This is a genomic window from Pseudomonas sp. Pseusp16, from assembly GCF_047324915.1.
Lineage (GTDB): Bacteria > Pseudomonadota > Gammaproteobacteria > Pseudomonadales > Pseudomonadaceae > Aquipseudomonas > Aquipseudomonas fluorescens_CD.
The window spans coordinates 3636173-4550660 of sequence record NZ_CP168522.1 but is presented as its reverse complement, the minus strand read 5'-3'; the positions used below and the strand labels follow the sequence as shown (position 1 = coordinate 4550660).

Sequence of the window (914488 nt, the reverse complement as noted above, 5' to 3'; positions counted from 1 at the left end):
GCACTGGCAAGGCCCTGGCCGAGCTGGAAGACAACTTCCGCTACAACGATGCAGTGATCCGTAACCTGGTCATCCGTCGCGACGAAGCCGTTACCGGCCAGTCCGAGATGCTCAAGGCTGAAGAAAACCGCAGTGAGCGCCGTGAGCGTCGCGACCGTCCTGAGCACGAAGGCGCTGAAAGCGTTGACAGTGATGACAGCGACAACAGCGATAACGCTGACGAGTAATCCACGGACCTTTTAAGGAGCCTATCAAATGGCACGTTTCTTCCGTCGTCGTAAATTCTGCCGCTTCACCGCTGAAGACGTGAAAGAGATCGATTACAAAGATCTCAACACCCTGAAAGCCTACGTATCCGAGACCGGCAAAATCGTTCCAAGCCGCATCACCGGTACCAAAGCTCGTTATCAGCGTCAGCTGGCCACCGCTATCAAGCGCGCCCGCTTCCTGGCCCTGCTGGCCTACACCGACAGCCACGGCCGCTGAGACCGGGCAGTCGACTCGTAGCAAAGGATTGAATGCATGCGGGCCATAGCTGAGTTCATCATGCGCGGCCGTATGCAGGCCACTCTCGTAGTGGCTGGATGCGCGGCGATGCCGTTGCTGTATTGGTTGGGTGCTGCCGCCGGATGCCTTGTGCTCCTGCGGCGCGGATTGAGGGACGCCCTTGGCGTTCTTGCTCTGGGACTGCTGCCGGCATTGGTCTGGTGGCTGTACTCCGACGACCCACGGGCACTTCTGGTGCTGCTGGGGTCTGCGAGCCTTGCGTTGGTTTTGCGCGCAAGCGAGTCCTGGAACCGCGTGCTGCTGGTCAGCATAGCGATGGGAGTGGTGTTTTCAGTGGTGTTGGGGACAGCTTTTGCTCCCCAGATCGAGATGCTGGCGCAGGCTTTGATCAAGGTCATGCCGTCGCTACTCGGTGATGTCTACCAGAAGATGTCGGTAGACGAACAAGCGCGTTTCGCGTCCCTGATTGCACCGGTCCTGACCGGCCTGATTGCGGCGTTGTTGCAAATCGTCAGCTTGCTGAGCCTGCTTGTCGGGCGCTACTGGCAGGCGTTGTTGTACAACCCGGGCGGTTTTGGTCGCGAGTTTCGCGCCATCCGCTTCCCGCTGTTGCCGGCGATGTTGCTGCTGGCGTGCATGCTTCTGGGGCCGAACATCGGCTCGCAGATGGCCATGTTGACGCCGTTGTGCAGCGTACCGCTGGTGTTCGCCGGGCTGGCCCTGATTCACGGGCTGGTGGCGCAGAAACGACTGGCCAGGTTCTGGCTGGTGGGGTTGTACGTGACGCTGTTGCTGTTCATGCAGCTGATCTATCCGTTGCTGGTGGTCCTGGCCATCGTCGACAGCCTGATTGATTTTCGCGGTCGTTCGGCACCGAAAGATGCCGATAACGCGAACGGTGAAGGTTAAAAGTTAAGAGGATTTTCACATGCAACTGATCCTTCTGGAAAAAGTCACCAACCTGGGCAACCTGGGTGACAAAGTGAACGTTAAGGCTGGTTACGGTCGTAACTACCTGCTGCCTTACGGCAAAGCTACCGCTGCGACCCCAGCCAACCTGGCTGCGTTCGAAGAGCGTCGTGCCGAGCTGGAAAAAGCTGCAGCAGATCGCAAAGCATCGGCTGAAAGCCGCGCTGCCCAACTGGCCGAGCTGGAAGTGACCATCACTGCCACCGCTGGCGACGAAGGCAAGCTGTTCGGTTCGATCGGTACTCACGACATCGCTGACGCACTGACCGCCTCCGGCGTTGAAGTGCAGAAGAGCGAAGTTCGTCTGCCGAACGGCACCATCCGCAACGTAGGCGAATTCGACGTAGCCGTGCACCTGCACGCCGAAGTTGAAGCCACCGTACGCGTTGTCGTGGTAGCAGCTTAAGCAGCACTTGTCGGCTGGCACCCTCGGGTGCTTGCCGGTAACATCGGGCACGATCCTGTTTACAGGTCGTGCCCTTTGTCTTTCTGAACCCCCTGCTTTTCATCACCCAAAACACAAGTGGCCATGAACGATATCTCCGCTCCCGAGCAATACGATCTGCAAACCGCCGCCCTGAAGGTGCCGCCGCACTCCATCGAGGCCGAGCAGGCCGTACTCGGTGGTCTGATGCTGGACAACAACGCCTGGGAACGCGTGCTCGATCAAGTCTCCGACGGCGATTTCTATCGACATGACCACCGCCTGATTTTCCGTGCGATCGCCAAGCTGGCCGATCAGAACATGCCGATCGACGTCGTGACCCTGTCCGAACAACTGGACAAGGAAGGTCAGACTTCGCAAGTCGGCGGCCTCGGTTACCTCGGTGAGCTGGCGAAAAACACCCCGTCCGTCGCCAACATCAAGGCCTATGCGCAGATCGTTCGTGAACGGGCGACATTGCGCCAGTTGATCGGTATCAGCACTGAAATCGCGGACAGCGCTTTCAACCCGGAAGGCCGCACCGCCGCCGAGATTCTCGACGAAGCCGAACGCCAGATCTTCCAGATCGCCGAGGCCCGGCCAAAAACCGGTGGACCGGTGGGCGTCAACGACCTGCTGACCAAGGCCATCGACCGCATCGACACCCTGTTCAACACCGACAACGCCATTACCGGCCTGTCCACCGGCTACACCGACCTCGACGAGAAGACCAGCGGCCTGCAACCAGCCGACCTGATCATCGTCGCCGGCCGTCCGTCCATGGGTAAAACCACCTTTGCGATGAACCTGGTGGAAAACGCCGTATTGCGCAGCGAGAAGGCTGTCCTGGTTTACTCCCTCGAGATGCCAGGCGAATCGCTGATCATGCGTATGTTGTCGTCCCTGGGACGCATCGACCAGACCAAGGTCCGTTCCGGTCAGCTGGAAGACGACGACTGGCCGCGCCTGACCTCGGCGGTCAACCTGCTCAACGACCGCAAGCTGTTCATCGACGATACCGCCGGCATCAGCCCGTCGGAAATGCGCGCCCGGACCCGTCGCCTGGTGCGTGAGCATGGCGATGTCGGCCTGATCATGATCGACTACCTGCAATTGATGCAGATCCCGGGTTCCAGCGGTGACAACCGGACCAACGAGATTTCCGAGATCTCCCGATCCCTGAAAGCCCTGGCCAAGGAATTCAACTGCCCGGTGGTGGCGCTCTCGCAGCTCAACCGTTCCCTGGAACAGCGGCCGAACAAGCGCCCGGTGAACTCCGACTTGCGGGAATCCGGAGCGATCGAGCAGGACGCCGACGTGATCATGTTCGTTTATCGCGACGAGGTGTATCACCCGGAAACCGAGCACAAGGGCATTGCCGAGATCATCATCGGCAAGCAGCGGAACGGCCCGATCGGCTTTATCCGCCTGGCTTTCATCGGTAAATACACCCGATTCGAGAACCTGGCGCCGGGCAGCTACAACTTCGATGACGACGAGTAAGATCTTCATCGCCTGACAGGGCCTCATCGCGGGCAAGCCCGCTCCCACAGGTTTGGCGTGATCCCTGTGGGAGCGGGATTGCCCGCGATAGGGTCGCCACAATTTCCGACCATGGCCGTCGGAATTGGTCAAAATTTGTGCTATATTCCGCGCCCGCGAAATTCAATGAAAGCCAACACCGGTTATCGACATGCAAGCAGCCAAGCCGTTATTTGACTATCCCAAGTACTGGGCCGAATGTTTCGGGCCAGCGCCGTTCCTGCCCATGAGCAGGGAGGAGATGGATCAGCTCGGCTGGGATTCCTGTGACATCATCATCGTCACCGGTGATGCGTACGTCGACCACCCGTCGTTCGGCATGGCGATCATCGGCCGGCTGCTGGAGTCCCAGGGCTTCCGCGTCGGGATCATTGCCCAGCCGAACTGGCAGTCCAAAGACGACTTCATGAAGCTCGGCGAGCCGAACCTGTTCTTCGGTGTCGCGGCCGGCAACATGGACTCGATGATCAACCGCTACACCGCCGACAAGAAAATCCGTTCCGACGATGCCTACACACCGGGCGGACTGGCCGGCAAGCGTCCGGACCGCGCCAGCCTGGTCTACAGCCAGCGCTGCAAGGAAGCCTACAAGCACGTGCCGATCGTGCTCGGCGGCATCGAAGCGTCCCTGCGCCGCATTGCCCACTACGATTACTGGCAGGATCGGGTGCGCAACTCGATCCTGATCGACGCCAGCGCCGACATCCTGCTGTACGGCAACGCCGAGCGGGCCATCGTCGAGGTTGCCCAGCGCCTGTCCTATGGTCACAAGATCGAAGACATCACCGACGTGCGCGGCACCGCGTTCATCCGTCGTGACACGCCGCAAGGCTGGTACGAGGTCGATTCCACGCGTATCGACCGTCCGGGCAAGATCGACAAGATCATCAACCCGTACGTCAACACCCAGGACACCGCCGCCTGCGCCATCGAGCAGGAGAAGGGCCCGGTCGAGGATCCGCAGGAAGCCAAGGTCGTGCAGATCCTGGCCAGCCCGCGCATGACCCGCGACAAGACCGTTATCCGTTTGCCGTCGGTGGAAAAGGTCCGCAACGACGCGGTGCTCTACGCCCACGCCAACCGCGTGCTGCACCTGGAGACCAACCCGGGCAACGCCCGCGCCTTGGTGCAGAAGCACGGCGAAGTGGACGTCTGGTTCAACCCGCCACCGATTCCGATGACCACCGAAGAAATGGACTACGTGTTCGGCATGCCTTATCAGCGCATTCCGCACCCGGCGTACGGCAAGGAAAAGATCCCGGCCTACGAGATGATCCGTTTCTCGGTGAACATCATGCGTGGCTGCTTCGGCGGCTGCACCTTCTGCTCGATCACCGAGCACGAAGGCCGGATCATCCAGAACCGTTCCCACGAATCGATCATTCGCGAAATCGAAGAGATTCGCGACAAGGTCCCGGGTTTTACCGGCGTGATCTCCGACCTCGGCGGCCCGACCGCGAACATGTACCGCATCGCCTGCAAGAGCCCGGAAATCGAATCCGCGTGCCGCAAGCCATCGTGTGTGTTCCCTGGCATCTGCCCGAACCTGAACACCGACCACTCGGCGCTGATCCAGCTGTACCGCAGTGCCCGTGAGTTGCCGGGTGTGAAGAAAATCCTGATCGCTTCCGGCCTGCGCTATGACCTGGCGGTCGAGTCGCCGGAGTACGTCAAGGAACTGGTGACCCACCACGTCGGTGGCTACCTGAAGATCGCCCCGGAACACACCGAGGAAGGTCCGCTCAACCAGATGATGAAACCGGGCATCGGCAGCTATGACAAGTTCAAGCGCATGTTCGAGAAGTATTCGAAGGAAGCCGGGAAAGAGCAGTACCTGATTCCGTACTTCATCGCCGCCCACCCGGGCACCACCGACGAAGACATGATGAACCTGGCCCTGTGGCTCAAGGGCAACGGCTTCCGTGCCGACCAGGTGCAGGCGTTCTACCCGTCGCCGATGGCCACCGCCACCGCGATGTACCACTCGGGCAAGAACCCGCTGCGCAAGGTCACCTACAAGAGTGACGCGGTGACCATCGTCAAGAGCGAAGAGCAGCGTCGTCTGCACAAGGCGTTCTTGCGTTATCACGACCCGAAAGGCTGGCCGATGCTGCGTGAGGCTCTGACCCGCATGGGCCGCGCCGACCTGATCGGGCCGGGCAAGAACCAGTTGATTCCTTTGCACCAGCCATCGACCGACAGCTACCAGAGCGCCCGTCGCAAGAATTCGACGCCGGCCGGCAGCCATAAAGTGGCCAAGGAAAAGACCACCAAGATCCTCACCCAGCACACTGGCCTGCCACCGCGTGCCAGCGATGGCGGCAATCCGTGGGACAAGCGCGAACAGGCCAAGGCTGCGGCGTTCGCCCGCAACCAGCAGGCGGCCAAGGAGCGCAAGGAAGCGGCCAAGGGCAAGGGGCCGAAGCCGGCTCGCAAGCCGGTCGTGCCGCGCTAAGCCGCGCCTGCGCTGAACAGAACGCCAACCTTCGGGTTGGCGTTTTGCGTTTCTGGAGGAGTAAAAGCTGTATCACAGCCTGAAAGTGGGGTGTGGCAACTGGCCTCTTCGCGAGCAAGCCCGCTCCCACAATGAAATGCATTCCCCCCTGTGGGAGCGGGCTTGCTCGCGAAGAGGCCGGGTTTGGCGGCGACTATGCAACTGAACGCCACAAATACGTGCAACTCTTGCAAGCCAATTCTGCGCATCGCCCGATTTTGGTGCTGTACTGCCTCAGGCAACCGAGGAAAGCGCCAGCGTTGCTGGATGGCATAAGTCTTGCGCGCTTTCCAAAACGCTCAAGGCTCGCAGGAGGCACGCCGTGTCGATTCATGTCGCATTGCACCATGTCACGCATTACCGCTATGACCGCGCTGTCGAGCTTGGCCCGCAGATTGTTCGCCTGCGTCCCGCCGCTCACAGCCGCACGCGGATTCTGTCCTATTCGCTGAAAGTCTCGCCCGAGCAGCACTTCATCAACTGGCAGCAGGATCCTCAAGGCAATTATCTGGCGCGGCTGGTGTTCCCGGAGAAGACTGAAGAGCTGCGGATCGAAGTCGACCTGCTGGCTGAGATGGCGATCTTCAATCCGTTTGATTTCTTCCTTGAGCCCTACGCGGAAAAAATCCCTTTTACCTATGCCGCCGACGAGCGCAAGGAACTGGCGCCGTACCTGGAAACCCTGCCCCTGACGCCGAAGTTCAAGGCCTATCTGGACGGCATCGACCGCACGCCGTTGCCTGCCGTGGATTTTCTCGTCGCGCTCAACCAGCGCCTGAGCGAAGACATCGACTACCTGATTCGCATGGAGCCCGGCGTACAAACACCTGAACACACCCTCGAACAGGCCTCCGGTTCGTGCCGCGATTCCGCCTGGTTGCTGGTGCAACTGTTGCGCAACCTGGGACTGGCGGCGCGTTTCGTATCGGGCTACCTGATCCAGCTGACCGCCGATGTCAAAAGTCTTGACGGCCCGTCCGGCACCGAAGTGGATTTCACTGACCTGCACGCCTGGTGCGAGGTGTACTTGCCCGGTGCCGGCTGGATCGGCCTGGATGCGACCTCCGGGCTGTTTGCCGGTGAAGGACATATTCCGTTGGCCTGTAGTCCCGATCCGTCCTCTGCGGCGCCGATCAGTGGCCTGGTGGAACCGTGCGAGTGTGAATTCAGCCACGAAATGTCTGTGGAGCGGGTTTGGGAAGCACCACGGGTCACCAAGCCCTACACCGACGACCAATGGCTGGCGATTCAAGCCCTGGGCCGACAGATCGATGCCGATTTGCTGGAAGGCGATGTGCGCCTGACCATGGGCGGCGAGCCGACCTTCGTGTCCATTGATGACCCGGACGGCGCCGAGTGGAACACCACGGCACTGGGGCCGGATAAACGGCGGCTGTCCGCCGAGCTGTTCCAGCGCCTGCGTAGACACTACGCGCCCAGGGGGCTGGTGCATTTCGGGCAGGGCAAGTGGTACCCCGGCGAGCAACTGCCGCGCTGGTCGCTCAATTGCTATTGGCGCCGTGACGGCGTGCCGATCTGGCACAACAGCGCGCTGATCGCCGATGAACAGGAAGACTACGGTGTCGATGGCGCACTGGCCGGGCGTTTTCTGGCAAGCGTGGCCGAGCGTTTGAACATTCCGACACGCTTTGTGTTTCCAGCCTACGAAGACAATTTTTATTACCTCTGGCGCGAAGGGATGTTGCCGCAAAACGTCAGCGCCGAAGATTCGCGCCTGGAAGAGCCTTTGGAGCGTGCGCGTCTGCGCAAGGTCTTCAGTCAAGGCCTGGACAAGGTCATCGGCCAGGTCCTTCCGCTGGCGCGCACCGCCAAGGGCGATCAGTGGCAGAGCGGCCGCTGGTATCTGCGCGATGAGCACTGCCGACTGGTGCCGGGGGACTCGCCGCTGGGTTATCGCTTGCCGCTGGGTTCGCAGCCGTGGGTGAAAGCGGCGGAATATCCGTTTATTCATCCGCGAGACCCGAATCAGGATTTCCCGCCGCTGCCCGACACCGCGCAACTGCAAAGCCGGGGCGAGACTGCCGAGGTGCAGGAGCGCGTACCGAAGATCGATGAATCCGCCGACTGGCTGACCCGCACGGCGTTCTGCGCCGAGGCGCGGGAAGGCCGTTTGTACCTGTTCATGCCACCGCTGGAGCGGGTCGAGGATTACCTCGAACTGGTCGCTGCCATCGAAGCCACCGCTGAAGAGCTGATGTGCCCGGTATTGCTGGAGGGCTACGAGCCGCCGAGCGATCCACGCCTGAGCAACTTCCGTATCACCCCGGATCCGGGGGTGATCGAAGTCAACGTGCAGCCGTCCGCAACCTGGGATGAATTGGTCGAGCGCACTGAATTCCTTTACGAAGAAGCGCGCCAGACCCGGCTGACCACTGAGAAATTCATGATCGACGGTCGGCACACCGGTACGGGAGGCGGTAACCATTTCGTGCTGGGTGGCGCGACCCCGGGGGACTCGCCGTTTCTGCGTCGCCCGGATCTGCTGCGCAGCCTGATCAGCTACTGGCACAACCATCCGTCGCTGTCCTACCTGTTTTCCGGATTGTTCATCGGCCCGACGTCCCAGGCACCGCGGGTCGACGAAGCACGCAACGATGCCTTGTACGAACTGGAAATTGCCTTCGCGCAAATGCCTGAAGCGGGTGAGGAATGTCCGCCATGGCTGGTGGATCGACTGCTGCGCAACCTGCTGATCGATGTGACCGGCAACACCCACCGCGCCGAGTTCTGCATCGACAAACTCTATTCGCCGGACGGTGCCACCGGACGTCTCGGATTGCTGGAGCTGCGTGCGTTCGAGATGCCGCCCCACGCCCGCATGAGCCTGGCGCAACAGTTGTTGCTGCGGGCGCTGGTGGCGCGGTTCTGGCGCGAGCCCTATGCACCGCAGAAACTGGCGCGCTGGAGCACGGAGCTGCACGATCGCTTCCTGTTGCCGCACTTTATCGAGCAAGACTTCGCCGATGTCATCGTCGACCTCAACGCCGCCGGTTATCCGGTGCGGGCCGAATGGTTCGCCGCGCATCTGGAGTTCCGTTTTCCCAAGGTTGGCGATTACGCCGTCAGTGGTATCGCGCTGGAACTGCGCCAGGCGCTCGAGCCCTGGCACGTGCTGGGTGAAGAGGGCGCCATGGGCGGTACGGTGCGTTACGTGGATTCGTCGCTGGAGCGTTTGCAGGTCAAGCTCAGCGGCTTGCCGCCCCAGCGATATCTGCTGACCTGTAATGGTATCCCGGTGCCGTTGCAGCCCACGGGGCGGGTCGGCGAGTTCGTGGCCGGCGTACGCTTTCGAGCCTGGCAACCGGCCAACTGCCTGCAACCGACCATCCCGGTCCATGCGCCGCTGGTATTTGACCTGCTCGATACCTGGATGCAGCGATCGCTGGGCGGCTGCCAGTACCACGTCGCTCATCCGGGCGGGCGCAATTACGACAGCTTGCCGGTCAATGCCAACGAGGCCGAGAGCCGGCGCATGGCGCGTTTCTTCCGTATCGGACACACGCCAGGGAAGCTTCCTGTACCCAACATGGAAATTAACGACGAGCTACCGATGACACTCGATTTGCGACGTTTCTGAACCGTGCGCGACGCTCGGATTTTTCGTATATCCGGGCGTCACGAGCCTGCGTTAGTCTGACCATTCATTGCTGTCTGCCGAGCTTTCCATGCCTGACCTGCTAGACCGCTACCCGCTGACGGCGGGCACCTATCATGAACTGCTCGACGACTGTGGCGCCGTGCGCCCGCACTGGCGCCGGCTGTTCGAGCAGTTGCAACGCAGCACGCCGGCGCAATTGGTGCAGCGTCAGGCCCTGCTGACCCGGCAGATTCAGGAAAACGGCGTTACCTATAACGTTTATGCCGATCCCAAGGGCGCTGACCGGCCATGGGAGCTGGACCTGCTGCCGCATATCATCGCTGATGATGAGTGGGAGCGCCTGGCGGTCGGCATCGCACAACGGGCCAGGTTGCTCAATGCCGTGCTGGCTGACCTGTACGGGCCACAGCGCCTGATTGCCGAGGGGTTGCTGCCGGCGGAACTGGTGTTCGGTCACAATAATTTTCTTTGGCCCTGTCAGGGCATCAGCCCGCCTGACGGGGTCTTTCTGCATCTGTATGCCGTGGATCTGGCGCGCACACCCGATGGCCGCTGGTGGGTCACGGCGGATCGTACCCAGGCGCCTTCGGGTGCCGGGTATGCGCTGGAAAACCGCACGATTGTGTCCCGGGCCTTTCCCGAGTTGTACCGCGATCTGAAAGTGCAACACCTGGCCGGGTTCTTCCGCACCTTGCAGGAAACGCTGGCTCGTCAGGCCCCGAGTGACGGGGACGCGCCACTGGTCGTGCTACTGACGCCGGGGCGTTTCAACGAAAGCTATTTTGAACATCTGTACCTCGCTCGACAGCTTGGCTACCCACTGGTGGAGGGCGGCGACCTGACGGTGCGCGACGCCACGGTCTACCTGAAGACCCTCAGTGGCCTGCGCCGGGTCCACGCGATCATGCGCCGGCTCGACGATGATTTCTGCGACCCGCTGGAGCTGCGTACCGACTCGGCCCTGGGGGTGCCGGGGCTGCTTGAGGCTGTGCGGCAGGGGCGGGTGCTGGTGGCCAACGCTCTGGGCAGCGGTGTGCTGGAGTCGCCCGGTCTGTTGGGTTTCCTGCCGAAGATCAATCAATTCCTGTTCGGCGAAGAACTGATCCTGCCGTCCATCGCCACCTGGTGGTGCGGCGAGGCGCCGGTATTGGCCCAGGCCCTGGAAAAACTGCCGGAACTGCTGATCAAGCCGGCGTTTCCGTCCCAGAGCTTTGCACCGGTATTTGGCCGTGACTTGAGTGAAAAACAGCGCCAGGAGCTCGCCGAGCGCATGCAGGCACGGCCATACGCTTATGTGGCGCAAGAACTTGCGCAATTGTCTCAGGCGCCGATCTGGCAAGCCGAAGACGGTCAGTTGCAACCTCGTGCCATCGGCATGCGCGTGTATGCGGTCGCCAGCCGCGAGGGATATCGGGTGCTGCCCGGTGGCTTGACCCGGGTCGCCGCCCAGGCCGATGCCGAAGTGGTGTCGATGCAGCGCGGCGGCGCCAGCAAGGACACCTGGGTGCTGGGCGATCGTGCGCCCAGCGGCGAACAATGGAAGGCCCAACGCAACATCGGTGTGCATGACCTGGTGCGGCGTGATCCGTACCTGCCGTCGCGGGTGGTGGAAAACCTGTTCTGGTTCGGTCGTTACTGCGAACGTTGCGACGACAGTGCCCGTTTGCTGCGCATCGTGCTGGCGCGCTATGTCGATGGCGACGACCCGCAAGCCCTGCAGGCGGCGGTGGATCTGGGCGAGCGGCTGATGCTGCTGCCCGATGAGGGTGAATTGCCGGAACGTCTGTTGGCGGCGCTGCTCGGCGATGACTGGCCGTTCAGCCTGCGTTCCAACCTGCAACGCTTGCAGTGGGCGGCTTCGCAGGTGCGCGGCAAGCTCTCGCGGGAAAACTGGCAGGCGCTGGTGGAATTGCAGCGTGAAGCCATGGAGCTGGAAACCGAAGAGCCGGATTTCGGCGAGTTGCTGGACTTCCTCAACCGTCTGGTGATGTCCCTGGCGGCGCTGTCCGGCTTTGCCCTGGATGACATGACCCGGGACGAAGGCTGGCGTTTCCTGATGATTGGCCGGCGGCTCGAGCGACTGCAATTTCTCAGCGGCAGCCTGGCGGCGTTCCTGCGGGGTGCCGGGGCTTTCGATCAGGCCGGGCTGGAATGGTTGCTGGAACTGGGCAACAGCAGTATCACCTACCGTTCTCGCTACCTGGCGGTGGCGCAGCTGATCCCGGTGCTCGACCTGTTGTTGCTCGACGAGCAGAACCCTCACGCCGTGTTGTTCCAGTTGAAACTGGTGACGCGCACCCTCAAGCGCCTCAATGATGACTTTGCGGTGCCGCGCGAAGCCGCACTGCCGCAATTGGTCGAGCGTCTGGCGCGATTCGATCTGGGCTGCCTGGAAAACCCGCTGTTCGGTGACGCGAGTGTTCGCGCCGCCATCGAGGGGCTGGCCGCGCTGCTGCAAGAGATCGCTGACGCCAGCGGGCAGGTTTCCGATCGCCTGGCGCTGCGACACTTCGCCCATGTCGACGATGTCAGCCAGCGCACGGTGTCCGTCTGATGAGCGCTCACTACCAGATTTTCCACGACACCCATTATCACTACGACAGCCCGGTGTCCCTGGCCCAGCAACTGGCGCATTTGTGGCCGCGGCCTTGTGAATGGCAGCGCTGCACCGACCGGCAGTTGCAGATCAGTCCGCAGCCGACCTCGCGTCGCGATGAACTGGATGTATTCGGCAACCCGCTGACCCGGCTGGCGTTCGAGCGTCCCCACGATGAACTGCTGGTCAACGCCAGCCTCACGATCGAAGTGTTGCCCCGACCTGTGTCGGACTTCAGCCGGTCTCCGGCGTGGGAAGGCACACGAAGTGCGCTGACCTACAGCAGCCAGCCGCTGTCGCCTCAATTGCTGGAAGCCTGCCGATACCGGTTTGAATCGCCGTATGTGCATTTGAAGAAAAACTTCGTGGAGTTTTCCGAAAGTTGCTTCCCGGCGGGTCGACCGTTGCTACTCGGCGTGCAGGCGCTGATGGAGAAAATCTTCAGCGAGTTCACCTTCGATGCCGAAGCGACACAGGTGGCGACGCCGCTGGTAGAGGTGCTGGAGCGCCGACGCGGGGTCTGTCAGGACTTTGCTCACCTGATGCTCGCTTGCGTGCGCTCCCGTGGGTTGGCGGCACGGTACATCAGCGGCTATTTGCTGACCCAGCCACCGCCGGGCCAGCCACGGCTGATTGGTGCTGATGCGTCTCACGCCTGGGTATCGGTGTTTTGCCCGGTGCTGGGGTGGGTGGATTTCGACCCGACCAACAATGTGCAACCGGCGCTGGAGCACATCACCCTGGCCTGGGGCCGGGATTTTTCCGATGTGTCGCCATTGCGGGGGGTAATACTGGGAGGAGGGAACCACGACCCGGAAGTTCGGGTAACGGTGATGCCACTGGAATAACAACGATCCACCCTGTAGGAGCGAGCTTGCTCGCGATGGACGTCAACGATGACGCGTCCTGTCTGGAAAAACGCGCTGTCTTCGATATCTTCGCGAGCAAGCTCGCTCCTACACGGACACAGATCCGGTGGGCCGGATCAGATCAACCGGCCCGGAGGTTCTCAGGCGTCGGGCGCCGAGTCTTTCGGTGCATCAACATCATCTTCTGCCGCCACTTCACCCTCAGGGTTCAGGGCAGCTTCTTCAGCTGTAGCTTTCTTGCGCTGAAGCTTTTCCTCTTTCTTCTGCTCCTTGGCCAAGTCTCTCTGACGTTTGGCGAAGGAGTAATTAGGTTTGGCCATGGGCGATCCTCTGGGGTCGAAGGTGAGGTTGAGCGGCGCATATTCTGCCCTGTATCGGTGTCGAGCCGTTAGCTGGGTTTTTGCTCGGCCCATTTTGGCGCTATGGACGGTTGCCAGGCATCCAGGGCATCGAGCAGGGTTTGCGGCGACTCGCTCACTTGCAGCATGTCACGGTGCTGCCCGCGAACGAAGCCTTCGCCGACGATGTGATCGAGAAAAGACGTCAATTTGCTGTAGAAACCGTTCACCTCCAGCAAACCCAACGGTTTGCCGTGGTAGCCGAGCTGGCCCCAGGTCCAGACTTCGAACAGTTCTTCGAGGGTGCCAAGGCCACCGGGCAGCGCGATAAAGGCATCACTGAGCTCGGCCATCCGGGCCTTGCGCGCGTGCATGCCATCAACGACTTCCAGGCGAGTCAGGCCGCTGTGGCCGATTTCCTTGTCCTTGAGGCTTTGCGGGATGATGCCGATCACTTCACCGCCGGCCGCCAGGGCCGCATCAGCGACAATGCCCATCAGGCCCACGGCGCCACCGCCGTACACCAGGGTCAGCTTGCGTTCGGCCAAAGCCCGGCCAAGAGCCACGGCTGCTTCACGGTAAGCCGGGTTGGTGCCGGTGCTGGCACCACAAAATACACAAACGGATGTTAAAGACATGCCTTGCTCCTTGGTCGATCAGGGCCACAGAGTAAAGGCATGCGCACGGCCCTCCAAGGGCTAGACTTCGTGTTTCGGCGTTTCGTACGTTCCGCTGGCGCCGCAGGCGTAGGCGGCGAGCAAACTGCACAACAGGCTGTTGATGGACATGATCAGTGCTCCGGCTTTTTTGGGTGGAGAGGGGGGGACGGCCTGATGATAGGGCCGGACCAGACGCCTGGCCGGTAGATTGTTTGCATCGTGCCCATAGCCCGAAAGTTGTATACAATTTTTGATTCAAGTCATATGAACTTGCGAAGTTTTCAGGCAGTCTTCTGTCCATTCGCATTTCTGCTAACCCTGCCTTGGAGATTCACCATGTTTGCCAAACTTGTTGCGGTATCCCTGCTGACACTGGCCAGCAGCCAATTGATGGCTGCAGAGTGCAAAGTCACCGTCGACTCCACTGACCAGATGTCTTTCGACACGAAGGCCATTGAAATCGACAAGAGCTGTAAGACGTTTACCGTGGAACTCAAGCACTCCGGCAGCTTGCCGAAGAACGTCATGGGCCATAACTGGGTGCTGAGCAAAGAAGCCGACATGCAGCCGATCGCCACCGACGGCCTGAGCGCCGGCATCGACAAGAACTACCTGAAGGAAGGCGACGCCCGCGTGATCGCCCACACCAAGATCATCGGCGCCAATGAAACCGACTCGGTGACCTTCGACGTGTCGAAGCTGGATGCCGCTGAAAAATACGGTTTCTTCTGCTCGTTCCCGGGCCACATCTCGATGATGAAAGGTACCGTGACCCTGAAGTAATCAGGCACACCGCGTCATCGTTCTTCGCGAGCAAGCCCGCTCCCACAGGGACAACACAGTACCTGTGGGAGCGGGCTTGCTCGCGAAGGGGCCAGAAGCATCAACGCATGTTCTGGCCAAAGAAAAAGCCCGCTGAAGCTCAACACTTCAGCGGGCTTTTTCATTCACTCACACCTCAAGGTGCAAACGGCATCACGCGCTTGTGATGGGTCTTGTTGTAGGTGTCGCAAATGATCCTGAATGCTTCCTCGCGCACCGGATTGCCGTGCAGGAACGCATCGATCTCGGCATAGGTCACGCCGTGGGAAGCTTCGTCCGGTTTGCCGGGCGACAGGTCTTCAAGGTCGGCGGTCGGGACTTTCTCCACCAGCGACTCCGGCGCGCCGAAGCTGCGGGCGATGGCGCGGACCTGGTTTTTCACCAGGCCACTCAGTGGCGCCAGGTCGCAGGCGCCGTCACCGAACTTGGTGAAGAAACCCATCACCGCTTCTGCCGCGTGATCGGTGCCGATCACCAGTCCATGGGTCGCGCCGGCGATGGTGTACTGGGCGACCATGCGCATGCGCGCCTTGGTGTTGCCGAGCACGAAATCCACCGACACCGCATGTTTGCCTTCAAAGGCCGCCACTTCATTGGCCAGGGATTTGACCGCCGGGCCGATGTTCACGGTGTGGCGCTCGTCCGGCTTGATGAAATCCACCGAAGCCTGGGCGTCGTGCTCATCGAACTGGGTTTCGTAGGGCAGGCGCACGGCGATGAATTTGTAGGCGGCATCACCGCTGCGCTGGCGCAGTTCACGGATGGCACGTTGGGCCAGCAGGCCAGCGGTCAGGGAGTCGACACCGCCACTGATGCCCAATACCAGGGTCTTGAGCCCGGAGTTGACCAGGCAGTCCTGGATGAAGGTCACCCGCCGGGCGACTTCGGCCTCGAGGGCGGCTTCGTCGGCGAATGGCGGCTGGACCTTGAGCTGTTCAGCAATCTCACGCTGTACGGCTTGCATGAATTCACTCCTTGCTTGATGTACTTGAAAGGGCGGCAGGTACTTGGAAAACGTGTCGCAAGTAAGCGACGAAATTCGGGTCTTTGCAGTGCGTCTTGCCTGGCTCGTCGGAAATCTTTGCCACCGGCTGGTCGTTGCAGGCGCTCATTTTAAGCACGATGCTCATCGGTTCGACACCCGGAATATCACAGGTCAGGTTGGTGCCGATGCCGAAGCTGACATTGATCCGACCGCGCAACGCCCGGAATATCTCCAGGGCCTTGGGCAGGGTCAGGCTGTCGGAGAAGGTCAGCGTCTTGCTCATCGGGTCGATGCCGAGCTTGTGATAGTGGGCAATGGCTTTTTCCGCCCAGACCACCGGATCGCCCGAGTCGTGGCGCAAACCGTCGAAAAGCTTGGCGAAAAACAGATCGAAATCGCCGAGAAAGGCGTCCATGGTGATGCAGTCGGTCAGGGCGATCCCCAGCAGGCCACGGTATTCGCGGACCCAGCAATCGAGTGCGGCGATCTGGCTGTCAATCAGCCGTGGGCCGAGTTGCTGGTGCGCCATGATCCATTCGTGGGCCATGGTGCCCAGCGGTTTCATGTCCAGCTCCCGGGACAGGTGCACGTTGCTGGTGCCGACGAAGCGTCCGGGGAAATCGTGCTTGAGCACATTCACCACTTCTTCCTGCACGCGATACGAGAAGCGACGGCGGGTGCCGAAGTCGGCCACCTGCAATTCGGACAATTCATCACTGCTGGCGTTGGCGCTCAGCCAGTCGAACTTGCGGTAGAGCTGCTCGCGGGCCCGCTCCAGCACGACTTCGCGGTAGCGATAGCGGTTGCGCACCTCGCTGACCAGCGCCAGCAGCGGTACTTCGAACAGGATCACATGCAGCCAGGGGCCCCGCAGGCGGATAAACAGCTGACCGTTTTCGATGCCGGTGTGGATATAGCGCAGGTTGAAGCGAAACAACCCGAGGAAACGCAGGAAATCCGGCTTCAGGAAGCTGATGCGCTCCAGAAAGCTCAATTGATCGGCGCTCAGGCTCAACTCGGCCAAGCGCTCGATCTGGAAACGGATTTCCGCCAGGTAGGGGCGCAAGTCCTCGCTGTTACGGCAACGAAACTCCCATTCGACTTCGACGTTCGGGTAGTTGTGCAGCACCGCCTGCATCATCGTCAGTTTGTAGAAGTCGGTGTCGAGCAGGTTCTGCACGATGCGATCGGCAAACACACTCTCGCTCATAACGGGAATCTCCAGCGTTGCAGCGGTATTGATCAATGGCGCTAGTGGCGCATATCGGTGGCAGGGATTGCCAGCAATTTTTTGGTTCGCAACAGAACCCTGTGGGAGCGGGCTTGCTCGCGAAGGCGGCTTCTCGTTCAACATTTACGGTGACTGACACACCGCTTTCGCGAGCAAGTCGGATCGCCGCACCGCCGCTCCCACAGGTACAGCGTGCAACGCTAAATTTGCGAGATCTCCGGGCTATCGATCTGCTCCAGCATCCACTTCACAAAGTCCCGCACCTTGGGCACTTCCGCCGAGTGCTCCGGGTATGCCAGGTAATAGGCATCGCTGCTGGGCATTGCATGCTGCCAGGGAATGACCAGCTTGCCGTCGGCCAGTTCCTCTTCCACCAGAAACCGTGGCAGCAGCGCCACGCCGCAGCCAACCTGGGCGGCGCGGATGCACATGTAGAAGGTTTCGAAACGCGGGCCGTGGTAGCTGTGCTCGGTGTGGTAGCCCTGGTGGTCGAACCAGTCATGCCAGGCCTGGGGGCGGGAAGCGTTTTGCAGCAGGACCAGGTCGGTCAGTTGCGTCGGATCGGTAAATGGCGTGTCCGGCAGGCTGCCGGGGGCGCACACCGGCACCAACTCTTCGCCGAACAGCTTCAGGCATTCGGTACCGGGCCGTGAGCCCTGGCCGAAGTAGAACGCCAGGTCGCTGCGACCTTGCAGCAGATCGTCGGCTTCCTGCTCGCTGCACAGGTCCAGGTGGATCGACGGGTGCCGCAAGCGCCAGCCTTTCAGGCGCGGCACCAGCCAGCGCGCGCCGAAGGTGGGGGGCGTCGAAACCCGCAGGACTTCTGTTTCGCCACCGTAGGAACGCAGGTAATGGGTCGACATCTCGACCTGAGTGAGGATTTTTCGCACCTCAACCAGGTACAGATCGCCAGCCGGCGTCATCTGCAGGCGGCGGCGCACCCGGCGAAACAGCAGGTGCTGCAACAACTCTTCGAGTTGCGCGACCTGTTTGCTCACGGCGCTTTGGGTCAGGTTCAGCTCTTCGGCGGCCCGGGTGAAGCTCAAGTGCCGGGTGACGGCTTCGAAGCACTGCAACGCAGCGATCGATGGCAAGTAGCGTTTATTCAGCATGGGCGGTCCTTGGTTCTTGTTTCTTATTGCCAGCAATGCACAGCATGAATAAACGGAATGATATCTCTCTTAAAGGTCGTTTGTTGAGTAACCTCCGGGCAGCTAAAACTACAGGTCTGATCAGCCGTGATTTTCCGGCTGCACGTGTTCTGTCTTTTGCTTGAGGAGTGACCCATGGTTGCCGCATTGCTTGATCGTCTAGGTGTGAATCCGGCCCTGTACCAGAACGGCAAAGTGCCGGTGCATTCGCCGATCGATGGCAGCAGGATCGCCGCCGTGAACTGGGAAGGCGCGGCTGAAGTCGAGCAGCACATCAGTCGCGCAGATCATGCGTTCGAACTGTGGCGTAAAGTCCCGGCACCGCGCCGTGGCGAATTGGTGCGTCAACTGGGCGACATTCTGCGCGAATACAAGGCCGACCTCGGCGAACTGGTTTCCTGGGAAGCCGGCAAGATCACTCAGGAAGGACTGGGTGAAGTTCAGGAAATGATCGACATCTGCGATTTCGCCGTCGGCCTGTCCCGCCAGTTGTACGGCTTGACCATCGCTTCCGAGCGTCCAGGCCACCACATGCGCGAAACCTGGCATCCGCTGGGCGTCGTCGGGGTGATCAGCGCCTTCAACTTCCCGGTAGCGGTCTGGGCCTGGAACGCCACGCTGGCGCTGGTCTGCGGTAATCCGGTGATCTGGAAACCGTCGGAAAAAACCCCGCTGACCGCCCTGGCCTGTCAGGCGCTGTTCGACCGCGTGCTGAAGAACTTCAGCGATGCACCTGCACACCTGAGCCAGGTCATCATCGGCGGTCGCGATGCTGGCGAAGCGCTGGTCGATGACCCGCGTGTCGCGTTGGTCAGCGCTACCGGCAGCACCCGCATGGGGCGCGAAGTGGCGCCGAAAATCGCCGCACGCTTCGCCCGCAGCATTCTGGAATTGGGCGGCAACAACGCGATGATCCTCGGCCCGAGCGCCGACCTGGACATGGCCGTTCGCGCGATCCTGTTCAGCGCCGTGGGCACCGCCGGTCAGCGCTGCACCACCCTGCGTCGCCTGATTGCGCATGAGTCGGTGAAAGAAGAAATCGTCACTCGCCTGAAAGCCGCGTACTCGAAAGTACGCATCGGCCATCCGCTGGAAGGCAATCTGGTCGGTCCGCTGATCGACAAGCAAAGCTTCGACAACATGCAGGACGCGCTGGAACAGGCCCTGAGCGAAGGCGGTCGGGTGTTCGGCGGCCAGCGTCAGCTGGAAGACAAATTCCCGAATGCCTACTACGTGTCGCCGGCCATCGTCGAAATGCCGGAGCAGAGCGACGTGGTCTGCCACGAAACCTTCGCCCCGATCCTGTACGTGGTCGGTTACAGCGATTTCCAGGAGGCCCTGCGCCTGAACAACGCCGTGCCACAAGGCCTGTCCTCGTGCATCTTCACCACCGACGTGCGTGAAGCCGAGCAGTTCATGTCGGCGGTGGGCAGCGACTGCGGCATCGCCAACGTCAACATCGGCCCGAGCGGCGCGGAAATCGGCGGCGCATTCGGTGGCGAGAAAGAAACCGGCGGTGGTCGTGAATCCGGCTCCGATGCATGGCGCGGCTACATGCGCCGCCAGACCAACACCGTGAACTATTCGCTGGAGTTGCCGTTGGCGCAGGGCATCACGTTCGACTGATCGGTGATCCCCTGTAGGAGCGAGCTTGCTCGCGAAAAACGTCAAGGCAACGCGTTTATGCAGCAAGCACGCGTTATCGTTGGCGTCCATCGCGAGCAATCGAGCGTCGACCGGCTGCTCCTACAGTTGAATGGTGTGTTGGTTAGGTTTCTGTTGGAGTCTGGCAATGCCGTTACGCGAAGAGTGTCTGTGGGAAAAACTGACGCCGCAAAGGCCGGACAATTCGGCCCTCAAGGGTGAGGTCACGGTGGATGTCTGCGTCATCGGCGCCGGTTTTACCGGTTTGTCGGCGGCGGTGCATCTGCTGGAGCAAGGCAAGACCGTTTGTGTACTGGAGGCCCATCGCGCCGGCCACGGTGGTTCGGGGCGCAACGTCGGGCTGGTCAATGCCGGGATGTGGATTCCCCCGGACGAGATCGAAGCCGGGTTCGGCACGCAAGTCGGCAGCCAGCTCAACCGCATGCTGGGCGCGGCGCCATCCCTGGTGTTCAGCCTGGTGGACAAGTACGACATCGATTGCCAGCTGCGCCGCGAGGGCACGCTGCACATGGCGCACAACGCCCGTGGCGAGGCCGACTTGCGCAGTCGTGAAGAGCAATGGAAACGCCGCGGGGCGCCGGTGGAATTGTTGACCGGTCAGGCTTGCGAGCAGGCCACGGGCACCCAAAAGATTGCCGCCGCGCTGCTCGATCGCCGTGCCGGCACGCTTAACCCGATGGCCTACACCACCGGGCTGGCCAAGGCGGCCATCGGTCTGGGCGGGCAGTTGTTCGATCATTCTCCGGTCACCCGGCTCGAACGCCAGGGTCAGCGCTGGTCAGTGCAAACCGCCCAGGGTTCGGTCATGGCCGAGAAAGTGGTGATTGCCTCCAATGCCTACACCGAAGGCGACTGGACGGAGCTGCGACGCAATTTTTTCCCCGGTTATTACTATCAGGTGGCCTCGGTCCCGCTGACCGAAGAGGCCGCCCGGCAGATTCTTCCCGGCGGCCAGGGTTCCTGGGACACCCGCCAGGTCCTGAGCAGCATCCGTCGGGATAAAGACGGAAGGCTGCTGCTGGGTAGCCTCGGTAATGGCAATCAGAAACCGGCCTGGTTTCTCAAGGCCTGGGCCGATCGGGTACAACGACACTATTTCCCGTACCTCAAGCCGGTGGAGTGGGAGTGCACCTGGACCGGTCGCATCGCCTTCACCCCCGATCATTTGATGCGCCTGTTCGAACCTGCGCCCGGTCTGGTGGCCGTCACCGGTTACAACGGGCGGGGCGTGACCACGGGGACGGTGGTCGGCAAGGCCTTTGCCGACTACCTGTGTAACGGAAATCCTCAAGCGCTACCGATCCCCTTTGCCCCCATGCAGCCACTGGCCGGGGTGGGGTTGCGCAGCTGTCTGTATGAGGCGGGATTCTCGCTGTATCACGCAGGCCAGTGCCTGCGGATCGTGATCTGAATGTTGATTTTTGCAGCGGGAAGCGGCGCTTTTTCGATCTGCAGCTAGCCTGTCAATGGTGCGGGTTGTAGCAGTCCCCGCACCAGCAGTGTGCACTTCGGTGACGCACGTTGTTACAGGCTGGTTGCACGTCGTTTAATGCCGCGGTTGCAATGATGGCGCAGGCGGGTTGCGCCTCAAAAAAATAATGGTTTTACCTTCCGCGGTTTAGACGGTTGCACGCCCAATGAAAATGGGCCCGAAACAGTCGAAATAACAAGAAAGCAGCGACTTTTTTCAGAATAAAAAACCGATGGCACGGCCCTTGCTCTGAGCATTCAGTGAAGTCGCAGTGCCAATTAAAAAAAAACCATGGAGCACCACCTCATGTCCCATACGTTTTACAAGAAAGGCTTTCTGGCTCTCGCAGTGGCAACTGCGCTGGGTGTTTCTGCATTTGCACAAGCTGACGTGAAAATCGGTGTGGCGGGCCCGATGACAGGCGCCAACGCGGCATTTGGCGAGCAGTACATGAAGGGTGCACAGGCAGCGGCCGATGCGGTGAACGCAGCGGGCGGCGTGAACGGGGAAAAAATCGTACTGGTCAAGGGCGATGATGCCTGCGAACCGAAACAGGCTGTGACGGTCGCCAAGGACCTGACCGAAAAGAAAGTCGCTGGCGTAGTAGGTCACTTCTGTTCCTCGTCCACCATCCCTGCTTCCGAGATCTACGACGAAGCCGGCATCATCACGATCACCCCGGGTTCCACCAACCCCAAGGTGACCGAGCGCGGCCTGAGTGCCATGTTCCGCATGTGCGGGCGTGACGACCAGCAAGGTATCGTGGCAGGCGACTATGTCGTCGACGTGCTCAAGGGCAAGAAAGTCGCCGTACTGCACGACAAGGACACCTACGGTCAGGGCCTGGCGGACGCAACCAAGGCTCAGCTGGAAAAACGCGGCGTGAAGCCGGTGCTGTACGAGGGTCTGACCCGCGGCGAGAAAGACTTCAGCGCCGTCGTCACCAAGATCCGTGCGGCCGGTGCCGACGTGGTCTACTTCGGCGGCTTGCACCCGGAAGCCGGTCCACTGGTTCGGCAACTGCGTGAACAGGGCCTCAAGGACGTCAAGTTCATGTCCGATGACGGCATCGTGACGGACGAACTGGTGACCACCGCCGGTGGCCCACAGAACGTTGATGGCGTACTGATGACCTTCGGCGCCGACCCACGTCTGCTGCCAGACAGCAAGACCGTGGTAGACGCCTTCCGCAAGGCCGGCACCGAACCTGAAGGCTACACCCTGTACGCCTACGCCTCGGTTCAGACCCTGGCCGCAGCCTTCAATGGCGCCAAGTCCAACAAGGGCGAAGACGCTGCCAAATGGCTGAAAGCCAACCCGGTCAAGACCGTCATGGGCGAGAAGACCTGGGACAGCAAGGGCGACCTGAAAGTCTCCGACTACGTGGTTTACCAGTGGGACAAGGACGGCAAATACCACCAACTGGAAAAACAGAAGTAAGGGCTGACCTGATCGGCTGAGCCCACTGATCCCTTGTAGGAGCGGGCTTGCCCGCGAATGCGCCAGATCAGTCGACATCAATGTTGGCTGATACACCGCTTTCGCTGGCAAGCCAGCTCCTACAGGGGGCGGTGATGGGCTGCCTGATCGTGGCTGACATTGCTCCGACGTAAATCTGTATTTTCCTTAGAAGAACCGCACAGCCACATGTGCAGGTTCTCATTGCGTGAGATTGCGTTATGGATGGTATTTTCCTGCAGCAACTGGTCAACGGCCTGACCCTCGGGTCGGTCTATGGCCTGATCGCCATCGGCTACACAATGGTCTATGGCATCATCGGCATGATCAACTTCGCCCACGGCGAGGTTTACATGATTTCCGCTTACCTCGCGGCAATCAGTCTGGCTCTGCTGGCATACTTCGGTATTGAATCCTTCCCCCTGTTGATGCTCGGTACACTGATCTTCACCATCGTCGTCACGGCGGTGTATGGCTGGGTCATCGAGCGTGTTGCCTACAAACCCCTGCGTAACTCCACCCGGCTGGCACCGCTGATCAGCGCCATCGGGATTTCGCTGATCCTGCAAAACTATGCACAGATCGCCCAGGGTGCCCGCCAACAAGGCGTTCCGACACTGCTGACGGGTGCATGGCGAGTAGAAGTCGGGACCGGCTTCGTCCAGCTCACTTACACCAAGATCTTCATTCTGGTCGCAGCGTTTGTCGGGATGGGCCTGCTGACCTATGTCATCAAATACACCAAGCTCGGCCGCATGTGCCGAGCGACCCAGCAAGACCGCAAGATGGCCTCGATCCTGGGGATCAACACCGACCGCATCATTTCCTACGTGTTCATCATCGGTGCAGCGATGGCAGCCCTGGCCGGTGTGCTGATTACCATGAACTACGGCACGTTCGACTTCTATGCAGGCTTCGTCATCGGCATCAAGGCGTTCACCGCAGCGGTGCTCGGCGGGATTGGCTCGCTGCCTGGTGCCATGCTCGGCGGGATCATCCTCGGCATCTCCGAGTCGCTGTTCTCAGGTCTGGTCAACTCGGACTACAAAGACGTCTTCAGCTTCTCGCTGCTGGTTCTCGTTCTGGTCTTTCGGCCCCAGGGCCTGCTCGGCCGTCCTCTTGTGTCGAAGGTGTAAGCGATGTCTTCAACCACTAAAATAACCATTGATCTCAAAAAAAGCCTGGTTGACGCGATTCTTGCCGGCCTCGTGGCCCTGATTGTATTCGGCCCGATTGTCGGCATCGTCCTCGATGGCTATGGCTTCAACCTGGAAGCGACCCGGGTGGCCTGGATTGTCGCTATCGTCATGGCCGGTCGTTTTGCCTTGAGCCTGTTCCTGCAAACCCCAAAGGGCCTGAGAATTCTCGAAGGCTTTGAAAGCACCGGCTCCGGGGTTCATGTACTGGCGCCTGATTACAAATCCCGGTTGCGCTGGATCATCCCGCTGATGATTGCCATCGCCGTGGTGTTCCCGTTTTTCTCCAACTCCTACCTGCTGGGCGTGGTTATCCTCGGGCTGATCTACGTATTGCTGGGGCTGGGTTTGAACATCGTGGTCGGCCTGGCCGGCCTGCTCGACCTGGGTTACGTGGCGTTCTACGCCATCGGCGCCTACGGCCTGGCGCTCGGTTATCAGTACCTGGGGCTGGGTTTCTGGACGGTGTTGCCGCTGGCGGCGATCACGGCCGGCCTGGCCGGTTGCATCCTCGGTTTCCCGGTGCTGCGCCTGCACGGTGACTACCTGGCGATCGTGACCCTGGGCTTCGGTGAAATCATCCGGTTGATCCTCAATAACTGGCTGTCCCTGACCGGCGGCCCGAATGGCATGGCAGCGCCGTTGCCAACCTTCTTCGGCATCGAGTTCGGCAAAAGGGCGAAAGAGGGCGGGGTGCCGTTCCATGAGTTCTTCGGCATCGCCTACAACCCTGATGTGAAGTACTACTTCATCTACGCCGTGTTGTTCCTGGTGGTCCTGGCCGTGCTGCACATCAAGCACCGCCTGACCCGCATGCCGGTCGGCCGTGCCTGGGAAGCGCTGCGTGAAGACGAAATCGCTTGCCGCTCCATGGGCCTGAACCATGTACTGGTCAAGCTCTCGGCGTTCACCATCGGCGCTTCGACGGCTGGTCTGGCCGGGGTGTTCTTCGCCACTTACCAGGGCTTCGTCAACCCGACGTCGTTCACCTTCTTCGAATCGGCGCTGATCCTTGCCATCGTGGTACTCGGCGGCATGGGCTCGACCATAGGCGTCGTCATTGCGGCATTCGTGCTGACCGTGGCTCCGGAACTGCTGCGTGGCTTCGCCGAATACCGCGTGCTGCTGTTCGGCATCCTGATGGTGTTGATGATGATCTGGCGACCGCGCGGCCTGATTCGGATCAGCCGTACCGGTGTGACCCCGCGTAAAGGAGTAGCGCCATGAGCGAAGTCGTACTCAGTGTCGAAAAGCTGATGATGCACTTCGGCGGCATCAAGGCGTTGAACGATGTCAGCCTGAAAGTCCACCGCAATTCGATCTTCGCCCTGATCGGGCCCAACGGCGCCGGCAAAACCACGGTGTTCAACTGCCTGACCGGGTTCTACAAGGCTACCGGCGGCAAAATCGAACTCAATGTGCGTGGTCAGCAGACCAACGTCATCAAATTGCTGGGCGAATCGTTCAAGCCGACCGATTTCGTCTCGCCGAAATCCTTCGCCAGTCGGCTGTTCTACAAGGCGTTCGGCGGCACCCACCTGGTGAACCGTGCCGGGCTGGCTCGGACCTTCCAGAACATTCGCCTGTTCAAGGAAATGTCGGTGCTGGAAAACCTGCTGGTGGCCCAGCACATGTGGGTCAACCGCAACATGCTGGCCGGCATCCTCAACACCAAGGGCTATCGCAAGGCCGAAAGCGATGCGCTGGACCACGCGTTCTACTGGCTGGAAGTGGTGGATCTGGTGGACTGCGCCAACCGCCTGGCCGGTGAGCTGTCCTACGGTCAGCAACGCCGCCTGGAAATCGCCCGCGCCATGTGCACCCGTCCGCAGATCATCTGCCTCGACGAGCCGGCTGCCGGCCTCAACCCTCAGGAAACCGAAGCGCTGAGCGCGATGATCCGGCTGCTGCGCGACGAGCACGATCTGACCGTGGTGCTGATCGAACACGACATGGGCATGGTAATGAGCATTTCCGACCACATCGTGGTGCTGGACCACGGCATCGTCATCGCCGAGGGCGGCCCCGATGCGATTCGTAACGATCCGAAAGTGATTGCGGCCTACCTGGGCGCCGATGAAGAGGAAGTGGTGCTATGAGCCAACCCATCCTCGAACTCAAGGAACTGGATGTGTTTTACGGGCCGATCCAGGCCTTGAAGAAAGTCTCGCTGCACATCAAGGAAGGCGAAACTGTCAGCCTGATCGGCTCCAACGGTGCCGGCAAGTCGACCCTGCTGATGTCGATCTTCGGCCAGCCACGGGCAGCCGACGGGCAGATCCTTTATCAGGGCGTGGACATTACTCACAAGTCGTCCCACTACATCGCCTCCAACGGCATCGCGCAGTCGCCGGAAGGGCGGCGGGTGTTCCCCGACATGACAGTCGAGGAAAACCTGCTGATGGGCACTATCCCGATCGGTGACAAGTACGCCAAGGAAGACATGCAACGCATGTTCGAGCTGTTCCCGCGGCTCGAAGAGCGGCGTACCCAGCGGGCGATGACCATGTCCGGCGGCGAGCAGCAGATGCTCGCCATCGCCCGGGCCCTGATGAGCCGGCCCAAGTTGCTGCTGCTGGATGAGCCGAGCCTGGGCCTGGCGCCGATCGTGGTGAAGCAGATCTTCGCGACCCTGCGTGAACTGGCCAAGACCGGCATGACCATCTTCCTGGTGGAGCAGAACGCCAACCACGCCTTGCGTCTGTCGGACCGGGCGTACGTGATGGTCAACGGCGAAATCCGCATGACCGGCACCGGCAAGGAGCTGCTGGTCAACGAGGATGTGCGCAACGCCTACCTCGGCGGGCACTGATACCTTTCTGAAATACCCACAGCCCCGTCGAGCAATCGCCGGGGCTTTTTCTTATCCCGAACACCACGCCTCCTGTAGGAGCCGAGCATGCTCGCGATGGTCGTCAACGATGACGCGGGCTACCTGAATGCCCGCATTATCCCGACGCTCTTCGCGAGCATGCTCGCTCCTACAGGGGGATCCGGGAAATTGTGGAAAACAATATTCCAAAGCTCCCGAAGCGCGACATAAAGCCGCTGCAAATAGTTGTTTTGCCACGGTTTTGACTTGTCCCCGTTTGCTGTGGAGCCGGCTGTGAATAACGTGGGAGTAGCTGGCTGGAGGCCTTTGAATCCGTGGCCTACAGAGCTGTGATTGTTTTTTGATCAGGCAGTTTTGCGCAACTTCAAGGCTGCTTTGTCAACCTTTTTGTTCGTGATGAAAGTGTGCGGAATCAGCGTGGACAAGCCTGTGGATAAGTCTGTGATTAAACTCTGGAAAGACTCGGCTGAAGGCCGTGGTTACTGGCTTGGCGCCATCGCCGGTTTGACCCGTCAGTCATGAAAATGGCCAAGGGCTACACAGCCGGTACTTGAGGGTCAAGCAAAAAAGTTTTAAAACCCCACGCAAAGCCTTGTGGATAGCGGCTTGCAGCTTTTCCACTTGCCCCCAAAGACTGTGGACCGGCCTGTGGATAACGTGCGCGCACATGGCTGCAGGCCACGTTGGTAAAGGGCTTGCCGGAGTTGAGCGTTTTTTGCACAGCTTGAGCGGTGGTTGCCGCTGCGAACAAGGCCGGGCATGCTGCCTGCTGATTTTCTATTCCAATGGCTGGCGATCAGCCGAAGCAAGGAGAACACGATGTCCAACACCCTGTTTATTACCGGCGCGACCTCCGGTTTTGGTGAAGCCTGTGCCCGTCGTTTTGCCGAGGCCGGCTGGAAACTGGTGCTGACGGGGCGTCGTGAAGAGCGCCTCAATGCGCTGTGCGCCGAGCTGTCCCAGCAAACGGAAGTCCATGGCCTGGTGCTCGACGTGCGTGATCGCAAGGCCATGGAGGAGGCGATTGCCAATCTGCCGCCATCCTTTGCCAAACTGCGCGGGTTGATCAACAACGCCGGGCTGGCCCTGGGTGTTGACCCGGCACCCAAGTGCGACCTGGACGATTGGGACACGATGGTCGATACCAACGTCAAAGGCCTGATGTACAGCACACGTCTGCTGTTGCCACGCCTGATTGCCCACGGTCGTGGTGCCGGCATCGTCAACCTGGGTTCCATCGCCGGCAACTATCCGTACCCGGGCAGCCACGTGTATGGCGCGACCAAAGCGTTCGTCAAACAGTTCTCCCTGAACCTGCGCTGCGACCTGCAAGGCACGGGCGTACGGGTCAGCAACATCGAGCCGGGCCTGTGCGAGAGCGAGTTTTCGCTGGTGCGTTTTGCCGGTGACCAGGAGCGCTACAACGCCACTTACGCGGGCGCCGAGGCGATTCAGCCGCAAGACATCGCCGAAACCATCTTCTGGGTGCTCAACGCCCCGGCACACATCAACATCAACAGCCTGGAGCTGATGCCGGTGAGCCAGACCTGGGCCGGGTTTGCCATCGACCGTAAATCTTAAGACCGTATAACGGCTATTCGCGAGCAAGCCCGCTCCCACAGGTTCAACGTAATCCTTGTGGGAGCGGGCTTGCTCGCGAAGGGGCCGGAACAGGCAAAACCGGACATCAGCTAGACTCCTCCCTCAAGCTACCCGCCACACCCGGCGGTCCAGAGGTACCAGAGGAGATCAAGTGAGTAATCGAGGCGAGCAGTCGCTGCTCAAACAATCGACCTTCCTGATGCTCGCCGTGACATTTGCCGGGATCATCACCGGTTTTGTTTCAGGTGCCCAATCCATCCTGTTCGATGGCTTCTTTTCGTTAATCGCGGCCTTCATCAAGGTCCTGATGCTGATCACCGCCCGGCTGATCGCCAAAGAAAGCAATCAGCGCTTCCAATTCGGTTCCTGGCACCTGGAGCCCATGGTGCTGGTGATCGAAGGTTGTTTCATATTCCTGGTGGCTGTTTATGCGTTTCTCAACGGTGTGTTCGGCATCATCAGTGGTGGCCGCGAGGTCGAACTAGGCCTGGTGATCGTCTATGCGGCGGTGTTCACCGTCGTCGAGCTCATTTATTTCTTCTACGTCCGCCATCGCAATCGCACACTCAAATCATCACTGATCCAGTTCGACAACATCAGCTGGCTGGTGGACGCGATGCTGTCGGCGGGCCTGCTGGTGAGTTTCCTGATCGCGCTGCTGCTCAAGACTCAGGGGTACGACAAGTGGGCGGTGTATGTCGATCCGATGATCCTGATTCTGCTGGCCTTGGGCATGCTCCCCCCGGCCTTCAAAATCCTTGGCCCGGCCTTACGCGATGTGCTGGGGATCGTCCCGGATCAACTGGACGACAAGGTGCGTCAGGTGATGGAGGTGGCGAAGGTCGAGCATGGTTTCGACGATTACATTTCCTACGTGCAGAAACACGGCAGGGCCTGTTTCATCGAAATACACATCGTGTTGCCGAAGGATTACTGGCTGGACGGCGTGGGGCAACTGGACAGTCTGCGTGAGGAAATTTCCACAAGGCTTGGCGAGCCGGACGCCGCGCGATGGCTGACCATCAGCTTTACCGGGGATCGCAAGTGGATTGAGTGATTGGATTTCACCTTGTGGCGAGATATTCCGCCAACCCGCGATAACAGGTCGCCAGGTGATAAGGCGTGGTTGACGGCATGTCCTTGCGGCTCACTTCGCCCTGCTCATCGCGACACTCATACCAACCGCCCGTATGCAGAAAGCGCTGTTGCAACGCCTGCAATTGGCGTTGTACCGATGCTTCACTGCCCGGGCGCAAGGTCAGGGCACGCAAGTATTCGGCCTGTGCCCAGATGCGTTGGGTTGCGTCGCGAGGGTGGTCGTCCAGTTCCAGCATCGCTCCCACGGCACCGGTCTGCTGATCGACACCCCGTTGCTCGGTGAACGCAAACGCGCGCTCCAGCGAGGCATGCAGTGTCGAGCCGCGCAGCAGTGGCGAGGATTGCAACAGGAAATACCATTCGAACTGATGGCCCGGCTCGAACCAGTTATCCACAGCTCCGAGCGGCTTCTCCATCAACACCGCGCGTTGCGGGTCGATGAAGCGCTTTTGCATGGCTGTGCATAACTCGACGAGCGCGTTCTGCACAGCCGCGTCTTCGCGCACCGACAGAGTGGCGAGGAAGGCTTCGGCCAAATGCATCAGAGGATTCTGCAATGGCCCGGAGTCGAGCGAGGACCAATCACGGTCCAGGCTGGCTTCGTACAGGCCGTCGCCGGTGGCGAAGCGCTGCGACACCACTTCCAGTGCGGCGTTGAGCACTGATTCCACCAATGGCTCGCGGACCTTGTCCCAATAATGCGCGCAGGCGAACAGGATAAAGGCGTGGGTGTAGAGGTCCTTGCGCTGATCCAGCGGCGTACCTTGCGGGTCGATGCTGTAGAACCAGCCGCCATGCTCGGCATCGTGGAAATGCCGTTGCAAGGAACGGAAAAGCGCCGCCGCGCGTTCTTCAGCCTTGGGCACCTGACCGATCAGGCTGGCAAACAGGTACAACTGCCGCGCACAGGCCATGGCCCGGTAGCGTTGTGGGGGCAGCGGCCGATGTTCGGCATCCAGCGCTTCGTAGGGCAACGCCATGTCGGCATTCCAGCCCGGGCCCTGCCAGAGCGGCACGATGACGTTCAGGAAATGCTGTTGCACCGAGGCGAACAGAGCGGTCAATTCAGGCTGAGAGGCGGAGCGGGAAACAGGCGGCATTGGCTGGCGTCGTCACGGCAGGGGCGATTGCGCGACATGTTAGCAGAGGGGCAGGAATCAAGCTCAAGCGGCAAGCTGCAAGCAAGAGCAGTTCAGCTTGCCGCTTCACGTGATCAACCCGCCAACAACCACACGCCGGTCGCCGCCGAAGCCGCACCCGCCAATCGCACCAACGGTGCCGCCGCCTGCGGCAACACCCGCACCAGCGCATAACCTGCCGCGTGCAACACAGCCGTCGCCGCGACGAAGCCTGCGGCGTAGGTCCAGGGACTCGACATCTCCGGCAGTTCCAGACCATGGGCCACACCATGGAATAGCGCAAACAACGCCGTCGCAGCCAGCGCCATGCCCAGTGGTGGACGCACTGCCAATGCCACCGCCAGGCCCAGCGCCAGTACCGATGCCGCAATCCCGCTTTCCAGTGCCGGCAGGTTCAATCCTTCAAAGCCCAGCAAGCCGCCGATCAGCATGGTGCCCACGAATGTGCATGGTAGGGCCCAGCGCGCAGCACCTTTCTGCTGCGCCGCCCACAACCCCACCGCGAGCATCGCCAGCAGGTGATCGAGACCGCCAAGCGGATGGCTGATACCGGCGATCAAGCCATTGTCGCCGTGCCCCGGATGGGCGAAGGCGAGGGCCGGAGTCAGCAGCAGGGCCAGGGCGCCGAAAATGCGTTTGAGTGTCATGGATAAGCTTCCTTGTTGATAATTCGTAATCAGGCCGCGTTCAGCAAACCCTGGCGTTCGATGAAGGCGATGATCTCTTCCAGACCCAGGCCGGTTTTCTGATTGCTGAACACGAATGGCTTGCCGTTGCGCATGCGCTGCGTGTCGCTGTTCATCATGTCCAGTGAGGCGCCGACCAGCGGCGCCAGGTCAATCTTGTTGATCACCAGCAGGTCGGATTTGCAGATCCCCGGCCCACCCTTGCGCGGCAGTTTGTCGCCGGCGGATACGTCGATCACGTAGATGGTCAGGTCTGACAGTTCCGGGCTGAAGGTCGCGGAGAGGTTGTCGCCACCGGACTCCACGAGAATCAGGTCCAACCCCGGAAAACGGCGATTGAGTTGATCCACGGCTTCGAGGTTGATCGAGGCGTCCTCGCGGATGGCCGTGTGCGGGCAGCCGCCGGTTTCCACGCCAATGATGCGTTCCGGCGCCAGGGCTTCATTGCGCACCAGAAAGTCGGCGTCTTCGCGGGTGTAGATGTCGTTGGTCACGACGGCCAGGTTGTAGCGCTCGCGCAGGGCAAGGCACAGGGCCAGGGTCAGGGCGGTTTTGCCGGAACCGACCGGGCCGCCGATGCCGACACGCAGGGGTTGTGTGTTCATGTGATTCTCCAAAATAAGGGGCCCTAGGAACGGAACAGGCGGCTGTATTGGCGCTCATGGGCCATACACGCCAGGGACAGGCCGAAAGCGGCGCTGCCGTAATGATCGGGATCGATTCGAGTGGCGTTCTGTTGAGCCTGTTGAAGCAGCGGCAACAGTTCGCTGGTCAGGCGCTGGGCGGCTTGCTGACCCAATGGCAAGGTCTTCATTAGCACCGCCAACTGGTTTTCCAGCCAGCTCCACAGCCACGCGGCCAGGGCGTCCTGCGGGTTGATCTGCCAGGCGCGTGCGGCCAATGCCCAACCCAGGGCCAGATGTGGCTCGGTGCGTTGTTCGAGGAAGGCGCGGGCGGCAGTGTCGAGTTCCGGCAAGCCATTGAGCAGTTGCTGCAACGAGTAGCCCATCTGCCGGCTCTCCTGATGCAACTCGCGGGTTTCGCGACTGGCGCGGTGTTCCTCGCAGCGTTGCAGCAATTGGCCCCAGTTGTCCTCACTGGCGGCCATGCAATGGGCGAGCAATAACGGTGCCTCGAAGCGGGCCAGGTTCAGCAACATCTGATCGCTGATCCAGCGTCGGGCGCTGTCGGAGTCGTGAACGCGGCCGTTATCCACCGCCATTTCCAGCCCTTGGGAGTAGCTGTAGCCGCCAATCGGCAATTGTGGGCTGGCCAGGCGCAGCAGTGCCCAGGCCGGGTTCATGGGCGTACGCCGAACTGGTGCAGTTTCGGCGCGTAGTTGAAGTCTTCATCGCCGTGACGCGAATGATGGTGGCCACCGCCATAGGCACCGTGTTCCGGCTGGAACGGCGCTTCGATGTTCGTGGCAACGGCGCCGAGTTGTTCGAGCATAGCCTTGAGCACGTAATCGTCGAGCAGGCGCAACCAGCCGTCGCCGACCTGCAGGGCGACATGGCGGTTGCCCAGGTGATAGGCCGCGCGAGTCAGTTCGAAGGCATTGGCGCAGGTGACGTGCAGCAATTGTTCGGGGCGGGCGCAGACACGCACGATTCGCCCGTCTTCGGCTTGCAGGCATTCGCCGTCATGCAACGGCGGCTGGCCGCGCTCCAAAAACAACCCGACGTCTTCGCCTTCGGCACTGAAACAGCGCAAACGGCTTTTGCTGCGGGCTTCGAACGTAAGGTGCAGTTCGGCGGCCCAAACGGGTTGAGGGTCGATTCTGCGGTGAATCACCAGCATCGGAAGGCTTCCAGCTATGAACATTGTTCAGGCTAGAGCAAGGGGCTTGCCAATCGACGTGATGCGTAGGAAATGCCTGACGGTGGTGTAGGACGGGATTTTTTGATGTGAGGTTTTTGGATGAATTTAGTGCGCTGCTTTTGCGCTGCGCACCAAGATGATGCGATGCGCGCCACTGTAGGAGCGAGCTTGCTCGCGATGGCTGTGTGTCTGTCATATGAATGCTGACTGTGCCGACGCCATCGCGAGCAAGCCCGCTCCCACAGGTTTACTCAGTGCTGCCCAGCCCTTGCCAATGTTTGAGGCCGATAAAGATAAAACGCAGTTGCTGGGTGATTTTCGCCTGGGGCGTCAGGTGCTCGGGCAAGGCTTCGGTTGGCGGGTCGATGATATCTGGCAGGGTGGCGAACACGCTTTTGACGATCAGATCCGCCATGACGCTCAGGTCTGCGATGTCCAGATGCTGCAGTTTCGGCATCAGTGACAAATCCGCCGCCAGGTCCGAACTGATGTCTTCACGCAAACGGCCGATGGCCTTGCGTACCGGCAGCGAACCGCCGTATTGCTCGCGGGCGAGAAACAGGAACTGCGAACGGTTGGCGCTGACCACATCGAGAAAGATCCGCACCGAGGCATCGATGATGCCGCCCATCACGAATTCGTTGTGTCGTACCAGGCGAATGGTTTCGCGGAATGTCTGGCCGACTTCGCTGACCAGCACCAGGCCCAGTTCATCCATATCGGCAAAATGGCGGTAGAAACCGGTCGGTACGATGCCGGCGGTTTTCGCTACTTCGCGCAGGCTCAGGCTGCCGAATCCTCGGCCGCCGTCCATCAGGCGCCGGGCAGCGTCCATCAGGGCGTTACGGGTCTGTTGCTTCTGTTCGGCGCGGGGCAGCATCGCAAGGGCGTTTTCTGGACAGGGACGCGGCGCACTCTAGCAAATCGGCTTTGCCTGCGTCGAACGACTGTGGGGGGATCGAGCGGGGAAGTGCGACATCTATCAAGCGGACCGCTGAAAAGTCAAAAGCCCAATCCGGGGATTGGGCTTCTTTTCAGGGCGGCCATGGGGCTTAGCTCAGGGCACTGTTGCGTTCGATCACACGATCACCACCGCCTTCAGCAAGGGTTTGACCTTGTGGGGTACGATCCGAACCGCCTTCAGCAAGGGTTTGACCTTGTGGGGTACGATCCGAACCGCCTTCAGCGAGGGTTTGACCTTGTGGAGTGCGGTCGGAACCGTCGGCAGCAAGGGTTTGACCTTGTGGGGTGCGATCCGAGCCATCAGCGGCAAGGGTTTGACCTTGTGGGGTGCGATCCGAACCGTCAGCGGCAAGGGTCTGGCCCTGTGGAGTGCGATCGGAACCATCGGCAGCCAGGGTTTGGCCTTGTGGAGTACGGTCCGAGCCATCCTGAGTGATCAGGCCTTTTTCTTTCAGGCGATCATTACCGCCTTCGGCAAGGGTCTGACCTTGTGGAGTGCGTTCAGAGCCATCGGCGGCGACAGTCTGGCTGAACACCGAGTGGTTCTGTTTCACTTGTGGCGTAGCCTGGTCAGCGGCTGGCAGGGCAAAAGCAGTGCTGGCCAGCATCGAGAGGGAAAGGCTAAGCAGTAGTTGGCGTTTCATGATTGTTTTGCTCCTTGGGGGGGGGCGAGAAAGTGGGTACGAGAGCAATGCTACTCTCGATAAGTCGATATAAAAGTTCATAAACGCAATGGTAATAATCAACGGAATTGATTGTTTGCTGCGGAGGCTCTAGGCCGGGCGTTTCCGGCGAGTTGATTTGCACCGATGTGGGTATTTTCGACTCACCTGTGACATGCAAAAGTGCGGGGTCGGTAACGCTGGTTGACCAGCTGGTCATTGTTTGACTTTGAGAAAACTGTCTGTCGATTAAACCTGGCGGGTTTTTATCAGTCGTAGACTTCATGGCGAGCCGCTTGCGGTTCCCCGTTTCACATGTGCGTCGCAGTCGGGGCGCCCGGTCGTATCAGGAGCCTTGTGCAATGACGCGCACTCAAAAGACGTTTGTCTGGACCCTTTCCACTTTCCTTACCTTGTTGGTGGTGCTGGTGCTGATCATCGTGTTCTTCGACTGGAACCGGATCAAAGCGCCACTCAACGCCAAAGTTTCCGAAGAACTGCACCGCGCTTTTGCCATCAACGGCAATCTGTCGGTGGCCTGGCAGACCGAACCCGATGAAAACGGCTGGCGCGCCTGGGTTCCGTGGCCCCACGTGGTGGCCGAGGACCTCAGCCTGGGCAATCCGGATTGGTCAAAGCAACCGCAGATGGTCACCCTCAAGCGGGTAGAACTGCGTATTTCTCCCCTGGCATTGCTGGCGCAGCGGGTGGTGATCCCGCGTATCGATCTCACCGAGCCGAATGCCCACCTGCAACGCCTGGCTGACGGGCGCGCCAACTGGACCTTCAAATTCGACCCGAAAGACCCGAACGCCGAGCCCTTCAGCTGGGGGGTGGATATCGGCGCGATCGGCTTCGACAAGGGCCACGTCATCCTCGACGACCAGAGCCTGATGACTCAACTCGACGTGCTGATCGATCCATTGGGCAAACCGGTTCCGTTCAGCGATATCGTCGGCGACAAAGCGGCGAAAGCCGCGCAGGAAAAGGGCTCGTCACCCCAGGATTATGCGTTCGCCCTCAAGGTCAACGGCCAGTACCACGGCCAGAAACTCGCGGGCCAGGGCAAGATTGGCGGGCTGTTGGCGTTGCAGGACGCAGCACGGCCGTTTCCGCTTCAGGCACAGTTGAAGATCGGCGATTCCAGCGTTGAACTGGCCGGTACCCTGACCGATCCGATGAATCTCGGCGCCCTGGACCTGCGCCTGAAACTGGCCGGCACCAGCCTGGGCAACCTCTATCCGCTGACCGGCGTAACCCTGCCGGACACGCCACCCTATGCCACCGACGGCCACCTGATTGCCAGGTTGCACGAGGCCGGTGGCGCGGTGTTCCGCTATGAAGAATTCAACGGCAAGGTCGGTGAGAGCGACATCCACGGCAACCTGACTTACGTGGCCAGCCAGCCACGACCAAAACTCAGCGGCTCGTTGTTGTCCAATCAATTGTTGTTCGCCGATCTGGCGCCGCTGATTGGTGCCGACTCCAACGCCAAACAGAAGGCCCGTGGCGGTGACAGCAAACAACCGGCGGACAAGGTTCTGCCGGTCGAAGAGTTCAAGACCGATCGCTGGCGCGATATGGACGCCGATGTCGAGTTCACCGGCAAGCGCATCGTGCACAGCGAAAAACTGCCATTCAACGACCTGTACACCCATCTGGTGCTCACCGATGGCGTGCTCAGTCTCGAGCCGCTGCGTTTCGGCGTAGCTGGCGGCAAGCTGGATGCGCAGATTCGCCTGAACGGCCATGCCGAGCCGTTGGAGGGCCAGGCAAAACTCACCGCGCGGGGCTTCAAGCTCAAGCAGTTGTTCCCCGGCTTTGAACCAATGAAAACCAGTTTTGGCGAACTCAACGGCGACGCTGATATCAGTGGTCGCGGCAATTCGGTGGCCAAGCTGTTGGGCAGCGCCAATGGCAATCTGAAAATGCTGATCAATGATGGCGCAATCAGTCGCGAACTGATGGAGCTGGCGGGCCTGAACGTCGGCAACTATGTGGTTGGCAAGATCTTTGGCGACAAGGAAGTGAAGATCAACTGCGCGGCCGCTGACTTCGGTATCCAGTCCGGCCTGGCGAGTACCCGCTTGTTTGTGTTCGACACCGAGAACGCGATCATCTACATCGACGGCACCGCCAACATGGCGACTGAACAACTGGACCTGACCATCACCCCGGAATCCAAGGGCTGGCGCCTGCTTTCACTGCGCTCGCCACTGTATGTGCGCGGCAAGTTCATCAAGCCCGATGCCGGGGTCAAGGCCGTGCCGTTGATGCTGCGCGGAGCCGGGATGGTCGCGCTGGGCGTGATCGCCGCGCCGGCGGCAGGGTTGCTGGCGCTGGTGGCACCGAGTGGGGGCGAGCCGAATCAATGCGCGCCGTTGCTGGAGCAGATGAAGGCGGGCAAGGTGCCCAAGACCGTCAAAAACTGATTCGTGCAAACAGTGTTCAAGCGCCGCAAGCCTTCGATTCGGGGGCGCTTGAACGTCGTGCACTGTCCAGGCTTTCAATCCAGGTCGGCGGGTACAGGAATTTGCAGTAGCCTTGTTTCAATGTTGCGCCCCAATTTCTTGAGGACATCGGCTCTTACCAGGTTGTAGTGGCGCTCATCCAGTAAGCTGCACAACAGCCAGCTGTTGGTCTGACGGTCGTTGTCAGCGCTCAAGACAGGCTGCTCGAGAATATCGATGGAAATCTCGTGAAGCGTTTCGAACGCCACTTGCAGGGTTACCACGGTTTTGTCGTTGCGAATAATCGTCAGCAGAACAGCCGTTGAAACCGGTGTGTCCGTGGTGGTGCTCACAATAGCGTTTTTTTGCAGCTTTTCGACTATTGCCCTGATTGCCGGTGAATCACCCGGGAGGTTGACCAATTGGGCCAAGGCAATGGCGAGCGCTTGTCGTTCGTCTTGTGGAAGGGCACTCCCGGCACTTTGTTCCACAACACTCGACAGGTTTATGTTTTCAAATTCGAGTTGCTGAGTCGCTCGGTTATTAACAATCCAGCCAAATTTTATAACTGTATCTGTATAGGTGGACCACGAAGTTGCGCGGGGGCTGTTTTTTTGTTCCGCCACCAATTCACCGAACAGACTGGATGTTAAAATATCGTTTTTGAAACTGTCAGTGTGCGGGCCGCAAAAAATCATAATGTTGCCATTGACAAGCCAGGTATCAGAGACTGTTTTTTTCATGTTTTTTCCATCGCGACGTGTACGCGGGAAGTTGTTTAAATCGGCAAGTATTTGCCGATTTAAACGTATCAGCGACTGTTAGAAGTCAGGCAGGTCAGCAATGAATTTCTTGCCATTTTCGCTGAATTTTTCGTACAGGCTTTCACGCAAGCCGGAAAAGACCTTAGTGTCCAGGTAAGTGCGTACGGCGCCCGATTTTATCGTGGTGGACTGCTTGGTCGATTTCCAGAACAGAATGCCATGGGTGCTTTCCCTGGCATCCATGGCGATGCAGTTGAGGAGCATGTTCGCTTGCCCGCTGTTATCAACCCAGACCGGCGCGATGTCGAATTTTGTCTGAGCGCCGAGCTTTTTGTAGCTATCAAAAATCTTAATGGCACCGGGATTGTTCTGCACCGCCTCAACTGCCTTTTTGGCAACCCCGGCGAGAATTTGAGCAGCACTGGCGCCAATCAATCCTGCTGCTACTTCCAAGGCAACCTGATCCATCGTCAGGGCGGCTCTCTTGATAGTGACCTCCTGGATGTTCCTGTTTTGAGTCACCCAACCCAGCTTGCTCAGGCCGTCAACATAGTAACGATACCACTCGAAAAGTTGCGCGTCTTCGGGGAAATTTTTGGTGGCGGCATTTTGCATGACTAATTTGCACAAGTTGACATCGTCGATGATTACCTGCGAAACGCCGGGCAGGAATGCATCGATAGTATTAGGCATGACGCTGGCAGTTGGTTTGTCGATATCGTGCTCAGGCTTTTCAGGGGACTCAGGCAGTTCAAGTAGCGAGCGCTGTGTGGTGACTGGAAAGGTTGGCAGGGAATCAATAAATTCAAGTCGTTGTTCAAGTAGCATGAAAGTAATCCTTTACTTGTTTTTTAAACAGCCGGTTGGCTGTGGTTGTTAGAGTAAGTTAGTTTTTTTTAAAGTCTAGTTGGGGTTTGTAACTTCAGGTTTTATTGTGCTTTAAATGTTTTAATGCGGTGGTGTCGGGTTAAATGGTCTTGTGACTTGCGAAAGTATGTAGTGTTTTCGTTTCCTGATCAGCGCACCGCATGCCCGGACAACAATGCCTCCTCACGCAACCACGCAAAAAACGCCCGAACCGGTGGATGACGTTCGCGTCCCGGGACGCACAGTGCGCTATAGCCAGCACCATCGACCTGGATTTCTCCCCGGTACGGCAGCAACAGACCACCGGCCACGCTTTCCGACACCAGGATATTGCTTGCCAACACCAGACCTTGCCCGGCAATCGCCGCTTGCAGGGCGTAATGCTCTTCGTCGTATTCGCGCACGGCGGGCCGGCCGCTCGACCAGGTTTCGCCGGAGCGAGCGCACCAGGCCTCCCAGCCGTGGGCATACAGCTTCGAGTTGTGCCAGCGCACGCTGATCAGCGTCGGGGCACGACTCGACGCCAGGGCCACTTGTTCGGGGGAACCGTAGACACCGAAGGACTCATCGAACAGGCACTGGCCGTACAGGTTGGGGTAGTCGTCGAGGCTGTAGCGCAGCACCAGATCGACACTGGCGTCCTGATGCAGATCGATGACCTCGCAGTGGGTATCGAGACGTACGTTGATGTTCGGATGCCGGGCGTAGAAGCGTCCCAGCCGTGGCACCAGCCACAGCGCGGCGAAGGCAGCGGTGGTGGAGACCGTCAGGTTGGCGCTGCTGCGTTGCGGGCGCAGGGTGTCGACACTTTGCGCCACTTCGAGGAAAGCCCCGTGCAGGCTCTGGAACAACCGTTCACCGCACTCGGTCAGGCGCACCTGGCGTGGCAGGCGCTCGAACAGCGGTACGCCGAGCCAGCTCTCCAGGGAGCGGATCTGATGGGACACCGCCGTCGGGGTGACCGACAGTTCTTCGGCGGCAGCCTTGAAGCTCAACAGGCGTGAGGCGGATTCGAAGGCACGCAGGGCGGTCAAAGGTAGCGAGGCGAACACTGAAAGCTCCACGGATGAAATGGATTCATCCTGAATGATTTTTGCTCATTTGAAGAGGCGCAGCTGACAGCTTCAAGCTGCAAGCCACAAGCCGTTTGAGTTTAGTCCTTGAGGAGGTTCAGATGAGTAAAATTCTTGCCGTTCATGCCAGTCCACGTGGTGAACGCTCTCACTCGCGCCGTTTGGCCGAAGTGTTTCTGACGGCCTGGCAGGCCCGTCATCCACAGTCACAGTTGACCCGGCGCGAAGTCGGTCGGGCGCTGATACCGCCGGTCAACGAAGCATTCGTGGCCGCCGCGTTTTACCCCGAGCCTGATGCCCGGCCATTATCGATGCAGGCCGACCTGGCGTTCAGCGACGAGCTGGTCGGCGAACTGCTGGGCCACGATGTGTTGCTGATTTCCACGCCCATGCACAACTTCAGCGTGCCCAGTGGCCTCAAGGCCTGGATTGATCAGATCGTGCGCGTCGGGGTGACCTTCGATCACACCCTGGACAATGGCGTGGCCCAGTACCAACCGTCGGTGCAGGGCAAAAAAGCCCTGATCGTCACCAGCCGTGGCGGCTTTGGTTTTGGTCCGGGAGGCGAGCTGGAAGCCATGAACCATGCCGACACGCTATTGCGCACGGTGCTCGGATTCATCGGCATCACGGACGTCACCGTGGTGGCCGTCGAGGGTGAAGAGTCCGCCGAACGCACCTTTGAGATCTCCGCCGCCGAGGCTGAGCGGCGCTTGTTGGCGCTGGCCGGGGAGTTCTAGATGGCCTGGCTGTTTCTGCTGATCGCCGCCGGGTTCGAAGTCACCTTCGCCATGGGCATGAAGTACGCCGAGGGCTTCACTCGGCTCTGGCCTTCGCTGATCACTGTGGTGGCCGCTGTGGGCGGGATCTACTTCCTGACCCTGGCCATGCGCGAATTGCCGGTGAGCATTGCATACCCGATCTGGACCGCCATCGGTTCGCTGGGCACGGTGTTTCTCGGTTTCGCGCTGCTGGGTGAAAGCCTGACCGCAATCAAACTGGTCTCGGTCGGGCTGATCGTGGCGGGCGTGGCGGGGTTGAAGTAGGGTGGATGACATAGACTTGTCGTCGAGTTGTCATCTTCGCTGGTGATGCTTGGCGGATGTCTTGCTTCCGCCTTGCGTCACCCTCCGACCACAAGGATGTCCACCCATGTCGCAAGGTTCTGCCCCGCGCTATCCGCTGGTGTTGGTACCCGGAATGCTCGGGTTTATCCGCCTGGTGCTTTATCCATACTGGTACGGGATCGTCGAGGCATTGCGCCGTGGTGGTGCGGTGGTGTTCGCCGTGCAGGTCTCGCCGCTTAATTCGAACGAAGTGCGCGGCGAGCAACTGCTGGTACGCATCGAGGAAATCCTGCGGGAAACCGGGGCCGGCAAGGTCAACCTGATCGGCCATAGCCAGGGCTCGCTGACCGCCCGTTATGCGGCGGCAAAGCGTCCGGACCTGATCGCTTCGGTGACCTCGGTTGCGGGGCCGAATCACGGTTCGGAACTCGCCGATTACCTGCACGAGCATTATCCCCATGACAGCATGCGTGGCCGGTTGCTGTGCTTTTTGCTGCGGATTATCAGTGCGCTGATGGGGTGGCTGGATACCGGTTACCGCGGGCCGAAGCTACCGGTGGATATCCATGCGTCCCACCACTCCCTCACCACCGCTGGCGTCGCGCTGTTCAATCAGCGTTATCCACAGGGGCTGCCCGACATCTGGGGCGGTCACGGGCCGGAAGAGGTCAACGGCGTGCGTTATTACTCCTGGTCCGGCACATTGCAACCGGGCATTACCGATCGCGGGCGCAACCTGCTGGATGGCACCAACCGCAGTTGCCGGTTATTCGCCAAAACCTTCGTCTGCGAAGCCGGGCATTGCGACGGCATGGTCGGGCGCTACAGCTCGCACCTGGGGACGGTGATTGGCGATGAGTATCCGCTGGATCACTTCGATATCGTCAACCAGTCACTGGGGCTGGTGGGCAAGGGGGCCGAGCCGATCAGGTTGTTTGTCGAGCATGCGGCGCGGCTGGCGGCGGAAGGCGTCTAGACCGCGTTATCGTTCTTCGTCGGAACGCCGCCCGGACCAAGCCCGCTCCCACAGGGGAATGCATTCCAAATGTGGGAGCGGCGGTGCGACGATTCGACTTGCTCGCGAAGGCGGCGGCTCAGGCAACACTGACCTTGCGACCCAACACCGTCGTCCAACGCTCGGAAACAATCACCCCGCCCAAGGTCAACACTCCGCCCACCAGGTGATACATCGCCAGTTGTTCATGCAGTACCACTGCCGCAATCAATGCGGTAATCAACGGCAGCAAGTTGAAAAACTGCGTGGTCCGGCTCGGACCCAAACGCACCACGGCCTGCATCCACGCCAGCGGCGCGACCATCGAAGCCAGCAGGCAGGCGTACAACACCAGCGGAATATTCTGCAGGGTCGCGCCGACTTTCGGTGAGGCGAGGAACAGCGGAAACAGCACCACCACGGCCACCAGTACCTGCAAATACAGGAGCACCAGCGGCGGCAGTTTCAGCTGCCATTTTTTCAACAGGGTGCTGTAGACCGCGTAGGCCAGGGTGGCGATCAGCATCATCGCGTCGCCCAGGTTGACCCCGTGCTCCAGCAATATGCCAAGGCTGCCGGATGACACCACCACCAGGACACCGGTGAATGACAGCACCGCACCAGCCAGGGCCCCCATGGTCAGGCGCTGGCCGAGGCTGATGATTGCCATGGCGAGCGACATCAGCGGCATCAGCGACAGGATGATGCCCATGTTGGTGGCCGTAGTCAGGCTCGCGGCGAAGTACGCCAGGCTTTGATAGACCGCCATGCCGAGAACACCGAGGACAAGGATCTTGCCCAGGTTCGGTCGGATCAGCGGCCAATGGGCGAGCACCGGTTTGAGCATGAAGGGCGTGAACAGCAACCCGGCCAGCAGCCAGCGGTAGAAACCGATCTCGGCGGGGAAGATCGCCCCGGCCGACATTTTGGTGATCACGGTGTTGCCGGCCCAGATAAAAATGGCCAGCAGGGGATAAGCGTATTGCATCGGGAAAAACCAGAACGTTAATGAGGGGCAATTATCCGCTTGTCTGGATGCAAGCCTATACTTCGAACCAGACAACCCGCCCCTGATGACGGACAGCATGAGCAGTAAACACATCGACCTGCTGGACTTCAGCGAACTGCCGTCGGCGGTGTACTTCCGCTACGCCGATTTCGACGCCCACGAATACGCAGCACCCCATCGACATCCCTGGGGGACGCTGGAATATGCAGCCCATGGCGTGCTGCACATGGACGTCGAGGGCAGCCGCTTCATGTCGCCACCGCAATACGCGGTGTGGGTACCGCCGCAGATCGAGCACAGTTTCTATAGTCACCAACCGGTCAACTACCGCGCCGTGTGCCTGGCGCCCAAGGTGTGCACCGATCTGCCGTCGCGAGCCTGCACCCTGGCCATCAGCGACATCCTCAAGGCGATCCTCAAGGACTTCGCGGCTCGGGACGTGAAAATTCCCGAGCAGGCTGCCGATCAGCGTCTGGCCCAGGTATTGGTGGACCAGCTACGACAGGCGCCGGTGCACGAGTGCTATTTGCCGTACGCCAGCAGCCCCGGACTGTTGGGGATCCTGGAAGCGTTGCAGGCCGAGCCGGGGGATAACCGGCCGCTGTCGGAATGGGCCGCGCGCATCCATGTCAGCGAGCGCACGCTGGCACGGCAGTTCATGCGGGAACTGGGCATGAGTTTCGGCGAGTGGCGCCAGCGCCTGCGCTTTCTGGCGGCAATCGAAGCGCTGGAAAGCCCGCGAAGCATTCAAGAAATCGCCTTCGACATGGGCTACAGCACTGGCTCTGCGTTTATCGCAATGTTTCAGCGCCAGGCCGGGTGCACGCCGGAGCAGTATCGACGCAGCCATCTGGAGAACAGGAAGGTGTAACAGGGGTTGTCTACACTCCAGTACGAGGCCACGCCCCTCGGTGTGGCAACAAGGAGAAAACTCCATGAAGATGTTGCGTGTCCCTTTGTTGATGATCGGTTTGCTGCTCTGTTCCCAAGGCTTCGCCGCCACAGCCCAACAGGAAAAGATGACCACCTGCAACGCCGACGCCACGGCCAAAAGCCTCAAGGGCGACGAGCGCAAAGCCTTCATGAGCACCTGCCTGAAGGCCGCTCCGGCGGCAAACGATGCCGGTAAAGCCTTGACGCCGCAGCAAGAGAAAATGAAAACCTGCAATGCCGACGCCGCCACCAAGGCCCTCAAGGGGGATGAGCGCAAGGCGTTCATGAGTGATTGCCTGAAGAAAAAATAATTCACAGGGATCAACTCAGTCGAGTGTGGGAGCGGCGTTGTATGGGCTGACTGGGGAGTTTCACAATTTGCCCTGCCCCCGACCAAGGTCGCCCCACACAATCCCTAGTGCTCGCACCGGATCGCTGGCAGACTGCCAATCCTTTTTATGCCGTTCGTTTTTGAGGCTGTATGCCAACGTTTTCTCAGCGTCAAGTTTTGCTGGTCATCAGCTGGGTCATCATTTTTGGCGGGTTGCTGCTGGTCCTGCCGCTGCGGTTGCTGCCCAGCCTGCTCGCCGGGTTGCTGGTGTTCGAACTGGTCAACATGCTCACCCCGCAACTGCAACGACTGATTGAAGGCCGACGTGCACGTTGGCTGGCAGTGGCGTTGCTGGGGACTCTGATTGTCAGCGTACTGTCGCTGATCTTTGCCGGCGCCATCAGTTTTCTGCTGCACGAAGCGGAAAACCCAGGTGCTTCCCTCGACAAGTTCATGGGGGTGGTCGACCGTGCACGCGGGCAACTGCCGCCGTTCATCGACGCCTATCTGCCGGCCAGTGCCGCCGAGTTTCGCGTGGCAATCGGCGAATGGGTCAGCAAGCACCTCAGCGATTTGCAACTGGTGGGCAAGGACGCGGCGCACATGTTCGTGACCTTGCTGATCGGCATGGTGCTGGGGGCGATCATTGCCTTGCAGCGTGTGCCGGACCTGACCAAGCGCAAGCCGCTGGCTGCGGCGCTGTTCGATCGCCTGCACCTGCTGGTCCAGGCGTTTCGCAACATCGTGTTCGCCCAGATCAAGATTTCCCTGCTCAACACCTTCTTCACCGGGATTTTCCTGGCGGTGATCCTGCCGCTGTTCGGCATCAAGCTGCCGCTGACCAAAACCCTGATCGTGCTGACGTTCCTGCTCGGCCTGCTGCCGGTGATCGGCAACCTGATGTCGAACACCCTGATCACCATCGTCGGTCTATCGCTGTCGATCTGGGTCGCCGTGGCGGCGCTGGGTTACCTGATTTTTATCCACAAGCTCGAATACTTCCTCAACGCGCGCATCGTCGGCGGGCAGATCAGTGCCAAGTCGTGGGAGTTGCTGCTGGCGATGCTGGTGTTCGAGGCCGCGTTCGGCCTGCCGGGGGTGGTGGCGGGGCCGATTTACTACGCGTATCTGAAGAGTGAGTTGAAGCAGGTGGGGATGGTTTGATCCGCTGGATCTTTATTGCCTGATCTGGCGCCTTCGCGAGCAAGCCCGCTCCCACATTTGAGCGTATTCCATCTGGAGGAACTCGGTTGAATGTGGGAGCGGGCTTGCTCGCGAAGGGCGCACCGCAGATTTCGGATCAGTCCATCGAGCCGTAGCGTTTTGCAGCCTCGATCGCCAGACCGCTGCCGATACTGCCAAAGATGTTCCCTTCCACATGCCGCGCCTTCGGCAGCATCGCCGAGACGCTGTTGCGCAGCGCCGGGATACCACTCGAACCGCCGGTGAAGAATACCGTATCGACCTGGTCGACCCGCACGTCGGCGTTTGCCAGCAGTTGGGTGACGCTGTTACGCACCCGCTCCAGCAGGCTGTCGATGGCCGACTCGAACAGTGCACGGCTCAAGTCCACACTCAGGCCCGCTTCAATGCGGTCCAGCGGCACGTGGCGGCTGTCGGCGTGGGTCAGCTGGATCTTGGTTTCTTCCACTTCCATCGCCAGCCAGTGCCCGGCGCGCTGCTCGATCAGTTTGAACAGGCGATCGATGCCGCCCGTGTCCTCGATGTCGTAGCGCATGCTGCCCAAGGCCAGCTGGGATTTCTGTGAGTACACCGAGTTGATCGTGTGCCAGGTCGCCAGGTTCATGTGGTGGCTGGTGGGCATGTAGGCGCCGCTCTTCATCCGGCTGCCATAGCCGAACAGGGGCATCAGGCCGGCCAGCGAAAGTTGCTTGTCGAAATCGGTTCCGCCGATGTGCACGCCGCCGGTGGCGAGGATGTCATCCTGGCGGTTATCCACAGCGCGACGCTCCGGCGACAGACGCACCAGGGAGAAGTCGGACGTACCACCGCCGATGTCGACGATCAGCACCAGCTCTTCTTTCTCGATGGTCGACTCGTAGTCGAATGCCGCAGCAATCGGTTCGAACTGGAACGAGACTTCCTTGAAGCCGATCTTGCGCGCCACATCGACCAGGGTGTCTTCGGCTTCCTTGTCGGCCATCGGGTCGTCATCGACAAAAAACACCGGCCGACCCAGCACCACTTCTTCGAACTCCCGACCGGCGGCTGCTTCGGCACGGTTCTTGAGCTGGCCGATGAACAGCCCGAGCAGGTCCTTGAACGGCATCGCCGTGCCCAGGACGCTGGTGTCGTGCTTGATCAGCTTGGAGCCCAGCAGGCTCTTGAGCGAGCGCATCAGGCGGCCTTCGTAGCCTTCCAGGTACTCGTGCAGCGCCAGGCGGCCGTACACCGGGCGGCGTTCTTCGATGTTGAAGAAGACCACCGACGGCAGGGTGATCTTGTCGTCCTCCAGCGCGATCAGCGTTTCCATGCCGGGGCGCAGCCAGCCGACGGTGGAGTTGGACGTGCCAAAGTCGATACCCACGGCACGGGCTGGAGATGCGTTGTTCATGTCTTTCAGGTTCCGGTTAAAAAACGGCCGCGCAGTGTATGTCAGAGCGCGCCAGATTCGAAGGCCGGTTATCTGCTAATTCTTCGCAAACAATGCCTTGAAAGATGGGGCATTCCCCCCAAACTACCCTGCATCAACCGGACAGCCGCGAGAGTGCTCGCAAGAAGCCCCGCCTGCTGCCGATAAACTTCTGCTGCGCCACCCGGTCACAAACTTGAGATCGGTCAGACCAATGGCTGCAAACAAGCGCATGCTGTGGCCTGTGGCGCGATTTGATAACGGATGGTGATTCCCGCGATGGACTTCAAAGACTATTACAAGATTCTCGGTGTGGAGCCGACCGCAGACGATAAGGCGATCAAGGCCGCCTATCGCAAGCTGGCGCGCAAATACCACCCTGACGTCAGCAAGGAAAAGGATGCCGAGTCCAAATTCAAGGACGCTTCGGAAGCCTATGAAGCGCTGAAAAGCGCCGACAAACGCGCCGAATACGATGATTTGCGCCGCTATGGCCAGCATGGCCAGCCGTTCCAGGGACCACCGGGATGGCAGAGCCGTGGTGGTTTCGGTGGCGGCGGTCAGGACACGGGCGATTTCTCGGACTTTTTCAGTTCGATCTTCGGCAACCGTGGGCCAGGCTTTGGGGGTGGAGGACAGTCGCGTCGCAGCACCGGACGTCGAGGGCAAGACGTGGAAATGGAACTTGGGGTTTTTCTCGAAGAAACACTGTCGACCGAGTCGAAGAAGGTCACCTTTCAGGTGCCGCAGTACAACGCGGCCGGCCAGCATGTAAGCAACACCAGCAAAAGCCTGAACGTGAAGATCCCCGCCGGTGTGACCGACGGCGAGCGCATTCGCCTCAAGGGGCAAGGCGCTCCGGGTGTGGGTGGCGGCGCCAATGGCGACCTGTACCTGACGATCCGTTTTGCTCCGCATCCGAAATTCGACGTCGAAGGCGAGAACCTGATCATCACCTTGCCACTGGCACCGTGGGAGCTGGCGCTGGGCGCCGAAGTCGCCGTGCCGACCCTGACCGGCAGGATCAACCTCAAGGTGCCGGCCGGCAGCCAGAACGGCCAGCGCATGCGCGCCAAGGGCCATGGCCTGATGAACAAGGCCGGTGAGCGCGGGTTCCTGTTCGTGCAACTGAAAGCGGTGATGCCGAAGAAATCCGACGATGACATCAAGGCCCTGTGGCAGGAGCTGGCGAAAAAAGCCGCGTTCGACCCGCGAGAGCATTTTTGATCCCTTGGAACCAAGGAGACACTGACAATGAGCAGTCCCCTGAACGTTCAACTGGACATGGCAGAATTCTGTGAGGCGACCGAGCTGTCGGCCGTCTACGTGATCGAAATCGTCGAACACGGCATCCTCGAACCTCAGGGTGCTCAGCCCAAGGACTGGCGTTTCAATGACTACGAGCTGACCCTGGCCAAGCGCGCCGCCAAGCTGCGGCGCGACCTTGACCTGGAATGGGAAGGCGTCGCCCTGGCGCTGGATCTGCTCGAAGAGGTCCAGCAACTGCGGGCCGAGAACCGCATGCTCAAGCAGCGATTGGGGCGGTTGTTGGTCGAGTAGGTGTTCTGTTGTATTTGCCTGGTCTGTCAGACCGCTTTCGCGAGCAAGCCCGCTCCCACAGGTTGTTCACCGTCCATGTGGGAGTGGGCTTGCTCCGGGCGGCGTTCCGACGAAGAACGATAACGCGGTCGCCAGGTATTAAACGTTCCTGGGCAATACCACGGTAAACAGTGTTCCGGCCGCCTCGCTGGAACTCACCTCGATGGTGCCCTGATGGGCATTAACCACTTCCTTGACGATAAACAGGCCGAGCCCAAGGCTGGTAGAAGGCTGGCCCAGTTCTTCGTCGGCGCTGCGCACCATCGGATCGAAGATCGTGCCGATGGCATCTTCGGGAATGGGGGGGCCGTAGTTGTGAACGGTCAGGCGAACTGTTTCCGGCTCGCCTGTCAGGGTCACGGTCACGTCGTGTTTGTTCGAGCCATGTTGCAGCGCGTTGCCGATCAGGTTTTGCAGTAGTTGCTGGAGTCGCCCGGCATCCCAGATGCCGCGGGTATCACCCACGGTTTTCAGGGACGGATCGCATGCGGGATTGCCGGCGCAGGCCTCGGCGATGGCTGCGTGTACTGCATCGGCCAGGTCCATGGGCGCCGGATCGATCGGCAGGCTCTTGCCCAGGCGACTGCGCACCAGTTCCAGCAAATCGCTGACCATCACCGCCATGTGCCGGGTGCCGCGCTGGATGTGGGTCGCACAGGTCAGGGCATCGCCCTCGAGAGTGGTTTTGCGCAGGAGCATTTCGATGGACATGCTCACCGCTTGCAGAGGCGCGCGCAGATCATGACCGAGGATCGCCAGAAAGATGTCCCGCGAACGGTTGACCTGTTCGGCATAGGCCGCGGTGGATTCGGCCAGGGCTTCGTCGATGGCTTCGTTGAACCGGATCATGTCCTGGAAACTGGCCATGTCGGGAGACTCAAGACTGTTGATCCACAGGCGGATCACGCAAGCGCGCAGGTGACGGAATTCGCTGGTCATCTGCACCAGGTCGAAGCCCACGGTGTGCCGCAGTTCGCCGTGGCTGGCGCCGGCCTGGTCCAGGCTTGGGGTTTTTTCCGGGCCTTCGCCGCAGGCCTTGGCCGCCTGTTCAGTGGGGGACTGGGGCTTGCTCATGTCCCGCGCCGCTGCCAGCAGGATCGATTTCGCGTGGTCGCGCAGGGCGACGCAGTCCATGAATTCGGCGGCCGGGGTGATGGTTTTGGCGAACTGCTCCCACTCATCGACGATGCAATCAACGCGCTGCACGATGAATTCGGAAAGGCGCATGTCAGGTCCCCTGAGCATTGGCTGGAAAACAGCCAGAAGCATATTAGCGCCTTTCACGAAAAAAAGAGCGCGCGCCCGGTGCCATGAACGGGAGCCTCCAGGGTGGTACTTATATATTGAAACAGCCCTGATTTTCGAACTGTGCGGTGCTTCAAAGGGGATCGGCTCAACAGTTATTTGGTCTTTTATTCAAGGTCACATTGAATAAGCTGTTGGCTCTTATCCGGTCATCAAGGAAATTTAAAATGGCTGAATTGCATGGAAGCAATACGCTGGAAACTTCTGGAAGTCTACGCACGGAAAACAGGGGCGTTCATTACAGTCGTGTATTGGATGTTGTACCGAGCGCTGTTAAAGATGCATCGATATCGAGGTTGAGAACCATAGAAGGTTTGCAGCCGCAGATACCCGAGTGGTACAGCGCCGCGCGACATATTGACCGCCAGTACCTGAAGCAGTTGATTAACGAGCGATGGCGCTTGCAAGGCGTTCTGGACAAGACCCTGGGTAACTTGCAGCACGACATCAATACATTTGCCGAACCCTTGATCAAAACCGCACTGCGGACGAACTTCAATACCGATGTGAACATCAATGAGTTCACTGTGCAGCTTGATGTGCCGATCACTATTATTCTTGGAATTGATACAGGTGGCAGTCGCGTGCGGCGCTCCACACTGCTCGAAGCTGCATTGCATAATTTCGAGGAATCGGAAACCACCGAAGGCGCATGGCGAAACACGGCTGGTATCTATCGCAAGGACCAATACGGCGGCCTTGCGCTCGACCCGACGATCACGTTGCCAAGGTTCACGTCGCTATGCCGGAGCCTGGACATCGGCGGGCAGTATCAGCAACACCTCAAGTCCATTCTCTTGCCCGAAAGCGCCGCGGCGCGGCAGACCTTGCAGCAAGGTGCAGTCGCCAGTGAGAAAGCGGCCTTTGAAGTGGCGGCACTGATCGCAAGATTGAAGGGCGATATCAGCGATCACGCGTATGGCAAGCTCCGTCAGGTGGCTGAAGGTCGTCCGGGAGTCACCCTGTATCAACGCCCGTTACTGCCTCACCGCTTGTCGCTGATGGGGTTCAGGATGACCGGCATCGTGCTGTTCAGTGCGGTCAGCGAGCCGTCGCAGATCAAACGGACCATCGATGCGTTGACCCCCGCCGAGCTGAAATTCTGGCTGGAATGGTCGCACCGAGTCCCTGTGTTACCCAACCAGGCGTACGAGCAATACAAGCTGTTGCAAGCATTCTTTGCCAATGGTCCCCAGGGCGTGACCGAAGAGTTGGCTCGCAATGAAGATATCTACCATCAGAGCCGATTGTCCGGCCCGTTGATTGCCTATATTCCGGATGATCCAGACCATCCCTTGAAGGAGTATTCGTCGCTGACCGAATTTATGAAGACGCTGATCGGTCAACTGCTGAGTACGGATTACCAGGCCTTTTTCAGCCGGTTCGTGGCACAAAAGGACAAGGGACGTTTTTTCGCCCGCGCCAATGAACGCTTCAAGACTTTCACCTGGCATCAACGCGAACCGCTGGATATGGGGCCATGGTGGCGTGAAACCGCAGTCGAGAACCCGAATGCCGAACCTGTCACCAATGCGATCGATGGTGATCTGTGGGTAACGCTGTTTATCGAACGTCGCAACAAGGCCATCGCCGACGCCAGGGTCATTGCGGTGCCCACCGGTGATGAAGATGCGACAGCCCGCTTCAAGCGCTTGACCAGTTACCTGGAACTTGGCTGGAACATCTTCAATTTCACCGCAATGCTGGTGCCGGGTCTGGGCGAGGCCATGCTCGGCGTCATGGTCGCGCAAATGCTTGCCGAGGTAACGGAGGGCATCGAGGACTGGAGCAAGGGAGATAAGGAGGAGGCCGGCAGATACTTCAATGACGTGTTGATCAATTTTGCGCAGTTGGCAGCCATGGGCGCGGGGCATGTACTGCCCGGTGGTGCTCCGACTGCAATCAAGCCTTCGTCATTTGTCGAGGGTCTCAAACCCGTGGAGATCGGCGACAAGGGGCGTTTGTGGAGCCCTGACCTCGGTCCCTATGAACGATCGATCGCATTGCCCGATGGGGCGAGGGCCAGTGACACAGGGCTGTACCGTCATCAGGATCAGGACCTGCTGCGGCTCGACGACAAGTACTACGAAGTCAAGCAGGACCCGGACACTGGTCGGTATCGGCTGCAACACCCGACTCGCGCCGATGCGTATAAGCCGCGGGTGGAGCACAACGGTGCCGGCAGTTGGAAAACCGAACTCGATCAACCACTCGAATGGGACAAGGAGCAAGTACTCAGGCGTCTGGGCGCTTCGGTGGATGGACTCTCCGATGAAACCCTTGAGCAGGTTATGACCGCCAGCGGCGTGCACGAAAATGTGCTGCGCCGACTTCACGTCGAACACGAGACCCCTCCGGCGCTGTTGGCCGATACCCTCAAGCGCTTCAAGGCCCTTGCCGATGCGCAAGCTTGCGCAGAGCAGATTCTGGCCAACCGGATCGGTGAGGAATGGGCCGATTACGCCGTGCGATCCATGACCGAAATGGACGGCTGGCCCAGTGACAAGGCCATTGAGGTCTTCCAGGGGCCGGGTCTGACAGGGGCCGCGATCAAGGAAGGCTATGCCGGGGCGTCAGCGGCCAATACGTTGCAGATGACCTGGTCGGACTTGTTGGTGGGGGCGCTGCCCGAGCGTGTGGTGGGGTTCCTGGACGAGCGGGAGCTTCGCGAACTGCTCGACGAGTGGTTATCCGGTGACGCACAGAAGCGTGCCCAGGCATTGCGTGAGCAATGGGCGGCACAGGTACGCCAGCGCAAGCGGCAGTTGTTCGACCTTCTGTACCGTCGTCGGACCCGTTCGGACGATCCTTTGGTGAACCTGCTCAAGGGCGATTTTGCAGATATCTCGGTCAGCCAGGCGCAAGAGCTGCTGGGTGAGGCGCACCCTTGCGACATGCAACACCTGACCGAAAAGAAACGTGTGCCATTGCGGCTGGCTCAACAGGCCCGGGAGGCCGCCGAACAATTGCGGATGACACGGGCCTATGAAGGCCTTTACCTCGACGGGTTGCACAGCGCTGACACTGCGCGTCTGGAGTTGCATTCCCTGGCGGCTCTGCCGGGCTGGCCGGGGGATGTGCGTGTGGAGGTTCGTGAGTATTCATTCGGGGGAGCCTTGATTGACAGTATTGGCCCTGTCGACGCACCGATCCGCAAAGTGCTGATCCTGGGGGAGGATGGCAAATACGAAGCACGGGACGACAGAGATCAACACCTGCACGGCGCAGACAATGTGTATGCCGCGGTGCTGCATGCGTTGCCGGATTCGCAACGAACAGCCCTGGACTTCGAAATCCATGAGGCAGCAAGGCTTGAAAGGCTGGTGCGAGCGCGACCGTTGGCGCGCCAGAAGCTTGAGCGGATTCTTCTGGAAAACCCCATTCGCAAACCGGCGTACGACCCGGCAGTCATGCGTCTTCGCGGTGGCATGCCAGGGTATGCGCGACTTTCGCCTGAACGGGAACTGCTGCAGCGTCGGACGACATCGCTCTATCCAGGCTTGAGCAACGACCAGGTCGGGATACTGCTGGAGCAATTCGAGCAGAACGGCGGATCTGCGAGCCAACGACTGACAGCACTTGAAACCGAATTCAACCGCTTCAACGCAACCATGCAGCGCTGGATGAACTCGCCAACCGAGTCTTTTCGTTTCAGCCCGGCAGGCGTGGCAGAGTGGAACTCGCGCAATCAGGTCTATCAGGCGCTCAGGCAATGCTGGCAGAGAACCGGGCCCGGAGGGGCTGAGGTGCCGGGCATTATTGCGCCTCAAGCGCTGGTGCTGGATGGCATGCCCTTGGGGCAGCACCTGGCGACACTTCCGAGGCTGGAGGCCAATTTCGATCACGTCACCGGCCTGGGTTTGCGCAACGCCGGCATCGGTCCGGGCGAGGAGCATTTCCTGCAGGCATTTCGCCAGGTGCGTCACCTGAATCTGCAAGGCAATCGTTTGACCCGGCTATCGCAGGGGATCGGTGATATGCGCCATCTCACCCACCTCGTCCTCAACGACAACATGATTGAACTGGATGCGCTGGCGGTAGCGCGGCTGAGACACATGACTCAACTCAGATGGCTGGACTTGCAAGGTAATCCATTGAGACTCGCCCCCGACATCAGCCAGATGCCTCATCTGCAAGTAGTAAGACTGAACGGAACAGGGTTGAGCAGTTGGCCGGTCGGGCTGTTTTCCCAGCCACGTCCGCGCAGTATTTTCATGGATCTGCGCAGCAATCCGATCAATCAGATTCCGCAAGTCGCACCGGGTTCGTTCCGCGCCGAATTGCTGGCGCGCACATTCATCAGCCGTGAACCTCAATGGCTCTCCGAGGAAAATCTGGAGACCCTCAAGCTGTATATCGAGTCGGTTGGCATGGACCCTGAGCGGCCGTATCCGCCGATGGGCACGGTGGACAGTTCCGAATGGGGGGAAGGAATTTCAGAGGCGCAGTGGCGGGCCAATCAACAGATATGGAATGCGGTTGAAGATGAGTTTCATTCGGAGTCCTTTTTCAACGAAATCAACCGGCTCACCCAATCCGCCGACTTCAGGGCTGGCGGTCTATATCGCAAGGAGCTGACGGCTAAAGTCTGGCGAATGCTGGAGGCGATGGCCGAAGACACTGAGCTGAGAACGAAGCTCTTCAGCGAGGCTGCGACACCCACGCAGTGTGTGGATGGCGGTACGCAGCTGTTCAACGCCATGGGGGTCGAGGTGCTCGTTAAAGAAGCCTACGACTTGATCCGCCCGGATCTGGTTGAGCCTCAACTGCTCGAACTGGCGCGGGGCAAATCCCGGCTCGATGAGCTGGGAGCCATTGCTCGCCAGCGAGTGGCTGAACGGTTGGCGGCGGGCGAGCGTTTCACGCGCGTCGACGCTCAAGGGAACGTCAGCGGCACCATCGACGAGGTCGAAGTTCACCTGGCGTACATGACGGAACTTGCCGAGCGCCTGGATTTGCCGTGGCAGGCGCGTGGCATGCAGTTTCGCAATATTGCCGGGGTGACAAAGGAGATGATCGAGGCGGCATTCCAGCGAATCACCGCCCTGGAGGAAGGCGATCTGCTGCGTGCGCGGATCCTCGAGCAACCGCTCTGGAGAAACTGGCTGGAGAGTGAGTACGAGGAAATCCTGAACGGGTTCAAGCGTCGTGTCGACGTCGTTACGGACTTATACGATGCCTTGCAAAGACGGACTGAAGGAACAGGCCTTTCTGTTGCGCAGAAGGCTGAGCTGGAGGTGGAAATCAAGGCGCTGGCGGTAAAGGCCGGAAGACCGGAAAACGAATTCGCTCCTGGCCGTGTCATGACCGAGGAGCAATACACCCAAGCCTTGAGTGACATCGACACTCAAATGAAGGCACAGATGAGCACACTCACCCAGCAGGCGATGGACCGGGCGGGGCTGCAACGGGTGGATATCCCGTTCACGATCGATCCCGACTATTCGGTTTAGCTGCACATGAAGCCTCGAGCCAAGGGAGTGAGCCTTGGCGTCGAGGCTTTTTTTGCACAGCGGACAGGCTCAGAACAGGAAATACCGCTGGGCCATTGGCAGGGTTTCAGCCGGTTCGCACCACAGCAACACGCCATCGGCCTTGACCTGATAGGTCTGCGGATCGACGTCAATGTTCGGCAGGTAGTCGTTGTGGATCAGGTCGGTTTTCTGCACGTCGCGGCAACCTTTGACCACGGCGATTTTCTTTTTCAAACCCAGGGCTTCGGGCAAGCCTGCATCCTGCGCCGCCTGGCTGATGAAGGTCAGGCTGGTGGCGTGCAGCGAACCACCGAAGCTTGCGAACATCGGGCGGTAGTGCACCGGTTGCGGCGTCGGGATCGATGCATTGGCGTCGCCCATCAGGCTGGCCGCAATGGCACCGCCCTTGAGAATCAGCGTCGGTTTCACACCAAAAAACGCCGGGCGCCAGAGCACCAGATCCGCCCATTTACCCACTTCGACCGAACCCACTTCATGGCTGATGCCGTGGGTGATCGCCGGGTTGATGGTGTACTTGGCGATGTAGCGTTTGGCGCGGAAGTTGTCGTTGCCTTCACCATCACCGGGTAGCGGCCCGCGTTGTTTTTTCATCTTGTCGGCGGTCTGCCAGGTGCGGGTGATGACTTCACCGATCCGTCCCATGGCCTGGCTGTCCGAGCTGATCATCGAGAACGCACCGAGGTCGTGGAGGATGTCTTCGGCGGCAATCGTCTCGCGGCGAATCCGGCTTTCGGCGAAGGCCACGTCCTCGGCAATGCTCGGGTCGAGGTGATGGCAGACCATCAGCATGTCGAGGTGTTCATCGATAGTGTTGCGGGTGAACGGCCGGGTCGGGTTGGTGGAGCTCGGCAGCACATTGGCAAGACCGCAGGCCTTGATGATGTCTGGCGCGTGACCGCCACCGGCACCTTCGGTGTGATAGGTGTGAATGGTGCGGCCCTTGAAGGCGGCAATGGTGGTCTCGACGAAACCGGATTCGTTGAGGGTGTCGGTGTGGATCGCCACCTGCACGTCGAACCGGTCGGCCACGCACAGGCAGTTGTCGATGCTCGCAGGCGTGGTGCCCCAGTCCTCATGCAACTTGAGGCCGATGGCGCCGGCCTTGACCTGCTCGATCAAAGGTTCCGGCAGGCTGGCATTGCCCTTGCCGGTCAGGCCGATGTTCATCGGGAACGCATCGGCGGCCTGGAGCATGCGCGCCAGGTGCCACGGCCCGGAAGTGCAGGTGGTCGCATTGGTGCCGGTGGCCGGTCCGGTGCCGCCACCGATCATGGTGGTGACGCCGCTCATCAATGCCTCTTCGATCTGTTGCGGGCAGATGAAGTGGATGTGGGTGTCGATGCCGCCGGCGGTGAGGATCATACCTTCGCCAGCGATGACTTCGGTGCTGGCGCCAATGGCGATGTTGACGTTGGGCTGGATGTCCGGGTTGCCGGCCTTGCCGATCGCCGCGATGCGTCCGTCCTTGAGACCGACGTCTGCCTTGACGATGCCCCAGTGATCGATGATCAGCGCGTTGGTGATCAGGGTGTCGACCACCTCGGCGGCCAGCAACTGGCTCTGACCCTGGCCGTCACGGATGACTTTACCGCCACCGAATTTCACTTCTTCGCCGTAGGTGGTGAAGTCCTTTTCCACTTCGATCCACAACCCGGTATCGGCCAGGCGCACCTTGTCACCGACGGTGGGACCGAACATGTCGGCGTAGGCTTGACGGGAAATCTTCATTCGTTCGCCCTGGAATTCAATTGAGTTTGAGACTGTTCGCTTCGCTCACAGATTCGCGAGCAAGCCCGCTCCCACATTCGATCGCGTTCCCCTGTGGGAGCGGGCTTGCTCGCGAAGGCGTCAGTGGGGACATCGCATTACTTAGAGGTCACCCATGACCCGCCCGGCAAACCCGAACACCCGGCGATGCCCGACCAGATCCACCAGCTCGACCTCGCGGCTCTGCCCCGGTTCGAAACGTACCGCCGTGCCGGCCGGGATGTTCAGGCGCATGCCGCGACTGGCGGCACGGTCGAAAGTCAGGGCGTCGTTGGCTTCGAAAAAGTGGTAATGCGAGCCCACCTGGATCGGTCGGTCGCCGCTGTTGGCCACCTTCAGGCTGAGGGTGCGCCGGCCAACGTTGAGCTCAATCTCGCCGGACTGGATCTGGTATTCACCGGGAATCATCAATGGGCTCCTTGGAGAATCTTGTAGTAGAGGGCGGTCGGCTTGTAGCGGCCGCTCGGGTCGCAGGCGTAATCGGGAATCTCGCCGGCGCGGGTATAGCCCAGCGACTGGTAGAAGTCTTCGGCGGGCGAACCGGCCTCGGTGTCGAGGTAGAGCAAGCCGCGCTTGTGCTGCAGGGCGGCCGCCTCCAGAGCGCTCATCAATTGCTGGCCCAGCCCTCGCCGCCGCGCATCTTCGCGCACCAGCAACTTCTGCACTTCGGCACGGTTCAGGCCGTTGGCTTTCTGGCACAGGCTCAGCTGTACGCTGGCCTGCACCTGCTCGTCCTCGTCCTTGACCACCACCCACAGCAACACACGGCCCTTGTTCAGGTTGTCCTGGACCTCATCGAACCAGGCATGGGCCTGAGTCGCATCGAGGTCAGCCATGAAGCCGACACTGGCGCCATGGCCGACAGCATCGAGCAGCAGGTCGATCAGGCCCTGGCGGTAATGCGCAAAGCTTTCAACGTTGACGCGTCGCAGTTGGGCGGCGTTCATCGGGCATTACTCCTGGTCGATGCCTGGCGGCTGCGCGCCGGGGTTGAGGGTCAGTTGCATGAACGTCAGGTCCAGCCAGCGGCCGAACTTGGTGCCGACCTGAGGCATTTGCCCGGTGGTGATAAAGCCGATGCGTTCATGCAAGCGAATGGAGGCCGCGTTGCCGCTTTCGATGGCGGCGACCATCACGTGCTTGCCGCAGCCTTTGGCACGTTCGATCAGCGCTTGCATCAATTGCGGGCCGAGGCCGTTACCGCGCTGGTCGCTGCGCACGTAGACCGAGTGCTCGACGGTATGGCGGAAACCGTCGAATGGCCGCCAGTCGCCGAACGAGGCATACCCGAGCACGGTGTTGTCGGCATCGACGATCACCAGAACCGGATAAGCCTGGGATTGCCGGGCGCTGAACCAGGCCTGGCGGTTGCCGAGGTCGACTGTCTGTTCATTCCAGATCGCCGTGGTGTTGAGCACCGCGTCGTTGTAGATGTCGCGGATCGCCGGCAGATCGGCATGCACGGCATCGCGGATGTGGTAAGTCATGGCGCGACCTCAGGCGATGGGTTGGTGGACGGTGACCAGTTTGGTGCCGTCGGGGAAGGTGGCCTCGACCTGGATTTCCGGGATCATTTCCGGGATACCTTCCATCACTTGTTCGCGGGTCAATAGGGTGGTGCCGAAGTGCATCAGGTCGGCCACGGTCTGGCCGTCGCGGGCGCCTTCGAGCAGTGCGGCGGAAATGTAGGCCATGGCCTCCGGGTAATTGAGCTTCACACCGCGAGCCAAACGCCGTTCGGCCACCAGGCCAGCGGTGAAAATCAGCAGCTTGTCTTTTTCGCGTGGGGTCAGGTCCATCGTAGACATCCATCCGGGCAGATTAAAAAGAGTGGGATCTGCTCCCACAGAAAGCAATTCAGGTATTCCATATTCTGGGTGCTACAGCCTCGCGACCCAGCAGGGCGGGGCGTAACAACTTCCAAAGTTCAATCAGCCAGCCTCGTGCCAACAGCGCCTCACTGGCCAGGCACCGGGCAATCAGCAATCCCGGCAACTGGGTCAAATCCCCGCGCACGTCGTTGGTCAGCGAACGGCACTTCTCCAGCAGCTCGCTATCAATTTCACCCGTCACCAGCAACGTCGCAAACACCGGTTGCCCATCCAGCCCGATAGGCGAATCCAGCAGACCGTCCGCACCGACAATGCGCTGGCGTTCATGCCAGAGCAACTGACCGTCGCGGCGAATATCCAGATGTGCCTGGAAATGCCCAAGTTCGAAACGCTCGCCACTGGCCGGGCGCCCAAGGGCCACGACGTCCCAGTAGAACAGCCGTGCATCGCCCTCAAGGTCGATGGACGTGCTGAGTTCAGCCTGGGCAGCGCTGAAAATGATCGTCTCCTGGGGCAACCATTCCAGTGTCGCGCCGGCCGCCACCTTCAATTTCAGCTGCTGATAAGCGGGACCGGCGGCGCGATACCATTTGGCCGCGCCGGGGCTGGTGATTTGTGCCCAGGCATCGCCATCGACGAAGGCCGAGATGTCCAGCCGATCACCGCCGGCAATTCCGCCGGGGGGGTGGACGATGATGTGCTGACAGACTTCCGGTCCCTCGGCATACAGGTGTTTTTGCACCCGCAACGGACCTTTGTGCCGGCGCTGGACCGGGCGAGTGGTGTTGTCGAACCTGGCGTAGCCCAGTTCCAGTTCGGCGTGCCAACTGGGGGTGAACAAGGCACCGGAAGCGGGAAGAGTCATGGTCAGTGCTTATCGTGAGGTCATCAGGATGTTGCAAAGGCTGTGCCGCAAGATATTGCAGGCAAGAGGTGGCGGTTAAATGTATTGGCGCACCAATAGTGTGCGCGGTTGCAGGTTTGACGCGACAAATTGGTGCCTTGCCTCCCGAGGCGCTCCGCTTCGGGAGGTTCCGGCTCGGTGAGTACGGAGCGTGACGACTCAGATCGTAACGAGCCCGCGTACACCTTCTGCTTCCATGTTTTCTCCGCGCCCCTGTTGCACGATTTCGCCCCGGGACATCACCAGGTATTGATCGGCCAGTTCAGCGGCGAAATCGTAGAACTGCTCCACCAGCAAAATCGCCATGTCACCCCGGGCGGCGAGTTTTTTGATCACGGCACCGATCTCCTTGATCACCGACGGCTGGATGCCTTCGGTGGGCTCGTCGAGGATCAGCAGGCGAGGGCGACTGGCCAGCGCACGGCCAATGGCCAATTGCTGTTGCTGGCCACCGGACAGGTCGCCGCCGCGCCGTTGCTTCATTTGCAGCAACACCGGGAATAGCTCGTAGATAAACGCCGGAACTTCCCTGGCTTCGCTGCCGGGAAACCGCGACAGTCCCATCAGCAGGTTTTCTTCCACGGTGAGGCGGCCGAAGATCTCCCTGCCCTGCGGCACGTAGGCGATACCGGCATGCACCCGCTGGTGCGGCTTGAGCGTGGTGATCGGCTTGCCGTCCCAGTTCACTGCGCCTTCCCTGGCCGGTAGCAGGCCCATCAGGCATTTGAGCAGGGTGGTCTTGCCCACGCCGTTACGCCCGAGCAGGCAGGTGACTTCACCGACCTTCACGTCAAACGTCAGGCCGCGCAGGATGTGGCTCCCGCCGTAATACTGGTGCAGTTTGTCGACTTGCAGCATGTTCAAACTCTCCTCATTCCCTGTAGGAGCGAGCTTGCTCGCGAAGAACCGGAGGATGACGCGTTCATCCAGTCAGCCCGCGTCATCGTTAACCTCCATCGCGAGCGAGCTCGCTCCTGCAAAGAGCAATCAGCGTCCAAGATAGACTTCGATCACCCGCTCGTTGTCCTGCACCTGTTCCAGCGACCCTTCGGCCAGCACGCTACCCTGGTGTAACACCGTGACGTGGTCGGCGATCGAGCCGACGAAGCCCATGTCGTGTTCCACCACCATCAGCGAGTGCTTGCCGGCCAGGCTCTTGAACAGCTCGGCGGTGAATTCGGTTTCGGCGTCGGTCATGCCCGCGACCGGTTCATCGAGCAGCAGCAATTGCGGGTCCTGCATCAGCAACATACCGATCTCCAGGAACTGCTTCTGGCCGTGGGACAGCAGGCCGGCCGGGCGATTGACCGAGCTGGTCAGGCGAATGGTCTCCAGCACGTCGGCGATGCGGTCTTTCTGCTCGCCGCTCAAACGCGCCCGCAGGCTGGCCCACACCGACTTGTCGGTGTTCTGCGCCAGCTCAAGGTTTTCAAACACGCTCAAGGCTTCGAACACCGTCGGCTTCTGGAACTTGCGGCCGATACCGGCCTGGGCGATCTGTACTTCGCTCATCTGCGTCAGGTCCAGGGTTTCGCCGAACCAGGCCTTGCCGTGACTGGGCCGGGTCTTGCCGGTGATCACGTCCATCAGCGTGGTCTTGCCCGCGCCGTTGGGGCCGATGATGCAGCGCAGTTCACCAACGCCGATGTACAGGTTCAGATTGTTCAGCGCCTTGAAACCATCGAAGCTGACGCTGATGTCTTCCAGGGTCAGGATGGTGCCGTGGCGCGTATTCAGGCCTTTGCCGGCGCGCTCGCCGAGACCGATCGTATCGCGGCTGGTGCCGGCGTCCTTGTTGGGCTCCACGGGGAAAAAGGCTGGCTCAAGCATGAATTCAGCCGTCGCAGTGACTCTCATGATTCACCTCTCTTTTTCAGCAGACCGATCACACCCTTGGGCAGGTACAGGGTCACGACGATGAACAGTGCGCCAAGGAAGAACAGCCAGTATTCGGGGAACGCCACGGTGAACCAGCTCTTCATGCCGTTGACCACACCGGCGCCGAGCAACGGGCCGATCAACGTGCCGCGCCCACCCAGAGCCACCCACACCGCGGCTTCGATGGAGTTGGTCGGCGACATTTCACTCGGGTTGATGATCCCCACTTGCGGCACGTACAGCGCACCGGCCAGGCCACACAACACCGCGCTCAATACCCAGACGAACAACTTGAACCCGCGCGGATCGTAGCCGCAGAACATCAGGCGGTTCTCCGCATCGCGCAGCGCGGTCAACACCCGGCCGAATTTGCTCTGCGCCAGCCGCCAGCCGATGTACAGGCTCGCCACCAGCAACAGCACCGTGGCGAAAAACAGCACCGCGCGGGTGCCCGGCTCAGTGATGCCAAAGCCAAGAATCGTGCGGAAGTTGGTGAAGCCGTTGTTGCCGCCAAAGCCGGTTTCGTTGCGAAAGAACAACAACATGCCGGCGAAGGTCAGGGCCTGGGTCATGATCGAGAAGTACACGCCCTTGATCCGCGAACGGAAAGCAAAGAAACCGAACACCAACGCCAGCAGCCCCGGCGCCAGTACCACCAGGCACAAGGTCCAGAGGAAGCTGCTGGTGCCGGTCCAGAACCACGGCATTTCGGTCCACGACAGGAACGTCATGAACGCCGGCACACCATCGCCCGAGGCCTGGCGCATCAGGTACATTCCCATGGCATAGCCGCCGAGGGCGAAGAACAGGCCGTGGCCGAGGGACAGCAGGCCGGCGTAACCCCACACCAGATCGAGTGCCAGTGCGACGATGGCGTAGCAAAGTATCTTGCCCACCAGCGTCAGCGTGTAGGCCGAAACGTGCAGCGTGTTGTCCGGCGATAACAGCGACAGCAGCGGTAACGCCAGCAGCAGAATGAGGATCACCGCGCCGACGGCAATCGTGATTTTCGGGCCGGCCTTTTGTGTGGCCTTGAGCATCAGGGGCTGGTTCATCAGTCGATCACCCGTCCTTTGAGTGCGAAGAGGCCTTGCGGACGTTTCTGGATGAACAGAATGATCAGCGCGAGGATGAGGATCTTGCCGAGCACGGCACCGATCTGCGGTTCGAGAATCTTGTTGGCTATGCCTAAGCCGAATGCGGCCAGCACGCTACCGGCCAACTGACCGACACCGCCGAGCACCACCACGAGGAACGAGTCGATGATGTAGCTCTGGCCGAGGTCCGGGCCGACGTTGCCGATCTGGCTCAGGGCTACGCCGCCGAGGCCGGCGATACCCGAGCCGAGGCCGAAGGCGAGCATGTCCACGCGCCCGGTGGGCACGCCGCAACAGGCGGCCATGTTGCGGTTCTGGGTGACGGCACGCACGTTGAGACCCAGGCGTGTCTTGTTCAGCAGCAGCCATGTGAGCACCACCACGAACAGCGCAAAGGCAATGATGACGATGCGGTTGTACGGCAGCACGAGATTGGGCAGCACCTGAATCCCGCCCGACAGCCACGCGGGGTTGGCGACTTCGACGTTCTGCGCGCCGAACACCAGGCGAACCAGTTGAATCAGCATGAGGCTGATGCCCCAGGTGGCGAGCAGGGTTTCCAGCGGACGGCCGTAGAGGTGGCGAATCACCGTGCGCTCCAGAGCCATGCCGATGGCCGCGGTGACGAAAAACGCCACGGGCAGCGCGACCAGCGGATAGAACTCGATGGCCTGCGGGGCGAAGCGCTGGAACATCAGTTGCACCACGTAGGTCGAGTAGGCGCCGAGCATCAGCATCTCGCCGTGGGCCATGTTGATCACGCCGAGCAGGCCGAAGGTGATTGCCAGGCCGAGGGCGGCGAGCAGCAGTATCGAGCCCAGCGACATACCGCTGAATGCCTGGCCGAGCATCTCGCCGACCAGCAGTTTGCGTTTGACCTGGGCGAGGCTGGTCTCGGCGGCAGTGCGCACGTTGGCGTCAGTTTCGATCCCGGGATCGAGCAAGCCTTCGAGGCGGGTACGGGCCAGTGGATCACCGGTTTCGCCGAGCAGACGCACGGCGGCGAGGCGCACGGCCGGATCGCTGTCGACCAGTTGCAGATTGGCCAGTGCCAGGCTGAGGGCGGCATGAACGCTCTCGTCCTTCTCGCCCGTCAGTTGCCGGTCGAGGAATGCAAGCTGCGCAGGTTTGGCGCTTTTCTGCAATTGCTGTGCAGCGATCAGACGGATTTTGGCGTCGGCGGCGAGCAACTGATGACTGGCCATGGCTGTGTCGATGAGGCCCCGCAGACGGTTGTTCAGGCGCAGGGTTTTCGGCTGGCCATCGACTGTCAGCTCGCCTTGTTGCAGGGCGTTGATCAACTCGATACGGGCCGGATCAGGCTGCGCAGCCCAGGTTTCCAGCAGCCTGGCTTGCTGCACGGGATTGGCGGCTACGAAGTCTTCGGCGTCGCTGGCGTGAGCGGCCATCGGTAACAGCAGGGCGATGGCGAGGAACAATCGGTAGATGGCAGTGGGCATAAAGAGTCGCCTTGCTCGGACTAAATGTGGGAGCGGGCTTGCTCGCGAAAGCGGTGAGTCAGTCACATAAATGTTGGATGTGCCGCCGTCTTCGCGAGCAAGCCCGCTCCCACAGGGAGTTGTGTTGGGCCTGAATAATCGTCAGGCCCAATGGCTCAGTTGCTCTTCACCGCATACTCCGGCTTCTTGTCGTTGCCCGGGATGAACGGGCTCCACGGCTGGGCGCGGATCGGTCCTTCGGTCTGCCACACCACGTTGAACTGACCGTCAGACTGGATCTCGCCGATCATCACCGGCTTGTGCAGGTGGTGATTGGTCTTGTCCATGGTCAGGGTGTAACCGGACGGCGCGGCAAAGGTCTGGCCGGCCAGGGCTTCGCGGACTTTGTCGACGTCGGTGGACTTGGCTTTTTCCGCCGCTTGCGCCCACATGTGGATGCCGACATAAGTGGCTTCCATCGGGTCGTTGGTCACGGCCTTGTCGGCGCCCGGCAGGTTGTGTTTCTTCGCGTAGGTCTTCCAGTCATCGACGAACTTCTTGTTCACCGGGTTCTCGACCGATTCGAAGTAGTTCCACGCCGCGAGGTTGCCCACCAGTGGCTTGGTGTCGATGCCGCGCAGTTCCTCTTCGCCGACCGAGAACGCCACGACCGGAACGTCGGTGGCCTTCAGACCCTGGTTGGCCAGTTCTTTGTAGAACGGCACGTTGGAGTCGCCGTTGACGGTGGAGATAACGGCCGTCTTGCCACCTGCCGAGAACTTCTTGATGTTGGCGACGATGGTCTGGTAGTCGCTATGACCGAACGGGGTGTAGACCTCTTCGATGTCCTTGTCGGCCACACCTTTGGAGTGCAGGAACGAACGCAGGATCTTGTTGGTGGTGCGCGGGTAGACGTAGTCGGTGCCGAGCAGGAAGTAGCGCTTGGCGCTGCCGCCTTCTTCGCTCATCAGGTATTCCACCGCCGGGATTGCCTGCTGGTTCGGTGCGGCGCCGGTGTAGAACACGTTTGGCGACATCTCTTCGCCTTCGTATTGCACCGGGTAGAACAACAGGCCGTTGAGTTCTTCGAACACCGGCAGCACCGATTTGCGCGACACCGAGGTCCAACAGCCAAATACCACGGCGACCTTGTCCTGGGTCAGCAACTGACGCCCCTTCTCGGCGAACAGTGGCCAGTTAGACGCCGGGTCGACCACCACAGGCTCGAGCATCTTGCCGTTCACGCCGCCCTTGGCATTAATCTCGTCGATGGTCATCAACGCCATGTCTTTCAACGACGTTTCGGAAATCGCCATGGTCCCGGACAACGAATGCAGAATACCGACCTTGATGGTCTCGGCGGCCTGGACAGTCCAGGTCATGCCCATCGCGGCAATGGATGCCGTGAGTGTGAAAGCCTTGATCAAACTGCGACGCTTCATTGTGCGATCTCCATGAACATTGAGTTTTTATGGTTGGCAGATGCGGACGACTGAAGGGTGTTTTGCAAGGGCTGTGCCTAAGGGGGAAAACAGTCTATTCAGAGCGGTCGCCGACGGACGAGTCCTGCGCGCCGCACCATGCTCGGGCGCGCAATGCCGGGCAGGGCACGGCTGTGCGCCCAAGTGGTGCCTGGCGATATACATATGTACCGCTCCGGGATTTTTGCACTGGATAACCTGAGTGCTCACTTAAGTCTGTATTCAGGTTGGAGCACTTTCATGGATGAGAACAAAGCCCCGAACAATGCCGCGCCTCTGATGAGCCGCGAATTTCTCTCGGCCGATGACGCGGCGCGGTATGCACACGAACAGGTTGGCCAACGAAGTGACCGCAAGTTTGTCGCGATGATTTTCAAGCGCGGTGCACAGAGATTTGTCGTCACCGAGCCGGTCGAAGCCGGGGACCACTTGCTGGAAACCCAGCTGTTCGCGGTGGACGGACGAGGCCGGCCGGTCTATCCGGCCAATCATCAGTTAGACAGTTGGTTCTACTCGCACCAAGCGCTGTCGACCCTCGATGCGGCGCAGATACAGCGCCTGAAGTGGTCGCGCATGGACGCGACCGTGAGCTTGCAGATGTTCAGCATCCACGAGTTGTTCCATATCGTCACGTCAGATGTTCCGGCCTATTTGTCCGGGGCTGAAGACAGCCTGTTGTGGTTCGAGGAAGACAGTGCAGGCTGGCAGAGTCTGTTGCAGCGTCTTGGCACTCCGGCTAACCCGGGGCCTCTGGCGCAAGGCCTTGAGCAGGGCAGTGTCCTGCCGGTCGAGTTCGTCCGGGAGGTGGCGCAGGCAGGCACATTGCGGATAGTCGTCGACAACACGCCATGGGGATACCGGGGCAAGGTAACCGGTCAGTGGAGTCCGTTACCGACGCTTGGCGAACGGCCGGTGCCACAACAGGTGGCCTACGGCGCGATTTTTTCCTCGGCGGATGAAGCCGCGCAGGACCGTTTCTCCCGAATGAGGGGCCAGACCAACCAGGAGCAGACCTGGTTCGGCTTTATCCTCAAGCAGCAGGGCAAGGAGGAGTACGTCGCGACGGAGCTGGTGGCGGTCAATGGTGTTCGTGACAAGCTGTTTTCACGTCGCAGTCTCTTTCCCCTTACCCCCGACTTCATGGAGCTGGTCGCGCCGGAATCCTTCAAGCGCCACTCCTATTTTTATTCGCGTCAGCGGGTCACCCATACCCGCCCCAATCGTGAATGGCTGGCCAGGCACTTCATCGTGCCCAGAGATCTGTTCATTGTCGTGTATGACTCCCGACGACCACCCATCGTCGAAAGGCCCGGCGCGATCCCAACTTATATCGGCACGCAGGACGGTGCACTGCTCAAGTACACCCTGCGCCCGAACAGCAAGCTATTCGATAACGACACACCGAACATGGGGCTGGAGGATGTTCAGTCCAACCTGGCCAACGGAAAACTGACCTCCAGCGATTTTGTGAAGGTGGTGGCCAACAGTGGCGCATTGAGCGTCTTGCATACCAATGCTGTGTGGGACAGGGAAGGCCCGGTCGACATCAACTGGCGTCCCGCCCTGAATCTGGAGCGATGCCAGTTGAGCGCGGCCTTCGCGACGGCCGATGATGCGGTGTTGTCCGCGCGCTCCCGAATTCCGGCTGACACCGACAGGGTCTATGGCGGTCTGGTATTGAAGCGTCCGGACGGCTTGTTTGTCGCCACTCAACCAGTAATTGCGCTCCATGAGGATTTCGCTGTGGAGTGGATCTTCCCGGACGAAAGCATCGGCGCGGGGCTTTTTCCTGCCGGTTGTTACATCGTCGGCCGTTACCGTTCGCGCCAGAGCCGGACTGTGCCGGTGATCCTTGAAGAAAAGCAGAGGCAACTGTACCTCAACATGCTCTCGGTCAAGGTTGTATACACCGCGTTCAACCGAGGCGGGCGGTTTCTGGACGAATACCTGTTCGGGCCGGATGGTTCGGTGATCCGTTACCGTTGCGGGACCTGGAGGCAGTTGCATGCCGATCTGGCCCGCGCGCTGAACGGTTATGGCAACCTGCCCCACGACCTGGACGCGGAGTGGATCAGGAAGCGTATCCATGAAGGGGATTTGAGCCCGGTCGAATGGATCGACTCGCTGGCAAGGAATGGCTATTTGCAGGTAGTGGTCGGCAGCCCGACCTGGGGTGTGCCACGTACAGTCGATCAGCTCGCTGTCGCCCTTGTTGAGCCCGACACACTTTCGCCTGCCACAGCGAGCAGCGAGCCGCGTTACAGCCCGATGTTTGCTCAAGAGTCCGCCGCAGCCCGGTTTGCCCATGAGCAGGCGGGCGAACGTGCGGTCCCCGGTTTCGGGTTCATTTTGCACAACGAGCGCCTTGGCACCTATCACAGCACTTTACCGGTGGCGGTGCAGGACTCGGCACTGGCATATGACCGTGTCTTTCCCGAAGGGCAATTGCCATCGGGTTACATCGTTTCAAGCGTTTATCTATGTGCCGCGCGCAATGAGAACGACGCAGGTGATGACGAGTTCGGGAGCTTTTTCTTCTCGCCCATGGCAGTGCATCAGGTATTGGCAAGGGCCAGGGTCAGCAATGGTTACAAACCTGTTTATTTTTCCTGTGCCGATGGTGCACTTTTGCAATTTGAAACAGCCTACTACACGCCAGGGGTACCACCCGAACTGGACAGTCAGTCGGAGAGACTCCTAGGCACTTTTGGCTCGTTCGAACAGGCGCGCGCCGACCTGCGTAATATCAGCCTGCGCACCTTCACTCTGGGCGATTACATCCAGCGCATGGTCAAGTTCGGGAGACTGGAGGTTCTGGTATCCAGTGATTGCTGGGTGAAGGGTTATGTGGCGCGATACTGGCAACCGCGTCATCCGGGCATGTCCGAGCAGGAGCTCTGGAGCTGGAAGCCTGAACTGCCCATGGGGCCGATATTCCATCATCCCGACGATGCTGCCAGCTACATTCAGCGGCGCGCGGGAAGCGCCTACACGCAGACGACCACCTACGAGAGCGCCATCGTGGCCAAACCCGATACCTATTCCTATTGCGGACTGGAGCCATTGCCGCAAACGGATGAGAGCCTTGCCGGCCTCGGTCGGATCTTCCGCACGCTCACGGATCCTGATACCACCCGCAGAAATGAAGTCCCCCGCTTTGCGCCAGGCTACAAACTGATGGCGAGCCATCAGCTCTACCTGTCGGGCGTCTCTGCGTTGGCAGCAGATGAAGAGCAGGTCTACAGCAGCTTCACTTCGCCGACGCTGATGCGCCTTCATACTCATGCCTTGAAGGCTAAAGGCTTCAACATCAGTGCGTACTACTACTCGACGCCCCATGGTGCGCTGATGAAGTACGTACCCGAAAATACGCAGGTTGAAAAGGAGCTGTTGCTGACCCGCCAGGTCGATTTGGTCGACGGTCGGTGGGAAACGAAATTGTCGATGGCGGATTTCATTTCGAAACTGGCTGAAATCGGCGAGTTGCGGGTATTGCAGGCGGCCGCTTTCTGGAACCGTACGGGGCGGTTGGGTCAAAACTGGAAGGTCGTTCGCCGCCAGTTGCCACTGGCACCGGTCAGGTTTCAGCGCGACGAGTTGTAACTGCGCAAGGTTCGTGCGCTACGTCAGCAGCGACGCATCAGGCCGATAAAGAACAGCCCGCCAATCGCTGCGGTAGCGATGCCAATAGGCAAGTCTTCCGGGGCGATCAGCGTGCGGGCAGCGACATCGACCCACATCAGGAACACGCTGCCGAGCAACAGACAAACCGGCAGCAACCGACGATGTTCGGCACCCGCCAGTCGACGCGCAATGTGCGGCACCATCAGCCCGACAAAGCCGATGGAGCCGCTGATCGACACCAGTACACCGGTCATCAGCGAAGCGATCACGAACACTCGCAGGCGCACTGCACGGGCATTCAGGCCCAGGGTGACGGCGGTCTGTTCTCCGGCCATCAATGCGTTCAGCGGTCGTGCCATGCCGAGCAACAGAACCAGCCCGAGCAACACACTCAGTGCCGGCACCGTGAGCAGCTCCCAGCGCGCCAGCCCGAGCCCGCCGAGCATCCAGAACATCACCGCGGAACTGGCGCGATGGTCGCCCATGAACAGCAACAGATTGGCGATCGCCATCATCACGAACGAGACCGCCACGCCGCACAGCAGCAACCGGTCACTGTCCAGGCGCCCGTGGCGACTGGCGATCATCAGCACCACCAGCATGCTCAGTAACGCACCGATGAATGCGGCAATCGGCAACGTCAGCAGGCCGACGATTTCGCCGACATGCAACACCACAATCACCGCGCCGAGGGTGGCGCCGGAGGTAACACCGAGCAGGTGTGGATCCGCCAACGGGTTGCGTGTCACCGCTTGCAGTACCGCGCCGATCAGTGCCAGCCCGGCGCCCACCAGCGCACCCAGTAACATGCGCGGCACGCGGATCAGCCAGACAATGTGTTCCTGGCCGGCGCTCCAGTCCTGCACGCCGATGCCGAACAGTTTGTGCAGCAGGATCCGCCACACCACGTCCACCGGCACCCGAGCCGGGCCGAAGCCCAGCGACACCACGCACGACACCAGCAGCACGGCGCCCAGGGCGATCAGCAGTAGCGCAAAACGACGATTGATCATTCGCCGTGGAAACCTTTGGCGAGGGTTGCCACTGCCAGCACATTGTCGATACCCGGTGTGGCCTGCACGTAAGGGATGACGATGAAGCGCTGGTCCCTGATCGCATCCACCGATTGCAGCGCCTTGTTGTTCAGCAGGAACCGGATCTTCTGTTCGGCGGTGATTTCGCTGTAGTCGACGATCACGATCACCTGCGGATTGCGCTCGACCACGGTCTCCCAATTGACTCGGGTCCAGCTCGCGTCGACGTCATCGAGGATGTTGCGCCCGCCAGCGGCGTCGATCAGCGCTTGCGGCATGCCGAGGCGACCGGACGTCATGGCGCGGTCTTCGCCGCTGTCGTAGAGGAAAACCCGGGGTTTTTCCACCGGCAAGTCATTGCCGATCTCTGCGACCTGATTCTGCATGTCGGCGATGAGCGCGTTGGCGCGATCCTGCACGTCGAAGATTTTGCCGAGGTTGCGCAGGTCGTTGTAAGTGTCTTCCAGGGTCGCGGCAGGGCGCTTCATCACGAAGGCGCAGGACTCGGTCAGCTCATATACATTGATGCCCAACGGTTGCAGGGTTTGCGGGGTGAGATCGCCGCCGACGCGCATGCCGTAGTCCCAACCGGCGAAGAGGAAATCGACGTTGGCATCGAGCAGGGTTTCCACCGACGGGTATTTGGCCGCCAACTCCGGCAGGCCGTCGAGAATGCTCTGCATCTCGGGCGTCACGGCCTTCCAGCCGCTGATGCCGCTATAACCGGCCATCCGTGGCTTGAGGTCGAGGGCGAGCATCATCTGGGTCATGTTGATGTCGTGGCTGAGTGCGTGTTGCGGTGCCTGCTTGAAGGTCAATTCGCGGTTGCAGCTTTTGATCGTCAGCGGGTAGTGGGTGGCTTCGGCCAATGCCTGGACGCTGCCCAGCAGCATCGCGAGAGAGAGGCAGGAGCGCAGCAGGGAACGCAAATTCATGGTTGGGTTATCCAGGTGATTCGTGGGTAGCCGTGCAGCGGATGTTCATCGATCAGCGCTTCGACGCCAAACACATTGCGCAGCAGCACAGCCGTCAGGACTTCTTTCGGCGTGCCGCTGGCGACGATACGACCATGGTTGATCACGTACAGCCGATCACAAAAAGCCGCAGCCAGGTTGAGGTCGTGAATGCTCGCCAGGGTGCCGATGTTCAAGCGCTTGACCAACTTCAAAAGCTCAAGCTGATATCGCGGGTCGAGGTGGTTGGTCGGCTCGTCGAGGATCAACAACTGAGGTTGCTGGACCAGGGCGCGGGCGAGGATGACTCGCTGTTTTTCACCACCGGAGAGAGTGGCGAACCCGTGGTCTTCGAAGCCCCCGAGACCGACTGACGCCAGGGCCTGGTTGATGAGGTTCGAGTCTTCAAGCGTGTCGCCATCAAACAAGCCTTTGTGCGGCGTGCGGCCCATGGCGACCACCTCAAAGACGGTCTGGCCGAAGGCATCAGGGAACTCCTGCAACACCACGGCGATGCGTTGCGCACACCAGCGCGAGGATTGCTTCCAGACATTCCAGTGATCGAGCATGACCTCGCCGTGCTCCGGTTTGTTGAAGCGCCAGGCGCAACGCAACAGGCTGGTCTTGCCGCTGCCGTTGGGGCCGATCAGCCCGACGAACTCACCGGCGGACACGTGCGCAGAGACATCACGCAACTGGAACTGGTGATGGCAATGGCCGTGACCCAGTGGGGACCAGGTGAGGCTTGTCAGATTCAGCGAGGTCATGCAGTAACTCTTGAGGTGATGCTGATGGCCCTTTCGCGGGCAAGCCCGCTCCCACAGGAATTGCGTGATTCCTGTAGGAGCGAGCTTGCTCGCGATGGGGGCCTTGAGGTCAAAGCAGAAGTCGAGCGAACGACATGCGCGGGGGAGTTTACAGCCCATTGAGCCCCGCGCATCTCGCCTGTTTCATGATGAAGATGACGCGCTTTCAGTCTGCCGGGTAAAACGCGACAGCAGCAGGCGATCCAGCAACCACACCGCTACCAGTGAAGCACCCACCAACGGAAAGGCCACCGCCAGAACGAACATGATCACCATCGCGGTTTTCCATTTCGGCAGGTCGTGACGTAGCGGCGGCACGCCGAGTTTTCCTTGCGGGCGGCGCTTCCACCAGATCACCACACCGCTGACGGCACTGAGCAAAATCATCAGGCAGATCAGCAGCACGATGATCTGGTTGAACACGCCGAACATCTTGCCTTCATGCAGCATCACGCCGATTTCCGTGGCGCGGGCGACGGTGCCGTACTGCTCGTAGCGCACGTCGGCCAGGACCTTGCCACTGTATTGATCGACATGCAGGGTGGCGTCGTTGCGCGGGTCATCGGCGAACACCGAAATGGTGAACACGCCGGTTGCGGATTTCGGCAAGGTGATGCTGTAGCCCGGCTCGACCTTGCTCTGCGTGGCGATGTCTTGTACGTCTTGCAGGCTGATGGTCGGCGCTGCCGGGCCAGCATGCGCTCCGTCGTGGGCCATGTGCTCGGCGTGGTCACCGGACATCGGCATTGGCGTGTTTTCCATGGCCCACGGCACGGTCTGACGCGTGGCGCTGTTGAGGCTGCGTGCCTCGATGTCGGACTTCGGCACGTCATCCCACATCGCGGCAGGGAACACGTTCCACACGCCTGCAAATTTTTCGCCCCAGAACCCGGTCCAGGTCATGCCGCTGAGCAACATCACCAGCAACAGCGAGGCGCCCCAGAACCCGGTGACGGCGTGCAAGTCACGCCACAGCACCCGGCCGCGGCTGCTCAGGCGTGGCCACAGAATGCCGGCCGCCTGGCCCCGTGGCCACCACAGGAACACCCCGGAAACCACCAGCACCACGCCCCAGCCGGCGGCCAGTTCCACCAGCCGGTCACCGGCGGTACCGATCATCAATTCGCCGTGAATCGCCCGCGCGATGGCTTGCAGGTTCTTCTTGGCGTCTTGCTCACCGAGGATGTCGCCGTGGTACGGGTCGACGAAAACGTTCAGTTCCTTGCCGCTGTCGAGTACGACAAACTGAGCGCTGCGTTCGGCGCTCATCGGTGGCAGGTATTGCTTGATCGTGACTTGTGGATAGGCGCCTTTCACCCGGTTGAGCAGGTCGTCAGCCGCCAGGGTGTGATGGCCGGCAGGGACGTTGAGCCAGCTGCTGTACATCAGCGAATCGAGTTGCGGTTTGAACAGGTAAATGGTGCCGGTCAGGGCCAGCATCACCATGAAAGGCGCCACGAACAATCCGGCATAGAAATGCCAGCGCCAGGCCAGGTTGTAGAAATTCACTTTGGGCTGTTTCATCTCGTGTGCTCCGCTTGGCTTGGATCTTTTTGGTTGTTTGTTTGCGGTTGCTGTGCAACCGATCGCGGGCAAGCCCGCTCCTACAGCGATGCTCTTAAAAGCTCATGTCCACCTTGGTCCAGAGCGTGCGCCCCGGCTCCTTGATGGCTTGCGGGTCATTGGCGGGGAAGCCGAAACCGGCGTTGCCGGCCAGGTTCAAGTGCTCGGCGTAAGCCTTGCCGAACAGGTTGTCGACGCCGCTGCTGACCTTCCAGTTGCTGTTGATCCGATAGGCACCGTTGAGGGAAAACACGCCGAAACCCGGCGTCTTGTCGAAGTCCTTGCCGACCACGTTGCCTTTGTTCAGGTCGATGCGGTTTTGCGCGGCAACCACTCTCCACAGTGCCCCGGCGCTCCAGTTGTCTTCGCTGTAGGTCAGGCCGAAACGGGTATCCAGCGGAGGCGTCTGCGGTAACGCCGTGCCATCGCTGCTGTTCTTGCCCCAGGCGTAGGCCAGGGTCGCGTCGGCTTTCCAGTTGTCGGTGAAGTTGTAAGCAGCGCCCAGTTCACCGCCCATGATTCGCGCGTCGATGTTCTCGGCTTGCGAGGTTGTACCCATCATTGTCGGGGTGTAGTTGAACAGGATGTAGTCGCGCACCTGCCCGACGTAAGCCGAAGCCCAGGCCTCAAGTACTTCCGTCTTGTATTGCAGGCCGAAATCGAGCTGGGTGGTTTTTTCCGGTTTGATCGAATCGAAGGCATTCACCGAGCCGGCGGGGCCGAACTTGGGTGAAAACAGCTCCCAGTAATCCGGGAACCGCTGGGTGTGACCGAGGCCGGCATACACGGTGGTCGGGTTGTCGGCCAGGTCGTGCTCGTAGCGGATGAAACCGCTCGGCAGGGTATCGGCGCGGGTGTCGTCGGCGGTCGGATTCGGGCGGGTCATCATTCCCGAGCCGATGGTCTGCCGATAGTCCTTGGCCGAGGCACGGTCCAGGCGTGCGCCGCTGATCAGGCGATCACGGTCGGCGGCGTACCAGGTCAGTTCGCCGAAAACGCCGTAGTTATGGAAATCGGCATCCTTGGTGTACGGCAGGTCCTTGTAGGTGTCGATGCCCATGGCGCTGCGCTGGCGATGCTCGTTGGTCTGCGCGTCGATGCCGCTGATCAGCTGCACATCGGCCCAGCGCCAGGTGGCCTTGATCCGCGCACCGAGAGTGCGACGGTCGACGTTGGAGGCCATGGGACCGGCCATCATCCCGGTGCCGGACGGCGTGCGCAGGGTGTAGTTGTCCATCACGTGGTCGGCGTAGTTGTAGTAGACCTGCGCTTCGACCTTATCCAGTACGTCGCCGATGCGGGACTGCTCGAAACGCAGGCCGAGGCTTTCGCGCAGGAACTGCGAACCGTCCATGCCGCGCCCGGCGTACCGGGCTTCACCATCGCCACGGCCGGCGGTCAGCTCCAGCAAGGTGTCGGCGTTTGGCGTCCAGCCCAGCGCCACATCACCGTTCCATTTTTCATAGCGCGACGGCACGGTGTCGTTGTTGCCGTCCTGGTAGTCGTCGGAGTGTGCGGTGTTGCCGATGACCCGCACATAACCCGACTGGCCGCCGGCTGCGGCGTCCAGCAGTTTGTCGAAGCGACCGTAGGAGCCGGCCAGTACGCTGGCATTGACCCGTGTGCCGAGCTCGCCGAAGTGCTCCGGTTCGCGGTCGAACAGGATGGTACCGGCTGAAGAGCCCGGCCCCCACAGCACGGTTTGCGGGCCTTTGATTACGGTGAGCTTGTCGTAGGTTTGCGGCGAGATGTAGGAGGTTGGGGCGTCCATCCGGCCCGGGCAGGCACCGAGCATCATGCTGCCGTTGGTGAGAATGTTCAGCCGCGAACCGAACATGCCACGCAGCACCGGGTCGCCGTTGGTGCCGCCATTGCGCACCAGGGCGAAGCCCGGGATGGTTTTCAGGTAATCGGCGCCATCGCTGGCCGGCACCGGTTGGCGCGGGTCCTTGGGGTTGGTGACGATGGTCAATGGCGAGCTGGGTGCAACGGCGGTAATCACCGTCGGGCTCAGTTCTTCACTGTGACCGGCATGGTCATCGGCCAGCGCAGAAGGCGCCAGCAAGGCACCGCACAGGATGGCGGTGGCGTGCCCGAAACGAACAGCGGATTCGTTCAGGGCAAAGGAGGCTTGGGCAGGGCTCAAGCACGGGACAGCAGAAAACCTGGACATGACAATTTCCATCGAACAGTCGTAAACGACACGGCCGGCAGCCTGCGCAATCCCTGTGGGAGCGGGCTTGCTCGCGAAGAGGGAGTGACAGTCAACATTGATGCCGTCTGGCACACCGCGTTCGCGAGCAAGCCCGCTCCCACAGGTTGCTTTGGCTGTCTTGCGGACCGTGTGAAATCAGAAGTGAGTGTTTACGCGATGGCGGGCGGGGCGCGGGTGCGGGCGCCGGGAAAGTAGGTTTGCCGGGCATGGCCCTGGCGCGCAGAGGGGGTGGTGAAGGTGTTGACGGGTGGAATGACGAAGTTGGCGAAGGACACGCCACCGGTCAGCGCCGGGCAATTGAACAGCAGGCTGCAATAGCCGCACTTTTCCCACAGCACATGGTGCCCCGGGGCAGGCGGGCAGTGCTCGGCGGTGGCTTGCGTGCCATGGTCGGCATGCTCCATCGCCGACATGTCCATCGGCATGTCCATGCTCATGCCCGCAGGCATGCTCATCGACATGGCGCGCGAATCCATCGGCATCGACTGAGAAATCAGCGGACCGATAAAGATCATCAGCATGGCGAACAGGCTGATCCAGCTGCCGCGTGTCAGGCTCATTGCCTGATTTCGCGACCTGGGTGACCTGGCGCTAAGCGAGCGCATGGGCGTTTTCAGCTCAGGCGATTACGGCGTGTGCACGTGCGCTTGCAGGCTGTCCGGCGCCTGCTTCTGCACCGCGACTTCGACCGTCACGTCACCGGACTTCTCGAAGTGCAGCGTCATCGGGAAGCGATTGCCGTCAACCAGCAGGCTACGATCCTTGAGACCCAGCAACATCACGTGATAGGCCATCGGTGCGAAAGTGACCTCGCCACCGGCGGGCACTTCCACGCTCGGTACGTGCTGCATTTTCATCACGTCGCCTTGCATCAGGTGTTCATGCAATTGCGCTTCGCCCGCAATGGGGGTGTCGACGCTGAGCAGGCGGTCGGCGGTCTTGCCTTCGTTGTTGATCACGAAATACGCCGCAACGGTGGGCGCATTGGGTGGCAACTCCTGGGACCACGGATGCGCGATTTCCAGTTCGCCGACCTTGTATTCGTGGGCATTGGCAAAGCAGGCAGGCAGCAGCAACGCGGCCATAACGATGAGTTTGTTCAACATGGCAGTTCTCCAGAATGATTTGAAACGCAGGTCAATTGCGAAAAAAATCAAACCAGAGGGGAGGCGCGGGGGTTGAGACTCGGCCATTGCTGGCGCGGTGACGGACTTTCAAGAGAGGTCGCAGGCAGGCTTCGGTTGGACTCGAAGTGCGCGAAATACAGTTGTGGCGTATGCCCCGGCAGCGCCACCAATGGCGCAGAACCCGAGCAGCACCAGCAATGCTGCATGTTGGAATGATCGTCGCTTTGCGGGGCTTTCTGTTCCAGGTCTCCGATGGAAATCGCCACCATCCTGGTGCCGCTGGAGCTGCAGAAACTGCCCCACAACAACTGTTCGGCCGGTGATTTCACCGATTGCGCCATCGCTCCGGACATCGGCATGGCGAGCATGTTGAACAGCACTGCGAAGCAGGCTATCCAGGCAATTGCGAGCCGTTGTCGGGACATGGGACAAATCCGTTTGGGTGGGCGATCAGGCGCGGGCTATTTAGCCTGATCAGGGCCGATAAGTAAAAAGACGGCGTGCGGTGTGGTGTCGCAGCGCCGTCCTTTCGTAGCTTTTATGATAGTCGTGAATTTCAAAGTGCCGGTAGCGTTTGAGCTTTGTTCAGAATCCGCCGGACTATAGGGTTGGAACCACTGAATGGATAATCGATGTGCTCCGGAGACGTTGCAGGAATAGTTCCGGCGGACGGGGGATCAGGAACAGTCGAAGAGCGACAGGGCCGTCAGGATGTCTGTCACCGCTCCAAACTCCCGATCAACCCTTGGCAACTCCGGCCGCTTCAAAACAATCACCGGCACCCCCCGCTCACGGGCGACTTCCAGTTTCGGCTCGGTCGCCGTGCTGCCGCTGTTCTTGCTGATCAGCACGTCGATGTTTCGCCGCTCGAACAACTCACGTTCATCGTCGATCAGGAATGGCCCACGGGCACCGATCACTTCGCAGCGCTCGTTGCCCGGATACAGGTCCAGGGCGCGCAGGGTCCAGAACTGCCGTGCAGGAATCTCATCGAGGTGTTGCAGGGGCTCGCGACCGAGGGTGAACAGCGGTCGACGGAAGGGCTTCAGGGCTTCGATCAGTTCGGCCCAATCGCTGACTTCCCGCCAGTCATCACCCGCCTGGGCTTGCCAGGCGGGACGCCGTAGCGCCCAGCAGGGGATGCCGCTCAAGCGTGCGGCGGTCGCGGCGTTCTGGCTGATTTGGGCGGCGTAGGGGTGAGTGGCATCGAGCAGCAGATCGATACCTCCATCGCGAATGAATTGCGCCAGCCCCTCGGCACCGCCGTAGCCGCCGACGCGAACCTGGCATTGCAGATCCGTCGGTATCCGACCGATGCCGGCCAGGCTGTAGATATGCTGCGGTCCCAGCGTGCGGGCAATGGCCATGGCTTCGGTCACGCCGCCGAGCAACAGGATGCGCTTCATTCAAAGGCTCCCGCATGGCCAACAATCCCGCCCTGGCGATCGATGGCAAAGACTTCCACCTGAACCTGCGCCGGCACCACGCTGCGGGCAAAATCCAGGGCGTGCTGACAGACTGCATCACCCAGGGCGACCCCGGCTGCGGCAGCCATGGCCAGTGCCTGCTGGCTGGTGTTGGCCTCGCGGATGCTCTGCTGCAAGGCCGCATCGGCGCCGACCTGCGCCGCCCATGACGCCAGTTGCGGCAGGTCAATGCTTGAATGGCGACTGTGCAGATCCATATGCCCGGCCGCCAGTTTGCTGATCTTGCCGAAACCACCGCACAGGCTGAGTTTATCCACAGGCACTTTGCGCAGGTGCTTGAGCACGGCGCCAACGAAGTCGCCCATTTCGATCAGGGCGATTTCCGGCAGGTTGTAGACCCGGCGCATGGTGTCTTCGCTGGCGTTGCCGGTGCAGGCGGCGATGTGCAGGTAGCCGTTGGTTTTCGCCACGTCGATGCCCTGGTGGATCGAGGCGATGTAGGCTGCGCAGGAAAACGGCCGGACGATGCCACTGGTACCGAGTATCGACAGGCCACCAAGAATGCCCAGGCGCGGGTTCATGGTTTTCAGTGCCAGTGCCTCGCCGTTCTCGACATTGACCGTGACGTCGAAACCACCGCTGTAGCCGAGTTCGTCGGCCAGTCGGGCCAAGTGCTCGCTGATCATTTTGCGTGGCACCGGATTGATCGCGGGCTCGCCGACACCCAGCACCAGTCCGGGCCGGGTAACGGTGCCGACACCACGCCCGGCCTTGAAGCGAGTCCCCGGTTCGGCGCTCAGGCGCACCTGGGAGTAGAGCAGGGCTCCGTGGGTCACGTCTGGATCGTCACCGGCATCCTTGAGAGTTCCCGCTTCGGCGCCGTCCTCGATCAGCCGACAGAACTCCAGGCGCATCTGCACCTGTTTGCCCTTGGGCAACACGATTTCCACGGCATCGGCCGCTGTGCCATCCAGCAGCAGGCGCGCGGCGGCGAGGCTGGTAGCCGTGGCGCAACTGCCGGTGGTCAGGCCGCTGCGCAGAGGGGCAGGTTGTTCGGCGGTTTCATCACGCATCGAAGGGTTTCGTCACGTCCAGCAAGGTAATCGGCAAGGCCTGGCGCCAGGTGTCGAAGTCGCCCAGCGGTTGTGCTTGGGCGATATGAATGCGGGTCAGTTCCCCGCCGTGTTGCTCGCGCCAGGCCATCAGGGTCATTTCACTTTGCAGGGTGACCGCGTTTGCAATCAACCGGCCCCCGGGTTTGAGTCCGGCCCAGCAGGCATCAAGCACGCCTTCGCGGGTGACACCGCCGCCGATGAAAATCGCATTCGGCCGCTCCAGCCCGGCCAAGGCCTGGGGCGCGCTGCCGCGAACCAGCTGCAGGCCGGGAACGCCGAGGGCATCGCGGTTGTGTTCGATCAACGTTTGGCGGCCCGCATCTGCCTCGATGGCCAGTGCACGACAGCTGGGGTGAGCGCGCATCCATTCGATGCCGATCGAGCCGCAGCCGGCGCCGACGTCCCACAACAGTTCGCCGGGAGTTGGAGCCAGGCGCGCGAGGGTGATGGCGCGCACATCGCGTTTGGTCAGTTGGCCGTCGTGCCGGAACGCCGAGTCCGGCAGGCCGGCCAGTCGCGACAGCCGCAACGTGTTGGGCTCGGCGACACACTCGATGGCGATCAGGTTCAGGTCGGCGATCGGCGAATCGTTCCAGTCGCTGGCGATACCGTCGATGCGCCGCTCGGCTTCACCGCCCAGATGTTCCAGCACGGTGAGACGGCTGGGGCCGAAGCCGCGTTCGCGCAACAGTGCTGCGATGGCGGTGGGGCTGCGGCCGTCATTGCTCAATACCAGCAAGCGCACACCGCTGGACAGGTGGGCGCTGAGTGCGGCGACAGGCCGGGCCACCACTGAAAGAGTGATGACTTCCTGCAAGGGCCAGCCCATTCGTGCTGCGGCGAGCGAGCAGGAAGAGGGCGCCGGCAGAATAAGCATTTCATCGCTGGATAAATGTCGAGAGAGGCTGGCTCCCACCCCAAAAAACATCGGATCACCGCTGGCCAGGACGCAAACGGATTCTCCCTGTTTCGTCAAAACCGGTTCAAGGGCGAAAGGACTGGGCCACAATTGCCGTACACCGCGGATGCAGGCGGGCAACAAATCCAGCTGCCGTTGACCGCCAATGATCCGCGTGGCGTTCAGCAGAGCGTGTCGGGCATTTTTGCCAAGCCCCTTGAAACCGTCCTCTCCGATGCCTACCACTGTCAGCCAGGGGGTCATGCTGTTCCTCTTCTATCAATCGAAGCCAAATCATCGCGCTGTCGGTCTGTGTCGACCTGTGCGGTTGTGCATCATAGCTCGGTGTGGATTGAATTCGCCTGTTGTCAGCGGGAGAAAGCGTCATTGACGGTGATAGGGCACTATTACGGATGTATTGTTGGTACCTTTTGCAGGTCGAATCTCTTCATCCTGATTTCGCTCCGTTTGCGGTCTATGAGCGCTCTTTTGCTTTCGAGTACGTTTTTGTCAAGTTTCAGAATGGCTCGGTGCTGAATGATCTTTGTCGTCTGTTCTTCCGTGTGAAAAAATAGAAAGTTGCTCCTTTTTGTAGATGTCACCAATTCGAGATTAAAAACGGCGACTTCAAGAAAGCCCTTTGAGTCATAGCGTGCAGGTATTACCTGAAACCGCTCTCCCAAGAGACTTTGTTGGTCCAGTGAATACAGCGCGGGCTCGTCGGTTTTCAGCGCGTCGAGGGTGTCGATCATGGCGTTTCCTTGTCGGGTGTCCGGCATGGCTTGAGCGCTCTGGACCAGAAACTCCGCAATGCTGCTCGAGAGGGTGTGTTGAGTGCGGCTAAAGATGGCATCCTGAAAGACGGACCAGCCAAGAAAATTCAACGTTGTGACGTATTCATGCAGCCACTTTGTCGAGTTGGCAAAGCGACTGCTGACCATGTCTGCGGACCGGGTGGCTATCTGAGTGCAATGAGTGAAGTCGTCGTAATCTTGCAGAGAAAGTTGCTCGATGCATGAAATGAGATTGTGGGCGGTCAATGCTCCAGCCGGTGTTTTCGTGTTCATGTACTACTCCTTGTATATATCTATATTCCGTTGTTGTTTGTTTTGCATGTTGGGCAAACGTACAAGAGTGGCTGTGTGGTTTGAATAAGATTGATAGGTGAAATTGATTCTTGCTGTTTGCAAGCGAAGCAACTTTATGTCTGGGTCGAGAGTATTTCGTCGTCAAGCCGCTTGGGCTTTTCATCAGGCCGGACAAAGCAGGCATAATGCTGTCCTTCGTCTTGTACCGGTCGTCCTGTGAAGTCACGTCAGATACCCAACCGTTTGCGCCCTTCCGCCTGTCCCGGGTTGTTGCGTGTCGTCCAGGCATTGGATGGTGGCATTTGCCGGATCAAGCTCGACGGCGGCGCCATCCGTGCGCACCAGGCAATCGCTGTGGCTGATGCCGCCGAGCGATATGCCAGCGGTGCGATCGAGGCAACCAACCGGGCCAACCTGCAGATCCGCGGGATTGGCAACCAGCAAACGGCGTTGATCGACTGTCTGCTGGCTACCGATCTGGGACCACGCACGGCAGCTGGCGACGATGTGCGCAACCTGATGCTCAGCCCCGGCGCCGGGATCGACCGGCACATGCTATTCGACGCACGCCCGTTGGCAGGGCAGGTCCTCGCCACGCTGCAGAGCCACGAACCGTTTCACGACCTCAGCGCCAAGTTCGCCGTGCAACTCGATGGAGGTGAAGACCTGGCGATGCTCGAGCATCCCCATGACCTGTGGCTCTCGGCGTTTGAGCAAGACGGCGAGCGACGGCTGGCGTTCGGTCTGGCGGGATGCCCGACGGACAGCCCCGCCGGTTCGGTTGCACTCGACGACGGGCATGCGCTGGTGGTCGCGGTCCTTGAGTTGTTCCTTGAACTGGCGCGCCCCGAGCAGACGCGGATGCGCCATTTGCTGGCCGGGTATTCGGTCAAGGCCTTACTGCTTCGGCTGGCTGAGCGAGTACCGCTGCAAGCCGTTGTCCGCTGGCAGCGGGATTCGGGTGCCAGTGATTTGCATATCGGCGCCCATCCCCAGGCCGAGCCCGGTGTTGTCTATGTAGGGGCTGTCCCGCCGCTGGGGCGGCTCGATCCGGCGATGCTGCGAGGCGTGGCACGACTGGCACGCGAGTTCGGTGATTCCAGTCTGCGCTTCACGCCCTGGCAAAGCCTGCTGCTGCCCAATGTCCGTGCGGAAAACGCCGCCGAGGTCATTCGGCAATTGCAATGTCTGGGTTTGCAGTGCGAAGCCGATCAGCCCTTATCCCGGTTGATTGCCTGCACCGGTTCGAACGGCTGCGGTAAAGGCCTGGCCGAGACCAAGGGCGATGCCCTGCAACTGGCTACATTGCTGCAGCGTCACGGACAATCGCCGAGCGTGCATTTGAGCGGATGCGCGCGTTCCTGTGCCGCCGCGCATACGGCGCCCGTCACTTTGCTGGCCGTCGCCCCCGGTCACTACGATCTCTATTTTCGCGATGCAGCGCAGCCGGGTTTCGGCGCACTGCACGCATACAACCTTACTATTGAAGCGGTCGCGGCTCTGCTCGACGCCCGCTCACGGAGCCCCCTTGATGCTTGATTACATCCGCGACGGTCAGGAGATCTATCGCAACTCCTTCGCGATCATTCGCGCCGAGGCCAACCTCGACCGAATCCCGGCCGATCTGGAGAAACTCGCGGTCCGTGTGATTCACGCCTGCGGCATGGTCGAGGCCATCGACGGTTTGCAGTTTTCCGAAGGTGCAGGCAAGGCCGGGCGTGATGCACTGGCAGCCGGCGCGCCGATCCTGTGCGATGCGCGGATGGTCTCCGAGGGCGTTACCCGTGCACGGCTGCCAGCGAACAATCCGGTGATCTGCACCTTGCGCGATGAGAGCGTTCCGCAGCTGGCCCGTGAATTGGGCAACACCCGCTCAGCTGCTGCCCTGGAACTGTGGCGTCCGCACCTCGAAGGCAGCGTGGTGGTCATCGGCAACGCCCCGACGGCACTGTTTTACTTGCTGGAAATGCTCGACGCCGGTGCGCCGAAACCGGCGCTGATCCTCGGTTTTCCAGTGGGCTTCGTCGGCGCCGCCGAATCCAAGGCAGCGCTGGCGGCCGACAGCCGTGGCGTGCCTTTTGTCATCATGCAGGGTCGCCTGGGCGGTAGCGCCATGGCCGCCGCCGCCGTCAATGCCCTCGCCACGGAGATCGAATGATGCAACAACCTGGACGTTTGATCGGCCTCGGCGTCGGTCCCGGTGATCCGGAACTGATTACCGTCAAGGCTCTGCGCTTGCTGCGCGAGTCGCCTGTAGTGGCGTACTTCGTCGCCAAGGGCAAGAAGGGCAATGCCTTCGGCATCATCGAAGCGCACCTGCAAGACGCGCAGAACCTGTTGCCACTGGTGTACCCGGTGACCACCGAAGCCTTGCCGGCGCCGTTGTCCTACGAGCAAGTGATCAGTGACTTCTACGATGACGCTGCCGCAGAACTGGCCACGCATCTCGACGCAGGCCGCGACGTGGCGGTGATCTGCGAGGGTGATCCGTTCTTCTACGGCTCCTACATGTACTTGCACGACCGGCTCGCCCAGCGTTATCAGGCGGAAGTCGTGCCCGGTGTGTGCTCGATGCTCGGCGGTGCCTCGGTGCTCGGTGCGCCACTGGTGTATCGCAATCAGAGTCTGTCGGTGTTGTCCGGTGTGCTGCCGCAAGACGAACTCAAGCGCCGCCTGGCCGATGCCGATGCAGCGGTGATCATGAAGCTGGGGCGCAACTTTCCCAAGGTCCGCCAGGTGCTGGAAGAACTCGGCCTGGCCGAGCGTGCGCTGTACGTCGAACGTGCGACCATGGCCAACCAGAAGATCGTGCCGCTGGATCAGGTCGAGCCGATGTCCTCGCCGTATTTCTCGTTGATCATCGTTCCCGGTGAAAGGTGGCAAGGCTGATGACCCGTCCAGTTCCGGCGATTGTCATTCTCGGCAATGGCAGCCTCGCTACCGCACGCAGCATTCAGCAGGTGTACCCCGAAGCCACGATCCACGGCCTGGCCGAACGGGTCGACGGTGCGGATCGGGTCTATCACGAATTTGGCGCGACCCTGCGTGAGCTCTACCAACAGGGCACACCGATCATTGCTCTGTGTGCGGCCGGGATCGTGATTCGCACGCTGGCACCCCTGTTGCTGGAAAAGGGCGCCGAGCCTCCGGTATTGGCGGTGGCCGAAGACGGCAGCGCCGTGGTTCCACTGCTGGGTGGTCTCGGTGGCGTGAATGTGATGGCGCGGGAGATTGCCGCCGGACTTGAAGTCGCTGCGGCGATCACCACCAGCGGCGAGTTGCGTTTCGGCACGTGCCTGCTCAACCCGCCCAGCGGTTATGCCCTTGGCGATCTGGAGCTGGGCAAGCGTTTCGTTTCCGATTTGTTAGCCGGCGAAACGGTGCGCATTGAGGGTGAAGCCCCGTGGCTGGCGCAGGCGCAGTTGCCCGAAGATGCTCAGGCTCGACTGGCGGTGCATGTCAGTCATGCTGAACGGGCTCCTGCGGTCAACGAATTGTTGATCTACCCGCGCAATGTAGTGGTCGCTACGGATGCCGGCCTGGAGAACGTTGCGCAGGCGGTGCGCGACGCATTGCATCAGGCGAAAATCGCCGTGCAGTCGCTCGCCTGCCTGTTGGCTGCCGACACCGAAATGGCCAGCCCGGGGTTGCGCGAGGCGGCGCTTGAATTGGGCGTGCCGTTGCGCTTTGCCCAGGCTGAGATGGTGCTTGGCGAGCGTTTGAGTGCCGCCATAGGCCAGCCCGTTTCCATGCTTGGTAGCGACAATGTTGCCATTGCGGTGGCAGAGCAGCCGCTGGACCCGTTGCAAATTGGCCGTTCGCGTGGACGACTGGCGGTGATCGGGCTCGGGCCGGGCGCTGCCGACCTGATGGTACCAGCGGTGAAGGCGGAACTGGCCCGCGCAACCGATGTGCTGGGTTACGAAACCTACGTGCGCATGGCCGGGCCGTTTCGCGCCGATCAGGTGCTGCATTGCACCGACAACCGCGAAGAGATGCAGCGCGCCCGCCATGCTTTCGAACTGGCAGCCCAAGGGCGATCGGTGGTGGTGGTTTCCTCAGGGGATCCGGGGGTTTTCGCCATGGCTGCGGCGGTGCTGGAGGCGCTGCACGAGTCCAGTGACATCCATTGGCACAACGTCGATCTCGAGATTTTGCCGGGGGTTTCCGCCTCACTGGCGACGGCCGCCCAGGCTGGTGCACCACTGGGGCATGACTTCTGTGTGCTGTCGCTATCGGACAACCTGAAACCCTGGTCGATCATTGAAAAACGTCTGGATCTGGCAGCGCAAGCTGATCTGGCAATGGCGTTCTACAATCCGATCTCGCGCTCCCGACCTTGGCAATTGGGGCGTGCGCTGGAGATCGTCGGCCAACATCGCGCACCTGGAACGCCAGTCGTGTTAGGGCGTGATGTCGGACGCCCGGGGCAGGCATTACGCGTGACGACGCTCTCTCAATTGACTCCAGACCAGGTCGACATGCGGACCATGGTGTTGATTGGTTCATCTACGACTCGTGTGTTTCATCGTTCGCAAGGAATGTCGTGGGTTTATACGCCGCGTAGTTATGGCGATAAATTAAGCGAAATTAACTAAGTAATATGACGGTTTGGTGCAGCGTTGTTCGAGCTTGATCGCTCGACAATTGCTGCGTGTTTGTAAGGGTTGGTGGGCGTTTACATATGTCGACATTTAATCGGGTTTGATGGTGGTGTTTGGGTGGTTTAGATTCGTTTTGTCTCTGTTGGAGACTTAAGCGAACTTAAAAGGAACTGTCCGATATGGAAGTTGTAGAAGATTTTATAACTCACAGACAATGCACTGATATTGGGAAGGCGCGTCTTGCCAGGTCAAAGGCATTGTTGAACAGTGTAGCTCGTGCCAGAGCATTAATGTCGACCACTGCCTCAAGTTCACCCAAGGCGTTGGACGATTCGAGTCCTACCAAGGCTTTGGATGCTTTGGTTTTGGGTAATGCACTTATTGGTTATGGCGATAATATTTCGCTTGAGAATATGACAATTATCGAAAACCTCATAAAGTTTTCGAAGCTGGAGGCCGATCGCGAGACTAAAGATAGTCATAGCCCTGCCGCCTGGCACCGGGCTTTTCTCCAGTGTATGGAGGATATGGGCTGTTCTGTCCCCATCAACGCGAGTATCGAATACAAGAGGAGGGCTGGCAGCGGGACAATGAAAAATGTCGTCACCACTATTGTCCAGGCGGGCGTTGAAGCGGCAAAAGCGGCCATTCCAGGTGCAACCGTGCTAAGTGCCATCGCAGACAGCACATTGTCAGCATTGGAAAAAGAGCCTGAAACCATCAAGGTTTTCAACTATGAAGTTACCAGGGCCAAGGGTGTGAAACTGGCCTTGCTGCCTTGCGAGCAAACCAGGAACGGATTGGTCATAGTTTCGTTTTCATCTGTTAATCATGTTGGAGACCAAGTGGGTGGTGGGGTTTTGTTTTTGGATTTGAAAATTGCAGGTCTCGATATTTACCAGGGCTCCAACTTTCTTGCCTTTAATCCTTCTGCTTACGCTGAAGTAAAAAATGATGTCGAATTTATCCTGGCGCAGAATCGCAAAGAAGTGTTGGCTAAAAGATTTCCGCGACGCAGGCAGTGAACTCAATTAAGCCAGGGTCAGAGGCTGATTGTCTCTGGCCTGTTTGAAACATATAAGGATGTAGAGGGGGAAGGGTTACCCGGTTTGCATCATTGGGTGTTGCAGGGATTGCGATGCAGGCATCGTGCAGTGGTGAGGCACACGGATGTTTCGAGTCCACTAGCCCCACGACTTGCCAGAAACGGAGCGCTTTGTGTTCAAGGTACCAGGTACCCCTTCACCCCGGTAAAAATGATTTGCGCCGCCAGTGCGCAGACGAACAGCCCCATCAGCCGGCTGACAATCTGCAAGCCCTGATCGCCGAGTATGCGTTCGATGCGGCTCGACAGATAAAGCACCACCCCCACGGTGAAGCTGGCCAAGGCAATACTGACAATGGCGGTGAGCTTGTCGTCCCAGTGCGGCTGGCTCACGCCCATCACCAGCAAGGCACCGATGGTGCCGGGGCCGACGGTCAGCGGAATGGTCAGCGGGACGATGGTCACATCCTGCTGCACGTTGTCGGTCTGCACCGCCGATTTACCTTGTGCCATCCCGAGTGCCGAGATGAACAGGACGCTGCCTGCGCCAATGCGGAATGCATCCACGGTAATACCGAAAACGCTGAAAATCACTCGGCCGAACAAGTACAACAGCACGCTGGAGACCAGTGTGGCGACCGCCACTTTCCAGGCCAGCCGACGCTGCTCCTTGCGCGAATAACCACGGGTCAGGCTGATGAAGCAGGACAATACGAAGAATGGGCTGTAGAGCACCAGCATCTTCAAGTAAACGCTGAACAACACATGGAGCATGGTGCCGGGCTCACTGGCGAGGGAAGTCGAGGGGGAGTCTATCAGGGGTTGCGCAGTCTGTCGGCTCAGGACGTTTGGGTCGTTGCGCGATTCTGCTGGTCACGCTGGGCGACCCAATGCTCGATCAATTCTCGCAGCTGTGACAGTTCGACCGGTTTGGCCATGTGTCCGTCCATGCCGGCCTGGCGCGCGCGCTCTTTGTGTTCGGCCAGGATATGGGCGGTCAATGCCACCACGGGGGTACGGACCCGCTGGTTGCCGACTTCCCAGGCACGCAATTGCTGGGTGGCCGAGAAGCCGTCGAGGACTGGCATTTCGCAGTCCATCAGGACCAGGTCGTAGCGCTGGGCTTTCATTGCCTGCAAGGCTTCTTCACCGTTGCAGGCGGTGTCCGGTTGCAGATTGAGCTTGCTCAGCATGCCGCGGATCACCTTGGTCGAGATGCTGTTGTCTTCGGCCACCAGAATGCGGAAGTCGCTGGGGACCTTGATCGGCAGGGCAGGGCCGCTTGGCAGTGGTTGCGAGACGACCAGGCCTTTGTTGCGTTGGGTCAGCTCGTCGGCCAGGGTGGTCTTGAGGGTGTAGCCGGCCACCGGTTTGGCGAGGATGCGCTTGATCCCGGAGTTGCGCGCAATGATCTTGCTCGGCGCATTGCTGATGCCGGTGAGCATGATCAGCAGGATGTCATGGTTCAGGCTCGGGTCTTCCTTGATCTTGGCCGCCAGTTGCATGCCGGTCATGCCGGGCATGTTCTGGTCCAGCAGGACCACATCGAAGTAATCGCGCAAATGAGCCTTGGTGCGCAGCAGTGCCAGCGCTTCCTTGCCGGAAGGTGCGGCGCTGACATTCAGGCCCCAGGCGCTGCATTGCTGCACCAGCACCTTGCGACAGGTGTCGTTATCGTCCACCACCAATACCCGTGCACCCTGCAGCGGGCCGTCGAGGTCTGAGGTCGGGTGTTCGAGGCGATCCGGGTCCAGCGGCAAGGTCAGCCACAGGGTGCTGCCCTGGTTGCTGCCACTCTTGATTCCGAATTCCCCTTGCATCAAGCGAATCAACTGCCGGGCGATCACCAGGCCCAGGTTGCCACCCAGGTGGGTGGCCGAAAGGAAATGCCGGCTGTGCAGTTCGGCGTGCATCAGGGCGTCGCGTTCTTCGGCGTCCATGGGCTCGCCGCTGTCCTGCACCGCAATACGCAGGCGAGGTTTGGCGCTGCGCTCGTCGAGCGCCACGACGATCAGGATTTCACCTTCGTCGGTTTTCTTCAGGGCGTTTTCCAGCAGGCTCAACAGGGTCTGGCGCAGGCGCGTCGGGTCACCGCTGATCACCCGCGGCACTTGCGGCTGGATGAAGCTGATCAACTCGACGTTTTGCTGCTCGGCCTTGGCGCGAAAGATGCTCAGGCAGTCTTCGATCAGTGCGTTGAGGTCGAACTGCACATCGTCCAGCTCGATCTGCCCGGACTCGAGTTTGGATATGTCGAGAATTTCGTTGATCAGTGTCAGCAGCTCGTTGCCGGCGCTGTGGATCGTCTGCACATAGTCGCGTTGCTTGACCGAAAGCGGTGTGCCCAGCAGCAGCTCGGTCATGCCGAGGACGCCGTTCATCGGGGTGCGGATCTCATGGCTGATCTTCGCCAGGAACTCGGCCTTGGCGTTGATCTCGGCGTTGCTGGCCGCCAGGTCGCGACTGATGCTGAAACGGTCTTCGGTGATGCGGCGCTGGCGCTCGCTCAACGCGATGCTCATCAGCAGGCCGCTGATACAGATGAACACCAGCAATGTGGTGATCAGGCCATGGGGTTCGATCAGGGTCAGCCCCAACAGGGCGGGCAGGATGACCAGTGTCCCGAGATTGAACACCACCATGGCCGCCACGAAGAGGCGAGCCGGGCGATAACCTTTTTGCCAGTGGTAGGCGCTGATGAACAGCATGCTCAGGCCTGCCAGGGCTACCAGGCCGTAGGTAATGAAGTTCAGCGGCAAGGTATTGACGAACAACAGCATCAGGCCGCAGGCGGTGATGAGCAGGACCTCGCCGAGCAGCAACCGATTCAGCGGGTGCGGCCCGAGCGGGGAGAAAAAGCGATGGGCAAGCATCAGGCCGCAAGGCGCAGTCAGTAGCAGTGCCAGGTAAGCCCCCGGCGTTTGCAGTGCATGCCAGTCCGGTAGCCAGGGGCTGGCAAGGTTCAGCAACAGCAGCAGGCTGAGCATCAACAACCCTTCGCACGCCGCCAGCCAGAGGGCACTGCGCGAGCGGGTGTAGGCGTAGCGGATGAGATTGTGCAGGATCAACATGGCCATGCAACCGAACAGCAGGCCATAGATCAGCGTCTGGTTCTGGTTGGCAGCCGCGGTGATCGCCGATTGCAGGGTGATATAGGGCCGTAACTGGTGGTCAGAGGCCAGTCGCACGTATACATCGAGGGGGTTGTCGCTTTGCGGCAGGGCGAGCATGAAGTCGCTGCTGGGCAATGGCCGCTCGGATTGGTGCTGTTCGTTGCCCGTGCTGGATTGATCGATCAGCTTGTCGCCGTCCAGTACGTACATGTTGAACTGACGCAGGTCAGGCGCAAACATCCGCAGCAATTGTTCGTGTTTGCCCGGTGCCAGCCTGAATCGCAACCATAACGCACCATCGGGTTCGGCCGCGGTTATGCGGTCGGGTTCGATAGGGCTGAATTGATTGGTGTAGCGTGCGGAACGGATGTCGCTCAGTTGCAGGTCGCCCTGTTCGTCGAGCAATACCGCCCAGCCACTGCCTTGCGTGGCCTGGGCCGGTAGCATGCAGAGCAAGGTCAGCAAAGTGACGGTCAAGCTTATGGCAATCCTGAGCCAGCGCACGGCGAAATCCCTTCGTTAGGTTGATGCCAGAATATAACGATGCGCGGCGCCGGAATAGCCAGGCAATAAACCGTGTTCATTGCCTGGCGCGGTGTTTACCTTATTCCTGATTTTCGCCACGCTCGCGGGCAATGGCGCGGTAGCCAATGTCCTTGCGATAGAAACAGCCTTCCCAGTCAATCGCTGCCGCCAGCCTGTAGGCCTGCTGCTGTGCGGCGTCGACGCTGGCACCCATGGCTGTGGCGCACAATACACGACCACCGGCCGTCACTACCTGACCATCCTTGAGCGCAGTGCCGGCGTGGAAAACCTTGCCTTCCAGTGCGGAGGCTGCTTCCAGCCCCTTGATGGCTGCGCCTTTGGCGTAGTCACCAGGATAGCCGCCAGCGGCCAGGACGATGCCGACGCTCGGGCGTGGATCCCATTGCGCTTCAACTTTATCCAGCGCCTTGGCCAGGGCGGCTTCGACCAGCAGCACCAGGCTCGACTGCAGACGCAGCATCACCGGTTGGGTCTCAGGGTCACCGAAACGGCAGTTGAATTCGATGACTTTTGGGTTACCAGCCTTGTCGATCATCAGACCGGCGTACAGGAAGCCAGTGTAGACGTTGCCTTCCTCGGCCATGCCGCGCACGGTCGGCCAGATCACCAGGTCCATGACGCGCTTGTGCACGTCGGCGGTGACCACTGGCGCCGGGGAGTAAGCACCCATGCCGCCGGTGTTTGGACCGGTGTCGCCGTCGCCGACGCGTTTGTGGTCCTGGCTGGTGGCCATCGGCAGCACGTTCTTGCCGTCGACCATGACGATGAAGCTGGCTTCTTCGCCGTCCAGGAACTCTTCGATGACCACGCGCGAACCCGCATCGCCAAAGGCATTGCCCGCCAGCATGTCGCGCACGGCGTCTTCGGCTTCGGCCAGGGTCATGGCGACGATCACGCCTTTACCGGCGGCCAGACCGTCGGCCTTGATCACGATCGGAGCGCCTTTTTCACGCAGGTAAGCGAGGGCCGGCTCGATTTCGGTGAAATTCTGGTAGTCGGCAGTCGGGATCTTGTGACGAGCCAGGAAATCCTTGGTGAAGGCTTTCGAACCTTCCAGCTGCGCAGCACCAGCCGTCGGGCCGAAGCAGTCGAGACCGCGGCTGCGGAACAGATCCACAACACCGGCAACCAGCGGCACTTCAGGGCCGACGATGGTCAGGGAAACGTTTTTCTCGGCAAAGTCTGCCAGTTGCTCAAGTGCCAGTACGCCGATGGCGACGTTCTCGCACTTGGCTTCGATGGCGGTACCGGCGTTGCCCGGAGCCACGAACACCTTCTGCACGCGCGGATCCTGAGCCACTTTCCAGGCCAGGGCGTGTTCACGGCCACCGCTGCCAATGATCAAAACATTCATTTCAAAAACCTCGGATGACGCAAATCTGGGAACTGTAGGAGCGAGCTTGCTCGCGATGGTGGTTAACGATAACGCTGGGTGTCTGAATCAACGCGGCGTCTTATCGTTCATCGCGAGCAAGCTCGCTCCTACAGGGGAAGCCGTTCTATTAGTGACGGAAGTGGCGCATGCCGGTGAATACCATTGCAATGCCAGCTTCGTCAGCGGCTGCAATCACTTCATTGTCACGCATCGAGCCGCCTGGCTGGATCACCGCAGTGATACCGGCCTTGGCCGCATTGTCGATGCCATCGCGGAACGGGAAGAAGGCGTCGGACGCCATGACCGCACCTTGAACCTGCAAACCAGCATGCTCAGCCTTGATTGCAGCAATACGCGCGGAGTTCACGCGGCTCATCTGGCCGGCGCCGACACCGATGGTCTGGCGGTTCTTGGCGTAGACAATGGCGTTGGACTTCACGTACTTGGCGACTTTCCAGGCGAAGATCAGGTCGTGGATTTCCTGTTCGGTCGGTGCGCGTTTTGTCACGACCTTGAGGTCATCGGCGCCGATCATGCCGATGTCACGGCTTTGTACCAGCAGGCCACCGTTGACGCGCTTGTAGTCCCAGGCCGCGGCGCGGTCAGCCGACCACTCGCCGCAGGCCAGCAGGCGTACGTTGGCTTTGGCGGCGACAATGGCGCGGGCTTCTGCGCTGACGCTCGGGGCGATGATCACTTCGACGAACTGACGCTCGACGATGGCCTTGGCGGTCTCGGCATCCAGTTCGCGGTTGAAGGCGATGATGCCGCCGAAGGCGGATTCGGTGTCGGTGGCGTAGGCCAGGTCGTAGGCCTTGCGGATGCCGCCTTCGGCGTCCGGGCTGACAGCCACGCCGCACGGGTTGGCGTGCTTGACGATCACGCAAGCCGGCTTGACGAAGCTCTTCACGCATTCCAGCGCGGCGTCGGTGTCGGCCACGTTGTTGTACGACAGTTCCTTGCCTTGCAGTTGGGTCGCGGTGGCGATGCCGACTTCGGCGGGCTTGGCTTCAACATAGAACGCCGCGCTCTGGTGCGGGTTCTCGCCGTAGCGCATTTCCTGGGCCTTGATGAACTGGCTGTTGAAGGTGCGCGGGAACTCGCTGCGACCTTCGGTGCTCAGGGTGTCGGCAGCCTGGTTCACGGTGCCCATGTAGTTGGCGATCATGCCGTCGTAGGCGGCGGTGTGCTCGAAGGCCTTGAGCATCAGGTCGAAACGCTGGGCGTAGGTCAGGCCGCCGGCCTTGAGGTTTTCCAGGACGCTGGCGTAATCGCTGGCGTTGACCACGATGGCCACGTCCTTGTGGTTCTTGGCCGCTGAACGGACCATGGTCGGGCCGCCGATGTCGATGTTCTCGATGGCGGTCGGCAGGTCGCAGCCAGGCTTGTTGATGGTGGCTTCGAACGGGTACAGGTTGACCGCTACCAGATCGATCGGCTTGATGCCGTGCTCGTTCATGATGGCGTCGTCGATACCGCGACGACCGAGGATCCCGCCGTGGATTTTCGGGTGCAGGGTCTTCACCCGGCCGTCCATCATCTCGGCAAAACCGGTGTAATCAGCGACTTCCACTGCGGCAACGCCGTTGTCCTGCAGCAGCTTGAACGTTCCGCCGGTGGAGAGGATCTCGACGCCCAGGGCTTCAAGCTCCTTGGCGAATTCGAGGATCCCGGTCTTGTCGGAAACGCTGATCAGGGCGCGGCGGATCGGCAGGCGGGTAGTCTGGTCGGTCATCTCAATTTCCATCAAAAGCAAAGGAAGTCAGCAAAAAAGGCGACCGGTTTTACGCGGGCGCCTTTCTGGTTTGATTGAATGCTTACAGCAAATCGTACTGCTTGAGTTTCTTGCGCAGCGTGCCCCGGTTCAGTCCGAGCAGCTCGCTGGCCTTGGTCTGGTTGCCCTTGACGTAGTTCATCACGCACTCGAGCAGGGGAGCCTCGACTTCGGAGAGCACCAGGTTGTACACATCCGTGACGGCAGCGCCCTCAAGGTGGGCGAAATAATTGTGCAGCGCCTTCTCGACACTCCCGCGAAGGGTCTGGCCCTCTTCGCTCGGTGTATTGAGGTGCTGTTTCAAATTCACGTTGTCGCTCACGGGTGTTGTTCCACTCACTAAAGTCTCGGTCATCATCGTCATGCGGCCACCCACTCTCCGTCCCCTGTCAGGCTCTTGTAACGTTCGGCGAAAAACGCCTGAACGTTGGCGCATTGTGCATCCGTACCATCCAAACGATTGAAGTGGGCACGAAACTCCCTGGCGCCCGGCAGGGTTGCGAGATACCAGCCCACATGCTTTCGAGCAATGCGCACACCCATGACATCGCCATAGAAGGCGTGCAGGGCGGCCAGATGCTCTAGCAGAATGCGTTCCAACTCGATCAGCTCCAGCGCCGGGAGCTTCTCGCCGGTACGCAGGAAATGGTCGATCTCGCGAAAAATCCACGGCCGCCCCTGGGCGGCCCGGCCAATCAGCAGGCCATCGGCACCGGTCGCGTCGAGCACGTACCGGGCTTTTTCCGGCGAGTCGATATCGCCGTTGGCGAAGACCGGAATCGACACCGCCTGCTTGATCGCGGCAATGGTGTCGTACTCGGCTTCACCGGTGTACAGGTCGGCACGGGTGCGGCCATGCACTGCCAGCGCCGTAATGCCTGCCTGCTCGGCGATTTTCGCCACCGTCAGGCCGTTCTTGTTGTCCCGGTCCCAACCGGTCCGGATCTTCAGGGTAACCGGCACATCGACCGCGGCCACGACAGCCTGCAGGATCTCGGTTACCAAGGGCTCATCCTTCAACAGTGCGGAACCGGCAGCCTTGTTGCAGACTTTTTTTGCCGGACAGCCCATGTTGATATCAATAATCTGCGCGCCCATTTCAACGTTGGCACGGGCGGCGTCCGCCAGCATTTGCGCGTCCCCACCGGCGATCTGTACCGAGCGTGGCTCGGGATCACCTTCATGGATCATGCGCATGCGCGACTTGCGGGTGTTCCACAAGCTCATGTCGCTGGTGACCATTTCCGAGACAACCAGTCCCGCGCCCAGGCGCTTGCACAGCTGACGAAAGGGCTGGTCGGTGACGCCCGCCATGGGGGCGAGAATCAAGCTGTTATGTAATGTGTATGGGCCGATGCGTACCGCCGACATAGGACTTCCCTGTTGTGGGGCCGGATCATGGGAGTTCGAAAAAGGGTTGGCATGATACCCGCTCTCGATGACTGGATAAAGGCTGAATTGAACAAAATCTGAACAGTTATTCTGTTATTACCCGTGGTTTGGTTTGCCGGGTGGAGTCAAAAAGCCGACATCAATCCTAGGTCGATGAGGCGTTTCACTCCGGAGAGTGAAAGCTCAAACTGTAGTTCACGGCTTTGGCGCCGGGGTCGAGAATGTCCAGGGCGATGTGGATCGGCGTTTGCGGTGGCATTTCCGCCATGCCTTCGAGATCGCCATTGAGGTACTCGCCGGGTTTGAAGCGGCGGCTGGCGATCAGGTGGCCATTGAGGTCGGCGAAGCGCAGTTCCAGCAGCGGGAAGGGCTGGGAGAAGGGCGCGCGGTTATAGATGATCGCATCGACCACCAGAGCGCCATTGAACTCGGGATGGCTGCGCACCACCAGGTTGCTGCTTTTGATTTTCGCGATGTCGACTTTGGAGGGCACGATGCAGCCGATTTGCGGGCAAAGTTGCTGGAACCACGGACGATATTGATCCTGTCGCGCCAGTTCGTCGAAATGGTAGGCGATGTACTGGCCGGCGAGGGCGCCAGCGGCAATCAGCACCAGCAGCGACCACAGCAGTCGTCGGCCCCAGGGCGAGCGGCGTTTTTGCCAATCCAGTTGCAGCGGATCGTCGGTCAGGTCTTGCAGCACTTCAGCGCGCACGCCCGGCTCGCTACGCTCGCGTCGTTTGCGCAGCGGTTCGATCGAGGGCAGGTTGTCGTCGATTCCGTTTTCGTCGGTGGCCGACAGGCGTTCGTGGTTCAGCGGTGCATCGAGAGGGTCGTGCAATCGCAGCTGGGGCGGCTGCGGCTCGTCGTCCAGATCAACCGGTTCCAGGGACAGCGAAGGTTCGGTACGTGAGGCTTTGCCCGGTTCGACCGTGGGCTCTGGCGTTTCAAGGCTGTCGAGCGGTTCGTCGGCTTGCGCACGATCGGCGGCCGACTCACTGAACAGGCTGTCGGACCACGGCTCTTCGTCATCCTGCCCGGTGCTGTCGCGACGGGCGCTCAGCGAGTCGTCGCGATGGCGACCGAGTTCGGTGGCCGGCTGGATCTCCCGCTGTTCGAGCCGGGCGAGTTCTTCGTCGAGGTCGAGGCTGTCCAGGTCCAGTTCGGTCGCGCTCCATTGCTTTTGGCTGATGGCGCGCGGCGGCGATGGTTCGAGGGGCTGCGCAGGCTGCACAGGCGGAATCGGCGTCGCTACCGGTGATTCCTTGCCCGCCTGTTCAAGCAACTGCCTGGCGGCATTGAACACCTGCAGGCAGGAGCCGCAACGAACCACGCCACGCGCCACGCTCAACTGGGCATGGCTGACGCGGAAGCTGGTTTGGCAATGCGGGCACTGGGTGACGAAGCTATCGGTCATGCGGCGATCCGGATTATGCAGGCGGTCATTCTAGCGCCGACGGCCAGTGATGCGCACCCAGCCATCGCGATTGGCGATCGGATCCAGATCGAAGTCCTCGGCGTAGGCGGCAGCGACTTCGTCGCCCTGTTCGGCGAGGATGCCCGACAGCGCCAGGCGACCGCCCGGCTTGACCAGGCCGGACAACTGCGGTGCCAGGGAAACCAGCGGGCCGGCGAGAATGTTGGCGACCAGTACATCGGCTTGAACCTGCGGCAGGTCTTGCGGCAGGTACAGTGGGAACAGCTCTTCGGCAATGTTGTTGCGTCCGGCGTTGTCGCGGGAGGCTTCCAGGGCCTGCACGTCGATATCGGTACCGACGGCTTGTTTTGCGCCCAGCAACAGGGCGGCAATCGCCAGAATCCCCGAGCCGCAGCCGAAGTCCAGCACGTTGCAGTCCTTCAGGTCCTGACCGTCGAGCCATTCCAGGCACAGTGCGGTAGTCGGGTGGGTACCGGTGCCGAATGCCAGGCCTGGGTCCAGCAGCAGATTCACTGCATCAGGCTCCGGCGCGGCGTGCCAGCTCGGCACGATCCACAGGCGCTGGCCGAAACGCATTGGCTGGAAATTGTCCATCCAGCTGCGTTCCCAGTCCTGGTCTTCGATCACTTCGCTGTGGTGTTCAGGCAGCGGGCTGCCGGTCAGCAGCTCCAGATGGGCCAGTACCGGGCCGGGCTCGGTACCGCCTTCGAACAGGGCCAGCAGGTGCGTGTGCGACCACAGCGGCGTGGTGTTGAGTTCCGGCTCGAAGATCGGCTGATCTTCGGCGTCCATGAAGGTCACCGACACGGCGCCCACTTCAAGGAAAGCGTCTTCATAGGTTTCGGCTTGTTCTGGGCTGATGGCGAGACGTACTTGCAGCCAAGGCATGGCGGGCACCTTTGAAAAATGTTGATTGCAGCCTAGCGGGCTGCGAGAAGCGCGCAAGTTTACGCGAGCGCGGAGGGTTTGTGGGAGTCCACTGTACCTGTGGGAGCGGGCTTGCTCGCGAAAGCGGACTGCCTGCTACATTGATGTTGGGTGTGCAGACGCCTTCGCGGGCAAGCCCGCTCCCACAGGGAATGTGCAAAGTCACCTATCTGATGGAGCGTCCAGATACAACAAAGCCGCCCAAAGGCGGCTTTGTTGATGGGTTCGAAGCTTAGTGCTTCTCGCCAGCCAGCTTGTGCTCGAGGTAGTGAATATTCACGCCCCCTTTGCAGAAGCCTTCATCGCGGGTCAGGTCGCGGTGCAGCGGGATGTTGGTCTTGATCCCGTCGACCACGATTTCGTCCAGCGCATTGCGCATGCGCGCCATGGCTTCGTCACGGGTTGCGCCGTAGGTGATCAGCTTGCCGATCAACGAGTCGTAGTTCGGCGGAACGGCATAGCCACTGTACAGGTGCGAATCGACGCGAACGCCGTTGCCGCCTGGAGCGTGGAAATGCTTGACCGTGCCCGGGCTCGGCATGAAGGTTTTCGGGTCCTCGGCGTTGATCCGGCATTCCAGTGCGTGACCGCGGATGACGACGTCATCCTGGGTGAACGACAGCTTGTTGCCGGCGGCGATGCTGAGCATCTCCTTGACGATGTCTATGCCGGTGACCATTTCCGATACCGGGTGCTCTACCTGGACACGAGTGTTCATCTCGATGAAGTAGAAGCGACCGTTCTCGTACAGGAACTCGAAAGTACCTGCGCCACGGTAACCGATGTCGATGCACGCCCTGACGCAGCGGGCGAGGACTTCCTCGCGCGCGTTCTCGTCGATGCCCGGTGCCGGCGCTTCTTCGAGAACTTTCTGGTGGCGACGTTGCAACGAGCAGTCGCGGTCGCCCAGATGGATAGCGTGACCCTGACCATCGGAAAGAACCTGGACTTCCACGTGACGTGGGTTGGTCAGGAATTTTTCCAGATAGACCATCGGGTTACCGAACGCCGCGCCTGCTTCGGAGCGGGTCAGTTTGGCCGAGGAAATCAGGTCTTCTTCTTTATGCACAACGCGCATGCCGCGACCACCGCCGCCGCCAGCGGCCTTGATGATCACCGGGTAGCCGACTTCGCGACCGATGCGCAGAGCGGTTTCTTCGTCTTCCGGCAACGGGCCGTCAGAGCCCGGAACAGTCGGTACGCCGGCGGCGATCATGGCGTGCTTGGCCGATACCTTGTCGCCCATCAGGCGAATGGTTTCAGCTTTCGGGCCAATGAACGCGAAGCCGGATTTCTCGACCTGCTCGGCGAAGTCGGCGTTTTCCGCAAGGAAGCCGTAGCCCGGGTGAATGGCGGTGGCGCCAGTCACTTCGGCTGCGGCAATGATTGCCGGAATGTGCAGGTAGGAGTGGGCGGCCGATGCCGGACCGATGCAGACGGATTCGTCCGCCAGGCCCAGGTGCATCAGTTCCTTGTCAGCCTTGGAGTAAACGGCGACGGTCTTGATGCCCATCTCTTTGCAGGCGCGCAGGATCCGCAGGGCGATCTCACCGCGGTTGGCGATCAGAACTTTTTCCAACTTCGCAGTCATCAAAGGCTCTCCGCGGTTCAAACGATGGTGAACAGCGGTTGGTCGTACTCAACCGGCTGGCCGTCTTCGACGAGGATGGATTCGATCACACCGCTGGTTTCAGCTTCGATGTGGTTCATCATCTTCATGGCTTCAACGATGCACAGGGTGTCGCCTTTCTTCACGGTCTGGCCGACTTCCACGAAGGACGGCGAGGTTGGCGAAGACTTGCGATAGAAAGTACCGACCATCGGCGAACGGGCAACGGCACCGTTCAGTGCTGGAGCGGCGGCGGCAGCAGGTGCAGCAGCCGGAGCGGCGGCAGCGGCAGGCGCGGCAACCGGAGCAGGCATTGGTGCCGGCGCGTAGTACTGCTGAGCCGGAGTCTTGCTATGACGGCTGATGCGTACGGACTCTTCGCCTTCCTTGATCTCGAGCTCGTCGATGCCGGACTCTTCCAGCAGTTCGATCAGTTTCTTAACTTTACGGATATCCATGAATCATCAACTCCCAAGGGTCGGTCAGGGGCGGTTAACTTGTTGTTCAAGCTGTTCCAGGGCGGCCTCCAGGGCCAGTCGGTAACCGCTGGCGCCAAGGCCGCAGATCACTCCCACCGCTACGTCGGAGAAGTAAGAGTGATGGCGGAAAGGTTCGCGTTTGTGCACGTTAGACAAATGCACTTCGATGAATGGGATGCTCACCGCCAGCAGCGCGTCACGTAATGCGACACTTGTATGTGTAAAAGCTGCCGGATTGATCAAAATGAAGTCCACGCCTTCGCCGCGGGCGGCGTGAATACGGTCGATCAATTCGTACTCGGCATTGCTTTGCAGGTGCAGCAAATGGTGACCGGCTTCGCGGGCACGGCGTTCCAGGTCCTGGTTGATCTGCGCCAGCGTCGTGGCGCCGTAGGTACCCGGTTCGCGAGTGCCGAGCAGGTTCAGGTTGGGTCCGTGCAATACGAGTAGTGTCGCCATCGGCGGTTCCTTTGTTATCCGTGAGCAATTGTCAGAACCCGGCGACTATGCCGCAAAGCCTTTGTGACTGTCCAGTTCTCTGCAATAGCCGGCACGATGACCGATGTTTGCGCGAAATATATGACTGCTTGATTAAATTTGGTCATTGGCCCTGGTAACACGTTCGGCGAAGTCTTTGGCGTTGATCTCGCCGATCACCCGCACATCGGCGCGTTCGACACCGTCCTTGCCGAAAAACATCAGGGCCGGAGGGCCGAACAACTGGTAACGGTCGAGCAGGGCGCGTTGTTCGGCGTTGCTGGCGGTGATGTCGAAGCGGATCAGCCGGTAACCCTTGAGGCGTTCGACGACGATCGGGTCGTTCAGCACCTCATGTTCGATGACTTTGCAGCTGATGCACCAGTCGGCGTACCAGTCGAGCAGCAGCGGTGTGCCGGATGACCGTGCGTCGGCGAGTGCGCGATCCAGGTCGGCCGGCGTGCTGACGGTTTGCCAGCTGCTGGTGTTTTGCACAGGTCCGCTGTTGTCAATGATACGGGGCTGGCCAATCGGGTTGAGCGGGTCGGTCTGGCCGCTGAAGGCGCCATACCAGCAGGCCAGTGCGTAAAACAGCAGGAACATGCCGAGCAATTGGCCCAGGCGTTTGCGCGGTGGTTTATAGACGAACTCCAGTGCCCCCATGAACAGGCCGACGCCGCCCGCCAGCAAACCGATCAGCAGCAAGGTGACCTGACCCGGCAGGACGCGGCTGAGCAGGCCGATGGCCAACCCGAGCAACAACACGCCAATTGCGTTTTTCACATAGACCAGCCACGGGCCGCTTTTCGGCAACCAGGCTGCGCCACCGGTGGCCACCAGCAACAGCGGTGCGCCCATGCCGAGGCCGAGCATGAACAGCTTCAAGCCGCCGCCCAGCGCATCGCCACTGGCGCTGATATACAGCAGCGCGCCGGCCAATGGCGCCGAAACACAGGGTGAAACCAACAAACTGGAGACCACGCCCAACACCGCGGCGCCCCACAGTGACCCGCCTTCGGTGCGACCGGCGATACGGTCCAGGCGACTGCTGATCGCGTGCGGCAGTTTCAGTTCGAAGACGCCGAACATCGCCAGCGCGAACAGCGCAAAAAACATCGCGAAAGGCACCAGCACCCAGGCCGATTGCAGCCGCGCCTGCAGATTGAGCTGGGCACCGAACAGGCCCATCAGCGCGCCGAGCAGGGCAAAGCAGGCGGCCATCGGCAGCACATAGGCCAGTGACAGATTGAAACCGCGCCAGCCGCCGACCTGGCCGCGCAGTACCACGCCGGACAGGATCGGCAGCATGGGCAGCACGCACGGCGTGAACGTCAGGCCAAGGCCGGCGAGAAAAAACAAGGCCAGTTCGCGCCAATTCCACTGATAGGCCGTCGCCGGAGCGCCGCTGCCGTCGATGCTCAATCGCTCGGTTTCCGGCGGATAGCACAGGCCTTTGTCGGCGCAACCCTGATAGGTCACGGCCAGGGTGAAGGCGCGCTGGTCGGTGCGCGGCAGCTCGACGTCGAGAATGCCGTGATAGACCTCGACATCGCCGAAATATTCATCGTGCTTTTTCTGGCCGTCTGGCAGTTTCGCGGCGCCGAGGACGACTTCGGCCGGATCTGCGCGAAACTGAAAACGGTGGCGGTAGAGGTAATAACCCTCAGTGGCGACGAAGCGCAGCTTGATCGATTGCGGCGTGCTTTCTACCAGGCTCAGCCGGAAGGCTTCACGCACTGGCAGGAAGTCGGCGCTGTTGTTGATCGAGCCCAGGGTCGAACTGGGGCGATTCTCCAGCAAGCCAGTGGCGCTGGCCGGCAGGGCAAACACTAAAAACAACAGGCAGAGCAAGCGGCGCATGACGGTCTCGCGTATCGGAATTGGGGGGATGATAGCGGACAGTTGCGGGGGTGTGCAGGGCGGGAGTTTCGTGGTGAAGGTTCTGACGCCTTCGCGAGCGAGCCCGCTCCCACATTGGTTCTGCTGTGTGCACATCATTTGTGAACACCAGAGATCAAATGTGGGAGCGGGCTTGCTCGCGAAAGCAATCTGTCAGACGCGGAACGCCTGAACGGCTGTATGCAGTCGTCCACCGAGCACCAAAAGGTTCTCCCCCTGCTCGCGGCCTTCGCCAATACGCAGCAGGTTATCCCCTCCCAACTGGTGAATCCGCTCGCTGTGGTCGCGGATCTCGCTGACAGCGCCGCTTTGCTGGGCGGTGACATCGGCGATGCGTACCGCCGTGTCGGAAATGGTCTGGATTGCCCCGACGATCTTATCCAGCGCGCCATCGGCGGCCTGGGCCTGGTTGGCGGTGGCTTCGGCGTGTTCGACCTGGGCGCGCATGCCTTCCACCGATTGTCGCGCGGCGGTTTGCAGCCCTGCGATCAAGGTCTGGATTTCTGCCGTGGCCCCGGCGGTACGTTGCGCCAGTGAGCGCACCTCTTCGGCCACCACGGCAAAGCCTCGGCCCATCTCCCCGGCCCGGGCTGCCTCGATGGCGGCGTTCAAGGCCAGCAGGTTGGTCTGGTCGGCAATCGAGCGGATCACCGTCAACACGCCCCCGATGGTGGCCGACTCTTCGGCCAGGTGTTCGATCATTTGTGCATTGCCTTGCACTTCATCCACCAGCGCATGCAGACCGGTGAGGCTCAAGCCGATGACTTTCTGTCCATGCTCCACGGCCAGGCCCGCGTGGCGGCTGGCGTCGGCGGCCTGGCTGGCATCACCGGCGACTTGTTGAATGGTCGCTTCCAGTTCGCTCAGGGAATCGCGGATCAGCGCCGTGTCGCCGGCCTGGTGCTCGGCGCCGCTGTGCAAGTCGTTGCTCAGGTCGGCCAGGGTACGGCTGCTACCGGCCACTTGTTCGGCGTTGCGGCGAATGGTCCCCACCAGGTCCACCAGATACGCACGCAAGCGGTTGAGCGAGGCTTCAATGTCATGTAGTTCGCGGTTGGTGTTGCCCAGTTCAATATCGCGGCTGAAGTCGCCTTCGGCCCAGGTCGACAGGGCCGGGGCGAGGTTGGTCAGGGTCCGGGCCAGTTTGCGCTGCAGGGTGTCGATCAGCAGCGCGATCAACAGAATCAAGCCGATCATCACGCCTTGCATCAACCGCACTTCACCCTGGATCTGTCCGTGCTGGGCGCGTACCACCGGTTCCAGCCCGGCGATGGCCTGTTGCACGTCGGCGATTTTCAAGTGAGTCGCGGTGCTGAGGTCGGCGCGTTTGCTGATTTGATCGCGAGTGCGCGAGAGCTCGGCCGGGTAGCGGGTGAGCAGACTGTTAAGCTCGCGCTTGAGGCCAACGCCGGCATCTTCGGCAACGGTTTTTTCCTTGTTCTCAAGGCCCATCATCGAGGCGAAATCATCGGTGTTCGACTCGCTGCTGGTGGTCACGCCCAGCAGCGGCAGGGCGTCGAGCTTCTCCGCCTGGGTGCGGATGTTGGCCACTTCGCGTTCGACATCGGCGGCCAGTTCACTGCGGCCGCTGCTGACCAGTTTGTCCCGCGCCAGGGACAGTTTGCCCAGGTGCTGGGAGGCGGCGAGCAGCGGCGTCAGGTAGGCCGCATTGCCACTGGCGTACTGGCTGAGTTGATCGAGACTGGCGCCCAGTTCCCGCTCGGCCTGCAGCAACAGCGCCTGCGGATCGCCAGCCAGTTTGCCGGCGGCTAGCAGGTCGGTTTTGCTGAACTCTTCAAGGGTCGAGAGGCTGGGGCGCAAGGTCTCGGCCAGGGCCGGTGGCAATTCGCCGAGTTGTTTTTGCAGGCTTTCGATGCCTTGGGCGGCACTGCTCAGGCGCAGTGCATCGCCGCTGCCAAGGTAATCTTCGATGCTGCGGGCGACTTCATTCTGAAACTGCTGCGACAGACCCAGGTAGCGCTCCATTAATAGATACGGGCGCTCAAGGGCTTTCTGCGACCACCACAGCGTAGCGCCGAGGGCCACGCACACGGCCACCAGAAGGAGGGTATTGAGATTGGTCAGCAGCTTCAGGCGCATTACGGACTACCAACGGCAGAAATGGTAAGTGCCTGAACTTATTGCGTTTCTGTTACAGGGTTATGACCGTATCGGTCGATTCCGATAAAAAAGTGGCACTTTGCTTTGATGTGCGTGCGGCCTGTACGCGATTGCGTCCACCGTCTTTGGCGCGATACAGCGCCTCGTCGGCCTGGCTGGCCATCATCAGGCTGTCGGAGCTTTCGCATAACTCCACCACCCCGGCACTGAAGGTGCACCACAGATCCTGGGGTTGAGCGGGGTAGTGAATCTCGGCAAATCGCTGACGGATTTCATCGAGCACGTTGTAGGCCGCTTCGATATCGGTGTCCGGCATGACGATGGCGAACTCTTCGCCACCGTAGCGGCCGATGAAGTCGGTTTTGCGCAGGCGTTGTTTGAGAAACAGCGCGAGGCTCTTGATCACCCGATCGCCCATGGGGTGGCCGTGGCTGTCGTTGACCCGTTTGAAGTGGTCGATATCGAGCATGGCAAAGCTCAGCGGCTTGTTCTCGCGACGGGCGCGGAACGAGCAGTCCTCGAGCAATTGCAGGATGTGCGTGTGGTTGTACAGGCCGGTGAGGCTGTCACGGACCATCCGTGCCTTGAGGTTGCGGGCTCGCGCGGCGCGGTTGCGCACGGTGGTGATCAGGTGCCGGGGCTTGATCGGTTTGGTCAGGAAATCATCGCCGCCCTCGCTCATGGCGTCGAGCTGTTTGTCCAGGTCGTCTTCGGCCGACAGGTAAATGATCGGCACGCTGACGTAACGGTCGTTATGGCGGATCACCTTGGCCAGTTCCGTACCGGTGCAGGCCGGCATGTACATGTCGAGGATGATCAGGTCCGGCTGGAAATCCGCCAGTTCGGCCATGGCCTGGATCGGCTCGATCAACGTCCGGGTAACGATCCCTGCGCTGTTGAGCAGGCGCTCGGTGTGCAGGGCCTGGGCGCGGGAGTCGTCGATGATCAGCACTTTATAAGGTTCGTACTGGGCGACGCAGGTCAGGACTTCGATTTTCTCCAGCAGGCTCGACGCTTCGAGGGTGCCGGTGAGGAACTCCTGGCCACCGGCACGCACGGCGGCCAGGCGGGTCGGGGTGTCGGTTTCGTGCAGGCTGAAGAACAGCAGCGGCAAACGCTGGTCGAGGCCTTCCTGGGCTTCGGCGGCCAGTTTCAGGCCGACGCCGGGGCCACTGAAATCCACGTCCATGACAATCGCCGCCGGCGAGCGCTCAACCATCGACGAGCGAAATGCGTCTACGCTGTCCAGGGACTGGGCGCTGAGCCCGAAGAATTCCAGTTGCTTGGCCAGGCGCTCGGCACGGTCGTGATCCTGCAGCATCACATAGATAGGCTTGCGCAGTGGTGGCAGGAAGGTTTGATCGAGTTGGTCGCCATGGCGCAGACCGGTGCGTGACAGGCGCTGCATCAAGCGATTGAGGTCGGTGATCAGGCCGCTGCTCAGGCGTCCGCGGTTGGCATCGACCGCTTCCAGGGACTGACCGATATGGCGTGCCAGTTGCGTGTGTTCCGGTTGCTCGAAACGCTCGGCGAAACGCAGCAGACGCAGATTGGCCTCGCTCAGTTCCGAAAGGTCGGCGGTGGACCACTCACTGCGTTGCAGGCGCTGCCATATCTCAAGAATCTGACGAGCCTGATGAATTACCCGCTGGGCAAAGTGATGCTTGAGGCGCTCGCGGCTGGGGTCTTCTGGCTCGGTCATATCCTGACTACTAGTTAGGGTGCACACTGAGGTCGACTGGTGGCTCTATGCTAGCACCACTTTTCCATTACATGAGTGCTGTACGTCAATAATCTGCAATGTGACTCCATTCAGTTTGTGACCGGTCGGTCTGGTTTTGGCCCTGGAAGTCGCGGCGTGCGGAGGGCGAAGTGCATTAATCAGGGCACTTGACGGGTGTGGGGCGGCCATTGGCGAGCGATTGGCATTCGGCCATTGATGATTTTTTTGCGAGTGCTGACCGGTTCGGTTTTTCGGGTTTCAGGGGGTAAGGGATTCCCTTATGGGTGCAATCCTTACCATTAGGTGGATTTTGAGGGCGGCAGCGTCGTCGGGTGGGCAGGAACACTTTTCATCACAAGCCCGGTAATTTTCCCCTTCGATGCAATGGCGGGTGCCGGGCCAAGGCACGTTGTTGTATGGTTGTGGTCGAACCGTCGAACCCAAGAGATTGAAAGGATATCGCCATGCTGGACTGGAAGAACCGCACAGGCAGTGCGCCTGAACGTACCGCTGAACCGAAGTCGGAGGCCCGCAGTTATCTGGGCGGCCTGTTGTTCAGCCGGGCGCTGGCCACTCTGCTGGGCATCTACCTGTTGGTGGCGAGTGTCCTGGGCTGGTACTGGAGCCAGGAGCCGGCGTTGTTCCCGGTCCAGCAAACCGCTCAACTGGCGGCCGAGAAAGAAGGCAAGCAGATGGTGGTCGGCTACACCACGGTGGAAACCCTCAAGACCGTCGCCGGCACCTTGCTGACCAAGCCGGGCGGCTATATTTCCAACGACCGATTCCCGCCAGGCCTGTGGATGGACAACATGCCGAGTTGGGAATACGGCGTGCTGGTGCAGGTCCGCGACCTGAGCCGCGCATTGCGTAAAGACTTCGCCCGCTCGCAATCGCAGTCCGCTGAAGACGCCGACCTGGCCAAGGCCGAGCCGCGTTTCAACTTCGACAACAAGAGCTGGGTGCTGCCGTCCAGTGAGTCCGAGTACCAGGAAGGCATTAATTCCCTGAGCCGCTATCAGGCGCGCCTGTCCGATCCGAACCAGAAGAGCGCATTGTTCTATGCCCGCGCCGATAACCTGAACAACTGGCTGGGTGATGTCGGCACGCGTCTGGGATCTCTGTCGCAACGGCTGTCGGCCAGCGTTGGCCGGGTCAAGCTAAACACGGCGTTGAAGACCGAAGTGGTGGCGCCGGGCGTGGCGCCTCAGGTTGACGAAGAAATCGTCGAAACCCCATGGCTGCAGATCGACAACGTGTTCTACGAAGCCCGCGGCCAGGCCTGGGCTCTGTCGCACCTGTTGCGTGCCATCGAAGTCGACTTCGCCGATGTGCTGGCCAAAAAGAACGCCACGGTCAGCGTGCGCCAGATCATTCGTGAACTGGAGGCGTCGCAGGAGCCGGTGTGGAGCCCGATGATCCTCAACGGCAGCGGCTTCGGTGTGCTGGCCAACCACTCGCTGGTCATGGCCAACTACATTTCCCGGGCCAACGCGGCGGTGATCGATTTGCGTCAATTGCTCAATCAGGGCTGAGTCATGGTCGATAACGCCAGGGAAGCCGCGCACCGCGCGGCGTCCGATGCCGAACAGATCGCCTGGGTCGACGAGCAGGACAACCTGCTCGGCGCCCTGGTCCGTTCCGACCTGCGCGAGCGCGGGCTGATCGGGCGCGGCACCTACATCATATTGTTCAACTCCGCTGGCGAGTTGTGCGTGCATCGCCGCACGCTGAGCAAGGCGATCTATCCCGGTTACTGGGACGTGGCGGCGGGTGGCATGGTGCTCGCAAGTGAAACCTACGCCGAGTCGGCGGCCCGGGAACTTGAGGAAGAACTGGGCGTGAGTGGCGTGGAGCTGACCGCCCATGACCATTTTTTCTTCGAGGACACCGGTAATCGCCTGTGGTGTTCGGCGTTCTCGGCTGTGTGGGACGGCCCGTTGATCCTGCAACCGGAAGAGGTGCTCGAAGCGCGCTTTTTGCCGATTGAGCAAGTGCTGCGGGAAATCGAGGAAAAGCCTTACTGCCCGGACTCTTTGGCGGCATTGAAACGCTATCTGAGGTCTCGCGGGCAAGACGTCGCAAAAAGGCTATAAATTGGCGCCGATTGGCTCTTAGCAATCGGCGTTTTTGCCGTTACACTGCGCGACCTTTTCAAGCTGAACCGGTATGGCTGTTTCTGTAGGAGCGAGCTCGCGATGAACTTATGGACGACGCGTGTATTCTGAATGCACGCGTTATCGTTAACGACCATCGCGAGCAAGCTCGCTCCTACAAAGATGCATTACGTGTAGGAGCGAGCTCGCTCGCGAAAAACGAATGGACGACACGTGCTGTCTGATGCCGCGCGTTATCGTTGACGTTCATCGCGAGCTCGCTCCTGCAATGAAATGAATGTCGAACCGTTTCAGTAGCGCTGCCCCTGCCTGAGTGGGGCTTCGCGGTCGATGGCACTTCCCAGGTGCTGCGGCCAGTCTTTGTCCTCCAAAGAGGATTGCCGGTGGCCAAAAAAGCCGCATCCTTCGCCGCCCTGGGCGGCCTGGTATTTTCCACCGACGCAGGTCGTCATTGCCCGGAATGCAGTAAACCGGTGGACGCCTGCATCTGCAAACAGACCGTTATCCCGGCCGGCGACGGCATTGCGCGCGTGCGTCGCGAAAGCAAGGGCCGTGGCGGCAAGACGGTGACCACCATCACCGGCGTGCCATTGGCTGAAGATGCGCTCAAGGAACTGGGTACGACGTTGAAGAAACGTTGCGGTACCGGTGGGGCGTTGAAAGACGGTGTCATCGAAATCCAGGGCGATCATGTCGAGCTACTCTTGGCAGAACTGATCAAGCTCGGTTTCAAAGCGAAGAAGTCCGGCGGCTAGCAGCCTCTGTGAAAACCACCCTCGGCTTGATCCGGTCCTGATGGCATTCAGGCCTGGCGTCAGCCACATGGTTTTCACAGAGCCTGTTCATGACCGGTTTCTAAACTCACTGCGGTCGGCGGGGTCTATTGCCTCGTTGACGAACCGTCATTTTCATTCTTTAGACTGCGCCGGCCTGAACCCAGGCGACGCACTATGACTTCTTTATAGGGGACTTCGATGTCCGTACGACGCACACGCAAAGACGATGGCAGCCAATGGACAGTTGCGGACAGCCGCAGTGTTTACGGGATTCGCCATTGGGGGGCCGGGTATTTCGCGATCAATGACGCCGGTCGCGTCGAAGTTCGTCCGAACGGTCCGAGCAGCTCGCCTATCGACCTGTTCGAGCAAGTCGACCAGCTGCGCAAAAGCGGCCTGTCCTTGCCATTGCTGGTCCGCTTCCCGGACATTCTGCAGGACCGCGTGCGTCAGCTGACCGGCGCGTTCGACGCCAACATCGAACGTCTGGAATACCAGAGCAAGTACACCGCACTGTACCCGATCAAGGTGAACCAGCAGGAAGCGGTGATCGAGAACATCATCGCCACCCAGAACGTTTCCATCGGCCTGGAAGCCGGGTCCAAGCCCGAACTGCTGGCAGTGCTGGCACTGGCGCCGAAGGGCGGCACCATCGTCTGCAACGGTTACAAGGACCGCGAATTCATCCGCCTGGCGCTGATGGGCCAGAAGCTCGGCCACAACGTGTTCATCGTGATCGAGAAAGAATCCGAAGTCGGTCTGGTGATCGAAGAAGCGGCCTCGCTCAAGGTCAAGCCTCAGGTCGGCCTGCGCGTGCGCCTGTCGTCCCTGGCGTCGAGCAAGTGGGCGGACACCGGCGGCGAGAAATCCAAGTTCGGTCTGTCGGCGGCGCAACTGCTGTCGGTGGTCGAGCGCTTCCGTGCGGCCAGCCTGGACCAGGGTATTCGCCTGCTGCACTTCCACATGGGCTCGCAGATCGCCAACCTCGCTGACTACCAGCACGGTTTCAAGGAAGCGATCCGTTACTACGGCGAGTTGCGCAACCTCGGCCTGCCGGTGGACCACATCGATGTCGGCGGTGGCCTGGGCGTGGATTACGACGGTACGCACTCGCGTAACGCCAGTTCGATCAACTACGACATGGACGATTACGCTGGCGTCGTGGTCGGGATGCTCAAGGAATTCTGCGATGCGCAGAGTCTGCCGCACCCGAACATCTTCTCCGAAAGCGGCCGCTCCCTGACCGCCCACCACGCCATGCTGGTGGTGCAAGTGACCGACGTCGAGAAACACAACGACGACGTTCCGCAGATCGAGAACAAGGAAGCACTGCCGGAAACCGTGCAGTGGCTGGTGGACCTGCTGGGTCCGACCGACATCGAGATGGTCACCGAAACCTACTGGCGCGCCACGCACTACATGAGCGATGTCGCTGCCCAGTATGCCGACGGCAAGCTGACCCTGGCCGAGAAAGCACTGGCCGAGCAATGCTACTTCGCGGTGTGTCGTCGCCTGCACAACTCGCTGAAGGCGCGCCAGCGTTCCCACCGTCAGGTGCTGGACGAACTCAACGACAAGCTGGCGGACAAATACATCTGCAACTTCTCGGTGTTCCAGAGCCTGCCGGACACCTGGGCCATTGATCAGGTCCTGCCGATCATCCCGCTGCACCGCCTCGATGAAGAGCCGCTGCGTCGTGCGGTGCTGCAAGACCTGACCTGTGACTCCGACGGCAAGATCAACCAGTACGTCGACGAGCAGAGCATCGAAACCAGTTTGCCGGTGCACGCGCTGAACGAAGGTGAAGACTATTTGCTGGGAGTTTTCCTGGTCGGTGCCTACCAGGAAATTCTTGGCGACATGCACAACCTGTTCGGTGACACCGACTCGGTGAACATCTACCAGAACGCCGACGGCAGCGTGTACCACGCCGGTATCGAAACCCACGACACCATCGAAGACATGCTGCGTTACGTGCACTTGTCGCCGGAAGAACTGATGACTCACTACCGCGACAAGTGCGCCAGTGCCCGCATCAGCGCATCCGAGCGCACGCAGTTCCTCGATGCCTTGCGTCTGGGGCTGACCCGTTCGTCTTACCTGTCTTCCTGAGGTAAGCGTCACGCTGATCAGGTTGTCTGAAATTTTTCCGTTTGCCGCGGAAATTTCAGATGACCTGGTACGGCGTTTCTGTTTTTTCAAACGAAAATACCCACGTCCTTGGCGATCCATGCCATTTGGTCTTCTTTTCGCGTAGGTCATTTCCTAAGTTGTACTTCGGCACTCTACTCGGCCATGTCTCTCAGCGAGAATCCCCGGCCGCCCCTCCTGTAGAGAAACGCCGATGTTCAATCCAGTCAGCGAACCGTCATCTCGTCTGGATGTAGCAGGTCTGCCCGACTCCTTCGAGGTCCTGGCCTTTACCGGTAAAGAAGCCATCAGTGAGCCGTTCGTGTTCGACCTGGAGTTGCTTATCGATGACCCGGTGCTGGACCTTGCCAGTTTGCTGTACCGCCCGGCCGCCTTGCATTTCGGGCCAGCCGGAAACCACGTGCATGGACAGTTGCATGAACTCGTCCAGCGTGATCATGCCTCGGGGCCCCGACTCTGCCAGGTGCGCCTGGGGCCAAAACTGGCTTGCCTGGACCAGCGCTTCAGCCAACGAATCTTCAGCGGCCGTTCGGTGCCGCAAATCCTCGACCAGGTGCTCAGGGAGCATGGCATTACCGGCAAGGATCGACGCCTGGAGCTGAGCGGCGAATACCTGCCCAGAGATTTTTGCACGCAATATCGAGAGTCAGACTTGCAGTTTCTGCAGCGACTGTGCGCCCAGGAACGGCTTCACTACCACTTCGAACACCGGGCCTGCGGACACTGTGTGGTGTTTGGGGATGACCGGCAGCATTTCCCAACCGGCGAACCGGCGGTGTTCCGGAACGAGGGCGTTGGGCCGGCGGTGCGGCAGTTCGAACGTCAGCGCTGCGGGGGAACAGCAGCCCAGCGTGCCGAATGCCGGACAGACCTGGCGACCTTGCGCAGCGGTGGGCTGATGCCGCTGTCCGGTCATCCGGTTACCGAATGCAATCGACTCTGGCTGCTGACCCACGTTGAACATTGGGGCAGCCAGGATATGGCGACGCCCTACCACAATCAGGTCCGTGCCCTGCGCTGGCCTACACCATTCGAGCCGTCCTGTGCGGCGGTCAAACCACAGATGCATAGCCTGCAACGGGCGTGGGTCGTCGAAGTCGATGAACCAGGCCCCGACCCGGCAAGACCGGTACCGGTGCAATTCGACTGGCTTTATCAGGGCGAAGGGGCAGCGCCCAGTCATTGCTGGTTGCCCCTGGCCAGGCCGTTGCAGGCCGAAATGTTCTCGCCATTGCGGGAAGGGACTGAGCTGGTCGTGAGTTTTGTCGAGGGCGATCCCGATCAGCCACAGATAGCCGGGTTGCTGCATGTACCGGCAACGATCGAGGTGACGGACACCGACGCACCCCAGGCCACCGGCACCCCTGATGAGGGCCTGGAGCAGTGGTTGCGGTCGGGAGAGCCATTGCTGGTGTTGTGCCTGCTGCCCGGCGGTGGCAGTTTCAACCACTGTGCAGAGGCATTGTGCACCTGCCGTCTGGCGACGCAGCTTGGCCAGAGCTCTGGAGCATGATCGTGACACGCACGCCCGAAGCACCACAGCAGTGGCTGTTGCTGGATGTGCCGGGCACGCCACAGGCGGGTGTCACACTTCGGCAGATGTTTGCTCAAGCCCGGTGGTCAGGGTTGTTCGAAGATACCGAGTGGCATGCGCTGCATGAGCAGGGGCCGGTCCTGGTCGATCTGCGCACCTGCCCGGCACTGGCCGATTTATGCATCGTCGACGGACAACGTTGGCCCGGGTTGCTGATGGTCAGTGAGGCCAGTGCTTCGACGTTGCTGGCGCATTTGCGGCGCATGCTCACGGTCACGCTTGGCCTGCACCGGGCCCTTTTGAACTACTACAACCCGATCACGGCCAGCTATTTTTTCGATGCCTGCGATGCCGCTGAATTGAGTCGCTGGCTGGGGCCCATCAACCAGTTGCGCTGGTTCGGCGGCAGTTGGGCGGATCGCGCGATGGGCTGTGAGGGCTGGCAGCGTGTGTCCAACCCGGGGCTGGCTGTCCGCCCGTTGGCAGTCGAGGAGAGCCTCAGCGCCGGGCAACAGGGAACACTGCAAACCTGCCTGCTCGAGCAGCATGCCTGGCGCTGGAGCCAATCCACCGGTGTCGATTTCTACCGCTTGTCGGCCCACGTGCTGGAGGGGGGGCGCTGGGTTTCAGCGAGCGCCCGGTGCTTGATGGCTGGATATGGCTACGCTTGCAATATCCCGACGCCGTGCCCGTGCAGCCATTGCCGGGCAGGACTCAACAGGAACGCCTCGATAGCCTGCGTCACCTGTGGCAGAACGACCCACCCTGGCCATGAGGTCGAAATTGATGATGCGGCCTGTTTGGCGGCTGTTATGCGTGGCATTCGCTGGCCTGATGTTGGCCACGGTAATCGCCTGTTCGCCGTTGGAAATGCTCAATGCCTTGACCCCCGACGGTTCTTTTGGCAAGGCCGAGGGCATTGCCTATGGCAACGATCCACGGCAAAAGCTGGATGTGTACGTGCCACGCAAGGCCGGGCCGAACACCCCGGTGGTAGTGTTTTTCTACGGCGGCAGCTGGAATAGCGGTTCACGCAGTGACTACAGCTTTGTCGGCGAGGCACTGGCTTCGCGGGGCATCGTCGCGGTGCTGGCGGACTATCGCTTGTATCCACAGGTGCGCTATCCGCTGTTTCTCGAAGACTGCGCCAAAGCGGTGGCCTGGACTCATGAACACATTCGCCAGTATTCCGGTGACCCGCAACAGCTGTATCTGATGGGCCACAGTTCCGGGGCCTATAACGCCGCAATGCTGGCACTGGACCCCGGCCTGCTCGCGGCAGTGGGCATGTCGCCCCATGATTTGCGCGGCTGGATCGGCCTGGCCGGGCCTTATGATTTCTTGCCGATCCAGAATCCGGAGGTACGCCCGGTATTTTTCTGGCCGGACTCGCCGCCTCGCTCACAACCGATCAACCATGTCAGCCGAGGAGCGCCGCCGGCATTGCTGATGGCTTCGAGTGACGATGACGTGGTCAACCCGACGCGTAATACCGGTGGGCTGGCGAAAAAGTTGCGGGAGGCGGGGGTGCCGGTGCAGGACCTGTATTTCTCCCGCACCAGTCACGCCACGCTGGTGGCCACGTTATCCCGTCCGTTGCGTGGACTGGCGCCAGTGCTGGATGAAGTCTCGGCGTTTGTCGGGGCCACGCCCGTTCAGTGAGTGCTGCCGACGAACCAGCCATCGTGACGACGCAGGCGCCAGGCGATCACGCCAAGGGTCAGACTGCGCAGCAGCATGAACAACAGAAAGGTTATCCACAGGCCATGGTTGCCCCAGCCTTGCAACGCCCAGCCGAAAGGCAGCACCAGCGCCACGGTCAGCAGCATGCCGTTGCGCATTTCCCTGGCGCGGGTGGCGCCGATGAACAGACCGTCGAGCAGGTAGCTCCAGACAGCAATCAGCGGCAATACGGCGAGGTAGGGCAGGTAAATGAACGCGGTGTCGCGCACACTCTGAATGTCCGTCTGCATCTCGATGAACAGATGCCCGGCGAACAAAAACAGCGCGGCAAAGCCCAGGCTCGCCAGCAACGACCAGCCGCCGGCCACCACCAATGAACGGCGCAGGGCATCGCGGTCGCGGGCGCCGAGCGCATGCCCACACAGGGCTTCGACGGCGTGGGCCAGGCCATCGAGGGCGTGGGCGGTGAGCAGCAATCCGTTGAGCAGCAAGGCATTGGCTGCGACCGTGGCGTCGCCCAACCGCGCGCCTTGCACCGTGATCAGGAAAAACACCGATTGCAGCGCGAGGCTGCGGATGAAGATGTCGCGGTTGACCGCCAGTAATGGCCGCCAACTCTGCCACAGCGCCAATGCCGTCCAGGCGATATGCCCGGGGTAGGCGCGCAGGGCTTTGCGAGTCATCAGCAAACCGATCAGTGCACCGGTCCATTCGGCAATCACCGAGGCCCGGGCAGCACCCGCCACGCCCCATTCCAGGCCGAGGACGAACCACAGGTTCAGGGCAATGTTGACCAGGTTGGTACTGAGCAAAATCGCCAGTGGCGCCCGGGCATTCTGGGTGCCGAGAAACCAGCCGACCAAGGCATAACTGGCGAGCGCCGCCGGCAGGCCAAACAGGCGGGTGTGGAAGAACTCGCGGGTCAGTTGATCGAGCTCCGCCGACGGCTGCATGAAGTGCAACGCGACCCCGCTCAATGGCACCCCCACCGCACCCAACACCACGGCCAGGCCGATGGCGAGCAACAGGCCTTGGAGCAGAATCTGTCGCAAGGCCGCACCATCCCCGCGCCCGGCTGCCTGGGCGGCGAACCCGGTGGAGCCCATTCGCAGAAAACCCATGGCCCAGGCGAGGAAGGTATACAGACTGGCCCCGACCGCAACGGCTCCGAGTTGATGGGCGTGGGGCAGGTGGCCGATGACGGTGCTATCGACCAGTGCCACCAACGGTACGGAAATGTTCGAAAGAATCATCGGCGCGGCGAGTGCCCAGACCCGGCGATGGGTAGGGCGGTCGCGCCAGTCGGCGGTCAGGTTGGACATGCAGGCTCCTTGGAGGAGCGGGCATTGTAGCGGCACATCGAGAGCAAGCCGCGATCAATTGTGGGGGTCAGTGAATGATCCAGCTAAATAACCAAAGCCCCAGCATCAGCCAGATGATCCCCATGATGAACGACGCATTGAGAAATGCACGGATCGCCGACCACATCAGTATCAGCCCAAGGATCAAGGTCACGATGCTGACGACCGAGGTATCCATGCCCAGCGCCTGGGACAAGCCTTCGACAAAATTGCTGCTGGCGTTGCTCAACAGATTGAACAGCCCACTGAGGCTATCAACGATGAAGCGGATGATCGAGCCAAGTACCTGGCCGAGCCATTCGGAAAAACCTTCTACCTGCATGGAGTGGGAGTCCTGATTAAAGAGAATCGAGTCTTGGGCTGTCGATCATGCTGCCGGGTTCCCACAAGCATAGAGCGTTGCACCGGTCCTGTGGGAGCGGGCTCGCTCCCACCCGAAAAACGTTGTCACTTGCCATCCTCGGTCATCCCCCCGAAGCTATACATCTTCAGGAGAGCCCGATGAACCTTGTTGAACTGACCGAACGCCTGCACGCCATCCGTGACCGCAATGACTGGCAGCAATTTCACAGCCCGAAAAACCTCGCCATGGCCGCGAGTGTGGAAATGTCCGAGCTGGTGGAAATTTTCCAGTGGCTGACCGAAGACCAGTCACGCCAGTTGCCAGCGGATAAACTCGCCCACGCCGGGCAGGAAGTCGGTGACATTGTGCTTTATCTGTTGCTGTTGTGCAGCGAGCTGGGCCTGGACATGGAGGCCGTGGTGCGCAGCAAGCTGGCGGACAGCGAACGGAGGTTCAGCTGATGAGCGACCGTCATTTCGATCAACTGGCGACCCGTTTTGCCGAAAAAATCTACGGTGGTGCCAAAGGTGCGATCCGTCTGGCGGTGTTGCAGGCCGATCTGGCCGAAATCCTGCCCGACCGGCCGCTGCGTGTTCTGGACATCGGCGCCGGCCTTGGCCACATGTCGTTGTGGCTGGCCCAGCGTGGCCATCAGGTGACCCTCGCCGAGCCTGCCGAACCGATGCTCGAAGGGGCCCGCCAGCGTTTTGCCGAAGCCGGGCAGAGCGCCACGTTCATTCAGGCTCCCTGGCAGGAGCTGCTCGGGCAGCTCACCGAACCCTACGACCTGGTGCTGTGCCACGCCGTGCTGGAATGGCTGGCCGAACCCCATGCCATCCTGCCGGTGCTGCATCAGCTGACCAAGGCGGACGGCTGGCTGTCCCTGGCGTTTTACAACCGCGATGCGCTGATTTATCGCAACTTGCTCAAGGGCCATTTCCGCAAGATGCGCAAGAACGACATGGCCGGCGAAAAGCAGAGCCTGACCCCGCAGCAACCCCTTGATCCACGCGAGCTGGCGGCGCAACTTGAAGGCCTGTGGCGGGTCGAATCAGAGAGTGGAGTGCGGGTTTTTCACGATTACATGCCGGTGGAATTCCAGGCTCGCGCCGAGCTGGTGGACTTGCTGGAAATGGAACTGGCCCACCGTCGTCATCCGAGCTTTGCCGGGCTTGGGCGTTACTTGCACTGGATCTGTCGGCCTGTCTGATCGGAGCACGCAATGAAAAGTCATTCAGGTTTACTGCTTTTCTGCCTGGGGCTGGCCGCTTGTCAGGGCAGCAACCCCTATGTCGCCACGTCCAACCCTTTGCCACCGGCACCGCCCCAGGCCGCCAACACCTTTGACCGCAGCGCTTACCCGGCAGCCCCCCGTGACTATGGGCGCTACCGCAGTTGGGCGTGGCTCGACGGGCACCTGCCACCGGGCACCGCCTGGGCCGACTCGGCGCAGGTCGCCGAAGCGGTCAGCAATGCGCTGGATCAACGCGGCTTGCGCCCGTTGCACGACAATCGCCCGGCCGACCTGTTTGTCAGCGCCGATCTGCGCCTGGAAACCCGCTTGCGCCAGGTCCGGGACGATTACGGTTACTACGGCGGTTACGGCGGCTACGGGCCGGGATACGGCATGTACGGCAGCGTGCCGATTGTGCGTACCTATTCGGAACAGGTCGTGGTAGTTCAGGTGGATATGTTTGACGCCAGGAGTGGCCAGCCGGTATGGAGCTCGAGCGCTGAAACCGGCAACCGGGGCAGCGAAAGCGAGCGGGCCGACGCGATACGGGAGGCTGTGGAAAAGGCAATGTCGGCGTATCCTCCTAGTTAGCTTCTTGTAGATAAGAAGCATTTCACAGGATCATGCCTTCAATCGGAGAATCACCATGTTCCGCCGTTTTGCATTACTGGCAGTGGTCGCGCTGCTCAGTGCCTGCGCCGCCAACCAGGTCAATCATGACTTCGACGCCAGCCGCGATTTTGCTGCTTATCGCAGCTGGACGTGGAAAGAACCCGCCCTGCAATACCGTCCCGATGATCCACGAATCAAGAGCGACCTGACCGAACAGCGCATCCGTCAGGCGGTTGCCGATCAACTGGATCAGCGCGGTTTGCGCCCGGCCGCCGCAGGCGCCAAGGGCGATTTGAATGTGCAGACCTACCTGATTGTCGAAGAGCGGCAACAACAGGTGACCACCAATTACGGCGGCGCTTGGGGTAACCCGTGGCATGGCTACTACGGCGCCCCCATGTATAACGAAACCCGCAATGTCAGCTACAAGGTAGCGACCATCCAGATCGACATGCTCGATGGCAAGGACGGCAAGCTGGTGTGGCGCGGCAGTGACGAACAGATACTCAGCCGCACGCCGAACCCGACGGATCGTCGCGATGCCATCTGGGAAACGGTCACGCGGATATTGGCCAACTACCCACCGCACGCATCCTAGAATCAGCCGGCCTCTCAACCCCTGTGCTCCCACAGGGGTTTTTTATGCTCGACACTGGCGAGCCTGGGGATCGACCTGAGCAAAGTCGAGGTGGGTGCCAACCTCAGTTGTCACTGGTGATCTGATCCGGCAGCACAATCGGCAGCTCGATGCAGAAACGCGCACCCTCGGTGGAGTTACTGACACTCAGTCTGCCGCCCATGTTTTCGACGATGCCGTAGCTCACCGAGAGCCCCAGGCCGGTGCCGACGCCCGCCGGTTTGGTGGTGAAGAACGGCTCGAAAATCCGCTCCAGCAAACGCGGGTCGATACCGCCGCCATTGTCCTCGATCCACAGGCGTACCGAGTGCGTATCCCGTTCGGCGTGCAGCGAAATCCACGGCTTGAACCCGGGCCGGGTTTCGCGCTTGCCGAGCAGCGCGTCCCGGGCGTTGACCATCAGGTTGATCAGCACCTGTTCAAGCTGATCGACGTAGCCGCGTACCTGCACTTCAAAACCGGTCTCGTTGGTGCGCAGGTCGATGCCTTTGCCGCGCATGCCCTCGGACAACAGCGACAGCGCGCCTTCGATGGCCAGGGCCGGGTTGAACGGTTGCTGCTCGATTTCCGAGCGGCGGCCGAACACCCGCATGTGATCCACCACCCGCGCGGCGCGCTGCACCTCGGTGTTGTCGCGCCCCACGGCCTGAACTTCGAGCAACCGGCCCTGTTCATCGAATACCCCGCGATCGGACCAGAACCACCAGGCGTGTTCGTGGCCGGGCAGTTGCAGGTTGATCTCGGCGGTGCTGACCGGAACCTCGGGGCTCAGTTGGTTCAGCCGTTGGATGAACGCATCGCGCTGTTCCTCGGACATCAAGCTACCCAGGTTCATCCCCGGCAATTGCTCGGGCGCCAGTTCCAGATAAGTGGCCAACGGACGGTTGCCGAAGGTCAGGGTCAGGTCCGGCTGGTAGCGGCAGATCATCGCCGGAGAGTCTTCCACCAGAGTCCGGTAGCGTTCCTCACTCTGCCTGACCTGTTCGGTGGCGAGGGTCGCTTCGGTGACGTCCAGCCACAGGCCCACGGCTTCTACCGGCAAACCGAGGTCATCGCGCAACAGCTTCGCTTCATCCAGCAGCCAGTGATAGTCGCCGCGGCTGTCGCGCATCCGATAGCGGGCGCGCACCGAGCCTTCACGCAGTAACTGCCGCGTGCGCTCGAAATACTGCAAGCGGTCGTCGGGATGCACCCGCTCCACCAGTGTTCCGGGCGCGCAGTCGGCGAGGGTCCAGCCAAGCAGCGGCAACAGGCTGTCGCTGAAGAACACCGGTTGCAACGCACCTTCGACATAGCGCTGTACGTAAATCACCGCGGGTGAGCTGGCGATCAGATTGTCCAGGCGTGCATGGGCAGCGGCGGCGCTCTGCTCCTGGTTCTTGATGTCGCTGATGTCGAGCATGAAACCCACCAGCCGACGTTTTTTCCCCGCGCCCAGGGCCTGGCCTTGCAGGCGATACCAGATCGGTTCGGGTGCACCGTCGGGGTGATACAGGCGCACGCACAACAGCAGCGGCATGCCCGACACCTGCAAGTCTTGCAGGCGGATGCGCAGCTCTTCGCGGTCGGCGGGATACACCTTGTCGAGCAAATCCTGCACGGATAAACGTGTCGCTCCAAGGTTCAGGGTCGTGGCCAGCGAAGGTGCCAATTGCAACTCGTCGCTGTCGCTGAAAACTTCCCACCAGCCTGTGCCCAGCAATGCTTGCAGCGATTCCAGGCGTTCCAGTTGCAGATGATGCCGGTGTTCGCGCAGGCGTTCGAGCAAGGGGCTGGCGAGCGCAGCGGTGATTTGCAACCAGTCGCGCTCAGTGACATCGGGGGCGCGTTGGTGCGCCGTATAGAAACCGCACAGCAACCAGGCAACCACGCCTTGCGCATCGTGATAGGGCACGGCGAAGCCATCGGTATTGCCGAAGGTCCCTTGCAGGCGCGGGTGTTCGCGCAGGGTCAGGTGCTGCGGCGTCGAACCGCTCAAACTGTCCAGCCCCGTGCCCAGGCGTTGGCCGTTTTGCCACAGTTGTGGAGCATCGAGGGCTACGTAGTGTTGGTGAATCTGCCAACCCTGTCCCTGCTCATCGAGCAAGGCCAGGGCAATGCAGGGAATCTGAAAACGCTGGGCCAGGCTTTGCAGTTGTTCGCCGAGCACTTCGGGCAGGCGCGTCAGGCTGCACAGGCGCAACTGCTCGGTGATGTGCATTGCCAGCACCTGGCATTGTTCGCGGTTGCGCGATTGCCGGCGCTCAAGCAGCAAGTCGCCGATGTCGAGCATCTGCAACAACCAGGCATCGGTCAAGGGTTGCACCCAGCCGCGCAAATGCAGTGGCGGACCGTTGAGGCTGTAGAAGTCCAGGTCCAGGGTTTGTCCCTGCCAGTCTGCCGGTACACCTTCGATGATGAGGCTGCTGTGGGGCAACAGGAAGTCGAGCAGGTGCGGTGCCTGCGTGCCGGGGCTTTGCTGAGTCAACAGGTGCCGTAGCGGACCGCTCAGTTGAACGACACGCCCCTCGGCATCGAGCTGTATCTGCAAGCCGAAACTGGGCACCCGCTGTGTCTCTTGCGGCTCCGGCGGGGGCGGCGGATGGCGGTTGAGCAGGCGCCCGAAGAGTTTGTCGCCGGCACTCAAAGTCGCAGGCTCGCACTGGCCGTGAGGGTCGCCGGCAGATTCGGCACCCGACCGATGCCCGACAGGTTCAGGAACGGGATGGCTGCGCCATTTTGTTTGTGGGGGAGGCTGGCTTTCATGAGTGTGTCTACCCTGACCAACACTGAGTAATGTCAGCATAGAATCATTCAGCCAAAGCTGACGTTTTTTACCGAATGCAGAGCTTTGTCCTACTGATCTGGCTGACTATCCGTTTCTGCGGTAACGGCTGCTGATGGTTTCGCCCTTACGGCGACTCACTTTTTTTGACAAGCGCCTCAAAAAAGTAAGCAAAAAAACGCTCGCCCCGAACGTCCGGCCCCTCGCCAGGGCTCGGGGTTCCTTCGCTCCGGCATTCATCCGGGGGCATTGCCCTCCGCTCAGCCTCCCGAGGGGGGCGGGTGGATCAAGATCAAGAGCGACAGGCGAGCTAACGCTCGGCCTGCTGAATGGTGAAAAGCGCCTGCGTACGCCGATCTGCTTTGCTCTGCTCTTCTGTAGGAGCGAGCCTGCTCGCGATGGACGTCAACGATGACGCGGGCTGCCTGAATGCCCACGCTGTCCTGGCGTTTTTCGCGAGCAGGCTCGCTCCTACAGGGAAACGCGTTCAATCGCGATCAGGCCGGCCACCGGCCGCCAATGTCCGACCATGTGCTCCAGGCCCCCGGTACCCGTCAGTTGAAAGTCCCCGCTCGCCCCCGGTGCACTGGCCAGCAATGTCACCTCGCTGGGTAGCCGTACCGGTTTCTTGAACTGCACTGCGATCTCGACATTCGCCACTGGCAGATGCACGGCCAGTGCAGCCAGGGTGCGTGCCTTGTTCCACAGGCCATGGGCGATGGCGGTCGGGAAGCCGAAGAGTCGGGCGCTGGCTGCGCTCAGGTGGATCGGGTTGTAGTCTCCGGACACTTTGGCGTATTGCCGGCCGATGTCCGACGGCGCTTTCCAGTGTTCGACTTCGGTCAAGGCCAGGCTGCTTGCCAGTTGCTCTTCGAGCGGTTCGCCCTGGAGTTTGGCGCTGCGACAGAGCATCCGGCTTTGCGCTTCCCACAATGGCCCCAACTGATCGTCGAGGGTGGTCAGCAAATCGAAGGTCGCGCCTTTGGCGTGTGGTTGCAGGTTCTGCACCTGAACGCTGACGCGCACCCGGTTTACCCCGCCCATGGGGCGCAGTACGCGAATGCGATTGCTCAGGTGAATCAGGCCCAGCAGCGGGAACGGGAACTCCCTGGCCGTGAGCAATTGCATCTGCAAGGCAAAGCCAAGGATATGCGGGTAGGTCGGCGGCAGCAGGCCGTTGTCGGCGAAACCACAGACCTTGCGATAGGCCGCCAGGCGCTTGGGATCGACATCGACCCAGCAACGCAAACCCGAGTCGGGCAAGGTGGTGCCGGTGATTTTTCGCCGTGTCGCGGCGCGGGCGTACAACCCCGGCAGGCCGGGTTCGCGGTCGAGTGTGTGCCAGTCGGTGATCATCCTTAAGCCCCCAGAACGCTTTGCCCGCACACGCGCAACGCTTGCCCGGTGAACGCGCCGGTGCCCGGTTGCGCCAGCCAGGCCACGGCCTCGGCGACGTCTTGCGGCAGGCCGCCCTGGCCAAGGGAGCTCATGCGGCGTCCGGCTTCGCGCAGGCCGAAGGGAATGTGCGCGGTCATTTGGGTTTCGATGAAACCGGGCGCCACGGCGTTGATGCTGATGCCGCGCTTCTGGAGCAGCGGCGCCCAGGCTTGCGCCAGGCCAATGAGCCCGGCCTTGCTCGCGGCGTAATTGGTTTGTCCGCGATTGCCGGCGATGCCGCTGATGGACGCCAGCAGAACCACCCGGCTGTTGTCGTGCAGGGTGCCACTGTCGAGCAGGGCCTTGGTCAGTACTTGCGGCGCATTGAGGTTGACCGCCAGCACGGCGTCCCAGTATTCCGGGGTCATGTTGGCCAGGGTTTTATCCCGGGTGATGCCGGCGTTGTGCACCACGATGTCGAGGCCGTCGGGCAACTGTTCGATCAACTGCGCGGCAGCGTCTTCGGCGCAGATGTCGAGGGTGATGCTGCGCCCGCCGAGGCGCGCGGCGAGGGCCTCGAGATCGATCCTGGCCGGTGGCACGTCGAGCAGGATGACGTCGGCACCATCACGGGCCAGGGTTTCCGTGATGGCGGCACCAATGCCTCGTGCCGCACCGGTGACCAGTGCCTTGCGCCCGGCGAGCGGGCGTGTCCAGTCGCTGACGGGTGTCGAGCAGGGATTCAAGCGAATGACCTGCCCGGACACGAAGGCGCTTTTGGGCGAGAGGAAAAACCGCAGCGGGCCTTCCAGCTGTGTCTCGGCACCTTCGCCGACATGGATCAATTGCAGGGTGCCACCGCTGCGCAACTCCTTGGCCAGCGAACGGCTGAAACCTTCCAGGGCACGCTGTGCACTGGCGGCGAACGGGTCGCTCAGGGATTGCGGATCGCGCCCGAGAATCACCAGGTGCGCACAGTGATCAAGGTTTTTCATCAGCGGCTGGAAAAACTCGCGCAGTTGCTTGAGCTGGTCGGTGTGCAGCAGATCACTGGCGTCGAACACCACGGCCTTGAGTTTCGGTCCGTGGCCGGGAATCCAGGCCGTGGCCATTGAGGGCCCGTTGCCGTAGCTGTAGATCGAGTCGGTCAGGCGGTTGGCGAAGGCGCTGACGTGTTCCGCCAACGGCCCGCCGCCGATCAGCAGCGCACCTTCTACAGGTCGCAGTCGGCCTGCTTGCCAGCGCTCCAGTCTGGTCGGCGCCGGCAGCCCCAGGGCGCCGACCAGGCGATGGCCGATGGACGAGTTGGCGAAGTCGATATAGCGGTCGGACATGGAACGCGCTCCAGCAGCTGGGGTTGAAAGTGTGGACCATGAATGGCGATCAGTCGTTCGATCCACGAGATAAGGCCTACGCTAGTGTAGGAGCGAGCTTGCTCGCGATAGCGATAAGCCAATCGGCATCAATGTAGCTGACAGGCCGCTATCGCGAGCAAGCTCGCTCCTACAGGGGGCGGGTTTCGTTTTGAATCATTCACCAGGAGCTCTTATGACCCAGCTGCGCCGTGTCGCGATCATTGGCGGTAACCGGATTCCCTTCGCCCGCTCCAACGGCCCCTATGCCACGGCCAGTAACCAGGTGATGCTCACCGCCGCTCTCGAGGGCTTGATCGAACGCTACAACCTGCATGGCCTGCGCATCGGCGAAGTGGTTGCCGGGGCCGTGCTCAAGTTGTCGCGGGACATGAACCTCACACGCGAATGCGTACTGGGGTCGCGACTGTCGCCTGCCACCCCGGCCTATGACATCCAGCAGGCGTGCGGTACCGGGCTGGAAGCGGCGTTGCTGGTGGCGAACAAGATTGCCCTGGGCCAGATCGATTGCGGCATTGCCGGTGGCGTGGACACCACCTCGGATGCGCCGATCAGTGTCAGCGAGGGGTTGCGCAAGATCCTCCTGCAAGCCAATCGCGCGAAAACCACCGGCGACAAACTGAAAACCTTCCTGCAATTGCGTCCCCAGCATCTGATCCCCGAATTCCCGCGCAACGGCGAGCCGCGCACCGGGTTGTCCATGGGCCAGCATTGCGAGCTGATGGCCCAGACCTGGAACATCCCTCGCCAGGCACAGGATCAACTGGCGCTCGAGAGCCACCAGAAACTGGCCGCGTCCTACGCCGAAGGCTGGCACAACGACCTGATGACACCGTTCCTGGGACTTACCCGCGACAACAACCTGCGCCCGGACTCCATGCTGGAAAAGCTCGCCGCCCTCAAACCGGCGTATGAGAAAAGCGCCAAGGGCACCCTGACCGCAGGCAACTCCACACCGCTGACCGATGGCGCGTCACTGGTGCTGTTGGGCAGCGAGGAATGGGCCAGGGCACGCGGGTTACCGATTCTTGCCTACTGGCGTGACGGCGAGGCGGCGGCGGTGGATTTCGTCAACGGTGCGGAAGGGTTATTGATGGCACCGGTCTATGCCGTACCGCGCCTGCTCGCGCGCAATGGCCTGACCTTGCAGGACTTCGACTACTACGAAATCCACGAAGCCTTCGCCGCGCAAGTGCTGTGCACATTGAAGGCCTGGGAAGATCCGCAATATTGCAAAAACCGTCTCGGGCTCGATGCGGCGCTGGGCTCGATCGACCGCAGCAAGCTCAACGTCAAGGGCAGTTCACTGGCGGCGGGGCACCCGTTTGCCGCCACGGGCGGGCGCATCGTCGCCAACCTGGCGAAGTTGCTGGATGCGGCGGGCAAGGGGCGGGGACTGATTTCGATTTGCGCGGCGGGCGGGCAGGGCGTGACTGCCATTATCGAACGCTGAACACAAACAACTGTGGGAGCGGGCTTGCTCGCGAAAGCGGTATAGCAGTCAACATTGATGTTGACGCTGATGCCCTCTTCGCGAGCAAGCCCGCTCCCACAATGGATCTCCTTTGTTCACAGAAGATCTTTGGGGCGGGATGGATCAGGTACGGAACCTGCGCACCAATACGTCCAGTTCATTCGACAACCCGGCCAGGCTCTGGGAGTCCAGGCGTGCCGAGTTGGCCAGTTCCGCCACCAGTTGCGCATCGCCATGGATCTGGCTGATGTGCCGGTTGATGTCTTCGGCCACTTGATGCTGTTGTTCCGCCGCCGTGGCGATCTGGGTGTTCATGTCGCGGATCACGTCCACCGACTCGCGAATCTGCCCGAAGCTGTTGCGCGCTTCGCCGATGCGCGTCACCGATTGCTGGGACACTTCCAGGCTGGCGTGCATCTGTTGGGTCACCTGGCTGGTGCGCTTGGCCAGGTTGCCCAGCAGGCCGTCGATTTCCGCCGTGGAGTCAGCCGTGCGTTTGGCCAGGGCCCGCACTTCATCGGCCACCACGGCAAAGCCGCGACCTTGCTCACCGGCACGGGCCGCTTCGATCGCAGCGTTCAGCGCCAGCAGGTTGGTCTGCTCGGCGATCGAACGGATGGTCCCCAGGATCGACTGAATGTCGTTGCTGTCGCGCTCCAGCTGTTGCATCGACTGGGCCGACTGTTCGATTTCCTGGCTCAGGCGATCAACGCTGTTCACCGCCGCATCAATCTGCTGCTGACCTTCGCGCGCCTGGCGCTGGCCACTGTCGGCGGATTCCGCCGCCTGGCTGCAAGAGCGTGCGACTTCGTTGGCGGTGGCGACCATTTCGTGGAACGCCGTGGACACCATGTCCACGGCTTCACGCTGGCGTCCGGCGGCTTCGGCCATGTCGCTGGAGACTTGGGTCGAACTCTTGGAGGTGTCGAGGATCTTGCCCGCTGCGCCACCGATGTTCTGGATCAGGTTACGGATCGCCGTCAGGAACTGGTTGAACCAGTTGGCCAGTTGCGCGGTTTCGTCGCTGCCACGGATTTGCAGGTTCTGGGTCAGGTCGCCTTCGCCCTGGGCGATGCCTTCCAGGCCGCTGGCCACGCTACGGATCGGGCGCACGATGAGGCTGGCAAAACTGGCGCCGACGATGGCGAAGATAACGGCCAGGACGGCAGCAATGATGGCGATCAACCAGGTCAACTGGGTGGCGGAGCTCATCACGTCGTTCTGTTTGATCAGGCCGATGAAGGTCCAGCCCAGTTGCTCCGATGGCCAGACGTTGGCCATGTAGCGCTCGCCGTTCAACTCCACTTCCACCAGGCCCTTGCCGGCCTTGGCCAGTTGCGCGTAGCCGTCGCCAAGGCTGTTCAACGGTTTGAAGTTGTGTTCCGGTTGTTTCGGGTCCACCAGGACCGTGCCGGTGTTTTCCAGCAGCATCAGGTAGCCGGTTTCACCGAGCTTGATCTGTTTGACGATTTCGGTGAGCTGCTTGAGCGTCACGTCGATGCTGACCACGCCACCGTTGGTGCCCAACTTGTTGTCGATAGTGCGCACGGTGCTGACGTAGGTCGCATCGTCCTGGGCCCAGTAATAGGCCTCGGTGCGGAACGGCTTGCCCGGTTTGGCCTGGGCCGCTTTGTACCAGGGGCGCTGGCGCGGGTCGTAGTTGCTCAGCTTCGGATCATCCGGCCACGACACGTAGCCGCCCGCCGCCGTGCCGAGAATGGCATAGGCGTAGGCCGGGTGGCTGTTGCCCAGGTCCTGGAGCAGGGTGAAGACTTTCTTGTCAGCCTCGCCCTGAGGGACGCTCTCGGCGTTGGCGGCCATGTAAGTCTTGAGGCTGTCGTCGGAGTTTCGGATCAGCGGTTGCCTGGCCAGGTAGTCGACGTTCTGGCTGATGCCGTCAAAGAACAATTGCATGGCGTTGCTGACCTGACGAATCTCGCGGGCACTGCCGTCGACGAATTCGTCCCTGGCATCACTGCGCAGGTTCAGCACAACGACGGTGGCGACCAGCACCACGGGCAGGCAGGCGATGATTGCAAACGCCCAGGTCAACTTCTGTTTGATGTTCATCCGCGCTCCAGATTTTCTTGTAGGCCCACGCAGTGCAGATGACTCGCGGTTTATTGGCAGCCGTAAACGTTCTTGGTCAACCCTGATCCTTGAGTGCGGCATCGCTTTTGTTGTGGCAGCGATTGTCGGACAAATCACTCTGTCACTAAGGACTTCGGCTGTTGGCGGAGGAAATTGAGGCCTGTTGGGAAAAATCCTACGGAAGGTATGAATTGTTGTGTCAGCTTCTGTCGCAATTGGCCTCAATGCCCTTGCGCAACAAGTGACGCAGGCTCGGCTATGATCTGGAACGACCCGTGGTGGTCGTCGGTTTTACCCGATGTATTTGGCACATTGTGTGCCTCTGCAATGTTCATAAGTCGGCAACCCCTCCCCCCGGTGAGTGGATTGCCGTATAAGGAATGACTTTCGCGTGTTTGGTAATAAAGGACCCACAATAAAAGCTGATGAAGACTCCAAAACGCATTGAACCCCTGATCGAGGACGGTCTGGTCGACGAGGTGCTGCGCCCACTCATGAGTGGTAAAGAAGCAGCTGTTTATGTGGTGCGCTGCGGTAACGAGTTACGTTGCGCGAAGGTCTACAAGGAGGCGAACAAACGCAGTTTCCGTCAGGCGGCCGAGTATCAGGAAGGCCGCAAGGTGCGCAATAGCCGTCAGGCCCGTGCGATGGCCAAGGGCTCCAAGTTTGGCCGCAAGGAAACCGAAGACGCCTGGCAGAACGCCGAAGTGGCGGCACTGTTCCGTCTGGCCAATGCCGGTGTGCGGGTGCCCAAGCCGTTCGACTTCCTCGAAGGCGTACTGCTCATGGAGCTGGTGGCCGACGAGTACGGCGATGCCGCGCCGCGTCTGAACGACGTGGTGCTGGAGCCGGACCAGGCCCGCGAGTATCACGCGTATCTGATTTCCCAGATCGTGCTGATGCTGTGTACCGGTCTGGTGCACGGCGACCTGTCCGAGTTCAACGTGCTGCTGACGCCGACCGGTCCGGTGATCATCGACCTGCCACAAGCGGTGGATGCGGCGGGCAACAACCACGCATTCAGCATGCTGGAGCGCGACGTGGGCAACATGGCGTCCTACTTCGGGCGGTTCGCGCCGGAGTTGAAGAAGACCCGATACGCCAAGGAAATGTGGGCCTTGTACGAGGCCGGCACCTTGCACCCGGCCAGTGTCCTGACCGGCGAGTTCGCCGATACGCAAGAGCTGGCCGACGTGGGCGGCATCATGCGCGAAATCGAGGCCGCGCGCCTGGACGAAGAGCGCAAGCAGGCGGCCCGTGCGGCGGACGATGCGCCACCGGGCAAGGCCGAAGAACCGCCTCCACCGTGGATGCAGTGATCGGATAAAGAAAAACCCGGCTTCGGCCGGGTTTTTTGTGGGGGCTCGGGAAGCACCAAAACCCTGTGGGAACAATTGGTCTATCAGGCGCGAGCCGGTTCAGCACAACACCCCGACTCCAGATTCTTCAGAATCGGGCAATCCGGCCGATGATCGCCGTGACAGTGCTCAACCAGGTCCTGCAAGGTGTCGCGCAATTGCCCCAGTTCACGGATCTTGCGGTTCAACTCATCGATGTGCTGGCGAGCCAACGCTTTCACGTCGGCGCTGGCGCGCTGACGGTCTTGCCAGAGGGTCAGCAACTTGCCGACTTCTTCCAGGGAAAACCCCAGGTCCCGCGAGCGCTTGATGAACGCCAGTGTGTGCAGGTCGTCATCGCCATACACCCGATATCCGCTATCAGTGCGATGGGCAGCCTTGAGCAGGCCGATGGACTCGTAATAGCGGATCATCTTTGCGCTAAGGCCACTGTGGCGGGCCGCTTGGCCGATGTTCATCGGTTGTCCTCCAGGTCCTTGGGTTTCCAGGTTTTCAACAGTAGCGCATTGCTCACCACGCTGACGCTCGACAACGCCATGGCTGCACCGGCCAGCACTGGATTGAGGAAGCCGAGCGCCGCCAGTGGGATGCCGATCAGGTTATAGACGAAGGCCCAGAACAGGTTCTGCCGAATCTTGGCGTAGGTCTTGCGGCTGATCTCCAATGCGGCCGGTACCAGTCGCGGATCGCCGCGCATCAGGGTGATGCCGGCCGCGTGCATGGCGACGTCGGTGCCGCCACCCATGGCGATGCCGATGTCGGCGGCGGCCAGTGCCGGGGCGTCGTTGATACCGTCGCCGACCATCGCCACCACGCCGGTTTCTTTCAATGCGGCGACCGTGGCGGCTTTATCCGCCGGCAGCACTTCGGCATGCACATCCCGGATGCCCAGCGCCTCGGCCACCACGTTGGCGCTGCCGCGGTTGTCGCCGGTCAGCAGGTGGCTGCTGATGTTCCGTGCGCTCAGTTGCTGCACCGCTTGCAGCGCCCCGGGCTTGAGGGTGTCACCGAAGGCGAACAGGCCCAGCACTTGTGGCTCGGGGGATTGTTCGATCAACCAGGACAGGGTCCGGCCTTGTTTTTCCCACGCGATCGCCGAGTCGGCCAACGGCCCGGCGTTCAAGCCGCTGTCCTCCAGCAGGCGACGATTGCCCAGCGCCAGGCGACGCCCTTCGAGACTGCCGGCGATGCCGCGGCCGGTCAGGGACTGGCTGTCGCTGACATCGGCCACTTTCAAGTGACGTTCGACGCAGGCATCCAGAACAGCCTTGGCCAGCGGATGCTCGCTGCCGCGTTGCAGGGCTCCGGCCAATTGCAGCAGGCTCGCCTCATTACCGTCGATGGCACTCAGATGAGCAATGCGCGGGGCACCGGAGGTCAGGGTGCCGGTCTTGTCGAACACCACCGCGCCGACTTCATGGGCGCGCTCCAGTGCTTCGGCGTCCTTGATCAGAATCCCGTAGCGTGCCGCTACGCCAGTGCCGGCCATGATCGCCGTCGGTGTGGCCAAGCCCAGGGCGCACGGACAGGCGATCACCAGCACCGCAACGGCATTGATCAGCGCGGTTTCCATCGGCGCGCCATATAGCCACCAGCCGATCAGGGTTGCCAGGGCAATCAGCAGCACGGTGGGCACGAACACCTGGCTGACTTTATCCACCAGTTTCTGGATTGGCGCTTTTGCCGCCTGGGCGTCTTCCACCAGACGGATGATCCGTGCCAGCACGGTTTCCGCACCGAGGGCCTGGGTACGCACCAGTAAGCGGCCTTCACCGTTGATCGCGCCGCCAGTGACTTTGTCGCCGGGCCGCTTGGGCACCGGCAGGCTCTCGCCGCTGATCAGGGCTTCGTCGGCGTGGCTCTGGCCTTCGACCACTTCGCCGTCCACCGGAAAGCGTTCGCCGGGTTTGACCAGCACCAGGTCATTGAGACGCAGGGAACTGATGGCGACCTCTTGCTCGTGGCCATCGGTCACCCGAATCGCCCGCTCTGGACGCAAGGCTTCGAGGGCGCGGATGGCGCTGGCGGTCTGGCGCTTGGCGCGACTTTCCAGGTACTTGCCCAGCAGCACCAGGGCGATCACCACCGCCGAGGCTTCGAAATACAGATGCGGCATGCGCCCGGCGGCGGTGGCCCATTCGTACAGGCTCAAGCCGTATCCGGCGCTGGTGCCCAGGGCGACCAGCAGGTCCATGTTGCCGGCTCCGGCGCGCACGGCTTTCCACGCGGCGATGTAAAACCGTGCGCCGAAGATGAACTGCACAGGCGTGGCCAGGGCGAATTGCGCCCAGGCCGGGAGCATCCAGTGCACGCCGAACGGCTGTAGCAGCATCGGCATTACCAGCGGCAAAGCGAGGGCAATCGCGATGATCAAGGCGCTACGTTCGCGATGCAGGCGCTGTTGCTGATTGTCGGTTGACGGGTGTTCGGCTTCCCATACGCTGGCGGTATAGCCAGCCTTGGTCACGGCCGCGATCAAGGCTTGCGGATCGACCTGTCCGAGCAGTTCCAGGTGGGCACGTTCGTTGGCCAGGTTGACGCTGACGCTTTTTACTCCCGTAACCTTGCCCAGCGCGCGCTCGACCCGACCGACGCAGGACGCGCAGGTCATGCCGTCGATGCTCAGTTCCAGATTCTGCTGTGGCACGCTGTAGCCGGCCCTGGCTACAGCCTCCATCAAGGCAGGCAAACTGTCGCTGGGTGCCTGGACCCGGGCCTGTTCAGTGGCGAGGTTGACGCTGACGGCACTGGCGCCAATGACTTTGCTCAAGGCGCGCTCGACACGCCCGGCGCAACTGGCACAGGTCATGCCGGCGATCGGCAGGTCGAACGTGGTGGATTCGGACATCGGTCGCACTCCCTGTAGTAGATGACCACAGGATCAACCTTGCCATGCTGGCAAGGTCAAGCACCAATCTTAAACGTGCCGCTGATCCCCTGTGGGAGCGAGCTTGCTCGCGATAGCGGAGTATCAGTCAACAGAGTTGTTGAATGTAACGGCCTAATCGCGAGCAAGCTCGCTCCCACCGGGGGATACAGATGTCAGTAGCCGAGGCCGGCGCGTTTCAGGTACATCCCTTCCTGCGTCATCGCGATCCGGTACTTGAGCACATCCCCGGCCTTGAGCCGGATATCCTGCGAGCCCGGCGCGAGCATGCCCGGATTGCAACCCGGCACCTGACCCGGGAGCAATTTGAGGCGCAGCGAGACGTTGCCGGGCGGCAAGTTGAACGAGGTGCTCTGCTCCTGAAACAGCCGCGCCGCCAGTTGATCGTGAATGTACACACCGATTTCGCAACTGGTCGCGACTTCCAGGCGCTCGCGGGAAATGATCAGCACGCCATAATCCTGACTGGCAGCATTGACCGAAGGCACGGCGGCGAAAAGGCTGAGAAAGCCAAACAGGCTGAAAACCGACCAGCGCATGGCTGAATCTCCTGAGTTCGAGTCATTGATGGACGCAGCTTGGCCGAGCCCGGCGCCGATTGCCAGCCCGGCAGCTAACGTCAGAACTTGACCTTGCCATGGTGGCAAGCCCGAAACTGGGTTCAATCCCGGAAAAGGAGTCATCCCATGCAAGTGTTCAACGTTGAAGGCATGTCTTGTGGTCACTGCGTCAAGGCCATCACCCAGGCGGTCCAGGCCAGAGACCCGGCGGCCAGTGTGCGGGTCGATCTGGCGAGCAGGGAGGTTGGCGTCGAAAGTACATTGACCGCTCAGCAAGTGATCGAGGCAATCAGCGAAGAGGGTTATGGCGTCAAGCTGGCCTGATTTTGATAGTTAGCGAGCTACCGGAATGTTCAAGGCGTCCATGCGCGGCTAGACTGTCGGGCTGCCGACTACTGCCCCACTGGATGCCTGATGAACTTTCGTACCATTCTGATTCTCGGCGCCCTGAGCGCTTTCGGTCCGCTGGCGATCGATTTCTATCTGCCGGCCTTTCCGGCCATGGCACTGGCCTTCGGGACGGACGAAAATCACGTTCAGATGACGTTGGCGGCGTACTTCCTCGGGCTGTCCATCGGTCAACTGGCCTATGGCCCGGTGGCGGATCGTTTCGGGCGACGCATTCCATTGCTCACTGGTGTCGGCTTGTTTACCGTCGCCTCCGTGGCATGTGCCTATGCACCGAACCTGGAATGGCTGATCGGTGCGCGTTTCGTCCAGGCCTTGGGCGGCTGCGCCGGGATGGTGATTTCCCGGGCGGTGGTCAGCGACAAATGTGATGCGGTGGGTTCGGCGAAAGTCTTTTCGCAGCTGATGCTGGTGATGGGGCTTGCCCCCATCCTCGCGCCGTTGCTGGGTGGCTTATTGGTCAACACGACAGGCTGGCAGTCGATCTTCCTGGCCCTGACCGGATTCAGTGCACTGGCGGGGCTGGCGGTTGCGACGGGATTGCCGGAAAGCTTGCCGGCCCACATACCGCGTCAACCGCTGTCGGGTGCGCTGCGTCAGTACGGCCGGTTGCTGGCCGACCCCGTATTTCTTGGCCATGCCTTGACCGGGGGCATCGCCATCGCCGGGATGTTTGCCTACATTGCCGGTTCTCCCTTCATCATTATCAAGCTCTACGGCGTTCCGGCCGAGCACTTTGGCTGGCTGTTCGGCACCAATGCCGCGGGCTTCATTCTGGTGGCACAGGTCAATGCGCGGTTGCTGGCCAAGCGTGGTCCGGCCTTCTTGCTGGCGCGCGCAGTGTGGGTTTACCTGGCGGCCGGCGTGACGCTGCTCGCGGTCAGCTCCCTGCACACCGCACAACTGTGGCCGCTGCTGATTCCATTGTTCATCTGCATCGCCAGCCTCGGTTGCATCAGCCCCAACGCCGCGGCCTGCGCGATGAGCGGGCAGGGTGGACGGGCTGGCAGTGCGTCGGCGCTACTCGGTTGCCTGCAATTCAGCGTGGCTGCCGGTGCCTCTGCGCTGGTGGGGGTGCTGCACGACGGCAGCGCCGTGCCGATGGCCATGGTCATCAGCCTGTGTGGAATTCTGGTGGTGAGTGCGGCGATGCTCACCCGGCGTTTGCAAAATGCCCGGGCGCTAGCGCAAACCCAGGTTTGAAGCCGGAATCAGCCGGCTGCACGCTGCGGGTGGAGGACGGGAATCTGGTGAGGGGCCTGGATGCGGGCTTCGAGGGTACGCGTGAAAGCGCGAGCTTCTGCTTCGCTGCGGAACGTCACGGCATGTTGATCAAGGCGAACTTGCCACTGGGACTTTGCCAGTTCTTTTATCAGGATCTTCATAGCTGAACTCCTATCGTAAAAGACGTCTCGTAAAAGATGTCTCGAAAAAGACGTTACGCAAAAGACTGCCTCGCAGGAGATTCGATTGTAGTCCCGAATACGAGCACCATTGTGACAAGGGGCAACTGTCGGACTGACGGTTTGTAACTAAAAAAAACACGACTTTTCGATGGCGCCCACGGGGGGTTGTCTGCGACCCGGACGCCCCGGTCGCAGACAAAAAAACGCGGCAGACTGATGAAATCAGCGATGGTTTTTTTCAGCGTTTCAGAACCCTTCCAGCACAATCTTGCCCTTGGCTTTGCCGCTCTCCAGCAGGGCATGGGCACGGCGCAAATTGGTCGCATTGATCGTGCCGAAGTGTTCGCCCATGGTGGTTTTCAGGGTTCCGGCATCGATCAGCCTGGCGACGCGATTGAGCAGGTTGTGCTGCTCGATCATGTCCGGGGTTTCAAACAGCGAACGGGTGTACATGAACTCCCAGTGCAGTGACAGGCTCTTGCGTTTGAGCTTGGTCACGTCCAGCGACTTGGGGTCATCGATCAGCGCCAGTTTGCCTTGCGGTGCCAATGCCTCGACCAGTTGATCCAGGTGCTGGTCGGTCTGGGTCAGACTGGCGACGTGGGTGACCTGATCCACGCCGGCCCGCTTGAGTGCTTCGCTCAGTGGCTGGCCATGGTCGATCACCAGATCGGCGCCCAGTTCCTTCACCCAGCTTTGGGTCTGCGGACGCGAAGCGGTGCCGATGACTTCAAGGGCAGTCAGTTGCTTAGCCAGTTGCGTAAGAATCGAGCCCACGCCACCCGCCGCGCCGACGATCAACAGGCTCTGGCCTTCATCGGTTTTGCCTTCGCGCACTCGCAGGCGTTCGAACAACAGTTCCCACGCCGTGATCGCAGTGAGCGGCAGGGCAGCGGCCTCGGCGAAACCGAGGGTCTTGGGCATGTGGCCGACGATGCGCTCGTCCACCACATGCAATTCGCTGTTGCCGCCGGCACGCGCAATGGAGCCGGCGTAATACACCTTGTCGCCGGCCTTGAACAGCTTCACTTCACTGCCCACCGCCTTGACCACGCCGGCCACGTCCCAACCCAGCACCTTGGCCGCGCCGCCTTCGGGCTGGACGCTCTGGCGCACCTTGGTGTCCACCGGGTTGACCGAGATGGCTTTGACCTCCACCAGCAAGTCGCGGGGGCCGGCAACCGGTTCTGGCAGTTCGATGTCTTGCAGAGCCTTGTCGTCACCGATCGGCAACGAGGCGTAGTAGGCAATGGCTTTCATGGGCGACTCCTGAACACTAATAAAGAATAGATTCGATAGGGGAGATGATTGGCTATTTCTCCTGAAGATAAAACCGGCTAAAAGAGCAGTCTCTTTCAATATTTTTTTGATAATCGGTGCTCTCGATGCTGCGTTTCGATGACTTGCAGTTGTTTGTCCGGGCGGCGGACCTGGGCAGTCTGTCCGCCGCCGCGCGGGGCATGGACATGTCGGCGGCAGTGGCCAGTGCGGCGCTCAAGCGCATCGAACAGCAACTCGGCGCCCGTTTACTGGCCCGTTCGACCCGAAGCCTGCGTCTGACCGCCGAAGGCGAGGGTTTTCTCGAATACGCCCGCGCGGCCTTGAGCAATCTCGACGAGGGACGGCGATTGCTGGCCCGTGGTCAGGACCAGGTCAGTGGGGTTCTGCAGTTGTCGGCGCCATCGGACTTTGGCCGCAATCTGCTACTGCCCTGGCTCGACGAGTTTCAACGCGAGCATCCGAAACTGACCGTGCGCCTGCTGCTGGGGGACCGCATCGCCGACCTGTTTCGCCAACCGGTAGACATTGCCCTGCGCTACGGTGAGCCGGAGGACTCCAGCCTGGTGGCGCTGCCCATCGCCCCGCAGAACCGCCGGGTGTTGTGCGCCGCTCCCGGCTATCTGGCACGTCATGGCGAGCCGCGGCATCTGGAGCAACTGGCTCAACACAATTGCCTGTTGTACATGCTTGGCAGCCGGGTCCACGATCACTGGAGTTTTCACGACGGCAAACGCGAAGTCAGCCTGACCGTCAGCGGCGACCGCTTCAGTGACGATGCCGATGTCGTGCGCCTTTGGGCCGTGGCAGGTGCCGGGATCGCTTATAAATCCTGGCTCGATGTCGCCGCCGATGTACTGGCCGGCCGCTTGAAGGTGCTGATGCCGGAGCTGCTCTGCGAGCGCGCACCGCTGAATCTATTGTGCGCCCATCGCGCACAACTGAGTAAGCCGGTGAACCTTCTGCGGGAAATGCTTGCCAGCCGCTGCGCCGTTTTGAGTAGTCAATTTCCGGGCTTTTCGGATATCGATCATTAGTCGCACAAAAAAAGAGAAATTTCTCTCAGGAGCGATCAGCACCTATGCCGGGCGGAGGACAGGATCCGACGAGCAACCCGCATATACTAGCGCCCTCATCAAATAAGTAGCGTCGAACCACCCATGGCGGGTCCACGTTCGGGTCGGCCCGACTGCATGGTCATCCGTCCGGCCTTCGCGGCATCGGCCAGGCAGCACTAAAGAGTGAGCAATGCGTTGCCGGGTTGATGGCAGTTTCCACGAATTGGCCGGCGACACATTACCGGTCAAGATGTTTCTGGGCAGTAGACGAAACGATTCAACAGGGAGTGAATACATGGAACATGCACCTTGCATCAGCCAGATCGCCACATTGCTGGCTGACCCAAAGCGCAGCGCAATGATGTGGGCCTTGATGGATGGTTCGGCACGAGCAACCGAAGAGTTGGCATTGCTGGCCGGCCTGTCACAGTCTTCGGCCAGTGCACACCTGGGACGTTTGTCCGCTGGAGGCCTGTTGAGGGTTGAAACCCGCGGCCGCAAACGCTTCTTCCGCCTGGCCGCTCCCGAGGTCGGGGCGGCAATCGAAGCACTGGCCAGCGCGACCTTCGCCAGCGCACCCCAGGATGTTCCCGATGTATTCAAGCGCAATGCGCCTCTCGTCAAACCCCGGGCGGTGCGTTCGTCATTGCTGAGTGCCCGGCTGTGCGACGATCACTTGGGGGGTACCCTGTCCGCCGATCTGTATCAGCGACTGGTGGAGGCAGGCTGGATCGAACATTTTGATCAGCGGGTCACGGTCACGCTCAAGGGCGCGGCGGAGTTGGCGGCACGGGGAGTGTTCATCCAGGCGCTGGCCCATCACAACGGCAGGGTTGCCTGCGCGTGCCCCGACTGGAGCGAAAGACGCCCGCACATGGGCGGCTCACTGGGCGCGGCATTGTTGCAGCTGTTCATGCAGTCGGGGTGGCTGAGTTTTCACAGCGATTCCCGAGCCTTGCAGGTGACAGCCTCCGGGCAACGGGAAATTCATCGTTTCGCCAGTGAGACCGAGCTGGAAATGGCGCTGTAGGAGCCGGCTTGCCGGCGATGGCGACCGTGATGGCCTTATCGCTGGCAAGCCAGCTCCTACAGGGTTTGCGTTTGCCTTCAGGGCTTTACCAACCGCGCATCGAGGCTGTTCTGCGCCAGGCGTCTGGCCTGGTCCTGGGTCATGCCCAGGTGGGTGTGCAGTGCATGGAAGTTCTCGGTGACATAACCACCGAAGTACGCTGGATCATCGGAGTTCACGGTCACTTTCACGCCGCGTTCCAGCATGTCGAGAATGTTGTGCTGCGACATGTGATCGAACACGCAAAGTTTGGTGTTCGACAGCGGGCACACGGTCAGCGGGATCTGCTCATCGATGATTCGCTGCATCAGACGCTCGTCTTCGATGGCGCGCACGCCATGGTCGATGCGCTGGATTTTCAGCAGGTCGATGGCTTCCCAGATGTACTCGGGCGGGCCTTCTTCACCGGCGTGGGCGACGGTCAGGAAGCCTTCGTGACGGGCACGGTCGAACACGCGCTGGAACTTGCTCGGCGGGTGGCCCATCTCGGAGCTGTCCAGGCCCACGGCGACGAACGCATCACGGAACGGCAGCGCCTGGTCGAGGGTTTTCTGGGCCTCGTCTTCGCTCAGATGGCGCAGGAAGCTCAGGATCAAACCACTGGTGATACCCAGTTGCTGCTCGCCATCTTTCAGTGCGGCGGCGATGCCGTTGAGTACGACTTCGAACGGGATGCCACGGTCGGTGTGGGTCTGCGGGTCGAAGAACGGTTCGGTGTGAATAACGTTCTGCTCTTTGCAGCGCAGCAGATACGCCCAGGTCAGGTCATAGAAATCCTGGGACGTGCGCAGCACATCGGCGCCCCGGTAATACAGGTCGAGGAATTCCTGCAGGTTGTTGAAGGCATACGCCTTGCGCAAGGTTTCGACGTCGTTCCATGGCAAGGCAATCTTGTTGCGCTCAGCCAGGGCGAACAACAACTCGGGCTCCAGCGAGCCTTCCAGGTGCAGGTGCAGTTCTGCCTTGGGCAGGGCGTTCAGCCAGTCGTACATGATTCTTTTCTCATCAGGTGCAATGGTCGCCATTCTACAGAGGGTTTCCGCAACAATTGGTAAAACCTGACCAGGCGGTTCACCACAGCGCTTCCGGTTCCCGTCGCGGAGCCCAATCGGTGACGATGGAGGTCAGCGCCATTTTCGGTCCGATGTACGCCATGTCCGAAGCGTAGCCCACGGCGTACACGCCGCGACGCTCGGCGGCCTGGATCGGTGCGGGGTTGTATTTGTTCAAGGCCAGCTGGATGGCGTTGATGTCGCGGATCATTTCCGGGATCAGGAACGAGGCGACGAAGCCGAATTTCGGAGGGGTGTTGGCAATGGCAGTCAGGCTGGCGCTCAGGCCGATGGTCACCGCAATGGCGCAGAGCAGCTTCTTCAACGGAGGGTTGTGCATGAATTCGGACTCCATTTTGTCGTGAGGTTGGCTGGGCTCTTTGGCTTGCACAGGGCAATGCAAACGGCTGACCAACAGGACAACAAGAACTTGAAGTCGCGGTGATGCCCTCGCGAGCAGGCTCGCTCCCACAAAAGCACCGCGGTCTCTATGGGAGCGAGCCTGCTCGCGACAGGTCGGTGAAGTGCGATAAAAGTGCATGGCGCTGCACAGCTGCCACCCACTGGTGCGCTAAGGCAAAACGAAACGTTAGCGTCACCCCATGGTTTTAATCGGTGTGGTGTCAGACGCCTGCGATAAGCTGCCGTGCCGCCTGGCTGTGATCAGCGATCAACCCCTTCAAGTCCAGCCCCTCGACCTGCCCGTCTATCACTCGCCACTTGCCGCCGACCATCACCCGATCCGCACGGTCGGCGCCGCACAGCAGCAGTGCCGAGACTGGATCATGACTGCCGGAGAAGCGCAGTTCGTCGAGCTTGAACAGGGCCAGGTCGGCCTGCTTGCCCACGGCCAGTTCACCGATATCGGTACGTCCCAACAGACTGGCCGAACCTTTGGTCGCCCAGCCGAGTACGCGTTCCGGAGTGATCTTCTCGGCGCCATAGCGCAGGCGCTGGATGTACAGGGCCTGACGTGCTTCGAGCATCATGTTCGAGGCATCGTTGGACGCCGAACCGTCCACGCCCAAGCCAAGCAAGGCACCGGCATCGGTCAGCTCGATGCTTGGGCAGATGCCCGAGGCCAGGCGCATGTTCGAACTCGGGCAATGGCAAATACCGGTGCCGGCGGCACCGAGGCGGGCGATTTCATCCGGGTTGAAATGGATGCCGTGGGCCAGCCAGGTACGCGGGCCGAGCCAGCCAACACTGTCCAGATAGTCCACGGTGCGCAGGCCGAAGCGTTGCAGGCAGAACTCTTCTTCGTCGAGGGTTTCCGCCAGGTGGGTGTGCAGGCGTACGTCGAGTCTGTTCGCCAGTTCGGCACTGGCCGACATGATTTGCGGCGTCACCGAAAACGGCGAGCACGGTGCCAGGGCGATCTGGATTTGCGCGCCATCACCGCGTTCGTGGTACTCGGCTATCAGTCGCTGGCTATCGGCGAGGATCACTTCGCCTTCCTGCACGGTCTGTTGCGGCGGCAGGCCACCGTCCTTTTCGCCAAGGCTCATGGAACCGCGGGTGAGCATGGCGCGCATGCCCAGTTCGCGAACGCTCTCGACCTGCACGTCGATGGCATTTTCCAGGCCTTCCGGGAACAGGTAGTGATGGTCGGCCGCGGTGGTGCAGCCGGACAGCAGCAACTCAGCCAACGCGACTTTGGTGGCGAGGGCGAGTTTTTCCGGGGTCAGGCGTGCCCAGACCGGGTACAGGGTTTTCAGCCACGGGAACAGCGGCTGATTGACCACCGGTGCCCAGGCGCGGGTCAGGGTCTGATAGAAGTGATGATGGGTGTTGATCAGGCCCGGCAGGATCACATGCTCGCGGGCATCGAACACTTCATTGCAGGGGGTGGACGGTTGCTGGCCTGCGCCCAGCACTTCGACGATCAAGCCGTCTTGCAGCACCAGACCGCCACGGGCATCGAGACCGTTGGCTGTGAAAATGGCGAGGGGATTTTTTAACCAGGTACGGGTCGCAGGCATGTTGGCCGGCTCCTCTGAAAGTTGGGTTCAGGGTTGCCAGCTCAGTGTTGCCCTGTCTGCTGATCCAGGGTCGCCGGGGAGGCGAGGTGCGAAGTGTCAAACAAAACGTTGCCGGGGGCAAGCCCGGCCCGACAGGACAACCCATAACCCTGTGGGAGCGGGCTTGCTCGCGAAAGCGGTGTGTCAGGCACATACCTGTCGACTGATACGACGCCTTCGCGAGCAAGCCCGCTCCCACATTTAGATTTGGGGTATTACCAGGGAATGGTCTCACCCCGGTAATTGATGAAATGATGTCCGCCCTTGCCGACATACGCATTGACCTGATCAACCAGGCCACGGGTGCTGGTTTCGACGTCGATGTCCGCGCCTTCGCCGCCCATGTCGGTTTTCACCCAGCCCGGGTGTAGCGACAGCACGGTGAGGCTGGTTTCGCCCAATTGCGTTACGAAGCTGTTGGTCATCGAGTTCAGCGCCGCCTTGCTGGCCTTGTACAGTGCCAATTCCGGTGCATCGGGCATCGTCACGCTGCCCAGCACCGAGCTCATGAACGCCAGCACGCCGGTGTCCGGGCGGATATGCTCGACAAAATGCTGGGCCAGGTTGATCGGCGCCACGGCATTGGTGAAAAACAGCTGGCCGACTTCGGCCATCGTCGCACCACCGTTCGGTGTCTGGACATCCGGCCCTTTGACCCCGGCATTGACGAACAACAGGTCAAACACATCGCCCTTGAGTTGTTGGCTCAGGGCGGACACCGCTTGCTGATCGTCCATGTCGAGCGTTTCGATCCGCACCTTGCCCAGGGCCTGCAAGGCTTCGGTTTTTTGCGGATTGCGCACGGTGGCGGTGACTTGCCAGCCATCGGCCAACAGGGTTTTGACCAGCCCGAGGCCAAGCCCCCGGGAGGCGCCGATGATGAGTGCGGTTTTTGCCTTGGACATGAGTGGCTTCCTTGAAAATTCAGAGTCGTGGATTCAATGGACACTGTTGCCCGAGCCGTTGTTGCAACTCATCGCGCAGTGCGCCGAGTTCGGTCATGCGGGCTTCGATCAGTTTGAGTTTGTCTTGCAGCAGTTGCGTGACGGCCGCGTCGGGATCGGGCGACTGCCAGATTGCAGTGACGCTGTTGCCGATCTCGCCGAGGGTAAAGCCCAGCCGTTGAGCGGTCTTGATGTACTGCACCAGTTGCACCATGTCTGGCGGATAGTCGCGATACCCGTTGGCGCTGCGTTGCGCCGCGATCAACCCGCGCTGCTCGTAGAAACGCAGCGTGTCGCGGCTGACGGCGCTGGCCTGGGCTAATTCACCGATGCGCATCATGACCTCTCGAAGGGGGCTTGACCCTGGAGCATACTCCAGGCTTTAGCCTTGTTGCTCCCTGAATTGATGGAGCAATGTCGATGTGGACTGCAACGCAATATCGCCGCCTGGTGCAAGGCAGTGCCTGGTACGACCTGATCGTGACGGTCGCGTTTGTCACGCCGTGGAGTTTTGCGGCACTGCATGGGATTTTGACTAACGTGAGCCAGGCATTGAATTTACCCGGTGAGCTGCCGCCGTTCGAACCGCTGCACATGCTGATGGCGAATCTGCTGGGGTCGATTGTCTGCGTATGGGCGGTGTTGCGGATTCGTGATCCGCAGCAGATTTTCGGACGGTATGACGCCGTGGCCAGATTCCTGTTCTCGGCTTGGCAGGCTTATGCACTTGCCCATGGCGCGAGTTCGTTGTTGGTGGTTTTCCTGGTGTTTGAATTGGCGTGGGGCGCAGTTCAGGCGCTGCCTGTTCGGACGCCTTCGCGAGCAGGCTCGCTCCCACATTTGACCGGGTTCACACCCATCCAGCGTGGGCCGAGGCATTGAGTGCGCCGCTTTCAAATGTGTCGCACGGAGCCGGGCACCACAGGGGGGCAGTGCCGAGAATCAAGCCCTGATTTTGCTCGTACGGTTTTGATCAAAAAATGAGCAAATGACCACGAGCCGTGTTGTACACGGCTCGGCGACGGCCATGAACGGGTTATCCACAGATTGCTCCACAGTATTTGTGCGCAAGCCCAAAGCATGGGCATAAGCACTGAGTGGCTTTCTTCTAAAGGCGATAAACCGATGTAACTGTTTGTTTTTATTTGAATTTACTCTGCTTGATGGCAGATTGGACGAAAATTGAGCAAAGTCCGCAAAGCCGCATGACAGAAGGGTTACAGCCGTATGTGCTCAGGTTATCCACAGCCGGGTGCACAGCAGATGTGGGCAAGTATGGAATAAGTGAAAAAGCGCTGTGCCCCAAAAGATTGCAGCCTGGGCCGGAGCTTTTTAGCGCTGCAACAAAATACGCCCGCGACTCAAATCGGCCAGTTGTAATTGCAAGGTGTCGATTTGCACATCACCCACGGCCAACTGCAACTCGACACCGTTGGCGGTGAAGGTTTCCTCCACAACTAATCCACCTGCCTCCGCCACCCGCAGCTTGACCAGGGCCAACTCGGCAAACCCACAAGCGCAACGCAGCGGCACCCGGCTGATCAATTCGATCTTTGGCGCCGCTTGCAGGCATTTGTTCGCACCACCGCCATAGGCCCGGGCGAGCCCGCCGGTACCCAGTTGGATGCCGCCATACCAGCGAATCACCAGCACCGCGACCTGATCGCAATCCTGTGCCTCTATCGCCGCCAGAATCGGTCGGCCGGCCGTACCGCCGGGCTCGCCATCATCGGTGCTGCGATATTGATCGCCGAGCTTCCACGCCCAGCAGTTGTGCGAGGCATTCAAGTCACTGTGCTGTTCAATGAATGCCTGGGCTTCGGCCGGGCTGGAGATGGGCGCGGCAAAGGTGATGAAGCGGCTCTTGCGAATCTCTTCGCGGTGTTCGCAAAAACCGCTGAGGGTAAAAGGCATAAGAACTTAAATTGTCGGTGTCAGGCCGCAGCCCTTGAGAATGATGCGGATCAGGTTGTCCCCGGCGTCTTCCATGTCCTGCATGGTCAACCGGGTGCGCCCGGTGACACGGCAGATCTGCGTGGCGAAGTCGGCGTAGTGCTGGGTGCTGCCCCACAACAGGAAGATCAGGTGCACCGGATCGACCGGGTCCATTTTACCGGCGTCGATCCAGGCCTGGAACACACCCGCACGGCCCTGGAACCAGGCGCGATAATCCTGGTTGAAATACTCGGTCAGGCATTCGCCGCCGCTGATGACTTCCATGGCAAAGATCCGCGAGGCTTGCGGCTGGCGTCGGGAGAACTCCATTTTCGCGCGGATATAGCGGGTCAAGGCTTCGGCCGGATCGTCCTCGGCGGTGAGGGTGTTGAAGGTGCTGTCCCACAGTTCGATGATGTTGCTCAGCACCGCCACGTACAAACCGAGCTTGTTGGTGAAGTAATAATGCAGGTTGGCCTTGGGCAGCCCGGCGTTCTGGGCGATGGTGTTCATGCTCGTGCCTTTGTACCCGTGACGGGCGAACTCGTCTTCGGCGGCTTTGATGATGGTCTCTTCGTTTTTCTGACGAATGCGGCTGACGGATTTTGCGCCGTGGGCTGGGACTTCAAAGGTCATAAGCACTTCCGAACGGGTGGGTGGGACGGCCATTGCGTTGATATCGTACCCACCGGCTTCAGACAAGTCCTTATGTGGCGCAATGATCATTAACGCGTCGCGGCCAGGCTCTCCAGAAAGCTCTCCAGCACCAGATGAGGTCGACGCCCCTTGCGTGTGACCGACGCCAGGCTGAGGTCATAGAAGCGCGTTTTTTCTTTCAGCGCTCGCAACCGGCCTTGCTGCACCCAAAGACTCGCGTAGTGATCCGGCAGGTAACCGATATAGCGTCCGGTCAGGATCAGGAACGCCATGCCTTCGCGGTCCGAGGCGCTGGCGGTGCAATTGAGTGCCTGGTAGTGAGCCTGGATTTCCGCCGGCAAACGGAAGGTGGGCGCGATGGCGTCCTGGCTGTTCAGGCGTTCGTCGTCCAGTTGTTTATCGTCGACATAAAACAGCGGATGGCCGACCGCGCAGTACAACAGCGATCGTTCGCTATACAGCGGTTGATATTCCAACCCCGACAGCGCGCTGGCCTGGGGCACCACGCCGACGTGCAGACGACCGTCGAGTACGCCTTGCTCGACTTCATTGGGCGCGATCATGCGGATCTGGATCTGGACATCCGGGCCGCGTTCTTTCAATTGCGCGAGGGCATGGGTGATGCGCATGTGGGGCAGGGTGACCAGGTTGTCAGTCAGGCCAATGATCAATTCGCCGCGCAAGTGCTGGTGCAGGCCATTGACCTCGGTGCGGAAGCTTTCCAGTGCACTTAACAGTTGCAACGCCGATTGATAGACCTCGCGGCCTTCTTCAGTCAGGGAAAACCCGGCACGTCCACGTTGGCACAGTCGTAAACCGAGGCGTTGCTCCAGATCGCTCATCTGCTGACTGATTGCCGAGCGACCGATGCCCAGAACGGTTTCCGCCGCGGAGAAGCCGCCGCATTCCACCACGCTGCGAAAGATCCTCAGCAGGCGAATGTCAAAGTCGCTGACCTGGGCCAGCGGATCGGGACGGCGAGTGCTCATGCTTGTTACTCGAAAGTTTAGTAGTGGGCTGACTGAACATTAGAAAAGTTGCATTTCACCGACTTTATCCCCGTGGCAATTTAGCTGCAACAACGGTTTTCAATCCTTACGCCGCTTATTGCCTTGCGAGGTTTCGCCCATGAACCAGCCTGAAAACGCCCCGACTTCCCTGGCCAGCCAGCTCAAGCTCGATGCTCACTGGATGCCTTACACCGCCAACCGCAACTTCCAGCGCGACCCGCGCCTGATCGTTGGCGCTGAGGGCAGCTGGCTGATCGACGACAAGGGGCGCAAGGTGTATGACTCGCTGTCGGGTCTGTGGACCTGTGGCGCCGGGCACACCCGCAAGGAAATCCAGGAGGCCGTGTCCAAGCAACTGGGCACCCTCGATTATTCGCCAGGCTTCCAGTACGGCCATCCGCTGTCCTTCCAGCTGGCCGAGAAAATCACCGACCTGACCCCGGGTAACCTGAACCACGTGTTCTTCACCGACTCGGGCTCCGAGTGCGCTGACACTGCGGTGAAGATGGTCCGCGCTTACTGGCGCCTGAAAGGCCAGTCGACCAAGACCAAAATGATCGGCCGTGCCCGTGGTTACCATGGCGTGAACATCGCCGGCACCAGCCTCGGTGGCGTGAATGGCAACCGCAAGCTGTTCGGTCAGGCGATGATGGACGTCGACCACCTGCCGCACACTTTGCTGGCAAGCAACGCTTACTCCCGTGGCATGCCGGAGCAGGGTGGTATCGCCTTGGCTGACGAACTGCTGAAGCTGATCGAACTGCACGATGCGTCGAACATCGCGGCGGTATTCGTCGAGCCATTGGCCGGTTCCGCTGGCGTGCTGGTTCCGCCTCAGGGTTACCTCAAGCGTCTGCGTGAAATCTGCGACCAGCACAACATCCTGCTGGTATTCGACGAAGTGATCACCGGTTTCGGCCGTACCGGCACCATGTTCGGCGCCACCACCTTCGGCGTGACCCCGGACTTGATGTGCATCGCCAAGCAAGTCACCAACGGCGCGATCCCGATGGGCGCGGTGATTGCCAGCTCCGAGATCTACCAGACCTTCATGAATCAGCCGACACCTGAATACGCGGTTGAATTTCCTCATGGCTACACCTACTCCGCGCACCCGGTGGCTTGCGCCGCGGGCCTGGCAGCGCTCGACCTGCTGCAAAAGGAAAACCTGGTGCAGAGCGTGGCCGAAGTCGCCCCGCATTTCGAAAATGCGCTGCATGGCCTCAAAGGCACCAAGAACATCATCGACATCCGCAACTTCGGCCTGGCCGGCGCGATCCAGATCGCTGCACGTGACGGCGACGCCATCGTGCGTCCGTTCGAAGCCGGCATGGCGCTGTGGAAAGCCGGGTTCTACGTGCGCTTCGGCGGCGACACCCTGCAGTTCGGCCCAACCTTCAACAGCAAGCCGCAGGACCTGGATCGCCTGTTCGACGCGGTCGGCGAAGTGCTGGGCAAGATCGACTGATTTGACACAACACCTGTAGGAGCGAGCTTGCTCGCGATGGGCGTCAACGATGACGGGGGGCTGTCTGGATGAACGCGGCGCCCTCAGCATCTTCGCGAGCAAGCTAGCTCCTACAAAAGCTATCTATATAGCAGGCACCCGTTGAAGGGCGCCTGTGGACAACTTTTCAGGAGCTTCCATGAGCGTTATTCCGCATTTGATAAATGGCGAACTGGTGACCGAGAACGGTCGCGCGGTTGATGTGTTCAACCCGTCCACCGGCCAGGCCATTCACAAGTTGCCGCTGGCGACTCGCGAAACCATTCAGAGCGCCATCGATGCTGCCAAGGCTGCGTTCCCGGCCTGGCGCAACACGCCACCGGCCAAGCGTGCCCAGGTGATGTTTCGCTTCAAGCAACTGCTGGAGCAGAACGAAGCGCGTATCGCCCAACTGATCAGCGAAGAGCACGGCAAGACCCTGGAAGATGCGGCTGGTGAACTGAAGCGCGGCATCGAGAACGTCGAGTTCGCGTGTGCAGCCCCGGAAATCCTCAAGGGCGAGTACAGCCGTAACGTCGGCCCGAATATTGATGCCTGGTCTGACTTCCAGCCGCTGGGCGTGGTTGCCGGTATCACTCCGTTCAACTTCCCGGCCATGGTGCCACTGTGGATGTACCCACTGGCGATCGTCTGTGGCAACTGCTTCATTCTCAAGCCGTCCGAGCGTGACCCGAGCTCGACGCTGCTGATCGCCCAGTTGCTGTTGGAAGCTGGTCTGCCTAAAGGCGTACTGAGTGTGGTGCACGGTGACAAGACCGCAGTGGATGCGCTGATCGAGGCGCCGGAAGTCAAAGCGCTGAGCTTTGTCGGTTCGACACCGATTGCCGAGTACATCTACTCCGAAGGCACCAAACGTGGCAAACGCGTTCAGGCCCTGGGCGGCGCGAAGAACCACGCGGTGCTGATGCCGGATGCAGACCTGGACAACGCCGTCAGCGCACTGATGGGCGCAGCATACGGTTCTTGCGGTGAGCGTTGCATGGCGATCTCGGTGGCCGTGTGCGTTGGCGATCAGGTGGCGGACGCGCTGGTGGCCAAGCTGGTACCGCAAATCCAGGCGCTGAAAATCGGCGCCGGTACTTCTTGCGGCCTGGACATGGGGCCTCTGGTCACCGGCCAGGCCCGCGACAAAGTCAGCGGTTATGTAGAAGACGGCGTAGCTGCCGGCGCGACGCTGGTCGTCGACGGCCGTGGTCTGACCGTGGCCGGTCACGAGGAAGGCTTCTTCCTGGGTGGCTGCCTGTTCGACAACGTCACGCCAGAGATGCGTATCTATAAAGAAGAGATCTTCGGGCCGGTGCTTTGCGTTGTCCGGGTCAACAGCCTGGAAGAAGCCATGCAACTGATCAACGATCACGAGTATGGCAACGGCACCTGCATCTTCACCCGCGACGGGGAAGCGGCGCGTTTGTTCTGCGACGAGATCGAAGTCGGCATGGTCGGCGTCAACGTACCGTTGCCGGTGCCGGTCGCCTATCACAGCTTTGGTGGCTGGAAGCGTTCGCTGTTCGGCGACCTGCACGCCTATGGCCCGGATGGCGTGCGTTTCTATACCCGCCGCAAAGCCATCACCCAGCGCTGGCCGCAGCGTGCTAGCCATGAAGCTTCGCAGTTCGCCTTCCCTAGCTTGTAAGTAGAAGGGCGTAGAAGGCCGACCCATTGGGTCGGCCTTTTTGTTTTCGGGGCTTTTTTGACCTATATGACAGTTTTGTGAAAATAGGTGTTGACGGCAGATTCTGGAGGCCTATAATTCGCCCCACTTCCGGCGCAGTCGAAACGAAAAACTCCTTGGAAAACAAAGAGTTATGTAGGTTTCGGCAGCAGGTTGCTTCAGGTCATCGAAGCCGAAAGGAAGTTGAAAAAGAGGTGTTGACAGCAGCGAGTAACGCTGTAGAATTCGCCTCCCGCTGACGAGAGATCTGAAGCGCAAGTGGTTGAAGTTGTTAAGGATTCCTTGAAAGCTTCTGAAAAAAATCACTTGACAGCAAATGAGGCTGCTGTAGAATGCGCGCCTCGGTTGAGACGAAAGATCTTAACCAACCGCTCTTTAACAACTGAATCAAGCAATTCGTGTGGGTGCTTGTGGAGTCAGACTGCTAGTCAACAGATTATCAGCATCACAAGTTACTCCGCGAGAAATCAAAGATGTAACCAACGATTGCTGAGCCAAGTTTAGGGTTTTCTCAAAACCCAAAGATGTTTGAACTGAAGAGTTTGATCATGGCTCAGATTGAACGCTGGCGGCAGGCCTAACACATGCAAGTCGAGCGGATGACGGGAGCTTGCTCCCGAATTCAGCGGCGGACGGGTGAGTAATGCCTAGGAATCTGCCTGGTAGTGGGGGACAACGTCTCGAAAGGGACGCTAATACCGCATACGTCCTACGGGAGAAAGCAGGGGACCTTCGGGCCTTGCGCTATCAGATGAGCCTAGGTCGGATTAGCTAGTTGGTGAGGTAATGGCTCACCAAGGCGACGATCCGTAACTGGTCTGAGAGGATGATCAGTCACACTGGAACTGAGACACGGTCCAGACTCCTACGGGAGGCAGCAGTGGGGAATATTGGACAATGGGCGAAAGCCTGATCCAGCCATGCCGCGTGTGTGAAGAAGGTCTTCGGATTGTAAAGCACTTTAAGTTGGGAGGAAGGGCATTAACCTAATACGTTAGTGTTTTGACGTTACCGACAGAATAAGCACCGGCTAACTCTGTGCCAGCAGCCGCGGTAATACAGAGGGTGCAAGCGTTAATCGGAATTACTGGGCGTAAAGCGCGCGTAGGTGGTTTGTTAAGTTGGATGTGAAAGCCCCGGGCTCAACCTGGGAACTGCATTCAAAACTGACAAGCTAGAGTATGGTAGAGGGTGGTGGAATTTCCTGTGTAGCGGTGAAATGCGTAGATATAGGAAGGAACACCAGTGGCGAAGGCGACCACCTGGACTGATACTGACACTGAGGTGCGAAAGCGTGGGGAGCAAACAGGATTAGATACCCTGGTAGTCCACGCCGTAAACGATGTCAACTAGCCGTTGGGAGCCTTGAGCTCTTAGTGGCGCAGCTAACGCATTAAGTTGACCGCCTGGGGAGTACGGCCGCAAGGTTAAAACTCAAATGAATTGACGGGGGCCCGCACAAGCGGTGGAGCATGTGGTTTAATTCGAAGCAACGCGAAGAACCTTACCAGGCCTTGACATCCAATGAACTTTCCAGAGATGGATTGGTGCCTTCGGGAACATTGAGACAGGTGCTGCATGGCTGTCGTCAGCTCGTGTCGTGAGATGTTGGGTTAAGTCCCGTAACGAGCGCAACCCTTGTCCTTAGTTACCAGCACGTTATGGTGGGCACTCTAAGGAGACTGCCGGTGACAAACCGGAGGAAGGTGGGGATGACGTCAAGTCATCATGGCCCTTACGGCCTGGGCTACACACGTGCTACAATGGTCGGTACAGAGGGTTGCCAAGCCGCGAGGTGGAGCTAATCCCACAAAACCGATCGTAGTCCGGATCGCAGTCTGCAACTCGACTGCGTGAAGTCGGAATCGCTAGTAATCGCGAATCAGAATGTCGCGGTGAATACGTTCCCGGGCCTTGTACACACCGCCCGTCACACCATGGGAGTGGGTTGCACCAGAAGTAGCTAGTCTAACCTTCGGGAGGACGGTTACCACGGTGTGATTCATGACTGGGGTGAAGTCGTAACAAGGTAGCCGTAGGGGAACCTGCGGCTGGATCACCTCCTTAATCGACGACTCAGCTGCTCCATAAGTTCCCACACGAATTGCTTGATTCATTGAAGAAGACGATAAGAAGCAGCCCGAAATTGGGTCTGTAGCTCAGTTGGTTAGAGCGCACCCCTGATAAGGGTGAGGTCGGCAGTTCGAATCTGCCCAGACCCACCAATTTTGTGTGGGAAACGCCTGTAGAAATACGGGGCCATAGCTCAGCTGGGAGAGCGCCTGCCTTGCACGCAGGAGGTCAACGGTTCGATCCCGTTTGGCTCCACCACTACTGCTTCTGATTGTGTAAAGCTTAGAAATGAGCATTCCATCGATGATGGTGAATGTTGATTTCTAGTCTTTGACTAGTTCGTTCTTTAAAAATTTGGGTATGTGATAGAAAGATAGACTGAACGTTACTTTCACTGGTAGCGGATCAGGCTAAGGTAAAATTTGTGAGTTGCTCTATGAGCAAGTGCGAATTTTCGGCGAATGTCGTCTTCATAGTATAACCAGATTGCTTGGGGTTATATGGTCAAGTGAAGAAGCGCATACGGTGGATGCCTTGGCAGTCAGAGGCGATGAAAGACGTGGTAGCCTGCGAAAAGCTTCGGGGAGTCGGCAAACAGACTTTGATCCGGAGATGTCTGAATGGGGGAACCCAGCCATCATAAGATGGTTATCTTGTACTGAATACATAGGTGCAAGAGGCGAACCAGGGGAACTGAAACATCTAAGTACCCTGAGGAAAAGAAATCAACCGAGATTCCCTTAGTAGTGGCGAGCGAACGGGGACTAGCCCTTAAGTGGCTTTGAGATTAGCGGAACGCTCTGGAAAGTGCGGCCATAGTGGGTGATAGCCCTGTACGCGAAAATCTCTTGGTCATGAAATCGAGTAGGACGGAGCACGAGAAACTTTGTCTGAATATGGGGGGACCATCCTCCAAGGCTAAATACTACTGACTGACCGATAGTGAACTAGTACCGTGAGGGAAAGGCGAAAAGAACCCCGGAGAGGGGAGTGAAATAGATCCTGAAACCGTATGCGTACAAGCAGTGGGAGCCCACTTTGTTGGGTGACTGCGTACCTTTTGTATAATGGGTCAGCGACTTATTTTCAGTGGCGAGCTTAACCGAATAGGGGAGGCGTAGCGAAAGCGAGTCTTAATAGGGCGTCTAGTCGCTGGGAATAGACCCGAAACCGGGCGATCTATCCATGGGCAGGTTGAAGGTTAGGTAACACTGACTGGAGGACCGAACCGACTACCGTTGAAAAGTTAGCGGATGACCTGTGGATCGGAGTGAAAGGCTAATCAAGCTCGGAGATAGCTGGTTCTCCTCGAAAGCTATTTAGGTAGCGCCTCATGTATCACTGTAGGGGGTAGAGCACTGTTTCGGCTAGGGGGTCATCCCGACTTACCAAACCGATGCAAACTCCGAATACCTACAAGTGCCGAGCATGGGAGACACACGGCGGGTGCTAACGTCCGTCGTGAAAAGGGAAACAACCCAGACCGTCAGCTAAGGTCCCAAAGTTATGGTTAAGTGGGAAACGATGTGGGAAGGCTTAGACAGCTAGGAGGTTGGCTTAGAAGCAGCCACCCTTTAAAGAAAGCGTAATAGCTCACTAGTCGAGTCGGCCTGCGCGGAAGATGTAACGGGGCTCAAACCATACACCGAAGCTACGGGTATCACGCAAGTGATGCGGTAGAGGAGCGTTCTGTAAGCCTGTGAAGGTGAGTTGAGAAGCTTGCTGGAGGTATCAGAAGTGCGAATGCTGACATGAGTAACGACAATGGGTGTGAAAAACACCCACGCCGAAAGACCAAGGTTTCCTGCGCAACGTTAATCGACGCAGGGTTAGTCGGTCCCTAAGGCGAGGCTGAAAAGCGTAGTCGATGGAAAACAGGTTAATATTCCTGTACTTCTGGTTATTGCGATGGAGGGACGGAGAAGGCTAGGCCAGCTTGGCGTTGGTTGTCCAAGTTTAAGGTGGTAGGCTGAGATCTTAGGTAAATCCGGGATCTTAAGGCCGAGAGCTGATGACGAGTTACCCTTTGGGTGACGAAGTGGTTGATGCCATGCTTCCAAGAAAAGCTTCTAAGCTTCAGGTAACCAGGAACCGTACCCCAAACCGACACAGGTGGTTGGGTAGAGAATACCAAGGCGCTTGAGAGAACTCGGGTGAAGGAACTAGGCAAAATGGCACCGTAACTTCGGGAGAAGGTGCGCCGGTGAGGGTGAAGCATTTACTGCGTAAGCCCACGCCGGTCGAAGATACCAGGCCGCTGCGACTGTTTATTAAAAACACAGCACTCTGCAAACACGAAAGTGGACGTATAGGGTGTGACGCCTGCCCGGTGCCGGAAGGTTAATTGATGGGGTTAGCTAACGCGAAGCTCTTGATCGAAGCCCCGGTAAACGGCGGCCGTAACTATAACGGTCCTAAGGTAGCGAAATTCCTTGTCGGGTAAGTTCCGACCTGCACGAATGGCGTAACGATGGCGGCGCTGTCTCCACCCGAGACTCAGTGAAATTGAAATCGCTGTGAAGATGCAGTGTATCCGCGGCTAGACGGAAAGACCCCGTGAACCTTTACTATAGCTTTGCACTGGACTTTGAATTTGCTTGTGTAGGATAGGTGGGAGGCTTTGAAGCGTGGACGCCAGTTCGCGTGGAGCCATCCTTGAAATACCACCCTGGCAACTTTGAGGTTCTAACTCAGGTCCGTTATCCGGATCGAGGACAGTGTATGGTGGGTAGTTTGACTGGGGCGGTCTCCTCCTAAAGAGTAACGGAGGAGTACGAAGGTGCGCTCAGACCGGTCGGAAATCGGTCGTAGAGTATAAAGGCAAAAGCGCGCTTGACTGCGAGACAGACACGTCGAGCAGGTACGAAAGTAGGTCTTAGTGATCCGGTGGTTCTGTATGGAAGGGCCATCGCTCAACGGATAAAAGGTACTCCGGGGATAACAGGCTGATACCGCCCAAGAGTTCATATCGACGGCGGTGTTTGGCACCTCGATGTCGGCTCATCACATCCTGGGGCTGAAGCCGGTCCCAAGGGTATGGCTGTTCGCCATTTAAAGTGGTACGCGAGCTGGGTTTAGAACGTCGTGAGACAGTTCGGTCCCTATCTGCCGTGGACGTTTGAGATTTGAGAGGGGCTGCTCCTAGTACGAGAGGACCGGAGTGGACGAACCTCTGGTGTTCCGGTTGTCACGCCAGTGGCATTGCCGGGTAGCTATGTTCGGAAAAGATAACCGCTGAAAGCATCTAAGCGGGAAACTTGCCTCAAGATGAGATCTCACTGGAGCCTTGAGCTCCCTGAAGGGCCGTCGAAGACTACGACGTTGATAGGTTGGGTGTGTAAGCGCTGTGAGGCGTTGAGCTAACCAATACTAATTGCCCGTGAGGCTTGACCATATAACACCCAAGCAATTTGACTACTCGAAAGAGCATCAGATTGCGGTGTGTGAAGACGAAAGAACCGAAAGTTCGACGCTCACAAAACACCGATTTCCATCACATACCCAATTTGCTGAAGCGAGGCCAGCTGGCCACGACTCAGTACCCGAATTTCTTGACGACCATAGAGCGTTGGAACCACCTGATCCCATCCCGAACTCAGCAGTGAAACGATGCATCGCCGATGGTAGTGTGGGGTTTCCCCATGTGAGAGTAGGTCATCGTCAAGATTAAATTCCGAAACCCCTATCTGCATCTGCAGGTAGGGGTTTTGTTTTTGGCGCCCCACCCCCCTGTAGGAGCGAGCTTGCTCGCGAAAAACCCGAGACCGCTGCGGGGCCTCAGGTTTCCCGCGTCATCGTTAACGTCCATCGCGAGCAAGCTCGCTCCTACAATGAAGCCAATCGCCTTCAATGTTAAAGTCGTCCCTCGATTTGCGCTTTCCAAGGAAGCCTTTATGCCGGACGCGACGTCCCTCAGTGCTGGTTTTATGGTGGTTCACGGCAATCGCCTGGACGAGTTGCGCAGCCTGGTGGTCAGCTGGATGCGTCGCTACCCGCTGGCTCCCCTGGAGAATGAAATTGCTTTGGTGCAAAGCAATGGCATTGCCCAATGGCTGAAGCTGGCACTGGCGGAAGATTCTGAGGATGACGACATGGGCGGCTGCGGGATCGCCGCCGCCATCGACGTGCAGCTGCCCGGTAGTTTCATGTGGCAGCTCTATCGCATGGTCCTTGGCCGCGATGATATTCCGGCCAAGTCCCTGCTGGATAAAGCCCCGCTGACCTGGCGACTGATGCGCCTGCTGCCGCAGTTGATCAACCAACCGCACTTCGAGCCACTGCAGCGTTTCCTGACCCATGACACCGATCTGCGTAAACGCTACCAATTGGCCGAGCGTCTGGCGGACCTGTTCGACCAATACCAGGTCTATCGGGCTGACTGGCTCGAAGACTGGGCAGACGGTCGACATCAAACAAGAAACGCCAGGGGCGAAGCCAAACCCCTGACTCCGGCCAATTGCTGGCAGGCAGAGTTATGGCGCGCACTCTTGCTGGATGTAGGGGAAGAAGGCATGGCGCAAAGTCGTGCCGGCGTCCACCAGCGTTTTGTCGAGCGAATCAACAATCTCGAAGTCGCTCCAAAGGGATTGCCCTCACGAGTGATCGTTTTCGGGATTTCTTCGCTGCCTGCCCAAGCCCTGGAAGCGTTGGCGGGATTGGCACGCTTCAGCCAGGTCCTGCTGTGCGTACACAACCCGTGTCGTCACCATTGGGCGGACATCGTCGCCGATAAAGACCTGTTGCGGCATCAATACAAACGTCAAGCCCGCAAAAGCGGGATGCCGGTAGTGATCGATCCGCAAACCCTGCACCAGCATGCTCACCCGCTACTGGCTGCCTGGGGCAAGCAGGGACGGGACTATATCAACCTGCTCGACAGCCATGACGATCCCAACAGCTATCGCTCGGCATTCCGCGACGGGCGTATCGACCTGTTCAGTGACGGTCATCCGCTGAATATGCTTAACCAGTTGCAGGATGACATTCTCGAATTGCGTCCCCTCAACGAGACCCGGGAGCGCTGGCCGGCTATCGATCTGCAGAAGGACGAATCGATCCGTTTTCACATTGCCCATAGCGCCCAGCGAGAAGTCGAGATCCTTCACGATCAACTGCTCGCGCGCTTCAGCGCCGACCCGCAATTGCGACCCCGGGACATCATCGTGATGGTCCCGGACATCGACAGCTACGCCCCGCACATTCGTGCCGTGTTTGGTCAGCTTGACCGCCAGGATCCGCGCTTCATTCCGTTTACCCTGGCGGACCAGGGGCAGCGTGGTCGCGACCCGCTGCTGATTGCTGTCGAGCACCTGCTCAAGCTGCCTGACAGCCGATTCCCCGTCAGTGAGATTCTCGATCTGCTGGACGTCCCGGCACTGCGCACTCGCTTCGGTGTCGAGGAGCGTGACCTGCCGACGCTGCACCGCTGGATCGAAGGTGCCGGCATTCGCTGGGGCATGAATGCCGAGCAGCGTGCCGGGCTCGGGCTGCCGAATGAGCTGGAGCAAAACAGCTGGCGTTTCGGCTTGCGCCGGATGTTGCTCGGTTATGCCGTTGGCAGCGCCGATGCTTATGAAAGTATCGAGCCCTACGACGAAATCGGTGGCCTGGACGCCGCGCTAATCGGCCCGCTGGTTGCGCTGCTGGACGCGCTGGAAGTGGCTCACCACGAACTCTCTCAGCCGGCACCGCCGCGGCAATGGGGCTTGCGCTTGCAGGCGCTGGTGCAGTTGTTCTTCCTTGCCAGCAACGAACACGATGACTACTTGCTGGCTCAGCTCGAAGAGCTGCGTGAGACCTGGCTCGAGACCTGCGAGTCCGTCGGGTTGCAGGACGAGTTGCCGCTGACCGTCGTCCGTGAAGCCTGGCTCGCAGGTCTGGATCAGGGCCGTTTGTCTCAACGCTTCCTGGCCGGCGCGGTCAACTTCTGCACCTTGATGCCGATGCGTGCCATCCCGTTCCGACTGGTCTGCCTGTTGGGCATGAATGACGGCGATTATCCACGTGCGCAACCGCCGCTGGATTTCGATCTGATGGGCAGTGATTACCGTCCAGGCGATCGTTCCCGGCGCGAAGATGACCGCTACCTGCTACTGGAAGCCTTGTTGTCGGCACGGGACCAGCTCTACATCAGTTGGGTGGGCCGCAGCATCCGCGACAACAGCGAGAGGCCTGCTTCGGTGCTGATCGGCCAGTTGCGTGACCACCTGGCCAGCGGTTGGCGATTGGCGCAAAGCGACAAGGACCTGATTGAAGGCATGACCCGGGAACACCCTTTGCAACCCTTCAGCGCTCGCTACTTTCACGAAGGCGATGACTCGTTCAGCTACGCCACCGAATGGCAGGTCCTTCATCAGGCGACAGAGCAGCAGGCAAGTGCCGAAGTACTCGAAGCTCACGTTCAGGACGAACCACTCAGTCTCGGTCAACTGCAGGACTTCCTGCGCAATCCGGTACGGCACTTTTTCAGCCAGCGACTGAAGGTCTACTTCGAAGCAGCAGAAGTGCCGTTGGCTGATGAAGAGCCTTTTGTCCTGGATGCGTTGCAGTGTTACAGCCTCAGCGACCGTTTGCTTGAAGCGGGGCTGGCAGATCCGGGAAATGCCGGACAGGCCCTGGAGGATCAGGCGAAACGCCTGCAAAACAGCGGGCTGCTGCCCATGGCCGGATTCGGTGAGTGCCTGCAACGTGAATTGATCGAGCCATTACCTGACTTGCTGCAACGCCACCAGCAGCTCCTGGCTTTGTGGCCAACACCGCTCGGCAGCGCGTTACCCGTCAGTCTTGAACTGCAAGGCCTGCACATCGATGGCTGGCTCAGCGGCCTGCATCAGCGCGCTGATGGTGGCTTGCTGTCTATCACTACGATCCCCAACAGTATCGGCTCGATCAAGTCGCGCAAATGGCATCGCCTGACACGCCCGTGGGTCAATCATCTGATCGCTTGTGCCAGTGGCATGGCGCTGACCACCGCACTGGTGGCCAGCGACGACAGCCTGTTGCTCGGTCCGCTGGACGGGGCCACCGCGCAGGAAATTCTCGGTGACCTGTTGTTGGCCTGGCAGTCGGGTATGCGCCAGCCTCTGCCGATCGCGGTCAAGACCGCCTTCGCCTGGCTGGGGCAAACCGACCCGGTCAAGGCCGAGGCCGCTGCGCGCAAAGCCTATGAAGGCGACGGGCAGACGACGGACGGAGAACGGCGCGAAAGCCCGGCACTCGCACGCCAATTCGCCGATTACGCTGCCTTGACCGCCGATGAGACGTTCCCCCAATGGTGTGATGCGCTCTATCGCCCGCTTCTTGAAGCCCCTTGGCGTTCACTGTCCAGCGAGGAGTCGCGCTGATGAGCACGAAGACACCGCTGGCCCTGGCGTTCCCGCTGCGTGGCAGCCAACTGATCGAAGCCAGCGCCGGCACCGGCAAGACGTTCACCATTTCCGCGTTGTACCTGCGCCTGGTCCTTGGTCATGGTGACGAGGGCTCGGGGTTCGGGCGAGAGTTGCTGCCGCCGCAAATCCTCGTCGTGACCTTCACCGATGCCGCGACCAAAGAGTTGCGCGAACGCATTCGCACGCGGCTCGCCGAGGCCGCACGATTTTTCCGCGATGAAACGCCTGCCCCCGACAGCCTGATTGCCGAGTTGCGTGGCCAGTACTTGCCCGAGCAATGGCCCGGCTGCGCAAACCGCCTGGATATCGCCGCCCAGTGGATGGACGAGGCGGCGGTTTCGACCATCCACAGTTGGTGCCAGCGCATGTTGCGCGAGCACGCCTTCGACAGCGGCAGCCTGTTTACCCAGACTCTGGAAACCGACCACAGCGATTTGCTGGGGGAAGTCCTGCGCGATTACTGGCGGCTGTTCTGTTACCCGATGCAAGGTGACGCGCTCAATTGGGTGCGCAGCAATTGGGGCGGCCCGGCGGCGTTGCTGCCGCGGATCCGTGCGCTGTTCGCCAGCGAGCGGGATACGCTGCAAGGGAAAGAGCCCGCCGAGGTGATTTCACAATGCTTGCAAGAGCGACGGGTTGCCCTGATCGAACTCAAGCAACCCTGGCTCCAGTGGGCGGACGAGTTGCTTGCCATCTGTCACCAGGGCGTTGCCAGCAAGGCTGTCGACGGTCGCAAGATGCAGGCCCGCTATTTCGAGCCATGGTTCGAAAAGATCAAGGCCTGGGCCGAAGACGAATCCCTTGAACAACTGGATATCGGCACCGGCTTCACGCGCCTGACCCCTGACGGCATGGCCGAAGCCTGGAAGGGCGAAGCGCCTCGACATCCGGGGCTCGATGCGATGGCCGGCCTCAAGGCCAGTCTCGATGGGCTGCCAACACCCGATGCCGCCGTACTGCAACACGCCGCCCGCTGGGTCGGGGCACGATTCGAGGAAGAGAAACGCCGCCGTGCGGAAATGGGTTTCGACGACATGTTGCTGCGCCTTGATGCGGCCTTGCAGTCCGATGGCGGCGAGCGACTGGCCACCCTGATTCGCGAGCAGTTTCCGGTCGCACTGATCGATGAGTTCCAGGATACGGACCCTGTGCAATACCGGATCTTCGAGAGCATCTACCGGATTGAAGAGAACAGCCCCGAGTGCGGTCTGTTCCTGATCGGCGACCCGAAACAGGCGATCTACGCTTTTCGCGGCGCCGACATCCATACCTACCTGCGCGCCCGGCAGGCCACCACCGGCCGCCTGCACACCCTGGGCACCAACTTTCGCTCAAGCCATGGCATGGTCAACGCGGTGAACCATGTGTTCGAGCGTGCTGAAGCCCGGGAGTCAGGGCGCGGGGCATTCCTCTTCCGGGAGAAGAATGGCGACAACCCGGTTCCGTTCACGCCGGTTGCCTCCCAGGGCCGCAAAGAAGTCCTGTGCATAAATGATCAGGCAGTCCCTGCCTTGAACATCTGGCACCTGGCGGCGGAACAACCGTTGTCCGGTGCTGTGTACCGGCAACACCTGGCGGCTGCCTGCGCCAGTGAAATCACGGCATTGCTCAATGGTGGACAACAGGGGCAAGCGGGGTTCACCCAGGACGGCAAGGCCTTCAGAGGCCTGCTGCCGGCGGACATCGCCATCCTGGTGCGCGATGGCAAGGAAGCGCAGGCGGTTCGTGGCGAATTGTCGGCCCGGGGTGTGCGCAGTGTTTACCTGTCGGACAAGGACTCGGTGTTCGCCGCTCAAGAGGCGCATGACGTGCTGACCTGGCTCAAGGCCTGCGCCGAGCCGGATGTCGAGCGCCCGCTGCGGGCTGCGTTGGCCAGCATCACGTTGAACCTTTCGTTGACTGAGCTGGAGCGGCTGAATCAGGACGAGTTGGCCTGGGAATCCCGGGTCATGCAGTTTCGTGGCTATCGCGAAGTCTGGCGCAAGCAGGGCGTATTGCCGATGCTGCGGCGCTTGCTGCACGACTTCCGTCTGCCCCAGGCGCTGATCGCACGCAGTGACGGCGAGCGGGTACTGACGAATCTGTTGCATCTGTCCGAATTGCTGCAACAGGCGGCCGCGGAACTCGATGGTGAGCAAGCACTGATCCGGCATTTGTCCGAGCACCTGGCGTTGTCCGGGCAGGCTGGCGAAGAGCAGATCCTGCGCCTGGAAAGTGATGAGCAATTGGTCAAGGTCGTGACCATTCACAAGTCCAAAGGCCTGGAATACCCGTTGGTGTTCCTGCCGTTCATTTGTTCGGCGAAACCGGTGGACGGCAGCCGCCTGCCGTTGCATTACCACGATGAATCAGGCAATGCCCAGGTCTCGTTGAAGCCGACCGCAGAATTGATTGCCCTGGCCGATGATGAGCGGCTGGCCGAGGATCTGCGCTTGCTCTATGTCGCCCTGACCCGGGCGCAACATGCCTGCTGGCTGGGGGTGGCTGACCTCAAGCGCGGCAACAACAATGGCTCGGTGCTGCATCTGTCGGCGTTGGGTTATCTGTTGGGTGGCGGTGCACCATTGGGCGAGTCCCCGGCGTTGCAGCAGTGGTTGCGGGATTTGCAACAGGACTGCCCGGCGCTGGCCTATGCCCGGATGCCTGAAGCGACTGCCGAGCAATACCAGCCACCGCAAAACGACGCGGCGCTGCTGGTTCCGCTGATCCCGAAACGCAAGGCCAGCGAAAACTGGTGGATCGCTTCCTACAGCGCATTACGCATTGGCGACACCCTGAGTGTCGGCGCGGACGAGGCGCCGGAGAGCCCGCAGGCGCAAAAACTGTTCGATGACGAGCGCCTCGACCCGCAGGCCCCCAGAGAAGTGGTGGCCGGTGGTGCCGATATCCATCGGTTCCCGCGCGGCCCGAACCCCGGCACTTTCCTCCATGGCCTGCTCGAATGGGCGGGAGGCGAGGGTTTTGCTGCCGCGCCACAAGATGTAAACGACGCCATTGCCCGTCGCTGCAATCGTCGAGGCTGGGAGGGCTGGATCACCACGCTCAGTGACTGGTTGCAGCATCTGCTCAAGTTGCCGTTGGAGCTGGGCGCCGGTCAGGCCCCGGTGATATTCGGGCAGTTGACGCAGTACCAGGTCGAGATGGAGTTCTGGTTCGCCAGCCATAAGGTCGATGTGCTCAAGCTCGACGCGCTGGTGTGCCAATACACCCATAACGGCGTGGCCCGGGTGGCGGCCGAACCGGTGTTGCTCAATGGCATGTTCAAGGGCTTCATCGACCTGACGTTCGAACACAACGGCCGCTATTACGTTGCCGACTACAAATCCAACTGGCTTGGCGCCGATGATGCGGCCTACACCCAGCAGGCCATGGAACAATCGATTCTCGACAACCGTTACGACCTGCAATACGTGTTGTACCTGTTGGCCCTGCATCGCCAGCTCAAGGCGCGTCTTGTCGATTACGACTACGACCGGCATGTCGGCGGTGCGTTGTACCTGTTTTTGCGTGGCACGCGTGCGGCCAGCCAGGGCGCATTTTTTGCCCGTCCGCCAAGAGAACTGATCGAGCGTCTGGACAGACTGTTCCAGGGCAAGCCGGAACCCAAGGCCGAGCCCGCCTGGGAACAGGGAGTACTGTTATGAACCGCACATTCGCCGATTTGTTGCCCACATCGCTGGCAGCCGAAAGCCTGGCCGAACTGGCGCCGCTGAGTCGTGCCGACGACTTGCTGTTGTTGCTCACGCGTTGGGTCGAGCGTGGCTGGTTGCGAGCACTGGACAAAGCCTTTGTCGCATTCTTGCACGAGCTGGCCCCGAATGATGATCCGTTGGTGTTGCTGGCCGCCGCGTTGACCAGCCACCAATTGGGCCACGGGCATGTCTGCCTTGACCTGTTCGAGACGCTGAAAGAACCTGACTTTGCCCTGTCATTGCCACCCGAAGGTGACGTGCAAGGCGCAATGCTGTTGCCGTCGCAATTGCTGGGGGCGCTGGACGGGGCCCATTGGTGCAAGGTGCTGGCCGCCAGCAACCTGGTCGCACTGGCTGTCGACAGTCGTGACCACGTGCGCGAACGGCCTTTGGTGTTATCGGGCAAACGCTTGTACCTGCGCCGCTATTGGGCCTATGAGCGACGGATCGACCTCTCGTTGCGCGAGCGTCTGACGGAACACGAATCCACGCCGAGCGACTTGCTCCAGCGCCTTACCGGATTGTTTGGTCCTGCCCGGTCCGGTGAGGTGATCGACTGGCAGAAGCTTGCCTGCGCACTGGCGACCCGTAGCGCCTTCAGCATCGTGACGGGAGGGCCGGGAACCGGCAAGACCACCACCGTCGTACGTTTGCTGGCGTTGCTCCAGGCGCCGGCGGTCGAGGCCGGCAAGCCCCTGCGCATCCGCCTCGCCGCACCGACCGGCAAGGCCGCAGCGCGTCTGACGGAATCCATCAGCCAGCAAGTGCGGACCTTGAAGGTCACGCAAGACATTCGGGACAAGATCCCGTCCGACGTCACCACCGTTCACCGTCTGCTCGGCAGCCGGCCGGGGACTCGTCATTTTCGCCACCATGCCGGCAATCGCCTGCCGCTGGATGTGTTGGTGGTGGACGAGGCCTCGATGATCGACCTGGAAATGATGGCCAATCTGCTCGACGCATTGCCCGCCCATGCACGCCTTGTGCTGCTGGGTGACAAGGATCAGTTGGCTTCGGTAGAAGCCGGTGCGGTACTGGGGGATCTGTGTCGCGACGCCGAGGCTGGCTGGTACAGCCCGCAGACACGCCAGTGGCTGGAAGCCGTCAGCGGCGAAAGTTTGCAGGCCAGCGGATTGCAGGAAGACACGCAGGGCGCGCATCCATTGGCCCAACAGGTGGTGATGCTGCGCCATTCCCGGCGATTCGGCGAGGGCAGCGGTATCGGTCAACTGGCTCGTTGGGTCAACCAGCAGCAACCCGAAGAAGCACGCAAGTTGTTGTCTGCGCGAAGCCATGACGATGTGCATTCCTTGTCCCTCAAGGGGGAGCAGGACCGGGCCCTGGAACGCTTGCTTCTCGACGGCCATGGTCAGGGCCCGCAGGGGTATCGGCACTACCTGAGCGTGTTGCGCAATCAGCGGCCGCCACTCGACAGCCCGCTGGAGGATTCGCGCTGGACTGATTGGGCTCGACAGGTGTTGCAGGCCTTCGACGCCTTTCAGTTGCTATGTGCCGTGCGCAAGGGACCGTGGGGTGTGGAGGGCTTGAACCAGCGAGTGACGGACGCCTTGCTGAGGGCACGCCTGATCGACAGTGACCAGCAGTGGTACGAAGGCCGCCCCGTACTGATGACCCGCAATGACTACGGGCTGGGCTTGATGAACGGCGACATCGGCATCGCCCTCAAGCTCCCGGAGCAGGAGGGCCATGAGACTGGAAGGCAGGTTCTGCGAGTGGCGTTCCCGCGAAATGATGGCCAGGGGGGCGTGCGATTCGTCCTGCCAAGCCGCCTGAATGATGTCGAAACCGTGTACGCCATGACCGTGCATAAATCCCAGGGCTCGGAGTTCGCGCATACCGCGTTGATTCTGCCTGACGCCTTGAATCCGGTACTCACCAAGGAACTGATCTACACAGGGATCACCCGGGCCAAGGACTGGTTCACCTTGATCGAGTCGCGTGCGGGCGTGTTTGAAGAGGCGGTGAAACGCCGGGTCAAACGCTTGAGCGGGCTGATGCTGGAGCTAAAGGAGGGCCGCGACTGACAGCGCTTGCAGCGAGCCCATCAGTCGGCGAACAGCATCTCCCGGCTTTCACCCATCAGCAGGCCCTGATTGCGTTCGGTCACCTCGCGGATGTAATCCCACAACAGGGTGATCCGCTTGAGCTTGCGCAGGTCTTCGCGGCAGTACATCCAGAACTGTCGAGTGATGTTGATTTCCTGTGGCAACACCGGCAGCAGGCGAGGGTCCTGGGTGGCGAGGAAGCACGGCAGGATCGCCAGTGAGCGTCCCTGCTGCGCGGCCACGAACTGTGCGATCACGCTGGTGCTGCGCAGATTGGCACTGGCACCGGGCAGTACGTTGGCCAGGTACAACAGCTCCGAGCTGAACGCCAGGTCGTCGACGTAACTGATAAACGAATGTTTCGCCAGGTCTGCCGGGCGGCGGATGGCCGGGTGGTTGTCCAGATAGTCCTGGGTCGCGTACAGCTGCAACCGGTAGTCGCACAGTTTGCAGCAGACGTACGGGCCATGCTCCGGACGCTCCAGGGCGATGACGATGTCGGCCTCGCGCTTGGACAGGCTGATGAAGTGCGGCAGCGGCAGGATATCCACCGAGATTGCCGGGTAGGTGTCGACGAAGTGGCTCAGCTGCGGGGTGATGAAAAAGCTGCCGAAACCTTCGGTGCAGCCCATGCGCACATGACCGGACAGCGCCACGCCGGACCCGGAAACCTGCTCGCACGCCATGTGCAAGGTGCTTTCGATCGACTCGGCATAGCCCATCAACCGCTGGCCTTCGGCGGTCAGGACAAAGCCGCTGGTCCGGGATTTCTCGAACAGCAATGTGCCCAGCGCCGTTTCCAGGGAACTGATGCGCCGCGACACCGTGGTGTAGTCCACCGCCAGGCGCTTGGCCGCAGTGCTGGCTTTGCGGGTGCGGGAGACTTCGAGGAAAAACTTGAGGTCGTCCCAGTTCAACGAGCCGAGGGAGGTGATGTTTTTTTGCATGTTGGACCGGTTTTTATGTGCGTTCTTATCAGAAGTTTGCACATCTATACTCCAAAAACAGCCCGTTAACCAATTCGCGGCGCATGCCTCTTCTCAAGGCGACTATTTCGCCTTGGCTCCCAAGATAACAACAAAGATCTGGAGACCCACATGAACGTATCGCTCACGCCCAATGACACCACCGTGCAGAAGGTCAAACTGTTGATCGACGGCCAGTGGGTCGAATCCAAGTCCACCGAATGGCACGACATCATCAACCCGGCGACCCAGCAAGTGCTGGCCAAGGTGCCGTTTGCCACCGCTGAAGAAGTCGATGCTGCCATCAGCGCCGCTCATCGTGCTTTCCAGACCTGGAAACTGACACCCATCGGCGCCCGCATGCGCATCATGCTCAAGCTCCAGGCGCTGATCCGCGAGCACTCCAAGCGCATCGCCGCCGTCCTGAGCGCCGAGCAGGGCAAGACCATTGCCGACGCCGAAGGCGATATTTTCCGTGGCCTGGAAGTGGTCGAGCACGCCTGCTCCATCGGCAGCCTGCAAATGGGCGAGTTCGCTGAAAACGTCGCGGGCGGCGTCGACACCTACACCCTGCGCCAGCCGATCGGCGTATGCGCGGGTATTACTCCGTTCAACTTCCCGGCAATGATTCCGCTGTGGATGTTCCCGATGGCCATCGCCTGCGGTAACACCTTCGTACTCAAGCCGTCGGAACAGGACCCGATGTCGACCATGCTGCTGGTGGAACTGGCGATCGAGGCGGGTATTCCGGCTGGCGTGCTCAACGTCGTGCATGGTGGCAAGGATGTGGTGGACGGGCTCTGCACCCACAAAGACATCAAGGCTGTTTCCTTCGTCGGTTCGACCGCTGTCGGTACTCACGTCTATGACCTGGCCGGCAAGCACGGCAAGCGTGTGCAGTCGATGATGGGCGCGAAGAACCACGCCGTGGTACTGCCGGACGCCAATCGCGAACAAGCGCTGAATGCGCTGGTGGGCGCTGGTTTCGGTGCCGCCGGTCAACGTTGCATGGCCACCTCGGTGGTGGTGCTGGTGGGCGCGGCTAAACAGTGGCTGCCGGACCTCAAGGCGCTGGCGCAAAAACTCAAGGTCAATGCCGGCAGCGAGCCGGGCACCGATGTCGGTCCGGTCATCTCGAAAAAAGCCAAGGCGCGGATTCTCGATCTGATCGAAAGCGGCATCAAGGAAGGCGCGAAACTGGAGCTGGACGGTCGCGAGATCTCGGTTCCCGGTTACGAGAAGGGCAACTTTGTCGGCCCGACCCTGTTCTCCGGCGTGACCACCGACATGCAGATCTACACCCAGGAAATCTTCGGCCCGGTGCTGGTGGTACTGGAAGTTGCAACCCTCGATGAGGCCATCGCCCTGGTCAACGCCAACCCGTTCGGCAACGGCACTGGCCTGTTCACCCAGAGCGGTGCGGCGGCGCGCAAATTCCAGAATGAAATCGATGTCGGCCAGGTCGGTATCAACATCCCGATCCCGGTGCCGGTGCCGTTCTTCAGCTTCACCGGTTCGCGCGGTTCCAAGCTTGGCGACCTCGGCCCGTACGGCAAACAAGTGGTGCAGTTCTACACTCAGACCAAGACCGTCACCAGCCGCTGGTTCGATGACGACAGTGTCAACGACGGTGTGAACACCACCATCAACCTGCGTTAAGGAGCCGGACATGAAAATCGCTTTTATCGGTCTGGGCAACATGGGCGCGCCAATGGCGCGCAACCTGATCAAGGCCGGCCATGCGCTGCGCCTGGTCGACCTGAACAAAGCCGTGCTGGCGGAACTGGAACAGCTGGGCGGCAGCATCAGCGCATCGGCCCGTGAAGCGGCAGAAGGTGCCGAACTGGTCATCACCATGCTGCCTGCCGCCGTGCATGTGCGCAGCGTCTGGCTGGGTGAGGACGGCGTGCTCGCCGGTATCGGTAAAGGTGTACCGGCCGTGGATTGCAGCACCATCGACCCGCAGACCGCCCGTGACGTAGCCGCAGCTGCGGCCAGGCAAGGTGTGGCCATGGCCGACGCGCCGGTCTCTGGCGGCACCGGTGGTGCAGCCGCCGGGACACTGACCTTCATGGTTGGCGCCACGCCTGAACTGTTCGCCACCCTGCAACCGGTACTGGCGCAAATGGGCCGTAACATCGTCCATTGTGGTGAAGTCGGCACCGGGCAAATCGCCAAGATCTGCAACAACCTGCTGCTGGGAATTTCCATGGTCGGCGTCAGCGAGGCCATGGCGCTGGGCGACGCCCTCGGCATCGACACCAAGGTGCTGGCGGGCATCATCAACAGTTCCACCGGGCGTTGCTGGAGTTCGGAGATGTACAACCCATGGCCGGGCATCGTTGAAACGGCACCGGCGTCGCGCGGTTACACCGGCGGCTTTGGGGCCGAACTGATGCTCAAGGACCTGGGGCTGGCTACTGAAGCGGCACGTCAGGCGCACCAGCCGGTGGTACTCGGCGCGGTGGCCCAGCAGTTGTATCAGGCGATGAGCCTGCGTGGGGAAGGCGGCAACGACTTCTCGGCGATCATCAACAGCTATCGCAAACCCCTGTAGGGGCGAGCCAGCTCGCGATGGTCGTTAACGATAACGCGGGGTGTCTGACACCCCGCGTTGGCCTCGGGTTTTTCGCGAGCAAGCTCGCTCCTACAGGTAAGGCGTGTGCGCATCAACATTTACCGGGGGCCGCGTCGGGCGGCTTCCCGGTTTTTTTATCGGAAAAAGATCGCAGGCTTTGTGATGGGCGTTACCAGGAATGATCGCCCATCCGGACGCTGGCAAATGTCGACTCATTTCGCGCCTGCTCCAGAGTAGTCACCGGCCTGGTCGATGGTTGCTGAACAATCGCAAGCGTTGCCGGTTTTCGACTCATTTCAGAGCCGGCGCGCTCGTCGCTAGGTGGAACGCCGAAGTACTCGCGATAGCATTTGGAAAAGTGGGGCGTGGACACAAAACCGCAGGCCGCCGTCAACTCAATGATCGACATCGACGTTTGCTTGAGCAACTGCCGCGCTCGAATGAGGCGTAATCGGAGGTAGTAACGGGACGGCGTGCAGTTCAGGTATTTCTGGAACAGCCGCTCCAACTGCCGACGTGACAGATCAACGTAATCTGCCAGGTCATCCAGGTCGATCGGCTCCTCGAGGTTGGCCTCCATCAACGCAACGATTTCCTGCAGCTTGGGTTGATGAGTGCCCAGCACATGCTTGAGCGGTACGCGCTGATGGTCCTGTTCGTTGCGTATGCGTTCGTAGACAAACATCTCCGAAATGGCGGCGGACAATTCACGGCCATGATCGCGGCCGATCAGGTGCAGCATCATGTCCATGGGCGCCGTTCCGCCGGAGCTGGTGAACCGGTTCCGGTCAAGGGTAAACAGACTTGCGCTCATGCTGACCCGCGGGAAAGCTTCCTGCATGGCGGCCAGAAACTCCCAATGCACACTGCACTCGTAGCCATCGAGCAGGCCCGCTTTGGCCAGTGCCCAGCTACCGGTGCATATGCCTCCCAGCCGCCTGGATTGACGCGCCAGGGCTTTGAGCCAGGCAATGTGCTCGCGGGTGACCACATTCTGGATACCTACGCCACCGCACACGAACACAGTGTCTGTTACCCAGGGATCGTTCCACGAGGCATCCGGGGTGATCGGCACGCCGTCACTGGCCCATACCGGCTCGCCACCGAGGCTGAACGTGTGCCAGCGGTATAGCTCTTGCCCTGACAATTGATTGGCCATGCGCAATGGCTCTACGGCCGAGGCCAGGGAAATCAGCGTGAATTGATCCAGCAACAGAAAACCAACCGATCGGGTCGTCGTACCGACGGATACGCTGGAGCTCGATGACATCGTGGTCATGTCCTCACAAAGAGAGATGGCGGCCCAAGGCACGGTAGCGTGTAACGCCCCTGCCTCGGGTACGCGCAAGTATCAGGTTCTCGCAGGTATCTCTCTTGTGTTATCCCACTGACGTCGCCCTTGCGGATTGCGCAGGTTGACGCGATGTGACCAGGCCGATAAAGGAAATCGCCAGCGCCAGACCAATGGTCGTGCTCACTTCGGTACGGTGTTGCGGGGAGACCATCATCACTGCCAGCGCAGCGCAAATGAACGCGATCACCAGCCATGTGAGCCATGGAAACAGCCACATGCGAAAGGCCAGTTCGACGTTCTGTCGACGCAGCATCCGACGCATGCGCAACTGCGATACCGCAATGGCCAGGTACACCACCAATGCAATCGCGCCGGAGCTGGCCAGCAGGAACTCAAACAACCCGGCGGGCATGAAGTAGCTCCAAACGGTAATCGCCGCCCCCAACACGGTACTGGCGATGACCGCCGCCCGTGGTACGCCTTCGGAAGAGGTTGCCTTCAGCGCTTTCGGCGCATCGCCACGGCGCCCCAGCGAGTACAGCATGCGCGAGGCGATATAGATCGAGGAGTTCATGCAGCTGGCCACGGCAATCAGCACCACCACGTCCACCATGAACTTGGCGTGGGGAATGTTCATGATTTCCAGTGCGCGCTGGTAGGAGCCTACGGAAGCCAACAGCGGGTCATTCCAGGGCACCACGGAGATGACCACGAAAATCGACAGCAGGTAAAACACCCCGATGCGCCAGATCACCGAACGGGTGGCCTTGGCAATGTTCTGCGACGGGTTGTCGGATTCGGCGGCGGCGATGGTGACCGCCTCGGTACCGATGAAGCTGAACATGATGGTGATGAAGGCGCCGACTACCGCCGACAGGCCGTTGGGAGCAAACCCGCCGTGCTCGGCCATCAGGCCGCTCAGCCCGCTGACCTCCCGATCGGGAACCCAGCCCATCAACACGGCAAAACCCACGCCGATGAAACCAATGATCGCCACGACCTTGGCCATGGCGAACCAGAACTCGAACTCGCCGTACTTGGACACACTGAACAGGTTGGTCACCACCAGCGCAATGATCGACACCAGGGCAAACAGCCAGGCATCGATCTGGGGAAACCACTGGTTCAACACATGGCCGGCGGCCAGCGCCTCGATAGGAATCACCAGCACCCAGAACCACCAGTAGAGCCAGCCGATGGTGAAGCCCGCCCAACGGCCGATGGCCTGGTCGGCATAGGTGGAGAACGAACCGGTGTCGGGATTGGCCACCGCCATTTCACCGAGCATGCGCATGACCAGAACGACCAGCAGGCCCGAGAACAGATAGGCCAGCAATACGGCCGGGCCAGCGGCCGCGATGGCATGCCCCGAGCCTACAAACAAACCGGCGCCGATAATCCCGGCGATAGACAACATGGTGACGTGACGAGGCTTGAAGCCCTGCGCCAATTGGCCACTGGAATCCTTGGAGCTCGGGCTAATCATTATTTTTTTTCTCTGGTGAACGACATTTGAGCGGGCTGATGGGGGGCAGTGATTGTCACGGTTGCCGGATACCCTTTCTGAACGCTGCGCCCTCCAGACGCTGCTGTTCTTGTCAAACCCATCATCGCGATGTGGTTATATCGGTGAAAAGCAGCGCCACCTTACCCGGCTTGTCCGACGCTCCCGTTACCTGATCGCGCCACCTTCGTATCTGAAATCGACACGGTCAAGCTTTGCGTTCGTTATGAAAACCGATTGGTCACTGAGTGGCAAAAAGCAATCACTTTGTTTTTTCAAGCGTTCTGCCGATGTAGCGGCGAAGCGTATAGCGTGGGTGTTTTGAGCGTGGAAGGGGGGAGACGAGAGGGGATGCGAGTGCGTCTATGGAAGACGTATTGCGCAACGAGTAGTTACTTGGGTAGCTACTCGTTGCAGGTGTCGCTTTTGTAACCGGGTGTCGTTTTGGGTTGGGATCAGGCAAACACAAAATACTTGCGCACGGTTTCCACTACTTCCCAGGTGCCTTTCATCCCCGGCTCGATGACGAAAATGTCACCGGCGCGCAGGTGGATCGGCGCCATGCCTTCCGGAGTGATGATGCAGTAGCCTTCCTGGAAGTGGCAGTATTCCCACTTCACGTATTCCACGTACCACTTGCCCGGCGTGCAGATCCAGGTGCCCATGATCTTGCTGCCGTCTTCGCTGGTGTAGGCGTTGAGGTTGACGGTGTGCGGGTCGCCTTCGAGTTTTTCCCATTTGCAGGCGTCGAGTACGGGCAGCGGGTGGGTGTCGCGAAGTACGGTAATCGGTGCGGTCATGATGACTCCGGGCATGAGGGAGAGCTGAAGTCGCACCCTATAGGGCTTGGCCGGGCATCAGTTGTCTGTGGTCGACATCGAGGTATCCAGAAGCGCTAGTCGATTTGCGCACGCCATGAAAAACGCCCCGGCATTCATCGAATGTCGGGGCGTTTTATTGTGCGGGGTTACTGAGCCACTGGCAGCTTTCGATGCCGGGCCATGCGCAACCGGTAGCAAGCGTAGATCAACAACACCCACACCGGCATGGCGTACACCGAGGCGCGTACCGGCGGAATCATCCAGATGACGCAGATGATCACGGCCATGAAGGCCAGGCACAGGTAATTGGTGTACGGCGACCAGAAGGCCTTGAAGCCCGGCACGATGCCGCGCTGGCCCATGGCCTTGCGGAATTTCAGGTGCGTCAGGCTGATCAGCGCCCAGTTGATCATCAAGGACGCGACCACCAGGGCGAACAGCAACTCAAGCGCTTCCTGTGGCGCGACGTAGTTGATCAGCACCGCCAGCATCGTGATCAGTGCCGATACGCCCAGAGCCAGCAAGGGAACACCCTGCTTGTTCAGTTTCATCAGCACCTTGGGTGCGTCGCCTTGCTCGGCCAGGCCATAGAGCATGCGGCTGTTGCAATACACGCCGCTGTTGTAGACCGACAGCGCCGCGGTAAGCACCACGAAATTGAGGATTTGCGCGGCGGTGTCGCTGCCGATCAAGGCGAAAATCTGCACGAACGGGCTGCCGCTGTAGGCATCGCCCGAAGCGCCGAGCGTCTGCAGCAGTTGGTCCCACGGATACAACGACAGCAGCACTGTGAGCGCGCCGACGTAGAAGATCAGTACCCGGTAAACCACCTGGTTGATGGCCTTGGGAATGACCTTCCTTGGTTCGCTGGCTTCAGCGGCGGTGATGCCGACCAGTTCCAGGCCGCCAAAGGAAAACATGATGAACGCCATCGCCATCAGCAGGCCGCTGTAGCCGTTGGGGAAGAACCCGCCGTGGTCCCACAGGTTGCTCACCGAGGCTTGCGGGCCGCCGGTGCCACTGAACAGCATGTAGCAGCCCAGGACGATCATGCCGATGATGGCCACGACCTTGATGATCGCGAACCAGAATTCCATTTCACCGAAGACTTTGACGTTCAGCGTGTTGATCAGGTTGACCAGCACGAAGAACACCGCGGCACTGACCCAGGTCGGCACTTCCGGCCACCAGAACTGCACGTACTTGCCGACGGCCGTCAGCTCGGCCATGCCCACCAGCACATACAGCACCCAGTAGTTCCAGCCGGACAGGAAGCCGGCGAAGCCGCCCCAGTAGTTGTGGGCGAAGTGGCTGAAGGAGCCGGCCACCGGCTCCTCGACAATCATCTCGCCGAGCTGGCGCATGATCAGAAAGGCGATGAATCCGGCAATCGCGTAGCCGAGGATCATCGACGGTCCGGCCGACTTGAGCACGCCGGCGGAGCCCAGGAATAGCCCCGTACCAATGGCTCCCCCCAGGGCGATCAGCTGAATATGACGATTCTTCAACCCCCGCTTGAGCGTCCCCTGTTGCAATATTTCATCCGCCATCTGGTTCCCTTCTGGTTGTTGTGGCCAGGCCTGATTTCAAAGGACGAATATTACTCTGGGTGACCTCTTGGTTATACAGCCGCGCGTAGGGTTGAACGGTGATTTTCAAGGATTTTCACGACGTTTTGCGCTAAGTAGCGCCTCCAGCAAGGCCCTGGCATAGCCGGGCAAGTGCTCGAATGAGTGTGCGCACAGCAGCAGTTTTCGTTGTGCCCATGGCTCCTTCAGCGCGAAGCTTTTCAGCGGTTGATCCACCGTCCAGCGGCGGATCGCTGCCAGCGGCACGATACCCAGCCCGGCACCGTGCGCGACCATGCGCATCACGCCGTCGAAACCTTCGGCACGGATGCGGATTTGCATGCGCAGGCCTGTGTGCAAAGCCTGTTCTTCCAGGTACACCGCCAACGCGCTATCGGCGGTCAGGCCGACGTAGTGGTGTTGCAGCGTGTCGCTGAAATTCGGTGGTTCGCCGTCGGCGAGGGGATGCCCGGGCGGCATGATCAGTACCAGCGGATCGTCACGAAAGGGCAGGGTGTCGAGGGAGTGGGTGTCCACCGCATCCGAGACGATCCCCAGGTCCGCCGCCCCCTGGCGCAAGGCGTGGGTGATACGGGTACTGGGCAGTTCCTGCAGGTCGATGTCGAGGTTGGGGTGGTCACGCAGGAAATCGGCGAGCAATTCCGGCAAGTACTCGGTGATCGCCGTGGTGTTGCACAACAATCGCACCTGGCCTTTGACGCCCTTGGCGTATTCGGCCAGGTCCTGCTGCATGCGCTCGGCTTGTTGCATCAGGGTACGGGCATGCTGAGCCAGGGCCTTGCCGGCAGGCGTTGGCGTTACGCCGCGTCGGCCTCTTTCGAGAAACTCGATCCCCAGTGAGGCTTCCATGGCACGAATGCGCGCACTGGCCGCTGCGAGGGACAGATGACTGCGGGCAGCGCCGGCGGTGATGTTGCCGGTGTCGAGGATGTTCAGGTACAGGCGCAGGTCGGTGAGGTCGAAGTGCATCGGTACAACCTTGAATGTGATGTTGTCTGGGCGGGCGCCTTCGCGAGCAAGCCCGCTCCCACAGGTGACCGAATTCTCATGGAAGAAATGCGATCCACTGTGGGAGCGGGCTTGCTCGCGAAGAGGCCAGTCGCTGCAGTGAAGTATTCAGCCTCTGCCAAAGCAAGAGGCAGCCTCAGTATATGGCAGATTTTCAACCTGCCCTCGCGGGCTCACCATAGCCCCATGAACACACTCTCGACGTTTTACCAGAATCTCGGATTGGCCCTTTCCTTACTGGTTATCGGCACCTTTGTGCTGGCCGGCATGATCAAGGGCGTCATCGGCCTCGGCCTGCCGACCGTTGCCATGGGCCTGCTCGGCCTGGCTATGGCACCGACGCAGGCTGCGGCGCTGTTGATCATTCCGGCGACCCTCACCAATGTCTGGCAACTGGCATTCGGCGGGCATCTGTCGGGGCTGGTCAAACGGCTGTGGCCAATGCTGCTGGCGATTTTTTTCGGCACAGGGGCGGGCACGCTGTGGATCGGCATGAGCGGTGGCCATTGGGTGGTGCGGGGGCTGGGGGCGGCATTGTTGCTGTATGCGCTGAGCGGTCTGTTCCTGCCGATTTTGCGCGTGGGGCGGCGCAGCGAACGCTGGCTCGGGCCATTGTGTGGCGTGCTGACCGGATTCATTACTTCGGCCACCGGCGTGTTCGTGATTCCGGCGGTGCCTTATCTGCAAGCGCTGGGTTTGAGCAAGGACGAGCTGGTGCAGGCGCTGGGCCTGTCGTTCACCGTCTCGACCCTGGCCCTGGCCGGTGGATTGCTATGGCGCGGCGCCCTCGGCGGGGGCGAGTTGAGCGCGTCGCTGCTGGCGCTGATCCCGGCAATGCTCGGCATGTGGCTGGGGCAATCGCTGCGCCAGCGGATCAGCGCCCTGTGGTTCAAGCGCGTGTTCTTCAGTGGCCTGGGTGTGCTCGGCGGCCATTTGCTGATCAGCGGCTAGCGGACGACGGGCTGATCATCTCGATGGCGCGGATCTCGAAGTCTCGTTCCAGGTATTCATCGCGCTGCTCGAGGAACTGCTTCATGTGCGGAAGGTTCGAGTGCACGTCGAGGTGGGCCTGGGATTGCCAGATCTCGTAAAAGATGAACAGGGTCGGGTCCTGTTTGTCGCGCAACATGTGGTATTCGATGCAACCGGGTTCGGCGCGGCTTGCTTCCACGTAGCTGCTGAAAAACGCTTCGAAGGCGTCGGATTTTTCCGGGCGGGTCTTAGCGTGCAGGATGAAGCCCTGGATTTCACTCATGTACATCTCTCCTCAAGTCAGAACTGGCGCCAGTCTAAGGCAACAATCGCCTGTCGATTCGTGCTTGTGGGTCAAATGAATTTTGCCAAATCGATGCTTATTCCGCGCGAAGCCGGTCGGTACTCTGCCGCCATCGAATTCCTGACCCTTCCCGAGATCACTCATGAAAAAAGTCCTGTTGCTCAATGGCGGCAAAAAATTTGCGCACTCCGATGGTCGCTACAACACCACCTTGCATGAAGCAGCGTTGAGCGTGCTGGATCGCGGCGGCCTGGATGTCAAAACCACCTTCATCGACGAGGGTTACGACATCGCCGAAGAAGTGGCCAAGTTTCTCTGGGCCGACGTGATCATTTACCAGATGCCCGGCTGGTGGATGGGTGCGCCGTGGACCGTGAAGAAGTACATCGACGAAGTCTTCACCGAAGGCCATGGCAGCCTCTATGCCAGCGACGGTCGCACCCGTTCCGATGCCTCGCAGAAGTACGGCAGCGGTGGCCTGATTCACGGCAAGCAGTACATGTTGTCGCTGACCTGGAACGCCCCGCAGCAAGCCTTCGACGACCCGAGCGATTTCTTCGAAGCCAAGGGTGTGGATGCGGTTTACTTCCCGTTCCACAAGGCCAACGAGTTCCTTGGCATGGCCGGTTTGCCGACCTTCCTGTGCGTGGACGTGATGAAACGCCCGAACATCGAAGGTGACGTGGCACGCTATGCGCAGCATTTGACTGAGGTGTTTGGCCTCAAGGCATAGTGCTCGGCTACTATCCGATGCAACGGCCAGGAAGATCGCCGCGCCGACTCGCAAAAGAGGACACACGTGAAAGCCAGATCCGATGAGTTGCAGATTTTCGTCTGCGTGATTGAATGCGGGTCGATTTCTGCGGCGGCCGAGCAGGTCGGGCAAACGCCTTCGGCGGTCAGTCGTACGCTGTCGCGGCTGGAGGCCAAGCTCGACACCACGCTGATCAACCGCACCACGCGGCGCATGGACCTGACCGAAGAGGGCAAGTACTTCTTCGAGCACGCCAAGCAGATTCTCGATCAGATGGACGAACTCGAAGAGCGCCTGTCCTCACGCCAGCAAACGCCGTCCGGGCGTTTGCGCATCAACGCGGCGTCACCGTTCATGCTGCACGCCATCGTGCCCTACATCGATGAATTCCGCCGGCTCTACCCCGACATCCAGCTCGAACTCAACAGCAATGATTTGATCATCGATCTGCTGGAACAGAGCACCGACATCGCCATCCGCATCGGCACCCTGACCGACTCGACACTGCATGCCCGCTCCCTGGGTTGCAGCCCGCTGCACATCGTCGCCAGCCCCGCCTACCTGGAAAAGCACGGCACACCGACAGCCGTGGCTGACCTGGCCAACCATACGCTGCTGGGGTTCACCCAGAACGAAGGCCTCAACCAATGGCCGCTGCGTTACGTGCATGGCGATCGCTGGCCGATCCAGGCGTCGATCAGCGCCTCCAGCGGTGAGACCATCCGCCATCTGGCACTGGACGGCCAGGGTATCGCCAGCCTGTCGCATTTCATGACCATCGAAGACATTCGTGCCGGGCGCTTGAAAGTGTTGTTGGCCGAGTTCAACAGCGGCTATCGCCAGCCGATCAACGCGGTGTACTACCGCAACTCGCAACTGGCCCTGCGGATTCAATGCTTCCTGGACTTTATCCAGGGCAAGTTGGCGGATTATGCGAGCGCAGACTTCAAGGGTTGATTCGTGATTCCTGCGCAAGAGTGAATTGGGCCGACAGGGATTTTTCGCCAGGGATCGCTGCTGGATACTCCTTGCATCACTTATCAACGCAGGGAGTTTCTCCATGAACGTATTCGTTACCGGTGCTGCCGGTTTTATCGGCGGTTCCATCGCCACGGGGCTGGTCCAGGCCGGCTACAACGTCACTGGTCTGGTACGCAGCGCCGAACAAGCGGATGAACTTCGTGCACTGGGCATCACACCGGTGATCGGCACCCTCGACGACTCCGCCCTGTTGGCCGATCAGGCGCTGGCTGCCGACGCGGTGATCAACGCCGCCAGCAGCGATCATCGTGGTGCGGTGCAAGCATTGCTCGATGCCTTGCGCGGTTCCGGCAAAGTGTTCCTGCATACCAGCGGTTCGAGCATTGTCGGTGATGCCTCGGGTGGCAAATCCAGTGATGTCATCTACTTCGAAGACAACCTGCCGGAGCCGACTGTCGACAAGGCGGCGCGAGTGGCCATCGACAACCTGATCCTGGCGGCGGCCATGGACGGGGTGAACTCGGCAGTGATCTGCAACACGCTGATCTACGGCCACAGCCTGGGTGTTCATCGTGACAGCGTGCAGCTGCCGCGCCTGCTCAAACAGGCGCGTAAAAGCGGCGTTGTACGCCATGTCGGCACGGGCCGGAACATCTGGTCCAATGTGCACATCGAGGACGTGGTGGCGCTGTACCTGCTGGCGCTGACTGAAAACGTGCCTGGCACCTTCTACTTCGTCGAAAGCGGTGAAGCGTCGTTCATCGACATGACCACCGCCATGGCCCGGGCGCTGAACCTGGGCGAGCCGCAAGACTGGCCGCTCAAGGACGCCGAAGCCGAGTGGGGCTATGAAATGGCCAACTATGGCCTGGGCTCCAACAGCCGGGTGCGCGGCAAGCAGGCGCGGGAGCTGCTGGGCTGGGTGCCGAAGCGCACGTCGGTGGTGGAGTGGATTCGCGACGAGATGGTGTGAGTTCGCTTTAGACCGCGTCATCGTTCTTCGCGAGCAAGCCCGCTCCCACATTCGGCCGCATTCCTTCTGACGAAGCGCGATCAATTGTGGGAGCGGGCTTGCTCGCGAAGGCATTTTCGATGACACAGATGATGGCCGGTCCGCCCTCGATTCCGTAACATCCGCACACTCATTTCTCGTCTCTCCCAGTGTGCGGTTCCCCATGAAAGCAAAACGTCTACGCGCCGATGTCCTGGCCGGACTTACCACTTCCTTCGCCCTGTTGCCCGAGTGCATCGCTTTCGCGCTGGTGGCGCATCTCAATCCGCTGATGGGGCTCTATGGCGCATTCATCATCTGCACCCTGACCGCGCTGTTTGGCGGGCGACCAGGCATGGTGTCCGGTGCGGCCGGCTCGATGGCCGTGGTGATCGTCGCACTGGTGGTGCAACACGGCGTGCAGTATTTGCTGGCCACGGTGTTGCTGGGCGGACTGATCATGATCGCGTTCGGGCTGCTCAAGCTCGGCAAGCTGGTGCGCATGGTGCCGTATCCGGTGATGCTCGGTTTCGTCAACGGCCTGGCGATTGTCATTGCCCTGGCGCAACTGGAGCACTTCAAGAGTGGTGAGGCCTGGTTGAGCGGTACGCCGCTGTACATGATGCTCGGGCTGGTCGCGGTGACCATGGCCGTTGTCTATGTGATGCCGCGCCTGACCCGTACGGTGCCACCGGCGCTGGTGGCGATTCTCGGTGTGGGCCTGGCGGTGTATCTGCTCGGCCTGCCGACCCGCACCCTGGGCGACATGGCGCACATCGCCGGTGGCTTGCCGACACTGGCACTGCCGGACATCGCGTGGAATCTGGACACCCTGCGGATCATCGTGCCCTACGCGATCCTGATGGCACTGGTCGGGTTGCTGGAAACCCTGTTGACCCTGAACCTCGCCGACGAAATCACCGAGAGCCGTGGTTACCCGGATCGCGAGTGCGTGGCGCTGGGGGTGGCGAATGTGGTGTCCGGTGCGTTCGGTGGCATGGGCGGTTGCGCCATGATCGGCCAGACCATGATCAACCTCAGTTCCGGCGGTCGCGGGCGCGTGTCCGGGGTAGTGGCCGGGGTGTCGATCCTGCTGTTCATCCTGTTCCTGTCACCGCTGATCGAGCGCATTCCATTGGCCGCGCTGGTCGGGGTGATGTTCGTGGTGTCGCAACAGACCTTCGCCTGGGCCTCATTGCGGGTGCTGAACAAAGTGCCGTTGAACGATGTGCTGGTGATCATCGCGGTGACGGTGATTACCGTTTTCACCGATCTGGCCATCGCGGTGCTCTGCGGCATCATCATTGCGGCGCTGAACTTTGCCTGGCAGCAGGCTCGCCAGCTGTATGCCGACAGTCATCTGGAGAACGACGGCAGCAAGCTGTATCGGCTGCATGGCACGCTGTTCTTCGCCTCGACCACACCCTTTCTCAATCAGTTCGATCCGGCCAATGACCCGCTGCAAGTGACCCTGGATTGTCGTCACCTGAGTTTTGTCGATTACTCGGCCATCGCTGCGCTGGGCACCTTGCGCGAGCGCTACGCGAAGGCTGGCAAGCACTTGCGCGTGCTGCACTTGTCCGAGCGCTGCAAGAAATTGCTCAAGCGCGCCCGGATGCAGCACGACTGAGCTCAGCCATTCGATTGTTCCCACCCTGAGCGTGGGAACGATCTGTCTTTCGGCGATGAAAATTCGTACGGCCGACTTTCATAATTCGCGACACGCCATGTCTCTGTACGACACCTCTTATCCGTGCACGAAAATTACTTTCACCTCGTTTGAAAATCACCGACCGAAATGTTTTAAGAGTTTCACAAATATTTCGACGTGACCCTCTCGAGGAGTACCGCATGACCCCGTCCTTCGGCTATTGGCTGCTGGTGTATGCCGCCGTTGCCATCATCGCGCTGATCGTTCTGATCGCTCGTTACCGGCTCAATCCGTTCATTGTCATCACCCTGATTTCCCTCGGCCTGGCGCTGGTCGCGGGGATGCCACCCTCCGGTGTGGTGGGGGCGTACGAGGCGGGTGTCGGCAAAACCCTGGGGCACATCGCGCTGGTGGTGGCGTTGGGGACCATGCTCGGCAAGATGATGGCCGAGTCCGGTGGCGCCGAGCAGATGGCGCGCACGCTGATCGACCGTTTTGGCGAGAAGAACGCGCATTGGGCGATGGTGTGCATCGCGTTTCTGGTGGGGCTGCCGCTGTTCTTCGAAGTCGGTTTCGTCTTGCTGGTGCCGATTGCCTTTACCGTGGCGCGGCGCGTGGGTGTATCAATCCTGATGGTCGGCTTGCCGATGGTCGCCGGGCTCTCGGTGGTGCATGCGCTCGTGCCGCCGCACCCGGCGGCGATGCTGGCGGTACAGGTGTATCAGGCGTCGGTGGGGCAGACCTTGATGTATGCGATCCTGATCGGCATTCCGACCGCGATCATTGCAGGTCCCCTGTACGCCAAGTTCATCGTGCCGCGTATTCAATTGCCGGCGGAAAACCCGCTGGAGCGCCAGTTCCTGGAGCGTGAACCCCGCGACAGCCTGCCGGGTTTCGGCATCACCATGGCAACCATCCTGTTGCCGGTGGTGCTGATGCTGATCGGCGGCTGGGCCAATCTGATTTCCACGCCGGGCAGCGGCTTCAACCAGTTCCTGCTGTTCATCGGTAACTCGGTGATCGCGCTGTTGCTCGCCACATTGCTGAGCTTCTGGACCCTCGGCCTGGCGCAGGGCTTCAACCGTGAATCGATCCTCAAGTTCACCAACGAATGCCTGGCGCCGACCGCGAGCATTACGCTGTTGGTGGGTGCCGGTGGTGGCTTGAACCGGATTCTGGTGGATGCTGGCGTCACCGACCAGATCGTTGGTCTGGCCCACGAATTTCATCTGTCGCCGCTGTTGATGGGCTGGCTGTTTGCCGCGCTGATGCGCATCGCCACCGGTTCTGCCACTGTGGCCATGACGACCGCTTCAGGTGTGGTCGCACCCGTAGCCATTGGTCTGGGTTATCCCCATCCGGAGCTGCTGGTGCTGGCGACCGGCGCCGGGTCGGTTATCTTTTCCCACGTTAACGACGGCGGTTTCTGGTTGATCAAGGAATACTTCAACATGACCGTTGCCCAAACCTTCAAGACCTGGACCGTGCTCGAGACGTTGATCTCGGTCGTTGCCTTCGGACTGACCGTTGGCCTTTCTTACCTGATTTAGCCGGAGCCACCCGCATGGACATCCTCTACCAGATCCGCGCCCGTCAGGATTCCTTCAGCGCCGGTGAAGGCCGCATCGCCCGCCTGATGCTCGACGACGTAGGATTTGCCGCCTCCGCCAGCCTCGATGAACTGGCGCTGCGGGCAGAGGTCAGCACCGCCACGCTGTCGCGTTTCGCCCGCACGGTCGGCTGCCGGGATTTGCGCGATTTGCGTTTGCAACTGGCCCAGGCCAGCGGCGTCGGCAGCCGGTTTCTCGACCCGGCGGGCACGCCCGAGCAGTCGGCGTTCTACGGACAGATCGTGAGTGACATCGAATCGACCTTGCGCCAGCACCTGGCGGCGTTCGATGAGTCGCGTTTCGCCGATGCGGTGAAACTGCTGGGCAAGGCGCGGATGATTCACGCTTTTGGCATGGGCGGCTGCTCGACCCTGTGCAGCGACGAACTGCAAGTGCGCCTGGTGCGCCTCGGCTATCCGATTACGGCGTGCCACGATGCGGTGATGATGCGCGTCACCGCCGCCAGCCTCAGCGCTGAACAGGTGGTGATTGTCTGCTCGCTGACCGGGATCACCCCGGAGTTGATCGAAACGGTGGAGCTGGCGCGCAACTATGGCGCCCGCATTCTGGCCATTACGCTCGCGGGTTCACCGCTGGCGCAACTGGCCGACATCGTCCTGCCCCTGCAAAGTGCCGAAACTTCGTTCATCTACAAACCCACGGCAGCGCGCTACGGCATGCTGCTGGCCATCGACGTGCTCGCCACCGAGCTGGCCCTGGCCAATCCTGAAGACAATCAAGAACGTCTGCGGCGGATCAAACTCGCCCTGGACGAATACCGCGGCGGCGACGATCACTTGCCGCTGGGAGACTGACATGCAGTACGACACGCTGATTCGCAACGCCCTGATCATCGACGGCAGCAACAGCCCCGGTTACCCCGCCGACGTGGCCATTCTCAATGGGCGCATCGAGCGTATCGGCGACTTGCGCGATGCCCACGCAAACGAAGAAATCGACGCAGCGGGCCAGGTGCTGGCGCCGGGTTTCATCGACGTGCACACCCATGACGACACCGTGGTGATTCGTCAGCCGCAGATGCTGCCCAAGCTCAGCCAGGGCGTGACCACGGTGATCGTCGGCAACTGCGGGATCAGTGCCTCGCCGGTGAGTTTGCGCGGTGATCCGCCGGATCCGATGAACCTGCTCGGCACGGCCGCGGCGTTCGTTTATCCGACCTTCCGCGACTACCGCACGGCGGTCGAAGCGGCGAATACCACGTTGAACGTAGCCGCGCTGGTCGGCCATACGGCGTTGCGCAGCAATCATCTGGACGACCTGTTTCGCACCGCCACGGCCGATGAAATCAGCGCGATGCGCGAGCAACTGCGTGAAAGCCTCGAAGCCGGCGCCTTGGGCTTGTCCACCGGCCTTGCCTATGCCAGCGCCTTCTCGGCATCGACCGATGAAGTGATGCAGCTGACCGAAGAATTGACGGCATTCGGAGCGGTCTACACCACCCATCTGCGCAGCGAATTCGAACCGGTGCTGGAGGCCATGGACGAGGCGTTCCGGATTGGTCGCCATGCACAAAGCCCGGTGATCATTTCCCACCTCAAATGTGCCGGTGCCGGAAACTGGGGGCGTAGTCCGCAGTTGCTGGCATCCCTCGAACAGGCGGCGAAGACCCACCCGGTCGGTTGCGACTGTTATCCCTACGCCGCGAGCTCATCGACCCTGGACCTCAAGCAGGTGACCGATGCCCACCGCATCACCATCACCTGGTCGACCCCGCATCCGGAAATGGGCGGCCGCGACCTGATGGACATCGCCGCCGAATGGAACCTGTCGCTGCTCGACGCGGCCCGCCAACTGCAGCCGGCCGGCGCGGTTTATTACGGGATGGACGAAGCCGATGTCCGCAGAATCCTCGCGCATCCGCTGTCGATGGTCGGCTCCGACGGCTTGCCGGAAGACCCGTTCCCACACCCACGCTTGTGGGGCGCATTCCCCCGGGTGCTCGGACATTTCAGCCGTGACGTAGGGCTATTCCCGCTGCACACCGCCGTGCACAAGATGACCGGGCTGTCGGCGGCCCGCTTCGGTTTGAAGGCGCGTGGTGAAATTCGCGAAGGTCATTGGGCGGACCTGGTGTTGTTCGATCCGGCAACCATCCGCGATGTCGCCGATTTCAACGATCCACAGCGGGCGGCGCAAGGCATCGAGGGCGTATGGGTCAACGGTGTGTTGAGTTACCGTGATGGCCAGGCCAACGGGCGCAGAGAAGGGCGATTCCTGGCTAGGGAAGGGGATTTGCGTACGGGGTTCGAGTGAGTTTCGAGGACTGTGTCACAGTGATGGCACTTTGAAATTAAAGATTGGCATTTCCGCGCCGAAGGACTGATATCAAACCTGACAACCATTCATTGTTCGGTTACGTATTCTGTAGGAGCGAGCTTGCTCGCGATGGACAAAAGAGCGCAGCGTTTACCCGGTAGACACGCGTCATCATTAACGACCATCGCGAGCAAGCTCGCTCCCACAGGTCTTTCACCGTCTGGGGGCAATCCGATGAGCTTCGGCAAAACCACTCCGGTCCTGCGTATTTTCGACGAAGCCAAGGCAGTGGAGTTTTACGTCGACTTCCTCGGTTTCAAGATCGACTGGCAGCATCGATTCGAAGCGAACTTCCCGCTGTACCTGCAAATCTCCCGTGGCGAATGCGTGCTGCACTTGTCCGAACACCATGGCGACAGCACGCCGGGTTCTGCACTGCGGATCGAGGCGGATGAGCTGGAGGCGTTTCAACAGCAACTGTTGGCCAAGCAATACAGCTTTTCCCATCCACAGATTCAGGCCATGCCGTGGGGCAGCCAGGACATGACCATCGCCGACCCGTTCGGCAATCGGTTGGTGTTCACCAATGCGATCAGCCTCTGAGCCTTTAGCTTTCGTTCGACACCCGGTGGGTTTGCCGAAACTCGCCGGGCGGCATCCCGCGCCGGCTTTTGAACGTGCGGTGAAACGAGCGGGGTTCGGTGAAACCCAGGTATTGGGCGATGTCCTGAATCGGCAGGGTGCTGTTGAGCAGGTAATGCTCGGCCAGTTCCTGGCGCAGATCATCAAGGATCTGCTGGTACGACGTACCGGCCTGATGCAACTGGCGTTGCAGCGTGCGCACTGACACGGCGAGATGCTCGGCCACCTGCTCCTTGCGTGGCAGACCTTCCTTTAGCAATTGGCGCAGGATGTTTTTGACCCGTTGTTCCAGCGATGCGTCCTCCAGTGTGGCCATCAATCCCAGGGCATGTTCTTCCAGCGTGCGCAGCAATTGCGCATCGGCCTGGCGCAATGGCAACTGCAAATACGGCAATGGGACAATCAGCGCCGAGTAAGGCTGGTCGAACAGTACCGGACAGTCGAAGAACTGCTCGTACTGTGCCAGCGTCGTGTCGGCCGGACGGGCATGTTCCAGCCAGACGGCGGCCGGAGACATATGCGTGTCGGCGATCCAGCGCGCGTATTGCAGCCAGGAGCCGAGCACGTTTTCCACCAGGTGCCGGCGAATTCGCGGGCGTTGGTGGCGGCATGTCCAGATCAGGTGCACGCCGCTGTCCTGCACCTCGGCGCGGCTCACGCCCATGTCTCCCACCAGCTTTTCGAACGGCATGATGCGGCTCATGGCGTCGCCCAGTGTCGCGCAGTTCATGGTGATGTAACCCAGCACGCTCCAGGAGTTGGGCAACACGAAACGCGCGGCGTTGAGACCGAACAACGCATCGCCCGAGTGTTCGCAGAAATAATCGAGCAGCCGTTCATGGGCTTCACCCGGCAACCGCAGGCTGTTGTCACTCAACTGCTGTGCCTGCAACCCGGCAGCCGCCAACGCAGGCTCGATGGCCATGCCCAGTTGTTCGGCATGACGCAGGTATTTGAGCAGCGGCGGAACTGAAGTGAAGCCCAGGGATTGCATGATCGTTTCCTTTGATCAAGGCCCGCGTGCGCGGATGAATGCCCTGAAAGGTAATTTGAAACCACGGCTAAAGTAAATGGCTGACGCTTGCGCGACGTTTGACTCAATTGGCTACTCGAACTGGCCGGATGCGACCGTGACACTTTCGGGCGGCGCACTAGTATGGGGGCCTGAAATATCACTGATCAGAACCGCAAAAGGACACACGCATGCGACGCTGGAACGGCTGGGGAGATGCAACCACGGTGGTCGAACTGCCGGCCCAGGGCGCGAGTTTTCTCGCTTGGCGGGTGGGTGACGGTCGAGCGCTGCCCGATGCGACGCTTGAGACGGCATTGGCCCGCGTACCCCCGTCGCGGTTGCAGCAACACTTCCTGTACAGCGTGGATGCCCATGATCGTTTGTTGCATGCGCGGGGCCAGAGCCTGCCGGACTGGCTGGCGTTGCGTGAGGGCGCGTTGGGGAATTATCCCGACGCCGTGGCCTATCCCACGAGCGCTGAGCAGATTCGCCGGTTACTGCTGCTCGCCCATGAACAGGACCTGTGCCTGATTCCTTATGGCGGCGGCACCTCGGTGGCCGGTCACATCAACCCGCCGAGTTCCGCGCGGCCGGTGGTCACGGTTTCCCTGGCCCGCATGAACCGCTTGCTGGACCTCGACGAAGAGAGCCTGCTGGCCACCTTCGGCCCCGGCACCACTGGACCGCAGGTGGAAAGTCAGCTGCGCGCCCGGGATTACACCCTGGGGCATTTTCCGCAGTCGTGGGAGCTGTCGACCCTGGGCGGTTGGGTCGCCAGCCGTTCCAGTGGCCAGCAGTCATTGCGTTATGGGCGAATCGAGCAATTGTTCGCCGGCGGGACCCTGGAAACCTTCGCCGGCCCATTGGAGATTCCCTCCTTCCCGGCCTCGGCGGCCGGCCCTGATCTGCGCGAGGTGGTGTTGGGCTGCGAGGGTCGATTCGGGATCATTTCCGAGGTGAAGGTACGGGTCAGCGCACTGCCCGCCGATGAGCGTTTCTATGGGGTGTTTCTGCCCGATTGGCCCAAGGCGCTGCAAGCCATCCGCCAGTTGGCCCAGGCGCGCGTGCCGCTGTCGATGCTGCGCTTGTCCAACGCGGTGGAAACCGAAACCCAGCTGGCGCTGGCCGGTCACCCGCAACAGATCGCCTGGCTGGAAAAGTACCTGGCCCTGCGCGGCGCCGGTGAGGGCAAATGCCTGCTGACGTTCGGCGTGACCGGCAACCGTCGGCAAAATGCGCTGTCCCTGCGTCAGGCCCGGCAGCACCTCAAGGCGTTCGGCGGGGTGTTTACCGGCACCTTGCTCGGCAAGAAGTGGGCGCAGAACCGTTTTCGTTTTCCCTACCTGCGCGAAAACCTGTGGAATGCAGGTTACGTGGTGGACACCCTGGAAACGGCCACTGACTGGAGCAACGTCGATAACCTCCTCACGCTCATCGAAAACAGCCTGCGCGACGCCTTGGCTGCCGAAGGCGAGCGGGTGCATGTCTTCACCCACCTTTCCCATGTCTACGGCGAAGGATCGAGCATCTACACCACCTATGTGTTTCGCCCGGCAGCGGACTACCCCGCCACCCTGGCGCGCTGGCAGGCACTCAAGCAGGCGGCCAGCCAGACCATCGTCGACAACCAAGGCACCATCAGCCACCAGCATGGCGTGGGCAAGGACCACGCGCCGTACCTGCGCCGGGAAAAGGGCGCACTGGCAATGGAAACCCTGCAGGCACTGAGTCGGCATTTTGATCCGGCCGGGCGACTGAACCCTGGCACGCTGTTGCAGGAGTGACGGCCATGAGCCTGGACTGGAACGCGGCGTGGCGACAGCAGGTGCTGCCGACGCTGGCGGATGAAACCTGGGACCTGATCGTCATCGGCGGCGGCATCAGCGGCGCCGGTATCCTGCGCGAAGCCGCGCGCCGTGGGTGGCGTTGCCTGCTGCTGGAGCAGCGCGATTTTGCCTGGGGCACTTCCAGCCGCTCCTCGAAAATGGTCCATGGCGGCTTGCGCTACATCGCCAAGGGCCAGTGGCGCCTGACCCGCGATTCGGTCCGCGAACGCCAGCGCCTGCTCGACGAAGCGCCGGGGCTGGTGGAACCGATGAGTTTCATGATGCCGCATTACCGTGGCGGTTTTCCCGGACCACGGGTGCTGGGTGGTTTGCTGTCCATCTATGACGCATTGGCCGGGCGGCGCAGCCATTGCTTCCACGACGCGCAGCAACTGCGTTATCTGGCGCCTGGGGTGAAGGAAGATGACCTGCTGGGCGGCACCTGTTTTGTCGATGCGCTGACCGATGATGCCCGGCTGGTGATGCGTGTATTGGGCGAGGCCCGGGCCGACGGCGCCGTGGTGCTCAACGGTATGCGGGTGCAGCGATTGCTGCGTGAAGAGGGGCGCGTTTGCGGCGTTCAGGTCGAGGACTGCGAGGGTGGCGGACTACTGACATTGCGTTGCGGTGTGCTGGCCGTGGCCACCGGCGCGTGGGCCGAGCGCTTGCGCCCGTCCGATGCCCCTCGCCAGTTGCGCCCGTTGCGTGGCAGTCATTTGCTGTTGCCGGGCTGGCGCCTGCCAGTGGCACAAGCCTTCACCTTTCTGCACGAGCGCGACCGTCGACCGGTGTTCGTTTTCCCTTGGGAGGGTGCCACGGTGGTCGGTACCACGGACCTCGATCATCACGGCGATCTCGACCAAAGCGCGAGCATCAGCTCCGAGGAACTCGACTATCTGCTGGCTGCCTGCAGCCAACAGTTCCCCCAGGCCGAGGTGGTCGCCGCCGACGTGCTGTCGACCTGGTCGGGCGTGCGCCCGGTGGTGGGCAGCGCTGCGGGTGAACTCAAGCCCTCGAATGAAACCCGTGAACATGTGCTGTGGCAGGAACCGGGTTGTGTGACCCTGGCCGGCGGCAAGCTGACCACCTTTCGCCCGCAGGCGATCGAAGTGCTCAAGGCCTGCGCGAACATGCTCGACCGGCCCTTCAATGACGACGCCGCGCCGGTGTTCGCCGTCGTGCCGCCGCTGGCGATCCCGGGGCTCAGCGCCAACCAGTGGCGGCGCCTGGCCGGGCGGCATGGCCGTGACCTGCCGAGGCTGGCGAAGCTGCTTGTCGAACTGGGCCATGACACCGTCGGCGGCACTGACACCTTGTGGGCAGAGCTGGCCGTTGCCTGCGATACGGAAATGGTCCTGCACCTGGATGACCTGCTGCTGCGCCGCACCCGCATTGGCCTGTTGCTGCCTCGAGGCGCCGAAGATTACTGGCCGGCGATTCGCCGACTCTGCCAGCCGCGGCTGGGCTGGGACGATGAGCGTTGGCAGCAGGAACAGCAGCGCTACCTGGCGTTGTGGCAACGCCATCATGGTTTGCCGGATGCCGCGCATTGATGCCCATTGAAGAGAGTTCCATGGATAACCACCCGAACAAGCGTTACCTGTTGGCCATCGACAATGGCACCCAGAGCGTGCGCGCGCTGCTCTTCGACCTGCAGGGCAATCTGCTGGGCAAAGGCAAGGTCGAGTTGCAGGCCTACTACTCGGCTCAACCCGGCTGGGCCGAGCAGGACCCGGAGTATTACTGGGCAAAACTGGGTGAGGCCTGCCAGCAGTTGTGGCAGCAAACCGGCATCGATCGCTCGCAGATTGCCGGTGTATCCCTGACCACCCAGCGCGGCACGGTGATCAACGTCGATGCCCAGGGCAAGCCACTGCGACCGGCGATTTTGTGGCTCGATCAACGCCAGGCCGAAGTCGAAGGCGGTATCAAGGGACCGTGGGGCTGGCTGTTCAAACTGGTCGGCGCGCAAGCCACGGTGGACTACTTTCGCGCCCAGGCCGAGGCCAACTGGATCGCCCGCCACCAGCCTGAGGTCTGGGCGGCAACCGACAAGTTTTTGCTGCTCTCGGGGTTTCTCACCCATCGCCTGTGCGGGCGCTTTGTCGATTCCGTGGGGTGTTGCGTCGGCTACTTGCCCTTCGACTTCAAACGCCTGAAATGGGCCGCACCCGCCGACTGGAAATGGCAGGCGCTGGCGGTGCGTCCCGAGCAACTGCCGAGCCTGCACAAGCCCGGTGAAACCCTCGGCTACATCAGCGCCGAGGCCAGCCGCCACACCGGTATTCCCGAGGGGTTGCCGCTGATCGCCGCGGGCGCCGACAAGGCCTGCGAAGTCGTGGGTTCCGGCGTCGTCGACGCCGGCACCGTGTGCCTTTCCTACGGCACTACGGCGACGATCACCAGTACCCGGTCGCGCTACCTGGAAATCGTCCCGTTGATTCCGCCTTACCCGTCTGCGGTGCCGGATCAATACAACTGCGAGGTGATGATTTATCGCGGTTACTGGATGGTCAGCTGGTTCAAGAACGAGTTCGGCCTGCGCGAGATGCAGCAGGCCAAAGCCCAGGGCGTGGAGCCTGAGCAACTCTTCGATGCGCTGGTCGACGCCGTGCCGCCGGGCTCCATGGGCTTGATGCTGCAACCCTACTGGTCGCCCGGCATCCGCGAGCCGGGTGTGGAAGCCAAGGGCGCGATGATCGGCTTTGGTGACGTGCATACCCGCGCGCACATTTACCGGGCGATCCTCGAAGGCCTGGCGTATGCCTTGCGTCAGGGCATGGAGAAGATCGAGAAACGTTCGCGGGTCTCCATCACGCGCTTGCGCGTCGCCGGTGGTGGCTCCCAGAGTGATGCCGCGATGCAACTCACGGCGAACATTTTCGGCCTGCCGGCCGAGCGTCCGCATGTCTACGAAGCGTCCGGGCTGGGCGCGGCCATTTGCTGCGCGGTAGGGCTGGGGCTGCACGCGGACTTCCCCACGGCGATGGCCGCCATGACCCGGGTCGGAGCGGTATTCATGCCGCAACCCGATGCGCAGCAGATCTATGAGCGACTGTACAAGGAGGTCTACCTGCGTATGTATCGACAGCTCAAGCCGCTGTACCAAAGCATCCGCAAAATCACCGGTTACCCCGCCTGAAAGAACACCGCAGATCCCCCCTGTGGGAGCGGGCTTGCTCGCGAAGGCGGAGTGTCAGTCAACATTGATTTCACTGACACACCGCCTTCGCGAGCAAGCCCGCTCCCACATTGGTCCGTGGTGTTTTTTTGCATCGAGGCGTGGCGCTATCGGAGAACTTTTCTGGTGAGTTTGGACAGTGTCAGGGCCCGGGTCGGTTGTTAGGCTCAACCCCCACGGCACATCCAATAAGAACCAAAAGCAATGAAGCTGACATTCCTCCTGTTGCTGCTTTGTGCAACGGCCCCGACGGCCTGGGGCTGGTCCAACCATACGGTGGGCAGCTACCTGGCGTTGCAGGACCTGCCGGCGTTGCGTGATGCGCCAACTGTCGAAGTCGAGCCACTGGAGCGGTTTCTCGCGCAGCAATATCAAGCCGTGAGCGCGTTACTCGACGAGCAGGAACGCTTCGCCCGCGAACACTTCGCCCAGTACCCGCCACGCCCCGACAATCTGCGATTGCCAGACGTACCTGGGGACAATCTGCGCCACGACTTCCTCACCGCGCTGCGGATCAATCCGCAGATTCATCTGGCGATGGTCATTCAACCGCTGCCCGGCCAGGATCTGCCTGAGCGTGAACACCTAATCGCCGAGCAGGTCATGGTCGAGCAGACCCTCTCGCCATGGAATCGCCAGCGCTTCATTCGCGTGACTGACAACGAAAAAGTCGCACCCCTGGCCGTGTTGGCCAGCGCCGCCGATGAGCCTGATTACGGCCACGACATCAACCTGTTCAGCGACAACCCCGGTGAAGTTGGCGCGCTGTACGGCTTCGGCCCGCAGCCCTTTGGTGACGCACGGTTTCAGTACAGCTCCCAGGCGCCGTTCCATATGGGCTTCTTCCATGAAAGCCCGGTGGTGTACGCCGCTGCCGGGTTTCTCGAACGCAGCTGGCCTGACTGGCGCGCCTACCAGTACATGGGCTTGGCGCGACTGGCCTTTGCCACCGGTCATCCTTATTGGGGTTATCGCTTTCTCGGCTGGGGCCTGCACCACATTCAGGACCTGACCCAGCCTTATCACGCCAAGCCATTGCCCGGCGTCGACCTTGCCAGTCTTCTTCTGTTGGAAGGCAAGGCACTGGCCGGTTTCGCTGCCGACAAGCAGGCGTCCATCGAACGCGTTGCGACCCGGCACATGGAAGTGGAGAAGTATCAGTCGACCTGGCTGCGTCGTTTGCTGCGTGCCGGCCAGCCCCATCCGATGCTCGACGCTTATGCCGATTCTGCCCGGGACGGCCATTACCCGCCGTACTCGGTGGACTACCTGCGCGAAGTGGTGAGTGCCGAGTCCGTTGACGAGTCCGCGGCGTTCGATGAAGCCATCGGTCAGTGGCTGGACTCGGCACCGATCACCAGCGATTTCAGCAACGGTAATCAGCTGCAGCGCGAAGATTTCGACCATCCGGCACTCAACCGGCAGTTGTTCAAACTGCTGGGGCATTTCGGTGCGCACAGCCGGGTTTATGTCACTGCGGGGTTGGCACCCTAGCCATCGCAGCCACATTGCCAGAACACAAAAACAATAAAACCAGGGGAAGGGGAACAGATCATGAAGATTCGATTTCGCCTGTCTGGCGCGGCGCTTCCTGGTGTCGGCCTGGCAGGGCTGCTGCAACTGTGCGCGGTCGACGGCGTGCAGGCCAAGGAGTTCAGCGTGCTGGACAACCAGATCACCGGTTCATTCGACAGTACCTTGTCCTACGGCCGCTTGTGGCGGGTCCAGGGCCGGGACAAGACCAACGATGACGTCAACACCAACGACGGCAATCGCAACTTCGACACCGGGCTGGTTTCCGAGGTGTACAAGATCACCTCGGAACTCGAGGCCAACTATCAGAACTACGGGATGTTCGTGCGCGGCACCGCGTTCTATGACACCCAACTGATGGACAAGCGCAACGATTACTTGCGCAACAACAAACCGTCGCAACCCAGTCAGAGTTTCCCGCAGGACGACCACTTCACTGACCAGACCCGCGATATCGCCGGCAGCCGGGTGGAGATGCTCGACGCCTACCTCTACGGCAACTGGGATGTAGCGCAGATGCCGCTCACGGCACGTATAGGGCGCCAGGTGTTCAACTGGGGCGAGGGGATTTTCTACCGTGGCGGGATCAACACCACCAACCCGGTGGATGCGGCCAAGTACCGTCTACCCGGGGCCGAAGTCAAGGAAGTGCTGGTACCGGTGGAAGCACTGAGCTTCAACATCGGCCTGACCGATTCCCTGACCATGGAAAGCTTCTACCAGACCAACTGGAAGGAAACCCGCATCGACCCGGTCGGCACGTTCTACTCGCAGACGGACCTGTTCGCCGACGGTGGCAACACCGCCTACAACAACTTTACCGGTACCGCGCTGGACACCCCGGTGCCGGGGTTCGGCAACGTGATCGATCTGTACGGTGCACTGGGCAACAACCCGGTACTCAACCAGGCCCTGAGGACTACCGGCCTGTACGCCAGCGGGGTTACCCCTGCCTTTGGCAACACCGTCAAGGTGGCCTCGGTCGGCAAGGATTTCAACGCGCGCAACGACGGCCAGTTCGGTTTTGCTTTTCGCTACATCGCAGAAGCACTCAACAGCACCGAGTTCGGGTTGTACATGGTCAACTACCACGCCAAGGAACCGACCATTTCTGCCGATCTGGGAGGGTACAAGGGCATCGACATGAATGCCCTGACCAACCTGTTGGCCGGTGTCGCCGGCAGTCAGGCGGGGCAACTGGCCAACGGCCTGGCGACCGTGGATGTGCTGGGCAACATACAGGCGCATCGGCGCTACGCCGAAGACATCCGCATGTACGGCTTCAGTTTCAACACCACCCTGGGCCAGGCATCGGTGTTCGGTGAAGTGGCTTATCGGCCGAACCTGCCCATCGGGGTCGCCGCCACCAACGACCTGATCGGCGACCTGGCCAACGGCGCTGCCGCCGCGGCAGCCGGCCAGACCATCAACATTGGCGGGCAGCAGGTCACGCTCGCCAGTCAGATCAATAACGCCCAGCGGGTGGAGGCGTTCAACACCTCCGTCGGCACCATTTACAACTTCGGTCCGAGCCTGTCGTTCGACTCGCTGTTCGGCGTATTCGAGCTGGCATCCGAACACTTGCGCGGCAGCAGCCTGCAATACACCGCTTTTGACGGCAGCACCCGTTACTTCGCTGGCACCGGTAACTTTTCCTATGTGTCCGGCGGCGAGCGCGACGACCAGGTCAACCGCAATTCCTACAGCTACACCGCGATGCTCAATGGCACCTGGAACGACGTGTATGCCGGGGTCAACGTCTCGCCTTATGTCGTCTACAAGGATGACTTCGAGGGCAACAGCTATCAGGCGGGCAACATCATCGAGGGCCGCAAGGCCTACACCCTGGGGATCAAGGCCAACTACCAGAACAAGCTGGAGGCCGAGCTGCAATACACCGAGTTCTATGGCGGTGGGCAGGACAACGGCCTGCGTGACCGCGACAACGTTGGCTTAAACCTCAAGTACTTCCTTTGATTGCTACACGCAAACCCTGTGTGGGAGCGGGCTTGCTCGCGAAAGCGGTGTATCAGGCGACATCTGTGCTGGATGTGCCGCCCTCTTCGCGAGCAAGCCCGCTCCCACAGGGGATCTGCTGTGTGTTTGCAGACCTGCGGCCTTTATTTCGGAGAACGATCATGTTTCACACTTCACGATTGACCAAGACCACGCTGGCGCTGCTCCTGAGCCTGGCCGCCGGCAGTGCGCTGGCCGCAGTCACGCCCCAGCAAGCCGAGCAATTGAAAACCACGCTGACGCCGCTGGGGGCCGAACGTGCCGGTAACGCGGCCGGGACCATTCCGGCCTGGACCGGCGGCATCACCCAGGCGCCGGCGGGCTACAAGCCGGGCCAGCATCACCTGGACCCCTATGCGGCGGACAAGCCACTGTTCACCATCACCAAGGCCAACCTTGAACAGTACAAGGCCCACCTCAGCCCGGGTCAGATCGCACTGTTCAACAGCTACCCCGACACCTTCCAGATGCCGGTCTATCCCTCTCGCCGCTCGGGTTCGGCGCCGCAGTGGCTGTATGACAACACCCTGAAAAACGCGACCTCGGCCAAGCTGCTCGATGGCGGGACCGGTTTTGCCGATGCCTATGGCGGTGTGCCGTTCCCGGTGCCCAAGGACGGGATCGAGGTGCTGTGGAACCACATCACCCGTTATCGCGGCATCTATGTGGTCCGACGTGCCTCCGAAGCGCCGGTACAACGCAACGGCAGCTTTGCGCTGGTGACCTCGCAGCAGGAGGGGCTCTTCAACTATTACCGCCAGGGCGGGCAGTTTGCCGACCTGAAAAACATCCTGTTTTACTACCTGGCGTTCGTGAAGAGCCCGGCCCGGCTGGCTGGCGGTGCGGCGTTGGTTCACGAGACCCTGGACCAGCTCAAGGACCCGCGCCAGGCCTGGGTCTACGACGCGGGCCAACGCCGCGTGCGCCGGGCGCCGAACCTCGCGTATGACACCCCGATCGCCTCATCCGACGGCCTGCGCACGGCGGACGATACCGACCTGTTCAATGGCTCGCCAGACCGCTACGACTGGAAGCTCAAGGGCAAGCAAGAGGTCTACATTCCCTATAACAATTACAAAGTCGGTAGCCCTGAGGTGAAGTACGCGCAGTTGCTCACACCGGGCCACCTCAACCCGCAGTTCACCCGTTATGAGCTACATCGGGTCTGGGTGGTCGAAGGCACGCTCAAGCCGGGCGCACGGCATATCTATTCCAAGCGTGTGCTGTTTCTGGACGAGGACAGTTGGGGCGCCGCACTGGTGGATCAATATGACGGGCGAGGGGAGTTGTGGCGGGTGTCGATGGCCTACCTGAAAAACTTCTACGACCTGCCCACCACCTGGAGTGCGCTGGATGTCTTCCATGACTTGCAGGCGCGTCGTTACTACGTGCAGAACCTGGACAACGAAGAGCCGGCCACAGTGGACTTCGCCCAGCCGGTGCCGGAAGACGCGTACTTCATGCCGTCGGCATTGCGACAGCGTGGTACGCGGTGAGGGCGTAAGCCTTGGAAAGTTGTAGTCAGTCAGACCACGATCGCGGAAAACCGGTCCTGTAGGAGCGAGCTCGCTCGCGAAGTACCTGCCAGCGCCGCGATCATTCAGAATGCACGCGTTATCGTTGACCACCATCGCGAGCAAGCTCGCTCCTACAGGACGAGCCTGTTCGCGATTGGATGGTCGATTCAGCGAGCGCTGAAGGTCAGACGCGGAAGTGGCTCACCATCTGCTGCAATTGACCACCCAGCCGCGCCAGCTCAACGCTGGACTTGGCGGTTTCATCGCTCGCCGCAGCAGTCTGCTCGGACACATCGCGCACATTGATGATGCTGCGGCTGATCTCTTCGGCCACGGCGCTTTGCTGTTCGGCAGCGGCGGCGATCTGCTGGTTCATCGACTGGATATTGGACACCGTGCGGGTGATGTTCTCCAGTGACTCGCCGGCCTTGCGGGTCAGGGCCACGCTGCTGTCGGTGAGGGTGCGGCTGTTGTTCATCACGGCCGATACTTGTTGCGTGCCGTTTTGCAGGCCGGCCACCAGGCCTTCGATTTCCTCGGTGGACTTCTGCGTGCGCTGGGCCAGGCCGCGGACCTCGTCGGCCACCACCGCAAAACCACGACCGGCTTCCCCGGCGCGGGCCGCTTCGATGGCTGCGTTGAGCGCCAGCAGGTTGGTCTGCTCGGCCACGGCCTTGATCACGTCCATGACGCTGCCGATCTTGTCGCTTTCCTGCTGCAGCACACTCATGGCTTCGGTGGAACGCACCACTTCGCTGGCCAGGCGCTCGATCTGGGCGATGGCTTCGTTGACCACCTTGTCGCCTTCACGGGCTTCACCGTCCGCCGCCGCAGCGGCTTGCGAGGCTTCTTCGGCGTTGCGCGCGACTTCCTGCACAGTGGCGGTCATCTCGTGCATGGCGGTCGCGACCTGATCGGTCTCGACTTTCTGACTGTTGACCCCGGCGCTGGTCTGCTCGGTCACGGCCGACAGCTCTTCGGCGGCGCTGGCGATCTGGGTGACGCCGTCGCGGATGCCGCTGATCAAGTCGCGCAGGGTCACGCCCATGCGTGCGATGCCTTGCTGCAACACGCCGAGTTCGTCGCGACGGGTGACCAGCACGTTCTGGGTCAGGTCACCGCTGGCGATGCGGTCGACCACCGCCAGGGTGTCGCGCAATGGACGGGTGATCTGGCGAGTGATGACCACGGCGGCAATGACGCCCACCAGCAACGCCAGCAACGTGCTGACCAGCTGCAAGGTGCGCGCCCGGGCGCTTTCGGCGTCACGACGGTCGAGCTGGATCTGATACAGCTGATCGCTCAGGGAGACGATGGCGGCGCCCTGGTCGGTCATTTCCTGGCGTGCTTGCACCGCGTCATTGCTGGCGGCCTTGTAGGCCTGCAAGGCGCTGCGGTAGTTACCCAGCGCAGCCTCCAGCTGACGCAGGGCGTCTTGCTGGGAGTCGGCGAAATGCGCGTTCAGCGGTTTCAGGCTGGCGATGGCGGCATCCAGTTGGCCGACTGCCTTTTGCTCGGTCTCGGCATTGGTACTGGCGGTATAGCCGCGCACTTCGTAGCGGGCCAGCAGAAACGCTTCCCTGGCAGCAGTAATGGCCTGGAACTGTTCAAAGCGCTGGTCGCTCAGCGGCATTTGCTGAACGCGGGTAGTGATGCCATTGATCAGCGTGTTGGCGGTTTCGGCGTTGGCACCCATGGCGTCGCGGGCGCTGTTGCCGGCGCGATAAGCGTTGCGCATTTTGCCGAGGGACACCTTGTAGGCGTCGATGACGGCACCCTGCTCTCGGAGCAGCTTGAGGTTTTCCGGGCTCTTGAACTTCGCCAGCAAGGCTTGTTGCTGGGCCGAGAAGGCGTCGAGGGTGGTCTGCACGCTCTGCGCGGCGGTTTCGTCGCCGTTGGTCAGCATGTATTGCAGGCGAACCACACGCAGTTTGGTCAGGCCGGCGTTGAGCTGGGTGATGTCGCTCATCCAGTTGCTGCGGTCGATCAGCCCGCCCAGGCTGGTCCAGCCGGTCAGGGCGAGGACGCAGGTCAGTGCCAGGACCAGGCCAAATCCCAGGCCCAGTTTCAGGTTCACGCTGATGTTGCCGAACCAGCTATTCATCAAATTCCTCCAGGAACGTAGTGCTTCTATTTCGTCGGTTGGCTGGAAGATTGTTTTTTTTGGGGGCCGCCAAGCTGTGTAAGCAAGATGTATCGGCAGCAATCCCGGGAGCTGAAAGGTTTTTGTGTGGCGGATTCTGTAACAAGGTTTTTGCAGCGTTTTAAGCTTTTTTTCACATGTCTTTCACCCGCCGACAACGCACGTTTCCTTAACCTTTGCGGATCTAATGAGGTGGTCCGTGCCGGCGAGGCGGCTTGATGTGGAATTAAGACTGAGTCTTTTCGGGATAAAACGCTCGATCGATCTGAACCGCTTCGCCCGTTATCGCAACGCTGCGGTGGTGTTGGCCTCGGCGCTGCTGGTGGTCCCGTTGATCGTGTTTTTGCTGCGTCCTGCCACCGCGCCCGACCTGGCCCACGGCAATGTGGCCGGTGCACAGGCTTTGATGACGGGATGGGCCAAGGGCGATGTGATCGTACTGGTGCGCCATGTCGAGCGCTGCGATCACTCCTCGGCGCCTTGCCTGGTTGGCAACGATGGCATTACCGCGCGCGCTCGCAGCGTTGCCGAGAGCCTCGGGGCACAGTTCAGACACCTTGGCCTGGACAAGGCCGATATCTACAACAGCCCGATCCTGCGCACGGCACAGACCGCCAACTTCATGTTCAACAAGGTTGGCACGGGGGAAGACTGGCTGATCAGTTGCAAGGGCACCATGCTGCGCGACGCGCTTGCGCACAAAGTGGCCGGGCGTAACCTGGTTCTGGTGACTCACAGCGAGTGCATGGAACAACTGGAAAAAGACCTGAAGTTACCGCCTACGACGCTGGGTTATGGCGCTTCGCTGTTTATTTCCGCCGAAACCCCGCAAACTCCGCGCATGCTTGGTTTCATCGATGCCTCTGACTGGAGCTCGGTGAACACTCATTGAGTTTTCCCCTCCTCTTTTTGAATCAGGATTCACAATGCAGACCGCTTCTCGCTACCGCTTTTACTGGGTGAATTTCGGTATTCCGCTGGCCTGCGCGGTCGCGGTGTTCCTGATGTTCGACATGACCAAAATCGACATTGCCTTCAACAATTACTTTTTTGATCCGGTGACGCAGACGTACCCGTTGGACCAATCCCATCTGTTCGAAAAAATTACCCATAAATGGGCGCGGATCATTCCGAACTGGACCGGTGAAATTGCGATTATCGGTGCCTTGCTGTCGTTTCTCTGGCCACGCCTGAAGGCGGAAAAGCACTCGAAAATCATCGCTTTCCTGGAAAAAATCAAAGTCGCACCGGTGCTGCGCTTTGCCACCCGGCACCGTCGGGACTTTCTCTATGTGGTGTTCGCGTTTTCCATCAGCACCGGGGTCATTCACTACCTCAAGGGCCACACCAGCGTGTACTGCCCGATCGAGACCACCCTGTACGGCGGCAAAATGGAGCACGTTGAGTGGTATGAAAATTTCGACCTGCTGAAAGTCGCCGGTGACGGTCGCTGCTGGCCGGGCGGACATGCATCGGGTGGTTTCACCATGCTGGCGTTGTACTTCGTGGCTCGCCGTTATCGCTGGCGCTATTCCAAGGCGATCATGTACGGCTCGCTGACCCTCGGTTTCATCTACGGCACGACGCGGGTGCTGCAAGGCTGGCACTACATGTCCCACACCCTATGGGCTGGGATCTTTGTGTGGCTGGCATGTTTGCTGACGGCGCTGGCGTTTTACGGGCGAGCGAGGCTGGAACAGCCGGTGCTTTCCAAAGCGCAGCAAGCAGTACCGGCTGCCCAGACTCAGCCAGTGAATTGAGTCCGCTTTGAACAGCGAAACCCGCAAACCGAAAGGGCTGCGGGTTTTTTATTGGCTGAGGAAATGTCAGCGGGTCATGGGTTGGGCGCAGCAAAGATCCAGCAGGAACGGGTGCCTCACTGCGCAACGAAGTAGTAGGCCTGACGCCCCACCATCATTGTCTTGAGCACCTTCAACGGTGCGGCAGGTTCTGTGTCGCCGGAGAGCACCGCGACATGATCGGGCGATTCACCCAGAAAATCGTGCAACTGCGACTCGGTATCGAGACCTTTGAGCACGCTGCGGGTATAGAACACGCTGGCGCCGCCCAATCGTTCAGTGGCCTGGTACAGGGCAACCTGTTGCCCATTGGCCTGCATCGACTGGATCTGCTCGGTCAGCGGCAGGAAGGACAATGTCCGGTCGGCATGAGGCATCGCCCATTGTGCTGCGGCGAAGTAACCGCAAATGACCACGGCCAGGGTGCCAACCGCCAGACCGTTACGATACCCGGCCACGCGACCGGTCCAGGTCGGGGAACCTTCACGGGACTTCAGGCGTTCGAGCAGCACGCGTGCATATTCGGCAGCGATCACCGCTGCTGCGGGCGTCAGCGACATCAGGTACACCGTACGTTTGCTCGACGCCAGCGTCAGCATCACAAATTGCGCCAGCAACCACAGGGCGAAGAACAGCAAGTACCGGTTAGCCACCAGGCTTTTACGAAAATGCCACAGGCCCAGATACACCAGGATATTCCAGGGCAGGAAGGCCTGGGGCAGTTTGACCAGGTAGTAATAGTACGGCTCGTGATGCCCCGCTTCGACGAAGGAACCACTGAAGCGACCGACACTGTTGGTCAACAGCACCTCGGTCACGGCATGGGCACCGTCGCGCTGGTACAGCATCGCGAGCCAGATCACCAGCGGTACCAGCCCCAGCAGCGTCAGCAGGCCTGGTCGCAGCCAACCAGCGACGTTCAGGCGCTTGTCCATCAGGCTGGTGACCAGCAGATACGTGAAGATCACCACACCCGGCATGGCCAGGCCCAGCACGCCCTTGCTCAGGGTCGCGATGGCGATCCCCGCCACAAAAAGCAGTCCGTTGCCGATGCCTGTTTGTCGTTGCCCCGCAAAGAACGCCAGCAACGCTGCGCTCACCCCGAGGGCGAGCAACGCATCTTCACCGACACCGCGCACGTTGCTCCAGTAGCTGGCCATGGTCGCCAGCAGAATCGCCGCCGCCCACGCGACACTAATGGGCCGGCCGAGCCGGCGCAGCATGGCGTACAGCAGCATCACACTGAACAGCCCGGCGAATGCAGACGTCAGGCGAACGGCCCACGGTGTACCGCCAAATGCACGAATTGCCCCGGCGCCGAGCCACAGGCTCAGGGGTGGTTTCTCCAGAAAGGGTTCGCTGAAAAGTCGCGGCGTCACCCAGTCATTATCCAGGTGCATTTCCATGGCGATTCCGGCGACCCGCGCTTCGGTGGAGCCTTGTAATTGGTGGTTGCCAAGGGCGAAGAAAAACAGCAGGCAACACAGTGCAAACAGCAGTGGGACAGGGCGCGACATGACTTCTGGCTACCGGAAAAGGAAGGCCGAAAAAAAGGGCTGGAAAAAGTATACGGAACGCTTTCTTAACAAAGCATGAACAACTGCTGTGATCTATTAGGGGTGAAGGTCGACCTTCATTTCGCCAGCCAGTCTGGCATTCGATGCCCGGTGAGTCCCTGATTGAATCGCACAAATTCCCCCTCGATTTTTGCCAAACGTCCGGTGCTCCGAAAGGTCCTGTCTGGCTCAGGCATTGTCTTCGCTCTCCTGCTGATCGCAGGTGGTTACTGGCTGTTCGTGCCGCCGTCACCCTATGTTCCGCTGAGCGGCCTGGACCCCGCGGCAGTGTCGTTGATCGCCGTGGGCGATCAAGGCAGCGGTGACTTGCAACAATGGCGAGTGGGGCAAGCCATGGAGCGCGTCGCGGCCCGGGAGGGGCGCCTGGATATGGTGGTTTTCCTCGGCGACAACTTCTACGGCAAGCCCTTGACCGGTACTCACGATTATCGTTGGGGAACCCGATTCGAGCGTGTCTATTGGGGGCACTGGCTCAGCCATGTGCCGTTTTACGCAGTGCTGGGTAACCACGATTACCCGGTGTCGCAAAAATACGAGATCGAGTACGGCCAACAGCACCGGGGGTCGGGTCGCTGGCAGATGCCGGCGAATTTCTACATCAAGGATTTCGGTGACGTCGACGGGCAGCCATTGGTGCGGATGGTGTTCCTCGACACTTCGGCGCCACGTGAAACTCTGCAGCAGCAAATCGACTTGATCGATCAGGCGTTCCAGGCGCCCGGACCGGCTCCGGTATGGCGAATAGCCGCGTCCCATCACCCGGTGCGCAATCAAGGTGAGCATGGCGAGGAGTCGGACCTGGTCACACGGCTGTTGCCAGTGTTGCAACGCAACCACGTCGATCTGCTTTTGTCGGGTCATGATCACAACCAGCAATTGCTGTTGCGTGCTGGTGAACCCGCGTGGGTGATTTCCGGGGCGGGTGGCCAGAAGCTGGATGTCCTGCCAACGCCAACGCCGAATAGCACCTTTACTGACTCGCGGGCTGGTTTTGCCAAACTCGACCTGAGTGCCACTCAACTCAGGCTGGGGTATTACAACGACCGAGGCGATCTGGAATCCGGTTATCGCTGGACCAGAGACTGCCAGTGGATGGCCAAAGGCTGTTTGCTGCCCGAGCAATCGCAAGGGAATGGCGCGCAAGCGGCACAGTGATGGGCGGTGTCGGCTGGATAAAACCACTGGTGGCCGTCAGACAAAATCCCAGGCAAAAAAAAGCCCGCGGGAGGGCGGGCAAACCGTAGTTTCTTGAATGAGCGAGGGCAATGTACAGGCAGGAACGCAAGCGTGGGGTGAAGAAAAATTCATTTCGGTCAAAGCCCCATACCAGAGCCTGCGACACAGCTACGGCAAATGATCCGCGGCAAAGTCGGCTTCCGACCGTGCACGCAAACGACCCTTGCGGCAGGCTTGCTGGAACTGCTCGAAATCGCGCTCGTTCTGCTCGGTATATCCCCGGGCATATTTGTAGAGCGCGTCGGCCAGTGCGTCGCTCTTGCCGATGTAGCCGCTGATCACCGCCGCGTGCCCGGAAGACTTGGCATGGGCGCGAGCCAGGGCCCGGCCGCAGAGTCGGCCATAGGCCGCGAAAGCTTCGCCATCGAAGGTCTCGAGTTCGGCGGAGATTTTCATGTCGCGCAATTGCCGCACATAAAAATGCCGCCCGCTGGGGCCGGTGGTCCAGCCGAGGAACAGATCGCTGGCCGATTGCATCAGCCGCTGACCGTCGACCACCCGCTGCCCTTCATGCCGCACCCGCGACTTGGCCTTCACGTAGCCGGCAAGCACCGAGCGCCGCGCCTCCTTGAATTGCAGGAACAACGGAAACTCCTGATCGTCGGTCAGCAGTGCCACCAGGCACCGGGTGCCGACACTGCCGACGCCTACCACTTTGAACGCCATGTCCTGAGCGTGAAAACGCGACACCAGATCACGGCGGTCCGCTTGCAGGGTGCCGCGATAGTCGCGCATGAAGGTGTCGTAGAGCGGACGCCAGTCCGATAGGCGCAACCAGTCATCATCGGCATCCAGCAGCGTGGTGTTCTTGTGCAGGTGGAAAATTTCCGGCAGGTCATCGCGAATGATCAGATGACCATGGGCGTCGCGTTCGCTGATTTTTGGCAGCAATTCGGCATGGGTACGACGTTCGGCTTTTTCGATGGCGCGCTGCACATGTTCCAGGGTGCTCTTGTTGGCCTGCGCCAGCAGGTCGTCATAGCTGATGGATTCGTACCAGGTTTCCAGCGAACTTTGTTCGGCGCATTCGAGCATGGTTTTCTGATAGGCGCCCACGACCTCATGGCAAACCGTGTCTTCAACCGACTCGCCATGCCGCAGATCGCGAGCCGCCACCAGGAAACTCGCCACCAGACGTTTCAAGTCCCACTCCCACGGTCCGGGATGGGCTTCGTCGAAGTCGTTTACGCTGAACAGCAGGTTGCGTTCAGGCGTTGCGAACCCGCCGAAATTCATCAGGTGGCTATCGCCGCAGATCGGCGAAACCAGCCCCATGTTCGAGGTGCCCGCCAGATCATGGGCCTGCAGCAACGCATTGCCACGATAGAAGGTGAACGGTGACACCAGCATGCGCCCGTAGCGTAACTCCACCAGCGATCTGACGCGTCCTTCACTCGATGCCTTGATCAGCGGTATCGGGTCGCGGGCGACATTGCCCAGGGATGCTTGCGAACCGCGCGAGCACTTCTTGCGCGCATCCTTGCCTTGCTTCAAGCGGTCGGTGAGGGTGGTCATGAGGGCCTATTCGACAAGTGTTGTAGGGCGTTTGCGGATTGAGTGTAGAAGGGCTTTGCGGGTTCATCCGAAGTGTTTGCCCAGCGACTAATCTGTCTGTCAGGCATCGACTCGATGCCACCACCTGGAAACAAGGAGGCCCGTGTTTTCATTGCCAGTTTCACTGCTGCTGGCGTTCCTTATCGGCTGGGTGTCTCAGCGCATGGGCATGTGCCTTGTCAATGCCATGGGGCTGCTGCTCAAACGCCGACCGACCCTGTTCGTGTCGCTGATCAGTTGCGGATTGTTCGGTCTGTTGCTCGCGCCGGTCTATGCCTTGTCTGGCGTCAGTCAGCCGCTGTTCATCCCTGAGGTTGGCTATCTGGCACTGGTCGGTGGCGGAGTGCTGTTCGGCCTTGCCTCGGTGCTCAACGACGGATGCAGCGTCGGTACTCTCACCAAACTCGCCAGCGGCAATCTAAACAAGGCCTTCACCATTCTCGGCTGGGTACTGGGGATCGTGCTGTGGCATCACCTGAACATGCTGACCGAACAGCGGGCGCTGCAAATGCCGATGATCACTGGCCGTCATTACTGGCTGGCCATCGGCATCGTGCTGCTGATTCTGCTGTTCCTGATCCGGATTCACGGCGACAAACACCTGGTGCTGTCGAGCCTGCTGCTGGGTGCACTGACCAGTGCCCTCTACACCTTCGAACCGCTGTGGACGCCCAGTGTGTTCTTCTACGATCTCTCGCAAATGTTCCGGGGCCCGGGCGACACCTCATTGACTACCCAGCGTGTGGCGGTGTTCGCCATGCTGATGCTTGGCATGCTCTGTTACACGTTGCATCGCCGCACGTTCAACTATCAGCGGTTCGCAGGGATGACCGCGGGCAGGCACCTGCTCGCGGGCGTGTTGATGGGGACCGGCGCATCGATGATGCTGGGTGGCAATGACTCGCAGATTCTATTGGTGTTTCCGACGCTGACCTGGGTGGGGACGGTGCCGTTGGTTTCGATTGTGTTGGGGATATTGGTGGGGGTTGGGGTTAAGCGGCTGCGTGCTTGAAATCGCGGCTCTGGAGTTGGACGACCTCTATGAGACCGTCCATTTTTCAAGGATCAAACCTGCATCTGCAATCGCCGCCCAACCACATCCAGCAAATCGCATCCATCGCGCAGGGACGTGACCAGCACCCGCGCCAGTTCGCTGTAAACACCCTCGTCAGTCGCGAGACTCTCCAGCAATTGCGTCGCGGTTCGAATGCGATAGGCGGCTGTTTCATGCAGCACATCCAGCGGCGCTTCGGTGTCGATCAGCAGCGACGCGATGGTGCAGTCGATGCCGCTCATCGGCATGTATCGATTCATCTCAAACCTCCACTTCATCAAGTGGCGCGACGTTGTCCAGCGCCCGATTCACCAGCAATTGCGCCAGCACGGCCAACTGCTGGATTGCCAGGGCGATGTTGCGACGCGAACTTTCAAGATCACAGGCAAGGTCGGTGCTCATGACGTTGAGCGAGGCGAGGGTTTCGCTGGCGTGGGTGAGCAGGGACGGCGTGTCGATGTTGGGGCGGAGGGTGAAGACGTGGCTGATGGGGTCGAGGTGATTGGGGTTGCGGAGGCGGGCGCTGATGGCGGGTTCGGTGGTGTTGGAGAGGTTGGATAAGTCGGGTGTTTTGGTAGTTGGATCAGATGTAGAGTCTTGTGGGATGGGGCTGTGTTTTTTCATTATGGAGATCCTGGTCAATTCATAGGAGCTGCCCCGGTTTTCAGTCTGTCAAAACTGATCGCTGATTTGCAGCGATCGGTAAAGGTTATCGTCGAGAAGAAGCGCCCGCCAGTTCATGAAAGGCGATGCGTTTTGCGGGAAATGTCCTAGGACGCGGTGAAGTTGTTGCACCGATCACAGGTCACTCGATCTCACCGTGTGCTTGAAATGATGTTCCCAAAGCCTGACCCCTAACCCGCCGCTCCGGTCCAGCGACGACCCCATCGTCAAATCCGTAATCAACGTCGGCTGTAAGCCCGCATCAAACAACGCAAACCCCGCCGCCAGGCAGCAGGTTTCGGTCTGCAGGCCGCAGACCAGTACGCGCTCGACGTTCAGGCTTTTCAGGTAGTCGATGGTTTGCGCTGTGGGCGCGTAGCCGTGCTTGATGAAAATGCGGTCGGCGGGGATCAGGCTGTCATCGTCCGGCGCGGGGTGCCAGCCGAGCTGTTTTTCAAAGGGGGTGATGGACTCATCATGACGCTCGACCGTGGCGGCACTGGGCAAGGTTCCGATGAGTGCCTGGATACCGTCGACCAGCCACTGCGGCGGGGCGAAGCCGGGTTGAACGTCGATGATCAGGAGGGCTTGGTGCATGGGCTTCCCGGGGCGATGGCCGTGAGATTGGCGACTTTGGATGCAGCATATTCTGGAGGGTTTCGCAGGCTTCTTCGCGGACAGGCTAGATGCAAAGCCTGGTCGTTAGCGTTGCCCATATTGCAATCATGCACATAACAACCATTGCGCGACTGCTGATGCGACCCTATCGTCGGATTTTACGTACCACAACGTGGTTTGGTGAGTTGTGAGCGTACGATGTAATGCACGTTTTCGCTGGGCTCTTCGGTGAGTGAACGAAGCGATTGAGCGGTATGGAATTGGAGACAAATCATGATTCGCAAGCGCTACTTGAAAGCCTTGGCAATGCTGCTCATCGCCGCTGGCGTGCAGTGGGTGACGCTACCTGCGTCCGCGACCGAGCAGGGTCAACAACGGCGTGAGGCCCGCGATACCAGGCAGGAAGGGCGCTCCGCTGCCCGGCAAACCAAGGATGACTGTAGAAGGGGCAATGACAAGAGCAACGTAGAATGTCGCCAGGACAAGCGCAGTACCAAGCAGGATACCCGTCGCACAGCCCGGGACATCAAGTACTGATCGTTAGCGTGAGGCCTGCTTCATACGGTTGCAGGGTTTGCGATACAGCCAGAAACAACAAAGCCCGCACAGGGCGGGCTTCGTTGGTGTCTCAATTGGTGGAGCCGGGGTCGTTTGAACTCATGGCTTTAGGCTCAGTAAACATTGGTTCTAAACACAGTGACAAATTTTAGGGATACAGGATGGGATACAAGGTGTAGGCGCTTTGATCACCTGTCTGGGCTATTTTTACCTCTATGTCCTTTCGTACCAAGAGCATTGGCTGCAGTGAATGGCTTGAAGGACGACATCTCATTCATTTTCGCTCGGAAAGCCCGGCGCTCACTCTCTTGTTTGAATATCACTATCTCCCACGATTGTAGTGTTTCGTCCTCCAGCAAGTGTTTTCGGACATGCCAAAGGATCTCCCTAGCGTTTGGGGCGGTAGGTGCATGGGCCAAAGTTTTGGTGAGCAATCGCAGGATGTCCGTCGGAAGCCATAGATAGGCTTCAAATGTAAGCTTGTTGAGAGTTCTCTGGTCGTCAGGAAAGCTCATCCATTCAGCCAGAAGTGAAGCGATTGCTTCGGACTTCACTCGGATCTGTTCAGATTTTTTCCACTCTTCGAGCTTCACCGCGTACTCATGACCGATCGATTGCTTGATCCTCTCCGCGAACCAGGTTCTCAGTAGCCAGAGAACGATACCCATGCCTGTGATACCGCCAGCACTGCCGAGCATTGCCGCCCATATCAAATCCAGATTCATGTCTCACTCCATCGGGTTGAGCGCGTCGATTTACATTGTGTGTTCACCTCCACCATCAGGAGAGGGTGCCAAAATGTTTTAGCAGATCCCTTGAAACCTGCCTGTTCCGCAGCACTGCGATGTGCAAGGTTTTGAGCGACCTGAATTGGGAAAACCGCTGGGGACCCTGGCGATAATCAGATGACACGGGGTCGGAAACCCGCGGGATCTTGTTAGCGACAGGCATCCCACCTTACTGAAATTTCAACGTTGAAATTGAAAGGATCCTGACGAAAAAGGGGCATCGTTACCGTGTTGGTAAAGATGCCCCCCTGTGTTGCTGATAACGCACGCATGGGGTTCGTCAACTTCGTCAACCTGTCAACCAACCTCAAAATTCCAGCCGCTAACACGAACGCGCGGGTTTTCGACCCCGTACTTACCGAATATCTCCAGGGTCCCAGGCGATGTCAGTGCTCCGGTCTCCTGTTCGTTGTTGGCAGAGGGCAGCTCTCAAGCGTCCTAGCATTCAGCGACCAAGCGTTCGAATTCTGCATTAGGCGATACCAAGCCACTACTGCTTTCGCTGGCGGCGCTATCGTCGATGGGGCGTGGGGGGGCGAAAAGAGGTGTTACAGGTGTTGCAGGTGTTACGAATTATTTTAACTAATTGAATTTGTTGGATTTTATTGGTGTTACACACCGTTCTTCTTTCTCGTGCGTTGGGTGTTACAAGCCTAATAGGTGTTGCGGCAGCGCTTACAAGTCTGGGTAAACCATAGGCCGCATTCGGCCATGTGCAGACGGTGAGTACCGGCAGAAAACGATGAAATATGCCACAGCAGACTGGCTGATATATTCAATGAACCTGCCCGCTCACGTTGGGCTTTCACGAGATGAGCTTAGAATCGCCTTAGGCCCTCCTTGCGATAGGCAATTTAAACACCCGAATAAGCTACTTTAGATTTGAGATGGGTATTCGACAGCAGCGCATCACTCGTCGACAATCGACGCTGTAAGCTTAAGTTAGTGGGCCGAGCTTACTCGGTCGGGTTCGATGACTTTTTAGGCTGGTTTTGATCAGGGGTTCTGAGATGACGGAAGAAGAGCATGAATATCGCTGCCCACTAAGTGCAGTGGATCGCCGACTCGGTGATGTACACCGTCATTGGCATGAGGCTGAGCGTGGATATTTCGACCCTGACACGTTTAGGGTTTCGATCCAGACTGCAATTCAGACGTTGCGCACTGTCAGTTTCATTTTGCAGAGCAATAAACGGATTTTTAGTAACTTCGACCCTTGGTATGAGACTTGGCAATTGAAGCTACGCGCAGATCCGTTAATGCGCTGGATGGTGGATGCCCGTAACAAGATCGAGAAACAGGGAGATCTGGAGGCACATAGCTTTGTTCGAGCCGAAATCGTCGCGTCATATTATGAGGAAGGTCCACGCATAGACGTACCCGCCGAGCTCTTCCAAAGCCCAGCAGAGCTGATCAATAGCATTCAAACTGAAGATTTAAGAAAACATGTTTTCAAGGATGGCATCCTGCGGATCCAACGACGCTGGGTTGAAAATAGCTTGCCAGACTACGAGCTTTTAGACGCCGTAGGGATAGCGTACGGAAAAATAGCCGAATTAGTGGCTGACGCTCACCGTGAGTTAGGCTTGGAACCACCTTCCACAATGGTCGGCGACGTTGATCACACTTCAGGAAGAGAATCGCGCGGGGGTAGACTACCTTGCATGATTGGTCACGGCGACACGCGCAGCTTCGATGTATGGCTTGCGACGGGCCAGGCAATGGAGCTGAAACAAAAAGAAATCGAAATCGACTTAGCCGAATCGGATCAAGCCGCCAAACGGTATGGGTTAGATCCGAAGGACATGTTCCCGTCAACAGCCCCTGGCCCAGAATCCAAGCTAAATGACCTATTCGTTACTGCCCGCAAAATGTTCACAGTAGATGGCAATCACATCACCATTGCATTCCTCCTTAAGGGCGTTGATATCGTAAAAATATCGACATTGGCCGTTCAAGAACACGGAGAAAAGTACCTTGTCATGAGAATGCTTGCAAATGAGGTTATCAAGTATGGAGCGGATGCTGTAATCATCATCGGTGAGGTCTGGTCTGCCCGTTTTGATCCAAGCAAACCTTATCGTCGAGCAGTGGATGCACCCGAAAAAAATGAATTACTTACGGCCACTCTTGTGAGCAAAACCGGTGAACCGGTACAACTACACGCTCAAATTATTCGAAAAAATGATATTGCAACCCTAGCAGATACGGAAACATTCCGCGATCAGGCACAAATTGCTTTTGCTCCAATCTATGCTGCTTGGGGACGCGAGATCCCTAGTGCATGGATCAATGTATTAGGGCCCCAGAAGCAGTAGTGTCGTGACGCATCCACAGCGTGGACGTAGCCACTGTTGGTTGGACGCACTTGAAATATCCAAACAAAATCATCAATACAGGGATAGAACAATGATAGGTTCATTATGGAACAAATGGGATCTTCATTTACACTCACCACTAACCAACCTGAACAACAACTATAAAAATATAAGCATTGATGATTTTGCTACAAAAATAAAAGAAGAGGACCTATCTCTCATAGGGATAACTAACTACTTTTATTTTAAAGAAAACGAACTGGAGCTAATAAGAGATGCACTTCTGCGAGCTGGCGCACAAACAGCAGTCCTGGGAAATATTGAATTAAGAATCAACCAACCAAACAAGGATGGTGAATGGATAAACATACACCTGATTTTCGCCGAGCACATCAAAACAAAAACCATCAATGACCTACTTTCAAAGTTATCCGTAACCAATACAACAGTTGACGGCAAAGCAATTTGGTGCTCAGAAGAATCATTCATCTCTAGCCGTTTGGATGCTGGGCAGATTGTGGTTGACCCGCAAACTGTCATTCAACACTTTGAAAGCAACCTAACAGTTGGGAAAGATTTCATTATCGCCATGTGTCCAAACGGTTATGGCGGATTCCAACCTAATCGAAAAGAAGGTAGATCTGTCGCAGTTGCCCTTGAGATAGATAAATTTAGTAAAATAATTTTTGGGCGACCGAAAGATCGTGATTTCTTTTTATCAACTACACGCTTCGAAAATGCTCCCGCCAAACCAGTATTTACATGCTCCGATGCACATGCAATAGACCAGGTAGGAGAAAAGTACACCTGGGTGAAAGCGAAGCCAAACTTTCAAGGTCTGCGCCAAACGATATTTGAGCCGGCTGATAGAGTTCAACAAACCGATGACTTTATAGACAGAACTTTTATAAAGCCTTATTTCAGCAAAATTTCCATTGAGGGTAAGATATTTGAAGACGGCGAGATCAGTTTCTCTGAACAGACTATCCCGTTAAACCAAAATATGGTGGCCATTATTGGCGGGCGCGGAACGGGTAAAAGCCTACTCCTTGACGCAATATTTTCTAGGCTGGACAATTGCCAAGGAACGGATAAAGTCAGAAACGTCAAAGTGGAGAAACTATCTATAACTCTAAATCAGGGAGGACTTGGGGGGAGTGAAATTGAATTCGATGATTTGTCGGAAGACTCCTATTCATATCTCCATGTGTCGCAAGGCAATATACATAGTTTCAGTAAAGACCCGGCTGCGTTAAGTGACGAAATTAAGAGAATGCTTGGCATAAGGTTCGTACCCTACGATCCAATTGCCTCGCAGGAACTTACACAGAACCTAGGCGGCTATCGGACTTTTGTGGAGTATTGGAAGGCCAAAGATCCAAGCGGTGCGCAGATCAATACTCCTCGATATCAAAATGACATTATAGAAAAAAATACGCAGCTTATAAGTACTTTAACAAATCCACAGAATCACGCATTGATTGAACGGTATCAGGCCAACTCTAGCACCATCAACGAGAAAAGAGCTTTCACTGGCCGGTCGTTAGAAATACTATCGGAAATCACGCGTTCGATCGCACAACTTAACTCACGAGTATCCGAATATAATGGGTTTCGTGACTCATTGAAAAAGGTTCCACACATTGTAGTTGATGAGATAATTCAGGGCATAAATCTCAATAACGGAGAAGCTGATGCGCACATACTGGAACTTGAAAGAGATAATAGAAGTATACGTGCTGAGTTTGCAAGCCAAGGTATAAATCAAGATATATCATCACTCCTGAATAAAATTGCGGATTACCAATTTGCGATTGATCAGGCAAAAAACAAAATAACTGAAATTGAATCTAAAACGACTGAATATCGCAACTATGTAGCAAGAAGGGGAGAGCTTGCCGGAAAATACAATTCATACGTGGAAAGTACTCGCCTAGAAATCGATAGTGCTTTTGGCCAATTGCAGCAACATAACCCTGTGTGGAATGAAGAGCAAAACAATCTTGTCCAACACATCCTTAAAGATATAAACATAATTGGCAGAACAATTTTTGATACCGCCTCATTTTATTCAGGGCTCGAACGCTGCATAAACAGAGGAAAGTTTAGAAGCTCTGGAGACCAGACATCTCTGGAAAAATTAATTTCTACATTCTGTGTAAACAACAAAGAAGATTTTTTTCGACTCCTCTCTGGTCAGAAAATTATAAATATAGAGGGCACGCTTACTTCAGCTGAAGAGTTTTTCTGGAAAGACGAATTTTTCAATCAGGGCGGAAGATATGAATTAATAAACTACCTGTTCTCGCCTAATAGCATTAAAGAATATCTATATGTCAATGCTGACTTTACATATAAGGGCAAGCCCGTCAGCAAGCTTTCTGTTGGTCAGAGGGGAACCTTCTATGTATGTCTTAAACTCGCCACCGACCCATTTGGCAGCCCCTTCATATTTGACCAGCCAGAGGACGATCTCGATAACGAGTTTATTGTTAATCAATTAGTTCCATTATTTAATACGATCAAAAAATATCGCCAAGTAATTATAGTTACTCACAATGCTAACTTAGTAGTAAACTCGGATGCAGAACAAGTAATTGTAGCTGATAACGATGGAGACTTAATTTCCTATTCAGCCGGCGCTTTGGAGGATGGAGACGTAAGGACCGGTTTAGGCGTTCGATCAAAAATATGCTCTATTCTTGAGGGCGGTCATATAGCATTTGAAAAAAGAGAGCAGAAATACGGAATTTGAATATGACATAGGCGAAAGCAACTGCTTTCGCCTTAAATTAGGCAATGCAAATTGCAACGAGCAACAGACGAGCAATTGCCGTTCGTCGACACCCGCTTTGGGTCGATTGCTACCCTTCGCGACATACAGAATTCGGTCAAAAGGAGACCTTCGAAGGAGTCTAGAAAATTAGGGGCATTTAGTAGCGGCCAACTAATCCTAGACAGCCTACTGACTGAACCGGCTCGACGCACCAGTGCCCAGAAAGAGCCCCTTACCCATATAGCCACTTTGCTATCATCGCCAGCAAAGCACAGAGGGGCACGATCAATGACACCAGAGAAGTTCATAGCCACTTGGAAGAACAACAGCCTCACAGAGCGAGGCGGCGCACAGCCCCATTTTGATGATTTGTGCGAACTGCTCGGCGTAGATAAGCCGCGCGACCTCGACAACTACTGCTTCGAGCGCGGCGCCAAGAAGTCCGGAGGTGGGGATGGCTGGGCTGATGTGTGGAAGCGCGGCCACTTCGCGTGGGAGAACAAGAAACCAGGCCGCGACCTCGACAAGGCGCTCAAGCAACTCACGGACTACTCCCTGCAACTCGAAAGCCCGCCACTCTTGGTGGTGTGTGACCGTGAGCGCATCATCATCCACACAGCCTTCACCGGCTACCCGGACGAGCCGCGCGAAATCCGCATAGAAGATCTGGTGGATGACGGCAAGCGGCAAATTCTCAAATGGGTGTTCACCGACCCGCTGAAGCTGCGGCCCGAAAAGTCCACCGCCGCCGTCACCGAAGAAGCCGCTCAGCGCTATGCCGAGCTGGCCGAAACCATGCGTCAACGCGGGCAAGACAGCAATCAAGTGGCGCACTTTTTGGTCCAGTGCTTGTTCTGCATGTTCGCCGAAGACGAAGGACTGTTGCCTGATAAGATTTTTACCAACCTGCTCGCCGCCGCCAAGAGCGACGTGGCGAAAGCCGCCAACCGCATCGGGAAGCTATTCAAGGCCATGCAGGAGCAAAGAGGTGAGTACGGCAACGACGACATCCAATGGTTCAACGGCGGCCTATTCAAGCAGATTGCCGTTCCTACGCTGACCGTCAGCGACCTCGAAACGCTACGCGCCGCCTCCGCCGACATGGACTGGCGCGCAATTGACCCCACCATCTTCGGCACGCTGTTCGAGCGGGGCTTAGGTAGCAAACGCGCCGCCCTTGGCGCGCACTACACCGACACTGGCACGATAGCGAAGCTGGTTGAGCCGCTGGTGAGCGGTCCGTTGCTGCTTGAGTGGCAGGCCGCGCGCGAAAAGATCGCCAAGGTGGCGCCGAAGTTTGGCATGGTGAAAACGCGGGGCAACAAGTTCCGCGCCAACGACGCATTGCAACAGGGCCAAGCACTTTATCAAGGCTTTCTGCTGCGCCTCGCCGACTTTCGCGTGCTTGACCCTGCATGCGGCAGCGGCAACTTTCTATATCTGGCGCTCAAGGCGCTGCGCGACGTGGAAAAACGCGCGCAAATCGAGGCGCAGGAACTGGGGCTGCAAGCCGAGGTGAGTTTGCAAACCGGCCCGCACAACATTTTGGGTCTGGAAATAAACGAATTCGCGGCGGAACTGGCACGGGTCACGGTGTGGATTGGCGACATTCAATGGTGTCGGCAGAACGGATGGCCGCACAGCCTGAACCCGATTCTTAAGCCGCTGGACGGCATCGAGAACCGCGATGCCTTGATCAACACCGATGGCAGCCAAGCCCAATGGCCGAAGGCTGATGTGATAGTTGGCAACCCACCGTTCATCGGCAACAAGAGGATGCGCGGTGAGCTGGGAAAAGCTTATGTAGACAAGGTGCGCTTGGCATATCGAGACAACAACTTGGATGGTGTAGACCTCGTTTGCTTTTGGTTCGAGAAAGCGCGGTTGCAGATGGAACAGGGTACTCTGCAATCAGCCGGCTTGGTTTCGACCAACTCCATACGTGATGGCGCGAACCGTAAGGTGCTCACTCGCATCTTGGAAAAGTCGCGCATTTTTCTCGCATGGAGCGACGAAAAATGGTGGGACAACGGCGCTGCTGTGGGGGTTTCCATGACGGGCTTCGGACAAAGTCTCATGAAGCCGCAGCTGGATGGTGCTGAAGTCGCGGTCATTCATGCAGACCTCACCGCAGGCAGTGATGTTACGAAAGCAACTAAGTTGCGCGAAAACATAAACAGATCATTTCAGGGTGTGACGCCATCGGCTTCAGTAAAAAAAACGCTGCGGGAGAAGCTTGGGCTGCCTGAAGCCAGCTTCAACTTGAAAGGAGACGAAGCCAGAAAAATACTGCAAGAGCCAGCCACGATAAAGGGCGAGCCCATGGCCGCTGTTGTTCGTCCCTATCTGGGTGCGGATGACATCACGTCGCGCCCGCTTGACAGGTTCACAATCAATTTTATGGGCCGCGACAAGGAGAAGGAGGCAGCCAGTTTCGACAAACCGTTTGCGGCCATCTCGAATGTGCGCTTGCATCGGCTGCACACGAACCGCTTCAACGACTTTCAGAAGTATCCGTGGTGGCAGTTCGGTTGGCCTCGACCAGAAATGTTCGCGGCGCTGAAAGGACTTCCGCGCTACATCTCGATTCCGCGCCACGCCAAGCACTTCCTTTGCGCGTGGACGCACCCTGCCGTCACCCCGGGTGACGCGCTTGTCGTTGTCGCTCGTGATGACGACACCACCATTGGAATCCTTCAATCCCGCATTCATGAGGTTTGGGCACTGCGTTCAGGTTCCTCGCTGGAGGACCGACCCCGCTACACCCCTACAACCTGCTTTGAGACCTTTCCATTTCCCGAGGGCTTGACGCCCAACATTCCTGCAGCGGAATACGCAGCCGACCAAAACGCGAAGGCGATCGCAATGGCAGCGCAAGACCTATTCAAGCTGCGCGATCATTACCTCAGCCCGCCCGAGTGGACCGATTGGATCATCACTCCCGAAGAGCAAGCAGCCGGGTTCCCCAAGCGCCCAGTTGCCAAGCCTGGCCATGAAACCGATCTGAAAAAGCGCACCCTAACCAACCTCTACAACGAGCGCCCAGCGTGGTTGGCCTTGGCGCACGAAACCTTGGACAAAGCTGTGGCCGCTGCAAACGGCTGGAGTGACTACACCCCCGCAATGGAAGACGGTGAAATTCTTCGCAGGCTACTGGAATTGAATTTTGCGCGAGGTGCAGCAAAGGCGGTTGTTGGCAAGGTCTCGCGTAATCGCGCAAATCAAACAGTGCTGGAAGGGCGAGATAGTTGAGATTTGCAGCCCTGGATCAGGTTGGTAGAGCCATTTAGAGGTGTGTGGAGGGGTAGGTAGACGCGATTGATCGACTGCTGATACACCAATACGTGCCGGTACTGACCGGCAGGTATTGGCCGGAAGCTGCCTGCCGAATTTGAATGCAACGGAAGCTTTCGCGAGCTTCCGCTTATCCTCATCACCGTTTTTTCAACTTATGCTCGATTAGCCCCATTTCTGCCTTGATCGCAGTGATGGTGAGCCTCTGCATCGCTGTGCTTTTTCCGACGTTGGTATCCACGATCTTGAGTAGGGCGGTCAGGTAAGCTTTTCTCGCTTTAAGCGTTTCGGATATGGATGAGCTGTTTTGTGTCGCTGCGGTCATGGCTTCGATCCTTGGAGTGATTTAAACAGCCCGCGAAAGCAGGCTGTTTCAGGGTAAATCGACAGTTACATCGTGAGCAGGTCCTGCAGGCGATGCTGGCTCCCACGGTCTGCCAGGTCACCCCATTTCCAACTCCCAAAGTTTTCACCTTGTTGAGGTATGTCGAGCTTAAACAGCGATATCGGATCCCGGTTGATCATGCGGGAAGCCGCGTAGAGCTTGCCGCCTACGTCGAGTAGCGCCTGGGCCGCTTCATTCCACTGTTGTTCCAAAACGTCATGTGCGAGGTGTAAGGCGTTTTTCTCTATCCTCTGGTGCTCTTCCTGAGCCTCGGTGATGTGTCGGTCAACGGTGACCAGCTCCTGCTCCAGGGCGGTAATGATCAATTGCTGACGGCGGTGCTGTTCGGTGGCCGTCGTAAGGTTTTTCGCCGCTTTCTGCGCGTCGCTGCTAGCCGCTTTTTCGCCTTCTACGTCGCCCCATGCCACAGCCTGTGCGTATGCGGTGGCCGCGAGGGTCTCCGCTTGTCGCGCGCTGGCTATTTCCTCCTGCGCTTGCTGACGAACTTCCTCCAGGCGAGTGCTGAGGCTTTGTCGTTTTGTATTGAGTTCGATCTCATCCGCCGCCCAGTTCGCCATGTCGGAGATGTAGTCCGCCATGAGAGTGTCGCGATTGGCAAGGTTTTCACGGCGGTGAATCTTCGGGTTCAGTCGGTAGAGTTCCATTTCAAGTGAATCAATCTTTCTTTTTCGCTCATTGTACTGGTCGCGCAATTCGCGTTCCCGGCCCTGCTCGATCGTTTCGGGGCTCTCCAGTGCCGCTTCATAGGGAAGTAGTGCGGCTTGGAGACTTTCCATTTCACTGGTCAGCTGGTCGCGGCGATCTTTCATTGCTTGGATTTCGTTCATTTGTCTTGTCTCTGTGTGATTCGATAGTGGGATGGTTGATCGGCTGGCGAGGCCGGAGATGAGCCGGCGCTACCTCGAACACTTGGTTGGCGTTAGGCCGCCTGAGCCTCGCCCTCATCTGTTCCCGGAATCGTCTTCACCACATAACAACGCTGGGTGCCCATCCCTGGTAAGCGGACGGAGCAGGAGGCTTTGCCGTTGGGACCCGGCTCCAGGACGCCACGGCGAATCAGTTCCTTGTTTACGGCATTAAGGTTCATGCCCTTGAACACTTCAGAGCGCCATGCCTCGGGCAATACGTAGTAGGTGTTGGTGGTGTGCAACGCGTCGCCCAAGCCGTGCTCCAGCGTTTTGCGAAAGCCCAGGCGGTCGATGGTGCGCGGACCGTGTTCATCGATCTTCGCGGCCGCCGACTCCCAGCGAGTGAAGCGGCTTTCACCGAAGCGCTCGATGACTTGGCGTAGCCGTGCCAGGATCGCGTCACCTTCAAGATTTCCGGCACCGCCGCGCTCATTCATCCAGGCACTGAGGCACACCCGGGCGGCAGTGGTGGCCGTGCCATCGGGCCAGCCCGTTATGCCCATGGCGGTGGCCAGCTCTCCGGCTGCGGCAGCCAAGCCAAAGCGAGCGGCCGCGCGTTGCGCCTGACCGCTGGCCGAGGCCGGTAGCGCTTTCGCGATAAAGCCCTCCAAGGTGTGGCGCAGGATCACCGACCAGCCATGCCGCTTGCCGGGCTCACAGAGCGCCGACAGGAAGGCGGTGAGCGGTGTGCCGTAGTACTTGGCCACCCGTGCCTTGAGAGCATCGGAGAGGGCGGCGGCATCATCAAAGCCGTTCAGTACGTCGAACATGCCCAGGCCCTTGCTGGCATCCGCAGGCACCGCGAGCATGCGCACTTCCATGCCGGCTTTCAGCTCCTTGTTCGCCTCGGCCATGTGCTGCGCTAAGGTCTTCTCACCGGTCGAGAGAAACAGCAGGCGCCACTCCTGCACCTGTCGGCCTGCTTGTCCTCGATCATTGGCGCGAGCCTTACCGGTGCCGTTGCCGAGCATGTACACCGTTTCGCCAATGATGCGCGGGTCGCACATGCCGATTTCATCCAGCACCAGGAGCCCGTCCGAGTGCGCGGCGGCGATGGACTCCAGGGCGTTATCCGTCGAGCGCCAGGAGCGCACCAGGCGCGGCCCGCCGTAAATTGAGGCGGCCACTTGCAAGTGGGTGGTCTTGCCGCCTGAGCTGTCACCGTAGAGGTGAAAGCCGCCCGATTCATGGCCAAGCAGGTGCAACAACGGACCGGCAAACGCCACGCTGGCCACAAACGCCAAACGGTGATTTCCGATGCACAAGGCGCCGATTTGTTCTTGCCACTGCTCCAGGGTACCGGCTTCGCTGATCGGTGGTAGCTGCGCACCGGCCTCATAGAAGTGCAGGTGTTCAGTGTGCGAGCCGACCTGTTGTTCGGGCAGCAGGAAGGCGCTGTCGTGCCAGCCCAAACGGGTAACCAGTCGCGCGCGCTGGGCGCTGTCAAAGCCACCGAGATAACTCTGCAGGTCATTGCGCGCGTTGCGACCGGAACGACTGCCGGCCAGTCGCAATCCCATGTCCACCAATGGGCCGAGCACGTCCTTGCCGAAGTCACCGGTCATGGTTCGCGCCGGGATGTTCCAGCGCTTTTTTGCACCGTCGGGATCGTCGAACTCGACCAGCAAACCCCAGTTATGCCCCTGTGCATCACGGGTGCGAGCCAGGATCTCCAGTGGGGAACACACCGGGCGTGCCTCGCCATCGTCACCGGAATAAAACACGCCTTCAGGTGTGAGGCGGAAGCCGCCGGGCAGCAGATCGTTTTTGGGTTTCGCGGCACGCTTGATCGTCGGTTTGGCTTTGGTTTCGGGTGGTTCGGCCGGTGCTTTCTCCGGCTCAACACCAAACAATTCACCGCTGCGTTCCAGCTCGCCGAAATGCGCCGCCGTCCAACCTTTGGCCTGGGCATCGGCCGCGTCGTCGCCGTCATCCCATTGACCACCCTTGGTAAAGGTCGGTTGCCCGTTCTTGAAGGTGGGCTTGCGTTTGAAGACGTCCAGGGCGATCACGCGCACCGATGCGGCGCCGATCTGTTGTAGTTGTTCGGCAATGGCATCCATGCAGCTTTTGCCACTGGTGTCGTTGTCTGGCCACAACACCACGGACCGACCTTTGAGCGGTGTCAGGTCAGCTTTGTGCCAGGAGTTCGAACCGTTCGGCCAGCACGTGACCACGTACTTGAGCAGTAGCTCTGCCGCGGCGTCAGCGGCCTTTTCGCCTTCGCACAGCATGACCGGAGCCTCGATGCGTTGCGCCAGTTCGTCCAGATGTAGCAGAGGACGCGGCTCTGGCAGACCCTGCCAACGCCATTGCTGCGTTTGACTGTCGGCCCGCTGGCACCAGGTCAAGGGAGCAAACACCTTGCGCGGTTTACCGTCTTCATCCGGGTCCAAGTCGAAGCGATAGAGCGCCATGACTGGTTGGCCTTGAGCATCGCGATAGATCCAGACTTTGGACGGCGTACCGTGTTGCCGGTGTTTGGTCGGGCACTTGCTCATGGCCTCAGCCGGGATCGGCTGAATGGCCAGCCATTCCGGTGTTTTGCTTTTGTTGGGTTCCGGCTTCGCTTGCACGGCCCCGGCGGAAACGCTCAGCAGGTCCGCCAGTTTGTTGCAGGCCTCAACGTCGCTGCCGCCATCCAGATAGCGCACCAGATCGATCAGGTCGCCGCCTTTGTCGTCAGTGGCAAAATCCGCCCAAGTGCCTTTGCTCAAGTTGACCTTGAGCGAGCCGGCGCGCTTATCGCTGCGGGTCGGGTTCGGAGCGGTGTATTCCTTGCCACCGTCCACGCGTTTGCCGTTGGGCAGCCAGTGAGTAAGTACACGATCAATGTTCTGTAACGCAACGGCTTTGACTTGGGCGAAGGTAGGCCGACGGGCATGGGATGTAGGTGCATTCATACGCCACCGCCTAGGGCCAACTGCAACCCACTGGTAACGTCATCGATGATCGCCTTCGCCATTTCGCTCAAATAGTGCGAAGCCCACACCATTGCGCCGTTGTCATTCTCCATGCCGCTCAGACAGGTGAGCTTGTTCACGCAGTCCATGAGTAGAGACGCTTGTTCGAGTGCCTCTTCGCAGGAAATGCCGGCATTGATACGGAATAGTGGCTGGTTCTGAGCGTTGCATTTGGCAAAGGTGGCACCGCCAACGGTATTGATCAAAATGGAAGGGCTCATTGGGCGCCTCCAATCATGGCTCGCCGGGTGGAGTTGTCAGCGTGCAAGGCGAGGGTTCGGATCAGTCCCAAGGTCCCTCGAACGTCCCACAGTGCGGCGGCAATGACATGGTTAGCCAGATGTGGCCCATCGCACTCGAACTGATCTTCAAGAAGCAGGAGCACAGAGCTGGCTCGATCTACTGCACAGGTAATGGCATCAATCGGAATACCTGCCTCGGTATCTGTACTGACACACAGCAAATCCTCGGGCAGTGCGAAATTCAGAGCGCTGATCATTGAGCACCGCCTGCGCTTTCGAGCGCGCGCGCTTTGACCATGTGAGCGTTGTAACGGGTGAGACGTGTAGCGAGACTGGAGTTGGCGTGTAAAGCGGCGAGAGCCATTGCACGGTGTGCAGCGGCGCGAATTTTGGACGGATTGAGGGCGTGCATTGGGTGTTGCTCCTTGAGTTGAGGAGCCGTCACCGCTTGCGGCCAAGCAAGGAATGGTGACGACTGTACGCGGGTTGGCCGACCGGGACTCAAGGCACCCGGCACACCCGAAGGTGTCCCACGCACAGCCGCCATAAAACGAAACAGCTGGCACAAAAAAAGCGCCTGCAGTCGTATTGGGGGCGCTTGTGCGCCTTGAGTTGTTCGACCGGCCAAGGTCGGTCGCTGAATTTGCAGCGACGGCCAGAGCATAGCGTCTCGATTTGCGAAGAGCAACAAGCGTCCCTTGCGCGATTGCGCAATGCGTCATAAATTGAACAGGCATACGAATCTACCTCTAACGCCTCTGGTTGCAGCCAGGGGCGTTTTCGTTAGTGCTGAGCGGTGGCAGGGCGAGTCAGCGATAACCAGCTCAGGTGCTGGCCATTGCGGGATTCGGAGCGCATGTGGTCCAACGCGGCCGGGTTTGCCAGCAGATTGGGGATGAGTTGTTGTGCGTCCAGGACCACCACGTCAGGCGGCACTTCAACTGCCAGCAGCACCCAATCCAGAGACGGCCAGGCCAAGAGCAGAACATGGGCACCCTCGGCCATAGCCCGATCACGCAAAGCGCGCAGATGATCTCGGCCCAAGGCGAGGGTAGGCGGGGTGTCTTCAAGAATGATAATGGCGTCGAGGGTGGTGTGCGGTAGGAAGATGGGAGTCATGCCGCCACCTTGTCGCGAGCGGCAATGCGTGCGCGAGTCCACTCCAAAACCTCAGACAAAACCCAGGCGACGGGAGCACCACGGGCGGTGCTGTCGGTGAGTTTTACGGCTTGTGGAAAGCCGCTTTCGGGCTGGCCCATCAGCTTGTAAACAGTGGCGCGTGCGATGCCCGTTATGGACGTTACATGGTTAATACGGATGAGCGTGGTAGCAGGATCGAAGCGCCCAAGCTCGATCGCATTGGCTTTGATCGTTGAAGGAGTTGTCATAGTTGTTTCCCTGTATTGGTATGGACAGGGGTAACTATTTATGCGGATTTATAGGCAAAAGAAACAGGCAAAATTTTAGGCTCTCGGGTTTATCCCCAATAGGACCGAACACGACCACAATGAGACAACAATGCGACAAAGCATCCCGACGAACGGTAGTGCATTGTCTGCGAGGTCGCTGTCTTTCACGTTGGTGGCCTGGAGTCACCGCCTTTTGCAAGCCATTCAGCTAGATCATGAAGGTAGACCACCCGCTGGGTTCTTCCGCCCCAATCGCTTTTGACGACTCGCAACGTAATGCGTCCCCGGCCTATTTTTCGAAGTAACTGGGGCATGCCCAGGTGTCCAAGATACTGGCGCCGAACCACTTCAAGGGGAATGCAGACGCTTCCGTATTGACGCTGTAGCACATCAAGAAACCAATCGGCAGTCACTTCAGTCACATCGCCCCCCTCGCCCCAAGGCATTGACTTGGAACCCGCGCCGTATATGGCTTTGAGGTATACGCGGTAGAGCGGCCGACAGCAGGGGAAGGGCGTTTTGGCTGTTACACCGATTGGCCTTGTTACACGCGGTGTACGCCAAGCTCGCATATGGTGTAACGAAGAAAATATTCAATGCTTTCAATGGTTTGATTGCGCCTGTTACACGAGTTACACCTGTTACACCGATTTTTGAAGGGGTACGGAAACACACGATTAAATAGCCTTGCCGAAATGCCCTTGAACAACGCTCCCTTTTTCAAGATCATCCAGATAATCGGCATACCACTGCATCATGGCGATGCGCGGCTTTATATAAATTGCCTTGTTGTACACGCCAGCAACTCCATCCTTGACGTGTGATAGCTGCGCTTCGATATGGTTTTCCTCGAAGCCATGTTCATTCAGGATAGTGCTAGCGATGTGTCGGAAACCGTGTCCAGTTTGTCGCCCCTCGTAACCTAGGCGTCGCAGCGCCATCAGGAACACAGTATTCGAGCGTGGCTTTGTTGTATCACTGCGGCCTGGAAACAATAGCTGATAGTGGCCGGTAAGATTTTGAAGGTCACGTAATAGTGCTACCGCTTGGTGGGGCAATGGAACGAGATGTTCGCGGCGTCGCTTCATGCGCTCTGAGGGTATGGTCCATAGGGCTTTCTTTAAGTCGAACTCTGACCATCTTGCTTCGCGCAATTCAGAGGGGCGGCACGCAAGCATTGAAAGAAGATGAAGACCAATACGGATGTCGGTAGCGCTCGGGTACGCTCGGATTGCCCTAAGAAGCGGTGGCAATTCCTCTTGGGATACATGGGCGTAATTTTCTACAGGTTTGGTCTGCAAAAACTTGTGCAGACCTTCCAGTGGATTGTGCGTTGCTCTTCCAGTGACCCGTGCAAGATCGTAGATCTCTCGACACATGCCTCGAACACGGCTGGTCTGTTCGATGATTCCTTTTCGCTCCATCGAGCGCAGAAACTCCATCCATTCCATGGGAAGAATTTCTTGATAGATACGGTTACCGAAGACGGGGAAAACGTGTAGCTCCAGCGCGCCGATGGTCCTTACCGCTGTGCCATCGGTCCAGCTTTTACGTTTGGAGGCGTACCACTCACGAGCTAGTCGTTCGAAGGTATTGCTGGCAGCTTCCAGTTCTGCCGCTTTTCTGGCTCGCTTGGTTGCTAATGGATTGCTTCCTTGAGCGGAGTCAGCTCGAAGCTCTGCGGCTTTTTGACGTGCAAGGGATCCACCCACTTCCGGGTAGCTTCCAAGACCTAGCCATGACCATTTCCCATCGGGCTTTTTGTACCGAAGCTGCCAAGACTTGTTTCCGTCTGGACGGACCCGCAGGTAAAGGCTGTTGCCGTCATGCTCGCGATACTCTTTGGTATCTGGCTCTAGTGTCGCCAGGACGGTATCGGCCAAGGGGCGACGCTTGATTTCACTACGCTTCATTTCCTTGTACCCCTCAGTTTCAATTTTCCTCCGTGGTACAAGGGAGGATACATGGAGCCTTGAGATAGGGGTAGACAGAGGCAGATAGCCAGAAACAAGAAGGCCCGCACGGGGCGGGCTTCTTGGGGTGTTTCGTAGACTGTCTGAGACAGGTCTAGACTACTATTTGGTGGAGCCGGGGGGATTTGAACCCCCGTCCGCCAGTACTCCGCTGTCGGTACTACATGCGTAGCCGTGTCTATTAAGTTAACCCTCAGCGACCCGACGGGCAGGGTGCTTTGGGCGAGTTGTGTAAGTTTTAGCCGCTTCGTCCACAACGTACTGCACGGCGATTCTGTTCTATATGACAATCACTTTGGGTTTACAGACATCCCCTGATGATTGCTGGACCCGAAGGTACCAGGAGGGAAGGGCTAAGGCTGCTTACGCAGCGAGAGCGTATTCCCCGTAGGTTTCGTCATTGGCAACTATAGGAAGTTGCAACAGTGGATTTACGAGTTCTGTTACCAACTCGGCATGCACCTAAAGTTTCGCAACCGGCGTCGAATCCTAAACGGCCCCGAGCCTGGTGCTCTTTGAATCAAGTGAGCAACAGGCATGCACAGTGTACGTCAATGCGACCCGGAAGGCCAACCCGAAGGTTGGCCTTGAAGCCTTACGAGCTTTTACCGTCTTTACTGGCTTTCTGGATTTCCTGAATCGTCTGGGTGGTTTCAGCGATGCATTTCTCCGTCCCTTCCTTGGTTTTTTGTGCCTGATAAGCCTTGGCTTGCTGAACGCTGGCTTCTACCCGGGCCTGGATTTCCTGCGCCTGGACCTGGGCCTTGGCATTGTTGATGGTTTGCAGATTGGTTTCGCAGAGATCTTCTGTGCCACCGGCGGCAAACGAGGTAGACGCTATCAGTGAGGCAGTAACGAACAGACCTGACAGTAGTACAGAACGTTTCATGTGTATCTCCTTGAACTGAGGTCCAGGCATCGCTGGCCATCAGAACGGGCTGCCGAGTTTGGGGGAGGTCCCACATGTGCAGGACTTGATCGGTGGACTACAGCAGCGCATCAGGGTTCTATTTTTCTTCAGTTGGCCCTCGCCCGGGTGACCCGATCCACGAGATAGACCAGCCCGTGGTAATCGATTCCGCCGTGTTGCGTCAGGCCGATCTCGCAGGTACGACTGGTGGAAATCCCCTCGCTGCACTGCTGCACCGCGTCCTTGAGCGTGCGCAGCGAATGGGCGTTCAGCTGCGGCGTGGTGAAGCCCTTGTCGCCAGCGAAGCCGCAGCAGTGAATACCTTCGGGAATGACCACGTTTTTGCTGCACTTGCGCGCCAGGTCGATCAGCGCCTGGCTTTCCCCCAAGTGTTGGGTGCTGCAGGTCACGTGCACGGCGATCGGTGCCTCCTGAGGCGTGAACTCCAGGCGATCCATCAGGTGCGTGCGGATGAAGCGCACCGGGTCGTACAGGTCCAGGCGGGCTTCGCCCAGGTCCTGAACCAGGCGCAAGGTGCATGGGCTGGTGTCGCAGTAGATCGGGTCGAGCCCGCCGCGGCTGGCGTGCAGCAAGGCGCCAATCAGTTCCTGGCGTTTGTGTTCGGCTTGCTCGGCGTAACCTTTGGACGCGAACGGCTGACCGCAGCACAGGCTGTCCAGGTTGTCTGGGAAAACCACCTGATAACCGGCCTTTTCCAGCAGGCCGCGGGTCTTGTCGTGCAGCGACATTTGTTCCTTGTCGCCAGCTGCCGGCCCCATGGCCCGAGATACGCACGCGGCCAGGTACACCACCCGCGGGCGCTCATCGCTGATCGCCGGGCTGAAGCGAATCGGCCGTTCAGGCTGGGGCATGGCGTTGGTCCACTGCGGGATTTGCCCTTTGGACAGTTTGCTCACGGTTGCGGAAAGCTTTGCCAGTCGCGGCGCTCCCAGCAACAGGCGCGCACTATTGGCGACGTGCAGGGTGAAACGCGCCCCTTGCAGTGCCGTGGCGAAATGTCCTTCAAGCCAGTTGGCGGTTTTCGTATGCGTTGCCTTTCGGCTGCGCAGCTTTTTCACCAGTTCGCCGGTATTGATGCCGACCGGGCAGCGTTGCGCGCACAGGCCGGTGGCGGCACAGGTGTCGATGCCCTGGTATTCGTACGCGGCTTCGAGTTCGGCAGTATCGATGCCGGCGCGTTTTTTCGCCTGAATGTCGCGCCAGATCACAATGCGTTGGCGCGGGCTCAAGGTCAGGCCTTTCGACGGACAGACCGGTTCGCAGAAGCCGCATTCGATGCACTTGTCCACAATCTCGTCGGCGGCCGGCAATGGCTTGAGGTGCTTGAGGTGGATCTGCGGGTCTTCGCTGAGCACCACGTCCGGGTTGAGAATGCCGTTGGGGTCGAGCAGACGCTTGAGTTGCCACATCAACTGGTAGGCATCGCTGCCCCATTCCAGCTCGACGAATGGCGCCATGTTGCGTCCGGTGCCGTGTTCGGCTTTCAGTGAGCCACCGAACTCCACTGCCACCAGTTGCGCCACGTCGTCCATGAACGCCTGATAGCGTGCGACTTCTTGCGCGTTGTTGAAGCCTTGGGTAAAGACGAAGTGCAGATTGCCTTCCAGTGCGTGTCCGAAAAGGATCGCTTCGTCGTAGTGATGTTTGTCGAACAGCTCGATCAGGCGGTTGACGCCGATGGCCAATTGCTCGACCGGGAAGGTGACGTCTTCGATGATCACCGTGGTGCCGGTCTTGCGCACGGCGCCGACGGCAGGGAAGGTGTCTTTGCGGATGGCCCAGAGGCGGGCGTTTTCCTGTGGGTCTTCAGTGAAATCGACCTGCTTTTCCACCGGGAACGCCTGCAGCGACGCCATGATCTGCGCCAGTTGTTCGTGCAGCAAGGTGGTCGACGCGGCGCGGGATTCGATCAGCAAGGCGCAGGCATTGTTCGACAGATGCTGTACGAAAGGCGGCATGCCGGGCTTGTCCTGCACTGAACGCAGGCTGCGGCGGTCCAGCAATTCCACGGCCGATACCGGTTGGCTTTTCAATACGGTGACGGCGTTGCAGCAGGTCTCGACATCGGGGAACACAATCAGGGCCGAGGCCTTGTTCGGGTGGTCGATCACTGTGTCGTAGGTCACCGCACTGATGAATCCGAGCGTACCCTCGGAGCCCACCAGCAAGTGGCTCAAGATATCCACAGGCTCGTCGAAATCCACCAGGGCATTGAGCGAGAGGCCGGTGGTATTTTTCAGACGGTATTTGTGGCGGATTCTCGCAGCCAGCTCGGCGTTGGCGCGGGTCTCGCGTCCCAGCGTCGCCAAGCGCTCCAGCAGGGCGGCGTGGCTTTGGCGAAACGCCGCGACGCTGGCGACATCTTCAGTGTCGAGACGACTGCCATCGGCCAGCACCAGACGAATACCGGCCAGGGTGTGATAGGTGTTTTGCGCCGTGCCGCAACACATGCCGCTGGCATTGTTGGCGACGATGCCACCGATTTTGCAGGCATTGATCGAGGCCGGGTCAGGGCCGATCTTGCGTCCGAACGGCGCCAGCCAAGCGTTCGCCTGGGCACCGATCACACCGGGTTGCAGGCGGATTTGCGCGCCTTGGCCGCGGATCTCGCGACTGTTCCAGTTATCCCCCAGCACGATCAGCACCGAATCGCTGATCGCCTGACCGGACAAACTGGTACCGGCGGCGCGGAAGGTCACCGGCACCCGGTCGCGTTGTGCCAGTTGCAGCAGCGCCACCACTTCGTCTTCGGACTCGACGCGGATCACCAACTGCGGAATCAAACGATAGAAACTGGCATCGGTGCCGAAGGCCAGGGTCGACAGTGGGTCGTCGAAACGTCGCTCTTGAGGAATCAGTTGCTGTACATCACGCAGGAACGCGGCCGGTAGACTCATTGGTCCTCCAGGATCAACACCACCAGGTCTTTCGGCCCGTGGGCGCCGTACGCCAGCACTTGCTCGATGTCGGCCGTTTTCGACGGGCCGGACACCAGCAACGCATTGGTCGGCATGCCTTGTGCCCATTCGAACTCCTGCTGCACCTGATAGAAGTTGTCGCGGATTTCGCTGGCCTTGAGCAGAGCGAAATGCACCGGTGGCACGAGGCTCATCAAACGCGGTTCTTCCCGGGTCGGCCAGAGAATCAGGCTGCCGGTTGCCGCGATGGCGCCGAGGGTGCCGGTCAGACTTGCCGGAGTGTCGTTGAACAGCTCTGCCTTCCATTCCTCAATCGGGCGGTCGTAGGCCTTGAGCATTGGCAGGCCGGGATTTTTCATCCAGTGCTGTGTGATCCGTTGACCGTGGGGTGTGGTCGGTGCGATCAGCAGACTCGGCAACCGACGGTCCCGCAGCAATTGCGCGAGTAGCGTCGGCCACTTTTCGCCGGACGTCAGATGGATTTCCGTGTGCACCGCTTCCATCAGTTTGTGCAGTTGCGCAATGCGTTGCTCAGGCGCGTAGGTGTAAGGCTGGGTCACCAGATCGACATCAAAGTTGTCGGCCACCGGCGTGGTGCCCGTCAGACTTTTACGCAGTTTGGCGAGGATATTTTGCTTGGCGCTCATCAGCGGTCTCCCTGTTTGGCCAAGTGCTCGCGGGCCATGTCATGCAGTGAGCGGGCGGCGGGTTTTGGTGCGCTGTGGTTTTGCGTCCACGGGCCGACATTGCTCGGCGTGAGGGCGCGCAAACGGGTGGCGAAAAAACCGAACAGGCGATACAGCGTTGGCGAGCTGTTGAGCTTCGCCCAGGCGTTCCAGATGAACCGCTCCTTGCGCGAATACTTGCTGCCCTGACCGCGCATCACTTGATTGGGGCTGTCCGGGGCCTTGACGTTTTCTTCCCGCAGGCGCCGCAGCAGCGAAGGGATCGGGATTTTTACCGGGCAGACTTCTCCGCAGGCACCGCACAGCGAAGAAGCGCTCGGGTGATCCGGGACTTTCGCCAGGCCGACCATGTGCGGGGTGATGATTTTTCCGATAGGGCCGGGGTAAACCTCCCCATAGGCATGGCCGCCGATTCGGGTATACACCGGGCAATGATTCATACAGGCGCCACAGCGGATGCAGTTCAGGGTCTGGCGTAATTCGCTGTCGGCAAAGGCCTGGCTGCGACCATTGTCGAGCAGCACGAGGTGCACTTCCTGCGGGCCGTCGAGCTCATGCGCTTTGCGTGGGCCGGAGATCATGTTGACGTAAGTGGTGATCGGGATGCCCAGGGCCGAACGGGTCAGCAGCGACAGCAGCGGCACCACATCGCGCAGGTTTTCCACGACTTTTTCGATACCGGTGACGGCGATGTGCACCGGCGGCACGGTGGTGGTCATGCGGCCGTTGCCTTCGTTTTCCACCAGCAGCAGGGTGCCGGTTTCGGCCACGGCGAAGTTGACACCGGAGACGCCGATGTCCGCTTCGAAGAATTTCTGCCGCAAGACCTTGCGACCGATCTGAATGAGTTGGTCAACGTCCTTGGTGTATTCCACCCCAAGTTTGTCGTGGAACAAGGACGCGACCTGACCGGCATTCTTGTGGATTGCCGGCATGATTATGTGTGAAGGCTTCTCGTGGTCGAGCTGGACGATGTATTCCCCCATGTCGGACTCCAGGCATTCAATGCCTTGAGCCTCGAGGAAATGGTTCATCTCCATCTCTTCGCTGACCATCGATTTGCCCTTGATCACTTGCCGCCCCTCGTGAGCGCGGATGATCGAGAGGACGATGCCATTGGCTTCGTCCACCGTTTCCGCCCAGTGCACTGTCACACCGTTGCGGGTCAGGTTCTGTTCAAGTTGCTCGAGCAACTCGGGCAACTTGGATAACGCGCGGGCACGGACTGCATTGCCCAGCGCGCGTAAATGTTCTCTTTCATGGGCATCGCTGAAAGCCGCTGCCCGTTTGCTCATCAGTGAATCCATCGCCTTGCGAAAGTTGTTTCGCAATTGCGTGTCACCCAACGCCTGGTGGGCGCGGGTGCGGAAATCTTCTTCTACGGCGACCGTAGGAATAATCGTGGAAGTGCTCATCGGGCACCTCCGGTACGCTGCCAGAGGAAACTGGCCAGGTGCTGGCCGCGCAACGTTTCCTGCTGCTTTTCCAGCGAGCCGTTGATGTTCATCAAACAACCGCAGTCGGCACTCAACACCTTGTGCGCGCCGGACTCCTTCAACGCCCGGGTCTTGTCAGTCACCATCGCGCCGGAAATGTCTGGCATACGGACGCTGAATGTCCCGCCAAAGCCACAGCACTCACTTTCGTGATCGTGATTGACCCGCTCCACATTGCTCAACTGCGACAACAATTCGCGGCCATGCAGGTGGGTGTTCATTTCACGGCGTGCCGAGCACGAGGTGTGCAGCGCCACTTTTACCGGTTCGCCTTTGTCTCTGAGCTGCACCTTGCAGACAAACAACAGGAACTCGGCGAGTTCGTAGGTTCTGGCAGCCAGCGCCTGGACCTGTTTCAACGTCTGCGGCTCGTCCTTGAACAAGTCGGCGTAATGCTCGCGGAGCATGCCCGCGCAGGAGCCCGACGGCACCACCACCGGATAGTCGCCAGCGAACAGCGCCAATTGCGAGCGCGCCACGGTCCGTGCCTGTTCGGTGTAACCCGAGGTGTAGGCCGGTTGGCCGCAGCAGCTTTGCCCTTGCGGGTACTCGACACGAATGCCTTCGCGTTCCAGCAGGTGGATCGCATCCATCCCGGCTTCGGGGTAGAACAGATCGACCACGCAGGTCCCGAACAGGTAAACCCGTGACGGTTTCTCGCTGGGGTATTGCCGAGGCTCGGGCAGTGGCGGGGCGACACGGGTCGCATTCGGCACAGCGTTGTAAAAAAGCTCGCTCATCAGGCGTGTCTCCGGGTGGGCCCGGTTATCCGTCCGCTGAGGCTGCTGAATATAGAGAGAGTTGCTTTCAGCAGCCTTACAGACCGGGTTGTGAATTGCTGACGCCGGAATCACGGACCGGCGTCGGTTATTTCCATGTCGCTTGTCGTCTTAGTGCACCAGCATGCCGGTGAACCAGTAGGCCTGGGCCAGGGTGATCAAACCGACAATCGTTGCAAAGAATAGGCTGTGCTTGAGGGTGAAGCGGAACAGATCCGATTCTTTGCCCACCAGACCGGTCGCGGCGCAGGCCACGGCGATCGACTGTGGCGAGATCATCTTGCCGGTTACGCCGCCGCTGGTGTTCGCCGCCACCAACAAGGTGTCGTTAACGCCGATCTGGTGCGCGGTGGTCGCTTGCAGCGAACTGAACAGGGCGTTGGACGACGTATCGGAACCGGTGAGGAACACGCCCAGCCAGCCGAGGAACGGCGAGAAGAACGGGAACGCCGCGCCCGTCGCCGCCAGTACCAGGGCCATGGTCGAGGACATGCCCGAGTAGTTGGTCACGAAGGCAAACGCCAGCACCATGCCGATGGACAGGATCGGCCAGCGCAGTTCGTAGAAGGTCTCTTTCAAAGTGGTCAGACCAGTTTTGAAGTTGACCTTCAGTACCAGCATCGAGATCAGCGCCGAGAAGAAAATCGCCGTGCCGGTGGCGGAAATCGGGTCCAGTTTGAACACCGCCGGAATGGCTGTTGGCGTCGCTACGATCGGCGCGGTCTTGATGACCAGTTGATCCAGATGTGGAATGGCAACGTTGAACACGAAGCTGTACATCGAACCGCCGGCGGCAAACATGGCCTTGAACGGCTTCAGGGTCCAGATGGTGACCAGTACGGTGAGAATCAGGAACGGCGACCAGGCCTTGAAAATTTCCCCGAGGCTGTAGGGCGATGCCACGGTGGTGCGCTTCTGGCCGAAACCACCGACGCTGGCGCTTACTACTGAGGCCGATACGGCCCCCACGATGTGTTGGCCGGCGGCGCGTTTCGGTTGCCAGACTTTCAGGAACAGGGTCAGGGAAATCAGGCTGGCCAGGGCCGAGGTGATGTCCGGCAGTTCCGGGCCGATGAAGTTCGAGGTGAAGTACTGGGTCACGGCAAAGCTCAAGCCGGCCACCAGGGCTGCCGGCCAGGTTTCCCGCACGCCGCGCAGGCCATCCATCATGAACACCAACCAGAACGGCACGAACATCGACAGCAGCGGCAGTTGGCGACCGGTCATGGCGCCGATCTTGAAGGCGTCGATGCCGGTCACTTGCCCGGCGACAATGATCGGAATGCCCAGGGCGCCGAAGGCAACCGGTGCGGTGTTGGCGATCAGGCACAAGCCGGCGGCGTACAACGGGTTGAAACCCAGCCCTACCAGCAGGGCCGCGGTAATCGCCACCGGTGCACCAAAACCGGCCGCGCCTTCGAGGAAGGCGCCGAAGCAGAAGCCGATCAGCAATACCTGCAGGCGCTGGTCATCGGTGATCGACAGTACCGAACTGCGGATGACTTCGAACTGGCCACTCTTGACCGTCAGTTTGTAGAGGAACACCGCTGCCACAATGATCCAGGCAATCGGCCACAGGCCATAGGCGAAGCCATATCCGGCGGCGGCGAACGCCATGTCGACCGGCATCTGGAAGGCGAAGATCGCCACCAGTATCGATAAGGCCAGGGTGATGCTGCCGGCGACATGCCCTTTGAGGCGGAACACGGCCAAGGCCAGGAAGAAAAATACGACGGGGATGACGGCTGCGAGTGCGGACAGGCCGAGGCTGCCGAGCGGGGTATAGAGCTGTTGCCAGGTTTGCATATGGGGTGGCCCCTAATTGTTGTTGGTCAGGCACTGATCAGCGTTCTTGGATAATTGGTAAGACCAATTTACAATCGCTGTTGGCTAGGGTAAAAGCCTTGTAGGCGGTGTGTCAATTTGCCGCCCTAAAACTTTTGTCGTAGGCAAAGTGCTCAGGTCGTCTGCCTGGTATGACCAAATGCGTTGTTGCAGGTGCTGGCGCGGCGCCGATAGGCCAGAATAGAGCCCCGGCGAGCCGTCGGATCGTGGAGAAATCGAGTTATGGGGTTTGATCAGATTCGTCAGCGCCGTTTGTCTGACGATATTGTCGAGCAGCTTGAGGGCATGATCCTCGAGGGCACGTTGAAGGCGGGTGAGCGCTTGCCGGCCGAGCGTGCGTTGGCCGAACAATTTGGCGTGTCACGGCCTTCGTTGCGCGAAGCCATTCAGAAACTGACCGCCAAGGGATTGCTGGTCAGTCGCCAGGGCGGCGGCAACTATGTGGTGGAATCACTGGGGAGCACCTTCAGTGATCCCTTGTTGCATCTGCTGGAAAGCAACCCCGAGGCGCAACGCGATCTGCTGGAGTTTCGCCATACCCTGGAAGCGTCCTGTGCCTACTACGCGGCGCTGCGTGCCACTGATGTGGATCGCGAGCGGCTGACCGCGGCATTCAACGAATTGCAGGACTGCTATTCACGTCACGAAGAGGTGAGCCGTGCCGAAGAGGGGGCGGCGGACGCAAGCTTTCACCTGGCGATCGCCGAGGCCAGCCACAATGCCGTGTTGCTGCACACCATTCGTGGGCTGTTCGATCTGCTCAAGCGCAACGTGGTGACCAACATCGGTGGCATGTACAAGCAGCGCACTGAAACCCGCGACATGTTGATCACGCAGCATCGGGAGTTGTATCAGGCGATTATTGAAGGGCGGGCGGAGCAGGCGCGGGAAGTTTCCAGTCGACACATTTTGTATGTGCAAGAGGTGCTGGAAGAGGTGCGTCAGGAAGTGCAGCGCATGGCCCGGGCGGAGCGGCGCAAGGGGATGTAGCCAGTCGGTTCCATATCGTTTGTGAGATTGCTTTCGCGGGCAAGCCCGCTCCCACAGGTACACCGAAACCCTGTAGGAGCGGGCTTGCCCGCGAAGGGAATTACTCTTCCTTGCCCTTGTTGCGCACCGCGCGCTGCAATTCGCGACCGGCGTCGCGTTCGCGCTCGGTATCACGCTTGTCGTATTCCTTCTTGCCCTTGCCCAGAGCGATCTCGCACTTGACCATGTGCTTGCTCCAGTACCAGGACAGGCACACGCAGGCGTAACCCTTTTGCTGCACGGCAGCGGAGAGCTTTTCCAGCTCGCGCCGATTGAGCAGCAATTTACGGGTGCGGACCGGGTCAGCGATGACGTGGGTACTGGCGGTCGTCAGGGGCGTGATGTGACTGCCGAGCAGCCAGGCTTCGCCATCCTTGAGCAGTACGTAGCTGTCAACCAGCTGTAACTTGCTTGCCCGCAGACTTTTTACTTCCCAGCCGGCCAGGACCAGACCAGCCTCGAACCGATGTTCGATGAAGTAATCGTGTCGCGCCTTTTTATTTTGCGCGATGGTCCCTGTTGGGTGTTTCTTCTGTTTAGCCATAGGGGCGGCATTATAGGGAGTTGCACGCGAGTCGGCTACGGTGTTGCTACGTGCTTGAGCAGGTTGATTGAATCCCGGACAATGCGGCCTCTTTTTTGAACGCTTGGGCGTGATAGCGATGTCGACAGACAAGGTTTCAGTCCATGGCAGTTGGGCTAGCCGCTGGGTCTTCATACTCGCCGCGACCGGTTCGGCTGTGGGGCTGGGTAGTATCTGGAAATTCCCGTACATGGTCGGCGTCTATGGCGGCGGCGCCTTCGTGCTGATGTTCCTGGTTTGCATCGCGCTGATTGGCGTGCCGGTCATGCTGGCGGAAACCCTGATCGGCCGGCGTGCCAGGCACAGCCCGGCCAATGCCTTGAAGGCGCTGGCAATTGAGGCGGGGCACTCGGGCAAATGGTCTTGGGGCGCATTCGCCGGAATGATCACGGCGTTGCTGATCCTGTCTTTCTACAGTGTGGTTGGCGGCTGGTCGCTGGATTACATCATCGACATGGGGCGTGGCGACTTCCAGGGCACGACGCCGGATCAGGTGGGGGCTTACTTCGGCAATGTGATCGCCGATCCCTGGCGCCTGACACTCTGGCACACGATTTTCATGCTGTTGTCCGCGGTGGTGATCGCCAAGGGCGTGGTTGCCGGGCTTGAGCGCAGTTTGCGCATCATGATGCCGTTGTTGTTCGTGATGGTCCTCGTGCTGCTGGGTTACAGCATGACCACCGGTCATTTCATGGAGGGCGTGCATTTCATGTTCGACTTCCACCCGGAAAAGGTCCTGGACGGCTTGTTGCCCGCGATGGGGCATGCGTTCTTTTCCCTGAGCGTGGGCGTCGGCTCGATCATGATCTACGGCGCCTACATGCCAAAGGACTCGTCGATATCGGGGACTGTCGTTGGTGTGGCGCTGCTCGACACCTTTGTGTCCCTGGTGGCCGGCCTGGCATTGTTTCCGATAGTTTTCGCGGCGGGCCTGAATCCGAGCGAAGGGCCGGGGCTGATGTTCGTCAGCCTGCCGTTTGCCTTCGGTAACGTGGCGTTCGGGCAAATGATGGGTGTGGTGTTCTTCGTGCTGGTGGCGGTCGCTGCCTGGAGTTCGGCGATTTCCCTGCTTGAGCCGATGGTGGCCTACCTGGTCGAGCGCACTAAAGTCAGTCGTGCATGGGTCACCTTCTGGTTGGCTTTCAGCTGCTGGTTTGTTGGCCTGGGCACAGTGTTCTCCTTCAATATCTGGAAGGAGGCCAAGTTTTTCGTGAATGATGGCGGGATGTTCCACCTCTACCAATGGGGTGCAGCCGGTGGTCTCGACTTCTTTGGTGTGATCGATTTCTTTACCTCGCGACTCATGTTGCCGCTTGGCGGTTTGTGTTTCGTGGTGTTTGCGGGCTGGATCATGGGGCGTGAAGCGGTGCGCGACGAATTGTCGATGCGCAATCCTGCGCTGTTTGGTCTGTCCTTGTTCTTGATGCGCTATGTGGCGCCTATCGGCATCCTCGTAGTGTTTGCCGCCCAGCTGTGGAAGTAACGCTGACATGACAACACACATTTCACGTTCGGCCTTGCTGCCGTATCCGGCACAAGCGCTGTATGACCTGGTCAACGACGTGGCTCGCTATCCGGAGTTTCTGCCGTGGTGCTCGGCGGCCGAAGTCCTGGAGAGCTCGCCTGAGCACATGCGGGCGAGCGTTGGCGTGGCGAAGGGTGGCCTCAGCCAGCATTTCGTGACGCGCAATACCCTGGTTCCTGGCCAGTCGATCGAAATGAACCTTGAGGAGGGCCCGTTCACTCAGTTGCATGGCATTTGGGTGTTCAAGGCGTTGACCGATAAGGCTTGCAAGATCAGCCTGGACCTTTCATTCGATTACGCAGGGCCGATTGTTCGTGCGACCTTGGGGCCATTGTTCAATCAGGCGGCCAATACGCTGGTGGATGCATTCTGCCAACGGGCCAAGCAAATACATGGTTGAGGCGGATATCGGGGTTGAGGTGGTGTATGCCGCCGTTGATCGCCAGGTGCTTCTGCCGGTGACAGTGCCAGCAGGAACGACTGTTCGCGCCGCTTTGCTGAAATCCGGTATAGGTCGGGCATTCCCTGAGCTGGATCTGGCCGGGTGTCCTGTGGGGATCTTCGGTAAGGTGGTTGTCGATCCCGACAGTCGTTTGGTTCAATCTGGGGATCGCATAGAGATTTATCGGCCATTGCTGGCTGATCCCAAAGAGGTTCGCCGGCTGCGTGCGGCCAAGGCTGCCGAGGCGAAAGCCCGGAATCAGTAAGTCTGCGAACGCCAGACAATAAAAAGCCCGGGCATGCCGGGCTTTTTATTGCGTCGCAAATTATTGCGGCGAGGTTTCCAGTGGTTGCGGCGTCGGGACCGGAACGGTTTCTACGCCGTCGACGTCCTTCTGGATCTGGTCCAGCAACGAACCTGGCTTGACCGGTTTTTCCGGTTTTGGCTTTTCGACGTTTTCTGCCGGGGCAGTGACTGTCGTGCCGCTGTCCTTGCCGAGGATGGCTTCGTCGCGGCTCACACCTGGCATGAAATCACCGGAGAGGCTGACAAGCTGATCATTTGGGTTGAAGATAACGCTGATGCGTTCTTGCTGGCGTTCACCGCCACCTGGTTGCAGGCTGTACAGATAATCCCAGCGATCGGCATGGAACGTGTCAGTCAGCAGAGGGTTGCCCATGATAAACCGTACTTGCTTGCGGGTCATTCCCGGGCGTAACTGGTCTATCATGTCCTGCGTGACGACATTGCCCTGCTGGATGTCGATTTTGTAAACCCCGGGGAATGAACAACCGGCGAGTGCGAGCAGTCCCACAAAGGTGAAACTGGTTAGCAAGAGCTTGGTGTTTTGCATCGGTGGGCGACTTCCACTATCTTGGCTGGGACAACGTAAACGCCGATCATACCCGCATTAAGAGAAGCTGCGAAGCAGCATCGCGAGAAAGCTGACCATGGTTGAAAATAGCGAACTACGCAAAGCCGGCCTCAAAGTGACCCTGCCACGGGTCAAAATTCTGCAAATGCTCGATTCCGCCGAGCAGCGCCACATGAGTGCCGAGGATGTCTACAAGGCCCTTATGGAGGCTGGTGAGGACGTCGGTCTGGCCACGGTTTACCGTGTTCTGACCCAGTTCGAGGCAGCTGGCCTTGTGGTGCGGCACAACTTCGACGGAGGCCATGCGGTCTTCGAACTGGACGACGGAAAGCATCACGACCATATGGTCAACGTCGAAACCAGTGAAGTGATCGAATTCTTCGACGAGGAAATCGAGCGGCTTCAGAAAGCAATCGTCGACAAGTATGGCTTCGAGATGGTTGATCACAATCTGGTGCTGTACGTGCGCAAGAAAAAGTAAGCATGTCGCGCGAACACCAGTTCGCGAAACGAGCGAAGGCGACCCCAGGGTCGCCTTCGTGCTTTCTGCCTCTATTTAAATTTAAGCTTTTGCGGCAACCACCATTTTCCTGGCATGAGCCAGGGACTCTTTGGTGAGGTCAATGCCACCCAGCATTCGTGCGACTTCTTCGACGCGGTCGTTTTTGCTCAATCTGGAAACGGCTGTGCGGGTGGCATCCTCACCGCGCACCTTGTGCACGAATAGATGTTGATGACCTTGCGCTGCCACTTGCGGCAAGTGGGTCACGGTCAGTACCTGTCCGCGCTCGCCGAGCCTGCGCAGCAACTGGCCGACGATTTCTGCGGTCGGGCCGCCAATGCCGACGTCGACTTCGTCGAATACCAGGGTCGGGACGCGGGAAGTCTGTGCGGTGATTACCTGGATCGCCAGGCTGATCCGCGACAGTTCGCCGCCGGACGCCACTTTCGCCAGGGCCTTCAGCGGCTGGCCAGGGTTGGCGCTGACCAGCAGTTCTACCTGTTCCAGGCCATTGGGCAGTAGCTCATCGCTGCTGTTGGGTCGCAGTTCAATGGTAAAGCGCCCGCCAGGCATGCCCAGACGCTGGATTTCCTGCTCCACGGCGCTGGCCAGGCTGTTCGACGCCTGGTGCCTCAGGTCGCTCAGTTCCCGGGCCCTTTCCTGATAGTGCCGAGCATAGGACGACAGCTCATCGCTCAGTCGCTCGATGGATTCGTCGTTGGCGTTCAGGGTCTCGATTTCATCCAGCAGTTTCTGTTGCATCTCGGCAACTTCGGTTGGCTGGATGCGGTGTTTGCGTGCCAGGGTGTAGATCGCGTCGAGGCGCTCTTCAAGGTATTGAAGGCGCGACGGGTCGGCGTCGAAATTGTCGAGGAAGCGGTTCAGTTCACCTACGGCCTCTTCAACCTGGATCTGAGCACTGGTCAACAGGCTGCTGGCTTCACCCAGAGCCCCGATCGAGCTGTTCACGCTCGACAGGCGGTTGAGGCTGGCGGTGAGTGCATTGAGGACATTCCCCGAATCACTTTCACTGCATTGCTCGACGACTTGCCGGCAGATTCCCAGCAGGGTTTCGGCGTTGGTCAGGTTCTTGTGTTCCTGTTCCAGCTGCTCCAGCTCGTTGTCGCCAAGGCCGAGGTTTTCCAGCTCTTCGAGTTGATAGCTGAGCAACTGATGACGGGCGCGTTGTTCGTCACCGGAGTTGGAGAGTCGCTCCAGTTCCTGGCGGGTCTGGCGCCAGCGTTGGGCGGCGAGTTGAACCTGACGGGCAAGATCCGTCGCGCCGGCATATTCATCGAGCAGGCGACGGTGGGTATCGGTCTTGAGCAGGGATTGGTGCTCGTGCTGGCTGTGAATGTCGATCAGCAATTCGCCCAGCGCCTTGAGGTCGCCAAGCGGGCAGGGCGTGCCGTTGATATAGCCACGCGAGCGCCCTTCGGATGTGATCACCCGGCGCAGGATGCACGGACCGTCGTTTTCGAGGTCGCGCTCGGCCAGCCAGGCGCTGGCTTCCGGAATGTCGGCCAGATCAAAGGTGGCCAGGATATCGGCCTTGTCGGCGCCGGGGCGGACCACGCCGCTGTCGGCGCGATCACCCAGGGTAAGGCCCAGCGCGTCGAGCATGATCGACTTGCCCGCGCCGGTTTCCCCGGTGATCACGCTCATCCCGCGATCGAGTTCGAGATCGAGATGTTCAACGATGGCGTAGTTGTGTACGGACAGGTGCACCAGCATATGGGCCGCTCCCAGGTGTTAGGTCTGGTTATTTATACAGTGTTTTGTTTCTGGCTGACAATGCCCCTCGTTAGCTCGATTGGCTTGGTCCGACGAAACCCTTATCGCGGGCGGGAATGACAATGCAGTTGTTTTTTGTAGGGTTAATGATCGGGCCCCCCTTGAAGCCGGATTTTGCGGCCCCATATAGCTGGGCAGAAGCGCGAGTCGAGCTCGCGGACGATATTGAAAGGAGAAATCTATGGCTGACGAACAGACAGTGGATACGCAAAACCCAGACGCCAACCAGGCGCCCGAGGCTTCGGGTGAAGACCTGGCGGCTCGTGTACAAGTGCTCGAAGAGCAACTGGCAGGCGCTCAGGATCAGGCTTTGCGTGTAGCCGCCGATCTGCAGAACGTCCGCCGTCGCGCCGAGCAGGATGTGGAGAAGGCTCACAAGTTCGCGCTGGAAAAATTCGCCGGCGACCTGCTGCCGATCGTCGACAGCCTGGAGCGCGGCCTGGAACTGTCCAGCCCGGACGACGAAAGCATCCGTCCGATGCGCGAAGGCATCGAGCTGACCCTGAAAATGTTCCACGACACCCTCAAGCGTTATCAGCTCGAAGCGATCGATCCGCATGGCGAACCGTTCAATGCCGTTCAGCATCAGGCAATGGCCATGCAGGAAAGCGCCGATGTCGAGCCGAACAGCGTTCTGAAGGTGTTCCAGAAGGGCTATCAGCTCAATGGTCGCCTGCTGCGCCCGGCCATGGTCGTGGTCAGCAAGGCGCCTGCGCCGGTTTCGCCCTCGATTGACGAGCAGGCTTGAAATCCGCCGCAAGGCCCCCATTTATAAGTCAAGCGTTTAAGTGCTACCGCAGTTAGCCACCACTGCTGCGGCAACCAAATCCAAAGTTTCGGGAGAGTGAACATGGGCAAAATCATCGGTATCGACCTGGGGACTACCAACTCCTGCGTCTCCGTGCTGGAAAACGGCAAGGCAAAAGTTATTGAAAACGCTGAAGGCGCGCGTACCACGCCGTCGATCATCGCTTACGCCAACGATGGCGAAATTCTGGTTGGCCAGTCGGCCAAGCGTCAGGCTGTGACCAATCCGCACAACACCCTGTATGCGGTGAAGCGTCTGATCGGTCGTCGTTTCGACGAAGAAGTCGTGCAGAAAGACATCCAGATGGTCCCTTACAAGATCGTCAAGGCTGACAACAGCGACGCCTGGGTTGAAGTGAACGGCCAGAAAATGGCACCGCCACAAATCTCGGCTGAAATCCTGAAGAAGATGAAAAAGACCGCCGAAGACTACCTCGGCGAGACCGTGACTGAAGCGGTGATCACCGTTCCGGCCTACTTCAACGACAGCCAGCGTCAAGCGACCAAAGACGCCGGCCGCATCGCCGGTCTGGACGTAAAACGTATCATCAACGAACCAACCGCAGCTGCTCTGGCTTACGGTATGGACAAGGCGAAGGGCGATCACACCGTGATCGTTTACGACCTGGGCGGCGGTACTTTCGACGTTTCCGTGATCGAGATCGCTGAAGTCGATGGTGAGCACCAGTTCGAAGTACTGGCCACCAACGGTGATACGTTCCTGGGCGGTGAAGACTTTGACATTCGTCTGATCGACTACCTCGTCGACGAATTCAAAAAAGAAAGCGGCATGAACCTCAAGGGTGACCCGCTGGCCATGCAGCGCCTGAAAGAAGCTGCTGAAAAAGCCAAGATCGAACTGTCCTCGAGCCAGTCGACCGACGTGAACCTGCCGTACATCACTGCAGACGCTACCGGTCCCAAGCACCTGAACGTGAAGATCTCCCGCGCCAAGCTCGAAGCATTGGTGGAAGACCTGGTTCAGCGCACCATCGAACCTTGCCGCATCGCGATGAAAGATGCCGGTATCGACGTTGGCGCGATCAACGACGTGATCCTGGTGGGCGGTCAGACCCGTATGCCACTGGTTCAGAAGCTGGTAACCGAGTTCTTCGGTAAAGAAGCTCGTAAAGACGTGAATCCGGACGAAGCGGTTGCTATGGGTGCTGCTATCCAGGGCGCGGTACTGGCCGGTGACGTGAAAGACGTTCTGCTGCTCGACGTCAGCCCGCTGACCCTGGGTATCGAAACCATGGGTGGCGTGATGACCGCGCTGATCGAGAAAAACACCACGATTCCTACCAAGAAATCGCAAGTGTTCTCGACTGCCGACGACAACCAGGGCGCCGTGACCATTCACGTGCTGCAGGGCGAGCGTAAGCAAGCCGCGCAGAACAAGTCCCTGGGCAAGTTCGACCTGGCCGACATTCCACCAGCTCCACGTGGTGTGCCGCAGATCGAAGTGACCTTCGACATCGACGCCAACGGCATCCTGCACGTAGGTGCGAAAGACAAGGCTACCGGCAAGACTCAGTCGATCGTGATCAAGGCCAACTCCGGTCTGTCCGACGAAGAAATCGAGCGCATGGTGCGTGATGCCGAGGCGAACGCCGAGGAAGACCGCAAGTTCGAAGAGCTGGCCACCGCTCGCAACCAGGGCGACGCACTGGTTCACTCGACGCGCAAAATGGTTACCGATGCCGGCGATAAAGTGACCGCTGAAGAGAAGACTGCAATCGAAGCGGCAGTGGTTGCCCTGGAAGCCGCCGTTAAAGGCGACGACAAGGCTGCTATCGAAGCCAAGGTTGAAGAGCTGTCGAAAGTCTCCGCTCCAGTGGCGCAGAAGATGTACGCCGAACAGGCTCAGCCTGCTGAAGGCGCAGCACCGCACGACGACAAGGCGCAAAAGGCTGACGACGTTGTTGATGCCGAGTTCGAAGAAGTCAAAGACCACAAGTAAGTTGTTGGTCGGCCGGTTGACTGCCTTTGGGCAGTGACTGGTAGGATGTCGCCGCGCGGGAGCTTGCTCCCGCGTTGGCGTGTCTGGAATACGCGAATTTTTACAGTATGCGACAGTGTTCGCGTACTGGTGGTATGGCCGGGAATGCTCCTGCTTTTCGAGCCGCAAGTACCGCATTGAATCAAAGACCAGGATCGTTGAATTGACGTGAGTTGGGTCCGGGCCTGTATTGGGGCTCAACGAGTTCGGCAGACTCAGGAGGGTTTTGTCGGACGTCCTCAAGAGTGCAAAGACTTATGGCAAAGCGTGACTATTACGAAGTGTTGGGTGTTGAGCGTGGCTCAAGCGAAGCGGACCTGAAAAAGGCCTACCGTCGCCTGGCGATGAAGCACCACCCGGACCGTAATCCGGATGACAAGGCGTCGGAAGAGAAATTCAAGGAGGCCAACGAGGCCTACGAAGTGCTGTCGGATTCCAGCAAGCGCGCGGCATACGACCAGTACGGTCATGCCGGTGTCGACCCAAGCATGGGTGGCGGCGGTGCCGGGTTCGGTGGTCAGAACTTCTCCGATATCTTTGGCGATGTCTTCAGTGATTTCTTCGGTGGTGGTCGCGGCGGTTCCCGTGGTGGCGCTCAGCGCGGCAGTGACTTGCGCTACACCCTGGAACTGGACCTCGAGGAAGCGGTGCGCGGTACGACCGTGAACATCCGCGTTCCGACGCTGGTCAATTGCAAGCCTTGCGACGGCTCCGGTGCCAAGAGAGGCTCTGCGCCGGTGACCTGCCCGACTTGCGGTGGTATCGGCCAGGTGCGCATGCAGCAAGGCTTCTTCTCGGTGCAGCAGACCTGCCCGCGTTGCCATGGCCAGGGCAAGATCATTTCCGATCCGTGCGATTCCTGCCACGGCGAAGGTCGTGTCGAAGAGTACAAGACCCTGTCGGTGAAAGTGCCGGCCGGTGTCGATACCGGTGACCGCATTCGTCTGTCCGGCGAAGGCGAGGCGGGTGCTCAGGGTGGTCCGACTGGCGACCTGTACGTGGTGATCAATGTGCGTGAGCACGCGATCTTCCAGCGTGACGGCAAGCATCTGTTCTGCGAAGTGCCGATCAGCTTCGTCGATGCGGCGCTGGGTGGCGAGCTGGAGATTCCGACCCTTGATGGTCGCGTCAAGCTGAAGATCCCTGAAGGGACCCAGACCGGCAAGCAGTTCCGTGTTCGTGGCAAGGGTGTTGCGCCCGTGCGCGGTGGCGGTGCCGGTGACCTGATGTGCCGTGTGGCGGTCGAGACTCCGGTCAACCTGAGCCGTCGCCAGCGCGAAATGCTCGAGGAGTTCCGCAGCTCGCTGGCGGACGACAACAGTCATTCGCCGAAAACCACTGGCTGGTTCGAAGGCGTCAAGCGCTTCTTCGGCGATTTGTAAGGAGTCGGCATGCGACGTATAGCTGTGATGGGCGCTGCCGGGCGCATGGGTAAAATCCTCATCGAGGCCGTGCAGCAGCGCGCGCCCCTGACCGGTCTGACGGCGGCCGTTGTGCGCCCTGGCAGCACGCTGATTGGCGTGGATGCGGGTGAGTTGGCTTCGCTGGGGCGCATTGGTGTGCCGCTGACCGGCAGCCTGGAGTCCGTGGCGGAAGAGTTCGACGTGTTGATCGACTTTACGCTGCCGGAAGTCATGCTGAAAAACCTGGCCTTCTGCCGCAAGGCAGGCAAGGCCATGGTGATCGGCACCACCGGGCTGGACGCTGCGCAGAAGCAGTTGCTGGCCGAGGCGGGCAAAGATATTCCCATCGTCTTCGCTGCCAACTTCAGCGTTGGTGTGAACCTGTCGCTGAAGCTGCTCGATATGGCTGCACGCGTGCTGGGTGATGAGGCGGATATCGAAATCATCGAAGCGCATCACCGTCACAAGATCGATGCGCCGTCCGGTACGGCCCTGCGCATGGGTGAGGTGATCGCTGGCGCGCTGGATCGTGATCTGCAGAAGGTCGCGGTTTATGGTCGTGAAGGCCATACCGGTGTGCGTGAGCGTGAAACCATCGGCTTTGCCACCGTGCGCGGTGGTGATGTGGTTGGTGATCACACGGTGCTGTTTGCCTGCGAAGGTGAGCGTCTGGAGATCACCCATAAAGCCTCCAGCCGCATGACCTTCGCCAAGGGGGCGGTGCGTGCTGCGTTGTGGCTGGACGGGCGCGAGCCTGGCCTTTATGACATGCAAGACGTGCTCGACCTGCGTTAAGATGCGCCCGAAATCGGGCTCGCGCACAGCGTTCGAGCCCGGTTTTATTCCGCCAAGCGACGTCCTGTCGCATTCTCCAGCCTTTAAGGCTCATTGGCGGTAGACCAAAAATGCCTTTTTCTGTAAGCTACAGCTTTAGTGTGTCCACTAAAAGCGCGCAGAATAATTCAGTGAACAAGCGGGGTGACGTGTCCATACGTCACTCCGCTTTTTTACAACCTGCGATCGCCCTTTCAGGCTTTATTTACGGGAGGTCTTCTTGACTAAGCCAGCCATACTCGCCCTTGCTGATGGCAGCATTTTTCGCGGCGAAGCCATTGGAGCCGACGGTCAGACCGTTGGTGAGGTGGTGTTCAACACCGCAATGACCGGCTATCAGGAAATCCTTACCGATCCTTCCTACGCCCAACAAATCGTTACCCTGACTTATCCGCACATCGGCAATACCGGCACCACGCCGGAAGACGCCGAGTCCAACCGCGTCTGGTCTGCCGGCCTGGTCATCCGTGACCTGCCACTGGTGGCGAGCAACTGGCGTAACACGATGTCCCTGTCCGACTACCTGAAGGCCAACAATGTTGTGGCCATCGCCGGTATCGACACTCGCCGCCTGACGCGCATCCTGCGTGAAAAAGGCGCGCAGAACGGCTGCATCATGGCCGGCGACAACATTTCCGAAGAAGCTGCCATCGCCGCCGCCCAGGGTTTCCCTGGCCTCAAGGGCATGGACCTGGCGAAAGTCGTCAGCACCAAGGAAAGCTACGAGTGGCGCTCGACTGTCTGGGATCTGAAAACCGACAGCCACGCGACCCTCGAAGCCTCCGAGCTGCCGTACCACGTCGTGGCCTACGACTACGGCGTCAAGGTGAACATCCTGCGCATGCTGGTCGAGCGCGGTTGCCGCGTGACCGTCGTGCCTGCGCAAACGCCTGCTGCCGATGCACTGGCGCTGAAGCCGGACGGCGTGTTCCTGTCCAACGGCCCTGGTGATCCGGAGCCTTGCGACTATGCGATCCAGGCGATCAAGGATGTGCTGGAAACCGAAATTCCGGTCTTCGGTATCTGCCTCGGTCACCAGCTGCTGGCCCTGGCCTCCGGCGCCAAGACCCTGAAAATGGGTCACGGCCACCACGGTGCCAACCACCCCGTCCAGGATCTGGACAGCGGCGTGGTGATGATCACCAGCCAGAACCACGGTTTTGCCGTAGACGAGGCGACCCTGCCAGCCAACGTTCGCGCGATCCACAAATCGCTGTTCGACGGCACCCTGCAGGGTATCGAGCGTACCGACAAGAGCGCCTTCAGCTTCCAGGGTCACCCTGAAGCCAGCCCTGGCCCGAACGACGTAGCGCCATTGTTCGATCGCTTCATCAACGAGATGGCCAAGCGACGCTGATCGCTCGTCCTTGATGTAGCACAGCTTGAGGGCGGCCCCGATACCGGTGGCCCCCTCAAGTCAGAGATTGAACAAGACGGCTTGCCGACTGACCTGCGGATTTGAGTGACAAACCCATGCCAAAACGTACAGACATTAAAAGCATCCTGATTCTCGGCGCTGGCCCGATCGTGATCGGCCAGGCCTGCGAATTCGACTACTCCGGCGCCCAGGCCTGCAAGGCCCTGCGCGAAGAGGGTTACCGCGTCATCCTGGTGAACTCCAACCCGGCCACCATCATGACCGACCCGGCCATGGCCGACGCCACCTACATCGAGCCGATCAAGTGGCAGACCGTTGCCAAGATCATCGAAAAGGAGCGTCCGGACGCGCTGCTGCCAACCATGGGTGGCCAGACCGCTCTGAACTGCGCCCTGGACCTGGAGCGCGAAGGCGTTCTGGAGAAGTTCGGCGTAGAGATGATCGGTGCCAATGCCGACACCATCGACAAGGCTGAAGACCGCTCGCGTTTCGACAAGGCCATGAAGTCCATCGGCCTGGCGTGCCCGCGTTCCGGTATCGCCCACAGCATGGAAGAGGCCAATGCGGTCCTCGAGAAGCTCGGCTTCCCGTGCATCATTCGTCCGTCCTTCACCATGGGCGGCACCGGTGGTGGTATCGCCTACAACCGTGAAGAGTTCGAAGAAATCTGCGCCCGTGGCCTGGACCTGTCGCCGACCAAGGAACTGCTGATCGACGAATCGCTCATTGGTTGGAAAGAGTACGAGATGGAGGTTGTCCGCGATAAGAAGGACAACTGCATCATCGTCTGCTCCATCGAAAACTTCGACCCGATGGGCGTGCACACCGGTGACTCGATCACCGTGGCTCCTGCACAGACCCTGACCGACAAGGAATACCAGATCCTGCGTAACGCCTCCCTGGCGGTACTGCGCGAGATCGGCGTGGAAACCGGTGGTTCCAACGTTCAGTTCGGTATCTGCCCGAACACCGGCCGCATGGTCGTGATCGAGATGAACCCGCGTGTATCCCGTTCCTCGGCACTGGCCTCGAAAGCCACCGGCTTCCCGATCGCCAAGGTCGCGGCCAAGCTGGCTGTGGGCTACACCCTCGACGAACTGTCGAACGACATCACCGGCGGCAAGACCCCGGCGTCCTTCGAACCGTCCATCGACTACGTCGTCACCAAGCTGCCACGCTTTGCCTTCGAGAAGTTCTCCAAGGCTGACGCGCGCCTGACCACTCAGATGAAGTCGGTCGGTGAAGTCATGGCCATCGGCCGTACTTTCCAGGAATCCCTGCAGAAAGCCCTGCGCGGCCTGGAAGTCGGTGTTTGTGGCCTGGACGAGAAAGTTGATCTGGCCAACCCGGAAAGCATGAGCGTACTCAAGCGCGAGCTGACCGTGCCGGGCGCCGAGCGTATCTGGTACGTGGCGGACGCAATGCGCGCCGGCATGAGCGTCGAAGACATCTTCGGCATGACCATGATCGATCCTTGGTTCCTGGTGCAGATGGAAGACCTGATCAAGGAAGAAGCGAAGGTCAAGACCCTGGGTCTGACCAGCATCGACCGCGACCTGATGTTCCGCCTCAAGCGCAAGGGCTTCTCCGATATGCGCCTGGCCAAGCTGCTGGGTGTGACCGAGAAGAGCCTGCGCGCTCACCGCCACAAGCTGGAAATCTTCCCGGTCTACAAGCGCGTCGACACTTGCGCCGCCGAGTTCGCCACCGACACCGCCTATCTGTACTCGACGTACGAAGAAGAGTGCGAAGCCGCGCCATCGGGTCGCGACAAGATCATGATCCTTGGCGGCGGCCCAAACCGTATCGGCCAGGGCATCGAGTTCGACTACTGCTGCGTACACGCGGCACTGGCCCTGCGCGATGACGGGTACGAGACCATCATGGTCAACTGCAACCCGGAAACCGTATCCACCGACTACGACACCTCCGATCGCCTGTACTTCGAGCCAGTGACCCTGGAAGACGTGCTGGAAATCGTCCGCGTCGAGAAGCCGAAAGGCGTGATCGTCCAGTACGGCGGCCAGACCCCGCTGAAACTGGCTCGTGCCCTGGAAGCCGCTGGCGTGCCGATCATCGGTACCAGCCCTGATGCAATCGACCGTGCCGAAGACCGTGAGCGCTTCCAGCAGATGGTCCAGCGCCTGAACCTGCGTCAGCCGCCAAACGCTACCGTGCGCAGCGAAGACGAAGCCATTCGTGCCGCGAGCAAGATCGGTTACCCGCTGGTGGTGCGTCCGTCCTACGTACTGGGCGGTCGTGCGATGGAAATCGTTTACGAAGAAGAAGAGCTCAAGCGCTACCTGCGTGAAGCGGTTCAAGTGTCCAACGACAGCCCGGTGCTGCTGGATCACTTCCTCAACTGCGCCATCGAAATGGACGTGGATGCGGTCTGCGACGGCAAGGACGTGGTGATCGGCGCGATCATGCAGCACATCGAGCAGGCCGGTGTTCACTCCGGTGACTCCGCGTGCTCGCTGCCGCCATACTCGCTGCCGGCCCACATCCAGGACGAGATGCGCGAACAGGTCAAGAAAATGGCCCTGGAACTGGGCGTGGTCGGCCTGATGAACGTTCAGTTGGCGCTGCAAGGCGAAGACATCTACGTCATCGAAGTCAACCCGCGTGCTTCCCGTACCGTACCGTTCGTGTCCAAGTGCATTGGCGTTTCCCTGGCGATGATCGCAGCGCGCGTGATGGCCGGTAAAACCCTGAAAGAGCTGGGTTTCACCAAGGAAATCATCCCGAACTTCTACAGCGTGAAAGAGGCGGTGTTCCCGTTCGCCAAATTCCCTGGCGTTGACCCGATCCTCGGCCCTGAGATGAAGTCCACCGGTGAAGTGATGGGCGTGGGTGACACCTTCGGTGAGGCGTTCGCCAAGGCCCAGATGGGTGCCAGCGAAGTGTTGCCGACCGGCGGTACTGCGTTCATCAGCGTACGTGACGACGACAAGCCGCTGGTTGCGGGTGTGGCCCGTGATCTGATCAACTTGGGCTTCGAAGTGGTTGCCACTGCCGGTACTGCCAAGCTGATCGAGGCTGCAGGCCTGAAAGTGCGCCGTGTGAACAAGGTGACCGAAGGTCGTCCGCACGTGGTCGACATGATCAAGAATGACGAAGTCACGCTGATCATCAACACCACCGAAGGTCGTCAGTCGATCGCTGATTCGTACTCCATTCGTCGTAATGCCCTGCAGCACAAGATTTACTGCACCACCACCATTGCTGCTGGCGAAGCTATCTGTGAAGCGCTGAAGTTCGGTCCCGAGAAGACCGTGCGCCGCTTGCAGGATCTACACGCAGGATTGAAGGCATGAGCATAACGAAGTACCCAATGACCGTTCAGGGCGCTCGCGCCCTGGAAGAAGAGCACATTCACCTGACCAAGGTCGTTCGTCCGAAGCTCAGCCAGGACATCGGTACGGCCCGCGAGTTGGGTGACTTGAAGGAAAACGCCGAATACCACGCTGCCCGTGAGCAGCAGGGTATGGTCGAGGCGCGGATCCGTGATATCGAAGGTCGCATGCAGAATGCGGTGATCATCGATGTGACGACCATTCCTCACACCGGCAAGGTGATTTTCGGCACAACCGTCGAAATCGCCAACGTCGAAACCGATGAAAGCGTGACTTACCAGATCGTTGGTGAGGACGAGGCTGACATCAAGCTCGGCAAGATCTCTGTCGGCTCGCCGATTGCCCGCGCCTTGATTGCCAAGGAAGAGGGTGATGTGGTTGCAGTCAAGACGCCTGGCGGCGTTATCGAGTACGAGATTGTCGAAGTTCGCCACGTCTGAAGGCCGGCGCCCGCTTCGTGCGGGCGCCATGCTTTGGCAGCTGACCCAGATGCTGTGGGTCGGCGGCTTGTGGCTGTTGCAAATCGGTCTGTTGCCGGTGCTGGGGCGAATTGGCCTGGCGCCGCTACTGATCGACGAAATCGCGGGTACGCTCAATGCGCTGGTAGTGGGATTCGCTACGGCGTGTTTGATTTTTCAGGCTTTGGTGCTGATTAAGGCCGAGGGCCTTGTCAGTCTATGGCGTGATATTCGCGGGCAACTGCTGTTGATGGCGCTGTGCGCGTGCGCGATGTACTTCGCGGTGCGTTTCGGCTGGCCGGATGCCGTACGTTGGCAGGCATTCAGCTATCTTGTTCTGGGCTTTTGCGGAGTGGTACTGGTGCTGCAGCCGGTGCCGGGGTGGAGTGGCAGGGTGCGCGAAGCACACCCTTGACCCTTGCCATCACTTGAAGCGATGGACGTTCGACAGCTGCTTGTTGACGCTGAAGTTCTTGCGGTAGATCAGTGCCATCTTGCCGATGACCTGAACCAGATCCGCTTTGCCGACCTTGCAGAGCTCTGCAATGGACGCCAGGCGCGATTCGCGATCGAGGATGTTGAGCTTGATCTTGATCAGCTCGTGATCCGCCAAAGCGCGTTCGAGTTCGGCTAACACACCTTCAGTCAAACCATTGTCTGCCACAATCAAAACTGGTTTCAGATGGTGGCCAATGGATTTGTACTGTTTCTTCTGCTCTTGAGTGAGCGGCATAATCTGACCCCTGCGTCTGATCTTGTAAAAAGCGGCGGCCAGTTTACCCGAGCGAGTCCGGGACCGCCCAGTTAATCACGACCCGTTTTATTTCCGAGGTATCCCGTGGCCCGTTCCAAGACAAGCCTTAACTGGCTGAAAGAACATTTCAACGACCCATTCGTCAAAATGGCACAAAAAGACGGGTACCGTTCCCGTGCCAGCTACAAACTGCTGGAGATCCAGGAAAAGGACCGTCTGATCCGTCCAGGCATGAGCGTAATCGACCTTGGTGCGGCCCCCGGTGGGTGGTCCCAGGTGACCAGTCGTCTGATTGGCGGGCAGGGGACACTGATCGCTTCTGACATTCTGGAAATGGACAGCATCCCGGACGTGACCTTCATTCAGGGCGACTTTACCGAGGATGCCGTGCTGGCTCAGATCCTCGATGCCGTCGGAAATAAGGAAGTAGACCTTGTGATTTCCGACATGGCCCCCAATATGAGTGGATTACCAGCCGTAGACATGCCACGAGCGATGTTCCTGTGCGAGTTGGCACTGGATCTCTCGACTCGGGTGCTCAAGCCCGGTGGTGATTTTTTGATCAAGATCTTCCAGGGCGAAGGCTTCGACGAGTTCCACAAGAGCGTTCGCCAGCAGTTCGAGAAGGTGCAGATGCGCAAGCCGACCTCGTCGCGCGACCGTTCTCGCGAGCAGTACCTGCTGGGCCGTGGTTTCCGCGGACGCAGTGAAGGTTGAGTGAATTTTCGATCGGGGTGATAGGATTTTTGTATTACGCCTTGTCAGAATTAGCGAATATTGTGTAGGAAGTGTTTCACAAAGGGTTACAGACGGCGCCTGCCAAGTTGTAGGTAATGTAGTAAGTTAGGCCGGTGAATATCATGCGAAGCGCGCGCCAGTAGCGGAGCTTGCTTCAGAGGGTAGTTAATTGAACGATATGGCAAAGAATCTGATCCTGTGGTTGATCATCGCGGCTGTCTTGGTGACGGTGATGAACAACTTCTCCAGCCCTAACGAGCCGCAGACCCTCAACTATTCCGACTTCATCCAGCAGGTCAAGGATGGCAAGGTCGAGCGCGTGGCGGTTGATGGCTACGTGATTACCGGCAAACGCAACGATGGTGACAGCTTCAAGACCATCCGTCCGGCGATCCAGGACAACGGCCTGATCGGCGACCTGGTGGATAACCACGTCGTGGTCGAAGGCAAGCAGCCTGAACAGCAAAGCATCTGGACTCAGCTTCTGGTTGCCAGCTTCCCGATCCTCGTGATTATCGCCGTGTTCATGTTCTTCATGCGGCAGATGCAGGGCGGTGCGGGTGGCAAGGGCGGGCCGATGAGCTTCGGTAAAAGCAAGGCGCGCCTGCTTTCCGAAGATCAGGTGAAAACGACCCTGGCTGACGTTGCCGGTTGCGACGAAGCCAAGGAAGAAGTTGGTGAGCTGGTCGAGTTCCTGCGCGATCCGGGCAAATTCCAGCGCCTGGGCGGCCGCATTCCTCGCGGCGTGCTGATGGTCGGTCCTCCGGGTACCGGTAAAACCTTGCTGGCCAAAGCCATTGCTGGCGAAGCCAAAGTACCGTTCTTCACCATTTCCGGTTCCGACTTCGTCGAAATGTTCGTCGGTGTGGGTGCCAGCCGTGTTCGCGACATGTTCGAACAGGCCAAGAAACACGCTCCATGCATCATCTTCATCGACGAAATCGATGCGGTCGGTCGCCATCGTGGTGCTGGCATGGGTGGTGGTCACGACGAGCGCGAACAGACTCTCAACCAGTTGCTGGTCGAGATGGACGGCTTCGAAATGAATGACGGCATCATCGTGATTGCTGCGACCAACCGTCCCGATGTACTGGACCCTGCGTTGCTGCGTCCAGGCCGTTTCGACCGTCAGGTTGTGGTCGGTCTGCCAGACATCCGTGGTCGCGAGCAGATTCTCAAGGTTCACATGCGCAAGGTGCCGATGGGCGACGACGTTGCTCCGGCCGTGATCGCTCGTGGTACTCCAGGCTTCTCCGGTGCCGACCTGGCCAACCTGGTCAACGAGGCATCGTTGTTCGCTGCCCGTGCCGGCAAGCGCATCGTCGAGATGAAGGAATTCGAACTGGCGAAAGACAAGATCATGATGGGTGCCGAGCGCAAATCCATGGTCATGTCCGAGAAGGAAAAACAGAACACGGCTTATCACGAAGCGGGCCACGCCATTGTGGGTCGTGTCGTGCCTGAGCACGATCCGGTGTACAAGGTGTCGATCATCCCGCGCGGTCGTGCGCTGGGTGTAACCATGTTCCTGCCGGAAGAGGATCGTTACAGCCTGTCCAAGCGTGCATTGATCAGCCAGATCTGCTCGCTGTACGGCGGTCGTATCGCTGAAGAAATGACCCTGGGCTTCGATGGCGTGACCACCGGTGCTTCCAACGACATCATGCGCGCCAGCCAGATTGCGCGGAACATGGTGACCAAGTGGGGTCTTTCGGAAAAGCTCGGCCCGCTGATGTACGCCGAAGAAGAGGGTGAAGTGTTCCTTGGTCGCGGCGGTGGCGGTCAGAATGCAAGCTTCTCTGGTGAGACAGCCAAGCTGATCGACTCCGAAGTGCGCAGCATCATCGATCAGTGCTATGGCACGGCGAAGCAGATTCTCACGGACAACCGTGACAAGCTCGATGCGATGGCCGATGCCTTGATGAAGTACGAAACGATCGATGCCGAGCAGATCGACGACATCATGGCGGGTCGTACACCTCGCGAGCCACGCGACTGGTCGGGTGGCACGGGTACTTCCGGCACCCCTCCGGTGGTGCAGGATGAGCGTCCGGAAACACCGATCGGCGGTCCTGCTGCTGACGTATAAGGTTTGAAATGACTTCTGTTCAGTCCTCGACCCGGTTGCCTTGCGGCAACCGGGTTCTTGATTTGGCCCAGACGCATGTCATGGGTATTCTCAATGTCACTCCTGATTCTTTCTCCGATGGTGGCCAATACAGCCAGCTCGACGCGGCCATGCGCCATGCCGAGGCCATGGTGGCGGCCGGCGCGACGCTGATCGATGTCGGCGGCGAATCCACCCGCCCCGGTGCCAGGGCGGTATCGCCGCTGGAGGAGCTGGAACGCGTAGCGCCCATTGTCGAGCGCATCAGTCGCGAGCTTGACGTCATCATCTCGGTCGACACCTCCACGCCAGCCGTCATGCGTGAAACTGCGCGCCTGGGTGCCGGGTTGATCAATGACGTGCGTTCGTTGCGTCGCGATGGTGCGCTGGATGCTGCAGCGGCCACCGGGCTACCGGTTTGCCTGATGCATATGCTGGGAGAGCCGGGCGATATGCAGGACAATCCACAGTATCAGGACGTTACAAGGGAAGTCGGTGAGTTTCTCGCCGAGCGCATGGTCCAGTGTTCATTGGCGGGTATTGCAGCCGAGCGGATCATTCTTGACCCCGGCTTTGGCTTCGCCAAAACCTTGCAGCACAATCTGAGTTTGTTCAAACATATGGAAGCCCTGCATGCCTTGGGGCGGCCCCTGTTGGTCGGGGTTTCACGAAAGAGCATGATTGGTCAGGCGTTGAATCGTCAGGTGGGAGACCGGCTGTACGGTGGTTTGGCGCTCGCGGCGCTGGCTACGGCGAAAGGTGCGCGTATATTGCGCGTCCATGATGTAGCCGAAACAATGGATGTGGTGCGGATGATTGCCGCAGTGGAATCAGCCGAATAAGAATGATGGAGCACTTATGAGCAAAAAATATTTTGGCACCGATGGTATTCGTGGGCGTGTCGGGGAATACCCGATTACTCCTGATTTCATGCTCAAGCTCGGCTGGGCTGCAGGTATGGCGTTCCGCAAGATGGGCGCCTGCAAGGTCCTGGTAGGCAAGGACACCCGGATCTCCGGCTACATGTTCGAGTCTGCGCTTGAGGCGGGGCTTACCTCCGCAGGTGCCGATGTAATGCTCCTTGGTCCGATGCCGACCCCGGCGATTGCCTACCTGACGCGCACCTTCCATGCCGAGGCTGGCATCGTGATCAGTGCGTCGCACAATCCGCATGATGACAATGGCATCAAGTTCTTCTCCGGCAAAGGCACCAAGCTTCCGGATGAAGTCGAGCTGATGATTGAAGAGTTGCTCGATACGCCAATGACCGTTGTGGAATCGAGCAAGATCGGCAAGGTGTCGCGAATCAACGACGCGTCAGGACGCTATATCGAATTCTGCAAGAGCAGCGTGCCAACCGGCACCAGTTTCACCGGCCTGAAAATCGTGATCGATTGCGCTCACGGTGCGACTTACAAAGTGGCGCCGAGTGTGTTCCGCGAGTTGGGCGCCGAAGTCGTTGTGCTGTCGGCGCAGCCGAATGGATTGAACATCAACGACAATTGCGGCTCGACCCATATGGGGCAGCTGCAGGCTGCCGTCGTGGCTGAGCAGGCTGATCTGGGTATCGCGTTTGATGGTGATGGTGACCGCGTTCAGATGGTCGATCACACGGGTGCAGTGGTGGATGGCGACGAATTGCTGTTCATCATTGCCCGTGACCTGCATGAGCGCGGCAAGCTGCAGGGCGGCGTGGTCGGAACCCTGATGAGTAACCTGGGGCTGGAGCTGGCCCTGGCCGATCTGGGTATTCCATTCGTGCGTGCCAATGTCGGTGACCGCTATGTCATTGCCGAGCTGTTGGAGCGCAACTGGATCGTGGGTGGTGAAAACTCCGGGCACATCGTGTGCTTCAGCCACACCACCACCGGTGATGCAATCATTGCCGCGCTGCAGGTGTTGATTGCGTTGAGCACGCGTGAGGAAGGCCTGGCGCAGACCCGGCAGGCGCTGCGCAAGTGCCCTCAGGTGCTGATCAATGTGCGTTTCGGTGGCGGCGCAAGCCCTCTCGATCATCCGTCGGTCAAGGAAGCCAGCGAGCGTGTGACCAAGGCCATGGCAGGTCGGGGGCGTGTGCTGTTGCGCAAGTCCGGGACTGAGCCGCTGGTGCGTGTGATGGTCGAGGGCGAAGACGAAGCGCAGGTTCGTGGCTATGCAGAAGAGCTGGCAAAACTGGTTACTGAAGTTTCTGCCTGAATTCGGCTTGCCAGCCATGATTGTGTTGGGTAACATCTGCGCCCACTTTGACCGACGAGGTACAGCATGCGTCGCCCTATGGTAGCTGGTAACTGGAAGATGCACGGTACCCGCGCCAGCGTCGCTGAGCTGATCAACGGCCTTCGTGACCTGGCCTTGCCGGGCAGTGTTGATGTCGCGGTATTCCCGCCTTGCCTGCATATCAATCAAGTGATTGATGGCCTGGAAGGAAAGTCGATTTCGGTCGGCGCGCAGAACTCTGCGGTGGAATCCGGACAAGGTGCGTTGACCGGTGAAGTTGCACCGAGTCAGTTGGTGGATGCAGGTTGTTCCCTGGTGCTTGTCGGGCACTCCGAGCGCCGCCAGATCATGGGCGAGCAGGACGGAATGCTGATCCGCAAGTTCGCAGCGGCACAGGCATGTGGCTTGATTCCGGTGTTGTGCATAGGGGAAACCCTTGAGCAGCGTGAAGCCGGAAAGACTCTTGAGGTTGTCTCGCGTCAGCTGGGCAGTATCATAGAGGAGCTGGGTGTCGGTGCCTTTGCCAAGGCAGTGATCGCTTACGAGCCGGTCTGGGCCATTGGCACCGGACTGACTGCAACGCCACAACAGGCGCAGGATGTGCATGCAGCCATTCGCGCCCAGTTGGCGGCAGAGAATTCTGAGGTCGCACAAGGTGTGCGGCTTCTATACGGCGGCAGCGTGAAGGCGGCCAATGCGGTCGAACTGTTCGGCATGCCGGATATCGATGGGGGTCTCATTGGTGGGGCTTCCCTGAATGCAGATGAGTTCGGTGCGATTTGTCGCGCCGCGGGAAACTGAAAAAATGCTGGAAACAGTCGTAGTCGTTTTTCATCTGCTGGGTGCATTGGGCGTAGTAGCTCTGGTTTTGCTGCAGCAGGGTAAAGGTGCGGACGCTGGCGCGTCTTTCGGAGCAGGTGCATCAAATACTGTGTTCGGAAGCCAAGGTTCCTCTACCTTTCTTAGTAAGTTTACTGCTATACTTGCCGCAGGTTTTTTCATGACCAGCTTGGGGTTAGGTTACTTTGCTAAAGAGAAGGCTCACCAGCTGACTCAAGCAGGTCTGCCAAATCCAGCGGTACTGGAAGTTCCAAAGCAACAACCGGCTTCTGATGATGTCCCGGTGCTTCAAGAGCAAAAGTCGGCTACTCCAGCGACTGACGTGCCTCCAGCTCAAGAGCAGAAGTAAGAAGGGTTTCAAACGTAGTATTGCCGAGGTGGTGGAATTGGTAGACACGCAACCTTGAGGTGGTTGTGCCCATAGGGTGTAGGGGTTCGAGTCCCCTTCTCGGTACCAATTAGTCAGGAGAGCCCGCTGTTGCGGGCTTTCTTGCAGGTGGAAGGTTACATTGACCCTGTAGGGGATCGGTCGTATACTTCCGCCCCAGCTTTGTCGCGGGGTGGAGCAGTCTGGTAGCTCGTCGGGCTCATAACCCGAAGGTCGTCGGTTCAAATCCGGCCCCCGCAACCAGTTTAAGGAGCCCCTTTTAAGGGGCTTTTTGTTAGCTGGACACTTTCTACGCCGCTGTTCAACGGCGTTTCAAGGATGGGCGTTTAGCCCATTTTTTTATTTTGCATAGCATGCACATACATGCACTAGGGGGTTCAGGTGTCGAGCAAGCTAGAAGAGTTGCAGGCCTTGCTGGCCCCGGTGGTCGTGGCCCTAGGCTATGAATGCTGGGGTATTGAGTTTTCGGCCCAGGGTCGCCACTCAATGTTGCGCGTTTATATCGATAAAGAAGGCGGCGTGCTGGTGGACGATTGCGCCATCGTCAGCCGTCAGATCAGCGGTGTTCTGGATGTTGAAGATCCAATCTCCGTTGAATACACCCTTGAAGTTTCCTCGCCTGGCATGGAACGCCCGCTGTTCACTCTTGAGCAGTTTGCAAAATTTGCCGGTGAACAAGTGAAGATCAAGTTGCGCTCGCCTTTTGAAGGACGACGCAACTTTCAGGGCCTTCTGCGCGGCGTAGAAGAGCAGGATGTCGTGGTGCAGGTAGAAGACCATGAGTTCCTGTTGCCGATCGATATGATCGACAAGGCCAACATTATTCCCAGTTTTGACTGAGGCGTGCCAGATACTGCGGATCCCGCGGATCCAATGGCTTGCGAAAGGCGAGGCGTACGATGAGCAAAGAAGTACTGCTGGTTGTTGAGTCGGTATCCAACGAAAAGGGTGTACCGGCAAACGTTATTTTTGAAGCGCTGGAGCTGGCCCTGGCCACTGCTACCAAAAAGCGTTTCGAAGACGAAGTTGATCTGCGTGTGGAAATCAATCGCCACACGGGTGCATACGAGACATTCCGTCGCTGGACGGTCGTCGAAGAAGCAGACCTGGACGATCCGGCCATCGAAACCTGGCCGAGCAAGGTTGCCGAAACGCACCCTGGCGCCAAGGTCGGTGACGTCGTCGAAGAGAAAATCGAGTCCATCGAGTTCGGCCGCATTGCTGCACAGACTGCCAAGCAAGTCATCGTGCAGAAAGTTCGCGAAGCCGAGCGCGCTCAGGTTGTTGACGCTTACCGCGAGCGCCTGGGTGAAATCATCTCCGGCACCGTGAAAAAAGTCACCCGCGACAACGTGATCGTTGATCTGGGCAACAACGCTGAAGCGTTGCTGGCCCGTGAAGACATCATTTCTCGCGAAACTTTCCGGGTTGGCGTGCGTCTGCGTGCGCTGCTCAAGGAAATCCGCACCGAGAACCGCGGCCCGCAGCTGATCCTGTCGCGTACCGCGCCGGAAATGCTGATCGAGTTGTTCCGCATCGAAGTGCCGGAAATTGCCGAAGGCCTGATCGAAGTGATGGCTGCGTCCCGTGATCCGGGTTCGCGCGCCAAGATCGCCGTTCGCTCCAAAGACAAACGCATCGACCCGCAAGGCGCTTGCATCGGTATGCGCGGTTCGCGCGTCCAGGCAGTGTCGGGTGAGTTGGGCGGTGAGCGTGTTGACATCGTTCTGTGGGACGACAACCCGGCTCAGTTCGTGATCAACGCCATGTCCCCGGCTGAGGTTGCGGCAATTATCGTTGACGAAGATGCCCACGCAATGGACATCGCCGTTGGCGCAGACAATCTGGCTCAGGCCATCGGTCGCGGTGGTCAGAACGTGCGTCTGGCCAGCCAGTTGACTGGCTGGACCCTGAACGTGATGACCGAATCGGACATCCAGGCTAAGCAGCAAGCAGAAACCGGCGACATCCTGCGCAACTTCATCGACGAGCTGGAAGTCGACGAAGAACTGGCTCAGGTGCTGGTTGATGAAGGCTTCACCAGCCTGGAAGAGATTGCCTACGTACCGTTGGAAGAAATGCTCAACATCGACGGCTTTGACGAGGAAATCGTCAACGAGCTTCGCGCTCGTGCCAAGGATCGCTTGTTGACCAAAGCCATCGCTACTGAGGAAAAGCTGGCAGACGCCCATCCGGCCGAAGACCTGCTCTCGCTTGAGGGTATGGACAAGGATTTGGCGATGGAACTGGCGGTGCGCGGCGTAATTACCCGCGAAGACCTGGCCGAGCAGTCTATTGACGACCTGCTCGACATCGACGGCATTGACGATGATCGTGCCGGCAAGTTGATCATGGCCGCCCGAGCCCACTGGTTCGAGTAATTAGGCGCGGCCTGAGGAGAGAAGTGCATGACGCAAGTCACGGTGAAACAACTGGCCGATGAGGTCAAAACACCGGTAGAGCGCCTGTTGCAGCAGATGCGTGAGGCAGGTCTGCCGCACACCGCCGCCGAAGAACATGTGACTGACAGTGAGAAGCAATCTTTGCTGACTCACTTGAAAAGCAGCCACAAGGCGAAAGTGGAAGAACCACGCAAGATTACGCTGCAGCGTAAAACCACCAGCACCCTGCGTGTTGCTGGCAGCAAAAGCATCAGCGTTGAAGTACGCAAGAAGAAAGTCTTCGTACAGCGTAGCCCGGAAGAAATCGAAGCCGAGCGCAAGCGTGAACTGGATGAACGTCGCGCAGTAGAAAATGCTGCACGTCAGAAGGCTGAAGAAGAAGCCAAGCGTCGCGCCGAAGAAGAAGCGCGTCGCCAGCCTGCTGCTGCGCCGACCGCTCCTGTTGAAGCTGTTGCAGCGCCTGTTGCGGTTGCCGAGCCTGTGCGCGAAAGCGCTCCGGTCGTTGCGGCTGCCCCGGCTCCTGCGGCGGACACTCGCAAGCGCGACGAACAGCGTCGTCCGGACAAGCCACGTGCCGACGACAACAATCGTCGCGGTGGCGGCGATGGCGAGCGCAAAAACGCTCCGCATCGTGCTTCGGTCAAGGAAAAGGCGCCTGCTCCACGTGTTGCCCCACGTACTACCGACGAAGAAAGCGATGGCTTCCGTCGTGGTGGTCGCGGCAAGGCCAAGCTGAAGAAACGCAACGCCCACGGTTTCCAGAGCCCAACCGGCCCTGTCGTGCGCGAAGTGAAGATCGGCGAGACCATCACTGTTGGCGATCTCGCTCAGCAGATGTCGGTCAAGGCTGCTGAAATCATCAAGTTCATGTTCAAACTGGGTACCCCGGCGACCATCAACCAGGTACTGGATCAGGAAACTGCCCAGCTGGTTGCCGAAGAGCTGGGCCACAAAGTGACCCTGGTCAGCGACACCGCCCTGGAAGATTCCCTGGCCGAGTCCCTGAAGTTTGAAGGTGAAGCGGTTTCCCGTGCGCCGGTCGTGACCGTAATGGGCCACGTTGACCACGGTAAGACTTCCCTGCTCGACTACATCCGTCGTGCCAAGGTTGCTGCTGGCGAAGCCGGTGGTATCACCCAGCACATCGGTGCGTACCACGTTGAAACCGACCGTGGCATGGTGACGTTCCTCGACACCCCAGGTCACGCCGCGTTTACCGCGATGCGTGCCCGTGGTGCCAAGGCGACCGACATCGTGATCCTGGTGGTTGCAGCGGACGACGGCGTAATGCCGCAAACCATCGAAGCTGTTCAGCACGCTCAGGCTGCTGGCGTTCCGCTGGTTGTCGCTGTGAACAAGATCGACAAGCCAGGTGCTGACCTCGATCGCATCCGTAGCGAACTGTCGGTACACGGCGTGACGTCGGAAGAGTGGGGTGGTGACACGCCATTCGTACCGGTTTCGGCGAAAATGGGTACTGGCGTCGACGAGTTGCTCGAAGCGGTACTGCTGCAAGCCGAGGTCCTGGAACTGACTGCAACTCCGTCGGCTCCTGGTCGTGGTGTCGTGGTCGAGTCCCGTCTGGACAAGGGCCGCGGCCCGGTGGCTACCGTTCTGGTTCAGGACGGTACCCTGCGTCAGGGCGACATGGTCCTGGTCGGTTCGAACTATGGCCGCGTTCGCGCCATGCTCGACGAGAACGGCAAGCCAATCAAGGAAGCCGGTCCGGCCATCCCTGTCGAGATCCTCGGCCTGGACGGTACTCCGGACGCTGGCGACGAGATGAGCGTGGTTGCCGACGAGAAGAAAGCCCGTGAAGTGGCTCTGTTCCGTCAAGGCAAGTTCCGCGAAGTCAAACTGGCTCGCGCTCACGCCGGCAAGCTGGAAAACATCTTCGAAAGCATGGGTCAGGAAGAGAAGAAGACGCTCAACATCGTCCTCAAATCCGACGTCCGTGGTTCGCTGGAAGCGTTGAACGGCGCCTTGAATGGCCTGGGTAACGACGAAGTGCAAGTGCGTGTGGTCGGTGGCGGTGTCGGTGGTATCACCGAATCCGACGCCAACCTGGCACTGGCCTCCAACGCTGTACTGTTCGGCTTCAACGTGCGTGCCGATGCCGGCGCGCGCAAGATCGTCGAGCAGGAAGGTCTGGACATGCGTTACTACAACGTGATCTACGACATCATCGAAGACGTCAAGAAAGCCCTGACCGGTATGCTCGGCAGCGATGTTCGCGAGAACATCCTGGGTATCGCCGAAGTGCGTGACGTGTTCCGTTCGCCGAAGTTTGGCGCGATCGCCGGTTGCATGGTTATCGAAGGTGTCGTTCACCGTAACCGTCCAATCCGTGTACTGCGTGAAGACATCGTTATCTTCGAAGGCGAGCTGGAATCCCTGCGCCGCTTCAAGGATGACGCTTCCGAAGTACGTGCCGGCATGGAATGCGGTATCGGCGTGAAGAGCTACAACGACGTCAAGGTCGGTGACAAGATCGAAGTCTTCGAGAAGGTGCAGGTTGCTCGCAGCCTCTAATTCGCGCACTTCAAGAGCCGTGACGGGTAGCCGCATGCAAGTGCGCAGCTCGTCACCAGGACTCTAAACGCAACGCCCGGTCTGGCTTTTGTCAGGCCGGGCGTTTGCCGCTTTCAGACCTCACGGGTTTCACCGTGGGGCAGTAACAGGTAACAATACATGGCAAAAGAATACAGCCGTACCCAACGTATCGGCGATCAGATGCAGCGCGAGCTGGCACAACTGATCCGTCGTGAAGTCAAAGACCCGCGCGTCGGCCTGGTCACCATTACCGCAGTGGAAGTCAGCCGTGACGTCGGTCACGCCAAGATCTTCATCACCGTGATGGGTCAGGACAGCGCCGAAGAAATCGCACAAAGCATCAAGGTGCTGAACTCTGCCGCCGGTTTCCTGCGCATGCAGCTGGCTCGCGAGATGAAGCTGCGCAGCGTTCCACAGCTGCACTTCCACTACGACGAAAGCGTCGTGCGTGGTGCGCATCTGTCGGCATTGATCGAACGCGCAGTGGCTGAAGACAATCAGCATCCGGTTGCGGCAGAAGCCGAAGACACCAAGGAGTAATCGGTGGCTCAGGTCAAACGTATCCGTCGTAACGTCAGCGGCATTATCCTGCTCGACAAGCCGCTGGGGTTTACCTCCAACGCGGCCTTGCAGAAGGTTCGCTGGTTGCTGAACGCCGAAAAGGCAGGTCATACCGGCAGTCTCGATCCCCTGGCCTCCGGCGTTTTGCCGTTGTGCTTCGGCGAGGCGACCAAGTTCTCGCAATACCTGCTCGATTCCGACAAGGGTTATGAAACCCTGGCGCAGCTGGGCAAGACGACCACCACGGCGGATGCCGAAGGTGAAGTTCTGCAGGAGCGCCCGGTGACCGTTGGTCGCGCCGACATCGAGGCTGTACTGCCGAAATTTCGTGGGCAAATCAGTCAGATACCGCCGATGTACTCGGCACTCAAGCGTGATGGCCAGCCGCTGTACAAGCTGGCTCGTGCAGGCGAAGTAGTGGAGCGCGAACCGCGTTCTGTTACTATTACGCGCTTGGAATTGCTGGCCTTCGAAGGTGATACTGCGCGGCTGGCGGTGGATTGCAGCAAAGGCACCTATATCCGTACCCTGGTGGAGGATATCGGTGAGCAACTCGGTTGTGGCGCTTACGTTGCAGAACTGCGACGTACCCAGGCCGGGCCATTCACCCTGGCGCAGACGGTTACTCTGGAAGAGCTGGAAGCGGTACATGCCGAAGGCGGCAACGAAGCGGTCGATCGCTTCCTGATGCCATCGGACAGCGGCCTGCTGGATTGGCCACTGTTGCAGTTCTCGGAAGCGAGCGCGTTCTACTGGCTCAACGGCCAGCCGGTACGTGCCCCGGATGCTCCGAAGTTCGGCATGGTTCGGGTACAGGATCACAATGGTCGCTTCATCGGTATCGGTGAAGTGAGCGAAGACGGGCGCATCGCGCCGCGTCGACTGATTCGGTCAGAATGACCGGAACCGGCCTGTGTAACAGCAGGTCGGCGAGTGTGGCTGTTAACAGGCGCGGTCACTACTCATTTATAGATACAGGGATTTGTCCCTGGCCTGTTGAAACTGTTTTTCTGAAACAGTTTCCTGATAAAAGGATTGCCTCATGGCTCTCGACGTTCAAGAAAAAGCTCAAATCGTAGCTGACTACCAGCAAGCCGTTGGTGACACTGGTTCGCCAGAAGTGCAAGTTGCACTGCTGACCGCCAACATCAACAAACTGCAAGGTCACTTCAAGGCCAACGGTAAAGACCACCACTCCCGTCGTGGTCTGATCCGCATGGTTAACCAGCGTCGTAAGCTGCTGGACTACCTGAAAGGCAAGGACGTGAGCCGTTACAGCGCTCTGATCGCTCGCCTGGGTCTGCGTCGCTAATAAGCGATTGCGCTAGAGGTTGGTTGTCTGTCGTGCGTCAGCGGGTTTCCCGCCAGCGCATGGCAGGCTTCCAGCCTCAAGTTTTATCTGGATACCTGCTTTACCTGTGTGAGTGTACTCCGGACAACCGGTCGGGCCGATTCCCGGCGTTGCCCAAGAATTTCGCAAGAAACCAGTTCCCCCAAGAGCCACAAAGAAGGTAGGACACCGTGAACCCGGTAATCAAAAAATTCCAGTTCGGTCAGTCGACCGTTACCCTCGAGACTGGCCGTATCGCCCGTCAGGCCTCCGGCGCAGTATTGGTCACCGTTGACGACGACGTCAGCGTATTGGTGACCGTAGTCGGTGCCAAGCAAGCCGATCCAGGCAAGGGCTTCTTCCCTCTGTCTGTTCACTACCAGGAAAAGACTTACGCTGCCGGTAAGATCCCTGGCGGTTTCTTCAAGCGCGAAGGCCGTCCTTCCGAGAAAGAAACCCTGACTTCCCGACTGATCGACCGTCCGATCCGTCCGCTGTTCCCGGAAGGCTTCATGAACGAAGTGCAGGTTGTCTGCACCGTCGTTTCCACCAGCAAGAAGACCGATCCGGACATCGCTGCGATGATCGGTACCTCGGCTGCGCTGGCCATCTCCGGCATTCCTTTCGATGGCCCGATCGGCGCTGCCCGTGTTGCGTTCCACGAAAGCACCGGCTACCTGCTGAACCCGACTTACGAGCAACTGGCTGCTTCGAGCCTGGACATGGTCGTTGCCGGTACTTCGGAAGCCGTTCTGATGGTTGAATCGGAAGCCAAAGAGCTGACCGAAGACCAGATGCTGGGCGCTGTACTGTTCGCCCACGACGAGTTCCAGGCCGTGATCCAGGCCGTCAAGGAGCTGGCCGCCGAAGCTGCCAAGCCAACCTGGACCTGGGCTCCACAGGCCGAAGCCACCGAACTGCTGGGCGCCATCCGTGCCGAGTTCGGCGAAGCGATCTCCCAGGCTTACACCATCACCGTCAAGGCCGACCGTTACGCGCGTCTGGGCGAGCTGAAGGATCAAGTGGTTGCCAAGCTGTCCGGTGAAGAAGGCCAGCCTTCCGCTGCCGACGTCAAAGCGGCTTTCGGCGAAATCGAATACCGCACCGTTCGCGAAAACATCGTAAACGGCAAGCCACGTATCGACGGTCGCGACACTCGCACCGTGCGTCCGCTGAACATCGAAGTCGGCGTTCTGCCAAAAACCCACGGTTCGGCCCTGTTCACCCGTGGCGAAACCCAGGCTCTGGTAGTCGCGACGCTGGGCACCGCCCGTGACGCACAACTGCTGGACACCCTGGAAGGCGAGAAAAAAGACCCGTTCATGCTGCACTACAACTTCCCTCCGTTCTCGGTGGGCGAGTGTGGTCGCATGGGTGGCGCCGGTCGTCGCGAAATCGGTCACGGCCGTCTGGCCCGTCGTTCGGTTCAGGCCATGCTGCCTGCCGCTGACGTGTTCCCGTACACCATCCGTGTTGTGTCGGAAATTACCGAATCCAACGGTTCGAGCTCGATGGCTTCCGTTTGCGGTGCTTCCCTGGCCCTGATGGACGCCGGTGTGCCGATGAAGGCGCCGGTTGCCGGTATCGCCATGGGTCTGGTTAAAGAAGGCGAGAAGTTCGCCGTCCTGACCGACATCCTGGGTGACGAAGACCACCTGGGCGACATGGACTTCAAGGTAGCCGGTACCGCCAAAGGCGTCACCGCGCTGCAGATGGACATCAAGATCAAGGGCATCACCGAAGAGATCATGGAAATCGCTCTGGGCCAAGCCCTGGAAGCGCGCCTGAACATCCTCGGTCAAATGAACCAGATCATTGGCCAGTCGCGTACCGAACTGTCGGCCAACGCACCGACCATGATCGCGATGAAGATCGACACCGACAAGATCCGTGACGTTATCGGTAAAGGCGGCGCGACCATTCGTGCGATCTGCGAAGAAACCAAGGCTTCGATCGATATCGAAGACGACGGTTCGATCAAGATCTTCGGCGAAACCAAGGAAGCGGCTGAAGCAGCACGTCAGCGCGTTCTGGGCATCACCGCTGAAGCCGAAATCGGCAAGATCTACGTCGGCAAGGTTGAGCGCATCGTCGACTTCGGCGCATTCGTCAACATCCTGCCGGGCAAGGACGGTCTGGTTCACATCTCCATGCTGAGCGATGCTCGCGTTGAGAAAGTGACCGACATCCTGAAAGAAGGCCAGGAAGTGGAAGTGCTGGTACTGGACGTGGACAACCGCGGCCGTATCAAACTGTCCATCAAGGACGTCGCAGCGGCCAAGGCTTCGGGCGTTTAATCACGCTCCACGCCTGACTGCTTCAACGTTGTAAAAAATGCCCCGCCGTGAAAACGGTGGGGCATTTTTTTTGTTTGTAGATCACAGAGATGATTGGCAACGTTGCCGGAGCCGAAACTCAGTGCTAGGTTTAGCCCACAGCCCGTGTAGCTCAGCCGGTAGAGCAGCGCACTCGTAACGCGAAGGTCGCAGGTTCGATTCCTGTCTCGGGCACCAATAGTATGATTTCAGAGGTTCCCGTAAACACCTGAAACCTAGAGAAACCGGCCTTATAGCCGGTTTTTTTGTGTCTGAATATCCCCGTATGTTCCTGTACAGCCCCAAGATTTAGGTATATATCGGTTCGATATCGAGGCGTATACCTATGGCGCGCACCGTCCCCCCCTTACCGACCCCAAATGCGAGGCCGCCAAGCCCCGCACAAAGGACTACACCCTGTTCGACGGGCAAGGGCTTTTTTGCTTGTAAAGGCTACCGGCACCAAGGTCTGGCGCTTCAAGTATAAAAAGCCAAGCGGTAAGCCCGGTCTGGCTACGTTCGGCAACTACCCGGCCCTCAATCTGAAAGCCGCCCGTGCACGTCGAGTTGCTGGCACATAACCAAGACCCCATCGAGAGCGCTAAGCAAGCAAAGATCGAGGCGGCCAGTGAAGCGGGGCATACCTTTGAGACGGTGGCCCGGGAATGGCACGCCAGCATGGCCGGCAAATGGTCGAAGTACCACGCGGTCAGGGTGCTGAAAGAGATTGAGGTCGATCTTTTCTCTGGTCGAGTCCGGCCTATGGTCGCGTGACGCGATTGAACGGCAAATGAGCCACCAAGAGTGCAACGGCGTGCGCGCGGCCTGTATCCACAAGGCTGAGCACTTGGAAGAGCGCCGACTGATGATGACGTGGTGGGCTGAGTACTTGGACGCCAACCGGGAAAAGCACATCACGCCCTATGATTTTTCACATCAGGACATTGAAGAGGGCATTGTGATGGCGCGGGGGGTGTAAATGGCTGAGTCAGGGACTGATCGCTGGAAGGCTGTGCCTGACGAGGATGATCCTCGGAAGCTTGTCTTGGCATGGGACCCTTCTGCAAACGATGATCTGGACGAGCTTTTCGCTCGGGTAAGGGATAGGACTTCGTCGAAAGAGGACCATGCTTTTTTTGATTTTTCGATGCTCGATCGCTTCATTAGCCGGGTTTACAGGGGCGAACAGGTCGAGCCTTGGATACTCCAGTGGATGGCGGATACTTTTACAAAGTATTGATGGGCGTCTATCCAGATATCAGCCTTAAGGACGTCCGCGAACCGTGCGCCGTCGTGTTCGCCTGTACCTGATCCGTGTTACTTCGTCCGGGCGGGCCAGATGATCGCATCGATCAGGCCGGACGGCGGTTTCTTGTTGTCGAGTCCGGTGGGTGGAAACTCCCCCGCGCGCGGCTGACGGTAGGTGCCGAACAGCACGTCGAAGATCGGAAACAGCCCTGCGAAATTGCAGTCGTAGTGCTCAGGCAGTGCCGAGTGGTGAATGCGATGATATTGCGGCGAGTTCAGAGCGAACGACATGCGGCCGAAGCCAATTCGGATATTCATGTGGGAGAACACGTTGTAGAAGCTGATGGCCGCGTATAGGCCGACGATGGCGGAATTTGCTTTGAAGATCACCCCGGTCAGCATGTAGATCGTCAGCATCTTAATCCCGTATTCAGCCCAATGATGCCGGCTGGTAGTGGTTGCGTTTAGCGCCGTATCGCTGTGGTGGAACGAATGCATGGCCCACATCACCGGAAACCGATGCTGCGCACGATGGAATAGGTACTCCATGAAGTCGAGCGTGAAAGCATAAAGCAGAAAGCCGAACAGTAGCCCCCAACCAGTGCTCGGCAGATCGATCCAACCACCACCTGCAGCATTGACGGCGACAACGGTGGCAGCGGAGACAAACGGAACAATTGCGGCCTGCGCCAAGGCGTACAACAGCGTGTAGACCAGATTAAAGCCAACCGACCTTAATGGTTGCACCTGGGCTGGATTGATGCGCTCGATGAGAAGGGCGATCACGAAGATGGCCAACAGCGGGAGGGTACCGAGTAAGGTGGCTTTAATGTCCATATTGATCTGCTCTTCTCAACGTAGTGTCTTACGAACAGCGGTGTTTGGTATTTTTTTGTATTATCGACCTGGCCGCTTCTTGTCCTTAGTCACCACATCAACCATCCGCTTCGGCGATTTTTTATGATAGTAGCCCATGACCACTCCACAACAAGCCGCCGCGACGCTTCATCGACTGGAAGGGTAGATTAAAACCCTGGAGCCTTCGCCTCAAAGACCGGCCCCTGTCCGTTTCAACCATAAATTCATGGTTTTTTGGAAAATAGCCGTCTTGGGCGAGCATGAGGAAGTGCCGGGAGGTGCGGCGTCAAAAGTTTGAGCGTTCGCAGTATCGGCCGCTGCGGCCAAACTATTTTTCCATCTCTTCAAAACGTGCATTCCTAACCACCATCCCTAAACGGGGAGAGCAATGATGGTCACAATCGCCACCCGGCGACGGCAAAACGGGGGAGGGCGTCGGCATTGGCGACCGACTGGAGGCGGAAAAATAAGGGTACTTCCCGTTTTAGGTATACGTTTAGGTATACATGGCGAGCTTAATAATATTGAGGTCCAGCAATTAAGTGGTCTTTAGATAGTATGTTCGACCCCTGTCTCGACCAGATCCCCTCGGTTATTTCACCTTTCTGCTCAAGTCCTCGACGGTACGCTTGAGGTTATCGAGTTCGCGGTCCTGATCGCTGACTTCCCGCTTCAGGCTGGAAATCTCACTGCTGTTTGAACTGGAGCTGGAGCCGCTATTGCGTTTGAGTTCTTCAACCTGCTTGCCGAGGTTGTTGATGTCGCGCTCCTGTTCGGCCACCGTGCGCTTGAGTTCGTCGATTTCCTTGCTGCTGGAGCTTGAGCTGGAACCGCTGCTGCGCTTGAGCTCTTCGATCTGCCGGGTCTGATTGTTGATCGTCTCCTGCATTTCTTTCAGATCGTCGACGCTGTATTCGCTTCTGATGAGTACCTCTTTGCCGTATTCATTGTGAATGACCGTGAACCTGTCGCCAGAGGACGTGTAGCCGCTACTCAATTCAACACTGGCCAGTGCGGTTCCCGGCAGCGCCAGGGCCCCCAGCAAGGTTGTCATCACCGTTGCGGACAGAACAGACGAAAACTTCGAAAAGCTGTGCATCACTGAGGTTCCTTGTGAAGTGCCGACATGGCACATTGCTATGACTCTGAATATGAATTTATGTTCCAGTCGCCATCAACACATCGTGTGCACAACTTTTTGCAGGGAGATGTAAAGAGTCGTGTAAATCGTCCGACAAACATCCTATATTCGGAGCCTGCATGAGCTTCGCCCAGCAGTTTTCAGATGATCCCGAATGGTTCTGAAGGCCAGACAGACCGGACTACAAGCGGTTCTTCTGCGTCAGAGAGATCCTTGATGATCCAGATCCATCTTCCATTCCCCAGATCAGCGAGAACAACATGACCGTTAAAGAGATGACCCAGCAAGCCCGACACGAAGAAGCGCTGAAGAAGTACGTGCTGGATGCTCCCGAACTGATGGACGAGATCAAGGACTTGAGTCCCGATGATCAGAAAGACCAGATTCAATGGGCGTTCGAGGATGAGGCGGAAGCCCAGGGCTTGCAGCCGTGGGAGTTGACGCTCAAGTACACCACCACCCCGGAAGAGTACGAGGTTGAGCGCCTGAAGCTGCATAAAGAAGCGGCCGAAGTGCTGGGCGTCGAGTGGGAAGAGTACTGCGAGATGAACAATCTGGTGGTTTGACACTCATGCAGGAGCGAGCTTGCTCGCGATGGACTAAAGAACGCCGCGTGCATCCAGGAAACACGCGTCATCGTTAACGACCATCGCGAGCAAGCTCGCTCCTGCAGTTTGGCAACTCACATACGTGTGATCAGAGACTCAGGCGCATCGACAGATCGACCGCCTTCACATCCTTGGTCATTGCACCGATCGAAATGTAATCCACTCCGGTCTGTGCAATCGGCAGCAACGTACTTTCGTTGATCCCGCCGCTGGCCTCCAGTTTGGCTTTGCCGGCATTCAGGCGCACGGCTTCGCGCATGTCGTCCAGGCTCAGTTCGTCGAGCATGATGATGTCGGCACCGGCTGCCAGCGCTTCTTTCAGTTCATCCAGGCTTTCCACTTCAATCTCGACCGGTTTGCCCGGGGCGATCTTGTGCGCGGCGGCAATCGCCTGCGCGATGCCGCCGCTGGCGGCGATGTGGTTTTCCTTGATCAGGAAGGCGTCATACAGGCCGATGCGGTGGTTGTGGCAACCGCCGCAGGTCACTGCGTACTTTTGCGCCAGGCGCAGCCCCGGCAGCGTTTTGCGGGTGTCGAGCAGTTTGACCTGAGTCTCGGCCACGAAGTCTGCCAGGTATTGCGCGCGGGTCGTTACGCCGGAGAGCAATTGCAGGAAGTTCAGGGCGCTGCGTTCGCCGGTCAGCAGTGAGCGCGCAGGGCCTTCGAGGTGGAACAGCACCTGATTGGGCGTCACCCGTTCGCCGTCGGCAACTTGCCAGTGCACCGCCACTCGCGGATCGAGCTGCCGAAACACCGCATCGACCCAGGCGGTGCCGCTGATGACGGCTGCGTCGCGGGTAATGATGGTGGCTTTGGCCAGGCGTTCGGCCGGGATCAACTGCGCGGTGATGTCGCCGCTGCCGATGTCTTCACGCAACGCACGGCGCACGTTGGCTTCGATTTCGGCGGTCAGATCGGCGAGACGTAGATTCGGCATAACGGACTCCACAAACAAAGTGGCTCGATTATAGGGCCATGTCAGCGACCAACCCAAGGCATCAGCGCGTTACGTTGGCGCTGGTGCCTGCATTTGGTCGAAACCCTGGCGTTGTCGGCGTTGGCCGTCGATTCCGAACAAGCGCCTGTTTCAGATCGGCAACCTCAAGCGCCTTAAACGCGGCAAGTGATCGCGCCGCGATGGATTATCGCGGCATACTGTGCCAACACAGTCGACGTTGAAGGAGTCGGTATGCAGTTGGACCCCGCGAGCGGTTGGTGTCAGGGTGTGCGTTTATGCCCTTCACCCAACTTCAATGCGCGCCCCGAGGGCGAGATTTCCCTGCTGGTGATCCACAACATCAGTCTGCCGCCCGCGCAATTTCAGACCGGCAAGGTGCAGGAATTTTTCCAGAATCGTCTGGATGTCACGGAACATCCCTACTTTGCAGGGATCGCCGACCTGCGAGTATCTGCGCACTTTCTGATTGAACGTGACGGCACCGTCACTCAGTTTGTCTCTTGTCTTGAGCGCGCCTGGCACGCCGGCGTCTCGTGTTTCGAGGGGCGGGAAACCTGTAACGATTTTTCCGTAGGCATCGAACTGGAAGGTACGGATGATCTGCCGTTCACCGATGCCCAATATGAGACGTTGACGGCCCTGACCCGGCAGCTGCAAAGCGCCTTCACGGGCATTACCGCACAACGCATCTGCGGGCATAGCGACATTGCCCCTGGGCGCAAAACCGATCCGGGGCCGGCGTTCGACTGGGCACGCTATCGGGCCGCACTGGCAAAAGAGGAAGGACGATGAGTTTTCTGGTGTTGCTGTTGGCAGTGTGGATCGAGAAGTTTTCGGCCTTGCGCCATCGCGTTCAGCGCGATAGTGGATGGACACACAAGCTGAACAGGCTTGAGGCCAGCCCGCGACTTTCGGACCGGCCATGGCTGGTGTTGTCGGTGATGGTCTTGTTGCCGGTGGCGTTGCTGGGTTTGCTGCTGGTCATCATCGAGCCGGTGGCCTACGGCTTGCTGGCGTTGCCGATCCATTTGCTGGTGGTGATCTACAGCCTGGGGCGCGGTGATCTGCTGGGCGACCTCGGGCCGTTCCGCGATGCCTGGCGTCGGGAGGACCTGCAAGCCGCGGCCCATGTCGCCAAGCGCGACCTGGATATCTGCGCGGACAGTGGCGAGCAACTGCTGGAACAGGTCGAAGGGCATTTGCTGTGGGAGGCGTACCACAGCTTTTTCGCGGTGATTTTCTGGTACTTCCTGCTGGGGCCGGTCGCGGCGCTGAGCTATCGGCTGCTGGCGCTGGCCGAAGAGCACGGGAAAAGTCCTGCGGTGGTCGAACGCGCCGGGCAACTGCGTCATGCCTTCGACTGGGTGCCGGTGCGCCTGCTGGCGGCGAGCCTGGCGTTGGTCGGCAATTTTGTCGCGGTCAGTCGGGTCATGTTGCATGAGCTGCTGAACTGGAACATCAGCGCCGCGCAATTGATCGAGAAAATCGGGCTGGTGGCCGGTGAAATTCCGGCACCGGTGGCTGGCGCAGAAGGTATCAACAACCTGGACCGTATCTGGGAACTGCTGCTGCGTGCTGCGGTGCTCTGGTATGCCGGGTTTGCGCTGTGGACGGTCCTGTCATAGCGCTGTAGTCAGAGCAGTCTCCCCTCGCAACAGGGTGATCACTTGTCCGAAGTGCATCGCCCTGTCGTTAACCTTAAGTTACAAAACCTCCTGCCGATTTAAGTTATACAGAGATAGCGCCGAATAGTGGCTATCTGCTCCCGGTCTGCGCCTGCCAATAAAAAAAATAAAAAACTGAAGGGAGACATCCAGTGAAGAGCTTGCTCTATCCCGCTGTCGCACTGATGAATCGCCTGAGCTTCGGCATGAAGTTCAGCCTGATCAGCGTACTGTTCCTGGTGCCGATGCTGGTGACCAACTTCTATCTGGTGCGTGACTCCTACCGCGAATTCCAGGGCACGCGCATCGAACTGCAAAGTCTCGACCTGTTGGGCAGCAGCCTGACGTTACGGCGCGATCTGGAAACCCTGAACAACCTGGTACAGATCAATGTCAGCCTCGGCCAATCCGGCAAGGCCGGCAATGTCGAATCGAAAATCAGCGCCCTTGAGCAGAGTATTCTGACTCGCTTGCAAGGGCTGACGGCGATGACCAGCGATCCGGAGCAGGTCGCGGTGTTTGATGGCAAGCGCGATGAAATGGTCGCCGCATTCAAGGCCCAGCAAACGGAAACCTCCCTTCAAAGCAAAAGCGCCTTGATTGGCAAGCTGGTGGGGAGCGCGCAGGTTTTCAGCCAGCTCATCACCAGCCAGGCGGGCTTGAGTCGCGACAACCAGAGCGACATGCGCCAGTTGAGCGAACTCGTCACCCTCGTCACGCCACGCGTCACCCAGATTCTGGGTGAAGGTCGGGCAATGGGCTCTTATTCGTTGGGGCAGGGGTTCATCAACTCGGCTTCGAGCACCCGTTTCGATGAATTGCTGGCGCAGATTGAAAAGCTCCAGGCCGAGTATGGCTTGAAGTTGCAGGATGCCCTGGGTTCCAGCAGAGCCGCACGCGATACCTTGGCCGCTCAGGCCGATAGCAGCCGGGCATCCTTGAAGAAAGCCAGCGAGCTGTTCGAAGAACAAGTGGTCATGGCCGACACCCTCGATGCGCCGTGGCAGGGTTTTTACGATCAAGTCAGCGCCCTGATGGACCAGACTTACCAACTCAACGAAGCGACCCTGAAGTATCTGGGCCCGCAGTTGCAGCAACGCCTGGAACAGAACCGCACGCACATGGTCTTGCAGGCGGTGGCGTTATCGGTCGTGTTCGTGTTGATCTTCTATCTCTACGGCGCTTTCTATGCCTCGACCCGCACCACGCTCAAGCGCCTGGGGGCGGTGATGGACAAGGTGGCGGCGGGGGACATGACCGTGACCTTCAGCGCCCACAGCCGCGATGAGCTGGGGGAGTTGGGCGAGGTGTTCAACGGTACGGTGAAAAAAATCCATGACCTGATCGAGCGGGTGGGGCAGACCGTCAGCGAAGTCGAGCGTCAGGCCGGGCAAGTGGAAAACGTTTCCGCGCAAAGCAACCAGGCCGTTGCCGGGCAGCGCACGCAGATCGAACAGGTGGCCACGGCCATGAACCAGATGTCGGCCACGTCCCAGGAAGTGGCGCGCAGCGCCGCGGCGGCGGTGAGCAGTGCCCACAGTGTCAACGATGAGACCATCAGCGGTCGCGGTCTGGTGGAGTCGCAGCAAGGCAGCATTGCCGCGCTGGCCAGCGAGATCGATCAATCGGTGCTGGTGATCAATCAACTGGCCAGCGACAGCCAGTCCATCAGCCGCGTGCTCGAAGTGATCAAGAGCATCGCCGAACAGACCAACCTGCTGGCGCTCAATGCCGCCATCGAGGCGGCTCGGGCTGGTGAGCAGGGCCGTGGTTTCGCCGTGGTGGCCGATGAAGTCCGGACCCTGGCCAAACGGACCCAGCAATCGACCGAAGAAATCGAGCAGATGATCGCCAAGCTCCATGGCGGTGTCGGCGCGGCGGTCAAGGCCATGGGCACCAGCCATGAAATGGCCAACGGCACGGTGGGGCAATCGGAGAAGGTCCAGCAGGCGCTGGAAAACATTCTGGGAGCGGTCGGCATGATCGTCGACCAGAACCAGCAGATTGCCGCCGCGGTGGAGCAGCAAACTGCCGTGGCCCACGACATCGACCAGAACATCGTCGAGATCAATCGCGCCGGCGAGCGCACCGCTGAAGGCGCACACCAGACCGAAGATGCCAGCCGGGCGTTGTCGGCTCAGGTCGTCGAGTTGAAACAGTTGATCAGTGCATTCCGGGTCTGAAATTCTCCTCGGGACCCTGTGGGAGCGGGCTTGCCCGCGAAAGCGATCGTTCAGTCACATTGATGCTGAGTGTGCCGCCATCTTCGTCGGAACGCCGCCCGGACCAAGCCCGCTTCCACAGGTTTGGTGTACTGTCAGAATGTTTTGTAATACTTTTTCCCTTTCCTGGTGGGAGTCATCCTGATTCTCTCCGTGCGCTGGTTTTTGGATTTCAATCAAGGAAGATCTACGCCGCTTAGCGCAAGGAGGAAACCGGTTATGTCTGTTGCGACAACAGGAGTCCAGGGGCGCTGTGCGCATTGTCAGCGCACATTGCGGCTTCAACCCTGGCAACTCAATGCCATCGCTATCAATGAAGCGTTTGCCTGTGCCCACTGCCAGAAACACCTTCAGTTACGTTGCCCGGAACAGATCAGGCGCTTCAAGTCGCTCGACTCTTTTTCGCTGTTGCGCGCCAGCCTGCGGATGATGGTCTGCACCGCCTTGCTGGTGGCGTTGGTGATGGAGTGGCTGGGTATGCTCAGCGTCATCGAGCAGCTGAATGCTTCGCTGATTGCCATATTCGTGTATTTCGCGGTGGTGCGTTACTTCCGCAGGCGCCAGCACCTGACGCTGATCCTGGAGGCCGCCAGGGCTCACGCCGACTGATTACCAGCCGAACACTTCGCAGCTGTTGGCGGTGCTGGCAGCCGCCAGTTGTTCCGGGCTGATTGCCATCCATTGCGCCAGTGCCGCGCAGATCGCCGGCAAGTGTGCCGGGCTGTTGCGCTGGCCGGGGAACATGGCGGGTGCCATGTCCGGCGAGTCGGTTTCAAGCACCACCGAGTCCAGCGGTAACTGCGCCAGCACGCGGTGCATGCGCAGGGCCTGGGGCCAGGTCGGGGCGCCGCCAAGGCCAAGCTTGAAACCGAGCTTGATGTATTCGCGAGCCTCTTCCTGGCTGCCGGCGAAGGCGTGGATGATGCCGGCCCGTTTCAGGCGAAACCGTTTGAGCGTGGCAATCACCGCCGCATGGCTACGCCGTACATGGATCAATGCCGGCAGATCGAAATCCGCCGCCAGTTGCAATTGCGCCTCGAACAACGCCTGCTGACGGTCGCGATCCAGGGTTTCGATGAAGTAATCCAGGCCGATCTCGCCCACCGCACACAGTTGCCGATGGCCAGCCAGGCGTGTCAGCCAGTCACCGAGTTCGCTCAGGTGTTGCGGTCGATGATCGTCCAGATACACCGGGTGCAACCCGAACGCGGCGTGCAGGTCGGGGTCGCTCTGCACCAGCTCCCAGACCCGCTGCCAATTGGCCTGATAAACCCCCAGCACCACGATCCGCCGTACCCCGAGGGCGCGGCTGTCGGCCAGCAGCGCCTGGCGGTCGGCGTCGAAGTCCGGAAAATCCAGATGGGTGTGGGTGTCGATCAGCTCCACGGTTCAATCCTGGCGAATACGCTGCTTGAACGTCCGCGCGATGGCTTGTACGCCGGGCCGGTAATCCGACTGCTCGATGGCGGCCACGGCCAGCGCGAGGGCCTTGTCGGCGATCAGTTGATGTTGCTGGGCCATGGCGTTGACCGGTAGTGGCAGGAAGTCCAGCAACTGGGTGTCGCCGAACGTGCCGAGGCGCAGCGGACGGTTTTTCAGCGGGAAGTCGTGCAGCGCATCGAACACGCCCTGCAGCAGCACGTAGGATGTGGTCACCAGGGCATCGGGTAAATGGCCCAGACGCTGCAGCAACTCTTCCATCAATTGTTTACCGCACTCGCGGCTGAAGGACTCACCTTCTTCGATCAGCACCTCACCGTTGAACCCGGCGAGAGCCTCTTTGAAGCCAGCGGCACGCTCCCGGCTGATGCTCAGCTCCGGGCGGGCGCCGATCAGCGCGATCTGCCTGGGCAGCGGCTCCAGCAGGCTGCGGGTCAGTTGCAGGCTGGCCTCGCGGTCGTCGCTGATCACCGAACAGAAATGCTCGGGCTCCATGACCCGGTCGATGGCGATGATCGGGATGCCCTTGGCCTGCAATTGGCGATAGCTGTCGTCGCCGGCCGGCAGGCAGCTGGCAACGATCAGTGCGTCGCAACGCCGGGCGCGGAACAGTTGCAGCAATTGCCGTTCGCTGTCCGGTGCATCGTCGGAACTGGCGATCAGCAACTGATAACCCCGGGCTCGCGCGCCTTGCTCCAGCAACTTGGCGATTCGCGCGTAACTGGGGTTTTCCAGATCCGGCAGAATGAATCCCAATGTGCGCGTGTGTCGGCTGCGCAAACCGGCGGCCTGTGGGTTGGGCGTGAAGCCATGTTGTTCGACGACCGCACGCACGCGTTCGACAGTGGCGCTGCTGATGCGCTGTTGTTCGGCCTTGCCATTGATGACATAGCTGGCGGTGGTGACGGACACACCGGCCAACTGGGCGATATCACTGAGTTTCAACCCGCTGTTTCCTTGTTTTTTCGAGATTGCCTCGACATTTTCGTCAATCCTAACCGATTAAGGCAGGTGACCATTGTCGCAACGCATCCGACAAGTTGAGCTTCAAGGATGGGACATTATCGAGTAACGTGCCATTCAATCTAGATTAAACGTTTCAGCAAGCGTATTTTCTACGTTATAGGCGCCTTTGGTCGGTTCTGCCGTGAAACCGCCAAAAGTGACGACCAGGCGCCTAGGCTGGCTTATTCAAAACAATACCTGGCGCCCCAAGTCGCCAAAAAGGAGAAAGCATGCTCGAGCTCACTGTAGAGCAGATTTCCATGGGCCAGTCGGCCGTGGATAAATCCGCAGCGCTGCAATTGCTGGCCCGGCATCTGGTTGCCGACGGTCTGGTTGCCGAGGGGTATCTCACCGGATTGCAGGCGCGGGAGGCCCAGGGCTCGACCTTTCTCGGTCAAGGTATTGCCATCCCCCACGGTACGCCCGAAACCCGCGAACTGGTGTTCACCACCGGTGTGCGCCTGATGCAGTTCCCTGACGGTGTGGACTGGGGCGACGGTCATATCGTTTACCTGGCGATCGGTATCGCCGCCAAATCCGATGAGCATCTGCGCCTGTTGCAATTGTTGACTCGCGCTCTCGGCGAGACTGATCTGGGCCAGGCCTTGCGTCGCGCAGGTTCCGCCGAGGCATTGCTGAAGTTGCTGCAAGGCGCGCCACAGGAGCTGGCGCTGGATGCGCAGATGATCGGCCTCGGTGTAGCAGCCGAAGATTTCGAAGAGCTGGTCTGGCGCGGCGCACGTTTGTTGCGCCAGGCCGACTGCGTGAGCAACGGTTTCTCCGCCGTACTGCAACAGGTTGAAGCGCTGCCGTTGGGCGATGGCCTGTGGTGGCTGCACAGCGAGCAAACGGTGAAGCGCCCCGGCCTGGCCTTCGTTACCCCGGACAAACCGCTGCGCTATCTCGGCCAGCCGCTCAATGGCCTGTTTTGCCTGGCCAGCCTCGGTGAGGCCCATCAAGCCTTGCTCGAACGCCTTTGCGCGTTGCTGATCGAAGGGCGTGGTCATGAGTTGGGGCGCGCCACCAGCAGTCGCAAAGTCCTCGAAGTGCTCGGTGGTGAAGTGCCCGCCGACTGGCCCAGCGCGCGAATTGCATTGGCCAATGCCCACGGTTTGCATGCGCGGCCGGCGAAAATCCTCGCGCAACTGGCAAAGAGTTTTGAAGGAGACATCCGCGTGCGGATCGTCGATGGCCACGACAGCGCGGTGTCGGTAAAGAGCTTGAGCAAGTTGCTCAGCCTCGGCGCCCGTCGGGGACAGGTCCTGGAGTTCATCGCCGAGCCAGTCATCGCCGCCGATGTGTTGCCGGCCTTGTTGGCCGCCATCGAAGAAGGGCTCGGTGAGGAAGTCGAGCCGCTGCCACCGGTAAGCCAGGTGCGCGAGGTCGTTGCCGAAATGGTCGAAGTAGTCCTCGCCCCGATGTCGGGCAGCGTGGTCCAGGCGATTGCCGCCGCGCCGGGGATCGCCATCGGGCCGGCCCATATTCATGTGCTGCAAACCATCGACTACCCGTTGCGCGGTGAGTCCGCCGCCATCGAGCGTGAACGTCTGCAGCACAGCCTGGCGCAGGTACGCCGTGACATCCAGGGTTTGATCGAGCGCAGCAAAAGCAAAGCCATTCGCGAAATCTTCATCACCCACCAAGAGATGCTCGACGACCCGGAACTGACTGATGAAGTCGATACGCGCCTCAAGCAGGGCGAAAGCGCCGAGGCGGCATGGATGGCTGTGATTGAAGCGGCGGCCCGACAGCAGGAAGCCTTGCAGGATGCCTTGCTCGCCGAGCGCGCGGCCGACTTGCGCGACATCGGGCGTCGGGTGTTGATGCAGCTCAGTGGCATCGAAACCCCGAACGAACCGGATCAACCGTACATTCTGGTGATGGACGAGGTCGGACCTTCCGACGTCGCGCGTCTCGATCCGGCTCGCGTGGCGGGGATTCTCACCGCCCGGGGTGGCGCTACGGCGCACAGTGCGATTGTTGCCCGGGCGCTGGGCATCCCGGCACTGGTCGGCGCCGGCCCCGGCGTGTTGCTGCTGGCACCGGGTACGCCGTTGTTGCTCGATGGCCAGCGTGGTCGTCTGCATGTGGACGCTGACGCAGCGACCTTGCAGCGCGCCACGGCCGAACGCGATACCCGTGAGCAGCGCTTGAAGGCAGCCGCCGAGCAGCGTCACCAGCCGGCATTGACCAGCGATGGCCACGCCGTCGAAGTGTTCGCCAACCTCGGTGAAAGCGCCGGCGTGGCGGGCGCGGTGGAGCAGGGCGCCGAAGGCGTTGGTCTGTTGCGCACCGAACTGATCTTCATGGCCCACCCGCAAGCGCCCGACGAGGCAACCCAGGAAACCGAGTACCGTCGCGTTCTCGACGGTCTGGCGGGGCGGCCGCTGGTGGTGCGCACCCTTGATGTCGGCGGCGACAAACCGCTGCCGTACTGGCCGATCGCGAAGGAAGAAAACCCGTTTCTCGGCGTGCGCGGTATCCGCCTGACCTTGCAGCGTCCGCAGATCATGGAAGCGCAATTGCGCGCCTTGCTGCGGGCGGCCGACAACCGGCCGCTGCGGATCATGTTCCCGATGGTGGGCAGCGTTGACGAGTGGCGCCAGGCCCGTGACATGACCGAACGCCTGCGTCTGGAAATTCCGGTTGCCGACCTGCAACTGGGGATCATGATCGAAGTGCCGTCGGCGGCATTGCTGGCGCCGGTGCTGGCCAAGGAGGTCGACTTCTTCAGCGTCGGCACCAACGACCTGACCCAATACACCCTGGCCATCGACCGTGGCCATCCGACGCTTTCGGCCCAGGCCGACGGCTTGCATCCGGCGGTGCTGCAACTGATCGACATCACCGTGCGCGCGGCCCATGCTCACGGTAAATGGGTCGGTGTGTGCGGTGAGCTGGCGGCCGACCCACTGGCGGTGCCGGTACTGGTCGGCCTCGGCGTGGACGAACTCAGCGTCGGGGCGCGCAGCATTGCCGAGGTCAAGGCGCGAATTCGCGAACTGGGCTTCACTCAGACTCAAACCCTTGCCCGACAGGCCCTGGCCGTGGGCAGCGCCAATGAAGTGCGTGCACTAGTGGAGGCCCTGTAATGGCCCGGATTCTCACCCTGACCCTCAACCCTGCGCTGGACCTGACCGTCCAGTTGCCGCGCCTTGAAGCCGGCCAGGTCAACCGCAGCGATGTGATGCACACCCACGCTGCCGGCAAAGGCGTCAACGTGGCGCAAGTGCTGGCGGACCTCGGGCATCAGGTGACCGTCAGTGGCTTTCTCGGCGAGGACAATCTGCAAGCGTTTGAAACGCTGTTCGCCAGGCGCGGTTTTGTCGATGCCTTCATCCGCGTGCCGGGCGAGACCCGCAGCAACATCAAGCTGGCGGAAAGCGACGGCCGCATCACTGACATCAATGGGCCGGGACCGCAGGTCAGCGAGGTGGCGCAGCAGGCCTTGCTGGATCGACTGGAGCAGATCGCACCGGGGCACGATGCGGTGGTGGTTGCTGGCAGTTTGCCGTTGGGCATCAGCGCACAGTGGTTGCAGGCGTTGATTGTGCGCTTGAAGAACCTGGGCCTGAACGTCGCCCTCGATACCAGCGGCGAGGCGTTGCGTGCAGCGCTGAAAGCGGGGCCGTGGCTGATCAAACCCAACACCGACGAGCTGGCCGAGGTGCTGGACTGCGAGGTCGTGTCGGTCCGTGCCCAGGCCGAAGCGGCGGATCGCTTGCACGCCCAGGGCATCGAGCATGTGGTGATTTCCCATGGTGCCGAAGGCGTGAACTGGTTCAGCGTTGGCTCGGCACTGCATGCCACGCCACCCAGGGTCAGCGTCGCCAGCACGGTGGGCGCGGGTGATTCGTTGCTGGCGGGGATGCTCCACGGTTTGCTCAGTGCCGATACGCCGGAGCAAACCTTGCGCACCGCCACGGCGATTGCCGCGATGGCAGTGACCCAGATCGGTTTCGGCATTGGCGATGCAGCGCAACTGGCGCAGCTTGAACAGGGTGTGCGCGTGCGTCCCCTGACAGAACAATAAGAGGGTTTGTCATGAAGTTAGCCATCGTTACGGCCTGCCCGAACGGCATGGTCACCAGTGTGCTGTGTGCCCGGTTGCTCGATGCCGCGGCCCAGCGTCAGGGCTGGAGCACCAGTGTCGAAATCGCCGATGCCGCGCATCCTGAAAAGCAACTGTCGGCGGCCACCCTCGACGCGGCCGAGTGGGTGCTGCTGGTGACCAGTGCACCCGTGGATATGTCGCGGTTTGTCGGCAAGCGCCTGTTCCAGAGCACTCCGGCCCAAGCCCTGCAAGACGTGGAAGCCGTACTGCGGCGTGGTGCGCAGGACGCTCAGGTTTACGCAGCTGAAGAAGCCGTCGTCGAACCTGTGGCGGTTGCCCGGGACACACCGCGGCTGGTGGCCGTCACCGCGTGCCCGACGGGCGTAGCCCACACGTTCATGGCCGCCGAGGCCTTGCAGCAAGCGGCCAAGCGCCTGGGCTATGACCTGCAGGTGGAAACCCAGGGCTCGGTCGGCGCGCGCAATCCATTGAGCGCGCAAGCGATTGCCGAGGCCGATGTGGTGCTGCTGGCGGCCGATATCGAAGTCGCCACCGAGCGTTTCGCCGGCAAGAAAATCTATCGCTGTGGCACCGGTATTGCCCTCAAGCAAGCGGAAGCGACCTTGAAAAAGGCCTTGGCCGAAGGCCAGCAGGAAAGCGCTGGGAACGCTGCCAAAACAACGGCCAAACAGGAAAAGACGGGTATCTACAAACACCTGCTGACTGGCGTGTCGTTCATGTTGCCGATGGTGGTGGCCGGCGGCCTGATGATCGCCTTGTCGTTCGTGTTCGGCATCACCGCCTTCAAGGAGCAGGGCACTCTGGCGGCGGCGTTGATGCAGATCGGTGGCGACAGCGCATTCAAGCTGATGGTGCCGCTGCTGGCAGGCTATATCGCCTATTCCATCGCCGACCGCCCGGGCCTCGCGCCGGGGATGATCGGCGGTCTGCTGGCGAGCACCCTGGGCGCCGGTTTCATCGGCGGGATCATTGCCGGTTTCCTCGCCGGCTATGCGGCCAAGGCGATCAACCGTTATGCGCGTTTGCCGCAAAGCCTCGAGGCGCTGAAGCCGATCCTGATCATCCCGTTGCTGGCGAGCCTGTTCACTGGTCTGGTGATGATCTACGTGGTCGGCAAACCGGTGGCCGGGATGCTTTCCGGGCTCACGCATTTTCTCGACAGCATGGGCACCACCAACGCGATTCTGCTGGGTGTGTTGCTGGGCGGCATGATGTGCGTCGACCTCGGCGGGCCGATCAACAAGGCGGCCTATGCGTTCTCGGTCGGGTTGCTGGCGTCGCAGAGTTACGCGCCGATGGCGGCGACCATGGCCGCGGGCATGGTGCCGCCGATTGGCCTGGGTATCGCCACGTTCATTGCGCGGCGCAAGTTTGCGCAGACTGAGCGCGAAGCCGGCAAGGCGGCGCTGGTGCTGGGGCTGTGCTTCATCTCCGAAGGGGCGATTCCGTTTGCCGCGAAAGATCCGTTGCGGGTGATTCCGGCGAGCATCGCCGGTGGTGCGCTGACCGGTGCGTTGTCGATGTATTTCGGCTGCAAATTGATGGCGCCCCATGGAGGGTTGTTTGTGCTGGCGATCCCGAATGCGATCAATCATGCGCTGCTTTATCTGCTGGCGATTGTGGCGGGGAGCCTGTTGACGGCGGTGGCGTATGCGCTGGTGAAACGACCAGAGGTGGTGGAGTTGGCGGTAGAACCCGTCACCGCCTGACACCTGTCCCCTGTAGGAGCGAGCTCGCTCGCGATGGTCGCGAACGATAACGCGTCAAACCAGATGCCCAGCGGCGCCTATTGGTTTTTCGCGAGCGGGCTCGCTCCTATAAGGTGGGGATGTCATGCCGGCTTCATCCAGCCATGCTTAAGTTTTTCCTTTTTCAAGGAGAACACCATGAGCGATTTCAACCTGGGGCGCCGTCGTGTCATGCAAGCGGTCGGCGCCGGATTGCTGTTGCCAGGGCTGGCGCCGGCGGTGATCGCTTCGGTCAAGGACCGGCCGCAGCTCACCGACGGCGTGCAGTCCGGTGACCTGCTGGGCGACCGGGCGATCGTCTGGAGCCGCTGCGATCGTCCCGCACGGATGGTGGTGGAGTGGGACACCCGCAGCCTGTTTCCCAACCCGCGGCGATTCGTCTCGCCCCTGGCCGATGCGCGCAGCGATTTCACTGCCCGGGTCGAACTCACCGGGCTGCCTGCCGGCCAGGCGATTTTCTATCGAGTGCAGTTTGAAGACGCCCAGAGTGGCGTTGCCAGCGAACCCTGGTTCGGTCACTTGCGCAGCGTGCCGCAGACCCGGCGCGACCTGCGTTTTGTCTGGAGCGGCGACACCGTCGGCCAGGGCTTCGGCATCAACCCGGACATTGGCGGCATGCGCATCTACGAGGCGATGCGTCGACGTCTGCCGGATTTCTTTATCCACAGCGGCGACACCATTTACGCCGACAGCCCGATCCCGGCGCAGCTCACCACGGAAGGTGGCCGGGTATGGCGCAACATCACCACCGAGGCCAAGAGCAAAGTCGCCGAGACCCTCGATGAGTACCGCGGCAATTACCGCTACAACCTGATGGATGAAAATATCCGCCGTTTCAACGCCGAAGTGCCGCAGATCTGGCAGTGGGACGACCACGAAGTGGTGAACAACTGGTCGCCCGGCAAGCAGCTGGATGCGCGCTACCAGAGCAAGGATATCCACAGCCTGGTGGATCGCGCACGCCAGGCCTGGCTCGAATACGCGCCGATGCGCCTGCAGAGCGCCGATGGCGGCGGGCGGATCTATCGCAAGCTCGGTTACGGGCCGCTGCTCGATGTGTTCGTGCTGGACATGCGCAGTTATCGCGGGGCCAATGATGACAATCTGGGCGAGGCCAAGCCGTTCCTCGGTCGTGAGCAACTGGACTGGCTCAAGCGCGAAATGCAGGCCTCGAACGCGCAATGGAAAGTGATCGCCGCCGACATGCCTATCGGCCTCGGCGTACCCGACGGCGAAGTCAGCCCAGGTGTCACGCGGTGGGAAGCGGTGGCCAACGGTGATCCCGGCCCGGCCCAGGGACGTGAACTGGAAATCGCCGAATTGCTCGGCTTTCTGCGGGCGCGACAGGTTCACAATTTCGTCTTCCTTACCGCGGACGTGCATTACTGCGCCGCGCATCACTACCACCCTGAGCGCGCGGCGTTTCAGGATTTCGAACCGTTCTGGGAGTTTGTCGCGGGGCCGTTGAATGCCGGGAGTTTTGGGCCCAATCCACTGGACAAGACCTTTGGCCCGCACGTGGTGTTTCAGAAGGCACCGCCGACGCAGAACGTCTCGCCGTTTGCCGGGTTTCAGTTTTTTGGCGAGGTGAATATCGACGGGCAGAGCGGGGAGATGAGTGTGGTGTTGCGCGATCTGGATGGCGTGGCGGTATTCGAGCAAAAACTGGCTCCCGGTGATCCTGCAGTTGCTCGTTGCCTGGAAAATAACTTTCGAGAAAAAACCTGATGCTGGAAGTTGCTGCATTCTTTTCTTTTATTGGGCGTGGGTGCAAACGGCAGAGTATTGGGTGTATGTGTTGACTGGCAGTTTTAGCGGCCCCCGCGAGTCGCGTGGTTTAATATTCTGCTGAAGTTTTCTCTTGGGGTTGTAATTATCACATTTTCATATATTTGGTCACTTGATCAATATAGGTGGGCGGCTTACTTTTTTTCAACGCCACAGGGCGGATGGCCAAACTAATTAAGTTGAATGGTTTGGTGACAAGTTGAAAATTTTAGAAAGGAATCGCTATGTCCGCTGCATTGTGGGAAAAAAGTCTGGAAGGCAAAAACTACGATGAAGTTGCAACTCTTGCAGTTGCTGTTCCCCAGTCACTGGTGTCTTTGTCGACTGGGGCTGCGAATGAAGTCACTCGCGCCAACGGCTTGATACTGACCAAAGACCAAATCATTTCCCTGCGAAAATACGAAGCCACCGGGCTGGCACTTCCCACCAATGAGCGAGCGCTTGCGACTTACCTGAACTTTGGCGACGAAGAAGGGGGCATGGGTTTCACAAAAAAAGACTTTCTCATGTCTTTTACCAAGGTTAATGCCCACGCCAGTCTATGGTCGCCCCTGCGCTCGCGGATCATGCTGACGGGGACCCATTTGAAACTGTTCGGTTCGAGCATGGGTGTATACCTTACTTCGGTCGAGGAAATTTTCGCTGACGTCAAGGCGGCGAAGGCGCTGGGCACACACAAGATTACCAACTATGCGGAATTGCGCGAGTGGGAAGTGAAAGAAGGCAAGCCGTTCCCGGATCTTGCGTTGGAAGCGGACACCATCCCGGATCTGGGGGATGTGCTGGATCAGATCTTCGAGCAGGTCAAGGAGCATCTGCGCACTGCCGCTCAAATAAAATCCGATCTCGACCATTTTAGTCGGCAACTGACTAACGATGTCATTCCAACTATCAAGTTACTGTCGCTGGCACTCGAGAATAATACATTCGCATCAGACATCGAGATTTTGAATGACGAGATCAAGGAGCGTGCCAATCAGATTGATGAGTTGCATAAAGAGTACAAAGCGCTGGTTCAAAAGTCGCTTTCCTCGGCCAGCAGTTTCTCGATTATAGGTTTGGGCGTTGCCATCTATACCGGTGTTGAAGCTGAAGGGGTCCGATCTCGACGCAATGATCTCAGCCGTGCTCAGGAAGCGGCCATCAAGAGCCTCGAGAGCAAGTCCAAGGTCCTGGGATCGATCGCACGGATCAGGGGTGACATGCAGAATATGCAGACCGTTGCTCTGGATGCTGAAGTGGCGACAAACAACGTGGTGCATACCTGGAATGTGCTCCATGCCTACATCGAGAGCTCCGAAAAAGCGGTATTGAAGATCGAAGACGGCGTCCGTTTGCAGGCATTCATCACTCAGTTTCGTTTGGTGGCGGCGCCTTGGGTAAAAATCGAAAAAAGCGCCGATGCGCTTGTTGAATTGTTCCACGAGGCGGAACAGCAATACATGCTGGAATACGGTGTTCAAGGAAGAAAACCAATGAGGTCTCTGATGCAAAGCGATAGTTATCCTGCAGTGAAAGTCCAAAACCTTCAGGGCAGCAGTTCGGAACTGCGTAACCGTGCGGTGGAAGCAAAGCTGCTGTTCATGAAAACGGATTATCTTCCGGACTTGAGTGAAAAATTTCAGGCGTTACCGGTTAACGTCGCGAATGGTTCCAGGGAGGCTCAAGAGAAGGCACTGAAAACCGAGCTTTCACTTAAGAGCACGCTACAACAGTTGCTGTCGCTCGATGAAGAGTTGAGGGAGGGCGCCGATGAAATCGACGAAATTCATGACGAGCAGACGACGCTTTTGCGGGAGGCACAGACGGCCGTCAGCGAGATGTCCATCTCCTTGGGAGAGAGCCTGAAACGGTTCAATGTCGGTTATGACGAGACGGCCATGCAGGGATTCAAAACCTCGCTGATGGCTGACGTGTCAGCACATGATGCGGTGCTGGAGCGTTTGAATTCCAGCCTGACAGATCTTGAAAAAAAGCGTGGAGTCATCAACGAGGCCGTAGAGGAGCTCAATAAACTCGGCATTTCCGGTGTTGCAAAGAATGTCGAGCTGAATGTCGAGGCGGTCAAAAAACTTGGTGCCAAGCCATCTCAGATTGATCTGGTGCTGGCGGCGATCGAAAAAGTGAAACAGGATCTGCAGGGCGCAGTAAGGGATGTTTCCTTTGTCTTGATGGTAAAGCAGAACCAGGTACTTCGAGACAAGACCCTGGAAGTGCAGGCGCAAATTATGGCTGAGGGACTCGCCGTGCGGATCACTGCGGACAAGATCAAGCTGATTGAGGTTTTTTCTCAGATGCATGAGCAACGCAAACTCTACGTGGCGGCGTTCGCGGAGATCGATGAGACAGTGGCCCGTTTCTTGAGCTCGATGAAGTCTGATTCTTCCTCCCCTTTGAACAAGCAGGTTTCAGACTTCATCGTTAGCGCCAATGGTTTTGTCGATTACCTGAATCAGCTTTCGTATTTATAAGTATTGTTTTTCATACCGTGCTTGATCGGTCGTGCGTCGAGTCTCTCGATGCACGGCTTTTCAATGGTTGTTTAGCATGGGAGTGACTATCTGCAGGAGGCGGGTATGAACGAAGAGAACAGGGATTTCATATTTTTTCAGGAAGATGACTTTATTTCGTTACGCGCCTACGAATTATTTTTGAGCGAGGTGCTTCACAAGGATTTCATCATGCACTCCACCCCGGCAACCTCAAAGGTGTTGGGCGCCTATGCACAGGGCTTGAGCGAAGAGGCTGAGAGCAATCGCACCAGATTTTGGTCCTTGGTGGACGAGGACGACGTGAAGGGTATACGCACGCAAGTGCTCCTCTGCGTCAATCAGGTCCACAACCTTCGGCAGGTATTTCTTGAGGCAAGGCCGAACGTGCCCCGCTACCGACGGGTGGCTGTTGATACGCTGGGATGCGATCTGTTCGATTTCCATGCGCCGAACCTTGTGGTCTGTAGCATGTACAAGGTTTCCGGAGTCATGTCCTTTCTCGTTGAGCAGTGCAGCGTCGCCCTGAAAAACGTTGAACGGTACAGTTTCAATGTCAACTCAATGGAGCGAGAGGTCCACCCAATGTTCTTCCGGATCCTTGCGGCAAGAAAGCAGAAGATAGAAACCTATGGCTTTTCGCCAGAAAAGCCTCCTTCAGGTTCCGGGACTTCCCCCTTCGATTTCAGGACACCCTACCGAGGAGACCCTGAACCGCTAACACTGGAGTTGTATCGGTTGACCCAGGTCTACGCTCGCGCTTGTTCCGCACTTTTCAACTTTGGCCATTTCCTGAACAGGATTGAGCAGTTGTTGAGCGTGATGATTGACAGGCTTGCCCTGATCACGGCTTCGTCAACGTATTCGACTCTGCTACTGACGCTGAATCTGGTGGCCAGCCTGCTGACCCCACTGCAACTGCGAATGGACAGGTTGCAGGACTGGTCAGACTTCATACGTTACAAGGGTAAATATGCTGTAGAAGATTCATGAGCAAAGCGTGGATCCAGCCGGACGAGATCCGGCTGCATGTCAGTAGACGTCGCGCCGATATCGGTTTTGTTCGATCAGCTTTTCTACCTGTGCTGCTCCGAGGACTTCCTTGAGCACCTGATCCACTCCGCTTGCCATGCCCTGCAAGCTGCCGCAAATAAAAATCACCGCACCCTCGGCCAGCCACTTTTTCAACTCTTCAGCGGACTCTCGCAGCCGATCCTGCACGTAAACCTTCTCTGCCTGGTCGCGGGAAAACGCCAGGTCGAGGCGCTCCAGATCACCATTGATCAGCCACTCCTCCAGCTCCGTTCTGCACAGGTAGTCGTGCTCGCGATTGCGCTCGCCAAACAGCAGCCAGTGACGTTGCTGACCCTCGGCAATCCGCGCCTTGAGCAGGCTGCGCAACCCGGCCAGCCCAGTGCCATTACCCAGCAGGATCATCGGCACCGGTCGGGCCGGCAGATGGAAACCACTGTTGCGTCGCACGCGCAGGCTGATGGAACTGCCCACGGGTGCGTGTTCGGTCAACCAGCCGGAGCCGACGCCGAGGTTGCCATCGGCATGCACTTCCTGGCGCACGATCAGTTCGAGCATGCCATCGGCCGGGATCGACGCAATGGAGTACTCGCGCATGGCCAGCGGCACCAGGGCCTCTGCCAGCGCCTGCGCGTGCAGGCCGACCAGATGGGCGCGGTTCTCCGGCAATTGGCGGCTGGCCAGGGCCTGTTCGAGGGTTTCCTCCAGGCCGTTGAGCTGCACCTTGGTCTCACCGTGAATCCCCAGACCATCGAGGAAATGCTCGATGACCCACGGGCAATTGCGCGGCAGCACTTCCACCAGATCACCGGCCAGCCAACTGCTGGTGCTTGGCGCGCTGAGGCCCAGCAAGTACACAGGGGATCCGCTGCTGTCCGGGTTCAGCAGTTCACGACGGGCCAGGGTCCAGTTGTCGTAGCTGGGTGCTTGCCAGGCGTCGACGGGCGCGTGGCCGGTCAGCAGCCCCAGTTGCTGTTGCCAGTGGCGCAAGGCGTAAGGATCGCCGCCGTCGACTTCCACCGGGGCGAACAAGGTCTTGCCGCCGTGTTCGCCGAGCCAGGTGTGCAGGCGCTTGGCGAATCCGCAGAAGTGTTGATACTGCCGGTCGCCGAGGCCGAGGACCGCGTAGTTCAGGCGTTCCAGGCTCGGCGTGCGACCCAGTACCTTGCGTTCGAAGCCCCTGGCGCTGTCCGGCGCTTCACCGTCACCGAAGGTACTGACGACGAACAGAGCGTTGTTCGAGCCCTGCAAGTCCTGCTCGCTGACGTCCGCCAGCGGCTGCACCTTCACGGGTAAGCCTGCGGCCTGCAATTGCCCGGCGGTCTGCCAGGCCAGTTGCTCGGCAAACCCGCTCTGGCTGGCGAAACCGATCAGCCAGGCAGATGCATCGTTGCCCGGTTGTACAAGGCCTTGGCGAGCATCCTTGATCTGGCGTTTCTTGCGGCGACGATCCAGGTACAGCAACCAGCCGGTGACGAAGAACAGCGGCATGGTCAGCGCGGTGAGAGTCAGGATGATGCGCCCGACGATGCCGAAGTAACTGCCGACGTGCAGCGCATAAATGCTGGTCAGCAGTTGCGCCTTGAGACTCTTGTCGCTGTAGCGGTCAACCCGTTTGACCACGCCGCTGGCCGGATCGAGGGTGATCTGGTTCAGCGCACGGTCGTGGGGCGAGGTTTTCAACAGGAAGTAAACGGTCGCTGGTTGGCCGGCCACTGGCGGCATGCGTACGTTATAGGAACTGAGTTGCGGGCCGGCCGCGCTGTAGATGCTGCTCCACATGGCCGCGTAATCGGCTGTCGGCGCCGGACCAGCCCGCGCCGGGCCACGTCCGCCACGCACGCGCTCGTTCTGCGGTGCATCGGAGAGCAACCGGGTCAGGCCCTTGTTGTACCACTCGTAGGACCAGGACAGCCCGGTCAGCGCCGCCAGGAGGTAAAACACCAGGCACCAGGTACCGGCCACCGAATGCAGGTCCCAGTTGAAGCTGCGGCCCTTTTTCTTCCAGTCCAGGGTCAGCCAGGCGCGCCAGCTTTTCCACTGGCGAGGCCAGCGCAGGTACAGGCCGGACAGGCAGAAGAACACCAGGATCAGCGTGCATGCACCGGTGATCTGCCGACCCGTGTCGCCCATGGCGAGGAAACGGTGCAGTTGCAGCATCAGGCCGAAGAAGTCCTGACCGGTGGCGTCGCCCAGGAACTCTCCCGTGTACGGATCGAAGTAGCGCATCTCGCCACGGCGTTCACCCGGTGGCGGGGTGAACCACACTTTGGCGGCGTTGCCGCTGTCGGTTTCCACGGTGAGCATCGAGACTTTTTTGCCCGACGCGGTTTCGATTCGCTCCACCAGTTCGGCAGGCGGCAGCACACCGGCGAGCTGTTTTTCGACCTGCAACACGGACGGGTTGAGTGCGTTCAGGATTTCATCCTGGAACGACACAGTCGCCCCGGTGATGCCCATCAGGGCCAGGACGAGCCCGGCGCTGATGCCGAAAAACCAGTGCAACTGGAACAGGGTTTTCTTCAACACGTCGCTCGCCTTGTTCGTTCAAATTGATTCATCACGGCGCGCATTATGCCGTGGGGTTGTCGAGAAGCATTCTTTTTTACGCACAAAGGCCCCGTTCATGTGAATGAACGAGGCCGGGCCCAATGCCAACAATGTAGGAGCGAGCTCGCTCGCGATGGTCGTCAACGATGACGCGGTAAACCTGATTCACCGCGCCGTTCTCGAGTTTCTCGCGAGCAAGCTCGCTCCTACAGAAGGTTGTTGGTCACGTTTCCATCAGAAGTGGAAGTTGGTGCTCAGCAATGCGGTACGACCGGCCGCCTGGTTGGCGAAGTGAGTCGAGAACGCCTTGTCGTAGTAGGTTTCGTCGGTCAGGTTCTGCACGTTCAGTTGCAGGTCGACGTTCTTGCTCAGCTTGTAGGCCGCCATCGCGTCGTAACGAACGTAGGAATCAACCATGGTGGTGTTGGCGACGTTGCCGAACACGTCATCGACATAGAACGCACCGCCACCGATGGTCAGCTTCGGCGTGACCTGATAGGTCGTCCACAGGCTGGCGCTGTTTTTCGGCGTGTTAGGCAGTTGGTTGCCGTTGTTGATCTTGTTTGCCGGCAGGTCGCCACCATCGATTTGCTCGCTGTCCATGTAGGCGTAACCGGCGAACACTTGCCATTTGTCGGTGAGTTTGCCGCTGGCCGACAGTTCGATACCTTGAACGCGGGTTTTACCGACGTTTTCAAAGGTGGTGGTGTTGGTTTGCACACGAGCGTTTTCTTTCTCGGTGCGGAAGATGTCGGCGGTCAGGGACAAACGATCGTTCAGCAGATCCCACTTGGTACCGATTTCGTAGTTCTTGGTGGTTTCCGGCTCCATGTCGCTTTTGAGCAGGTTGCCGTTGCGATCCGGCGTGCCACCCAACGGGTTGCCTTCCGAACCTTCGCCCAAGGTGTTGCCCGGCGGAGTGGCAGACGTCGCGTAGGAGGCATAGATGCTGCCGTTTTCCGCTGGTTTGTACACCACGCCGAACTGACCGGTGACGAATTCGCTGGTGTCATCGCCCTTGGACGTGGTCACGCTGGAACCGTTGAAGGTTTTGTATTCGGTATCGAAATGGTCGTAACGCAGGCCCATGTTCACCAGCCACTGCTCGGACAACTCCAGGGTGTCGAACACATACAGCGCATAGGTGTTGGCCTTGGTGTCGGTACCGGCATAGTTGCGCGAGATGGCGCCGCTCCACGGATCATTCGGATTCGGGTTGGACAGCGAGGTGCAGTTATAGCCGCTTGGCGCGCCGATCAGTGCCGGCGAGCAGTTGGTGGTCACTGCTGCCGTTCCCGGAGTGGTGTCCGTGTTGACGTTGTACGAGGACTTTTCGCTTTCCTCGTGGGTGTATTCGACACCGGTGGAGAAGCTGTTCTTGAACCCGACGATGTAGACATCACCAAACAGGTCGGTCTGGTTGGTGGTGGTCTCGGTGTTGCTCACGCGGGTGTTCGCGCGGCGCCAGACGCTGCCGTTGTTGACGTTGCCTTTGCTGTCGTCCGGTTGGGTCAGGATGTAATCCTGCATGCTGGTGCCGTGACGCAGGGTGTTCTTGATGGTCAACGAGTCGCTCAGGTCGTGCTCGATGGCGAAGGTCGCCGTGTCAGTGCGGGTCTTGCGGAAGTCGCGATTGTCCAGGCCATAGAAGTTGCTGCTGTCGCCGCCGTCATTCGGCTTGTCCGGGTTGGCCTTGGTACGGGCAGCCGAGCCTGCGGTCGGGATGCTGTACGGAATACCCGAGTCCGGCAGGTCGTTGCTTTCGAGATGGTAGTAGTCGAGGTTGACGCGGGTGTCGGTACCCAGGCCGAAGGCCAGGGACGGTGCAACACCCCAACGGTCGTAGTTGACGCTGTCACGTCCGGCGACGTTGCTCTCGTGGCTCAACAGGTTCAGACGGCCAGCGGCGGTGTCGGTGAACTGGTAGTTGCCGTCGAAGGTGTAGCGCTGGGTCTGGTCGGAGCCCCAGGTGAAGCCACCGTCGAGCGAGTTGCCAAGGTGTGCTTTCTTGCTGACCAGGTTGATGCTGCCGCCAGCAGCGCCACGGCCGCCGATCGCGGAGTTCGGGCCTTTGCTGACTTCGATCGATTCAACGGCGAAGATCTCGCGGCTCTGGGAACCGGTATCGCGCACGCCGTCCAGGTAGGTGTCGCCCTGGGCGTCGAAGCCGCGGATGAACGGGCGGTCGCCCTGCGGGTTGCCGCCTTCACCGGCGCCGAAGGTGATGCCTGGAACGGTGCGCAGCGCATCCTGCAAGTTGAGCGAGCCGGTGTCTTTCAAGACTTGTTGCGGAACTACGGTCACCGAGCGCGGTGTGTCGATCAGCGGTGCGGTGTACTTGGGCGAGGAGGCTTTCTCGACGTTGTAGGTCGTCTCGTCATGGGCTTGGCCGGTGATGGCGGTGGCGCCCAGAGAAATCACATTGTCCGGTGTTTTTTCGGCGCTTTTTTCCGCCGCGAAAACCATGTGGCCCGCGGAGCCGGCGGTAATCGCCATGCCGATGGCCGATGCGAGCAAACGTGGTGAACTGACCGGTACTTGTGGTTGTTGACGTGACATCTGGATTCCCCTCCCCAAGGATTTGAGGTCGCGGAATATAGGGTAAACAAGTATTCGTAACAATTGCGAAACATTACTATTCGCACTGAATTTACATTCTTTACAATTTAACCTTACGGTTTTTGCTGACTCATTCGTCAGATGTGTTTTACAAGGGCAATAAGAATCAATACCATTGGCGCCCCTTTGTTTTCAGGTGCCTTTGCCATGCTGCTGCACATTCCCGGCCTGTTCGAAAAAGACGAGGTGCAGCGCATCCGCGAAGCTCTGGAACAAGCCGATTGGGCTGATGGCAAGATCACTGCCGGCTACCAGTCGGCCAAGGCCAAGCACAACTTGCAGCTGCCCGAAGGGCATCCGCTGGCCAAGGAGATCGGCGCAGCGATGCTGGAGCGGCTGTGGAAAAACCCGCTGTTCATGTCGGCTGCACTGCCGCACAAAGTCTTTCCTCCGTTGGTGAACTGTTACACCGCCGGTGGCAGTTTCGACTTCCATATCGACAACGCGGTGCGTCAGCCCAAAGGCAGCATTGAGCGGGTGCGCACGGATTTGTCCGCCACGCTGTTCTTCAGCGAGCCCGAGGATTACGACGGCGGCGAGCTGGAAATCCAGGACACCTTCGGCACCCAGCGAGTGAAGCTGCCTGCCGGCGACATGGTGCTGTACCCCGGCACCAGCCTGCACAAGGTCAACGCGGTGACACGCGGAACGCGACTCGCCTCGTTTTTCTGGACCCAAAGCCTGGTGCGCGAAGACAGCCAGCGCGCCCTGTTGTTCGAGATGGACGGGGCCATCCAGCAACTGACCCGCGACATGCCGGATCATCCGTCGCTGATCCGCCTGACCGGCACTTATCACAACCTGTTGCGTCGCTGGGTCGAGGTATAAGTGGCGGACTTTCGTTTACGCCGCGAGGAAGTGCTCGATGGTGAGCGCCTGCGCGCGATGCTCGACGAAAGCCCGGCCCGTGCGGCACAGGCTATCCTGATTGCCGCGCGTGAAGGAGAGGTCGAGGCCCAGGCCTTGCTCGGGCAAATCCTGCTGGACGGGCAGGGGATCGCGCAGGACCGGTCGCTGGCGCTGCGCTGGTTCGGCATCGCAGCGCACCAGGGGCACCTCATGGCGCGCAACATGCTCGGCCGTTGTCATGAGCATGGTTGGGGCTGTGCTGCCGATGCATCGCTAGCGGCCAGGCATTACCGAATTGCCGCCACTGCAGGGCTGGATTGGGCGATGTACAACTACGCCAATCTGCTGGCGACCGGGCGCGGGGTGGTTGAGGATCAGCTTCAGGCACTGAGTCTCTATCGCCGTGCGGCTGAGTTGGGCCATGCAAAATCGATGAATCTGCTGGGGCGGTACCTGGAAGAAGGGCGGGTCTGTCCCGCGGATCCGGCGGCGGCTCGTAACTGGTATCGACGTTCGGCCGAGAGCGGGGATTTTCGCGGGCAGTTCAGCTTTGCAGCGGTCTTGACCGACGAGGGGAATATCGAGGATGCGTTGGTCTGGCTGCGCAAGGCGTTGGCCGGTGGCAACCTGAATTTTCTGCGAGTGGCTTATAAGGCATTGTCAGCCGCCAATGATCCACAGATTCAGGCGATGGCTGTGGATTACAAACAACGTACCAAACAGCTCGAAACCTTGTAGGAGCGAGCTTGCTCGCGATGGTCGTTAACGATGACGCGTTCATACAGGATGTGCGCGTTATCCTCAGGTTCATCGCGAGCAATCGAGCGTCGACCGGCTGCTCCTACAGGGTGGGGTTACACGTAGAACGACTTCAGCGGCGGGAAGCCATTGAACTCGACAGCGCTGTAGCTGGTGGTATACGCACCGGTCGACAGCCAGTACAGGCGATCACCGATGGCCAGGTTCAATGGCAGGCCGTACTTGTAGTTTTCGTACATGATGTCGGCGCTGTCGCAGGTCGGGCCGGCGATGACCACTTCTTCCATCTCGCCCTTTTTCTCGGTCCAGATCGGGAACTTGATGGCTTCGTCCATGGTTTCGATCAGGCCGGAGAACTTGCCCACATCCGTGTACACCCAGCGCTCTACCGCGGTACGGGATTTACGCGCGACCAGTACTACTTCGCTGACCAGGATGCCAGCGTTTGCGATCAACGAACGGCCAGGTTCCAGGATGATTTCCGGCAAGTCATCACCGAAGTCTTCTTTCAGGAAGCGGATGATTTCCTCGGCGTAGGTTTCCAGGCTGTTGGTGCGGGTGATGTAGTTGGCCGGGAAGCCGCCGCCCATGTTGATCAGCTTCAGGTGAATGCCGTCTTCTTCCTTCAGGCGTTCGAAGATCACTTTGACCTTGGCGATGGCCGCGTCCCAGACGCTGATGTCGCGCTGCTGCGAGCCGACGTGGAACGAAATGCCATAAGGCACCAGGCCCAGGTCGCGGGCGAGGATCAGCAGGTCCATGGCCATGTCGGTCTGGCAGCCGAATTTGCGCGACAGTGGCCAGTCGGCAGTGGTCGAGCCTTCGGTCAGGATGCGTACGTAGACTTTTGAACCCGGTGCCGCCTTGGCGATGTTGCGCAGGTCGGCTTCGGAGTCGGTGGCGAACAGACGCACGCCCTTCTCGTAGAAGTAGCGAATGTCCTTGGATTTCTTGATGGTGTTGCCGTAGCTGATGTGGTCGGCGCTGACGCCACGGCTCAGCACTTTGTCCAACTCGTAGATCGAGGCGATGTCGAAGCTCGAGCCTTTCTCTTTGAGCAGGTCGATGATCTCGACAGCCGGGTTGGCCTTGACCGCGTAGTAGACCTTGGCGAATTCGAAACCGGCGCGCAGGTCGTCATAGGCCTGGGCAATCATCGCGGTGTCGATCACCACGAACGGGGTTTCCTGCTTGTCGGCGAACGCCTTCATTTTCTGAAAGGTTTCGCGCGCGAAATAGTCTTCGACCTGGATCGACATACTTGGGAGCTCCTATGGGCAAACTCGAAAAAACAATGGGTGCAAATGAACGTCCTCCGTATCCCCACTTTGGTTCGCCTACTTCCCAAGGCATGTCGCCGAAAGCAAAAAGGCCATGGGTCGCAGCCCTTGGCCTTGCTGTCTCGTCGTCAGTACTTGAGCCGGATGGATCGTTTCCAGCATGGACGTTCGGCGCGAACTTTAGGGCGTGAGGGGCCTGAGATCAACTAAAAATGTCGCGTTTTTGCACTCTTCTGACGTGCGTTACGGACATCACTCTTTGTAGCCGACCGAGATGACGGGCAGATGTTCCCCGATAATTTTCAAGTGTTAAAAATACCTGCACGTTCGACGCTTTTGTGTGCCAAGTTCTGGAAAAGTACGATGGCGTCAATATAGGCGACGTTGGCGGCGAGAAGAGAGGCTGGTAGGGATTTTGGCTATAAGACGGGGCGTTGCTGTAGAGCTTTTTCAAGACTCACTGTTGATATTTTTTTCCGGTGTGTGAATCGCCGAAAAATCACACGAAACCTGTGGGAGTGAGCTTGCTCGCGATGACAATTTCACGGCCAACATCGTCGTCGACCGACATTTAGCTATCGCGAGCAGGCTCGCACACAGGTTTTGCACCTTAACCAATCGGAATCAGCTTCCAATCGATCAGGCCAGCGCCTCGGCCGGCGAGACGATATTGGTCTTCATTCCTCGCGAGCGCCCCGAAATCAAGTGATGCAGTTTCTCGCAAGGAGCGTATTCGCTGATTTACGGCTGCTGCGCTCCCGAACAGGAACAAGGTCGATCAGGGTGACACTGTTCGACCGACGAATTACGGGATCGGTCGCCGATCAATAGACGTTAAGCCTAAGGCTTACGCTCTTGCGGATGGCTGGGTACTGCTGTGTGGTAACGGTAAATTGAATAATGGTGTTGAGTTGCACATTGTTTAACGTGAAGGTCCCGTTCATATCCCCTGGACCTCGATTGATAGTGGCGCCAGCTGTAGTTGTCGTCCACACGGAGGTAACGCCTGTAATTTCCCTGCCGTTTGTATCGACGAGTTTTGCCGCGACCACCAATTTGAAGTTACCCCCTTTTTTGACAAGTTGCGGGTCTGCCAGACCTCCTATGATGATTTGTGTGGGTGGGCCAGCCATTACCTTCGGCGCCAGGGAGTCGGCCTCTGGTGTTGGTGTGGCAGGTGATGTCGAATTGTTAATGTTCATGGGTGACCTCTATAACCTGGTAAGTTTATTTTTGAGAGCGTGTAGATTTGCTCCCGATTCAGTAGAGCTTTTTCCAGGCAATAGCGGACCTATCACTTTTGACAGTCTTAAATGCTCAATTTGTTAATGGCTGCAAATTTACATAGCGCCAGCGCTTGACCCTATCCCCGTTTTTCCTCTTGGGGTGGTGATGGATCAAGCGCAATGGACTATGGAAGATGATCTGTTAAGTGAGTGCCACTTCAGCCGGTGAAACAATACTGGTCTTGGCTCCGCGGGAGCGGCCGGAACTCAAGTAAGCCGCTATCGACTCCTGCGTCACCTCGCCCAAAAATACCCGCTCGGCATCCATCACCGGCAACCACGCACGATTGAGCTCGTACATGCGCGACAACAGGATGCGCAAATGCTCGTCGTAGGCCGCCGTGGCGTTGAGCTCGCGCAAGTGCCGGTCTGACGATGCAGGTCGCGGCGGCTTACGTAACCCAGGGCGTTGTTTTGGTTCTTCACGGATTACCGGGATAACGACGTTCGCGAGAAGCAGCTCATGCCGAGCTCGCTCTACTGTAGGAGCGAGCTTGCTCCGGGCGGCGTTCCGACGAAAAACGTCCAGACAACGCTTGCATTCAGATACCCAGCGTTATCGTTGACGTCCATCGCGAGCGAGCTCGCTCCTACAGGCGAATCCGTACGACTTATCGAGCCATGAGCACAGCCGCGTCAGGCTGAATTGCAGGTGTTTCAGGCCCCCGACGAGTGGTCGTTACGGGGAGTGGACGTCTCTGTGCTTTAAAAAGGTTCCCATCCGGGGCAGCATTTGGCCACCCTTAATGTGCTCAACGGTTCGGTTCTTCGATCAACTTGGGCTATAATCTGCGCCCTTTTTTGAATCACCTGCCAGGCGATTTCCCATGACCAACCAGGCCGCCGAAGTCGCGAAACGCCGCACTTTCGCCATTATTTCCCACCCCGATGCCGGTAAAACCACGATCACCGAAAAGCTCCTGCTGATGGGCAAGGCGATTGCGGTGGCAGGCACGGTGAAATCCCGTAAATCCGACCGCCATGCGACATCCGACTGGATGGAGATGGAGAAACAGCGGGGTATTTCCATTACCACGTCGGTCATGCAGTTCCCGTATCGCGAACACATGATCAACCTGCTCGACACCCCGGGCCACGAAGACTTCTCCGAAGACACCTACCGCACCCTGACCGCGGTGGACTCGGCCTTGATGGTGCTCGACGGCGGTAAAGGCGTCGAGCCTCGTACCATCGCGCTGATGGACGTCTGCCGTCTGCGTGACACGCCGATCGTCAGCTTCATCAACAAACTCGACCGTGATATCCGCGACCCGATCGAACTGCTCGACGAAATCGAAGCAGTCCTCAAGATCAAGGCTGCGCCGATCACCTGGCCGATCGGTTGCTACCGCGACTTCAAGGGCGTGTACCACCTGGCTGACGACTACATCATCGTCTACACCGCCGGTCACGGTCACGAACGCACCGAAACCAAAATCATCGAGAAACTCGACTCCGACGAGGCGCGCGCACACCTGGGTGACGAGTACGAGCGTTTCCTCGAACAGCTGGAACTGGTTCAAGGCGCTTGCCACGAATTCAACCAGCAGGAGTTCCTCGACGGTCAACTGACTCCGGTGTTCTTCGGTACGGCACTGGGCAACTTCGGTGTCGACCACGTTCTTGACGCTGTCGTCGATTGGGCGCCGCGCCCGCTGGCGCGTGTCGCCAACGAACGCACCGTGGAGCCGGTGGAAGAGAAGTTCTCGGGCTTCATCTTCAAGATCCAGGCGAACATGGACCCGAAACACCGCGACCGTATCGCCTTCATGCGCATTTGCTCCGGCAAGTACGAAAAAGGCATGAAGATGCGCCACGTGCGCACTGGCAAGGACGTGCGCATCGGCGACGCGTTGACCTTCTTCTCCTCCGAGCGTGAGCAACTTGAAGAAGCCTTCGCTGGCGACATCATCGGCCTGCACAACCACGGCACCATCCAGATCGGCGACACCTTCAGCGAAGGCGAAGTCCTGGGCTTCACCGGCATCCCGCACTTCGCCCCGGAACTGTTCCGTCGCGTACGCCTGCGTGATCCGCTGAAATCCAAGCAACTGCGCCAGGGCCTGCAGCAATTGGCCGAAGAAGGCGCGACTCAGGTGTTCTTCCCTGAGCGCAGCAACGACATCATCCTCGGCGCCGTCGGTGTGCTGCAGTTCGATGTGGTCGCCAGCCGCCTGAAAGAGGAATACAAGGTCGAGTGCTCCTACGAGCCGATCACCGTTTATTCCGCGCGCTGGATCGAATGCAGCGACAAGAAGAAGCTTGAGGAATTCTCCAACAAGGCTGTGGAAAACCTGGCATTGGACGGCGGCGGTCACCTGACCTACCTCGCGCCGACGCGGGTCAACCTGGCGTTGATGGAAGAGCGCTGGCCGGACGTGAAATTCCGCGCGACCCGTGAGCATCACTAAGCGCTGAATGGCGACACCGCAAAGCCCACTGTGAAAGCAGTGGGTTTTTTTTTTGTGGGTTGAAAGGGTGGTCAAGGTGATTGCGTAGGTCTTTTCCTGCGCACTTGTAGCTTGCCTCTGCTTTTGATCCATGGGGAGTGTCGCCCGCGACAAGCCTGTCGTTGGCGTTTAGTGTCCAAAGGACATTTCGCAAACAGTGGCCTTTTGATGATCAAGGGAATGACACGTCGGCTGATCCATCTGCTGCGGCTGGATGGCTATTTCTGCGTGATGGCCTGGGTGCTCGCGGCGCTGTTGTTCATCAATCGGCTAAGTAGCATGGTCAAGCTGTTCATGGCGCTGTACCTGCGTCAGGAGCTGGGGCTGGCGATTGAAACCGTCGGCTGGCTGCTGTCGGCCTACGGTGCCGGTCTGCTGGTCGGTTCGATGCTCGGCGGGTTGCTCAGCGATCATGTGCCCACGGCGCGGCTGACCGCGGCGCTGTTCTTCGTTTCGATGTGGGTGCTGATCTTGCTGGGAGTGGTCACGCAGGTGCCGCTGCTGGCCGGGTTGCTCTTGCTCAGCGGGGCAGTCGATGGGGCGATCCGCACGCTGCATCAACGGCTGATCATGGAGTATTGCGACGTTGCGCAGCGTTCCCGGGCACAGGCCTTGAGCCGGGTGGCTCGCAACCTCGGGATGGCCGCTGCCGGGGTGACGGGCGGCGTTTTGGCGCAGACCGATTTCCGTTGGGTTTTCTTCGGCAGCGCGGCGATGACGTTGCTGGCCTTGCTGTGGTTTGTCCATACGACGTGGCGTCGACCGGTGCCGATCCCTGACGAGAAACCCGATACCGCCTCAAGCTCAAGCCAGCCCTATCGCGACAAACCATTCCTCTGGTTGCTGGCGGCGACGGTTCTGCTCGGTATGGCGTTCGACACGGTTTACAGCACGCTGGGCAACTATCTGCGTGATTACTACCGCTTGAGCACCGAGGCGATCGGCTGGCAGTTCGGGCTCAATGCGCTGCTGGTGGTGTCGTTGCAGATTCCGTTGTCGCACTGGGGCGAACGCTGGGGGATGCGTCGGCAACTGGTGGCCGGCAGTCTGTTGCTGGCCTGCGGGCTCGGTATGTTGCCATTGGGGGCCGGGCTGTTTTATGCCTGCCTGTCGACGGTGATCTGGACGCTGGGCGAGGCGCTGTTCATGCCGCCACTGAATATGTTGGTCATGCAGCACGCGCAAAGCGGAAAAAGCGGGCAGTACTTTGGCCTTTTCTTTATGAGCTGGAGCGCGAGCGCACTGTTGTCGCCGGTGCTTGGCGGTCAGCTATATGGCCACTTTGGCGGGCACAGTGTGTGGCTGGTCAGTGCGACGCTGGCGCTGATGTCCATACCGCTGATTTATCAGGCTACCCGTTCGCACGAGCCGGTCCCGCTTTCCGGGAAAACGCGCAAAGCAGATTCGCTTAGTTGATCCGGTAATTGGGCTTATTCGAAACCAGTCTTTCCATCCACGGCATTTCCGGCCGCTCATTGGTGTCCTGTCTGGTGAACCCGGCTGATCGGAACTAGATTTCACAGAGCGCAAGCCAGGCACTTGGGGTCACCTGATAGAGGATGGAATCGATCATGAAGAACAGGTTGCTACGCGTTTTACTGCTGTTGAAAGTGATGGTGATGCTGTCCCTTGGCACCGCAACGGCCTGGGCCGAATGTGAGAATCACGATACTCAGGCATTCAGCGGGCAGGTGGGACATAGCGGATTGATGCTCGCCAAGTCCGAGTCCGAGCCGGGCGATCAGGGGCAGGGTGGGGCTGACAATGGCGATGACTCGACCACTGACGAGCCGGACTCCGATGATGAAGAAGAAGGCGACAGCCAGACTTGATTGCTGAATGGCAGGCAAAAGAAAACCCCTTCTACCTCGACTGATGCGCAATCGAAGTGGAAGGGGTTGGGTTAATTCGTGAATCCCGGCAGTAGCGAGCAAGCTCGCTCCTGCCGTTTTTTATGCCGCGCCGTCGAGGAACTGCTCGGCGTAGTGGCAAGCCACCTGGCGTCTGTCGAGCAGGCGCAGGGCCGGCTCTTCAGTGCTGCAACGCTCGGTGGCGTAGGGGCAGCGCTTGTGGAAGGCGCAGCCGGACGGCGGGTTCAGCGGGTTGGGCAACTCGCCGACGATCTTGATTTTCGGCTTGTTCGGGTCCGGGTGAATCGTCGGCGTGGCCGACAGCAGTGCCTGGGTGTAAGGGTGCAGAGGACGTTCGTAGATGTCGTTCTTCGGACCCATTTCGACCGGGCGACCGAGGTACATCACCATCACGTCATCGGCAACGTGTTGCACCACCGCCAGGTTGTGGGAAATGAACACATAGGCGGTGTTGAACTCTTGCTGCAGATCCATGAACAGGTTGAGCACCTGTGCCTGGATCGATACGTCCAGTGCCGATGTCGGTTCGTCCGCCACCAGCACTTTCGGTTGCAGCATCATTGCGCGGGCCAGGGCGATCCGCTGGCGCTGACCGCCGGAGAACATGTGCGGATAACGCTGGTAGTGCTCGGGACGCAAGCCCACCTGCTTCATCATCGCCTGGACTTTCTCACGGCGTTCCGCGGCACTCAGGTTGGTGTTGATCAATAATGGCTCTGCAAGCTGATCACCGACTTTCTGCCGTGGGTTCAACGAGGCGTAAGGGCTCTGGAACACCATCTGCACGTCTTTGCGCAGTTGTTTGCGCTGGGCCTTGTCGGCACCGGCGACTTCCTGCCCGGCAATTTTCAAGGAGCCGGAGGACGGCTCTTCGATCAGGGTCAGGGCACGGGCCAGGGTGGATTTGCCGCAGCCCGACTCGCCTACGACGGCGAGGGTCTTGCCGGCTTCCAGTTCGAACGATACGCCGTTGAGGGCGCGAACGGTGGCGTGACCCTTGAACAGGCCTCGGGACACCTCGTAGTGACGGGTCAGGTCGCGGGCGGTAAGAACGACGGCCATTACGCCACCTCCTGGTTCAGCGGGTAGAAGCAGCGAGCGAGGCTGTTGCTTTTCTGGTCAAGGGCCGGACGTTGTTGACGGCAGTTGTCTTTCACGTACGGGCAGCGTGGCGACAGCAGGCAACCCTGCGGACGGTCGTAGCGACCGGGAACGATGCCTGGCAGGGTCGACAGGCGCGAGGCACCCAGGCTGTGTTCCGGAATCGCCTTGAGCAGCGCTTCGCTGTACGGGTGTGCCGGAATGTCGAACAGTTGCGGCACCTGACCGACCTCGACCGCCTGGCCGGCGTACATCACGCATACGCGCTGGGCGGTTTCGGCCACGACGGCGAGGTCGTGGGTGATCAGTACCAGGCCCATGTTCTGCTCTTTCTGCAACGCCAGCAGCAGATCCATGATCTGCGCCTGAATCGTCACGTCGAGGGCAGTGGTCGGTTCGTCGGCGATCAGCAGTTTCGGCTCGCCGGCAATCGCCATGGCAATCGCGACACGCTGGCTCATACCACCGGACAGTTGATGCGGGTAGGCGTCCATACGGCTGGCGGCACCCGGGATTTCAACTTTTTCCAGCAGTTCGATGGCGCGCTTGCGGGCAGCCTTGCCGGACATTTTCAGGTGCAGGCGCAGTACTTCTTCGATCTGGAAACCGACGGTGTAGCTCGGGTTCAGCGCGGTCATCGGATCCTGGAAGACCATGGACAGGTCTTTACCGACGATCTGCCGACGCTGGCGATTGTTGAGCTTGAGCATGTCCTTGCCGTCAAAGATCAGCGAGTCGGCGGTGACGATGCCTGGATGCTCGATCAGCCCCATCAGCGCCATCATGGTCACGGATTTGCCGGAACCGGACTCGCCAACGATGGCCAGCACTTCGCCCTTGTCCACTTTCAGGTCGAGGCCATCGACGACTGGCGTGGCGTTTTTGTCGCCGAAGCGAACGTTGAGATTCTTGATTTCTAACAGTGACATGGGAATCTCCTCAGGCGGCGTTCTTGAGTTTCGGGTCCAGCGCATCGCGCAGGCCGTCGCCCATCAGGTTGATTGCCAGCACGCTGAGCAAAATGGTCAAACCAGGCAGGCTCACCACCCACCAGGCGCGTTCGATGTAGTCGCGGGCCGAAGCCAGCATGGTGCCCCACTCAGGGGTTGGCGGTTGTACGCCAAGGCCGAGGAAGCCCAGTGCGGCGGCATCGAGGATCGCCGAAGAGAAGCTCAGGGTGGCCTGAACGATCAGCGGCGCCATGCAGTTCGGCAGTACGGTGACGAACATCAGGCGTGGCAGGCCGGCACCGGCCAGGCGCGCGGCGGTCACGTAGTCGCGGTTCAGTTCACCCATTACCGCAGCACGGGTCAGGCGAACGTAGGACGGCAGGGACACCACGGCGATGGCGATCACGGTGTTGATCAGGCCAGGGCCGAGGATGGCGACGATCGCCACGGCCAGCAGCAGGGACGGCAGGGCCAGCATGATGTCCATCAGGCGCATGATGGTCGGGCCGACCACGCGCGGGAAGAACCCGGCGAACAGGCCCAGCAGGATCCCCGGGATCAGCGACATGACAACCGACGACAAGCCGATCATCAAGGACAGGCGCGAGCCAGTGATCAGGCGCGACAGCAGGTCGCGACCCAGTTCGTCGGTGCCGAGCAGGAACTGGATCTTCCCACCTTCCAGCCAGGCCGGCGGGGTCAGCAGGAAGTCACGGAATTGCTCACTCGGGTTGTGGGGGGCAACCCACGGCGCGAAAATGGCGCAGAAAATCACCAGCAGCATGAACATCAGGCCGGCGACGGCACCTTTGTTCTTGGAGAATGCTTGCCAGAATTCTTTGTACGGCGATGGGTACAGCAGGCTTTGATCGACTGCTACCGATGGAATTGGAGTGGTCATGGTCATGATCTCAGCGCTGATGACGGATGCGTGGGTTGGCAAAGCCGTAGAGGATGTCCACTACGAAGTTGACCAGAATCACCAGGCAGGCGATTAACAGGATGCCGTTTTGCACGACGGGATAGTCTCGGGCGCCAATGGCTTCGATCAGCCATTTGCCGATGCCGGGCCACGAGAAGATGGTTTCGGTCAGGACCGCACCGGCCAGCAGGGTGCCGACTTGCAGGCCGACCACCGTCAGTACCGGAATCAGCGCGTTACGCAGACCGTGCACGAACACCACGCGCGACGGCGACAGGCCCTTGGCCTTGGCGGTGCGAATGTAGTCTTCACGCAGCACTTCGAGCATCGAAGAGCGGGTCATCCGCGCGATCACCGCCAGCGGGATGGTGCCCAGCACGATGGCCGGCAGGATCAGGTGGTGCAGGGCATCGAGGAACGCGCTGACGTCATCGGCCAGCAGCGTGTCGATCAACATGAAGCCGGTGCGCGGCTCGATGTCGTAGAGCAGGTCGATCCGCCCGGACACCGGGGTCCAGCCCAGGCTCACCGAGAAGAACATGATCAGGATCAGGCCCCACCAGAAGATCGGCATCGAGTATCCCGCCAGGGAGACCCCCATCACCCCATGGTCGAACAGGGACCCTCGCTTGAGTGCCGCGATCACCCCGGCCAGAAGGCCCAGGACGCCGGCGAACAACATGGCGGCCGTGGCCAGTTCCAGGGTCGCGGGGAATAGAGAGCTGAACTCGGACCAGACGCTTTCACGGGTTCGCAGAGATTCACCGAGGTCGCCGTGGGCCAGTTTGCCGATGTAATCCAGGTACTGGGCATACAGGGGTTTGTTCAGACCTAGGCGTTCCATTGCCTGAGCGTGCATTTCCGGGTCGACTCTGCGTTCGCCCATCATGACTTCCACGGGGTCGCCAGGGATCATGCGAATCAACGCGAATGTCAGCAAGGTGATGCCGAAAAACGTGGGGATCAGTAACCCCAGTCGGCGGGCAATAAAACTAAACATCGTAAGGTGTACCTCATCAGCCGGTTAGGCGTGCCCGGCATGCCTGGGTCAGGCATGCCGGGAGTTTTCTTATCTACTTCACCTGGGTGGTGGCGAAGTTATTCGTGGTGAGGGGGCTAATGTTATAGCCCTCTACGTTGTTGCGCATTGCGGTAAACATTCTAGTGTGCGCCATGCTGATCCATGGCTGGTCCTGGTTGAAAACAACCTGGGCCTGCTCGTAGAGGGCTGCACGCTCGGCCGGATCGGTTTTTTCCCGGGCCTGGTCGATCAGCGCCTGGAACTTGTCACTGCACCAGCGGGCGTAGTTTTCTCCGTTCTTGGCCGCTTCACAACTGAGCATAGGCGTCAGGAAGTTATCCGGGTCGCCGTTATCGCCCGCCCATCCGGCGGAAACCATATCGTGCTCGCCGTTTTTCGCGCGTTTGAGCATTTCGCCCCATTCCATCACGCGGATGTCGATCTTGATCCCGACCTTGGCCAGGTCGGCTTGCATCATCTGCGCGCCGAGCATCGGGTTCGGGTTGGTCGGACCGCCACCGTTGCGGGTGAACAGGGTGAACGTGGTGCCTTCCGGTACGCCGGCTTCCTTGAGCAGGGCGCGAGCCTTGTCCAGGTCACGTGGCGGGTTTTTCAGGCTGTGGTTAAAGCCCAGCAGGGTATCCGGGAACGGGTTGACGCCCACGGTGGCATTGCCCTTGCCGAACAGCGCGTTGACATAGGCTTCCTTGTCGAAGGCGATGTCGATGGCTTTGCGCACGCGCACGTCGCTCATGTACTTGTGCTGGGTGTTCATGGCGATATACGAAACGGTCATGGCATTGAGTTCATCGACCTTCAGCTTCTGGTCTTTCTTGATGCTCGGGATGTCATCCGGCTTCGGATACAGCGCGACCTGGCACTCGTTGGCCTTGAGCTTCTGCAGGCGCACGTTGTTGTCGGTCGCGATGGCCAGGATCAGCGAATCGGCTGGCGGCTTGCCGCGGAAGTAGTCCGGGTTGGCCTTGAAACGAACCTGGGCATCCTTGTTGTAACGCTGGAAGACAAACGGGCCGGTGCCGATCGGCTTGCTGTTCAGGTCGCCGGTCTTGTTGGCCTTGAGCAGCTGGTCGGCGTATTCGGCCGGGTAGATCGAGGAGAAGGCCATGGCGATGTCGGCCAGGAACGGCGCTTCGCGACGGGTCAGGGTGAACTTGACCGTGTTGTCGTCGACTTTCTCGACGTTTTTCAGCAGTTCCTTGAAGCCCATGCTTTCAAAGTACGGGAAGCCCACGCTCGACAGCTTGTGCCACGGATGATTCGGGTCCAGCTGACGCTGGAAGCTCCAGACCACGTCGTCGGCGTTCATGTCGCGGGTCGGCTTGAAGTATTCGGTGGTGTGGAACTTGACGCCTTTACGCAGGTGGAACGTGTACGTCAGGCCGTCTTCGCTGATGTCCCAGGATTCGGCCAGCGCCGGAATCACTTCGGTGGTACCGGGCTTGAAGTCCGCCAGGCGATTGAAGATGGTTTCGGCCACGGCGTCGGCGGTGACTGCAGTCGTGTACTGGACCATGTCGAAGCCTTCGGGGCTGGCTTCGGTGCAAACCACCAGGGGTTTGGCCGAGACACCGACAGCGACACTGAGCAAAGCAGCCGCGATGGCCGCACGTAGGGGAAGCATTTTCATCAAGAACCCTCTGCAATCAGTTAAAGGACAAAAGCCGAACGGCCGATTCATCGCTGAACCCACCGTTCGGCAGCGGTATTACAGGATGTTGAACGGAACCGTGGTCACGAGACGGAACTCGTTGATGCTGCCGTCAGCCTGGTTTTCGCTGGCACGGTGAGCGGTGTAGGTGCCGCGGATCGTGGTGGCCTTGAGCGGGCCGCTCTGCACGGCGTAGGTCGCGCCGATGCCGTATTCATAATGGGTTTCGCCGTCCTGGGCCTGGATGCCGTCGTAACCCTTGCCTGCCACGCCGCCGTTGCCGGTGTAGTGAGTACCGTCGATACCCCAGCCGCGAGCCTGGTAGATGTTGAACTTCAGGCCCGGTACGCCGTATTCGGCCATGTTCAGACCGTAGGCAACCTGGAACGATTTTTCGTTCGGGCCGTTGAAGTCCGACAGCAGGGAGTTGGCCAGGTAGATGCCGTTGGTTTCGTGCAGGTAGTCGAAGTACTCGTTACCGTTCACTTCCTGGTACGAGAAGGTCAGGCTGTGAGCCTGGTGGGTCAGGCCGAACGACAGGGAATAGGTATCGTTGTCGATGTCGCCGATCAGGGCCTTACCGGTTTCCTTGGTTTTGTAGTAGTTCAGGCCGGTGGTCAGGCTCAGTACCTGGCTATCGCCCAGTACGTGAGAGGCGCCGAAGTAGTACTGGTTCCAGATGTCTTCAGCCTGGGTCGCCCAGAGGCTGGTGGTCAGGCTGGCGAGCGGGTTGTAGGTGATGCCGCCGGTGTAGACGTGATCAGTTTCGACGATGCCGTTGGCGTATTCGGTGCGGAATTTGCGCTGGCTTTCTTCTGTACGCGGTGAGTTGCGGTCGAAGGTGGCCAGGTCGAAGGCCAGGTTGTTCAGCTCTTCGCTGTGGATGGCCAGACCTTCGAAGCTCGAAGGCAGTGCACGGTTACCGATCACGTCGACCATCGGGCTGCTGAAGTTCATGCGGCCGGCGGTCAGGGTGGTGTTGGAGATACGTGCCTTGACGTTGGCCAGGCCCAGTTTGCTCCACTGGCCTTGAGCGTCGCCGCCTTCCTTGGTCAGGGTACGGTTGTTACCCGCGCCTGGACGAGTGCCCGGTGCGCCACCGTTGTTGGATGCCAGGTCCTTGCGGTCGCGATCCAGAGCGATCGCGTTGTAGGCCGCCACTTCAGTGCTGAAACCGACAGTGCCTTCGGTGAAGCCCGAGTTGTACTTGAGGATGGTGCCCTGGACCCAGTTGATCCGGCGATCGGTTGGAGTCGAAACGCCGTCCTTCTTGTAGGCGAATTTGGCGCCGCGTTGCAGTTGCTCGTTGGCGTACCAGTTACGCGTGGTGCCGGTGATCGACTGGCCTTCGACAAAGCCGGTGGCTTCGCTCTGGGCGCTTTTCTCGTTCACGGTAACCGGGGTGAAAGCCTGGCTTTGGGTTTCTGCGTAAGCCGTAGCGGTTACGCTGCTGATGGCCAAGGCCAATAACGCGGTGCTGCTCAGTTTCATGGGTAAAGCTCCTTACTTTCTTTTTTTATACCGGTCTTTTTTTGTGATCCGGCTATTGGTTTAGAACTCATTCACGGCATCGCAAACGTTTGCTGTCGACCAATTTGGCGAAAGACGGCAAAGCGTCTGCGTGGGGGCGGAAAAATCCGCCCCCTGGCATTTCTGGCTAATCGGTTATTTTTCTATGCTGACACCCGAGAACACATTGCGGCCGAACGGGCTCACCTTGAATCCTTCGATTTTGGCGCTCAGCGGCTGGTTGACCGTTGAGTGGGCGACTGGCGTGATCGGCACTTGCTGTTTGAGCAACTGCTGCGCCTGTTTGTAGAGCTGGGTGCGCTGGTCCCGGTCGGTGACGACCTTGGCTTGCTTGATCAGCTTGTCGTAAGCCGGATCGCACCACATGGAGTAGTTGTTGCCACCAATGGCATCGCAGCTGTACAGCGTGCCGAGCCAGTTGTCCGGGTCACCATTGTCACCGGTCCAGCCAATCAGGCTGATGTCGTGCTCGCCATTTTTGGTGCGCTTGATGTACTCGCCCCACTCATAGCTGACGATCTTGACCTTGAGGCCGATCTTCGCCCAGTCAGCCTGGAGCATCTCGGCCATCAACTTGGCGTTGGGGTTGTACGGACGCTGGACCGGCATGGCCCAGAGGGTGATTTCAGTGCCTTCCTTGACGCCGGCAGCCTTGAGCAATTCCCTGGCTTTTTCCGGGTTGTAGGCGGCGTCCTTGATAGTGTTGTCGTAGGACCATTGGGTCGGCGGCATGGCGTTGACCGCCAGTTGCCCCGCGCCCTGGTAAACGGCATTGAGAATGCCTTGCTTGTTCACCGCCATGTCCAGCGCCTGGCGCACTTCGAGCTGGTCGAACGGTTTGTGGCGCACGTTGTAGGCGATGTAGCCGAGGTTGAAACCAGGCTTCTCGATCAGTTGCAGGGCCGGGTCATTCTTCAGCGCGGTCACATCGGCAGGGCGCGGGTGCAAGGTGATCTGGCATTCGCCGGCCTTGAGTTTCTGCACGCGCACCGAGGCGTCGGTGTTGATGGCGAAAATCAGGTTGTCGAGCTTGACCCGGCTCGGGTCCCAGTAATGCTTGTTACCGGCGTAACGGATGTTCGAGTCTTTCTGGTAGCTCTTGAACACGAACGGCCCGGTGCCGACCGGCTTCTGGTTGATGTCGCTCGGTTTGCCTTGCGCCAGCAGCTTGTCGGCGTATTCGGCCGAAAGGATGGCGGCGAAGCTCATGGCGATGTTCTGGATGAACGCGGCGTCCACGCTGTTGAGCGTCATGACCACGGTCAGCGGCCCGGTCTTTTCGACCTTGGCGATGTTCTTGTTCAGGCTCATCCCGTTGAAGTACGGAAACTCTGTCGGATAGGCCTTACGGAAAGGTTGTTGCGGGTCGAGCATGCGATTGAACGTGAACAGCACGTCATCGGCATTGAAATCACGGGTTGGCGTGAAGTATTTGGTGGTATGAAACTTCACCCCTTCGCGCAGGTGGAAGGTGTACTTGAGGCCGTCCTCGGAAATATCCCAGCTCGTGGCCAGGCCCGGTACGACGTTGGTCGCGCCTTTCTCAAACTCTGCCAATCGGTTGTACAGCGGCTCGGCGGCATCGTTGTCGGTCGCAGTGGTGTACTGCGCCGTATCGAAACCGGCGGGGCTGCCTTCGGAGCAGAACACCAGGCTGTTGTTGGCGGCCTGGCTGATGGAAGTGGCGGCCAACAGGCCGGTGCCTAGCAATGCGGATAAAACCAAGGTATGGCGCATAACGCTCCCCTTTCTCTCAAAGTGTTGTCAGTGAGCCGCCGTCCTGTACGCAGACGTAGAGGCATCACTGATTTCAAGCCATGCACGCAGCAGTAACCGATGACCCACGCATGCACTGGTCGGATCCCGACGGTATGAGCCACGGGTCCGGCAGTAAATGCGTAGAGTCCTAAAGACTCGTAGGAAATGGCAACGCGTCCTCACCCGATGCTGTAGCCAGCTGCGGATTTGGATGTAGGCGAATTCCTGCTTTCTCGGTAGATAAAGCAACGGCGACGTCAGAAACGTCGCCGTTGCAAAACCTTATTTGCTGACGCTGACGCCGTAGAAGGAGTTCAAGCCAAATGGGCTGATCTTGAAATCCTGCACTTCGTTGCGCATAGGCTGGAACACCGTCGAGTGAGCGATAGGTGTCATTGGAACAGCGTCTTTGAGGACGTGTTGCGCCTGCTTGTACAGTTCGGTGCGCTTGCCCTGATCGGTCGTGCGCTTGGCTTCTTTCACGATGCCGTCGAACTTCTTGTCGCACCACTTGGAGAAGTTGTTGCCTTGCAGGGAGTCGCAGCCGAACAGCACGTTCAGCCAGTTGTCCGGGTCACCGTTGTCGCCGCTCCAGCCAATCAGCATCGCGCCGTTCTCGCCGCCTTTGGAGCGCTTGATGTACTCGCCCCATTCGTAGCTCTGGATTTTGGCCTTGATACCGATCTTCGCCCAGTCGGACTGCAGCATTTCTGCCATCAGCTTGGCGTTCGGGTTGTACGGACGCTGTACCGGCATCGCCCACAGAACGATTTCGGTGCCTTCCTTCACACCGGCTTCCTTGAGCAGCTCTTTGGCTTTCTCAGGGTTGTACGGTGCATCCTTGATAGTGGTGTCGTAGGACCACTGGGTCGGTGGCATGGCGTTGACGGCCAGTTGGCCCGCGCCCTGGTAAACCGAGTCGATGATCTGCTGCTTGTTGACGGCCATGTCCAGTGCCTGACGCACTTTCAGTTGGGCCATCGGGTTCGGCTTGTCGTCACCCTTGATCTTGTCCATCACGTTGTAGGCGATGTAACCCAGGTTGAAACCAGCCTGATCAGGCACTTTCAGGGTTTTGTCTTCCTTGAGCGCCTTCAGGTCGGCCGGACGCGGGAACAGAGTGATCTGGCACTCGTTCTTCTTCAGCTTCTGGATACGTACCGACGGGTCGGTGGTGATGGCGAAGATCAGGTTGTCGATCTTCACGTCGTCAGGCTTCCAGTAGTCCTTGTTCCCGGTGTAGCGGATGTTAGAGTCTTTCTGGTAGCTCTTGAACACGAACGGACCGGTGCCGACCGGCTTCTGGTTGATGTCGGCGGCTTTGCCTTCCTTGAGCAGCTGGGCAGCGTACTCGGCGGACTGTACCGAAGCGAAACTCATGGCCATGTTCTGGATGAACGCGGCGTCAACTTCCTTGAGGGTGAACTTGACGGTGTGGTCGTCGACTTTATCGATCTTGGTGATGTTGGTGTCCATCCCCATGTCGGTGAAGTACGGGAATTCGGTCGGGTACGCCTTACGGAACGGGTCATCCTTGTTAATCATGCGATTGAAGGTGAACAGCACGTCGTCGGCGTTGAACTCACGAGTCGGCTTGAAGTACGGAGTAGTGTGGAACTTGACGCCTTCACGCAGGTGGAAGGTGTAGGTCAGGCCGTCATCGGAGATGTCCCACTTGGTCGCCAGACCAGGAACAACGGCGGTGCCGCCGCGCTCGAACTGGGTGAGGCGGTTGAACATGGTTTCTGCAGAGGCGTCGAAGTCGGTTCCGGTGGTGTATTGACCTGGATCGAAACCGGCCGGGCTCCCTTCGGAGCAGAACACCAGGTTAGTCGCTGCTTGGGCGAACGGTGCGCTGGCTAACAAGCTTGCGCCAACTAAAAACGGAATGACCGCGTGTTTAAGCATGGTGGCCTCATGATTTGTTGTCATTTTTGGAATTAGAGGACGACCTCGTGAGTCGTGCCTGCGGATACTTATGCAGGGGCCATACCCAATGCAAGATCCAGAGTGACTACAAGCCTTAAACGGTGGCACGAACGTACCTTAATGTCGCATTTGTATAACTCCTGACGCATTTGACCGTTTGCGCAGCTTTTTTACGGTGCAAACGACGCACTTTTAGGGTGCGTCCCGGACGCCTGGTGCTCCCGATCAGGGCGGGGTGTTACTTATTTATACCCCGTTTTGTGCGGTGGGTATGGCGTGAATAAGAGTGGTTATTGTTGCACTGATAGTGGCTAATTAATCTCAGTTGCACCTCGTGCAACTGCCAGCTTTTCTCAGTGGACTATCCAGTTATAGCTCATGCCTGAAAACTGCCCAAAAAAAACGGCGATCATGTGAGTGATCGCCGTTCTTCTGATTACGGGCTATCGATTCAAGGCATCAGCACTTCAATCGAACCATCGGCGGTCATGCTGACCTGGCTGGTACCGGCTTCGACATCCGGTGTCACCGGGGCGGCGTCCATGGCAGCGGCTTTCATCATCATCGGCGCGCGCAAGTAAGGCTGTGGATAACCGTTGCTGTTGAGGTTCAGGTTGACGATCTTGTAGCTCTTGCCGCCGAGGGCATCGGTGGCCAGTTGAGCGCGGGCCTTGAAGGCGCTTATGGCGTCCTTGAGCAGGGCGTCTTCGCTGGCCTTGCGGGTCGGGGTGGCGATGGCGAAGTCCATGCCGCCCATTTTCAGGTCGGTGAGCAGTTCGCCGGTCAGCTTCGACAGCGCGGCGAAGTCCGGGCTTTCCAGGCGCAGTTCGGCGCGCTCGCGCCAGCCGGTGATTTTCTGGCCCTTGGTGTCGTAGATCGGGTAGCTGTTGCGACTGCCCTGGCGCAGGGTGATGTCCTTGACTTGTTTGGCCTTGGCCAGCGCCTTGTTCATGGTGGTGCTGACGTCGGCGGCGAGTTTGGCCGGGTCGCTGTTCTGTTCTTCGGTGTAGAGGGTCACGATCATCAGGTCGCGGGCCACTTCCTGACTGACTTCGGCGCGCAGGGAAATCTGGTTGTAATGAAGCTCGTCGGCGGCCACGGCCGGGAGGCTGGCGACGGTGCCAACGCTCAGGGCGAGGAGGGCGGCGCTGCGGCGGAATGTGTGCATGAAGGCTCCTTGAAAGTTGCGCAGGGGTTAGGTCCGGGCCTGCGTGAAACCATCAGACTCTAGCTTTTATGCACTGGTTCGCACAGTTACAACTTCTATACAGATGCGCATGCCCTTTGTAGGAGCGAGCTTGCTCGCGAAAAATCCGGAAGCGTCACGGGAAGTCAGAATTCCCGCGTAATCGTTGGCGACCATCGCGAGCATGCTCGCTCCTACATGTGGCCGTTTGCCGCAGTTTTGCCTGTCGGCCCCCGCGCTTGGTTATACTCCCAGCGATCCGCCTGGAGCGCTCATCAGGAGAGCTCATGCTCGCCCCCGTTCAAATCACTTCCGCCACTCGCCAGAACCTCTGGCGGCTGACGTTCATCCGCACGTTGGTGCTGGCCGCCCAAGCCGGTTCCGTGGGCCTGGCCTACTGGCTCGAATTGCTGCCGCTGCCCTGGTTTCAATTGGCCGCGACCCTCGGTTGTTCGATGCTGTTGTGCGTGTTCACGGCGATTCGCCTGCGCACCTCGTGGCCGGTGACCGAGCTCGAATACGCCGTGCAACTGGCCTGCGACCTGTTTATCCACAGCGCATTGTTGTATTTCTCCGGTGGCTCGACCAACCCCTTCGTTTCCTATTACCTGGTGCCGCTGACCATTGCCGCGGTGACGTTGCCATGGCGTTATTCGGTGATCCTGTCGGGTATCGCGCTGACGATGTACACGCTGCTGCTGGCACAGTTTTACCCGTTGCAAACCTTCCCGATCGCGCGGGAAAACCTGCAGGTGTACGGGATGTGGTTGAGCTTCGCCCTCGCCGCCGCAGTGATCACGTTCTTCGCTGCGCGCATGGCCGAAGAGCTGCGCCGTCAGGAAGAACTTCGCGCCATTCGTCGCGAAGAAGGCCTGCGCGACCAGCAACTGCTGGCCGTCGCCACCCAGGCCGCCGGTGCGGCCCATGAATTGGGCACGCCGCTGGCGACCATGAGTGTGCTACTCAAGGAAATGCGTCAGGACCACCATGATCCGATGTTGCAGGACGACCTGAGCGTTTTGCAGGATCAGGTCAAACTGTGCAAGGAAACCTTGCAGCACCTGGTGCGCGCCGCGGAGGCCAATCGCCGTTTGGCGGTGGAGATGCAGGACGTCACCGATTGGCTTGATGAAGCCCTCAATCGCTGGCACCTGATGCGCCCGGAAGCCAGTTATCGCTTCCAGCGTCTCGGCCAGGGCGCAGTGCCGCGCATGGCGCCGCCGCCGGACTTGACCCAGGCTTTGCTGAATCTGTTGAACAACGCCGCCGATGCCTGCCCCGAAGGGCTGCAAGTGACGCTGGACTGGGATTGGGAAAACCTCACCATCAGCATTCGTGACCATGGTGCCGGTGTGCCGCTGGCCATCGCCGAGCAAATCGGCAAACCGTTTTTTACCACCAAGGGCAAAGGCTTCGGCCTGGGCCTGTTTTTGAGCAAGGCCAGCGTGACACGCGCCGGCGGCTCAGTGAAACTCTACAGTCATGAGGAAGGCGGCACGCTCACCGAGCTGCGCCTGCCCCGTGTCGCCCGAGGAGACGAACATGAGTGACGAGATCCAAGTCGAAGGCGAAGAACTGCCGCATTTGTTGCTGGTCGATGACGACGCCACATTCACCCGCGTCATGGCTCGCGCCATGGCCCGCCGCGGTTTTCGCGTCAGCACTGCCAGTTCGGCCGAGGAAGGCCTGGAACTGGCCAAGGCCGATCTGCCGGATTACGCCGCCCTGGACCTGAAGATGGACGGCGATTCGGGCCTGGTGCTGCTGCCCAAGTTGCTGGAAATGGACCCGGAAATGCGCGTGGTGATCCTTACCGGCTATTCGAGCATTGCCACTGCCGTCGAGGCGATCAAGCGCGGTGCCTGCAACTACCTGTGCAAACCGGCGGACGCCGACGACGTGCTGGCGGCGCTGCTGTCCGAACACGCCGATCTCGACAGCCTGGTACCGGAAAACCCGATGTCCGTGGACCGCCTGCAGTGGGAACACATCCAGCGCGTGCTGACCGAGCACGAAGGCAACATCTCCGCCACGGCCCGCGCCCTGGGCATGCACCGCCGCACCCTGCAGCGCAAACTGCAGAAGCGTCCCGTTCGCCGCTGAACCGGTGCTGAACGAATGCGGGCCATATCTCGCAACAAACCGAACCGATCCTCTATGATCGGTTCGTGCGTCTTCTTTTCTCTATCGAGCCTTATCCATGAATCAGAACGCTGAGTATTCCGCGGTCAACGATGCCGTGCGCGGGCAGTTTTTTCGCAAAGTGTGGGCGATGATCACGCCTTACTGGCGCAGTGAAGAGAAGGTCAAGGCCTGGACTCTTCTGATCGCGGTGATTGCGCTGTCGCTGATCAGCGTGGGGATCTCGGTGTGGTTCAACACCTGGTACAAGGACTTCTACAACGCCCTGCAAAAGAAGGACGAGGCCGCGTTCTGGCAACTGATCCTGTATTTCTGCGCGATTGCGGCGGTGGCGATCGTCGGCGCGGTGTATCGGCTCTACCTGACGCAGATGCTGACGATCCGCTGGCGGGCATGGCTCACTGAAAAGCATTTCACCCGCTGGCTGGGTGACAAGAACTACTACCAGCTGGAGCAGGGCGGTTACACCGATAACCCGGACCAGCGGATTTCCGAAGACCTCAACAACTTCACCTCCAACACCCTTGAGCTGGGTATCGGGTTGCTGCGCAATATCGTCAGCCTGGTGTCGTTCTCGATCATTCTGTGGGGCGTGTCGGGCAGCATTGAAGTATTCGGCATCACCATTCCCGGCTACATGTTCTGGTGCGTGCTGGTTTACGCCGTGGTCGGCAGCTGGCTGACACATTTGATCGGTCGTCGCCTGATCGGCCTGAACAACCAACAACAACGCTTCGAAGCCGACCTGCGTTTCTCCATGGTGCGGATTCGCGAGAATGCCGAAAGCATTGCGTTGTACAACGGCGAGCCGAACGAAAATCGTCGGTTGAGCGGCCGCTTCGGGATGGTCTGGCATAACTTCTGGGACATCATGAAAGTGTCCAAGCGCCTGACTTTCTTCACCGCCGGTTACAGTCAGGCCGCCATCATCTTCCCCTTCATGGTGGCGGCGCCGCGTTATCTCTCCGGCAAGATCGAACTCGGCGAACTGATGCAGATCAGCTCGGCATTCGGCAATGTGCAGGAAAGCTTCAGCTGGTTTATCAGTGCGTACCAGAACCTCGCTTCCTGGCGCGCTACCTGTGATCGTCTGCTGAGCTTCCACCAGGCCATGGGTGACAACGAAGGGCGTGCACCGGCCATCGACGTACAGAATTCGGGCTCCGCTCTGAAGGTGCACAGCCTCGGCCTCGACCTGGCTGATGGTCGTCACCTGCTGACCAACGCCGACATGACCGTGGAGGAGGGCGACCGAGTGATGCTCAGCGGTCGTTCCGGCAGCGGCAAGTCGACCCTGCTGCGGGCGATGGGACATCTTTGGCCGACCGGCCACGGCAGTATTCGCCTGCCATCGGCGCGCTACCTGTTCCTGCCGCAAAAACCGTATTTGCCGATTGGCACCCTGCGTGATGTCCTCAGTTATCCACAGCCCGGCGATACCTATCCGAAGGAGCGCTACGTGCACGTGCTGGAAACCTGTCGCCTGCCGCACCTGATTGCCCGTCTCGACGAAGCCAACCACTGGCAACGCATGCTGTCGCCGGGTGAGCAGCAGCGCCTGGCCTTTGCCCGTGCGCTGCTTTATGCACCGCAATGGCTGTATATGGACGAAGCGACCTCGGCGATGGACGAAGAAGACGAGGCCACGCTGTATCAGGCGCTGATCGATGAGTTGCCGGGGCTGAGCATTGTCAGCGTCGGTCATCGCAGCAGTCTGAAGCGCTTCCATCCGCGGCACATCCGTATCGAGAATGGCCATCTGGTGGACCAGACCGTGACTGCCTGAACACCACCACACCCTTGTAGGAGCGAGCTTGCTCGCGATGGACTTGAAAACGCCGCGTGGATTCAGGACGCACGCGTTATCGTTAACCTCCATCGCGAGCAAGCTCGCTCCTACAGGGGTGAGGTGATCGTACAACCGCGTTGCGCTATGATGCGCGTTACAGCAGCCGAACTTTTCGAGACAGATGTTCACCATGGAAAACCCGAACGACGCACCACGCCTCCCACGCAAGCGCCGCAGCCTCGCTCAGGAACTGGTGACGGTGCTGTCCGAGCAGATCCGCGATGGTCATCTCAAGCGTGGCGACAAGCTGCCCACCGAGTCGGCCATCATGGATGCCCATGGTGTCAGCCGCACGGTGGTACGCGAAGCGATATCCCGTTTGCAGGCGGCCGGCCAGGTGGAAACCCGCCACGGTATCGGCACCTTCGTGCTCGACACACCGAGCCCGAGCGGCTTTCGTATCGACCCGGCCACCGTGGTGACCTTGCGCGATGTACTGGCGATCCTGGAACTGCGCATCAGCCTCGAAGTGGAGTCTGCCGGGCTGGCGGCACAACGTCGCAGCCCGCAGCAACTGGCCAACATGCGCGCCGCCCTCGATGCGTTGAATGAAAGCGCCGCCCACGCCAGTGATGCCGTGGCGTCGGACTTCGCCTTCCACCTCGAGATCGCGCTGTCCACCGGCAACCGCTATTTCACCGACATCATGACTCACCTGGGCACCAGCATCATTCCGCGCACACGGCTGAATTCCGCGCGCCTGGCCCATGACGACCAGCAGCACTACATGAGTCGCCTGAGCCGTGAGCACGAGGAAATCTACGACGCCATTGCCCGTCAGGATTCCGATGCCGCCCGTGCGGCGATGCGCCTGCACCTGACCAACAGCCGCGAGCGGTTGCGCCATGCCCATGAAGAGGCTGAGGCGCAGCGAGGTTAGGCTTTCTGCTTCACGCGATTCATCGTCTGATCTTCCGCCTTCGCGAGCAAGCCCGCTCCCACATTTGATCTCCGGCGCTCACAAGTTTTGTGTTCACTGAAGATTCAATGTGGGAGCGGGCTTGTCTCCGGGCGGCGATCCGACGAAGGGGCCAGTAGTCATCTCACAAACCTTCAGTCAGTCCAAAAAATCTTTCTCTTCCGACAACGTATCTCCACTAAGTCCGTCGGTCGAGCCAATTCCCCATGCCATCGCAACACCAAAGGCCCATAAGCATGGGCTAATCACCCTTCTTGTCGAACAATTTTCCCCCGCAGCGATGAAATGCAGTTGACGGTTGTATTTTAAGTTATACGATGACCTACAACTTCGGCGCAGGCTGAACGGTTTTCTCACACAACGTCGCTATCCAGGGTGTTCGAATAATGAATCCACAAGAACTGAAGTCCATCCTCTCTGCCGGTCTGCTGTCTTTCCCGGTCACCGATTTCAATGCTCAGGGCGACTTCAATCGCGCGGGTTACATCAAGCGTCTCGAATGGCTGGCCCCATACGGCGCCTCGGCGCTGTTCGCCGCGGGCGGCACCGGTGAGTTCTTCTCTCTGGCGGCCAGCGAATATTCGGAAATCATCAAGACTGCCGTCGACACATGCGCCTCCAGCGTGCCAATCCTGGCCGGCGTGGGTGGCTCGACCCGCCAGGCTATCGAATATGCACAGGAAGCCGAGCGTCTGGGCGCCAAAGGCTTGTTGCTGCTGCCGCACTACCTGACTGAAGCCAGCCAGGACGGCGTTGCCGCCCACGTTGAAGCCGTGTGCAAATCAGTCAACATCGGCGTAGTGGTCTACAACCGTAACGTTTGCCGCCTGACCGCGCCGCTGCTGGAACGTCTGGCCGAGCGCTGCCCGAACCTGATCGGCTACAAGGATGGCCTGGGTGATATCGAGTTGATGGTGTCGATCCGTCGCCGCCTCGGTGATCGCTTCAGCTACCTGGGTGGCTTGCCGACCGCCGAAGTCTACGCCGCGGCCTACAAGGCCCTGGGCGTACCGGTCTACTCCTCGGCGGTGTTCAACTTCATCCCGAAAACCGCGATGGACTTCTACCACGCCATCGCTCGTGAAGATCACGCCACCGTTGGCAAGATCATCGACGACTTCTTCCTGCCGTACCTGGACATCCGTAACCGCAAGGCCGGTTATGCGGTGAGCATCGTCAAGGCCGGGGCAAGAATTGCCGGCTACGACGCAGGTCCCGTGCGTGCGCCGCTGACCGATCTGACCGGCGAAGAGTACGAAATGCTCGCCGCGCTGATCGACAAGCAGGGCGCGCAATAACAACGATCAAACCAGAGCCGCTGAGCGATCAGCGGCTTTTTGCGTGAGGAGAACGACTCGTGACAAAGCGCTACGACAACTACATCAACGGTGAATGGGTCGCCGGTGCCGATTACTCGGTCAACATCAACCCGTCCGAACTGAGCGACGCCATCGGCGATTACGCCAAGGCTGACCTGGCGCAGGTCCACGCCGCCATTGACGCCGCCCGTGCCGCATTCCCTGCGTGGTCGGTTTCGGGCATCCAGGCCCGTCACGACTCCCTGGATAAAGTCGGTAGCGAGATCCTCGCCCGTCGCGAAGAGCTCGGCACCCTGCTGGCCAGGGAAGAGGGCAAGACCCTGCCTGAAGCCATCGGTGAAGTGACCCGCGCCGGCAACATCTTCAAATTCTTCGCCGGCGAGTGCCTGCGTCTGTCCGGCGACTACCTGCCGTCGGTGCGTCCGGGCGTCAACGTTGAAGTCACTCGCGAAGCCTTGGGCGTGGTCGGTCTGATCACCCCGTGGAACTTCCCGATTGCCATCCCCGCATGGAAAATCGCTCCGGCCCTGGCCTACGGCAACTGCGTCGTGCTCAAGCCTGCCGACCTGGTACCGGGTTGCGCCTGGGCCCTGGCCGAAATCATCTCACGCGCCGGCTTCCCGGCCGGTGTGTTCAACCTGGTGATGGGCAGCGGTCGCGTGGTGGGTGATGCACTGGTCAACAGCCCGAAAGTCGATGGCATCAGCTTCACCGGCTCCGTCGGTGTAGGCCGTCAGATCGCGGTCAGCTGTGTGTCGCGCCAGGCCAAGGTCCAGCTGGAAATGGGCGGCAAGAACCCGCAGATCATTCTCGACGATGCCGACCTCCAGCAAGCGGTCGAGTTGTCGGTGCAGAGTGCGTTCTATTCCACTGGCCAGCGTTGCACCGCATCGAGCCGCTTCATCGTCACCGCCGGCATCCACGACAAGTTCGTCGAAGCCATGGCCGAGCGCATGAAGTCGATCAAGGTCGGCCACGCCTTGAAGGCTGGCACCGACATCGGTCCGGTGGTCTCGCAAGCTCAACTTGAACAGGACATGAAGTACATCGACATCGGCCAGTCCGAAGGTGCACGCCTGGTCAGCGGCGGTGGCCTGGTGACCTGCGACACCGAAGGCTACTTCCTCGCGCCAACCCTGTTTGCCGACAGCACAGCTGCGATGCGCATCAGCCGTGAAGAGATCTTCGGCCCGGTGGCCAACATTGTTCGCGTAGCTGATTACGAAGCCGCGCTGGCCATGGCCAACGACACCGAGTTCGGCCTGTCGGCGGGCATTGCCACCAGCTCGTTGAAATACGCCAACCACTTCAAGCGCCACTCCCAGGCCGGGATGGTGATGGTCAACCTGCCGACCGCCGGTGTGGATTACCACGTTCCGTTCGGTGGGCGTAAAGGTTCATCCTATGGATCACGTGAGCAAGGTCGCTATGCGCAAGAGTTCTACACGGTCGTAAAGACCAGCTACATCGGCTCGTAACAAGAAACTCCGTGGTATTGGCAACGATACCGCGCCCCCTGTAGGAGCGAGCTCTGCTCGCGATGGTCTCGAGGTCGCGAAGTTCAGCCTGATGCCCAGCGTCATCGTTGACGACCATCGCGAGCAAGCTCGCTCCTACAGAACACCGTTATTACCCGCATAAAAATAATCAGTGGGAGTACATCTACATGCAATCGACCAAGCCGACTCACGTCCGCTACCTGATCCTGCTCATGCTGTTTCTGGTGACCACGATCAACTACGCGGACCGCGCTACCATCGCCATCGCCGGCTCCAGCCTGCAGAAAGACCTGGGCATCGATGCCGTTACCCTCGGCTACATCTTCTCCGCATTCGGTTGGGCCTACGTGGCCGGGCAAATTCCTGGCGGCTGGCTGCTGGACCGTTTCGGATCGAAAAAAATCTATGCGTTGAGCATCTTCACCTGGTCGCTGTTCACCGTCCTGCAGGGGTATGTCGGCGAGTTCGGCATGTCCACGGCGGTGGTTGCGCTGTTCATGCTGCGTTTCCTGGTGGGCCTGGCCGAAGCGCCGTCTTTCCCCGGTAACGCGCGCATCGTGGCGGCCTGGTTCCCTACCGCTGAACGCGGCACCGCCTCGGCGATCTTCAACTCGGCGCAATACTTCGCCACCGTGCTGTTCGCACCGCTGATGGGCTGGATCGTCTACAGCTTCGGCTGGCAACACGTGTTCATCGTCATGGGCGTGATTGGCATCATCTTCTCCGGGATCTGGCTGAAGGTTATTCACAGCCCGCGCCAGCATCCGATGATCAATGACGCCGAGTTCAAACACATCGCCGACAACGGCGGCATGGTCGACATGGACCAGGACAAGGGCAAAGGCAAGAAGGTCGACGGCCCGAAGTGGGACTACATTCGCCAACTGCTGACCAACCGCATGATGCTCGGCGTGTACCTGGGCCAGTACTGCATCAACGGCATCACTTACTTCTTCCTGACCTGGTTCCCGGTGTACCTGGTACAGGAGCGCGGCATGACCATTCTCAAGGCCGGTTTCATTGCGTCGTTACCGGCGATCTGCGGCTTCATCGGTGGTGTGCTCGGCGGGGTGATCTCCGATTACCTGCTGCGCAAGGGCCATTCGCTGACCTTCGCCCGCAAGGCGCCGATCATCGCCGGCCTGCTGGTTTCCAGCAGCATCGTGGCGTGCAACTACGTCGATGTTGAATGGATGGTCGTCGGCTTCATGGCCCTGGCATTCTTCGGCAAAGGCGTTGGTGCATTGGGCTGGGCGGTGGTATCCGACACCTCGCCGAAGCAGATCGCCGGCCTGAGCGGCGGCCTGTTCAATACCTTCGGCAACCTGGCTTCCATCACCACGCCGATCGTTATCGGCTACATCATCAGCTCCACCGGTTCGTTCAAGTGGGCGCTGGTGTTTGTCGGTTGCAACGCTTTGGTCGCGGTGTTCAGCTATCTGGTCATCGTGGGCCCGATCAAACGTGTGGTGCTCAAAGAGCCACCAGCGAACGGTTCTCAAGCCCCTGGCAAATTGTCTCAAGCGCATTCCTGAGGAGCGGCGTCATGCAGTTGATTGAACATTCCGACTCGCCGCGCTACATCCGCCTGCACGAGCGGGACAACGTAGTGATCGTGGTCAACGATCAAGGCGTACCGGCCGGTACCGAGTTTGCGGACGGCCTGGTCACCGTGGACTTCGTGCCACAGAGCCACAAGGTCACCCTGGAAGACATTCCCCAGGGTGGCCAGGTGATTCGTTATGGCCAGGTCATTGGCTACGCCTTGCAGCCGATTCCCCGCGGCAGTTGGGTCAAGGAAGATCAACTGCGCATGCCGACCGCGCCGCCGCTGGACAGCCTGCCGCTGTCCACCGACGTGCCGGCCGCGCAAGCACCGCTGGAAGGCTTCACGTTCGAGGGTTATCGCAACGCCGACGGCACCGTCGGCACGCGCAACATTCTCGGTATCACCACCACCGTGCAATGCGTGACCGGCGTGCTCGATCATGCGGTCAAGCGCATCAAGGCCGAGTTGCTGCCCAAGTACCCGCACGTCGATGACGTGGTGGCGCTGACCCACAGCTACGGCTGCGGCGTGGCCATTACCGCTACCGACGCCTACATCCCGATCCGCACGGTGCGCAACCTGGCGCGCAACCCGAACCTGGGCGGTGAAGCCCTGGTGATCAGCCTGGGCTGCGAGAAGTTGCAGGCCGGACAGGTGATGCACGACAACGACAGCTCGGTGGATCTCAGCGAACCGTGGTTGTACCGCTTGCAGGATTCCAGCCACGGTTTCACCGAGATGATCGAGCAGATCATGGAGCTGGCCGAAGTCCGTCTGAAGAAGCTTGATCAACGCCGCCGGGAAACCGTGCCGGCATCCGAGCTGATCCTCGGTATGCAGTGCGGCGGTAGTGATGCGTTCTCCGGCATCACCGCGAATCCGGCACTCGGCTATGCCTCGGACTTGCTGCTGCGGGCCGGTGCGACGGTGATGTTTTCCGAAGTCACTGAGGTGCGCGATGCCATTTATCTGCTGACCTCCCGCGCGGAAAACCAGGACGTCGCCCAGGAACTGGTACGGGAAATGGACTGGTACGACCGTTACCTGGCCAAGGGCGAAGCCGATCGCAGTGCCAACACCACGCCGGGTAACAAGAAGGGCGGGCTGTCGAACATTGTCGAGAAGTCATTGGGCTCGATCGTCAAGTCCGGCAGCAGCGCGATCAATGGCGTGCTTGGCCCTGGCGAGCGTTTCAAGCGCAAAGGCCTGATTTTCTGTGCGACCCCGGCCAGCGACTTTGTCTGCGGTACATTGCAGTTGGCGGCGGGGATGAACCTGCATGTATTCACTACCGGTCGCGGCACGCCTTACGGGCTGGCCATGGCGCCGGTGGTGAAGGTATCGACACGGACCGAACTGGCGCAACGCTGGCCGGACCTGATCGACATCGACGCCGGGCGCATTGCCACCGGGCGCGCATCCATCGAGGAGCTCGGCTGGGAACTGTTCCACTACTACCTGGACGTGGCCAGCGGCAAGCAGCAGACGTGGGCGGAGAAGCACAAGCTGCATAACGACATTACCCTGTTCAACCCGGCGCCGATTACGTAAGACCGAGTCGCCTGCTTCGCGAGCAAGCCCGCTCCCACATTGGATCAGCGTCGCATGAAGATCAAATGTGGGAGCGGGCTTGCTCGCGAAGGCGATCTACCAGACGCCGAGGTCGCCGGTGGCTTATCATTAGCCCCCTAACGACGCACACCCCAAGGTCCTTCCGGCATGCTGGCAATTTTCCTCGAAACCCTGAACATCACCGCGCCGGTGTTTGCCATGCTGTTTCTGGGGGTGCTGCTCAAGCGCATCGACTGGATCAACGACAACTTCATCCACACCGCGTCAGCATTGGTGTTCAACGTCACCATGCCGGCGCTGCTGTTTCTGGGCATCCTGCATGCCGACCTGCACGCGGCGTTGCAGCCGGCGTTGTTGATCTACTTCTCCCTGGCAACGCTGGTGTGTTTTGCCATCGCCTGGGGCTGGGCGATCTGGAAGTGCCCGCGGGAAGATCGGGGGATCTACACCCAGGGTGCCTTTCGCGGTAACAACGGGGTCATCGGCCTGGCGCTGGCGGCAAGCATGTATGGCGACTACGGGATTTCCCTCGGGGCGATCCTCGCGGCGCTGGTGATCCTGTTCTACAACACGCTGTCGACCATCGTGCTGGCGGTGTACAGCCCGGTGATCAAGTCCGATCCGTGGAGCATCTGCAAAAGCGTGTTCAGCAATCCGCTGATCATCAGCGTGATTGCGGCTGCGCCGTTCGCCTTTTTCAAGATCGGCTTGCCGGGATGGCTCGAGACCTCCGGCCAGTATCTGGCGCAAACCACCCTGCCGCTGGCGTTGATCTGCATCGGCGGCACGCTGTCGCTGGCGGCGCTGCGCAAAAGCGGCAACATGGCGCTGAGCTCCAGCCTGGTGAAGATGATCGGCCTGCCGGTGCTGGCGACGCTGGGCGCATGGCTGTGGGGCTTTCGTGGTGCGGAACTGGGGATTCTGTTTCTGTACTTCGGCAGCCCGACCGCCGCTGCCAGTTTCGTCATGGCCCGGGCGGCGGATGGTAACCATGAACTGGCGGCGGCGATCATCGTGATCACCACGTTGATGGCGGCGGTCACCACCAACGTCGGGATCTTCTTTTTGCAGTGGGGTGGGTGGATCTAGCGTCAGGATTTGCGGTGAATTGAAGGGCCGTCTTCGCGAGCAACACTGCAACTTTCGGATAGTTACTCCGGCTTCTGGTAGCTATCAATCACTTCCTGCGCCGCGCGAAACGCATCAATCGCCGCCGGCACGCCGGCATACACCGCGCAATGCAGCAGCGCCTCGCGAATCTCCTCCACGGTGCAGCCGTTGTTCAGCGCACCGCGCACGTGACCTTTCAACTCCTGCGGGCACTTCAGCGCGGTCAGAGCGGCGAGCGTGATCAGGCTGCGGGTTTTCAGCGGCAGGCCGTCGCGATTCCATACACCGCCCCAGGCGTGTTCGTTGACGAAATCCTGCAGCGGCTGGGTGAACTCGGTAGCGTTGCCCAGTGCGCGGTCGACGAAGGCGTCGCCCATCACTTGGCGGCGGACTTCAACGCCGGGTTTTTTATTCTCGGTCACGGGATTTCCCTCTTATGGTGTTGGCGACGCCAGGCGCGTAGTGACGTGAACAGCAAGAACGCCACCAGTGCCGGCAGGACGAAAAACAGCATCAAGTGTTCCAGCTTGCCGGCCAGTGGCATGCCGGTGGTGAACGACACCACGTGCAGCCCATACGCCAGGTACAAGCCCAGTAACAGCAAGCCTTCGGCGCGAGTCACCCGGTAGCCGGAGTAGAACACCGGCAGGCACAGCGCCGCGACGCCGAGCATCACCGGCAGGTCGAAATCCAGGGCGTTGGGCGACACCGACAGCGGCGACGGCGCCACCAGAGCGGTAAAGCCGAGCACGCCCAACAGGTTGAACAGGTTACTGCCAATCACGTTGCCCACGGCAATATCACGCTCGCCGCGCATCGCGGCGATCAACGAAGTGGCGAGCTCAGGCAGTGATGTGCTGACAGCGACGATGGTCAGGCCGATGATCCGCTCCGACAGCCCAAGATCGGTGGCGACCGCAACGGCAGCCCCCAACAGCAAGTGCCCGGCGTACACCAGCATCGCCAGCCCGGCGATAATCATCAGCAGGCTGCTCAGCCATGGCGCGTCGCCGTGGTGGTCATGACTCGATACCGGCCGCGCCGAATGCCGTGACTGGCGCAGCAACAGGCCCAGGTAAATCGCCAGTGCCGTCAGCAACATCACGCCGTCGGCACGGGTCAGTTCTTCATTCCAGGCGAGTACGAACACCAACAGGCTGGCGCCGATCATCAGCGGGATATCCAGGCGTACCAGTTGCCGGGAAACCCGCAATGGAATGATCAGCGCAGACAACCCGAGGGTGACGAGGATGTTGAAAATGCTGCTGCCGATCACGCTGCCGACGGCAATGTCGGCGTTATGCGCCAGGGTCGCTTGCAGGCTGACCGCCATTTGCGGTGCGCTGCTGCCGAGAGCAACGATGGTCAGGCCGATGATCAGTGGGCGTATGTGCAACCGCGCGGCAATGCGTACGGCGGCGCGCACCATCAATTCGGCGCCGATGATCAGCAGGAACAATCCGCTGAGCAATTCGATCACGCTGATCAGGGGCAAATCGGCTAATCCGAAAATGGTCGGGGCTCCATCGGTCAGTCGTCGAGAGCCTGGACCCGCACCCGGGCTGTGCCGCTTTTGAGCATGCCCAGGCGTGCGGCGGCTTCGTGGGACAGGTCGATCAGGCGGCCACGGGTGTGCGGCCCACGATCATTGATGCGCACCACGCAGGATTTGTCGTTATTGAGATTGGTCACCTTCACCCGCGTACCGAAGGGTAGCTGGCGATGGGCGGCAGTCATGGAATTCTTGTCGAAACGCTCGCCATTGGCGGTGCGTTTGCCTTGGTGTTTGGCACCGTAGTACGAAGCCACGCCGGTTTTATCGTAACCATGCGGATCGACGGTGTCGGTGCTGGCGCAACCGGCCAGGAGCGAGAGGAGGGCGCAGGCGCCGAGCAGACGTTTCATTCGAAGGTTTCCCGAAATAACTGCAGGAGCGAGCTTGCTCGCGATGGTGTGTCAGTCACGTCGATGCCAACTGACATTCCATCGCGAGCAAGCTCGCTCCTACAAGGTTTTGAGCCAGGCCTGAAATCTGGCTCCATTTCTATCAGCCTTCGAGCTTGCTTTTGAGCAATTCGTTCACTTGTTGCGGGTTGGCCTTGCCTTTGGAGGCTTTCATGGCCTGGCCGACGAAGAAGCCGAACATCTTGCCGCGCTTGGCTTCGTCTGCCGCGCGGTATTGTTCGACCTGCTCGGCGTTGGCCGCGAGCATTTCGTCCAGCACCGCCGAGATGGCGCCGGTGTCGGTCACTTGCTTGAGGCCGCGCTTGTCGATGATCTCGTCCGCGCTGCCTTCGCCGTTGGCCATCGCTTCGAACACCACCTTGGCGATTTTGCCGGAGATGGTGTTGTCCTTGATGCGCAGCAGCATGCCGCCCAGTTGCTCGGCGGAAACCGGCGATTGATCGATGTCCAGGCCTTGCTTGTTGAGCAGGCTGCCCAACTCGACCATCACCCAGTTCGCCGCCAGTTTGGCGTCGCCACCGATGCTCGCGACTTTCTCGAAGTAATCGGCTTGTTCGCGGCTGGTGGCCAGCACGCTGGCGTCGTAGACCGACAGACCGAACTGCTCCTGGAAGCGTTCGCGTTTCTGCGGTGGCAACTCGGGCAGCGTGGCGCGTACGTCGCTGAGGAACGAGTCCTCGATGACCACCGGCAGCAGGTCCGGATCAGGGAAGTAACGGTAGTCGTTGGCTTCCTCTTTGCTGCGCATCGGACGGGTCTCGTCCTTGTTCGGATCGTACAGACGGGTCTGCTGGATCACTTTGCCGCCGTCTTCGATCAATTCGATCTGACGCTGGATTTCGCTGTTGATCGCCTTCTCGATGAAACGGAACGAGTTGACGTTCTTGATCTCGCAGCGCGTGCCGAACTCGACCTGACCCTTTGGACGGATCGATACGTTGCAGTCGCAACGCAGCGAGCCTTCGGCCATGTTGCCGTCACAGATGCCCAGGTAACGCACCAGCGCGTGGATCGCCTTGACGTAAGCCACGGCTTCCTTGGCGCTGCGCATGTCCGGCTCGGAGACGATTTCCAGCAACGGCGTGCCGGCACGGTTCAGGTCGATGCCGCTGGCGCCGCTGAACTCTTCGTGCAGGCTCTTGCCGGCGTCTTCTTCCAGGTGCGCCCGGGTGATGCCGACACGTTTGACCGTGCCGTCTTCCAGGGCGATGTCCAGGTGGCCCTTGCCGACGATCGGCAATTCCATCTGGCTGATCTGGTAGCCCTTGGGCAGGTCCGGGTAGAAGTAGTTTTTACGGGCGAACACGTTGTGCTGGCCGATCTCGGCGTCAATCGCCAGACCGAACATCACCGCCATGCGCACCGCTTCCTGGTTCAGCACCGGCAGCACGCCGGGCATGCCCAGGTCTACCAGGCTGGCCTGGGTGTTCGGTTCGGAACCGAAGGTGGTGGAACTACCGGAAAAGATTTTCGACCGGGTGGTGAGCTGGGTGTGAATCTCCAGCCCGATCACGACTTCCCATTGCATGTGTGTCTCCTCAGAAGCCGGTTGGGGTGCGGGTGTGCCAGTCAGTGTTCAACTGGTACTGGTGCGCAACGTTGAGCAAGCGGCCTTCCTGGAAATACGGGGCGAGCAGTTGCACGCCGACCGGCAGACCGTCGACGAAACCGGCCGGCATCGACAGGCCTGGCAGGCCCGCGAGGTTGGCGGTGATGGTGTAGACGTCTTCCAGGTACGCAGCGACCGGGTCGCTGTTCTTGGCGCCAAGCTTCCAGGCCGGGTTCGGCGTGGTTGGGCCGAGGATGATGTCGACCTCATTGAAAGCGGCCATGAAGTCGTTCTTGATCAGGCGACGAATCTTCTGCGCCTTCAGGTAGTAGGCATCGTAGTAACCGGCGGACAGGGCGTAGGCACCGACCATGATCCGACGCTGCACTTCTGTCCCGAAACCTTCGCCACGGGAGCGCTTGTACAGGTCTTCCAGGTTTTTCGGGTCTGCGCAACGGTAGCCGAAACGCACGCCGTCGAAGCGCGACAGGTTGGAAGAGGCTTCCGCCGGGGCGATCACGTAGTACGCAGGAATCGCGTGCTGCATGTTCGGCAGGCTGATTTCCTTGACCACGGCGCCGAGCTTTTTCAGCTCTTCGACGCTGGCCATGACCAGGTCGGCAATGCGTGGATCGAGACCGGCGCTGAAGTACTCCTTCGGCACGCCGATACGCAGGCCTTGCAGCGAACCGTTGAGGCTGGCGCTGTAGTCCGGCACGGGTTCGTCGATGCTGGTGGAGTCATTCGGATCGAAGCCGGCCATACCTTGCAACAAAATTGCGCAGTCTTCGGCAGTGCGCGCCAACGGGCCGCCCTGATCGAGGCTGGAGGCGTAAGCGATCATGCCCCAGCGCGATACGCGACCGTACGTCGGTTTCAGGCCGGTGAGGTTGGTCAATGCGGCTGGCTGGCGGATCGAACCACCGGTGTCGGTACCGGTGGCTGCAGGCAACAGACGAGCGGCAACTGCGGCAGCCGAACCGCCGGACGAACCGCCAGGCACGTGTTCCAGGTTCCACGGGTTTTTCACCGCGCCGTAGTAGCTCGACTCGTTGGCCGAACCCATGGCGAATTCGTCCATGTTGGTCTTGCCCAGGGTCACGGCGCCGGCAGCGGCCAGCTTGGCGACGACGGTGGCGTCGTACGGGGCCTTGAAGTTGTCGAGCATCTTCGAGCCGCAGCTGGTGCGAATGCCCTGGGTGCAGAACAGGTCCTTGTGGGCGATCGGCGCGCCGAGCAGGGCGCCGCTCTCACCATTGGCGCGGCGTGCATCAGCGGCTTTCGCCTGCGTGAGCGCCAGGTCCTCGGTGAGGCTGATGAAACTGTTGAGCTGTGGATCGAGCTGGGCGATGCGCGCCAGCAGGACTTTGGTCAGCTCTTCGGAGGAAAACTTTTTATCGGCGAGTCCGCGGGCGATCTCGGCCAGAGTCAATTGATGCATTGCAGGCTCTTTCCCTTTAGTCGATGACTTTCGGAACCAGGTACAGGCCGTTTTCGACCGCTGGTGCGATGGACTGGTAGGCCTCGCGGTTATTGGTCTCGGTCACGACGTCCGCGCGCAGGCGCTGGCTGGCTTCCAGCGGGTGGGCCAGCGGTTCGATACCGTCGGTATCGACCGCCTGCATTTCGTCGACCAGCCCGAGAATGCTGTTGAGGGCCGAAGTGATGTGTGGAAGATCGGCATCATTGAGGCCAAGGCAGGCCAGATGAGCGATTTTTTCCACGTCGGAGCGTTCTAGCGCCATTGGGATTCTCCAGTGGAAAACAAAACGGACGGCGTCCGTGTGTTAGATTGTCGGAACACTACCGCACTTCTACGGTCATAAGGCCGCGATTGTGGGGCTTGGTGCACAGAAAAGCGGCCAATTTAACATATTGGCGCCTTGCCCAAAATCCCTGTCGTTGTTAGAGTTTGCCGCACTTTTTTACCCACGCGTTGCCTAGGGTCCCTTTCCCATGTTCAAGAAACTGCGTGGCATGTTTTCCAGCGATCTTTCCATTGACCTGGGCACTGCCAACACCCTTATTTACGTGCGCGAGCGCGGTATCGTCCTGAATGAGCCCTCCGTTGTGGCCATTCGGACACACGGTAACCAGAAAAGTGTCGTTGCTGTCGGCACCGAAGCCAAGCGCATGCTCGGCCGTACTCCGGGCAACATCGCTGCCATTCGTCCGATGAAGGACGGCGTTATCGCCGACTTCAGCGTGTGCGAAAAAATGCTGCAGTACTTTATCAACAAGGTTCACGAAAACAGCTTCCTGCAGCCTAGCCCTCGCGTGTTGATCTGTGTTCCATGCAAATCCACCCAGGTTGAGCGTCGTGCCATCCGCGAATCGGCCCTCGGTGCCGGTGCCCGCGAAGTATTCCTGATCGAAGAGCCAATGGCCGCTGCCATCGGTGCCGGCCTGCCGGTTGAAGAAGCCCGCGGTTCGATGGTCGTGGATATCGGTGGCGGTACCACCGAAATCGCGCTGATCTCCCTGAACGGTGTGGTTTACGCCGAATCCGTCCGCGTTGGCGGCGACCGCTTCGACGAAGCGATCATCACCTATGTGCGTCGCAACTACGGCAGCCTGATCGGTGAGTCGACTGCAGAGCGCATCAAGCAGGAAATCGGTACGGCCTACCCGGGCGGCGAAGTTCGCGAAGTCGACGTTCGTGGCCGCAACCTGGCCGAAGGCGTTCCACGCGCATTCACCCTGAACTCCAACGAAGTGCTGGAAGCTCTGCAAGAGTCCCTGGCAACCATCGTTCAGGCCGTGAAAAGCGCCTTGGAGCAATCGCCTCCGGAACTGGCTTCCGACATCGCCGAGCGCGGCCTGGTATTGACCGGTGGTGGCGCCTTGCTGCGTGACCTGGACAAGCTGCTGGCCCAGGAAACCGGTCTGCCGGTGATCGTTGCCGAAGACCCGCTGACCTGCGTTGCTCGCGGTGGTGGCCGTGCATTGGAAATGATGGATAAACACACCATGGACCTGCTTTCCAGCGAATAAGTCGCCGGATCGCCTCTATGCTGTTGAGCGCGCAGGCGGCACTTTGCAGTGCTGCCTGTTCGCGTTTATCTTCTGTCAGTCTGCATCCAGGCCGGATTGCCGCCGTATGAATAAACAGAACATTTGCCTGGGAGGAGCGGCTTATTAAACCGCTTTTCACCAAGGGCCCTTCACTGGGCGTGCGCCTGTTGGTGCTGGTCGTGCTATCGGTCGCGCTGATGGTGGTCGACGCCCGTTTCAGTCTGCTCAAGCCTGCACGCAGCCAGATGTCGCTGGTGCTGATGGACGCCTACTGGATCACCGACCTGCCCGGACGACTGTGGGAAGGCGTTGCCAGTCAGTTTGGCAGCCGGACCGAACTCGTCGCCGAAAACGAAAAACTCAAGACTGAAAACCTGCTGTTGCAGGGGCGCATGCAGAAACTTGCCGCCCTGACCGAGCAGAACGTTCGGCTGCGCGAGTTGCTCAACTCTTCGGCACTGGTCAACGAGAAAGTCGAAGTGGCCGAGTTGATCGGCATGGACCCCAACCCCTTCACCCATCGCATCATCATCAATAAAGGCGAGCGCGACGGCGTGGTCCTCGGTCAGCCGGTACTCGATGCCCGTGGCCTGATGGGCCAGGTGGTCGAGTTGATGCCCTACACCTCTCGCGTCCTGCTATTGACCGATACCACCCATAGCATTCCGGTGCAGGTGAACCGTAACGGTTTGCGGGCGATTGCAAGCGGCACCGGCAACCCGGAGCGTCTCGAGTTGCGTCATGTGGCCGATACCGCCGACATCAAGGAAGGCGACTTGCTCGTCAGCTCCGGCCTCGGGCAACGTTTTCCGGCCGGTTACCCGGTGGCGACGGTCAAGGAAGTGATTCACGATTCCGGCCAGCCGTTTGCCATTGTCCGCGCCATTCCGACCGCCGCCTTGAACCGCAGCCGTTACCTGCTGCTGGTGTTCAGTGACAATCGTACTGCCGAAGAGCGCGCCAACGACGCCGCCCAGGCCCAGGAAAACCTGGACGCACAGGGCGGTGGTCCGATCATTCCGGCGACAGTTCCGAAACTGGTCAACCCTGCAGCTCCCGCTGCGCCGGCCGCCGCACCGGCGACTCCTGCCACGGCGGCGCCTGCGGCCACTGCGCCAGCCAAGCCAGCCACCACGCCAGCCAAGCCTGCGGCCACGCATCCTGCGGCGACTAAACCCGCTGCCGCGAAGCCTGCCGCCAAACCGCCAGTCGCCGCGCCGGCCACTCCAGTGGGGAGAGAATAATGGGCGGTGTAAAAGCATCCCGAAACGGCTGGATAGTCTGGCTGACGTTCGCCGTCGGGCTGCTGCTGAGCGTTTCGCCCCTGCCGCAATTCATGGAAATCCTGCGCCCGCTGTGGCTGGCCTTGCTGCTGGCATTCTGGGCGTTGAACATGCCGCAGACAGTCGGGATGGTAACGGCGTTTTGCCTGGGACTGGCTGAAGACGTGCTCTACGGCACCTTGTTGGGCCAGAACGCATTGATCCTGACGCTCATCACCTACCTCGTACTGGCGCTGCAACAACGCCTGCGGATGTTCCCGATGTGGCAGCAGAGCCTGGTGATCCTGGTGATCTTCGGCCTCGCCCAACTTGTACAGCTATGGCTCAGTGCCTTGACCGGCAATCGTCAGCCGACGCTGGCGCTGGTGCTGCCGGCACTGGTCAGTGCATTGCTCTGGCCCTGGATCAGTTTCGGTTTGCGCGGATTGCGTCGACGCTACAAAATCAATTGATTCGGTCTGGCATTAGACAGGGAGAGGTCTTGATGAAACGGTTGTACCTCGCCTCTGGTTCGCCGCGTCGACGTGAACTGCTCACGCAGATCGGCGTTCCATTCTCCGCCGTCAGTGCGGACATCGATGAAACCCCTTTACCACAAGAATCCCCTTCGGCCTACGTCGAGCGCCTGGCGCGCGGCAAAGCCGAAGCAGGGCGCAGCGCTGTCGTGTCCGATGGCCCGTTCTGTGTGCTCGGAGCCGATACCGCCGTGGTGCTCGACGGAAAGATTCTCGGCAAACCGGTTGATCAAGCGGATGCGTGCACCACGTTGATGATGTTGTCAGGGTGTGAGCATGAGGTCCTGACCGCGATTGCCGTGCTCGATGGCGAACGTTGCGAGTCCCGGGTTGTCACCAGTCGGGTGCGCTTTCGTGATATCAGTCGTGAAGAAGCCGCCGCCTATTGGGCCAGCAGCGAACCAAGGGACAAGGCGGGCGGTTATGGTATTCAAGGACTGGGTGCGGTGTTTGTCGCCGGGCTCAATGGAAGTTATTCAGCGGTGGTCGGACTACCGCTTTGCGAAACCGCGGAACTGCTCGGCCATTTCGGCATACCCTGTTGGCAAGCCCGGAACGCAGACCAAGCAACGTTCTGAACAGATGCGGCCATTATCGTGAACATGCCTGAACGAGACCCTGCCATGAGTGAAGAGATCCTGATCAACATCACGCCGATGGAGTCGCGCGTGGCGGTGGTCGAAAACGGTGTCCTGCAAGAGGTCCACGTCGAGCGTACGCAAAAGCGCGGGATCGTCGGCAACATCTATAAAGGCAAAGTCGTGCGGGTATTGCCGGGGATGCAGGCGGCATTCGTCGATATCGGCCTCGATCGTGCCGCGTTCATTCATGCGTCGGAAATTTCCCTGCGCGAAGGCCCAGCGGTCGAGAGCATCAGTGCCCTGGTGCACGAAGGCCAGAGCCTGGTGGTGCAAGTGACCAAGGACCCGATCGGTTCCAAGGGCGCACGCCTGACCACTCAGTTGTCGATCCCTTCGCGTTACCTGGTGTACATGCCACGCACCGCACATGTCGGCATTTCCCTGAAGATCGAAGACGAAGCCGAGCGCGAACGCCTCAAGCAAGTGGTCACTGATTGCGTGGCCAAGGAAGGTATCAAGGAGGCCGGCGGTTTCATCCTGCGCACGGCAGCCGAAGGCGCAGGCGCCGATGAAATCCTCATGGACATCCGCTACCTGCGCAGGCTCTGGGATCAGATCAGCGCCCAGATCAAGACCATCAGTGCGCCCAGCGTTATCTACGAAGACCTCGGATTGGCGCTGCGCACCCTGCGTGATCTGGTGAGCCCGAAAATCGAGAAGATCCGCATCGACTCCCGGGAAACCTTCCAGAAAACCACGCAATTCGTCGCCGAATTGATGCCCGAGATTGCCGACCGTCTGGAGCATTACCCGGGCGAGCGGCCGATTTTCGACCTGTATGGCGTCGAAGACGAAATCCAGAAGGCGCTCGAGCGCAAGGTCCCGCTCAAGTCCGGCGGTTATCTGGTGGTCGATCCGGCGGAAGCCATGAGCACCATCGACGTCAACACCGGGGCGTTCGTCGGCCATCGCAACCTCGAAGAAACCATCTTCAAGACCAACCTCGAAGCCGCGACGGCCATCGCCCGTCAATTGCGCCTGCGTAACCTCGGCGGAATCATCATCATCGACTTCATCGACATGGAAGATGAAGAACACCAGCGCCAGGTGTTGCGCACGCTCGAAAAGCAATTGGAACGCGATCACGCCAAGACCAACATCATCGGTATCACCGAACTGGGCCTGGTGCAGATGACCCGCAAGCGGACCCGCGAAAGCCTTGAGCAAGTGTTGTGCGAGCCGTGCAACGCCTGTCAGGGACGCGGCAAGCTCAAGACCCCGGAAACCGTTTGCTACGAAATCTTCCGCGAAATCCTGCGTGAGGCTCGCGCCTATCAGGCGGAAGGCTATCGTGTATTGGCGAACCAGAAAGTGGTGGACCGCCTGCTCGACGAAGAGTCGGGCAACGTCGCCGAGCTGGAAGGGTTTATCGGGCGCACCATCCGCTTCCAGGTCGAAACCATGTATTCCCAGGAACAATACGACGTGGTGCTGCTCTGAAGCGTATCGTTTTGATTGTTCAAGAATGGCTGGCCTCAGCTTTTTGCAAATTTTTTGCCATGGGGGCCATCTGACATGGACCGTCTGACACGCATTTTGGCCGCACTGACCCGCTGGGGTCTGGGCCTGTGCGCGTTGGTTTTGGTGTTGATGGCGCTCTACGTCAGCCTTGGCCGGGAGCTGACGCCGTTAGTCGCCGAGTACCGTGCCGACATCGAAAGCAAAGCCAGCGATACCTTGGGCATGCCATTGCAGATCGGCGAGCTCGAAGGCAGCTGGAGTGGATTCGCTCCCATATTGATGGCGCACGATGTGACGGTCGGCGAGGGCGCCAATGCCTTGCACCTGGATCAGGTGCGTGCGGTGCCGGACCTTTGGGCCAGCCTGCTGGCCCGTCAGGTACGCATCGCTCATCTGGAACTCAGCGGCCTGAAGATCAGCGTCAAGGAGGGCAACGACGGTCAATGGGCGCTGGAAGGATTGCCGGTGCAGCAGGACCAGCCAACTGATCCGGAACAACTGCTCGATCGCATGCAGATGATCCAGCAACTGTCGGTGCTGGACAGCCAGGTAACGTTGCAGCCATTTGCCCAGTCGCCGCTGACTCTGACTTACGTCGGCGTGAATCTGAAAACAGGTGCTACCCGGCAGCGACTCGACGCCCGCCTGACCCTGCCCGACGGCCAGCCGGTGGCCATGAGTCTGCGCACCCGCATTCGTGCCAGCCAATGGAAGGACGGTGAAGCCGAGGCCTACCTGAGCCTGCCGCAAAGCGACTGGTCGAAGTGGTTGCCCGAGCGAGTGACCCAGGAGTGGAGTTTTTCCGAGATCAAGGCCGGTGGCGAGCTTTGGCTGACCTGGGGCAAAGGCACCCTGCAAAGCGCAGCAGTGCGCTTGAACGCGCCACAACTCAAGGGCGCCTACGCCGAGCGCAAGCCGATCCAGATCAATAACCTGGCGCTCAATGGTTACTTCCAGCGCAGCGCCGAAGGCGTGTCAGTGACTCTGGATTCCCTGGCGATGAACCTCGGCGAGACCCGCTGGGAAACGCATTTGCAGCTCAAGCAAAGCGCCGCCACTAATACAACCGAAGAGCTCTGGCACCTGCAAGCCGACCGGGTCGATCTCACTCCGCTTACGCCGTTGCTCAACGCCCTGGCGCCGTTGCCGGAAGGTTTTGCCAAGGTCGTCGAGCGGCTGAAAGTCACGGGTGGATTGCGTAACGTGCTGGTCGACTTGCGCCCGAATGCCACCGACGACAGCAAGTTCGGGTTTGCCGCCAACCTCGACCAGGTAGGCTTCGATGCCTATCACGGTGCGCCGGCGGCCCGAAATGTCAGCGGCAGCATCAGCGGTGACCTGGGACACGGCGAACTGCGCATGGACAGCAAGGATTTCATGCTGCACCTGGACCCGATTTTCGCCAAGCCTTGGCAGTACATTCAGGCCAATGCGCGGCTGACCTGGAAACTCGATAAAGAAGGTTTCACCCTGATCGCGCCGTACCTGAAAGTGCTGGGCGAGGAGGGCAAGATCGCTGGCGACTTCCTGATTCGCCTGCATTTCGATCACACCCAGGAAGATTACATGGACCTGCGGGTCGGCCTGGTGGACGGTGACGGTCGCTACACCGCCAAGTACTTGCCGGCGGTTCTCAGCCCGGCGCTGGATGAATGGCTGCGCACCGCGATTCTCAAAGGCGCGGTGGATCAAGGCTTCTTCCAGTATCAAGGCTCGCTCAGTCACGGTGCCGCAGACGTGGATCGCAGCATCAGCCTGTACTTCAAGGTTCACGATGCCGAACTGGCCTTCCAGCCGGGCTGGCCCCATGTCGGCAAGGTCAGCGGCGACGTGTTCGTCGAAGACAGCGGTGTGCGGATTCTGGCCAGCAAGGGCCAATTGCTCGACACCCAGGTCAACGATGTTTACGTCAACATTCCCCATGTGCCTGCCGGGCAGAACGTTCATCTGTTCCTCGAAGGCGGATTTGCCGGCGGTTTGGGCGATGGCCTGAAAATACTCCAGGAAGCGCCGATCGGCACCGGGGCAACCTTTGCCGGCTGGGAAGGCGAGGGAGACCTGCAAGGCAAGTTGAACCTGGACATTCCACTGGCAAAAGGCGAGGAGCCGAAGATCCTCGTCGATTTCAAGACCGCCAAGGCACGTTTGAAACTGGCCGAGCCTGTACTGGAACTGACCCAGCTCAAAGGTGACTTCCGTTTCGACAGTGCCAAAGGCCTGAGCGGGCAGAACATCAGCGCAAGGGCATTCGACAAGCCGGTTACCGCACAGATTTTTGCTGATGGCAGCCCGGGTAAACTCAATACCCGGGTGACCGCGTCGGGCCAGGTCGAGGTCAAGAAACTGACCGATTGGCTGAAGGTGGCCCAGCCTCTGCCGGCGAGTGGCGTGATCCCTTATCAACTGCAACTGACCTTGAACGGCGCCGACAGCCAGTTGCTGGTCAATTCCAGCCTCAAGGGCGTGGCTGTCGACTTGCCTGCGCCGTTCGGCATCACCGCCGATACCGGGCGCGACACGAAGTTCCGTATGACCTTGCAGGGCGACGAACGGCGCTATTGGGTCAACTACGGGGATCTGGCGAGCTTCACGTTCGCGGCCCCGGCCAGCAATTTCGCTGACGGTCGCGGGGAATTGTCCCTCGGTGGCGGCGAGGCGGTATTGCCTGACACCAAAGGCCTGCGGGTACGAGGCGTGCTGTCGGAGCTGGACGTTGGCCCGTGGAAGGACCTGGTGGATAAATACGCCGGACAGGACCCTGGCGGCAGCGCCAGGCAATTGCTCAGCGGTGCGGACTTCAAGGTGGGCAAGCTCAGCGGTATCGGCACCACGCTCGATCAGGCCTCGATCCAGCTGACGCGCAAGGCTTCCGCCTGGGCGCTGCAACTCGACAGCCAGCAGATCAAGGGCAACGCCAACCTGCCCGATACGAACGCGGTGCCGATCACGATCAATCTGCAAACCGTGCGCCTGCCCGCACCGGACCCGGCCGTGCTGGCCGATGAAAACTCACCGGATCCGCTGGCGTCGGTAGACCCGACGAAAATCCCCGCGATGGACATCACCATCAATCAGTTATTCCAGGGCCAGGATCTGGTGGGCGGCTGGTCGCTGAAAATTCGCCCGACGGCCAACGGCATCGTGTTCAACTCGCTGGACCTGGGCCTCAAGGGCATTCTGTTGGTGGGCAGCGGTGGCTGGGAAGGCGTGCCCGGCGCCAGCTCAAGCTGGTACAAGGGACGCATCAGCGGCAAGAACCTCGCCGATGTGCTGAAGAACTGGGGGTATGCACCGAGCGTCACCAGCAAGGACTTTTATATGGATGTCGATGGCCGCTGGCCCGGATCGCCGGCCTGGGTAGCGACCAAGCGTTTCTCCGGTTCGCTCGATGCGACGCTCAATCAGGGCCAGTTCGTCGAGGTTGAAGGCAGTGCCCAGGCGCTGCGGGTATTTGGTTTACTCAACTTCAACTCCATCGGCCGGCGCCTGCGCCTGGACTTCTCCGACCTGTTCGGCAAAGGCCTGAGTTATGACCGGGTCAAGGGGCTGCTGGTTGGGACGAACGGAGTGTATGTCACCCGTGAGCCGATCCGGCTGACGGGGCCGTCCAGCACGATCGAACTCGACGGCACCCTGAACATGGTGGCCGATCAGATCGATGCGAAACTGTTGGTGACCTTGCCGGTGACCAATAACCTGCCGATCGCCGCACTGATCGTCGGTGCACCGGCGGTCGGTGGGGCGCTGTTCCTGATCGACAAGCTGATCGGTGACCGGGTCGCCCGTTTCGCCAGTGTGAAATACACCGTCAACGGGCCGTGGAAAGAACCGAAAATCACCTTCGACAAGCCTTTTTGAAAAGCCATCCTTCGGGCCTATGGAGTAGCATGACCATTGCGGCTCGCCCCTTGTAGGAGCGAGCTCGCTCGCGATGGACGTGAACGATGACGTGGGCCGCCTGAAAACACGCGTCGCATTCAAACTCATCGCGAGCAAGCTCGCTCCTACAGGACTGTGTTGATTTCAATAAGGAAAAGGTCATGTCTGTCGCGGTGATTCAAATGGTCAGCCAGAGCGATGTGCTGGCCAATCTGGCCCAGGCCCGTCGGCTACTTGAACAAGCGGCTGCTGGCGGTGCGAAACTGGCAGTATTGCCGGAAAACTTCGCCGCCATGGGCCGGCGCGACATTGCCGACATCGGGCGCGCCGAAGCACTGGGCGAAGGCCCGATCCTGCCCTGGTTGAAACAGACCGCACGCGACCTCAAGTTATGGATAGTGGCCGGCACATTGCCGTTGCCGCCGGTGGATCAACCGACGGCCAAAGTGCATGCCTGTTCGTTGCTGGTCGACGACCAGGGCGAAACGGTGGCGCGCTACGACAAGCTGCACCTGTTCGACGTCGATGTGGCGGACAATCGTGGCCGTTATCGTGAATCCGATGACTATGCTTATGGCAACGGGGTGGTCGTGGCGGACACACCGGTCGGCCGGGTCGGACTGACGGTTTGTTATGACTTGCGCTTCCCGGAGCTCTACAGCGAATTGCGTGCTGCCGGAGCGGAATTGATTACCGCGCCGTCGGCCTTTACCGCCGTGACCGGCGCTGCGCACTGGGACGTGCTGATTCGCGCGCGAGCCATCGAAACCCAGTGTTATGTGCTCGCGGCAGCCCAAGGTGGGACGCATCCGGGGCCGCGGGAAACCTGGGGGCATGCGGCAATAATCGACCCATGGGGTCGTGTGCTGGCACAACAGGATCAAGGCGAGGCCGTGCTGCTGGCCGAACGCGACAGTAGCGAACAGGCGTCCATCCGGGCGCGGATGCCGGTGTCCAGTCACCGGCGCTTTTTCTCGCAGGGCGCCCAGCGACCTGCATCAGAACGACGAATTTAAGGCGTAAAGCATATGAGCGAGTTGTTGTCCTCAGTCAGTGAACACCTGTTGGCGCCCGGTGGCGTCACGATCGAGAGCCTGCAAGGCGTGCTTGGCGATCTGGCCGGGCCGGGCATCGATGCGGCCGACCTGTATTTCCAGGGACAGATCTCCGAGTCCTGGGCGCTGGAAGACGGCATCGTCAAGGAGGGCAGCTTCAACCTTGACCAAGGTGTGGGCGTGCGCGCGCAATCGGGTGAAAAAACCGGTTTTGCCTACAGCAATGCCATCACTCTTGAAGCCCTGGGCGCTGCGGCGCGTGCCGCCCGTTCGATTTCCCGGGCCGGGCAACACGGCACGGTACAGGCATTCACCAGCCAGGACGTCGCGCAGTTGTATGCGCCGGACAATCCCCTGGAAGTGCTGACCCGTGCCGAGAAAGTCGATTTGCTCAAGCGAGTCGACGCCGCGACCCGCGCCCTCGACCCACGCATCCAGCAAGTCACCGTGAGCATGGCCGGTGTCTGGGAGCGGATTCTGGTGGCTTCCACCGACGGCGGTCTGGCGGCGGATGTGCGGCCGTTGGTGCGTTTCAATGTCAGCGTGATCGTCGAGCAGAACGGTCGCCGCGAGCGCGGCGGTCATGGCGGTGGCGGTCGGACCGATTACCGTTATTTCCTCGGCGAAGACCGCGCCATGGGCTATGCCCGTGAAGCGTTGCGCCAGGCGCTGGTCAACCTTGAAGCCATTCCGGCACCGGCCGGAACCTTGCCGGTGGTGCTCGGTTCCGGCTGGTCGGGTGTGCTGCTGCATGAAGCCGTCGGTCATGGCCTGGAGGGCGACTTCAACCGCAAGGGCAGCTCGGCTTATAGCGGGCGCATGGGCGAGATGGTTGCGTCGAAGCTGTGCACCATTGTCGATGACGGCACCCTGGCCGGTCGTCGCGGCTCGTTGAGCGTCGATGACGAGGGCACGCCGACCGAATGCACCACGCTGATCGAAAACGGCGTACTCAAGGGCTACATGCAGGACAAGCTCAATGCCCGCCTGATGGGTGTGGCTCGCACCGGTAACGGCCGTCGCGAATCCTACGCGCACCTGCCGATGCCGCGCATGACCAATACCTACATGCTCGCCGGTGAAAGCGACCCGGAGGAAATCATCGCCTCGGTGAAACGCGGCATCTACTGCGCCAACCTGGGTGGCGGTCAGGTGGACATCACCAGCGGCAAGTTCGTGTTTTCCACCAGCGAGGCGTACCTGATCGAGGACGGCAAGATCACTGCACCGGTCAAAGGTGCGACGTTGATCGGCAACGGGCCGGAAGCCATGAGCAAGGTGTCGATGGTCGGTAATGATCTGGCGCTGGACAGCGGCGTGGGCACGTGCGGCAAGGATGGGCAGTCGGTGCCGGTGGGTGTCGGCCAGCCAACGCTGAAGATTGATGCGATCACCGTGGGTGGCACGGGCGCGTAAGCGGTTTTTGAAACAGTGAAGCTTCGGGTGAGTTGCAGGGCAACTCACCCGATCAGGGATTCAACGCAGACCGCGTTGAGTCTCGTCCAGCTCACGGATGTACTTGAAGATTTTACGGCTGGAAGCAGGAGGCTTGTTTTGCGCAACCTCATGCTGGGCCTGACGGATCATGGAACGCAGTTGCTGGCGATCGGCGTCAGGGTAGTCGACGACGAACTTTTCCAGAACGGCATCGTCACCGGCAATCAGGCGATCTCGCCAGCGCTCCAGGTTATGGAAACGCTCGTTGTACTGGCGAGTGGAGGCATCGAGTTGATCGAGCAAGACCAGAATGGCGTCAGTGTCCTGATCGCGCATCAGCTTGCCGATGAACTGAAGGTGCCGTTTACGCGCGATGTTCGCGGTGTGCTTGGGTGCATCGGCCAAGGCCCGGCGCAAGGCGTCGGTCAAGGGCAGCTTTGCAACCAAGTCAGGCTTGAGTGTTGTAAGGCGCTCGCCAAGGTCAACCAGAGCATGCAGCTCGCGTTTGACCTGGGATTTGCTTTTTTCTCCCGTATCGAGGGAGTCGTCGTAAGAATCAACCATGGTGGCAGTCCGCTAAGAAACGCCGCCATGATAACCAGTCGGGGGCCGCTTGTCCGGCCCGGTCGCTCGATGACCGTTACCGAAAGCAGAATTTGAGTGGAGAACAGCATGAGTGCAGTTGAAAGCGTCGGCCCACAAGCGTTGCCGGCACTGCAGGAACAAGTCGAGCAGATCATCGCTGAAGCCCGGCGCCAGGGGGCCAGTGCCTGTGAAGTGGCGGTGTCGCTTGAGCAGGGTTTGTCGACTACGGTGCGCCAGCGTGAAGTCGAAACGGTCGAATTCAACCGCGATCAGGGATTTGGCATCACCTTGTATGTCGGCCAGCGCAAAGGCTCGGCCAGCACTTCGGCCAGCGGTCCGGAAGCGATTCGCGAAACGGTTGCCGCTGCACTGGCCATCGCCAAACACACTTCGGAAGACGAAGCCTCGGGCCTTGCGGATGCCGCGCTGATGGCGCGGGATATTCAGGATTTCGACTTGTTCCACCAATGGGACATTACTCCGGAACAAGCCATCGAACAGGCCCTGGCCTGCGAAGCCGCGGCGTATGCCGCCGACAGCCGGATCAAGAACGCCGACGGCACCACCCTCAGCACCCATCAGGGCTGCCGCGTCTACGGCAACAGCCATGGGTTTATCGGCGGTTACGCGTCCACTCGCCACAGCCTGAGCTGCGTGATGATCGCTGAAGCCGACGGCCAGATGCAGCGTGATTACTGGTACGACGTGAACCGACAGGGCAATTTGCTCGCCGACCCGGTCAGCATCGGCCAGCGCGCTGCGCAACGGGCGGCGAGCCGTCTGGGCGCGCGTCCGGTGCCGACTTGCGAGGTGCCGGTGCTGTTTTCCGCAGAATTGGCCGGGGGGCTGTTCGGCAGTTTCCTGTCGGCGATTTCCGGCGGCAGCCTGTATCGCAAGTCTTCGTTCCTCGAGGGCACTCTCGGTCAGAAGCTGTTTCCGGAGTGGCTGACCATCGACGAGCGTCCGCACCTGATGCGGGCATTGGGTAGTGCTGCGTTCGATGGCGATGGCCTGGCAACCTACGCCAAGCCGTTCGTCGAAAAAGGCGAATTGGTGTCCTACATCCTCGGCACCTACTCCGGCCGCAAGCTCGGCATGCCGAGTACGGCCAACGCTGGCGGCGTGCACAACCTGTTCGTCACCCACGGCGATGAAGACCAGGCGGCCTTGCTGCGGCGTATGGGGCGCGGGCTGTTGGTCACTGAGTTGATGGGCCAGGGGCTGAACATGGTCACCGGTGATTATTCCCGGGGCGCGGCGGGTTACTGGGTCGAGAACGGCGAAATCCAGTTCGCGGTCCAGGAAGTGACCATCGCCGGCAACATGCGCGACATGTTCAAACAGATCGTCGCGATCGGTAATGATCTCGAACTTCGCAGCAACATCCGCACCGGTTCGGTGCTGATCGAGCGGATGACGGTGGCGGGCAGCTAACCCTTCCTGTGACACAAAAAGGCGCGCCACCCAATGGGTGGCGCGCCTTTTTATGGTTCTTTGCGGAGTTTCGGGAAACACAGAAACAAAAACGCCGTTTTGCTTGATGATGGTGATGGATACGGCGCTCGCCACAAAGCCGCGCGTTTACTCGCCTTCGTCGAAGTAATTGTTGATCAAGGCCACCAGCGCATCCATCGCTTCCTGTTCCTGCTCGCCTTCCGTGCTCAGATGGATTTTGGTGCCCTTGCCGGCGGCGAGCATCATCATGGCCATGATGCTTTTTCCATCGACGGTGGATTCTGGCGTGCGTCCCACGCGGATCGTGCAACCCGTGAATTGGCCGGCGACACCAACGAATTTTGCAGAAGCGCGGGCATGCAGGCCCAGCTTGTTGATGATTTCGATTTCCAGAGCAGGCATCGCGATGTGAGTCCTTTAGCTGAGGTCGCGGTGGCGAACCTGGACGTTCTTCAGGGATTTTTGCAGCGTCTGCCCCAGACGCTCGGTCAGGTAGACGGAGCGGTGATGTCCGCCCGTGCAGCCAATGGCAATGGTGACGTAGGCGCGGTTGCTGGCGGCAAAACGAGGCAGCCACTTTAGCAGGTATGTGGAAATGTCCTGGAACATCTCTTCGACATCCGGCTGTGCCGCCAGATATTCGGCAACCGGTTGATCGAGCCCGGACTGCTCGCGCAATTCCGGTTTCCAGTAAGGGTTTGGCAGGCAACGCACATCGAACACCAGGTCGGCGTCCACTGGCATGCCGCGTTTGAACCCGAAGGATTCCACCAGGAACGCAGTGCCGGGTTCCGGTTGATTCAACAGGCGCAGTTTGATGGCATCGCGCAGTTGATACAGGTTCAGGCTGGTAGTGTTGATCTTGAGATCGGCGAGGTCGGCAATCGGCCCGAGCAGGACGCTCTCGACGCTGATGGCTTCGGCCAGCGAGCGGTTGGCGTTGGTCAGGGGGTGACGCCGGCGGGTTTCCGAGAAGCGCTTGAGCAGTGTTTCTTCGTCGGCGTCCAGGTACAGGACATCGCACTGGATGTGGCGGCTGCGGACTTCTTCGAGCAGGTCGGGGAAGCGTGACAGGTGGCTGGGCAGGTTGCGGGCGTCAATGGAAACGGCGACCAGCGGCTGCACCAGTTCAGTATGAATCAGCGCTCGTTCGGCCAGTTCCGGCAGCAGGCCGGCAGGCAAATTGTCGATGCAGTAGTACCCGTTGTCCTCAAGGACGTCGAGGGCGGTGCTTTTACCTGAGCCGGAGCGGCCACTGACGATGATCAAGCGCATGATTACTGACCGTTTTGCTCGTCCAGGACAACCTGATACAGGGCTTCATTGCTCGGAGCGCTGCGCAGTTTGTCGCGCACGTCCTTGCGATCGAGCATGCTGGCGATCTGCCGAAGCAGTTCAAGGTGCGCATCGGTGGCGGCTTCCGGGACCAGCAATACGAACAGCAGGTCAACCGGCGCACCATCGATGGCGTCGAAATCGATAGGGGCGTCAAGGTGCATCAATGCACTGATGGGCGATACACAGCCCTTGAGACGGCAATGTGGAATGGCGATGCCGTTGCCAAAACCGGTGGAGCCGAGTTTTTCACGGGCAATCAGCGCCTCGAAGACATCTTGCATCTCCAGACCCGGCACTTCGCGGGCGATCAGATTGGCAATTTGTTCGAGGGCTTTCTTTTTACTGCCACCCGGCACGTTCACCAGGGAACGGCCGGGGGTCAGGATACTTTCAAGTCGGATCATGGGTTGGGAGTGTTAGCGACCGGTTGCGCCCTGAAGGAGGCTCTGGGTCTTTTCCTTATGCTTTTTGAGTTGTTTATCCAGCTTGTCGGTGAGTGCATCGATCGCGGCGTACATATCGGTATGTTCCGCGTTCGCGACCACTTCATTCCCGGGAATATGCAATGTGGCTTCGATTTTCTGCTTCAACTTTTCGACGGTCATCGTGACCTGCACGTTAGTGATCTTGTCGAAGTGTCGCTCCAGTCGTTCGAGTTTTTCGCCGATGTAGGAGCGGAGAGGTTCGGTCACTTCCAGTTGGTGTCCACTGATGTTGACTTGCATACAGCTTCTCCTTCGTTGCCAGTGCATAAAGCGGTAGACCAGATGATCTACCACTGGAACGCTGTGGCGTGGCCCTACATCAACCGCTTGCGTTCGCTCGAAGGCGCGATCCCGAGGGATTCGCGATACTTGGCGACGGTGCGGCGGGCCACCTGAATGCCTTGTGCCTCCAGTAAACCAGCGATCTTGCTGTCACTCAACGGCTTTTTCTGATTTTCCGCGGCAACCAGTTTTTTGATGATCGCCCGGATCGCCGTGGACGAGCATTCGCCGCCTTCGGAGGTGCTTACGTGACTTGAGAAAAAGTATTTCAGTTCATATATGCCCCGGGGGGTATGCATGAACTTCTGGGTGGTCACCCGTGAAATCGTCGACTCATGCATGCCGACCGCTTCGGCGATGTCGTGCAGGACCAGCGGCTTCATGGCTTCGTCGCCATATTCGAGGAACCCGCGCTGATGCTCGACGATCTGGGTGGCTACTTTCATCAGGGTTTCATTGCGGCTTTGCAGGCTCTTGATGAACCAGCGGGCCTCCTGCAACTGATTGCGCATGAACGTGTTATCGGCGCTGGTGTCAGCGCGGCGCACGAAACCGGCGTACTGGGCGTTGACCCGCAGCCGTGGCACCGACTCCTGATTCAGCTCCACCAGCCAGCGCTCGTTGTCCTTGCGCACGATAACGTCGGGAACGACGTACTCGGCTTCGGTGGACTCGATTTGCGAGCCCGGACGCGGGTTGAGGCTCTGGACCAGTTCGATGACCTGGCGCAGTTCATCTTCCTTGAGCTTCATGCGGCGCATCAACTGGCTGTAGTCGCGGCTGCCGAGCAGGTCGATGTAATCGCTGACCAGGCGCTTGGCCTCGGCCAGCCAAGGGGTCTTGGCTGGCAACTGGCGCAATTGCAGCAGCAGGCATTCGCCCAGGTTGCGGGCACCGATGCCGGCGGGCTCGAATTGCTGGATGCGGTGCAGGACGGCTTCGATTTCGTCCAGTTCGATGTCCAGCTCCGGATCGAAGGCTTCGAGGATTTCCTCGAGGGTTTCGTCCAGATAGCCCTGATTGTTGATGCAATCGATCAGGGTCACGGCGATCAGGCGATCGGTGTCGGACATCGGAGCCAGGTTCAGTTGCCACAGCAAGTGGCTTTGCAGGCTTTCGCCGGCCGAGGTGCGGGTGGTGAAGTCCCACTCGTCGTCATCGTTGCTGGGCAGGCTGCTGGCGCTGGTCTGGTAAACGTCTTCCCACGCGGTGTCGACGGGGAGATCGTTGGGGATGCGCTCGTTCCAGTCGCCTTCTTCGAGGTTATCAACCGTCGGGGCGCTTTCCTGGTAGGAGGGTTCCTGGATATCGGTGTTGGGCTTTTGTTCGGCGTTGTCGGCCAAGGGATCGGAATTGTCGAAGTCGTCGCCTTCTTCCTGGCGTTCGAGCATCGGATTGGACTCCAAGGCCTCCTGGATTTCCTGTTGCAGGTCCAGGGTCGACAATTGGAGCAGGCGGATGGCCTGTTGCAGCTGCGGTGTCATCGTCAGCTGCTGGCCCATTCTCAAGACTAGCGATGGTTTCATGGCAGGGGCTTAACACCTTATTCGCCGGCGCACATGCGCCATCCACTACAGGGCGCCGGAGCGCCAAACATAAGCAAATTATATGCCCGAAACTGCAGCGTTTGCCTAGAGCGCTGTAACAATAAAAAAGTGTTGATTTTTTATCGGGACAAGCGCTCGGACGACCTGCCAGATACCTCTGCCTTTACAGGCGGAACTCATGGCCCAGATACACTTCCTTGACCAGGTTGTTGGCCAGGATGGTCTCTGCGTCACCTTCGGCGATCAGTTGGCCGTCATTGACGATATAGGCGGTTTCACAGATATCCAGGGTTTCACGAACGTTGTGGTCCGTGATCAGTACGCCAATGCCCTTGGCCTTGAGGTGGTAGATGATCTGCTTGATGTCCCCGACCGAAATCGGGTCCACGCCGGCGAAGGGTTCGTCGAGGAGGATGAATTTCGGGTTGGTGGCCAGGGCGCGGGCGATTTCCACGCGACGGCGCTCACCACCGGACAGGCTCATGCCGAGGTTGTCGCGGATGTGGCTGATGTGGAATTCCTGTAGCAGGCTTTCCAGCTCCTTGCGACGGCCGGCCTTGTCGAGTTCCTTGCGGGTCTCGAGGATGGCCATGATGTTGTCGGCCACCGACAGTTTGCGAAAGATCGATGCTTCTTGCGGCAAGTAGCCAATACCGGCCTTTGCGCGGCCGTGCATGGGCTGGTGGCTGACATCGTGGTCGTCGATCAGGACGCGGCCCTGGTCGGCTTGCACCAGGCCGACGATCATGTAGAAACAGGTGGTCTTGCCGGCGCCGTTCGGACCAAGCAGGCCGACGATCTGGCCGCTGTCGATGGACAGGCTGACATCACGCACGACCTGGCGGCTCTTGTAGCTCTTGGCCAGATGCTGAGCTTTCAGAGTTGCCATTACTGGGTTTTCTCGTCGGTTTTCTTCTTCGGCTGGATCACCATGTCGATACGCGGACGTGCCTCGGTGACCTTGCTGCCCGTGGCGCGACCGGCGCTGGCGAGCTTCTTGACCGTGTCGTAGACGATTTTTTCGCCTTGGGTGGTGTTGTTGTCCTTGTCGACAACTTTGGCCTTGTCGATCAGTACGACGCGGTTTTGTGCGGCGTGATACTGGATCGTCACGCCCCAGCCCTGAACGGGCTTGGTGTCGCCAGCTGTTTGCAATTGCTCGAAGTACGCCAGGTTGCCCACCGAGGTCACCACGTCGATGTCGCCAGTCGGGGTGCGGGTGATGGTCACGGTGTTGCCGGTCACCTTCATCGAGCCCTGGGTGATGATCACGTCACCCTTGTAGGTAGCAATACCTTGCTTGTCGTCCAGTTGGGCATCGTCGGCCTGAATGCGGATAGGCTGCTGTTGATCTTCCGGCAGAGCCCAGGCGCTCACGCTTCCCAGTGCTGCGCCCAGACTGAGCAAAATCGGGAGGGTTTTAACGAGCCTCATACTGTCCTCTTACGTTCGATAGCAGGTGTATCCTGCTTTCTTTCAAATACGCTTTCATTCCCTTGCCAGTCGATACACCGCCAGCGCCGTCGATTCTAACGTCTTGCTCGGTCTGCGCATATTGCTGCTGCGGGAACACCGTCATGCGGGTGCTGGTGATCAGGGTTTTACGGTTTTTCTCGTCGAAGCGCGTGATGCGCACGTCATCGATCAGTTCGACCTGTGTGCCGTCAGGGTTGACCTCGCCCTGCAGGCTCTGGACGTGCCATGGGAATTCAGTGCCGCGGAACACATTCAGGTCGGGGTTGGTCAGCAACGTCACCTCGGTCGCCTTCAGGTGCTCGACCTTGTCGGACACCAGATCATATTGCAGCCTGCCGTCGGGCAGGTACTGCACGCTGTGGGCGTTGATGGCGTAATAGTCGATCGCGCTTTCATCGACCGGCGTTACCGGCTTGTCGAGGAAGCGCTCCGGGCTGATGTTCCAGTAGCCAACCGCGGCGAATATCGCCGCGATGCAACTGAACAACAGGGTGTTGCGAAACTTTTTGCTCAGCATGGTGGGCTCACAGGTACGCGGCATTGGCCGCATCGAGGCGGTCCTGGGCGCGCAGGATCAATTCGCAGAATTCGCGAGCGGCACCTTCGCCGCCACGGGCGAGGGTGATGCCGTGAGCGTGTTCACGCACGAAGCTGGCGGCATTGGCCACCGCCATGCCCAGGCCGACGCGGCGAATCACCGGCAGGTCCGGCAGGTCGTCGCCGAGGTAGGCCACCTGTTCATAGCCCAGGTTCAGTTGGGCCAGTAGTTCGTCGAGTACCACCAGTTTGTCTTCGCGCCCCTGATAAAGATGCGGGATACCGAGGTTCTTCGCGCGTCGCTCGACCACCGGGGTTTTGCGACCACTGATGATGGCGGTTTGCACGCCGGCCGCCATCAGCATCTTGATACCCTGGCCATCGAGTGTATTGAACGTCTTGAATTCGCTGCCGTCTTCGAGGAAGTACAGGCGTCCATCGGTCAGCACGCCATCGACATCGAACACCGCCAGTTTGATCTGTTTGCCACGTTGCAGCAGGTCCGCACTCATTACATTACTCCCGCACGCAGCAAGTCGTGCATGTTCAGGGCGCCGACCGGGCGGTCTTCGCGGTCGACCACGACCAATGCGTTGATTTTATGGTCTTCCATGATTTTCAGTGCTTCGGCGGCGAGCATCTCGGCGCGCGCGGTCTTGCCATGGGCCGTCATGACCTGGTCGATGATGGCGCTGTGGATATCGATGCTGCGGTCCAGTGTGCGGCGCAAGTCACCGTCGGTGAAGATCCCGGCCAGTTTGCCGTCGGACTCCAGAATGACGGTCATCCCCAGGCCCTTGCGGGTCATTTCCATCAGGGCATCCTTGAGCAGGGTGCCGCGCTGGACCTGCGGCAGGTCCTGGCCGGCGTGCATGACATTTTCCACTTTCAGCAACAGGCGTCGGCCCAGGGCGCCGCCGGGATGGGAAAAGGCGAAGTCTTCGGCGGTAAAGCCGCGGGCTTCCAGCAGCGCGACTGCCAGGGCGTCGCCCATGACCAGGGCGGCGGTGGTCGACGAAGTGGGAGCCAGGTTCAACGGGCAGGCTTCGTGTTCGACGTGAACATTCAGGTTGACCTCGGCGGCCTTGGCCAGCGGCGAGTCAGGGTTGCCGGTCATGCTGATCAATTGAATGCCCAGGCGCTTGATCAGTGGCAGCAGGGTAACGATTTCATTGGTGGAGCCGGAGTTCGAGAGCGCCAGGATGATGTCGTCGCGGGTAATCATGCCCATGTCGCCGTGGCTGGCTTCAGCCGGGTGCACGAAAAATGCCGTGGTGCCGGTGCTGGCCAGGGTCGCGGCGATCTTGTTGCCGATGTGCCCCGACTTGCCCATGCCGACCACGACCACGCGGCCTTTGCTGGCCAGAATCATCTCGCAAGCGCGTACGAAATCTGCGTCGATATGGGGTAGCAGGCCTTGCACGGCTTCTACCTCGAGGCGGATGGTGCGTTGTGCTGATTGAATCAGGTCGCTGGATTGGCTCATGTCAGAAATCGTATAGCCTGATGAAAAGGCGGCGATTATAGCGGTTATGATCGAATCCCTCACGCATGTTCGTCGCGCATTGTTATTCCCGGTTACCGAAAACCTTCTAAACGGGGCTTTCAAGCGGCCATGCGGTTGAACTTGGCTCGGCTTTGGCCTTGGGCGCGTACCCTTTGCGGTGATATAGTTCGCCGCCAGTTCGGCCTGCCCGGGAGGTATGTGCTTTCCTCGGAAAGCCAGGCGTCCGAGTGAGAGGCTGCATCGCAAGGAGTTTAGATGAGTGCCGATAACGCCTACGCGGTCGAGCTGAAGGGACTGTCCTTCAAGCGCGGTGCGCGCAGCATTTTCAATAATGTCGATATCCGTATCCCACGCGGCAAGGTCACCGGAATCATGGGGCCTTCCGGGTGTGGCAAGACCACGCTTTTGCGCCTGATGGGCGCCCAACTGCGGCCCACCAAGGGCGAAGTCTGGGTCAACGGTCAGAATCTGCCCAAGCTGTCGCGCAGCGACCTGTTCGATGCGCGCAAGCATATGGGCGTGCTTTTTCAGAGCGGCGCACTGTTTACCGACCTCGATGTGTTCGAGAACGTCGCTTTTCCGTTGCGGGTTCATACGCAACTGCCGGATGAAATGATCCGCGACATCGTCCTGCTCAAACTGCAGGCCGTGGGCTTGCGCGGTGCCATCGATCTGATGCCCGACGAGCTTTCCGGCGGCATGAAGCGTCGTGTCGCGCTGGCCCGGGCAATTGCGCTCGACCCGCAGATCCTCATGTACGACGAGCCCTTTGTCGGCCAGGACCCTATCGCAATGGGCGTTCTGGTGCGCCTCATTCGTCTGCTCAACGATGCGCTGGGCATCACCAGCATCGTGGTATCCCACGACCTGGCCGAGACCGCGAGCATTGCCGATTACATTTATGTGGTGGGCGATGGTCAGGTGTTGGGGCAGGGGACACCGGACGAGTTGATGAACTCGGATGAACCGCGCATTCGTCAGTTCATGACCGGCGAACCCGACGGCCCGGTTCCGTACCACTTTCCAGCGACGGATTACCGCGCAGATCTTCTGGGGAAGCGCTGATGCGCAGAATTTCATTGATAGAGCGCGTTCGCCGCTTCGGCCAGGCCGGCATCGATGCGCTGGCGGTGTTCGGGCGTTCGAGCCTGTTCCTGTTCCATGCCTTGCTGGGCCGGGGCGGTATCGGCGGCGGCTTCGGGCTACTGGTCAAGCAATTGCATTCGGTGGGCGTGATGTCCCTGGTGATCATCGTGGTCTCCGGGGTGTTCATCGGCATGGTGCTGGCGCTGCAGGGCTTCAACATTCTTTCCAGCTATGGTTCAGAGCAGGCTGTCGGGCAGATGGTTGCCCTGACGCTGCTGCGTGAGCTGGGGCCGGTGGTGACTGCCTTGCTGTTCGCCGGGCGTGCCGGTTCGGCGTTGACCGCCGAAATCGGCAACATGAAGTCCACCGAGCAGCTGTCCAGCCTGGAAATGATCGGGGTTGACCCGCTCAAGTACATCATCGCGCCACGCTTGTGGGCCGGTTTCATTTCCCTGCCGGTGCTGGCGATGATTTTCAGCGTGGTGGGTATCTGGGGCGGCTCGTGGGTGGCTGTCGACTGGCTGGGGGTCTATGAAGGTTCCTACTGGTCGAACATGCAGAACAGCGTGACGTTCACCGACGATGTGCTCAACGGGATCATCAAAAGTATCGTCTTTGCCTTTGTTGTGACCTGGATCGCCGTATTCCAAGGCTATGACTGCGAACCCACTTCCGAGGGGATCAGTCGTGCCACTACCAAGACCGTTGTATATGCCTCGTTGGCAGTACTCGGCCTGGACTTTATTCTGACCGCCTTGATGTTTGGAGATTTCTGATGCAAAACCGCACCCTGGAAATCGGTGTCGGCCTTTTCTTGCTGGCTGGCATCCTGGCTTTGCTCTTGTTGGCGTTGCGGGTCAGCGGCCTGTCCCCGACTCCGAGCACCGACACGTATAAACTTTACGCCTACTTCGACAATATCGCCGGTTTGACTGTCAGAGCAAAGGTGACCATGGCCGGTGTGACCATCGGCAAGGTCACCGCTATCGATCTGGATCGCGACAGTTTCACCGGTCGGGTGACCATGCAGCTGGAAAAACGCATCGATAATCTTCCGGCGGACTCTACTGCATCTATCCTGACTGCTGGCCTGTTGGGCGAGAAGTACATCGGTATCAGCGTGGGCGGGGAAGACACCCTGCTCAAGGATGGTGGAACCATCCATGACACGCAGTCATCGCTGGTGCTCGAAGATCTGATCGGTAAATTCCTGCTCAATACCGTTAGCAAAGAAGCTAAATGAGGAACTGTTAAATGATCTCTATCTTGCGACGTGGCCTGTTGGTAATGCTCGCGGTGTTTCCGTTGGTGTCCCATGCCGTAGCGGCGCCTTCGGCGCACGAACTGGTGCAGGACACAACCAACCGTATGCTCGCGGATCTGGCGGCAAACAAAGAGAAGTACAAGAAGGACCCGCAGGACTTCTATACGGCGCTGGACAACATCGTCGGGCCGGTTGTGGATGCCGAGGGTATTTCCAAGAGCATCATGACGGTCAAATACTCGAAGAAAGCTACGCCTGCGCAGATGAAGACCTTCGAAGAAAACTTCAAGAAGGGTCTGTTCCAGTTCTACGGCAACGCCTTGCTGGAGTACAACAACCAGGGGATCACCGTTGAACCGGCCAAAGACGAGTCGGGCGACCGTACCAGCGTTGGCATGACCGTCAAGGGCAGCAGCGGCGCGATCTATCCGGTGTCCTACACGCTGGAAAAGATCAACGGCGAGTGGAAGCTGCGTAACGTCATCATCAACGGCATCAACATCGGCAAGCTGTTCCGCGATCAGTTCGCCGATGCGATGCAGCGCAATGGCAACGACCTGGACAAGACCATCAATGGTTGGGCCGGGGAAGTCGCCAAGGCCAAGGAAGCCACCGACAAGAAACCAGAGCAGCCGGCCCAATGAATGAGTCGGCAGTCCGGATGGACGAAGCGGGCGAGCTGCGACTCAGTGGCGTGCTGGATTACCGCACCGGCCCTGGCCTGCGCGAGCAGGGCAAAGCGCTGATCAAGGCCAGCAAGGCCGCGGCGCTGGTAATCGATTGCTCGGCGGTGACCAAGTCCAGCAGTGTCGGTTTGTCGTTGCTGCTGTGCTTCATCCGCGATGCGCAGGCGGCCGGCAAGGCCCTGAGCATCCGCGGGATGCCGGAAGACATGCGTGAAATCGCTCAGGTCAGCGAGCTGACCGAGCTGTTTGCGCAACCCTGAACCGCATCTATAAAGAAGCCCTCCGTCCGAGTCCTGCTTGGCGGGGTTCGCAGGCGCGGGGCTTTTTTGTATGATGTCCGACCCGCGCGCACAGGGCGCCGATTGAGGTTGAGCATGCAGGCCAACGAAGTTAAGAGCTTTCTTGAAGGAAAGCTGCCCGGAACGAAAGTAGAAGTCGAGGGCGAAGGCTGCAATTTCCAGCTGAACGTGATTAGCGATGAACTGGCGGCGTTGAGCCCGGTGAAGCGTCAGCAGCAGGTCTATGCCCATTTGAACCCATGGATCACCGATGGCAGCATCCATGCGGTCACTATGAAATTTTTCAGCAGCGCGGCCTGGGCCGAGCGCACCTGAGCCCAAGGGCGTCGAGATTCTTATGGATAAACTGATTATTACCGGTGGCGCTCGTCTTGATGGCGAGATCCGCATTTCCGGGGCAAAGAACTCTGCCCTGCCGATCCTGGCTGCCACTTTGCTGTGCGATGGCCCGGTGACCGTGGCCAACCTGCCGCACCTGCACGACATCACCACCATGATCGAGCTGTTCGGTCGCATGGGCATTGAGCCGGTGATCGATGAGAAGCTCGCCGTCGAAATCGACCCGCGCACCATCAAGACTCTGGTCGCACCGTACGAGCTGGTTAAAACCATGCGTGCGTCGATTCTGGTGCTGGGCCCGATGGTTGCCCGTTTCGGTGAAGCCGAAGTCGCCTTGCCTGGCGGTTGCGCCATCGGTTCGCGTCCGGTTGACCTGCACATCCGTGGCCTGGAAGCCATGGGCGCGGTCATTGATGTCGAAGGCGGCTACATCAAGGCCAAGGCCCCTGAAGGCGGCCTGCGCGGTGCGCACTTCTTCTTCGATACCGTCAGCGTGACCGGTACCGAAAACATCATGATGGCCGCTGCCCTGGCCAAGGGCCGTAGCGTACTGGCAAACGCCGCACGCGAGCCCGAAGTGGTCGACCTGGCGAACTTCCTGAACGCCATGGGTGCCAAGGTTTCCGGCGCCGGTACCGATACCATCACCATCGATGGCGTCGAGCGTCTGCACACCACCACTTATAAAGTGATGCCCGACCGTATCGAAACCGGCACCTATCTGGTGGCGGCAGCCGTCACCGGTGGCCGCGTGAAGGTCAAGGACACGGATCCGACCATCCTTGAAGCCGTTCTGGAAAAACTCCGCGAGTCCGGTGCCGAAATCACCACCGGCGAAGACTGGATCGAGCTGAACATGCATGGCAAGCGGCCTAAAGCCGTGAACGTGCGGACCGCACCGTACCCGGCGTTCCCGACCGACATGCAGGCGCAGTTCATCTCCCTCAACGCCATTGCCGAAGGCACTGGCGCCGTGATCGAGACGATCTTCGAAAACCGTTTCATGCACGTCTACGAACTGCACCGCATGGGCGCCAAGATCCAGGTCGAGGGCAACACCGCGATCGTCACCGGCACCGAAAAGCTCAAGGGCGCGCCAGTCATGGCGACCGACCTGCGTGCTTCGGCCAGCCTGGTGATCTCGGCCCTGGTCGCCGAAGGCGACACGCTGATCGATCGCATCTACCACATAGATCGTGGCTACGAGTGCATCGAAGAAAAACTGCAGATGCTGGGCGCCAGGATCCGTCGCGTTCCGGGCTAGTTTCTGCTGCATGGGCACAGGGAGGTGCCCGTTGAATTGTTGTAGAGGTCGAGCCGGTTTCCGGCTCGATGCGTGTCCGGCGCCGATTGTGACCGGGCATAAGATTCCTGATTAAGGCGTTTCCCATGCTGACTATCGCACTGTCCAAGGGCCGCATCCTCGACGACACCCTGCCGCTTCTGGCTGAAGCGGGCATCGTGCCGACCGAGAATCCGGACAAGAGCCGCAAGCTGATCATCCCCACGACCCAGGACGATGTTCGTCTGCTGATCGTGCGTGCCACCGATGTGCCGACCTATGTCGAGCATGGTGCTGCCGACCTCGGTGTCGCCGGTAAAGATGTGCTGATGGAATACGGCGGCCAGGGCCTGTACGAGCCGCTGGACCTGCAGATTGCCCAGTGCAAGCTGATGACCGCCGGTAAAGTCGGCGCGGTCGAGCCCAAGGGCCGTCTGCGTATCGCCACCAAATTCGTCAACGTTGCCAAGCGCTACTATGCCGAACAGGGTCGTCAGGTCGACATCATCAAGCTCTACGGTTCGATGGAACTGGCGCCGCTGATCGGTCTGGCGGACAAGATCATCGACGTGGTCGACACCGGTAACACGCTGCGGGCCAACGGCCTGGAGCCACAGGATTTCATCGCGGCCATCAGCTCGCGGCTGATCGTCAACAAGGCATCGATGAAGATGCAGCACGCCCGTATCCAGGCGTTGATCGACACCCTGCGCAAGGCAGTGGAGTCTCGACACCGCGGCTGATTCACCTGCGCGACGTTGAGTCGCGCCCGTCTATCCGCCTCATAGCCAGAATTCTCAGGTGCCCAAGCGGATGGAGTGCTAGCTTCGGGCGCCTGAGTTTTTGCCATTCCTATGAGGCTCTCGCTATGACCGCACTGACTGCAATTCGCCGACTCAACGCTGCTGACCCGGATTTCGCGCATCATCTGGATCATCTGCTGAGCTGGGAAAGTGTGTCTGACGACTCGGTCAATCAGCGGGTGCTGGACATCATCAAGACCGTGCGTGAGCGTGGCGACGCGGCACTGGTGGACTACACCCGCCAGTTCGACGGCCTGGACGTTGCGTCCATGGCCGACCTGATCCTGCCGCGTGAGCGTCTGGAACTGGCACTCACCCGCATCTCCGTGACCCAGCGTGAAGCCCTGGAAGTCGCCGCGGCTCGTGTGCGCAGCTACCACGAAAAACAGAAGCAGGACTCCTGGAGCTATACCGAGGCCGACGGCACCGTGCTGGGCCAGAAGGTCACGCCGCTGGATCGCGTCGGTCTGTACGTACCGGGTGGCAAGGCGTCGTACCCGTCGTCGGTGCTGATGAACGCGATTCCGGCCAAGGTCGCCGGTGTCACCGAAGTGGTCATGGTCGTTCCGACCCCGCGCGGTGAAATCAATGAGCTTGTGCTGGCTGCGGCCTGCATCGCCGGTGTCGACCGCGTGTTCACCATCGGCGGCGCCCAGGCCGTCGCGGCCCTGGCGTACGGCACCGAAAGCGTGCCGAAAGTCGACAAGGTCGTCGGTCCGGGCAACATCTATGTGGCTACTGCCAAGCGCCACGTGTTTGGCCAGGTCGGGATCGACATGATCGCCGGTCCTTCCGAAATCCTCGTGGTGTGCGACGGCCAGACCGATCCGGACTGGATCGCCATGGACTTGTTCTCCCAGGCCGAGCACGACGAAGACGCCCAGGCCATTCTGGTCAGCCCCGACGCCGAGTTCCTCGACAAGGTCGCCGCCAGCATCGCTAGGTTGTTGCCGACCATGGAGCGTGCCGCGATCATCGAAACCTCGATCAATGGCCGTGGTGCCTTGATCAAGGTGCGTGACATGGAACAGGCCATTGAGGTCGCCAACCGCATCGCGCCGGAGCACCTCGAATTGTCCGTTGCCGATCCACAAGCCTGGCTGCCGCAGATCCGCCACGCCGGCGCTATCTTCATGGGCCGTCACACCTCCGAAGCCCTGGGTGATTACTGCGCCGGCCCGAACCACGTGTTGCCGACTTCCGGCACTGCACGGTTCTCTTCGCCGCTGGGTGTGTATGACTTCCAGAAACGCTCGTCGATCATCTTCTGCTCCGAGCAGGGCGCTTCCGAGTTGGGCAAAACCGCTTCCGTACTGGCCCGTGGTGAGTCGCTGAGCGCCCACGCGCGTAGCGCCGAATACCGCATCGTCGACGAAGACTTTCCACAAGGGCAGGGGAACTGAGCATGAGTAAATTCTGGAGCCCGTTCGTCAAGAATCTGGTGCCTTACGTACCGGGCGAACAGCCTAAGCTGACCAAACTGGTCAAGCTCAACACCAACGAAAACCCGTACGGCCCATCGCCGAAAGCCTTGGCCGCGATGCTAACCGAACTGAATGACAACCTGCGTCTGTACCCGGACCCGAACAGCGATCTGCTCAAGCAAGCCGTCGCCAGGTACTACGGCGTGCAAGGCAATCAGGTGTTCCTCGGCAACGGTTCCGATGAAGTGCTGGCGCACATCTTCCACGGTTTGCTGCAGCACGATCAGCCGCTGCTGTTCCCGGACATCAGCTACAGCTTCTACCCGGTCTACTGCGGGTTGTACGGCATCCGGTTCGACGCGGTGCCGCTGGACGAGCAATTCCAGATCAACCCGGCGGACTACGCCAAGCCAAACGGCGGGATCATTTTCCCCAACCCGAATGCGCCGACCGGCTGTCTGTTGGCGCTGGAGGCGGTGGAGCAGATTCTCAAGGCCAGCCCGGATTCGGTGGTCGTTGTGGATGAGGCTTACATCGATTTCGGCGGCGAGACGGCAATCACGCTGGTCGATCGTTATCCGAACCTGCTGGTCACCCAGACCCTGTCCAAGTCCCGTTCCCTGGCCGGTCTGCGAGTTGGCCTGGCGGTGGGGCATCCGGACCTGATCGAGGCGCTGGAGCGGATCAAGAACAGTTTCAACTCCTATCCGATCGATCGCATGGCGAATGTCGGTGCGGCGGCGGCGTTCGAGGATCGCGAGTATTTCGACAAGACCTGTAGCCTGGTGATCGAACACCGTGAATGGGTGATTGGGCAGCTGCAGGCCAAGGGCTTCGAAGTCCTGCCCTCGGCGGCGAACTTCATTTTCGCTCGTCACCCCCGGCATGATGCAGCGGGCCTGGCAGCGAAGTTGCGTGAGCAAGGCGTGATCGTCCGGCACTTCAAGCAGGAGCGGATTGCCCAGTTCCTGCGGATCTCCATCGGCACGCCAGAGCAGAATCAGGCGCTGATCGACGGTCTCGGCGACCTCTAAACCATCGCTGCCCCCCTGTAGGAGCGAGCTTGCTCGCGATGGAGTGTCAGGTTAAGCGGTGTCACTGACACACCATCGTCGGATCGCCGCCCGGAGCAAGCTCGCTCCTACAAGGGATTGTATTGGCCGCTTACTCTGCTTCTTCCTGGTCTTTGGCCGGTGCCGGTGGCGGACGCAAACCGATTTCCGCGGTCAGCTTGAGTTCCTTGCCATTGCGCATGACCTGGATCGTAACCTTGTCAGTCGGCTTGATCCGCGCCACCTGATTCATCGAGCGACGGCCATCACCGGCCGGTTCGCCATCGATGGAAAGAATCACATCACCCAGTTGCAGACCGGCCTTCTGTGCCGGACCGTCACGGAAAATCCCCGCCACGACAATGCCCGGGCGCCCGGACAAGCCGAACGATTCGGCCAGTTCCTGGGTCAGCGGCTGCACTTCGATACCCAGCCAGCCACGAATCACCTGGCCGTGCTCGATGATCGACTTCATCACTTCCATCGCCAGTTTCACCGGGATCGCGAAACCGATGCCCTGGGAGCCTCCGGACTTGGAGAAGATCGCCGTGTTGATGCCGGTCAGATTGCCGACGGCATCCACCAGCGCGCCGCCAGAGTTGCCGGGGTTGATGGCGGCGTCGGTCTGGATGAAGTCTTCGTAGTTGTTCAGGCCCAGCTGGTTGCGGCCGGTGGCGCTGATGATGCCCATGGTCACGGTCTGGCCGACGCCGAACGGGTTGCCGATGGCCAGTGCGACGTCGCCGATGCGGATGTTGTCGGAACGCCCCACCGTGATCGACGGCAGGTTTTTCAGGTCGATTTTCAGAACCGCGAGGTCAGTCTCCGGGTCGCTGCCGATCACCCGCGCCAGGGTTTCCCGGCCGTCCTTGAGCGCCACCACGATCTGGTCAGCGCCGCTGGTCACGTGGTTGTTGGTCAGGATGTAGCCTTCCGGGCTCATGATCACGCCGGAGCCAAGGCTCGACTCCATGCGTTTCTGCTTGGGTGAGTTGTCGCCGAAGAAGCGCCGGAACTGCGGATCTTCGAACAACGGATGGTTGGGTTTGTTGATGACTTTGGTGGTGTACAGGTTCACCACCGACGGCGCCGCGGTGGTTACCGCGTCGGCATAGGACACCGGACCCTGCTGCATGCTGGTGGTTTGCGGCGCTTGTTGCAGATTGACGTCGAGGCTCGGGAGCCCGACCCACTGCGGGTAACGCTGGATTATCAAAAGAGCGACAAGCACGCCGGCCAACAGCGGCCAGCCGGAAAAACGCAGCGCCTTGAGCATTAAGCACTTCCTGAGAGAGTTGCAGGCGGTATGAGACCGCTCATAATGACGCGCATTATACGAGGCCGAACGCGCCTCTGAACGGGATATTTAGGAGTCTTTTATGGCCGTCGCCCTGAGCACCCTGGTCGAAGAAGCCGACCGCTACCTTAACAGTGCCAAGATTGCCGATTATTGCCCCAACGGCCTGCAGGTCGAGGGGCGGCCGCAAGTGATGCGCATTGTCAGCGGCGTCACCGCGAGCCAGGCTTTGCTCGATGCCGCCGTGGAGGCCAATGCCGACCTGGTGCTGGTGCATCACGGCTACTTCTGGAAAGGCGAAAATCCGTGCATCACCGGCATGAAACAGCGCCGCTTGAAGACCCTGCTCAAGCACGATATCAGCCTGTTGTCCTATCACCTGCCGCTGGACCTGCACCCGGACGTCGGCAATAACGTGCAACTTGCCCGTCAGTTGGACATCACCGTGGAAGGGCCGCTGGACCCGGACAACCTGAAGATCGTCGGCCTGGTCGGCTCGCTGAATGAGCCGATGACGCCCCGGGATTTCGCCCGCCGCGTGCAGGAAGTCATGGGCCGTGAGCCGCTGTTGATCGAAGGCAGCGCCATGATCCGCCGCGTCGGCTGGTGCACCGGTGGCGGCCAGGGTTACATCGACCAGGCCATTCTGGCCGGAGTCGATCTGTACCTCAGCGGCGAAGCTTCCGAGCAAACCTTCCACAGTGCCCGGGAAAACGACATCAGTTTCATCGCCGCCGGTCACCATGCGACCGAACGCTACGGCGTCCAGGCGCTGGGGGATTACCTGGCGCGGCGGTTTGCGCTGGAGCACATCTTCATCGATTGCCCGAATCCGATCTGAACGCGCGAGATCCTGATACTGTAGGAGCGAGCTCGCTCGCGATAAACCTGAGAGCGCCACGGGGTGTCAGATTCCCAGCGTTATCGTTGACGACCATCGCGAGCAAGCTCGCTCCCACAGGGGGGAGGGCGGCCAAACAGGCAGGCATATTCATATGCTCTTTCGATCTAGTTGGCGTCCTGATTAGAAGAGGTCGCTGTGCTAGGATCCCCGCTCGAACACGGCCCGCTGGCCGTTCATAAGAAAGCTTTCGTGAGTAGCCATGGTCGACAAACTGACGCATCTGAAACAGCTGGAGGCGGAAAGCATCCACATCATCCGCGAGGTGGCCGCCGAGTTCGACAACCCGGTGATGCTGTACTCCATCGGTAAAGACTCCGCCGTGATGCTGCATCTGGCACGCAAGGCGTTCTTCCCGGGCAAGCTGCCGTTTCCGGTGATGCACGTCGACACTCGCTGGAAATTCCAGGAGATGTACGCCTTCCGCGACAAGATGGTCGCCGAGCTGGGCCTGGACCTGATCACCCACGTCAACCCGGACGGCGTGGCGCAGGACATCAACCCGTTCACCCACGGCAGCGCCAAGCACACCGACATCATGAAGACCGAGGGCCTCAAGCAGGCACTCGACAAGCATGGTTTCGACGCAGCTTTTGGCGGCGCCCGTCGCGATGAAGAGAAATCCCGCGCCAAGGAGCGTGTGTACTCGTTCCGCGACAGCAAGCACCGCTGGGATCCGAAGAACCAGCGTCCCGAGCTGTGGAACGTCTACAACGGCAAGGTCAACAAGGGCGAGTCGATCCGCGTCTTCCCGTTGTCGAACTGGACCGAGCTGGACATCTGGCAGTACATCTACCTTGAAGGCATCCCGATCGTTCCGCTGTACTTCGCCGCCGAGCGTGAAGTCATCGAGAAGAACGGCACGCTGATCATGATCGACGACGAGCGCATCCTCGAACACCTGAGCGATGAAGAAAAAGCCCGCATCGTCAAAAAGAAAGTGCGTTTCCGTACCCTTGGTTGCTACCCGTTGACGGGCGCGGTGGAGTCCGAGGCCGAAAGCCTCACGGACATCATTCAGGAAATGCTCCTGACGCGAACTTCCGAGCGCCAGGGCCGTGTCATCGACCACGATGGCGCAGGCTCGATGGAAGACAAAAAACGTCAAGGTTATTTCTAAGGGGCTGTCATGTCGCATCAATCTGATTTGATCAGCGAGGACATCCTCGCCTACCTGGGCCAGCACGAACGTAAAGAACTGCTGCGCTTTCTGACCTGCGGTAATGTCGATGACGGCAAGAGCACCCTGATCGGGCGCCTGCTGCACGACTCCAAGATGATCTACGAAGATCACCTGGAAGCCATTACCCGCGACTCGAAAAAAGTCGGCACCACCGGTGAAGACATCGACCTGGCGTTGCTGGTCGACGGTCTGCAGGCCGAGCGTGAACAAGGCATCACCATCGATGTCGCGTACCGCTACTTCTCCACCGCCAAGCGCAAATTCATCATTGCCGACACCCCCGGCCATGAGCAGTACACCCGCAACATGGCCACCGGTGCTTCCACCTGTGACCTGGCGATCATCCTGGTCGACGCCCGCTACGGCGTGCAGACCCAGACCCGTCGCCACAGCTTCATCGCCTCGTTGCTGGGCATCAAGCACATAGTCGTGGCCATCAACAAGATGGACCTCAAGGACTTCGACCAGGGCGTGTTCGAGTCGATCAAGGCTGACTACCTGCAGTTCGCCGAAGGCTTGAAGATGAAGCCGACCAGCATGCACTTCGTGCCGATGTCGGCCTTGAAGGGCGACAACGTGGTGAACAAGTCCGAGCGCTCGCCGTGGTACACCGGTCAGTCGCTGATGGAAATCCTCGAGACCGTGGAAGTGGCGGGCGACCGCAACTTCACCGACCTGCGTTTCCCGGTGCAGTACGTCAACCGTCCGAACCTGAACTTCCGCGGTTTCGCCGGTACGCTGGCCAGCGGCATCGTCAAGAAAGGCGACGAAGTCGTGGTGCTGCCGTCGGGCAAGAGCAGCCGCGTGAAGTCCATCGTCACCTTCGAAGGTGAACTGGAGCATGCCGGTCCAGGTCAGGCAGTCACGTTGACCATGGAAGATGAAATCGACATTTCCCGTGGCGACCTGCTGGTTCACGCCGACAACGTGCCGCCGGTGACCGACAGCTTCGAAGCCATGCTGGTGTGGATGGCTGAAGAGCCGATGCTGCCGGGCAAGAAATACGACATCAAGCGCGCCACCAGTTACGTGCCAGGCTCCATTGCCAGCATCGTCAACAAGGTCGACGTGAACACCCTGGAAGAAGGCCCGGCCAGCGCGTTGCAACTGAACGAAATCGGCAAGGTCAAGATCGCGCTCGATGCGCCGATTGCCCTCGACGGTTACGACAGCAACCGCACCACCGGCGCCTTCATCATCATCGACCGCTTGACCAACGGCACCGTTGGCGCCGGCATGATCGTCGCCCAGCCGCTGGCCCATGGCAGCTCCACGCACCACGGCAAACTGGCCCACGTCGCCACCGAAGAGCGCGCACAGCGCTTCGGCCAGCAACCGGCCACCGTGTTGTTCAGCGGCTTGTCGGGCGCGGGCAAAAGCACCCTGGCCTATGCGGTCGAGCGCAAGCTGTTCGACTTGGGTCGTGCGGTGTTCGTACTCGATGGCCAGAACCTGCGTCACGACCTGAACAAAGGTCTGCCACAGGATCGCGCCGGGCGTACCGAAAACTGGCGTCGTGCCGCGCACGTGGCGCGTCAGTTCAACGAAGCCGGCCTGCTGACCCTGGCGGCGTTCGTTGCGCCGAGTGCCGAAGGTCGTGAACAGGCCCGGGAACTGATCGGCAAGGAGCGTCTGCTGACGGTCTACGTCCAGGCTTCGCCAACGGTCTGCGCCGAGCGTGATCCGCAAGGCCTGTACGCGGCGGCCGGGGATAACATCCCGGGCGAGTCCTTCCCGTACGACGTACCGCTGGATGCCGACCTGGTCATCGACACCCAGTCCGTGTCTCTGGAAGAAGGCGTAAAGCAAGTGCTGGGTCTGCTGCGTGAGCGTGGCGCGATCTAAGCGTTAACCGGAAAAAAGAAACCCGCCGATGAGTGATCATCGGCGGGTTTTTTATGCCTTGTGATATTTAAATGTGGGAGCGGGCTTGCTCGCGAATGCGCTGGATCAGTCAGCATCAATGTTGAATGACACACTGCCTTCGCGAGCAAGCCCGCTCCCACATTGGTTCAGCGGCGGTCAGGAAATTCGCGGTGCATCTGTTCCAGCAGAGCATCCTTGTCCTGCCACAACTGATTGATCCAGCCCTGGAATTGCAGGCGATACTCACCATCCTGGTCGTAGTTCTTGCCAATGAACTGTGGCGGAATCCTCAGCTCTTCAAAGTGCACCACCACGTCCGCAACGTTCCCGCACAACAAATCCCAAAAACCGGGACGCCCGGCCGGATAATGAATCGTCACGTTGACGATTGATTCCAGCTGCTCGCCCATCGCATCCAGCACAAAGGCAATACCGCCGGCCTTGGGCTTGAGCAGGTACTTGAAGGGGGACTGTTGCTGGGCATGCTTGCCCTCGGTGAAGCGCGTGCCTTCGACGAAGTTGAAAATGCCCACCGGGTTGTCGCGGAATTTCGCACAGGTCTTGCGGGTGGTTTCCAGGTCCTTGCCTTTCTTTTCCGGGTGCTTCTCCAGGTACGCCTTGGAGTAGCGCTTCATGAACGGAAAGCCCAGCGCCCACCAGGCCAGGCCGATCACCGGGACCCAGATCAGCTCCTGCTTGAGAAAGAACTTCAGCGGTTGAATGCGCCGGTTGAGCACGTATTGCAGCACCAGAATGTCGACCCAGCTCTGGTGGTTGCTGGTGATCAGGTACGAGTGCTGGTAGTCGAGACCCTGCAGACCGCTGATGTGCCAGCGGGTGCGACGGACCAGGTTCATCCAGCCTTTGTTGATGCTGATCCAGGCTTCATGGGTATGGCTCATCAGCCAGCGTGCGATGCGCTGGGTGAAAGTGAACGGCAATACCTTGACCAGCGCCACGCAGAACAGGAACGAGCAGAGCAATATTGTGTTCAGTGCCAACAGCAGCGCGGCGATCACGCCGCGCAACGGGGCGGGGAGGAAGTCCAGCATTTACACATCCATAGGTCGGTTGGCGGCTTGAATCGCGGTCAGGGCGATGGTGTAGACGATGTCATCGACCTGCGCGCCGCGCGGCAAATCGTTCACCGGTTTGCGCAGGCCTTGCAGCATCGGCCCGAGGCTGACGCAGTCGGCGCTGCGCTGCACGGCCTTGTGGGTGGTATTGCCGGTGTTGAGGTCGGGGAACACGTACACCGTGGCGCGGCCGGCCACCTGACTGTTCGGCGCCAATTGCCGGGCCACGTTTTCGTTGGCGGCGGCGTCGTACTGCAAAGGGCCGTCGATGAGCAGCGAGTGCTGTTGTTCGTGGGCGAGCAGGGTAGCCTCGCGGACCTTCTCGACTTCTTCGCCGCTCGCCGAATCGCCACTGGAGTAGCTGATCATCGCCACCCGTGGCGTGATGCCGAATGCGGCGGCCGAATCAGCGCTTTGCAGGGCGATCTCAGCCAGTTCGCTGGCGCTTGGGTGCGGGTTCATCACGCAGTCGCCATAGACCAGCACCTCTTCCGGAAACAGCATGAAGAACACCGACGACACCAGGGTGCAGCCCGGCGCCGTCTTGATCAGCTGCAGGGCCGGGCGGATGGTGTTGGCGGTGGTGTTGATCACGCCCGAGACGAGACCGTCGACTTCATCCAGGGCCAGCATCATGGTGCCGATCACCACGGTGTCTTCCAGTTGTTGCTCGGCCATCGGCGCATTGAGGCTTTTGCTCTTGCGCAGCGCAACCATCGGCTCGACATAGCGCTCGCGGATCAAGTCCGGATCAATGATTTCCAAGCCAGGTGGCAACTCGATGCCCTGGGCGCGGGCGACAGCCTGCACGTCCTCGGGCTTGGCCAGCAACACGCAGCGAGCGATGCCACGGGCCTGGCAGATCGCGGCGGCCTGCACGGTCAGCGGCTCGCTGCCTTCGGGCAACACGATGCGCTTGTTGGCCGCCTGGGCGCGCTGGATCAGTTGATAGCGGAACACCGCTGGCGACAGACGCATCTCCCGTGGTGTGCCGCAGCGCTGATGCAACCAGTTGGCATCGAGGTGGCCGGCGATGAAGTCGGTGATGATTTCCGCGCGCTCGCGGTCATCGATAGGGATTTCCTTGTTCAGGCCATTGAGCAGGTTGGCGGTGTCGTAGGAGCCGGTGCTCACCGACAGCACCGGCAGTCCGGCCTGCAGGGCGCCACGGCACAGGTCCATGATGCGTGGGTCGGGCAAGGTGTCGCTGGTCAGCAGCAGGCCGGCCAGAGGCACGCCGTTCAACGCCGCCAGGCTGACGGCGAGGATGATGTCGTCGCGGTCGCCGGGGGTCACCACCAGCACGCCGGGCTTGAGCAACTCCACGGTGTTGCGCATGGTGCGGGCGCAAATGATGATTTTGGTCATGCGCCGGGTTTCATAATCACCGGCGTTGAGCACTTGCGCACCCATCAGGTCGGCGACGTCGCGGGTGCGCGGGGCGTTCAGTTCCGGCTGGAACGGAATGCAGCCGAGCAAGCGGAAATCACCGCTGCGCAGCAACGGCGAATGCTCCTTCAGGCGCGTGGCGAAGGCCTCCATGCTTTCTTCGGTCTTGACCTTGTTGAGGATCACGCCGAGGACTTTCGGGTCTTTCGGGCCACCGAACAATTGCGCCTGCAACTCGACGCGACCGGAGAGCTCGGTCAACACTTCGTTTTCCGGTGCCGAGACCAGGATCACCTCGGCGTCGAGGCTCTTGGCCAGGTGCAGGTTGACCCGCGCGGCGTAACTGGCGCTGCGGGTCGGCACCATGCCTTCGACGATCAGCACGTCCTTGCCGATGGCGGCCTGCTGATACAGGGTGATGATTTCTTCGAGCAACTCATCGAGCTGGCCGTCGCCGAGCATGCGCTCGACATGGGCCAGGCCCAGTGGCTGAGGCGGTTTCAGGCCGTGGGTGCGCGCCACCAGTTCGGTGGAACGTTCCGGGCCCGTGTCGCCTGGATGCGGCTGGGCAATCGGTTTGAAAAAGCCGACCTTGAGCCCGGCTCGCTCAAGGGTACGCACCAGCCCGAGGCTGATGGAGGTCAGACCCACACCAAAATCGGTGGGCGCGATAAAAAAAGTTTGCATGCGGATTCTCTAAGGGAGCAGGCAATGGTGAGCACCTATGACTGGCGATCTACCGAAATTCAGTCGCCAAGGTTATCGCTAACCGAGCCTTGTGCGCACCAACCGCAGGCAAAGGGTTGGCCTATTTTTTCCTGGCGTTGCGCAGGGTCCATGACCCAGGCGCGGGATTGCCAGGGTGGTTGGTGCCGCAGGTGTTGGGTATGGCCGCAGGAAAGCTCGGCCACCCAGTGACCGTCCTCGTCCTGATGAAAGCCTGTGACCGTCGAATCCCGTCTGTCCGGGTTGTGTTCGCTTTCGGACGATTGCTTCGCTAAACTTGGCCCTTCAATCTTCTTATGCAAAAGGTCTCGCCCCATGCTGATCGCCGCCAATAAGGCTGTCTCCATTGACTATACCCTGACCAACGACGCTGGTGAGGTCATCGACAGCTCCGCCGGCGGCGCGCCGCTGGTCTACCTGCAAGGCGCAGGCAACATCATCCCGGGCCTGGAAAAGGCTCTGGAAGGCAAGGCTGTCGGCGACGAGCTGACCGTAGCCGTTGAACCGGAAGATGCTTACGGCGAATACGCTGCCGAACTGGTCAGCACCCTGAGCCGCAGCATGTTCGAAGGCGTCGACGAACTGGAAGTGGGCATGCAGTTCCACGCTTCCGCTCCGGACGGCCAGATGCAGATCGTGACCATCCGTGATCTGGACGGCGACGACGTGACCGTTGACGGCAACCACCCGTTGGCCGGTCAGCGCCTGAATTTCCAGGTCAAGATCGTTGCTATCCGTGACGCCAGCCAGGAAGAAATCGCTCATGGCCACGTCCATGGCGAAGGTGGCCATCACCACTGATTTCTGCGCTAAGCTCAGATAACTGGAGAGGCGCCCTGTGGGCGCCTTTTTAGTATGCGGCTGTCCCTGACGACGCCGCCAAGTGGCTGTTTCGAAAAGAACACGGGAATCTGGAGTACGTCATGAGTGCTTTTCACGACCTTAAATTGACAGCCCTGAATGGTCAGGAGCTACCTCTGGCGCCTTTCAAAGGCCAAGTCGTGCTGGTGGTCAACGTCGCTTCCAAATGCGGCTTGACCCCGCAGTACGCGGCGCTGGAAAACCTCTACCAGCAATACAAGGCCAAAGGCTTCAGCGTGTTGGGCTTGCCGTGCAACCAATTTGCCGGGCAGGAACCGGGGACCGAGCAGGAGATCAAGGATTTCTGCAGCCTCAACTATGGCGTGACCTTTCCGTTGTCCAGCAAGCTGGAAGTCAATGGTCACGATCGTCATCAGCTCTACCGCTTGCTGGCGGGCGAGGGCGCGGAGTTTCCCGGCGATATCACCTGGAACTTCGAGAAGTTCCTGCTGGGCAAGGACGGCCGCGTACTGGCACGGTTCTCGCCACGTACTGCTCCGGACGATCCCAGCGTCGTTCAGGCGATTGAAAAAGCCCTGAAGTAATCCTCCCTTTGTAGGAGCGAGCTCGCTCGCGATGGTTGTAGGAACACCGCGGGGCATCAGACCGCCAGCGTTATCGTTGACCACCATCGCGAGCAAGCTCGCTCCTACATCACCCAAATCAATAGTGCTGTTCAGTACGCGCGAACCTCCATATTATCACCGTCATAAAGTCATTCCATGTGGAGCGTCCCATGCCCGTCAAAGCCCTGTTCAAACCGTTCCACCTCGGCACCCTCGAGCTGCCGACCCGCGTCGTCATGGCGCCGATGACCCGCTCCTTTTCTCCGGGCGGCGTGCCTAATTCCAAGGTGATCGAATACTACCGTCGACGCGCCGCTGCGGGCGTCGGCCTGATCATCACCGAAGGCACCACCGTCGGTCACAAGGCTTCCAACGGTTACCCGAACGTTCCGCATTTCTACGGTGAAGCGGCCCTGGCCGGCTGGAAGAAAGTCGTCGACGCCGTTCACGCCGAAGGCGGCAAGATCGTGCCGCAGTTGTGGCATGTGGGCAGCGTACGTCGTATCGGCACCGAGCCGGACGCCAGCGTGCCCGGTTTTGGCCCGTCGGAAAAAGTGAAGGAAGGTCAGGTCGTGGTGCACGGCATGACCAGGCAGGATATCCAGGACGTGATCGCTGCGTTCGCCCAGGCTGCCAAGGATGCGCAGAGCATTGGCATGGATGGCGTGGAAATCCACGGCGCCCACGGTTACCTGATCGACCAGTTCTTCTGGGAAGGCAGCAACCAGCGTACCGACGAATACGGCGGCAGCCTGGCCAACCGTTCGCGCTTCGCCATTGAATTGATTCAGGCGGTGCGTGCCGCGGTCGGTGAGGGTTTCCCGATCATCTTCCGTTTCTCCCAGTGGAAGCAGCAGGACTACACCGCACGCCTGGTGCAAACCCCGGAAGCCTTGGGCGAGTTCCTCAAACCGTTGGCCGACGCAGGCGTGGATATTTTCCACTGCTCGACCCGCCGCTTCTGGGAGCCGGAGTTCGACGGTTCCGAGTTGAACCTGGCTGGCTGGACCCGCCAACTCACCGGCAAGCCGACCATCACCGTGGGCAGCGTCGGCCTGGACGGCGAGTTCCTGCAGTTCATGGTCAACACCGACAAGGTCGCACAACCGGCCAGCCTGGAAAAGCTGCTGGAGCGCCTGAACAACGACGAGTTCGACCTGGTGGCGGTCGGTCGCGCGTTGCTGGTGGACCCGGACTGGGCGCAGAAAGTGCGTGACGGCCGTGAGGAAGACATTCTGCCGTTCAGCCGTGAGGCGTTGATGACCTTGGTTTAAGCGGCACTTGGACTGACGCTTTCGCGAGCAAGCCCGCTCCCACAAGTAACCGCGTTCTCTCAGGGAAATGCGATCAAGTGTGGGAGCGGGCTTGCTCGCGAAGGCTGACTCAAAAACACAGCAAATCAGGGAACAGTCGGTGCATTCGGCACCACCATCTCCCCGGCACACGCCCCGCGCAGCTGTCCCTCGAACTGCTCGATGATCGTCGCCCAGCCCTGGCGACTGGCATGCTGGCGCGCATTGAGACGTACATTGCGCAAGGTTTCCCTTTCCTCCAGCAGCCATGCCGCGGCATCGCAGAATGCTTCTTCATCCCCCGGCATCGCCAACACTCCGTTGTAGCCATGACGTATATGCTGGGCGGCCGCCGCCTGATCGTAGGCCACCACGCCGAGCCCCGAGGCAAGTGCTTCAAGTACCACATTGCCGAACGTTTCAGTCAGGCTCGGAAACAGAAACACGTCGCCTGACGCGTAGTGACACGCCAGTGCTTCACCCCGTTGGGTACCGCAGAAAATCGCCTCGGGCATTTCGTTTTGCAGTTCCTGGCGCTGCGGGCCATCGCCGACCACGATCAGTTTCAGGATGCGCTGGGGATAACTCGCCTTGAGGGTATTGAAGGTGCGCTTGAGCAGGCCGAGATTTTTTTCCGCGGCCAGGCGTCCGACATGAATGACGGCGATGTCTTCCTCGGCCAGTCCCCATTGCTCGCGCAGGGCATTCAGACGTTTGGCCGGGTGAAACAGTTCGCTGTCGACCCCTCGGGACAGCAACGCGAGTCGCTCGAAATGCCGCCGCTCCAGTTCCATGCGCTGACTGACGCTGGGCACCAGGGTCATGGTCGAGCGGTTGTGGAACCAGCGCAGGTAGTGAGTCAGCAGGCGCGTGAGCAAACCAAGCCCGTACTGGTTGGAGTACTGCTGGAAATTGGTGTGGAACCCGCTGACCACGGAAATTCCCAGTCGCCGTGCCGCACGCAAGGCCGACAGGCCCAGCGGGCCCTCGGTGGCAATGTAGAGCACGTCCGGGCGGTGGCGCGTCCAGCGCCGCAGCAGTTTGTGCATCGACGACTGACCCCATTGCAAACCGGGATAGCCCGGTAGCGGCCAGCCGCGGCACAGCAGCAACTCATCGTCGCTGCCCAACTGCTGGTCGCAGCCCTGACGCGGTCGCACCAACTCCACTTGATGCCCGCGCGCGCGCAAGCCGTCGCACAAGCGACCAAGGGTATTGGCCACGCCGTTGATTTCGGGAGGGAAGGTTTCGGTGATCAGGGTGATATGCAGAGCTGTCGTCATGACCCCAGTGTCGGTTGGGGCCATGTCGTCAGTGTGACGTCGGGATGATGGATTTGTGACTCAGCGCTGTGCCACCAGGTTTTCCGCGCCGCGTTCACGCACCCAGAACAGCGTCGCCCCGGCCACGGCGGCCGGCATCATCAGGATGTTGACCACCGGTATCAGCAGCACCAGATAGACGCTGCCGCCGAAGCTCATGCTCTGCCAGCGCTTCTGTCGCAGCCACGCGAGCATCTCGTTCCAGCCCAGCTTGTGGTTGTCCGCCGGGTAGTCGATGTACTGGATCGCCATCATCCACACCCCGAACAACAGCCACAGCGGCGCGGCGATGATGTTCACCACCGGGATGAACGAGAGGATGAACAACCCGATCGCCCGGGGCAGAAAATAGCCGAGCTTGCGCATTTCCCGGGCCAGGGTGCGCGGGATCATCGCAATCAGTTCACCCCAGCTGAAGGTCGGAAAATCATCGGTGCCGCGCACCACCACTTCGACTTTCTCCGCGAGGAAGCCGTTGAACGGCGCGGCAATGACGTTGGCGAGCATGGTGAAAGTGAAGAACACCATCAGTACGACGAGCACCACGAACAGCGGCCAGAGGATGTAGCTGAGAAAACTCAGCCAGTCGGGCAGGGACGGCATCAGCGTGTCGACCCACAGGCTGAATTGATGGCCGGCCAGATAGATCAATCCGACGAACAGCACCAGGTTGATCGCCAGTGGCAACAACACAAACAAACGCAGGCTGGGGCTGAGCACCAGCTTGAGGCCTTCGCGCAGGTATTGCGGGCCGGACAGGACAGGGGCGGGCATAAGGTGCTCCGGGCAGAGGGAAAACGCGCCGACCTTACCGGCTTTGCTGCACATGCGAAAGCGCGGTGGCGGTATCGACATTCACTGTAACAAAGACGTCGATATCGTCGGGCAGATTGCATAGAGACCACCTATGAGCTGGATTGTTAAACCGTATTTCCTTAATCTTCGCCCCCTCGATACGCTGCACCCAATCTTTTACAGGACGGTCGGGTTCAAGCCTTCCCCAAGTGCTTTCAACCGTTCTTTTTTATTCCAGCCGGCAATCCGGCGTTCCGCGCCAGGTGTTCCGGGCCGGTCAACAGGAGCAGGTCATGTCTGAAGTCCGTCATTCGCGAGTGATTATTCTCGGTTCCGGCCCTGCCGGTTACAGCGCCGCGGTCTATGCCGCCCGTGCCAACCTCAAGCCACTGCTGATCACCGGCATGCAGGCCGGCGGTCAACTGACCACCACCACCGAAGTCGACAACTGGCCGGGCGACGTCCACGGCCTGACCGGCCCGGCGCTGATGGAGCGGATGCGCGAGCACGCCGAGCGCTTTGAAACCGAGATCGTTTTCGATCACATCAATGCCGTGGACTTCGCTGCCAAGCCGTACACCCTGACCGGCGACAGCGCGACTTACACTTGCGACGCCCTGATCATCGCCACCGGCGCCAGCGCTCGTTACCTGGGCCTGCCATCGGAAGAAGCGTTCATGGGCAAAGGCGTCTCCGCCTGCGCAACCTGCGACGGTTTCTTCTATCGCAACAAGCCGGTTGCCGTGGTTGGCGGCGGCAACACCGCTGTCGAAGAAGCCCTGTACCTGGCCAACATCGCCAGCAAGGTCACTCTGATCCACCGTCGCGAAACCTTCCGCGCCGAGAAGATCCTGATCGACAAGCTGAACGCCCGCGTTGCCGAAGGCAAGATCGAGCTGAAGCTCAACGCAACCCTGGATGAAGTGCTGGGCGACAACATGGGCGTGACCGGTGCCCGCCTGAAGAACAACGACGGCAGCTTCGACGAAGTGAAAGTCGACGGCGTGTTCATCGCCATCGGCCACACTCCGAACACTTCGCTGTTCGAAGGCCAACTGACCCTGAAAGACGGCTACCTGGTCGTGCAGGGCGGTCGTGACGGCAACGCCACTGCCACCAACCTCGAAGGCATCTTCGCCGCCGGTGACGTGGCTGACCACGTGTACCGTCAGGCCATTACCTCGGCTGGCGCCGGTTGCATGGCGGCACTGGATGCCGAGCGTTACCTGGACAATCTGCAGAACGCTTGATTCAGTAGAAACGAAAAAACCGGCTTCGGCCGGTTTTTTTTGCCTTCGGAAAATACACATGTCCCTGTAGGAGCGAGCTCGCTCGCGATGGTCGTCAACGATAACGCTGGGAGCCTGACACCCCGCGGAGCTCTCAGGTTCTTCGCGAGCATGCTCGCTCCTACAGTGGGCGCTGTGGTTCAGGCCAGTTTCTTCAGGCACGCCTCAAGGATATCCAGCCCTTCCTCCAGCACCGTCGCCTCGGTGGTCAATGGCGCCAGCAAGCGAATGATGTGCCGCGACTTGCCGCTGGGCATCAGCAGCAACCCGGCGTCCCGCGCCAGGGCCAGCAGTTGGGTCAATTGTGCCGGTGCTGGCGAGCCATCGGCGTTGATCAACTCGATGCCACGCATGGCGCCGACGCCGGTCAGACGCCCCAGATACGGCGTCAGCCTACTTGAGCGCCAGGCTTCATAGCGGCCGACAATCGCCTCTTCCTGTTGCGTGCCCCAGGCGTGCAGGTTGGCATCGGTCATTTCGTCCAGGGTCGCCAATGCCGCCGCACAGGCGATGGGGTTGCCGGAATAGGTGCCTCCAAGGCCGCCCTTGGGCAGGTTATCCAGCAGCGATCTGCGCCCGACCACCGCTCCCAGCGGCACGCCGCCGGCGATGCTTTTGCCGAGCAGGATCAAGTCAGGCTCGATACCCAGTCGCGAAAATGCAAAGCGTTGGCCGGTACGACCGAAACCGGACTGGATTTCATCGGCGATCAGCACAATGCCCTTGTCGTCGCAGAATTTGCGCAACGTCTGGGCGAACTCGGCCTCCATGGCCAGGAAACCTGCTTCGCCCTGCACCGGCTCGACAATAAAACACGCCACGTCGTCGACATCGATCTCGACGCTGAACAGGCGCTCCATGGCCTTCAGCGCATCGGCGCAAGTCACGCCGTTGTCCTGGCTGGGGAAAGGCAGGTGATACACCGGCCCCGGCAGCACGCCGACTTTCTGTTTGTAGGGCGCGACTTTGCCATTGAGGTTGAGCGTTGCCAGCGTGCGGCCGTGAAACGCGCCGTCGAAGGCGATAACCGCGGTGCGGCCGGTGGCGCCACGGACGATCTTCAGGGCGTTCTCCGCCGCTTCCGCGCCGCTGTTGGTGAGCATGCCGCTGACCGGGTAATCCACCGGTATGAACGTGCTGAGGCGATCCATCAACTCGAGGTAGGGCACATGGGGCGCGGCGTTGAACGCATAGTGGGTCAGTCGGGTGGCTTGTTCGCGAATGGCCTCGACGATGCGCGGATGGCAATGGCCAAGGTTCAGCACGCCGATGCCGCCGACAAAGTCGATGTAGCGTTTGCCGTCAGTGTCCCAGACCTCGGCGTTTTTGCCGTGGCTGAGGGTGACAGGGTGAACGATGTTGATCGACTGGCTGATGGTTTCGCTGCGCATGAATGACCGGCTCGGAAGTAGGAGGACTTCTTTTTATCTAAGCCGTGAGCGGTGGTGCGCGGCAAACGAAATAAAGTTGCCGGGTCAATCTTAAAAGTCGGGTTGTGCTTGTGATCCATTCCGCGCCATGAACGCAAAACCTGTAGGAGCGAGCTTGCTCGCGATGGTCGTGAACGATGACGCTGGGTGCCTGACACCCCGTGGCGTTCTTCAGTCCATCGCGAGCGGGCTCGCTCCTACAGGTTTAATCGGCAGCGAATTAAATCAGCGGCGAGCCAGCGGTTGCTGAGAGAACTTCACACCGGCCAGACCATGGGCGATCAACGCGCGGATATTGCCGTGATCGCTGCCTTCCGGCGTCGCCAACACCGAGCGGTAATGCTCGCCGAAAGCCAGCAGGGCTTCCGCATCGCTCAAGCCTTCGAGCAGCGCCAGACCCAGGGTCTTGCACGAGCCTTCGTTTTGCCCGGCCGCGTTTTCCACGCCGCCATTGTTGAAGGCCTGAGGCTGATAGTCGTAACCGGCGGCGATGAAGGCCAGGGTGTCGGCGAAGGCGTGTTCGCCGCTGTTGAGGCTGGCGCGCAGGGTGTTCAAATCACTCATTGGGTTTTCCTTTGGCGAACGCCGCTTGTTGTTCGGCGCTGGCTTCTTGCTGATATTGGGCTTTCCATTCGGCGTACGGCATGCCGTAAACCACTTCGCGGGCTTCGTCGAGGCTGACCTCGATCTGGCGCTCGTCAGCCGCCGCCTTGTACCACTTGGACAGGCAGTTGCGGCAGAAGCCCGAGAGGTTCATCAGGTCGATGTTCTGCACATCCTTGCGGCTGTCCAGGTGGGCCACCAGCCGGCGAAAGGCGGCGGCTTCGAGTTCCAGGCGTTGTTGATCGTTCATGGGAGGTCTCTGCGAGACAGCTGGGAGCTGCAAGATGGATTGCGGTAGGTCGAAGTTTACAGCCTGGCGCTTGAAGCTTGTAGCTAGCGGCTCGCTGCAAGCGTAATCGATACCGACTCGGCGAATCGCAGCGCGTGGGGCTTGTCGACTTCCACCTCGGCGTAGAGCACCGATGCGTTGGCCATCACCAGGTCGAGAATTTCCTGGGTCAGGCGTTCGAGCAGCGCAAAGCGGTTGCCTTCCACGTGGGCGATGATCGCCTTGGTGATCGTGCGGTAGTTCAACGCGTGATCGATGTCGTTGTCCCGTACCGCTTCCTGGGCTGCGTACAGAATGGTGAGGTTGATCAGCACATCCTGCTTGTTGAGGATTTCGTCCTCATTGATGCCGATGAAGGTACGCAGGCACAGGTCTTTGACCCGGATGCGTGCCATGCCTGGCTGAAGTTGTGGCATTGCTACTTGCTCCGTCCAATCAATTGCAGGAACTCCTGGCGGGTGTTGCTCGACTCGCGGAAGGCGCCGAGCATCACCGAGGTGTTCATGGTCGAATTCTGTTTCTCGACGCCGCGCATCATCATGCACATGTGCTGCGCTTCGATGACCACTGCGACGCCTGCTGCGCCGGTCACCTGTTGCACGGCTTCGGCGATTTGCCGGGTGAGGTTTTCCTGGATTTGCAGGCGCCGGGCGAACATGTCCACCAGCCGTGCAATCTTCGACAGGCCCAGCACCTTGCCGGTTGGAATATAAGCCACATGCGCCTTGCCGATGAAGGGCAGCATGTGGTGTTCGCAAAGCGAGTACAGCTCGATGTTGTCGACGATCACCATTTCATCGTTGTCGGAGGCGAACAGCGCGCCATTGACGATCTCTTCGACACTTTGCTCGTAACCATGGCAAAGGTACTGCATGGCTTTGGCCGCGCGCATCGGCGTATCGAGCAACCCTTCGCGGTCGGGGTTTTCGCCGACGCCGATGAGGATCTCGCGATAGCTCTGGGACAGGGCGTTCTGGGGCAGGGATAACGTCATGGTAAATCCTCGCGGGACACTTATTTGATGTGCCTTCCGCCATTGACGGTCAGGGTGGTGCCGGTGACATAAGGGTTGTCGAGCAGATAGCGCAGGCTCTGGTAGATCACTTCGCAGCCAGGCTCGATGCCCAGCGCGGACTTGGCCAGCGCTTTGGCGCGGTAGGCGGCGTCGTCCTCAGGCTTGAACAGTAGCAGGGCTGGCGCAATCCCGTTGACCTTGATGGCCGGCGCGTACCTGGCGGCGAAGGACAGGGTCAGGCTGTCGAGCCCGGCTTTGCTGGCGCAATAGCCGATGTGCTTGCTGCTGCCCCTGCGGGTCACGTCATCGCTGATGTGCACGATGTCGGCGGGGCTCGAGCGTTGCAGCAGTTCGGCGCAATGCAGGTTGATCAGGTAAGGCGCCAGCATGTGCACGCTGAACATGCGGGTGAATGCTGCGGCGTCAGTGTCCGGTGTTTCGGCCAGCCATTCGGAGGCGTTGTGGACAATCGCCCGCAAACAGTCGGTGTGGGTTTTCAGTTCGCCGATGAAGGCGAGGATCCCGGCCTCGCTGGCGAAGTCCGCGAACATCGCAGTGGCCCCCAGATCGCGCAGGGCTTGCACACCGGGACGCTCGCTGCGGTAGCTGAAAATCACGCGATGGCCATCTTCCAGCAGTCGCCGGGCGCAGTGCAGGCCGACACGCTGGCCGGCGCCGGTAATGAGGATAGGGGCTGCGGAAGAAGTCATGAACGGCTCGCGTCGCGGTGAGAGCAAAACTATACCAGCGACGGGAGCACTCTACCTATTGTGTAAAACGGGCCTGTGTGGGAGCGGGCTTGCTCGCGAAAGCGTGATGTCAGACAGTACAAATGTTGACTGATACGCCGCCTTCGCGAGCAAGCCCGCTCCCACAAGAGATCATCAGTGGTTTTGTGTGGAGGGTTCGACGGGCAAGCGGCGCACGGGTGTGCTGTTCAGCCAATTGGCCAGCAGACGGGTCGAAAGCGGGATGAAGAAATACACCATCAACGGCGTCAGGCACAGGGTGCTGATGAACACCCGGGGCAGTAGCGCCATCTCGCTCAGCAGCGGCCCCAGCACAAAGTTGAACAGCAGTGAAACCGGAAAGAACGCCAGCCAGATCGCCACGGCCTGTTTCCAGCGCGGCGGGCGTTGGCCGGTGGCACCGAACCAACCCTCAATGCCGCTGACCCGATGTTCCGTCGGGTGGGCGAACAGCTCGCTGCCGCGTCCGAGCCAGGCGCTGCGCGAGGCGGAATGCTCCCAGGCATGCAGGGTCTGCTCGTCGGCGAAGCGAAAGATAATCTGGAATTCGTCATCGCCGGGCGGAGGTGCGAGTACGCCGGAGCCGAGGTAGCCAGGAAAGTCGGTGGCCAGTTGTTCGCCTTCGCGCAACCAGGTGATCAGGTCTTGATAGCGACCGTTGGCAACGCGACGCGCGACCATCAGCGTGACGGGTGGGGTAGACATTGTGTATCTCCATAAGACATTCGCGTCGCTCCGGATAGGAACTTCGCCAGGCGCAGCGCCGGGGTGGTGGGCTGCGACTCGGAACAAGCAAGGATTATTCCTGATTCTGCCGGTTTCGTCTTTTAGCGTTTTTCTTCGATTATGAACTTGAATCATTACAGTACAGCGGAGTTAGAATGGGAATTCATCTGCACATGAATGTACAACTCCAGATGCCTGTCCTTACTGGCGTAACCTCAGGTGTACCGCAGGCTGTCTTCCTTGATCAGGCGCAGCTCTTTCCGATTCGCGAGGTGGCGCGCCTGACCGGTATCAACCCGGTCACCCTTCGCGCATGGGAGCGGCGCTACGGTCTGATCGTGCCGACACGCACTGAAAGTGGGCATCGCCTCTATTCAATGACCGATATCGAGCGTGTTCGCAGCATTCTCGGCTGGATCGACCGCGGGGTGGCGGTCAGCAAAATCGGCACGTTACTGGCCAGGGCGGTCCCCCCTGCAAACGCTGTCCCACATCATTCCCAACGACCTCGTGCTGGCCGACTACGCTCAATGGCAACAGCAGATCCGGGTTGCCGTCAGCGCGTTTGACGACGTTCAGCTGGAGCAGGTGTACGGACAGGTTTTTTCCAGCTACTCCCTGCCGGTGGTATTTCAAGACATTCTTCTCCCGGTATGGAGGCAATTGCTGCAACGCCAGGATCAATTCGGCGGGGCCAGCGAATGGATCTTTTTCGATGGTTTCCTGCGGTCGCGGGTGTTGCAACGCCTGCTGTTGATTCGCGATACCCGGCCACGGCGAGTGATCATCTGTGCCTTGGTTGGCCATTGCCGGGAACTCGAATTACTGATTGCCGCCTTGTTCCTGAGCAGCCCGCAAATGGGGGTTCGAGTGCTGCCCATTGGTCAGCCGTTCGATGAGTTGACCCTGGTCTGTGAACGGACCAAGCCCCAGGCGCTGGTGCTGTTTTCCAATCATGCGCCGGCTCCCGAGCTGCCCCGGCGTTTGAATCGCCTGGCCATGAGCCTGGAGTGTCGATTGTTGTTGGCCGGTGATGCTTCTGACCTGGCACGGGAGAGCCTCGCCAGCTCATCGATCGGTTGCCTGGGCAATGAAGGGGAGGTCATGAGCCAGCGTCTGAAGCAGTTCCTGGCGGGTACTCTGGATACTTGAAGTTCAGAGGTGCAGCGCTGGATGAGTCAAGCGATGCTGTTGCAGGATGAACTGGCGCAGACGCTCGGTTTCGTCCGTATCGCTCTGGCTCAGCTGATAGGCGTAGAAGCCCTGTTCGTTTTCTTTCTCGAAAGTGCCGCGCAAGGCAATCCGCTCATAGCCTGACGGGCTGAACCACAAGGCGAAATGCTTCGGCGGCTTGGTCTTGTTGCGAACCTCCAGCAAAACCCCTTTGCACGACACTTCGTGTACCCACAGGGCGCCAGGTTGACCCTTGGCGTTTTCCAGCGCTACCGGTTCGTCCAGTACCAGGCGCCAAGGCCGGACCATCGGCCCGCCTTCATAGATGCTCGGCACGCCGAGACGCAAATGCAGCGCATGGAACTCGTCTTCCACCAGATGCAGGGGGAAGGTCATTTGCTGGTTTTCGAAGCTGGCGTGAATGGTGACCTGCTCATGGGCCGCCAGGCGGGTGAGCAGGTCACGGATTTGCGATCCACCGTTGACCAGCAGGCTCGACGTCGCATCCCGCACATTGAGTTGCGGGTTGTGCTGCATGGTCTGGATGAAATCCAGCTCATCCTGGGTCAGGAGTGCGTCGCGTTGCATGGCCAACTCGCAAGATATAATTACAAAGTCAGTGGTGATTATATTTACTGACCATTAATTCCGGATTTGGTTTTTGCCGTTCGTCGCCTTGAGCGCAGCAAGCTCGGCCTGGAGTTCAGCCAACTGCCCCTCCAGGTGAGCCACGCGTTGCTGCGCCTTGACCTGCACGGTGATGTCTTTCTGTACACCGACAAAGTAGGTTTGCCCGTCCGCTGGATTTTTCACCGTTGAAAGGGACAACTCATTCCAGAACGATGTGCCGTCCTTGCGGTAGTTGCGCAGTATTTCCCGACAGGATCCTTCACGGTTCAAGGCGTCGCGAATCAATGGCAGGGCTTCCTGGTCGCGGTCCCCCGACTGCAGGAAGCGGCAATCCTGATAGAGAATTTCTTCGCTGGAGTACCCCGTCAGGCGTTCGAACGCGGGGTTGACGTAAATGAGGATGTTGTCTTGCTCGCCTTCCTTTTCGGCAATCACGATACCGTCGTTTGAAGCGTTGATCACCATTTGCAGCAGTTGAGCGTCAATCATCGGAGTATCCTTTCCTGATTGATTGTCGATCGCATTCTAAAAGAACAATCCCGACCGTGCTGTTAATATCCGGGTCTTTTACCCGGATCCAGGATCAGATTTATGAAAGTCGCCATCATTTCCGGCTCGGTGTACGGCACGGCCGAAGAAGTTGCCCGCCACGCCGCCAGCCAGTTGAAAGCCGCCGGTTTCGAAACCTGGCACAACCCGCGTGCGACCCTCGCCGATATCCAGGCGTTTGGGCCCGAAGCCTTTCTGGCGGTGACGTCGACCACTGGCATGGGCGAGTTGCCGGATAATCTGCAACCGCTGTATTTCTCGATTCGTGACCAGTTGCCCGCTGCCTGGCGTGGCTTGCCGGGTGCGGTGATCGGCCTGGGCGATGCGAGTTATGGCGATACGTTTTGTGGGGGGGGCGAACTGATGCGTGAGTTGTTCGGTGAACTGGGCATCCGCGAAGTCCTGCCGATGCTGCGCCTGGATGCCAGCGAAAGCGTGACCCCGGAGGCGGACGCCGAGCCTTGGCTGGCGGAACTGGCCGGCGCGCTACAGGGCTGACTGCCACGGCTCGAAGCGCTCGCAACCGGAGTCGTCATGGTTCTGACGGGGCGGCTGAATGCACGCCCCCACCTTCTCCGGTGGCGGCTATTTGACATGGATCCAACCTTCCTGGCCTGCTGACTCGTTCGGCCATCAAGCTGGCTGCCAATGCAACTACACGAACCCGTAGGGCTGACTAGACTCGGTATTCATTGGAAACACTCCATAATAAAAACCGAGGTTCCCAGCCGTGACTGTCGCTCCCGCCCAATCGCCACATAGTGTCAAAGACCAGGTCAGTGCTGCCGAGTGGCAGACCCGCGTCGACCTCGCTGCCTGTTATCGTCTGGTGGCCCAGCATGGCTGGGATGATCTGATTTTTACCCACATCTCCGCCAAGGTGCCGGGCACCGAAGACTTCCTGATCAACCCGTTCGGGTTGATGTTTCACGAAATGACCGCGTCGAGCCTGGTCAAGGTGGATCAGGCCGGGAACAAGCTGATGGACAGTCCTTACGAGATCAATCCGGCGGGTTACACCATCCACAGCGCCGTGCATGAAGTCCGTCACGATGTCGTCTGCGTGCTCCACACCCACACGGCTTCGGGGGTTGCCGTGTCGGCACAGAAGCAGGGGATCTTGCCGATCAGCCAACAGTCGTTGTTCGTGCTTTCCAGCCTGGCCTACCACGCCTACGAAGGCGTGGCGCTCAACCATGACGAGAAAGTCCGGCTGCAGGCCGACCTTGGTGAAAACAATTTCCTGATGCTGCATAACCACGGTCTGCTGACCTGCGGCAGCACCATCGCCGATACGTTCCTGATGATGTTTACCTTTCAGCGTGCCTGCGACATTCAGGTCATGGCGCAAAACGGTGGCGCTGAACTGATCGCCATCGAACCGCAGATTCTGGCCGGCGCCAAAGCCATGATCGCGGGTGTCACCAGAAGTACTCAAGGAATGGGCGGAGCGCTGGCCTGGCCAGCACTGCTACGCAAACTCGATAAACTGGACCCGGGTTATAAACTCTGATGGAACTCGCCGAGATCCCCTTGTGTGTCTGGCGCAAACGCAGCCAGGAGTTCGTATTCCATGGCCAGAGCATCCGTTACTGGACAGCAGGGCAGGGGGAGCCGCTGTTGCTCATTCACGGCTTTCCGTCCGCCAGTTGGGACTGGCATTACCTGTGGCAGCCATTGACCCAGCGTTTTCGCGTGATCGCTTGTGACATGTTGGGCTTCGGCGATTCGGCCAAACCGGCGAATCACCAATACAGCCTGCTGGAGCAAGCGGATCTGCAACAGGCACTGCTTGAACACTTGAATGTAGAGCAGCCGGTGCACCTGTTCGCCCACGATTATGGCGACAGCGTGGCCCAGGAACTGCTGGCCCGGCATTACGAATCCAAGGTGGAGCTGGCCAGTTGCGTGTTTCTCAATGGCGGGTTGTTTCCGGAAACCCATCGCCCGGTACTGATGCAAAAACTCTTGCTCAGCCCGTTGGGCTGGATGATTGGCCGCGCCTTCAGCCGCGATGGTCTGGTGAGAAGCTTTCGACAGATTTTCGGCCCGCGGACCCGTCCCAGCGAAAGCCAGATGGATGACTTCTGGAGCCTGGTCGAAAGTCATCGCGGGCCACGGATCATGCATAAACTGATCGCCTACATCCCGGAGCGCCGCGTCTGGCGCAACCGCTGGGTGAGCGCGATGCAGCGCGGTGAAGTGCCGCTGCGGGTGATCGATGGCGGGGTCGATCCAGTCTCCGGCGTGCATATGGTCGAGCGTTATCGGGAACTGATACCGGAAGCGGACACGGTGGTGTTGCCTGACATTGGCCATTACCCACAGATCGAGGCACCCTGCGAGGTGCTCAAGCACTACCTGGCGTTTCGCGATCAACTGCTCTTGCCGCCGCGCAAGGTGGCGTGTTCCTGAGCCTTGGATTGAACTGTTGTGGCGAGGGGGCCTGTCTATTTCTCCATCAATCATCCCCCAGCCTTATTGCGCACCATTCAGCCTCCCCCGTGTTCATTGTGACCGGCAGCGCCGTGCCTGAAACTCGGACTCATTGTCACTTGGCCTGCTGGAGTCCCCCCATGAATGAGTCTGTGCGCTTCGAAGATAAAGTCGTGATCATCACCGGTGCCGGTGGCGGCCTGGGACGGGCGCATGCACTGCTGTTCGCCAAACAGGGCGCCAGGGTGCTGGTCAACGATCTTGGCGGCTCGGCCCAGGGTGAAGGCGCCAACGCTTCGGCCGCCGACCGCGTGGTCGCGGAGATTCGCGAGGCCGGCGGCATCGCCGAGTCCAACCACGACTCGGTCACCGACGGCGACAAACTGGTGCAACACGCCCTGGATGTCTTCGGTCGCGTCGACGTAGTGGTCAACAACGCCGGAATCCTGCGCGACAAGACCTTCCACAAAATGGAAGACGCCGACTGGGACCTGGTTTACCGCGTCCACGTCGAAGGCGCCTACAAAGTCACCCGCGCCGCCTGGCCGCACATGCGTGAACAGAATTACGGCCGGGTGATTTTCACTGCGTCGACCTCGGGCATCTATGGCAACTTCGGCCAGTCCAATTACGGCATGGCCAAGCTCGGTCTCTATGGGCTGACCCGCACCCTGGCCATCGAAGGCCGCAAGAACAACATCCTGGTCAACGCCATCGCCCCCACCGGCGGTACGCGCATGACCGAAGGCCTGATCCCGCCGCAAGTCTTCGAACAGCTCAAACCGGAGCTGGTCAGCCCGCTGGTGGTGTACCTGGCCAGCGAGAGCTGCCAGGAAACTTCCGGCCTGTTCGAAGTCGGCGGCGGCTGGATGGGCAAGGTCCGCTGGGAGCGCAGCCTCGGTGTCGGGTTCGATCCACGGGCAGGTTTCTCCCCGGAAGACGTGGCGGCGCACTGGCAGCAGATTTGCGATTTCGAAGGCGCAGCGCATCCGAAGGACAACATCGAAGCGCTGAAGGAAATGATGGGGAATTTGCAGAGGTATTCTTTGTAAAGAAAGTTTGAAAGAGGAGAAAGCTTAGGTGCTTGCTCCTCTTTTATTTACCTGTTTTAGACTTTAAAGCCAGTTTTCCCGTTATCTGACCGCCACTGTTTTATTGCATTTATCACACCTGTCGGGCTATCCTCAACACCCTCTCTAGGGTCATACAAAATGCCTGTGCCATCGGGATGCTCTGAAGTGGCAACAATGTTTTCAACAATTGCATCGTGTTCTTCTTCAGAGGCGTAATTGCCTTCGAACAAGCGCTCGATTAAAGCCATGTATTCGGCTTCTGTGTATTCTTCTAATTTGTTTTTAAGAGTCATTTTTTACTCCTTTTGTCTTTGCGTGAATTTGGATATGCGATTTAGGTGTCATGATTTGGAGATTGTCCATGTCGTAGACTTCGCCACCTTCTCCGATTGGGATGATATGGTGGATTTCATACTTGACTCTCCTACCCACTTGATCTTGAGGGGAAGTAGCTGGAGCGAGTCCCTGCTTCATGTCCATTTGCCTTAGTTTTGTAAACTGGCCGCTCAGTAGCTCATCGTTACTCACAGCCTTCCAAAATTCACTCCGGAAATTTTTAAATGACGAAAACCTCCGTCCTCGGAGTTTATCCGCAATCTGCGCGGGGATCGGTGCACCTTCGGGCATTGAGGCAGTCCTCATCCAATTTTCAGATACTAACTTTCCAGCACCGCTAGATGCACCGGGTTCGCTCCGCCGATCCCTGAACATCACAAACTGCGGCGGAATACCCGAGTCAGTCGGGAATATGTAAATAGATCCGCCAAAACTGTATAGATCCAGCTCCGGGTTTGTATCTATCCTTCCTTCGAGGGCGGTTGCGGTTGCGCCGGTGTAGGGGGCAGCGACCGGTTGTTCCACAGGAAGAGCCGTTGACGCATTGCCCGGGCTGATAATTGGCGTCCATGTCATTCCGGGGGACCGGGCGTCCGGGGTCTCGCTCCTGTAAAGGTTTAGAACTGGATCATAGGTGGCGAGCCGCACCGGCACTTTGCCAAGCACCGTTGTGCCATTTGCAACGGCAATAGCGAACTCCGTGGTGTTTTCCGTGGTTTTGGAGCCCATGGCGACCGACAGTTCGACTTCACCATTGGTGTGGGCGATGGCATGCAACTCGTCGACATCATAGGCCGTGAGATCCGAGAGCGGCACGCTCAAGGCGTACGGTTCTTTGTTATCCCGTAGCGCGTAGTAAACCAGTGCTGCAACGCCAACAACTATCACAACGCCTGAAGCTGTTCCGACGACCGCTGCCAAAGCCGTGATTGCAGTGGCGGCGGCTGAGCGCACAGCAGTCCTGATCGCGAGGGTGGTTGCCGCATCGAGCGCTAACGTTCCCGCTGCAACTGTGAACACCGGACCGCTTGCCGCCGCCGCACCCGATATGGGAAACAGGCGAAGGCTTTGTGCGGTGTTCAGCGAGTCCATTGCATTGCGACGGGCTTCTTCCTCGGCTAACCGTTGATTTTCCAGGCGCAGCTCCTCGACTTGACGCTGTACTTCGGCCTCCGCTTCCTGGCGAGCCTGCTCCGCGGCGATGTACCGTGCGGCGGCCTCAGCGGCAATCCGGGCTTGCTCGGCGGCGACTCGTTCGGCTTCTGCCAATGTGGCTAACCGGGCCTGCTCTTGCGCAAGGGCTTGTGCTTCAGATTCCGCCCTGATTCGTGCCTGTTCAGCAGCGATTCGTTGGGCTTCTGCCGCTGCCGCTGCCGCTGCCGCTGCGTGCTCCTGATCAATGGCCTGTACGGTGGCCAACCACTTATAGACTTCAGCTTGTTGCTGGTTGAGCATCTGGATTGATAGCGTTAGCAAATTCGCTTCGTGGGCAGCTCTGTACGACGCGGCCCAATTCTGCATGGCAATTCCTTTTGGACTAACCTTACTATCGATGCTCCGCGCTTTTCGATAGTAATCATGAAAGTCTTTATTGAGCGGGTTATCCCCAAAGAACTGGTGGGAAAGCAGAATTTTTTGATGTGCTTCAGCGGTCTTTCTGGCAATTAGCGTGTGGCGCACTCCTAACTCTCGAGTTATTGCCTGCGCAGGAGGAAAGGGGGTGAGTGGGGCCTTCTAACCGCGTTGCGGCCAGATCTTGCTCTATGGATTGTGCTATTTGTTCTGTACGTGTTTGAAACTCCTGATCAGTTCTCATGCTGTGAGTAGTATGTTCCCGTGAATTGGCTACTACGTTATGGGGAATGCCAAACATTCCACTGTGAGGGAGGGTTGGGAATGTTCCGCGAATTATGGGTATGTGGGGAGGCGCTATTGCAGTTGTATGGATAGCTTCAGTTAATACCAATGGTGGAGGCTTCTGCATATTCATGTCCTTTTTGAATGTGCTTGATGAATCGCTGAGCATTAAATGCGCGAGAGTGGCTGGTAGTGATGTCCGTGTCACCGGCGAATTCTTGATACGTTTTAATTTACAGCAGACTCGCGGATGAATGGTCTGAGAAGGCTGTGAGTAATTGCGTAAGGAATTTGTGGGAATTTCGAGGGTAAGAATTAATTCTCTTTAAAAGATGGAAATTTCTTACGTGCTTACAGGAGGCGTTTTACACGAGCGGTTTGCCAGAGCTCTGTAAGAAACCCAATTAAAATGGTGAAATGGGTAGAGCTATTCGCTTCTCCAGTGCCGGCAAGGTCACGTACAGTGACCTTGCCGGTTTTTCAATGTCGGATCACAGTCCGGTTTTCGCAGGTGGTTCAGGGAAGTACTTGTGTACCAGCGCGGCCAGGTTTGCGGCTGTCTGCGCGTCTATCAGCCCATCGTGATTGTCCGGACGAAAATGCATCTGGAATGCCCGCACCAACTGTTTAAAACCACCCTCCATTGATGCCCCCGAAATATCGTATCCATAGGTTTTGAACAAACCCAGCAATTCGCTTCGGGCCGGGATGCCCGATGTCCTGTATTGGCACAGATACTCGTCCCGAGTGGTTTCATCGAACCAGGCACCAACACCTTTCAAGTACAGCGCCTGCCAGGGAAACATAGGCCCCGGGTCACTTTTGCGGCCGATCGAAACATCGGAGTGGCCCAAAACCTGCGTCGGCGTGATATCCGGGTAGCGCTTGAGGATGTTCAGCGCCAGTTGTTCAATTGCAGCAATCTGCTCGGGGTGGTACGGCGGGAAGGTGAATTCACCGTTGTTGTCAGTCGCCAGGTTGACGACTTCAATGCCGATGGACGTGTCATTCAGATTGCTGCGGTTACCCCACTGGCTGACGCCCGCGTGCCACGCGCGATAAGTTTCATCCACCAGACTGAATACTTCCTGCCCGGTATAACCGGCTCTCAGGTAACTGGGGTCGGTGATATCCGGAATCAGATAGTGCGCGCTGACATTCGGGCCGGTCAGGGCGCTGACAGAACTTGAAAAGTTAGCAGCCGTGTAGTGAAGGATCAGAAAGCGTACTCGACTGTTGACGCTTCTGGTCGAGCGATACTGGTTGTAGTTGATGGGTTTCATGGTTGCACTCGCAATAAGTAAGTTTGAAGTCGTTCGCCGACTTGCTGTTCAACTTAATGGCGTGAGTGCTGTTGGTGGTTACCTGTGCTTGTAGCCGTTTTCTGAAAGAAATGTAGGCGTGCGAAATTTTGTCTGGATGGTCAGGGTTACCGACTGGCAACCGTTACTCATCAAAAATCATTGCCCATAAAAAAGGCCGCTGCAAACGCAGCGGCCAAGGTAAGACGTTGGATCAGGAGCTACAAATCAACGTCAGTGAACATGGGGCGATAAACCGAATCTTCGATTCATCTGAAATCTTTCATCACGGCGCGAGCCGGCACATCGTGCCTTACGACGGTTTACTGTAGCAGCCAGATAAGAATAAGCCCTTGGTGTTGTAGGAAAAATACCAATTCCGGACATGCACTGTTGCAGTCCGGGCAACAGTCAGGAATCGGGCGCTCTTCGCCTGGATGATGCCCCGGTGCCAGTCATCCTTTAGAGGTACACCACGAATACCTCCTTGGTGCGCTTATCGACCCCGGTGCCCGGCAGTAGGGTGAGGCCTTCTGTCACTCACCGGGGAAGACGCATGACAAAAACAACAATGCGCGCCATCTTCACACCGCAGGCGCTGGCGGCTGCGGTCGCATTAGGCTGTTGCGCCCAGGCGCAGGCCCTTTCATTCAACATCGGGGAAATCGAGGGGACGTTCGACTCCTCGTTGTCGGTCGGCGCGAGCTGGGGCATGCGTGACGCAGATAAATCCCTGGTGGGCATTGTCAACGGCGGTTCCGGCCAGTCTTCGACCGGCGACGACGGGCGATTGAACTTCAAGAAGGGCGAAACCTACTCGAAGATCTTCAAAGGTATTCACGACCTCGAGTTGAAGTACGGCGACACCGGTGCGTTTGTGCGTGGCAAGTACTGGTACGACTTCGAACTGAAGGATGAGAGCCGCCCGTTCAAGGACATCAGCGATCACAATCGCAAAGAAGGCGCCAAGTCTTCTGGCGGACAAATCCTCGACGCTTTCGTCTACCACAACTACTCCCTCGCCGATTTGCCGGGCACGGTGCGCGCCGGCAAGCAGGTGGTCAGTTGGGGAGAGAGCACTTTCATCGGCAACTCCATCAACAGCATCAACCCGGTCGACGTGTCTGCGTTCCGTCGTCCTGGTGCCGAGATCAAGGAGGGCCTGATCCCGGTCAACATGCTGTTCGCCTCCCAGGGCCTGACGGAGAAGTTGACTGTCGAAGGCTTCTACCAACTGGAATGGGACCAGACGGTCGTCGACAACTGTGGCACCTTCTTTGGTGTCGATGTGGTGGCGGACGGCTGCAACAAGGGCTACACCGTCGCCAGCCCGGCCATTGCACCGTTGCAGCCGATTGCGGCTGCCTTTGGCCAGGGCTTCGAGGTCAGCAAGGAGGGCGTGATCGTTCCCCGTGGCGGCGACCGCGATGCCCGGGATTCCGGGCAGTGGGGTACGGCGTTGCGCTGGCTGGGGGATGACACCGAATACGGCCTGTATTTCTTGAACTACCACAGCCGCGGCCCGAGCGTCGGGACCACCACCGCCGGCCTCAGTACGCTGGCGAGCATTCCGGGGATCGTCGCTACCGCCAACCGCATCGCGCCTGGCACCGGTTCAGGCCTGGCCCAAAGTGTGATGCTCGGTCGCGGCCAGTATTACCTCGAATACCCGGAGGACATCCGCCTCTACGGCGCCAGCTTCGCCACCACGTTACCCACCGGCACCGCATGGAGCGGGGAAATCAGCTACCGCCCCAACGCCCCGGTGCAGGTCAACACCAATGACCTGACCCTGGCGTTGCTCAACCCTATCGCGGGTGGAGCAGCATCGCCCATTGCCACGTCACCGGGGGCCGACAACAAAGGCTATCGCCGCAAGGAGGTGACGCAGATCCAGAGCACCCTGACGCACTTCTTCGATCAGGTCGCGGGTGCGGATCGCCTGACGCTGGTGGGCGAGGCGGCGGTGGTTCGGGTCGGTGGTCTGGAAGCACGTACCAAACTGCGCTACGGCCGCGACTCGGTGTATGGCCAGTATGGATTCGGCGGTGATACCGACGGCTTCGTGACCTCGACTTCATGGGGTTATCGCGCCCGGGCCATCCTCGACTACAACAACCTCATCGCCGGGATCAATTTCAGGCCCAACCTCTCGTGGTCCCACGACGTCTCAGGCTTTGGCCCCAACGGTCTGTTCAACGAAGGCGCCAAGGCCATCAGCCTCGGTGTCGATGCGGACTATCGCAACACCTATACCGCGAGCCTCAGTTACACCGACTTTTTCGGCGGGGACTTCAACACCCTGACCGACCGGGACTTCGTGGCGTTGAGCTTTGGCGTGAACTTCTGATCTGGCTGATAAGGATGATTTCGATGCGCAAGACAATGTTGCAACTGGGCGCGCTGACCCTCGGGTTGCTGGCCGCCAACGTGATGGCCGCAGTGGCGCCGGAAGAAGCCAACAAGCTCGGCACCAGCCTTACGCCGCTCGGTGCGGAGAAGGCCGGCAATGCCGATGGCTCGATTCCGGCCTGGACCGGCGGCATCCCGAAAAACGCGGGCGCGGTGGACAGCAAGGGTTTCCTGGCTGACCCTTTCGCCGGCGAAAAACCGTTGTTCGTGATCACCGCGGCGACCGTCGACAAGTACAAGGACAAGCTCTCCGACGGCCAGATAGCGATGTTCAAGCGCTACCCCGAGACCTACCGGATTCCGGTCTACCCAAGCCACCGTACCGTGGCATTGCCGACGGAGATTTATGAGTCGGCCAAGCGCAGTGCGCTGAACGTAACACCGATCAACGACGGTAACGGTCTGGCCAATTTCACCGGCAATCGCTACTACGCATTCCCGATTCCGAAGAACGGCGTGGAAGTGATCTGGAACCACGTGACCCGTTACCACGGCGGCAATCTGCGGCGCACCATCACCCAGGCAACACCGCAGTCCAATGGCGATTTCACGGTGATCCGCTTCAAGGACGAGGTCGCCGTGCCGTCGTTGCTCAGCGATCTGAAACCGGGCAGCGACGATAACGTCCTCAACTACTTCAAGCAGGAAGTGACCGCACCGGCGCGGCTGGCGGGCAACGTGTTGCTGGTTCACGAAACCCTCGACCAGGTCAAGGAACCGCGCAAGGCCTGGATCTACAACGCAGGCCAGCGGCGGGTGCGGCGTGCGCCACAGGTAGCCTATGACGGTGTCGGCACCTCATCCGACGGACTGCGCACCACCGACAACTTCGACATGTTTTCCGGCGCGCCGGATCGCTACGACTGGAAACTGGTCGGCAAGAAGGAGATGTACATCCCCTACAACAGCTACAAGCTCGACTCGCCAGACCTCAAGTACACCGACGTGATCAAGGCCGGGCACATCAATCAGGACCTGACTCGCTATGAGTTGCACCGGGTCTGGGAAATCGTCGCCACGGTCAAGCCGAGTGAGCGGCACGTGTACGCCAAGCGCCACATGTACATCGATGAAGACAGCTGGCAAGTGGCGCTGGCCGACCACTACGACGGGCGTGGCCAGCTCTGGCGCGTTGCCGAAGGTCATGCCCAGTTCTACTACGATCACCAGGTGCCGGCCTACACCGTCGAAGCGCTGTATGACCTGATTGCCGGTCGCTATATCGCCCTGGGAATGAAGAACGAAGAGAAGCGCAGTTTCGAATTCAACATCGATGCAAAGGCGGGGGACTACACACCAGCGGCCTTGCGTAGCACGGGGGTAAGGTAGGTTTCCTACAGCCTCCTACATAAAAGGGTGACTTCATGGTCACCTTTTTTATAGGGGGCGATCAGTGTGTTGAATACTTCTTCAACAAGCGCTCGGGAGGGGGCTAGGGTGGCGCCAGAATTATAAAAAAAGGCGCACCACAATGACTGCAATGACGCACTGTCTGGACCGCCCTGGCTTCCTGCCCCGACTGTCGTCCCATCATCTGTCCCGCGAGCGGCTGATTGAGCCCATGCTGGTCTCGACTGCGCGGGTGAAGTTGCTTTGTGCACCGGCCGGTAGTGGCAAGAGCGCGTTGCTCACCGAATGCCTGTTGCGAGCGCCGGAGCACTGTCGGGTCTGTTGGCTGCCGCTGGCGGGGCAGCCGTTGAGTGCGGCGGATTTTCTGTTGCGCCTGACGCAAGCGCTGGATCTGCCCTCGGCGGACGAGCCGGGGCTGCTGGCGCATTTGGCCCGATTACAGGCGCCGACCTGGCTGTTTCTCGACGATTTCTGTCGCGCACCCAACCCGGAACTCGACCGGATGCTCGATCGCCTGTTGGCCGTCGCCAGCCCGACGGTTACCTGGTGGCTGAGCTCCCGTCGACGACCAGCCTGCAACTGGCCGCGGCTGCTGCTGGATGATGAGTTGTACGAGTGCGAAGGTCGGGCGCTGGCGTTTACCGAGGCCGAGGTCGGGCAGTTGCTCAGTCATGTCGAGCCGACCCTGGCAGCACAAACCGCCAAAAGGGTGGTTGAGCGCAGCGGAGGCTGGTGCGCTGGCGTGCGGATCGCGTTACTCAATGGTTGCCCGTGGGCGGGTGAGCAGGGGCGTTCGGCAACATTGCTCGATTATCTGCAACACGAGTTGTTCAACACCTTGCCATCGGAGTTGATTGAGGTCTGGCTGGTATTGGTTCATCTGCCACGCTTCAACGCCAGCTTGTGCGAGCATCTTTTCGGTATGGGGGAGGGCGCGCAGTGGCTGCACGCGTTGCAGGAAATGGGCTGCTTCATCGAGCCCTGGGAAGACTCCGTCGAGTGGTTGCGGATCTTCGAGCCACTGGCCCGGGCGATGCGTGAAGAGCCGACTCCGGCGGGGCGATCCTGGCACCGCCGCGCATGCCAATGGTTCAGCGCCGAAGAAGACTGGCAAGGCGCATTCGAGCAGGCGCTGCTGGCTCAAGAGTACGAAGTCGCTGTCAGCCTGTTGCAGCACTTCAGTTTCGAGCATTTGTTCCAGCGCGAAAATGTCTGTCTGTTGTTGAAACTCCACGAGCGTCAGCATGCTGAGCTGACCCTGGTCACGCCGCAATTGGTGGGGCTGGTTACCGCTGCGTTGTTGTTTGCCGGGCGCTTCGATCATGCCGCCGAGTGCATCGAGCAACTGGCACGATTTACCCCGCAGCCTACGGAGGCGCTGCAGCGGCAACTGCTGGCGCGCTGGCAGGCGCAACAGGGCTGGTTGCTGCATTTGCAAGGCCGCATGGAGGCGGCCCGCGCGCACTTTCTCGATGCGCTGGGCGAGTTGAGCGTCGATGCCTGGCCGGCGCGATTGTTGTGCCTGTCGGGCCTGACCCAGCAGGCGTTGCTCAACGCCGAACTCGATGCGGCACAGGCGTTCAATCGCGAGGCGTTGTGTCTGGCGCGCGCCCAGGGTTCGCTGTTGTTCGAAGGGCTGCTTGAACTCGATCACGCACAGTTGCTGGAGCTGCGCGGAGCGTCCCGGCGCGCCGAGAGCTTGTTGGCTGATGTTTTTGCACTGTTGTCCCGACAGGCTGATCGACCGACGCCGTTGTTGGGGCAAATTGCCCTGCGGCGAGGACGGCTGGCCCTCTGTCAGGGACAAGATGAGTTGGCCGCCGGTTTCTTCCAGTCCGGCCTCGAGGATTGCCTGCAAAGCCAGGACAAGCACGCGCTGTATGGCTTTCTTGGGCAAGCGCAGATAGCCGCGAATCAGCGCGATTACGCCCACGCGTTTGATCGCCTGCGCGAAGCCGAGCGCGTGATGCAGCAGCGGCAGATTCCCGATACCGTTTATCGTAGTGTGCTGCTGCAGATCAGCAGCCATTTCTGGCTGCAACAAGGGCGACCGGAGTTGGCCTGTGAGGCGCTGACCCGTGTTTTGCGTCACTATCGCGGGCCTCGTGCGCGCCAGGCGCCACCGGCCACGCTTCAGCTGATTGCCCGGGTGGAATACCAATTGGTGTTGGCACAACCCCATCTGGACCAGGCGCCAGACCCACTGGGTCGGCTCAGGGAATTGCTCGATCACGCACAACAGCACGCCATGTTGGCGCTGGAAACAGAGCTGCAACTGGCGCTATGCGAAGTGGCGGACCGGACGGGCGACACTGCGTCGGCCAAGGCTGCACTCGATGCGGGACTGGCGCTGGTGAGCCGCTGCAACGGGCAGCAGGCATTACGCGAATTGGCTTTGCGCCAGCCTGGTTTGCTCAGCCGATTACAGGGGGTGGCACCAACGGCGGACATGACCACCGACGCCAGCCTGTTGAGTGGACGAGAGCTTGAAGTGCTTGGCCTGATTGCTCAAGGCAACTCCAATCAGCAAATCGCCGAGCAACTGTTCATTTCATTGCATACGGTTAAAACCCATGCCCGGCGAATTCATAGCAAGTTGGGTGTTGAACGTCGTACTCAAGCCGTGGCCATGGCGAAGAAGATGGGGTTGATATTGCACGCGTAGCCGGCACAACCGCTGCGTTCAGAGGGGCGACGTGGCGGGATCGAACCCCATGCGCCAACTCACCGCTCGGGTGGCCGCCAACAAGCGCTGCGCAGCCGGACCGTTTTCATCGGCGTGAAACAGCGAGGTCGGCCCGACCACGGTCAGTACTGCCGCAATCTTGCCCATCGCGTTGAACACAGGTGCCGACAAGGCATCCACGCCGGGCATCAACAACCCATGCACATGATGCAGGCCCCTTTGACGGATCTGCTCGCACATCGTCGTGTACACCTGCGGATCGGCCAAGGCGTGGGCGCTGCTGTTGTGCAACTCCTGATCGCGCAGGTCCACGGTTTCACGTGCGGGCAGGTAAGCGCCAAATACCAGCCCTGTCGAAGAACTGAGCAATGGCAACACCGAGCCCAGTTGTGTCACCACCGTCACCGCGCGCACCGCCGGTTCGATATGCACCACGGTCGCGCCCTGATTGCCCCACACCGCCAGAAAGCAGGTTTCGTTCAAGTCATCGCGCAACTCGGCGAGCGGCAGGGCGGCGACTTTCAGCACGTCCATACTATTGAGTGCCGCCAACCCCACGCGCAGGGCTTCACGGCCCAGGCCGTAATGGTTGGTGGCAGCGTTCTGCTCGGCAAAGCCGCTGGCGATCAGGGCCTGCAAATAGCGGTGAACCTTGCTCGCCGGCATCTGCACATGTTCGGCCAGGCGCGACAGAGAAGTCGAGGGCGACAACTCGGCCAGAGCCTTGAGGATGTCGGTGCCAACCTCGGCCGAGCGGACTTTCTGTTTACCGTTGTTGTCGCTGGTTTTTTCCATGGTGGCGCTGTGATCCGGAAACAAATTGGCGTCTTTATAGCTTGACGGTGGATGTCGATCAAATTACGTTATGCGTAATCAAATTACGATAAAAACAACTCGGGCGTGCCTCGACCTCTGCATCAGAGCGAGCGGCCACGGCCGACTCCCTGTTCAGGAGGCTCCATGAACCCCGATTCAACGACGCCAGCGTTGGCTTACCTGTCAGGCTTCGGCAACGAATTCAGCAGCGAAGCGTTGCCCGGCGCACTGCCCGTCGGCCAGAACTCCCCGCAAAAAGCCCCGTACGGCCTCTACACCGAACTGTTCTCCGGCACGGCGTTCACCATGCCGCGCAGCGAGGCGCGTCGAACCTGGATGTACCGCATTCAGCCGTCGGCCAACCATCCGGCGTTCGTCAAGCTTGATCGGCAACTGGCCGGCGGCCCACTGGGTGACGTGACCCCCAATCGCCTGCGCTGGAACCCGCTGGACATTCCCGCCGAGCCGACCGATTTCATCGACGGCCTGGTGAGCATGGCCGCCAACTCGGGCGCAGAAAAACCGGCCGGGATCAGCATCTACAACTACTGCGTCAACCGTTCCATGGAGCGTGTGTTCTTCAATGCCGACGGCGAGATGTTGCTGGTGCCTGAGCTGGGGCGCCTGCGCATTGCCACCGAACTGGGCGTGCTTGAACTGGAACCGCTGGAAATTGCCGTACTGCCACGCGGCCTGAAGTTCCGCATCGAACTGCTCGACCCGCAAGCACGCGGTTACGTCGCCGAAAACCATGGTGCGCCGCTGCGTCTGCCAGACCTGGGGCCGATCGGCAGCAATGGCCTGGCCAATCCGCGGGACTTCCTGACCCCGGTCGCGGCCTACGAAAACCTGCAGCAACCCACCACGCTGGTGCAGAAATTCCTCGGCCAGTTGTGGGCGTGCGAACTCAATCATTCGCCGCTCAACGTGGTTGCCTGGCACGGTAATAACGTGCCGTACAAATATGACCTGCGCCGTTTCAACACCATCGGCACCGTCAGTTTCGATCACCCTGATCCGTCGATCTTCACCGTGCTGACCTCGCCAACCAGCGTCCACGGCCTGGCCAACCTCGACTTCGTGATCTTCCCCCCACGCTGGATGGTGGCCGAGAAAACCTTCCGTCCGCCGTGGTTCCACCGCAACCTGATGAACGAATACATGGGCCTGATTCAGGGCGAATACGACGCCAAGGCCGAAGGCTTCGTGCCAGGTGGCGCGTCTCTGCACAGCTGCATGAGCGCCCACGGTCCGGACGGGGAGACGTGCACCAAAGCGATCAACGCTGACCTCAAACCGGCGAAAATCGACAACACCATGGCGTTCATGTTCGAGACCAGCCAGGTGTTGCGCCCAAGCCGTTTCGCCCTCGATTGCCCGCAACTGCAAAACACTTACGATGCTTGCTGGGCGACGCTGCCCGCCACTTTCGACCCAACCCGGAGATAACCCATGACGCAGACTTCCATCACTCGCAGCTGGGTTGCATCCGCCAACGGCCATGCTGATTTCCCGCTGCAAAACCTGCCGCTGGGCGTGTTCAGCCTCAACGGTTCGGCACCGCGTAGTGGCGTGGCCATTGGCGAGCATATCTTTGATCTGCAAGCAGCCCTGGAGGCCGGGCTGTTCGATGGCGCCGCGAAGGCTGCCGTCGAGGCCACCTGTGGCGGCCAGTTGAATGCCTTTTTCGAACTGGGCCGCGAGGCTCGCGTCGCGTTGCGCGAGCGTTTGCTGGAACTGTTCGCCGAGGGCAGCACCCTGCACGGCAAGATCGAAGCCCAGGGCGCAAAACTGCTGCCGCTGGCGGCGGATTGCGAGATGCACCTGCCGGCGAAAATCAACGATTACACCGACTTCTATGTCGGTATCGAACACGCGCAGAACGTCGGCAAACTGTTCCGCCCGGACAACCCGTTGCTGCCGAACTACAAGTACGTGCCAATCGGCTACCACGGTCGTGCGTCGACCATTCGTCCGTCCGGTACCGACGTGCGCCGTCCGAAAGGGCAGACGTTGCCGGCCGGTCAGAGCGAACCGACGTTCGGCCCTTGCGCACGCCTGGACTACGAACTGGAGCTGGGCATCTGGATCGGCCAGGGCAACGACATGGGCGACTCGATAGCCATTGGCGACGCTGCCAATCACATCGCCGGTTTCTGCCTGCTCAACGACTGGTCGGCACGGGACATCCAGGCCTGGGAATATCAGCCACTGGGGCCGTTCCTGTCGAAAAGCTTCATCACCAGCATTTCGCCGTGGGTTGTCACCGCCGAAGCGCTGGAGCCGTTCCGTCGTGCCCAGCCTGCGCGTCCGCAAGGCGATCCGCAGCCGCTGCCATACCTGCTCGACAAGCGCGATCAGGCCGCTGGCGCGTTCGATATCGAACTGGAAGTCCTGCTGCTCACCGAGGCCATGCGTGAGCAGAACCTGCCGGCCCATCGCCTGACCCTGAGCAACACCCGGCACATGTACTGGACCGTGGCGCAAATGGTTGCGCACCATAGCGTCAATGGTTGCCAATTGCAGGCCGGTGATCTGTTCGGCTCGGGCACGTTGTCGGGGCCGGAGAGCGGTCAGTTCGGCAGCCTGCTGGAAATTACCGAGGGCGGTAAAAAACCGATCGAGCTGGCATCGGGCGAGGTGCGCAAATTCCTTGAAGACGGTGACGAAATCATCCTGCGCGGCCGTTGCAGCCGTGACGGTTTCGCCTCCATCGGCTTCGGCGAATGCCGTGGCAAAGTGTTGCCGGCACGCTGAGAGGAGCGGGGCATGGAACTCTATACCTACTACCGTTCGACATCTTCGTACCGGGTGCGTATCGCGTTGGCGCTCAAGGGCCTGGATTATCAATCCTTGCCAGTCAACCTGATCGCACCGCAGGGCGGCGAGCATCGGCAGCCGCCTTATCTGGGCATCAACCCGCAGGGCCGCGTGCCGGCCTTGCGCACCGATGAAGGCGAATTGCTGATCCAGTCTCCCGCGATCATCGAATACCTGGAGGAACGTTATCCACAGGTGCCACTGCTGTCCAGGGACCTGGCTGCCCGCGCTCAAGAGCGCGGCGTGGCGGCAGTGATCGGCTGCGATGTGCACCCGTTGCACAACGTCAGCGTGCTCAATCGACTACGCCAGTCGGGCTACGACGAACCGCAGGTGGTTGAGTGGATCGGCCACTGGATCGGCCAGGGATTGGCCACGGTAGAGCAGTTGATCGGTGATGACGGTTACTGCTTCGGCGCCGAGCCCGGGTTGGCGGACGTCTACCTGATCCCGCAGCTGTATGCGGCCGAGCGTTTCAACGTTTCTCTTGAGGCTTATCCACGGATCCGGCGAGTGGCGGCATTGGCGGCGACGCACCCGGCATTCATCAAGGCGCATCCGGCGAACCAGCCGGATACGCCTTAAAGCCCTACACCAACCCCACAAGGGGCGCGTTGCCCAAACCATAATAAAATCGGGAACCTTGCCATGCACAACCAGATCGCCAGCTTTCGCGCGGCACTTGATGCCCGTCCTGTGTCCCGTTATCAGTGGCTGATCCTGTTGCTCCTGGCCCTGTTATTGGTAACTGACGGCTATGACGCGCAGGTGCTGGGTTACGTGGTGCCTGCCCTGGCGCAGGATTGGGGACTGGAAAAAGCCGCGTTCGGACCGGTGTTCAGCGCCAACCTGCTAGGCCTGACGCTTGGCTCTCTGGCGGTGACGCCCTTGGCGGACCGGTTCGGTGTGCGGCGGATTCTGCTCTGCTGTGTGCTGATCTACGCCACTCTCACTGTGTTGATGGTGTTCGCCGATTCCCTGAACACCTTGATGGCCGCTCGTTTCATCTGCGGCATCGGCATGGGCGGGGCTATGCCCAGCGCCATGGCGCTGATGTCGGAATACTCGCCACCTCGCCTGCGTACCCTGATGGTGACACTGGCCGCTTGCGGGTTTTCCTTTGGTGGCGCGGCGGGCGGTTTTGTCGCCGCCGGGTTCATCGACAGCTTCGGTTGGCAAGCCGTGTTCCTCGCCGGTGGTGTGACGCCATTGCTGCTGTTTCCGTTTCTGTTCTGGTTGCTGCCCGAATCCCTGCCGCGTCTGTTGCGTGATGCACCGCCGTATGCCCGTTTGAACAAAGTCACCGCGCGCATGTTGCCGGACTGGCAACCACCTGCCGCGTCCATCGAACAAAACGAACGGGAGCAGGGCGGCAAACTGACGGTGGTGGAGTTATTCCGCAATGGTTATGCACGGCCGACGTTGCTGATCTGGGCGACATTCTTCGTCAGCCTGATCCTGCTGTATTTCATGATCAGCTGGTTGCCGTCGCTGCTGCTGGAAAGTGGTTTGAAACTCAACGAGGCCAACCTGGTGACCTCCATGTTCCTGTTTGCCGGCACCGTCGGTGCGATAGGCATGGCCTCGATCGCCGACCGCTTGAAAAGCAAAGTCCGACTGCTGTCGTGCGTGTTGGCCGCAGCGGCGGTCTGCACGCTACTGTTGGGTTTGAACCATGACAATCCGCGTTACCTGGTGGCCTGCGTGTTTGCCGCAGGGTTCTGCATCATCGGCGGGCAACTGACCCTCAATGCCTTCGCCAGTAATTTCTACCCTGCGCAGGTTCGGGCGACGGGCACCGGTTGGGCGCTGGGGGTAGGGCGTTTCGGCTCGATCCTCGGCCCGTTGTTTGGCAGCCTGCTGTTGGCAATGCACATTCCGGTGCAGCAGATTTTCTTCTTCTGTGCGATTCCGGCAGTCATTGCCGCGCTGCTGATCATCCAGGTGCGCTCGCCCTCAGACGCAACTCCAACCCCCTGTGGGAGCGGGCTTGCTCGCGAAGGCGTCGTGTCAGCCAACAATGATGTCGACTGACTGTCCGCTTTCACGAGCAAGCCCGCTCCCACAAGGTTTGGTGATCAGTGAACAATGGCGTTTGGCGGCAAATGCCCCAGCCGTTCGGTCAGGCGAATTCGCTGGATCGGATCGTCGCTGAGCAGCAGTGCGTGCTCCAGGTCAAAACGCTCAGCGTTCGGACAGTCCAGCCGCTGGTACAGGCTGGCCCGGGCCAGGTAGTCGGTGGCACTGGCGTTGCCCAGCTCCAGGACGCGATCGGCGTCGATCAAGGCATTGATGACATCGTCGTGGGACAGGTACAACTGGCGCAGGTTGCGTGACAGCCGTTGCAGCACCTGCACCGGCTCGGCGGTTTCCAGGTGCTCGGCGCTGAGCTTGATGTTCGGGCCGTACTGGCGGAGCAGTAATTCCCGACAATCCTTGGGGTAAAGGCGACGGCCGCCGCAGGGATCGAGCAAATGATCGGCGCCCGGCACCCGCAGCAGGAAATGTCCGGGGAAGTTGACCCCGACCATGGGAATCTCCAGGCCCCTGGCCAACTCCAGCGCAATCAGCCCCAGCGTCAAGGGTTGTCCACGTCGGCGTTCCAGTACTTTGTCAAGCAGTGCCACTTGTGGGCGCAAGGGTGTGAAGTCGTCCTGGGCGAAGCCAAGGTCGTTCATGCGCCGCAACAGCGGCTGGGCCAGTTCACTGACCGGCAGCATCGGCAAGCCGCCGCTGATCCGTTGTTGCAACGCCTGGAAATCGGCCAGCAGCGCTTGCGGTTCCACCTCGCTGTCGTGCTCGGCCGCAATCCACAACGCCGCCTCGAACAGCGCGGGCGGTGAACGTTGCAGGCAGGCGAAGAACGATTGGCGCGGGGTCATCAAAATCTCCGGGCAATGCCTCGTTTTAGCCCCCTCTCCGGCATTCGTCCAGTGCCGCAAAAGGGCGATCACGGATTATTTCCGAAAGATTGCATCGTGGCCGTGCTTATTCCTGTGCGCTTCTGCAATTTTTGGGCGCAAGCCTATACTGGCGACTACAAGAAGTGATTCGGGAGCCCTACGATGTTCGCTCTCATGCAAAGCACTCGCCTTGAATCGCTGCATCTGAGCGTCGACCCGGCCACCGGGTTGAAGGCGGTCATTGCCATTCATAATAGCCGCCTGGGGCCTGCCCTGGGCGGCTGTCGTTACCTTGCCTATCCCAGCGACGAGTCTGCGGTCGAGGATGCGGTGCGCCTTGCCCAAGGCATGAGTTACAAGGCGGCACTGGCCGGCCTGGCCCAGGGCGGCGGCGTGGGGGTGATCATTCGCCCGGTTCACGTGGCCAACCGTGCCGCGCTGTTCGAAGCCTTCGGGCGCTGTATCAATCAGCTCGACGGGCGCTACATTACGGCCATCGACAGTGGCACCTCAGTGGCGGACATGGATTGCATCGCCCAGCAAACCCAGCACGTCACCAGCACCACCGCGGCGGGTGACCCTGCGCCGCACGCCGCGATGGGCGTATTCACCGGCATTCGCGCCACGGCGATGGCGCGACTGGGCAGCGATAACCTCGAAGGCCTGCGCGTCGCCATTCAAGGTCTGGGCAACGTCGGTTATGCCCTGGCAGAACAGTTGCACGCCGCCGGGGCCGAACTGCTGGTCAGCGATATCGATCACGGCAAGGTGCAACTGGCGATGGAGCAACTCGGGGCTCACCCCATCGCCAACGACGCATTGCTCAGCACACCTTGCGATATTCTTGCGCCGTGCGGTTTGGGCGGGGTGCTGAACAGCCACAGCGTGACACAACTGCGCTGCTCGGCAGTGGCCGGTTCGGCGAACAATCAGCTGACGCATCTGGACGTCGCCGATCAGTTGGAACGACGGGGCATCTTGTATGCGCCGGACTACGTGATCAATGCCGGCGGTTTGATTTATGTCTCGCTCAAGCATCGGGGCGAAGAGCTGGGAACCATCACTGCGCACCTGTCGAAAATCAGTTCACGCCTGACCGAGGTGTTCGCCCATGCCCAGGCGGAAAAACGCTCCCCCGCCCGGGTGGCCGATGACTTGGCGGAGAAAGTGTTGTATCGCTGAGTTGGATATGAGTTTTCCACAGGCATGAAAAAGGCCCTGCGCCATTCGACTCAGGGCCTGTTCAATTTGGGCTTTGCTTACCTGGCGGCTTTTGGAGCCTTGGCAGGCTTGGCCGGGGTGACTGGCTCGGCGGCTTCAACAACCTCGGCCGCTGCAACAGGTTCTGCAACTTCGACCGGTGCGCTGAGCAGTTCGGACAGGGCGTCCGGCTGGCTCTTGAACGCCTTGGCGAACACATCTCGATTCTTCGCCATGTAGATCCCGGCTTCTTCCACTTGCTGCTCGGTCAGGGACGGAACGGCTTTGTGCAACACTTCAGCCAGCAATTCGGCCAGTTCGAGCATTTTGTCATGACGGTCAGCTTCGGCTTTATCCATGAACAAGCGCTCCAGATCTCGGCTGCTGCGGTATACCACTTCGACGGCCATTCACCACCTCACATGCCTTCACATTGGTTGTCGGTTTCGACTACTGTATCTATATACAGCGAAAGGATAAGCGAATCCCTGTCTTTTGGGTAGTGGCTTTTTAATGTAGACCGGATTCGACATTTGTCAGGTGAGGCGCTGCACGGGTGCGACCAAACGCCACGGCGCGCAATCCAGAGCGGCTCGCCATCATGGGCTGGCCTTTTTTCTGCATGCAGAATAACCGTCACGTCCAACCCGCATCATCCGGTCGAGCCGACCTAAGGAAGCATCATCGTGAAAATCAACTGGGCCGAAAAACTGCGGCGGAACGTACATGAACTGGCCGAGTCCCTGGGCAATCTGTTCGTCGAAACCTTTCACTACCTGGCGCTGTTCGCCATTGGTGCGGTGACCGCGTGGGCGGCGGTGATGGAATTTCTCGGAATGATCGAAGAGGGGCACATCAAGATCGATGACATCTTGTTGCTGTTCATCTACCTGGAACTGGGGGCGATGGTCGGGATTTACTTCAAGACCAACCACATGCCTGTGCGCTTCCTGATCTACGTGGCGATTACGGCGTTGACGCGGCTGCTGATTTCCAACGTTTCGCACCACAATCCGCCGGACCTGGGGATCATCTACCTGTGCGGCGGGATTCTGCTGCTGGCGTTTGCGATTCTGGTGGTGCGTTACGCTTCGTCGCAATTTCCCTCGGTGAAGATCGAGAACCCGCAACGCAAGATCGGTGCGGGTTCCAGTGAACATCCAGAGGTCGAGAAGGGCGAAATCTAGAGCCCAAGCGTAGGGCGCGGCCGCCCTTTGACGGGAGGGGGCGGCAGGGTCCGAGCGCTGCCGGTGGTCATGGCTTCGAGGATGGTCACGGCGCTGTGGCCTTGTTCGATGGCAATGCCGAATTGAATGCTTTGAACCAGACGCTTGAGGCGCTGGGGGTCATTGCGTTGTTCGGCGCTGATCATGCGTTTGGCCACCACGTGGCCACTGTTGGAAAGGGTCAGCATGATGCTGCCGTCCAGGCCCTGAATGCTCAGGTTGATCTGGTAATCCGCTGCAAAGGCATCGGTAATGAGCTGGAAAGGGTTGTCCATGATGCGTCACCGCCTGATTGAACGTGCAGTTGTTGACCGGTCGATATCGGGATTAGTTCGCAACACCGGACCATCGGCCATTCCATGGCTTGCATCAGGGATGTAGCAAGGGGCATGCCGGATGGGTTGTCGGACAACCCATCCCTTTGTAGGAGCGCGCTTGCTCGCGATGGTCGTGAACGATAACGCGTCAAATCAGAAGGTTCGCGGCGCCTGAGGGTTTTTCGCGAGCAGGCTCGCTCCTACAGGGGGCCGCGTTTTCTGCACGTTTCAGGGCAATAAACCTCGACGTGCCTCCAAAGCGGTCAACACTCCACCCAGTTCACTGCCAGTCCGCCCCGTGACGTCTCTTTGTACTTGTCGTGCATGTCGGCCCCGGTGTCACGCATGGTGCGGATCACCCGGTCCAGGGAAATGAAGTGCTGGCCATCGCCGCGCAAGGCCATTTGCGTGGCGTTGATTGCCTTCACGGCGGCGATCGCGTTGCGCTCGATACACGGCACTTGCACCAGTCCGCCGACCGGGTCGCAGGTGAGGCCGAGGTTGTGTTCCAGGCCGATTTCGGCGGCGTTCTCCAGCTGCTCCGGGGTGGCACCAAGCACCTCTGCCAGGCCTGCGGCGGCCATGGCGCAGGCGGAACCGACTTCGCCCTGGCAGCCGACTTCGGCCCCGGAGATCGAAGCGTTTTTCTTGCACAGGATGCCGACGGCCGCTGCGCCGAGGAAGAACGCGACCACGTCGTCGTCGGACGCATCGGCATTGAACTTCATGTAGTAGTGCAGCACCGCCGGAATAATTCCTGCCGCGCCGTTGGTCGGCGCCGTGACCATGCGTCCGCCGGCCGCGTTTTCTTCGTTCACGGCGAGGGCGTACAGGTTGACCCATTCCATTGCTGACAAGGTGGACGTAATGACATTCGGCTTGCCGATTTCCTGCAGGCTGCGATGCAGTTTCGCCGCTCGACGTGGAACATTCAGACCGCCGGGCAGGATGCCTTCATGGCGCAAGCCTTGCTCGACGCATTCGCGCATCACCGACCAGATGTGCAACAGGCCTTGGCGGATCTCGGCGTCACCGCGCCAAGCCCGTTCATTGGCCATCATCAGTTCACTCACCCGCAGCCCGTGCTCGTTGCACAACTTGAGCAGTTCGGCGGCACTGGAAAAGTCGTAAGGCAGCAGCACATCGCCGGCCGGTGCGATCCCGGATTCGGCTTCAGCCGCTTCGATGATGAAGCCGCCGCCCACCGAGTAATAGGTTTGCTCGAACAGCTCACCGGTTTCGCCGAAGGCTGTCAGAGACATGGCATTGGGGTGATAGGGCAGGCTTTCGTTGAGCAGCAGGAGATCGGTTTGCCAGTCGAAGGCAATTTCTGCAACGCCTGCCAGACACAGTTTGCCGGTCTCGCGCAGGGTGTGGATGCGGCTGTCGATGGTGTCGGGATCGATGCGGTCGGGCCATTCGCCCATCAGGCCCATGACGCAGGCGCGGTCCGTTGCATGGCCGACGCCGGTCGCCGACAGAGAACCGTAAAGGCGAATCTCCACGCGTCGCACGTCAGCCAGAAAACCCTGTTCGAGCAGTTGTTGAGCAAAGGTCGCGGCAGCGCGCATCGGACCAACGGTATGGGAGCTGGACGGGCCGATGCCGACTTTGAAGAGATCGAAAACACTGATAGCCATGCTAAAGCCTGCACAAGTAATGGAAGAGGAATCGCCGCCATTTTTGTAGGACAAGCGCAATTCCGGCGATACTGCCCGTCAAGGTCCTACGTGACCAACGAAATTTCCTAAGACATCCTTTAGCAGGACTAAACGATGAGCCGTCAATTGCACGCCCAGACGTATGTCTGGCTGAACGTGTTCGCCTGTGCCGCTCGGCACCTGTCGTTCACCCGCTGCGCCGAGGAACTGCACATTACCCCGGGAGCCGTCAGCCAGCAGATCCGCCAGCTGGAAGAACGCCTGGGCTTTCGCCTGTTTCACCGCCGCGCCCGCGGAGTGGAGCTCAGCGCTGAGGGGCAGCGCCTGGCCATTACCGTCAACGAGGCCTTCGGCAGCATCGACGCGGAATTGCGGCGACTGGATGCGGGCATGATCAGCGGGATTCTGCGGGTGCGTTCGATCCCGTCATTCCTGAGCAAATGGCTGACGCCGCGCCTGCCACGTTTGCAGCAGCGTTTTCCGGACATTCAATTGCGCCTGGTGGCCGAGGACAGCAGCGTGCCGTTGCATGAAGGTGACTTCGATCTGGCGATCGACCTGAACGACGGCAGCTACCCGGGCCTGTTATCCACAGCCTTGCTCGATGAACAGATTTTTCCGGTGTGCGCGCCGGGCCTGTTGCGTGGCCGTCCGCCTTTGCACGGCCCGGCAGACCTGATGCACTTTCCCTTGCTGCACGACATCACCGCCTGGCGCGGCAGCTACGAGTACGCGGAATGGGAGTTTTACCTCAACGCCATTGGCTTCGAGGGAGCGGATGTGCGACGTGGGCATACCTTCAATCGCAATCACCTGACGATCGAAGCGGCCATTGCCGGGATGGGGGTGGCGATTGCCCGACGAACGCTGCTCAACGATGAGCTGGAGCGCGGGGCGTTGATCGTGCCTTTCGGACTGGCGGTGCCAAACCACAAACGCTACATGCTGCTCTATGCACCGGGTGCGCTGAGCCATCCCGGCGTGCGTGCGGTGCATGACTGGCTGGTGGAAGAAGCGGGGATTTTCCGCAGCCTGCACCCGCTGGGTGAGCGGCAGATGTAAGGAATTCGGGTTGCCAGGCAGGGCGACCCAACTCCCGACATTAACAGCGCTTTTGCTCGTTGTCCGGCTTTTTTTGCGTATGAATATTTATCTTTTTACAGGGGTTGAATTGTTCAGCGTACAGACCGATTGTGTAACCAAGAGGTCACGGTGATGACGCCCAAGGGCTTAGCTGACCGGCCTCTCGCGAGCTAGCTGAAATAAGGGATGAACTATGCAAATCCAAGTCAATAGCGATAACCATATTCAAAGCAGTAAACGACTGGAGGAGTGGGTACGTACAACCATTGAGAGCACGCTCGAACGCTACGAAGAGGACCTGACACGGGTCGAGGTTCACTTGCGGGACGAGAACGGCGACAAGCCGGGTCCCCACGATTTACGCTGCCAACTGGAAGCGCGGCCAAAAGGCCACCAACCGATTTCTGTCACCCATAAAGCCGCCAACCTGGAACTGGCGATCGACGGCGCAGCCGAAAAACTCGAGCACGCGCTTGAACACTTGTTCGGCAAATTGCGCGGCAAACCACGCGCCGCCGTGGTGCCATTCGAGCGCAGGCCTCACGCCGACAAGCTGCTGGAAGAAGAGTTTCTTGAAAACGAGCAGGCTGCCCAAAACGGCTGAAGCCTGACTTGCCTTCCCAATGAAAACGGGCCTGCATTGCAGGCCCGTTTTGTTTTCTGTGGCTTTTGGATTCCATAGCGATTGGCATGTGCCGTCGGGACAGCCGAGTTTGCGTCGCAACCAATCGCTGAGCCAGTTGTGACGGGCGTAATAGAGGGCTTCATTCGAGCTTCTTTGCGTATGAGAATATTTATCATTAATATTGCGGGCTTGCCGGCCCTGACGCTGTCGTAGCCTCACCCGGTTTTCAGGTCGAACCATGAACGCCAAACCCCGCACACTTCCCGTTTCCTATCGATTGGCGGTCGCTTCACGAGTGCTTGCTGCCGTATTTGGCGGTTACCTCGTCGCGGCGCTGGTCAGTGTCAGCCTCAGTCTTTGGCTGCCTGGCGCTCGCGCCGAAGCGGTGGTGATCGGGATGATGACTTCGTTCCTGGTGTACTTGCTGGCCGTGATCTGGTGCTTTGCCTGCGCCAGTGCGTGGCGAGCCTGGTTCGGTCTGATGGTGCCAGGCCTGATGCTGGCAGCGCTGGCTGGTCTGGCGCACGGGATGGGCCGTCCATGAAAGAGGGCTTTCGCCAGGCGATGGCCTGGTTGCACACCTGGGCCGGGTTGATTCTCGGCTGGCTGCTGTTCGCGATTTTCCTGACCGGCACGCTGGCCTATTTCAAAAGTGAAACCAGCCGCTGGATGCAACCGGAAATCCCGGTTCGTTCCGTCTCCGCCGAAACCAGTCTGACCGTGGCTCAACACTATCTTGAGCAACACGCAGCGGGCGCCTCACATTGGTTGATCGAGTTGCCCGGCGCCCGGCGGCAGGGCTTGTCAGTGCACTGGGAAGCGGCAGCGGGCAAGCCTGGCCAACACGGCGAACAACTGCTCGATCCGCTGACCGGCACCGAAGTGCATCCCCGTGAGACGCTGGGCGGGGAGTTCTTCTATCGCTTCCACTTCGAGTTGCAAATGCCCTATCCGTGGGGGCGCTGGCTGGCCAGCATCGCGGCCATGTTGATGTTCGTGGCGCTGATCAGCGGCATCATCACCCACAAGAAAATCTTCAAGGACTTCTTCACGTTTCGTCCGCGCAAGGGCCGGCGTTCCTGGCTCGACGGGCACTACGCGGTGGGCGTGCTGGTGTTGCCGTTTCACCTGATGATCACCTACAGCAGCCTGGTGATGTTCATGATGATGGTGATGCCAGCGGGCATCCTGGCCGTTTACAAGGACAACGCCCAAACCTTTTACCAAGAGGCGCTGCCTGAAGACGAAGTCCGGCCAGCCGTGGGCAATCCAGGTCAATTGCTGTCCCTGGCGCCGTTACTGGAACAGGCTAACCGGCTCGGAACGGGGGGCAGGGTTGCAGAAGTGACGGTGAACCACCCCGGCGATGCCAATGCTTCGGTGGTGATGGCGTTCGACGGGGCGGACCGTGTGGTTCACGATTTCGGCCGCACCGTGACCTTCGATGGCGTAACGGGCCGGCAATTGGACGCGACGCCGGAGCGCTCGCTGCCTGTGGCAATTGCCGGCAGTTTTTTCGGCCTGCACATGGGCCATTTCGCCAGCCCGGTGCTGCGCTGGCTGTACTTCCTGTGTGGCCTGGCCGGCACGGCCATGATCGGTACCGGGATGGTGATCTGGGTCGGCAAACGTCAACTCAAACATGCCCAAAGCGCTGGGATGCCTTTGGAGCTTAGGCTGGTGGACGTGCTGAACATCGCCAGCATGTCGGGGCTGATGCTCGCGGTGGCGACGTACTTCTGGGCCAATCGATTGTTGCCGGTGGCCATGGCCGGACGCTCGGATTGGGAGGTCAACGGTTTCTTCATCGTCTGGGGCTTGAGCCTGCTGCACGCCATGCTTCGCCGAGGGCGTGCGGCCTGGGTCGAGCAACTGGCGCTGGCGGCGTTGCTGTTTGGCGCGGTGCCGCTGTTGAACGCCCTGACCACGCCGTATCACCTGGGTATGTCGCTGGCGCAGAGCGATGGGGCCATGGCCGGGTTCGATCTGGCATGCCTGGCCAGCGGCCTGTTTTTCGCCTGGTCGGCCTGGAAAATACGTCGCTCGGGAAGGACTCAAGCCGTCAGCACAAAACGCCCGCGATCGATGGTGCTCGAACAGGAGGCGAACTGAATGTTGCTCGCCGCGTTGCTCTGTTATGCCGGGTTTACCGCGCTGTGTTTATCGATGGACCGGCATCACGCCGAGCTGCTTGGGCATAAACCGACACCGCGTCGGCGTTTCGGCCTGAAACTGCTTGGCTGGCTTTTGTTGAGTTGGTCGTTGTGGGCGGCAGTGGTGGCGGCAGGCTGGGGATCGGGCCTGGTGCAGTGGTTCGGCATGCTGATGCTCAGTGCATTGCTGCTGGTTTTACTGATGCCATACCGTCCGCACCTGGCCTTGTCCCTGGCCGGGCTGTGTCTGCTGGCCAGTCCGATTGCCGTGTTTGCGCGGTATTGAATCAATGATCACTCTCCCTCCCGAACCCCACGATATCGAGCGCGACCAACAGCGCGGTGACCGTGCGCACTTTCTCCAGGTGTTTCTCTCCCAGCGTTCGCAGATGGAAGCGCTGGTGAGTCGGCGTGTCGGTTGCCGGGCGACGGCGGCTGACCTGGTACAGGACTTGTTCCTGCGATTCTGGCGACGGCCGCTGGTGCAAGTCGAGGAACTTAGCACCTACTTGTTGCGCTGCGCCGGTAACATCGCCATCGACCATTTGCGCAGTGAAGGCACGCGGGTCCGGGCCAGCGAAGGCTTGATGGTGGAACCCCCGGACAGCCATGACAGCGGACCGCAAGCGGCACTGGAGGCGGGCAACGATTTGCGCCACGTTGAAGCGGCGTTGCGTGCGTTACCGGAGCGTACGCGGCAGATCTTTTTGCTCAATCGCATTCACGGCCGCAAATACGCCGAGATCGCCAAGGCCATGGGCTTGTCCCAAAGTGCCGTGGAAAAACATATGATGCGCGCCCTCGAAGCCTGCAAGGCGAGCCTTCGGGAACCCGAAACGCGTACGCCAGGGAAAGCACCGTGAACAACTTCGAACGCGTCACCCCGACGCCCGCTCAGGAGCAGCAAGCGCTGGCCTGGCTGAGTCTGTTGCATGACCGGCCCAGCAGCGCTGACCAGACTGCTTTCAGTCATTGGTTGCAGGCCGACCCCGCCCATGCCGAGGCTTATTCTCAGGCGCAGGTCATGTGGGAGCTGAGCGAAGGACCGGCGCGCACGCTCGCCGATGAGGACGCCCTGGCCTTGCAGGGGTATCTGAACGCCATGGACAAGTCGCGGCGCAGCACGCTCGGACGCTGGTCCGGTGCGCTGGCGATGGCCGCGTGTCTGCTGTTGATGATCAGTCTCGGCACAGGCTGGCAGCCATCGCGCTGGATCGATGACCTGGGCGCGGACTTCGTCTCGGCACCGGGGGAAATCCGCACCGTCACCCTGGCCGATCAGTCTCAGGTGACACTGGATGCCGACAGTGCCATCGCCGTGGATTTCAGTCATGGCGAGCGGCATGTGCAATTGCGTCGCGGCGCCGGTTTTTTCAGCGTGACGCATACGGGGCAACCGTTTGTGGTCGATGCGGAAAAAGGTCAGGCGCGGGTCCTGGGCACGCAGTTCGAAGTCCGTTTGCAGCCCCGCGGAGCACAGGTCACGGTGCTGTCCGGGCGAGTCGGCGTGACCGCGGACAAAAACGCCGAACAGCAAATCCTCACCGCCGGCCAGCAAGTCGCCTACGGCGAAGGCTCGGCGGAGAAACTCCACGCGGTGGATAGCGAAGCGCAATTGGCATGGCGTCAGGGCTGGCTCAATTACTACAAGGCGACGTTGGCCGATGTGGTGCGGGATTTGGGGCGCTATTACCCGGGGCGGATCGTGATGCTCAATGATGAACTGGCGGCACGCCGGGTCAGTGGCAGCTTCCCGAGCAGGAATCCGCAGGCCGTATTGAGTTCGTTGCAAGGGGTGATGGGGTTTGAGCAGCATCAGGTGTTGGGGCATCTGATTATTTTGCGTTGAAGCTGCCGGCCCCTTCGCGAGCAAGCCCGCTCCCACAGGGAAATGCATTGCAAATGTGGGAGCGGGCTTGCCCGCGAAGGGGCCAGTTCAAACACCACATCACCCCCGAATAAAAATATTTTCAAATTTTTGCTGAGGTAAATCCGATTGCCATCCGTGTAGTGACTGAAACTGCGAGTCATTCGCATCCTTTGCGGTTCTACACAGGTCATGAGTCATGAAGTCCAGGGCAAAATCGGGTTCGGTCAAACAATGGTTGGGTGTCTCTGCGCTGAGCTTTTCGGCATTGGCGTTGTTGCCGCTGAGCGTGGCGCTGGCTGCAGAGACGGGCAACCGTCAGCCGCGTGCACAGTTCAGTTTTTCTCTGGCCGCCAAACCGCTGCCCCAGGCCCTGAGTGATTTCAGCCGGGTGACCGGCATCAGCGTCGTCTACACCGATGAAGCGCCTTACGGACTCAATGCGCCGGCAATCAATGGCCAGATGAGCGCCGAACAGGCCCTGCAACGTCTGCTCACCGGCTCGGGCCTGACGTTCCGTCGCACCGACGGCCACACCATTGCACTGGAACCACGGCCGACTGAGGGTGCGTTGAACCTGGGCGCGACCACCATCACCTCGGTGATGGATGAGTCCATGAGTTACCAGCCGCCTCCCACCACTTCAGTGATGCGTTCCTCGGCTCCCGTTCAGGAGATCCCGCAGACCATCAATGTCGTCCCGGCCCAGGTCATCCGCGACCAGGCTCCGCGCAATCTCGATGACGCCCTGGCCAACGTCAGCGGCATCACCCAGGCCAACACCCTGGGCAGTACCCAGGATTCGGTGATGGTCCGCGGTTTTGGCGACAACCGTAATGGTTCGATCATGCGTGACGGAATGCCGATCGTGCAGGGGCGTGGCCTCAACGCCAGTGTAGACCGGGTCGAAGTGCTAAAAGGGCCAGCCTCGTTGCTCTATGGCATCCAGGATCCGGGCGGCGTGGTCAATATGGTCAGCAAGAAGCCCGAGCTTGAGCAGTACAACGCCTTGACCTTGCGCGGCTCGAGCTATGGCGACGGCAAGAACGGCAGCGGCGGTAGCCTGGACAGTACCGGTGCCCTCGGCGATTCCGGACTGGCCTACCGCATGGTGCTGGATCACGAAGACGAAGATTACTGGCGTAACTTCGGCGTGCATCGCGAGAGCTTGATCGCGCCATCGCTGGCGTGGTCCGGCGAAAGCACTAAGCTGTTGTTCGCCTATGAGCACCGCGAATTCCTCACACCCTTCGACCGTGGCACGCTGATCGATCCACGGACCAACCATCCGCTGGACATCTCGCGCAACGAGCGTCTCGACGAGCCGTTCAACAACATGGAAGGGCGTTCGGACCTCTATCACTTCGAGGCCGATCACGAACTCAACGACAACTGGAAAGCCCATTTCGGCTACAGCTGGAACCGCGAAACCTACGACGCCAGCCAAGTGCGCGTGACCGCCATCGACACCAAAAAGGGCACCCTGACCCGCAGCATGGACGGTACTCAAAACGCGATCAGCACCGACCGTTTCACCACCGCGAGCCTGGAAGGCAACGTGAATGTGCTCGGCATGCAGCACGACCTGCTGTTCGGCGTCGATGACGAGTACCGCAAGATTTTTCGCGAAGATTTGATCCGCCAGAAAAGTCGCACCACGTTCAGCTACGTGAACCCGGTGTATGGCCAGGAAGTGCCGGGTTCCACCGTCAGCGCGGCTGATAGCGCGCAGACCGATGAGCTGCGCAGCGATTCGGTGTTCCTGCAGGATTCCTTCCACCTCAACGAGCAATGGATTCTGGTGGCCGGCGCGCGCTTCCAGGCGTACGACCAATTTGCTGGCAAAGGCGTGCCGTTCCACGCCAACACCGACAGTAACGGGCAGAAATGGGTGCCGCGTGCTGGCCTGGTGTACAAGTACACCGATGCCTTGTCGTTCTACGGCAGCTACACCGAGTCGTTCAAACCCAACTCGACCATCGCGCCGTTGAGCGGCAGCAGTACCGTGCTGGACGGCAGCATCGCGCCGGAAGAAGCCAAGTCCTGGGAGCTGGGTGCCAAGCTTGATCTGCCGGGGCGCGTCACCGGCAACATTGCGTTGTTCGACATCAAGAAACGCAACGTGCTGGTGGCCAACGCCGAAGGCCCGACCACGATTTACAGCGCCGCCGGCGAAGTGCGTTCCCGTGGCCTGGAAGTGGACTTGAGCGGTCAGCTCACCGATCGCTGGAGCATGATCGGCAGCTACGCCTACACCGATGCCGAAGTCACCGAAGACCCGGTTTACAAAGGCAATCAACTGCAAAACGTGGCGAAGAACAGCGGCTCGCTGTCGGCGGTCTATGACTTTGGCACCATTGTTGGCGGCGATCAGTTGCGGGTCGGTGCCGGGGCGCGTTACGTAGGTGAAAGGCAAGGTAACGCCGTGAATGATTTCGAATTGCCGAGCTACACCGTGGCCGATGCGTTCGCCACCTACGACACCAGGGTCGAAGGGCAGAAGGTCAAGTTCCAGCTCAACGTGAAGAACCTGTTCGACCGCACCTATTACACCTCGGCGGCGAGCCGGTTCTTTGTGTCGATGGGTGATTCGCGGCAGGTGACGTTGTCGAGCACTTTGGAGTTCTGACGACAGACCGCGTCATCGTTCTTCGCGAGCAAGCCCGCTCCCACAGGGGAGCAGGGTAGCCACAAAACAGGTGAGCACCACCAAACCTGTGGGAGCGGGCTTGGTCCGGGCGGCGATCCGACGAAGGCGGCAGTACAGGCGATAAAAAAACGGGGCTAGCGCAAAAATGCCTGTCGATACTCGCCGGGCGTTCCTCCCAGGGCCCGGCGAAAGCGGTTTGTGAAGTGGCTGGCACTGGAAAAGCCGCAAGCCAGGGCAATCTCCCCCAGCGGCTGCGAGGTCATGCGCAGCAACGCTCGCGCCCGGTCAAGGCGCCGTGCCAGCACGTACTGGTGGGGCGGCAAGCCGAAGCTCTCGCGAAACATCCGCGCGAAGTGGTATTCCGACAGCGCGCACAACGCCGCCAACTGACCGAGGCTGATGGCCTCGTCCAGATGGCTGTCGATGAACTCCACCAGATGCCGACGTTGATGCGCGGCCAACCCACCCTTAAGGCGCAGGCCCTGACGCATATTCACCTGGCTGAGCAGGGCATGGCTGAGCAGTTCGTGAGCCAGGCTGCTGGTGAGCAGACGCTCGCCCGGCTCGTCCCAGTTCAAGGCGATCAACCGCCGAAAGCGCAGCGCCTGCTGTGGATCATCGAGAAAGGTCTGCTCGCGCAGCTGCATTTCCCGTGGTTCGCGATCGAGCAGGGTGACGCAGCCGAGGGCAAACTGTTCGGGGCTGAAATACAGGTGGGCCAGGCGAATATCGCCGTTGATCACCCAGCCTGACTGGTGATCGGCCGGCAGGATGCACAGTTTGTCCGGCCCCCCCTTGTTGCCGGGCTGGTCGCGGCGAAAGGTGCCGGTGCCGCCAGCGAGATAGCAGGACAGCGTGTGGTGGCTGGGCGCTTCATATTCCTGGGCGTCGTGGTGATTGCTCCACAAGGCCGCAGACAAGCCGTCACCGAGCTCGGCGCTGTGCTCGAGGCGAGCATTCGGCGAACGGTTGAGGGCTTGAAAGACTTGTAGGGTATCCAGTGCAGCCATGATCGTTGCTCTCTAACACCTGCATCCAACGCCTTGCATCCTACCCCGTAGGCGTGCGCCTGCCAGCCTGTCGCCAGACAAAAGCGCAAGTTTATGCAAGTGCGCCCAGGCGTGGCGCCGGACACTGGGCTCCTGTCGAGGAGCCTTTGTCATGAACCTTTCTTTGTACCTGCTGACCGTGCTGATCTGGGGCACCACCTGGATTGCCTTGAAGTGGCAGCTGGGCGTGGTGGCCATTCCCGTGTCGATCGTCTATCGCTTCGGCCTCGCTGCGCTGGTGCTGTTCGTGATCCTGCTGCTCAGCCGACGCCTGCAAGTGATGAACCGTCGCGGGCACCTGATCTGCCTGGCTCAGGGCCTGTGCCTGTTCTGCGTCAACTTCATGTGTTTCCTCACCGCAAGCCAGTGGATCCCCAGTGGTCTGGTGGCCGTGGTGTTTTCCACTGCCACTCTGTGGAATGCGCTTAACGCGCGGGTGTTCTTCGGTCAGAAAATCGCCCGCAACGTGCTGATGGGCGGTGCGCTGGGCCTGCTTGGGCTGGGACTGCTGTTCTGGCCGGAACTGGCTGGGCATACCGCCAGCCCGGAAACTCTGCTCGGCCTTGGCCTGGCCCTGTGCGGCACCTTGTGTTTCTCGGCGGGCAACATGCTCTCGAGCCTGCAACAGAAGGCCGGTCTCAAGCCACTGACCACCAATGCCTGGGGCATGGCCTACGGGGCGGCCATGTTGTCGGTGTGGTGCCTGGTCAAAGGCATTCCATTCGACATGGAAATGAGCGTGCGTTACATCGGGTCACTGTTGTACCTGGTGATTCCGGGTTCGGTGATCGGTTTTACCGCCTATCTGACGCTGGTCGGTCGCATGGGGCCTGAGCGCGCGGCCTATTGCACTGTGCTGTTTCCGGTGGTGGCGCTGAATGTCTCGGCGTTTGCCGAGGGCTACCAATGGACGGCACCGGCTTTGGTGGGGCTGGTGATGGTGATGCTGGGTAACGTGCTGGTGTTTCGCAAGGCCAGGGCGAGCGCCAGCCCGGTGTCAGGCAAACTGGCATGAATCGCATGCCGTTCAACTATCCTTTACCGCTACCAGGTAGATCAGGCCGAGAAACATATATTCAATATTGTTTCGTGCCCAGTCAAAAGCACTGCGTTGAGCGGAATACTCCAGGTCGAACCATTCGTTGAGTATCGTTACGTATAACATCTGGTAAACAAAGATTGCGGTGGTTAAACCAATGATGGCGAATTTCTTCGCTTCGTGAAACTCATTGTGCGGTGCATCGAGTTTTCGATAGAGCTGATAAGTCCCGATCAGACAGCTCAATGTGAATATGGTCTCCAGTGTTATTATCGCCCAGTAGAAGCGATGATGAAAAAGACCTGAGCTGATCGCCCGGTAGCGCCTGGATTCATTGCCTTCGGTCGCGCTCATGCTGATGATTCTGCCGATGTATTCGGCGTATGCCGTATAGTCGGTGAAGTTGTTGATGAGGGTCATGATCCCGAAAAGCGTCGCCAGCAATACAATGGTTAGTTTGCTTCGTCTTATTATGTCTGCGGTCGTGTTTTTGTACATGTGATCGTTCTCCGAGAGCATGGCTAGTGCGTTTGTCTTGATCGGAGTCTATAGTCGGTGACCGCAAGTTGTTGAAAGCCTTGCGTTGCAGGTTGTTTCGATTGTTTATTTGATGAAGTACGGGAGTGACTGGAAAGGTTATTCAGGTTTTTTAATGGGCGGGTACATCTGCCAAGACGTACCCGGGTTCTATCAACCTTTCCACACTTGCGGATTGACCAGGTCTTGTGGCCGCTCGCCCAGCAAGGCACTGCGCAAGTTGGCCAGGGCACGATTGGCCATCGCATCGCGGGTCTCGTGGGTGGCCGAGCCAATGTGCGGCAAGGTCACGGCGTTTTTCAGCTGGAACAGTGGTGACTCGGCCAGCGGTTCTTTTTCGTACACGTCCAGCCCGGCACCACGAATGCGGTTGTTTTGCAGGGCTTCGATCAGCGCCGGCTCATCCACCACCGGGCCACGGGCGATGTTCACCAATATGGCGCTCGGCTTCATCAGCGCCAGTTCGCGATGGCTGATCAAGTGTCTGGTTTTCTCGCTGAGCGGCACCACCAGGCAGACGAAGTCGGCCTCGGCCAGCAGTTGATCGAGGCTGCGAAACTGTGCGCCGAGCTCCTGTTCCAGGTCGGTCTTGCGGCTGTTGCCGCTGTAGATGACCGGCATGTTGAACCCCAATCGACCGCGCCGGGCGATGGCGGCACCGATGTTACCCATGCCGACGATGCCCAGGGTCTTGCCATGCACATCACAACCGAACAACGGCGCACCGACGGTGGCTTGCCATTGTCCGGCCTTGGTCCAGGCATCCAGTTCGGCGACGCGGCGCGCGCTGCTCATCAGCAGCGCAAATGCCAGGTCGGCGGTGCTTTCGGTAAGCACATCCGGCGTGTTGGTCAGCATGATCCCGCGTTCGTTGAAATACGCCACGTCATAGTTGTCGTAGCCCACCGAGACGCTGGATACCACCTCCAGCCTGGCGGCGTTTTCCAGTTGGGCGCGGCCGAGTTTGCGACCGACGCCGATCAGGCCGTGGGCGTGGGGCAGGGCTTCGTTGAATTGGGCGCTGATGTCGCCGTTTTTCGGATTCGGCACGATGACGTCGAAATCCTGTTGCAGGCGTTCGACCATTTGCGCAGTGACGCGGCTGAAGGCCAGGACAGTCTTTTTCATGGGAGGCGGGCTCGTCGGACGGAGATAATGGTGAGCACGCTAACATTCTTCGCGGGATTTGTGCGAGTCGCCCAGCGGTCGTTGCAAGCTAGCAGCTTGCCGGGCGTCATCCAGTTATACTGCGGCCTTTCGCGGCTCGCTCACTGGGCCCGACAATTTGCGCACCACCCGGAGCTTTCATGACATCCCCGAAACAACCGCCGGTCGCCGACGCTTTGAGCGACGTGCAGGCAGAGCTGCCAGACAGCGTCGACTCCAGCGCCGACAGCGCAACCGAAGCCGGGATCCCGGCATTCAAATTCCCGTTCAAGCCGGGTGAGCTGGCGGCCGCCAAGGGCTCGAACCAGCCGTGGTACAAAAATGGCGCCAAGAACGGCCACACCAAGACGCCGGGCATGGCTCCGCCGGGGACTCGTCGGTCGATGGGCAAGCGCTGAGCTTTCAGCTCCGCGGTGCCTGATCTGCCGTCTTCGCCAGCAAGCCCGCTCCCACAAGGGATCTGCGTTCTTTCATGATGCCGCTGTAAAGGCCGCTATCGAAGCTGATCATGCGCCACTCAGTTCGCCTTGCCGGTCGGGCGGATGGAGTCCCATTCGGTGACGTACGCGGTCTTGCCCTTTTTGTTGTAGAGGCACAGCTCGGTGCCTTGTGCGCCTTTCATGTGCTTTTGCGGGTACTGGCCCTGGAGCAGGAGTGCGGTGTAGCCGACCCGGTCATCGAACTGCGCGGCGTTGCCCACGGGTTTGGCGTCCTTCAGACCGCTGGCCTTGGTGCAACTGACGAGTACGGCTTTGTCGTAGGTGGCCCAGGCATCAGGGCTTGAGGCGTGGGCCTGGGGGGCGAGGGCGGTGATGCAGAGAAAAGTCAGGGTTGCTGCTTTCATGGTTCTGGCGTCCTTGGATGTGCAATGGCCAAGGGTGGAGTATGCCTGACGGTTTTGGAGTGGATGTGCCGGCCTCTTCGCGAGCAAGCCCGCTCCCACAAAGGACTGCATTGAACCTGTGGGAGCGGGCTTGCTCGCGAAGGCGGCGTATCAGACCGGAACCGGCTCTCGGCGAACGGCATGCATCCCGACGCTTTCATATAGCCGCCGCGCCCTATGGTTGTCTTCGCGCACCTTCAAATCCACAAATCCTTCGCGCCGCTGCTGGAACACCTTGAACGCCTGCAACAACAGTGCGCGCCCCAACCCCCGGCCCTGAAACCGCGGGTGCACCACCAGATTCTTGATATAGGCACTGGTCCAGCACTGACACACACCGACCACACCTTCGGCATCCCAGGCAATGAAGCACAGGGTCGGGTCATATTCCGGATCGGTTTCGAACTGCCGTTGCCACATGTCCAGCGCGGCTACGCGCCCGCCGCCGTCGAGATAACCGAACTCCATCAACCGGTGCACGGCGGCGCCCAACTCGGGGCGGTATTCGCTCAGTTGCAGGCCGGCTGGCCAATCGGGGGGCGGCACGACGACAGAGAGGTCGCGCCGCATCAGCCAGCAGAATTCTTCCGTCAACACTCAATAACCCTGTTCGGCAACCGCCTTGGCCGCAGTGATCAGGCACTGGGTCAGTTCCGGCGAAGAAAATTTGGTCAGCACCGCGTTCGCCCCGGCCAGTCGTGCTTTCTCTGCATTCATCGCACTGTCCAGTGACGTGTGCAGCAGTACATAAAGATGCGCGAAATCCGGGGTTTCCCGCAGGGTGCGGGTGAAGGCGTAGCCGTCCATCTCGGACATTTCGATGTCCGAGACAATCAGGTTGATCTGCTGCGCGGTACCTTGCAGGTCCAGCAGGCAGTCGATGGCTTCCTTGGCGCTGCGGGCCGTATGGCATTGCAGGCCCAGGTTACGCAGGGTGTGTACCGATTGCTGCAAGGCGACCTGACTGTCGTCGACCACCAGGATGCGCGCGTTGCCGAGCAATTCGGCGTCTTCCATGCTCAGCTCGGTCGGCGCCATTTCGATTTGGGCAGGCGCAATGCCGTGGATGACTTTTTCGATGTCCAGCACTTGTACCAGGGTGCCATCGACCGATGTCACGCCGGTGATGTAGGCGCGCAAACCACCGGAGCCGAAGGGCGGCGGGCGGATGTCGGTGGTCAGGCAATGGACGATCTTGCTCACTGCCTGCACGTGCAGACCCTGCTTGGAGCGGCTGACGTCAGTGACAATCAGGCAGCCGCCGTTCGGGTCTTCCAGCGGCCGCTCGCCGATGGCGCGGCTGAGGTCGATCACCGACAGCGACGAACCGCGCAGGGTGGCGATGCCTTTGACGTGGGGATGCGACTCCGGAAGCCTGGTCAGCGGCGGGCAGGGAATGATTTCACTGACCTTGAGCAGGTTGATCGCCATCAGCTTGCCGCTGCGCAAGGTAAACAGCAGAAGCGAAAGTGAGTCTGCGCGGGCTTTGGTGGAGGACATAAAAACCTTCTGTGGAAAAAGGTGATGGGCGAGTAAGCAATCGCCAAAAGCTATCGATGCCGGGTTATCGACTCGTACGGGGCAGGCTTTAGCTATTCGGGTGAATGGTAGTTCGTCTTCGCGAGCAAGCCTGCCCGCACAGTTGATCGCATTCCAAATGTGGGAGCGGGCTTGCTCGCGAAGGGGCCTCACTTCATACCCAGTCTCTTGGCCATCCGCCCAAGATTCGCCCGGTCCAGGCCTAGCTCACGGGCCGCGCTTGCCCAATTGTTGTTGTGCCGTTCCAGACACGCACCGATCAACTGGCGCTGATAGTTTTCGGTCGCCTCGCGCAAATCGCCGGTCACCACCGGCGTGACGGTGGCTGCGGGCTGCTCGGTAGCGGCTTCAATGCTGGCATTGGGCAAGTCCAGGTCGGCGGCGCTCAGGCTGAGAATCTTCGGCCGATCCTTGCAATTGCCCAGGGCTTTCAAGGCGCTGCGGCCGATCAGATGTTCAAGCTCGCGCACGTTGCCGGGCCAGTCGTAGGCCAATAGCGCGACCTGGGCGTCGCTGTTCAGGCGCAGGCTGTTGAGGCCCATGCGCGAGCGGTTCTGCTCCAGGAAGTAACCGCTGAGCAGCAGCACATCGCGCCCGCGATCGCGCAGGGCCGGCACCAGCAGCGGATAAACGCTGAGGCGATGGTAGAAGTCGGCGCGATAACGGCCGCTGCGCACTTCTTCGGCGAGGTCGCGGTTGGTCGCCGCGATCAGGCGCACGTCCACCTGATGCTCCTTGTCCGAACCCAGTCGCTGCAGCTGACCGCTCTGCAATACCCGCAGCAACTTGGCTTGCACGGTCAGCGACAACTCACCGACTTCATCGAGAAACAGCGTGCCGCCATTGGCCAGTTCGAACTTGCCACGGCGGTCGTTCATCGCCCCGGTAAAGGCGCCGCGGACATGGCCGAACAACTCGCTTTCCACCAGTGTGTCGGGCAGCGCGGCGCAGTTGAGGCTGATGATCGGTTTGTCGGCGCGGGGCGAGGCGGCGTGGATGGCCTGGGCCACCAACTCCTTGCCGACCCCGGTTTCGCCAGTGATCAGCACGGTCAGGTCGCTGCCGCCCACCAGGCTGATTTCTTCAACCAGGCGTTTGTGGGCCTTGCTCTGGCCAATCATCTCGCGATTCTGCTGGCCACTGGCCTGGCGGTAGACCTCGGCGCGCTGATGTTCATCTTCGACCCGGTTGTTCAACCGCTCGATGCGTTCGGCGGCGTTGACCGTGGCGGCCGCGAGGCTGGCGAAGGCTTGCAGGGCATCCAGTTCGATGGGCTCGAAGCGCTCCGGATCGAGGGCGTCGAGGGTCAGCAGACCCCATGGCCGCTCGTCGATGAACAATGGGCAGCCCATGCAGTCGTGGACTTCCAGATGATCATCCAGGCCATCGACCAGACCGTCATAGGGGTCAGGCAAGTCGCTGTCGGCAGCGAAACGGGTCGGGCCAGGGCCGCTGAGCAGCGCTTCGAAACGCGGGTGCTCGCTGACCTTGAAGCGCCGACCGAGAGTGTCGGTGCTCAAGCCGTCGACAGCCAGCGGCACCAGCCATTCACCGTCAAGGCGCAGCAGGGCGGCGGCGTCGCAGGGCAGCAGGGCGCGCATGGCTTCCAGCAGGCGGCGATAACGCTCGCCCTCGGGCAGTTCGCGGGACAGGTCGGAGACCAGGGGCAGCAGGGCAGTGAGCAGGGGTTTTGCAGTCATAGTGACTCCGTGTAGTCGACATGACTATAAATCAGGTGGTGTCTTAATGACTATTAAGTTCTTATCTTATTGATTTATAACGATTAAATAGTTGGCATGGAAGCTGATAAGCATAGGTAATCCGTTAGCAACCCGAGAACCAGGAGTCACCTTATGCTGAGCGTTCAAGACCGTGCCATCGTCAAATCCACCGTACCGTTGCTCGAAAGCGGTGGCGAAGCGCTGATCACGCACTTCTACCGCATGATGCTCTCCGAATACCCGGAAGTCCGCCCGCTGTTCAACCAGGCCCACCAGGCCAGCGGTGATCAGCCGCGTGCCCTGGCCAACGGCGTATTGATGTATGCGCGCCATATCGACCAACTCGACCAGTTGGGCGACCTGGTGGCCAAGATCATCAACAAGCACGTGGCCCTGCAGATCCTGCCGGAACACTATCCGATTGTCGGTAACTGCCTGCTGCGGGCCATTGCCGAAGTGCTGGGCGAAGAGATCGCCACCCCTGAAGTGATCGCGGCCTGGGGCGCGGCCTATGGCCAGCTGGCGGACATTCTGATCGGTGCCGAATCCAGCATCTACGACCAGAAGGAGCAGGCCCACGGCGGCTGGCGCGGGGCGCGGGAATTCATCGTGGCCGGTAAGGTCGAGGAGAGCGCAGAGATCACCTCGTTCTACTTCGAACCGGCGGACAAAGGCCCGATCCTGGTGGCGGAACCCGGCCAGTACATCGGCATGAAACTGATCCTCGACGGTGAAGAGATCCGTCGTAACTACTCGCTGTCGGCGCTGGCGAACAAGGGCCAGTACCGCATCAGCGTAAAACGCGAGGACGGTGGCCGCGCTTCCAACTTCCTGCACGACCAATTGCATGTCGGCGCCAGCATCCAGTTGTTCCCGCCATCGGGCGAGTTCGTCCTGAGCGCCAGCGACAAACCGCTGGTGCTGATCAGTGGCGGCGTTGGCATTACCCCGACCCTGGCGATGCTCGAAGCGGCGCTGGAGACCCAGCGGCCGGTACATTTCATCCACTGCGCGCGCAATGGCAGCGTGCATGCCTTCCGTGACTGGATCGACGGCTTGGCCGAGCGTCACCCGCAACTCAAGCGGTTCTACTGCTACTCCGAAGATGACGGTGTGAGCCCGGCGGCACACAAGGTTGGTTTGTTGAGCCAGCAGCAGTTGAATGCATGGCTGCCGGAGCAGCGTGACCTGGACGCTTACTTCCTGGGGCCAAAAGGCTTCATGGCTGCAGTGAAACGCCACCTCAAGGCACTGGGCGTGCCGGAGAAGCAAAGTCGTTACGAGTTCTTCGGGCCGGCAGCGGCACTGGAGTAAGGCTCTGGCGCGGTGAGTCTGCCTCACCGCGTCGCCTTCATCGCGGGCAAGCCATGCTCCCACAGGTTTTGTGTCGTTCACATCAATCTGGATCGACACAAATCCCTGTGGGAGCGTGGCTTGCCCGCGATAGCTTCACCTCGGTCCTGAACTGAAAAAAGCCAGAAAGTTAATCCCTGCTTAACCGCCTTGTCGTCTATTCCCCCGAATCCCCCCGGACACGCTCCAGACTCTCAAAGGTCCGGGCCAGCGTGTAGACTGGCGGGCACTGGAAATCTTGAAGGGAAACGCGATGAGCGATGAATCCATGCGGTTGGGGCGTGAACGGCGCTACCTGGTGTTGTTGGGCATCATTTGCCTGGCGCTGATCGGCGGCGCGTTGTACATGCAAATTGTTCTGGGCGAGGCGCCTTGCCCGCTGTGCATCCTGCAACGTTATGCGTTGCTGCTGATCGCGATCTTCGCCTTCATCGGCGCGGCCATGCACACCCGCCGCAGCATCACGGCGTTCGAAACCCTGGTGGTGATCTGCGCGCTGGCAGGCGCAGGCGTTGCCGGGCATCACGTCTTTACGCAGTTCTATCCGGCGGTCAGCTGCGGCATCGATGTGCTGCAACCGATTGTCGATGGGTTGCCGCTGGCGAAGATCTTCCCGTTGGGCTTCCAGGTCGATGGTTTCTGCTCCACGCCATACCCGCCGATCCTCGGTCTGTCGCTGGCGCAGTGGGCGCTGGTCGCCTTCGTGCTGATCGTGGTGCTGGTGCCATTGCTGACGTCGCGTAACCGCAAAGCGCTGCGCTGAGGTCATCTGCCGCCACGCATTGTCGGACAAAAAAGCCCCGTTCCTCGCAGAGAGGACCGGGGCTTTTTTTGTCTTGCCGAGCCATTTCAGAGGCCAGATAAAAAGACCGTGATGTGTGACAGCCAAGGGTGCGACACATGTGCGACATGTTGTCACAGAGCCGGTGTCGCAGGGCCTTCGAGGAGGCCGGATTGGTGCATGGAAACGTAACGAAATTGGGCTGATTTGCAGGCTTCCGGTTTTTTCCGTTCCGAGCGCAATCAGGCAGTTTTAACACGGCTTGGCGAATAGCCAGAGCCCCCGTCATATCGGGGCTCAGGCAAGGTAAAGGGCAGTGAAGAGGGACCCGATACTGTCTGAACTGTGGGCGGAAGACCTACTAATTTTGGTGTTTTTGTTGAGAATTAATTTCGATAAGATGCGCCACTTTTGCGAAAACGGTTAATGATTGTTGCCGGTTCGGATAAAAATTATTTCGGGATGAGACATGGTTTATAAAACGTTACATATCTACAATCGCCCGCACTGAATTCCCGGCACTGCTCAAATCTTAACCAGGCGTGAGCAGAAACAGGGTGTCGAGAAGTCTGGTGGCTTCATGCGATGCCCAGGTGTCGGAGTCTCCAACTATCCGCACCAAATGGAATTGGTCTGTAAAAAGGCCTTTGACCACGAATTCGAATAAGAACTCACCGCAGGCCCAGGATTTGTCGAAACGCGTCTGACGCACGACGGGCATGCCCTTATTCAATCCAAGAAAAATGCCAACCCTTGGCAGGGTGAAGTGTTGGCGATCAAAACCCAACTGCATTGCGCAAGCTGCTTTAGAGGTCGTGAGATGAGTAAAAACAGGTACCCCAGACTACTAGGCTTATTGCCGCTGATCGGCACATTGCTGCTGTCAGGCTGCAACATGACCTTGCTCAATCCCAAGGGCCAGGTTGGTCTGGATGAGCGAAACCTGATCATCACCGCAACGCTGCTGATGCTGTTGGTCGTGGTTCCGGTCATCGTCATGACCTTCCTGTTCGCCTGGAAATACCGCGCCTCCAACACCAACGCTACCTACACCCCGAAATGGAACCACTCCACCAAGATCGAGATCGCGGTGTGGGCTGTTCCAGTTCTGATCATCATTGCCCTGGGTTACGTCACCTACAAGTCGACCCACGCCCTCGACCCGTACAAGCCGCTGGAATCCGACGTCAAGCCGGTGACCATCGAAGTGGTCGCGCTGGACTGGAAGTGGCTGTTCATCTATCCGGAACAAGGCATCGCCACGGTCAACAAGATCGTGTTCCCGGCGCACACCCCGGTCAACTTCAAGATCACTTCCGACGCCGTGATGAACTCGTTCTTCATCCCTGCTCTGGGCGGCCAGATCTACGCGATGGCGGGCATGCAGACCAAGCTGCACCTGATCGCCAACGAGAACGCTGAAATGGACGGTATCTCCGCCAACTACAGCGGCGCTGGTTTCACCGGCATGAAATTCAAAGCGATCGCCACGACTCAGGAAGATTTCGACGCCTGGGTAAGCGAAGTAAAAAAGGCACCTAAACAGCTTGAACAAGCTGAATACGCAGCCCTTTCCAAGCCAAGCCAGAACAACCCAGTCGAGCTCTACTCCTCGGTTACGCCGAACCTGTTCCAGACCATCGTCGACAAGTACGAAGGCATGAAACCGGGTCCTAAGGTGCACCACGAGAAAGAAGAGAAAGAAGTGGCCGCTACGGACATGAACTCGCATTCAGCTGCCGGGGCAGAGGAGTAAACGATGTTTGGTAAATTAAGTTGGGAAGCGATCCCGTTCCACGAGCCGATTGTCATGGTGACCATCTCCATGATCGCGCTCGGTGGTCTGGCGTTGTTCGCTGCAATCACCTACTTCAAGAAGTGGACCTACCTGTGGACCGAGTGGCTGACGTCGGTCGACCACAAGAAAATTGGCGTGATGTACATCATCGTCGCCATGGTCATGCTGCTGCGCGGCTTTGCCGACGCCATCATGATGCGTACCCAGTTGGCCATGGCCACCGAAGGTTCGCCTGGCTACCTGCCACCTGAACACTATGACCAGATCTTCACCGCCCACGGTGTGATCATGATCATCTTCATGGCGATGCCATTCTTCACCGGCCTGATGAACCTTGCAGTGCCGCTGCAGATCGGCGCGCGTGACGTTGCCTTCCCGTTCCTGAACTCCCTGAGCTTCTGGCTGCTGGTTTCCGGCGTGGTGCTGATCAACCTGTCCCTGGGCGTCGGCGAATTCGCCAAGACCGGCTGGGTTGCCTATCCGCCGCTGTCGGGCCTGCAATACAGCCCTGGCGTGGGGATGGATTACTACATCTGGGCGCTACAGCTATCGGGTCTGGGGACAACGCTGACGGGGGTCAACTTCCTGGCCACCGTGCTGAAAATGCGTACCCCTGGCATGAAGCTGATGGACATGCCGATCTTCACCTGGACCTGCACCTGGGCCAACGTCCTGATCGTGGCTTCGTTCCCGATCCTGACCGCTACCCTGGCTCTGCTGACGCTTGACCGTTACATGGATTTCCACATTTTCACCAATGAACTTGGTGGCAATCCGATGATGTACGTCAACCTGTTCTGGGCTTGGGGTCACCCTGAGGTGTACATCCTGATCCTGCCGGCGTTCGGTATCTTCTCCGAAGTCATCTCGACCTTCACCGGCAAGAAACTGTTCGGCCACCACTCGATGATCTACGCTTCGGGCGCGATCTCGATCCTGGGCTTCATGGTTTGGCTGCACCACTTCTTCACCATGGGTTCGGGTGCCAGCGTCAACGCCTTCTTCGGTCTGGCAACGATGCTGATTTCCATCCCGACGGGTGTGAAGCTGTTCAACTGGCTGTTCACCATCTATCAAGGCCGTCTGCGTTTCACCAGCCAGGTTCTGTGGACCCTGGGCTTCATGGTGACCTTCGCCATCGGCGGCATGACCGGCGTACTGCTGGCCATCCCGGGTGCCGACTTCGTTCTGCACAACAGCCTGTTCGTGATCGCGCACTTCCACAACGTGATCATCGGCGGTGCGGTATTCGGTTACATCGCCGGCTTCGGCTTCTACTTCCCTAAAGCGTTCGGCTTCAAGCTGCACGAAGGTTGGGGCAAGGCAGCGTTCTGGTTCTGGATCAGCGGCTTCTTCGTCGCGTTCATGCCGCTCTATGCACTGGGCTTCATGGGCATGACCCGTCGCCTGAACGCCACCACCAACCCTGAGTGGGTGCCGTACCTGTACGTCGCCATGTTCGGTGCGGTGATGATCGCAGTCGGTATCGCTTGCCAGCTGATCCAGCTGTACGTCAGCGTGCGTGACCGCAACAAGCCGGAAAACATGTGCGAACACGGCGACCCGTGGAATGCACACACCCTGGAATGGTCGACCTCGTCGCCACCTCCGTTCTACAACTTCGCCGTGCTGCCGAAAGCCGACGTTGTCGACCCGTTCACCGAAGCCAAGGAAAACGGCACCGCGTACAAGGTTGCGGCCAAGTACGAGCCGATCCACATGCCAAACAACACCGCGACCGGTGTGGTCATGGGCGCGCTGTTGACCGTGTTCGGTTTCGCGATGATCTGGCACATCTGGTGGCTGGCGATCGCTAGCCTGGCAGGCACCGTGATCTACTTCGCGATCCACGCGGCCCGTGATGATCAAGGCTATATGGTGCCGGTCGACGTGATCGAGCGCATCGAAGCCGAGCAGCACAAGCGTCTGGTCGCGGCAGGGAAAATCCCGGCCACTGCCACCCGTGTTGAAACCTCGTTGGAACAGGCTTAAACCATGTCGAACTTAGTGACCAATGCTGGACACACCCATGTCGATGGACATGGGCATGATGACCATCACCACGACTCGGGCGAGATGACCGTATACGGTTTCTGGCTCTACCTGATGACCGACTGCATTCTGTTTGCATCGATCTTCGCGGCGTACGCGGTACTGGTTAACAACGTAGCGGGTGGCCCGTCGGGCCACGACATCTTCGAACTGCCATACGTACTGGGCGAAACCGCTCTGCTGCTGTTCAGTTCGATCACCTACGGCTTCGCCATGCTGGCGTTCTTCCGGGGTAACAAGAAGCAGGTCCTGGGCTGGCTGGCCATGACCTTCCTGTTCGGTGCCGGCTTCATCGGCATGGAGATCAACGAGTTCCACATGCTGATCTCCGAAGGCTACGGCCCGAACCGCAGCGGCTTCCTGTCCGGGTTCTTCACCCTGGTCGGCACCCACGGTCTGCACGTGACCAGCGGTCTGATCTGGATGGCGATCATGATGTACCAGGTGCAGAAAAAAGGCCTGACGGCGACCAACAAGACCCGTCTGAGCTGCCTGAGCCTGTTCTGGCACTTCCTGGACGTTGTGTGGATCTGCGTATTCACCGTTGTTTATCTGATGGGGACTATGTAAATGGCTAACGCAGCTCATTCCCAACATGGCCATGACAGCCACGATGCCGGTCACGGCAGCGTCAAGTCCTACGCCATCGGCTTCATCCTGTCGGTGATCCTGACCCTGATCCCGTTCGGTCTGGTGATGTACCCGACGCTGCCGAAGTCGATCACCCTGATGATCGTCGTCGCGTTCGCAGTCATCCAGGTGCTGGTGCACCTGGTGTACTTCCTCCATCTGGACCGCTCGGCCGCGCAGCGTAACAACGTGATCGCGTTTGTCTTTGCCGCGATCGTGATTGTCCTGCTGGTTGGCTTGTCGCTGTGGATCATGTTCAGCATCCACACGTTCATGATGGCGAAGTGAGGTAAGTCCGCATGTCCCTCAAGCACTTTATCCAAATCACCAAACCGGGGATCATTTTCGGTAACGTGCTTTCTGTGGCAGGCGGATTTTTCCTGGCCTCCAAAGGGCATGTCGATCTGGCCATTTTCCTGGCCGCCATGATCGGCACGTCCCTGGTGGTTGCCTCCGGTTGCGTGTTCAACAACTGCATCGACCGCGACATCGACCTGAAGATGGAACGCACCAAGAACCGGGTGCTGGTCCAGGGCTTGATCTCCCTGAAGCTGGCCCTGGCCTATGCGACCGTCCTGGGTGTCGCCGGCGTTGCGCTGTTGTACAAGGTGGCCAACCCGTTGGCCGCGCTGTTCGCAGTCATCGGCTTCATCATCTACGTCGGCTTCTACAGCCTGTACCTCAAGCGCAAGTCGGTTCACGGCACGCTGGTGGGCAGTCTGTCGGGCGCCATGCCGCCGGTGATCGGTTACGTCGCGGTGAGCAACACCTTCGACATGGCCGCGCTGACCCTGCTGGTGATGTTCAGCCTGTGGCAGATGCCGCATTCCTATGCCATTGCGATCTTTCGCTTCAACGATTACCTGGCCGCATCGATTCCGGTGCTGCCAGTCAAGCGCGGGATCCAGGTGGCCAAGAAGCACATCCTGATCTACATCCTGGCCTTCCTCGTGGCGACCTTGATGCTGACCTTCAGCGGCTACGCCGGCATGAGCTACCTCGCCGTCGCCGCGGCCATGGGCATGTACTGGCTGTACATGGCCTGGACCGGCTACAAGGCAGTGGATGACACGGTCTGGGCACGCAAGCTGTTCGTGTTCTCGATCTTCACCATTACCGCGTTGAGCGTGATGATGTCCCTGGACTTCAAAGTGCCGACCGAGTTGCTGCTGACGTACGCGCCTTAAGGTTTAGATGCTGTAACGAAAAGCCCCGCCTTCGAGAGAAGCGCGGGGCTTTTTGTTGGGGCTTTCACTGGTTTGGGGGCCACTTCGTTTTCGACTCGGACGCGGTCTCTTGTAGGAGCTGGCTTGCCAGCGATGGTCGTTAACGATAACGCGCGTGAACTGGATAAACGCGGCGCATTTGAGTCAATCGCCAGCGAGCCGGCTCCTACAGTTTCCCGGGAATGTGTGAGAACCCTTTTGTTGGGGGAGTTCTGATGGACCGTGTTGTCGCCATCGCGACGCGGTGTTTCAGGCATTTCGCGAGGATAATTCGTTGCTTTGTGCCTGTAGGAAGTTTCAAAAAAACGCGGGGCTTTTTCATTCAAACCTCCTTACTCGTCGTCCTCTGCAAAGAAGGATCTGATCATTCAGGAAAGAGGAGTATGGCATTTGGGAAACGTCCTAACGACAGCACCTGCGGTGCTAGGTATGGTCTGCCTGGACCAGCCATGAGCGAAGCGTTCACGTTGGAGCAGATGATATTGGCAGGGTATCTGTACTCGATGGACAGCAGGAGGCCGCATGAGAAGTCGTGATCTTTTTGGAGAGTTGATGCAGGGCGTTGACGAGATGGCGGCTCAACGTGAACGCAGATTTGCGAAAGGTATTGATTCAGTGGTGGGCACGCCGATTCCCGACTTGGAAACGAACGAACTCCTAGTGCAGCAGACAATGGTGCATACGCCGCCAGCTGACAACCGCTAAAGCTGCTACTTAAGAAAAAATTGAGATAATCTTTAAATCTTAAGATTTTATTGGCCCGCTAAAGAAAAACTGCGAGGCTCTCTCAAAAATGAGGATTTGCGCGATGAGCTTAGCGGGATATGCCTGTTTACAAGACACTCTGCGGCTTTCAGCTTTCCCTTTGCGCCAAACTGCCAGCGTGCAGCCCGTTACACGGCTTGAACGAATAGGTGCGACACTGGGAGTCCCTCCTGGTATTGCCCCTGCATCAGACGACCTGCTGGGACATGTACTATTCGCCTTGAAGCATGAAGGCATTAACCTCACCATTCTAGCCCAAGCGTTACCTCAGATTCCGGTACAGGCGCTTGAAGCTGAATTGCAAAAAGCGCCAAACGGGATCTACATCCGCAAGGCTTGTTTCCTTTACGAAGCGTTCACTGGCAAAGAGTTGGCTCAACACTCTCCAGTAAAAGGTGGCTTCATCCCCCTGTTCGACCCGAAGCAGTACTTGACGATGCCTGGGGAGCGCAATTCCCGCTGGCGTGTGGAGTTCAATGGTATTGGCACGCTGGCTTACTGCGCCACTGTTGAACGAACACCTCAAATCATCGAATTGCTACAGCACGACATCCTTGCGCGCGCGCAGCAATTCATTCAAAGCCTCCCATCTGGAATGATGGACCGGGCAATCAACTGGGCCTACCTGAGTGAAACCCAGGATTCGTTCGCCATCGAGAAGGAATCGCCGAGCGAGGACAAATCCCGGCGTTTTATTCAGTTGCTCAGACAGGCGCATGAACGCATCCCACTGAGCGAGGATTACTTGGTGACCCTCCAGAATGCAACGCTTTCCAATCCGTACGATAAGGCTGTTGCGTTTCGTCACGAACAGAACCATTTGGCAAATGGTTTGCACGGCGCTGCGGGGGTTACCTATGTGCCGCCCGCACCAGAGCTGTGTCGAGAACTGATGGAACAGCTTATGGCCTTGGGAAATGAATCGACAAAGCACATCGATCCGTTGGTTGCAGCCGGGATAATCTCCTTTGGATTCGTTTTCCTTCACCCGTTCATGGATGGCAATGGGCGTCTTTCCCGCTTCCTTGTTCACCAGACACTGTGCCGTGCCGGGAGCTTGCAAAATGGCTTGTTGCTGCCAGTGTCAGTTGCAATGAAACGAGAGGAGCGTCTGTATCTGGAAACACTGCAGGAATTCTCCCGACCAGCGCGTGAGTTCTGGGAGGTTCGATGGATTGATCAGGGGAATCTGTCGTTCAACTTCACGGGACACCCGGCAATCTATCGTTACTGGGATGCTACGCCAAGCGTACGATTTACTCTGGAAATGGCTAAACATGCACTCGAAGTCGAGCTTCGTGAAGAGACCGTTTTTCTTCAAAATTACGACATGATCGTAAAAGCGGTTGATGAGCGCTACGACGTTCGGGGTAGTGACTTGTCCAGCCTGGTGATGATGTGTCTATCGCAAAACGGCACGGTCTCCAAACACCGTCGTAAGCAGTACAAGTATTCAGTTCAGGAGGAGGTGTTTGACTATATCGAGCAGGTCTCGCAGGCCCTGCTTAAGGGCCAGGAGGAGGGCGAAGTCTCTGACTGGTAGCGCATGGCGCGATGGTTATCGGTGTTCATACAAAAAGCCCCGCGCATCAAGAGATGCACGGGGCTTTTTCATTCATGCGCGGTTGTTACAGGGTGCATCGAGTACCTTCACCACGTCATCGATGATTGCCTTGCTCATGTCCTGCAAAAAATGTGAGGCCCAGGCATGTCGGTCGGAATCGCGAACCATGGCGGCGTCTGAGGCGAGGAGTTTGGCGAGGTGGAGCAGGTCGGAGGCGTGGGAGAGGGCAGAGATAACCGGGACACCGGCGTTGATGCGGAACAGGGGTTCGTTGGCGTGGTAGGAGAATGGGGTGAGGCCGATGGTTTTGAGGTCTTGGGGGTAGGTCATTGGGCTTCACCTCCTATTGGGCTGGAGGTGGAGGGGGATGACTGCTGTAGCAGACGGATCGATAGCGTTCATGAGTAAAACTCCCGTATCAAATTGAGAGCTACCACGTTCGTTCTCAGGCGAATGGGTGGCAGCTATGCGCGGGCTGAGAAACCGGAGATACAGGAATCCGGCAGACCCGCAGGTCTCCCACGCACAGCCGCCATTGCACGAATGTACTGGCATAAAAAAAGCGCCGGCAATCGTGATTGGTGGCGCTTGTGCGCCCGTATCTTACTCGGATTCTCAGGCCCGGTCGCTGAATTGGCAGCGACCGGGCGAAGTTAGCCGGCAAGGATGAGGTCGGCAATCGTAGCGATCTGGTGGCCGGGGATCTCATTGGACACCGCAATCCCTGTGGGAGCGGGCTTGCTCGCGAAGGCGGTGTGTCAGGCGACAGTGATGCTGGATGTTACGGCCCCTTCGCGAGCAAGCCCGCTCCCACAGGATTTGGGGTCGACGGTTATTTACTTTGTTTATCAAGCAACCGGAAAAACCGCTCGCGCACCTGCAAACTATCGCTGTGCGCCACGTTGAAGCGCAGGAACTGACTGGCATTCGGGGCTTTGCTCAGCAACGTGCCCGGCGCCAATACCATATTGTTTTCCAGCCCCTGTCGAGCCAGCGTCTCGGCGTGCAAGCCATCCGGCAACCGCGCCCAGATAAACACGCCTTCTCCCGGCAATGAAGACAATGAACACCCGGCCTCCGCCAGCCAACCCGCCACACGGCTATTGGATTCATACAGCCGATCCACCGTGCGCCGCGCATGCTTGGCGTAGCTGCCATCGCTGAGCATGGTGCAGGTGATCTGCTCCGCCAGTTCCGAGGTCACGCCACCGCAGGCCATTTTCAGCGCGACCATGCGTGCCGCCAGTTGTGGCGACAGCACGGTGTAGCTGACCCGGCTGTTGGCGGTCAGGGTCTTGGAGAAGCCGGAGACGTAACTCACATTGTCCAGCCCGCTGGCAGCCAGGCGCGGAGTGCGGCGTTGCTGGATGTCGCAGTACAGATCGTCCTCGACAATGTGAAAACCGTAGCGGTGGCTCAACTCCACCAAGCGGTAAACCTGGGCCGGGGTGAACGAGTGACCGGTCGGGTTATGCAGTGTGCTGTTGGTCATGTACAGCACGGGTTTGTGGGTAATCAGCAGTTGCTCGAACGCGTCGAGGTCCATGCCGTCGCAATCCCGGGCGATGGTGATGACCCTGGCCCCGTGCAGCGCCAGATTGGCGTGCATGTTGAAGTAGCAGGGGTCGTCGAGCAGTACGGTGTCGCCGGGTTTGACCAACAGGCGCATCAGCAGGTCGATGGCCTGCATGGTATTGGCGGTTGTGATGATCTGGTCCACCGGCGCTTCGATGCCGAAGGTCGCCAGTTTGACCCGCAAGGCCTGGCGCAACGGCAAGTAACCGCCGGCCACGCCGTACTCGCCCATGCGCAACGACGTCGCTCGCAGGGTACTGCGTACGGCCTTCTGCAATTCATCGGCAGGTAGCCAGGAGGTCGGCAGAAAACCGCAGCCGGGGCGCAACGCGCCGTTGTCCAGCAGCAGTGCGCGGCGTACCACGCTCAGGGTGTCCTGGGGTTGCAGGTCCGGGCCGGTGCCGCTTTGCAGCGCGGCGCTGGAGCGATGCACGTAATGCCCCGAACCCTGGCGTGACACCACCAGCCCCTTGGCCCGCAAGCGGTCCAGTGCATCGACCACCGTGGACTTGCCCACGTTCATCAAGTCGGAGAGTTCGCGAATCGGCGGCAGCTTGGCGCCATGGGGCAGGCCACCGGTACTGATCGCCCGGGTCAGTTGATCGACGATCTGCTGCACCAGCGGCATGCCGGGCTGGAATTCAATGGCGGCAATGACTGCACGTTGAACCTGCATTTTACTGGTCTCTGCAGCAGTAAAGTTCGTTGGATTCTATACGAACTTGCCCTGATCAGGACACGCCTCTCTCACTACCATGCCCTTACAGACTTTTCTGAGTGCCGGCCTTTGTCGGCGGGCATTGATCCGGTTCTTGAGGTGTTGCATGGGTGTCGAAACAACGGTCGCAGTGGCCAAGCCGGTCATTAACCTGCGCCTATTCACGATCCGGATCATCACCGCTGTCTCGCTGTTCGCGGTGCTGGGCAAGGCCAACGTCTGGCTCGACACTGCCACCAACAGCATCCTGGCCCTTGGATACCGCGCCCTGTTGCTGCTGTTGCCCCTGACTTTACTGGTGCTTGGCCGTCGCTCCCTGAGCGTCACGCTGCTGTGTGCCGGCCTTGGCCTGGTGTTGCTGGCGTTGACCAGCAATCAAGGCATGGTGATGTTTGCCGCCGCCCTGTTTGCCTACGGCATTGCCATAGCCGGGTACCTGATCAAGAGCGAAGCGGCCCAGACCAGGGAAGGCGCAGCCTACAACCGCGTGGCCATGAACATGGGCAGCCTGGTGGCCGGTTTGATCCTGCTGTCGCCGCTTCTCACGCCTACGATGTTTTTCCTCGGTGCGGCGGCGTTCGTGTTGCTGTGCCTGCCGATCGCTCTCGGCGCCACCTTCACCACCGAACAGGTGGTAGCCCGCCCGGCCAGCCGGGTCGGCGGCAACTGGGGCAACAAGCTGCCCTGGGTCATTGCCGGGATCATCATGGGCATCAAGCTGTTCGGGGTGTTCTCGATCCTGCCACAGGCGATCCTGCTCAAGACCGGCGAACTGCCGGCCTGGTACGGCTTGATGCTGATCCTCAACAGCGCCGTGGTGGTGTTTGCCCAGGTGCCGGTGATGAAGCTGATCGAGCGCACCGGACGCTTCAAGGTCGTGGCGGTGATCGGGATCATCGTCGGCGGTTTTGCGGTGCTGTCTTCGCCAGCCGCGTTCCACGTCGAAACCCTCGCCGGGGCGTTGATCTGGGTGGCACTGCTGTCGATCGCCGAATGCGCCTTCAGTTACCTCGATTATTTCTCGGTCAAGCAAAACAACATGTTCGTCAAGGAAGTGTCCCTGGGTGTGGGGGCCGGGCTGACCGTGTTGATCATGCGAGTGGTGCCGGCGCCGTACAACGCGCTGGTCCTCGCTGCCATCGGCGCCGGCGGGATCCTGGCCTGGTACTGGCTCAACCGTAAATCCAATGCGTCGCTGCATGACTGATTCAGCGTCGTTGCGGTTTTCACCTTGCAGGTCGGGGGCATCAATGAATACGACTTCATGCGTAGTAGTGGTCGGTTACAACGGCAATCGCGTGCACGACATCCAGAAGCTGCGCGAGTTGTGCAAGTCGCTCTACAACGCCAGGCTCATCCTGCTGGTCGAGAAGATTCAGCCCCATGACGATCAGGTGGCTGATCACGTCTGCAGCACTTCGCTGGCCGAGAAAGATGTGGCGGCGTCCCTTGAACTGGTGGTCGGGTGCCTGAATGCCGACAGCTGGAAGTTGATCGGTGTTCTGCCGTTCTCCGACCGTGGCGTGCTGCTCGGCGCTGCGCTGGCTAGTCACTTCGGTCTGCCGGGCATTACTACCGGCGAAGCCCGGGCGGGCCTCGACAAGCAGATCTTTCGCGGGCTCGAAGCGGCTGCCGATACCTCACCCGAAGAATACCGTCCGGTGTTTTCCGCGCGGGTCGAAAGCCTGCCGGAACTGCGCCAACGCGTCGTCGAACTGGGCGGCAAGGCTTTCATCAAACCCGCGTGCGAAGGCGCGAGCCGGGGCTGTCGCGTCATCCATCACCCTTCGGAGTGCGATGACGCCTGGCTCGCCCTGAAACCTTATCGCGAAGGCGGCATCGTCCTTGAAGAGCTGGTGCAGGACGCCCGCGAATACAGCTGGGATTACGTGGCCGGCAGCACCTGGGTCACGGAAAAAACCACCACCGAAGGCGCCTATCGCGCAGAGATCCAGCAAGTCGTACCCGCACCGCTTCCGGCTGAGGTACAGGCGCGTTTGATGGCAGCCGGTCGGCACATGTCGTCTTTGGTGTCCCAGGACAATGGCGCCTGGCACAACGAAGTGTTCCTGCGCAGCGACAACCTCACCTCCGCCGTGGAAACCAACATGCGCCCCGGCGGCATGCACATCTGGGACCTGGCCAAACGCGCCTTCGTCAATTTCGATCCGTGGGAGCGCTGGGTGCGCTGGGCGGTGGAAGGCAAGGCCGAACAGCACCAGCCAGAGGCTCGCGGCTACTGCGGCATTCGCCTGCTCAAGGCACCGACCGGTGGCATCTTGCGCGCAACGCCTGACATCGAGGCCCTGGCCCGCGCACTGCGTATCGACCTGGTGGAGGGGCAGTACGCAAAGCGTATCGGCGACTCGGTCAGCGCGCTGGTCAAGGACAACTTCTCATTCATCGGCCACATCGTGTTGTTCAACGAACACTACGGGCAACTGAGCAACGACCTGTTGCGTCTGGCCGAGGCGATTGAGTCACGCACTGAGGTGACTTGCCTGGTACCGGCCACCCGCGCCGTGTGTTGAGCCGGTAAGCACCCGTTTTTTGCATTACTGATCAAGAGGGTTCGATCAATGATCCAGCACATGACCTGCGATGAACGCTTCATCGCCCTGGCCAAAGAGTTTGGTTATGACATCTACGGCGAAAACACCGCAGGTGGGCATTACGCGCCGCTGATCCGGCATCACGATGAGCTGTACATCAGCGGCCTGGTGCCGCGCATGAACGGCAAGATCCATTACCCCGGCCGCGTCGGACTGGACCTCACCATGGCTGATGCGCAAGCGGCCGCCAGCATCAGTGCGATGCGTGGGCTGGCACTGATCGTCGATGCCATTGGTTCGCTGGACAAGATCAAGTCATTGATTCGGGTAACGGTCTATGTGAAGTCCACGGCGGACTTTGTCGATTTGAGCGAAGTGGCCAACGGCGCCTCGGATGTATTCAGCCATGTACTGGGCGATGCCGGTAAACATACACGCACCACAGTCGGTGTTTATCAGCTACCCAAGAATGCCGCGATAGAAGTGGACATGATTGCCGCCTTGCGCCCATCGGTTTTATAAGTTATTTCCAGACTTTACAGCGCTGAACCGTTAACTTAAGGTTTGGCGCTAAAGTATGGAGAATAAGATGAAAGGATGTGCGAATGGATAACTTTCAAGGTGCATTTTTTTCATATAAGGACTTTCGTCAAAGCCTGCACCATCGAGCGCCAAGTCCCAAGGTATGGAAAGGCACCGAACTAGCGGGTATGCGTCAGGCCCTTGAAGCCAGCGACATTGATATTGTCGCTTTGGCTCACGACAAAAGCATTGAGGGTTGTGAAGTGACGCCTGGCATGGCGATCGCCATGCAATGGCTGAATCCCGGTGCGACGCTCAACGGTCATGCTCATTCCTGGTGGCATCTGTTCATTATCCAGTGCGGCAGCGGCGTGATGACCCTCGGCGATGCCGATGAAGTCGAGGTCAGCAGCGGCGACGTGCTGCTGGTGCCGGCCTGGACCCGGCATGGGTTCGTCAACACCAGCAAATACGAGCCTCTGGCGATGCTGAACATGAGCAACATGCCACAAATGGCACTGCTCTCGAACTTTGCCGACAGCCATGGCCTGATCACCACCCAGCCGTAATTTCCCAGCGCATCAGCCAAGGGAGCCAACCAATGTTGGCTCCCTTTTTGTTTTTCCGACCTGCCTCCGGTGTCGCCTTTTGCAGCGGTATTACCGGGGTCCTGGCTGTGCGTCTGCCGCTGGAAAACAACTTTTCTGTATCGATTGAAACAGGCAAATTCTGTATCTATCCAGCCTTCAGTCAACTAATTACGATCACTTCCCATGCACGTTAATCCCTGCAGTCAGTGAATGGAGTGTTCTATGGAAAACAGGAAACTAAAACTGTATATCGGCGCCGACTATGTCAGCGCTTTTGCGATGTCGGCTTTTGTGGCGCTCAAGGAAAAGCAACTTTCATTTGAACTTGTTATGGTGGATTTAAAGACGCGCGAAAACTATATGCCGGGTTATCGCGATCTTTCGCTGACATGCAAAGTTCCAACGCTGGTTCACGCAGGTTTTGCCTTGTCGGAGTCATCGGCGATTGCCGAATACCTCGATGAACTCTCCCCAGGGCATAAAAAACTCTATCCGCAGGACATCCAGCAGCGCGCCCGTGCCCGTCAACTGCAGGCCTGGCTGCGCAGTGACTTGCTGGTGGTGCGTAAGGAGCGCCCGTTTGACCTGGTCTACTTCGGTAAAAAAGATGTGCCCCTGAGCGCCGATGCCCAAGCCGCCGTCGAGCGCCTGTTCTTCGTCGCCGATCGTTTGCTGGAGGAGGGTGCCGAGCACCTGTTCGGTGACTGGAGCATTGCCGACACCGACCTGGCAATCATGCTCAACCGGCTGGTTGCCAACGGCGACCCAGTGCCGGCACGGCTCGCGACCTATGTGCGCCGCCAGTGGGATCGCGACAGCGTCCGGGCGTGGATGGACATAGAGCGCAAAGCGCCGGCCATCGCGTAACAACACTCAGGGCAATCACCAGGAGCGCGGCCATGCAAGGACTGTCGGAGCACGAACGCTACAAACCCTATAACTCACGCACCATCCGCGACTCACCCTACTGGCACAAGTTGACGCCGGCGCTGCAGGAGGCCATGACCGTGGTAGCCCGGGTCATGCCGTTTCGCACCAACGAATACGTGTTGGGCACGCTGATCGACTGGAACAACATTCCCGACGATCCGGTTTTCCGCATGACCTTTCCCCACAAGGACATGCTGCTGCCGGAGGAATATGCCTCGCTCAAACAACTGATCGAGCAGGATGACAGCGCAGCGATCAAGCGTCGGATCGAGGCGATCTGGTTGCGCATGAATCCTCATCCGGCCGGGCAGTTGACCCACAACGGTGTCAGTCTCAACGGCAAAGTCCTGCCGGGCATCCAGCACAAGTACCGTGAGACCGTGCTGTTTTTCCCCGGTGCCGGTCAGACCTGTCATGCGTACTGCACTTTCTGTTTCCGCTGGGCGCAATTCATTGGCGAGGAAGAACTCAAGTTCAACGCCCGTGAGTCCCAGGAACTGGTCAGTTACCTGAGGCTGCACAGCGAAGTGACCGATGTGCTGATTACCGGCGGCGATCCGATGATCATGAACACCCGCTCGCTGGCCGGTTACATCGAACCGCTGCTGCAATTGCCACACCTGAAGAACATCCGCATCGGCACCAAGTCCGTGGCGTACTGGCCGCAACGTTTTGTCAGCGACAAGGATGCGCCTGAGCTACTGGAGCTATTCCGGCGAATCGTTGCGGCGGGGAAAAACCTGTCGATCATGGGGCACTACAACCACCCGGTGGAGATCCGCCCGGCCATCGCCCGCCAGGCCGTCGAGCGCATTCGCTCGACGGGCGCGACGCTGCGCATGCAGGCGCCGGTGATCCGCCACATCAACGAAAACCCCGCAGACTGGGCCGCGCTGTGGACCGAAGGCGTGCGGCTCGGAGCCGTGCCGTACTACATGTTTGTCGAACGCGACACCGGCCCCAGCCACTACTTTGCAATGCCACTGGCCCGGGCCTTCGAGATCTTCCAGGCGGCGTACCGCACGGTATCCGGGCTGGCGCGCACGGTGCGTGGGCCGTCCATGAGCACCTTCTACGGCAAGGTGTTGATCAACGGCATCGAGACCGTCGCCGGTGAAAAGGTCTTCGTCCTGCAGTTCCTCCAGGCACGCAATCCGCAATGGGTGTTGCGCACGTTCCATGCGCGCTTCGACCCGCACGTGACCTGGTTCGACGACTTGCAACCGGCATTCGGCGAGCGTTCGTTCTTCTTTCAAACCGAGCTCAGCGCCATGCCGGAATTGATACCCGTGTTGCTGGAAACAGCGTAGGAAATTTCATGAAAAATGGGGAGATATGGAGATGAGCAGTATCCCGTTTGATCAGCGCGAGGGGGTTATCTGGCTCGACGGCGAGTTCGTCGAGTGGTCCCGGGCGCAGTTGCATGTGTTGACCCATGGCCTGCATTACGCGAGCACCGTGTATGAAGGCGAGCGGGTCTACAACGGCAAGGTCTTCAAGCTGCGCGAGCACAGTGAGCGCTTGTATCGTTCGGCGCAATGGATGGACTTTGCCATCCCCTATGAGCTGGCGGAACTGGAAGCGGCGAGCCTTGAACTGCTGCAACGCAACAAGGTGGTCGACGGTTATCTGCGCCCGGTGGCCTGGCGCGGCAGTGAAATGATTTCCACCTCGGCGCGTTTCAACCGTGTGCACGTGGCTATCGCTTGCTGGCAGTGGCCGAGCTATTTCGACCCGGCGGCGCGCATGGCCGGCATCCGTTTGAAAACCGCGAGCTGGCGCCGTCCGCCGCCGAGCAGCAGCCCGTTCCAGGCCAAGGCATCCGGGCATTACCAGATCGCCACGCTGAGCAAGCACGACGCCGAGAACACGGGTTACCACGATGCGCTGATGCTCGACTGGCGCGGCCACGTTGCCGAAGCCACCAGCGCCAATGTGTTTTTCGTCAAAGACCGGATGCTGCACACACCGCTGGCGGATTGCTTCCTCAACGGCATCACCCGGCAGACCGTGATCGAGTTGGCCAAAGCGCTGGACTACCAGGTCGTCGAACGCACGATTTTGCCTACGGAGCTTGGCGCCTTCGATGAGTGTTTTCTCACCGGCACCGCCGCCGAAATCACTCCGGTGCAGAGCATCGATGAGCAGCGCTATCGACCGGGCGGCGCCTGCCGCGACTTCATTGCCGCTTACACCTCAACCGTAAACGCCTGATCACCCGCCAGGAATTTCACCATGTCAGATCAAGGGATTGTTGCGTCTCAACCTTACATTTCGCTGGGCCATCGTCATGAAGAACTGTCGACGGCGGGCTGGACGGTACTGACCCCCGACGAATTCGCCGATGATGTCGTAGGCACCTTGCAGGAGTTCGGTCGGATCATTCCGCAGTTCAACGGCCAGACGGCCTTTGCCATTACCCGCAAGCCGGGTTACGAAGACTTGCCGTATTCCCAGAGCATGAACGGCATCGGCCCGCACACGGAGGCGCCGGTATACGGGCCGCCGCCGCGTTATCTGGCGTTGCATTGCCATAAACAGGCCACGTGCGGTGGCGGGCACACCGGATTGGTCGACGGCTATGAATTTCTAAAGTCCCTCGAGCGCAGTGAACCGCAACTGCGCGAGTGGCTGGATGACACGCCGGTAGAATTCGTCGCCACCGCCAAACCGGGCGAACCGGAACAACGACGGGTCAAGGAGTACATCCTCACGCCGACAGAAGACGGGGATATTTTCCGCTTCAGCTACAACCAGTTTCACTACGGCGACGTGAACCCGTCCAAAGAAGCCTTGCAGCAATCGCGGGTCGCCAACAACAGCTCGCCGCTGGCCAGGTTTGCCGTGCTTGGCGAAGCGTACTTCGTCGAGCACAACGTTCCGGTGTTGATTCCCGACGGGTGCCTGCTGATTTGGGATAACTGGCGGATGATTCACGCCCGCAGTCGTTACACTGACCCGGCGCGCAACCTGACCCGCTATTGGCTGGCCTGACTTTTCCGTCGCCCTACATTCTTTTGGCGTACCCCTTTGGCGGGTACGCGCCTTACAGGTATCGCGTCATGCAAACAGCAATCGAGATCGCCCAGGTCGATCATCAACTGATCGTGCGGCTCAACCAGGCCTGGACCAAGCGCGCTACGGTGTGTTCGCCGGACAGGGGCCAGGTTGAAGAAGTGTTCGACCCCGCGCGCCCGGATTACCCGGAGTGCATGGTGCCGTTCTTCCATCATCCGAAATTCCAGGCCTTGAGCGACGAGCTCAAAAGCAGCGTGGTGACCTGGGGCTGGATCGGCTACAACCTGCGCACCGTCACTGCCGAAGAACACGTGGTCAATCCGGCGCTGAGCGTTATCGCCAAGCAGTATCTGGGCAAGGATGACTGGCATTTTCGCGAGGCCATGCAGCAAACCCTGATCGACGAGCACTACCACACACTGATGCACCTGCGCGCCATCGAGCGGACCAAACTGGATCGGGCGCTGGACCAGGATCTGGATCTGCCGCCGTCCGTCACCTACCTGCGCCTGAAGGCCCTGCATGCAGAACTGCCGGAGCAATGGCAGCGGGATCTGGCGGCGATCACTTTTGCGGTGGTAGCCGAGATCAGCGTCAACGCCTATCTGGACCTGCTGGCAGACGACCAGACCATTCAGCCGCAGAACCGCCGGGTGGCCGAACTGCACAACCGCGACGAATATGCCCACAGCAAGGTGCTGGCCGAAGTGGCGAAGGTCATGTACGCGAACATGCAGCCCACCCAGCGGGAATTTTTCGCACGCAACCTGTCAGTGGCGCTGAGTGCCTTTATCGCTCAGGACTACTCCATGTGGGAGGCGATTCTGACGCAGCTCGGGGTCGAGGATGCGGAGCTGATCATTGCCGACACCCGCGAGAGCAACAGGAACGCGACCATCATGCGTGACTACAGTGGCCTGCATAAACTGGCCCATGACCTGGGGATCAGCGACCAGATCGATTTCGATTTTCGTCCGACCCTCAAAACCACGGCGGCCGCCTGAACCCGGAGGTGCTTATGTCCACGCCTGAGTACGAAGTGTTCGCCATCCGTGTCGGTGCCAATGCCCAGCGCACCGCCAGGGAGAATTTTCTCTATGACGCCTGCTGCGGTGATCCGAATGCGCCGATGCCACTGGATTACTACTTCTGGGTCATCCGCCACGAGCAGCAGGTGATCGTGGTCGACACCTGTTTTCAACCGGCCACGGCGCACCGGCGCAATCGCCAGATGTATCGCCTACCGGAAGAATCCCTACGGCAACTGGACATCGATCCGACGCAGGTCGAGCACCTGATCCTGACCCATTTGCATTGGGATCATGCCGGCAACCTCGGGCTGTTCCCGAAGGCGACCGTGCATTTGCAGGAAGCGGAACTGCGTTTCTGCACCGGGCCGAAAATGGTCCATCGCACGGTGAATAAAACCTACGAGGTCGAAGACGTGATGTCAGCGCTGCCGCCTCTGTTCGAAGGGCGGATGCGTTTGCACAGCGGTGTTGTCGAGGTCGTGCCTGGCGTGACGCTGCACCCGGTGGGCGGGCATACACCCGGCAGTCAGGTTGTGCGGGTGAACACTGAACGCGGCTGGATCGTGCTGGCCTCGGATGCCGCGCATTTGTGGGTCAACATTCGCGAGCGCAGTCCGTTTCCGATACTCGATGACTTGGCGCAAACCCTTGAAGCGTTCACCGAGATCGATCGCCTGGCCGACGGCGATGACCACGTCATCCCCGGCCATGACCCACTGATTGCAGAGTGTTTTCCACACTGGAATGACGACCCGCATATCATTTGCCTGCATCAGCCTCCCATCTGAAAACCACCCGCAATCCTGTGGGAGCGGGCTTGCTCGCGAAGACGGCGGCACATTCAAAATTGATGTGACAGACACGCCGCTTTCGCGAGCAAGCCCGCTCCCACAGGGGAGTAGTGTCAGCCCTGATTTTTCAGGATACGTCCCAACGTCTGCAGTGCCTCATCAATCCGCGGCGAATACGGCGCGCCACAACCGATGCGCACAAAGTGATCGAAACGCCTGGCATTGGAAAAAATATCCCCAGGGGAAATCTGGATGCCGACCTTCAGTGCTTCGTGAAAAAACGCCATCGATGAATACCGGCGGGGCAATTCCACCCATAGCAGCGTGCCGCCTTGCGGGTGGGTCACGCTGGTGCCGATGGGAAAGTGGCGGGTGATCGCCGCGCTCATTTGCTCGCGCTGTACGGTCAGGGTTTTCCTCAATCGCCGCAGGTAACGTTCGTAGGACGGTGTACGCATGAATTCGCTGACAGCCAGTTGCGATAACGCCTCGCACCCCCGTGACTGCGTATGCTTGAGCATCTCCACACGGTCGTGCCACTTGCCGGCGCTGATCCAGCCCAGGCGCATGCCCGGTGCCAGGGTTTTGTTCAGTGAGGCGCAATAGATCACGTTGTCGCTGCGGTCCCACTGTTTGAGTGTGGACAGCGGCTGCTCGGTGTCCACCAGGTCGCCGTAGGTGTCGTCCTCGATCAGTACGGTGTTGTGCTCGGCGCACAGTTTCACCAGCCGTGCCTTGTTGGCGTCGGGCATGATGCTGCCCAGCGGGTTTTGCAGGTTGGGAATGACGATCAGTGCCTTGACCCGTTCGGGGCCTTGCAGCAGCAGTTGCAGGGCCGCCAGATTGAGCCCGGTGTGGGCCGAAGCCGGGACTTCCAGCACCCGCAGGCTCAGGCTTTCGAGAATTTGCAGCAGGCCGTAGAACGTCGGCGACTCCACGGCCACGGTGTCACCGGGGCGGGTGACAGCACGCAAGGCCAGGTTGATCGCTTCAGTGGCGCCATTGGTGATCACGATCCGCTCGGGGGCCAGGTGGGTCTTGCTGGCCAGTGCCCGCCGGGCCAGGATGCTGCGCAATGCGCTGTTGCCGCAAATCGGGCCCGCAGTACCGAGCAGGTGGGCGTCGTAGCGCAGCGACTTGATCATGTTGTCTTGCAAGGTCTTGATCGGATACAGCTCCGGCGCGCAGTAGGCACTGGCGAAATTGACCTTGATCGTCGCGCGCTGACTGGCCTTGAGCACCGTTGAAACCTGTTGATGAATGCCGACATACACGCTGGTATCCAGCGCAGGCGCCAGGGCAATCGGGGGGGGCTTGGGCACGCTGTCGGGCTGGCGAATGTAGTTGCCGGAACGCGGCCGGGCTTCCAGCACTCCGTAGTCCTCCAGTTCGCGGCATACCTGCACGGCGGTCGACAGGCTGACGGCGTGTTTTTCCATCATCAACCGGATCGAGGGGAAGCGTTCACCGGTTTTCAAGGTGCCGCTGCGGATAGCGTCCAGGTAGTGGTTGGCCAGCTGGCGATACAAGGGGGTCGTGTTCATGATGACCTCGGCAGTTGCACCACTGAGGTCTGGGCTGGAAAGTGAGTTGACGCTCCCCGCAGGCGGACCCGTGGTGCTCATGGGTGAAGGGAAGTGTTGTTCTGCGTCGATACTGGAAGAGTAATCGCGGATTTGCCCGAATCACGGGCAATAAAAAGCCCCGCACTGATGGCGGGGCTCTTGGGGCAGTCCCTCAGGACCTGGTGGCGAGGGGCGCCTTACTGCGCGGCAATGCTGTAGCCGTCGAACGCAGTCTGCTGCTGCAGGGCGGTGATGATGTTCTTGCGGTTGACCGCTTGCTCGGCGCCGCTGTTGTCCCGGAACGTCTCGCTTTCCAGTTCCGCCTCTTCGCCTTCGCCAACGAAGGTGAAACCGAGGAACTCCAGGGCTTCACGGTCGACGTTCAGGCGCGAGCGCGGGGTGCGCAGCGGCAAGGTGACGCTCATGCCGTCCTTGCTGATGGTGAACACTTCGACTTCTTTCTTGGCCTTGGCAGCCTTGCTCTTGCCGCCGCTCGGGTTGCTGATGGCCTGGTGCGTCTGGTTCAACACTTTCAGGGCCAGGCCGTAGACGATTTCCTGGAACGCCGGATCGTCCTTGAAGCTGGACAGGATGCGGCTGATCGGGAACTTGCTGCTCAAGTCTTCCAGGGCGGCGATATCCGCCGCTTCAGCGTCCTTGAGCTGCTTGAGCTGGCCCATCAGTTCGTAGGCCTTGTCATCATCGAAGCTGTCGTGGGCCTGGCGGATCGCAGCGCGCAGTTCGCGAATCTGGTCGCTTTCGCGGGTGGACTGGAAGGCGTCCAGCACCATCTCGCTGATGGTTTTCGCCTGGGGTACGTGTTGTGAAAGATTGATGGAGTTTTCGTATTCCGCTTTGGACGACAAGGTGACTACGGATTCAGCGGTATTGGAATCGGACATTGAAATTTCACTACTTCTTTGAACTTGAATAGGGGCGAAAAAGCCCGGGGGCTTTTTCAGGCCGACTAATCTATTGGACCGGGACGGTGTTGTCACGGTCCGGCTGGCCGCCGGTCATGTTTTCGTCTTCCTGTAGGAGCTCGCTCGCGATGGACGTTAACGATAACGCGTTCATTCCGGATGTACGCGGTGCCTTTGAGACCATCGCGAGCAGGCTCACTCCTACAGGGTTAGTGGGTGTACGCAAAATCTGCGAACAACAAAAAACACTGTGGGAGCGGGCTTGCTCGCGAAAGCGGTGTGTCAGACACCACAACCTTTCAGGCCTGCCGCGGTGTATTCAGGTTCATCGAGCGCTCCGCCAACGCCGAAGCTGTCTCTTCATCGATCGGCAACGAAAAACGAAACGTCGCCCCCCGCCCCGGCACATCGATCAACTGAATCTCGCGCCCGTGCAATTGCAGGATGCGGTGCACGATCCGCAGCCCCAACCCGCCATCGCGCCGTGCGCCGCCGATGTTGAACGGGCGCAGGAACAGACCTTCGCGCAGTTCCGGGGCAATGCCGGGGCCGGTATCGCTGACCGTGACTTCGATGAATGACCCTTGCGGACGCAGGCCCAGCTCGACTTCGCCACCGGACGGGGTATGGCGCAGGGCGTTGTCGAACAGGTTGGTCAGCACCCGCTCGATCAACCCGAGGTCCGCGCAGGCCGCCGAGGCATTCGGTGCGAACGTGGCCTTGAGTTCGACTTTGCGCGCTTCGGCGGTGAGTTCGAATTTCTGGAAGATATCCTGGGCCAGGTCGGTCAGGGAAAAGCGTTCCAGCACCGGTTGCACGAAGCCGTGTTCCAGCCGCACCAGTTCCAGCAGCGACTGCGCCAGGCCGCCGACCTTGCGGCTCTGGTCCAGCGCGATGCCGAGATAGCGACGGCGGTCGGCAGGGGACAGCGTGGCGTCCTTGAGCGACAGGGTTTCCAGATAACCGTGCAGCGAGGCCAGCGGCGTGCGCAGGTCGTGGGAGATGTTCGCCACCAGTTCGCGGCGTTCCTGATCCTGGCGGGTCAAGGAGCGCCATTGTTCGCCCAGGCGGGCCTGCATCTGCCGGAACGCGGCATCGAGCACGGCGATTTCATCGTGGCTCGCGGCTTTTTCCACCGCGACGGGCAGGGCCGGTGTGACCGGAACGCCATCGATGTCGAACTGGCTGACCGTTTCGGTCAGGCGGCGCAATGGCCGGGTGATCAGGGCAAACGCGGTGAGACCGGCAATCAGGCACAGCAGCGCTACCAGTCCGATGGACCACAGCGCTGTGTTGAGCGCCGCGCTGGTCGCGCCGCGTTCGGCCAGGCGGTCGTGATCCTCACCGAGCAGCACCACATAGAGATAACCCGCCGGCTTGCCATCAACCTTCAGCGGTGCAGCGCTGAACACCTTGCGTGCATCTACGCTGCGCGGGTCGTCGCCGAGAATCGGCAGGGCTTCGCCCCGCAACAGGCGCTGGATCGGTACCAGGTCGACCCGCTCGCGACGGATCCGGCCCTCGGGCGCGGCGCTGCCGACAATCTTGCCTTCGGTATCGAGCAGGTACACCTCGACGCTGGGGTTGACCTGCATCAGTTTGCTGAACAGATCGCGCACGGCATTGGGCATCAGGCCCTGGGTGTCCATCAGCACCGTGTCACGGGCGATGTGCTGCGCCAGGTCCCGGGACAACCCTTGCACCACTTCCTGCTCATGCATCTGGTTGGAGCGCACCTGCATCCACGCCGACGTGCCGCAGCACACCAGCAGCAGCACGGCGAACACCAGGGACAGGCGTTGCGTCAGGGTCAGCCTCATGGCTGCGACTCCTCACCGGTGGCGAATTTGTAGCCGCGGCCCCAGACCGTGAGGATGCGCACCGGTTGCGCCGGGTCGGCCTCGATCTTGGCGCGCAGGCGGTTGATGTGGGTGTTGACCGTGTGCTCGTAGCCTTCGTGGCTGTAGCCCCACACGGCATTGAGCAGGTCCATGCGCGAGAACACCTTGCCGGGCTGGCGGGCGAAGAAGTACAGCAAGTCGAACTCCCGGGGCGTGAGGTCCAGGCGTCGTCCTTCGAGGGACACTTCGCGGGTGATCGGGTCGATGGCCAGGCCGTCGGTCAGCAGGCTGCCGGCATCCATCTTCAGGTTGCGCGCCATGGCATCGACCCGGCGCAGCAGCGCCTTGACCCTGGCCACCAGTTCCAGCATGGAAAAGGGCTTGGCCAGGTAGTCGTCAGCACCCAGTTCGAGGCCGAGAATCCGGTGCACTTCGCTGGAGCGCGCACTGGTGATGATGATCGGTGTGTAGCGGGCCATGGCCCGGGCGCGGCGGCAGATTTCCAGGCCGTCGACACCGGGCAGCATCAGGTCGAGGATCAGTGCATCCCAGTTGCCTTGCTGCAGCAGGCGCATGCCTTCATCGCCATCGGCGCTGTGCACCACCTCGAACTGCTCATCACGAAGATGCAGGCAGATCAGGTCGGCGATGTGCAGGTCGTCCTCGACCACGAGGACTCGTTTGGTCTGTTCCATCCCATTCCATCCTTCGGCGCATTGTGCGTGTTGCCACTACTGTAGGAGCGAGCTCTGCTCGCGATGGAGGCCAACGATGACGCGGGACACCTGCACCCCGTGGCGCCCTCGGGTTCTTCGCGAGCAAGCTCGCTCCTACAGTTGTGGCAAAGGCATTGTGCGGGTTTTTCGGCGCCCGAGTTATCACGAATTGTTTAACTTCCCGTGAGGATTTGGCGATCACCCAAAGCCTAGGCTTTGTTCCATGAAACACCCCTGGATTTTTGGAGGCGAGCATGTTTTCACGACGGCAATTTCTTGTAGCGAGCGGCGGGCTGGGGGTTGTAGCCGTGGCGATCGGCCTGTTGCCGAAGTTTTCCACAGGCTCGGCCTTGATCAGTGAAGCCAGCGCAGCGGAGGTATTCGAATTGACCCACAGCGACAGCGAATGGCACGCGATCCTGAGCGAAGAGCAGTACGAAATCCTTCGCGAAGAAGGCACCGAGCGGGCCTACAGCAGCCCGCTGAACAACGAGCACCGCGATGGCACCTTCGCCTGCGCCGGTTGCGACCTGCCGCTGTTTTCCTCGGCGACCAAGTTCGACAGCCGCACCGGTTGGCCGAGTTTCTGGGCACCACTGGACAAGGCCGTGGCCACCCGCCAGGACCGTACGTTCGGCATGGTCCGCGAAGAGGTGCACTGCCGGCGCTGCGGCGGGCATCTGGGCCATGTCTTCGATGACGGCCCGAAACCCACCGGCTTGCGTTACTGCATGAACGGCCTGGCGATGAAATTCGTGCCGAAGACGGTGTGATTCCCTTCCATTCACTTTTTGCAGGTAATCGCCATGTGGCTGCTGGTCCTCGCTTATCTCGGTGGTGTGCTGACGATTGTCAGCCCGTGCATTCTGCCGGTGTTGCCGTTTGTCTTCGCCCGCACCGGACAACCCTTCGTCAAAAGCGGATTGCCGCTGCTGACAGGGATGGCACTGACCTTTGCGCTGGTCGCCACATTGGCGGCGGTGGGTGGCGGCTGGGTAGTGCAGCTCAATCAGTACGGGCGCTGGCTGGCGCTGGTGTTCGTCGCGCTGTTCGGTCTGACGCTGTTGCTGCCGCAATTGGCTGAGCGCCTGACCCGGCCGTTGGTGGCGGCGGGCAGCCGTTTGTCGGAGGCGGCGGGCGCCGATTCGCGGCCACGTCCCGGTGCTTCGTTCCTGATCGGTGTTGCGACAGGACTGTTGTGGGCGCCTTGTGCCGGGCCGATCCTGGGCTTGCTGCTGACCGGTGCGGCGCTGCAAGGGGCGAGCATCCAGACCACATTGCTGTTGCTGGCCTACGCAGCCGGGGCGGCTACCTCCCTTGCGCTGGCATTGCTTCTGGGAGGCAAGGTTTTCACGGCGATGAAGCGCTCGATCGGCGCGGGCGAATGGGTTCGTCGTGGCCTGGGCGCGGCCATGCTGGCCGGTGTGGCGGCGATTGCCCTGGGGCTGGACACGGGAGTCCTGGCGCGATTTTCCACGGCATCGACCGGCGGTATCGAGCAGGCGTTGGTGGAGAGACTGTCCGGCAAATCGCCGCGTAATAGCGGGGCGATGATGGCGCAGAGCACGGCCGCCGAAGGCGCGGTGCAAGTGGCTGACAAAACCCCTGGCACCTTGCCGGTCGAAGGCAACCTGCCACCGCTGGAGGGCGCCGTGCAATGGCTCAACTCGCCACCCCTCGATGCCCAGGCGCTGAAGGGCAAGGTCGTGCTGGTGGATTTCTGGACCTACTCCTGCATCAACTGCCTGCGTTCGCTGCCCTATGTCAAAGCCTGGGCCGAGAAGTATCGCGATCAGGGGCTGGTGGTGATCGGCGTGCACGCGCCCGAGTTTGCCTTCGAGCGTGACGTCAACAACGTCACCAAGGCAATGAAAGACCTGGGCATCAACTACCCGGTGGCCATCGACAACGAATTCAAGATCTGGCGCGCGTTCAACAACGAATACTGGCCGGCGCATTACTTTGCCGACGCTCAGGGCCGAATTCGGTATCACCATTTTGGCGAAGGCGCGTACGACGAATCGGAGCGGGTCATCCAGCAACTGCTGCGTGAAGCCGGCGCCGCCAAGGTCTCGGACGGCCTGATCAATGCCAAGGCTGACGGTGTGCAAATGGCGCCGGACAGCAACGACGTGCAGTCGCCGGAAACCTACGTCGGTTATCAGCGTGCGGAACATTTCGTACCGGAAACCGCGCTGGTACCGGACAAGGTGGCGGCCTACAACCCACCGACGCAACTGGCACTCAACGACTGGAGCCTGGGTGGCCAGTGGCATGTCGGCTCGGAGCGCGCCACGGCCAGCGCACCGGCCAGTCGCATCGTCTATCGCTTCCACGCCCGTGACTTGCATTTGGTGCTCGGCCCTGGCGCCGATGGCAAGCCGGTGCGGTTCAAGGTGCTGATCGACGGCAAGGCCCCCGGTGATGCCCACGGCATGGACGTGGCCCCCGACGGCAGCGGCACCGTGACGGACCAGCGCTTGTATCAACTGGTGCGCCAGAGCGGCGGCGTGACCGACCGGACGTTCAGCATCGAGTTTCTTGATCCGGGCGCGTCGGCTTACGCCTTCACCTTCGGTTGATATCCCTTCAACGCTTCAGGAGTTCGCCCCATGAAAACCCTTTTTACCTGGCGCCGTACCCTACTGGGGTTGGCGGCTGCCGGCATCATCAGCCAATGCTCGGCCTTCTCCTTCGGCGGTGCCGAAGAGGCGGTGATCATTCCACCGCCGGCACTCGATGAAACCACCCAGGCCCGCAGCGAAACCGCGGTGTTCGCCGGCGGCTGCTTCTGGGGCGTCCAGGGTGTATTCCAGCATGTCAAAGGGGTGAAGAATGCCGTTTCCGGCTACGCGGGCGGTGCGGCCAATACCGCGCAATACGAGCGCGTCAGCGACGGCAATACCGGCCATGCGGAATCGGTGGAAGTGACCTTCGATCCGAGTCAGGTCAGTTACGGCACCTTGCTACAGATTTACTTTTCAGTGGCGCACAACCCGACCGAACTCAATCGTCAGGGACCGGACAGTGGCACCCAGTATCGCTCGGCGATTTTCACCAAAAGCCCCGAGCAGCAGCGGGTCGCACAGGCCTACATCGCCCAGCTCGACACCGCCCATGCTTTCGACAAGCCGATCGTGACCAAACTCGAAACCTTCAACGGTTTCTACCCGGCGGAGGAGGAGCATCAGGACTTCCTGACCGAGCATCCGACCTATCCGTACATCGTGATCAATGACTTGCCGAAAGTGGCGCAATTGAAGCAGCTGTACCCGGATCGTTATCAGGAACAGCCGGTGCTGGTGAAGGCGGGGATGTAAAGGGCGATCAGAGACGCCATGGCCTATTCGGCCGACGGGTGCTTGCCCCACCGCTGTACGGCGAATTCGACGAAACGGCGCATTTTCGGCAAACGGTGGCGATCCTGGGCGTAGACCAGGTGCATCGGCCGACTGGGTGGGCAGTAATCAGGCATCAAGGCCAGCAGCTTGCCGTCCTTGAGGTCCTGCTCGACCAGGGCGTCGGGCATCATCACGATGCCCATGCCGGTTCGCGCCGCTTGATGCAGTCCGGCCGAACTGTTGATCAGCATCGGCCCGCTGACCCCTACGCTGACTTCGCCGTCGGGCCCGGACAGGCGCCACTCCTTTTGCACCGATTGCCAGTCATCCCCGGCCGGATAGGCAAAGGACAGGCAGTCGTGCTGACGCAGGTCCTCAGGTGTCCGGGGCGTGCCCCGGCGGGCCAGATACTCTGGTGAGGCGCACATGGTCAGGGTGTAGTCGATCAGCGGACGGGCGATCAGGTTGGAGGGCTCCAGCGCGCCGAGGCGAAACGCTACATCCAGGCCGTTTTCCAGCAGATCCGGGCGGCGGTTGGTCAGCACCACGTCGAGTTTCACCCGCGGGTTTTGCAGGCTGAACTCACTCAGTGCCGGTGCCAGGCGCTCGGTGCCGAAGGTCAAGGGCGCGGTGATGCGCAAAATGCCGCTCGGTTCGTCGACAGCTTGTTCGGCCAGCCGCTCGGAATCGGCCACCAACCCCAAGACTTCCAGGCACCGCTGGTAATACGCGGCACCGAACTCGGTCAGTCGCTGGCGCCGCGTCGTGCGGTTGAGCAGGCGCACACCCAGCCGCTGCTCCAGGGCCTTGAGGTGGTTGCCGACCATGGTCGTGGACATTTCGCACTGCAAAGCGGCGGCGGTCATGCTGCCGGTCTCTACCACTTTGACGTAGACGGTCATTGCCTGGAACAGATCCATTATCAAGCTCTGCTTTTAAATGATTGAAGTTTTACGGTGTTTATCCAGCTCTGGTGGCTAACCATACTGCAAAAACACCGACCCTTGCTGGAGCTTGATGTCATGACCGCCGCCTGCCTGATGAACACTTACCAACCCTTGGCCTTGAGTTTCAACAAGGGCCTGGGCACTCGCCTGTGGGATCAGGTCGGGCGCGAATATCTGGATGCGGTCGCCGGCGTGGCGGTGACCAACGTCGGCCACTCCCACCCGAAAATCGTTGCCGCGATTACTGAGCAGGCCGGGTTGTTGCTGCATACGTCGAACCTCTACAGCATCGACTGGCAACAACGGCTGGCGCAGAAACTGACGCGGCTGGCGGGCATGGACCGGGTGTTTTTCAACAACTCCGGGGCCGAAGCCAACGAAACCGCACTGAAAATCGCCCGGCTGCATGGCTGGAAAAAAGGTATCGAGCAACCGCTGGTGGTGGTCATGGAGAACGCGTTCCATGGCCGCACCCTCGGCACGTTGTCTGCCAGCGATGGCCCGGCGGTGCGCCTGGGGTTCAACAAGCTGCCGGGGGATTTCGTCAAAGTGCCGTTCGGCGATCTCGACGCGCTGGACAAGGTGCAACAGGCCTATGGTGCGCGGATCGTGGCGATCCTGATGGAGCCGATCCAGGGCGAAAGCGGCGTGCAACTGGCGCCACCGGGCTATCTCAAGGCCGTGCGCGAACTGTGCAACCGGCGCTCGTGGCTATTGATGCTCGATGAAATCCAGACCGGCATCGGCCGTACCGGCCAGTGGTTCGCGTTCCAGCACGAAGGCATCGTCCCGGACGTCATGACCCTGGCCAAAGGCCTGGGCAACGGCGTGCCCATCGGCGCTTGCCTGGCCCGCGGCAAGGCGGCCGAACTGTTTACGCCAGGCAGCCACGGCAGCACCTTCGGTGGCAATCCGCTGGCTTGCCGGGTCGGCTGCACCGTGCTGGAGATCGTTGAAGAGCAAGGGCTGCTGGAAAACGCCCGGCGTCAGGGCGAGCGCCTGCTCGATAGATTGCGCACAGAGTTGGCGGGCAACCCGAACGTCTTGGCGATCCGTGGCCAGGGGCTAATGATCGGCATCGAGCTAAAACAACCGATCCGCGACCTGAGCCTGATCGCCGCTCGGGATCATGGCTTGCTGATCAACGTCACTCGGGGGAAAACCATTCGCCTGCTGCCGCCGCTGACCCTTGATGAGCGGGAGGTGGAGATGATTGTCAGGGGGGTGGGTCGGGTAGTGACAGCGGGCTTAGGTCCTGCTCAGTAATGGTATCTGCACATCACGACGCATATTTCTCCGTCTTCAATGGCGTAGACCAGACGATGCTCAGCCGTAATCCGGCGTGACCAGAACCCGCTCAAGTTATGCTTGAGCGGTTCGGGTTTACCAAGACCGTCGAAAGGCTCGCGTTGGATAGCTTTGATCAACAGGTTGATACGTTTGAGCCCTGCCTTATCGTTTTGCTGGAACCAGAGATAATCGTCCCAGGCTTCAGGAGTGAACTCGATATTCATTCTTCAATCAGTTGCCTGGCTTTGGTTTTGCCGGCTCGCAGGTTGCCGATTGATTTGATCAAGCGCTCAGCGTTGGCTGGGGAACGGAGCAGATAGGCGGTTTCTTCGAGAGCGTTGTATTCGGCCAATGACATCATCACTACCGGTTCGCCTTTCTGACGAGTTACCAGTAGCGGGGCGCGATCTTCATTCACCCGGTCCATGGTTTGCGCCAGATGTGCCCGAGCGTTGGTGTAGTTGATGGTTTCCATGTGTTTGTCCTCGCTTGATGCAGAGAACGTACAGAAATGAGTACATGTTAGCAAGGCGATACCTACGAGTGGCTGTTACGTAGAAAGTGCATCCACATTTGTATCAAGTATCACCGAATGTTCTTCAGGACGTTTCCGAGACAGGTGTAATCCCATTCTGAGCTACATGCCATCCAACAGGCTTGTGTCCGACCACAGCTCCGAATGCTTACGAGTGACGAACCAGTGCCGTGATTTCCTCCCGACCTTCCAACCGGATTTTCGCACTGCAAAACCCCTCGAACAGTTGCTGATGCGCCGCAAACCCACTGGACTCCTGCCGTTGGCGATAACTGCCCGCCCACTCCAGCAAGGCGATCAGCAACAGGTCCTGTTCATCGCGTCCGGTCTCGCGTTGTCGAATGTTGGCCACGCATTCTTCGTCCCCGATACTCAGCCAGATCAGTGCCGTGGCCCGGTGGATTATTTCGCTGAGGATCCAGCCGTAAACTCCTTCGATCACCCAGCGTTCTTCACTTGCTGCCCTGCGCGCCATTCCCAGTGCTTCATTTCGGGGGCGGGCGATGCTGTGTTCGTCGGACAACCAGTGAATCTGGTCGAGGTCGGTCCAGGGGGTGTGTAGTTGCTCGGCCAGCCGCTGTGCCAGCCAGCTCTTGCCGGAGCCGGAGTTGCCGATGATCAGGGTTCGGGTGAGGTCCATGGGCGACACCGTTCAAATGTGGGGGCGACTTTCTGCAAGCTGACTTGATATTACCGCGGCACCTGATCCAATTGTGGGAGCGGGCTTGCTCGCGAAGGCGGCCTGACAGTCAGCCTGTCTTTTGTTGACGGTGTACATATCCGTTTTTTGGGTAGTGGCGACTTTTGGTTTCGCCCTTACGGCGACTCACTTTTTTTGACAAGCGCCTCAAAAAAAGTAAGCAAAAAAAACGCTCGCCCCGAACGTCCGGCCCCTCGCATGGGCTCGGGGTTCCTTCGCTCCGGCATTCATCCGGGGGCATTGCCCTCCGGTCGGCTGCGCGCGACCTGCATGCAATGGGTTCGACTGCGTCGAACGGCGCTGCGCGCCATTCCCCGGATGAACACCTCCGCTCAGCCGACCGAGGGGGCGGGTGGATCAAGATCAAGAGCGGCAGGCGAGCTAACGCTCGGCCTGTTGAGTGGTGAGAAGCAGTGGGCGTATGCAGGCCCATTGTAGGAGCGAGCTCGCTCGCGATGGACGTCAACGATAACGCGTGCTGCCTGAATTCCCGCGGTGTCCTGGCGTTTTTCGCGAGCAAGCTCGCTCCTACAGTTTTTCGTGGCGTCTTCTCTGCCTCAGTCGTCGACTTGCGGCGCAAGCATCCGGGTTTTCGGTGAGCCGTTCGAGTTGTGTTGGTAGATCGTCTGCGGCTGCCCCAGGTCGTTGAAAAACACCTGGCCGATTCCCGCCGAGTTCCATAGCCGCTCGCCGGCTTCGGCGTGTTCCGGGACGTGCGGGACGATGCGCATGCGTCGACGTTTGGTCAGCCAGTTCAGCGGTGAGCGTGGTGAGTACAGCCAGCGGTTGAGGCGGTCGAACCACTCGAGCAGGGTGGCGGGGAATTCATTCTTGATGCCGCTGCTGGTGATCTGCCAGATGCGCGGCCCGGCTTTGCGGTGGCGGATCAGCACTTCGTAGACGAAGGAGTAGTGCACGTCGCCCGACAGCACTACGTAGTTACCCGGCGTGCGCGAGTGGCGGAAAATGTTCAGGATCACCTGTGCCGCGCCGCGATGGGCCATCCAGTTTTCCGCGTCCACCAGCAGTGGATAACCGCACCAGCTGAATACCCGCTGTACGGTTTCGATCAGTTTGACGCCGAAGATCGGTGCCGGCGAAACGATGATGGCGCTCGGGTGGTCCAGCAGTTCCTGTTGCAGTTCGCTGAGGGCTTCCCAGTCGAGCAAACCGGAAGGCTGCTTGAGGTTCATCTCGCTGCGCCAGCGCCGGGTGCGGGTGTCGATCACCACGATGGCCGGTGTGGTCGGCAGCAGGTAATGCCAGTGCTGAAACTTCAGCAGATCATCGATCAGATCATCCTGGACCGTGCTGTCGAGGTGACGCTCGTGTGCGCCGGTGCTCAAGGCCCCGGCCTTTTCCAGTACGGCACCGAACGCATCCGGATTGTTGCCCCAGCCCTGGCACAACATGTATGCCAGCAGTGCATTGCCGATGATGCGTCGGGAGAACGGGTGGCCGTAGGCCGTTTCCTCCCATTGCGCGGAAAGGTTCCAGTCGTCGGTGATGTCGTGGTCGTCGAAAATCATCAGCGTCGGCAGATGCGCCAGTGCCCGCGCGACGTTGCCCAGGCCTGCCTTGAAGGCATCGATGCGCGTCTGTTCAAGGGCGTAGCGCTTGAGTCGTTCCGGCGTCAGCGTCGGTGCCTGTGGCGTGATCAGGGTCCAGGGCGTGGGCGACCAGACCAGCAAATACATGGCCATGACTTCGGCGAAGGTCACCAAGTGATTGTCGGCGCTGCTGCTGGTGAAAATCGGCTTGCGCACCCCGCCGAAGAAGCGATCGCGCAGGGTTTCGTTGCTTTTCAGCGCAGGAAGCAAATCGGCGCGGTGGTAGTAACTGGCAGCGTGGCCATACAACTCGGCGCTGTCGCTGACCACGGCACCTTCCAGATGTTCGCCGAACAACCCCAACCGCTCGATCAAGGCGTGAATCGCCCGCAACATCGGCCCCGCGACATCGTCGGCGTAGACCTGATCGCCGCTCATCATTAGCAACGCCGGGCGATCCGTGGCTTGGTGTTCCTGCGCGAGCAGGGCGTCGACGCACAGCAAACCGTCGGTCGCCGGGTGATGAGGCTTGCGGCAGGAACCGTGCAGCAGTTGATCAACCCGTGAACGCAGGACGAAGTTGGGGCAACCGGCCTCACCGTACAACAGGTATGGCGCCCAGTCGGCGATGCCTTTTTCCGTGCCGTCGATCAGCAGGTCATAGTCGATCGACTCATCGCAGGGCAGGGCGCAATCGAGGTGCACATCGATCAAATGCACATAGGCATGAGCCCCCACTGCAATCACCGTGCATTGCGTGGCATCGAGACGGATATCGCCCACACCCTGCAAGCGCAAGGTCAGCGCCAGCGCCCGGGAACCCACCAGCCACAGCACCAGCCGCGTGGGCTCAAGACGCCGCAGCAGCGGGCCGGCCAGGACCGGCGGCAGGGCTTGGTGATCATCGGGCAGTGGCAGTGTTTCGGACATCCGGGGTCAAGGCTCTTGGGGCATCGAGGCGGGCGATGATAGCGCAGGTGGCGACCAGACAACCCTCCAGCACCGGCCGCCACAGCAAACAAAAAATGACACGACCCCGGATAGCAAGGAGGGAGCTGCCCCGCCTGTCATCAAATGAAAAGCCATTGTCGTCTGATGAGAAGCGTCTCAAAGGGCCTCGTCCTACAGTCCAATCAGCGCAATTCGATGCAACACGCCCATATTGCAGATTGGAGAATAAGAAAAATGGCCAAAGCCGTACGCTTTTACGAAACCGGTGGTCCCGAAGTTCTACGTTATGAGGACGTCGAAGTCGGCGAGCCCGGTCCCGGCCAGGTTCGGCTTCGTCATGTGGCCGTCGGTTTGAACTATGCCGACACCTATTTCCGTAACGGTACCTATCCGATTCCTATGCCAAACGGCATGGGCGTCGAGGCCTCTGGCGTAGTCCAGGCCGTTGGTGAAGGGGTCACCAACGTCGAGGTCGGTGATCGCGTCACCTACACCGGTTTTCTCAACACCCTCGGCGCCTACAGCACCGAGCGCCTGATCCCGGCCGCGCCGCTGATCAAGCTGCCGGAAACCATCAGCTTCGAGACGGCTGCCGCGATGACCATGCGCGGTTTGACCTCCTCGTACCTGATGCGCCGCATCTACGACTTCAAGGCTGGCGACAGCATCCTGTTGCATGCCGCCGCTGGCGGTGTCGGCCTGATCGTTTCGCAGTGGGCCAAGTTGCTGGGCTTGAACGTGATCGGCACGGTGTCGACCGAGCAAAAGGCCGAAATCGCCCGGGCTCACGGTTGCGACCATACGATCAATTACAGTCATGAAGACGTCGCCGCCCGTGTTCGCGAATTGACCGACGGTGTGGGCGTCAACGTGGTGTTCGACAGCGTTGGCAAGAACACCTTCATGGGTTCGCTGGATTCGTTGAAACCCCGTGGCCTGATGGTCTGCGTGGGTACCGCATCCGGGCCGATCCCGGCGTTCGACCCGGTGATGCTGGCGATGAAAGGTTCGCTGTACCTGACCCGTCCGGCCCTGGCCAACTACATCAGCGACCCGGCCGAAAAAGCCGCGCTGGCTGGCGAGCTGTTCGACCACGTCGGCAGCGGCCGGATCAAGATCGAGATCAACCAGCACTACGCGTTGCAGGACGCCGTGCAGGCCCATCGCGACCTTGAATCACGCAAGACCACTGGCTCGTCGATTTTCGTCATTTAAGGAGCGGCCAGCCATGAAAGTCGAACAATTGACCTGCAGCATTGGCGCCGAACTGATCGGCGTCAATCTGGCCGACGCCGTCCATGACGACGGTCTGTTTGCCGAGATTCGTGCCCAGTTGCTCAAGCACCGCGTGGTGTTCCTGCGTGATCAGGACATCACCCGTGCCGAACACGTGGCCTTCGCCCGTCGCTTTGGCGAGCTGGAGGATCATCCGGTGGCCGGCAGCGATCCGGATCATCCGGGGCTGGTGCGGATCTACAAGAATCCGGACCAGCCGATGGACCGCTATGAAAACGCCTGGCACACCGACGCCACCTGGCGCGAGGCGCCGCCAATGGGTTGCGTGTTGCGCTGCGTGGAATGCCCGCCGGTCGGCGGCGACACCATGTGGGCCAACATGGTCCAGGCCTATGCAAACTTGCCGGAAGACGTAAAGGTCAAGATCGCCGACCTGCGCGCCCGCCACAGTATCGAAGCGAGTTTCGGTGCGGCGATGCCGATCGAAAAGCGCCTGGCGCTCAAGGCGATGTACCCGGACGCCGAACACCCGGTGGTGCGCACCCATCCGGAAACCGGCGAAAAGGTGCTGTTCGTCAACGCCTTCACCACCCATTTCAGTAACTACCACACCCCCGAGCGGGTGCGCTTCGGCCAGGACGCCAACCCCGGCGCCAGCGAATTGTTGCGCTACCTGATCAGCCAGGCGTACATCCCCGAGTATCAGGTGCGCTGGCGCTGGAAGCCCAACAGCATCGCCATCTGGGACAACCGCAGTACCCAGCACTACGCCGTCATGGACTACCCGCCGTGCCATCGCAAGATGGAGCGTGCCGGGATCATCGGCGACAAGACGTTCTGATCGAACGCCACCTGCATTAGCACTCGTTAACACGTCTGCCCGGCACGATCCCGGGTGGACGGGACAATCATAAGAACTGGAGTAGACCATGCAATTCTTCGACGATTCCCTGCACCCGGAAAACATGGAAAAGGTAGTCATCACCGTGGCCCCGTACGGCCCGGAATGGATGCCTGAAGATTTCCCGGAAGACATCCCGCTGACCATGGACGAGCAAGTCCAGAAAGCGGTCGATTGCTATGAAGCCGGCGCCACCGTACTGCACCTGCATGTACGTGAACTGGATGGCAAGGGTTCCAAGCGTCTGTCGAAGTTCAACGAGCTGATCGCCGGTGTGCGTGAAGCGGTGCCGGACATGATCATCCAGGTCGGCGGTTCGATCTCCTTCGCCCCGGAAAGCGATGGTGAAGCCGCCAAGTGGCTGTCCGACGATACCCGCCACATGCTGGCCGAGCTGACGCCAAAACCGGATCAGGTCACCGTGGCGATCAACACCACCCAGATGAACATCATGGAGCTGCTGTATCCGGAGTACCTGAAAGGCACTTCCCTGGACAACCCGTTGATCCATGCCGCCTACAGCGAAATGACCGTGCCAGCCGGCCCGGCCTGGGTCGCCGAGCACCTCAAGCGCCTGATGGACAACGGCATCCAGCCGCACTTCCAGTTGACCGGCATGCATGCCATGGAAACCCTCGAGCGCCTGGTGCGCAGGGGCATCTACAAGGGTCCGCTGAACCTGACCTGGATCGGCATCGGTGGCGGTTTCGACGGCCCGAACCCGTTCAACTTCTTCAACTTCATCCACCGGGCGCCGGACGGTTGCACCCTGACCTCCGAATCGCTGCTCAAGAACGTGATGCCGTTCAACACCATGTCGATGGCCATGGGCATGCACCCGCGTGTGGGCAACGAAGACACTATCATTGATCACAAGGGCGATCGCTTCGGCTCGGTTGCGCAGATCCAGCAAACCGTGCGCATTGCCCACGAACTGGGGCGTGAAATCGCTACCGGCAAGGAAGCTCGCGAGATCTACCGCATTGGCGTGCAGTACGAAACCATCGAGGAAACGCTGCTGGCCAACGGCATGGCCCCCAACCGCAAGGCCGGGCAGAAAGGCGTGCCGCAACGCGGCTGACCGATCAGGTGCGCGAGAGGCCGTGACCTCCCGCGCACCGGACTGCAACACGCTTGATAAAAAAAATAAAACGAAGCTTTGAGGAGGCTGCATGGCCTTTCACCCAATCGCCGCCGGCGATGACGACACAGATAGTGTCGGCGTTGCGCGCCAATATGCCTGGATCGTCTTTGCACTGACGTTCGGCCTGTTGATTTCCGATTACATGTCGCGTCAGGTACTGAACGCGGTATTCCCGTTGCTCAAGGGCGAGTGGGCACTGAGCGACGGTCAGCTCGGACTGCTCAGCGGCATCGTTGCGCTGATGGTGGGCCTGCTGACATTCCCCCTGTCGTTGATGGCTGACCGCTTCGGCCGGGTCAAGAGCCTGGCGCTGATGGCAATGCTCTGGAGTCTGGCGACTCTGGGCTGCGCGCTGGCGCAGGACTACCAGCAGATGTTCATCGCGCGATTCATGGTCGGCGTCGGTGAAGCGGCCTACGGCAGCGTGGGCATCGCCGTGGTGATTTCGGTGTTCCCCAAACACATGCGCGCCACCCTGGCCAGTGCCTTCATGGCCGGCGGGATGTTCGGCTCGGTATTGGGCATGGCCCTGGGCGGTGCCATTGCGGCCAAGCTGGGCTGGCGCTGGTCGTTCGCCGGCATGTCGCTGTTTGGCCTGGTACTGGCGCTGCTCTATCCGCTGATCGTCAAGGAAGCACGCATCGCTCCGCAGCGTGCCGCTCAAGTGGCGAACAAGGCAGCGGTTGTGGTCAAGCGGCCGTTGCGCACGCTGTGGTCAAGCCGTTCGGTAGTGGCGACCTATGTCGCCAGCGGTTTGCAGTTGTTCGTTGGCGGTACGGTGATGGTGTGGATTCCCAGCTACCTCAACCGCTACTACGACATGCCCACCGACAAGGCCGGCGGCATGGCGGCGATCATCGTTTTGTGCAGCGGTACGGGAATGATTCTGTGCGGCATGCTCAGCGATCGCCTGTGTCGTCACTCGCCGGAGCGCAAGGTCAGCCTGGCCATCGGATTTTGCCTGGGCAGTTGCCTGCTGTTGTCGGCGGCGTTTGCCTTGCAGGCAGGGCCGTTGCAACTGCTGCTGATCTGCCTGGGCATGCTGATTGCCACCGGTACCACCGGCCCGTGCGGCGCGATGGTTGCCAACCTGACCCATTACTCGGTGCACGGTACGGCGTTCGCCACGCTGACCCTGGCCAACAACATGCTGGGGCTGGCACCGGGGCCGTTCATCACCGGCCGGGTGTCCGACCTGATCGGTCTGCATGCCGCGTTTCAACTGGTGCCACTGGTCAGCCTCGCGGCGGCAGCGGTGTTCTTTTATGCCAAGTGTCATTACCACAGAGATATTGCCCGCCTTCAGGGTCAGCGCGTGCCTGAACCCGTCAGTGAAGCCGGGTTAGAGGTGAAGTTGTGAGTCGTCGTTTACGTATTGATGTGTTTTTCGATTTTATCTGCCCCTGGTGCCTGATCGGCAAACGCCAACTGGAGCATGCGCAGGTACAGTTTCGTAGTCGCCACCCGGATGTGCAGATCACCACGGTGTGGCATGGCGTGCAGTTGTTGCCTCAGTTGCCGGTTCAAGGTGAGCCCTTCGCCGATTTCTATCGCAAGCGCCTGGGCAACGCTGACGCCGTGACCATGCGCCAGGCCCAGGTACAGCAGGCTGCCGGGGCGGTCGGACTGACCATCGACCTCAGCCGCATCGAGACGATGCCCAACACCGCAGACGCTCACCGTCTGTTCGAACGAGTCAGCATGACGGGCAATGCCAGCCAGCGTGAGATGTTGCTCGAACGATTGTTCGCCGCGTATTTCCTGAGACGCGAAAACCTCGGTTGCCGTGAGACCTTGCTCGACATTGCCCGCTCCTGTGGCGTCGATGCGGACGCGGTGCTCGATTGCCTGAAGGGCGACGCCACGCCATTTGAAGGATCCCCCGATGCGACCAGTGGCGTGCCGAGCTTCCAGTTCGACCGCCGCATGACGGTGATCGGTGCCCAGCCTGCCCAGGCGCTGCTCGGGGCCATGAACGAAGCCCTCAAGGCCAGTGATCTCGAGCGGCAACCGGCATGACCCGGCGTATTCCGGTACCGGCCGGCAAACACCCGCAGGCCGGTGGCCGGGCGCTGTTCGAGTTCGAAGACAAAAGCCTGGCGTTGTTCAACGTCGACGGGCAGTTGTTTGCCATCGACGACAGTTGCCCGCACCAGGGCGCCTCGCTGTGTGGCGGGCGTCTTGAGGGGCGGGTGATCCAGTGTTGTGCCCATGGCCTGCGCTTCGATTTGCACAGCGGCTACCTGCTTAATTCCAAAGCCGTAAAAGTCACGAACTACCCGGTCGAGATCATCGACGACCAGGCGTTCATCGTCATCGTTCCCGAGGAGGCCGCGCCATGAGCGCCATTGCTCTCACCCGTATCCACAGTCGCACGCGCGAACTGGCACCGGGGTTTATCGTCAGCCTGATCGTGGCCGCTGCCGCATCGTTTTTGTCCGAGCACTACGGTGCACCGGTCATGCTGTTCGCCTTGCTGCTGGGCATGGCCCTGAATTTTCTCGCCGATGACGGCCCCTGCAAGGCCGGTATCGAATTCACCGCCCGCACGGTGCTGCGCATTGGCGTGGCGCTGCTGGGCATGCGCATCACTTTGGAGCAAATGGCGGCGCTGGGCTGGAAGCCGATAGCGCTGGTGGTGATCCTGGTGGTGGTGACCATCAGTGTCTCGGTGGTCGCGGCCAAGGCCCTTGGTTTCCAGCGCCTGTTCGGCATGCTGACCGGTGGCGCGACGGCCATCTGCGGCGCCTCGGCGGCACTGGCGCTGGCGGCGGCGCTGCCGAACCATCCGCAGAAAGAACGCGCCACATTGTTCACGGTGATTGGCGTCTCGGCGCTGTCCACGCTGGCGATGATCGTCTACCCGATGATCGCCAACTGGCTGCAGTTGTCGCCGCAGGTGGCGGGGGTGTTCCTCGGCGCCACGATCCACGACGTGGCCCAGGTGGTTGGCGCCGGCTACAGCATGTCGACCGAGACCGGCGACACGGCCACGGTGGTCAAGCTGATGCGCGTTGCCATGCTGCTGCCGGTGATCGTCACCGCGGCGATGATCACCCGCATGCAAGGCGCCGACACGACCGGCAAGCGCCCGCCGCTGTTGCCGTGGTTCGCCGTTGGTTTTCTGATCCTTGCGTGCATCAACAGCACCGGATGGGTGGCGCCTGCGGTGCAAGGATCGGTCAACGAACTGTCGCGCTGGTGCCTGGTGATTTCCATCAGCGCCCTGGGCATGAAGACCCGGCTCAAGGAACTGGCGGCGGTCGGGATCAAGCCGATCCTGCTGATGGTCGGGGAGACGGTGTTCCTGGTGGTGCTGGTGCTCTTGCTGCTGCGCTGGGGGCTCTGAGCGCGTCACCACCCATGGTTTTATGGCAGGGCCGCACGGTATTGACTCCTCATGCCGTGGGGCTCCCGACCGGTGTCACAAACACCGGTTCTTCGCGGCGACTGTACCAGCAGTCGCCGTTTTTTTTGCCCGGTCGACTCAGAGCTCTTTCGGACCTGCGACAGGTTTTGCGCTCGATTGCCTTTGCGCCCGCCAAGTCGCCGGCGGCATCCCGAACTGACTGATAAACCAGCGGGTAAACGAGCTCGCCATCGAGTAGCCGAGCATGTCGGCAATGCGGCTGAGCGAGTAGTTCGGGTTGTCCAGGTAACGCAGCACCAGGTCACGGCGCACGTCGTTGATCACGTCGTTGAAGGCGCAGCCATCGTCCTTGAGGCGGCGTTGCAGGGTGCGTACGTTCATGCCCTGGCTCTGGGCAACCTGCTCGATGGTGGCGCGCCCCATGGGCAGCAGCAGGTAGATGGCCTTGCGCACCTCGAACAGCATCGAGGCACCTTCGTGGTTCTGCAGCGAGTCGAGGTAGCTCTGGGCGTAGCGGGCCATGGCCGGGTCGGCGTTGGGGTTGGTGGTGTCGAGGCTGATGTCGGGGCAGACGATGCCGTTGAACTCGCTGCCGAACTCCAGGTTGCAGCCGAACAGCCGGCGATGCAGGTGCAGGTTCTCCGGCGGCTGGTGCATGAAGTTGACGCTGTAGGGGTGCCAGTGCGAGCCGAGCAGGGCCGAGCACAGCCGGAACATCACGCCGATGGCCAGCTCCGTGGCCTGACGGCTGGGCATCGGCGTTTCGGTGACCACCTCTTCGCGAATGATCACCATCTTGCCGGCCTCTTCAATGAAGATGGCCAGCGAATCGTTCATCAGGTGCCGGTAATTGACCACGACCTGCAAGGCATCGCGCAGGGTGCGCTGGTGGCTGAGTAGCAGGCTGACCACGCCGAAGTCCGAGAGCTGGCGCGACTCGGCCATGCTCAGGCCGAAGGTCTGGCAACCGCTGGCGGCGGCGGAATCTTCCAGCAGGCGCACCGCGGCATCGATGGGGATGCGGGTTTCAGGCGCTTGCAATTGGGCTCTGCTCAGGCCCACGCCTGCCATGACATCCCGCGGGTTGAAACCCAGGTACTGGGTGACCTCCAGGTAGTTGGTCAAGACGGCGGCGCGGACAAGCTTGGGCATGCGAAGGTCTTCCCTGGGCCGATGGCGATTGGCGTGAGCGTGGCGACTATATCCAGCGTATCAACAGTTGAACAGTTGTCATGTCGTTGATGGTTTTCATGCTGGCCGGTCACGCACACTCTGTGTTGGTTGATGCAATCGTCCCTCATCCGTTGATTACAGTGACCTTGCGCCAACCTGCGGGTTTTTTCGACCAGCGGTCGCACTGTCCTGCTGTCCGACAATTTGTCATCAAAAGAAAAGTGCCTGACGTCCAATGTAAAGCGCTTCGGGTGGTCGCTCTTTAATGTCGACACTACAAAAAGCCCCTGGCGAAAACAGCCAGTCGAGTTATCGAGAAAGCGAAGGTGTTGACCGTGGACAAACTGCAAACTGCCGCCACCATTCTGATCGTTCCGGGTCTGCGTGAGCATGTGGCCGAACATTGGCAAACGTTGCTTGCAGCCAGGCTGGGCAAGGTGCGCAGTGTCCCGCCGTTGGAGACCGACAAGCTCGATTGCATGGCCCGTGTGCGGGCGATTCAGCACGAGCTCGAACAAATCGACGGCCCCGTGATTCTGGTCGCCCACAGCGCCGGCGTGCTGATGGTCGCGCACTGGGCGGCGCATTACAGCCGTCCGATCAAGGGCGCCTTGCTGGCCGCGCCACCGGACCTCGATGCGGTCTGGCCGGCAAACTATCCATCTTCCGAAACCCTGCGTAGCCAGGGCTGGAATCCTCTGCCCCAAGGCCCGCTGCCATTTCGCAGCATCGTGGCCGGCAGCACCAACGATCACCTCGCCAGCCTTCCAGCGGTCACCCGCATGGCAGAAGGCTGGGGCGCCGAATTGCTCAATCTGGGCGATGTCGGCCATCTCAATCCGGCCGCAGGATTTGGCCATTGGCAGCAAGCCGAGGCACTGATTCTGGAGCTGGACCGCTAGTACAAGGAGCTGGACTGGCAGTACGCCGACCGGCATTTGCCCTCATACCTTAAACGCAATCCCAAAGCGGATTGCGCGGGGGCGGCTGCGCTTAAAACAAATACAAAAAGGCGGAGACAACGCAATGCACAACAATAAGAGTCACGGCTTCACCGCAGCACGCTATACCTTGCTGGCTTCTGCCATTCTGGCCGTCATCGCGCCTGCTGCCCATGGGGTCGAGATCGATCTGGGCAATCCGGACTGGACCGCGCGCCTGGATAACACCGTCAAGTACAACTACGGCGTGCGCACCGAAAGTGCAGACAAGCGCATGCTGGGAACGCCGAACAACAACGACGGCGACTACAACTTCCGCAAGGCCGGTACCAACATCACCAACCGTATCGACCTGTTGACCGAAATGGATGTGGTCTACAAGAACGCCATGGGCTTTCGCGTCAGCGCCGCCAGCTGGTACGACAAGGCCTATGACAACACCGGCTCCAACTCCAACCCGTTCGTCAACGGCAATGGATCGACGTCGGGCCTGATCGCCAACGATCCGCGCCTGGCCGCGGTCACCCATGACAACGTCGGCAATGGCAGCCCGCACCTGAGCAACTATGCCCAGCGCTACTACAGCGGTCCTTCGGGCGAAATCCTCGATGCCTTCGTGTTCTACAGCACCGAAGTGGGCGAGGAGTCGATGTTCAGCGCCAAGGCCGGCCAGCACAACGTGTTCTGGGGCGAGACCATTCTCAACCCGGTGCACTCGGTCAGCTACGGCCAGTCCGGCCTCGACCTGGCCAAGCTTGCCGCGTCGCCGGGTACCGAAGCCAAGGAACTGTTCGTCCCGCGCAACCAGTTGTCGATGACGTTCACCGTCAATCCGGAGTTGACCGTGGGTGCCCAGTACTTCCTCGATTGGGACGCCGCGCGTCTGCCCGAAGCCGGTACTTACTACGGTGGTTCCGATTTGATCGGCTACGGTGCGCAGTCGTTCCTGCTCGGCAACACCAACGCCAAGGTGCCTGGCAGTCCGCTGGGTTGTGGCCTGGCGCCGTGCAACGCGTTGACCAACGTGCGTCGCGGACATGACCTGACACCGGGCAGCAGCGGCGACTGGGGCATCATGGCCAAGTGGTCGCCGGCCTGGCTGGATGGCACCCTCGGCGTCTACTACCGCGAGACTTCGGAAATCCTGCCGCAAGCCTGGCTGGATGCCAGGGGCATTACCTCGGCCAACCCCAACGGCACCCGGCCGGCAGGGCAAGTGCCTGCGGTGGTCAACACCCTCAACTCGCTGGACACCGCGACGTATCAACTGGCCTATGCCGACAACATCAAGATCTTTGGCCTGAGCCTGTCCAAGGACGTGGGCGGGATCAGCGTCGGTTCGGACCTGAACATCCGTCACAACATGCCGCTGGCCAGTATTCCGGCGATCGTCAGCACCACCAGCCCGCTGGGCCTGGGCAAGGGCCTCGGCCTGTTGCCGGCGCGTACCGATGCCACGGGCGTGATCTACGACACCCCGAGCCGCGGCGACAGCATGAGCGCCACCGGCGACACCTTGCACTGGACGCTCAACGGCCTGGTGACCCTGCCGAAAACCCCGGTGTTCGATCAGGCAACTGTGCTTGCCGAGCTGTACTACAGCAACCTGCTCAAGCTCGATAGCAAGAACGAGGCGCTCTACAAAGGCAAGGACACCTATCGCGGCATCGATGCGCCGACCCGGGACAACTGGGGCATCGCGGTCAACTTCACACCGACCTGGTACCAGGTGTTCCCCGGTGTCGACCTCAACGCGCCGATGTCGGTCAACGTCGGTATCGCCGGCGTGTCGCCGGTCTCCGGTGGCGGTGCCAAGGACACCGGCAACTATGCCGTGGGCGTCGGTGCCGTTGTTTACAACAAATACTTTGTCGACCTGAAGTACGTGGACTCCTTCGGCAAAACCGAAAAGTGCAACGTCAGCGGTGTAAGTACCGGCCCGAACGGCGGTGACGGCTCCACTCCCAACGCCTTTAGCGGCAACGAAAACTACGCCTGTTTCGCCGGAGGCTACTCGTCCTTCTCCGGAGGTGGTGCCACGACTGAGGACCGTGGCGCGGTGTACCTGACGATGAAAACAACCTTTTGATGCACCACTGATTTGCTCAATGCAAGCAGGAGAATAACAAGATGAAATTCGCACAAACCGTGTTGGCCGCTTCGCTGGCCATGGTCCTTGCCGCCCAGACACAGGCCGCTGTTTCAACCCAGGAAGCTGCCAAACTGGGCACCAGCCTGACCCTGGTGGGCGCTGAAAAAGCCGGGAACGCCGATGGTTCCATCCCTGCCTACAACGGTGGCCTGACTACGCCGCCGGCCAGTTTCAAATCCGGTGACAGCATGCGCCCGGATCCGTTTGCCAGCGAGAAACCGTTGCTGGTGATCGACGGCAAGAACGTCGATCAGTACAAGGGCCTGCTCAGCGCAACCACCGCTGAACTGGCCAAGCGCTTCCCGACCTTCCATGTCGATGTTTACCCGACTCACCGTACCGTTTCGCTGCCCCAGGCCGTTCTGGACAACGGCGTGAAGAACGCCATCGGTGCCAAGTCCCTGGAAGGTGGCCTGGCCATCGACAACGTCCTGCCGGGCGTGCCGTTCCCGATTCCGCAGTCGGGCAACGAAGCGATGTGGAACTTCCTGTTGCGCTACCAAGGCGTCAGCATCAGCTCCAAGTACGATTCCTGGAACGTCGACTCCGCCGGCGTGCCGAGCCTGGCCACCACCGGGCAAGCGAACATCTCTTACCCGATCTATGAAAACCTGTCGCAGCCGATCAGCAGCGCCGACGTGTACTACCAGATGAAGCTGGCGTACACCGGCCCTGCGCGCCGGGCCGGCGAAGCGGTGATGCTCAAGGACGCCGCCAACCCGTTGCAGCAGCCACGTCGCGCCTGGCAATACCTGCCGGGCCAGCGTCGGGTGAAACTGGCGCCGAACCTGGCGTACGACACGCCAAACCCTGGCACCGCCGGTGCGGGCACCTACGATGACGTGTTCGTGTTCAACGGTGCGCTGGACCGCTACGACTGGAAGCTGGTGGGCAAGCAGGAAATGATCGTGCCCTACAACACCTACAAGCTGACCTACGTCCAGGATCCAAAGTCGCTGACCACCGCCAACCACCTGGCACCGGACTTCGTGCGCTGGGAAAAACACCGTGTCTGGGTCGTCGAAGGCAACCTCAAGGCCGGTGCCCGTCACATCTACGCCAAGCGCCGCTTCTACCTCGACGAAGACAGCTGGACCGCTCTGGCCTCGGATCAATATGACGCCCGTGGCCAGCTCTATCGCGGCTCCTTCGCCTTCCTGAGCCAGAGCTACGACAAGCAGGTGCCGGACTCCACGCCTTTCATGATCTACGACCTGGTGGGTGGTTCGTACAACATCAACGGCGTAGTCGGTCCGTATGGCGGCATCAAGTACATCGAGCCGCTCTCCAAGGCGCAGTGGTCGTCGGAATCCCTGGCCGGCGCCGGTATTCGCTAAGCCAACCGCATTGTAGGAGCGAGCTTGCTCGCGATGGACGTTAACGATTACGCGTGTTTTCTGGATGCCCGCGTCGCCCTCAGGTCCATCGCGAGCGAGCTCGCTCCTACAACGGCATTGCCTGCACGGTCCACGGCTCGCGAGGCGGTGGCGCCGGGCGGACGCCAGGTTTGAACGTCAGGCACACGGATGTGTGTCCCGGCGCGGTTTTCCGAAGAGGACGCAGTATGTGTTCGTATAAAAATAATATGTTGCAGCTGGCGTTTGGCGTTGTGCTCTGCCTGTCGCAGGGCATCACCCACGCGGCCGAATACGTCGATGTGCTGGACCTGCCCGCCAGGGTCAGCGCCTTGGCGATCAACAGCCCGTTGTCCGGCATGGCCCGCGCCGGTGGGCGCGTGATCGCCGTCGGCCAGCGTGGCCATATTCTGCTTTCCGATGACGCCGGCCGGCATTGGCAGCAGGCCGCCGTGCCGGTCAGCGCCGATCTGACCGCGGTGAATTTTCCGACCACCACCCAAGGCTGGGCGGTGGGTAATGACGGCGTGGTGCTGCACAGCAGCGACGCCGGTGCGACCTGGCAAAAGCAGCTCGACGGTCGCCAGATCGGCGCCTTGCTGGTCAAGCATTACACGGCGCTTGCCAGCGCCGAACCGGGCAATGAGCAATGGCCCCAGTTGGCTATGGAAGGCCAACGACTAGCCGAACAGGGCGCGGACAAACCGCTACTCGACGTCTGGTTCGCCAACGAAAAACTGGGGTACGTGGTGGGTGTGTTCAACCTGATTTTGCGCACCGAGGACGGTGGCCAGACCTGGGCCCCGTTCCAGGATCGCACCGACAACCCGCAGGGCTTTCACCTCAACGCCATCGCCTCCACCGGCGACGGTTTGTACATCGCCGGCGAGCAGGGCCTGTTGCTCAAATGGGATGACAACAGCCAACGCTTCGCTGCCGTGCCGACGCCGTATCAAGGCAGCTTCTTCGGCGTGCTCGGCAAGCCCGGCGATGTGCTGGTCTACGGCCTGCGCGGCAACGTGCTGCGCAGCACCGACGGCGGCCAGAGCTGGACCGCGCTGGACACCGGCCTGCACGTCAGCATCACCGCGGGCCTGATCGATGCCCGTGGCAATTATCGCTTGTTCACCCAGGGCGGGCAGATGCTGGTCAGCCAGGGGACGGGCGCGCAGTTGCATCTGGTGCAACAGCCAGCACCGACGCCGGTTGCCGGCGCCACCCAGTCCGCCGATGGCGCCTTGGTGCTGGCCGGCAGCCGTGGTACCCGCACGCTATCCGCCGACCCAGCCCTAGAACCCTAAGAGCGAGAACCCAGACATGGGCAATATCAAACAAGACGCCATGCCGGTGATCCGCGATGTGCGTGATTTCGATCGTCGCTCCGGCAACCTGCTGGAACGGCTGGTGTTCAACTATCGCCCGCTGTTCATGCTGCTGATGGCGCTGGCCACGGTGGTGCTGGGCTACATGGCGGTGACGCGCCTGGAGCTGCGCCCCAGCTTCGAAAAGATGATTCCGCAGAGCCAGCCGTACATCCAGAACTTCCTGGAAAACCGCCAGTCGCTGCGCGGGTTGGGCAACTCGGTACGGGTGGTGGTCGAGAACACCAAGGGCGATATCTTCGACCCCGGTTACCTGGACGTGCTCAAGCAGGTCAACGACCAGTTGTTCCTCACCGAAGGCGTCGACCGCGCCTGGATGAAGTCGCTGTGGAGCCCGGCGGTGCGCTGGACCGAAGTCACCGAGGACGGTTTCCAGGGTGGACCGGTGATGCCCGATACCTATTCGGGGCAGCCTGAACAAATCGAGCAATTGCGTCAGAACATCTCCCGCGCTGGCGTCGTCGGCAGCCTGGTGGCCAGTGATTTCAAATCGAGCATGCTGGTCGTGCCATTGCTGGACAAAGCCGCGGCCGGCGGACAGCGCATCAATTACCACGCGTTCTCGCAGATGCTCGAAGAGCAGTTGCGCGACAAGATCGAATACGCCGGCGACAGCGCTGCGCGTAAATCCGGGGTAGAAGGCACCGGTCAGTACAAGGTGCGGGTGATCGGCTTCGCCAAATTGATGGGCGACCTGATCGACGGCCTGATTCAGGTGATGATGTTCTTCGGTCTGGCGGTCGTCACTTCGCTGGTGATCATCTACGCCTACACCCGTTGCGTGCGCAGCACCCTGCTGGTGGTCGGCTGCTCGCTGATCGCGGTGGTCTGGCAACTGGGCATCGTCGCCTGGCTGGGTTACGCCATTGATCCGTACTCGGTGCTGGTGCCGTTCCTGATCTTCGCCATCGGCGTGTCCCACGCCGCGCAGAAGATGAACGGCATCATGCAGGACATCGCCCGTGGCACCCACAAGCTGATCGCCGCGCGCTACACCTTCCGCCGTCTGTTCATTGCCGGCGTCACCGCGTTGCTGGCCGATGCCGTGGGCTTTGCGGTGCTGATGCTGATCGATATCCCGGTGATCCAGGATCTGGCGATCACCGCCAGCATCGGCGTCGCGGTGCTGATCTTCACCTCGCTGCTGCTGATGCCGGTGGCGCTGTCCTATGTCGGCGTCGGTGCCAAGGCCGCCGAGCGTGCGCTGAAGATCGACACCCGTGCAGAAAAGCACAAAGGCTTCGGCAAGCTCTGGGATCTGCTCGATCGCTTCACCACCGCCAAGTGGGCCACGGGCGCGGTGCTGGTCGCGGTGTTGATGGGTGTCGGCGGTTACGTGGTCAGCCTCAACCTGAAGATCGGCGACCTCGAAAGCGGCGCACCGGAGCTGCGCGCCGACTCGCGCTACAACCGCGACAATGCCTACATCACCCAGCATTACGCACTGTCCAGCGACCTGTTCGCGGTGATGATCAAGACCGCGCCGGAAGGCTGCCTGAACTACAAGACTCTGGTGCTCGCCGATCGCCTGGCGTGGGAGCTGCAACAGCACCCGGGCGTGCAGGCCACGGCTTCGCTGGTCAACGCGGTGCGCCAGATCACTGCCGGCACCTACGAAGGCAACCCCAAGCTCAACAGCATCCAGCGCAACCAGGACGTGCTGAACTACGCCGCGCAGCAAGCCTCGGTGAACTCGCCGGAGCTGTTCAACACCGAGTGCTCGCTGATGCCGGTGATCGCCTTCCTCAAGGATCACAAGGCTGAAACCCTGGACGCTGTGGTGGCGATTGCCGACAAGTTCGCCAGGGAAAACAGCAGCGACGATCGCCAGTTCCTGCTTGCCGCCGGCAGTGCCGGGATCGAGGCGGCGACCAACATCGTCGTGCGCGAAGCCAACCACACCATGCTGCTGTACGTGTATGCGGCGGTGACGCTGTTCTGCCTGATCACCTTTCGCAGCTGGCGCGCCACGCTGGTGGCGCTGTTGCCGCTGGTGCTGACGTCGATTCTCTGCGAAGCCTTGATGGTGGCCATGGGCATCGGCGTGAAGGTCGCGACCCTGCCGGTGATCGCGCTCGGCGTGGGCATCGGCGTGGACTACGCCTTGTATCTGCTCAGCGTACAACTGCACTTCCAGCGCCAGGGCCTGCCGCTGTCCCAGGCCTACCGCAACGCCGTGTCGTTTACCGGCCGGGTGGTCGGGCTGGTGGGCATCACCCTCGCGGCCGGCGTGGTGTGCTGGGTCTGGTCGCCGATCAAGTTCCAGGCCGACATGGGCATCCTGCTGACCTTCATGTTCCTGTGGAACATGCTCGGTGCGCTGATCCTGATTCCGGCCCTGTCCTGGTTCCTGCTGCGCGAACGGGCACCGCAGCCCGGTTCCGTGGCGGCCGTCGAAAACCCTGAATCCACTGAACGTCCCGGCATGCCTCTTGCCGTGACCACTTCCGAGTAAACCAAGATGTCTGATTACAAAGCTCCCCTGCGCGACATGCGCTTCGTACTCAACGAGGTTTTCCAGGTGTCCCGGCTGTGGGCCAAATTGCCTGGCCTGGCCGATGTGATCGATGAAGAAACCGCCGCCGCCATCCTCGAAGAGGCCGGCAAGATCAGCGGCGAAGTGATCGCGCCCTTGAACCGCGCCACCGACGAACAGGGCTGCACCTGGAGCAATGGCTCGGTCACCGCGCCGGACGGCTTTGCCCAGGCCTATCAAGCCTTCGCCGAGGGCGGTTGGGTCGGGGTTGGCGGTGATCCGCAGTACGGTGGCATGGGCATGCCCAAGGCCATTTCCGCGCAGGTCGAAGAGATGGTCAACTCGGCCAGCCTGTCGTTCGGCCTGTACCCGATGCTGACCGCCGGCGCGTGCCTGTCGATCAAGGCTCACGCCAGCGAAGAACTCAAGCAACGCTATCTGCCGAACATGTACGCCGGCACCTGGACCGGTTCGATGTGCCTGACCGAAGCCCACGCCGGCACCGACCTGGGCCTGATTCGCACCCGCGCCGAGCCACAGGCCGACGGTAGCTATAAGGTCACTGGCAGCAAGATTTTCATCACCGGCGGCGACCACGACCTGACCGAGAACATCATCCATCTGGTACTGGCGCGCCTGCCGGATGCACCGGCCGGCCCCAAAGGCATCTCGCTGTTCCTGGTACCCAAGGTGCTGGTCAACGCCGACGGTTCGCTGGGTGAAAACAATGCGCTGTCTTGCGGCTCCATCGAACACAAGATGGGCATCAAGGCCTCCGCCACCTGCGTGATGAACTTCGATGGCGCCACCGGCTGGATCGTCGACGCACCGAACAAAGGCCTGGCGGCGATGTTCACCATGATGAACTACGAGCGACTGGGCGTGGGCATCCAGGGTCTGGCGCAGGGTGAGCGTTCGTACCAGAACGCCGTCGCCTACGCCCGCGACCGTCTGCAAAGCCGTGCGCCGACCGGTGCGCAATTCAAGGACAAGGCCGCCGACCCGATCATCGTGCATCCGGACGTGCGCCGCATGTTGTTGACCATGAAAGCCTTGAACGAAGGTGGCCGTGCGTTCTCCAGCTACGTCGCGTTGCAACTGGACACGGCCAAGTACAGTGAAGACGAAGTCACTCGCAATCGCGCGCAAGAATTGGTGGCACTGCTGACCCCGGTGGCCAAGGCATTCCTTACCGACATGGGTCTGGAAACCACCTTGCACGGTCAGATGATCTTCGGCGGCCACGGCTACATCCGCGAGTGGGGCCAGGAGCAACTGGTGCGCGACGTGCGCATCACCCAGATCTACGAAGGCACCAACGGCATCCAGTCCCTGGACCTGGCCGGGCGCAAGATCGTCGGTAGCGGCGGGGCGCTCTACCGCCTGTTCGCTTCGGAGATCCGCAACTTTACTGCCAATGCCTGCGCTGACCTTGGCGAGTTCACCAAACCATTGAACGCCGCCGTGGACACCCTCGACGAACTCACCGCGTGGCTGCTGGACCGCGCCCAGAACAACCCGAATGAAATCGGCGCGGCCTCGGTCGAGTACCTGCACGTGTTTGGCTACACCGCGTATGCCTATATGTGGGCGCGCATGGCCAAGGCCGTCCTGAGTTCGGACGTCGAGGATGATTTCCATACCAGCAAACTGGCCACCGCGCGTTTCTACTTTGCCCGGTTGCTGCCACGTATCCACTCGTTGAGCGCATCGGCCAAGGCTGGCAGCGAGTGCCTCTATGAGTTGCAGGCTGATCAGTTCTGATCGAAAGGACAAGGAACCTTAATCATGATGGCGACAAAAATAATCCCGCCCGCCGACGGCGCTTATGCCTATCCCTTGCTGATCAAGCAATTGCTGCTGTCCGGCGTGCGCTACCAGCCGGGCCGGGAAATCGTTTACGCCGACAAGCTGCGCTACAGCTACCAGACACTCAACCAGCGCATCCGCCGCCTGGCCAATGCGCTGACCGCAGCCGGGGTCAAGGCCGGTGACACGGTGGCCCTGCTCGACTGGGACAGCCACCGTTACCTGGAATGCTTCTTCGCCGTGCCGATGATCGGCGCGGTGCTGCACACGGTGAACATTCGGCTGTCGCCGGAGCAGGTGCTGTTCACCATGAACCACGCCGAGGATGACCTGGTGCTGGTGCATGATGACTTCCTGCCGCTGGTCGAACAAATCCACGGGCGACTGGAAACCGTTAAAGGCTACCTGCAACTCACCGACGACGAGGCGACCACGACCTCGCTGCCGGTGCTGGGCGAATACGAGCATCTGCTGTCCCTGGCTCCGGACCAGTATGACTTCCCCGACTTCGACGAGAACTCGGTTGCCACGCTGTTCTACACCACCGGCACCACTGGCGATCCGAAAGGCGTGTACTTCAGCCATCGCCAACTGGTCCTGCACACCCTGAACGCCGTCGGCACCTTGGGCGCCTATCAGGGCCAGCCGCTGCTGCGTTCCGATGATGTGTACATGCCCATCACGCCGATGTTCCACGTGCATGCGTGGGGCGTGCCGTATGTCGCGACCCTGATGGGCATCAAGCAGGTGTATCCGGGCCGCTACGAACCGAACAGCCTGGTCCGGCTCTACCGCGAAGAGAAGGTGACCTTCTCCCACTGCGTGCCGACCATCCTGCAGATGATCCTCAACTGCGAGGAAGGCAAGGCGACCCGTTTCGACGGCTGGAAAATGCTCCTCGGCGGCAGCGCGCTGACCCTCGGCATCGCCAGCGAAGCCAGTGGCAAAGGCATGGTGGTGCACGCCGGCTACGGCATGTCCGAAACCTGCCCGTTGCTGTGCCTGACTTACCTGCGCGACGAAGACTTGCAGCTATCCGCCGAAGTCCAACTGCCGATCCGCATCAAGACCGGCACGCCGGTGCCGATGGTCGACCTGAAGATCATCGACGCCGACGGCAATGACGTGGTCCACGACGGCGAGTCCCTGGGGGAGATCGTGGTGCGCGCGCCGTGGCTGACCCAGGGCTACCTGAAAGCCCCGGACAAAGGCGCGGAGCTGTGGCACAACGGCTGGCTGCACACCGGTGACATGGCCTCGATCGACAAGCTCGGCGGCGTGGAAATCAAGGACCGCATCAAGGACGTGATCAAGACCGGTGGCGAGTGGATCAGCTCCCTGGAACTGGAAAGCCTGATCAGCGAACACCCGGGCGTCATGTCCGTCGCCGTGGTGGGTATCGTCGATGAGCAATGGGGCGAACGGCCCATGGCGATGGTCGTCAGCGAGCCGGGGCACTTCCTCGACCGCAAGATTCTGGAGACTCACCTGCAAGCCTTCGTCGACGGCGGCCGCATCAACAAATGGGCGATCCCCAAGCAGTTCAAGTTCGTCGCCGAAATCCCCAAGACCAGCGTCGGCAAGATCAACAAGAAACTGATTCGCGAAAGCGAAGCCAACTGACCACTACATCCGGGGGCGCGGCATCGTCGAGGGATTGAGTTGCTGCGAAGGAATCAGCCTGCTACTGCCCTCGGTGGCAGGCGGACGTTGCGCGGCGTTTGCGCCCTCATCTATTGCATAATCGTGGCAAGACGAACCGCTGATTGCCATGACCACGGCGACCGGATGGGGAGTGCGGCGGTGTGGGTTCACTTTCCTGCTGCCGAAAAAAAGGTCTCGCCAAGCGAGACCTTTCTTGATTCGGGGACAGGAGAAAAACGTTAAATAAATGATGGTCACACAAGGCTAGCCGAACACCACCACTGACTGCCGGCTGAGTGCCAACAGTTTTCCATCGGGTGTATGCAGGGTGGTCGAACAGGCACTGTAACCTTCAAGCGCATAATCGGTTGAGGCGTGCATGACGCACCAGGCATTGGCTGGCAGATTGATCAGCGGTTGTGGGAACTCCACGCTCCAGGTCAGCGAGCTGCCCTGAGCCAAGGCACGGTGCTGGGAGAATACCGCTGGCGGCCAGGCATCAAGCATCGCCAGTAGCTGTGTTTCACTCAACGTTGCGTCGAGGGGGGCGTCCTTCAATCGTATCCACCCTCCCGTCGACCGTGATGACGCGCCGGTAAACGGCATTCCGCCGTAGCCCCAGCGGATGTCGAAATGCTGTAAGTAGCGCGGTGCCACATCAGGCAGCAAGGGCAAGGGCTCGCACGACTCCAGGGCTGGCACCCCTGGCATTGGCTCAGCCGACAACGTCAACGCAGAAGACCTGGCGGAACCAAAGCAAGTCTGCACGGAGGTGACGGTCTGTTCCGACTGCACGACCCGGCAATGCAGTTGAGTCACTGCACTGCCTTCGCGAAGCACTTCGGTTTCGAAGAACAGCGGTTTGTCTACCGCTACGGGGCCGATGAATGTCAACGAAAGTGACCGTAGCGAACGATCCCGAGGAACGAACTGGCGCATTGCTTCGTGCGCAAGCGCCACGACGACACCACCGAAAGCAGCACGACCTTGGCTCCAACTCGCGGGAATCATCAGAGGACGATGGGGTAGACGACTTGCGTCGATTAGCGCTGAGAAGTTCATGATTCGCTCACTGTCAGTCTTTGGGGATCCAATGGTAAGTTGCCCGGCACTTGTTCGCGACTGACATAATAGATAGTTGTGTATGTAAGACGATCAAGAAAAGTTGTCGGAAGCCTGTGAATTAGCTAGTTGTCGTTGCAGTAGCTATTGGTGATTTAACACAATTGATAGTTATCATTAATGCTAAATGGCCAAATAATATTAGCTCTGAATAGGAGGTAATAATGGCTATCGCAATTGGTTCCCGTATCGAACTTGATAACGAGCGACTTGAACAAATGCACAGGCTGCGTGCCGAAGTTTTCAAGGAGCGTAAACGTTGGGATGTTTCGATCATCGCCGGCATGGAAATCGATGGTTATGATGCGCTGAACCCCTATTATCTGATCCTGGAGGATGAGCCTGGCTCTGAACGTTTGTTCGGATGTTGGCGAATCTTGCCGACCACTGGTCCCTATATGCTCAAGGACACTTTTCCGGCGTTGCTGTACGGTGCCGAAGCCCCTCATTCAGAGCGTATATGGGAATTGAGCCGTTTCGCTATCTTGCCGCGGGAAAAGTCCCCTCAATGTCTGTCGCTTGATTCAATTCTGGCAATCAAGGCCTTGATTCATTTTGCCATTGAACGGGGCGTCGATCAGTTTGTAACTGTGACCACACTTGGTGTGGAAAAACTGCTCAGGCGAAAGGGGCTCGATATCAGCCGTTTTGGCCCGGCCATGCGCATTGGTGTCGAGAATGCTATTGCGCTGCGTATAGAACTTAATGACACCACTCGTGCATCCCTGGCCATGTGAACAAAACAACGGTGGGCACTCGAAAAAGGTTAGCGAATTGATAGTTTTACGGTGAAAGTCCGTGTCTGGACCATGATCGACTATCAGTTCTGATAGTCGATTTGCTCACAGGTTGACCTGCCGCAGGTGCCTCTATCAAATGTTCTATTTGGTTTCAGCCTCCACGACCACCGGTTCAATGGACGGAAGATTCACTGCTTGCCAAATATCGAAACAGAGGAATCAACGCGATGACAAAACGAATTGTAATTACTGGAATGGGGGCGGTGTCCCCGTTGGGTGTTGGCGTTGAACACAGCTGGAAGCGTCTGTTAGAGGGCAAGTCTGGCGTGCGCAAGATCGAGCGAATAGGCGATCTGCCGGTTGAAATTGCGGGCACTGTCCCGGACATCGGTGCCGACCCTGAAGCCGGTTTCGATGCCGGCGTCTTCGTGAATCCCAAAGAAGCCCGACGCATGGATCGTTTCATCATTTTTGCCCTGGCCGCCGCCAGCGAGGCGATCCGGCAATCAGGCTGGGCTCCGTCAACGGATGAAGAAAAGGCACGCACAGCAACCGTCATTGCTTCGGGCATTGGGGGGTTGAACTACATTCGTGATGCAGTGAATTCGATCAACGAAAGTGGCGTGCGCCGTGTTTCGCCTTTTACCGTCCCCGGTTTTCTGGTGAACATGGCATCCGGTCAGGTTTCGATCAAATACGGTTTCAGAGGGCCGCTGGGAGCACCTGCAACGGCCTGCGCCGCCGGCGTGCAAGCAATTGGCGATGCAGTGCGAATGATCCAGAACGATGAAGCTGATATTGCCATTTGTGGTGGCAGCGAGGCGTGCATCAATGAGGTCAGCATTGGTGGGTTCGTCGCGGCCAAGGCAATGGCGACCAGCTTCAACGATCGCCCGGAAGAGGCCTCCCGTCCTTTCGATGCGGATCGTGACGGCTTCATTATTGCGGAGGGCGCCGGGTTGATGGTCATCGAAACCCTGGAACATGCTTTGGCTCGCGGTGCCAAACCTATCGCCGAGATTGTCGGTTATGGCACCAGCGCTGACGCCTATCACGTTACGGCGTCTCCTGAGGACGGCGCGGGCGCTCAGCGATGCATGCGGGCCGCCTTGAAGAAAGCAGGTGTTGAACCGGGCGCAGTGAAGTACATCAACGCGCATTCCACTTCGACGATGGTCGGTGACAAAGGCGAACTGGCGGCAGTCAAGGCAGTGTTTGGCCCGAAGAACGTCGCAGTGTCTTCTACCAAGTCATCTACCGGACATCTACTGGGTGCGGCAGGAGGCCTGGCAAGCATTTTTACGGCCATGTCGCTGGTTAACCAAGTGGTGCCATTCAACCTCAACTGCCACCGACCTGATGAAGACGCGCGGGATGTCGACCTGGTGCTTGGTGAACCGCGCGCCATAGAGATGGATTACGCACTGTGCAACGGCTTCGGCTTTGGTGGGGTCAACGCCAGTTTACTGCTTAAGGCGTGGCGCGACTGACACCTGCCACATCGTTCGTGTTTACCTTCGGTCCTGTCGCTTGAGCGACAGGCAGGGTGGCATCGAACTGTTCTGACTGTCATTGCCGGGTTCGCTCGGCAGTGGCCTGCTGAGACAGCGTAGAACTGCGATCCGTCGCCTGGCTTGTTCAAGCCGCTTTCCGTCATGCCTGCCCGGCCTTCCTCCAGAAAGCAGGGGCTCCCGGCCTCGGCATCCAATGGTTTGCTCCACAGATTCAGCGAACACATTGTTCAGCCTGGATCAGCACCCATCCGCGTTATTACATCCCCGATCAACTCATGCACCTGAACACTCACTGAGCTCATTCGTCGAATCAGGTATGACAACGGCGACCCGCTTGTTATGCGTGGGTGCGACAGTGACTACTGCGGGCCATTTCTATTTGTTGTGCTTGATTAAATAATTCAAGCGATGGTGTGGTGTTGTTGTTCTGCGTTATTGGTGTTTTATCGACTAGTAGTTGTGCTAGTCGGTGCTCGTTGTCAGGTGTTTCTGGGTGTTTTTTGTAAGGGCGAACTTGCCGTGCTGTCATTGTATGTGATTGATCAGTGTGCGTGTTTTTTGTGAGCGCTTCGGTTGTCACTGTTCTTTGAGATAGTCAGTTGTTGATGTGCTTGACCAGAAAAAATTCAACTGTAAACATTAGTTGGATACATGAGGAGTGAAGTAAAAAAATGAAATACGATCCGCAAGAAGATAATTGCCCTCTGCCACACTCGCCGTTCAGAAGTTGTGTCGTGCCCCGTCCAATCGCCTGGATATCCAGTGTCGATGAAAGTGGCAATGAAAACCTGGCTCCTTTCAGCCAGTGCGGCATTCTTACATTTGATCCGCCTATGGTCATGTTTGCGGCTAACCATTATCCGACAGGTCAACGAAAGGATTCGGCCGTTAATGCTGAAAAGACCGGTTGGTTTGTCTGGAATATGGCAACCGAGGCGCTCAAGGAAGCGGTAAATATCTCCGCAATGATTGTTCCTTCCAATCAAAGTGAGTTCGAACTGGCAGGCCTCGAGAAAGTAAAGGCCGATCTTTCCGATGTGCCGATGGTGAAAGACAGTCCGTGCCACCTTGAGTGCCGTTATGTTTCAACAACGGTAGTAAAGGGTAAAAGTGAGCTGGGAACAGTGGACCTGATCATCGGTGAGGTGATTCGTGTACATATTAATGATGACTACATAAAGCCGGATGGCTGTGTCGATATCCAGAAGGTTCGGCCCATTGGTCGAATGGGATATCTCGATTATTCAGTGATCGATAATACTTTTTCCATGGAAGTGCCGATGACTGATGAAATTCGCGCGATCATGAGTGAAATCATGGCCGGCAGTGCCAATAAACCTCAATCAGTAGGAGTGGAATAATGAACATAAGTACCGTGGTTAATAATGTGATTGGCGAACTGACTGATTTTGATGTCGCGACCATCACCGACGAAACCCTGATCAGCGATATCCATTTGGTCAGTCTTGATTACGTAAGTATTCAGGTTGCCCTGAAGAAAGAGCTGGGCATCGCCATCGATGTCAACAAGTTGCCTGAGGCGAAGCTCAGCACGATGGGTGATTTTTACTCCTTCTGCCGAAGCGAGCAGGCCCGGTCCAGTACGCCGGCATAACCATGCAATCACAGCTAAGGAGAGGCGTGCAGTGCAAACCAAGAAACGGGTAGTCGTCACGGGGTTCGGTTCCGTCTGTGCTTTGGGGCGGAACACGGAAGAGATCTGGGGGGCGATAAAAGACTATCAAATGGGTTACGCCCTGCATCCGATGCAAGATCAGTCGGTTACAGCCAGGTTTTTCGGAAAAATCGATTTTCCGATAGAGCTCAAAGCGGTGCCCAAGCGCATAGCCAAGAATCTTCCCCGCTTTGCGCGGATTGGTATGTCCGCATCGGAGCAGGCATTGTGCATGGCCTTTGGCGATGACCCGGTCGCCGAGATGGACAAGCATTATTCACCCTTCGACCGTGGCGTCGTGCTGGGGACAGGGTGGGGGGGCGTCGACTCGACCATTGATAACAACGACATGTATGTCGAGTCGGGTCTCGCTTCACCGCTCAGTACCATTTTTTCCATGCATAGCGTATGGACCGGGTCGGCTTCGATGGCCTGGAACCTCAGGGGTTACCAGAACACGTTGGTCGCGGCCTGCGCCACGGGAAACATTGCCATCGGTGATGCCTGCGAAGTTATCCGCAGTGGTCGGGCCAAATGCATGCTTGCGGGCGGCAGTGAGAGCATCACCGGAGCCTACAACGTATGGTCGGTGGACATCCTCGGTGCCTTGAGCAAGGAGCAGGAGAATCCAGCGAAGGCTTGCTGTCCATTCAGTCAGGACCGTAGCGGCTTTGTGTTGTCGGAAGGCAGCGCCGTACTGGTTCTGGAAGACCTGGATGAGGCGCTCAAGCGAGGCGCTACGATCTATGCCGAGATCAGCGGCTACGCCAACTATTCGGATGCCTACGACATCACTGCCCCGGCCGAGGACTTGTTGGGGCGAGCGATGTCGATGGAAAAGGCTATCGAAGATGCCGGTCTCAATACGTGGGATATCGACTACATCAATGCGCACGGGACCTCGACTCAGCTCAATGATCTGAACGAGACCAATACCATCAAGAAGGTTTTTGGTGAACATGCCCATGCGATGCCGATTTCCAGTACGAAGTCCTATACCGGCCATCTCATCGCCGCGGCGGGCGCCATTGAAACAGTCTTTTGTATCAAGACCATCCAGACCGGTATGGCGCCGGCAACTATCAATCTGGAGCGTTCCGATCCACTTTGCGATCTTGACTACATCCCTAACGAGCATCGGTACCTGGGGGTTGTCGACAACGTACTGAACATCAACTACGGATTCGGCGGGGCAAATAGTTGCCTGGTAATCAGAAGGTATTCGTGAAATGCGTCGAAACTTTAATCATGAAGACCTGGAGAGATGGGCACAGTTTTCCGGTGATCGGAACCCGGTGCATTTTGATGCGGACTTCGCGATAAAAAATGGCCATTCCGGGCGCATTGTCCATGGAATGCTGGCCATGTTGCCGCTAAAAAATCAACTAGCGCTGGAAGCTTCCATTTGTGCCCAGGCCTGCGAGATAAAACTGCATCTCAAACACGCGGTGCCGATTGACCAGTTTGTCGAGTACACACTCAGTCCGGTTCAGAACATTAAAGTGAGTTCTAACGGAAAGTCTCTGTATATGGGCAGTGTGAAGGCGCGGGCTGCACCGCAAGTTGCAGCCCTGGCAGCAGCGGACGAGCGCCGCCCGATACTGGAACGATTCAGCGCCGAAGAGCTGGACGAGAAGTACGAGTTGTTGTCGACGCTTGTTGGTTCACCGGTACATACGAGTGTGTACTGGGACGCGATCCTGTTTTCCATTTACATCGAAGACAACCGAAAGACAGCCTTGGCCAGTGATGTTCAGCGCTTTCTCGCCAGGGAAGGCATTTCCCAGGCGCGGCCTTACGTCGTTTATCAGATATCCCATGCGCTGACACTGATGGGCAGTGATTGGTCCCGGCTTCCGGGCGAGGGCTATGACTCAACTTATTACAGCGTAAAAGGTAAGGATCTGGTCAGGGTCAACGATTCTATTTTTGCCTCTGTCGTCTTTACCTTGTACACCCAGGATCGGCCTGTATTGGCGGTAGAAATGGGGTTGATAGCCAATTTGCTGGAGGAGCCGGCATGAAACGCAAATGGATTTTCGTGACGGGTGGCTCTCGGGGTATTGGCGCGCAAATCGTGCACTCGGCCAGCCGTGAGTTCGATGTCGTGTTCACCTATAAATCCAGCGTGGACGAGGCGCGGTTGCTGGCTGAGCAGTTGAACAGTGAGCCTGGCAGGCAGGTGGAAGCTGTTCACTGCGACGTGTCAGACGTAAGTCAGGTCAATGATGTTGCACAGTCGCTCATTCAGCGTTTTGGCCCACCTTATGCGGTCATCAACAATGCGGGTGTTGCCGAGGATCGACTTTTTTCCAATCTGGATGAACCGGTCCTTAACGCGATCTTCAGTCAAAACGTCTTTTCTGCATTTTCGGTTTCCCGGGCTTTTATTGGGTCGATGATGGGGGAGTCGGATACATGCATTATCAACATCAGTTCGGTATCAGGAGTTAAGGGCAATATCGGCCAGACAGCGTATTCAGCCAGTAAGGCTGCGTTGATTGGAATGACCCGCTCGCTGGCGCTTGAAATGGCTCGATTCAACATGCGCGTCAACAGTATCGCGCCAGGCTATATCGAGACCGACATGACCAGGCACTTGAAAGAGCATGGATCAGGGTTGAAAAAAAGCATCCCGCTACGTCGTCTCGGAAGTACCTCCGAGGTGGCATCACTGGTGGATTACCTGATGAGCGAGGGCGCGGCCTATATAACCGGTCAGACGCTCGTGGTCGACGGCGGCCTGAGTTGCTGAACGTCGTTATCATCATCCAGGCGATAACTGGGTCGCTCTCTGCCGGGTGACTCATTTCAAGGAGAACATTGCATGTCCGGGATCAGTACTATCGTTAACTTTGGCTGCCTGTCCGATGAACAAAGGTGGGATGCACAGCGCTATGACTGGAACTGGCTGACGGAACTGGATGAGCATGATCGGGATATTGTGAACTTGCTCGACTGTTTGTCTGATGGAGAGTTTTCCGGCCAGGCATCAGCGGTGCAGTTTCATGACTTGCTGCTCACTGAAGTCCGTGAAGGCTACCCAAAAGACCTTGCCAATGACTGGGGGCAGATTCTTGCGTATGTCAACATCATTGCCTACGAGGAAATGCGTCATGGCATCGCGCTAGCGACGGCTTATCACTATGTTTCAACAGGTGAGCTGGGGTATGTGGACAAACTGTCAGTCCGCGAATATTCAGAAAAATACATCTGGTGCTACGAAGATAGAAAGTATTGGGATCTTTACAGTTATACCTTCGCCCATTTGTTCGGTGAGGTGGTCAACACTGAGTTGTACCGGGATGTACGCAGTCAAGTGCACCATCCGGCTCTTCAGGCGCTGATAACCAATATCATGAAAGACGAGGCACGGCACACTCAGGCGTGGGCTGCGGTGATCGAGGAAATGGTCAAATCCGACCCCGCTCATCTTGAGCGTTCGCTAGCGGTGATTGATGTCGGTTTGACGTACCACAATGCAATGGTCCATGAAACCTACTTTGAAGGGCAAAACAAACTGATGCAGTTGTTCCTGCCGGCCAAGCGCGGAGAGGGCGCTGTCGATCGTATCGTGCGCAAGAAAACACAGTTGATGGAGCAGATTTTCGGTTCCCGAAACCCTTATACCCAGGAACAGATGCGTGCCCAGCATGTTTCTTTCCTGGTTAAAGGGCTGGGGCAGACCCGAGCGGTTCATTCGCCGGAAAGCGAAGACGGGATTCTGTTTCTTCAGAACTGACAGTGTCAGGGGCGCTCTACCGAAGGCGAGCGCCGTTTTGCGACAGGCAGCCAGGACGCCGCATGAAAATTAGAAGAATTCCGTTTGATATCAAACAGGCGATGAAAATCGGTGCGGATTTCGATTTTCGCTGGGCTTATGACGATCAGACTTCACTAGTGGGACTGGGGTATTCCTTTTACCTGGAATACATTGAATATTTTTGTAACTTCGTCAGCAAACATTCGCGGGGATTGATTGCCGATGAGGGGTTGTTGGACCTTGAACATACGTTTCTGGTCCAGGAGATGCACCATGCCAAGGCGCATAAACACCTGAATTCGTTTCTGTGTCCGGGCAGTGTGTACAAAGATCAATTACACCCCAGGGTGTATCCCTATCTTCATCAGTTTCATGTGAAGAACTATGAGCCCATACTGCAAAGCGTTTCCAGGGGCGAGCGGGAAGGTATAAGGGACGCTTTGCTGAAAATTGCCGTGTTTGAAAGCAAGAATTGTATTTCCAGTTTCATTTTTTTTGAGCAACTGTTTTCCGGAAAGAATTTTGCCCGGACTTGCAATATTTCAGCGAATTTGGGTGTGCTCTATTTGTTGGGCTATCATTTCACCGAAGAAATAGAACACTGCGATGTTGCCGTTGATGTTTATCAACATATTTTTCAGGAGTCGGTCTGGAATGCTGAGAGAGTCCAGTCGGAAGTCGTGGACGCCAATCACTCAGAGCACGAAGCCCTCGCCGCAGCACAATACTGTGCAAAGCGTCTTGGCATAGATACGGATGCACGGCGTTTATCCAGTTCTCCGTTCATGTCGTATACCAAGGCGCGGCAGATTGAACTGATTGGCGCTGATTTTGATTTGAATAGCCAGCAGATTCTTGATCAGCGTCATTATTATGTGCGGCAATGGGACGAAGTGTGGGAACCCGCGCTCAGGGAACGACTGCTTGCAGAGATTGAAAACCGGACGTCCCGCCTGTGAACAGTGCTGGTGTGTTCCCGGTTTTGATTCCATACACCTGTTCAGTCGTTGCCTGTTGATCGCAGCCTGCGGTTTAAAATTCCAACACGCCGGTTTGCAAGGCTTTGACTATCGCCATTCTCCTGGAGCCGACATTGAATTTCGTTCTGACTTTTGAAAAGTGATAATTGATGTTGGCTTCTGAACAACTGAGAATGCGGGCGATCTCCCAAGTGGTCTTGCCGAAAGCGCTCCATTTGAGTACTTCCAGCTCTCGATTTGTGAGCGCAACGGGCTCTTCGGCTACTTCGTTGCCGATCAGCTTCAGGAGCGTATCAAGAGCGTAATCGCGAATAAGGGTCAGGCTGGGAAGCGTTCGCGCCAAATGGTATTTGAGTTGACGCTCCGGGATCGCTTCGAGTCGGGCGCTCAGTATTCCCACTTGGCCGCCGGCGCCGTGTACCGGCAAGCTCACGCCTTGCATCAGGCCGTGATTTTTTGCTTCTTCCCTGAAATTCAGTTGTTGTGCAGAGGTGTAAATATCGTCGAACCACACGATGGGCACCGTTGAGGTAAGACAGTGGGCAACGACGGGATCTATCCGGGCATAGTCTTCAGTGTCGTATTTCTTGCGCCACGCAGCGGGATAGTCACTGAGAATGATGGCTTGATTATTATCGGTACTGCTGTTCGGTTTGAAAGCAAACAACACACCATCACAACCCAGTGCCGTAGTATTTGACTTGAGGGCTTCGAACCAATCGCTTTTGCGCGACAAACCCGACATGGTGAGAAGTTCATCCAGTGAAATCATGATCCATTCCTTTGCTGATCTAGTCGTTCTGAACAACAGCCGCGGTATTCGAAATCCAGGTAGTCGGGATCCGGTCGCGAGCTATTTAATGTTCAATGACGTGAGTCTGGCAATGTCATCGCCAGCGGGTTTCCTTTCCTCGCATAGTAACCAGGGGGGCGTTGCGCGTTGATCCCGGGATCAGCCGACACCGCGGTGCACCAGGATTCTACAGTGTGGAGCGGACTCGATACGCCAATAAATGAAAATTATTTTATTGGGTCAAGCATCGTGATGTGAAAGCAAAACGCTGATGTCGGTAGTACTGCAAAGTTGAGACGATAGTTCCAGTTTGGTGAGGCGATTCTATAAATAATTAGTGTCGCTACTGCAAACATCTCCTGTGGGCGAATGTTTGCAGGGGCTGTTGGTATTTATAACTGGCATTTTGCATCGGCATGGGCATTTTTAACATTTTCGTTTGTGACGGGTGGATTGATGAAGTTCACGATCCTGGGTAGTCGCTGTCCTTCACGGACAGTGCGTTGTTGGTCACCCCCCGACGTTGGCCAACAGTTTCCATTGTTTGTGCCACACTAACGGGTTGTTGAAACGCCGCGCATGCCAATGCCGGCCACGCAAATCTCCAGGAAGCCCGTGCCATGAGCCTCGCCCGTGCATCAAACGTCCGCCACGAGTTCTACAAAGCCGTCTGGTTCTATTTCAAAGTGGTGTGGCCGATCTTCTCGATACTGCTGTTAGTGATCGTAGCGTTCGGCCTGATCATCGCCCAACTGGAAGGGTGGAGCCCGGATGACGGTATCTACTTCGCCTTCGTCACGGGCCTGACCATCGGCTACGGCGAACTCGTGCCCAAACTCGGCGTCTCGCGAGTGCTGGCTGTGCTGCTGGGTTTCAACGGCGTACTGCTGACCGCGACATTCGCGGCCATCAGTGTCCGGGCAATTGAAGTGACCGTGACGGCGTCACGCAAAGATATGTAGGAGCGAGCTTGCTCGCGATGGTCGTCAACGATAACGCGCGAATCCAGGATAAGCGCGGTGTTCTTGAGTCCATCGCGAGCAGGCTCGCTCCTACAGTTTTTACGGTTCCCCGATCTATGCCTCCCAACCCGCCCCGATCACCGCCGCCTGCACCAGCGGGTGCAAGTCCGCTCCCTTGTGTTCCGTCTGCCAGGCCAGCAGCTCCTTGCGCATGCCCGGCGTCCAGTACATCTGCAGATGATTACGCACCCCGAGCGCCCCCAGTTGCTGGTCCGGTTCGCTGGTAAAGTACTGGGCGATCTGGTTGGCCATCTTGATCAGGTTGGCAGTACTCATCGGCGCACCTCCGCTTTGGCGCCACGGGCGCGATCCTTGAGCAGGCGGTGTTGTTCGTCGCTGAATTCCTGGAAGCGCTTTTGCCACTCCGAAGGGTGGTAGACGCGGCTGACCTCCACGGCCGTGACCTTGTACTCCGGACAGTTGGTGGCCCAGTCGGAGTTGTCGGTGGTGATCACGTTGGCGCCCGACTCAGGGAAGTGGAAGGTGGTGTACACCACGCCCGGAGCGACCCGTTCGGTGATCCGCGCACGCAGTACGGTCTGTCCGGCGCGGCTGCCGATGCCGACCCAGTCGCCTTCGTTGATGCCACGGCTCTCGGCGTCGGTCGGGTGGATTTCCAGCCGGTCCTCATCGTGCCAGGCAACGTTTTCGGTGCGCCGGGTCTGGGCGCCGACGTTGTACTGGCTGAGGATGCGCCCGGTGGTCAGCAGCAGCGGGTAGCGGCTGTTGACCTTCTCCTCGGTGGGCACGTAGCCGGTGAGCATGAAGCGCCCCTTGCCGCGCACGAATTCCTCGATGTGCATGGTCGGCGTGCCGTCCGGTGCCTCGGCGTTGCACGGCCATTGCAGGCTGCCGTGGCTATCCAGTGCGGCATAGCTGACGTTGGTGAAGGTCGGCGTGAGGCTGGCGATCTCATCCATGATTTCCGATGGATGCTTGTAGTTCATCGGGTAACCCAGGGCGTTGGCCAGGGCCACCGTGCCTTCCCAGTCGGCCTTGCCGCCCAGCGGCTCCATGACCTTGCGCACCCGCGAGATACGCCGCTCGGCGTTGGTGAAGGTGCCGTCCTTTTCCAGGAACGAAGCGCCCGGCAGGAACACGTGGGCAAACTTCGCCGTTTCGTTGAGGAAAATGTCCTGCACCACCACGCATTCCATGGCCGACAGGGCCGCGGTGACGTGCTGGGTATTCGGATCGCTCTGGGCGATGTCTTCGCCCTGGCAGTACAGGCCCTTGAAGCTGCCGGCCAAGGCAGACTCGAACATGTTGGGGATGCGCAGGCCCGGGTCGGGTTGCAGGGTGACGTTCCACGCCTGTTCGAATTGCGTGCGGATGACATCGTTGGAGATGTGCCGGTAGCCAGGCAACTCGTGGGGGAAGGAGCCCATGTCGCAGGAGCCCTGAACGTTGTTCTGCCCCCGCAGCGGGTTCACGCCCACGCCTTCGCGGCCGATGTTGCCGGTGGCCATGGCCAGGTTGGCGATGCCCATGACCGAAGTGCTGCCCTGGCTGTGTTCGGTGACGCCCAGGCCGTAGTAGATCGCCGCATTGCCACCGGTGGCGTACAGGCGAGCGGCGGCACGGATGTCGGCAGCGGGCACACCGCAGATCGGGCCAATCGCTTCCGGCGAGTTTTCCGCACGGCTGACGAACTCGCTCCAGCGGGCGAAATCGCCGCCCTCGCAACGGGCGTCGATAAAGGCCTGGTTTTGCAGGCCTTCACTGATGATCACATGGGCCAAGGCATTGAGCATGGCGACGTTGGTGCCAGGGCGCAGAGCCAAGTGATATTCGGCACGGGCGTGCACCGTGTCCACCAGATCGATGCGCCGTGGGTCGATGACGATCAGCCGCGCACCTTCACGCAGGCGGCGCTTGAGTTGCGAGGCGAACACCGGGTGGGCGTCGCTGGGGTTGGCGCCCATCACCAGGATCACATCGGCCTGCATCACCGAGTCGAAACTCTGGGTGCCGGCGGACTCGCCCAGGGTTTGTTTCAAGCCATAGCCGGTCGGCGAGTGGCAGACCCGCGCACAGGTGTCGACGTTGTTGTTGCCGAAGGCCGCACGCACCAGTTTCTGCACCAGATAGGTTTCTTCGTTGGTGCAGCGGCTGGAGGTGATGCCACCGATGGAGTCGCGGCCATATTTTTGCTGCAGCCGGCGGAATTCGCTGGCGGCGTAGGTCACCGCTTCATCCCAACTGACTTCCTGCCAAGGGTCGCTGATGTTTTTGCGGATCATCGGCTTGGTGATGCGATCCGGGTGGGTGGCGTAGCCCCAGGCAAAGCGCCCTTTGACGCAGGAGTGGCCGTGGTTAGCCTGGCCGTTCTTGTCCGGAACCATGCGCACCAGCTGGTTGCCTTTCATCTCGGCGCGGAACGAGCAGCCCACGCCGCAATAGGCGCAGGTGGTGATCACACTGCGTTCCGGCTGACCCATTTCGACCACGTTTTTTTCCATCAACGTCGCGGTGGGGCAGGCTTGCACACAGGCGCCGCAGGACACGCATTCCGAGTCGAGGAAGTTCTCGCCACCGGCAGCGGCCACGCGGGATTCAAAACCACGCCCGGTGATGGTCAGGGCAAAGGTGCCCTGGGTTTCTTCGCAGGCGCGCACGCAGCGGTTGCAGACGATGCACTTGCTCGGGTCGTAATCGAAGTAGGGGTTGGAGGTGTCTTTCACGTCCTCCAGATGGTTCTCGCCTTCATAGCCATAACGCACTTCGCGCAGGCCAACCTGGCCGGCGACGGTTTGCAGCTCGCAGTTGCCGTTGGCCGAGCAGGTCAGGCAATCCAGCGGGTGATCGGAGATGTACAGCTCCATGACGTTGCGCCGCAGGGTCGCGAGCTTCGGCGTCTGGGTATGCACGGTCATGCCTTCAGTGACCGGCGTGGTGCAGGACGCGGGGTAGCCGCGCATGCCGTCGATCTCCACCAGGCACATGCGGCAGGAGCCGAAGGCTTCCAGGCTGTCGGTGGCACAGAGTTTCGGAATGGTGGTGCCCAGCAGCGCGGCGGCGCGCATCACCGAGGTGCCTTCGGGCACGCTGATGCTGCGGCCGTCGATGTTCAGGGTGACTTGCACCTGGCTTTCGCGGGCCGGCGTGCCCAGATCCATATCGGTTTTCGGATCGAATACAGTGATCATTGCTCGGCCTCCGAGGCTTGCAGACCGAAGTCAGCGGGGAAGTACTTGAGGGCGCTGGCGACCGGATAGGAGGTCATGCCGCCCAACGCGCACAGCGAACCGTATTGCAGCGTGTCGCACAGGTCCTTGAGGATGATCACCTGCTCATCGCGAGCGGCCTGATCTGGCGCGGCCAGCAGACGGTCGATCACCTCCACGCCACGGGTCGAGCCGATGCGGCAAGGGGTGCATTTGCCACAGGATTCCTCGGCGCAGAACTGCATCGCGAAGCGCGCCATGCGGGCCATGTCCAGGCTGTCGTCAGCCACCACTACGCCACCGTGACCGAGCATCGCGCCAATCGCAGCGAAGGCCTCGTAATCCAGCGGCGTATCGAATTGCGAAGGTGGCACCCAGGCGCCGAGCGGGCCGCCGACTTGCGCGGCCTTCAGCGGCCGACCACTGGCGGTGCCACCGCCGTAGTCTTCCACCAGCTCCCGCAGAGTCAGACCAAAGGCCCGTTCCACCAGACCGCCGTGACGAATATTGCCCGCCAGCTGGAAGGGCATGGTGCCCAGCGAACGGCCCATGCCGTAATCGCGATAGAACTGCGAGCCCTTGGCCAGAATCAGCGGCACCGAGGCCAAAGTCAGCACGTTGTGCACCAGCGTCGGCAGGCCGAACAGCCCCTGCAACGCGGGGATCGGCGGCTTGGCGCGGACGATCCCGCGCTTGCCTTCCAGAGAGTCCAGCAGCGCGGTTTCTTCACCGCAGATGTACGCGCCGGCACCCACTCGTACTTCCATGTCGAAAGCCTGGCCGCTGCCGCCGACATTCGCGCCGAGGTAACCGGCATCACGGGCAATGTTCAGCGCTTGACGCAGGGTAGCCACGGCATCCGGATACTCCGAGCGCACATAGATGTAGCCGTAAGTGGCGCCGCAGCAGAGCCCGGCAATGGCCATGCCTTCGATCAACAGGAAGGGGTCGCCTTCCATCAACATGCGGTCGGCGAAAGTGCCGGAGTCGCCTTCGTCGGCGTTGCACACAATGTACTTCTGCATCGCCTGAGTGCCACGCACCGTGCGCCATTTGATCCCGGCAGGGAAGGCCGCGCCGCCACGGCCACGCAGGCCTGAGTCGAATACCTCAGTCGCGGTCTGTTCGCCGCCCACCGCGATGGCTCGGGTCAAACCTTCGAAACCACCATGAGCCCGGTAGTCGTCCAGCGACAGCGGCTGGGTAATACCCGCGCGAGCAAACAGCAGGCGTTGTTGAGTCTTCAGATAAGGCAGCTCTTCCACCAGGCCCAAGGCCAGTGGATGGCTGGAAGGCTCGCCTTGCAGCGCATCTAGCACAGACGGCACATCGGCAGCGGTCAGCGGACCAAAACCGATCCGGCCTTGCGGGCTGTCCACTTCCAGCAGTGGTTCCAGCCAGTACAGGCCGCGCGAACTGGTGCGCTGTAGCTCCAGCGGCAGATTAAGTGCCTTGGCCTGAGTGATCAGGGCCACGGATACCTCATCGGCACCCACGGCACGGGCAATAGAATCACAGGGCAGATAGAGAGTCGGCATCACGCGTCCTCCCGGCAAGCGTCGAGCAAGGCATCCAGACGCTCAGCGCTCAGCCGCGCATGCACCCGGCCATCCAGCTCCAGGGCAGGCGAACAGGCGCAAGCACCAAGGCAATACACCGGACGCAAACTGATGCTGCCGTCGGCGCTGCTGCCGTGGTCGTCCAGTTGCAGGCGTTCACGCAACTGCGCGGCCAACTGCTCGGCGCCGCGACTCTGGCAGGACTCAGCCCGACACAGCCGCAGGATATGCCGGGCCGGTGGCGCGGTACGGAAGTCATGGTAAAAACTGATCACCCCGCGAACCTCCGCCTGACTCAGATTGAGGGCATGAGCGATCTCGGGGACGGCGACATCGGGGATGTAACCGATGCGTTCCTGAATATCATGAAGAATGGGCAACAGCGCACCCGCAGAGCCCTTATGGCGCTCCAGCAGACTGTTGACCACAGGCAGGTGCAACTCAACATCAGGCATACAGCATTCCTCACGGTCACGGACACACCAGAGGGTCGTCGGTTGTCCGAAAGTCTCGGCTGCGGCACTCACACCACGTCACGGAATCGTGGCATTTTCAGGCCGTTGGCCAGGGCACCCTGGGCGGGCATCTTGTTGTGCCCGGCGCGGTCTTCGCCGCACATCGGTAAGGGCATAAAAGCCAGATTGCCACGCCGCCCTTGATTTCTCTGCACCAGAGCGACGTGTTTGGTTCTGTCTACGACTATCCATTAAGTCTAGATGAGCGAGGCAGGGGCCGTTCACGCACTGGCCTACCGAAGGGTGATGTACAGCAAGCGTTGCCGGTGAGAAACAGCATCAGATCGGAGGGTAATTCCACGGGGCAGATACGCTGATCCACTCCGCAGCCCCCCTGTAGGAGCGAGCTCGCTCGCGAAAAACGCAGGGCAATCAACATCTGCTGTTGAATGAGCACCGTCATACTGCAAACAGCCTGAGAGGGATAATCCCCCCGCTCCCACGCTATGCATGGAAGCGGGGAAAACCCTTAACCAAGCTCACCACAGAAAATATCGGGATTCCCATCGGCCGGGCTTGTCCGCATCACCAGCGCGTATCCGCCGGACCGCAGCGAGTCATAAGCCATAGGCACGCTCTTCCAGAGTTGGATGCCCGCCTGCTCGTTGAAGTTGTCAACCACGATGCGATTGAGTGAATAGGCCGGCTTGGGCTCGTGCCTGGCGCAGCTTCCCGAGTAGATATAGGTATACAAGTGCGCCGGAATTGCAGTGCCATTGGGTACGCCGCCCACGAACAATGAGAGCGCCGTCTCTCTACTGCTCAAGGGGGTCAGAATGGCCTGAGCGATATGCCCGGCATTGTAAGTAGTTGCATTCAAGGGAACGGCAACGATTTGCTTCGGGGCTGCACCAACCACGGAGATCCAACCTGCCGCTACCAGCAACGCCAGCGAAGTTACGACCTTCATCGTAAAACCTCCCGCCTTGTAAGGGCTCATTGAAGAGATCCCCCACTGAATTTTAGTCAGCTGTACAAGTCCTGAGGTTATTCGGATGGTCGGTCCAATAGCCATTAGGTTGTAGCAAACCCACTGCAGGAGCGAGCTCGCTCGCGAAAAACGCAAGACATCCACATATCCCGCTGAATACCCCGGCCACCGCAACCAAGCCCGCTCTCACAGCGTCACGCCTGACTTTTGAAACCAAAAACCATTCTGGCGCCTCGCCCACTACCCCTCAGCCTTAGCCCCCGTCCGCTTGGACGCCAGCTCAATATCCCGTTCCCGCGTCAGCACCTTCACCGCATCATCCACCAACGCCTTACTCATCGAGGTCAAATAATGCGCAGCCCAGGCGTGACTGTCGGTGTCTGTGGCGTAGGCAGCATCTTTGGTGAGCGACTTGGCCAGTAACAGAAAATCAGAAGCCATCGATAACGCATCACCGAGGGGAACGCCGCGAGTGACGTGGAACAGTGGTTGATCGGAGCAGTAGATGGCGGGGGTTAAGCCGATGGTTTTGAGTTCGGGTTGTTCGGTCATTGGCCACCTCCGAGGATGGAGATGTGGTGGGGGAGGGGGTTATGTGATTGGGAATTGCTTAGAGGGGAAAGCCAAATTTCAAACGGATTGATACTGCGCATTATCCAACTCCTTGATATGAGGAGCTGCCACGTTCGTTACCACACGAATGGGTGACAGCTGTGCGCAGGGTGGTAAACCGGGTATCAAGGAAACCGGCACGCCCGAGGGCGTCCCACGCACAGCCGCCATAACTCACGCCGCAGGCATAAAAAAAGCGCCTGATGACGTGATTGGGGCGCTGTTGCGCCTTGAATAACTCGGGTTACCACACCCGGTCGCTGAATTGGCAGCGACGGGGGGAGGGTATCGTGCAGACCTCTTTCCCGCAACCTTCGAAAGCTCCTAGCTCAAGCTTTCCAGCCGAAAATTAGCAGCTACAGGCATAGAAGAAAATTCCCCTACTGCTATCTCAGAATGGCCTGACATTAGCTATAGGCCTGAATTGGCTTCTAACTTGGCTATTTCAATGCGTGCTGCTTGTATAGCGCTAATCGCAGTTTTTGCCTGTCGAAATTTGTCAATAACATCGTCAGTGATTTGTCTGTCTTCAATCATTGGCGATATTTCGGTAAGTATGCTTTCTGCAATGTCAAAGACGAGATTAATCCTAGCTTGTAATATTCGTTTCTTTCTAACAAGAATTCGGCTTGGTCTATTAAGGCTTAAAAGATTGATAAGATAAGTAGATGGCCCTTGCAACGCGGAAAAAATACCCGTTCCAGAAATGTCGAAGTATTCGTGTCGATCAAAATCAAAAGGCTCAATAAATCCAACCGCACCATTGTGCGAATCGTCAGTGGTGATGTCTAATGGCCAATGTGCGGACTTGTACCTGTTGCATTTTGCGCACGAAATGACCAAGTTTTTTGGGTCGTTTTTAAGTGCAGGAAATTTTTCTTGTGGCCTGAAATGATCAAGGGCAAAGCCCTCATGGCCAATTTCGCTTAAATTAACATCGCAATATACGCAGCGATTTTGACAGTCGATGGAAATCTGGTTTCGATAATGAGTGTATGAGTAGTACTCATCGTTTGGTTTTTTTTCATAGTTTTCACAGCGTGTGATTCTTGGGAAAAAAAGTGTTTTCATTGTTTTTTAGCCAGCTCTTGTTCAAGTTTATTAATAACCTGTTCAAGCTCATCAAGTTTTTTTAATTTGTCTGCTGTGATGAGTTCGCTTACTGCAAACGGCGCGTTTCTAAGGTAGCCTAACTCTGACAGCTCCTCAGTTTCGTTTTCATCGAGCGAGTCGGTAACTGACTTTCTTAGAAGGAACTCAAAGCGATTTTCCCTTGCGCCAAGAATGTCGCAATAATTATCTATTCCGCGGAGAATTCTAGCTCCTACAACTTCTTTTTTGGTCGGGAGCTCCTGTTTGTTTAAAATGTCTTCGACTGTCATCTCTCCGTCGAATAACTCCTCAGAGTCAGGGAAGCTTGTTAATATATATATTGGGATTTTTTTATTTATGGCGCGTAAATAGCTGGCAAGCTCGATTCCAAAGTACTGAGCTTCACCAGAGTCTTTAAGTTGCTCGTCAAGGATGATTGTAACGATCTCTTCATCCTCTACGAGAAAACGCATGTCAGCTAAGTTTCTTCTCGGCTCGATTTCTACTACCGTGATTGATGCGTTCTCTGCTGGAAAGCAGTTCTGAAGAATCAATGCGTAGGTTTCACGCTGGTCAATATCTTCATCGATGAATGCAATTTTCATATCAGTTTTCGCTTCCTGCTGCTGGTACTTTAATTGCGAATTTGGCGCCGCCAAGCTCCCCTTTAGGTGCAAGCTCAATCGTGCCGTTGGAGTGCTCTTCGATAAAAGTTTTGATTATAGATAACCCCATTCCAGTACCAACGGGTTCGCCTTTTTTGTTTCTTTTTGTAGTAAATGTTGCTTTAAATATATGATCCTCAACTCCCGATTCAATTCCACAGCCACTGTCTTCGAAATCTATATAGCAGAATGACTTGTCAGCGTTAATAGTAATTTCGAGTTTGCGAGATGTTGCAGGTGTATCAAGCATCGCCCAGCAGGAGTTGGTAATCATGTTGGCAAAAATACTCTCCCAATCAATTTCATAGGCTTTTATTATTTTTGGCTCATTTCCAATTATATTCAAAGTGTGGGTTATTTTTCTTTTTTCTAACATTTCTTCAAGGCTGGTTAATACATTTCTGGCTATATTGTTAATGTCTATTAAGCGTCTGGTTCTCTTGTCTCTGCGTATGTTGCCAAGTGAGAAGTTTCCAAAAATCCGGATGTAGTTTAAGGATTTTTCGATCTGGTTAAATCGTTTGTTTGCAAATTCAATGGTGTCTAACGGAAGCATAAAAATTCCGTCATTTATTTTATTTTTTAGAAGTTCGCTACTGGCTATTGCATTTGAAATGGATGCAAGCGTTTCATGTCCAAAGGATACTGAAAGAATGCCGAGTGATGCTAAGTTTGCTAGGGTGTCTTTTTCCGCCTCTAATTGGTCTATTCGCTCTTTGAATGACGCAGTCTTCTCCGTTTCTTTTCCTAAAGAAATCTCAAGGTTGGCTAACTCCTTTTTGGTCCCCTCATCTGCAGTAGATTTAATTTTGTTTATCGTTTGTAAGATTTTTTTGTATGCGCTTACATTTTCATCTATGCCTTGTGATAGGTCTACTGCTGGTTCTATTTGTTGAGTTTGTTTTTCTTCACGAGCTTTTGTTGTAAGATGCTTTTCAAATAATTCTATACATTTGAATGTGAAGGCTCGAAGGGCAAAATAAGCAGGTGTTTCTGTAAGTCCTTCCCGGTTAGTTTGATCTACCAAGTTCTTATTGGTTTCCCTTCCAATAAATACTGCGCCTACGATCTGATTGTAACCAATCCTCCAGTTATCCATGGTGATACTTTCAGGATTGATAACTCGCCGCATTGCCAATCCGAGCCAATCACCTTCCCCACTTGGCTCGCCATAAGGCTTGACGCGGAAGTGGTCTCTATAAATTCGGACTCCTTGATTGCTTTTGAGAAAGCTTCTTACATCTGTTGCTTTAAATTTGTTTGTGTCAATTTTTTTGTTTGTAATGTTTCTCATGAAGTACAATTTAAATGAGAGAGGGCCACATAAAGGCGTTTCTCCATGAGATTTAATCCAGTCACTCCATAGCGCCTCATCATTGTTCAGTGTTATATTGTCATTGCCGTCATAAATTTTGTAAGTGACAGTGGATTCGTCTGTTATTGCAGCCTCTAATCGCCATTCTGCGGCCTCTAAGTAATGATAGGATGAAATATATCCATCTAAATCTTCTGCAAATCCATTGGTTTCAAATTTTATACGGAATCCTAATTCTTTTGAAAAAGGAGAGACTAATAGAGATAGTTCTTTTTGAAGATCTTTGAGGAAGTCGTAGTTCCAGTCATCTTTTAATCCAAGGAGAGCATACTGGGATCCCTTGTTTTTTCCAGGTAGAGGGAATGATTGCTCCGGAAGGTCGGTGGCATTTATTTTAAATACGTCATGCTTTATAGAGTCTAGATCGACGCTGGAGGTCTGGTTGTAGCGGTCCCAGTCTATGTACGCCTCATATATAACGACCGATTGTTCAGTCTTCGTAAAAAGGTTTAACTTTGTGCATAGTCTATCTATGCCGAGCCTTCCAAGTCCCTTTGCTCCAGTGTAAGTCCTGTTTTTATTTTGGCTGATGCCTTTTTCTAGTTTGTGTGTTGTTCCTATTCGCATCCATTTTGTAATTAAAGTATCTTCATCCATCCCGTCGCCATCGTCAGTGATAGTGAGAGTAGGAGTGTCGGTGCCTAACCCTGAGAAGCTAATAATGACTTCTTCTGCATCAGCGTCGTAGGCATTTTTTATCAGTTCGCCAATGGCAACTAATGAGTTTGAAATGCTCTCTCGCCCTAATTGTATGGCAATCCTGGCCTCGACGCTGAAAGGGTGCGTGCCTAAGCTGGTTTTTTCATTCATCGCTTATTCCATGCATAGGTAAGAGTTTTACCACCTTTACAGTAAGGTGGCGGCATCTAATGTTTGAATTTATATAGTCATTTATTTCTTTTGACTTAAGATGGCTAAGCATTTTCTTACACGTGGATAGCTTCCCATCGAAAGGGCGTAACACAATAATGTGGTTTTCTACTGAAACAGCTTCTTGGCAATTTACTATCGACCCGACTATACGATGTTTATCTCTAGGGCTTGATGTACGACGAATTGCGATGAACGGAGGAGCAATTTTTTTACCAGAATGGGTAATCCGTTCTGATAGCTGGCTGATTGTTGCCCATGCGGGTAATATTTTTGCGTGAGCGAAAGGTGCATTAATACCAGTGGCTTTGTCCCTGTGCGGTACTACAGGTCCCACACATACTTCAAATTTGCTAGATAATGTTGTTGTATGAAGTTCAGCGTTTTTATTTTCTTCTTTGATGCCGTTATTTTTGGTCTTTACTCCGTTCAAAAAAAACACATCTATTTGTACGTCTTTTTCAAAACTTCCAAAATCTTCGGTGTTATAGTCAAGCTCTTCAGATATTGCCGCGCGCCACCGTTCGTATCGACTACCACTTTTTAATACGTCAGGTAGTATGGCTACTAGTTTTCCATTTTGCGGTAAAACTTTAGTGGAGATGTCCATGAAAGTCGCGGCGGCATTCGATTTCCCAGAGGTCCAATTAATATGAATTGGAGTATTTATAGGGCAGAAGGGAGGGTTCATAAAAATGTTATCAATGATCCCTATGTAACTTTCGTGCTCGGCTAAAAAATCACCTGGTCTAATGTTGGTGAGTATGCTAGTTAGTTCGGGTAGTGTTGCGGTTGTCGTCGCTGTGCTTCTTGTTATGGCTAACTTTATGATTTTCTTTTTTGCTATTTCTATAAAGCTTTCGTTTATATCCAGCCCGTAGAGCTTCTGGTTCCAGTCTTTCAGTGTCTCTTGAATGGTTGGCTTGCTGGAAAGTTTTTCGGCAACTTTAAGTAGTAGATTTCCTGTGCCACAAGCTGGGTCTAGGACAGTGCCGTTGCCTTTTACATAATTAAATTTTTTGCTTGCAATTTCTGCTAATTCATTAGGGGTAAAAAATACACCGTTAGTTTTTCGTTGGGTCTGGGTTAGTTTCGAAAGTGCATATGATTCTTCGAGCTCGATATGTTCAAGTTCGGTAATGATGTTGTGGTTGATATGTTTTAAGTTGGTATGAAGCATTTGCACTTCTAGGCTTTTGTGGGCTGTTTTTTTAAGACTCTGGCCATTTAGAGGAAGCTCAGAAATTCGAAGTTTGTTTTTCTCAATGTTCAATTGCGTGACGCCCGAAGATTAATGAGGTTTTTCTGAGATAAGGGGCGTGCAGTAGCTGGTGTTATTGTGGGTGTGTTGTAAATATTTATGTGGGATGATATATAAATTTGAATGTTGCTATGGCGAAAAGCAGTGTTGCGGTCTCTCTCTGGCCAGATGTTATTTCTCATTTATGAACCTAGCCTATGCAAAAAGAATGAAACGGATGGAAAAATTTATCCTATTTTTGAGGGCGTGGCGACCTGAAATGGGGTTGGATGACCGAGAGATGGGGCGATGATCGGCATGGACGCTCAGATATGTCCGAGAATCGCTATTTTTTACACTTCTTTATCATTCATCCTTCAAAACGGGCGCTGTTCCATGTCAGTGCGGCATTCCGATTAGCGATGCATTGGCACAGGCATCCGATTTCTGTTCCATATCCATGCGCTTTCGGAGGATTCAGCCTACGCCACAGGCAACGAATACTATGGTGGGTTGCGCATTGTTTGAAGGCGCTGAGTAACGCGCTGATTGATGTGGTGAAGGTGCTTACGCAACCTTCCTGAACCGAAACGGAGCCCGAAAAATACCAGTCATTCCGGCGGATTAGGCGCCCCGAGTTATCGTGATCTCTTAATCGCGGGTATATCCGTGTTTTGGAGTTACGTCCATTTGCGACGCAGAGCGTCGCGGGATGCATTTAGAACGCGGAACGTGGGAGCGATAAGGGATGGGTGAGACGATCACTTTCCTGTCTCCGCGTTCGCGCGGGGGGACTGATCATTCACAGAATATTTTTCAGATAATCCTTGAGAGCAATGAGCGGGGCATCAAGCTGTTCCATGGTCCGCGCAGCGCTGAAATCTGCCGCCAATCTATGCAGCTCGCGGCCCAGGATCGTATCGACACCGCCGATGGCGTTCAGCGCCACACTCAGGCATTCATCCACTTTTGTTTGGATAGACTCGACATCCCCCCTGCGCATCAGCAAGCCGAAAGCCTCCCTCTCATAATCGCTCATCATCAGATCATCCCGCAAAATCGGGCTCTGATCTTCCGTCTCATAAGCCAGTTTGAGGGAGAAGAGGGCAACGGTTTCCAGGTGCAATTCCATGGGGGGAATCCTTGATGAGTGTCTTACTGACCGAGGGGTGTGAAGACCAAAAATTCGCTGGCAAGCCAGCTCCTACACAGAGCGGTGGGGTGTCAGGTGCTTTTCTGCAGGCGAAAAAAAAGGCCTTGCAAAGCAAGACCTTTCTTAATTTTGGTGCCCCGAGGGAGACTCGAACTCCCACTCCTTTCGAAAACGGATTTTGAATCCGCCGCGTCTACCAATTCCGCCATCAGGGCTCAATGGCGGCGAAGTATAGAGAGGTGAATACCGCTGGTCAATCAGGTACATGGAGAATTTTTGATATTTCCGCTAGACTTCCCGGCCCTGCTAGACGAACCCCATCATGCGCGTTGCTGACTTTACCTTTGAGCTCCCTGATTCGCTGATCGCCCGCCATCCTTTGGCCGAGCGTCGCGGTAGTCGCCTGTTGACCCTGGATGGGGTCAGCGGCGCCCTGGCACACCGTCAATTCACTGATTTGCTTGAGCATTTGCGCCCGGGCGATTTGATGGTGTTCAACAATACCCGGGTGATTCCGGCGCGGCTGTTTGGCCAGAAGGCTTCCGGCGGCAAGCTGGAAATCCTGGTGGAGCGGGTGCTGGACAGTCATCGCGTGCTGGCCCATGTGCGCTCCAGCAAGTCGCCCAAGCCGGGGTCGAAGATCCTGATCGACGGCGGTGGCGAGGCCGAGATGCTGGCGCGTCACGATGCGTTGTTCGAACTGGGGTTTGCCGAAGAGGTGTTGCCGCTGCTCGACCGCGTCGGGCACATGCCGTTGCCTCCTTATATAGACCGCCCGGATGAAGGCGCGGACCGCGAGCGTTACCAGACCGTCTACGCCGAGCGTTTGGGCGCGGTGGCGGCGCCGACGGCGGGGCTGCATTTCGATCAGGTGCTGATGGAGGCGATTGCCGCCAAGGGCGTCGAGACGGCGTTCGTGACCCTGCACGTTGGCGCCGGCACGTTCCAGCCGGTGCGGGTGGAGAAGATCGAAGATCACCACATGCACAGCGAATGGCTGGAAGTCGGCCAGGATGTGGTGGATGCGGTTGCCGCCTGTCGTGCTCGCGGCGGTCGTGTGGTGGCGGTGGGGACCACCAGCGTGCGTTCCCTGGAAAGCGCTGCCCGCGATGGCGTGCTCAAGCCGTTCAGCGGCGATACCGACATCTTTATCTACCCGGGCCGACCGTTTCATGTGGTCGATGCCCTGGTCACCAACTTCCATTTGCCTGAATCCACGTTGTTGATGCTGGTCTCGGCGTTTGCCGGTTATCCCGAGACCATGGCCGCCTATAAAGCCGCCGTCGACAACGAATACCGCTTTTTCAGCTACGGTGATGCGATGTTTATCACCCGTAACCCCGCACCACGTGGCCCTGAGGACAAAGAATGAGTCGCCAATGTCGTATGTCGTTTGAGTTACTTGCTACTGACGGCAAGGCTCGTCGTGGTCGCCTGACCTTCCCGCGCGGTACCGTCGAGACCCCGGCCTTCATGCCGGTGGGCACCTACGGCACGGTCAAGGGCATGCTGCCGCGGGATATCGAGGCGACTGGCGCTGAAATCATACTGGGCAACACCTTCCATCTGTGGCTGCGCCCGGGCACGGAAGTGATCAAGAAGCACGGCGACCTGCACGATTTCATGAAGTGGAAAGGCCCGATCCTGACCGACTCCGGTGGTTTCCAGGTGTTCAGCCTGGGCGCCATGCGCAAGATCAAGGAGGAGGGCGTGACCTTCGCCTCTCCGGTCGATGGCGCCAAGGTGTTCATGGGCCCGGAAGAGTCGATGCAGGTCCAGCGTGACCTGGGTTCCGACATCGTGATGATTTTCGACGAATGCACGCCGTACCCGGCCGACGAAGACGTCGCCCGCGTATCGATGGAGTTGTCGCTGCGTTGGGCCCAGCGCTCGAAAAACGCCCATGCCGACAACACGGCGGCGCTGTTCGGTATCGTTCAGGGCGGCATGCACCAGGATCTGCGCATGCGTTCCCTGGAAGGCTTGGACAAGATCGGTTTTGACGGCCTGGCCATCGGCGGTCTGTCGGTGGGCGAGCCGAAGCACGAAATGATCAAGGTGCTGGATTATCTGCCGGGCCAGATGCCGGCTGACAAACCTCGTTACCTTATGGGCGTTGGCAAACCGGAAGATCTGGTTGAGGGTGTGCGCCGCGGTGTGGACATGTTCGATTGCGTGATGCCAACCCGTAATGCCCGCAACGGGCATCTGTTCATTGACACCGGCGTGATCAAGATCCGAAACGCGTTCCATCGCCATGATGATTCGCCGCTGGATCCGACCTGCGATTGCTATACCTGCCAGAACTTCTCCCGCGCTTACCTGCATCACCTGGACAAGTGCGGCGAAATGCTGGGAAGCATGCTCAATACCATCCATAACTTGCGCCATTATCAAGTGCTTATGGCTGGTTTGCGCGAGGCTATTCAACAGGGTACATTGGCCGCCTTTGTCGATGCCTTCTACGCCAAACGCGGGCTTCCCGTGCCGCCTTTGGACTGAGTTTTCTGACCCCAAGATTCAACATTTGCAACTGGAGTGCTAAATGAGCTTTTTTATCTCTAATGCCATGGCAGACGCTGCAGCACCTGCGGCAGCCCCTATGGGCGGCGGCTTTGAGTGGATTTTCCTGGTCGGCTTCCTGGTCATCTTCTACCTGATGATCTGGCGTCCACAGGCCAAGCGCGCCAAAGAGCAGAAAAACCTGCTGAGCAGCCTGCAAAAAGGCGACGAAGTTGTGACCACCGGCGGCATCGCCGGCAAGATCACTAAAGTGGCCGACGATTTCGTCGTTCTGGAAGTTTCCGACACCGTCGAAATGAAATTCCAGAAAGGCGCCATCGCCGCCACGCTGCCAAAAGGCACGCTGAAAGCGATCTAGGTTTCAACTTCATATTCAATCGACGGGGCGCGCAAGGCGCCCCGCGTCATAAACGGGCGGCGTGATGCTGAACAAATATCCTCTGTGGAAATACATTCTGATCCTGGCGGTGCTGGCGGTCGGTCTGATTTATTCCGCTCCCAATCTTTACCCTGATGACCCGGCCATTCAGGTCAGCGGTGCAAGCACTGCGCTGCTGGTCAATCAGGCTGATCTGGATCGTGTAAGCACTGCGCTCAAGGAATCCGGAATCAACGTCAAGGCTGCCACGCTGGCCGCCAACGGCAAGGGCGGCCTGATTCGCCTGACCAAGGCTGAAGATCAGCTGCCGGCCAAAGACGTTGTGCGCAAGGCGTTGGGTGATGACTACGTCGTTGCACTGAACCTGGCACAAACCACCCCGCAATGGCTGCGCAACCTCGCTGCGCACCCGATGAAGCTGGGTCTGGACTTGTCCGGTGGTGTGCACTTCCTGCTGGAAGTGGACATGGACAAAGCCCTCGATGCACGCCTGAAAGTCTACGAAGGCGACGTCAAGAGCCTGCTGCGTAAAGAGAAATTGCGCTATCGCAGCCTGCCGCAGCTCAACGGTGCCATTCAGCTGGGCTTCTCCGATGAGGCGACCCGCGAACAGGCTCGTAGCATCATCCGCAAGAACTTCAACGATTTCGACATTGTTCCGGCCGACCTGAATGGTCAGGCGGTGCTGCGTCTGGCGATGACCCCGGCCAAGCTGGCGGAAATCCGCGAATACTCCATCAAGCAGAACTTGACCACGGTACGTAACCGCGTCAACGAGCTGGGTGTTGCCGAACCGATCGTTCAGCGTCAGGGCGCCAACCGCATCGTGGTTGAGCTGCCGGGCGTGCAAGACACCGCCGAAGCCAAGCGTATCCTCGGCAAGACGGCCAACCTGGAGTTCCGTCTGGCTGCTGAGCCTGGCGCTTCGAAGGCCACTTCCGAGGAATTCGAGTTCCGTGAAGGCAAGCGTCCTCCTGCGCTGATCGAGCGTGGCCTGATCATCACTGGCGACCAGGTAACTGACGCCAAGGCTGGTTTCGGTGAGCACGGCACGCCGGAAGTGAACATCCGTCTGGACGGTCACGGCGGCGAGCTGATGAGCCGTGCGACCCGTTCGAACGTCGGTCGCAGCATGGCGGTGATCTTCATCGAGCAGCGTCCGGTCACCACTTACACCAAGCAAGTGGTCGACGGCGTCGAGAAAGACGTGGCGGTGCAGTCGTTCAAGGAAGAGAAGAAGATCATCAGCCTGGCGACCATTCAGTCGCCGCTGGGTGCTCAGTTCCGTATTACCGGCCTGAACGGCCAGGGCGAATCGTCCGAGCTGGCGCTGCTGCTGCGTGCCGGTGGCCTGGCGGCTCCGATGTACTTCGCTGAAGAACGCACCATCGGCCCGAGCCTGGGTGCGGACAACATCACCAAAGGTATCGATGCATCGTTGTGGGGCATGCTGTTCGTCTCGCTGTTCATCATGGCCATCTACCGCTTCTTCGGCCTCATCGCCACCGTCGCGCTGGCGGTGAACATGGTGATGCTGCTGGCCCTGATGTCGCTGCTGGGTGCAACGCTGACCCTGCCGGGTATCGCCGGTATCGTGTTGACCATGGGTATGGCGGTCGACGCCAACGTGCTGATCTTCTCGCGGATCCGTGAAGAGATCGCCGCCGGCATGACCGTGCAGCGTGCAATCAACGAAGGCTTCGGCCGGGCGTTCACTGCGATTCTCGACGCCAACCTGACCACTCTGTTGGTGGGCGGCATCCTGTTTGCCATGGGCACCGGTCCGGTCAAGGGCTTCGCAGTGACCATGTCCCTCGGGATCTTTACCTCGATGTTCACGGCCATCATGGTGACCCGCGCGATGGTCAACCTGATCTTCGGCGGTCGTGACTTCAAGAAGTTGTGGATTTAAGGGGCTGCCATGTTACGTACAATCAACTTCATGGGCGTCCGCAACTTTGCGTTCGGCGTCACATTGTTCCTTACCGCACTGGCAATATTCAGTGTCTTCCACAAGGGCATGAACTGGGGCCTGGACTTCACCGGCGGTACGCTCATCGAGCTGACCTACGAGCGTCCGGCCGATGTCACCAAGGTGCGTGAGCAGCTGGTGACCGCGGGTTATCACGAAGCCATCGTGCAGAACTTCGGTGCGACCACCGATCTGCTGGTGCGCATGCCTGGCGAAGACCCGCAACTGGGTCACCAGGTGGCCGAAGCCCTGCAAAAGGTCGGCGGCGAGAACCCGGCGACGGTCAAGCGTGTCGAGTTCGTCGGCCCGCAGGTGGGTGAAGAACTGCGCGACCAGGGCGGCCTCGGCATGCTGATGGCGCTGGGCGGCATCCTGATCTACCTGGCTTTCCGCTTTCAGTGGAAGTTTGCGGTTGGCGCGATCGTATCCCTGATCCACGACGTGATCGTGACCATCGGTATCCTGTCGTTTTTCCAGATCACCTTCGACCTGACGGTGCTGGCGGCGGTACTGGCGATCATCGGTTACTCGCTCAACGACACCATCGTGGTATTCGACCGGGTTCGCGAGAACTTCCGTGTACTGCGCAAGGCCAGCCTGATCGAGAACATCAACATCTCGACCACGCAAACCCTGCTGCGGACCATGGCGACCTCGATCTCCACCTTGCTGGCGATCGCGGCACTGCTGTTCTTTGGTGGCGACAACCTGTTCGGCTTCTCGATTGCCCTGTTCGTCGGTGTCATGGCGGGTACTTACTCGTCGATCTACATCGCTAACGTGGTGCTGATCTGGCTGAACCTGAGCACCGAGGACCTGATTCCTCCTGCCAATACCGAGAAGGAAGTCGACGACCGTCCTTGAAGGAAGCTTCTTTCAGTGATGTAGTCCGAAAAAGGCGCGAGTTGAACTCGCGCCTTTTTTTATGCTCCAAGGCTGGGAGAAGCGCGGGTTTATCCCGTATGTGATGGTCAGGAGGTTCATGTGAACAAGTCGATGCTGGTTGGTGCTGTACTGGGTGCTGTCGGTGTGACTGCCGGGGGTGCTGTGGCCACCTACAGCCTGGTTAAAAGCGGCCCGGAGTACGCACAAGTACTCGCCGTTGAGCCGGTCAAGACGCAAATCAAGACTCCACGTGAAGTATGCAAGGATGTAACGGTCACCCGGCAGGCGCCGGTGAAAGATCAACATCAGATCGCCGGTACGGTGGTCGGTGCATTGGCGGGTGGATTACTGGGTAACCAGATCGGTGGCGGTACCGGCAAGAAGATCGCCACGGTCGCGGGTGCTGTTGGCGGTGGTTACGCCGGCAACAAGGTGCAGGAAGGCATGCAGGAGCGTGATACCTACACCACGACCCAAACCCGTTGTAATACGGTGAATGACATCAGCGACAAGGTTGTCGGTTACGACGTGCGCTATTCGCTGGACGGCAAGGAAGGCAATGTGCGCATGGATCGTGATCCGGGGAACCAGATCCCTGTGGATAAAGAGGGCAAGTTGATCTTGTCGGAGAATCAGCAGGCTCATTGATCCGCTGAAGTCAGATTCAAAAAGAAGCACCCTGCGGGGTGCTTTTTTTGTGTGCGCGACTTATGAGTTGCTGCAAACCCTCTGTAGGAGCGAGCCTGCTCGCGATGAACCTCAGAGCACCGCGGGGTGCCAGGCTTCCCGCGTTATCGTTGACGACCATCGCGAGCAAGCTCGCTCCTACAGTGGGATTGTGGTGTTTTGGAGGGCAAATTCCAGGCATAAAAAAAGCACCCCGAAGGGTGCTTTTTCTGTCGCTGGGCGCTTAGCGCTTCAGCGAGGCCGGCAGGTGCGGCTGGATCGCCGTCAGGACTGCCTTGAAGCATTTGGTGTTGCCGGCAACGACGTGGCCTTTTTCAAGGAAGTCGTGACCGCCGGTGAAGTCGCTCACCAGGCCGCCTGCTTCCTGGATCAGCAGGGCGCCTGCCGCCATGTCCCACTCGGACAGGCCCGACTCCCAGAAGGCGTCGAAGCGGCCGGCGGCCACGTAGGCCAGGTCCAGGCTCGCGGAGCCTGCGCGGCGGATGCCGGCAGTCTGGCCAACCAGGGCGCGGAACATGCCCAGGTAGTTGTCGAGGTTGTCCATCTGGTCGTCACGGAACGGGAAGCCGGTACCCAGCAGGGCGCCGTCGAGGCTGGTGCGACCGCTGACGCGCAGGCGACGACCGTTCAGTTGAGCGCCGCGACCACGGCTGGCGGTGAATTCTTCCTGGCGAACCGGGTCCAGAACAACGGCGTGTTCCAGGCGGCCACGGTATTTGCAGGCGATGCTGACAGCGAAGTGAGGAATGCCGCGCAGGAAGTTGGTGGTGCCGTCCAGCGGATCGATGATCCACAGGTACTCTTCGCCTTCGATGCCGGTGCCGGCGTGCATACCGGTTTCTTCACCCATGATCGAGTGGTTCGGGTAAGCCTTGCGCAGCGCGTCGATGATTTTCTGTTCAGCGGCGCGATCTACCTCGGATACGTAATCCTTGGCGTCTTTTTCGTCGACCTTGATGGTATCCAGGCGCTCGATGGAGCGGAAGATCAATTCACTGGCGCTGCGGGCGGCGCGCAGCGCGATATTCAGCATGGGCTGCATGGATGTGTCACCTAAGGTTGTTAAAGAAAGCCGGGCATTCTATCAGAAAGTTTCTACAGGAGAAGGACGACGTTCGCTTTCATGGCTTAACGGTAGTTTGAGCTGTAAGATTCTGCTCCCCCTATATATGTTCGAGAGCGCCTCCCTTGCTGCAAAACATTCGTGTCGTCCTGGTCAATACCAGCCATCCGGGCAATATCGGCGGGACTGCGCGCGCCATGAAGAACATGGGCCTGTCGCGGCTGGTGCTGGTCGAGCCTCGTCTGTTCCCGCACCACGAGGCCGATGCCCGAGCTTCCGGTGCCGGTGACATCCTTGAAAAAGCGCAAGTCGTCGCCACCTTGGAAGATGCCCTGGTCGGCTGCAACCTGGTGCTCGGCACCAGCGCCCGCGACCGGCGGATTCCCTGGCCGCTGCTCGATCCCCGCGAATGCGGCGCGAAAGTGGTCGAGGAAGCAGGGCAGGGGGCGGAAATCGCCCTGGTGTTCGGTCGTGAAGATTCCGGCCTGACCAACGAAGAGCTGCAGCGATGTCACTATCACGTGCACATCCCATCCGACCCTGAGTTCAGCTCGCTGAACCTGGGGGCGGCGGTGCAGGTGTTGAGCTATGAAGTGCGCATGTCCTGGCTGGCCGCGCAAGGTCAGCCAAGCAAGGTCGAGAAGGAAGAAGTGGCCTCGGTCAAAAGCGCCGAGCTGGCGACCATGGATGAGCTGGAGCGATTCTATGAACACCTGGAGCAGACCCTGGTGGCCATCGAATTCCTCGATCCGGAAAAGCCACGGCACTTGATGGCGCGCCTGCGCCGGTTGTACGGACGCAGCTCGGTCAGCCGGGCGGAAATGAACATTTTGCGTGGCATCCTCACGGAAACCCAGAAAGCGGCCCGTGGTGAGCTTCTAAAGCGGAAGGATTAATGATGTTTGAGCGTTTGCGTGAAGATATCCAGAGCGTATTCCATCGAGACCCGGCGGCGCGTAACGCTTTTGAAGTCCTGACTTGCTACCCGGGCATGCACGCCATCTGGATTCACCGTTTGTCGGCGGCCCTGTGGCGTGCGGAGCTGAAATGGCTGGCGCGGCTGGTGTCGAACTTCGGTCGCTGGTTGACCGGGATCGAGATTCATCCCGGAGCCAAGGTGGGGCGTCGTTTCTTCATCGACCATGGCATGGGTATCGTCATCGGTGAAACCGCCGAGATTGGCGACGACGTCACTATCTATCAGGGTGTGACCCTGGGCGGCACCAGCTGGAACAAGGGCAAGCGTCACCCGACTCTGGGTGATGGTGTGGTGGTTGGGGCGGGCGCGAAGGTGCTCGGTCCGTTCACTGTTGGAGCCGGCGCCAAGGTGGGCTCCAATGCCGTTGTGACCAAAGAAGTACCGCCGGGTGCCACTGTGGTGGGTATTCCGGGGCGAATCATCGTCAAACCCGACGAAGAGCAGGACGCCAAGCGCAAGGCCATGGCCGAGAAGATCGGCTTCGATGCCTACGGTGTGACTGAAGACATGCCGGATCCGGTGGCTCGTGCCATTAACCAGTTGCTTGATCACCTGCAGGCGGTCGATGGACGCCTGGAAGGGATGTGCGGGGCGTTGAAGGATCTGGGCAGTAATTACTGTGCCAAGGATCTGCCTGAGCTGCGCGAAGAAGACTTTGCCTGTGTGAAGGACAAGGATCAGAGCCAGGCCAGCTAGACGTTTTACCAGCATGCTCCCCACCCTGTAGGAGCGAGCATGCTCGCGATGGACCTGAGAACACCGCGGGGCGTCAGGCGCCCAGCGTTATCGTTGATGACCATCGCGAGCATGCTCGCTCCTACAGTACTGCTGGCTGTAACCGTCCAGCCTTTGTTATGATGCGGCCGCTCTTTTGCGGGTAAACCTGACTAAAGTACTAGGTCTTATAGTTGACTTAAATACTCGGGAATTGCATACTCGCCTCATTCCGAACTCCGTGGTAATTGTCCATGCGACTGACTACAAAAGGCCGATACGCCGTGACCGCCATGCTTGACCTGGCGTTGCACGCGCAGCACGGGCCCGTGTCCCTGGCCGATATCTCCGAGCGCCAAGGCATCTCCCTGTCCTACCTCGAACAGCTTTTCGCCAAGCTGCGCCGCAGCAACCTGGTGTCCAGCGTGCGTGGTCCGGGCGGTGGTTACCAATTGTCCCGCGACATGCAGGGCATCCAGGTCGCCCAGGTGATCGATGCGGTGAACGAATCGGTCGATGCCACCAAATGCCAGGGGCAGGGTGATTGCCATTCCGGCGACACTTGCCTGACTCACCACTTGTGGTGCGATCTGAGCCTGCAGATTCACGAATTTCTGAGCGGTATCAGCTTGGCTGACCTTGTGACTCGCCGTGAGGTGCAAGAAGTAGCCCAGCGTCAGGACCAGCGCCGTTGCAACAGCAAGGTGCCACGCCTGGACAAGATTGAAGCGTCCGCCGTCGAATGACAGCCAAAGAGCTAGCGGCACGCCAGCCAGCCTGATTTAGGAGATAGTCCATGAAATTGCCGATTTACCTTGATTACTCTGCGACCACCCCGGTTGATCCGCGTGTTGCGCAAAAAATGAGTGAATGCCTGCTGGTCGACGGAAACTTCGGTAACCCGGCGTCCCGTTCCCACGTGTTCGGCTGGAAAGCCGAAGAGTCCGTCGAAAACGCCCGTCGTCAGGTCGCCGACCTGGTCAACGCCGACCCGCGCGAAATCGTCTGGACCTCCGGTGCCACCGAATCCGACAACCTGGCAATCAAGGGTGCGGCGCATTTCTATGCCACCAAAGGCAAACACCTGATCACCACCAAGATTGAGCACAAGGCTGTCCTCGACACCATGCGCCAACTGGAGCGTGAAGGTTTCGAAGTGACTTACATCGAGCCTCGCACCGATGGTCTGGTCACTCCGGAGATGGTCGAAGCTGAACTGCGTGACGACACCATCCTGGTTTCGGTCATGCACGTGAACAACGAAATCGGCACCGTCAACGACATCGCGGCCATCGGCGAGCTGACCCGCGCCAGGGGCATCCTGTTCCACGTTGACGCCGCTCAGTCCACCGGCAAGGTCGACATCGACCTTTCGAAGCTGAAAGTCGACCTGATGTCGTTCTCGGCTCACAAGACCTACGGCCCTAAAGGTATCGGCGCACTGTACGTGAGCCGCAAGCCACGTGTTCGCATCGAAGCGACCATGCATGGCGGCGGTCACGAGCGCGGCATGCGTTCCGGCACCCTGGCGACCCACCAGATCGTCGGCATGGGTGAAGCCTTCCGCGTAGCCAAGGAAGACATGGCTGCCGAGAACGTGCGCATCAAGGCCCTGAGCGATCGTTTCTTCAAGCAGGTCGAGCACCTGGAAGAGTTGTACGTCAACGGCAGCCAGACCGCCCGCGTTCCGCACAACCTGAACCTGAGCTTCAACTACGTTGAGGGCGAGTCGCTGATCATGGCGCTCAAGGATCTGGCGGTATCGTCCGGTTCGGCTTGCACCTCGGCATCGCTTGAGCCTTCGTACGTACTGCGCGCCCTGGGCCGCAACGACGAACTGGCACACAGCTCGATCCGCTTCACCTTCGGTCGTTTCACCACCGAAGAAGAAATCGACTACGCCGCGCAGAAAGTCTGCGAGGCCGTAACCAAGCTGCGCGCTCTGTCGCCGCTGTGGGATATGTACAAAGACGGCGTCGATATCTCGAAGATCGAGTGGGCGGCACACTAACTATAGAAGCCGCCGGATACAGGTCCTGTAGCGACGCGGCGACTGACGCAGCGTAACTGCAGGGCCTCAAGAGCGGCCCTGATGAGTGAGGATTGAGAATCATGTCTTACAGCGAAAAGGTCATCGACCACTACGAAAACCCGCGCAACGTCGGCAAGATGGACGCGGAAGATCCTGATGTCGGCACCGGCATGGTCGGCGCTCCGGCGTGCGGCGACGTGATGCGCCTGCAGATCAAGGTCAACGACGCCGGCATCATCGAAGATGCCAAGTTCAAGACCTACGGCTGCGGTTCGGCTATCGCTTCCAGCTCCCTCGCTACCGAGTGGATGAAGGGCAAGACCCTGGACGAAGCAGAAACCATCAAGAACACCCAGCTGGCTGAAGAACTGGCCCTGCCGCCAGTGAAAATCCACTGCTCGGTACTTGCTGAAGACGCCATCAAGGCGGCTGTTCGCGATTACAAGCAGAAGAAAGGCTTGATCTGATTTTCGAGTTTTGGCGACGAGTAAGGAGTCACCGATGGCTATCAGCATGACAGAAGCGGCTGCTCGACACGTGCGGCGCTCCCTCGACGGGCGCGGCAAAGGTGAAGGGATTCGTCTGGGTGTTCGCACCACGGGCTGTTCCGGCCTTGCCTACGTGCTGGAGTTTGTCGACGAGGTGGTTGCAGAGGACCAGGTGTTCGAAAGTCACGGCGAAAAAGTGATCATCGACCCGAAAAGCCTGGCCTACCTGGACGGCACCGAGCTCGATTTCGTCAAGGAAGGGTTGAACGAAGGCTTCAAGTTCAACAACCCCAACGTACGCGGTGAATGTGGCTGCGGCGAAAGCTTCAACATCTGAGGCTTGTCGTGGGTACTCCTTGTCATTTCGCTTTATTCGAGCTGCAACCGGGTTTTAACCTGGACCTTGATCAGCTGGCTACGCGCTATCGCGAGCTGGCGCGCGGCGTTCATCCGGACCGCTTTGCCGACGCTTCCGAACGCGAACAACGGTTGGCCCTGGAGCAATCGGCGAGCCTCAACGAGGCCTACCAGACGCTCAAGAGTCCGCCCAAGCGCGCGCGCTACCTGCTCGCCTTGAATGGTGGCGAGCTGCCGCTGGAAGTCACGGTGCATGATCCGGAGTTCCTGCTGCAACAGATGGAGTTGCGCGAAGAGCTCGAAGACCTGCAAGGCAGTGCCGATCTGGCAGGTGTTGCAGTGTTCAAGCGCCGCCTGAAAGTTGCTCAGGAAAAACTGAACGACAGTTTCGCAGCCTGTTGGAATGATGCAGCGCAACGTGAACAGGCTGAACGCCTGATGCGGCGCATGCAGTTCCTCGACAAGCTCACCTACGAAGTGCGCCAGTTAGAAGAGCGCCTCGACGATTAACCCAGTGCCGCTCCGGTCGCACGCCTGATATACAGATAAGTCCTGATAACGATGGCCCTACTGCAGATCGCCGAACCCGGCCAAAGTCCTCAACCGCACCAGCGTCGTCTGGCTGTGGGGATCGACTTGGGCACTACCAATTCGCTGGTCGCTGCATTGCGCAGTGGTCTTTCCGAGCCTCTTGCCGATGCCGATGGGCGGGTTATCCTGCCGTCCGCTGTGCGCTACCACGCCGATCGCGTCGAGGTGGGCGAGTCCGCCAAGCTGGCTGCCGCCACCGATCCCTTGAACACCGTGCTGTCGGTCAAGCGCTTGATGGGTCGTGGTCTGTCCGATGTCAAGCAATTGGGTGAGCAACTGCCATACCGCTTTGTCGATGGCGAGTCGCACATGCCGTTCATCGACACGATCCAGGGCCCGAAAAGCCCGGTCGAAGTCTCTGCCGATATCCTCAAGGTCCTGCGTCAACGCGCTGAAGCGACCTTGGGTGGTGAGCTGGTAGGCGCGGTCATCACCGTTCCGGCCTATTTCGATGACGCTCAGCGTCAAGCCACCAAGGATGCGGCCAAGCTGGCCGGCCTGAATGTGCTGCGTTTGCTCAACGAGCCGACCGCAGCGGCGGTGGCTTACGGTCTTGATCAACACGCCGAAGGCCTGGTCGCCATTTATGACCTGGGCGGCGGCACCTTCGATATTTCGATTCTGCGCCTGACCGGCGGTGTTTTCGAAGTCCTGGCTACCGGCGGCGACAGCGCCCTGGGCGGCGATGATTTCGACCACGCGATCGCCGGCTGGATTATCGAGAGCGCCGGCCTGTCCGCCGACCTCGATCCAGGTGCGCAACGCAACTTGCTGCAAACCGCCTGTGTCGCCAAGGAAGCCCTGACCAACGCCGCGTCGGTTGAAGTCGCTTATGGTGCCTGGAAAGCCGAGCTGACCCGCGAAGCCTTCAATGCGCTGATCGAGCCGATGGTCGCCCGCAGCCTGAAAGCCTGTCGTCGTGCGGTGCGTGATTCCGCTATCGAACTGGAAGACGTGCACGCCGTGGTCATGGTCGGTGGTTCGACTCGCGTTCCTCGTGTTCGCGAAGCCGTCGCCGAAGCCTTCGGTCGCCAGCCACTGACTGAAATCGACCCGGATCAAGTGGTGGCCATTGGTGCTGCGATCCAGGCCGATACCTTGGCCGGCAACAAGCGTGACGGCAGCGAACTGCTGTTGCTGGACGTGATTCCGTTGTCCCTGGGTCTGGAGACCATGGGCGGCCTGATGGAGAAGGTGATTCCGCGCAACACCACGATCCCCGTCGCCCGCGCCCAGGACTTCACCACTTATAAAGACGGCCAGTCGGCCATGGCCATCCACGTATTGCAGGGCGAGCGCGAGCTGATCAGCGACTGCCGCTCCCTGGCACGCTTCGAATTGCGCGGCATTCCGGCGATGGTGGCCGGCGCGGCGAAGATTCGCGTGACCTTCCAGGTCGATGCCGACGGTCTGCTGAGCGTTTCGGCCCGCGAACTGGGTTCGGGCGTCGAAGCCAGCATTCAGGTCAAGCCATCTTATGGCCTGACCGACGGCGAAATCGCTAAAATGCTCAAGGACTCGTTCCAGCACGCCAATGACGACAAGGTTGCCCGCGTACTGCGCGAGCAGCAGGTCGACGCCCAGCGCCTGATCGAAGCGGTGCAGGCCGCTCTGGAGGCTGATGGCGAGCGTCTGCTCGACGCCGATGAGCGCATGGTCATCGAGCTGCAGGTGCAGGAATTGACCGAACTGATGAAAGGTACCGATGGTTACGCCATCGAGCAGCAGACCAAGCGTCTGTCGCAAGTGACCGACGCCTTTGCTGCCCGCCGCCTGGACTCGACGGTGAAAGCCGCGCTGGCGGGGCGCAACCTGAATGAGATTGAGGAATAACGATGCCGCAGGTCATTTTTCTGCCACACGAGAAGTTCTGCCCCGAAGGCATGGTTGTGGAGGCTGAGACCGGTACGTCCATCCTCGAACTGGCTCATGAGCACCATATCGAGATGGAAAGTGCCTGTGGCGGCGTCTGTGCGTGCACCACTTGTCACTGCATCATCCGCGAGGGTTTCGACTCGCTGGAAGAGGCCGACGAACTGGAAGAAGATTATCTGGACAAGGCCTGGGGGCTGGAGGCTCAGTCGCGCCTGGGCTGTCAGGCCAAGGTCGGGACTGAAGACCTGACCGTCGAAATTCCGAAGTATTCGCTCAACCACGCAGCCGAAGCACCACACTGATTCAAGGAATTGTCATGAAACTCAAGTGGACTGATGTGCTGGAGATCGCGATCCAGCTGGCAGAAAGCAAGCCCGACGTGGACCCTATGTCGGTCAATTTCGTCGATCTGCGTCAATGGGTGATGGAATTGCCCGACTTCGACGACATGCCTGAGCATTGTGGCGAAAAGATCCTGGAGGCCATTCAGGCCCACTGGATCGAAGAACGCGACTGAGCCACGCCGCAGGTTAGGCAATACCCGAGAACCCGCGTATAATTCGCGGGTTTAATTTTTCGTAAATTACCGTTTCTGGAGTTACACCATGGCTGTTCAACGTACTTTCTCCATCATCAAGCCTGACGCCGTTGCTAAAAACGTGATCGGCGAGATCACCACCCGTTTCGAAAAAGCAGGCCTGCGCGTTGTAGCTTCGAAACTGAAGCAACTGTCCAAAGCCGAAGCCGAAGGCTTCTACGCTGAGCACAGCGCTCGTGGTTTCTTCAACGACCTGGTTGCTTTCATGATCTCCGGTCCGGTTGTCGTTCAGGTTCTGGAAGGCGAAAACGCTATCGCTCTGAACCGTGAGCTGATGGGCGCTACCAACCCTAAAGAAGCTGCTGCCGGCACCATCCGCGCTGACTTCGCTGACTCCATCGACGCTAACGCTGTACACGGTTCGGACTCCGAAGCCGCTGCCGCTCGCGAAATCTCGTACTTCTTCGCAGCTACTGAAGTAACCACTCGCTAAGCATTGGCTTAAGAGTGAAGGTGAATCCATGACTACATCGACTGTAAAAACTAACCTGCTGGGTCTGACTCAGCTGGAAATGGAAAAATTCTTCGACTCAATCGGGGAGAAGCGTTTCCGTGCCGGTCAGGTAATGAAATGGATTCACCACTTTGGTGTCGATGATTTCGATGCCATGACGAACGTCAGCAAGGCCTTGCGCGAAAAGCTCAAGGCTGTTGCCGAGGTCCGTGGTCCGGAAGTGGTCAGCGAGGACATCTCCAGCGACGGCACCCGCAAGTGGGTGGTGCGCGTGGCGTCCGGCAGCTGCGTCGAGACCGTGTACATTCCCCAGGGCAAGCGCGGCACCTTGTGCGTTTCGTCCCAGGCAGGCTGTGCCCTGGATTGCAGTTTCTGCTCCACCGGCAAGCAAGGTTTCAACAGCAACCTCACCGCCGCCGAAGTTATCGGCCAGGTGTGGATTGCCAACAAATCCTTTGGCAGCGTCCCGGCAACCGTCGACCGTGCCATCACCAACGTGGTGATGATGGGCATGGGTGAGCCGCTGCTGAACTTCGACAACGTCGTCGCGGCCATGCATTTGATGATGGACGACCTGGGCTACGGCATTTCCAAGCGCCGTGTGACCCTGTCGACCTCCGGCGTGGTGCCGATGATCGATGAGCTCTCCAAGCACATCGACGTCTCCCTGGCGTTGTCCCTGCACGCACCGAATGACGCATTGCGTAACCAATTGGTGCCGATCAACAAGAAGTATCCGCTTAAGATGCTGCTCGAGTCGTGCCAGCGCTACATGTCGTCCCTGGGCGAAAAGCGTGTGCTGACCATCGAGTACACCTTGCTCAAGGACGTCAATGACAAGGTTGAGCACGCCGTGGAAATGATCGAGCTGCTCAAGAACATCCCGTGCAAGATCAACCTGATCCCGTTCAACCCGTTCCCGCATTCCGGGTACGAGCGTCCGAGCAACAACGCCATTCGTCGTTTCCAGGATCAGCTTCATCATGCCGGTTTCAACGTCACCGTCCGCACCACCCGTGGTGAAGACATCGACGCGGCCTGTGGTCAATTGGTAGGGCAGGTGCTGGATCGCACCCGTCGTAGCGAACGTTATATCGCCGTGCGTGAATTGAGCGCCGACAGCGATGTTGCTTCGGGCGCTGCGAACAACAACTGAGAGAGGATCTCTATGTCCCTGCGCTTTGCGCTGCTTTTGCTGTTGGCCAGCCTGTGTGCTGGCTGTGTGCTTTCGGGTGACTACAGCCCGATGAAGACCAGCAAGGGCCGTGATGAAGCGCGTGAGGCATATGTGCAACTCGGTATCGGGTATTTGCAACAGGGCATGACCGAGCGCGCCAAGATCCCGCTGAAAAAGGCCCTGGAACTGGATGGCGCCGACCCTGATGCCAACGCGGCGCTGGGGCTGGTGTTCCAGGCGGAAATGGAGCCGGAACTGGCCGACGAGCATTTTCGCAAGGCGCTGTCTTCCCGTCCCGCCGATGCACGAATCCTCAATAACTACGGCAGTTTTCTGTTCGAGCAGAAGCGTTACAAGGAAGCCTACGTGCGCTTTGAACAAGCGGCCGCCGATACCCTGTATCCTGAACGTTCACGGGTATTCGAAAACCTCGGCATGACCGCTTCAATGCTGGGAGAGCGTGAGCTGGCCCGGCAGCAACTGGAAAAAGCCCTGCGCCTGAACCGCCAACAACCTCGTGCATTGCTGGAAATGGCTGAGTTGTCTTACGAAGACAGGCATTATGTGCCCGCGCGTGACTACTACGATCGTTTTAGCCTGCTTGCCGAGCAAAATGCACGTAGTCTATTGCTCGGCGTTCGGCTGGCAAAAGTGTTTGATGATCGCGACAAGGCCGCCAGTGCAGGCCTGCAACTAAAACGACTCTATCCCGGTACGCCGGAATATCAGCAATACCTGTCGGAGCAATGATGAAAGCGGCGCATCCCGAAGTTGTAGCAGCGAATCGCGTTAACCCCGGTGAGACTTTGCGCCAGGCTCGCGAAAGCAATGGCTGGTCGCTGGCCGAAGTGGCCCTCAAGCTCAACCTCACCACCACTTCCCTGAGCAATCTGGAAGCCGGCGCTTTCGACAAGCTGCCTGGGCATACCTTTGCCCGTGGTTATATTCGCGCCTATGCCAAGTTGCTCGGCATGGACCAGGCGGTTCTGGTCCAGCAGTTCGATCAATCCACCGGTACCGATTCCCAGGGCAGCAGTGTTCATAGCCTGGGTCGTATCGAAGAACCGGTCCGGGTTTCCCACACCATTTTGCGAATTGTCAGCCTGCTGTTGCTGATCGCGGTGATCGGTGGCGGTTTTGTCTGGTGGCAGGACCAGACCTCGATGCGCACCAAGGACCTGATCGGTCTGGCACCGGAACACGTTGAAGTCGAAGGCGCCGACGGTACGACACAGATTCATCCGCTGGACGAGCCGGAAGACCAGGCTGTCGCGGAAGGCCAGACCGAAGGCGGAACCGCCCTCGCGCTGCCACAGGCCGACGCTCCGGCTGAAGCACCAGTGGAGGCCCAGGCGACTGCGCCAGCCACCCCGGCAGCGCCAGCTACGCCAGCCGCACCCGCTCATAATTCAGCGCCAGTCGTCGCAGCGCCTGTGACCCCGGCAACTCCGGCCCCGGCTGCTCCTGCCGCCCCGACCCCGGTGGTGACTGCGCCGGTCGCTCCTGTCGCTCCGGCACCTGCTCCCGCGGTAACCGCACCGGTGGCCGGCCAAGGCCAGGTTCAGGTGCAGTTCACTGCCGATTGCTGGACACAAGTGACCGACGGTAGCGGCAAGGTGCTGTTCAGCGGTCTCAAACGCAAAGGCGACAGCCTGGCAGTCAATGGCAAACCACCGTTTGCCGTGCGTCTGGGCTTTGCCCGTGGCGCTCAGGTCAGCTACAACGGCCAGCCGGTCGATGTCGCTCCGTTCACCAGTGGCGAGACTGCTCGCCTGAAGTTGGGTCAATAAGTCATGCACGGCGAATCTCCAATCAAACGTCGCGAATCTCGCAAGATCTGGGTCGGTAACGTGCCTGTTGGCGGCGATGCGCCTATCGCTGTGCAGAGCATGACCAACAGCGATACCAACGATGTCGCGGCCACTGTCGCGCAAATCAACCGCCTTGAAGCGGCCGGCGTCGATATCGTGCGGGTTTCCGTACCGGACATGGACGCCGCCGAAGCCTTCGGCAAGATCAAGCAGCTGGTCAAGGTGCCCCTGGTTGCCGATATCCACTTCGACTACCGGATCGCGTTGCGCGTAGCCGAACTGGGTGTCGATTGCCTGCGGATCAACCCGGGCAACATCGGCCGCGAAGACCGCGTGCGCGCAGTGGTCGATGCCGCCCGTGACCGCGGGATCCCGATCCGTATCGGCGTGAACGCCGGTTCCCTGGAAAAAGACCTGCAAAAGAAATACGGCGAGCCGACCCCGGCTGCGCTGGTCGAGTCGGCATTGCGTCACGTCGAGCACCTCGAGCGCCTGAACTTCCAGGATTTCAAGGTCAGCGTGAAAGCGTCCGACGTGTTCATGGCCGTCGAAGCGTACCGCCTGCTGGCCAAGGAAATCGTCCAGCCGCTGCACCTGGGCATCACTGAAGCCGGTGGTTTGCGTTCAGGCACGGTGAAATCCGCCGTGGGCCTCGGTATGCTGCTCGCCGAAGGGATTGGCGATACTATCCGCATCTCGTTGGCGGCCGACCCGGTCGAGGAAGTGAAGGTCGGCTACGACATTCTCAAATCCCTGCACCTGCGTTCCCGTGGCATCAACTTCATCGCTTGCCCGAGCTGCTCGCGGCAGAACTTCGATGTGGTCAAGACCATGAACGAGCTGGAAGGGCGCCTCGAAGATTTGCTGGTGCCGCTGGATGTCGCGGTGATCGGTTGCGTGGTCAACGGCCCGGGTGAAGCCAAGGAAGCCCATATCGGCTTGACCGGCGGCACGCCGAACCTGATTTACATCGACGGCAAGCCGTCGCAGAAACTGACGAATGACAATCTGGTGGATGAGCTTGAACGCTTGATCCGCCAGAAAGCGGCCGAAAAGGTCGAAGCCGACGCTGCCGTCATTGCGCGTGGCTGAGCCCGACTGAAGAGCCGAACGAATTTAAGGATTTAATGTGAGCAAGTCTCTGCAAGCCATTCGTGGCATGAACGACATCCTGCCCGAACAGACTCCCCTTTGGCGTCATTTCGAGGGCACCGTTTCGCGCCTGCTGGATAACTACGGTTACAAGCAGATCCGCATGCCGATCGTCGAGTTCACCGAACTGTTCAAGCGTTCCATCGGTGAAGTGACCGACATCGTCGAAAAAGAGATGTACACCTTCGACGACCGTAACGGCGACTCCCTGACCCTGCGCCCCGAAGGCACGGCGGCCTGTGTGCGCGCAGTGCTGGAGCACGGCATCACCGGCGGTGGTCAGGTGCAGAAACTCTGGTACATCGGCCCGATGTTCCGCCACGAGCGTCCGCAGAAAGGCCGCTATCGCCAGTTCCACCAGATCGGTGTCGAGGTGTTCAACCTCGACGGTCCGGACATCGACGCCGAACTGATCGTGCTGACCTGGCGCCTGTGGGGCGAACTGGGCATCCGCGATGCGGTGAAGCTCGAGCTCAACAGCCTGGGTACCAGCGAATCCCGCGGCCGTTATCGTGAAGCGCTGGTCGAGTACCTCTCGGCGCACATGGACAAGCTCGACGAAGACAGCCAGCGTCGCCTGAAAACCAACCCGCTGCGGGTTCTTGATACCAAGAACGCCGATACCCAGGCGGTATTGGTCGATGCGCCGAAAATGGCCGACTACCTCGACGAAGAATCCCGCGTGCATTTCGAGGGCCTCAAGGCTCGCCTGGACGCCGCCGGCATTCCTTACGTGATCAACCCGAAGCTGGTTCGCGGGCTGGATTACTACAGCAAGACCGTTTTCGAATGGGTCACCGACAAACTCGGCGCCCAGGGCACCGTGTGCGCTGGCGGCCGTTATGACGGTCTGGTGGAGCAAATGGGCGGCAAGCCGACCGCCGGCGTTGGTTTTGCCATGGGCATCGAACGCCTGGTGCTATTGCTGGAAACCCTGGAGCAGATCCCGCAAGAGATCTCCCGTCAGGTCGATGTCTATCTCTGCGCCTTCGGCGAAGCCGCCGAACTCGCCGGCCTGACCCTGGCGGAGCGCGTGCGTGATCAGTTGCCGAACCTGCGCCTGCAAGTGAATGCCGGTGCCGGCAGTTTCAAAAGCCAGTTCAAGAAAGCCGACAAGAGCGGCGCATTGTATGCGCTGATCCTCGGTGACGACGAAATGGCCCAGCAAGTGGTAGGTTTCAAACCCCTGCGTGGCCAGGGCGAACAACAAAGCATTGCCTGGGATGCGCTTGCAGCACACCTGGCCACCTGCGTCGTGCAGGGTTGAAGCTGTCTAAACAGCCGAATTAGCGATTAAGGAGTATTGGGGTGTCGAGTACCGAAGACGAACATGTGGCGGAATTGAAGGAATGGTGGTCTCGCAACGGTAAGCCCCTGGTTACTGGCGGCCTGTTTGCGCTGGTCATCGTGTTCGGTTGGCAGGCGTTCCACAAGTATCAGAGCAATCAGTCGCAAGGCGCCTCGATTCTCTATCAGCAATTGCTCGAAACCACGCTGACGCCTGACGGCAAGCCTGATGCGGCCCGTGTTTCGGACCTGGCCGGCAAGCTCAACAGCGAGTTCGGCGGCAGCGCCTACGCGCAGTACGGCAGCCTGTTCGTCGCCAAAGTGGCGGTCGACAGCGGCAAGCTGGACGACGCGGCCAGCGAGCTCAAAGCCATCGTCGACAAGCCGGCCAACCCGGCGCTGGGCGAAATCGCCCGTCAGCGTCTGGCCCAGGTACTCGGTGCGCAGAACAAGGCCGACGAAGCGCTGAAACTGCTCGAAGGCGATGCCGACAAGGCATTCCTGGCCACTCGTGAAGAGCTCAAGGGCGACCTGCTGGTGCAGTTGGGTCGTACCGATGAGGCGAGCGCGGCGTATCAAAAAGCCAAGGCGGCACTGTCGGATGAAGCGGCGGTCGGTGGCCTGCAAATCAAGCTGGACGACCTGGCCAAAGGGGATGCGTGACGTGATTCGTTGGAAACATGCAGCATTGCTGGCTCTGGCCCTGATGGCCGCGGGTTGCAGCAGCAACAGCAAAAAAGAATTGCCTCCGGCCGAACTGGTCGACTTCAAGGAAGAAGTGGTTCTGCACAAGCAGTGGAGCCGTTCGATCGGTGACGGTCAGGGCGAAACCTACAACATGCTGGTTCCGGCCATCGATGGCGATACCATCTATGCCGCCGACGTCACTGGCGTGTTGATGGCGATGGACCGCAACACGGGCGACGTCAAATGGAAGAAAGATCTTGAGCTGCCTGTCTCTGGCGCCGTTGGCGTAGCTTACGGTCTGGTCACCATCGGTACGCTCAAGGGCGAAATCGTTGCCCTGGACGCCATCAACGGTGAAGAAAAGTGGCGCGCTCGCGTGTCCAGCGAAGTACTGGCACCGCCAGCCAACAACGGTGACGTTGTGGTGGTGCAGACTCAGGACGATCGTCTGATCGGCCTGGATGCTTCCACCGGTAATCGTCGCTGGATCTATGACAGCACCCCTGCGGTACTGACCCTGCGTGGTACCAGTGCGCCGATCGTGACCAACCGCCTCGCGGTGGCTGGCCTGTCGACCGGTAAAGTGGTTGCCGTGGATATCTCCAACGGCGTACCGGTGTGGGAACAGCGCGTAGCGATCCCGCAAGGTCGCTCGGAGCTGGAGCGCGTGGTCGATATCGACGGTGGCTTGTTGCTGTCGGGCGAGACGCTGTATGTCGCCAGCTATCAGGGGCGCGTTGCCGCTCTGGACCTGCAAAGCGGCCGTCAGCTCTGGCAGCGTGATGCTTCCAGCTACGCCGGTGTCGCCCAGGGGTTTGGCACCGTATATGTGAGCCTGTCTTCGGGTACCGTTGAAGGCGTCGACGAGCGTTCCACCACAGCCTTGTGGAGCAACGATTCGCTGGCCCGTCGTCAACTGTCGGCCCCGGAAGTGTTCTCCAGCTACGTTGCAGTCGGTGACCTGGAAGGTTACCTGCACCTGCTGAGTCAGGTGGACGGTCGTTTCGTCGGCCGCGAGCGCATCGACAGCGACGGCCTGCGTGCCCGTCCGCTGGTGATGGGTGACACGATTTATGTGTATGGCAACAGCGGCAAACTGGAAGCCCTGACCATCAAGTAAGAACTATGCTTGGGGTTAACCACCCCCGGCTGCTTCACCGTTTGTAAGAGTGTAGGAGCGAGCTTGCTCGCGATGGACGTCAACGATTACGTTGGCAATCTGGATTAACGCGGTGTCTTTGCGTTTTTCGCGAGCAAGCTCGCTCCTACAAAAAAGCACACGGTGATTGCCCCGAGCACCAGCCGCTGCCTCGCAGCGGCTTTTGTATTTTCTGAAATAACGAAGTGGAGAGCCGCATGGTTCCCGTAATCGCCCTGGTGGGCCGACCCAACGTCGGCAAGTCCACCTTGTTCAACCGCCTGACCAGGACTCGTGACGCCATCGTTGGCGACTTGTCCGGTCTGACCCGTGATCGCCAGTACGGTGAGGCCAAGTGGCAAGGGCGTTCCTACATTCTGATCGACACCGGCGGTATCTCCGGTGACGAGCATGGTATGGACGAAAAGATGGCCGAGCAGTCGCTGCTGGCCATCGAAGAAGCGGATGTCGTTCTGTTCCTGGTAGATGCCAAGGCCGGTTTTACCGCCGCCGACCAGATGATCGCCGAGCATTTGCGCAAACGTAACAAGCGTTCTCACGTGGTGGCCAACAAGGTCGACAACATCGACCCGGAAATGGCCCGCGCAGAATTCGCCCCGTTGGGCATGGGCCATGCGATCCCGATCGCCGGCGCCCACGGCCGTGGTATCACCCAGTTGCTGGAAGCGGCACTGAGTGAATTCCCGCGAGACGATGACGAGCCGCAGGAAGGTGAAGAGGAAGAGATCGTCGCCGAAGGCGAGGAAGCCAAGCGCATCCCTGGCCCAAGCGAAAAAGACGGGATCAAGATCGCGATCATCGGCCGGCCGAACGTCGGCAAGTCGACGCTGGTCAACCGCATGCTCGGCGAAGACCGGGTAATCGTCTATGACCAACCCGGCACCACCCGCGACAGTATCTACATCCCGTTCGAACGTAATGACGAGAAGTACACGCTGATCGATACCGCCGGTGTGCGCAAGCGCGGCAAGATCCACGAAGAAGTCGAAAAGTTCTCCGTGGTCAAAACCCTGCAGGCGATCAAAGACGCCAACGTGGTGATCTTCGTGATGGACGCCCGCGAAGGCGTGGTGGATCACGATCTCAACCTGCTGGGCTTCGCCATTGAGTCGGGTCGTGCGCTGGTGATCGCGATCAACAAGTGGGACGGCATGACGCCGAGCGAGCGCGACTTCGTGAAGGTCGAGCTGCAACGTCGACTGTTCTTCGTTGACTACGCCGATATCCACTTCATCTCGGCCCTGCACGGCACTGGCGTGGGCAACCTCTACGCGTCGGTACAGAACTCGTTCAAGTCTGCGGTTACCCGTTGGCCGACCAGCCGCCTGACCCAGATCCTCGAAGACGCGGTCAGCGAGCACCAGCCGCCGATGGTTAACAGCCGCCGGATCAAACTGCGTTATGCCCACCTCGGTGGCGCGAACCCGCCGATCATCGTGATCCACGGCAACCAGATCGAGAAGGTGCCGAAGTCCTACGTGCGTTACCTGGAAAACACCTATCGCCGTGTCCTGAAGCTGGTCGGTACGCCGATCCGCATCGAGTTCAAGGGCGGCGAGAACCCGTACGAAGGCAACAAGAACACGCTCACGGACCGCCAGGTCAACAAGAAGCGTCGTTTGATGTCGCACCACAAGAAGGCCGACAAGAAGCGTCGCGACAAGCGCTGATTCAGGTTTTTCCCGTGGGAAGAAGAGGGCGCCGATGGCGCCCTTTTTCATGCCTGCGGTTTGGGCTATCCTCGGACTCCCCCGCGCCGCCGTAGAGCCGGGTGTAGAGCAGGGAACCACCGATGATCACCAGCAAGCTGCCGAATGTCGGCATCACTATTTTCACTCAGATGTCTCAGCTCGCGGCACAGACCGGCGCGCTCAATCTGTCCCAGGGCTTTCCCGATTTCGCGGCCCCGCAGGCCCTGTGCGATGCGGTCGGCCGACATATCGCCAGCGGCCATAACCAGTACTCGCCAATGACCGGGCTGCCGGTGTTGCGTCAGCAGATCGCGGCGAAGATCGCCCGCAGTTATGGCGCGCAGGTGGATGTGGATACTGAAGTGACGGTTACCCCCGGCGCGACCGAGGCGATTTTCTGTGCCATTCAGGCGGTTATCCACAGCGGTGATGAAGTCATTGTGTTTGACCCGGCATACGACAGCTACGAGCCCTCGGTAGAGTTGGCCGGTGGTCGTTGCGTGCACGTGCAACTGGGCCTGAACGATTTCAGTATCGACTTCGAGAAGCTTGCCCAGGCACTGAGCCCGCGCACGCGGATGATCATTCTCAACTCCCCGCACAACCCTAGTGGTGCGCTGATCAGTCGTGCCGAACTCGATCAGTTGGCAGCGTTGATCCGTGATCGCGATATCTATGTGATCAGCGACGAAGTCTACGAGCACCTGGTGTATGACGGCGTGCCCCACGTCAGCGTGCTGGCTCATGAAGAGCTGTATCAGCGTGCTTTCGTGGTCAGTTCGTTTGGCAAGACCTACCACGTCACCGGCTGGAAAACCGGCTATGTGGTCGCACCACCGGCCCTGACGGCGGAATTGCGCAAGGTGCACCAGTACGTCAATTTCTGTGGTGTGACGCCGCTGCAATATGCCTTGGCCGATTTTATGGCCGAGCATCCTGAGCACGTCGAAGAGCTGCCGGCTTTCTATCAGGCCAAGCGTGATCTGTTCTGCGATCTGCTGGCACCGTCGCGTTTCAGCTTCACCCGGGTGACCGGCACCTATTTCCAGCTGGTCGATTACTCGCGGATCCGTCCGGACCTCAATGACGTCGAGATGGCCCTGTGGATGACTCGCGAGCATGGCGTGGCCAGTATTCCGATCTCGGTGTTCTACCAGACTCCACCAGAGGGCCAGCGCCTGGTGCGGCTGTGCTTTGCCAAGCGTGAGGAGACCCTGCGTGAAGCGGCGGAAAAACTATGCGTGATCTGAGTGCATTGCCCAATCTGAACGTGGCGCTGATCCAGACGTCCCTGGCCTGGCACGACCGTCAGGCCAACCTGGAGCATTTCGAGCCATTGCTGGAACAGGCTCGCGGCGCTGACCTGATCATTCTGCCGGAGATGTTCACCACCGGTTTTTCCATGGAGTCCGAGACCCTCGCTGAAGCGGAAAACGGCCCGACCAGCAAATGGCTGCGGGCTCAGGCGGCGCAGCTTGATGCGGTGATTACCGGCAGCGTGATCGTCCAGGCAACCGACGGCAGTCATCGCAATCGCTTGCTGTGGGCGCGCCCGGATGGCGAGGTGTTGCATTACGACAAGCGTCACCTGTTCCGCATGGCCGGTGAACATAACCACTACACCCCCGGCGAGCGCCAGGTGCAGTTCGAGCTCAAGGGCTGGCGAGTGCGGCCGCTGATTTGCTACGACTTGCGCTTCCCGGTGTGGAGTCGTGACGCCCAGGATACAGATCTGCTGCTGTACACCGCCAATTGGCCAGGCGCCCGGCGCCAGCACTGGAATCGCTTGCTGCCTGCGCGGGCGATCGAGAACCTGTGCTATGTGGCGGCAGTGAACCGTATCGGGACCGACGGCAAAGGCTTTGCCTACACCGGTGACAGCCAGGTGCTGGATTTCCAGGGCGAGACGTTGCTCAGTGCCGGGGAGGCTGACGGGGTGTTCAAGGTGGTGCTGGATGCTGCGGAACTGGCAGCCTATCGCACGCGGTTTCCGGCGAATCTGGATGCGGATACCTTCGAGTTCACCTGAAATCTTTACTGTCTGACAGGGCCTCTTCGCGAGCAAGCCCGCTCCCACATTTGGATTGCGTTCCCCTGTGGGAGCGGGCTTGCTCGCGAAGGGGCCGGGAAAGGCACCACAAAAATCTGCAGGCAAACAAAAAGGCCCCAAGGTTCGCACCTTGAGGCCTTTTGCATTTCAGCGATGGGTTACGCCGCTTTCGCTTCCGGCTGGCTCAGCGAGCGGTTCAGTGCGCTGAACAGGGCCTTGAAGCTGGCGGTGGTGATGTTTTCGTCGATGCCAACGCCATGCACCGCGCGTTCGCCGTTCACACGCAGTTCAATGTAGGCCGCGGCCTTGGCATTGGTGCCCGCGCCGATGGCGTGCTCGTTGTAGTCCATGATTTCCACCGGTACCGGCAAGCCGGCCACCAGCGCTTCCAGGGCGCCGTTGCCCTTGCCGCGCCAGTGCAGATTGGTTTCGCCCTGGCCTTTGCTGGCCACTTCCACTTCAACGGAGCTGTGGCCGTTTTCTTCCTGCAGGCGATGGCTGACCAGCGCGTACGGGGTGTTGGCCTGCAAGTACTCGCTGTGCAGCAATGCGTGGATTTGCTGGGCGGTCATTTCCAGGCCCAGACGGTCGGTTTCACGCTGCACGACCTGGCTGAACTCGATCTGCATGCGACGCGGCAGGCTGATGCCATATTCCTGTTCCAGCAGGTAGGCGATACCACCCTTGCCCGACTGGCTGTTGACGCGGATGACCGCCTCGTAGCTGCGGCCGATGTCGGCCGGGTCGATTGGCAGGTACGGTACTTCCCACAGTGCGTCCGGTTTCTGCTGGGCAAAGCCCTTGCGGATCGCATCCTGGTGCGAGCCGGAGAACGCGGTGTGCACGAGGTCGCCGACGTATGGGTGACGCGGGTGCACCTGGATCTGGTTGCACTCTTCGACGACTTTGCGCACGCCGTCGATGTCGGAGAAGTCCAGTTCAGGGTCAAGGCCCTGGGTGTACATGTTCAGGGCCACGGTCACCAGATCGACGTTACCGGTGCGCTCGCCGTTACCGAACAGGCAGCCTTCGACACGGTCGGCACCGGCCATCAGGCCCAGCTCGGTGGCGGCAACGCCGGTGCCACGGTCGTTGTGGGTGTGCAGGCTGATGATCACGCTGTCACGACGGTTGATGTGACGGCCAAACCATTCGATCTGGTCGGCATAGATGTTCGGGGTCGCGCATTCGACGGTGGCCGGCAGATTGAGGATCATCTTGTGCTCGGGCGTCGGGTTCCACACTTCGATCACCGCGTCGCAGACTTCCTTGGCGAATTCAAGCTCGGTGGCGCTGAAGGTTTCCGGCGAGTACTCGAAAGTCCACTCGGTTTCCGGTTGCTGGGCGGCATATTTGACGAACAGCTTGGCCGCGCTCACGGCGATTTCCTTGATCCCGTCCTTGTCCTGGTTGAAGACAATGCGGCGGAAGGAAGGGGAGGTCGCGTTGTACAGGTGAACGATGGCTTTCTTCGCGCCGCGCAGGGATTCGAAGGTGCGCGCGATCAGGTCTTCACGGCCCTGGGTCAGCACCTGGATGGTGGTGTCATCCGGGATGTGGCCACCTTCGATCAGGGTGCGCACGAAGTCGAAGTCGGTTTGCGAGGCGGCCGGGAACGACGCTTCGATTTCCTTCACGCCGACCTGCACGAGGGTTTTCCAGAAGCGCAGCTTCTTGACGGCGTCCATCGGTTCGATCAGCGACTGGTTGCCGTCGCGCAGGTCGGAACTGCACCAGATCGGCGCGGCAGTGATGGTTTTCGATGGCCAGGTGCGATCCGGAATGTCGATGGTCGGGAACGCGCGGTATTTCGAAGACGGGTCTTTGAGCATGCTCATCAGGAAATCCTTATTGTGTGGGCCGAAAAAAGGCGGCCTGCCGGTGGATCAAAAGTTCTTGGCGTAACGCTTGGGACGAGGCACCACGATTCAGCCCGGCAGTCGTGCGCTGACGAGGCACAGGCTGCGGTGCTGGCGGAGCTGAATGAGGGTGTGAGAGGTTTTCATGCCTTCAACCCTAACCGCGGGGGTGAAGGTTGGCAAGCAGTCGAAAAAAATTGAGAGGAATACTCGTGAACGAGTGTTTATCGAGATTTTATTGCTGTGATTGGCAGTGATTGTTTTGTTGTTTGCGCGAGGTTTGAGCTGTGCGCAATTGTGTAAAGCAGGATTTCGGGGGGCGGGGTTGGGGGCAGCCTTGGGTTTTTCTGGTGACTGCAATGCCGTCTTCGCGAGCAAGCCCGCTCCCACAGGTTTTTTGCAGTGAACACAAATGTTGTGAACACCGCCGGACACTGTGGGAGCGGGCTTGCCCACGAAGAGGCCATCAGCCTCGCCAAGGATTCAAGGCTGGAATGCGCCAATAAAGATGGCCGGATCCACCCGCGCGTCGTTCAGGCTGATGTTCCAGTGCATGTGCGGTCCGGTCGCGCGGCCGGTTGCACCGACTTTCCCGACCACCGCGCCCCGAGCCAGTTGTTGCCCCACCTTCACGTCGATTTTCGACATGTGGCAGAACATGCTGATAAAGCCCTGACCGTGGTCGACGAACACCGTGTTGCCGTTGAAGAAATAGTTGCCGATCAGGATCACTTGGCCGCCCGCCGGGGTCTTGATCGGTGTGCCAGCCGGCACGGCGAAGTCCAGGCCAGCGTGGGGGTTGCGCTCTTCACCATTGAAAAAGCGACGCACGCCGAATTTGCTCGACAGCGGCCCGTTCACCGGTTTGTCCAGCAGCAGGTTACTCGGGGTGTTGGGGCTGAACGTGCGGTAAGCGGCAATCTGCTCGGCCAGTTCACGCTCGATACGCTTGAGATTTTCCGGGTCTGGATTGACCTGCTGGGTGTTCTTCAGAGTGATGCGCTGTTCCGGGTATTTCTTGTTGCCAACCGTGAAATCCAGATTACGACCGCCGCTGCTGACCGATTGAGTCCCCGGCTTGACCGTCAGCGGCACGCCGACGATGGCCAGCCAGTTGTTCTGTTCTTTCACGACCAGGACGGGTTTGCCTTGATAAGTGGCTGTTGGCACCTGGGCAGACGTGCCCAGGTCCACCACCGCAACGCCGCCCGGTACCGGTTTGTTCAGCAGCCGGGTGATGTAGCTGTCGGCGTGGGCGTTGACGGTCAGGCACAGCAATAGCAATGGAGCCAGGAAACGCGGCATGGATCAATCCAGTAAAGAAAGGGTGACAGGTGTCAGGTGATTGTCTTCGACCCGCACTTGCAGTTCGCCTTCGCCCAGCTTGGCCTTCAGGCGCTGGCCGGTATGGGTTTGTGCGGCGCTGCGGATCGCGTTGCCGCGCTCGTCCAGCAAAATGCTGTAACCACGGCCGAGCGTTGCCAACGGGCTGACCACATGCAGTGTCTGCATCTGGCTGTGCAATTGCAGGCGACGACTTTTCAGCCCTTCGCGGATGGCGCGCGGCAGGCGTTCGGCCAGGCTGTCGAGACGCTGGCGAAGCAGTGCCAGTTGCCGGCCCGGATGTTGTGCGGCCAAACGGGTTTCCAGGCGGATCAAGCGTTCGCGACGGGTGTTGAGGCTGCGCTCGAACGCGCGGCGCATGCGCATGTCCAGGTCATCCAGGCGTTGCGCTTGCTGGCGCAGGCGCTCGCCGGGATGCCGCAGGCGCCGGGAAATGCCTTCCAGGCGTAGTCGATCGCGCATCAAGCGGTCACGCATGCGCATCACCAACCGTCGGTGCAGGCTTTCGACTCGGCGCACCAGATCGCTGGAGTCCGGGGCCAGCAATTCGGCGGCAGCGGAAGGGGTGGGCGCGCGAACGTCGGCCACGAAGTCGCTGATCGACACGTCGGTTTCATGGCCGACGGCGCTGACAATTGGCGTCACGCAAGCATCTACGGCGCGGGCCACGGCTTCTTCGTTGAAGCACCAGAGGTCTTCCAGCGAACCACCGCCGCGGGCCAGGATCAGTGCGTCGAAGCCGCGGGCATCCGCCAGTTTCAGGGCGCGGACAATTTGCGCGGTGGCTTCGCGGCCCTGTACGGCGGTGGGGATCAGCGTCAACTGCACCTGGGGTGCGCGACGGCGGAACACGCTGATGATGTCGCGGATCACCGCCCCGGTGGGCGAACTGATGATGCCGATGCGTTGCGGGTGCGCCGGCAGCGGGACCTTGCGCTCGGCACTGAACAGGCCTTCGGCGCTGAGCTTTTCCTTGAGTGCATCGAAGGCCAGGCGCAAGGCGCCATCGCCGGCCGGCTCGACGGTGTCGAGGATCAGTTGATAATCGCCGCGCCCTTCGAACAACGAGACTTTGCCGCGCACCTTGACCGCGAGCCCGTCCTTCAATGCCTGGCGAACCCGTGCCGCGTTCTGCCGGAACAGCGCACAACGGACCTGGGCGCCGCTGTCCTTTAGGGTGAAGTACACATGGCCGGAAGCCGGGCGGGCGAGGTTGGAGATTTCGCCTTCGACCCAGATGTTGCTGAACACGTCTTCGAGCAACACCCGCGCACGGCCGTTGAGCTGGCTGACGGTCAGGACTTCGCGGTCCAGGCCGAGTCTTGCAAAGGGATCTTTAATCATGGGGCGCAGTTTAAAGGCATTCTTCAAGTGAATGCACGACCCCTATATCACCAAATGCTCGAGGAACTGTTGAACCAGTGCCGTCGGGTGTTTGCGGTACGCCAGAGCGACGCTGCTATGACTGCCGGGATCTGCCAAAGGCAGGAAATGAACGTCGGGTGGCGCAATGTCCTGCATCGATTCCGGCAAGAGGGCTATACCAAATCCCGCTTGGATCAGTTGCAGTTGCGTGGTTTTACGCGACATTACCCGAGCTGCTTTGGGAAAGAAGCCCTGGCGCATGCACAACTCGGCAGACAGGTAGCTAAGACCGCCTCGCTGGGGATGCGGGATGGAAATAAACGCTTCGTCGCGTAGCTGCCCCAGGTTGATTTGCTGCCCGGATTTGTCCCTGGCCAGCCAGTGATCGGGCGGGACTGCCACCAGTAAAGGTTCGTCGTAGAGCGGGTCGATCTGCACCTCTTCACACTGACGGAGCACTGGCAGGCGCAATAGGCCGATGTCCAGTCGGCCGTCTGCCAACTCTTGCAGCTGCGCCTCGGAAGACAACTGAGCGATGTCCATGGACACGCCGGGATGATGTTCGAGATAACGGTCGACGCTGCGCAGCAGTCGGCCGCTCATGGGTACAGTGCTGGAATGGCTCAAACGTAAGGTGCCGTGTTGACCATTGCCGATCCTGGTGGCCATGTCGCTGGCCTTGATCAGCTCGCTCAACAGGTTTTTGGCGCGGGGTAAAAAAGCCTCGCCCGCTGGTGTGAGTTGGGGCCGCCGTGCAGTACGTTCGAAAAGTGGGGTTTGCAGGTGGACTTCCATGTCCTTGATTTGCCGGCTCAGGGCCGACTGGGCGATGAACAGACGCTCGGCTGCGGCGCCGAAACTGCCGCATTCAGCGATTTCAACGAAGTAACGCAGTTGCCGGATTGAAAGCACAAGGCATGCCTTTTTGAGATGGGTCAGTGACTTTGATGATATTAGTCGCAACGCTCAGCGATGGCTAAAGTCAGCGAACTTAAATAGAGGAGCGCTGCAATGAGCGCATTGACGTTGTTGAGCCAATGGCCTTTCGGCGTAGTGGATTGGCTGGTGATTGGCTTTGGCATTGCCCTGGCCTACATCGTGTTCGGCATCGCCGGTTTCGGCACCGCGCTGGTGGCGGGGCCGATTCTGATTCTGTTCATGCCGCTGTCGAAGATCGTGCCGTTGCTGGTGTTGCTCGATTTTGTCGCGGCATTCGGCAATCTGCTGCCGTCGCGGCGCGATGTGGCGAGGCCGGAGCTGTTGCGGTTGCTGCCTTGCATGGCGGTGGGGTGCACGCTGGGGGTGATTTTCCTGCTGAACCTCAAGTCCGACCTGTTGTTGCTGTTAATGGGGCTGTTTATCAGCGCCTATGCGATCTACAGCCTGTGGGTCAAAACCCGGCCGACGCAGTTGTCCGCGGTGTGGGCACTGCCAATGGGGACGGTGGGCGGAATGTTTGGCGCCTTGTTTGGCAGCGGCGGCTTTCTCTATGCGATCTACTTGAACAGCCGTTTGCCCAAGGAGGCGGCCCGGGCCACCCAGAGTGCATTGATCAGTTGCAGTACGGTGGTGCGTTTGAGTCTGTTTGTTATCGCCGGTGTGTATGCCGATCTGCCGTTGCTGGTGCTGGCGGTTTGTCTGTTGCCGGCCATGGCGCTGGGGCTGTGGGTCGGTCGGCGGCTGACCATGCGCTTGTCCCGCGAGGCGTTCGTGCGGCTGGTGACGTGGCTGGTGCTGGTGAGCGGGATCGCATTGATCGGGCGCTACCTGAGCACCTGAATGTTCGGTGCAGACCTGTAGGAGCGAGCTTGCTCGCGATGGACGTGAGGGCGACGCGTTTTATCAGGAAACACGCGTTATCGTTAGCGCCCATCGCGAGCAAGCTCGCTCCTAAATACAACCGGCCTCTCAATCGTTGTACTGGCTCAACAACCGCTCCAGCCGTGCACTGAGGCGGCGTTTGATTTCGGTCTCGATGTGCGGGGCGAAATCGTCGATCACGTCTTGCATGATCAACTGCGCGGCGGCGCGCAGTTCGCTGTCCAGGTGTAGCAAGTCATCCGGCTTCTTGCTGGCGGCAGGTTCAACGGTGGGGGCAGGGGGTGTCGGTACCACGGGCGGCGAAGGCTCGCTCACGGCGTCGAACAACATGGGAATCTGTTCCTGGTCACCATCCTCGACCGTGTCGGTCAGCAGGGGCGGTTGCAGGTTGTCATCGCCGAGCAATTGGCGGATCGACTCGAGGTCGTCCAGCAGGTGCGCGGACTGTTGCAGCGGTTTTGGAGTGTCCATTGGAAGGCTCAGAGTCGCTGTAAACGGTGATCTTGCAGAGGATAGCCCTGTTCGCGGTAGAAACGGAAACTCTCCCGCGCGGCCTGGCGAATCGTCGGGTCTTCCACCACCACTTCCGCCACGCGGGCGAAACGCTGGGCGAAGGCCGGGACTTTCAGGTCGAGGTTGACCAGCAAATCCTGATGCTGACCGCAATCGTCACCAAGGCCCAGGACAATCAAGCCATCCGGTTCGCTTTCGGCGGGGCCGTGGGGCACGAAGCTTTCACCCTTGAACGTCCAGAGGCGTGCGTCGAGATCGTCACGCTGGGCAGCGTCGCTGCAATGCAGGTAGACACGGTGGCCCATGCGCCAGGCTTTTTCGGTGAGCTTGCAGGCGAAATCCAGGCGTGCCGAAGGATCGGCGCTGGGCAGGATATAGAAGTCGACTTTGGTCATTGCAGTTCCTGAGCCTTGAGCAGCGCCACCTGAAAGTAGCGCCACCCAAGGTCATCGGTTTCAGGCCTTGGCGCGGTCCAGCAGGTATTGGGTCAATAGCGGAACCGGACGGCCAGTGGCGCCCTTGTCCTTGCCGCCGCTGGTCCATGCGGTGCCGGCGATGTCCAGGTGCGCCCAGTTCAGGTTCTTGGTGAAGCGCGACAGGAAGCAGGCCGCGGTGATGGTGCCGGCTTTCGGGCCGCCAATGTTGGCGATGTCGGCGAACGGGCTGTCCAGCTGTTCCTGGTACTCATCGAACAGCGGCAGTTGCCAGGCGCGGTCGTCGGCAGCCTTGCCGGCGCTCAGCAGTTGGCCGATCAGTTCGTCGTTGTTGCCCAGCAGGCCCGACGTGTGGGAACCCAGGGCGACTACGCAGGCGCCGGTCAGGGTCGCGATGTCGATGACCGCTTGCGGCTTGAAGCGCTCGGAGTAGGTCAGTGCGTCGCACAGCACCAGACGGCCTTCGGCGTCGGTGTTGAGGATTTCCACGGTCTGGCCGCTCATGGTGGTGACGATGTCGCCCGGGCGCGAAGCGTTGCCGCTTGGCATGTTCTCGGCGCAAGCCAGGATGCACACCAGGTTGATCGGCAGCTTCAGTTCCAGCACGGCACGCAGGGTGCCGAACACGCTGGCGGCGCCGCCCATGTCGTACTTCATTTCATCCATGCCGGCGCCCGGCTTGAGGCTGATGCCGCCGGTGTCGAAGGTGATGCCTTTGCCGACCAGCGCATACGGCTTCTCGGATTTCTTGCCGCCGTTGTATTGCATGACGATCAGGCGTGGTGGCTGGGCGCTGCCCTGGCCCACGGCGTAGAACGAGCCCATACCCAGGGCCTTGATCTTCTTCTCGTCGAGGACTTCGACCTTCAGGTCCTTGAATTCTTTGCCCAGGTCTTTGGCCTGTTCACCGAGGAAGGTCGGGTGGCAGATGTTTGGCGGCAGGTTGCCCAGGTTGCGGGTAAAGGCCATGCCGTTGGCGATGGCGGTGGCGTGGGTTACGGCGCGCTGCACTTCAGCCTGAGCTGCCTTGATGGTCAGCAGGGTGATTTTCTTCAGGGAGCGGGGTTCGGCTTTCTGGCTCTTGAACTGATCGAAGGTGTACTCGCCGTCCACCAGGGTCTCGGCCAGCAGGCGAGTCTTGCCATAGCTGTCGCGACCTTTGACGACCAGTTCATCCAGGGCCAGCACCGCATCGCTGCCACCCAGGCCTTTCACTGTGTTGAGGATGCCGGCGATGATTTTGCGGAACGGGCGGTCACCCAGCTCGTCGTCCTTGCCAACGCCCACCAGCAGTACACGCTCGGCCTTGAGGTTCGGCAGGCTGTGCAGCAACAGGCTCTGGCCAACCTTGCCGGCCAGATCGCCGCGCTTGAGCACTGCGCTGATCGCGCCGCCGCTCAATTCATCGAGTTGTTTGGCAACTGCACCGAGCTTGCGATCTTCGCCAACGGAAACCACCAGCGTGGCGGTCTTCAACGTTTCCGGGTTGACGCTTTTTACAACCAGTTCCATGTCCGGGTCCCTGAATTGATGGTTAGCACGCAAGCGTCCGACAGTGGTCTGCGTCGCTTGCTTATAAAATGGAAGGCGCCAATACCGATCGGCGACGAAGGCCGCAGTTTGAACCTCGCCAGCGGCGCCTGACAACCCTCGGCTGCACGATTGTAGGAGCAGCCGGTCGACGCTCGATTGCTCGCGAAGAACCTGAGACCGCCGCGGGGTTTCAGGCTCCCCACGTTATCGTTGACGACCTTCGCGAGCGAGCTCGCTCCTACAGGCGTTTCCATGCATTGCGCAGTGACAGGCGCACCCAATCACAGGATAATGCGCCATCTTTTTTTCGGTGGCCCTGTCTTGCGGGCCGTCCGATACGTTTGCTTGTTTGGCCGCCTTAGCCTGACAACCCTGGAGTGTCTGGTTTGATCGTCTTCCGTTATCTATCCCGCGAAGTCCTGTTGACCTTGAGCGCGGTCAGTGCCGTGCTGCTGGTCATCATCATGAGCGGTCGCTTCATCAAATACCTCGCCCAGGCGGCCTCGGGCCTGCTGGATCCGGGTTCGCTGTTCCTGATCATGGGCTTTCGACTGCCGGGCTTCCTCCAGCTGATCCTGCCGCTGGGGCTGTTTCTCGGGATCCTGTTGTCCTACGGGCGCCTGTACCTCGAAAGCGAAATGACCGTACTCTCGGCCACCGGCATGAGCCAGCAACGACTGGTCTGGATGACAATGTTTCCGGCCACCCTGGTCGCACTCATCGTGGCGTGGTTGAGCCTGAGCCTTGCGCCACAAGGGGCCAACCAGTTTCAGTTGCTGCTGAACAAGCAGGATGCCCTGACCGAATTCGACACCCTGGAGCCAGGGCGCTTCCAGGCCCTGCGCGACGGTACCCGGGTCACCTACACCGAACGCATGTCGGATGACCGGGTCAATCTGGGCGGTGTGTTCATCTCGCAAAAGAACATCAGTTCCAACAACAAGGATCGCGGAATTTCTGTCCTGGTGGCGGAAAAGGGGCGTCAGGAAATTCGTCCGGACGGCAACCGCTATCTGATCCTGGATAATGGCTATCGCTATGACGGCAGTCCGGGGCAGGCCGACTACCGGGCGATCAAGTACGACGAGTATGGTGTGTTGCTGCCAAAACCCGACGTCAGCGACGAAGTCACCGACCGTGATGCGATGCCGACCAGCACCTTGATCGGCAGTGAAGACATTCGCCTGCGCGCCGAATTGCAATGGCGGATGTCGCTGCCGTTGCTGGTGTTCATCGTGACCTTGATGGCGGTGCCGCTGTCGCGGGTCAACCCGCGTCAGGGCCGATTCCTCAAATTACTGCCGGCGATTCTTCTTTATATGGCTTACCTGACCATTCTGATTGCCGCCCGCGGTGCCCTCGACAAGGGCAAGATCCCCGCGGCGCTGGGCTTGTGGTGGGTGCACGGAATTTTCCTGGCCATTGGTCTGGGCTTGCTCTATTGGGAGCCCTTGCGTTTGAAACGGGCGAGTCGCCGCAGTGCACTGGAGGTGGCCCGTGGTTAAGCTGGATCGCTACATTGGTAGCAGTGTGTTGATAGCGATTCTGGCGGTGCTCGGGATCATTCTCGGTCTGGCGACACTGTTTGCCTTCATCGATGAGATGAGTGAGGTCACCGATACCTACACGCTGGTCGACGTTCTGAGTTATGTGACGCTGACTGCGCCGCGCCGGATGTACGAAATGCTGCCGATGGCCGCGCTGATCGGTTGCCTGATCGGTCTGGGCAGCCTGGCCAGCAACAGTGAGCTGACCATCATGCGCGCCGCCGGTGTGTCGATCGGCCGGATTGTCTGGGCGGTCATGAAACCGATGCTGGTATTGATGCTGGCTGGCCTGCTGGTCGGGGAGTACATCGCTCCGCCTGCCGAAACCGCCGCGCAAGCCAATCGCTCGCTGGCCCAGGGCAGTGGCGATGCACAAAGCGCCAAGCACGGCCTGTGGCACCGCCAGGGCGATGAGTTCATTCACGTCAACTCGGTACAGCCCAACGGCATCCTGTACGGTGTGACCCGTTATCGTTTCGATAACGAGCGGCACATGCTGTCGGCGAGCTTCGCCAAGCGTGCCGAGTTCGACACGGATCACTGGCAGCTGACGGACGTCACGACCACGCTGTTCCACGAGCGCAGCACTGAAGTGGTGTCGACCCCGGTCGAGCGTTGGGCCGTGGCCTTGAGTCCGCAATTGCTCAGCACGGTGGTCATGGTGCCGGAGTCATTGTCGATCAGCGGTCTGTGGGGTTATATCCACTACCTGGCGGACCAGGGGTTGAACAACAGCCGCTATTGGCTGGCATTTTGGGTCAAGGTGTTGCAGCCGCTGGTGACTGCCGCCCTGGTGTTGATGGCGATTTCCTTCATCTTCGGCCCGCTGCGCTCGGTGACCCTGGGCCAGCGCGTGTTTACCGGCGTGCTGGTGGGCTTCACCTTCCGCATCGTTCAGGATCTGCTGGGACCTTCGAGCCAGGTGTTTGGCTTCCCACCGTTGCTTTCGGTACTGGTACCGGCGGGTGTTTGCGCCGTGGCGGGGCTCTGGCTGTTACGTCGAGCAGGCTGATGGCGGGCATTTTCCGACCGCTTTGACCATAAGAAACGCCCTTGTCGCAAGACCGGGGCGTTTTTGTAAGTGCCGTCTGACCTGCGAACGTGACGCTTGCGCCGTGGATCAGGTACAATTCCCGGCTATTTTTCGGCGGGCTATGCCTGCAGCCTTTTTGAGTGTTGATCCGTGAGTGATTTGAGTCATATCCGCAATTTCTCCATCATCGCCCACATTGACCATGGCAAGTCGACGCTGGCCGATCGCTTCATCCAGATGTGCGGCGGCCTTGCCGAGCGCGAAATGGAAGCCCAGGTCCTGGACTCCATGGACCTTGAGCGTGAACGCGGGATCACCATCAAGGCGCACAGCGTCACCCTGTATTACAAGGCTCGCGATGGCATCAATTACCAGCTGAACTTCATTGATACCCCCGGCCACGTTGACTTCACCTATGAGGTGAGCCGTTCGCTGGCTGCCTGTGAAGGCGCGCTGCTGGTGGTCGATGCCGGTCAGGGTGTTGAAGCGCAGTCGGTTGCCAACTGCTACACGGCGATCGAACAGGGCCTGGAAGTGATGCCGGTGCTGAACAAGATCGACCTGCCACAGGCCGATCCGGAGCGCGTCAAGGAAGAAATCGAAAAAATCATCGGCATCGATGCCACCGATGCGGTCACTTGCTCTGCCAAGACCGGCCTGGGCGTCGATGAAGTGCTCGAGCGCCTGGTGACCACCATCCCGGCGCCGACCGGCAACATCGAAGATCCGCTGCAAGCGTTGATCATCGACTCCTGGTTCGACAACTACCTGGGCGTTGTCTCCCTGGTTCGCGTTCGCCACGGCCGCGTGAAGAAGGGCGACAAGATCCTGGTCAAATCCACCGGCAAGATCCACCTGGTGGACAGCGTCGGTGTATTCAACCCGAAACACACCCCTACCGCCGACCTGAAGGCCGGTGAAGTGGGCTTCATCATCGCCAGCATCAAGGATATTCACGGTGCGCCAGTGGGCGACACCCTGACTTTGAGCTCGACGCCGGACGTCGACGTGCTGCCGGGGTTCAAGCGCATCCAGCCGCAGGTTTACGCCGGCCTGTTCCCGGTCAGCTCCGACGACTTCGAAGACTTCCGCGAGGCGCTGCAAAAGCTCACCCTCAACGATTCGTCGTTGCAATACACACCGGAAAGCTCCGACGCACTGGGCTTCGGCTTCCGTTGCGGCTTCCTCGGCATGCTGCACATGGAAATCATCCAGGAGCGCCTCGAGCGCGAGTACAACCTGGACCTGATCACCACGGCGCCGACGGTAATCTTCGAGCTGCTGCTCAAGACCGGCGAGACGATCTACGTCGATAACCCGTCCAAGCTGCCGGACCTGTCTGCCATCGAAGACATGCGCGAGCCGATCGTGCGCGCCAATATTCTTGTGCCGCAAGAGCACCTGGGTAACGTCATTACCCTGTGCATCGAAAAACGTGGTGTGCAGGTCGACATGCTGTTCCTCGGCTCCCAGGTACAAGTGACCTATGACCTGCCGATGAACGAAGTGGTTCTGGACTTCTTCGACCGCCTGAAATCCACTAGTCGCGGCTATGCTTCTCTGGACTACCATTTCGATCGTTACCAATCGGCCAGCCTGGTGAAACTGGACGTGCTGATCAACGGTGACAAGGTCGACGCCCTGGCGCTGATCGTGCACCGTGACAATTCGCACTACAAAGGTCGCCAGTTGACCGAGAAGATGAAGGATCTGATTCCGCGGCAGATGTTCGACGTGGCAATCCAGGCCGCCATTGGCGGGCAGATTGTGGCGCGGACAACCGTCAAGGCGCTCAGAAAGAACGTATTGGCCAAATGCTACGGCGGTGACGTCAGCCGTAAGAAAAAGCTGCTGGAAAAGCAAAAGGCCGGTAAGAAACGCATGAAGCAAGTCGGCAACGTGGAAATTCCACAGGAAGCCTTCCTTGCAGTGCTCAGGTTGGATAGTTAGGTCCTATGTCACTAAATTTCCCGCTGTTGCTGGTCATCGCCGTGTTCGTCTGCGGCCTGTTGGCGTTGCTCGATCTGTTGATCCTGGCCCCGCGTCGGCGTGCGGCCATCGCCTCCTATCAGGGCAGCGTCAGCCAGCCTGACATGGTCGTGGTCGAGAAGCTGAACAAAGAGCCGCTGCTGGTTGAATACGGCAAGTCGTTCTTCCCGGTGTTGTTCATCGTGCTGGTGCTGCGTTCGTTCCTGGTGGAACCGTTCCAGATTCCTTCCGGTTCGATGAAGCCAACCCTGGATGTCGGCGACTTCATTCTGGTGAGCAAGTTTTCCTACGGGATCCGCTTGCCGGTGATCGACAGGAAAGTCATCGAAGTCGGTGATCCGCAGCGCGGCGATGTCATGGTGTTCCGTTACCCGAGCGATCCGAACGTCAACTACATCAAGCGTGTGGTTGGTTTGCCGGGCGACACGGTTCGCTACACCGCCGACAAGCGTCTGTTCGTCAACGGTCAATCGATTGCCGAACAACTGGTCGGCTCCGAGCCGGGCACGCTGGGCAGCGCTGAGCTCTACAAGGAAAAACTCGGTGCGGCCGAGCACATGATCCGCAAGGAAATGAGTCGCTACCGCGCAATGCCGGACCATTCGTGGACCGTGCCGGCCGGGCACTACTTCATGATGGGCGACAACCGCGACAACTCGAACGACAGTCGCTACTGGGATGATCCGAGCATTCCCAAGGATCTGCTGGGCATGGTTCCCGACAAGAATATCGTCGGCAAGGCTTTTGCGGTCTGGATGAGCTGGCCGGAACCCAAACTCAGTCACCTGCCGAATTTCTCGCGGGTTGGCCTGATCAAGTAATCAATCACGGCGCTGTTGAACACAGCGCCGAATGCATTTCTGGAACCGACAGAAAGCATGAAACCAATGATATTCAGGACGTTATTTTTGAACACAGCGTTAATTGTCCCAAGCCTGCGCCGCCTCACGGCGATGGCAGTACAATCGAGCCACGAACTCAGCGTGGGTAAACCGTGAGCGTCTCCTTAAGCCGTCTAGAGCGTCAGCTCGGCTACACCTTCAAGGATCAGGAACTGATGGTCCTGGCCCTGACTCACCGCAGTTTTGCCGGGCGTAACAACGAACGCCTGGAATTCCTCGGTGACGCCATCCTCAACTTCGTCGCCGGCGAGGCGTTGTTCGAGCGCTTCCCGCTGGCTCGTGAAGGCCAGTTGTCGCGTTTGCGCGCGCGCCTGGTGAAAGGTGAGACCCTGGCCGTACTGGCCCGTGGTTTCGATCTGGGCGAATACCTGCGCTTGGGTTCCGGCGAGCTGAAAAGCGGCGGCTTTCGTCGAGAGTCGATTCTGGCCGATGCCCTGGAAGCGCTGATCGGTGCGATCTACCTCGATGCTGGCATGGAAGTGGCCCGTGAGCGTGTGCTCGCCTGGCTGGCCGGAGAGTTCGAAGGCCTGACGCTGGTCGACACCAACAAAGATCCAAAGACCCGCCTGCAAGAGTTCCTGCAGTCCCGTGGTTGTGAGCTGCCGCGTTACGAAGTGGTGGATATCCAGGGTGAACCGCATTGCCGGACGTTCTTCGTCGAATGCGAAATCATCTTACTGAATGAAAAAAGCCGAGGTCAGGGTGTGAGCCGTCGTATTGCCGAACAGGTAGCGGCCGCCGCAGCACTGATTGCCCTGGGTGTGGAGAATGGCAATGACTGATACAAACGCAACTCGCTGTGGCTATGTTGCCATCGTCGGCCGTCCGAACGTGGGCAAGTCCACGTTGCTGAACCACATCCTGGGTCAGAAGCTGGCGATCACCTCGCGCAAACCGCAAACCACCCGTCACAACATGCTCGGTATCAAGACCGAGGGCGATGTACAGGCGATCTACGTCGACACCCCCGGTATGCACAAGGGTGGCGAAAAGGCCCTGAACCGCTACATGAACAAGACCGCTTCGGCGGCGTTGAAAGACGTCGACGTGGTGATCTTCGTGGTCGACCGCACCAAGTGGACCGACGAAGACCAGATGGTTCTCGAGCGCGTCCAGTACGTGACCGGCCCGCTGATCGTCGCGCTGAACAAGACCGACCGCATCGAAGACAAGGCCGAGCTGATGCCGCACCTGTCCTGGTTGCAGGAACAGCTGCCGAATGCGCAGATCATGCCGATTTCGGCGCAGCACGGGCACAACCTCGATGCGCTGGAGCGGGTGATTGCCGAGCACCTGCCGGAAAACGATCACTTCTTCCCGGAAGACCAGATCACCGACCGCAGCAGCCGTTTCCTCGCCGCCGAGCTGGTGCGCGAGAAAATCATGCGCCAGATGGGCGCTGAGCTGCCGTACCAGATCACCGTTGAAATCGAAGAGTTCAAGCAGCAGGGCAAGACCTTGCACATCCATGCCTTGATCCTCGTCGAACGCGATGGCCAGAAGAAAATCATCATTGGCGACAAGGGCGAGCGCATCAAGCGCATCGGCACCGAAGCTCGCAAGGACATGGAGCTGCTGTTCGACTCCAAGATCATGCTCAACCTCTGGGTCAAGGTTAAGGGCGGCTGGTCCGATGACGAGCGTGCATTGCGTTCGTTGGGTTATGGCGACCTGTAAATCGTCTGGCAGCACATGGATCTACTGTGGGAGCGGGCTTGCTCGCGAAGAGGATGTAACATTCAGCATTAATGTTGGCTGTTGCACCGCTTTCGCGAGCAAGCCCGCTCCCACATTAGTTTGGGGTTGTCTGTAAAACCGCGATTCTTCATTGAGAGTTCCATGTCCCAAACCCCTCCCATCGGCCAACCCGCCTACGTCCTGCACTCCCGCGCCTACCGTGAAAACAGCGCGCTGGTGGATTTCCTCACGCCGCAAGGTCGGTTGCGGGCGGTGTTGCGCAGTGCGCGGGGCAAGGCCGGGACGCTGGCGCGGCCGTTCGTGCCGCTGGAAGTGGAGTTTCGGGGCAGGGGAGAGCTGAAGAATGTCGGGCGCATGGAAAGTGCTGGCGTTTCCACCTGGCTGAATGGCGAGGCACTGTTCAGTGGCCTTTATCTCAATGAGTTGCTGATTCGCCTGCTGCCCGCCGAAGACCCGCACCCCGCCGTGTTCGATCACTACGCCGCGACCTTGCTGGCCTTGGCCGAAGGTCGTGCACTGGAACCGTTGCTGCGTTCCTTCGAATGGCGCCTGCTCGATGATCTGGGCTACGGTTTTTCCCTGACCAGCGATATTCACGATCAACCCATTGCCCCGGATGGTCTCTATCGCTTGCAAGTGGATGCAGGGCTGGAGCGGGTTTATCTTTTGCAGCCAGGGTTGTTCAACGGAGTAGAGCTGCTGGCCATGGCCGAAGCCGACTGGTCCGCACCCGGTGCGTTGTCTGCCGCCAAGCGTTTGATGCGCCAGGCATTGGCCGTTCATTTGGGTGGTCGCCCGCTGGTCAGTCGCGAGCTGTTTCGCAAGCCGTAGTCTCCCCGTATGCTGTGCACCGAACTTTCTCTTCTTCTGGAGCGCTTCCGTGACCACCAGCACCCGTATTCTTCTTGGCGTGAACATCGACCACGTTGCCACCCTGCGTCAGGCCCGGGGCACCCGTTACCCGGACCCGGTCAAGGCGGCACTGGACGCGGAAGAGGCGGGCGCTGACGGCATCACCGTGCACCTGCGCGAGGACCGTCGGCACATTCAGGAGCGCGACGTTCTGCTGCTCAAGGACGTGCTGCAAACCCGCATGAACTTCGAAATGGGCGTCACCGAAGAAATGATGCAGTTCGCCGAGCGCATCCGCCCGGCGCACATTTGCCTGGTACCGGAAACCCGTCAGGAGCTGACCACCGAAGGCGGCCTGGACGTGGCAGGGCAGGAAGCGCGGATCAAGGCGGCGGTCGAGCGTCTGTCGAAGATCGGCTCCGAAGTGTCGCTGTTCATCGATGCCGATGAGCGCCAGATCGAAGCCTCGCGCCGTGTCGGCGCGCCAGCCATCGAACTGCACACCGGGCGTTATGCCGATGCCGAGACGCCGACCGAAGTCGCTGAAGAACTCAAGCGTGTGGCCGATGGCGTGGCCTTCGGCCTGGCCCAGGGCCTGATCGTCAATGCCGGCCATGGCCTGCACTATCACAACGTCGAAGCCGTGGCGGCGATCAAGGGCATCAACGAGCTGAACATCGGACACGCGCTGGTGGCCCATGCGCTGTTCGTTGGGTTCAAATCGGCTGTTTCGGAAATGAAGGCGCTGATTCTGGCGGCTGCCACAAAAGCCTAAGCCGAACACAAAAAACAATGTGGGAGCGGGCTTGCTCGCGAAAGCGGAGTATCAGCCAACAGAGATGTTGGATGATAAATTGCCTTCGCGAGCAAGCCCGCTCCCACATTTGATCTCGGTTGTTCTGTCAGAGCGGCGCCGGTTCCTGCGCCGGCTTGGTCTTGTCGATCCCCGGAACCAGCAGTTTGCCCTCGGCGACCTGGTCGCCTTCAAGCTGCGGCTGCGTGACCCAGGTCAGGATGTCGTAGTAGCGCCGGATGTTCGCCACGAAATGCACCGGTTCGCCGCCTCGGGCGTAGCCGTAACGGGTTTTGCTGTACCACTTCTTTTCCGACAGGCGCGGCAGGATCTTCTTCACATCCAGCCATTTGTCCGGGTTCAACCCTTCCTTGGCCGCCAGTTTGCGTGCGTCGTCCAGGTGGCCGCTGCCGACGTTGTAGGCCGCCAGGGCAAACCAGGTACGGTCCGGTTCCTGGATCGACTCGTCGAGCTGGTCTTTCATGTAGGCCAGGTACTTGGCCCCGCCCATGATGCTCTGTTTGGGGTCCAGGCGGTTGGACACGCCCATGGCCTGCGCGGTGTTCTGGGTCAGCATCATCAGGCCACGCACACCGGTCTTGGACGTGACGGCCGGTTGCCACAACGACTCCTGGTACCCGATGGCCGCCAGCAGGCGCCAGTCGACTTTCTCTTTCTTGGCGTACGACTTGAAGTGCTGTTCGTACTTGGGCAGGCGTTGCTGCAAGTGTTGCGCAAACGTGGTGGCGCCCATGTAGCCGAGAACGTCGACATGCCCGTAGTAACGGTCCTTGAGGCGTTGCAGGGTGCCGTTTTTCTTGACCTTGTCGAGGTACTCGTTGATTTCGTTGAGCAGGCTGTTGTCGTCGCCCGGTGCGACGGCCCAGCTCTGGTTGCTGGCGTCACCGAGGTCGAAGGCGACCCGGATGTTGGTGAAGTACACCTGGTTCATCGCGACTTCGTTGGAGTCGACCAGCGTCAGGTCGATCTGGCCTTCGTCGACCATGCGCAGGAGATCGACGACCTCGACCGCGTCAGACTCTTCGTATTCGATGCCGGGAAATTTCTGTTTCAGCTGCGCCAGTTGCTCGGCGTGGGTGCTGCCCTTGAGCACCATGATCTTCTTGCCCACCAGATCCTTCGCATCGGTCGGCCGTGACTGGCCGTTGCGGTAGATGATCTGCGGGGTGACGTCCAGGTAGGAATGCGAGAAACGCACCTGCTTCTTGCGCTCTTCGCTGCTGACCAGGCCGGCAGCCGCCAGCACCGGGCCATTGGGCTTGCCTACCTGGTTGAACAGGTCATCGAGGTTGTCGGCGGTCTCGATCTTGAGCTCGACCCCCAGATCGTCGGCGAAGCGCTTCACCAGCTCGTATTCGAAGCCGGTTTCACCGTTGCGATCCTGAAAGTAGGTGGCGGGGCTGTTTCGGGTAACCACCCGCAGCACACCATCCTCCTTTACGCGCTCAAGCGTGTTGGGTTTATCAACACAGCCACCGAGCATCAGGAAGAGTCCGGTTGCGATCAGCCATTTGGCGTACCGCGGACGTAAAGCCGTTGGGGAAAACATCTGCGCAGTATACGCAAAGGACCACGGGCGCCATATCTCGACAGCGAAGGGCTTGTCTGCTAGCGATCACAAAACCGACCGAAACCCCGCAGGAATGGGCCTGATCTGCATTTTGTTACAGTAAAAATAAGCGATCACCGCACGTCCCGTTAACCTGACTTTCAAGGCAGAAACACAAATCGACACCCGAGTGCAACCGTGCGTAGCGTTTCGGGTGATGTCGCGGGCTGTTTAGGCTAGAATGCACGGCCTCAAAGCACACCCCTTCCCGAGGCTGTCCCGAAGATGTTGATCCTGCGCGGCGCTCCTGCCCTTTCTGCCTTTCGCCACAGCAAGCTCCTTGAGCAACTGAGCCAGAAGGTTCCGGCTGTCAGTGGCCTGTATGCTGAATTCGCTCACTTCGCCGAAGTTACCGGCGTCCTGACCGGCGACGAACAGCAGGTGCTTGCGCGCCTTCTGAAGTACGGTCCAAGCGTTCCGGTACAAGAACCGACCGGTCGTCTGTTCCTGGTATTGCCGCGTTTCGGCACCATCTCGCCATGGTCGAGCAAGGCCAGCGACATCGCCCGCAACTGTGGCCTGGCGAAAATCCAGCGCCTGGAGCGAGGCATTGCGTTCTACGTGGCCGGCCAGTTCAGCGACGCTGAAGCCCGGTTGATCGCTGACGGTCTGCACGACCGCATGACCCAGATCGTCCTGGGCAATCTCGAACAGGCCGCCGGCCTGTTCAGCCACGCCGAACCGAAACCCCTGACCGCCATCGACGTGCTGGGTGGCGGCCGTGCCGCGCTGGAAAAAGCCAACACCGAGCTGGGCCTGGCCCTGGCCGAAGACGAGATCGACTATCTGGTCAACGCCTTCGTGGGCCTTTCGCGCAACCCGCATGACATCGAACTGATGATGTTCGCCCAGGCGAACTCCGAGCACTGCCGTCACAAGATCTTCAACGCCAGTTGGGACATCGACGGCGAAAGCCAGGAAAAAAGCCTGTTCGGCATGATCAAGAACACCTACCAGATGCACAGCGAAGGTGTCCTGTCGGCTTACAAGGACAACGCTTCGGTGATCGTCGGCTCCGTGGCCGGTCGCTTCTTCCCGGACCCTGAAACCCGCCAGTACGGCGCGGTGCAGGAGCCGGTGCACATCCTGATGAAGGTTGAAACCCACAACCACCCGACCGCGATTGCCCCGTTCCCGGGCGCGTCCACCGGTTCCGGTGGCGAAATCCGCGACGAAGGCGCTACCGGCCGTGGTGCCAAGCCGAAAGCCGGCCTGACCGGTTTCACCGTGTCCAACCTGCAGATCCCGGGCTTCGAACAGCCGTGGGAAGTGCCGTACGGCAAGCCCGAGCGCATCGTCACCGCGCTGGACATCATGATCGAAGGCCCATTGGGCGGCGCTGCGTTCAACAACGAATTCGGCCGTCCGGCGCTGACCGGTTACTTCCGTACCTTCGAACAATCGATCACCACCCCGCACGGTGACGAAGTTCGCGGCTACCACAAGCCGATCATGCTGGCTGGCGGCATGGGCAACATCCGTGAAGAACACGTCAAGAAAGGCGAGATCGTCGTCGGCTCCAAGCTGATCGTGCTCGGCGGCCCGGCGATGCTGATCGGCCTGGGCGGCGGCGCGGCTTCCTCCATGGCCACAGGCACCAGCTCGGCAGACCTGGACTTCGCTTCGGTACAGCGTGAAAACCCGGAAATGGAACGCCGTTGCCAGGAAGTCATCGACCGTTGCTGGCAACTGGGCGACAAGAACCCGATCAGCTTCATCCACGACGTGGGTGCGGGCGGTCTGTCCAACGCCTTCCCGGAACTGGTCAACGACGGCGACCGCGGTGGCCGTTTCGAACTGCGCAACATTCCAAACGACGAGCCGGGCATGGCCCCGCACGAAATCTGGTCCAACGAATCCCAGGAACGCTACGTCCTGGCTGTCGGCCCGGCGGATTTCGAGCGCTTCAAGGCGATCTGCGAACGCGAGCGTTGCCCGTTTGCCGTGGTCGGCGAAGCCACTGCCGAACCACAGCTGACTGTCACCGACAGCCATTTCGGCAACAGCCCGGTGGACATGCCACTGGAAGTGTTGCTGGGCAAGGCCCCGCGCATGCACCGTTCGGTGGTGCGTGAAGCCGAACTGGGTGATGACTTCGATCCGTCGACCCTGAACATCGCCGACTGCGTCGAGCGCGTTCTGCATCACCCGGCCGTGGCCAGCAAAAGCTTCCTGATCACCATCGGCGACCGCACCATCACCGGCCTCGTGGCCCGTGACCAGATGGTCGGCCCGTGGCAGGTGCCGGTGGCCGACGTTGCCGTCACCGCCACCAGCTTCGACGTCTACACCGGTGAAGCCATGGCCATGGGCGAGCGTACTCCGCTGGCGCTGCTGGACGCTCCAGCGTCGGGCCGCATGGCCATCGGTGAAACCCTGACCAACATTGCCGCTTCGCGCATCGGCAAGATCTCCGACATCAAACTGTCGGCGAACTGGATGTCCGCTGCCGGTCACCCGGGTGAAGATGCACGCCTGTACGACACCGTGAAAGCGGTCGGCATGGAACTGTGCCCTGAGCTGGGCATCACCATTCCGGTGGGCAAGGACTCGATGTCCATGGCCACCCGCTGGAACGATGAAGGCGTGGATAAGTCCGTCACGTCGCCAATGTCCCTGATCGTGACCGGTTTCGCGCCAGTGACTGACATCCGTCAGACCCTGACCCCGCAACTGCGCATGGACAAGGGCACCACCGACCTGATCCTGATCGACCTGGGCCGCGGCCAGAACCGCATGGGCGCCTCGATCCTGGCACAGGTTCACGGCAAGCTCGGCAAGCAGGCTCCGGACGTCGATGACGCCGAAGACCTGAAAGCCTTCTTCGCGGTGATCCAGGGCCTCAATGCCGACGGTCACCTGCTGGCTTACCACGACCGTTCCGACGGCGGTCTGCTGACCAGCGTGGTGGAAATGGCGTTCGCCGGTCACTGCGGCTTGAGCCTGAACCTCGACAGCCTGGCGGATTCCTCCGCCGACATCGCTGCGATCCTGTTCAACGAAGAACTGGGTGCCGTGATTCAGGTTCGCCAGGACGCCACTCCGGACATCCTCGCGCAGTTCAGCGCTGCCGGCCTGGGCGATTGCGTGTCGGTGATCGGTCAGCCAATCAACAACGGCGAGATCAGCATCACCTTCAACGGTGACACCGTGTTCGAAGGCCAGCGTCGTCTGCTGCAACGTCAGTGGGCCGAGACCAGCTATCAGATCCAGCGTCTGCGTGACAACGCCGACTGTGCCGAACAAGAGTTCGACGTGCTGCTGGAAGAAGACAATCCGGGCCTGAGCGTCAAGCTGAGCTACGACATCAACCAGGACATCGCCGCGCCTTACATCAAGAAAGGCATCCGCCCACAGGTTGCCGTACTGCGTGAGCAGGGCGTCAACGGCCAGGTGGAAATGGCGGCTGCGTTCGATCGCGCCGGTTTCAACGCGATCGACGTGCACATGAGCGACATTCTCGCCGGCCGTGTCGACCTGAACGACTTCAAGGGCATGGTCGCTTGCGGCGGTTTCTCCTACGGCGACGTATTGGGTGCCGGTGAAGGCTGGGCCAAGTCGGCGCTGTTCAACAGCCGTGCCCGCGATGCGTTCCAGGGCTTCTTCGAACGCAACGACAGTTTCACCCTCGGCGTGTGCAACGGTTGCCAGATGATGTCCAACCTGCACGAGCTGATCCCGGGCAGCGAGTTCTGGCCGCACTTCGTGCGTAACCGTTCCGAGCAGTTCGAAGCCCGTGTGGCCATGGTGCAGATCCAGGAGTCGAACTCGATCTTCCTGCAGGGCATGGCCGGTTCGCGCATGCCGATCGCCATCGCCCACGGTGAAGGCCATGCCGAGTTCGCCAGCGAAGAAGCACTGCTGGAAGCCGATCTGTCGGGTTGCGTGGCGATGCGTTTCGTCGACAACCACGGCAAGGTCACCGAAAGCTACCCGGCCAACCCGAACGGTTCGCCGCGCGGGATCACCGGCCTGACCAGCCGCGACGGTCGCGTGACCATCATGATGCCGCACCCGGAGCGTGTATTCCGCGCTGTGCAGAACTCGTGGCGTTCGGATGACTGGAACGAAGATGCACCGCTGATGCGCATGTTCCGTAATGCTCGCGTCTGGGTGAATTAAGCGCCGTGTACAAGCTCAGCTTTTTTGTTCCAGCCAGCCACGTCGAAGATGTGAAGAGTGCCGTATTCGCCGCCGGTGGCGGACGGATCGGCGCTTACGATCACTGCGCCTGGCAGGTGTTGGGCCAGGGCCAGTTTCGTCCATTGGATGGCAGCCAGCCGTTCATTGGCGAAGCAGGGCAGGTCGAGCAGGTCGAGGAATGGAAGGTTGAGCTGGTGGTGGCGGATGAGTTGATTCGCTCGGTGGTGGAGGCTTTGAAACAGAGCCATCCCTACGAGACACCAGCTTATGAGGTGTGGCGGCTGGAGGATTTCTGATCTTCCAGGCTGCTGAATTGAGAAACCCGCTGAAAGTGATTTCAGCGGGTTTTTTGTTGGGCGTGATAATAGGTGACTGACGCCGATTACGGCGCTGGCGTCAGGTGAACCTCTGCCTTGAGTACTTCGATCAGGATGTTCTGGTACTCGAAGCGTCGTGCCGACATGTCCCAGCGGTCGATAAAGAACAATCCGTTATCGTCCACCTGAATCGGCGTGGAAACAATTTCACCGCTGCGGGAGCGGTGCAGCAGGTTGGTCTCGGCAGCCGAGGGGCGTTCGATCAGGAAGTGTCCCGCCTGACGCAGTCTTGACCTGTCGACAGGTAAAAAGGGCGCTGGAACTGGTTGCCGGGCGTTACTGACTTCCAGTTTGAAGTCACTGCGTATCGCCTTCCAGTAAGGCCCCGTGAGATCGGTTTCCCAGTACCCGAGGTGAATGCCTCTGGACAGTGACGGCGCGCTATCCCTGACGTGCAGGCTGACCGTGCCCAGGATTTCGGCCATTCCCGATACGCCTTGGTAGTTGTTGGTGTGGGCGCTGCCGATGAAGGCAATCCACTTATGGGGCCCGTGTGCCTCCTGGTCGGCCTGGATGACCCGGGAAGCGAAGTAGCTGAACATCTGGTTGCGGGCTTTTTCCGGATCAGGCAAGCCCTTGACGTGATAGCTGGCGGTACAGTCCAGTGCCCTGATGCGGATGCCATGTTTGTTGGCGGCCTGGATGACTTCCGAGTAGTTGTCAGAGCCTTTGTAGAACGGCATATGTCCCCGGTCCTGGGTTCTCAGGTAGGCCTTGAGGTTGCCGGGAATCCTTTGGGTTTGATGGAATACCTCCAGTTCAGCCTGGTGCAGGTCGGTGAGCAGGTGTTCGACGTAGAGTGTCTGGTAGCCCTGCTGCTTCAGCTGCTTCATCTGCTTTATCAGAAACGCCTTGCTCGACTCTGCCGAGTGGGCCTCGCCGATAATCAACCCTGGCAAGCGGCTTTCGCTGATTTGTTTCAGGAACGACTCGGGCGTGGTGCTGGCGTCGATCGTCGGCAACGTTGGCCTGGCAGGTGGAACATAGTCGGCAAAGAAGCTCTCGGCCTTGGCACTCAGGTTTTGGCGTAGCTTGATGAATTCAGAGAACGCTTCCAATCGCGATGGCTGTGACGGCACGTAGCGAGAATCCAGGCTGCGTGGCTGGTCGGCCATGCGGGCGATTTCATCTCTGAGCGACGGTGCAATATCGAAGTCGTTGAAATGTCCGGTGCCGGTGAGGGATGTAGAGGCAGTCGGTGCGATAGGCTCGGGCATCTTGTACGGTGTTTGCAGGGTTATGTGGTAGTCGCCTTTGGCGAGTGCATCACCTGGTATCTTGCCGGGGGTGTCTGACCAGATGCCCACCGATTGATTCAAGCCGACGTCTTCGATGCGCAGCGCAACCGCATTGTTCAGGTCAGCCAGGCCAGGCGTCCCGTTGTATGTGGTCATGCGCGATTGATCTACCAGGGCGATCCAGCGTTCGTGCGGTGCATCGGCCATGTCGGTTTCAATGACTTTGTGCGAGTAGTAGTTTCTCAGGCTGTTGGGCTGGGGCGTGGTCGGCGAGCTGTCGCCCATGAGCAGGACATCGTCCAGCCGATAGGAGGTCGAGGCGTCCAGTGCCCTGATTTGCACGCCTTTTTCCCTGGCCTTGCGTACGAGGGCCAAGTATGAGTACTCGGCGTCTTTTGCAATGCCGAAGGACCGGTCTATGGCCTTCAAATGTTCTTTGATGTGCCGCCATGATTTCCCTTGGTTGAACTTTTCAAGCTTGAGCTTGAAAACATCCCCTGGCAGGAACTCCACATACAGGCGCTTGAAACCTTGTTCGACCAGGGCATCCATGTTGGTAATCAGTGCCTGCTTGCTGGCGATGGAGCCTGGCACGGCACCGATGACCAGGTTCTTGTTGCCGGCAAACGCATCGCTGGCGACCAGTCGGGCCAGTGGGGTGCTGGCATCTACGGCAGGCACGCTGGCGCGAGCGGGCAGCGTGTCGAGGTAGAGGAAGAAGTTGTCCGCGTCCTTGGTCAGGCGTTCGACCTGTTGCAGGTAAACCGTACGTAACGAACGCAGTTTATTGGCGGCACTGCCTAGCACAACGCCGACCAAACCTTGGTCAATATCGGTTGCCTGGCTGATCATGAGCGCTCGCATCTGCGGGTCCATGACCGACTCAAGGTTGCTCCAGTACTTCCGTGGCATCCCATAGTCTTTTGACGGTCCGGGGGTTTCAGGCACTGTTTCGTATTTCGGCGCGCCACCGGAAACCCCGGTGCGGGTCCAGATGCCCTCGGTGTTCGGTGCGGCCAGGCGTGTGGTCGAGACCAGCTTTGCGCTGGCCGGATCGAGGCGATACAGCAAGTAGCGACCGATCACATCCGGGGTCTTCGGCGCCCAGAGTACCTCGCTGTTGAACAACACCGGCTGCATGTTGGCAGGTGCTGGGGGGGCTGTCTCCAGCTGGCTGATCAGCTTCATCGCCCGGCACTGCTCGGTGCTGGCAACTGCCAGGCGCGCGGATTTGCCGATGGGTTTGAGCGAGCGCAGGGCCGGACGCAGGTCGGTGAAGATGGCTCCGGCACTGTTGAGCAGATACCCGACGAAGTGCTCAAGGGCGGCCGAGGTGTCGCCCTGGTTGTACGCGTGCAGGGCGAGCATGCCGTCCTTGAAGGCCAGAAGCAGGCCAACGCTCAGGCTCAGAACCGGGAAAGGCGCAGTGGCGATGGTGGCCACGAACTCCACGCACGTCCAGAGAATACTGGTGATCATCTGAGTGCGGCTAGTGGTGGTGGCGGTCACTTCGTCGATCTTGCGTTGCAGCTTCATGTTGTACAGCAAATAACGCAGGTCGGGCACTGGAGGCAGTGCCCGTGTCGAGTCGTAACGTGGGGGGCTGGGGGTGGTTTTATCCAGGTCGTCGGGCAGCCCTTGTTTGGCCGCTTCCAGAAATGCCTGGACCCGGCCCCGGGATCGAACATCGACACGCAGGGTGAGATAGCCGATGAGGCCGGGGAGTTTTTTCAGCAGGTAATTGAACTGCCTGGCCTCGCGAAAGGCGATGCCGTCGGGGGAATGGGGCGTATAGAGCAGCACCGGATTGTCAGCGTGGCTGAACAGGTAGGTGTCGATGACCCATTCGCCGTCGACCAGCAGACGATGGATGGCGTAGTTGCCGCGAGTCTCCTGCGACGTGTCGCCCATGCTGGCGATGCTGCGCTCAAGCCATTGCAGGTCAACTCCGGCGATGTGTCCTTGCAGGCGACACTCCAACGCGGCACTGAGCATCTGTCGTTGAGTAATGGCCAGTACCGCATTGCGTCTGAAAGTAAACGCCGGGCTGTCCGGGTCCAGCAACTCGGCCTTGACCTTGTCGACGTAGCGCTGGCCAATCCAGACGCCGGTGACCGAGCGCGCGACGGCTTCGGGATTGGCGTTCAGGGTGCTCAGGTCAACGCCTTGCGGGCCCCTGTACCTTGCCGCGCGGGAGAATTTTTCGTCGAGAAAACCGACGCCATCGGCGTAGCCATCACGGTAGAGCCTGGTATATGTCATGGGCGCCGGTGTCTGGCTACCGATCAGCGAGGAGGGTGAATAGGCCCATACGGTGTCCGGGTCAACATCGTTCTGAGGGCGACCCAATAGCTGGTTCAAGCGCTCCCTGGCCTTTTCATGCAGGTAGGCATCGAAGCTCTGGAAGCGGGCCTCGGACTGTGGATGGTCGTTGTAGGTCTGCAAACTGCCTTCTGCATCCTCGGCGAGGGTCGAGAGTCTTCGCCTGACATCAAGGGTGGCTGAGCGATACCAATTCGGCGTGTTGAATTCGTAGTTATCGAAACGTATGGCGAGTATGTGTTCAGCCATTGATTTCAGGCATTGGCGATAGCTGCCAGCGTTGAACGTGACCTCGTTGTATTCCTGGTCGTGAAACTTCAGGCTCAGACCGCTCAAGAGGTGCTTCATCGAGTTGCGAAGGCGCAGTGGTGCCTGGCGGATCAAGTAATCGGTCATGGTGCCGGGCGGGGCCTTGAGGCCATTGTCCAGGGTCCAGCCGAGGATGTGCTGCTGGCACGCAAGCTCGCTGTCGAATGCCTGGAACTGGTGCTCTTGTGGTGCCTCGGGGGTGCAGAGCAGTACGCGGTTGACCATCCCGTTGGCATCGGTCTGGCGCATCACCCAGAGGTCCTGAAGTTGTGCGCCGTGCAGCGATAGAGTGCTGGCGCCCAGGGTGTCCGCGCTCAGTTGCGCATCGCTACCCTGACGCAAGCGCTGGATCGCCTGGTAGTCCTCTTCACGGATATGGCCTTGCAGGAAAGCGGTGTAGGCCAGGGCGTTGATCCGCTGGTCGAGCATCTGCTCGATGGCGCCGCTGAACTCGGGCCGGGCGTGCAGTTCCCGTTGCACCTGGGCAAAGTCGATCCGGGGATGCAAGGTCATCAACTGTTCCACGATCCACGCCAGGGTCAGATCCTGGTACGCATCGGGCAAGGGGCCCCCGTTGTACGTGAGAGTGGTCTTCGTCAGAAAGTCGGAGCCGGGCAGTTCGTCGCCGGTATGCAGGCCCCGCAAGGCCAGGTCGATCAGGTTGCGATTGTGTTCATAGTGGCCGACGCTGGCCACAAGCCGTTGGGTTTTGACCTGCAGGTGCTCCGGGTTCAGGTCGTGAATCTCCAGCTCATCGCTCAACCGCTCCAGCCATTGATGACGGGCCAGGGCCTGGGGGGTCGCGGCGGGGCCCAACAGGTCGAGCAGGTGCTGGCGTGCCTGGTTGTAGCTGCCCAGATGTTCAGCCAGCGCGGCCCGGCGTGCCTCGCTGGCGCTGCGATACCAATCGGGTGCGCTGTAACGCAGCAATCGTTCGAGCAGGCGTTGGGCGCGCAGTTCCAGGCGGGCGCTGAGGTCGGGCAGGGCGCTGCGGATGGCGCGGTCGAGAGCCGCGATCAATTGGGCGGGGTCGTGCTGCGGGTTGTCCACCAGGCTCAGGGTCCGGTCGACATCCTGGGTGCGCTTGGCGATCAGTGCACCGACGGTGTGTTCGAACAACGGCTGGTCGTCGATGGGTGATAGTTCCAGGGGCCAGATTCCGGCAGGGCTCAAGGCGTGGTAGCGCGTGGGCAACCTGTCGATGAATTCACTGCGCCCGCTGGCGTGCTCCATGTTTTGCCGCAAGTGGGTGTCGAGTTCGGCCAGGGTGTTGAACGACTCGATCCCTCGCGCAGGTGTGAACAGCAAGATCTGGCCGACGTCCTGCGCGCTCATCAGGTCGTTGACCACAACGCTGTTTTTTTCTGTGGCGACAAAGGCACCGGCCAGCTCGACCTGTTGCGCCTGGTAACTGAACTGCAAGGCGTACAGGCCTGGACGCAAGCTTGGGGGCAGCGCCACGCTTTCGAGCATCTTGCCTTCTTGTGGGTGCAGCAGGCGGTCCTGAACGCCGAGCCTGGCCTCATGCTCCAGGGCCGTGAACCCGGCCTCGAAGGTCATGTAGGATTTGAGTGGCCTGCCATCGATCTGCTCGCGCAGGTCCATGTCCATCAGATGCGTGTTCAAGGTGCTCTTGAGGGTGGTGAGCAGAGTCTGGCCTTCCGGGGTTTTCAGGTCGCTGTTGGCCAATGCCTGATAGTGGGTTCTGGCCTTGCTCAGGAACTGTTCCCGGTAGCGCTTGAGGATGCCGTCCAGGCGTTCCAGGTAGCGTAGTTCGGCTGTGGGCTTATGGTCGGGCAGCAGTGGGGTCTGGGCGTTGAGCAGGTGATGGCCGATTTGGTTGAGATAGCCTTTGATTTCTTCAAAGGACGGTGGGGCGGTGGGTATGCTCATGGGCACGGTCTCCAGTCGGTAGAAAGAGCCGGCAGCATGGAGAGGGAAAGGGAGGCGGTGGCGGTATATATGTATGCCACGATTTGGCGGGGGCTGGAGCCTTCGGTGGCCGGGAGAGTCTCATCGTCGGGTCGCCGTCCGGCTCCGGGCGGCGATCCGACGATGGCGGACTTTCAGTCACCAAAGCATCAAACCTTGGCACTGACCTCACTGCGATTGACCAACGCTTCCAGCGCATCACTCAAGGTCGGTGCCTTGTCGCCAATCAACAGATGCCATACGCCGCCGTCCAGCTGACTGACACCCTGGCAACCCAGTGCTTTCAAATCACATTCCGACAACGCCTTGCCATCGGCCAGTTGCAGGCGCAGGCGGGTCATGGCGATGCAATCGAGTTGCAGCACATTGTCGCCACCACCCAGCGCATTGAGCCATTGCTGCGCCTCGGGTGTCGCCACGGCGGCAGGTGGCGGCGCGTCTGTTTCTGCTGCCGGCGTCGACACGATGGCGCGACCCAATGCCGGCATCGCCAGGCGAATTTCATCGGCAATCGCGTCGGCCATCGGCCCGACCACCACTTGCAAGCTCCCGCCCTTGCCCGGACGCACCACCGCCATGGCACCCAGTGCTTTCAAGTCCGCGTCCGACGCCTTGTTGCGATCCACCATGTCCAGGCGCAACCGAGTGGTGCAGGCGCCGACGGTGATCAGGTTTTCGGTGCCGCCCAATGCCTTGATGTAGGCCCCGGCACGGTCGCTGTCCGCCACTGCGGCTTTTTCAGTGACAGCAGCGTCTTCGCGTCCCGGCGTCTTGAGATTGAAACGACGGATGCAGAAGTCGAACACCAGGTAATAGATCAGCGCATAGACCAGGCCGACCGGGACCACGCGCCAGCCATTGGTGGATTTGCCCCAGCCGAGGATCATGTCGATGAAGCCGCCGGAAAAGGTAAAGCCCAGGTGGATGTTCAACAGGTTGGTGACAGCCATGGACAGGCCGGTCAGCAGCGCATGCAGCAAGAACAGCAGCGGCGCGAGGAACATGAAGGCGAATTCGATGGGCTCGGTAACGCCGGTCAGGAACGAGGTCAGGGCCATCGACAGGAATATCCCGCCCATGATTTTGCGCCGTTCCGGCAGGGCGTTGCGGTACATCGCCAGGCAGGCGGCGGGCAGGCCGAAGAGCATCACCGGGAACATGCCGGTCATGAACTGGCCGCCTTTCGGGTCGCCGGCAAAGTAGCGCGATATGTCGCCGGTCACCAAGGCTCCTGTGGTCGGGTCGGTGAAATTGCCGAACACGAACCAGGCCATGTTGTTGATGATGTGGTGCAGGCCGGTGACGATCAGCAGGCGGTTGAGCACACCGAAAATGAATGCACCGATGCTGCCGCTCTCCAGCAGCAGCGCGCCGAAGCTGTTGATGCCGTGCTGGACCGGCGGCCAGATCAGACCGAACACCACGCCCAGACCGACCGCGCTGAAACCGGTCGCGATCGGCACGAAGCGCCGGCCGCCGAAGAACGCCAGGTACTCCGGCAGCTTGATGTCCTTGAAACGGTTATACAGCGCACCGGCCATCAAGCCGCTGATGATCCCGGCGAGCATGCCCATGTTGATGCTCGCATCCAACACCTTGAGCGTGGACACCATCACCAGATAACCGATGGCCCCGGCCAAACCGGCCGTGCCGTTGTTGTCCTTGGCGAAACCGACCGCGATGCCGATGGCGAAGATCATGGCCAGGTTGGCAAAGATCACCTGGCCGGCGTCGTGGATGATCGCGATGTTCAAAAGGTCCGTGTCGCCCAGGCGCAGCAGCAGGCCGGCAATCGGCAGGATCGCGATTGGCAGCATCAGCGCGCGGCCGAGGCGCTGCAGTCCTTCGATAAAGTATTGATACATGGCGGTACTCCCTGGATGTTCTTGTTCTTCTGTTAAGAGCTCAGCTCAAAGGCCAGTGCTGGTGGCAGGCGTGACGCACCGCACCGGCGCTGCTCAGCTTGAGCAGGTCCAGGCTGATGCGCCGGCATTGGCTGGCATCGAGATGGCGTACACGATCCTTGATTTCACCGATCTGCACCGGGCTCACCGACAGTTCGCTCACGCCCAGCCCGATCAGCACTGGTGTGGCTAGCGGATCGGAGGCCAGCGCCCCACAAACCCCGACCCAGCGTTTGTGCTGTGCGGCACCTGCACAGGTCTGGGCGATCAAGCGCAGCAGCGCCGGGTGCAGGGCATCGACCCGGGAGGCGAGACCGGCGTGGTCGCGGTCCATGGCCAGGGTGTATTGCGACAGGTCGTTGGTGCCGATGGACAGGAAGTCCGCGTGCTCCGCCAACTGTTCAGCCAGCAGAGCGGCGGCCGGAACTTCGATCATCACCCCCAGCTCCGGGCGCTCACTCAGGCCCAGTTCGGTGCACAAGGCGTCGAGGCGCTGGCGGATATGCAGCAGCTCTTCGACCTCGGTCACCATCGGCAACAGGATCCGGCAACGGGACAACGGCGTGACGTGCAGCAGGGCGCGCAGTTGCTGGTCGAGCAATTCCGGGCGGGCCTGGGCCAGGCGAATGCCGCGCAGGCCGAGCACCGGATTGGCCTCGGCGGGCAGTGGCAGGTAATCGAGTTGCTTGTCGCCACCGACGTCGATGGTGCGGATGATCACCGACTTGTCGCCCATGGCATCGAGCACGGCCTGATAGGCGTGGTGTTGTTCCTGTTCGTCCGGGGCGGTGTGGCGGTCGACGAAGAGAAATTCGGTGCGCAGCAAGCCGACGCCGTCGGCGCCATTGGCCAATGCGTCTGCCGCTTCGGTGCTGGACGCCACATTGGCGGCGACTTCGATGCGTAGGCCGTCGGTGGTCAGCGCAGGTGTATGCGCCTGGAGCTGTTGTTCGGCCCGGCGTTGCTGCTGTTGCTGTTGCTTCTGGCGCACGTCCGTCAGGCGCTTGGCGCTGGGTGTCAGTTCGAGGCGACCGCCGTCGGCGTCCAGCACTACCTGTTGCCCCTGTTGCTGATCGAGCAACGTCGAGCCCAGTGCGACCATGCACGGCAAGCCTTTGCCCCGCGCAAGGATTGCCACGTGAGACGTCGCGCCGCCTTCGGCCATGCACAAACCGGCGACACCTTGCTGACTCAGTTGCAGCAGATCGGATGGGGTCAACTCGTGGGCGGCGACGATGGCACCGGGTGGTACATCGTAATGCCAGGCTTCACCGAGCAGGACGCGCAGCACCCGTTGCTTGAGGTCGCGCAGGTCGTTGGCGCGTTCGGCCAGCAGCGTGCTGCCCAACTGCTGGAGCACGTCGCACTGCACCTCGATCGACTGGCTCCAGGCGTGGGTCGCCGCGGTGCCGAGGTCGATGGACCGGCGGGCCGCGTCCAGCAATGCCGGGTCTTCCAGCAGCGCGAGATGGGCGGCGAAGATGGCTTCTTCGTCAGTGTTCCTGTGTTTTCTGGCCTGGTCCAGGGTGCCGGCGATTTCGCTGCGGACCTGGGTCAACGCAGTGTCGAGGGCTTGCCGTTGCAGCAGCGGATCATTGTGCCCGGCATCCGCAGGCAGGCTGATCGCGTTCAAGCGCAACAGCGGCCCGCCGACCAGCCCCGGAGCGGCGCAGACACCGTGCAGCACACCGGCTTCGGCCACTCGGTTGCGCTGGATCATCGGTGCCGGGGCGGTGGCGTGATGCTCTTCGGCCAGTGCCGTGGACAGCGCAGTCAGCAAGGCTTGCAGTGCGGCTTCGGCATCCGGACCCTGGCAGCTGACCTGCACTTCGTCCTGCTCGCCGACGGCCAAACCCATCAGTCCGATCAGGCTATCGCAGGTCGCCGATTTACCGGCGAAATGCAGCCGGGATTTGCTTTTGAAACCCAGGGCGGTCTGACGGATCAACGCGGCTGGCCGGGCATGCAGACCGCCACGATGGGCGATGCGGATGTGGCCGACCACTTCTTCGCCGGCAAGCTCCACGTCCGCCTGCGCACCCACGCCCTGGCGGCGAATGATGTGCAGCAACGGCTCGCCGACTTTCACTGACTTGAGGGTGATGGGTCGTGCCTGAAAGTCCTGGCTGTTGGTGAGGATCAGCAGGCTGACCAGGCTTTTGCATTGCTGCGCGACCTTGTCCAGGTCGTAGCGCAGCAGGGGCTGGCCATTGGCAACCCGTGCACCTTCCTGCACCAGCATCGAAAAGCCCTGGCCTTGCAGTTCGACGGTGTCGAGGCCCAGGTGCAGCAGCAGTTCGGCGCCGTTGTCCGCGCGCAGGGTCACTGCATGACCGGTGCGCGCGACATGCACCACCACGCCCGCGCAGGGCGCGTGCAGGGTATCGTTCAACGGGTCGATGGCGATCCCGTCGCCCATGGCGCCGCTGGCAAACACCGCATCCGGGACTTTGGCGAGCGTGAGCACCGGGCCGCTGAGCGGGGCGCTGAGGGTCAGCTCTTTATTGTTGTTGTGCATGGCTCGGTCTCATCAGGAAAACTATTGGGATCGACGCGGCCCCCCTGTAGGAGCGAGCTTGCTCGCGATGGTCGTCAACGAAAACGCGCGTTTGCTGGATAACCGCGGCGTTCTTTAGTCCATCGCGAGCGAGCTCGCTCCTACAAGGGTGGTTAGTGCGTACGAGTGACTTTGCTCAGGTGCCGCGGTTGGTCCGGGTCCATGCCGCGTGCAACCGCCAAACCGGCGGCCATCACGTAGAAACTCTGGATCGCCAGGATCGGATCGAGGGCCGGGTGCTCGGCGAGGGTCAGGGTCAGGTCGCGCTCGAGCACGTCATCCGGTGCGGCCAGCAGGACACGGGCGCCGCGCTGGCGCATGTCGGCGGCCAGGCTGAGCAAGCCGGCCTGTTCTGCACCGCGTGGGGCGAAGATCAGCAACGGGTAGTTTTCGTCGATGAGCGCCATCGGGCCGTGACGGACTTCGGCGCTGCTGAAGGCTTCGGCCTGGATCGCCGAGGTTTCCTTGAACTTGAGCGCCGCTTCCTGGGCGATGGCGAAACCGGCGCCACGGCCGATTACCATCAGCCGCTGACAATCGCGCAAGGCGTCGATGGCCGGGCTCCAGTCCTGTTGCGCGGCGTCGCGCAGGCCATCGGGCAAGGCAGAAACTGCCTCGAGCAGTTCGGCGTCTTCTTTCCAGTGGCCGATCAGGCGAGCGCTGGCGCTGAGGGTGGCGATGAAGCTCTTGGTCGCGGCAACGCTGCTTTCGGTGCCGGCACACAGCGGCAGGCTGAATTCGCAGGCGGCCTCCAGTGGCGAGTCTTCGGCATTGACCAGCGAAATGCTCAAGGCTCCGCGCTTGCGCAACAGGCGCAGGCTGTTGACCAGATCCGGGCTCTGTCCCGATTGCGAAAAGGCGAATGCCACCTGGCCGCTGACCTTCAATGGTGCCTGTTGCATGGTCACCACCGACATCGGCAGCGAGGCCACCGGGATGCCCAGCAGTTGCATGGTCAGGTAGGCGAAGTAACTGGCGGCATGGTCGGAACTGCCACGGGCCACAGTCATGACCACTTGCGGCGGCTGGCGGCGCAGGCGTCCGGCGATTTCGATCATCTGTGGGTCGAGTTGTTGCAACTGGACTTGCACTGCCTCGAACGAGGACAGCGCCTCTTCAAGCATTTTTGAAGTCAATGTCTTCTCCTTCGACCATGACGGCGGTCAGTTTCAATGAGCGATCCAGCCGCACGCAGTCGGCCCAGGCCCCCGGTTGCAGGCGCCCGCGTTCGGTGATGCCGAGGTAGTCGGCGGGGAATTGCGACAGGCGCTGCGAGGCTTCGGCGATGGGCAGGCCGATCTTCACCAGGTTGCGCAGGGCCTGATCCATGGTCAGCGTGCTGCCGGCCAGGGTGCCGTCGGGCAGGCGCACGCCGCCCAGGCATTTGGTCACGGTGTGGCTCCCGAGTTTGTATTCGCCATCGGGCATGCCGGCGGCCGCGGTCGAGTCGGTGACGCAGTACAGGCATGGAATCGAGCGCAGGGCCACGCGGATGGCGCCGGGGTGCACGTGCAGCAAGTCCGGAATCAGTTCGGCGTATTGGGCGTGGGCCAAAGCGGCGCCGACGATCCCCGGCTCACGGTGATGCAGCGGGCTCATGGCGTTGTAGAGGTGGGTGAAACTGCTGGCGCCGGCCTCCAGCGCAGCCACGCCTTCCTCATAGCTGCCCAGGGTGTGGCCAATCTGCATGCGGACGCCACGGCTGCTGAGGTCACGGATCAAGGCATCGTGACCGGCGATTTCCGGCGCGATGGTGATCACCCGGATCGGTGCGAGCGCCAGGTAGGCTTCGACTTCGGCCATCAGCGCCGTGTGGGCGAAGTTGGGTTGTGCGCCGAGCTTGCCGGGGTTGATGTACGGGCCTTCGAGGTGCACGCCGAGCACCCGGGCGCAGCCTTGGGGCCGCTGCTCGCAGAATTCGCCGACGGCCTTGAGCACGCTGGATATCTCGTCGCTCGGCGCGGTCATGGTGGTGGCCAGCAGCGACGTGGTGCCGAAGCGCAGGTGGGTTCGGGTGATCGTTTCGAAGGCCGGCGCGCCTTCCATGATGTCTTTGCCGCCGCCGCCGTGAACGTGCAGGTCGATGAAACCCGGGAGCAGGTATGGCAGGTCGTTGTCTGCCGGATCGCAGGGCTGGCCTTCGATCGACACGACTTTGCCGTGTGCGTGGACCAGTCGGCCGCGAACCCAGCCGTGAGCGGTGAGGATGTTGTCTTCGGACATGATCGGTCTCGGTTTTAACTGCGCGGCTACTTACCTGCGAAGCTCTGCCACAAAGTCGTAGTAGTCGTTGCGGCAATAGGTGTCGGTGACTTCGATTGGCGTGTTGTCTTCCAGGTAGCCGACCCGGGTCATCAGCAGCATCGCAGTGCCGGGGGCGATGCCGACCAAAGCTGCGAACTCGTCCGAGGCGTTGATCGCCTGGATATGCTGCAGGGCGCGGACAACCGGTTTGCCAATGCCGTCGAGGAATTCGTAGAGGGAGTCGCCGACCGATTGCGGGTTGGCAATGATCGAGGCGGGCAGGGTGCTCATCTCGATGGCCATCACGGTGTCGTCGGCCTTGCGCAGGCGTTTGAGCCGCGCGACCTTGTCATTGGGCGACAGGCCGAGGCGGATCAGCTCTTCGTGGGTCGGCAGGGTAATTTCCCGCTCCAGCCATTGCGAGCCGGGTACAAAACCCTTGAGGCGGAGCATTTCACTGAAACCGGAAAGGCGCGACAACGGTTGTTCGAGGCGTGGCGTGATGAAGGTACCGGAGCCCTGGTTACGGCGGATCAGGCCTTGTTCGAACAACACTTCCAGCGCCTTGCGGGCGGTGACCCGGGAGATGCCCAGCGTCTCGCTCAGATTGCGCTCCGACGGCATGGCCTGTTCGGCCTTCCACTGGCCGGCATGGATCGCCGCTTCCAGATTGCGTGCCAGTTGCAGGTACAACGGCGTGGGTTGGGTGTCGTCGGGGCGCAGGGCGCGGAGGTCATTCATGTAGGCATTGTCCGATGCGGTTGCAGGATGGTTGTCGCCCGGTAGTGAGGCGAAACTAATACCACTTGCATACCATGTCAACGCCGCCACCGGGCCTTTGGCGTGGGAAATCCTGCCGTTTTGGCCGGTTTTTCAGAGGGTGGTTCTAAGTGGTATTAGTGCAGGGGGATGCAGCAGCAAAGATCGCAGCCTTCGGCAGCGTCTACAGGTCAGAGTGGTATCACTACTGTAGGCGCTGCCGCAGGCTGCGATTTTTTGAATTTATTTTTCGAGGGCGACCAATGGTCGGGGGAGTTACGGGCGGATCTCGATCATCGTGCCGTCCGGCACCAGGTTCCAGACTTCGCGCATGTCCATGTTGCGCATGGCGATGCAGCCGTCGGTCCAGTCCAGGGTGTGGAACAGGTCTTCCGGGGTGTCCTCGGTGTCCGGGGTGCCGTGGATCATGATCATGCCGCCGGGCTCGACGCCTTCACGACGGGCGCGGGCAGAGTCGCTGATGTTCGGGTAGGAAATGTGCATCGCCAGGTTGAAGCGGTCGCTGACCTTGCGCCAGTCAACCCAGTAGAAGCCTTCCGGGGTGCGTTTGTCGCCCTCCATCAGCTTTGGCCCCTTGGGCCGTTTGCCCAGGGAAATGCGATAGGTCTTGAGCGGCTTGCCGTCATTGATCAATTGCAATTGATGGGAAGACTTGAGAATCAGGATTTTCTCGATGACCTTGCCGTCCAGGGTTTCCACGGCAGAAGCCTGGGACACCGCGACGAACGACAAACAGAACAGGGCAAGCAACCAGCGCATTGAAACGATTCCCCAGGAGGTGTCGCGACTATTCATTTATAGATGTTTTTGTAGGAGCTGCCGCAGGCTGCGATTTTTCAGCGGCTACGAATGATACCAATATGGCATCAAATAATGGCAGGCTGAGCAAGCGGCGGGATCGATTCAGACCGTACGGGATAGACCTCGGTCCGCCGGTCAGCGAAGAAGCATTCTAAGGTACGACCTACCGTGCGGAAAGCCAGCTCATCCCAAGGAATGTCCGCTTCGTCGAATAGTTGCACTTCCAGGCTCTCGGGGCCGGCGGAAAAATCCAGGTCCGCCAGCTCGGCACGGAAGAACACATGCACCTGGCTGATATGTGGCACGTCGATCAGCGTATAGATGCTCAGGTTGCGCACCCGGGCGCAGGCTTCCTCGGCGGTTTCGCGAATGGCGGCCTGTTCGATGGTCTCACCGTTCTCCATGAAGCCGGCGGGCAGGGTCCAGTAACCGCGTCGCGGCTCGATGGCCCGCCGGCACAGCAGCACCTTGGTGCCCCAGGTCGCCACGCAGCCGGCGACAATGTTGGGGTTCTGGTAGTGGATGGCCTGACAGCTGTCGCAGACAAAACGCAGGCGCGAATCGCCTTCGGGAATGCGCTGGGTCACCGGGTTACCGCACTGGCTGCAAAATTTCATGCTGGGGTTCCTGAATGCTGCGCCTATCTTGGCGTGCGGCAGTGTCTGTCGGCAAGTTGTCGTTTCGCGACATGGGGCTGTTGCGGGGGTTGGGCGACCGCAGCGATTGGTGCATGATGCCGGGTAAGGCACAGATCGAGAACACTCATGCTGGACGAGCTACTGCATCGGGTTAGTAACCACACTCCGCGCACATTGGAGACCGACCGTCGTTTTCCCGAGGCCGCGGTGCTGGTGCCCATCACACGCAGTGACGAGCCTGAGCTGGTGTTGACCCTGCGTGCCAGCGGCCTGTCGACCCATGGCGGCGAAGTCGCCTTCCCCGGTGGGCGTCGTGACCCCGAAGACCCCGACCTGATTTTCACCGCCCTGCGTGAAGCCGAAGAAGAGATCGGCCTGCCGCCGGGGCTGGTCGAGGTGATCGGCCCGCTCAGCCCGCTGATCAGCCTGCATGGCATCATGGTCACACCCTATGTCGGGGTCATCCCGGATTTTGTCGAATACCGGGCCAACGATGCCGAGATCGCCGCGGTGTTCAGCGTACCGCTGGAATTCTTCCGCAAAGACCCCCGCGAACATACCCATCGCATCGACTATCAGGGCCGCAGCTGGTACGTGCCGAGCTATCGCTATGGCGAGTACAAAATCTGGGGGCTGACGGCGATCATGATCGTCGAGTTGATCAACCTGCTGTATGACGCCAAAATCAGCCTGCATCAGCCTCCCAAAAGCTTTATCAATATCTGAAGCCATCATTCGCATGGCCTGAATCCTGATTTTGCTGAAAAAAAGCCTGCCTGAGCCTTGAGGAAAACAACAATGAAATATCGTCTGGGCGACGCCCGCGTCGAAACCCATCCACAGAGCTGGGTCGCCCCTAATGCCGTGCTGGTGGGCAAGGTCAAGCTGGAAGAGGGCGCCAACGTCTGGTTCAACGCCGTGCTGCGTGGCGATAACGAGTTGATCCTGATCGGCAGGAACAGCAACGTCCAGGACGGCACCGTGATGCACACCGACATGGGCTATCCGCTGACCATTGGCACCGGCGTGACCATCGGCCACAACGCCATGCTCCACGGCTGCACTGTCGGCGACAACAGTCTGATCGGCATCAACGCGGTGATCCTCAACGGTGCAAGGATCGGCAAGAACTGCATCATCGGCGCCAACTCGCTGATCGGCGAGGGCAAGGAAATTCCGGATGGATCGCTGGTCATGGGCTCACCCGGCAAAGTGGTGCGCGAACTGACCGAGCCGCAAATCCGGATGCTGGAGGCCAGCGCTGCTCACTACGTGCACAACTCGCAGCGTTATGCCCGCGATCTGGCCGAGCAGGAAGAATGAGCACACCCGAACGCCCGGTGCCATCGCCCTGCGTGAACATTTGCGCGCTGGATGACGATGATGTCTGCACCGGTTGCCAACGCACGGTGGAGGAGATCACCCGCTGGAGCCGCATGACCAACGAAGAGCGGCGCCAGGTGCTGGGGTTGTGTCATGAGCGGGCGAAGGCCAGTGGGTTGGTCTGGATGATCGGGGCAAAACCGCGGTTGTAGGAGCGAGCTCGCTCGCGATGGACTGAGGAACACCGCGGGGTGTCAGATTCGCCGCGTTATCGTTCACGACCATCGCGAGCAAGCTCGCTCCTACAGTATCCTGTGCGGCAAATTCACAGGTACTTCCCCGCCCATGTTCTTCCTCATCGCCTACATCGGCAGCGTCGTGCTGATCAACTACGCCTTTTCCACCGCCCCGCACCTGGACATCATCTGGTCGGCCTGGGGCGGGCTGGTGTTCGTGTTGCGCGACATGGTGCAAGCCCGATTCGGCCATGGCGCCCTCGTGGCGATGCTGGTGGCGCTGGTGTTGTCCTATGTCACCTCCGATCCGTCCATCGCCCTGGCCAGCGCCACGGCGTTCGCGGTTTCCGAGTGCATCGACTGGCTGGTGTTCAGCATCACCAGGCGCCCGCTGCATGATCGGCTGTGGATAAGTTCGGCCCTGAGCATTCCCCTCGATACCTTTATCTTTTTCGGCATGATCGACGCCCTGACGCCGGGGGTGATCCTCACTGCCCTGGGCTCGAAATTCGCCGGGGTCACCGCCGTGTGGCTGATCATGGCCTGGCGCCTGCGCAAACAGGCTGTCGTCGGCTGAAGTTCATGTAAAATGCCGCGCTTTCTCCCCATGGATCGCGCCTGGTGCGCCGTATCCTCGATGATCCGCTTCTTGAGGACCTTCAGATGACCCGTATCGGAACTCCATTGTCGCCTACCGCGACCCGCGTATTGATGTGTGGCTGTGGCGAGTTGGGCAAGGAAGTGGTGATCGAGCTGCAACGTCTGGGCGTTGAAGTGATTGCCGTGGATCGCTACGCCAACGCGCCGGCCATGCAGGTGGCGCACCGCAGCCACGTGATCAACATGCTCGACGGCGCTGCCTTGCGTGCCGTGATCGAAGCCGAGAAACCGCACTTCATCGTGCCGGAAATCGAAGCCATCGCCACCGCGACCCTGGTGGAGCTGGAGGCCGAAGGTTTCAACGTGATCCCGACCGCCCGCGCCGCGCAATTGACCATGAACCGCGAAGGCATCCGCCGCCTGGCCGCTGAAGAGCTGGACCTGCCAACCTCGCCGTACCACTTCGCCGACACCTTCGAGGACTACAGCAAGGCCGTCGAAGACCTCGGTTTCCCGTGTGTGGTCAAGCCGGTCATGAGTTCCTCGGGCAAGGGCCAGAGCCTGCTGCGCAGCGTCGATGACGTGCGCAAAGCCTGGGACTACGCCCAGGAAGGTGGCCGTGCCGGTAAAGGTCGGGTGATCATCGAGGGCTTCATCGACTTCGACTACGAAATCACCTTGCTGACCGTACGCCACGTCGGCGGTACCACCTTCTGCGCGCCGGTTGGCCACCGTCAGGAGAAGGGCGACTATCAGGAATCCTGGCAGCCGCAAGCCATGAGCCCGATTGCCTTGGCTGAATCCGAACGCGTTGCCAAAGCCGTGACCGAAGCCCTGGGTGGCCGTGGTCTGTTCGGGGTCGAATTGTTCATCAAGGGTGATCAGGTGTGGTTCAGCGAAGTTTCGCCGCGCCCGCACGACACCGGCCTGGTGACCCTGATCTCCCAGGACCTGTCGCAGTTCGCCCTGCATGCACGGGCCATTCTCGGCCTGCCGATCCCGTTGATCCGTCAGTTCGGGCCATCGGCCTCGGCGGTGATCCTGGTGGAAGGGCAGTCGACCCAGACCGCATTCGCCAATCTGGGCGCAGCCTTGAGCGAGCCGGATACCGCGCTGCGCCTGTTCGGCAAGCCTGAAGTCAACGGCCAGCGCCGCATGGGCGTTGCCCTGGCTCGCGACGAGTCGATCGAAGCCGCCCGCGCCAAGGCGACCCGTGCATCGCAGGCGGTTGTTGTCGAGCTGTAAAAACAGCTGCGGCGGGCCTATACCTTCTAAAGGCTCGCCTACTGATCCTTGTAGGAGCGAGCTTGCTCGCGATGGACTAGAGGGTGACGCGTTCAATCAGAAAGTACGCGTTATCGTTAACGACCATCGCGATCAAGCTCGCTCCTACAGGTCATTTATCAATGCTTCAGGCCTGTACCCCATGAATTCGCAAAGCATCATCGTCCCGAAAATCTCCACACTGCCGGTGCACGAGCCCCGAGCTCGGGCGATCGTGCGCTGGCTGGTGCGCAAGAACATCGTCCAGGAAGAGCTGACCACGTGCGGCCGCACCGGCAATCGCATGGGCCACGCCATCGCCGAGGGTGCCCGTGAGGTGGTGCTGCACCCGGACGCGCTGCCATTCGGCGAGCCGGTCAATGGTCTGGAGATCGTCACCAAGCGCTGCATCTATACGCCGGCCAAGGGTTTTCTTGGCGAAGCGGGTTGCGCCGAGTGCCGCAAGGAAGTGGGTGAAGCCCTGTTCGAAAGCCTGGAAGACTGGATGCCGGGGCGTACCGATAACTTCACCTGTCCGGAATGCGGGCATGAAGACGACATCAACGGCTTCCTGTTCCTGCAGGAATGCGGCTTTTCCAACCTCGGTTTCATCTTCAACAACTGGGCCGAAGCCGGGTTCAAGCAGAGCTTTCTCGATGAATTCGCCGATTGGCTCGATCAGCCGGTCAGTTGGGTGAAAGTCGAACTCTGATGACCGTTGTAGGAGCGAGCTCGCTCGCGATGGTCGTGAACGATGACGCGTGCTGTCTGAAAACAAACGTCGCCTTCAAGCTCATCGCGAGCAGGCTCGCTCCTACAAAAAAGCAGCAATACAGCGGATGGAATCCCCGTATATCAGTAATGCCAATAATAGACAGAGTTTTACATTGAACCCGAAGGGGTGTCTGACTATAATGGCGCGCTTCCATTTTCCCGCTCGGGAGCCCCCGCGATGCTGCGTATCAGCCAAGAAGCTCTGACATTCGACGACATTCTCCTAGTGCCCGGTTATTCCGAGGTGCTTCCTAACGAAGTCAGTCTCAAGACCCGCCTTACCCGTGGCATCGAGCTGAATATTCCACTGGTCTCCGCCGCCATGGACACCGTCACTGAGGCCCGTCTGGCAATCGCCATGGCTCAGGAAGGTGGTATCGGCATCATCCACAAGAACATGACCATCGAGCAGCAAGCTGCCGAAGTCCGCAAGGTCAAGAAGTTCGAAGCCGGTGTGGTCAAGGACCCGATCACCATCGAGGCTGACGCCACGGTGCGTGACCTGTTCGAACTGACCCGCATGCACAACATTTCCGGCGTTCCGGTGCTGCACGATGGCGACCTGGTCGGCATCGTCACTTCCCGTGACGTGCGCTTCGAAACCCGCCTGGATGCCACCGTACGTGAAGTGATGACGCCTAAAGAGCGTCTGGTCACGGTCAAGGAAGGCGCCAACAAGAACGAAGTCCGCGAGTTGCTGCACAAGCACCGCCTGGAAAAAGTCCTGATCGTCGACGACAAGTTTGCCCTCAAAGGCATGATGACCGTCAAAGACATCGAAAAAGCCAAGGCTTACCCGCTGGCCAGCAAGGACGATCAAGGTCGTCTGCGCGTCGGTGCTGCCGTTGGTACCGGTAAAGACACCGGTGACCGCGTTGCCGCCCTGGTCAATGCCGGCGTTGACGTGGTGGTGGTCGACACCGCTCACGGTCACTCCAAAGGCGTGATCGACCGCGTTCGCTGGGTTAAAGAGAATTTCCCTGAAGTGCAGGTGATCGGCGGCAACATCGCCACCGGCGCTGCCGCCAAGGCCCTGGCCGAAGCGGGCGCTGATGCGGTCAAGGTCGGTATCGGCCCTGGCTCGATCTGCACCACCCGTATCGTCGCCGGTGTCGGCGTGCCGCAAATCAGTGCCATCGCCAACGTCGCCGCTGCCCTTGAAGGCACTGGCGTACCGTTGATCGCCGACGGCGGCATCCGTTTCTCCGGTGACCTGTCCAAGGCCATCGTGGCCGGTGCTTCCTGCGTGATGATGGGCTCGATGTTCGCCGGTACCGAAGAAGCGCCGGGCGAGATCGAACTGTTCCAGGGCCGTTCGTACAAGGCTTATCGCGGCATGGGTTCGCTGGGCGCCATGTCCCAGGCCCAGGGTTCCTCCGACCGTTACTTCCAGGACTCCTCGGCAGGCGCCGAGAAGCTGGTTCCGGAAGGCATCGAAGGGCGTGTTCCGTACAAGGGCACCCTGAGCGCGATCATCCACCAGTTGATGGGCGGCCTGCGCTCCTCGATGGGCTACACCGGTAGCGCCAACATCGAAGAGATGCGCACCAAGCCCGAGTTCGTGCGGATCACCGGCGCAGGCATGGCCGAATCCCACGTTCACGACGTGCAGATCACCAAGGAAGCGCCAAACTACCGCGTAGGTTGAGCCTTCAAGCAACAAGCTAAGCAACCGGGGCTGTTTTATTCAGCCCCGAGTTGTTTCTGAATCACGACTGTTTCTGAATGACTTAGACGAGACTGAATCATGGCCCTCGATATTCACGCTCACCGCATCCTGATCCTCGACTTCGGTTCCCAGTACACCCAGCTGATCGCCCGCCGCGTGCGTGAAATCGGCGTGTACTGCGAACTGCACCCGTTCGACATGGACGAGGATGCGATCCGCGAGTTCGCGCCAAAAGGCGTCATTCTCGCTGGCGGCCCGGAGTCCGTGCACGAAGCCAACAGCCCTCGCTGCCCGCAGGCAGTCTTTGACCTGGGCGTGCCGGTCTTCGGTATCTGCTACGGCATGCAGACCATGGCCGAGCAACTGGGCGGCAAGGTTGAAGGTTCCGAGCTGCGTGAGTTTGGTTACGCCCGTGTCGACGTGGTCGGCAAGAGCCGCCTGCTCGACGGCATCGAAGACCACATCGACGCCGACGGCCTGTTCGGCCTCGACGTGTGGATGAGCCACGGTGACAAGGTCACCCGCATGCCGTCCGACTTCCATATCCTGGCCAGCACCCCGAGCTGCCCGATCGCTGGCATGTTCAGCGACGAGCGTCGCTACTACGGCGTGCAGTTCCACCCGGAAGTGACCCACACCAAGCAGGGCGGCCGCATCCTGTCGCGCTTCATCCTCGACATCTGCGAGTGCGAAGCGCTGTGGACCCCGTCGAAGATCGCTGAAGACGCCATCGCCCAGGTTCGTGCCCAGGTTGGTACCGACAACGTGCTGCTCGGCCTCTCTGGCGGCGTGGACTCCTCGGTAGTTGCCGCGCTGCTGCACAAGGCCATTGGCGACCAACTGACCTGCGTCTTCGTCGACAACGGCCTGCTGCGTCTGCACGAAGGCGAGCAAGTGATGGCCATGTTCGCGGAAAACATGGGCGTCAAGGTGATCCGTGCCAACGCCGAGGAGCAGTTCCTCAACAACCTGGCCGGCGAAGCTGACCCTGAGAAGAAGCGCAAGATCATCGGCCGTACCTTCATCGACGTATTCGATGCCGAATCCTGCAAGCTGGACAACATCAAGTACCTGGCACAGGGCACCATCTACCCGGACGTGATCGAGTCGGCTGGCGCGAAAAGCGGCAAGGCCCACGTGATCAAGTCGCACCACAACGTGGGCGGCCTGCCGGAAGAGATGAACCTGAAACTGGTCGAGCCACTGCGCGAGCTGTTCAAGGATGAAGTCCGTCGTCTGGGCCTGGAACTGGGCCTGCCGTACGACATGGTCTACCGTCACCCGTTCCCGGGCCCGGGCCTGGGCGTGCGCATCCTCGGTGAAGTGAAGAAGGAATACGCCGACCTGCTGCGTCGCGCCGACCACATCTTCATCGAAGAACTGCGCAAGGCCGACTGGTATCACAAGGTCAGCCAGGCATTCGTGGTGTTCCAGCCGGTTAAATCGGTTGGCGTGGTCGGTGATGGCCGTCGTTACGCCTGGGTCGTGGCCCTGCGTGCCGTGGAAACCATCGACTTCATGACCGCGCGTTGGGCACACCTGCCTTACGAACTGCTGGAAACCGTCAGCGGCCGCATCATCAATGAAATCGAAGGCATCTCCCGCGTCACCTACGACGTGTCGAGCAAGCCGCCGGCGACCATTGAGTGGGAATGAGGGTGGTTGAACTGCCTATGTGAATCAATGGCTTAGAGGAGGGCTGTCGATGATCGTGAGTACGATATCGATTGCGGCTTCCCAAACTCTAAGCCGTTGAATTCCTTGGGGTGAACGGCAGCGCCTGCGGCTTGATGGGCAAATTCGGCGCAAGCCGAAATGAGTTCATCTACTCTACCCAAACCAGATGATGCGCACGCAGTACAACGCATAAAGTCTGTGAGTAGCTTTTTCGCAAGAGGACGCTTCCATGACTGTTCTGCAATCCGTGCGTAAACTTACCGTCATCGCCAAGGATCCCGGTCTGCGCCTGGGCGACAACGGACCCATAGTGTTCGCGCAGGTCGACGTCCCCGCCGAGATGCTGGATTGGGGCCCCACTGGCTACAGGATCAAGGTGGTCGACTACAACGCGACCGAGCGGCGCGCCTACGCCAATCGCCAACGCTACCAAGACGTCAATGTCTTGCTCGATCCCTTCGCGCCGCAGGACGGCGAAACACTGCACGACAAGGCCTACCAGGCCCGCCTGCTCGCGAATCCCAATTTCCATGCCCAGAACTGCTATGCGATCGCGATGCGCACGCTGGGTCTGTTCGAGCGCGCGCTCGGTCGCCGCGTCCGCTGGTCGTTCGGCGGTCATCAGCTGCACATTGCGCCACATGCCTTCGCGCTGGCCAACGCCTTTTATTCAGAGCCCGACAGGACGCTGATGTTTGGCTACTTCTTCGACGACAAGATGCAGCCGGTCTTCACCGCGCTCAGCCACGACGTCATTGCACATGAGACGACGCATGCGGTATTGGACGGCCTGCGCACGCGCTACACGGAGCCCTCTGGTCCCGACCAGGCCGCCTTCCATGAAGGCTTCGCCGACATCGTTGCGATCCTCTCGATCTTCTCGCTGCCCGAAGTGGTCGCAGCGGGTCTGGGCTTCAATGACAAACTGCCGGGCCTCGGCGAGCCGATGCAGCTGATCCCTGCCGAGAAGGTGACGGGCGATGTCATACGATCGTCGATCCTGCTCGGCATTGCTGCAGAGATCGGCGCCATTGCCGATGGTGGGCGCGAGGCTCTGCGCCAATCAGTCAAGATCGCGCCTGATCCGGACATTCTCAACGCCTCCGAAATGCTGGAGCCGCACCGACGAGGGGAAGTCCTCGTGGCAGCGATGATGCGCGCCTTCGTCGAACTATGGACCGAACGCATCGCCCAGCTCGGCACATTCGAAGGTGGTGGCTACAACCTCAAGTCTGTCGTCGAGGAAGGAGCCAAGGCCGCTGCGCAGTTGTTGCAGATGTCGATCCGTGCGATCGACTACTGTCCACCGACCGATCTCGATTTTGGCCAGTTCCTGGCCGGGCTGCTCACGGCGGATCGCGAGCTGGTGCCGGATGACAGCCGGTTCGGTTATCGCTCGCAGATCAGGAATTCCTTCAAGGCTTATGGCATCGCCCCGCCCTGCGGACAAACTGACACCGACGGATGCTGGTCGCGTTTTTCGACGCCGGATGAGCTGCAGTATTCGCGCAGCAATGCCGAAGCGCTGACGCGTGACCCTGATGAATGCTTTCGCTTCCTTTGGGAAAACCGCGAGGCACTCCGCATCACCGATCGGGGCTATACGGAAGTGCAGTCGATCGACGCGGCCGTGCGTGTCGATCCCGACGGCATTCCGTTCAGGGAAACGATTTGTCAGTACGTCCAGATCGGGCATTTCTTCGGATCCGAGCTGATGTCGGAGTGCGGCATCAAACCCTTGCCCGAGGGCTTCACGACCCGCACGCGGGCCGATCTCTTCGGCGGTGGTGTCGTCGTCTTCGACCAGTACGGTCGCGTCAAGTACCACATCTGCAATGGCCTGCTCGATGGCGCTCGGCAAGTGCGGCGCCTCGAGTACCTGCGCGATACAGGGCAACTGGGCATGCCACGGGAAGAGGCGCGCATGCGCTTCTCGAACATGCATCTGGCGCGCATGGAGGATTGACTCCATGGTCACTACCGCTCACGCCGCAGCACCGCACCCCGTCAAGGCGACAATTCGTGCCTACCAGGTCGGATTCGGCGACTGCTTTCTTCTGCGCTTCGACTACAGCGACGACAGCGCCAGGCACATCCTGATCGATTTCGGCAGCACCGGCATGCCGAAAAACGATCCGAAGGCGGACATGAAGCACGTGGCCGACGACATCGCGCAGCAATGTGGCGGCAAGCTCGATATCGTGGTCGCCACCCACCGGCATGCCGATCACATCAGCGGGTTCGCGACGTCCGACAATGGCGATGGTCCTGGTGATGTGATCCGGGCACTGAAGCCTGATCGCGTGCTGCAGCCATGGACCGAGGCGCCCGAAGCACCTGAGAACTGGGCGGGCCCGACTGATGCGGCAGCGGCGAAGAAGGCGTTTGACACGCGTGTTGCCTCGCTCGAAAGCATGCATGCCATCGCCGAATCGGTGGTGCGGCGTCTTGACGGCGAGAAGGGCTTCAACGCCCAGTGGCCGTTCGCCGACCGCCTGCGCTTTCTCGGCGAGGACAACATCAAGAACCTCTCCGCGGTAAAGAACCTGATGACCATGGCCGGTGATGAGACACGCAACGTCTATCTGTTTCACGGCTGTGATGTCGCTCTCGATGAAGTCCTGCCGAACATCAAGGTGCACGTGTTGGGCCCCCCGACATTGCAGCAGTCGAAGTCGATCAAAAAGTATGCGAAAGCCTCGAGCGATTACTGGTTGCGTGCGAATCCCCTGGTGGCTCTCGGTGTGGATGGCGAGCTGGCTACGCAGTCGAACAGCAAGCTGTTCCCACAGCTATCGAAAGAAGAAATGTTTCGCAAGACGAGCCTGCCAAGCGAGATGCGCTGGGTCGCGGAACGGGTCGACAACGCGGAAGCTGATCAATTGCTCGGGATCGTCACGGCGCTGGATGACGCCATGAACAATACGAGCCTGATCCTTTTGTTCGAAGCGGGAACCAGGAAGCTGTTGTTTCCCGGTGATGCGCAACTGGAGAACTGGAACTACGCGCTCCAATCGGAGATGGCGGAACTGCTCGACGACGTCGATTTCTACAAGGTCGGACATCACGGCAGCCTGAACGCAACGCCCAGGGCGATGTGGAGCCGCTTCAACAAACGCAACGAGGAACAGACACCCGATCGCCTCAAGACCGTGATGTCAACGATGGCGGGCAAGCATGGTGGCAAGAAAGGTGCACCGACTGAAGTGCCGCGCATACCACTGGTGGACGAACTGAAGGCCCAATCGGAGCTTCACAACACGCAGGATCTGAAAGCCGGCGATCTTTGCGAGATCATCGTGATCGACCTGAGATGAAGAAAACCATTGGGTGAGAAGGATCCAGCGCCATCCAGGGCATCTCGACCTGAAAGCGCAAATCGTTTTTCACAAACTCGCTCGTATGCAGGTCGGCGTTGTCCTGATCGGTGGCGCGGAAGCGGTGGATCAGCGGGACTCCATTGAGTTCATCGGCTCTCGTTCCTTGAGAAAATGGATGTCGAAGATGCCCCGTACGCTCTAGCAATGTGCACTACATGGTTACGCCCATTTGCGATTCGGTTTCGGGTACGGACAGGGCTGTACCGCGTCCCGATTTAGCCTGTATGTCCGATGCCGCCCTGCGTCCATCCGCCGCGCAGCCCTTACTGTTTCGCAATCGCAGGTGTATCGTATTCGCCTTTTGCGGGCCGTGGGCCTGTTGCTGATTCGTGAGGTAGTTGAGTTCATGTCGTTTACCCGTCGCCAAATACTCGGTGGTCTGGCCGGTCTTGTTGTCGTTGGCGTGGGAGCCGGTGGCGCGTCGCGCTACTGGCTGGGCAAGATGGCCGACGCAGATGCCGGTCACGACTATGAACTGATCGCCGCACCGCTGGACGTCGAACTGGTGCCGGGGCACAAGACCGAGGCTTGGGCCTTCGGCCCGTCGGCACCAGGCACCGAGTTGCGCGTGCGCCAGGGCGAATGGCTGAGGGTGCGTTTCATCAATCATCTGCCGGTCGCCACCACCATTCACTGGCACGGCATCCGCCTGCCGCTGGAAATGGACGGTGTGCCTTATGTGTCGCAATTGCCGGTACTGCCGGGTGAATATTTCGACTACAAGTTCCGCGTGCCTGACGCTGGCAGTTACTGGTATCACCCGCACGTGAACAGCAGCGAAGAGCTTGGCCGTGGGCTGGTCGGGCCGTTGATCATCGAAGAGCGCGAGCCGACCGGATTCAAGTACGAGAAAACCTTGAGCCTCAAGAGCTGGCATGTCGACGAGGTGGGCAATTTCGTCGAGTTCAGCATTCCCCGTGAAGCGGCCCGTGGCGGTACGGCGGGGCGTCTGTCGACCATCAACGGGGTCTCGCAGCCGGTGATTGATTTGCCAGCCGGGCAGATCACCCGTGTACGCCTGCTCAACCTCGATAATACTTTGACTTATCGCCTGAACATCCCCGGCGTCGAAGCGCAGATCTATGCACTGGACGGCAACCCCATCGAGCCACGCCCGCTGGGCAAGGAGTACTGGCTCGGCCCCGGCATGCGCATCTGCCTGGCGATCAAGGCGCCAGCGGCCGGTGAAGAGTTGTCCCTGCGCAACGGTCCGGTGCGCCTCGGCACCTTGCGTTCGGTGGCCAATGGCGACGCGCCGACCGAGTGGCCGCCGGCACTGCCGGCCAACCCGATCGCCGAGCCGGACCTGGCCAATGCCGAGAAACTCAACTTCAATTTCGAATGGGTGGGCTCGGTGTCGGTCAATATCGACAACGGCAAGCCGCCAAGCCTGTGGCAGATCAACGGCAAGGCTTGGGACATCACCGACAAGACTTGCGCCGACCGCCCGATTGCCAAGCTTGAGAAGGGCAAGAGCTACATCTTCGAATTGAAAAACATGACTCAGTATCAGCACCCGATTCATTTGCACGGCATGAGCTTCAAGGTCATCGCCTCGAACCGGCACAAAATCATTCCGTACTTCACCGACACCTACCTGCTGGGCAAGAACGAGCGCGCCCAGGTGGCGCTGGTGGCGGATAACCCTGGCGTGTGGATGTTTCATTGCCACGTGATCGACCACATGGAAACCGGCCTGATGGCCGCGATCGAGGTGGCGTGATGCGTCAGATTCGACCCGCCGCCATTATCGACCGCAGCCGTGATCGGGACTTCATGCGTGAAGCCCTGGTGCTGGCCGCGCAAGGTGCCGCCCTCGGTGAAGTGCCGGTGGGCGCGGTGCTGGTGCAGGACGGTGAAATCATCGGTCGCGGCTTCAATTGCCCGATCAGTGGCAGCGACCCGAGCGCCCACGCCGAGATGGTCGCCATTCGCGCTGCCGCCCAGGCCGTGAGCAACTATCGCCTGCCAGGCAGCACGCTGTATGTGACCCTGGAGCCGTGCAGCATGTGTGCGGGCCTGATCGTGCATTCGCGGATTGCGCGGGTGGTGTACGGCGCGCTGGAGCCCAAGGCCGGGATTGTGCAAAGCCAGGGGCAGTTCTTTACCCAGGGCTTCTTGAATCACCGGGTGCTGTATGAAGGCGGGGTGTTGGCGGAGGAGTGCGGGGCGGTGCTGAGCGAGTTCTTCAAGGCCCGGCGCGCCAAGCCCTCAGACTGAACACCGAACCTCTGTAGGAGCGAGCTTGCTCGCGATGGAGTGTCAGGCTAAGTGGTGTCGACTGACACACCTTCGCGAGCAAGCTCGCTCCTACAGATTCTTGCGTTACTTTCTGGCGACGATGACAGCCCGCATCGGTGCCGGTAAACCTTCGATGGTCTTGCTGTGATCTTCCGGATCAAGGAAGTCACTGAGCGACTGATACTTCATCCACTCCGTCCCGCGCTGTTCCTCGATCGTGGTGGTGCTCACATCCACGCACTTCACATCGGTGAACCCGGCACGACGCAGCCACAACTCCAGCGCCGGCACCGATGGCAGGAACCACACGTTGCGCATCTGCGCGTAACGGTCTTCCGGCACCAGTACCTGGTGTTTATCGCCTTCGACCACCAGGGTTTCCAGCACCAGTTCACCACCCTTGACCAGGCAATCCTTCAGCGCCAGCAAATGCTCGATGGGCGAGCGGCGGTGGTAGAACACGCCCATGGAAAACACCGTGTCGAAACCTTCGAGGTTCGGCGGCAGGTCTTCGAACGGGAAGGGCAGGTGCCAGGCATTGGGCTTGGACAGGTAACGTTGCACCGCCTGGAACTGGCAGAAGAACAGCCAGTTCGGGTCGACGCCGATCACGCTGTCCGCGCCGGCGCCAAGCATGCGCCACATGTAGTAGCCGTTGCCGCAGCCGACATCGAGGATGCGCTTGCCTTTCAGATTCAGGTGCGGGGCGACCCGCGACCATTTCCAGTCCGAGCGCCATTCGGTGTCGACGTGCACGCCGAACAGGTCGAACGGCCCCTTGCGCCATGGCGACAGGCCCATCAACGCGGTGCGCATTTGCGCGCGGGTTGCGTCATCGCAATCGGTGTCCAGCTTCAAGCCGTTGAGCAAATCGACTTCAGTTGGCTGGATCTGTGGCAGGGCGTCCAGCGCGCTTTGCCAGCGCTCCAGGTCGCCATGACCTTTTTCCATTTTCTTGTCGAGTTGCGCTTGCAGGGTGTTGGCCCAGTCGGCCAGCGGTGTTCCGGCCAGACGGCGGGCGAGGGGGGACAGATCAATCATGGCAAGGCAATCAACGAGGCAAAGTTAAGACACTGGAACCACGGCACGACTTTCGAGAACCCGGCGGCCAGCAGGCGTTCGCGGTGTTCTTCGAGGCTGTCGGGCTTCATGACGTTTTCGATGGCGCTGCGCTTCTGGGCGATTTCCAGCTCGCTGTAGCCGTTGGCGCGTTTGAACGCCACGTGCAGGTCAGTGAGCAACGCGTGTTCTTCGGCATCGTTGAAGCGCAGCTTCTCCGAGAGGATCAGCGCGCCACCGGGCAGCAGCGATTGGCGGATACGCGTCAGCAACGCGGTGCGCTGGTCCGGGGCGATGAATTGCAGGGTGAAGTTCAACGCCACCACCGAGGCTGGCTGAAAGTCGAGGGCAAGGATATCGCCTTCGATCACCTCGACCGGCAGCAGCTCCTGGAACATCGAATCCTGTCCGTTGAGGTACTCGCGGCAGCGTTCGACCATCGCTGCCGAGTTATCCACAGCGATCACCCGGCAACCGTCGGTGCGCACGTGCCGGCGCAGGGCCTGGGTCACGGCACCCAGCGACGAACCCAGGTCGTACAGCACGCTGCCCGGCTGGGCGAACTGCGCGGCGAGCACACCGAGGTTTTCAACGATGGTCGGATAGCCCGGCACCGAGCGCTTGATCATGTCCGGGAACACCCGCACCACGTCCTCGTTAAAGGCGAAGTCAGGCACCTGGGCCAGAGGCTGGGCGAAAAGGCGATCGGGTTCTTTGCTCACGGCGGTTCCAGCGGTGTAGGTGGAAAAGGCCGGCATTTTAGCCAAGTTGGCGCGCTGATGCGCGGGTTGTCTGATAAACCGGCGGGCAGGTCCGGATTCTTCGTTGGCCGTGAGATTGCTTTCGCGAGCAAGCCCGCTCCCACATTTGACCGCATTCCAATGTGGGAGCGGGCTTGCTCGCGAAGAATTCAGCGCGGTTTTGTGCCAAACGCCGAAGCGGTGATCCCCCATTGCCCCAGCCAATAACTGAGGATGATCACGTAAGGCGCCGCGTCGAATGGCACTACGAAACGGCTGATGCCAATCACACTGTCGGAAAACACAAACGCCACGGCCCCGCCCGCCGCCAGCAGCGCTGAACGCTTGGAAACATCGGTACCGAGCCGCGCGAGGGCGCGCCAGAGCATGGCGCTGATCGCCAGGCCGTAGACGATAACCGGGATCAACAATGGCCCCAGCCCATGGGAAATCAGAATTCCCAGCAGAATGGCGCCGACACTGAGGGCAATGAACAGCGGCAGCAACGCCGGACGCCGGCAATCGCTCAGGTAGGCTTTCAGATAGGCCAGATGCGCAACCAGAAACGCGCCCAAGCCAAACACGAACAAGTCCCCCGGCCACGCCAGCAGCACGTCGCCGAGCAAGGAGAAGATCAAGCCCAGGCTGATCCAGCGTCGATATTCGCCGGGCGGTGCGTCGTGCAGCCACCCGAGCAGCGCCAGCACCGGCAGTGGCTTGACCAGCAGGCACAGGAGAGACGCATGCACGCTCAGGCCGTAAAGAAAGGTTACCGCGCCCATTAGCGCCAGAATCAGCCAACCCACGGTCAGTTAACCGAGATCGCGCAGTCGAAGGATTCGACCGGCAGCACTTCCGGCGCCCACGGCTGTTGCGAGGTCAGGCGCAAACGCCCGGTGCCGGTCGCAAACGCCTGGAAGCGCCAGGTCGATACCCCGGCCGCGCCGACGATGCCGGCATCTTCCGGGTTTCGATAAACCTCTGGCCCCAGGGCGTGCAAGACACCACCAGCCGAATCCTGGATCGCCCAGCGATAACCCGTGGTCGGATTGCTCGGCAGGGTCAGGATCAGGTTTTGCCCGTTGGTGAGTTTCACCGGACATTCGCTTTGTTTTTCCACGGTCACGTTCTGTTTCGGTTGCGTGGCACACGCGGCCAGCAAGGCGAGGGCGAGGGGGACAAGCAGGCGAATGGGGGACATGAGGTCAGTGGCTCCGGCGTTCACGACGAACGGCGAGCATAACCGAGATGAGACAAAGTGTGACAGCTGCGGGAATTGGTGTTGTGAGTACCGACGCCTTCGCGAGCAAGCCCGCTCCCACATCAGACCGAGTGGCTTGCTGATTACGCGATCAAATGTGGGAGCGGGCTTGCTCGCGAAGACGATGGAGCAGGCGCTAGTGATATATCAGAACAGCACCTTCGCCACATCCGCAAAGCGCTTGGCAAAGTGCACGGTAATGCCTTCCGTCAGGTATTCCGGTAGCTCCTCGAAGTTCCCGCGGTTGGCCTCTGGCAGAATCAGTTCGAAGATCTTCTGCCGCCGCGCCGCAATCACTTTTTCCCGCACCCCGCCAATCGGCAATACATGCCCGGTCAACGTCAGTTCGCCGGTCATGGCCACGCCTTTTTTCGGCGGCTGGTTGCGCGCCAGCGACAGCAGGGCGCTGGCCATGGTCACGCCGGCGCTCGGGCCGTCTTTCGGCGTGGCGCCTTCCGGCACGTGCAGGTGGACGAAGGCTTCGTCGAAGAACTTCGGATCGCCGCCATACGACTTCAGGTGCGAGCTGACGTAGCTGTAGGCGATCTCCGCCGACTCTTTCATCACGTCACCCAGCTGCCCGGTGAGCTTGAACCCACGGTTGAGGGTGTGGATGCGCGTGGCTTCGATCGGCAGGGTGGCGCCGCCCATGCTGGTCCAGGCCAACCCGGTGATCACGCCGACACCCGCCAGCACCTGCTCGTTGCGGAACACCGGCTTGCCGAGGGAGGCCTCCAGGTCTTTCGGCCCGAGCTTGATCACAGCCTGCGGCTCGTCGAGCAGTTTCATCACCGCCTTGCGCACCAGTTTGCCGAGGTTTTTTTCCAGCTGGCGCACGCCGGCTTCACGGGCATAACCGTCGACCAACGCCTTGAGCGCGCTGTCGCTGATGCTCAGGCTGCTCTTGGACACGCCGGCTTTCTCAAGCTGCTTGGGCCACAGGTGACGTTTGGCGATGGCGACTTTTTCCTGGGTGATGTAACCCGACAGGCGGATCACTTCCATCCGGTCCAGCAGCGGGCCGGGGATCGAATCGAGGGTGTTGGCGGTGCACACGAACAACACTTTCGACAGGTCCAGACGCAGGTCCAGATAGTGGTCGAGGAATTCGACGTTCTGCTCCGGATCGAGGGTTTCCAGCAGCGCCGAGGCCGGGTCGCCCTGGTAGCTCTGGCCCATCTTGTCGATCTCGTCGAGCATGATCACCGGGTTCATCACTTCGACGTCTTTCAACGCCTGGACCAGTTTGCCCGGCTGCGCGCCGATGTAGGTGCGGCGGTGGCCCTTGATCTCGGCTTCGTCGCGCATGCCGCCGAGGCTGAAACGATAGAACGGCCGGCCCAGGGATTCGGCGATGGATTTGCCGACGCTGGTCTTGCCCACGCCCGGCGGACCGACCAGCAGTACGATGGAGCCGCTGATCTCGCCTTTGTACGCCCCGACCGCGAGGAATTCGAGGATGCGGTCCTTGATGTCGTCGAGGCCGGCGTGATGTTTGTCCAGCACCTTGCGCGCGTGCTTGAGGTCGAGTTTGTCCTCGCCGTAGACGCCCCACGGCACCGAGGTTGCCCAGTCGAGGTAGTTACGGGTGACTGCGTACTCGGGCGAGCCGGTTTCCAGCACCGACAGCTTGTTCATCTCTTCTTCGATGCGCTTTTGCGCTTGCGACGACAGCACCTTGCCGGTCAGTCGTTGCTCGAACTGTTCGAGGTCGGCGCTGCGGTCGTCCTTGGTCAGGCCCAGCTCCTGCTGGATGACCTTGAGTTGTTCCTTGAGGAAGAACTCGCGCTGATGTTCGCCGATCTTGCGGTTAACTTCGGCTGAAATCTCTTTTTGCAGGCGCGCGACCTCGACTTCCTTGCGCAGCATCGGCAGGACTTTTTCCATGCGCTTGAGCATGGGCACGCAGTCGAGCACTTCCTGCAGTTCGCTACCGGTGGCCGAGGTCAGCGCGGCGGCGAAATCGGTCAGCGGCGACGGGTCGTTGGGGCTGAAGCGGTTGAGGTAGTTCTTCAGCTCTTCGCTGTACAGCGGGTTGAGCGGCAGCAGTTCCTTGATCGCATTGATCAGCGCCATGCCGTAGGCCTTGACCTCGTCCGTCGGCTCGGTGGGCTGGTGCGGGTATTCGACTTCCACCAGGTACGGCGGGCGGTGATGCTTGAGCCAGGTCTTCAGGCGCACACGGGTCAGGCCCTGGGCGACGAACTGCAGCTTGCCGTTTTCGCGGCTGGCGTGGTGCACCTTGACCAGGGTGCCGTACAGCGGCAGGGCCGAGGTGTCGAAGTGGCGCGGGTCTTCCTGGGGCGTGTCCATGTAGAACAGGGCCAGAGAGTTGTGTCCGGACTTGGCCACCAGGTCGAGCGTCTCGGCCCATGGCTCTTCATTGACGATGACCGGCAACACCTGGGCCGGGAAAAACGGTCGGTTGTGGATCGGGATGATGTAGACCTTGTCCGGCAGGTTCTGGCCGGGCAGGGCCAGGCCTTTGCCGGCTGTGTGGTGCGGTGCGTTTTCCGGGTCTGCGTATTCGCTCGGGTCTTCGGGGAATTCTTGCTGGTCGCTCATGGGGGCACCTGCGCAATGGGTATGGGTCTTAGATGGGGCAGGTTGGCGGTGGTTTCAACGGTCATTTTCTGCAACGCGGTGTTTCGAAGGCGTGTTCAGCGCAGAGACAGGTTAGCTGGATTTCGGCATGACACCGGCCCCCTGTAGGAGCGAGCCTGCTCGCGATGGTGTGTCAGTCGGCATCAATTTGCCTGACACACCATCGCGAGCAAGCTCGCTCCTACAGAGTGGTTTTGTGGTGGCAACAAAAAAGGCGACTCCTGTGGGGGAGTCGCCTTTGATGTTTACTGCCGCTGAAACTTATTCCGACAGTTTGTACGCAATCACATAGTCACCCATCTTGGTGCCCAGCGAGCCGTGGCCACCGACGACCAACAGCACGTACTGCTTGCCGTCCTTGCCGGTGTAGGTCATCGGCGTAGCCTGGCCGCCAGCCGGCAGGCGAGCTTTCCACAGCTCTTTGCCGGTGTTGACGTCGTAGGCGCGCAGGTACTGGTCCAGGGTGCCGCTGAGGAAGCCGACGCCGCCTGCGGTGACGATCGAGCCGCCCATGCTCGGCACGCCGAGGTTCATGCCGACAGGAATTGGCGAGCTGTCGCGGCTGGTGCCGTTCTTGCGTTTCCACACGACTTTGCCGGTGGTCAGGTCGATGCCGGCCACGTAGCCCCAGGCCGGAGCCTGGCACGGTACGCCGAACGGCGACATGAACGGGTGCATGATCACCGCGTAAGGTGCGCCCGTGTTCGGTTGCACGCCCGCTGTTTCGCTCTCGCGCTTGCTGCCGGCTGCTACTTCAGCACGTGGCACCATTTTCGAGACGAAGGCCATGTAGTTCGGGCTGGTGAACAGCAGCTGGCGAACCGGGTCGACCGAAACGCCGCCCCAGTTGAAGACGCCGACGTTACCCGGATAGATCAGGCTGCCCTGTTCCGACGGCGGGGTGTACTGACCTTCGTAGCGCAGCTCCTTGAACTGGATGCGGCACAGCATCTGGTCAAACGGGCTGGCGCCCCACATGGCTTTTTCGGTCAGTTCCGGGGCCAGCAGGTTCAGGTCCGAACGGGCCTGGGTCGGGGCGGTGTGGTCGCCTTTCACGGCGCCTTGCGGAACCGGGATTTCCTTGATCGGGATGATCGGCGTGCCGTCACGACGGTCGAGGACATACAGGCTGCCCTGTTTGGTCGGAGCGATCAGCGCAGGTTTCACGCCGTCGGCGGTTTTCATGTCGAGCAGGGTTGGCTGGCTGCCAACGTCCATGTCCCACAGGTCGTGGTGGGTGAACTGGTAGTTCCAGCGTACCTTGCCGGTAGCGAGGTCCAGGGCGACCAGGCCGGCGCTGAATTTCTCGGCGCCTGGAGTGCGGTCGGCGCCCCACTGGTCAGGCGTCTGGTTGCCCAGTGGCAGGTAGACCATGCCGAGTTTTTCGTCGACGCTGGCCAGCGACCACATGTTCGCCGAGTTGCGGCTGTAGGTCTGGCCCGGGGCCAAGGGTTCGGTGGCGTCCGGGTTGTTGCTGTCCCAGTTCCATACCAGATGACCGTCGCGCACGTCGTAGGCGCGGATCACGCCGGACGGCTCGTTGGTCGATTCGTTGTCGGTGACGTGGCCACCCATGATCACCAGATCACGGGTGATCGCGGCTGGCGAGGTGGAGTAGTAGCCACCGGCGGTGAACGGGCCGATGCCTTGGGTCAGGTCAACCACACCGTTGGTGCCGAAGCCTTCGCAGATCTTGCCGGTGTCGGCGTTGAGTGCGATCAGGCGTGCATCGGCGGTTGGCAGGTACAGGCGACGCGGGCAAGCCTGGGCAACGGCTTTGCCGGCCTCGGAGATGACGGCGGACGCAGCGGTTTCAGACTTGGCGTAAGCGGCTTCGTCGTAGTACGACACGCCACGGCAGGTCATGTGGGCGAAGCCCTTGAAGCCCACCGGGCTCTTGATCTGCGGGTCGAAACGCCACAGTTCCTTGCCGGTGTCCGGGTCCAGCGCCAGCACCTTGCTATGGGCGGTGCAGGCATAGAGCATGCCGTTGGCCTTGAGCGGGGTGTTTTCGTTGGTCAGTTCCACCGGGTCATCGGCGGTTGGCAGATCGCCGGTCTGGATACGCCAGGCTTCCTGCAGCTTGCCGACGTTACCCGGGGTGATCTGCTTGAGCGGCGAGTAGCGGTCACCGAATTCGCTGCGGCCATAGGCCTGCCAGTCTCCGTCAGGCATTTGTGGCGCAGTGCTGGCCATGTCAGCCGAGTCACGACCCAACTCGCCAAAGGTCTCGCCCGGATGGGTGAACTGGCTAGCCAGGGCGGTAACACCGGCCAGGACCACGGCCACGCTCAAGGCGCCAGTGCCCATGGGGGCAGGGCCGTTGATCAGCAATGGGCGACGGAACCACGGCAGCAGCATCACCACGCCGAGGGCGAACCACAGCGCCAGGCGCGGCACCAGTTGCCACCAGTCCAGGCCGACTTCCCACAGGGCCCACACAGTGCTGGCGAACAGCACCAGGGCATACAGGCCCAGCGCTGCGCGGCGGGCGGCGATCAGCAACACGCCGGTCAGCGTCAGGCCGATACCGGCCAGCAGGTAATACAGCGAGCCGCCGAGCATGCTCAGCTTGATCCCCCCGGCCAGCATGGCCAGGCCCATCAGTAGAAGCAGTATGCCGAGCAGGGCCGGCAATAGACGGCTTCGACCCAAGGCACCATCAGTGCTCATAGTGTGATTCTCCGTGACGTTTCAAGTAGTCCCGCGCCAGTTCACTGTAGATGACGATCCGGCGCGGGCAGGGTTCATATAAAACCGGTTTGGCTGACGCAGTCCCTGTAGGAGCGAGCTTGCTCGCGAAAAGCCTGAGAACGCCGCGGGGTGTCAGGCTCGTAGCGTTATCGTTCACGTCCATCGCGAGCAAGCTCGCTCCTACAGGGGTTTGTGGTGTTGCTTAGAACGACGACTGGATCTTGATCCCGCCAATCAGCGCGTCATCGACCTGGTCAACGCCACCGGGATGGCGGATGTATTGCAGGTTCGGGCGTACGGTCAGCCAATTCGTAACGTGCACGCCGTAATAGAGTTCGGCGCTGTATTCGGTGTCCTGCGGTGGCAGGAAGGCCGGATCGTCGAAGTCGAAGACGGCATGGGCCTGGTTGGTCGCCTCGGCGTTTTTGCGCAAGGCCGGGTTGACGTGCACGCGGGCCATGGCGAAACCGATGTCGTCCTTGGCGCGGGCATCGAACGGGCCTTTGTAGACAAGGCCGGCCTGGACGTAGTTGTCGATGGCATTGGTTTTCTTGTCGTGCATTGTGCCGTTGGCGAACAGGCTCAAGCCGCGGGAGTGGTCGCTGGCGAGGCTGGTGACTTGCTGTTGAAGGCCCAGCCACACGCCGTGTTTGCTCGAGGCGCTGCGGTAGGCCTCGCCACTCAGGGCGGCAGGCTGGCCGTTGCTGTCCTTGTAGACGTCGGTGGCCTTGGCGCTGCTGTAGTAGTAACCGGCGCGATATTCGCCCGGCAGGCCGTTGAGCTTCGGCGTCCACACCAGCTCCACCGGCAGGACCGCGCCCTGGGTGCCGCTGCCGCTGAGCTTGAAGCCATTGCCGCGATCCAGGTTCGACGAGTTTTGCTCATAGGCGCCAACCTGCGCGTACAACTCGGGCGTCAGGTGATATTTGACCCGCATCGCCCACTGGCTGACCGGCCAGTTGTACCAGATGTCGCCCGCCCAGTTGCCGACCTGGGAGCCGCAGAACGCCAGGTTCTGGAAGTCGCAGGGGAAGCTGTTGAAGTCTTCGCCCTCACCGAAACGGCCGACCTTGATATCGAGCTTCTGATCGAAGAATTTCTGCTGATACCACATCTGCGTCAGGCGCCAGGTCTGGCCACGTCCCCAGACTTCCTGGGCCGAGGTGAAACCGCCGACGCGCGGATCGTTGATGCGGTCGTTGCTGATGTTGTTGCCGCTGCGTTCGGTAATGGTCAGCTGAAACTCGGCATCGTCCCAGCCGAGGATCTTCTGCAAGTCCAGGTGGGTGCCCAGGCCGAACTGGTCGCTGTAGCGCGCGGTGCGGTCGTGGTCGTGGCCACCGTGCAGGTTGCTGCCCATCTCGCCGGTGTAATCGACTTTGAAGTCGTAGCCTTTTTCCGCAAGTTCAGTGCGAGTGCCGTTCCAGTCGCCGAGCATCCACGGTGAGTCGCTTTCGAATGCCGCAGCGGCCTGGACACAGCTGGCGAGGCCGAACGCGGTGAATCCGCCGATCAGTTTGAGGACGTTGTGGCAAGAGACAACCTTAAAGACAGCGCTGTCTTTCGAGAATCGTAAATCAGGCATAGAGAAGAAATTCTTGATCTTTTTCTGGGGGATGAGCGGAAGAAGTGGCTGGCGGAAGCGTTTCAGCTAAGGCAGGCGCAAGGATAATGATCTGTTACAAATAGAGAAAGGGGTTTTACTGACATGCATCCTTTCGGATTTGGTAACAGTGTTCCCCTGTAGGAGCGAGCTCGCTCGCGATGGTCGTGAACGAAAACGCGTAAAACCAGATGCCCAGCGGTGTCCTTGCGTTTTTCGCGAGCAAGCTCGCTCCTACAGGATCCCAGGATCCCAGAATCCCAGAATCCCAGAATCCCAGAATCCCAGAATCCCAGAATCCCAGAATCCCAGAATCCCAGAATCCCAGAATCCCAGAATCCCAGAATCCCAGAGTCCCAGAGTCCCAGAGTCCCAGGGTCCCAGAGTCCCAGAGTCCCAGGGTCCCAGAACCCCGGGATCACCTACATTTAACAGACCGCTTCCCCCCAACGAAGCCCTCGGCTAAGGTGCGCGGCTTCCCATCCCTACATCGCTGAAGGCCCGGCATGACCGAACAGACCCACGACCCGCTGCACGGCGTAACCCTGGAGCAAATCCTCAACACCCTGGTTGAGCACTACGAATGGTCGGGGCTGGCCGAGCGCATCGATATCCGCTGCTTCAAGAGTGACCCGAGCATCAAGTCGAGCCTGACGTTCCTGCGTAAAACCCCGTGGGCGCGGGAGAAGGTTGAGCGCCTCTACGTGAAACTGATGCGCACCAAGCGTCCGCTCTGACATGTTCATCCCGTCAGTCGCGCGGCGTCGTTTCGCCGCCATCGCTGCCGTCCTTGGCTGGGCCGGATTGAGTATCCAGCTGTACCTGATTTTCTACTCGCGCTGGACGCTGGCAGCCAGTTTGACAGGTGGCCTGGTGAGCTTTTTCAGCTATTTCACCGTGCTCAGCAATACGCTGGTGGCAACCGTGCTGACCTGTGAAGCGACGTCCCGCGAGTCGGCCGCGCGCCGCTGGTTTTTGCAGCCGTGGGTCAGCAGTGGAGTGGCCGTGAGCATCGCCGTGGTCGGCCTGGCCTACAGCCTGTTGCTGCGTCACTTGTGGCATCCGCAAGGCTGGCAATGGCTGGCCGATGAGCTGCTGCATGACGTCATGCCGCTGTTGTTTCTGGGCTATTGGTGGTGCTGTGTGCCCAAGGGCATGTTGCGCTTGGGGCACATCGCGTTATGGGTGATTTATCCACTGTTGTACTTCGCCTATTCCCTGTTGCGCGGGAATTTGCTGGCGGTTTATCCGTATCCGTTCATTGATGTGGAGAAGCTGGGTTATCCACAGGTGTTTATCAATGCCGGGGGATTGCTGGCGGGGTTTGTGGTGATTGCGTTGTTGTTGATCGCGTTGGATCGATTGCGCGCTGCCCGCAAGTGAACGCTGATTGTGGTGAGGGGGCAAACCCTCTCGCCACAATATTGAGTTGCTGTCATTCCTCGTCGCTGTCATCCAGCCGCCAGTAACCGACGGCTTTTACGAACTGTTCATCCAGCCCATGCTCATCGAGTAACACCCGGCGAATCTGCCGCGACACCTTGCTCTCGGTCGCGACCCAGGCATACAAGCTTCCTGCAGGAACCTGGATCTGACGCACAGTGCTCAGCAAGTGGTCCTTGCCACCTTCGCGCAGCACCCAGAGCACATTGATCTCGGCAGCGCTCTGCAGTACTTGTTGCTCCTTGCCGTTCTCCACTTCGACAATCACCAACGCCCGGCGATTGGCCGCCAGCCCTTCCAGGCGGCGGGCGATGGCGGGCAGGGCGGTCTCATCACCGATCAGCAGGTAGCTGTCGAAAATGTCCGGCACGATCATCGAGCCACGGGGCCCGCCGATGTGCAGAAACTGACCTGGCTTGGCCTGTTCTGCCCAGGTCGAGGCCGGGCCGTCGCCGTGCAGGACGAAATCGATGTCCAGCTCCAACGTGTTCAGGTCGTAGCGGCGCGGCGTGTAGTCACGCATGGCCGGCATCGCCCCGTTGTCCTTGCCGGCGCCAAGCACCAGGGTTTCCAGGGCTGCAGCTTGCTCGGCGTTCTGCGGGAACAGCAACTTGACGTGATCGTCCGTACCAAGGCTGACGAAACCTGCCAGTTCCGGACCGCCCAGCGTGATCCGACGCATGCGTGGAGTCAGGTCGACTACCCGCAGCACTTCCAGGCGACGCCGTTTGATTTCGTGCATGACGCGGTGAATGGTTTGGGAAGGCAGGATAACGTCGATCATTCGGCTGTCTCCTGGGCAGGCTGAACGGCAGGGCCGTCGACAATGGCTTTGGCGGTGTTGTTGAGCAGGGTCGAGACGCGCCGGATTTCTTCCGGGCTCCAGCGGCCATGGTGCAGTTGCAGGGCATGGCGCAGGTTGTGCACCGCCTCGTGGATTTCCGGTGGACGATCATGACCGCGCAGGGAGCGTTTGCTGACATCGATGCGCACCCGCACACCTTCAAGTGCAACGGCCTGCTCGATCAGGGACTGGCGCCCGGCGTCTGTCACGCCGTAGCGTTTTTTTCCGCCTTCGGCGTCGCCCTGGATCATTTCGCTTTCTTCCAGAAAGGTCAGGGTCGGATAGATCACTCCGGGGCTGGGGCTGTAGGCGCCATCGAACATGCCTTCGATCTGGCGGATCAGGTCGTAGCCGTGGCAGGGCTGTTCGGCGATCAAGGCCAGCAGCAGTAATTTCAGGTCGCCGGGGGCGAACACTCGCGGACCCCGACCACCGCGTTCACGGCCGGGGCGCTTCTCGAAACCGTCGTGGCCGTCGCCGTGTTCGCGGTGGGGGGAATGATGGTCTCTCATTTTCGCTTTCTCTCGTCGTGTTTAGATACAACTTAAGATATATCTTAACGATAATGCAAGACCGCCCGACCAGCGGACGCCCCCAGCGTCACCCCTGAGAAACCGTCAAGATCGAAAAATTAGTGGGTATTAATGCAGGCGAATAACTTGAAATTAGTGTTAACTCTCTAATGTCATGTTTTCGACTATTGTTTGCGGGGCTTGTAGTATCGGTCTTACAGAAGTAACTTCGTGAGTGGTTGCTAATCATTGCCTATAAAGTGCGATTTGTAGTCTGACTCTTACAGTCAAACATTGGTTTTTATGTTGTTTCAGGTTTTTTCTTTCCAGGGTGGTAGCACTTTGGCTACGCACTTGCAGGAATTTGCCTGCTTACTTTCCAGATCTATTGAATCATCATCTTTCGGCGTTGAAAGTTCAGCTGAGCAAATAACTGCTCGTGACTGTTTTTGCTCATCAGGAACTTTCAACTCTTTAATCCTTTTAAAAGACAGGTACTGAAAGATGTTCAAGAAAATCGCGTTTGCTGCTCCTCTGGCTGTTCTGGCACTCAGCTCCTCGATGGCATTCGCCGCTACCGAAGCCCGGCACTCCATCAGTCTGACTGCCAATGTTCCAACTGACGATTTCTACGCGGTACCAGTCGATGCAGATCTGGTCAACAAGGATCAGGACATGAGCTACAACCCAGGCATCGACGCCATGAAAACCGTCGACGGGCACTTTGACGTCCTTCACACCGCCGGCAAGGTCAACGCGCGACTCGAAGGCGTTCCAAAGCTGATTGCCGGTAGCAAAACCATTGATTTGAAAGTCGAACTCAATGGCAAGACGTTGAACACCACTTCGCAGGAAGTCGTTGGAGATACTGAGTCCAATACGCGTTATCGTGCACCGTTCAAAATCAGTGCAGTCACTAGCGGTAAACCTGATGCAGGCGACTACACCGGTGTTGTCATGCTGGTCGTTGAACCTTCTGTCTAAGTAAGGCATTCGACGCTAAAACGCTTACTTATTCCAAGTAACGTACTCGGTCGGCAAACTTTCCGGTTTGTCGGCCGTGCTTTGACTTTCCCGTAATCAGAGTACTTTTTCATGTTCCCGATGACGCCCATCGCGGCAGCGCTTGCGCTGCTGTTATGTAGCAGTGCATTTGCGGCGCCGACTTCCGTTGTTAATACGCCGCGAAGTTTGCTGGCCCAGGCCAAAGGCCTGCCGGCAGAGTTCGAGGAGCACTTTTTCGATGTTCCGTTGGCGGTTCGGGTCGAACTCGATCAACAGCCCCTCGGCGAGGCGATGATTGTGTTATCTCGCGATGACCGGGTCACCTTGCTCGATTTCACCGACACCAGCGACAGCCGTTTCAGCGCCAGCGAGCGCGACACCTGGGCCGATATACTCAAGCCCGGCGTGGCGCTGGGCTCCTGCAGCGCAAAGTGCCCGGAGCAAATGCTGGCCGTTCACTACAACCTGGAAAATTCATTGCTGTCCGTCGTTACGGAAAATGCCGAGCGCGACAGTGAAGCCAGACGCTTCTACGACCAACCCGAAGGCGGCAGCAGCGGCCTGATGGTACGCAACCAGCTCAATCTCAATGGCGGGCAGGATCAGGACCTGGGCGGCCGATTTGGCCTGGAAGCCAGCGGTAGCATGGGCAACTGGAGCCAGACCTTCAATATGCAACTGGCGCGTCTGGGCGGGCCGGACGACAAGCTCTACCACGCCGTACATGAGCTGCACACCCAGCGCGAACTGCAAGGCAGTTTTTTCCGACTGGGTTACTTCACCCCCAATTCCGAAGGCCTGACCCGGCAACCCCGTTCGTTCGGCACCAGCCCCGATACGGCGGTTGGCTTGATGTTCGGCAGCTCCGACAGCCTGGCGATCAACTCACCGAAACCCAGCGTCTATCCCGTATACGTCACCGCCAACCGCCAGGCTTCGGTGGAAATCTATCGCGATGGCCTGCTGCTCAACACCCAGTCGGTGCCGGCCGGGTTGCAGACCCTCGATACCCGGCCATTGCCGGGAGGTATCTACGAAGTGGAAGTGCGCCTGATCGAAGACGGCCAGATCACCTCGACCACCCAGGAGCTGATCTACAAACCGACCAACTGGCGCAACCACGACGAGCGTTGGCGCTACAACCTTTTTGCCGGCCAGGAAACCAGGCTGCTCAGCAACTGGAATCAACAGGACAGTGGTGACGCCACGGCGGGGGCGGCGGTCAACTACCTGCTGCATCCTCGGGTGATTCTCGGACTATCGGCGCGTCAGGTTCGGGAAAAACTGCAATACGGCACCTCGGTCGATTGGAGCCTGGCCAACAGCACCAGTGTCTACGCCAATTTTTACCAGACCGAAGACCACGGCACCGGCATCGATGTGCAGGGCCTGTACAACTACGGCTCGGGCAGCCTGGTGGTCAGCCACAACCGCAGTTGGCTCGACACCACCAACACTTTCGACACGTTGCCCGACGGTACCCGAGTACGCCAGCGCAATGTGTTCACCGGCGAGACCAGCAACTCGTCATTGGCGCTCAACCATCGGATCAGCCGCAGCAGTTCGTTGAATGCACGGGTTTCCCACAGTGACGGCAACGTCGAAGGCGTAGGCGTGGATCTGGGCTGGACCCAGCGCACCACAGTGATGGGCAGCGATGCCAACTGGCGTCTGTCGCTGTTTGATCGCCCCGGCAGCTTCAGCAGTGGCGATGCGCGTAACCGTGGTGTCGACTTGAGCATCAACATGGCATTGGGCGGGCCGGGTCAGCAGATATCCGGCAGCATCGGCACGCGCACCGCACGGGACGGCAGCCGCGACAACAATGCATCCCTGGGTTATCGCAAGGATTTGCAGGATCACGTCTTGCAGAACGTCTCGGTGACCGCACTGACCGATACCTACGGCGTCGGCGTTTCCAGTCTGGCGAACTTGCGCACCGACAGTGTGAACGGTGACGGCTTCATCCAGCGCTCGTCCTTCAACGGCAACTTCACCGGCGGCCTCAACGTCGACAGCACCCTGGTGGTCGGCGGCGACAAAATGCTCATGACCAGCCAGCACCAAGGCCGGGGCGCCGGGATGATCGTCGATGTGGAATCCGATATCGACGGCATCGCCCTGCGCGCCGATGACTTGAGTGGTGGTAGCGCGGCCCTGCGCCCGGGGCGCAACTTCATCCCGATCACGGCGTACCAGAACAGCTCGGTGAGCTTCGACTTCCAAGGCAACCACGCGCCGGCGGCAACCATCGAGCCCTCGCGCACCCGCTATCACCTGAACAAGGGTGGCGTGGAGTATCGCAAGGTGCGGGTGATGAAAACCTTCACCGTGCTTGGGCGTTTGCTCGATGCCCAAGGGCAGCCGCTCAAGGGCCATCACGTGATCAACCACGCCAGCCGTGGGGTGAGCGAAGTCGATGGCTTCTTCTCGATGGAAATGAACGCCGGCTCGCCGACGCTGGAAGTGCGTCATGCCGATCAGTTGCTGTGCCAGTTCCGCCTTGATGCGAGCCTGCATCGCAGTGAAAACAACGTGCTGATGATCGGTGATCTGCGCTGTACGCCGGATACCTTGGCGGATGCGTCTTATCAATCCGAGAAGGCGGGTTAACAATGATGAAGTTACTCTGCAAAGAACGATTGATCGCTCGAATCAGCATTGTGTTATTGGGGATATTGGTGTCTTTGGTATCACAACGGGTGGTTGCGCTGGATGTGAATATTACTGCCTTATTCAGACCGGATCCGGCAAATCCGTTGAAAAACGAGTTTATTAACACCACTCCACAAAGTGGCTATTGCGAGGCGCTGCCACAGTACTGTGTCAATCCGCCATTAATCAGTTTTCGACTCCCGATGCGTTTTCGATCGGCTTTCCCGATCAAGGCTAATCATCCTGTGCAGTCGGACGGTGCAATGTTCGGCGTCCCTGGACAATGGAGAACACTCCAGGTCAGGCACGTTTCGACCGGTGAAATGGCGGAGGTAGAAGTCAGGGTGGCAGGTATAGGGACCACTCATTTACTGGAAACACCCGTTCAGGAAATAGTGGGGGTGCCAGAGAGTACTTCTTCCGCTACGGCATTCGAAATGTTATGGGAGGGAGGGGGATGGGTCCATGGCGCCGGCCCCTGCAAATCCACGGGGTATCATGGTTCGAACTCATGGATGTATGGCTTTTTCTTAAGCGTAGATGCAACAGATGGTGTTTGTGCGAAGAAGGCCTTGTTTGAGATTCCTGTACTCAAGTACGACCATCTTGATCTGGGCTATGAACTGAGAACACCCAATCCGTTGAAGATGGCCACGGGTGTATATGTCGGAAGTATTATCTACACCATAGGGCCGCGAGGGGATATCGACATGGGGAATAACATGGTTGCCGAAGGCAGCAGTGTTATCAATCTCATGTTTACTCTGACGGTAGAGCACGAACTAAAGGTTGAACTTCCGCCGGGTGGTAACAAAATTTCGTTGGTGCCCCAGGGTGGCTGGCAAAGTTGGCTGCAGGCGGGACGCAAGCCCGTGCGGCTATTTCGTGACCAGACTTTCAATATATCGGCGTCTTCGCGTTTCAAGATGCATCTGGAATGTGAGTTCAGTGCCTTTCCCCACGATTGCCTGCTGGATGACCGAGTCTCTAAACGTGGGGTGGCGTTGCATGTCGGCGTCAGTCTGCCCAATGGGCTGACCGACATGGCCGGCCAACCCGTCAGGCAAATGCGCCTGCGCGCGGGAGCGGCCAACGCATTGCAGTTCCAACCGGGGTTCTACGTCGATAGAGCGCCGGGCGTGCTGCACTTTGAAGTGCCGCCGGACCAGATGGAATTCATGCTCAAGCCGGGTGCAGGTCCCTTTTACAGGGGCAATGCCACCGTTATCTGGGATTCGGAAGTCTGATGGGCAGCGTAGCCATAGTGCGGGTTCGCAAGAGGGTCAATGTCATGAGGTTCAAGGTTATGAAACGTGTGTGGTTATTGCTGGGTTTGTGCGGCTTTTCCCTGGGGCTCCAGGCCGGCCCGCAAATCAATGTCGGCACGGTGTACGACTATCTGGATGGCGAAAAAAGCACGTACCTCAAGCGCGTGTTCAACAGCGGCGACAGCACCGCGTTCGTCAAGGTCAACATCCTGGAAATCATCTATAACGCTGACGGTACGTCCAGTGAAGTGCCGGTCAAGACCCAGGCCGATGCCAGCGGCCGCGATGGGCTGATGGCCAGCCCGGCGCGGTTGATCGTGCCGGCCAACGGCATGCAGGGCACCCGTTTGCTGCACATGGGCAGCCGCGACACCGAGCGCTATTTCCGTGTGCGCTTCGTGCCGGTAGTGCCGGAAAAGGAAGACGAGTTCGCCGTGTCGGCGGAAGAGCGCGACGACTACAAAAAGAACCTGTCGGCGGGAGTCAACGTCATGACCGGCTTCGGCACGGTGTTTTTTGTTCGCCCGAGTAATGCGCGTTTCGACAGCGTGATCGACGACACCCCCGAGCGTTATCGCCTGCGCAACAAGGGCAATACCGTGGTGGTGATCGACGAGTTCCGCAACTGCTCGCGCAAGAACGAAACCGAGTGCGAACCGACCACCAAGCACCATGTGCTGGCGGGCAGGACCTTCGAGTTCGAGAAGAAGCCCGGGCGCGAATACCGTTTCAATGTGGTCGAGGGCGACAGCAAGAAAACCCTGCGCATCGCCAGCCAATAACAGCGCCTGCCGAGCGGTCCCGTACTTGATGCAACAGGTAATTGATATGAACAAGCAAGTGGCTTGCGCCTTGTGCATGGGCGCCCTGATGCTGAACAGCGCGCTGGCGTACGCGGCGCGGGAAGAGCACAGATTCGAAGTGTCGGTGGACATTCCGACCCTGGGATTTTACGTGATACCCGCCGAATCGAACTGGATTCATCGTGAACAGACACTGTCGTGGGATCTGGGCACCTCGAGGCTGGGAGGGCTACGCAAAAATTTCGACGTGCGCCATGACTCCGGCGCCATCGAGGCCCGGCTGGAGAGTGCGCCGTATCTGTCCAATGGACGCGACGAGCAGAACATTTTCCTGCAGGTCCAATTCAATGATCGCTTGTTGAGCCATGAGCCTCAGCCCCGGGAAGTGGTGCCGGCGGAACAGGCCAGGACCGGCGGCCGTTTCCCTCTGGTAATTACACCGAGGCCGCCGGCCGGCGGCTACAAACCGGGGACTTACTATGGAAATGTCTTGCTGGTCTTCAGTGCGGCCGCGCCATGAAATTTCATTTTCATTGCGGGCTTTTGGAGCGGTTAATCGAGGTACAGGGAATGCACTCAATAAATAAACTGAAGTGCACGCTTATAAGCGTGTTTACTTTGTTTTGTTCAATGTCATCAAACGCAGCGACCATTGAGATGACAGCGGTGTTTCGTCCTGATCCGTCGAAACCCATGCACAACGTGTTTCAGAATACGACACCACAGAGCGGGCATTGCAAGGATCATCCGAATTATTGTGAGGAGGGGGTTTTCAGTATCGGGGTACCGATTCGTTTCAGGTCCGTCGCGCCTTTCCTGCCGATGCATGATGAGCGCCAGGGCCCCATGTTTCGGGTGCCGTCATCCTGGAAAGAGCTGAATGTCACCCATGACGTTACCGGGGAAACCGAAACAGTCAGAATGCGGGTCGTGGGCATAGGTGGCGCGTACACAGTCAAACTGCCGTTTCCCGAAGGCATGTGGAACCGTCCTTGGGGGTATGCTCCTGCTCCCTGTCTACATGGCGGAGTGGCCTATGCCAGCCCTTACTTTTATGCCTTCTTTTGGAAAGTGCCGCCCAATGCGGGCACTTGTGCAAAACAGGCTATTCAGTTAATTCCCGAAACTTATGGGTTTGCTTATCAGGATCTGACTTTTTCTTATGAGCTCGAAACGCCTCAGCCTCTGAAAATGTCGTCAGGGACCTACAGGGGCGTGTTGTCCTACAGTGTGGGGCCACATAAAGAATTCGATATGGGCGATATCATGTTGCCCGATGATGATGTCATCCAACTTGATTTTGCATTGAACGTAGAACACACCCTCAAAGTCGATATTCCGCCGGGTGGTAACAGCGTTGTGTTGGAGCCCAAAGGCGGTTGGCAGAGCTGGTTGCAGGCGGGGCGCAAACCTGTGCGGCTGTTCCGCGACCAGACCTTCAACATTTCCGCGTCATCGCGTTTCAAGATGCATTTGATGTGCGGACACAGCACCGTCTATGACCAATGCGGGCTTTATAGCATTGAGGCGAGGCGTATGGTTGGGATCTATGTCAGCGTCAGTCTGCCCAATGGTCTGACCGACATGGCTGGACAACCCGTCAGGCAAATGCGCCTGCTCCCGGGAGAGGCCAATGCGTTGCAATTCCAACCGGGGTTTTATGTCGATAGAGCGCCGGGCGTGCTGCACTTTGAAATGCCGCCGCAACGTGTGGAAGAAATGCTCAGGCCGCCAGTAGGTCAACGTTACAGGGGCTCTGTCACCGTTATCTGGGATTCGGACGTCTGACGCAGAGCGTCGCAATGCTCCTGGACGGGCTGGCGGCAGTCGCCAGCCCGTCCAGGCACTGCACTGTTATTGCCCGGCTCGCCTTAACGCCTCGCGAGTCAAGCGTCTCGACAATTCCTTCTCTTCGTCGCCCAGGTCAACCAGCAATCGGTCAAAGATCGCATCGCTGATCGGCTCATCGGCAAAGACCACCGTGGGTGGCACCGGCAGATCATTCATCAGCTCCCACAGGCGGTTTCGCAGTTCACTCCGGTCTGTGTCCGCAGCTTGCGTCCACTCCCGCTGCACGCTGCGCAACGTCTCCAGTCGCTCGTATTTGGCCTGGTAGATTCGCTTGTTGGCTTCCATTCGGGCTGGATACCTTTCGCGCAGATAATCTTCCCAGAAATGCTGCTCAAGCATTTTGTTGACCAGGCCATCGCCTTCTTCCAGCGTCAGCACTGTGTCATAGGCCTGATTGACCATGGCATCGGTCACTCCGGACACGGGCCTGAAAAGCATGCCTTCGGATTGCCACGGCAAGCCCAGGCGCTGCGCCAGCCCGGTCTGGTAAGCCAGATAGACCTCTACATCGTCAGGGTTGCCGCCACGACTGGCGACGTCGGCACGGGCGATTTCATTGACCTGCTCCAGGCGAGCGGCACCCTTGGTCAGCCTCACCAGTTTGTTTTCAAGCTCGACGCGGTTGGTGGAGTACGAGTACGCCTCGGAGGCCAGCACCCGGATACCCATGTTGTTGAACAGTTGCGCACCGGCGTCGGCACAGTCCACGGGGGCGATGGCCATGGTGAACAGCTCCTCGCGCAAGCGTGTGTCGACCTGCACTGCATCGAGCATGCGCCAGATGCGTTGACGCAGCTGATCGCGCGCCGGGCCGCCGGCTCGATAGTCGGCCGAGTCCTGGGTGTTGACCAGCACTTCCATGAAGCGCTGGGCTCGGGGTTCGTCGATCAGGTCCGACCACAGAGTGGCGCGGTCAATGCCCCAACCGGGTACATCACTCCAGTGGTCGATGCTGATCATGGGGTCGATCTGACTGGACCAGGGCACGACGGGCTCCGGCGGCAACGAAAATGAGCGACGCATTTGCTGATAGAGCAATTGATCGACCTCAGACAAATTGCCCACACTCAGACGGCTGCGCGCCACGATCCAGGCGTGAGCAGAGCCAGGCACCACTTCGGGAACCCGGCGGATCGGGTTTGCTCGCAGGTCCAGCAGGAAGCCACGGGGTCTGGGTTTGCTGAACGTTCCGTTCGGCCAGGCTGAAAGTCCCGTGTTCTTCAGCCCCACGACTTTCAGGCGAGGCATGCGCCCGATGTCCGGGCTCATGCCCAAAGGGTTGTCATCGAGCCGGAGGATTTCCAGGCGGGTCATTTTTTTCAGCCGATTCACTGTGGCCAGGTCCAGCACGATCTTGTTATCGCTCAGGCGCAGGCGTTCCAGCCTCGGCATCGTGTCCAGCCTTTTGGGCAGTATCGTCAGCTCGCAACCTTTGGCGCTGAGTTCACGAAGGTTGGGAAAGTCCTTGAGAATTCCGTTCAGCTCAATCGAAAAACGCGTGTTGTCGAGTTTGAGCTCGGTGACCTTGTCGAGGAATTTTTTCAGCTCCGGGCGTTTTGACCACCAGGTTTCCAGGTCCAGCGGCAAGAGCTCCCGAGAGAGGTCAAGGGAGTAGCTGGCCGGGTCGGTGCGGTTACCGAGGTCGGTGTTTTTGCGCCGGAAACATTCAATGAGCCGTTCGGCAATGTGTTGTCCGCCATCATCGCGGAAGCTGGTACCGCCGGGTCCCCAGGCCTGGGGTTGCTGATATTCCCAACGGTTGACGATTGTCCGCAGTTCGTCGAGCTCGTCCTCTTCGCGTTCCATGGCTTTGAGCGGCTCGCCTCGTTCGATCAAGGCATCGGCGTATGTATCGACCTCGCGTTCGCTGAAATGCGGGTAGAGGTCGCGAATGCGATCGTGCACGGTTGCGCCGTCCCTGCTCAAACCACCGCCACGCACCAGCAGCAGGGTTTCGTGTTCGGCAACGGGCCGCAAGGGCGGGGTGGCGAGGACTGTGCGACGTTCGGTGGGGGTGGCCTTGGCGATGACCCATTGTCTGAAAGACTCGCCGTCGCCCGGCCTGTAGCCCAATACGTTGCGCCCGTTCTTTTGAGTGGCATGGAGGAGGGCTTCAAAAAGACCTTCCGCTTCGTGGATCGGCTGGTCCGAGCCATCGCGTACGGTGTATTTTCCGGTGGCGTCCCGAATCAATACCCGCACCTGCGTTGCATTTTCGGAACCGGTGTCGCAACGAAGTTCGCCATCGAACGTTCCCTGGCGGATTTCAATGCGCAGGTCGGCAAAGGTATCGGTGTAGATTCGCAAGACTCCCAGCGCCAGGCGTTCGGTATCGATGCTGCTTAATGAGTCAAGGTACAGGCCCTGTGCCGCGCGAACCGATCGTGTTTCGAATTGGAGTTCGCGTGCGCGGGTTTTCAGGCGCAGTGGCAGGCGCTTGTTTTGCGCGATCCGCTGGCGCTCCGAGGGGGTGGCACTGGCGAGGATTCTTTGTGCGATGCTTTCTGGCAGGTCCGGGAAGTCGCTGAACAGCTGGCCAATTTCGGGGGAGGGCACCGGGGCGGGGCTGGCGGTCGAACCGATGCGTTGCAGGGTATCGCTCAGCAGCGGCGGCGGTGGCGCGAGCTCAACGTGCATCCTGCGCAGTTCGGCCTCTTCGCTGCCGCTGACCTGACGGATCCGCTCGAGTTGCCGGTCGCTGTAACCATCGGTGCTGTGACCGAGGCGGCGCATCAGCGTCGAGCCTTCCCACTGCCGAGGGTTTTCCGTTTCGCTGACCCAGGCCCCGTGGCCGTTGTGTTGCAGGGTGGGCGCATAGGCGTCGGCGCGTTGCGGATGCTGGATGCGGTGTTGCCCGGTTACCGGGTCCTGGCGTACCTGGTAATGCTGGTTGTCCAAGCGTACAAGGCTTTGCTCTTGATGCTGGTAGATACCCAACCGGTCTGGCCTGGCGGTGGTGGGCAAGACGATGTCGGGTCGCTGATAGGGTGCCAGGTCGGGGTGCCACAAACGCGTCTGGCCGTTGGCCGACTGGACCGGTTTGAGTCCCTCGAAAAACGGCGAGAGCTGCGTCCGGGCGTAGTTGCCCAGTGCGGCTCCCCCCGCGAACGCAGCGAACTGAGCGACACTTTCCAGCACGCCGATGGCCTGTTCAGCCGCCTCGATCAAGCGACCTTCGGCCAGGTCGACAATGCCTTCGACCACTTCGTCGGTCAGTTGATAGACGGTATACGCCAGCATCAGCTCGCCCAGCCCCGGAACGAAGGGTGTCACCACCAGCAGGGCGGCATTGAAAATGTCCGAGAGCATTTTCTCCAGATTGTCCCACCAGGCCCAGCGAGCGATGCGGTCGGCGTACTCGGTGGTGATCGCGATCTCCCGGGCGTCGTTGAAAATCTTGTTCATGCTGCGTTTGTAGAGGTAGTCCCACGGGTCGCCGGTATAGCGCAGCTGGCGATCCTCCTCGAACTTCGTCACGCGAAATTGCAGATTCGGGTTATTCACCGGTGTGTCGCGCCAACTCGGAAGGTTGGAGCCCGGTGGGGCGGGTTGCCATGTCACCTTGCTCAGGCGCGCGTTCAAATTGGCAAAAAAATGCCCACGCTGGTTGTGGGCGACAAACCGGCTGAAGAACTGTTGGTAGTTGTCATCGGGCTCTGTGCTGCGCAGCTGGCGGGTCAGTTCCGCCATGAATTGCAGCGACGACGGATACTCCTTGAGCGGATGCTGCGGATCGTGCGGGACGTACGCAATCAGCGGCGCAGGGGTGTTGCCGGTGAGTGACGAGTAGCTGATCAGCACGATGCCGGTCAGTGCGGCGTCCATCATCTCCAGGGTGTAATAGCTGACGGGGTGACCGTTCCAGTGCGGATTCCTGTGGCCGTCAATCAAGCCTTGGATGACGTGATGGGCGTGCTGGCCGATGTCGTTTTTCATCAACGCCATGTGTGCCGCGACTTTGAGTGCACGTTTCTGGTTGAGAGTGACTTTGTAGCGCAAGAAGTTGCTGGCCACCGGATTGGTGGACAGCAGGTAATCGCGCAGATGCTGTTCGTACAGGGCGCCGATGTTCAATTCGCGACACAGTGACGTGAACTGCTTGATGCTGATTTTGTGCAGCAGGTGTTTGGTGAAGAAGTGACCGCGCTCGTCGGGGCGGGTGATGAACCCCGAGTCCGGGGTAAATGTTTCGCCACTGGAAAAGTTGTGCAGCGCCGCATCCAGCAGGGATACGTTGCGAGCCTGAGTGCTTGAAGAGAAATCATGCACCCACCAAGACGTTTCTCTCGGTGCATAGAGTCGCAACCAGGTGTCTTCGACATCGTCTTCAACGCCGTAGCGGTCCTTCAACGCCTGTTGTAACAGGGGTTTGGCAAAGGCGTAGACATCTTGCAGATTGCTCAGCATCCGGTCGATATCGTTCTGGGCAGTCCAGGCCAGCTGCATGTCGCTTTTAAGGTTTTGATGGGCCGTGGCCGACGCATTCCTGTGCCAGTCGGGGAGGGTCAGCCTGACGGTTTTCAGGGCTTTGACACTGGATGTCGAGGTGCTCAGCAGCCAGGAAGGAATGGCCTTTTTTACCAACTCATAGTGGACACTTTTATCCACAGGAACTGATGGCGCCTGCGCGGGTGCCGCGAAGGGTATGGGCATGGTTTGATCGTCCGTTGATCGTGAGTGGAGCCACCAGTCTAGGCAGGCGCCATGCCCGGAAAAAGCTTAAAGATCGGTTTGAAACACCGCCGTTTGCGGCTCGACACTCTCAGAATTCAGACATGAACAATACATGGATACCACCACGTCATCGCACAGCCGTCGACGCACCAGGCTGGCACATGGTGTGAGTGCCCGGTTGCAGATACGGTGTCAGGATCGGTGCCATGCCCTTGAGCACCTGCACGGGCAGCGCCGAGGTGAACGTGAAGTTCTCGGCCGAGCGTCCCGGCACGAACGCAGTCAGTGTGCCGAAATGGTGGTCACCGATGTAGAACACGAAGGTCGCCGTGCGGTTGAGTGATTTGGAACTGAGAATCCGCCCGCCGGAACCGATGGCCTCGATACGGTTGTCACCGGTGCCGGTCTTGCCGCCCATGGCCAGCGGGGTGCCGTCCGGCAGTTTGAAACTGCCGGCCACGCGTTTGGCCGTACCGGCATCCACCACTTGTGAAAGGGCTTCGCGCATGGCCGTGGCGACCTCGGATGGCATCACCCGTTTGCCGACGTCCGGGTCATTGATCAGTTGGGTTTCATAGGGTGTGTTCGCGGCGAAATGCAGGCTGTCGATGCGCAGGGTCGGCATGCGCACGCCGTCGTTGAGGATGGTGCCGATCAGCTCCGCCAGCGCCGCCGGGCGGTCGCCGGAGCTGCCGATGGCGGTCGCCAGCGACGGCACCAGGTGGTCGAACGGGTAGCCGACTTTCTGCCAGCGCTGGTGAATGTCGAGGAACGCCTCGATTTCGAGCATGGTGCGGATGCGGCTGTCGCGAGCACCCTTGTGCCGGCTTTTGAACAACCAGCTATAGACCTCCTGGCGTTCGAACTGGCTGGCTTTGACGATCTCACCCCACTTGGCGTCGGGGTGATTGAGCAGGTAGCCCATCAGCCACAGGTCCAGCGGGTGAACCTTGGCGATGAAGCCTTGGTCCGGCAGGTCGTAGGTGCCGGGACCGTAGGCCTCGTAGAGCCGCACGAGACGTTCGTCAGTGAGTTTTTCCGTGAGCTTGGCACCGGTCAGGTGCGAGCGCACGAAGGCATTGAAGCTTTCCTGGCTGGCCTGTGGCAGCAGATAGCGGTGCACGGCGGCCATACGGATCGGGGTCGGACGCATGCTGTCGAGGAAGGTTTCGAGCCGCTCCTGGGTGTCCTTGTTCTTGTACTTCTTCCAGAACTTGAGCAGGAACGAAGTACCTTCACGGTCGGCGAACGAGGCCAGGTATTCCTGACGCCGCGGGTCGCGGTCGTCCTTGAACAGTTCGGCACTGCTGTTCGCACCGGAGTAGGTGGTGTAGCGCACCAGGTCACGCATCAGGCGAATGAACGGCAGGTTGATCGACTCGCGCAGGGCGTCGCGCAGGGTCGGTATGCGGCCGTTGTCTTCCTTGCGGAAGTTGTGGAACACATGCAGGCCGCCCCCGGTGAAAAACGCCTCGCCGGGGCTGGCGGAGTATTTGCGGTCCAGGGCCGCGCCGAGCATTTTTGGCAGGTCGCGGTCCTTGTTCTCGATCAGGTAATCGACCGCCCAGCGACTCAGGCGGTCCTGATCCGGTACGTCGACTTTCTTCAGTTCCGCAACGTCCATGCCGGCGTATTTGTCGTGCAGCTCGGAGATGATTTGCAGGTAGGTGGTCAGCACGCGCATTTTCGCGGTGGAGCCCAGTTCCAGTTTGCTGCCTTCGTTGATGTCGAACGGCTGGTCGGTGCTGTCGGTCTGCACCCTAACCCGCGAGCCGTCCGGGGTCAGCTCGAACAGGGTGAAGCTGTAGCGTACCTGGGTGGTGCTGGTGGTGGTCAGAAGTCGTTCGCCGATCAGGCCGATCTGCGTGGCAAACCCAGGGTCGGCCAGTTTTTTCAGGTACTCGGTGGCCTCCGATTGCAACTCGCCTTGCAGGGTGCTGGTGGCGGACAGATCGAGGCGGTCGAGGTCATACAGCGGGCGATTGAGCATGCCGGCCAGACGGCTGCGCGCCACACTGATGCCCTTGTTGGTTTCAATCGGTTGAATGGTCGGCTGGGTGGCCCAATCGCGGTAGGTCACCTTGCTGGCCAGGGCGGCGGCGGCGAACTGAGCGTCGATCACATTATTTTGCGCCAGCAGGCGAATATGGCTGTCGGTGAGGTCGGCCAGTTCATCATGGCCTTTGGTCAGGTAATGCGACGGGCGGCGCTGAGCAATCATCAACGACAGCATTTCACGCAGGGCCAGGCCTTTTTCCGCCATGGTTTTCGGATCCGTTGCAGTGCTGGTCAGGGCTTCGTTGGCCTGCTTGAAGTCCGAGCCATACCACACGCGCAAGCCCTCAGCCATGCCATGCACTTCGCCGTGCCCCGGTACGGCTGATAACGGCACGCTGTTGAGGTAGTCGCGAACCACGTTCTGCCGGGCTTCGAGGGTTTGTGGCCCGGCCTGATAGGCGCGCACGGTGGCAGAAATCATCTGGCGGATCTTTTCCGCGCCATTGACCGTCAAGCCATCGGGGGAATGCCGGTACTTCTCCAACTGTGTGGCCAAGGTACTGCCACCGGCGGACTGGCCGGGCACGTGCAACATCTTGGCCACCTGGGACCATGCCGCCATGCCGAACCGTGGCCAGTCCACCGCCGGGTTGGCCAGCGGTTGTTGGGGGTCGAGCAGGAAGCGGTTCTCGATGAACAGCAGGCTGTTGACCACCACTGGCGGGATCGAGGCAAAGGTTGAATAAAGCTGCTGTGGATAGTGGTACTGGTAGAGCGGCGCTGCGCGGCAATCGGTGATCGACAGCCCGGCCTGGATTTTTTCGGCATAAGGCACGAACAGGCCCTTGTCGCTGTACTTCAACAGGGCCGGAGAAAAACGGGTTTGCGCCTCGACGACGAAATCGCGCTTGATCAGGCGCGGCAGGAATTCATCCAGAGAGCTGTAGCCCAGGCGCCGATCGAACGGCCCGTCGCCCGGATAGCGAATGGCATCGCTGGGGCCGGGTTTGAGCTCATAGTTGAGGGACGCAGCGTATTTGCTGACTTCCCGGGCCTGGAACTTCGAGGTACGCATTTCCCTGGCAGCCGCCAGCCCCACGACAATCGCGATAATCAACAGCAATAGCCAGAACGCTCCCCATCCGTGCCTGGAACGACGGGGTTTTTCAGGTATAGGCGCTTCATCCTCACGTTCAGTCGGAACCACGGTTTTACTCGAATCGGTTTGCCACAAAGCGCCCATAGTCGACTGATCCATTCACGCAGATTGATCGGACTTGACTCAAGCTTAGACGGTGGTTGGCGAAGGTGAAAAAAATGTGAAGGGCAAAATGATGCACGGACACACCGTTAATTGGGCTGATTGAAGCAGTTGTGGCGAGGGGGCTTGCCCCCGTTCGACTGCTTCGCCCGAGCGCGGGCCGGCCAAACGGGGGCAAGCCCCCTCGCCACAGGTGTCGTATGGTTTGAGAGGGGGGGTGGTCTGTAATGCCCGGGGTAGAGCGTTAGCAGGAGGAGATACGACTTTGGCAGGGGCATGACGATGCACCATTGTTGTGCAATACTCGGCGCCGCTTTTCCCACTGATTTTGCGGGTTTTTCCCACAAGACAGGTCTGCCCACGAAGCAGGCCCGGTTCGGGAAGCGAGGGCTTACCGGTCAGCGCTTCGCCACTCGGTGGTCATATCCAATAACAAGACGAGGATGTCCCCCCATGCCTGTAGGCAATCACCTGCCCCACGGCGAAACCGCTCAGGGCGGTCCGCTCAAACGTGAACTCGGCGAGCGGCATATTCGCCTGATGGCACTCGGTGCCTGTATTGGCGTCGGTCTGTTTCTGGGTTCGGCCAAGGCCATTGAAATGGCCGGTCCGGCCATCATGCTGTCCTACATCATCGGCGGTCTGGCGATCCTGGTGATCATGCGCGCCCTCGGCGAGATGGCCGTGCACAACCCGGTTGCCGGCTCGTTCAGCCGTTACGCCCAAGACTACCTCGGCCCGCTGGCGGGCTTCCTGACCGGCTGGAACTACTGGTTCCTGTGGCTGGTGACCTGTGTTGCGGAAATCACTGCCGTCGCGGTGTACATGGGGGTCTGGTTCCCCGAAGTGCCGCGCTGGATCTGGGCACTCGCTGCGTTGGTCAGCATGGGCTCGATCAACCTGATCGCAGTCAAGGCCTTTGGCGAATTCGAATTCTGGTTTGCCCTGATCAAGATCGTCACCATCATTGCCATGGTGCTGGGAGGTATCGGCGTCATTGCGTTCGGTTTCGGCAACGACGGCATTGCCCTTGGGATTGCCAATCTGTGGACCCACGGCGGCTTCATGCCCAACGGCGTGCAAGGCGTGCTGATGTCCCTGCAGATGGTGATGTTCGCCTACCTGGGCGTGGAGATGATCGGCCTGACCGCCGGTGAAGCGAAGAACCCGCAGAAGACCATCCCTGACGCCATCGGCTCGGTGTTCTGGCGGATTCTGCTGTTCTACGTCGGAGCCTTGTTCGTGATCCTGTCGATCTACCCATGGAATGAAATCGGCACCCAGGGCAGTCCGTTCGTAATGACCTTCGAGCGCCTGGGCATCAAGACTGCCGCGGGCATCATCAACTTCGTGGTGATCACCGCTGCGTTGTCGTCCTGCAACGGCGGCATCTTCAGCACCGGGCGCATGCTCTACAGCCTGGCGCAGAACGGCCAGGCCCCGGCCGGTTTTGCCAAGACCTCGAACGGTGTGCCGCGTCGCGCCTTGCTGCTGTCGATCGGTGCCTTGCTGCTGGGCGTATTGCTCAACTATCTGGTGCCGGAGAAGGTCTTCGTCTGGGTAACGGCGATTGCCACCTTCGGCGCGATCTGGACCTGGGTGATGATCCTGCTGGCCCAGCTCAAGTTCCGCAAAGGCTTGAGCGCCAGCGAGCGAGCGGGCTTGAAGTACCGCATGTGGCTGTACCCGGTCAGCTCGTACCTGGCGCTGGCATTCCTGGTGCTGGTGGTCGGCCTGATGGCGTACTTCCCGGACACCCGCGTGGCGCTGTATGTGGGCCCGGCGTTCCTGGTGCTGCTGACGGTGCTGTTCTACGTGTTCAAGCTGCAACCGACCAATGTTGCGCAAGGCGCGGTGCGTTCGGCTTCGTAAACTTGTAGGAGCGAGCTTGCTCGCGATGGTCGATAACGATAACGCGTGTTTTCTGGCTAAACGCGGCGCTCTTGAGTCCATCGCGAGCTCGCTCCTACAAAAAACGCCGACCCATTGTAGGAGCGAGCTTGCTCGCGATGGTCGTTAACGATGACGCGTGTTTTCTGGCTGAACGCGGCGCTCTTGGGTCCATCGCGAGCGAGCTCGCTCCTACAAAAAAACGCCGACCCATTGTAGGAGCGAGCTTGCTCGCGATGGTCGTTAACGATGACGCGTGTTTTCTGGCTGAACGCGGCGCTCTTGGGTCCATCGCGAGCGAGCTCGCTCCTACAAAAAAACGCCGACCCATTGTAGGAGCGAGCTTGCTCGCGATGGTCGTTAACGATGACGCGTGTTTTCTGGCTGAACGCGGCGCTCTTGGGTCCATCGCGAGCGAGCTCGCTCCTACAAAAAAACGCCGACCCTTTGTAGGAGCGAGCTTGCTCGCGATGGTCGTTAACGACGACGCGTGTTTTCTGGCTGAACGCGGCGCTCTTGGGTCCATCGCGAGCTCGCTCCTACATATCAGGCGGGCGCAGTTTGCAGTGATCGATTCAAGCGCTTGTTTAACTCCAGCCATGCCCCCAGCAACGCCATCAACCCTGCACCCACCAGCGCGGTAAAGACCTGCATGGCGAAGGCGTCATCGGTCAAGGCGTTGACCATGTCCGCCAATGGCGCCAGCAGCACGCCCAGGCAGAAAATCTCCAGCGAGAAACGGCCCATGCGGCAACTTTGCTGAGCGAACCAGTTTTGTGTCCATCCGCTGTCGGGTATCAGTTTCGCCGTGACGTAGGCCAGTGCGAGAAAATGCAACAGGCGCACGGGGGACAGGTTGGTCTTGCTGATGGGGTACAGGGCGTTTTGCAGGCTCGCCGGCACCACGGCATCGTGTATGTCCGGCCAACGCCACAGGACGGTCAACGCACCGGCGACCACGACATACAGCGCCGCACTCACAAACAACGGCTGGCGCAGCAATGGGCGGGTTTCGGGCGGTCGCGGGCGCTGGCTGTGAATCGCGGCGGCACCGCCGAGCACGAACAGCAACTGCCAGGCGACAGGATTGAAATACCACACTCCGTCCTTGATGGCCGCCAGGTTCCAGCCAGCCAGTGGCACCATCAAATACAGTGCCAGGGACATCGTGACCGCCACCCAGGCCTTGCGCACCAACATCGGCAGCACCAGCGGCAAGCCCGCCAACAGCACGATGTACAGCGGCAACGGGTCCATCAGGTTCGGCTTGAAGCGCAACAGCAGTTCATCGATCAGGGCCTGCTGAGGGTTGCTGATGAAATGATGCATGCCCATTTCCTCCACCAGATCCCGTGTTTCCACGTGACTGTTGGCGAAAAACACAATGCCCATCAGCATCGCCAGAAGGAAGATATGCACCACATAGAGCACCCACGCGCGGCGCAGGATTTTCACGCAGGCGATCAGGAAACCGTCTCGGGCCAGGACTTTGCCGTAGGCCAGCACAGCCGCGAAACCTGCCAGAAACACGAAAACCTCGGCCGCATCGCTGAAACCGAAATTACGCAGGGTGATTTGCCCCAAAGGGTTGTGGGGCACGTGATCCCAAAAGATGAAGATCAGTGCCAGACCACGAAAAAAGTCGATCCGGTGATCGCGTGCTAACGTCATGACGGCAGGCTCGTAACAGCGAGTGAAAACGGGATTGGCCGCGGGTGCAAAAGGCCGCAGGTCCAACCGGCGGCGCGCAGGGTGGACTGATTCGCGGGCAATTGCAAAACCGGGATATTACCGGATGTCTCGAGTGTTGCTCCAAGACTCAGCCGCTGGTCTGAAAGGCCCGTCAATCTGCGATTTCTGACAGCAGACGGACTCAAATACTTATGGGTGCAACGTTCTTAAAGCGGGAGCCTCGCATGAGACTGTTGTGGAAAGGGCTGTCCAGTTACACGGTGATCGGGGTCGCCAACACCCTGATTCACTGGCAGATCTTTTTCCTGTTGAGCGTGGCGGCCGGCCTCAGCCAGGCGATCAGCAACCTGACCGCCTTCTGCGTGGCGGCGTCGTTTTCCTTCTACATGAATGCGCAATTCACTTTCGCCGCCAGTGCCACGGTCGCGGGGTATCTGCTGTTTCTCCTCGGCATGGGGGCATTGAGCCTGGGGATCGGCCATCTGGGCGATGTCTGGCAATTGCACGGTTTGCTCACCGTGGTCGTGTTTTCGGCGTTGAGCCTGGTGTTCGGTTTCCTTTATTCCAAATACGTGGTGTTTCGCGAGCGTGATCAATGAAAATCTCGCTCATTGTCCCGGTGTTCAACGAAGAACAATCGATCAACCTGTTTTACCAGGCCGTGCGCCGCGAGCTGCTGCTGGGGGGCGCCGAGGTCGAAATCGTGTTCATCAACGACGGCAGCTCCGACCGCACGGCCGAGCAGGCTACGGCACTGGCGCAGGCGGATGATCAGGTCATGCTGATCAATTTCTCGCGTAACTTCGGTAAGGAACCGGCACTGTTTGCCGGCCTGGAGCACGCCAGCGGCGATGCCGTGATCCCCATGGATGTCGACCTGCAGGACCCGATCAGTGTCGTCCCGTTACTGGTCGAACAATGGCAGAAGGGCGCCGATGTGGTACTCGCCAAGCGCCGCAACCGGGACGTCGACGGCTACCTCAGGCGTCACAGCGCGTCGATTTTCTACCACGTGCTCAATCGCATCGCCTACACCCGCATCGAGGAAAACGTTGGCGACTTCCGGCTGATGGATCGCAAGGTGGTCGACGTGATCCGTTCCCTGCCCGAGCACCAGTTGTTCATGAAAGGCGTGTTGTCGTGGGCCGGGTTCAACACCGTGGTGGTGGAGTTCGAGCGGGCCGGGCGCGTGGCGGGGAGCAGCAAGTTCAATGGCTGGAAGCTGTGGAACCTGGCACTGGAAGGCGTGACCTCGTTCAGCACCGTGCCGCTGCGCTTGTGGACTTATGTCGGTGGCAGTATTTCGATTTTCGCGGTGCTGTACGCGGTGTACATGGTGCTGGACAAGATTTTCTTCGGCAACAGCGTCCCCGGCTATCCGTCGCTGATGACTGCCATCCTGTTTCTCGGCGGCGTGCAATTGATCGGCATCGGCATCCTCGGCGAGTACATCGGTCGCATCTATATCGAGGCCAAGCACCGGCCGCGCTACGTGATCAAGGACATCGTCGGCGGTAAAGCCCGGGGCGGGCGCTAGCATGGGCCGGTTCAGCGACTTCTTCGTTCGCGAGCTCAGCCGGCATCAGGTCTGGCGGTTTTTTCTGTTCGCGACCTTCTTGTATGTCCTGCCGTTGATCCTCGCCGATTTTCCCTACATCGATGACAACTGGCGCTCGCTGTCGGCGGGCATGGCCTGGTCCGAGCAGGGGCGACTGTTCACCCAGCTGTTCTACAACGTGCTGACCTTCACCCATGCCGCGCCGAACATTTTTCCCTTGCCCTTGTTGATCGCCACGCTGGCCATGGCGTCGGCGCTGACCAGCCTGACGTTCCATTATTTCCGCCAACCCAGCGTTGCTTGCTGCCTGGTGCTGTTGCCGCTCTGGTACAACCCGTTTTTCCTGCAAAACCTGTCTTATCAATACGACGGTCCCGCCACGACCCTGAGCCTGGTGGCGGTGATCTACGCGATCACTTTTCGCCACCCCTGGCGCGGCGTGCAATGGCTGGTGCCGTCGTTCCTGATTGCCTTGGCGCTGGGACTGTATCAAGTCAGCCTGAATGTGTTCCTGGGCCTGTGTTGCCTGGAATTGCTCAGGGCCGCCAACGATCAAACAACCCCGGTGCCCTGGCGCGACCTGCTGGGCTGGAAAACCGCCCAGCTCTTGCTCGGTGGATTGATCTACAGCATCAGTGCTTATCCGTTCATGGGCTCCAATCGCACATCACTGCTCAATTGGACGGCCCATCCCTTGATGCAGATCCAGATCAACATTGCCCGGGTCCTGGAAAAAGTCGTGCTGCTGTTCCATGGCGGATGGCTTTGGGTGTTCGGCGGGTTGTCATTGTTTGCGCTAGCCGGGGCGGTGCGGTTGGGGCTGAACGTAGCTGCGCGCCAGGACAGCGGACCGAAGAAACTGTTGATCAGCCTGGTGTGTTTGCTGACATTACCGGTGGTGACACTGCTGGTGTCCGGTGTGACGTTGTTTTTCCGCGACTTCAACGAAGGCGCCCGTACCTTGATGGGCTTCGCTGTGCTATTGGTGATGTTGCTCTATTTGAGTCATCTGGCGCTGGCGTCGATCCATGAGCGATTGCCACTGTTGTTGATCATTCCGCTGCTGGCGATGCTGTCGTTGTCGTTCGCCTATGGCCGGGTGCTGACAATGCAGAAAACCTTCGCGTCCATGGCGTTGACCAGCCTTGAGTACGACATCGCCAGTCGTCAGGCGCTGCGCGAGGCAAAACGTATTTACCTGTCGGTGACTTACTCCGACTACTGGTTAACGGCGGCAGCCGGCTCGTTCAAGCAGATGCCGGTGCTGCATTACCTGCTCAATACCGACTTTTACATGCTGGCCGAGAATCTGCCGAAAGCCGGCATCACCAACGTGGTGGCGGAACAGGAGCGGCGCAATGCGACGCGGGTCGGCTATCAGGGTTATCCGGCGTTGGTCGAAAGCCAGTTCTACCGGATATACCTGATCGGCGATTACGGTTTTATCGTGATGAAGGAGCCGACCCCGACCAAAACGCTGCGCTGGTGATGCGCGATTCTGACCGGGACGGCGAGGTCATGCTGCCGCTATTTCATGGGGCTCGAAACTGTCGGCCCGGGCCATCTGCCACATCCGTGAGTAGAACTCACCGTTCACTTCACCGGTCAGCAACTCGCCGGGCTTGAGGAACACGTGCAACTGCGAGAACAGCTTGATCTCGGTCGCCGACATGCGCCGTACCAGGTGCTTGGCCGACAGTTGCGACGGATGTTCGAGGCCGGCCGCGGCAAGCATTTCCGCCAGGGCCTTGAGGGTGTTGCGGTGGAAATTGAATACGCGCTGGGCTTTGTCCGGTACCACCAGCGCACGCTGGCGCAGGGTGTCCTGAGTGGCGACGCCGGTCGGGCATTTATTGGTATGGCAGCTCTGCGACTGGATGCAGCCGATGGCGAACATGAAGCCGCGCGCCGAGTTGGCCCAGTCGGCGCCGATGGCCAACACGCTGGCGATGTCGAAGGCGCTGACGATCTTGCCGCTGGCGCCGAGTTTGATCTTGTCCCGCAGGTTCAGGCCCACCAGGGTGTTGTGGACGAATAGCAGGCCCTCGCGCATCGGCACGCCGATGTGGTCGGTGAACTCCACAGGCGCTGCGCCAGTGCCGCCTTCCTTGCCATCGACGACGATGAAGTCCGGCAGGATGCCCGTCTCCAGCATGGCCTTGGCGATGCCCATGAACTCCCACGGATGGCCGAGACAGAACTTGAAGCCCACCGGTTTGCCACCGGACAACTCACGCAGTTGGGCGATGAAATGCATCATTTCGATCGGCGTGGAAAACGCCGTGTGGCGCGACGGTGACACGCAGTCCTCGCCCATCAGGATGCCGCGGGTTTCGGCGATTTCCCGGGTGACCTTGTGCTTGGGCAGGATGCCGCCATGGCCGGGTTTGGCGCCCTGGCTCATCTTGATTTCGATCATCCGCACTTGCGGCGTCCGGGCTTGCGCCGCGAAGCGCTCCGGGTCGAAGCGACCGTCGCTGGTGCGGCAGCCGAAATAGCCGCTGCCCAGTTCCCAGGTCAGGTCGCCGCCGTGCTCGCGGTGATAGGGGCTGATGCTGCCTTCGCCGGTGTCATGGGCGAAGTTGCCGAGCTTGGCGCCCTGGTTCAACGCGCGGATCGCATTGGCGCTGAGGGAGCCGAAGCTCATGGCCGAGATGTTGAACACCGACGCCGAATACGGCTGGGTGCACTGCGGACCGCCGACGGTGACGCGGAAACTGCTCGGGTCACTCAACGGCGCCGGGCGCATGGAATGGCCGATGAATTCGAAACCCGACTGATACACGTCAATCAGCGTGCCGAACGGTTTGTCGGCGGTTTCGTTCTTGGCCCGGGAATAGACCAGCGAACGCTGGGCCCGGGAGAAGGGCAGGGCGTCGCTGTCGGATTCGAGCAGGTACTGGCGGATTTCCGGGCGGATGCCTTCGACCAGATAACGGATATTGCCGAGGATCGGGTAATTACGCCGCACAGCATGCGGACTTTGCAGAAGATCGAACAGGCCGATCAGACTGAGGACGGCGGTGACAGCAGTAATCGGCCAGAGCCAGTCGTATTCAAGGAAGGGCAGGCTGGCGAGGGTGAAGATCACGCAGACGGCAAAGAAGGCGTAGCGGCTCAGGAGTGACAGGCTCATACGGTTTCCTTGGGTTCGGACTCAATGAATTTGGCTATGCACAGATCAATGTGGGAGCGGGCTTGCTCGCGAAAGCGGTGTGTCAGCCAACATAAATGCTGTATGAAATACCGCCTTCGCGAGCAAGCCCGCTCCCACAGAAAAGCAGGGCGTTCCACAGGCTAGTCAGGCATTTTGTGCCTGGAGAAAAATCGAAAACAGCTCGGACTGGGATTTGATTCCCAGCTTGCTGTACATGTGTTTCTTATGGACTTTCACGGTTTCGACGGAGATTTCCAGCTTACGAGCGATTTCTTTACTGGAGCAACCGCTGAGCATCAAACGCCCGACATCCAGCTCCCGGGCCGTCAACTGCGCGCCTTTGAGTTGCTGCACCGACGCTTCCAGTTGCACCCGCCAGTCGGCTTGCGGCGGCGCGGGGGCCAGGGCCACGACTTCATTGATTTCATAAGGTAGACGCTGGCGTAACAACCCGAGTACCCACGGCTGGATCAGCGACAGCAAGGCGATCTGCTGGCTGCTGAAGCGCTGCGTGCTGCCCAGTGACAGGCACAGCGTGCGGTCGCCTTCGAGCTGGCAATTGAACTGGATTTCGTCGGCCACCACATTCAGACGAAAGTAGCGCTGGTAATACTCGGTCAGCTCGAAATGCTCCGGGGCCACTTCCGACAGACGATACAGCCCGGTGCGCGATTGCTCGCGGCAGGCGATGTAGAACGGGTCGAGCAGGTACAGGCCGCGCAGGTAATCCTGGAACAACTGGTCGGGGCTGCCATCTTCGCCCGGGCACTCGGCGAACACCTGCGGACGCTGGTCGGCGCTGAAAAGCAGGGCCACCCAACTGTCGAAAGTCACGTATTGATCCAGCAAACGCACAAGCTGGGTCCAGAAATTGGGCTTGTCCAGGGCGTCGATCAGTTGCCCCACCGAACGGTGCCAGGCGATGTCGTCCAACGAGAGTGTCATGCATCTACCCCTATCGTGTTACCCCAGCGGCGTGATTCCCCGCCCGGTTGCTTGCTGCGCATACTGGCGCACAGACACCGACCGGGCAATCTTTCTGCCGCCCGGCCCATGACAAGGAATATCCATGAAGGTCGAACTCGCCCAATTGGCAGGTCGTGACAACGACACGGCTTACAACCTCGAACGCACCCTGGCGGCCATTGCCGCATGCGGCGCCGACACGCAGCTGATCATGTTCCCTGAGGGCCACTTGATGGGCTTCCCTTCGGCCGAGTCCGTGGCCGAGGTGGCCGAGCCGCTGGACGGACCCTCCGTCAGTGCAGTGATCGCCGCCGCTCGCCAGCACAATATCGCCGTGGCCATCGGCATGGCCGAAAACGACAACGGCCGTTTCTACAACACCACGCTGCTGATCACCCCCGAAGGCATCTCCCTGAAATACCGCAAGACTCACCTGTGGGCCTCGGATCGCGGCGTCTATGAGGCGGGTGATCGCTACGCCACCTGCCTGTGGAACGGTGTGCGCGTGGGCCTGCTGATTTGCTACGACATCGAGTTCCCGGAAAGCGCCCGTGCCTTGGCGCAACTCGGCGCCGAGTTGCTGATCGTCACCAACGGCAACATGGACCCCTACGGCCCCACCCACCGCACCGCGATCATGGCCCGCGCCCAGGAAAACCAGGCGTTTGCGCTGATGGTCAACCGGGTGGAAGAGGGTGATGGTGGCTTGCTCTTTGCCGGTGGCAGTGCGCTGGTCGATCCGTTGGGCACTTTGTTGTTTGAAGCCGGACGCGAGGAAGGGCAGTTCGCGGTCGAGCTGGACCTGAACCTGTTGACGGCGGCGCGCCAGGATTATCGCTACCTGGATGACCAGCGGCTGAAGTTGCCGGGGGAGAGGGTTGAGCATGCTTGTGGGTTGCGCGAGCTGCTGATTCCTGTGCGTTGATCCGGATTTTGTGTTGACCGGGCTGACGCCTTCGCGAGCAAGCCCGCTCCCACATTGGTCTTGTGAACGCCCGAGATCCCCTGTGGGAGCGGGCTTGCTCGCGAAGAGGCCGGCACAAACAACACGCATGCTCGACCCTTGACCCAAGAACAATAACGCAACACCCGAATATCCTGCGCCGAACTCGGCTCTGCCATAAATCCAATAAAATCCGGAGTAGTCGCTCATGGCTCGTTTGCAACGCACCCTGTCACTGGGGTCGGTGGTGCTGTTTGGCATCGCCTACATGACGCCGATCATTGTGCTCGGCACCTTTGGCATCCTCGCTCAATCCACCGCCGGCATGGTGCCGGCCGCTTACCTGGCGGCGTTGGTGGCCATGTTCTTCACCGCCATGAGTTACGGCCGCATGGCCTCGGCGTTCCCGGTGGCCGGCTCGGCCTACAGCTATGTGCGCAAGGCCATCAGCCCCAAGCTCGGCTTCATCGCCGGTTGGGCGGTGCTGCTCGACTACCTGTTTTTGCCCATGGCGATCTGGCTGATCGGCGCGGCCTACCTCAACTCCGCCTTCCCGGCGGTGCCGCAGTGGATCTGGGTGTTGGCGTTCATCGGCATCACCAGCGCGATCAACATCATCGGCCTGAAACTGGCCAACGGCATCAATGCCTTGCTGATGCTGGTGCAGTTCCTGGTGCTGATCGCCTTTGTCGCGCTGTGCGTGCACTACGTCGGCGGTGACGCCAGCACGCCGTTGTGGTCGATCAAACCGTTCTTCAACGGCGATATGCAGATGCCCTTGATCATGAGCGGCGCGGCCATTGCCTGTTATTCGTTCCTCGGTTTCGACGCGGTCAGCACCCTGACCGAAGAAACCCGCGATCCACGCCGCACCATTCCCCGGGCGATCATGCTGATCACACTGATCGGTGGCCTGATTTTCGTCGGCGTGTCGTATTTCGTGCAGATCGCTCATCCGTCCTTCCAGTTCGATAACGTCGACTCGGCGGCCTATGAAATTGCCCGCAACGTCGGTGGCGACCTGTTCGTCTCGATCTTCCTGATCGGCCTGATCGTCGGCCAGTTCGCGTCGGGGCTGTCGGCGCAGGCCAGCGGCTCGCGCCTGCTATACGCCATGGGCCGTGACGGTGTGCTGCCGAAATCGTTCTTCGGAACCTTGCACGAACGTTTCGGCACGCCGATCAACAGCATCCTGCTGTGCGCGGTCGTGGCCTTGCTGGCGCTGAAACTGGACGTGACCACCTCGACCTCTTTCATCAACTTCGGCGCGTTCCTGGCATTCAGCCTGGTGAACCTGTCGGTGATCTTCCATTACTGGATCGGTGGCGAGAAAAAAGGCCTGCGCGAGTTCGTACTGTTCCTGCTGTTCCCGTTCATCGGCCTGGCGGCGGATTTGTGGCTGATGGTCAGCCTCGATCATTTGGCGGTTTACCTGGGCCTGAGCTGGCTGGCGATTGGCGTGATGTACCTGGCGGTGTTGACCGGTGGTTTCCGTCGCCAGCCGCCGGAAATGGATTTCCAGGAAGCTGCATAGAGGAAACTGTAGGAGCGAGCTTGCTCGCGAAAAACCTGAGAGCACCGATGGGCATCTGGTTTTACGCGTTTTCGTTCACGACCATCGCGAGCAAGCTCGCTCCTACAGGGCGGACATGTGATCCTTGGCGCTTTTGAGTTGAAGGCCTTTGTTCATGACGACGTTTTCTGCCCAGCCCGCTGGACTTATCCACATCGCCGCCGCCCTGTTGATCGGCCCTGATGGCCGCACCTTGCTGGTGCGCAAGCGCGGCACCACGGCCTTCATGCAACCGGGCGGCAAGATCGAGCCCCATGAACTGCCGGTTCACGCCTTGGCCCGGGAGCTGGAAGAAGAACTTGGGCTGGACATCGACCCGGCGCAGGCTGTTTACCTCGGTCACTTCTCGGCTCCGGCCGCCAACGAACCGGGGTTTGTCGTACACGCCGAGCTCTTTCAGCTGAATATTCATTGCGACGTCACTCCGGCGGCGGAGATCGAAGAAGTGCTCTGGATCGACCCGGCCACCGATGGCGGTGTCAGCCTGGCGCCATTGACACGGGACCTGATCTTGCCGTTTTATCGAGCATCGCTGACCGCGATCGCCTGATCATTACGCAAAGGACTTCGCCCATGATCCCGCTTCAAGACTTGCTGATTTTTGCTGCTGCCGCGTTGCTGATGGTGCTGACGCCGGGGCCGAACATGATCTACCTGATTTCTCGCTCGATCTGCCAGGGACGCAAGGCCGGGGTGATTTCGTTGCTGGGGGTGGCCGCCGGATTCTTCGTGCACCTGTTTGCTGCGGCCGCCGGTTTGACGGCAGTGTTTTTGGCGGTGCCGATGGCCTATGAGGTGTTGAAGTGGGCCGGTGCGCTGTACCTGTTGTGGCTGGCCTGGCAGGCGGTCAAACCCGGTGCGCGCTCGCCGTTCGAGGCACAGCAGTTGCCCCCGGACTCGTCACGCAAACTGATCACCATGGGTTTTCTGACCAGTGCCCTGAACCCGAAGATCGCAGTGTTCTATCTGTCGGTGTTTCCGCAGTTCATCACGCCGGAGCACGGCTCGGTGTTCAGCCAGAGCATCATCCTCGGCCTGACCCAGATCAGCGTCAGTTTTTGCGTCAACCTGATGATCGCCATGTTTGCCGCGGGCATTGCCTCATGGTTCGTCAACAATCCGACCTGGCTGGCGATGCAACGCTATTTCATGGGCTTCGTATTGTCGGGGCTGGCGGTGCGGCTGATGCTTGAGCAAAAACGGATGGCCTGAGCATGTGGATCGAGCGACTGGATGCCAGCCATGCCCTGGACTATCGGGCACTGATGCTCGAAGCCTATGACCTGCACCCGCAAGCCTTCACCTCGAGTGTGCGCGAGCGGGCGGCGATGCCACTGGGCTGGTGGGAGTCGCGCCTGACCGGCAAGCTCGATGTGGTGTTCGGTGCGTTCGAGGAGGGCAAGTTGGCGGGCATTGTCGGGCTGGCGTTCGAACCTCGGGAAAAGGTCCGGCACAAGGCGACGTTGTTCGGCATGTACGTGTCCGCCAACGTTCGCCAGCGTGGACTCGGTTTTCATTTGGTGCAGGCTGTTCTGGCCGAAGCGCGGTCCCATCAGGAACTGCGATTGATCAAATTGACCGTCACCGCCGGCAACGATGCCGCGTTCAACCTGTACCAGCGCTGCGGCTTCATCCAGTTTGGCCTGGAGCCGATGGCTGTGCGGGTGGGCGAGGATTACTTCGACAAGATCCACATGTGGCGCGAGATCTAACCATCACATGGATCCCCTGTAGGAGCGAGCTCGCTCGCGATGGTCATCAAAGATAACGCTGGAAGCCTGACACCCCGTGTTGCTCTCAGGTTTATCGCGAGCAAGCTCACTCCTACAGATGGATGTGTTGTTCTAGCGAACGGCGCTAACCCCATCCAGCGTCGAAAACGACGTGTCCTTGGCCGTCAGCAAAAAGTCGCGCATATACGGTGCATCCAGCATGTCGGCGCGGATCGCCGCATACAGCGTCGCAAACAAGCCCTTTTCGCCCAATCGCTTGGCCTTCACATAACCCCGGGAGCTGTACTCGTGCAGCGCCCAATGGGGCATGCCACATACACCACGACCGCTGGCTACCAGCTGCATCATCATCACCGTCAGTTCCGAGGTGCGCACCTGGGCCGGTTCGATGTCGGCGGGTTCGAGGAAGCGGGTGAAGATGTCCAGCCGGTCCCGTTCAACCGGGTAGGTGATCAGGGTTTCCGGGAGCAGGTCTTCGGGGACGATATAGGCCTTGCCGGCCAGGCGGTGCTGGTTGGCCACCGCCAGCATCGCTTCATAGGTGAACAGCGGTACATAGGTGATCCCGGCCAGGTCCACCGGGTCGGAAGTCACCACCAGGTCCAGGTCGCCACGGGCCAGCGCCGGCAACGGGGCGAAGGAGAAACCCGAGGCCAGGTCCAGTTCGACTTCCGGCCAGGCATCACGGAACTGGTCGATGGTCGGCATCAGCCACTGGAAGCAACTGTGGCATTCGATGGCCATATGCAGGCGCCCGGCGGTGCCACCGGCCAGACGACTGATGTCGCGCTCGGCGGCACGCAGCAGCGGCAGGGTGGCGTCAGCCAGTTGCAGCAGACGCAAACCGGCGCTGGTGAAACGCACCGGTTTGGTCTTGCGCACGAATAACGGCATGCCCATGCGCTCTTCCAGCTCCTTGAACTGGTGGGACAGGGCCGACTGCGTCAGGTGCAGGCGGTCGGCCGCATCCACCAGGCTGTCGGCTTCGCGCAAGGCGTGCAGGGTCTTCAGGTGACGGATTTCAAGCACCGGGGGCTCCATGAGGAAAACTTGTCGATAAACCGAAAAGGTTGAGTTTGTCTCATGTTGATGCCGCTGTCGACCATAAGCACGGCGGAGCACATTGCGTGCTCCGCCGTTATTGCTTCACAGTGCGGAAAAGTGCTTGTTGCCTAGCGGTTTACCGATGTCGCCGCGCCAGATCGACTCGACCGCGGCACCGCTGCTGGCCGTCGCCTCCTGCCATTTCAAACCGAGGTTGCGCTGTGCGGGCAATTTCAGGTGGCCTTTGACGAAGTCGCTGAATTGCGACGTCGCCGAAGTGTAGTGAAAGTGCGCATACCATAGCGTTCGCGCCGATTCACCGGTCAGGTCGCGTACCTCGTACTCCTGCAGGAAATCCCGGCGGCCATCCGCGCGTTTGCCCAGGTCCCGCAGGCCGCCTTCCTTGCGGATATCCACCACCTTCTGCTCCAGCAGATAGTCCAGATAGCCCTCGGTAGGCGTGGCGCTTTTAAGGGTTTGATCGATACGCAGGGTGCGTGCGGCCCGCGTCAATTCATCTGCACGGTTGCGCAATTGCACGACCATCGGCGCAGACGGCGAGAGCTGTTCGATGGCCTGGGCTCGAAGCCTCAACTCCGCGGCTTCGCTGATCAGCATGTGTTCAAGGTCGACCGGCGACATGTCCTGAGTTGCGTAGCTCTGGACCTTGGCCTTGTAGGTGTCCACCGCATCGAGTCGACGGCGGGCATCGGTCAGCAATGAATCCAGGTCCCTTTGAATGTTTTGAGCTAGTTGCTCCACAGGATTGGCCAGGCGGAATTTGCCATGGATATCCTGCTCCCAGACTTCGTTGGTTGCGCCTTGGCCGGTCAGGGTGTATCGCCGCGTTTGAGTGGTCGGTTCCCAGTGCTCGACGCCGATCAGTAGCTGATCGTCATCGGTAATGAAGATTTTCTTGTTGCCATGCCCCGGAGCGGAGGCCAGTGTCGGTTCCTGAATGCCCTTGCGCGCCCGCTCGGCCATCCTTTCGATGCCCTCCATCAAGGGAGCGACCCATTCCAGGTGAAAGTGCTGTGGATAACTGGCGGTCCAGATTTTCATGTCGCGGCGAAACTGACCGTACGCCTCGAGGCAGTCGCGCAGTATTTGAGTACGTTGCGCCTTGGTCGCGGAGACTTCGGACAGGCTGTATTGAGTGAACAGCGCACGATCCACCCTGGCCCGCAGGTTCCGGGACTGCTGTTGCAGATAGAGCCACGAGACATCACTGGCCGTATCGAAACGCTTGATCACTTCCAGGAGGTGCCCGGTTTTCAGGTAAAGCTTGTTGGCCTCGCTCAGGCGTCCTGCGAGCATTCTGACGGTGGGCGTCAATTGTCTCTTGTGTGCGGCGACGGTCATGCGCTCGTACCACAGATTGAAATCGCGATGGATGACATCGATGGCATCCAGTTCGCGGACGAAGTCCACGCGCACCTTTCTGATGTGCTCGAGAACGCGCAGGCGCGCGGCGAGGTCATCGTGTGGCATCCGGTCCAGGCGGAGGATGAGGGCGTCGCTCAGATCCAGCAAGTTGACCGCGCGATGATTGGCAAAGTACAGGCGCTGCTGGTGTCGGTCAGCCAGAATCAGCGCGTCATTGCTCTGCATCTCCACGAGGGCACGCCTTTTATTGCCTTGGGTCAGAGGCAATAGATCAACCAGTGTCCGGTAATGCCTGGAGGCCATTTCAATGTCGGTGATGCAGGACGTTTCGGCGGCCTGTCTGAGGGCCGCACGATTCTCGAGGGTGCTGCCGTTGTAATTTTGCAGCACGGTATTGGTCCGTGACACTTGGGCATCGAGTTGCGGTGCCAGGTTGTCGGCAGCCTCAGTCAATGCGTGTTGCCGACGAAAACGCTGATCGGCCCACCAGCGTGGCAACCGTTCGCGAATCGCCGCTGGCCAGAGTGGATCGAGTCCGTCGGCCAGGTGACCCAGGACGGCACCGCCACCGAGCCCCCCACCTTCGAATGTCTTGCCGTGGACATGGAAGTAAGTATCCCAGTCACCCGCTTCATCAACCGCTATCGGCTGCTTGTAGGTTTTCATTCGAGTGCCGGTCAAGCGCCAGTTCCGTGAGTCGTTGCTCCACTCGATCTGGAAAATGCGACCCTGTCGAACGATGAAGTCGCCGTCTGCATGCCGATAGACATTGCGATAGATCCCGTGAGTCCCTGGCTGCAGGCCGGCAAGACTGATCAGGTTTTCGTACTCGTAACCCGCGAATCGCTCGACAACTTGCCTGGCATGACGGATGGCCCTCAAGGGACGTAGCGCCCTGGCGGCATTGCCCGTTTTTCCGAGCTGTCGTACTCGCGTCAGCGAACGAGCCGCCGTCGCCGGGCTGGAACCGGCACTGGCACCGGGAAGGATGTCCATCGCGGCGTCGATCAATGACATAAGCACCGATTCCACTTCGGCCAGACCATGACCGACATCGCCACGAAGGAAAGCGCCAACCGCCAGATTTGCGCTGCTCCAGGCGTCATACAATGCGATGGCCGTGCCCACGAAAGGCACCATGCCCAAGGCCATTTTCAGGTAGTTGTACAGAGCGCCGCACTTCAATGCGGCACGCTCAAAGTACAAGGCATCGTTGGAGCGCGATGTCGTCCGGTGCGCTTCGAGCAAACGGCCCATGTGGACATTGACCAGGTGGACCGCCAGTGAGGTGGTGGCCGGCCAGGCCATGCCCGTGCCGATCATGGCATCGAAGTTTTTCAACAACGCCTGGTTGATCCGGCTGACGTGGTGTTCAAAATTGCCATTGATTGCGCGGCCGGCCAGGTAGTTGACCATTCGTGTCTGCAGGCACAGGTTGAACAGGGCTTTGCGCGCTTCTTCAAGGGTGTCGTACTGACGTAGAAAGACACCGTCAGGGCTGTCGGGCAGGTAAAGCAGGGTCAGGCCGCTGATCTGTTCCACGATGAAGGTGACGCCGGCCAGGGGGCTCGGCCCCTGATGCGGGGTGTCCTCACCGCCCACCGTCAGGTGCGCTGGCAATAGCACGATGTGTTTGCCGTTGGCCGCATAGGCTTCACGGCTATTGGCCTCGATGGCGATCTCCAGCAACCGGTGCCCGTCGGTGGTGATCTGTCGTTGCAGCAAAGCGAACTCGCCTTGCAGTTTGAGCATCAGGCGCCACGGCTCGCTCAGGCATTCGCGACGATATTCATTGCTGAAGGTCGACGCAGCCACGCTGCCGAGGAAGGTCTCGCGGATCAGCGTTTCATAGTGTCCGGCCAGGTCAAGTTCGGTAACCAGCGCGCGCAACCACATTTGGGTGATGCCGATTTGCAACTTCTGACGTTGTGCCTCATCGGCCCCGCTCATCTCGACTCGCATGAACGTCAGGCGCAGCCACATGGCTTCATCGATATTGCTGAGTGCCAGCTCGGCGAGTGACAACTTGCTGCGTTGCTGGCTGGCAAACAGCATGTTTTGCTGAGGCGTACCTGGCGCGGCACCCTCCATGACGACTTTTTGCCAGTAGGTAGAGTCGGGCAGGTCGAGCAGCACCTCGACCTTTTCTGTGAGGCCAAACTCCAGGCTCAGCTTGATGTCGATGGCCTTTTCAGCGAAGGCTTCCCTTGGCGGCAGATCGCGTTCGAGCAGTTCATGGGAGCGCTTCATCGCCTTGATGTAGGCAGTGAACAACCCTTTGAGTCGCGAGCGCTGAGCCTCGGGCAGCGTGCCAAGCCATTGTGGCAAATTGCCCGCCAATACGCCGCTCTGGTGTTGCTCGAGCAACTGCGCGTAGGCCAGTTCCCGAGCGGCCGGGATGGGTACCGTGAGGCTGGCCAGGGCTTGCTCGCGCAGTTTTTCCAGGGCTTGGCTGCGCTGATCGGCACGTTGCGGCGCGGGATTGTCGGCAATGATTCGGACTGCCTGTTGTTGGCAGGCATAGAGCTGGTTTTGCAATGAGTATTCAATCGGATCACGGGACAGCACCGACAGGCGTAGCACCAAAGTGTTTTCGCTGGCCGTCAGTTTGAACACTGTCCTTTCCAGGGCCTGTCTAGAGTCAAAGCGTTGCAGTCCTCCAAAGTAGCCAGGCCAGTAGAGTAAAAGGCTATGGGGCGCGTCGGTCAGCAACGCGGACGGATGAGTGAAAAGCAATACGCCATCCAGTTCCTGGGGGACCGGCGTGCTGGCGCCCTCGACATCGGCCGCTACCAGCGTAACGCGGGCCACCGCCACGTCAGCTTGTTGATCCGTTTTATCCGGCGCGTCCAGGACGGTTTTGAGCCATTGATGTTCTTCGGCGCTGATCTGGTTCAGGCTCAGTTGAACATCGGCCTCGGCACGCAGGCCGGCGAGACGTGCCTGGTAAAGAGCGGTGTAGTGAGGGTTTGGCAGGTTGCGCAGTTCCAGCAGATTGAGCGGGTTGCGGGTGTCGAGTAGCGTTGACGCAGCAGTGGCGCTGGCCTGTTCGGCGGCCGTCAGTGCATCAAGTTGCTGTTTCAGCACGGACAGGAGGAAAGCATTGGACGTGTCGAACAGGCTTTCCAGTGCCGCGTGCTGCTGCGTCAGGGCGCTACGTCGCCCATTCAGGGGAATGTCGGGGTTCAACAGGCCGAACAGGGACTGGTCATCAACCTCGTTCGGGTCCGTTGGCGACAGGTCAGTGGGCTGGGCAAAAACTGCCTGGCGCTGCGACTGACTGACCTGTGCTGTGGACAAATGCGTCAACAGGAAGTCGACACTACCGGTCAGCGGGGCATTTGCCAGCACGGTGTAATCGATGCTGGCGACGCCCGGTCCGGACGAGTCAATCAGTTGTTGCTGATGCTCGATCAGCCAGCGTTGCATTTCATTGCGGTTCTGGAAGTTCACCCAGGCCACTGGCCGGGAAGGCAGATATAACATTTGCGCGACCACTTGACCGGTATCCCGGGTGATGACCAGGGCCCCGGCAAGTTCGATGCGTGTGTCATCGGCGGTCTTCAGCGTCAATCGTTCGACCTGGATCGCCGGGACCTCAGGCGTCGTTGCCGGTTTGGCGGGATCAATCAGCGTGTGCACGGACTTGATCTGCTCGACAGTCAGGCTGCCCTGGGCGAATGCCAGTTGGCTCGATGCCTCGAAATGCTGGTGATACAGCCTCATCGCCAGGGCTCTGCGTGAAACGTCGGTACCGCGAGCGCGGGTGCTCCACCAATGACCCTCGAGTATCGACTGCGGGCTCTGCGCCATGAGCTCGAGCCATTGATCGCGGTACTCATTGCAGCGCGCCGAAGCGCTCAGTATCAGGCTTTCATCCAGGCTGGACGGCAAAGTGCGCGTGAGACCGAATTCGGCCGGTAGGGGGGTGGGTTCGTCGACCATGACGATAGTTCTCCAAAGGGCCGGGCGTGTGCCGGCGTTGCCCCCATTAAAGGTTCGTCGTATCAGGGACTGGCGGTACATAGTTATCGTGCAGTGCGCTTTTGCTTCTCGACGACCGCTCGGCACCCTTCATCAAACTGTCACGGAACTGTGGCAGCGCGCTTGAACAAACTTCATCAGACTCGCGCTCTACTGGGGTTCTGCGTTTTGGTGTTTTTCCATGGGTGCTGCATTTTTTTCACGAATCGTATTTTTGGCCGCGCTGGTGTTCGGCCTGCCGTCTCTGGCGGCCTCGCGTTGTGACGTCAATGTTCCGACCGAACGGGTGGATCTGGCCCAGGTAAGCCTGGCGTACCAGAGCATCGGCCGTGCGTCGGACCCGGCTTTGCTGTTGGTGATGGGGCTGGGCGGGCAATTGATCCACTGGCCCGACGAAGTGGTGGTTGCCCTGTGCCAACAAGGTTTTCGGGTGATTCGCTATGACAATCGCGATGTCGGCCTTTCGAGCTGGCGACAGCCACCGGGCGAGGCCAACCTGACGTTCGAAGTGCTGCGCTACAAGCTCGGCTTGCCGGTGTCGGCACCGTACTCGCTGACCGACATGGCCGACGATGGCCTGGGGTTGATGGATGCCTTGCACATCGAGCAGTTCCATGTGCTCGGTGCGAGCATGGGGGGAATGATCGCCCAGCGCATGGCGGCCATGGCGCCGCAACGGGTCGAGAGCCTGACCCTGATCATGACCTCCTCAGGCGCCGAAGGCTTGCCGGCACCCAGTGCAGCGCTGGTGCAACTGCTTGCCCGTCGTGGCGCACCGAATCGCGAAGTGGCGCTGGAACAACAGGCCGACCTGCTGGAGGCGTTGGGTAGCCCGATGGTGACCGATGATCGTCAGGCGCTGCTGCATCAGGCGGCGCTGTCTTATGACCGGGCGTTCAATCCCGAAGGCGTGAAACGCCAGATCATGGCCATACTCGCCGAACCAAGCCGGGTGGCGCTGCTCAACCAGCTGCGGGTTCCGGCGCTGGTGGTGCACGGTACGGCCGATCCGCTTTTGCCGGTGATGCACGGCGTGCACCTGGCGGCGCATTTGCGTGGCAGTCAGTTGATCCTGATTCCGGGGCTGGCCCATCGCTTTCAGGAGGCGTTCAAGGCACCGCTGCTGGCGGCGGTGTTGCCGTACTTGCGGGCGCATCGTGAAGACACTTCGCACTGGGCGCAGATCGAACCGGTGGCCGACCGCAACCTCCTCTAACCCCCCAATCCAATGTGGGAGCGGCGGTGCGGCGATCCGACTTGCTCGCGAAAGCGGTGTGTCAGTCAACTCAAATGCTAACTGATACTCCCTCTTCGCGAGCAAGCCCGCTCCCACAGGGGAAGGCATTCAGCCGTGAAAGCGTAGCCATGCTGTCACCAAAGCAGTGACCGCCATTAACCACGCCAGTTTCGGGCGGCGGGGCTCGCTTAATGGCTCAGGCCGTACTTTTTCACTTTGTCGAACAGCGTGGTCTTGGCCATGCCCAGTTCCTGGCTGGCCTGGGTCAGGTTGCCGCCGCTGCGTTGCAAGGCATCGCTGAGCAGGTTGCGCTCGAACGCTTCCACCGCTTCGGCAAAGGCCAGGCCCTGATTGCCACCGCTGGCACCGGTTTTCTTGAACGCCGGCAAGCCCAGGGCAAAGCGCTCGGCAACGTTGCGCAGTTCACGTACGTTACCCGGCCAGTCGTGGCTCATCAGATTCGACACGGTCTGGTTGTCCAGTTCCGGCGCGATGCGATCGAAGCGCAGGGACGACTGCTGCAAAAAGTGTTCGAACAGTTGCAGGATGTCCTCGCGGCGCTCGCGCAGCGGCGGCAGTTCCAGGGTCACCACATTGAGTCGGTAATACAGGTCACTGCGGAATTCGCCGGCCTTGCTCGACTCGACGAGGTCGGATTTGGTCGCTGCGATGACGCGGCAATCCACCGCCACGCTCTGGTTCGAACCGAGTCGTTCGAGGGTGCGTTCCTGCAACACCCGCAGCAGCTTGATCTGCAAGGGCAGGGGCATGCTTTCCACTTCGTCGAGGAACAGCGTGCCGCCATCGGCGTGTTCGATCTTGCCGATCCGCCGTTTACCCGCGCCGGTAAAGGCGTTGGCCTCGTGGCCGAAGATTTCGCTTTCGAAGAGGTTCTCCGGCAGGCCGCCGCAGTTCAGGGCGACGAACTGCCGGGTGTGCCGCCGACTGAAATCATGCAGGCAGCGCGCAACCAATTCCTTGCCGGTACCGGTCTCGCCTTCGATCAGAACGTTGGCCGAGGTATCGGCGACGTTGGCGATCAGTTCTCGCAAGTTCTGCATGGCCGGCGAGCGTCCGATGATCCGACCTTCGAGGGAGTCGCGCTCGGCCAGTTGCCGACGCAGCGACGACACCTCTCGCGCCAGGCTGCGTTGCTCCAGGGCGCGGCGGGCGACATCCACCAGGCGCTCGGGGGAGAACGGCTTTTCCATGAAGTCGTAGGCGCCTTTCTGCATCGCGCCGACGGCCATGGAAATGTCGCCGTGCCCGGTGATCAGCACCACCGGCAGGCTCCGGTCGCGAGCCTTGAGCCGGGTCAACAGTTCCAGGCCATCGATGCCCGGCAGGCGAATGTCGCTGACGACGATGCCGGCGAAGTTTTCGCCGACCCGCTCCAGGGCTTCTTCGGCGCTGCCCACGCCAATGCAGGGAATGTCTTCCAGGGTCAGCGCCTGTTGGCAGCCGAGCAGCACATGGGGGTCGTCTTCGACGATCAATACACTAAGGTCGTTGTTCATATTGGCTCGGCGGGAGTGGGGCTTACCAACGGTAAACTGAGGACGAATGCGGTGCCACCGCTGGACGGGTGCTCGACACCCAGGTGACCGCCGGTGGCGGCGGCCAGGCTGGCGGAAAGGGTCAGGCCAAGGCCCAGGCCCTGTTCGCCGGGTTTGGTGGTGAAGAACGGCTCGAACAGGTGCTTGCGCGCTTCGGCGTCGATGCCATGGCCGTTGTCACGCACCCGCAGCCGGTACTTGCCTTCGGAAACTTCGCCTTCGAGCCACAACTCCGGCAACGGCTGTGCTTGCATCGCATCCAGGGCGTTGCCGATGAGGTTGACCAGAATCTGCTCCAGGCGGGTCTGGTCGATTTGCACCTGCACATCGGTGAAGTCGCGATGCAATTGCAGCTGAATGTTTTCCACGCGGCCACCGTGCAATTGCAAGGCCGCGTCCACCGCTTTGCCGAGGCAGGCCTGGCCCTTGTCGTCCCCGCGCCGGGCGAACGAGCGCAGGCTGGCAGTGATCCGGCCCATGCGGTCGATCAGTTCGTTGATGGTCTTGAGGTTGGTGCTGGCCACGTCTAGTTGACCGCGTTCGAGGAAGCGCACGGTATTGCCGGACAAGGTGCGCAGCGCCGCCAGCGGCTGGTTCAGTTCGTGGGCGATGCTGGTGGACATCTGGCCGATGGCCGCGAGTTTTCCGGCCTGTACCAGTTCATCCTGGGCGCGGCGCAAGGTCTCTTCGGCGAGCCGGCGTTCGCGGATCTGCCCCTTGAGCCGTTCGTTGCTGGCGCGCAGGTCGGTGGTGCGTTCGGTAATCCGACGCTCCAGCTGACTGTTGGCTTCCTGCAAGGCTTCCCGGGCCGCGAGGCGCGTGGCGATCACCTTGCGCCGCTCGTTCCAGGCGATCAACAGGAACGCCAGGAGGGCAAACGCCACGGCCACCAGAATCCCCTGGTTGATCGCTTCGCGGCGCAAGTCCTGCAGCGGCGTCAGCAAGGTGAAATTCCACGGCGTATCGCTGAGCGGCCGGGTTTGCGACAGGTAGCTGATGTTTTCTTCGTCGGACACCAGTTCGCTGTTGGCCGGGAAGGTCAGTTTTTCCACGCCTTCGGACAGGGTTTCCCGGGCCAGCGGCTGCAGTTCGTTGAGCGGGAACCAGTAGTACTGCAGGCTGCGGGCGAGTTTTTCCTTGGTTTCTTCGCTCAGCGGCACCACCGACTTCAAGCGCCGGGCCGGATCGCTGGACAGAATGATGATGCCGTTCTCGTCGCTGACGAAGGCTTCCAGGCGCGCCCGCTGCCAGCGTTCTTCCATGGCTTCCAGGCGGACTTTGACCACCGCGACGCCAATGATCTTGCCGTGTTCTTCCAGGCCATGGGCCAGGTAGTAACCGGGCTCGCCGTTGGTACTGCCGATACCATAGAAGCGCCCCGGCTGACCGCGCACGGCGTTCTGGAAATAGGCGCGGAAGGACAGGTCTTCACCCAGGTAACTGTCGACGTCGCGCCAGTTGCTGGTGGCCATGACGCGGCCGGTGGTGTCCATCACGTAGATGGCCCGACTGCGGCTGCGCCGGTTCAGGCCTTCGAGGTAAGCGTTGACTGTTTGCCGGTGTTCCGGGGTCGGGTCGGCCAGCAACTGCGAAACGCTGGTTTCGAGCTCCAGCAGGCTGGGCAGGTAGGTGTATTTGCTGATTTCGCTTTCGACGGCACGGGCGTGCAGTTCCAGCTGACGCTGGCCGTTCTCGCCAAGGCTGCGAATGCCGTAGTGCTCACTGATCCAGAAGCCGATATAGCCCAGGCCGATCATCATTGCGATGATCAGCGGCGGCAGAAACAAATGACGAACCAGACGGGGTTTCACGGCAAGTGATGGCGACGCTGCGCGATAAAGATTGGGGTCGCATTTCATCACAGATGCCTTGGGTCAACCAGCGCTGCCCGCCTCTCTGTAGGAGCGAGCATGCTCGCGATGGTCGTCAACGATGACGCGTTCATCCTGGATGTACGCGGTGTCTTTGAGTACATCGCGAGCAAGCTCGCTCCTACAGGGGAGGGGCGTACAGCCTTTAGTGCTGCAGAATCTTGTTGAGGAAGTGCTGTGTGCGCTCCGCACGGGCGTTGATGTCGCCGAAGAATTCCTCTTTCGGGCAGTCTTCGATGATCTTGCCGGCGTCCATGAAGATCACCCGATCGGCCACTTTACGGGCGAAGCCCATTTCGTGGGTCACGCACATCATGGTCATGCCTTCGTGGGCCAGTTGCACCATCACGTCCAGCACTTCGTTGACCATTTCCGGGTCCAGCGCCGAGGTCGGTTCGTCGAACAGCATGACGATCGGGTCCATCGCCAGCGCACGGGCAATCGCCACACGCTGTTGCTGACCACCGGACAGTTGGCCAGGATGCTTGTGGGCATGGGCCGAGAGACCGACACGCTCGAGCAGTTGCAGGCCCTTCCTGGTGGCTTCTTCCTTGCTGCGGCCCAGCACCTTGATCTGCGCGATGGTCAGGTTTTCGGTGATGGTCAGGTGCGGGAACAGTTCGAAGTGCTGGAACACCATGCCCACGCGCGAACGCAGTTTCGGCAGGTTGGTCTTCGGGTCGGCGATGGAGGTGCCGTCGACCACGATGTCGCCTTTCTGGAACGGTTCCAGTGCGTTGACGCACTTGATCAGGGTCGATTTGCCGGAACCGGATGGCCCGCACACCACGATCACTTCGCCTTTTTTGACCTCGGTGCTGCAATCAGTCAGTACCTGGAAGTCCCCATACCACTTGTTGATGCTTTTGATAGAGATCATACGGCGAACCTTTTTTGCAGACGCTTGACCAGCTGCGAGGCGGCAAAGCTGATGATGAAGTACACGAGACCCGCGAAGACCAGGAACTCATTGGAGCGGCCAATGATGTCGCCACTGGCGCGCGAAGCATTGAGGAAGTCCACCAGGCCGACGGCGTAGACCAGCGAGGTGTCCTGAAACAGGATGATGCTCTGTTGCAGCAACAGTGGAGTCATCTTGCGAAACGCCTGCGGCAGGATGATCAGGCGCATCATCTGGCCGTAAGTCATGCCCAGTGCCTGGGCGGCGCCCATCTGGCCCTTGGGAATCGACTGCACGCCGGCGCGGACGATTTCGCAGAAGTACGCCGCTTCGAACATCATGAACGCCACGATGCACGAGGCGAACGCGCCGATCGGGGTGTCTTCGCCGGTGATCCAGCGCAGCACGAACGGCACCGCCAGGTAGAACCAGGTGATGACCAGCAGCAACGGGATCGAACGGAAATAGTTGACGTAGGCGCCGGCGATGTTCGACAGCAGTTTGCTGTGGGACAGGCGCATCAGGGCCAGGATCGTGCCGAGGATGATCCCGCCGACCACGCCCATGATCATCAGCTTGAGGGTCATGATCATGCCGTTCCACAGGCCCGGCAGGGACGGGATGATGCCCGAGAAGTCGAATTCCATCATTTACCCCCTACGGAGATCAGGCCCGGTACGGCGACTTTCTTCTCGACCAGGCGCATCAGCAACATCAGGCTCATGTTCAGGGTGAAGTAGATCAGCGTTGCCAGGGTAAAGGCTTCGAACAGGTTGGCGGAGAACTCGGCAGTCTGTTTGGTCTGCGCGAGCAATTCCATCAAGCCGATCAGCGAGGCCACGGAGGTGTTCTTGAAAACGTTCAGGAATTCCGAGGTGAGCGGCGGAATGATGATCCGGTAGGCCTGGGGCAGCAGCACGTTCCAGTAGATCTGCGGCAGCTTGAAACCCATGGCGCGGGCCGCGGACTCCTGGCCTTTGGGCAGGGCCTGGATACCGGTGCGCACCTGTTCGCAAACCCGGGCGGTGGTGAACAGGCCCAGGCACACGACGACGCTGAGGAAGGCCGAAGTGGTCGGGTTCAGGTCCTGCTTGTACCACTCTTGCAGGTCGGCAGGCAGCAGATCGGGTACCAGGAAGTACCAGATGAACAGCTGAACCAGCAGCGGCACGTTACGGAAAAGTTCGACGTAGCAGGTGGCGATGCCCGATACGATGCGGTTCGGCACGGTGCGCATGACGCCCAGGATCGAGCCCAGTGTCAGGGCGATGATCCAGGCCGCGATGGCGATGCCGATGGTCCAGGCCAGACCGGACACGTACCAGTCGAAATAGGTCTCGCTGCCCACGCCGGTGGACTTGAAGAACACGCCCCAGTCCCAGTTGTAATTCATTAGGGTCTCCCCTCGGATTCGATCGATGTACAAATGCCCGCTTGGGGGAAGCTCCGTTCCCGCCTGTCCTTGGGGGACAGGCACACGCGCTCGGCTCGACAGACACCGGTTCGAGTGTTTCCAGAAATGCCAGCAGGGAGTGCATTCCCCTGAAAGGGCTACGGCCCTTTCAGGGGATAAGGTTAGTCAGAAATCAGGATTTCTTGTCGTCAGCCGCTTTGTCGGTCGGATTGGCGATCAGGGCCTTGAGTTCGTCGCTCATCGGGAAGTTCAGGTTCAGGCCCTTTGGCGGGATTGGCTGCATGAACCACTTGTCGTAGATCTTGTTGATCTCGCCCGAAGCGTAGGTGGCCTTGATGGCATCATCCACGGCCTTTTTGAACGGCTCGTCGCCTTTGCGCACCATGCAGCCGTAGATTTCGAAGGACTGTGGAGTGCCGGTTACAGCCCAGTCTTTCGCGTTCTTGGCCTTGGCCGCTTCACCCGCCAACAGGGCGTCATCCATCATGAACGCGACGGCACGGCCGGTTTCCAGCATCTGGAAGGACTCGCCATGGTCCTTGGCGGAGATGACGTTCATGCCCATCTGCTTGTCGGCATTCATCGACTTCAGGATGCGCTCGGACGTGGTACCTGCGGTGGTCACGACGTTCTTGCCGGCCAGATCCGGGAAATCCTTGTACTTGGAGTCAGCCTTGGACAGCAGGCGAGTACCGATTTCGAAGATACCGACGGAGAAGTCAACTTGCTGCTGACGCTCGACGTTGTTGGTGGTGGAACCGCACTCGAGGTCCACGGTGCCGTTCTGCACCAGCGGGATGCGGGTTTGCGAAGTCACCAGGTTGTATTTGACCTGGAGATTCGGCATGTCGAGGTCTTTTTTCAGGGCATCAACGACTTTCAGCTGAATGTCGTGGGAGTAGCCGACCGGTTTGCCGGAAGCGTCTGCAATGTAGGAGAACGGAATGGAAGCGTCGCGATGGCCCAGGGTGATGACACCGGACTCTTTGATCTTCTTCAGGGTGCCGGTCAGTTCCGCGGCGAAAACTGGCGTGCTGATCAGAGCGGCAGCAATGGCTGCGCCCAGGATGTGGGGAACGATGCGCATCAAATTTTCCTCGACATTGTTTTTTTTATGGAGCCAGTTCATCGGCCCTTTTGTGCTGCAAAACACCTGAGCGCTACGATGAGTGGGCGCAAAGGACATTCGTCGAAGAAGTGTAGAGCATGACTCGTGCCAGACCAGTCTGAATTAGTCAAAGTGTTGATTTATAAAGGAATTAAATATTTTTTTGCGCTGAAACTTCAGTGAAGTGATCCGGTTAACCGAACTGACCGTCAGGTCGCGTTCGGAAAACCGAATGGTGGCGGGGTGCTACCCGGCCATCAGGGGTATTTGCGCTTGTCCGGCGCTGGCGGGAAGTACTGGTACAACCAGGTCTCACTTAGCGTGCGGTCGTTGGTGCGGATGAACAGCCGCAGCTCGACAGGGTCAGTGCTGTCGTTGGTCGGGTACCAGTCAAACAGGATGCGGTAGCCCTTGATGTCATCCAGCTTGAGTACGCTGAAGTCCTTCACCTCGCCGTTCGAGCAAGTGACCACCGGCTCGATGCCCGCGCCCTCTGGCAAGCGGTCCAGGCCGCCACCGGTGAAGTCCACGGCGAAACGACGGGCCCAGACTGGCGGGTAATGCTCGCCCGGTGCCCAGCCTTCGGTGAAGCCGCCCATCCCGGAACGGGTGGCGTTTACCCGTGCCAGCGGCGTACCGACCGGCGGCAATGCGCTCCAGTAGAGCTTGTAGCCGTAGTTCAGCGAGTCGCCGGCAGCCACCGGTTTCTTCGGGGTCCAGAAGGCGACGATGTTGTCCATGGTTTCGCCGGTGGTGGGGATTTCCAGCAGGTCGACCGAGCCTTCGCCCCAGGCGGTGGTCGGTTCGACCCACAGGCTCGGGCGGCGGCTGTACCAGTCGACGGTGTCCTGATAGCTGGCGAACTCGTGGTCGGTCTGTACCAGGCCGAAACCTTTCGGGTCCTTGTCGGCGAAAGCATTGAATTGCAGGGTCGCCGGGTTATTCAGCGGGCGGCAGATCCACTCGCCGTTGCCGCGCCACATGGCCAGGCGATCGGAGTCGTGGATTTGCGGGTGAATGGTGTCGCACATCCGGCGTTCGTGGGTGCCGCAACTGAACATGCTGGTCATCGGCGCAATGCCCAACTGGTCGATGGCGGTGCGGGCGTTGATGTGGGCGTCGACCTCCATCACCACGCGTTCGGCCTGGCAGTCGATATCGAAGCGGTAGGCACCGGTGGCGCTCGGCGAGTCGAGCAGGGCGTAGACCACGAAGCGGGTGCTGTCCTTGTCCGGCGTCTCGAACCAGAATTTGGTGAAGTCGGGGAACTCTTCACGTTTTTTGGCGTAGGTATCGATGGCCAGGCCGCGGGCCGACAAGCCGTACTGGCCGGTGGCGTCCACCGCACGGAAGTAACTGGCGCCTAGAAACGACACGACATCGTGCTTGTCCAGTTCCGGGGCCTTGAACAGCTTGAAGCCGGAGAAACCCAGGTCGCCCTTGAGCTGTGCGGTGTCGACCGTGGTGTTTTCATAGTTGAACAGCGATGGGCGGAAATGCACTTCACGCGCCTGGCGTGTCCTGGGGTCGACGCTGTACATGCGCACTGGTTGCTTGAAGCCCATGCCGACATGGAAAAACTGCACGTCCAGCTGACCGTTCAGGTCATTCCACAAAGAGTGGTTGGCGTCGTAGCGGATCGCGTTGAAGTTCTGCGGCGTCATGCTCGCCAGGGTCGGCGGCAGCTGTTGCTTGGTGTCCTGGTAGCGATTGCTGGCGAGCTGTCTGGCCTGGGTTTTCAGCGCTTCGAAGTCGAACGCGGTGGCCTCGCCATCAGCGGTACCGGCGTTGGCGGCCCAGGCCTGAGCGGCCAACAGGCCCGTGGCGGACAAGCCGGTGTAGGCAGCAATGGCCATGGAGGCTTTGAGCAAGTTCCTGCGGTGCATAAGTACAACCTGTCGTGAACAATCCCGCGCCGTTCCTGGCACGTGCTGGATCAGAAATATCGGTTCGGACATGCCTTCGGCCAAACGCAACGGACTTTGAAACAGATGCCGGATAGCTTAAACCGTTCGATTGCAGAGCAAAATTGATTGATGGCATTGCGCCGGCCCGGCAATGAAACAAGACATGTCGAGAAACAATTCCGACAGTGGTTTCTGATTTGAAGGGTATTTCTGCCTTTTTCGACTAATTACTCTAAAAACCGCTTTTCAGCGCCCGGATTATTTCTATTCTGTGTGCATGACCGGTCTATGCCCGAAAGGCCGGTGCGCTTCAGTCGGCACGATGCGGCTGCTGAAAAGGAGGAGGGCGATGCGGTTTTTTTTTTGCAGTTTTCTTTGACGTTCAGAAGGACATCGTCCATGTCGAAAGTACAGAACATCGCCGAATTGTTGGGAATCCTTCCGTGTCTGGCCATGGGGCGGCGAAGACGCCGGCTCAATAGCGAGGAAATGAAACTGGTGGAGCGCTACCGGGAACTGTCGGAGAGCGACAGGGTTGCGATGAGGTATCTGGTGGACGCGATGAGGAGTGTTTCGCGGTTCTGAGTGGACCTGATCACCGTGAAAGCCATTTGGCTTTTTCGGTGGTCAGGCCCTGCATTAGCGTGCAATGCCCGAGTCGATCGCCTGGTTGAGCAATGTAGGAGCGAGCTTGCTCGCGATGAATTCAAGAGCACCGCGTATAGCCAGTGAACCCGCGTAATCGTTAACGACCATCGTCGGATCGCCGCCCGGAGCTTGCTCGCTCCTACAGTTTTTTCACGGGGCGATGTTCGTCAGCGACTGACCTTCCACGCATCCCCTGCAGGCGCCGTGCCGTGGTCATACGGCTTGGCGATCCACATGTAGAGCAAGCCCAATCCGATCACGATGGCGGTACTGAGCACCATCGCGTAGTTGATGTACCACGCGGCATCCGGCGTACGTGGCCAGGCCATGTTGATGATGGCTCCGACACCATAGGCCAGCGCGCCGATGTTCACCGCCCAGCCCCAGGCGCCGAGGGTGAATTTGCCGCTCGGTTTCCAGCCCTTCATGCGGGCGTACAGGGCCGCGAGCACAATCATCTGGAACGCCAGGTAGATGCCGATTGCCGCAAAGCTGACGATGGTGGCCACCGCGTCTTGCAGGAAGAAGCCGAGGATGATGATCAGTGCCGGCAGGACGCCGGACACGAACAGCGCGGCAACTGGAACCTGAGTCGTAGGGGAAATCGTCTTCAGCAGTCGGCTGCCGATGACCATTTCATCACGGGCGTAGGAATACAGCAGACGACTGGCTGCTGCTTGCAGGCTGATCACACAGGAGATGAAGGAAATCATCACCACACCCATCACCACTTTCGAACCGATTGGTCCAAACGCGTTGTTGAGGATGGTGGTGACTGGGTCCTTGTCGGTGCCGTCGATCACCGCTTGCATGTCCGGCACGGCCAGGATCAGCGCCAGGCAGGCGAACATTGCCGCGATGCCGCCGATGTAGATGGTCATGCGCATGGCCACCGGAATTTTCTTGCTCGGGTTCGGGGTTTCTTCGGCCACATCGCCGCAGGCCTCGAAGCCGTAGTACAGGAACATCCCCGCCAGCGAAGCGGTGAGGAACGACGGCAGGTACGAGCCGTCGACGCTGATGTCGAAGGTGTTGAACAACACGCTGATCGATTGATGACGCTCGAAAATCAGCAGGTAAACGCCCACGATCACGGCACCGACCAGTTCGCACAGGAAGCCGAACATGGCGATCCGCGCCAGCGCCTTGGTGCCGCTGAGGTTGACCAGGGTGGCGAACAGCGTCAGGAACAGGGCGATGATGATGTTCGTGTTGTTGCTCGGTTCAAAGCCCATCATGGCGGCGAGGTACGGACCGGCACCCACGGCAACCGCCGCGATGGTGACGCACAGGGCGATGGAGTAGATCCAGCCGACCATCCACGCCCAGCGCTTGCCCACCAGACGGCGGGCCCATGGGTACACGCCGCCGGAAATCGGGAACTGCGATACCACTTCGCCGAAGATCAGGCACACCAGCAACTGGCCACAACCGACCAGCAGATAGGCCCAGAACATCGGTGGCCCGCCAGCAGCGAGGCACAGGCCGAACAGGGTATAAACCCCTACGACCGGGGACAGATAAGTGAAGCCCAGGGCGAAGTTTTCCCACAGGCTCATGCTGCGATTGAAGTTGGAGGTATAGCCCAGTTTGCGTAGCTGCTCGGCATCGCTGTCGGCAACGGCTGCTGAGAGATCGGGTGATGCACTCATGTGTATTTTCTCCGGAAAATCGGCAGATTTCGGATGTCCGAAACCGTGGCGGGGCCTTGAGGGCACCGCCCGGATCGGTGGTTATTGTTTTGTCTTCTTTGGGGTGGAGCCTGGTGGTGCGTGTTGCCGGTTTCTGCCCTGAAACCGAGGTGAGACCTTCGCTGTAGGAGCGAGATTGCTCGCGAAAAACCTGAGGACACCGCGGGGCGTCAGGTTTCCCGCGTCAACGTTGACGTCCATCGCGAGCAAGCTTGCTCCTGCTAGTGCTTGAACATCACATGCCGTACGACGCTGTAGTCCTCCAGTCCGTACATGGACATGTCCTTGCCATAACCAGACAGCTTCTGACCGCCGTGAGGCATTTCGCTGACCAGCATGAAGTGCGTGTTGACCCAGGTGCAGCCGTAATGCAAACGGGCTGACAGACGATGGGCGCGGCCGACATCGGCGGTCCATATGGAAGAGGCCAGGCCGTAGTCCGAATCGTTGGCCCAGCCCAGCACTTGTGCTTCATCGGTGAATTTGGTCACCGATACCACCGGCCCGAACACTTCGCGACGGACGATTTCGTCATCCTGCTGCGCATCGGCCAGCACCGTTGGTTCGAAGAAGAAGCCATTGCCTTCCACCGCCTTACCCCCGGTGATCAGGCGGATGTGCGGCTGGGCCACGGCGCGTTCGACGAAACCGGCGACACGGTCACGATGTTGCGCGGTGATCAGCGGGCCGAGTTCGGTCGACGGATCATCCTGCATGCCGTACTTGATGCTGCTGACGGCGGCGCCGAGTTTCTCGACGAACTTCTCGTAGATGCCTGCCTGGGCATAGATACGGCAGGCAGCGGTGCAGTCTTGGCCGGCGTTGTAGAAACCGAAGGTGCGGATGCCCTCGACAGCGGCATCGATGTCGGCGTCGTCGAAGATGATCACCGGGGCTTTGCCGCCCAGCTCCATGTGCATGCGTTTGACGGTGTCGGCGGTGCTGGAAATGATGTTCGAACCGGTGGCAATCGAACCGGTCAGCGAGACCATGCGCACTTTCGGGTGAGTGACCAGCGGGCTGCCGACGGTAGGACCACGGCCGAACACCAGGTTGAGTACGCCGGCCGGGAAGATATCCGACGCCAGTTCGGCCAGGCGCAGGGCGGTCAGCGGAGTCTGTTCCGATGGTTTGAGCACCACGGTATTACCGGCGGCCAGGGCCGGGGCGATTTTCCAGGCGACCATCATCAATGGGTAGTTCCACGGCGCGATGGAGGCGATCACGCCCACCGGATCGCGGCGGATCATTGAGGTGTGCCCCGGCAAGTACTCGCCACCGGCCGAACCGCTCATGCAGCGGCTGGCGCCGGCGAAGAAGCGGAACACGTCGGCAATTGCCGGGATTTCGTCGTTCAGCGCAGCGCTGTAAGGCTTGCCGCAGTTGTCCGATTCCAGTTTGGCCAGCTCCTCGCCATGGGCCTCGATGGCATCGGCGAGTTTGAGCAGCAGCAGCGAACGCTCTTTCGGCGTGGTCTGTGACCAGCTGTCGAACGCGGCGTCGGCGGCGCGCACGGCGGTATCGACCTGGGCTTCGCTGGCTTCGTTGATTTCCACCAGCACACTGCCCAGCGCCGGGTTGAACACAGGTTGGGCGGGGCCTTCGCCGTCGAGCAATTGGCCGTTGATCAAGAGTTTGGTTTGCATGTTCATGTCCTCTTTGGTGCTTTTATTGTTCTGTCGGAACCCGAACCTGTAGGAGCGAGCTTGCTCGCGAAGGATGCAAGGGCACCGCGTGCATCCAGGCAACCCCTGTCATCGTTAACGTTTTTCGCGAGCAAGCTCGCTCCTACAGGAGATGTTGGTTGTCAGTTACTTACCGCCACTCCCCGCAACGCTTTCACCGCCACGGGTCAGGTAATAGGCGCCGAGGATCGGCAGCATGGTCACCAGCATCACCAGCATCGCCACGACGTTGGTCACCGGCACGTCCCGTGGGCGGCTGAGCTGGTTGAGCAGCCACAGCGGCAGGGTGCGTTCATGGCCGGCAGTGAAGGTGGTGACGATGATTTCGTCGAACGACAGGGCAAACGCCAACATGCCGCCGGCCAGCAACGCCGAGCCGAGGTTCGGCAGGATGATGTAGCGGAAGGTCTGCCAGCCGTCGGCGCCGAGGTCCATCGAGGCTTCGATCAGGCTGTGTGAAGTACGGCGCAAGCGGGCGATGACGTTGTTGTAGACGATCACCACACAGAAGGTCGCGTGACCGACGATGATGGTGAACATCCCCGGTTCGATTCCCAGTGTCTTGAAGGTCGCCAGCAGCGCGATCCCGGTGATGATCCCCGGCAAGGCGATCGGCAGGATCAGCATCAGCGAGATGCCCTGCTTGCCGAAGAAATCCCGGCGGTACAGCGCAGCCGAGGCCAGCGTGCCGAGGATCATGGCGATCAGGGTGGCAATCGAAGCGATCTGCAACGACAGCTTGATCGCTTCGAGCACGTCCGGCCGCGAGAACGCCACACTGAACCAATTCAGGGTGAAGCCCTTGGGCGGAAAACTGAACGCCGCGTCTTCGGTGTTGAAGGCGTACAGGAAGATGATCAGGATCGGGAAGTGCAGGAACAGCAATCCGCCCCAGGCTGCGATGCGCAGGCCTATGGAAGCTTTCTCAGAGTGCATCGAAGGCCCCCAGTCGTTTGACGATGGACAGGTAGATGGCGATCAGCACGATCGGCACCAGGGTGAAGGCAGCGGCCATTGGCATGTTGCCGATGGCACCTTGTTGGGCGTACACCATGCTGCCGACGAAGTAGCCGGGCGGGCCGACCAGTTGCGGCACGATGAAGTCACCCAGGGTCAGCGAGAAGGTGAAGATGGAACCGGCGGCAATGCCCGGCACCGACAGCGGCAGAATCACTTGCATGAAGGTCTGGCGCGGCTTGGCACCGAGGTCGGCGGAGGCTTGCAGCAGCGATGGCGGCAGGCGCTCCAGCGAGGCCTGGATCGGCAGGATCATGAACGGCAGCCAGATGTAGACGAACACCATGAAGCGGCCCAGGTGCGAGGTCGACAAGGTGCTGCCGCCAAAGCCCGGAATGCCCATCACCAATTGCAGGAGCGGTTCCAGCCCCAGATGCTGCACGAACCACTGCGCCACGCCGCCCTTGGCCAGCAGCAGCGTCCAGGCGTAGGCCTTGACGATGTAGCTGGCCCACATCGGCATCATCACCGCGATGTAGAAAAACGCCTTGGTCTTGCCCGTGGTGTAGCGCGCCATGTAGTAGGCAATCGGGAACGCTACGATGGCGCTGGCGATGGACACGACAATCGCCATGCCCAGGGTGCGCAGGATGATGTCGAAGTTCGACGGCTGGAACAGCGCGGTGAAGTTCGCCAGGGTCAGGTCAGGGGTGACCGCCATGGTGAAGTCATCGAAGGTGTAGAAACCTTGCCACAGCAGAACCAGCAATGAACCCAGGTAGATCGCGCCGAACCACAGCAGCGGCGGTACCAGCAGTAGCGACAGGTAAAAATTCGGCCGGCGATACAGCAGGTTGGAAAACCTGCGCAGCAGCGAGCCGCTGGCCGGAGATTGAGGGATAGCCACGGTGTTCATCTCACACCCCGCCTGCAACGGTATCGTGCAATGGAATCATTGCCTCGCGCGCCCAGCGTGCGCTGATGCGTTGCCCGGTCTGGTGCTGTGTACTGGTGTCCAGCCATTGGTTGTTGGCCTTGCTGATGTTCAGGGTCTGGCCGTTTTCCAGTTTCAGTTCATAGCGAGTTGCACTGCCTTGGTACTGGATGTCATGTAGCAAACCGCTGACTTCAATCTCGTGGTTGGCCAGCGGGCCGTCGGCGAATCGCACGTGTTCCGGACGAATCGAGAACGGCTGCGGGTTGCCGCTCAACTGCCTGGCCAGGTCGCCACGAATCACGTTGGAGGTGCCGACGAATTCCGCCACGAAGGTGGTGGCCGGTTTCATGTACAGGTTGCGCGGGCTATCGACCTGTTCGATGCGTCCCTTGTTGAACACTGCCACGCGGTCGGACATCGACAGCGCTTCGGTCTGGTCGTGGGTTACGAAGATGAAGGTGATGCCGAGCTGGCGTTGCAGCTTTTTCAGTTCGCCCTGCATTTGCTCGCGCAACTTCAGGTCGAGTGCACCGAGGGGTTCGTCGAGCAGCAGTACCCGTGGGCGGTTGACCAGGGCGCGGGCCAGGGCCACACGCTGGCGCTGGCCGCCGGACAGTTGCACCGGCTTGCGGTCGCCGTAGCCGCCGAGGGCGACCATGTCGAGGGCTTCTTCGGCGCGCTTCTGGCGTTCGACTTTGCCGACGCCTTTGACTTTCAGTCCATAGGCGACGTTGTCGCGAACGTTCATGTGCGGGAACAGCGCGTAATCCTGGAACACGGTGTTCACGTCACGCTGGTAGGGCGGCAGCCCGGCGGCTTCGGCGCCATGAATACGGATGGAACCTGCGCTCGGTTGTTCAAAACCGGCGATCAGGCGCAAGCAGGTGGTTTTGCCCGAACCGGAAGGCCCCAGCATGGAGAAGAACTCGCCGTCCTGGATGTCGATGGAAACCCGGTCGACGGCTTTCACTTCGCCGAACTGACGGGAAACGTTGGTGAACTGGACTGCAAGTGTCATGGCGCGGTGCTCCAAAAAGGCGAAGGCCGTCGCAGCGGCCCTGCCTGGACTTCTGAAAAATCTGAATCGAATACGCTGTGCTGGCTGTGGAGAGCCCCTGTGGGAGCGGGCTTGCTCGCGAATGCGGTGTGTCAGGCAACATCAATGCTGGATCTGATGGCCTCTTCGCGAGCAAGCCCGCTCCCACAGGGACGGTGTCAGTTCACAAACTATCTGCCGCCCATGATCGCGATGTAGTCCTGGGTCCAGCGGCTGTACGGCACGAACTTGCCGCCTTCGGCCTGCGGGGTTTTCCAGAAGGCGATCTTGTCGAAATTGTCGAAACCGTTGGTCTTGCAGCCCTCGGCGCCGAGCAATTCGCTACCGGTGCATGCTGCCGGGACTGCCGGCAACGAGCCGAACCACGCCGCAACATCACCCTGGACTTTCGGTTGCAGCGACCAGTCCATCCACTTGTAGGCGCAGTTCGGGTGCTTGGCCTCGGCGTGCATCATGGTGGTGTCGGCCCACCCGGTGGCGCCTTCTTTCGGGATGGTCGAAGCGATTGGCTGTTTCTCGTTCATCAGGCCGTTGACCTGATACGGCCACGCGCCTGAGGCGACCACGCCTTCGTTCTTGAAGTCGCTCATCTGTACCGTGGTGTCGTGCCAGTAGCGGTGAATCAACGGCTGCTGGGCGCGCAGCAGATCGAGCACGGCCTTGTACTGGGCTTCGGTCAGTTCGTAGGGGTTCTTGATGCCCAGTTCCGGCTTGGCGGACTTCAGGTACAGCGCCGCGTCGGCGATGTAGATCGGGCCGTCATAGGCCTGCACGCGACCCTTGTTCGGCTTGCCGTCCGGCAGGTTTTCCGCATTGAACAGCACGCCCCAGGTGGTGGGCGCGGTCTTGAATACATTGGTGTTGTACATCAACACGTTCGGGCCCCACTGATATGGGGTGCCGTAGGTCTGCTTGTTGACCACGTACCACGGTCCGTCCTTGAGGCGTGGATCGAGGTTTTTCCAGTTCGGGATCAACGCGGTGTTGATCGGCTGCACACGCTTGCCGACGATCAGGCGCAGGGAGGCGTCGCCCGATGCCGTCACCAGATCGTAACCACCCTTGGCCATCAGGCTGACCATTTCATCGGAAGTGGCCGCGGTCTTGACGTTGACCTTGCAGCCGGTTTCCTTCTCGAAACCGGTCACCCAGTCGTAGGCCTTGTCGCTCTCGCCACGTTCGATATAACCAGGCCAGGCCACAATATCCAGTTGGCCTTCGCCCGCCCCGACAGCTTTGAGCGGCTCGGCGGCCTGGACGCTGGCGCTGGCCAGCAGCGCGGTGGTGATTGCACTGAGCAGTGCGGTCTTGTGCACGAACATGGGAATTCCCTCTTCTTTAATTATGGTCGGGGCAGTGTCTTGAACGTGGTGATGCAGGTCTTGGTGCCTTGTTATTAGCTTAGTCAGAGATGCTCGCCGTGGCGGGCCATGATGTGCCGCACCACGCTGTAGTCCTGAAGCGAATCACTGGACAGGTCCTTGCCGTAGCCCGAACGCTTCAGGCCACCATGGGGCATTTCGCTGACCAGCATGAAATGGCTGTTGATCCAGGTGCAGCCGTACTGCAGGCGCGCCGCGACCTGCATGGCCTTGTCGAGGTTCTGGGTCCAGACCGACGAGGCCAGGCCGTATTCCGAATCGTTGGCCCAGTCCACCGCTTGTTCCAGTTCATCGAAACGGGTCACGGTGACCACCGGACCGAACACTTCGCGCTGGACGATCTCGTCACTTTGCTTGCAACCGGCCAGCAGGGTCGGCTGGTAATAGAACCCGGCGCCGGAATGCACGGCTGCACCGGTGACCCGTTCGATGTGCGGCTGGCCGAGGGCGCGCTCGACAAAACTGGCCACGCGGTCACGCTGGCGGGTGCTGATCAGCGGGCCGATTTCGTTGTCGGCGTCGCGTTTACCGGCGAAGCGCAGGCTGCCGACGGCCGCGCCGAGTTCGGCCACCAAACGGTCGTGAATCCCGGCCTGGGCGTAGATGCGGCAAGCGGCGGTGCAGTCCTGGCCGGCGTTGTAATAGCCGTAAGTGCGCACGCCCTCGACCACAGCCTGAATGTCGGCATCGTTGCACACGATCACCGGGGCCTTGCCGCCGAGTTCGAGGTGGGTACGTTTGAGCGTTTTCGAGGCGGCCTGGAGGATTTTTTGCCCGGTGACGATATCGCCGGTCAGCGACACCATGCGGACCTTCGGATGGCTGACCAAATGGCTGCCGACGCCTTCACCACCACCGCAAATGATGTTGATCACACCCCGTGGCAGGATCTCGGCCAGCGCCGGCGCCAGGGCCAGAATCGACAGCGGGGTGTGTTCCGACGGCTTGAACACCAGCGTGTTGCCGGCGGCGAGGGCCGGGGCGATTTTCCACGCGGCCATCATGATCGGGTAGTTCCACGGCGCAATCGACGCCACCACCCCGATAGGATCGCGGCGCACCATGCTGGTGTAGCCCGGCAGGTATTCGCCGCTGAGCTGGCCGGTCTGGCAGCGCACGGCACCGGCGAAGAAGCGGAACACGTCGATCGTGGCATTCAGGTCATCCTGACGGGCCAGGTGCAACGGCTTGCCGCAGTTCATGGATTCGAGGCGGGCCAGCAGGTCGGCGTTTTTTTCGATGGTGTTGGCGATGTCCAGCAACAGGTTCGAACGCTGCTGCGGTGTGGTGCGTGACCAGCTGGCAAAGGCACGATTGGCTGCGAGGATCGCGGCTTCGACCTGCTCGGTGCTGGCTTCGGCGATCCGGGTCAGGACTTCCCCGGTGGCCGGGTTGAGAATCGGCTCGACGCAGCCTTGGCCGGCGACTAATTCACCATCGATCAACAATGCGGTGAACAACGGGGTCTGCGCACCAGCCATTTTTCGGGTTCTCTTTGCTTGTGTGGCTTGTTGTGTAGACATGGCAGCGCTCCCTGTGACCGGGGGCCGGCTGTCTTTATTAGATGTAACAAGACTAGTGCGCGGCCCCGAGGACAACAAATACTAAATACTGAACGTGGCGTTCGATTAAATAGATGGCTTGCGCCCGCCGTGGGGTTGTTCGCGGGCGACCGTGAGGAACGGGTCCACCAGCGCCGGCCGCGCCGTGCCGCGACGCCACGCCAGGCCGACATCGAGGGTCTGGCTCAGGTCGGCAATCGGCCGGGCTTCGATGATGTCGCCCTCCAGTGACCATGGGCGATAAGTCATGTCGGGCTGGATCGACACCCCCAATCCGGCGGCCACCAGGCTTCGCACTGCCTCGGTCGAGGCCGTGCGCAGGGTGATGCGCGGTTGCAGCGAAGCGGCGGACCACATGCGCTGGGCGTTGCGGTCCATTTCATCGACGTTCAGTTGAATCAATGGCTCGCGGGCGACGTCGGCGAGGTTGATGCTGTCGTGTTCCAGCAACGGGTGTTGGGCCGGCAGCCAGAGCCGGTGCGGCGAATGGGTCAGCACTTCAGTCTGCAGGGCGTGGCGGTCTTCGAGGTTCGAGAGGATCAGCACGCCGACATCGATCTCGCCGCTGACCAGCAAATGCTCGATGTACGGGCGCTCATCTTCCATCACGCGGATTTCCACGTTGGGGTAGGCGCGCTGGAAGCGCGTGAGCAAATCCGCCAGGTAATAACCGGCCACCAGGCTGGTCACGCCGACGATCAACTGCCCGGCGACCTGGTCGGTACTTTGTTGCAGGCTGCGTTTGGCGTTGTCCACGGTGGCCAGGATCAAGTGCGCCTGACGCAGGAATTGATGCCCTTGGTGGGTCAGGGTCATGCCCTTGGCGTGGCGGCTGAACAGGCTGACGCCGATTTCTTCTTCCAGTTGCTGGATGGCCAGGGTCAGGGTCGACTGGGAAATGAACGCGGTTTGCGCGGCGGCCGAGATCGAGCCGGTCTCGGCCACGGCAATGAAATGACGGATCTGGCGCAAGGTCATCATGGGAAAGCACCCGGTGGGCTGTTTTTATCGATTTGCGAGAGTGTATATCGTTTTTTTTGAAAGGCCGCTTTATGGGAGGCAAGCGTCAAGCGGCAAGCAGAAAGTCTTGAGCAACATCTCGAAGCACTCTTGCGAGCAGCCATCGGGGGCTTTCCATCTAGGCTGGTGGCCTTGGTTTCAGGCTTAACGTCTAGTGGAGGCGGTGAATGAACACCCGTGGATTGCTCGATCAACTACTCAAGTCCGGCCAGGACCTGTTGCAGAACAAGGCCGGTGGCTCGCAGCAAAAGGGCGCGAACGCTGGCACAGGCGCCCTTGGCAGTCTGCTCTCCGGCGCGAGCGGCGGGGCATTGGCGGCAGGCGCCATGGGCTTGCTGCTGGGCAGTAAAAAGGCCCGTAAGGTCGGGGGCAAGGTCGCGGTCTACGGCGGTCTCGCCGCATTGGGCGTGCTGGCCTATAAAGCCTACGGCAACTGGCAGTCACAGCAGGGCGGTGCAGCCGGTGCGGAGCCGCAAACCCTGGACCGGGTACCCGCCGCGCAAGTCGAGTTGCACAGTCAGGCGATTCTCAAGGCGTTGGTGGCGGCGGCCAAGGCTGATGGGCATGTCGATGAGCGCGAGCGTGCCTTGATAGAAGGTGAATTCACCCGGCTCGACAGCGATCAGGAACTGCAACACTGGCTGCACGCCGAGCTCAACAAGCCGCTGGACCCGAGCGATGTCGCCCGCGCCGCCCGCTCCCCGGAAATCGCCGCCGAGATGTACATCGCCAGTGTGATGATGGTGGACGAGGAAAACTTCATGGAGAAGGCCTACCTCGACGAGCTGGCGCGGCAGCTCAATCTGGAACCGGGGTTGAAGGTCGAGCTTGAGAAGCAGGTTCGCCAGGCTTCCCTGTAAACCTGTAGGAGCGGGCTTGCCCGCGATGGTGGTCATTCAGTCAGTGAATGGCTGTCTGACACTACGCTTTCGCTGGCAAGCCGGCTCCTACAGGGTTCTTCGCCGGACTCAAGAATTGCGTACGACGCAGACCAGACTTTTCAATGGGATGAGAAGTGGTACGCATCCGTCTTATAACTGAAACACCGCCCTCGGCTATACTCCCCGCATTTCGAATCGGACCCGAGGATTGACTGTGAAGAACTGGACGTTGCGCCAACGCATTTTGGCGAGTTTTGCGGTCATTATCACCATCATGTTGCTGATGGTGGTCGTCTCGTATTCCCGACTGTTGAAGATCGAAAACAGCGAGGCCAGCGTGCGTGAGGACGCTCTGCCAGGGTTGTATTACAGTTCGATGATTCGTGGCGCGTGGTCCGACAGTTATGTACGCATTCAGGCCATGCTCGGCCTGGAGGAAGGGCAGGGCTTCTCTGCCGAGGATGCCGCGAACTTCAAGGGCTTCGCTGAGCGGTTGAAAGAGCAGATGGACCTCTACCGTACAACGATTACCGACGAAGAAGACAGGGTCGATTACGCAGCCTTCGAAAAACTTCATGAGGACTACCACCGGATTCTGGCCGAGGTGATCGAGTTGTATAAACGCAACCAGAACGCCGAGGCCGTTAACATGTTCAAAGGTGAACTGACCCCGACCTGGACAGCGGGTCGAATGAAGGTCAATGACATCCTGCGTCATAACAAGACTGTGGCGGACACAGAAATCGCGGCCATTGATGATGCGGTGCTCACCGCCAAAGTCATCATGGGCATTTCCCTGGCGATTGCGGTACTGGCCGCCGCCCTCTGCGGCCTGTTGTTGATGCGCGCCATCATGGCGCCGATGAACCGCATCGTGAAAATCCTCGAGATCATGCGCACCGGTGACCTCAGCAGCCGCCTGAACCTGGAGCGCAAGGACGAATTCGGCGCGGTGGAGACCGGTTTCAACGACATGATGACCGAGCTCACTTCTCTGGTGTCTCAGGCCCAGCGCTCGTCGGTGCAGGTGACCACGTCGGTGACCGAGATCGCCGCGACATCCAAGCAGCAACAGGCCACCGCCACGGAAACCGCCGCCACCACCACGGAAATCGGCGCGACCTCCCGTGAGATCGCCGCCACTTCCCGGGACCTGGTACGCACCATGACCGAGGTCTCCACCGCCGCCGATCAGGCTTCCGTGGCCGCCGGCTCCGGGCAACAGGGCCTGGCGCGCATGGAGGAAACCATGCACTCGGTGATGGGCGCGGCCGATCTGGTCAACGCCAAGCTGGCGATCCTCAACGAGAAGGCCGGCAACATCAATCAGGTGGTCGTGACCATCGTCAAGGTCGCTGACCAGACCAACCTGTTGTCGCTCAACGCTGCCATCGAGGCCGAGAAGGCCGGGGAATACGGACGCGGTTTTGCCGTGGTCGCCACCGAAGTGCGGCGCCTGGCGGACCAGACGGCGGTGGCCACCTACGACATCGAGCAAATGGTGCGCGAGATCCAGTCGGCGGTATCGGCCGGGGTCATGGGCATGGACAAGTTCTCCGAAGAGGTGCGTCGCGGGATGTCCGAGGTACAGCAGGTCGGCGAGCAGTTGTCGCAGATCATCCATCAGGTTCAGGCGTTGGCGCCGCGGGTGCTGATGGTCAACGAAGGCATGCAGGCCCAGGCTACCGGTGCCGAGCAGATCAACCATGCACTGGTGCAGTTGGGCGATGCCAGCAGCCAGACGGTCGAGTCTCTGCGCCAGGCCAGTTTCGCCATCGATGAGCTGAGCCAGGTCGCCGTAGGGCTGCGCAGCGGCGTTTCGCGATTCAAAGTCTGATGAGCGAAATCACGGCCAAACGCTCTGTCGTGAAGCAGGCGCCGCATGCATTGTTTCTGGTGTTTCGCATCGGCAGCGAACGCTATGCCTTGAAGGCTATCGAAGTGGCCGAGGTGCTGCCGCGCCTGCCATTGAAGCCCATTCCCCATGCCCCCGCCTGGGTCGCCGGGGTGTTCGCCTATCGGGGTGCCGTGGTGCCGGTGATCGACTTGAGCGCACTGGCGTTTGGTACGCCTGCACAGGCCCGTACCAGCACTCGATTGGTGCTGGTCAACTATCGCCCGGATGAAACCTGCGAGACACAGCTGCTCGGGCTGATTCTGGAGCAGGCGACCGACACCTTGCGCTGCGATCCGGCGGATTTTCAGCCCTACGGCCTGGACAATCGCCAGACGCCTTACCTCGGGCCGGTCCGCAAGGACGAGCAGGGCTTGCTGCAATGGGTACGGGTCAGCGATCTGCTGGAGGATCAAGTGCGCGCATTGTTGTTTCCCTCGCCGCCAATGGATCCGGCGCTGCTGGAGGAACGGCCATGAACAGCGATCAGCGTTTTTTCGACTTCCTCAAGGAACGTATCGGGCTCGACGTGACCTCGGTGGGGCCGGCGATCATCGAGCGAGCGGTGCGCCAGCGCAGCATCGCTTCGCAAGCACCCTCGGCCGATGAGTATTGGCGAACCTTGCAGGGCTCGCGGGACGAGCAGCAGGCATTGATCGAAGCGGTGATCGTTCCGGAAACCTGGTTCTTCCGGTATCCGGAATCATTCGCCACGTTGGCGAAACTGGCGAGCAAGCGCCTGGTCGAGATCAACAACCTGCGCGCACTGCGGATTCTCAGTTTGCCGTGCTCCACAGGCGAAGAACCGTACTCGATCGCCATGGCGTTGCTCGATGCCGGGCTCCAGCCACACCAGTTCAAGGTCGACGGCATGGACGTCAGCCCGTTGTCGGTGGAAAAAGCCAGACGAGCCTTGTACGGCAAGAATTCCTTTCGCGGTGACGACATTGCGTTTCGTGACCGCCACTTCATGGCCGAGGGCGATGGCTATCGTCTGAACCCGCGTGTGCAGGAGCAGGTGCGCTTGCAGGTCGGCAATCTGCTGGATCCGGCGTTGCTGGCCGGTGAGCCGCCATTCGACTTCGTGTTTTGTCGCAACCTGCTGATCTATTTCGACCAGGCGACCCAGAAGCAAGTCTTCGAAGTGCTCAAGAGCCTGACCCACGTTGACGGCGTGCTGTTTATCGGCCCGGCCGAGGGCGGTCTGCTGGGGCGTCTGGGGATGCGCTCGATCGGTATCGCGCAGTCCTTTGCGTTCAGTCGACAGGGGACTTCGGACCCTGAACCCTTTCCGGCATACGTTCCGGCACCATTGCCCGTGCCGCAACCGCTGCGTACTCCACCGCCTGCGCCAGTGCGCAGTCGTCCATTCGCCAGTGTCGTGCCGCTGGCTGCTGCGCCGAAAGCGTCTGGTACCGATACGGCCGTGCTGCTGGCGAACATCGCCGCGCTGGCCAACGAAGGCAAAAGCGCCGAGGCGAGGGCTGCGTGTGAAAGCTATTTGCGCAGTCATGAACCGGTAGCCCAGGTGTTCTATTGGCTGGGGCTGCTCAGCGATGTCGCCGGGAACGTCCTGGAAGCCCAGGGCTTTTATCGCAAGGCGTTGTACCTCGAACCGCAATATCCCGACGCGTTGATGCACCTGGCCGCGTTGCTGCAGGCCCAGGGCGACGCGGCGGGGGCCAGACGATTGCAGGCGCGAGCCGTGCGCAGCGCGCGCGCCGCCGACAGTGAGCGTAAACGATGATCGCCTCCGACACCTTTAGCGTCACCCGGGATGCCCAGGCCATCGACGACTGCTGGAACCGTATCGGTATCCACGGCGACAAGTCCTGCCCGTTGCTGGCCGAACATGTTCATTGCCGCAATTGTGCGGTGTATTCGGCGGCCGCCACACGCTTGCTCGATCGCTATGCATTGCAGCAGGAAGATCGCGGGCCAGTGTCCGTCGCGGTCGAGAACGAGGTAAAAACCCGTTCGCTGTTGATGTTCCGTCTGGGGGAAGAGTGGCTGGGCCTGGCTACGCGTAGTCTGGTCGAGGTGGCGCCGCTGCAAGCGATTCACTCCTTGCCGCACCAGCGTTCCCGCGCCTTGCTCGGCGTGGCGAATGTGCGCGGCGCGCTGGTCGCCTGTCTGTCACTGGTGGAGCTGCTTGGCCTCGACGGCACCAGCAACGTGGCACCCGGTACGCGGGTCATGCCGCGCATGCTGATCATCGCGGCCCATGGTGGGCCGGTGGTGGTGCCGGTAGACGAAGTCGACGGGATTCACGCCATCGACGAGCGCATCCTCGATACCGCATCGCGCTCGGGTGCTCAGGCCAGCGCCAAATACACCCGTGGCGTGCTGCCATTCAAAGGTCGCAGCCTGCGCTGGCTGGATGAAGAACAGCTGCTGTCCGCCGTGACCCGGAGCCTCACATGACCCCCGAGCAAATGCGCGACACCTCTTTGCTGGAGCTGTTCAGCCTGGAGGCCGAAGCCCAGACCCAGGTCTTGAGTGCCGGCCTGCTGGCGCTTGAGCGTGACCCGACCCAGGCCGATCAGCTTGAGTCGTGCATGCGTGCCGCGCACTCGCTCAAGGGCGCGGCGCGGATCGTCGGCGTCGATGCCGGGGTCAGCGTTGCCCACGTGATGGAAGATTGCCTGGTCAGTGCCCAGGAAGGGCGCCTGTCGCTGCGCCCCGAGCACATCGATGCGTTGCTGCATGGCACCGATTTGCTGATGCGCATCGCCACGCCGGGCAGCAACCCGGAGGTTGCGGACATCGAGGCCTATGTGGCGTTGATGACGCTGTTGCCGAACTCTGCGGGTGCGCCGGGTGCGCCTGCTGCGCCGGTGATGTCCGAACTTCAGCTCGAAGTATCTGTGCCCGAGGTTGAGCCGGTGGCGCCTGCCGCCGAACCGCCACCAGCCTCGCGCAGCGCACGCACCACCGAAAATGGCGAGCGAGTGTTGCGTGTCACCGCCGAGCGCCTGAACAGCCTGCTCGATCTGTCGAGCAAATCCCTGGTGGAAACCCAGCGGCTCAAACCGCACCTGGCGACCATGCAGCGACTCAAGCGCATGCAGAGCAACAGCCTGCGAGCGTTGGAGAGTCTCAATGTTCACCTCAAGGATCACGCCTTGAGCCTGGAAGTGCAGGAAACCCTTGAGGACGCGCGTCGTTTGCTCGCGCAATCCCAGCAGTTGCTCATGGAAAAGAACGCCGAACTCGATGAGTTCGCCTGGCATGCCAGCCAGCGGGCGCAGGTGTTGTACGACACGGCGCTGGCCTGTCGCATGCGGCCGTTTGCCGACGTGCTGACCGGACAGGTGCGGATGGTCCGCGATCTGGGGCGCGACCTGGGCAAACAGGTGCAGTTGGTGATTGAAGGCGAGAAGACTCAGGTTGATCGCGACGTACTGGAAAAGCTTGAAGCGCCACTGACTCACCTGTTGCGCAATGCGGTAGACCATGGCATCGAAACCCCGGAGCAACGCCTGCTGGCAGGCAAGCCGGCTGAAGGTCTGATTCGCCTGCGAGCTTCGCATCAGGCCGGTCTGCTGGTGCTGGAATTGAGCGATGACGGCAACGGCGTGGACCTGGAGAAGGTTCGTCGCAGCATCGTTGAGAGAAATTTATCGCCCGCGCAAACCGCCGCGCAGTTGAGCGAAGAGGAGTTGCTGACGTTCCTGTTCCTGCCCGGTTTCAGTCTGCGCGACACGGTCACCGAGGTGTCCGGTCGCGGCGTCGGCCTGGATGCGGTGCAGCATATGGTGCGGCAGTTGCGCGGCGCGGTGGTGCTGGAGCAAAAGGCGGGCGAGGGCAGTCGTTTCCACCTTGAAGTGCCACTGACCCTGTCGGTGGTGCGCAGCCTGGTCGTGGAAGTCGGCGACGAAGCCTATGCCTTCCCGCTGGCGCACATCGAGCGCATGTGCGATCTGGAGCCGGCGGATATCGTGCAGGTCGAAGGTCGTCAACACTTCTGGCACGAAGGCCGGCATGTCGGCCTGGTGGCGGCCAGCCAATTGCTGCAACGCCCGGCCAGCCAGAACAGCGGGCAAACCCTGAAAGTCGTGGTGATTCGCGAGCGCGATGCGATCTACGGCGTGGCGGTGGAACGGTTTATCGGTGAGCGGACGTTGGTGGTGCTACCGCTGGACGAGCGTCTGGGCAAGGTGCAGGACATTTCCGCCGGGGCCTTGCTCGACGACGGTTCGGTGGTGCTGATCGTCGATGTCGAAGACATGTTGCGTTCGGTGGAAAAACTGCTCAATACCGGGCGTCTGGAGCGCATTGCCCGTCACGGCAATCAGGTGGTCGAGGCGGCCCGCAAACGAATTCTGGTGGTGGATGATTCCCTGACCGTGCGAGAGTTGCAGCGCAAGCTGTTGCTCAATCGCGGATACGACGTGGCGGTTGCGGTGGACGGCATGGATGGCTGGAACGCGTTGCGTTCGGAGGATTTCGATCTGCTGATCACCGACATAGACATGCCGCGCATGGACGGCATCGAACTGGTCACGCTGCTGCGTCGGGACAATCGCCTGCAGTCGCTGCCGGTGATGGTGGTGTCCTACAAGGATCGTGAAGAGGACCGGCGCCGTGGACTGGATGCCGGGGCCGACTATTATCTAGCCAAGGCCAGTTTTCATGACGACGCCTTGCTCGATGCAGTGGTCGAGCTCATCGGAGGAGCGCGTGCATGAGGATCGCAATCGTCAACGACATGGCCATGGCGGTGGAGGCCCTGCGCCGCGCCCTGGCATTCGAGCCGGCGCACGAAGTGGTCTGGGTCGCGGGCAATGGCAAGGAGGCGGTGCAAAAGTGTGCCGAACAGACGCCGGACCTGATCCTCATGGACCTGATCATGCCGGTGATGGACGGGGTGGAAGCCACCCGGCGGATCATGGCCGAAACGCCCTGCGCCATCGTCATTGTCACTGTGGATCGGCAACAGAACGTGCACCGGGTGTTTGAAGCCATGGGCCACGGCGCGCTGGATGTGGTCGACACCCCGGCCCTCGGTGCCGGTAATGCCCGGGAGGCGGCAGAACCGTTGCTGCGCAAGATCGCGAACATCGGCTGGCTGATCGGTGACAAAAGTAATCAGCCGCGATCAATGCCTGGCCCGCCACGCGGTTCGGCCTCGCGCAAGCGCCTGATTGCCATCGGCTCCTCCGCGGGCGGACCGGCAGCGCTGGAAGTCTTGCTCAAGGGACTGCCGCGTGATTTCTCTGCGGCCATCGTGCTGGTGCAACACGTTGACCAGGTGTTTGCCGCTGGTATGGCCGAGTGGCTCGGCAGCGCCAGCGGCCTCGACGTGCGCCTGGCCGAGGAAGGCGAGCCGCCGCAAAGCGGCACGGTATTGCTGGCCGGCACCAATCACCATATTCGCTTGCTGAAAAACGGCACGCTGGCCTACACCGCCGAGCCGGTCAACGAAATCTACCGGCCCTCCATCGATGTGTTCTTCGAGAGCGTGGCCAGTCACTGGAACGGTGACGCCGTGGGGGTTTTGCTCACCGGTATGGGGCGTGATGGCGCCCAGGGGCTTAAACTCATGCGCCAACAGGGCTACCTGACCATCGCACAAGACCAAAGCAGCAGCGCGGTATACGGCATGCCTAAGGCGGCCGCGGCTATCGATGCTGCCGTAGAGATTCGCCCGCTGGAAAAGATAGCGCCACGATTGCTGGAGATCTTTCCAAAATGACTATCATTAGCAGCAATCCTGGCACAGGCAGTTCTCAGGTGAACGCACATGAATGAATTACAGCTCGACGACTTCAAGACTGACGAAAATGCTGCCATGGTGTTGTTGGTGGACGATCAGGCGATGATCGGCGAGGCAGTACGGCGCGGGTTGTCGAACGAGGAAAACATCGACTTCCACTTTTGCGCCGATCCACACCAGGCCATCGCCCATGCAGTCCGCATCAAACCGACAGTGATCCTGCAGGATCTGGTCATGCCCGGCCTTGACGGTCTGAGCCTGGTGCGCGAATACCGCAATCACCCGGCGACCAAGGACATTCCGATCATCGTCCTGTCGACCAAGGAAGACCCGCTGATCAAGAGCGCGGCTTTCGCGGCCGGGGCCAATGATTATCTGGTCAAGCTACCGGATACCATCGAACTGGTCGCGCGCATCCGCTATCACTCGCGGTCCTACATGACCTTGCTGCAGCGGGACGCGGCGTACCGGGCGTTGCGGGTCAGTCAGCAGCAGTTGCTCGACACCAACCTGGTGCTGCAACGCCTGATGAACTCCGATGGCCTGACCGGGTTGTCGAACCGTCGGCACTTCGATGAATACATGGAGCTGGAATGGCGCCGTTCGCTGCGTGAGCAGAGCCAGTTGTCGTTGCTGATGATCGATGTGGATTACTTCAAGACCTACAACGACACTTTCGGCCACCTGGAAGGCGACGAGGCCTTGCGCAAGGTCGCCACGGCGATCCGCGACGCCAGTGCCCGGCCGTCCGACCTGCCGGCCCGCTATGGCGGTGAAGAATTCGCCCTGGTGCTGCCCAATACCTCCCAGGGCGGTGCGCGCCTGGTGGCGGAAAAACTACGCATGACCGTGGAGGCCTTGAAGATCCCCCACAGTTCTCCGAGCGAAGGGTCGAGCCTGACCATCAGCATCGGTCTGGCGACCATCACCCCGAAAACCGGCAGCAATTGCCGTGACCTGATCCTGGCGGCGGACAAGGGGCTGTATCTGGCGAAGAACAATGGGCGCAACCAGGTAGGTATCGGCTGAACAACCTTCCTTTGTAGGAGCGAGCTCGCTCGCGATGGTCGTTAACGATGACGATGGCTATCTGAATAAACGCGGTGCCTGAGCGTTTTTCGCGAGCGAGCTCGCTCCTACAAGGGCTTGGCTTTTCGGCCAGGCGGACTGCCGTTGGCGGCCGTTTGCCGTTATACTCGTCGGCTTTCAAAAGTTCGCCTACGAGTGCTGCCCGTCATGGAAATCAACCCGATCCTGAACACCATCAAGGACCTGTCCGAGCGCTCCGAAACTATTCGGGGGTATCTTTGACTACGATCAAAAGCACGAGCGTCTGACCGAAGTCAATCGCGAGCTTGAAGATCCGAGCGTCTGGAACAAACCTGAATATGCCCAGGAGTTGGGCCGCGAGCGCTCTGCGCTGGCACAGATCGTCGATACCCTGGACGAGCTGAACACCGGTCTGGCCGATTGCCGCGACCTGCTGGACATGGCCGTCGAAGAAAACGACGAAGGCGCAGTGGGCGATGTCGTCGCCGAGCTGGCCCGTCTCGAGGAAAGTCTGGCCAAGCTGGAATTCCGCCGCATGTTCAGCCACGAAATGGACCCGAACAACGCCTATCTGGACATCCAGGCCGGTTCCGGCGGCACCGAAGCCCAGGACTGGGCCAACATCCTGCTGCGCATGTACCTGCGCTGGGCCGACAAACGCGGTTTCGATGCGACCATCATGGAGCTGTCGGCCGGCGAAGTCGCCGGGATCAAGGGCGCGACCGTGCACATCAAGGGCGAATACGCGTTTGGCTGGTTGCGGACCGAGATCGGCGTACACCGTCTGGTGCGCAAGAGCCCGTTCGACTCCGGCAACCGTCGCCACACCTCGTTTTCCGCGGTGTTCGTCTCGCCAGAGATCGATGACAAGGTGGAAATCGAAATCAACCCGGCAGACTTGCGGATCGACACCTATCGCTCCTCCGGTGCCGGTGGTCAGCACGTAAACACCACCGACTCGGCCGTACGTATCACCCACGTACCGACCAACACCGTGGTCAGCTGCCAGAACGAACGTTCCCAGCACGCCAACAAGGACACCGCCATGAAAATGCTGCGGGCCAAGTTGTACGAGCAGGAAATGCAGAAGCGCAACGCGGCGTCCCAGGCGCTGGAAGACACCAAGTCCGATATCGGCTGGGGTCATCAGATCCGTTCTTATGTACTCGATGCCTCGCGCATCAAGGATCTGCGCACTAACATCGAGCGCAGTGACTGCGACAAGGTACTCGACGGTGATATCGACGAATACCTGGAAGCGAGCCTGAAGTCCGGGCTGTAAGCAATGCAATACGGGATCGGCTGACACCCCCCGATCCCTTGTAGGAGCCAGCTTGCTGGCGATCCCCGGCCGCAGGCCGGGGACAACGAACCAGATGGAATATCTAAAGACATGAGCGACCTAGAACTCGATCCGCAAGCCCTGCAACAGGAAGAAAACTCCCTGATCGCCCTGCGCAAGGAAAAGCTTGCTGCCGAGCGCGCCAAGGGCAATGCCTTCCCGAACGACTTCCGCCGCGAAAACTACTGCGAGCAACTGCAGAAACAGTACGCGGACAAGACCAAGGAAGAGCTGGCAGAGGCTGCGATCCCGGTCAAGGTTGCCGGTCGTATCATGCTCAACCGTGGCTCGTTCATGGTGATCCAGGACATGACCGGGCGAATCCAGGTCTACGTCAACCGCAAGACCCTGTCCGAAGAAACCCTGGCCGCGGTGAAAACCTGGGACATGGGCGACATCATCGCCGCCGAGGGCACCCTGGCCCGTTCCGGCAAAGGCGACCTGTACGTTGAAATGACCAGCGTGCGCCTGCTGACCAAATCCCTGCGCCCGCTGCCGGACAAGCACCACGGCCTGACCGACACCGAACAGCGCTATCGTCAGCGCTACGTTGACCTGATCGTCAACGAAGACGTGCGCCAGACTTTCCGCGTGCGTTCGCAAGTCATCGCCCACATCCGCAGCTTCCTGATGAAGCGTGACTTCCTGGAAGTGGAAACGCCGATGCTGCAGACCATTCCTGGCGGCGCGGCAGCCAAGCCGTTTGAAACCCACCACAATGCGCTGGACATGGGCATGTTCTTGCGCATTGCGCCGGAGCTGTACCTCAAGCGCCTTGTTGTCGGCGGGTTCGAGAAAGTGTTCGAGATCAACCGCAACTTCCGTAACGAAGGTGTATCGACTCGTCACAACCCTGAATTCACCATGTTGGAGTTCTACCAGGCTTACGCCGACTACGAAGACAACATGGACCTGACCGAAGAACTGTTCCGCGAACTGGCTCAGCTGGTTCTGGGCAGCACCGACGTGCCGTATGGCGACAAGGTGTTCCACTTCGGTGAGCCGTTCGTGCGTCTGTCGGTGTTCGACTCGATCCTCAAGTACAACCCCGAGCTGACCGCTGACGACCTGAACGACATCGACAAGGCGCGGGCTATCGCGAAGAAGGCCGGCGCCAAGGTGCTGGGCTTCGAAGGCCTGGGCAAGCTGCAGGTGATGATTTTCGAAGAGCTGGTCGAGCACAAGCTGGAACAGCCGCACTTCATTACCCAGTACCCGTTCGAAGTGTCGCCGCTGGCCCGTCGTAACGACGAGAACCCGAACGTCACCGACCGTTTCGAGCTGTTCATCGGCGGTCGTGAAATCGCCAACGCCTATTCCGAGTTGAACGACGCGGAAGACCAGGCCGAGCGCTTCATGGCCCAGGTGGCCGACAAGGACGCCGGCGATGACGAAGCCATGCACTACGACGCCGACTTCGTTCGTGCGCTGGAGTACGGCATGCCGCCAACGGCGGGTGAAGGCATCGGTATCGACCGCCTGGTGATGCTGCTGACCAACTCCCCGTCGATCCGCGACGTGATCCTGTTCCCGCACATGCGGCCGCAAGCGTAAGTGTTTCAATTAAAAAACCGCCTTTTCAGGCGGTTTTTTATTGCCTGTCTGGTACAAACGTATCAACTTGTTACTTTCATCTGAGAGGAAATACCTGTCGTGATTCGTGCAATGGCTCAAGAAGGTGCAGCGGGTATCGCCACTGCGGTCGCTGAAAGCGTTCAGTACCAGGGTCGCAAGGCCAGCCGACAGGGCAGTGAACAGCGGCGACAGGACATTCTCGACGCCGCGATGCGCATTGTCGTGCGCGATGGCGTGCGTGCCGTCCGGCACCGTGCGGTGGCCGCCGAGGCGCAAGTGCCGTTGTCCGCGACCACCTACTATTTCAAGGATATCGATGACTTGCTCACCGATACCTTCGCCCAATACGTGGAGCGCAGTGCGGCGTACATGGGCAAGCTGTGGGTGAACAACGAGGGGCTGTTGCGCGACATGATCGCCAGTGGCGATGGCAGCCCGCAGGCGCGCTCGAAACTGGCGGACGACATTGCACGGCTGATGACCGATTACGTTCACCGGCAACTGGTCAATCGCCGTGAACATTTGATGGCCGAGCAGGCGTTCCGCCAGGAAGCGTTGCTGAACCCGCGCCTGGCCGAACTGGTGCGCTCGCATCAGCAAATCCTGTTGCAGGGCTCCTGCCAGCTTTTCCAGGTGCTGGGCTCGCGCGAACCGCATCAGGATGCCAAGGTGTTGACGGCGATTATCGGCCGGATGGAGTATCAGGGGCTGCTCAATGCAGGCGAGCCTGCCGCCGAGGAGGAAATGCTCGGCATCCTGACGCGCTACATGCACCTGGTGCTGGCGTCGGAGTAGTCCCGGCTGGTGCTTTCCCCTGTGGGAGCGGGCTTGCTCGCGAAAGCGGTGTATCAGTCGACTTAAATGCTGAATATTGAACCGCCTTCGCGAGCAAGCCCGCTCCCACAGGGTGAAGCCGTGTGATCAAGGGAGTGTTGAATGAAAGCCTGGCGTGTCGTTGTGATCGCCTTGTCGTTCCTGCTGCTCAGTGGCTGTCTGGTAACCTTCAAGGAGCCGCTGCCCACAAGCGAACCCGCGCCCAAGGGATTGCTCGGCAAATGGACCAGCACCAATGGCTGGGGCGAGCCGCTCAACCTCGAACTGACCCGCGTCGGCGACAACCGCTATCAGGCCGTCAGCTATTACCGGGCCAGGCCCGGGGAGCGGGAGGCTTATTCCTTCACGGTGTCGCGCCATGGCAACCGCTGGTATCTGTCGGCGAAGGTACCGGCACAGTTCGGCGGGCATTTCACCATTGGCGGTTTTGAGCTGACCGACAAGCATGAGCTGGTGGTCTACAACCTCGACCTCGACCAGATCAACCAGGCCATGCAGCAAAAAGCCCTGAGCGGTGAGAGCTTCCAGACCAGCGACGGCGATGGCGTATTGGTCGACAGCAACATGGATCAAGTCGCCGCCTACCTCGACGACCCGGCCAATTCCGATGTGTTCGTCGAAGCGGTGCGCTACCAGCGTCAGGCCAAAGCCAAATAACCGGCAACAACAGGTTTCTACAGGAGTTTCGGGTGGACGATTACCAACAGTCGATACGCATTTTGTCCGATCGCATCGTGCTGGCGCAGACACCGATCCGTGTTCTCGATGCGGTCAAATGGGACGACAACATTCGCAAGGGTTTCCTCAAGGCCAAGGGCAAGGAAATGCCGGCAGTGGACCGCGACTACTACCTCAACCGGCCATTGGCGTTCGATTCCAGCAAAGTGAAGCTGGAGTTCCAGAACATCGAGCGCGACATCACCCGCCAGCTTGGCCAGTTCAACCCGGTCGGGCAGATCATGCGACGCATGTGCAAGGAATACCGCATGGTGGTGCGCATGCTCGAAGCACGTGGCACCGAGGATTTCGGCCTGATTTCCCAGGAGCTGTACGGCGCCGCGTCCGACGCATTCCATGCTGGCGACCCGACCCTGTCGGACCTCGGCATGATGCTGTCTGAATACCTGAACAACATCGACGGCCGTGGCGATCTGAAAGATGAACCGAAAACGCTGACTGCCAAGGATGCGGTCGACATGTTGCAGCATCGCTTGAACAAGGTGTTTGGCGAAGCCGAGGAAACCATTCGGGTGTTCGAGTCCGACGGGATTGTCGCCGATGCGGCGGCCGGTGCCGACTACATCAAGATCCGCACCGACGCGATGTTCAACGAGCGTGACGTGCGGGCCCTGGAAGTCCACGAAGGGCTGGTGCATGTAGGCACGACGCTCAATGGTCTGAATCAGCCGATCTGCACCTTTCTGTCCAAGGGGCCACCCTCGTCGACGGTGACCCAGGAAGGCCTGGCGATCCTGATGGAAATCATCACCTTTGCTTCCTACCCGAGCCGCCTGCGCAAGCTGACCAACCGCACGCGGGCCATTCACATGGTGGAGGAGGGCGCGGATTTCCTGCAGGTGTTCGAGTTCTTCCGCGAACAAGGCTTCGAGATGCCCGAGAGCTACAGCAACGCCAGCCGCGTGTTCCGCGGCTCGGTGCCGACAGGTCTGCCATTTACCAAAGACTTGTCCTACCTCAAGGGCTTCATCATGATTTACAACTACATTCAACTGGCGGTGCGTAAAGGCAAGCTGGAGCAGATACCGCTGCTGTTCTGCGGCAAGACCACCCTGGAAGACATGCGCACCTTGCGCCAGTTGGTGGATGAAGGCCTGGTGGTACCACCGAAGTATTTGCCGGAACAGTTCCGTGACATGAACGCGTTGTCGGCGTGGATGTGTTTCTCCAACTTCCTCAACCACCTGAGCCTGGACCGCATCGAGGCGGATTACTCCAATATCCTTTAAGGCAGGTGAGATCCAAATGTGGGAGCGGGCTTGCTCGCGAAGGCGGTGTTTCAGCCAACTGAAATGTTGAATGTCAAACCGCTTTCGCGAGCAAGCCCGCTCCCACAGGGGCATGTATTTCAATCGTCAAAGCGAGGTTTCAACGGATGAGAATCCTCGGCATCGTCTGCCTTCTCCTGGCATTGAATGGCTGTAGCTCACTGTTGTTCTACCCCGAGCCCGGGCAGTTGTTCACCCCGGAAAAGGCCGGGCTCGAATACCGCACCGTCACCTTGAACACCGCCGATGGCCTCAAGCTGAATGCGTGGTGGCTGCCGGTGAAGCAAGGGGTCGAGGTCAAGGGCACGGTGCTGCACCTGCACGGCAACGGCGGAAACCTGCCCATGCACCTCGGCGGGAGCTTTTGGTTGCCGAAAAATGGTTACCAGGTGTTGCTCGTGGACTATCGCGGTTATGGCTTGTCCGAAGGCAAGCCGAGCCTGCCGGCAATCTATCAGGACATCGATGCAGCGTTCGCCTGGCTGGACAAGGCACCCGAGGTTCAAGGCAAGCCGCTGATCCTGCTCGGCCAGAGTCTCGGTGGCTCGATGGCCGTGCATTACCTGGTCCGGCACCCGCAACGCCAGAAGCAACTCAAGGCCATCGTCCTCGATGGCGCACCCGCCAGTTACCGCAGCGTGGGCCGGTTTGCCCTGAGCAACTCATGGTTGACCTGGCCGTTTCAGGTGCCGTTGTCATGGCTGGTGCCGGACGGCGACAGCGCGATCAACTCCATGGCGCAACTCAAGGATGTGCCGAAACTGCTCTACCACAGCATCGACGATCCGATCGTGCCTCTTTCCAACGGCATCCGACTGTATCAAGCTGCGCCGCCGCCGCGAGTGCTGCAGCTGACCCGTGGCGGTCACGTGCAGACGTTCGCCAATCCGGTCTGGCGTAAAGTCATGCTGCGCTATCTCGATGACCCGCAGCATTTCAACGGCCTGCGCCGCCTGGGTGAAATCCCCAATTACCCGGCACCCCCGAATTCTGAAGATGAACCACCAGAGAGTCCGCAATGAGTGAAGAACGTAACGCCATCCCGCTGATCATCACCGGTATCTGCAGCATCCTCGGCACGGTCGGTGCCCTGTGGTGGTACGGCTACCTGCACTTCGCCAAGCCTGAGGATGCGTTGCTGCTCAACGAGTTCACCATGCTCAAGACCATTCCGGGCGAAGACTACAAGGTCTCCCTGGAACCGGCGGCCCAGGTGGCACAGTGCATCGATGGCGTGCTGGTGCTGTTCGACATGGAACAAAAAGGCCTGACCGGTGTGCTGGTCGACAGCAAGAAAAAAGCCGTGCGTTGCATGGGGCAGGAAACGCCGCAGAAGCTGGAGCAGTAAGCAATATTTGCTTGCGACACAAATCAAATGTGGGAGCGGGCTTGCTCGCGAAAACGGTGTATCAGTCAACATTATTGTTGAATGTTAAACCTTATTCGCGAGCAAGCCCGCTCCCACAGGGTTCAATGCTTCTGTTTGTCGTCAGGCAGCGACAAATCGTGCAGATGCCGACGGGACAGGGCCAGGAAGCGCGGGGTCGGCCCGATGTCTTCGTACAGCGGATCGCCTTCTTCGTCGGTGGCGACCACGGTCGAGCCTTTGACGTACGGGAAGCTTCTTTCCAGTTCCTCCAGCGCGGCGCCGATCAGATCGCCGAGCAGTTCTTCGGGATGCCGCTTGGGGTACATCTCGATGATCGCGGCCAGCCGTGCGGCCGACTCGACGTCCAGATGAATCGAGTAGCCGGTGTCGGTCAGGCGACCCTTGGCGTTTTCTTCCCAGTGGTGGGCAAGTTCGCGGATTTTCATATTGACCTCATGGCGCTCCCGCTCGTGGCAGGCAGGGTGAGTGTCCGGCTTTGGCCGGCGATGGCCGTTGTACGGTTTATCTTCAGACTAGCTTCAACAGGCAAGGTTTAAAGGTCCTTCGTCGTCTTGCTTGTAAGAACCGGTCTGGGGCGGCACTCTCTAGGGTACTAGCCGCCCGGATTTTTGCTGGAGACCTGCTGATGACCGATATTGATGCACGCTTGCGCGAGGACGTTCACCTGTTGGGTGAGCTGTTGGGCAACACCATTCGTGAACAATATGGCGACGGTTTTCTCGACAAGATCGAGCAGATCCGCAAGGGCGCCAAGGCTGACCGGCGCGGCTCCGTGGACGCCGAACTCAGTGCCAGCCTGAACCAGTTGACCGAAGACGAATTGCTGCCGGTAGCGCGGGCGTTCAACCAGTTTCTCAACCTGGCCAACATCGCCGAGCAGTACCAGTTGATTCACCGCCGCGAGGAAACCCAACAGGCGCCGTTCGAAGCCCGGGTGCTGCCGGAATTGCTCGCCCGCCTGCGCGCCGAGGGGCATGGCGCCGAAACGCTGGCCCGGCAATTGGGGCGACTGGAAATCGAGCTTGTACTGACCGCGCATCCCACCGAAGTCGCGCGCCGCACGCTGATCCAGAAGTACGATGCGATCGCCGCGCAACTGGCGGCCCAGGATCACCGTGACCTGACCAGTGCCGAACGCGGGCAGATCAAGACCACCTTGCAGCGCCTGATCGCCGAAGCCTGGCACACCGAAGAAATTCGCCGCACGCGTCCGACGCCGGTGGACGAAGCCAAGTGGGGTTTCGCGGTGATCGAACATTCGCTGTGGCAGGCCATTCCCAATTATCTGCGCAAGGCCGATCAGGCCCTGCATGCCGCTACCGGCCTGCGCTTGCCACTGGAGGCGGCACCGATTCGCTTTGCCTCGTGGATGGGCGGTGATCGCGACGGCAATCCGAACGTGACGGCGGCGGTTACCCGGGAAGTCTTGTTGTTGGCGCGCTGGATGGCGGCTGATCTGTACCTGCGCGATGTCGATCATCTGGCGGCTGAACTGTCGATGCAGCAGGCCAGCGATGAATTGAAAGCCAAGGCGGGAGACAGCGCCGAACCTTACCGGGCCGTGCTCAAACAGCTGCGCGAACGCCTGCGGGCCACGCGCAACTGGGCGCACAGTGCGTTGACCGGCGCCACACCCGCCGGTGCCGATGTGCTGCAGGACAATCGAGAACTGCTCGATCCACTGGAGCTTTGCTACCACTCTTTGCACGAGTGCGGCATGGGCGTGATCGCCGACGGGCCGTTGCTCGATTGTCTGCGCCGGGCAGTGACCTTCGGTCTGTTCCTTGTCCGTCTGGATGTGCGCCAGGACTCCTCGCGGCACACCGCCGCCATGACTGAAATCACCGACTACCTCGGCCTGGGCCGCTATGAGGACTGGAGCGAAGAAGAGCGCATCGCCTTCCTGGCGCGTGAACTGAGCAATCGTCGTCCCTTGCTGCCGGCGTACTTCAAACCCTCCGCCGACACCGCCGAAGTGCTGGCGACCTGCCGGGAAATCGCAGCTGCGCCGCAGGCATCCCTCGGTTCCTATGTGATTTCCATGGCCGGTGCGGCTTCCGATGTCCTGGCTGTGCAGTTATTGCTCAAAGAGTCCGGTGTGTTGCGGCCGATGCGCGTGGTGCCGCTGTTCGAAACCCTGGCCGACCTCGACAACGCAGGTCCGGTGATCGAGAAGCTGCTGCTGTTGCCGGGCTATCGCGCGCGCCTGCAAGGGCCGCAGGAAGTGATGATCGGCTATTCCGACTCGGCCAAGGACGCTGGCACCACCGCGGCGGCCTGGGCGCAGTACCGGGCGCAGGAGCAACTGGTGGATATCTGTCGCTCGAACGCCGTTGAACTGCTGTTGTTCCACGGTCGCGGTGGCACCGTGGGGCGTGGCGGCGGCCCGGCCCACGCGGCGATCCTGTCGCAGCCGCCGGGTTCTGTGGCGGGGCGTTTCCGCACCACCGAACAGGGTGAAATGATTCGATTCAAATTCGGCCTGCCAGACATCGCCGAACAGAACCTCAACCTGTACCTGGCCGCCGTGCTTGAAGCAACCTTGCTGCCTCCACCGCCACCGACGCCTGAGTGGCGCCATTTGATGGACGAACTGGCCGCAGACGGTGTCAGTGCTTACCGCGCCGTGGTCCGGGAAAATCCGCAGTTCGTGGAGTATTTCCGCCAGTCCACGCCGGAACAGGAACTCGGTCGTTTGCCGCTGGGCAGTCGTCCGGCCAAGCGTCGGGCCGGGGGCATCGAAAGCCTGCGGGCGATTCCGTGGATCTTCGGCTGGACCCAGACGCGCCTGATGCTGCCGGCGTGGCTGGGTTGGGAAGCAGCACTGAGCAAGGCACTGGAGCGTGGCGAAGGCGAACTGCTGGGGCAGATGCGTGAGCAGTGGCCGTTCTTCCGCACCCGCATCGACATGCTGGAAATGGTCCTGGCCAAGGCCGATGCCGACATTGCGCAGTCCTACGATGAGCGTCTGGTCGAGCCGAATCTGTTGCCATTGGGTGCGCACTTACGCGACCTATTGTCGCAGGCGTGCACCATCGTTCTCGGTCTGACCGGGCAGTCGCAGCTACTGGCACATAGCCCCGCGACCCTTGAGTTCATCCGCTTGCGCAACACCTACCTCGACCCGCTTCATCTATTGCAGGCCGAGTTGCTGGCCCGTTCGCGATTGCAGGACGTGGCGCAGGGCAGCCCGGTAGAACAGGCCTTGCTGGTGTCTGTCGCGGGGATTGCCGCCGGTTTGCGTAACACCGGCTAAGGTTTTTGCCGTGGGGTCAGGCATCCGGCAGGTGAGTCGGATGCCGCTGTATGACGGGTTGAAAAGTGCTGTCAGGCGACAGTTAATGATGGGGTTGCGACTTGGGGAACTGTGCGCAATGGTCGCAACAGGCAGCGGTTTCTCCGACTTTTGGCGTCTTGTGTGGGCGCAGCCTGCTGTGTATCTTGAGCAGCCTTTGACCGTTTGGGCGGTCACGACCCTATTTTTGAGATTGGCCCCACGAGGCGAATCTGACGTTATCCATATAAAAAATTGAGGAGCACATCGATGCGCGTCATTCTGCTGGGAGCTCCCGGGGCCGGTAAAGGTACTCAGGCTAAGTTCATCACCGAAAAATTCGGCATTCCGCAAATCTCCACCGGCGACATGCTGCGTGCTGCGGTCAAGGCCGGCACCGAGCTGGGCATCAAGGCCAAGAGCATCATGGATGCCGGCGGCCTGGTGTCCGATGACCTGATCATCGCACTGGTCAAGGACCGCATCGCCCAGTCCGACTGCGCCAACGGTTTCCTGTTCGACGGCTTCCCGCGCACCATTCCCCAGGCTGAAGCCCTGGTGACGGCCGGCGTCGAGCTGGATGCAGTGGTTGAAATCGCCGTCGAAGACGAAGAAATCGTCCAGCGTATCGCCGGTCGTCGTGTTCACGAGGCCAGCGGCCGCGTGTACCACATCGTCTACAACCCGCCGAAAACCGCAGGCAAAGACGACATCACCGGTGAAGAGCTGGTACAGCGCAAGGACGACACCGAAGAAACCGTGCGTCATCGCCTGTCGGTCTACCATTCGCAGACCAAGCCGCTGGTGGACTTCTACCAGAAGCTGTCGGCTGCCAATGGCAAGCCGCAGTACAGCCATATCGAAGGCGTCGGCTCGGTTGAAGCGATCACCGCCAAGGTACTTGAAGCGCTGAGCTGAAAAACCTGATCCGCTGCATCATCCACGGCCCGCTTGCGGGCCGTAGTTGTTTATACTGGCGCACTTTTTCTGACCTCTTTTACGGAAACATCGATGAGCACCTTGCTGGCCCTGGACACCGCGACTGAAGCTTGCTCCGTTGCCTTGCTGCATGACGGCAAGGTCACGAGCCATTACGAGGTGATCCCGCGCCTGCATGCGCAGAAGCTGTTGCCAATGATCCAGCAATTGCTGGCAGATGCTGGCACCACCTTGCAAGCGGTCGATGCCATCGCGTTTGGCCGTGGCCCGGGTGCCTTCACGGGCGTGCGCATCGCCATCGGCGTGGTGCAAGGGCTGGCGTTTGCCCTGGATCGCCCCGTGCTGCCGGTGTCGAACCTGGCGGTACTGGCGCAACGTGCGTTGCGCGAACACGGCGCCACCCAGGTCGCCGCCGCGATCGATGCGCGCATGGATGAAGTGTATTGGGGTTGCTACCGCGAAACGGCCGGGGAGATGCGCTTGGTGGGTGCGGAAGCGGTACTGCCGCCGGAGTCCGCTGCATTGCCGGCCGATGCCAGTGGCGAGTGGTTTGGCGCAGGCACTGGTTGGGGCTATGGCGAGCGTATCGCCGTCAGCCTGAGCGGGCAGGACGCGGGTATGTTGCCCCACGCCGAAGACCTGCTGACCCTGGCGCGATTTGCCTGGGAACGCGGCGAGGCGATCGTGGCCGACGAGGCGCAGCCGGTTTATCTGCGGGATAAAGTGGCGACGCCCAAGGCGCGTTGATTCACGCAGTACCTGTGGGAGCGGGCTTGCTCGCGAAGGCGTAGTCACATCCAGCATTTGACGTGGCTGGCCCACCGCTTCCGCGAGCAAGCCCGCTCCCACAGGGTTAGGGGTCTGCGCTAACTCTGCCAAGCATCATTTTCTAACCCGGCTTTTAAACCTTTTGCCTTTTATGTGTTCTAGTTATCACTCGGCGGTTTGCGAAGCGGGTTTTGCGCCACTAAACTGCCATCACTGATTCCGAGTATGCACGTATGCGTATAGACGGCGTTTCCTCTCAGTCCTACCCCATCAAGCGCAAACCTCGCAAAGGCCGCGTGGTGGAAGACGACGCCATCGATATCGAAGGCGAGCTGGAATTCCCGACTGAAGAGCAACTGGCTGCCCGCGCCGCCAAAGCCTCTGCGCAAAAACTGAGCAATCTTCCCGCCCGTCAGCAAGACATGATTTACCACCGTGCCATGAGCAAAAGTGTGGCGACAGCCCTGGCCAGCTATCTGAGCACTGCCGGTTTCGTCGATTGGGAAGCGGATGTGCTGAGGCTCGACCTGTACATCTGATGGTGCTGCCTTATTACCTCGGTTGTCCGTCCTGGAGCGAGAACGCCTGGCGCGATTACCTGTATCCGCCCGACGCCAAAACCGCTGATTTTCTTGATCTCTATTGCCAGGTATTCAATGCCGTGGAAGGCAACACGACCTTCTACGCCAGCCCGGCTGCCGGCACCGTGCAGCGTTGGGCCGACACCATGCCCGAACATTTTCGTTTCACCGCCAAGTTTCCCGGCGAGATCAGCCACGGGGGCGACCTGCGCGAGCAGTTGACCGCCGCCGACACCTTCCTGCAATTGCTCAGCCCCCTCGGTGAACGGGTGTCGCCGCTGTGGTTGCAGTTGTCGAAAAGCTTCACACCCCAACGTTTGCCCGAACTGGCCGGATTTATCGATGCCCTGCAGCGGCCGCTGGCCGTTGAAGTGCGACATGATGACTTTTTCGCCAGGGGTGACAGCGAGCGAATGCTCAATCGCCTGCTGCTGGATCGCGGTGTCGAACGTATCTGTCTCGATCCCCGTGCGCTGTTCAGTTGCACGTCTACCGAGGCTTCGGTACTGCACGCCCAATCGAAGAAGCCCCGTGTGCCACCGCGCCCGGCGGCATTCACGCAGTTCCCGCAGGTGCGTTTTATCGGCCACCCGACGCTTGAGGCCAACGATACGTTTCTCGAGCCATGGGTCGAGAAAATCGCGCTATGGATCGAAGAAGGCCGTACGCCGTACATCTTCCTGCACACGGCCGACAACCTGCTGGCGGCGAAACTGGCGCAGCGTTTTCATGCCCGACTGATGCTGCGTTTGCCTGGCTTGCCGGCGCTGCCTGAGCTATACAGAGAACCCGTCGCCGAGCAACTTGGCCTGCTCTGAGGCGGATTCCTTCCCCTCTTCAGGAGCCTGCCCAATGGATGCGCAAACCCTTCGAGCCCAGGCGTTCAAAGCCCTTCATGAGCGCCCCGGCGTTTTTGTGATTCCCAATCCGTGGGATGCCGGTTCGGCGAAAATGCTTGCCAGCCTCGGCTTCGAGGCGCTGGCGACCACCAGTGCCGGCTATGCCTTTTCTCAGGGCCGTGCCGATGGCGGATTGACCCTGGACGATACCCTGTTGAACGTTCGGGCGATTGTCGCCGCCAGCGACTTGCCGGTTGCTGTCGACCTGGAAAACGGCTTTGCCGACAACCCCGCTGATTGCGCGAAAAGTATCCTGCGCGCAGCAGAGGCCGGAGCCGTCGGTGGTTCGATTGAAGATGCCACCGGCCGCGAAGAAGGCCCGATCTATTGTTTCGAACACGCCGTGGCGCGAATCGAGGCCTCTGTCGCGGCCGCTCGCAGTTTGCCGTTCCCCTTCACATTGACCGCCCGGGCCGAAAACTTCCTGCACGGCAATCCCGATCTGAACGACACCATCCGCCGCTTGCAGGCATTCGCCGAGGCCGGTGCCGACGTGCTTTACGCACCTGGTCTGCGCAGCGCCGAGGAGGTGTTGGCAGTGGTGCGTGCCGTGGCGCCAAAACCGGTGAATGTGTTGATGTCGGGCGGCTTGAAGCTGACTGTCGAGCAGTTGGGTGAAATGGGCGTCAAACGCATAAGCGTCGGTTCGGCGCTGGCACTGGCGGCGTATGGCGAATTCTTCCGCGCAGCCGAAGAAATCCGGTCCTCAGGAACGTTCGGTTTCACTTCGCGGTCGATGCCGTACCAGAAGGCCAATCAGTTCTTCAAAGGCTGAACATTGAGTGTGGCAGGGTGCTGAGGATCAGGCGGCGATGCGCAGGTTCTGCAGGATGATCGGGCGGGCCCAGCCATTGTCGAAATCGAGTTGTTTCTGCTGTTCCACCCGTTCTTCTGGCGAGAATGGCGGGAACGGCTTGTCGAGCAGGTCGAGTTCGAATTCGGCGATCGGCAGGTGCAGCGGACGTGGTTGCGGGGCAGGGCTGGCTTCTGGCAGCGGCTGACCGGCGTTCAGCACGATCGGGCGCACCCAGCCGCTTTCGAAGTCCTGTTGTTTTTGCTGGGCGACGATTTCATCCACCGGGAACGGTGGGCGTGGTTTGTCGGCCAGGTCCATTTCGAATTCGGCAATCGGCAGGAACAGCGGCTCGGGCGGGCGGATCGGGGTGTCCTGCACGTCGCATTCGCGCTGGGACACGATGTGTGCCAGCAGGTCGCTGCCAACGGTGGGTTCAACCGGGCTTTCGAGATCGACCGGTGGAAAGTTCAGCGATTGCGGCAGCACTTCACCCGACTGTTCGGCCAGCGCCCGGGCAAAGAAATCCTGCCAGATGTGGCTGACGCCGCTCAGTGCCTGGGTGTTTCGCAGGTTGTAGTCGCCGTAGGGCGAGATAAAACCTGTGATTGTGGGTTGAATGTCTGACATTTCTCTCGGTCGACGCTCAGCTCTGGCAAAATGCTCGATAGTTTTGTTATCGGCCGTTTTTGCCGATCATTAATTTTTTGAGCGTGTTTTCCGATGATTGATCAACCTGCGGCCTGCCGCATCCATGTCCAGGCCCTGGACGCGGCTTTCGAGCCACAAGCCGAGCAATGGGCCGAGCGCCTGGGCTTGCCGATGCAAGTGGCGGACGGCGAATTTGCCTTGCAGGTGGGTGACCAGGGTTTGCAGCTGCAACAGCTGGGGCCGGATGCGCCGGGGCCGGTGCGGGTGGACTTCGTCGAAGGCGGTGCGGCCCATCGCCGGTTGTACGGGGGTGGCAGCGGGCAGATGATCGCCAAGGCCGTCGGCGTCGCCCAAGGCGTGCGCCCGCGGGTGCTGGATGCCACGGCGGGGCTGGGCAAGGACGCGTTCGTGCTGGCCAGCCTCGGTTGCGAGATGAGCCTGATCGAGCGTCAGCCGCTGATTGGCGCCTTGCTGGAGGATGGCCTGGCCCGTGGTGCGGAAGATTTCGACGTGGCGCCGATCGTGGCGCGCATGCGCTTGCTCAAGGGCAATTCGATCGAGGTGATGCGCAACTGGGAGGGTGAACCACCGCAGGTGATCTACCTTGATCCGATGTTCCCGCACCGTGAGAAAACCGCGCTGGTGAAGAAGGAAATGCGTCTGTTCCGGCCGCTGGTCGGCGATGACCCGGATGCACCGGCATTGCTCGAAGCCGCGTTGGCCCTGGCCAGCCACCGGGTGGTGGTCAAGCGTCCGCGCAAGGCGCCGTGCATCGACGGGCCGAAGCCGAGCCATGCGCTGGATGGCAAGTCCAGTCGGTATGACATTTATCCGAAGAAGGCATTAAAGCCCTAAGACCGCAGCGCCTGCTTCGCGAGCAAGCCCGCTCCCACAAGGGGTCTTGTGATCACCATAGATCCAATGTGGAAGCGGGCTTGCTCGCGAAAGCGTCAGTACAATCACTGCAACTTCATCTGCCTCAGTCAGGCCGATAAGCCCGCATAAACAACCCCACCACTTCCCGTACATGGCTCTCCGCCGCCTCGCCAACCGGTGGCTCGCCGCAGCCATACAGCAAGCGGAAATTCCCGGCGCCCTTGAGCAGGCAGAAGAAGTGCTCGGCGGCGTTGTGCGGCTTGTCGATGCGCAGCACACCACTTTCATCGATCTTGCTCAGCAAGCGTTCCATGCCTTGCAGCATGCGCTGCGGCCCGGCCTCGAAGAATATTTGCGCGAGTTTCGGGTCCTGGCTGCCCAGGGTCATCATCAACCGGTGCAGGTTCACCGATTCATCACTGTTGATCAGTTGATGAAAACCGCGCGCGATATTCAGCAGCACGGTTTCCACTGCCACGCCTTCCGGCAATTCGAAGAACAGCGGGGGCAACTGCTCCTCGCACTTGGCCATCACGGCGGCGGAGAACAGTGTCTCCTTGTCGTTGAAGTGGCTATAGACCGTCAGCTTCGACACTCCGGCCTCGGCTGCGACAGCATCCATGCTGGTATTGGCATACCCCTTACTCAGAAACAGCACTTTCGCTGCATCGAGAATTGCCTGGCGCTTGACCAAGTCCTTGGGTCTGCCTGGGCCATTGGGTGCTGAAAGATTGTTTGGCATATTCGTTTTTATTACTGGACTGGTGAGTTTGCTATTAATAACATACTGCTCAGTATAATTATTCAAAGCACCATTAGCGAAAGGTCCTTCACCATGTTCCGCTATGCCTTGCCCCTCGCGTTGCCAGTCACCCTGGCTTTTTTATTGTCTGCGTGTGGTCACGAAGAGGCACCGCAAGTCAGCGTGCGCCCGGCCATGGTGGTCCAGCCAGAGCCCTCGGGGCAGTCCATGGAAAGCTATCCTGGTGAAGTTCGCGCGCGTTACGAGCCGGATCTGGCGTTCCGTATCGGCGGCAAAGTCAGCCGACGACTGGTCGAGGAAGGGCAGCGGGTCAAGGCCGATCAACCCTTGGCGGAGCTCGACCCCCAGGACGTGCGTCTGCAGCTGGAGGCCACCCGGGCCCAGGTTGCCGCCGCTGAAGCGAATCTGAACCTGGTGCGCTCCGAGCGTGATCGCTACAAGACCCTGATGGAGCGTCAACTGGTCAGTCGCTCGCAGTACGACAACGCCGAAAACCTCTACCGCTCCGGTGAAGCCCGCCTCAAGCAAATCAAAGCCGAATTCAACGTTTCCAATAACCAGGCCAGCTACGCCGTGTTGCGTGCGCCGCAGGACGGTGTCGTGGCCAAGCGTCTGGTGGAAGTCGGGCAAGTCGTGGCCGCCGGGCAAACCGTGTTCACCCTGGCCACCGATGGTGAGCGTGAAGTGTCGATCAGCCTGCCGGAGCAGAATTTCGGCCGTTTCAAGGTCGGTGAGCCGGTGTCGGTGGAGCTCTGGACTCAACCCGATCAGCGCTTCGAAGGGCGTATCCGTGAACTGTCGCCGGCGGCTGACCCCAAGTCGCGCACCTTTGCGGCGCGCATCGCGTTCAACGCCGGCAAGGTTCCTGTCGAGCTTGGCCAGAGTGCCCGAGTGTTCGTGCAGGCTGCCGACGCGATCCCTCTGTCCGTTCCGCTCTCAGCGCTGACGGCCGAAAACGGCGTGACCTATGTCTGGGTCGTCAGCGCCAACAACACCTTGAAGAAGACTCCGGTGCGCGTTGGTGCCTTCGGCGAGAAAAGCGTACCGGTGCTTGAAGGGCTCAACGCCAGCGACTGGGTGGTGGCTGCTGGTGTTCATGTGCTTCTCGAAGGGCAGCAGGTACGCCCGGTGGATCGTTCGAACCGCGTGGTCAATCTGGCAAACAAGGAGTAAGCCCCGATGCGCTTCAACGTTTCCGAATGGGCGCTGCGTAATCGCCAGATCGTCCTGTTCCTGATGCTGTTGCTGGCCATTGTCGGCGCACTTTCCTACACCAAGCTCGGCCAGAGCGAAGACCCGCCGTTCACCTTCAAGGCCATGGTGATTCGCACCAACTGGCCGGGAGCGACCGCTCAGGAAGTCTCGCGCCAGGTCACCGAACGCATCGAAAAGAAACTGATGGAAACCGGCGAGTACGAGCGCATCGTGTCGTTCTCCCGACCAGGCGAATCCCAGGTGACCTTCATCGCCCGCGACTCCATGCACTCGGTGGAGATCCCGGAGCTCTGGTATCAGGTACGCAAGAAGATCAGTGATATCCGTCATACCCTGCCGCCGGGAATTCAGGGGCCGTTCTTCAACGATGAATTCGGCACCACGTTCGGCAATATCTACGCCCTGACCGGCGAGGGTTTCGACTACGCGGTGCTCAAGGATTACGCGGACCGCATCCAGATCCAGCTGCAACGGGTCAAGGATGTGGGCAAGGTCGAGCTGCTGGGATTGCAGGACGAGAAAATCTGGATCGAGCTCTCCAACGTCAAGCTCGCCACGCTCGGTTTGCCGCTGGCTGCCGTCCAGCAAGCCCTTGAAGAACAGAACGCGGTGTCCACGGCAGGCTTCTTCGAAACCAGCAGCGAACGATTGCAGCTACGGGTGACAGGGAATTTTCAGACGGTCGACGAGATCAAGAACTTCCCGATCCGCGTCGCTGATCGTACCTTCCGCATTTCCGATGTGGCCGACGTGCGGCGTGGTTTCAATGACCCACCGGCGCCGCGCATGCGCTTCATGGCGCAGGACGCCATCGGCCTGGCGGTGGCGATGAAGGACGGCGGTGACATCCTGGTGCTGGGCAAGGCGCTGGAAATCGAATTCGCCCGCATTCAGAAAAACCTCCCGGCCGGCATGCAGCTGCGCAAGGTCTCCGACCAACCGGCTGCGGTAAAAACCGGTGTTGGCGAGTTTGTGCAAGTGCTGGTCGAGGCGCTTGCCATTGTGTTGCTGGTGAGCTTCTTCTCCCTCGGCGTGCGTACCGGCATGGTGGTGGCCCTGGCGATTCCGCTGGTGTTGGCGATGACCTTCGCCTGCATGTATTACCTGGGCATCGGCCTGCACAAGATCTCCCTCGGCGCGCTGGTACTGGCGTTGGGCTTGCTGGTGGACGACGCGATCATCGCCGTGGAAATGATGGCGATCAAAATGGAGCAGGGCTTCGACCGGGTCAAAGCGGCGAGTTATGCCTGGACCAGTACTGCGTTCCCAATGCTCACCGGTACGCTGATCACCGCGGCCGGCTTCCTGCCGATTGCCACGGCGCAATCGGGCACTGGCGAATACACCCGTTCGATCTTCGAGGTGGTCACCATCGCGCTGCTGGCGTCGTGGGTCGCCGCCGTGGTCTTCGTGCCGTACCTCGGGGAAAAACTCCTGCCGGACCTGGCGAAAATTCATGCAGCCAAGCACGGTGCCGGCCAGCCCGATCCGTATGGCACGCCGTTTTATCAGCGCGTCCGGCGTCTGGTGGAGTGGTGCGTGCGCTGGCGCAAGACCGTGATCGTGGCGACCGTGCTGTTGTTTATCGCCTCCATCGTGCTGTTCCGTTTTGTGCCGCAGCAGTTCTTCCCGGCATCGGGTCGCCTGGAGTTGATGGTCGATCTGAAACTGGCCGAAGGCGCTTCGCTGAGCAACACCGCCGACGAGGTCAAACGCCTCGAAGCGCTGCTCAAGGACAAGGCGGGGATCGACAATTACGTGGCCTACGTCGGCACCGGCTCGCCGCGTTTCTACCTGCCGCTGGATCAGCAACTGCCGGCGGCGAGCTTCGCTCAGTTTGTCGTCCTGGCGAAAACCATCGAGGAACGCGAAGCCCTGCGTACCTGGTTGATTGCAACGCTCAATGAACAATTCCCCGCTCTGCGCTCGCGGGTCACGCGTCTGGAAAACGGTCCGCCGGTTGGCTATCCGGTGCAGTTCCGCGTGACCGGGGAGCACATCGAGGAGGTGCGGGCGCTGGCACGCAAAGTCGCGGCCAAGGTTCGCGAGAACCCGCATGTGGTCAACGTCCACCTGGATTGGGAAGAGCCGAGCAAGGTGGTGTACCTGAACATCGATCAGGACCGCGCGCGGGCGCTGGGCGTGAGCACGGCGAACCTGTCGAGGTTCCTGCAAAGCTCCCTGACCGGTTCCAGCGTCAGCCAGTACCGTGAAGACAACGAGTTGATCGAGATCCTGTTGCGCGGCACCGTGCATGAACGCACCGAGTTGTCATTGCTGCCGAGCCTGGCGGTGCCGACCGATAACGGTCGCAGCGTCGCGCTGTCGCAGATCGCGACCCTGGAATACGGCTTCGAAGAGGGCATCATCTGGCACCGCAACCGTCTGCCCAACGTGACGGTTCGTGCCGACATCTATGGCAAGGAGCAACCGGCGACGCTGGTGCAGCAGATCATGCCGACCCTCGATCCGATCCGCGCCGAATTGCCCGACGGCTACTTGCTGGATGTCGGCGGTACGGTGGAAGACTCTGCGCGCGGACAGAACTCGGTGAAGGCCGGCGTGCCGTTGTTCATCGTGGTGGTGCTGACCTTGCTGATGCTGCAACTGCGAAGTTTCTCGCGCACGGCGATGGTGTTTCTGACGGCGCCGTTGGGGTTGATCGGGGTGACGTTGTTCCTGCTGGTGTTCCGTCAGCCGTTCGGTTTCGTGGCCATGCTGGGGACCATCGCCTTGTCCGGGATGATCATGCGTAACTCGGTGATTCTGGTGGATCAGATCGAGCAGGATATCGCGGCGGGGCTCAAGCCTTGGCAGGCGATCATCGAGGCGACGGTGCGGCGGTTCCGGCCGATTGTGTTGACGGCGCTCGCGGCGGTGTTGGCGATGATTCCGCTCTCGCGCAGTGTGTTCTTTGGGCCGATGGCGGTGGCGATCATGGGGGGGTTGATTGTTGCCACGGCGTTGACGCTTTTGTTTTTGCCCGCCCTTTATGCCGCTTGGTTTCGGGTTCGCAAAGAGTCGGTTTGAGGGGTTGACCTTGGCGGCCTTCGGGCCGACCAGGCTGTTTTTTGATGGTGTACATATCCGTTCCTGCGGTAACGGCGGCTGGCGGTTTCGCCCTTACGGCGAGTCACTTTTAACAAGCGCCTTAAAAGTAACCAAAAGCGCTCGCCCCTTGCGTACGGCCCCTCGCTAAGGCTCGGGGTTCCTTCGCTCCGGTATTCATCCGGGGGCATTGCCCTCCGGTTGGCTTCGCTGCACCTACATGCAATGTGTTCGACTGCGTCGAACGGCGCTGCGCGCCAGTCCCCGGATGAACACCTCCACTCAGCCTCCCGAGGGGGCGGGTGGATCAAGATCAAGAGCTGCAGGCGAGCTAACGCTCGGCCTGATGAGTGGTGAAGAGCATGGGTGTACGCCGATCAACTGTAGGAGCTGGCTTGCCAGCGAAGGCGGCCTGCCAGCCGACCAATCTCTTGCAGGCATACCCGGATCAACTGTGGGAGCGGGCTTGCCCGCGAAGGCGGCCTGACAGCCAACCAATCCCTCACAGATGTACCCAAACCCCTGTAGGAGCTGGCTTGCCAGCGATGGCGGCCTGTCAGCCAACCCATTCCTCACAGATGTACCCAGCCCAATTGTGGGAGCGAGCCTGCTCGCGATGACGGACTTACAGTCAACATTGTTTATCGCCCAAGCCATTCATTCAGACCATTCCCACAAGATTTTCAGCTTGCTCGTCGGAAGCCCGATCTCTAGCCTTTGCTCGTCGCTGTCAATTCAGCGACCGGGACTGCAAGCCCGCCAATAGTTTGTTAGGCGCCCACTGGCGCACCTATAATCGTGGCGCTTTTTTAGCGACCACCGATTTATGGTGGCTGTGTGCGGGAGATCTTCGGATCTGCCGAGGTTGCCTAACGACTCGGTCTTGCAGACCTGCACACAGCTGCCACCCATCATCTGCAAGTGATGCTGGCTGCTCCAACTTTCGTTAGGAGCTTCACAATGATCAAACCCAGCCCAAACCCCCCGGCTTTAGAAACTGCAGAACATATCGGCGCTTCAAGTCGCCCCTGCCCAATTTTCACCATCCGCCCAGACGTCGATTCCGAAACCTTGCTGGTCCACGCCTACGAAACCCTCGCCTCAGCGAATGTAATGGCAACCGAACTGTCGTCCATCCTGACCGGCCCGACCTGCAATCTGGCACTCGGTATTCAGCAGATGATCGTCCTGGCGCAGTTATCAGTGAATCGCGTCCTCGACCAGCTGGATCCGCAGCAATAGCCAAAGGAAGAAGCCGGCTGAACCTTTGCCAACCAGCGGGCTTTCATTGTTCCTACATCTATCTCGGACCCGTCTGATATTGAGGCTGAAAAACTCAGGTGTTGTACTCGGAGTCCGGTTTTACGCATGTTTGAGACAGCGCCATGAAAAATCCACCTACGTTGAGGGGGCGGTCCGATCCGGTGTTTGATCGGCTGTTGCGATCGCCCCACAAGGAACGCCTTTCGCAATACCTCGCCTTGCTCAAGCCTCTGGACGATCAGGGGCGTTACCTGCCGTTCGATTCATTGCGCTACCGCTGGGCACCCGGGCTGGATTCGAACCTGTGCTGGGCCTTGGTCAAGAAAGCGCGGACTGCACAGTATTCGAGCCTTTTGCCATTGGGTGAACCCGCGTGCTGGCTGAAATTCATGCTGACGCCGCAGGCGCAAAAAGCCATTTCCGTAGTGGATCGTCAGGCGACGACCGCAGTGCTGGAATACATGACCGGCCAGATTGGCGAGCGCGCTCATTTCAGCTTTTTGCTCAATGATCTGATCGAAGACGAAGCCATCAGCAGCAGTCAGCTTGAAGGTGCGGCCACCACGACGCGGGTGGCCAAGGACATGCTCAAGCGCCATCGCACGCCGCGCACGCCGGATGAGCGAATGGTCATCGGTAACTTCAAGATGATGAACTTCGCCTGGGAGCAGCGTTACGAGCCACTGAGCGTCGAGCTGATTGCAGCCATGCATCGGGTTGGCGTCGAGGGTATTGACGATTTGCAGTATTCGCCCGGGGTCTTCAGGATCAACGATGACGTCGTAGTCCAGGATGGCGAGGGCAACACCGTGCATTCGCCACCGCCTGCAACAGGGCTTGTGTCCCGCTTGCAGTTGCTGGCCAAGTGGATCAACCAACCCCAAAACAACCCTCATCAAGCGAACTACCTTCATCCATTGATCAAAGCCATCGCGCTGCATTTTGTCCTGGGTTACGAGCATCCTTTTCGCGACGGCAACGGTCGGGTAGCGCGCGCGTTGTTTTACTGGTTCATGTTCAAAAATGACTTCTCGGCGTTTCGCTACATCGCCATCAGTGTTTTGTTGCGCAATGCGCCGTTGAAGTACGGGCGGTCGTATTTGAATACCGAGGCGGACGACCTGGATCTGACGTACTTCATCGATTTCCAGTGTTCGGTGGTGTTGCGGGCTGTGGGCAGTTTTACCGAGGCGTATCGGAAAAGTCTGGACGATGTGCAGCAATTTGATTGCTGGTTGCGTGAAAGTGGTTTTCTCGACCAGCTCACGGAGAAACAGCGGGCGTTGTTTCAAGTGGCCAGGAGCGGAATGGCCAAGGAGTTCACGGCGGTCAACGTGAAGGCGAATCTGGGTTGTTCCTACAACACAGCGTCAGCCACGCTAAATGGGCTGGTCGCGTTGAAGTTGTTCGAGAAACGCAAGATGGGGCGCCAGTGGGTGTTCTTTCTAAGACCCGTATCAGCGGCCTGAACTTCTGTGGGAGCAAGCCTGCTCCCACAGGTTTTGTATCGCGGCTCAGAGCGTACCAAACACCTTCTTCGCCAAACTGGTCGCCGCAGCTGCCGGGTTCTGGCGGATGGTTTCTTCCTGTTTGCCGATCATTTCGAACAAGCCGTTCAACGCCTGCTCGGTGACGTAGTTTTCGACGTTGGCGTTTTTCGCATCCACTACGCCCATGGTCGCCGCTTGCCCGGCGAACGAGTTGTATTGCTGGGCCAGGCCAACCTGGTCGGTGGCTTTCTTGACGATGGGCAGGAACTTGGCGCGGATCTGTTCGCGGCTGGTCTTGTTCAGGTATTGCGTGGCCGAGTCGTTGCCGCCGCTGAGGATGCCCTTGGCATCTTCCACGGTCATTTTCTTCACGGCATCGACGAGGATCGGCTGGGCCTGGGTGACGGCGGTTTCCGCCGCTTTGTTCATGCTGGCTTCCAGCTCGTCGACCTGATCGCCCATGCCGAACTGTTTCATCTTGCTCGCGACTTTGCCCAGTTTGCCCGGCAGTTCGATTTTCACGTCCGGGTTGTTGCTGAAGCCGCCCGGGGTGCCGAGTTGTTTTACGGCCAGTTGCGCACCTTGGGTCAGGGCGTCCTTGAGGCCGCCGGTGGCGTCTGTCTGCGACAGGTCGCTGAGGGACAGTGCGAGTGCACTCGCGGAAATCATCAGGCCTGCGCACAGGCCGGCAAAGCGAAGGGTAGGGCGGAACATGGCAGCTTCCTTGTTAGAAAATGAATTAGCGAACGGCGTCGACGCGGATTTTCAGTGGCTGCGGATCGCTGCCATCAAGCTGTACAGCGTGGTGTTCGGTGGTGATGAACAGCAACTTGCCGTCAACTTCGATGCGCGCGCTCACCGAGTAGCGATGACCCGGCTTGACCTGGGCGGGATCGTAACTCAGATGGAATGGCAGAGGCACCTGTCCTGTGATCTGGCCCTTCTGTTCGTCAAGGATCAAGGCTGGCGCGTCGGCCACCGATACATCCTGCAAGCTGACACTCAGCGTGGCAGTGGGTGGCAGCGCAATGCGTTGCAAGTAAAAAACTTCACCATCGAGTGATATTTCAGGCGCGGGCGAAGGCGTTTGGCAGGCTGTCAGCAAGGCAAGCGAGGCGAGCAGAGTCAATTTTTTCAAAAGTATTTCCGTGTAGAAAGCGCCAGTAGAGTACTGGCGCCTGTGCGACGACGTAAGCGGCGTTTACGCTTAGCGTCGATCTGTACGTTGAATTCAGCCACCGAAAACCGGGGGCTGAACAATTTCAGGCATTAGTATCAATTTCGCCGGTTTAAGACCCAGCGACAGTCGGTGCTGACCATGGCTCTCGAATGAGCCGGTCAGTGCGTAAAGTTGGCCAGGCTTGATCATGGACGGGTCATATTTCACGTAGATGGGGGTGATTTGCGCGGTCAGGCCTACACCCTCACTAATAGTGATCTCAGCCTGGTCATCAGTAGTCATTTCAATCAACTTAACTAACAGCTTTGAGTCAGCAGGGTAACCAATTCGGGGCATCCAGGACTTTTCCACAGCGATGTAGCCCACAGGGCTCAAGTGAATGTCCGTATCGTGATCGCCTCCCGCCCACCAGAAATTTTGCTCCAGATCCAGGAGCAGTGCGGTCCCTTGATGGGAGATTTTTACATTGATGGAGAAGCGGCTTCCGATTTTGTTCAACTCAGAATCGACCATAACCGGGAAGCTGATCGGACGCGTCGATGGAAGTTGGTTGCTCCCCCACCGGCTGTGAAGTCTGGGCGCATCCCTGTTGGTAATGTCTTGTACTCGAATGCTTATTTCGCAGGCCTCCGGTAGTTCAAAGTCTGGAGGAAAGCGCAGGAAGGTATTGATTGTATGTTGGGGCATGATGATTTCCTTATCAATGGACTCGTTGGAAATGACGAGCGCTGAGCTTATCTCCCGAGTATTCGAGCGTTATGTAGGAGGCGTTCGCTAGACGAAAGCGAATTGATGACGGGAAGGGTCAGCAAGCGTCCTTGCTTCTGACATTTCAATGGGTCATGCCCGCTCGACAAGGTCGGCCGCATCCTCACTGCGATGCAACGCCACCTGGCGGATCGACAATCGAATCTCCGCCGGCAACACCCGCTTGGCCGCGCCTTCGGCCAGTTCGCCGAGCAGTTCGTGATAGCCCAGCTTGCCGGCCTCGTCGCGCTTGAGCACCTCGAGGTCGAGCAGGGTCTGGATGAAGTGGCGGAACAGGCTCTTGTCGAAGAATTCCGGGGCGTTCAGGCCATGCAGGATCGACAGGCGCTGGGCCATGACCGTGCACAGGTCTTCCAGCTCTTCGGCGCTGATGCTGTTCTGGCCGCTGTTGAGCAGCAGGGACACGGTCATGTAGAAGCGCTGCAGGGTCTGGGCGATGCTTTTCGACAGCAGCGTCAGCAGCACGAAATGCCGTGAGCTTGGCGCCGGGCGCAGGTACACGGCGTTCTCGAAACGCAGCAGGCCTTGTTCGACGAACGCTTCCAGCCACTGGCCGATCACCGCATCCAGTTCGTCGAGCGTCCAGCGGATGAACAGCTCCGCTTGCAGGTACGGATACAACGCATGGGTGTAGCGCAGGATCTGTTCGCGGTTCATGCGCGAGGCGCTCTGGAAGAAGCTCGCCAGCAACGCCGGCAGCGCGAAGATGTGCAGCACGTTGTTGCGGTAGTAGGTCATCAGGACCGCGTTCTGCTCGTCCAGATACAGAATCTTGCCAAGGGCGTCGCTCTGCTCGGACAGCAGGTCCATGTCCTTCACGTGCTTGATCAACGCTCGGCCATCACCGTCCGGCAGGGTGGTGTGCGGCGAGTACGGAACCTTGCGCAACAGCGCCAGATACAAGTCGAGGACCCGCGCCATGGCGCGATCGTCCAGTGCCAGACGGCTGGTGGACAGCAGCGCCAGCGCCACCAGGTTGACCGGGTTGATCGCTGCTGCCTCGTTCAGATGCTGCGCGACTTTCTCGCCGAGACGGTTGGTGGTTTCGTTGAGCCAGGCAGGTCTGAATTGCGGGCCGAGTTCCTGTTTGCGCCAGTCGGGCTGTTCGCTGTCGAGGAATTCCGCCAGTTTGATCGGCTCGCCGAAGTTCACCGCCACCTGGCCGAAGCGCTGCTTGAGGGCGCCGATGACTTTGAAGATGTCGAAGATCGACTCTTTCTTCTTGCTCGCGCCGCGCAGTTCGCCGAGGTAGGTGCGGCCTTCCAGCACGCGCTCGTAACCGATGTACACCGGCACGAAGACGATGGGCATGCGCGACGAACGCAGGAAGCTGCGCAGGGTGATCGCCAGCATTCCGGTCTTCGGTTGCAGCATGCGCCCGGTGCGCGAACGGCCGCCTTCGACGAAGTACTCCACCGGGAAGCCTTTGGTGAACAGCGTGTGCAGGTATTCGTTGAACACCGAGGTGTACAGCGGGTTGCCCTTGAACGTGCGACGCATGAAGAACGCACCGCCGCGACGCAGCAGGCCGCCGATCCCCGGCATGTTGAGGTTGATCCCGGCGGCGATGTGCGGCGGGGTCAGGCCATTGCGGAACAGCAGGTAGGACAGCAGCAGGTAGTCGATGTGGCTGCGGTGGCAGGGCACGTAGATCACTTCGTAACCCGGGGCGACCTTCTGCACGCCTTCGATGTTGTTGACCTTGATACCGTCGTAGATCTTGTTCCAGAACCAGCTCAGCACCACTTCCATGAAGCGGATCGCGGTGTAGGTGTAGTCCGAGGCGATCTCGTTGCCGTAGCGCAGGGCCTGGGCCTTGGCTTTTTCCGGGGAGATGTTTTCGCGCTCGGCTTCGTCGAGGATCGCTTGCTTGACCAGCGGCTGGTTGAGCAGGCCCTTGACCAGGTTGCGCCGGTGGGAAATGTCCGGGCCGATCACCGCGGCCTTCAGGTTGCGAAAGTGCACCCGCAGGATGCGTTGGGCCATGCGCACGGTGCGCTCGTGGCCCTTGTCGTGCTCGATCAGTTCGCGCAGGTGGATCGGCGCGGAGAACTGCACGCGGGTCTTGCGTCCCAGCACGATGATGCTCAGCAGGCGACGCAGGCGCCCGGTCACCGCCCAGCTATCGGCGAACAGGAGTTTCCATGGGCTGTTTTCGCTGTCCGGCGACTGGCCCCAGAACACGCTGACCGGAATGATCTGCGCATCTTCGGCGGCGTTCTGGCTCAGGGCGCTGACCAGGCGGGTCAACGTCGGCGGCGCGCCGCGCTTGTCCTGGCGGCCGAGCCAGTCCGGGTCCGGCGTCAGGTAGAAGAACGCGGCAGGTTCCAGCAGGTTGCCCGCCGATACCGGCAGCACCGGGCGTGGCAGACCGGCCTTGCTGCACTCGGTGTCGACCACGGCGAGGTCGGTCAGCGAAGGGTTTTGCAGGACGTAGAACACCGGACGACTGCGGTCGAGGTTAAGGGTGAACGACGACTGGTTGATCGTCTCCGAGCGAACCCAGAGGTACAACAGTCGGCGCAGGGTGCCAAACACAAGACGGCGGAACGGGGAACGGGTCATACGGCTTCTGCGTGAGTGAATAGAACCAAGCGTTTGCTCGGGAGGCCGATAGTGTGCCGGATTCGTCGAAAATCGGCAAAAAAGCGCGTAAGTAAACTCTTGTTGAGAGTTTTAGCGTCTGTCATATACTCGGCGCACTGTCGCCGTTGCCCTCATGGGACCGGTATGCGCAGGCTGACGTTCCCGAGGCTTTCCTGCGAAAAGCCCGATCAATAATAAAAAGGGAGTATGAACAAATGGCAACACGCGAAACCGGCAACGTGAAGTGGTTCAACGACGCCAAGGGCTACGGTTTCATTCAGCGCGAAGACGGGGTGGACGTGTTCGTGCATTACCGCACGATTCGTGGCGAAGGCCACCGTTCGCTGACTGAAGGCCAGCAGGTCGAGTACGCGGTGGTGCAAGGGGAGAAGGGCTTGCAGGCTGAGGATGTGGTGGGGCTGTAAACCCACTCCTCGGTTCACCCAAAAACCACTGTAGGAGCGAGCTTGCTCGCGAAGAACTCAAGGACGCCGCGCTTTCCCGGAGTTGGCGCGTTATCGTTGACAACCATCGCGAGCAAGCTCGCTCCTACAGGGGGCGGTGTTCAGGCTTCAGGCCGTCTTCCAGGTGATTTCTTCTTCACCGTCGGCGCTGATGCGAATCCAGCGATCAGCCGTCTCTTCACCTTCCTCCTCGACCCAGCTACCCGGTGCGCAGCGCACTTCGACGTTGAGCGCGGCAAAGGCCGCGCGGGCGCAGGCGATGTCGTCGTCCCATGGGGTCTGGTCGCTTTCCAGGTACAGGCTGTTCCACTTGCCGACCGCTTTTGGCAGCCAGGTCACGGGCACGTTGCCGGCCTTGCACTTGTAGGTCTGGCCTTTCTGCACCCAGTCGGTGCAGGGGCCCAATGCCGTGCCGAGCCAGGCCGAGATGGCCTTGTGGTCGACGTCGGCGTCTTTCAGGTAAATCTCGATATCGGGCTGGCGCATGGATGTCCTCACTGCGGGTCTGAAAAATCCATTCGCGGATTTAGCCGGTCTTGAGCCGTTACCCAAGACCAAAAATTAAAGTTGCTCTCTGATGACTACTGCAGAACGAAATAATCGTAGCGCATCGACACGGTGACCTCGAACGGCTCAGCCTGCTCGATCACAGCTGCACGGCGCTCGGCACTGGCGCGCCAGCCGTGAGGCGTCATGGCCAGCAGATTCGCCCGGTCCTGACCGCTTGCCAGCGTCAGTTTGTATTCCAGGGTTTCGCTGTGCTCAAGCACCATGCCTTCGGGCACCAGGGCCAGATGCTTGTCGTCGGTGTATTCGCGAACTTCGTCGTACAGCCGTTCACGCAGTTCCATCAGGTGGCCGCTGGTCGGCCCGACTTTCATCAGGCCGCCGCCGACGCTGAGCAGGCGTTTGGCCTCTTCCCAATCCAGCGGGCTGAAGACGCTCGCCAGGAATTGGCAGCTGCCGGAAGCCAACGGCACCCGCGCCATGCTGGCGATCAACCAGGTGAGCTTTGGGTTGCGTTTGCAGGCGCGCTTGACCGCTTCGCGGGAAATGTCCAGCGCGTAGCCGTCAGCATCCGGCAAGGCCTCGGCGATCTGCGCGGTGTAGTAACCCTCGCCACAACCGATATCGACCCAACGTTGCGGCGCATAACCTGCCGCCAGCTCCGCCAGGCGCCTGGCCACCGGGGCATAGTGCCCGGCGTTGAGGAAGTCGCGGCGGGCTTCGACCATCGCCTGGTTATCCCCAGGGTCGCGGCTGTTCTTGTGTTGCACCGGCAACAGGTTCAAGTAACCCTGGCGCGCACGGTCGAAGCGATGCCCGGCGGGGCAGACCACGCCGTTGTCCACCGCGTTCAGCGGTTCACTGCAGATCGGACACGCCAGCATCAGGCGAGCAACTTGATCAGGGTCTGGTAGTAGATCTCGGTCAACACGTCGAGATCGGCCGCCAGCACACGTTCGTTGACCTGGTGGATGGTCGCGTTGACCGGGCCCAGTTCAACAACCTGGGTGCCCATGGTTGCGATGAAGCGGCCGTCGGAGGTGCCACCGCTGGTGGACGCCTTGGTTTCACGACCGGTGATGTCCTTGATGCTCGACGACACCGCGTCCAGCAGTGCGCCCGGTTCGGTGAGGAACGGCAGGCCGGACAGGGCCCAGTCGATGTGCCAGTCCAGGTCATGCTTGTCGAGGATGTCGGCCACGCGCTTTTGCAGGCCTTCAACGGTGGACTCGGTGGAGAAGCGGAAGTTGAACACCGCCACCAGGTCGCCCGGGATCACGTTGGTCGCCCCGGTGCCGGAGTTGACGTTGGAGATCTGGAAACTGGTCGGCGGGAAGAAGTCGTTACCGTGGTCCCAGTGCTCGGCAGCCAGTTCGGCCAGGGCCGGGGCCGCGAGGTGGATCGGGTTCTTCGCCAGGTGCGGGTAGGCCACGTGGCCTTGCACGCCGCGCACGGTCAGCTTGGCGCCGAGGGAGCCGCGACGGCCGTTCTTGACCACGTCACCCACCAGGGTGGTGCTCGACGGTTCGCCGACGATGCACCAGTCCAGGCGTTCCTTGCGCGCGGCGAGGCGTTCGACCACTGCCTTGGTGCCGTGATGCGCCGGGCCTTCTTCGTCGCTGGTGATCAGGAACGCGACTTTGCCCTTGTGATTTGGGTAGTCGGCGACAAAACGCTCGGAGGCGACGGTCATGGCGGCGAGGCTGCCTTTCATGTCGGCGGCGCCACGGCCGCAGAGCATGCCGTGTTCGTCGATCAGCGCGTTGAACGGTTCGATCTGCCAGGCCGACACCGGGCCGGTCGGAACCACGTCGGTGTGGCCGGCGAAGCACAGCACCGGACCGTCGTCCTGGCCGTGGGTGGCCCAGAAGTTATCCACATCTTCGATGCGCATCGGTTCCAGAGTGAAACCGGCATCGCCCAGGCGTTGCATCATCTGCTTCTGGCAATCGGCGTCGATCGGCGTCACGGACGGACGGCGGATCAGGTCGATGGCGAGTTGAAGGGTCGGCGAAAGGTCGGCGTGGGCCGTCATGGAAAACTCCGGAAATCATGAATGTGGGCGCGGACTAACTGTGGGAGCGGGCTTGCTCGCGAATGCGGTGTGTCAGCAAACATAAATGTTGATTGTTACAACGCATTCGCGAGCAAGCCCGCTCCCACAGGAGATTGACCGTCAATAAGACCGTACATCACGCCAAGCCCCGCAAAATGGCGGTTATCTTAAAGCAAAACGGCGACCATTGGCCGCCGTTTAGTGCATCCGCAGAGATTTAGACGACAGGTGCCGTTTCAGGTTCGGCGATCGGTTTCGGCAGCGACGACAGGAACGCCATGATCAGTGCCGCGACGTACGGCAGCGACTGTACCAGCAACATGGTGACCCAGAAGCGCATGTCGTTGCTCGGCAGGCCCTGCACCAGGAAGATCCCCAGCGCCGCGCCCCACAACAGCAGCATGATGAACATCTCTTCCCGAGCTTCCGAAATCGCTACCCAGAAACCGTGGTTATCGGCGTTTTTCGGCGTGCGGAAGAACGGAATGCTGCTGGTGAAGAAACCGTACAGCACCGCTTTGGCGATGGTATGGGACAACGCCAGACCGGCCAGTGCCGCGCAGAAGGCATCCTTCAGGTTGACCCCGACCGCACGACGGTAGAGGAAGATGATTTTGGCGACCTTGAACACAAACAGTGCCAACGGCGGGATCGCGAAAATCAGCAGCGGTGGATCGACCCGGTGCGGCACGATGATCATGGCCGCCGACCACAACAGTGCGCCGACGGTGAAGAAGATGTTCATGCCGTCCGCCACCCACGGCAACCAGCCCGCGAGGAAGTGATAACGCTGGCCACGGGTCAGCTCGGTGTCCTTGCCGCGCAGCAGGGCGGCGGTATGGCGCTTGATGATCTGAATCGCTCCGTAGGCCCAGCGGAAACGCTGTTTCTTGAAGTCGATAAAGGTATCGGGCATCAGGCCCTTGCCGTAGCTGGAGTGGTAATACGCCGCCGACAGGCCTTTCTCGAATACCCGCAGTCCCAGTTCGGCGTCTTCACAGATGCACCAGTCGGCCCAGCCCAGTTCCTCGAGCACCGAGCGGCGGGTCATGGTCATGGTGCCGTGCTGGATGATCGCGTCGCGGTCGTTGCGGGTGACCATGCCGATATGGAAGAAGCCTTTGTATTCTGCGTAGCAGAGCTTCTTGAAGGTGCTTTCGTTCTGGTCGCGGTAATCCTGCGGCGACTGCACCACGGCGATTTTCGGGTCGGCGAAGTGCGGCACCATGTGCTTGAGCCAGTTGCGGTCGACGCAGTAGTCCGAGTCGATCACGGCAATGACTTCGGCATCCTTGGCGGTGTGCGGAATCAGGTAGTTCAGCGCGCCGCCCTTGAAGCCGGCCAGCGGTGCCACGTGGAAGAACTTGAAACGCGGGCCGAGGGTTGCGCAGTAGTCACGCACCGGTTCCCACACCGCCGGGTCCTTGGTGTTGTTGTCGATGATCAGGACTTCGAAGTCCGGATAGTCGAGGTTGGCCAGGGCGTTGAGGGTCTGTTTGACCATCTCCGGCGGCTCGTTATAGCAGGGTACGTGAATCGACACTTTCGGGCGGTAGCTGGAATCGCCCACCACCGGCAGGAATTCGCGACGTCGCTTGTGCACCCACACCGCTTCGGCCAGTTCGTGGGCTTCGGTCAGCAGCACGATAAACACCCCGAGCGCACCGAGGGCGAGCAAGAAGCCCACCGTCAAGCTGAACCAGGTGCTGTATTGCTGGCTGTAGTCGTAACCGATCCACACCAGCACCGAACCGCACAGGAACGCGATGAAGGTCAGGAAGGTACGGCCACGCTGACGCAGGGCCGAGCCGTCGATCATCAGCAGGGTCAGCGACAACAGTGCCAATACCACCGAACCAATGGCCAACACGCGCCACTGCGGAATCGCCACGACCGGGCCTTCGAAGTTGAACTTCTGCTGGCGTGCGGCGTTGAACACGCCCCAGTAGGCGCCGACGGAGCCTTCGTCACTGGCTTTCCACGGCTGGTCGAACGCTTCGATCACGAAGTAGTTGAAGCCCTGGCGGTTGAGCTTGTTGACCAGGGTTCGCAGGTAAATCGCCTGGTCCGCCGGTGAGGCATCGGCGCCACCGCGCATGCGGCCGTTGCTCGGCCAGCCCACTTCGGACAGCAGCAGCGGCTTTTTCGGGAACATCTTTTTCAGATCGCGGGCGCGGTCGAGGACGAACTGTCCGGCCTTGTCCATCGGGATGAATTCCCAGTAAGGCAGGATGTGCGCGGCGATCAGGTCGACGTGTTTGGCCAGTTCCGGGTGTTCTTCCCAGACGTGCCACTGCTCGGACGTCGTCACTGGCACTTTCACGGCGGCGCGCACGCGATCCAGCATGACGCTGAGTTCCTTGGCGGTAATTTCCTTGCGGAAGATCGCTTCGTTGCCGACCACCACACGAACCACGCTGCGTGAGGAGTTGGCGATTTCGATGGCACGGGTAATTTCCCGTTCGTTGCGTTCCTGGTCCGGGCTGATCCAGATCCCCAGGGTCACCCGCAAGCCGAATTCTTCCGCCAGTTTCGGGATGTCTTGCAGGGTGCCATCGACCGAGTAGATGCGGATGTTGTCCGTCAGCTTGCTCATGATTTCCAGGTCGCGACGCATCTCATCGTCGGTCGGATACTGTTCCTTCTGTGGGAATTGTCCTTGCTGGAACGGTGAGTAGGAGAAACCGGAGATCTGCTCCGGCCAGTTGGGGGCGGTGACCGGGCGATTGATCAGCGCCCAGAAGCCGGTAAACAAGGCTGCGATGGCGAGCACCACGACCAGGTTGAGTCCAAATTTACGCGATGACATGGTTATTTCGGGTTCCAAAGGCTGTGGAACGAGGGGACGGTCGGCGGCCGTAAAGGGGCGCGCATCCTACACCGGCAGTTCACTGAACGTATATCGGACAGGGAAATGCCTGACGTTGGGCAGTTAACTTTCACATAAGTTCTTACACTTGTAGCTTGAAGCTTAAAACTTAGTGCTGCGAAGCCCTATACTGCGCGCCGGTTTTTGGGGTAATGGTCATGAGTACAGAAGATCCGCGGTTTGCAGGCATCGCCCGTTTGTATGGCATCGAAGGCCTTGAGCGCCTGCGTGCGGCCCATGTGGCGATCGTTGGCGTCGGTGGTGTCGGTTCCTGGGCGGCGGAAGCCATGGCGCGCTGTGGCGTGGGCGAGATTTCGCTGTTCGACCTGGACGACGTCTGCGTCAGCAACGCCAACCGTCAACTGCATGCGCTGGACAGCACGGTGGGCAAGCCCAAGGTCGAGGTGATGGCCGAGCGTCTGCGTGGGATCAACCCGGACTGTACGGTGCACGCGGTGCCTGACTTCGTTACCCGCGACACCATGGCCGAGTACATCACGCCGAACATCGACTGCGTGATCGACTGCATCGATAGCGTCAACGCCAAGGCTGCGCTGATCGCCTGGTGCAAACGTCGCAAGATCCAGATCATCACCACTGGCGGCGCGGGCGGGCAGATCGACCCGACGTTGATCCAGGTCTGCGACCTGAACCGCACGTTCAACGACCCGCTGGCGTCGAAAGTGCGCTCCACGCTACGCCGTGATTACGGCTTCTCCCGCACCGTGACCCGCCACTACAGCGTGCCGTGCGTGTTTTCCACCGAGCAACTGCGCTACCCGAAACCGGACGGCAGCATTTGCCTGCAGAAGAGTTTTGTCGGCGATGGCGTGAAACTCGACTGCGCGGGCGGGTTTGGCGCAGTGATGATGGTGACGGCGACCTTCGGCATGGTCGCGGCAACCAAGGCGGTGGACAAGATCGTGGCCGGCGTGCGGCGGCCAGCGGATCGGGTCAAGCCTCAGGTTTGAGTGTTGCTGTTGATGGCCCCTTCGCGAGCAAGCCCGCTCCCACATTGGATTTCGGTCGTACACAAAAACTGTATTCACTGAAGATCAAATGTGGGAGCGGGCTTGCTCGCGAAGGCGATCAACCTGCCAGCTCATTCATCCGCTGAAGCACCGCATTCAAGCCATTGCTGCGGGATTCGGACAACTGGCGCCCCAACCCCAACTGATTGAACCAGTCCGCCAGATCCACCTGCTGCAACTCAGCCGCCGACAGCCCGTTGACCCGCGCCAGCAGCAACGCCACCAACCCGCGAATCAGGCGTGCATCGCTGTTGGCGCTGAATTGCCAATGGCCATCACGCAATTCGCCCACCAGCCACACCTGGCTTTCACAGCCGTGCACCCGGTTGGCGTCGCACATCTGCGCGTCACTCAACGCTGGCAGACGCTCGCCCCATTGCATCAGCAGGCGTGCGCGTTGTTCCCAGCCGGCGGCTTTCTGAAAGGTGTCGAGTGCCGTCACGGCATCGGCAGGCAGGTTCATCGCAGCAACTCCAGCGCCTGGTCCAGGGCTTCAAAGAACCGCTCAATGTCTTCGGAATCGTTGTACAGCGCTAACGACACCCGAATCGCCCCGGCCAGTTCGAAGCGTTTGAGCAGCGGCATCGCGCAGTGATGGCCGGCGCGCACCGCGATCCCTTGTTCGGTCAGCAAATGCGCGAGATCGGAGTTATGCACACCCTCGACGGTAAAACTGGCCAGTGCCACTTGCGGCCTGGCCAACAGGCGAATGCCATTGCGCGCCTCAAGGCCCTTGAGCAGGCAGGCATGCAGCGCCGCTTCATGGGCGGACACGGCGTCCTGATCGAGCCCGGCGAGGTAATCCAGGGTCGCTCCAAGGCCGATCACACTGGCGATCGGTGGCGTCCCGGCCTCGAAACCCAGCGGTGCCGGGCGAAAACGAGCGTCGTGATAATTGGCATCCAGCACCATTTCGCCGCCGAACTGCCAGGGGCGCAGCTGTTGCAGCGCTGTATGACGCCCGAACAGCACGCCCAGGCCATCGGGGCCGTAGAGCTTGTGGCTGGAGAACACATAAAAATCGCAGCCCAGCGCTTGTACGTCGTGGCGGCCATGGACCACGCCCTGGGCGCCGTCGATCACGGTCAGTGCGTTGTGCGCCTTGGCCAGCGCCAGCAATTGCGGCAGCGGCTGCCACGCGCCAATCACGTTGGACAGTTGACTGACCGCCAACAGCCGTGTGCGCGAGCCGATCAGGCCGGCAGCGGCTTCAAGGTCGATCACACCGTCGACATCCAGCGGCAGGATCACCAGTTTCAGGTCGCGGCGGTGCGCCAGTTGCTGCCAGGGCAAGAGGTTGGCGTGATGCTCCAGGGCGCTGACGACAATCTCGTCGCCCGGATTGAAAAGATGTTCCAGGCCGTAGGCCAGGAGATTCAGCGCGGACGTCGCGCCGTGGGTAAAGATGATCTGACCGCAATCGCCCGTATTGAGCCATTGCGCGACTTTGCGGCGGCTGTCCTCGAAGGCTTGGGTGGCGTGAGCGCCGGGCAAGTGTTGCGCCCGATGCACGTTGGCCGCGCCGTTGGCGTAGTAATGCGCCAGGGCATCCAGCAGGGCTTGAGGTTTTTGCGTGGTGGCGGCGTTGTCCAGATAGGTCTGGCCTTGCCGTTGCAGGGCGGCGATGGCCGGAAAATCGGCGCGCCAGGGAGAGAGAATCATCATGTTTTTCGCCTGTACGCCTGACCCCTGTAGGAGCGAGCTTGCTCGCGATGGACGCCTGGACGACACGGGCTGTCTGATGCCGCGCGTTATCGTTGACGTCCATCGCGAGCAAGCTCGCTCCTACAGAGGTGCGGGTGGTCGTGTGGCTTAGTTGTGAGCGTGCAGCGCTTCGTTCAGTTCGATGGCCGATTTGTGGGTTTTGCATTCCACGGCGCCGGTCTCCGAATTGCGACGGAACAGCAGGTCTGGCTGGCCGGCCAGTTCACGGGCCTTGACCACTTTGACCAGCTGATTGTTTTCGTCCAGCAGCGCCACTTTGGTGCCGGCGGTCACGTACAGGCCCGACTCGACGGTGTTGCGGTCGCCCAACGGGATACCGATACCGGCGTTGGCGCCGATCAGGCAGCCTTCGCCGACCTTGATCACAATGTTGCCGCCGCCCGACAGGGTGCCCATGGTCGAGCAGCCGCCGCCCAGGTCCGAACCCTTGCCGACGAATACGCCAGCGGATACGCGGCCTTCGATCATGCCCGGGCCTTCGGTGCCGGCGTTGAAGTTGATGAAACCTTCGTGCATCACGGTGGTGCCTTCACCCACGTAAGCGCCCAGGCGCAGACGCGCGGCGTCAGCGATACGCACGCCGGCCGGAACCACGTAGTCGGTCATTTTCGGGAACTTGTCCACCGAGAACACTTCCAGCAGCTCGCCGCGCAGGCGGGCTTCGAGTTGCAGCTCGGCCAGTTCGCTCAGGTCGACGGCGCCCTGGCTGGTCCAGGCCACGTTCGGCAGCAGCGGGAAGATCCCGGCCAGGTTCAGGCCATGTGGCTTGACCAGGCGATGGCTCAGCAGGTGCAGCTTGAGGTAGGCCTCAGGGGTGGACGACAACTGGGCGTCTTCAGCCAGCAAGGTGGCAACCAGCGGCTTGTGGCTCTCGGCCAGGCGGGTCAGCAGCTTGCCTTGTACCGCGTCGATGCCTTTCACGGCTTCAGCCAGTTGCGCGGCCTGCGCGGTGGTGAAGGTGATGGCCTGGTTGCCTTCGCTGTAACCGAGGATCGGCGCAATGGCAGCGACCAGTTCGGCGGACGGGTTGAGCAGCGGCTGGGCGTAGAACACTTCCAGCCATGCGCCTTGACGGTTTTGAGTGCCGACACCAAAGGCCAGGCTGAACAGGGTAGTGGACATGTTGATACCTCTAGCAAATTGAAACGGGCTGCTTACTTGAGCGCGGCCGCGTAGATATCTGGCTTGAAGCCAATCAGGGTTCGTTCACCGAGATCAAGCACCGGGCGCTTGATCATCGAGGGTTGTGCGAGCATCAGTTCGATGGCTTTCGTCTGGTCGAGATCGGCTTTGCGTTCGTCGTCGAGCTTGCGAAAGGTCGTGCCTGCACGGTTCAACACCACTTCCCAGCCGTGCTCGTTGCACCATTGGGTCAGGTGTTCACGGTCGATACCGACCGCTTTGTAATCATGAAAGTCATAACTGACAGCGTGTTCATCGAGCCAGGTGCGCGCCTTTTTCATGGTGTCGCAGGCTTTGATGCCGAAAAGGTGCAACGTTTTGCTTGAAACGGTCAAGGAATTGCCCCCTTTGCAGGTGCCGTAAATAAAAGGTGACGGATTATGCCATGGCCGGACGGTTTCGCGGCGGCTGTGGTCGGGTTTGTATTTGTGTCATGCCATTAAACCTTTGTAGGAGCGAGCTCGCTCGCGATGGTCGTTAACGATATCGCTAAGTACCTGTCACCCCGCGTTGCTCTCGGGTTCATCGCGAGCAAGCTCGCTCCTACAGGGATTGTGGTGTTTCTGGATGTTCAGGCGTGCGACATTGGTGCAAGGGTCAGCAGACAGTCTAAGCGTCTAATATGGCACTTCAATGCTGTCGACTGTCCGGGAACCACGCTTTATGCAAACCGCTTACACCGTCCTGATTCTGTTGATGCTGGTCGGCGTTTCGCGCCTGATTGGACGGGTGATTCCGCTGCCATTGCCTTTGGTGCAAATTGCCGCGGGGGCCTTGCTTGCCTGGCCAACGCTCGGGCTGCATGTGGCGCTGGACCCCGAACTGTTCCTGTTCCTGTTCCTGCCGCCGCTGTTGTTCTCCGACGGCTGGCGCATGCCCAAGCGCGAATTCTGGCGTCTGCGCGGACCGATCCTGACCCTGGCGGTGGGGCTGGTGCTGTTTACCGTGGTCGGCGCCGGGTATTTCATTCACTGGCTGCTGCCCGGTGTGCCGTTGCCGGTGGCGTTTGCCCTGGCGGCCGTGCTGTCGCCGACAGATGCGGTGGCGGTGTCGGCCATCTCCCGCAACAGACTGCCCACACCCTTGATGCACATCTTGCAGGGTGAGGCGCTGATGAACGATGCCTCGGGCCTGGTGACGTTCAAGTTTGCGCTGGTGGCAGCGGTGACCGGTGTGTTCTCGCTGGCCAATGCCAGCCTGACATTCATGCTGGTCGCCGTCGGTGGTCTGGCCGTCGGGGTGGCCTTGAGCTGGCTGGTCGGCCGCCTGCGGGCGTGGATGATCGCGCGCGGCTGGGATGATCCGGCGACGCACGTGGTGTTCATGTTGCTGCTGCCGTTTGCGGCCTACGTGCTGGCCGAGCGCATGGAAGTGTCGGGCATCCTGTCGGCGGTGGCGGCGGGGATGATGCAGAGCTGGCTCGATCTGCTGCCGCGCCAGACCAACACCCGCTTGCTCAATCGCAGCGTCTGGTCATTGCTGGAGTTTGCCTTTAATGGCTTGATTTTTCTGCTGTTGGGCCTGCAGTTGCCGGATATCATCAAGGCTGTGGCCAGTCACGAACCTTCGTTGTGGCCGACACTGCTCTATCGCTGCTTCGACGTTCTGGCGATTTTTCTGGTGCTGCTGGTGTTGCGGTTTGTCTGGGTACAAAGCATCTGGCGTCTGTCCATTTTTGTGCGGCGCTGGCGCGGCAAGGATGAAATAACACGGGTGCCGAGCGCGCGTTCATGCTGGCTGCTGACTGTCGCAGGCGTGCGTGGCGCCGTGACCTTGGCCGGTGTGATGTCGGTACCGATGCTCATGGGGGGCAGCGCCTTTCCCGAACGCGACCTGCTGATATTCATTGCCGCCGGGGTGATTTTGTTGTCGTTGATTGCCGCGTGCATTGCCTTGCCGTTGCTGCTGCGTGGTATCGAGAAAAGCCCGGACGACAAACGCCGCAATGAAGTGCGCGACGCCTGGCGCAAGACCGCCGAAGCGGCCATTCATGCGCTCGAGGCAGAAGAGGCCAACCCACAGGACGCCGCCCAATCCGCGCTGGCCGCCGAACTCAAGGCGCGGATCATGTCGGAGTACAGGCATCAGCTGGAGGTGTTCAACGATTCTGCTGAAGCCCAGGCCCTGGCCTTTCAGATGGACTTGCTGGAGCGGCGTTTGCGCTTGAAGGCGCTGCGGGCGCAGCGCCTGGAGTTGTATAGCCTCAGTCGTCAGCACCAGATAGGTGATGACGTGTTGCGTGAAGTGCTGGGTGAGCTTGATTTGAGTGAGGCCAAGCTGGGCCAGGTGAAGTAAACCTGGCCGTCACCGGACGGGGGGTTATTTGCGGCGCTGGATGAAATCGCGAATCCGCTCGGCGGCTTCAACGCACTCCGCCAACGGCGCAACCAATGCCATCCGCACACACCCGGCCCCCGGATTGACGCCATCGACATCACGCGAGAGGTAAGAGCCCGGCACCACGGTCACATGCTCCTGTTCGAACAGATCGCGGCAGAACGCTGCGTCGTCACCGGCCACATTCGGCCACAGGTAGAAGCTGCCATCCGGACGCTGCACGTCCAGCACCGGGCTGAGGATCTCCAGTACTGCATCGAACTTCTCTCGGTACAACGCACGGTTGGCGCGCACATGCACTTCGTCGTTCCACGCGGCAACACTGGCCAGTTGCGTCTGAACCGGCATCGCGCAGCCGTGGTAGGTGCGATAGAGCAGGAAGCCCTTGAGGATGTCGGCGTCACCGGCGACAAAACCCGAACGCAGGCCTGGCAGGTTCGAACGCTTGGACAGGCTGTGGAACACCACGCAGCGCTTGAAGTCCTTGCGGCCCAGCTCCGCGCAGGCGCTGAGCAGGCCTGGTGGCGGGGTTTGCTCGTCGAAGTAGAGTTCGCTATAGCACTCATCGGCGGCGATCACGAAGTCGTACTCGTCGGCCAGTGCGATCAGCTTTTTCAGGGTTTCCACCGGAATCAATGCGCCGGTCGGGTTGCCTGGCGAGCACAGGAACAGGATCTGGCAGCGTTTCCAGATGTCCGGCGACACGGCATCGAAATCCGGGTTGAAACCGTTTTCGTCCAGGCACGGCAGATAGTGCGGCTTGGCGCCGGCGAGGAACGCCGCGCCTTCGTAGATCTGGTAGAACGGGTTCGGGCTGACCACCAGAGCGTCATCGCCACGGTTGACCACGGTCTGGGTAAAGGCGAACAGCGCTTCGCGGGTGCCGTTGACCGGCAGCACGTTGCGCGCCGGGTCGATCCAGCCTTTGGGGACATCGAAGCGCCGCTCGCACCATGCCGCGATGGCTTCACGCAGGGCCGGAATGCCGAGGGTGGTCGGGTACACCGCCATCTGATCCAGGTTGCTGGCCAGGGCTTCGGCGACGAAGCTTGGCGAACGGTGTTTCGGCTCGCCGATGGACAGGGCGATAGGGCGTTTGTCCGGATTGGGCGTGACACTGCCGAGCAGGGCGCGGAGTTTCTCGAACGGGTAGGGCTGCAGCTGGGTCAGAGCGTTGTTCATCGATAAATCTCGTTCGGTGTTGGAGCGGCGCTGGTCCCTGTAGGAGCGAGCTTGCTCGCGATGGTCGTCAACGATAACGCGTTCTTGCCAGGATAACGCGGTGTATTTGAGTTCATCGCGAGCAGGCTCGCCCCTACATAAGGGCGGGCCGTTGTTGATTCAGATGCTGATGCGCGACAGTTTGATATCCGGTTCCTGGTTGACGCTCAGTTGTTCGACGATCGCATCCTGCAGGCGGCTACACAGCAGCGGGTCGGACAACGGCAGATTGTTGGCGTCGGTGATGAAGAACACGTCTTCCACGCGCTCGCCGAGGGTGGCGATCTTGGCATTTTGCAGTGACAGATCGAACTCCAGGAAAATCGTCCCAATCCGCGCCAGCAGGCCCGGGCGGTCAGGCGCCGTGAGTTCCAGCACCGTCACCTGGCGCTGGGCGTCGTTGTGGATCGTCACTTGTGGCGCAAAGGCGAAATGCTTGAGCTGACGGGGCACCCGGCGCTGGATGATGGTCGGGTAGTCGTCCGGGTTGCGCAGGGCTTCGGTCAGGCCGTCGCGGATTTGCTTGATCCGTGCCGGGTTATCGCCAATCGAGTCGCCGTCGGTGTCGAGCACGATATAGGTGTCGAGGGTGAACTGGCTGCTGGAGGTGATGACCCGGGCGTCGTGAATGTTCAGGTTGAGCTGGTCCATCGCAGCCACGGTCACGGCAAAGAAGTCGTGCTGGTCGGGGGCGTAGATGAAGATCTGTGTTCCGCCTTCGAACTCGCGCTGGGTGGTTTCCTTGATCAGTACCAGTGGCCCGCCGTCGGCCGGTTGCTGGAGGATCGCGTCGCTGTGCCAGGCCACATCGCCGGCGGTGTGACGCAGGAAATAGTCGTCACCCAATTGCGCCCACAGTTGCTCGACATCGTCCGGGTCGGTGCCGCCGCGCACCAGGATATCCAGGGCCGCGCTTTGGGTCTGGCGGATCTGCTCTTCGCGATCCACCGGGTTCTCCAGGCCACGACGCAGCGCGCGCTTGGTCTCGGTGTAGAGCTGGCGCAGCAGGCTGGCGCGCCAGGAGTTCCACAGCGTCGGGTTGGTGGCGTTGATGTCGGCGACGGTCAGCACATACAGGTAGTCGAGGCGGGTTTCGTCGCCGACGATCTGTGCGAAATCGTGGATCACCTGCGGGTCGGACAGGTCCTTGCGCTGGGCAGTTGTCGACATCACAAGGTGGTTTTGCACCAGCCACACGATCAGGCGGCTGTCCCATGTGGGCAGTTGATGGCGCTGGCAAAAGGCCTCGGCATCCACGGCGCCGATGTCCGAGTGATCGCCATGCCGGCCCTTGCCGATGTCGTGGTACAGGCCGGCCATGTAAATCAGCTCTGGCTTGGGCAGCTTGCCCATGAGCTTGCTGGCCAGCGGGAATTTTTCCGACACCTTGGTGTACTGCAACTTACGCAGGTGCTTGATCAGGTTCAGGGTGTGGGCATCGACCGTATAGATGTGGAACAGGTCATGTTGCATTTGTCCGACGATAAAGCCGAATTCGGGCAGGTAACGCCCAAGGATGCCGTAACGGTTCATCCGCCGCAGATTGCGGTGGATGCCGATCTTGCACTTGAACAGCTCGATGAACAGGCTGGTGTTGCGAATATCGTTGCGGAAGTCGTCGTCGATCAGGTGGCGGTTTTCCCGCAGCAGACGAATGGTGTCGGCGCGCACGCCCTTGATTTCCGGCTGCTGGGCCATCAGCACGAATATTTCGAGCATGGCGAACGGCGTGCGGCGGAAGACGTTGTCGTTGCGTGCTTCGATGTAGCCGTCATGCAACTGGAAGCGCGAGTTGATCGGTTGTGGTGGCGCTTCGTCTTCCGGTGCGAGGATGACTTCCTCGAAGTGCTGGATGATCAGGTCGCTGAGCTGGGCGATGCTCATCACCACCCGGTAATACTGCTGCATGAAGTTTTCGACGGCTTGCTTGGCGTCGTCGCCCTTGAAGCCCAGCAGCCCGGCAATGGTGCGCTGGTGATCGAACAGCAGGCGGTCTTCGGCACGACCGGCGAGCATGTGCAGGGCATAACGAACCTTCCACAGGAACTCCTGGGAAGAGGCGAGCAGGGCGTTTTCACTCTCGACCAGGAATCCTTCACCAGCCAGTGCCCGCAGGTTCAGGGTGCCGTACTCGCGACGGGCCACCCAGAGAATCGTCTGGATATCCCGCAAGCCGCCGGGAGAGCCTTTGACGTTGGGTTCCAGGTTGTATTCGGTGTCGTTGTACTTGTGGTGGCGGGCCTTTTGTTCGGCACGCTTGGCCAGGAAGAAGTCCTTGCTCGGCCACATGTGCGCGGTGCTGGTGACGTCCAGCATGCGCTGGCGCAAATGCTCGGGGCCGGCGATGGTGCGGCTTTCCATCAGGTTGGTGACGACCGTCAGGTCGGCGCGGGCCTCGACGGCGCACTCGTCGACCGAGCGAACGCTCTGGCCGACCTCCAGGCCGATGTCCCACAACAGCGTCAGAAAACGCTCTATGGAATCGCGGAAAACTTCGTGGTCGGCGCTGTCCAGCAGGATCAGCAAGTCGATATCGGAATAAGGGTGCAATTCGCCGCGGCCGTAGCCACCGACCGCGACCAGTGCAATGCCGGCTTCGGAACTCAAGCTGAACTGGTTCCACGCCTTTTGCAGGATGTTATCGACAAACCAGGCGCGATCCTCAATCAGCCGGCGAATGTCCCGGCCGCTGCGAAAACGCTCGTCGAGCACCTCGCGGGCCTGGCGGATCGCCTTCTTGAAGGCCGCGATCGGGCTTGCCTTCAGGGCCAGTTCAGCTTGGAACTGGCCGCGATCGAAGAGTTCGGGATCCACCTGCGGCATCGATTGGCTTTCCTTTCTATAGGCGATGTACGGTAACGGGATCAGGCCGAAACGCGAGGGATGGTGTCATCGCTGCGCAGGGTGAAGATCTCGTAACCGGTTTCGGTCACCAGCAGGGTGTGTTCCCACTGTGCCGAGAGCTTGCGGTCCTTGGTGATCGCGGTCCAGCCGTCGCCCAGTACCTTGGTGTCGGCCTTGCCCTGGTTGATCATCGGCTCGATGGTGAAGGTCATGCCGGCCTTGAGTTCCATGCCGGTGCCAGCGCGGCCGTAGTGCAGGATCTGCGGCTCTTCGTGGAACACCTTGCCGATGCCGTGACCGCAGAATTCGCGAACCACCGAGAAACCGTTCTTTTCAGCGTGCTTCTGGATGATTTCGCCGATGTCGCCCAGGCGGCAGCCAGGCTTGACGATTTCAATCGCCTTGTACATGCATTCCTGGGTCACCTGGGACAGGCGCTCGGCCCAGACCGGCACGTTGCCGACATGGAACATGCGGCTGGTATCGCCGTGGTAGCCGTCCTTGATGACGGTGACGTCGATGTTCAGGGTGTCGCCATCCTTCAACGGCTTGTCGTTCGGGATGCCGTGGCAGACCACATGGTTGATCGACGTGCAGATCGACTTTGGATAGCCCTTGTAGTTGAGCGGGGCAGGGATGGCTTTCTGCTCATTGACGATATAGTCGTGACAGATCTGGTTCAGTTGATCGGTGGTAACGCCCGGTTTGACATATTCGGCAATCATTTCCAGCACATCGGCGGCCAGTTTGCCGGCGATACGCATCTTGGCGATATCCTCGGGGGTTTTGAGGGTGACGGTCATACAGGCTCTCTCTGCGCTCGATGGCGCTTTCCAAACGAAAAGGGCATTGCGCGATCGATCTTCGCAGCCCTGAAAAATGCGATTCTACCAGACGATCAGCGCAAATCTGCGCCTGTGTGCATCGCTTCTCTTTATAGAATGGTGCATTCTTGGCGGATTCCAAGGGGTGGAGCAAAGTGCCCGCCAGGATTTCAGAATCCGGGTTCCGTTTTGCCCTGCCTTGTGGTATAAAATGCGCCGCTTTCCGGGGATGTCCCGAAAAGCCTAAATCCACACACGTGTCGACACGATGACCTGGGTGCCTTCAGCTGATGCTGCTGGTTGGTCATTGGGATACGTGGAGGCCAAACCCGACTTATTAAGGAACTATCATGTCCCAAGTCAACATGCGCGATATGCTGAAGGCCGGTGTGCACTTCGGTCACCAGACCCGTTACTGGAACCCGAAAATGGGCAAGTACATTTTCGGCGCGCGTAACAAGATCCACATCATCAACCTTGAAAAAACCCTGCCAATGTTCAACGAAGCTCTGACTTTCGTAGAGCGTCTGGCCCAGGGCAAAAACAAGATTCTGTTCGTCGGCACCAAGCGTTCCGCTGGCAAGATCGTTGCTGAAGAAGCAGCACGTTGCGGTTCGCCGTACGTCGATCACCGCTGGTTGGGCGGCATGCTGACCAACTTCAAAACCATCCGTGCTTCCATCAAGCGTCTGCGTGACCTTGAAGTTCAAGCCGAAGACGGTACTTTCGCCAAGCTGACCAAGAAAGAAGCGCTGATGCGCACTCGTGACCTGGAAAAGCTGGATCGTTCCCTGGGTGGTATCAAGGACATGGGCGGTCTGCCAGACGCTCTGTTCGTTATCGACGTTGATCACGAGCGCATCGCGATCACCGAAGCCAACAAGCTGGGCATCCCGGTTATCGGCGTAGTCGATACCAACAGCAGCCCGGAAGGCGTTGACTACATCATCCCAGGCAACGATGACGCAATCCGCGCTATCCAGCTGTACATGGGTTCGATGGCTGACGCTGTAATCCGCGGTCGCAACAACGTTGCCGGCGGCACCGAAGTATTCGTTGACGAAGCTCCGGTAGCAGCAGCTGAGTAATTGACGCCTTGGCGTTGACTCAGTAAGCAAAAAGGGGGCTTGGCCCCCTTTTTGCCACCTCGAAAACCATTTGTCGGCGCCCACTGCTCTATCTGTAACGTGCGGCAGCTAACAAGGGTGGTTCGGGAAGAATTGATCGCCCGTTCGATCGGGTGGAATGGTTGAAAACCTATCCAAGAGGATTTTGAAATGGCAGAGATTACTGCAGCGTTGGTCAAAGAACTGCGCGAGCGTACCGGCGAAGGCATGATGGACTGCAAAAAGGCCTTGACCAAGGCTGGCGGCGACATCGAGAAAGCCATTGATGACATGCGTGCTTCGGGCGCCATCAAGGCTGCCAAGAAAGCCGGCAACGTTGCCGCTGAAGGCGCAATCGCCATCAAGGCCGACGACAAGTCCGCCGTACTGCTGGAAGTGAACTCGCAGACCGACTTCCTGGCCCTGCAAGACGACTTCAAAAACTTCGTAGCTGAAAGCGTTGAGCAAGCCTTCGCCGAGAAGCTGACTGACGCAGCTCCGCTGATCGCTTCTCGTGAATCGGCTCGTGAAGCCCTGGTGGCCAAAGTTGGCGAAAACGTCAACATCCGTCGCCTGGTTCGCGTTGAAGGTGACGTCGTTGGTACCTACCTGCACGGTAACAAGATCGGCGTTGCTGTTGTCCTGAAGGGCGGCGACGTCCAACTGGCCAAAGAAATCGCCATGCACGTAGCAGCCAGCAACCCTGAGTTCCTGCTGCCATCGCAGGTTTCTGCCGAAGCCATCGAGCGCGAGAAAGCTGTATTCCTGCAGCTGAACGAAGACAAGATGAAAGGCAAGCCTGCTGAAATCGTCGAGAAGATGATTGCCGGCCGTATCACCAAGTTCCTGGCTGAAGCCAGCCTGGTTGAGCAAGCTTTCGTGATGAACCCGGAACTCACCGTGGGTGCCCTGGCCAAGAAAGCCGGCGCTGAAATCGTTTCCTTCACCTACTTCAAAGTCGGCGAAGGCATCGAGAAGCCAGTGGACAACTTCGCAGAAGAAGTTGCTGCCCAGCTGGCTGCCGCCAAGCAATAAGACGGTTTTTAACTGTCGCCCAGAAGAGGCTGCCCGCTCACGCGCGCAGCCTCTTTTCAGATGGGGCACCAATTTTTAATTGGTTTCCTTTTGGAACTGGCTTACAAAGCCATGTTCCGATGGCGCTGAAGCAGCGCCAAGCTAGATTGAACAGCCAGCTGTAAACAGCTCGCAAAGAATTTTTAAAATACGCCGCAGGAGAGATTCGCAATGGCTCAGCAGGGCAGTGGTTATCAGGCTCGCTATAAACGCATTCTACTCAAGCTTAGCGGCGAGGCCCTGATGGGCTCGGAGGAGTTCGGGATCGACCCGAAAGTTCTGGATCGCATGGCATTGGAAGTTGGCCAGCTGGTCGGCATCGGTGTTCAGGTCGGTCTGGTTATCGGTGGTGGCAACCTGTTCCGCGGTGAAGCGCTGAGCAAGGCTGGCATGGACCGGGTCACGGGCGACCACATGGGCATGCTGGCCACTGTGATGAATGCCCTGGCCATGCGCGACGCCCTTGAGCGCGCCAACATCTCGGCCATCGTGATGTCCGCTATTTCCATGGTTGGCGTGACCGATCACTATGATCGCCGCAAGGCCATGCGCCACTTGAACTCCAAGGACGTGGTGATTTTCGCGGCCGGTACCGGCAACCCGTTCTTTACGACGGATTCGGCTGCCTGCCTGCGTGCAATCGAAATCGATGCCGATGTCGTGCTCAAGGCGACCAAGGTCGATGGCGTCTACACCGCTGACCCGTTCAAAGACCCGCATGCCGAGAAGTTCGATCATCTGACCTACGATGAAGTGCTGGATCGCAAGCTGGGTGTGATGGATCTGACGGCCATTTGCCTGTGCCGCGACCATAAAATGCCGCTACGCGTATTTAACATGAACAAGCCCGGCGCCCTGCTGAACATCGTGCATGGCGGCGCTGAAGGAACCCTGATCGAGGAAGGCGAACAATGATCAACGAAATCAAGAAAGACGCTAAAGAGCGCATGCAGAAGTCTGTGGAGTCCCTGTCGCACAACTTCGGCCGCATTCGTACCGGCCAGGCGCACCCGAGCATCCTGGAAGGCGTGATGGTGCCGTACTACGGCGCTGACACCCCGATCAAGCAAGTGGCCAACATCACCGTCAAGGACGCCCGTACCCTGCAAGTCGTTGCCTTCGAGCGCAACATGCTCGGCGCAGTCGACAAGGCTATCGGCAGTGCGGGTCTGAACTTGAACCCGACCAACCTCGGCGAGCTGCTGTTGATCAGCATGCCGGCCCTGACCGAAGAAACCCGCCGTGGTTTCACCAAGCAGGCCCGTGACGTGGCAGAAGACGCTCGTGTTGCCGTGCGCAACATCCGTCGCGATGCCAACAGCTCGTTGAAAGATCTGGTCAAGGAAAAAGAGATCAGTGAAGACGAAGAGCGTCGCGCCACTGGCGAGATCGACGATCTGACCAAGAAGTTCGTGGCTGAAATCGACGCGAAGCTGGCAGAGAAAGAAAAAGACCTGATGGCCGTATAAGGGTCGCGTTTTCATGGAAAAGACTAAGCAGACTGCACCGTCCGCGGTGCCGCGCCATGTCGCGATCATCATGGATGGTAACAATCGCTGGGCGAAAAAGCGCTTTATGCCGGGTGTCGCCGGGCATAAAGCGGGTGTGGATGCGGTGCGTGCGGTCATTGAAGTCTGCGCCGAGGCCAAGGTCGAAGTGCTGACCCTGTTCGCCTTTTCCAGCGAGAACTGGCAGCGTCCGGCCGATGAGGTCAGCGCCTTGATGGATCTGTTCTTCAAGGCGCTACGTCGTGAGGCCAAGCGCCTCAACGACAACAACATCAGCCTGCGCATCATTGGTGACCGCTCGCGCTTTCATCCCGAGCTGCAGGCTGCCATGCGCGAAGCTGAAGCCATGACCGTTGGCGCCAATCGTTTTATCCTGCAGATCGCCGCCAATTACGGCGGTCAGTGGGATATCGCACAAGCTGCGCAACGACTGGCGCGAGAGGTTCAGGCCGGACACTTGCGTCCGGAAGACATCACGCCTGATCTGCTGCAGACCTGCCTGGTCACGGGTGACCTGCCGCTGCCGGACCTGTGTATCCGTACCGGTGGCGAGCACCGCATCAGCAACTTCCTGCTCTGGCAGCTGGCCTATGCCGAGTTGTATTTCTCCGACCTGTTCTGGCCGGACTTCAAACACGATGCCATGCGCAATGCGCTGGCTGATTTCGCTTCCCGCCAGCGCCGCTTCGGTAAAACGAGCGAGCAGGTCGAGGCTGGAGCCCGGGTTTAATGCTTAAACAACGAATCATCACCGCGCTGATCCTGCTGCCGATTGCCCTGTGCGGGTTTTTCCTGCTTGAAGGTTCCGGTTTTGCACTGTTCATCGGGCTGGTCGTAACCCTTGGTGCCTGGGAATGGGCTCGACTGGCGGGTTTCGCCGGTCAAGCGTTCCGCGTTGGCTATGCCGCCGTGGTCGCTTTGATGCTGTTCCTCATGTACATCCTGCCCGGCCTCGCGCCTTGGGTGTTGGGTGCTTCGGTATTGTGGTGGGCGGTGGCGACGTATCTGGTGCTGACCTATCCGCGTTCGAGCGAGCATTGGTCCAATGCGGCGACCAGGCTGGTGATCGGCCTGTTGATTCTCCTGCCGGCGTGGCAAGGTCTGGTGCAGATCAAGCAATACCCGCTGGGTAACTTGCTGATCCTGGCGGTGATGGTGTTGGTCTGGGGTGCCGATATTGGTGCCTACTTCTCCGGTCGTGCTTTCGGCAAGCGCAAGCTCGCACCGCAGGTCAGTCCGGGCAAAAGCTGGGAAGGCGTGTACGGTGGGCTGGCGCTGAGTCTGGTCATTACCACATTCGTTGGCCTGGTGCGCGACTGGACGGTGGCCGAACTGTTCAAAGGGCTGATCGGTGCCGCGCTGATCGTGTTCATTTCGGTGGTGGGCGATCTCACTGAAAGCATGTTCAAGCGCCAGTCCGGGATCAAGGACAGCAGCAGCCTGCTTCCGGGTCACGGTGGCGTGCTGGATCGTATCGACAGCCTGACGGCAGCGATTCCGGTGTTCGCCGTACTGTTGTGGATGGCGGCACCATGAGCCGCCCGCAACAGATTACCGTTCTGGGTGCGACCGGCTCGATTGGCTTGAGTACGCTCGACGTCATCGCTCGCCATCCTGATCGTTATCAGGTCTTTGCATTGAGTGGCTTCACTCGCTTGAGTGAGTTGCTGGCGCTCTGCGTGCGCCATGTCCCGCGGTTCGCTGTCGTGCCTGAGGTCGCTGCTGCCCGCACCTTGCAGGATGATTTGCGCGCGGCGGGTCTTTCGACCCGTGTTCTGGTGGGTGAGGAGGGTTTGTGTCAGGTCGCTTCCGATCCGGAAGTCGATACGGTCATGGCGGCCATCGTCGGTGCAGCGGGGTTGCGCCCGACACTGGCGGCAGTCGAGGCTGGCAAAAAGATCCTCCTGGCCAACAAGGAAGCGTTGGTCATGTCCGGCGCACTGTTCATGCAGGCGGTGCGCAAAAGTGGGTCGGTGTTGCTGCCGATCGATAGCGAGCACAACGCGATTTTCCAGTGCATGCCGCTCGATTATGCCCGTGGCCTTGAGGCGGTCGGTGTGCGTCGGATCTTGCTCACGGCTTCCGGAGGTCCGTTCCGGCAGACGCCAATGGCTGAACTGGCGCATGTTTCACCTGATCAGGCGTGCGCGCATCCGAACTGGTCCATGGGGCGAAAAATCTCCGTTGACTCGGCCAGCATGATGAACAAGGGGCTTGAGTTGATCGAAGCCTGCTGGCTGTTCGATGCCAGGCCGGCGCAGGTCGAGGTGGTGATTCACCCGCAAAGTGTGATCCATTCGTTGGTCGACTATGTCGATGGTTCTGTCCTCGCGCAGCTGGGTAATCCGGACATGCGCACGCCCATCGCCAATGCCCTGGCCTGGCCGGAGCGGATCGACTCGGGTGTGGCGCCTCTGGATCTGTTTGCCATTGCACGGCTGGACTTCGAGGCGCCCGATGAAGAGCGTTTCCCTTGCCTGCGCCTGGCCCGTCAGGCGGCCGAGGCGGGTAACAGCGCACCGGCGATGCTTAATGCGGCGAATGAAGTGGCAGTGGCGGCATTTCTCGACGAGCGGGTTCGATATCCGGAAATCGCGAGTATCATCGAGGAAGTACTGAATCTTGAGCCCGTAGTGGCAGTGGACGATCTCGATGCAGTGTTCACGGCAGACGCAAAGGCGCGATTGCTGGCCGGACAATGGTTGAGCCGGCACGGGCGGTAAATGCTGCGGATAGTTGACCCAGGCAGCAGCGGACAGGTTTGCGGAGAAAGTAGATGAGCGCGCTCTATATGATTGTCGGCACCCTGGTCGCACTGGGTGTGCTGGTTACCTTCCACGAGTTCGGCCATTTTTGGGTCGCACGTCGCTGTGGGGTCAAGGTACTGCGCTTCTCCGTTGGCTTCGGCATGCCGTTGCTGCGCTGGCACGACAGGCAAGGCACCGAATTTGTCGTTGCTGCCATCCCGTTGGGTGGCTACGTGAAAATGCTCGACGAGCGCGAAGGTGAAGTGCCGCTCGATAAGCTTGATCAAGCCTTCAATCGCAAATCCGTTCGTCAGCGCATTGCCATCGTAGCGGCGGGGCCGATTGCCAACTTCCTGCTGGCACTGTTTTTTTTCTGGGGATTGGCAATGCTCGGCAGCGAGCAGGTGCGTCCGGTCATCGGGGCTGTGGAGTCTGGCAGTATTGCGGCCAAGGCGGGTTTGAACCCGGGTGAGGAGATCGTGGCCATTGATGGCGAAGCGACTTCCGGCTGGGCGGAGGTGAATCTGCAACTGGTTCGTCGTCTGGGCGAAAGCGGCTCGTTGCAGGTAATGGTTCGCGAACAAGGCTCCACGACCGATTCTCCTCGAGAACTTGCGCTGGACAAGTGGCTCAAAGGGGCTAACGAGCCTGACCCTATCCGTTCGTTGGGGATTCGCCCGTGGCGTCCGGCGTTGCCGCCTGTGCTGGCCGAAATCGATCCAAAGGGGCCAGCTCAGGCTGCCGGCCTGAAGACCGGCGACCGGTTACTGGCGCTCGATGGTCATACGCTGGATGACTGGCAGCAGGTCGTCGATACCGTGCGTATGCATCCTGATACCAAAATCATGCTGCGGGTCGAGCGTGACGGTGCTCAAATCGACGTCCCGGTGACGCTGGCCGCTCGCGGCGAGAGCAAGTCACCCAGCGGTTACCTGGGGGCAGGGGTGAAGGCTGTCGATTGGCCACCGGAAATGATCCGCGAGGTCAGTTATGGGCCATTGGCAGCGATTGGCGAGGGTGCCCGACGCACCTGGACCATGAGCGTGCTGACCCTCGATTCACTGAAGAAAATGTTGTTCGGTGAGCTCTCGGTAAAAAACTTGAGTGGACCGATAACCATTGCTAAAGTGGCGGGCGCTTCGGCCCAGTCGGGTGTTGCTGATTTCCTGAATTTCCTTGCTTATCTGAGTATTAGCCTGGGGGTTCTGAATTTGCTGCCCATTCCTGTGCTGGATGGGGGGCATTTGTTGTTTTATCTGATCGAGTGGGCGCGTGGTCGCCCCTTGTCGGATCGGGTGCAAGGTTGGGGGATACAGATCGGTATCAGTTTGGTGATCGGAGTGATGTTGCTTGCTCTGGTCAATGATCTGGGTCGTCTGTAACGTCGCTGAATTGCGAATCTGCCGCATTTTGCGGCAGTTTGTTTATTGCCAGTTGGAATAAGAAAGGACTTCATGAAACGTCTGCTGCTAACTGCGGTTCTCACCGTATTGATGATCGCCGAAGTTCACGCCGAGTCCTTCACTATCTCTGATATTCGCGTCAATGGCCTCCAGCGGGTCTCCGCGGGTAGCGTCTTTGGTGCTTTGCCGTTGAACGTCGGTGAACAGGCGGATGATCGACGCCTGGTGGAATCCACTCGTGCGTTGTTCAAAACCGGTTTCTTTCAAGATATCCAGCTGGGCCGCGATGGCAACGTCCTGGTCATCACTGTAGTCGAACGTCCGTCTGTCGCCAGTATCGAGATCGAAGGCAACAAGGCGATCTCTACCGAAGACCTGATGAAAGGCCTCAAGCAATCCGGTCTGGCCGAAGGCGAGATCTTCCAGCGTGCCACCCTTGAAGGTGTACGTAACGAACTGCAGCGCCAGTACGTCGCCCAGGGTCGCTACTCGGCCACCGTCGATACCGAAGTGGTGCCGCAGCCGCGTAACCGGGTTGGCCTGAAGGTCAATATCAACGAAGGTACCGTTGCAGCCATCCAGCACATCAACGTGGTGGGCAACACGGTTTTCCCCGATGAAGACCTGATCGACCTGTTCGAACTCAAGACCACCAACTGGTTGTCGTTCTTCAAGAACGACGACAAGTACGCCCGTGAAAAACTCTCCGGTGACCTGGAGCGCCTGCGTTCCTACTACCTGGACCGTGGCTATATCAACATGGATATCGCTTCGACCCAGGTTTCCATTACGCCGGACAAGAAACACGTCTACATCACCGTCAACGTCAACGAGGGCGAGAAATACACCGTTCGTGACGTCAAGCTCAGCGGCGACCTGAAAGTCCCTGAAGACCAGGTCAAGTCCCTGCTGCTGGTGCAAAAAGGCCAGGTGTTCTCGCGCAAGCTGATGACCACCACCTCCGAACTGATCACCCGTCGTCTGGGTAACGAAGGTTATACCTTCGCCAACGTCAACGGCGTGCCTCAACCGCACGATGAAGATCACACCGTAGACATCCTGTTCGCGGTCGATCCGGGCAAGCGTGCTTACGTGAACCGCATCAACTTCCGTGGCAACACCAAGTCCGAGGACGAAGTGCTGCGCCGTGAGATGCGTCAGATGGAAGGCGGCTGGGCTTCGACCTACCTGATCGACCAATCCAAGACCCGTCTGGAGCGTCTGGGCTTCTTCAAGGAAGTCAACGTCGAGACACCGGCGGTGCCGGGTGTCGATGACCAGGTCGATGTCAACTACAGCGTTGAAGAACAAGCCTCCGGTTCGATCACCGCCAGCGTCGGTTTCGCCCAGAGCGCCGGCCTGATCCTCGGTGGTTCGATCACCCAGAACAACTTCCTGGGTACCGGTAACAAGGTCAGCATCGGCTTGACCAAAAGCCAATACCAGACGCGTTACAACTTCGGTTTTGTCGACCCCTACTGGACCGCCGATGGCGTGAGCCTGGGTTACAACGCCTTCTACCGCACCACCGACTACAACGACCTCGACGTCGATGTGGCGAGCTATGCCGTTGACAGCATGGGTGCTGGCGTGAGCGTCGGTTACCCGATCAGCGAGACTTCACGCCTGACCTTCGGCCTGACTGCGCAACAGGACAAGATCAAGACCGGTCAATACACCGTCGACGAGATTTTCGACTTCGTTAACCGTGAAGGCGATCAGTACCTGAACTTCAAGGCTTCGGCCGGCTGGTCCGAATCCACCCTGAACAAAGGCGTATTGGCGACCCGTGGTCATTCTCAAAGCTTGACGGCGGAAGCCACCGTACCGGGTAGCGACCTGTCGTTCTTCAAACTCGATTACCGTGGCCAGTTGTTCCAGCCACTGTCTGAAAACTACACCATGCGCCTGCACACTGAATTGGGTTATGGCGACGGTTATGGTTCGACCGACGGCTTGCCATTCTATGAAAACTACTATGCTGGTGGTTTCAACTCGGTTCGTGGCTTCAAGGACAGTACATTGGGGCCGCGCAGTACTCCGAGCCGTGGCGCAGGCAGTACTGGCAACCCGGGCACTCTTGCTGACCCGGATCAGGATCCACTGCCGTTCGGTGGTAACGTCCTGATTCAAGGTGGTGCAGAGGTTCTGTTCCCGATGCCGTTCGTCAAGGATCAGCGATCCCTGCGTACCTCGGTTTTCTGGGATGTGGGTAACGTATTCGACTCCAAGTGCCAGCAGACGACCAACACCAACCCTGCGTCGAAGTCCAATACGCAGTGTAACGATGTCAGCCTCAGCAACCTGGCCAGTTCCGTGGGGGTAGGTGTGACGTGGGTAACTGCGCTGGGTCCTCTGAGCTTCGCGTTGGCCATGCCGGTCAAGAAACCGGATAACGCTGAGACTCAAGTGTTCCAATTTTCCCTCGGCCAGACGTTCTAAGCGTCTGACCCAAGATAACGACAATGAATTTTGTAGGAGTGCATCGTGCGTAAGTTGACTCAATTGGTTCTCCTGGCCAGCGTACTGGTCGCTGGTCCGGCATTTGCCGACATGAAAATTGCCGTTCTGAACTATCAGATGGCTCTGTTGGAGTCTGACGCGGCCAAGAAGTACGCCGTGGATGCCGAGAAGAAGTTCGGCCCTCAGCTGACCAAGCTCAAGACGCTGGAAAGCAGCGCCAAGGGTATTCAGGACCGCCTGATGGCCGGTGGCGACAAAATGCAGCAAGGCGAGCGCGAGCGTCTGGAGCTTGAATTCAAGCAAAAGGCCCGTGACTTCCAGTTCCAGTCCAAGGAACTGAACGAAGCCAAAGCCGTTGCCGACCGTGAAATGCTGAAGCAGCTCAAGCCGAAACTGGACAGCGCTGTGGAAGAAGTCATCAAGAAAGGTGCTTATGACCTGGTCTTCGAGCGTGGCGCAGTGATTGATGTCAAGCCTCAGTACGACATCACTCGCCAGGTTATCGAGCGCATGAATCAGCTGAAGTAATCCATGACCGTGACCATTAAGCTCGGCCAGCTGGCCGAGTTCCTCGGCGCCACGCTACGTGGCGACCCCGAGAAAGCAATTACTGGGCTAGCCACCTTGCAGGAGGCTGGCCCAGCTCAGTTGAGCTTTCTTGCAAACCCCCAATACCGTAAATACCTGGCAGGCAGTCAGGCGGCAGCCCTGTTGCTGAAAGCCGCTGACGCCGAAGGTCATTCCGGGGATGTGCTGGTGGTGCCGGATCCTTACGCGGCCTACGCACGTGTTTCCCACCTGTTCGATCCAAAGCCCAAGGCCGCCGCCGGCATACATCCAACGGCGGTGATCGCCGCGGATGCAGTGGTCGATCCTGCGGCGAGTATCGGTGCGTTTGTGGTGATCGAAAGTGGTGCGCAGGTTGCAGCCGGTACGACTGTCGGCGCGCATTGCTTCATCGGCGCTCGCAGCGTGGTGGGTGAGGGTGGCTGGCTCGCGCCGCGTGTGACCTTGTATCACGACGTTCGCGTCGGCAAGCGGGTTGTCATTCAGTCCGGTGCAGTGCTCGGCGGCGAAGGCTTCGGTTTTGCCAATGAAAAAGGCATCTGGCAGAAAATTGCCCAGATTGGTGGTGTGCTGATCGGCGATGATGTGGAAATTGGCGTGAACACCGCTATAGACCGCGGCGCGTTGGCCGATACCATCATTGGCAATGGCGTGAAACTCGATAACCAGATTCAGATTGCCCACAACGTTCAGGTCGGTGATCACACCGCCATGGCGGCGTGCGTCGGGATCTCCGGCAGCACCAAAATCGGCAAGCATTGCATGCTCGCCGGTGGTGTAGGCCTGGTGGGCCATATTGAAATTTGCGACAACGTTTTCCTCACCGGGATGACCATGGTGACCCACTCGATTACCGAGCCAGGCGCCTATTCTTCCGGTACGGCCATGCAGCCGGCAGCCGAGTGGCGCAAAAGCGCGGCACGCATTCGTCAGCTAGATGACATCGCCCGGCGTCTGCGTCAGCTGGAAAAGCAAGTAGGGGAAGTGACCCCTGACGGTAATGCTTCATCAGATGGCTGATACCATTTCCATATCAAGTGTGCACAGCCGCTAGACTGCCTCCTTGATTTGCTAGCGGAACGTGCGTCAGTCGCGCGCTCCCAATCTTTACATAGGCTTCCCCCCGAAATGATGGACATCAACGAGATTCGCGAATACCTGCCTCACCGTTACCCGTTCCTGCTGGTGGACCGGGTAGTGGAGCTGGATGTTGAAGGCAAGCGCATTCGCGCCTACAAGAATGTCAGCATCAACGAGCCGTTCTTCAATGGTCACTTCCCTGCGCATCCAATCATGCCGGGCGTATTGATCATCGAGGCCATGGCTCAGGCTGCCGGGATCCTTGGTTTCAAAATGCTCGACGTGAAACCGGCCGACGGCACTCTTTATTACTTCGTCGGCTCCGACAAGCTGCGCTTCCGCCAGCCGGTTCTGCCAGGCGATCAACTGATCCTTGAAGCCAAGTTCATCAGCTGCAAGCGTCAGATCTGGAAGTTCGAATGCCAGGCTTCGGTCGATGGCAAGCCTGTCTGCTCCGCTGAAATCATCTGTGCGGAACGCAAGCTATGAGTTTGATTGACCCTCGTGCAATCATCGATCCGACAGCCGTTCTGGCTGAGGGCGTCGAGGTCGGCCCGTGGTCGATCGTCGGCGCAGGTGTGGAAATCGGCGAGGGGACAGTCATCGGGCCACACGTAATCCTCAAGGGCCCGACCCGAATCGGTAAGCACAATCGCATCTACCAGTTTTCCTCGGTGGGTGAAGACACACCTGACCTGAAGTACAAGGGCGAGGAAACCCGCCTGGTGATTGGTGATCACAACGTCATCCGTGAAGGCGTGACGATTCACCGTGGCACCATCCAGGACCGTTCGGAAACGACCCTGGGCGACCACAACCTGATCATGGCGTATGCCCACATCGGCCACGACAGCGTAATCGGCAACCACTGCATCCTGGTGAACAACACCGCATTGGCGGGCCATGTGCACGTGGAAGACTGGGCGATCCTCTCCGGCTTCACCCTGGTTCATCAGTATTGCCACATTGGCGCCCACAGCTTCTCAGGCATGGGGACGGCGATCGGCAAGGATGTTCCTGCGTATGTCACGGTGTTCGGCAACCCGGCCGAAGCCCGCAGCATGAACTTCGAGGGCATGCGCCGTCGGGGTTTCAGCGAAGATGCAATCCACGCACTGCGTCGTGCCTACAAGGTGGTGTACCGCCAGGGCCTGACCGTGGAGCAGGCGCTCGCCGAGCTGGCAGAGCCGTCGGCCCAGTATCCGGAAGTGGCGGTGTTCCGTGACTCCATCCAGTCTTCGACTCGCGGCATTACCCGCTAATCATGGCCAATCTGTGTATTGCGCTGGTAGCGGGTGAGGCTTCCGGTGACATTCTGGGTGCAGGCCTCATGCGCGCGCTCAAGGCTCGTCACCCAGCCGTCGAATTCATCGGTGTTGGCGGTCCGCTGATGCAGGCCGAGGGCCTGACCACGTACTTCCCGATGGAGCGTCTGTCGGTGATGGGGCTGGTGGAAGTCCTGGGTCGCCTGCGCGAGTTGCTGGCGCGGCGCAAAAAGCTGGTCGCCGACCTGATCGCCGCGAAGCCGGACGTGTTCATCGGTATCGATGCACCCGACTTCAACCTCAATATCGAACTCAAGCTGCGCCAGGCCGGGATCAAGACCGTGCACTACGTCAGCCCGTCGGTCTGGGCCTGGCGGCAGAAACGCGTGCTGAAGATTCGCGAAGGCTGCGACCTGATGCTCACGCTGTTCCCGTTCGAAGCCAGATTCTACGAAGAGAAAGGCGTGCCGGTGCGGTTCGTCGGCCATACCCTGGCCGATGCCATTCCACTCGAAGCCGATCGCGCTGCTGCACGGGCCGAACTCGGTTTGCCCGACGGGCCGCTGGTGGCGTTGATGCCCGGCAGCCGGGGTGGTGAAGTTGGCCGGCTCGGTGCGTTGTTTCTCGATACCGCGCAGCGCCTGCGGGCGTTGCGCCCGGGGGTGCGGTTTGTCATGCCATGCGCCAGCCCACAGCGTCGGGCACAGCTCGAAGAGCTTTTGGCCGGTCGAGATTTGCCGCTGACCCTGCTCGATGGACAGTCTCATCTCGCCCTGGCAGCGTGCGATGCGGTGTTGATTGCTTCCGGCACAGCAACGCTTGAAGCATTGCTGTACAAGCGGCCGATGGTGGTCGCCTATCGCCTGGCGCCGCTGACGTTCTGGATTCTCAAGCGCATGGTGAAAAGCCCTTACATTTCGTTGCCGAATTTGTTGGCCCAGCGTCTGTTGGTGCCCGAGTTGTTGCAGGACGATGCCACGGTCGAAGCGCTGGCCAAGACGTTGTCACCATTGATCGAGGGTGGGGAAGAGCAGACCCGCGGTTTCGATGAGATTCACCGGACCCTGCGTCTGGATGCCTCCAACCAGGCTGCTGATGCAGTGCTGAACCTGATCGGCCAAGTGAAATGAGTAAAACGAACATGCAGATGGGGCTGGATTTCACCTTGGTGGCGGAAGTCGAAGAACTGGTTGCCGGAGTCGATGAAGTCGGTCGCGGCCCACTCTGTGGTGCAGTAGTGACGGCGGCGGTGATTCTTGATCCGAACCGCCCGATCCTCGGCCTGAACGACTCGAAGAAACTCACTGAGGCCCGCCGCGAAAAGCTCTACGACGAAATCTGCGAAAAAGCCCTGAGCTGGTGCATCGCTCGTGCCGAAGTCGAAGAAATCGACGAACTGAATATCCTGCACGCCACCATGTTGGCCATGCAGCGTGCGGTCGCGGGGCTGCACATTCAACCGAAACTGGCGATGATCGACGGCAACCGTTGCCCTAAGCTGCCGATGCGTTCCGAGGCGGTGGTCAAGGGCGACAGCAAGGTGCCGGCCATCGCGGCGGCTTCGATTCTGGCCAAAGTCAGCCGTGATCGGGAAATGGCCGCGTTCGAACTGATTTATCCGGGTTACGGCATCGGCGGGCATAAAGGCTACCCGACACCCGTTCATCTGGAAGCGCTCACCCGTCTTGGCCCGACCCCGATTCACCGGCGTTCGTTTGCCCCGGTGCGGCTGGCGTATGAGGCGCGGGAAGGTCTCATCGAGAGTTAGTCGCGAGGCTGATTTTTTTTAGCAGGGCCCGGTACAATCCGGGCCTTGTTGTTTTCAAGTTCACAGACAGGATCACTATGCCGGCTTCATTCGTTCACCTACGCCTGCACACTGAATACTCCCTGGTCGACGGTCTGGTGCGGATCAAGCCGCTGGTCAAGACCCTGGTCGGCATGAACATGCCTGCCGTAGCGGTCACCGACCAGAACAACATGTGTTCCCTGGTCAAATTCTATAAAAACGCCATGGGTGCCGGGATCAAGCCGATCTGCGGTGCCGACCTGTGGCTGTCGAACAAGGATCCGGACAACCCGCTGAGCCGGATCAGCCTGCTGGTGATGAACGCCGAAGGTTATCGCAACCTCACCGAGCTGATTTCCCGCGGCTTTATCGATGGTCAGCGCAATGGCGCGATCATCATCGAGCGCGAATGGGTCGCCGAAGCCAACGCTGGCTTGATCATGTTGTCGGCGGCCAAGGAAGGCGAGATTGGCCAGGCCATGCTCAGCGGCAACCCCGCCGAGGCCGAAACCCTGGCCCGCGAATGGATGGAAGTGTTTCCGGATCGTTTCTACCTGGAAATCCAGCGCACCAACCGCCCCAACGATGAAGAGCAACTGCACGGCGCCGTGGCCCTGGCCGAGAAGCTCGGCGCGCCGCTGGTGGCGACCAATGACGTGCGCTTCATCAAGCAGGAAGACTTCGCCGCCCACGAAACCCGCGTTTGCATCGGTGAGGGCCGTGCCCTCGACGATCCGCGGCGTTCGAAGAATTACAGCGATCAGCAGTACCTCAAAAGCGCCGGGGAAATGGCCGAGCTGTTCAGCGACATTCCCGAGGCGCTGGAAAACACCGTCGAGATCGCCAAGCGCTGCAACATCGAAGTGAAGCTGGGTACGCACTTCCTGCCCAACTTCCCGATCCCCGATGGCATGACCATCGACGAATACTTCCGCAAGGTCTCGTTCGAAGGTCTGGAGGAGCGGCTGTCGGTACTGCTGCCCAAAGACACCACCGAAGACTACGAGGCCAAGCGTCAGGTCTATGTCGACCGGCTGAATTTCGAGCTGGATATCATCATCCAGATGGGCTTCCCCGGTTACTTCCTGATCGTGATGGACTTTATCCAGTGGGCCAAGAACAACGGCGTGCCGGTAGGTCCTGGCCGTGGATCGGGTGCGGGATCGCTGGTGGCCTATGTGCAGAAGATCACCGACCTTGACCCGCTGGAATACGACCTGCTGTTCGAACGTTTCCTCAACCCGGAACGGGTATCGATGCCCGACTTCGACGTCGACTTCTGCATGGACGGTCGTGACCGGGTGATCGACTATGTGGCCGAGAAGTACGGCCGCAACGCGGTAAGCCAGATCATCACCTTCGGTTCCATGGCCGCCAAGGCTGTGGTCCGCGACGTGGCGCGGGTGCAGGGCAAGTCCTATGGCCTGGCGGACCGTCTGTCGAAGATGATTCCGTTCGAAGTCGGCATGACCCTGGAAAAGGCCTACGAGCAGGAAGAGATCCTGCGCGACTTCATCAAGGTCGATGAAGAAGCCGCGGAAATCTGGGAAATGGCCCGCAAGCTCGAAGGCGTTGTACGTAACGTCGGCAAGCACGCCGGTGGTGTGGTTATCGCGCCAACCAAGCTGACCGACTTCTCGCCGATTTATTGCGACGAGGCCGGCGACGGTCTGGTAACCCAGTTCGACAAGGACGACGTCGAGGCGGCCGGCCTGGTGAAGTTCGACTTCCTCGGCCTGCGGACCCTGACGATCATCGACTGGGCGCTGAAAACCATCAACCGCGACCGCGCCAAGGTCAACGAGCCGCCGCTGGACATCGCGTTCATCCCGCTGGACGACAAGCCGACCTACACCTTGCTGCAAAAGGCCGAAACCACGGCCGTGTTCCAGCTTGAATCCCGGGGCATGAAAGAGCTGATCAAAAAGCTCAAGCCCGACTGCCTGGAAGACTTGATCGCACTGGTGGCGCTGTTCCGTCCGGGCCCGCTGCAATCGGGCATGGTGGACGACTTCATCAACCGTAAGCACGGTCGCGCGGAACTCGCGTACCCGCACTCGGATTACCAGTACGAAGGCCTCAAGCCAGTACTGGCACCGACTTACGGCATCATCCTGTATCAGGAACAGGTGATGCAGATTGCCCAGGTCATGGCCGGTTACACCCTCGGTGGTGCAGACATGCTGCGTCGAGCCATGGGCAAGAAAAAGCCCGAGGAAATGGCCAAGCAGCGCGGTGGCTTCATTGAAGGTTGCGCCACCAACAATATCGACGCGGACCTTGCCGGTAACATTTTCGACCTGGTAGAAAAATTCGCCGGTTACGGCTTCAACAAATCCCACTCCGCTGCCTATGGCCTGGTGTCGTACCAGACCGCGTGGCTGAAGGCCCACTACCCGGCGCCGTTCATGGCCGCGGTACTGTCGGCGGATATGCACAACACCGACAAGGTCGTGACCTTGATCGAAGAAGTGCGGACCATGAAGCTGCGTCTCGACGCGCCGGACGTGAACACTTCCGAATTCAAGTTCACGGTGAACGACGAAGGCCGGATCATCTACGGCCTGGGTGCAATCAAGGGCGTGGGTGAGGGGCCGGTCGAGGCGATTACCGAAGCGCGTCTGGCCGGTCCGTTCAAGGATCTGTTCGATTTCTGCGCGCGGGTCGACCTCAAACGCATCAACAAGCGCACCCTCGACGGATTGATCCGCAGCGGTGCCCTGGATCGCCTCGGGCCGTATTTCCACGATGAGCAGAAAGCCTACCAGGCCAACATCGACCGCAATCGCGCGGTGCTGCTGACGGCCATGGAAGAAGCGATCAAGGCGGCCGAACAGACCGCGCGCACCCAGGACAGTGGTCACTCCGACCTGTTTGGCGGCCTGTTTGTCGAAGAAGACGCCGACGTCTATGCCAATCACCGCAAGGCCAAGGAACTGACCCTCAAGGAACGCCTGAAAGGGGAGAAAGATACCCTCGGCCTGTACCTGACCGGTCACCCGATCGACGAATACGAAGGTGAAATCCGTCGCTTCGCCCGTCAACGCATCATCGATCTGAAACCTGCACGTGATACCCAGACAGTCGCCGGGATGATCATCGCCTTGCGGGTGATGAAGAACAAAAAGGGCGACAAGATGGGGTTCATCACCCTCGACGACCGCTCCGGGCGGATCGAGGCCTCGCTGTTTTCCGAAGCGTTCCATGCTGCGCAATCACTGTTGCAGACCGACGCGATGGTGGTGGTCGAAGGTGAGGTCAGCAACGACGACTTCTCCGGTGGCCTGAAGTTGCGGGTCAAGCGGGTGATGAGCATGGAAGATGCGCGCACCAATCTGGCCGAAAGCTTGCGCCTGAAGCTGCATGCCAGGGACCTCAAGGGCGATCAGCTACGCTGGTTGGGCGAACTGTTGAAGCGTCACCGCGGTGCATGCCCGATCACCATGGACTACACCAGCCCTGATGCGAAGGCGTTGTTGCAGTTCGGCGAAGGCTGGCGGATCGATCCGGCGGATGCGTTGATTCAAGCCCTGCGTGACCAGTTCGGGCGAGACAACGTCTTCCTCCAATACCGTTGACGGTCAGTGCTATCAGATTGCCCTGACCTTGACCTGAATTTTTAATCTCGACCTCAGCGCGCCTGTCCCTTAAGGTAGGGCGCGAATAGACAACCGGCCGGCCCAAGATCACTTGGGACTCGACCCAAGACGGACGCCTATGAACCCGAATTTTCTAGATTTCGAACAGCCGATCGCCGACCTGCAAGCCAAGATCGAAGAGTTGCGCTTGGTCGGTAATGACAATTCGCTGAATATCGGCGATGAGATCTCCCGCCTGCAGGACAAGAGCAAAACGCTGACCGAAGACATCTTCGGCAAGCTGACCAGCTGGCAGATCGCACGTCTGGCGCGTCACCCGAAACGTCCGTATACCCTGGACTACATCGAACACATCTTCACCGAATTCGACGAACTGCACGGTGACCGTCACTTCTCCGACGACGCTGCGATCGTTGGCGGTATTGCCCGTCTGGATGACAAGCCGGTGATGGTTATCGGTCACCAGAAAGGCCGTGAAGTGCGCGAGAAGGTTCGCCGCAACTTCGGCATGCCGCGTCCGGAAGGCTACCGCAAGGCTTGCCGCCTGATGGAAATGGCCGAACGTTTCAAAATGCCGATCCTGACCTTCATCGATACCCCGGGCGCTTACCCTGGCATCGACGCTGAAGAGCGCAACCAGAGCGAAGCGATTGCCTGGAACCTGCGGGTGATGGCGCGCCTGAAAACCCCAATCATCGCCACCGTGATCGGTGAGGGTGGTTCCGGTGGTGCACTGGCGATCGGTGTCTGCGACCAGTTGAACATGCTGCAATACTCGACCTACGCGGTGATTTCGCCGGAAGGTTGCGCTTCGATTCTGTGGAAAACCGCCGAGAAAGCACCGGATGCCGCAGAAGCGATGGGCATCACCGCCGAGCGCCTCAAAGGCCTGGGTATCGTCGACAAGGTGATTGGCGAGCCATTGGGTGGCGCGCACCGTGACCCGGCCGCTGCAGCCGCATCGATCCGCGCCGAGCTGAGCTCGCAACTGGCGATGCTGAAGAAGTTCGACAACGACGCGCTGCTGGCCCGTCGCTACGAGCGTCTGATGAGCTACGGTCTCTGATCTGACCTCGGCTTGAATGTGGGAGCGGGCTTGCTCGCGAAAGCGGTATAACAGTCGACCTATGTGTTGAATGTTGAACCGCTTTCGCGAGCAAGCCCGCTCCCACATTTGATTTGCGTGAAGTGATCGATATGAATTTGCCTGCCAAGCTTTTACTGAACCTGAAACCTTGGCGCAATGCTGCGACCTGGCACATCGCCTACTCGGGAGGCCTGGACTCCACCGTCCTGCTGCACCTCCTTGCACACCTTGCAAAAACCGAATCCCTGCCGGCGCTGAGCGCCATCCATGTTCATCACGGCCTTCAAGCTGTGGCCGATGCGTGGCCGGAGCATTGTAGTTCGGTGTGCGCTGCGCTGGGCGTCCCGTTGCAGATTGTTCGTGTACAGGTGCAGCCCGGCGCCAGTCTGGAGCGAGCGGCCCGGGACGCGCGTTATCACGCGTTCAGCGAAGTGATTCGGCCTGGTGAAGTGCTGCTGACAGCCCAACACCGTGACGATCAGGCGGAAACCTTGCTGTTCCGCTTGCTGCGTGGAGCCGGAGTGAGAGGTCTGTCGGGCATGCCACGGCAGCGCCCACTGGGTAAAGGGCACCTGCTGCGGCCTTTGCTCGATGCGACCCGCGCCGAACTGGAAGCCTATGCGGCGGAGCATCAGCTGCGCTGGATTGAGGACCCTTCCAATCAGGACCGACAATTCTCGCGCAATTTCCTGCGTCATCAGGTGTTCCCGGTGTTGACCACGCGCTGGCCACAGGCGATGGCGACCATGGCTCGCAGTGCTGCGCATTTGAGTGAAGCCCAAGGGCTGCTTGATGAGCTGGCACAGATTGACTTGAACCAGGCGCGCATCGCCAATGAATTCGATTGGCTGGGGCTGCCGTCGCTGGAACTGGCTTCACTGGAGAAACTCTCCGCCGCGCGTCAGCGCAATGCGCTCAGTCATTGGCTCGAACCGCTGACTCGCCTGCCGGACACCGACCATTGGTCGGGTTGGGAGGATTTGCGCGACGCCACCGGCGATGCCTGCCCGGTGTGGCGGCTGGCCGAGGGCGAACTGCATCGGGCGGGCGGGCGGATCTGGTGGTTGTCCGGCCGCTGGTTGCGTCCTCTGCCCGCCGCCTGCGCGTGGCAGGCCCCGGCGTCACCACTGGCAATTGCGGACAACGGCGTGGTTTCGCTCACCGGGCAAATCCCCGATGGCCCGTTACAGATCCGCTATCGTGAAGGGGGAGAGATCATGGCTTTGCCGGGTCGCGGCCATCGGGACCTGAAACGTTTGCTCAATGAAAGGGGTGTACCGTCCTTCGTGCGCGGCAGATTGCCGCTGCTCTACAAACAGGGGCAATTGCTCGCGGTAGCGAACCTCAAGGGGCTTGATGGTGGTGTGATCGGCGACTGGCATTTGCATTGGCACCCACTGAACGAAGATCAAGGTTTGAGCTGAAAGGGGCTTTCCGGTAGACTACGCTCCCTTCTTGATACAACTTCTGTGGATTCGCCTGAATTGCAGGAGTTGCCGATTACCAAGCAGTCTTTGCTGGGCGATTCCAAAAAATGTGTAGCGAGCAACGAACCGGTGATTCATTTTCCGGTCTGTCCCAACGCGGCGGTTTTTTTGAAAGGTGCACTGTGATTAATGCAGGTGATCGGGGGCTTCGGCCTTCCTTCGCTTTCCCCGGCGGCTCGGACCGCTTTAACGCAGACTTCTAGGGTTTTTCATGACGCGCTACATATTCGTCACGGGCGGTGTTGTTTCTTCATTGGGGAAAGGCATTGCATCGGCATCATTGGCGGCCATCCTGGAGGCGCGGGGACTTAAGGTCACCATGCTGAAGCTGGACCCGTACATCAACGTCGACCCGGGCACCATGAGCCCGTTCCAGCACGGTGAAGTGTTCGTCACCCACGACGGCGCCGAGACCGACCTGGACCTGGGCCACTACGAGCGGTTCATCCGCACGACCATGACCCAGAACAACAACTTCACCACCGGCCGTGTCTACGAGCACGTTCTGCGCAAAGAGCGCCGTGGTGACTACCTGGGTGCAACCATCCAGGTGATCCCGCACATCACCGACGAAATCAAGCGCCGCATCATCAAGGGTGCTGGCGATGCCGACGTGGCAATGGTCGAGATCGGTGGCACCGTGGGTGACATCGAGTCGCAACCGTTCCTCGAAGCGATCCGTCAACTGCGTTTCGAAGTCGGCGCCAAGCGCGCGATGCTGATGCACCTGACTCTGGTGCCGTACATCGCCACTGCCGGCGAGACCAAAACCAAGCCAACCCAGCACTCGGTGAAGGAACTGCGTTCCATCGGCCTGCAGCCTGACGTGCTGGTGTGCCGCTCGGATCACCCGATCGACATCTCGTCGCGCCGCAAGATCGCGCAGTTCACCAACGTTGAAGAGCGTGCGGTGATCGGCCTGGAAGACGCTGACACCATCTACAAGATCCCGGGCATCCTGCATTCCCAGGGCCTGGACGATTTCGTCGTCGAGCGCTTCGGCCTGCAATGCGGCGGTGCCGATCTGTCCGAGTGGGAAGCCGTGGTCGACGCCAAGCTCAACCCTGAGCACGAAGTCACCATCGCCATGGTCGGCAAGTACATGGAACTGCTGGACGCCTACAAGTCGCTGATCGAAGCGATGAGTCACGCCGGCATCAGCAACCGTACCAAGGTCAACCTGCGCTACATCGATTCCGAAGACATCGAGAACCAGGGCACCGCTCTGCTCGAAGGCGTCGATGCCATCCTGGTACCGGGCGGCTTCGGTCTGCGTGGCGTTGAAGGCAAGATCACCGCCGTTCAATACGCTCGCGAAAACAAGGTTCCGTACCTGGGTATCTGCCTGGGCATGCAAGTGGCCGTTATCGAGTTCGCCCGTAACGTGATGGGCTGGAAAGATGCCAACTCCACCGAGTTCGATCGTGCGAGCGGTCACCCGGTCGTGGGTCTGATCACCGAGTGGGAAGATGCCACCGGCGCTGTCGAAACCCGTACCGAAGCCTCCGACCTGGGCGGCACCATGCGCCTTGGCGCACAGGATTGCCTGCTTGAGCCGGGCTCGCTGGTTCACGGTTGCTACGGCAAGGACGTGATTGTCGAGCGTCATCGTCATCGCTACGAAGTGAACAACAACCTGCTGCCGCAAATCATGGAAGCCGGTTTGAAAATCTCCGGTCGTTCCGGTGATGGCGCACTGGTTGAAGTGGTTGAAGCTCCGGATCATCCATGGTTCGTCGCTTGCCAGTTCCACCCTGAGTTCACCTCGACGCCACGCGACGGTCACCCGCTGTTCAGCGGTTTCGTCAAGGCAGCGTTGGCTCAACACCAGAAGAAGGCGTAACCCCGATGGCACAGAAGATCATCCGCGTCGGCGACATCGAGATTGCCAACGACAAACCCATGGTGCTGTTCGGCGGCATGAACGTGCTGGAAAGCCGTGACATGGCCATGCAGGTTTGCGAAGAGTATGTGAAGGTCACCGAGAAGCTCGGCATCCCTTACGTGTTCAAGGCCAGTTTCGACAAGGCCAACCGGTCTTCTGTGACCTCCTATCGTGGTCCTGGCCTGGAAGAGGGCATGCGCATCTTCCAGGACATCAAGCAAGCCTTCGGCGTGCCGATCATCACCGACGTCCACGAGCCTGACCAGGCCGCGGTCGTCGCTGAAGTCTGTGACATCATCCAGTTACCAGCATTCCTGTCGCGCCAGACCGACCTCGTGGTCGCGATGGCCAAGACCGGTGCGGTGATCAACATCAAGAAAGCCCAGTTCCTCGCCCCCCAGGAAATGAAACACATCCTGAACAAGTGCGTGGAAGCAGGTAACGATCAGTTGATCCTCTGCGAGCGTGGTTCGAGCTTCGGCTACAACAACCTGGTCGTCGACATGCTCGGCTTCGGCATCATGAAGCAGTTCGAATATCCGGTATTCTTCGACGTGACCCACGCGCTGCAAATGCCCGGCGGTCGCTCCGATTCCGCCGGCGGCCGTCGCGCCCAGGTCACCGACCTGGCGAAGGCCGGCATGAGCCAGTCGCTGGCCGGCCTGTTCCTGGAAGCCCACCCGGATCCGGACAACGCCAAATGCGACGGTCCTTGCGCCTTGCGTCTGGACAAACTGGAGCCATTCCTGGCCCAGCTCAAGGCTTTGGACGAGCTGGTGAAGAGTTTTCCGACGGTAGAAACCGCGTAATCCTCAATTCTCCCTGTAGGAGCTGGCTTGCCAGCGAAAAGGCCTGGAATCTTTCAGCGATTTCAAGGGCGCCTTCGCTGGCAAGCCAGCTCCTACAAAAAGTAATATGACCCACAAGTTATAAATCGAGCGGTACAAAGCGTTTTCGTCAACTTTGGAGTGTTTACAACAATGGCTAAAATCGTCGACATCAAAGGTCGTGAAGTTCTCGACTCCCGTGGCAATCCCACCGTGGAAGCGGACGTGCTTCTCGACAACGGCATCATCGGCAGTGCCTGCGCGCCGTCCGGTGCTTCCACTGGCTCGCGTGAAGCGCTCGAGCTGCGTGATGGCGACAAGAGCCGTTACCTGGGCAAGGGCGTTCTGAAGGCCGTAGCCAACATCAACGGTCCGATCCGCGACCTGTTGAAAGGCATGGACCCAAGCGACCAGAAAGCGCTCGATCTGGCAATGATCAAGCTCGACGGTACTGAAAACAAAGGTTCCCTGGGCGCCAACGCGATCCTCGCCGTTTCCCTGGCCGCGGCCAAGGCGGCAGCACAGGACCAGGACCTGCCGCTGTACGCTCACATCGCCAACCTGAACGGTACCCCGGGTGTCTACTCGATGCCGGTTCCGATGATGAACATCATCAACGGCGGCGAGCACGCCGACAACAACGTCGACATCCAGGAATTCATGGTTCAGCCGGTTGGCGCCAAGTCCTTCTCGGAAGGCCTGCGCATGGGCACCGAGATTTTCCACCACCTCAAAGCCGTGCTGAAGGCCCGTGGCCTGAGCACTGCCGTCGGTGACGAAGGTGGTTTCGCGCCAAACCTGGCTTCCAACGAAGACGCTTTGAAAGTGATCTCCGAAGCCGTGGCCAACGCCGGTTACAAGCTGGGCACCGACGTGACCCTGGCCCTGGACTGCGCGGCCAGCGAATTCTACGAAGACGGCAAGTACAACCTGTCCGGCGAAGGCCAGGTGTTCACCGCCGAAGGTTTCGCTGACTACCTCAAAGGCCTGACCGAGCGTTACCCGATCATCTCCATCGAAGATGGCCTGGACGAGTCCGACTGGGCTGGCTGGAAAATCCTCACCGACAAAATCGGCGAGAAGACCCAACTGGTAGGCGACGACCTGTTCGTAACCAACACCAAGATCCTGAAAGAAGGCATCGATAAAAAGATCGCCAACTCGATCCTGATCAAGTTCAACCAGATCGGCACCCTGACCGAAACCCTGGAAGCCATCCAGATGGCCAAGGCTGCCGGTTACACTGCCGTGATCTCGCACCGCTCCGGCGAAACCGAAGATTCGACCATTGCCGACCTGGCCGTGGGCACCTCGGCTGGCCAGATCAAGACCGGTTCCCTGTGCCGTTCCGACCGCGTTTCCAAGTACAACCAACTGCTGCGTATCGAAGAGCAGTTGAACGGCAAAGCCAAGTACAACGGTCGCGGCGAATTCCGCGGTTGATAAGGTAAAAAGTCAGCGGATTGTGTCGAAAAAAATCGCTACAGCGACGTTTTTGCCACTAATCTGATGCCTTATAAGCACAAGCCTGGTTCTTCCAGGCTTCGTGCTATCAGTAGCTTCATGTTTTGGTATGGCTGTCTTTTTTCACTGGATACCTGATATTCGATGCGCAGTCCCAATTGGTTGTTCCTCGTCTTGCTCCTGCTGCTGGCTGGCCTGCAATACCGCCTGTGGGTGGGTAATGGCAGCCTGGCGCAAGTGGCCGACCTGACTCAGCAGATCGCGGATCAGCAGGCCGAGAACCAGACATTGCTGGAGCGCAACCGGGTGATGGACGCCGAAGTCAGTGAGTTGAAAAAGGGCATGGAGACCGTTGAAGAACGGGCTCGCCATGAGTTGGGCATGGTCAAGGACGGTGAAACCCTTTACCAGTTGGCCCAATGATCAAGTCGTTACCGGCCTTCTGGGCCGTGATTCCTGCCGCGGGCGTCGGTGCCCGTATGGCCGCGGACCGTCCCAAGCAATACTTGCAACTGGGCGGGCGCACTATTCTCGAACACAGCCTCGGCTGTTTCCTTGGTCATCCAGGCCTGAAAGGTTTGGTGGTCAGTCTTGCTGTTGACGATCCTTATTGGCCGAACCTGGCGTGTGCCAGTGATCCGCGGATTGCCCGGGTCGAGGGCGGTTCCGAACGTTCAGGGTCGGTGCTCAATGCGTTGCTGCATCTGCACGCACAGGGCGCTGATGATGAGGATTGGGTTTTGGTTCACGATGCCGCACGGCCGAACCTCAGTCGTGACGACCTGGACAAGCTGCTGGCGGAACTGGCTGACGATCCTGTCGGCGGACTGCTGGCGGTCCCGGCACGGGATACGCTCAAGCGCGTCGACCAGCACGGTCGTGTGCTCGAAACCGTTGATCGCAGCGTGATCTGGCAGGCCTACACACCGCAGATGTTCCGCCTTGGGGCGTTGCATCGGGCATTGGCGGACAGTCTGGTGGCTGACGCGGTGATCACCGACGAAGCGTCGGCCATGGAGTGGGCAGGGCTTGCGCCACGGCTGATTGAAGGTCGAGCTGACAACCTCAAGGTCACTCGGCCGGAGGATCTGGAATGGTTGAGGCAGCGTTGGGCTAACCGCCGCTAGAAGGTTTGGGGGCAACTTCTGGACCGCGTCGCGTCTTTCGCGAGCAAGCCCGCTCCCACATTTGATCGGCGTTGCCCGCAATTCTTGTGAACAACCTTAATCCCCTGTGGGAGCGGGCTTGCTCCGGGCGGCGTTCCGACGAAAGCGATGGTCCAGGCAGCTGACATCTCGCTGACACACCAACAAAACACTAGCACCGGTACTCCGGCCGTACGGCCAACCCTTCCTTCAAATAATCCACCAACTTGCGCACCTTCGGCGACAAATGCCGTTGCTGTGGATAAAGCGCCCACACCGCCGTGTTCGGTGGTTGATGCGCCTCCAGCAATGAAATCAAAGCACCGCTTTTCAGATGCTCCAGCACGTAGTAATCCGGCAGCTGACACAGCCCTACGCCCTGTAGCGCGGCATCCAGCACTGCTTGCCCACTGTTGCAGCGCCAGTTTCCCTGCACCCTTTGCGAAAATTCCCGCCCGTTCTGTTCCAGTTGCCAGAGGTCCGAGCTGCCGATGAGGCAGTTGTGGCGGCTCAGTTCCGAAAGGCTGTGCGGACGCCCGTAGCGTTCGAGGTAGGAGGGCGATGCACAGAGGTACATCCGCCGTGGCGCGAGGCGGGTGGCGACCAGTCGTGAATCCTGCAAACGCCCCAGGCGGATCGCCAGGTCGAGGCCCTCATGTACCAGGTCGAGTTGCCGATTGGTCAGTTCGATATCAATCCGCAGTTGCGGATACAGCCCCATGAAACGTGTCACCAGTGGCACGATGAAGCGTTCGCCGTAAGCCACGGCGCACGTCATGCGCAGCATGCCTTTGGGCTCGCTGGTCAAGTCGCCGACCGCGCGCAACGCTTCTTCGCGTCCATCCTGCAAGCGCTGGCAGTGTTGCAGGAAGGTTTGCCCTGCCTCGGTCAGCGTGACCCGGCGGGTGCTGCGGTAGAGCAAACGGGTTTGCAGGCGTTCTTCGAGGCGTACAATTTGTCGACTGATGTGAGAGGAAGAAACCCCGAGGCGTTCCGCGGCAGCGGTGAACTGGCTGCATTCGGCCACGGCGACAAATTCGTCGATTCCTTCCCAGCGGTTTTCGGACATGGATGATTATCCCTGTACAGCAATAATGTTTTGCTTTTGTCCGGATTATTCACTGTAAGGCGCTGTATTACACTCCCTGTCTCGTTTTCTTCACTGGAGAGTCATCATGATCAAGTCGCGCGCCGCCGTTGCCTTCGAGGCCAAAAAGCCCCTCGAAATCGTTGAAGTCGATGTCGCCATGCCCAAGGCCGGCGAAGTATTGCTGCGCGTGGTGGCCTCCGGTGTCTGCCACACCGATGCCTACACCTTGTCCGGCGCCGATCCGGAAGGCATCTTCCCGTCGATCCTCGGCCATGAAGGCGGGGCGATCGTGGAAGCCATCGGCGAGGGCGTGACGTCCGTTGCGGTCGGCGACCATGTGATCCCGCTGTACACCCCGGAATGCCGAAAGTGCAAATTCTGCCTGTCGGGCAAAACCAACCTCTGCCAGGCGATTCGCGCAACCCAGGGCAAAGGCTTGATGCCGGACGGCACATCGCGGTTTTCCTACAAGGGCGAAACGATTTTCCACTACATGGGGACGTCTACGTTTTCCGAGTACACCGTCCTGCCGGAAATTTCCGTCGCCAAGATCGCCAAGGAAGCACCACTGGAAAAAGTCTGCCTCCTGGGTTGCGGTGTCACTACCGGTATCGGTGCAGTGCTCAACACCGCCAAGGTGAAACCAGGTGACACCGTGGCCATTTTCGGCCTCGGCGGCATCGGTTTGTCGGCTGTCATCGGCGCGGTCAAAGCCAAGGCTGCCCGCATCATTGCCATCGACATCAACCCGGCCAAATTCGAAATTGCCAAACAGCTGGGTGCAACCGATTGCGTGAACCCGAAAGACTTCGATCGTCCGATCCAGGAGGTCATCGTCGACATGACCGATGGCGGCGTCGACTTCTCCTTCGAGTGCATCGGCAACGTGCAGTTGATGCGTGCCGCGCTTGAGTGCTGCCACAAGGGTTGGGGCGAGTCGGTGATCATCGGTGTGGCCGGTGCCGGCCAGGAGATTTCAACTCGTCCGTTCCAGTTGGTCACCGGCCGCGTCTGGCGCGGTTCGGCGTTCGGCGGCGTGCGCGGCCGTACCGAGTTGCCGAGCTATGTGGAAATGGCCGAGACCGGTGAAATTCCGCTGGATACCTTCATCACCCACACCATGGGCCTGGAAGATATCAACAAGGCGTTTGACCTGATGCATGAAGGCAAAAGCATCCGTAGCGTCATTCATTTCTGAGAAGCAGCTGCAAGCGTCAAGCTTCAAGCGGCAAGCAGATCGCATCAGCTTGGCGTTTGAGGTTTGGGCTGCTACTGAGGAGTTTGCTATGAGTTTGGAAAATATCTCCTGCCAGAAAAGCTTCGGTGGTTGGCACAAACGCTATCGCCATCGCTCAGAAGTACTCGGCTGCGACATGGTGTTTGCCGTGTATCTGCCGCCGCAAGCGGAGCAGGGCGGCAAGCTGCCGGTGTTGTACTGGTTGTCCGGCCTGACCTGCACCGACGAGAACTTCATGCAAAAGGCTGGCGCCATGCGCATGGCCGCCGAGTTGGGGCTGATCATCGTCGCACCGGACACCAGCCCTCGCGGCGCCGATGTACCGGGTGATCCGGACGGTGCCTGGGACTTCGGCCTCGGCGCCGGGTTTTATCTGAATGCCACCCAGGAACCGTGGTCGCGCCACTATCGGATGCATGACTATGTCGTGCAGGAATTGCCGGCATTGGTTGAAGCCCATTTCCCGGCGTCGGACAAGCGCGGCATCAGCGGCCACTCCATGGGCGGCCATGGTGCGCTGGTTTGCGCGTTGCGCAATCCGGGGCGTTATCTGTCGGTGTCGGCGTTCTCGCCGATCAACAATCCCATGGATTGTCCATGGGGGCAGAAGGCCTTTTCCCGTTACCTGGGGGAAGACCGTTCGAAGTGGCGCGAGTGGGATGCCTGTGCACTGATCGCTGAGGCCGACGAAAAGCTGCCGCTGTTGGTCGATCAGGGAGATCGTGATGATTTTCTGGCCACCCAGCTCAAGCCTGAGGCCCTGCAACAGGCGGCAAAATTGGCCGATCATCCGCTGACGTTGCGCCTGCAACCGGGCTACGACCACAGCTATTTCTTTATCGCCAGTTTCATCGACGATCACTTGCGGCATCACGCGCATGCTTTAGTGCCCAGTCTCACAAGTACTGTTCCTTTTTGACGGCGTCTGTTGCCATCATGCTGCGTTGCCGCTCCTCGCCATAGCGAGCTATGACTCGTCGCGACGCCTTGCCTGATGGCAACAGCCACTCGTCAAAAGAGGAACGTACTTGTGAGACAGGACACTAGCTGCCCAATAGCAGGTAGAATCACGCCCTGACAAAAATCGGGGCGTTTTTTTATGCGTATTGGCCACGGCTATGATGTGCACCGTTTCGCTGAGGGCGATTTCATCACTCTGGGCGGTGTGCGCATTGCACACAGTTTCGGGTTGCTCGCTCACTCTGACGGTGACGTCCTCTTGCACGCCTTGAGCGATGCCTTGCTCGGCGCCGCGGCGCTGGGAGACATCGGCAAGCATTTCCCGGATACCGACCCGCAGTTCAAGGGCGCCGACAGCCGTGCGCTGTTGCGTCATGTCGTCGCACTGGTCCATGCCAAAGGCTGGAAAGTCGGCAACGTCGATAACACCATTGTCGCCCAGGCGCCGAAAATGGCCCCGCATATAGAATCGATGCGCGCGCTGATTGCCGCGGATCTTCAAGTAGAGTTGGATCAAGTGAACGTGAAAGCTACCACCACCGAAAAGCTCGGCTTTGTCGGTCGCGAAGAGGGCATTGCCGTGCACTCCGTTGCCTTGTTGCTGCGCGCATGAACGAACAGCAATTGCTCGGCCCGAGGGCTTACGGTGAACCCCTTGGCACAGCGGTACTGAAAGCGATCGCGGAAGATTTCCAGGTCGACGAAGTCCTCGACATCCCCTTGAGTGGCGAAGGCGAACACCTGTGGATCTGGGTGGAAAAACGCGGTCTGAACACGGAAGAGGCGGCGCGGCGGATTGCCAAGGCGGCTGGCGTGCCATTGCGCACTGTCAGCTATGCAGGGCTCAAGGACCGTCAGGCGTTGACCCGCCAGTGGTTCAGCGTGCAATTGCCGGGCAAGGCCGACCCTGATCTGTCGGCCGCGGAAAACGATACGCTGAAGATCCTCAAGACCGCCCGCCACAAGCGCAAACTGCAACGCGGTGCGCACTCGGCCAACGGCTTCACGTTGCGCCTGACGCAATTCGCCGGCGACAAGTCGGCGATTGAAGAGCGCCTGCAACTGATCGCCAAACAAGGCATCCCCAATTATTTCGGCGCTCAGCGCTTCGGCCATGACGGCGGCAACGTTGTCGATGCCCGCGCCTGGGCCGCGCGCAAGGCCTTGCCGGAGCAGCGCAACGTGCGCTCGCGGCTGCTCTCCACGGCGCGCAGTTTTCTGTTCAATCAGGTGCTGGCCGCACGTGTCGCCGATGGCAGCTGGCAGCGTGCCCAGGTGGGCGATCTGCTGGCGTTCACCGACAGCCGCAGCTTTTTCCCGGCAGGCGAAGCCGAGTGCAGCGACCCGCGCCTGGCGATTCTCGATCTGCACCCGACCGGTCCGCAGTGGGGTGAAGGTGACTCGCCGGCCACGGGCGCTGTCCATGAATTGGAGCAGGCTATCGCCGCACGCGAAGCGGATTTGCGTGACTGGTTGATCAACGCCGGTATGAGCCACGAACGTCGCATCCTGCGGCTGCCCATTGGCGGGTTGACGTGGCATTATCCCGAGCCTGACATTCTGCAACTGGAATTCGTCCTGCCGGCCGGATGCTTCGCCACTGTATTGGTGCGCGAGCTTGTTGATCTGGTGCCGGTGGGGCAGACGGACAGCCCATGCGTATTCTGATTTCTAACGATGATGGGGTAACCGCACCCGGTCTCGCCGCGCTTTATGCTGCGCTGGCGGATTACACCGAATGCGTGGTTATCGCCCCGGACCAGGACAAAAGCGGCGCCAGCAGTTCGCTGACGCTCGACCGTCCGTTGCACCCGCAAACCCTGGCCAACGGCTTTATCAGCGTCAACGGCACGCCAACCGATTGCGTGCACCTGGGCCTCAACGGCCTGCTGGAGCGCGAAGCGGACATGGTGGTTTCCGGTATCAATCTGGGTGCGAACCTGGGGGACGATGTCCTGTATTCCGGTACGGTGGCGGCGGCCCTTGAGGGGCGTTTCCTGAAACACCCTTCGTTTGCCTTTTCACTGGTCTCACGCCAGATAGAGAACCTTCCCACAGCTGCCTATTTCGCGCGCAAACTGGTCGAAGCCCATGCTGACCTGGATCTGCCACCGCGCACGGTACTGAACGTGAACATTCCCAATTTGCCGCTGGACCGTATCCGCGGTATCCAGTTGACCCGCCTGGGCCATCGCGCCCGAGCCGCGGCACCGATGAAAGTGGTCGATCCGCGGGGCAAGTCCGGTTATTGGATCGCGGCGGCCGGGGATGCCGAAGACGGTGGCCCGGGTACCGATTTCCATGCGGTGATGCAGGGTTATGTTTCGATCACGCCACTGCAACTGGATCGCACGTTCAATGATGCCTTCAGAAGTCTGGACGGCTGGCTGGAGGGGCTGCGCTGATGGGGCGCGAACAAGACGATATGCTGCGTCGCGGCATCGGCATGACCTCACAGCGAACCCGCGAGCGGCTCATCCAGCGCCTGTACGAGGAGGGCATTTCCAACGCCAGGGTGCTGGAGGTCATTCGCCGGACCCCGCGTCACCTGTTCGTCGACGAAGCGCTGGCGCACCGTGCCTATGAAGACACGGCGCTGCCGATTGGCAATAACCAGACCATCTCCCAGCCTTATATGGTGGCGCGCATGAGCGAGCTGCTGCTGGAGGCCGGTCCCCTCGACAAGGTGCTGGAGATCGGTACCGGGTCGGGTTATCAGACGGCGGTACTGTCGCAACTGGTCGAGCGTGTGTTCTCGGTCGAGCGCATCAAGGTTCTGCAGGATCGGGCAAAGGAACGCCTGGTCGAACTGAACCTGCGCAACGTGGTGTTCCGCTGGGGCGATGGCTGGGAAGGCTGGCCGGCACTGGCGCCATACAACGGGATTATCGTCACGGCAGTGGCGACCGATGTGCCCCAGGCACTGCTTGATCAGTTGGCACCGGGAGGGCGAATGGTGATCCCGGTCGGGTCCGGTGAAGTCCAGCAGTTGATGCTGATCATTCGCGAGGAACAGGGTTTTTCCAGGCATGTTCTGGGGGCTGTGCGCTTCGTGCCATTGCTCCATGGGCCACTGGCCTGAGCATTTGTTTTGGCGCGCTGAATTCTCTTCGATTGCCTTTGTCTTACAGCGGCATCGTTTGGTTGAACGGGATTCATCGTCAGGCAGCAAACGTGTGCGCGGCAGCGATTCGCCACATTAAAGGTAAAGCGTGCACGGCCCGTTATACTTGCGACAGTTCATGCCGGACTCCGGTATTTCACATTTTCAGCCACCACAGAGGGAGCGGCGGGTGAGTCTCACAGTCATTGCGCAGCGTATGAGTAAAACGAGCTTTCAGCGCCTGGTGACTGGCCTTGTCTTGAGCACCTTGCTGGTCGGTTGTTCCAGCAACAAATCCAGCGATGTTCGTGTGCTGGACCGCAACAATGCCGCGGCCCAGCGCCCGGCCGTGACCACCGGACAATACGTCGTTCGGCCCAAGGACACCCTGTTCTCCATCGCCTTCCGTTACGGCTGGGACTACAAGGCTCTTGCGGCACGCAACAACATTGCAGCGCCTTACACCATCCATCCGGGTCAGACGATTCGCTTTGATGGTCGAAGCGATTCAACGTCGACGGCGGTGGTCAGTTCGTCCAGTTCAACACCTTCGTCGTCGAGTAAAACCACGGTCATCCGTCGTCCGGTAAACGGTTCGACCACCAGCACAACGACAGTTGTGCCGTCCGTCGCGAACAAGCCTGCACCTGCTCCACTGCCCCCTCCCGGGCCAGCCCCGACCGGCTGGGGATGGCCATCTAATGGCATTCTGATTGGGAAATTCTCTTCAAACGGTAGTTTGAATAAAGGAATTGATATCGCCGGAGATTTGGGACAGCCTGTTTTAGCTGCGTCTGATGGGACGGTGGTTTATGCCGGGAGTGGCTTAAGGGGCTACGGCGAATTAGTAATCATCAAACACAGTGAAACCTACGTCAGTGCCTACGGACATAACCGCAGGCTTTTGGTTCGGGAGGGGCAGCAGGTCAAGGTTGGGCAGACAATTGCCGAAATGGGGTCAACGGGTACAGACCGGGTGAAACTGCATTTTGAGATTCGCCGCCAAGGTAAACCTGTAGATCCGCTGCAGTTCCTGCCACGTCGTTGATCGCTTACCAGCCTGTTCCGTCGCGTAGAGGGGACAGGCTCCAGCGTTGCCAGGGATAAAGGCGCCGCTTGAGCTTGAGGTCGAACTCACCAAAGGACTATAACAATGGCTCTCAGTAAAGAAGTGCCGGAGTTTGACATCGACGATGAGGTTCTCCTGATGGAGAGCGGCATCGATACGGATTCGATGTCGAATGATGAAGGGGCGGCTCCACCTTCCGTTCGTGCCAAATCCAAACACTCCGCATCGTTGAAACAACACAAGTACATTGACTACACGCGGGCACTTGATGCCACGCAGCTGTATCTCAATGAAATTGGTTTCTCTCCCCTGCTGTCACCCGAAGAAGAAGTTCATTTTGCGCGCCTGTCGCAAAGTGGCGATCCGGCCGGGCGCAAGCGCATGATTGAAAGTAACTTGCGGCTGGTGGTGAAAATCGCCCGACGCTATGTCAATCGTGGGCTGTCGCTGCTGGACCTGATCGAAGAGGGCAACCTCGGCTTGATCCGGGCGGTGGAGAAGTTCGATCCGGAACGCGGCTTCCGCTTCTCGACCTACGCGACCTGGTGGATTCGCCAGACCATCGAACGCGCAATCATGAATCAGACCCGGACCATCCGGTTGCCGATCCATGTGGTCAAGGAGCTGAATGTGTACCTGCGGGCCGCGCGGGAGCTGACGCAAAAACTCGACCATGAACCCTCTCCCGAAGAAATCGCCAACCTGCTGGAAAAACCGGTTGGAGAGGTCAAGCGCATGCTCGGCCTTAACGAACGGGTTTCTTCGGTCGACGTCTCGCTGGGTCCGGATTCGGATAAAACCCTGCTGGACACCCTGACTGACGACCGTCCGACCGATCCATGCGAGCTGTTGCAGGACGACGACCTGTCCCAGAGCATCGATCAATGGCTCTCGGAACTGACCGACAAGCAACGCGAGGTGGTTGTACGCCGCTTCGGTCTGCGCGGTCATGAAAGCAGCACCCTTGAAGACGTAGGCCTGGAAATTGGCCTGACCCGGGAGCGGGTCAGGCAGATTCAGGTGGAAGGCTTGAAGCGGCTGCGCGAGATCCTGGAAAAAAATGGTCTGTCGAGTGAATCGCTGTTCCAGTAAGGCACTCACTTCGATGGCATAAAAAACCCCGGCCGACTCGGGGTTTTTTTTTGCCTGGACCGGGGACGGAATCCGCTCGGGATTGTGCTTTCGTGCTGTAAGCCTTGGCGTACTCTTGCGTAAGTGTTCGTTATTTTTACACCCTGACATTCGTCTATGCTGAGCGTTTCTAACATCTATCATTATGATTTTTATGGTTATTTTTTGTTGTTGGTGATGTGTGGCAGCCAGGTTTCGCACCAGGGGGCGATTGATCCCGGAGGAGGAAGCTCTAATATTCAGGCTGTGTCGACGGACTGACACGCCCTTCAAGGATGGGGGGAGAAGGACATCGCAGGAAGCGATTCATCAGGATGATGAAAAGGAACACAGGGAATGAGGAAAAAATGCGGGCGGGTCAAACCGCCCCTTTTTTTGTCTGCAGAAAAAGCAAAAAGGCCCTTGTGGGGCCTTTTTCGGGAGCGCGGGGGTAATCAGCGTTCCAGTTGTTCAATCTTGCCTGGCTTGCCATCCCATTCTGCGGAATCGGGCAGCGGATCTTTGCGTTCGGTAATGTTCGGCCAGATATCAGCCAATTCAGCGTTCAACTCGATGAAGTTTTCCATGCCGGCCGGAACTTCATCTTCGGAGAAGATAGCCACGGCAGGGCATTCAGGTTCGCACAGCGCGCAATCGATGCACTCATCCGGGTGGATCACCAGGAAATTCGGGCCTTCGTAAAAGCAGTCCACCGGACAGACTTCTACGCAGTCGGTGTACTTGCACTTGATGCAGTTGTCGGTGACGACGAAGGTCATTTCTAATTTTCTCCTCAGGCGCGGCTTGCTGCGCCCCTTCTCGTAGGGGTCGCCAGGTTCGGGAGCGATAGTCTGCTGGCCAGGCTATTAGCCAGCAGCATCCCAAACCGCGCGAGATTCTAACAGCTTGCAAGCCGCTGCGTTAGATCCGTGTCTTTAGTGTATAGAGCATTTCGAGTGCACGACGTGGTGTCATGTCGTCCAGATCGAGCTTGGCCAGTTCTTCCAGCACCGGGTGCGGCAGGCTGGCAAACAGATCGCTCTGCAGCGGCGCAGCCGGTTTGCCTTTGGTTGGTGCAGGCACTTCATGGGGCAGGGCGGTGTCTTCCAGGCGGCTCAAATGCTCGCGAGCACGGGTGATGACCTCACTCGGCACACCCGCCAGTTGCGCAACGGCCAGGCCATAACTCTGACTGGCCGGCCCGGGCAGCACATGGTGCAGGAACACGATGCGTTCATTGTGCTCGGTGGCATTGAGATGCACGTTGGCCACCAGCGGCTGGGCTTCCGGCAGGACGGTCAGTTCAAAGTAGTGGGTGGCGAACAGCGTGTAGGCACGCAGGTGCGCCAGGCGTTCGGCCGCCGCCCATGCCAGGGACAGGCCGTCGAAGGTGCTGGTGCCGCGCCCGACTTCGTCCATCAGTACCAGGCTGCGTTCAGTGGCGTTTTGCAGAATGTTCGCGGTTTCGCTCATCTCCACCATGAAGGTCGAACGCCCGCCGGCCAGGTCATCGCTGGAGCCGATCCGGGTGAAGATGCGGTCGACCAGGGACAATTCGCAACTGGCCGCTGGCACGAAGCTGCCGATGTGCGCCAGGAGCACAATCAACGCGGTCTGGCGCATGTAGGTGGATTTACCGCCCATGTTCGGGCCGGTGATCACCAGCATGCGTGTGTTGTCGTCCAGGCTCAGGTCGTTGGCCACGAACGGCGTGGTCAGCACTTGCTCGACCACCGGGTGACGACCCTGGCTGATGCGCATGCACGGTTCGCTGACGAAGCGCGGGCAGTTCAGGTCAAGGTTCAGTGCACGCTCGGCCAGGTTGCTCAAGACGTCCAGTTCAGCCAGGGCGCCAGCGGTGTCCTGCAACGGTGGCAACTGGGCGATCAGGTCTTCGAGCAGCGCTTCGTAAAGCATCTTCTCGCGGGCCAGGGCGCGGCTTTTGGCTGACAATGCCTTGTCTTCGAACGCCTTGAGTTCCGGGGTAATGAAACGCTCGGCGCCTTTGAGCGTCTGGCGACGGATATAGTCGGCAGGTGCCGATTCCGCCTGCTTGCTTGGCAGTTCGATGAAGTAGCCGTGGATGCGGTTGTAACCGACCTTCAGGTGCGACAGGCCGGTGCGGGCTTTTTCCCGGGCCTCGAGGTCGATCAGGAACTGTCCGGCGTTTTCGCTGAGCGACTGCAATTCGTCGAGTTCGCTGTCGTAGCCGGTTTTCAGCACGCCGCCGTCACGAATGACTGCAGGCGGGTTGTCGATGATGGCTTTTTCCAGCAGGGCCGCCAGTTCCGGGTAGGTGCTGGTGATGGTGGCGAGTTGCTGGAGGTGCGGCGCTTCGAGCTCCGTCATTGCCACTTGCAGTTCGGGCAGTGCGCCGAGGGCGTCACGCAAGCGGGCGAGGTCCCGCGGGCGGGCATTGCGCAGGCCGATCCGCGCAAGAATCCGCTCGATGTCACCGATTTCCTTGAGCTGCGGTTGCAGTCTTTCGAAGCGGTAACCGTCGAGCAGGCAAGTGATCGAGGTCTGGCGCGCCAGCAGCACTGTCAAATCGCGTAACGGGCGATTCAGCCAGCGGGTCAGCAGACGGCTGCCCATGGCGGTCTGGCAACGGTCCACCACCGATTGCAGAGTATTGTCGCGGCCCCCGGCCAGGTTGGTGTCGAGTTCCAGGTTGCGACGGCTGGCGCCATCGAGCACCACGGTGTCGTCCAGGCGCTCATGGCGCAGGCTGCGTAAATGGGGCAGGGCGGTGCGCTGGGTTTCCTTGGCGTAGGCCAGCAGGCAGCCGGCGGCGCCGATCGCCAGGGTCAGGTTTTCGCAGCCAAAGCCCTTGAGATCCTGGGTCGAGAATTGCTGGCACAGGCTTTTCAGCGCCGAATCGCGCTCGAAATCCCACGGCGCGCGGCGACGCACACCGCGGCGTTTTTCTGCCGGCAAGTCCTTGGGCCAGTCATCCGGGATCAGCAGTTCCACCGGGTTGACCCGCTCCAGTTCTGCCAGCAGGTTTTCCCAACCCTTGATTTCCAGCACGCTGAAGTTGCCACTGGTGATGTCCAGCACCGCCAGGCCGAACAGGCGCTCATCACCCAGAACGGCGGCGATCAGGTTGTCCCGACGCTCGTCGAGCAGCGCCTCGTCACTCACCGTCCCCGGCGTGATGATGCGCACGACCTGGCGCTCCACTGGCCCTTTGCTGGTGGCCGGCTCGCCGACCTGCTCGCAGATCACCACCGATTCGCCGAGCTTCACCAGTTTTGCCAGGTAACCTTCGGCGGCATGGTAAGGAATCCCGCACATCGGAATCGCCTGCCCGGCCGACTGCCCGCGGGCGGTCAGGGTGATGTCCAGCAACTTGGCGGCCTTCTTCGCGTCTTCATAGAAGATCTCGTAGAAGTCGCCCATGCGGTAAAACATCAGCTGGTCCGGGTGCTGGTTTTTCAGGCGCCAGTACTGCTGCATCATCGGGGTGTGGGAGGACAGGTCGGAGACGGCTTTATTCATCGGATTGTCAGGAAGCTCGTTGAAAGAGGTGGGGCAAAAGCGGGGCAAAGGCCGGGCTTTTCCGCGATGGGCGCAAGGTTACCATGGGCGGTCTACCCGACGCAGGCGCCACGGCCCGGTGACATCTTTTACGATGCAAAAAACATGTTATGCATCGATTATGCAAATCGGCATTTGTCTTCTTCGAAAAGAACAAGCACTATGCGCATTATGCAAAAACGCAACGTATCTACCGTATTAAGAGCATTGCTCGATCAGCACGGGATCTCCCCTACGGAGCTTCACCGTCGTACCGGCGTGCCTCAATCCACACTCTCGCGCATTCTCGGCGGGAAAATCGTCGATCCTTCGGATAAGCATATTTCGAAGATCGCCGGGTATTTCTCGGTGAGCACTGACCAGTTGCGTGGCCGCGCGGACGTCGTGCCTGCCGCTAATGCCGGGCGCTCTCCTGTGCATTCGGAGCTCAAGGATATAAGTCTGTGGGACGATGATACCCCTGTCGATGACGACGAGGTGTCGGTCCCCTTTCTTCGCGAGGTTGAATTGGCTGCAGGATCGGGAAGATTCGTCATCGAGGAAAGCGAGCGCTCTAGCCTGCGCTTCGGCAAACGAAGCCTGCGTCATAACGGCGTGCAGTTCGACCAGGCCAAATGCGTGACGGTGCGGGGCAACAGCATGTTGCCGGTACTGCGCGACGGTGCCACGGTCGGGGTGAATGCCGGCAAGTGCGGCATTGGCGATATCGTTGACGGCGACCTTTATGCAATCAATCACAACGGCCAATTGCGGGTGAAGCAGCTGTATCGCCTGCCGACCGGGATTCGCCTGCGCAGCTTCAACCGCGATGAACATCCGGACGAAGACTACACCTTTCAGGAAATCCAGGGGGAGCCGATTGTTATCCTCGGACATGTCTTCTGGTGGGGCATGTACGCCCGTTAATGCCCGTACGTTCAGATAAAACCCGCTTCCCGAGCGGGTTTTTTTTCGCGTGCTCAAATCATTGGATTGTTTTTCAATGCGTAAATGCATTGACTGACTATGCGTTGATGCATAATCTGATTGCCTATCTATAAAAAACACGGAGTGACCATTCACTCAAGGAGGCATGAAATGACCGCTGAGCAATATGCGTTGCTGGACATGCCTCTGTGGCTGCTCATCATCCTGCCAATACTCGGTGGCGTTACCGGTGAAATGTGGCGTGCCGATAAAGACGGCGTTCGTGGCTGGCCCCTTGTGTGGCGCCTGATCCTGCGGTCTGGCTCCAGCATGATTTGCGGCGCCTCGGTCATCATGCTGCTGCACGCCGCCAATGTTTCCATTTGGGCTGCTTGTGCGGGGGGCTGCTTAACGGCGATGGCCGGGACAGACGTAGTTTTAGGGCTATATGAGCGTTGGGCAGCCAAGCGCATCGGTATCGCTCCTGTTGCGCCCGGTGACGTGGAAGATTGATTCCCCCGACAGGCCTTTTCCAGAGCCTCTGCTTCTTTACATTTTGATCGGTCCTGTAGCTTGCAAGTGCGGTCTGCTCGTGTACGGTTAACCCATCCCGCCCCATCAGGAGATGACCGTGAAAGTAATCACCCAGCTCGCCGCTGACCTTGGCAGGCAATTGCAGATTCTCAATGCCCATGTTTCCACGGCCGAGTCCTGTACCGGAGGCGGGATCGCCGAGGCGATCACCCGTATTCCGGGTAGCTCGGCGTGGTTCGAGGCCGGTTATGTCACTTACTCCAATCTGCAGAAGAACCTGCAACTGGGTGTCCCGGTGGAGTTGTTCACCACGGTGGGGGCGGTCAGTCGCGAGGTGGTCGAAGCGATGGCCAGGGGCGCGCAGGAGAAAAGTCGCGCATTTTTTTCCGTGGCGGTCAGTGGCGTGGCCGGGCCGGACGGTGGTTCGCCGAGCAAGCCTGTGGGCACGGTATGGCTGGCCTGGGGCGTTGGCGAGCGAGTGTTCAGCGAGCGGCAACACTTCCCCGGTGACCGCGACGAGGTGCGCCGACAAACGGTGAAGGCCGCGCTAGAGGGGCTGCTGCGGTATGCCGCGGCAGAAATCTCAAATCAGGGGTAGGCGATCCTCAAACGCTGTGGAATAATACTGGCTACTTATACAGGTGTTGGCCGTCAGGCCTTATTGATTACGTGAGGACTTTAATGGACGACAACAAGAAGAAAGCCTTGGCTGCGGCCCTGGGTCAGATCGAACGTCAATTCGGCAAGGGTGCCGTAATGCGTATGGGCGATCAGGACCGTCAGGCGATCCCGGCCATCTCCACTGGCTCTCTGGGGCTGGACATCGCTCTCGGCATCGGCGGCCTGCCAAAAGGCCGTATTGTTGAAATCTACGGTCCTGAATCTTCCGGTAAAACCACGTTGACCCTGTCCGTGATCGCCCAGGCTCAAAAAGCCGGCGCGACCTGCGCATTCGTCGACGCTGAACACGCCCTCGACCCTGAGTACGCCGGCAAGCTGGGCGTCAACGTCGACGACCTGCTGGTTTCCCAGCCGGACACCGGCGAGCAGGCCCTGGAAATCACCGACATGCTGGTGCGCTCCAACGCAGTTGACGTGATCATCGTCGACTCCGTGGCCGCCCTGGTGCCAAAGGCTGAAATCGAAGGCGAAATGGGTGACATGCACGTGGGCCTGCAAGCCCGTCTCATGTCCCAGGCTCTGCGTAAAATCACCGGTAACATCAAGAACGCCAACTGCCTGGTGATCTTCATCAACCAGATCCGTATGAAAATCGGCGTGATGTTTGGTAGCCCGGAAACCACCACCGGTGGTAACGCACTGAAGTTCTACGCATCGGTTCGTCTGGACATCCGTCGTACTGGCGCGGTGAAAGAGGGTGATGAAGTCGTCGGTAGCGAAACCCGAGTCAAGGTTGTGAAGAACAAGGTGGCTTCGCCGTTCCGTCAGGCCGAGTTCCAGATTCTTTACGGCAAGGGCATCTACCTCAACGGTGAGATGATCGACCTGGGTGTTCTGCACGGTTTCGTCGAGAAGTCCGGTGCCTGGTATGCCTATGAAGGCACCAAGATCGGTCAGGGCAAGGCCAACTCGGCCAAGTTCCTGGCGGATAACCCGGAAGTCGCGGCAAAGCTGGAGAAGCAATTGCGTGACAAGCTGCTGTCGCCTGCATCGGTTGCGGACGCCAAAGCTTCTGCGGTCAAAGAGACCGAAGACGACCTGGCTGACGCTGATATCTGATCGAAGCGATGACCGCCGTACTCGATACACTCGTCGCGGTGCGGCGAACCGCAATGGACCTGCTCGCACGACGCGAGCACGGTCGTGTCGAGCTGACGCGTAAACTGCGTCAGCGCGGCGCCCTCCCTGAAATGATCGAAACAGCACTCGACCGGTTGACGGAAGAGGGGTTGTTGTCCGAAACCCGTTATCTCGAAAGTTTCGTTTCCTACCGCGCCCGTTCCGGTTATGGCCCTTTACGCATTCGCGAAGAATTGAGCCAGCGCGGCCTGCAGCGCACCGATATTGAACTCGCCCTGCGTGAGAGCGGTATCGATTGGCAGGAGCAACTGGCCGATACCTGGCGACGCAAGTTCTCCGGGCAATTGCCGGCAGACGTCCGGGAGCGGACCAGGCAAGGCCGGTTCCTGGCGTATCGGGGATACTCCATGGAAATGATCAACCGCCTGTTCAGCGGTCGAGGGATGGATGATTGAACTGAAACGGCCCGCTATTTCGATAGCGGGCCGTTTTTTATGCCTCACGTAACTTTTGACGGCTCCCGTGTGCGCTGCTGTATCTGGGCTTTTGATTGTGTCCAGTTTTCCGGCAGGTTGATGTAGTCCACAAGCTCGCGCAGGCGGCCATGATTGCGGGCGTTGAAGTTGAAGACCAGCCGCGCCAGATGGCTGAATTCGGCTTCGTCATGTTCTTCACTACTGTAAACGTGCTGATGGAAATGGTCGTTCAGACACAGGTCGCCGAAAGCCACCTGTATGTGTTCGAGTGCGCTGTCGCTGAGTGCGTGATTCATGCGAATCAGGAACTGGTGCTTGAGCCAGCGACTGGAGTGGAAGTTGCCGTAGAACTGATTGATGTGCTCTACCGCTTCTTCGACGTTGTAGACCAGTTTCACCAGCTTCATGTCAGTGGGCAGGATGTAGTGGTTTTCCTCCAGTTGCTGGTGAATGAAGTCCAGTGCGCCTTGCCAGAATTTTCCGCCCGGCGTGTCGAGCAGCACCACTGGCACCAATGGGCTTTTGCCGGTCTGGATCAGTGTCAGCACCTCCAGCGCTTCATCCAGGGTACCGAAGCCACCCGGGCACAGCACCAGGGCATCGGCTTCCTTGACGAAGAACAGCTTGCGGGTGAAGAAGAAGTGGAAGGGCAGCAGGCTGGTCGTGCCGTCGACGGTGGGGTTGGCATGCTGTTCGAAGGGCAGGGTGATGTTGAACCCCAGGCTGTTTGCCAGTCCGGCGCCCTCATGGGCGGCGGCCATGATGCCGCCACCGGCGCCAGTGATCACCATCATCTCCGAGCGCGCCAGCGCGGCACCGAGTTCCCGGGCCATGCTGTAGAGCGGATGTTCCATGGGGGTACGGGCCGAGCCGAAGACAGTTACCTTGCGCCGCCCCTTGAATTGTTCGAGCACGCGGAAAGCCTGTTCCAGTTCGCGCAGGGCTTGCAGGGTGATTTTGGCATTCCAGCGGTTGTGGTCTTCCTGGGCCATGCGTAGCACGGTCAGGATCATGTCGCGGTAGATCGGGGTGTTCGGGCTGTTGGGTGAAATCAGCTTGAGCTGTTCTTCGACCTTGCTGATGAGGTCGTGGCCGCTTTCTTCGAAATGACGGCTCAGGAGGTCATTCGGTTGGTAAGGCATTCAACTTCTCCTTCTGCACAGAACCCTCGGCCCGACAACGTGCGTCGGTGCCACGACACTTCATGTGTCGCTGTCTGCCCCGGCCCATGCCTGGGCGATCTACTTGACCCGAAAAACACCGGGTCATCCAAACAGGCTCTGTTTTTCCCTTGGATGAAAGAAACATTCGCACAATACGGCAAGCGATGGGCAGCCCCTTTCCAGCCCTGAAAAATGAACGTGGATAATCTGAAATCTAGACCTTTACAGTGATTTGCGCTGTCTTGATCATTGCGCCACAAAGTCTTTCCTGGCAACCGCTTATTGACGATATGCAAGGTGGTTTCACCGCTCGTCCGAACGTACGTCGCCTGTGCCGCACTCTGATTTACTAAGTTACAGGTGTCACACGACAGCTTTGCGTCAATGGCATGGCGCACGGTACAAGCGGTTCAAGGATTTATCGCTCAAACAAGAGTGAAGTGCAGGGAGGCGGGAAACCATGACCAGAGTCGTTCTGGAGATCGATACGCAACTGTATCGATTGCTGAAGTCATCAGCCGAGACCAATCATTTGAGTCTCGAAGAGGAGTGCTGCCGGCGTTTGCGTGGCGGCGAACGCCGTTCGCATTACTTGCAGGCGCTGCTGGCGGAATTGCGCGCCGAAGATGAACAGCGGCGCGCCAATTCCCGGTGATTACTTTTTCTTCTTCGCTGGTTGCAGGCAATCCGATTCCTGGAAGCTTGCAGAGCCGACTGGACGGTTGGTCTTCACCTCGGTGAAGTCGTAACGCATGATCGCGCCCTTGGCCATCAGCTTGCGAAACCCTTCATTTCTGCAGACAGAAGCTCCCAACTGGAAGTACACCGCTTTGGGGTCTGCACGCATCTTGTCGGCGTGGCTGCTCTGCACGCTCAGATGGTTGATCAGCTGCTTGCCTTCAACGGTGTAGCCTTGATCGAGTATGTCTTCGTTGATCGCTCGTGGAGTGCCGACGCTGCTCTGGGTGGCGACGTTTTGCAGCATTTTGTTCAGTTCCGTGTCTTTCAGGGACGCAGCCTGGGCGTTGAAGGACGACGCCAGCAAAATGGCCGCGGTAGGAACGATAAGGCGCAGCATGAAACTCTCCTGGTTCAGTGATGGGGGTTGGACCCGTCACGTGACTGTGCGTTCAGTGGCGGCGAATTATAGGGGAGGCAGGCTGGACGGTACAGGCTTGCACCGGGCGGTCTGGTAAACTGCTGGCACTTTTTACCCTGTCGAGTGTTTTTCGTGTCGATTTCCCTTCTCTGCGGGCGTTGCCCGCTATGAGTCATACCCGCGCGCGCTTTGCCTTGAATGCCGTAGCCCGCCTGCGCGATCAGCGCGAGGAGGAGGGCATCAAGCCGATTCAGGCCCGCGGCTGGCGCGCACCGCGTTGCCGTGATTGCCGGGTGATCGAGAGTCACTGCCTGTGCGCATGGCGTCCGCAGGTCGCTACCCGCTCCGGCGTGTGCCTGATCATGACCAACAAGGAAGTGTTCAAGCCGAGCAACACGGGTTGGCTGATCGCCGACGTGGTCCCGGACAACCATGCCTTCATCTGGTCCCGTACGGAGGTCGATCCGAAGTTGCTGGCGCTGTTGTCCGACCCGCAATGGCAGCCTTACCTGGTGTTTCCGGGGGAGTACGTCGAGCCTGAGCGTGTGACTAATAGCGTGGATGTCGATGGCACGAAGCGCCCGTTGTTCATTCTGCTGGATGCGACCTGGACCGAGGCGCGGAAGATCTTTCGCAAGAGCCCCTATTTCGATCGATTGCCGATCCTCAGCCTGCTGCCGGAGAAACTCTCCCGCTACCGGTTGCGCCGCTCGACCCGCAGCGAGCATCTGTGCACGGCGGAAGTGGCGGCGCTGTGCCTCGACCTTGCAGGTGATGTAGCCGCGGCCTCGGCGCTGGATGCCTACTTCGATGTGTTCAGCCAGCACTACCTCGACGCCAAACATCAGTTGGACATGAACGTTTCGACCCCGGCGCACGCCGAGTTGATGCCCTATGTCCAGCCGGTCACGCCATTGATGGACTGATTGTCTCGGATACTGCAATAAAGTGTACCGGCCATGCTGCTTGACCACCCCGGCTTCGCTGGGCATGCTTGGCGCCGATTAGGGTGCGGCCAAAGTTTGCAACGCGGTTTTTTGCGTTGAGCGTGCCTTGTAAATCCAGCTCCGTGGCTGTGCCTTGAGTTGCTTTGGCGAGGCCCGAATGCATCGGGCGTCCCACGAAAAACAGGATCATTTGAAAAATGGCCACATACGAAATCCTGATTGCCGATGACCACCCACTTTTTCGTAGTGCCTTGCATCAAGCGCTGACCCTGGGCCTTGGCCCGGATGTCCGCCTGGTGGAAGTGGCGAGCATCGCCGAACTGGAAGTCCGCCTGACAGAGAAGTCCGACTGGGATCTGGTACTGCTGGACCTGAACATGCCGGGGGCCTACGGCTTTTCCGGACTGGTCCTGCTGCGCGGTCAGTACCCGCAGATTCCGGTGGTCATGGTCTCGGCCCAGGAAGAGCCGACCATCATGGTCAAGTCCCGTGAGTTCGGCGCCAGTGGCTTCATTCCCAAATCCAGCGACTTGAGTGTGATCCAGAAAGCCGTGCGGGCGGTCCTCGATGGCGACGTGTTCTGGCCACCGCAGGCGTTCGAAGCGGTCAGCGTCTCGGAAGAGGCGAAAGCGGCCAGCGAAGGTCTTGCCAGCCTGACGCCGCAGCAATTCCGGGTGCTGACCATGGTCTGCGAAGGCTTGCTGAACAAGCAGATCGCCTACGAGCTGAGTGTTTCCGAGGCGACGATCAAGGCGCACGTAACCGCGATTTTCCGTAAACTGAATGTACGGACCCGGACCCAGGCCGCGCTGCTCTTGCAACAACTTGAGTCAATTTCCAGCCATTAATGGCTGGCGACTTCACGCTTTTTTGACTTTGGTTGAACTAGCTTTCCCACTTCTTTTTTGTCAGTTGCCCACTCTATGTCACCTTTCAAAGGCCAGACCGGCCTGAAACGAATCCTCAACGCCTCCGGTTATTCGCTGGACGGCCTGCGCGCCGCCTTCACCGGTGAAGCCGCCTTTCGGCAACTGGTATTGCTCAACGTCATCCTGATTCCCTTGTCATTCTTCCTGAATGTCAGCCGGGTCGAACGGGCGTTGTTAATCGCGGTATGCCTGTTGGCGTTGATCGTCGAGTTACTCAACTCGGCAGTGGAAGCGGCCATCGACCGCATTTCCCTTGAACGGCATCCGCTGTCCAAGAATGCCAAGGACATGGGCAGTGCCGCCCAGTTCGTGGCATTGAGCATGATTGCCCTGGTGTGGGCGGTGATTCTGCTCTAAGCGATCGTTGGCAGCACGATCTCGTCGCTGCGCTGAACCCCGGCGGTGAAGGCGCGGCACAGGTCGAGGAACTCGCGCATCGCCGAGGTCTGATATTTCTGTTTATGCCAGATGAAATAAAACTGTCGCGCCAGATCCAGATCCGGCGTCTCGACAGGCACCAGGCTGCCGCGGCGGAATGCGTCGCGCAAAGCCAGCCTGGAAATGCAACCAATCCCCAAACCTGACTCCACCGCGCGTTTGATCGCTTCGGTGTGCTCAAGCTCCAGGCGGATATTCAAAGAAGTGCGGTGATGGCGCATGGCTTGATCGAAGGTCAACCGTGTGCCGGAGCCTTGCTCGCGCAAGATCCACGCTTCGTGACTCAACTCCTCCATGGTCGCCGTGCCGCGTTTGGCCAGCGGATGCTGAGGGGCGCAAAACACCACCAGTTCGTCCTCGACCCAGCTTTGTACTTCGATGTCCGGGTGACTGCAGTCACCTTCGATCAGACCCAGATCAATTTCGTAGTGGGCTACTTGTTGCACAATATTGGCAGTGTTCTGCACGTGCAGCTTCACCTGGCTTTCCGGATGGCGCTGCATGAAGCCGCCGATCAGCAGGGTGGCCAGGTAATTGCCGATGGTCAGGGTCGCGCCCACGGCCAGCGAGCCGAAGCCGGACTTGCCGTTGAGCAGGTCTTCGATTTCCTTGGCCTGGTCCAGCAAGGCCACCGCCTGGGGCAGCAGCTGTTTGCCGAGCGCATTGAGGCTCAGGCGCTTGCCGGCGCGGTCGAACAGCTGGCAGCTGCACTGGCGCTCCAGTTCGATGATCGAGGTGCTCGCCGCCGATTGCGAGAGGTTGAGCAGGCCCGCAGCACGGGATACGCTTTCCTGCTGGGCGACGGCGACGAATACTTGAAGTTGACGGAGAGTAAATCGCATATCGATATAACCGATAACCCTTATCTTAATAATCCATTTAACAGATATTGTTACTGCTATTAGAATGCGATGCAATTGCGCACCGCATCTTTAGCAGCGCATGCGCAGACCAATCTCCAGGAGTCCCACGTACATGAGCAACATGAACCACGAGCGTGTCCTCAGTGTTCACCACTGGAACGACACTCTGTTCAGCTTCAAGTGCACCCGTGATCCGGGTCTGCGCTTCGAGAACGGTCAGTTCGTGATGATCGGCCTGCAACAGCCCAACGGCCGCCCGCTTATGCGCGCTTACTCGATTGCCAGCCCGAACTGGGAAGAGCATCTCGAGTTCTTCAGCATCAAGGTGCCTGATGGTCCGCTGACTTCGCAGTTGCAGCATCTGAAGGAAGGCGACGAGATCATCATCAGCAAGAAGCCTACCGGCACGCTGGTGCTGGATGACTTGAAGCCTGGCAAACATTTGTACCTGCTCAGCACCGGTACCGGTCTGGCGCCGTTCATGAGCGTCATCCAGGATCCGGAAACCTACGAGCGTTTCGAAAAAGTGATCCTGTGCCACGGCGTGCGTTACGTCAACGAAGTCGCTTACCGCGAATTCATTACCGAGCACCTGCCGCAGAACGAATTCTTCGGCGAAGCGCTGCGTGACAAGTTGATCTACTACCCGACCGTGACCCGCGAGCCGTTCGAGAACGAAGGTCGCCTGACCGACCTGATGCGCAGCGGCAAGCTGTTCAGCGACATCGGTCTGCCACCGATCAACCCGCAGGACGACCGCGCCATGTTGTGCGGCAGCCCGAGCATGCTCGACGAGACCAGCGAAGTGCTGAACAGCTTCGGCCTGAAGGTTTCGCCGCGGATGCGCGAGCCGGGTGATTACCTGATCGAGCGTGCCTTCGTCGAGAAGTGACCGCAGGTCACCTTGTAGGAGCTAGCTTGCTAGCGATGGTCGTTAACGATAACGCGTGTTTCCTGGTGTAACGCGGTGAGTTCGAGTCCATCGCTGGCAAGCCAGCTCCTACAGTAGATGTGTATTGCAAAGAAAAGCCCGCATGGCCTGAGAAGGTCATGCGGGCTTTTTCGTTTCCGGGTTTATTTAACCGGGATAACTTCCAGGACCCGGATCACGTTTGTTTCCGGGTAGTGCCAACGCACATCCAGATCCCAGAACTGCGCACCGTATTCCCGCTCGGGTGCAGGTGTTTGATAAGCCGGGCGTGGATCCTGCGCCAAACATTGCTCGATCAATTCCACCAAGGGTTCTTCAAGGCGCTGAGCGTGCCCGTGAGCCTGTTCCAGGGCGCTGTCCGTCCACTGCACGGGAATCAGCTGCGGCGCGGCGCTGGCGATGCTGTTGGTGGCTGTAGCGATGATGTCGGCGTAGGGCACGTAGGGTTTGATATCGAGAATCGGCGTGCCATCCAGCAGATCGATGCCCGATATCCACAAACGGTTGGCTTCGACCTTGTCCAGTTTCACCACTGACTGTCCGATGCCATTGGGGCGATGGGTGGCGCGGGTGGCAAACACGCCCATGGATTTATTGCCACCGAGGCGAGGAGGGCGGACCTTCAAGCGTGGCTTTTCCTCCAGGGCCTGGTGGAACAGGAACAGCAGCCACACGTGGCTGACCTGCTCCAGGCCCTGTACCGCGTCCCCTTGATCGAACGGTGCCACCAGTTCCAGCACCCCACGGGCGGCCGGGGCCAGCTGCGGCTGGCGCGGAATGGCGAACTTCTCTTTGAAGCAGGAGCGCACGAAGCCGATGGGGGAAACGCTGTAGGTCATGGTTTGAGGTCGAAGCGGGAAGAGGGTGGGCATGATAACCCGATCGACCTGTGTTCAGTGGTGGCTGTGCCGGCCCTTTCGCGAGCAAGCCCGCTGCCACATTTTTGTGAACAACTCAGGACCAATGTGGGAGCGGGCTTGCTCGCGAAAGCCACACCGCCGATCTACAGGCTGAACCCGCCATCCAGCGGAATGATATTCCCGGTCATATAAGCCCCGGCAGTACTCGCCAGGCTGATCGCCAGCGCGGCCATCTCTTCCTCGCGGCCCCACCGCTTCATCGGGATCAGTGCAGTATCCTGCGCCAGCGCCTGTTCATCATTGCCGATGTGCTGGGTCATCTTGCTCGGAAAGCGCCCCGGGGCGATCACATTGACGTTGATGTGCTGGCTCACCAGTTCGCGCGCCAGAATCCTCGACAGTTGATGCAACGCAGCCTTGCTCGGCCCGTAGGCATATGCCTGTTCGCCGAAGGATGAAATCCCAGCCACTGAGCCAATGTTGATGATCCGCGCGGGATTCTGCGCCGAGCCGGCCTTGCGCAGCAGGGGCAGGAATTGCTGGATGCAGTTGAATACCGACGTCACGTTGAGCTGCATGACTTTTTCCCAACCCTTGATCGGGTAGCTCTCCAGCGATGCGCCCCAGGTGGTGCCGGCATTGTTCACCAGAATGTCCAGATGGCTGATCTGCTCGCCCAGGCGTGTGGCCAGTTGCAGGACGCCCTCTTCGGTGGCGAGGTTGGCAGCCATGGCATGGCAGCGTCCAAGCGCACCGAGTTCGTCGGCGGTTTGCTGGCAGGCTTCGGCGTCACGGGCACAGACGTACACGGTGGCGCCCGCCTCGACGTAGGCCTTGGCGATCATCTTGCCGATACCACGGGTGCCGCCGGTCACCAGGGCGGTGCGGCCTTGCAGGGAAAAGTAGGGGTGCATGGCGAATCCTGAAAACTGAGGTCTTAACACCCTAGTCGTCAGCCGCCAGAAGCGGAGCCACTATTTTTGCGCGGAATAGGGTGGCATTCCGCCTTGTAGGAGCTGGCTTGCCAGCGAAGGATGAGAGAGCGCCGCGTTCATCCAGTCAGCACGCGTTATCGTTTGCGACCATCGCTGGCAAGCCAGCTCCTACAGAAAACAGATGTGTCTTGAGCTTATTGCGGGCGAACGCGCAGGGTCAGGCCCTTGAGGAAGTTACGCAGCAACTGGTCGCCGCACGGGCGATAGTTGGTGTGGCCGAACTTGCGGAACAGCGCGCTCAGCTCAGGCTTGGACACCGGGAACTCGGCGGCCTTGAGGATCGCGTGCATGTCGTCTTCTTTGAGCTCGAACGCCACCCGCAGCTTTTTCAGGATGATGTTGTTGGTCACGGGCACTTCGATCGGCTGCGGCGGACGGCTTTCGTCCTTGCCACGCTTGAAGATCACCAGGCCGTCGAGGAAATGTGCCATGACTTCGTCCGGGCAGCGTACGAAACCTTCCTCGTCTTCCTCTTTCTTGTCGAGGTAGGTCACCAGGTCAGGCAGGGCCACGTCCAGGCCGCCGAGCTTGATGATCTCGATGACTTTCTTGTCGCTGATGTCGAGCATGTAGCGCACGCTGCGCAGTACGTCGTTATGAATCATGTGTGCAGTCCTGATAATTCAGCTATGGGCGCCGCCGAAAGCAGCAGCGCCGAAAGATGTGGCGGCGGCGCAAGCCTTAGAACTTCTCTTTGCCGGACAAGTAGCGCCATTGCCCCACGGGCACTTTGCCGATGGACACGCCGCCGATGCGGATGCGGCGGATGGCGACGACCTTCAGGCCGACGGCCTGGCACAGCTGGGCGATGATGCCCGGTTGCGGGTTCTTCATGGCGAAGCGCAGCCGGTTTTCGTTCTGCCAGCTGGCCTTGACTGCCGGCAACTCCTTGCCCTTGTGGGTCAGGCCGTGATTCAGGCGGTTGAGGCCGTGAGCCACCATTTCGCCTTCAACCTCGACCACATACTCTTGCTCGATCTTGCTGGAGTCGGCGGTGAGTTTGCGCAGGATTTTCCAGTCCTGGGTGAACACCAGCAGACCGCTGGCGTTGGCCTGCAGGTCGGTGCTGGCGGTCAGTCGCAGGAAGTGCCCGCGCAACGGGCGCTTGCCGTAGCGGTGTTCTTCGCTCAGGGTCTCGGCGCCGAGGGTGGCCATGGCGGTGTCTGCGTCCATGCCGGCAGGCACATTGAGCAGCAGGGTCACCGGTTCCGGCGCAGTGGCCTTGGCTTCAGGATCAAGTTCGACTTTCTGGGTGCCGACCTTGAATTGCGGCTCGTCGATGACCTCACCGTCGACGGTGACCCAGCCGCCCTCGATGAACAGCTCAGCCTCCCGACGGGAACAGCCGACGAGTTCGATGAGGCGTTTGGAGAGACGAATCGGGTCAGTCATGTCAGGGCCGTAACAAAAAGGGGGTGGGCATTGTACCTGCCTGGTGCCGGTTAATCCCGATTCCATTTACGCGCAGTGCTTTTTGTAGGAGCTGGCTTGCCAGCGATGGATTCAAGAGCACCGTGTTTATCCTGAAAGAACGCGGCGCTCTCTCATCCTTCGCTGGCAAGCCAGCTCCTACAGTTGTACGTGTTGTGTCAGCCCTGTTGTGAAAGCTTTTGGTTTTGGCGCAAACGCATGTGCAGCAACGGATACGGCTGCCCCATGCCATCGACTTCAGAGCGGCCGATGACCTCGAAACCCTGCTTGAAGTAGAAGCCGAGGGCTTGCGGGTTCTGTTCGTTGACGTCCAGTTCGTCGGCGTTCAGGTGTTCCAGGGCATAGCGCAACAATTTTTTGCCCAGGCCCTGGCCGCGATGGTCAGGGTCGATGAAGAGCATTTCGATCTTGCCGGCCGCGACGCCGGCAAACCCGGTGATACGTTGGCTCGAATCCTTGGTGCAGATCAACATCACCGCGTCGAGGTAGCGAGTCAACACCAGGTTTTTCAGCAGTTCGATGTAACTGTCGGGCAGAAAGTCGTGAGTGGCGCGTACCGAGGCCTCCCAGACCCGGGTCAATTCTTCGTAGTCGCTGAACTTCGGCGTTTGGATGACCGAATGCTGACGCATGCCTGTCTGCCCCCCTGATGCGTGATTGGTGTGAATCCGTTCAATCTCAAACGATAGCCGTAAAAAAGCCCCGCATCTCGTCAAGAGAGCGGGGCTTTGCGTATTTTTTGCGTTTAGATCTGTTCAGCCCACAGGTCGTATTCGTCGGCGTCGGTCACTTTGCACCAGACCTTGTCGCCCGGCTTGAGGTTGCTGCCGTTGTCGATGAATACGTTGCCGTCGATTTCCGGGGCGTCGAAGAAGCAGCGGCCTACCGCGCCTTGCTCGTCAACTTCATCGACCAGCACTTCGATCTCGCGGCCGATGCGCATTTGCAGGCGCGCCGAACTGATGGCCTGCTGGTGCGCCATGAAGCGCTCCCAACGATCCTGCTTGACGTCGTCCGGGACGACTTCCAGGTCCAGGTCATTGGCCGGTGCACCTTCTACCGGCGAGTACTGGAAGCAGCCGACGCGGTCGAGTTGTGCTTCGGTCAGCCAGTTCAGCAGGTACTGGAAGTCTTCTTCGGTTTCGCCAGGGAAGCCGACGATGAAGGTCGAACGGATGATCAGGTCCGGGCAGATTTCGCGCCAGTTCTTGATCCGCGCCAGGGTCTTGTCTTCGAAGGCCGGGCGTTTCATCGACTTCAGCACTTTCGGGCTGGCGTGCTGGAACGGGATGTCCAGGTACGGCAGGATCTTGCCGGCAGCCATCAGCGGGATCAGCTCGTCAACGTGCGGATACGGGTAAACGTAGTGCAGGCGAACCCAGACGCCAAGGGTGCTCAGGGCTTCGCAGAGTTCGGTCATGCGGGTTTTCACCGGCGCGCCGTTCCAGAAACCGGTGCGGTATTTCACGTCGACGCCATAGGCGCTGGTGTCCTGGGAGATCACCAACAGCTCTTTGACGCCGGACTTGACCAGGCGCTGGGCCTCGTCGAGCACGTCGCCCACCGGACGGCTGACCAGTTTGCCGCGCATCGACGGGATGATGCAGAAGCTGCAGCTGTGGTTGCAGCCTTCGGAAATTTTCAGGTAGGCGTAGTGGCGCGGGGTCAGCTTGATGCCTTGTGGCGGCACCAGGTCGATCAGCGGGTTGTGGTCCTGGCGGGGTGGCACGACTTCGTGCACGGCATTGACCACTTGCTCGTACTGCTGCGGACCGGTCACGGCCAGCACGCTCGGGTGCACGTCGCGGATGTTGCCTTCTTCGACGCCCATGCAGCCGGTCACGATGACCTTGCCGTTTTCCTTGATGGCTTCGCCGATCACTTCCAGGGACTCGGCCTTGGCCGAATCGATGAAGCCGCAGGTGTTGACCACCACGACGTCGGCGTCCTGGTAGGTGGACACGACGTCATAGCCTTCCATGCGCAGCTGGGTAAGGATGCGCTCGGAGTCGACCAGTGCTTTGGGGCAGCCCAGGGATACGAAGCCAACCTTTGGATTGGCCGACGCAGGAGTGGTGGACATGTCTAACCTCGGTATTTTGTGACGCCTCGTGCCGAGTGCGGCAAGACGACGAACGGGCGCTCATTTGGCGCCTCTGATCAAAAAGTGCGCAATTCTAGCGATGGTAAGCGCACTTGACCAGCTTTATGCAGGGAAATACGACGAGTGCTGCGCTATGCTTCGCGCCGTTACGCTTTACTGTTTTTTTACAGTCAACAAAACGTCTGTAACGTGAAGTAAAACAGCGCATGCTGCACGACAAAGCATAGTGCTTCTTTCAAAGAAGCCCGAGTCTGGGTAGTAGGAGTGGTGGATGGGTCAGGCAAGTAGTCAGGCTGCGGGCGCCGAGCATACGGCGGTGAAGCCGATCGGTATGCTGGTCGCGGCAGTCGGGGTGGTTTATGGCGATATCGGCACCAGTCCGTTGTACACCCTTAAAGAAGTGTTTTCCGGAGGCTATGGCGTGCCGGTCAACCATGACGGGGTGCTGGGGATTCTGGCACTCATTTTCTGGTCGCTGATCTGGGTCGTGTCGATCAAGTACATGATGTTTGTACTGCGCGCCGACAACCAGGGCGAAGGCGGGATCATGGCCTTGACCGCGCTGGCCAGGCGGGCGGCGGCAGGGCATGCCAGATTGCGCACGTTGCTGGTGGTCTGCGGGCTGATTGGTGCGGCGCTGTTCTATGGCGACAGCATGATCACCCCGGCGATCTCCGTGCTGTCGGCGATTGAAGGCCTGGGCCTGGCATTCGAGGGCATCGATCATTGGGTCGTGCCTCTGTCGCTGGTGGTGCTGGTCGCGCTGTTTCTGATTCAGAGTCACGGTACCGCGCGGATCGGCATTCTGTTCGGGCCGATCATGGTCACCTGGTTCCTCGTGCTGGGCGCACTGGGCGTCTATGGCATCAGCCAGCATCCGGAAGTCCTCGAAGCGATGAACCCGGTGTGGGGCGTACGTTTCTTCATGGTCCATCCGGGCATGGGCGTGACGATTCTCGGCGCCGTGGTGCTGGCATTGACCGGTGCCGAAGCGCTGTACGCGGACATGGGCCACTTCGGTCGCAAGCCGATTGCACGTGCCTGGTTCATCCTTGTACTGCCGGCGCTGGTGCTCAATTATTTTGGCCAGGGCGCCTTGCTGCTGGGCGACCCGGAAGCTGCCCGTAACCCGTTCTACCTGCTGGCACCGAGCTGGGCATTGATCCCGCTGGTCGGCCTGTCGACCCTGGCCACGGTGATTGCCTCGCAAGCGGTGATTTCCGGTGCGTTCTCCCTGACCCGTCAGGCGATCCAGCTCGGTTACATTCCGCGCATGCACATCCGGCACACCTCCAGCGCTGAACAGGGCCAGATCTACATCGCCGCGGTGAACTGGGCGCTGATGGTCGGTGTGGTGCTGTTGGTGTTGGGTTTCGAATCCTCCGGAGCCCTGGCCTCGGCCTATGGTGTGGCGGTGACCGGGACCATGCTGATGACCAGCATTCTGGTGTCCGCGGTGATCCTGCTGCTGTGGAAATGGCCACCGGTGCTTGTGGTCCCGATGCTGTTGGGTTTCCTGTTGGTAGATGGTGTGTACTTCGCCGCCAACGTGCCGAAAATCATTCAGGGCGGTGCATTCCCGGTGATCGCCGGTTTCGCCTTGTTTGTGCTGATGACCACTTGGAAGCGCGGCAAGCAACTGCTAGTGGAGCGTATCGATGAAGGTGGGCTGCCGCTGCCGATCTTTATCAGCAGCATTGCCGTGCAACCGCCGCATCGTGTGCAGGGCACGGCGGTGTTCCTGACCGCGCGACCGGACGCTGTGCCCCACGCGCTGTTGCACAACCTGCTGCATAACCAGGTGTTGCACGAGCAAGTGGTGCTGCTGACGGTGGTCTACGAAGACATCCCGCGGGTGCCGCCATCACGACGGTTCGAGGTCGATGCCTACGGCGAGGGGTTCTTCCGGGTGATCCTGCATTTCGGCTTTATCGATGAGCCGGACGTGCCCCAGGCATTGAAGCTGTGTCATCTCGATGAACTGAGCTTCAGCCCGATGCGCACCACGTACTTCCTCAGCCGCGAAACGGTCATCGCCTCCAAGCTCGAAGGCATGTCGCGCTGGCGCGAGGCGCTGTTTGCGTTCATGTTGCAGAACGCCAACGGCAACCTGCGCTTCTTCAATCTGCCGCTGAACCGGGTGATTGAGCTGGGGACGCAGGTGGAGATGTAAGCGACCCACAAAAAGCCCCCGTTGCCTTGCGGCATTGGGGGCTTTTTTGTGCCTGAGCAATAAACTGGAAGACTACGAAGATCCAGTGTGGGAGCGGGCTTGCTCGCGAAAGGGGCGTGTCAGTCGACATAAATGCAATTTGATACACCGCCTTCGCGAGCAAGCCCGCTCCCACAGGGGATGTGTGGTGTCTGTCGGAATGTAAAAGCCCCCGCTACCGTGAGGTAACGAGGGCTTTTTTCGGCTGGCTCAGATCACTCTGTAGCAGCCGTTTCCTTAGGCTGACGCTTCTCGATCACATCCACCAAACGCTTGGCCAGCGCCGGGTAGTTCTCGTCGAAGTGGTGGCCGCCTGGCAGCTTGATGGCTTCGCCCACCGCAGTCTTGTCGGTGCAGCCGCTCTCGTCGGTTTCTTCTTCACCGTAGATGCACACCACTTTGGCGGCTGGCAGCTTGGCCATTTCCGGTCCGGTGGCGGCTTCCTTGCCAGCGTTGCCGAGCCAGCCTTCGACTTCGATCTCGAAGCTGCCGGTACGGGCGAAGGCCAGCAGGATGATCGCGTCGACGCGTTGCTGCTCGGACTCGGCCAGGCGGTTGTAGATCGCCGGCAGGACATCGGCGCCGAACGAGTAACCGGTCAGGATGAAGCGCTTGGTGCCCCATTTTTGCCGGTAGTGTTGCATCAGTTCAGCCAGGTCCAGCGCGCTTTGCTCCGGGCTCTTGTGCTGCCAGTAGTAGCGCAGGGTGTCGATGCCGACCACCGGGTAGCCGATCTTGGCCATTTCGCCCGCTACATCGCGGTCGAGGTCGCGCCAGCCGCCGTCACCGGACAGGAACAGGGTCACGGTGTCCCTGGCCTGACCGGCTGGCACTTCGACCACCGGGATCTGCAGGCCGCCAGCAGCTTTGTCGCCACCGACGAGGATCTTGCGCAGTTCGTTGTTCAGCACTTGCGGCAGGTTGATGTCGTAGTCGCTGATGCTGGTTTCAGCGTTCGGTTGATCACGCACGAAGCCGGCACTGGTGTCGTCCGGGTTGTCGTTCCACGCGACCAGCCAGTGACCGTGGGCGGCGCTTTTTGGCAGCAGGTGAGTGCAGCCGCCCTTTTCCAGGGCCAGGTCGACCGAGACCGCCTGGGCCTTGTCATTCTTCTGCTCGGACAGCCAGCGCCAGGCCAGCACGGCACCCGGGCCGATACCGCTGACCAGGGTCGCCGGGCCTTTGAGTTCTCTCAGGCCCGATTGCAGGGCGCGGCTTTGCAACAGGCAGTCCTTGGGCAGGATCACCTGGACGATTTGCGCCGAGCCACTGCGGCTCAGGGTCAGCAACTGCTTGTCGCTGAGTTTCTGGTCTTCGTTGACCGCCACCAGCACCTGGGCGCGAGGCGTAGTGCCGGGGATGACACGGGTCATCGCCGCACCATCGGCCGGGTTCAGCAATTCGAGGGTCGGTTCCGGTGCCGGGCGTTTCAGGTACCAGTAACCGCCACCGAGAATCAGGGCCACTATCACCAGCGTGCCCAATACATACCGCAAGGAGCGTTGAATCATCAGCGTTTCACCAATCCGGTCAAGCCGCCCGCGATCAGGGCAGCAGTGTCGGCCAGCGCAACCAGCGGATCGAGTCCGGCGGGCACGGCCATATAACGGGGTTCCCAATCAGGCTGGAACTTGTCTTTGAAGCGGCGCAAGCCTTGGAAGTTGTACAGCTGCTCACCACGGCGGAATACCATCGAGCCCAGGCGCTGGGTCAATGGTGCGCCGCGACGGGGTTGCAACCCCGACAACGGCACCATGCCCAGGCTGAAACGCGCGTATCCATGATTTTTATAATGCTGGATCAGGCCGACCATCATGAACTCCATGGTCAGCTTCGGGGCGTCCGGATGGGCGCGCATCAGGTCGAGGCTGGCCAGGTCGTGGCCGTAGGTCTCGAGCAAGTTGGCGAACGCGACCGGGCGTCCTTCGAAACGAATCACCGCGATGCGGAAATACTTGAGGTAGTCATCGCTGAAGCGACCCAGCGAAAAACCTTTCTCGCGGACGTTCTTGCCGGTCAGCCAGGCATCGGAAATCACCTTGAGCTCCTCCATCGGCGCGTGGCCCGGCTCAAAGATTTCCAGCGACAGGCCGTCACGGGTGCCTCGGTTCCAGGTGTAGCGCAGGTCCTTCATCTCCTTGCCCTTGGCCTCGAGATCAAACCGCTTGAGATCGACCCGGGCTTCTTCGCCGAGCTTGATCGCGGTCAGGCCGATGTCCATGTAGTAGGGCAGGTTCTCCGCGCGCACTTGGTAGAACACGGGGCGGGCGTGGTGGATGTCGCACAGGTCGCGGAACTGCCAGATCATTTCCGCCCGTTGCTGGCCCGGGCCGATCGGGTCATATAACGCCACCAGGCTGCGGCCACGGCGGGCGTACATCAGGAACGCTTCGTCATTGGGGTGGAACAGCAGCGCCTTGTCACCGGTCAGGGCCAGACCGCCATCCGGTTGGGCCGATGCCATGAGGATCTTGCTGGCGCGCTCCAGTTCGTCGGACGTCGGGAGGTGAATGACCGGACGCGCGGTGCGCAGCAGCCAGGTCAGTGACACCACCACCAGCAGTACGGCAGCCCCGAGCAGCGAACGCAGGCCGCGAGGGGCATCGGCGTCCAGAGTGAACTGCCACCAGAGCTGGTGGCTGTACGGAACGTCCTGGTAGGCGAACAGCAGCAACCAGATCGACGCACCGAGCACGCACAGGCTGGCCACCAGGTACAGCGGCGAGAACGGAACTTCGGTCAGGCGGCTGGGGCGATAGAACGAGCGGCGGAATACCCCGAGCAGGCTTGCCGTCAGCACCATCAGGCTGGCTTCTTCCCAGTCGAAGCCTTTGAGCAGTGAGAGCAGGGCGCCGACCAGCAACAGAATGGTGGTCAGCATCCACGCCGCCGACAGCCGGCGGCGCAGCCCCTGGGCCAGCAACAGACAAAGAACGCCGACCAGGCTGGCGCCAAAGTGCGAAGCGTCGACCAGCCGATGGGGGATCAGAAAACCGATATGTTCCAGGCGGGTATCGATTTCCGGGGTGGCCCCGGAGAACAGCAGGACAACACCGGACAGAAATACCAGCACCGCCAGGATCGGAGCCGCCAGGCCTGAGGCCGCGCGCAATGTCTGGCGTGTCTGGAACAGGCGCTGACCTTCGTTGATCAGTAACAGCACGCAGGCCACCAGCAATGGCAGGACCACGTAGATCAAGCGATAAAGCAGCAGGGCGGCCGCCAGGGGCGCAGCACCAAGTGTGTCGGAAAACGCCGCCAGCAAAATCGCCTCGAACACCCCGACGCCGCCCGGCACATGGCTGAGCACGCCGGCGGCCAGGGCCAGCAGGTAAACCAGAAGGAACGCACCGAAGGGCGGCGTTTCCGGCAGCAACAGATAGAGCACGGTCGCGGCGGCGGCTACGTCCAGGGCGGTGATGACCAATTGCAGGAGCGTCAGGCGGCTCCCGGGCAAGCGCAAGGTGCGGCGCCCGATCATGACCAGCAGGTTGTCCGGGTAAGGCTGTTCCGGCAGCCGCCGACGGTAGATGCCGATAGCCAGCACCGAAAACAGCACAAGCACGGCGGTTGCTATCACGCCCAGCAGCGTCTCGGAGAGCCCCAGGGCGGTGGACGCGGCCGGCAGGTCGCTGAGCGTCGCCAGGGCGGCCAGCGGCGGCAGGGCGCAGCCCAGCGAGAGGCTGGCGAACAGTGTCATGCGGGCGACTTCAGCCGCTCCCACACCATGACGGGCATAGAGGCGATAGCGAACCGAACCGCCCGACAACATTGAAAGACCGATGGCGTTGCCAATGGCAAAGGCCGTGAAACCGCCCATTGCCAGCGTGCGCGGTGCCAGGCTCACGCCGGCATAGCGGCTGGCCGACCATTCGTAGCCGAGCAGAATGATGAAACCCGCTACGGTTGCGGCAAGGGCGCCCATCAAGGCTGGTTGTGGAACTTCGAGGATCGAATCGTGCAGCGCGTAAAGGTCGAGTTCGCTCAACAGGTGGCGACAGGCAATCAGCGCGATTGCGAACAGCAGCAGGGTGACCGCCAGGCCAATGGGTTGACGGTACTTGCTCAACAGATCAAGCAGGCGCAGACGCTCAGCCTTGATCGGTTGTGTCGCTGTGACGGTGTCTTGTGAATCAGACGAGTTGGCGCGCATCAATCACCTCTTGGATTGTGCGCGACAGGATGGGGGTATCCAGCCAAGTTACCAATCCCTGTAGAAAAAAATAATCACAAATATTAACGCCTATCACCCGGCAGCGGGGACGGCGCGTCATCAGTCGTGAAGGCTTCAGTCTGCGATAGAGCATAGTCTGAACCCCGAGCATGGGTGGCCCCAAACGGCTTGCTGCACAGTGACAGATCATTGTTGCGAAAGGACTTTTTCAACAGATACAAAAAAGGCCACTCTTTCGAGTAGCCTTTTTTGATGTTTGGTTGCGGGAGCCGGATTTGAACCGACGACCTTCGGGTTATGAGCCCGACGAGCTACCAGACTGCTCCATCCCGCGTCTGTGTGGCGGCATTCTATAGAGTAATGCCGGGGTGTCAACCGTTAATCCTGAAGCAGGTCAAATAAACGTTGAATCGCGGCAAACGGTCGCAGCCCTGGCCTAAGTTTCGGAATCAGAACGATTTCTGCTTTCTGCCAGATTCAGCAGGTTGGCTGGTTTAGGTGCCCGGTGCTGCAAAACAGACGCGCACAAAAAAGGCCACTCTTTCGAGTAGCCTTTTTTGATGTTTGGTTGCGGGAGCCGGATTTGAACCGACGACCTTCGGGTTATGAGCCCGACGAGCTACCAGACTGCTCCATCCCGCGTCTGTGTGCCGGCATTCTATAGAGAAACGCCGGGGTGTCAACCTTCAATTCAGATAAAACCTGTTCCGCTTCAATCGGTTAGCTTGTCGACAGGCGGGTTGGCCAGCCTGTGAGGCAGGCGGGGCAAGGCCTGCGGCTCTATTGAGAATGTTTTTTCGATTGAAAAAATAAATTTATCAACGACATTTCCCACGAGTCGAAAAGAACATTCAGACTACTGGTGCTATATACAGGTGTCGGTGAGATACTGCATATCCGGCATACCCAGATGCCTTTTCCTTGCCATGAACACTGCTTTGCCATGACTCAGCGAAAGATCATCCACGTCGATTGTGATTGTTTCTACGCCGCCATTGAGATGCGTGACGACCCGCGCCTGGCCGGCAAGCCATTGGCGGTGGGCGGGTCGGCGGATCGGCGCGGGGTGATCGCCACCTGCAATTATGAGGCGCGAGCGTATGGGGTGCGTTCGGCAATGTCCTCCGGGCATGCCTTGAAACTGTGCCCGGACCTGATCATCGTCAAGCCGCGCATGGATGCCTATAGAGAGGCGTCCAGGGAAATCCACACGATCTTTCGCGATTACACCGAGATCATCGAGCCACTTTCGCTCGACGAAGCGTACCTCGATGTGTCGGACAGTGCGCATTTCGCGGGCAGTGCGACGCGAATCGCCCAGGACATCCGGCGCCGGGTCTCCAACCAACTGCATATCACCGTGTCGGCGGGTGTGGCGCCGAACAAGTTTCTGGCCAAGATCGCCAGTGACTGGAAAAAGCCCAACGGCCTGTTCGTCATTACTCCGGACCAGGTCGAGGACTTTGTCAGTGGCTTGCCGGTGGGCAAATTGCACGGGGTCGGTAAAGTCACCGCCGACAAGCTCGGCAAGCTGGGCATTTCCGATTGCCTGCAATTGCGCGAGTGGGACAAGTTGGCACTGGTGCGTGAGTTCGGCAGCTTTGGCGAGCGGCTCTGGAGCCTGGCCCGTGGGATCGATGACCGCGTGGTGCACAACGACAGCCGTCGTCAGTCGATCTCTGTTGAAAACACCTACGACGTTGACCTGCCAGACCTGAAGAGTTGCCTGGACAAGTTGCCCGAGCTGCTGGAGACCCTGGCCGGTCGCATGGCACGAATCGACAGCAGTTATCGTCCGGGCAAGCCATTCGTCAAAGTGAAGTTCCACGACTTCACCCAGACAACATTGGAGCAGGCCGGGGCAGGGCGGGATCTGGGGAGTTATCAGTTGATGCTGACCCAGGCCTTCAATCGCGGCGGTAAACCGGTGCGGTTGTTGGGTGTCGGCGTGCGGCTGGAGGACTTGCGGGGCGGGTTCGAGCAGATGGAGTTGTTTGAGCGGTAGTTCGGAGGTGAATCTGCGGGCCCCTTCGCGAGCAAGCCCGCTCCCACATTGGATTTGAGGTGTTCACAAATCCAGTGTGGGAGCGGGCTTGCTCCGGGCGGCGATCCGACGAAGCTTTTGGCTTTTTAGTTCAGCCCCGGATTCGCCACCAGTCGTTCGCCATTGCGGGCCAGCGACTTGAGGAATTCGCTCTGCAATTCGGGATCATTGCGTGTCAGTTCGATCAGGCTCTGTTCCAGCTCACTGGCTTCTTCTTCAAGGCCCAGTTCCGACAGGCGCTTGACCCGATGTACCCACTGGCTCACCTCATCGCCTTCGAGGTCGTCGTAAATCAGGCCGTGGGCCTCATAGAGCTTGCTGCGCAGGTTGCTGCTGATGGCCAGGGTGGAATCGCTGTGCACGTTGCCCTGGGCATCCTCGACACGGATCAGCAACCGGCTCAGATGATTGATGTCATGTTCGGCGAACGGGCTGTCCAGCAGATTCAGGCGCAGCACGCCGTTTTTGTCGGTGGTCAGCTCGAAGGTTTCCTTGCCGGCCTTGACCTCGACCGGGCGCTCGCTCCAGGGCAGGCTTGAGTACTCCGTGCGTTTGTCGCGCTGGACTTCACCAATGCCGGCCAGGTTTTGCTGCGCGCGGCCGTGGGACTGCACGTTCATGAACGGGTTGAGCCCGGCAAAACCGTAGCTCAGCCAGTCCTTGGTCACGCTGTCCGGCAGATTGCCGAGGGTGAACACATTGACCACGTTGGCACCGATACCCGCCACCACGGCCACCGCGCCCAGCGGGATTTCGTAAATCTCCCGCCAGGGTTGGTACGGCGTATAGCGGTCGTAGTGACGCGTGACTTCGTATTCGGTGACTTCGAAAGTCTTCTGTTCGTGAATTTTCACCCGCCGTTGCGGCAGCTCAAGCACCTTGGGCTCACCGACATCGATCTGCAGGCTGTGATCGAGCAATTTGCGCTCGACACGTTCCTCTTGCTCGCTGCGTTGTGACATGTGGTTGGCACAGCCGCTGACCAGCAGGGTGCCGCACAAGGCAGCACCACCGAGGCCTAAGGTGTTTCGCTTGAACATGACGCCTCTATATCTGGTATCAGCGGCGGATGCGGGCCTGAAGGAAGGACAGCACCTCGGCGACCGGTAGCGCTTGTGCGTCGGCCTCGGTACGGCTCTTGTATTCCAGGTTGCCTTCGGCCAGGCCGCGGTCACTGACCACGATCCGGTGTGGAATGCCGATCAGCTCCATGTCCGCGAACTTGATGCCCGGGCTGGTTTTCTTGTCACGGTCGTCCAGCAGCACTTCGAAGCCGGCAGCGGTCAGTTCCGCGTACAGCTTGTCGGTGGCTTCGCGAACCTGCTCGGTTTCGTAGCGCAGCGGCACCAGGGCAATCTGGAACGGCGCGAGAGTGTCGCTCCAGATGATCCCGTTTTCGTCGTTGTTCTGCTCGATGGCAGCCGCCACCACGCGGGACACGCCGATGCCATAGCAGCCCATTTCCAGGGTGACCGGCTTGCCGTTCTCGCCCAGCACTTCGCATTTCATCGCTTTGCTGTACTTGTTGCCCAGCTGGAAGATGTGCCCGACTTCGATGCCGCGCTTGATTTCCAGGGTGCCTTTGCCGTCCGGGCTCGGGTCGCCGGTCACGACGTTACGCAGGTCGGCAACGGTCGGAACAGGCAGGTCGCGCTCCCAGTTCACGCCGAAGTAGTGTTTGTCGTCGATGTTGGCACCGATGCCAAAGTCGCTCATCAGTTCGACAGAGCGGTCGATGATGATCGGCAGCGGCAGGTTCAGCGGGCCGAGGGAACCGGCGCCGGCGCCAATGGCGTCGCGCAGTTCGCTTTCCGAGGCCATGACCAGCGGGCTGGCAACGCCTGGCTGGTTGGCCGCCTTGATTTCGTTCAGCTCATGGTCGCCACGGATGATCAGGGCAATCAGCTTGCCTTTTTCTTCAGCGTGCACCACGAGGGTCTTGATGGTTTTCTCGATCGGCAGGTTGAAGCCTTCGACCAGTTGCGCAATTGTTTTTGCGTTCGGGGTGTCGACCAGGCGCAGTTCTTCGCTCGGAGCGGCGCGCGAGGTTTCCCGTGGCACGGCTTCGGCTTTCTCGATGTTCGCGGCGTAGTCGGAGCCGTTGCTGAAAACGATGTCGTCTTCACCGGACTCGGCCAGCACGTGGAACTCGTGGGAACCGGCACCGCCGATGGAACCGTTGTCGGCTTCAACAGGGCGGAACTTCAGGCCCAGACGGGTGAATACGTTGCAGTAGGCCTGGTGCATGCGGTCGTAGGTGACCTGCAGCGAAGGCTGGTCGGCGTGGAACGAATAGGCGTCCTTCATGATGAATTCGCGGCCGCGCATCAAGCCGAAGCGTGGGCGGATCTCATCACGGAATTTGGTCTGGATCTGGTACAGGTTGATCGGCAGCTGCTTGTAGCTGCTCAACTCGTTGCGCATCAGATCGGTGATGACTTCTTCATGGGTGGGACCTGCGCAGAAATCGCGACCGTGGCGATCCTTGAAGCGCAGCAATTCAGGGCCGTACTCTTCCCAGCGCCCGGATTCCTGCCACAGCTCAGCCGGTTGCGTGCTCGGCATCAACACTTCGAGCGAGCCGGCGGCGTTCATTTCTTCACGAACGACGGCTTCGACCTTGCGCATTACCCGCAAGCCCATCGGCAGCCAGGTGTACAGGCCCGAGGCGAGTTTGCGGATCATGCCGGCGCGCAGCATCAGCTGGTGGCTGATCACGACCGCGTCGGAAGGCGTTTCTTTTTGTGTGGCGAGCAAAAATTGACTGGTGCGCATGGTTGGCCGTTATCGATTGCTGATGACGAGAAATGACGGAGCATTGTACGGGCGAGTTCCGCTGGCGTACAGGCGTGCGGTCGGTGGTGTGGCCGGAGAGCGCGATTCACGCGGCCCTCCGCGATTTTTCCTGGGTAAAGAACCTACGATTCTTCGGTGACCGGGGTCTGCACCGGCTCCGGTGTCGGTGTCGGACCTGCGCGGCGATTTTCCTGGAACCAGTGCAAGGCGATCAGCAGCAGGGTCGGGACGCCCAGCAGGGCGGTAATCAGGAAGAAGTTGTGATAACCGAACTTCTCCACCATGACTCCGGAGTAGCCGCCGATCAGGCGTGGCAGTAGCAGCATGATCGAGCTGAGCAGGGCGTACTGGGTAGCGGAGAACTTGAGGTTGGTCAGGCTCGACAGGTAGGCGACGAAGGCTGAGGTGGCCAGGCCTGAACTGAAGTTGTCCAGGGAGATGGTCAGCACCAGCATGTTCAGGTTGGGGCCCATGTCGGCGAGCATCAGGAACAGGATGTTGGTCGCCGCGGAGGCGACGCCGCCGATGAACAGGATCGGCAGGATGCCGAAGCGCACGATCAGCAGGCCGCCCATGCCGGCGCCGACCAGGGTCATGATCAGGCCGAAGATTTTGCTGACGCTGGCGATCTGGTCCTTGGTGAAGCCCTGGTCGATATAGAACACGTTGGCCATCACGCCCATGACCGTATCGGACATCCGATAGGTGGCGATCAAGCCGAGCAGCAGCAGGGCTTGCCAGCGGTATCGCAGGATGAAGTCGTTGACCGGCGTCAGTACCGGTGCCAGGCCGCGTCGGCCCATGGCCGAGAGGCACAGGGCGGTGAGCGTGATGTAGAGGATGGCCCGCAGGAACGCGCGGTCTTCGAGCAGCAGGTCGAGCGGGCTCACGCCTTCGAACAGTACGCTGGCAAAGTCGGTGTTGTAGAGCTGGGTGAACATGGCCGGCACGGACACCAGCAATATGATCAGCACGAATACCGAGGCCAGTTGATGCACGAAACTGTAGCGCCCGGCCTGCAGTTGCGTGCGTAACGGCACGGGTGGTTCGCGCATGAACAGTGAAGTCAGCAGTGCCGGGACCATCAGCGCCCCGAACAGGATGTAAGTGCCGGCCCAGGCCGAATGCTTGTAGTTGAAGCCGGTGGAGCCAAAGCCTTCGGCGAAATACAGCGCGCCTGCAGTCGCCAGCAGTGCGGCGACCCGGTAACCGGACATGTAGCTGGCGGCCAGGGCGGCCTGGCGATTGTCCTCGGCGATCTCCAGGCGATAGGCGTCTACCGCAATGTCCTGCGTCGCCGAGGCGAAGGCGACGATCACCGCGATAGCGATGAGCCAGGAGAGATGCTTTTGCGGGTCGCAGAATCCCATCCCGATCAGGCCAAGGATGACCAGTGCCTGGGACAATACGAGCCAGGAACGTCGTCGACCGAGTTTGCCGAGCAATGGCAGTCGCCATTGGTCGAGCAGCGGTGACCAGACCCATTTGAAGGCATATGCCAGGCCGATCAGGCTTGCATAGCCAATGGTTTCGCGAGCCACGCCGGCTTCACGCAGCCAGACCGAAAGCGTCGAAAACACCAGCATGTAAGGCAGGCCGGCGGCGAAACCAAGCAGCAACAGCACGAGTGTCGAGGGGCTGGCATAAGCGGCGAGCGCGGCGCGCCAGGTTTTACGGGGCATGGGCTGGAGTCTGCCTCAAGAAATACGGAAACAAAGGGCGCACTCTAACCGCTGTGCTCTACCGGACGCCAGCCATGGCGCTGAATATCAACACGATTATTCAGGACACTGATGCCCTCCATGCGCAATCGTGCGCGCTGCTCATCCCCCGAAGGGCTGCCGACCGGCAGGCTGATACGTCCGTTTGCGCCCAGAACGCGATGCCAGGGCAACTTGCTGTCGCTCGGCAATTGGCTGAGGGTGCGGCCGACCCAGCGGGCGGCGCGACCCAGTCCTGCAAGCTCGGCCAATTGACCGTAGCTGACGACCTTGCCCTCGGGAACTTGCGCCAGTGTCAGGTACAGTGCCGTGCGTCGGATTTGCGCCGCACTCTCGGGTTCATCGGTTGGATCGGTCACGTCCGTCATTCCTGAAAAAGTCTGCTTTACCGTCGTTAGAGTAATTCCTGTGCAGGAAGTTGAGAAATGAACTCAACAGAAATAGTCGGGTCAGTCCTTGTCAGGGCCTTGTTCCAACGGATAATGCCGACTTTTCTTGCAAGCCCGAGCCTGTATTTTGCATATGTTGTCCAGATCCCTGCTGTGTCTCGCTGTCCTCAGTGCTTCCACTCCCTTGCTGGCCGATACCGTGTGGTTGAAGAACGGTGACAAGCTGAGTGGCAAGATCACGCTGTTCGATGGCGGCAAGCTGCTGATCCAGACCGAGTACGCCGGTGCGGTGACGATCGACTGGAAACAGGTCAAGACCCTGGACAGCGATCAGGAATTGCTGGTCAAGCAGGATGCCTACAGTGGCGAGAAAGCCAAGGCGCTGAAAGCGGCGGATGCCGGCAAGGTCACGCTGGCCAATGGTGAAGCACCGAAGACGGTCGAGCTGGCGAGCATTCAGCAGATCCTCAAGCCAAAACCGGTGGTCGAGGATCTGGTGTGGAAAGGCAACGTCGATATCGCGCTGGATTATCAGCGGGCGGAAAACGATACCGATGACTACGGCATCGATTTCAAGACCAGTGCGCGTCACGGTCGCTGGCGGCATACCGCCGAAGGCGAATACAACCGTGAGTTCCAGGACAGCGTGGTGACCACCGACAATTGGCGGGCCGAGTACTCCATCGACCGGTTCCTGACCGAGCAATGGTTCTGGCAGGGGCGCCTGGTGTACAAGCGCGACAAGGTCGAAGACCTTTCCCGTCAGCGCACCGTCGGTACCGGTCCCGGCTATCAGTTCTGGGATGACGAGCTCGGGGCCTTCTCCCTGGGGTCGTTGATCAACCACACGGACTTTGAGTTCTCTGATGGCAGCAAGGACAATTTCTACGCCCTGGCCATGAAGTGGGACTACAACCGCTACCTGATCGGCAAGCGTGTCGAGTTTTTCACCAATGGTGAGGTCGGCAAGCCGCTGTCGGGCGTGGCCGACTACGCACTCGATGCCGAGATGGGGTTGCGCTACAAGGTGACTGACTGGGCTTCGCTGAACCTGAAGGCGGAGCGGGACATCATCAGCGGCACCGACGATGCGGATCTGGACAAGACACGCTACACCGCAGGGTTTGGCGTGACCTGGTAAGGACATCAAAAGATCGCCGCCTTGTGTGGACAAAAAACGTCCGCCCACAAAAAAGCCCCGCTGTTGAGAGCGGGGCTTTTTACTAAAGCAAGTACAAGTTAGATAACTTGAACTTCTTCAGCTTGCATGCCTTTCTGACCGCGGGTAGCGATGAAAGAAACCTGTTGGCCTTCTTTCAGGCTTTTGAAGCCGTCGGACTGGATAGCTTTGAAGTGAACGAACAGGTCGTCACCGGATTGTGGAGTGATGAAGCCGAAGCCTTTTTCATCGTTGAACCACTTAACGGTACCGGTTTGGCGATTAGACATGGTGTAACTCCTTGAACAAAGATAACTGCGACTCAGGAAGAACCCTGGCCGAGACTGAGTGCAAAGAGCAGGAAAAATTCTTGTAGATGGTTGGATCGAAATTCAACATATCGTGTAGAGATTCTCAGTGACACAAGCAGCACAGTGACGTCACCTTAACCCTTTTTCCGGGACGTGCCAATGCTTCTTGCGCAGGTTTCTCTGTTTTAAGGATCGGCGGTGTGACGGTTCGTCGCCAGCGCAGGTAATTCCTGCATGTTCGGCGAGAATTGCACCGCGGACTTTGAACCCGGCGGCGCGCCCGGTAAGATGCCGGACAGAATTTTTCGACCTCGCTATTCAGGACACCCGCCATGAGCATCAAATCGGACAAGTGGATTCGCCGCATGGCGCAAGAGCACGGCATGATCGAGCCTTTCGTCGAGCGCCAGATGCGCGGCAGCGACGATAGCCGTGTGATTTCCTATGGCGTGTCGAGCTATGGCTACGATGTACGTTGCACCAATCATTTCAAGGTGTTCACCAACATCAATTCGGCTATCGTCGACCCGAAAAACTTCGATGCCGGCAGCTTCGTCGACATCCACAGCGACGTATGCATCATTCCGCCGAACTCCTTCGCCCTGGCCAGCACCGTCGAATACTTCCGCATTCCGCGTAATGTATTGACCATTTGCCTGGGTAAAAGCACCTACGCGCGCTGCGGCATCATCGTCAACGTCACGCCGCTCGAGCCTGAGTGGGAAGGTCATGTGACCCTGGAGTTCTCCAACACCACCAATCTGCCGGCGAAAATCTACGCGAACGAAGGCGTGGCGCAGATGCTGTTCCTCGAGTCTGACGAAGAGTGTGAAGTGTCCTACAAGGACCGTGGCGGCAAGTATCAGGGCCAGCGTGGCGTGACCCTGCCTCGCACCTGAGTCAACCGTCCGGCAAATATCTGGAATTCCTGAGCGGGCGTACACTCTATGGAGTGTACTGCTCCGATCCGCGCAAGGCGGGTCGGGCCATCGCTCAGGAGTGCCGAATGAAGATCGATCCACGAATCAGTGCCGAACTGGCAAGGCTTGAACCCAATCAGGTTGGCGTTCTGGCCTGGTACTTGATGGCACATCCACCCGTCAGCATGGCGGGGGGCATCCCTGGTCAGCCTGACCCTGATACCCCGAACGAAGAGCCGATGGAACCTGGCGAACCCACTTTGCCGGATGAGCCACCGCCTGCGCCTGTTGTCTGACAGGCCAGACGCTACCGATCAAAAAAGTGGGAGCGGCGGTGCGGCGCTCCCACAGGTTATTTTTTCAGCCGTTACTTCAGGTTGCCACTCAGGAACTGCTTCAATCGCTCGCTTTTCGGATTGCCCAGCACGTCTTCCGGCGTGCCTTCTTCCTCAACCAGGCCCTGGTGCAGAAACAACACCTGGCTCGACACTTTGCGGGCGAAGCTCATTTCGTGGGTCACCATGATCATGGTCCGGCCTTCTTCGGCCAGGCCCTGGATCACTTTCAGTACTTCACCCACCAGTTCCGGGTCCAGCGCCGAAGTTGGTTCGTCGAACAGCATGACTTCCGGTTCCATGGCCAGTGCCCGGGCAATCGCAACCCGTTGTTGCTGACCGCCGGACAGGAATGCCGGGTACTGGTCCGCCACACGGGAGGCCAGCCCCACCTTGTCGAGGTAGCGCCGGGCGCGGTCCTCGGCTTCTTTCCTGTCGCACCCCAGCACCCGGCGCGGAGCCATGGTGATGTTTTCCAGCACTGTCATATGGCTCCACAGGTTGAAGTGCTGGAACACCATGGCCAGGCGGGTGCGAATGCGCTGCAGTTCATTGGCGTCGGCCACGTGCATGCCGTGGCGATCCTTGATCATGCGGACGTTCTGCCCGTCGAGGCTCATGGCGCCGTCGTTGGGTTGTTCAAGAAAGTTGATGCAACGCAGAAAAGTACTTTTACCCGAGCCACTGGCGCCGATCAGGCTGATGACGTCACCGGTTTTGGCCTTGAGTGAAACACCTTTGAGGACTTCATGGTCGCCATAGCTTTTATGCAGGCCTTCGATGGTCAATTTGTACATGGGGCATGCATCCTCAAGGCGAAAGTAGATAGCCGCTGCGATAGGCTTCGGTGCCCGCGACGTGGGCGATCACCATGCCGGCAGTGGCCATGCGACGCAGCGAACGGGCGTACATCAACCCGGCGGCGGAGCAATGAACGGGGGTGACGTGATCGTTGACCGGATCAATGATCTCGGCGATCAGTTGCCCTGCTTCCAGGTACTGTCCCGGTAGCGCGGTGAACACCAGCAGCCCGCCGACGGGCGTAGCCACCGGTTCTACGCCGGCCAGAGGTGTCGCCGGATAGGGCAGCTCGGGCAGGGGCGCGGGTTCGCCGGCGATCGCGCCGAAATGGATCAGGTAGTCGATCAACGCCTGACAGTCGAGGCTGGCCAGCGGGTGATTGACGTCGCCCTGGCCGCGCAATTCGACGGTCACGGAAAAACTGCCCGGCGGAATGTCGAAGTGTTCGCCGAAGCGTTCCTTCAACTGCCACCAGAGCAGGGTGAAGCATTCGTCGAACGACTGGCCACCGGAATCGGTTGCCAGCAGGCTGGCTTCGGCACCGATGTAGCGGGCCAGCGGCTCGACCTGCGGCCAGGCTTCAGGTGTGGTGTAGAGGTGTGCGACCGCTTCGAAATCGCAATGCAGGTCGAGCACCATGTCGGCGTCGCAGGCCAGTCGCTGCAGGGTCAGGCGCTGGGATTGCAGTTGGGTGCTGGCGGTCTGCCGGGCCAGCGCATCGCGCAGGCTGCTGCGGACCAATTGCTGATTGTGCTGCGGATCGTCACCGAGCTTGCCTTCGATCGCGTTGCCGACTTCCTCACTGAGGTCGACGAACCAGCGGTTGAAGTTCTGGCCGCTTTCCAGCTCATAGCGGCCCAGCGGCACATCCATCAGCACCTGTTCCAGGCCCACCGGATTGGCGATGGGCACCAGCACGATTTCGCTACGCAGGCGACCGGCAGCCTCCAGCTCCGCCAGTCGTTGCTTGAGGTGCCAGGCCACCAGCATGCCGGGCATTTCGTCGGCGTGCAGGGAGGCCTGGATGTATATCTTGCCGTTGGCCGGTTGTGGGCCGAAGTGAAAACTGTGGATCTGTCTCGCGGTCCCCGGCATTGGGGACAGCAGGTCATGTTTCTGGTGGCGCATGTACGTTAAGTCCTAGTGGGTCGGCCCGAGGAAGGCCAGCCATCGACGTTCGGCAAGGCGAAACAGGCCGACCAGCGCAAAAGTGACGGTCAGGTAGATCAGCGCGGCGATGCCGAACGACTGGAAAGTCAGGAAGGTCGCCGAGTTGGCGTCCCGCGCGACTTTCAGAATGTCCGGGATGGTCGCGGTGAAGGCCACGGTGGTCGAGTGCAGCATCAGAATCACTTCGTTGCTGTAGTAAGGCAACGAGCGACGCAGGGCGGACGGCATGATCACGTAGGCATACAGCTTCCAGCCAGTGAGGCCATAGGCCTTGGCCGCTTCGACTTCACCGTGGGCCATGCTGCGAATCGCCCCGGCGAAGATCTCCGTGGTGTAGGCGCAGGTGTTCAGGGCGAACGCCAGGATGGTGCAGTTCATCGCATCGCGAAAGAAGCTGTCGAGCAGCGGTTGCGCACGCACGGCGGCCAGGCTGTAGATCCCCGTGTAACAGATCAGCAGCTGAATATAGAGTGGCGTACCCCGAAACAGATAGGTGTAGAACTGCACCGGCCAGCGAATGTAGAAGTGTGGAGAAACCCGGGCGATGGACAGCGGGATCGACACGATGAAACCGATGAAAATCGAAGCGCTGAGCAGCCACATGGTCATGGCCAGGCCGGTGATGTTCTGTCCGTCGGTGTAGAGGAAGGCTTTCCAGTATTCCTGCAGGAGTTCGATCATCGTACGGCCTCCCGGGTGCCGGCAGCGTAGCGGCGTTCGAGCCAACGCAGAACGAAGTTGGAGGCACTGGTGATCAACAGGTAGATCAAGGCGGCGAGTACCAGGAAGTAAAACAGTTGATAGCTGCTTTTACCCGCATCCTGGGCAGCCTTGACCAGGTCGGCCAGGCCGATGATCGACACCAGTGCGGTAGCCTTGAGCATCACCATCCAGTTGTTGCCGATACCCGGCAGGGCAAAGCGCATCATTTGGGGGAACACCACGATCCAGAAGCGCTGGCCGCGTTTGAGACCGTAGGCGGTGGCCGCTTCGACCTGACCGCGCGGCACGGCGAGGATGGCGCCGCGGAAAGTTTCGGTGAAGTACGCGCCGTAGATGAAGCCCAGGGTCAGAACCCCGGCGCTGAACGGGTCAATCTCGATGTATTCCCATTCCATGTAGTCGGTGAGCGACGTCAGCCAGGTTTGCAGGCTGTAGAAGATCAGCAGCATCAGCACCAGATCCGGCACCCCGCGAATCAGCGTGGTGTAGCACTGGGCAGGCAGGCGCAGCAGTTTTACTTTCGACAGCTTGGCACTGGCGCCGAGCAGGCCGAGCAACACGGCCACCAGCAGCGACATCGCCGATAATTTGATGGTCATCCAGGTACCTTGCATCAGCAGCGGACCGAAGCCCTTGAGGCTGAAGGCAGAGAGCCCCAGATTTTGCAGGAGGTTTTCGAACATAAATCAGCAACCTGATCGGATGAAAAAAGCGCCCATCAAGAGATGGGCGCCGGGCATTATTTGCCGCTGTACAGATTCAGATCGCCAAAGTGTTTCTTCTGAATGGTGGCGTAGGTGCCATCATCGTGTAACGCTTTGATACCTTTATCCAAAAGCGCTTTCAGCTCGGTGTTACCTTTCTTAATGCCAACGGCTGTTTTGGCTGGCAGCAAAGCGTTGTCGACCGGCTTGCTGACATCGTAATCGGCACCCTGTGGGGACTTCAGGAAGCCCAGTTCGGCTTGCAGCATGTCCTGGATCCCTGCATCGAGACGACCGGAAGTCAAGTCGGCGTAGACCTGATCCTGGTTGGCGTACGCCTGGGTTTTTACGCCGGCCTTGTCCAGAACGGCTTTGGCATAGGCTTCCTGAATGGTGCCTTGTTCGTAGCCGACGGTTTTGCCCTTGAGCGAGGCAACGTCTTCAGTCACGCCAGAACCTTTCTTGAACACGTATGCGGTCGGGCCGGAGAACAGCTCGCTGGAGAAGTCGATCACTTTTTCGCGGGCCGGGGTAACGGTCATCGACGAGATCACGCCGTCGAATTTGTTGGCCTTAAGGCCAGGGATCATGCCGTCGAAGTCACTTTCGACCCACTTGCACTTGACCTTCAATTCGGCGCAGATCGCGTTCCCCAGATCGATGTCAAAGCCAACCAGGCTGCCATCGGCCGCTTTCGACTCGAACGGTGCGTAGGAAGGGTCAACGCCGAAACGCAGTTCTTTGTACTCCTTCGCCATGGCGGAGCCAGCAGCCACGCACAACGCCAGTGCAGAAAGGGTCAGCAATGCTTTTTTCATTATTCAATCCCTAAATACCAATATGAGCGCTCGTGGCGCAGAATTGTTGTTACTGGAAAGCGTAAGACCTATTGAAAGTAGCAATTTCCGAACCAGAGTGCCGAACAAGCGTTTAAAAAGGCGCTTGGAAATGGCCGGATACAGATTTATGCACGAAAACGGGCGCAGGGAAATGGGCGCACCCGTTCGGTTCAAAAAGAAAAAATATTGAGGATGAAAAGAGGGCCTAGCCGAGCAGATTTTGCAGGGTCGCCAAAGTGTCGGCTTCGTCGATCGACTTGTCCTTGCGCCAGCGCAACATCCGCGGGAAGCGCACGGCAATGCCACTTTTGTGACGGCGGGAGAGGGCGATGCCCTCAAAACCTAATTCAAACACCAGGCTTGGCTGAATGCTGGTCACGGGCCCGAACTTTTCCACCGTGGTCTTGCGCACGATGCTGTCGATCTGGCGGATTTCGTCATCGCTCAGCCCGGAATAAGCTTTGGCGAACGGCACAAGGGAGCGTTCGCTGGCATCTGGCGGGCCGTCCCAGACGGCGAATGTGTAATTGCTGTATAGGCTGGCCCGGCGTCCTTGCCCTTGTTGCGCATGGATCAGCACGGCGTCAACGCTGAACGGGTCGACTTTCCATTTCCACCACACGCCCATGTTCTTGGTCCGGCCGATGCCGTACAAGGCATCACGTGCCTTGAGCATCAGGCCCTCGACACCGAGGGCGCGGGATGCCTCGCGCTGGCGGGCGAGGTCGAGCCAGGTGTCGCCGGTCAACAATGGCGAGAGGCGCAACCGCGGATTGGCGCAATCACTGGCTACCCATTCCAGTTGCGCGCGTCGCTCGGCCTGGCTCCGGTTGCGCCAGTCCTCACCCTGCCACTCGAGCAAATCGAAGGCGAGCAGTACCACCGGTACTTCTTCGAGGGTTTTCCGGTCCAGGGTCTTGCGACCGATGCGTTGTTGCAGGTGGGCGTAGGGTTGCGCCGCTGGTTCGAAATCCGTTTCGACGGCGGTTGGCGCAGATTTCCAGGCGACGATCTCTGCGTCGATCACCGTCCCGTCGGGAAGGCCCAGAATCAAACTGTCCAGTTCCGGGAAGCGCTCGGTCACCAGTTCCTCACCCCGCGACCAGATCCACAGACGTCCGTCGCGCTTGATCACCTGGGCGCGGATGCCATCCCATTTCCATTCCGCCTGCCAATGCTGGACGGGACCGAGCAGCGTTTCGAATTGTTCCACCGGCGGCGACAAGGCATGGGCGAGAAAAAACGGGTAGGGCTGGCCGCCACGCTGGGCGTGTTCATCGAGCAATTCGGCGGCGATCAGTTTCAGAAAGCTGGTGGCGCTGGGGCGATGGGACTGCTCGGTGTAACCCACCAGCCGCTGCGCCACGCGTTTGCTGTCGAGGTGGGCCATGGCTGCCAGGGCGCGGGTGACCAGTAACCTGGACACCCCGACGCGCAAGCTGCCGGTGATCAGTTTGATGCAGACCATCAGGCTCAGGCTGTCCAGTTGCGCCCACAGAATCGGTAACCGATGCGCGAGGGACTGCGCTGGTTCGCCGCGCAGTGGCAGCAGTTTGTCCTCGACCCACGTGGCCAGCCCGTCGGTTGAACTGTGTGACACCTGCGGTAAAACCAGCGAAATGGTTTCCGCGAGATCACCGACGGCCTGGTAACTCTCTTCGAACAGCCATTCCGGCAAACCGGAAACCGCCACGGCCAATTCGCGCAATACCCGCACCGGCACCAATTGCCGGGGGCGTCCCCCCGACAGAAAGTACACCGCCCATGCGGCATCTTCCGGCGCGGCCTGGGTGAAGTAGTTTTGCATTGCCGCCAGTTTGGCGTTGTTCGAGGTGGAGGCGTCCAGTTCGGCATACAGCTCGGCGAACGCCTTCATGGCAGCACCTCGGCAGGCCCGGCCTGGGCAATGATCGCGTCTTCTTCGTCATCACCGTATTCGGTGTCGAACGCTGTGGCATCAAGACCCTGCTCGCGCAGCTGGCGTACCAATGCACCGGCCGATCCATGACTCACCATGACCCGTTCGGCGCCGGTCTGTTCGATAGCCCACAGCAGACCGGGCCAGTCGGCGTGGTCGGACAGCACGAAGCCTCGGTCCACACCGCGCCGTCGGCGTGTGCCGCGCAAACGCATCCAGCCACTGGCGAATCCATCGCTGTAATCGCCGAAGCGGCGCATCCAGCTGCTGTTCGCCGCCGAAGGCGGTGCCAGCACCAACGCCTTGCGCATCATCGGGTCGCTCTTTTTGATTTCGGCGGCATGAATCGTGGGCGGCAGATAAATCCCCGCTTCGCGGTAGATCCCGTTGATCGGTTCCACTTCGCTATGTACCAGGACGGGACCGAGTCGTGCATCGATGCCATGGAGAATGCGCTGGGCCTTGCCGAGGGAGCAACAGAACAGCACGCTGGTTTTTTCGACAGCGGCATTGGCTTGCCACCATTGATTGATTTCGGCAAACACCTGGGCCTGGGGTTGCCAGCGGTAGATCGGCAGGCCAAAGGTCGATTCGGTGATGAAGGTGTCGCAGCGTACGGGTTCAAACGGTGCGCAAGTGCCGTCGGGTTCGATCTTGTAGTCCCCGGAAGCCACCCAGACTTCTCCAGCGTATTCCAGTCGTACTTGTGCCGAGCCGAGCACGTGGCCAGCGGGATGAAAACTGAGGAACACACCATGATGCTGCAGGCGTTCGCCATAGCCCAGGGTTTGCAGGTCGATGGCCTGGCCCAGTCGCATGCGCAGAATGGCCTCGTCGGGCGCTGCCGCCAGGTAATGCTGATTGCCGGCGCGGGCATGGTCGCCGTGGGCGTGGGTGATCACGGCGCGTTCGACCGGCCGCCACGGGTCGATATAAAAGTCCCCGGCTGGGCAGTACAAACCTTCGGGACGCGAGACAACAAGGTCCATGGCATTGCCGGAATGGAGGAATTTGTTAGCTAAGAGTCTGATATGGGGCGTGAAGTTCTATCGGGACTCTGTGGGCGGATGAAATACCAATGTGGGAGCGGGCTTGCTCGCGAAAGCGGTCTGACATTCAAAGTAATGGTTGAATGTTCAATCGCCTTCGCGAGCAAGCCCGCTCCCACAAGGGATCAGTGTCAATCCTTTGCCCTGTGTTACTTGCCGGGGGTCAGCGTCAACCGCGCCTTGCCATAGGCGTTGTCGAAGTTCTGCGGCTGCATCGGCAGGCTCATGTATTGACCCTTGAGCCACGGTTCGATGCTGTTGAGGTAATTCGGGCTGGCCGGGTTGCCGGACTGGCCGGTGCCGTTCTGCGCCATCAGCGGTTCGGACTGGCCGAAGTCGACGATAAAGCGCATGGCTGGTGCCAGCGTGGTGTTGAAGTCCTGGCCCCAGGCGAAGGCAGCGGTGTTGAGCGTGGTGTGATCGCCGCCGGCCGGCAGCGGTCCGCGTACGGTCTGGCCGTTGCTGTTCTTCCATTCATAGCGATGCAGTTTGCCCCACTGCCAGGCTTTGTGATCGCTGCCCAACTGGCTGTCGCCTGCGCTGATCGCCGCGGCGAGGCTGCGAGCGAGGATGGCCGGTTTGTCTTCTTTCTGCGCGGTGCGCACGTCATCCCAGAACGGACTGTCCTCACGCCCGAGCAAATGATCGGCCTGGGCCGAGTAAGACAACTTGCCGTCGGCGATAAAGGCCTTCCACGCCGGGCTGCTTTCCGGGCCCAGTTCATCGAGGAAGATCTGCCGGATGCTTTCCTGCAGGAACAGTTCGTAGATTGCCGCATCGGTGGAGGTCGGGCCGAGCTTGCCGTCGAACGCCATCAAGCGGCTGTAGGCCTCGTGTGCCTTGGCGCGATCGGTCGCCGGCAAGGCGTCGATGGCTTGCTTGAGTGGCTGGGACATGCCCGGCGCTTCAAACATCTTCTTCAGCTTGGCAGCGAAGGTCGTGGTCTGGTCGTATTGCATGGCAATCAGGCTGCGGCTGTCATGTTTGCCTGCGCCGGCCAGTTCGGCCAGGCGCTCGCCGCGCTCCGGTGCCGCCCACGAATTGGACAATTGCATGCCGTAGCCATGGGGAATGACCCGCTGGTTGGCAGTGCCAAGCCAGCCTTGGGCTGGGTCCTGGTCGTACGGGTGCAGCATCGGGTCGGCATAACCGTCCCAATCGTAGCGGCCTTCCCAGCCCGGCGAGGGCAGCAGGCCTTCGCCTTCGCGGCGGTTCGGGTAACGACCGGTGACTTGCCAGCCGATGTGGCTGGCATCGGCAAATACCAGGTTCAGCGCGATGGCGCGGATTTCGCGGCTGGCATCCGAGGCTTTCTCAACGCTCTGGGTGCGGGACAGGTCGAAGAACGCGTCCAGGCTCTTGTCGTCGGTGAAGTTCGGCATCTGCAAGGCCAGGCCGAAACCGTTGGCCAGGGTGGTGCCCTGTGCGCTGTTGAGCAGCGGGCCGTGACGGGTTTCGTACACGGCTTCGCGAATCGGCCGCTGGCCTTTGATGAAATAGGTTTCGTTGCGCACGATCACCGGTTGCCATTTCCCGGCGTTTTCGTAGGTGAGCCCGTTGCCCTGGCGTTTGATCTTCTCCAGGAACAGGTCCTGGTTGTCGCCCATCACGGACGTCATGCTCCACGCCACTTTGCCGTTGAAACCTCCCAGCACCATTGGCAGGCCCGCGATGGTCACGCCGGACGCCTGATACTTCGGCGCGCGAATCTGCACGTAACTGAACAGCGAAGGCACGCCCTGCGGGCCGTGACTGTCACTGGCCAACAGGCTCTTGCCGCTGCGGCTGCGTTGCGGGGCGATGGCCCAGTTGTTCGACGAGGTGGCACCCAGCAGATTCAGGTCCGACAGTTGCCCGGTGGCTTTACTGAGTTCGGCCAGCCCCGGGACTTGCCCGTTGAGCTTGAGTCCTTGCAGTTTTTCGCTTTCGGCGACCGGCAGTTTTTCATCGGGTGCCGACGGTGTCAGCCACGCGAGTTTGTCGGTGGTGACGGTCTGGGCCAGTACCAATGAGGAAATTTCTTCCGGCAGGTTGGTCGACTGGCTGAAGTTCAGCAGGCAGAAAATCAGCGCCGAATCTTCCGGCTGCCAGTATTCAGGCTTGTAGCCGCTGGCCGCCAGGTCCGCCGGCAGTTTGTCGCGGTAGCGGAACAGGTAGGCGTTGACACCCCGCGCATAGACCTCGAAGAAACGCTTGAGGCGCGGCGACGAGGCCTTGTACAACTCGCCAGCACTTTTCTTCAGGTTGACCGCCCGCATGTAACGGTCGGCATCCAGCAGGTCCGCACCCTGCATCTCGGCCAAGCGGCCCTGGGCCAGCAGGCGCAGGGTGACCATTTGCGTGATGCGTTCGCTGGCATGCACGTAACCGAGGGTGAACAGCGCGTCGTGGAAGCTGTTGCTTTCGATCAGCGGCATGCCCATGGCATTGCGGCGCACCGAAACGTTCTGCGCCAGGCCCTTGAGCGGTTGTACGCCGGAGGTCGGCGGGAGGGTGTCCTGGGCGTTGAAGTTCTGACAACCGGTCAGGCTCAAGACACCGGCCACTGCTGCGGCAACGCCGAACCGGGGTAGAAAGTGAGTAAGGGCTGGCGAGGCCATGGCAAAGCTCCTGCGGGGGTAGAGGCGGCGGTGCGCAATAAAGGCGCTACGTTAGTGAGCGGGAGGTGGCCGCGCAAGCGGGGTGCAAGGTTATTTCAGGATTTGTCTGATAAACCTGAAAGATCGCAGCCTTGCCAGTCGCCATGGGTGATGTTGAAGTGCGACTCGCTCAACAATCCTGGAGAACAGTCGGCATGGAGCTCAAGGCAAACGCGGCACTGATCATCATCGATCAACAAAAAGGCATCCTTCACCCCAGACTCGGCCGCAGGAACAACCCGCAGGCCGAAGTGCGCATGCTGGAAATGCTCGACCATTGGCGGCGCACCGCTCGGCCGGTGATCCATGTGCAGCACCTGTCCCGCTCAGAGGACTCAGTATTCTGGCCGCAGCAGTCGGGGGTGGAATTTCAGGAGCGCTTTGCGCCAAGGGCCGGCGAACGCCTGATCCAGAAACAGGTGCCGGATGCGTTTTGTTCGACGGGGCTGGAGATTGAGTTGCGCGAGGCGGGGATCGGGCAGTTGATCATCGTCGGTGTCGCGACCCACAACTCGGTGGAATCCACGGCGCGCACCGCGGGTAACCTGGGGTTTGATACGTGGGTGGCCGAGGATGCGTGCTTTACCTTCGACAAGGCTGACTTTTTCGGCAATGCCCATGGCGCCGAGGAGGTGCATGCGATGTCGCTGGGGAATTTGCACGGTGAGTATGCGACGGTGGTCAGCAGTGCCTACCTGTTAAACGCTGACTGAAAAACCTGTAGGAGCGAGCTTGCTCGCGATGGTGTGTCAGCTACACAGGTGTCGACTGACAGTCCATCGCGAGCAAGGGATCTGCATTCACACCACAGGTCTGCTCGCGAAGACGATTCAACAGGCGAAGCAAATCTTCGCCCGAAGCATCAAGCGCCGTGGCACTTCTTGAATTTCTTGCCGTTGCCGCACGGGCACGGATCGTTGCGGCCGACGTCTTTCAGGGCGTTGCGCACCGGTTCCTGGTGAGCGTGGCCGCAGTTCGGACCGTGGACATGACCGTGGTCGTGATCATGCTGGTGATGGTCATGATCGTGGTTGCAGTCAGGGCCGTGGACGTGGGGTTGCTGGGTCATCGGTGTTGCTCCGGAATTAAATCGGCGGGGATTATCACGCCATTGCGCGCCAGGTGCACGTAGTGGGCGATGAATATACCGGTTTCCAGTTCACCTTCCAGACGATAGGGAATGGGTTGATCGGATTTTTTCAGCAGTTTGGCCAGGTCACGCACCTTTGACCACAGGTTGGTGCGGATCGGCACCTTGAAGTAGGCGCTGTGTTTGGGGCCGACGGTGAACCAGTGTTCGTGCTCGCCTTCGGCCAGCAGAATGTCACCCAAGTGAATGCGGTACTCCAGACTGCGCACCGTCAGGTCGCTGTCGTTGGGATTGTCGATGCGAAAATGCAGGAGGAGTTTCTGTTCCAGCAATTTGGCCCGGACCACCTCTATCTTCACCAGATGGACTTCGGGGTCCGGCAAATCGTCGCCGAACCACGATACGCAGCCGCCGAGTCCCAGTGCCAGGAACAACGTGAGCAGATAGCGTGCGCCGCGGTGGATGATCATCGTGCTGTTTCTCCCTTGAGCCCCAGTCTAGACCCAAAAGATCGCAGCCTTCGGCTACTCCTGCGGGGTGGACAGGCATTCCATGTCCTAGCTGCTGAAATACCCCGAGCAACACTTCTTGAACTTCTGCCCACTCGCACACGGGCAGGCGTCATTGCGTCCGGCCTTGAGCGGCACGGTGGGGTCGATGAAATACCAGCGCCCGGTGTTTTGCACAAATGACGAGCGCTCGCGGTGGCTGTGCTCGCCACCGCTGTCGTGCCACCGCGCGGTGAAGGTCACGAAGGCGTGTTCAGGCTGGCCGCCCAGTACTTCGGAGCTTTCCACCTCAAGGCCCAACCAGGTACTTTGCGCGCTCCAGTCGCTGATCGATTGACGGTCCAGACCGGCCTGCTGGGCAGGCAGGGTGGTGGCTACCAGATAATCGACCAGCCCCAACACATAGGCGCTGTAGCGCGAGCGCATCAAGGCTTCCGCGCACGGCGCCGGGTGCCCGGCATGGTAGTGACCGCAGCAGGCGTCGAGTGGGGTGCCGCTGCCGCAAGGGCAAATGGATGTACTCATGGCATTACCACCAGTATTTCCCGAAGTTTTCCGGATTGGCCCAAAAGCGCGAATTCAGCCAGTCGGGGACTTGTTTGTATTCAAGCAGATCGTAGGTAAACAGGGTCAGGACCTGTTCGTCCCGTTGGAAGCGTTCGCTGGCTTGCAGGGCCAGGGAGAAAAAGTCGGTTTCCTGCCAGCCACAGGCCGGCAAATCCGCTAGCACTGCGATGCGGCTGGCGTTGAGGTTGCGGATGCCACCCAGCAGGTTCAGGCCGTCGCGCTTGGGCAAGTGCTCCAGGCAATCGACCACCAGCGCCAGGTCGAATCGGCGGGCTGCCAACTCGGCGGGCAACGGCCCGGGGGCAGCGCAAGCGACGCTGCTTTCCGGGTGCGCGAGTTTGAACGCTTCCAGTGCCGGGAACTCGCTGGCGCCGATCAACAACAGGCGTGCGGGGGCATATCGGTCAAGTAAAGCGGCCAGTGCCTGTTGCGGCGTGCGTGAAGAAATATCTGCAGTCATCGAAGATCCTCAATCAGATCTGCCAAGACTAGCCTGCCCGAACGTTCGGGCCTAGAGCGGCTTGGCGACAAAAGCACGAACTTGTCGCCAATGCGTGAATAAACAGCATGGCCTATTGCTGGCGGAGTTTAAAACTCGGGTCTTTACTACCTGAATCGGTTCTAAGCCGATCCTTCAGGAGAAAACTAGATGAGCATAGTTCGGACAGCATTACCCTTGGTTCTGCTAACCAGTGTCTTGACTGGTTGCGCAGGTTTGCAGAAAACCGATTGGCCGACCTGCGCGGCGGTTGGTGGTGTCGTGGGCGCGGGCCTCGGTGCGACCGAAAGCTCGGCATGGGCAGGGTATGGTGCTCTGCTCGTCGGCGGCACGGCAGCGGCTTATTGCTGGGTTCACGGGGATGGCGACGAAGACGGTGATGGTGTGCCGGACAGCCGTGACAAGTGCCCAGGCACGCCAAAAGGCGTTCAGGTCGATGCCAACGGTTGCCCACCACCAGCACCTGTGGTCGAAGAAGCGGTTGTGGTCAAGGAAGAAACCATCGTCATCCGCGATGTTCACTTCCAGTTTGATAAAGCCACGCTTACCTCGTCCGACAAACTGGTACTCGACAAGATTGCCACTCGCCTGAAAGCCGAAGCCCCGACTGCCAAACTGACCGTCACCGGTCATACCGACAGCGTGGGCAGTGATGTCTACAACCAGAAACTGTCGGATAAACGCGCCCACTCGGTGGTTGAATACCTCATCTCGCAAGGCGTACCTCGCAGTAACTTCGTGTCGGTTGTCGGTGCCGGTGAAAGCCAGCCGGTTGCTGACAACAAAACCGCTGACGGTCGTGCACAGAACCGTCGTACGGAAATCAAAATCGAGCGTTAAGCCCCCCTCGCATCCGCGCCTTGTGCAGTCGCGGATGCGGGTCTTTACTCCTGTGTAACCGGTATTGGCCGGGGACACAGGAGCTTTCAACATGATCGTTCTCACAAGGACCGTCTTGTCGGTTCTGCTACTTGGCAGCCTCTTGACCGGCTGCGCGACCCACAGTGATGGCACTGCCCCCCTCAATCAACGAACCTGGCCAATTTGCAGCCTCATCGGTGGTCTGGTTGGTGGTGGTCTGGGCGCCATCGAGAGCGGTAGTTGGGCCGCGGGTGGGGCGGCGCTGGGTATCTTGTCCGGCGGTTTGATCTGCTATGCCCAGGATGGCGACGAAGACGGCGACGGCGTTTTCGACCGACGCGACCGGTGTCCTGACACTCCCGCCAATACCCCGGTCGATCATCACGGTTGCCCGATGCCGCAGTATCCGGCCGCCAGCGTCAAACCCGAGCCCGCGCAATCCGAAGTCATCACCCTGAGCGATGACGTGCTGTTTGCCTTCAATCAATCCGACCTGACCCCGACGGCCAAGAGTCGACTGGATGCGTTGATGAGCAAGTTCGAGGATGCCGATGTGGTCAGCATCAAGGTGGTCGGCCATACCGACAGCGTCGGTTCGGATACTTATAACCAGGCCTTGTCGGAGCGACGCGCCAGCAGCGTGGCGGAATACTTGCTGAGCCAGGGTGTGGCGCCGAACAAAGTCACCAGCGAAGGCAAGGGCAAGAGTCAGCCGATTGCTGACAACGACACGGAAGCAGGGCGTGCGAAAAACCGTCGCGTGGATCTGCATATAAACCGCTGAGCCAAGAGATAGAGCCGTCGAGCGACAGTTGTGAGCGCAACGACGGCCGTTCGGCGGCCTGCATGAAGAATTTTCCGTTGCCCTCTGGCTTAACCCGCGTGGAAGCCGTTACTGTGCGCGCAAACAATAATTCTCATCGGGGGGGCGTATGAAAGTCATATGGGGGCTGGGGCGGTTATTGACCCTGGTGTTCTGGTCGGTGGTGCTGGTCAACCTGCTCACGCCGTTCGTCTTTCCGCTGCACCCGTTGGTCAATCTGGCCGGCGGCCTGTTGGGATTCATCCATCTACTGGAAGCGTTGCTGTGCTATCGCAGCCTGCGGGGTCGTGCCCATCCCTGGCTTGACCGCCTGAAGATCGTCATTTTCGGCGTATTCCACCTGCAAACCATTCCAGCCCCTACCGCTTCGAAGGCTTCCCATGCGTAAACTCTGCCTGCTCGCCGCACTCATCAGCCCATTGGCCTGCGCACAGGTGGTGAGTGTCGAACCCAACTCGTTGATGCGCTTGCCCAACACCGCCAGCACCCTGCAACTGGAACGCCTGGAAGTGGCCGATTACGGCACCTTGCTGATTCCATCGAACGTCACCGAAGTCACCGTGGGTGAATTGCATCTGGGGCGTGAAGCGCGCATCGCCATCGTGCCGGGGGAGCAGGCGCTGGCGCTGAAGGTCCGTCGCGCCGATTTGTCCGAAGGCAGCCAGATCACCGCCCGTGGCGCACCCGGGACCTATCAGAAGGCCGCTCGATCCGGACGCAATCTTGATTTGCAGATCAAGGCACTGAATGCACCGCAATTGATCGTTGATGCCCGTGGTGGCGCGGGCGCACCGGGGTTTGTCGGTCTCGATGGGGCAAACGGTGAGGAACCGGGGTGCACCTGGGGTCAGGCCGGTCGTGGTGCCGATGGCAGTGATGGCAGCAATGGACAGCCGGGGGCGCCGGGAGCGCTGGTTAAACTGGCGGTGCCGCACGACTTCCCGGCAGACCGAATCAAGGTTCAGGTGGCTGGCGGTGCCGGTGGCCTGGCCGGCCCGGGCGGCAAACCGGGCGCGGGTGGCAAGGCCAAGGGCTGCCTGATCTACAAGGCTGATGGTGGCAAGAGCGGTAAACCTGGCGCCGACGGGCAACCGGGGCCTGAAGGCGCGGCGGGTTCGGTGACGGTTCAGCGGTTGTAAGCAATCGCCGAAATGTGTGTCGTCCAGTCGATTGTCTTCGCGGGCAAGCCCGCTCCCACATTGGATTACGGAACCCTGTGGGAGCGGGCTTGGTCCGGGCGGCGTTCCGACGAAGCTTTTAAAGCGTCGGCCGAACCGACGCAATCGCCACCACAGCCAACCCCACCAAAAGATTGATCCCCACCAGGCGGCGAATCCGCCCCAGTACCGCCGCCCCGGCCGGCCAATCCTGCTCGGCCACGGCGGTGCGCAGTTCCGGCAGCATCAGCGCCTGAATCCTGATAAACAGCGCGGTCATCACCACATACAAGCCCATCATCACCTGCACATAGCGCGGCGCGTTTTCAAAACCGGTGAAGTGCAGATTCAGCATGACCACGCCGCTGACCGGCAACAGCACCACCGCCACCCAGACCCAGCGGAAAAAACCTTGAAACACTTCTACCCATAACTTCAGCCGGGCAGGGCCTTCAAGTGCCTTGATCGCTGCGGGGCGCAGGACCATCCAGGCGAAAAACATGCCGCCGACCCAGACCAGGGCGGCCAGTACATGCAGGCTATAAACGAGGCTAAAAGGTGTCATTGGGTTACTCCGTTCTGCGCGGGATTCATTAGCGGGGTATGATAGCCGCCGAACCGAACCACTGAAAATTTATCCAGCGTTTTTTGCGCCCGACAATCCATGATCAGCACCGAACTCAAAACCACGATCCAGGGCGCCTACTCGCGTTTTCTCGAAGCCAAGAGCCTCAAGCCGCGCTACGGCCAACGCCTGATGATCGCCGAAGTCGCCAAGGTCCTGGGTGACATCGACACCGACGACGAAGGCCGGCGCAGTGGCGACCCCGCGATAGTCGCGGTGGAAGCCGGCACCGGTACCGGCAAGACCGTGGCCTACAGCCTGGCAGCGATTCCCACGGCGAAGGCCGCCGGCAAGCGCCTGGTGATCGCCACGGCCACCGTGGCCCTGCAAGAGCAGATCGTCTACAAGGACTTGCCCGACCTGATGCGCAACAGCGGGCTGAACTTCAGCTTCGCCCTGGCCAAGGGGCGCGGGCGCTACATGTGCCTGTCCAAGCTCGACATGTTGCTCCAGGAAGGCCACGCGCAGACCGCCACGGCGCAGTTGTTCGAGGAAGAAGGCTTCAAGATCGAGGTCGACGAGGCCAGTCAGAAACTGTTCACCAGCATGATCGAAAAACTCGCCGGCAATAAATGGGACGGCGACCGCGACAGCTGGTCCACCGCCCTGGAAGACGCCGACTGGGCGCGTCTGACCACCGATCACAGCCAGTGCACCAACCGTCATTGCCCGAACTTCGGCCAGTGCGCCTTCTACAAGGCCCGCGAAGGCATGGGCAAGGTCGATGTGATCGTCACCAACCACGACATGGTCCTGGCCGACCTGGCCCTTGGCGGCGGCGCCGTGCTGCCGGACCCGCGCGACACCATCTACGTGTTCGACGAAGGCCATCACCTGCCGGACAAGGCCATCGGCCATTTCGCCCATTACACGCGCCTGCGCTCCACCGCCGACTGGCTGGAAACCACGGCCAAGAACCTCACCAAACTGCTGGCCCAGCATCCGTTGCCGGGCGACCTGGGTAAGTTGATCGAGCAGGTGCCGGAGCTGGCGCGGGAGATCAAGACCCAGCAGCAGTTCATGTTCACCGCGTGTGAGCAGGTTGCCGATTTCAAACCCGGCGAAGACGTTGAAGGCCGCGAGCGCCCGCGTCATCGATTCGTCGGCGGGGTGATTCCCGAGCACATGCGCGAAATGGGCATCGAACTGAAGAAAGGCTTCGCACGGTTGACCGACGTGTTCACCCGCCTGACCGACCTGCTCAAGGAAGGCATGGACGGCGAGGTCAACATCGGTATCGCCAGCAACCAGGCCGAAGAGTGGTATCCGTTGTTCGGCAACCTGTTGTCCCGCTCTTCCGGCAACTGGGAGTTGTGGACCGCCTTCACCGTCGAAGACCCGGAGGACAACCCGCCCATGGCCCGCTGGCTGACTCTGGCCGAAAGTGGTTCGCTGTTCGACATCGAGGTCAACGCAAGTCCCATCCTGGCGGCGGAAATGCTCCGGCGCAATTTGTGGAACGTGGCCTATGGCTGTCTGGTGACCTCGGCGACCCTGACCGCCCTGGGTACCTTCGACCGCTTCCGCATGCGCGCCGGCCTGCCGAAAAAAGCCGTGACGGCGGTGGTGCCAAGCCCGTTCCATCATGCCGACGCCGGTGTGTTGCGGGTGCCGAACCTGAACGCCGACCCCCGTGATGCAGCGGCGCATACCGCCGCGATCATTCGTGATCTGCCTGAGTTGGTCGAAGGCTCGCGGGGCACCCTGGTGCTGTTTTCCTCGCGTAAACAGATGCAGGACGTGTTCGATGGCCTTGACCGTGACTGGCGCAAGCAAGTGTTCATTCAGGGCAACCTGTCGAAACAGGAAACCCTGAACAAGCACAAGGCGCGAGTCGATGGCGGGGATTCCAGCGTGTTGTTCGGCCTGGCGAGCTTCGCTGAAGGGGTCGACTTGCCCGGTGCCTATTGCGAGCACGTGGTCATTGCCAAGATTCCTTTCTCGGTGCCCGATGATCCCGTCGAAGCAGCCTTGTCCGAATGGATCGAGGCCCGGGGCGGCAATCCGTTCATGGAAATCTCCGTACCGGACGCCTCGCTGAAGCTGGTCCAGGCCTGCGGCCGCTTGCTGCGTACCGAAGAAGACCGCGGCACCATCACCTTGCTCGACCGGCGCCTGGTGACCCAGCGCTATGGCAAAGCCATCCTCAACGCGTTGCCGCCGTTCCGTCGAGAAATTTCCTGACGCACCGGTGGGCAATTTTGCCCACCGCGTTGTCTATCTCTCTGCCATCGCTTTTCCACTGGCCCATTGAAGGTCGTTAGGGAGAATTTCGTTCTCATGATTTGCCGTTCGTTGCCTGCCGTTTTTGCCCTGCTGTTCGCAACACCTCTGCTGGCCGCTCCCGCCGGCCAGCAGACGCTGTTCAACTTTGTGCGCCCCGCCGACGTGGTCCAGGTGGCGACTCAGGATGCCAGCCTGCCGCAATCCAACGCCGAGCAAACCCCCGAGGGCGAAGTGCTGCGCCGGGTGACATTTAACCCGGTCGCCCGGCCGACTTTGCGCCTGACCCCGCAAACCGGCGCCTGGGACTGGTCGCAGTCGGGCGTCATGAGCCTGCGGATCCAGAGTGCGATGAACTGGGCCTTGACCCTGTACGTGACCATCCAGAGCAACGACGGCAAGACGCTGGTCAGCCGTGTCGATCTGCCGGCGGGGCCTGCGCAAACCCTGTTGGTGCCACTGCAAGCGACATCACCGTTGAGCCAGGGCATGAAGGCTGGCCCGCCGATGCCGATGACCGTCGATGGCCAACGTGTGTTGCTGGCCAGTAGCGCCGGTGAACTGGATCGCAGAGAAGTGGTGTCGGTGAGTTTGTCGATGGACCAGCCGAAAGCCGCGCAGAGCATCCTGCTGGAGCGCTTTGGTGTGCAGGACGGTGAGTCGGTCACCCAAGCCGTGTACGGCGGGTTGGTGGACGCTTACGGCCAGTCGACCCGGGGCAAATGGCCGGAAAAGATCGGCAGCGACGAACAACTCAAAGGCGCCGCGAGCAAGGAGCAACAACAACTGAAAACCTGGCTGGCCGAGCGTGAAAAGTCCTCCCTGGACAAATTCGGTGGTTTGACCAAAGGCCCATCCTTCAAGGCCAGCGGTTTTTTCCGCACAGAAAAGCGTGACGGTCGCTGGTATCTGGTGACGCCTGAAGGCCACCCGTTCTATTCCCTCGGGGTCAATACCGTGGCCCCGGATGTCAACCAGACCTATGTTGCCGGCCGCGAGTGGATGTTCGAATCCCTGCCCAAGGCTGACGAGGCGCTGGCCAGCCACTATGGTGAAGGCGACAACCGTGGCGGCAACGGGGCCGATCAAGGGCGCGGCTACAATGCCGGTCGCTGGTATGACTTCTACGCTGCCAACCTGCAGCGCTTGTATGGCGATCCTTGTGGCCCGGGCAGCGAAACCAAAGCTGGCGTCGCCGAGGCGGCCAAGTCCGAAACGACGGAAGCGAAAGCTGCTGAGGCAAAAGCTGTCGAACCGTGCAAAGCGAAGTTCGACGAGCAGCGCTGGGCCGGTCACACCCTTGATCGCTTGCAGGCCTGGGGTTTCAACACCATCGGCAACTGGAGCGCTCCGGTATTGGGTAACGCTGATCGCGTGCCGTACACCTTGCCGCTGTCGATTGTCGGCGACTACGCCAGCATCAGCACCGGCACCGATTGGTGGGGCGGCATGCCCGACCCGTTCGACCCGCGTTTTGCCATGGCCACCGAACGCGCCGTGGCGATTGCCGCTCGCGACCATCGTGACGATCCATGGCTGATCGGTTACTACGCCGACAATGAGCTGGCCTGGGCCGGTCCCGGCGATGACCCGAAAGCCCGTTATGCGCTGGCCTACGGCACCTTGAAAATGACCACCGACGTGCCGGCCAAGCGCGCGTTCCTCAAGCAACTGCGCGACAAGTACCGCAATCAGGATGGCCTGTCGAAAGCCTGGGGCATTGATCTGCCGGCCTGGGAACTGATGGAAGATCCGGGGTTCGTACCGCCGCTCCCGAGCGCCGAACACCCGGAAATCGAAGCTGACTTCAAATACTTCCAGAAGGTCTTTGCTGACACTTACTTCAAGACCATCTCCGACTCACTCCAGTGGCACGCGCCTAACCAGCTGCTGCTCGGCGGCCGTTTCGCCATCAGCACGCCGGAAGCCGTGGAGTCCTGCGCCCAGTATTGCGACGTGTTGAGCTTCAACATGTACACCCTGCAACCCCAGGATGGTTACGACTTCGCCAGGCTGCGCAGCCTCGACAAACCGGTGCTGGTCACCGAGTTCAATTTCGGCTCGACTGATCGCGGCCCGTTCTGGGGTGGCGTCACGCCGTTGGTGAAGGAGGAGGACCGCGGTGCGGCGTATGCCAACTTCCTCAAACAGGCCTTGAGCGAGCCGTCGATTGTCGGCGTGCATTGGTTCCAGTACCTCGACCAACCGGTCACCGGGCGCCTGCTTGACGGTGAAAACGGTCACTTCGGGTTGGTGGGCATCACTGATCTGCCGTTCCAGGGCTTTGTCGACAGCGTGCGCAAGAGCAATCTGGCGACAGTCGAGCAACTGGGCAAAGAGGCCGAGAAGTCAGCGGCCGCCGCCGACAAAGCCAGCCACGACGCCGAGGGCGGCCGCAAGGCCGAGGCCGGCAAGGGACCGGGGAAGGGCGCTGGTGGGCATTCCGGGAAAGGTCACTGAGTCCTCGCCGCAAAAGCTTGGCGGCGCAATAACCGCCCGGCCCAACCCTGTTCCCAAAACCCTCAAGGGCTGGAACAATGCCCGCCACTTTGTAGAGCGTTAATCCGGGGAGTTGCGGGTGCAGATTCAGGGTCATTACGAGCTTAAGTTCGAGGCGGTGCGTGAGGCTTTCGCGGCGTTGTTCGACGATCCCCAGGAGCGTGGCGCCGCGTTGTGCATTCAGATCGGTGGCGAAACCGTCCTCGATCTGTGGGCCGGCACTGCCGACAAGGACGGGGCCGAGGCCTGGCACAGCGACACCATCGCCAACCTGTTCTCCTGCACCAAGACCTTTACCGCAGTCACCGCGCTGCAATTGGTGGCCGAAGGCAAGCTGCAACTGGATGCCCCGGTTGCGCGCTACTGGCCCGAATTTGCCGCTGCCGGCAAAGAGTCTGTCACCCTTCGTCAACTGCTCTGCCATCAGGCCGGCCTTCCGGCATTGCGCGAATTACTGGCCCCCGAAGCCCTTTACGACTGGCAAACCATGGTCGGCGCCCTGGCCGCCGAAGCGCCGTGGTGGACGCCGGGCGAAGGTCACGGTTACGCGGCGATCACCTATGGCTGGCTGGTCGGCGAGTTGCTGCGCCGTGCCGACGGCCGTGGGCCGGGTGAGTCCATCGTTGCGCGGGTCGCCAGGCCGTTGGGCCTGGACTTCCATGTGGGTCTGGCCGACGAAGAGTTCTATCGCGTGGCCCACATTGCGCGGGGCAAGGGCAATGTCGGCGATGCCGCCGCCCAGCGCCTGTTGCAAGTGACCATGCGTGAGCCAACGGCCATGACCACCCGGGCGTTCACCAACCCGCCGTCGATCATGACCAGCACCAACAAACCCGAGTGGCGACGCATGCAGCAGCCAGCCGCCAATGGCCATGGCAATGCCCGCAGCCTGGCCGGGTTTTACGCCGGCCTGCTTGACGGCAGCCTGCTGGAAAGCGAAATGCTCGATGAATTGACTCGTGAGCACAGCCTCGGCGAGGACAAGACTTTACTGACCCGGACCCGTTTCGGCCTGGGTTGCATGCTCGATCAACCGGACGTTGCCAACGCCACCTTCGGCCTTGGCCCGCGGGCGTTTGGTCATCCGGGCGCCGGCGGCTCCATCGGTTTTGCCGACCCGGAGTACGATGTGGCCTTCGGATTTGTGACAAATACCCTGGGGCCGTACGTCTTGATGGACCCGCGTGCGCAAAAGCTGGCGCGGGTTCTGGCCACTTGTCTGTAAAAGCGGCTATCGGGTTCCGGGACTGGAACCCGATTGTCTTTTCAGTTTCAAAGCGTCTGCTTATACGGGCCCATGCGGCCTGATTTTTTGACTTCATTTTTGTGGATATCCAATGTCATCCAATAAAACCCTCGCCTTGGCCCTGTGCTTCGCTATCACCGGTTGCGCACAGACTCCACAGAAAGACGCCACGGCACCGGTCGCCAAGACTGAAAGCGGCAGCCACTGGTACTGGCCGTTCGGTTCCGACGACAGCGCTGGCAAGCCTGCGGTCAAGCCGGAGGTGAAACCTGAAGTCAAACCCGTTGCGGTGGCCAAGGCCGGAACCGATAGCGGCAGCAAGTGGTGGTGGCCGTTTGGCGGTAGCGAGCAGAGCGCCGCCAAGGCTGTACCGATGCCTGACCCGAAAGTCACCCAGGCCTGGCTTGACGACTATGAACCGCGCCTGCGCGAGGCGGTCAAGGGCAGCAACCTGCAACTCGAGCGTCGCGAAAACGTGCTGGTGGTGACTGCGCCGGTCGAAGGCTCGTTCAACCCTGATCGTCCGGCCATGTTGCTGCCGGTCACACTCGGTCCGTTTACCCGCATTGCCAAAATCCTTGAAGCCGATCCAAAGACTGCTGTCCTGATCCTCGGCCACAGTGATACGTCCGGCGCTGCGCCTGCCAACGTCAAGCTGAGCCAGGAGCGTGCCCAGGCCGTCGCGGCAATTTTCCGTCTCAGTGGTTTGCAGCGTGATCGCCTGATGCTGCGTGGCATGGGCGGTGATGCGCCGCGCGCCGCCAACGACAGCGTGGAAGGGCGTGCGTTGAACCGCCGCGTGGAGCTGCTGGTGACCCCGCAAAACACCATGGCCGCACTGCTGAGCAAGTACAACATGCCGGCGCCGGCCCCTGTGACCAGGGTCACTGCCGCTGACGTCAAGCCGGTCGCCAAGCCTGTGACACCGGCCCCGGCGTCTAAAAAAGCGGCTGTTCCAGCGGCGAAAAAAGCCCCGGCGAAAAAAGCTCCGGCCAAGAAAGCACCTGCGAAAACTGCAACGCCGGCGAAGAAAACCACGCCAGCCAAAGCCTCCGCGGCTGACAAGAAAGGCGCCACCACCGATACTGCAAAGCAGTGATTCGTTAACCAAAAGGAATGCGCCATGACCCAGGGCCTGGCTGATATGCGTCGTGACTACACCCGGGATGGCCTGACCGAGGCGCAAGCCCCGGCCGAGCCGTTTGCGTTGTTCCACCGGTGGTTTGCCGACGCGGTGAAAACCGAACAGGCGCCGGTGGAAGCCAACGCCATGACCCTGGCCACCGTTGACCAGGACGGTCGACCGCATTGTCGCATTCTATTGCTCAAGGGCCTGGACGAGCAGGGCTTCACCTTTTTCACCAACTACGATAGCGCCAAGGGCCAGCAACTGGCCGCGAATCCGTTCGCGGCCATGACGTTTTTCTGGCCGGCGCTGGAGCGCCAGGTGCGCATCGAAGGGCGGGTGGTGAAGGTGACACCCGAGGAGTCCGACGCCTATTATCAGGTTCGTCCGCTCGGCAGTCGTCTGGGGGCCTGGGCGTCGCCGCAGAGTTGCGTGATCGCCGATCGTGGCGAGCTCGAAGCGCTGCTCAAGGACACCGAGCAACGTTTCAGCGACACCCAGCCACATTGCCCGGAACACTGGGGCGGTTATCGCCTGCTGCCGGAGCGTATCGAATTCTGGCAGGGCCGCCCAAGCCGCCTGCACGACCGCCTCAACTACCGCCAGCAGGGCGCCGACTGGATTCTTGAACGCCTGGCACCCTGAGCCGCCTACCGACCGGGATAGTCTGCCGCAGCGGCCTCCAGCCACTTCGGCAGGTCTCGACGCTTGATCTTCTGCGCCCGGGCACTTGCCAACCGCTCGAGCATGAAGGCTTTTTTCTGCTCGTCCTTTCCTGCCAGCGCCAGTGCCAGGTCGCGGTCCATCCAGCGTTTGATCCGCACGTACAGCCACCAATGGAAGTACAAACCGGCAACAGTCGTGACGACGATGATAAAGTAGTCCATGAAAATCCTTGGTCGGCGGGGCGGTTTTCCGATTTTGCCGCTACTGTGTGAGTTCGTGGGGGGCGCCTTAACGGGGCCTGAATCAAAGCAATTTTACCCGGGTGATGCCGTGACAGGCGTCAAGCCGCGGGGTCTAATGAACATCTGTTTCTTTGGAGTTGATGCTATGCGTAAGTCTGTTCTGCTGGTTGCTTCCTTTTCCACGATGGCGATGTTGCTCACTGGTTGCCAATCGAGCCTGACCGGTGACTCCTACTCCCGTGACGAGGCGCGTCGTGTGCAGACCGTTCGCATGGGTACCATCGAAGCGCTGCGTCCGGTGAAAATCGAAGGCACCAAAACCCCGATCGGCGGCGCTGCGGGCGCAGTGGTCGGCGGCGTTGGCGGCAGCTCCGTCGGTGGCGGCAAAGGCAGTGTTGTTGCTGCGGTCATCGGCGCAGTCGCTGGTGGCCTGCTCGGTTCGGCCGCTGAAGAAGGCCTGACCCGCACCCAGGGCGTGGAAATCACCGTGCGCGAAGACGATGGCAGCATGCGCGCCTACGTTCAGGAAGTTCAACCGAACGAAGTGTTCCGCGTTGGCGAGCGTGTGCGCATCGCCAGTGTGAATGGCACCAGCCGCGTTTCGCACTAAGCGCAAACACCGGATAAACAAAAAACCCGATCAGGTGACTGATCGGGTTTTTTGTTTTTCAGCTGAGGGGCGTCTTGATTGGCGCCAGGCGTTATCGCTGTTTATCAGGAGGCCAGCGCGGTGCTCTTGCGGCTCGCCATCGCCGTCACTGCATAACCGATCAGCGCGGCCAGTATCGAACCGGTCAGGATCCCCATGCGGTCCATCCCGGCGAAATCACTCACGCCCGGCTCAAAGGCCAGCGAGCCGACAAACAGGCTCATCGTGAAACCAATGCCGCAGAGAATCGCCACACCCAGCACCTGGCCCCAATTGGCGCCTTGGGGCAGGGCGGCGATACCGGTTTTCACGGCCAGCCAGGTCAGGCCGAAGACACCGACGGTCTTGCCCAGGAGCAGCCCGATGGCGATGCCCATGGGCACATGGTGAGTGAAGCTTTCGACGGTGACGCCGCTCAGGGACAGGCCGGCGTTAGCGAAGGCGAACAGCGGCAGGATGCCGTAGGCGACCCACGGGTGCAGGGCGTGTTCCAGGGTCAGTAGCGGCGAAGGCTCGGCATTTTTCGTGCGCAGCGGAATGCAGAAAGCCAGGGTCACGCCGGCCAGCGTGGCGTGGACACCGCTCTTGAGTACGCAGACCCAGAGGATCAAGCCAATGATCATGTACGGTCCGAGCTTGACCACCCCAAGCCGGTTCATCCCGATCAGCGCCGCAATACAGGCCGCAGCCAGTGCCAGGGACAAGGTCGACAGCGCGCCGGAATAGAAGATCGCAATGATGATGATCGCGCCAAGGTCGTCGATGATCGCCAGGGTCATCAGGAACAGCTTCAGCGAGACAGGAACGCGTTTGCCCAGCAATGCCAGCACGCCAAGGGCGAAGGCGATGTCGGTAGCGGTCGGGATTGCCCAGCCGTTGAGGGCTGGTGGCGTGTCGCGATTGAGGTACCAGTAGATCAGCGCCGGCACCACCATGCCGCCAATCGCCGCCGCGCCGGGCAGGACGATTTGCGACGGTCTGGACAACTGGCCGTCGAGGACTTCGCGCTTCACTTCCAGGCCGATCAGCAGGAAGAACAGTGCCATCAGGCCGTCGTTGATCCACAGCAGCAAGGGCTTGGCGATTTTCAGCGCGCCGATCTGGGCCACCACGGGGGTGTCCAGCAGGCCGTTGTACAGCCACGACAGCGGCGAATTGTTGATGATCAGAGCCAGAACGGCAGCGGCAATCAGTAGCAGACCGCTGGCAGCTTCCAACTGAAAGAAACGCGTGAAAGTGCTACGCAGAGGCAAGGTCGCTCTCCATCCGTGAATTCAAAAGGTGTTACACCCTAACAAGTACTGTTAGTTGTTAAAACAAAAGTTATATTCTTTTTTGTTATATGTCGTTACAGCGTAATCTGCCGGCAAGGACCTGAGCCTAGCAGTTGCCGGGCGTATTGGATCTCAGCTGTACCTGTGCTGTATGTAGGTTTTTTCCTAAGCTTGATAGTTGAGCCCTGTGACAAGGCCCACTCTTGCCTGATTCAACGAGAAAACCATCATGAGCGACAACCGACAGTGGTCCCGCGAAGCGATCCGGATCATCGAAGCCGACTTCCAGCGCAGCGCCGACACACACCTGATTCCCTTGCCGCTACCGGGTTTTCCAGGCATCGAGTTGTACTTCAAGGATGAATCCAGCCACCCCACGGGCAGCCTCAAGCACCGCCTTGCCCGCTCGCTGTTTCTGTATGCGCTGTGTAACGGCTGGCTCAAACCCGGTGCGCCGGTCATTGAAGCTTCCAGCGGTTCGACGGCGATTTCCGAAGCGTATTTCGCACGCATGCTGGGCTTGCCGTTCATTGCGGTGATGCCGGCGACCACGTCCAGGGAAAAGATCGCGCAAATTGCCTTCTACGGTGGCCAAAGCCACCTGGTGGACGACCCGACCCAGATCTACGCCGAGTCCGAGCGTCTGGCTCGCGAACACGACGGGCATTTCATCGACCAGTTCACCTACGCCGAGCGAGCCACCGACTGGCGGGCGAACAACAACATAGCCGAGTCGATCTTTCATCAGATGCGTTTCGAGCAGCATCCCGAGCCGAGCTGGCTGATTTCCAGCCCCGGCACCGGGGGCACCACGGCCACCCTGGGCCGCTACGTGCGTTATCGCCAGCATTGCACTCGCGTGCTGTGTGCCGATGCCGAGCGTTCGGTGTTCTTTGATTACTACCAGACGGGCGATGCCAGCCTGCGTCTGGATCACGGCTCGCGTATCGAAGGCATCGGCCGGCCGCGTGTGGAAGCGTCGTTTCTGCCCAAGGTGATCGACGCGATGGTCAAGGTGCCGGATGCCTTGTCACTGGCGGCCATGCACTACCTTGCAGAGCGTCTGGGACGCCATGTGGGCGGGTCGAGCGGGACCAACCTGATCGGCGCACTGATGGCCGCTCAGCAGATGAAGGCGGCGGGGGAGACGGGGTCGATGGTGGCGATTCTGTGTGACGGCGGCGAGCGCTACGCCACGACCTATTACGATCCGAAGTGGCTCAAGGCCCAGGGGTATGAATTGAGTGGCTTGATGGCTGCGGTAGCGGCGACCGTTGAGCGCGGTGAGCCATTGCCGGCCTCGGTGCTGCGCGCCAATATCTGACACACCGAAGATCGAATGTGGGAGCGGGCTTGCTCGCGAAGACGGTTTCACATCCAACATATGTATTGGCTGATCCACCGCTTTCGCGAGCAAGCCCGCTCCCACATTGGAGTGGTATCAGGCCTCGAGACCGAGGATGTCCCGGGCCACCGCTTCGGCAATGCGAATCCCGTCGACACCCGCCGAGAGAATCCCGCCCGCGTAACCGGCACCTTCACCGGCCGGGAACAAGCCTTTCACGTTCAGGCTCTGCATCGACTCGTTGCGGGTAATGCGCAGTGGCGACGACGTACGCGTCTCGATTCCGGTCAACACCGCATCGTGCAGCGAGTAACCGCGAATCTGCTTCTCGAACGCCGGCAAGGCTTCGCGAATCGCTTCGATGGCGAACGCCGGCAAGGCCAGCGCCAGATCACCCAGGGCAACGCCCGGCTTATAGGACGGCTCGACGCTGCCCAATTCGGTGGACGCTTTGCCTGCGATAAAATCGCCGACCAGTTGCGCCGGGGCTTCGTAGTTGCTGCCACCCAGCACAAAGGCGTGGGATTCCAGGCGTTCCTGCAGCTCGATACCGGCCAGCGGACCGCCCGGATAATCGACTTCCGGGGTGATGCCGACGACGATGCCGGAGTTGGCATTGCGCTCGTTACGCGAGTACTGGCTCATGCCATTGGTCACGACGCGGTTCGGTTCGGACGTCGCCGCCACGACCGTACCGCCCGGGCACATGCAGAAGCTGTAGACCGAACGACCGTTCCTGGCGTGGTGCACCAGTTTGTAGTCGGCGGCGCCCAGTTTCGGGTGGCCTGCGTACTTGCCCAGGCGCGCGCGGTCGATCAGCGACTGCGGGTGCTCGATGCGGAAACCCACCGAGAACGGCTTGGCTTCCATGTACACGCCACGGCCGTGGAGCATGCGGAATGTATCGCGGGCGCTGTGGCCGAGGGCCAGGATCACATGTTTCGAATGGATCTGTTCGCCGCCGTTGAGCTCGACGCCGACCAGTTGGCCGTCATCGATCAACACGTCGGTGACACGCTGCTGGAAGCGCACTTCGCCGCCAAGGGCGCGAATCTGCTCACGCATGTTTTCCACCACACCGGTCAGACGGAACGTACCAATGTGCGGTTTGCTGACGTAGAGGATTTCTTCCGGCGCGCCGGCCTTGACGAATTCGTGCAGGACCTTGCGACCGAGGAACTTCGGATCCTTGATCTGGCTGTACAGCTTGCCGTCGGAGAATGTCCCCGCGCCGCCTTCGCCGAATTGCACGTTGGATTCCGGGTTGAGCACGCTTTTGCGCCACAGGCCCCAGGTGTCCTTGGTGCGCTGGCGTACTTCGGTTCCGCGTTCGAGGATGATCGGCTTGAAGCCCATTTGCGCCAGCAGCAGCCCGGCGAAAATCCCGCACGGACCGAAGCCGACGACGATCGGACGCGCATTCAGGTCGGCCGGAGCCTGGCCTACCGCTTTGTAGCTGACATCCGGTGCCACGTTGACGTTACGGTCGTCGGCGAACTTGTGCAGCACCGCCGCCTCGTCGCGAACTTGAAGGTCGATGGTGTAGATGAAACACAGTTCCGAGGACTTTTTACGCGCATCGTAGCTGCGCTTGAACAAGGTGAAATCGAGCAGGTCATCGCTGGCAAGCCCTAAGCGCTGCACGATGGCAGGGCGCAGGTCTTCATCGGGATGGTCGATCGGCAACTTGAGTTCGGTGATTCGTAACATGGCGGGATCCGGTTCGCGGGGCGCACAACTGCGCCAGGGCGTTTGAAGCCGGCAATTATAAGCCCCAAAGGCAGCGTCCAGTGAGGCAAAAACCGCCTCTCGTCGAATCAGTCGTCGCGCGATCCTCCGAAATAACCGCATCCGCGCTGAACCTGGCCGTCAATTCGCAGCTCGGCGCTCATGTGCTGGATGCTGCCGGTGCTGCTGTCGACGCAACGTTGCGGTGCAACCCAGAGTTCGATGTGCTGGTTGTTGGCTTCGGTGCTGAGGTTGAAACGGCCATCGCCCAGTTGCTCCTCGACGTAGGGCACGGCCAGCGGCGGCTGGCCGGCGCGGTCGACGACCATGCCTTTGCCGCTGACTTTCACGCTCCACTCCGGGGTGTGCCCGGCGGCGCGCAGAATCAGCTGTTTGAAGTTCGGATCATCGCACGCGGTGCCCGAACGCTCGACGCGGTACAACTGCTCCAGATCGAACTGGCCGTCACCACCACTGCCGGCCACAACCCGTCCGCGCACGTCGGCAAACAGCTTGCCCTGTTTGTCCGCCAGGTTTGCAGCCTGCTGCAGGACACTGGTACCGCCCGTGTCGTTGACTACATAGCGGTTTGCCTGGTTGCACGGCTGGAACACCAGTTTGCCATCCGCTGCGGTCAACTGGCCTTGCATGCGTGTCTGGCCGACATGGGAGGCGCTCTGCCGTTCACCCTCGAACAACTGGCAAGCGGCGAACAGCGGAAGCAAGGCGACGAGGACTAGGGAACGGGCAACACGCATCTTGGGGTCTCCTGACAGGTGCCGCCACGTTACTCAGGCAAGCCTGTGATCACAAGGCTTGTGTGTCGGGGATTGAGTTGCCGGAGGCGTAGCGTCTTTCATCAACCATGGACATTGCTGCTGTTTTTTTTGGTACTGATCGGTGCCAGCCTGATCTGTCATCGATGGTTTGAACGGCCGATGCAACAGTGGCTGCGACAGTTCGGGCACGGGCGTCTGGCGAACGGCGTGATCGTTCGCCAGTAACGCGTCTGTCAGAAAGGACGGTCAGCCGACGTGAAAGGTCTGACCTGTTTGCAGGCCTTCCACGCTCTTGGCGTAGGCCAACGCCACATCTACCGCAGGAACCGGCTTGAAGCCGCGGAAGTACGGCGCGTATTTGCCCATGGCTTCGACCAGGACGTTCGGGCTGATCGAGTTCACACGCAGGCCGCGCGGCAGTTCGATGGCGGCGGCCCGGACGAAGCTGTCCAGTGCACCGTTGACCAGCGCCGCTGAGGCACCGCTGTAAATCGGATCGTGGCTGAGCACGCCAGTGGTGAAGGTGAACGAAGCGCCGTCGTTGGCGAACTCGCGTCCGATCAACAGCAGGTTGACCTGGCCCATGAGTTTGTCTTGCAGGCCCAGGGCAAAGCTCTCTTCGGTCATCTCATTGAGCGGGGCAAAGGTCACGTTGCCCGCGGCGCACACCAGTGCGTCGAATTTGCCGGTCTGCTCGAACAGTTTGCGAATCGAGGCGCTGTCGCTGATGTCGACATGAAAGTCGCCGCTGGTGCGACCGATGCGGATGATTTCGTGGCGTGGCGACAGTTCTTTGTCGATGGCCGAACCGATGGTGCCGCCTGCGCCGATCAATAGAATTTTCATGGATGTTGATCCTCGTTGTGGATTGAACGAGGTATCAGTTTAGGGTGGTTTTTTCTGCAGATAAGCGCGCTAATAGGCAACCTTTGGTTTTCAAATGGAAACAATCCATGAGCGAGATGGATGACCTGGCCGCGTTCGCCGTGTTGATCGAAGCGGGAAGTTTCACCCTGGCGGCGCAGCAGCTCGGTTGCAGCAAAGGCCAGTTGTCCAAACGCATCAGCCAGTTGGAGGCGCAGTTCTCCGTGGTGCTGTTGCAACGCACCACCCGCCGCCTGAGCCTGACCGCTGCCGGTGCTGCGTTGTTGCCCCAGGCACAGGCGCTGGTGGTGCAAGTCGAGCGGGCGCGCCAGGCCCTGGCGCGTCTGAAGGACGACATGGCCGGCCCGGTGCGGATGACGGTGCCGGTATCACTCGGGGAAACCTTCTTCGATGGCCTGCTGCTGGAGTTCTCCGCCAAATACCCTCAGGTGCAGATCGAACTGGAGCTCAACAACAGCTACCGCGACCTGTCCCGTGACGGCTTCGACCTGGCGATTCGCTCTGACGTGGCCATTGACCAGCGACTGGTGGCGCGCCCGCTGCTGGCGTGGCAAGAGCTGACCTGTGCCAGCCCGGCTTATCTGGAACAATACGGTGAACCGCAAACGCCCCAGGCGTTGGCCGAGCATCGTTGCCTGCTCAACAGCCATTACAGCGGCCGCGAAGAATGGCTTTATCACCAGCAGCATGAGTTGTTGCGGGTGCGGGTGTCTGGGCCGTTCGCCAGCAACCACTACAACCTCTTGAAGAAAGCCGCACTGGTCGGCGCCGGTATTGCGCGCCTGCCATCCTACTGCTTGCCAACAGAACTGGCCGACGGGCGCTTGCGATGGCTCCTGCGCGATTATCAGACCCGCAGCATGCCAATGTATCTGGTGCATCCGTATCAGGGTGGATTGCCCAAGCGCACGCAAGTGCTGGCGGACTATTTGATCGGGTGGTTCAAGCGCAGTGGGGAGGCGTTGGATCGGTTGTAAATCTTCACACGCACGTCGTCCTGTAGGAGCGAGCCTGCTCCGGGGGGCGTTCCGACGATGGACGTTAACGATGACGAGGGTTGTCTGAATGAACGCGGCGCCCTCCAGTTCTTCGCGAGCAAGCTCGCTCCTACAGAAGAGGGTTTGCGTAGTCAGGGAGGTTGGCAGGCATAAAAAAAACGGCCCGCAAAGGCCGTTTTTTGTTTACCGCAAAGGCTTAGCCACCGAGGTACGCGTCACGCACTTTCGGATCGGTCAACAGCGCTTCACCGGTGCCTGTCATCACTACCCGGCCGTTCTCCAGAACGTAGGCACGGTCAGCGATTTTCAGTGCCTGGTTGGCGTTCTGCTCGACCAGGAACACGGTCACACCGTCCTTGCGCAGCTGTTCGATGATGTCGAAGATCTGCTGGATGATGATCGGTGCCAGGCCCAACGACGGCTCGTCGAGCAGCAACAGCTTGGGCTTGCTCATCAGCGCACGGCCGATGGCGAGCATTTGCTGTTCGCCGCCGGACATGGTGCCGCCACGCTGGCTGAAGCGTTCTTTCAGGCGTGGGAAAAGTCCGAGGACCTTGTCCATCTGTTCCTGATAATCGCCCTTGTCGGTGAAGAAACCACCCATGGAGAGGTTTTCTTCCACGGTCAGGCGGGAAAACACCCGACGACCTTCCGGCACCACGGCAATGCTCTTGCGCATGATCTGCGAGGAGTCCTGGCCGACCAGTTCCTCACCCATGTAGCGGATGCTGCCGCTGTGGGCCTGCGGCGAACCGCAGAGCGTCATCAGCAGGGTCGACTTGCCGGCACCGTTGGCGCCGATCAGGGTCACGATCTCGCCCTGACGGACTTCGACGTTGACGCTGTGCAGGGCCTGGATCTTGCCGTAGAAGGTGGAAACGTTTTCGAACTGCAGCATTTACGCTTCCCCCAGGTAGGCTTTGATCACTTCAGGATTGTCGCGGATCTGTTCCGGTGTGCCGTCGGCCAGGGGCGTGCCCTGGTTGATCACGACGATGTGGTCGGAAATGCTCATGACCAGTTTCATGTCGTGTTCGATCAGCAGCACGGTGACGTTGTGCTCTTCACGCAGCACGCTGATCAGCGCCTTGAGGTCTTCGGTTTCCTTCGGGTTCAGGCCGGCGGCCGGTTCGTCGAGCATGAGGATCCGCGGACGGGTCATCATGCAGCGGGCGATTTCCAGGCGACGTTGCTGTCCATAGGCCAGGGTGCCGGCCGGGCGGTTGGCGAACTCCTTGAGGTGAACCTTTTCCAGCCAGTACTCGGCGTACTCCATGGCCTCGCGCTCGCTTTTGCGGAACGACGGGGTCTTGAACAGGCCGGACAGGAAGTTGGTGTTCAGGTGACGGTGCTGGGCGATCAGGAGGTTTTCGACCGCCGTCATGTCCTTGAACAACCGCACGTTCTGGAAGGTGCGCACCACGCCCTTGAGGGCGATCTTGTGGCCGGGCAGGCCCTCGATCGGCTCGCCGTCCAGCAGGATGCTGCCGCCGCTCGGCTTGTAGAAGCCGGTCAGGCAGTTGAACACGGTGGTCTTGCCGGCGCCGTTGGGGCCGATCAGAGCCACGACCTGCTTTTCCTTCACGCTCAGGGCTACGCCGTTGACCGCCAGCAAACCGCCGAAGCGCATGCTCAGATTTTCTACTTTAAGGATCTCGCGGCTCATTTACGCAGCTCCATGTGAGGACGTTGCATGGGCAGCAGACCTTGAGGACGCCAGATCATCATCAGCACCATCAAGGCGCCGAACATCAACATGCGGTATTCGCTGAAGTCACGCATCAGCTCGGGCAACAGGATCATCACGACAGCTGCGAGGACCACGCCCAACTGCGAGCCCATGCCGCCCAGCACCACGATGGCGAGGATGGTGGCCGACTCGATGAAGGTGAACGACTCCGGCGTGACCAGCCCTTGACGCGCGGCGAAGAAGCTACCGGCGAAACCGGCGAAGCAGGCACCCAGGGTGAAGGCCGACAGCTTGATCACGGTCGGGTTCAGGCCCAGGGCACGGCAGGCGATTTCGTCTTCGCGCAAAGCTTCCCAGGCACGGCCGATTGGCATGCGCAGCAGGCGGTTGATCACGAACAGCGCGAACAGCGCCAGCAACAACGCAACGAGGTAGAGGAATACCACCTTGCTGACCGGGTTGTAAGTCAGGCCGAAGTACTCGTGGAAGGTCTGCATGCCTTCGGCGGCCGTTCTATCGAAGCTCAGGCCGAACAGCGACGGTTTGGGGATGTTGCTGATGCCGTTCGGTCCGCCCGTGAGGTCCGTCAGGTTACGCAGGAACAGACGGATAATCTCACCGAAGCCCAGGGTCACGATCGCCAGGTAGTCACCGCGCAGACGAAGTACCGGGAAGCCCAGCAGGAAGCCGAACGTCGCAGCCATCAGTCCGGCGATGGGCAGGCAGATCCAGAAGCTCAGGCCGTAGTAGTGCGACAGCAGCGCATAGCTGTAGGCGCCCACCGCGTAGAAACCGACGTAGCCCAGGTCGAGCAACCCCGCCAGACCGACCACGATGTTCAGGCCCAGACCGAGCAGTACATAGATCAGAATCAGCGTGGCGATATCCACCGCACCGCGCGAGCCGAAGAACGGCCACACCAGAGCGACCACGATCAACCCCATGATGATCCAGCGTTGGGTGCTGGGCAGGGTCATGAAGTGGCTGACCTTCGGCGAAACCAGCGAGCCTTTCGGCGCTGACTTCATCATGGTGCTCCACTGCTTGTCGAACAGCACCCGCAGGAACATCAGCACCGAGCTGGCGGTGATGATGAACAGCGTGGAGGTACTGGCACCCAGTACTTCGAGGTTGATGCCGGCGATGGACAGTTTCAGACCGAGTACCGGATAGGCCACGGCCCAGACCAGCAGGGCGCTGAACAGCGCTTGTTTAAGATTCCTAGTCATACTTTCTCAATCTCCGGACGCCCCAACAGGCCGGTTGGCCGGAATAACAACACCAGAACCAGAAGGCCGAAAGCCACCACGTCCTTGTACTGGTCACCGAATATATCGGCACCGAATGCTTCCGCCACCCCCAGCACCAGCCCACCGAGCATGGCGCCCGGAATGCTGCCGATGCCACCCAGTACCGCCGCGGTAAAGGCCTTGAGGCCCACCAGGAATCCGGCGTTGGGGTTGATCACGCCGTACTGCATGCTCAGCAGTACAGCCGCCACGGCCGCCAGGGCGGCACCGATGACGAAGGTCAGGGCGATGATGTTGTTGGTGTTGATGCCCAGCAGGTTGGCCATCTTGATGTCTTCGGCACAGGCCCGGCAGGCGCGTCCCAGGCGTGAACGCGAGATGAACTGGGTGAGGCAGAGCATCACCACCAGGGTCACCACGAACACCAGGATCTGCATGTAGGAGATCAGCACTTCCTGTGCGCCGCCCGGACCGAAACTGAAGCTGCCCGGAATCAGGTTGGGGATCGATTTGTCCTTGGAGTCCTGCGAGAGCAGTACGGAGTTTTGCAGGAAGATCGACATGCCGATGGCCGAGATCAGCGGGATCAGACGGTTACTGCCCCGCAGAGGGCGGTAGGCGATCCGTTCGATGCTGTAGCCGTAGGCACTGGTTACAACGATGGTCGCCAGGAATGCGGCGGTCATCAACAGTGGCAGAGAATGGATACCCAGCATGGCCAGTCCGGCAAGGACGATGAAGGCCACGTAGGAACCGATCATGTAGACCTCGCCATGGGCGAAGTTGATCATTCCAATAATGCCGTAAACCATTGTGTAGCCAATGGCAATCAGGGCATAGGTGCTGCCAATGGTCAGCCCATTAACCAGCTGTTGGAAGAAGTGATAGATCTCAGGCATTACAACGCTCCTAAAAACCTGATACGCATTTCACTGGTGGAGTCATGTTCCGGCCCGGGCTGTGTGGTCTGTAGCCACCTTCGCACGAGCGTTTGCCAGCGAACCGCTGGTGACGGTTTTAAGATTTTCAGGTAAATCAGCTCCCGGATCGCGGGACTCTGACCTATTAACCTCGTAAAACAAAGCCCACTGCTTGCGCAGTGGGCTCTATTACTCATGGAGCCAGTTTACTGAGGCGAAACTTCGGTCTTTGGTTTACCGAAATGCCACTGATAAACCACGAACTTGAAGTCCTTCAGGTCGCCCTTGTCGTCGAACGACAGGTCGCCGGTCGGAGTCTTGAAGGTGCCTTTGTGAATGGCTTCAGCCACCTTGGCAGTGTCTTCGCTCTTGGCGGTCTTGATACCTTCGGCGATCACTTCGACGGCCGAGTAGGCCGGGAACACGAACGGGCCGGTCGGGTCCTGTTTCTTGGCGGCGAACGCCTCAACCAGCGCCTTGTTGGACGGGTCTTGGTCGAAAGATTTCGGCAGGGTCACCAACAGGCCTTCGGAAGCGTCCTGGGCGATTTGCGAGATGGAGTCGTTGCCCACACCTTCAGGTCCCATGAACTTGGCGTTCAGGCCCTTTTCCTTGGATTGACGCAGGATCAGGCCCAGTTCCGGGTGGTAGCCGCCGTAGTAGACGAAGTCGACGTTGGCTTGCTTGAGCTTCTGAATGATCGAGGAGAAGTCCTTGTCACCCGCGTTGAGACCTTCGAACACGGCAACCTTGACGCCTTTGCCTTCGAGGGTTTTCTTCACGGAAGTGGCGATGCCTTCACCGTATTGCTGTTTGTCGTGCAGCACAGCAACGATTTTCGGTTTTACGTGGTTGGCGATGTAGTTACCGGCGGCAGGGCCCTGGGCGCTGTCCAGGCCGATGGTGCGGAACACCATTTTGTAACCACGTGCGGTGATGTCCGGGCTGGTGGCAGCCGGGGTGATCATGATCACGCCTTCGTCTTCGTAGATGTCCGAAGCCGGTTGAGTGGAGCTGGAGCAGAGGTGACCGACAACGAATTTCACACCATCGTTGACCACTTTGTTGGCGACGGCCACGGCTTGTTTAGGGTCGCACGCGTCGTCGTATTCCTTGGCTTCGAGCATCTTGCCGTCGACGCCGCCCTTGGCGTTGATCTGCTCGATGGCCATCTTGGCGCCGATGAACTGCATGTCGCCGTACTGAGTGACCGGGCCGGTTTTAGGGCCGGCGATGCCGATCTTGATGGTGTCAGCTGCGAACGAATGGCTGGCAACCCCGGCCAGAACCATAGCGGCAAACAGTTTGGAAATCTGCTTAGTAGCCTTAGTCATAGTGCTCCACTCTTACTGTTGTAGTTTTTATAGTCCTGGCGCCGAAAGCAGCAGAACCGGGTCAGATATCTGCGACATTCCCCGGAAAAGTCCCTCGGCAACTGTACCGGTACAGTGTAGAGCGCCGATTGTCGGCCTGGGAAGGCGGCGCCGGGGGACAAAACCTGCAGATGTCGCTTTATTGAAAGAAAAAGACAGAATTGCGGCGGGGGTGTTGAGAGGCTTATAGCCGTATTCCGTGCATTCCCTGGCTTTCCTGCGCTTTTCATTTCGGTCACTCAATTGCATCCGGGTTTTTCTGCCAGACAACCGACGTTATCATTCGCGTCGATTTCTTTTCCGGACAGTCCCATGAATCAAGAACCTAGCACCCTCTATGCCAAGCTGCTTGGTGAAACCGCATCTATTTCCTGGAAAGAGCTGGAGCCGTTCTTTGCCAAGGGTGCCCTATTGTGGGTCGATCCTGGCCTGGATTTGATCGCCGCCGCCGAGGCGGTGGCCCAGGATGAAGGGGAGAAAGTGGCTGCCTGGCTGGCTGCTGACAAACTCGCCAAGCTGTCTGAAACACGGGCGCTGGATCTTTTTGAACGTGATCCGCAGTTGTGGGCCGTGGTTGTTTCGCCGTGGATTCTGGTCCAGGAAAGGGCGCAGGCTTAATAAGCTGCACCTGAATGGTGCACTGCTTTCAGAGGGAAAAGTGTGTAGCCGAGTAGCGTGATGGCACGTTGCCGTAGAGAAAGGCCACAGCCTCACGGTGACGTAAACGTAACGGGAACAGTTGAGAGGGCAACTGAACGGCTGCTCAATTGTTTCTGGACGTTGAATTGCGGTGACTTTGAGGTCGCCTTCGTCGGAACGCCGCCCGGAGCAAGCCCGCTCCCACATTTAACCGTGTTCCTCCAGAAGGAATGCAGTCGAATGTGGGAGCGGGCTTGCTCGCGAATGGGGGCGACGCTTAGTAAGCCGTCTTGCCCGTATGGTTGTTCAACGAAATGACCTTGGTCTTGCCGATGCGGTGACGGTAGATCTCGCGCAGGTACTTGATCGCTTTCTTCACACAGTCGCGCGACAGGCGGATGTCGTTGATCGAGACGAATTTTTCCTTGTCGTTGATCAGTTCGCGGTACTTCTTCTCGTACATCGGCTTGATCGCGTACCAGTTAGTATCGAGGATCTTTGCCGGGTTCTCGAATTCGTTGAGCAAGTCGTCGATGCGGCCTTCGTCGAATTCTTCCTGGACGATGAAGTCCAGGATCGAGTTGTCCAGGGTTTCGTCGAAACGGTAGGCAGACTTCGCAAAGCAGCGCTTGATGAAGGCCACGATCAGCGTCAGGAAGTCGTCCGACAGGCACGGGCTCTTGGCGATCAGGGTGGTCAGCGACAGGTTGGCCGATGCACCGATCACCAGCGCGTAGCGCTTGAGCGTGGTGTTGGGGAACAGGCTGTTGAGGTGAGTCTTCAACCGGTTCAGGTCCATGTAGGACAGCTTGTAGTCCTTCGGCAGGGAAACGATCGACACCACCGACGAGCAATTCTTGAAGAAATGCAGGTCATGCAGGGCCGCCGCGTCATAACCCGAGTTCTTGTACTGCTCCAGCGACGCGCGATAGCGCTTGGACTCGATCGGCAACAGGCTGATGCCTTCGATGGCCTGGGTGACCTTGTTGAAGTGCGGCAAGTCGATCGAACGGAAGAACAGGTCATCGATGTTCAGGCGCTGCGGCTCTTTCTCGAACACCTTGAATTTGTCGCTGCTCGGCGGCGGGGTTTCCGGCACCACGGACTCGGCATAGGCAATCGCCACCGGGCCGGCCAGGCTCATGAACAGGTCGTTGGCGTCCAGGCGGATGGTTTCGCCGATGTCGATGCCGGCACGACGGAAATAGTTCTGGTCGTAGTCGGTGGTTACCGCCTGGGCCGTCAGAATGTTGAAGATCTGCTGCGAGATGTATTGGTTGGCGTGCTTTTCCATGGCATTGACATCAATGTTCTGGATATTGCCGTCATCGTTCTCTTCGGCGTAACGCATGATGTCGTTGGAAATCAGCATCATCGCGTTCCACGGGCGGATGCGGCCCATGACGCTGGCTTCGCTGCTGTCTTCGTTGGCGAAGTTGTAGGAGAAGTCCCACTCTTCCGACAGGTACTTGCACAGCAGGCGACCGGCGTTGATGTGCAGCGCCTCGGACATTTCACTGCGGTGATCGGAAATGTTCGGCAGTACACAGATGCCACTGGTGAAGATCGGTTCGAAGACGAAGGAGTGGCCGCTCTTGCTGTCGTGCTCGTCCATCGGTTTGGTGTCGAACGTCTTGTTCATGTACGAGTGTTGCTGGGCCAGGCCGAATTCCGAGGCCATGCCCGAGCCGGTACCGCCGCCGGCACTGAAGATCGAGAAGTACAGGCGCGACTGGTTGGCCTTGATACCGCAGCTGTCGATCAGGTACGAGTGAATCATTTTCCAGTCAGGGCTGGAGAAACGCTGGGTGTCCTTGTTCAGGATGATCTTGGCCAGGTACTGGCCGAGGATCGGCGCGTTACCGGCGCCGCCGGCGTGGACTTCCGACAAGTCCATGATTTTCATCTTGCTGTAGTCACGCAGGAAACCGCTTTTTTCGCCCTTGCGCGAGAAACGGATGCGTCCGGCGATGTCCTTGTCCAGGTCGCCGAGCATCACCAGCGGCTCGACCAGAAACACCGGCTTGGTGTTTTTGTTCTGGCCCAGGCGCAGGTTGTTGCGGATCCACTGGGCCGGGCTGTAGCCCTTTTCGGCAAATCGCTTGTCCGGCGACAGGCGATCTTCGTTGTTGAATTCGTTGAGGTAGAACTTGCGGGCGTTGTACACCAGCTCCGCCACGTCCAGCGCAATGTTCGAGCCGCAGCGGCCCAGGCCGATCAGGCACACCGACGGGAATTCCTGGTCGTTGTGCTGTTCGCTGTCGCCTTCCAGATGCGGCGCGCGCGGGAACACCATGTCGCGCAGGCCGTCGAGGTTATCGAGGATGCGGTCGGTGTTGGTTTCGGTGAAGTACAGGTATTGCTGGGTCGCCAACGGGCGGGATTGAATCAATGGCTTCGGTGATGACGGGCTGTTGGCCGCGGGGCTCAACGTCAGATCGGTTACCGCAGTGGCCGGGGTGTTTTTAGAAGTCATTGTTCGCCATCTACCTGGGCTGATTGGTTGGCCGACTCACTGTCGTCGAACCGTCACGGAATAGAATCGCGTCTTTTTTCAGCGCGTACTTGGACCATGCCTTGGTCTTTAGCCTGAGCGTCACTCGGAGTGAATCCTTTCCTAAGTCATGATGGATCGGCCAATATTTGGCGATCTTTAATCAAAAGGAGGCTAAATGATGTCAACGCTACCTTCGCTGGGGTTTGCCGGGATCGGCCTGATGGGGCTGCCGATGTGCCGGCGCCTGCTGGCCGCGGGCTATCCGCTGGCGGTATGGAATCGCAATCCGGACAAGTGCAGGCCGCTGGTGGAGGCAGGCGCACGCCAGGTCGCCAGCCCGGCCGAACTGTGCCAGCACGCCGACGTGGTGATGTTGTGCCTGGCGGATACGTCGGTCGTACGCGAGGTAGTGTTTGGTCCGGCAGGCATTGTCGAGGGGGCAGGAAAAGGCCGGTTGCTGGTGGATTTTTCCAGTCTGGAACCCAATGCCACGCGGGAAATGGCCGCGGAGCTCGCCAGTAGAACCGGCATGGGCTGGCTCGACTCGCCGGTGTCCGGTGGCGTGGTCGGTGCCGAGGCTGGAAGCCTGGCGATCATGGTGGGTGGCGAGTCACGGGATCTGGAACGGGTTCGTCCTGTTCTGCTGAACCTGGGGCAGCGGGTGACGCACATGGGCGGCGTCGGGGCAGGGCAGGTGACCAAGGCGTGCAATCAGATGATCGTCGCCTGCAATGCATTGGTGATTGCCGAAGTGGTCGCGCTGGCCGAACGTTCCGGGGTGGATGCAAGCCTGATCGCCGAAGCGCTGGCCGGCGGCTTTGCCGATTCGAAACCGTTGCAGATCCTGGCCCCGCAGATGGCTGGAAACCGTTTCGAACCGGTCAAGTGGCACGTGCGCACGTTGCTCAAGGATCTGGACACAGCGGTGAAGTTTTCCCGTGAGCAAGGCTCGGCTACACCGATAAGCGGTCTGGCCGCGCAGTTGATGCGCCTGCATGGAAGTCAGGGTTTCCTTGAAAAAGACCCGTCTACGTTAGTGCAGATGTACCGTGAGCCAGACTCAGCGTCGTGACGGTATAGGCGTGTTTGCGCTGGTTGATTTCGTTCAGCACCGGATGCAGCTCGGCCAGTGGCACCGGCCGACTGAGCAAATATCCCTGGACGAAGTCACAGCCATGGTTTTCCAGGAACTGGTATTGCTCGAAGGTTTCGACCCCTTCGGTAACCACTTGCAGGTGCAGGGTATGGGCCATGACGATAATCGCCTGGACAATTTCCATGTCCTGGGTGGCCTTGGGGATGTCCTGGATGAACGAGCGGTCGATTTTCAGCGTGTTGAGGGGCAGGCGCTTGAGGTAGGCCAGGGATGAATAGCCGGTGCCGAAGTCATCGATCGACAGCGACACGCCAAGGGCGCGTATCTGCCGCAGCAGCACCAGGGTATTGGCGATATTGCCCATCAAGGCGTTTTCCGTGACCTCCAGTTCCAGGCGGTGGGGTTCCACACCGGTGGCCCGCAATGCGTACTCGATTTCATCGGCCAGTTCTTCGCGCGCCAGGTTCAGGGGCGAGCAATTCACGGCGATCTTGAGCTCTTCACAGCCCTGGCGCGACAACTTGCCCAGATCCTCGCAGGCCTTGCGCAGCACCCAGTTGTCCAGCTCGGCGATCAGTCCGTTGGCCTCGGCGATGGCGATAAAACGATCCGGTACGAGTAAACCGTGGACCGGGTGTTGCCAGCGGATCAAGGCTTCGAGCTTGCTGACCTGACCCGTCTTGAGGTCATAGATCGGTTGGTAATAGAGCATCAGGCCGGTGTCTTCACGCAGGGCGTGGCGCAACTCTTCTTCCAGTTGCAGCTCCAGCGTGGCGCGGGTTTTCAGGTTGGCGCTGAAAAAATTCAGGCTGTTGCGGCCGCTGCCCTTGGACTGATACAGCGCCAGGTCGGCGTTCTTCAGCAGTTCCTCACATGTCTTGCCGTCTTCCGGAAACATGCTGATGCCGATGCTGGTGGTCATGACCATGCGCCGGCCGGCCAGCTCGATGGGTTCCTTCATTTTCAGCATGATGCGTTGGGCCAACTGCCGCGCTTCGTCACGGTCATGCAGGTCAATGAGCAGGCAGAATTCGTCGCCACCGAAGCGTGCGACCACATCCTCGTGACTGCGAATCGAGCTCTTGATGTGCCCGGCAAGCACTTTGAGCAGTTCGTCACCGGCATCGTGGCCAAGACTGTCGTTGATCCGCTTGAAATGATCGATGTCCAGGAACAGGACCGCCAGCATCCCGGTCTCATTGGTTTTCTCGATGAGCTTTTCGGCGAAGGCCTGGTTGAACCCGCGGCGATTGATCAAGTTGGTCAGCGGGTCGTAGTGCGCCACCTGCTGCAGCGACATGCGGGCCTGGTCCAGCTGGCTGAGCAGGGAGTTGACCCGTTGCAGGTCGTGGTCCTTGTGTTGCAGTTTCTTGTCCGCCAGTGCCGCACTGATGCTGCTGCCGATGATCAGCAGGGTCATGACCGTCACGGTCAGCGCCAGTTGCAGATGGCTTTGTTCGCCGGATTGCGCTGGCAGGCTGCCGTTGGGCAGTACCAGGTTGAAGGCGGCCATGGCAGTGAGGTGCATACTGAGGATGCCCGCCCCGAGCAGCAGGCTGGCGCAGCATTTGAAGAGCTGATGCAGCAAGCCGGCGCCATTGCGCAGATACCATGCCAGCAACAAGGCTGCCAGCGCGGCACCGATCGCGAGCGCGATGGAAAGGGCAAACAGACCCGGATGGTAATAGACCGAGGCACTGGAGTGCATGGCCGTCATGCCCACGTAATGCATGGTCGCGATACCCAGGCCAATCCCGATCGATGCCTTGAGGCACTGTTGCAAATTCAAATCAGGGAGGCTGAGGGTATGCATTGCCAGCCACGCGGCGAGCAGCGCGATGGTTAGCGAGAACACCGTGACAGGCAGTTGGTAGTAAAGGCCGATAGGCGCCTGGAATGCCAGCATCCCGACAAAATGCATGGCCCAGATGCCGCCGGCCAGGCATCCGCTGCCCACCCAGCGCCATCGTGTTTTGGAGGCGGATTTTTCAGCGTGAGCAACCCGTTCGGCCATGTCCAGTGTCGCGAAACAACCGACACAGGCGACCAGATAAGCCAGTAGCACCAGAAAAGGGTCATGTGCGCAATTGAGTATGACCTGCCCACTCTCTGGTAGCTCGGTAATGAAATGCAAACCAAGCCACTCCATAGCATGCCCCATCGTTATCCCTCAGGCCGGCGCAAGGAGCGCCGGCGAATGCCTTGGAGTATAGAGGGCATGTATAGAGTGCAAGCGATAGTGGCACATTGGCACCAATGATTTTGATATTAACCTAATAGCGATTGGTGCTAATACTCAGGCGATTTGCTTCTGAGGCGTCTCGAACGCGGGTTGCAGGGCCGGCAAGCCGAATGCGGCACGGGCCGCGTCGCAATCGGGATTGACCAGGCCATCGACCCATGAGGCGTCGAACTCCCGGCAGGTGCTGGAGCGTTTTTCGTAAATCGAGCACTGCACCGTACTGCCCACGTCGCCCACAAGGCTTGTGCAGCGCACGGGTTTACAGCCGGTGCCGATCATCGCGACCCGGCTGGGGCTGATCTGCTCGACGAGCTCATCGGGTACCGTCCCCCCGGCAGAAGCGCATTCACCCCAGAAAAATGACACGCGAAAATGAGAACAGCAGGCACCGCAATTCAGACACGGACTGGCTTCGGACATGGGCGATTATCGTAAGGAGGAGTGGAGACACAGGGGGGAGCAAGGCCGCTATTCTAGGCTTCGCCAACGGCTTGGGAAGGGGGGTGGAAAGGTATTTTTCAACGAGCGGACGGACTGCGAAATACCCATCCTGCGAAAGCTTCACCCCTGTGGGAGCGGGCTTGCTCGCGAATGCAGCGGGTCAGTCAGCATCTTCGTTGAATGTGAAGCCGCCTTCGCGAGCAAGCCCGCTCCCACAGGTTGTGCGCCATGGGTTGGTATCAGCCTGGCGAATAATGAAAGACAGGTGTGGCCGGCCTGTCTAGATTGCAAAGTCCGGGGGCAGTGACGCCCCAAAAACAATAAAAGAGACGGACCCATGCAGAACTCGACCCAAGCGGCCAATGCCTGGCGCATCCTGTTCCTGTTGTTCCTGGCCAACCTGTTCAATTTTTTCGACCGTACCATCCCGGCCATCATCATCGAGCCCATTCGCATGGAATGGCACCTCAGTGATTTCCAGTTGGGGATCATCGGTACGGCTTTCACCATCGTCTACGCCATTGCCGGCTTGCCGTTGGGGCGCATGGCCGATACCGGTTCGCGCAGCAAGCTGATGGGCTGGGGGCTGGCGGTGTGGAGCGGGTTGACCGCCGTCAACGGTATGGTGGGCAGCTTCTGGAGCTTCCTGATCGTGCGCATGGGCATCGGCATCGGCGAGGCCAGTTACGCGCCAGCCGCCAACTCACTGATCGGCGACTTGTTTCCGGCGCACCGCCGGGCGCGGGCCATGGGCATCTTCATGCTCGGGTTGCCGTTGGGGCTGTTGCTGGCGTTCTTCACCATCGGCGCAATGGTCAAGGCGTTCGATAGCTGGCGCGCGCCGTTCTTTATCGCGGCGGTGCCCGGGCTGATCCTCGCGATCTTCATGTTTTTCATCAAGGAACCGAAACGCGGCGCCGCCGAGAGTGTTCAGGTATCGCAGGAAAAGATCGATCGGCCGATCCGTCGGGTATTGGCTGTGCCGACATTCCTGTGGCTGGTGATGGCCGGCCTGTGTTTCAACTTCGCCACCTATGCCTGCAACTCGTTTCTGGTGCCGATGCTGCAACGGTATTTCCTCATGCCGTTGCAGGAGGCCGCGGTCGCCACCGGAGTCATTGTCGGCGTGACCGGGTTGTTCGGCCTGACCCTCGGTGGCTGGATCGCAGACAAGATTCACCAGCGGATTGCCAATGGGCGGCTGTTGTTTGCGGCGTTCAGCCTGATGATTTCGACGGTCTGCACCGCGTGGGCGCTGCATTCCGGGCGCATCGAGATTGGGGTGTTTGTCGCCGTATTCAGCGTCGGCTGGCTGTTCGCCTACAACTTCTACACCTGCGTGTACACGGCGATACAGGATGTGGTGGAGCCGCGTTTGCGGGCGACGGCAATGGCGTTGTTCTTTGCCGGGTTGTACCTGTTGGGCGGTGGCTTGGGGCCGGTGGTGGTCGGCGCCTTGTCAGATCACTTTGCCCACTCGGCGATGCTGGCGGACGGTGCCGCGCAGATGACCGAAGCCTTCAAGGCGGTCGGCCTGCACGATGCGATGTACCTGATTCCGGTGGCGCTGTTTTTCACCGTGGTGTTTCTGTTCATGGCTTCGCGGTGTTTTGTGCGCGATGCCAAGCGGATGAAGGCGGGGTTGGTGGCGGTGGTTGAGCCTGAAGGTTCAGTGGTGACTGCCTGATCGCTTTCGTCGGAACGCCGCCCGGAGCAAGCCCGCTCCCATAGGTTCTGTGGTGTTCACAGATTCTGTGTACGACGCGGACACTGTGGGAGCGGGCTTGCCCGCGAAGAGGCCATCACCAGCGCTACAAAGTTCAAATGAATAAAAAGGCCCGCATCACTGCGGGCCTTTTTTTCAGCAAGGTGGAGTAGGGGACTTAACCCGCCACCAACACCCGAATCGCTTCCAGTCGCAGCGCAGCCTTGTCGAGCATGGCCAGGCCTTGCTCGCGTTGTTTGCGCAGGGCAACCAGTTCGCTGTCGCGCACGGTCGGGTTGACTGCTTGCAACGCGGTCAGGCGCGCCAGTTCTTCTTCGGTATCGGCGGCCAGGCGACGCTGCGCCTCGGCGACACGCTCGGTGTGGCGAGGCAGGATCTTCGCTTCGCCGGCATTTATCCGTGGCGTCAGCTGGTCGCGCTGGGCCTGGATGAACTTGTTGGCGCTGGCACGCGGCACGCTTTCGAGTTGATCGTTCAGGGTTTCGAACGAGACGCGGGCCGACAGGTCGTTGCCATTGGGATCGAGCAGGCAGCGCAGGGCGGCCGGCGGCAGGTAGCGGCCCAGTTGCAGCGAGCGCGGGGCGACCACTTCGCTGACATACAACAGTTCCAGCAACACGGTGCCCGGCTTGAGTGCCTTGTTCTTGATCAGTGCCACGGCGGTGTTGCCCATGGAGCCGGACAGCACCAGATCCATGCCGCCCTGAACCATCGGGTGCTCCCAGGTGATGAACTGCATGTCTTCGCGAGACAGCGCCTGGTTACGGTCGTAAGTGATGGTCACGCCTTCGTCGTCGCCCAGCGGGAAGCTGGCGTCGAGCATTTTTTCGCTCGGCTTGAGGATCAGTGCGTTTTCCGAATGGTCTTCGCTGTCGATGCCAAAGGCGTCAAACAGTGTTTCCATGTAGATCGGCAGCGCGAATTGATCGTCCTGCTCAAGGATATCTTCCACCAGTGCATCGCCTTCGCCCGCGCCACCGGAGTTCAGCTCCAGCAAACGGTCGCGGCCGGTGTGCAACTCGGCTTCCAGGCGCTCACGCTCGGTGCGGGCTTCGTCGATCAGCGCTTGCCATTCGACATCGTCTGCTTCTTCGAGCAGCGGCAGCAGGCGCGGGCCGTACTGGTGCTGCAAGGCGTTGCCGGTCGGGCAGGTGTTGAGGAAGGCGTTCAGAGCTTCGTGGTACCACTGGAACAGACGTTCTTGCGGGCTGGTTTCCAGGTACGGCACATGCAGTTCGATGACGTGTTTCTGGCCGATCCGGTCCAGTCGACCGATACGTTGTTCCAGCAGGTCCGGGTGGGACGGCAGGTCGAACAGCACCAGGTGATGGGAGAACTGGAAGTTGCGGCCTTCACTGCCGATTTCCGAACAGATCAGCACTTGCGCGCCAAACTCTTCGTCGGCGAAGTAGGCGGCGGCGCGGTCACGCTCGAGGATGTTCATGCCTTCGTGGAACACCGTGGCCGGGATGCCGGAACGCACGCGCAGGGCGTCTTCCAGGTCCATGGCGGTTTCGGCGTGCGCGCAGATCACCAGCACTTTGGTGCGCTTGAGCATCTTCAGCTGATCGATCAGCCATTCGACACGCGGGTCGAATTTCCACCAGCGTTCTTCTTCGCTGGCATCCGGTTGGGCCTGGAAGCTGACTTCCGGGTACAGCTCGGCGTGATCGCCCAACGGTAGTTCGAGGTATTCGTCCGGGCATGGCAGCGGGTACGGGTGCAGCTTGCGCTCCGGGAAACCCTGCACGGCGGCGCGGGTGTTACGGAACAGCACGCGGCCGGTGCCGTGACGGTCGAGCAATTCGCGCACGAGGCGGGCGCTGGCTTCGGTGTCGCCATCGTTGACGGCGGCCAACAGGGCTTCGCCTTCGTTGCCGAGGAAACCGTGGATGGTCTCGTGTGCTTGCGGCGAAAGACGCCCCTTGTCCAGCAACTCCTGAACGGCTTCAGCCACCGGGCGATAGTTTTCGCTTTCGGCGCGGAAGGCTTGCAGGTCGTGGAAACGGTTCGGGTCGAGCAGGCGCAGACGAGCGAAGTGACTGTCCTGGCCCAGTTGTTCCGGGGTGGCGGTCAACAGCAGCACGCCAGGAATGGTTTCGGCGAGTTGCTCGACCAGCGAGTATTCAGGGCTGACCTGATCTTCGTGCCACACCAGGTGGTGAGCCTCGTCGACCACCAGCAAGTCCCAGCCTGCCGCGAACAGCGCGTCCTGGGCTTTCTCGTCGTCCACCAGCCACTCAAGGGCGACCAGCGCGAGTTGGGTGTCTTCGAACGGGTTGCTGGCATCGCTTTCGATGAAGCGCTCTTCGTCGAACAGTGCAACCTGCAGGTTGAAGCGACGGCGCATCTCTACCAGCCACTGGTGCTGCAGGTTCTCCGGAACCAGGATCAGCACACGGCTGGCGCGGCCCGAGAGCAATTGGCGATGGATCACCAGGCCGGCTTCGATGGTTTTGCCCAGGCCCACTTCGTCGGCCAGCAGAACCCGTGGCGCGATTCGGTCGGCGACTTCGCGGGCAATGTGCAACTGGTGCGCGATCGGTTGCGCACGCACGCCGCCCAAGCCCCAAAGGGAGGACTGCAACTGGCGGCTGGTATGTTCCAGGGTGTGATAACGCAGGGAGAACCAGGCCAACGGGTCGATCTGGCCGGCGAACAGACGGTCACTGGCCAGACGGAACTGGATGAAGTTCGACAGTTGGGTTTCCGGCAGGGTGACCACTTCGCTCTGCCCGTTGAGGCCGTGGTAAACCAGCAGGCCATCAATGTCGTCGACTTCGCGGACGGTCAGTTTCCAGCCTTCGAAGTGAGTGATGGTGTCACCCGGCGAAAAGCGCACGCGGGTAAGAGGCGCATTCCGTAGCGCGTACTGGCGAGTGTCGCCAGTGGCCGGGTAGAGCACGGTCAACAAGCGGCCGTCCTGTGCCAGAACGGTGCCTAATCCCAGCTCGGCTTCGCTGTCACTGATCCAGCGTTGCCCCGGTTGATACTGCTGCGCCATGCTGCCTGACTCCCACCTGAAAAAGCGGGCTATCTTAACGGAATGAGGGCTTCAGGGCCAAAGGACTCTCAGAAAAACTCACAGTCTTACGTTAGCCCACGTATGCATGACGCGCCGCTCGGTGCACTAATGAGTGCCAATTGGGTCACAGTTTGCGACCGATGGCTCAAGTCGCCATCCCCGCAGCCGACAGCCTGCTGACAGGAGACCGAAAATCATGCTGCCACCGATGCTCCCCCTGAGTGCCGTGCCGATCACTTCACAAACCGACCCGATCCGCCAGCGTCCGGATATTCCACCGGTGGTGTCGGTGCAGGAAAGCTCCAGTGAAAGCACCATTGACCTGCAAAAGCGCAATCCTGAAGAGGACGGGGCAGTGCTGCGCGAGGAGCAGCGCCGCAGGCAGGAGCAGGAGCAGGAGCGGCGCCGTCGTGAAGCCGATAATGACCCCGAGGCTCACCTGGCGATTCCCGGCGATGAACTCAATGCCGACAACACCGTACCGGTCGCACCGCTGATGGAAGATCAGCCGCGGCAGGGACTGTGGGTCGATATCGAGATTTGAGTGCAGGCTGGTCAGCGCGGCCGTCAGGCCGCATTATTGGCGGCAGGGTTGCCGAACGCTACGGCGGCTGAAACTCATTTCAAGCGATGCACTGACCGCCATGAGCCAAGACGACAAACTGATTGACCTCAATGCTGAACGCGCCAAGCGTGTTCATGACCTCAATGACAAGCGGCTCAATGAAGTTCGCCAGGCGTTCGAGCAAGCCATGCCATTGGGCAAGGCCAAAAAAAAGCCGAAAAACAAACCGAAAAAACGCTGATCCCCACCCCGCATTCATTGATGCGGGTCAAACTTTTCCCTTCCTCTTGCCCGGTCTCGGGCGACATTGATCCCGGTCAATATTCTGTCCTGCCCGTTTGGTTAACTTAGCCCCATCGCAACAGGGCAAGTTCAGGAGACGCGTCATGTTTTTCGACAACGTGGTGATCGCCGGGGTGCTGACTGTCAGCCTCATGTTGGTTTTTTTTTGCAGGATTCGGATTTTTTATCTGGAAGGATTCGCATAAGCGGAAGTAACCGCAGGTCTTTCTGGATGTAATGAGCACGCAAGGCATTTTGGGCAACTTCGGTTGCCCTTTTTTTTGCCTGCGAAAAACTATCGGTAAACACGTAACCCTGTAGGAGCGAGCTCTGCTCGGGATGACTGCAAGAACAACGCGTACATTCAGGCAGCCCGCGTCATCGTTGGCGTCCATCGCGAGCAGAGCTCGCTCCTACAGTGATTTTTTGTGATTGGCGGATATAAAAAAGGCGCGGTCCTTGCGGAGCGCGCCTTTTTCGATGCGGCTGTATCAGCTACCCAGTGCCTTCGAGGCCAGCCAGAACAACCCGGCCGACAGGGCCACGGTGGCTGGCAGGGTCAACACCCAGGCCAGCAGGATGGTTCTGACGGTGCCGCCTTGCAGGCCGCTTTTGTTGGCGACCATGGTGCCCGCTACGCCGGAGGACAGCACGTGGGTGGTGGAAACCGGCAGGCTGAAGATGTTCGCCATGCCGATCAGGCTGGCGGTGGTGATCTGCGCCGACATGCCCTGGGAGTAAGTCATGCCTTGCTTGCCGATCTTTTCGCCAATGGTCAGTACCACGCGTTTCCAACCGACCATGGTGCCCAGGCCCAAGGCCAGTGCTACCGCCAGAATCACCCAGAACGGGGCGTATTCGGTAGTAGTGGTCAGGTCTTTGCGCAGCTTGTCCAGGTCAGCCTTTTCACGCGCCCCGAGAGTTGGCAACTTGCTGACTTTCTTCGCGGTGTCGTCCAGGCAGAGCAGGTAACGACGTACTTCGATGCGGCTTTCCGCCGACAGCGAATGGTAGTCGGCTACACCCTTGAGGGTGTCGAGCAGGGCGGTAATGGTCGGTTCGGTCTGTTGCGGGTTGCAACGGAATTTCTCCGGCAGGTCGCCGTCCAGGCTCTTGCCCAGGGCCAGGAACTCGCCCAGGGTTTCGGAATTGCGCTGGTAGAACTGGCTCAGGTGCAGGGTCGCGTCGCGAGTCCGCTCGATCTGATAGGTCGTGCTGTTCAGGTCGAGGACGAACTGCGCCGGCACGATACCGATCAGGACCAGCATGATCAGGCCGATACCTTTCTGGCCATCGTTGGAACCGTGTACGAAGCTCACGGCCATGGCCGAGATCACCAGTACCAGGCGATTCCAGAACGGCGGGTGTTTTTTGTCGTCGATCTTGCGGCGCTGTTCCGGCGTCTTGTGCATCTTCGACAGCGGACGCCACCATTTAAGACCGATCAGGATCAGCGCGGCGATCAGGAAGCCGGCCATTGGCGAGAACACCAGCGACATGCCGATATCGATCGCCTTTTGCCAGTTCACCCCGTCGGCCAACGGAATTTCGTTGATCAGGGCGTTGGCCAGGCCCACGCCGAGGATCGAACCGATCAGCGTGTGGGAGCTGGAGGCGGGGATACCGAAGTACCAGGTGCCCAGGTTCCAGGTGATGGCTGCGGCGAGCAACGAGAACACCATCGCCAGGCCATGGCCGGTGTTCACATTGATCAGCAGTTCTACCGGCAGCAGGTGGACGATGGCATACGCCACGCCGACCCCGCCCAGCAGCACGCCGAGGAAGTTGAACACACCGGAGAAAAACACCGCCAGGTGAGGCGGCATGGCTTTGGTGTAGATAACGGTGGCCACCGCGTTAGCGGTGTCATGAAAGCCGTTGATGAACTCGAAGGCGAGGACAAAGGCCAGGGCGAGCAAGAGGCTCACAAGCACCCAAGCATCCAGTCCGCTGAATAAATCGATCATGAAGGTTTTCTGACCCGGTCATAAGGGGGCGCGATTATGCCAGAAAAGACTGCTAATCAATGCACTAGCTGCTCATCGGTAACATTCTTCAACGAATTTTTTTGCCGCAGCACCTAAAACCCCAGGGTTTTGCTGTGTTTTTTAAGTGGTTGATTTCGTTGAAAAAATACGCCGTAACAAAACCTTCACGACCCGGGAAGAGGGGCTTGAATGGTTGTACGAAAAATCTGAGAAATAGGTCAGATATCAGAAATCCGCCTGATTCTACGATGGTGATGGCCGCTGCCCGCTTGTAGCGGGCGCGAAAGGCAACATCAATACATCCCGCTTTTAACAGGTGCAGAGGCAGGCCCTTGTAAGGATCAGGCCAAAGCAGTCACGGCTCTTCGGCTTTGAGTTCCTTTTCCATTTTTTGAAGTTCTTGCTGGAAAACCTGATCCTGAACGGTGGCGCGTTTACGCCAGGGTTTGCGTTCCGGTTCGGGTTGAGCGGCGTAAGTGGTGACTTCTCCGCCGTAAACTTCCTTGTAACGTTGTTCCTGGCGCTCTAGTTCCGCGCGCAGTTCGTCTTTCGTCACAGTGCTACCTGATTGAGTTTGGATAAATTCTGGTGAAAACGCGCTGTATCAAATCGACTGATCACGTTCATCGAATGGGCAATGCCCCTCAAGGCATCGTTTTGGCAACGGCGTGATCAATACTTCCATGTCACAGGCGGCTACGACACCAGAGATAAATAGCTGACGTAGCTTCAGTCTCCTGTTTCAGCAAGCGCAATGGCAAGGCTGTGCAATGCGTATCTGGCGCTTGCTACGGGCAACGGCGATGGAACATCGCATTGCCGGGCAGCGGGTTCGGCAAGTAAAAAACCGAAGTGCTACTGAATTGTATTATAGCGGCCGATTTGAAGAACACTATCTCCAAAGAGTTAAAAGTGAATCTTGGTGTGTGACCGTTTTGTTGCTCAAAACTTGCGATTAACTGGAACGTCGACTGATACCACATCGCCGAGATGCCTTTCTGACGCCGTTAAGCCGAACAAGTTTCGGTATTTGGATTGCTTCATTAAGTCCTGTGTCAAGTCGATGTAAACAGCGGTTCGTGAGTCAGCGGAAAACCGGGTATCAGCGGATCGGGTGATTGACAGGGTGGATTGCGATTATCGGTCGAGCGTTCGATAATCGCCCGGAGATGGCGGGCCGGGCTTGAGTGCCAGGCGGTAGCCCTTTGTAATAGTCGCTGATCCGAGTGGGTAAAAGGACCTTGTATGAACGATCAAATGCGCAATTCCTTCGCTTCAGTGGCTCCCCCCATCGTTGCCTCACCGGCCAAACGGATCCAGGCGCTGACCGGCGACCCGGACTTCATGACGTCCCTTGCCCGTGGCCTGGCCGTGGTGCAAGCGTTTCAGGAGCGCAAACGGCACCTGACCATCGCCCAGATCAGTCACCGCACGGAAATTCCCCGCGCCGCCGTGCGACGTTGCCTACACACCTTGATCAAACTCGGCTACGCCACCACCGACGGCCGCACCTATTCGTTGCTGCCCAAAGTGCTGACCCTCGGCCATGCCTATGTGTCATCGACGCCGCTGGCGGTTTCCGCCCAGCCTTACCTGGACCGCATGAGCGAGCAACTGCACGAGGCCTGCAACATGGCCACGCTGGAAGGTGATGACATTCTGTACATCGCCCGCTCTGCGACCACCCAACGCCTGATTTCGGTGGACCTGTCGGTGGGCGGGCGCTTGCCGGCCTATTGCACGTCGATGGGGCGGATTCTGCTGGCCGCGCTGGATGACACTTCGCTGGGCGAATACCTCGATCACGCTGAATTGCAGGCCAAGACCAGCCGTACGATTCACACCCCCGAGGCACTGCTCGAATGCCTGCAAGAGGTGCGGCAGCAAGGCTGGTGCATCGTCGACCAGGAGCTCGAGCAAGGGCTGCGTTCGATTGCCGTCCCGGTGTATGACGCCTCTGGCCAGGTGGTCGCGGCCCTCAATGTCAGCACCCACGCCGGGCGAGTCAGCCGCAATGAACTGGAACAGCGTTTTCTGCCCGGCCTGCTGAGTGCCAGTCGCGACCTGAGTACCCAGTTGTTCTCCTAAGCTGTTCGATAAACGCACAGAGTCGCGTTCAGCGAATTGACGCTGTTTCCTGTGGATCATTACTGTCGCGACTGCGTCAGCCCCGGCTGGCCCCTTTTCGACTGTGATCCACGGAATAAAAATAATGAACCAGCCTCAGTCTGCTGTAGGTAACTGCCTCGACGTGCAGTCCTTCATCAACGCTCAACCCATTTCGCGCTACCAGTGGCGGGTGGTGATCCTGTGTTTTCTGATTGTCTTTCTCGACGGCCTCGATACCGCGGCCATGGGCTTCATCGCGCCGGCGCTGTCTCAGGATTGGGGGATCGATCGTGCCAGCCTTGGCCCGGTAATGAGCGCAGCCTTGATCGGCATGGTCTTCGGTGCACTGGGCTCCGGTCCTTTGGCTGACCGCTTCGGGCGAAAAGTCGTACTGGTCGGGGCGGTGCTTCTATTCGGCGCCTTCAGCCTGGCCTCGGCCTACAGCAGCAATGTCGATCAGTTGCTGGTATTGCGCTTCCTGACCGGCCTGGGGTTGGGCGCAGGCATGCCGAATGCCACGACCCTGCTGTCGGAATACACCCCGGAGCGCAAGAAGTCCCTGTTGGTGACCAGCATGTTCTGCGGTTTCAACCTCGGCATGGCCGGCGGCGGATTTATCTCGGCCAAGCTCATTCCGGCCTTTGGCTGGCACAGCCTGCTGCTGATCGGCGGAGTTCTGCCGCTGATCCTCGCCGTCGTTTTGCTGCTTTGGCTGCCGGAGTCGGCGCGTTACCTGGTGGTGCGTAACCGCGGTACGGACAAAGTGCGCAAGGCACTGGCGCCGATTGACCCGACAGTGGTGGCCCAGGCATCCAGTTTCAGCGTGCCGGAACAGAAAACCGTGAAGGCGCGCAATGTGTTCGCGGTGATCTTCTCCGGCAGCTGCAGCGTCGGCACCTTGCTGTTATGGCTGACCTACTTCATGGGCCTGGTGATCGTCTACCTGCTGACCAGTTGGCTGCCGACGCTGATGCGTGACAGTGGCGCGAGCATGGAGCAGGCCGCCTTCATCGGTGCGTTGTTCCAGTTCGGTGGCGTGTTGAGTGCGGTGGGCGTGGGCTGGGCGATGGACCGGTTCAATCCGCACAAGGTCATCGGCACTTTCTACCTGCTGGCCGGGGTGTTTGCCTACGCGGTAGGGCAGAGCCTGGGCAACATCGCGCTGCTGGCAACGCTGGTGCTGGTGGCCGGGATGTGTGTCAACGGTGCGCAATCGGCAATGCCGTCGCTGGCTGCGCGGTTTTATCCGACTCAGGGGCGGGCCACCGGAGTGTCGTGGATGCTCGGGATCGGTCGCTTCGGTGCCATCCTCGGGGCGTGGATGGGCGCGACGCTGCTGGGGCTGGGCTGGAACTTCGAGCAAGTGCTGACGGCGCTGGTGATACCGGCGGCGCTGGCGACCACGGCGGTGGTGATCAAGGGCATGGTCAGCCATGCGGATGCGACCTGACAGCCTGATCCGGAATCTCGTGTGTATTTGAAGGCCTCTTCGTCGGATCGCCGCCCGGAGCAAGCCCGCTCCCACAGGGTTCAGTTAATCCTGGTGGGAGCGAGCCCTGCTCGCGAAGCTTTTTGGGGATAGGTAGCCAGACAACAATGTGTTCGATAATCGAACGCTCAGTCGATTATCGGATTGTTTGGCCTTTTTCAGAAGCTTAACCTTCAGTCATTCCGGCGCTGCGCATCGGCGCCTTCTTCCACTGTCGGTTAACAATAAACGGGAGCCTGCCCCAATGGCTGAAATCCTTTCGCTGCACGACGCGGTGAAGCAATTCGTAAACGACGGCGATACGGTCGCGCTCGAAGGCTTTACCCACCTGATCCCGACGGCGGCGGGTCACGAAATCATTCGCCAGGGCAAGAAAGACCTGACCCTGGTGCGGATGACCCCTGACTTGATCTACGACCAGTTGATCGGTGCTGGTTGTGCCCGCAAGCTGATTTTCTCCTGGGGCGGCAACCCGGGTGTCGGCTCCCTGCATCGCCTGCGTGACGCGGTGGAGAAACAGTGGCCGCATGCGCTGGAGATCGAAGAACACAGCCATGCCGACCTGGCCAATGCCTACGTCGCCGGCGCTTCCGGCCTGCCGTTCGCGGTCCTGCGTGCCTACGCCGGTTCCGACTTGCCGAAGGTCAACCCGCTGATCAAGTCGGTGACTTGCCCGTTCACTGGTGAAGTACTGGCCGCCGTGCCTTCGGTGCGCCCGGACATTACCGTGATTCACGCGCAGAAAGCCGACCGCAAGGGCAACGTGCTGCTCTGGGGCATCCTCGGCGTGCAGAAAGAGGCCGCACTGGCCGCCAAGCGCTGCATCGTCACCGTTGAAGAGATCGTCGACGACCTCAATGCGCCGATGAACGCCTGTGTGCTGCCCACCTGGGCCTTGAGCGCGGTTTGCCACGTACCTGGCGGCGCGCACCCGTCCTACGCCCACGGTTACACCGAACGCGACAACCGTTTCTACCAGGCCTGGGACCCGATTGCCCGCGATCGTGAAACCTTCACCGCGTGGATCAACGAATACATCCACGGCAGCGCTGACTTCAGCGAGTTCCAGGCCAAACTGGCCGCCGCTTCGGAGGCGAAGTAATGACTTACACCACCAATGAAATGATGACTGTCGCCGCCGCTCGCCGTTTGAAGAATGGTTCGGTGTGCTTCGTCGGTATCGGCCTGCCGTCGAAAGCGGCCAACCTGGCGCGCCTGACATCCTCTCCTGATGTAGTACTGATCTATGAATCGGGTCCGATCGGTGCCAAACCAAGCGTACTGCCATTGTCGATCGGTGACGGTGAGTTGGCGGAAACCGCCGACACCGTGGTACCGACTGGCGAGATTTTCCGTTACTGGCTGCAGGGCGGACGCATCGACGTCGGTTTCCTCGGCGCGGCGCAGGTCGACCGTTTCGGCAACATCAACACCACCGTGGTCGGCGATTATCACGCGCCGAAAGTGCGCCTGCCAGGCGCCGGTGGCGCGCCGGAGATCGCCGGTTCCGCCAAGAGCGTGTTGATCATCCTCAAGCAGTCGGCGCGTTCGTTCGTCGATAAACTCGACTTCATTACCTCGGTCGGCCACGGCGAAGGCGGCGATTCGCGCAAGCGTCTCGGCCTGCCGGGCGCCGGCCCGGTCGGGATCATCACCGACTTGTGCATCATGGAGCCGGAGGAGGGTACCCACGAATTCGTGGTCACCGCGCTGCACCCGGGCGTGACCCGCGAGCAAGTGGTCGCCGCCACCGGTTGGGCAATCCGTTTTGCCGACAACGTTGAGCAAACCGCCGAGCCGACCGAGGTCGAACTGACCGCGCTGCGTGATCTCGAAGCCCGTACCGCTGCGGCACACGGCCAAGCCCCGGGAGAAGCGTGATGCGTGACGTTTATATCTGCGACGCGATTCGTACCCCCATCGGCCGTTTCGGCGGTGGCCTGTCGACGGTGCGTGCCGACGACCTGGCCGCCGTGCCGATCAAGGCCTTGATCGAGCGCAACCCATCGGTGGACTGGAACGCGGTGGACGAGGTGTTCCTCGGCTGCGCCAACCAGGCCGGTGAAGACAACCGTAACGTCGCGCGCATGGCGCTGTTGTTGGCGGGGTTGCCGGAAACCATTCCCGGCGTGACCCTCAATCGTCTCTGCGCTTCGGGCATGGATGCCATCGGTACCGCGTTCCGCGCAATCGCCAGTGGCGAGATGGAGCTGGCGATTGCCGGCGGCGTCGAGTCGATGTCCCGTGCGCCGTTCGTGATGGGCAAGGCCGACGCAGCGTTTTCGCGCAACATGAAGCTCGAAGACACCACCATCGGCTGGCGCTTCATCAACCCGCTGATGAAAGCGCAGTACGGCGTGGACGCGATGCCGCAGACCGCTGACAACGTGGCCGACGACTACAAAGTGTCCCGTGAAGATCAGGACGCCTTTGCCTTGCGCAGTCAACAACGCACCGCCGCCGCGCAATCCGCCGGGTTCTTCGCCGAAGAAATTGTCGAAGTACGGATTGCCCACAAGAAGGGTGAAACCGTGGTCAGTCAGGACGAGCATCCTCGCGCCGACACCACCCTGGAAGCCCTGACCAGACTCAAACCGGTCAACGGCCCCGACAAAACCGTCACCGCCGGCAACGCCTCCGGAGTGAACGATGGCGCAGCGGCGCTGATCCTGGCCTCGGCCGAAGCCGTGAAGAAACACGGCCTGACCGCCCGCGCCAAAGTGCTGGGCATGGCCAGCGCCGGTGTCGCGCCGCGGGTGATGGGGATCGGCCCGGTGCCGGCGGTGCGTAAACTGACCGAACGCCTCGGTGTGGCGGTCAGCGATTTCGACGTCATCGAACTCAACGAAGCGTTCGCCAGCCAGGGCTTGGCGGTGTTGCGTGAACTGGGGATCGCGGACGACGCGGCCCAGGTCAATCCGAACGGTGGTGCGATTGCCTTGGGTCATCCGTTGGGCATGAGCGGCGCGCGACTGGTGTTGACCGCGTTGCATCAGCTGGAAAAAACCGGGGGCAAGAAAGGTCTGGCGACCATGTGCGTCGGCGTCGGCCAGGGTCTGGCCTTGGCGATCGAACGTGTCTGACACGTCCCGTCGACTAACAAGAACTGAGGAAAGTGTAATGACTGACAAGCCTGGATACCGTCGCCCGCAGGCGGGCACTCAGCCGGAGTACCTGCACCCGACCTATCAATCCACCAACTTGCGCTCGCCGTCCAAGCCGTTGGTGTTTCTGCCCCATTCGTTGTCGGAAATCACCGGACCGACCATCGGCGCCGAGCGCGTCAACGAGAAGGATAACGACCTGACCGCTCAGCATGAGGGGCAGCCACAGGGTGAGCGCATCATCATTCACGGCCGTGTCCTGGATGAAAACGGTCTACCGGTGCCGGGGATTCTGGTAGAGATCTGGCAGGCCAACGCCGCCGGCCGCTACGCCCATGCTCGCGACCTGCACGACGCACCGCTGGACCCGAATTTCACTGGCACCGGCCGCACCGTGACCGACGCCGATGGCTGGTATCAGTTCCAGACCATCAAGCCTGGCGCTTATCCATGGGGTAACCACCACAACGCGTGGCGCCCGGCGCATATCCATTTCTCGCTGTTCGGGCCGAGTATTCTGACGCGCCTGGTGACGCAGATGTATTTCCCGGGTGACCCGCTGCTGGCGTACGACCCGATCTACAACTGCGTGCCCGATACCAGCGCCAAAGAGCGTTTGATCGCCACGTTCGATCTGGAAAAAACCATCCCTTCCTATGCCCTCGGTTATCGCTGGGACATCGTATTGCGCGGCCGCGATGCCACGCCGATGGAGAAATAAGATGACGCTGACTGCGACCACGTCCCACACCGTCGGGCCGTACTACCACATCGGCCTGACCTGGCTGAACCGCGAAAACCTGACCGTCGAACAAACCCTGGGCGAGCGCGTGGCGATCACCGGGCAAGTGGTCGACGGCAATGGCGACATCGTCAACGACGCGATGCTGGAAGTCTGGCAGGCCAACGCCGCCGGCAAGTATGACCACCCCGAAGACGACCAGGACAAACCCCTGGACCCGAACTTCGAAGGCTTTGGTCGGGTGCCGGTGGATGCCGAAGGACGTTTTCGTTTCACCACCATCAAGCCGGGTACTGTCGAGGGACTCAAAGGCACGACTCAGGCGCCGCACCTGGTGGTGCTGGTGTTTGCCCGTGGCCTGGTGAAGCACTTGCTGACACGGATTTACTTCGATGGCGAAGCGGCGAATGTGAACGATCCGCTGCTGGAGTGCGTGCCGGCCGAGCGTCGGGGTACTTTGCTGGCGAAGAAGGATGCAAGCGGTGTGTACCAGTGGAATGTGATTCTGCAGGGTACCGATGCCGAGACGGTGTTCTTTGATTATTGAGTGAACACCATAAATCCCTGTAGGAGCGAGCTTGCTCGCGAAAAAGGTCTGGGCAACGCGGGCATTCAGGCAGCCCGCGTTATCGCTGACGTCCATCGCGAGCAAGCTCGCTCCTACAAGGGATCGCGTTACCGATCCATCTGTGGAACGGGGCTGTTGCAAAGTGTGTCTAGACTCTCACTGTCCCCATTGAGTGAAAAACAATGACAACGCCAACCGCTACACCCGCGTTATATACCGGCGAAGAGCGCAGAAAACGGATCTTCGCCATTGTCGGCGCCTCGTCCGGCAACCTGGTCGAATGGTTCGACTTCTATGTCTATGCCTTCAGTGCGCTGTATTTCGCGCCGGCCTTTTTCCCCTCCGACAACCCCACGGTGCAGTTGGTCAATACCGCGGGCGTGTTTGCCGCCGGGTTCCTGATGCGACCGATTGGCGGCTGGATTTTCGGTCGGTTGGCAGACAGGCACGGGCGCAAGAATTCGATGTTGATCTCGATTCTGATGATGTGCTTCGGCTCGTTGCTGATCGCTTGCCTGCCGACCTATAGCAGCATCGGGATCTGGGCACCGATCCTGTTGCTGTTTGCGCGTTTGCTCCAGGGCCTGTCGGTAGGTGGCGAGTACGGCACCACCGCCACCTACATGAGTGAAGTCGCCCTCAAGGGGCAGCGCGGTTTCTTCGCTTCGTTCCAGTACGTGACGCTGATTGGCGGGCAACTGCTGGCGGTATTGGTCGTAGTGATCCTGCAACAGTTCCTCAGTGAAGACGAGTTGCGTGCCTACGGTTGGCGGATTCCCTTCGTGGTGGGGGCCATGGCGGCGCTGGTGTCGCTTTATCTGCGTCGTTCGCTGAAAGAAACCACCAGCAAGGAAATGCGCGAGAACAAGGACGCCGGCAGCATCAGCGCACTGTTCCGCGACCATAAAGCCGCGTTCATCACCGTACTGGGTTACACCGCCGGTGGTTCGCTGATTTTCTACACCTTCACCACGTACATGCAGAAGTACCTGGTGAACACCGCCGGCATGCCGGCCAAGACCGCCAGCTACATCATGACCGGCGCGCTGTTCCTCTATATGTGTATGCAACCGGTTTTCGGCATGCTCGCCGACAAGATCGGCCGGCGTAACTCGATGCTCTGGTTCGGCGCCCTCGGCACGCTGTTCACCGTACCGATCCTGTTGAGCCTGAAAAGTGTCAGCAGCCCGTTCCTGGCCTTTGTATTGATTACCCTGGCACTGGCGATCGTCAGTTTCTACACCTCCATCAGTGGCCTGGTGAAAGCCGAGATGTTCCCGCCAGAGGTGCGTGCACTGGGTGTCGGCCTGGCGTATGCGGTGGCGAATGCGATCTTCGGCGGTTCGGCGGAATACGTGGCCTTGAGCCTCAAGGCCGGGGGGATGGAAAACTCCTTCTACTGGTACGTCACGGTGATGATGGCGGTGGCGTTCCTGTTCAGCCTGCGCCTGCCGAAACAAGCCGCGTACCTGCATCACGATCTTTGATCTTTTCGCGCGGGCCGTAGCGGCCCGCGCCTCCAGGAATTGTTTATGAACCAGCGACCGGGCAATCAATTGTTCGATGCCTATTTCACTGCCCGCGATATGCGCGACGTGTTCTGCGATCAGGGCCGGGTCCAGGCCATGCTCGATTTCGAAGCGGCACTGGCCCGGGCCGAAGCGCGGGTCGGGTTGATTCCGTCGAGTGCTGTTGCGCCGATTGAAGCGGCTTGCAGCGCCGGACTTTACGATTTTGCGGCGTTGGGCGAGGCGATTGCCACGGCGGGTAACTCGGCGATTCCGTTGGTCAAGGCGCTGGGCAAGCAGATCGCGGCCACCGATGCCGAAGCCGAACGTTATGTGCATCTGGGCGCGACCAGTCAGGATGTGATGGACAGCGGCCTGGTGTTGCAACTGCGCCGTGCACTGGAACTGATCGAAAGCGATCTGGCGCAACTGGGCCAGACCCTTGCGACGCAGGCCCAACGCTATGCGGCCACGCCGCTGGCCGGGCGCACCTGGTTGCAACACGCAACGCCCGTTACCCTCGGCATGAAGATCGCAGGCTGGCTGGGGGCGGTGACGCGCAGTCGCCAACGCCTGGCGGAACTCAAGCCACGACTGCTGGTACTGCAATTCGGTGGTGCATCCGGGACCCTGGCGGCCCTTGGTGAACAGGCCATGCCGATTGCCCGGGCGCTGGCCGAAGAGCTGCAACTGACCTTGCCCGATCAGCCATGGCACACCCAGCGTGACCGCGTGGTGGAGTTTGGGGCGGCACTCGGACTGATCGCCGGCAGTCTCGGCAAGCTCGGTCGCGACATCAGCCTGCTGATGCAAACCGAGGCCGCCGAAGTGTTCGAACCCTCGGCACCGGGCAAGGGCGGTTCCTCGACCATGCCGCACAAACGCAATCCGGTGGGCGCGGCGGTGCTGATCGGCGCGGCGACTCGCGTACCCGGTTTGCTTTCGACGCTGTTCAGCGCCATGCCCCAGGAACACGAGCGCAGCCTCGGCCTGTGGCATGCCGAGTGGGAAACCCTCCCGGAAATCTGCTGCCTGGTGTCGGGCAGCCTGCAGCAGGCGTTGTTGATCGCTCAAGGCCTGGAAGTGGATGCCGGGCGCATGGCTCGCAACCTCGACCTGACCCAGGGGCTGGTACTCGCCGAAGCAGTGAGTATCGTCCTGGCGCAACGGGTTGGGCGCGACACCGCACACCATCTGCTGGAGCAATGCTGCAAACGCGCCGTGGCCGAACAACGTCACCTGCGTGCGGTACTCGGCGACGAGCCGCAAGTAACCGCCGAACTGTCGGCGAAAGAACTCGATCATCTGCTGGACCCCGCCCATTACCTCGGTCAGGCCAAAACCTGGGTCGAGCGGGCGGTGGCTGAACATTCTGCATTGACTGCCTGAAGGAGACTGCTGTGGCTTTTGTACAACTCGCCGAGGGCGAACTGCATTATCAAATTGAAGGACCGGTCGATGCGCCGGTGCTGGTGCTGTCCAACTCCCTGGGCACGGACCTGCACATGTGGGATGCGCAAATTGCAGCGTTCACCGAGCATTTTCGCGTGCTGCGTTTCGACACCCGTGGTCACGGCAAATCCTTGGTGACACCTGGGCCATACAGCATCGAGCAACTGGGCCGCGACGTGCTGGCGTTGCTGGATGCCTTGCACATTGAGCGCGCGCATTTCTGCGGTCTGTCCATGGGCGGGCTGATCGGCCAGTGGCTGGGGATCAATGCCGGCGAGCGCCTGAACAAGCTGTTGGTGTGCAACACCGCAGCGAAAATCGGCGATCCATCGGTATGGAACCCGCGTATCGAAATGGTGCTGCGTGACGGTCAGGCGGCCATGGTCGCCCTGCGCGATGCGTCGATTGCCCGCTGGTTCACCCCGGACTTCTCGGCAGCCAACCCGGCGGCGGCCAAGCAGATTACCGACATGCTGGCGGCGACTTCGCCTGAAGGTTATGCGGCCAATTGCGCAGCTGTGCGCGATGCCGATTTCCGCGATCAGTTGTCCTCGATCAAGGCGCCGCTGCTGGTGATCGCCGGCACTCAGGATGCGGTCACGCCGCCGTCGGGTGGGCGTTTCATTCAGGAGCACGTGCCGGGCGCCGAGTACGCCGAGTTCTATGCCGCGCACCTGTCCAACGTGCAGGCCGGCGCTGATTTCAGCGAACGCGTTCTGGCCTTTTTGAAGGCTCGTTGAGGGAAATTCCGTGGACGAGAAACAACGTTACGACGAAGGCATGAAAGTCCGTCGCGCGGTACTGGGCGACGCTCATGTCGACCGCAGCCTGACCACCCTGACGGAGTTCAACTCGGAGTTTCAGGAGATGATCACCCGCCACGCCTGGGGCGACATCTGGACCCGCGAGGGCCTGCCGCGCCACACCCGCAGCCTGATCACCATCGCCATGCTGATCGGCATGAACCGCGAGGGTGAACTCAAACTGCACCTGCGCGCTGCCGCCAACAACGGTGTCAGCCGTGGCGAGATCAAGGAAGTGATCATGCAGAGTGCGATCTATTGCGGGATTCCGGCAGCCAATGCGACGTTCCACCTGGCCGAGTCGGTGTGGGATGAGTTGGGGGTTGAGTCGCGGGAGTGATTCGCGCGCAGATTTCAAATACACCGAAGAACCAGTGTGGGAGCGGGCTTGCTCGCGAAGGCGGTCTGTCAGTCGAAGTTTTTGTTGGCTGACAGACCGCCTTCGCGAGCAAGCCCGCTCCCACATTTGTTCAGTGTTTACAACAGGCTGATCGGGTAGCTGATGATGACGCGGTTCTCATCGAACTCGTTGTTGCTGTAGTCGCGACGCATGGTCGAGTTGCGCCATTTCACGTTCAGGTCTTTCAGCGCACCGCTCTGCACGGTGTAACCCAGTTCTGATTCACGTCCCCATTCCTTGCCATCGGTGATGCTGCCGGTGTGCACGTTATCGCCACTGATGTAGCGGTTCATCAGGGTCAGGCCCGGTACGCCGAGGGCGACGAAGTTGTAGTCGTGGCGCACTTGCCAGGACTTTTCCCGGGCATTGTCGTAGCTGGAGTTGTAGCTGTCGTTGGCCAGTGTGCCGCCGCTGGTGCCGTTGACCCGCATCCAGGCGTTGTCGCCGGTGAGTTTCTGCAGGCCGACGTAGAACGTGTTGCCGCCGTATTTGGCCGAGAACAAGCCGTACATGGTCTTGTTGTCCAGCTCACTGGCCCGGGCGCTGCCGTCATCCTTGCCGTAGAAGAAACCGAGGTTGGCGCCCAGGGTCCAGTCGCCAAGCGGTTGGCTGTGGATCAGATTGATGAATTGCTGGCTGTAGATGTCCTTGAGCTCGGCGTTCCACAGACCGATCTGGGTACGTTTGTCGTTGAACAGGTATTCACCGCCCTGGAAGTTGAAACGGTCGGAGGTGAACGCGGCTTTGCCGGTCATCGACATGTCGCTCATGCTGCTGTCGTCGCGTGGGCTGTTCTGGCGGAACTGGCCGCCGTAGAGCGTCAGGCCGTTGATTTCCTTTGAGGTGATCTGGCCGCCACGGAAAGTTTGCGGCAACGAGCGACCGTCGTCCGAACGCAGGATCGGCAGCACGGGCATCCATTCGCCAACTTTGATTTCGGTCTGTGACAGCTTCGCCTTGAACGCCACGTTGGTGCGGCCGAAGTTGTCCGCCGGGCGGCCGTCGTGGTCCAGCGGCAGCAATTGCGTACCACCGGTGCCTTTGCCGCCGTCGAGCTTCACCGAATACAAACCGAGCACATCCATGCCGAACCCGACGGTGCCCTGGGTGAACCCGGACTTGGCGTCGAGGATGAAACTCTGTGTCCATTCTTCAGCCTTGCCCTGGGCCTTGGTCGGGTTGGTGAAGTTGCGGTTGATGTAGAAGTTGCGCAGGTTCAGGTTGACCTTGGCGCCTTCGACAAAGCCCGGCTCTTCGGCGCAGGCGGGCAGGGCGGTACTGGCCAGGGCGGCGGCGATCAGGCCGGGAACGAAATATTGCGCGGTGGAAGGCGTCATGGACTCGGGTCTCTCTAATTCTTGGGGATGAAGCGGGGTGATGCCGCAACCCGGGGTTGCAGACGAACATTGGAATTCAGCACAAACGAAGTGGATCAGCCGGAGAGGGCGGGGCGCGGGGGCATGGTGTCGAACCTGTTGTTATTGGTTTTGTGGGTCGGATGGTGAATGGAATGTACTAGATGGTTCAATTGTTAAAAGCAGGTTTTGGGCGATTATCGAACGCAACATTGGCCGGGGATTTGTGTTGTTTGTACTGGCCCTTTCGCGAGCAAGCCCGCTCCCACATTTAACCGGGTTCTTCCAGAAAGAAACGCGGTTGAATGTGGGAGCGGACTTGCTCGCGAAGAGGCCAGTCCGGGCACCACAGTTTTCTCGCAGCCAACAAAAAGCCCACCAAAAGGTGGGCTTCTCGTTTTCACAGCGCTATCAGAAATACTTCATCTTCGGCGCTTCTTCTTTCAACGGCTCGTTCTTCGCCGTCTGTTCGTTCCAGCCACCACCCAGGGCCTTGTACAGGTTGACCTGGCTGACCAGTTGCGCCAGACGGTCGGTGATCAACACCTGTTGCGCACTGAACAGCTGACGCTGGGCATCGAGGAAGGTCAGGTTGCTGTCGACACCGATGCGGTAACGACGCTCGGCCAGGCCGTAGTACGCCTGGTTGGCACTGACGAAATCTTTCTGTGCCTGCAACTGCTGGACGTAGGTCTGGCGGGCGGCCAGGCCGTCGGCGACTTCCTGGAAGGCCGTTTGAATGGACTTCTCGTAATTCGCCACGCTGATGTCTTTCTGGATTTTCGAGTAATCCAGGCTGGCGCTCAGGGCGCCGGCGTTGAAGATCGGCAGGTTGATCTGCGGCTGGAACAGCCAGGTGCCCGAACCACCCTTGAACAGGCCGGACAGGTCCGGGCTCAGGGTGCCGGCATTGGCCGTGAGGCTGATGCTCGGGAAGAACGCAGCCCGTGCCGCGCCGATGTTGGCGTTGGCGGCCTTCAGGTTGTACTCGGCTTGAAGGATGTCCGGACGACGCTGCAGCAGGTCCGACGGCAAGCCGGGCGGAACGTCGCTCAGCAGGTCGTCGTCAAGCGGTTTGGCCGCTTGCAGGTTGGCCGGGACTCCAGTGCCGAGCAGCAGCACCAGGCTGTTCTCGTCCTGGGCGACCTGACGAGTGTACTTGGCCAGTTGCGCACGGGCGTTTTCCACCGAGGTGCGCGACTGCGCCAGGTCCAGGGCCGAAGCGACGCCGACTTCGTTGCTGCGGGCGGTGAGCTTGTAGCTCTCCTCGAAGGTGGCCAGGGTGTCCTGGGTCAGCTTGTACAGTTCCTTGTCGGCCTGCCAGGTCAGGTAGGCGTTGGCCACGCTGGCCACCAGGCTGATCTGCGTGCTGCGACGGCCTTCTTCAGTGGCGAAGTACTTTTGCAACGCTTCTTCGTTCAGGCTGCGAACCCGACCGAACAGGTCGAGTTCATAGGCGCTGACCCCGACCGTGGCCGAGTAGGAACTGGTGATGCCGGCTTTGCCGGTCTGCGAAGCGTCAGCCGGAACGCGCTGACGGCTGCCGGTGCCGTTGGCCGAGACGGCCGGGAACAGATCGGCGCGGGAGATGCGGTACTGAGCCGCAAACGCGTCGATGTTCAGGGCCGCGACACGCAGGTCCCGGTTGTTTTCCAGGGCAACCTGGATCAGCTGTTGCAGCGCCGGGTCATGGAAAAACTGCTTCCAGCCCTGCTCGGCAGCAGCTTGCGCCGGTGCCTGGGCCGGCGAGTACGCCGGGCCCTGCGGGTATTGCCCCGCCACCGGTGCTTCGGGCTGCTGATAATCAGGTATCAGCGAGCAACCACCGAGCACGAAGGCGGCGACTGTCAGGGAGAGTAGCGACTTGCTCATTAGCCAGCCTCTTTAGAAGTTTCAATAGCGTCATCCTGGTCGGCGATTTTACGCTGGCCAATGGACGACACGGTGACGAAGAACAGCGGGACCCAGAAGATCGCCAGCACAGTGGCCGTGATCATACCGCCGATCACGCCCGTACCGATTGCATGCTGGCTACCGGAACCTGCGCCCGTGGATATCGCCAGTGGTACCACACCCAGCACGAAGGCGAGCGAGGTCATGATGATCGGTCGCAGACGCATGCGGCAGGCTTCGATTGCGGCATCGCGCAGGCTACGCCCTTGTTCGTGCAGTTCCTTGGCAAATTCGACAATCAGAATGGCGTTTTTCGCCGCCAGACCGATAGTCGTCAACAGACCTACCTGGAAGTACACGTCGTTGGACAGACCGCGCAGGCTGGTGGCCATCAGTGCACCGATGATCCCCAGCGGTACCACCAACATCACCGCGATCGGAATCGACCAGCTTTCATACAACGCCGCCAGGCACAGGAACACCATCAGCAGCGACAGGGCGTACAGCGCCGGCGCTTGCGAACCGGACAGACGTTCTTCGTACGACAGGCCGGTCCAGGAAATACCGACGCCCGCCGGCAGTTTCTTGGCAATGGCTTCGACCTCGAGCATGGCTTCACCGGTGGAGTAACCCGGTGCCGGGGCGCCGAGGATTTCCATCGCTTCCACGCCGTTGTAGCGAGCCAGTTTCGGCGAACCGTAAATCCACTCGCCCTTGGCGAACGCCGAGAACGGAACCATGGTGCCGCTGGCGTTGCGCACGTACCACTTTTGCAGGTCTTCAGGGCCCATTCGAGCGCCTGGCTTGCCTTGCACGTAAACCTTCTTCACCCGACCGCGGTCGATGAAGTCGTTGACGTAGCTACTGCCCAGGGCAATCGACAGGGTGTTGTTGATGTCGGCGATGGTAATGCCCAGGGCACTGGCCTTCTCGTCATCGATTTCCAGCTGGTATTGCGGTTCGTCGTTCAGGCCGTTCGGACGCACCTGAGTGAGAATCTTGCTTTGTGCGGCCATACCGAGGAACTGGTTGCGCGCTTGCATCAGTTTTTCGTGGCCGATACCGGCGCGGTCCTGCAGGAACACGTCGAAACCGGTGGCGTTACCCAGTTCCAGTACCGCCGGTGGCGCGAAGGCGAATACCATGGCATCGCGGAAGGTGAAGAAGTGCTGCTGGGCACGGGCCGCCACCTTGAACACGTTGTTCTCGGCGTTACGTTCGTCCCAGGGTCTGAGCATGATGAACGCCATACCCGAACTCTGGCCACGGCCGGCGAAGTTGAAGCCGGTCACGGTAAACACCGAGTTCACCGCATCGCCCTCGCCGCCATCCTTGCCCGGGCGCAGCAGGAATTCACGCATTTCATCGACGACCACCTGGGTACGCTGGGCTGTGGAGCCGGCCGGGGTTTGCACTTGGGCGAACAGTACACCCTGGTCTTCCTCAGGCAGGAACGCCGTTGGAATGCGGGTGAACAGCCAGATCATGCCAACCACGATCAGCAGGTACGCCAGCAGATACGGGATCTTGCGCTGCAGGATATTGCCGACACCGCGTTCGTAGCTGCGAACGCCGCGGTCGAAATTGCGGTTGAACCAGCCAAAGAAGCCGCGCTTGGGTACGCCGTGCTCGCCTTTCGGGATCGGCTTGAGCATGGTGGCGCAAAGTGCCGGGGTGAAGATCAGCGCGACCAGTACCGACAGGGCCATGGCCGAGACGATGGTGATCGAGAACTGTTTGTAGATCACACCGGTGGAACCGCTGAAGAACGCCATTGGCAGCAGAACCGCCGACAGCACCAGGGCGATACCGACCAGTGCGCCCTGGATCTGGCCCATGGACTTCTTGGTGGCTTCTTTCGGGGACAGGCCTTCCTCGCTCATCACCCGTTCGACGTTTTCCACCACGACGATGGCGTCGTCCACCAGCAAGCCGATGGCCAGCACCATGCCGAACATGGTCAGGGTGTTGATGCTGAAACCGGCGGCCGCGAGGATGCCGAATGTACCGAGCAATACCACCGGCACGGTCATCGTGGTGATGATGGTGGCACGGAAGTTCTGCAGGAACAGGAACATCACCAGGAACACCAGGGCGACCGCTTCGACCAGGGTGTGAACCACGCCCTTGATCGATTCGGTTACGACCGGAGTGGTGTCATACGGGAACACCACTTCCATCCCTTGCGGGAAGAACGGCTTGAGGCTGTCGATGGTCGCGCGCAGGGCCTTGGCGGTATCGAGAGCGTTGGCACCGGTGGCCAGTTTCACGGCCAGGCCGGAAGCCGGGGCACCGTTGAACTGGGCGTTGATGCTGTAGTTCTCGCCCCCCAGACCGACTTCGGCAACATCCCTCAAGCGAACCTGGGAACCATCCTTGTTGACCTTGAGCAGGATCTTGTCGAACTCTTCCGCGGTCTGCAGGCGGGTCTTGCCGATGATCGTCGCGTTCAACTGGGTGCCGGGCAGGGCAGGCAGGCCGCCGAGCTGGCCGGACGACACCTGGACGTTCTGCGCGGCGATGGCGGTTTTGACGTCGATCGGGGTCAGGTTGTAGTTGTTCAGCCTGGCCGGGTCGAGCCAGATGCGCATGGCGTACTGGGAACCGAACACCTGGAAGTCGCCGACACCGGCGGTCCGCGAGATCGGGTCCTGCATGTTCGACACGATGTAGTTGGACAGGTCGTCCTTGGTCATGCTGCCGTCACGCGACACCACGCCGATCACCAACAGGAAGTTCTTCACGGCCTTGGTGACGCGGATACCTTGCTGTTGCACTTCCTGCGGCAGCAGCGGGGTCGCCAGGTTCAGCTTGTTCTGGACCTGAACCTGCGCGGTGTCGGAGTTGGTGCCTTGCTCGAAGGTCGCGGTAATGGTCATGGTGCCGTCGGAGTTACTTTCCGACGAGACATAACGCAGGTGATCGATACCGTTGAGCTGTTGCTCGATCACCTGAACCACGGTGTCCTGAACCGTTTGTGCCGAAGCACCCGGGTAGGCCACGGAGATGGCGATCGCTGGAGGCGCAATGCTCGGGTACTGGTTGATCGGCAACCGGAGGATCGATAGTGCCCCGACCAGCATGATCACCAGGGCAATTACCCAGGCGAAAATCGGACGGTCGATAAAAAATTTCGACATGGTTTACTCCCCTTGGCCGCCAGAGGCTTTGTCAGCTACCTGGGCGGGGGCCGGGTTCTTTACGGCTACGTTGGTCGCTTCACTGGCCTTGACTTCGATGCCAGGTTTGACGAATTGCAGACCTTCGGTGATCAGGCGATCGCCGGCCTTCAGGCCGTCTTCGATCAGCCATTGGTTACCGACGGTGCGGTTGGCCTTGAGTTGACGCAGTTCGACCTTGTTGTCCGGGCCGACAACCAGTGCGGTCGGCGTACCTTTGAGGTCGCGGGTCACGCCTTGCTGCGGGGCCAGGATCGCCGCACTGTTCACACCGGCCAGCAATTTGGCGTGCACGAACATGCCTGGCAGAAGGGTGTGGTCAGGGTTCGGGAAAATGGCGCGCAGGGTGACGGAGCCGGTGGTCTGGTCAACCGAGATTTCGGAGAACTCCAGCTTGCCGTCCAGCTTGTAGTCGCTGCCGTCTTCGAGGGTCAGCTTGACCGAGGCCGCATTGTCGCCGGCTTTCTGCAGGCGACCGCTTTCCAGCTCACGGCGCAGTTGCAGCAGCTCGACCGAGGACTGCGTCACGTCGACGTAGATCGGGTCGATTTGCTGAATCACCGCCATCGCATCGGCCTGGGCGTTGCTGACCAGTGCGCCTTCGGTCACCGAGGAACGGCCGATACGGCCGGTCAGCGGGGCGTTGACCTTGGTGTAGCGCACATTGATCTGCGCGGTTTGCAGCGCGGCTTCCGATTGCAGGCGGTTGGCTACTGCGGTGTCGTATTCCTGACGGCTTACGGCTTGTTCGTCGACCAATTGCTTGTAGCGGTCGGAAATCGACTTGGTCGAACGCAGGTTCGCTTCGGCGCTGGCGAGCGTTGCTTCATAGATCGATGGATCGATCTGATAGAGCTGCTGACCGGCCTTGACGTCGCTGCCCTCCTTGAACATGCGCTTGAGAATGATGCCGTTGACCTGAGGACGGACTTCGGCAATGCGGAATGCGCTGGTGCGGCCTGGCAGATCGGACGTCAGGGTGAAAGCTTGAGGTTGCAGAGTCACGACGCCGACCTGAGGCGGTGGGGCGGCCGGTGCTGCCTCTTCCTTTTTGCATCCGCTGAGCAGCGATGCCAGGGCGACGGCGGCGACCAGAGCGGTAACAGCTGGCTTGAATTGCATGAAAATCCTCGGGTCAGGCGCGCAAGGAGCGCACTAGAAAGGTGGAAGGTTGAAAAGTGTATGCCGAGTGGATAAGTAGCTTGCTAAGGAATATACTTACGTACATGGCTGTTTGTAAATACCCAGGCTGCGTATCAACACCGTTACACCAGCCGTTACACAAACCGTTGAAAGGTTGGAATTGTAGGCCGGGGACGAACCCCCAGAACGTTCGCCCCACTTTTATTCAGCTGATATTCAGACATCGCTGAAGCACCCTGATTGAGGTTGTACTGCCATGGTCCGTCGTACCAAAGAGGAAGCTCAGGAAACCCGCGCGCAAATTCTCGTGGCGGCCGAAAAGGCCTTTTTCGAGCGAGGCGTGGCGCGCACGACCCTGGCGGACATCGCGACCCTGGCCGGCGTCACTCGAGGGGCCATTTACTGGCATTTCAGCAACAAGGCGGATCTGGTGCAGGCCATGCTCGACACCTTGCATGAGCCACTGGAAGAAATGGCCAAGGCCAGCGAAAGCGAAGACGAACTCGATCCCCTGGGTTGCATGCGCAAACTGTTGATTCATTTGTTTCATCAAATTGCGCTGGACCCGAAAACCCGACGCATCAATGAGATTCTTTTTCATAAGTGCGAATTCACCGATGAAATGTGCGACCTGCGCCAACAACGCGTGTCGGCCAGCCTCGAATGCAATGTGCGGATCGGCTTGGCCCTGAGTAATGCCGTGAACCGCGGTCAGTTGCCGGAAAACCTCGACACCGCCCGCGCCGCGATCAGCTTGCATGCTTATATAGACGGCATCCTGTACCAGTGGTTGCTGGCCCCCGACAGTTTTCAATTGCACACCGAAGCCGAGCGTTGGGTTGATACCGGACTGGATATGCTGCGCTTGAGCCCCAGCCTGCGCAAATGAAACAAAATACGTAATTGGCTCCGCGTGTGTCGGCCGGGGACCTTTTCGTCACTCGATGTGCCGTAATGGGGTGCTTTTATATACGTACCCCGGGCGGGATGACAGGCAGCCAGCTCAGTATTTTGTAGGGATTTTGTGTCTTGGGTGTGAAGGGAGGGGGGAGCGAGGCTGACTCAGCCCCATCAGAACAGTATTTCCTGCTGATGAGGCCGGGAGCTGAGTCAGCTTTGATCGAAAAAACTCAAAGTCTCATCAACCTAAAGTGATTTCCACCTCGAAGTTGCAGGGGGCGTCATCATTCGTGCTGGTGATTGTGCTTGAACAGTTTAACCTGGACTTGCCAATCGAAGTCACAGTGCTTTTTCTCGTTGGTCTGAGTGTGGGTGTAAAAAAACCGTAAGAAGAATTCATGATCATGCCGAGATCAAAGCGAATACAGACATCCTGATCGGTGAAGTCTATAAAGTGATTGAACATGATTTTGCCTTTTTTACGGGGAGGTGTGAACTCGTAGGCAAACTCGGATTTGAACGCTATTTTGCTGTCGTCGGGAATTTCAAAGGTGTCGAAATCTGCTTGGCTCAGTGGCAGGCTGGTCTGCGAGATTTTGAATACATGAGACGTGTTATTTATGATTTTCACTATTACACGCGTGTGTTTCGGATCTGTCTCTTGAGTGCGCCACTGCTCGATCTGCTGACTCAGGGCTTTCGCTGCCTCAATTTCCTCGATGAACCCAATAATTTCAACCTTGGCCTTGCCCACCAGGTCTTCAAGCATTGCCTGGTTTTCCTTATCGAGAAAGTGGGGTGAGAGTTGATACAGCAAGCCAATAGAGGTCAGGTTGAAAAAAGAAAGCAGACTTTCATAAGTGCTGTCGGTGTCATTATCTTGAGTATTAGTCATGTCGATTCCTTTCGAGCTGTCAGGTTGGTTATGGTGTTTGATGGCGAGAGCGCTTGTGGTGTGGGGAAGTTGGTTTTTATTTTTGGTTTTATAAAAGTAGATCGAAGGGTAACTTGCTTGCAATGCTGATGTTGTTTCATTAGTTGAGCGGTAAGAATTAAAAAGCCCCGGCTCTTTCGAGTCGGGGCTTTTGGTTTTCAACGGTTGCCGGTTACAGCGTCGGGTAGTCGATGTATCCGACCGGGCCCTTGGCGTAGAACAGTTCCGGACGCGCTTCGTTCAGCGGCGCGTCAGCCTGCAAGCGTGCCGGCAGGTCAGGGTTGGCAATGAAGGGTACGCCGAAGGCCACTGCATCGGCCTTGCCGCTGGCGAGCAATGCGTTGGCGCTGTCCTTGGTGAAGCGCTCGTTGGCAATGTAGGGGCCACCGAAGGCTTCCTTGAGTTGTGCGCCGAGGCTGTCGGCACCTTCTTTCTCGCGCGAGCAGATGAAGGCAATGCCACGCTTGCCCAGTTCGCTTGCGACGTAGGTGAAGGTTTCGGCCAGATTGTCGTCGCCCATGTCATGCAAGTCGGCGCGTGGCGACAGGTGCACCCCCACGCGGCCGGCACCCCAGATTTCGATGGCGGCGTCAGTCACTTCCAGCAGCAGGCGCGCACGGTTTTCCAGGGAGCCGCCGTAGTTGTCGGTGCGCTGGTTGGTGCCGCTTTGCAGGAACTGGTCGAGCAGGTAACCGTTGGCGGCATGGATTTCCACACCATCGAAACCGGCGGCCTTGGCGTTCTCGGCTCCGACGCGGTAAGCGTCGACAATGTCGGCGATTTCAGCGATTTCCAGGGCGCGCGGGACAGGGAAGTCGGCCAACGGGCGAACCAGGCTGACGTGGCCCTTTGGCTGGATGGCGCTCGGCGCGACCGGGGCTTCACCGTTCAGGTACAAACCGTGGGAAATGCGGCCCACATGCCACAACTGCAGGAAGATCTTGCCACCCGCCCCATGGATAGCCTTGGTCACGTTGGACCAGCCGCGCACCTGATCGTTGGACCAGATGCCCGGGGTGTCCGGGTAGCCGACGCCCATCGGGGTAACCGACGTGGCTTCACTGAGGATCAGGCCGGCGGAAGCGCGCTGTACGTAGTACTCGGCCATCAGCGCGTTCGGCACGCGACCTTCGTCGGCGCGGCAGCGGGTCAGTGGCGCCATGATGATGCGGTTGGCCAACTCGAGGTCGCCCAGTTTGATCGGATCGAAAATAGTCGTCATTTAATGCAACCCTCGTGAGGTAATGGTCTGTCAGTTGGTAGCAGGGGCCAGATCGGGATTGCCGCTCTGACGGAAGGTAATCAGGGTGACCAGCAGGGCGAGTACCGCCAGGGCCGCTGCGGCGAGGGGGACGCTGGTCAGGCCGAAGCCGTGGGCGATCACGCTGCCGCCGACCCAGGCACCGAGTGCGTTGCCGATGTTGAAAGCGCCGATGTTCAGGGTCGACACCAGGTTCGGTGCGTCTTTGCCGAAGGTCACCACGTTCACCTGCAAGGCCGGTACGGCGGCAAAGCACGCGGTGGCCCAGAGGAACAGGGTGATTTCGGTCGGGATCAGCGCGACGCTGGTCCAGGTCAGCACGGTGGACACCACGGCCATGGTGATGAACACGCCGATCAGCGTGGCGGCCAGGCCTTTGTCGGCCATCTTGCCGCCGATGATGTTGCCGACCGTCAGGCCCAGGCCGATGAGCATCAGGGTCCAGGTCACGCCACGGGGCGAGACGCCGGTGACTTCGCCCAGCAGCGGCGCGACATAGGTGAACAGGGTGAACACCGAGGCGGCGAACAGTGCCGTCATGCTCAGGGACAGCCAGATGCCACCGCCCTTGAGCGCGGCCAGTTCGGCGCGCATGTCGAGTTTTTCTTCATCACGCTTGGCTGGCAGGAAGCGGATCAAGCCGATGAGTGCGATCACACCGATCACGGTCACGGCCCAGAAGGTCGAACGCCAGCCGGCTTCCTGACCGAGGGCAGTGCCCAGCGGTACGCCGAGGACGTTGGCCAGGGTCAGGCCGGTGAACATCAAGGCCACGGCCGAAGCGCGTTTGTTGGCAGGAACCAGGCCGGCAGCCACCACCGAACCGATACCGAAGAAGGCGCCATGACAAAGGGCCGTCACCACACGGGCAAACATCAGCACGTTGTAGTCACTGGCCACTGCACAGAGCAGGTTGCCGATAATGAAAATGCCCATCAACGCCACCAGCGCAGCCTTGCGCGGCAGCCTGGAGGTGGCCAGCGCCATGAACGGCGCGCCGATGGCCACGCCCAGGGCGTAACCGGTCACCAGCCAGCCGGCACCGGGAATCGACACACCGAGGTCAGCCGCCACGTTGGGCAGCAGGCCCATGATGACGAACTCGGTGGTGCCGATGGCGAAGGCGCTCAAGGCCAGGATGAGTAGCGAGAGGGGCATGGGGTAATTCCTTTTTTAAGCTGACTGACGTTAAGGGTCAGAGCTCTTTACTGAATGTTTTGAGGAATTCCTGGATGGTTTCCTCGTTGCGTTTGAAAAAGTGCCACTGGCCGACTTTGCGGCTGCTGATCAGGCCGGCGCGTTGCAGGGTCGCCAGGTGTGCGGACACCGTGGATTGCGACAGGCCGCAACGCTGATCGATCTGCCCGGCGCAAACGCCGTGTTCGTTGCTGTGGGACTGGTCGGGAAATTCGACGGTCGGGTCCTTGAGCCAGTGCAGGATTTCTCGCCGGACTGGGTGTGCCAGGGCTTTTATTATTTCGTCGAGATTGATGGTCATGATGTGGGCTCGTGATGTTTAAAACGCTATATCGCGATGAGGCGAACTTTAAATCGTTATTTCGCGATATACAAATATGATTTGGCTCTGACCAGCTCACATTTCGGTATATCGGGTTATAACGATATGTTAAGTGTAACAAGGCAATGGGGCAGTGCTAAGCTGCGCCCATGAACTATCTCGCACATCTTCACCTCGGTGGCCAGCGTCCTGGTCAATTGCTCGGCAGCCTGTATGGCGATTTCGTCAAGGGACGGCTGCAAGGGCAGTTCGCTCCGGAAATCGAGGGGGCTATCCAGTTGCACCGCAGCATCGACGTGTTCACCGATCGGCATCCGCTGGTGGATGTCGCGTTGTCGCGTTTTTCTCTGACCCGTCGTCGCTACGCGGGGATCGTGCTCGACGTGTTTTTCGACCATTGCCTGGCCCGGGACTGGGCGCTGTATGCCGACCGGCCCCTGGCGCTGTTCACCTCGGACGTTTACCGGGTGCTGTCCAGCGAACGGCAATTGCCGGGGCGGCTGGCGCAGATTGCACCGCACATGGTGGCCAATGACTGGTTGGGTTCTTATCGGGAGTTCGAAGTGCTGGAGCAGGTATTGCGCGGGATCTCGCGTCGCCTGACCCGGCCGGAGGAACTGGCAGCGGCGATGCAGGAGTTGCGGCGGTTGTATGAACCGTTGAGCGAGGACTTTCGGTTGTTCTATCCGCAGTTGCAGGATTTCGCCCGGAACTATCCAACGACATAAACCCCCTGTGGGAGCGGGCTTGCTCGCGAAGGCGGTGTGTCAGCCGACATAGATGCTTAATGACACACCGCTTTCGTCGGAACGCCGCCCGGAGCAAGCCCGCCCCCACAGGGGATATTCGTTCAGGCTGCGATAGCTGGGCGCATCGGGGCTTGCTGTTTTTCCGGGATCGCCCCGAACAACGCTTTCTGCACCGCCTGCTGCGCTTCGAACGCCAGTGCCGCGCGTTCCCGGCCCTGGCACTCGATTGGCTTGAGCAGATGAATCTCCACGCCGCCACGGTCACTGGCGAACAGACGCATCAGGTGCGAGAGCAGATCATCGTCGCCAATGAACGGTGCCAGCGCGCAAGGCTTACCATCACGCACGTAACGAATTGCCACCGGCTGCATCGCCACTTCGGAGTCGATGGCGGCGGACAGCAGGCGACCATGGAAGGTACGCAGCGAACGGCCATCAGTGGTGGTGCCTTCCGGGAACATCAGCAGTGGATAGGCTTGTTCCAGGTGGCGGGTCATCTGCTTGCGGATCAACTGGCTGTCACCCGAGCCACGGCGGATAAACAGGCTGCCGGCCTTGGCCGCCAACCAGCCGGCCACTGGCCAGGTGCGCACTTCGGCCTTGGACAGGAACGACAGCGGCGTGAGCATGCCCAGCAGCGGGATGTCGGTCCAGGACACGTGGTTGCTGACCCAGAGCATCGGTGCCTTCGGCAGCTCGCCGTGGACGGTCACGTCAAAGGGCAGGGCGTTGCTCAGGCGGGCCATGAAAAACCGCGACCAGCGCTGACGACGCGCCATCGAATGGGCCATGCCCAGGCGCTCGAATATTCCGAACACGCTGGCCATGCCCAGGCCCAGCGTCACCACCATCAGCACTCGCGCGATTCGCGCGTACACCCGTAACCGGCTCATTACACAGCCGCCTTGAAGTGTTTGGCGTAGCGCGGGCAGAGTTCGTCGCGCTTGAGCAGGATGAACACGTCGGCGACCTGGAAGTCTTCGTCCCAGCATGGCTCGCCGCAGATCTTCGCGCCCAGGCGCATGTAGGCCTTGAGCAGCGGTGGCATTTCGGCAATCACGTTCGACGGGATGTCCAGGCTTGGCAGCGGATTTTTCGGCTCGGCGCGCAGGTGTTCGGTGCACAGGTAACGTTCGCGCAGACGCTGCATGATCGCGTGGGCCTGCACGCCGCCATCCTGCATCGGAATGCTCGCGCAACCCATCAGGTAGCTATAACCGCCCTGGTTCAGGACTTCGGCCAGTTCACCCCAGAGCACGGCGATGGTGCCGCCGTTGCGGTAGGCCGGGTCGACGCAGGTGCGACCGATTTCCAGGATCGGGCCTTGCAGGTGCACCAGGCCGTGGAGGCTGAATTCTTCTTCGCTGTAAAACTTGCCCAGGCTGCTGGCAGCCGTGTGGTCGAGCAATCGGGTAGTCGCCACCAGACGCCCGGTGTTCAAGTCACGCACGCCGATGTGGGCGCAATGAACGTCGTAGTCATCCATGTCCAGACCCAGTTCAGCGCCCTTGAGTTTGGCGTTGAATTCGCCGCTGAACACGTTGAAGCGCAAGGCCTGGGCTTCCTGCAACGCCTCGGCGCCCAGCAGGCGTTCGGCTTGCAGGCGGCGTTCGTTGCCGGTGTCGCTGATGCGGGCGATCTGAGTCATGGCGAATCTCCGTGCGGGCTGCTCACCCGTCTTTGGGCTACAGCGAATCGACTTTCTTTGTCTAGCCGTGTTGTGCAAAGTCAGGCTATGTAGCCCCGGTGTCATCGCCATTAAGCTTTGGTGATGCTTATATGACAGCCCTCAAGGAGCCTCTTATGCCCTGGCAATCCCTGTTGAACCGCCGCGATCGCTTGCCCGCCAACCCGGATCTTGCCGAGGGTTTCGCGACCTTGTTGCAGCAGTTGGGAGCGGTCACGCCGTTTGAACTGGCAGTGCTCGGCGGGCGGTTGATGGCGACACCGGGGCTGGCATTTCTGGTGGGGTATCAAGCGGCCTTGCGCATGCTCTGGCCGAGTGCGCCACTGAGCCTCGGCGCGTTGTGTGCCACCGAACGGCGCAGCCTGCGCCCGGCCGACATGCAAACCCGGCTGAGCGGTTTGCGTCTGAGCGGACGCAAGGATTTCGTCACCGCCGGGGATGCCGCCGACTGGCTGCTGGTGGCGGCGCGCAGCGAGGCGCCCGGCGCCGATCCGCGCTTGAGCCTGGCGGTGATCTATCGCGATGAACCGGGTGTGCGGGTGGAAAAACTGGCGCCGATTCCATTGATGCCGGACATCAGCCATGGTCGGTTGTTTCTCGATAACGCCCTGTGCGAGTTGCTCGCGGGGGATGGTTGGGATGCCTACGTCAAACCGTTCCGCACGCTGGAAGACATCTATGTAATGAGCGCCATGACGGCGTGGTTGTATGGCGTCGGCCAGGAATGCGATTGGCCGCAATCCTTGCAATTGCGTCTGCTGGGATTGTTGGCCGGGTGCGCGGAAAGCAGCCGTCAGCCACCGACCAGCCTGGCCGGACATGTGCTGCTTGGCGGGTTGTTTGCACAGTTCGAAGGGCTCAAGGCTGAAGTGAACGAGGCACTGGCTGGAGGGCCGGCGGAGTGGGCGGCGATGTGGCAGCGCGACCGAGCGGTGATGGAGTTGGCGGCGGGCGCGCGGGGCAAGCGGTTGGCCAGGGCGTTGGCGGAATCTGCGTTACCCTGACTGGCCTCATCGCGAGCAAGCTCGCTCCCACAGGGGATCTCAGGCGCACACAAAATCAAGCAGGGCACAGAACCTGTGGGAGCGGGCTTGCTCGCGAAGACGGACTGATTGGCAGCATGAGTTTCTGAACTGTCATCAACCTCGACTAGGCTCAGCAAGTTCAATCTCTGAGCCCCTGCCATGCCCAAAGGCTTGTCCCTGATTTTCATGCTGTTGCTCAGCTTCACGGCCCAGGCCGAATATTGGCCTGCCGAGCAATGGCCGACCGCCCCGACCCCGACCGGCCCGGCGCTTCAAGCCCTGGAGGCCTACGCCTTCCCATCACGCGATGACACCACTCGCCAGGGCATTCGCACCGATGCCTTGTTGGTGATCCGCGACGGCCAGTTGCTCTACGAGCGCTACGCCGGTCCGACAACAGCCGAGACGCCGCACCTGACCTGGTCGATCAGCAAGAGCCTGATGGCCACGGTCCTCGGTGTGGCCTATGGCGAAGGCTTGTTCAAGCTCGACGACCCGGTGGCGAAGTTTTATCCGCCCCTGCAAAAACACCCCGACATGACCATGGCCGACCTGCTGCACTGGGCCTCGGGCCTGGATTGGCAGGAGGACTATGAATACGCACCGCTGAAGTCTTCGGTGGTGGCCATGCTCTACACCCGCGGTCACCACGACATGGCCGCGTTCACCGCAGCCCATGCTGCGTACACGGCGCCGGGCCAGGCATTTCGCTACTCCAGCGGTGACAGCAATCTGTTGTCCGCCGCGCTGAAAACCATCGTCGGCCCCAGCCGCTATCCCGACTACCCGTGGACTGCATTGTTCGAACCGCTGGGCATTCGCCACGCGGTCTGGGAAACCGATGCCACGGGCACCTTCGTCGCTTCGTCCTATGCCTACCTCACTGCACGGGATCTGGCCCGGGTCGGTCTGTTGATGGATCGCGAGGGCCGCTGGGGAGACAAGCAACTGCTGCCCAGGGACTGGGTGGCGTTCAACCGCGAGCCGTTCGCTCACTATCACGCCCATCAAGACGATACCGTCCCCGGCGGCCAATGGTGGCTCAATAGAGCCGTTGAAGGCGCGGCGCGACCCTGGCCCGATGCCCCCGCCGATACCTTCGCGGCGCTGGGCCATTGGGGGCAGGCGTTGTATGTGATCCCCAGTGAACACCTGGTGATCGTCCGCTACGGCGATGACCGCGACGGCAGTTACCGGCACAACCAATTGCTCAAGCTCGCGCTCAACGCCGTTGCCGGGAAGGTGCAGCCGTGACCGGTTTCATTCGCCGTCGACCGATCGCTTCCCTGTTGCTGATCCTGCTGATCGCCTTGCTCGGCTGGATCTGGCACGAACGGGTGGCGCTATGGGCGTTCCCCAACATCATCAGCGCATACACGGCCAAGGAATACTGTTCGTGTCGCTACGTGATGAACAACGACGCCGAGTACTGCCACCGTTATGTGAAACAGTGGCTGCCTGCCAGCAGCTTTACCGATGAACCAGCCGGCAAGCGTGTCGCGGTCAGCGGCATGGGCCGCAGCAACAGCGCTGTGTGGATCGGCGAGCGCCAGGGCTGCCGCTTGCAACCCTGACGGCGCTGAAGTCTTGAGGTGGGGCGACAGCTCCCTCGCCACAAAAGCGGGTTTGGAGCAGCAGACGGCTTGCAATGCGCTGAAGGCCGGTTAAGGTTCAGCACAGGTTTATCTGCCCCACGAGTCTTTATGTTGATGCGCTCCACCCTCCAACCCCTCGCTTTCCTACTGCTGGCAGGCGCCGCTTTATCGGCCCGTGCCGATTGGTACCTCGATGGCGAGTCTTCGCGCCTGTCGTTTGTCAGTACCAAAAACGCCAATGTCTCTGAAGTGCAGCGCTTTCTGGTGCTGCACGGCAAGGTCGATCCCGAGGGGCTGGCGCAGGTGGAGGTCGAGCTGGAGTCGATCAATAGCGGCGTTCCGTTGCGCGATGAGCGCATGCGCAAGGCGCTGTTCCAGATCGACCGGTTTCCCGAGGCCTTGATCACCACGAAAATCGATCTGCGCCCGATCAACGACCTCGCTCCCGGCGCACAGCTGGAGTTGCGCCTGCCGCTGACGGTCGACCTGCATGGCAAACAACACGAGTACCAGGCCCAACTGCTGGCGACCCGTCTGGATGACCGGCGCTTTCAGGTGGTGACCCTCGAACCGCTGGTGATCAACGCCGAAGATTTCGATTTGGTTCCCGGCCTGGAAGCATTGCGCAAAATGGCCGACCTGTCGGCGATCAGCCTGTCGGTACCGGTGGGTGCGGTACTGATTTTCACGGCGCGCTGACATGGCCGGTGCGATTTTTCCCTGGCGCGAAGGCAACCATTTCGAACTGCTGGTCGACGGCCCACAATTTTTTCCGCGCATGCTGGTGGCGATTGCCCGGGCGGAAGAACAAGTCGAGCTGGAGCTGTATCTGGTGGAGGCGGGCGCCTGCGCCGAAGCCATGGTTCAGGCCTTGGTGCAGGCCGCCGAACGCGGTGTACGGGTGCGCTGTCTGTTCGATGATTACGGCAGCCTCGCCTTTACCCTGGCCTTGCGTCAGCGACTGATGTCCGCCGGTGTGGAGCTGCGCTTTTACAATCGCCTGAGCTGGCGACGTTGGGTCGGCAACTTTTACCGCGATCACCGCAAGCTGCTGCTGGTGGACCAGAGCCTGGCCGTGGTTGGCGGCACAGGTGTCACAGATGAGTTCTGGACGCCGGGCGAAGACGTCAGCGAATGGCACGAAGTGATGGTGGAAATCACTGGCCCGCTGGTACTCGACTGGCAGCTGCTGTTCGATCGGCAGTGGATTGCCAACCGCCATCGACGCGCCTGGCGACCGGCCTCGCATTTCGGCTTGCCGCGGTTACCCCGCGTGCCTTCCCAGGGCGAGGGCATGGGCCGGGTGGCGTATGCCGACGCCCGTCAACACCGGGACATTCTGCAATCGCTGGTGCGCGCCCTGAACAGCGGCCATCGACGGATCTGGCTGGCCACGCCGTACTTTTTGCCGACCTGGAAAGTCCGCCGTTCCCTGCGCCGGGCGGCTGCCCGGGGCGTCGATGTGCGCTTGCTGCTGACCGGCCCGCGTACCGATCACCCGTCCGTGCGTTATGCCGGCCATCGCTATTACCCGCGACTGCTCAGGGCCGGAGTGAAGATCTACGAATACCAGCCGTGTTTCCTGCACCTGAAAATGGTCCTGATCGATGACTGGGTGAGCATCGGTTCGTGCAACTTCGATCACTGGAATCTGCGCTTCAACCTGGAAGCCAACCTGGAAGCACTGGACCCCGGATTGACCCGAGCGGTAGCCGCGAGCTTTGAGCACGACTTCGCCCTGAGCCAGCAAGTCAGCCTGGAAGAATGGAAGCGGCGGCCACTGTGGCGGCGAGTCAAGCAGCGGGTGTGGGGATGGGTGGATCGGGTGGTGGTGAATCTGCTGGATCGGCGGGGCTAGTGCCCGATTTCCGTAAACACTGAGATCCAATGTGGGAGCGGGCTTGCTCGCGAAAGCGGTCTGTCAGTCGACATCATCGTTGTCTGACACTCCGTCTTCGCGAGCAAGCCCGCTCCCACATTTGTTTTGTGTTGCTTCAGGGATTACAGCAACTCAAAACTCTGCTGCGTCACGTCCGCTGAATCCAGGCCGATCTGCACATTGAACTTGCCCGGCTCTGCCGCGTACTTGAGCTGGGTGTTGTAGAACTTCAGGTCGTCCTCGGTGATGGTGAAGTGCACGACCTTCTGTTCGCCGGCCTTGATCATCACTTTCTGGAAGTTCTTCAGTTCCTTGATCGGGCGGATCATCGAGCCTGCCACGTCCTGGATGTACAACTGCACCACGGTTTCGCCATCGCGCTTGCCGGTGTTTTTCACCGTGACACTGGCGTCGAGCTTGCCGGTCTTGTTCAGGGTGGTCGACGACAGCGCCATGTCGCTCAGGCTGAAGTCGGTGTAGCTAAGGCCATAGCCGAACGGGTACAGGGGGCCGGTGGTGTCATCGAAATACTGCGAGGTGTAGTTGCCCGGTTTGCCCGGGGTGAACGGCCGGCCAATGGTCAGGTGGTTGTAGTAGGTCGGAATCTGGCCCACCGAACGCGGGATGCTGATCGGCAGTTTGCCCGACGGGTTGTAGTCGCCGAACAGCACGTCGGCGATGGCGTTGCCGCCCTCGGTGCCGGTGAACCAGGTTTCCAGGATCGCGTCAGCCTGTTCTTTCTCTTCGAGAATCGTCAGCGGGCGGCCGTTCATCAACACCAGCACCAGCGGTTTGCCGGTGGCTTTCAGGGCACGGATCAGCTCGCGCTGGTTTTCCGGGATGTTCAGGTCGGTACGGCTCGACGATTCGTGGGACATGCCACGGGATTCGCCGACGGCGGCGACAACGACGTCAGCCTCCTTGGCCGCTTTCACCGCTTCGTCGATCAGCACGTTCGCCGGACGCGGGTCATCCACCACTTCCGGGGCGTCGAAGTTGAGGAAGTTCAGGTAGCCGAGGATTTTCGGGTCGCTGGTGATGTTGGCGCCACGGGCGTAGATCAGTGTCGACTTGTCGCCCAAGGCGTTGGTCATGCCGTCGAACAGGGTCACCGATTGCGCCGGCTTACCAGCGGCGGCCCAGCTGCCCATCATGTCGATTGGCGCCTTGGCCAGCGGACCGACCAGCGCGATTTTCGCGGTTTTCTTCAGCGGCAGGGTTTCGTTCTGGTTCTTCAACAGTACCTGGCTGCGGCGCGCCACATCACGGGCCTCGGCGCGGTGCAGGCGGCTGTCGGCGTAGGTGTCGACCGGGTCATCCTCGGCCTTGCCGATGCGCAGGTACGGGTCCTTGAACAGGCCCATGTCGTACTTGGCGTCCAGTACCGCACGCACGGCGTTATCGATATCGCTCTGCTGGATCTCGCCGGACTTCAGCAGCCCTGGCAGCTCTTTGCCGTACAGGGTGTCGTTCATGCTCATATGGATGCCGGCCTTGATCGCCAGCTTCGCCGCTTCGCGACCGTCGGCGGCAACGCCGTGCTTGATCAGCTCGAAAATCGCTCCGTGGTCGCTGACAGCCAGGCCCTTGAAGCCCCACTCCTTGCGCAACAGGTCGTTCATCAGCCAGGTGTTGGCCGTGGCCGGCACGCCGTTGATCGAGTTCAGCGCGACCATGACCCCGCCAGCGCCGGCATCGATGGCGGCGCGGTACGGCGGCAGGTAGTCCTGGTACATCTTGACCGGGCTCATGTCGACCACGTTGTAGTCGCGACCGCCCTCGACCGCGCCGTACAGGGCGAAGTGCTTGACGCTGGCCATGATGCTGTCGGCGGCGTTGGCGCCGGTGCCCTGGAACGCCTTGACCATCACGCCGGCAATGCGCGACACCAGGTAGGTGTCTTCGCCGAAGCCTTCGGAAGTACGGCCCCAGCGCGGGTCGCGGGAGATGTCGACCATCGGCGCGAAGGTGATGTCGAGGCTGTCAGCCGCGGCTTCCTTGGCGGCGATGCGCCCGGACAGGCCAATGGCGTCCATGTCCCAGCTCGAGGCCAGGGCCAGCGGGATCGGGAAAATGGTGCGGTGGCCGTGGATCACGTCGTAGGCGAAGAACATCGGGATCTTCAGGCGGCTGCGCATGGCCGCGTCCTGCATCGGCCGGTTTTCCGGGCGGGTAATGGAATTGAACGTACCGCCGATGTTGCCTGCCGCGATTTCCTTGCGGATCATTTCGCGCGGCATTTCCGGGCCGATGCTGATCAGGCGCAGTTGGCCGATTTTTTCATCGAGGGTCATTTGCTTCATCAGGTTGCTGACGAAGGCTTCCTTGTTCTCCAGGGGTGCGGGCGTCGTGGCGGCCAATACGTTATGACTGGCCAGGCTGACGAACAGGCCCAGCAAACACAGCTTCTTCATGAATAGTTTTCTCTAGGGCCCAAACGGCGATGTACACGCCGGCCAGCCAAAATTTAGGGAGCGTCTATTGTTGTTCGGGTGCCGGCTCAACAAACCAGAGCCAAAAACGACAGCCAGAGGGCGGATGCGTTTTTGTGCAGGGCCTCTTTTTAGCCCATCGGCCCGTTGCAATCCAGAGGCGCGGGCGATTATGCCCCAAGACCCGGCTCAGAAGGTTTTACGGTCGGTTTTTTCATGAAATGTACAAGGGAGCGTCATTGTGATGAATGTAAGTCCAACCTACCGTTCGCGTTTGCAGGTCGTCACGCTGCTGGTGCTGGCCACGTTGCTGACCGCCTGTGGCATCAACAATATTCCGACCCTCGACGAACAGGCCAAGGCCGCCTGGGGCCAGGTGCAGAACCAGTATCAGCGGCGCGCCGACCTGATTCCCAACCTGGTGGAAACCGTCAAGGGCTATGCCAGGCATGAAGAAGAGACACTGACGGCGGTCATTGAGGCCAGGGCCAAGGCCACGTCGATCCAGGTGGATGCCTCGACCCTCGACAACCCGGAAAAACTCAAGCAGTACCAGCAAGCCCAGGATCAACTGAGTGGCGCCTTGAGCCGTTTGATGGTGGTTTCCGAGCGTTATCCGGACCTGAAGGCCAACCAGAACTTCCTCGCCTTGCAATCGCAGCTTGAAGGCACCGAGAACCGGATCAGTGTGGCCCGGCGTGATTTCATCCTCGCGGTGCAGAAGTACAACACCGAGATCCGCACGTTCCCTGGACGCCTGTGGCACAGCGTGATGTACAGCAATCTACCGGTTCGCGAGACCTTCGAAGCCACACCGGGGGCGGAAAAGGCCCCCGAGGTCAAATTCTGAAAAGCGCTGATCGGCGTCACCACGCAAGAGGTTGCCAATGCGCGTCCTGAAAACAGGCCTGTTGCTGTTGTTGTGGGTGGTGACGATCACGGCCCGGGCCGAGCTGAGCTTCCCGGCGCTGACGGGGCGGGTGGTCGACAACGCGCAGATGATCGAGCCATCTGTGCGCGAGCAACTTGCCCGGCAACTCCAGGCCCATGAGCAAGCCACCGGCGAACAGCTTGTGGTAGTGACTTTGGCGGATTTGCAAGGCGCCGACATCGCCGACTTCGGTTACCAACTGGGTCGCCACTGGGGTATCGGGCAGAAGGACAAGAACAATGGTGCCTTGCTGATCGTCGCCCGCAACGAGCGCAAACTTCGCATCGAAGTCGGCTACGGCCTGGAGGACCGACTGACGGACGCCCAGAGTTCGGTGATCATCAACCGGGTCATCACCCCGGCGTTCAAGGCCGGCAACTTCAGCAAGGGCATCAGTGACGGCGTGGCGGCGATGCTGGTGGTGCTGGGCGGCAACCCCTTGGACGAACCCTCCACGGCGTATGAATCCAGAGGCGATCCTGGGGACGATTTTGTCTCGCGGCATCCCGGGTTGTTCGTGTTTTTGGTGATGTTGTTCATCCTGACTGTTTTTGTGTGCCAGATGCTCGGTATCCTTCCCGCCGGCCGGGGCGGCTCCGGTGGATCCGGGGGCGGTTTTGGCGGTGGTGGAGTTGGCGGCGGCGGTGGAGGGGGAGGCTTCAGCGGCGGCGGGGGCAGTTTCGGCGGGGGTGGTTCGTCCGGCGGCTGGTGATAATAAAAACGAGCAGGCAATTCACGACATGGCACTACTGACTGAACACGAACAACGCAAGGTCGCCGAGGCAATTGCCCGGGTCGAGCGCGATACCGATGCAGAGCTGGTGACCGTGCTCGCGGCCCGCGCCGACGACTATGCGTACATCCCGTTGCTGTGGGCCAGTCTGCTGGCGCTGCTGGTGCCGGGCATCGTGCACTACCTCACTGGTTGGCTGACCATGCACAGCCTGCTGATGGTGCAATGGGCCATCTTCATCATCCTGTGCCTGGTGTTCCGCCTGCCGAAAGTCACCACCCGTCTGATCCCGCGCTCGGTGCGCCACTGGCGCGCCTCGAACCTGGCGCGCCGGCAGTTTCTGGAGCAGAACCTGCACCACACCGAAGGCCGCACCGGCGTGCTGATTTTCGTTTCCGAGGCCGAGCGTTATGTGGAAATCCTGGTGGATGAAGGGATATCCAGTCGCCTGGACAACAAGAACTGGGACGCCATCGTCGCCACGTTCACCCAGCAGGTGAAGCAGGGGCAGACGCTGCAAGGGTTTGTCAGTTGCATCGAAGCCTGCGGCGAGCTGCTCAAGGTGCATGTGCCAGTGACCCACGTGCGCAATGAGTTGCCGAACCGGTTGGTGGTGCTTGGCTAGGTCCTGGCATGGCGTTGTGTAGCGCTCGCCGCTACAACTCCCGTCAATTGTCCGGGGTCGGCCTTGTCGTCAGTATTTCTCTCTGACAGTGGACGCCCAGTGACGGGTGTTCCCGCGTAGAGGGATTCTTATGCCAACCCAACAATCGAATGACTCTTTGGCACGGGTAGCTCGTGGCAGAGAGGGAAGTACGCCAACGGCGAAGCTGACGGCGAAAGAAACACAAATCCTGATGTGGTGTTTCAAGGGCAAGACTTCCTGGGAAATCGCCAGGATCGAGAATTGCGCGGAATCCACCGTCAACTTTCACTTCGCCAATATTCGCCGAAAGTTCGACGTCAGCTCTCGCACTTGTGCATTGCTCAAGGCGATCGAGTCGGGGGCGATCCTGGTGGACTCGGTCATTGCGCGAGGTGCACATGAGCCTGACTGATTCGACCTACAACGGTATCAGCGGGCTCATGTTGGGAATGGGGATTGCCACTCTGCCGGTTGTTGATGGCGAGGCGCTGTTCGGTGCAATGCTTGGCGCGTGGCTGGTCACTACCACTCGTACTGACTTCAAGGCCTGGCAGCGCATCGGTTCCTGGTTGTTGTCTGCAGGTGTCGGTTACCTCTTTACGCCTGTCGCGCATCCGCTGGCGCCTTTTCTGACAGCCGGCGTAACAGCCTTTTTTTGTGCGCTAATCGTTATTCCCATCAGCATCAAGCTCATGCAATGGATCGATAGCGCGGGTATCGGCGAAATCATTCGACATCTGAGAGGGCGAAGATGACAGGTCGTGAAAGGGTTGCTTTGGCTGGGTGACAGGCGTTGCTCGCTAGAACCGTGTGTTCAGGCTGACGGGTTATCAGTGCGATGAATAACTTCATTACCGGCAGGCCATCAAGTTTCATTCGAAAGTTTAAGTGTTGCCAGGATAGAGGCCATTTCGGAAAGTCTGAGTTCCATGTCACGCAGTCGTTGTTTTTCCTCGAGTGCGTTTTGTATGGCGCAGCGATCATCTTCGTCGAGCAACCGCCAGAGCGCGAGAATGGTGTTTTCCCGTGTTGTGCTTTCCTGATTGGCTTCCGAGGAATCAGTAACTCTTTGTCTCAGAATCGGCCCTTCACCCAGCAGCAGCCAGTCAAGGGAGATTCCCCGGGCTTGAGCGATTTCTACGCATAATGAGTATGGTGTGCTGTCGCGGCCTCGCCAGCTACTAAGGGTTTGCGGGCTGATCTGTAGCGCGGAGGATAAAGAAGCATCGGTTTTTGTACCGGTAACTTGCTTCAGGCGAGCCAGAACAGCTTGTGATTTTTTGCTACGCAATTTGAGCCTCTTCCTTTTGACATATGCTTTTTGAGTGCCTAATTTATGCGTAATGAGTACTTTTTTTCTTGTAAGTAATCAATCACTAAAGATGAGTCAGAAGAATACGATGTCGAAACTTCCTAATGGTATCAGGGTGATTTCCTACGAGCTTGGCTCGAACCCATTACAGGTCTGCCCGATGCACTTCCTTATGTCTGGCAGACACTGTTCACAAGGCCGGAACACCACAAAGAACCTCTCAAGCAGTATTGCGTTTGATCAGGTTGATTGCCACCCAATGACCGTCGGGAATCAAGCATGAGTACTTATAAAATGGTGTGTCCGCACTGCTTGAACAGGATGCGCATCCGCACTAGTGAGGGCCGACATATTTTCCTGCGGGTGGCCTATCTGCAATGTACGTCGGAAGCGTGTGGTTGGTCGGTACGTGCCGAATTTGAAATGACCCATGAACTTTCGCCCAGTGGCATGCCCAATCCGGCTGTACGCCTGCCGTGCGCCGGACCCGATTTGCGCCGTGCCGCTGGGCCTGTTGCAGTCAGTCCTGGCACGACAGAAGTGGCGCAGGAGGGGTGAGCATGAAGGTCATCGATCAAGATGCAGATCTGAATGAGGAACTATTGGCTATGGCCCAGGCGTTTCTGGGGCGTCATGAAAGTGAAGGGGGGATCGACGATCAAGTCCTGTTTTGTCGTGCGGTGAAGCATTTGCAGAATATGGATGTACCGGTGTACCTGGCGGAAAGGCTGGTTAGTCGTGCCTACGGCGTACTCAAATCGTGCAACGACCGTCGTCGCCTGGACATCGATGCAAGTTCCGAAACGGTTGCCGTGGTGACCGACCCCGCCAATGGCCTGACCTGGGCAGTACCAGTGGGGCTTATCGTCAAACACATCATCAACTCGCCGAACAGCCGCAGGCTTCGACTGGTGGAACCCTGAGGTTTCGATGGTTGTATCGAGGTCCTGGGCCGCATGACTGGGACCTGCCACAAAATAACCCCGTGCCCAAAGTCCTCGTCCCCCTTAAAATACCGGCATTATTCGATTTGCATCGCCTGAGGCCGTTTTTTCATGTCCGTCACCGCCACTCCCGCCAGCCTCGCGCCGGATCATCACGCCCAGTTCATCGACCTGCTGCGAACCAGCATCGAGCACAATGCGTTCATCAAACTGGTGCTGGCCAAGTACGCGGGCGATGAAACGGACCTGCAGCGGATCATCATCAAACCGGTGACGGTCAAGGCGCAGCCTTGCCTGTCTTTTGTCTACCGCTACAAGACTCGCGATATCACCAGGAACCTGCCGCTGGCCGAAGGCGTGGCGAGCATTGCCGGGCTGCTGCCGGCGTCGTTCAAAAATGCGCATTTGTTGTCGTTGACCGACGAAGCCCAGCTCGAATACAGCAAAAAGGGCAAGTCATCGCTGTTCAAGAGCAAGCCTCAGCAATTGCGCGAAGTGCCATCGACCGAGCACAACCGTGAGAAAAACCGTTTTCTTGACCTGAGCCGGCCGTTTCTCACCGACCTGGGGGTGACCAACAAGCAGCATGAGCTGATCCCGGCGATGTCGCGCAAGTGGAAGCAGATCAACAAGTTCATCGAAGTGTTCAGCCATGCGCTGACCTCGTCACCCCTGGCACTGGACAAGCCGGTGCGTGTGGCGGACTTCGGTTCGGGCAAGGGTTACCTGACCTTCGCCATCCACGATTACCTGCGCAACACCTTGAAGGCCGAAGGCGAAGTGACCGGCGTCGAACTGCGTGAAGACATGGTCACCCTGTGCAACACAGCGGCCGCCAGGCTTGAACACCCTGGCCTGGTGTTCAAGTGCGGTGACGTGCGCAGCGTGGCGCCGAGCGAGCTGGACGTGATGATCGCCCTGCATGCCTGCGATATCGCCACCGACTATGCGATCCACACGGGCATCCGCTCCGGTGCGGCGATCATCATGTGTTCACCGTGCTGCCATAAACAGATCCGCCTGCAGATCCAGAGCCCGGCGCTGCTCAAGCCGATGCTGCAATACGGCTTGCACCTGGGCCAGCAGGCAGAAATGGTCACCGACAGTTTGCGCGCGTTATTCCTTGAGGCCTGCGGCTACGAGACCAAGGTGTTCGAGTTCATCTCACTGGACCACACCAACAAGAACAAGATGATCCTGGCGGTCAAGCGCGCCGAGCCGGTCGATCCGGCTCAACTCTTGGAAAAAATCCAGGAGCTGAAGGATTTCTACCACATCACCGAGCACTGCCTGGAAACGTTGCTGCGCGCTGACGGTTACCTCGCGGCTAAGGTTTGACCTGAATTGCGGCCGGTAATGTGCCCGGTTGCGCCGGGCGCACTGCAGTCTTGCGTCCCAGCATCACCGTCACGATCACCCCGCCAGCAAACAGCCAGGTAATCGGCTCCACATGTTCACCGAAGAACAGCGCCGAGAAGGCGATGGTGAAGAAGATCTGCAGCAACTGGATCTGACTGACCCGGGCAATGCCGCCCATGGCCAGCCCGGCGTACCAGGCGAAGAAGCCGATGAACTGCGAAAACAGCGAGACGTAGCCGAAGGCCCACCAGGTCCTGGCGGAAATCTCGCCCTGATGTTGCAGCGCCAGGTACACCACCGGGCCGATCAGCAGCGGCGTCGACAGCACCAGCGCCCAGCAGATCACCTGCCAGCCGCCCATCTCCCTGGCCAGTCGGCCTCCCTCGGCGTACCCCAGCCCGCCCACAGCAATGGCGCCAAGCATCAGCAAGTCACCGGCCTGAATGCTGCCGGCACCGCTGATCAGTGCATAACCGAGCACCAACGCACTGCCCAATGCGGCACAGGCCCAGAACGCTTTCGAGGGTCGTTCATGGGACAACCACGCGGCGTACAGTGCCACGCACAGCGGCTGTAGACCGTTGACCAGCGCACCGTGGGACGCCGGCAAGGTTTGCATGGCCCAGGCCGACAACACCGGGAAACCCAGGATCACCCCGGCCATCACCAGCGTCAGGCCTTTGACCTGTTTCCAGGTTGGCCATTTTTCCCGCTGCCACAGCAACAGCAACGCCGCCGGAACCGCCGCAAACAGTGCCCGGCCCAGGCCGTTGAGCAACGGGTGGAGTTCCTGCACGACAATCCGCGTGAAGGGCAGGGTGAGGCTGAAGATCACAACGCCGAGCAGGCCCAGGGCCATGCCGGTGTTTTCGCGCGAGGACATGATGGCAACCAGAATCTTGGGGGGTGGAAGAGGCCTTTATCTAGCCATAAACCCGGGGTAAACCGCTGTTACAGCTAGGCACAGACTTATCCGTACAGTTTGCGGGCCCCTGTGGGAGCGGGCTTGCTCGCGAAGAACGATAACGCCGTAGTAGCAGGTTATTACCCGCCCCCACGGATAAGGACTACCTTGAATACTCCTGCACGCCCACTTCCAGAGGAGTCCTCCCCATGGCTGCGAAAAAAATTCTGATGCTGGTTGGTGATTACGTCGAAGACTATGAAGTGATGGTGCCGTTCCAGGCGCTGCTGATGGTCGGCCATACGGTACACGCCGTTTGCCCGGACAAAACCGCCGGCCAGACCGTGCGCACGGCGATCCATGACTTTGAAGGCGACCAGACCTACAGTGAAAAACCCGGTCACCTGTTTGCCCTCAACTTCGATTTCGCCAAGGTCAGCGCCGCCGATTATGACGCCGTGCTGATTCCGGGCGGCCGTGCGCCGGAATACCTGCGCCTGAACGAAAAGGTCCTGGAGCTGGTGCGCGCTTTCGACAAGGCCGGCAAACCGATCGCCGCCGTGTGCCATGGCGCGCAGTTGCTGGCGGCAGCGGGTGTTCTCGAAGGTCGCGAATGCAGCGCTTATCCGGCCTGCGCTCCGGAAGTGCGGCTGGCGGGCGGTACGTATATCGATATTCCGGTGACGGACGGCCATGTTCAGGGCAATCTGGCCACGGCTCCGGCCTGGCCTGCGCATCCGAACTGGCTGGCCGGTTTCCTGGGGTTGCTGGGTACAAAAATCACGCTGTAACGAGGGACATGTCCATGTGCGAGCTGTACGTCAAAGCCGACCCGATTCTTTACGAATCGCGCTCCCGCTCGCTGCGCATCTGCGGGGTGGTCACCACCCTGCGGCTGGAAAATCAGTTCTGGGACATCCTCAGTGAAATCGCCGAGGTCGACGGCATGACCACCAATCAGTTGATCGCCAAGCTGTATGAAGAGGTGATGGACTATCGCGGCGAAGTGGTCAATTTCGCCTCGTTCCTGCGGGTGAGTTGTACGCGGTATTTGAGTCAGCGTCGGAGTTCGGCGCCGGAGTTGTCGGTGGTGCGGGCGACGGCGAAGTAGATACATTTTTAGCGCCGCAATCGGCCTCTTCGCGAGCAAGCCCGCTCCCACAGGTTCAATGTGATACCTGTGGGAGCGGGCTTGCTCGCGAAGGGGCCGGCACAGGCGACAGATGCCTGAGGCTAGTCTTTACTCTGAAGCGCACAACCTCTCAATCGCCAAGGAGAATCAACATGTCCGGATGGTATGAAGTGAGCAAAAGCAGCAATGGCCAGTTCAGGTTTGTCCTCAAGGCGGCCAACGCCGAGACCATTCTGACCAGCGAGCTGTACACCACCCACGCCGCCGCCGACAAAGGCATCGCCTCGGTCCAGGCCAACAGCCCGCTGGATGAGCGTTACGAGAAGAAAACCACCAAGGATGGCCATCCGTATTTTAATCTCAAGGCGGCTAACCACGAGATCATCGGCAGCAGCGAGGCCTATTCCTCCGATGCCGCCATGGAGAAAGGCATCGCCAGCGTGAAGGCCAATGGCCCGAGCAAAGTGGTAAAGGACAAGACGTTGCCGGTGCTTTGAGATCAACACTCATCCCCTGTGGGAGCGGGCTTGCTCGCGAAGAGGCCGTCACATTCAACCTGTCTATTGAATGTTCCACCATCTTCGCGAGCAAGCCCGCTCCCACATTTTGGTTTTGTGTATGGCAAGAAGTCAGCGCAAGGCGTTCAGCAGCTTTTGCAACTGACCACAACCCGCCTCACTCAACGGGAACACCGGCAACCGCGGATCCCCGACCTCCAGGCCTGTCGCCCGCAAGCCCGCCTTGATCGTCGCCGGCAAGCCACCCTTGAGGATGAAATCCAGCAGCGGCAACTGGTGATAGAACAGTTCGCGTGCCTTGCGCAAATCGTTGGCCAGCACCGCGTCGTACAAATCCAGGTTGAGCTGCGGGATCAGGTTTGGCGCAGCGGTGCACCAGCCTTTTGCGCCAGCGGCGAAGGCCTCCAGGGCCAACGGATTGCAACCGTTGTAGAACGGCACCTGGCCTTCGCCGAGACGTTGCAGTTGATGCATGCGCTGGATGTCGCCGGTGCTCTCCTTGACCATTCTCACGTTTTCCACGGCGTTGACGATACGCAGGATCAGGTCCACCGACATGTCGGTGCCGCTGGTGGCCGGGTTGTTGTACAGCATGATCGGCACGCCGATGCTGTCGCCGATGGCACGGTAATGGGCGAGGATTTCCGCTTCGCTGAGTTTCCAGTAGGACGTGGGCAGCACCATCACCACATCGGCGCCGTGAGCTTCGGCGAAACGCGCGCGGCGCACCGCTTTAGCGGTGGTCAGGTCAGACACGCTGACGACGGTCGGCACGCGCCTGGCCACGTGCTTGATACTGAACTCGCTGACCTGATCCCACTCTGCGTCGCTCAGGTAGGCACCTTCACCGGTGCTGCCCAGCGGTGCGATGGCGTGTACGCCGCCCTCGATCAGGCGGTCGATGGAGCGCCCGAGGGCATCCAGGTCAACGCCTTCGCCGTGGGAGGTGAAAGGGGTGATGGTGTAGCCGATGATGCCGTGAATGCTTGCGGTGGACATGGTGTCTCTCCGTTCTATCAATGGGTTCAGTTCAGGCAATCGGCGTGTTGGCGCAGTATCTGCCGGGCGTAGTAGTTGAAAGCGGCGGCATGCCGCTTGGGCCGGGCAATCCAGTCGTGGGCTTCACGGCCCAGTTCGGGAATGATCGGCTTGATGGTCCCGGCGCTCATGGCCAGCAGTTGCAGTTTCGCTGCGCGTTCGATCAGTTGCGCGATGACGCAGGCTTCTTCGATGGTGCCGCCGGTGGACAATTGGCCATGATGCGAAAGCAGGATCGCCCGTTTGTCGCCCAGTGCCCCGGCAATCAGCTCGCCTTCCTCGTTGCCCACCGGCACACCCGGCCAGCCTTCGAGAAACGCGCAGTCGTCATAGAGCGGGCAGAGGTCCATGTGGGAAATCTGCAACGGCACTTCCAGCATCGACAAGGCTGCAACGTGGGTCGGATGGGTGTGAATGATGCAGTTCACATCCGCTCGGGCGCGGTACACCCAACTGTGAAAACGATTGGCCGGGTTGGGCATGCCGTGGCCTTCGAGCACCTCCAGGTCCTCGTTGACCAGCAGCAGGTTGCCCGCAGTGATTTCGTCGAAACCCAGGCCCAGTTGTTGAGTGTAGTAAGTGCCGGGTTGCGGACCACGGGCGGTGATTTGTCCGGCAAGGCCGGAATCGTGACCGTGTTCGAACAGGATGCGGCAGGTCAGGGCCAGCTTTTGCCGGGCGGTCCACGTATTATCCGCCAGGGTATTTTGCATTTGGCTCAGCGCGTGCTTGACCAGTTGCTCTTTGGGCAGTGCTAATGTCTTGGCCATATCGGTGTCCTTTGGGTGATTCAATGGACGTCGGGTTTGCCCTTCACCGGTTCCTCGCAAAGTCGTCGGTGAGTGCAAATGACACTAAAGAGGCTATATGACACCTTGTGTCATTGGCAAGGACAAATCGTTGCCTCCTTGATGGATAAATCGCTCTACATGTCTATCCGTTTGAAATTACTCAGAAAAAAACTTGGCGTGACATTGGAAACCCTGGCTGAACAATCGGGCATGACCAAGAGTTACCTGTCGAAAGTCGAACGCGGGTTGAACACGCCGTCGATTGCTGCGGCCCTGAAACTGGCCAAGGCGCTGAATGTGAAGGTCGAGGAACTGTTCTCTGAAGACAACGTCAGCCTCGACAGCTACAGCCTGGTGCGCAGCCACGAACGGCAACCCTTGGGTGTCAGTGACAACAATTCGGGTTACGCGGTGCTGGCCCATCAGGTCAGCGAACGCAGCCTGTTGCCGTTCATCATTTATCCGCCGGCCGAGTTCACCGACAAGACCTTCAAGGAGCATTTGGGCGAGGAGTTTCTGTTCGTCCACGAAGGGCGGGTGGAGGTGGACTTCATGAACGAGCGCGTGCTGCTCGATCGTGGTGATGCGTTGCACTTCAATGCGCAGAAGCCGCACCGGATTCGTTCGGTGGGTGAGGTGCAGGCGCAGTTGCTGGTGGTGGTGCACAGCTCTGAAGAATGAGTTGACTGCAAAAGCATCGCGAGCAAGCTCGCTCCTACATGGATCACGCTGAACCTGTGGGAGCGGGCTTGCTCGCGAAGGCGCTAATCGTGTCGCCGCTAGACTTCAACCGGAACCGTGAGCTTCGGGCCACCCAACGCGTGGCTCTTCGAATCAAAAAACCGCAACTCAACCCCCGTCCCCTCGAACACTTTCGCGTAATGCCGCTTCTGGTGCTGGATGAACGCCTTGCTGCGCGGGTAAATCGAGATCGCCACCACCTGCGGTTTCGCCAGGCGCAAGGCGTGGATGATGTGGCTGTCCTGCTCCCCCAGCGCATGGCCGAAGATGCACAGCGCCTGGCCGTGACCGAGTAACTGCTCGTAGCAGAACGACAGATAGTCCGAACTGCGAATGGTCTTGAGCTTGTCCGCACTCGGGCCTTCATTGACGAACAGCGGCACGTCGTCGAGGGTCTTGATCGTGTTGTTGATGGCGAAATTGCCCAGCAACGTGCCCTCGGTCGACATCAGCTTGCGCGCCGTACCGTCCTGGTTGCGCACCAGGTGCAGACCGCCGTGCAGGTACAGCAAGCGGGTCTTGTCGGTGGCCGTGTCGCTCAGGTCGAAAGCGGGTTCGGCACCCTGGAACAGATCGGTGATCGCCTCAGGCTGGTGTTGCACCGCCCAGTAGTTGAGCAGGTCGTAATTGGTGGTGAACACCGTGCGGTAGCTGGCCAGTTCCTGATTGATGGTAACCAGCGTCGAAGGCACTACCAGCCGCCACGGAATATGCACCGCGTGCACGGTGTTGATCAGCGCTTCCTTGATCGCGTAGTAGCGATTGCGCGGGGCGGCGGAGCTGACGGCCAGGGCCTTGTTGACCCGGCTGGTGGTTTTCAACGCGCTCAGTACCTGCTCGAAACTGCGGGTCTGCATCGCATCGAACACGCTGAGTTCGGACGGGCTCAGGGGTTTTTCTTCAACGGTGCGCGCGTTTTCGAACAGCGACTCGTAGCCGAAATCGTCCCACACCGCGCGACTGGCACCGTTGCCCACCAGCAAACCACTGAACGAAGTGCTGCTGCGCAAGGCGTTCCAGTCTTCAAGTTGGGCATCGACATCCTGGAAATCGGTCATTGCGGTCTTCGTCTCACGGCAAAAGGTCTATGGGCGGCGACTTTATCACGAGCGGGTGCCTGGACCACGGCACGACTTGGGTGAAGAACGTTATGCTGCAACTTCGCCCGAGCCGACTTCGCCGAGTACCCGATGCTGCAAAAAAGCCTGATCCGCCGTCTCGACCTGATCACTCTGCAACTGTTCGTCGCCGTCCATGAAGAGGGCACGCTGACCCGTGCGGCGTCGCGCGAAGCGATTGCCGTCTCGGCGGCGAGCAAGCGTTTGATGGAACTGGAGGAGGCGTTGGGCATCAGCCTGTTCGTGCGCCAGGCCAAGGGCATGTCCCTGACGCCGGCCGGTGAAACGCTGCTGCACCATGCCCGGCAGATGCTGTTCAACGTCGAGAAAATGGGCCTTGAACTGGGCGAGCACAGCCACGGTGTGCGCGGCTATGTGCGGATGCTCGCCAACCTGTCGGCGATCATTCAGTTTTTGCCCGAGGACCTGCGGGACTTTTCCGAGCGTCACCCACAGGTCAAGACCGACCTCGAAGAACGCCCCAGCGCCGGGGTGATCCAGGGTGTGCTCGACGGGGTGGCCGACCTCGGCATCTGTTCCATCGACAGCGACATCAAGGGCCTGCACAGCGTGCTGTATCGCCAGGACAAGCTGGTGGTGTTGATGCCGCCACACCATCCATTGGCGAGCCGCCCGAGCGTGGCTTTCGCCGATACGCTGGACAGCGATTACGTCGGCCTTCATGCCGCCAGTTCGATCAACATGCGCACCCACGCCGCCGCCCGCCAGGCCGGCAAGGTGTTGCGGGTGCGCATTCATGTGCCAGGGTTCGACGCCATGTGCCGCATGATCCAGGCCAACATGGGGATCGGCATCCTTCCGCAGCGGGCCTATGAGTTGTTTGGCCGGGCGCTGGGTTTGCACGCGGTGCCGTTGACGGACGAATGGTCTGACCGGGCGTTGATTCTGGTGGTGCGGGATGAGGCGTTGTTGTCGCCGGTGAGCCGGATGTTGTTTGAGCATTTGCGGGGTTCAGCCTGACAGGTCCCGGTTGATTGCACCGGCCCTATCGCGGGCAAGCCCGCTCCCACAGTGGGCAATGTGAAGCACAAATTGTGCGAACACCGAAGATCCCTGTGGGAGCGGGCTTGCCCGCGAAGGCGGCCCTGAGGTCGCGACAATCTTCCAGAGCGTTCGCATTTCGCGAACGCCCGTTGCTAACTGAAGGTTGGATTCCCGAGTCCCCTGTCCTCTAGCCTTGGCTCATATTCCAAGAACAAGAGGTACCCCGCGATGACTGCCCCCTTGAGTGCGATCAAAGTGATCGAGATCGGCACGCTGATCGCCGCGCCGTTTGCGGCGCGCATGCTGGCCGAGTTCGGCGCCGAAGTGATCAAGATCGAAGCCATGGGCCAGGGCGATCCCCTGCGCAAATGGCGCAAGCTGCACGAAGGCACCTCGTTGTGGTGGTACCTGCAATCACGCAACAAGAAGTCCCTGGCGCTGAACCTCAAATCCCCGGAAGGCATCGAACTGGTCAAGCAACTGGCGACCAGTGCCGATGTGCTGATCGAGAACCTGCGCCCCGGCGCCCTGGAGAAACTCGGCCTCGGTTGGGACGTGTTGCACGCGCTCAACCCCAACCTGACGCTGGTACGGATTTCCGGATACGGCCAGACCGGCCCGTATCGCGATCGTCCGGGTTTCGGTGCCATAGGCGAAGCCATGGGCGGGATCCGCTACACCACCGGCACGCCCGGTTCGCCGCCGGCGCGGGTCGGCGTGAGCCTTGGCGATTCCCTGGCTTCGCTGCATGCGGTGATCGGTGCGCTGATGTCGCTGCTAAGGGTCAAGACCGGGCAGGGCGGCGGGCAAGTCGTTGATGTGTCACTGGCCGAAAGCGTGTTCAACGTGATGGAAAGCCTGGTGCCGGAATACGACATGCTGGGCCATGTGCGTGAACGCAGCGGTGGCGCCTTGCCGGGGATTGCACCATCCAACACCTATCTGACCGCCGACGGCGCCTACGTGGTGATTGCCGGCAACAGCGACCCGATCTACCGGCGCCTGATGCAAACCATCGGCCGCGCCGATCTGGCCGAAGCGCCGGAGTTCGCCCACAACGACGGACGCGCAGCCAAAAGCAACCTGCTCGACGCCGCCATCACCCACTGGACCAGTAGCCTGCCCATTGACGAGGTGCTGGCCGCGCTGGAAGCTGCCGAAGTCCCGGCCGGACGCATCTACTCGGTGGCCGACATCGTCGCCGACCCGCACTATCGGGCGCGGGACATGCTGCTCAATGCCGAGCTGCCCGGTGGCGCCACGGTGAAGATGCCGGGCATCGTGCCGAAACTCTCCGAGACCCCCGGCGGTGTGAACTGGTCCGGCCCCGGGCTGGGCCAGCACACCGACGGCATCCTCGCGCAACTGGGCCTGACTGCAACAGACATCGAACGCCTGAAAGTCGAAGGAGTGGTGCAATGATCAGCGATTATTCCGACCACCTGATCGTGCAGGAAGTGTCCCCGCGCGACGGTTTGCAAATCGAGCCGACCTGGGTTGAAACCCACGACAAGGTTGCCTTGATTGACCAACTGTCGTTGGCCGGATTCAGCCGTATCGAAGCCGGTTCGTTCGTGTCGCCCAAGGCCATTCCGGCACTGCGCGATGGCGAGCTGGTGTTCAAGGGCATCACCCGGCAACCGGGGGTGATCTACGTCGCGCTGATCCCCAACCTCAAGGGCGCGCAACGGGCACTGGCGTGCAGGGCCGATGAGCTGAACCTGGTGATGTCCGCCAGCCAGACCCACAACCTGGCGAACATGCGCATGCGTTGTGAGGATTCATTGGCGGCGTTCGGTGAGATTGTGCACTTCGTTGGCGACAGCCCTGTGCGACTCAACGCCAGCATCGCCACCACCTTCGGCTGTCCGTTCGAAGGCAAGATCGATGAGGACCGCGTACTGCAAATCGTCGAGGCCTATCAGGAACTCGGCATCCAGGGCATTACCCTGGCCGACACGACGGGCATGGCCAACCCGCGTCAGGTCGACCGGCTGGTGCGCCGGGTGCTGCAAAGGGTCTCCTCATCAGACCTGACCCTGCATTTTCACAATACTCGCGGCCTTGGCCTGTGCAACGTGCTGGCCGCTTACGAGGCCGGTGCCCGGCGCTTCGACGCGGCCCTCGGCGGCCTCGGCGGCTGCCCGTTCGCACCGGGAGCGTCGGGAAACATCTGCACCGAGGATCTGGTGAACCTGTGCGATGAAGTCGGCATTCACACCGGCATCGATTTGCCGCTGCTGCTGAAACTGTCGCGAGGACTGCCGGCGCTGCTCGGTCACGAAGTGCCCGGCCAACTGGCCAAGGCCGGGCGCAATTGCGACCTGCACCCGATCCCTACCTGACACCAATCCCCTGTAGGAGCGAGCATGCTCGCGATGGACGTCAACGATAACTCTGGATGCCAGATACCCCGCGGCGATCTCAGGTTCATCGCGAGCGAGCTCGCTCCTACAGTGAAATCGAACATTTACCAGACAACAAAAACAATCGGACACCCACGGGAAGTCCGCCTGGAGAACCACAATGAGCCTCAATGCACTGGAGGCGGGCGTGAGCCCGTCCGTTAGCCACGACACCGAAAAAGCCCTGGTCAGCAAAGTCGCCTGGCGCCTGATGCCGCTGATCATGGTTTGCTACCTGTTCGCCTTTTTCGACCGCATCAACATCAGCTTCGCCAAGTTTCAGCTGCAAGCCGACCTGAGCCTGAGCGACACCGCTTACGGCCTCGGTGCCGGGTTGTTCGTGGTCGGCTATGTGATCTTCGAAGTGCCGAGCAACATGATGCTGTACAAGGTCGGTGCCCGGCGCTGGATCGCCCGGATCATGATGTCCTGGGGGCTGGCCACGGCAGCCATGGTGTTCGTCAACAGCGAATGGCAGTTCTACGTGCTGCGCTTCGTGATCGGCGCGATGGAGGCGGGTTTCGCCCCGGGCGTGCTGTATTACCTGACCCTGTGGTTCCCGCAGCACTATCGCGGGCGCATCACCTCGATGCTGTTCCTGTCGTCGGCGTTCGCCGGCCTGGTGGGCGCGCCGTTCTCGGGCCTGGTGCTGCAACACCTCGACGGCGTGCTGCAAATGCGTGGCTGGCACTGGCTGTTCCTGCTCGGTGGCGTGCCATGCATCGGCCTCGGTCTGCTGGTGTTGACCCTGCTCAAGGACCGTATCGAAGACGCCCATTGGCTGACGGCTTCGGAGAAGACCTTGTTGGCCAGCCGCATCGCTCAGCATGAGCCGCACAAGAGCGGTGGCTCGCTGCTCGCCGCCCTGCGGATCCCGGGTTTCCTGACATTGGGGCTGATCTATTTCCTGATTCAGGTGGCGTCCTACGGCTTGAATTTCTGGGCGCCGCAACTGATCCGCAGCGCCGGCACCGAAAGTCCGGTGATGATCGGCTTGCTGACGGCCATCCCGTACATCTGCGGCGCCATCAGCATGGTGGTGATCGGACGCCTGTCCGATGCTTCTGGCGAGCGGCGCAAGTATGTCGCCGGTCTGGTGGCAGTCGGTGCGGTCGGGTTCTTCTGCGCGGGGATCTTCGCCAGCCACACGACCTTCCTGATTGTCGCGTTGGGCCTGCTCGGTGCCGGGATCATCGCCTCCATCCCGAGTTTCTGGACCCTGCCGCCGAAACTGCTGGCCGGGGCCGGTGCGGGTGCTGCCGGCGGGATCGCGGTGATCAACACCCTGGGCCAGTTCGGCGGCATCGTCAGCCCGGTGATGGTCGGCCGGATCAAGGACCTGACCGGCAGTACCACGCCGGCGCTGTATGTCATTGGTGTCTGCGCGCTGATTGCCGTGGCGCTGTTGCTGTGGGGGTTGCCGCAGAAGTTGCGCACACTCGACAAGGCCTGATGCCATAGACCGCCTTCGCGAGCAAGCCCGCTCCCACAGGAACCGCGTACCTCCCTGTGGGAGCGGGCTTGCTCGCGAAGGCGGCCAGGAGAACACCCTCGCATCGTCGGTTGCCCCATCAACCCGCCGTCACCAACCCTTTGGCCGGCGCATCAAAAAACTGGATCAACACCACCCCGGCCATCAACAGCACCACCCCAAACACCTTGGGCAAGGTGACCTGCCGCTCCGCCAACCCGAACCAGCCGAAGTGATCCAGCAACAACGACGCCACCACTTGCCCCGCCAGCGCCAATGCCATGAACCCCGCGGCACCGAGTTTGGGCAGCAGCACCAATGCCAACGAAATGAAGCACACGCCAAAAGCGCCACCTGCCCACATCCAGAGTGGCGCCTTGTTGATGAATGCCAGAGACGGCAACGGTAAACGCATCGCAACGATGATCGGCAACAACACCACAACGCTCACCAGCAACGAGGCGAGCGTCGCCCACAACGGATGACCCAGGCCGCGTCCGAGGTTGACGTTGATTGCGCTCTGAAACGGCACCACCGCCCCGGCGAAGGCGGCCAGCAGCAACCAACCCGCCCAATGCAACGTACTCATGATCGATCTCCAAAAGGTTTTGCTGGACTCTAGAGTATTCGTCGCGCAGATTTAAATTCCGTTTTGTTATCCAGAACATGCAGCAGATGAATGATCTTCGACGTATCGACCTCAACCTGTTGGTGATCCTCGACGCCTTGCTCAGTGAGCAACACGTGACCCGGGCGGCTGAGCGTCTGCACTTGAGCCAGCCAGCGGTCAGTCATGCGCTGGCGCGGTTGCGCGACCTGCTTGGCGATCCGCTGCTGGTGCGCGCCGGGGCCGGGCTTGTGCCGACTCCGCGAGCGCTGGAACTGGTGGCGCCGCTGGCCGAAGCCCTGGCCCAGGTGCAAGCGCTGCTGGCGCCCAATGCCTTCGATCCCGCGACCACCCAGCGTACCTTGCGCCTGGCGATGTCCGACTACGGCGCCGCCATTGTTCTGCCGGGACTGATCCGTACGTTGCGCCACGAAGCGCCGGGCATCGATCTGCAAATCAGCCACGGCAGCCGCGAAAGCATGCTCGACGGGGTGCTCAACGGTGACATTGATATCGCCGTCGGTGTGTTCCCGGAAATGCCCAATGACTTGCGCAGCACCCCGCTGTTCGAAGAGCACTACGCCTGCCTGGTGGATCGCAAAAGCTTGCCCGCCGACGGTGTGCTCGACTTGCCCACCTACCTGGCACGGCCTCACGTCCTGCTGGAGATGCGCGGCAGCGGCACCCCGGAAATCGAGCGGGCCCTGACCGCCCTGCGTGAACGCCGCCGCGTCGCCATCAGCCTGCCGCACTGGAGCGTGGCCCCGGAACTCATCAGCGGCACCGACCTGATCCTCACGGTCGCGTCCCGAGGCTTGCGCGATATCGATGAGCAATCACTGATTGTCGTCCCGCCGCCGTTTCACATCCCTTCGTTCACCTTCGTACTGGTCTGGCACAAGCGGCGAGGCGGGGATCAGGCGTTGAACTGGTTGAATCGGAGGATTGGGGAGGGGATCGAACGCTAGGGGCTTTTCCAAATGGCCTTTACCAATTGGAAGGTGGCAGACGACGCGTATGAAAAACCCGTAGTACCTGAAGCCGACCTTGGCGAACCCGGTAGGGAATCAAATAGGGGCGGTCAGGCATGACCCATTCCCGGGTACCGGGTAAGCGCCCCTCACGACCTGTCGATGGAAATCGGGCAAGGTGATCGACACTGGCGAGAATTGCCTGGACAAAATCTGCTGCAGCTTCTGGATTCTCGATGGCGATGTACGCGGCTTCGTCATCCAGATTCTTTAACGCCGTACGCAACCACTCAACGCGCATTCGCCGCCCACTTGTCAGCAACTGCGTTCACTTCTTCTTGTGTCGCGAAGTCACCTTCATCGGCTTCCTTCAAGGCTTTCTGAATTTCCTCGATTTGCCACGCTTCACGGGCCAGGTATTCACGCAGCGCATCCACGGCCAGAAATGATTTGCTGCGACCCGTTGCTTTGGCAAGACTCGCTAGGGTATCGGCGATTTCGTCTGGTACACGCAGGGACATGACTGACATGGTGTGTCTCGATCGATGTAGTGGTTTGTAATACAACATACTACACCGTCATCGGTGGGGCGGGACCAGCCCGTTCGTCTGTCGAGATGTTTCAGTCGACAGGCAATGACCTGATATAGACTGGCCACCATTCACCAAGCAGTTCAAAAGGACTCCCCATGACCCCATCGTTGCTAATGGCCGTGCTTGCCTCGGGTTTTATCTACGGCATCACCCCGGGGCCGGGTGTGCTGGCGGTGTTCGGCATTGGCGCGGCTCATGGGCGGCGGGCCGGGGCGGGGTTTCTGTGCGGGCATTTGCTCGGTGATGTGGTCTGGTGCAGCACGGCGCTGATCGCGATTGTCGGTGCGCGGGAGATCGGCAGTACGGCGTTCGACGTGCTCGGTGTGCTCAGCGGCCTGTACCTGTTCTGGCTCGGCTGGCGTGCGGTGCGCGCCCGGCGCAGTAGCGGTGATGCGCCGCAGGGCCCGGCGCGGCAGCCGTTCTGGCACGGTATCCTGTTTGGCCTGACCAATCCCAAGGCCTATCCGGTGGCGGTGGCGACGTTCACGGCGCTGTTGTCGAGCCGCGCGGAACTGCTCCACTGGTCAATGCTGCCGACACTGATCGGCCTGAGCTTCGTCGGCGGGTTGCTCGCCTACGCTATTCTCATCGGCGTCGTCGGTGCACGGCGGGTGCGCAGCTTGTACCAGCGTCATGAACTGGCAATCACCCGGTTGTGCGGGGTAATGTTCATCGGTTTCGCCATCAATGCGCTGGTCCACGCGTTGCCGGGGCTGATGCCGGACAAGGCTTGAAGATAATCACAGGGATGCAAGGCTGAAGGGGCAGGGATGATTGAAGAGCGCTGCATTATCGGGGCACCCACGCTGAACCATGGAAAACCGAAATTCCGCGCCGCTGGCGAGCTATATCGATCTGTTGCTGGACGCCGTCTGTGCGGTGGATAAACAGGGCCGCTTCGTCTTTGTCAGTGCGGCGTGCGAGCGCATATTCGGCTACAGCGCCGATGAGATGATCGGCCAGCCGATGATCGACATGGTGCACCCGGCCGATCGCCAGCGCACCCTCGACGCTGCCCGGGAAATCATGGGTGGCGAGCCCAAGCTCAACTTCGAAAACCGCTACCTGCGCAAGGATGGCCGCGTGGTGCACATCCTCTGGTCGGCACGTTGGTCCGAGGTCGACCAGTTGCGCATCGCAGTGGCTCGCGACATCACCGAACGCAAGCAGGCCGAATCCCGGCAGGCCGCGTTGTATGCGATTTCCGAGGCGGCCCATGCGGCAGAGGATCTGCTGGCGTTGTTCAAGCGCATCCACTTGATCATCGGCGAATGGCTGCCGGCACTGAATTTTTCCGTGGCGCTGTACGACGAGCACTGCGCGCAACTGAATTTCCCTTATCACGTCGATGACCACGAGCCACAGCCCGAACAACCCGGAACCATGACCGGACGCCTGTGCACCGAAGTGATCCGCACGGGGCAGCCGATCCTGCTGACCCCGGACCAGAACACACCGCCTGCCGGCTTCGAAGTGCTGGAAACCGGGCAGAACGCACCGTGTTGGCTGGGTGTGCCGCTGAACTCGCAAAACGGCACCATCGGCGCGTTGATCGTCAAAAGCATTCCGGGCGGTGAACGCTACACCGAGCAGGACATGGAACTGCTGCAGTACGTCTGCGCCCAAGTCGCGACCGCCATCGAGCGCAAGCAATTGCACGCCCGCCTGCAACACATGGCCCAGTACGACCAACTGACCCAGCTACCCAATCGTGAGCTGCTGCGCGACCGGCTCAAGGCGTCACTGCGATTGGCCCGTGAAGACGGCGGGTACATGGCGCTGTTGTACGTCGACCTCGACCGCTTCAAGCAAGTCAATGACACCCATGGCCACGCGGTTGGCGACATGCTGCTGCAAGCGGTGGCCAACCGGCTCAAGGGCTGCGTGCGGGAAACCGACACCGTGGCCCGCATTGGCGGCGATGAGTTCGTGGTGCTGCTACACAGCATTCACGCCTCGAAAGACACCGATATCGTGGTCGAAAAAGTCCGTCAGGTCCTGGCCCAGCCCCTGCGTCTGGACGGGCATAACCTGAGCATCCAGCCAAGTATCGGCGTCGCCCGATACCCTGATCACGGCACGGAAGAGAAGCAGTTGTTCCGGCATGCCGACGAGGCGATGTATTGCGCCAAACGCGAACATCACCTGCGAATGGTCTGAAAACCGGACACCGTTCGTCGTGGTATCCACGCAATTTTCTAAACCTTTTGCGACGCGCAAATTCAGATTCTATGCGGGCTACGGCTCGCCGCGATCATCATCAAGAGGAAGAGAATCATGCCTAACTCAAGAAACTCGAACTCGGGAAACTTCCCCAACGACCGAACGAAGGCTTCTGAAACCGGTCGCAAGGGTGGGAAAACCACCACCACGACCGTCGATAAAGACCCGGCGAAACCTGACATGGGCCGCAAGGGCGGTCAGAAATCCCGCTAAAGGATGCAGGTGGTTTTGATTGAGAGGCGGGGGCGAAAGCTCCCGTTTGAATTGGAAAAAGGAGGGCGCGACCATGAACCGCATGGCCACCCGATTATGCAATGCCAGTTTTGCCACGTTACTGGGCCTGTTAGCCAGCAGCGCTTTTGCCCAGTCCCCCGCCGAATTCATCGACGAGGCCTCGGCAAAAGGTATCGCCGATATTGAAGCGAGCCGCCTGGCGCACCAGAAATCCGAGTCCAGGGAAGTCAAGGACTACACCATCATCGTCATCAACGACCGTACCACTGCGAACCAGCACCTGGCGAAAATCGCCAAACAACTGGATTTGCCGGTGGCCCCGCGCGAAGAAATTGTCGAAAAGGCCAAAGCCCTGATGCCACAAGTCATGGATGGGGCGACATACGATGCGGCCTATACAGCCAGTCAAGTGAAGACCACGCAGGAAGCCATCGATCAGTTGCAGCAGGAAGCGCAGACCACCGACGTGCCACAGATCAAGGCATTCGCCGAGGAAACCCTTCCTAAATTGCAAAGTCATCTGCAAATGGCCAAGGCGTTGCAGGCCAAAAGTTGAGTGGAAGATTTGAACACAGACGGCGCGGGACTTCGGTCACGCGCCGTTTTTTTTTGAAGAACCTGAAGTTCAGACATAGGTGGCGAGATGGAAAATCGGCTGGGGTTGCAACCCAATGAAGCATGGCGGTGGGCAAGATCTTAATTCTTGGTGGGAATCTTCCTTTGTACCGATTTGTGTCTAGTATCAATGGCAGTCAATTTGCCAGCATGTGTTCACACGGATCGAAACCGGAAAAGAGGCTACTCATGGAATTCTTCGAAAAGTTAGCAAGTCTCGCTGCTAAAGTTCGTTTGCAGAGCGCTGCCATTCAAACGGAAGAAGCGACCAAGAATGCTTTTGTCATGCCCTTTATCAGCACGGTACTGGGTTACGACGTTTTCGATCCGACGGAAGTGACACCTGAATTCGTTTGCGATGTTGGAACGAAAAAAGGGGAGAAAATTGACTACGCAATCATGAAAGCTGGCGAGGTTCAGATCCTCATCGAGTGCAAAAAAATTGGTGAGCCGCTGCACATCAATCATGCCTCCCAGCTGTTCCGCTATTTCCATGTCACCAGCGCTCGAATCTCCATTCTCACCAATGGCCAGGTCTATAAGTTTTTCACTGACCTGGACGCGCCAAACAAAATGGACGAGAAACCGTTTCTTGAACTCGATTTGCTGGATATCGATGAGTATTCCGTTCCCGAGTTGGTGAAGCTCACCAAGTCTGCATTCGATGTGGAATCGATCATCAGTGCTGCAGGTGAGTTGAAGTATGTCAGCCAAATCAAAAAGGTAATTGCTTCTCAGGTCAGCAAGCCGGACGACGATTTTGTGAAAGTCTTCGCTTCACGTGTTTACGACGGGGTGATAACTCAAAAGGTCCGCGAGCAGTTCCATGAGCTCACGAAAAAGGCCGTGGTGCAGTTTCTCAACGACCAAATCAATGACCGGCTAAAGTCGGCTATGAGTGGCGCCATCCAGCCTGCACTGGCCTCTTTACCGGTCGCTACTGGTGACACTGAACAACCCGATGTCCGAGATGAGTCAGAGGACAAGGTTCTGACGACATTGGAAGAGCTGGAGGGATATCACATCGTCCGTGCCGTGGTCCGGTCGGTTGTTGATGCCAAGCGGATTGTTCAGCGCGACACACAGAGTTACTTCGGCATCCTGCTCGACGACAACAACCGCAAGCCGATCTGCCGACTGCACTTCAACCGATCGCAGAAATACATCGGCATATTTGACGAAGAGAAGAACGAAACCCGGCACGCAATTAATTCCGTCGATGACATTTACGAGTACTCGGATCATTTGAAGAAGACCGTCGGGTATTACGATTAAAGATGTGTTTTCCGTGATGAATCAAAACCGGCCCTACTGGCTAGGGCTGTTCAGTTAAGCGCGAATGATCCACTCACTGTAGGAGCGAGCTTGCTCGCGATGGACTCGAGGGCACCGAGTTTAACCAGTAAAGGCGAGTCATCGTTAACGACCATCGCGAGCTAGCTCGCTCCTACAGAACCCTTAATTGAACAGCCCTAGCCAGTAGGGCCGTTTTTTTTCTGAAGCACTCACCAACGTTTTCCACCAAAACCAAGGGTGGATAGAGCTGAATCCACCAATCGATGTATCGTAGCGGTCCGGTTGCTGGCCTCGGCCAGGACGACACACCGACAGGAGAACGCAATGAGTTGGTCCGCCAAGCAGTACGTCGCTTTTGAAGATGAGCGCACCCGTCCCGCCCGTGACCTGCTGGCGGCCATCCCCGCCGGGGACGTGCGTTCGGCCATCGATATCGGTTGTGGCCCCGGTAACTCCACCGAGCTGCTGGTCGAGCGTTTTGCCAACGCCACGGTGCGCGGACTGGACAGTTCGACCAACATGATCGAGGCCGCGCGCAAACGCCTGCCGAATGTGCAGTTCGATGTTGCCGACATCGACACCTGGAACGACAGCGGCCCGTTCGACGTGATTTTTGCCAACGCGGTGTTGCAGTGGGTGCCCGATCACGCAGCGTTGCTGCCTTCACTGGTGAATAAATTGGCACCGGATGGCAGCCTGGCCATCCAGATGCCCGACAACCTCAATGAGCCTTCACACCGCTTGATGCGCGAAGTGGCCGCGGACGGTCCATGGGTGGGCAAACTGGCAGGCGCTGCCGGGCAGCGCACGGAGATGGACAGTGCCAGCGGTTACTACTCGATACTCAAAGCCTGCTGCACCCGCGTCGATGTGTGGCGCACCACCTACCATCATCCCCTCGCGGGCGGTGCGTCTGGTGTGGTGGAGTGGTTCAAGGGCAGCGGTTTGCGGCCGTTCCTCGATCCGCTGGACGAGGCGGAGCGGGCGCAGTACCTGAAGCAGTATCAGGCGGCTATCGAGCGGGCGTATCCGGCCTTGGCCGATGGTTCGGTGCTGTTGCCGTTTCCGCGACTGTTTATCGTCGCGACCCGTTGATGCAAAAAAGGGACAGTTGATGAGCGTCATCTGTCCTTTTTTTGCCGCTTGGAAACATCACTGAGGCTTGTTTTTTTTCGAGCGTCGGGCGCTCAAGTATTCAAAGGCAAACGAGGCAAAGCCGAACAACCCGATCATTGAAATGATCATGATTCCCAACTCTGAATTGTGCATGTTGATCTCGGGGGCGGAGGGTGAGCCGGGAGAATAAGGGATCAATCGCCGGGCTCAACGTCGCTCTACGGTTTCTTTATTCGCGTACAGGGATCTATACGCAAAAGATACGAGCGCCCAGGCGGTGGGCTTAGCGCTGAACGCCGACCAACATCATCATTGGCCGCTCCCGTTCTTCCGCCAGCGCCGGCTGCGTCGCCACCTCGGCATCACTCGGGCCCCATTCGTTGACATGCCGGATGCTGAAACCAGCGCCAATCAGCGTGTTGAGCAGCGTGCCAATGGTGCGGTGCTGCTTGATCACACCCTCGGCCAGCCAGTTGGTCACGCGCTCGCCTTCCATCTGATAACCGTCCACTGGCCAGCTCTTGCGGCCCTCGGCATCGATGATCCAGCCAGGATTACGCGGTGCCATGAAGATCGGGTGTTCGATGGAAAACACGAAATGCGAACCGGGCTTGAGCGCCGCGTGGACATTGGCGAACAAACCCGGCAAGTCCTTGATGTAGTGCAGCGCCAGGGAGCAGTAGGCCAGATCGAAACCGCTGGCCGGCAGGTCGAGGGCTTCCAGGTCGGCGCGCTCGTAACGGATGTTGGATGCGGATGTGGTTTTGCGTGCCTGTTCCAGCATCTTTTGCGAAACATCCAGGCCGAGCACGCTGTCAGCGCCTTGCTCACTGGCCCAACGGCAAAACCAGCCATAGCCGCACCCGAGATCCACCACCTTCAGCCCCTGCATTGGTGGCAGCATGGCTTTCAATGCAGGCCATTCCGGCGCTGCATCGAGACCGCCGATGGAGCGGGCCATCTGGCTGTAGCCTTGGAAAAACTCAGGGTCGTCGTAGATGTTCTGGGTCATGTCAGGGGCTCCAGTCTGTTCACTCGATCACGTCGACTTCCACCAATGCCCACGTACAACCTGCGTACTTTGGATTGGCTGAATGCAGGGTAACGCTGCTGGCTGAGGGGAAGGGCGCACCGTCCTCGATGAGCATCTCGAAATGCCCCTCGATGGCTTGTTGAACCATGGTTATCGCATCTTCCAGATCTTCACCGGCGCTAAAACAACCTGGCACATCCGGGACTTCCACGCCCCACGCATGTTCGTCGTCGCCCATGGAAATCGCAATCGGGTAAAACATGTTCATGGCCCTCCGTGAACACAGCGGGTGGGGTTATGAATCCCAAAGGGCGCCCCCGAAAGGCGCCAGGTGGACTGTCAGGAAGGTTCTGCATCCATGCGTCGAGCGATGACGTCCAGCACATCGCATCCATCGCGCAATGGCACGCAGCAGAGCAATGCGAAGTCGCTCAGGACCACTGTGTCGGAGGTCAGGTCGCCACGCATCGCGAGGTTTTCAAGGAGCTGAGTGACGGCTCGAATTCTGTAGCTGGCGGTGCTGAGCAGGGAGTGCAGGGGTTGGGTGGTGTTGACGTATAGAGAGGGGAGATCGTCGGCGTTGCTGGTTAAAGCCATGAACTCTTTCATGAGTATTGCTCCACTTAGTTGAGGTCTACCAGCCGATCGTCGCCAAACGAAAGGGTGGCAACTGTACGCAGGTTGGCGAACCGGAGTGGAAGCCGGCAGATCCGAAGATCTCCCGCGCACAGCTGCCAAAAAACGACAACTCTACAGATGCAAAAACGCCTGCAAGCAAGCCAGTGCGCTTTTGCATTCCACTTCAGGTCGCCAAACCCGAAACGCCATTTTTGGCGCGCTCGGACTATAGGCCTCGTGGCAAAAGCACAGCAATGCGCAAGTGTACGGACATTTCCCAGTGTTGTGTAGGACGTTGCTTTTTCGAGTGTTGCGCTCTGTTGATCCATAAAAAACAGGCCGTTGCCCGACTTCGGCAAACCCATCAACAGCTCCCATCTCTCAATCCTCAAACGCAGAACGCACAGCCTCCACAACGCGCTCTGCCACGCGCTCATCTTCAAGTTGCGGATACCCTTTCTTCAGCTTGCCCGACACCGTCCAGCCATTCTCCTTGATAGAGCGAATGATGCGGTTCGCATCCTGGTCTGGCATTTCCAATACCTCTTTCAACTGTTCCTGAGCCCGCTGAAAGATCACCAGTACTCTGGCTTCATCCGCCATTTCCTTTTTAATCGTGTGCTCGATAACGCGTGCGGTGTACAGGACGTGTTCGGTCAGATCGGGATAGCGCCAGGCAAAGCGCGCGTCCTCATATTCATCGAAGATGAAGTTGCTGCGAGTACCGTCCTCGTAGGTCACGAGTTCGCCGAACCGATGGGCCGTCGCGTAACGTCGCATGAACGGTCGCGAGAATACTTCCAGCGTACGATCGTAGCCGGCCCTGAAGTCGATCGAGCTTGTGATTGTGGCAGACACCGGCAATATCACGCCGTCGGGCACTGCCTTGTCCCGAACCAGGGTGTCGTTGATCAGGAAGCGGTGAATCCGGCCATTCCCGTCGCGCATGGGATGGATGTACACGAAGCCAAATGCCAACACTGCGGCACGTGCCACTGACTCAGCGCCACGGGTTGCAACCTCAAACTCGTTGAGGCCTGCCAAGAGCTGAGCGAGGTCTGCGAAATCGGGGGCAATGTAATGCACGATGTCCTCGCGCATTGTTGCTTGGCCAACAAATACGGGAGAGCGCCGCAAGCCCAGTCCGATGGCGTCATGTCCAAGAATGCCAGCTTGCAGGGAATGCAGGCTGTCGTTGCTCAACGGGTCTTTGATATGACCGCAGTACTGGGCAATGACATGGGCAAACCGCTGGATGCGATCCGCCTGGTCGGCTTCCTTTTCGATGAGAAAGCTCGCGCGCGATTCCTTGAATGTCAGCCAACTGGCCGTACGCATCAGGATGTCGGCACCAAAGGCCTGATCCAATTCACCCAATGCTTCGCGCAGATTGAATTGCAGAGCTTCCTGCACTGGCACCGTACGGCGAACCAAGGGGCAGAACTCAGCCGTCCCCGGCAGGTTGTTGTTGATGCGCCAACGACGAGTTCGCAGAGCTTCGCGACGAGTCAGATAGTCCTGGGGCGAAAGTACATCGACATAGCCGCCATTGGTCACGTCAGGCACATCCAGGCGTTCGCCTGTCAGCCATTCGTAGAGGAACCCCGTGCGGCGGGCGTATTGGCCGAAAGGCTCCCGTCGACACCACTCTTCGACAGGCTGCGGGCCTATGGCTGCGAACAGACGGGCGAAGAACTCGAGGTGGATCTCTTCGTACTTGAGGCCGAATTCGAAATGTCCTGCGAAATCGTCTGCGGGCCGATAGCTTGTCGGGTATCGGTTTTCCACATTGCCGTCGGTTTCGCGATTGACACGTACCGTGCCGATCATGGATTCGACGCGCAGAGGCTGTGCCAGTGCGATGTCGTAACGGGTCGCGAGGGTCTTGAAACCGACTTGCATTGACGAAATCCTTTACTGGGACAAGAAAAACGCTAACAGAACCTTGATCTTATGCGAAAACGCTAATTTCGAAACGGTGGAAACACTAATGTCGGATTGAATTTGATAACAAATCCGTATTTTTCGAAAAAAACGCTAACAGGTCTTAGGATAGACGCTATCGCCCTGGGGCACTTGCGAATCGATCAGGGAAAATGGCGGAATGGCTGAAGAAGCAAAATCCACCAAATCCCGGGCATAAAAAAACCGGCCATCAAGGCCGGTTTTTTCTGTCTCTACATCCCCCGTCGAAACCATCTGACGTGAGATCAAAATTCGATTGGAGCGGGTGAAGGGAATCGAACCCTCGTTATCAGCTTGGGAATCTTGGGTGGGTGGTGTTTCAGATTGACGCCGGATGTATGCTTGTGCCCCGAATACCCAGCTACGGCGGGGCTTTCAGGGCAAGCAGCGATTTCAATGTGTTTCATCGGTTCGCCCCAAATTTCAGGCATACAGCCCCCAGTAACGGCCCCCAAATGCTCACAGAGAAACAAATCAAGGCAATGAAGCCTGCGGAGAAGGAGTACACGATCTCGGATGGTCGAACTGCTCGAGGCGAAGGCGTGTTGCTTCTTCGAGTGCGTCCGAACGGGACGAAGGAGTTCTACTTTCAGCGCTACAGCAGCGGCAAGAAGCTTAAGAGCAAGCTTGGTACCTGGCCAACGCTCGGTTTGGCTGATGCCCGGGATCTATGCCGTGCTGAAAAGGAGATCGTGGTTGCGCCCGGCACCTTTCAGGATGTGATGGACGGCTACATCACCAAACTGACGGGGGAGGGTGCAGCTTCCGTAGAGGATGTGAAGTGGTCGTTCATACACTACGTTTCCGAACCCTTCCCGAGTTTGGTAAAGCTTCCGGCTGTCCTGGTCGGTCCAGGTGAGATCCGAGACATCATCGCCAAGATGATCGCGAATGGCGTGACCACTTACTGCAATCGGCTTCGATCTCAACTGCACGCGGCCTTCCAAGTTGCTTTGGAGCAGGAGTTCAACCCGCGCAGTTATCAAAAAGACGATGTGAAGTTTGGGATCAAAAGTAACCCAGTGGCCAGCGTCCCCGTTCAGGCCGATTGGGAGCAGCCTGGTGACCGCGCCTTGTCCACGACGGAGCTCGGGCACCTCTGGCAAATGCTGCCCGAACAACTGAGCGTGGTCACAGCAGAGTTGATCAAGTTCTTGATCGCTTCCGGTGGCCAGCGTCCGGAGCAGCTACTCGCGACCGAGCGTCGGCACTATCTGAAAGACCATCTGGTCATTCGCAACAAGAAAGGTCGCGGGGCCGAAGGCGAACGCTCGTTGCACGTCGTGCCCTACAACAAGCTGATGCGGCAGAGCTTGAAGGCTATGGACGAAATCAATGCGACAAGCATCTACCCGTTTGAGGGCAAAGTGCCGGACAGTTCGCTGCATGCGAACTCACTGTCCCGTGCGGTGACCAAACTATGCAGCCGGCATCCGGACAAATTCAATGGCCCTTTTACTATGCGAGACTTGAGGCGCACCTGCAAAACCCTGATGGGTGCCGCGAAGCTGTCGAAAGAACTTCGCGACCGGATCCAGGGTCATGCCTTCGGGGACGTGGCGTCAAAACATTATGATCGCTACGACTATTTCGATGAAAAGCAACACGGCCTTCAACGCTGGGCAACCTGGCTACAGAAAAACGTCATAACGGCAAAGCTGGAGTAAGTATTTGGGCTGCCTAGTCCTGAAATAGGTTTACACCTGTTTCACCAAATTGGGTAATTGCACAGACTTGCCCACCCATTTGCATTCCACCTGACCAGTTATTTGCATCGGATCTGAGCAGCAAGCCGCATGGCCATGACCGGCAGAGAACGACCCATTGCGGGCACTCGGAATGATGCGACGGGATGATTCAGGGGGGCTAAAGGCGCCGTAGAAATGATCTGACAATTGATTTCGTAGCATCGCTTGTGTCTAGCTCATGAAACGTACTCAAGGAATGCCAAATACACTCAATGATCTCGTTTTGAGGTGCGGCGCTTTCGGCATCTGGAACAGATGCCTCAAAAACATGGTGGCGTGTGTTGCCAGCATCGAACTCAAAAATGTACAGGAGTTGATCAACATTTAGTCCTGTTTCTTCTTGGAGTTCTCGAGCGGCAGCTCCAGCAATAGCTTCGCCAGCTTCCACCTTGCCACCAGGCAAAGACCATTTTGATCTCGATTTGCGGACGAACAAGACTTCCCTATCTCTCTCGCATATGACTGTCGCTCTGATTTTCATCTTCTGGTCCGAAACGCTTGTCATTGAATTCTAATGAAAATGCCATTATCAGGACGCATTTCTCGACGAATGCAACATATAGAGCCAGCCAAACTCAAAAAAGTGCCAGATTGCCTTAGCGATAAGCGATTGTGATGTGTCTTTAGCGACTGGCCGCTTCAGCCGATTGCTGTCTGTCACGAAGGGCTGCAGCCCATAGCGGCCCTTCGTGAGGGGCAGAAACCGGCCAGTAGCGGACAGTGAGCAGAGTGACGGCAAATCGGTTGTAGGGATGATCAGCTTCACAAGCACGGCAGCGTTACAAAACGCAAAGCGAGCATAACCACGCGTTGCACCTCTTCATTGCCCTCGATACCAGCGAAGGCAGCAATGCACTGAGGTAGAACGATGTATGGAGTGTGACTAAATTCGTTTTTTAACGGTTGTGGTTAGACGCTCTACCAAGTGTAGAACTTGGTCAGGGTTATCGCGTAGCACGGGGTGTGCCAGCGGGTGTAAATCTCATTGACGGCGCTCTTTGGGCTTCGAGGCTAGCTTGGTCTCCAACTCAAAAATCTGCCTATCAATTTCTGCCAGCAGAGCACGTAACAATTTCTGCTGTCCTCTGCAGAAGTCCAAGCGGTATTGATTTTCAGGCTGTCGTCGCTCAGCAAGAAACGTTTTGAAGTCGTCTTCAAGGGCAGCTACAGAGTTGGCGTAAAATTTACTGGCTTCTTTGGTATTTGCTGCACCAGTCCTGGAGGTGCCAGAAGAATGGATAGCGTACCTATCAATCCAACTATTGAGGCTGGTAATGTTGGTTTCGTATGGTTCGCCTTTTGAGTTCATAACAAACTTACGCTTATTAGGTTTCTCGCCAGCAGCTGTAGCTTGAGCAACATGCTCTAACCACTTTTGAAGTACCAGTCTCCTCTTCGTTTCCCGCTCCACCGTCACCGACCAAGACATATTGCCTCCCCAGCTCTGCGTTGGACCGCTCTCAACGTCCGTGAGCACAGCCCTTAAAGTGTAGCAAAGGTCAGGATTGCCATAGTGTCTCGCCTTGCTGTATGGAAAAGGCCGCTTACGCGGCCTCATTTGATTTGTAGTTCTGCCAGCTTTCCGGGTTGGTCTGCCATGCGGCTATGGCTGATTCCCGCCAACCGACTCGGCCGGCGGAAATCACCACGGACTTAGGAAACCTACCTCGTTTAATCTCCCGCCAGAGTGTAGTCCTTGAAAACGATGTTACGTCCAGGACCTCTTTTTCTCTCATGAAACGGTCGAGTTGTTTAGGCATACCGACGCCCCTTCGCTTGCTTGGCGGCAGCCTTTTCCGCCATGAGGGCAGCCCATTCCACGGACTTGCGTTGTTGCCTTAGACGACTGCAATTTTGGTGTTTGCGCGTGGAGCGGGCTTTTCCGCAAATATCGCAGACGTTTGGCAGATCAAGACGATGGCTAGCCATTGTGGGACGAGTTCTAGAGCCGGGTGTAACCGTGTTCGTGATAGCCTCTGTGGCGCCATCGTTGAAGGTTTGGGCTTGCATGGTTCTCTCCTTTCAGTGGTGGTCGGTGCCGAGGGGTTGCAGCCCCTCGGCACCATTTCCGTATTTAGCGGGCAAGCCAGATCAGTAAGTCAGGTACCTGCATTGCCGTAACCGCAATGAGGACGACGGTTGCGATCGTGCTGAGCAGATTGCTCAACAATTCCCTGCTGCCCTGTTGGGCTGTTTCATTGGTGTGCTGCATGGTTCTCTCCTTTCAGTGCTGGCCGGTTGCAGCCGGCGTTACATGTCGCTGTCTGGCGTTCGCACCAGGTGCAGCTCCAAGCCTTCAAATTCGTTGTTGTCCTCAATGCATGACTGCCATTCCAGTACCGCCTGAATCTGCAGTCGTGAGCAGTTCAGTACCAAAATCTCGCGCTGACCGTCTGCTGCCCGAACCTCCAAGATGTCAACGAGTCCATCGGCACCGTACGCATCGGCCTGCACGGTTTTCCGGTGATCGTTGCCCATTTGGTTCAGCAGCTCGGTGACGCGGTCCCGCAGGGATGCCGATGTGTCACTGCCGGCGAGTATTTGAATTTGCATTCATCTGTCCTGTCGGTGATTGGCGGTCAGGCCTGAAAAATCCAGCACTTCACAATGGGTTGCTTGGTGACGACGGCGTTGGAATGCTTGGACTGGTAGGCACGTACCGCGCTGTCGGTGGCCTTGTTGGTGTCGAGCAGTTTTCGAGAGCGCGAGTCCTTCAGGCGGTCCCTCAATTCGCTGATGTCGGCGACCTTCTGGCGGTGCTCGGCCGCGCATTTGACGAAGTCGTTGAGGTTGATAGCGATGGTGTTGTCTTTCTTGCTGTGGTTGACCACGGGGCCGTCAGCGTCCAGGCCTTCGAGGTATTCGTAGACTTCCCAAAACTCAGCCACTACCGGGTGATCCGAACTGATCGAGGCCTGGCGCTCGATCGCCATGCGGATGATCTGGGTGCGGGTGTGACTGATCTGAGCATCGCTGAGGGGCACGACCAGGCGCAGGCAGTCGAGCAGGGCGAGCAGTTGGGCGTGGTTCTTGTTGATCCGCTCCACACGGATGTAGCCGCGCAGCTTGTTGCCGCAGTGGCCACAGTGTTCCTGTTCATCCTTGAAGGGCGTATCACACGCGAAGCAATGGCTGTGCAGGGTGCGCAGTTTGGCTTCGTAGCCGGGCAGGCGCTGGGCAAACAGCTCCATCACCTCCGACTCTTTGCGCACCGCTTGCAGCAGGAAGTTGCTGAGTTTCGCACCCTCCAGGGAATTGAGCAGGTCTGCCGCCGCGCGGCTTTCAGCCGTCACGGTCGGCCGCACAAAGTGCAGCTTCACAATCCGGGTCATGATCGCTTCGGAGGCTACGACCGGCGCGTTCTGGCTGATGGCGATGGTGGCGCGGAACGGAGGCTCGTAGGTCTCGTTGCCAGCGGTTTTGACACCCTTGGTCGCCAGCGTGCCGCCGCCGAAGTAGTCCTTGAGTTCGTCCCATTCGAACGTCTTGGCGTGGGCCTTATCGTCGCCGCTGCGATCGGACTCCAGCAGCACGACGGGCATACCGGAAATCTGGCCCATCAGGCGGCTGCGGCCGGCCTTGGTGGACTTGGATGGGTCGAAGCCTTCGTACCCTTCGCGGCCCAGCAGTTTCCACAGCAGGGTGAGCAGGGTGGTCTTACCGGCGCCGGCCTCGCCCGTGGCTTCCAGGAACGGGAACGATTGGTACCGAGCGCGGATCTGCTCGGCGAACAGGGAGCCAAACCAGAACGTCAGAGCGACGGTGCCCTGGGCGCCGAAGCATTGCCAGAGCAAGTCCAGCCAGCGCGTGTCGTAGTCCTTGGCGTCCTTCTGCAGGGCGATTTTCACGCCTTTTTGCAGGCTCTTGAGTTTCAGTTTGCCCATCTCGAAGAACTCCTCTTCGTTGATGGTGATGAGCTGTCCTTCCTTGATGGCGACGTCATTGAACACGTAGCAGCCGTACTCTCGGCTGTAACCCACGTAGTCGATGGTTTGCACGGTTTTGATACCGAAAAGCTGGTCTTTCATGATCTTGTCCAACTGTTGCCCACTACCGGTGAACACGGCTCCGGCACCCATGCCGAGAAGTCTTTTCTTGAATTCGCTGGCTGCCGCGACCTGGCCACCGGTGAAGGTGTTTTTCACCGAGCCTCCGTCATGCGGAAAGTCGACGCGGAAGAAGTACCAGGACTCATCGGTAATCTCGTTGCGCTGGAAATACAGCGCCTTGGGGTAGCAGTTGGCGATCTCGACCACGCAGCCGGACATGCGCAGTGCCTTGGCACGACGTGCTTTTTCGTTGAGTTGTTGGTCTTCATGGTTGTCGCTGGCTTCCAGCGCCTGCATCGCGCTGTTGAACTTCGAGATGTCCAACTTCCACCAGTACAGGCGTGAGTCGAAGCCGAAGTGAAACTCCTCGCGCTCGCGCCACTGGTACATAAGCAGGGCTTTTTCCACGGCACTCTCTGCAATCAGCAGGGCTCCGTGGTGCTTGGCGTCCTCCAGCTCCTTGTCGATCCGCTGGGTACGGGCTTCGACGTCGTCCATGAACGCCCAGCGCTGATGCAGATCGTTCCAGTCGACCTTGCGGGAGTCGGGTTGAGGGATCTGCGCAGCCTCGCAGGTGAAGCCAAGGTCACGCGCCTGACGGACCCACATGCGGGTGTATTTGTGCGCACCTGGTTCGTTGTCCAGCGCCCAAATCAGCTTCGGCGTTTTGCCGGCGCGGGCGGTGATCAGGGCTTTCAGCGATTCTTCTGGATAGGCGTTCGAGGAAAGCGCAGCAACGGCGGGGATACCGTTTTGCACCAGGGCGATGGCGTCGAAGATGCCTTCGACGATCCACAGTTCGTCGACCTGCAGCAGGTCCACGCAGGGCGGTACCCACCAGAACCCCTTGTAGCTTTCGCCGGGTTTGAAACGCGCCTTCTTTTTGCCGAAGCGGTTCGGCTTGTCGATGAGGCGTTCCCAGTAGCCGCCTTTGTCGAGTGGAAAGCGAACGGTGGCCGAGCCGATGTTCAGATCCCGATCAAAGTAATGCTCTTGGGAGTACCAGCCCTCAATCTGACCAATGTCGAAGCCGCGGGCGAAGGTCAAATAGGCCTTGGCACTGGCAGCGGGTTGGTCGTCGGTGGCCGGTGCGCGCTTGCTCCAGTCGTCGAACAGGTCGCTGTACAGCTCTTTCACCGGCTCCATGTAACGGCATTTCTGCTCGCGACCGCAGCGGATGAACCACGGCTCGTCGTAGCGGGAAAACAGGCGCCGCTGGTTGCACTGGGGGCAGGTGCCTTTACGCATGTACTGGGTGCCCGCCATGTGCTGCAAACCAAAGTCGGCCTCGAGCCGCTGGAGAACATCGGCGCGCAGTTGATGATCCATTGTCTTCACTGCGCACGCTCCACACCGCCGAGCTGCTTTTTCAGCTCGTTGCGGGTCCGGCAAATGCCGGCAAGGTATGGGATGTCCTTCAACACCTTCGGACCGCGCTCGCCGCGTGGTACTTCCCGATAGCGATCGGAGTACCAAACGTCGGCCATGGTGGTGTCGTACTGGTTGTCGAGCCAGCGCAGGTATTGCTCGGCCTGCTTCTGGTTTAACTCCAGATGGATGGTGATATTGCTCATTTCGGCCACCAATAAAGTGCAGTTTCCCCTTACCCACGCAATGCGGGCATGTCAGGGGCGGTTCAGATTTAGTTCGAGGTGTCGCGGGAGGTCAGCAAGCGCGCTGGTAAGAAGCGCGCCGGTACGGGATAGCGCTTCTGTGTTTGGGTATCCAACAACCAGACCAGGTACCGATAAGCACTGCTTGCCGGATAGATGCCCAGCAGGGCCACGCGTTTTGTGGTCATGCTTTCGAATTCGGCAACTGCCAGTTCAGCGATTCTCTGCACCAGGTGCTCGGGTACTTCGAGCGACTGGACGAGATAGTGTTTGCAGTTTTCAAGCAGCAAGTGGTCGCCGGACAGGTGCTGCCCATGTTGGCGGTACAGGTAGGCCACGGCCGCTTGCTGCATGGCCGCGCGATAGTCATTGGTAGGATTGATCGTCAAGGTGATGGCGTTCATGCGTATTCAACCTCCATATCGAGTGAGTCCAGCAAATCAGGCTGATCGTCCTGGGACTTCATCGCCTGGCGCCGCAATGCAACAGGGGCTACGGGTAACTTGACGGTTGGGTTGGGCATGCCGCTCGGACTCATTTCATGAGTCATTTCGAACTCGGCACGCACGGACCAGCCGCAAGCTTCGTTTGCGCATTGCAGATAGGCCACGCGCAGGAAAATGTGGGTGCCTTCGCTGGTGCGGATACGCATGCGGCCCATGCAGTGGGGGCAGACCATTTTGTAGACGCTCACTGGTCGGCCTCCTTGCTGTGCAGTTGAATCGTGGCCAGCACCTCGCCATGGCGAGCGCTCAAGTATTTGCTGTGGGCAGCAAGGATTGCAGCCGCCTCACCTTTCTCGATGACACCATCAGCCAACGCTTTATCGATGATCTGATCGACCACGCCACGCTTGGCTGCCGTGCTGACCGAACGGCTATACAACTCGATGTTGTCCAGTGTTTCGGGATCGGCGATAGGCACGAACATGCCGCTGTAAAGCGAGGCCACGTATTCAGGAAAAAAGCTGGTACCGGCGTCTCGCTCGAGCATATGAATCTGATCATCGCTCAATGGCCGGCTGCCGGCGTTTTCGTAGACGTGGTTGTCGAATTTCTTGAGTTCGTAGCCGAGGCGCGCTGCAGCGCATTCACGGCCACCTGGGTAAGCGCAAACAACTGCACTAACAACTTGGCGTCTGGTTTCTAGTACTGGGCGTTTCATCTTCTGGTTTCCTCCGTGAGCCAGAGGCCCTAATTTGTAATCACGCCGTCTTTGATCCCGAGGAGCACAGCTGCTCGATGCGCTTCGCCCCGTAGGCACTTTTTCTGCCCATTCAAAACCGCGTATACGGTGCTTGGGTTGAGGTCGTGTCGTTTGGCGAAATCAGCCGTGGACAATCCCTGCTCAATCAACCGTTGTCTGGCAAGTCGTAGTGCTTGCTCGGTGATAGCTGTGTTCGGCATAGTGCTAATTCGTGTGATTTGGTGTGAATTTTTGACGATATTGTCCCAATAAATTGGGAGTGTCAAGGCTAGAGGGTGCAAAATTGATGACAATTGGGGCTCGGCTGCGCGAGGAGCGGACACGGCTGGGCGTTAGCCAAACGGAATTGGCTGTTGCATGCGGTATTGCGAAGAACACTCAGCTGAATTACGAGAAGGATGAAAGAAGCCCAGACGCAAAATATTTGGCTGCTGCCGAAGCTCTGGGAATGGATGTGCATTACGTGTTATTTGGAAAGCACTTCCCGATCTCGCCAGATCAGCTTTCGTCCTTTGAGCTTGAGATGCTGTCGTACCTAAAAGAGCTTTCGGACTACGACAAAGAAACACTCCGTCGTATGGCAGCAGCGATGGCAACGGTGGGTAAAAGCTCGGTGCCTACACCGCAGTAGTTACCAGTCTTGTACAGTGGTGCCGTTCGATAGGTAGCGGAAAAAAGCTCAGCCCAGGCTGGGCTTTTTTGTTTCTGACTGTCCGGCCCATTGGCGAAATCGCTTCAGAAATGTACTGTATGCGCATACAGTATTGGAATTTGGCAAACGATGGAACCGATCCGCATCTACTCCCACCCAAAGCCCACCGGATTTTCGGTAATTGAGCCCGTCACAAAGCTGGAGCTTGAGCTGCTCGCCGGATATCGGAGACTGTCTTCGGATGATCAGATGCGGATTCTTTCGGTGCTGCAGGCGATGGCGTCGGTCAAACAAGCAGAGTGAGTGGAGAAGGCGGGTGGTAGGTCATCGTTTGTTGACCTGTTTTTAGATCCACAGCACCTCGCTCAGGCAGAAAGTTTTTTCAATTCTCTGTCCACTGCCCGTTTCGCGGTTTTTTCACTGGCGTACAACCACCGCAGCCGTTTGGGCTTTGACTGATCACCCGCCGTCACGGTCTTTTCCTTTCCAGTTTTCTTGTCTCGGTAGTAGGCGATGATGCCGGTGTACTCCCCTTTGTTTTCCTCGGCCAAGTCTTCCACCGTGTCCTCCGGCAGTTTGCTTTCCAGGTCGAGGCTCATGGTGTAGCCGCTGTCGGCGCTGAGGCTGTGCTGCACGTTGCCCCCATACCAGATGATTTCATCAATCTCGGCCTTCACGCCCTGGAGTGTGTAGGTCAGTTCCGGGATCAAATCCGGCCGGCCCCGGGCAAGGGTGTAGCTCAGGGTGGCGCTGCCTCGTTGCAGGCGGTTGAACTCGGCCCGGGCAGCCCGCAGGGCGGACTGCCGGTCGCTGTAGGTATGGCGCAAGTCCTTGAGGTTTTCGCCTCCGCCGGCAATAGCCTCCTGCTTTTTGGCACTGTTCACGTCGTAGTAATAGGCTCGCACACCGTCGTAGCTGTCGCGATCGGCTTGCAGGTACCGGTGCTGGTCGCCATCGACGCGGGTCAGGGTGATATGGGGCAGTGCCATGCCGCTGGCCGTTTTGCCACCGCCGGCCGGCATGCACAGCAGGCAGCCAGCTTTGACCGTGGCCACGGCATCGAACTCTTCGCCCAGTCGACTGATCAGGTTGGCATCTGACTCATTGGCCTGGTCGAGCTGCAGAATGGGCAGACCGCCCAGGGCCTCGGCAATCGTTGCCTTGAGGCCATTACCACTGGCGATGGCACCCAGCACTTCACCGAGGGTGGTGTTGCTCCAGCTGCGCTCGCGTTTGGTCTTGAGTCCTTTGCGCAGGTCCGCCGATCGCGCGCGAATGCTGAGGACGTCGGGGGCGCCGCTGTGCTCGGTTTCGTCGACGGTGTAGGTGCCTTTGTCGACCAGGCCGGTATCACTCCAGCCCAGCCACAGCCGCAAGATCGCGCCCTTGGGTGGAATGGCCAGCAGGCCATCGTGGTCACTGAGCGTGATGCTGAGTTGATCGGCCTCGATGCCGCGATTGTCGGTGAGCTCCAGGCTCATCAGCCGCGGACTAATCAGCTGCGCGATGTCGTTGCCGTCGACGGTCAAGCGGAACGCCGGTACCGGATAGGTGGCATCGCGGCGACTCTGTTCGAGGGTGCTGTTCACGTAGCCCGTCACACGGGCAATCGCAGCATCGATCACAGCAGCCCCCTCAGAATGTTCAAGCCGGTGCCGGTGCTCGCACCGAGCAGATCGACACGGCCATCGTCGACGCGCTTCAGGCTCAGGTTGAACTCGATCCGCCGCGCGGCGCCGTTGGAAAAGAAGATGGTCCTGGTTTCCGTCAGGCTGTCGATCACCCACAGCCCACACAACCGACCGGTGCCTTCAACCATGGGCCAGGCCTTGCCGGTATCCGCCATCTGGCGCAGCGCATCTAGGCTCAAAACGGTACCGGCCAACTCCGGAAGGATGATGCCGGGGAGGGTGACGGCATCCTCCCCTCGGCCCAGGAACTGACGGGCCGGTTGGGCACCGATACGGTTGCTGCCGGGGTGGCGCCATTCCGTCTGGCGCTGCATTTCCTGATAGGCAGCCGTGTGCAGGCTAAAAACGAACATGCCGAGGGCGAGCATCATGCGGGTTACTCCTGGTCGGACAGTTGGCTGCGCTTGCGGGCGGACTTTTCCCGATCGATGCGGGTCAGTTCGGCACGCACGGCACGGGCAATGGCCTGGGCATCCATGCCCGGGGCTGGGTGAATGTTGATTTCGTAGTGGTCGTGACTGTCGTAGGTCGAGGCAGCCAGCGGGGCGACGGGGGCTCGGTTGTCGATTTCAATCGCTGGAGTTGCAGCCGTGCCCATGGCCATGACGGGCGCCGCGATGCTGCCCAGTGCCATGGCGCCGGCGGCCGTGAACTGTTTGCCGAGGGTGGCTAACGTCGCCAGAACGCCGGTTTCAGTGCCAGAGGGACTGGCCATGGGCACGGTCGATTGCGCCGCCTTGAGCGGTTGAGCCACCCCGGCAGCCTCGGCCGGGGTGCGTTGTTCCTCCATCGAAGTGGGACCTGCGATCGCATTCATCACGAACGCCCCCGCGCTGGTGAGCTGCTTGCTGATTTGCGCGACGGCATCAAGCGGCCCTTGTTCACCGGATTGCAGCCCCTGCGTCAGGCCTGCCATGGTGAAACCGCCCAGTTCGGCAAAGACCCGCGACGGGCTGTGGATGCCGAGCTTTTCCTTGAACCAGTCGATGGTCGAACCACCGAGCGAGGTGATGGCCTCCTTGATCTGTCCGGCGCCGGCCAGTAACCCGTTGACCAGGCCGTTGACGATCATGTTGCCGAACTCGGTGAAGCGCGTCGGCAGATCCACGCCCAGGTAGCTCAGCACTCCAGCAAAGGCCTGGTAGATCAGCCCAATCGGACTGAAGTTGGCCAGGGTGGTGAGAATGCCGCCGATGCCGCCGCTGAAACCGGCCTTGATCTCGGTCCAGGCATTGGCGAAGTACAGCTTCACCTGGTCCCAGTTCTGATAGATGAGGTAGCCGGCACCGGCAAGTACGGCCACGACGGCGGCGATGGCCAGCGCTACAGGGTTGGCTGCCAGCCCCCACAGGGCGATGCTGACGGCACGAATAGCTGTTACCAGTCCACCGCTAAAGGCTACGGCCAGCACTCTCAGCAAGCCCAGCAGTGTGGGGATTTTCAGCCCCATCATGGACAGTGCGAAACGCACGGCGAGGAAAGGGCCAAGCACACCGGATATGCCGAGTGCGACGACACCGAAGCCAGCAGACAAGGCTGCAATCCCTGCCGCGACTTTCAACAGGCTCGCGACAAGCGTAGGGTTTTGAGTTGCCCAGGTGTTCACCCGCTCAATGATGCGGTTAAAGCCGTCGACCAGCTCGATGAGGGTTGGTCGCAGCGTTTCGCCCAGGGCGCTGCTGAGGTTGAACATTCGGTTTTGCGTCATCTGCCAGCGGGCTGACAGAGCTTCACTGCGGATGTCGCCCTCGCGTTGCATCGATCCGCTGCCCTTGGTGCTGTTCACCAGCTCAAGCTGGCGGCGGTATTCGCCGATGTTGGCGGCGAGCTTTGCGGCGTCGTCGCCGTATTCCTTGCCGAACAGCTCAGTCATAACGCCAAGCTGTTTGGCCTTGGGCAACTTGCTCACCGCATCCAGCACCTTTTGGATGGTGCCAGTGGCGTCCTTGGCCATGCCCTCTTGCACGGCTTTCGCTTCCAGCCCAACCGCCGCCAGTCCTTTCTGAAACTTCTTTGGCTGCTGCGTCGCAATCGCCAGTTCACGGATCATTGCGTTGGTGGCTGTGCCCGCGACTTCCGCCGAAGCACCCAGGGTCAGGAAGGTGGAGCCCAACGCCGCCGCATCCTTGAACGACATGCCCACCGAGGCAGTAATGCCGGCAGTGCGCTGCATCACGTCAATGATGTCGGAGCCTTTGGACATGGCGTTGTCGTCAAGGTAGTTGATGGCGTCACCGAGCTGGCTGACGTTCTTGATTGGCAGTTTGTAGAGCTGGGCGATACGCGCCAGGCTCTCACCGACCTGGTCGGCGGGTAATTCGAAAGCCGTGGCGGCCGTGCCCGCGACGCGAGCGAATTCGAGCAGGTTGTCCTTGCCCTGAATACCCATCCGCGCACCGCCCTCAACGAGCGCGGCGATGTCGGTGGTGGCCATGGGGATGCTTTCTCCCATCTTCTTGATGGCCGCCCCCATGTCGTAATAGGTCTGGGTGAGTTTGCCGTTGTCGTCTCGGGCACCCTCGACCTGCTTGGCGACACCGGCCATGGCGTCCTCGAAGCTCGAATAGTTCTTCACCATTGCCAGAATCGGCAGCCCAGCGGCCGCACCGGTGGCGACAGAGCTGGCACCGGCGGTTGCCGTGACTCCCACCATCTCCCGACTCCTGCCGAAGTTGGCGCGTAGTTTCGCTGCCCGGGCCTGCTGCGCACTCATGGCTGCCATGCGCTTGCTTTGAGTATCGATGCTGGTGTTGGCGGCGTCGATTTGGCTCTTGAGCTTGAGCTCGTGCGCGCCAAGGGCGCTGGTGTTGATTCCCGCTTCTTTGAGCTGTGCGCCGAGGCTGGCCAGTTTGGCTTTCTGCTGTCCGTACTGTTCGCCCAACCGTTTGGATTCGCCGGTCTGCTGACGCAACAGGGCAAGTTGGGCCTTGTGCGGCTGCTCCAGCCGACGCAGCTCTTCGCGCAGGCTGGCATACCCTGCACGGGCGGAACGTAGCTGCGTATTACCGGCGGTGTAGCCTTCGGATAGGTTTTTTTCTTTGGCTGCCAGTTGGTCGAGCTCGACCTTACGGGCTCGTTGAGCCGTGGTCAGTTGTTCGTATTCGACGCGCTGCTTGTCGGTCAGGGTGTTGCCCTGACTGGTCACGGCGTTGAGGGTGGCAATCTGGGAGCGTGCCTTGTTGTATTCGTCACGGACCAACCCAAGGGCATTGCGTGAGCCGGTGAGTTCGCGCTTCAGATCGCCTTGGGTGTCCTTGAGCGCATCGAATTTTTGCCGTGACTGTTCGACCAGCGCCTGGGTGGGGGCCAGTTGCTGACGCACTTTGGCCGTGGCGCGACTGAGTTCACCCAGCTTGGCGTTACTGGCCTCCAGCGCAGCCGCTGTCTCGCGGTTGGTGGCTTGCAGCTCGCGCCAGGCGCTGACGTCCTTCTGTTGGGTGTTGAGTTCCTTGAGGCGGTCGCGGGCGTCCTTCAATGCCCGGGCAGTTTCGAGGCTGCCCTGGCTAATTTGCCGCAGCGGCGCGGAGGCCTTGTCGATGGCATTGAGCAATACCTGAAGTCGTAGATCATTGGCCATCGGCGCTACTCCTAACCCGCGCCCTCTCGCGCCAGTCCATCAGTTCCTGCAGGCCCAGTCGATCCATGTCGGCTGGTGCCCAGTGAAAGACCACGGCCAGATCGGCCATGGCGTCCTCTACGCAACGAGGGATGCATCCGTCTTCGCCTGCTTCTGCAGCAAAAAACCGACGACCTTGCCGCCGATGGCCAGCAGGTCGGCGGGGTCCATGCCGGCAGCTTCGGGGGCGGTGATGCCGGGGGAGCTGATGCGCGGGATGACCTTGATCAGGCTGGCCACGTCGAGGTTCAGCAGCTCGGCCAGGTGAATGCCACGCAGCTCACCCGCGCAAGGTTTGCGCAGGGTGACGGTGCTGATGAGTTGCTTGCCGCGCTGGATGGGGGTGTCGAGCTCAACGGTGTTTTCGTCATGCTTGCGCTCTTCAGGCGCGGTACCAACGGATTCAGCGGTTTCAGGTGTGGACATGTTTTTCTCCAGGAGGTGAGGTGGGCCATCGATCGAGGGCCTTTCGAATTAGATGCCCAGGGCTTTGCGCTGGGCTTCGAGCATGTCGACGCCGTCGACCATCTCAACGAAATTGAGCAGGTCGATTTCGATGATGGTTTCGCCGTCGACGATCAGTTTGTAGTAGCTGCAGGTGGTGGTCATGCCGTGCTCGGTGTCGTCACCCGGCTTGGCATCGCCCATTTCGATGGTTTCGTGACGGCCACGGACCACGATCTCGACGGCGCTCATTTCTTCGGTGTCGTCCTGCTGGAACGTGCCGGTAAAACGCAGCAGCACGCCGGACGCCTTGATCGTGCCGAACTGGCGCAACGAGATCAGGTCGAGGCCACCGGTTTTCCATTCCAGCTTGATGCCGTCATCGGAAAAGCCCAGGTCAGCCTTGACCGGGCCATTCATGCCGCCGCCGCGATAGGACTCCATCTTGCGACCGAGGGCGGGCAAGGTGACGGACTTGGCGACGGCCAGGTAGCTGTTGCCGTCGTTGAAAAGGTTCATGTTCTTGAGTTTGCGGGGCATGGCCATGGCGGTGTTCTCCGGTCGGCTGGCGCAGGGTTACCTCCCCGTGAGGGGAGGTCCGGGTTAGCTGTTGAGGCGGCTGGCAAAGTCGACCAGGTAGCGGTCAGTGATGCGCTGACGCAGGGTGAGGTCTTCCAGCGGCGGTACCGGGGTGTAGTCGTAGTCGATGTACAACTTGCCGGCCTTGAGCGTGGTTTCGTTGTTGATGTCGTCGGGGAACCAGGCGCTGCCGCCGATCAGGTAGCCGCCGGCAATCATTTCTCGGAACTTGTCGTTGATGCTTTCGAGCATGTCGCGCACCAACGAGGGGTGCATGGGTTTGTCCATGGCCCACATTTGCGCGTTGGCCATGGTATCGGCCAGCACCTGGGCGGTGCGGGTGTAGTTCTCGAAGGCAAACAACGGATCGTCGCTGCAGGTGCGACTGCCCCAGAAGCGATAACCGCCCTCGTTAATCAGGGTGGTGACCTCGTTGCCGTTGAGGTAGTTGGCATCGGTGGCCGGGTTCTGCAGATCCCAGAACACGTCAGCGCTGATGCCGGTGACGCCATTGACGGCGACGTTGGACAGGGTCTTGTGCCAGCCCACTTCCTGATCGATCTTGGCGCGCAATCCCAGCGCACGCGCCACGGCCGGAGCAGTGACGGTGGTGTTGGTAACGGTGTTCCAGTTCTGGAAGTCGGGCCAGATGACCATGACTTCACGGGCGCCGAAGTTCTCGCGGTAGGCGGTCGCTTCTTCCTTGGTCTGGCAGTCCCAGGCACTGACATAAGTGAAGGCGCGCAGCTGCTGGGCGATCGCCGCCAGCGCGGTGGCCACGGGCAAGGTGTCGAGACCTGGCACACCGAGAATGCGTGGGGTGACCTGCAAGCGCGATTTGGCCGCGAGCAGGGCTTTCATACCCGTGTACTTGCCGGCAGGGGTGGTGGTGCCGATCAGGTTGCTGGTCGTCGCGGCGTCGTCGGCGCCTTTGGCGACACGAACCACAACAATGACAGGTTTGGTCTGGTCGGCAATCGCCTGCAGGCTGGCCGCCAGCGTGCCTTGGGTGCCGGCCTTACCGATGGCGGCTTGCACGTTGGTGATCAGGACAGGGGTGTCCAGGGGGAACATCGTGATATCGGCGTCTTCGGCAGTACAGACCAGGCCGATGACAGCGGTGGAAACGGTGCGAATGGGGCGCGTGCCCTCGTTGATTTCGAGGACTCGCACGCCGTGATGGTATTCGTCGGCCATGGTGTTTGCCTGCGCAGTGATGGAAAGACACTGCACAGGCTGCCGCGCGCGCGCCGGGTGAGCGAGCGCTGGGAGTTGTAGCGACTGGTGCTACAGGTTTTGAGTTGATTCTTCAGTCACTCAGTAAACCAAGTAGGTGCTACTGGGCGGTGATCTGCCAGGGGAAACTCTTCGCCTTGCGGCCAGTCGCGCAATTGCCGGCGGTAGGCCTGCAAGGCGGTGTATTGCTCGGCGCTGAGCGTGGTCGCACTACCTTCCTCCAGCTCGTCACGGTGCCGGGTTACATCTCCGTCCGTGGCGGCCAGTTTGGCGTTACGCCAGTTGCGCTCGATCGCGGCGACTTCCTCCGGAGTCAGCGGTGGCGGTTCAATCAGCACCGGGTAACCGTCGGCATCCTCCCGAATGATTTTCCCCTGCGACTGCCCGTCGATCAGCGTCTGATGCAGTTCCGACGTGATCTCCTTAGCCCCTTCAGGGATGTTGTCACCGTGCATGTGGTCGAAGTAAAAGCCACGGGGGGTACTTGAGTAATAAATGGTCATGGACTTTCCTCTGCGAAGTTATTTACCGATGGCGCGCCACGAAAAATAACGGGCGTTGTTCGGAAGATCGGTGTACCAGACCGATGCCTCAAACTTGTTCGTAAGCGGGTAACCGACCTGCCAGTCGGTCTTGTTCGACCGGTAGATGCCACCCGCCCCATCACTGGCATCCAGGTCAGTGGCGCTGATGCCTGCGCAACCTACAACCGCCAGGCATGCGTTAGGGAAGGCTGCGGGGAACACCACATCGAAGTCCCAACGTCCGTTGGCCGGGTTCGCGGTGCCGAGCACAATCCCCCATTGCTCGTACAACCCTCCACCGGTGTAGCGAAAGCCACTAGTTCCGGCAGTGTTAGAGGACATCGCGCCAACCCCCACCACCAACCACATACCGCCATACGCTGTGACCGTTACGTCATCGTTGAACAAAAGCGGAAAACTCGTCGCGGTGCCGCCTGAGTTGAAGGAACCAATAAAGGTGTCTGCCCCGGTTCGCGCGAGTGTGCAGATTCCCGACCCGAGGTTTACGAGACGGAGACTTGCGCCGTTTGCCACAGTGGCGGCGCTTGGTAAGGTCAGCGTTACGGGTGAAGCTGACGAAACCACGAACTCACCGCCGAAATCTGCGAGCGTGAGGGAACGACTGGCCGTGATGGCAGTAGCTATCCGTCTGTTGCCCAGTGCTGCCTGTACGAAGGCCGTCGTGGCAATCGAGGTGTCGGCGTCGAACTGCGCCGGTGTCGGCGCAGTTGGGTTGCCGGTCAGCGCTGGCGAGGCCAGCGGCGCCTTGGTCGCCAGCAGGTTGGTCATGGTCGTGGCAAAGTTCGGATCGTTGCCCAGCGCCGTCGCCAGTTCGTTCAGTGTATCCAGGGCAGCCGGGGACGATGCCACCAGCGCAGCGATGGCCGCCTGAACAAACGCAGTGCTGGCGAGCTGCGTGGTATTGGTACCGGCCACGGCTGTCGGCGCCGTCGGTGTGCCGGTCAGCGCTGGTGACGCCAAGGGCGCCCGCGAGGTGTCCGTCGGGTGGCGGTGATCCTCTCGCGCTAGCTTGGTGCCAGTGCCAACAGCCGCCGCGCCATCCATTAGCGGCGCCACCGTGGCCAGATCCGCCGCAATCTCCTGCTGAACGAAACCAGTGGTCGCGAGCTGCGTGGTATTGGTGCCCGTTGCCGCCGTCGGCGCAGTTGGCGTGCCGGTCAAAGCTGGCGAGGCCAGCGGCGCCTTGGCCGCCAGCAGGTTGGTCATGGTCGTGGCAAAGTTCGGATCGTTGCCCAACGCTGTCGCCAGTTCGTTCAGCGTATCCAGCGCCCCCGGCGCGGCCGCAATCAAGGCCGCGACCGATGCCTGCACAAACGCCGTGCTCGCGGCCTGAGTGGTGTTGGTGCCGGGCGCCGCCGTCGGCACAGTTGGCGTGCCAGTTAGCGCGATCGAATCCAGGTCATCAACCGCCGTCAGGACGTTAACCCCGTCACACCAGACCATCTTTTTCTTGCCTTGGACAACCACAACGCCCGTGCCGGCCGGGGTCTTGATTGTCAGGGTGTAGGCGCCGGTCGTCTTGTTCTCGACAATCCACCAACCAGAAACCGCAGGAACGGTTACCACGATATTCGCGGTTAATGCGCCGGATAGCGACAGCACTGCATTGCCCGCTTCAGTAGCTGTCAGGTTGACCGTCACGCCGCCCGCGACCGACTTGCTGAGAATACCGGCCACGGCCGTCCGCACAAAGGCAGTACTGGCGGCCTGCGTGGTGTTCGTGCCAGCCGCGGCTGTCGGCACAGTCGGCGTACCACTGAAGGAAGGGCTGGCCAGCGGCGCAAATCCCTGAGTGATGTTCTGGAACGTCAAGGCTGTGTTGCCCAGGACAATCGCGCCATCGGTGACCAACTGCCAACTGGTGTCCGCCTGTGTGGTGCCTTGCTCGACCGACACCAGCAACGCCGACGTGACCTCGGGGCTGCCATCGGCATCGGAGGCACGCGCCCAGGCACCGGCGGCCGCGACGTACAGGCCATTGTCCTTGGCCGCCGTCTGGTTTTTCACCAACACCCGATCACCGGCGACCAGCGCGATACCGTCAAGGGTCTGCAAACCGGTCAGCGCGATGTTGGCCGTGGTGGCCGCCCGTACCGACTGCTTGCTGTCGAGCTTGGAGACTTCCTCCAGCACCTTGGCGTCGACATAGGCCCGGGTGGCCAGCACCACGCTCGGGTCAATCTTGAGCTCGACGTTGCTGGAATTGCTGACAATCAGGTTAATGCGCACGACCTGCGTGCGGCCGGAGCCCTGGGCGAGCAAGGGCTTAAACGACGGCGCGCAGTTGGCCACCGCCACCAGATCGTTGTCCGCGTCGTACAGGCCGATTTCACGAATCCAAAAACCGCCGACATCCTCAGGAATGACCTGCTCGGCGATGATGATCCCCGCGTTAACGGGATCGACCTTGAGCTGATTCAGCGGGGCACGTCGACGCTCATTGATCAGTGCGGTCTGTGTGGCTGACGGAATAGGGTCCGTTCCATTGGCATCGCCGACACCCATCTGGGTGATCTTCCAGGCGATGCCCAAGGCATCGGCATTGGCCTGCTTGGAGGTGCCGATGTTGGTCAGGATGGCGAAAAACTGAGAGGTCTGGTCGATCATGGGAATACATCCAGAGTGTCGATGGTGTGGTCGCGGCCGCCCCGGCCAATGACGCCGGTGACTTCGATGTCGCGCTGAGTGGGCGGGTACACGGTGATTTCGTCGCCCTCGTAGATCGCGGTGCCCATGTAGAGGCGACCGGTGGATTCGAGGCTGATGGCCAGGCCTGTCAGGTGCCGGCTGCGGGGCTTGGCGTCATCGATGAGGAAGGTCAGTTCCTGGTACATCTCATCGGTGATACCGGTTTCCAGCACCCCGACCTTCAGGGCGAAGGTCCCAGGCACCCCTTCGGGGACGGTCTGCCACCACTCCATCACCTCGATCAGATAACCCAATGGCTCGACGACGCGGCGCAGCGCGCCGATGGTGCCCTTGTGCGAATGGATGTAATACGACGCACGAATGGCGGCACGCTTGGTGGCTTCTGTCCACTTGCTGTCCCAGCGATCCACGGAAAAGGCCCAGGCCAGATACGGCAGAAACTCCACCGGACACAGCATGGGGTTCCACAGCAGGCGCAGCGGAATGGGCGTGCGCTCGATCTGCGCGAGCGCCTCGGCCGCCAAGCGCTCCAACTGGCTGGCATTGCGCGGCAACAGCGACACGCCGCCCATTACTCAAGCCCCTGCGTAAGGGTGATCCCAGTGCAGTAGGGCGCCTGGTAGGGCGTGGCGGTGATATCGAGCCAGCCGTCCAACTCGACCTTGCGCACCCCTTCGACGTGCAACGCGGCGTGGATGGCTGACTCGGACACTTCCATGGCCAGTCGGCGGCGTTGATTCACATAGGCCTGCAGGCGTTGGTTGGCCGTGGCCAGGATGGGCTCGGACTCGGGACCGTTGGTTTTCAGGTACAGGCGGGCATTCACCTGGTACGGCAGGATGGTCGCGCTCTGCACCGTCAGGCGATCCGCCACCGGGCGGCGGTCGTCGTCGCTCAAGTAGGTGTTGACGATGTTGAGCAAGGCCGCATCCGCACTGCCATTGCCCAACAGGGATTGCACGGTGACCACCACCACGGCGGGGCTTGGGCTTTCTGCCGTGGCATCGGCCACCCGTCCATCGGCGGCGCGAGCGTGGAAGATGTAGCTGTTACGTGGCCCGGCGGTGCTGAGGCCTTCGAATGCCATCTGCGCGCGTTCGCGCAAGCTGTCGTAGCTCTCCAGAATTTCGGGGATCGGCGGCACGGCCAAAGGATTGCCGGCCTGGACCAACAGGCGCTCGACGTTGTAGTTGGCGGCCAGGTTCTCCAGATCGGCGCCCTGGGCGAGCGCGAGCATGTTGGCCACTGAGCCTTCGTTGACACGCTGACGCCAGATGGTTTCGCGGTAGGCATTTTCCTCGAGCAGCTTGGTCAGCGGCTCCGATTCCAGCTCGAGGCGGGCAGCGATTTCCGCTTGTTGCTCCACGGGCCAGAGGCTGATGGCATACGCCTTACGCTCGGCCAGGATCACTTCGAAATCGATCTGCTCAACGATTTGCGGCGCCGGGAGCTGGCTGAGGTCGATCGGGACAAAGGTGTTCATACGCTAGCCCCCAGTTGCAGCGGAATACTCAGATTGTGTTGCTGGTTGCTGTCGACTTCGGTGCCTTCCAGTTCCAATACGACCTGGCCCTGCAGGCTGACGCCACTGAACTGCACACGGCTGAGGCTGATCCGCGGTTCCCAGCGCAACAGGGCCATGGCAGTGGCGGCATACACGCGCAGCCGCGTGGCATCGTTGAAGGGCTGGTCGACCAGCTCGGGTAGCAAACTGCCGTATTCGCGGCGCATCACGCGGGTGCCAATACGCGTGGTCAAAATGTCGGCAATGGACTGGATGATGCTGTCCTGGTCATTGATGTCGCCGCCGGTGTCTCTGTTCATTCCGGTTTCCCCGTTTTGCCGCCGCCGGACATCACCTCGCCGTGCAGGTGTTTGACCAGGCTGATGCCGGCCGCGACGACATCTTCCGAGACGGTGACCTTTCCGGTGACGTGCTGATTGCCGGTCTGGGTGTAGTCACCCTCGTGGGTGATCGGGCCGACGATGTGAATGCCACCCTGGCTGATCAGCTCCGTGGTACCGGCCTCGGGTAGGACTGCACGCAGGTGATGGGCAACGCTGTCGTATTCGATGACGGCACCGTCGCGGAAGGTACGGCGTTGCAGGCCAGGCCGATCACCGTTGGCGGCATGCTCGTCGCTGAAAACGCCGGTGAGAGCCACGCCATTGGCGAGCTGTCCCGATGGGCTGAGCAGAATGACCTGCTCGTTTACGGTTGGCGGGTCCCAGTCCTGATCCAGCCCGGCCCGTGCTGCGATCCATGGCAGCCAGCCAGTGAGCAGTTCGCCGGTTTTCACGCGCACGCGCGGCGGCTGCATCTGAACTTCGGCAACGGTGCCGAAGCGGATGAGGTTTTCCAGCAGGCGGGAGAGGGCGGCGATATTGGTCATGCCGCCGATGGTGGCGCCACGCGCACGCGAGCGCAGCCGGGGGAACTTGTAGCGCGGGTGGTTACAGGGTCAGGTGGGCCAGCAGGGTGTCGCGGATCAATTCGAGATCGACATCGGTGAAGCCCAGCACCTCCCGCTGGTCGTAGCGCACATCCGGGGCGCCCCGTTCGGCGCGGTCCTTCAGACCGTACTGGTGCACCCGGGCGATGCGGGCTATCCGTCCGGTGAAACCGACGCTGACCAGGTTGCTGTCGCCCCGGGCTTTCAGGTAACTCGCGGTGCGCAGCTTGCGGAACATCTTCAGCTTGCGCTGGATGCGGCCTTGTTTGCCGCGCAGGTCGCGCTGCTTTCGCGGGGCGTACTGGCTGCCGTCCGGGTTGCGTTGGGCGGTGACCCGCTGTTGCTGACTGCGGCGCAGCTGCTGCGCGATGGTCCGGGCCAACGAGGTGCGAGCGGCTGGCTCCAGCCGGTGCAGCAGCAGGCCGGCCCAATCCTCCAGGGCTTGCAGGTCACTCATTGGCGGGGCGCTGCGGATGCGGGCTGGCCAACGCCATGGCATCGGTCGGTTGTGGCGCCTGCCATTCGGCGAGCAGAACGCCGTCGGCAAACACCTGGATCGGGCCTTCGATCTGTTCGTAGGGCGTGTACTGCGGCTCGGCCGCATGTTTGACGGCGAAGGTGCCATCGTCCTGTTTCTTCACGATGACGCGCTCGGTCAACGGCAGGCTCAGGCTCATGTCGACCTTGCTGTGGTCGATGACATCGGCTTCGAACTTGATGCCCTCGGCGGACTTGTCCAGGTTGACCAGCAGCTCCGACTGGTTCACGCGCAGCCAGCCCAGCAGCGGCAGCATCACGCTGTCGGGATGACCGGCGAAGTCGGTCAGGATGATCTGCAGGTCGTAGGCATATTCGAAGGACAGGCCGGCAGCCCCGGTGCAGCGGATCTTGCCGTTGTCGATGAAGATCAACAGGCGGTCGGGGTTGTGCTTGAGTTCGGGTATGGCAGCCAGCAGATGGGTTCGGAGACTATCGGGCTTGTTCATGTTGCACCTGGTGTTGGTAAACCATATCGACCTGGGCGGCACAGTCCGCCCAAGCGGCCTCAACGCGGTCCTGGTCGGTGAGCAGTGCGCCGTTACTGTCCGGTCCCGTCGCCGGCAGGTGGCACGGCACCACGGCCGGACAACCACTGACGATAAGCGTCGGCGCCGGTGAGGGCGGGGCGCTCGCGCAACCGGCGAGCAGCATCAGGCAGAAGCTGCTCAGCCCAAATCCGAAGTTCTGAGTTTTCACGTTTCAATGCCTCGATCGTTCGTTCACGGTTGGCCAGGCCCTGGCGCAGTTGATCCTGCTTGGCGCGCAGGCTGGCCTGCGCCTCGCGCTCCTGTTGCAGCGTGTCGCGCAGACTGTTCGCGGTATCCAGATTGCGACCAGCGTCGTCACGGGCCGCCTTGAGGTCTTTCTCTGCCAGCTCGGTGTTCTTGTCGGCGATCGCTATGCGCTGCTCCTGGCCCCAAGTCAGTAACGCCAGGGCGCCGATCAAGGCGAGGCCATACAGCGCCAGGCGCAGCGTGCTCATGCGCGGTACCAGCCGAGCTTGTTCATGTCGCCGACATCCAACTGCTGCACCGGGCCGCGAATGATGATGACTTTGCGGCCTGGCATTAGGACGTAAAGCGCATTGATCAGCAGTTCCATGTCGTGCTGATCGCTGTCCGGTGGCACCACCAGCAGATCGCCGTCCTGTACGTTCAAGCGTTTCACCGCGTCGATATCGATCATGCGGCCTCCGGCACGGGACAGCCGGTGGCGTGCCGTTGATAGGCGCGTTCCAGCTTGATGTCGTAGAGATTGCGTTGGAAATCAGGGCCGTTGTATCCCTTGGCAAACACAGCCCATTTCTTTGCTTTGAGCGCCTTCAGCAGTGCCGGATCAGCCTCGAGGAAGCGCACGAATGCTTCGAACTGTTCGTTTTCGTCCTTGGCCATGCGGGCGACAAAGTCCTGCACGCTGGAATAGCCCAGGCGTACGGCGTGATAGCCCATGATCTGGAAGGCGCCCCAACTGGCCGATTCCAGCGCGCAGGTGTCATCGATGAGCCTGGCGTGGGCCAGGCGTTGGTGTTCGGCAGTACCGCCGGCATATCCCCCGGCACGCGGGTTAACCAGGTTGGGTTGAGTGGTGGCCAAGTCATCGGCGTGGGCCTGCAGCGCAACCACGTCGTCTTCTGGTGTGCGGGGGTGGGCGAGCCGGCGGTACATGATGTGCCGTTCGTAGAGAATCTTCGGTTTGCCGTTGTCGAGGAAACCCGCGCCCAGGCTCTCCACTTCGTTCACGGCGAGGATGGCCGCCAGTTCGACGCCCAGGCGCGCAGCCGCCGCCGTCAGCGTGGTATGGCGCAGCAGGGCAGAACAGTCGGCACCGGACAGCGTGGCGAGGGTTTTGGGGCCGGCGATACCGTCCGCGACCAGCCCCACCTTGGATTGATAGGCGCGCACCGCATTCTCGGTGGCATCACCATACAAGCCGTCCACGAACAGGGCGGCGCCGGCCAGATTGAGGCGTTGCTGCAGCAGGCGAACATCCTGGCTGCGATCGCCATGGCGAAGGGTCGTCATACTTGGTCCACCTTGCGCTTGAAGAATTGATTGGCCAGCGCCCGGGTGCCTTCAACGCCGAGCAGCCCAATGACGCCGCCGAAGAACGGACCGGTCGATGCGGGAATCCCCAGCAGGGACAGACCGTGGCTACCCGCCAGCGCGAGGGCGCCGCACAACGGGGCCTCCAGCGCGACACGGCGCAGGGTGCCGCCGCCGTACATAATCCGCAGCGCCGCAATGACAGCGGCGAGGCCGCCGGCATAGAGGGCGGGCCAGTTTTGTTCGAGCCAGGTAGCGAGCCAGGCCCAGGTGTCCGGTTTGTCAGGCATGCGCATCATTCCGCTGTCCAGGGTTGAGGGTGGGAAGCTGGCGAATGTCCAGAGAGGGGACGCGTTGAGTCAGTCCCATAGATTCACCATCTGTCGTTGTTCTGCTTGAGGGGCCACCTCGGGCAACTGCACCAGGGTGCCGTGCGGCAGGATCGTGCCGAGGTCGGCCAGCCCCGGATTGGCATCCAGCACGGCCTCGGTGACGCCTTCCGTGCGACCGTAGATTCGCCAGCAGATGGCATCGACGGTTTCGCCTTGGTTGGCGATTGCGGCGGGCATCACAGCAGCTCCACGGTGGTATGGCTGATGCCAAGGAGGCTGCGCAGTGCCTTGCGCGAATCGCGACGCAGTTGGTCGGCGCTGCTTTCTTCCTCGGTGACCTTCTTCTCGCCGCTATTGGTGGCGTCAAAACTGCTGTAGCGCTCCACCAGCTCGGCCAGCGCGCTGCAATAAATGACTCGGCGGTAGAGGTGCACCAGCTGGCTTTCGTCTTTGATCTGTTCTGCAGGTACGTCGGCCAAAGTGGCAAAGCCCAGGGCTTGCTGGGCAGCCCGGTAGCCCGCAAGCTCCCGGTTTGCCTCGATCATGGCGTTGACAGTCGCGACCTCCAGGCGATCGTCAGTGACGGCATCGGTGATGCGCATGGCGGCGCGCAAATGCTGGCCGTCAATCTCTGGCCAGAAGGTGCTGTTGCCGATCGGGAAGGCGGTCGTTGGAATGCCGCCGGCGATGAATCCGCTCATGCTGGTCGCTCGAATAGGTCGGCGGTGGTCGGGACTTCACAGCTGGGCCAAGGAGAAAAGCTCGCTGATCCGCCCCGAGCCGCCGGGTGCGTGGGGACGCTCGGTTAACTGGCTGGGCCAGTGTGTTTCTTGAGGAGGCGCTCAGCGCGCTCCAGGTCTTTCTTGCCACCGCAGCTGCTGTGCAGCTCGATGGCTCGTTTGAGTAGATCGATGCCTGCTTGTAGCTGACCTGGTTGTCCAGGTTTCACTTCGTCGATGCCTTCCAAGGTGGCGTGGCCGAGGGCAAGGACCAGCTTGGCGCGGGCTTCGTCCGGCATGTCCTGCTCTTCGGTCAGCACAGCGGTATTGGTGAGGATCTCCAGCGAGAAAGTACCGCCGGCTTTTTGAGCTTTAAGTGCGGCCGTGGCCACTTCTTCGGCCACCAGGCAGCCGGTGGTGCGGTTGAAACGGTCCGGCATCATCAGGCCGTGTTTCAGGACATACTCAGCAACCTGCAATCCGCCAGCAAAGTCGCCCGCATCGAAGC

Annotated in this window: 806 protein-coding genes, 8 tRNA genes, 3 rRNA genes, 1 other RNA gene and 13 pseudogenes (2 of these 831 cut by a window edge); 452 read left to right on the top strand and 379 right to left on the bottom strand. The window is 59.8% G+C overall.

Features of this window, described 5'->3' with window-relative positions:
* The 9 genes from rpsF to ACEN8Q_RS20645 all read left to right on the top strand — a co-directional run.
* On the top strand, positions 1-227 hold the 3' portion of the coding sequence (rpsF, locus tag ACEN8Q_RS20685) for a 30S ribosomal protein S6 (protein ID WP_007982042.1). 196 nt of this gene lie to the left of the window's left edge; 227 of the gene's 423 nt are visible here — the last part of the coding sequence; the start codon falls outside the window, past its left edge; the stop codon is at positions 225-227.
* A 28-nt stretch (positions 228-255) separates the two neighbouring features.
* Positions 256-486, top strand: a complete 231-nt coding sequence (gene rpsR / locus ACEN8Q_RS20680) for a 30S ribosomal protein S18 (RefSeq protein ID WP_002551829.1) — start codon at positions 256-258, stop codon at positions 484-486.
* A gap of 36 nt (positions 487-522) precedes the next feature.
* Positions 523-1416: a hypothetical protein gene (locus tag ACEN8Q_RS20675; RefSeq protein ID WP_322615617.1), complete on the top strand. Its 894-nt coding sequence runs from the start codon at positions 523-525 to the stop codon at positions 1414-1416.
* A 19-nt stretch (positions 1417-1435) separates the two neighbouring features.
* Positions 1436-1882 (top strand): 50S ribosomal protein L9, encoded by a 447-nt coding sequence (gene rplI, locus ACEN8Q_RS20670; RefSeq protein WP_007973276.1) that lies wholly within the window; start codon positions 1436-1438, stop codon positions 1880-1882.
* A 123-nt stretch (positions 1883-2005) separates the two neighbouring features.
* Positions 2006-3403 (top strand): replicative DNA helicase, encoded by a 1398-nt coding sequence (dnaB, locus tag ACEN8Q_RS20665; protein WP_057397743.1) that lies wholly within the window; start codon positions 2006-2008, stop codon positions 3401-3403.
* 190 nt (positions 3404-3593) lie between these two features.
* Positions 3594-5897 carry a YgiQ family radical SAM protein gene (locus ACEN8Q_RS20660; protein WP_008016881.1) on the top strand — a complete coding sequence of 768 codons (2304 nt, stop codon included), beginning with the start codon at positions 3594-3596 and terminating at the stop codon, positions 5895-5897.
* Positions 5898-6258: 361 nt separating this feature from the next.
* The gene (locus ACEN8Q_RS20655; RefSeq protein WP_413703669.1) at positions 6259-9534 is read left to right on the top strand and encodes a DUF2126 domain-containing protein; all 3276 of its coding nucleotides are present in this window, start codon (positions 6259-6261) and stop codon (positions 9532-9534) included.
* Between the two features lie 88 nt (positions 9535-9622).
* Entirely contained in the window at positions 9623-12109 is a 2487-nt protein-coding gene (locus ACEN8Q_RS20650; protein WP_413703668.1) for a circularly permuted type 2 ATP-grasp protein, read from the top strand.
* Entirely contained in the window at positions 12109-12999 is an 891-nt protein-coding gene (locus ACEN8Q_RS20645; RefSeq protein WP_413425393.1) for a transglutaminase family protein, read from the top strand. The genes ACEN8Q_RS20650 and ACEN8Q_RS20645 overlap by 1 nt, the downstream gene beginning before the upstream one ends.
* A gap of 161 nt (positions 13000-13160) precedes the next feature.
* On the opposite strand, the gene ACEN8Q_RS20640 is transcribed toward ACEN8Q_RS20645, so the two are convergent.
* Both ACEN8Q_RS20640 and ACEN8Q_RS20635 read right to left on the bottom strand, forming a co-directional pair.
* The gene (locus tag ACEN8Q_RS20640) at positions 13161-13340 is read right to left on the bottom strand and encodes a hypothetical protein (protein ID WP_007973286.1); all 180 of its coding nucleotides are present in this window, start codon (positions 13338-13340) and stop codon (positions 13161-13163) included.
* A 68-nt stretch (positions 13341-13408) separates the two neighbouring features.
* On the bottom strand, positions 13409-13996 hold the full coding sequence (locus ACEN8Q_RS20635) for a TIGR00730 family Rossman fold protein (protein WP_057397746.1): 588 nt from the start codon (positions 13994-13996) through the stop codon (positions 13409-13411).
* Between the two features lie 357 nt (positions 13997-14353).
* On the opposite strand from ACEN8Q_RS20635, the gene azu reads away from it, so the two are divergent.
* Positions 14354-14800, top strand: a complete 447-nt coding sequence (gene azu / locus ACEN8Q_RS20630) for an azurin (protein WP_008016873.1) — start codon at positions 14354-14356, stop codon at positions 14798-14800.
* 175 nt (positions 14801-14975) lie between these two features.
* On the opposite strand, the gene nadE is transcribed toward azu, so the two are convergent.
* The 3 genes from nadE to ACEN8Q_RS20615 all read right to left on the bottom strand — a co-directional run bounded on the left by nadE (position 14976) and on the right by ACEN8Q_RS20615 (position 18167).
* Complete coding sequence (nadE, locus tag ACEN8Q_RS20625) at positions 14976-15803, bottom strand: ammonia-dependent NAD(+) synthetase (RefSeq protein ID WP_413425387.1); 828 nt, start codon at positions 15801-15803, stop codon at positions 14976-14978.
* A 4-nt stretch (positions 15804-15807) separates the two neighbouring features.
* Positions 15808-17034 carry a nicotinate phosphoribosyltransferase gene (gene pncB, locus ACEN8Q_RS20620; protein WP_413425385.1) on the bottom strand — a complete coding sequence of 409 codons (1227 nt, stop codon included), beginning with the start codon at positions 17032-17034 and terminating at the stop codon, positions 15808-15810.
* Positions 17035-17255: 221 nt separating this feature from the next.
* Positions 17256-18167: a LysR family transcriptional regulator gene (locus ACEN8Q_RS20615; protein WP_413425383.1), complete on the bottom strand. Its 912-nt coding sequence runs from the start codon at positions 18165-18167 to the stop codon at positions 17256-17258.
* A 174-nt stretch (positions 18168-18341) separates the two neighbouring features.
* Here ACEN8Q_RS20615 and ACEN8Q_RS20610 point away from each other — a divergent pair, with 174 nt between their 5' ends.
* The 10 genes from ACEN8Q_RS20610 (at position 18342) to ACEN8Q_RS20565 (ending at position 29488) form a co-directional block, all read left to right on the top strand.
* Positions 18342-19832 (top strand): aldehyde dehydrogenase family protein, encoded by a 1491-nt coding sequence (locus tag ACEN8Q_RS20610; protein WP_413425381.1) that lies wholly within the window; start codon positions 18342-18344, stop codon positions 19830-19832.
* A gap of 166 nt (positions 19833-19998) precedes the next feature.
* Positions 19999-21282, top strand: a complete 1284-nt coding sequence (locus ACEN8Q_RS20605; RefSeq protein ID WP_413425379.1) for an NAD(P)/FAD-dependent oxidoreductase — start codon at positions 19999-20001, stop codon at positions 21280-21282.
* Positions 21283-21648: 366 nt separating this feature from the next.
* A complete protein-coding gene (locus ACEN8Q_RS20600) occupies positions 21649-22782 on the top strand; it encodes an ABC transporter substrate-binding protein (RefSeq protein WP_111284308.1) in 1134 nt (377 codons plus the stop codon).
* A 239-nt stretch (positions 22783-23021) separates the two neighbouring features.
* Positions 23022-23936 carry an ABC transporter permease subunit gene (locus ACEN8Q_RS20595; RefSeq protein WP_008001868.1) on the top strand — a complete coding sequence of 305 codons (915 nt, stop codon included), beginning with the start codon at positions 23022-23024 and terminating at the stop codon, positions 23934-23936.
* Between the two features lie 3 nt (positions 23937-23939).
* On the top strand, positions 23940-25223 hold the full coding sequence (livM, locus tag ACEN8Q_RS20590) for a high-affinity branched-chain amino acid ABC transporter permease LivM (protein ID WP_413425376.1): 1284 nt from the start codon (positions 23940-23942) through the stop codon (positions 25221-25223).
* Complete coding sequence (locus ACEN8Q_RS20585; RefSeq protein WP_111284314.1) at positions 25220-26095, top strand: ATP-binding cassette domain-containing protein; 876 nt, start codon at positions 25220-25222, stop codon at positions 26093-26095. Before livM ends, ACEN8Q_RS20585 begins: the two co-directional genes overlap by 4 nt.
* Positions 26092-26808, top strand: a complete 717-nt coding sequence (locus tag ACEN8Q_RS20580; RefSeq protein WP_008016858.1) for an ABC transporter ATP-binding protein — start codon at positions 26092-26094, stop codon at positions 26806-26808. Before ACEN8Q_RS20585 ends, ACEN8Q_RS20580 begins: the two co-directional genes overlap by 4 nt.
* A 354-nt stretch (positions 26809-27162) precedes the next feature.
* Positions 27163-27351 (top strand): hypothetical protein, encoded by a 189-nt coding sequence (locus ACEN8Q_RS20575; protein ID WP_413425374.1) that lies wholly within the window; start codon positions 27163-27165, stop codon positions 27349-27351.
* A gap of 297 nt (positions 27352-27648) precedes the next feature.
* A complete protein-coding gene (locus ACEN8Q_RS20570) occupies positions 27649-28410 on the top strand; it encodes an SDR family oxidoreductase (RefSeq protein ID WP_413425372.1) in 762 nt (253 codons plus the stop codon).
* 172 nt (positions 28411-28582) lie between these two features.
* Positions 28583-29488, top strand: a complete 906-nt coding sequence (locus ACEN8Q_RS20565) for a cation diffusion facilitator family transporter (protein ID WP_413425370.1) — start codon at positions 28583-28585, stop codon at positions 29486-29488.
* A gap of 7 nt (positions 29489-29495) precedes the next feature.
* Here ACEN8Q_RS20565 and ACEN8Q_RS20560 read toward each other — a convergent pair whose 3' ends face one another.
* From ACEN8Q_RS20560 to ACEN8Q_RS20530, 7 genes are all read right to left on the bottom strand, one after another.
* On the bottom strand, positions 29496-30629 hold the full coding sequence (locus ACEN8Q_RS20560; RefSeq protein WP_413703667.1) for an AGE family epimerase/isomerase: 1134 nt from the start codon (positions 30627-30629) through the stop codon (positions 29496-29498).
* A gap of 113 nt (positions 30630-30742) precedes the next feature.
* Positions 30743-31315 carry a HupE/UreJ family protein gene (locus tag ACEN8Q_RS20555; protein ID WP_413425366.1) on the bottom strand — a complete coding sequence of 191 codons (573 nt, stop codon included), beginning with the start codon at positions 31313-31315 and terminating at the stop codon, positions 30743-30745.
* Between the two features lie 29 nt (positions 31316-31344).
* Complete coding sequence (ureG, locus tag ACEN8Q_RS20550) at positions 31345-31959, bottom strand: urease accessory protein UreG (RefSeq protein ID WP_413703666.1); 615 nt, start codon at positions 31957-31959, stop codon at positions 31345-31347.
* A gap of 23 nt (positions 31960-31982) precedes the next feature.
* Complete coding sequence (locus ACEN8Q_RS20545; protein WP_413703665.1) at positions 31983-32657, bottom strand: urease accessory protein UreF; 675 nt, start codon at positions 32655-32657, stop codon at positions 31983-31985.
* Entirely contained in the window at positions 32654-33154 is a 501-nt protein-coding gene (ureE, locus tag ACEN8Q_RS20540) for an urease accessory protein UreE (RefSeq protein WP_413425360.1), read from the bottom strand. The genes ACEN8Q_RS20545 and ureE overlap by 4 nt, the downstream gene beginning before the upstream one ends.
* Before the next feature lie 268 nt (positions 33155-33422).
* On the bottom strand, positions 33423-34055 hold the full coding sequence (locus ACEN8Q_RS20535) for a TetR family transcriptional regulator (RefSeq protein ID WP_008016847.1): 633 nt from the start codon (positions 34053-34055) through the stop codon (positions 33423-33425).
* 172 nt (positions 34056-34227) lie between these two features.
* Positions 34228-34782, bottom strand: coding sequence for a hypothetical protein (locus ACEN8Q_RS20530; RefSeq protein WP_413425358.1), 555 nt, complete (start codon positions 34780-34782; stop codon positions 34228-34230).
* 380 nt (positions 34783-35162) lie between these two features.
* On the opposite strand from ACEN8Q_RS20530, the gene ACEN8Q_RS20525 reads away from it, so the two are divergent.
* Entirely contained in the window at positions 35163-37232 is a 2070-nt protein-coding gene (locus tag ACEN8Q_RS20525; protein WP_413425441.1) for an AsmA family protein, read from the top strand.
* Between the two features lie 74 nt (positions 37233-37306).
* Here the strand turns inward: ACEN8Q_RS20525 and ACEN8Q_RS20520 are convergent, their stop codons facing one another.
* From ACEN8Q_RS20520 to ACEN8Q_RS20510, 3 genes are all read right to left on the bottom strand, one after another.
* Positions 37307-37993 (bottom strand): hypothetical protein, encoded by a 687-nt coding sequence (locus ACEN8Q_RS20520; RefSeq protein WP_413703664.1) that lies wholly within the window; start codon positions 37991-37993, stop codon positions 37307-37309.
* Positions 37994-38071: 78 nt separating this feature from the next.
* Positions 38072-38842 (bottom strand): hypothetical protein, encoded by a 771-nt coding sequence (locus ACEN8Q_RS20515; protein ID WP_413425445.1) that lies wholly within the window; start codon positions 38840-38842, stop codon positions 38072-38074.
* A 188-nt stretch (positions 38843-39030) separates the two neighbouring features.
* The gene (locus ACEN8Q_RS20510; RefSeq protein ID WP_413425447.1) at positions 39031-39945 is read right to left on the bottom strand and encodes a LysR substrate-binding domain-containing protein; all 915 of its coding nucleotides are present in this window, start codon (positions 39943-39945) and stop codon (positions 39031-39033) included.
* A 110-nt stretch (positions 39946-40055) separates the two neighbouring features.
* On the opposite strand from ACEN8Q_RS20510, the gene ACEN8Q_RS20505 reads away from it, so the two are divergent.
* The 3 genes from ACEN8Q_RS20505 to ACEN8Q_RS20495 all read left to right on the top strand — a co-directional run bounded on the left by ACEN8Q_RS20505 (position 40056) and on the right by ACEN8Q_RS20495 (position 41997).
* Positions 40056-40694 (top strand): FMN-dependent NADH-azoreductase, encoded by a 639-nt coding sequence (locus ACEN8Q_RS20505; RefSeq protein WP_413425449.1) that lies wholly within the window; start codon positions 40056-40058, stop codon positions 40692-40694.
* On the top strand, positions 40695-41000 hold the full coding sequence (locus tag ACEN8Q_RS20500) for a DMT family transporter (protein ID WP_413425451.1): 306 nt from the start codon (positions 40695-40697) through the stop codon (positions 40998-41000).
* Between the two features lie 106 nt (positions 41001-41106).
* Positions 41107-41997 (top strand): esterase/lipase family protein, encoded by an 891-nt coding sequence (locus ACEN8Q_RS20495; RefSeq protein WP_413425453.1) that lies wholly within the window; start codon positions 41107-41109, stop codon positions 41995-41997.
* 118 nt (positions 41998-42115) lie between these two features.
* Here the strand turns inward: ACEN8Q_RS20495 and ACEN8Q_RS20490 are convergent, their stop codons facing one another.
* Positions 42116-43003 (bottom strand): DMT family transporter, encoded by an 888-nt coding sequence (locus tag ACEN8Q_RS20490; RefSeq protein WP_413425455.1) that lies wholly within the window; start codon positions 43001-43003, stop codon positions 42116-42118.
* 97 nt (positions 43004-43100) lie between these two features.
* On the opposite strand from ACEN8Q_RS20490, the gene ACEN8Q_RS20485 reads away from it, so the two are divergent.
* The 3 genes from ACEN8Q_RS20485 to ACEN8Q_RS20475 all read left to right on the top strand — a co-directional run bounded on the left by ACEN8Q_RS20485 (position 43101) and on the right by ACEN8Q_RS20475 (position 45452).
* On the top strand, positions 43101-43895 hold the full coding sequence (locus ACEN8Q_RS20485; RefSeq protein ID WP_413425457.1) for an AraC family transcriptional regulator: 795 nt from the start codon (positions 43101-43103) through the stop codon (positions 43893-43895).
* Between the two features lie 64 nt (positions 43896-43959).
* Positions 43960-44268, top strand: a complete 309-nt coding sequence (locus ACEN8Q_RS20480) for a PsiF family protein (RefSeq protein ID WP_111284342.1) — start codon at positions 43960-43962, stop codon at positions 44266-44268.
* A gap of 170 nt (positions 44269-44438) precedes the next feature.
* Positions 44439-45452 carry an AI-2E family transporter gene (locus ACEN8Q_RS20475; RefSeq protein ID WP_008016836.1) on the top strand — a complete coding sequence of 338 codons (1014 nt, stop codon included), beginning with the start codon at positions 44439-44441 and terminating at the stop codon, positions 45450-45452.
* A 136-nt stretch (positions 45453-45588) separates the two neighbouring features.
* On the opposite strand, the gene ACEN8Q_RS20470 is transcribed toward ACEN8Q_RS20475, so the two are convergent.
* Entirely contained in the window at positions 45589-46863 is a 1275-nt protein-coding gene (locus ACEN8Q_RS20470) for an Hsp70 family protein (protein WP_413425460.1), read from the bottom strand.
* A 297-nt stretch (positions 46864-47160) separates the two neighbouring features.
* On the opposite strand from ACEN8Q_RS20470, the gene ACEN8Q_RS20465 reads away from it, so the two are divergent.
* Positions 47161-48108 carry a DnaJ C-terminal domain-containing protein gene (locus ACEN8Q_RS20465; RefSeq protein ID WP_413703663.1) on the top strand — a complete coding sequence of 316 codons (948 nt, stop codon included), beginning with the start codon at positions 47161-47163 and terminating at the stop codon, positions 48106-48108.
* Positions 48109-48135: 27 nt separating this feature from the next.
* Positions 48136-48441, top strand: coding sequence for a chaperone modulator CbpM (locus ACEN8Q_RS20460; protein WP_413425464.1), 306 nt, complete (start codon positions 48136-48138; stop codon positions 48439-48441).
* A gap of 138 nt (positions 48442-48579) precedes the next feature.
* Here ACEN8Q_RS20460 and ACEN8Q_RS20455 read toward each other — a convergent pair whose 3' ends face one another.
* Positions 48580-49707: a sensor histidine kinase gene (locus tag ACEN8Q_RS20455; RefSeq protein ID WP_413425466.1), complete on the bottom strand. Its 1128-nt coding sequence runs from the start codon at positions 49705-49707 to the stop codon at positions 48580-48582.
* 245 nt (positions 49708-49952) lie between these two features.
* Between ACEN8Q_RS20455 and ACEN8Q_RS20450 the strand changes: the two genes are divergently transcribed.
* Positions 49953-55238 (top strand): NEL-type E3 ubiquitin ligase domain-containing protein, encoded by a 5286-nt coding sequence (locus ACEN8Q_RS20450; protein ID WP_413705512.1) that lies wholly within the window; start codon positions 49953-49955, stop codon positions 55236-55238.
* Positions 55239-55307: 69 nt separating this feature from the next.
* Here ACEN8Q_RS20450 and ureC read toward each other — a convergent pair whose 3' ends face one another.
* The 11 genes from ureC to urtA form a co-directional block, all read right to left on the bottom strand.
* On the bottom strand, positions 55308-57008 hold the full coding sequence (gene ureC, locus ACEN8Q_RS20445; RefSeq protein WP_413703662.1) for an urease subunit alpha: 1701 nt from the start codon (positions 57006-57008) through the stop codon (positions 55308-55310).
* A gap of 141 nt (positions 57009-57149) precedes the next feature.
* The gene (locus ACEN8Q_RS20440) at positions 57150-57455 is read right to left on the bottom strand and encodes an urease subunit beta (protein WP_413703661.1); all 306 of its coding nucleotides are present in this window, start codon (positions 57453-57455) and stop codon (positions 57150-57152) included.
* Positions 57455-57994 (bottom strand): GNAT family N-acetyltransferase, encoded by a 540-nt coding sequence (locus ACEN8Q_RS20435; RefSeq protein WP_413703660.1) that lies wholly within the window; start codon positions 57992-57994, stop codon positions 57455-57457. The genes ACEN8Q_RS20440 and ACEN8Q_RS20435 overlap by 1 nt, the downstream gene beginning before the upstream one ends.
* Before the next feature lie 6 nt (positions 57995-58000).
* The gene (locus ACEN8Q_RS20430; protein ID WP_413425476.1) at positions 58001-58534 is read right to left on the bottom strand and encodes an N-acetyltransferase family protein; all 534 of its coding nucleotides are present in this window, start codon (positions 58532-58534) and stop codon (positions 58001-58003) included.
* Positions 58535-58543: 9 nt separating this feature from the next.
* Positions 58544-58846, bottom strand: a complete 303-nt coding sequence (locus ACEN8Q_RS20425) for an urease subunit gamma (protein ID WP_007945249.1) — start codon at positions 58844-58846, stop codon at positions 58544-58546.
* 58 nt (positions 58847-58904) lie between these two features.
* Positions 58905-59744 (bottom strand): urease accessory protein UreD, encoded by an 840-nt coding sequence (locus tag ACEN8Q_RS20420; protein WP_413425478.1) that lies wholly within the window; start codon positions 59742-59744, stop codon positions 58905-58907.
* A 198-nt stretch (positions 59745-59942) separates the two neighbouring features.
* Positions 59943-60641, bottom strand: a complete 699-nt coding sequence (urtE, locus tag ACEN8Q_RS20415; RefSeq protein WP_413425480.1) for an urea ABC transporter ATP-binding subunit UrtE — start codon at positions 60639-60641, stop codon at positions 59943-59945.
* 129 nt (positions 60642-60770) lie between these two features.
* On the bottom strand, positions 60771-61640 hold the full coding sequence (gene urtD / locus ACEN8Q_RS20410; RefSeq protein WP_413425482.1) for an urea ABC transporter ATP-binding protein UrtD: 870 nt from the start codon (positions 61638-61640) through the stop codon (positions 60771-60773).
* Positions 61637-62716, bottom strand: coding sequence for an urea ABC transporter permease subunit UrtC (urtC, locus tag ACEN8Q_RS20405; RefSeq protein ID WP_413425484.1), 1080 nt, complete (start codon positions 62714-62716; stop codon positions 61637-61639). Before urtC ends, urtD begins: the two co-directional genes overlap by 4 nt.
* Complete coding sequence (urtB, locus tag ACEN8Q_RS20400; RefSeq protein WP_413703659.1) at positions 62716-64218, bottom strand: urea ABC transporter permease subunit UrtB; 1503 nt, start codon at positions 64216-64218, stop codon at positions 62716-62718. The genes urtC and urtB overlap by 1 nt, the downstream gene beginning before the upstream one ends.
* Positions 64219-64373: 155 nt before the next feature.
* On the bottom strand, positions 64374-65639 hold the full coding sequence (gene urtA, locus ACEN8Q_RS20395; RefSeq protein WP_413425488.1) for an urea ABC transporter substrate-binding protein: 1266 nt from the start codon (positions 65637-65639) through the stop codon (positions 64374-64376).
* Between the two features lie 204 nt (positions 65640-65843).
* On the opposite strand from urtA, the gene ACEN8Q_RS20390 reads away from it, so the two are divergent.
* Positions 65844-69281, top strand: coding sequence for a hypothetical protein (locus tag ACEN8Q_RS20390; RefSeq protein WP_413703658.1), 3438 nt, complete (start codon positions 65844-65846; stop codon positions 69279-69281).
* A gap of 23 nt (positions 69282-69304) precedes the next feature.
* Here the strand turns inward: ACEN8Q_RS20390 and ACEN8Q_RS20385 are convergent, their stop codons facing one another.
* The 12 genes from ACEN8Q_RS20385 to ACEN8Q_RS20330 form a co-directional block, all read right to left on the bottom strand.
* Positions 69305-70315, bottom strand: a complete 1011-nt coding sequence (locus tag ACEN8Q_RS20385) for a FecCD family ABC transporter permease (RefSeq protein WP_413703657.1) — start codon at positions 70313-70315, stop codon at positions 69305-69307.
* A complete protein-coding gene (locus ACEN8Q_RS20380) occupies positions 70312-71271 on the bottom strand; it encodes an ABC transporter substrate-binding protein (RefSeq protein WP_413703656.1) in 960 nt (319 codons plus the stop codon). Before ACEN8Q_RS20380 ends, ACEN8Q_RS20385 begins: the two co-directional genes overlap by 4 nt.
* Positions 71268-72056 carry an ABC transporter ATP-binding protein gene (locus ACEN8Q_RS20375; RefSeq protein WP_413703655.1) on the bottom strand — a complete coding sequence of 263 codons (789 nt, stop codon included), beginning with the start codon at positions 72054-72056 and terminating at the stop codon, positions 71268-71270. The genes ACEN8Q_RS20380 and ACEN8Q_RS20375 overlap by 4 nt, the downstream gene beginning before the upstream one ends.
* 183 nt (positions 72057-72239) lie before the next feature.
* Positions 72240-73619, bottom strand: coding sequence for a PepSY-associated TM helix domain-containing protein (locus ACEN8Q_RS20370; RefSeq protein WP_413703654.1), 1380 nt, complete (start codon positions 73617-73619; stop codon positions 72240-72242).
* A 94-nt stretch (positions 73620-73713) separates the two neighbouring features.
* Positions 73714-75831: a TonB-dependent copper receptor gene (locus ACEN8Q_RS20365; RefSeq protein WP_413703653.1), complete on the bottom strand. Its 2118-nt coding sequence runs from the start codon at positions 75829-75831 to the stop codon at positions 73714-73716.
* 191 nt (positions 75832-76022) lie between these two features.
* The gene (locus ACEN8Q_RS20360; RefSeq protein ID WP_413425502.1) at positions 76023-76478 is read right to left on the bottom strand and encodes a DUF2946 domain-containing protein; all 456 of its coding nucleotides are present in this window, start codon (positions 76476-76478) and stop codon (positions 76023-76025) included.
* 21 nt (positions 76479-76499) lie between these two features.
* On the bottom strand, positions 76500-76979 hold the full coding sequence (locus ACEN8Q_RS20355) for a copper chaperone PCu(A)C (RefSeq protein ID WP_413703652.1): 480 nt from the start codon (positions 76977-76979) through the stop codon (positions 76500-76502).
* Positions 76980-77026: 47 nt separating this feature from the next.
* On the bottom strand, positions 77027-77425 hold the full coding sequence (locus tag ACEN8Q_RS20350; RefSeq protein WP_102669214.1) for a DUF2946 domain-containing protein: 399 nt from the start codon (positions 77423-77425) through the stop codon (positions 77027-77029).
* Positions 77426-77677: 252 nt separating this feature from the next.
* Positions 77678-78406, bottom strand: a complete 729-nt coding sequence (locus tag ACEN8Q_RS20345; RefSeq protein WP_413425506.1) for a cobalt-precorrin-6A reductase — start codon at positions 78404-78406, stop codon at positions 77678-77680.
* Positions 78403-79500, bottom strand: a complete 1098-nt coding sequence (locus ACEN8Q_RS20340) for a cobalt-precorrin-5B (C(1))-methyltransferase (RefSeq protein WP_413703651.1) — start codon at positions 79498-79500, stop codon at positions 78403-78405. Before ACEN8Q_RS20340 ends, ACEN8Q_RS20345 begins: the two co-directional genes overlap by 4 nt.
* A complete protein-coding gene (cbiE, locus tag ACEN8Q_RS20335; protein ID WP_413703650.1) occupies positions 79493-80704 on the bottom strand; it encodes a precorrin-6y C5,15-methyltransferase (decarboxylating) subunit CbiE in 1212 nt (403 codons plus the stop codon). The genes ACEN8Q_RS20340 and cbiE overlap by 8 nt, the downstream gene beginning before the upstream one ends.
* 143 nt (positions 80705-80847) lie before the next feature.
* Positions 80848-81507: a hypothetical protein gene (locus ACEN8Q_RS20330; protein ID WP_413703649.1), complete on the bottom strand. Its 660-nt coding sequence runs from the start codon at positions 81505-81507 to the stop codon at positions 80848-80850.
* Positions 81508-81759: 252 nt separating this feature from the next.
* Between ACEN8Q_RS20330 and cobG the strand changes: the two genes are divergently transcribed.
* The 5 genes from cobG (at position 81760) to ACEN8Q_RS20305 (ending at position 87157) form a co-directional block, all read left to right on the top strand.
* Positions 81760-83067: a precorrin-3B synthase gene (gene cobG / locus ACEN8Q_RS20325; RefSeq protein ID WP_413705511.1), complete on the top strand. Its 1308-nt coding sequence runs from the start codon at positions 81760-81762 to the stop codon at positions 83065-83067.
* On the top strand, positions 83060-83686 hold the full coding sequence (locus ACEN8Q_RS20320; RefSeq protein ID WP_015093293.1) for a precorrin-8X methylmutase: 627 nt from the start codon (positions 83060-83062) through the stop codon (positions 83684-83686). Before cobG ends, ACEN8Q_RS20320 begins: the two co-directional genes overlap by 8 nt.
* Positions 83683-84417 (top strand): precorrin-2 C(20)-methyltransferase, encoded by a 735-nt coding sequence (locus tag ACEN8Q_RS20315; RefSeq protein ID WP_413703648.1) that lies wholly within the window; start codon positions 83683-83685, stop codon positions 84415-84417. Before ACEN8Q_RS20320 ends, ACEN8Q_RS20315 begins: the two co-directional genes overlap by 4 nt.
* Positions 84417-86126: a precorrin-3B C(17)-methyltransferase gene (gene cobJ / locus ACEN8Q_RS20310; RefSeq protein ID WP_413425514.1), complete on the top strand. Its 1710-nt coding sequence runs from the start codon at positions 84417-84419 to the stop codon at positions 86124-86126. The genes ACEN8Q_RS20315 and cobJ overlap by 1 nt, the downstream gene beginning before the upstream one ends.
* Positions 86127-86311: 185 nt before the next feature.
* Positions 86312-87157, top strand: coding sequence for a hypothetical protein (locus ACEN8Q_RS20305; protein WP_413425516.1), 846 nt, complete (start codon positions 86312-86314; stop codon positions 87155-87157).
* Positions 87158-87354: 197 nt separating this feature from the next.
* On the opposite strand, the gene ACEN8Q_RS20300 is transcribed toward ACEN8Q_RS20305, so the two are convergent.
* The 14 genes from ACEN8Q_RS20300 to gcbA all read right to left on the bottom strand — a co-directional run bounded on the left by ACEN8Q_RS20300 (position 87355) and on the right by gcbA (position 106029).
* Positions 87355-87951, bottom strand: coding sequence for a MarC family protein (locus ACEN8Q_RS20300; protein WP_111284385.1), 597 nt, complete (start codon positions 87949-87951; stop codon positions 87355-87357).
* A gap of 65 nt (positions 87952-88016) precedes the next feature.
* On the bottom strand, positions 88017-90794 hold the full coding sequence (locus ACEN8Q_RS20295; protein ID WP_413703647.1) for a response regulator: 2778 nt from the start codon (positions 90792-90794) through the stop codon (positions 88017-88019).
* A 100-nt stretch (positions 90795-90894) separates the two neighbouring features.
* The gene (gene purD, locus ACEN8Q_RS20290; RefSeq protein WP_413703646.1) at positions 90895-92190 is read right to left on the bottom strand and encodes a phosphoribosylamine--glycine ligase; all 1296 of its coding nucleotides are present in this window, start codon (positions 92188-92190) and stop codon (positions 90895-90897) included.
* A 148-nt stretch (positions 92191-92338) separates the two neighbouring features.
* Complete coding sequence (gene purH, locus ACEN8Q_RS20285; RefSeq protein ID WP_413703645.1) at positions 92339-93946, bottom strand: bifunctional phosphoribosylaminoimidazolecarboxamide formyltransferase/IMP cyclohydrolase; 1608 nt, start codon at positions 93944-93946, stop codon at positions 92339-92341.
* Between the two features lie 82 nt (positions 93947-94028).
* Positions 94029-94349 carry a DNA-binding transcriptional regulator Fis gene (gene fis, locus ACEN8Q_RS20280; RefSeq protein ID WP_007907419.1) on the bottom strand — a complete coding sequence of 107 codons (321 nt, stop codon included), beginning with the start codon at positions 94347-94349 and terminating at the stop codon, positions 94029-94031.
* The gene (gene dusB, locus ACEN8Q_RS20275; RefSeq protein ID WP_413703644.1) at positions 94346-95356 is read right to left on the bottom strand and encodes a tRNA dihydrouridine synthase DusB; all 1011 of its coding nucleotides are present in this window, start codon (positions 95354-95356) and stop codon (positions 94346-94348) included. Before dusB ends, fis begins: the two co-directional genes overlap by 4 nt.
* Before the next feature lie 184 nt (positions 95357-95540).
* Positions 95541-96794 carry a DUF3426 domain-containing protein gene (locus ACEN8Q_RS20270; protein WP_413427393.1) on the bottom strand — a complete coding sequence of 418 codons (1254 nt, stop codon included), beginning with the start codon at positions 96792-96794 and terminating at the stop codon, positions 95541-95543.
* A gap of 30 nt (positions 96795-96824) precedes the next feature.
* Positions 96825-97703 (bottom strand): 50S ribosomal protein L11 methyltransferase, encoded by an 879-nt coding sequence (gene prmA, locus ACEN8Q_RS20265; protein WP_413427394.1) that lies wholly within the window; start codon positions 97701-97703, stop codon positions 96825-96827.
* Positions 97704-97974: 271 nt separating this feature from the next.
* Entirely contained in the window at positions 97975-99333 is a 1359-nt protein-coding gene (gene accC, locus ACEN8Q_RS20260) for an acetyl-CoA carboxylase biotin carboxylase subunit (protein WP_223462769.1), read from the bottom strand.
* Between the two features lie 17 nt (positions 99334-99350).
* The gene (accB, locus tag ACEN8Q_RS20255; RefSeq protein ID WP_413427395.1) at positions 99351-99809 is read right to left on the bottom strand and encodes an acetyl-CoA carboxylase biotin carboxyl carrier protein; all 459 of its coding nucleotides are present in this window, start codon (positions 99807-99809) and stop codon (positions 99351-99353) included.
* A gap of 24 nt (positions 99810-99833) precedes the next feature.
* The gene (aroQ, locus tag ACEN8Q_RS20250; RefSeq protein WP_413427396.1) at positions 99834-100289 is read right to left on the bottom strand and encodes a type II 3-dehydroquinate dehydratase; all 456 of its coding nucleotides are present in this window, start codon (positions 100287-100289) and stop codon (positions 99834-99836) included.
* A gap of 132 nt (positions 100290-100421) precedes the next feature.
* Positions 100422-102167 carry a protein-disulfide reductase DsbD gene (locus ACEN8Q_RS20245; protein WP_413703643.1) on the bottom strand — a complete coding sequence of 582 codons (1746 nt, stop codon included), beginning with the start codon at positions 102165-102167 and terminating at the stop codon, positions 100422-100424.
* 192 nt (positions 102168-102359) lie between these two features.
* Positions 102360-103403, bottom strand: coding sequence for a methyl-accepting chemotaxis protein (locus ACEN8Q_RS20240; RefSeq protein WP_413705510.1), 1044 nt, complete (start codon positions 103401-103403; stop codon positions 102360-102362).
* Positions 103404-104358: 955 nt separating this feature from the next.
* Positions 104359-106029: a diguanylate cyclase GcbA gene (gene gcbA, locus ACEN8Q_RS20235; protein WP_413703642.1), complete on the bottom strand. Its 1671-nt coding sequence runs from the start codon at positions 106027-106029 to the stop codon at positions 104359-104361.
* 485 nt (positions 106030-106514) lie between these two features.
* On the opposite strand from gcbA, the gene ACEN8Q_RS20230 reads away from it, so the two are divergent.
* The 7 genes and pseudogenes from ACEN8Q_RS20230 to ACEN8Q_RS20200 all read left to right on the top strand — a co-directional run bounded on the left by ACEN8Q_RS20230 (position 106515) and on the right by ACEN8Q_RS20200 (position 114287).
* Positions 106515-107582, top strand: a complete 1068-nt coding sequence (locus tag ACEN8Q_RS20230; protein ID WP_413427400.1) for a DUF2333 family protein — start codon at positions 106515-106517, stop codon at positions 107580-107582.
* A gap of 3 nt (positions 107583-107585) precedes the next feature.
* Entirely contained in the window at positions 107586-108143 is a 558-nt protein-coding gene (locus ACEN8Q_RS20225) for an NUDIX hydrolase (protein WP_413427401.1), read from the top strand.
* Positions 108144-108547: 404 nt separating this feature from the next.
* Positions 108548-108919 (top strand): translation initiation factor Sui1, encoded by a 372-nt coding sequence (locus tag ACEN8Q_RS20220; RefSeq protein WP_008016777.1) that lies wholly within the window; start codon positions 108548-108550, stop codon positions 108917-108919.
* Between the two features lie 219 nt (positions 108920-109138).
* Positions 109139-111052: an arginine decarboxylase gene (gene speA / locus ACEN8Q_RS20215; protein ID WP_413427402.1), complete on the top strand. Its 1914-nt coding sequence runs from the start codon at positions 109139-109141 to the stop codon at positions 111050-111052.
* Between the two features lie 232 nt (positions 111053-111284).
* Positions 111285-112604 (top strand): type VI secretion system Vgr family protein, encoded by a 1320-nt coding sequence (locus tag ACEN8Q_RS20210; protein WP_413427403.1) that lies wholly within the window; start codon positions 111285-111287, stop codon positions 112602-112604.
* Positions 112601-113400, top strand: a pseudogene (locus ACEN8Q_RS20205) (DUF4123 domain-containing protein). Before ACEN8Q_RS20210 ends, ACEN8Q_RS20205 begins: the two are co-directional and overlap by 4 nt.
* 59 nt (positions 113401-113459) lie before the next feature.
* A complete protein-coding gene (locus tag ACEN8Q_RS20200) occupies positions 113460-114287 on the top strand; it encodes an alpha/beta hydrolase (protein WP_413705509.1) in 828 nt (275 codons plus the stop codon).
* Here the strand turns inward: ACEN8Q_RS20200 and ACEN8Q_RS20195 are convergent.
* Both ACEN8Q_RS20195 and ACEN8Q_RS20190 read right to left on the bottom strand, forming a co-directional pair.
* Positions 114281-115630, bottom strand: a complete 1350-nt coding sequence (locus tag ACEN8Q_RS20195; RefSeq protein WP_413427405.1) for an MATE family efflux transporter — start codon at positions 115628-115630, stop codon at positions 114281-114283. The two genes, ACEN8Q_RS20200 and ACEN8Q_RS20195, sit on opposite strands and share 7 nt — an antisense overlap.
* 67 nt (positions 115631-115697) lie before the next feature.
* Positions 115698-115991, bottom strand: a complete 294-nt coding sequence (locus ACEN8Q_RS20190) for a hypothetical protein (protein WP_413427406.1) — start codon at positions 115989-115991, stop codon at positions 115698-115700.
* Between the two features lie 179 nt (positions 115992-116170).
* Here ACEN8Q_RS20190 and ACEN8Q_RS20185 point away from each other — a divergent pair, with 179 nt between their 5' ends.
* The 4 genes from ACEN8Q_RS20185 to ACEN8Q_RS20170 are packed head-to-tail and all read left to right on the top strand — an operon-like array spanning position 116171 to position 118456.
* Positions 116171-116473, top strand: coding sequence for a MazG-like family protein (locus ACEN8Q_RS20185; RefSeq protein ID WP_413427407.1), 303 nt, complete (start codon positions 116171-116173; stop codon positions 116471-116473).
* On the top strand, positions 116473-117222 hold the full coding sequence (locus ACEN8Q_RS20180) for a methyltransferase domain-containing protein (protein ID WP_008016770.1): 750 nt from the start codon (positions 116473-116475) through the stop codon (positions 117220-117222). Before ACEN8Q_RS20185 ends, ACEN8Q_RS20180 begins: the two co-directional genes overlap by 1 nt.
* 12 nt (positions 117223-117234) lie before the next feature.
* Positions 117235-117837 carry a DUF4136 domain-containing protein gene (locus ACEN8Q_RS20175; RefSeq protein WP_413703641.1) on the top strand — a complete coding sequence of 201 codons (603 nt, stop codon included), beginning with the start codon at positions 117235-117237 and terminating at the stop codon, positions 117835-117837.
* A 55-nt stretch (positions 117838-117892) separates the two neighbouring features.
* Positions 117893-118456, top strand: a complete 564-nt coding sequence (locus tag ACEN8Q_RS20170) for a DUF4136 domain-containing protein (RefSeq protein WP_413427409.1) — start codon at positions 117893-117895, stop codon at positions 118454-118456.
* 103 nt (positions 118457-118559) lie between these two features.
* Here the strand turns inward: ACEN8Q_RS20170 and ACEN8Q_RS20165 are convergent, their stop codons facing one another.
* From ACEN8Q_RS20165 to ACEN8Q_RS20150, 4 genes are all read right to left on the bottom strand, one after another.
* Positions 118560-121121, bottom strand: coding sequence for an ATP-binding protein (locus ACEN8Q_RS20165; protein ID WP_413427410.1), 2562 nt, complete (start codon positions 121119-121121; stop codon positions 118560-118562).
* Positions 121118-121240, bottom strand: coding sequence for a hypothetical protein (locus ACEN8Q_RS20160; RefSeq protein WP_413427411.1), 123 nt, complete (start codon positions 121238-121240; stop codon positions 121118-121120). Before ACEN8Q_RS20160 ends, ACEN8Q_RS20165 begins: the two co-directional genes overlap by 4 nt.
* A gap of 490 nt (positions 121241-121730) precedes the next feature.
* On the bottom strand, positions 121731-122615 hold the full coding sequence (locus ACEN8Q_RS20155; RefSeq protein WP_413427412.1) for a MaoC family dehydratase: 885 nt from the start codon (positions 122613-122615) through the stop codon (positions 121731-121733).
* A 2-nt stretch (positions 122616-122617) separates the two neighbouring features.
* Positions 122618-123970: a 3-oxoacyl-ACP reductase gene (locus ACEN8Q_RS20150; protein ID WP_413703640.1), complete on the bottom strand. Its 1353-nt coding sequence runs from the start codon at positions 123968-123970 to the stop codon at positions 122618-122620.
* Between the two features lie 214 nt (positions 123971-124184).
* Between ACEN8Q_RS20150 and ACEN8Q_RS20145 the strand changes: the two genes are divergently transcribed.
* Positions 124185-125462: an acetyl-CoA C-acetyltransferase gene (locus ACEN8Q_RS20145; protein ID WP_413703639.1), complete on the top strand. Its 1278-nt coding sequence runs from the start codon at positions 124185-124187 to the stop codon at positions 125460-125462.
* 144 nt (positions 125463-125606) lie between these two features.
* On the opposite strand, the gene ACEN8Q_RS20140 is transcribed toward ACEN8Q_RS20145, so the two are convergent.
* Positions 125607-126335 (bottom strand): methyl-accepting chemotaxis protein, encoded by a 729-nt coding sequence (locus ACEN8Q_RS20140; RefSeq protein ID WP_413427971.1) that lies wholly within the window; start codon positions 126333-126335, stop codon positions 125607-125609.
* 129 nt (positions 126336-126464) lie between these two features.
* Positions 126465-127553: pseudogene (locus ACEN8Q_RS20135) on the bottom strand (cache domain-containing protein); the annotation flags it as partial.
* 446 nt (positions 127554-127999) lie between these two features.
* Here ACEN8Q_RS20135 and ACEN8Q_RS20130 point away from each other — a divergent pair.
* Complete coding sequence (locus tag ACEN8Q_RS20130) at positions 128000-128893, top strand: PA4780 family RIO1-like protein kinase (RefSeq protein ID WP_413427969.1); 894 nt, start codon at positions 128000-128002, stop codon at positions 128891-128893.
* Positions 128894-128976: 83 nt separating this feature from the next.
* Here ACEN8Q_RS20130 and cueR read toward each other — a convergent pair whose 3' ends face one another.
* The 3 genes from cueR to ACEN8Q_RS20115 form a co-directional block, all read right to left on the bottom strand.
* A complete protein-coding gene (gene cueR / locus ACEN8Q_RS20125; protein WP_413703638.1) occupies positions 128977-129390 on the bottom strand; it encodes a Cu(I)-responsive transcriptional regulator in 414 nt (137 codons plus the stop codon).
* Entirely contained in the window at positions 129387-131780 is a 2394-nt protein-coding gene (locus ACEN8Q_RS20120) for a heavy metal translocating P-type ATPase (RefSeq protein ID WP_413703637.1), read from the bottom strand. The genes cueR and ACEN8Q_RS20120 overlap by 4 nt, the downstream gene beginning before the upstream one ends.
* Before the next feature lie 194 nt (positions 131781-131974).
* Positions 131975-132358, bottom strand: a complete 384-nt coding sequence (locus tag ACEN8Q_RS20115; RefSeq protein WP_413427966.1) for a hypothetical protein — start codon at positions 132356-132358, stop codon at positions 131975-131977.
* Positions 132359-132505: 147 nt separating this feature from the next.
* On the opposite strand from ACEN8Q_RS20115, the gene ACEN8Q_RS20110 reads away from it, so the two are divergent.
* Together ACEN8Q_RS20110 and ACEN8Q_RS20105 are read left to right on the top strand one after the other, a co-directional pair.
* Positions 132506-132703: a heavy-metal-associated domain-containing protein gene (locus tag ACEN8Q_RS20110; RefSeq protein ID WP_413427965.1), complete on the top strand. Its 198-nt coding sequence runs from the start codon at positions 132506-132508 to the stop codon at positions 132701-132703.
* Between the two features lie 90 nt (positions 132704-132793).
* Entirely contained in the window at positions 132794-133990 is a 1197-nt protein-coding gene (locus ACEN8Q_RS20105) for a multidrug effflux MFS transporter (RefSeq protein WP_413427964.1), read from the top strand.
* Between the two features lie 8 nt (positions 133991-133998).
* Here ACEN8Q_RS20105 and ACEN8Q_RS20100 read toward each other — a convergent pair whose 3' ends face one another.
* Positions 133999-134172 (bottom strand): hypothetical protein, encoded by a 174-nt coding sequence (locus tag ACEN8Q_RS20100; RefSeq protein ID WP_008021930.1) that lies wholly within the window; start codon positions 134170-134172, stop codon positions 133999-134001.
* Between the two features lie 267 nt (positions 134173-134439).
* Positions 134440-135453, bottom strand: coding sequence for a zinc-binding alcohol dehydrogenase family protein (locus ACEN8Q_RS20095; RefSeq protein WP_413427963.1), 1014 nt, complete (start codon positions 135451-135453; stop codon positions 134440-134442).
* A gap of 125 nt (positions 135454-135578) precedes the next feature.
* Between ACEN8Q_RS20095 and ACEN8Q_RS20090 the strand changes: the two genes are divergently transcribed.
* Entirely contained in the window at positions 135579-136508 is a 930-nt protein-coding gene (locus ACEN8Q_RS20090) for a LysR family transcriptional regulator (protein ID WP_413427962.1), read from the top strand.
* Between the two features lie 316 nt (positions 136509-136824).
* Positions 136825-137559, top strand: coding sequence for an ArsR/SmtB family transcription factor (locus ACEN8Q_RS20085; RefSeq protein ID WP_413427961.1), 735 nt, complete (start codon positions 136825-136827; stop codon positions 137557-137559).
* A gap of 77 nt (positions 137560-137636) precedes the next feature.
* Here ACEN8Q_RS20085 and ACEN8Q_RS20080 read toward each other — a convergent pair whose 3' ends face one another.
* The 5 genes and pseudogenes from ACEN8Q_RS20080 to ACEN8Q_RS20060 form a co-directional block, all read right to left on the bottom strand.
* Complete coding sequence (locus tag ACEN8Q_RS20080; protein WP_008021924.1) at positions 137637-138590, bottom strand: adenosine deaminase; 954 nt, start codon at positions 138588-138590, stop codon at positions 137637-137639.
* 106 nt (positions 138591-138696) lie between these two features.
* Positions 138697-138897: pseudogene (locus ACEN8Q_RS20075) on the bottom strand (BMP family ABC transporter substrate-binding protein); the annotation flags it as partial.
* Between the two features lie 376 nt (positions 138898-139273).
* Positions 139274-140632, bottom strand: coding sequence for an 8-oxoguanine deaminase (locus tag ACEN8Q_RS20070; protein WP_413703636.1), 1359 nt, complete (start codon positions 140630-140632; stop codon positions 139274-139276).
* A 254-nt stretch (positions 140633-140886) separates the two neighbouring features.
* Positions 140887-141576, bottom strand: coding sequence for an SDR family oxidoreductase (locus ACEN8Q_RS20065; RefSeq protein ID WP_413703635.1), 690 nt, complete (start codon positions 141574-141576; stop codon positions 140887-140889).
* A gap of 19 nt (positions 141577-141595) precedes the next feature.
* Positions 141596-141952 carry a MerR family transcriptional regulator gene (locus ACEN8Q_RS20060; protein WP_413427970.1) on the bottom strand — a complete coding sequence of 119 codons (357 nt, stop codon included), beginning with the start codon at positions 141950-141952 and terminating at the stop codon, positions 141596-141598.
* 83 nt (positions 141953-142035) lie between these two features.
* Here ACEN8Q_RS20060 and ACEN8Q_RS20055 point away from each other — a divergent pair, with 83 nt between their 5' ends.
* A complete protein-coding gene (locus tag ACEN8Q_RS20055) occupies positions 142036-142497 on the top strand; it encodes a hypothetical protein (protein WP_413427958.1) in 462 nt (153 codons plus the stop codon).
* 450 nt (positions 142498-142947) lie between these two features.
* Here ACEN8Q_RS20055 and ACEN8Q_RS20050 read toward each other — a convergent pair whose 3' ends face one another.
* The 3 genes from ACEN8Q_RS20050 to ACEN8Q_RS20040 all read right to left on the bottom strand — a co-directional run bounded on the left by ACEN8Q_RS20050 (position 142948) and on the right by ACEN8Q_RS20040 (position 145196).
* Positions 142948-143529, bottom strand: a complete 582-nt coding sequence (locus tag ACEN8Q_RS20050) for an IMPACT family protein (RefSeq protein WP_413427957.1) — start codon at positions 143527-143529, stop codon at positions 142948-142950.
* Between the two features lie 6 nt (positions 143530-143535).
* Positions 143536-144186, bottom strand: coding sequence for a TetR/AcrR family transcriptional regulator (locus ACEN8Q_RS20045; protein WP_413427956.1), 651 nt, complete (start codon positions 144184-144186; stop codon positions 143536-143538).
* Positions 144187-144275: 89 nt separating this feature from the next.
* Entirely contained in the window at positions 144276-145196 is a 921-nt protein-coding gene (locus ACEN8Q_RS20040; protein ID WP_150815110.1) for a LysR family transcriptional regulator, read from the bottom strand.
* A 139-nt stretch (positions 145197-145335) separates the two neighbouring features.
* Here ACEN8Q_RS20040 and ACEN8Q_RS20035 point away from each other — a divergent pair, with 139 nt between their 5' ends.
* The 10 genes from ACEN8Q_RS20035 to recD all read left to right on the top strand — a co-directional run bounded on the left by ACEN8Q_RS20035 (position 145336) and on the right by recD (position 163594).
* Entirely contained in the window at positions 145336-146685 is a 1350-nt protein-coding gene (locus ACEN8Q_RS20035) for an aspartate aminotransferase family protein (protein ID WP_413703634.1), read from the top strand.
* A gap of 178 nt (positions 146686-146863) precedes the next feature.
* Positions 146864-148357 (top strand): CoA-acylating methylmalonate-semialdehyde dehydrogenase, encoded by a 1494-nt coding sequence (locus ACEN8Q_RS20030; RefSeq protein WP_008021905.1) that lies wholly within the window; start codon positions 146864-146866, stop codon positions 148355-148357.
* A gap of 569 nt (positions 148358-148926) precedes the next feature.
* Positions 148927-150463 (top strand): 16S ribosomal RNA (locus ACEN8Q_RS20025).
* Positions 150464-150544: 81 nt separating this feature from the next.
* A tRNA-Ile gene (locus tag ACEN8Q_RS20020) sits at positions 150545-150621 on the top strand.
* Positions 150622-150651: 30 nt separating this feature from the next.
* A tRNA-Ala gene (locus tag ACEN8Q_RS20015) sits at positions 150652-150727 on the top strand.
* Positions 150728-150971: 244 nt separating this feature from the next.
* Positions 150972-153863: ribosomal RNA gene (locus ACEN8Q_RS20010) — 23S ribosomal RNA — on the top strand.
* Between the two features lie 156 nt (positions 153864-154019).
* A 5S ribosomal RNA gene (gene rrf, locus ACEN8Q_RS20005) occupies positions 154020-154135 on the top strand.
* Together the 16S, 23S and 5S rRNA genes with 2 tRNA genes alongside form the textbook arrangement of a ribosomal RNA operon.
* Positions 154136-154362: 227 nt before the next feature.
* Positions 154363-157812 carry an exodeoxyribonuclease V subunit gamma gene (gene recC / locus ACEN8Q_RS20000; protein WP_413703633.1) on the top strand — a complete coding sequence of 1150 codons (3450 nt, stop codon included), beginning with the start codon at positions 154363-154365 and terminating at the stop codon, positions 157810-157812.
* Positions 157812-161501, top strand: coding sequence for an exodeoxyribonuclease V subunit beta (gene recB, locus ACEN8Q_RS19995; protein ID WP_413421731.1), 3690 nt, complete (start codon positions 157812-157814; stop codon positions 161499-161501). The genes recC and recB overlap by 1 nt, the downstream gene beginning before the upstream one ends.
* Entirely contained in the window at positions 161498-163594 is a 2097-nt protein-coding gene (recD, locus tag ACEN8Q_RS19990; protein ID WP_413703632.1) for an exodeoxyribonuclease V subunit alpha, read from the top strand. Before recB ends, recD begins: the two co-directional genes overlap by 4 nt.
* 20 nt (positions 163595-163614) lie before the next feature.
* Here the strand turns inward: recD and ACEN8Q_RS19985 are convergent, their stop codons facing one another.
* Positions 163615-164562, bottom strand: coding sequence for a LysR family transcriptional regulator (locus ACEN8Q_RS19985; RefSeq protein ID WP_413421727.1), 948 nt, complete (start codon positions 164560-164562; stop codon positions 163615-163617).
* A gap of 150 nt (positions 164563-164712) precedes the next feature.
* On the opposite strand from ACEN8Q_RS19985, the gene ACEN8Q_RS19980 reads away from it, so the two are divergent.
* Both ACEN8Q_RS19980 and mmsB read left to right on the top strand, forming a co-directional pair.
* Entirely contained in the window at positions 164713-166239 is a 1527-nt protein-coding gene (locus ACEN8Q_RS19980; RefSeq protein WP_111280651.1) for a CoA-acylating methylmalonate-semialdehyde dehydrogenase, read from the top strand.
* A 10-nt stretch (positions 166240-166249) separates the two neighbouring features.
* A complete protein-coding gene (mmsB, locus tag ACEN8Q_RS19975) occupies positions 166250-167137 on the top strand; it encodes a 3-hydroxyisobutyrate dehydrogenase (protein ID WP_413421723.1) in 888 nt (295 codons plus the stop codon).
* 190 nt (positions 167138-167327) lie between these two features.
* Here mmsB and ACEN8Q_RS19970 read toward each other — a convergent pair whose 3' ends face one another.
* The 5 genes from ACEN8Q_RS19970 to ACEN8Q_RS19950 form a co-directional block, all read right to left on the bottom strand.
* The gene (locus ACEN8Q_RS19970) at positions 167328-168428 is read right to left on the bottom strand and encodes a GlxA family transcriptional regulator (RefSeq protein ID WP_413421721.1); all 1101 of its coding nucleotides are present in this window, start codon (positions 168426-168428) and stop codon (positions 167328-167330) included.
* Between the two features lie 109 nt (positions 168429-168537).
* Positions 168538-169938 carry a GABA permease gene (gene gabP, locus ACEN8Q_RS19965; protein ID WP_413421719.1) on the bottom strand — a complete coding sequence of 467 codons (1401 nt, stop codon included), beginning with the start codon at positions 169936-169938 and terminating at the stop codon, positions 168538-168540.
* Positions 169939-170411: 473 nt separating this feature from the next.
* A complete protein-coding gene (locus tag ACEN8Q_RS19960) occupies positions 170412-170756 on the bottom strand; it encodes a cupin domain-containing protein (protein WP_007900627.1) in 345 nt (114 codons plus the stop codon).
* 167 nt (positions 170757-170923) lie between these two features.
* Entirely contained in the window at positions 170924-172327 is a 1404-nt protein-coding gene (locus ACEN8Q_RS19955; RefSeq protein WP_413421717.1) for an amino acid permease, read from the bottom strand.
* A 105-nt stretch (positions 172328-172432) separates the two neighbouring features.
* Entirely contained in the window at positions 172433-173335 is a 903-nt protein-coding gene (locus ACEN8Q_RS19950; RefSeq protein ID WP_413421715.1) for a LysR substrate-binding domain-containing protein, read from the bottom strand.
* A gap of 225 nt (positions 173336-173560) precedes the next feature.
* On the opposite strand from ACEN8Q_RS19950, the gene ACEN8Q_RS19945 reads away from it, so the two are divergent.
* Positions 173561-174325 carry a sulfite exporter TauE/SafE family protein gene (locus ACEN8Q_RS19945; RefSeq protein WP_413421713.1) on the top strand — a complete coding sequence of 255 codons (765 nt, stop codon included), beginning with the start codon at positions 173561-173563 and terminating at the stop codon, positions 174323-174325.
* Here the strand turns inward: ACEN8Q_RS19945 and ACEN8Q_RS19940 are convergent.
* Positions 174315-174629 carry a putative quinol monooxygenase gene (locus tag ACEN8Q_RS19940; protein ID WP_413421711.1) on the bottom strand — a complete coding sequence of 105 codons (315 nt, stop codon included), beginning with the start codon at positions 174627-174629 and terminating at the stop codon, positions 174315-174317. The two genes, ACEN8Q_RS19945 and ACEN8Q_RS19940, sit on opposite strands and share 11 nt — an antisense overlap.
* 163 nt (positions 174630-174792) lie before the next feature.
* Between ACEN8Q_RS19940 and ACEN8Q_RS19935 the strand changes: the two genes are divergently transcribed.
* The 8 genes from ACEN8Q_RS19935 to ACEN8Q_RS19900 all read left to right on the top strand — a co-directional run bounded on the left by ACEN8Q_RS19935 (position 174793) and on the right by ACEN8Q_RS19900 (position 183517).
* Positions 174793-175383: an NAD(P)H-dependent oxidoreductase gene (locus ACEN8Q_RS19935; protein WP_413703631.1), complete on the top strand. Its 591-nt coding sequence runs from the start codon at positions 174793-174795 to the stop codon at positions 175381-175383.
* A gap of 66 nt (positions 175384-175449) precedes the next feature.
* Complete coding sequence (locus ACEN8Q_RS19930; protein WP_413421707.1) at positions 175450-176361, top strand: LysR family transcriptional regulator; 912 nt, start codon at positions 175450-175452, stop codon at positions 176359-176361.
* Positions 176362-176464: 103 nt separating this feature from the next.
* Entirely contained in the window at positions 176465-177358 is an 894-nt protein-coding gene (locus tag ACEN8Q_RS19925) for an NAD-dependent epimerase/dehydratase family protein (RefSeq protein WP_413421705.1), read from the top strand.
* 202 nt (positions 177359-177560) lie between these two features.
* Positions 177561-179006 (top strand): SulP family inorganic anion transporter, encoded by a 1446-nt coding sequence (locus ACEN8Q_RS19920; protein WP_413703630.1) that lies wholly within the window; start codon positions 177561-177563, stop codon positions 179004-179006.
* A gap of 221 nt (positions 179007-179227) precedes the next feature.
* Complete coding sequence (locus tag ACEN8Q_RS19915; RefSeq protein ID WP_413421701.1) at positions 179228-180577, top strand: GntP family permease; 1350 nt, start codon at positions 179228-179230, stop codon at positions 180575-180577.
* Positions 180578-180591: 14 nt separating this feature from the next.
* A complete protein-coding gene (locus ACEN8Q_RS19910) occupies positions 180592-181452 on the top strand; it encodes a MurR/RpiR family transcriptional regulator (RefSeq protein WP_085719039.1) in 861 nt (286 codons plus the stop codon).
* Between the two features lies 1 nt (position 181453).
* The gene (locus tag ACEN8Q_RS19905) at positions 181454-182911 is read left to right on the top strand and encodes an N-acyl-D-amino-acid deacylase family protein (protein WP_413421698.1); all 1458 of its coding nucleotides are present in this window, start codon (positions 181454-181456) and stop codon (positions 182909-182911) included.
* 237 nt (positions 182912-183148) lie between these two features.
* Positions 183149-183517 carry a glyoxalase superfamily protein gene (locus ACEN8Q_RS19900; RefSeq protein WP_413421696.1) on the top strand — a complete coding sequence of 123 codons (369 nt, stop codon included), beginning with the start codon at positions 183149-183151 and terminating at the stop codon, positions 183515-183517.
* A gap of 4 nt (positions 183518-183521) precedes the next feature.
* Here the strand turns inward: ACEN8Q_RS19900 and ACEN8Q_RS19895 are convergent, their stop codons facing one another.
* The gene (locus ACEN8Q_RS19895; RefSeq protein ID WP_413703629.1) at positions 183522-184550 is read right to left on the bottom strand and encodes an AraC family transcriptional regulator ligand-binding domain-containing protein; all 1029 of its coding nucleotides are present in this window, start codon (positions 184548-184550) and stop codon (positions 183522-183524) included.
* A gap of 209 nt (positions 184551-184759) precedes the next feature.
* Here ACEN8Q_RS19895 and ACEN8Q_RS19890 point away from each other — a divergent pair, with 209 nt between their 5' ends.
* The 6 genes from ACEN8Q_RS19890 to ACEN8Q_RS19865 all read left to right on the top strand — a co-directional run bounded on the left by ACEN8Q_RS19890 (position 184760) and on the right by ACEN8Q_RS19865 (position 194623).
* Positions 184760-186355, top strand: coding sequence for an FAD-binding oxidoreductase (locus ACEN8Q_RS19890; RefSeq protein ID WP_413703628.1), 1596 nt, complete (start codon positions 184760-184762; stop codon positions 186353-186355).
* A 5-nt stretch (positions 186356-186360) separates the two neighbouring features.
* Entirely contained in the window at positions 186361-187950 is a 1590-nt protein-coding gene (locus tag ACEN8Q_RS19885) for a glycerol-3-phosphate dehydrogenase/oxidase (protein ID WP_413421690.1), read from the top strand.
* A 20-nt stretch (positions 187951-187970) separates the two neighbouring features.
* On the top strand, positions 187971-189539 hold the full coding sequence (locus ACEN8Q_RS19880) for an FGGY-family carbohydrate kinase (protein ID WP_413421688.1): 1569 nt from the start codon (positions 187971-187973) through the stop codon (positions 189537-189539).
* A 243-nt stretch (positions 189540-189782) separates the two neighbouring features.
* Positions 189783-191072: a phospholipase gene (locus tag ACEN8Q_RS19875; protein WP_413703627.1), complete on the top strand. Its 1290-nt coding sequence runs from the start codon at positions 189783-189785 to the stop codon at positions 191070-191072.
* A gap of 60 nt (positions 191073-191132) precedes the next feature.
* On the top strand, positions 191133-193088 hold the full coding sequence (locus ACEN8Q_RS19870; RefSeq protein ID WP_413703626.1) for a DUF1302 domain-containing protein: 1956 nt from the start codon (positions 191133-191135) through the stop codon (positions 193086-193088).
* Between the two features lie 161 nt (positions 193089-193249).
* Positions 193250-194623, top strand: coding sequence for a DUF1329 domain-containing protein (locus tag ACEN8Q_RS19865; protein WP_413421682.1), 1374 nt, complete (start codon positions 193250-193252; stop codon positions 194621-194623).
* Between the two features lie 205 nt (positions 194624-194828).
* Here ACEN8Q_RS19865 and ACEN8Q_RS19860 read toward each other — a convergent pair whose 3' ends face one another.
* Positions 194829-195533: a methyl-accepting chemotaxis protein gene (locus ACEN8Q_RS19860; RefSeq protein ID WP_413421741.1), complete on the bottom strand. Its 705-nt coding sequence runs from the start codon at positions 195531-195533 to the stop codon at positions 194829-194831.
* A 201-nt stretch (positions 195534-195734) separates the two neighbouring features.
* Positions 195735-196613 (bottom strand): annotated as a pseudogene (locus tag ACEN8Q_RS19855) (methyl-accepting chemotaxis protein); the annotation flags it as partial.
* A 394-nt stretch (positions 196614-197007) separates the two neighbouring features.
* Here ACEN8Q_RS19855 and ACEN8Q_RS19850 point away from each other — a divergent pair.
* Both ACEN8Q_RS19850 and ACEN8Q_RS19845 read left to right on the top strand, forming a co-directional pair.
* Positions 197008-197679: a histidine phosphatase family protein gene (locus ACEN8Q_RS19850; protein ID WP_413421680.1), complete on the top strand. Its 672-nt coding sequence runs from the start codon at positions 197008-197010 to the stop codon at positions 197677-197679.
* Between the two features lie 34 nt (positions 197680-197713).
* Positions 197714-198547, top strand: coding sequence for a phosphatase PAP2 family protein (locus ACEN8Q_RS19845; protein WP_413421678.1), 834 nt, complete (start codon positions 197714-197716; stop codon positions 198545-198547).
* Positions 198548-198663: 116 nt separating this feature from the next.
* Here ACEN8Q_RS19845 and ACEN8Q_RS19840 read toward each other — a convergent pair whose 3' ends face one another.
* Positions 198664-200103 (bottom strand): ArnT family glycosyltransferase, encoded by a 1440-nt coding sequence (locus ACEN8Q_RS19840; RefSeq protein WP_413703625.1) that lies wholly within the window; start codon positions 200101-200103, stop codon positions 198664-198666.
* A 162-nt stretch (positions 200104-200265) separates the two neighbouring features.
* Between ACEN8Q_RS19840 and ACEN8Q_RS19835 the strand changes: the two genes are divergently transcribed.
* Positions 200266-201318, top strand: coding sequence for a metallophosphoesterase (locus ACEN8Q_RS19835; RefSeq protein WP_413421674.1), 1053 nt, complete (start codon positions 200266-200268; stop codon positions 201316-201318).
* A 189-nt stretch (positions 201319-201507) separates the two neighbouring features.
* Here ACEN8Q_RS19835 and ACEN8Q_RS19830 read toward each other — a convergent pair whose 3' ends face one another.
* Positions 201508-202914 (bottom strand): DUF2252 domain-containing protein, encoded by a 1407-nt coding sequence (locus ACEN8Q_RS19830; RefSeq protein WP_413703624.1) that lies wholly within the window; start codon positions 202912-202914, stop codon positions 201508-201510.
* 142 nt (positions 202915-203056) lie between these two features.
* Here ACEN8Q_RS19830 and ACEN8Q_RS19825 point away from each other — a divergent pair, with 142 nt between their 5' ends.
* Positions 203057-203965: a YeeE/YedE thiosulfate transporter family protein gene (locus tag ACEN8Q_RS19825; protein ID WP_413703623.1), complete on the top strand. Its 909-nt coding sequence runs from the start codon at positions 203057-203059 to the stop codon at positions 203963-203965.
* A gap of 53 nt (positions 203966-204018) precedes the next feature.
* Here the strand turns inward: ACEN8Q_RS19825 and ACEN8Q_RS19820 are convergent, their stop codons facing one another.
* From ACEN8Q_RS19820 to ACEN8Q_RS19810, 3 genes are all read right to left on the bottom strand, one after another.
* Positions 204019-204267 (bottom strand): hypothetical protein, encoded by a 249-nt coding sequence (locus ACEN8Q_RS19820; protein ID WP_413421668.1) that lies wholly within the window; start codon positions 204265-204267, stop codon positions 204019-204021.
* A gap of 1 nt (position 204268) precedes the next feature.
* Positions 204269-204631 (bottom strand): DUF6124 family protein, encoded by a 363-nt coding sequence (locus ACEN8Q_RS19815; protein ID WP_413421666.1) that lies wholly within the window; start codon positions 204629-204631, stop codon positions 204269-204271.
* Between the two features lie 174 nt (positions 204632-204805).
* On the bottom strand, positions 204806-205267 hold the full coding sequence (locus ACEN8Q_RS19810) for a cysteine hydrolase family protein (RefSeq protein ID WP_413703622.1): 462 nt from the start codon (positions 205265-205267) through the stop codon (positions 204806-204808).
* Positions 205268-205561: 294 nt separating this feature from the next.
* Here ACEN8Q_RS19810 and ACEN8Q_RS19805 point away from each other — a divergent pair, with 294 nt between their 5' ends.
* Positions 205562-205825 (top strand): hypothetical protein, encoded by a 264-nt coding sequence (locus tag ACEN8Q_RS19805; protein WP_413421662.1) that lies wholly within the window; start codon positions 205562-205564, stop codon positions 205823-205825.
* A gap of 209 nt (positions 205826-206034) precedes the next feature.
* Here the strand turns inward: ACEN8Q_RS19805 and ACEN8Q_RS19800 are convergent, their stop codons facing one another.
* Positions 206035-206571 (bottom strand): hypothetical protein, encoded by a 537-nt coding sequence (locus ACEN8Q_RS19800; protein ID WP_413703621.1) that lies wholly within the window; start codon positions 206569-206571, stop codon positions 206035-206037.
* A 1073-nt stretch (positions 206572-207644) separates the two neighbouring features.
* On the opposite strand from ACEN8Q_RS19800, the gene ACEN8Q_RS19795 reads away from it, so the two are divergent.
* The 3 genes from ACEN8Q_RS19795 (at position 207645) to ACEN8Q_RS19785 (ending at position 214980) form a co-directional block, all read left to right on the top strand.
* Positions 207645-208952 carry a hypothetical protein gene (locus ACEN8Q_RS19795; protein WP_413703620.1) on the top strand — a complete coding sequence of 436 codons (1308 nt, stop codon included), beginning with the start codon at positions 207645-207647 and terminating at the stop codon, positions 208950-208952.
* 4 nt (positions 208953-208956) lie between these two features.
* Positions 208957-211707: a TrlF family AAA-like ATPase gene (locus ACEN8Q_RS19790; protein WP_413703619.1), complete on the top strand. Its 2751-nt coding sequence runs from the start codon at positions 208957-208959 to the stop codon at positions 211705-211707.
* 309 nt (positions 211708-212016) lie between these two features.
* Positions 212017-214980, top strand: a complete 2964-nt coding sequence (locus ACEN8Q_RS19785) for a class I SAM-dependent DNA methyltransferase (RefSeq protein WP_413703618.1) — start codon at positions 212017-212019, stop codon at positions 214978-214980.
* A gap of 181 nt (positions 214981-215161) precedes the next feature.
* Here ACEN8Q_RS19785 and ACEN8Q_RS19780 read toward each other — a convergent pair whose 3' ends face one another.
* The 16 genes from ACEN8Q_RS19780 to ACEN8Q_RS19705 all read right to left on the bottom strand — a co-directional run bounded on the left by ACEN8Q_RS19780 (position 215162) and on the right by ACEN8Q_RS19705 (position 231539).
* Positions 215162-215347: a hypothetical protein gene (locus ACEN8Q_RS19780; protein WP_413703617.1), complete on the bottom strand. Its 186-nt coding sequence runs from the start codon at positions 215345-215347 to the stop codon at positions 215162-215164.
* 65 nt (positions 215348-215412) lie between these two features.
* Positions 215413-216255, bottom strand: coding sequence for a chromosome segregation protein SMC (locus ACEN8Q_RS19775; protein ID WP_413703616.1), 843 nt, complete (start codon positions 216253-216255; stop codon positions 215413-215415).
* 92 nt (positions 216256-216347) lie between these two features.
* Positions 216348-219239: a DUF927 domain-containing protein gene (locus ACEN8Q_RS19770; RefSeq protein ID WP_413703615.1), complete on the bottom strand. Its 2892-nt coding sequence runs from the start codon at positions 219237-219239 to the stop codon at positions 216348-216350.
* Positions 219236-219520 (bottom strand): DUF3077 domain-containing protein, encoded by a 285-nt coding sequence (locus ACEN8Q_RS19765; protein ID WP_413703614.1) that lies wholly within the window; start codon positions 219518-219520, stop codon positions 219236-219238. The genes ACEN8Q_RS19770 and ACEN8Q_RS19765 overlap by 4 nt, the downstream gene beginning before the upstream one ends.
* Positions 219517-219798, bottom strand: a complete 282-nt coding sequence (locus ACEN8Q_RS19760) for a hypothetical protein (RefSeq protein ID WP_413703613.1) — start codon at positions 219796-219798, stop codon at positions 219517-219519. Before ACEN8Q_RS19760 ends, ACEN8Q_RS19765 begins: the two co-directional genes overlap by 4 nt.
* 526 nt (positions 219799-220324) lie before the next feature.
* Positions 220325-220660 (bottom strand): hypothetical protein, encoded by a 336-nt coding sequence (locus tag ACEN8Q_RS19755; RefSeq protein ID WP_413703612.1) that lies wholly within the window; start codon positions 220658-220660, stop codon positions 220325-220327.
* Entirely contained in the window at positions 220657-220929 is a 273-nt protein-coding gene (locus ACEN8Q_RS19750) for a helix-turn-helix transcriptional regulator (RefSeq protein ID WP_413703611.1), read from the bottom strand. Before ACEN8Q_RS19750 ends, ACEN8Q_RS19755 begins: the two co-directional genes overlap by 4 nt.
* Before the next feature lie 185 nt (positions 220930-221114).
* Complete coding sequence (locus ACEN8Q_RS19745) at positions 221115-221396, bottom strand: pyocin activator PrtN family protein (RefSeq protein WP_413703610.1); 282 nt, start codon at positions 221394-221396, stop codon at positions 221115-221117.
* Between the two features lie 231 nt (positions 221397-221627).
* Positions 221628-222863: a tyrosine-type recombinase/integrase gene (locus ACEN8Q_RS19740; protein ID WP_413703609.1), complete on the bottom strand. Its 1236-nt coding sequence runs from the start codon at positions 222861-222863 to the stop codon at positions 221628-221630.
* A gap of 167 nt (positions 222864-223030) precedes the next feature.
* Positions 223031-223424, bottom strand: a transfer-messenger RNA (tmRNA) gene (gene ssrA, locus ACEN8Q_RS19735).
* 94 nt (positions 223425-223518) lie between these two features.
* Positions 223519-223812, bottom strand: a complete 294-nt coding sequence (locus tag ACEN8Q_RS19730; RefSeq protein WP_413421638.1) for a hypothetical protein — start codon at positions 223810-223812, stop codon at positions 223519-223521.
* Between the two features lie 128 nt (positions 223813-223940).
* Complete coding sequence (locus tag ACEN8Q_RS19725; RefSeq protein ID WP_413703608.1) at positions 223941-226751, bottom strand: FAD-binding and (Fe-S)-binding domain-containing protein; 2811 nt, start codon at positions 226749-226751, stop codon at positions 223941-223943.
* Positions 226748-227419, bottom strand: a complete 672-nt coding sequence (locus ACEN8Q_RS19720) for a LutC/YkgG family protein (protein ID WP_413703607.1) — start codon at positions 227417-227419, stop codon at positions 226748-226750. The genes ACEN8Q_RS19725 and ACEN8Q_RS19720 overlap by 4 nt, the downstream gene beginning before the upstream one ends.
* On the bottom strand, positions 227419-228873 hold the full coding sequence (locus tag ACEN8Q_RS19715) for a LutB/LldF family L-lactate oxidation iron-sulfur protein (protein WP_413421632.1): 1455 nt from the start codon (positions 228871-228873) through the stop codon (positions 227419-227421). Before ACEN8Q_RS19715 ends, ACEN8Q_RS19720 begins: the two co-directional genes overlap by 1 nt.
* On the bottom strand, positions 228870-229694 hold the full coding sequence (locus ACEN8Q_RS19710; protein WP_413421630.1) for a (Fe-S)-binding protein: 825 nt from the start codon (positions 229692-229694) through the stop codon (positions 228870-228872). Before ACEN8Q_RS19710 ends, ACEN8Q_RS19715 begins: the two co-directional genes overlap by 4 nt.
* Before the next feature lie 150 nt (positions 229695-229844).
* Entirely contained in the window at positions 229845-231539 is a 1695-nt protein-coding gene (locus tag ACEN8Q_RS19705; protein WP_413703606.1) for a lactate permease LctP family transporter, read from the bottom strand.
* A gap of 261 nt (positions 231540-231800) precedes the next feature.
* On the opposite strand from ACEN8Q_RS19705, the gene ACEN8Q_RS19700 reads away from it, so the two are divergent.
* On the top strand, positions 231801-232568 hold the full coding sequence (locus ACEN8Q_RS19700; protein ID WP_057396627.1) for a GntR family transcriptional regulator: 768 nt from the start codon (positions 231801-231803) through the stop codon (positions 232566-232568).
* Between the two features lie 100 nt (positions 232569-232668).
* Here ACEN8Q_RS19700 and smpB read toward each other — a convergent pair whose 3' ends face one another.
* Positions 232669-233151, bottom strand: coding sequence for an SsrA-binding protein SmpB (gene smpB / locus ACEN8Q_RS19695; protein ID WP_007988707.1), 483 nt, complete (start codon positions 233149-233151; stop codon positions 232669-232671).
* A gap of 118 nt (positions 233152-233269) precedes the next feature.
* Here smpB and ACEN8Q_RS19690 point away from each other — a divergent pair, with 118 nt between their 5' ends.
* Genes ACEN8Q_RS19690 through ACEN8Q_RS19680 form a run of 3 tightly spaced genes read left to right on the top strand, consistent with a single transcriptional unit; the run spans position 233270 to position 235422 of the window.
* Positions 233270-234673, top strand: a complete 1404-nt coding sequence (locus ACEN8Q_RS19690) for a sodium-dependent transporter (protein WP_413703605.1) — start codon at positions 233270-233272, stop codon at positions 234671-234673.
* A 7-nt stretch (positions 234674-234680) separates the two neighbouring features.
* A complete protein-coding gene (locus tag ACEN8Q_RS19685; RefSeq protein WP_413421623.1) occupies positions 234681-235115 on the top strand; it encodes a type II toxin-antitoxin system RatA family toxin in 435 nt (144 codons plus the stop codon).
* The gene (locus ACEN8Q_RS19680) at positions 235108-235422 is read left to right on the top strand and encodes an RnfH family protein (RefSeq protein WP_413703604.1); all 315 of its coding nucleotides are present in this window, start codon (positions 235108-235110) and stop codon (positions 235420-235422) included. Before ACEN8Q_RS19685 ends, ACEN8Q_RS19680 begins: the two co-directional genes overlap by 8 nt.
* A 60-nt stretch (positions 235423-235482) precedes the next feature.
* Here the strand turns inward: ACEN8Q_RS19680 and ACEN8Q_RS19675 are convergent, their stop codons facing one another.
* Complete coding sequence (locus tag ACEN8Q_RS19675; RefSeq protein ID WP_413421619.1) at positions 235483-236010, bottom strand: outer membrane protein assembly factor BamE; 528 nt, start codon at positions 236008-236010, stop codon at positions 235483-235485.
* A 97-nt stretch (positions 236011-236107) separates the two neighbouring features.
* Between ACEN8Q_RS19675 and fur the strand changes: the two genes are divergently transcribed.
* On the top strand, positions 236108-236512 hold the full coding sequence (gene fur / locus ACEN8Q_RS19670; protein WP_003197684.1) for a ferric iron uptake transcriptional regulator: 405 nt from the start codon (positions 236108-236110) through the stop codon (positions 236510-236512).
* Between the two features lie 81 nt (positions 236513-236593).
* On the opposite strand, the gene recN is transcribed toward fur, so the two are convergent.
* Positions 236594-238267, bottom strand: a complete 1674-nt coding sequence (gene recN / locus ACEN8Q_RS19665) for a DNA repair protein RecN (protein WP_111280790.1) — start codon at positions 238265-238267, stop codon at positions 236594-236596.
* Positions 238268-238508: 241 nt separating this feature from the next.
* On the opposite strand from recN, the gene grpE reads away from it, so the two are divergent.
* The 8 genes from grpE (at position 238509) to ACEN8Q_RS19625 (ending at position 248977) form a co-directional block, all read left to right on the top strand.
* Positions 238509-239075 (top strand): nucleotide exchange factor GrpE, encoded by a 567-nt coding sequence (grpE, locus tag ACEN8Q_RS19660; RefSeq protein WP_007988694.1) that lies wholly within the window; start codon positions 238509-238511, stop codon positions 239073-239075.
* Between the two features lie 102 nt (positions 239076-239177).
* Positions 239178-241094 carry a molecular chaperone DnaK gene (gene dnaK / locus ACEN8Q_RS19655; protein ID WP_413421616.1) on the top strand — a complete coding sequence of 639 codons (1917 nt, stop codon included), beginning with the start codon at positions 239178-239180 and terminating at the stop codon, positions 241092-241094.
* Positions 241095-241390: 296 nt separating this feature from the next.
* Positions 241391-242515, top strand: a complete 1125-nt coding sequence (dnaJ, locus tag ACEN8Q_RS19650) for a molecular chaperone DnaJ (protein WP_008018791.1) — start codon at positions 241391-241393, stop codon at positions 242513-242515.
* 9 nt (positions 242516-242524) lie between these two features.
* Positions 242525-243331: a 4-hydroxy-tetrahydrodipicolinate reductase gene (gene dapB, locus ACEN8Q_RS19645; protein WP_413421614.1), complete on the top strand. Its 807-nt coding sequence runs from the start codon at positions 242525-242527 to the stop codon at positions 243329-243331.
* Between the two features lie 259 nt (positions 243332-243590).
* Positions 243591-244727, top strand: a complete 1137-nt coding sequence (gene carA / locus ACEN8Q_RS19640; RefSeq protein WP_085718633.1) for a glutamine-hydrolyzing carbamoyl-phosphate synthase small subunit — start codon at positions 243591-243593, stop codon at positions 244725-244727.
* 116 nt (positions 244728-244843) lie between these two features.
* Positions 244844-248065: a carbamoyl-phosphate synthase large subunit gene (gene carB, locus ACEN8Q_RS19635; RefSeq protein WP_413421612.1), complete on the top strand. Its 3222-nt coding sequence runs from the start codon at positions 244844-244846 to the stop codon at positions 248063-248065.
* Positions 248066-248067: 2 nt separating this feature from the next.
* The gene (gene greA, locus ACEN8Q_RS19630) at positions 248068-248544 is read left to right on the top strand and encodes a transcription elongation factor GreA (protein ID WP_102669179.1); all 477 of its coding nucleotides are present in this window, start codon (positions 248068-248070) and stop codon (positions 248542-248544) included.
* Positions 248545-248572: 28 nt separating this feature from the next.
* On the top strand, positions 248573-248977 hold the full coding sequence (locus tag ACEN8Q_RS19625; RefSeq protein WP_413703603.1) for an MFS transporter: 405 nt from the start codon (positions 248573-248575) through the stop codon (positions 248975-248977).
* 9 nt (positions 248978-248986) lie between these two features.
* Here ACEN8Q_RS19625 and ACEN8Q_RS19620 read toward each other — a convergent pair whose 3' ends face one another.
* The gene (locus tag ACEN8Q_RS19620) at positions 248987-249295 is read right to left on the bottom strand and encodes a YhbY family RNA-binding protein (RefSeq protein WP_007942889.1); all 309 of its coding nucleotides are present in this window, start codon (positions 249293-249295) and stop codon (positions 248987-248989) included.
* Positions 249296-249400: 105 nt separating this feature from the next.
* Between ACEN8Q_RS19620 and rlmE the strand changes: the two genes are divergently transcribed.
* The 19 genes and pseudogenes from rlmE to ACEN8Q_RS19525 all read left to right on the top strand — a co-directional run.
* Positions 249401-250033, top strand: coding sequence for a 23S rRNA (uridine(2552)-2'-O)-methyltransferase RlmE (rlmE, locus tag ACEN8Q_RS19615; protein ID WP_095942403.1), 633 nt, complete (start codon positions 249401-249403; stop codon positions 250031-250033).
* Positions 250034-250232: 199 nt separating this feature from the next.
* The gene (gene ftsH / locus ACEN8Q_RS19610; protein ID WP_033047686.1) at positions 250233-252143 is read left to right on the top strand and encodes an ATP-dependent zinc metalloprotease FtsH; all 1911 of its coding nucleotides are present in this window, start codon (positions 250233-250235) and stop codon (positions 252141-252143) included.
* Positions 252144-252151: 8 nt separating this feature from the next.
* Positions 252152-253003, top strand: a complete 852-nt coding sequence (folP, locus tag ACEN8Q_RS19605) for a dihydropteroate synthase (protein WP_413421605.1) — start codon at positions 252152-252154, stop codon at positions 253001-253003.
* A gap of 16 nt (positions 253004-253019) precedes the next feature.
* On the top strand, positions 253020-254357 hold the full coding sequence (glmM, locus tag ACEN8Q_RS19600; protein WP_413703602.1) for a phosphoglucosamine mutase: 1338 nt from the start codon (positions 253020-253022) through the stop codon (positions 254355-254357).
* Positions 254358-254423: 66 nt separating this feature from the next.
* Entirely contained in the window at positions 254424-255179 is a 756-nt protein-coding gene (gene tpiA, locus ACEN8Q_RS19595; RefSeq protein ID WP_008018782.1) for a triose-phosphate isomerase, read from the top strand.
* Positions 255180-255183: 4 nt separating this feature from the next.
* Positions 255184-255567, top strand: a complete 384-nt coding sequence (gene secG, locus ACEN8Q_RS19590) for a preprotein translocase subunit SecG (RefSeq protein ID WP_057398830.1) — start codon at positions 255184-255186, stop codon at positions 255565-255567.
* A 22-nt stretch (positions 255568-255589) separates the two neighbouring features.
* Positions 255590-255675: transfer RNA gene (locus ACEN8Q_RS19585), tRNA-Leu, on the top strand.
* Positions 255676-255772: 97 nt separating this feature from the next.
* Positions 255773-255849 (top strand) — tRNA-Met (locus ACEN8Q_RS19580).
* A gap of 138 nt (positions 255850-255987) precedes the next feature.
* Complete coding sequence (gene rimP / locus ACEN8Q_RS19575; protein WP_007973115.1) at positions 255988-256446, top strand: ribosome maturation factor RimP; 459 nt, start codon at positions 255988-255990, stop codon at positions 256444-256446.
* A gap of 59 nt (positions 256447-256505) precedes the next feature.
* Positions 256506-257987: a transcription termination factor NusA gene (nusA, locus tag ACEN8Q_RS19570; RefSeq protein ID WP_007988680.1), complete on the top strand. Its 1482-nt coding sequence runs from the start codon at positions 256506-256508 to the stop codon at positions 257985-257987.
* 27 nt (positions 257988-258014) lie between these two features.
* On the top strand, positions 258015-260540 hold the full coding sequence (infB, locus tag ACEN8Q_RS19565; RefSeq protein ID WP_413421600.1) for a translation initiation factor IF-2: 2526 nt from the start codon (positions 258015-258017) through the stop codon (positions 260538-260540).
* Positions 260541-260699: 159 nt separating this feature from the next.
* Entirely contained in the window at positions 260700-261101 is a 402-nt protein-coding gene (gene rbfA, locus ACEN8Q_RS19560; protein WP_007973108.1) for a 30S ribosome-binding factor RbfA, read from the top strand.
* A gap of 3 nt (positions 261102-261104) precedes the next feature.
* Positions 261105-262022 (top strand): tRNA pseudouridine(55) synthase TruB, encoded by a 918-nt coding sequence (truB, locus tag ACEN8Q_RS19555; protein ID WP_008018780.1) that lies wholly within the window; start codon positions 261105-261107, stop codon positions 262020-262022.
* A gap of 142 nt (positions 262023-262164) precedes the next feature.
* Entirely contained in the window at positions 262165-262434 is a 270-nt protein-coding gene (rpsO, locus tag ACEN8Q_RS19550) for a 30S ribosomal protein S15 (RefSeq protein ID WP_011332409.1), read from the top strand.
* 209 nt (positions 262435-262643) lie between these two features.
* Positions 262644-264749, top strand: coding sequence for a polyribonucleotide nucleotidyltransferase (pnp, locus tag ACEN8Q_RS19545; protein ID WP_008018779.1), 2106 nt, complete (start codon positions 262644-262646; stop codon positions 264747-264749).
* A gap of 140 nt (positions 264750-264889) precedes the next feature.
* Positions 264890-264965, top strand: a tRNA-Thr gene (locus ACEN8Q_RS19540).
* 182 nt (positions 264966-265147) lie between these two features.
* A complete protein-coding gene (locus ACEN8Q_RS19535) occupies positions 265148-265348 on the top strand; it encodes an Arm DNA-binding domain-containing protein (protein WP_413421597.1) in 201 nt (66 codons plus the stop codon).
* On the top strand, positions 265323-265541 hold the full coding sequence (locus tag ACEN8Q_RS19530) for a hypothetical protein (protein WP_413421743.1): 219 nt from the start codon (positions 265323-265325) through the stop codon (positions 265539-265541). Before ACEN8Q_RS19535 ends, ACEN8Q_RS19530 begins: the two co-directional genes overlap by 26 nt.
* Positions 265510-265746 (top strand): annotated as a pseudogene (locus tag ACEN8Q_RS19525) (integrase); the annotation flags it as partial. The gene ACEN8Q_RS19530 and the pseudogene ACEN8Q_RS19525, both read left to right, overlap by 32 nt.
* A gap of 338 nt (positions 265747-266084) precedes the next feature.
* On the opposite strand, the gene ACEN8Q_RS19520 reads toward ACEN8Q_RS19525, so the two are convergent.
* Together ACEN8Q_RS19520 and ACEN8Q_RS19515 are read right to left on the bottom strand one after the other, a co-directional pair.
* A complete protein-coding gene (locus tag ACEN8Q_RS19520) occupies positions 266085-266852 on the bottom strand; it encodes a sterol desaturase family protein (protein ID WP_413421595.1) in 768 nt (255 codons plus the stop codon).
* A 613-nt stretch (positions 266853-267465) separates the two neighbouring features.
* Complete coding sequence (locus ACEN8Q_RS19515) at positions 267466-267972, bottom strand: hypothetical protein (RefSeq protein WP_413703601.1); 507 nt, start codon at positions 267970-267972, stop codon at positions 267466-267468.
* A 302-nt stretch (positions 267973-268274) separates the two neighbouring features.
* On the opposite strand from ACEN8Q_RS19515, the gene ACEN8Q_RS19510 reads away from it, so the two are divergent.
* On the top strand, positions 268275-268580 hold the full coding sequence (locus ACEN8Q_RS19510) for a DUF6388 family protein (RefSeq protein ID WP_413703600.1): 306 nt from the start codon (positions 268275-268277) through the stop codon (positions 268578-268580).
* Positions 268581-268710: 130 nt separating this feature from the next.
* Here the strand turns inward: ACEN8Q_RS19510 and nadC are convergent, their stop codons facing one another.
* Positions 268711-269559 (bottom strand): carboxylating nicotinate-nucleotide diphosphorylase, encoded by an 849-nt coding sequence (gene nadC / locus ACEN8Q_RS19505; protein ID WP_413703599.1) that lies wholly within the window; start codon positions 269557-269559, stop codon positions 268711-268713.
* 252 nt (positions 269560-269811) lie between these two features.
* On the opposite strand from nadC, the gene ampD reads away from it, so the two are divergent.
* The 5 genes and pseudogenes from ampD (at position 269812) to ACEN8Q_RS19480 (ending at position 274075) form a co-directional block, all read left to right on the top strand.
* A complete protein-coding gene (ampD, locus tag ACEN8Q_RS19500) occupies positions 269812-270372 on the top strand; it encodes a 1,6-anhydro-N-acetylmuramyl-L-alanine amidase AmpD (protein WP_413421587.1) in 561 nt (186 codons plus the stop codon).
* Positions 270369-271205: a regulatory signaling modulator protein AmpE gene (ampE, locus tag ACEN8Q_RS19495; protein ID WP_413421585.1), complete on the top strand. Its 837-nt coding sequence runs from the start codon at positions 270369-270371 to the stop codon at positions 271203-271205. Before ampD ends, ampE begins: the two co-directional genes overlap by 4 nt.
* A 224-nt stretch (positions 271206-271429) precedes the next feature.
* Positions 271430-272521 (top strand): annotated as a pseudogene (locus ACEN8Q_RS19490) (methyl-accepting chemotaxis protein); the annotation flags it as partial.
* Positions 272498-273427, top strand: a complete 930-nt coding sequence (locus ACEN8Q_RS19485; RefSeq protein ID WP_413421735.1) for a methyl-accepting chemotaxis protein — start codon at positions 272498-272500, stop codon at positions 273425-273427. The pseudogene ACEN8Q_RS19490 and the gene ACEN8Q_RS19485, both read left to right, overlap by 24 nt.
* 258 nt (positions 273428-273685) lie before the next feature.
* The gene (locus tag ACEN8Q_RS19480; protein ID WP_413421583.1) at positions 273686-274075 is read left to right on the top strand and encodes a hypothetical protein; all 390 of its coding nucleotides are present in this window, start codon (positions 273686-273688) and stop codon (positions 274073-274075) included.
* Here the strand turns inward: ACEN8Q_RS19480 and ACEN8Q_RS19475 are convergent, their stop codons facing one another.
* Entirely contained in the window at positions 274076-274852 is a 777-nt protein-coding gene (locus ACEN8Q_RS19475; RefSeq protein WP_413703598.1) for a TatD family hydrolase, read from the bottom strand. It lies immediately after the preceding gene.
* Positions 274853-274855: 3 nt separating this feature from the next.
* Complete coding sequence (gene cra, locus ACEN8Q_RS19470) at positions 274856-275851, bottom strand: catabolite repressor/activator (RefSeq protein ID WP_413421579.1); 996 nt, start codon at positions 275849-275851, stop codon at positions 274856-274858.
* Between the two features lie 290 nt (positions 275852-276141).
* Here cra and ptsP (ACEN8Q_RS19465) point away from each other — a divergent pair, with 290 nt between their 5' ends.
* The 6 genes from ptsP (ACEN8Q_RS19465) (at position 276142) to ACEN8Q_RS19440 (ending at position 287004) form a co-directional block, all read left to right on the top strand.
* A complete protein-coding gene (ptsP, locus tag ACEN8Q_RS19465; RefSeq protein WP_413421577.1) occupies positions 276142-279003 on the top strand; it encodes a phosphoenolpyruvate--protein phosphotransferase in 2862 nt (953 codons plus the stop codon).
* On the top strand, positions 279003-279944 hold the full coding sequence (gene pfkB / locus ACEN8Q_RS19460) for a 1-phosphofructokinase (protein WP_413421575.1): 942 nt from the start codon (positions 279003-279005) through the stop codon (positions 279942-279944). Before ptsP (ACEN8Q_RS19465) ends, pfkB begins: the two co-directional genes overlap by 1 nt.
* A gap of 11 nt (positions 279945-279955) precedes the next feature.
* Positions 279956-281695, top strand: a complete 1740-nt coding sequence (locus ACEN8Q_RS19455) for a PTS fructose-like transporter subunit IIB (RefSeq protein ID WP_413421573.1) — start codon at positions 279956-279958, stop codon at positions 281693-281695.
* A gap of 177 nt (positions 281696-281872) precedes the next feature.
* Positions 281873-283462 carry an alkaline phosphatase D family protein gene (locus ACEN8Q_RS19450; RefSeq protein ID WP_413703597.1) on the top strand — a complete coding sequence of 530 codons (1590 nt, stop codon included), beginning with the start codon at positions 281873-281875 and terminating at the stop codon, positions 283460-283462.
* Positions 283463-283746: 284 nt separating this feature from the next.
* Positions 283747-285993 carry an alpha-xenorhabdolysin family binary toxin subunit A gene (locus ACEN8Q_RS19445; protein WP_413703596.1) on the top strand — a complete coding sequence of 749 codons (2247 nt, stop codon included), beginning with the start codon at positions 283747-283749 and terminating at the stop codon, positions 285991-285993.
* A 105-nt stretch (positions 285994-286098) separates the two neighbouring features.
* Complete coding sequence (locus tag ACEN8Q_RS19440) at positions 286099-287004, top strand: hypothetical protein (protein ID WP_413703595.1); 906 nt, start codon at positions 286099-286101, stop codon at positions 287002-287004.
* A gap of 39 nt (positions 287005-287043) precedes the next feature.
* Here the strand turns inward: ACEN8Q_RS19440 and ACEN8Q_RS19435 are convergent, their stop codons facing one another.
* Entirely contained in the window at positions 287044-289572 is a 2529-nt protein-coding gene (locus ACEN8Q_RS19435; RefSeq protein ID WP_413703594.1) for a PepSY domain-containing protein, read from the bottom strand.
* 255 nt (positions 289573-289827) lie between these two features.
* Positions 289828-292152 (bottom strand): TonB-dependent receptor, encoded by a 2325-nt coding sequence (locus ACEN8Q_RS19430; protein WP_413703593.1) that lies wholly within the window; start codon positions 292150-292152, stop codon positions 289828-289830.
* 207 nt (positions 292153-292359) lie between these two features.
* Between ACEN8Q_RS19430 and ACEN8Q_RS19425 the strand changes: the two genes are divergently transcribed.
* Entirely contained in the window at positions 292360-293040 is a 681-nt protein-coding gene (locus tag ACEN8Q_RS19425) for a Fe2+-dependent dioxygenase (RefSeq protein WP_413426921.1), read from the top strand.
* A gap of 57 nt (positions 293041-293097) precedes the next feature.
* The gene (locus tag ACEN8Q_RS19420; RefSeq protein WP_413426933.1) at positions 293098-293799 is read left to right on the top strand and encodes a tetratricopeptide repeat protein; all 702 of its coding nucleotides are present in this window, start codon (positions 293098-293100) and stop codon (positions 293797-293799) included.
* Positions 293800-293915: 116 nt separating this feature from the next.
* Here ACEN8Q_RS19420 and ACEN8Q_RS19415 read toward each other — a convergent pair whose 3' ends face one another.
* From ACEN8Q_RS19415 to ACEN8Q_RS19405, 3 genes and pseudogenes are all read right to left on the bottom strand, one after another.
* A complete protein-coding gene (locus ACEN8Q_RS19415; protein WP_007973066.1) occupies positions 293916-295079 on the bottom strand; it encodes a type III PLP-dependent enzyme in 1164 nt (387 codons plus the stop codon).
* Between the two features lie 845 nt (positions 295080-295924).
* The gene (locus tag ACEN8Q_RS19410; RefSeq protein WP_413426919.1) at positions 295925-296302 is read right to left on the bottom strand and encodes a hypothetical protein; all 378 of its coding nucleotides are present in this window, start codon (positions 296300-296302) and stop codon (positions 295925-295927) included.
* Positions 296303-296528: 226 nt separating this feature from the next.
* Positions 296529-296803: pseudogene (locus tag ACEN8Q_RS19405) on the bottom strand (glycine/betaine ABC transporter ATP-binding protein); the annotation flags it as partial.
* 410 nt (positions 296804-297213) lie between these two features.
* Here ACEN8Q_RS19405 and ACEN8Q_RS19400 point away from each other — a divergent pair.
* From ACEN8Q_RS19400 to ACEN8Q_RS19390, 3 genes are all read left to right on the top strand, one after another.
* The gene (locus ACEN8Q_RS19400) at positions 297214-298797 is read left to right on the top strand and encodes a peptide chain release factor 3 (RefSeq protein ID WP_008018754.1); all 1584 of its coding nucleotides are present in this window, start codon (positions 297214-297216) and stop codon (positions 298795-298797) included.
* Positions 298798-299016: 219 nt separating this feature from the next.
* Complete coding sequence (locus ACEN8Q_RS19395; RefSeq protein WP_413703592.1) at positions 299017-300252, top strand: MFS transporter; 1236 nt, start codon at positions 299017-299019, stop codon at positions 300250-300252.
* 155 nt (positions 300253-300407) lie between these two features.
* Complete coding sequence (locus ACEN8Q_RS19390; protein ID WP_413426915.1) at positions 300408-300668, top strand: hypothetical protein; 261 nt, start codon at positions 300408-300410, stop codon at positions 300666-300668.
* A gap of 120 nt (positions 300669-300788) precedes the next feature.
* On the opposite strand, the gene ACEN8Q_RS19385 is transcribed toward ACEN8Q_RS19390, so the two are convergent.
* From ACEN8Q_RS19385 to ACEN8Q_RS19345, 9 genes are all read right to left on the bottom strand, one after another.
* Positions 300789-301769, bottom strand: coding sequence for a peptide ABC transporter ATP-binding protein (locus ACEN8Q_RS19385; protein WP_008018751.1), 981 nt, complete (start codon positions 301767-301769; stop codon positions 300789-300791).
* Positions 301769-302737: an ABC transporter ATP-binding protein gene (locus ACEN8Q_RS19380; protein WP_413426913.1), complete on the bottom strand. Its 969-nt coding sequence runs from the start codon at positions 302735-302737 to the stop codon at positions 301769-301771. The genes ACEN8Q_RS19385 and ACEN8Q_RS19380 overlap by 1 nt, the downstream gene beginning before the upstream one ends.
* Before the next feature lie 10 nt (positions 302738-302747).
* Positions 302748-303659, bottom strand: coding sequence for an ABC transporter permease subunit (locus tag ACEN8Q_RS19375; protein ID WP_413703591.1), 912 nt, complete (start codon positions 303657-303659; stop codon positions 302748-302750).
* A gap of 10 nt (positions 303660-303669) precedes the next feature.
* Positions 303670-304680, bottom strand: a complete 1011-nt coding sequence (locus ACEN8Q_RS19370; protein ID WP_413703590.1) for an ABC transporter permease subunit — start codon at positions 304678-304680, stop codon at positions 303670-303672.
* A gap of 73 nt (positions 304681-304753) precedes the next feature.
* Positions 304754-306349, bottom strand: coding sequence for an ABC transporter substrate-binding protein (locus tag ACEN8Q_RS19365; RefSeq protein WP_413703589.1), 1596 nt, complete (start codon positions 306347-306349; stop codon positions 304754-304756).
* 78 nt (positions 306350-306427) lie between these two features.
* Positions 306428-307861, bottom strand: coding sequence for an OprD family porin (locus ACEN8Q_RS19360; protein ID WP_413703588.1), 1434 nt, complete (start codon positions 307859-307861; stop codon positions 306428-306430).
* A 174-nt stretch (positions 307862-308035) separates the two neighbouring features.
* The gene (locus tag ACEN8Q_RS19355) at positions 308036-309637 is read right to left on the bottom strand and encodes an ABC transporter substrate-binding protein (protein ID WP_413703587.1); all 1602 of its coding nucleotides are present in this window, start codon (positions 309635-309637) and stop codon (positions 308036-308038) included.
* A 303-nt stretch (positions 309638-309940) separates the two neighbouring features.
* Complete coding sequence (locus tag ACEN8Q_RS19350; protein ID WP_413426902.1) at positions 309941-311566, bottom strand: ABC transporter substrate-binding protein; 1626 nt, start codon at positions 311564-311566, stop codon at positions 309941-309943.
* A gap of 472 nt (positions 311567-312038) precedes the next feature.
* Complete coding sequence (locus tag ACEN8Q_RS19345; RefSeq protein ID WP_413426900.1) at positions 312039-312755, bottom strand: SIMPL domain-containing protein; 717 nt, start codon at positions 312753-312755, stop codon at positions 312039-312041.
* A gap of 305 nt (positions 312756-313060) precedes the next feature.
* Between ACEN8Q_RS19345 and ACEN8Q_RS19340 the strand changes: the two genes are divergently transcribed.
* The 9 genes from ACEN8Q_RS19340 to ACEN8Q_RS19300 all read left to right on the top strand — a co-directional run bounded on the left by ACEN8Q_RS19340 (position 313061) and on the right by ACEN8Q_RS19300 (position 324711).
* Entirely contained in the window at positions 313061-314323 is a 1263-nt protein-coding gene (locus ACEN8Q_RS19340) for an ATP-binding protein (protein ID WP_413426898.1), read from the top strand.
* Complete coding sequence (locus tag ACEN8Q_RS19335) at positions 314316-314876, top strand: response regulator transcription factor (RefSeq protein ID WP_008000948.1); 561 nt, start codon at positions 314316-314318, stop codon at positions 314874-314876. Before ACEN8Q_RS19340 ends, ACEN8Q_RS19335 begins: the two co-directional genes overlap by 8 nt.
* Before the next feature lie 97 nt (positions 314877-314973).
* The gene (locus ACEN8Q_RS19330) at positions 314974-316701 is read left to right on the top strand and encodes an ABC transporter ATP-binding protein/permease (RefSeq protein ID WP_413426896.1); all 1728 of its coding nucleotides are present in this window, start codon (positions 314974-314976) and stop codon (positions 316699-316701) included.
* Between the two features lie 193 nt (positions 316702-316894).
* Positions 316895-317644, top strand: coding sequence for a FadR/GntR family transcriptional regulator (locus ACEN8Q_RS19325; RefSeq protein ID WP_181456723.1), 750 nt, complete (start codon positions 316895-316897; stop codon positions 317642-317644).
* A 425-nt stretch (positions 317645-318069) separates the two neighbouring features.
* Positions 318070-318981, top strand: a complete 912-nt coding sequence (kdgD, locus tag ACEN8Q_RS19320; RefSeq protein WP_057398863.1) for a 5-dehydro-4-deoxyglucarate dehydratase — start codon at positions 318070-318072, stop codon at positions 318979-318981.
* A gap of 59 nt (positions 318982-319040) precedes the next feature.
* On the top strand, positions 319041-320480 hold the full coding sequence (locus ACEN8Q_RS19315) for an aldehyde dehydrogenase family protein (protein WP_413426892.1): 1440 nt from the start codon (positions 319041-319043) through the stop codon (positions 320478-320480).
* A gap of 188 nt (positions 320481-320668) precedes the next feature.
* Entirely contained in the window at positions 320669-322036 is a 1368-nt protein-coding gene (locus ACEN8Q_RS19310; protein WP_085714532.1) for an MFS transporter, read from the top strand.
* Between the two features lie 11 nt (positions 322037-322047).
* Positions 322048-323601, top strand: a complete 1554-nt coding sequence (garD, locus tag ACEN8Q_RS19305) for a galactarate dehydratase (protein ID WP_413426890.1) — start codon at positions 322048-322050, stop codon at positions 323599-323601.
* 168 nt (positions 323602-323769) lie between these two features.
* A complete protein-coding gene (locus tag ACEN8Q_RS19300) occupies positions 323770-324711 on the top strand; it encodes an AEC family transporter (protein ID WP_413703586.1) in 942 nt (313 codons plus the stop codon).
* A 62-nt stretch (positions 324712-324773) separates the two neighbouring features.
* Here ACEN8Q_RS19300 and ACEN8Q_RS19295 read toward each other — a convergent pair whose 3' ends face one another.
* The 6 genes from ACEN8Q_RS19295 to gatC form a co-directional block, all read right to left on the bottom strand.
* Positions 324774-325109 carry a carboxymuconolactone decarboxylase family protein gene (locus ACEN8Q_RS19295; protein ID WP_413426931.1) on the bottom strand — a complete coding sequence of 112 codons (336 nt, stop codon included), beginning with the start codon at positions 325107-325109 and terminating at the stop codon, positions 324774-324776.
* 41 nt (positions 325110-325150) lie between these two features.
* Positions 325151-326212 (bottom strand): calcium/sodium antiporter, encoded by a 1062-nt coding sequence (locus tag ACEN8Q_RS19290; RefSeq protein WP_413426929.1) that lies wholly within the window; start codon positions 326210-326212, stop codon positions 325151-325153.
* A gap of 50 nt (positions 326213-326262) precedes the next feature.
* On the bottom strand, positions 326263-326637 hold the full coding sequence (locus ACEN8Q_RS19285; RefSeq protein WP_057398870.1) for a septal ring lytic transglycosylase RlpA family protein: 375 nt from the start codon (positions 326635-326637) through the stop codon (positions 326263-326265).
* A 142-nt stretch (positions 326638-326779) separates the two neighbouring features.
* Positions 326780-328225, bottom strand: a complete 1446-nt coding sequence (gene gatB, locus ACEN8Q_RS19280) for an Asp-tRNA(Asn)/Glu-tRNA(Gln) amidotransferase subunit GatB (RefSeq protein WP_413426886.1) — start codon at positions 328223-328225, stop codon at positions 326780-326782.
* A gap of 10 nt (positions 328226-328235) precedes the next feature.
* A complete protein-coding gene (gatA, locus tag ACEN8Q_RS19275) occupies positions 328236-329687 on the bottom strand; it encodes an Asp-tRNA(Asn)/Glu-tRNA(Gln) amidotransferase subunit GatA (protein ID WP_057398872.1) in 1452 nt (483 codons plus the stop codon).
* Between the two features lie 16 nt (positions 329688-329703).
* Positions 329704-329991: an Asp-tRNA(Asn)/Glu-tRNA(Gln) amidotransferase subunit GatC gene (gene gatC / locus ACEN8Q_RS19270; protein WP_024011606.1), complete on the bottom strand. Its 288-nt coding sequence runs from the start codon at positions 329989-329991 to the stop codon at positions 329704-329706.
* Between the two features lie 211 nt (positions 329992-330202).
* On the opposite strand from gatC, the gene mreB reads away from it, so the two are divergent.
* The 8 genes from mreB (at position 330203) to tldD (ending at position 341511) form a co-directional block, all read left to right on the top strand.
* Positions 330203-331240, top strand: coding sequence for a rod shape-determining protein MreB (gene mreB / locus ACEN8Q_RS19265; RefSeq protein WP_002555108.1), 1038 nt, complete (start codon positions 330203-330205; stop codon positions 331238-331240).
* Between the two features lie 143 nt (positions 331241-331383).
* On the top strand, positions 331384-332505 hold the full coding sequence (gene mreC / locus ACEN8Q_RS19260; protein WP_413705508.1) for a rod shape-determining protein MreC: 1122 nt from the start codon (positions 331384-331386) through the stop codon (positions 332503-332505).
* The gene (gene mreD / locus ACEN8Q_RS19255; RefSeq protein WP_413428594.1) at positions 332505-332996 is read left to right on the top strand and encodes a rod shape-determining protein MreD; all 492 of its coding nucleotides are present in this window, start codon (positions 332505-332507) and stop codon (positions 332994-332996) included. The genes mreC and mreD overlap by 1 nt, the downstream gene beginning before the upstream one ends.
* 32 nt (positions 332997-333028) lie before the next feature.
* Positions 333029-333637: a Maf family protein gene (locus ACEN8Q_RS19250; protein WP_413703585.1), complete on the top strand. Its 609-nt coding sequence runs from the start codon at positions 333029-333031 to the stop codon at positions 333635-333637.
* Between the two features lie 45 nt (positions 333638-333682).
* On the top strand, positions 333683-335140 hold the full coding sequence (rng, locus tag ACEN8Q_RS19245) for a ribonuclease G (protein ID WP_007970246.1): 1458 nt from the start codon (positions 333683-333685) through the stop codon (positions 335138-335140).
* Between the two features lie 75 nt (positions 335141-335215).
* On the top strand, positions 335216-339019 hold the full coding sequence (locus ACEN8Q_RS19240; RefSeq protein ID WP_413703584.1) for a YhdP family protein: 3804 nt from the start codon (positions 335216-335218) through the stop codon (positions 339017-339019).
* A gap of 182 nt (positions 339020-339201) precedes the next feature.
* Positions 339202-340056: a carbon-nitrogen hydrolase family protein gene (locus ACEN8Q_RS19235; RefSeq protein WP_413703583.1), complete on the top strand. Its 855-nt coding sequence runs from the start codon at positions 339202-339204 to the stop codon at positions 340054-340056.
* Positions 340057-340068: 12 nt separating this feature from the next.
* The gene (gene tldD, locus ACEN8Q_RS19230; protein ID WP_111280901.1) at positions 340069-341511 is read left to right on the top strand and encodes a metalloprotease TldD; all 1443 of its coding nucleotides are present in this window, start codon (positions 340069-340071) and stop codon (positions 341509-341511) included.
* 60 nt (positions 341512-341571) lie between these two features.
* Here tldD and yjgA read toward each other — a convergent pair whose 3' ends face one another.
* A complete protein-coding gene (yjgA, locus tag ACEN8Q_RS19225) occupies positions 341572-342096 on the bottom strand; it encodes a ribosome biogenesis factor YjgA (RefSeq protein ID WP_008018722.1) in 525 nt (174 codons plus the stop codon).
* A gap of 108 nt (positions 342097-342204) precedes the next feature.
* On the opposite strand from yjgA, the gene pmbA reads away from it, so the two are divergent.
* Positions 342205-343551 (top strand): metalloprotease PmbA, encoded by a 1347-nt coding sequence (gene pmbA / locus ACEN8Q_RS19220; protein WP_413703582.1) that lies wholly within the window; start codon positions 342205-342207, stop codon positions 343549-343551.
* A gap of 147 nt (positions 343552-343698) precedes the next feature.
* Here the strand turns inward: pmbA and ACEN8Q_RS19215 are convergent, their stop codons facing one another.
* From ACEN8Q_RS19215 to ACEN8Q_RS19170, 10 genes are all read right to left on the bottom strand, one after another.
* Complete coding sequence (locus ACEN8Q_RS19215; RefSeq protein ID WP_413421119.1) at positions 343699-343974, bottom strand: HPr family phosphocarrier protein; 276 nt, start codon at positions 343972-343974, stop codon at positions 343699-343701.
* Positions 343975-343989: 15 nt separating this feature from the next.
* On the bottom strand, positions 343990-344847 hold the full coding sequence (gene rapZ / locus ACEN8Q_RS19210; RefSeq protein WP_413421117.1) for an RNase adapter RapZ: 858 nt from the start codon (positions 344845-344847) through the stop codon (positions 343990-343992).
* A 2-nt stretch (positions 344848-344849) separates the two neighbouring features.
* Positions 344850-345314 (bottom strand): PTS IIA-like nitrogen regulatory protein PtsN, encoded by a 465-nt coding sequence (gene ptsN, locus ACEN8Q_RS19205; RefSeq protein WP_008018718.1) that lies wholly within the window; start codon positions 345312-345314, stop codon positions 344850-344852.
* 12 nt (positions 345315-345326) lie between these two features.
* A complete protein-coding gene (gene hpf / locus ACEN8Q_RS19200; protein ID WP_008018717.1) occupies positions 345327-345635 on the bottom strand; it encodes a ribosome hibernation-promoting factor, HPF/YfiA family in 309 nt (102 codons plus the stop codon).
* 74 nt (positions 345636-345709) lie between these two features.
* Positions 345710-347203, bottom strand: coding sequence for an RNA polymerase factor sigma-54 (locus tag ACEN8Q_RS19195; RefSeq protein WP_413421114.1), 1494 nt, complete (start codon positions 347201-347203; stop codon positions 345710-345712).
* A gap of 184 nt (positions 347204-347387) precedes the next feature.
* The gene (lptB, locus tag ACEN8Q_RS19190; RefSeq protein ID WP_007986698.1) at positions 347388-348113 is read right to left on the bottom strand and encodes an LPS export ABC transporter ATP-binding protein; all 726 of its coding nucleotides are present in this window, start codon (positions 348111-348113) and stop codon (positions 347388-347390) included.
* A complete protein-coding gene (lptA, locus tag ACEN8Q_RS19185; RefSeq protein WP_413421112.1) occupies positions 348113-348658 on the bottom strand; it encodes a lipopolysaccharide transport periplasmic protein LptA in 546 nt (181 codons plus the stop codon). The genes lptB and lptA overlap by 1 nt, the downstream gene beginning before the upstream one ends.
* Entirely contained in the window at positions 348645-349217 is a 573-nt protein-coding gene (lptC, locus tag ACEN8Q_RS19180; RefSeq protein ID WP_413421110.1) for an LPS export ABC transporter periplasmic protein LptC, read from the bottom strand. The genes lptA and lptC overlap by 14 nt, the downstream gene beginning before the upstream one ends.
* Positions 349218-349224: 7 nt before the next feature.
* The gene (locus ACEN8Q_RS19175) at positions 349225-349749 is read right to left on the bottom strand and encodes a KdsC family phosphatase (RefSeq protein WP_413421108.1); all 525 of its coding nucleotides are present in this window, start codon (positions 349747-349749) and stop codon (positions 349225-349227) included.
* On the bottom strand, positions 349749-350723 hold the full coding sequence (locus ACEN8Q_RS19170; RefSeq protein WP_413421106.1) for a KpsF/GutQ family sugar-phosphate isomerase: 975 nt from the start codon (positions 350721-350723) through the stop codon (positions 349749-349751). The genes ACEN8Q_RS19175 and ACEN8Q_RS19170 overlap by 1 nt, the downstream gene beginning before the upstream one ends.
* A 276-nt stretch (positions 350724-350999) precedes the next feature.
* On the opposite strand from ACEN8Q_RS19170, the gene ACEN8Q_RS19165 reads away from it, so the two are divergent.
* The 10 genes from ACEN8Q_RS19165 (at position 351000) to hisC (ending at position 358961) form a co-directional block, all read left to right on the top strand.
* On the top strand, positions 351000-351809 hold the full coding sequence (locus tag ACEN8Q_RS19165) for an ATP-binding cassette domain-containing protein (RefSeq protein ID WP_008018709.1): 810 nt from the start codon (positions 351000-351002) through the stop codon (positions 351807-351809).
* Positions 351809-352606, top strand: a complete 798-nt coding sequence (gene mlaE / locus ACEN8Q_RS19160; RefSeq protein WP_008018708.1) for a lipid asymmetry maintenance ABC transporter permease subunit MlaE — start codon at positions 351809-351811, stop codon at positions 352604-352606. The genes ACEN8Q_RS19165 and mlaE overlap by 1 nt, the downstream gene beginning before the upstream one ends.
* Positions 352606-353073 (top strand): outer membrane lipid asymmetry maintenance protein MlaD, encoded by a 468-nt coding sequence (mlaD, locus tag ACEN8Q_RS19155; protein WP_007970271.1) that lies wholly within the window; start codon positions 352606-352608, stop codon positions 353071-353073. Before mlaE ends, mlaD begins: the two co-directional genes overlap by 1 nt.
* 11 nt (positions 353074-353084) lie before the next feature.
* On the top strand, positions 353085-353738 hold the full coding sequence (locus tag ACEN8Q_RS19150) for a phospholipid-binding protein MlaC (RefSeq protein ID WP_413421103.1): 654 nt from the start codon (positions 353085-353087) through the stop codon (positions 353736-353738).
* Entirely contained in the window at positions 353735-354040 is a 306-nt protein-coding gene (locus ACEN8Q_RS19145) for a lipid asymmetry maintenance protein MlaB (RefSeq protein WP_413421101.1), read from the top strand. Before ACEN8Q_RS19150 ends, ACEN8Q_RS19145 begins: the two co-directional genes overlap by 4 nt.
* A 114-nt stretch (positions 354041-354154) precedes the next feature.
* Complete coding sequence (locus tag ACEN8Q_RS19140; protein WP_020796650.1) at positions 354155-354394, top strand: BolA family protein; 240 nt, start codon at positions 354155-354157, stop codon at positions 354392-354394.
* Between the two features lie 22 nt (positions 354395-354416).
* On the top strand, positions 354417-355682 hold the full coding sequence (murA, locus tag ACEN8Q_RS19135; RefSeq protein WP_413421098.1) for a UDP-N-acetylglucosamine 1-carboxyvinyltransferase: 1266 nt from the start codon (positions 354417-354419) through the stop codon (positions 355680-355682).
* A gap of 125 nt (positions 355683-355807) precedes the next feature.
* Positions 355808-356443 carry an ATP phosphoribosyltransferase gene (hisG, locus tag ACEN8Q_RS19130; protein WP_007970278.1) on the top strand — a complete coding sequence of 212 codons (636 nt, stop codon included), beginning with the start codon at positions 355808-355810 and terminating at the stop codon, positions 356441-356443.
* Between the two features lie 125 nt (positions 356444-356568).
* Positions 356569-357906: a histidinol dehydrogenase gene (gene hisD, locus ACEN8Q_RS19125; RefSeq protein WP_413703581.1), complete on the top strand. Its 1338-nt coding sequence runs from the start codon at positions 356569-356571 to the stop codon at positions 357904-357906.
* 2 nt (positions 357907-357908) lie between these two features.
* Positions 357909-358961, top strand: coding sequence for a histidinol-phosphate transaminase (gene hisC / locus ACEN8Q_RS19120; RefSeq protein ID WP_413703580.1), 1053 nt, complete (start codon positions 357909-357911; stop codon positions 358959-358961).
* Between the two features lie 130 nt (positions 358962-359091).
* On the opposite strand, the gene algW is transcribed toward hisC, so the two are convergent.
* Positions 359092-360255, bottom strand: coding sequence for a Do family serine endopeptidase AlgW (gene algW / locus ACEN8Q_RS19115; protein WP_413421092.1), 1164 nt, complete (start codon positions 360253-360255; stop codon positions 359092-359094).
* 103 nt (positions 360256-360358) lie between these two features.
* Between algW and ACEN8Q_RS19110 the strand changes: the two genes are divergently transcribed.
* The 3 genes from ACEN8Q_RS19110 (at position 360359) to cysN (ending at position 364205) form a co-directional block, all read left to right on the top strand.
* On the top strand, positions 360359-361117 hold the full coding sequence (locus tag ACEN8Q_RS19110; protein ID WP_218429307.1) for a Nif3-like dinuclear metal center hexameric protein: 759 nt from the start codon (positions 360359-360361) through the stop codon (positions 361115-361117).
* 262 nt (positions 361118-361379) lie between these two features.
* Positions 361380-362297: a sulfate adenylyltransferase subunit CysD gene (gene cysD, locus ACEN8Q_RS19105; RefSeq protein ID WP_413421089.1), complete on the top strand. Its 918-nt coding sequence runs from the start codon at positions 361380-361382 to the stop codon at positions 362295-362297.
* Positions 362298-362306: 9 nt separating this feature from the next.
* The gene (cysN, locus tag ACEN8Q_RS19100) at positions 362307-364205 is read left to right on the top strand and encodes a sulfate adenylyltransferase subunit CysN (RefSeq protein WP_413421087.1); all 1899 of its coding nucleotides are present in this window, start codon (positions 362307-362309) and stop codon (positions 364203-364205) included.
* Between the two features lie 167 nt (positions 364206-364372).
* Here the strand turns inward: cysN and ACEN8Q_RS19095 are convergent, their stop codons facing one another.
* From ACEN8Q_RS19095 to ACEN8Q_RS19085, 3 genes are read right to left on the bottom strand one after another with little or no spacing between them, the layout of a single operon-like run.
* Positions 364373-365278, bottom strand: coding sequence for an acyltransferase (locus ACEN8Q_RS19095; protein WP_413703579.1), 906 nt, complete (start codon positions 365276-365278; stop codon positions 364373-364375).
* Positions 365279-367378, bottom strand: a complete 2100-nt coding sequence (pta, locus tag ACEN8Q_RS19090; protein WP_413703578.1) for a phosphate acetyltransferase — start codon at positions 367376-367378, stop codon at positions 365279-365281.
* A 59-nt stretch (positions 367379-367437) separates the two neighbouring features.
* Positions 367438-367764, bottom strand: coding sequence for a DUF3565 domain-containing protein (locus tag ACEN8Q_RS19085; protein ID WP_322615825.1), 327 nt, complete (start codon positions 367762-367764; stop codon positions 367438-367440).
* Between ACEN8Q_RS19085 and ACEN8Q_RS19080 the strand changes: the two genes are divergently transcribed.
* From ACEN8Q_RS19080 to ACEN8Q_RS19070, 3 genes are all read left to right on the top strand, one after another.
* The gene (locus tag ACEN8Q_RS19080; RefSeq protein ID WP_007942189.1) at positions 367733-368218 is read left to right on the top strand and encodes an FKBP-type peptidyl-prolyl cis-trans isomerase; all 486 of its coding nucleotides are present in this window, start codon (positions 367733-367735) and stop codon (positions 368216-368218) included. The genes ACEN8Q_RS19085 and ACEN8Q_RS19080 overlap by 32 nt on opposite strands.
* A 122-nt stretch (positions 368219-368340) precedes the next feature.
* A complete protein-coding gene (locus ACEN8Q_RS19075; protein WP_413703577.1) occupies positions 368341-368823 on the top strand; it encodes a glutathione peroxidase in 483 nt (160 codons plus the stop codon).
* 191 nt (positions 368824-369014) lie between these two features.
* Entirely contained in the window at positions 369015-370118 is a 1104-nt protein-coding gene (locus ACEN8Q_RS19070) for an NADH:flavin oxidoreductase (protein WP_413703576.1), read from the top strand.
* Between the two features lie 125 nt (positions 370119-370243).
* Here ACEN8Q_RS19070 and ACEN8Q_RS19065 read toward each other — a convergent pair whose 3' ends face one another.
* Both ACEN8Q_RS19065 and cysZ read right to left on the bottom strand, forming a co-directional pair.
* Positions 370244-371443 carry a glycosyltransferase family 4 protein gene (locus ACEN8Q_RS19065; protein WP_413421077.1) on the bottom strand — a complete coding sequence of 400 codons (1200 nt, stop codon included), beginning with the start codon at positions 371441-371443 and terminating at the stop codon, positions 370244-370246.
* A gap of 36 nt (positions 371444-371479) precedes the next feature.
* Complete coding sequence (gene cysZ, locus ACEN8Q_RS19060) at positions 371480-372232, bottom strand: sulfate transporter CysZ (protein WP_218429322.1); 753 nt, start codon at positions 372230-372232, stop codon at positions 371480-371482.
* 314 nt (positions 372233-372546) lie between these two features.
* Between cysZ and trxB the strand changes: the two genes are divergently transcribed.
* Together trxB and ACEN8Q_RS19050 are read left to right on the top strand one after the other, a co-directional pair.
* Positions 372547-373503, top strand: a complete 957-nt coding sequence (trxB, locus tag ACEN8Q_RS19055) for a thioredoxin-disulfide reductase (RefSeq protein WP_007970300.1) — start codon at positions 372547-372549, stop codon at positions 373501-373503.
* A gap of 87 nt (positions 373504-373590) precedes the next feature.
* A pseudogene (locus ACEN8Q_RS19050) lies at positions 373591-373683 on the top strand (outer membrane lipoprotein carrier protein LolA); the annotation flags it as partial.
* On the opposite strand, the gene ACEN8Q_RS19045 reads toward ACEN8Q_RS19050, so the two are convergent.
* The 7 genes from ACEN8Q_RS19045 to ACEN8Q_RS19015 form a co-directional block, all read right to left on the bottom strand.
* On the bottom strand, positions 373683-374933 hold the full coding sequence (locus ACEN8Q_RS19045; protein WP_413703575.1) for an aspartate aminotransferase family protein: 1251 nt from the start codon (positions 374931-374933) through the stop codon (positions 373683-373685). The pseudogene ACEN8Q_RS19050 and the gene ACEN8Q_RS19045 overlap by 1 nt on opposite strands.
* 264 nt (positions 374934-375197) lie before the next feature.
* Positions 375198-375536: a HopJ type III effector protein gene (locus ACEN8Q_RS19040; protein ID WP_413703574.1), complete on the bottom strand. Its 339-nt coding sequence runs from the start codon at positions 375534-375536 to the stop codon at positions 375198-375200.
* Complete coding sequence (locus tag ACEN8Q_RS19035) at positions 375529-375825, bottom strand: DUF1244 domain-containing protein (RefSeq protein WP_015093518.1); 297 nt, start codon at positions 375823-375825, stop codon at positions 375529-375531. Before ACEN8Q_RS19035 ends, ACEN8Q_RS19040 begins: the two co-directional genes overlap by 8 nt.
* A gap of 83 nt (positions 375826-375908) precedes the next feature.
* Positions 375909-376280: a dihydroneopterin triphosphate 2'-epimerase gene (folX, locus tag ACEN8Q_RS19030; protein ID WP_007970304.1), complete on the bottom strand. Its 372-nt coding sequence runs from the start codon at positions 376278-376280 to the stop codon at positions 375909-375911.
* 2 nt (positions 376281-376282) lie between these two features.
* Positions 376283-376858: a GTP cyclohydrolase I FolE gene (folE, locus tag ACEN8Q_RS19025; protein WP_413421069.1), complete on the bottom strand. Its 576-nt coding sequence runs from the start codon at positions 376856-376858 to the stop codon at positions 376283-376285.
* 20 nt (positions 376859-376878) lie between these two features.
* Complete coding sequence (gene folM, locus ACEN8Q_RS19020) at positions 376879-377589, bottom strand: dihydromonapterin reductase (RefSeq protein ID WP_413421067.1); 711 nt, start codon at positions 377587-377589, stop codon at positions 376879-376881.
* A gap of 174 nt (positions 377590-377763) precedes the next feature.
* A complete protein-coding gene (locus tag ACEN8Q_RS19015) occupies positions 377764-378333 on the bottom strand; it encodes an antibiotic biosynthesis monooxygenase (protein ID WP_413421065.1) in 570 nt (189 codons plus the stop codon).
* Positions 378334-378545: 212 nt separating this feature from the next.
* Between ACEN8Q_RS19015 and ACEN8Q_RS19010 the strand changes: the two are divergent.
* A pseudogene (locus tag ACEN8Q_RS19010) lies at positions 378546-379506 on the top strand (MerR family transcriptional regulator).
* Between the two features lie 3 nt (positions 379507-379509).
* Here the strand turns inward: ACEN8Q_RS19010 and ACEN8Q_RS19005 are convergent.
* Positions 379510-380115 (bottom strand): hypothetical protein, encoded by a 606-nt coding sequence (locus tag ACEN8Q_RS19005; RefSeq protein WP_413421063.1) that lies wholly within the window; start codon positions 380113-380115, stop codon positions 379510-379512.
* Positions 380116-380169: 54 nt separating this feature from the next.
* A complete protein-coding gene (locus ACEN8Q_RS19000; RefSeq protein ID WP_413703573.1) occupies positions 380170-380646 on the bottom strand; it encodes a PAS domain S-box protein in 477 nt (158 codons plus the stop codon).
* Positions 380647-380748: 102 nt separating this feature from the next.
* Between ACEN8Q_RS19000 and ACEN8Q_RS18995 the strand changes: the two genes are divergently transcribed.
* The 4 genes from ACEN8Q_RS18995 to ACEN8Q_RS18980 all read left to right on the top strand — a co-directional run bounded on the left by ACEN8Q_RS18995 (position 380749) and on the right by ACEN8Q_RS18980 (position 384194).
* A complete protein-coding gene (locus tag ACEN8Q_RS18995) occupies positions 380749-381204 on the top strand; it encodes a flavodoxin (protein WP_413703572.1) in 456 nt (151 codons plus the stop codon).
* A gap of 232 nt (positions 381205-381436) precedes the next feature.
* A complete protein-coding gene (locus ACEN8Q_RS18990; RefSeq protein WP_413703571.1) occupies positions 381437-382219 on the top strand; it encodes a class II aldolase/adducin family protein in 783 nt (260 codons plus the stop codon).
* A complete protein-coding gene (locus tag ACEN8Q_RS18985; protein WP_413703570.1) occupies positions 382219-383121 on the top strand; it encodes an alpha/beta fold hydrolase in 903 nt (300 codons plus the stop codon). Before ACEN8Q_RS18990 ends, ACEN8Q_RS18985 begins: the two co-directional genes overlap by 1 nt.
* 161 nt (positions 383122-383282) lie before the next feature.
* A complete protein-coding gene (locus tag ACEN8Q_RS18980) occupies positions 383283-384194 on the top strand; it encodes an SDR family oxidoreductase (protein WP_413703569.1) in 912 nt (303 codons plus the stop codon).
* A gap of 56 nt (positions 384195-384250) precedes the next feature.
* Here the strand turns inward: ACEN8Q_RS18980 and ACEN8Q_RS18975 are convergent, their stop codons facing one another.
* The 3 genes from ACEN8Q_RS18975 to ACEN8Q_RS18965 form a co-directional block, all read right to left on the bottom strand.
* Positions 384251-384508, bottom strand: a complete 258-nt coding sequence (locus tag ACEN8Q_RS18975; protein ID WP_413703568.1) for a bacteriocin immunity protein — start codon at positions 384506-384508, stop codon at positions 384251-384253.
* The gene (locus ACEN8Q_RS18970) at positions 384498-386231 is read right to left on the bottom strand and encodes an S-type pyocin domain-containing protein (RefSeq protein ID WP_413703567.1); all 1734 of its coding nucleotides are present in this window, start codon (positions 386229-386231) and stop codon (positions 384498-384500) included. Before ACEN8Q_RS18970 ends, ACEN8Q_RS18975 begins: the two co-directional genes overlap by 11 nt.
* Positions 386232-386899: 668 nt before the next feature.
* Entirely contained in the window at positions 386900-387691 is a 792-nt protein-coding gene (locus ACEN8Q_RS18965; protein WP_413703566.1) for an N-acetylmuramoyl-L-alanine amidase, read from the bottom strand.
* Between the two features lie 574 nt (positions 387692-388265).
* On the opposite strand from ACEN8Q_RS18965, the gene ACEN8Q_RS18960 reads away from it, so the two are divergent.
* The 3 genes from ACEN8Q_RS18960 (at position 388266) to ACEN8Q_RS18950 (ending at position 394136) form a co-directional block, all read left to right on the top strand.
* On the top strand, positions 388266-390059 hold the full coding sequence (locus tag ACEN8Q_RS18960) for a DUF1302 domain-containing protein (RefSeq protein WP_413703565.1): 1794 nt from the start codon (positions 388266-388268) through the stop codon (positions 390057-390059).
* A gap of 23 nt (positions 390060-390082) precedes the next feature.
* The gene (locus ACEN8Q_RS18955) at positions 390083-391450 is read left to right on the top strand and encodes a DUF1329 domain-containing protein (RefSeq protein ID WP_413703564.1); all 1368 of its coding nucleotides are present in this window, start codon (positions 390083-390085) and stop codon (positions 391448-391450) included.
* A 142-nt stretch (positions 391451-391592) separates the two neighbouring features.
* On the top strand, positions 391593-394136 hold the full coding sequence (locus ACEN8Q_RS18950; RefSeq protein ID WP_413703563.1) for a LuxR C-terminal-related transcriptional regulator: 2544 nt from the start codon (positions 391593-391595) through the stop codon (positions 394134-394136).
* Positions 394137-394154: 18 nt separating this feature from the next.
* Here ACEN8Q_RS18950 and ACEN8Q_RS18945 read toward each other — a convergent pair whose 3' ends face one another.
* Entirely contained in the window at positions 394155-394952 is a 798-nt protein-coding gene (locus tag ACEN8Q_RS18945) for an IclR family transcriptional regulator (protein ID WP_413703562.1), read from the bottom strand.
* 165 nt (positions 394953-395117) lie between these two features.
* On the opposite strand from ACEN8Q_RS18945, the gene hmgA reads away from it, so the two are divergent.
* The 4 genes from hmgA (at position 395118) to ACEN8Q_RS18925 (ending at position 399827) form a co-directional block, all read left to right on the top strand.
* The gene (gene hmgA, locus ACEN8Q_RS18940; protein ID WP_413703561.1) at positions 395118-396422 is read left to right on the top strand and encodes a homogentisate 1,2-dioxygenase; all 1305 of its coding nucleotides are present in this window, start codon (positions 395118-395120) and stop codon (positions 396420-396422) included.
* A gap of 3 nt (positions 396423-396425) precedes the next feature.
* Positions 396426-397730, top strand: a complete 1305-nt coding sequence (gene fahA, locus ACEN8Q_RS18935) for a fumarylacetoacetase (protein ID WP_413421039.1) — start codon at positions 396426-396428, stop codon at positions 397728-397730.
* A gap of 12 nt (positions 397731-397742) precedes the next feature.
* Positions 397743-398378: a maleylacetoacetate isomerase gene (gene maiA, locus ACEN8Q_RS18930; protein WP_413703560.1), complete on the top strand. Its 636-nt coding sequence runs from the start codon at positions 397743-397745 to the stop codon at positions 398376-398378.
* 63 nt (positions 398379-398441) lie between these two features.
* Positions 398442-399827 (top strand): MFS transporter, encoded by a 1386-nt coding sequence (locus tag ACEN8Q_RS18925; RefSeq protein WP_413703559.1) that lies wholly within the window; start codon positions 398442-398444, stop codon positions 399825-399827.
* A 44-nt stretch (positions 399828-399871) separates the two neighbouring features.
* Here ACEN8Q_RS18925 and ACEN8Q_RS18920 read toward each other — a convergent pair whose 3' ends face one another.
* On the bottom strand, positions 399872-400675 hold the full coding sequence (locus tag ACEN8Q_RS18920) for a SirB1 family protein (RefSeq protein WP_413703558.1): 804 nt from the start codon (positions 400673-400675) through the stop codon (positions 399872-399874).
* Positions 400676-400858: 183 nt separating this feature from the next.
* On the opposite strand from ACEN8Q_RS18920, the gene ACEN8Q_RS18915 reads away from it, so the two are divergent.
* Positions 400859-401878 (top strand): Glu/Leu/Phe/Val dehydrogenase dimerization domain-containing protein, encoded by a 1020-nt coding sequence (locus tag ACEN8Q_RS18915; RefSeq protein WP_413421031.1) that lies wholly within the window; start codon positions 400859-400861, stop codon positions 401876-401878.
* Between the two features lie 188 nt (positions 401879-402066).
* On the opposite strand, the pseudogene ACEN8Q_RS18910 reads toward ACEN8Q_RS18915, so the two are convergent.
* Positions 402067-402306, bottom strand: a pseudogene (locus ACEN8Q_RS18910) (YebG family protein); the annotation flags it as partial.
* A 276-nt stretch (positions 402307-402582) separates the two neighbouring features.
* On the opposite strand from ACEN8Q_RS18910, the gene ACEN8Q_RS18905 reads away from it, so the two are divergent.
* Positions 402583-403083 carry a phosphate-starvation-inducible protein PsiE gene (locus ACEN8Q_RS18905; protein ID WP_413421029.1) on the top strand — a complete coding sequence of 167 codons (501 nt, stop codon included), beginning with the start codon at positions 402583-402585 and terminating at the stop codon, positions 403081-403083.
* Here the strand turns inward: ACEN8Q_RS18905 and ACEN8Q_RS18900 are convergent.
* On the bottom strand, positions 403080-403397 hold the full coding sequence (locus tag ACEN8Q_RS18900) for a DUF3509 domain-containing protein (protein WP_413421027.1): 318 nt from the start codon (positions 403395-403397) through the stop codon (positions 403080-403082). The genes ACEN8Q_RS18905 and ACEN8Q_RS18900 overlap by 4 nt on opposite strands.
* 305 nt (positions 403398-403702) lie before the next feature.
* Positions 403703-405079, bottom strand: a complete 1377-nt coding sequence (locus ACEN8Q_RS18895; RefSeq protein WP_413421025.1) for an L-serine ammonia-lyase — start codon at positions 405077-405079, stop codon at positions 403703-403705.
* Positions 405080-405214: 135 nt separating this feature from the next.
* On the opposite strand from ACEN8Q_RS18895, the gene ACEN8Q_RS18890 reads away from it, so the two are divergent.
* The 8 genes from ACEN8Q_RS18890 to ACEN8Q_RS18855 all read left to right on the top strand — a co-directional run bounded on the left by ACEN8Q_RS18890 (position 405215) and on the right by ACEN8Q_RS18855 (position 413457).
* The gene (locus ACEN8Q_RS18890) at positions 405215-406162 is read left to right on the top strand and encodes a LysR substrate-binding domain-containing protein (protein ID WP_007986794.1); all 948 of its coding nucleotides are present in this window, start codon (positions 405215-405217) and stop codon (positions 406160-406162) included.
* A 214-nt stretch (positions 406163-406376) separates the two neighbouring features.
* A complete protein-coding gene (locus tag ACEN8Q_RS18885; protein ID WP_413421023.1) occupies positions 406377-406787 on the top strand; it encodes an HPF/RaiA family ribosome-associated protein in 411 nt (136 codons plus the stop codon).
* 259 nt (positions 406788-407046) lie between these two features.
* Positions 407047-407352: a DUF3649 domain-containing protein gene (locus ACEN8Q_RS18880; RefSeq protein WP_413421021.1), complete on the top strand. Its 306-nt coding sequence runs from the start codon at positions 407047-407049 to the stop codon at positions 407350-407352.
* Positions 407349-408920 (top strand): PepSY-associated TM helix domain-containing protein, encoded by a 1572-nt coding sequence (locus ACEN8Q_RS18875; protein ID WP_413703557.1) that lies wholly within the window; start codon positions 407349-407351, stop codon positions 408918-408920. Before ACEN8Q_RS18880 ends, ACEN8Q_RS18875 begins: the two co-directional genes overlap by 4 nt.
* Positions 408921-409247 carry a DUF3325 domain-containing protein gene (locus ACEN8Q_RS18870; protein WP_413703556.1) on the top strand — a complete coding sequence of 109 codons (327 nt, stop codon included), beginning with the start codon at positions 408921-408923 and terminating at the stop codon, positions 409245-409247.
* Positions 409248-409251: 4 nt separating this feature from the next.
* Positions 409252-409824, top strand: coding sequence for an RNA polymerase sigma factor (locus tag ACEN8Q_RS18865; RefSeq protein ID WP_413703555.1), 573 nt, complete (start codon positions 409252-409254; stop codon positions 409822-409824).
* Positions 409821-410810, top strand: a complete 990-nt coding sequence (locus ACEN8Q_RS18860; RefSeq protein ID WP_413703554.1) for a FecR family protein — start codon at positions 409821-409823, stop codon at positions 410808-410810. Before ACEN8Q_RS18865 ends, ACEN8Q_RS18860 begins: the two co-directional genes overlap by 4 nt.
* Positions 410811-411027: 217 nt before the next feature.
* Positions 411028-413457 carry a TonB-dependent siderophore receptor gene (locus ACEN8Q_RS18855; protein ID WP_413703553.1) on the top strand — a complete coding sequence of 810 codons (2430 nt, stop codon included), beginning with the start codon at positions 411028-411030 and terminating at the stop codon, positions 413455-413457.
* A gap of 155 nt (positions 413458-413612) precedes the next feature.
* On the opposite strand, the gene ACEN8Q_RS18850 is transcribed toward ACEN8Q_RS18855, so the two are convergent.
* Entirely contained in the window at positions 413613-414488 is an 876-nt protein-coding gene (locus ACEN8Q_RS18850; RefSeq protein ID WP_413703552.1) for a helix-turn-helix domain-containing protein, read from the bottom strand.
* 151 nt (positions 414489-414639) lie between these two features.
* On the opposite strand from ACEN8Q_RS18850, the gene ACEN8Q_RS18845 reads away from it, so the two are divergent.
* On the top strand, positions 414640-415542 hold the full coding sequence (locus ACEN8Q_RS18845) for a DMT family transporter (protein ID WP_413421007.1): 903 nt from the start codon (positions 414640-414642) through the stop codon (positions 415540-415542).
* A gap of 12 nt (positions 415543-415554) precedes the next feature.
* On the opposite strand, the gene ACEN8Q_RS18840 is transcribed toward ACEN8Q_RS18845, so the two are convergent.
* Together ACEN8Q_RS18840 and ACEN8Q_RS18835 are read right to left on the bottom strand one after the other, a co-directional pair.
* Entirely contained in the window at positions 415555-416064 is a 510-nt protein-coding gene (locus ACEN8Q_RS18840; protein ID WP_413421005.1) for a DUF2165 family protein, read from the bottom strand.
* Between the two features lie 192 nt (positions 416065-416256).
* Entirely contained in the window at positions 416257-417231 is a 975-nt protein-coding gene (locus ACEN8Q_RS18835) for a 2-hydroxyacid dehydrogenase (RefSeq protein ID WP_413703551.1), read from the bottom strand.
* A 179-nt stretch (positions 417232-417410) separates the two neighbouring features.
* Here ACEN8Q_RS18835 and ACEN8Q_RS18830 point away from each other — a divergent pair, with 179 nt between their 5' ends.
* Positions 417411-417668 (top strand): hypothetical protein, encoded by a 258-nt coding sequence (locus tag ACEN8Q_RS18830; RefSeq protein ID WP_413421001.1) that lies wholly within the window; start codon positions 417411-417413, stop codon positions 417666-417668.
* A gap of 119 nt (positions 417669-417787) precedes the next feature.
* Here the strand turns inward: ACEN8Q_RS18830 and ACEN8Q_RS18825 are convergent, their stop codons facing one another.
* The 4 genes from ACEN8Q_RS18825 to norR all read right to left on the bottom strand — a co-directional run bounded on the left by ACEN8Q_RS18825 (position 417788) and on the right by norR (position 421392).
* Positions 417788-418114: a hypothetical protein gene (locus ACEN8Q_RS18825; RefSeq protein WP_413703550.1), complete on the bottom strand. Its 327-nt coding sequence runs from the start codon at positions 418112-418114 to the stop codon at positions 417788-417790.
* Positions 418115-418264: 150 nt separating this feature from the next.
* Positions 418265-418723: a GNAT family N-acetyltransferase gene (locus ACEN8Q_RS18820; protein ID WP_413705507.1), complete on the bottom strand. Its 459-nt coding sequence runs from the start codon at positions 418721-418723 to the stop codon at positions 418265-418267.
* Positions 418724-418750: 27 nt separating this feature from the next.
* Positions 418751-419653 (bottom strand): chemotaxis protein CheV, encoded by a 903-nt coding sequence (locus ACEN8Q_RS18815; protein WP_413703549.1) that lies wholly within the window; start codon positions 419651-419653, stop codon positions 418751-418753.
* Positions 419654-419841: 188 nt separating this feature from the next.
* Complete coding sequence (norR, locus tag ACEN8Q_RS18810; protein WP_413420993.1) at positions 419842-421392, bottom strand: nitric oxide reductase transcriptional regulator NorR; 1551 nt, start codon at positions 421390-421392, stop codon at positions 419842-419844.
* Positions 421393-421545: 153 nt separating this feature from the next.
* Between norR and hmpA the strand changes: the two genes are divergently transcribed.
* A complete protein-coding gene (gene hmpA, locus ACEN8Q_RS18805; protein ID WP_413420991.1) occupies positions 421546-422727 on the top strand; it encodes an NO-inducible flavohemoprotein in 1182 nt (393 codons plus the stop codon).
* 292 nt (positions 422728-423019) lie between these two features.
* Positions 423020-423529: a disulfide bond formation protein B gene (locus tag ACEN8Q_RS18800; RefSeq protein ID WP_413420989.1), complete on the top strand. Its 510-nt coding sequence runs from the start codon at positions 423020-423022 to the stop codon at positions 423527-423529.
* Positions 423530-424079: 550 nt separating this feature from the next.
* Here the strand turns inward: ACEN8Q_RS18800 and ACEN8Q_RS18795 are convergent.
* Complete coding sequence (locus ACEN8Q_RS18795; RefSeq protein WP_413420987.1) at positions 424080-424340, bottom strand: hypothetical protein; 261 nt, start codon at positions 424338-424340, stop codon at positions 424080-424082.
* Positions 424341-424367: 27 nt separating this feature from the next.
* Here ACEN8Q_RS18795 and cyoA point away from each other — a divergent pair, with 27 nt between their 5' ends.
* The 7 genes from cyoA to ACEN8Q_RS18760 all read left to right on the top strand — a co-directional run bounded on the left by cyoA (position 424368) and on the right by ACEN8Q_RS18760 (position 431561).
* Positions 424368-425303, top strand: coding sequence for a ubiquinol oxidase subunit II (cyoA, locus tag ACEN8Q_RS18790; protein WP_008018861.1), 936 nt, complete (start codon positions 424368-424370; stop codon positions 425301-425303).
* Between the two features lie 3 nt (positions 425304-425306).
* Positions 425307-427337, top strand: coding sequence for a cytochrome o ubiquinol oxidase subunit I (cyoB, locus tag ACEN8Q_RS18785; protein ID WP_111281029.1), 2031 nt, complete (start codon positions 425307-425309; stop codon positions 427335-427337).
* A 3-nt stretch (positions 427338-427340) separates the two neighbouring features.
* Complete coding sequence (locus ACEN8Q_RS18780; RefSeq protein WP_008000700.1) at positions 427341-427967, top strand: cytochrome o ubiquinol oxidase subunit III; 627 nt, start codon at positions 427341-427343, stop codon at positions 427965-427967.
* Complete coding sequence (gene cyoD, locus ACEN8Q_RS18775; protein ID WP_008018862.1) at positions 427968-428315, top strand: cytochrome o ubiquinol oxidase subunit IV; 348 nt, start codon at positions 427968-427970, stop codon at positions 428313-428315.
* 11 nt (positions 428316-428326) lie between these two features.
* A complete protein-coding gene (gene cyoE, locus ACEN8Q_RS18770) occupies positions 428327-429214 on the top strand; it encodes a heme o synthase (protein ID WP_413420984.1) in 888 nt (295 codons plus the stop codon).
* Between the two features lie 561 nt (positions 429215-429775).
* Positions 429776-429958 (top strand): hypothetical protein, encoded by a 183-nt coding sequence (locus ACEN8Q_RS18765; RefSeq protein WP_413420982.1) that lies wholly within the window; start codon positions 429776-429778, stop codon positions 429956-429958.
* Between the two features lie 103 nt (positions 429959-430061).
* On the top strand, positions 430062-431561 hold the full coding sequence (locus tag ACEN8Q_RS18760) for a Fic family protein (RefSeq protein WP_413420980.1): 1500 nt from the start codon (positions 430062-430064) through the stop codon (positions 431559-431561).
* 72 nt (positions 431562-431633) lie between these two features.
* Here the strand turns inward: ACEN8Q_RS18760 and ACEN8Q_RS18755 are convergent, their stop codons facing one another.
* The gene (locus ACEN8Q_RS18755; RefSeq protein WP_413703548.1) at positions 431634-431912 is read right to left on the bottom strand and encodes a DUF3077 domain-containing protein; all 279 of its coding nucleotides are present in this window, start codon (positions 431910-431912) and stop codon (positions 431634-431636) included.
* Positions 431913-432414: 502 nt separating this feature from the next.
* Positions 432415-433833: a PLP-dependent aminotransferase family protein gene (locus ACEN8Q_RS18750; protein ID WP_413420976.1), complete on the bottom strand. Its 1419-nt coding sequence runs from the start codon at positions 433831-433833 to the stop codon at positions 432415-432417.
* A gap of 148 nt (positions 433834-433981) precedes the next feature.
* Between ACEN8Q_RS18750 and ACEN8Q_RS18745 the strand changes: the two genes are divergently transcribed.
* The 10 genes from ACEN8Q_RS18745 (at position 433982) to ACEN8Q_RS18700 (ending at position 443306) form a co-directional block, all read left to right on the top strand.
* On the top strand, positions 433982-435082 hold the full coding sequence (locus ACEN8Q_RS18745; RefSeq protein WP_413703547.1) for a hypothetical protein: 1101 nt from the start codon (positions 433982-433984) through the stop codon (positions 435080-435082).
* 43 nt (positions 435083-435125) lie between these two features.
* A complete protein-coding gene (locus ACEN8Q_RS18740; RefSeq protein ID WP_413703546.1) occupies positions 435126-436406 on the top strand; it encodes an ATP-grasp domain-containing protein in 1281 nt (426 codons plus the stop codon).
* A 48-nt stretch (positions 436407-436454) separates the two neighbouring features.
* Complete coding sequence (locus ACEN8Q_RS18735) at positions 436455-436949, top strand: RidA family protein (RefSeq protein ID WP_008018868.1); 495 nt, start codon at positions 436455-436457, stop codon at positions 436947-436949.
* An 83-nt stretch (positions 436950-437032) separates the two neighbouring features.
* Positions 437033-437518: a cupin domain-containing protein gene (locus tag ACEN8Q_RS18730; protein ID WP_413703545.1), complete on the top strand. Its 486-nt coding sequence runs from the start codon at positions 437033-437035 to the stop codon at positions 437516-437518.
* Between the two features lie 243 nt (positions 437519-437761).
* Complete coding sequence (yfcF, locus tag ACEN8Q_RS18725) at positions 437762-438406, top strand: glutathione transferase (protein WP_413703544.1); 645 nt, start codon at positions 437762-437764, stop codon at positions 438404-438406.
* 32 nt (positions 438407-438438) lie between these two features.
* A complete protein-coding gene (locus ACEN8Q_RS18720; RefSeq protein ID WP_413703543.1) occupies positions 438439-439779 on the top strand; it encodes a KamA family radical SAM protein in 1341 nt (446 codons plus the stop codon).
* A 31-nt stretch (positions 439780-439810) separates the two neighbouring features.
* On the top strand, positions 439811-440683 hold the full coding sequence (locus ACEN8Q_RS18715) for a branched-chain amino acid aminotransferase (RefSeq protein WP_413420961.1): 873 nt from the start codon (positions 439811-439813) through the stop codon (positions 440681-440683).
* Positions 440684-440704: 21 nt separating this feature from the next.
* Positions 440705-441463 carry a TauD/TfdA family dioxygenase gene (locus tag ACEN8Q_RS18710; RefSeq protein WP_413703542.1) on the top strand — a complete coding sequence of 253 codons (759 nt, stop codon included), beginning with the start codon at positions 440705-440707 and terminating at the stop codon, positions 441461-441463.
* Positions 441464-441531: 68 nt separating this feature from the next.
* A complete protein-coding gene (locus ACEN8Q_RS18705) occupies positions 441532-442491 on the top strand; it encodes a diiron oxygenase (RefSeq protein ID WP_413420957.1) in 960 nt (319 codons plus the stop codon).
* Between the two features lie 14 nt (positions 442492-442505).
* Entirely contained in the window at positions 442506-443306 is an 801-nt protein-coding gene (locus ACEN8Q_RS18700; RefSeq protein WP_413703541.1) for an N-acyl homoserine lactonase family protein, read from the top strand.
* A 116-nt stretch (positions 443307-443422) separates the two neighbouring features.
* Here the strand turns inward: ACEN8Q_RS18700 and ACEN8Q_RS18695 are convergent, their stop codons facing one another.
* The 4 genes from ACEN8Q_RS18695 to ACEN8Q_RS18680 all read right to left on the bottom strand — a co-directional run bounded on the left by ACEN8Q_RS18695 (position 443423) and on the right by ACEN8Q_RS18680 (position 448333).
* Entirely contained in the window at positions 443423-444853 is a 1431-nt protein-coding gene (locus ACEN8Q_RS18695) for a PLP-dependent aminotransferase family protein (RefSeq protein ID WP_413703540.1), read from the bottom strand.
* A 218-nt stretch (positions 444854-445071) separates the two neighbouring features.
* Positions 445072-445776, bottom strand: a complete 705-nt coding sequence (locus tag ACEN8Q_RS18690) for a hypothetical protein (protein WP_413703539.1) — start codon at positions 445774-445776, stop codon at positions 445072-445074.
* A gap of 320 nt (positions 445777-446096) precedes the next feature.
* Positions 446097-447617: an ATP-binding protein gene (locus ACEN8Q_RS18685; RefSeq protein ID WP_413703538.1), complete on the bottom strand. Its 1521-nt coding sequence runs from the start codon at positions 447615-447617 to the stop codon at positions 446097-446099.
* Positions 447614-448333: a response regulator transcription factor gene (locus tag ACEN8Q_RS18680; RefSeq protein ID WP_413703537.1), complete on the bottom strand. Its 720-nt coding sequence runs from the start codon at positions 448331-448333 to the stop codon at positions 447614-447616. Before ACEN8Q_RS18680 ends, ACEN8Q_RS18685 begins: the two co-directional genes overlap by 4 nt.
* Before the next feature lie 275 nt (positions 448334-448608).
* Here ACEN8Q_RS18680 and msrB point away from each other — a divergent pair, with 275 nt between their 5' ends.
* The 3 genes from msrB to msrA are packed head-to-tail and all read left to right on the top strand — an operon-like array spanning position 448609 to position 451674.
* A complete protein-coding gene (gene msrB / locus ACEN8Q_RS18675) occupies positions 448609-449127 on the top strand; it encodes a peptide-methionine (R)-S-oxide reductase MsrB (protein ID WP_413703536.1) in 519 nt (172 codons plus the stop codon).
* A 33-nt stretch (positions 449128-449160) separates the two neighbouring features.
* Positions 449161-450936 carry a cytochrome c biogenesis protein DipZ gene (locus tag ACEN8Q_RS18670; RefSeq protein ID WP_413420943.1) on the top strand — a complete coding sequence of 592 codons (1776 nt, stop codon included), beginning with the start codon at positions 449161-449163 and terminating at the stop codon, positions 450934-450936.
* Between the two features lie 30 nt (positions 450937-450966).
* On the top strand, positions 450967-451674 hold the full coding sequence (gene msrA / locus ACEN8Q_RS18665) for a peptide-methionine (S)-S-oxide reductase MsrA (protein WP_413420941.1): 708 nt from the start codon (positions 450967-450969) through the stop codon (positions 451672-451674).
* Positions 451675-451697: 23 nt separating this feature from the next.
* Here msrA and ACEN8Q_RS18660 read toward each other — a convergent pair whose 3' ends face one another.
* Positions 451698-452615, bottom strand: a complete 918-nt coding sequence (locus ACEN8Q_RS18660; RefSeq protein ID WP_413420939.1) for a LysR family transcriptional regulator — start codon at positions 452613-452615, stop codon at positions 451698-451700.
* Positions 452616-452717: 102 nt separating this feature from the next.
* Here ACEN8Q_RS18660 and ACEN8Q_RS18655 point away from each other — a divergent pair, with 102 nt between their 5' ends.
* Entirely contained in the window at positions 452718-453908 is a 1191-nt protein-coding gene (locus ACEN8Q_RS18655) for an aspartate aminotransferase family protein (protein ID WP_413420937.1), read from the top strand.
* Here the strand turns inward: ACEN8Q_RS18655 and ACEN8Q_RS18650 are convergent.
* The 4 genes from ACEN8Q_RS18650 to ACEN8Q_RS18635 form a co-directional block, all read right to left on the bottom strand.
* Complete coding sequence (locus tag ACEN8Q_RS18650) at positions 453902-454156, bottom strand: Txe/YoeB family addiction module toxin (RefSeq protein ID WP_413420935.1); 255 nt, start codon at positions 454154-454156, stop codon at positions 453902-453904. The two genes, ACEN8Q_RS18655 and ACEN8Q_RS18650, sit on opposite strands and share 7 nt — an antisense overlap.
* Positions 454153-454407 carry a type II toxin-antitoxin system prevent-host-death family antitoxin gene (locus tag ACEN8Q_RS18645; RefSeq protein WP_057716335.1) on the bottom strand — a complete coding sequence of 85 codons (255 nt, stop codon included), beginning with the start codon at positions 454405-454407 and terminating at the stop codon, positions 454153-454155. Before ACEN8Q_RS18645 ends, ACEN8Q_RS18650 begins: the two co-directional genes overlap by 4 nt.
* A gap of 208 nt (positions 454408-454615) precedes the next feature.
* On the bottom strand, positions 454616-455107 hold the full coding sequence (locus tag ACEN8Q_RS18640; RefSeq protein WP_413703535.1) for an adenylate kinase: 492 nt from the start codon (positions 455105-455107) through the stop codon (positions 454616-454618).
* 617 nt (positions 455108-455724) lie between these two features.
* The gene (locus ACEN8Q_RS18635; protein WP_413420931.1) at positions 455725-457647 is read right to left on the bottom strand and encodes an alkaline phosphatase D family protein; all 1923 of its coding nucleotides are present in this window, start codon (positions 457645-457647) and stop codon (positions 455725-455727) included.
* A gap of 255 nt (positions 457648-457902) precedes the next feature.
* Here ACEN8Q_RS18635 and ACEN8Q_RS18630 point away from each other — a divergent pair, with 255 nt between their 5' ends.
* The 7 genes from ACEN8Q_RS18630 to ACEN8Q_RS18600 all read left to right on the top strand — a co-directional run bounded on the left by ACEN8Q_RS18630 (position 457903) and on the right by ACEN8Q_RS18600 (position 464298).
* Complete coding sequence (locus tag ACEN8Q_RS18630) at positions 457903-458883, top strand: quinone oxidoreductase family protein (RefSeq protein WP_413420929.1); 981 nt, start codon at positions 457903-457905, stop codon at positions 458881-458883.
* 13 nt (positions 458884-458896) lie between these two features.
* Positions 458897-459745 carry a TauD/TfdA dioxygenase family protein gene (locus tag ACEN8Q_RS18625; RefSeq protein WP_008001204.1) on the top strand — a complete coding sequence of 283 codons (849 nt, stop codon included), beginning with the start codon at positions 458897-458899 and terminating at the stop codon, positions 459743-459745.
* A gap of 88 nt (positions 459746-459833) precedes the next feature.
* On the top strand, positions 459834-460886 hold the full coding sequence (locus ACEN8Q_RS18620; RefSeq protein WP_413420927.1) for a 3-keto-5-aminohexanoate cleavage protein: 1053 nt from the start codon (positions 459834-459836) through the stop codon (positions 460884-460886).
* Between the two features lie 91 nt (positions 460887-460977).
* Positions 460978-462309 (top strand): MFS transporter, encoded by a 1332-nt coding sequence (locus ACEN8Q_RS18615; RefSeq protein ID WP_413703534.1) that lies wholly within the window; start codon positions 460978-460980, stop codon positions 462307-462309.
* On the top strand, positions 462306-462968 hold the full coding sequence (locus ACEN8Q_RS18610) for a DsbA family oxidoreductase (RefSeq protein WP_413703533.1): 663 nt from the start codon (positions 462306-462308) through the stop codon (positions 462966-462968). Before ACEN8Q_RS18615 ends, ACEN8Q_RS18610 begins: the two co-directional genes overlap by 4 nt.
* A complete protein-coding gene (locus ACEN8Q_RS18605; RefSeq protein WP_413420921.1) occupies positions 462965-463291 on the top strand; it encodes a Rieske (2Fe-2S) protein in 327 nt (108 codons plus the stop codon). The genes ACEN8Q_RS18610 and ACEN8Q_RS18605 overlap by 4 nt, the downstream gene beginning before the upstream one ends.
* On the top strand, positions 463288-464298 hold the full coding sequence (locus ACEN8Q_RS18600) for a YeiH family protein (protein WP_008020215.1): 1011 nt from the start codon (positions 463288-463290) through the stop codon (positions 464296-464298). Before ACEN8Q_RS18605 ends, ACEN8Q_RS18600 begins: the two co-directional genes overlap by 4 nt.
* 138 nt (positions 464299-464436) lie before the next feature.
* Here the strand turns inward: ACEN8Q_RS18600 and ACEN8Q_RS18595 are convergent, their stop codons facing one another.
* On the bottom strand, positions 464437-465471 hold the full coding sequence (locus ACEN8Q_RS18595) for an AraC family transcriptional regulator (protein ID WP_413420918.1): 1035 nt from the start codon (positions 465469-465471) through the stop codon (positions 464437-464439).
* A gap of 356 nt (positions 465472-465827) precedes the next feature.
* Between ACEN8Q_RS18595 and ACEN8Q_RS18590 the strand changes: the two genes are divergently transcribed.
* The 7 genes from ACEN8Q_RS18590 to ACEN8Q_RS18560 all read left to right on the top strand — a co-directional run bounded on the left by ACEN8Q_RS18590 (position 465828) and on the right by ACEN8Q_RS18560 (position 477230).
* Positions 465828-466394 (top strand): RBBP9/YdeN family alpha/beta hydrolase, encoded by a 567-nt coding sequence (locus ACEN8Q_RS18590; RefSeq protein ID WP_413703532.1) that lies wholly within the window; start codon positions 465828-465830, stop codon positions 466392-466394.
* A gap of 124 nt (positions 466395-466518) precedes the next feature.
* Entirely contained in the window at positions 466519-468522 is a 2004-nt protein-coding gene (locus ACEN8Q_RS18585; RefSeq protein ID WP_413420914.1) for a DUF1302 domain-containing protein, read from the top strand.
* Positions 468523-468563: 41 nt separating this feature from the next.
* Positions 468564-469922, top strand: coding sequence for a DUF1329 domain-containing protein (locus ACEN8Q_RS18580; protein WP_413420913.1), 1359 nt, complete (start codon positions 468564-468566; stop codon positions 469920-469922).
* Positions 469923-470149: 227 nt separating this feature from the next.
* The gene (locus ACEN8Q_RS18575) at positions 470150-471241 is read left to right on the top strand and encodes a WD40/YVTN/BNR-like repeat-containing protein (RefSeq protein ID WP_413420911.1); all 1092 of its coding nucleotides are present in this window, start codon (positions 470150-470152) and stop codon (positions 471239-471241) included.
* Positions 471242-471257: 16 nt separating this feature from the next.
* Positions 471258-473777 (top strand): efflux RND transporter permease subunit, encoded by a 2520-nt coding sequence (locus tag ACEN8Q_RS18570; RefSeq protein ID WP_413420909.1) that lies wholly within the window; start codon positions 471258-471260, stop codon positions 473775-473777.
* Between the two features lie 6 nt (positions 473778-473783).
* Positions 473784-475562, top strand: a complete 1779-nt coding sequence (locus ACEN8Q_RS18565) for an acyl-CoA dehydrogenase C-terminal domain-containing protein (RefSeq protein WP_413703531.1) — start codon at positions 473784-473786, stop codon at positions 475560-475562.
* Positions 475563-475586: 24 nt separating this feature from the next.
* Positions 475587-477230, top strand: a complete 1644-nt coding sequence (locus ACEN8Q_RS18560) for a fatty acid--CoA ligase (RefSeq protein ID WP_413703530.1) — start codon at positions 475587-475589, stop codon at positions 477228-477230.
* Positions 477231-477515: 285 nt separating this feature from the next.
* On the opposite strand, the gene ACEN8Q_RS18555 is transcribed toward ACEN8Q_RS18560, so the two are convergent.
* Positions 477516-478262: an acyl-CoA thioesterase gene (locus ACEN8Q_RS18555; protein WP_413420903.1), complete on the bottom strand. Its 747-nt coding sequence runs from the start codon at positions 478260-478262 to the stop codon at positions 477516-477518.
* 275 nt (positions 478263-478537) lie between these two features.
* Here ACEN8Q_RS18555 and ACEN8Q_RS18550 point away from each other — a divergent pair, with 275 nt between their 5' ends.
* From ACEN8Q_RS18550 to ACEN8Q_RS18510, 9 genes are all read left to right on the top strand, one after another.
* Complete coding sequence (locus ACEN8Q_RS18550) at positions 478538-479110, top strand: acyl-homoserine-lactone synthase (protein WP_413420901.1); 573 nt, start codon at positions 478538-478540, stop codon at positions 479108-479110.
* A 230-nt stretch (positions 479111-479340) separates the two neighbouring features.
* Positions 479341-480603: a beta-ketoacyl-ACP synthase II gene (gene fabF, locus ACEN8Q_RS18545; protein ID WP_413420899.1), complete on the top strand. Its 1263-nt coding sequence runs from the start codon at positions 479341-479343 to the stop codon at positions 480601-480603.
* Positions 480604-481298: 695 nt separating this feature from the next.
* Positions 481299-481988, top strand: a complete 690-nt coding sequence (locus tag ACEN8Q_RS18540; protein WP_413420897.1) for a flavin reductase family protein — start codon at positions 481299-481301, stop codon at positions 481986-481988.
* Positions 481988-482242 carry a hypothetical protein gene (locus tag ACEN8Q_RS18535; RefSeq protein ID WP_413420895.1) on the top strand — a complete coding sequence of 85 codons (255 nt, stop codon included), beginning with the start codon at positions 481988-481990 and terminating at the stop codon, positions 482240-482242. The genes ACEN8Q_RS18540 and ACEN8Q_RS18535 overlap by 1 nt, the downstream gene beginning before the upstream one ends.
* Before the next feature lie 31 nt (positions 482243-482273).
* Positions 482274-483530, top strand: a complete 1257-nt coding sequence (locus tag ACEN8Q_RS18530) for a beta-ketoacyl-[acyl-carrier-protein] synthase family protein (RefSeq protein ID WP_413420893.1) — start codon at positions 482274-482276, stop codon at positions 483528-483530.
* A 1-nt stretch (position 483531) separates the two neighbouring features.
* Entirely contained in the window at positions 483532-484326 is a 795-nt protein-coding gene (locus tag ACEN8Q_RS18525) for a MaoC/PaaZ C-terminal domain-containing protein (protein WP_413420891.1), read from the top strand.
* Complete coding sequence (locus ACEN8Q_RS18520; RefSeq protein ID WP_413420889.1) at positions 484323-485057, top strand: SDR family NAD(P)-dependent oxidoreductase; 735 nt, start codon at positions 484323-484325, stop codon at positions 485055-485057. Before ACEN8Q_RS18525 ends, ACEN8Q_RS18520 begins: the two co-directional genes overlap by 4 nt.
* A 72-nt stretch (positions 485058-485129) precedes the next feature.
* The gene (locus tag ACEN8Q_RS18515; protein WP_413420887.1) at positions 485130-486044 is read left to right on the top strand and encodes a hypothetical protein; all 915 of its coding nucleotides are present in this window, start codon (positions 485130-485132) and stop codon (positions 486042-486044) included.
* A gap of 62 nt (positions 486045-486106) precedes the next feature.
* The gene (locus tag ACEN8Q_RS18510; protein ID WP_413703529.1) at positions 486107-487024 is read left to right on the top strand and encodes a metal-dependent hydrolase; all 918 of its coding nucleotides are present in this window, start codon (positions 486107-486109) and stop codon (positions 487022-487024) included.
* A gap of 73 nt (positions 487025-487097) precedes the next feature.
* On the opposite strand, the gene ACEN8Q_RS18505 is transcribed toward ACEN8Q_RS18510, so the two are convergent.
* Complete coding sequence (locus tag ACEN8Q_RS18505; protein WP_413420883.1) at positions 487098-487817, bottom strand: helix-turn-helix transcriptional regulator; 720 nt, start codon at positions 487815-487817, stop codon at positions 487098-487100.
* A 641-nt stretch (positions 487818-488458) separates the two neighbouring features.
* On the opposite strand from ACEN8Q_RS18505, the gene ACEN8Q_RS18500 reads away from it, so the two are divergent.
* Positions 488459-488800 (top strand): potassium channel family protein, encoded by a 342-nt coding sequence (locus ACEN8Q_RS18500; RefSeq protein WP_413420881.1) that lies wholly within the window; start codon positions 488459-488461, stop codon positions 488798-488800.
* Between the two features lie 114 nt (positions 488801-488914).
* Here ACEN8Q_RS18500 and ACEN8Q_RS18495 read toward each other — a convergent pair whose 3' ends face one another.
* The 12 genes from ACEN8Q_RS18495 to ACEN8Q_RS18440 form a co-directional block, all read right to left on the bottom strand.
* Complete coding sequence (locus ACEN8Q_RS18495) at positions 488915-489136, bottom strand: formate dehydrogenase subunit delta (protein ID WP_413420879.1); 222 nt, start codon at positions 489134-489136, stop codon at positions 488915-488917.
* Positions 489133-492009 (bottom strand): formate dehydrogenase subunit alpha, encoded by a 2877-nt coding sequence (gene fdhF / locus ACEN8Q_RS18490; protein ID WP_413420877.1) that lies wholly within the window; start codon positions 492007-492009, stop codon positions 489133-489135. Before fdhF ends, ACEN8Q_RS18495 begins: the two co-directional genes overlap by 4 nt.
* Complete coding sequence (locus ACEN8Q_RS18485) at positions 492006-493565, bottom strand: formate dehydrogenase beta subunit (RefSeq protein ID WP_413703528.1); 1560 nt, start codon at positions 493563-493565, stop codon at positions 492006-492008. The genes fdhF and ACEN8Q_RS18485 overlap by 4 nt, the downstream gene beginning before the upstream one ends.
* Positions 493565-494041 carry a formate dehydrogenase subunit gamma gene (locus ACEN8Q_RS18480; RefSeq protein ID WP_413420873.1) on the bottom strand — a complete coding sequence of 159 codons (477 nt, stop codon included), beginning with the start codon at positions 494039-494041 and terminating at the stop codon, positions 493565-493567. The genes ACEN8Q_RS18485 and ACEN8Q_RS18480 overlap by 1 nt, the downstream gene beginning before the upstream one ends.
* Before the next feature lie 529 nt (positions 494042-494570).
* A complete protein-coding gene (locus ACEN8Q_RS18475) occupies positions 494571-495041 on the bottom strand; it encodes a hypothetical protein (protein WP_413703527.1) in 471 nt (156 codons plus the stop codon).
* Between the two features lie 231 nt (positions 495042-495272).
* Complete coding sequence (locus ACEN8Q_RS18470) at positions 495273-495584, bottom strand: DUF3077 domain-containing protein (protein ID WP_413703526.1); 312 nt, start codon at positions 495582-495584, stop codon at positions 495273-495275.
* Positions 495585-496055: 471 nt separating this feature from the next.
* Complete coding sequence (locus ACEN8Q_RS18465) at positions 496056-496715, bottom strand: HNH endonuclease (RefSeq protein ID WP_413703525.1); 660 nt, start codon at positions 496713-496715, stop codon at positions 496056-496058.
* Positions 496712-497341, bottom strand: coding sequence for a hypothetical protein (locus tag ACEN8Q_RS18460; protein ID WP_413703524.1), 630 nt, complete (start codon positions 497339-497341; stop codon positions 496712-496714). The genes ACEN8Q_RS18465 and ACEN8Q_RS18460 overlap by 4 nt, the downstream gene beginning before the upstream one ends.
* Before the next feature lies 1 nt (position 497342).
* Positions 497343-499586: an ATP-binding protein gene (locus tag ACEN8Q_RS18455; protein WP_413703523.1), complete on the bottom strand. Its 2244-nt coding sequence runs from the start codon at positions 499584-499586 to the stop codon at positions 497343-497345.
* Positions 499579-500919, bottom strand: a complete 1341-nt coding sequence (locus tag ACEN8Q_RS18450) for an N-6 DNA methylase (protein WP_413703522.1) — start codon at positions 500917-500919, stop codon at positions 499579-499581. The genes ACEN8Q_RS18455 and ACEN8Q_RS18450 overlap by 8 nt, the downstream gene beginning before the upstream one ends.
* 769 nt (positions 500920-501688) lie before the next feature.
* Entirely contained in the window at positions 501689-502018 is a 330-nt protein-coding gene (locus tag ACEN8Q_RS18445) for a hypothetical protein (protein WP_413703521.1), read from the bottom strand.
* A gap of 151 nt (positions 502019-502169) precedes the next feature.
* Positions 502170-502254, bottom strand: a tRNA-Leu gene (locus tag ACEN8Q_RS18440).
* Positions 502255-502361: 107 nt separating this feature from the next.
* Here ACEN8Q_RS18440 and queA point away from each other — a divergent pair.
* The 6 genes from queA (at position 502362) to ACEN8Q_RS18410 (ending at position 508446) form a co-directional block, all read left to right on the top strand.
* Positions 502362-503411, top strand: a complete 1050-nt coding sequence (gene queA, locus ACEN8Q_RS18435; RefSeq protein WP_008020244.1) for a tRNA preQ1(34) S-adenosylmethionine ribosyltransferase-isomerase QueA — start codon at positions 502362-502364, stop codon at positions 503409-503411.
* 14 nt (positions 503412-503425) lie between these two features.
* On the top strand, positions 503426-504541 hold the full coding sequence (gene tgt / locus ACEN8Q_RS18430; RefSeq protein WP_162130437.1) for a tRNA guanosine(34) transglycosylase Tgt: 1116 nt from the start codon (positions 503426-503428) through the stop codon (positions 504539-504541).
* Between the two features lie 43 nt (positions 504542-504584).
* Positions 504585-504920, top strand: coding sequence for a preprotein translocase subunit YajC (gene yajC / locus ACEN8Q_RS18425; RefSeq protein ID WP_007956696.1), 336 nt, complete (start codon positions 504585-504587; stop codon positions 504918-504920).
* A 64-nt stretch (positions 504921-504984) separates the two neighbouring features.
* Positions 504985-506853, top strand: coding sequence for a protein translocase subunit SecD (gene secD, locus ACEN8Q_RS18420; RefSeq protein ID WP_413420851.1), 1869 nt, complete (start codon positions 504985-504987; stop codon positions 506851-506853).
* A gap of 9 nt (positions 506854-506862) precedes the next feature.
* The gene (gene secF / locus ACEN8Q_RS18415; RefSeq protein ID WP_008020247.1) at positions 506863-507777 is read left to right on the top strand and encodes a protein translocase subunit SecF; all 915 of its coding nucleotides are present in this window, start codon (positions 506863-506865) and stop codon (positions 507775-507777) included.
* 120 nt (positions 507778-507897) lie between these two features.
* Positions 507898-508446 carry a glycine zipper 2TM domain-containing protein gene (locus ACEN8Q_RS18410; protein WP_085717085.1) on the top strand — a complete coding sequence of 183 codons (549 nt, stop codon included), beginning with the start codon at positions 507898-507900 and terminating at the stop codon, positions 508444-508446.
* 262 nt (positions 508447-508708) lie between these two features.
* Here ACEN8Q_RS18410 and suhB read toward each other — a convergent pair whose 3' ends face one another.
* Positions 508709-509527: an inositol-phosphate phosphatase gene (suhB, locus tag ACEN8Q_RS18405; protein ID WP_007982736.1), complete on the bottom strand. Its 819-nt coding sequence runs from the start codon at positions 509525-509527 to the stop codon at positions 508709-508711.
* 146 nt (positions 509528-509673) lie between these two features.
* Here suhB and trmJ point away from each other — a divergent pair, with 146 nt between their 5' ends.
* The 21 genes from trmJ (at position 509674) to ACEN8Q_RS18300 (ending at position 528629) form a co-directional block, all read left to right on the top strand.
* Positions 509674-510444 carry a tRNA (cytosine(32)/uridine(32)-2'-O)-methyltransferase TrmJ gene (gene trmJ / locus ACEN8Q_RS18400; RefSeq protein WP_085715829.1) on the top strand — a complete coding sequence of 257 codons (771 nt, stop codon included), beginning with the start codon at positions 509674-509676 and terminating at the stop codon, positions 510442-510444.
* A 2-nt stretch (positions 510445-510446) separates the two neighbouring features.
* Entirely contained in the window at positions 510447-511223 is a 777-nt protein-coding gene (gene cysE / locus ACEN8Q_RS18395; RefSeq protein ID WP_413420847.1) for a serine O-acetyltransferase, read from the top strand.
* Positions 511224-511495: 272 nt separating this feature from the next.
* Positions 511496-511987, top strand: coding sequence for a Fe-S cluster assembly transcriptional regulator IscR (gene iscR, locus ACEN8Q_RS18390; RefSeq protein WP_007982741.1), 492 nt, complete (start codon positions 511496-511498; stop codon positions 511985-511987).
* Between the two features lie 50 nt (positions 511988-512037).
* Positions 512038-513252: an IscS subfamily cysteine desulfurase gene (locus tag ACEN8Q_RS18385; RefSeq protein ID WP_413703520.1), complete on the top strand. Its 1215-nt coding sequence runs from the start codon at positions 512038-512040 to the stop codon at positions 513250-513252.
* Positions 513253-513353: 101 nt separating this feature from the next.
* A complete protein-coding gene (iscU, locus tag ACEN8Q_RS18380; protein ID WP_007982746.1) occupies positions 513354-513740 on the top strand; it encodes a Fe-S cluster assembly scaffold IscU in 387 nt (128 codons plus the stop codon).
* A gap of 34 nt (positions 513741-513774) precedes the next feature.
* On the top strand, positions 513775-514098 hold the full coding sequence (gene iscA, locus ACEN8Q_RS18375; RefSeq protein ID WP_003227904.1) for an iron-sulfur cluster assembly protein IscA: 324 nt from the start codon (positions 513775-513777) through the stop codon (positions 514096-514098).
* A gap of 8 nt (positions 514099-514106) precedes the next feature.
* A complete protein-coding gene (gene hscB / locus ACEN8Q_RS18370; protein WP_413420843.1) occupies positions 514107-514628 on the top strand; it encodes a co-chaperone HscB in 522 nt (173 codons plus the stop codon).
* A 51-nt stretch (positions 514629-514679) separates the two neighbouring features.
* The gene (gene hscA, locus ACEN8Q_RS18365) at positions 514680-516542 is read left to right on the top strand and encodes a Fe-S protein assembly chaperone HscA (RefSeq protein ID WP_413420841.1); all 1863 of its coding nucleotides are present in this window, start codon (positions 514680-514682) and stop codon (positions 516540-516542) included.
* A 2-nt stretch (positions 516543-516544) separates the two neighbouring features.
* Entirely contained in the window at positions 516545-516886 is a 342-nt protein-coding gene (gene fdx, locus ACEN8Q_RS18360; protein ID WP_085715824.1) for an ISC system 2Fe-2S type ferredoxin, read from the top strand.
* 14 nt (positions 516887-516900) lie between these two features.
* Complete coding sequence (gene iscX, locus ACEN8Q_RS18355) at positions 516901-517101, top strand: Fe-S cluster assembly protein IscX (RefSeq protein ID WP_413420839.1); 201 nt, start codon at positions 516901-516903, stop codon at positions 517099-517101.
* An 88-nt stretch (positions 517102-517189) separates the two neighbouring features.
* Positions 517190-517615 carry a nucleoside-diphosphate kinase gene (gene ndk / locus ACEN8Q_RS18350; RefSeq protein WP_007903599.1) on the top strand — a complete coding sequence of 142 codons (426 nt, stop codon included), beginning with the start codon at positions 517190-517192 and terminating at the stop codon, positions 517613-517615.
* A 28-nt stretch (positions 517616-517643) separates the two neighbouring features.
* Entirely contained in the window at positions 517644-518792 is a 1149-nt protein-coding gene (gene rlmN / locus ACEN8Q_RS18345) for a 23S rRNA (adenine(2503)-C(2))-methyltransferase RlmN (protein ID WP_008020261.1), read from the top strand.
* A 12-nt stretch (positions 518793-518804) separates the two neighbouring features.
* Complete coding sequence (gene pilW, locus ACEN8Q_RS18340; RefSeq protein ID WP_413420836.1) at positions 518805-519563, top strand: type IV pilus biogenesis/stability protein PilW; 759 nt, start codon at positions 518805-518807, stop codon at positions 519561-519563.
* Positions 519563-520603 carry a RodZ domain-containing protein gene (locus tag ACEN8Q_RS18335; RefSeq protein ID WP_413420834.1) on the top strand — a complete coding sequence of 347 codons (1041 nt, stop codon included), beginning with the start codon at positions 519563-519565 and terminating at the stop codon, positions 520601-520603. The genes pilW and ACEN8Q_RS18335 overlap by 1 nt, the downstream gene beginning before the upstream one ends.
* Before the next feature lie 3 nt (positions 520604-520606).
* Positions 520607-521716: a flavodoxin-dependent (E)-4-hydroxy-3-methylbut-2-enyl-diphosphate synthase gene (gene ispG / locus ACEN8Q_RS18330; protein WP_003185136.1), complete on the top strand. Its 1110-nt coding sequence runs from the start codon at positions 520607-520609 to the stop codon at positions 521714-521716.
* Between the two features lie 37 nt (positions 521717-521753).
* Positions 521754-523043, top strand: coding sequence for a histidine--tRNA ligase (hisS, locus tag ACEN8Q_RS18325; protein ID WP_413420832.1), 1290 nt, complete (start codon positions 521754-521756; stop codon positions 523041-523043).
* A 41-nt stretch (positions 523044-523084) separates the two neighbouring features.
* Positions 523085-523726: a YfgM family protein gene (locus ACEN8Q_RS18320; protein WP_413420830.1), complete on the top strand. Its 642-nt coding sequence runs from the start codon at positions 523085-523087 to the stop codon at positions 523724-523726.
* Entirely contained in the window at positions 523719-524870 is a 1152-nt protein-coding gene (gene bamB / locus ACEN8Q_RS18315; protein WP_413420828.1) for an outer membrane protein assembly factor BamB, read from the top strand. Before ACEN8Q_RS18320 ends, bamB begins: the two co-directional genes overlap by 8 nt.
* 236 nt (positions 524871-525106) lie before the next feature.
* Positions 525107-526579 carry a ribosome biogenesis GTPase Der gene (gene der, locus ACEN8Q_RS18310; protein ID WP_413420826.1) on the top strand — a complete coding sequence of 491 codons (1473 nt, stop codon included), beginning with the start codon at positions 525107-525109 and terminating at the stop codon, positions 526577-526579.
* Between the two features lie 122 nt (positions 526580-526701).
* Entirely contained in the window at positions 526702-527850 is a 1149-nt protein-coding gene (locus ACEN8Q_RS18305; protein ID WP_413420824.1) for a pyridoxal phosphate-dependent aminotransferase, read from the top strand.
* Positions 527838-528629, top strand: coding sequence for an amidohydrolase (locus tag ACEN8Q_RS18300; RefSeq protein ID WP_413420822.1), 792 nt, complete (start codon positions 527838-527840; stop codon positions 528627-528629). Before ACEN8Q_RS18305 ends, ACEN8Q_RS18300 begins: the two co-directional genes overlap by 13 nt.
* 179 nt (positions 528630-528808) lie before the next feature.
* On the opposite strand, the gene leuA is transcribed toward ACEN8Q_RS18300, so the two are convergent.
* From leuA to ACEN8Q_RS18280, 4 genes are all read right to left on the bottom strand, one after another.
* Complete coding sequence (gene leuA, locus ACEN8Q_RS18295) at positions 528809-530488, bottom strand: 2-isopropylmalate synthase (protein ID WP_413423123.1); 1680 nt, start codon at positions 530486-530488, stop codon at positions 528809-528811.
* 504 nt (positions 530489-530992) lie between these two features.
* The gene (locus ACEN8Q_RS18290) at positions 530993-531814 is read right to left on the bottom strand and encodes a peptidoglycan DD-metalloendopeptidase family protein (RefSeq protein ID WP_413703519.1); all 822 of its coding nucleotides are present in this window, start codon (positions 531812-531814) and stop codon (positions 530993-530995) included.
* Between the two features lie 3 nt (positions 531815-531817).
* Entirely contained in the window at positions 531818-533197 is a 1380-nt protein-coding gene (gene xseA / locus ACEN8Q_RS18285) for an exodeoxyribonuclease VII large subunit (protein ID WP_413423119.1), read from the bottom strand.
* 42 nt (positions 533198-533239) lie between these two features.
* Positions 533240-534130, bottom strand: coding sequence for a LysR family transcriptional regulator (locus ACEN8Q_RS18280; protein ID WP_413423117.1), 891 nt, complete (start codon positions 534128-534130; stop codon positions 533240-533242).
* Positions 534131-534229: 99 nt separating this feature from the next.
* Between ACEN8Q_RS18280 and ACEN8Q_RS18275 the strand changes: the two genes are divergently transcribed.
* Positions 534230-534997: a sulfite exporter TauE/SafE family protein gene (locus ACEN8Q_RS18275; protein ID WP_413423115.1), complete on the top strand. Its 768-nt coding sequence runs from the start codon at positions 534230-534232 to the stop codon at positions 534995-534997.
* Positions 534998-535126: 129 nt separating this feature from the next.
* Here ACEN8Q_RS18275 and ACEN8Q_RS18270 read toward each other — a convergent pair whose 3' ends face one another.
* Genes ACEN8Q_RS18270 through ACEN8Q_RS18260 form a run of 3 tightly spaced genes read right to left on the bottom strand, consistent with a single transcriptional unit; the run spans position 535127 to position 537498 of the window.
* Positions 535127-535510: a DNA polymerase III subunit chi gene (locus ACEN8Q_RS18270; protein ID WP_413423113.1), complete on the bottom strand. Its 384-nt coding sequence runs from the start codon at positions 535508-535510 to the stop codon at positions 535127-535129.
* 8 nt (positions 535511-535518) lie between these two features.
* Complete coding sequence (locus ACEN8Q_RS18265; RefSeq protein ID WP_008020283.1) at positions 535519-535947, bottom strand: DNA polymerase III subunit chi; 429 nt, start codon at positions 535945-535947, stop codon at positions 535519-535521.
* A 60-nt stretch (positions 535948-536007) separates the two neighbouring features.
* Complete coding sequence (locus tag ACEN8Q_RS18260; RefSeq protein WP_413423111.1) at positions 536008-537498, bottom strand: leucyl aminopeptidase; 1491 nt, start codon at positions 537496-537498, stop codon at positions 536008-536010.
* 407 nt (positions 537499-537905) lie between these two features.
* Here ACEN8Q_RS18260 and lptF point away from each other — a divergent pair, with 407 nt between their 5' ends.
* From lptF to pdxJ, 8 genes are all read left to right on the top strand, one after another.
* Entirely contained in the window at positions 537906-539024 is a 1119-nt protein-coding gene (gene lptF / locus ACEN8Q_RS18255) for an LPS export ABC transporter permease LptF (RefSeq protein WP_413423109.1), read from the top strand.
* Positions 539017-540078: an LPS export ABC transporter permease LptG gene (gene lptG / locus ACEN8Q_RS18250; RefSeq protein WP_413423107.1), complete on the top strand. Its 1062-nt coding sequence runs from the start codon at positions 539017-539019 to the stop codon at positions 540076-540078. Before lptF ends, lptG begins: the two co-directional genes overlap by 8 nt.
* Before the next feature lie 171 nt (positions 540079-540249).
* The gene (gene lepA / locus ACEN8Q_RS18245; RefSeq protein WP_322615950.1) at positions 540250-542049 is read left to right on the top strand and encodes a translation elongation factor 4; all 1800 of its coding nucleotides are present in this window, start codon (positions 540250-540252) and stop codon (positions 542047-542049) included.
* A 5-nt stretch (positions 542050-542054) separates the two neighbouring features.
* Positions 542055-542909, top strand: a complete 855-nt coding sequence (lepB, locus tag ACEN8Q_RS18240; protein ID WP_413423105.1) for a signal peptidase I — start codon at positions 542055-542057, stop codon at positions 542907-542909.
* 173 nt (positions 542910-543082) lie between these two features.
* Complete coding sequence (gene rnc, locus ACEN8Q_RS18235; protein WP_007973960.1) at positions 543083-543772, top strand: ribonuclease III; 690 nt, start codon at positions 543083-543085, stop codon at positions 543770-543772.
* Entirely contained in the window at positions 543765-544667 is a 903-nt protein-coding gene (gene era, locus ACEN8Q_RS18230) for a GTPase Era (RefSeq protein ID WP_008020290.1), read from the top strand. Before rnc ends, era begins: the two co-directional genes overlap by 8 nt.
* Positions 544668-544829: 162 nt before the next feature.
* Positions 544830-545519, top strand: a complete 690-nt coding sequence (recO, locus tag ACEN8Q_RS18225; protein WP_413423102.1) for a DNA repair protein RecO — start codon at positions 544830-544832, stop codon at positions 545517-545519.
* A 49-nt stretch (positions 545520-545568) separates the two neighbouring features.
* Positions 545569-546315 (top strand): pyridoxine 5'-phosphate synthase, encoded by a 747-nt coding sequence (gene pdxJ / locus ACEN8Q_RS18220; RefSeq protein ID WP_413423100.1) that lies wholly within the window; start codon positions 545569-545571, stop codon positions 546313-546315.
* A gap of 127 nt (positions 546316-546442) precedes the next feature.
* On the opposite strand, the gene mltF is transcribed toward pdxJ, so the two are convergent.
* Positions 546443-547903: a membrane-bound lytic murein transglycosylase MltF gene (gene mltF, locus ACEN8Q_RS18215; protein WP_413423695.1), complete on the bottom strand. Its 1461-nt coding sequence runs from the start codon at positions 547901-547903 to the stop codon at positions 546443-546445.
* A gap of 285 nt (positions 547904-548188) precedes the next feature.
* On the opposite strand from mltF, the gene purL reads away from it, so the two are divergent.
* Together purL and ACEN8Q_RS18205 are read left to right on the top strand one after the other, a co-directional pair.
* Entirely contained in the window at positions 548189-552085 is a 3897-nt protein-coding gene (purL, locus tag ACEN8Q_RS18210; RefSeq protein WP_413423693.1) for a phosphoribosylformylglycinamidine synthase, read from the top strand.
* Between the two features lie 5 nt (positions 552086-552090).
* The gene (locus ACEN8Q_RS18205) at positions 552091-552402 is read left to right on the top strand and encodes an NGG1p interacting factor NIF3 (RefSeq protein ID WP_413423691.1); all 312 of its coding nucleotides are present in this window, start codon (positions 552091-552093) and stop codon (positions 552400-552402) included.
* Between the two features lie 86 nt (positions 552403-552488).
* On the opposite strand, the gene ACEN8Q_RS18200 is transcribed toward ACEN8Q_RS18205, so the two are convergent.
* From ACEN8Q_RS18200 to ACEN8Q_RS18165, 8 genes are all read right to left on the bottom strand, one after another.
* Positions 552489-558245, bottom strand: coding sequence for a toxin (locus ACEN8Q_RS18200; RefSeq protein WP_413703518.1), 5757 nt, complete (start codon positions 558243-558245; stop codon positions 552489-552491).
* A gap of 188 nt (positions 558246-558433) precedes the next feature.
* Entirely contained in the window at positions 558434-560149 is a 1716-nt protein-coding gene (gene nagE / locus ACEN8Q_RS18195) for an N-acetylglucosamine-specific PTS transporter subunit IIBC (RefSeq protein ID WP_413703517.1), read from the bottom strand.
* 40 nt (positions 560150-560189) lie between these two features.
* The gene (gene ptsP / locus ACEN8Q_RS18190) at positions 560190-562706 is read right to left on the bottom strand and encodes a phosphoenolpyruvate--protein phosphotransferase (protein ID WP_413703516.1); all 2517 of its coding nucleotides are present in this window, start codon (positions 562704-562706) and stop codon (positions 560190-560192) included.
* 152 nt (positions 562707-562858) lie between these two features.
* Positions 562859-563881: an SIS domain-containing protein gene (locus ACEN8Q_RS18185; RefSeq protein WP_413423683.1), complete on the bottom strand. Its 1023-nt coding sequence runs from the start codon at positions 563879-563881 to the stop codon at positions 562859-562861.
* Positions 563862-564968: an N-acetylglucosamine-6-phosphate deacetylase gene (gene nagA / locus ACEN8Q_RS18180; protein WP_413423681.1), complete on the bottom strand. Its 1107-nt coding sequence runs from the start codon at positions 564966-564968 to the stop codon at positions 563862-563864. Before nagA ends, ACEN8Q_RS18185 begins: the two co-directional genes overlap by 20 nt.
* A 30-nt stretch (positions 564969-564998) precedes the next feature.
* Positions 564999-565730 carry a GntR family transcriptional regulator gene (locus tag ACEN8Q_RS18175; RefSeq protein WP_413423679.1) on the bottom strand — a complete coding sequence of 244 codons (732 nt, stop codon included), beginning with the start codon at positions 565728-565730 and terminating at the stop codon, positions 564999-565001.
* A 294-nt stretch (positions 565731-566024) separates the two neighbouring features.
* Complete coding sequence (locus ACEN8Q_RS18170) at positions 566025-566528, bottom strand: L,D-transpeptidase family protein (RefSeq protein WP_413423677.1); 504 nt, start codon at positions 566526-566528, stop codon at positions 566025-566027.
* A gap of 107 nt (positions 566529-566635) precedes the next feature.
* The gene (locus tag ACEN8Q_RS18165) at positions 566636-567187 is read right to left on the bottom strand and encodes an NUDIX hydrolase (RefSeq protein WP_008016748.1); all 552 of its coding nucleotides are present in this window, start codon (positions 567185-567187) and stop codon (positions 566636-566638) included.
* A gap of 147 nt (positions 567188-567334) precedes the next feature.
* Between ACEN8Q_RS18165 and ACEN8Q_RS18160 the strand changes: the two genes are divergently transcribed.
* The 12 genes from ACEN8Q_RS18160 (at position 567335) to tadA (ending at position 580350) form a co-directional block, all read left to right on the top strand.
* Positions 567335-567934: a CoA pyrophosphatase gene (locus tag ACEN8Q_RS18160; RefSeq protein WP_413423675.1), complete on the top strand. Its 600-nt coding sequence runs from the start codon at positions 567335-567337 to the stop codon at positions 567932-567934.
* Positions 567935-568006: 72 nt separating this feature from the next.
* On the top strand, positions 568007-568531 hold the full coding sequence (locus ACEN8Q_RS18155; RefSeq protein ID WP_413423673.1) for a gamma carbonic anhydrase family protein: 525 nt from the start codon (positions 568007-568009) through the stop codon (positions 568529-568531).
* The gene (locus ACEN8Q_RS18150) at positions 568528-568743 is read left to right on the top strand and encodes a DUF1289 domain-containing protein (RefSeq protein ID WP_413423671.1); all 216 of its coding nucleotides are present in this window, start codon (positions 568528-568530) and stop codon (positions 568741-568743) included. Before ACEN8Q_RS18155 ends, ACEN8Q_RS18150 begins: the two co-directional genes overlap by 4 nt.
* 133 nt (positions 568744-568876) lie before the next feature.
* The gene (locus ACEN8Q_RS18145; RefSeq protein WP_413423669.1) at positions 568877-569344 is read left to right on the top strand and encodes a preQ0 transporter; all 468 of its coding nucleotides are present in this window, start codon (positions 568877-568879) and stop codon (positions 569342-569344) included.
* Positions 569345-569430: 86 nt separating this feature from the next.
* Positions 569431-570612 (top strand): formate-dependent phosphoribosylglycinamide formyltransferase, encoded by a 1182-nt coding sequence (gene purT / locus ACEN8Q_RS18140; RefSeq protein ID WP_413423667.1) that lies wholly within the window; start codon positions 569431-569433, stop codon positions 570610-570612.
* Between the two features lie 181 nt (positions 570613-570793).
* Complete coding sequence (locus ACEN8Q_RS18135; RefSeq protein ID WP_413423665.1) at positions 570794-571342, top strand: sugar ABC transporter ATPase; 549 nt, start codon at positions 570794-570796, stop codon at positions 571340-571342.
* Between the two features lie 240 nt (positions 571343-571582).
* A complete protein-coding gene (gene guaB, locus ACEN8Q_RS18130) occupies positions 571583-573052 on the top strand; it encodes an IMP dehydrogenase (RefSeq protein WP_413423663.1) in 1470 nt (489 codons plus the stop codon).
* A gap of 99 nt (positions 573053-573151) precedes the next feature.
* Positions 573152-574729 (top strand): glutamine-hydrolyzing GMP synthase, encoded by a 1578-nt coding sequence (gene guaA, locus ACEN8Q_RS18125; protein WP_413703515.1) that lies wholly within the window; start codon positions 573152-573154, stop codon positions 574727-574729.
* Positions 574730-574979: 250 nt separating this feature from the next.
* Positions 574980-576716 (top strand): hypothetical protein, encoded by a 1737-nt coding sequence (locus ACEN8Q_RS18120; RefSeq protein WP_413423659.1) that lies wholly within the window; start codon positions 574980-574982, stop codon positions 576714-576716.
* A 4-nt stretch (positions 576717-576720) separates the two neighbouring features.
* The gene (locus ACEN8Q_RS18115) at positions 576721-578067 is read left to right on the top strand and encodes a hypothetical protein (protein WP_413703514.1); all 1347 of its coding nucleotides are present in this window, start codon (positions 576721-576723) and stop codon (positions 578065-578067) included.
* 409 nt (positions 578068-578476) lie between these two features.
* Entirely contained in the window at positions 578477-579853 is a 1377-nt protein-coding gene (locus ACEN8Q_RS18110; RefSeq protein ID WP_413423655.1) for a multicopper oxidase family protein, read from the top strand.
* Positions 579853-580350 (top strand): tRNA adenosine(34) deaminase TadA, encoded by a 498-nt coding sequence (gene tadA / locus ACEN8Q_RS18105; protein WP_413423653.1) that lies wholly within the window; start codon positions 579853-579855, stop codon positions 580348-580350. The genes ACEN8Q_RS18110 and tadA overlap by 1 nt, the downstream gene beginning before the upstream one ends.
* Before the next feature lie 105 nt (positions 580351-580455).
* Here tadA and cmoB read toward each other — a convergent pair whose 3' ends face one another.
* The 7 genes from cmoB to ACEN8Q_RS18070 all read right to left on the bottom strand — a co-directional run bounded on the left by cmoB (position 580456) and on the right by ACEN8Q_RS18070 (position 590314).
* Positions 580456-581412 (bottom strand): tRNA 5-methoxyuridine(34)/uridine 5-oxyacetic acid(34) synthase CmoB, encoded by a 957-nt coding sequence (cmoB, locus tag ACEN8Q_RS18100; RefSeq protein WP_413423651.1) that lies wholly within the window; start codon positions 581410-581412, stop codon positions 580456-580458.
* Positions 581409-582188: a carboxy-S-adenosyl-L-methionine synthase CmoA gene (gene cmoA / locus ACEN8Q_RS18095; protein ID WP_413423649.1), complete on the bottom strand. Its 780-nt coding sequence runs from the start codon at positions 582186-582188 to the stop codon at positions 581409-581411. The genes cmoB and cmoA overlap by 4 nt, the downstream gene beginning before the upstream one ends.
* Before the next feature lie 152 nt (positions 582189-582340).
* On the bottom strand, positions 582341-582976 hold the full coding sequence (locus tag ACEN8Q_RS18090; RefSeq protein WP_413428037.1) for a lysoplasmalogenase: 636 nt from the start codon (positions 582974-582976) through the stop codon (positions 582341-582343).
* A gap of 2 nt (positions 582977-582978) precedes the next feature.
* Complete coding sequence (locus ACEN8Q_RS18085) at positions 582979-583371, bottom strand: protease inhibitor I42 family protein (RefSeq protein WP_008016732.1); 393 nt, start codon at positions 583369-583371, stop codon at positions 582979-582981.
* A gap of 207 nt (positions 583372-583578) precedes the next feature.
* On the bottom strand, positions 583579-585996 hold the full coding sequence (lon, locus tag ACEN8Q_RS18080; protein WP_413703513.1) for an endopeptidase La: 2418 nt from the start codon (positions 585994-585996) through the stop codon (positions 583579-583581).
* A 300-nt stretch (positions 585997-586296) separates the two neighbouring features.
* Positions 586297-588708 carry a glucose/quinate/shikimate family membrane-bound PQQ-dependent dehydrogenase gene (locus ACEN8Q_RS18075; protein ID WP_413428035.1) on the bottom strand — a complete coding sequence of 804 codons (2412 nt, stop codon included), beginning with the start codon at positions 588706-588708 and terminating at the stop codon, positions 586297-586299.
* Positions 588709-588931: 223 nt separating this feature from the next.
* Complete coding sequence (locus ACEN8Q_RS18070) at positions 588932-590314, bottom strand: carbohydrate porin (RefSeq protein WP_413703512.1); 1383 nt, start codon at positions 590312-590314, stop codon at positions 588932-588934.
* Between the two features lie 524 nt (positions 590315-590838).
* On the opposite strand from ACEN8Q_RS18070, the gene ACEN8Q_RS18065 reads away from it, so the two are divergent.
* Positions 590839-591069, top strand: coding sequence for a VF530 family DNA-binding protein (locus ACEN8Q_RS18065; RefSeq protein ID WP_413428033.1), 231 nt, complete (start codon positions 590839-590841; stop codon positions 591067-591069).
* A gap of 1 nt (position 591070) precedes the next feature.
* A complete protein-coding gene (locus ACEN8Q_RS18060) occupies positions 591071-591715 on the top strand; it encodes a Pr6Pr family membrane protein (protein ID WP_413703511.1) in 645 nt (214 codons plus the stop codon).
* Between the two features lie 52 nt (positions 591716-591767).
* On the opposite strand, the gene ACEN8Q_RS18055 is transcribed toward ACEN8Q_RS18060, so the two are convergent.
* The gene (locus ACEN8Q_RS18055; RefSeq protein WP_413428031.1) at positions 591768-592559 is read right to left on the bottom strand and encodes a siderophore-interacting protein; all 792 of its coding nucleotides are present in this window, start codon (positions 592557-592559) and stop codon (positions 591768-591770) included.
* Complete coding sequence (locus ACEN8Q_RS18050) at positions 592556-593131, bottom strand: PadR family transcriptional regulator (protein WP_413428030.1); 576 nt, start codon at positions 593129-593131, stop codon at positions 592556-592558. Before ACEN8Q_RS18050 ends, ACEN8Q_RS18055 begins: the two co-directional genes overlap by 4 nt.
* 504 nt (positions 593132-593635) lie before the next feature.
* Here ACEN8Q_RS18050 and ACEN8Q_RS18045 point away from each other — a divergent pair.
* The 6 genes from ACEN8Q_RS18045 (at position 593636) to ACEN8Q_RS18020 (ending at position 600650) form a co-directional block, all read left to right on the top strand.
* Positions 593636-594115, top strand: coding sequence for a CS1 type fimbrial major subunit (locus ACEN8Q_RS18045; protein ID WP_413428029.1), 480 nt, complete (start codon positions 593636-593638; stop codon positions 594113-594115).
* A gap of 111 nt (positions 594116-594226) precedes the next feature.
* Entirely contained in the window at positions 594227-596749 is a 2523-nt protein-coding gene (locus ACEN8Q_RS18040; protein ID WP_413428028.1) for a CS1-pili formation C-terminal domain-containing protein, read from the top strand.
* 2 nt (positions 596750-596751) lie between these two features.
* The gene (locus tag ACEN8Q_RS18035) at positions 596752-598038 is read left to right on the top strand and encodes a hypothetical protein (protein WP_413703510.1); all 1287 of its coding nucleotides are present in this window, start codon (positions 596752-596754) and stop codon (positions 598036-598038) included.
* Between the two features lie 59 nt (positions 598039-598097).
* Complete coding sequence (locus ACEN8Q_RS18030; protein ID WP_413428026.1) at positions 598098-598841, top strand: molecular chaperone; 744 nt, start codon at positions 598098-598100, stop codon at positions 598839-598841.
* 46 nt (positions 598842-598887) lie between these two features.
* On the top strand, positions 598888-599382 hold the full coding sequence (locus ACEN8Q_RS18025) for a CS1 type fimbrial major subunit (RefSeq protein WP_413703509.1): 495 nt from the start codon (positions 598888-598890) through the stop codon (positions 599380-599382).
* On the top strand, positions 599379-600650 hold the full coding sequence (locus ACEN8Q_RS18020) for a hypothetical protein (RefSeq protein ID WP_413703508.1): 1272 nt from the start codon (positions 599379-599381) through the stop codon (positions 600648-600650). Before ACEN8Q_RS18025 ends, ACEN8Q_RS18020 begins: the two co-directional genes overlap by 4 nt.
* A gap of 66 nt (positions 600651-600716) precedes the next feature.
* Here ACEN8Q_RS18020 and ACEN8Q_RS18015 read toward each other — a convergent pair whose 3' ends face one another.
* Both ACEN8Q_RS18015 and ACEN8Q_RS18010 read right to left on the bottom strand, forming a co-directional pair.
* The gene (locus ACEN8Q_RS18015) at positions 600717-605366 is read right to left on the bottom strand and encodes an NEL-type E3 ubiquitin ligase domain-containing protein (protein ID WP_413703507.1); all 4650 of its coding nucleotides are present in this window, start codon (positions 605364-605366) and stop codon (positions 600717-600719) included.
* Positions 605367-605514: 148 nt separating this feature from the next.
* Positions 605515-608628, bottom strand: a complete 3114-nt coding sequence (locus tag ACEN8Q_RS18010; protein ID WP_413428839.1) for a transglycosylase domain-containing protein — start codon at positions 608626-608628, stop codon at positions 605515-605517.
* 471 nt (positions 608629-609099) lie between these two features.
* Here ACEN8Q_RS18010 and ACEN8Q_RS18005 point away from each other — a divergent pair, with 471 nt between their 5' ends.
* On the top strand, positions 609100-610518 hold the full coding sequence (locus ACEN8Q_RS18005; RefSeq protein WP_413703506.1) for an amino acid permease: 1419 nt from the start codon (positions 609100-609102) through the stop codon (positions 610516-610518).
* 564 nt (positions 610519-611082) lie between these two features.
* Here the strand turns inward: ACEN8Q_RS18005 and ACEN8Q_RS18000 are convergent.
* Positions 611083-612207, bottom strand: coding sequence for an OpgC family protein (locus ACEN8Q_RS18000; protein ID WP_413703505.1), 1125 nt, complete (start codon positions 612205-612207; stop codon positions 611083-611085).
* Positions 612208-612452: 245 nt separating this feature from the next.
* Between ACEN8Q_RS18000 and ACEN8Q_RS17995 the strand changes: the two genes are divergently transcribed.
* The 3 genes from ACEN8Q_RS17995 to ACEN8Q_RS17985 are packed head-to-tail and all read left to right on the top strand — an operon-like array spanning position 612453 to position 615275.
* Entirely contained in the window at positions 612453-612827 is a 375-nt protein-coding gene (locus tag ACEN8Q_RS17995; protein ID WP_413425773.1) for a GtrA family protein, read from the top strand.
* Positions 612824-613765, top strand: a complete 942-nt coding sequence (locus ACEN8Q_RS17990; RefSeq protein WP_413425770.1) for a glycosyltransferase family 2 protein — start codon at positions 612824-612826, stop codon at positions 613763-613765. The genes ACEN8Q_RS17995 and ACEN8Q_RS17990 overlap by 4 nt, the downstream gene beginning before the upstream one ends.
* Before the next feature lies 1 nt (position 613766).
* Complete coding sequence (locus ACEN8Q_RS17985) at positions 613767-615275, top strand: glucosyltransferase domain-containing protein (protein ID WP_413703504.1); 1509 nt, start codon at positions 613767-613769, stop codon at positions 615273-615275.
* Between the two features lie 27 nt (positions 615276-615302).
* Here ACEN8Q_RS17985 and ACEN8Q_RS17980 read toward each other — a convergent pair whose 3' ends face one another.
* Both ACEN8Q_RS17980 and ACEN8Q_RS17975 read right to left on the bottom strand, forming a co-directional pair.
* Positions 615303-616922, bottom strand: coding sequence for an FMN-binding glutamate synthase family protein (locus ACEN8Q_RS17980; protein WP_111281241.1), 1620 nt, complete (start codon positions 616920-616922; stop codon positions 615303-615305).
* 165 nt (positions 616923-617087) lie between these two features.
* A complete protein-coding gene (locus ACEN8Q_RS17975; RefSeq protein ID WP_413425766.1) occupies positions 617088-617888 on the bottom strand; it encodes a response regulator transcription factor in 801 nt (266 codons plus the stop codon).
* Between the two features lie 124 nt (positions 617889-618012).
* Between ACEN8Q_RS17975 and ACEN8Q_RS17970 the strand changes: the two genes are divergently transcribed.
* From ACEN8Q_RS17970 to ACEN8Q_RS17950, 5 genes are all read left to right on the top strand, one after another.
* On the top strand, positions 618013-618834 hold the full coding sequence (locus tag ACEN8Q_RS17970) for a carbon-nitrogen hydrolase family protein (RefSeq protein WP_413425764.1): 822 nt from the start codon (positions 618013-618015) through the stop codon (positions 618832-618834).
* 226 nt (positions 618835-619060) lie between these two features.
* Positions 619061-620386, top strand: a complete 1326-nt coding sequence (locus ACEN8Q_RS17965) for an APC family permease (protein WP_413425762.1) — start codon at positions 619061-619063, stop codon at positions 620384-620386.
* Positions 620387-620540: 154 nt separating this feature from the next.
* Entirely contained in the window at positions 620541-620975 is a 435-nt protein-coding gene (locus ACEN8Q_RS17960) for an NUDIX hydrolase (protein ID WP_413425760.1), read from the top strand.
* Positions 620976-620998: 23 nt separating this feature from the next.
* A complete protein-coding gene (locus ACEN8Q_RS17955) occupies positions 620999-621637 on the top strand; it encodes a LysE family translocator (RefSeq protein WP_413425758.1) in 639 nt (212 codons plus the stop codon).
* Between the two features lie 2 nt (positions 621638-621639).
* Positions 621640-622137, top strand: a complete 498-nt coding sequence (locus tag ACEN8Q_RS17950) for a GNAT family N-acetyltransferase (RefSeq protein WP_413425756.1) — start codon at positions 621640-621642, stop codon at positions 622135-622137.
* Between the two features lie 132 nt (positions 622138-622269).
* Here ACEN8Q_RS17950 and metR read toward each other — a convergent pair whose 3' ends face one another.
* The gene (gene metR, locus ACEN8Q_RS17945) at positions 622270-623187 is read right to left on the bottom strand and encodes a transcriptional regulator MetR (protein ID WP_008021042.1); all 918 of its coding nucleotides are present in this window, start codon (positions 623185-623187) and stop codon (positions 622270-622272) included.
* Between the two features lie 117 nt (positions 623188-623304).
* Entirely contained in the window at positions 623305-628533 is a 5229-nt protein-coding gene (locus ACEN8Q_RS17940) for a dermonecrotic toxin domain-containing protein (RefSeq protein WP_413703503.1), read from the bottom strand.
* Between the two features lie 220 nt (positions 628534-628753).
* Between ACEN8Q_RS17940 and ACEN8Q_RS17935 the strand changes: the two genes are divergently transcribed.
* Positions 628754-629788 (top strand): alpha/beta fold hydrolase, encoded by a 1035-nt coding sequence (locus ACEN8Q_RS17935; protein ID WP_413703502.1) that lies wholly within the window; start codon positions 628754-628756, stop codon positions 629786-629788.
* 209 nt (positions 629789-629997) lie between these two features.
* Here the strand turns inward: ACEN8Q_RS17935 and ACEN8Q_RS17930 are convergent, their stop codons facing one another.
* The 7 genes from ACEN8Q_RS17930 to ACEN8Q_RS17900 form a co-directional block, all read right to left on the bottom strand.
* Positions 629998-631326 (bottom strand): sigma-54-dependent transcriptional regulator, encoded by a 1329-nt coding sequence (locus ACEN8Q_RS17930; RefSeq protein WP_413425750.1) that lies wholly within the window; start codon positions 631324-631326, stop codon positions 629998-630000.
* The gene (locus ACEN8Q_RS17925; RefSeq protein WP_413425748.1) at positions 631323-633224 is read right to left on the bottom strand and encodes a sensor histidine kinase; all 1902 of its coding nucleotides are present in this window, start codon (positions 633222-633224) and stop codon (positions 631323-631325) included. Before ACEN8Q_RS17925 ends, ACEN8Q_RS17930 begins: the two co-directional genes overlap by 4 nt.
* A 157-nt stretch (positions 633225-633381) precedes the next feature.
* Positions 633382-634116 carry an amino acid ABC transporter ATP-binding protein gene (locus ACEN8Q_RS17920; protein WP_413425745.1) on the bottom strand — a complete coding sequence of 245 codons (735 nt, stop codon included), beginning with the start codon at positions 634114-634116 and terminating at the stop codon, positions 633382-633384.
* A complete protein-coding gene (locus ACEN8Q_RS17915) occupies positions 634113-634784 on the bottom strand; it encodes an amino acid ABC transporter permease (RefSeq protein ID WP_413425743.1) in 672 nt (223 codons plus the stop codon). Before ACEN8Q_RS17915 ends, ACEN8Q_RS17920 begins: the two co-directional genes overlap by 4 nt.
* A complete protein-coding gene (locus ACEN8Q_RS17910; protein ID WP_111281261.1) occupies positions 634784-635530 on the bottom strand; it encodes an amino acid ABC transporter permease in 747 nt (248 codons plus the stop codon). Before ACEN8Q_RS17910 ends, ACEN8Q_RS17915 begins: the two co-directional genes overlap by 1 nt.
* Positions 635531-635723: 193 nt before the next feature.
* On the bottom strand, positions 635724-636638 hold the full coding sequence (locus ACEN8Q_RS17905) for a glutamate/aspartate ABC transporter substrate-binding protein (protein ID WP_413425741.1): 915 nt from the start codon (positions 636636-636638) through the stop codon (positions 635724-635726).
* Positions 636639-636916: 278 nt separating this feature from the next.
* Positions 636917-638545 carry a glucan biosynthesis protein D gene (locus ACEN8Q_RS17900; protein ID WP_413425739.1) on the bottom strand — a complete coding sequence of 543 codons (1629 nt, stop codon included), beginning with the start codon at positions 638543-638545 and terminating at the stop codon, positions 636917-636919.
* Positions 638546-638965: 420 nt separating this feature from the next.
* Here ACEN8Q_RS17900 and ACEN8Q_RS17895 point away from each other — a divergent pair, with 420 nt between their 5' ends.
* Positions 638966-639151: a hypothetical protein gene (locus tag ACEN8Q_RS17895; RefSeq protein ID WP_413425737.1), complete on the top strand. Its 186-nt coding sequence runs from the start codon at positions 638966-638968 to the stop codon at positions 639149-639151.
* Positions 639152-639381: 230 nt separating this feature from the next.
* Here ACEN8Q_RS17895 and ACEN8Q_RS17890 read toward each other — a convergent pair whose 3' ends face one another.
* From ACEN8Q_RS17890 to ACEN8Q_RS17855, 8 genes are all read right to left on the bottom strand, one after another.
* A complete protein-coding gene (locus tag ACEN8Q_RS17890) occupies positions 639382-640866 on the bottom strand; it encodes an APC family permease (protein WP_413703501.1) in 1485 nt (494 codons plus the stop codon).
* A gap of 260 nt (positions 640867-641126) precedes the next feature.
* Positions 641127-642551, bottom strand: a complete 1425-nt coding sequence (locus tag ACEN8Q_RS17885; RefSeq protein ID WP_413425733.1) for a gamma-aminobutyraldehyde dehydrogenase — start codon at positions 642549-642551, stop codon at positions 641127-641129.
* Positions 642552-642716: 165 nt separating this feature from the next.
* Positions 642717-643526: an ABC transporter permease gene (locus ACEN8Q_RS17880; protein WP_413703500.1), complete on the bottom strand. Its 810-nt coding sequence runs from the start codon at positions 643524-643526 to the stop codon at positions 642717-642719.
* Complete coding sequence (locus tag ACEN8Q_RS17875) at positions 643516-644463, bottom strand: ABC transporter permease (protein ID WP_413425730.1); 948 nt, start codon at positions 644461-644463, stop codon at positions 643516-643518. Before ACEN8Q_RS17875 ends, ACEN8Q_RS17880 begins: the two co-directional genes overlap by 11 nt.
* 1 nt (position 644464) lies before the next feature.
* Positions 644465-645502, bottom strand: coding sequence for an ABC transporter ATP-binding protein (locus ACEN8Q_RS17870; RefSeq protein WP_413425728.1), 1038 nt, complete (start codon positions 645500-645502; stop codon positions 644465-644467).
* Between the two features lie 209 nt (positions 645503-645711).
* Positions 645712-646863, bottom strand: coding sequence for a putative ABC transporter substrate-binding protein YdcS (gene ydcS / locus ACEN8Q_RS17865; RefSeq protein ID WP_085715741.1), 1152 nt, complete (start codon positions 646861-646863; stop codon positions 645712-645714).
* 83 nt (positions 646864-646946) lie between these two features.
* Complete coding sequence (locus ACEN8Q_RS17860) at positions 646947-648446, bottom strand: gamma-aminobutyraldehyde dehydrogenase (protein ID WP_413703499.1); 1500 nt, start codon at positions 648444-648446, stop codon at positions 646947-646949.
* Between the two features lie 105 nt (positions 648447-648551).
* Positions 648552-649466, bottom strand: a complete 915-nt coding sequence (locus ACEN8Q_RS17855; RefSeq protein WP_007975056.1) for a LysR family transcriptional regulator — start codon at positions 649464-649466, stop codon at positions 648552-648554.
* Between the two features lie 206 nt (positions 649467-649672).
* On the opposite strand from ACEN8Q_RS17855, the gene ACEN8Q_RS17850 reads away from it, so the two are divergent.
* The 15 genes from ACEN8Q_RS17850 (at position 649673) to ACEN8Q_RS17780 (ending at position 666154) form a co-directional block, all read left to right on the top strand.
* Complete coding sequence (locus tag ACEN8Q_RS17850) at positions 649673-650365, top strand: tellurite resistance TerB family protein (RefSeq protein ID WP_413425724.1); 693 nt, start codon at positions 649673-649675, stop codon at positions 650363-650365.
* 235 nt (positions 650366-650600) lie between these two features.
* A complete protein-coding gene (locus tag ACEN8Q_RS17845) occupies positions 650601-652223 on the top strand; it encodes a methyl-accepting chemotaxis protein (RefSeq protein ID WP_413425722.1) in 1623 nt (540 codons plus the stop codon).
* Positions 652223-652759, top strand: coding sequence for a chemotaxis protein CheW (locus ACEN8Q_RS17840; RefSeq protein WP_413425720.1), 537 nt, complete (start codon positions 652223-652225; stop codon positions 652757-652759). The genes ACEN8Q_RS17845 and ACEN8Q_RS17840 overlap by 1 nt, the downstream gene beginning before the upstream one ends.
* On the top strand, positions 652756-654027 hold the full coding sequence (locus ACEN8Q_RS17835; protein WP_413425718.1) for a CheR family methyltransferase: 1272 nt from the start codon (positions 652756-652758) through the stop codon (positions 654025-654027). The genes ACEN8Q_RS17840 and ACEN8Q_RS17835 overlap by 4 nt, the downstream gene beginning before the upstream one ends.
* Positions 654024-654704, top strand: a complete 681-nt coding sequence (locus ACEN8Q_RS17830; protein ID WP_413425716.1) for a chemotaxis protein CheW — start codon at positions 654024-654026, stop codon at positions 654702-654704. The genes ACEN8Q_RS17835 and ACEN8Q_RS17830 overlap by 4 nt, the downstream gene beginning before the upstream one ends.
* The gene (locus ACEN8Q_RS17825; protein WP_413425714.1) at positions 654701-656971 is read left to right on the top strand and encodes a hybrid sensor histidine kinase/response regulator; all 2271 of its coding nucleotides are present in this window, start codon (positions 654701-654703) and stop codon (positions 656969-656971) included. The genes ACEN8Q_RS17830 and ACEN8Q_RS17825 overlap by 4 nt, the downstream gene beginning before the upstream one ends.
* Entirely contained in the window at positions 656968-657978 is a 1011-nt protein-coding gene (locus ACEN8Q_RS17820; protein WP_413425712.1) for a chemotaxis response regulator protein-glutamate methylesterase, read from the top strand. The genes ACEN8Q_RS17825 and ACEN8Q_RS17820 overlap by 4 nt, the downstream gene beginning before the upstream one ends.
* Positions 657979-658026: 48 nt before the next feature.
* Positions 658027-659028 (top strand): diguanylate cyclase domain-containing protein, encoded by a 1002-nt coding sequence (locus tag ACEN8Q_RS17815; RefSeq protein ID WP_413425710.1) that lies wholly within the window; start codon positions 658027-658029, stop codon positions 659026-659028.
* 207 nt (positions 659029-659235) lie between these two features.
* Positions 659236-660331, top strand: a protein-coding gene (prfB, locus tag ACEN8Q_RS17810; RefSeq protein WP_143512432.1) for a peptide chain release factor 2 whose coding sequence is annotated in 2 segments (ribosomal slippage) — positions 659236-659307 and positions 659309-660331 — 1095 coding nt in all. Because the reading frame shifts where the segments join, the coding sequence is not laid out codon by codon here.
* Between the two features lie 111 nt (positions 660332-660442).
* The gene (lysS, locus tag ACEN8Q_RS17805) at positions 660443-661945 is read left to right on the top strand and encodes a lysine--tRNA ligase (protein ID WP_008019605.1); all 1503 of its coding nucleotides are present in this window, start codon (positions 660443-660445) and stop codon (positions 661943-661945) included.
* Positions 661946-662056: 111 nt separating this feature from the next.
* A complete protein-coding gene (locus ACEN8Q_RS17800; RefSeq protein ID WP_413425779.1) occupies positions 662057-662761 on the top strand; it encodes a TetR/AcrR family transcriptional regulator in 705 nt (234 codons plus the stop codon).
* Positions 662762-662902: 141 nt separating this feature from the next.
* The gene (locus tag ACEN8Q_RS17795) at positions 662903-663457 is read left to right on the top strand and encodes a hypothetical protein (protein WP_413425708.1); all 555 of its coding nucleotides are present in this window, start codon (positions 662903-662905) and stop codon (positions 663455-663457) included.
* A gap of 32 nt (positions 663458-663489) precedes the next feature.
* Entirely contained in the window at positions 663490-664767 is a 1278-nt protein-coding gene (locus ACEN8Q_RS17790; protein WP_008019601.1) for a flavohemoglobin expression-modulating QEGLA motif protein, read from the top strand.
* A gap of 146 nt (positions 664768-664913) precedes the next feature.
* Complete coding sequence (locus tag ACEN8Q_RS17785) at positions 664914-665828, top strand: alpha/beta hydrolase (RefSeq protein WP_413425705.1); 915 nt, start codon at positions 664914-664916, stop codon at positions 665826-665828.
* Complete coding sequence (locus tag ACEN8Q_RS17780; RefSeq protein ID WP_008051386.1) at positions 665825-666154, top strand: hypothetical protein; 330 nt, start codon at positions 665825-665827, stop codon at positions 666152-666154. The genes ACEN8Q_RS17785 and ACEN8Q_RS17780 overlap by 4 nt, the downstream gene beginning before the upstream one ends.
* A 122-nt stretch (positions 666155-666276) precedes the next feature.
* On the opposite strand, the gene ACEN8Q_RS17775 is transcribed toward ACEN8Q_RS17780, so the two are convergent.
* Positions 666277-666621, bottom strand: a complete 345-nt coding sequence (locus ACEN8Q_RS17775; protein WP_413428712.1) for a pilin assembly protein — start codon at positions 666619-666621, stop codon at positions 666277-666279.
* A 200-nt stretch (positions 666622-666821) separates the two neighbouring features.
* On the opposite strand from ACEN8Q_RS17775, the gene ppc reads away from it, so the two are divergent.
* The 6 genes from ppc (at position 666822) to ACEN8Q_RS17745 (ending at position 673432) form a co-directional block, all read left to right on the top strand.
* Positions 666822-669452, top strand: a complete 2631-nt coding sequence (gene ppc / locus ACEN8Q_RS17770) for a phosphoenolpyruvate carboxylase (RefSeq protein WP_413703498.1) — start codon at positions 666822-666824, stop codon at positions 669450-669452.
* Between the two features lie 288 nt (positions 669453-669740).
* Positions 669741-670388: an adenylate kinase gene (adk, locus tag ACEN8Q_RS17765; RefSeq protein WP_413428710.1), complete on the top strand. Its 648-nt coding sequence runs from the start codon at positions 669741-669743 to the stop codon at positions 670386-670388.
* Positions 670389-670481: 93 nt separating this feature from the next.
* Positions 670482-671156, top strand: a complete 675-nt coding sequence (gene tsaB, locus ACEN8Q_RS17760) for a tRNA (adenosine(37)-N6)-threonylcarbamoyltransferase complex dimerization subunit type 1 TsaB (RefSeq protein WP_008019587.1) — start codon at positions 670482-670484, stop codon at positions 671154-671156.
* Positions 671157-671410: 254 nt separating this feature from the next.
* Positions 671411-671716: a hypothetical protein gene (locus ACEN8Q_RS17755; RefSeq protein ID WP_413428709.1), complete on the top strand. Its 306-nt coding sequence runs from the start codon at positions 671411-671413 to the stop codon at positions 671714-671716.
* Positions 671716-672576 carry a DUF72 domain-containing protein gene (locus ACEN8Q_RS17750; protein ID WP_413428708.1) on the top strand — a complete coding sequence of 287 codons (861 nt, stop codon included), beginning with the start codon at positions 671716-671718 and terminating at the stop codon, positions 672574-672576. The genes ACEN8Q_RS17755 and ACEN8Q_RS17750 overlap by 1 nt, the downstream gene beginning before the upstream one ends.
* A gap of 34 nt (positions 672577-672610) precedes the next feature.
* The gene (locus ACEN8Q_RS17745) at positions 672611-673432 is read left to right on the top strand and encodes an isocitrate lyase/PEP mutase family protein (protein ID WP_413428707.1); all 822 of its coding nucleotides are present in this window, start codon (positions 672611-672613) and stop codon (positions 673430-673432) included.
* 27 nt (positions 673433-673459) lie between these two features.
* Here ACEN8Q_RS17745 and ACEN8Q_RS17740 read toward each other — a convergent pair whose 3' ends face one another.
* Positions 673460-674080, bottom strand: a complete 621-nt coding sequence (locus tag ACEN8Q_RS17740; protein WP_413428706.1) for an energy transducer TonB — start codon at positions 674078-674080, stop codon at positions 673460-673462.
* Positions 674081-674173: 93 nt separating this feature from the next.
* On the opposite strand from ACEN8Q_RS17740, the gene ACEN8Q_RS17735 reads away from it, so the two are divergent.
* The gene (locus tag ACEN8Q_RS17735) at positions 674174-674956 is read left to right on the top strand and encodes a class I SAM-dependent methyltransferase (RefSeq protein WP_007995774.1); all 783 of its coding nucleotides are present in this window, start codon (positions 674174-674176) and stop codon (positions 674954-674956) included.
* Positions 674957-675080: 124 nt separating this feature from the next.
* On the opposite strand, the gene ACEN8Q_RS17730 is transcribed toward ACEN8Q_RS17735, so the two are convergent.
* Positions 675081-675719 carry a TetR/AcrR family transcriptional regulator gene (locus ACEN8Q_RS17730; protein WP_413426531.1) on the bottom strand — a complete coding sequence of 213 codons (639 nt, stop codon included), beginning with the start codon at positions 675717-675719 and terminating at the stop codon, positions 675081-675083.
* 93 nt (positions 675720-675812) lie between these two features.
* On the opposite strand from ACEN8Q_RS17730, the gene ACEN8Q_RS17725 reads away from it, so the two are divergent.
* The 4 genes from ACEN8Q_RS17725 (at position 675813) to ACEN8Q_RS17710 (ending at position 682735) form a co-directional block, all read left to right on the top strand.
* Positions 675813-676913, top strand: coding sequence for an efflux RND transporter periplasmic adaptor subunit (locus ACEN8Q_RS17725; protein ID WP_413426533.1), 1101 nt, complete (start codon positions 675813-675815; stop codon positions 676911-676913).
* 6 nt (positions 676914-676919) lie between these two features.
* The gene (locus ACEN8Q_RS17720; protein WP_111281321.1) at positions 676920-679985 is read left to right on the top strand and encodes an efflux RND transporter permease subunit; all 3066 of its coding nucleotides are present in this window, start codon (positions 676920-676922) and stop codon (positions 679983-679985) included.
* A 978-nt stretch (positions 679986-680963) separates the two neighbouring features.
* On the top strand, positions 680964-681245 hold the full coding sequence (locus ACEN8Q_RS17715; RefSeq protein ID WP_413703497.1) for a DUF6124 family protein: 282 nt from the start codon (positions 680964-680966) through the stop codon (positions 681243-681245).
* 143 nt (positions 681246-681388) lie between these two features.
* A complete protein-coding gene (locus ACEN8Q_RS17710; RefSeq protein WP_413703496.1) occupies positions 681389-682735 on the top strand; it encodes a Fic family protein in 1347 nt (448 codons plus the stop codon).
* A gap of 45 nt (positions 682736-682780) precedes the next feature.
* On the opposite strand, the gene ACEN8Q_RS17705 is transcribed toward ACEN8Q_RS17710, so the two are convergent.
* The 4 genes from ACEN8Q_RS17705 to plsB all read right to left on the bottom strand — a co-directional run bounded on the left by ACEN8Q_RS17705 (position 682781) and on the right by plsB (position 687269).
* Positions 682781-683470, bottom strand: coding sequence for a DUF4197 domain-containing protein (locus ACEN8Q_RS17705; RefSeq protein WP_413703495.1), 690 nt, complete (start codon positions 683468-683470; stop codon positions 682781-682783).
* Positions 683471-683495: 25 nt separating this feature from the next.
* The gene (locus ACEN8Q_RS17700) at positions 683496-683894 is read right to left on the bottom strand and encodes a YbaY family lipoprotein (RefSeq protein ID WP_413703494.1); all 399 of its coding nucleotides are present in this window, start codon (positions 683892-683894) and stop codon (positions 683496-683498) included.
* Positions 683895-683987: 93 nt separating this feature from the next.
* Positions 683988-684623, bottom strand: a complete 636-nt coding sequence (locus tag ACEN8Q_RS17695) for a hypothetical protein (protein WP_413703493.1) — start codon at positions 684621-684623, stop codon at positions 683988-683990.
* A 153-nt stretch (positions 684624-684776) separates the two neighbouring features.
* Positions 684777-687269: a glycerol-3-phosphate 1-O-acyltransferase PlsB gene (plsB, locus tag ACEN8Q_RS17690; protein WP_413703492.1), complete on the bottom strand. Its 2493-nt coding sequence runs from the start codon at positions 687267-687269 to the stop codon at positions 684777-684779.
* Positions 687270-687505: 236 nt separating this feature from the next.
* Here plsB and ACEN8Q_RS17685 point away from each other — a divergent pair, with 236 nt between their 5' ends.
* Positions 687506-687715 (top strand): cold-shock protein, encoded by a 210-nt coding sequence (locus tag ACEN8Q_RS17685; protein ID WP_413426542.1) that lies wholly within the window; start codon positions 687506-687508, stop codon positions 687713-687715.
* Between the two features lie 147 nt (positions 687716-687862).
* On the opposite strand, the gene ACEN8Q_RS17680 is transcribed toward ACEN8Q_RS17685, so the two are convergent.
* From ACEN8Q_RS17680 to ACEN8Q_RS17665, 4 genes are all read right to left on the bottom strand, one after another.
* A complete protein-coding gene (locus ACEN8Q_RS17680; protein WP_046816499.1) occupies positions 687863-688240 on the bottom strand; it encodes a hypothetical protein in 378 nt (125 codons plus the stop codon).
* 95 nt (positions 688241-688335) lie between these two features.
* Positions 688336-689145 (bottom strand): putative RNA methyltransferase, encoded by an 810-nt coding sequence (locus tag ACEN8Q_RS17675; protein WP_413426544.1) that lies wholly within the window; start codon positions 689143-689145, stop codon positions 688336-688338.
* The gene (gene dapE, locus ACEN8Q_RS17670; protein ID WP_413426546.1) at positions 689145-690296 is read right to left on the bottom strand and encodes a succinyl-diaminopimelate desuccinylase; all 1152 of its coding nucleotides are present in this window, start codon (positions 690294-690296) and stop codon (positions 689145-689147) included. The genes ACEN8Q_RS17675 and dapE overlap by 1 nt, the downstream gene beginning before the upstream one ends.
* A 238-nt stretch (positions 690297-690534) precedes the next feature.
* Positions 690535-693126, bottom strand: coding sequence for a glycosyltransferase (locus tag ACEN8Q_RS17665; RefSeq protein ID WP_413426548.1), 2592 nt, complete (start codon positions 693124-693126; stop codon positions 690535-690537).
* A 212-nt stretch (positions 693127-693338) separates the two neighbouring features.
* On the opposite strand from ACEN8Q_RS17665, the gene tcdA reads away from it, so the two are divergent.
* Positions 693339-694157: a tRNA cyclic N6-threonylcarbamoyladenosine(37) synthase TcdA gene (gene tcdA, locus ACEN8Q_RS17660; protein WP_413426550.1), complete on the top strand. Its 819-nt coding sequence runs from the start codon at positions 693339-693341 to the stop codon at positions 694155-694157.
* A gap of 118 nt (positions 694158-694275) precedes the next feature.
* On the opposite strand, the gene ACEN8Q_RS17655 is transcribed toward tcdA, so the two are convergent.
* From ACEN8Q_RS17655 to ACEN8Q_RS17640, 4 genes are all read right to left on the bottom strand, one after another.
* Positions 694276-694680, bottom strand: coding sequence for a SufE family protein (locus tag ACEN8Q_RS17655; RefSeq protein ID WP_413426552.1), 405 nt, complete (start codon positions 694678-694680; stop codon positions 694276-694278).
* Positions 694677-695882 (bottom strand): aminotransferase class V-fold PLP-dependent enzyme, encoded by a 1206-nt coding sequence (locus ACEN8Q_RS17650; RefSeq protein WP_413426554.1) that lies wholly within the window; start codon positions 695880-695882, stop codon positions 694677-694679. Before ACEN8Q_RS17650 ends, ACEN8Q_RS17655 begins: the two co-directional genes overlap by 4 nt.
* Before the next feature lie 147 nt (positions 695883-696029).
* Positions 696030-697064: a 2,3,4,5-tetrahydropyridine-2,6-dicarboxylate N-succinyltransferase gene (gene dapD / locus ACEN8Q_RS17645; protein ID WP_008019559.1), complete on the bottom strand. Its 1035-nt coding sequence runs from the start codon at positions 697062-697064 to the stop codon at positions 696030-696032.
* A gap of 32 nt (positions 697065-697096) precedes the next feature.
* Positions 697097-697459, bottom strand: coding sequence for an ArsC family reductase (locus ACEN8Q_RS17640; RefSeq protein WP_413426556.1), 363 nt, complete (start codon positions 697457-697459; stop codon positions 697097-697099).
* A gap of 328 nt (positions 697460-697787) precedes the next feature.
* On the opposite strand from ACEN8Q_RS17640, the gene ACEN8Q_RS17635 reads away from it, so the two are divergent.
* A complete protein-coding gene (locus ACEN8Q_RS17635) occupies positions 697788-699419 on the top strand; it encodes a Na+/H+ antiporter (protein ID WP_413426558.1) in 1632 nt (543 codons plus the stop codon).
* A 24-nt stretch (positions 699420-699443) separates the two neighbouring features.
* Here ACEN8Q_RS17635 and dapC read toward each other — a convergent pair whose 3' ends face one another.
* The 3 genes from dapC to map form a co-directional block, all read right to left on the bottom strand.
* Positions 699444-700643: a succinyldiaminopimelate transaminase gene (dapC, locus tag ACEN8Q_RS17630; RefSeq protein ID WP_413703491.1), complete on the bottom strand. Its 1200-nt coding sequence runs from the start codon at positions 700641-700643 to the stop codon at positions 699444-699446.
* A 159-nt stretch (positions 700644-700802) separates the two neighbouring features.
* On the bottom strand, positions 700803-703505 hold the full coding sequence (locus ACEN8Q_RS17625) for a [protein-PII] uridylyltransferase (protein ID WP_413426562.1): 2703 nt from the start codon (positions 703503-703505) through the stop codon (positions 700803-700805).
* 41 nt (positions 703506-703546) lie between these two features.
* Complete coding sequence (gene map / locus ACEN8Q_RS17620; protein ID WP_008000050.1) at positions 703547-704329, bottom strand: type I methionyl aminopeptidase; 783 nt, start codon at positions 704327-704329, stop codon at positions 703547-703549.
* A gap of 371 nt (positions 704330-704700) precedes the next feature.
* On the opposite strand from map, the gene rpsB reads away from it, so the two are divergent.
* The 23 genes from rpsB (at position 704701) to ispD (ending at position 730828) form a co-directional block, all read left to right on the top strand.
* A complete protein-coding gene (gene rpsB, locus ACEN8Q_RS17615; protein ID WP_008019554.1) occupies positions 704701-705438 on the top strand; it encodes a 30S ribosomal protein S2 in 738 nt (245 codons plus the stop codon).
* Positions 705439-705627: 189 nt separating this feature from the next.
* On the top strand, positions 705628-706491 hold the full coding sequence (gene tsf, locus ACEN8Q_RS17610; protein ID WP_413426564.1) for a translation elongation factor Ts: 864 nt from the start codon (positions 705628-705630) through the stop codon (positions 706489-706491).
* Positions 706492-706701: 210 nt separating this feature from the next.
* Positions 706702-707445, top strand: a complete 744-nt coding sequence (gene pyrH / locus ACEN8Q_RS17605; RefSeq protein ID WP_008000043.1) for a UMP kinase — start codon at positions 706702-706704, stop codon at positions 707443-707445.
* Positions 707442-707999 (top strand): ribosome recycling factor, encoded by a 558-nt coding sequence (gene frr / locus ACEN8Q_RS17600; protein WP_008019552.1) that lies wholly within the window; start codon positions 707442-707444, stop codon positions 707997-707999. The genes pyrH and frr overlap by 4 nt, the downstream gene beginning before the upstream one ends.
* 13 nt (positions 708000-708012) lie before the next feature.
* The gene (uppS, locus tag ACEN8Q_RS17595; RefSeq protein ID WP_413426567.1) at positions 708013-708768 is read left to right on the top strand and encodes a polyprenyl diphosphate synthase; all 756 of its coding nucleotides are present in this window, start codon (positions 708013-708015) and stop codon (positions 708766-708768) included.
* Positions 708768-709574 (top strand): phosphatidate cytidylyltransferase, encoded by an 807-nt coding sequence (locus tag ACEN8Q_RS17590; protein WP_413426569.1) that lies wholly within the window; start codon positions 708768-708770, stop codon positions 709572-709574. Before uppS ends, ACEN8Q_RS17590 begins: the two co-directional genes overlap by 1 nt.
* Positions 709571-710761, top strand: a complete 1191-nt coding sequence (ispC, locus tag ACEN8Q_RS17585; protein ID WP_413426571.1) for a 1-deoxy-D-xylulose-5-phosphate reductoisomerase — start codon at positions 709571-709573, stop codon at positions 710759-710761. The genes ACEN8Q_RS17590 and ispC overlap by 4 nt, the downstream gene beginning before the upstream one ends.
* Before the next feature lie 53 nt (positions 710762-710814).
* The gene (rseP, locus tag ACEN8Q_RS17580) at positions 710815-712167 is read left to right on the top strand and encodes a sigma E protease regulator RseP (RefSeq protein WP_413426573.1); all 1353 of its coding nucleotides are present in this window, start codon (positions 710815-710817) and stop codon (positions 712165-712167) included.
* Between the two features lie 72 nt (positions 712168-712239).
* Positions 712240-714630, top strand: coding sequence for an outer membrane protein assembly factor BamA (bamA, locus tag ACEN8Q_RS17575; protein WP_413426575.1), 2391 nt, complete (start codon positions 712240-712242; stop codon positions 714628-714630).
* Between the two features lie 45 nt (positions 714631-714675).
* The gene (locus ACEN8Q_RS17570; RefSeq protein ID WP_008000031.1) at positions 714676-715179 is read left to right on the top strand and encodes an OmpH family outer membrane protein; all 504 of its coding nucleotides are present in this window, start codon (positions 714676-714678) and stop codon (positions 715177-715179) included.
* A gap of 3 nt (positions 715180-715182) precedes the next feature.
* Positions 715183-716238 carry a UDP-3-O-(3-hydroxymyristoyl)glucosamine N-acyltransferase gene (gene lpxD, locus ACEN8Q_RS17565; protein WP_413426577.1) on the top strand — a complete coding sequence of 352 codons (1056 nt, stop codon included), beginning with the start codon at positions 715183-715185 and terminating at the stop codon, positions 716236-716238.
* A gap of 108 nt (positions 716239-716346) precedes the next feature.
* Positions 716347-716787, top strand: coding sequence for a 3-hydroxyacyl-ACP dehydratase FabZ (gene fabZ, locus ACEN8Q_RS17560; protein ID WP_007978374.1), 441 nt, complete (start codon positions 716347-716349; stop codon positions 716785-716787).
* A complete protein-coding gene (gene lpxA / locus ACEN8Q_RS17555) occupies positions 716784-717560 on the top strand; it encodes an acyl-ACP--UDP-N-acetylglucosamine O-acyltransferase (protein ID WP_008019545.1) in 777 nt (258 codons plus the stop codon). Before fabZ ends, lpxA begins: the two co-directional genes overlap by 4 nt.
* 2 nt (positions 717561-717562) lie before the next feature.
* On the top strand, positions 717563-718693 hold the full coding sequence (gene lpxB / locus ACEN8Q_RS17550) for a lipid-A-disaccharide synthase (RefSeq protein ID WP_413703490.1): 1131 nt from the start codon (positions 717563-717565) through the stop codon (positions 718691-718693).
* 11 nt (positions 718694-718704) lie between these two features.
* Positions 718705-719331 carry a ribonuclease HII gene (rnhB, locus tag ACEN8Q_RS17545; RefSeq protein WP_057400877.1) on the top strand — a complete coding sequence of 209 codons (627 nt, stop codon included), beginning with the start codon at positions 718705-718707 and terminating at the stop codon, positions 719329-719331.
* Positions 719332-719408: 77 nt separating this feature from the next.
* A complete protein-coding gene (dnaE, locus tag ACEN8Q_RS17540; protein WP_413426582.1) occupies positions 719409-722930 on the top strand; it encodes a DNA polymerase III subunit alpha in 3522 nt (1173 codons plus the stop codon).
* A 139-nt stretch (positions 722931-723069) separates the two neighbouring features.
* The gene (locus tag ACEN8Q_RS17535; RefSeq protein WP_057400875.1) at positions 723070-724017 is read left to right on the top strand and encodes an acetyl-CoA carboxylase carboxyltransferase subunit alpha; all 948 of its coding nucleotides are present in this window, start codon (positions 723070-723072) and stop codon (positions 724015-724017) included.
* Positions 724018-724148: 131 nt separating this feature from the next.
* Complete coding sequence (gene tilS / locus ACEN8Q_RS17530; RefSeq protein WP_413703489.1) at positions 724149-725462, top strand: tRNA lysidine(34) synthetase TilS; 1314 nt, start codon at positions 724149-724151, stop codon at positions 725460-725462.
* Positions 725463-725736: 274 nt separating this feature from the next.
* On the top strand, positions 725737-727368 hold the full coding sequence (locus tag ACEN8Q_RS17525; RefSeq protein WP_093214930.1) for a CTP synthase: 1632 nt from the start codon (positions 725737-725739) through the stop codon (positions 727366-727368).
* Between the two features lie 5 nt (positions 727369-727373).
* Positions 727374-728219, top strand: a complete 846-nt coding sequence (gene kdsA, locus ACEN8Q_RS17520; RefSeq protein ID WP_015093773.1) for a 3-deoxy-8-phosphooctulonate synthase — start codon at positions 727374-727376, stop codon at positions 728217-728219.
* A 171-nt stretch (positions 728220-728390) separates the two neighbouring features.
* Entirely contained in the window at positions 728391-729680 is a 1290-nt protein-coding gene (eno, locus tag ACEN8Q_RS17515) for a phosphopyruvate hydratase (protein ID WP_008019783.1), read from the top strand.
* A 165-nt stretch (positions 729681-729845) separates the two neighbouring features.
* Positions 729846-730124 (top strand): cell division protein FtsB, encoded by a 279-nt coding sequence (gene ftsB, locus ACEN8Q_RS17510; RefSeq protein ID WP_008019784.1) that lies wholly within the window; start codon positions 729846-729848, stop codon positions 730122-730124.
* Positions 730121-730828, top strand: coding sequence for a 2-C-methyl-D-erythritol 4-phosphate cytidylyltransferase (gene ispD / locus ACEN8Q_RS17505; protein WP_413427252.1), 708 nt, complete (start codon positions 730121-730123; stop codon positions 730826-730828). Before ftsB ends, ispD begins: the two co-directional genes overlap by 4 nt.
* 190 nt (positions 730829-731018) lie before the next feature.
* Here ispD and ACEN8Q_RS17500 read toward each other — a convergent pair whose 3' ends face one another.
* A complete protein-coding gene (locus ACEN8Q_RS17500) occupies positions 731019-731915 on the bottom strand; it encodes a LysR substrate-binding domain-containing protein (RefSeq protein WP_413427251.1) in 897 nt (298 codons plus the stop codon).
* Between the two features lie 106 nt (positions 731916-732021).
* On the opposite strand from ACEN8Q_RS17500, the gene ACEN8Q_RS17495 reads away from it, so the two are divergent.
* The 8 genes from ACEN8Q_RS17495 (at position 732022) to rpoS (ending at position 739397) form a co-directional block, all read left to right on the top strand.
* Positions 732022-733134: an S-(hydroxymethyl)glutathione dehydrogenase/class III alcohol dehydrogenase gene (locus tag ACEN8Q_RS17495; RefSeq protein WP_008019788.1), complete on the top strand. Its 1113-nt coding sequence runs from the start codon at positions 732022-732024 to the stop codon at positions 733132-733134.
* Between the two features lie 88 nt (positions 733135-733222).
* Positions 733223-734092, top strand: coding sequence for an S-formylglutathione hydrolase (gene fghA, locus ACEN8Q_RS17490; RefSeq protein ID WP_413427250.1), 870 nt, complete (start codon positions 733223-733225; stop codon positions 734090-734092).
* A gap of 180 nt (positions 734093-734272) precedes the next feature.
* A complete protein-coding gene (gene ispF, locus ACEN8Q_RS17485; RefSeq protein WP_007970721.1) occupies positions 734273-734746 on the top strand; it encodes a 2-C-methyl-D-erythritol 2,4-cyclodiphosphate synthase in 474 nt (157 codons plus the stop codon).
* Complete coding sequence (gene truD / locus ACEN8Q_RS17480) at positions 734743-735801, top strand: tRNA pseudouridine(13) synthase TruD (protein ID WP_413427248.1); 1059 nt, start codon at positions 734743-734745, stop codon at positions 735799-735801. The genes ispF and truD overlap by 4 nt, the downstream gene beginning before the upstream one ends.
* The gene (surE, locus tag ACEN8Q_RS17475) at positions 735789-736538 is read left to right on the top strand and encodes a 5'/3'-nucleotidase SurE (protein ID WP_413427246.1); all 750 of its coding nucleotides are present in this window, start codon (positions 735789-735791) and stop codon (positions 736536-736538) included. The genes truD and surE overlap by 13 nt, the downstream gene beginning before the upstream one ends.
* A gap of 41 nt (positions 736539-736579) precedes the next feature.
* Positions 736580-737215, top strand: coding sequence for a protein-L-isoaspartate(D-aspartate) O-methyltransferase (locus ACEN8Q_RS17470; RefSeq protein WP_196373746.1), 636 nt, complete (start codon positions 736580-736582; stop codon positions 737213-737215).
* 211 nt (positions 737216-737426) lie between these two features.
* Positions 737427-738284, top strand: a complete 858-nt coding sequence (locus ACEN8Q_RS17465) for a peptidoglycan DD-metalloendopeptidase family protein (RefSeq protein WP_413427244.1) — start codon at positions 737427-737429, stop codon at positions 738282-738284.
* Between the two features lie 105 nt (positions 738285-738389).
* A complete protein-coding gene (gene rpoS / locus ACEN8Q_RS17460) occupies positions 738390-739397 on the top strand; it encodes an RNA polymerase sigma factor RpoS (protein WP_007970728.1) in 1008 nt (335 codons plus the stop codon).
* Between the two features lie 473 nt (positions 739398-739870).
* On the opposite strand, the gene fdxA is transcribed toward rpoS, so the two are convergent.
* Both fdxA and mutS read right to left on the bottom strand, forming a co-directional pair.
* Complete coding sequence (gene fdxA, locus ACEN8Q_RS17455; RefSeq protein WP_413427241.1) at positions 739871-740194, bottom strand: ferredoxin FdxA; 324 nt, start codon at positions 740192-740194, stop codon at positions 739871-739873.
* A gap of 142 nt (positions 740195-740336) precedes the next feature.
* On the bottom strand, positions 740337-742916 hold the full coding sequence (gene mutS, locus ACEN8Q_RS17450; RefSeq protein ID WP_413703488.1) for a DNA mismatch repair protein MutS: 2580 nt from the start codon (positions 742914-742916) through the stop codon (positions 740337-740339).
* Positions 742917-743126: 210 nt separating this feature from the next.
* On the opposite strand from mutS, the gene ACEN8Q_RS17445 reads away from it, so the two are divergent.
* From ACEN8Q_RS17445 to recX, 5 genes are all read left to right on the top strand, one after another.
* Positions 743127-743861: an XRE family transcriptional regulator gene (locus ACEN8Q_RS17445; RefSeq protein ID WP_413427254.1), complete on the top strand. Its 735-nt coding sequence runs from the start codon at positions 743127-743129 to the stop codon at positions 743859-743861.
* Between the two features lie 171 nt (positions 743862-744032).
* Positions 744033-744374, top strand: coding sequence for a phage holin family protein (locus tag ACEN8Q_RS17440; protein WP_413427237.1), 342 nt, complete (start codon positions 744033-744035; stop codon positions 744372-744374).
* A gap of 118 nt (positions 744375-744492) precedes the next feature.
* Positions 744493-744993, top strand: coding sequence for a CinA family protein (locus tag ACEN8Q_RS17435; protein ID WP_413427235.1), 501 nt, complete (start codon positions 744493-744495; stop codon positions 744991-744993).
* An 83-nt stretch (positions 744994-745076) separates the two neighbouring features.
* Positions 745077-746135, top strand: a complete 1059-nt coding sequence (gene recA, locus ACEN8Q_RS17430) for a recombinase RecA (RefSeq protein ID WP_007996915.1) — start codon at positions 745077-745079, stop codon at positions 746133-746135.
* Positions 746136-746143: 8 nt separating this feature from the next.
* Positions 746144-746611 (top strand): recombination regulator RecX, encoded by a 468-nt coding sequence (recX, locus tag ACEN8Q_RS17425; protein ID WP_413703487.1) that lies wholly within the window; start codon positions 746144-746146, stop codon positions 746609-746611.
* Between the two features lie 44 nt (positions 746612-746655).
* Here the strand turns inward: recX and ACEN8Q_RS17420 are convergent, their stop codons facing one another.
* The gene (locus ACEN8Q_RS17420; RefSeq protein ID WP_413427231.1) at positions 746656-747774 is read right to left on the bottom strand and encodes a TIGR00730 family Rossman fold protein; all 1119 of its coding nucleotides are present in this window, start codon (positions 747772-747774) and stop codon (positions 746656-746658) included.
* Positions 747775-748255: 481 nt separating this feature from the next.
* On the opposite strand from ACEN8Q_RS17420, the gene ACEN8Q_RS17415 reads away from it, so the two are divergent.
* Positions 748256-748450 (top strand): hypothetical protein, encoded by a 195-nt coding sequence (locus ACEN8Q_RS17415; RefSeq protein ID WP_413427229.1) that lies wholly within the window; start codon positions 748256-748258, stop codon positions 748448-748450.
* Here ACEN8Q_RS17415 and ACEN8Q_RS17410 read toward each other — a convergent pair whose 3' ends face one another.
* Positions 748451-748873 carry a quorum-sensing-regulated virulence factor family protein gene (locus ACEN8Q_RS17410; RefSeq protein ID WP_007990204.1) on the bottom strand — a complete coding sequence of 141 codons (423 nt, stop codon included), beginning with the start codon at positions 748871-748873 and terminating at the stop codon, positions 748451-748453.
* Positions 748874-749061: 188 nt separating this feature from the next.
* Here ACEN8Q_RS17410 and ACEN8Q_RS17405 point away from each other — a divergent pair, with 188 nt between their 5' ends.
* Complete coding sequence (locus ACEN8Q_RS17405; protein ID WP_413703486.1) at positions 749062-749820, top strand: tRNA-uridine aminocarboxypropyltransferase; 759 nt, start codon at positions 749062-749064, stop codon at positions 749818-749820.
* Here the strand turns inward: ACEN8Q_RS17405 and ACEN8Q_RS17400 are convergent.
* Positions 749801-750046 carry a hypothetical protein gene (locus ACEN8Q_RS17400; protein WP_413703485.1) on the bottom strand — a complete coding sequence of 82 codons (246 nt, stop codon included), beginning with the start codon at positions 750044-750046 and terminating at the stop codon, positions 749801-749803. The two genes, ACEN8Q_RS17405 and ACEN8Q_RS17400, sit on opposite strands and share 20 nt — an antisense overlap.
* On the opposite strand from ACEN8Q_RS17400, the gene erdR reads away from it, so the two are divergent.
* Together erdR and ACEN8Q_RS17390 are read left to right on the top strand one after the other, a co-directional pair.
* On the top strand, positions 750039-750689 hold the full coding sequence (gene erdR / locus ACEN8Q_RS17395) for a response regulator transcription factor ErdR (protein WP_108216688.1): 651 nt from the start codon (positions 750039-750041) through the stop codon (positions 750687-750689). The two genes, ACEN8Q_RS17400 and erdR, sit on opposite strands and share 8 nt — an antisense overlap.
* A 75-nt stretch (positions 750690-750764) precedes the next feature.
* Positions 750765-751127 (top strand): diacylglycerol kinase, encoded by a 363-nt coding sequence (locus ACEN8Q_RS17390; protein WP_007996906.1) that lies wholly within the window; start codon positions 750765-750767, stop codon positions 751125-751127.
* On the opposite strand, the gene ACEN8Q_RS17385 is transcribed toward ACEN8Q_RS17390, so the two are convergent.
* Complete coding sequence (locus ACEN8Q_RS17385; RefSeq protein WP_413703484.1) at positions 751124-752050, bottom strand: LysR family transcriptional regulator; 927 nt, start codon at positions 752048-752050, stop codon at positions 751124-751126. The genes ACEN8Q_RS17390 and ACEN8Q_RS17385 overlap by 4 nt on opposite strands.
* A gap of 133 nt (positions 752051-752183) precedes the next feature.
* Here ACEN8Q_RS17385 and fpr point away from each other — a divergent pair, with 133 nt between their 5' ends.
* The gene (gene fpr / locus ACEN8Q_RS17380; RefSeq protein WP_003443014.1) at positions 752184-752963 is read left to right on the top strand and encodes a ferredoxin-NADP reductase; all 780 of its coding nucleotides are present in this window, start codon (positions 752184-752186) and stop codon (positions 752961-752963) included.
* Positions 752964-753145: 182 nt separating this feature from the next.
* On the opposite strand, the gene tsaA is transcribed toward fpr, so the two are convergent.
* From tsaA to rimO, 6 genes are all read right to left on the bottom strand, one after another.
* Positions 753146-753841, bottom strand: coding sequence for a tRNA (N6-threonylcarbamoyladenosine(37)-N6)-methyltransferase TrmO (gene tsaA / locus ACEN8Q_RS17375; protein WP_413703483.1), 696 nt, complete (start codon positions 753839-753841; stop codon positions 753146-753148).
* Between the two features lie 164 nt (positions 753842-754005).
* Positions 754006-754776, bottom strand: a complete 771-nt coding sequence (locus ACEN8Q_RS17370; RefSeq protein WP_413703482.1) for an SDR family oxidoreductase — start codon at positions 754774-754776, stop codon at positions 754006-754008.
* 215 nt (positions 754777-754991) lie between these two features.
* The gene (locus ACEN8Q_RS17365) at positions 754992-755462 is read right to left on the bottom strand and encodes a DUF1456 family protein (RefSeq protein ID WP_111281414.1); all 471 of its coding nucleotides are present in this window, start codon (positions 755460-755462) and stop codon (positions 754992-754994) included.
* A 76-nt stretch (positions 755463-755538) separates the two neighbouring features.
* Positions 755539-756249 (bottom strand): rRNA pseudouridine synthase, encoded by a 711-nt coding sequence (locus tag ACEN8Q_RS17360; RefSeq protein ID WP_413427216.1) that lies wholly within the window; start codon positions 756247-756249, stop codon positions 755539-755541.
* 197 nt (positions 756250-756446) lie between these two features.
* Positions 756447-756920, bottom strand: a complete 474-nt coding sequence (locus tag ACEN8Q_RS17355) for a GNAT family N-acetyltransferase (protein ID WP_413427214.1) — start codon at positions 756918-756920, stop codon at positions 756447-756449.
* Between the two features lie 113 nt (positions 756921-757033).
* The gene (gene rimO / locus ACEN8Q_RS17350) at positions 757034-758371 is read right to left on the bottom strand and encodes a 30S ribosomal protein S12 methylthiotransferase RimO (protein ID WP_007971167.1); all 1338 of its coding nucleotides are present in this window, start codon (positions 758369-758371) and stop codon (positions 757034-757036) included.
* Between the two features lie 292 nt (positions 758372-758663).
* Between rimO and ACEN8Q_RS17345 the strand changes: the two genes are divergently transcribed.
* Positions 758664-760565, top strand: a complete 1902-nt coding sequence (locus tag ACEN8Q_RS17345) for a potassium transporter Kup (RefSeq protein ID WP_413427211.1) — start codon at positions 758664-758666, stop codon at positions 760563-760565.
* A gap of 254 nt (positions 760566-760819) precedes the next feature.
* On the opposite strand, the gene ACEN8Q_RS17340 is transcribed toward ACEN8Q_RS17345, so the two are convergent.
* The 4 genes from ACEN8Q_RS17340 to ACEN8Q_RS17325 all read right to left on the bottom strand — a co-directional run bounded on the left by ACEN8Q_RS17340 (position 760820) and on the right by ACEN8Q_RS17325 (position 765420).
* Positions 760820-762115, bottom strand: a complete 1296-nt coding sequence (locus tag ACEN8Q_RS17340) for an AcvB/VirJ family lysyl-phosphatidylglycerol hydrolase (protein ID WP_413427209.1) — start codon at positions 762113-762115, stop codon at positions 760820-760822.
* Positions 762115-764757, bottom strand: a complete 2643-nt coding sequence (mprF, locus tag ACEN8Q_RS17335) for a bifunctional lysylphosphatidylglycerol flippase/synthetase MprF (protein WP_413703481.1) — start codon at positions 764755-764757, stop codon at positions 762115-762117. The genes ACEN8Q_RS17340 and mprF overlap by 1 nt, the downstream gene beginning before the upstream one ends.
* Before the next feature lie 278 nt (positions 764758-765035).
* Positions 765036-765112, bottom strand: a tRNA-Met gene (locus tag ACEN8Q_RS17330).
* A gap of 231 nt (positions 765113-765343) precedes the next feature.
* Positions 765344-765420: transfer RNA gene (locus ACEN8Q_RS17325), tRNA-Met, on the bottom strand.
* A gap of 301 nt (positions 765421-765721) precedes the next feature.
* Between ACEN8Q_RS17325 and dinB the strand changes: the two genes are divergently transcribed.
* Complete coding sequence (gene dinB, locus ACEN8Q_RS17320) at positions 765722-766783, top strand: DNA polymerase IV (protein WP_413424552.1); 1062 nt, start codon at positions 765722-765724, stop codon at positions 766781-766783.
* A 125-nt stretch (positions 766784-766908) separates the two neighbouring features.
* Here the strand turns inward: dinB and ACEN8Q_RS17315 are convergent, their stop codons facing one another.
* From ACEN8Q_RS17315 to ACEN8Q_RS17300, 4 genes are all read right to left on the bottom strand, one after another.
* Complete coding sequence (locus ACEN8Q_RS17315) at positions 766909-767862, bottom strand: hypothetical protein (protein WP_413424550.1); 954 nt, start codon at positions 767860-767862, stop codon at positions 766909-766911.
* Between the two features lie 19 nt (positions 767863-767881).
* The gene (locus tag ACEN8Q_RS17310) at positions 767882-769597 is read right to left on the bottom strand and encodes a proline--tRNA ligase (protein ID WP_413424548.1); all 1716 of its coding nucleotides are present in this window, start codon (positions 769595-769597) and stop codon (positions 767882-767884) included.
* Between the two features lie 143 nt (positions 769598-769740).
* A complete protein-coding gene (locus ACEN8Q_RS17305; protein WP_413424546.1) occupies positions 769741-771300 on the bottom strand; it encodes an AmpG family muropeptide MFS transporter in 1560 nt (519 codons plus the stop codon).
* A gap of 44 nt (positions 771301-771344) precedes the next feature.
* Complete coding sequence (locus tag ACEN8Q_RS17300) at positions 771345-771707, bottom strand: MGMT family protein (protein ID WP_256356894.1); 363 nt, start codon at positions 771705-771707, stop codon at positions 771345-771347.
* A gap of 154 nt (positions 771708-771861) precedes the next feature.
* Here ACEN8Q_RS17300 and ACEN8Q_RS17295 point away from each other — a divergent pair, with 154 nt between their 5' ends.
* Entirely contained in the window at positions 771862-772869 is a 1008-nt protein-coding gene (locus tag ACEN8Q_RS17295) for a DUF481 domain-containing protein (protein ID WP_413424544.1), read from the top strand.
* Positions 772870-772967: 98 nt separating this feature from the next.
* Here the strand turns inward: ACEN8Q_RS17295 and ACEN8Q_RS17290 are convergent, their stop codons facing one another.
* Positions 772968-773177: a cold-shock protein gene (locus ACEN8Q_RS17290; RefSeq protein ID WP_002554837.1), complete on the bottom strand. Its 210-nt coding sequence runs from the start codon at positions 773175-773177 to the stop codon at positions 772968-772970.
* Positions 773178-773530: 353 nt separating this feature from the next.
* Between ACEN8Q_RS17290 and dcd the strand changes: the two genes are divergently transcribed.
* Together dcd and ACEN8Q_RS17280 are read left to right on the top strand one after the other, a co-directional pair.
* The gene (gene dcd / locus ACEN8Q_RS17285) at positions 773531-774097 is read left to right on the top strand and encodes a dCTP deaminase (RefSeq protein WP_007940589.1); all 567 of its coding nucleotides are present in this window, start codon (positions 773531-773533) and stop codon (positions 774095-774097) included.
* A gap of 107 nt (positions 774098-774204) precedes the next feature.
* A complete protein-coding gene (locus ACEN8Q_RS17280) occupies positions 774205-774414 on the top strand; it encodes a hypothetical protein (protein ID WP_043302162.1) in 210 nt (69 codons plus the stop codon).
* A 71-nt stretch (positions 774415-774485) separates the two neighbouring features.
* On the opposite strand, the gene ACEN8Q_RS17275 is transcribed toward ACEN8Q_RS17280, so the two are convergent.
* The 8 genes from ACEN8Q_RS17275 to ACEN8Q_RS17240 all read right to left on the bottom strand — a co-directional run bounded on the left by ACEN8Q_RS17275 (position 774486) and on the right by ACEN8Q_RS17240 (position 784257).
* The gene (locus ACEN8Q_RS17275) at positions 774486-775250 is read right to left on the bottom strand and encodes an ABC transporter ATP-binding protein (protein ID WP_413424541.1); all 765 of its coding nucleotides are present in this window, start codon (positions 775248-775250) and stop codon (positions 774486-774488) included.
* Positions 775251-775263: 13 nt separating this feature from the next.
* On the bottom strand, positions 775264-776382 hold the full coding sequence (locus tag ACEN8Q_RS17270) for a succinylglutamate desuccinylase/aspartoacylase family protein (RefSeq protein WP_413424539.1): 1119 nt from the start codon (positions 776380-776382) through the stop codon (positions 775264-775266).
* Between the two features lie 12 nt (positions 776383-776394).
* A complete protein-coding gene (locus ACEN8Q_RS17265) occupies positions 776395-777105 on the bottom strand; it encodes an ABC transporter permease (RefSeq protein WP_413424537.1) in 711 nt (236 codons plus the stop codon).
* On the bottom strand, positions 777102-777830 hold the full coding sequence (locus tag ACEN8Q_RS17260; protein WP_413424535.1) for an ABC transporter permease: 729 nt from the start codon (positions 777828-777830) through the stop codon (positions 777102-777104). The genes ACEN8Q_RS17265 and ACEN8Q_RS17260 overlap by 4 nt, the downstream gene beginning before the upstream one ends.
* A gap of 56 nt (positions 777831-777886) precedes the next feature.
* Positions 777887-778669, bottom strand: coding sequence for a transporter substrate-binding domain-containing protein (locus ACEN8Q_RS17255; protein WP_413424533.1), 783 nt, complete (start codon positions 778667-778669; stop codon positions 777887-777889).
* Between the two features lie 226 nt (positions 778670-778895).
* On the bottom strand, positions 778896-780566 hold the full coding sequence (locus ACEN8Q_RS17250; protein ID WP_413703480.1) for an ATP-dependent DNA ligase: 1671 nt from the start codon (positions 780564-780566) through the stop codon (positions 778896-778898).
* The gene (locus tag ACEN8Q_RS17245; protein WP_413703479.1) at positions 780563-781597 is read right to left on the bottom strand and encodes a ligase-associated DNA damage response exonuclease; all 1035 of its coding nucleotides are present in this window, start codon (positions 781595-781597) and stop codon (positions 780563-780565) included. Before ACEN8Q_RS17245 ends, ACEN8Q_RS17250 begins: the two co-directional genes overlap by 4 nt.
* 209 nt (positions 781598-781806) lie before the next feature.
* The gene (locus tag ACEN8Q_RS17240; RefSeq protein WP_413703478.1) at positions 781807-784257 is read right to left on the bottom strand and encodes a penicillin acylase family protein; all 2451 of its coding nucleotides are present in this window, start codon (positions 784255-784257) and stop codon (positions 781807-781809) included.
* Between the two features lie 194 nt (positions 784258-784451).
* Between ACEN8Q_RS17240 and ACEN8Q_RS17235 the strand changes: the two genes are divergently transcribed.
* Positions 784452-785009 (top strand): cysteine hydrolase family protein, encoded by a 558-nt coding sequence (locus ACEN8Q_RS17235; protein ID WP_413703477.1) that lies wholly within the window; start codon positions 784452-784454, stop codon positions 785007-785009.
* A gap of 149 nt (positions 785010-785158) precedes the next feature.
* Here the strand turns inward: ACEN8Q_RS17235 and ACEN8Q_RS17230 are convergent, their stop codons facing one another.
* From ACEN8Q_RS17230 to ACEN8Q_RS17215, 4 genes are all read right to left on the bottom strand, one after another.
* Positions 785159-785365: an SEC-C metal-binding domain-containing protein gene (locus tag ACEN8Q_RS17230; RefSeq protein WP_008056806.1), complete on the bottom strand. Its 207-nt coding sequence runs from the start codon at positions 785363-785365 to the stop codon at positions 785159-785161.
* Positions 785362-785856, bottom strand: a complete 495-nt coding sequence (locus ACEN8Q_RS17225) for an LEA type 2 family protein (protein ID WP_413703476.1) — start codon at positions 785854-785856, stop codon at positions 785362-785364. The genes ACEN8Q_RS17230 and ACEN8Q_RS17225 overlap by 4 nt, the downstream gene beginning before the upstream one ends.
* Positions 785857-785943: 87 nt before the next feature.
* On the bottom strand, positions 785944-786420 hold the full coding sequence (locus tag ACEN8Q_RS17220; RefSeq protein ID WP_413424521.1) for a YchJ family protein: 477 nt from the start codon (positions 786418-786420) through the stop codon (positions 785944-785946).
* A 4-nt stretch (positions 786421-786424) separates the two neighbouring features.
* Positions 786425-786922: a DUF6231 family protein gene (locus ACEN8Q_RS17215; protein WP_413424519.1), complete on the bottom strand. Its 498-nt coding sequence runs from the start codon at positions 786920-786922 to the stop codon at positions 786425-786427.
* Positions 786923-787111: 189 nt separating this feature from the next.
* Here ACEN8Q_RS17215 and ACEN8Q_RS17210 point away from each other — a divergent pair, with 189 nt between their 5' ends.
* From ACEN8Q_RS17210 to ACEN8Q_RS17195, 4 genes are all read left to right on the top strand, one after another.
* Positions 787112-787801 carry an OmpA family protein gene (locus ACEN8Q_RS17210; RefSeq protein ID WP_085715599.1) on the top strand — a complete coding sequence of 230 codons (690 nt, stop codon included), beginning with the start codon at positions 787112-787114 and terminating at the stop codon, positions 787799-787801.
* 91 nt (positions 787802-787892) lie between these two features.
* Positions 787893-788606, top strand: coding sequence for an OmpA family protein (locus tag ACEN8Q_RS17205; protein ID WP_413424517.1), 714 nt, complete (start codon positions 787893-787895; stop codon positions 788604-788606).
* Positions 788607-788754: 148 nt separating this feature from the next.
* Entirely contained in the window at positions 788755-789033 is a 279-nt protein-coding gene (locus tag ACEN8Q_RS17200; protein WP_085715597.1) for a DUF1145 domain-containing protein, read from the top strand.
* Positions 789026-789784 (top strand): collagen-like protein, encoded by a 759-nt coding sequence (locus tag ACEN8Q_RS17195; RefSeq protein ID WP_413424515.1) that lies wholly within the window; start codon positions 789026-789028, stop codon positions 789782-789784. Before ACEN8Q_RS17200 ends, ACEN8Q_RS17195 begins: the two co-directional genes overlap by 8 nt.
* A gap of 118 nt (positions 789785-789902) precedes the next feature.
* On the opposite strand, the gene ACEN8Q_RS17190 is transcribed toward ACEN8Q_RS17195, so the two are convergent.
* Positions 789903-790367, bottom strand: a complete 465-nt coding sequence (locus ACEN8Q_RS17190) for a CopD family protein (protein ID WP_413703475.1) — start codon at positions 790365-790367, stop codon at positions 789903-789905.
* A gap of 99 nt (positions 790368-790466) precedes the next feature.
* On the opposite strand from ACEN8Q_RS17190, the gene dinG reads away from it, so the two are divergent.
* The 5 genes from dinG to pdxH all read left to right on the top strand — a co-directional run bounded on the left by dinG (position 790467) and on the right by pdxH (position 798166).
* Positions 790467-792611, top strand: a complete 2145-nt coding sequence (gene dinG / locus ACEN8Q_RS17185; RefSeq protein ID WP_413703474.1) for an ATP-dependent DNA helicase DinG — start codon at positions 790467-790469, stop codon at positions 792609-792611.
* Between the two features lie 96 nt (positions 792612-792707).
* The gene (locus ACEN8Q_RS17180; RefSeq protein WP_413424509.1) at positions 792708-795110 is read left to right on the top strand and encodes a beta-galactosidase; all 2403 of its coding nucleotides are present in this window, start codon (positions 792708-792710) and stop codon (positions 795108-795110) included.
* 118 nt (positions 795111-795228) lie between these two features.
* Complete coding sequence (locus tag ACEN8Q_RS17175; protein WP_413424507.1) at positions 795229-796374, top strand: serine hydrolase domain-containing protein; 1146 nt, start codon at positions 795229-795231, stop codon at positions 796372-796374.
* A gap of 112 nt (positions 796375-796486) precedes the next feature.
* The gene (locus ACEN8Q_RS17170; RefSeq protein WP_413424505.1) at positions 796487-797494 is read left to right on the top strand and encodes an OmpA family protein; all 1008 of its coding nucleotides are present in this window, start codon (positions 796487-796489) and stop codon (positions 797492-797494) included.
* A gap of 24 nt (positions 797495-797518) precedes the next feature.
* Positions 797519-798166: a pyridoxamine 5'-phosphate oxidase gene (pdxH, locus tag ACEN8Q_RS17165; RefSeq protein WP_413424503.1), complete on the top strand. Its 648-nt coding sequence runs from the start codon at positions 797519-797521 to the stop codon at positions 798164-798166.
* Between the two features lie 5 nt (positions 798167-798171).
* Here the strand turns inward: pdxH and ACEN8Q_RS17160 are convergent, their stop codons facing one another.
* The gene (locus ACEN8Q_RS17160) at positions 798172-798408 is read right to left on the bottom strand and encodes a hypothetical protein (RefSeq protein WP_413424501.1); all 237 of its coding nucleotides are present in this window, start codon (positions 798406-798408) and stop codon (positions 798172-798174) included.
* A 166-nt stretch (positions 798409-798574) separates the two neighbouring features.
* On the opposite strand from ACEN8Q_RS17160, the gene ACEN8Q_RS17155 reads away from it, so the two are divergent.
* On the top strand, positions 798575-799039 hold the full coding sequence (locus tag ACEN8Q_RS17155) for a glycine zipper 2TM domain-containing protein (protein WP_008016451.1): 465 nt from the start codon (positions 798575-798577) through the stop codon (positions 799037-799039).
* Between the two features lie 104 nt (positions 799040-799143).
* On the opposite strand, the gene nhaA is transcribed toward ACEN8Q_RS17155, so the two are convergent.
* Complete coding sequence (gene nhaA, locus ACEN8Q_RS17150; protein WP_057400905.1) at positions 799144-800331, bottom strand: Na+/H+ antiporter NhaA; 1188 nt, start codon at positions 800329-800331, stop codon at positions 799144-799146.
* A gap of 247 nt (positions 800332-800578) precedes the next feature.
* Here nhaA and ACEN8Q_RS17145 point away from each other — a divergent pair, with 247 nt between their 5' ends.
* The gene (locus ACEN8Q_RS17145; RefSeq protein WP_413424554.1) at positions 800579-801676 is read left to right on the top strand and encodes a PLP-dependent cysteine synthase family protein; all 1098 of its coding nucleotides are present in this window, start codon (positions 800579-800581) and stop codon (positions 801674-801676) included.
* A gap of 117 nt (positions 801677-801793) precedes the next feature.
* Here ACEN8Q_RS17145 and ACEN8Q_RS17140 read toward each other — a convergent pair whose 3' ends face one another.
* From ACEN8Q_RS17140 to ACEN8Q_RS17130, 3 genes are all read right to left on the bottom strand, one after another.
* Positions 801794-803407, bottom strand: coding sequence for an NAD(P)/FAD-dependent oxidoreductase (locus ACEN8Q_RS17140; protein ID WP_413424497.1), 1614 nt, complete (start codon positions 803405-803407; stop codon positions 801794-801796).
* A gap of 107 nt (positions 803408-803514) precedes the next feature.
* Positions 803515-804183, bottom strand: a complete 669-nt coding sequence (locus ACEN8Q_RS17135; protein WP_413424495.1) for a COG3650 family protein — start codon at positions 804181-804183, stop codon at positions 803515-803517.
* Between the two features lie 267 nt (positions 804184-804450).
* Complete coding sequence (locus ACEN8Q_RS17130; RefSeq protein ID WP_413703473.1) at positions 804451-805050, bottom strand: short chain dehydrogenase; 600 nt, start codon at positions 805048-805050, stop codon at positions 804451-804453.
* Between the two features lie 107 nt (positions 805051-805157).
* Here ACEN8Q_RS17130 and ACEN8Q_RS17125 point away from each other — a divergent pair, with 107 nt between their 5' ends.
* Positions 805158-806066, top strand: a complete 909-nt coding sequence (locus ACEN8Q_RS17125; protein ID WP_008052920.1) for a LysR family transcriptional regulator — start codon at positions 805158-805160, stop codon at positions 806064-806066.
* 217 nt (positions 806067-806283) lie between these two features.
* On the opposite strand, the gene ACEN8Q_RS17120 is transcribed toward ACEN8Q_RS17125, so the two are convergent.
* The 5 genes from ACEN8Q_RS17120 to ACEN8Q_RS17100 all read right to left on the bottom strand — a co-directional run bounded on the left by ACEN8Q_RS17120 (position 806284) and on the right by ACEN8Q_RS17100 (position 811281).
* Complete coding sequence (locus ACEN8Q_RS17120; RefSeq protein WP_413424490.1) at positions 806284-806985, bottom strand: ABC transporter ATP-binding protein; 702 nt, start codon at positions 806983-806985, stop codon at positions 806284-806286.
* Positions 806986-807753: a high-affinity branched-chain amino acid ABC transporter ATP-binding protein LivG gene (gene livG / locus ACEN8Q_RS17115; protein WP_413424488.1), complete on the bottom strand. Its 768-nt coding sequence runs from the start codon at positions 807751-807753 to the stop codon at positions 806986-806988.
* A complete protein-coding gene (locus ACEN8Q_RS17110) occupies positions 807750-809006 on the bottom strand; it encodes a high-affinity branched-chain amino acid ABC transporter permease LivM (RefSeq protein WP_413424486.1) in 1257 nt (418 codons plus the stop codon). Before ACEN8Q_RS17110 ends, livG begins: the two co-directional genes overlap by 4 nt.
* The gene (livH, locus tag ACEN8Q_RS17105) at positions 809003-809926 is read right to left on the bottom strand and encodes a high-affinity branched-chain amino acid ABC transporter permease LivH (protein ID WP_046043982.1); all 924 of its coding nucleotides are present in this window, start codon (positions 809924-809926) and stop codon (positions 809003-809005) included. The genes ACEN8Q_RS17110 and livH overlap by 4 nt, the downstream gene beginning before the upstream one ends.
* Positions 809927-810153: 227 nt before the next feature.
* Positions 810154-811281 (bottom strand): branched-chain amino acid ABC transporter substrate-binding protein, encoded by a 1128-nt coding sequence (locus tag ACEN8Q_RS17100; RefSeq protein ID WP_413424484.1) that lies wholly within the window; start codon positions 811279-811281, stop codon positions 810154-810156.
* 351 nt (positions 811282-811632) lie between these two features.
* Between ACEN8Q_RS17100 and ACEN8Q_RS17095 the strand changes: the two genes are divergently transcribed.
* A complete protein-coding gene (locus ACEN8Q_RS17095) occupies positions 811633-811938 on the top strand; it encodes a DUF2288 domain-containing protein (RefSeq protein WP_111281502.1) in 306 nt (101 codons plus the stop codon).
* 298 nt (positions 811939-812236) lie between these two features.
* Here the strand turns inward: ACEN8Q_RS17095 and ACEN8Q_RS17090 are convergent, their stop codons facing one another.
* On the bottom strand, positions 812237-814435 hold the full coding sequence (locus ACEN8Q_RS17090; RefSeq protein ID WP_413703472.1) for a hypothetical protein: 2199 nt from the start codon (positions 814433-814435) through the stop codon (positions 812237-812239).
* Positions 814436-814631: 196 nt separating this feature from the next.
* Between ACEN8Q_RS17090 and ACEN8Q_RS17085 the strand changes: the two genes are divergently transcribed.
* Positions 814632-815528 (top strand): NAD(P)-dependent oxidoreductase, encoded by an 897-nt coding sequence (locus tag ACEN8Q_RS17085; protein WP_413424479.1) that lies wholly within the window; start codon positions 814632-814634, stop codon positions 815526-815528.
* Here the strand turns inward: ACEN8Q_RS17085 and ACEN8Q_RS17080 are convergent.
* Positions 815485-817701, bottom strand: coding sequence for a putative bifunctional diguanylate cyclase/phosphodiesterase (locus ACEN8Q_RS17080; protein WP_413703471.1), 2217 nt, complete (start codon positions 817699-817701; stop codon positions 815485-815487). The two genes, ACEN8Q_RS17085 and ACEN8Q_RS17080, sit on opposite strands and share 44 nt — an antisense overlap.
* Positions 817702-817848: 147 nt before the next feature.
* Positions 817849-818214, bottom strand: coding sequence for a YkgJ family cysteine cluster protein (locus tag ACEN8Q_RS17075; RefSeq protein WP_008016472.1), 366 nt, complete (start codon positions 818212-818214; stop codon positions 817849-817851).
* 358 nt (positions 818215-818572) lie between these two features.
* Here ACEN8Q_RS17075 and ACEN8Q_RS17070 point away from each other — a divergent pair, with 358 nt between their 5' ends.
* Entirely contained in the window at positions 818573-819922 is a 1350-nt protein-coding gene (locus ACEN8Q_RS17070; RefSeq protein WP_413424475.1) for a spinster family MFS transporter, read from the top strand.
* Between the two features lie 196 nt (positions 819923-820118).
* Here ACEN8Q_RS17070 and rapA read toward each other — a convergent pair whose 3' ends face one another.
* Entirely contained in the window at positions 820119-822965 is a 2847-nt protein-coding gene (rapA, locus tag ACEN8Q_RS17065; RefSeq protein ID WP_413424473.1) for an RNA polymerase-associated protein RapA, read from the bottom strand.
* A 217-nt stretch (positions 822966-823182) separates the two neighbouring features.
* On the opposite strand from rapA, the gene ACEN8Q_RS17060 reads away from it, so the two are divergent.
* The 3 genes and pseudogenes from ACEN8Q_RS17060 (at position 823183) to ccoM (ending at position 824049) form a co-directional block, all read left to right on the top strand.
* Positions 823183-823530 carry an aspartate-semialdehyde dehydrogenase gene (locus ACEN8Q_RS17060; protein WP_413703470.1) on the top strand — a complete coding sequence of 116 codons (348 nt, stop codon included), beginning with the start codon at positions 823183-823185 and terminating at the stop codon, positions 823528-823530.
* 100 nt (positions 823531-823630) lie between these two features.
* Positions 823631-823792 (top strand): hypothetical protein, encoded by a 162-nt coding sequence (locus tag ACEN8Q_RS17055; protein WP_008016476.1) that lies wholly within the window; start codon positions 823631-823633, stop codon positions 823790-823792.
* 145 nt (positions 823793-823937) lie between these two features.
* Positions 823938-824049, top strand: a pseudogene (gene ccoM / locus ACEN8Q_RS17050) (cytochrome c oxidase subunit CcoM).
* Positions 824050-824324: 275 nt separating this feature from the next.
* On the opposite strand, the gene ACEN8Q_RS17045 reads toward ccoM, so the two are convergent.
* Both ACEN8Q_RS17045 and ACEN8Q_RS17040 read right to left on the bottom strand, forming a co-directional pair.
* Entirely contained in the window at positions 824325-825800 is a 1476-nt protein-coding gene (locus ACEN8Q_RS17045; protein ID WP_413424468.1) for an inorganic phosphate transporter, read from the bottom strand.
* 376 nt (positions 825801-826176) lie between these two features.
* Complete coding sequence (locus ACEN8Q_RS17040) at positions 826177-826377, bottom strand: hypothetical protein (RefSeq protein WP_007986337.1); 201 nt, start codon at positions 826375-826377, stop codon at positions 826177-826179.
* Between the two features lie 689 nt (positions 826378-827066).
* Between ACEN8Q_RS17040 and pcaR the strand changes: the two genes are divergently transcribed.
* From pcaR to pcaC, 11 genes are all read left to right on the top strand, one after another.
* Positions 827067-827909 carry a pca regulon transcriptional regulator PcaR gene (gene pcaR / locus ACEN8Q_RS17035; protein WP_008016479.1) on the top strand — a complete coding sequence of 281 codons (843 nt, stop codon included), beginning with the start codon at positions 827067-827069 and terminating at the stop codon, positions 827907-827909.
* Positions 827910-828033: 124 nt separating this feature from the next.
* Positions 828034-829380 (top strand): MFS transporter, encoded by a 1347-nt coding sequence (locus tag ACEN8Q_RS17030; RefSeq protein WP_413703469.1) that lies wholly within the window; start codon positions 828034-828036, stop codon positions 829378-829380.
* A gap of 283 nt (positions 829381-829663) precedes the next feature.
* Positions 829664-830521, top strand: coding sequence for a CoA transferase subunit A (locus ACEN8Q_RS17025; protein WP_008016482.1), 858 nt, complete (start codon positions 829664-829666; stop codon positions 830519-830521).
* Positions 830521-831300, top strand: coding sequence for a CoA-transferase subunit beta (locus ACEN8Q_RS17020; protein WP_057400795.1), 780 nt, complete (start codon positions 830521-830523; stop codon positions 831298-831300). The genes ACEN8Q_RS17025 and ACEN8Q_RS17020 overlap by 1 nt, the downstream gene beginning before the upstream one ends.
* Complete coding sequence (gene pcaF / locus ACEN8Q_RS17015) at positions 831297-832502, top strand: 3-oxoadipyl-CoA thiolase (protein WP_413424463.1); 1206 nt, start codon at positions 831297-831299, stop codon at positions 832500-832502. Before ACEN8Q_RS17020 ends, pcaF begins: the two co-directional genes overlap by 4 nt.
* A 37-nt stretch (positions 832503-832539) precedes the next feature.
* The gene (pcaH, locus tag ACEN8Q_RS17010) at positions 832540-833244 is read left to right on the top strand and encodes a protocatechuate 3,4-dioxygenase subunit beta (protein ID WP_108216752.1); all 705 of its coding nucleotides are present in this window, start codon (positions 832540-832542) and stop codon (positions 833242-833244) included.
* Between the two features lies 1 nt (position 833245).
* Positions 833246-833812 carry a protocatechuate 3,4-dioxygenase subunit alpha gene (pcaG, locus tag ACEN8Q_RS17005; RefSeq protein ID WP_057400792.1) on the top strand — a complete coding sequence of 189 codons (567 nt, stop codon included), beginning with the start codon at positions 833246-833248 and terminating at the stop codon, positions 833810-833812.
* Positions 833813-834015: 203 nt separating this feature from the next.
* Entirely contained in the window at positions 834016-835320 is a 1305-nt protein-coding gene (locus ACEN8Q_RS17000) for an MFS family transporter (RefSeq protein ID WP_413424460.1), read from the top strand.
* Positions 835321-835365: 45 nt separating this feature from the next.
* Complete coding sequence (locus ACEN8Q_RS16995; RefSeq protein ID WP_413428898.1) at positions 835366-836730, top strand: 3-carboxy-cis,cis-muconate cycloisomerase; 1365 nt, start codon at positions 835366-835368, stop codon at positions 836728-836730.
* 11 nt (positions 836731-836741) lie between these two features.
* Entirely contained in the window at positions 836742-837533 is a 792-nt protein-coding gene (pcaD, locus tag ACEN8Q_RS16990; protein ID WP_413703468.1) for a 3-oxoadipate enol-lactonase, read from the top strand.
* Between the two features lie 10 nt (positions 837534-837543).
* Positions 837544-837936 (top strand): 4-carboxymuconolactone decarboxylase, encoded by a 393-nt coding sequence (gene pcaC, locus ACEN8Q_RS16985; RefSeq protein ID WP_008016493.1) that lies wholly within the window; start codon positions 837544-837546, stop codon positions 837934-837936.
* Between the two features lie 137 nt (positions 837937-838073).
* Here pcaC and ACEN8Q_RS16980 read toward each other — a convergent pair whose 3' ends face one another.
* The 4 genes from ACEN8Q_RS16980 to ACEN8Q_RS16965 form a co-directional block, all read right to left on the bottom strand.
* Positions 838074-839333, bottom strand: coding sequence for an OprD family porin (locus ACEN8Q_RS16980; protein ID WP_413703467.1), 1260 nt, complete (start codon positions 839331-839333; stop codon positions 838074-838076).
* A 429-nt stretch (positions 839334-839762) separates the two neighbouring features.
* On the bottom strand, positions 839763-841223 hold the full coding sequence (emhC, locus tag ACEN8Q_RS16975) for an efflux RND transporter outer membrane subunit EmhC (protein WP_413428480.1): 1461 nt from the start codon (positions 841221-841223) through the stop codon (positions 839763-839765).
* Positions 841223-844384: an efflux RND transporter permease subunit EmhB gene (gene emhB / locus ACEN8Q_RS16970; protein ID WP_413428481.1), complete on the bottom strand. Its 3162-nt coding sequence runs from the start codon at positions 844382-844384 to the stop codon at positions 841223-841225. Before emhB ends, emhC begins: the two co-directional genes overlap by 1 nt.
* A gap of 3 nt (positions 844385-844387) precedes the next feature.
* Positions 844388-845545 carry an efflux RND transporter periplasmic adaptor subunit gene (locus tag ACEN8Q_RS16965; protein ID WP_413428482.1) on the bottom strand — a complete coding sequence of 386 codons (1158 nt, stop codon included), beginning with the start codon at positions 845543-845545 and terminating at the stop codon, positions 844388-844390.
* Positions 845546-845822: 277 nt separating this feature from the next.
* Here ACEN8Q_RS16965 and emhR point away from each other — a divergent pair, with 277 nt between their 5' ends.
* Entirely contained in the window at positions 845823-846455 is a 633-nt protein-coding gene (gene emhR / locus ACEN8Q_RS16960) for an efflux system transcriptional repressor EmhR (RefSeq protein WP_413428483.1), read from the top strand.
* A 252-nt stretch (positions 846456-846707) separates the two neighbouring features.
* Here the strand turns inward: emhR and ACEN8Q_RS16955 are convergent, their stop codons facing one another.
* The 4 genes from ACEN8Q_RS16955 to ACEN8Q_RS16940 all read right to left on the bottom strand — a co-directional run bounded on the left by ACEN8Q_RS16955 (position 846708) and on the right by ACEN8Q_RS16940 (position 850159).
* On the bottom strand, positions 846708-847361 hold the full coding sequence (locus tag ACEN8Q_RS16955; protein WP_413703466.1) for a hypothetical protein: 654 nt from the start codon (positions 847359-847361) through the stop codon (positions 846708-846710).
* 211 nt (positions 847362-847572) lie between these two features.
* Entirely contained in the window at positions 847573-848622 is a 1050-nt protein-coding gene (locus ACEN8Q_RS16950; protein WP_413428485.1) for an alkene reductase, read from the bottom strand.
* Between the two features lie 30 nt (positions 848623-848652).
* Positions 848653-849819, bottom strand: a complete 1167-nt coding sequence (locus tag ACEN8Q_RS16945) for an MFS transporter (RefSeq protein ID WP_413428486.1) — start codon at positions 849817-849819, stop codon at positions 848653-848655.
* 37 nt (positions 849820-849856) lie between these two features.
* Complete coding sequence (locus ACEN8Q_RS16940; protein WP_007983055.1) at positions 849857-850159, bottom strand: ArsR/SmtB family transcription factor; 303 nt, start codon at positions 850157-850159, stop codon at positions 849857-849859.
* A gap of 170 nt (positions 850160-850329) precedes the next feature.
* Here ACEN8Q_RS16940 and ACEN8Q_RS16935 point away from each other — a divergent pair, with 170 nt between their 5' ends.
* Positions 850330-850908 (top strand): ACP phosphodiesterase, encoded by a 579-nt coding sequence (locus ACEN8Q_RS16935; protein WP_008019442.1) that lies wholly within the window; start codon positions 850330-850332, stop codon positions 850906-850908.
* 122 nt (positions 850909-851030) lie between these two features.
* Here ACEN8Q_RS16935 and ACEN8Q_RS16930 read toward each other — a convergent pair whose 3' ends face one another.
* Both ACEN8Q_RS16930 and olsB read right to left on the bottom strand, forming a co-directional pair.
* Positions 851031-851822 (bottom strand): lysophospholipid acyltransferase family protein, encoded by a 792-nt coding sequence (locus ACEN8Q_RS16930; RefSeq protein ID WP_413428488.1) that lies wholly within the window; start codon positions 851820-851822, stop codon positions 851031-851033.
* Complete coding sequence (gene olsB / locus ACEN8Q_RS16925) at positions 851822-852577, bottom strand: L-ornithine N(alpha)-acyltransferase (RefSeq protein WP_057716074.1); 756 nt, start codon at positions 852575-852577, stop codon at positions 851822-851824. Before olsB ends, ACEN8Q_RS16930 begins: the two co-directional genes overlap by 1 nt.
* 155 nt (positions 852578-852732) lie before the next feature.
* Here olsB and ACEN8Q_RS16920 point away from each other — a divergent pair, with 155 nt between their 5' ends.
* The 5 genes from ACEN8Q_RS16920 to ACEN8Q_RS16900 all read left to right on the top strand — a co-directional run bounded on the left by ACEN8Q_RS16920 (position 852733) and on the right by ACEN8Q_RS16900 (position 857094).
* Positions 852733-853620, top strand: a complete 888-nt coding sequence (locus ACEN8Q_RS16920) for an acyl-CoA dehydrogenase (protein WP_413703465.1) — start codon at positions 852733-852735, stop codon at positions 853618-853620.
* 180 nt (positions 853621-853800) lie between these two features.
* The gene (locus tag ACEN8Q_RS16915) at positions 853801-854895 is read left to right on the top strand and encodes a serine hydrolase domain-containing protein (protein ID WP_413703464.1); all 1095 of its coding nucleotides are present in this window, start codon (positions 853801-853803) and stop codon (positions 854893-854895) included.
* The gene (locus ACEN8Q_RS16910) at positions 854892-855215 is read left to right on the top strand and encodes an amidase (protein ID WP_413428720.1); all 324 of its coding nucleotides are present in this window, start codon (positions 854892-854894) and stop codon (positions 855213-855215) included. The genes ACEN8Q_RS16915 and ACEN8Q_RS16910 overlap by 4 nt, the downstream gene beginning before the upstream one ends.
* Before the next feature lie 129 nt (positions 855216-855344).
* Entirely contained in the window at positions 855345-855935 is a 591-nt protein-coding gene (locus tag ACEN8Q_RS16905) for a YceI family protein (protein ID WP_413428719.1), read from the top strand.
* A 1-nt stretch (position 855936) separates the two neighbouring features.
* A complete protein-coding gene (locus tag ACEN8Q_RS16900) occupies positions 855937-857094 on the top strand; it encodes a phospholipase D-like domain-containing protein (protein WP_413428718.1) in 1158 nt (385 codons plus the stop codon).
* Between the two features lie 143 nt (positions 857095-857237).
* Here the strand turns inward: ACEN8Q_RS16900 and bglX are convergent, their stop codons facing one another.
* A complete protein-coding gene (bglX, locus tag ACEN8Q_RS16895; protein WP_413428717.1) occupies positions 857238-859529 on the bottom strand; it encodes a beta-glucosidase BglX in 2292 nt (763 codons plus the stop codon).
* Between the two features lie 262 nt (positions 859530-859791).
* Between bglX and ACEN8Q_RS16890 the strand changes: the two genes are divergently transcribed.
* The 5 genes from ACEN8Q_RS16890 (at position 859792) to ACEN8Q_RS16870 (ending at position 862612) form a co-directional block, all read left to right on the top strand.
* Positions 859792-860397, top strand: coding sequence for a LemA family protein (locus ACEN8Q_RS16890; RefSeq protein WP_008019429.1), 606 nt, complete (start codon positions 859792-859794; stop codon positions 860395-860397).
* A 37-nt stretch (positions 860398-860434) separates the two neighbouring features.
* Complete coding sequence (locus tag ACEN8Q_RS16885; protein WP_413703463.1) at positions 860435-861190, top strand: TPM domain-containing protein; 756 nt, start codon at positions 860435-860437, stop codon at positions 861188-861190.
* A gap of 28 nt (positions 861191-861218) precedes the next feature.
* Positions 861219-861836: a TPM domain-containing protein gene (locus ACEN8Q_RS16880; protein WP_413428466.1), complete on the top strand. Its 618-nt coding sequence runs from the start codon at positions 861219-861221 to the stop codon at positions 861834-861836.
* A 130-nt stretch (positions 861837-861966) separates the two neighbouring features.
* A complete protein-coding gene (locus ACEN8Q_RS16875; RefSeq protein ID WP_413428451.1) occupies positions 861967-862269 on the top strand; it encodes a helix-turn-helix domain-containing protein in 303 nt (100 codons plus the stop codon).
* The gene (locus ACEN8Q_RS16870) at positions 862256-862612 is read left to right on the top strand and encodes a putative holin (RefSeq protein ID WP_413428452.1); all 357 of its coding nucleotides are present in this window, start codon (positions 862256-862258) and stop codon (positions 862610-862612) included. The genes ACEN8Q_RS16875 and ACEN8Q_RS16870 overlap by 14 nt, the downstream gene beginning before the upstream one ends.
* A gap of 110 nt (positions 862613-862722) precedes the next feature.
* Here ACEN8Q_RS16870 and ACEN8Q_RS16865 read toward each other — a convergent pair whose 3' ends face one another.
* Positions 862723-863148, bottom strand: coding sequence for a helix-turn-helix domain-containing protein (locus tag ACEN8Q_RS16865; protein ID WP_413428453.1), 426 nt, complete (start codon positions 863146-863148; stop codon positions 862723-862725).
* Positions 863149-863448: 300 nt separating this feature from the next.
* Between ACEN8Q_RS16865 and ACEN8Q_RS16860 the strand changes: the two genes are divergently transcribed.
* From ACEN8Q_RS16860 to ACEN8Q_RS16850, 3 genes are all read left to right on the top strand, one after another.
* On the top strand, positions 863449-863727 hold the full coding sequence (locus ACEN8Q_RS16860) for an ogr/Delta-like zinc finger family protein (protein ID WP_413428454.1): 279 nt from the start codon (positions 863449-863451) through the stop codon (positions 863725-863727).
* A gap of 2 nt (positions 863728-863729) precedes the next feature.
* Entirely contained in the window at positions 863730-864092 is a 363-nt protein-coding gene (locus ACEN8Q_RS16855) for a hypothetical protein (protein ID WP_413428455.1), read from the top strand.
* Positions 864093-864224: 132 nt separating this feature from the next.
* Positions 864225-865451, top strand: coding sequence for a class I SAM-dependent methyltransferase (locus ACEN8Q_RS16850; RefSeq protein WP_413703462.1), 1227 nt, complete (start codon positions 864225-864227; stop codon positions 865449-865451).
* On the opposite strand, the gene ACEN8Q_RS16845 is transcribed toward ACEN8Q_RS16850, so the two are convergent.
* On the bottom strand, positions 865441-866355 hold the full coding sequence (locus ACEN8Q_RS16845; RefSeq protein WP_413703461.1) for a DMT family transporter: 915 nt from the start codon (positions 866353-866355) through the stop codon (positions 865441-865443). The two genes, ACEN8Q_RS16850 and ACEN8Q_RS16845, sit on opposite strands and share 11 nt — an antisense overlap.
* Before the next feature lie 230 nt (positions 866356-866585).
* On the opposite strand from ACEN8Q_RS16845, the gene ACEN8Q_RS16840 reads away from it, so the two are divergent.
* The 3 genes from ACEN8Q_RS16840 (at position 866586) to ACEN8Q_RS16830 (ending at position 868005) form a co-directional block, all read left to right on the top strand.
* Positions 866586-867167 (top strand): DJ-1/PfpI family protein, encoded by a 582-nt coding sequence (locus ACEN8Q_RS16840; protein ID WP_413428458.1) that lies wholly within the window; start codon positions 866586-866588, stop codon positions 867165-867167.
* A 14-nt stretch (positions 867168-867181) separates the two neighbouring features.
* The gene (locus tag ACEN8Q_RS16835; RefSeq protein ID WP_413428467.1) at positions 867182-867487 is read left to right on the top strand and encodes a ribbon-helix-helix domain-containing protein; all 306 of its coding nucleotides are present in this window, start codon (positions 867182-867184) and stop codon (positions 867485-867487) included.
* Between the two features lie 173 nt (positions 867488-867660).
* The gene (locus ACEN8Q_RS16830) at positions 867661-868005 is read left to right on the top strand and encodes a YegP family protein (RefSeq protein WP_413428459.1); all 345 of its coding nucleotides are present in this window, start codon (positions 867661-867663) and stop codon (positions 868003-868005) included.
* Positions 868006-868137: 132 nt separating this feature from the next.
* Here ACEN8Q_RS16830 and ACEN8Q_RS16825 read toward each other — a convergent pair whose 3' ends face one another.
* Both ACEN8Q_RS16825 and ACEN8Q_RS16820 read right to left on the bottom strand, forming a co-directional pair.
* Complete coding sequence (locus ACEN8Q_RS16825; RefSeq protein ID WP_413703460.1) at positions 868138-869025, bottom strand: dihydrodipicolinate synthase family protein; 888 nt, start codon at positions 869023-869025, stop codon at positions 868138-868140.
* 26 nt (positions 869026-869051) lie between these two features.
* Complete coding sequence (locus tag ACEN8Q_RS16820) at positions 869052-869834, bottom strand: aldolase (protein ID WP_057716053.1); 783 nt, start codon at positions 869832-869834, stop codon at positions 869052-869054.
* Positions 869835-869993: 159 nt separating this feature from the next.
* Here ACEN8Q_RS16820 and ACEN8Q_RS16815 point away from each other — a divergent pair, with 159 nt between their 5' ends.
* Positions 869994-870536 (top strand): helix-turn-helix domain-containing protein, encoded by a 543-nt coding sequence (locus tag ACEN8Q_RS16815; protein ID WP_413428461.1) that lies wholly within the window; start codon positions 869994-869996, stop codon positions 870534-870536.
* 98 nt (positions 870537-870634) lie between these two features.
* Here the strand turns inward: ACEN8Q_RS16815 and ACEN8Q_RS16810 are convergent, their stop codons facing one another.
* Positions 870635-871654, bottom strand: coding sequence for a DUF4917 family protein (locus tag ACEN8Q_RS16810; protein ID WP_413428462.1), 1020 nt, complete (start codon positions 871652-871654; stop codon positions 870635-870637).
* A 132-nt stretch (positions 871655-871786) separates the two neighbouring features.
* On the opposite strand from ACEN8Q_RS16810, the gene ACEN8Q_RS16805 reads away from it, so the two are divergent.
* The 4 genes from ACEN8Q_RS16805 (at position 871787) to ACEN8Q_RS16790 (ending at position 876577) form a co-directional block, all read left to right on the top strand.
* The gene (locus tag ACEN8Q_RS16805) at positions 871787-872695 is read left to right on the top strand and encodes a LysR family transcriptional regulator (RefSeq protein WP_413428463.1); all 909 of its coding nucleotides are present in this window, start codon (positions 871787-871789) and stop codon (positions 872693-872695) included.
* Positions 872696-872947: 252 nt separating this feature from the next.
* Complete coding sequence (locus ACEN8Q_RS16800) at positions 872948-874141, top strand: CaiB/BaiF CoA transferase family protein (RefSeq protein WP_413428464.1); 1194 nt, start codon at positions 872948-872950, stop codon at positions 874139-874141.
* Complete coding sequence (locus ACEN8Q_RS16795) at positions 874138-875064, top strand: hydroxymethylglutaryl-CoA lyase (protein ID WP_413703459.1); 927 nt, start codon at positions 874138-874140, stop codon at positions 875062-875064. The genes ACEN8Q_RS16800 and ACEN8Q_RS16795 overlap by 4 nt, the downstream gene beginning before the upstream one ends.
* A 181-nt stretch (positions 875065-875245) precedes the next feature.
* The gene (locus tag ACEN8Q_RS16790) at positions 875246-876577 is read left to right on the top strand and encodes an MFS transporter (RefSeq protein WP_413428903.1); all 1332 of its coding nucleotides are present in this window, start codon (positions 875246-875248) and stop codon (positions 876575-876577) included.
* 118 nt (positions 876578-876695) lie between these two features.
* On the opposite strand, the gene ACEN8Q_RS16785 is transcribed toward ACEN8Q_RS16790, so the two are convergent.
* On the bottom strand, positions 876696-877184 hold the full coding sequence (locus ACEN8Q_RS16785; protein ID WP_413428904.1) for a DMT family transporter: 489 nt from the start codon (positions 877182-877184) through the stop codon (positions 876696-876698).
* Positions 877185-877261: 77 nt separating this feature from the next.
* Between ACEN8Q_RS16785 and ACEN8Q_RS16780 the strand changes: the two genes are divergently transcribed.
* A complete protein-coding gene (locus ACEN8Q_RS16780; protein ID WP_413703458.1) occupies positions 877262-878170 on the top strand; it encodes a LysR family transcriptional regulator in 909 nt (302 codons plus the stop codon).
* 19 nt (positions 878171-878189) lie between these two features.
* On the opposite strand, the gene ACEN8Q_RS16775 is transcribed toward ACEN8Q_RS16780, so the two are convergent.
* Together ACEN8Q_RS16775 and ACEN8Q_RS16770 are read right to left on the bottom strand one after the other, a co-directional pair.
* Positions 878190-878474 (bottom strand): type II toxin-antitoxin system RelE/ParE family toxin, encoded by a 285-nt coding sequence (locus ACEN8Q_RS16775; RefSeq protein WP_413427604.1) that lies wholly within the window; start codon positions 878472-878474, stop codon positions 878190-878192.
* A complete protein-coding gene (locus ACEN8Q_RS16770; RefSeq protein ID WP_413427603.1) occupies positions 878464-878703 on the bottom strand; it encodes a CopG family ribbon-helix-helix protein in 240 nt (79 codons plus the stop codon). The genes ACEN8Q_RS16775 and ACEN8Q_RS16770 overlap by 11 nt, the downstream gene beginning before the upstream one ends.
* Positions 878704-878861: 158 nt before the next feature.
* Between ACEN8Q_RS16770 and ACEN8Q_RS16765 the strand changes: the two genes are divergently transcribed.
* From ACEN8Q_RS16765 to tam, 6 genes are all read left to right on the top strand, one after another.
* Complete coding sequence (locus ACEN8Q_RS16765) at positions 878862-879500, top strand: LysE family translocator (protein WP_413703457.1); 639 nt, start codon at positions 878862-878864, stop codon at positions 879498-879500.
* Between the two features lie 79 nt (positions 879501-879579).
* Positions 879580-880926 (top strand): diguanylate cyclase domain-containing protein, encoded by a 1347-nt coding sequence (locus ACEN8Q_RS16760; RefSeq protein WP_413427601.1) that lies wholly within the window; start codon positions 879580-879582, stop codon positions 880924-880926.
* A 117-nt stretch (positions 880927-881043) separates the two neighbouring features.
* Positions 881044-881202, top strand: coding sequence for a stress protein (locus tag ACEN8Q_RS16755; RefSeq protein WP_413427600.1), 159 nt, complete (start codon positions 881044-881046; stop codon positions 881200-881202).
* Between the two features lie 73 nt (positions 881203-881275).
* Complete coding sequence (locus tag ACEN8Q_RS16750; protein ID WP_413703456.1) at positions 881276-881779, top strand: DUF4142 domain-containing protein; 504 nt, start codon at positions 881276-881278, stop codon at positions 881777-881779.
* 248 nt (positions 881780-882027) lie between these two features.
* Complete coding sequence (locus tag ACEN8Q_RS16745; protein WP_413703455.1) at positions 882028-883113, top strand: type I restriction endonuclease; 1086 nt, start codon at positions 882028-882030, stop codon at positions 883111-883113.
* 345 nt (positions 883114-883458) lie between these two features.
* A complete protein-coding gene (tam, locus tag ACEN8Q_RS16740) occupies positions 883459-884229 on the top strand; it encodes a trans-aconitate 2-methyltransferase (protein WP_413703454.1) in 771 nt (256 codons plus the stop codon).
* A gap of 304 nt (positions 884230-884533) precedes the next feature.
* Here tam and ACEN8Q_RS16735 read toward each other — a convergent pair whose 3' ends face one another.
* From ACEN8Q_RS16735 to ACEN8Q_RS16720, 4 genes and pseudogenes are all read right to left on the bottom strand, one after another.
* Positions 884534-885262 carry a class I SAM-dependent methyltransferase gene (locus ACEN8Q_RS16735; RefSeq protein WP_413703453.1) on the bottom strand — a complete coding sequence of 243 codons (729 nt, stop codon included), beginning with the start codon at positions 885260-885262 and terminating at the stop codon, positions 884534-884536.
* Between the two features lie 28 nt (positions 885263-885290).
* Positions 885291-885545, bottom strand: a pseudogene (locus ACEN8Q_RS16730) (type II toxin-antitoxin system HicB family antitoxin); the annotation flags it as partial.
* Between the two features lie 77 nt (positions 885546-885622).
* Positions 885623-885892 carry a short-chain dehydrogenase gene (locus ACEN8Q_RS16725; RefSeq protein WP_102699017.1) on the bottom strand — a complete coding sequence of 90 codons (270 nt, stop codon included), beginning with the start codon at positions 885890-885892 and terminating at the stop codon, positions 885623-885625.
* Between the two features lie 390 nt (positions 885893-886282).
* Positions 886283-887803 (bottom strand): Fic family protein, encoded by a 1521-nt coding sequence (locus ACEN8Q_RS16720; RefSeq protein ID WP_413703452.1) that lies wholly within the window; start codon positions 887801-887803, stop codon positions 886283-886285.
* A 518-nt stretch (positions 887804-888321) separates the two neighbouring features.
* Here ACEN8Q_RS16720 and ACEN8Q_RS16715 point away from each other — a divergent pair.
* Positions 888322-889533 (top strand): tyrosine-type recombinase/integrase, encoded by a 1212-nt coding sequence (locus ACEN8Q_RS16715; RefSeq protein ID WP_413703451.1) that lies wholly within the window; start codon positions 888322-888324, stop codon positions 889531-889533.
* 199 nt (positions 889534-889732) lie between these two features.
* Here the strand turns inward: ACEN8Q_RS16715 and ACEN8Q_RS16710 are convergent, their stop codons facing one another.
* The 11 genes from ACEN8Q_RS16710 to ACEN8Q_RS16660 all read right to left on the bottom strand — a co-directional run bounded on the left by ACEN8Q_RS16710 (position 889733) and on the right by ACEN8Q_RS16660 (position 896682).
* Entirely contained in the window at positions 889733-890095 is a 363-nt protein-coding gene (locus ACEN8Q_RS16710; RefSeq protein WP_413703450.1) for an NUDIX hydrolase, read from the bottom strand.
* 501 nt (positions 890096-890596) lie between these two features.
* On the bottom strand, positions 890597-891043 hold the full coding sequence (locus ACEN8Q_RS16705; RefSeq protein WP_413703449.1) for a hypothetical protein: 447 nt from the start codon (positions 891041-891043) through the stop codon (positions 890597-890599).
* Between the two features lie 115 nt (positions 891044-891158).
* Positions 891159-891350 (bottom strand): helix-turn-helix transcriptional regulator, encoded by a 192-nt coding sequence (locus ACEN8Q_RS16700; protein ID WP_413705506.1) that lies wholly within the window; start codon positions 891348-891350, stop codon positions 891159-891161.
* 338 nt (positions 891351-891688) lie between these two features.
* Positions 891689-891826, bottom strand: coding sequence for a hypothetical protein (locus ACEN8Q_RS16695; protein ID WP_413703448.1), 138 nt, complete (start codon positions 891824-891826; stop codon positions 891689-891691).
* A 38-nt stretch (positions 891827-891864) separates the two neighbouring features.
* On the bottom strand, positions 891865-892167 hold the full coding sequence (locus tag ACEN8Q_RS16690) for a hypothetical protein (protein WP_413703447.1): 303 nt from the start codon (positions 892165-892167) through the stop codon (positions 891865-891867).
* Positions 892168-892193: 26 nt separating this feature from the next.
* A complete protein-coding gene (locus tag ACEN8Q_RS16685; protein WP_413705505.1) occupies positions 892194-894992 on the bottom strand; it encodes a toprim domain-containing protein in 2799 nt (932 codons plus the stop codon).
* A 5-nt stretch (positions 894993-894997) separates the two neighbouring features.
* Positions 894998-895237 (bottom strand): hypothetical protein, encoded by a 240-nt coding sequence (locus ACEN8Q_RS16680; RefSeq protein WP_413703446.1) that lies wholly within the window; start codon positions 895235-895237, stop codon positions 894998-895000.
* Between the two features lie 68 nt (positions 895238-895305).
* Positions 895306-895680: a hypothetical protein gene (locus ACEN8Q_RS16675; protein ID WP_413703445.1), complete on the bottom strand. Its 375-nt coding sequence runs from the start codon at positions 895678-895680 to the stop codon at positions 895306-895308.
* On the bottom strand, positions 895677-895970 hold the full coding sequence (locus tag ACEN8Q_RS16670; protein ID WP_258684607.1) for an ogr/Delta-like zinc finger family protein: 294 nt from the start codon (positions 895968-895970) through the stop codon (positions 895677-895679). Before ACEN8Q_RS16670 ends, ACEN8Q_RS16675 begins: the two co-directional genes overlap by 4 nt.
* Complete coding sequence (locus tag ACEN8Q_RS16665) at positions 895967-896440, bottom strand: YmfL family putative regulatory protein (protein ID WP_413703444.1); 474 nt, start codon at positions 896438-896440, stop codon at positions 895967-895969. Before ACEN8Q_RS16665 ends, ACEN8Q_RS16670 begins: the two co-directional genes overlap by 4 nt.
* A gap of 29 nt (positions 896441-896469) precedes the next feature.
* A complete protein-coding gene (locus ACEN8Q_RS16660; RefSeq protein WP_413703443.1) occupies positions 896470-896682 on the bottom strand; it encodes a DNA-binding protein in 213 nt (70 codons plus the stop codon).
* 86 nt (positions 896683-896768) lie between these two features.
* Here ACEN8Q_RS16660 and ACEN8Q_RS16655 point away from each other — a divergent pair, with 86 nt between their 5' ends.
* Positions 896769-897113: a helix-turn-helix domain-containing protein gene (locus ACEN8Q_RS16655; RefSeq protein ID WP_413703442.1), complete on the top strand. Its 345-nt coding sequence runs from the start codon at positions 896769-896771 to the stop codon at positions 897111-897113.
* Between the two features lie 150 nt (positions 897114-897263).
* Complete coding sequence (locus tag ACEN8Q_RS16650) at positions 897264-897437, top strand: hypothetical protein (protein ID WP_413703441.1); 174 nt, start codon at positions 897264-897266, stop codon at positions 897435-897437.
* Between the two features lie 62 nt (positions 897438-897499).
* On the opposite strand, the gene ACEN8Q_RS16645 is transcribed toward ACEN8Q_RS16650, so the two are convergent.
* From ACEN8Q_RS16645 to ACEN8Q_RS16535, 23 genes and pseudogenes are all read right to left on the bottom strand, one after another.
* Positions 897500-898759, bottom strand: coding sequence for a phage late control D family protein (locus ACEN8Q_RS16645; protein ID WP_413703440.1), 1260 nt, complete (start codon positions 898757-898759; stop codon positions 897500-897502).
* Positions 898756-899196, bottom strand: coding sequence for a phage tail protein (locus tag ACEN8Q_RS16640; protein WP_150812455.1), 441 nt, complete (start codon positions 899194-899196; stop codon positions 898756-898758). Before ACEN8Q_RS16640 ends, ACEN8Q_RS16645 begins: the two co-directional genes overlap by 4 nt.
* Before the next feature lie 5 nt (positions 899197-899201).
* The gene (locus tag ACEN8Q_RS16635; protein ID WP_413703439.1) at positions 899202-902402 is read right to left on the bottom strand and encodes a phage tail tape measure protein; all 3201 of its coding nucleotides are present in this window, start codon (positions 902400-902402) and stop codon (positions 899202-899204) included.
* Complete coding sequence (locus ACEN8Q_RS16630) at positions 902392-902511, bottom strand: GpE family phage tail protein (RefSeq protein ID WP_150812457.1); 120 nt, start codon at positions 902509-902511, stop codon at positions 902392-902394. Before ACEN8Q_RS16630 ends, ACEN8Q_RS16635 begins: the two co-directional genes overlap by 11 nt.
* 8 nt (positions 902512-902519) lie before the next feature.
* Complete coding sequence (locus ACEN8Q_RS16625) at positions 902520-902867, bottom strand: phage tail assembly protein (RefSeq protein ID WP_413703438.1); 348 nt, start codon at positions 902865-902867, stop codon at positions 902520-902522.
* A gap of 48 nt (positions 902868-902915) precedes the next feature.
* The gene (locus ACEN8Q_RS16620) at positions 902916-903431 is read right to left on the bottom strand and encodes a phage major tail tube protein (protein ID WP_413703437.1); all 516 of its coding nucleotides are present in this window, start codon (positions 903429-903431) and stop codon (positions 902916-902918) included.
* A gap of 57 nt (positions 903432-903488) precedes the next feature.
* Entirely contained in the window at positions 903489-904661 is a 1173-nt protein-coding gene (locus ACEN8Q_RS16615) for a phage tail sheath protein (RefSeq protein ID WP_413703436.1), read from the bottom strand.
* A gap of 116 nt (positions 904662-904777) precedes the next feature.
* Positions 904778-905203, bottom strand: a complete 426-nt coding sequence (locus tag ACEN8Q_RS16610) for a phage tail assembly chaperone (protein ID WP_413703435.1) — start codon at positions 905201-905203, stop codon at positions 904778-904780.
* Positions 905204-905221: 18 nt separating this feature from the next.
* Positions 905222-907852: a phage tail protein gene (locus ACEN8Q_RS16605; protein WP_413703434.1), complete on the bottom strand. Its 2631-nt coding sequence runs from the start codon at positions 907850-907852 to the stop codon at positions 905222-905224.
* Positions 907849-908466, bottom strand: a complete 618-nt coding sequence (locus ACEN8Q_RS16600; protein WP_413703433.1) for a phage tail protein I — start codon at positions 908464-908466, stop codon at positions 907849-907851. The genes ACEN8Q_RS16605 and ACEN8Q_RS16600 overlap by 4 nt, the downstream gene beginning before the upstream one ends.
* Positions 908466-909377: a baseplate assembly protein gene (locus ACEN8Q_RS16595; RefSeq protein ID WP_413703432.1), complete on the bottom strand. Its 912-nt coding sequence runs from the start codon at positions 909375-909377 to the stop codon at positions 908466-908468. Before ACEN8Q_RS16595 ends, ACEN8Q_RS16600 begins: the two co-directional genes overlap by 1 nt.
* Positions 909374-909718, bottom strand: coding sequence for a GPW/gp25 family protein (locus ACEN8Q_RS16590; protein WP_413703431.1), 345 nt, complete (start codon positions 909716-909718; stop codon positions 909374-909376). The genes ACEN8Q_RS16595 and ACEN8Q_RS16590 overlap by 4 nt, the downstream gene beginning before the upstream one ends.
* Entirely contained in the window at positions 909715-910287 is a 573-nt protein-coding gene (locus ACEN8Q_RS16585; protein ID WP_413703430.1) for a phage baseplate assembly protein V, read from the bottom strand. The genes ACEN8Q_RS16590 and ACEN8Q_RS16585 overlap by 4 nt, the downstream gene beginning before the upstream one ends.
* Positions 910288-910348: 61 nt before the next feature.
* A complete protein-coding gene (locus ACEN8Q_RS16580; protein ID WP_413703429.1) occupies positions 910349-910804 on the bottom strand; it encodes a phage virion morphogenesis protein in 456 nt (151 codons plus the stop codon).
* The gene (locus tag ACEN8Q_RS16575) at positions 910797-911333 is read right to left on the bottom strand and encodes a phage tail protein (RefSeq protein ID WP_413703428.1); all 537 of its coding nucleotides are present in this window, start codon (positions 911331-911333) and stop codon (positions 910797-910799) included. The genes ACEN8Q_RS16580 and ACEN8Q_RS16575 overlap by 8 nt, the downstream gene beginning before the upstream one ends.
* Positions 911317-911508 (bottom strand): annotated as a pseudogene (lysC, locus tag ACEN8Q_RS16570) (Rz1-like lysis system protein LysC); the annotation flags it as partial. The pseudogene lysC and the gene ACEN8Q_RS16575, both read right to left, overlap by 17 nt.
* Positions 911426-911869 carry an Rz-like lysis system protein LysB gene (gene lysB, locus ACEN8Q_RS16565; protein WP_413703427.1) on the bottom strand — a complete coding sequence of 148 codons (444 nt, stop codon included), beginning with the start codon at positions 911867-911869 and terminating at the stop codon, positions 911426-911428. The pseudogene lysC and the gene lysB, both read right to left, overlap by 83 nt.
* On the bottom strand, positions 911866-912072 hold the full coding sequence (locus tag ACEN8Q_RS16560; RefSeq protein ID WP_150812468.1) for a hypothetical protein: 207 nt from the start codon (positions 912070-912072) through the stop codon (positions 911866-911868). Before ACEN8Q_RS16560 ends, lysB begins: the two co-directional genes overlap by 4 nt.
* The gene (locus ACEN8Q_RS16555; protein WP_413703426.1) at positions 912069-912908 is read right to left on the bottom strand and encodes an N-acetylmuramidase domain-containing protein; all 840 of its coding nucleotides are present in this window, start codon (positions 912906-912908) and stop codon (positions 912069-912071) included. Before ACEN8Q_RS16555 ends, ACEN8Q_RS16560 begins: the two co-directional genes overlap by 4 nt.
* Positions 912905-913228: a phage holin, lambda family gene (locus ACEN8Q_RS16550; protein WP_413703425.1), complete on the bottom strand. Its 324-nt coding sequence runs from the start codon at positions 913226-913228 to the stop codon at positions 912905-912907. The genes ACEN8Q_RS16555 and ACEN8Q_RS16550 overlap by 4 nt, the downstream gene beginning before the upstream one ends.
* A gap of 60 nt (positions 913229-913288) precedes the next feature.
* Entirely contained in the window at positions 913289-913498 is a 210-nt protein-coding gene (locus tag ACEN8Q_RS16545; protein WP_413705504.1) for a tail protein X, read from the bottom strand.
* A complete protein-coding gene (locus tag ACEN8Q_RS16540; protein WP_413703424.1) occupies positions 913498-913962 on the bottom strand; it encodes a head completion/stabilization protein in 465 nt (154 codons plus the stop codon). The genes ACEN8Q_RS16545 and ACEN8Q_RS16540 overlap by 1 nt, the downstream gene beginning before the upstream one ends.
* Positions 913963-914066: 104 nt before the next feature.
* Positions 914067-914488, bottom strand: partial view of a terminase endonuclease subunit gene (locus ACEN8Q_RS16535; RefSeq protein WP_413703423.1) — the 3' portion only. Its footprint extends 280 nt past the window's final position; only the last 422 of its 702 coding nucleotides appear in the window; its start codon lies beyond the right edge, outside the window; the stop codon is at positions 914067-914069.

What these genes read in the sequence shown, in the direction of transcription:
- rpsR (WP_002551829.1), top strand. Translation starts at nt 256, where the DNA reads ATGGCACGTTTCTTCCGTCGTCGTAAATTCTGCCGCTTCACCGCTGAA.
- ACEN8Q_RS20675 (WP_322615617.1), top strand. Translation starts at nt 523, where the DNA reads ATGCGGGCCATAGCTGAGTTCATCATGCGCGGCCGTATGCAGGCCACT.
- rplI (WP_007973276.1), top strand. Translation starts at nt 1,436, where the DNA reads ATGCAACTGATCCTTCTGGAAAAAGTCACCAACCTGGGCAACCTGGGT.
- dnaB (WP_057397743.1), top strand. Translation starts at nt 2,006, where the DNA reads ATGAACGATATCTCCGCTCCCGAGCAATACGATCTGCAAACCGCCGCC.
- ACEN8Q_RS20660 (WP_008016881.1), top strand. Translation starts at nt 3,594, where the DNA reads ATGCAAGCAGCCAAGCCGTTATTTGACTATCCCAAGTACTGGGCCGAA.
- ACEN8Q_RS20650 (WP_413703668.1), top strand. Translation starts at nt 9,623, where the DNA reads ATGCCTGACCTGCTAGACCGCTACCCGCTGACGGCGGGCACCTATCAT.
- ACEN8Q_RS20645 (WP_413425393.1), top strand. Translation starts at nt 12,109, where the DNA reads ATGAGCGCTCACTACCAGATTTTCCACGACACCCATTATCACTACGAC.
- ACEN8Q_RS20640 (WP_007973286.1), bottom strand. Translation starts at nt 13,340, where the DNA reads ATGGCCAAACCTAATTACTCCTTCGCCAAACGTCAGAGAGACTTGGCC.
- ACEN8Q_RS20635 (WP_057397746.1), bottom strand. Translation starts at nt 13,996, where the DNA reads ATGTCTTTAACATCCGTTTGTGTATTTTGTGGTGCCAGCACCGGCACC.
- azu (WP_008016873.1), top strand. Translation starts at nt 14,354, where the DNA reads ATGTTTGCCAAACTTGTTGCGGTATCCCTGCTGACACTGGCCAGCAGC.
- nadE (WP_413425387.1), bottom strand. Translation starts at nt 15,803, where the DNA reads ATGCAAGCCGTACAGCGTGAGATTGCTGAACAGCTCAAGGTCCAGCCG.
- pncB (WP_413425385.1), bottom strand. Translation starts at nt 17,034, where the DNA reads ATGAGCGAGAGTGTGTTTGCCGATCGCATCGTGCAGAACCTGCTCGAC.
- ACEN8Q_RS20615 (WP_413425383.1), bottom strand. Translation starts at nt 18,167, where the DNA reads ATGCTGAATAAACGCTACTTGCCATCGATCGCTGCGTTGCAGTGCTTC.
- ACEN8Q_RS20610 (WP_413425381.1), top strand. Translation starts at nt 18,342, where the DNA reads ATGGTTGCCGCATTGCTTGATCGTCTAGGTGTGAATCCGGCCCTGTAC.
- ACEN8Q_RS20605 (WP_413425379.1), top strand. Translation starts at nt 19,999, where the DNA reads ATGCCGTTACGCGAAGAGTGTCTGTGGGAAAAACTGACGCCGCAAAGG.
- ACEN8Q_RS20600 (WP_111284308.1), top strand. Translation starts at nt 21,649, where the DNA reads ATGTCCCATACGTTTTACAAGAAAGGCTTTCTGGCTCTCGCAGTGGCA.
- ACEN8Q_RS20595 (WP_008001868.1), top strand. Translation starts at nt 23,022, where the DNA reads ATGGATGGTATTTTCCTGCAGCAACTGGTCAACGGCCTGACCCTCGGG.
- livM (WP_413425376.1), top strand. Translation starts at nt 23,940, where the DNA reads ATGTCTTCAACCACTAAAATAACCATTGATCTCAAAAAAAGCCTGGTT.
- ACEN8Q_RS20585 (WP_111284314.1), top strand. Translation starts at nt 25,220, where the DNA reads ATGAGCGAAGTCGTACTCAGTGTCGAAAAGCTGATGATGCACTTCGGC.
- ACEN8Q_RS20580 (WP_008016858.1), top strand. Translation starts at nt 26,092, where the DNA reads ATGAGCCAACCCATCCTCGAACTCAAGGAACTGGATGTGTTTTACGGG.
- ACEN8Q_RS20570 (WP_413425372.1), top strand. Translation starts at nt 27,649, where the DNA reads ATGTCCAACACCCTGTTTATTACCGGCGCGACCTCCGGTTTTGGTGAA.
- ACEN8Q_RS20560 (WP_413703667.1), bottom strand. Translation starts at nt 30,629, where the DNA reads ATGCCGCCTGTTTCCCGCTCCGCCTCTCAGCCTGAATTGACCGCTCTG.
- ACEN8Q_RS20555 (WP_413425366.1), bottom strand. Translation starts at nt 31,315, where the DNA reads ATGACACTCAAACGCATTTTCGGCGCCCTGGCCCTGCTGCTGACTCCG.
- ureG (WP_413703666.1), bottom strand. Translation starts at nt 31,959, where the DNA reads ATGAACACACAACCCCTGCGTGTCGGCATCGGCGGCCCGGTCGGTTCC.
- ACEN8Q_RS20545 (WP_413703665.1), bottom strand. Translation starts at nt 32,657, where the DNA reads ATGAACCCGGCCTGGGCACTGCTGCGCCTGGCCAGCCCACAATTGCCG.
- ureE (WP_413425360.1), bottom strand. Translation starts at nt 33,154, where the DNA reads ATGCTGGTGATTCACCGCAGAATCGACCCTCAACCCGTTTGGGCCGCC.
- ACEN8Q_RS20535 (WP_008016847.1), bottom strand. Translation starts at nt 34,055, where the DNA reads ATGCTGCCCCGCGCCGAACAGAAGCAACAGACCCGTAACGCCCTGATG.
- ACEN8Q_RS20530 (WP_413425358.1), bottom strand. Translation starts at nt 34,782, where the DNA reads ATGAAACGCCAACTACTGCTTAGCCTTTCCCTCTCGATGCTGGCCAGC.
- ACEN8Q_RS20525 (WP_413425441.1), top strand. Translation starts at nt 35,163, where the DNA reads ATGACGCGCACTCAAAAGACGTTTGTCTGGACCCTTTCCACTTTCCTT.
- ACEN8Q_RS20520 (WP_413703664.1), bottom strand. Translation starts at nt 37,993, where the DNA reads ATGAAAAAAACAGTCTCTGATACCTGGCTTGTCAATGGCAACATTATG.
- ACEN8Q_RS20515 (WP_413425445.1), bottom strand. Translation starts at nt 38,842, where the DNA reads ATGCTACTTGAACAACGACTTGAATTTATTGATTCCCTGCCAACCTTT.
- ACEN8Q_RS20505 (WP_413425449.1), top strand. Translation starts at nt 40,056, where the DNA reads ATGAGTAAAATTCTTGCCGTTCATGCCAGTCCACGTGGTGAACGCTCT.
- ACEN8Q_RS20500 (WP_413425451.1), top strand. Translation starts at nt 40,695, where the DNA reads ATGGCCTGGCTGTTTCTGCTGATCGCCGCCGGGTTCGAAGTCACCTTC.
- ACEN8Q_RS20495 (WP_413425453.1), top strand. Translation starts at nt 41,107, where the DNA reads ATGTCGCAAGGTTCTGCCCCGCGCTATCCGCTGGTGTTGGTACCCGGA.
- ACEN8Q_RS20490 (WP_413425455.1), bottom strand. Translation starts at nt 43,003, where the DNA reads ATGCAATACGCTTATCCCCTGCTGGCCATTTTTATCTGGGCCGGCAAC.
- ACEN8Q_RS20485 (WP_413425457.1), top strand. Translation starts at nt 43,101, where the DNA reads ATGAGCAGTAAACACATCGACCTGCTGGACTTCAGCGAACTGCCGTCG.
- ACEN8Q_RS20480 (WP_111284342.1), top strand. Translation starts at nt 43,960, where the DNA reads ATGAAGATGTTGCGTGTCCCTTTGTTGATGATCGGTTTGCTGCTCTGT.
- ACEN8Q_RS20475 (WP_008016836.1), top strand. Translation starts at nt 44,439, where the DNA reads ATGCCAACGTTTTCTCAGCGTCAAGTTTTGCTGGTCATCAGCTGGGTC.
- ACEN8Q_RS20470 (WP_413425460.1), bottom strand. Translation starts at nt 46,863, where the DNA reads ATGAACAACGCATCTCCAGCCCGTGCCGTGGGTATCGACTTTGGCACG.
- ACEN8Q_RS20465 (WP_413703663.1), top strand. Translation starts at nt 47,161, where the DNA reads ATGGACTTCAAAGACTATTACAAGATTCTCGGTGTGGAGCCGACCGCA.
- ACEN8Q_RS20460 (WP_413425464.1), top strand. Translation starts at nt 48,136, where the DNA reads ATGAGCAGTCCCCTGAACGTTCAACTGGACATGGCAGAATTCTGTGAG.
- ACEN8Q_RS20455 (WP_413425466.1), bottom strand. Translation starts at nt 49,707, where the DNA reads ATGCGCCTTTCCGAATTCATCGTGCAGCGCGTTGATTGCATCGTCGAT.
- ACEN8Q_RS20450 (WP_413705512.1), top strand. Translation starts at nt 49,953, where the DNA reads ATGGCTGAATTGCATGGAAGCAATACGCTGGAAACTTCTGGAAGTCTA.
- ureC (WP_413703662.1), bottom strand. Translation starts at nt 57,008, where the DNA reads ATGAAGATTTCCCGTCAAGCCTACGCCGACATGTTCGGTCCCACCGTC.
- ACEN8Q_RS20440 (WP_413703661.1), bottom strand. Translation starts at nt 57,455, where the DNA reads ATGATTCCCGGTGAATACCAGATCCAGTCCGGCGAGATTGAGCTCAAC.
- ACEN8Q_RS20435 (WP_413703660.1), bottom strand. Translation starts at nt 57,994, where the DNA reads ATGAACGCCGCCCAACTGCGACGCGTCAACGTTGAAAGCTTTGCGCAT.
- ACEN8Q_RS20430 (WP_413425476.1), bottom strand. Translation starts at nt 58,534, where the DNA reads ATGACTTACCACATCCGCGATGCCGTGCATGCCGATCTGCCGGCGATC.
- ACEN8Q_RS20425 (WP_007945249.1), bottom strand. Translation starts at nt 58,846, where the DNA reads ATGGACCTGACCCCACGCGAAAAAGACAAGCTGCTGATTTTCACCGCT.
- ACEN8Q_RS20420 (WP_413425478.1), bottom strand. Translation starts at nt 59,744, where the DNA reads ATGACTCTTCCCGCTTCCGGTGCCTTGTTCACCCCCAGTTGGCACGCC.
- urtE (WP_413425480.1), bottom strand. Translation starts at nt 60,641, where the DNA reads ATGCTGCAAGTCGACAAACTGCACCAGTATTACGGCGGGAGCCACATC.
- urtD (WP_413425482.1), bottom strand. Translation starts at nt 61,640, where the DNA reads ATGAGAGTCACTGCGACGGCTGAATTCATGCTTGAGCCAGCCTTTTTC.
- urtC (WP_413425484.1), bottom strand. Translation starts at nt 62,716, where the DNA reads ATGAACCAGCCCCTGATGCTCAAGGCCACACAAAAGGCCGGCCCGAAA.
- urtB (WP_413703659.1), bottom strand. Translation starts at nt 64,218, where the DNA reads ATGCCCACTGCCATCTACCGATTGTTCCTCGCCATCGCCCTGCTGTTA.
- urtA (WP_413425488.1), bottom strand. Translation starts at nt 65,639, where the DNA reads ATGAAGCGTCGCAGTTTGATCAAGGCTTTCACACTCACGGCATCCATT.
- ACEN8Q_RS20390 (WP_413703658.1), top strand. Translation starts at nt 65,844, where the DNA reads ATGTACCGCTCCGGGATTTTTGCACTGGATAACCTGAGTGCTCACTTA.
- ACEN8Q_RS20385 (WP_413703657.1), bottom strand. Translation starts at nt 70,315, where the DNA reads ATGATCAATCGTCGTTTTGCGCTACTGCTGATCGCCCTGGGCGCCGTG.
- ACEN8Q_RS20380 (WP_413703656.1), bottom strand. Translation starts at nt 71,271, where the DNA reads ATGAATTTGCGTTCCCTGCTGCGCTCCTGCCTCTCTCTCGCGATGCTG.
- ACEN8Q_RS20375 (WP_413703655.1), bottom strand. Translation starts at nt 72,056, where the DNA reads ATGACCTCGCTGAATCTGACAAGCCTCACCTGGTCCCCACTGGGTCAC.
- ACEN8Q_RS20370 (WP_413703654.1), bottom strand. Translation starts at nt 73,619, where the DNA reads ATGAAACAGCCCAAAGTGAATTTCTACAACCTGGCCTGGCGCTGGCAT.
- ACEN8Q_RS20365 (WP_413703653.1), bottom strand. Translation starts at nt 75,831, where the DNA reads ATGTCCAGGTTTTCTGCTGTCCCGTGCTTGAGCCCTGCCCAAGCCTCC.
- ACEN8Q_RS20360 (WP_413425502.1), bottom strand. Translation starts at nt 76,478, where the DNA reads ATGCGCTCGCTTAGCGCCAGGTCACCCAGGTCGCGAAATCAGGCAATG.
- ACEN8Q_RS20355 (WP_413703652.1), bottom strand. Translation starts at nt 76,979, where the DNA reads ATGTTGAACAAACTCATCGTTATGGCCGCGTTGCTGCTGCCTGCCTGC.
- ACEN8Q_RS20350 (WP_102669214.1), bottom strand. Translation starts at nt 77,425, where the DNA reads ATGTCCCGACAACGGCTCGCAATTGCCTGGATAGCCTGCTTCGCAGTG.
- ACEN8Q_RS20345 (WP_413425506.1), bottom strand. Translation starts at nt 78,406, where the DNA reads ATGAAGCGCATCCTGTTGCTCGGCGGCGTGACCGAAGCCATGGCCATT.
- ACEN8Q_RS20340 (WP_413703651.1), bottom strand. Translation starts at nt 79,500, where the DNA reads ATGCGTGATGAAACCGCCGAACAACCTGCCCCTCTGCGCAGCGGCCTG.
- cbiE (WP_413703650.1), bottom strand. Translation starts at nt 80,704, where the DNA reads ATGACCCCCTGGCTGACAGTGGTAGGCATCGGAGAGGACGGTTTCAAG.
- ACEN8Q_RS20330 (WP_413703649.1), bottom strand. Translation starts at nt 81,507, where the DNA reads ATGAACACGAAAACACCGGCTGGAGCATTGACCGCCCACAATCTCATT.
- ACEN8Q_RS20320 (WP_015093293.1), top strand. Translation starts at nt 83,060, where the DNA reads ATGCTTGATTACATCCGCGACGGTCAGGAGATCTATCGCAACTCCTTC.
- ACEN8Q_RS20315 (WP_413703648.1), top strand. Translation starts at nt 83,683, where the DNA reads ATGATGCAACAACCTGGACGTTTGATCGGCCTCGGCGTCGGTCCCGGT.
- cobJ (WP_413425514.1), top strand. Translation starts at nt 84,417, where the DNA reads ATGACCCGTCCAGTTCCGGCGATTGTCATTCTCGGCAATGGCAGCCTC.
- ACEN8Q_RS20305 (WP_413425516.1), top strand. Translation starts at nt 86,312, where the DNA reads ATGGAAGTTGTAGAAGATTTTATAACTCACAGACAATGCACTGATATT.
- ACEN8Q_RS20300 (WP_111284385.1), bottom strand. Translation starts at nt 87,951, where the DNA reads ATGCTCCATGTGTTGTTCAGCGTTTACTTGAAGATGCTGGTGCTCTAC.
- purD (WP_413703646.1), bottom strand. Translation starts at nt 92,190, where the DNA reads ATGAATGTTTTGATCATTGGCAGCGGTGGCCGTGAACACGCCCTGGCC.
- purH (WP_413703645.1), bottom strand. Translation starts at nt 93,946, where the DNA reads ATGACCGACCAGACTACCCGCCTGCCGATCCGCCGCGCCCTGATCAGC.
- fis (WP_007907419.1), bottom strand. Translation starts at nt 94,349, where the DNA reads ATGACGATGATGACCGAGACTTTAGTGAGTGGAACAACACCCGTGAGC.
- dusB (WP_413703644.1), bottom strand. Translation starts at nt 95,356, where the DNA reads ATGTCGGCGGTACGCATCGGCCCATACACATTACATAACAGCTTGATT.
- ACEN8Q_RS20270 (WP_413427393.1), bottom strand. Translation starts at nt 96,794, where the DNA reads ATGACCGATAGCTTCGTCACCCAGTGCCCGCATTGCCAAACCAGCTTC.
- prmA (WP_413427394.1), bottom strand. Translation starts at nt 97,703, where the DNA reads ATGCCTTGGCTGCAAGTACGTCTCGCCATCAGCCCAGAACAAGCCGAA.
- accC (WP_223462769.1), bottom strand. Translation starts at nt 99,333, where the DNA reads ATGACTGCGAAGTTGGAAAAAGTTCTGATCGCCAACCGCGGTGAGATC.
- accB (WP_413427395.1), bottom strand. Translation starts at nt 99,809, where the DNA reads ATGGATATCCGTAAAGTTAAGAAACTGATCGAACTGCTGGAAGAGTCC.
- aroQ (WP_413427396.1), bottom strand. Translation starts at nt 100,289, where the DNA reads ATGGCGACACTACTCGTATTGCACGGACCCAACCTGAACCTGCTCGGC.
- ACEN8Q_RS20245 (WP_413703643.1), bottom strand. Translation starts at nt 102,167, where the DNA reads ATGCGCCGCTTGCTCTGCCTGTTGTTTTTAGTGTTTGCCCTGCCGGCC.
- ACEN8Q_RS20240 (WP_413705510.1), bottom strand. Translation starts at nt 103,403, where the DNA reads ATGATCGGCTTGATTCTGTTGATCGCGCTGCTGATCGACACCCTGCAG.
- gcbA (WP_413703642.1), bottom strand. Translation starts at nt 106,029, where the DNA reads ATGACCGAGCCAGAAGACCCCAGCCGCGAGCGCCTCAAGCATCACTTT.
- ACEN8Q_RS20230 (WP_413427400.1), top strand. Translation starts at nt 106,515, where the DNA reads ATGCTGGACTGGAAGAACCGCACAGGCAGTGCGCCTGAACGTACCGCT.
- ACEN8Q_RS20225 (WP_413427401.1), top strand. Translation starts at nt 107,586, where the DNA reads ATGGTCGATAACGCCAGGGAAGCCGCGCACCGCGCGGCGTCCGATGCC.
- speA (WP_413427402.1), top strand. Translation starts at nt 109,139, where the DNA reads ATGTCCGTACGACGCACACGCAAAGACGATGGCAGCCAATGGACAGTT.
- ACEN8Q_RS20210 (WP_413427403.1), top strand. Translation starts at nt 111,285, where the DNA reads ATGTTCAATCCAGTCAGCGAACCGTCATCTCGTCTGGATGTAGCAGGT.
- ACEN8Q_RS20200 (WP_413705509.1), top strand. Translation starts at nt 113,460, where the DNA reads ATGTTGGCCACGGTAATCGCCTGTTCGCCGTTGGAAATGCTCAATGCC.
- ACEN8Q_RS20195 (WP_413427405.1), bottom strand. Translation starts at nt 115,630, where the DNA reads ATGTCCAACCTGACCGCCGACTGGCGCGACCGCCCTACCCATCGCCGG.
- ACEN8Q_RS20190 (WP_413427406.1), bottom strand. Translation starts at nt 115,991, where the DNA reads ATGCAGGTAGAAGGTTTTTCCGAATGGCTCGGCCAGGTACTTGGCTCG.
- ACEN8Q_RS20185 (WP_413427407.1), top strand. Translation starts at nt 116,171, where the DNA reads ATGAACCTTGTTGAACTGACCGAACGCCTGCACGCCATCCGTGACCGC.
- ACEN8Q_RS20180 (WP_008016770.1), top strand. Translation starts at nt 116,473, where the DNA reads ATGAGCGACCGTCATTTCGATCAACTGGCGACCCGTTTTGCCGAAAAA.
- ACEN8Q_RS20175 (WP_413703641.1), top strand. Translation starts at nt 117,235, where the DNA reads ATGAAAAGTCATTCAGGTTTACTGCTTTTCTGCCTGGGGCTGGCCGCT.
- ACEN8Q_RS20170 (WP_413427409.1), top strand. Translation starts at nt 117,893, where the DNA reads ATGTTCCGCCGTTTTGCATTACTGGCAGTGGTCGCGCTGCTCAGTGCC.
- ACEN8Q_RS20160 (WP_413427411.1), bottom strand. Translation starts at nt 121,240, where the DNA reads ATGAAAGCCAGCCTCCCCCACAAACAAAATGGCGCAGCCATCCCGTTC.
- ACEN8Q_RS20155 (WP_413427412.1), bottom strand. Translation starts at nt 122,615, where the DNA reads ATGATCACCGACTGGCACACACTCGACCGCGAACCCGGCCTGCCGGGG.
- ACEN8Q_RS20150 (WP_413703640.1), bottom strand. Translation starts at nt 123,970, where the DNA reads ATGTCCGACCGCTATATCGACTTCGCCAACTCGTCCATCGGCCATCGC.
- ACEN8Q_RS20145 (WP_413703639.1), top strand. Translation starts at nt 124,185, where the DNA reads ATGACCCAGCTGCGCCGTGTCGCGATCATTGGCGGTAACCGGATTCCC.
- ACEN8Q_RS20140 (WP_413427971.1), bottom strand. Translation starts at nt 126,335, where the DNA reads ATGGTGTCCACGGCGTTCCACGAAATGGTCGCCACCGCCAACGAAGTC.
- ACEN8Q_RS20130 (WP_413427969.1), top strand. Translation starts at nt 128,000, where the DNA reads ATGAAGACTCCAAAACGCATTGAACCCCTGATCGAGGACGGTCTGGTC.
- cueR (WP_413703638.1), bottom strand. Translation starts at nt 129,390, where the DNA reads ATGAACATCGGCCAAGCGGCCCGCCACAGTGGCCTTAGCGCAAAGATG.
- ACEN8Q_RS20120 (WP_413703637.1), bottom strand. Translation starts at nt 131,780, where the DNA reads ATGTCCGAATCCACCACGTTCGACCTGCCGATCGCCGGCATGACCTGT.
- ACEN8Q_RS20115 (WP_413427966.1), bottom strand. Translation starts at nt 132,358, where the DNA reads ATGCGCTGGTCGGTTTTCAGCCTGTTTGGCTTTCTCAGCCTTTTCGCC.
- ACEN8Q_RS20110 (WP_413427965.1), top strand. Translation starts at nt 132,506, where the DNA reads ATGCAAGTGTTCAACGTTGAAGGCATGTCTTGTGGTCACTGCGTCAAG.
- ACEN8Q_RS20105 (WP_413427964.1), top strand. Translation starts at nt 132,794, where the DNA reads ATGAACTTTCGTACCATTCTGATTCTCGGCGCCCTGAGCGCTTTCGGT.
- ACEN8Q_RS20100 (WP_008021930.1), bottom strand. Translation starts at nt 134,172, where the DNA reads ATGAAGATCCTGATAAAAGAACTGGCAAAGTCCCAGTGGCAAGTTCGC.
- ACEN8Q_RS20095 (WP_413427963.1), bottom strand. Translation starts at nt 135,453, where the DNA reads ATGAAAGCCATTGCCTACTACGCCTCGTTGCCGATCGGTGACGACAAG.
- ACEN8Q_RS20090 (WP_413427962.1), top strand. Translation starts at nt 135,579, where the DNA reads ATGCTGCGTTTCGATGACTTGCAGTTGTTTGTCCGGGCGGCGGACCTG.
- ACEN8Q_RS20085 (WP_413427961.1), top strand. Translation starts at nt 136,825, where the DNA reads ATGGAACATGCACCTTGCATCAGCCAGATCGCCACATTGCTGGCTGAC.
- ACEN8Q_RS20080 (WP_008021924.1), bottom strand. Translation starts at nt 138,590, where the DNA reads ATGTACGACTGGCTGAACGCCCTGCCCAAGGCAGAACTGCACCTGCAC.
- ACEN8Q_RS20070 (WP_413703636.1), bottom strand. Translation starts at nt 140,632, where the DNA reads ATGCCTGCGACCCGTACCTGGTTAAAAAATCCCCTCGCCATTTTCACA.
- ACEN8Q_RS20065 (WP_413703635.1), bottom strand. Translation starts at nt 141,576, where the DNA reads ATGTCCAAGGCAAAAACCGCACTCATCATCGGCGCCTCCCGGGGGCTT.
- ACEN8Q_RS20060 (WP_413427970.1), bottom strand. Translation starts at nt 141,952, where the DNA reads ATGCGCATCGGTGAATTAGCCCAGGCCAGCGCCGTCAGCCGCGACACG.
- ACEN8Q_RS20055 (WP_413427958.1), top strand. Translation starts at nt 142,036, where the DNA reads ATGTGGACTGCAACGCAATATCGCCGCCTGGTGCAAGGCAGTGCCTGG.
- ACEN8Q_RS20050 (WP_413427957.1), bottom strand. Translation starts at nt 143,529, where the DNA reads ATGCCTTTTACCCTCAGCGGTTTTTGCGAACACCGCGAAGAGATTCGC.
- ACEN8Q_RS20045 (WP_413427956.1), bottom strand. Translation starts at nt 144,186, where the DNA reads ATGACCTTTGAAGTCCCAGCCCACGGCGCAAAATCCGTCAGCCGCATT.
- ACEN8Q_RS20040 (WP_150815110.1), bottom strand. Translation starts at nt 145,196, where the DNA reads ATGAGCACTCGCCGTCCCGATCCGCTGGCCCAGGTCAGCGACTTTGAC.
- ACEN8Q_RS20035 (WP_413703634.1), top strand. Translation starts at nt 145,336, where the DNA reads ATGAACCAGCCTGAAAACGCCCCGACTTCCCTGGCCAGCCAGCTCAAG.
- ACEN8Q_RS20030 (WP_008021905.1), top strand. Translation starts at nt 146,864, where the DNA reads ATGAGCGTTATTCCGCATTTGATAAATGGCGAACTGGTGACCGAGAAC.
- recC (WP_413703633.1), top strand. Translation starts at nt 154,363, where the DNA reads ATGCCGGACGCGACGTCCCTCAGTGCTGGTTTTATGGTGGTTCACGGC.
- recB (WP_413421731.1), top strand. Translation starts at nt 157,812, where the DNA reads ATGAGCACGAAGACACCGCTGGCCCTGGCGTTCCCGCTGCGTGGCAGC.
- recD (WP_413703632.1), top strand. Translation starts at nt 161,498, where the DNA reads ATGAACCGCACATTCGCCGATTTGTTGCCCACATCGCTGGCAGCCGAA.
- ACEN8Q_RS19985 (WP_413421727.1), bottom strand. Translation starts at nt 164,562, where the DNA reads ATGCAAAAAAACATCACCTCCCTCGGCTCGTTGAACTGGGACGACCTC.
- ACEN8Q_RS19980 (WP_111280651.1), top strand. Translation starts at nt 164,713, where the DNA reads ATGAACGTATCGCTCACGCCCAATGACACCACCGTGCAGAAGGTCAAA.
- mmsB (WP_413421723.1), top strand. Translation starts at nt 166,250, where the DNA reads ATGAAAATCGCTTTTATCGGTCTGGGCAACATGGGCGCGCCAATGGCG.
- ACEN8Q_RS19970 (WP_413421721.1), bottom strand. Translation starts at nt 168,428, where the DNA reads ATGTCATCGAGCTCCAGCGTATCCGTCGGTACGACGACCCGATCGGTT.
- gabP (WP_413421719.1), bottom strand. Translation starts at nt 169,938, where the DNA reads ATGATTAGCCCGAGCTCCAAGGATTCCAGTGGCCAATTGGCGCAGGGC.
- ACEN8Q_RS19960 (WP_007900627.1), bottom strand. Translation starts at nt 170,756, where the DNA reads ATGACCGCACCGATTACCGTACTTCGCGACACCCACCCGCTGCCCGTA.
- ACEN8Q_RS19955 (WP_413421717.1), bottom strand. Translation starts at nt 172,327, where the DNA reads ATGGCGGATGAAATATTGCAACAGGGGACGCTCAAGCGGGGGTTGAAG.
- ACEN8Q_RS19950 (WP_413421715.1), bottom strand. Translation starts at nt 173,335, where the DNA reads ATGCACTTCGACCTCACCGACCTGCGCCTGTACCTGAACATCCTCGAC.
- ACEN8Q_RS19945 (WP_413421713.1), top strand. Translation starts at nt 173,561, where the DNA reads ATGAACACACTCTCGACGTTTTACCAGAATCTCGGATTGGCCCTTTCC.
- ACEN8Q_RS19940 (WP_413421711.1), bottom strand. Translation starts at nt 174,629, where the DNA reads ATGAGTGAAATCCAGGGCTTCATCCTGCACGCTAAGACCCGCCCGGAA.
- ACEN8Q_RS19935 (WP_413703631.1), top strand. Translation starts at nt 174,793, where the DNA reads ATGAAAAAAGTCCTGTTGCTCAATGGCGGCAAAAAATTTGCGCACTCC.
- ACEN8Q_RS19925 (WP_413421705.1), top strand. Translation starts at nt 176,465, where the DNA reads ATGAACGTATTCGTTACCGGTGCTGCCGGTTTTATCGGCGGTTCCATC.
- ACEN8Q_RS19920 (WP_413703630.1), top strand. Translation starts at nt 177,561, where the DNA reads ATGAAAGCAAAACGTCTACGCGCCGATGTCCTGGCCGGACTTACCACT.
- ACEN8Q_RS19915 (WP_413421701.1), top strand. Translation starts at nt 179,228, where the DNA reads ATGACCCCGTCCTTCGGCTATTGGCTGCTGGTGTATGCCGCCGTTGCC.
- ACEN8Q_RS19910 (WP_085719039.1), top strand. Translation starts at nt 180,592, where the DNA reads ATGGACATCCTCTACCAGATCCGCGCCCGTCAGGATTCCTTCAGCGCC.
- ACEN8Q_RS19905 (WP_413421698.1), top strand. Translation starts at nt 181,454, where the DNA reads ATGCAGTACGACACGCTGATTCGCAACGCCCTGATCATCGACGGCAGC.
- ACEN8Q_RS19900 (WP_413421696.1), top strand. Translation starts at nt 183,149, where the DNA reads ATGAGCTTCGGCAAAACCACTCCGGTCCTGCGTATTTTCGACGAAGCC.
- ACEN8Q_RS19895 (WP_413703629.1), bottom strand. Translation starts at nt 184,550, where the DNA reads ATGCAATCCCTGGGCTTCACTTCAGTTCCGCCGCTGCTCAAATACCTG.
- ACEN8Q_RS19890 (WP_413703628.1), top strand. Translation starts at nt 184,760, where the DNA reads ATGCGACGCTGGAACGGCTGGGGAGATGCAACCACGGTGGTCGAACTG.
- ACEN8Q_RS19885 (WP_413421690.1), top strand. Translation starts at nt 186,361, where the DNA reads ATGAGCCTGGACTGGAACGCGGCGTGGCGACAGCAGGTGCTGCCGACG.
- ACEN8Q_RS19880 (WP_413421688.1), top strand. Translation starts at nt 187,971, where the DNA reads ATGGATAACCACCCGAACAAGCGTTACCTGTTGGCCATCGACAATGGC.
- ACEN8Q_RS19875 (WP_413703627.1), top strand. Translation starts at nt 189,783, where the DNA reads ATGAAGCTGACATTCCTCCTGTTGCTGCTTTGTGCAACGGCCCCGACG.
- ACEN8Q_RS19870 (WP_413703626.1), top strand. Translation starts at nt 191,133, where the DNA reads ATGAAGATTCGATTTCGCCTGTCTGGCGCGGCGCTTCCTGGTGTCGGC.
- ACEN8Q_RS19865 (WP_413421682.1), top strand. Translation starts at nt 193,250, where the DNA reads ATGTTTCACACTTCACGATTGACCAAGACCACGCTGGCGCTGCTCCTG.
- ACEN8Q_RS19860 (WP_413421741.1), bottom strand. Translation starts at nt 195,533, where the DNA reads ATGACCGCCACTGTGCAGGAAGTCGCGCGCAACGCCGAAGAAGCCTCG.
- ACEN8Q_RS19845 (WP_413421678.1), top strand. Translation starts at nt 197,714, where the DNA reads ATGCAGACCGCTTCTCGCTACCGCTTTTACTGGGTGAATTTCGGTATT.
- ACEN8Q_RS19840 (WP_413703625.1), bottom strand. Translation starts at nt 200,103, where the DNA reads ATGTCGCGCCCTGTCCCACTGCTGTTTGCACTGTGTTGCCTGCTGTTT.
- ACEN8Q_RS19830 (WP_413703624.1), bottom strand. Translation starts at nt 202,914, where the DNA reads ATGACCACCCTCACCGACCGCTTGAAGCAAGGCAAGGATGCGCGCAAG.
- ACEN8Q_RS19820 (WP_413421668.1), bottom strand. Translation starts at nt 204,267, where the DNA reads ATGAATCGATACATGCCGATGAGCGGCATCGACTGCACCATCGCGTCG.
- ACEN8Q_RS19815 (WP_413421666.1), bottom strand. Translation starts at nt 204,631, where the DNA reads ATGAAAAAACACAGCCCCATCCCACAAGACTCTACATCTGATCCAACT.
- ACEN8Q_RS19810 (WP_413703622.1), bottom strand. Translation starts at nt 205,267, where the DNA reads ATGCACCAAGCCCTCCTGATCATCGACGTTCAACCCGGCTTCGCCCCG.
- ACEN8Q_RS19805 (WP_413421662.1), top strand. Translation starts at nt 205,562, where the DNA reads ATGATTCGCAAGCGCTACTTGAAAGCCTTGGCAATGCTGCTCATCGCC.
- ACEN8Q_RS19800 (WP_413703621.1), bottom strand. Translation starts at nt 206,571, where the DNA reads ATGAATCTGGATTTGATATGGGCGGCAATGCTCGGCAGTGCTGGCGGT.
- ACEN8Q_RS19795 (WP_413703620.1), top strand. Translation starts at nt 207,645, where the DNA reads ATGACGGAAGAAGAGCATGAATATCGCTGCCCACTAAGTGCAGTGGAT.
- ACEN8Q_RS19785 (WP_413703618.1), top strand. Translation starts at nt 212,017, where the DNA reads ATGACACCAGAGAAGTTCATAGCCACTTGGAAGAACAACAGCCTCACA.
- ACEN8Q_RS19780 (WP_413703617.1), bottom strand. Translation starts at nt 215,347, where the DNA reads ATGACCGCAGCGACACAAAACAGCTCATCCATATCCGAAACGCTTAAA.
- ACEN8Q_RS19775 (WP_413703616.1), bottom strand. Translation starts at nt 216,255, where the DNA reads ATGAACGAAATCCAAGCAATGAAAGATCGCCGCGACCAGCTGACCAGT.
- ACEN8Q_RS19770 (WP_413703615.1), bottom strand. Translation starts at nt 219,239, where the DNA reads ATGAATGCACCTACATCCCATGCCCGTCGGCCTACCTTCGCCCAAGTC.
- ACEN8Q_RS19765 (WP_413703614.1), bottom strand. Translation starts at nt 219,520, where the DNA reads ATGAGCCCTTCCATTTTGATCAATACCGTTGGCGGTGCCACCTTTGCC.
- ACEN8Q_RS19760 (WP_413703613.1), bottom strand. Translation starts at nt 219,798, where the DNA reads ATGATCAGCGCTCTGAATTTCGCACTGCCCGAGGATTTGCTGTGTGTC.
- ACEN8Q_RS19755 (WP_413703612.1), bottom strand. Translation starts at nt 220,660, where the DNA reads ATGACTCCCATCTTCCTACCGCACACCACCCTCGACGCCATTATCATT.
- ACEN8Q_RS19750 (WP_413703611.1), bottom strand. Translation starts at nt 220,929, where the DNA reads ATGACAACTCCTTCAACGATCAAAGCCAATGCGATCGAGCTTGGGCGC.
- ACEN8Q_RS19745 (WP_413703610.1), bottom strand. Translation starts at nt 221,396, where the DNA reads ATGCCTTGGGGCGAGGGGGGCGATGTGACTGAAGTGACTGCCGATTGG.
- ACEN8Q_RS19740 (WP_413703609.1), bottom strand. Translation starts at nt 222,863, where the DNA reads ATGAAGCGTAGTGAAATCAAGCGTCGCCCCTTGGCCGATACCGTCCTG.
- ACEN8Q_RS19730 (WP_413421638.1), bottom strand. Translation starts at nt 223,812, where the DNA reads ATGAAACGTTCTGTACTACTGTCAGGTCTGTTCGTTACTGCCTCACTG.
- ACEN8Q_RS19725 (WP_413703608.1), bottom strand. Translation starts at nt 226,751, where the DNA reads ATGAGTCTACCGGCCGCGTTCCTGCGTGATGTACAGCAACTGATTCCT.
- ACEN8Q_RS19720 (WP_413703607.1), bottom strand. Translation starts at nt 227,419, where the DNA reads ATGAGCGCCAAGCAAAATATCCTCGCCAAACTGCGTAAAAGTCTGACG.
- ACEN8Q_RS19715 (WP_413421632.1), bottom strand. Translation starts at nt 228,873, where the DNA reads ATGAGCACTTCCACGATTATTCCTACGGTCGCCGTAGAAGAAGATTTC.
- ACEN8Q_RS19710 (WP_413421630.1), bottom strand. Translation starts at nt 229,694, where the DNA reads ATGAGCGAGCTTTTTTACAACGCTGTGCCGAATGCGACCCGTGTCGCC.
- ACEN8Q_RS19705 (WP_413703606.1), bottom strand. Translation starts at nt 231,539, where the DNA reads ATGCAAACCTGGCAACAGCTCTATACCCCGCTCGGCAGCCTCGGCCTG.
- ACEN8Q_RS19700 (WP_057396627.1), top strand. Translation starts at nt 231,801, where the DNA reads ATGGGGTTTGATCAGATTCGTCAGCGCCGTTTGTCTGACGATATTGTC.
- smpB (WP_007988707.1), bottom strand. Translation starts at nt 233,151, where the DNA reads ATGGCTAAACAGAAGAAACACCCAACAGGGACCATCGCGCAAAATAAA.
- ACEN8Q_RS19690 (WP_413703605.1), top strand. Translation starts at nt 233,270, where the DNA reads ATGTCGACAGACAAGGTTTCAGTCCATGGCAGTTGGGCTAGCCGCTGG.
- ACEN8Q_RS19685 (WP_413421623.1), top strand. Translation starts at nt 234,681, where the DNA reads ATGACAACACACATTTCACGTTCGGCCTTGCTGCCGTATCCGGCACAA.
- ACEN8Q_RS19680 (WP_413703604.1), top strand. Translation starts at nt 235,108, where the DNA reads ATGGTTGAGGCGGATATCGGGGTTGAGGTGGTGTATGCCGCCGTTGAT.
- ACEN8Q_RS19675 (WP_413421619.1), bottom strand. Translation starts at nt 236,010, where the DNA reads ATGCAAAACACCAAGCTCTTGCTAACCAGTTTCACCTTTGTGGGACTG.
- fur (WP_003197684.1), top strand. Translation starts at nt 236,108, where the DNA reads ATGGTTGAAAATAGCGAACTACGCAAAGCCGGCCTCAAAGTGACCCTG.
- recN (WP_111280790.1), bottom strand. Translation starts at nt 238,267, where the DNA reads ATGCTGGTGCACCTGTCCGTACACAACTACGCCATCGTTGAACATCTC.
- grpE (WP_007988694.1), top strand. Translation starts at nt 238,509, where the DNA reads ATGGCTGACGAACAGACAGTGGATACGCAAAACCCAGACGCCAACCAG.
- dnaK (WP_413421616.1), top strand. Translation starts at nt 239,178, where the DNA reads ATGGGCAAAATCATCGGTATCGACCTGGGGACTACCAACTCCTGCGTC.
- dnaJ (WP_008018791.1), top strand. Translation starts at nt 241,391, where the DNA reads ATGGCAAAGCGTGACTATTACGAAGTGTTGGGTGTTGAGCGTGGCTCA.
- dapB (WP_413421614.1), top strand. Translation starts at nt 242,525, where the DNA reads ATGCGACGTATAGCTGTGATGGGCGCTGCCGGGCGCATGGGTAAAATC.
- carB (WP_413421612.1), top strand. Translation starts at nt 244,844, where the DNA reads ATGCCAAAACGTACAGACATTAAAAGCATCCTGATTCTCGGCGCTGGC.
- ACEN8Q_RS19625 (WP_413703603.1), top strand. Translation starts at nt 248,573, where the DNA reads ATGCTTTGGCAGCTGACCCAGATGCTGTGGGTCGGCGGCTTGTGGCTG.
- ACEN8Q_RS19620 (WP_007942889.1), bottom strand. Translation starts at nt 249,295, where the DNA reads ATGCCGCTCACTCAAGAGCAGAAGAAACAGTACAAATCCATTGGCCAC.
- ftsH (WP_033047686.1), top strand. Translation starts at nt 250,233, where the DNA reads ATGGCAAAGAATCTGATCCTGTGGTTGATCATCGCGGCTGTCTTGGTG.
- folP (WP_413421605.1), top strand. Translation starts at nt 252,152, where the DNA reads ATGACTTCTGTTCAGTCCTCGACCCGGTTGCCTTGCGGCAACCGGGTT.
- glmM (WP_413703602.1), top strand. Translation starts at nt 253,020, where the DNA reads ATGAGCAAAAAATATTTTGGCACCGATGGTATTCGTGGGCGTGTCGGG.
- tpiA (WP_008018782.1), top strand. Translation starts at nt 254,424, where the DNA reads ATGCGTCGCCCTATGGTAGCTGGTAACTGGAAGATGCACGGTACCCGC.
- secG (WP_057398830.1), top strand. Translation starts at nt 255,184, where the DNA reads ATGCTGGAAACAGTCGTAGTCGTTTTTCATCTGCTGGGTGCATTGGGC.
- nusA (WP_007988680.1), top strand. Translation starts at nt 256,506, where the DNA reads ATGAGCAAAGAAGTACTGCTGGTTGTTGAGTCGGTATCCAACGAAAAG.
- infB (WP_413421600.1), top strand. Translation starts at nt 258,015, where the DNA reads ATGACGCAAGTCACGGTGAAACAACTGGCCGATGAGGTCAAAACACCG.
- rbfA (WP_007973108.1), top strand. Translation starts at nt 260,700, where the DNA reads ATGGCAAAAGAATACAGCCGTACCCAACGTATCGGCGATCAGATGCAG.
- rpsO (WP_011332409.1), top strand. Translation starts at nt 262,165, where the DNA reads ATGGCTCTCGACGTTCAAGAAAAAGCTCAAATCGTAGCTGACTACCAG.
- ACEN8Q_RS19535 (WP_413421597.1), top strand. Translation starts at nt 265,148, where the DNA reads ATGCGAGGCCGCCAAGCCCCGCACAAAGGACTACACCCTGTTCGACGG.
- ACEN8Q_RS19520 (WP_413421595.1), bottom strand. Translation starts at nt 266,852, where the DNA reads ATGGACATTAAAGCCACCTTACTCGGTACCCTCCCGCTGTTGGCCATC.
- ACEN8Q_RS19515 (WP_413703601.1), bottom strand. Translation starts at nt 267,972, where the DNA reads ATGCACAGCTTTTCGAAGTTTTCGTCTGTTCTGTCCGCAACGGTGATG.
- ACEN8Q_RS19510 (WP_413703600.1), top strand. Translation starts at nt 268,275, where the DNA reads ATGACCGTTAAAGAGATGACCCAGCAAGCCCGACACGAAGAAGCGCTG.
- nadC (WP_413703599.1), bottom strand. Translation starts at nt 269,559, where the DNA reads ATGCCGAATCTACGTCTCGCCGATCTGACCGCCGAAATCGAAGCCAAC.
- ampD (WP_413421587.1), top strand. Translation starts at nt 269,812, where the DNA reads ATGCAGTTGGACCCCGCGAGCGGTTGGTGTCAGGGTGTGCGTTTATGC.
- ampE (WP_413421585.1), top strand. Translation starts at nt 270,369, where the DNA reads ATGAGTTTTCTGGTGTTGCTGTTGGCAGTGTGGATCGAGAAGTTTTCG.
- ACEN8Q_RS19485 (WP_413421735.1), top strand. Translation starts at nt 272,498, where the DNA reads ATGACCGTGACCTTCAGCGCCCACAGCCGCGATGAGCTGGGGGAGTTG.
- ACEN8Q_RS19480 (WP_413421583.1), top strand. Translation starts at nt 273,686, where the DNA reads ATGTCTGTTGCGACAACAGGAGTCCAGGGGCGCTGTGCGCATTGTCAG.
- ptsP (WP_413421577.1), top strand. Translation starts at nt 276,142, where the DNA reads ATGCTCGAGCTCACTGTAGAGCAGATTTCCATGGGCCAGTCGGCCGTG.
- pfkB (WP_413421575.1), top strand. Translation starts at nt 279,003, where the DNA reads ATGGCCCGGATTCTCACCCTGACCCTCAACCCTGCGCTGGACCTGACC.
- ACEN8Q_RS19455 (WP_413421573.1), top strand. Translation starts at nt 279,956, where the DNA reads ATGAAGTTAGCCATCGTTACGGCCTGCCCGAACGGCATGGTCACCAGT.
- ACEN8Q_RS19450 (WP_413703597.1), top strand. Translation starts at nt 281,873, where the DNA reads ATGAGCGATTTCAACCTGGGGCGCCGTCGTGTCATGCAAGCGGTCGGC.
- ACEN8Q_RS19445 (WP_413703596.1), top strand. Translation starts at nt 283,747, where the DNA reads ATGTCCGCTGCATTGTGGGAAAAAAGTCTGGAAGGCAAAAACTACGAT.
- ACEN8Q_RS19440 (WP_413703595.1), top strand. Translation starts at nt 286,099, where the DNA reads ATGAACGAAGAGAACAGGGATTTCATATTTTTTCAGGAAGATGACTTT.
- ACEN8Q_RS19430 (WP_413703593.1), bottom strand. Translation starts at nt 292,152, where the DNA reads ATGTCACGTCAACAACCACAAGTACCGGTCAGTTCACCACGTTTGCTC.
- ACEN8Q_RS19425 (WP_413426921.1), top strand. Translation starts at nt 292,360, where the DNA reads ATGCTGCTGCACATTCCCGGCCTGTTCGAAAAAGACGAGGTGCAGCGC.
- ACEN8Q_RS19420 (WP_413426933.1), top strand. Translation starts at nt 293,098, where the DNA reads ATGCTCGACGAAAGCCCGGCCCGTGCGGCACAGGCTATCCTGATTGCC.
- ACEN8Q_RS19415 (WP_007973066.1), bottom strand. Translation starts at nt 295,079, where the DNA reads ATGTCGATCCAGGTCGAAGACTATTTCGCGCGCGAAACCTTTCAGAAA.
- ACEN8Q_RS19410 (WP_413426919.1), bottom strand. Translation starts at nt 296,302, where the DNA reads ATGAACATTAACAATTCGACATCACCTGCCACACCAACACCAGAGGCC.
- ACEN8Q_RS19400 (WP_008018754.1), top strand. Translation starts at nt 297,214, where the DNA reads ATGACCAACCAGGCCGCCGAAGTCGCGAAACGCCGCACTTTCGCCATT.
- ACEN8Q_RS19395 (WP_413703592.1), top strand. Translation starts at nt 299,017, where the DNA reads ATGACACGTCGGCTGATCCATCTGCTGCGGCTGGATGGCTATTTCTGC.
- ACEN8Q_RS19390 (WP_413426915.1), top strand. Translation starts at nt 300,408, where the DNA reads ATGAAGAACAGGTTGCTACGCGTTTTACTGCTGTTGAAAGTGATGGTG.
- ACEN8Q_RS19385 (WP_008018751.1), bottom strand. Translation starts at nt 301,769, where the DNA reads ATGGCCGTCGTTCTTACCGCCCGCGACCTGACCCGTCACTACGAGGTG.
- ACEN8Q_RS19380 (WP_413426913.1), bottom strand. Translation starts at nt 302,737, where the DNA reads ATGTCACTGTTAGAAATCAAGAATCTCAACGTTCGCTTCGGCGACAAA.
- ACEN8Q_RS19375 (WP_413703591.1), bottom strand. Translation starts at nt 303,659, where the DNA reads ATGACCACTCCAATTCCATCGGTAGCAGTCGATCAAAGCCTGCTGTAC.
- ACEN8Q_RS19370 (WP_413703590.1), bottom strand. Translation starts at nt 304,680, where the DNA reads ATGTTTAGTTTTATTGCCCGCCGACTGGGGTTACTGATCCCCACGTTT.
- ACEN8Q_RS19365 (WP_413703589.1), bottom strand. Translation starts at nt 306,349, where the DNA reads ATGAAAATGCTTCCCCTACGTGCGGCCATCGCGGCTGCTTTGCTCAGT.
- ACEN8Q_RS19360 (WP_413703588.1), bottom strand. Translation starts at nt 307,861, where the DNA reads ATGAAACTGAGCAGCACCGCGTTATTGGCCTTGGCCATCAGCAGCGTA.
- ACEN8Q_RS19355 (WP_413703587.1), bottom strand. Translation starts at nt 309,637, where the DNA reads ATGCGCCATACCTTGGTTTTATCCGCATTGCTAGGCACCGGCCTGTTG.
- ACEN8Q_RS19350 (WP_413426902.1), bottom strand. Translation starts at nt 311,566, where the DNA reads ATGCTTAAACACGCGGTCATTCCGTTTTTAGTTGGCGCAAGCTTGTTA.
- ACEN8Q_RS19345 (WP_413426900.1), bottom strand. Translation starts at nt 312,755, where the DNA reads ATGCACACATTCCGCCGCAGCGCCGCCCTCCTCGCCCTGAGCGTTGGC.
- ACEN8Q_RS19340 (WP_413426898.1), top strand. Translation starts at nt 313,061, where the DNA reads ATGCTCGCCCCCGTTCAAATCACTTCCGCCACTCGCCAGAACCTCTGG.
- ACEN8Q_RS19335 (WP_008000948.1), top strand. Translation starts at nt 314,316, where the DNA reads ATGAGTGACGAGATCCAAGTCGAAGGCGAAGAACTGCCGCATTTGTTG.
- ACEN8Q_RS19330 (WP_413426896.1), top strand. Translation starts at nt 314,974, where the DNA reads ATGAATCAGAACGCTGAGTATTCCGCGGTCAACGATGCCGTGCGCGGG.
- ACEN8Q_RS19325 (WP_181456723.1), top strand. Translation starts at nt 316,895, where the DNA reads ATGGAAAACCCGAACGACGCACCACGCCTCCCACGCAAGCGCCGCAGC.
- kdgD (WP_057398863.1), top strand. Translation starts at nt 318,070, where the DNA reads ATGAATCCACAAGAACTGAAGTCCATCCTCTCTGCCGGTCTGCTGTCT.
- ACEN8Q_RS19310 (WP_085714532.1), top strand. Translation starts at nt 320,669, where the DNA reads ATGCAATCGACCAAGCCGACTCACGTCCGCTACCTGATCCTGCTCATG.
- garD (WP_413426890.1), top strand. Translation starts at nt 322,048, where the DNA reads ATGCAGTTGATTGAACATTCCGACTCGCCGCGCTACATCCGCCTGCAC.
- ACEN8Q_RS19300 (WP_413703586.1), top strand. Translation starts at nt 323,770, where the DNA reads ATGCTGGCAATTTTCCTCGAAACCCTGAACATCACCGCGCCGGTGTTT.
- ACEN8Q_RS19295 (WP_413426931.1), bottom strand. Translation starts at nt 325,109, where the DNA reads ATGGGCGACGCCTTCGTCGACCGCGCACTGGGCAACGCTACCGAGTTC.
- ACEN8Q_RS19285 (WP_057398870.1), bottom strand. Translation starts at nt 326,637, where the DNA reads ATGAAACGTCTGCTCGGCGCCTGCGCCCTCCTCTCGCTCCTGGCCGGT.
- gatB (WP_413426886.1), bottom strand. Translation starts at nt 328,225, where the DNA reads ATGCAATGGGAAGTCGTGATCGGGCTGGAGATTCACACCCAGCTCACC.
- gatA (WP_057398872.1), bottom strand. Translation starts at nt 329,687, where the DNA reads ATGCATCAATTGACTCTGGCCGAGATCGCCCGCGGACTCGCCGATAAA.
- gatC (WP_024011606.1), bottom strand. Translation starts at nt 329,991, where the DNA reads ATGGCGCTAGAACGCTCCGACGTGGAAAAAATCGCTCATCTGGCCTGC.
- mreB (WP_002555108.1), top strand. Translation starts at nt 330,203, where the DNA reads ATGTTCAAGAAACTGCGTGGCATGTTTTCCAGCGATCTTTCCATTGAC.
- mreD (WP_413428594.1), top strand. Translation starts at nt 332,505, where the DNA reads ATGGGCGGTGTAAAAGCATCCCGAAACGGCTGGATAGTCTGGCTGACG.
- ACEN8Q_RS19250 (WP_413703585.1), top strand. Translation starts at nt 333,029, where the DNA reads ATGAAACGGTTGTACCTCGCCTCTGGTTCGCCGCGTCGACGTGAACTG.
- rng (WP_007970246.1), top strand. Translation starts at nt 333,683, where the DNA reads ATGAGTGAAGAGATCCTGATCAACATCACGCCGATGGAGTCGCGCGTG.
- ACEN8Q_RS19240 (WP_413703584.1), top strand. Translation starts at nt 335,216, where the DNA reads ATGGACCGTCTGACACGCATTTTGGCCGCACTGACCCGCTGGGGTCTG.
- ACEN8Q_RS19235 (WP_413703583.1), top strand. Translation starts at nt 339,202, where the DNA reads ATGTCTGTCGCGGTGATTCAAATGGTCAGCCAGAGCGATGTGCTGGCC.
- tldD (WP_111280901.1), top strand. Translation starts at nt 340,069, where the DNA reads ATGAGCGAGTTGTTGTCCTCAGTCAGTGAACACCTGTTGGCGCCCGGT.
- yjgA (WP_008018722.1), bottom strand. Translation starts at nt 342,096, where the DNA reads ATGGTTGATTCTTACGACGACTCCCTCGATACGGGAGAAAAAAGCAAA.
- pmbA (WP_413703582.1), top strand. Translation starts at nt 342,205, where the DNA reads ATGAGTGCAGTTGAAAGCGTCGGCCCACAAGCGTTGCCGGCACTGCAG.
- ACEN8Q_RS19215 (WP_413421119.1), bottom strand. Translation starts at nt 343,974, where the DNA reads ATGCCTGCTCTGGAAATCGAAATCATCAACAAGCTGGGCCTGCATGCC.
- rapZ (WP_413421117.1), bottom strand. Translation starts at nt 344,847, where the DNA reads ATGCGCTTGATCATCGTCAGTGGCCGCTCCGGCTCAGGTAAAAGCACC.
- ptsN (WP_008018718.1), bottom strand. Translation starts at nt 345,314, where the DNA reads ATGATCCGACTTGAAAGTATCCTGACCCCCGGCCGTTCCCTGGTGAAC.
- hpf (WP_008018717.1), bottom strand. Translation starts at nt 345,635, where the DNA reads ATGCAAGTCAACATCAGTGGACACCAACTGGAAGTGACCGAACCTCTC.
- ACEN8Q_RS19195 (WP_413421114.1), bottom strand. Translation starts at nt 347,203, where the DNA reads ATGAAACCATCGCTAGTCTTGAGAATGGGCCAGCAGCTGACGATGACA.
- lptB (WP_007986698.1), bottom strand. Translation starts at nt 348,113, where the DNA reads ATGGCAACTCTGAAAGCTCAGCATCTGGCCAAGAGCTACAAGAGCCGC.
- lptA (WP_413421112.1), bottom strand. Translation starts at nt 348,658, where the DNA reads ATGAGGCTCGTTAAAACCCTCCCGATTTTGCTCAGTCTGGGCGCAGCA.
- lptC (WP_413421110.1), bottom strand. Translation starts at nt 349,217, where the DNA reads ATGCTGAGCAAAAAGTTTCGCAACACCCTGTTGTTCAGTTGCATCGCG.
- ACEN8Q_RS19175 (WP_413421108.1), bottom strand. Translation starts at nt 349,749, where the DNA reads ATGAGTGCGGACCTGCTGCAACGTGGCAAACAGATCAAACTGGCGGTG.
- ACEN8Q_RS19170 (WP_413421106.1), bottom strand. Translation starts at nt 350,723, where the DNA reads ATGAGCCAATCCAGCGACCTGATTCAATCAGCACAACGCACCATCCGC.
- ACEN8Q_RS19165 (WP_008018709.1), top strand. Translation starts at nt 351,000, where the DNA reads ATGAGTGCCGATAACGCCTACGCGGTCGAGCTGAAGGGACTGTCCTTC.
- mlaE (WP_008018708.1), top strand. Translation starts at nt 351,809, where the DNA reads ATGCGCAGAATTTCATTGATAGAGCGCGTTCGCCGCTTCGGCCAGGCC.
- mlaD (WP_007970271.1), top strand. Translation starts at nt 352,606, where the DNA reads ATGCAAAACCGCACCCTGGAAATCGGTGTCGGCCTTTTCTTGCTGGCT.
- ACEN8Q_RS19150 (WP_413421103.1), top strand. Translation starts at nt 353,085, where the DNA reads ATGATCTCTATCTTGCGACGTGGCCTGTTGGTAATGCTCGCGGTGTTT.
- ACEN8Q_RS19145 (WP_413421101.1), top strand. Translation starts at nt 353,735, where the DNA reads ATGAATGAGTCGGCAGTCCGGATGGACGAAGCGGGCGAGCTGCGACTC.
- ACEN8Q_RS19140 (WP_020796650.1), top strand. Translation starts at nt 354,155, where the DNA reads ATGCAGGCCAACGAAGTTAAGAGCTTTCTTGAAGGAAAGCTGCCCGGA.
- murA (WP_413421098.1), top strand. Translation starts at nt 354,417, where the DNA reads ATGGATAAACTGATTATTACCGGTGGCGCTCGTCTTGATGGCGAGATC.
- hisG (WP_007970278.1), top strand. Translation starts at nt 355,808, where the DNA reads ATGCTGACTATCGCACTGTCCAAGGGCCGCATCCTCGACGACACCCTG.
- hisD (WP_413703581.1), top strand. Translation starts at nt 356,569, where the DNA reads ATGACCGCACTGACTGCAATTCGCCGACTCAACGCTGCTGACCCGGAT.
- hisC (WP_413703580.1), top strand. Translation starts at nt 357,909, where the DNA reads ATGAGTAAATTCTGGAGCCCGTTCGTCAAGAATCTGGTGCCTTACGTA.
- algW (WP_413421092.1), bottom strand. Translation starts at nt 360,255, where the DNA reads ATGCTCAAGGCGCTGCGTTTTTCCGGCTGGCCGCTGTTGGCCGGCGTG.
- ACEN8Q_RS19110 (WP_218429307.1), top strand. Translation starts at nt 360,359, where the DNA reads ATGGCCGTCGCCCTGAGCACCCTGGTCGAAGAAGCCGACCGCTACCTT.
- cysD (WP_413421089.1), top strand. Translation starts at nt 361,380, where the DNA reads ATGGTCGACAAACTGACGCATCTGAAACAGCTGGAGGCGGAAAGCATC.
- cysN (WP_413421087.1), top strand. Translation starts at nt 362,307, where the DNA reads ATGTCGCATCAATCTGATTTGATCAGCGAGGACATCCTCGCCTACCTG.
- ACEN8Q_RS19095 (WP_413703579.1), bottom strand. Translation starts at nt 365,278, where the DNA reads ATGCTGGACTTCCTCCCCGCCCCGTTGCGCGGCGTGATCGCCGCGCTG.
- pta (WP_413703578.1), bottom strand. Translation starts at nt 367,378, where the DNA reads ATGCAAACTTTTTTTATCGCGCCCACCGATTTTGGTGTGGGTCTGACC.
- ACEN8Q_RS19080 (WP_007942189.1), top strand. Translation starts at nt 367,733, where the DNA reads ATGCTGATCGCCGCCAATAAGGCTGTCTCCATTGACTATACCCTGACC.
- ACEN8Q_RS19085 (WP_322615825.1), bottom strand. Translation starts at nt 367,764, where the DNA reads ATGGAGACAGCCTTATTGGCGGCGATCAGCATGGGGCGAGACCTTTTG.
- ACEN8Q_RS19075 (WP_413703577.1), top strand. Translation starts at nt 368,341, where the DNA reads ATGAGTGCTTTTCACGACCTTAAATTGACAGCCCTGAATGGTCAGGAG.
- ACEN8Q_RS19070 (WP_413703576.1), top strand. Translation starts at nt 369,015, where the DNA reads ATGCCCGTCAAAGCCCTGTTCAAACCGTTCCACCTCGGCACCCTCGAG.
- ACEN8Q_RS19065 (WP_413421077.1), bottom strand. Translation starts at nt 371,443, where the DNA reads ATGGCCCCAACCGACACTGGGGTCATGACGACAGCTCTGCATATCACC.
- cysZ (WP_218429322.1), bottom strand. Translation starts at nt 372,232, where the DNA reads ATGCCCGCCCCTGTCCTGTCCGGCCCGCAATACCTGCGCGAAGGCCTC.
- trxB (WP_007970300.1), top strand. Translation starts at nt 372,547, where the DNA reads ATGTCTGAAGTCCGTCATTCGCGAGTGATTATTCTCGGTTCCGGCCCT.
- ACEN8Q_RS19045 (WP_413703575.1), bottom strand. Translation starts at nt 374,933, where the DNA reads ATGCGCAGCGAAACCATCAGCCAGTCGATCAACATCGTTCACCCTGTC.
- ACEN8Q_RS19040 (WP_413703574.1), bottom strand. Translation starts at nt 375,536, where the DNA reads ATGAGTGATTTGAACACCCTGCGCGCCAGCCTCAACAGCGGCGAACAC.
- ACEN8Q_RS19035 (WP_015093518.1), bottom strand. Translation starts at nt 375,825, where the DNA reads ATGAACGATCAACAACGCCTGGAACTCGAAGCCGCCGCCTTTCGCCGG.
- folX (WP_007970304.1), bottom strand. Translation starts at nt 376,280, where the DNA reads ATGCCACAACTTCAGCCAGGCATGGCACGCATCCGGGTCAAAGACCTG.
- folE (WP_413421069.1), bottom strand. Translation starts at nt 376,858, where the DNA reads ATGACGTTATCCCTGCCCCAGAACGCCCTGTCCCAGAGCTATCGCGAG.
- folM (WP_413421067.1), bottom strand. Translation starts at nt 377,589, where the DNA reads ATGACTTCTTCCGCAGCCCCTATCCTCATTACCGGCGCCGGCCAGCGT.
- ACEN8Q_RS19015 (WP_413421065.1), bottom strand. Translation starts at nt 378,333, where the DNA reads ATGTCTACCCCACCCGTCACGCTGATGGTCGCGCGTCGCGTTGCCAAC.
- ACEN8Q_RS19005 (WP_413421063.1), bottom strand. Translation starts at nt 380,115, where the DNA reads ATGCAACGCGACGCACTCCTGACCCAGGATGAGCTGGATTTCATCCAG.
- ACEN8Q_RS19000 (WP_413703573.1), bottom strand. Translation starts at nt 380,646, where the DNA reads ATGATTGACGCTCAACTGCTGCAAATGGTGATCAACGCTTCAAACGAC.
- ACEN8Q_RS18995 (WP_413703572.1), top strand. Translation starts at nt 380,749, where the DNA reads ATGAAAGTCGCCATCATTTCCGGCTCGGTGTACGGCACGGCCGAAGAA.
- ACEN8Q_RS18985 (WP_413703570.1), top strand. Translation starts at nt 382,219, where the DNA reads ATGGAACTCGCCGAGATCCCCTTGTGTGTCTGGCGCAAACGCAGCCAG.
- ACEN8Q_RS18980 (WP_413703569.1), top strand. Translation starts at nt 383,283, where the DNA reads ATGAATGAGTCTGTGCGCTTCGAAGATAAAGTCGTGATCATCACCGGT.
- ACEN8Q_RS18975 (WP_413703568.1), bottom strand. Translation starts at nt 384,508, where the DNA reads ATGACTCTTAAAAACAAATTAGAAGAATACACAGAAGCCGAATACATG.
- ACEN8Q_RS18965 (WP_413703566.1), bottom strand. Translation starts at nt 387,691, where the DNA reads ATGAAACCCATCAACTACAACCAGTATCGCTCGACCAGAAGCGTCAAC.
- ACEN8Q_RS18960 (WP_413703565.1), top strand. Translation starts at nt 388,266, where the DNA reads ATGACAAAAACAACAATGCGCGCCATCTTCACACCGCAGGCGCTGGCG.
- ACEN8Q_RS18955 (WP_413703564.1), top strand. Translation starts at nt 390,083, where the DNA reads ATGCGCAAGACAATGTTGCAACTGGGCGCGCTGACCCTCGGGTTGCTG.
- ACEN8Q_RS18950 (WP_413703563.1), top strand. Translation starts at nt 391,593, where the DNA reads ATGACTGCAATGACGCACTGTCTGGACCGCCCTGGCTTCCTGCCCCGA.
- ACEN8Q_RS18945 (WP_413703562.1), bottom strand. Translation starts at nt 394,952, where the DNA reads ATGGAAAAAACCAGCGACAACAACGGTAAACAGAAAGTCCGCTCGGCC.
- hmgA (WP_413703561.1), top strand. Translation starts at nt 395,118, where the DNA reads ATGAACCCCGATTCAACGACGCCAGCGTTGGCTTACCTGTCAGGCTTC.
- fahA (WP_413421039.1), top strand. Translation starts at nt 396,426, where the DNA reads ATGACGCAGACTTCCATCACTCGCAGCTGGGTTGCATCCGCCAACGGC.
- maiA (WP_413703560.1), top strand. Translation starts at nt 397,743, where the DNA reads ATGGAACTCTATACCTACTACCGTTCGACATCTTCGTACCGGGTGCGT.
- ACEN8Q_RS18925 (WP_413703559.1), top strand. Translation starts at nt 398,442, where the DNA reads ATGCACAACCAGATCGCCAGCTTTCGCGCGGCACTTGATGCCCGTCCT.
- ACEN8Q_RS18920 (WP_413703558.1), bottom strand. Translation starts at nt 400,675, where the DNA reads ATGACCCCGCGCCAATCGTTCTTCGCCTGCCTGCAACGTTCACCGCCC.
- ACEN8Q_RS18915 (WP_413421031.1), top strand. Translation starts at nt 400,859, where the DNA reads ATGTTCGCTCTCATGCAAAGCACTCGCCTTGAATCGCTGCATCTGAGC.
- ACEN8Q_RS18900 (WP_413421027.1), bottom strand. Translation starts at nt 403,397, where the DNA reads ATGGACAACCCTTTCCAGCTCATTACCGATGCCTTTGCAGCGGATTAC.
- ACEN8Q_RS18895 (WP_413421025.1), bottom strand. Translation starts at nt 405,079, where the DNA reads ATGGCTATCAGTGTTTTCGATCTCTTCAAAGTCGGCATCGGCCCGTCC.
- ACEN8Q_RS18890 (WP_007986794.1), top strand. Translation starts at nt 405,215, where the DNA reads ATGAGCCGTCAATTGCACGCCCAGACGTATGTCTGGCTGAACGTGTTC.
- ACEN8Q_RS18885 (WP_413421023.1), top strand. Translation starts at nt 406,377, where the DNA reads ATGCAAATCCAAGTCAATAGCGATAACCATATTCAAAGCAGTAAACGA.
- ACEN8Q_RS18880 (WP_413421021.1), top strand. Translation starts at nt 407,047, where the DNA reads ATGAACGCCAAACCCCGCACACTTCCCGTTTCCTATCGATTGGCGGTC.
- ACEN8Q_RS18875 (WP_413703557.1), top strand. Translation starts at nt 407,349, where the DNA reads ATGAAAGAGGGCTTTCGCCAGGCGATGGCCTGGTTGCACACCTGGGCC.
- ACEN8Q_RS18870 (WP_413703556.1), top strand. Translation starts at nt 408,921, where the DNA reads ATGTTGCTCGCCGCGTTGCTCTGTTATGCCGGGTTTACCGCGCTGTGT.
- ACEN8Q_RS18865 (WP_413703555.1), top strand. Translation starts at nt 409,252, where the DNA reads ATGATCACTCTCCCTCCCGAACCCCACGATATCGAGCGCGACCAACAG.
- ACEN8Q_RS18855 (WP_413703553.1), top strand. Translation starts at nt 411,028, where the DNA reads ATGAAGTCCAGGGCAAAATCGGGTTCGGTCAAACAATGGTTGGGTGTC.
- ACEN8Q_RS18850 (WP_413703552.1), bottom strand. Translation starts at nt 414,488, where the DNA reads ATGGCTGCACTGGATACCCTACAAGTCTTTCAAGCCCTCAACCGTTCG.
- ACEN8Q_RS18845 (WP_413421007.1), top strand. Translation starts at nt 414,640, where the DNA reads ATGAACCTTTCTTTGTACCTGCTGACCGTGCTGATCTGGGGCACCACC.
- ACEN8Q_RS18840 (WP_413421005.1), bottom strand. Translation starts at nt 416,064, where the DNA reads ATGTACAAAAACACGACCGCAGACATAATAAGACGAAGCAAACTAACC.
- ACEN8Q_RS18835 (WP_413703551.1), bottom strand. Translation starts at nt 417,231, where the DNA reads ATGAAAAAGACTGTCCTGGCCTTCAGCCGCGTCACTGCGCAAATGGTC.
- ACEN8Q_RS18830 (WP_413421001.1), top strand. Translation starts at nt 417,411, where the DNA reads ATGACATCCCCGAAACAACCGCCGGTCGCCGACGCTTTGAGCGACGTG.
- ACEN8Q_RS18825 (WP_413703550.1), bottom strand. Translation starts at nt 418,114, where the DNA reads ATGAAAGCAGCAACCCTGACTTTTCTCTGCATCACCGCCCTCGCCCCC.
- ACEN8Q_RS18820 (WP_413705507.1), bottom strand. Translation starts at nt 418,723, where the DNA reads ATGCGGCGCGACCTCTCTGTCGTCGTGCCGCCCCCCGATTGGCCAGCC.
- ACEN8Q_RS18815 (WP_413703549.1), bottom strand. Translation starts at nt 419,653, where the DNA reads ATGTCCTCCACCAAAGCCCGCGCAGACTCACTTTCGCTTCTGCTGTTT.
- norR (WP_413420993.1), bottom strand. Translation starts at nt 421,392, where the DNA reads ATGACTGCAAAACCCCTGCTCACTGCCCTGCTGCCCCTGGTCTCCGAC.
- hmpA (WP_413420991.1), top strand. Translation starts at nt 421,546, where the DNA reads ATGCTGAGCGTTCAAGACCGTGCCATCGTCAAATCCACCGTACCGTTG.
- ACEN8Q_RS18800 (WP_413420989.1), top strand. Translation starts at nt 423,020, where the DNA reads ATGAGCGATGAATCCATGCGGTTGGGGCGTGAACGGCGCTACCTGGTG.
- ACEN8Q_RS18795 (WP_413420987.1), bottom strand. Translation starts at nt 424,340, where the DNA reads ATGCAGTTGGGTTTTGATCGCCAACACTTCACCCTGCCAAGGGTTGGC.
- cyoA (WP_008018861.1), top strand. Translation starts at nt 424,368, where the DNA reads ATGAGTAAAAACAGGTACCCCAGACTACTAGGCTTATTGCCGCTGATC.
- cyoB (WP_111281029.1), top strand. Translation starts at nt 425,307, where the DNA reads ATGTTTGGTAAATTAAGTTGGGAAGCGATCCCGTTCCACGAGCCGATT.
- ACEN8Q_RS18780 (WP_008000700.1), top strand. Translation starts at nt 427,341, where the DNA reads ATGTCGAACTTAGTGACCAATGCTGGACACACCCATGTCGATGGACAT.
- cyoD (WP_008018862.1), top strand. Translation starts at nt 427,968, where the DNA reads ATGGCTAACGCAGCTCATTCCCAACATGGCCATGACAGCCACGATGCC.
- cyoE (WP_413420984.1), top strand. Translation starts at nt 428,327, where the DNA reads ATGTCCCTCAAGCACTTTATCCAAATCACCAAACCGGGGATCATTTTC.
- ACEN8Q_RS18765 (WP_413420982.1), top strand. Translation starts at nt 429,776, where the DNA reads ATGAGAAGTCGTGATCTTTTTGGAGAGTTGATGCAGGGCGTTGACGAG.
- ACEN8Q_RS18760 (WP_413420980.1), top strand. Translation starts at nt 430,062, where the DNA reads ATGAGCTTAGCGGGATATGCCTGTTTACAAGACACTCTGCGGCTTTCA.
- ACEN8Q_RS18755 (WP_413703548.1), bottom strand. Translation starts at nt 431,912, where the DNA reads ATGACCTACCCCCAAGACCTCAAAACCATCGGCCTCACCCCATTCTCC.
- ACEN8Q_RS18750 (WP_413420976.1), bottom strand. Translation starts at nt 433,833, where the DNA reads ATGCAGGTTCAACGTGCAGTCATTGCCGCCATTGAATTCCAGCCCGGC.
- ACEN8Q_RS18745 (WP_413703547.1), top strand. Translation starts at nt 433,982, where the DNA reads ATGGGTGTCGAAACAACGGTCGCAGTGGCCAAGCCGGTCATTAACCTG.
- ACEN8Q_RS18740 (WP_413703546.1), top strand. Translation starts at nt 435,126, where the DNA reads ATGAATACGACTTCATGCGTAGTAGTGGTCGGTTACAACGGCAATCGC.
- ACEN8Q_RS18735 (WP_008018868.1), top strand. Translation starts at nt 436,455, where the DNA reads ATGATCCAGCACATGACCTGCGATGAACGCTTCATCGCCCTGGCCAAA.
- ACEN8Q_RS18730 (WP_413703545.1), top strand. Translation starts at nt 437,033, where the DNA reads ATGGATAACTTTCAAGGTGCATTTTTTTCATATAAGGACTTTCGTCAA.
- yfcF (WP_413703544.1), top strand. Translation starts at nt 437,762, where the DNA reads ATGGAAAACAGGAAACTAAAACTGTATATCGGCGCCGACTATGTCAGC.
- ACEN8Q_RS18720 (WP_413703543.1), top strand. Translation starts at nt 438,439, where the DNA reads ATGCAAGGACTGTCGGAGCACGAACGCTACAAACCCTATAACTCACGC.
- ACEN8Q_RS18715 (WP_413420961.1), top strand. Translation starts at nt 439,811, where the DNA reads ATGAGCAGTATCCCGTTTGATCAGCGCGAGGGGGTTATCTGGCTCGAC.
- ACEN8Q_RS18710 (WP_413703542.1), top strand. Translation starts at nt 440,705, where the DNA reads ATGTCAGATCAAGGGATTGTTGCGTCTCAACCTTACATTTCGCTGGGC.
- ACEN8Q_RS18705 (WP_413420957.1), top strand. Translation starts at nt 441,532, where the DNA reads ATGCAAACAGCAATCGAGATCGCCCAGGTCGATCATCAACTGATCGTG.
- ACEN8Q_RS18700 (WP_413703541.1), top strand. Translation starts at nt 442,506, where the DNA reads ATGTCCACGCCTGAGTACGAAGTGTTCGCCATCCGTGTCGGTGCCAAT.
- ACEN8Q_RS18695 (WP_413703540.1), bottom strand. Translation starts at nt 444,853, where the DNA reads ATGAACACGACCCCCTTGTATCGCCAGCTGGCCAACCACTACCTGGAC.
- ACEN8Q_RS18690 (WP_413703539.1), bottom strand. Translation starts at nt 445,776, where the DNA reads ATGTCCGATTCCAATACCGCTGAATCCGTAGTCACCTTGTCGTCCAAA.
- ACEN8Q_RS18685 (WP_413703538.1), bottom strand. Translation starts at nt 447,617, where the DNA reads ATGAGGCTGACCCTGACGCAACGCCTGTCCCTGGTGTTCGCCGTGCTG.
- ACEN8Q_RS18680 (WP_413703537.1), bottom strand. Translation starts at nt 448,333, where the DNA reads ATGGAACAGACCAAACGAGTCCTCGTGGTCGAGGACGACCTGCACATC.
- msrB (WP_413703536.1), top strand. Translation starts at nt 448,609, where the DNA reads ATGTTTTCACGACGGCAATTTCTTGTAGCGAGCGGCGGGCTGGGGGTT.
- ACEN8Q_RS18670 (WP_413420943.1), top strand. Translation starts at nt 449,161, where the DNA reads ATGTGGCTGCTGGTCCTCGCTTATCTCGGTGGTGTGCTGACGATTGTC.
- msrA (WP_413420941.1), top strand. Translation starts at nt 450,967, where the DNA reads ATGAAAACCCTTTTTACCTGGCGCCGTACCCTACTGGGGTTGGCGGCT.
- ACEN8Q_RS18660 (WP_413420939.1), bottom strand. Translation starts at nt 452,615, where the DNA reads ATGGATCTGTTCCAGGCAATGACCGTCTACGTCAAAGTGGTAGAGACC.
- ACEN8Q_RS18655 (WP_413420937.1), top strand. Translation starts at nt 452,718, where the DNA reads ATGACCGCCGCCTGCCTGATGAACACTTACCAACCCTTGGCCTTGAGT.
- ACEN8Q_RS18650 (WP_413420935.1), bottom strand. Translation starts at nt 454,156, where the DNA reads ATGAATATCGAGTTCACTCCTGAAGCCTGGGACGATTATCTCTGGTTC.
- ACEN8Q_RS18645 (WP_057716335.1), bottom strand. Translation starts at nt 454,407, where the DNA reads ATGGAAACCATCAACTACACCAACGCTCGGGCACATCTGGCGCAAACC.
- ACEN8Q_RS18640 (WP_413703535.1), bottom strand. Translation starts at nt 455,107, where the DNA reads ATGGACCTCACCCGAACCCTGATCATCGGCAACTCCGGCTCCGGCAAG.
- ACEN8Q_RS18635 (WP_413420931.1), bottom strand. Translation starts at nt 457,647, where the DNA reads ATGTCCGAAACACTGCCACTGCCCGATGATCACCAAGCCCTGCCGCCG.
- ACEN8Q_RS18630 (WP_413420929.1), top strand. Translation starts at nt 457,903, where the DNA reads ATGGCCAAAGCCGTACGCTTTTACGAAACCGGTGGTCCCGAAGTTCTA.
- ACEN8Q_RS18625 (WP_008001204.1), top strand. Translation starts at nt 458,897, where the DNA reads ATGAAAGTCGAACAATTGACCTGCAGCATTGGCGCCGAACTGATCGGC.
- ACEN8Q_RS18620 (WP_413420927.1), top strand. Translation starts at nt 459,834, where the DNA reads ATGCAATTCTTCGACGATTCCCTGCACCCGGAAAACATGGAAAAGGTA.
- ACEN8Q_RS18615 (WP_413703534.1), top strand. Translation starts at nt 460,978, where the DNA reads ATGGCCTTTCACCCAATCGCCGCCGGCGATGACGACACAGATAGTGTC.
- ACEN8Q_RS18605 (WP_413420921.1), top strand. Translation starts at nt 462,965, where the DNA reads ATGACCCGGCGTATTCCGGTACCGGCCGGCAAACACCCGCAGGCCGGT.
- ACEN8Q_RS18600 (WP_008020215.1), top strand. Translation starts at nt 463,288, where the DNA reads ATGAGCGCCATTGCTCTCACCCGTATCCACAGTCGCACGCGCGAACTG.
- ACEN8Q_RS18595 (WP_413420918.1), bottom strand. Translation starts at nt 465,471, where the DNA reads ATGCCCAAGCTTGTCCGCGCCGCCGTCTTGACCAACTACCTGGAGGTC.
- ACEN8Q_RS18585 (WP_413420914.1), top strand. Translation starts at nt 466,519, where the DNA reads ATGCACAACAATAAGAGTCACGGCTTCACCGCAGCACGCTATACCTTG.
- ACEN8Q_RS18580 (WP_413420913.1), top strand. Translation starts at nt 468,564, where the DNA reads ATGAAATTCGCACAAACCGTGTTGGCCGCTTCGCTGGCCATGGTCCTT.
- ACEN8Q_RS18575 (WP_413420911.1), top strand. Translation starts at nt 470,150, where the DNA reads ATGTGTTCGTATAAAAATAATATGTTGCAGCTGGCGTTTGGCGTTGTG.
- ACEN8Q_RS18570 (WP_413420909.1), top strand. Translation starts at nt 471,258, where the DNA reads ATGGGCAATATCAAACAAGACGCCATGCCGGTGATCCGCGATGTGCGT.
- ACEN8Q_RS18565 (WP_413703531.1), top strand. Translation starts at nt 473,784, where the DNA reads ATGTCTGATTACAAAGCTCCCCTGCGCGACATGCGCTTCGTACTCAAC.
- ACEN8Q_RS18560 (WP_413703530.1), top strand. Translation starts at nt 475,587, where the DNA reads ATGATGGCGACAAAAATAATCCCGCCCGCCGACGGCGCTTATGCCTAT.
- ACEN8Q_RS18555 (WP_413420903.1), bottom strand. Translation starts at nt 478,262, where the DNA reads ATGATTCCCGCGAGTTGGAGCCAAGGTCGTGCTGCTTTCGGTGGTGTC.
- ACEN8Q_RS18550 (WP_413420901.1), top strand. Translation starts at nt 478,538, where the DNA reads ATGGCTATCGCAATTGGTTCCCGTATCGAACTTGATAACGAGCGACTT.
- fabF (WP_413420899.1), top strand. Translation starts at nt 479,341, where the DNA reads ATGACAAAACGAATTGTAATTACTGGAATGGGGGCGGTGTCCCCGTTG.
- ACEN8Q_RS18540 (WP_413420897.1), top strand. Translation starts at nt 481,299, where the DNA reads ATGAAATACGATCCGCAAGAAGATAATTGCCCTCTGCCACACTCGCCG.
- ACEN8Q_RS18535 (WP_413420895.1), top strand. Translation starts at nt 481,988, where the DNA reads ATGAACATAAGTACCGTGGTTAATAATGTGATTGGCGAACTGACTGAT.
- ACEN8Q_RS18525 (WP_413420891.1), top strand. Translation starts at nt 483,532, where the DNA reads ATGCGTCGAAACTTTAATCATGAAGACCTGGAGAGATGGGCACAGTTT.
- ACEN8Q_RS18520 (WP_413420889.1), top strand. Translation starts at nt 484,323, where the DNA reads ATGAAACGCAAATGGATTTTCGTGACGGGTGGCTCTCGGGGTATTGGC.
- ACEN8Q_RS18515 (WP_413420887.1), top strand. Translation starts at nt 485,130, where the DNA reads ATGTCCGGGATCAGTACTATCGTTAACTTTGGCTGCCTGTCCGATGAA.
- ACEN8Q_RS18510 (WP_413703529.1), top strand. Translation starts at nt 486,107, where the DNA reads ATGAAAATTAGAAGAATTCCGTTTGATATCAAACAGGCGATGAAAATC.
- ACEN8Q_RS18505 (WP_413420883.1), bottom strand. Translation starts at nt 487,817, where the DNA reads ATGATTTCACTGGATGAACTTCTCACCATGTCGGGTTTGTCGCGCAAA.
- ACEN8Q_RS18500 (WP_413420881.1), top strand. Translation starts at nt 488,459, where the DNA reads ATGAGCCTCGCCCGTGCATCAAACGTCCGCCACGAGTTCTACAAAGCC.
- ACEN8Q_RS18495 (WP_413420879.1), bottom strand. Translation starts at nt 489,136, where the DNA reads ATGAGTACTGCCAACCTGATCAAGATGGCCAACCAGATCGCCCAGTAC.
- fdhF (WP_413420877.1), bottom strand. Translation starts at nt 492,009, where the DNA reads ATGATCACTGTATTCGATCCGAAAACCGATATGGATCTGGGCACGCCG.
- ACEN8Q_RS18485 (WP_413703528.1), bottom strand. Translation starts at nt 493,565, where the DNA reads ATGCCGACTCTCTATCTGCCCTGTGATTCTATTGCCCGTGCCGTGGGT.
- ACEN8Q_RS18480 (WP_413420873.1), bottom strand. Translation starts at nt 494,041, where the DNA reads ATGCCTGATGTTGAGTTGCACCTGCCTGTGGTCAACAGTCTGCTGGAG.
- ACEN8Q_RS18475 (WP_413703527.1), bottom strand. Translation starts at nt 495,041, where the DNA reads ATGAGCCCTTACAAGGCGGGAGGTTTTACGATGAAGGTCGTAACTTCG.
- ACEN8Q_RS18470 (WP_413703526.1), bottom strand. Translation starts at nt 495,584, where the DNA reads ATGACCGAACAACCCGAACTCAAAACCATCGGCTTAACCCCCGCCATC.
- ACEN8Q_RS18465 (WP_413703525.1), bottom strand. Translation starts at nt 496,715, where the DNA reads ATGAAAACACTTTTTTTCCCAAGAATCACACGCTGTGAAAACTATGAA.
- ACEN8Q_RS18460 (WP_413703524.1), bottom strand. Translation starts at nt 497,341, where the DNA reads ATGAAAATTGCATTCATCGATGAAGATATTGACCAGCGTGAAACCTAC.
- ACEN8Q_RS18455 (WP_413703523.1), bottom strand. Translation starts at nt 499,586, where the DNA reads ATGAATGAAAAAACCAGCTTAGGCACGCACCCTTTCAGCGTCGAGGCC.
- ACEN8Q_RS18445 (WP_413703521.1), bottom strand. Translation starts at nt 502,018, where the DNA reads ATGGAATTGCACCTGGAAACCGTTGCCCTCTTCTCCCTCAAACTGGCT.
- queA (WP_008020244.1), top strand. Translation starts at nt 502,362, where the DNA reads ATGCGCGTTGCTGACTTTACCTTTGAGCTCCCTGATTCGCTGATCGCC.
- tgt (WP_162130437.1), top strand. Translation starts at nt 503,426, where the DNA reads ATGTCGTTTGAGTTACTTGCTACTGACGGCAAGGCTCGTCGTGGTCGC.
- yajC (WP_007956696.1), top strand. Translation starts at nt 504,585, where the DNA reads ATGAGCTTTTTTATCTCTAATGCCATGGCAGACGCTGCAGCACCTGCG.
- secD (WP_413420851.1), top strand. Translation starts at nt 504,985, where the DNA reads ATGCTGAACAAATATCCTCTGTGGAAATACATTCTGATCCTGGCGGTG.
- secF (WP_008020247.1), top strand. Translation starts at nt 506,863, where the DNA reads ATGTTACGTACAATCAACTTCATGGGCGTCCGCAACTTTGCGTTCGGC.
- suhB (WP_007982736.1), bottom strand. Translation starts at nt 509,527, where the DNA reads ATGCAGCCCATGCTGAATATCGCGCTGCGCGCCGCCCGCAGCGCCAGT.
- cysE (WP_413420847.1), top strand. Translation starts at nt 510,447, where the DNA reads ATGTTTGAGCGTTTGCGTGAAGATATCCAGAGCGTATTCCATCGAGAC.
- iscR (WP_007982741.1), top strand. Translation starts at nt 511,496, where the DNA reads ATGCGACTGACTACAAAAGGCCGATACGCCGTGACCGCCATGCTTGAC.
- ACEN8Q_RS18385 (WP_413703520.1), top strand. Translation starts at nt 512,038, where the DNA reads ATGAAATTGCCGATTTACCTTGATTACTCTGCGACCACCCCGGTTGAT.
- iscU (WP_007982746.1), top strand. Translation starts at nt 513,354, where the DNA reads ATGTCTTACAGCGAAAAGGTCATCGACCACTACGAAAACCCGCGCAAC.
- iscA (WP_003227904.1), top strand. Translation starts at nt 513,775, where the DNA reads ATGGCTATCAGCATGACAGAAGCGGCTGCTCGACACGTGCGGCGCTCC.
- hscA (WP_413420841.1), top strand. Translation starts at nt 514,680, where the DNA reads ATGGCCCTACTGCAGATCGCCGAACCCGGCCAAAGTCCTCAACCGCAC.
- fdx (WP_085715824.1), top strand. Translation starts at nt 516,545, where the DNA reads ATGCCGCAGGTCATTTTTCTGCCACACGAGAAGTTCTGCCCCGAAGGC.
- iscX (WP_413420839.1), top strand. Translation starts at nt 516,901, where the DNA reads ATGAAACTCAAGTGGACTGATGTGCTGGAGATCGCGATCCAGCTGGCA.
- ndk (WP_007903599.1), top strand. Translation starts at nt 517,190, where the DNA reads ATGGCTGTTCAACGTACTTTCTCCATCATCAAGCCTGACGCCGTTGCT.
- rlmN (WP_008020261.1), top strand. Translation starts at nt 517,644, where the DNA reads ATGACTACATCGACTGTAAAAACTAACCTGCTGGGTCTGACTCAGCTG.
- pilW (WP_413420836.1), top strand. Translation starts at nt 518,805, where the DNA reads ATGTCCCTGCGCTTTGCGCTGCTTTTGCTGTTGGCCAGCCTGTGTGCT.
- ACEN8Q_RS18335 (WP_413420834.1), top strand. Translation starts at nt 519,563, where the DNA reads ATGAAAGCGGCGCATCCCGAAGTTGTAGCAGCGAATCGCGTTAACCCC.
- ispG (WP_003185136.1), top strand. Translation starts at nt 520,607, where the DNA reads ATGCACGGCGAATCTCCAATCAAACGTCGCGAATCTCGCAAGATCTGG.
- bamB (WP_413420828.1), top strand. Translation starts at nt 523,719, where the DNA reads ATGCGTGACGTGATTCGTTGGAAACATGCAGCATTGCTGGCTCTGGCC.
- der (WP_413420826.1), top strand. Translation starts at nt 525,107, where the DNA reads ATGGTTCCCGTAATCGCCCTGGTGGGCCGACCCAACGTCGGCAAGTCC.
- ACEN8Q_RS18305 (WP_413420824.1), top strand. Translation starts at nt 526,702, where the DNA reads ATGATCACCAGCAAGCTGCCGAATGTCGGCATCACTATTTTCACTCAG.
- ACEN8Q_RS18300 (WP_413420822.1), top strand. Translation starts at nt 527,838, where the DNA reads ATGCGTGATCTGAGTGCATTGCCCAATCTGAACGTGGCGCTGATCCAG.
- leuA (WP_413423123.1), bottom strand. Translation starts at nt 530,488, where the DNA reads ATGAGCATGCTCAAAGACCCGTCTTCGAAATACCGCGCGTTCCCGACC.
- ACEN8Q_RS18290 (WP_413703519.1), bottom strand. Translation starts at nt 531,814, where the DNA reads ATGCCGCGTTTCCTGGCTCCATTGCTATTGCTGTGCCTGACCGTCAAC.
- xseA (WP_413423119.1), bottom strand. Translation starts at nt 533,197, where the DNA reads ATGATTAAAGATCCCTTTGCAAGACTCGGCCTGGACCGCGAAGTCCTG.
- ACEN8Q_RS18275 (WP_413423115.1), top strand. Translation starts at nt 534,230, where the DNA reads ATGAGCGCATTGACGTTGTTGAGCCAATGGCCTTTCGGCGTAGTGGAT.
- ACEN8Q_RS18270 (WP_413423113.1), bottom strand. Translation starts at nt 535,510, where the DNA reads ATGGACACTCCAAAACCGCTGCAACAGTCCGCGCACCTGCTGGACGAC.
- ACEN8Q_RS18265 (WP_008020283.1), bottom strand. Translation starts at nt 535,947, where the DNA reads ATGACCAAAGTCGACTTCTATATCCTGCCCAGCGCCGATCCTTCGGCA.
- ACEN8Q_RS18260 (WP_413423111.1), bottom strand. Translation starts at nt 537,498, where the DNA reads ATGGAACTGGTTGTAAAAAGCGTCAACCCGGAAACGTTGAAGACCGCC.
- lepB (WP_413423105.1), top strand. Translation starts at nt 542,055, where the DNA reads ATGTCACTAAATTTCCCGCTGTTGCTGGTCATCGCCGTGTTCGTCTGC.
- era (WP_008020290.1), top strand. Translation starts at nt 543,765, where the DNA reads ATGACTGATACAAACGCAACTCGCTGTGGCTATGTTGCCATCGTCGGC.
- recO (WP_413423102.1), top strand. Translation starts at nt 544,830, where the DNA reads ATGTCCCAAACCCCTCCCATCGGCCAACCCGCCTACGTCCTGCACTCC.
- mltF (WP_413423695.1), bottom strand. Translation starts at nt 547,903, where the DNA reads ATGTTTTCCCCAACGGCTTTACGTCCGCGGTACGCCAAATGGCTGATC.
- purL (WP_413423693.1), top strand. Translation starts at nt 548,189, where the DNA reads ATGTTGATCCTGCGCGGCGCTCCTGCCCTTTCTGCCTTTCGCCACAGC.
- ACEN8Q_RS18200 (WP_413703518.1), bottom strand. Translation starts at nt 558,245, where the DNA reads ATGAGCATACCCACCGCCCCACCGTCCTTTGAAGAAATCAAAGGCTAT.
- nagE (WP_413703517.1), bottom strand. Translation starts at nt 560,149, where the DNA reads ATGTATCAATACTTTATCGAAGGACTGCAGCGCCTCGGCCGCGCGCTG.
- ptsP (WP_413703516.1), bottom strand. Translation starts at nt 562,706, where the DNA reads ATGCACAACAACAATAAAGAGCTGACCCTCAGCGCCCCGCTCAGCGGC.
- nagA (WP_413423681.1), bottom strand. Translation starts at nt 564,968, where the DNA reads ATGTCCGAAGACAACATCCTCACCGCTCACGGCTGGGTTCGCGGCCGA.
- ACEN8Q_RS18175 (WP_413423679.1), bottom strand. Translation starts at nt 565,730, where the DNA reads ATGAATGACCTCCGCGCCCTGCGCCCCGACGACACCCAACCCACGCCG.
- ACEN8Q_RS18170 (WP_413423677.1), bottom strand. Translation starts at nt 566,528, where the DNA reads ATGCGCTGGTTGCTTGCCCTGTTCTGTTTGTCGTTCGTCGCGGTGTCC.
- ACEN8Q_RS18165 (WP_008016748.1), bottom strand. Translation starts at nt 567,187, where the DNA reads ATGAAATTTTGCAGCCAGTGCGGTAACCCGGTGACCCAGCGCATTCCC.
- ACEN8Q_RS18160 (WP_413423675.1), top strand. Translation starts at nt 567,335, where the DNA reads ATGCTGGACGAGCTACTGCATCGGGTTAGTAACCACACTCCGCGCACA.
- ACEN8Q_RS18155 (WP_413423673.1), top strand. Translation starts at nt 568,007, where the DNA reads ATGAAATATCGTCTGGGCGACGCCCGCGTCGAAACCCATCCACAGAGC.
- ACEN8Q_RS18150 (WP_413423671.1), top strand. Translation starts at nt 568,528, where the DNA reads ATGAGCACACCCGAACGCCCGGTGCCATCGCCCTGCGTGAACATTTGC.
- ACEN8Q_RS18145 (WP_413423669.1), top strand. Translation starts at nt 568,877, where the DNA reads ATGTTCTTCCTCATCGCCTACATCGGCAGCGTCGTGCTGATCAACTAC.
- purT (WP_413423667.1), top strand. Translation starts at nt 569,431, where the DNA reads ATGACCCGTATCGGAACTCCATTGTCGCCTACCGCGACCCGCGTATTG.
- ACEN8Q_RS18135 (WP_413423665.1), top strand. Translation starts at nt 570,794, where the DNA reads ATGAATTCGCAAAGCATCATCGTCCCGAAAATCTCCACACTGCCGGTG.
- guaB (WP_413423663.1), top strand. Translation starts at nt 571,583, where the DNA reads ATGCTGCGTATCAGCCAAGAAGCTCTGACATTCGACGACATTCTCCTA.
- guaA (WP_413703515.1), top strand. Translation starts at nt 573,152, where the DNA reads ATGGCCCTCGATATTCACGCTCACCGCATCCTGATCCTCGACTTCGGT.
- ACEN8Q_RS18120 (WP_413423659.1), top strand. Translation starts at nt 574,980, where the DNA reads ATGACTGTTCTGCAATCCGTGCGTAAACTTACCGTCATCGCCAAGGAT.
- ACEN8Q_RS18115 (WP_413703514.1), top strand. Translation starts at nt 576,721, where the DNA reads ATGGTCACTACCGCTCACGCCGCAGCACCGCACCCCGTCAAGGCGACA.
- ACEN8Q_RS18110 (WP_413423655.1), top strand. Translation starts at nt 578,477, where the DNA reads ATGTCGTTTACCCGTCGCCAAATACTCGGTGGTCTGGCCGGTCTTGTT.
- tadA (WP_413423653.1), top strand. Translation starts at nt 579,853, where the DNA reads ATGCGTCAGATTCGACCCGCCGCCATTATCGACCGCAGCCGTGATCGG.
- cmoB (WP_413423651.1), bottom strand. Translation starts at nt 581,412, where the DNA reads ATGATTGATCTGTCCCCCCTCGCCCGCCGTCTGGCCGGAACACCGCTG.
- cmoA (WP_413423649.1), bottom strand. Translation starts at nt 582,188, where the DNA reads ATGCCGGCCTTTTCCACCTACACCGCTGGAACCGCCGTGAGCAAAGAA.
- ACEN8Q_RS18085 (WP_008016732.1), bottom strand. Translation starts at nt 583,371, where the DNA reads ATGTCCCCCATTCGCCTGCTTGTCCCCCTCGCCCTCGCCTTGCTGGCC.
- lon (WP_413703513.1), bottom strand. Translation starts at nt 585,996, where the DNA reads ATGAGCGACCAGCAAGAATTCCCCGAAGACCCGAGCGAATACGCAGAC.
- ACEN8Q_RS18075 (WP_413428035.1), bottom strand. Translation starts at nt 588,708, where the DNA reads ATGAGCACTGATGGTGCCTTGGGTCGAAGCCGTCTATTGCCGGCCCTG.
- ACEN8Q_RS18070 (WP_413703512.1), bottom strand. Translation starts at nt 590,314, where the DNA reads ATGCCTGATTTACGATTCTCGAAAGACAGCGCTGTCTTTAAGGTTGTC.
- ACEN8Q_RS18065 (WP_413428033.1), top strand. Translation starts at nt 590,839, where the DNA reads ATGACCGAACAGACCCACGACCCGCTGCACGGCGTAACCCTGGAGCAA.
- ACEN8Q_RS18060 (WP_413703511.1), top strand. Translation starts at nt 591,071, where the DNA reads ATGTTCATCCCGTCAGTCGCGCGGCGTCGTTTCGCCGCCATCGCTGCC.
- ACEN8Q_RS18055 (WP_413428031.1), bottom strand. Translation starts at nt 592,559, where the DNA reads ATGATCGACGTTATCCTGCCTTCCCAAACCATTCACCGCGTCATGCAC.
- ACEN8Q_RS18050 (WP_413428030.1), bottom strand. Translation starts at nt 593,131, where the DNA reads ATGAGAGACCATCATTCCCCCCACCGCGAACACGGCGACGGCCACGAC.
- ACEN8Q_RS18045 (WP_413428029.1), top strand. Translation starts at nt 593,636, where the DNA reads ATGTTCAAGAAAATCGCGTTTGCTGCTCCTCTGGCTGTTCTGGCACTC.
- ACEN8Q_RS18040 (WP_413428028.1), top strand. Translation starts at nt 594,227, where the DNA reads ATGTTCCCGATGACGCCCATCGCGGCAGCGCTTGCGCTGCTGTTATGT.
- ACEN8Q_RS18035 (WP_413703510.1), top strand. Translation starts at nt 596,752, where the DNA reads ATGATGAAGTTACTCTGCAAAGAACGATTGATCGCTCGAATCAGCATT.
- ACEN8Q_RS18030 (WP_413428026.1), top strand. Translation starts at nt 598,098, where the DNA reads ATGAAACGTGTGTGGTTATTGCTGGGTTTGTGCGGCTTTTCCCTGGGG.
- ACEN8Q_RS18025 (WP_413703509.1), top strand. Translation starts at nt 598,888, where the DNA reads ATGAACAAGCAAGTGGCTTGCGCCTTGTGCATGGGCGCCCTGATGCTG.
- ACEN8Q_RS18020 (WP_413703508.1), top strand. Translation starts at nt 599,379, where the DNA reads ATGAAATTTCATTTTCATTGCGGGCTTTTGGAGCGGTTAATCGAGGTA.
- ACEN8Q_RS18015 (WP_413703507.1), bottom strand. Translation starts at nt 605,366, where the DNA reads ATGCCCATACCCTTCGCGGCACCCGCGCAGGCGCCATCAGTTCCTGTG.
- ACEN8Q_RS18010 (WP_413428839.1), bottom strand. Translation starts at nt 608,628, where the DNA reads ATGGGCGCTTTGTGGCAAACCGATTCGAGTAAAACCGTGGTTCCGACT.
- ACEN8Q_RS18005 (WP_413703506.1), top strand. Translation starts at nt 609,100, where the DNA reads ATGCCTGTAGGCAATCACCTGCCCCACGGCGAAACCGCTCAGGGCGGT.
- ACEN8Q_RS18000 (WP_413703505.1), bottom strand. Translation starts at nt 612,207, where the DNA reads ATGACGTTAGCACGCGATCACCGGATCGACTTTTTTCGTGGTCTGGCA.
- ACEN8Q_RS17995 (WP_413425773.1), top strand. Translation starts at nt 612,453, where the DNA reads ATGAGACTGTTGTGGAAAGGGCTGTCCAGTTACACGGTGATCGGGGTC.
- ACEN8Q_RS17990 (WP_413425770.1), top strand. Translation starts at nt 612,824, where the DNA reads ATGAAAATCTCGCTCATTGTCCCGGTGTTCAACGAAGAACAATCGATC.
- ACEN8Q_RS17985 (WP_413703504.1), top strand. Translation starts at nt 613,767, where the DNA reads ATGGGCCGGTTCAGCGACTTCTTCGTTCGCGAGCTCAGCCGGCATCAG.
- ACEN8Q_RS17980 (WP_111281241.1), bottom strand. Translation starts at nt 616,922, where the DNA reads ATGAGCCTGTCACTCCTGAGCCGCTACGCCTTCTTTGCCGTCTGCGTG.
- ACEN8Q_RS17975 (WP_413425766.1), bottom strand. Translation starts at nt 617,888, where the DNA reads ATGACACTCTCGTTGGACGACATCGCCTGGCACCGTTCGGTGGGGCAA.
- ACEN8Q_RS17970 (WP_413425764.1), top strand. Translation starts at nt 618,013, where the DNA reads ATGAAGGTCGAACTCGCCCAATTGGCAGGTCGTGACAACGACACGGCT.
- ACEN8Q_RS17965 (WP_413425762.1), top strand. Translation starts at nt 619,061, where the DNA reads ATGGCTCGTTTGCAACGCACCCTGTCACTGGGGTCGGTGGTGCTGTTT.
- ACEN8Q_RS17960 (WP_413425760.1), top strand. Translation starts at nt 620,541, where the DNA reads ATGACGACGTTTTCTGCCCAGCCCGCTGGACTTATCCACATCGCCGCC.
- ACEN8Q_RS17955 (WP_413425758.1), top strand. Translation starts at nt 620,999, where the DNA reads ATGATCCCGCTTCAAGACTTGCTGATTTTTGCTGCTGCCGCGTTGCTG.
- ACEN8Q_RS17950 (WP_413425756.1), top strand. Translation starts at nt 621,640, where the DNA reads ATGTGGATCGAGCGACTGGATGCCAGCCATGCCCTGGACTATCGGGCA.
- ACEN8Q_RS17940 (WP_413703503.1), bottom strand. Translation starts at nt 628,533, where the DNA reads ATGGTCGACGAACCCACCCCCCTACCGGCCGAATTCGGTCTCACGCGC.
- ACEN8Q_RS17935 (WP_413703502.1), top strand. Translation starts at nt 628,754, where the DNA reads ATGGGTGCTGCATTTTTTTCACGAATCGTATTTTTGGCCGCGCTGGTG.
- ACEN8Q_RS17930 (WP_413425750.1), bottom strand. Translation starts at nt 631,326, where the DNA reads ATGAACAACGACCTTAGTGTATTGATCGTCGAAGACGACCCCCATGTG.
- ACEN8Q_RS17925 (WP_413425748.1), bottom strand. Translation starts at nt 633,224, where the DNA reads ATGAAATGCGACCCCAATCTTTATCGCGCAGCGTCGCCATCACTTGCC.
- ACEN8Q_RS17920 (WP_413425745.1), bottom strand. Translation starts at nt 634,116, where the DNA reads ATGATCTCTATCAAAAGCATCAACAAGTGGTATGGGGACTTCCAGGTA.
- ACEN8Q_RS17915 (WP_413425743.1), bottom strand. Translation starts at nt 634,784, where the DNA reads ATGGAATTCGACTTCTCGGGCATCATCCCGTCCCTGCCGGGCCTGTGG.
- ACEN8Q_RS17910 (WP_111281261.1), bottom strand. Translation starts at nt 635,530, where the DNA reads ATGAATTACAACTGGGACTGGGGCGTGTTCTTCAAGTCCACCGGCGTG.
- ACEN8Q_RS17905 (WP_413425741.1), bottom strand. Translation starts at nt 636,638, where the DNA reads ATGCGCATCGTTCCCCACATCCTGGGCGCAGCCATTGCTGCCGCTCTG.
- ACEN8Q_RS17900 (WP_413425739.1), bottom strand. Translation starts at nt 638,545, where the DNA reads ATGCACCGCAGGAACTTGCTCAAAGCCTCCATGGCCATTGCTGCCTAC.
- ACEN8Q_RS17895 (WP_413425737.1), top strand. Translation starts at nt 638,966, where the DNA reads ATGTCGAAAGTACAGAACATCGCCGAATTGTTGGGAATCCTTCCGTGT.
- ACEN8Q_RS17890 (WP_413703501.1), bottom strand. Translation starts at nt 640,866, where the DNA reads ATGAGTGCATCACCCGATCTCTCAGCAGCCGTTGCCGACAGCGATGCC.
- ACEN8Q_RS17885 (WP_413425733.1), bottom strand. Translation starts at nt 642,551, where the DNA reads ATGCAAACCAAACTCTTGATCAACGGCCAATTGCTCGACGGCGAAGGC.
- ACEN8Q_RS17880 (WP_413703500.1), bottom strand. Translation starts at nt 643,526, where the DNA reads ATGCACTCTGAGAAAGCTTCCATAGGCCTGCGCATCGCAGCCTGGGGC.
- ACEN8Q_RS17875 (WP_413425730.1), bottom strand. Translation starts at nt 644,463, where the DNA reads ATGAACACCGTGGCTATCCCTCAATCTCCGGCCAGCGGCTCGCTGCTG.
- ACEN8Q_RS17870 (WP_413425728.1), bottom strand. Translation starts at nt 645,502, where the DNA reads ATGACACTTGCAGTCCAGTTCACCAACGTTTCCCGTCAGTTCGGCGAA.
- ydcS (WP_085715741.1), bottom strand. Translation starts at nt 646,863, where the DNA reads ATGTTCGTGCACAAGACCGCACTGCTCAGTGCAATCACCACCGCGCTG.
- ACEN8Q_RS17860 (WP_413703499.1), bottom strand. Translation starts at nt 648,446, where the DNA reads ATGTCTACACAACAAGCCACACAAGCAAAGAGAACCCGAAAAATGGCT.
- ACEN8Q_RS17855 (WP_007975056.1), bottom strand. Translation starts at nt 649,466, where the DNA reads ATGATGACCTTGCGCCAGATCCGTCATTTCATTGCCGTGGCCGAGACC.
- ACEN8Q_RS17850 (WP_413425724.1), top strand. Translation starts at nt 649,673, where the DNA reads ATGAACACCCGTGGATTGCTCGATCAACTACTCAAGTCCGGCCAGGAC.
- ACEN8Q_RS17840 (WP_413425720.1), top strand. Translation starts at nt 652,223, where the DNA reads ATGAGCGAAATCACGGCCAAACGCTCTGTCGTGAAGCAGGCGCCGCAT.
- ACEN8Q_RS17835 (WP_413425718.1), top strand. Translation starts at nt 652,756, where the DNA reads ATGAACAGCGATCAGCGTTTTTTCGACTTCCTCAAGGAACGTATCGGG.
- ACEN8Q_RS17830 (WP_413425716.1), top strand. Translation starts at nt 654,024, where the DNA reads ATGATCGCCTCCGACACCTTTAGCGTCACCCGGGATGCCCAGGCCATC.
- ACEN8Q_RS17825 (WP_413425714.1), top strand. Translation starts at nt 654,701, where the DNA reads ATGACCCCCGAGCAAATGCGCGACACCTCTTTGCTGGAGCTGTTCAGC.
- ACEN8Q_RS17820 (WP_413425712.1), top strand. Translation starts at nt 656,968, where the DNA reads ATGAGGATCGCAATCGTCAACGACATGGCCATGGCGGTGGAGGCCCTG.
- ACEN8Q_RS17815 (WP_413425710.1), top strand. Translation starts at nt 658,027, where the DNA reads ATGAATGAATTACAGCTCGACGACTTCAAGACTGACGAAAATGCTGCC.
- lysS (WP_008019605.1), top strand. Translation starts at nt 660,443, where the DNA reads ATGAGCGACCTAGAACTCGATCCGCAAGCCCTGCAACAGGAAGAAAAC.
- ACEN8Q_RS17800 (WP_413425779.1), top strand. Translation starts at nt 662,057, where the DNA reads ATGGCTCAAGAAGGTGCAGCGGGTATCGCCACTGCGGTCGCTGAAAGC.
- ACEN8Q_RS17795 (WP_413425708.1), top strand. Translation starts at nt 662,903, where the DNA reads ATGAAAGCCTGGCGTGTCGTTGTGATCGCCTTGTCGTTCCTGCTGCTC.
- ACEN8Q_RS17785 (WP_413425705.1), top strand. Translation starts at nt 664,914, where the DNA reads ATGAGAATCCTCGGCATCGTCTGCCTTCTCCTGGCATTGAATGGCTGT.
- ACEN8Q_RS17780 (WP_008051386.1), top strand. Translation starts at nt 665,825, where the DNA reads ATGAGTGAAGAACGTAACGCCATCCCGCTGATCATCACCGGTATCTGC.
- ACEN8Q_RS17775 (WP_413428712.1), bottom strand. Translation starts at nt 666,621, where the DNA reads ATGAAAATCCGCGAACTTGCCCACCACTGGGAAGAAAACGCCAAGGGT.
- ppc (WP_413703498.1), top strand. Translation starts at nt 666,822, where the DNA reads ATGACCGATATTGATGCACGCTTGCGCGAGGACGTTCACCTGTTGGGT.
- adk (WP_413428710.1), top strand. Translation starts at nt 669,741, where the DNA reads ATGCGCGTCATTCTGCTGGGAGCTCCCGGGGCCGGTAAAGGTACTCAG.
- tsaB (WP_008019587.1), top strand. Translation starts at nt 670,482, where the DNA reads ATGAGCACCTTGCTGGCCCTGGACACCGCGACTGAAGCTTGCTCCGTT.
- ACEN8Q_RS17755 (WP_413428709.1), top strand. Translation starts at nt 671,411, where the DNA reads ATGCGTATAGACGGCGTTTCCTCTCAGTCCTACCCCATCAAGCGCAAA.
- ACEN8Q_RS17750 (WP_413428708.1), top strand. Translation starts at nt 671,716, where the DNA reads ATGGTGCTGCCTTATTACCTCGGTTGTCCGTCCTGGAGCGAGAACGCC.
- ACEN8Q_RS17745 (WP_413428707.1), top strand. Translation starts at nt 672,611, where the DNA reads ATGGATGCGCAAACCCTTCGAGCCCAGGCGTTCAAAGCCCTTCATGAG.
- ACEN8Q_RS17740 (WP_413428706.1), bottom strand. Translation starts at nt 674,080, where the DNA reads ATGTCAGACATTCAACCCACAATCACAGGTTTTATCTCGCCCTACGGC.
- ACEN8Q_RS17735 (WP_007995774.1), top strand. Translation starts at nt 674,174, where the DNA reads ATGATTGATCAACCTGCGGCCTGCCGCATCCATGTCCAGGCCCTGGAC.
- ACEN8Q_RS17730 (WP_413426531.1), bottom strand. Translation starts at nt 675,719, where the DNA reads ATGCCAAACAATCTTTCAGCACCCAATGGCCCAGGCAGACCCAAGGAC.
- ACEN8Q_RS17725 (WP_413426533.1), top strand. Translation starts at nt 675,813, where the DNA reads ATGTTCCGCTATGCCTTGCCCCTCGCGTTGCCAGTCACCCTGGCTTTT.
- ACEN8Q_RS17720 (WP_111281321.1), top strand. Translation starts at nt 676,920, where the DNA reads ATGCGCTTCAACGTTTCCGAATGGGCGCTGCGTAATCGCCAGATCGTC.
- ACEN8Q_RS17715 (WP_413703497.1), top strand. Translation starts at nt 680,964, where the DNA reads ATGATCAAACCCAGCCCAAACCCCCCGGCTTTAGAAACTGCAGAACAT.
- ACEN8Q_RS17710 (WP_413703496.1), top strand. Translation starts at nt 681,389, where the DNA reads ATGAAAAATCCACCTACGTTGAGGGGGCGGTCCGATCCGGTGTTTGAT.
- ACEN8Q_RS17705 (WP_413703495.1), bottom strand. Translation starts at nt 683,470, where the DNA reads ATGTTCCGCCCTACCCTTCGCTTTGCCGGCCTGTGCGCAGGCCTGATG.
- ACEN8Q_RS17695 (WP_413703493.1), bottom strand. Translation starts at nt 684,623, where the DNA reads ATGCCCCAACATACAATCAATACCTTCCTGCGCTTTCCTCCAGACTTT.
- plsB (WP_413703492.1), bottom strand. Translation starts at nt 687,269, where the DNA reads ATGACCCGTTCCCCGTTCCGCCGTCTTGTGTTTGGCACCCTGCGCCGA.
- ACEN8Q_RS17685 (WP_413426542.1), top strand. Translation starts at nt 687,506, where the DNA reads ATGGCAACACGCGAAACCGGCAACGTGAAGTGGTTCAACGACGCCAAG.
- ACEN8Q_RS17680 (WP_046816499.1), bottom strand. Translation starts at nt 688,240, where the DNA reads ATGCGCCAGCCCGATATCGAGATTTACCTGAAAGACGCCGACGTCGAC.
- ACEN8Q_RS17675 (WP_413426544.1), bottom strand. Translation starts at nt 689,145, where the DNA reads ATGCTGGCGTGTCCGATCTGCAGTGAACCGCTGAACGCGGTGGACAAC.
- dapE (WP_413426546.1), bottom strand. Translation starts at nt 690,296, where the DNA reads ATGACGGCCCACGCCGACCTTTCGCCGACCCTTCAACTCGCCATCGAC.
- ACEN8Q_RS17665 (WP_413426548.1), bottom strand. Translation starts at nt 693,126, where the DNA reads ATGTCATCGCGTAAATTTGGACTCAACCTGGTCGTGGTGCTCGCCATC.
- tcdA (WP_413426550.1), top strand. Translation starts at nt 693,339, where the DNA reads ATGGTCATGAGTACAGAAGATCCGCGGTTTGCAGGCATCGCCCGTTTG.
- ACEN8Q_RS17655 (WP_413426552.1), bottom strand. Translation starts at nt 694,680, where the DNA reads ATGAACCTGCCTGCCGATGCCGTGACGGCACTCGACACCTTTCAGAAA.
- ACEN8Q_RS17650 (WP_413426554.1), bottom strand. Translation starts at nt 695,882, where the DNA reads ATGATGATTCTCTCTCCCTGGCGCGCCGATTTTCCGGCCATCGCCGCC.
- dapD (WP_008019559.1), bottom strand. Translation starts at nt 697,064, where the DNA reads ATGTCCACTACCCTGTTCAGCCTGGCCTTTGGTGTCGGCACTCAAAAC.
- ACEN8Q_RS17635 (WP_413426558.1), top strand. Translation starts at nt 697,788, where the DNA reads ATGCAAACCGCTTACACCGTCCTGATTCTGTTGATGCTGGTCGGCGTT.
- dapC (WP_413703491.1), bottom strand. Translation starts at nt 700,643, where the DNA reads ATGAACAACGCTCTGACCCAGCTGCAGCCCTACCCGTTCGAGAAACTC.
- ACEN8Q_RS17625 (WP_413426562.1), bottom strand. Translation starts at nt 703,505, where the DNA reads ATGCCGCAGGTGGATCCCGAACTCTTCGATCGCGGCCAGTTCCAAGCT.
- map (WP_008000050.1), bottom strand. Translation starts at nt 704,329, where the DNA reads ATGACCGTCACCCTCAAAACCCCCGAGGATATCGCCAAGATGCGTATC.
- rpsB (WP_008019554.1), top strand. Translation starts at nt 704,701, where the DNA reads ATGTCCCAAGTCAACATGCGCGATATGCTGAAGGCCGGTGTGCACTTC.
- tsf (WP_413426564.1), top strand. Translation starts at nt 705,628, where the DNA reads ATGGCAGAGATTACTGCAGCGTTGGTCAAAGAACTGCGCGAGCGTACC.
- pyrH (WP_008000043.1), top strand. Translation starts at nt 706,702, where the DNA reads ATGGCTCAGCAGGGCAGTGGTTATCAGGCTCGCTATAAACGCATTCTA.
- frr (WP_008019552.1), top strand. Translation starts at nt 707,442, where the DNA reads ATGATCAACGAAATCAAGAAAGACGCTAAAGAGCGCATGCAGAAGTCT.
- uppS (WP_413426567.1), top strand. Translation starts at nt 708,013, where the DNA reads ATGGAAAAGACTAAGCAGACTGCACCGTCCGCGGTGCCGCGCCATGTC.
- ACEN8Q_RS17590 (WP_413426569.1), top strand. Translation starts at nt 708,768, where the DNA reads ATGCTTAAACAACGAATCATCACCGCGCTGATCCTGCTGCCGATTGCC.
- ispC (WP_413426571.1), top strand. Translation starts at nt 709,571, where the DNA reads ATGAGCCGCCCGCAACAGATTACCGTTCTGGGTGCGACCGGCTCGATT.
- rseP (WP_413426573.1), top strand. Translation starts at nt 710,815, where the DNA reads ATGAGCGCGCTCTATATGATTGTCGGCACCCTGGTCGCACTGGGTGTG.
- bamA (WP_413426575.1), top strand. Translation starts at nt 712,240, where the DNA reads ATGAAACGTCTGCTGCTAACTGCGGTTCTCACCGTATTGATGATCGCC.
- lpxD (WP_413426577.1), top strand. Translation starts at nt 715,183, where the DNA reads ATGACCGTGACCATTAAGCTCGGCCAGCTGGCCGAGTTCCTCGGCGCC.
- fabZ (WP_007978374.1), top strand. Translation starts at nt 716,347, where the DNA reads ATGATGGACATCAACGAGATTCGCGAATACCTGCCTCACCGTTACCCG.
- lpxA (WP_008019545.1), top strand. Translation starts at nt 716,784, where the DNA reads ATGAGTTTGATTGACCCTCGTGCAATCATCGATCCGACAGCCGTTCTG.
- lpxB (WP_413703490.1), top strand. Translation starts at nt 717,563, where the DNA reads ATGGCCAATCTGTGTATTGCGCTGGTAGCGGGTGAGGCTTCCGGTGAC.
- rnhB (WP_057400877.1), top strand. Translation starts at nt 718,705, where the DNA reads ATGCAGATGGGGCTGGATTTCACCTTGGTGGCGGAAGTCGAAGAACTG.
- dnaE (WP_413426582.1), top strand. Translation starts at nt 719,409, where the DNA reads ATGCCGGCTTCATTCGTTCACCTACGCCTGCACACTGAATACTCCCTG.
- ACEN8Q_RS17535 (WP_057400875.1), top strand. Translation starts at nt 723,070, where the DNA reads ATGAACCCGAATTTTCTAGATTTCGAACAGCCGATCGCCGACCTGCAA.
- tilS (WP_413703489.1), top strand. Translation starts at nt 724,149, where the DNA reads ATGAATTTGCCTGCCAAGCTTTTACTGAACCTGAAACCTTGGCGCAAT.
- ACEN8Q_RS17525 (WP_093214930.1), top strand. Translation starts at nt 725,737, where the DNA reads ATGACGCGCTACATATTCGTCACGGGCGGTGTTGTTTCTTCATTGGGG.
- kdsA (WP_015093773.1), top strand. Translation starts at nt 727,374, where the DNA reads ATGGCACAGAAGATCATCCGCGTCGGCGACATCGAGATTGCCAACGAC.
- eno (WP_008019783.1), top strand. Translation starts at nt 728,391, where the DNA reads ATGGCTAAAATCGTCGACATCAAAGGTCGTGAAGTTCTCGACTCCCGT.
- ftsB (WP_008019784.1), top strand. Translation starts at nt 729,846, where the DNA reads ATGCGCAGTCCCAATTGGTTGTTCCTCGTCTTGCTCCTGCTGCTGGCT.
- ispD (WP_413427252.1), top strand. Translation starts at nt 730,121, where the DNA reads ATGATCAAGTCGTTACCGGCCTTCTGGGCCGTGATTCCTGCCGCGGGC.
- ACEN8Q_RS17500 (WP_413427251.1), bottom strand. Translation starts at nt 731,915, where the DNA reads ATGTCCGAAAACCGCTGGGAAGGAATCGACGAATTTGTCGCCGTGGCC.
- ACEN8Q_RS17495 (WP_008019788.1), top strand. Translation starts at nt 732,022, where the DNA reads ATGATCAAGTCGCGCGCCGCCGTTGCCTTCGAGGCCAAAAAGCCCCTC.
- fghA (WP_413427250.1), top strand. Translation starts at nt 733,223, where the DNA reads ATGAGTTTGGAAAATATCTCCTGCCAGAAAAGCTTCGGTGGTTGGCAC.
- ispF (WP_007970721.1), top strand. Translation starts at nt 734,273, where the DNA reads ATGCGTATTGGCCACGGCTATGATGTGCACCGTTTCGCTGAGGGCGAT.
- truD (WP_413427248.1), top strand. Translation starts at nt 734,743, where the DNA reads ATGAACGAACAGCAATTGCTCGGCCCGAGGGCTTACGGTGAACCCCTT.
- surE (WP_413427246.1), top strand. Translation starts at nt 735,789, where the DNA reads ATGCGTATTCTGATTTCTAACGATGATGGGGTAACCGCACCCGGTCTC.
- ACEN8Q_RS17470 (WP_196373746.1), top strand. Translation starts at nt 736,580, where the DNA reads ATGACCTCACAGCGAACCCGCGAGCGGCTCATCCAGCGCCTGTACGAG.
- rpoS (WP_007970728.1), top strand. Translation starts at nt 738,390, where the DNA reads ATGGCTCTCAGTAAAGAAGTGCCGGAGTTTGACATCGACGATGAGGTT.
- fdxA (WP_413427241.1), bottom strand. Translation starts at nt 740,194, where the DNA reads ATGACCTTCGTCGTCACCGACAACTGCATCAAGTGCAAGTACACCGAC.
- mutS (WP_413703488.1), bottom strand. Translation starts at nt 742,916, where the DNA reads ATGAATAAAGCCGTCTCCGACCTGTCCTCCCACACCCCGATGATGCAG.
- ACEN8Q_RS17445 (WP_413427254.1), top strand. Translation starts at nt 743,127, where the DNA reads ATGCAAAAACGCAACGTATCTACCGTATTAAGAGCATTGCTCGATCAG.
- ACEN8Q_RS17440 (WP_413427237.1), top strand. Translation starts at nt 744,033, where the DNA reads ATGACCGCTGAGCAATATGCGTTGCTGGACATGCCTCTGTGGCTGCTC.
- recA (WP_007996915.1), top strand. Translation starts at nt 745,077, where the DNA reads ATGGACGACAACAAGAAGAAAGCCTTGGCTGCGGCCCTGGGTCAGATC.
- recX (WP_413703487.1), top strand. Translation starts at nt 746,144, where the DNA reads ATGACCGCCGTACTCGATACACTCGTCGCGGTGCGGCGAACCGCAATG.
- ACEN8Q_RS17420 (WP_413427231.1), bottom strand. Translation starts at nt 747,774, where the DNA reads ATGCCTTACCAACCGAATGACCTCCTGAGCCGTCATTTCGAAGAAAGC.
- ACEN8Q_RS17415 (WP_413427229.1), top strand. Translation starts at nt 748,256, where the DNA reads ATGACCAGAGTCGTTCTGGAGATCGATACGCAACTGTATCGATTGCTG.
- ACEN8Q_RS17410 (WP_007990204.1), bottom strand. Translation starts at nt 748,873, where the DNA reads ATGCTGCGCCTTATCGTTCCTACCGCGGCCATTTTGCTGGCGTCGTCC.
- ACEN8Q_RS17405 (WP_413703486.1), top strand. Translation starts at nt 749,062, where the DNA reads ATGAGTCATACCCGCGCGCGCTTTGCCTTGAATGCCGTAGCCCGCCTG.
- erdR (WP_108216688.1), top strand. Translation starts at nt 750,039, where the DNA reads ATGGCCACATACGAAATCCTGATTGCCGATGACCACCCACTTTTTCGT.
- ACEN8Q_RS17390 (WP_007996906.1), top strand. Translation starts at nt 750,765, where the DNA reads ATGTCACCTTTCAAAGGCCAGACCGGCCTGAAACGAATCCTCAACGCC.
- ACEN8Q_RS17385 (WP_413703484.1), bottom strand. Translation starts at nt 752,050, where the DNA reads ATGCGATTTACTCTCCGTCAACTTCAAGTATTCGTCGCCGTCGCCCAG.
- fpr (WP_003443014.1), top strand. Translation starts at nt 752,184, where the DNA reads ATGAGCAACATGAACCACGAGCGTGTCCTCAGTGTTCACCACTGGAAC.
- tsaA (WP_413703483.1), bottom strand. Translation starts at nt 753,841, where the DNA reads ATGACCTACAGCGTTTCCCCCATCGGCTTCGTGCGCTCCTGCTTCAAA.
- ACEN8Q_RS17370 (WP_413703482.1), bottom strand. Translation starts at nt 754,776, where the DNA reads ATGCACCCCTACTTTTCCCTGCAAGGCCGCACCGCCCTGGTGACCGGC.
- ACEN8Q_RS17365 (WP_111281414.1), bottom strand. Translation starts at nt 755,462, where the DNA reads ATGATTCATAACGACGTACTGCGCAGCGTGCGCTACATGCTCGACATC.
- ACEN8Q_RS17360 (WP_413427216.1), bottom strand. Translation starts at nt 756,249, where the DNA reads ATGACTGACCCGATTCGTCTCTCCAAACGCCTCATCGAACTCGTCGGC.
- ACEN8Q_RS17355 (WP_413427214.1), bottom strand. Translation starts at nt 756,920, where the DNA reads ATGCGTCAGCATTCGGTCATCCAAACGCCGAAGTTCAGCGACTACGAA.
- rimO (WP_007971167.1), bottom strand. Translation starts at nt 758,371, where the DNA reads ATGTCCACCACTCCTGCGTCGGCCAATCCAAAGGTTGGCTTCGTATCC.
- ACEN8Q_RS17345 (WP_413427211.1), top strand. Translation starts at nt 758,664, where the DNA reads ATGGGTCAGGCAAGTAGTCAGGCTGCGGGCGCCGAGCATACGGCGGTG.
- ACEN8Q_RS17340 (WP_413427209.1), bottom strand. Translation starts at nt 762,115, where the DNA reads ATGATTCAACGCTCCTTGCGGTATGTATTGGGCACGCTGGTGATAGTG.
- mprF (WP_413703481.1), bottom strand. Translation starts at nt 764,757, where the DNA reads ATGCGCGCCAACTCGTCTGATTCACAAGACACCGTCACAGCGACACAA.
- dinB (WP_413424552.1), top strand. Translation starts at nt 765,722, where the DNA reads ATGACTCAGCGAAAGATCATCCACGTCGATTGTGATTGTTTCTACGCC.
- ACEN8Q_RS17315 (WP_413424550.1), bottom strand. Translation starts at nt 767,862, where the DNA reads ATGTTCAAGCGAAACACCTTAGGCCTCGGTGGTGCTGCCTTGTGCGGC.
- ACEN8Q_RS17310 (WP_413424548.1), bottom strand. Translation starts at nt 769,597, where the DNA reads ATGCGCACCAGTCAATTTTTGCTCGCCACACAAAAAGAAACGCCTTCC.
- ACEN8Q_RS17305 (WP_413424546.1), bottom strand. Translation starts at nt 771,300, where the DNA reads ATGCCCCGTAAAACCTGGCGCGCCGCGCTCGCCGCTTATGCCAGCCCC.
- ACEN8Q_RS17300 (WP_256356894.1), bottom strand. Translation starts at nt 771,707, where the DNA reads ATGACGGACGTGACCGATCCAACCGATGAACCCGAGAGTGCGGCGCAA.
- ACEN8Q_RS17295 (WP_413424544.1), top strand. Translation starts at nt 771,862, where the DNA reads ATGTTGTCCAGATCCCTGCTGTGTCTCGCTGTCCTCAGTGCTTCCACT.
- ACEN8Q_RS17290 (WP_002554837.1), bottom strand. Translation starts at nt 773,177, where the DNA reads ATGTCTAATCGCCAAACCGGTACCGTTAAGTGGTTCAACGATGAAAAA.
- dcd (WP_007940589.1), top strand. Translation starts at nt 773,531, where the DNA reads ATGAGCATCAAATCGGACAAGTGGATTCGCCGCATGGCGCAAGAGCAC.
- ACEN8Q_RS17280 (WP_043302162.1), top strand. Translation starts at nt 774,205, where the DNA reads ATGAAGATCGATCCACGAATCAGTGCCGAACTGGCAAGGCTTGAACCC.
- ACEN8Q_RS17275 (WP_413424541.1), bottom strand. Translation starts at nt 775,250, where the DNA reads ATGTACAAATTGACCATCGAAGGCCTGCATAAAAGCTATGGCGACCAT.
- ACEN8Q_RS17270 (WP_413424539.1), bottom strand. Translation starts at nt 776,382, where the DNA reads ATGCGCCACCAGAAACATGACCTGCTGTCCCCAATGCCGGGGACCGCG.
- ACEN8Q_RS17265 (WP_413424537.1), bottom strand. Translation starts at nt 777,105, where the DNA reads ATGATCGAACTCCTGCAGGAATACTGGAAAGCCTTCCTCTACACCGAC.
- ACEN8Q_RS17260 (WP_413424535.1), bottom strand. Translation starts at nt 777,830, where the DNA reads ATGTTCGAAAACCTCCTGCAAAATCTGGGGCTCTCTGCCTTCAGCCTC.
- ACEN8Q_RS17255 (WP_413424533.1), bottom strand. Translation starts at nt 778,669, where the DNA reads ATGAAAAAAGCATTGCTGACCCTTTCTGCACTGGCGTTGTGCGTGGCT.
- ACEN8Q_RS17250 (WP_413703480.1), bottom strand. Translation starts at nt 780,566, where the DNA reads ATGAAGGCGTTCGCCGAGCTGTATGCCGAACTGGACGCCTCCACCTCG.
- ACEN8Q_RS17245 (WP_413703479.1), bottom strand. Translation starts at nt 781,597, where the DNA reads ATGGACCTTGTTGTCTCGCGTCCCGAAGGTTTGTACTGCCCAGCCGGG.
- ACEN8Q_RS17240 (WP_413703478.1), bottom strand. Translation starts at nt 784,257, where the DNA reads ATGGCCTCGCCAGCCCTTACTCACTTTCTACCCCGGTTCGGCGTTGCC.
- ACEN8Q_RS17235 (WP_413703477.1), top strand. Translation starts at nt 784,452, where the DNA reads ATGGAGCTCAAGGCAAACGCGGCACTGATCATCATCGATCAACAAAAA.
- ACEN8Q_RS17230 (WP_008056806.1), bottom strand. Translation starts at nt 785,365, where the DNA reads ATGACCCAGCAACCCCACGTCCACGGCCCTGACTGCAACCACGATCAT.
- ACEN8Q_RS17225 (WP_413703476.1), bottom strand. Translation starts at nt 785,856, where the DNA reads ATGATCATCCACCGCGGCGCACGCTATCTGCTCACGTTGTTCCTGGCA.
- ACEN8Q_RS17220 (WP_413424521.1), bottom strand. Translation starts at nt 786,420, where the DNA reads ATGAGTACATCCATTTGCCCTTGCGGCAGCGGCACCCCACTCGACGCC.
- ACEN8Q_RS17215 (WP_413424519.1), bottom strand. Translation starts at nt 786,922, where the DNA reads ATGACTGCAGATATTTCTTCACGCACGCCGCAACAGGCACTGGCCGCT.
- ACEN8Q_RS17210 (WP_085715599.1), top strand. Translation starts at nt 787,112, where the DNA reads ATGAGCATAGTTCGGACAGCATTACCCTTGGTTCTGCTAACCAGTGTC.
- ACEN8Q_RS17205 (WP_413424517.1), top strand. Translation starts at nt 787,893, where the DNA reads ATGATCGTTCTCACAAGGACCGTCTTGTCGGTTCTGCTACTTGGCAGC.
- ACEN8Q_RS17200 (WP_085715597.1), top strand. Translation starts at nt 788,755, where the DNA reads ATGAAAGTCATATGGGGGCTGGGGCGGTTATTGACCCTGGTGTTCTGG.
- ACEN8Q_RS17195 (WP_413424515.1), top strand. Translation starts at nt 789,026, where the DNA reads ATGCGTAAACTCTGCCTGCTCGCCGCACTCATCAGCCCATTGGCCTGC.
- ACEN8Q_RS17190 (WP_413703475.1), bottom strand. Translation starts at nt 790,367, where the DNA reads ATGACACCTTTTAGCCTCGTTTATAGCCTGCATGTACTGGCCGCCCTG.
- dinG (WP_413703474.1), top strand. Translation starts at nt 790,467, where the DNA reads ATGATCAGCACCGAACTCAAAACCACGATCCAGGGCGCCTACTCGCGT.
- ACEN8Q_RS17180 (WP_413424509.1), top strand. Translation starts at nt 792,708, where the DNA reads ATGATTTGCCGTTCGTTGCCTGCCGTTTTTGCCCTGCTGTTCGCAACA.
- ACEN8Q_RS17170 (WP_413424505.1), top strand. Translation starts at nt 796,487, where the DNA reads ATGTCATCCAATAAAACCCTCGCCTTGGCCCTGTGCTTCGCTATCACC.
- pdxH (WP_413424503.1), top strand. Translation starts at nt 797,519, where the DNA reads ATGACCCAGGGCCTGGCTGATATGCGTCGTGACTACACCCGGGATGGC.
- ACEN8Q_RS17160 (WP_413424501.1), bottom strand. Translation starts at nt 798,408, where the DNA reads ATGGACTACTTTATCATCGTCGTCACGACTGTTGCCGGTTTGTACTTC.
- ACEN8Q_RS17155 (WP_008016451.1), top strand. Translation starts at nt 798,575, where the DNA reads ATGCGTAAGTCTGTTCTGCTGGTTGCTTCCTTTTCCACGATGGCGATG.
- ACEN8Q_RS17140 (WP_413424497.1), bottom strand. Translation starts at nt 803,407, where the DNA reads ATGTTACGAATCACCGAACTCAAGTTGCCGATCGACCATCCCGATGAA.
- ACEN8Q_RS17135 (WP_413424495.1), bottom strand. Translation starts at nt 804,183, where the DNA reads ATGCGTGTTGCCCGTTCCCTAGTCCTCGTCGCCTTGCTTCCGCTGTTC.
- ACEN8Q_RS17130 (WP_413703473.1), bottom strand. Translation starts at nt 805,050, where the DNA reads ATGAAAATTCTATTGATCGGCGCAGGCGGCACCATCGGTTCGGCCATC.
- ACEN8Q_RS17125 (WP_008052920.1), top strand. Translation starts at nt 805,158, where the DNA reads ATGAGCGAGATGGATGACCTGGCCGCGTTCGCCGTGTTGATCGAAGCG.
- ACEN8Q_RS17120 (WP_413424490.1), bottom strand. Translation starts at nt 806,985, where the DNA reads ATGCTGCAGTTCGAAAACGTTTCCACCTTCTACGGCAAGATCCAGGCC.
- livG (WP_413424488.1), bottom strand. Translation starts at nt 807,753, where the DNA reads ATGAGCCGCGAGATCCTTAAAGTAGAAAATCTGAGCATGCGCTTCGGC.
- ACEN8Q_RS17110 (WP_413424486.1), bottom strand. Translation starts at nt 809,006, where the DNA reads ATGACTAGGAATCTTAAACAAGCGCTGTTCAGCGCCCTGCTGGTCTGG.
- livH (WP_046043982.1), bottom strand. Translation starts at nt 809,926, where the DNA reads ATGCCTGAGATCTATCACTTCTTCCAACAGCTGGTTAATGGGCTGACC.
- ACEN8Q_RS17100 (WP_413424484.1), bottom strand. Translation starts at nt 811,281, where the DNA reads ATGACTAAGGCTACTAAGCAGATTTCCAAACTGTTTGCCGCTATGGTT.
- ACEN8Q_RS17095 (WP_111281502.1), top strand. Translation starts at nt 811,633, where the DNA reads ATGAATCAAGAACCTAGCACCCTCTATGCCAAGCTGCTTGGTGAAACC.
- ACEN8Q_RS17090 (WP_413703472.1), bottom strand. Translation starts at nt 814,435, where the DNA reads ATGACTTCTAAAAACACCCCGGCCACTGCGGTAACCGATCTGACGTTG.
- ACEN8Q_RS17085 (WP_413424479.1), top strand. Translation starts at nt 814,632, where the DNA reads ATGATGTCAACGCTACCTTCGCTGGGGTTTGCCGGGATCGGCCTGATG.
- ACEN8Q_RS17080 (WP_413703471.1), bottom strand. Translation starts at nt 817,701, where the DNA reads ATGGAGTGGCTTGGTTTGCATTTCATTACCGAGCTACCAGAGAGTGGG.
- ACEN8Q_RS17075 (WP_008016472.1), bottom strand. Translation starts at nt 818,214, where the DNA reads ATGTCCGAAGCCAGTCCGTGTCTGAATTGCGGTGCCTGCTGTTCTCAT.
- ACEN8Q_RS17070 (WP_413424475.1), top strand. Translation starts at nt 818,573, where the DNA reads ATGCAGAACTCGACCCAAGCGGCCAATGCCTGGCGCATCCTGTTCCTG.
- rapA (WP_413424473.1), bottom strand. Translation starts at nt 822,965, where the DNA reads ATGGCGCAGCAGTATCAACCGGGGCAACGCTGGATCAGTGACAGCGAA.
- ACEN8Q_RS17060 (WP_413703470.1), top strand. Translation starts at nt 823,183, where the DNA reads ATGCTGCCACCGATGCTCCCCCTGAGTGCCGTGCCGATCACTTCACAA.
- ACEN8Q_RS17055 (WP_008016476.1), top strand. Translation starts at nt 823,631, where the DNA reads ATGAGCCAAGACGACAAACTGATTGACCTCAATGCTGAACGCGCCAAG.
- ACEN8Q_RS17045 (WP_413424468.1), bottom strand. Translation starts at nt 825,800, where the DNA reads ATGATCGATTTATTCAGCGGACTGGATGCTTGGGTGCTTGTGAGCCTC.
- pcaR (WP_008016479.1), top strand. Translation starts at nt 827,067, where the DNA reads ATGAACGATCAAATGCGCAATTCCTTCGCTTCAGTGGCTCCCCCCATC.
- ACEN8Q_RS17030 (WP_413703469.1), top strand. Translation starts at nt 828,034, where the DNA reads ATGAACCAGCCTCAGTCTGCTGTAGGTAACTGCCTCGACGTGCAGTCC.
- ACEN8Q_RS17025 (WP_008016482.1), top strand. Translation starts at nt 829,664, where the DNA reads ATGGCTGAAATCCTTTCGCTGCACGACGCGGTGAAGCAATTCGTAAAC.
- ACEN8Q_RS17020 (WP_057400795.1), top strand. Translation starts at nt 830,521, where the DNA reads ATGACTTACACCACCAATGAAATGATGACTGTCGCCGCCGCTCGCCGT.
- pcaH (WP_108216752.1), top strand. Translation starts at nt 832,540, where the DNA reads ATGACTGACAAGCCTGGATACCGTCGCCCGCAGGCGGGCACTCAGCCG.
- pcaG (WP_057400792.1), top strand. Translation starts at nt 833,246, where the DNA reads ATGACGCTGACTGCGACCACGTCCCACACCGTCGGGCCGTACTACCAC.
- ACEN8Q_RS17000 (WP_413424460.1), top strand. Translation starts at nt 834,016, where the DNA reads ATGACAACGCCAACCGCTACACCCGCGTTATATACCGGCGAAGAGCGC.
- ACEN8Q_RS16995 (WP_413428898.1), top strand. Translation starts at nt 835,366, where the DNA reads ATGAACCAGCGACCGGGCAATCAATTGTTCGATGCCTATTTCACTGCC.
- ACEN8Q_RS16980 (WP_413703467.1), bottom strand. Translation starts at nt 839,333, where the DNA reads ATGACGCCTTCCACCGCGCAATATTTCGTTCCCGGCCTGATCGCCGCC.
- emhC (WP_413428480.1), bottom strand. Translation starts at nt 841,223, where the DNA reads ATGAGCAAGTCGCTACTCTCCCTGACAGTCGCCGCCTTCGTGCTCGGT.
- emhB (WP_413428481.1), bottom strand. Translation starts at nt 844,384, where the DNA reads ATGTCGAAATTTTTTATCGACCGTCCGATTTTCGCCTGGGTAATTGCC.
- ACEN8Q_RS16965 (WP_413428482.1), bottom strand. Translation starts at nt 845,545, where the DNA reads ATGCAATTCAAGCCAGCTGTTACCGCTCTGGTCGCCGCCGTCGCCCTG.
- emhR (WP_413428483.1), top strand. Translation starts at nt 845,823, where the DNA reads ATGGTCCGTCGTACCAAAGAGGAAGCTCAGGAAACCCGCGCGCAAATT.
- ACEN8Q_RS16955 (WP_413703466.1), bottom strand. Translation starts at nt 847,361, where the DNA reads ATGACTAATACTCAAGATAATGACACCGACAGCACTTATGAAAGTCTG.
- ACEN8Q_RS16950 (WP_413428485.1), bottom strand. Translation starts at nt 848,622, where the DNA reads ATGACGACTATTTTCGATCCGATCAAACTGGGCGACCTCGAGTTGGCC.
- ACEN8Q_RS16945 (WP_413428486.1), bottom strand. Translation starts at nt 849,819, where the DNA reads ATGCCCCTCTCGCTACTCATCCTGGCCTTGAGCGCCTTCGCCATCGGC.
- ACEN8Q_RS16940 (WP_007983055.1), bottom strand. Translation starts at nt 850,159, where the DNA reads ATGACCATCAATCTCGACGAAATAATAAAAGCCCTGGCACACCCAGTC.
- ACEN8Q_RS16935 (WP_008019442.1), top strand. Translation starts at nt 850,330, where the DNA reads ATGAACTATCTCGCACATCTTCACCTCGGTGGCCAGCGTCCTGGTCAA.
- ACEN8Q_RS16930 (WP_413428488.1), bottom strand. Translation starts at nt 851,822, where the DNA reads ATGAGCCGGTTACGGGTGTACGCGCGAATCGCGCGAGTGCTGATGGTG.
- olsB (WP_057716074.1), bottom strand. Translation starts at nt 852,577, where the DNA reads ATGACTCAGATCGCCCGCATCAGCGACACCGGCAACGAACGCCGCCTG.
- ACEN8Q_RS16920 (WP_413703465.1), top strand. Translation starts at nt 852,733, where the DNA reads ATGCCCTGGCAATCCCTGTTGAACCGCCGCGATCGCTTGCCCGCCAAC.
- ACEN8Q_RS16915 (WP_413703464.1), top strand. Translation starts at nt 853,801, where the DNA reads ATGCCCAAAGGCTTGTCCCTGATTTTCATGCTGTTGCTCAGCTTCACG.
- ACEN8Q_RS16905 (WP_413428719.1), top strand. Translation starts at nt 855,345, where the DNA reads ATGTTGATGCGCTCCACCCTCCAACCCCTCGCTTTCCTACTGCTGGCA.
- ACEN8Q_RS16900 (WP_413428718.1), top strand. Translation starts at nt 855,937, where the DNA reads ATGGCCGGTGCGATTTTTCCCTGGCGCGAAGGCAACCATTTCGAACTG.
- bglX (WP_413428717.1), bottom strand. Translation starts at nt 859,529, where the DNA reads ATGAAGAAGCTGTGTTTGCTGGGCCTGTTCGTCAGCCTGGCCAGTCAT.
- ACEN8Q_RS16890 (WP_008019429.1), top strand. Translation starts at nt 859,792, where the DNA reads ATGAATGTAAGTCCAACCTACCGTTCGCGTTTGCAGGTCGTCACGCTG.
- ACEN8Q_RS16885 (WP_413703463.1), top strand. Translation starts at nt 860,435, where the DNA reads ATGCGCGTCCTGAAAACAGGCCTGTTGCTGTTGTTGTGGGTGGTGACG.
- ACEN8Q_RS16880 (WP_413428466.1), top strand. Translation starts at nt 861,219, where the DNA reads ATGGCACTACTGACTGAACACGAACAACGCAAGGTCGCCGAGGCAATT.
- ACEN8Q_RS16875 (WP_413428451.1), top strand. Translation starts at nt 861,967, where the DNA reads ATGCCAACCCAACAATCGAATGACTCTTTGGCACGGGTAGCTCGTGGC.
- ACEN8Q_RS16870 (WP_413428452.1), top strand. Translation starts at nt 862,256, where the DNA reads ATGAGCCTGACTGATTCGACCTACAACGGTATCAGCGGGCTCATGTTG.
- ACEN8Q_RS16860 (WP_413428454.1), top strand. Translation starts at nt 863,449, where the DNA reads ATGAGTACTTATAAAATGGTGTGTCCGCACTGCTTGAACAGGATGCGC.
- ACEN8Q_RS16855 (WP_413428455.1), top strand. Translation starts at nt 863,730, where the DNA reads ATGAAGGTCATCGATCAAGATGCAGATCTGAATGAGGAACTATTGGCT.
- ACEN8Q_RS16850 (WP_413703462.1), top strand. Translation starts at nt 864,225, where the DNA reads ATGTCCGTCACCGCCACTCCCGCCAGCCTCGCGCCGGATCATCACGCC.
- ACEN8Q_RS16845 (WP_413703461.1), bottom strand. Translation starts at nt 866,355, where the DNA reads ATGTCCTCGCGCGAAAACACCGGCATGGCCCTGGGCCTGCTCGGCGTT.
- ACEN8Q_RS16840 (WP_413428458.1), top strand. Translation starts at nt 866,586, where the DNA reads ATGGCTGCGAAAAAAATTCTGATGCTGGTTGGTGATTACGTCGAAGAC.
- ACEN8Q_RS16835 (WP_413428467.1), top strand. Translation starts at nt 867,182, where the DNA reads ATGTGCGAGCTGTACGTCAAAGCCGACCCGATTCTTTACGAATCGCGC.
- ACEN8Q_RS16830 (WP_413428459.1), top strand. Translation starts at nt 867,661, where the DNA reads ATGTCCGGATGGTATGAAGTGAGCAAAAGCAGCAATGGCCAGTTCAGG.
- ACEN8Q_RS16825 (WP_413703460.1), bottom strand. Translation starts at nt 869,025, where the DNA reads ATGTCCACCGCAAGCATTCACGGCATCATCGGCTACACCATCACCCCT.
- ACEN8Q_RS16820 (WP_057716053.1), bottom strand. Translation starts at nt 869,834, where the DNA reads ATGGCCAAGACATTAGCACTGCCCAAAGAGCAACTGGTCAAGCACGCG.
- ACEN8Q_RS16815 (WP_413428461.1), top strand. Translation starts at nt 869,994, where the DNA reads ATGTCTATCCGTTTGAAATTACTCAGAAAAAAACTTGGCGTGACATTG.
- ACEN8Q_RS16810 (WP_413428462.1), bottom strand. Translation starts at nt 871,654, where the DNA reads ATGACCGATTTCCAGGATGTCGATGCCCAACTTGAAGACTGGAACGCC.
- ACEN8Q_RS16805 (WP_413428463.1), top strand. Translation starts at nt 871,787, where the DNA reads ATGCTGCAAAAAAGCCTGATCCGCCGTCTCGACCTGATCACTCTGCAA.
- ACEN8Q_RS16800 (WP_413428464.1), top strand. Translation starts at nt 872,948, where the DNA reads ATGACTGCCCCCTTGAGTGCGATCAAAGTGATCGAGATCGGCACGCTG.
- ACEN8Q_RS16795 (WP_413703459.1), top strand. Translation starts at nt 874,138, where the DNA reads ATGATCAGCGATTATTCCGACCACCTGATCGTGCAGGAAGTGTCCCCG.
- ACEN8Q_RS16790 (WP_413428903.1), top strand. Translation starts at nt 875,246, where the DNA reads ATGAGCCTCAATGCACTGGAGGCGGGCGTGAGCCCGTCCGTTAGCCAC.
- ACEN8Q_RS16785 (WP_413428904.1), bottom strand. Translation starts at nt 877,184, where the DNA reads ATGAGTACGTTGCATTGGGCGGGTTGGTTGCTGCTGGCCGCCTTCGCC.
- ACEN8Q_RS16780 (WP_413703458.1), top strand. Translation starts at nt 877,262, where the DNA reads ATGCAGCAGATGAATGATCTTCGACGTATCGACCTCAACCTGTTGGTG.
- ACEN8Q_RS16775 (WP_413427604.1), bottom strand. Translation starts at nt 878,474, where the DNA reads ATGCGCGTTGAGTGGTTGCGTACGGCGTTAAAGAATCTGGATGACGAA.
- ACEN8Q_RS16770 (WP_413427603.1), bottom strand. Translation starts at nt 878,703, where the DNA reads ATGTCAGTCATGTCCCTGCGTGTACCAGACGAAATCGCCGATACCCTA.
- ACEN8Q_RS16765 (WP_413703457.1), top strand. Translation starts at nt 878,862, where the DNA reads ATGACCCCATCGTTGCTAATGGCCGTGCTTGCCTCGGGTTTTATCTAC.
- ACEN8Q_RS16760 (WP_413427601.1), top strand. Translation starts at nt 879,580, where the DNA reads ATGGAAAACCGAAATTCCGCGCCGCTGGCGAGCTATATCGATCTGTTG.
- ACEN8Q_RS16755 (WP_413427600.1), top strand. Translation starts at nt 881,044, where the DNA reads ATGCCTAACTCAAGAAACTCGAACTCGGGAAACTTCCCCAACGACCGA.
- ACEN8Q_RS16750 (WP_413703456.1), top strand. Translation starts at nt 881,276, where the DNA reads ATGAACCGCATGGCCACCCGATTATGCAATGCCAGTTTTGCCACGTTA.
- ACEN8Q_RS16745 (WP_413703455.1), top strand. Translation starts at nt 882,028, where the DNA reads ATGGAATTCTTCGAAAAGTTAGCAAGTCTCGCTGCTAAAGTTCGTTTG.
- tam (WP_413703454.1), top strand. Translation starts at nt 883,459, where the DNA reads ATGAGTTGGTCCGCCAAGCAGTACGTCGCTTTTGAAGATGAGCGCACC.
- ACEN8Q_RS16735 (WP_413703453.1), bottom strand. Translation starts at nt 885,262, where the DNA reads ATGACCCAGAACATCTACGACGACCCTGAGTTTTTCCAAGGCTACAGC.
- ACEN8Q_RS16725 (WP_102699017.1), bottom strand. Translation starts at nt 885,892, where the DNA reads ATGAAAGAGTTCATGGCTTTAACCAGCAACGCCGACGATCTCCCCTCT.
- ACEN8Q_RS16720 (WP_413703452.1), bottom strand. Translation starts at nt 887,803, where the DNA reads ATGCAAGTCGGTTTCAAGACCCTCGCGACCCGTTACGACATCGCACTG.
- ACEN8Q_RS16715 (WP_413703451.1), top strand. Translation starts at nt 888,322, where the DNA reads ATGCTCACAGAGAAACAAATCAAGGCAATGAAGCCTGCGGAGAAGGAG.
- ACEN8Q_RS16710 (WP_413703450.1), bottom strand. Translation starts at nt 890,095, where the DNA reads ATGAAAATCAGAGCGACAGTCATATGCGAGAGAGATAGGGAAGTCTTG.
- ACEN8Q_RS16705 (WP_413703449.1), bottom strand. Translation starts at nt 891,043, where the DNA reads ATGTCTTGGTCGGTGACGGTGGAGCGGGAAACGAAGAGGAGACTGGTA.
- ACEN8Q_RS16700 (WP_413705506.1), bottom strand. Translation starts at nt 891,350, where the DNA reads ATGAGAGAAAAAGAGGTCCTGGACGTAACATCGTTTTCAAGGACTACA.
- ACEN8Q_RS16695 (WP_413703448.1), bottom strand. Translation starts at nt 891,826, where the DNA reads ATGCAGCACACCAATGAAACAGCCCAACAGGGCAGCAGGGAATTGTTG.
- ACEN8Q_RS16690 (WP_413703447.1), bottom strand. Translation starts at nt 892,167, where the DNA reads ATGCAAATTCAAATACTCGCCGGCAGTGACACATCGGCATCCCTGCGG.
- ACEN8Q_RS16685 (WP_413705505.1), bottom strand. Translation starts at nt 894,992, where the DNA reads ATGGATCATCAACTGCGCGCCGATGTTCTCCAGCGGCTCGAGGCCGAC.
- ACEN8Q_RS16680 (WP_413703446.1), bottom strand. Translation starts at nt 895,237, where the DNA reads ATGAGCAATATCACCATCCATCTGGAGTTAAACCAGAAGCAGGCCGAG.
- ACEN8Q_RS16675 (WP_413703445.1), bottom strand. Translation starts at nt 895,680, where the DNA reads ATGAACGCCATCACCTTGACGATCAATCCTACCAATGACTATCGCGCG.
- ACEN8Q_RS16665 (WP_413703444.1), bottom strand. Translation starts at nt 896,440, where the DNA reads ATGAAACGCCCAGTACTAGAAACCAGACGCCAAGTTGTTAGTGCAGTT.
- ACEN8Q_RS16660 (WP_413703443.1), bottom strand. Translation starts at nt 896,682, where the DNA reads ATGCCGAACACAGCTATCACCGAGCAAGCACTACGACTTGCCAGACAA.
- ACEN8Q_RS16655 (WP_413703442.1), top strand. Translation starts at nt 896,769, where the DNA reads ATGACAATTGGGGCTCGGCTGCGCGAGGAGCGGACACGGCTGGGCGTT.
- ACEN8Q_RS16650 (WP_413703441.1), top strand. Translation starts at nt 897,264, where the DNA reads ATGGAACCGATCCGCATCTACTCCCACCCAAAGCCCACCGGATTTTCG.
- ACEN8Q_RS16640 (WP_150812455.1), bottom strand. Translation starts at nt 899,196, where the DNA reads ATGATGCTCGCCCTCGGCATGTTCGTTTTTAGCCTGCACACGGCTGCC.
- ACEN8Q_RS16635 (WP_413703439.1), bottom strand. Translation starts at nt 902,402, where the DNA reads ATGGCCAATGATCTACGACTTCAGGTATTGCTCAATGCCATCGACAAG.
- ACEN8Q_RS16630 (WP_150812457.1), bottom strand. Translation starts at nt 902,511, where the DNA reads ATGGCCGATCTGGCCGTGGTCTTTCACTGGGCACCAGCCGACATGGAT.
- ACEN8Q_RS16625 (WP_413703438.1), bottom strand. Translation starts at nt 902,867, where the DNA reads ATGTCCACACCTGAAACCGCTGAATCCGTTGGTACCGCGCCTGAAGAG.
- ACEN8Q_RS16620 (WP_413703437.1), bottom strand. Translation starts at nt 903,431, where the DNA reads ATGGCCATGCCCCGCAAACTCAAGAACATGAACCTTTTCAACGACGGC.
- ACEN8Q_RS16615 (WP_413703436.1), bottom strand. Translation starts at nt 904,661, where the DNA reads ATGGCCGACGAATACCATCACGGCGTGCGAGTCCTCGAAATCAACGAG.
- ACEN8Q_RS16610 (WP_413703435.1), bottom strand. Translation starts at nt 905,203, where the DNA reads ATGACCATTTATTACTCAAGTACCCCCCGTGGCTTTTACTTCGACCAC.
- ACEN8Q_RS16605 (WP_413703434.1), bottom strand. Translation starts at nt 907,852, where the DNA reads ATGATCGACCAGACCTCTCAGTTTTTCGCCATCCTGACCAACATCGGC.
- ACEN8Q_RS16600 (WP_413703433.1), bottom strand. Translation starts at nt 908,466, where the DNA reads ATGGGCGGCGTGTCGCTGTTGCCGCGCAATGCCAGCCAGTTGGAGCGC.
- ACEN8Q_RS16595 (WP_413703432.1), bottom strand. Translation starts at nt 909,377, where the DNA reads ATGAACACCTTTGTCCCGATCGACCTCAGCCAGCTCCCGGCGCCGCAA.
- ACEN8Q_RS16590 (WP_413703431.1), bottom strand. Translation starts at nt 909,718, where the DNA reads ATGAACAGAGACACCGGCGGCGACATCAATGACCAGGACAGCATCATC.
- ACEN8Q_RS16585 (WP_413703430.1), bottom strand. Translation starts at nt 910,287, where the DNA reads ATGACCAATATCGCCGCCCTCTCCCGCCTGCTGGAAAACCTCATCCGC.
- ACEN8Q_RS16580 (WP_413703429.1), bottom strand. Translation starts at nt 910,804, where the DNA reads ATGAGTGACCTGCAAGCCCTGGAGGATTGGGCCGGCCTGCTGCTGCAC.
- ACEN8Q_RS16575 (WP_413703428.1), bottom strand. Translation starts at nt 911,333, where the DNA reads ATGAACAAGCCCGATAGTCTCCGAACCCATCTGCTGGCTGCCATACCC.
- lysB (WP_413703427.1), bottom strand. Translation starts at nt 911,869, where the DNA reads ATGAGCACGCTGCGCCTGGCGCTGTATGGCCTCGCCTTGATCGGCGCC.
- ACEN8Q_RS16560 (WP_150812468.1), bottom strand. Translation starts at nt 912,072, where the DNA reads ATGATCGATATCGACGCGGTGAAACGCTTGAACGTACAGGACGGCGAT.
- ACEN8Q_RS16555 (WP_413703426.1), bottom strand. Translation starts at nt 912,908, where the DNA reads ATGACGACCCTTCGCCATGGCGATCGCAGCCAGGATGTTCGCCTGCTG.
- ACEN8Q_RS16550 (WP_413703425.1), bottom strand. Translation starts at nt 913,228, where the DNA reads ATGATGCGCATGCCTGACAAACCGGACACCTGGGCCTGGCTCGCTACC.
- ACEN8Q_RS16545 (WP_413705504.1), bottom strand. Translation starts at nt 913,498, where the DNA reads ATGCCCGCCGCAATCGCCAACCAAGGCGAAACCGTCGATGCCATCTGC.
- ACEN8Q_RS16540 (WP_413703424.1), bottom strand. Translation starts at nt 913,962, where the DNA reads ATGAGCGGATTCATCGCCGGCGGCATTCCAACGACCGCCTTCCCGATC.